We start from the raw sequence: 910628 nt of genomic DNA, 5'->3' as shown, positions 1-910628 counted from the left end.
CCTACGAACCGGTCTGGGCCATCGGCACCGGCCTGACCCCCACGGAGGGCGACATTCGCGCGATGCACGCCCGGCTGCGCGCCGAGGTGCTGGGCCTCTGCGGCCCGGCCGGCGGTGGGGTGCGGCTGCTGTATGGCGGCAGCGTCAAGCCGGGCAATGCCGCGGCCATCCTGGCGCTGCCGGAGGTGAACGGCGCCCTGGTCGGCGGCGCCGCCCTGGTCGCCGCCGACTTCCTGGCCATTGCCGCCGCCGCCTGAAGCGGGGTGGCGGGGCGACGCGTGCTGCGCTAGACGCTGGAAACCATGACAACTGTCCTCATCGTCCTGCATTTGTTCGTGACCCTCGCCCTGATCGGCGTCGTGCTGCTCCAGCGGAGCGAGGGCGGCGGCCTCGGGATCGGGTCCAGCCAAGGCATGGGCAGCTTCATGGGGGGGCGCGGCACCGCGAACCTCCTGACCCGCGCGACGGGTGTCCTGGCGACGGCCTTCATGGTCCTGGCGCTGGTGCTGGCATTGCTGGGGCGCGGCGCGTCGCAGCAGGGCTCCATCCTGGACGGCCCGGCCGTGGGCGCGCCCGGTGGGGCGGCCCCCGCCGCGCCGGCCTTGCCCGCACTGCCGGCCGTGCCGACGAACTGATCCCTCGCGGGTCACGGCCCGCGTAAAGGCTTCGTTCACATCGGTTGCCCAGGATGCGACCCGTCAAACCAGGCGGGACGCTTCTCATGGACACTTCCCTGATCGCCGGGCGCTATGCGCCGCGGGACGTCATCGGTCAGGGCGCCAGCGGAACCGTGCTGGAGGCGCTGGACGTGCGCCTGCGTCGCCTTGTCGCCCTGAAACTTGTGCATCGCGGGCCCGGTGGCCTGGAACCCGCCCGCGTGACCGCCGAGGCAATGGCGGCCGCACGCCTGTCGCACCCCCATGTCGTGACGGTGCACGACGCCGGCGATGGCCGGGATTTCGCCTGGATCGCGATGGACCTGGTGATTGGCGAACCCCTGTCGGCGTTGCTCGCGCGCGACAGCCGGCTGCCGCCGGCGGAGGCCGCGACCCTCGTCCTCGAACTGCTGGAAGCGCTCGGGCATGCCCATGCCCGCCGCGTCATCCATCGCGACGTGAAGCCGGCCAATATCCTGCTCGCGATGGATGATGCGCCTGGCCCCGGCCAGGTGCGGCTCGGCGATTTCGGCGTCGCGCGGCTTGGGGCCGGTGAGGCGACGGAGCCCGGCACCCTGCTCGGCACGCCGGCCTGGATGGCCCCCGAACAGGTGCGGGGTGAGGCCGCGGATCATCGCGCCGACCTCTGGGCGGCCGGGGTCGTGCTCTACGAATGCCTGACCGGGCGGCGGCCCTTTGCCGGCCAGATGCCGGGCCTGCTGAACACCATCCTGCACGATGTGCCGCGCGCGCCGTCGACGCTGCTGGCCGGGCTCGACCCCGCCTGGGACGGCGTGCTGGCGCGGGCGCTGGAAAAGGCGCCGGCCGCGCGGTTCCAGGGCGCGGCGGAGATGGCCGCGGCCGTGCTGGCCGCGGCGGGGACGGGGCTGGACGACGGGCCGGCGCCGCCGCGCGGCCTGGGCTTGCTCGGCGTGCGGGCCCGGATGCCGGCATCGAGCCGCGGCGCCGGGCTGGCCGCCCGAGTCGCCATCCTTGTCGGCCAGCGGCCATTGTTGTCCGGGCGGTCGCTGCCCAAGGCGTGACGGATGCCGCCGGGACCTTTCGCCCGGCTACAACCCACGGCCAGCACATGGTGCCCACGCGTCGGGGCGGGTGGACGGCCGCCCCATAGGGGGGTTACACCAATCGCCCATGACACGGTTCGTATTCATCACCGGTGGCGTGGTCTCCTCGCTCGGCAAAGGCATCGCGGCGGCATCACTTGCCGCCCTCCTCCAGGCGCGCGGGCATAAAGTCCGCCTGCGCAAACTGGACCCCTACCTCAATGTCGATCCGGGCACGATGAGCCCGTATCAGCATGGCGAGGTCTTCGTGACCGATGACGGCGCGGAAGCCGACCTCGACCTCGGGCACTACGAACGCTTCACCGGAGTCGCGGCGACGCGGGCCGACAATTGGACGTCCGGGCGCATCTACGCGGAGGTCATCGCCAAGGAGCGCCGCGGCGATTACCTGGGCGGCACCGTCCAGGTCATCCCGCACATCACCGACGCGATCAAAGCCGCCGTGGTGGCGGAGACGGATGGGCTGGACTTCGTGCTGGTCGAGATTGGCGGCACCGTCGGCGACATCGAAAGCCTGCCGTTCCTGGAAGCCATCCGGCAGTTGGGCAACGAGCTTGGGCCGCAGCGCAGCCTTTTCGTGCACCTGACCCTGGTGCCCTATATTCCTTCCGCCGGTGAGCTGAAGACCAAGCCGACGCAGCACAGCGTCAAGGAATTGCTCAGCCTGGGCATCCAGCCGCAGATCCTGCTGTGCCGCTGCGACCGTCCGATTCCGGAAAACGAACGCCGCAAGATCGCGCTGTTCTGCAATGTCCGCCCCGAAAGCGTGATCCCGGCACTCGATGCCTCCTCGATCTACGCCGTGCCGCTGGCCTATTCGCGTGAGGGGCTGGACCGGGAAGTCCTGCGCCACTTCGGCCTGTCCGTGTATGGCGAGCCGGACATGACCCGCTGGAACGGCATCGTCGACGCGATCGACCAGCCGGAAGGCGAAGTCACCATCGCCGTGGTCGGCAAGTACACGGGCCTGCTCGACGCCTATAAATCCCTGGCCGAGGCCCTGGCCCATGGCGGCATCTCCCACCGGGTCAAGGTCAAGCTGGACTGGGTGGACAGCGAGATCTTCGAGGGCGCGCCGGCCGAGGCACTGGCCCGGCTGGACGGGGTGCATGGCATCCTGGTGCCTGGCGGCTTCGGTGAACGCGGGACCAAGGGCAAGATCGCCGCGGTCCGTTTCGCGCGCGAACGAAAAATCCCCTTCTTCGGGATCTGCTTCGGCATGCAGATGGCCGTGATCGAGGCCGCCCGGAACCTGGTCGGGCTGCCGCTCGCCAACAGCACCGAATTCGGCCCCTGCGATGAACCGGTGGTCGGCCTGCTGACCGAATGGCGTCGCGGCAACCAGACCGAAAGCCGCGAAGCGGGTGGCGACCTGGGCGGCACGATGCGCCTCGGCGCCTATCCGGCGGCGCTGGCCGCCGATTCGCTGGTGCGCTCGGTCTATGGCGGCAAGGCGGATATCGAGGAACGCCACCGGCACCGCTTCGAGGTAAACATCGCCTACCGCGCCCAGTTGGAGGCCGCTGGCCTGCGCTTTTCGGGCATGTCCCCGGATGGCGTCCTGCCCGAGATCGTCGAGGTCCCGGAGCACCCCTGGTTCATCGGCGTGCAGTACCACCCGGAACTGAAATCCAAGCCCTTCGCCCCGCATCCCCTGTTCGCGGGCTTCGTGGGTGCCGCGGTGAAGCAGTCGCGCCTCGTCTGATCGAAGGTCATAAGCCCGAACCTCGACAGCCGGGGATCGGGCCGTGATATAGGCCGCGATCCGGCGAGGGCCGGATCGCGCTGACCTCGGATCGGATCCCCATGACGCCTGACGCCCCGGACTCGGACCGGGCAGTGCCCGCGCCGCTGCGCCCGCTGCCCTTTCTCATCTTCAGTTCCCGCTGGCTGCAATTGCCGCTCTACCTCGGGCTGATCGTCGCGCAATGCGTCTATGTGTTCCTCTTCCTCAAGGAACTCTGGCACCTCATCAGCCATGCGGCCGATTTCACCGAACAGCAGATCATGCTGGTCGTGCTCGGGCTGATCGATGTGGTGATGATCTCCAACCTGCTGGTGATGGTGATCGTCGGTGGTTACGAGACCTTCGTGTCACGCTTGCGGCTGGAGGGGCATCCGGATCAGCCGGAATGGCTCAGCCACGTCAACGCCGGGGTGCTGAAGGTGAAGCTGGCGATGGCGATCATCGGCATCTCCTCGATCCACCTGCTGCGCACTTTCATCGAGGCAAGCCGCATCGGCCTGCCCAATGCCACCGTGACGTCGGAAGCGGTGATGTGGCAGACGATCATCCATTCCATCTTCATTCTATCCGCGGTCGGCATCGCCTACGTCGATCGGATGAGCCAGACGCGGCACTGACCGGGGCGCGAGCGGTCCTTGCCGCTTGACGCGCCCGGCGCATCGGTGCGTTTGGCACCGATGCCCCTGCGTTGGTTCGAACATTTCATCGATCCCGTTGCCCGTCCCGGGGTGCGCGCGGCGCGCGCCTTCGGGACGCCGGTCCCGGACGGGCCGCCGCCGCATGGCCTGATCGGGTTCTACTGGCATTTTGCCCGGCAGGCGCGGGGGCTCTTCGCTGGCCTGTTCGTGGCGGGGCTGGCGGTAGCCGCGCTGGACGCGACCATCCCGATCTTTATCGGCCTGCTGATATCGCTGTTGGAAAGCCACGCGCCGGCAGCACTTTGGGCCGAGTCATGGCCGGTCCTGGTCGGCATGGCCGCGGTGCTGATGATCGGCCGGCCGATGGCCATCACGCTGCAAAACCTGATCACCCAGCAGGGCATCGTCCCGGGTGTCACCAGCCTGATCCGCTGGCAGTCGCACTGGCACGTGGTGCGGCAGGGCTGGGCCTTCTTCCAGGAGGATTTTGCCGGCCGCATCGCGACGCGGGTGATGCAGGCGGGGCCGGCGCTGCGTGAATCCGTGGTCCAGGCGGTCAATGCCGTCTGGTACATCCTGGTCTATGGTTCGGGCGCGATGATCTGGCTCGGCTCGTCCGACCTGCGGCTGGCGGCGCCCTTCCTCGTCTGGTTCCTGCTCTATGCGACCTTGCTGCGGTTCCTGGTGCCCCGGTTGCGCGACAGGTCGCGGGCGGCCTCCGAACAGCGCAGCCTGCTGACCGGGCGGGTGGTCGATTCCTACACCAACATCCTCACCGTCAAACTCTTCGCCAAGGCGGAGGATGAGGACGCCTTCGTGCGCGACGGGCTGCTGGGGCTGAATGCCGCCTTCGGCCGCCAGGTGCGGCTGGTCACGCTGAACGGCCTGCTGCTGTCGGCGCTGAATGCCACCCTGATGGTATCGGTCGCGGCCGTCGCCGTCTGGCTCTGGACGCGGGGCGAGATCGGCGTGGGCACGGTGGCCACGGCCCTGCCGATGGCCTGGCAGATCGCCAATATCTCCGGCTGGGTCGCCTTCAACGTCACCAGCATCTTCGAGAATATCGGGGTGGTGCAGGAAAGCATGCACTCCATCGCCGTGCCGCCGACCGCGGCCGACCCCCCGGGGGCGGCCGAGCTTGTGGTCGACGAGGGCGCGATCCGCTTCGAGCATGTGCAGTTCGCCTATGGGCGGGAGGTCGGCGTGCTGCGTGGCTTCGACCTCGCCATCCGGCCGGGCGAACGGGTCGGGCTGGTCGGACGCTCCGGCGCCGGCAAGACCACAGCGGTCAACCTGATGCTGCGCTTCTTCAACCCCGAGGCCGGGCGCATCCTGATCGACGGCCAGGATATCGCGGCGGTGACGCAGGAAAGCCTGCGCGGGGCGATCGGGATGGTCACCCAGGACACGGCGCTGCTGCACCGCTCCATCCGCGACAACATCCGCTATGGGCGGCCGGATGCGTCGGATGCCGAGATCGAGGCCGCGGCCCGCCAGGCCCATGCCCATGACTTCATCATGGGGCTGGCCGACTGGCGCGGTCGCACGGGCTATGACGCCCATGTCGGCGAACGCGGCGTGAAACTCTCTGGCGGCCAGCGCCAGCGCATCGCGATCGCGCGCGTGCTGCTGAAGGATGCGCCGATCCTGGTCCTCGACGAAGCGACCAGCGCGCTGGATTCAGAGGTCGAGGCCGCGATCCAGGAACAACTGGCCGGGCTGATGGCCGGCAAGACGGTGATCGCGATCGCCCACCGCCTGTCCACCATCGCGCGCATGGACCGGCTGATCGTGCTGGATCACGGGCATGTCGCGGAACAGGGCACGCATGCGGAACTGCTGGCCCGGGGCGGGGTCTATGCCGGGCTTTGGGCGCGCCAGTCGATCGCCCATGCCCCGGTCATGGGCGAGGTGGCCGGGATCTGACGGCAGCACCCCGACCGTTTCAGCGCTTCGGCGCCATCTTCGCCAATAGCCCGCGATAGGCCGTGATCGCGCTGGTCGGATCGCTGCCCGAATAGACGGTGCCGAGTGCGCCATCCTCGGTGCCCGTCTTGCGGGTCCCGGCTTCCCAGACGGCATCGATCCCATCGGTACGCCCAGCCGGCAGCATCAGCCGCAGCACCGCGACCTCCTGCCCGCGGCGGTAGGAGGTGTAGCGGTCGATCGAGGCCAGGCCGGCCTTCTCCGCGCCGCCGACCTTGGCCTTGCCGTCCTTGCCGAGGGCCGCATGCGGCTGCTTGGTATCGGCCTTGGCGGTGGCTTCCGTCAGGTCGAATTCCTTGGACAGCAGGGCCACGGCATCGGCGATGGTGGCGCAACCTTCCTTCGCCAGGTCGCGCACGACCGACGGCTTGGCGTTGGGCCGCACCGGCGGCTTCGGCGCCTTGGCCGCCAGTTGTTCGCGCGCGGCCGCGGCCAGGGCCTCGGCCATCGCATGCCGCGCGGCGGGCGCCCTGGCATCGGCCAGGACCCGCTCGGCATTGGCGATCAGGGTACGCAACTCGGCGGTGGTCTTTCCGCTCAGATCCAGGGAGGACGACATCAGGACATGTTCACCATGATTGTTTTCTTGTGGGTAAAGTGTTCGAGCATGGCCTCCAGCGAGGCTTCCTTGCCCAGGCCGGAGGACTTCACCCCGCCATAGGACAGGTTGGCCTGCACCACGAGGTTCTGGTTGATCTGCACCAGACCGGCTTCCAGGCGATGCGCCAGGTCCAGCCCGATTTTCAGGTTGTTGGTCCAGAGCGACGCGGCCAGGCCGTATTCGCTGTCATTGGCTTCCGCCAGCACGGACTCGGCATCATCGAAGGGCTGCACCACCGTCACCGGGCCAAAGATCTCCTCGCGCACCAGGCGGGAGGAGGCATCGAGGCCCGTGAAGATGACCGGGCGCAGGAACAGGCCCTTCTTCAGCGCGGGATCGGTCGGCATGGCGCTGCATTCCAGCGTGACGGCGCCCGGGGTGGAGCGGCCCTCGGCGATGAAGCCCTGGACCTTGTCGAACTGGCCCTGGCTGATGATCGTGCCGATGTCGGTCTTCTCGTCCAGCGGGTCGCCCATCACCATGGCATCCACCCGCGTCTTCATCTCCGCCACGAAGCGGTCGAAGATCGGGCGTTCGACATAGATGCGGCTGGCGGCGGTGCAGGACTGCCCCTGGCGGGTGAAGCGCATGGAGGTCAGCGCGCCCGCGACCGTCTTCTCAAAATCGCAATCGGCGAAAATGATCATCGGCGACTTGCCGCCGAGTTCCAAGGTCACCGGCACCAGCTTTTCAGCCGCGGCCCGGGCGACGATCTTCCCGGTCTCGACACTGCCGGTGAAGGTCACCTTCTTCACCAGCGGGTGCGCGACCAGCGGCGCGCCGCATTCCGGCCCCTGGCCCGACAACATGTTGAAGCAGCCAGGCGGCAGGATGCGGTTCAACAATTCGCAGATGCGCAGCACGGCGAGGGGGGCTTCCTCGGCCGACTTCACCACCACCGTATTGCCGGCAACCAGCGCGGGCGCGATCTTCAGCGCCATCAGCAGCATCGGCACGTTCCAGGGGATGATCGCGCCGACGACGCCCAGCGGCTCGCGGATCGTGACCGACAGAACGTCCGGGGCGAAGGGCACGCTTTCGCCCTTCAACTCACCGCCCAGCCCGCCGAAGAATTCGAAGATATCGGCGACCACGCCGGCTTCGACCCGGCTTTCGGTCCGCAGGGCCTTGCCGGTTTCCAGCGCGATCAGTCGGCCGAGTTCGTCCTGGTGGGTCCGCAGCAGGGCGGCGCATTGATAGACCAGCGCCCCACGCTTGCGGGCGGCGACCTTGGCCCAGGCTTTCTGGGCACGGGCGGCATCCTGCACCGCGGCATCCACATCCGCGGCATCGCCTTCGGCCGCCGTGCCGACCTGTTCGCCGGTGGCAGGGTTCACCACGGCAAAAACCTGGCCCGAACGCGCGGGGACGTAGCGCCCGCCGATGAAGTGCAATCCGCTGATCGCGCGCGCCAAGGCAAAGGGATCGGCGGTCGGCGCTTCGGGCGTGGGGTGGCGGGGCTGGTCGAGCATGGCTATTCCTCGGACGATGGGTGCGGCCCTTCCGCGTGGGGGCCTTGGGGGCTATCAGCCGCCCCGACACATGAACCGGGCGGCACCCCCCGGCAAGAGCATGAGGCTATAGCATGACCGAGACCGCCCCGGGACCACTGACTGGCATTCGCGTGTTGGACCTGACCCGTGTTCTCGCGGGGCCGACCTGCACCCAGATGCTGGGGGACCTCGGCGCCGAGGTCATCAAGATCGAGCGGCCGGACGCCGGCGACGACACCCGTGGCTTCGCGCCGCCCTATGTGCCGAATACCCGGGAAAGCGCCTATTTCGTCGGCGTGAACCGCAACAAGAAATCCCTGACGGTCGATATCGCGCAGAAAGCGGGTCAGCAGATCATCCACAGCCTGCTCGCGTCCTGCGACATGCTGGTGGAGAATTTCAAGGTCGGCGCTTTGGCGAAGTACGGCCTGTCCTGGGAAGACCTGAAGGAAACCTACCCCCGGCTGATCTATTGCTCGATCACCGGCTTTGGCCAGACGGGCCCCTACGCGCCGCGCCCTGGCTACGACAGCCTGATCCAGGCGATGGGCGGGGTGATGTCGCTGACCGGTGAACCCGATGGCCTGCCGCAAAAGGTCGGCATCCCCGTCGCCGACCTCTTCGCCGGCCTCTATGGCTGCATCGGCATCCTGGCCGCGCTGCAGCACCGCAACGTGAGCGGGGAGGGGCAGCGCATCGATATCGGGATGCTCGACACCCATGTGGCCTGGCTGGCGAACCAGGGGATGAACTACCTGGCGACCGGGGAGAACCCGCCCCGCCTGGGCAACCAGCACCCCAATATCGTGCCCTACCAGGTCTTCCCGACCGAGGATGGCTACATCGTGCTGTCGGTCGGTAATGACCCGACCTTCAAGCGCTTCTGCGATGTGACGGGCCAGCAGGCGCTGCTGGACGACCCGCGCTTCGCCACCAACGCCGCCCGCGTGGAAAACCGCGCCCTGGTGACCGCGACCCTGACGCCGGTGATGCAGTCCCGCACCACCACCGCCTGGGTGGACGCGCTGGAGGCCGCCAGCATCGGCTGCGGGCCGATCAACACCCTGGAACAGGTTTTTGCCGACCCGCATGTGAAGGCGCGCGGCGTGGTGGTGGACATGCCGCATGCGTCGGGTGAGACGGTGCAGGTCATCGCCAACCCGGTGCGCCTGTCGGCGACGCCGCCGACCTACCGCAGCGCCGCACCGCTTCTGGGCCAGCACACGGATGAGGTGCTGGCCGACCTGCTGGGCCTGACGCCCGACGAGATCGCGACCCTGCGCGCCGGCAAAATCGTCTGATGCCGCCCCGCACGGGCGCCATCCGCGTTCCTTTCCAGCCGGCCCCCGTCACCTTGCGCTGGTACGAATGGGGGCCGGCCGATGGGCGGCCGGTGGTGTGCGTGCATGGGCTGACACGCAGCGGGCGCGATTTCGATGCGCTGGCCCAGGCGCTGGCGGCCGATGGGCGCCGGGTCATCTGCCCGGACGTGCCGGGGCGCGGGATCAGCGACTGGTTCGCGGACGGCACGCAATATGGTGTGCCCTACTACGTCGCGGTGCTGGCGCCGATGCTGGCGGCACTTGGGGAGTACGACTGGGTCGGCACCTCGATGGGCGGGCTGATCGCGATGGGCGTCGCCGCCATGCCGGACAACCGGATGCGGCGCCTGGTGCTGAACGATGTGGGGCCCTTCATCCCGAAGGCATCGCTCGACCGCATCGGGGCCTATCTGGCGCTGGACCAGGTTTTTGCGAGTTTCGCGGCATTGGAGGCGCATCTGCGCTTCATCCACGCGCCCTTCGGGGCCCTGAGCGATGTCGAATGGCGGCACCTGGCCACGACATCGGCGCGCGTCACCGCGGATGGCCGGTGGCGCCTGCACTACGATCCCGCGATCGGCGACCCGCTGCGCGGCGGCGTTGAAGCGGACATGGACCTGTGGCCGATGTGGGAGGCCGTGGCGGCCCGCCCCGTCCTGCTGCTGCGCGGGGCATTGAGCGACCTGCTGCTGCCGGAGGTCGCCGCCCGGATGGCCGAGGCGCCGTCGGTGCGCCTCGAAACGATCCCCGGTTGCGGGCACGCGCCGGCGCTGATGAACGCCCACCAGACCGGGCTGATCGCGGATTTCCTGCGCGGCTAGTGTGCCGAAACTGAAATTCGCCGCACTGCGGCGAATTTCAGTTTCAGGACACTAGGCCTTCAGCAGCCGCGCGGCCTTCACGGCAAAATACGTCAGCACCCCATCCGCCCCGGCGCGCTTGAACGCCATCAGGCTTTCCATCATGCCGCGGTCATGGTCGATCCAGCCGCGTTCGACCGAGGCCATGATCATCGCGTACTCGCCGCTCACCTGATACACGAAGGTCGGTGCGGAAAACGCGTCCTTCACCCGCCGCACGATGTCCAGGTAGGGCATCCCCGGCTTGACCATGACCATGTCCGCGCCCTCGGCCAGGTCCATCGCGACCTCGCGCAGGGCCTCGTCCGAATTGGCCGGATCCATCTGGTAGGTCTTCTTGTCCCCGCGCAGCGCGCCGCCCGACCCCACCGCGTCACGAAACGGCCCGTAGAAGGCGGAGGCATATTTCGCCGCATAGGACATGATCCGCGTATGGATCAGCCCCGAGGCATCCAGCCCGGCGCGGATCGCCGCGACCCGCCCGTCCATCATGTCCGATGGCGCGATGATGCTGATCCCGGCCTCCGCCTGCACGACCGCCTGGCGCACCAGGATGGGCAAGGTCGCGTCATTGGCGACATAGGACCCCCCAGGCCCATCGCGCAGCACGCCATCATGGCCGTGGTCGGTATAGGGGTCGAGCGCCACGTCGCCGACCAGCACCAGGTCGGGGAATTCCCGCGCCAGCAGGCGGGCGGCGCGGCACATGAGGTTGTCGGGGTTGCCGCTTTCGGTGCCCTCGGCGTCCTTCACCTCGGGCGGGGTCATCGGGAACAGGGCGATCGCCGGGATGCCGAGTTTCACCGCCTCTTCCACATGCGCCGCCAGGCGATCGATCGTCACCCGGTCGATGCCGGGCATGGAGGCGACGGGGCTGGTCGTGCCGGTCCCCTCCATCACGAAGACCGGCCAGATCAGGTCATCCACCGACAGGCGGTTCTCGGCGACCATGCGGCGCGTCGCGGCGTCCACGCGGTTGCGGCGCGGCCGGCCGGCCGGGAAGGGGGCCTGCGGGATCATGCGGGCAAACGGTGGCAGGTGGTCGGGTGCGGCATCATGCGTGTCCAGCGTTTCCGGCGCAGTTAAGGCCGGATCGACCGGACCGCAAAGCCGCCCGGCCGGTCAGGGTGGGCTGCCGCGCGCCAGGTAGGCCACGATATCGGCGCGGTCCGTGGCATTCTCGACGCCCCCGAACGGCATGCGGTTGCCGCGCACGACGCCCTGCGGCTCGGCCAGGAACGCTTCCAGGGTGGCGGGACTCCAGACAACGGCCGACCGCCGCATGGCGGGCGAATAGCGGAAATCCTCAAGCGACCCCGCGCGGCGGCCAATCACGCCCCGCAGCCCTGGGCCAAGGCCGTGCTCGCCGGTCATCGTGTGGCAGGCGACGCAGTCCTGCGCGAACTTCTCCTCACCCCGCGCCGGGTCGGCGGCGCGGGCCGGGGGGGCCGTGGCGACCAGCGCCACGGCAAGAAGCAAGGCCGATCGCATCATCATGTCGGCACCATCGGGCCCGGGGCGCGCATGTATCGCGTCTTGATGGCCTCGGCCGTCCAATAGGCCATCGCGCCGACCGGGCCGGTCGGGTTGTAGGCGGAGTTGTGCGGGAAGGCGCTGGCACCCATGACGAACAGGTTATGCAGGTCCCACGACTGCAGATACTTGTTCACCACACTCTCCCGCGGGTTCGCGCCCATGATCGCGCCGCCCGTATTATGCGTGGATTGGTACGGCACGACCGACCAGCTCCGCCGCGGCCCCGCCGGGGTGACCTGCGCCGCGCCCATGGTGCCGGCGATCCTGTTGATGACGCCGGCGATGTGTTCCGTCAGGCGTATCTCGTTGGGCTTGTATTCGAAGGTCATTCGCATCAGCGGCTGGCCGAAGGCGTTGCGCCAGGTCGGGTCCAGGTCGAGGAAATTGGCCCGGTTCGGCATGACCGAGCCTGAAGCCCCGATGCCCATGGCGCCCTGGTAGCCCGCTTTCGCCGCGCGCTTCCAGGCCGTTCCCCAGCGTGGCGTTCCGGCCGGCAACGGGCGGTATTCGATGGGGCGGCCGTTCGTGCCGCCCGCGGCAATGGTCGTGCCGCCGATGTAGTTGTGCGGTCGGCGATCGAAGTCCCAATTCGTGTTGAAATCGTCGATGTTCTGGCCCCAGGAGCCGGTCGCGATGAAGGGGTTGAAGGCCTTGTCGGGGAAGAACAGGGTCGCGCCCGTGCCGGTCTGGTAGCAGTAGTTCTTGCCGACCAATCCCTGGCCTGTGGCCGGATTGTAGGGCGTGCCGATATCCGACCACAGCAGCAGCGCCACGTTGTTCAGCCCATAGGCGGAGAGCACGACGATGCCGGCCGGCTGCTCCAACTCCTCGCCATTCAGCAGGTTGGTGTAGTTGACGCCGGTCACCTTCTTGCCGTCGCTGTCCTTGTTGACCTTGGTCACCCAGGCATGGGTGCGCAGCGAGAAATTCGGGTTCCGCATCACCACCGGGATCACGGTGACATCCGGGGTGCCCTTGGCATTGGCCTCGCAGCCGAAGCGTTCGCAGAAGCCGCAGTATTGGCAGGCGCCAAGCCGCGCACCGTCCGGGTTGGTATAGGCCTGGCTGGCATTGGCCGCCGGGCGCGGATGCGGGTGATAGCCCATCTCCCCCGCGGCCTTGGCGAAGAGCATCCCCGACAACGGGTCCTCCAGCGGTGGCAGCGGGTATTCGTTGGCGCGCGGATCCTCGAAGATATTGCCGCCGGGGATGCGCTGGCCGCGCAGATTGCCCGCCTTGCCGGAGATCCCGGCGGTCTTCTCGAACTTCTCGTAGAAGGGTTCGAGTTCGGCGTAGGTGATGCCCCAGTCCTGCAGGTTCATGTCTTCGGGCACGTAGGCCGCGCCGTATTTCTCGATGTATTTGCTGCGGATCTGCAGCTCCATGTCGCCCCAGCGCCAGTTGATGCCATTCCAGTGCGACCCGGCACCACCCACCCCCTCGCCAGGCAGGAAGGAGCCGAGGCGGCGCATCGGCAGCGCTTCCTGGTCGGGCGTATTGCGAATGGTCAGCGTATCGACCGTGGTGTTCATCATCAGGTCGGTGCGCGTGCCGAAGCGCAATTCGTCGCGGATGCGCGGAACCTGGAAATCATCCTCCGGCCGGCGCATCGCACCGCGTTCCAGCGCCACGACCTTCATCCCCGCCTCGGTCAGTTCCTTGGCCAGGATCGCGCCGGTCCAGCCGAAGCCGACCAGCACCACATCAACCTCGGGAAGTTTGCGTGCCATGGTCGTCGTCCCCCCTCAGCTCATGTCCGCGATCGAGACGGGCTCGACCTCGTACTTGCGGTTGCGATAGGCGACGACGTGGTTGCGGTTGTTCTGGATGACGCCAGGGAAGCCCAGCATCTTCCAGCCGACCTTGTTCTGGTTCCCGCCGTAGATCGGGTCGGCGAACATCCCTTCCATCACGTTCTGGTAGACCATGCTCCAGAAGGTCCGGGCCGGCAGGCCGCTGTCGAAGGTGACGCGCCCCTGGTCGAGGTCGAGCAACACCTGGTTACGCTGCGCCTCGGTGACCTGGTCGAAGCTTTTGCCCAGCGCTTTCACGCAATGCGCATTGGTCGCCTCGATCCCCGCGCGCCAAAGCTGCGCCGGCGTAAGCGCCAGTTGGTAGCCCTGGTTCGGATGGCCGGTGCGCCAGGGCCCCTGCATATACAGCCGGTCGCCCTTGCCCCAGCCGCTGGCCAGCGCACGGTCGATGTAGGTCGCGATGCCGACCTCGGTGCCCTTGGGGGTCAAGTCGTCGGCGGGGATCATGGTGTCCACCAGCGCCTCGACGAAGGCGATCTCGTCCGGCGTCAGGAAGGTATAGCCCTCGCCGCTGGGCGCGGCTGGCGCCGCGGCCGGTGCGGCTTGGGCCGCGACCTGCGTGGCGCCGCCAAGCGTGGCCGCGGCCGCGCCGCCGACGGCGCTTCCCTGAAGGAAGGACCGCCGGTCCAGACTGGGATGATTCGACATCGATCGCCTTTCGCGCGGCACCTGGCCGTGCGTGCGGCCGGACCGTCTTGTTGCGAACGCCGGATTTTTCCGACGCACTCCCCGCGTTCCACCGTAACGGAACGGAGGGAGTGTGCAGCCTCGCCGAATCAGCGGCCCCGTGAAATACGCAGGGCTGCTATGCGCTCGCCTTGTCCAGCGCCTGGGCGAGGTCGGCGATGATGTCGTCGATGTGCTCGATTCCGATCGACAGCCGCACGTAGCCGGGGGAGACGCCGGAGGCCAATTGCTCCTGGGCGCTCAACTGGCTGTGCGTCGTCGTGGCCGGATGGATCGCCAGGCTGCGCGCATCGCCGATATTGGCGACATGGTAGAACAGCCGCAGCGCCTCGATGAAGCGGCGGCCGGCCTCGACCCCCGCCTTCAACTCGAAGCCCATCAGGCTGCCATAGCCGCCTGTCAGCGCAGCCTCTGCCCGGCGCTTGGCCTCGCCCTGGAACAGGCTGGGGTGGGTGACGCTGGCGATGGCCGGGTGGCTGGCGAGGTAAGCGGCGACCCGGATCGCGTTGGCGCAATGGCGTTCCATCCGCAGCGACACCGTCTCCAGCCCCTGCAGGGTCTGGAACGCGTTGAAGGGCGACATCGGCGCGCCGAGGTCCCGCAACAGGCAGGTCCGCATCCGCAGGATATAGGCGATGGGCCCAAGCGGGGCGGCCGCCACCGTCCAGACCGCGCCATGATACGACGGGTCCGGCGTGTTCAGCGTCGGGAAGCGGGCCGCATGGGCCGCCCAATCGAAATTCCCGCCATCGATCACCACGCCGCCGATCGAGGTGCCGTGCCCGCCGATCCACTTCGTCGTGGAATGCATCACGATGGCGGCGCCCAGCGCCAGCGGCTTGCACAGCACCACGGCCGCCGTGTTGTCCATGATCAGCGGCACGCCGATGGCGCGGCCAAGGGCGGCGACCTCGGCGATCGGGAAGACCTGCAGTTTTGGGTTCGGCAGCGTCTCGGCATACCAGCAGCGCGTACGGTCATCGGTCGCGCGGACAAAACCCTGCGGATCGGCGGGATCGACGAAGCGGACCTCGATGCCGAACTGCTTCATCGTATTGGCGAAAAGGTTCCAGGTGCCGCCGTAGAGGTCGGTCGAGGAGACAATATTGTCCCCCGCCGAGCACAGGTTCATCACGGAAAACGCCGTCGCCGCCTGGCCAGATCCCACGGCCAGCGCCGCCGCCCCACCCTCCAGCGCCGCGAGCCGTTGCTCCAGCACATCGACGGTCGGGTTCATGATCCGCGTGTAGATCATGCCGAGTTCCTGCAGCCCGAACAGCCGCTCGGCATGCCCGGTGTCCTGGAACTGGAAGGATGTCGTCTGGTGGATCGGCACCGCGACCGATCCCGTGGTCGGGTCCGCGCGCCAGCCGGCATGCAGCGCGATGGTTTCGGGATGGGTGGAGGCAGGCGCGGGCGGGAAGGGCATGGAACATTTCCTGGTTTGGGCGCGGGGCCGTCGGAGCGTGAGGGTGGAACGACCCGGGGTTTGCGCGCAACCAAGGCGACCAGGTCCGCGTGTGGCGCGGCGGAGACTTGCGCCCCGCCGTTTCGCAGCGGCTGCCCCGCGTGCTACGCACCCGGGCATGCAGCAGACACCCCAGATCGTCGCCATAGGCTCCGACCACGCCGGCCCGGCCCTGAAGGAGGTGCTGATCGCCGCCATGCAGGCCGCCGGCCATGATGTGATCGATTGCGGCACGGATGGACCGGCCAGCGTGGATTACCCGGATTTCGCCGCCGCCGTGGTCGACCAGGTGCTGACGGGCCGCGCCGCCTTTGGCGTCCTGGTCTGCGGCACGGGCATCGGCATGGCCATGGCCGCCAACCGCTGCCCCGGCATCCGCGCCGCCGTGCTGCACGACACGACCGAGGCCCGGCTGACCCGCGCCCACAACGACGCCAATGTCGCCTGCTTCGGCGCCCGCACGATCGGGCCGGAAACGGCGCTCGACAGCCTGACAAGCTTCCTCGCCACCCCCTATGAGGGGGGGCGGCACGAGCGGCGTGTCGCCAAGCTTTCCGCGGCCGATGCCGCCCTGCGTGCCTCCTGATCCGACGGACCCAGCCCGATGAACGAACAGACCCCCAGCCTCGCCCCTGACCGCTTCTTCGGCGCCACCCTGGCCGAGGCGGACCCGGCCATCGCCGCCTGCGTCGGGCAGGAACTGCACCGGCAGCAGGATGGGATCGAATTGATCGCATCGGAAAACATCGTCTCCCGCGCGGTGATGGAAGCCCAGGGGTCGGTGCTGACGAACAAGTATGCCGAGGGCTATTCGGGCCGGCGCTACTACGGCGGCTGCGAATACGTGGACATCGCCGAGACCCTGGCGATCGAGCGGGCCACCAAGCTGTTCGGCTGCGGCTTCGCCAATGTGCAGCCGCATTCGGGCGCCCAGGCGAATCAGGCGGTGTTCCTCGCGCTGCTGCAGCCGGGCGATACCTTCATGGGCCTGGACCTGGCGGCCGGTGGACACCTGACCCATGGCTCGCCCGCCAACCTGTCGGGCAAGTGGTTCAAGCCGGTGCCCTATACCGTGCGGCGCGAGGACCAGCGCATCGACATGGCGGAGGTGCGCCGCATCGCCCTGGAAGCCAAGCCGAAGCTGATCATCGCCGGCGGCTCGGCCTATGCCCGCGCCTGGGATTTTGCCGGGTTCCGGGCCATCGCGGATGAAGTCGGCGCGATCTTCATGGTCGACATGGCGCATTTCGCCGGCCTGGTGGCCGGTGGCGCCCATGACAGCCCGTTCCCGCATGCCCATGTCGCCACGACCACGACCCACAAGACCCTGCGCGGCCCGCGCGGCGGCATGATCCTGACCAATGACGAAGCGCTGGCCAAGAAATTCAACAGCGCCGTCTTCCCGGGGCTCCAGGGCGGCCCGTTGATGCATGTCATCGCCGCCAAGGCCGTCGCCTTCGGTGAGGCATTGCGCCCCGAATTCCGTGCCTATGCCCGCCAGATCGTCGCCAATGCCGCGGCCCTGTCCGATGCGCTGAAGGCCGAGGGCTTCGACCTCGTGACCGGCGGCACCGACAACCACCTGATCCTAGTCGACCTGCGGCCCAAGCGCGTGACCGGCAAGGCGGCCGAGGGCGCGCTGAACCGGGCGCATTTGACCTGCAACAAGAACGCGATCCCCTTCGATCCGGAAAAGCCGATGGTCACCTCCGGCGTGCGCCTCGGCAGCCCGGCCGCGACCACCCGCGGCTTCCGGGAGGAAGAGTTCCGCGAGGTCGGGCGCATGATCGGCCGCGTCGTCGACGGCCTGGCCGGCGGCGACAATGGCGCGATCGAAGCGGCGGTGGCGGCCGAGGTCCAGGCCCTCTGCGCCCGTTTCCCGATCTACCCGAACTAGAGCATGTTCCGTTCGCAAGGGCTCACTACACATGCTCCAGTTTGTTGTTTTTGCGAGCATCTTCATCCGTTCAAACGATTCCGTTTGAACGGATGATGCTCTAGGTCGCCCCGATGCGCTGTCCCTTTTGCGGCAGCGAGGACACGCAGGTGAAGGACAGCCGTCCGGCGGAGGATGGTGCCGCCATCCGCCGCCGTCGCTTCTGCCCCGCCTGCGGCAACCGCTTCACGACGTTCGAGCGTGTGGTGCTGCGCGAATTGGTCGTGGTGAAGAGCGACGGCCGCCGCGCCCCATTCGACCGCGACAAGCTGTCGCGCAGCGTGCGCGTGGCCCTACGCAAGCGCCCGGTGGATGAGGAACGGATCGAGCGCATCGTCTCCGGCATCCAGCGTCGCCTGGAAATGGAAAGCGACACCGAAACGACATCCCGTCGTATCGGTGAGATCGTCATGACGGCGCTGCGGGAGGTGGATGAAGTGGCTTATGTCCGCTTCGCCAGCGTCTATCGCAACTTTGGCGCGGCCTCGGATTTTCGCGACTTCCTGGGCGAGATCGAGGACGGGAGCGGCTGAGCTTGCCCGATTTGGTGCATATGCGTGCGGCCCTGTCCCTGGCCGCGCGGGGGCTTGGGAACGTCTGGCCAAACCCTTCGGTCGGTTGCGTCATCGTGCGCGATGGCCAGGTGGTCGGCCGCGGCTGGACCGCGCCGGGCGGCCGCCCGCATGCGGAGACGGAGGCGCTGAAGCGCGCCGGTTTTTTGGCCCGCGGCGCCACCGCCTATGTCACCTTGGAACCCTGCTGCCACTGGGGCCGCACGCCGCCCTGCACCGACGCCCTGATCGCCGCGGGCGTGTCCCGTGTCGTGGTCGCCCTGCGCGACCCCGACCCGCGGGTCGATGGCGAAGGCCTGTCCCGCCTGCGCAACGCGGGCGTGGTGGTCGAGGAAGGGCTGTTGGCGGATGAGGCCGCGTCGCTGAACGCCGGCTTCATCAAGCGCCAGGCGACCGGCTTGCCGCTGGTGACGCTGAAACTTGCCTCCACGATGGATGGCAAGATCGCGACCGCGAGCGGTGAAAGCCAATGGATCACCGGCCCCGCGGCCCGTCGCATGGCGCATGCATTGCGTGGGCGGCACGATGCCGTGCTGGTCGGCAGCGGCACGGTGATGGCGGATGATCCCGCGCTGGATTGCCGCCTGGCGGGCTTCGCCGGCGTGCCGACCGTGCGCGTGGTGGCCGATGCGCGTGCCCGCACCCCCGCGACGGCAAGGCTGTTCACCGCCGATGATCCGGTCTGGATCGCGACCGCGCCCGGGGCCGATACCGCCGCCCTGGCCGCGCGCGGCGCCGAGATCCTGACCGTGGAGACCGCCGAAGGGCCGGGGCTGGATGCCGCCGCGCTGTTGCGGGCCCTGGGCAAAAGGGGCATCACCCGCGTGCTGGCGGAGGGGGGCGGGATGCTCGCGGCCTCTCTGCTGCGGGCGGGGTTGGTGGACCGGATCGCCTGGTTCCATGCCCCACGCGTGATCGGCGCCGATGGCCTGCCTGCCATCGCGGCCCTGGGGCTTCCTGGGCTCGCGGCGGCGCCCATGTTCCATCGCGTCGCCAGGGTCCCGGTCGGGGATGACTGGCTGACCGAAGCGGTGCTGACGGAGGACTGACAGATTTTCACGGGGATCATCACCGGCCTGGGCCGCGTTGCCGCCATCACCCCGATCGGGGCCGGCCAGGACATGCGCCTGACGATCGCGACCCCGCCCGGCTGGCTCGACCAGGGCGGGCACCCGGATTTGGGCGCGTCGATCTGCTGTTCGGGCTGCTGCCTGACGGCCATCGCCTATGGCACCGACCGCTTCGATGTGGAGGCCTCGGCCGAGACCCTGTCGAAAACGACGCTCGGTGGCTGGGCGGTGGGCGATGCCCTGAACCTCGAACGGTCGCTGCGCCTGGGCGATGAAATGGGCGGCCACATCGTGTCGGGCCATGTCGATGGCGTCGGCCAGGTGGAATCGCTGACGCCGGAAAACGGCTCCGTCCGCTGGCGCTTCCGCTTGCCCGACGGACTCGCCCGTTTCGTCGCCATCAAGGGCAGCGTCGCGGTGAACGGCGTGTCGCTGACGGTGAACGAGGCCGACAGGACGGGCTTCGGCGTCAACATCATCCCCCATACCATCGGCGCCACCACCTTTGGCGGGCTGCGGGCCGGTGACCCGGTCAATATCGAAATCGACATGCTGGCCCGCTACGTCGCGCGCCTGGGAGAGTTCACGTCATGAGTCCGGTCCAGACCAAGACCTCCACCTTTGCCGACTTCCTGGCGCCGACCGAGGAACTGCTGGCCGAGGCGCGCAGCGGCAAGATGTTCATCCTGGTCGATGACGAGGACCGCGAGAACGAAGGCGACCTGGTGATTCCCGCCCAGTTCGCGACACCGGATGCGATCAACTTCATGGCGCGCCACGCCCGTGGCCTGATCTGCCTGGCCATGGCCGGCGCACGGGTCGAGGCACTGGGCCTGCCGCTGATGGCCCAGTCCAACGGCACCAGGCACCAGACCGCCTTCACCGTGTCGATCGAGGCGCGGGAAGGTGTCACCACCGGCATCAGCGCCGCCGACCGGGCCCGCACCGTGGCCGTCGCCATCAACACCGAACTCGGGCGCGACCATATCGTGACCCCGGGCCATGTCTTCCCGCTGATGGCGCGCGAAGGCGGCACGCTCGTCCGCGCCGGCCATACCGAGGCCGCGGTGGATTTCGCCCGCATGGCCGGGCTGAACCCGTCGGGCGTGATCTGCGAGATCATGAACGACGACGGCACCATGGCGCGGCTGCCCGACCTCGTTGCCTTCGCCCAGCGGCATGGGCTGAAGCTCGGCACGATCGCCGACCTGATCGCCTATCGCCGCCGCACCGAACGCCTGGTGACCCGCGTCGAGGAAAACCGCATGACCCTGCCGGTCGGCGGGGAATGGCGCGTCATCGTCTACGCCAACCGGCTGGACGGCACCGAGCACTTGGCCCTGGTCAAGGGCGAGCCCGGCCCCGGCCGGGCGGTGCAGGTGCGCATGCACGCCGTATCGCTGGTGCCGGACATGGTCTTCGGCCGGGGCTCCGCCGATCTGCAGGCGGCCATGGCCCGGATCGCGGAGGAGGGCGAGGGCGTGATGGTGCTGTTGCGCGACTGGCGCCCGACCGGGTTGTCGGAGGCCATTCGCCAGGGGCGCGACCGCGCCGCGGCGCCGGAACTGCGCGACTACGGCATCGGGGCGCAGATCCTGGCCGACCTGGGCCTGCAGGAACTGACCCTGCTGTCGAACCATCCCCGCCCGATCGTCGGGCTGGAGGGCTATGGGCTGCAGGTCGTCGAAACCCTCGGCTACGGCCCGGGGGCGGCATGAGCACCGCCGACGCCCCCGAACCCACCGCCACCATCCTGCCCGGCGCGCCGCTGCGCCTGCTGGCGATCATCGCGCCCTACTACAAGGACGTGGTGACCGGCATGCTGGATGGCGCGCGCGGCCTTCTGGCCGGCCAGCCAGGTGCTGCGATGGATGTCGTTGAGGTGGCGGGCGCCTTCGAACTGCCCGCTGCCTTTCGCATGGCACTGCGCGCCGGATCGGCCTACGACGGGGTCTTGATGCTGGGGTGTGTCGTGAAGGGTGAAACCGACCACTACGACTTCATCTGCCAGGCCGTCTGCGACGGGGCCATGTCGGTTGCCGCCGATACCGGGGCTGCGCTCGGCTTCGGCTTGCTGACCGTGGCGAGCATCGACCAGGCCGAGGCGCGTTCGGCGCCCGACCGCCACAACAAGGGTGCTGAAGCCATGGCGGCCCTGTTGGGGCAGGTCGGCTTGCGGCGCCGCTGGGATCTTTCATGACAACCGACACCCGACCGCCGCACCGGCCCTCCACCGCCCGTCCCCGCACGGGCGCGCGGGTGGCCGCGGTGCAGGCACTGTTCCAGTCCGAAGCCTCCGGCGATACGGCCGAAACCATCATCGACCAGTTCGTGAAGCACCGGCTGGGCGCCGACCCGGCCGCGCATCCGGATGATGGCGGGTTCGAGAATGGCCGGGTGCCGGAAGCCCATGTGCCGCTGTTCGCCGCGATCGTGCGGGGCGCGGCCCAGCGCGGCGATGCGGTGGACGCCGTGATCCTGGCGCATCTGGCGGCCGGCTGGCCGATGCACCGGCTGGACCCGGTGCTGCGGGCGATGTTCCGGGCCGCGACCGCCGAGCTGATGTCGGGCACCGAACCCCCGGCGCGGGTGATCATCAAGGAATACATGGACATCGCCCATGGGTTCTTCGGCGGCGAGGAACCGCGCTTCGCCAATGGCGTGCTCGACGCTCTGGCCCGCCATCTGCGCCCGGCCGAATTCGGATTGCCGGCCTCGGCCGGCTGAACGGCCGTGGCCGAACCGCCGGCTGAATTCGGCCTGATCGCCCGGCATTTCCGCCCGCTTGCCGGGCCGGGGGCGCTGGCGCTGCTGGATGACGCGGCGCTGCTGGACCCGCCGGCCGGCCAAACCCTGGTCCTGGCCGCGGATGCCATGGTCGCGGGGGTGCATTTCCTGCCCGATGATCCGGCCGATACCGTCGGGCGCAAATTGCTGCGGGTGAATCTGTCCGACCTGGCCGCCATGGGGGCGGTGCCGCTCGGCTACCTGATGACCACGGCCTTTCCACACGGCACCACCGACGCCTGGATCGCGGGGTTTGCGCGCGGGCTGTTGGAAGACCAGTCGCGTTTCGGCCTGGCGGTGTTGGGGGGCGACACCGTCGCGACGCCGGGGCCGATGTCGCTGTCGCTGACCATTCTTGGCACCGTGGCCCCGGGCGCGGCCCTGACGCGCCAGGGCGCGCGGGCGGGCGATGATATCTGGGTCTCGGGCAGCATCGGCGATGGGACGCTTGGGCTGGCGGTGTTGCAGGGGCGGCTGCCCGACTCGGCGGACGGAGCGCTGGCCGCGCGATACCGCTTGCCGGAGCCGCGCCTGGCGCTCGGGCAGCGGCTGCATGGCTTGGTCCATGCCGCGATGGATGTCTCCGATGGGCTGGTGCAGGACCTGGGGCATCTGTGCCGTGCCGGCGGCGTTGGCGCGGTGCTGGACGCGGCCCTGGTGCCGCTGTCGGCGGCCGCGGCCGGGCTGGTGGCGGAGGACCCCGGGTTGCTCGCACGCTGCCTGACCGGGGGCGATGACTACGAACTGCTCTTCGCGGCCCCTGCTTCGGCGGCGGCGGGCATCCAGGCCGCCGCCGCCGCGTCGGGCACCCCAGCCACGCGCGTCGGTCGCTTCATCGAAGGCCCCGCGCATGTGACGGTGCGTGATGCGAATGGGGGCGAGATGCCCCTGTCGCGGGGGGGATGGAGTCATTTCTGATACAAGTGTGACCGACAGCCGGCGCATGCTGCGCAATGTCCGCCTGCTGTTCCTGTGCCAGGCCTTGCAGAACGCCTCGGTCGTCGGGCAGGTGGCCATGGGCTCGCTGATCGGCTTCGCCCTGGCCGAGAACAAGGCTTTGGCGACCTTGCCGCTGGCCTTCCAGATGCTGGCGACCATGGCGGCCTCGATTCCCGCCGGGATCATCTTCGGCCGATTGGGGCGGCGGGCCGGCTTCGTGGTCGGTGCGCTCGGCGGCATGGCCGGGTCGCTGCTCTTCGCCCTTGGCATCTGGCATGGCGATTTCTGGCTCTATTGCCTGGGTGCCGTTCCGGCCGGGCTGGGGTTCGGCATCGGCCAGCACTATCGCTTCGCCGCGGCCGAGGTCGCGACCCCCGCCTATCGTCCCCGCGCGATCAGCCTGGTGATGGCCGGCGGCGTGCTGGCAGCGATCGCCGGGCCGGAACTGGTCAAGCACACGCGCGACCTGATCCCCGGCTTCCTGTTCATGGGCACCTATCTGATCCTGGCGACCCTGCCGGTCGTCTGCCTGGCGCTATTGAGTTTCGCCGAACTGCCGCCGCCGCCGGCGCGGCCAAAGATCGCCGTGCCGTTGACCGCCTTCCTGCGCCGCCCGGCCTTCCTGACGGCCGCGATCACGGGCGCCGTCGCCTATGGCACGATGAACCTGGCCATGACCTCCACGCCGCTGGAGATGCTGGCCTGTGGCTTCGGCATCGGGGCCAGTGCCACCGTCATCCAACTGCATGCGGTGGCGATGTTCGCGCCCGGTTTCTTCACCGGGCGGATCATTGCCCGCTATGGTGCGGTGCGGGTGATCATCGCCGGCGCCGCGCTGAACGCCGCCTGCGTCGCGGTCGCCGTGGCGGGGGAGAGTTTTGGCCATTTCAGCATCGCGCTGATCTTCCTGGGGCTCGGCTGGAATTTCATGTTCACCGGGGCGACCACCTTGCTCGGGACGAGCTATGCGCCCGAGGAGCGTATTCGCGCCCAGATGCTGAACGACCTGATCGTGTTCGGCACCGTCGCCTGCACCGCATTCGGCAGCGGCCTGGTGCATGCCCAGGCGGGCTGGATCGCGCTGAACCTGACCCTGCTGCCAGCGATGGCGGCGGTCGTGGCGATGCTGCTTTGGCGCCAGCGGGCCGTGGGCACCGCGGCGGCCTGAACCCGGCCGGGCGGCGATTACCGGCCGGCGCCCGTGCCGCTGCCGGGCCCGGGCGCGGCACCGCCGCCGGGACCCGCGCCAAGACGCCCGATATTGCCGAGCAGCGACTGCATGAAGGTCCGGTCGGTGCCCGGCACCGGGGTTTCCCGCGACACGAAGTCGATCTGGCGGCCGTCGCGGCGTTCCAACTCCCGCAGCCCCTGCACGACGCCGGCCCGGTCGAAGGTCACCACGACAACCCGCTGGTCCTCCAGCGCCGGCGTGCGCGCCGGCCGCAGGCGGGTCACCGCACTGATATAATACCAGGTGTCATCGTCGAAGGTCGCCGTGGTCGTCGGGCTGCCCAGCAGCGCCTGGACATCGGCGCGCGTATGGGTCCCGACCACCACCTCGGCCAATTGGTACGCCGCGACGAAGTGGCCGCGCGACTCCGGCGGTGCCGCGAACAGCGGCATCGAGTTGCATCCCGGCAGAACGGCGACGCCGAGCAGCAGGAGTGCGAGGGCAGGCATCCTGGCCGGGCGGCCGGATGCGTTGACGGGAGACCGGGGGCGGACCATTTGCGCTGCGTGCCACCACGCCGCCCCCCGGTCAACCACGGCGGGTCCGGCGGCCAACCTCGACCTCGCGTTTCGGAGACTGCCCCATTGTTCGGCCTGCTGCGCCGCCGCCCGCATGAACGGGTTGGCTTCGAACTCTACGGCGCCGCGGTCGCCGCCGCGCGGCGCCCCTGGGCCTTTGCCGTGCTCGGCGTGCCGGATACGCTTGCCGGGCGGTTCGACCTTATCTCCCTGCATGTCTCCCTGCTGATCCGCCGCCTGCGCAGCGATCCGGACCCGCGCGGGGCCGAACTCGGCCAGGCCGTGTTCGATGCCATGTTCGCCGACATGGACGTGAACCTGCGTGAGATGGGGGTGGGCGACATGTCGGTCGGCAAGCGCGTGAAGGGGCTGTGGGAGGCCTGGCACGGGCGCATGCGGGCCTATGAGACGGCCATCGACTCCAGCGACACCGCTGGGATCGCCGCCGCCGTGGCACGCAATATCTATGGTGGGCACACCGATGCCACGGATGCGGGACCGGTCGCCTTGGCTGATTTCGTGATCCGGGCGGCAGCCCTGCTCGCCACCCAGCCGCTGGCGGGCTTTCTGGCCGGCCAGGCGAGCTTTCCGGAGACCCCGGCATGAGCGCGCCCGAATTCAGCCGGCCGCTGCCCTTCTCTGCCGTGCGGACCCCTGGGCATGTGGTGGAGATCTCCGCCAGCCCCGCCGAGCGCGCGGCACTGGCGCTGCGCCTCGGCCTGATCGACCTGCCGTCGTTGACCGCCCGGTGGCGGCTGAGCCCGGAGGAAACCGGCTGCATCGTCGCCGAGGTCACGGTCCTGGCCGATGTCGTGCAGGAATGCGTCGTCACCCTCGACCCCGTGCCGCAGCGGGTGGAGGAGACGGTGCGCCTGCGCTTCCTGCCACCCGGGGTGGAACCGACGGACGACGACCCGGAGACCCCGGACGACATCCCCTGCGAACGGGAGGTGATGGACCTGGGCGAAGCCACCGCGGAGACCCTGGCGCTCCTGCTGGACCCCTATCCGCGGGCGGAGGGGGCGGTGCTGCCGGATGCCGCGACCGACGCCGACAGCGGACCCTTCGCGGGCCTTTCGCGGCTGCGCGGGACGCCGCAATAGCGGCCCGGCGGCCAGCCTTGTCACAAGAACGCAACCGCGGCGCGCGCTGCGCCTTGCGCCCGCGGGTGTCGGGTGCTACCTCGCGCCGCTTCCAGACCACATCGGTTTTACAGACGAAAGAAGAGGCCCGGCACCATGGCCGTTCCCAAGAAAAAGGTTTCGCCCTCCCGCCGCGGCATGCGCCGTAGCCATCAGGCGATCACGGTCGAGGCGCATACGGAATGCTCCAACTGCGGTGAGCTGAAGCGCCCCCATCATATCTGCTCGCATTGCGGGCATTATGACGGGCGTGAGGTCGTCGCGGCCGGCAAGGCTCTCAAGGCCTCGGTCCGCGCCTGAACGCCCGGTCAGGGTGACCTCCAAGGCAGCGGCGGTGCCCGACGGCGGCAGCCAACCCCCTGGGGTTGGCGTTGGGGTGGTGTTCGACCTCGCCGTGGATGCGATGGGTGGCGACAACGCCCCCGAAAGCATCCTCGACGGGCTTGAACTGGCGGCCGAACGGCATCCGCACGCGCGGTTCCTGCTGGTGGGTGACGCGGCACGGCTGACGCCGATGCTGGCGACTCGCAAGCGCGCCTTGCGTGCCTGCGAACTGCGCCACGCCGCCGAATCGATCCCTGGCGACATGAAGCCGACGCAGGCGCTGCGGGTGCGCGGATCCTCCTTGCGGCTCGCGATCGACGCGGTCGCGAGTGGTGAGGCGCAGGGCATCGTCTCGGCCGGAAATACCGGCGCCTTGATGGCGCTGGCCAAGATCGTGCTGAAAACCCTGCCCGAGATCGACCGGCCGGCGCTGGCCGCCATCGGGCCTTCGGCGCGCGGCGATGTCGTGATGCTCGACCTCGGCGCCAATGTGCAGTGCGACGCCCGCAACCTCGTGCAATTCGCCGTCATGGGCGATGCGTTTGCGCGCGCGGTGCTGGGGCTGACCAGCCCCTCGGTCGGGCTGCTGAACGTGGGGTCCGAGGAACTCAAGGGCGACGATCGCGTGCGCGAGGCTGCCGAGATCCTGCGCGAGAGCCATATCGGCCCCGGATTCCGCGGCTTTGTCGAAGGCCATGACATCGCCGCCGGCACCGTCGATGTGGTCGTGACCGACGGCTTTACGGGCAATGTGGCGCTGAAGACGGGTGAGGGCGCCCTTCGCCTAGTGCGCGAATTGCTGCGCCAGGTCTTCACCAGCAGCGTGCCGGCCCGCATGGGCTATCTACTGGCTCGGCCGGCGCTCGATCGCCTGCGCGAATGGCTGGACCCACGGCGCTACAATGGCGCGGTGCTGATCGGCCTGCGCGGGGTCGTGGTGAAAAGCCATGGCGGCGCCGATGCCCTGGGCTTCGCCCATGCCATGGATGTGGCGATGGACATGGTGACCCATCGGTTCAACGATCGCATTCGCGAAGGCCTGTCCCGCCTGGCCGCGCAGCGCGCCGCCGCGTCGGCCGCCTGACATTCCCTTTTTTTTGAGGCTCTGCCTGTGATCCGGCTTCCCTGATGCGCAACTCGTCCGTCCGCCGGTCGCAGATCATCGGCACCGGCGGCTATCTGCCGACGATGGTGCTGAGCAACGACGCACTGGCGGCGGCGTATGGACTCGACACCACCGACGCCTGGATCACGGAGCGCACCGGCATCCGGCAGCGCCATGTCGCGGCCCCCGATGAACTGGCCTCCGACCTCGGCGCCGCCGCGGCGCGGGAGGCCTTGGCCCAGGCGGGCGTTGATGCGTCGGAAGTCGATCTGATCATCGTCGCGACCGCGACGCCGGACAGCGGCTTTCCCGCGACGGCCGTGCGGATCCAGCAGAAGCTTGGCGTGCCGGGCGGATTCGCCTTCGATGTCGCGGCGGCCTGCACCGGCTTCGTCTATGCGCTGGGCGTCGCCGACAGCCTGATCCGCACCGGGGCCGCGCGCACCGCGCTGGTGATCGGGGCGGAGGTCTTCACCCGAATCCTGGACTGGACCGACCGCGGCACCTGCGTGCTGTTCGGCGACGGGGCCGGGGCGGTGGTGTTGCGGGCAGGGGACGGCGAAGGCAGCGCCGACGATCGCGGTGTGTTGGGCACCCATCTGCATTCGGACGGCCGCTTTGGCGACCTGCTGCATGTCGATATCGCCGGCGCGCCGGCCGGATCGCCGCAGGGCGTGGTCCGCATGGCGGGGCGCGAGGTGTTTCGCCACGCCGTCGGCAAGCTTGCCGCGGCGGTGGATGAGGCGCTGGTCGCCGCCGGGCTGACGCATGAGGATGTGAACTGGCTGGTGCCGCACCAGGCCAATCTGCGCATCATCGAGGCGATGGGCCGCAAGCTGCACCTGGCGCCGGAACGTGTCGTGGTGACGGTGGACCGGCACGCGAATACCTCGGCCGCATCCATCCCCCTGGCCCTGGCCGAGGCGACCCGCGACGGGCGGATCAAGACCGGCGACCTGGTGGTGATGGAGGCGATTGGCGGCGGGCTGACATGGGGCGCGGCACTCGCGCGCTTCTGATACCCACCGACGGGCCAGTGCTTTTCTTTTTAATCAATGATCTGCGGTGCTTTCCTTCATTTTGAAGGAAACCCGCCGCGACCCCCCACAACCCGCCGGTTGACGGCCGTCACCGATCCCGGTTTCCTAAGTGCTTGAATGGGTTGTCGGGAGATTTGGTGGGAATGGACGCGGAGCCGGAGACACTGACGCGGGCGCAGTTGGCCGAAGCCATCTATGCGGCGGTCGGGCTGTCCCGCAATGAAAGCGCCGCTTTGCTGGAAGCCGTGCTCGACGCCATGGCGTCGGCGCTGGAATCGGGCGAGCAGGTCAAGATCGCGGCCTTCGGCACCTTCCTCGTGCGGGAGAAGGGCACCCGCATCGGCCGCAACCCAAAGACCGGGGTCGAGGTGCCGATCTCCCCCCGCCGGGTCCTGTCCTTCCGGCCAAGCCAGGCGCTGAAGGCGCGGCTGAATGCGAAACTCGCCAAGCCGCCGGCGCGCAAGCCGCCGATCCTCAAGGCCGTGACATGAACGAGGTCCCGGACGAGGAGGACGGCGATGTCGGGGGTGAAGACGGGGGCGATGGTCTGCTGACCTTCGCCCAACCCGACCCGGCGTCCGATTCCGATGCCCGCCCGCGCGCGAAAAAGGCCGCCACGGCGTTTCGCACCATCAGCGAGGTCGCCGAGGATCTGCACATTCCGCAGCACGTCCTGCGCTTTTGGGAGACGAAGTTCCCGCAGTTGAAGCCGCTGAAGCGCGGCGGCGGGCGCCGCTACTACCGGCCGGAGGATATCGGCCTGCTCAAGCGGGTCGGTGACCTGCTCTACACGCAGGGCTACACGATCAAGGGCGTGCAGCGCCTGTTGCGCGACGGCGAGTTGCCGGAACCCGCCGCGCCGGCCGAAACGCTGGAATTGCCGCTGCCCGCGCCGGAAACACCCGCCGACCGGCGCGCCGCCGCCTTGCGGATGGCGATCGCCGAGATCGAGGACATCATCGCCGATCTGCGCGCCGCGGCGGTTTAGTCAAACCATCGGCCGTGACGCGATTGCCCCCGGAAGCCTGGGGTGGTATCGCGCAGCCATCGGAGTGTGGCGCAGCCTGGTAGCGCACTTGTCTGGGGGACAAGGGGTCGTGGGTTCGAATCCCGCCACTCCGACCATTTCCCAGGAATACCCCTCGACAACCCCCGGCTGTGGCCCACAACTTGCGTCTCCCCCGGCATCCGTCCGAGGAGGCAATCGTGTCCACCATCACCCGCCGCAGCATCGTCGCCGCCAGCCTGGCGATTCCCGCCGTGGTTCGCGCCCAGCCCGCGCTGACGGATATCAAGTTCTCGCTGGCCGCCCCGCTCGATGGTTCGAACGCGGCCTTCTTCCTGGCCGAGGAACGCGGCTGGTTTCGCGAGGCCGGGGTACGGGTGCAGTTCGACCCCTCCGGTGGGTCGGGTGAGGCTGTGACACGCGTGGGATCGGGCACCTACGACATGGGCATCGCCGATCTTGGCGTGCTGCTGGACTTCAACGGCAAGAACCCCGCCGCCGCCGCGCGCTGCGTCTACATGCTGTATTACCGGTCGCCGCTCTGCGCCGCGTCCTTCGCGCGCGCCAACATCAACAGTGCGGCCGACCTGGTCGGCAAGCGCATCGGCGCGGCGCTGACCGATGGGGCCTATCGCCTGTTCCCCGCCTACGCCGCGCGCACCGGGATCGATGCCAGCACGATCCGTTGGCAGTATGGCGATCTGCGACTGCGCGAGGCGATGCTGCTGCGTGGCGATGCGGAGGCGATTCTCGGCTTCGACAGCACCATGTTCTTCGGGCTGACCCGCAACGGCGCGCGGGCGGCGGATATCAAGTTCCTGTATTTCGCCGATGCGGGGATGCCGCTCTACGGCAATGGGCTGATCGCTTCGAAGCGGCTGCTCGAATCGAACCCCGACGCGGTGCGCCGCTTCACCGCCGCCGCCGCCCGCGGCTGGCAGGCCGCCATCGCCGACCCGGCCGCCGCCGCGGCGGCACTCGGCAAGCGGGAGGCGCTGATCGAGGTGCCGTTGGAAACCGAACGCCTGCGCTGGCTGATCAACAACCAGTTGGTCACCGACGAATCCCGCGCCGATGGCCTGGGCGGCGTGCGTCCGGACCGCATCGCCGAGATGTGCGCCACCGTCAGCGCCGCCTTCGGTCTGGCGCCGCCGGTCACGCCCGCGGGGCTGTTCGACGCCGCCTTCCTGCCCGACGCCGCGATTCGCCGCGTCCCCGTGTGATGTTCGACCTGGTGATCCGCGGCGGCACCATCGCCACCGCCGCGGAGGTTTTTTCCGCGGATATCGGGGTGACCGGGGGGCGCATCGTGGCGCTCTCCGAACGCCTGCCGCTCGGCAGCGGTGGGCGGGAGATCGATGCCGGCGGCAAGATCGTGCTGCCCGGCGGGATCGACGCACATGTCCATATCGACCAAGCGCAGGCACCGGGGCTGGCCTCGGCGGGGGCGATGATGGCCGATGGGTTTCGCAGCGGGACGATTTCGGCGGCCTTCGGCGGCACGACGACCACCATCTCCTTCGCCGTGCAGCATCGCGGCACGTCGTTGCGCGCCGCGGTCGCGGATTACCATGCGCGGGCGACCGGCCATGCCGTGGTGGATTACAGTTTCCACCTGGTCGTCAGCGACCCGACGCCGGCGGTGCTGGGCCAGGAACTGCCCGCGCTGATCGCGGCGGGCTGCCGCAGCCTAAAAGTCTACATGACCTATGACGCGATGCGGATCAGCGACCGCCAGATGCTGGATGTGATGCAGGTCGCGCGCGACCAGCGCGCCGTCGTGCTGGTGCATGCGGAGAATCACGAGGCGATCGCCTGGCTCGCCGAACGGCTCGAAGCGCGCGGCGACACCCGCCCGCAGCATCACGCGCAAAGCCGCCCCTTGCCGGTGGAGCGGGAGGCGACGCATCGCGCGCTGACCCTGGCGGAACTCGTGGGGGAGGTGCCCATCGTCATCGTGCATGTCTCCGGCGCCGAACCGCTGGACGAAATCATCCGCGCCCGCGCGCGGGGCCTGCGCGTCTGGGCCGAGACCTGCCCGCAATACCTCTTCCTGACGGCCGGCGACCTCGACGCGCCGGACATGGAGGGTGCCAAGGTCATGTGCAGCCCACCCCCGCGCGACACCGCCAGCCAGCGCGCGATCTGGCGCGGGATCGAGGATGGCGCCTTCGACCTGATCAATTCCGACCACGCGCCCTATCGCTTCGACGCGCAGGGCAAGCTCATCGCCGGACCCAATCCGCCTTTCCGGAAAGTCTCCAACGGCATCCCGGGGCTGGAGACTCGGCTGCCGCTGCTGTTCAGCGAGGGCGTCATGACCGGCCGCATTCCGCTGACCCGCTTCGTCGCGATGACCGCGACGAACAACGCCAGGCTCTATGGGCTGGCGGGGAAGGGGCGGGTCTCGGTGGGCGCCGATGCCGACCTGGTGCTGTGGAACCCCGACCGCACGACCACCGTCACCAACGCCCTGCTGCACCACAACGTCGATTACACACCCTATGAGGGCATGGTCCTGCGTGGCTGGCCGGAGACCGTGCTGTCGCGCGGCGAAGTGATCGTCGCCGATGGCGCGCTGCATGCGTCGCCGGGCCGCGGGCGTTTCCTGGAACAGGGGCTTTCGGCGGCCTGGGGCGCGGAGGCCGGCCAATGGACCTGAAGATCAAGGGCCGCCGCGCGCTGGTGCTGGGCGGCAATCGCGGCATGGGGCTGGCCATCGCCGAGGCGCTGGCGGCCGAAGGCGCCGTGCTCGCCATCGCCGCACGCGACCAGGCGGCCTCGGCCGAGGCGGTCGCGCGGTTGGGGCCTGGGGCGATGGCCTTCCCACTCGACCTCGACGACACCTCCGGGCTGGACGGCTTTGCCGCCGAGGTCGCGGAACAATTCGGGGCGCCGGAGATCCTGGTGAACAACACCGGCGGCCCGGCCTATGGCGGTGCCTTGGGGCGCGACCCTGCCGATTGGGACAGCGCGTTCCGCGGCATGGTGCTGTCCATCATCCGGCTGACCGACCTGTTCCTGCCGGCGATGCGGGCGGCGGGCTGGGGGCGGGTGCTGACGGTGGTCTCGACCGGGGCGGTGCAGCCGATCCCGGTGCTGGGGATCTCCAATACCCTGCGCGCCGGGGTGATCGCCTGGTCGAAAACCCTGGCCGGTGAGGTCGCGACACAAGGGATCACCGTCAACTGCCTGATGCCCGGCCGCGTCGGCACCGAGCGCGTGCACCTGACCGACGCGGCCGCCGCGGCGCGTGAGGGTGTGGACGTGGCCATCATCCGCGCCCGGTCCCACGCCAGCATCCCGATGGGCCGCTACGCCGAACCGGCGGAGATCGCGGCCGCCGCGGCCTTCGCCGTCAGCGGATGCGCCTCCTACATGACGGGTGCCGTGTTGCGGGTGGACGGGGGGATCGTGCGCCATGTGTGATGGCCCGGTGAATGACAGGCCCGGCGGCGAAACGGGCAGCATGCTGCGTGCCGCGGCCCGCGCCGGCTGGAATGGGCTGACCGTCGGCCGCGCCCGCGGCTTTGTGCAGGCCAACCTTTTCCTGGTGCCGGCGACCGTGGCCGATGAATTCGCAGCCTTCGTCCGCGCCAATAGCCAGGCCTGCCCCTTGCTCGCCATCGGGCGGGCGGGCGACCCGGCCCTGCCGAGCCTGGGTGCCGGCATCGATGTGCGAACCGACCTGCCGGCCTATCTGCTGCATACCCCCGGCGAGCCGCCGCAGCACGTCGCCCATCTGCGCCAGGACTGGCGGTCCGATTTCGTGCCTTTCGCCATCGGCTGCTGGTTTGGTGCGGAGGCCGCGATCGCCGCGGCCGGCATCCGCATGCGCCATGCCGAACTCGGCGTGCAGGGCGGGCTGTTCCGCACCACCCGCGACACCGTTCCGGCCGGCCGCTTCAAGGGACCGGTCGTCGTGTCGATGCGCCCCTTCGCCAAACCCGACGTGCCGCGCGTGATCGAGATCACCGCCGCCCTGCCGCGCAGCCACGGCGCGCCGCTGCATCGCGGCGACCCCGCCGTGCTGGGCATCACCGCCCCCGACCATCCGGATTGGGGCGAGCCCTTGCCATGCTGCGCGGGGGAGGAAGCCCTGTTCTGGGCCTGCGGCCTGACCGCCCTGATGGCGCTGGAGGGCGCGGGCGTGCCGTTTGCCAGCCACGCCCCCGGTGCCATGCTGGTCACAGACCTTCCGGAGAACGTGACGTGACCGCACTGACCCGCAGCAGCAGCAAACTGACCCATGCCGGCGCGATGCTGATCCTGGAGGCGGCGGTGAGGGCGGCCGATGCGATGGGCGTGCCGCAATGCATCGCCGTGGTGGATGAGGGCGCGAACCTGCTGGCCTTCTGCCGGATGGACGGCGCCAAGGTGCTGTCGATCCCAAGCTGCCAGGCCAAGGCTGCGACCGCCGCCGCATCGGGCAAGCCCACCGGCACGGCCCCCGCCGAATCGGAGATCAAGCTCGCCGTCGCCACCGATGGGCGCAACACGAACCTCAAGGGCGGGCTGCCGATCATCGTCGATGGCGTGCTGGTCGGCGGGATCGGGGTTGGCTCAGGGACCGGCGACCAGGACCGAGACGTCGCGGCGGCCGCCTTGGCGGCGGTGGGTTTGGCCGCGTAGCGGGCTGCGGAGTATTGGGGATGTTGCACTTTGAAAGGGGCTTTGCCCCTTTCAAGCTATCCCCACCAAGGGGCCGTGGCCCGTTGGAACCCACGGCGTTTGGCAAAAATAAAGGGAGGGGCATGGAGCGCGTTGCATCAATGGCGCGACCTTGATGCCCCTCCCTTTATTTAGCCAATACATCGCGCCGGTCCAGGGGCGGCGGCCCCTGGCGGGGGTGGTATGGAGGGGGCGGAGCCCCATCCACGGCGCAACACCCCAATACTCCGCAGCCTCTACCTGTCGCGTCGCGGCACGCCGTCCCGGCTGGCGCGGACTTCCTCGACCGTCTGGCGCCAGGTGGCGAGGCGTTCCGGCCCGGCCGGGTGGCTGTCCAGCAGGGACGTCGTGCCCCGGCCGGACAGATGGCTCAGCTTGGCCCAGATGGTGCCGGCCCGGGCCAGGTCGAAGCCGGCGCGCGCCATGATATAGGCGCCGAGGTAGTCGGCCTCCCGCTCATCCGCCTTGGAGAAGGACAGGCGGCCCGCTTGCGCCCCGGCCTGGGCGCCGATTCGTTCAAGGCCGATATCGATGCCCAGCGCCTCGGTCGCGATCGCGCCGGCGGCGGCACCTGCGAGTGCGCCGACCTGGGTGCGCCAGCTGCCCTCGGAAATGTGTTCGGCGATGTGGTGGGCGAATTCATGCGCGACGACGGCGGCCAACTCGTCCTCGTTTTCGAGCAGCCGCATCATGCCCGTGGTGACGACCACCTGGTTGCGGCCGGTGGCGAAGGCATTGGCCTGGGGCTGATCGGCCAGGTCCACGACGAAGGCGCAGCCGCGCCGCAGCTCGGCCTGGCAGAAGGGTTGCGCCGCCTGCGTCAGCCGCCCCGCCACGCGTTGCAGCATCGCGCGTTCGGCCGGCAGGCCACGCCCAATCGGGCGCGGCGCTTGGCTTTGCGCGATTTCGCGTCGTGCCGCGTCGATCGCGGCACGGTCGGGCACGGGCGGCGTCAGCGGGTCGTCGCAACCCGCCAGCAGCATCGCCGCCGCCGCGATGGCGGCCCTCGCCCATCCACTCCGCATGTTCAGCACCGATCCCGCCAAGGCGGTGCGGCGCATAGCACCTGGCTTGCGTGAATCGTAGGGGAGGATTCATCGCCGCGGCGGCGAATGGGCATCGCGGCGGCTTGCCGCTCACGAAAACGCATGCTCCGCTCACGAAGGCGTTCTTCACGCTTCGGCGCTCGTCGCGCTATGTTCCGGGAATGTGGCGGTATGAGCCAGGGGTTGGGGGACGTCTTTGCCGGAAGACCTGAGTCTGTCGGATACCAACCGGCTGTTGAGCATCACCTCTCCGCTTGGCGCCAACGCGCTGACGTTGCGGCGCTTGGTGGTCCGTGAGGCGATAGCGCGCCCCTTCACGATGGAAGCGGAGGTGATCTCCTCCGAACTCAACCTCTTGCCCTCGGCCCTGTTGGGCAAAACCATCACGTGCACGATCAAGGCCGCATCGACGACGGTCGCCGATGCCACCCGCAGCTTCAATGGTGTCGTGCGCGGGTTTTCGCGGATCGGTGCCTATGGCCGTGGCTTGGCGGCCTACCGGCTCGAAGCCGTGCCGCTGATGTGGCACATGTCGCGCACGGCCGATTGCCGGATCTTCCAGTCCAAATCGGTCAAGGACATCGTCACGCTGCTGCTGGGCGATGGCTCGGTCGCGCCGGTGAAATGGGGCTCCTCGGTGCCCACCGGCACGCGGGTCTATTGCGTGCAGTATAACGAAACCGACCTCGACTTTACCCAGCGGCTGCTGGAGGAAGTGGGCTGCGGCTACTACTTCGAACATTCGACCTCGGCGCATACCCTCGTCGTCTGCGGCGCCAATGCCGATTATCCGCTGGTGCCCGGCGACCCGCAGGTGGTGCGGTCCGACGCGGATGCCTTTGGCGCCCTGGCGAACTGGCGCCCGGTCTCGGCGCTGCAACCGGGCAAGGTCGTGTCGCTCGACTTCGACCAGGTGACGCCCTCTGCCCTGCTGACCAAGCAGACGGCGACGGTGCTGACCACGCCGGGCGTGTCTGCCTGGGAAGTGTTCCGCTGGCCGGGGGGACAGACGGTCCGCCCCGATGCCGATCCCTCCAAGCTCGGTATGGAAGGCTTCGAATCCAGCGCCGACATGATTTCCGCCTCGGGCAACGACCCGCGCGTCTTCGCCGGCGGGCGGCTGAAGGTGCTAGCCGGGCTGGATGCGACCAGTCCCGAGACCTGGCTGATCACCGAGACGGTGCACGAAGCCTTCGACGAGACGCATCTGTCGGGTGGCGGGACCTCCAACTACCGCAACGGGCTGACCCTGATGCCGGCCGATCGGCCCTGGCGGCCGGTCATGTCCCGGCCCCGGCCGGCGATCCCGGGCATCCACAGCGCCATCGTGACCGGCCCGTCGGGGGAGGAGATCCACACCGACCAGTACGGCCGCATCAAGGTGCATTTCCACTGGGACCGCAAAGGCATCCCCGAAAGCGGCACGCCGGACGACACCTGCTCCTGCTGGGTGCGGGTCGCGCAAAGCTTCGCCGGCAAGTGGGGCGGCACCTGGACCTTGCCGCGCGTGGGCGATGAGGTGCTGATCGGCTTCATGGACGGCGATCCCGACCGGCCCATCGCCATCGGCAGCGTCTATAACGCCGACAACATGCCGATCTATGCCTTGCCGGCCAACAAGACCCAGTCGGGCATCAAGACCAAGTCCAGCAAGCAGGGCGGCGCCGACAATTTCAACGAGGTCCGTTTCGAGGACAAAAAAGGCTCGGAACACATCAATATCCAGGCCGAAAAGGATATGATGATTCTTGTCAAGAACGACAAGACCGAACACGTCAAGCACGACCGCATCGAAACCATCGACCACGACCACACCGAGACGATCAAGAACAACAAGACCGAAACGGTGAAGGTGGACCGCACTGAGACGGTCGAGGGCAAGCATACCGAGACGGTGACCGGCGATTATACGGTGACGGTCAAGACCGGAAACCAGGCGAATACCGTCGAAACCGGCAATCAAACGAATACCATCAAAAAAGGGAACATGACCACCGAAGTCAGCATGGGCAACCAGACGACGACGGTGAAGATGGGCAATATCACGCACAAGGCCTCGCTCGGCGCGATCGAGGTCGAGGCGATGCAGTCCATCACCCTGAAATGCGGGCCCAGCAAGATCGTCATCGACCCAAGCGGGGTGACGATCGAAGGGCCGATGATCCAGGTGAAGGGCTCGGCCATGGTGAAGGTTGAGGGCGCCATCATCATGGAGGAATCGAAGGGCCCGATGATGCTCAAAGGGGCCATAGTGCTGATTAACTCCTCATGACGAAACCACCCGTGAAGCTGTCCGTGCCGCTCGAACCGCTCCTGCCTCGGCTGGAACTGGACGATGACGGCCTAGCCATCCTTGCCGGCGCGCAGGATGCCGTCACCGGGATCGACCGGCTGGTGGCGGCCGGCCGCCTGTCGGATGCGACACGCCTCGCCGCCCACGCGCTGCCGAAGCGCGAGGCGGTGTGGTGGGCCTGCATGTGCGCGCGCTCGGTGCCGGACCCGAAGCTGAAGCCGCGCGACCTGGAGGCGCTGACCGCCGCCGAACTCTGGGTGCGCAAGCCCGAGGAACCGACCCGGCGCGCCGCGATGGTCACGGCCGAAAAGACAGGCTTCGGTTCGCCCGAAGCCTGGGCGGCCGTCGGCGCCTTCTGGTCCGGCGGCAGCATGTCGCCGGAGGGCCAGCCCGTGGTGCCGCCGCCGGACCACCTGACCGGTGTCGCCATCAGCGGCGCCATCGTGCTGGCGGCGGTGCGGGTAAAACCGCAACTGGCGGATACGCGCTTCACCAAGTTCCTGATCGCCGCCAAGGACATCGCCGCGGGCGGCGCCGGGCGGCTGCAGGTCGAGGAGGCCTGATCCATGCCCCCAGCATCCCGCATCAGCGACATGCACGTCTGTCCGATGGTGACGCCGGGTGTGCCGCCGATCCCGCACATCGGCGGCCCCATCATCACGGGGGCGCCGACGGTGATCACCGGGTATCTGCCGCAGGCACGGGTCAGCGATCAATGCGTTTGCGTGGGCCCACCCGATGTCATCGTCAAAGGCAGCATGACCGTCCTGGTCACCTACCTGCCGGCCGCGCGGATCGGCGACATGACGGCGCATGGCGGCAACATCATCCTCGGTTTCCCGACGGTGATCATTGGCGGCTGATGCCGCGCGGTTGAGGTTGACGTCGCCGCGCCCCTGACGGCCCACTAGCGATGGTCGCGCAACATTGCTGCGCGCCCGGGCGGTCGTCCGGGCGGATGTGAGCGGATCGGATTTTTCGGGGAACCGTCCATGGTGCTGGTGCTGTCCGTCCTGCGCTGTCCAGACCAGGCGGTGCCTGAACAGCGACGCGTGCCGGGCGGCGAATACGTCATGGGCCGGGGCGCGGAATGCGACTGGCCGCTGATGGACCCCGACCGCGTGCTGTCCAAGCGCCATTGCGCCGTCGAGTATTTCTCCGGCGGGTGGCAGGTGCGCGACCTGTCCACCAACGGCACCTTCGTCAACAGCAGCGGCGATCCGGTCGGGCGCGACCAGACACGGGCGCTGCGCGACGGCGACCGGTTGCGGCTGGGATCGTATGAAATCGAGTGCCGGGTCGAGGAAGAGGCCGCCTGGGGCGCCGGCCAATGGCAATCCGCGTCCGCGACACCGGACCCGATGGGGGCGCATGCGGCGCCTTCGGACGACATCTTCTCGGCCCCGCTGCCGGGCCTGTCGCCGGCAGGCGGGCCGCAGGGCGGCGGGGCGCCCTTGCTGCCATCCGACTTCGATCCGCTGGGCGACGAGGATCTCGCCCCCAGCATGCCGGACCATCGCCCGAGCACCAACGACGTCTTCACCCCGCCGCGCGCCATGATGCCGGACCTGCTGCCGGATGACTGGAACGCCCCGACGCCGCAGGCGGCGCCCACCCGCCCGGTGGCCGATCCCTTTGCCGGTCTGCCCGATCCCTTCGCCGATCTGCCGCCCGCCGGGCGCGCGCCGCCGCCCGCCGCGCCCGATCCCTTCCTGGCCGATCCCTTCGCGGCGCCATCGCCGCCGCGTGGCGGCGGGCTGCCCGACCCCTTCGCCGACCTCCAGGCCCCGAAGGCGCCGGCGGCCCCGCCCTTACCGGATCCCTTCGCCGACATGGCCCCGCCCGCGGCACCCGTCGCGCGGCCGCCTGCGCCGGTCGCGCCGCCACCGGGCGATCCTTTCGCCGATCTGACGCCGCCACCGGCGCCGCGTGCCGATCCATTTGCCGAACCGGGCGACCCCTTCGGCGCCATGGCGGCACCGCGGGCGCCGGCACCGCCGGTCGCCGATCCCTTTGCCGAGGCAGGCGACCGACCGCCCGTCGCGCCGCCGCCTCCGCCGGTCATGGCGGCCGTGCCGGCGGCGGCCGGTTCGCTCGACCAGGCGCTGGCACTGCTGTTGAACGCCGCCGGCCTACCGCCGCCCCCGCCCGGCACCGATGCCGGCGCGGCGCTGACGGCGGCGGGCGTCGCGCTGCGGGCCTCGGTCGGCGGCCTGCGTGCGCTGCTGATCGCGCGGGCCGATGTGAAGCGCGAATTCCGCATCGAACAGACCATGCTGCGCGCCGCCGGGAACAATCCGGTGAAATTCGCCGCGACCGATGAGATGGCGGTGCAGGCGCTGCTCGGCCCACGCGGCAACGGGCCGGCGGCGGTTCAGGAAACTGTGGACGACCTGACCGCCCACCAGGTCGCGACCGTCGCCGCGACCCAGGCCGCCGCCCGCGCGCTGCTCGCGAAACTGGCACCCGCTGGGTTGGAGACGGATGTGCAAGGCGGCGGCATCATGCCCGGCGCGCGCGAAAAGCGCCTGTGGGAGGCCTATCGCAAGCTTCACCAACAGGTGACAGATCAATTCGAGGATGACTTCGACAGCGCCTTCGGCAAGGCTTTCGCACGCGCCTATGAAGACGCGTCGCGGGCGGGCAAGGGGTGATGACGGCCTGATGTGCTGCGGGGCATCGGCGACAACAACGGGGCATCGGCCATGGGCGCCGATGCAGGGGAACGGCACGCAGCATGGCTTGGCACGATAAGGTCGTCTGGCAGGAGGGCATGTTCCTCCGCGCACAGCACTTTCAGCAGCAGGACCGCTATCTTGAGCACCTGCTCCAGGCACGGGCCGCACCCTTGCGCGCGCATCCCTGGGGCATCACCGAATTCGCGCTGGATCGCGACCTGCTGGCCGCGGGGAAATTCGCGATCTCCAACGTCGCGGGCGTGCTGGAGGACGGCACCCCCTTCGCCATCCCCGGCACCGCCGACCAACCCGCGCCGCTCGACCTGGCCGAGGGCACGCGCAACCAGGTGGTCTACCTGGCCCTGCCGGTGCGCCAGCCCGGCAGCCCGGAAGTGACCGCGACCGATGGGGCGGAGGCGGCCGCCGCGCGCTACCACCTGCGCCCCTTCGAAGCCTACGACACCCATTCGGACGCGACCCTGCCGGCCGAACTCGGCGTCGGCCGCCCCCGCCTGCGCTTCATGCTGGAAAGCGAGGAGCGCGCCGGCTTCTCCTGCCTCGGCCTCGCCCGCATCGTGGAGGTGCAGGCCGATCGCCGCGTCATGATCGACGACCGCTTCATGCCGCCCTGCCTGCGGATTTCGGCGGTGCCGCCGCTGGCCAATATCGTGGCCGAACTCGTCGGCATGCTGGGCCAGCGGGCCGAGGCCCTGGGCGCGCGGCTGTCCCAGCCCGGCGCACGCGGCGTGGCGGAGGTCGCGGACTTCCTACTGCTGCAAACCGTCAACCGCTGCCTGCCGCTGCTGGCGCATTACGCCGATGCGGGGAATGTGCATCCCGAGACGCTGTTCGCGACCCTGGTGCAGATCGCCGGCGAACTCGCGACCTTTACGTCGCCCGACAAGAAGGCCTCGACCTATCCGGCCTATCGGCACGACGACCTGCAACGCTCCTTTGCCCCGGTGATCGCGGATCTGCGGCGCAGCCTGTCGGCGGTGCTGGAAACCAACGCGGTCGAAATCCCCTTGCAGGAACGCAGCCACGGCGTGCGCGTCGGCCCCATCCTGGACCGCAACCTGCTGCGTGCCGGCCAGTTCGTGATGACGGTGATGGCCGACATGCCGGGCGAACAGGTGCGGCGCCAGTTCCCCAACCAGGTCAAGATCGGCGCGGTCGAACACATCCGCGAACTGGTCAATGTGGCCTTGCCCGGCATCGTCGTCCGGCCGCTGCCGGTGGCACCACGACAGATTCCGTTCCACGCTGGGGCGGTGTATTTTGAGCTCGATCGCGGCAGCCCGCACTGGCAGCAGATGCAGACCAGCGGCGGCTTCGCGATCCATGTCTCGGGCGATTTCCCGAACCTCCGTCTCAGTCTCTGGGCGATACGCGCATGAGCGACAATCCGTTTGGCGAACCCGAAGATTCTGATCGCACGGTGGTGCGGGGGGCCGGCGGGGCAAAGCCTGCCCAGCCCGCCGGCCCGCCGCCCTTCGGCGGCGGTGCGCCACCCCGCGCGGCAGCGCCGGCCGCACCATCGGGCAGCAGCGCGCCGCGCCTGGCTGGCGAGGCGGAGGCGCTGCCAAAGATCGGCCCCGGGCCGCTCGCGGCTGCCGCGGCGCCCCTGCTCGACCTGCTCGCCCGCCTGGCGAATGCCGGCGTTGCCGCCGCACCCAACCCCGATGAATTGCGCGAACGCGCTCTGCGATCGCTGCGCCAGTTCGAGGCCGATGCCCGCGAGATCGGCGCCACCGCCGAGGAAATCCGCGCGACGCATTACGTCCTCTGCTCGGCGCTCGACGATGTCGTGCTCGCCTCGCCCTGGGGCTCGCAATCCGGCTGGGCGGCAAAATCGCTGGTCTCGACCTTCCACCAGGAAACCCGGTCGGGCGAACGCGTCTTCGACCTGCTGACCGGGATGATGAAGGACCCGGGCCGCTACAAGGGCGCGCTAGAGGTCTCCTACCTCGCGCTTTCCCTCGGCCTGCAGGGCAAGTACCGGCTGATGCCGCGCGGTTCGGCCGAACTCGATCGCACGCGGGAGGGGCTGTACCAACTGCTCGCCCAGTTGCGTGGGCCGTATGAGCGGGATTTGTCGCCGCATTGGAAAGGCGTCGCCGCGCCGCATCGTGGCCAGAGCCGGGCGATCCCCGCCTGGGTCGCCGCCGCCTTCGCCGTCGCGCTCTTGGGTGGCGGCTGGTACTGGCTGTCCGACGGCCTGTCGGCCAATGCCGGCAATCTGTACGAACGCATGTCCGCCCTGCCGCCGGGCGTGCTGCCCGTCATCGACCGCAGCGCGCCGCCGGTGCCGCCCGCACCCCCGCCACCGCCGCCGCCCGAACGCCGTCCGCCCGACGCCGCGCCGAAACTGCGGCAGTTCCTGGCGCCCGAGATCGCGCAGGGGCTGGTCTCCGTCGACGGCGATGCGCAGCGGTTGCTGGTCCGTATTCGCGGGCGGGGGATGTTCCCCTCCGGCTCGGCCACGGTCGATCCGCGCTTCATCGATATCCTTCGCCGCATCGGCGATGGGTTGAAGGACGAGCCTGGCCGCGTCGTCGTGCAGGGCCATTCGGACAACCAGCCGATCCGCACGGTGCGCTTCCCGTCGAACTTCGCGCTCTCCGCCGCCCGTGCGCAGGAAGCCATGGCCGCGATCGTCGCGGCCAATGGCGACCCGACGCGCTTCGCCGCCGAAGGCAAGGCCGACGCCGAACCTCTGGCGAGCAATGCCACCGCGGAGGGCCGGGAAGAAAACCGCCGCATCGAAGTCATTCTGCTGCGTGGGAACCGCTGAGATGCGCGCCTTCTTCTCCATCCCCGCGCTTGGCGCGCTGCTCGGCATCCTGTTGCTGGATGTCGTTGTCTGGCTCTTCGCGCCGCTGCTTGGGGAGGCTTTCGACGCGATCTGGCTGCGCGGCATCCTGGTCGGCATTCCGATCCTGCTCTGGGCCGTCATCGTCTTCCTGATGGGGCGCAAGCGGGAGGGCCGCGATTCCGCCCTGGTCGAAGCCGCCGCCGCACCCGACCCGAAGATCGCCAAGGACGAACACGCAGCGGCCGAGGAAGCCGAGTTGCGCGGCAAGCTGACCGAGGCGCTGGCCAAGTTGAAGGCCGCGACGGGCGGGAAGGGGACCTTCCTCTACGACCTGCCTTGGTATGCGATCATCGGCCCGCCGGGTTCGGGCAAGACCACCGCGCTGATGAACAGCGGGCTGGAATTCCCGCTGGCCGAGGGCCGCGTTGCCGGCGTCGGCGGCACGCGCTTCTGCGATTGGTGGCTGTCCGAACGGGCGGTGATGATCGACACCGCCGGGCGCTACACGACCCAGGACAGCGACGCCGATGCGGACAAGGCCGGCTGGGAACGCTTCCTGGACCTGGTCAAGAAGAACCGCCCGCGCCAGCCGCTGAACGGCGTGCTGGTCGCCTTTGGCGTGGACATGCTGTCGCGGCTGGATGCGACGCAGCGCGAATCGCACGCCCGCAGCGTGCGGCGGCGGATCAAGGAATTGGAAACCCGCCTGGGCCAGCGCCTGCCGGTGTATTTCCTGGTCAGCAAGACCGACCTTCTGCCTGGCTTCACGGAATTCTTCGACGATCTGGACAAGGCCGGCCGCGACCAGGTCTGGGGCTTCACCTTCCCTGTCGCCGCAACGCCCGAGGGCGCGGTGCAGAAATTCGGCGAAGAGTTCAAGGCGCTGGAGGAACGCCTGACCGCGCGCCTGCTGGAACGGCTGCAGGCCGAACGCGGCCCGTCGCAGCGCGCGCTGATCGCCGGCTTCCCGGCGCAGGTCGCCTCGCTGGAAGGGCCTTTGCAGGCCTTTGTGCAGGCGGCCTTTGGCGGGTCGAAACTCGATCCCGCGCCATTCCTGCGCGGGGTGTACTTCACCTCGGGCACGCAGGAAGGCACGCCGCTCGACCGCCTGTCGGGCGCGCTGTCGCGCGCCTTCGGCCTGGACCCCAAGCGCCCCGCGGCGGTGATGGGCCAGAAGGGGCGGGCCTATTTCCTTGGGCGCTTGCTCAAGGATGTCGTGTTCAACGAAGCCCGGCTGGCCGCGAACGACCGTGGCTTGGAATCCCGCCGCCGCATGGTGCAACTCGGCGCCTGGGCCGCCGCGATCCTGCTGCTGGTCGGCGGCGGCGCCTGGGGGTTCATGGCGCTCGAAACCGAGGCCACGCGCGAACGGCGCCTGACCGTCGCCGTCACCGCCGCCGAAGCGGCGGCGACCAATGCCGAACCGCTGGAACGGGTGCCTTCGCCCGACCTGACCCGCGTGCTCGGCTATCTGGAGGCCACCCGCGCCCTGCCGGAAGCGGCCAAGGGCGATGGCCCGGCTTTTGGCTTGAGCCAGGAGGAGATGCTCTCCGCCGGTGCCGATTCCGCCTATCGCCGTGCTCTGGACCGCGTGCTGCTGCCCCGCCTGCTGGCGCGGGTCGAGGCGCAGATCCGCCAGGGCATCCAGCGCCCCGACTTCCTGTATGAGGCGGTGCGCGTCTACCTGATGCTCGGCAAGCAGGGGCCGATGGACCGGACCCTGGTGAAGGAATGGTTCGGGCTCGACTGGCAGGCCGAATTCCCCGGCGCCGTGAACCAGCCTGGCCGCGATGCGCTGGGCCGGCATCTGGACGCGCTGCTGGCCGGGCAACTCGCCGCCTATCCGCTGGATGGCGCGCTGGTCGATCAGGCGCGGCGCGTCTTCTCCCGCCTGCCGATGGCGCAGCGCGTCTACACCCGCCTGCGTCCACTGGCGGAAAACATCCCGGCCTGGACGCCGGCACAGCCCCTGGGCGCCGCCGGCCAGCGCTATTTCACCCGCAGCAGCGGCCGCCCGCTGACCGAGGGCGTGCCGGGTCTGTTCACGGTGGAGGGCCTGTACCGCGCCGTGCTGCCGCGCCTGCCGCAGGCAGCGCTTGAGGCCGCCAGCGAATCCTGGGTCCTGGGGCCGGAGGCGGCGGTCGCCGGCGCCGGCAACCCGGGGCGGTTGGAGGCCGATGTACTGGCGCTCTACGCCGCCGACTACGTCCGCGCCTGGGAAGCCATGCTGGGCGACATCGTGCTGCCGCCCTTCGCCAGCCTGAACGCGGCGGCCGAGGGGCTGAACCTGCTGGGTGCGCCGAACAGCCCGATGAAGGATCTGTTGCGCTCCATCGCGCGCCAACTGGCGCCCGGCACGGCACCGGAACCCCCCGGTGGCGCGGCCGGCGCCGCCCTGGCGGGGGCCGCGGCGCAGGCGGCGCAGGCCGCGACGGCGGCGGCCAGCCGGGTCGCGGCGGCGGTGGGCGCCAACCTCGGCGGCAGCGGCGCCAAGCCGGTCGCCGATGTGGTGGAACCGCGTTTCCGCGAATTGCGCGAAGCGGCGGGCGCACCCCTCGACGGCGTGCTGGCCATCCTGAACGACCTCTATGTGCAGGTCGCGCGCCTGGCCAACTCGCCCCCCGGCACCGCCTTGCCGCCGACCCAGGGCCTGGACCCCGGCCAGCGGCTGTTGTCGGAGGCACAGCGCCAGCCGCAGCCGCTGCAAGGCTGGATGACGGCCCTGGCGCAATCGACGGGCCAGGCCCGCGCCGGCGGTGCGCAGGCCGCCATCGCCGCCGCCGGCGGGCAGCAACTGGCGCCGCTGTGCCGCGGCATGGAAACGCGCTTCCCCTTCCGCCGGGCCAATGCCGCGCCGGATATGCCGATGGATGACTTCATCCGGCTCTTCGCGCCGGGCGGGCTGTTCGACACTTTCTTCACGGCGAATATCCGCAACTATGCCGATACGACGCAGCGCCCCTGGCGCCCGGTCGCGGCCGATGGTCTGCCGCCGCCGATCAGCCCGGCCGACCTGGTGCAGTTCCAGCGCGCCGCGGCGATCCGCGATGCCTTCTTCCCGACCGGCGGCAACAGCGGCTTCCGCTTCCAACTGGTGCCGCAGGGGCTTTCGGCAGGCACCACGGCGGGGGTGCTGGAAGCCTCCGGCAATCGCGTGGCGCTGACGCCAGGCGGGGGCGGGCGGCCGGTGGATGTCAGCTTCCCGGCCCAAAACCCGGTGACCTTGACCTTCGACCCGGAATCCAGCGCCGGGCCGCTGGCCTATGACGGCGCCTGGGCGACGCTGCGCTTCGTGTTCCTCGGCCGGTTGAATGCGACGGCGCAGCCCGATCGGTTCCGCCTGTCGGTCACGCAGGGCGACAAATCCGCCGACTTCCTGGTGCAGGCATCGAGCAGCGTGAACCCCTTTGGCCTGCGTGAGTTGCTGGAGTTCCGCTGCCCCACCTTGCGGCCGAACTGACCCATGGAGGACGCATCAACAGGCTTGTTCGGCAAGCTGCCGGCCCATGGCGACTTCGTTCGCCGCGGCCTGCCGCGCGGCTTTGTCGCGGCCTGGGATGACTGGCTGTCGGCCGGCATCGCGGCGTCGCGCGGGGCGCTCGGGCAGGCCTGGGATGATGCGTGGGAATCGGCGCCGGCCTGGCGCTTCCGCCTGGCGCCCGGGGCCTGCGGTCCCGATGCGGCGGTGGGGGTGATGGTCACGTCGCAGGACACCGTCGGCCGGCGCTTTCCGCTGACCCTGGCGGCGGTGACGCAGGACGCCTGCGCCCCGCCGGACGACGCATGGTTCGCCGCCATGGAAGACGCCGCGCTGCGCGGCCGCGCGGGGGAGATGGATGCGGACGGGCTGCTGGCCCTGCTGCCCATGGCCCCGCCGCCAGACCCGGATGCGACGCTGGATGGGCGCAGCCTGTTCTGGACAGCGGGCGGCACGCCGATCCGCATGCCGCCGGCGGAGGCGTTCGCGTCGCTGCTCGGCGCGCCCCGGGTGGCGGATGACGAGGCGATCGCACCGGCCTCGGCGGCCGAGGTCGCGGTGCCGGCGGATGACGCCGAAGCATCCCCCTGCGCCACCCCGCCGCGTGAGGACATCGCGCCGGCGGCCGACAGCGAACCCTACCAATGGGCGGAAGCCGTGGACCTGCCTTGGGCCACGCCACCACAGCCCCGCAACCCTGAAGCCGGAGCGGATGCATGAGCGGCGTACTCGGATCCACCGCCTGCTCCCACCCCGGCGCTGTCCGCAAGCGGAACGAGGATAATCTGGTGGACCGGCCGGAGGTCGGCCTCTGGGCCGTCGCCGACGGCGCCGGCGGGCATGGCGCGGGCGATGTCGCCAGCACCGCCATCGCCGAGGCGCTGATCGGCATCCCCCCCGGCCTGTCGGCGGCCGAAATGCTGGCCCAGGTGCGGCTGCGTCTGGATGCGGTCCATGCCGATATGCAATCGCGTGCGGAGGAGCGCGGGACGGGCGGCGTCATCGCCTCCACCGTGGTCGTGCTGTTGGCGCGCGGGGGGCATTACGCCGCACTTTGGGCCGGGGACAGCCGCATCTACGTGCTGCGCGGCGGGGTGCTGCATCGCGTGACGCGCGACCACAGCCTGGTGCAGGAACTGGTCGATAGCGGCGCCTTGACCGAGGAAGAGGCCGAGCGCCACCCGCAGGCCAATATCATCACCCGCGCCATCGGCGCGCAGGGGGCCTTGGCGCTGGACAAGGTGTCGGACCGCATCCAGCCCGGCGACCGCTTCATGCTGTGCAGCGACGGCGTGTTCAAGGAATTGCCGGAAGCGCAACTGGCCGGGATGATGCTGGCCGGGGCCGGGGCGGATCAACTGGTCAGCGCCGCCGTCGCCGCCGGCGCGCGGGACAATGTGACGGTGGTGGTGGTGAACGCGTAGGGCGCGACGGAACCCGCCGCGCCCCGCCCGCCTCAATCCGCCGTGGCGCCGGAGGCCCGGACGATCGGCACCCACAGCGCGATCTCGTCCTTCACATACTGGGCAAAGCGCTCCGGCGTGTAGCCGCGCATGGTCGGCGTTCCCATGGCTTCCAGCCGCGCCGAGATGGCGGGATCGGCCAGGGCCTCGTCGATCGCGCTGGCCATGCGGGTGGTGATCGGCGCCGGCAGGTTGGCGGGACCAAAAACGCCATACCAGGAATAGGATTTGTAGCCCGGCAGCCCGACCTCGGCCGCGGTCGGCACATCGGGCATCAGGCTCGACCGCTCATCCGTCGCGACGAACAGCGTCCGCGCCTGGCCATCCGTGTGATAGGGCAGCATCAGGCTGGGGATGTCGCTGTTGAACTGGATCTCCCCGGCGATCAGGGCCGTATAGACCTGCCCCGGGGCGCGGTAGGGCACATGGACCGCCTCGGTGCCCGTCTGGGTCAGGAAGGCGGCCGACGCGATATGGCCCGATGTGCCGACCCCGGCGCTGCCGTAGGAATAGCGGCCGGGGTTGGCGCGGAGCGCGGCGATCCATTCCTCGGTCGTGCGGGCGGTCAGGCCGCGCGTCGTGATGCTGTGGCAGATCGGGATGAAGTTCGTCGGCGCGATGGCCGTCAGGTCGCGCACCGGATCATAGGGCAGGTTGCGATACAGCCCGACCGCGAGACCGGTCGAGGACAGCGTCGCAAACACGAAGGTCGCGCCATCGGGCGGCAGCTTGGCGACGTAATCCGTGCCCACCGTGCTGCCGCCGCCGGGGCGGTTTTCCACGACCACGCTGACACCCAGAATCTGCGCCAGCTTCGGCGCCAGCAGCCGCATGGTGATGTCGGTGCCGCCGCCGGTGCCGAAGGGCACGATCATGCGGATCGGCCGGTCGGGCCACCGGGTGCCCTGCGCCCGGACGATGGACGGCGCCATCAATGTCAGCGCGAGCGCCGCGCGGCGTGTGGTGGTGGTCATGGGCTGCTCCTGTTCATGATCAGAACGATCCCCCATTGACCGGCAGCATCTGGCCCGAGACGAAGCCGGCGAGGTCGGAGGCGAAAAACAACGTCGCATCGGCGATGTCCTGCGGGGCACCCAGGCGACCCAGCGCGATGCCCGACAGGGTGGCGGCACGGCGGTCGTCCGACTGCCCATCCCAGCCCTGCTGCTTCTCGGCATCGGTCAGCACCAGGCCCGGCGCCACGGAGTTCACCGTAATCCCGAAAGGGCCGAATTCCATCGCCAATTGCCGGGTCAGGCCCAGCACCGCGTGCTTGGCACTGCAATAGGCCTGGATGCGCGTGCGCGACGGGCGGAAGGCGGCGCCCGAGCTGATGTTGATGATCCGCCCGGTGCCCGCCCGCTTCATCGCCGGTGCCGCGGCACGCGTGACGGCGAAGGTCGCATCGACGTTCAGGGCAAAAATGCCGTCCCAATCCTCGTCCGATACATCCTCGATCGGCTGGCCGTGCTGCCCGCGCATCCCGCCGGCATTGTTCACCAGGATCCCGATCGGACCGCCGGCCTCCCGTTCGACCCCCACCACCCAGTCGCGCGCGGCGGCGCGGTCGGTCAGGTCGAAGGCCGCGGTCGCGATCGCGGTGCCCGCGGCGGTTTCGGCCAGCCCGCCCGCGTCGATGTCGCAGGCCCAGACGCGACCCCCGCGGCTAGCGAAGGCGCGCGCGATGGCGCGCCCAAAACCCATCGCGGCGCCGGTGACGGCGATGGTACGGCCAGTGAAGTCGAGGGGATCATGCATCGTGCCGTCATGATCCCATCCGCCCCCCACCCGTCAATGCGGTTGACCGCGCGCAAACGGCGGCGGAAGACGGAAACTGCAAGCAGAGGAACCAACATGGCGGAACCGGTGGTCGTGTGGGGTGCAGGCGCGATCGGCGGCATCATCGGTGCCTATCTGCGCCGTGCCGGCATGTCGGTGGTCTTCGTCGATGTCGTGCCCGAGCACGTGGCGGCCATCCGCGCCGGCCGGCTTGCGATCGAAGGCCCGGTCGATGCCTTCACCGTTGGCGGCGACGCCTTCCTGCCCGAGGAGATGACCGGCCGGCACCGCCTGATCATCCTGGCGGTCAAGGCGCACCATACCGAGGCCGCGACGCGCGCGCTGGCGCCCCACCTGGCCGAAGACGGCGCCGTCGTCTCCTGCCAGAACGGGCTGAACGAGCTGGTCATCGCCGATATCGTCGGGCGGCCGCGCACCATCGGCGCCTTCGTCAATTTCTACGCGGATTACCTCGCACCCGGGCGGCTGCACTACGCCAAGCGCGGCGCGGTGGTGGTGGGCGAATTGGACGGCGCCGTGACGCCGCGGATCGAAGCGTTGCATGCGACGATGCGCATCTTCGAACCCGATGCCGTGCTGTCCCAGAACATCTTTGGCTTCCTCTGGGGCAAGGCGGGCTATGGCGCGATCCTGAAGGCCTCCGCGCTGACCGACGACACCATCGCCGCATTCATCGGCAGCCCGGCGCGCCGCCGCATGATCGTGGCCCTGGTGCGCGAGATCCTGGAAGTCGCGCGGGCCGAGGGCGTGACGCCCCTGGGCTTCGACAATTTCGACCCCGGCGCCTTCCTGCGCGACGACTTCGTCGCGATGACGCATTGCCTGTCGGCGCTGGAGGCGATGAACCGCGCCGCCGCCAAGCCGCGCAGCGGCATCTGGCGCGACCTGTCCGTTCGCAAGCGCCCGACCGATGTCGCGGCGCAACTGGCGCCCGTCCGCGCCGCCGCTCGCCGGCATGGGCTGGCGACGCCGCTGGCCGACCGGCTGGTCGCGCTGATCACCGATATCGAAACCGGCCGCCGCGCGATCGGCCAGGACCTGGCCGACGAACTTTGCGGAGTCGCAGCATGACCGATGCCCCACATCCCGACGGCAACCCCTGGGAATGGCCCGAACCCGTCTGGCGCCGGATCACCGGCCGCGCCCGCGCCGGGCGCAGCCTGAAGCCGACGCATTGGCCGGATGGCGCGCGCTGCGCCGTGGCGCTGTCCTTCGACGCCGACCACGACACCATCCCGCTGCGCGATTCCGATGAAAGCCCGATGCGCATCAGCCAGGGCCAATACGGCAACCGCCAGGGCGTGCCGCGCATCCGCGCGCTGCTGGCGCGCGAAAGCGTCAAGGCGTCCTTCTTCTACCCGGCCGTATCGGCGCTGCTCTACCCGGATGAGGCGCGTGGCGTCGCCGATGACGGGCACGAGATCGGCATCCACTCCTGGATCCACGAACGCAACACCGCGCTGCCCTATGTCGTCGAGCGTGACCTGGCCTTCCGCGCCGCCGACACGCTGCTGCGCGTCACCGGCCAGCGGCCGGTCGGGATGCGGACGGCGAGCTGGGATTTCTCGCTGCGCACGCTCGACATCATCCGGGAGATGGGGCTGCTCTACGACAGCAGCCTGATGGCCGATGACGATCCCTATGAACTGATGGCCGATGGGCAGGCCACCGGCATCGTCGAACTGCCGCCCGAATGGATCCGCGACGATGCGGTGTATTTCAACATGGCCCGCTTTGGCGGGTTGCGGCCCTATACCCCGCCCTCCGCGGTCGCGGAGATCTTCATCGGCGAATTGGACGGTGCCTGGGCCGAACGCGGGTTGTTCCTGCTGACCATGCACCCGCACCACATCGGCCACCGCAGCCGCATGCCGGTGCTGGAACGGGTGATCGCCCATGCCAAGGCACTGGGCGGCTGCTGGTTCGCGACGCATGCCGAGGTCGCGGCCTGGTGCAAGGCCCACGCCGCGCCGTAGGAAACACCTCGTTCAGGCGTGAACGCCTTGCTCCAGCAGGGCGACCTGGCGGCGCATCGCGTCTAGGCGCCCCGGCGGTGGATCGACGGCGGGGCAGGGTGGCGGCGCCGCGCCCCGGCCCAGCGCCGCCAGCGCCGCCGGGATCCAGGCGCGCCACGCCGGATCATCGGCGGCCTCGCCGCTCCCCATCGCTAGCCCCGCCAGGCGGCGCAGCGCCGCATCGGCGACGATGGCGGCATCGGCACCTTCCGCCCGGTGCCAGGCGGGTTCCTGGAGCCGGCGGGCGATCGAGGCCTCCAGGTTGTTGCTGGCCAGGCCCGCCGCCCTGCGCGCCGCGCGCTGCGTGGCATCGGCGGCACCACCCAGTGCGGCGGCGAGGTAGTCGGCATGGGCGGCGATCGCCGCGCGCAGGGCGGCCCCCGTTCGCGCATTCTCCCAACTCGGCCACAGCAGCAGGCTGGCGGCCACGGCAAGACCGCCGCCGGCCAGGGTATAGGCCGCCCGCATCGCCGCGATGTCCCACATCGTCGCGTCATGCAGCCGCGCTTCGGTCAGGATCAGCAGGCAGGGGGTCAGGCAGGCGATGAACAGCCCGTAGCTGACCCCGCGCAAGGTGAAGGCGATGCCGCAGATCAGCAGGTAGGCGACCGCATGCGCCGGCGTCCCGACCACCAGCAGCGCCAGGCCGGCCGCGACGGCGGCCCCTGCCAAGGTGCCCAGGATACGCTCCAGCGCCCGCTGCCAGGTGACGGCGACAAAGGGCTGCATGGTCAGCACCAGCGCCAGGGTCAGCCATTGCTGGAAGGGATGCGGCCAGAGCAGCGACCACAGCAGCGCCCCCCCGGCCAGGACGGCGCAGCGCGCGGCGTGGCGCAGGATCACCGACTCCGTGGTCAGGTTGTCCCGCAGCGGGCCGAACACCGCCTCCGGCCAGGGCGGCGCCGGCGCATCGGCGGCCAGCGGCGCGATGTCCGTGGTGGCCAGTCCCGCCGCGATCCGCGCCAGCAGGGGATCGGCCAGATCCCCGGGCGGGGCGGTGCCCGCGGTGGCCGGATCGGGGTGGGCGGCGATCCAGCCGAGCAGGGGTGCGGCCTCCGCCCGCGGTGGATCGGGGGCCTCGAAGCGGGTGGCCAGCATGATCAGCGCGGCGAAGACATCCTCCGCCCGGTTGAGCGCCAGAAGCGCCGGTTGTGCCAGGCGCAGCGCCGGCGCGCGGGGGCGCAGCGCGTCCAGGATCAGCGCCCGGGCGGCCTCGATCGCGTCGCGCAGGCAGGAGCGGCTTTCGCGGGTCGCGGCCTCCCACGCCGTGCCGGGCGCGCCTTCGGCCAGCAGCGCCTGCTCCACGCGGGCAAGCTCGGCGACGCGCTGCCAGACCCGGGCCTGCGCCGCGCGGATGGGGCCGGCCGGGTCGATCCGCCAGAACAGCAGGGTCATCGCCGTCGCCCAAAGGCTGCCGGTGACAAAGGCCAGCGCCGCCGCGCCGTGCAGCCCGGGGGGCGTCACATGGCCGACCGCGAGCACGATCGCCAGGGTCAGCATATTGCCGACGCCGGTCGCGGCCGCCCCCCAGACGCGGGCCAAGCCGCCGCCAAAGATGCACAATACGGCAAGGCCCGTCGCCCACGAGGGATCGGTCTGGCTGAGCGCCCCGAAGCCGGCGAAAGCGACCGCGCCCAGGACCGCAAAAGCCAGCCCCGCCCAAAGTCGCGGCCGTATCGGCCCGGCGCTGTCGCCCAGGCAGGTCAGCAGCGCCGCCAGTGCCGCGACATGCAGCATGGGCACATCCACCCAGATGTCGGCCGCGACGACGACACCGACGGCGAGCGAGGCGCGGAGACCCTCCATCGCGCTGATCGCGTGGCGATCGGCGCGGGCTGGTAGCCAGGCGGCGCGACGCACGCCCGCGCCCGAAGGGGCGAGGCCCTCGGCCACGTCATTCGCCAGCACGGGAATCATGCCCTTCCGCGTATCGCCCATTTTGATCATGCACGGATTGGACATGATCGCGCCGGCGATGGCCAGTTGCCCTGCTGTTTTGCGCCCCGCGCCTAGACCACCGCGGTCATCCCGCCATCCACATAGACCATCGTCCCATTGACGAAATCCGATGCCGGCGCCGACAGGAACACCGCGGCCCCCACCAATTCCTCCACCCGCCCCCAGCGGCCGGCCGGGGTGCGCTGGCACAGCCAGGCGGTGAAGACCGGGTCATCCACCAGCGCCTTGGTCAGCTCGGTCGCGAAATACCCCGGCGCCAACCCGTTCACCTGCACGCCATGCCTGGCCCATTCGGCGCAGAGCGTGCGCGTCAGCATCCGCGCCGCACCCTTGCTGGCCGAATAGGCGGCGGTGCCCGGTCGGCCGAGATCGCTCTGCACCGAGCAGATGTTCACGATCTTCCCGCGCCCGCGCTGGACCATGCGCTTGCCGACCGCCTGGGCCATGAAGAACAACCCGTCGAGGTTCACCGCCATCACCTCCCGCCACGCGGATTCCGGCAATTCGGTCGCGGGGAAGCGGCGGGTGATCCCGGCATTGTTGATCAGGATGTCGATCGGCCCGAGGCGCGCCTCCAGGTCCGCGACGGCGGCCTCGGCCCCCGCCTGGTCGGTCACGTCGAAGGCGGCGGTCTGCACGGCGGTGTCGCCGAACGACGCCGCGGCCCCCGCCAGTTTGCCAGCATCCCGCCCGTTCAGCACGACGGAGGCACCAGCCTCCGCCAGCCCCCGCGCCAGGGCCAGCCCAATCCCCTGGCTGGAGCCGGTGACCAGGGCGCGACGGCCGGTCAGGTCAAAGAGGGCCTGTTTCATTTTTTTGCTTTCCCCTGTCATCCTTGGCCAAACTTACGCGCTTCGGGGGGAATGAACATGACGGACAAGCCAGCAGTCCTGGTGATCGGGCATCTGCCGCAACGCGACCTGGATGCGATGGCCCGGCGGTTCACCGTGCTGGAATATTTCTCCGCCGCCGACAAACCGGCGTTCCTGGCGAAACATGGCGCGTCGGTGCGGTTCGTCTCGACGCGGGGCGAGACCGGGATCAACGCCGAACAACTGGCCGCCCTGCCGAATCTCGAGATCGTCGCCTGCTATGCCGTCGGCACCGACATGGTGGATTTGGCCGCCTGCCGCGCCCGCAAGATCCCGGTGACCAATACCGCCGGCGTGCTGACCGATGAGGTCGCGGACATGGCCCTGGCACTGCTGCTGTCGGCCTTCCGGCAGATCCCGGCCGGCGATGCCTGGGTCCGCGGCGGCGACTGGGCGGCCAAGGGATCGATGGCCTTGCAGCGGCGCATGTATGGCAAGCGCCTGGGCATCGTTGGCCTCGGCGCCATCGGCCGGGCGGTGGCGAAGCGGGCGGAGGGATTTGCCATGCCCATCGCCTATTCCGGCCGCAGCAAGCAGGACATCCCCTACGCCTATTACCCGGACCCCTTGGCCATGGCGCCGCATGTGGATGCGCTGGTGGTCTGCGCGGCCGGTGGCCCGGCGACGCGCAACCTGGTCTCGGCGGCCGTCATCGCCGCCCTGCCGAAGGGCGCGATCCTGGTCAATGTCGCCCGTGGCACGGTGGTCGAGGAAGCGGCCGTGATCGCCGCCCTGCGCAGCGGCCAGTTGGGCGCGGCCGGGCTGGATGTGTTCCTGAACGAACCCGCCATCGACCCGGTGTTCGCCGGTTTCCCCAATGTGGTGCTGCAACCGCATGCGGCCTCGGCGACCTATGAGACACGCGGCGCCATGGGCGATTTGATGCTGGCGAATATGGAAGCCTGGCTGGACGGCCGCCCCTTGCTGACGCCCGTCGCATGACCCGCGCGCTGTTCATCCACGCAGCCCACGACCTGCGTGTCGAAGCCGACAACCCCGGCCCGCCCGGCCCCGGCCAGGTGCTGGTCCGCATCGGTGCGGCCGGCATCTGCGGATCGGACCTGCATTACTTCCACGCCGGCGGCTTTGGCGCGATGCGGCTGCGGCAACCGATGGTCCTGGGGCATGAGGTCGCGGGCACGGTCGCCGAGATCGGTGCGGGCGTCACGGGCGTCGCCATCGGCGACAAGGTCGCGGTGAACCCGTCGCTGCCCTGCGGCATGTGCAAATTCTGCCTCGGCGGGGCGCCGAACCATTGCCTGGACATGCGCTTCTTCGGCAGCGCGATGCGGATGCCGCATGTCCATGGCGCCTTCCGCGAGGCACTGGTCTGCGAGGCCGCGCGTTGCGTCGTGCTGCCGCCCGGCATGCACCTGACCCTGGCGGCCTTCGCCGAACCGCTCGCCGTCTGCCTGCATGCGGCCGCCCAGGCCGGGCCGTTGTTGGGCCGGCGCGTGCTGGTGACCGGGGCGGGGCCCATCGGCGTGCTGACGGCAGCCGTCGCGCGCCTGGGCGGGGCGGCGGAGGTGGTGGTGACCGACCTCATGGCCGCACCCCTCGTGTTCGCCACCCGCATGGGGGCGACCCGCACCATCGCGCTGCACGACGAACCCGATGCCCTGGCCGGCTACCATGCCGACAAGGGCCATTTCGACGTGGTCTTCGAAGCCAGTGGCAGCGGCAGCGCCCTCGCCGGCGCGATCGAGGCCGCGCGCCCCGGCGCCACCATCGTGCAGATGGGCCTCGGCGACGACATAACCCTGCCACTGTCGCGCCTGGTCGCCAAGGAGATCACCCTGCGCGGCACCTTCCGCTTCCACGCGGAATTCGCCGCCGCGGTCGATGTGCTGGCGCGCGGCGCGATCAATCCGATGCCGATGGTGACCGCGGTGTTCCGGCTGGACCAGGCGGAAGAAGCCTTTGCCCTGGCCTCGGACCGGGCGAAGGCGATGAAGGTGCAACTGGCGTTTTAGCCAGGCAGTTTCAGCAGCGCCCTGGCATTCCCGCTGGCGACCTTGGCGCGCACATCCTCCGGGATCGCCGCGTTTTCGATGAAGCGCGCGGCGATGCCGGACTCCTCATACGGGTAGTCGATCGAGAACATCACCCGCGTCTCGCCCAGCGCCGCCAGCGCCGCCTTCAACGGCACGTCGTCGCATTGCCCCGATGTGGTGACCGAGATGTTGGACCGGATATACTCCGACGGTTTTTTCCGCACCCGCCGGTTCGTCTCGGTGAACGTATAGCGGCTGTCCAGGCGCCACAGCATGAAGGGCAGCGCCTCACCCATATGCCCCAGGATGACCTGCGCGCGGGGGAAGCGGTCGAAGACGCCGGTCACGATCAGGCGCAACGCATGGGTCGAGGTTTCGGTCGTCCATTCCCAGGTCGGCTTGTGCAGTTCGGGCACGCCCTCCAGCACATGCGGCATGCGGAAACTGTCGTCGGGGTGCAGGTAGAGCGGCACGTCCAGCCCCTGCAAAGCCTCCCAGAACACGTCATTGCGCGGATCGTCGAGATACACGCCGAGCGTATGATGGTTGATCATCGCGCCCTGGAACTTGAGGTCGCGCACGCAGCGTTCCAATTCGCGCGCCGCCGTCGCCGGGTCCTGCATCGCCAGATGCGCGAAGCCGCCATAGCGGTCGGGGCGCTTCTGGATTTCGCGCGCCAGGGCGTCATTGGCCTCGGCCGCCAGGCGCGTCGCGGTCGCGGTATCGGGTTCGGCCTGCACCCCGGGGCCGGAGATCGACAACACCGCCCGTTCGACGCCCGCGCCATCCATCGCCGCCAGGCGTTCCTCACCAAAATCCGACATGCGGCGGATCAGCGTGGCGCGCGCCTCTGCCGGTACGGGCGGCATGGCCTTGTTGAGGTAGCCGAGGAAGGAGGGGATGATGATGTGTTCTTCCAGCGCGATCTTGCCGGGCAGCGGGGCGGCGATGGCGCCGGCAGCGGCCAGGGTGGGCAGGGCCAGAAGCGCGCGGCGGTCGATCGGCATTGTTGGGGACTCCTGGCCTGCGCCGGACCATGCCAGCATGGTGCTTTGAGGGGCAGGGGCCATGACCGATACGCGACCGCTCGCCATCGCCGCCGAGGACGCACCGCCGCGGCAAAAGCCGTCGAACTATCCCGAACCTTTTTTCAGCCGCATGGGCGGGCGCCAGAAGCGCGCACTGGGCGATATCTTCGGCTTGAAGAATTTTGGCGTGAACCTCACGCGGCTTTTGCCTGGCGGCGAGTCAGCCCTGCTGCACCGGCACAGCCGGCAGGATGAGTTCATCTACATCCTGGCAGGCACGCCGACCCTGGTGACCGATGCTGGCGAGCTCCTGCTCGGCCCCGGCCACTGCGCGGGGTTTCCGGCCCAGGGTGTCGCGCACCAGTTGGTGAACCGCAGCGACGCCGATGTGGTCTATCTCGAAATCGGCGACCGCACGCCCGGCGACGCCGGGAGTTATCCCGACGACGACCTGGTGGCGGTGATGGGTGCGGACGGCGCCTGGCACTTCACGCACAAGGACGGCACGCCCTATCAGTAGGTCGCGCGCCCGCCGGAGATGTCGAACACCGCCCCGGTCGAAAACCCGCATTCGCTGCCCGCAAGCCAGCGCACCATGGCCGCGATCTCGGTCACTTCGACAAACCGCCCCATCGGAATCTTGCCGAGCATGTAGGCGATGTGCTCCGGCGTCATCTGGTCGAAGATCGCGGTCTTCGCCGCGGCCGGCGTCACGCAATTCACCAGCACCCCCGTCTGCGCCAATTCCTTGCCCAGGGATTTCGTCAGCCCGATCACCCCCGCCTTGGCGGCGGAATAGGCGGCGGCATTGGGGTTGCCCTCCTTGCCGGCGACCGAGGCGATGTTGACGATCCGCCCCCAGCCACGCGCCGTCATGCCCGGCACCACGGCGCGGCAGCACAGGAAAACGCCGGTCAGGTCGACCTCCAGCACCCGGCGCCATTCGGCGACGGGATAGGTCGCGACCGGCACGTTCGGCCCGGTGATGCCGGCATTGGCGACCAGGATATCGACGGGACCAAGGGCGGTCTCGGTGGCGGCCAGGGCGGCGGCGACCGCGGTCTCATCGGTCACATCGCAGGCGACGGCGTGGCCGCCGAGACGATTGGCGACTTTTTGGGCCTCGGCAGGGTCGGCCTCCCACAACGACACCCGCGCGCCATCGGCGGTCAGCCGTTCCGCGACCGCGAGGCCGATGCCGCGCGCGCCGCCCGTGACCACCGCCACCTTGCCATTGAGGCTCATTGTTCCTGTTCTCCCTATCCGCGGTTGCGCCCGCCGCCATCCAGGTCGACCACCGTGCCGCTGATGTAGCCGGCGCGTTGGCTGGTCAGGAATACCGCGAGGTCACTGACCTCGGACGGGTCGATGGCGCGGCCGAGCGGCAGGTCGGCCAGCGTGTCCTCCCACCGGTTCTCGTCGCCGAATTTCGCCGCGGCCTTGGTGCGGGCCAGGCGCTGGATGCGGTCGGTCTTGGTCGCGGCCGGGTTCAGCCCCAGCACGCGCACGCCGGAATCCACGCTGCGGCCGCCCACGGCCTCGGTGAAGGCGATCAGCGACGCATTGCCGGTGGCGCCACAGATGTAGTCGGCGCGCGGCGAACGCCCGGCCATGCCGATGATGTTCAGGATCACCCCGGCGCGCCGCGCCTCCATCTTTGGCAGATACAGCATCGTCAGGTGGATGTAGCCCATCACCTTCAGCGCCCAGGCCTCGGACCAGCGCTCGAACGACAGGTCCTGCACGCGGCCGCCCGGGATGGCGCCGGCATTGTTCACCAGGATGTCGATGCCGGGATGCGCCGCGGCCAGTTTTTCGCGCGCGCCCGCATCGCCAAGATCGGCCGCATGCGTCGCGACGGCGACCTGCGCTGTTCCGCGCACGGCATCGGCGGCGGCGGCCAATGCCGTCGCATCACGCGACACCAGCACAAGGTTGCAGCCGGCGGCGGCGAAACCATGCGCACAGGCCAGGCCGATGCCCTTGCTGCCGCCGGTGATCAGCACGGTCTGGCCGGCAAGGCCCAGGTCAAAGCTCAAATCACCAACTCCACGACAAAGGGACCCGGCTGCGCGAAGGATTGCGACATCAGCGCGGCACATTCTTCCAGGCTATGCGCTTTCGCGGCCTCCACGCCCATGCCGCCGGCCAGCTTCACCCAATCCAGATCGGGGTTGCCGATGTCGAGCATATCCATCGCCGTGCGGCCCGGATTGGCGCCGACCGATTGGTATTCGCCCAGCAGGATCTGGTATTTGCGATTGGCCAGGATGACCGTGGTGACGGGCAGTTTCTCCCGCGCCTGGGTCCAGAGCGATTGCAGCGTGTACATCGCCGAACCATCCGCCTGCAGGTTCAGCACGCGCCGGCCGCCGCCGCCGATCGCCGCCCCGGTCGCCAACGGCATGCCGCAACCGATCGCCCCACCCGTGATCTGCAACCAGTCATGCGCGGGCGCGGTATGGGTTTCCTTGAAGAAGCCACGCCCGAAACTGACGGATTCATCGGCGATGATGCAGTCGTCGGGCATGGTCGCGGCGACGCAGCGGGCCAGGCCCTCGGGCGTCGGCAGGCCACGGGCGGCCTCCGGGCGCGGGCCGGGGTCGGGGATGGCCGCCTGGGGGGCGCCCAACTCGTCGGCCAGCGCGGTCAGCGCGGCGATCGGGTCGTGCTCATACCGTGTCAGCACATGCACCCCGGCACCCGGCGGGTAATGCAGGCTGGGCTTGCCGGGATAGGCGAAGAAGCCGACCGGCGCCTTGGCATTGACCAGAATGATCTGCTGCACATCGGCCAGGGCCGCGATGGCGAGGTCGGCCGGATAGGGCACCCGTTCCAACTGCGGCCGGCCGCGGCCGCGTTCGACGCGGGCGTTGCTCATCTCCCCCAGCATGCGCGCGCCGGTGGCGGCGGCGATGCGGTGGGCCAGCGCCTGGGCATCCGCCCGCAGCGCCCGGCCGCCGAGCAGGATCAGCACGTTGCTTTTCGTCCGCAGCACCTGCGCCGCGTTGCGGATCGCATGCGGGTCGGCCTGCGGCGCCACCGGGTCGGGCAGCCGTGCCGCCGGCACCCCGCCCTCGTTCCAGGCGGTGTCGGCCGGCAGGATCAGCGTCGCGATCTGGCCCGGATGGGTGCGGGCGGCCTGGGCGGCGATGGCGGCCTCGGCCCCCACCTGGGCCGCGTCGGTCGCGGTGCGGACCCAGCCGGACACGCCGCGGGCAAACCCTTCGGTATCGGCGGTCAATTGCGCATCCAGCGGCCGATGATAGGTCGCCATGTCGCCGACGATGTTCACGATGCCGCTGCGCGCGCGGCGGGCGTTGTGCAGGTTGGCCAGGCCATTCGCCAGACCGGGCCCGCAATGCAGCAGCGTGCAAGCCGGGTTGCCCGTCATGCGCCAGTAGCCATCGGCCATGCCGGTGACGACGTTTTCCTGCATCCCGAGCACGCAACGCATCCCGGGAATCCGGTCCAGGGCGGCGACGAAATGCATCTCGCTGGTGCCGGGGTTGCTGAAGCAGGTGGTGATCCCGCTGGCCAGCAAGGAATGCACCAGGCTCTCGGCACCGTTCACCGCGTCTCTCCCCTTTTCATTAGGGGCGCAGGGTGCGCGGGCGGTGGCGGGCCGGCAAGCCCCCGGGGCGGCATCTGACTGCTTCCCAAACGCATGAAAATATCGCAATGCGTTTGTCCATATTACAGGTCTGGCTGCTGGCAAGGACATGAGATGGGGCGTTTATCTCTCGCATTCTTCGCATCTGGCTTCGCGGCCCTGCTGTGCCAGATCGTGTGGCAACGCATGTTGGGCATCTTCGCCGGGTCCGACACCGTGTCGGCGGCGCTGGTGGTCGGGGCCTTCCTGGCGGGCTTGGGCATCGGCTCGCTGGTGGGCGCACGCTGGGCCGACCGGCTGGCGCCGCACCGGGCGCTGATCGGCTTCGCGATCGCCGAGGCCGGGGTCGCGGGCTTTGCCCTGGTCTCGAAAGTCTTCCTCTACGACACGCTGGCGATCGGCCTGGCCGGCACGGTGGATGCGCCGATGGCGATCTTTGCCCTCTGCTTCCTGGGGCTGCTGCTGCCGACCGTGCTGATGGGGGCGTCCCTGCCGCTGCTGTCGCGGGCGATCGCGGTGTCGCTCGATACGCTCGCGGCGCGCATCGGGGCGCTCTACGGCTGGAACACGCTTGGCGCCGGGGTGGGCGCCCTGGCGGGCGGCTGGCTGCTGGTCGGCAACCTGGGGTTCGAGGGCGCCTTGTGGCTGGCCGCCGCGCTGAACCTTTTTGCGGCTGCCCTGGCCTTGACCCTGCTGCCCGGCCTGCGCCGCGCGGTGCCGCCCGCCACGGTTTCGGCCGAGGCATCGGCGGGCTACGGCGGGCTGCCGATGTGGTGCCTGCTGGTCTTCCTGTCGGGCTATGTGATCGTGGCGCTGGAGATCGTCTGGGTCCGTATCCTGGGCCAGGTTGGCCAGTTCCACGCCTATCTGTTCCCGACCGTGCTGGGCATCTTCCTGCTGGCCGATGGCGCGGGCATGGCGGTCGCGGCGCGGATGGTGCGCCGCCTGTCCGACCCAAGGCCGGCCTTCTTCATCACGCAATCGGCGGGCTTCGTGCTGGCGACCGCGCTGCTGGCCCTGGTCTGGCTGGCGGCGCCGCATTGGCCGCTGTCGGAGTGGCTGACGGTGGACCAGAACCGCCTGCGCGGCGGCAACCTGGTCGCGACCGTGCTGTTGACCTTGCTGGTCGTCGGCCCGCCGTCCTTCCTGATCGGCATGACCTTTCCGCTGGTGCAGCGGGCCGTGCAGCGGGACCTGGCCTCGGTCGGGTCGCGGGTCGGCTGGGTGCAGTTGGCGAATATCGCCGGCAATGCCGCGGGGTCGATCGGCACCGGCCTGGTCTCGCTGCACGTCCTGGGCACGGCGGGCACGCTGGTGCTGCTGGCGGCACTGTCGTTTCTGCTGGTCCTGGGATGGCTCTGGACGTCGCGGCGCCATCTGCGGGCCCGCTGGCCAGAGATGGCTTTGGCCGCCGCCTGCGCCGTGGCGGTGATGGCCTGGCCGTCCAACGACGGATGGTGGCGGCGGATGCATCTGGAACGGCCGGGCCAGACGGTGGCCTGGGCCGAGGATCGCTCCGGCATCGCCTTTTTCCGCGACGATGCGCCGGGCGATGTCGCGCGGGGCGCCGCCGCCGCCGGCCTTCCGCATGGGCCCTTCTTCATCCAGGGCTTTGCCCAGGGGCGCACGCCCTTCCTGCCGCTGCACCAATTCCTGGGCGCGGTCGGGCCGCTGGTGCACCCCGACGCGCGGACCGCCTTGGCCATCGGCGTGGGATCGGGCGGCACGCCCTGGGCCGCCTCCATCCTGCCACGGACGCAGTTGCGGGCGATCGAATTGGTCGGCCCCGTGCTGGACACGCTGGAAGAAACCGCGCGAAAAAATCCGGGCGGCCCGCTGGCGCGGCTCTTCGCCGATCCGCGCATCTCGATCGAATACGGCGACGGCCGCCGTGCCCTGGCGCGCGCGACCGAAAAATTCGACCTGATCCAGGCCGATGCGGTGCTGCCGGAGGCGTCGCATTCGGGCCTGCTCTACAGCCAGGAATTCCTGGAACTCGTGCGTTCGCGCCTGGCGCCGGGCGGGCTGTATGTGCAGTGGGCGCCATCCGCGCGCGTGACGGAAACCTTCGCGGCAGTCTTCCCGCATGCGATTCTGTTGCTGCCGGCTTCGGTCTTGATCGGATCGGACTCGCCGATTCCCTTCGATGCCGCGCGCCTGGCCGACCGATTCCAGGAAGCGGCGGTGATGGCGCATCTGCGCGCGGGGAACCCGGATTTCGGCGATTACGCGGCGATGTTCGCCGACCCGCCGGTGGTCTGGGGGCCGGCGACGCCGCGCGCGGAAGCAAGCCTGACGGACATGTTCCCGCGCGACGAATTCTACCTCAACAACGGCGTTCGCGCGGCGATCGCGTTTACACGGCCGCCGCACTGAACAAGCGGTCAGCCGCCCGCGAGTGCGAGGTCGATCTGGCGCATCGCCTCGGCGCGGTCACGGCTCATCAGCGCCGCACGGGCCGCCGAGATCTGCCCCAGCCGCGCGTCGCGCATCGGCACCCCCGCTTCGGTCGCCAACGTGCTGCGGCTGAGCATCCGCGTCGCCGCGCGTTCCAGCAATTCATTCGCGACGCCCAGGTTGCCGCGGCGCAGGGCGTCCTGCGACTGCTTCAGGAATTCCATGGTGCCGGCGTTGACGTCGGCGACGGTATCGGCCGCGGCGCCTGCGCGGTTCTGCTGCGGCACAGCGGGGATGGCGGGATCCGGGCCGGCGCGCTGCATCTCGGTGATGGCGGCATCGCCGCCTGGGGGCGTGCGTGTCTGGGATTGGGACGGCGCGGCAAGGCTGATCGTGGCCAGCGCGGTGCAAAGCACGACTGCGATACGCATGGGGAACCTCCTACACGAAGTTTACGGGACGTTTAACGCCGGGGGCGCGCCTTGGGTTGCCGCGCGCACGGCGGCCGCCGCCGCGGCATTCGGCCACCTGACCGCGCCCGACATGACCCCGGCCGAATGCGAGCGTTGGCACACGCTGCGCGATGCGCCGCGCGCCGCGGCGGCCTGAACGAACTCCGCATCGCAGCACCCATCCGTGATGCCGGGGGGCATCACGTCGGAGTGATCGGCGAACACTTCGCGCGGCGCGGACGCCCCCCCGATCTTGCCGCGCGGCGCGCCGGACCGCATCTCTCACCGCATGACCGCGCCACTACTTGTCCAGCCCGATCCCTCCGACCCGCGGCTGACCCGAAGGGTCACCGGGCTCGACCACACCGGCCAGGCCGTCGAAACCTCGGTGACGGTCGAGGCGCCGCTCACGCTCTACCTGAACGGGCAGGAGATCGTGACGATGATGACGATCGGCGACCGCCCGGCGGATCTGGCGATCGGCTATTTGCTCAACCAGGGCATGCTCGCGCCAGGCGATACGGTCACCGCCGTGGACTATGACGAGGACCTTGCCGTCGTCGTCGTCCGCACCGCCCAGAAAACCGATTTCGAACAGAAGCTGCGCAAGCGCACCCAGACCAGCGGCTGCGCCCAGGGCACCGCGTTCGGCGACCTGATGGAAGGCTTCGCCGATGTGCGCCTCGCACCCGATGCGGTGCTGCGCACGTCCTGGCTCTATGGCATGCTGCGCGCGATCAACACGCTGCCCACGCTGTATCTGGAAGCGGGCGCGATCCACGGCTGCGCGCTGTGCCGGCAGGATGCCCCGCTCGTCTACATGGAGGACGTCGGCCGCCACAACGCCGTGGACAAGATCGCCGGCTGGATGTTCACGACGAAAACCTCGCCCGAGGACAAGATCTTCTACACCACCGGGCGCCTGACGTCGGAGATGGTGATCAAGGCGGTGCGCATGCGCATCCCCATCCTGATCAGCCGATCCGGCTTCACCGCCTGGGCGGTCGATCTGGCGCGGGAGGCGAACCTGACCCTGGTCGGGCGCTGCAAGGGCAAGCGCTTCGTCGCCCTGGCCGGGGAATCGCGCATCGTCTTCGACACCGATCCCGACGCGGTCCCGCCCGAGGATGCGCGCCACTGGCGCCGCAACAGCCGGGATGCGGAGGCCGCGTCCTGATGCCGCGCAACGTGCTTGGCGTGGTGCTCGCGGGCGGGCTCGCGCGGCGCATGGGGGGTGGGGACAAGCCGCTGCGCGACCTCGGCGGGCGGCCGTTGCTCGCGCATGTGCTGGACCGCCTGGCGCCGCAGGTCGCGCTGACCGTGCTGAACGCCAATGGCGACCCCGCGCGGTTTGCCGCCTTTGGCCTGCCGGTGGTGCCGGATGGCCTGCCGGATCATCCGGGACCGCTGGCCGGTATTCTCGCTGCACTGGACTGGGCGGCGACGGAGCGGCCCGACCTGCCGCTGGTACTGTCGGCGCCCGGCGACACGCCCTTCCTGCCGGCCGACCTGCTGTCGCGGCTGCTGGCGGCGCGCGCGGCCGCCCGCACGCCGCTGGCCTGCGCCGAATCGGGCGGCCATACCCACCCGCCGATCGGGGTGTGGGACGTGGCGCTGCGCCACGACCTGCGTGCCGCCATCCTGGCCGGGGAACGCAAGATCGACCGCTGGACCGCACGCCACGGTTGCGCCACAGCGATCTGGCCGACCGAGCCCTACGACCCCTTCTTCAATGCCAATACGCCAGAGGAACTGATCGAGGCCGAGCGGCTCTTGCATCGCGCGCCGCCTGCGCCCTAATGCTGGGCCATCGAGGACCAAAGCCATGAAGATGATCCTGGGCGGCATTGTCGCCGCCGCCCTTATCGCTTTCCTCGCCTCCCGCGTGCTGGACGACCGCTTCCAGGTCACGTCAGAGGCCGCCTTCACGACCTCCGGCGCCCGCATCTAGCAGGCCCAGGGCGCCGGCTTCCCATCCGGCGCCTATCTGGCCATACGTGACGTATGGCGATCGTCGAAACGCTCTTGGCGCTGCTGGCGGCCTGCGTCCTGATGGCGCTGGTGGCCCGGCGCCTTGGCCTGCCCTATGCGGTCGTGCTGGTGCTGGGCGGTTCGGCCCTGGCCTTCGTGCCGGGGCTGCCGCAGGTCGCGCTGGATCCGCAGATCGCCCTGGCGTTTTTCCTGCCGCCGCTGCTGATGGTTTCGGCCTATCGCACCGATTGGCGGGCGTTTCGCAAGGAACTGCGGCCGATCCTGTTCCTGGCCGTGGGGGCGGTCTTCTTCACCGCCGCCTGCATCGCCATCGTGGCGAAACTCCTGGTGCCGGACCTGCCCTGGGCGGCGGCCATCGCGCTCGGCGCCATCGTGGCGCCGCCCGATGCCGTGGCGGCGGCGGCGGTGCTGCAGCGGCTGCGCCTGCCGCGCCGCATGGTGATCATCCTGGAAGGCGAAAGCCTGGTGAACGACGCGGCGTCGCTGGTGCTGTACCGGCTGGCGGTCGCGGGGGTCGCGGCCGGTGGGTTCGAATGGCAGCAGGGGATCGGCCAGTTCAGCCTGTCGTCGGCGGGCGGTGTCGCGATCGGCTACGTGCTCGCGCGCGCCTGCATCTGGGCGACGATGCGGCTGAACGACACGCTGCTGGAAACGACACTGACATTCCTGGTCTGCTTCGCTTCCTTCCTGACCGCGGAATCGGTGCATGTGTCGGGCGTCATCGCCGTGGTCACGACCGGCATCATGCTTGGCCAGGCGCAGCATTCCACCCTGACCGCGCGCACCCGGATGGAAGCGCGGGCCGTCTGGGTCTTCGTCGATTTCGTGCTGACCAGCCTGGTCTTCATCCTGGTCGGGCTGCAACTGCAGGAAATCCTGGAGGCCTTGTCGGTCCACGATGCCGGGCGGATCGCGACCGTCGCCTTGGTGCTGTCGGTGGTGCTGATCGCATCGCGCTTCCTGTGGTTGTTTCCCGCGACCTGGGTGGCGCTGCTGATCCCCTACGTCCGCCGCCACCATGCGGCGCCGCCCTGGCAGAACACCGTCGTCATCGGCTGGGCCGGCATGCGCGGCGTGGTGTCGCTGGCCGCCGCCCTGGCCCTGCCGCTGGAATTTCCCCACCGGCCGCTGATCGTCTTCCTCGCCTTCTGCGCCATCTTCGCGACCCTGATCCTGCAGGGCACCACGCTGGAATGGCTGATCCGCAAGCTCGGCGTCGAACTGCCGCCACGCCGCGGGATGGAGCCGGAGGAGGCGGTCCTGCGCCGCCTGGTCAGCCAGGCGGCGGCGACCGAATTGCAGTCGCGCCTGGACAGCCCGCTCGACGGTGCCATCGCCGCCGACCTGCTGCCGGAGTTCCGCGAGAAGGCCCGGGTCTTCCATGACGCGGCAGAGGGGGCCAGCCGCGCCGAATTGACCGCGCGGCTGCAATTGCGCCTGTCCGCCTTGCGCGCTGGCCGCGAAGCCCTGCTGGTCTACCATCGCGAAACGGCCTTGTCGGATGAACACCTCATGGTGGTCAGCCAGGACCTGGATTTCGAGGAACTGCGCCTGAAGCAACTGCTGCACGGGAATGGCCATGGCTGACACCCAACTGACCGGCGCCTTGGCCGAGGCCCGGCGCGCGCTGCTGGACCTGTCCACGCGCAACCGCCTGCTGGCGATGCCCGCCGCATCGCCCGGTGTGCTGCATCTGGCGGCGGAGGATGCGGGCTTCGTGCTGGGCCGCCTGGCCGACGGCAAGCCCTTCGGCTTCGAGGCCGACATGCCCGCCGGCGAGGATTCCGACTGGAAGACCGACGCCAAGCTGCGCCTGGCGCTGACCGAGGCAATGGCCACCAAGCGGCTGCGCGCGCTGGCGCTGGACGCCAGGACCCTGCGCGAGGAGACGGGGGTCGCGGCCCTCTACCTGGCGGTCGGCGCGCTGTCCTGGCGCGACGCCACGACCCCGGAAAAGCCGCGCCGCGCGCCGCTGGCCCTGCTGCCGGTGCTGCTGGAACGGGAGGGCGCGCGCCAGTCCTTCCGCCTGCGCCTGGCGCCGGGGGCCGAGGCCGCCGACAATCCCTGCCTGCGGGAGATGCTGGTCACCCGCTTCGGCATCCAGGTGCCGGCTTTCCCCGACCCCTATGCGCATGATGCCTGGGCCGCGGCACTGGCGCCGCTGATCGCGGGCCGGAAGGACTGGTCGCTGGAACCCGGGGCGCTCAGCCTGGGCCTGTTCTCCTTCGCCCGCTTCCTGATGTGGCGCGACCTCGACCCGGCCGCCAATCCGGCGCTGGCGGCGCATCCCTTGATCGCATCGCTGGTCGGCGCGGCCCCCCTGGCCGCGGCACGGCCGCTGCCGGATGCGGCGGATGTGGATGCCGAAATCCCGGTGGAATGGCTGGACCAGGTGCTCGACCTGGATTCCAGCCAGGCGCTGGCGGCCGAAAGCGTGCGGCGCGGCGGCGCCGCCTATCGCGCCGCGCGCGGGCTGCCGGCCGAAGCGGCGCCGGGCCATCTGGTCATCCAGGGCCCGCCCGGCACGGGCAAGAGCCAGGTGATCGTGAACATCCTGGCCAATGCCATCCTGGACGGGCGTTCGGTGCTGTTCCTGGCGGAAAAGCGCGCGGCGCTGGAGGTCGTGCAGCGCCGCCTGTCGGCGATCGGCCTCGGCGCCGCCTGCCTGGACCTGCATGATGAGGCCGCGTCCCGGCGCGGGTTCCTGGATGGCTTGCGCGATGCCTTCGCCATGCCGGTGCCGCCCGCGCCCGACAAGGCGGGGTCGGTGCGGCGGCTCGGCGCGCTGCGCGGCCGGCTGAACCAGCATGCGGCCGCGATGCGGGCCGGGGCAGGGGCCTCGGGCATTCCGCTGCACGAGGTCGCGGGGCGCCTGGTCGCGCTGCGCGCCCGTGGCCTGACCGCGGCCCCCTTTGCGCTGGAGGGCGCCGAGGACTGGGACCCGGCGCGGATCGAGGCCGCCCAATCCGCCACCCGCACCCTGGCCGCGATGGCATCGGATGGCGCCGCCCACGGCCCCTGGCGCGGGGTCATGGCCAGCATCGGCCCCGGCCAGTCCGACCGGCTGCTGGCCGCCCTGCCGGGCTGGATCCGCGCGCTATCGGCCAAGGGGCTCGGCCGCCCGTCCGACATCGCCCCGCCCCCGCCGCCGCCCATGCCCGCCGTCCAGGCCCCACCCCGCCTGCGCTTCGACCCCGAGGCGATGACCTATCCCGCCTGGGACACCCCCGCCGATCTGCGCGCCCTGGCCGAAGCCGCCGCCGTGCTGGCGGAGGCCGAGGCCGACCCGCGCATCCGCCCCGGCGCGCTAATGGTGCCGGGCCTGGCGGAAGCGCGGCGCACCCTCTCCGAACCCGCCGGCATGCTGGATTTCCTGTCCAGCACCCGTCGCGCCGCGCAGGCGGTCGCGGACAAGGTCGCGACCGATCCCGCCAATCCGATCCCGGCGCTGGAAGTCGCCCTGGCCGGGCAATGGGCGCGGGACCGGTTGCGGGCTGGCGACCGGCTGGGGCGCAAAGCCTTTGGCAGCCTCTGGGGCGGCAACCACCGCGATTTGCTGGCGCTGGTCGAGGCGGTGGAGCGCAGCGGCGTCGCCGCCCTGCAACCCGCGCCGCCACCCCCGCCGCCGCCGCCCCCCGAACCGGCCAACCCGGCCGCCGCCGCCTGGGCCGGGCTGCTGGAGATGACCGGCCTCGACCCCCAGGCCGCCTTCGGCACCGCCGACCCGCCGCTGGCCGATGTCGCCAGCCGCCTGGCCGACTGGGCCGCGGCCCCCGAAGGCCTGGCCGCATGGCAGGCCTGGCGCGGCGCGTTGACCGAGGCCGGCCCGGCCCTGGCCCCGCTGGCCGCCGCCCTGGCCGATGGCAGCCTTGCCCCCGAAGCCGCTCCCGATGCCTTTGCCTTTGCCCTGCATGATGCGTTGCTGGCCGCGGCCTTGCGGGCCCGGCCCGCCCTTGCCGCCTTCGACGGCGCCGCGATGGATCGCCTGGTCGCCGAATTCGGCGAAGCCGCCGAGGAACGCCTGGCCATCGCCCGTGCCGATACCGCCCGCGCCCATGCGAAAGCCGTGGCGGCGGCACGCGATCGCCCGGGCTACGCCGTGCTGCGCGGCGAATGGGAGAAGAAGCGCGGCCACCTGCCGGTGCGCGAAATCCTGCGTCGCGCGGTCGATGCCATCGCGCTGGCCAAGCCGATCGTCATGGCCAGCCCCCTGTCGGTCGCGCAATACCTGCCCCAGGGTGCCGGCTTCGACCTGCTGGTGATGGACGAAGCCTCCCAGGTCGAACCCGTCGATGCCCTGGGCGCGATCAGCCGCGTGACCCAGATCGTCGTCGTCGGCGACGACAAGCAGATGCCGCCGACCCGCTTCTTCCAGCGCATGACCGACGATGCCGAGGATGTGGCACCGGAAGACGCACCCGATGCCCCGGCGGCGCGGGAGGTCGAGAGCATCCTCGGCCTATGCAACGCCCGTGGCGCGCCCTCGGCACTGCTGCGCTGGCATTACCGCAGCCGCCACGAAAGCCTGATCGCGGTCAGCAACGCGGAATTCTATGGCGGGCGGCTGAACGTCCTGCCATCGCCGCGCCCGCGCGACGCGGGGTTCGGCCTGTCGCTGGTGCGTGTCGATGGCGCCTTCGCCACGGGGCTGGGGACCAATGCGACCGAAGCCGCCGCCGTCGCCGATGCCGTGCTGGACCACGCGCGGCAAAAGCCGGGGGATACGCTGGGGGTCGCGGCCTTCTCGATCCGCCAGCGCGACGCGATCCTGGATGCGCTGGAGGAAAAGCGCCGCGCCGACCCCTCCACCGAGGCGTTTTTCGCGGCCCATCCGGCCGAGCCCTTCTTCGTCAAGAACCTGGAGAACGTACAGGGCGACGAGCGCGACACGATCCTGATCTCCGTCGGCTACGGGCGCGGCGCGGATGGCAAGCTCGCCATGCGCTTCGGCCCCGTGGGGCAGGAAGGCGGGCAGCGCCGGCTGAACGTGCTGATCACCCGCGCCAAGAAGCGCCTGACGGTGTTTTCCTCCATCACGGCCGAGGACATCGACCTGTCGCGCACCGATGGCGTGGGGGGGGAAGCCGCCTTGCGCGCCTTCCTGGCCTATGCGGCCGGTGGCCCGGCGCCGGGGCAGCATGCGACCACGACCGGCGACGCCGGCCCGCTGGCCGCGACCATCGCCGGCGCGCTGACGGCGGCGGGGCTGGATGCCGGGACGCGGATCGGCCTGGCCGGCTTGTTCCTGGACGCCGGCGCCCGGCGCGACGGCACCTGGGTCCTGGGTGTCGAGGCCGATGGCGCCGACCGCCTGGCGGTATTCTCCGCGCGGGACCGGGAACGCGGCCGTGCGCAGGCCCTGTCGATGATGGGCTGGACGATGCTGCGAAGCTGGCACCTGGCCTGGCTGCAACGGCCGGAGGCCGAGCGCACCCGCCTGCTGGCCGCGGCCGGCGCCGCCCCACCCGAGGCCGAGGCCGCCCCCGCCGCGACCACGGGCCTGGCCCCCGCCTATGCCGAGGCAAGCCTGGAATTCCCGGCCGATCCCCTGCCCAGCATCCCCTTCGCCACCCTGGCCGGGTTCTTGGTGCAGGTCGTGACCGCCGAGGCCCCCATCCACACCGATGCCATCGCCGAACGCGTCCGGCTGCTGCGCGGCGGCGCGGCCCTGTCGGTGGAAGACCGCGCCGCCCTGGCGCAGGCGCTGCGCCTGGGCAAATCCCTCCATGGCCTGACCGAGGCCGGCGGCTTCTGGACCGCCGAGGGCGGCACCGTCACCGCCCGCGACCGCGCCCAGGCATCCCCCCACCTGCGCCGCGCCGCCATGGTGGCCCCGGCCGAGATCGAAGCGGCCGCCGCCGTGGTGCTGCAAGCCGCGCCGGTCTTGACCGAGGCGGAACTCGCGGCCGGGATCCATCGCCTGCTGGGGCTGGAGGCGGCGGCCGGCCCGGCCATTGCCGCGCGCGTGGCGGGGCTGGTCGGTGCGGGCAAGGTCAGCGTCGCGGGCTGACCGCGGCCTGGTCCTTCGCAGGCCGATCCGTCTCAGTCGGCAGTGATATTGGCGGCGCGGATCAACTCGCGCCATCTCGGCAGGTTGTCGGCGATGGTGCGGGCCAGGACATCGGGCGGGCCGCCGACGATCTCGAAGCCCAGGTCCTCCAGCCGCGCCTTGATCGGCGGATCGACCAGCACCGCGTTCATCGCCTCGTTCAGCCGCTGGACGACGGCGGGCGGCGTGCCGGCGGGGGCCAGGATGCCCTGCCAGTTGATGACCTCGAAGCCCGGAAAACCCTGTTCGGCGACGGTCGGCACCTCGGGCAGGGCGGTCGCCCGCGTCAGCGAACTGACCGCCAGCGCCCGCAGCGCGCCGCTGCGCAGATGCGGCATGGCGGGGGCGGGGGTGACCCATAGCGCATCGACGGTGCCGGCCAGCGTATCGGTCACGGCGGGTCCGCCGCCGCGATAGGGCACATGCGTCCAACGGGTCTCGGCCCGCATCGACAGCATCACCCCGGTCAGGTGCCCCGCGCTGGCATTGCCGGGCGAGGCGATGTTCAACTGCCCGGGCCTGGCTTTCGCAAGCGCGATGAACTCCGCCAGGGTCGAAACCCCAAGCGCCGGCCGCACCACCAGCATCTGCGCCGCCCGCGCCATCTGGATCACCGGCGCGAACGACGTCTGCGCGTTGTAGCGCAGGTTCTGGAACAGCGCCGGGTTCACCGTCAGACTGTCCGGCGCCAGCAGCAGCGTATAGCCATCGGGCGGGGAGGTCGCGACCAGTTCGAACCCCAGGTTGCTGGCGGCCCCGGGGCGGTTCTCGACGAAGACCAACTGGCCCAGGCTGTCGCGCAACCGTTCGGCCATGATGCGGCCCAGCGTGTCGTTGCTGCCGCCGGGCGCGAGCGGGACGATGATGCGCAACTGGCGGTGCGGAAACGCCGTGTCCTGTGCGGCGGCAGGGGCCGCGATCAGGGCGGCGGCGGCCGCCAGGACATGGCGACGGGTTGGGCCGTTGATGGGCTTCATTGTTTTTTCCCCAGGCGCGCGCCGCCGCGAAGCGGGCGGGCACGCACCATGCGCGGAAGCGTAGTGGGGAAGATTGCCGCGAGAAAGCCGCGGATGCTGCCCGCGTCAGGCCAGGACGCGCGCCACGGCCTCGGCGGCGATGCGGCCCGATTCCGCGGCCCCGTCCATATAGCCCGAATGCGTTTCGCTGGTGTGCTCGCCCGCGAAAAACACCTGGCCGACCGGCGCGAAGGCACCACCAAAGCCGGTCCATTGCCCCGGCGCGAAGCAACTGTAGCTGCCGCCGACATAGTGGTTGCCGGGCCAGTTCATCCGGCCGGCACGGCCGCTGAAGGCGGCGGCCGCCCCCGGCAGCGCCGCGTCGATCGCAAGCGTCGCGGCGCGGGCGCGATCGGCGGCAGGCCCGCGGGCGAAGTCGACGCCGGTGCGCCCGCCGGCGAAGATCGTCATCCCGCCCGGACCCGTGCCGTCGCGGGCATGGTCCTCCCACACCGTCTGGATGCCCAGGTCGTTCAGGCATTCGCCGCTGCGCCCCGCCGCCCGCCAGGGCCGCGCGGTCAGCCCGGCAAAGATCTTGGCATTGGTGCCGTAGCCCAATTCGCGGATCGCGCGCTGCGTCAGCGGCGGGGCGCCGATGTCCAACTGCACCTGGCGCAGCATCGTCGCCGGCAGCGCCAGGATGACGATATCGGCCGGGATGACGATGGTGGCGCCGCCGCGGGCAAAACTCGCCTCATACCCCGCACCCCGCCGGCGCAATGCGACCAGGCGATGGTTGGGGCGGATGCGGTCGCCCAGGCGCGCGGCGATCGCCGTCGGCAGCCGGTCATTCCCCCCGGCGATCTGGTAGCGCTGGTCGGAGGAAAACAGCCCCCGCTTGGGCTGCGCGGGGTCCGGGGCAAAGGCCTCGACCAGATACAGCCCGGACAGCCGGTCCGGTTCCAGCCCCATCTCCTGCGTCAGCCCGACGTCGAGCAGCTTGCGCAGCCACCCCGTGGTGCCGAATTCATCCAGCCATTCGGCGGCGGAACGGCGGTCGATGGCAGGTTTTTGCTCTTCCGGCAGCGCACGCAGGGCTTGCAGGCGGGGCAGCATCGGTGCAGCGGCGGCGGCGATCTCGGCCAGGCCGCGGTGCTGGCCATCGATGAAGACGGTGCCTTGCAGATCCTCGGTCGCGCCATCTTCCAACGTCAGGCTGAATTCCCGCGCCAGCGCCAGCATGTCCGTGTGTTCGCTATTGATGAAGCTGCCGCCCAATTCCGCGACATGATCCGGTGCCAGCACCCCACGGGCCGAGAACATGCGCCCGCCGACGCGCGTATTCGCGTCCAGCACCGTCACCCGGGCGGCCCCCGCCTGGGTCAGCCGATAGGCCGCGACCAGCCCCGCGAGCCCGGCCCCGACCACCACGATCCGGGCATCGGTACGCCCGACCCGGGCCATTGCCAGCCCCGGCACCGAAGCCAGCAAGGCCCCCAGCACGACGCGGCGCGGCAAATGCAGGCCGGCGGCCACTTCATCCAGCGGCGGGCCGCCGGGGGGCGCCGCCGTGTCGGCCACAGCGAAGGCGCGTTGCAGCATGGCGAAGATCGGCGTGCGCGACATGACGTGTTCCTGCCCCGGGTAACACAGGCTAGCGCCGATGCCTGGCGAATGTGAATCGCGCATCACACCGGCTTTTCTGTCGGTTGCACCGGGCCACCCCCGCGCGTAGATGCGCGACGCTGCACTTCCCCGCTATTGCCGGACCCGCCCGCCCATGGACCTCCTGCCTATCCTGACCGTGCCCGACCCTCGGCTGCGCGCCCGCGCCAAGCCGGTCACGGCCGCCGACACCGACCGGGTGCGCGACCTCGCACCCCAGATGCTGGCGACCATGTACAAGGCGCCGGGCATCGGCCTGGCGGCGCCGCAGGTCGGCGTGCTGCTGCGGGTCGCGGTCATCGACCTGCACCCGGACGACAAGCCCGACCCCATCATCCTGGTGAACCCGGAGATCGTGGCCGAAAGCAGCGAACGCGCGGTGCGGGAGGAAGGCTGCCTGTCGCTGCCCGGCCATTATGCCGACGTGGAACGCCCGGCGCGGGTCAAGGTGCGCTTCCAGGACCTGACCGGCGCAAAGCGGGAGATCGAGGCCGATGCGCTGCTGGCGACCTGCCTGCAGCACGAAATCGACCACCTGGATGGGGTGCTGTTCATCGACTACCTGTCGGCGCTGAAGCGCAACATGATCCTGCGGAAGATGAACAAGGAGGCGCGGCTGCGGGGCAACCCGGCATGACGCCACTGCTGGTCGAAGCGCCATGACGCCGCTGCGCCTGGCCTTCATGGGCAGCCCGGATTTCGCCGTGCCGGCGCTGCGGGCGCTGGTCGATGTCGGGCACCAGGTCGTCATGGTCTATGCCCAGCCGCCGCGCCCTGCCGGACGCGGCCAGAAGGAAACGCCGTGCCCGGTGCATCGCGCGGCGCTCGACCTCGGGCTGCCGGTTCGCACCCCGGCGCGGGTACGGAAGGATGAAGCGGAGCACGCGGCGTTCGCGGCACTCGACCTCGATGCCGCGGTCGTCGCGGCCTATGGCTTGATCCTGCCGCAGGCGATGCTGGACGCACCCCGCCACGGCTGCCTGAACATCCATGCCAGCCTTTTGCCGCGCTGGCGTGGCGCCGCGCCGATCCATTCGGCGATCCTGGCGGGCGACACGGAATCGGGCGTCACCATCATGAAGATGGAGGCCGGGCTGGACACCGGCCCTATGTATCTGCGCGACACCGTGCCCATCGGCCCGCGCATGACCACCCCGGAATTGCACGATGCGCTGGCGCCGATGGGCGCCCGGCTGATGCTGCGTGTCCTGGCGGAATGGCCCCAGGCGATGCCGCAGCCCGAGGATGGCGTGACCTATGCCGCCAAGCTGACCAAGGCCGATGCGCGGCTGGACTGGTCCCAGCCGGCCGATGTGCTTGACCGCCGCATCCGCGCGCTGAACCCCTGGCCCGGCACGGTGGCGACCCTGGCTGGCGAACCCCTGCGCATCCTGGCGGCCGAACCGGCCGATGGGGCAGGGGCACCCGGCCTGGTCCTGGCCGATGGACCGATCGTCGCCTGCGGGCAGGGCGCCCTGCGGCTGACCCGGCTGCAACGCGCCGGCCGGGCGGCCATGCCGGCCGCTGATTTCCTGCGCGGATCGCCGATGCCCGTGGGCTCAATCCTGGGTTGATCGCTGTGTTGAAACGGCCTCGGGCGCGGCATTAGAATGGCGGCGTTCCACCGCCCAAAATAGGAAAATCGCCGCGAACCCGCCGAGGACCAGCCATGGAATCGATGTGGAGCGTGATCGGCGTCGTCAGTTCCGGCCTCACGCTCGCGGCCTTCATGGTGGCGGTCGCGGCCTGGGTCTACAAATCGCGCCTGGACCACCGCGAACGCATCCTGAAGACCACGCCCCCCGACAAGCGCGGCGCGGCGGCACTGGAAATCCTGGAAGCATCGCGCATCGATCCGGGCAACCTGTCCCAAAGCCAGCGCTTCGACATCGCGCGGCGCGAGTTGGAGATGAAGGCCGCCCGGTTCCGCACCACGGCCATCATCATCTCCTTTATCGGCGTTCTCGGCTTCGCGCTGGCCATCTATGCGATCGGCCGGACCTCGCCGGGGGCACCGACGGTCCCCGCCGCCAGCGCCGCCCCCCCGCGCCCGCCCAGCGCCGCGGATGCGCGCCTGGCCGCGGCCTTCCCGGGGACCTGGAAATCGCAGGGCAAGCTGCCCCGCGGCACTGGCTGGCATGTCGAGGACCTGCAATACACCGCCGCCCGGAACGGCATGATCGAATGGCGCGGCACCTTCAACTTCGGCGGCGCCCGCTACCCGATCCTGATGAGCGGCGATTGGCGGATCGAGGACAGCACCCTGCTCTACACCATCCAGCAATCCAACGTGTCGGCGATCCCGTCCGGCTATCGCGGGGCGACGCCGCTCGTCTCCATCAGCGACACGGAGGTGCGGTATCGCGACCCCGGCAACAATGGCGCGCTGAGCGCCGACCCGCGCCTGCCATGACCCGGTCCTCCGCCCGCCAGGCCCGCCTCGGCGCCGCGTCGCCTTGACCGATCCCCAGGGCGCAGATCCAGCCGGCGTGACCGCCTACGCGCTGCTGCTGGAATACGACGGCGGTCCCTTCGTCGGCTGGCAGCGGCAAGCAAGCGGGCTGTCGGTGCAACAGGTGCTGGAGGAAGCCGCCGCCCATCTGAACGGCGGCACCCCGCCGCTGGTCCTGGCCGCGGGGCGCACCGATGCCGGGGTGCATGCGACGGGCCAGGTGGCGATCCTCCACCTGCCCGGCGACCTGCCGCCGATGCGGGTGCGGGAGGCCCTGACCTTCCACACCAAGCCCCATCCGGTGGTGATGTTGCGCGCCGCCCTGGCCCCGTCCGGCTGGTCGCCGCGGTTTTCGGCCGTGTCCCGCGCCTATCGCTACCGCATCCTGAACCGCCGCGCCCGGCCGGCGCTGGAGGCCGGGCGGGTGTGGCATGTGCAAGGCGCGCTGGATGCCGACGCGATGCACGCCGCCGCGCAGGGGCTGCTCGGGCGGCATGATTTCTCGGCCTTTCGCGCCGCCGCCTGCCAGGCCAAGGACGCGATCCGCACGCTGGACAGCCTGGATGTGGCGCGCCATGGCGATGAGGTGGTGCTGACCGCCGCCGCCAGGTCCTTCCTGCACCACCAGATCCGCAACTTTGCCGGCACCCTGGTGCAGGTCGGGCTGGGGCGGCGGGATGTGGCCTGGCCGCGTGCGCTCCTGGATGGGATGGACCGCACCAAGGCCGGCCAGACGGCGCCGCCGGAGGGGCTGTGCTTCACCGGCGTGACCTATGCGCAGGCCCTGGACTGGGTCTGACTCAGCCGCCGACCAGCCGCCCGGCGACGCCGCCCACCACGATCCCGATCAGCACATCGGTGACAACGATCGCCGCGGCCACCAGCGGCCCGGCGCCCAGCGCCACCTTGGCGACCCACCATTCCAGCCACAGCGCCCAGCCGAAGGCCGACAGCGCCAGCCCATGCGACACCCAGTCCGGCAGGCCCAGCGCGGGCGGCACGATCATCGCGATCAGCAGAACCACATACTGCGGCACATTCGCCCAGTTCCAGGCCGCGACGAAATGCGGCCAGCGCGCCGCGGCCCCCGCCGCATTCACCAGCGGCAGGGTGCCCAGCAACAGCGCGGCCCAGGCGGTGACAAAGGCCAGGGTTTCGATCAGCAGCCCCGGCAGCAAGCCCACCGGCGGCGCCGCCCCGCCCCAGGCGATCAGCCGCAGCGCGAGGAAGGCAGGCAGGCAGATCAGGATGCTGCGCACCGTGGCGCGCCAGGCGCCCGCGCCATCGGTCGGCAGCAGCGCCAACCCCAGCGCATTGCCACGCGCGAGCCAGAAGCCGGCGACCAGCCCGGCGGCGACCTCGACACGTGGGTTCGGGGGCGGGGGGCTCAGCCGACCGCTGCCTGGCCAAGCGTTTCGGCAATCACCGCGGCATAGAGTCGGGTCAGGTCGCGCAACTCGGCCACCGGGGTCTGTTCGTCGGCCTTGTGCATCGTGGCTCCCACCGCGCCAAGCTCGGCCACGGGACAATAACGCGCGATGAAGCGCGCATCCGACGTGCCGCCGCCGGTGTCCAGCGCCGGTTCGGTGGCGCAGGTCGCCCGCACGGCGCGGCGCAGCGCCTCGACGAAGGGGCCGGGCTGCGTGAGGAAGGATTCGCCCGAGCAATTGAGCGACAGCTCGTGCCGAGGCGCGTGTTCCGCCAGCACCGCATGCAGCCGCGCACCGAGCGAGTCCGAGGAATGCAGGTCGTTGAAGCGGATGTTCAACCGCGCCGTCGCACTGCCCGGGATCACATTCGTCGCGGCATTGCCGACATCGACGCTGGTGACCTGCAGGCTCGATGCCTCGAAGAATTCACTGCCGGCATCCAGCGGTTCGGCGGTCAGCGCCGCCAGCACGCGGACCATCCGATGGATCGGATTATCGGCTTTCTGGGGATAGGCCGCATGGCCCTGGGTGCCGTGGATGGTGATGGCGGCGTTCAGGCTGCCGCGCCGCCCGACCTTGATCGTGTCGCCCAGCCGCACCTTGCTGGTGGGTTCGCCCACCAGGCACATGTCCGGGATGTGGCCGTGCTCGGCCATCCAGCCCAGCACTTTGACCGTGCCATCGGTGGCGGGGCCTTCCTCGTCGCCGGTGATCAGCAGCGACAGGCTGCCGGGGCAGGTTTCGGGGATCGCCGCGATAAAGGCCGCGACCCCGCCCTTCATGTCGGTGGCGCCACGACCGAACAGCACGCCGTCACGGACCTCCGCGCCGAAGGGGTCGGTGGTCCAGGGGCCGGCGCCGGGCGGCACCACATCGGTATGGCCGGCGAAGCACAGGTGCGGCCCGCTGTCGCCGCGCCGGGCGAACAGGTTGGGCGTAGTGCCGAAACCCAGCCGGTGCACCGAAAACCCCAAGGGGCGAAGCGCCGCCGCCACCACGTCCAGCGCGCCGGCATCCGCCGGGGTCACGCTGGGGCAGCGGATCAGGGCCTGAGCCAGCGGCAGCGGGTCGCGCCCCATGGTCAGTCGCGCAGCAGGTCGTTGATGCTGGTCTTGGCGCGGGTCTGCGCATCCACGCGCTTGACGATGACGGCGCAGTAGAGGCTCGGCCCCGGGCTGCCATCCGGCAAGGCCTTGCCGGGCAGCGAGCCAGGCACGACCACCGAATAGGCGGGAACCCGGCCGACGAAGATCTCGCCCGTCGCGCGATCGATGATCTTGGTGGTCGCCGAGAGGAACACGCCCATCGACAGCACGCTGCCGCGTTCGACGATCACGCCCTCCACCACTTCACTGCGGGCGCCGACGAAGCAATCGTCCTCGATGATGGTCGGGTTCGCCTGCAAGGGCTCCAGCACGCCGCCGATCCCGACGCCGCCCGACAGATGGCAGTTCTTGCCGATCTGGGCGCAGGATCCGACGGTGGCCCAGGTGTCCACCATCGTGTTCTCACCGACATAGGCGCCGACGTTCACGAAGGACGGCATCAGCACGACATTGGGGGCAATGAAGGCCGACCGGCGCGCGATCGCGCCCGGCACGGCGCGGAACCCGGCGGTGCGGAAGTGGCGGGCGTCCCAGCCATCCCACTTCATCGGCACCTTGTCCCAGGCGCCGGCGCCTTCGTGGGCGCGCAGCGTGTTGTCTTCCAGGCGGAACGACAGCAGCACCGCCTGCTTCAGCCACTGGTGCACGACCCAGCCGGTGGCCGTCGGCTCGGCGACCCGGGCATCGCCGCTGTCGAGCAGGGCCAGCGCGGCCTCGACCGCCACGCGGTCCTCGCCCGTGGTGGCCGGGGTCACCTCGGCGCGGCGTTCCCACAGGGCTGTGATGGTGGCGGCGAGAGAGGTCATGTCCATCGGGCGGCGGTCTCGGTCGGGGGGAGGGGAGCGAAGGATCGCAAGGCGCCTGCTATCCGGTCGGGGTGCCGGGCTGTCAACGCCTTTGCCCCCCGCGCCGGGGCCGGGCGCGCCATTCACCGTGCATTCATCCGGGGCTGGTGGAATGCGCGGATGGATTTGATGCCCCCCCCATCGCCGGACGACCACCGCGGTCACCACAGGCGCGGCGCGCATACGGCGGAAGGCCCAACCCCGGCCCCAACCCCGACCGAGGCCGCGCTGCGCCGCGCCCTGCTGGAATCGCGCAACCGCTGGCGCGATGCGGCCCTGCTCGCGGCCGATGTGGTGATCGAGGCCGATGCCGAGGGGGTCCTGACCTTCCTCGCCCCCGAATCGGTGCTGGGCCATGTCGCGGACCATTTGATCGGTGAGCCCTCGGTCAGCCTCTGCGACCTGCCGGACCCATGGCGCCTGCCGACGGGCCAGGCGGTGCGGGATCTGCGCGCCTGGGGGCGCCGGGCGGATGGCACGCCCGCCTGCCTGCTGCTGGCCGCCGCCGCCCTGCATGATGCCGCCGGCCAGGTGATCGGGCTGCGCGCGACCGCCCGCGACGTGACGGCGGAAGAAACCGTCGCCGCCGACGCCGCCCGCGCGCTGCGCCGGCTTGAGGCACGGGACCATGTCGCGGCCCGCGCCGGCGCCATCGTCGACCCCCGGGGCCGGGTCCAGGCCTGGCTGGAGGGGCTGCGCGACTGCCTGGGGCTGGCGGCGGCGGCCGTGGTCGACCTGGGTGAGGCGCGGGACGTGCCGGTGACGGCGCACCTGGCCGGCACCTTGCCCGATGAATTGCTGGCCCTGGCGGCGGCCATGCCGCCCGGGGCCAGCCGCTACCTGCAGCCAGTGGGCGCGGGGCCGCTGGCGCTGCTGGCCCTGAACGGGCGCGACGACCGGCGGCCCGTGCTGCTGGCGCTGCGCGCACCGGGCGCGCGCGACTGGGACGACGACGACCGCCACATGCTGGAAGGCATCGCCGACCGGATGCGCCCGACCCTGGCCGCCGAATGGCGCGCCCACGCGCTGGAGCGTGAGGCTGGGACCGATCCGCTGACCGGGCTCTTGAACCGCCGCGCCTTCATGGAGGGGCTGGAACGGCGGCTTGCCCGCGCCACGCGCGCGGATCGCCCGATCGGGGCGCTGATCTTCCTCGACCTCGACAATTTCAAGCCGGTGAACGACCAGCGCGGCCATGCCGCCGGCGATGCCGCCCTGCGCCTGGTCGCGGCCCTGGTGCGGGATGGGTTACGGCCATCGGACCATGTCGGGCGCCTGGGCGGCGACGAATTCGCCGCCTGGCTGGAGGGTGCGGACGACGACGTGGCGGCGATGCGCGCGCAGGTGCTGCTGGGCATCGCCGCGCGCGAATTGCGCGACATCGGCGTGCCCGGCAAGCCGCTGACCATGTCGATCGGGATCGCCATGGTCGCGACCCACGCGGCCGAGGATGCGGCCGCGATCCTGTCGCGCGCCGATGCCGCCATGTATGCCGCCAAGCGGCGCGGCCGCGCCTGCTGGGAAGTGGCCCTGGCCCCAGCGTTGGATCCGGCATCGGATTCGGCACCGGATCCAGCGGTGGATGGCCGCGACGCCGGCCATTGGGAAGCAGGACGCTTCGGACGAGGGAACCCGGAACGATGATCGCGACCCTGGACTACGAAACCGCCCGGCGTGTCGCCCGCGACGGTGCGGAGATGGCCCGTGCCGTGCTGGCGGCCGACCCCGATGCGCGGCCCGAAATGCTCTACTTCCTGGCCGCCGACCCGGTGCCGGCGGTCCGCGCCGCGGTCGCGGCCAACCCCGCCACGCCGGCCCAGGCCAACCGCCTGCTCGGCGCGGATGAGAATGAGGCCGTGCGGGTGGTCCTGGCACGCAGGCTCGGCTCCCTGGCACCCGGCCTGTCCCCGGCGCGGCACGACCGCCTGGCGCGGCTGGCCTGGGATACGCTCTGCCTGTTGGCCGAGGATGCCGCCGTCGGTGTCCGCGCGGTGATCGCCGATGCGGCCGCGGGGCTGGTCGATCAGGCGCAGCGCGGGCTGATCGTGACCCTGGCGCGGGACGCGGCGGTGACGGTCAGCGGGCCGGTGCTGCGGGCATCCCCCCTGCTGACGGACGGCGACCTGCTGGCCCTGGTCAGCGCCCCCCCGACGCCCGAGACCCTGACCGCCATCGCCCGCCGCCCATCCCTGGCCGAGGCCGTATGCGACGCCATCGCCGCGACCGCCGATACCCCGGCCGTGGCGGCGCTGCTGGCCAATCCATCGGCCGCGATCCGGGAAGCGACGCTGGACACGCTGGCCGCGCAGGCCGCCGCGGACCCAGCCGGGCGGGTCGCCTGGCACGCGCCGCTGGTCGCCCGCCCGCGACTACCGCCGGCCGCGATCCGCCTGCTGGCCGATTGCGTCGCGCGCGACCTGCTGGCGCAACTGGCCGACCGCATCGACCTGGACCCCGCGACGCGGGAGGAGTTGCACCGCCGGGTCGCCATCGGCCTGGTCGCCAAGCGCGCCGGCCTGCCCGACCCCGCGCATGGCCGGCACCTGGTGCATGGCATGGCCAACCCGCAGGACATCGCCGAATCCACTTTCTTGCGCGCGGCTGCCGCCGGGGATGCTGTCGCCTGCCGGGAGATGCTGATCCAGCACGCCGATGTCCCGCCCGAGATCGTCGATCGCGCCATGACGATGCGGAATGCCAAGGCGCTGATGTCGCTGTCCTGGCGCGCCGGGTTGTCGCCGCGCTGCGCCGCGGTGGTCCAGGCCATCCTGGCCCGCCTGCCGCCGGATGAGGTGATCCACGCCGCCCCGGATGGCGCCTGGCCCCTGGCCCTGGCCGAAATGCGCTGGCACGTCGACATGCTGGGCCAGCGCGCGGGGTAGCAGGTTGCAAAAACACGGGGAGCGCGGCGCGCAAGCCGTGCTAACCGCAACGCATGATCATGCGGCGAAGCGTCTTGCTGGGCGGCCTGGGGCTTTCGGGCGCCGCCTATGCCGGCTGGGCGGAACCCTCGATGCGGCTGACCGTGGCGGCGCATCGCCCGATCCTGCCGGAATGGCGCGGCCGCGCGCCGCTGCGCATCGTCATCCTGTCGGACATCCATGCCGGGGAGCCGGTGATGCCGGCCCTGCGCGTCGCCGAAATCGTCAGGCAGGCGAATGCACTCGACCCCGACCTGACGCTCGTGCTGGGCGATTTGGGGTCGCAGGCGCGCTTCGTGACGCGGGCGGTCCCTTTGGCGAGTTTTGCCGGCCTGCTCGGCCGGTTGCGGGCGCCGCTCGGCGTGCATGCCGTGCTCGGCAATCACGACTGGTGGGACGACCCCATGGCCAATCGGCTCCGTCCGCCGGCCACGGTCGCGGCCCTGGGTGCCGTCGGGATCGGGGTGCTGCGCAATGGGGCGGTGCGGCTGCGGGATGGCAGCGACGGGTTCTGGCTGGCGGGGCTGGACAGCCAACTCGCCTTCGGCCGCCGCGGGGCGGATGACGTGGGGCGCACCCTGGCCGCGATCACCGATGACGCGCCGGCGATCCTGATGGCGCATGAACCGGACGTCTTCGCCCGCGCCACCCCGCGTTTCGCCTTGCAGGTGTCAGGCCATACCCATGGCGGCCAATTGCGCCTGGCGGGCTGGTCGCCGCGCGTGCCCTCCGCCTTCGGCAATCGCTACGCCTATGGGCTGGTGCGGGAAGAAGGTCGCAGCCTGGTCGTCTCGGGCGGGCTGGGCTGTTCCGGACTGCCGGTGCGCTTCGGCGTGCCGCCGGAGATTACGCTGGTGGAGGTGGCGTGAAGCCGACGCCTTCCTCCGCCAACCGAGCCTTGACCAGCGCCTTGGGCACCTTGCCGTAGCCCGACATGGGCAGATCCGGCCAGGCGACCACCCGCAACGGCTGCTTGTAGCGCGCGACCAGGCCGTAGAGATGCGCCAGCAGATCCGCTTCGGTCGCGGCGCCGCGCAGCACGACGCAGGCGACCCCGGCCTCACCCCACTTCGGATGCGGCAGCCCGACGACGGCGCAGGCCGCGACGGCGGGATGCAGCAGCAGGGCTTCCTCGACCTCACGCGGATACACGTTGCTGCCGCCGGAGATATACATGTCCGACCCACGACCCGTGATGAACAGGAAGCCACGCGCATCGAGGTGCCCGAGGTCGCCAGTGTGGAACCAGCCACCGGCAAAAGCCTTCTGGTTCGCCGCCTCATTCTCGAAATACCCGGCGAAAACGGCCGGGCCGCGAACGCAGATTTCGCCGGTGCTGTCCGGCGGCAGGCGGGTGCCGTCGGCATCCAGGATCGCGACCTCCATGCCCGTGCGCGGCACGCCGCAACTGCCGGGTGCCACATCATGCTGGTCGGGGCGCAGCACGGTGATGTTGCCGGTGACCTCGCCGAGGCCGAAATACTGCGTCATCGCATGCCCCAGCACGCGACGGGCGCGATCCTGGTCGGCGCGATACATCGGCGCGCCGGCGTAGATGACGTGGCGCAGGCTGGAGGCCTCCGCATCCGGCGGCGCGCCATCGGTCAGGGCGGTCAGGATGGTCGGCACGGTGAACATGTTCGTCACGCGATGCGCGGCGACCAGGCGCCAGGCCTCGGCCACATCCAGTTTTTCGCCCGGCATCAGGATGCTTTTCGCGCCGCGCGCGACATTGGCCAGGGCGTGGATGCCGGCACCATGCGACAGGGGTGCGACCACCAGCGACGCGCCCGCTTCGGTCAGCCCCGGCATCAGGTCGGCCAGATGGTTGGTGACCACAAAGCCCATCTGGGCATGGGTCAGCACCGCGGCCTTGGGCCGCCCCGTGGTGCCGCTGGTGAAGAAGAACCAGCACGGATCATCCGGCGCCACGGCCTGCTCATGATCAGGCGGCGGTGGGGTCGCCGCGGCCAGTGCGGTTTCGTAGTCGGTTTCATGCGGGCGTGCATCGCCGACCGCCAGCACCAGCCGCGCTGTCGGCACGACATCGGCATGCGCGGAAAACCCCGTGTCGCGCAGCATGGCGACGGGGCGGCTGTCGGCGGCCAGGATCGCGACCTCGGCCGGCGTCAGGCGGTAGTTCGTCGGCACCCAGACCGCGCCGGTCTTGAAGCAGGCCCAGAGGCTTTCGAACATCGCATGGGTGTTGCGGCTATGCACCAGCACGCGATCGCCGGGCATCACCCCCGCCGCCCGCAGCACCGCTGCCAGGCGATCGACCCGCGCATCGATCTCCGACCAGGACCAGGTCTTGTCGCGCCAGACCAACCCGGGCGCGTCCGGCAGGCGGCGCGCCGTCTGCGTCAGCAACCGCCCGAGGTTGGCCGCCCGCATCAATCCACCAATTCGCGCCGCGGCGCGAAGGACTGCGCATCGGCCAATTCCCAGGCCCTGGCAAAGCGCGGATCCTCGGTGCCGCGCAGCAAGGCGCCCGTGGCCAGGCGCGGATAGAGGTCGGCGAAGCTGCGTGTCTGGTGCTGCGACACCCGGCGCTCGATATGATCGGCGCGCAGTTGCGACGGGTGTTCCAGCCCGGCCGCCGCGACGAGTTCGGCCAGGGCCTCCAGCGTCGCCTCGTGATATTGGAACACGCGCGTCGCCTTGTCGGGCACGACCAGCGCGCGGGCGCGGGTCGGGTCCTGCGTCGCGACGCCGGTCGGGCAGCGATCGGTATGGCAGGACAGCGACTGGATGCAGCCCAGCGAGAACATGAATCCGCGCGCCGAATTGCACCAGTCGGCACCCAGGGCAAAGGCCCGCGCGATGTCGAAGCCGGTCGCGATCTTGCCGCTGGCGCCGATCTTGACCTTGTCGCGCAGGCCGATGCCGATCAGCGCATTGTGGACGAAGGACAGGCCCTCCCGCAGCGGCATGCCCAGGTGGTCCATGAATTCCAGCGGCGCCGCCCCCGTGCCGCCTTCCTTGCCATCCACCACGATGAAGTCGGGGGTGATGCCGGTCGCCAGCATGGCCTTGCAGATCGCAAGGAATTCCCACGGATGCCCGACGCAGAGCTTGAACCCGGCCGGCTTGCCGCCCGACAGGCGGCGCATCTGCGCGATGAAATGCATCATTTCGACCGGCGTGGAGAAAGCCGTGTGCCAGGATGGCGAGATGCAATCCTGGCCCATCGGCACGCCGCGCGTCGCGGCGATTTCGGCGCTGACCTTGGCCCCCGGCAACACGCCGCCATGGCCAGGCTTGGCACCCTGGCTGAGCTTCAACTCGACCATCTTGATCTGCGACGCCGATGCCGTGGCGGCGAAGCGTTCGGCCGAAAAGCTGCCATCCGCGTTGCGGGCGCCAAAATAGCCCGATCCGATTTCCCAGATGATGTCGCCACCGGCGATGGCGTGATGCTGGCTATAGCCGCCTTCGCCTGTGTCATGCGCGAAGTTGCCGCGCTTGGCCCCCGTGTTCAGCGCCACGATGGCATTGGCCGACATCGACCCAAAGCTCATCGCCGAGATGTTGAACACCGAGGCATCATAGGGCTGCGTGCAATCCGCCCCGCCGATCGTCAGCCGGAACGGCGTGCGGTCCGGCGCCCGGGCGGCGATGGAATGATGCAGCCATTCGAAGCCATCGCCATAGACATCGTATTGCGTACCAAAAGGCCGCTTGTCCAACTGCATCTTGGACCGCTGGTAGATCAGCGCCCGCTTGTCGCGGCTGAAGGGCGCGCCGGTCTTCTCATCCTCGAAGAAATACTGCCGCATCTCGGGGCGGATGCTTTCCATCAGGAAGCGCAGATGCGCCGAGATGGGATAGCTGCGCAGGATCGCATGGCGCGTGTTGAACAGGTCGCGGAAGCCCAGGGCGCTCAACCCGCCGCCGACCACCAGGCCGACCCAGGCCACCCCATGCCCGCCCGCCAGCAGCACCGCCGCGCAGACGAGTGTCAGCAGCACGGCCAGGGTCAGGGTGATGTAGCGTGGCGTCAGGGCAAGCATGATGGGGTGCATGGCGCGGGCGGTCCTCCTGTCGGGTCAATCTGGTCCGGGCCAGCCAGCCCTGTGTAGAGGCGCCACGATGAATTCACACTGGGCGATCGCCCTTCTCGACCTTCAGCGTCCGGTTGTCGGCCGCCGGCAACATGCGGGCCGGGTCGCGCGTCACGATGATGTCGAGCACGGTCGGCGTCGCGGTATTGGCCAGGCCCGCACGCAGCGCATCGGCCAATTGCTCCGGATCCTCGACGCGAATGCCCTTGCAGCCCATGGCATTCGCGATCGCGGCATAATCCATCTCGACCAGGTCGGAGGACTGGTACGCCCCCGGCCCATAGACCGCATGCTGCAACGCCTTCACGTAGCCCGAGGCCGCGTTGTTGAACACACAGACGACAATCGGCGCCCCCACGCGGCGGGCGGTTTCCAGGTCGCCCAGGCTCATGTTGAAGCCGCCATCGCCAGTCATCGACACCACGCGACGCCCGGCCCCGACACCCAGTTGCGCGCCGATGCCACCCGGCACGCCATAGCCGATGCTGGCGAAACCCCGATCCGCGACAAAGCCTCGGCCTGCCTGCTTGGTGTCGAACAGCAACCCGCCCCAATGCCCGGCGAAGCCGCCATCGGCGACCAGCACGGCATCGGCCGGCAGAACGCGGTTCAACTCGCCCATCAACCGGCCGATGTTGATCGGGCGTTCGGTCGCTTCGAGCTTTTCACGCGCGCTTTCGCGCCACGCGTCCATGCGGCCGGGCACCGATCCGGCCCAGGTTTTCCGCCGCGCGGCACCGCCATCCAGGGCCGCGCGCAAATCCGCCAGGCCGCAGCGCGCGTCGCCGACCAGTGCCACATCCGCCCGGGTGGTGCGGCCGATCTCCTCCGCCGACACGTCCAGGTGGATGAGCGGTGTGCCGGCGTTGAACAGCGAAAACCGCTTGGTCGCGATCTCGCCCAGCTTGCAGCCGACAACCAGCAGGCAGTCGCTTTCGGCGATCATCGCATTGGCGATCCGGTCGTAGCGGCCGAACAACCCCGCGCTCAGCGGATGGGTGCAGGCGATGGCACCCTTGCCCGACATGGTATGGGCGACGGGAATGCCCTCAGCCTCGGCCAGATCCAGCAGCGCGCCATAGGCTTCCGAGATATGCACCCCACCGCCCGCCAGGATCAGCGGGCGTTCGGCGCGCGACAGCAGGGCCGCGGCGGCGGTGATGCCGTCGGCATCGGGGCGCGTCCGGCGCGCCTGGGCTTTTAGCGTGCCTGGATCGACCCAGAAATCCGTGACATCGAAATCGAAGCTGCCATGGGCGATGTCCTCCGGCACGTCGATCACCACGGGCCCAGGGCGGCCGGAATTGGCGACAGCAAAAGCACGCCGGAACGCCTCGGGGATGCGCTTCATCACCTCGATGCGGATGATTTCCTTGGCCAGGGGCTTCAACACCTCCAACTGCCGCGCTTCCTGCGTCATGTTCTTCCAGGAGAACTCCCGGTTGGTGTCGCCGGTGATGCAGATCATCGGCATGCCGGCGTTGAATGCCTCAGCCATGCCGGTCGCGAGGTTCGTGGCACCCGGCCCAAGCGTCCCGTCGGCCACACCCGGGCGGTTGGTCACCCGCGCATAGGCATCGGCCGCAAAGGCGCCGCAGCGTTCGTCGTTGATCAGGTAATGCTTCAGGCCAAGCCTGCGGCAGGCGTCATAGAAGGGCAGCAGTTGAAACCCGCCCATGCCGAACATGGGGCCGGTTTCGTGCAGGCGCAGCATCTCGGCCATCGCCTCGCCACCGGTCATGGTGCGGGTCGCATTCGCAGCAGGCATCAGGTCTTCCCATCCAAAAGCAGATCGACAATCTCGCGACAGGACTGGCCGACCAGCCCCCCCTTCGCCGCGGCGGTGCGGTTGACGGCGGAGACATAGCCATCGTTCCAGATCGACAGCGCATCGCCGATGCGCGCCGAGAAGCACGACACCACGGCGCCCGCGATCCCCCGGTCATCCAGCACCGGCAAGCGCGACGCATCCCCGCCGGCATCATTGTAGATCGCGGCCCGCACCGGATACTTCACCGCCGTCTCCGGCCGCCCGCCCAACAGCGCGCCATGGCTACCCGTGACGATGATGTGACCGATGTCCGACGGCACCACCAGCCCGTTGGAATCAAGCCCCCAGACCGTGACGCCACCGCGTTCCAGCAGCCGGTGTCGGGCCTCCTGCATCGGCGGCTGCGGCGGGGCAGGGGGCAGGTCGGCCGCCACCAATAGTGCCAGCGCATCCGCGCACCGCATCCCCGGATGCAGGCCAAGCCGCGCCGCGGCCGCATTCACCACCGACAGCGTCCCGCGCGCCATCATGGCCGCGCCATCGCCGATCGGCGCATCGCCGCAGGCCGCGGCGGGGATGGTCAGCGTGTCCAGCCCCGCGACTCCGGCGCGCTCGCGGCCGATGCCGGCATCGTGCAGCAGCACCGCCGCCACACCCCGCATCGCAGCATAGCCGGCGGCATAGATGCCGCCATGGCTCGCACACAGCGCCACGCATCCGCGCGCCTCGGCGCCCAGATGCGTCACACTGTCCAGAATGAGGGCCACGTTTCTCTCCACGGCTTGATTCCTGCGCCGGCAACGGCATGCTCGCAAGCGGGGGAGACAGCAAAATGACATCCAATGCCGGGCAATGGCTCGCGCTGCATCGCAGCATGTGCCGCATCCGCGCCTTTGAGGAAACCGCGTTGGCCGCCCACAAGGCCGGCGATATCCCGGGCCCCCTCCACGTCTCGATCGGGCAGGAAGGTGTTGCCGCCGGAATCTGCCTCAACCTGCGCCGCGACGACCGCATCACGTCGAACCACCGCGGCCACGGCCATGCCCTGGCCAAGGGCGCCGGTGTCGCCGGTATGATGGAGGAATTGTTCGGCCGCGCCGGCGGGCATTGCGGCGGCAAGGGCGGGTCCATGCATATCGCCGATTTTTCCGTCGGCATGCTCGGCGCCAATGGCGTCGTCGCGGGCGGCATCCCGATCGCCGTGGGCGCCGCCCAAGGCATCAAGTTGTTGGGCCAGGACAGCATTGCCGTCTGTTTCTTCGGCGACGGCGCCATCAATCGCGGCCCGTTCCTTGAGGGACTGAACTGGGCCGCGCTCTATCGCCTGCCCGTGCTCTTTGTCTGCGAGGACAATCAGGTCGCCGCATTCACCGCCGCCCGCGACGTCACGGCTGGCGCCGGCGTGGTGGCAAGGTCCGAGGCGCTCGGCGTGCCCGCCGCGACCGTCGATGGCAATGACGTCGCCGCCGTCGATGCCCTGGCCGCCCGGCTGGTGGCGGAGGTGCGCAGCGGCGCCGGACCCCGGCTGCTGCACGCCACCACCTACCGCCACACCGGCCACACCAGCACCGATGCCGCCGCCTGGCGCCCAGCCGACGAGGTCGCGGCAGGCAAACAGGGCGAACCCATCGCCCGGCTGGAAGCCCGCCTGCTCGCGGAAGGCATTGCCTCCGCCGCCGATCTTGCCGCCATTCGCGCCGCGGCGCTGGCGGAAATGCAATCGGCCCGCACCGCCGCCTTGGCCGCACCATGGCCCGACCCCGCCACCGCCTATTCGGATGTCCTCGGCGCATGACGACCCTGGTGGAAGCCCTGCGCCTGGCCGCGTGGCAGGAAATGGAACGCGATCCGCGCGTCTGGGTGCTGGGCGAGGATGTCGCGCGTGGCGGCCTCTTCGGCCAATATCGCGGCTTCGCGGAAAAATTCGGCACGGATCGCGTGGTGTCCACGCCAATCAGCGAATCCGTCATCATGGGCGCGGGTCTCGGCGCCGCGCTGGTCGGCACCCGGCCGATCATCGAGATGCGGATCTTCGACTTCGTCATGTGCGCGATGGACGAGCTGGTGAACCAGATCGCAAAGATCCGCTACATGTTCGGCGGCCAGGCACGGCCTTCGGTCGTGGTGCGTATGCCGCATGGGCTGTGGCGCAACAGCGCTGCCCAGCACAGCCAGGTGCTGGAAGCCTGGTTCGCGCATCTGCCTGGCGTGGTGGTGGTCGCACCCTCCACGCCCGCCGATGCCGCCGGGCTCCTGGTCGCGGCGATCCGCAGCGACGATCCGGTGCTGTTCTTCGACCCCAAAAACCTGTTCGGGCTGGAGGGCGAGGTCCCCGCCACCATCGACCCCATCCCGTTTGGCGCGGCGCGCCGCGTCCGGGGCGGCGATGACCTGACCATCGTCTCCTGGTCGGCCCTGATGCCGGCCGTCGTTCAGGCCGCCGAAACCCTGGCCACACGCGGCATCACCGCCGAAGTACTGGACCTGCGCAGCCTCTGGCCCTGGGACGAGGCCGCGGTGACCGCCAGCGCCCAACGCACCGGCCGCCTGCTGGTGGCGCATGAGGCGGTGGAGGCCGGCGGCTTCGGCGCCGAGATCATCGCCCGCATCGCCGAAACCACGCCCGGGGTGCGGCTCGGCCGCTGCGGCATGCCGCGCGTGCCGCTGCCGTTCTCCCCGCCGCTGGAGGATGCGATCAAGGTCACCCCCGCCAAGATCGTCGCCGCCGCCGATCGCCTGCTTGCCCGCTGAGCCCCGCCCCCGCATCCTAACCCCAATCGCCCGGAAAACGGGCAAACAAGAGGGAGTAACCCCATGAGTCTGTCCCGCCGGATCCTGCTCGCTTCCCCCGCCGCCCTGGCGATGCCCACGGTTGCTCGCGCCCAAACCCAGTACAAAGCCGAATACAAGGTCAGCGTCGTCGGCAACCGCCCGATCTCGCTGGCCGATGGCGCCTTCCGCTGGGCCGAGCTGGTGACCGAGCGCAGCCAGGGCCGCATCAACATGAAGGTCTATCCGGGCAGCCAGTTGGTCGGCGGCGACCAGACGCGGGAACTCGTCGCGATGCGCCAGGGCATCATCGACATGGCGACCTTCAGCACCATCAACATCAGCCCGCAGGTGCGGGAGATGAACATCTTCTCGCTTCCCTGGCTGCTGGGGGATTCGCGCGGCTTCGACGCGATCATCCGTGGCGAAGTGGGCCGCGACCTGGAACGCATCATCGCGACGCGTGACGTCGTGCCCTGTGCCTGGGGCGAGAACGGTTTCCGTGAAATCTCCAACAGCAAGCGCGACATCGCCGCGCCCGCCGACCTGCGGGGGCTGAAGATCCGCTTCGCCGCCGGCGCCATTTTTTCGGAGATCTTTACCGCGCTCGGCGCCAATCCCGTCCAGATGTCCTTTGCCGACCTGCAACCGGCGCTATCGACCGGTGCCGTCGATGGGCAGGAAAACCCGGTGAACCTGTTCCTGGCCTTGCGCATGGATGCGCTGGCCCAAAAACATCTGACGATCTGGAACTACGTCGCCGACGCCGGGCTTTTCGTCGTCGCCAAGCCGGTCATGGACAGTTTTTCGCCCGCCGACCGCGACCTGGTGCGCGCCTGCGCGGTGGAGGCCGCCAATGCCCAGATCGTCGCCTCCCGCGCCGGGCTCGGCCGTGATGGGGATCGCGCCAGCCTGGACGAGTTGGCGCGCCGCGGGGTCACGACCGTCACCCTGACCGACGCCCAGAAAGCGGCCTTCGCCACGATCACGCGCCCCGTCTTCGACAAATGGGCGCAGACGGTGGGCACCGATCTCGTGCGCAAGGCCGAGACGGCGATCCGCACGGTCCGGTCCTGACCCATGGCAGCGGAAGCGGATTTTTCCGGCGGGCGTGACAACCCAAAGACCCGCGTTCCGCTGAAGCTGGAGGAAATCCTCATGGCCGCCGCGATGGCGGCCATGGCGCTGATCACCGCGGCCAATGTGGTGACGCGCTACCTGACCAATGTCTCGCTGGCCTTCACCGAGGAATATTCGGTGGTGCTGATGGTGGTCGTCGCCCTGCTCGGCACCGCCGTCGCCACCGCGACGGGCCGGCACATCCGCATCGGCTATTTCATCGACCTGCTGCCCGCCCGTGGCCGGCGCAATGCCGAAGCCGTCGCCATGCTGCTGACCATCCTCTGCTTCGGATTGCTCGTGGTCTTCGGCGCCAAGCTGGCCTGGGACGAGTACCGGTATGAGGTTCTGTCCAACGGCCTCGGCAATCCGAACTGGTGGTACACGGGCTGGCTGCCTGTCTTGTCGGCCTTCGTCGTGGCCAGGGCCGCCGGGCGGCTGGTGCGTGTGCTGAAGGGCCAGCCCGGGTGATCGGCACCATCCTCTTCGCCGGCTTCGTCGCCATGCTGTTCGGCGGCGTGCCGATCGGCGTCGCCCTGGGGCTGGCGGGCGCTTTCTGCATCTGGCTGGCCGACCAGTCGATCATGGCGATGCCGACGAATGTCTACGCCGGGATCGCGAAATATCCGCTGATGGCCATCCCGATGTTCGTGCTGGTCGGCAGCGTGTTCGATCGCACGGGCGTGGCGCTGCGGCTGGTGCGTTTCGCGACGGCGCTGGTCGGGGCGGGCAGGGGGGCACTGGCCTCCGTCTCCGTGCTGGTGGCGATGGTGATCGGCGGGATCTCCGGCTCCGGCCCCGCGACCTCGGCGGCCGTCGGCCAGGTGGTGACGCGCGGCATGGTGCAGGATGGCTATCCGCGCCCCTTCATCGCCAGCACCGTCGCGGCAGCCGCCGCGACCGACATCCTGATCCCGCCCTCCATCGCCTTCATCGTCTATGCCGTGCTGGTGCCGGGGGTATCGGTGCCGGCGATCTTCATGGCGGGGATGTTCCCCGGCATCCTGGCGGGCTGCGCGATCATCGTCGCGGTTCTCATCATTTCCTGGATCAAGGATTTTGGCGGCAAGAATCCCGACCGCGAGGCCCTGTCGATCTGGCGCACCTTCAAGGAAGCGATCTGGGGCCTGATGGCGCCCGTGGTCATCCTGGGCGGCATGCGCGCGGGGTTGTTCACCCCGACCGAGGCCGCCGTCATGGCCGTCTTCTACGGGCTCTTCGTCGGCTTCGTCGTCTATCGCACCCTGACCCTGCGCGACGTCTATGAAATGCTGGTCGAGGCCGCCGAACTCTCCGGCATCATCCTGTCGGTGATCGCCCTGGCCTCGGTCTTCGCCTGGTCCACCAGCACGCTTGGCATCGTGCAGCCGGTCGCCGATTGGATCGTTGGCCTGCATCTCGGCGAATACGGCACCATCGCGCTGCTGATGGTGGTGCTGGTGCTGATCGGGATGTTCCTGGACGGTGTCTCCACCTTCCTGATCCTGCTGCCGGTGCTGCTGCCGATCGCGCAATTCTACCACTGGGACCTGACCTGGTTCGGCGTGGTCCTGACCATGAAGATCGCCATCGGGCAGTTCACCCCGCCGATGGCGGTCAACCTGATGGTGTCCTGCCGTATCGCCGGGGTGTCGATGGAATCGACGATCCCCTGGGTCATCTGGATGATCCTGGCCATGTTCATGTCCTTGGCCGCCGTCGTCGTTTTTCCAGGCATCGCTTTGTGGTTGCCGCGCGTTATGGGCGTACTCTGACCCTCCCTTGAGGGTCGAGGGGAGGATACGACCCCATGCGGACCATGATTCCGGCGGCGGCACTTGCCGCTTGCCTCGCCTTGCCGGCCTTTGGCCAGGGCGCGGCGCCCGCCACGCCACCCGGTTCCGATCGCGTGACCGATGTCACCACCGTCAGCGAACTCGCCGACATGTGCGCCCCGCGGACCACGGGCGTGCATCGGCTTGAGGCGATCGCCTATTGCCAGGGCTACCTGACCGCCTCCGGCCAGATCTACACCTCGCTCACGCCCACCACCGGCACGCGCCGGCCCTTGGTCTGCCTGACCTCGCCCGGCCCCACGGTGGCCGAGGCCGGTATCGCCTTCGCGAACTGGGCCGCCCAGAACCCGCAATTCGCATCGGAGCGCGCGGTCGATGGCCTGCTGCGCTTTGCCCAGGCGACCTACCCCTGTCCCGTCGCTGCCCGAGGAGTGCGCTGAGATGGTCCGGACAATCTCCCTGCGGGGCTTGCGCCTCGCCGTGCCCCTGATGGGGCTTCTGTCGCTCGGCGCCTGTGGCGGGATGAGCCAGCAGCAGCAGAGCGTCGGCACCGGCGCCCTGGGTGGCGCCGCCCTGGGCGGCCTGGCTGGGTCCTTGAGCGGCAATGCCGGCTGGGGCGCGCTGATCGGCGCCGGCGTCGGTGCGGGGGCCGGTTATCTCTACGACCAGTCGCAGCAGACGCAGCAGCGGCGCTACCAGCAGAACCAGTACCAGCGGAACTACCAGCAGAACCAGCCGTACTATCGCCAGAACTGAGGCCGCCTCCACCCCGGCGTGAAGCGGTGCGCGTGGAACAACCCGCGCGCACCGCTTGGCCTTCGCGCCCATCGCGGTATGCTGATCCCCAGACGCCGGCTGGCCCCAGGCCCGGCGAGTCTTGAGGGAGCCGTCCTGACCATGCGCCCATTCTTCGCCGCCGCCGTGGCGGTCTGCCTCGCTGGCCCCGCATTGGCCCAGGCGCCGACCACGGCCGTCCATACCGTCGCGGATCTCGCGGCAGTCTGCGGCCCGGCGGATGCGCTGCCCCCGGTCGCGCGCCTCGAAGCCATCGCCTATTGCCAGGGCTTCGTCACCGCCGCCGGGCAATACCACGCGGCCCTGCATCGCGCGGGCGGGCGCCATCGCCCGCTGTTCTGCCTGCCGACCCCCGCGCCCTCGGTGGCCCAGGCCGCCGTCGCCTTTGTCGCCTGGGCGGGTGAGAATCCGACCCGGGCGGGCGAACCCGCGCTCGATGGCCTGCTGCGATTCGCCCAGGCTGCCTATCCCTGCCCGACGCCTGCCCGCCGCGCCCCCGCGCCCCGTTAGAGAAGGCCATCCGTGATGCGTGCGTCCCGTCTCGCCCTGCCGCTTGTCGCGGCCCTTGCCCTTGGCGCCTGCGCCCAGATGTCGCCGAATGAACGCAGCACGCTGACGGGCGCCGGCATCGGCGCCGCGGTCGGCGGCATCGCGGGTTCCTTTGCCGGCCATGCCGGCTGGGGTGCCGCGATCGGCGGCGCGGTCGGGGCAGGTGCCGGCTACCTGTACCAGCAGACCGTGAATTCCGAACAACGCGCCCAGTCCCAGGCCTATCAACGCGGCTACGAGCAGGGCCTGCGGACGTACTGAACCGCGACCATCGAAACAGGAGATCTCAGGATGCGGACCCCATGGATGAAGGCCCGTGTCCCGGCGGCGCTGCTGGCCTTCGCGGCGCTGTCATCGGCGGCCCATGCCCAAACCGCGCCGGCGCCGCTGCCGATCCATGCGCGAACCGTCGCCGAACTGGCCGCGATCTGCGCGCCTGGCCCCACGATAGGCCCGGTCATGCGGCTTGAAGCCATCGCCTATTGCCAGGGCTTCCTGACCGCCGCCGGGCAATATCACGCGGCGGTGCATCGGCCCGGCGCCCGCCGCGGTGCCGCACAGCGCCCGCCGGTCTTCTGCCTGCCCACCCCGGCGCCATCGGTCGCGCAGGTGGGGATCGGCTTTGCCGAATGGGCCGCGACCCAGCCGCAACGGGCCGGCGAACCGGCGCTGGAGGGCGTGTTGCGCTTTGCCCGCGCGACCTACCCATGCCCCACGCCCGCGCGCCGCGCCGCCCGCTGACAAGGATATTCGAACCGATGTGCCGCTCCGTTACACCTCTCGCCCTGGCCTTGCCGCTGCTGATCGCGGTCGCGGCCTGTTCGCCGAACAGCGAATTCCAGTTCGACCCGATGGGCGCCGGCAACAGCGACCCCAGCGCGACCTTCGCCGGCAATGGCGCCTGGGATGGCGCGGGCTACGCGGCCGGGCCGGGCGGCGGCGGCTTCGTGTATGATTCGGCGCTCGGGCCGGGATCGGAGCAGTAAGCGCCTTTAAGGAGGACACGCCCATGCGCCGCCCCCGATGTGCCGCAGCCCTTTTCGCCCTTCTCACCCTCGGCGCCTGCACCGACATGAGCGACACCGGCCGGCGCACCGCCACGGGCGCGCTGGGTGGCGCGGCGCTTGGCGGAATCGCCGGATCCTTCAGCGGCAATGCCGGCTGGGGCGCGCTGATCGGCGCCGGGGTCGGTGCCGGGGCAGGGCTGCTCTACGACCGGTCGCAGCAGCCGCCCTCCTATGGTAGCGGCGGCACCTATCGCGGCAACGAACCGGCCTACTGACCAAACCGCGCCGGCAGGAACGCCGCCGGAGGCGTGTCGCGCCCAAGCGCCGCATCGGCCGCCATCCGCGCCACGACCGGACCCAGCGTATAGCCATTGCCGGTGACGGCATGGAACAGGCCCGGCGCCGCAGGGTGCTCACCCACCAGCGGCGCGCGGTCGATCGCGACGTTCATGCCGGTCCAGGCGCGCAGCACATGCAGCCCCGCCAACGCCGGCGCAACGCGCCCCGCCACCCATAGATTGCCCTCGATCCCGCGGCGCCGGTTCCGCGTCGCCCCGGTCGCCGCATCCTGGTCGCCCGGCCAGGCACCGCCGATCACCAGGTGCCCCGCATCGCCCTGCTTCAGCGACAAATGCCGCCCGGCATGGGCAACCAGATGCCGCAGCATCGGCGGCGCCGCTTCGGTCACCACCACCTGCTGGACGGCGCCTTTGACCGGTAGTGACAGCCCGGCCAGTGCCGCGACCCGCCCGCTCCAGGGGCCGGCGGCGTTGATGACGCGGCCGGCGCGGATGGTCCCGGCATCGGTGGCGACGGACCAGCCGGGGGCCAGCCCCTGCACCTCGACCCCCGACACGATCCGCACGCCGGCGGCCCGTGCCTGGGCGGCCAGTGCCATGGTGCCGCGCAGCGGGTCGATCTGCCCCTCGGTCGGGCAAAAGGCGGCACCCACAAACCCGGCGCCGAGGTAGGGCGCCAGGGCATACAATTCATTGGCGCCGACCACATGGGTGTCGATCCCAAGCGACCGTTCCATCGCGACCTTGCCGCGGATCCAGGCGAATTCCTGCTCCGTCTCCGCCAGCATCAGCCCGCCTTCCTGGCGGATGCCGAGGCTCTCGCCGGCCTGGCCCGCGATCTCGTGCCACAGCGCGATCGACGCCGGGCCCAGGCGCAGGGTGTCGCTCGCGGGGCCCGCCGTGCCGGCGGCATCGGCGACCTCGCCAAAATCATAGGACAGCAGTTGCACATGCAGGCTGCCCGCGTTCGCGGTGCTGGCCGCCAGCCCAGGCTCGTCGCGTTCCAGCAGCACGACCTCGCGCCCCTCCCGTGCCAGGTAGAGCGCCGTCGCCAGCCCCACCACACCGCCGCCGACCACGACGAATTCCGCCTGCGCCGGCAGCACGACCGGCGGCCTCGCCTGGCGCCAGGTGATCGGGACCGGGGAAGCGACGATGGGGGAGGCCGGCCATTCCGGCCATTCATGCCGCAGCGCGGCCGCTGGCACCGGCTTGATCGGCGCGCGCGGCGCGGCAAAACCCGCCTCGGCCTGGGTGCCTGTCAGCCGCGCCACGGTCGCCCCGCACATCCGCCCCTGGCACCTGCCCATCCCGGCGCGGGTCGCCTTCTTCAGCGCGGGCAGGGACGACAGGCGCTGCGCCCGCAGCATGCCCGCCGTGACCTCCTCACACCGGCAGATGATGGTGCTGTCGGCGATGGCCGCGATGTCGAAGGCCGGCGCCGCAAAGGCCGACCACAGCGCCACTTGGAATCGCTCCGCCCGCGCCAGCGCGCGGCGCGTCGCAGAATCCTCCGGCGCCGCGAGCCCCAGGTCGCGCGCGGCAGCCAGCCCCGCCAATCGCCCACGCGCGAGCGCCACCCGCGCCCCCCCCAACGCAGCGCCATCCCCAACCGCAAGCACGCCGGTCACATCCGTGCGCCCATCCGCATCCGTCACGGTTTCCAGCCGCCCCAACCCCTGGTCGACAAAGCGATGCGCGCAGCCAAGCGCCCGGGCGAGTCCCGTTTCCGGCTGGAACCCCAGGTTCAACGCACAGGCACCGGCCTCGATCCGCTGCTCACCCCGCGGCCCGCGCACCCGCAGGGCGGTGAAGCGGTCGGTGCCCTCGCAGGCCACGACCTGCGTGCCCCAAAGCACCGGCACGCCGGCGGCCCGCAGTTGCGCCAGATACCGCGCCCCATCCCAGGCCAGGTCCGGCGCATTCGCCGCCATCCGCAGCATGGGCGCCAGCCCGGGCGCAGCAGCCGCCTCCACCACCGCTGCGACCTGCACGCCACCCGACAGCAGTTCGCAGGCGAGTTGCAGGTTCAGCGGCCCATTGCCCGCGATCACCACGCGATCGGCCGGGCTGACCCTTTGCGCCCGCGCCAAGGTCTGCATCGCCCCCGTCGTCATCACCCCCGGCAGGGTCCAGCCCGGCACCGGCACCGGGCGTTCATGCGCCCCGGCGGCGATCACCAGCACGCGCGGCAGGAAGGTCTGGGCGGTGCCGCGCACCACGGCCGCGATCTCGGTGCCCGGCGCCGAGGCCGCGTCATTCTCCGCCCAATCGCTGGGCGCCCGGCCAAAGCCGCCCCAGACCGTCGCGCCATGCAGGATTTCGACCCCGGCCTTGGCCGCGCGGGCAAACAGTGCCGCACCACGGCGGAACTGCCGGTCGGGGGAGGCATGGGTGTGGCTGGGCGCCAGGGGCTTCATGTATTGCCCGCCCGGGGCATCGCGTTCGTCCAGCACCAGGACCCGTGCGCCCGCCTCGGCCGCCGCGACCGCCGCCGACAGCCCGGCGGGGCCGGCACCGATCACCAGCAGATCGACCGCGCGATCCGGAATGGCCTCGGGCGGCTCGGCCAAGGGGGCGGGCGTGGCCGGGATGGCGGATGCGACCTGCATGCCATCCGCGACCTTGACCAGGCAGGCACGCTGATTGGCGCGGCCATCCACCGTCACCAGGCAATCGAAGCAGGCGCCCATCCCGCACCACAGCCCACGCGGCGCCCCGGTCGCGGTCTCGCGGAAGCGCAGATGCCCGGCGGCGGACAGCGCCGCCGCGATGGTCTCACCCGGTATGGTGACGATCTGCTCGCCATCGAAGCGGATGCCCACCCGTTCAGCAATGGGGCTAATATTCTTGGTGGTCAGTCGCATGCGGCATCCCGGGCAGCCCTTGCCGCGACGGCGGCTTTGGGGTCCGTTGGCATCATCGTGACGGGGGGCGGTTGGGCAAGATGGCGAGTGAGCCCTTTTCGGGTTGCTACACGGTTCTGGTGACGCCGTTTACGGCGGACGGGACGGCTGTGGACCTGCCGGCGCTGCGCCGGCTTGTGGATTATCAGATCGACAATGGCGTGCGCGGCCTGATCCCGCTGGGCTCGACCGGCGAATTCCTGTCGGTATCCCGCGACGAACGCGCCGCCATCGTGGACACGGTGGTCAAGACCGCCGCCGGCCGCGTGCCCGTGCTGATCGGCACCGGTGAGGAAGACACCCGCCTGGTCGTCGCCCTGTCGCGCGAAGCCGAATCGATGGGCGCCGACGGGGTGATGATCATCCCGCCGTATTACTCGGTCCCGACCGAGGATGAGCTGTTCCACCACTACAGCACCGTGGCGGATGCGATCGGCATTCCGATCATGGTCTACAACAACCCCGCGACCTCCAACGTGGACATGGGGGCGGCGACGCTGGCCCGGCTGTCGCGCATTCCGAACTGCCGCTACGTCAAGGAAAGCACGCTGGAGGTGACGCGCGTGCGCGACATCCTGGCCGCCTGCGACGGGCGGATGACGGTGTTTGCCGGCGTGCTGGGCTACGAATCCGCTTGGCTCGGCGCCACCGGCTGGGTCGCCGTGTGCAGCAATGTCGCACCCAAACTCAGCGCCGACATGTTCCACACCGCAATGGCCGGCGACCGCGAGGCGGCGCTGCCGCTCTATCGCAAGCTCGCCCCCTTGCTGCCCTGGGTCGGCGGGCCACGCTACGTCAGCGGCACCAAGGCCGCCTTCCGCCTGATCGGCATGGACATGGGCCCGCCGCGCCCGCCGCGTTTGCCTCTGCCCGAAACCGACCATGCCGCGCTGGCCGCCGTGCTGCGCGGCATCGACCTGTTGTGAAGGAGATTTCGATGACCATTTCCCGCCGTGGCCTCCTGGCCGCCCCAGCCTTGCTTGTCGCCGTGCCCGCCCTGGCGCAGCAGCGCGTTCCGAACAGCGAATTGGTCAAGCCCGGCACGCTGGTCATGAGCACCAACCCGACCCTGCCGCCGGTGCAGTTCGTAGACAGCTCGGGCCAGCTGCGCGGGATGCGGATCGAAATGGGCACCGAACTCGCCCGCCGCCTGGGCCTGACGCCGGAATACGTCCGCGTCGAATTCAGCGCGATGATCACGGGCCTGAACGCCCGCCGCTGGGACCTGATCAACACCGGCATGTTCTACACCGAGGAACGCGCCCGCATCATGCAACTGGTGCGCTACGAACAGCAGACGATCGGCATCAGCGTGCCGCGCGGCAACCCGAAGAACATCACCAAGATCGAAGACCTGGCCGGCCTGTCCATCGGCGTCGAACAGGGCGGCTTCGAATTCCGCCGCAGCCAAGACCTGATCGAGGATATCCGCAAGCTGAACCTGCGCCCGCCCACCGTCCGCGCCTTCGACAATTTTGCCGTGTCCTTCCAGGCGCTGCGCGTCGGCCAATTGGATGCGGCCATTTCGATCGACAGCACCGCCAAGGAATACGAGGACCGCGGCGACTTCACCCATGCGCTGAAGGGGCTCTACGGCACGCCGGTCACGGTCGGCATGCGGTCGCGCGTGCTGGCGACGGCGGTGGCCGCGGCCTTTACCGAAATGCGCGCCGATGGCTGGCTGCCGACCCTGATGGGGCGCTACGGCATCGCCGGCTGGGACGAAGGCTACACGGTCGTCGGCCCGACCTGATCCCAGCCCGTGCAGATCTGGAACTGGCAGGGTTTCTTTGACTACCTGACCAACGCCTATCTGTTCGAGGGAGCACTCGTCTCCCTCGGGCTGACGGTGGCGTCCCTGACGATGGGGTTGATGGGCGGCATCGGCATCGCCTTGCTGCGCCTGTCCGGCGGGCGCGCGGGCTTCGGCTTTGCCGTGACCTATTGCTGGTTCTTCCGCGGCACACCGCTGCTGGTGCAGTTGCTGATGATCTACACGGCGCTGCCGCTGTTCGGCATCCGGCTGACGGTGATCGAGGCGACCTTGCTCGGCCTGTCGCTGAACGAGGCGGCCTACCTGTCGGAAACCGTGCGCGCCGGTATTTTGGCGGTGCCGCGCGGGCAGGGGGAAGCCGCGACGGCGCTCGGCCTGCGCCCCACCCAGCGCTTCCGCCTGGTGGTCTGGCCGCAGGCGCTGCGAGTCATCATCCCGCCGCTCGGCAACAGCGTGAACGGGTTGCTGAAGACCACCTCCATCGCCAGCGTCATCTCGATGGATGAGTTGCTGCGACGGACGCAGATCCTGGTGCAGGAACGCTTCCTGGTGCTGGAACTGTTTACCGTCGCGGCACTCTACTACCTGCTCATGACCTCGGTCTGGGACATGGTGCAACGCCGGTTGGAAGCCCGTTTCGGGCGCGGCTATGCCGGGGATGTGACGGAAAAGCGCTGAGCCCGATTGGGCTGGCGCACCGGCCACCGCGAATTCTCCTTGTCGGAAACCCCCGGTTCCGGCATCGGCACGTGTGCCTGATAAAAAGCGATTATAAAACGTGAAATAGGCTCTACCGATGTCGGGTGTCGTCGTGATCGAGAGCCGGTACGACGCAGACGTCCCCATTAATCGTCTTTTTTAATAGTGAAATAATTGACTCACAGAACATTGACGTGAAACATGGCCCCGTGACGTTCGGCCGGCATCCGCCGGCCCTGCGTCGATCGGAGTTCCTGCCATGCCCGCGAGCCGCTCTCCCCATCCGACCCGTCGCGATATCGCCATCCTTCTGCGCGGCCTCGGCGCGGGCGCCCTCGCCGTGGGCCTGTGCCCCGCCTCGGCCACGGCCGCCGACTGGCGTCCTGACCGGACTGTGCGACTGGTCGTGTCCTTTGCCCCCGGGGGCAGCGTCGATACTTTTGCTCGTACCCTGCAGCCGTATCTGTCCCAGGCGCTGGGCCAGTCCGTGCTGGTGGAAAACCAGGGCGGTGCGAACACGCTGCTGGCCACGCGCCAGGTCGCCGCCAGCCCGCCCGATGGCCTGACCCTTCTGGTCACTAGCGACAGCCTGTCGATCAACCAGGCCTTGCTGCCCGATGCCGGCTACGACGCGCGCACCAGTTTCGCGCCCGTGGCACTGGGCATCAGCGCGGCGCAGATCCTGGTGACGCATCCCAATAGCGGCATCCGCAGCATCGACGACTACGCCGCCCGCCTGCGCGCGCGGCCCGGGTCGGTGAATATCGGCGTGCCCGGTTGGGGCGCGATCGGCCATCTGGTGGGCGAGACCCTGAACCAACGCCTGGGCGGGCTGCGCGCGGAATTCGTCGCCTATCGCGGCGGTGCTCCGGCCACGATCGACCTGCTGGCCGGAACCATCGACGCGCTCTGGATCACGCTGCCTGCCGTCACGCCCTATGTCCGCGACGGGCGTCTGGTGGGGCTGGCCGTCAGCACGGCCGCGCGCGACGGGGCGCTGCCCCAGGTGCCGACCGTCGCCGAAACCGTGGTGCCGGGCTTCGACATCACCACCTGGCAGGGGATCCTGGCCCCGGCTGGCACGCCGCCCGACATCGTCGCTTCGCTCTACCGGACCATCGCGACGGTCCTGGGCCGGGACGATGTGCGCCGGTCGCTGAACGGGCTCGGCTTCACCGTCATCGCCGCATCGCCCCCGGTCTTCGCCGAACACATCGCCAAGGCGGTCGATGGCTACGCGCAGGTCATCGCCGCGGCGGGCATCAAGCCCGGCGGCGCCTGACCCAACCCAAACTTGCCGATCGCTCCAGGAGCCTGCCATGCCCGTCACCACACGCCGCCACCTCGCCTCGCTCGTCGCCGCCGTCTCGCTTGCGAGTCCCCGTCTGGCGCGGGCGCAGGATGCGTTTCCCGCCCGGCCCATCCGCCTGGTCGTGCCCTGGCCGCCCGGCGGCGGTGTGGATGTGCTCGCCCGCATTCTCCAGCAGCCGCTCGGGGCGCAACTCGGGCAGCCCGTGATCATCGACAACATCGGCGGCGGTTCCGGCCGGATCGGCAACCAGGCGGCGGCCCGTGCCGCGCCGGATGGCTATACGCTGCTGCTGGTCAACGACACGTTCGCGGCGACCGAGGCGCTGCCCGTCGCGGGCACCGCATCACAGCGTGATGCCTTCACCCCCGTCGCGCTTGCGATCACCGCTTCGCAAGGCATCTTCACGCATCCGCGCTCAGGCCTGCGAACCATCCAGGACCTCGCCGCCGCGGCCCGCGCGCGACCAGGTTCGTTGAATGTCGGCGTGCCCGGCATCGGAAGTTCGCAGCACCTGACCAGCGAATTGCTGCTCCGCGCGGCTGGCGATCTCAGGGTCGAGCATGTGCCGTATCGCGGCGGCGGTCCCCTGTTGCTGGATCTCATGGCGGGCAGCATCGACGCGGGTGTCGTCACCTTCGGCGCCGCAGCCGGCCAGGCGGCCTCGGGGCAACTTATCCCTCTCGTTGTGAGCGGCGGCGAACGCCCCGCGGCGTTCCCGAATGTCCCGACGGCCGCCGAGAGCATCGCGCCCGGCTTCGTGCAGACGACGTGGATGGGACTTCTCGCACCCGTGGGGACGCCGGATGCCCCCATCGCGCGGGTCCATGCGGCGCTGCGCGCGACGCTGGCCGATCCCGAGGTCGTGGTGCGGATGGGCCAGGTCGGCTACGACCCGTCCGGGCTGAATGGCCGTGGCTTCGGCCAGTTGTTCAACGACACGATCGCGCAGTTCGCGAGCATCGCGGCGGAACGCGGCATCACCTCGCAAAGCTGACCGTGGATGGATGCGGCGCTTCGGGCCAATCCCCGAAGCGCCGCGCGCATCACTACCGCCACAGCTCCTTCGCCGCGAGCCATTCCTGCACCACGCCAGCGACCACGTCGCTGTTGCGATCCATCATGACCATGTGGCTATTGCCGCGTATCCCGCGCTCCGGCAGGTCGATGACATCGACGCTGCCGCCCGCCGCGCGCACCGCCTCGGCGAAGCGCACGCCATTCGCGCGGATCGTCGGCCAGCGCGGATCTTGCGCGATGAAGTCGCCGTAGATCATCAGCACCGGCACATCCTTCAGCGCCGCGACCTTGGCCGGATCGCCGACCGCCGCCGGTTCCACCAGCACCAGCGCCCGCACCTTATCCGGCTTGTCCTGCGCCGCGCGCCAGCCGAACAACCCCGCCTGGCTATGCGCGACGACAACCGACGGCCCCACGCGGTCGAGCAGCGCCGCATAGGCGTCCTGCGTCAGCGCATCAGTGGTGGTGAAGCGCGGCACGATCTGCCGCACGAAGTTCATGTAGGACTCACGATCGGCCGGGAATTGCTGCCCCGGATAGGTCGTGCCGCGCTGGAACGACCCCACGCCATCGCCGATGCGAAACCGCTCGAACGGATTGTCCACCGTCAGCAGAATGGGCGATCCGCCGGTCTGCTCGGGGATCATCGACCACCCCGCGCGTCCGCGTTCGACGGCATCGGCGACATAGGTCGCCCAGCCACGGCGCAAAAAGAAGTTCTGCCACCCCTCGCGCCCATCGGGCGTCGATTCCCAGGTCACGCCGGTCAACCCGCCGCCGTGCCACAGCAGCATCGGCGCCTGGCCGCGCAACGGGGCGGGGATCATGTATTGCGCGTACATCGACCCCATCAGGTAGGTCCCGTTCGGATCGACCCGCGCCGGCACGCCGCCCGGGGTGAACAGCACTTCGCGAATCGGCTGCCCGCTGATCACGATTTCCTTGCCGCCGACGTGGAAGGACCCCCAGCGGTCGAGTGTCACCGGCCCGCCCGCGGCCGGCGCCGGCACTGTCTGGGCCACGGCGGCCTTCGCACCAGCCGCGCCGATGATGGCGGCGAATGCGGCCGCCCTGCGTGTCGTGTTCATCGCGTTCTCTCCCGTTTCGTTGCCGGCACCCTCGCGCGACATCGCCGGCGTTTCAACCCATGCGCAGCCCCTGGCGGCCCGGCCCCGCCGCGTGCGATGACGCTGGGGTCCAGGAACAAACAACGGGAGAAAACCCCAATGCTTCGCCGACACCTGCTTGCCGCGTCAGCGGCCGGCCTTGCCGCGCCCAGCCTGTCCTTCGCCCAGGGCGCCTGGCCGGACCGCACGATCCGCGTGATCGTCCCCTGGCCGCCCGGTGGTTCGACGGACGTGCTGGTGCGCTTCTATGCCGAACGCCTGCAGGCCCTGCTCGGCCAGACCTTCGTGGTGGAAAACCGCGCCGGCGCCGGCGGCAACATCGGCATCGACGCGACCGCCAAGGCGGCTCCCGACGGCTACACGCTCGGCATCGCCTCCATCGGGCACCTCGCGATCAACCAGTATCTCTACAGCCGGCTGCCCTATAATCCCGAGGCGGATCTGGTGCCCGCAGGCATCGCCTGGGACCTGCCGAACGTCGCGGTGGTCAGCACCGCGCACAACCGGTCGCAGACGCTCGCCGAATTCATCGCCTGGGCCAAGGCCAAGCCGGGCGGCATCACCTATGGCTCCCCTGGTGTCGGCACCACGCCGCATCTGTCGGGCGCCCTGTTCTGCGCCCGCGTCGGGATCGAGGGCACGCACGTCCCCTTCCGCGGCGCCGCGCAGACCATCCCCACCATGCTGTCGGGCGACCTGGACTTCGCGCTCGACAACCTCGCCTCCTACATGCCGGTGATCCAGGAGGGCCGGATGCGCGCCCTGGCCGTCACCTCCGGCGCGCGCTGGCCGACGCTCGACCAGGTGCCGACCATGGCGCAGGCGGGGGTGCCGAATTTCGTCGTCACCTCCTGGCAGGGCTTCATCTTCCCCGCGCGCACGCCACGCCCCGTGGTGGACCGCTTCAACGCCGCCCTGCGCCAGGTCGCCGAGGAACCCGCCATGAAGGATCGCTTTTTGCGCGCGGGCGCCGAGGCCGTCTGGTCCACACCGGAGGGCATGGCCGAACGCGCCGCCGCCGAACGCCCGATGTGGCAGGAAGCGGTTCGGGTCTCGGGCGCCAAGGTGGACTGACCCGCCGCCTGCGCTTGCGGCGCGCCACGCCCGGCCCGAAAGTGGCGCGTCCATCGCAGCGGAGCAGCCTTCCCCCATGTCCACCTACGACCTCGCGATCCGCGGCGGCACCGTCGCCACCGGCCATGGCGCGATCGCCTGCGACATCGGCATCCGTGACGGGCGCATCGCGGCCCTGGCCGACCGCATCACCGATGCAGGGCGGGTCATCGACGCCACGGGGCTGCTGGTCACCCCCGGTGGCGTCGACAGCCACTGCCACATCGCCCAGGCCGAAGCGAACGGCACCCGCCACGAGGAGACTTTTGCCACCGCAAGCCATTCGGCCTTCCTCGGCGGCACCACCTCGGTCGTCACCTTCATCCCGCATTTCAAGGGCGGTGCCCTGGCCCCGCAGGTCGCCGATGCGATGGACCAGGCGAAGTCCTCGATGCTGGACTACGCCTTCCACCAGATCATCGCCGACCCGACCGACGCGGTTCTGGCCGAAATCCCCACCCTGGTCGCCCAAGGCATCCGCAGCCTGAAGGTCTTCCTCACCTACGAACCGCTGCACCTGTCCGACGCGCAGTATCTGAAGGTGCTCCTGGCCGCGCGGAAAAACGGCTGCCTCGTCACCGTGCATTGCGAGAATTACGACGCCATCGGCTGGCGCACCCAGGCGCTGATCGACGCCGGGCTGACCGCGCCAAAATACCACGCCTGGTCGCGCCCGCCCGTGGTCGAACGCGAAGCCACGCATCGCGCCATCGCGCTCGCGGAACTGGTCGACCAGCCCATCCAGGTCTTCCACGTCTCCTGCGCCGAAGCCGCCGAGGAAATCGCCCGCGCCCAGGCGCGTGGGGTCAAGGTTTGGGGCGAAACCTGCCCGCAATACCTGACCCTCACCGCCGACCACATGGACCGCCCGGGGTTCGAGGGCGCCAAGTTCATGTGCAGCCCCGCCCCGCGCGACACCGCCGAACAGGGGCGTGTGTGGGAGATGATCCGGCGCGGCGTGCTGGATGTCGTCTCCTCCGACCATTGCGGCTTCTCCTTCGCCGGCGACCAGGGCAAGGCGATGAACGGGCGCGACGCGCCGTTCCGCGACATCCCCAATGGCATCCCCGGCATCGCCGCACGCCTGCCGATCCTGTTTTCCGAAGGCGTGTCGAAGGGCCGCATCGGGCTCGATGAATTCGTACGGCTGTCATCCTCGAATGCCGCGCGGCTCATGGGCCTCTACCCCCGCAAGGGCGCGATCCTGCCCGGCAGCGACGCCGATCTTGTGCTGTGGGACCCCGCGAAGAAGCAGACCCTGACCAATGCGATGATGGGCCACGCGATCGACTACACGCCCTATGAAGGGCTGGACGTCACCGGCTGGCCCGTCGCGACCCTGCGTCGCGGAGAGGTCGTGATGCAGGACGGCAAGGTGCAGGCCGAACCCGGATCGGGGCGCTTCCTGCCCCGCGCGCCCTACGACTACATCCGGCCGACCGGGCGCCTGGCGAACGGGTTCGACGCCGCGCCGTGGCCCGTCTGATGCGCATCCTCGTCGCCAACGCAAACACCACCCAGGGCATCACCGACCTCTGCGCCGCCGCCGCACGCGGCGCCGCGTCGCCGGGCACCGAGATCATCCCGGTCACGCCCCGCTTCGGCCCCGCGGTCATCAGCACCCGCGCGGAAAATATCATCGCCGGCCATGCGCTGCTGGAACGCTTGGCGGAACACGCGGGCGCGGTCGATGCCGTGGTGCTCGCCGTCAGCCATGACACCGCGCTGGAAGCCGCGCGCCAACTCATGCCTTGCCCCGTGGTCGGTATGACCGAGGCCGCCTGCTTCGCCGCCTGCCTGGTCGGCGCCCGCTTCGGCCTGGTCACCTATGGCGGGGTCGAGACCTACCGCGAACGCATCGGCCAGCACGGGCTGTCCGGCCGCCTGTCGGGGCTGGAGGGCCTGGACGCGACCCCACAGGAAACCCTGTCCGACCCCGCGGGGGTCGAGGCCAAGGTCTTGGGCGCCATCGACCGCCTGATCGCGGGCGGGGCCGATGCGGTGGTGCTGGGCGGCGCCGCCATGGCCGGCATGGCGCCGCGGTTGCAGGGCAGGGCGGCGGTGCCGTTGCTGGACGGGATCGTCTGCGCGATCAGGCTGGCGGAAATGCTGGTGGGATTGGGCCTGCCCAAACCCGGCGCAGGATCGCTGGCGCCACCGAAATCCCGCGCCAGCATCGGGTTGTCGGCCCCCTTGGCGGGGATGCTTTTGGGGGCAACGCCGACCCCCTGACTGCGTTAATCTGCCACAGGGCGGAGATGTGTCATGCGGCTGGATGGTCCGGAAAGTTCGAATGTCGAGGATCGGCGCGGCGGCGGTGGTGGCGGCGGTGGCCGCATCGCCATCGGCGGCATCGGCGGGGTGATCCTGGTGGTCGTGTCCCTTCTTCTCGGCATCGACCCGACCACCATCCTGCAAGGCGACGCCCAGGCGCCCGCCCAGCCGCAGCGCCAGCAAGCCCGCGTCGGCAAGGGCCAGCCCCAGGAACACGACCTCGGCCGGCAATTCGTGTCGCGGGTCCTGGCCGAGACGGAATCCGTCTGGACCGCCGAATTCGCCCGCGCGCGCCGCGTCTATGACCCGCCGACCCTGGTGCTGTTCAGCGGCGCCACGCAATCCGGCTGCGGCTATGCGCAGGCGCAGATGGGACCCTTCTACTGCCCCAATGACGCGCGGGTTTACATCGACCTGGACTTCATGGCCGACCTGCAACGCCGCCTCGGCGCCAATGGCGATTTCGCCGCCGCCTATATCGTCGCGCATGAGGTCGGGCATCACGTCCAGAATCTCCTGGGCACGCTGCGGCGGACCCAGTCCGCCCGCGACAATGCGACCCAGGTGCGGGTGGAATTGCAGGCCGATTGCTACGCCGGCGTCTGGGCCAACCGCGCCCAGGCGGCGCGACAAATCCTTGAGGAAGGCGATATCGAGGAAGGGCTGAACGCGGCGGCCGCTGTCGGCGACGACCGGATCCAACGGCGCAGCCAGGGCCGCGTCAGCCCCGAGACCTTTACCCATGGCAGCAGCGAGCAGCGCGTTGGGTGGTTCAGGCGGGGCCTGGCCGCAGGGCGGCCCGAGGCCTGCGATACGTTTGGCCGATAGCCGCCGGCGTCCTCCAGCCGTTCAACGCGTGACGATCTTCTCCGCCAAGTCCGCGAAGGCGGCCGCCACCGCCGTCGGGTTCTCGATCCAAGGAAAATGGCCCGCGCGCGGGATCGTGCGGAAAATGGCGTTGGTGGTGTGGAAGCGATCGTCATCCCAGCCGCCCTGCCAGACGATGCGATCCTCCGCCCCGGCAAGGATCAAAACCGGGACGGTGCGGGGCCACCAAGCCGCCCGATAGACGTGATCGAAATGCGCGTCCGACCAGTCCACGGCAGCACTGTTGTAGGGCATTCGGGCCAGAAGCGCGCGACCGGCCGCGACGGCCTCCGGCGTAAAATTCCATTCCGCGGAGGCCACCGCGATGGCCGCGATATTCGCATCGCACTTGTCGGCATTGTAGATCGTCGTGGCAGTATCGACGGCTGGCAGGGGGTTCCGCGACGTCATCTCGACGAAGCGCGGGTGCCAACTCGCGTCGGGCGCCGTGTCCAGAAGCGCGATCCCAAGGACGTGCTGCTCCAACTCAGGCGTCGAGAGCAGGTACATGCCGCCGGTGGAATGGCCGACATAGACCGCATTCGGCAGAGCCTGCGCCGCTTCCAGCAGGACATTCGGCCAGGATGAAAATGGGTCCGGCGATGCGCCGGGCGGCGTGCGATTGGACCCATCCCCCGGCAGGTCCACGAGCCAGACCGTGCCGGGCACGCCGAGCGTCGCAGCGAGGTCTTCCAGACTCTCGGACCCGATGCCTGGCCCGCCGGGCAGCAGCAGCCAGTTCAGGGTTCCGGCACGGGCCGAATGCTGTCGCAGCCGGACACCCGACCGCGTGTAGAACAGGTTTGTCATGGTCCTCCATCACCGATCCCAAGGCTGCGCACCATGGGGGTTTTCGCCCAGGCGCGTTTCGGGGGCGTCGGGATGTCCGCATGCTGGGGTCTGCAACCGCTGCTGAAGATCGACAGGGGTGTTCGGTCAGGGGAGGCGGCATGGCGCCAGAGTTCCTGGAATGTTCTTGACGCTGCGGCGACGCTGATGTAGGAACATATCCCTTGTAGGGCGCTGCCGTATCTGCCCTTAAACCCGTGGCGCTGGCGGTGCCCGTACGCGACCAGTCGGGGGCGCCGCGACCAGCGGCGACGTCCAAAGGGGATGTCGTGTGGGGTGCGGGGCCAAACGCTTCAAGGACGGCAAGGCCGAGCAGGTTGACGCCTACCAGCGGCTCAATCCTGGCGGCGGGGATGGTGAGGCGGTCCTCGTCATTTCCGTCATGGCTCGCCGGCCGGGGCCGCTCGACGACCCGAAGAGCGAAAAGACGATATTTGAAGGAGGACCAGGGTTCGGGAACCGCGGCAGCGACCGGCCATCGTCGCTGCGGCCGGCCCTACCGGCGGGCCCGATCAGCGTCCGGCCCATATCCTGGGCCGCATCGAACACGACTGGCGCGCGACCAATGACGAACCGATGCTTGGGATGAAGTACTGGTTCAACCTGCCGGAAGATCGTCGCTGACGGCTGGCCCGCTCGTGATCCATGCGGGGTCACGCGCGACAACCTCACGCTCGACCGGCCTGGGGTGGCTACGACCCGTCCACCGCGTCGCGCATCGGCGCGAGCGCCACGGCGACGCCGCCCGTTCCGGCGCCGGCGATGGTCGTTCCAGTGGCATTCGCGCCCCCACCACCTATTTGTCCGAAAGCGTGTTTCCTCAGCTCAAAGGCCGCTTTCATGGCAAGGCGACGCCCCGTTCGGCATAGACAAGCGCAGCCCCCGGGTGGAATGGCAGGATGCGGTTGTTCACCGCATTCTCCGCCCGCGTCGCCGCCGCCATCGCATGCATCTGCCCTGCGGGATCACTCGCCCCCAGCACGGCGCGCGTGATCGCGGCGGCTGTCGCATCGGGCAGGTCCCGGTTGGCGACGACAAAGTTCCAGGCGGCGAAGGTCGCGATGGGCGCGTCCTGGCCGCGATAGGTCCCAGCCGGCACGGTGCTGGGCGACAGGTACGGCAAGCGCCCGGTCACCGCCGCGACGGTCTCCGGCAACAGCCCAAAGACCACCGCATCCGCCCCGGTGGTCACCGCGACCAGCGATGGGATGGGCACGATCGCGCCCTGCCACAGCGCATCCAGCCGCCCCGCGATCACATCGGCCGCCAGCGCCGCCGGATCGCCGCCGACGATCTCGGCCGGCACCACGCCCGCGGCCTCGGCGGCCGCGCGGAAGAAAATCTCGGCGGGACCCCGCGCCGGGCCGACGCCCACCCGCTTGCCGGCCAGTTGCGCGAAACTGGTCAGCCCCGACGCCCGCAGCGCCGCGACCATGAAGGACGTCTCGTACATGGGAAACAGCGCCACCACCCGCACATGCCGCCGCCCACCCGCCGCCGGCGTCCCCGCCAGCGCATCGGCGACACTGCCCAGGAACGCGGTGCCCATGCTGTTCGGGTCATCCTCGACCCGGGACAAATTCTGCAGGCTGCCAGTGCTCTCCCGCACCTCCACCGGGATGCCGGCGGCGGTCAGGAACTCCGCGACGCCCGTGCCATAGGGCAGGAAGGCGCTGCCCGGCCCGGCCGTCTGCAACAGCAGCGGCGCCGCCTGCGCCTGCGCGCCCCCGGCCGCCGCCGCGACGGCCAGGCTCGATGCGATCACATGGCGTCGGTGCATGATGGACTCCTGGCAACTGGATACGCCCGAGGCTACGCGCCGCCACGGTGATCCGGTAGGGTCGCGCCATGCCTCATATCGCGATTGCCCGTCTCTGGTTCGAAGGGAATTCCTTCAGCCCAACGCCAACCCTGCGCGCCGCCTTCACCGGGCGCGAATGGGCAACGGGGCCGGGCGCGCTGGCCGCCCAGGCCGGGACCGCGACCGAATTGGGCGCGGCCCATGCCTGGCTCGGCGCCCACCCCGACTGGACCGCCACGGTCCTGCGCTGCGGCGCGGCCCAGCCGGGCGGGCCGATGGAAGCCGCCCTCTTCGACGAATGGCTGGCCGAGGTCACGGCCGGACTGCGCGCGGCAAGACCGGATGGGGTCTACCTGTCGCTGCACGGCGCCTGCGTCACCACCGACGACCCCGCCGCCGACCTGACCATCCTGCGGGCGGTGCGGGCGGCGGTCGGCCCGGCGGTGCCGGTCGTCGCTTCCTTCGACATGCACGCGAACATCGCGCCAGAGACGGCGACCCTGCTGGACGGTGCCTCGGCCTATCGCACCTATCCGCATGTGGACATGGCGGCGACCGCGACGCGGGCGCTGGCCTTGCTGGCGCGCGCGCTATCCGGCGCGCCCCGCCTGCATAGCGCCATCGCCAAGGTGCCGCGCGTGCTGCATTCCTTCCACATGCGCGACGCCGGCGGCCCCATGGCCGATACCTGGGCCGAGGCCGCTGCCTTGCAGACCGGCCCGGTGCTGGATGCCAGCCTGTTCGGTGGCTTCGCCTGGGGCGACAGCCCGCATGCCGGGCCGACCGCGATGGTCTGGGCGGAAGACGCCACGGCCGCCGAAGCCGCGGCATCCCGCCTGGCCACGGCCCTGACCGCGCGCATCCCGGATTTCGCCGTCACGCTGCCCGGCCCGACGGAAGGGCTGGCGATGGCACTCGCGGCCCCGGGCGGCCTGGTCGCGCTGCTCGACCCCGCCGACAACCCGCTGTCGGGCGGCATCGCCGACACGCCGGGGCTGCTGGCGTTGCTGATGGAGGCCGGCCCGCCGGTCGAGACGGTGTTCGCCTTCCTCCACGACCCCGATGCCGTGGCCGAAGCCGCGGCCGTGGGGCAGGGCGGGGTTTTCGATCGCGCCCTCGCCGGCCAGGTCACCGCGGCCTTCGGCCCCCCGGTCCCGTTCCGTGGCGTGGTGGAGCGGTTGACCGATGGGCGTTTCATCAACCAGGGACCGATGGAGCGCGGCACGCTGGTGAACGTCGGGGACACGGCGGTGCTGCGCGCGGGCAAACTGCGGGTGATCGTGACCAGCGCCAAGGAAGCCGCGGTCGATCCGGGCTTCTTCGCGCTGCACGGCATCGACCTGGCCGCGGTGCGGCTGTTGGCCGACAAGGGCAAGAACCACTTCCGCGCCGCCTTCGCGCCGCTGTGCTCGGCGATCGTGGAGGCGGATTTTCCCGGCCCGGCCTCGCTCGACCTCGCGGCACTGCCGTTCCGGCATGTGCCCGAGGCCTGGCGGGTTTAGAGCGTGATGGCCGTAGGCGCGAATGCGCCGCAGGGCTGAATCACGCGACACAACAACAAGCTAGAGCGGGATGCGTGAGCGAATGCGAACGCATCGCGCTCTAAGGTCTGTGGGGATTCATCTGGAGTTGATGACGGCTGCGGCGAGATAGATCATGGCTGAGAAGCTATGGTCTGTTTTGTCGGCGCGCATGGCGATGCGTTTGAACTCCTTGAGCTTGCAGAAGAAGTTCTCGATGAGGTGCCGCCATTTGTAGAGAGCGCGATCAAGCGGCAGCGGTTTGGTGCGTCGGGAATGCTGCGAGATGACGATGCTGGCGCCGCGGGCGTTGAGGTCGGCGATGATGGTGTTGCTGTCGAAGGCCTTGTCGGCGATGAGACCGCCGAAATCGACGCCATCGAGCAGCGGCTCAACGCCGGCAGTATCGAACCGATGCCCTGGCAGCAGTTCAAAGCGCACCAGATTGCCGAGCGCATCGGTCAGCGCGAGAATTTTGGTCGTCATACCGCCCTTGGAGCGGCCTATGGCCTGGCTTTGAGTCCCCCTTTTGCGCCCTGCCCGTGGCGGTGGACCTTGACGATCGTGGCATCGATCATCGCGTATTCCATATCCGGCTCATCCGAACAGGCTTCGAAAAGTCTCACGAACACGTCCGCCTTGCGCCAGTCGCTGTAGCGCCGGAACGCCGTGCTCCAATTGCCGAACATCGCCGGCAGATCACGCCACGGGCTGCCCGTCCGCGCGATCCACAGCACCGCCTCCACGAAAAGCCGATTGTCGCTCCCGCTCCGTCCCGGATCGGTCGGCTTCCCAAGACAATGCGGTTCCATCTTCGCCCATTGGGCGTCCGTCAGCACATAGCGGTCCATCCACAGCGTGAATCACATCCGACGCCGCAAGGGAATCCTAAATCCCCACAGACCTTAGCTGGCCGCGCGGCTCAGTCCAGCCGCGCGCCGGACACGCGCACGACCTCCTGCCACTTCGCATTCTCGGCGGCGATCCAGCGGGTGAAGGCATCGGGGCCAAGCGGCATGGGCTCGGCCCCCAATTCGCGGAACTTGGACGCGGTGGCGGGTTCGCGGCAGATCTCCTCGACCAGCGCGCCCAGGCGATCGACGATCGGGCGCGGGGTGCGGCCGGGGGCCTGGATGCCGAACCAGGCGACGGCGACGAAATCGGGCACGCCGGATTCGATGACGGTCGGCGTCTCCGGCACCGCGAACCAGCGGTCGCGGCTGGTGACGGCCAGGATGCGCAACCGGCCCTCGCGGATATGCGGCAGATAGGCGGGCAGGTTGTCGATCGCGAGTTCGACGCGCCCGGCCAGCAGGTCGGCCATGATGGCCCCGGTGCCGCGATAGGGCACGTGGCCGATATCGATGCCGGCGCGGACCTTGAGCAATTCGCCACACATGTGGCCGGAGGTGCCATTGCCCGGGGTGGCGTAGTTGAAGGCACCGGGCCGCGCCCGGGCCAGCGCCAGGAAGGCCCGCAGGTCCGTCGCCGGTATCGCCTGCGGGTTCACGACGATCGCGTTGGCGACCGCATTGGCATTGGCGACCGCGGTCAGGTCCTTATCCGGATCGAAGGGCATGCGCGCATAGAGGAAGCGGTTGATGCTGGCCGTGCCGATCGTGCACATCAGCAGCGTATGCCCATCCGGATCGGCCTTGGCGACGATATCGGCGCCGAGGTTGCCGCCCGCACCCGGCCGGTTGTCCACCACGACCGGCTGGCCGAGCAGCACGCCCATCCGTTCGGCCAGGATCCGCGCGGTCACATCCGTCGCGCCACCACCGACGAAGGGCACGATCAGCCGCACCGGGCGGGACGGCATCCAGGGGGTTTGCGCGACGGCGGGGCCGGCGAAGGATGCGGCGGCAGCGGCGATCAGGGCCTGACGGCGCGGCAGGGTCAGCATTGGCGATCTCCCTTGGAACGTTTCGTGCTGCCTAGCCGCTGCCCCCACGCGGGGCAACGGCCAGGGCCTGACCCTTAGTCCGCGGTCGCGCCAGACCGCCGCACGATGGCACCCCACTTGGCGATCTCGGCCCGCGTGAACGCCTCAAACGTCGCGGGGGAGGTCCCGCCATCCGGCGTCAGCGCCGGCGGCATGCCGCCGAGGTCGGCGATCCGGGCCGCCGCCTCGGGCTCCTTCACGATCAGGTCGATCGCCGTGCCCAGGCGTTCGATGACGGCGGGTGGCGTGCGCGCCGGCGCCTGCACGCCGAACCAGGCGGTGGCCTCCACGCCGGGGAAGCCGGCCTCGGCCGTCGTCGGCACATCGGGCAGGGCGGGCGAACGGGTGGCCGTGGTGACCGCCAGCGCCCGCAGGCGCCCATCGCGGATATGGCCGATGACCGAGGGCAGGTTGTCCACCCCCACCTCGACCCGCCCGGCGATGTTCTCCGCCAGCATCGGGCCGGCGCCGCGGAAGGGCACGTGGGTCATGTCGATCCCGGCCTCCAGCTTCAGCAATTCGCCGGTCATGTGCAGGCTGGTGCCGGCGCCGGAGGAGCCGATGTTCAGCTTGCCCGGGTTCGCCTTGGCATAGGCCACAAGCTCACCCAGCGTGCGGACGGGCAGGGCGTTGGTCACGAAGATCGCGTTCGGCACCCGCAGCATCAGGCCGACGGCGGCCAGTTCCTCGGGCCTGTAGGGCATGCGCGCGCCGTAGAGCCCGTAGTTGATGGCGCCGGAGGACACCGTCTGCATCAGCAGGGTGTAGCCATCCGGTTCGGCCTTGGCGACGACATCGCTGCCGATGTTGCCGCCGGCGCCGGGGCGGTTTTCCACCGTCACCGCCTGGCCAAGCCGCGCCTGCAACCGTTCGGCCAGGATACGGGCCGCGATGTCGGTGGTGCCGGCGGGCGGGAAGGGGACGATCAGGCGGATCGGCCGGGTCGGGAAACTGCCCTGGGCCAGGGCCGGCGTGGTCAGCGCCGGCGCGCAAAGCCCGGCGAGCGCAAGGCTGGCGCCCAAGGTGGAACGGCGTGTGATGCTCATGAATCGTTTCCCTCGATCGGTCCGGCCAAAAGGGTCTGTCGCCCGGCTCGTTCCGTTGCCCTGTTGTTGCCGCATACAGATGGCGTCTTGCAAGCGGCCTTCTGGTGGCGTTGAACCATCCGCGAGGCTGCGGGCGTCGGTAAGGCTGGGTTTTCTGGAGGCGACATGCGGTTCATCAGGGTCTATTCGCGCGTCTTGACCTTGCTCGCCCCGGACAGGCGGGTTGCGTGGTTCCTGGCCTTCGCCGCGGTCGCGCTCGCCGGCCTGTCGTTTCTGGAACCGGTGTTGTTCGGCCGGGTGGTGGACCTGCTGTCGCGCTCCGACACCATGCCGCGCGACGCGGTCTGGACGGAGGCGGTGTCGCTGCTCTCGCTCTGGGCGCTGGTCGGGGTGACGGGCATCCTGGCGAATGTGTCGGTGTCGCTGCTGGCCGACCGGATGGCGCATCGCAACCGGCTTGCGATCATGCACCGGTATTTCCAGCATGTGCTGTCGCTGCCGCTGTCGTTCCATGGCGATACGCAATCGGGCCGGCTGATGAAGATCATGCTGGTCGGCACCGATCATCTGTTCGGGCTGTGGCTGTCCTTCTTCCGCGAACACCTGACCACGGCGATCGCCGCCCTGGTGTTGCTGCCGCTGACGCTGTTCCTGAACTGGCGGCTTGGGCTGCTGCTGATCATGCTGGTGGTGCTGTTCTGCGTCATCGCCGCCGTCGTCGTCGCCCGCACCCACAAGGCCCAGGCGCGGGTGGAGGCGCTGCACACCCGCCTGGCCGGCAATGTCCAGGACGCGCTGGCCAATGTCATGGTCGTGCAGGCCTTCACCCGCCTGAAGGCGGAGGCCGGGCTGTTCGGCGACATCGCGCGCCAGGTGATCGACAACCAATTCCCGGTGCTGAACTGGTGGGCGCTGGTCGCGGTGCTGACACGGTCCGCCAGCACGCTCTGCGTCATCGCGATCTTCGTGCTCGGCACCGTGCTGCATCTGCGTGGCGAGGCGACGGTGGGTGAGATCGTGTCCTTCATGGGCATGGCCACCCTGCTGATCGGGCGGCTGGAAAGTGCCGTCGCCTTCCTGTCCAGCCTGGTCTTCCAATTGCCCAGCCTGGAGGAGATGTTCGGCATCCTGGATGCGAAATCCAGCGTGGCCGAAAGCCCCGATGCGATGGACCTGCCGACCGCCGTCGGCGCGGTGGCGTTCGAGGGCGTGGGCTTCGGCTACCCCGGCGGACCCTTGATCCTGCGCGACGTGTCCTTCGACGTTATCCCCGGCCAGACCATCGCGCTGGTCGGCCAGACCGGTGCGGGCAAGTCCACCTGCATGGCGCTGATGCAGCGGCTGTGGGATCCGGGCCATGGGCGCATCACGCTGGACGGGCATGATTTGCGGGACCTCAGCCTCGACAGCCTGCGTCGCCATATCGGCGTGGTGTTCCAGGACAGCATGCTGTTCAACCGTACCATCCGCGAGAACCTGTTGGTCGGACGGCCGGATGCGACGGCCGAACAGATCGAACGCGCCTGCCGCATGGCCGAGGCCTGGGACTTCATCCAGCGCCAGCCGCATGGGCTGGACACCATGGTCGGCGAACGCGGCACCAGCCTGTCCGGCGGCCAGAAGCAGCGGCTGTCCATCGCGCGGGCGCTGCTGAAGGATCCGCCGGTGCTGATCCTGGACGAAGCGACCAGCGCGCTCGACACCGCCACCGAGGCGCGGGTGCAGAAGGCGCTGACCGCGCTGATGGCCGGGCGGACCACCTTCATCATCGCCCACCGGCTTTCGACGGTGAAGGATGCGGATGTGATCCTGGTGTTCGAATCCGGCAGCATCGCCGAACGCGGCAGTTTTTCCGACCTGGTGCGGCTGGACGGGCGCTTCGCCGAATTGGTCAAGACGCAACTGGCCGTGCAGGCGCTGCCCAAGGCGACCGAACCCGCCTGATATGCTGCGCTGCACACCAAATGCATTGCATCGCCGCAACGCGCGGTTGCACCATGGCGCCCCGGTTCCGACGTCACGTGCTTCGGACCGGCGGGAAGGGAACATGCCATGACCATTGCCAATATCCTGCGCCAGAAGGGCAATACCGTCGTCGCGGTCGGCCCCGCGGACGACCTCGGCACGGTCGCGGCGACCTTGGCCGCCAATCGCATCGGCGCGGTTCTGGTGCTGGCGCCCGACGGCGGCGTCCTTGGGATTGTTTCGGAACGCGACATCGTAAGGCAACTGGCGCAGGCGGGGGCGGCGGCGCTGATCCGTCCCTCCTCCGAGGCCATGACCCGCGACCTGCACACGATCACCCCACACACCGAGGTGGCCGCGGCGATGGGCATGATGACCGACCGCCGCATCCGCCATCTGCCGGTGCTGGAGGACGGGCGCCTGGTCGGCATGGTCTCGATCGGCGACCTCGTGAAGGTGCGGATGGGGGAGATCGAGCAGGAGGCGGCAGCCCTGCGGGAGTTCGTCACCACCAGCTAGTCAGCCGTCCCGGGAACAGGACGTGTCATGAACCCGCGGTAACGCGCCCCGGCGGCGCGTGGCCTATCGCGCGGGCGGATCGCCCCGCCCGGTGGCAATCGGGGCGGCATCGCGGGGCCGGGTCGGGTCACGGCCCGGTCGTGCCCCCTTGCGGGCCGCTTCCGCCCGCGCCGATAGTGCACCCCATACGAACAACCGATGTCCCAGGGGATTGCATATGACCAAGGATTTCACCCGGCGCGAGACGCTGCTCGCCGGCGCCGGGCTTGCGGCCGCGGCGCTGTTGCCGCGCGGTGCCATGGCCCAGGCGGCCGCCCGCTGGCAGTTGGCGACACCCTATCCGGACGGCAATTTCCACACCCGCAACCTGAAGCAGTTCGTCGATGAGGTGACGGCCGCGACCGGCGGCCGGCTGACGGTGCAGATGCACACCAATGGATCGCTGCTGCCGATGCCGCAGATCAAGCGCGGCGTGCAGCAGGGCCAGGTGCAGATCGGCGAGATCCTGCTGTCGGCCTATGGCAACGAGGACCCGTTCTTCGAAGTCGACGGCCTGCCGCAGCTCGTCACCAGCTACGCCGAGGCCCGGCGCCTGTCGGAACTGGCCAAGCCCTATATCGAGACGCGGTTCCAGCGCCAGGGCGTGTCGCTGCTCTACATGGTGCCCTGGCCGCCGTCGGGCTTCTACACCAATACCCCCGTCGCCACGATCGACGCGCTGCGCGGCACGAAGATGCGCACCTTCAGCACCATGACCAACCGCTTCGCGACCCTGGTCGGCGCGGCCCCGACCCTGGTGCAGGCGGCTGAAATCCCGCAGGCCTTCGCGACCGGCGTGGTGAATTCGATGGTCACCTCGGCCGCGACCGGCGTGGACTCGCAGGCCTGGGACTACGCCCGCATCTTCACGCCGATCGGCTTCACCTTCACGCGCAACGCCGTGTTCGTGCAGCGCCGGGCGCTGGAAGCCCTGTCGCCGGCCGACCAGGCCGCCGTCCGCGCGGCCGCCGCGGCCGCCGAGACACGCGGCTTCGCGATGTCGGAGGAAGCCGCGAGTTCGGCACAGGCGACGCTCGCCACGCGCGGCATGACCGTGGCACCGCCGACCCCGGCGCTGCTGGACGGCATGCAGCGTGTCAGCAACACCATGGTCGATGAATGGATCGTGCGCGCCGGCGAGGATGGCCAGCGCCTGATCGCCGCCTATCGCGCGCGGAGCTGACGCGGCGTGCTGAGGCGCGGGCTCGACTTCCTTTATGCCGCGAGTGCGGGACTCGCGGCGCTCTCGCTCCTCGGCATCTTCCTGATGATGATGGCACAGGTGGCGCTGCGGGAGATGGGGCGCCAACTGCCGGGTGCCGATGACCTGACGGCCTATCTCTGCGTCGCCACGACCTTCTTCGCGCTGGCGCATACCTTCCGGCGCGGCGAATTGATCCGCGTCGGCATGGCGATCGAAAAGCTCAACCCGCGCATGCGCCTGTTCCAGGAAGGCGTGGCCCTGGCCCTGGCGGCGGTCGTGGTCGGAACCATCACCTGGTACACGCTGCAGGATGTGATCTTCAGCTACGAGATCGAGGACCTAGCCCAGGGCACGGTGCCCTTCCTGCTGTGGATCCCCAAGCTCGCCATGCCGATCGGCTCCGCCATCCTGCTGATCGCGATCATCGACGAGGCTTTCGCCGTCGCCCGCGGTGCCATGCCCAATTATGTCGTGGAGGCAGCGGATCGCGCGGCACGCGGCGACTTCTCGGCCGAGGTCTGATCCCCATGGGTTTGCTCGAACTCTCGATTTTTCTGCTTGTCCTGCTTTTCGTCCTGCTTGGCGCGGGCTTGTGGATTTCCATGTCCCTGGCGGCGATCGGCTGGGTCGCCATGGCCACGGTGCACCCGGCGCCGGGTCCGTTCCTGGCCAGCGCCCTGTGGGAATCCACCGGGTCCTGGACCCTGGCGGCGCTGCCGATGTTCGTCTGGATGGGCGAGATCCTGTTCCGCACGAAACTGTCGGAGGAGCTGTTCAACGGCCTGGCCCCCTGGGTGCGCCGCGTGCCCGGGCGGTTGCTGCATGTGAACATCCTGGCCTGCGGGTTGTTCGGCAGCGTGTCCGGATCATCGGCCGCGACCTGCGCCACCGTCTCGCGCATCGCGCTGCCGGAATTGAAGAAGCGTGGCTATGACGAGGATGTGGCGATCGGCAGCCTGGCGACCGCCGGCACCCTGGGCATCCTGATCCCGCCGTCGATCATCATGGTCGTCTATGCGGTGGCGGCCGAGGTTTCGATCGTGCGCGTCTTCATCGCCGGCTGCCTGCCGGGGCTGCTCGTGATGCTGCTGTTCTCGGGCTATATCGTGGTCTGGGCGCTGCTGAACCCCAGCAAGCAGCCGCCGGCCGAGCCGCGCATGAACTTGCGGGAGAAGCTGCGGGCCTCCTCCCAACTGATCCCCTGCGTCCTTCTGATCACGGGCACCATCGGGACCATGTTCGTGGGCTGGGCGACGGCGACAGAGGCCGCGGCCTTCGGTGTGCTCGGCAGCCTCATCCTGGCGGCCGTGACCCGGACCCTGACCTGGGAGAGTTTCGTGGACAGCGTGAAGGGCGCCACGCGCCTGTCGTGCATGATCCTGTTCATCCTGGCCGGGGCCGCCTTCCTGACCAAGGCGATGGCGCTGACCGGCATTCCGGGGGCGCTGGCGGCCGGTGTCGCGTCGCTGGACCTCGGACCCTATGGCATCATCGCGCTGCTGACCGTCGTCTATATCGTGCTGGGCACGGCCCTGGACGGCGTGTCGATGATCGTGCTGACCACCACCATCGTCGTGCCGATGGTCCAGGCGGCGGGTTTCGACCTCGTGTGGTTCGGTATCTTCATCGTGCTGCTGGTGGAGATCGCCGAGGTCACCCCGCCGGTCGGCTTCAACCTGTTCGTCATGCAGACCATGACGGGCAAGGAACAGACCGCGGTCGCCTGGGCCTCCATGCCGTTCTTCCTGATGCTGGTGCTGACCGTGGTGTTGATCACACTGTTTCCGGTAACATTGGTGACCGGCTTGCCAGAATGGCTGTTGGCGCGCTGATCAGGGCTGGTCGCGAAGGGAAAGGTTTGGTCTAGGCTCCGGGGAGAACCAAACCTTCGGAGTCCGGCCCCATGGAACTGCCCATCAACGTCAAGCGCCCGGCCTGGGTGGAGGAATTCCAGGCCTTCATCATGCGCGGCAATGTCATCGATCTGGCCGTCGGCATCGTCATCGGCGCGGCCTTCACCGCCATCGTCGGCAGCCTGGTCGAAGACCTGATCAACCCGATCATCGGCTTGCTGATCGGCGGCATCGACTTTTCCAACCTGTTCATCGTGCTGTCGGGCGAGCGTCTGCCGAGCCTGCAGGCGACGCGGGAAGCCGGTGGGGCGGTCCTGGCCATCGGCGTGTTCATCAATGCCATCATCAAGTTCCTGATCGTCGCGATGGCGGTCTTCTGGCTGCTGCGCGTGCTGACCAGGCTGAAGATGAACGCACCGGCGGCGCCGAAGGTCTCGGCTTCCGAAGTCCTGCTGGCCGAAATCCGAGACGAGTTGAAGGCGATGCGCCAGCCGGCCCCGCCGCCGGCGGCCTGACCGGGGGAGGGGGGGCCTTGCAACAGGCCCCCCGGGCGCCAAGATCAACGCCGTGGATGGTGCTTCGGGCCATCCCCAGACGCTTCGCTCCGCCCGTAAGGAGGCTGCCAGTCCATGTCGCGTACCTCGCTGTTCGGCTCACCGCTGTTTCTCGGCTTCGACCACCTCGAACAAATGCTAGACCGGGTGCAGAAAAGCGCCGACGGCTACCCCCCCTACAATATCGAGCAGACCGGCGATCAGCGGCTGCGCATCACCTTGGCCGTCGCCGGGTTCAGCATGGAGGACCTGCAGATCACGCAGGAAGACAACCAGCTGGTCATCCGCGGGCGGCAGAAGGACGACCCGAACGACAGCCGCGTGTTCCTGCATCGCGGCATCGCCGCCCGGCAGTTCCAGCGCGCCTTCGTGCTGGCGGAACATATCGAGGTCGAGGGCGCGCATCTCGACAACGGGTTGCTGCACATCGACCTGCGGCGCCCGATGCCGGAAACCAAGGTCCGCGCGATCCGCATCGAGCAGAAGGGCAATGGCCGCGTCGTTGTCCAGGACTGAACGGCTGGCACGCGGGCTGCATACTGGCACGCGGGCTGCATAAACGAATCCGCCGGCCTGATCCCGGGCGGCGGGAACCCCAAGGCGGGCCCCGATATGGGACGCGAAAGGTGGATACAATGTCTAATAAATCCGGCGTCACCCCCTTTGACACTGCGACCAGCCTGCTGCGCGGCATGACGCCGCGGGATTTCGCCGCCCTCGGCACGGCCGAAATCGCCTATATGCGGCCAACCTTGGTCAATGGTCAGGCGATGATCGCGATCCACGCCGCCGATGGCACGCCGATCGGCGCGGCCCCGGACGTGGCCTTGGCCGCCGCCGCGATCGTGCAGCACGAAATGGCGCCCGCCCGCCTGCATTGATCATCCGGCTGCGCTTTTGAGCGAATTTGGAACGTTTTTTACCATAAGTGATTTTCTCGCTTGTCACTCCGCATCGTCTTAATACATCGTTAATCGTATCGAAACGATGGCGAGCGGAGTTGGCGTATGTCGTTCCAAAATTGTTCCTTTCTTGCCAATTCCGATTTTGCGGGATTTGGCCGTGTCGGTTCTGGTGCGGTACGCTGGCGCGGTGGCAGGCTCATCCATGGCCTTCTCGCAGTCGGCGTGCTGCTGGGTGCCACAGACCATGCGGCACGGGCGGCTGACCTATTTTCCGGCACCTTCACGTCGGACGGATCTTCGACCTACGCCTCCGTCAGGACGGCACAGGATTTCACGGCACTGCTGACGACCTCGGGCATCGAGCGGCTGCTGCCGGCCTATACAGACGTGTCGGCGGCATCCATTTCCGCCAGTTTTCGCGGTGTTCCGGCCACCCTCAGTTTCCCGTCGAATTCCACGACCCTGCAATTCGTCGTCCCCGGCGCCGCCGTGAACGAGAGCTTCACGGGTGCGACACGGGACGATTCCCGGGATATGCTGATCGAATGGCTGAAGGGCCAGGGCGGGTCGCAACTGTCGCAGATTCTGCAGCTGGCGGTGGCGACGACCGGGGTCGATCCTGTGGCGGGAAACCCGACCAGCCTGATGTCGATGATGGGGGCGAGCGACTTCAACAGCGCCACGGGCATCGGCGGTCCGGTGGCGGCGACCGGGTCAGGGCGAGGCAGCATAGGCCTTGGCGCGCGTTTCGGTAGCTACACGATCGGCAGCAACGATACATCGGTCATCGTGGCGCCGATCTCCTATACGCACACCTTTGCCAATGGCAGCGCTTTGATCGTGGATGTCCCACTGACCCTCTTGGATACCAATGGGGCGCAGTCCTATTCAGGCTCCGTAGGCGTCGGCTATCGCTTTCCGGTGCCCGTGCCGCTTCCTGCGGATTGGCAGTGGGCCTTGACCCCCGCCTTGCGGTTCGGTGGTGTCGGCTCCATCGACATGGGGGCCGTGGGCGGGCTTTGGTCGGGCTCCGTGACCAGCGCCCTGACGGCCCCCTTGCGCGACGGCACCTATCTGACCCTGGGCAACATGATTTCGCTGCTGCGAACCATCCCGATCAGCTACGGCGGCTACAATGTCAGCTATGAGTTGCAGAACACCATGTACCGGAACGGGCTGATCCTGAACCAGCGCCTTGGCGAGTTTCGTGGCAGGGAAATCTCGGCATCCATCTTTGCCATCGACACGCGGTTCACCGGCGATGCGTTGTACGTCAACAACTACCAGGAATATGGCGTGTTCCTGAATGCCGGCGAGCCGATGCGCCTGGGCGGGCTGACCGTGCCGTTGCGGGCAGGGGTCACCTACCTGAACGGAGAGCGCGGCTACAGCGGCTTCACCGTCAACCTGGGCGTCACCTTCTGACCGGGCGGTGATCCGAACGCCATAACGACTGCCACGACGTCACGATATGTGGCACCATGATTATGGCCGTACCAGGGAGTTCATAAGGATGGCGTCCGCCACCACGGTGCACGCCGCAGCACCAATCATCGCCGCACCCGCCCGCCGCACCCGGAACCCGGACCAGACCCGCCGGGCCATCCTGGACGCCGCCACGGCGGAATTCAGCGAAAAGGGCTTTTCCGGCGGGCGCGTCGATGACATCGCGGCCCGCACCGCCACCACCAAGCGCATGATCTACTACTATTTTGGTGGCAAGGAGCAGCTCTACGCGGCCGTGCTCGACGAACTCTACGGCGGCATGCGCGATGCCGAACGGGCGCTGCACCTGGAACGGGACGCGCCCCGGATCGCGATGCGCCGCCTGGTCGAGGTCACGTTCGACCACCACGCCGCCCACCCCGAATTCGTCCGCCTGGTCTGCGTGGAAAACATCCATGAGGGGCGGCACGTCGCGACCTCCCCCAGCCTCGCCCAGCGCAACGACGCGGTGCTCGGCACCTTGCGCGCCTTGCTGGCGCGGGGGGAGGCGGCGGGGGTGTTCCGCGCCGGCGTCGATGCCTTCGACCTGCATATGCTGATCAGCGGCTTCTGCTTCTACCGCATCTCCAACCGCCACACGCTGCGGGCGATTTTCGGGGCCGAGGTGGGCGCGCGGGAGGCCGCTCATCGGGAGATGATCGTCGAGGCGGTGCTGCGCTACCTGGCGCCCTAGGGCCTGTGGACAATTGGCTTCGGGCGCGTTCGGCGGCGCTTTTCCGCACCTGCCGCGTTGGCTTTGCTCGCCGATGAATAACATCGGCAGCGCAAGCCCGCCTTGCAGGCACGAAAAATCGCTCGCCGACCGCATCCCGAACCAAATGTCCACAGGCCCTGGGCGCGCCCGCTACCCCGCCGCCAGCGCGGCGCGGAACCCCGCCAGCATCCGCTCCGCATCCGGGGTCAGCCCCGAGAACAGCGCAAAGGCGTGTGCCGCCTGGAACACCGCCATGCCGCCGCCGTCCAGCACGCGGGCGCCGCGGGCGCGGGCGGTGCGGACCAGTTCGGTGTCCAGCGGCACATAGACCACCTCCGCGACCCAGAGCGCCGGGCGCAGCAATTCGGCCGGCAGCGGCAGGCCCGGGTGCTTGGCCATGCCCATGGGCGTCGCGTTCACCAGCCCATCGGTCGCCGCCATGGATGCCGCCAGGTCGACGCCGGCCACGGCCCGTCCGGGGCCGAAGCGGGCGCAGAGGTCGGCGGCCAGATGCTCCGCCCGGGCCTGGTCCAGGTCGAACAGCGTCAGGCATCCGGCACCGGCCGCGACGATCGCGTGGGCGACCGCAGATCCGGCGCCACCTGTGCCGATCTGCACGACGCGATCCATCAGCACGCCCGCCAGGCCGCGCCGGAAGGATTCGCCAAAGCCGCTGCAATCTGTGTTGTGGCCGATCCGCCTTCCATCGCGCAGCACGACCGTATTGACCGCGCCCAGCGCCCGCGCCTCATCCGACAAGTCGTGCAGCAGCGGCAGGATCGTCTGCTTGCAGGGGTAGGTGATGTTCAGCCCGGCAAAACCCATCCGCTCGGCGGCCTGCAGCAGGGGTTCCAGCGCATCGGGGGCGACGCCCAGCCGGTCGATGTCGATCAGCCGGTAGACGCAGGGCACGCCCTGGGCCGCCGCCTCCGCCATATGGATCATGGGTGAGCGGGAGGCCTGGATGCCGGCGCCGATCAGGCCGAGAAGCAGGCCCTGCCGCCGCAGGGTCGCCAGGGGATCGCTGTCGGCCATTTTTTGGGTCTCCGGTTATTTCGGTATTGCCTTCCTTATGTACTAACCAGTACATACACGTCAACCGCGCGCCATGGCATCTTGCCGAACGAGGCGCAGGCGGAACGGAGAGATACGTCCATGCGCTTCACCCGACGCAGCCTCGGCACAGCCACGCTCGGCCTCCTGGCCGTCCCTTCGCTTGCCCGCGCGCAGGATGCCTGGCCCGGCACACGCCCCGTCACCATCGTCGTCGCCTGGGCGCCCGGTGGGTCGTCTGACTTCGTCGCCCGCGTGCTGGCGCAGTCGCTGTCCAAGGACCTGCCGGGCAATGTGGTGGTGGACAACCGTCCCGGCGCATCCGGCACCATCGGCCATGCCTCGGTCGCGCGGGCCCGGCCGGATGGCTACACGCTGCTGCTGGGGGTGAACTCCACCTATGCCATGGCGCGGCACCTGTTCCCGCAGCGTGGCTATGACGACGAACGCGCCTTCGCCGCCGTCGGTCGCGTCGCGGTGTCGCCGATCTTCCTGTGCGTGTCGAAGCAATTGGGCGTGGAGAACATCGCGGGGCTGGTCGCCCGCGCCAAGGCGCAGCCGGGGCGGTTGTCCTATGGCTCCTCGGGCGCCGGGTCCTCGGCGCACCTCGCGACCGAATTGTTCCTGCGCGAGGCGGGGATCGAGATCCAGAACGTCACCTACCGCGGCGGCGCACCCGCCGTGCAGGCGCTGCTGACCAACGAAGTCCAGGTGGCCATGGTCGATGCCGTCACCGCGCTGCCATTGTTCGCGGCCAATTCGGTGGTCCCGATCGGGGTCAGCAGCCTGGCCCGCAACCCGCTGGCGCCGAATGTGCCGACCATCGCCGAATCCGGCTTCCCGGGGTTCGAGGCGACGACCGACTGGGCGCTGCTGGCGCCGGCCGGCACGCCCGCGCCGATCCTGGCGCGGCTGAATGCCGCGACCGTCACGGGGTTTTCGGCCCCTGACGTGATCGAGCGCCTGCGCCAGGCGTCGATCATCCCGACGGTCGGCAGTGCGGCGGAATTCGGTCCCTACCTGACCGCGGAAACGGCCAAGTGGGGCGAGGTGATCCGCGCCCGCGGCATCACGCTCGAATAACCCCGGCGCCTAGCCCACCGGTTTGCCGGGGCCACCAGCCGGCGTAATCTGATGCGAATGAGGAGGGACCAGCCATGCCCGACACAAACCCCGCAGCCTATCGCCGTCCGGACCCTGCGACCCAGCCGGCCTATGACAGCCCGGGCTATGGCTCCACCAGGCTGCGGCATCCGACCCAGCCCCTGCTGCGGATGCCGCATACGCTGACCGAGACACGCGCGCCCATCATGTCGCCCTCGGCCTATCCGGCGACGGCCGACATGACGAAGCTCGCGCATGGCAAGGCGGCGATGGGCGAACGCATCGTCGTCGCCGGCCGCGTGCTGGACGAGGATGGGCGCCCGGTGCGGGGCGCCATGATCGAAATCTGGCAGGCCAATGCCGCCGGTCGCTACAACCACCCCGGCGACACGCATGACGCGCCGCTCGACCCGGACTTCATCGGCCGCGCGCGCGTTTTCGCCGATGACGAGGGGCGCTACCAGTTCACCTCGATCCGCCCCGGCGCCTATCCCTGGCACAACCACCACAATGCCTGGCGGCCGCTGCACATTCATTATTCGCTGTTCGGCCATGGCTTCGCCCAGCGCATGATCACGCAGATGTATTTCCCGGGCGATCCGCTGCTGGAATTCGACCCGATCTGGCATGCGACGCCCGACGCCGCCGCGCGGGACCGCCTGATCGCCAAGTTCGACCTGGATGTGACGCAGCCCGATATCGCCCTTGGCTACCGCTTCGACATGGTGCTGCGCGGCCCCGCCGCGACGCCGTTCGAGGATGCCGACCATCACGACGGGGATCACTGACATGACCGCCGCCACCGCGCACCAGACCGCCGGCCCCTACTGGCACCTGATCGACTTTCCCGAATGGGCCGACCTGCTGCGCGCCGATGGGCCGAATGCCGGCATCCCGGGGCCACGCATCACCCTGTCGGGCCGCATCACCGATTCGGCCGGCAACCCCGCCGGCGATGCGATGGTCGAGGTCTGGCAGGCCGATGCCGCCGGGTCCTACGACCCGCCGTTCCACGGCTTTGGCCGCTCCGCGACCGACAAGGATGGCGTCTTCCGTTTCACCACCCTGCGCCCCGGCCCGGTGCCGGGGCTCGGCAACGCGACCCAGGCGCCGCACATCACGCTGGCGATCTTCGCCCGTGGCCTGATGAAGCACCTGGTCACGCGGGTGTATTTCGCCGGTGAGGCGCTGAACGCGACCGACCCCGTGCTGAATGCCGCCGGGGCGCGCGCGGGCACCCTGATCGCGCGCGAAACCGCCGCCGGTGCCTGGCGGCTGGACATCGTGCTGCAAGGGGCGGGCGAAACCGTCTTCCTGGACGTCTGATGCCGCTGAACCCCGCCGATGGGCCGGTGCTTGGCGCGCTGTATGGAACCGACCAGATGCGCGCCGCCATGGGCGAACGCGCCTTCCTGGCACGGATGCTGGATGTGGAGGCCGCCCTGGCGCGGGCCCAGGCGGGCCTGGGGCTGATCCCGCCCGAGGCCGCCACCGCCATCACCGCGGCGGCGCGGGTGGAGGCGCTGGACCTGCCGGCCCTGGCGGCGGCCACGCGCAACACGGGCTACCCGGTGCTGGGGCTGGTGCGGCAACTCTCGGCCCTGGCGGGGCCGGAGGCGGGGCGTTGGACCCATTGGGGCGCCACCACGCAGGACATCATGGACAGTGCGCTGGTCCTGATGCTGCGCGATGCCTTTGCCTTGCTGGACAGCGATCTGGCCCGGATGGTCGCGGCCCTGGCGGCGCGCGCCGGGGAACACCGCCACACGGTGATGGCGGGGCGCACGCATTTGCAGCACGCGCTGCCCGTCACCTTCGGCTATAAATGCGCGGTCTGGCTGGCACCCTTGCTGGCGATGCGGGAACGCCTGGCGCAACTGCGCCCGCGCGTGCTGCGGGTGCAGTTCGGCGGCGCCGCCGGCACCCTGGCCAGCCTGGGCGGGCAGGGGCCCGCCGTGGCCGCGGCGCTGGCGCGGGAACTGGACCTGATCGACCCCGATATTCCCTGGCACGTGACGCGCGACGGATTCGCCGAAGCGGTCGCATGGTGCGGCTTGCTTTGCGGCGCGCTATCGAAAATGGCCTTCGACATCATGCTGCTGATGCAGACCGAGGTCGGGGAGGTCTTCGAACCCCATGCCCCCGGCCGCGGCGGCAGCAGCACGATGCCCCAGAAGCGCAACCCGATCGCCTGCGAATACGTGATGGCGCAGTCGCGCGGCGTCCATGCGCTGGTGCCGCAGATGATGGCCGCCATGGCCGATGATCACGAACGCGGCACCGGCCCCTGGCAAGCCGAGCTGCTGGCCCTGCCACAGGCCTTTGGCCTGACGCATGGTGCGCTGACACAGGCGCTGACCATCGCCGAAGGCATGACGGTGGATGCCGCGCGGATGCGAAAAAACCTCGACAGCACGGGCGGGCTGATCGTGGCGGAGGCGGTGATGATGGGCCTGGCCCCGAGTCTCGGCCGGGGTGCTGCGCATGACGTCGTGCATCACGCCTGCGATCTCGCGCTGGCGGAGGGCATTTCTCTGGCCGAGGCATTGGGCCGCGACCCGGCGGTGACGCTGCCAGCCGAAGATGTCGCGCGGTTGACCGAGCCGTCGAACTACCTCGGCGCCTGCGATGTTTTCATCGACCGCGTGCTGGCGCGGGTGCCGCGCTGAGCACAAAAAAAGGGGGCCGCGGCGATCGCCGCGGCCCCCTTGTCTGGGCGCGAAGGCTCAGGTCAGCTCGGACTTGCTGATGTCATAGACGATGTGGCCCGTGGTCTTGGCCGCGAACTTGTCGTCGATGTTCAGGTATTCGCTGTCGAACTTCGCGAAGTTCAGGCTGATGCTCTCCGACGGACGGTCGCCGCCCGAGGAGACGCTGTAGCCCGAGATCAGCGTGTCGCTGAGCACGTACTTCTGGAAGGAGACATGCTTGCCGCTGTTGTCGGTCTGCGTCAGCTCGATCTTCACGGTGACGGCCTTGCCGCCAATCGCTTCCTTCAGCATCAGCGGGGAGGCGATGTCGAAGGTCTTGGTGACCACGATCTCGCTCACCGACGGGGCCGAGGATTCACGCTTGGAACCGCCGCCGACGCCGCTGGAAATGCCGCGACCCACGCCCCACTGGAACGACGAGACTTCGATCCATTCCTTGTGCGTCGTCTGCGTCGTCTCACCCTTGACGTCGCCGTACTTCATGAAAATAGCCATGATCTCTCCACTCCCGAATGCCGCGCCGTATGCCGGTCCGGACAGCGCGGCGTGCTGACCGGTCGGTAACCCTGGCGCCGGGACCATCCCGACGCCGATCTTGTTGCCGTCAGTCGAGGGCGTAGCGGAAGCTGCCGTCGTCGTTGAGGCCCACCTGGACCTTCGCGATTTCGCGACCTTCCGCCAGGCGTTCGAGTATGCCGGCTGACAACTCTGGTAGCAGGGTTCTGTTCAGAATGTTCTCGATATTGCGTGCGCCGCTTTCAACTTCACGGCACCGCTCGATGATGGCATCCGACACCGCCGCATCGACCTCGAAGCCGACGTCATAGACCTCACGAACACGTTTACCGATGCTGCGCAGCTTCAGCCCGATGATCTGCTTCAGCACGTGGTCGGCGAGCGGGTAGTAGATCACCACGTTGCAGCGGCCGAGGAAGGCGGGCTTGAACACCTTCAGCAGATCCGGCCGCAGCGCCTCCAGCAACTGCTCCGGTTCCGGCGCGGTGTCCGGGTCGGCGCAGAGCTTGGCGATGGTGTCGGTGCCGGCGTTCGACGTCATGATGATGACGCTGTTCTTGAAGTCGATGTCGCGGCCTTCGCCGTCCTTCATGTTGCCCTTGTCGAAGACCTGGTAGAACACGTCCTGCACGCCCGGATGGGCCTTCTCCATCTCGTCCAGCAGGATGACGGAGTAGGGCCGGCGCCGCACCGCCTCGGTCAGTACGCCGCCTTCGCCGTAGCCGACGTAGCCGGGCGGCGAGCCCATGAGCGTCGCGACCTTATGCTCTTCCTTGAACTCGCTCATGTTGATGGTCGTGAGGTTCTGCTCGCCGCCATAGAGCAGGTCGGCGACAGCCAGCGCCGTCTCCGTCTTGCCGACGCCGGAGGTGCCGGCCATCAGGAAGACGCCGATCGGCTTGCGCGGATCGGCCAGGCCCGCACGGTTGGTGCGGATGGCCTGCGCGATGGCCGCCAGCGCGTGGTCCTGGCCGACGACGCGTTCCTGCAGGCGCTTGTTGAGCTCCAGCACGCCCTTCAACTCGTCGCCCGCCATGCGGCCCAGCGGAATGCCGGTCCAGGTCGCGACGACCTCGGCGACGGCCTGGCCATCGACGACGGGGTGTACCAAGGGCTCCTCGCCCTGCAGCGTATGAAGTTCCTGTGATACCGCGCCGAGGTCGGTCCGCGCCGCATCGCCGTCAAAGCCCTCGGCCGGGGTTTCCAGGGCTTCGCGCAATTCGCGGATTCGCCCGACCAGGGACTTCTCCTGCTCCCAGCGTGCCTTCAGCGCTTCCAGATGCGCCTCGACCTCGACCTGTTCGGCGTTCAGCGCATCGACGCGTTTTTGGTGGTCGCCACCGGTCGCTGACTCGCGCCCAAGGGCCAGAAGCTCGGTCGCGATCAGCGCCAGGCGACGGGTCTTGTCCTCGATGGGCGCGGGGATCGCCGCCTGCGACATGGACACGCGGGCGCAGGCGGTATCCAGCAGCGACACGCCCTTGTCCGGCAATTGCCGCGCGGGGATGTAGCGGGCGGACAGGCGCACCGTCTCGGTCACCGCTTCGTCCAGGATGCGAACGCCGTGGTGCTTTTCGAGCGTGGCAACCAGGCCGCGCAGCATGGCATTGGCCAGCGGCAGGGTCGGTTCCTCGACCTTCACCACCTGGAAGCGGCGGGTGAGGGCGGCGTCCTTCTCGAAGTACTTCTTGTATTCGGCCCAGGTCGTCGCCGCGACGCAGCGCAATTCGCCACGCGCCAGCGCCGGCTTCAGCAGGTTGGCCGCGTCGTTCTGGCCCGCGGCGCCGCCGGCGCCGATCAGGGTATGCGCCTCGTCGATGAACATGATGACCGGGGTCGGGCTGGCCTTGGCGCCGTCGATGACGCCCTTCAGCCGGTTCTCGAACTCGCCCTTCACGCCCGCGCCGGCCTGCAGCATGCCGAGGTCGAGCGACATCAGCCGGACCTTCTGCAGCGCCTCGGGCACGTCGCCGGAGGCGATGCGCAGCGCCAGCCCTTCGACGACCGCCGTCTTGCCGACACCGGCCTCACCCGTAAGGATCGGGTTGTTCTGGCGACGCCGCGTCAGGATGTCGATCATCTGCCGGATCTCGGAATCGCGCCCGAGGATCGGGTCGATCTTGCCGGCCCGCGCGCTCGCGGTCAGGTCCGTGCAGAACTGCTCCAGCGGCCCGCCGGCACGCGGCGCGCCCTCGGCCCCCGCGGCACCGGTCGCGGCCCCGCCGCCGGGCGGTGCGGCGATGGCGGCCTGGGCTTCCTCGTCGCTGCCCTTGGTCAGGGCTTCGAGGTTCTTGCGCAGGGCATCGACCGGGATGTTCAGCAGGGTCGGGGCGCTGTCCTTGACCGTGCGCGCCAGGGATTCATCGCCCAGCAGGGCGGCCAGCATGTGGCCGGTGCGGATCTTGCCCTGGTTGGCTTCCAGGCTGGCGATCATCCAGGCCTCGCGCAGCCAGGTCACGATGTCGGGAGACAGCGACGGCGCGCGCGCATTGCCGGTCTTCATCTTGTCGAGCGCGCGGGTCAGTTCGCCGATCACGCGGCCGGGATCGATGCCCGCCTGCTTGAGGATCGCCGAAACGTCGGACCCCGGGGTCTCGATCAGCTTGGTCAGGAGATGCTCGATCTCCACATTATAATGGCTGCGGGAGAGCGTGAGCCCTGCCGAGGCCTCCAACTGCCGCCGGCCGACATCCGTCAGCCTGCCGACAAGCGCCTTGAGATCGATTGCCACCATGAAGCCGAGGTCCCCCCATCGCCGCCGCACGCATGCGGGTCTTTGCGGGGGCGGAGGCTACGGGGGCCGATCCGCCCGTGTCCAGTGGTCGCCCCGCTTTGCGAATGATCTGATACCGCCTTAGTCTTCATGAAGTGTTATCGGCCACCCCGTATCCGCGGGCGGCGGTGATGAACGGTCCGCTGGCGGCGGCGATGAACAGCAGGGGCCAGGCATGAGCGACGACGTGGTTGATGTGGCCGGCATGCTGGCCGCGCTGGAGGCGAATGACGGCGCCGGTGAGGATCTGCGCACCGATTACTCGCCGAGTTCGCCCTACCAGAAGCTGCGGGACGCGCGGGCCGAGGCGCGCGCCGAGGAACGCGCCCGCGACAGCCAGGGTGAATCCGATGGCGCCCCGGTCGAGGGCTGGCGCGCAGTCCGCCGCATCGCGGTCGAGGTGTTGACGACCAAGTCCAAGGATTTCGAGATCGCGGCCTGGCTGACCGAGGCGCTGGTTCGCCAGGACGGCCTCGCCGGCCTCGCCTCCGGCGCTCGCCTGCTGACCGGCTTGCTGGAGAATTTCTGGGACCCGGGCTTCCCGCAGCCCGATGACGAGGGGATGGAGGGCCGCGCGTCGCCGATCGGCGGGCTGGCCGGTGGCGATGCCGACGGCACCGTGATGCAGGCATTGCGGCGCATGGCGCTGTTCCGCCGCCCGACGGGCGAACCGCTCGGGCTCTATCAGTATGAGGCGTCGCTGGAAACCTCCGGCCTCGCCGACGAGGAACGCAAGGAACTGCGCTACAGCCAGGGCGTCATCAAGCTCGACAGCATCGAGACGGAGGCGAAGTTCGATCGCGCGGGCTTGCGCGCGACCGCCATGGAGGCACGGGCGGCGCGCGAGGCCTGGCAGGCGTTCCAGGACCAGGTGGACGCCCGCTTCGGTTACGACAGCCCGCCCACGCGGCGGGTGGGCGAGGTGCTGGATCGGCTGCGTGAAGCCGCCGACGCGCTGGCGGGCGGGCCGGAAGTCGTGGCGGGGGCCGAGGCCGGTGAGGTCGCGGCGGGCGGCGTCGCTGCCGCGGCGGGGGGAGGCGGCGTGGCGATGGCCGCCGGCGGCTTCGGCATTCCGGTCGGCAGCCTGGCCGGGCGGGAACAGGCGCTGAAGGTGCTGGAGCAGGTCGCCGAATTCTTCCAGAAGACCGAGCCGCATTCCTTCCTCGCGTATACGTTATCTGACGCGGTACGCCGTGGCCGTATGACTCTGCCCGAGTTGCTGGCAGAGGTGCTGCAGGATGAAACGGCCCGCACAGGTATGCTGACCGCACTTGGCATTCGGCCGACGTCCCTCGACGAAGGTTACAGCTAAGACTAGCGTCCATTACGCGAAGGCGGCCGTGTGGCGACAACCGGTCGTTGACGCGGGGATTTATCAAGACCTAGGCTCCGGCCGGGTTAAAACGGGCATGGGCCAACCCTTGGTCGGGAAGGCCCGCCGGTGAAGGATCGGTCCGGGGCCATCCAGGCGGATGTTCCCGGGGCCGCCGTTGAAACAGCAGTTCGGCGCATCGGGCGCCGGTTGGGGAGAGCCGATGGCCAGCGTTCATGACAAGCTGAACCGCGTGCGGAAGCCGCGCGTTCACATCACCTACGACGTCGAGACCGAGGGTGCCGCGATCGTCCGCGAACTGCCCTTCATCGTCGGCGTCATGGGCGACTTCGCCGGTGACCCGAGCGAGCCGCTGAAGCCCCTGGCCGAGCGCAAGTTCGTCCAGATCGACCGTGACAACTTCAACGACGTGATGGCGCGGGTTGCCCCGGGCCTGAACATGAAGGTCGACAACACCCTGGCCGGTGACGGCAGCCAGATGGGCGTCAACCTGAAGTTCCGCAGCATGGACGACTTCGCCCCCGCCAAGGTCGCCGAACAGGTGCCGGCGCTGAAGGCGCTGCTCGACACCCGCGCCAAGCTGCGCGACCTGATGAGCAAGGCGGATAACTCCGACCAGCTCGAAGGCCTGCTGGACGAGGTCCTGCAGGATGCCGACAAGCTGAAGGCGCTGTCCGAACAGCTCGGCCTCGACAAGAAGGAGGGCTGATCGCATGAGCGGAACCGAAGCCCAACCCGGCGCTGCCGGCACGACGACGACCGAGGACGCGGGCGTCTCCTTTCTCGACCAGGTGCTGGGGGCGACCAAGCAGACCGAGCGCGACCGCGCCCAGGACCTGATCAAGGCCCTGACCGAGGAAGCGCTGAAGGGGACCATCACCTACAGCCGCAACCTGACGCAGACCTTCACCCGCGCCATCGCGGCGATCGACGCCAAGCTGTCGGAACAGCTCAACGCCATCGTCCACAACGAGAAGTTCCTGAAGCTCGAGGGCTCCTGGCGCGGTCTCAACCACCTCGTGATGAACAGCGAGACGGGGACCAGCCTCAAGATTCGGATGCTTCAGGCCTCCAAGCGCGACCTCAACCGCGACCTGACGCGCGCGGTCGAATTCGACCAGTCCGGCCTGTTCAAGAAAGTCTACGAGAACGAGTTCGGCACCCCGGGTGGCGAGCCCTATGGCGCGCTGATCGGTGACTACGAGTGGAACAACCACCCGGATGACATCGAGACCCTGCGCCTGATGTCGAATGTCGCGGCGGCGGGCTTCGCGCCCTTCGTCTCGGCCGCCGGCCCCGGCATGTTCGGCTTCTCGGACTACCGCGAGCTGTCCAAGCCGCGCGACCTGTCCAAGATCTTCGAGACGCAGGAATACGCCAAGTGGCGTTCGTTCCGCGACAGCGAGGACAGCCGCTTCGTCACCCTCGTCCTGCCGCGCGTGATCGCCCGCCTGCCTTATGGCGCCGCGACCTCGCCGATCGAGGAATTCGCCTATGAGGAAGCGCCGTTCAATGCGGACGGTTCGGCCAAGGCGATGGAGCACAACGACTATTGCTGGATGAACGCGGCCTATGTGCACGGCGTCCGGCTGACCGACGCCTTCGCGCAATACGGCTGGTGCACGGCCATCCGCGGTGCGGAGGGCGGCGGCAAGGTGACCAACCTGCCGAACCACGTCTTCACCTCCGACGATGGCGACATGGACGCCAAGTGCCCGACGGAAATCGGCATCACCGACCGGCGTGAAGCGGAACTGTCGAACAACGGCTTCCTGCCGCTCTGCCACTACAAGAACACCGACTACTCGGTGTTCTTCGGGGCCCAGACGACCCAGAAGCCGAAGAAGTACGACCGGCCGGAAGCCACGGCGAATGCCGCGATTTCCGCCCGCCTGCCGTACATCATGGCGACCAGCCGCTTCGCCCACTTCCTGAAGGTGATGGCGCGCGACAAGATCGGCTCCTTCATGGAGGCGACGGATTGCGAACTCTGGCTGAACCGCTGGATCCAGAACTACGTCAACCCGATGGAAGGTGCCGGCCAGGAAAGCCGCGCCAAGTATCCGCTGCGGGAAGCCAAGGTCGAGGTGAAGGAAATCCCGGGCAAGCCGGGTTCCTACAACGCGGTCGCCTACCTGCGCCCGTGGCTGCAGATGGAGGAACTGACCACCTCCATGCGCATGGTCGCGCGTATTCCGCAGAAGTCCTGACCTGATCGGAGGGGGCGGCGTGTCGCTTCGGGACGCCGTCCTCTCCGGCCAGTTTTTCGGTGGCGGCGCGGCCGCCGCCGCGGTGGCCGATTTCCTGGCCGACCCCGATGCGCGCACGGTGCTGCGCACCTGGATGGGCGAGCCCCTGCTGCGCGAGATCGCCAGCGGTCGCGACCGCCGCGAGGTGCTGGAAGAGGCGCTGGACCGCGACATCGCGGCCATCGACCTGGCGATTTCCCGACAACTCGACGCCGTGCTGCATCACCCGCGCGTGGTGCGGATGGAGGGCGCCTGGCGCGGCCTGTCCTGGCTGGTCGAAGGCTTCGTGCAGGACCGCCTGGTCAAGGTGCGGCTGCTGGCCGTGCGCTGGCAGGAACTGGCGCGCGACCTGGAACGCGCCGTCGAATTCGACCAGTCGGCCCTGTTCAAGAAGATCTACGAGGAAGAGTTCGGCTCGGCCGGCGGCGAGCCCTACGGCATGCTGATCGGCGATTACGAGATCCGGCCCGGCCCGGGTCCCGGCCATCCGGTCGACGATGTCTCGGCGCTGGACTATCTCGCCGCCGTCGCCGCGGCGGCGTTTTGCCCGATCGTGCTCGCGGCCTCCCCCGCGCTGGTGGGCCTGGACAGTTTCAACGAGGCGACGACCGCCTTCTCCCTGTCGGACGCCATTCGCGGCCCCGAACGGGCGCGCTGGCGCAGCCTGGCGGCGCGGGAGGATACGCGCTTCCTGGCCCTGGTCCTGCCGCGCACCCTGGGCCGGCCGCGCTGGGATGATGACGGCACGCGCACCGACCTGTTCCGCTACCGCGAATTCGCGCCGACCGCGCAGGACCGGGTCTGGACGACGCCGGTCTATGCCTTTGCTTCCGTCGCCGCGCGGGCCTTTGCCCGCTACCGCTGGCCCGCCGAAATCCGTGGCGCCGAACCGGGCTGGGACCCCGTCGGCGGCGTGGTGGACACGCTGGTGCATGAACACTTCCGCTCCGACCCGCCCGGGCCGCCGCCGCGCCCGCCGCTGGAACTCTCGCTGACCGACGAACAGGAACGCCAGGCGGCGGAGGCCGAGTTGATCGCCCTCTGCGGGCTGGACGGCCTGCCGGAGGGGTCCTTCGGCGCCGTCCCCAGCCTGCATCGCCCGCCGAAGATGACGACCCAGGTGGCGGATGCGAACCAGCGCATTTCCTCCCAGCTCAACAGCGTGCTCTGCGTCTCGCGCTTCGCCCATATCGTGAAGCTGATGGGGCGCGACATGGTCGGCAGTTTCATGGCGCCGGGCGATGTGGAATTGCGGCTGCAACAATGGCTGAACAAGCACGTCAGCGGCCTGGGCGGCGGTGGCGATGTCGCATCCCGCTATCCGCTGCGCGACGCGCGCGTGGAAGTGCGGGAAAAGCCCGGCAAGCCCGGATCCTACGGCTGCACTGTCTATCTGCAGCCGCATTACCAGTTGGATGAGGTCGGAGCCTCATTCCGACTCGTCACCGACCTCAGCGCCGCGCGGGCCGCGGCCTGACCAGCAGACAAAGGGAAAAGACCACGATGGCAACGGCGGGCGAGGCGTTCAAGGCAGGGGATCTGGCGGCTGCGGTGGCGGCGGCGCAAAGCGCGGTCAAGGCGGCGCCTCGGGATTCGGGGGCGCGCTGGCTGCTCGCCGAACTGATGCTGTTTGCCGGCGATGCGGAGCGTGCCGACCGCATGCTGGATGCCGCCGTGCTGGACGACCCGTCGCCGGCGGTGCTGGAATTCCGCAAGCTGCTGCGCGCCGAAGTCGTGCGCCAGCAGGTCTGGAACGAAGGCCGCGCGCCGAAGTTCTCGGGCGATGACGCGACCGATGCCCAGAAGGCGGCGATCCGCGCCTCCGTCCTCGCTCGCGCGGGCGCTGCCGAGGAAGCCGTGGCCGAGGCGCTGGTCGCCGAGGAAGCCCGCACCCAGGTCGCCGGCGAGGCCGAACTGGCCGATGGCACCATCATCGCCTTCGATGATTTCCGCGACGCCGACGACCTGATGGCGCCGATGGTCGAAGTGCTGACCACCGCCGGCGAGCATATCCTGGTGCCGACCGACCGCCTGGTGCTGCTGGAATTCGAGGCACCGCGCCGCCCGCGCGACCTCGCCTGGCGCCGCACGACGATCGAACTCAAGGATGGCACCGAGGGCGTGGTCTATATGCCGACCCTCTACGCCGGTCCGCCCGGGCAGCCCGACCCGATCCGCCTCGGCCGCGTCACCGAATGGACCGAAGGCCCGGGGCCCGTGCGCGGCCACGGCCAGCGGCTGTTCCTGATCGGCGAGGAAGCGATCGCCCTGGCCGACATCGCCGCGATCCGCTTCAAGACCGACTGATGAGCGAGCGGTACGGCGGGGAACGCGGCGGCGATCGGGCCTCCGGCGGCAGCACGGGCGGCGTGCGCGGTGGCGGCCTGCGGGTCCGCCTGCCGCTGCTCGACCGTCTGCTCGACGCCGACCCCGGCGCGCCGAACGACCCGCCGTTGACCCCGGCCTTCGCCCTGGAAACGCTGCGCACGGCGGTGCGGCGGGACCTTGAATCGCTACTGAACGCACGCCGGCGGCGGTGGCCCTTGCCGGTCACGACGCCGGAACTCCCGCATTCACCGCTCGGCTACGGCATCCCCGACGCAACCTCCGGCGCCTATGCGCTGGAGGAACGGCGGCATGCCCTGGCGCAGGAGGTCGAGCGCGTGATCCGCCGCTTCGAACCGCGGCTGCTATCGGTGCGCGTGACCCTGAAGGAAAGCGGCAGCGAGTTGGACCGCACCCTGCGGCTGAAGGTGGATGCCGTGCTGCGGACCGACCCGATCCCAGAACCCATCAGCTTCGAGACGGTGGTCGAGGCCGTGTCGCACGAGGTCCGCGTGGCGGAACGCACATGAGCGAAAGCCTGCTCGCCTTCTACAACCGCGAACTCGCCGCCCTTCGGCGCCTGGCGGGGGACTTTGCTGAAGCCTACCCCAAGGTCGCGGGGCGGCTGCGCATCACCACCGATGGCACGGTGGACGATCCGCATGTGGACCGGCTGCTGGAAGGTGTCGCCTTCCTGGGCGGGCGCGTGCAGCAGCGCCTGGAAGACGAACTGCCCGAGATCACCGACGCGCTGCTGGAACTGCTGTCGCCGCATCTGCTGGCGCCGGTGCCCAGCATGACCACGGTGAAGCTCGCGCCCAAAATCGAATCGCGCGGCCCCGCCGTGGCCCCGCGCGGCACGCCGCTCGAAACCGAACCGGTGCGGGGCGAGCCCTTGCGCTTCGTCACCTGCCACGACGTGACCCTGTGGCCCGTGACGATCGAGGCCGTGCGCCTGATGGGCCTGCCGCTTGCGGCCCCCGCCAATCCGCGTGCCCCGGGTGCGGGCGGCTGCCTGCGGCTGACCCTGCGCACGCTGACGCCGGACCTGACCTTTGCCGAGACCGGGCTGGACAAGATCCGCCTGCACCTGCGTGGCTCGCCGCAGGTCTCGGGGGGCTTGCATGAACTGCTCGCGACCGCCTGCGTCGGCATCGCGCTGGCCAATGGGCCGGGCGACCCGTCGCCCACGCTGATCGGCCCGGAGAATTTGCGCGCCGTCGGTTTCGAACGCGAGGAAGCGGCACTTCCCTGGCCACGCCGTGCCTTCGACGGGCATCGCCTGCTGACCGAGTATTTCGCCTTCCCCGAGAAATTCCTCTACCTCGACCTGGAGGGGCTGGAGGCGCGCAGCCTGATGCAGCGTTCCGACCGGATGGAGGTGTTCATCTACCTCTCCCGCACGGCGCCGGAACTGGAACGCACGGTCGCCGCCGACTCACTGGCGCTGCATTGCACGCCGGTGGTCAATATCTTCCCGCAGCGCTGCGAACCGATCGCCATGGATGGCACGCAGTCGGACTGGCTGGTCATCCCCGACGCGCGGCGCCCCGCGGCCCTGGAAGTCTATAGTATCGAGGGCGTGCGCGAGAGCCGGCCCGATGGCGCCCGCCGCGCCGTGCTGCCCTTTCATCGCCTCGCCCGCGACGGCGCGGCGGAGGAGGAGACGGCACCGTCGCAATGGATCGCCACCCGCCGCCATGCCCCGGCGCCGCTGACCGGCACCGAAACCCGCATCATGCTGCGCGACAACCACTTCGACCCGCAGGCCCCGGCCGATGGCGTGCTGACGATCGAGGCGATGTGCCTGAACCGGGACCTGCCGGAATTGCTGCCCTTCGGCGGCGGCCAGCCGCGCCTGCGCATCGCCGACCCGGCCAGCCCGGCGAGTGCGGCCGATTGCATCTCCGCTCCCACGCCCACCTTGCGGCCCAATCTGCGCGAACGCGGCGCCTGGCGGCTGGTGTCGCACCTGGCGCTGAACCACCTGGGCGTCATGGGCGGCGAACAGGCGGCCCTGGCGCTGAAGGAGATGATGCGCCTGCACGACCTGCGCGACGCGCCGGAAACGCGCAGCGCGATCGCGGGGCTGGTGTCCGTCACGGCCGGCCCCGGTGTCGCGCGCATTCCTGGCCAGCGGCCCGGGGTTTTCGTGCGCGGGCTGGAGGTCACGCTGACCTTCGAACCCCAGGCCTGGAACTCCGGCGGGCTGTACCTGATGGCGGCGGTGCTGGAACGGTTCCTGGCGCTGCAAGTCTCGGTGAACGGCTTTGTTCGCACCCGCGCGGTGCTGCGCGGCCGCGCGGCCCCGGCCGCGACCTGGGCGCCGCGCAGCGGCACCCGGGTGTTGCTGTGACGATGGCTTTGGCGCGCGGCTGATGATGGGGGACGATCCCGACGCCACGCTGCCGCCGACGCGGCGCCCGCCGCCGGATGCGGCGCCCGCGCCAACGGATGCGGAGACGCTGTCCGCGATGCTGGCGAGCCCGCCGCCATCCGACGCCGAGGCCCTGGCCGCCGTGCTGGCATCCCCACCGGCGCCCACCCCGCCGGCCCCCAGCCTTCCGGCCCCCCCCGCCACGCCCGCCTGGCGGCCCGCGCCGGCGATGAGCCCGCTCGCCCGCTTGGTCGCGGAACCCGGGCGCTTCGACCTGGACCAGGCGTCCTTCGTCATCGCGCCGGGGAAGGACCCGGTCACGCTGCCCTACCGCACCGTCGCACGGCTCGGCCTGCCGCTGTCGGAGGTCGCTGCGGCCGATCCCGCGACTGGCGAACTGACCGCGCCGACCTTTGGGCTGATCGGGCCGGGCGGCACCTTGCCGCGCCACTACACCGCCACGACCGGCGCCGAATTGCGCAAGCGCAGCCGCGCGCTGCAAGCCTTCTTCGACATGCTGGCGCGGCGCTTCACCGGCATGTGGGTCCGTGCCGGCAGCAAGTACCGCCCGGCGCGCGACCCGGTGCCGGCCGAACGCGCGCTGGATGCCGCGATCGGGCTGCATACCCCGGGGCTGGACGGGCGGCTGGCGGTGCCGGCCGCGGCGCTGCGCTACCACGCGGGGCATCTCGCGGCCCGCACGCGCAGCGTCGAACGCCTGCGCGCCATGCTGGCCGAGGAAGCCGGCAGCGAGGTGACGATCGAGGAATTCGCCGGCGGCTGGCTGCGCCTGCCGGCGACCGAACAATCCCGCATGGGCCGCGCCTTCGCAGCCCTCGGCGTCGATGCCGCCGCCGGGGCGCAGGTCTGGGACCCGCAGGCGCGCTTCATCATCCGGCTCGGGCCGATGGATGCGGCGGCCTTTGCCGGGCTGCTGCCGGGGCGGCCGCTCTTCGCACGTCTCTGCGACCTCACGCGGCTGTTCGTGGGACCGGAGCAGGAATTCGTGCTCAATCCCATCCTGTCGCCGTCCAGCGTGCCGGCGACGATCCTGGGCGGTGCCGGCGCGGGGCGGCTTGGGCTGACCTCGTGGATGGGCTGCTCAACACCACGCCGCAGCCCCGCCACCGACGCCTATCTTCGCCCACCCCCGATGTAGCGTGCCGCCTGACCGCTGCACGATGTTCCACCAACCGAGGATACGACCAGAACATGACCGAGTGGAGCCGCGGCTACGTTGCCGACAGCCTTTACACCGTCTCCTATCAGGCCGGTCAGGCGCCGGCGCATCTGGCGCTGGCCTGCGCCATGGTCGGCGTGGAATGGCAACCCCGCCCGGACATGACCGTGGTCGATATCGGCTGCGGCCGGGGCTTTTCGGTCAATACCCTGGCCGCGTCGAACCCTGGCTGGACGGTCGTGGGACTGGACTACAATCCGGCCCAAATTGCCGAGGCCGCCGGTGTCGCCGAACGCGCGGCCCTGGCCAATGCGATCTTCGTCGAGGCAGACCTTGCGTCGATGACCGAGGCCGAGATGGACCGCATCCCCTTGATCGATGTCGCCATGCTGCACGGCGTCTGGACCTGGGTCGGCGATGATGTGCGGGCCGGCATCGTGCGGCTGCTGGCGCGACGGCTGAAACCGGGGGGGATCGCCTATTTCGGCTACAACGCGCTGCCGGGCTTCGGCCGGGACATGGCGCTGCAACGGCTGTTCCGGCACGTCTCGGCGCTGCAGTCCACGGGCAATTCCAACCAGCGCGCCCATGCCGCGATGGACACGGTCAAGGCGCTGCACGCGACCAAGCCGCGCCAGCTTTATGAAACCCCGATGCTCAAGCGCATTGCCGAGGACGACACCCCCATCGATGGCGCCTATCTCGCGCATGAGTTCCTGACGGACCACTGGCGCCCCGTCTTCCACGAGGATCTTTGCGCGGCCCTGGCCCCCGCCAAGCTGGAATTCGCGACAAGCGCGACGCTGTCCGAGAATATCCCGGACCTGATCTTTGGCACCGAGCAGCGCGAGGTGTTCGAGCGCATGCCAAGCGGCCCGTCGCGCGAGTTCATGAAGGACCTGTGCATGGCGCGGCCGTTCCGCCGCGACATCTTCGTGCGCGGACTGCGCCGGACCGATCATGTCGCCGCACTGGACCGTATTCCGGTGGCACTCTGCCGTGGCGTGATTCCGCCGGAGTTGAAGATCGTCGTCCAGGTCGGAATCGCCGAACTGACCCCGCAAATGTGGGAGCCGATCTCCAAGGCCTTGCTGGAGGGGCCGCAGACCCTCGGCTACCTGCGCAGCCTGCCGGAGGGGCGGAAACCCAACCCGGCCGAACTGCTGGCCATGCTGGATGGCTGCGGCGTGGTGATGCCGGTGTTGCGCGACAGCGGCCCGACGCCCGAAACCCAGCGCTACAACCGCGTCGCCGCCGATACCTATGCCGAGGGCGGCGTCGGCCGTGGGCAATTCGCCCTGGCCTCACCGGTCGCGGCCGGTGGTGTGCCATGCACCTCGCTCGAACTCGCCGTCGCGGTGGACCCCGATGTCGCGGCCGGCACGCCGCCGCCGCCGGAAACCCTGGCGCTGCGCCTGCTGCCGAACCTGGATGAGGAGGGGTTGCGCCGCGGCGCCGCGGTGATCGCCGAAATCCTCGAGGAGCGGACACCGGTCTGGAAGCGCTTCGGCATCGTCTAAGCGCTTGCCGGTGACCGGCTGGAACGGCGGCTACCCGACCGACACGACCTATGGCATCGCCTGGCAGGCGGCGCAGACGCCGCTGCATGCGGGGCTTGTCTGCGCCCTGGCCGGCGTGGACTGGCAACCGCGTGCCGAGATGGTCGTGGCCGACATCGGTTGCGGCCGTGGGTTCGCCGCGGGCGTCCTGGCCGCGGCCAATCCTGGCTGGACGGTCATCGGCCTGGACCACAACCCGGGCCACATCGCCGAAGCACGCGACCTGGCGGCCCGCGCCGCCCTGCCCAACGCGCGCTTTGTCGAGGCCGATCTCGGCACCCTGTCCGATGCCGCGATCGACGCCTGGCCCCTGCTCGATGTCGTCATGGTGCATGGGGTCTGGACCTGGGTCTCCGATGCCGTGCGGGCGGGGATCGTCCGCCTGCTGGCGCGGCGGCTGAAGCCAGGGGGGATCGCCTACCTCGGCTACAACGCGCTGCCGGGGGCGGCGCCGGATTTCGCCCTGCAACGGCTGTTCCGGCATTTTGCCGGCGCGGCCCCGGGTGGTTCGGCCGAACGCGCGGCGGCGGCGGTCGAGGCCATCCGGCACCTGGCCGCGACCGCGCCGCACCACCTGCCGCGCACCGCCATGCTGCAACGCATCCTGGACCCGGCGAGCGGGTTGGAGCCGGCGTTCCTCGCCCACGAATTCCTGACCGACCATTGGCGCCCGGTGTTCCAAGCCGATCTCTGCGCGGCGCTGGCGCCGGCCCGGCTGTCCTTTGTCGGCAGCGCCAATTTGTTCGAACACCGGCCGGCGATGGTCTTCAGCCCCGGACAGGCCGCGGCCATGGCCGGTATCGCGGGGGATGAGGTCCTGAAGGACCTGTGTCTCGCACGCCCGTTCCGCGCCGATGTCTTTCAACGCGGTCCCCGGCCGATCGACCGGAGCGCGGCGCTGGACCGCCTCCTGCTCGTGGCCGCGTCAGTGGTGCGGGGGGAGGGACCACGCCTGACCACGCCCACCGGCATCGCGGGCCTGCCGGCCGAGGCCTGGGCGCCGATGGCCGCGGCCCTGGCGCAGGGGGTTTGCCGCCTGGGCGATCTGCGGCGCCTCGGCCCCGCGATCGATCCCGCCGATCTGCTGGTGCTGCTGGAGGGCAGCGGCGCGGTGCTGCCCGCCGCCGCCTGGGCGGGGCCGGTGGCGCCGGCCAGGCGCTTCAACCAGGCCGCCGCCGCCATGCTGGCCGCTGCCGGCGAGGCTGGCGGGCAATTCGCCCTGGCGGCCCCAGTGGCGGGCGGCGGGCTTGCCTGTTCGGCGTTGGACCTGGCCCTGGTGGGGGCGATCCTGGACGCCGGCCGGGCGGAGGCGCCCGATCTGGCGGTCCGGCTACGCCCGGGCCTGGATGCGGCGGGGCATGCCCGCGCCGCCGCGCGCATCGAAGGACTTCTGGCTGAACGATTCCCCGTGTGGAGGGGACTTGGCATCCTGTAGCGTAAGAAATTCCGTGATAGGCTGGGTCTAACCCAATCGGGAGATGTTCATGTTTCGCGCCCTGCTTCTCGCTTCCGCCGCCCTCTACGGCCTGGCGGCCCTTCCCGCGGCCGCTCCGGCCATGGCCCAGACCGACCCCGCGGCCCTCGACCTGATCAACCGCCTGCGGCCCTCCACCGGCGGCAGCACCACGCGCGGCATCCGCATGCCGGGCAGCGATGTCGGCACGGCGGCCCCCGCCGCTCCGGTGGTGCCGGCGCAGTCCACCACGCCCGAGTATATCCAGCAGTTGAACCCCGACGGCGGCACGCGCGGCATTCGGATGCCCGGCACCGATACGGGCACCTCGACCCCGCCGGCCGCCGTGGCGCCGCCGCCCCCGCGCGCGGCTGCCGCCAGCCCGCGCCCGGCGGCACCGCCGTCTGAAATTCGTGAGACGACGGCCCCGGCCGGCGTCGCCGCGGCCTCGCTGACGGTGAATTTCCCCAGTGGGTCGGCCACGCTGAGCCCGGCCGCGATCGCGGCGATCGCCCCGCTCGGCCGCGCGCTGAACGACCCGGCGCTGGCCCCCTTCCGCTTCCGGATCGAGGGTCATACCGACACCGTCGGCGATTCCGCGCTGAACGCCGCCTTGTCGAAGCGCCGGGCCGAAGCCGTGCGCGACTACCTGATCCGGCAGTACAACGTCGCCCCCGTGCGGCTTGAAGCCGTCGGCCTCGGCGAAAGCCAGTTGCTGATCGCGACGCCCGATCAGGTGCCGGAGCAGCGCAACCGCCGGGTCCAGGTGCTGAACCTCGGCAGCTGATGGCTTGGCGCGCGTTGCACCATGATCCGGTGGCTGGGTGACGGCATGCCATCGATGGGTGGGCCACGGCCCGCCCTGCGATGGGTTAGGCGGACGTGATGGCCCCCGATGACGATGCCACCGTTCGCCTGTCGCCCGCCGTCGCGGCGTCGCTGACGGCGCCAGAAGCGGCGCCGCCGCACCGGCACGGCCGGCGCGCCCTGATCTGCGGGCTTTGCCTTGGTGCCGCCGGTGCGGCCGGTGGTGCCTGGTGGTGGTCCCGCCGGGCGGCGGGCCCCATGATCGCCGATATCCCGGATGCGCCGCCGGCGGTCACCCCGCCCGCGGCGGTCCTGCCGCCCGAAGGCCCGCCGCTGTTGGACCGCGCGGCATTGCTGGCCCATCGCGCGAGGGTTCCGACAGCGATGCGCTGGTCCGCCAATCCGCTGGTCTGGGTGCTCGATTTCCCCAGCCTGGATGCCCAGGGCCAGGCGATGAACCGCGCCGCCGCCCTGCTGGAAAAAGCCCGCACGCCGCGTGACCGCGTGCTGGATGATCAGGACCTCGCGGCGGCGATCCGGGCCGATCGGCGCACGCCCGCCAATTGGTACTTTGGGCATAATTACCGTGGCAGCGACCTGGTGCGGCTGTTCACCCTGGCGGCGCAGGCCGAACTGCGCCTGAACCCGCAAGAAGCCTGGGTGGCCGAGCAATTGGCGCTGTCCCGCCAGATCGATGCATCCCGCGACACGGCCTTCCTGACGGTGGTGGCTGAAGGCGACCACGTCGATGCGGCGATCCGCGACAGCGTGCTGCTGCACGAACTCGGCCATGGCCAGTTCTTCACCATGCCCTTCTTCGCGGCGCATGTGGTGCGGGTCTGGGAACGTGGCTTCCAGGATGCGGAACGCGCCGCGATCCGGCGCTTCCTGGCCGAGGACGGCTACGACACGACGCAGGAGGAACTGATGGCCAACGAGGCCATGGCCTATCTGCTCTATACCCCCGATCGGCGCTTCTTCGATCCGGCCCGCGACCTGGGCTGGAGCGATGCACAGGCCGACACTCTGCGCGCCATGCTGCGCGCGGGCGCGCCCGCCGAACCCTGACCCGCCGCCGCGTCAGCGCGCGGCGGTTTCGATCACCAGCGGCCGGATGGCGACGCGGCTGCCGGCCTGGCGGGCCGCGTTCAACGCCGCCGACAGGGCGGCGATGTAGTCGGCTTGCGGCTCCACCAGCGGGCGGTTGGTGCCGAACAGCGGCCGCTCGCTCGCGACCGCGACCAGCAGGTCGGTGCCGAAGGGTTCGTCCACCTCCCAACCCGGGAAGCCGGCGCGCGGTTCGCCCAGGCGCACGGTGGCACCCGGCCCATGGGCGGCGGAGGGCACCAGATGCGCGACCTCCCCCGAGGCCATGAAATAGGCGACGTACAGATGCGCCGGCCAGGATGGCATGGTCACGTCGAAGCGCAGTAACTGGCCCTTGATCAGCGGCATCGATCCGATGACGCCGACCTGGGGCGCCGCATCGGGCGCGGCCAGGACCGGGCGCAGCGTGTCGAAGCTGGCGCAATAGGGGCCATCGAAGGACTGGACCCCCAGGCTGACCGCCGAAAGGGGGATGTCGCGCGCGTTCAGCGCGCGGCGGATGGCCGCGTCGTCGCCGCGCCGGGCGACGCCGCGCAAGGTGAGGCCATTGGCGGTCGAACCGGCGGCGATCAGCGCGCAGGACGGGGCGGCGGCGGCGGCCGCGGCCGCGGCCGCGAAATCCAGCCGCGGCGGTTGTACCAGCGCCAGTTGCTGCGGCGGCGCGCTGGGCGTCAACAATGGCGGCGGCGGGGCTGGCGAGACCTGGGGCGCGGGCGGGCGCTGCGGCATGGCGACGACGGGCGGGGGCGCTTGTTCCACCGGCGGCTTCTGGGCGGCTGGCGGTTCGACAGGGGCCTGCGCCAGCGGGGCTGGTTGGATCGGGGCCGGCTGCACCGGGGTCTGCTGCACCGGCGTCTGCTGAACTGGGGCCTGTTGCACCGGGGCCTGTTGCACCGGAACCGGCGGGGTCGCCACGGGGGCCTGCTGCACCGGGGTCGGCACCGGCTGCGTGGGCGTTGGCGGCACGACCGGTGCCAGGATGGGGGGCGCGGGCTGCTGCGGTACTGGTTGCAGCAGGGCCGGCGCCACGGGGGCCAGCACGGGGGCGGTGGGGGCCGGCGGCTGGATCGTGACGACCGGGGGCGCCGGCGGCGTCGGGGGCTGTTGCAGCGCGATCTGGCTGGGCGGCACCGGCGACGGGTCTGGCACCGGACGCAGCATCAGGAAGGCCGCGACAGCCGCCGCCCCGGCCACCGCGACGCCGCCACCGATCATCAGCACCGGCGATCCCTTCCTGGGTGCCTCGCCGGTCTTGGCTGGGGTCTTGGCCTGGGCCTGGGCCGGCGGTGCCGCGGCGGGCGGGCGGGTGCTGCCCGCCACGATCGTCGCATCCGAATCAGCCATCGGCAGGGGCGCCGGCTGGGACGGCGCGGTCATCGCGGTCCGGATCGCATCGGCGAAGGCGGCCGCACTCGCCCAGCGGTCTTCCGGCCGCTTGGCCAGCGCCTTGGAGATCACCGCATCGAAGGCGCGCGGCGCCGTCACCGCCAGCGACGAAGGCGGCGTCGGTTCGGTATGGATCGCCTTGTGCATGACGGAGGAGAACCCGCCCTCGAACGGCTTTTCCCCGGTCAGCAACTGATAGAGCATCACGCCCGACGCCCAGATGTCGGCGCGCGCATCCACCGTCTCGCCGCGCAACTGCTCCGGCGCCATGTAGGATGGCGTGCCCATGACCGTGCCGACCTGGGTCATCGACGAGTTTTCCAGCCGCGCGATGCCGAAGTCGGCGATCTTGATGGTGCGGTCGGCGGCCAGCATGATGTTGGCGGGCTTGATGTCGCGATGCACGACGCCGCGCTTGTGGCTGTAGTCCAGCCCGGCCAGGGTCTGGTCCATGATCCGCCCGACCTCGGGCAGCGGAAAGCGCTCGCCGCGGTCCAGGATGTCCTTCAGCGACCCGCCTTCGACGAGTTCCATGGCGATCCAGGCATTCTCGCCATCCTCGCCATAGTCATAGACGGCGACGATGTTCGGATGCGTCAGGCGCCCCGCGGCCTGGGCCTCGCGCTTGAAGCGGGCGAGGGATTCGGCGCCCTCGACATCGCCCGCCGGAGGCTTCTTGAGGATCTTCAGCGCCGCGCGGCGCTCGATCACCGGATCCCAGGCATCCAGCACGACGCCCATGGCGCCGGCGCCGAGGCGGCCGCGGATCTCGTATTTCCCGACAGTCTCGAAAGCCATCCGCGCGCGATCCTCGCCCAGAGCATTTTCAAGTCAGGTGGACTCACCTGACGACTCGGAAAATGCGATAAAACAAATAGCCAGAGTGGTTTCGCCGCCTCCGTCGGCGGTGAAACCGCTCTGGCGTCCATTACGCCGAATACATAACCATGCCCGTTCCCGGCGCCCGCCGCCAGAGAGGGGGCGTCCGGCCCTGGTCACCAGACCGTCAGTTGCCGAAGCGCGTCGTTCCTATAGCACCGGTTGTGCGGCGGCCCCGGCCGACCGCACCGGGGCCTCCGCCGCGCGCCGGCCATCGCCGATCAAGGCGAAGGGCGCCCAGTAGTAGGGATGCGCGAAATTGGCCGGCAGCCCGCGCCCGGCCTCGTCGATCAACAGGTTCTGCGCCCCGCGCAGCGACGCCGCCGACGACGCGCCGCCCGCCTGGCGTCGCAGCGTATCGGCGACGATCACGGTCGCCGCCGCGTCATCCACCGCCCAATGCGTGATCATCAGGCCGCGCGCCCCCGCATAGAAGAAGGCGCGCGCCAGCCCGGACAGTGCCTCGCCACCGCCGGCGCCACCCGGGCCGCCGGTGTTGCAGGCCGACAGGATGACGAGGTCGGCGTCGAGCTTCAGCCCCAAGACCTCCGACGCCGTCAGGAAGGCGGCATTGGCATTGGGCGCGTTGGCCGGGGTCGAGAGCATGATCGTCGGCTCCGGCAGGCAGGACAATTCACCCGGCAACAGCGCATGCGTCGCCAGGTGCAGGATGCGCACCTGGTCCAGCCGCGCCGTCTTCAGCGCGGCGGTCGTCGCCGCCGGACCCAGCCGCATGGCATCGCCCGTGCCGCCAAGGACCTGCGCGGCGAAGGTCACCTCGGTCCGCGTGCCGGGCAGGCGGCCGAGGCCCTGCGCCAGCCGCGCGTCCGCCGCGCAGCGTTCGGAGGGGAAGGACCGCGCGAGCTGGGCGGCACTCGGCGGCACGAAATCGCCGAAGCCGGCATAGGGCAGGGGGGCCGTGCTGCCCGGCCCCGCGGCACGCAGCGACACGAAGGTCTGCGGGCCCGGAACATGCACGACGGCAAAGCGCTTGATCAGCCAGGGGGCGCGGTTCAGCGCCGCGGCATCGGCCTCACCGGTCAGCAACAGGCCGAAGGGCAGCGACAGCAGCGGCCCGTCGGGGGCGACGACCAGCGTCTGCGCGCCGGTCAGCGCCGGTTCCAGCGGGCCGATCAGCCCGCGGTAGATCGCCTGCGCGGTCGCGATGTCGAAGCGCCCGGGGCCGCTGGCGCCCGAATTCGGCGCGGTGCTTTCACGCAACTGGGCGACCAGGCGGGTGGCATCGCCTTCGGTCATTGTGGTGCGCGCCGCCATCACCCGGTCGCGGCGCACGGCGAAGACATAGCCATGCGTCGGGCCGAGCAGCATGGTCACCATCGCCTCATCGGCGCCGAGCACCCGCTGCACCGCCGGCGCATCGACGCTGGCCAGCAACAACTGGCGGAAGCCCGGGGCGGCGGCGGCAACCTCCGCCTCGGCATCCGAGCGCGTGGTCTGGGCCGCCGAGATCCGCCGGTCCAACTCCGCCGCGGCGCTGCCCGTGACACCGCTGTCGCGTTCGTTGAACAGCGTGCGCAGGTCGCGGTCGGCGTCCTGCATGCGCCGCACAGCATCGGCCACGCGCGGATCGCCCGATGCGGCGCCCAGGCGCGCGGTCGCCTGCTGCACGAAGCGCACGGTGCCGCTGCGCTGAGCCAATTGCGCCGCGCCGAACATTTCCGCCTGCAGCGCCGCGGTGTCGACAGACGCGCCCCCCCGCACGGCCACGGCGGCCAGCGCATCGAGGTAGGTCATGATCATCGGCCCGGGCAGGCTGATCTGCCTGGCACGCAGGATGGCGGCACCCGCGCGGAAGGCATCCAGCGCCGCGGCACTCTGGCCCGCCGCGTTTTGCCGCGCGCCCATCAGGAACAGGGTCACGGCATGCGGCCGTTCGCCCGGGGCGCCGGCGGAAAACCGCCCCGCCGCCTGTTGCAGCAGTGCGGCGGAGGCATCGCTGCGGCCGGCGCGGGCCTCGGCCACGCCCTGGGTCCGCAAGGCGCGGCCGGAGAGCATGTTGGCCTCCAGCCCGGCGCGGCGCAGCAGGGTGCGGCCCTGGGCGACGGAAATCGCCGCATCCTGGTCGCGGCCGAGCCGCGCCAGCGTGATGCCCTTGGTCCGTTGCGTTTCGGCCAGCCCCAGGATCGCCGATTGCGACACCGGGTCCGTCACCGCGACCAGCGCGTCATCCGCCCGGCCGGCCGCCAGGTTGTCGGGCATCAGCGCGCCATACAGGGCCTCGGCCTGTTCCAGCAGCGGCAAGGCTGCCGTGGGACTGCCGCCGTTCAGTTCATGCAGTGCGCGGTAATGCTTCAGTCGCGCCGGGGCGACGGGGTCGGCGGCCCGCGGGGTCAGCGCGTCGGCGCGCACGAACAGCGCCTCGGCCTCGGCATGGCGGCGCTGGTTCGACAGGTTCAACGCCAGGTGCACCAGCGGCATCACCGTGTTGGGATTGCCCGCGCCGATCGTGCGTTCCTGGACCGAAAGCGCCTGGCGATAGGCTTCCTCCGCCGCGCCGAAGGTCTCGACCTGGTTCAGGTCGCGACCCAGGGTCATCAGCGCTTCATACCGGCCCACATCGGCGGTGCCGAAGCTGTCGGCCGACAGCCGCGCGACGGCCAGTTCCAGCGCCGCCGAGCGTGACCCGGTGGCGGCGGCGGCCGTCTGGCCCAGCGCCAGCCGTTCGATCACGGGCACGGCGGTGGAGACGCCATCGGCCAGCACCGGCCCGTTCGGACCGGCGATCACCATGGCGACCTGCGGCCAGCCGCCGGCGCGGCGGGTGCAGGCGAGCAGCCGCGCATCGGCGCCACCGGCGACCGAGGTGCGGGTCGGCGCGCCGCAGGCGTAGCGCTGGTCCACCCAGCCGCGCCAGGCGCCGCCGGCGGCCAGGGCGTCAAGCTCACCCGCGCCGCGCGGCAGGTCGACAATCCGCGCCGCCGGCTGGGTCCAGCCGCCGCAATAGACTTCGCGCACCCGCAGCGGGGTCACGTCGGTCGCGATCGACCGGCCTGGCTGCACGGTGCAGGGTTCGCCCCGCGCATCCGGCCCGGCGGGCTGGCCGGCCGAGGTTCCGGCCGCGGCGACATAGGCGGTCTCGGGCGGCTTCTGGCAGGCGGCCAGCCCCAGCAGACCAAGAAGCGCGAGAAGGGTGAGGGGCGCGCGCATGGCTCAGAAATCCTCCTCGGCGATATTCGGCAACAGCGCGTCGGGGTCGCGCGGCGTCGGTGCCGTGCGCAGTTCGGTGATTTCCCGCGTCGGCACGGGCACCGGCACCAGCACCGCCAGCACGGTGCAATTGACCGAGCCGAGGACGCAGTTGTTGAACCGGTAGTTCTGCTGGCCCGCCGGCGCATAGGCGCCATCGACGACGGTCGACAGCGTCGCGCGGGCCGCCGCGGCCGAACCGTCGAAGGGCCCCAGGCGCCCGGACACTTCCACCCGGCCGCCGGCGCCCTGCACCGACAGGCGGCCGGCGATGATGTCGCCGGATGCCGCGCCGCCGTTCAGCAGCAGGAAGACCGGCAGGTCGGTCGCCAGCAGGTTCAATTGCACCGCGCCACCAGGCTCGGTGCTCGCGATCGGGGTGAAGGTGGAGGTGGGGTTCAGCCTGGTGCCGACCTGGGATGGCTGGTCGGCCGGATCCAGCCCGGGCACGTCGGCGCGGACGGTGCCGGGCAGGCTGGTATAGGTGCCGGTTCCACGCCGCGTATCGATCACCAGCGGCGCCAGGCTGTTGGTGTTGCTGGGCCGGACCGTCAGCAGGCCGGGCATCAGCACCCCGCCGCCGGCGGCCAGGAAGGCGCCGGCGCCGATCGTCATGGTCACGCCATCCAGCGTGATGGTGGTGCCGCCCTGGCCCGGCTGGCCGCTCATCACCTCCATCACATCGGCGGTGAAGGCGCTGGCCGTCAGCAACACGCTGCCGCCCGCCTCGATGCGGAAAAGGCCCGAGGAAACCCCGGTCAGGCGCGTGCCGAAGAAGTCGCCGCCGGCCGAGAGCACAACGCGGCTCGGGTCGATCACCACATCGGTGAAGGCGAGGCTCGCGGCGGCCGAGACGGTGATGATGTCGCGCGCCGAGATGCGGCTGTTGACGAAATTGCCGGCGCCCCCGGCGCTGAGGGCCACATTGCCCGCATCGGCGTTGAGGGTCAGCGCCGTCGCGGTCATCCCGCCGCCCGCGCGCGCCGTCACATCGCCCGCGGTCGCCCGCAGCGTGGTGTCGACAAGCGAAATACCCTGGCCGGCATTGAGGCCGAAGGCGCCGCCCTGGCCGGTGCTGCGGTCGAAGGTGATGCCACCCGCGGCCCGCAAGGCCGCGGCCCCGCCGGTCTGGACGCTGGACTGCACGACGTTGATCGCCCCGCCCACGTCGACGCTGGCGGCCCCGGCGGCGCGCAGGCTGGCGGCGTTGGTCATGCTCAGGCCACCGCCCGCGACCAGCGTGGCATCGCCCGAGGTCGCGTTGATCGATGCGGCGTTGAGGCTGACGGTGCCGCCGCGGCCGCTGACCGCGGCACTGGCGCCGCTGACGCTGGACGACAGCAGCGAGACGCCGCCATTGGCGCCGATCGCGGCCCGCCCGCCGGCAACCAGGCTGCTGTTGTCGGACAGCGCCACGTTGCCGAAGCCGGACGCCAGGCTGGCATCACCCGCCGTCGCCTGAACACCGGACCGGACCAGGCCGATATCGGCGACGGAGGCGATATCCGCCGTCGCGCCCCGCAGGGTGGACTCGGTCAGCGTCACGCTGCCGCCGGCATTCGTGGCCTGCCCATCGCCTGCGCTGATGAGCGCCCGACCGCTGGCGAGCAGGCTGCTGCTGGTCAGGCTCGTCGCGCCGACGCCCGACCGCAGCACGGCATCGCCATTGGTCGCGGTCAGCGCGGCCCCCCGCAGGGTGAGCGAACGCGCCGCGTCCACCCGCAGGCTGGCGCCGCCGAGAAGGCTGCCGGTGTCCAGCAGGGCGTCGCCGCCGGCACTCAGGCTGGACGCCGCCGCCGCGTTGATCCGAGAGCCACCGTTCAACGTGATGGCGCCGGACGTCGCGGTCAGCGCGGCGTTGCCCGAGGTCGCCTGCACCGTGCTCGATGCCAGCGTCGCGGACCCGCCCGCCGTCATGGCGACGCTGCCGCCGCGGATGTCGGCGGTCGTGGCCGACAGGGCACCGCTGGCCTGGATCGTCGTGGCCCCGGTCGCGGACAGGCTGCTGCCGTTCAACAGAGTGACGTCACCGGCGGTGGCGCTGAGGGTCGCGGCACCGGGCCCGGCCACCAGGGCGCTGCCATCCAGGGCGATGCTGCCGGCCGCGACGATCGCAGCATCGGCGCCCTGGACCACGGACCTAGTCATCGCGACGCCGGCATTGCCCGTCAAGACCGCGGTGCCGGCTGCGGTGATAGTGCTGCCCGAAAGGGTGCTGGCGCCACCGATCCGTGCCTCGACATTGCCGGCGCGGCCCTGGATCTGCGCCGTACCGACGTCCCACGCGCCGTTGACGGCCATGCTGACGCTGCCGCCGCGCATGGCGGCGTTCTGCACCGTCATGGCCTGGTTGGCCGCGACGACGATCCGGTCGCTCGAATCCAGCCCGGCGCCGGACAGGATCGACAGGGCCCCCGAGGCATTCAGCGTCATGTCGCCGCCCTGCGTCACGATCTGCGCCGCCTGCACGGTCATGGCGCCGCCGGAGGTCAATGTCGCGCCGCCCGCGGCGGTGACGTTGCCCAGGACCTGCATCGCGGCGCCCGAGGTCAGTGTCGCATCGCCGCTGCCGGTCACCTGCACCGGCCCGGCGGCGGCGATCGTCAGGTTGCCATCGGCCCGCAGGATCAGCCCGCCCGCGACCGTCACGCCGGCCGTGGTCGCGAGGCTGCCGGTCGTCCGCAGGACGCTGGCCCCCCCCGCCGCCACGGTGCCCAGGCTGGCGAAGGCATTGTCGGTGCGGTCGAGCGTGATCGCCCCGCCGGCCGACATGGTCAGCAGCCCGCCGGTCGCGAGCCCCGCCGTCTGGCCGATCGCACCCGCGGTGCTGGCGGTCAGCGCGCCCGTCGTCGTGACCCCGGCCAGGGTCAGCGTCGGTGCGACGATGGTGACATTGCGCGCCCCGGCCGCGACGCCGCCGCCGAGCGCCAGCGTCCGCAGCGTCAGGGCACTCGCGCTGGTCAGCGCCACATCATCGACGGCGCCCGCCGTGCCGGCCGTGATGCTGGCATCGCCGATGCGATTGCCGGCCTCGGTCAGCGTGGTGGCGCCGGCGGAGACGGTGGACAGCGCCGTCGCGCTGCCGCCCGCCCCGGCCAGGATGGCCCCCGCGGCCTGGGTGATGCCACCCGCCGTCGCGCGGAGGGCGATGACAGGCGCGGTCTGGATCCCGGCGATCGCGATGGAGGGGCCGGTGAGGCCAATGCCCCCGGCCGTGATCGTGCCCGCGCTGAGGGCGGTGGTCGTCAGCACGCCCAATGTCCCGGTGGTCGTGCCGGCGATGCTGGAAATCCGGTTGCCGGGATGCAGCAACGTCACCGCGCCCGCCCCGCCATTCGCTGCCACGGCCAGCAACGCCGCGCCGAGGCCGGTGCCAATGATCGCCTGGTCCTGGCCGATCGCGCCGCTGCGCGCGGTCAGGTTGACCGTATCGGCGCTGATGCCCGCGGTGGTGCCGACGGTCGAGACGAACAGCGAATCCCCGAGCAGCGTGACTCCACCCGCACCGGTGCGCGCCGCGACGGTCGCGGCCGCCAGCGTGTTGATGGCGATGTCTCCGGTCGTGGCGGTCGCCTGGATGGCGGTCACGGCATTGTCGCCCAGCAGGGTGATCGCCTGCGGCCCCGCGACGTTCAGCGTGGCCGCTGTGATGATGCCACCGGACTGTCCGATGGTGCCCGTGGCGCCATCACCGATCAGGTTCACGACGGCCGCGTTGCCGCCAACTGCGCCGGACAGGTCGATCGCACCATCGGCGATGACCGAGACGGTTTGGCCGATCCCACTGGTCTCAGCGCGCGCGACGTTCAGCGCCGTGGCATCGTTGGTAAAGGCCAGGCCCGCCTTGGAGAAGGCGTCCAGGCTGCCGACCGCATTGGTCTGCGCCAGGGCGACACTGGCGGCCGCACCAGTCCCGGCGGCGTCGCGGATGGTCAAGCCGGCGGCGGTGATCGCGCCGCCGCTCTGGCTGATCGCGCCATCGACCTGCAGCGCGACACTGGCGCCAGCGCCACCGATGGCGCCCTTGCCGATCAGGTCGCCGGCGGCACGCAGGGTGACGCTGCCGCCGGTGGCGGCGACCACGTTCAGCGCCGTGGCATCGTTGGTAAAGGCCAGGCCCGCCTTGGAGAAGGCATCCAGGCTGCCGACCGCATTGGTCTGCGCCAGCGCGACACTGGCGGCAGCGCCAGTCCCGGCGGCGTCACGGATGGTCAAGCCGGCGGCGGTGATCGCGCCAGCCGTCTGGCTGATCGCGCCATCGACCTGCAGTGCCACGCTGGCACCGGCCCCACCAATGGCGCCCTTGCCGATCAGGTCGCCGGCGGCACGCAGGGTGACGCTGCCGCCGGTGGCGGCAACGACGTTCAGCGCCGTGGCATCATTGGTGAAGGCCAGCCCCGCCTTGGAGAAGGCGTCCAGGCTGCCGACCGCATTGGTCTGCGCCAGCGCGACACTGGCGGCAGCGCCAGTCCCGGCGGCGTCACGGATGGTCAAGCCGGCGGCGGTGATCGCACCAGCCGTCTGGCTGATCGCGCCATCGACCTGCAGTGCCACACTGGCACCGGCCCCACCGATGGCGCCCTTGCCGATCAGGTCGCCGGCGGCACGCAGGGTGACGCTGCTGCCGGTGGCGGCGACCACGTTCAGCGCCGTCGCATCATTGGTGAAGGCCAGGCCCGCCTTGGAGAAGGCATCCAGGCTGCCGACCGCGTTGGTCTGCGCCAGGGCGACACTGGCGGCCGCACCGGTCCCGGCGGCGTCACGGATGGTCAAGCCGGCGGCGGTGATCGCGCCAGCCGTCTGGCTGATCGCGCCATCGACCTGCAGTGCCACACTGGCACCGGCCCCACCGATGGCGCCCTTGCCGATCAGGTCGCCGGCGGCACGCAGGGTGACGCTGCCGCCGGTCGCGGCAACGACGTTCAGCGCCGTGGCATCATTGGTGAAGGCCAGCCCCGCCTTGGAGAAGGCGTCCAGGCTGCCGACCGCATTGGTCTGCGCCAGCGCGACACTGGCGGCAGCGCCAGTCCCGGCGGCGTCACGGATGGTCAAGCCGGCGGCGGTGATCGCACCAGCCGTCTGGCTGATCGCGCCATCGACCTGCAGTGCCACACTGGCACCGGCCCCACCGATGGCGCCCTTGCCGATCAGGTCGCCGGCGGCACGCAGGGTGACGCTGCTGCCGGTGGCGGCGACCACGTTCAGCGCCGTCGCATCATTGGTGAAGGCCAGGCCCGCCTTGGAGAAGGCATCCAGGCTGCCGACCGCGTTGGTCTGCGCCAGGGCGACACTGGCGGGCGCACCGGTCCCGGCGGCGTCACGGATGGTCAAGCCGGCGGCGGTGATCGCACCAGCCGTCTGGCTGATCGCGCCATCGACCTGCAGTGCCACACTGGCACCGGCGCCACCAATGGCGCCCTTGCCGATCAGGTCGCCGGCGGCACGCAGGGTGACGCTGCCGCCGGTGGCGGCAACGACGTTCAGCGCTGTCGCGTCGTTGGTAAAGGCCAGCCCCGCCTTGGAGAAGGCGTCCAGGCTGCCGACCGCATTGGTCTGCGCCAGCGCGACACTGGCGGCAGCGCCAGTCCCGGCGGCGTCACGGATGGTCAAGCCGGCGGCGGTGATCGCACCAGCCGTCTGGCTGATCGCGCCATCGACCTGCAGTGCCACACTGGCACCGGCCCCACCGATGGCGCCCTTGCCGATCAGGTCGCCGGCGGCACGCAGGGTGACGCTGCTGCCGGTGGCGGCAACGACGTTCAGCGCCGTGGCATCATTGGTAAAGGCCAGGCCCGCCTTGGAGAAGGCGTCCAGGCTGCCGACCGCATTGGTCTGCGCCAGGGCGACACTGGCGGCCGCACCAGTCCCGGCGGCGTCGCGGATGGTCAAGCCGGCGGCGGTGATCGCGCCGCCGCTCTGGCTGATCGCGCCATCGACCTGCAGCGCGACACTGGCGCCAGCGCCACCGATGGCGCCCTTGCCGATCAGGTCGCCGGCGGCACGCAGGGTGACGCTGCTGCCGGTGGCGGCGACCACGTTCAGCGCCGTGGCATCGTTGGTAAAGGCCAGGCCCGCCTTGGAGAAGGCATCCAGGCTGCCGACCGCATTGGTCTGCGCCAGCGCGACACTGGCGGCAGCGCCAGTCCCGGCGGCGTCACGGATGGTCAAGCCGGCGGCGGTGATCGCGCCAGCCGTCTGGCTGATCGCGCCATCGACCTGCAGTGCCACGCTGGCACCGGCCCCACCAATGGCGCCCTTGCCGATCAGGTCGCCGGCGGCACGCAGGGTGACGCTGCCGCCGGTGGCGGCAACGACGTTCAGCGCCGTGGCATCATTGGTGAAGGCCAGCCCCGCCTTGGAGAAGGCGTCCAGGCTGCCGACCGCATTGGTCTGCGCCAGCGCGACACTGGCGGCAGCGCCAGTCCCGGCGGCGTCACGGATGGTCAAGCCGGCGGCGGTGATCGCACCAGCCGTCTGGCTGATCGCGCCATCGACCTGCAGTGCCACACTGGCACCGGCCCCACCGATGGCGCCCTTGCCGATCAGGTCGCCGGCGGCACGCAGGGTGACGCTGCTGCCGGTGGCGGCGACCACGTTCAGCGCCGTCGCATCATTGGTGAAGGCCAGGCCCGCCTTGGAGAAGGCATCCAGGCTGCCGACCGCGTTGGTCTGCGCCAGGGCGACACTGGCGGCCGCACCGGTCCCGGCGGCGTCACGGATGGTCAAGCCGGCGGCGGTGATCGCGCCAGCCGTCTGGCTGATCGCGCCATCGACCTGCAGTGCCACACTGGCACCGGCCCCACCGATGGCGCCCTTGCCGATCAGGTCGCCGGCGGCACGCAGGGTGACGCTGCCGCCGGTCGCGGCAACGACGTTCAGCGCCGTGGCATCATTGGTGAAGGCCAGCCCCGCCTTGGAGAAGGCGTCCAGGCTGCCGACCGCATTGGTCTGCGCCAGCGCGACACTGGCGGCAGCGCCAGTCCCGGCGGCGTCACGGATGGTCAAGCCGGCGGCGGTGATCGCACCAGCCGTCTGGCTGATCGCGCCATCGACCTGCAGTGCCACACTGGCACCGGCCCCACCGATGGCGCCCTTGCCGATCAGGTCGCCGGCGGCACGCAGGGTGACGCTGCTGCCGGTGGCGGCGACCACGTTCAGCGCCGTCGCATCATTGGTGAAGGCCAGGCCCGCCTTGGAGAAGGCATCCAGGCTGCCGACCGCGTTGGTCTGCGCCAGGGCGACACTGGCGGGCGCACCGGTCCCGGCGGCGTCACGGATGGTCAAGCCGGCGGCGGTGATCGCACCAGCCGTCTGGCTGATCGCGCCATCGACCTGCAGTGCCACACTGGCACCGGCGCCACCAATGGCGCCCTTGCCGATCAGGTCGCCGGCGGCACGCAGGGTGACGCTGCCGCCGGTGGCGGCAACGACGTTCAGCGCTGTCGCGTCGTTGGTAAAGGCCAGCCCCGCCTTGGAGAAGGCATCCAGGCTGCCGACCGCATTGGTCTGCGCCAGCGCGACACTGGCGGCAGCGCCAGTCCCGGCGGCGTCACGGATGGTCAAGCCGGCGGCGGTGATCGCACCAGCCGTCTGGCTGATCGCGCCATCGACCTGCAGTGCCACACTGGCACCGGCCCCACCGATGGCGCCCTTGCCGATCAGGTCGCCGGCGGCACGCAGGGTGACGCTGCTGCCGGTGGCGGCAACGACGTTCAGCGCCGTGGCATCATTGGTGAAGGCCAGCCCCGCCTTGGAGAAGGCGTCCAGGCTGCCGACCGCATTGGTCTGCGCCAGCGCGACACTGGCGGCAGCGCCAGTCCCGGCGGCGTCACGGATGGTCAAGCCGGCGGCGGTGATCGCACCAGCCGTCTGGCTGATCGCGCCATCGACCTGCAGTGCCACACTGGCACCGGCCCCACCGATGGCGCCCTTGCCGATCAGGTCGCCGGCGGCACGCAGGGTGACGCTGCTGCCGGTGGCGGCGACCACGTTCAGCGCCGTCGCGTCGTTGGTGAAGGCGAGGCCCGCCTTGGAGAAGGCGTCCAGGCTGCCGACCGCATTGGTCTGCGCCAGCGCGACACTGGCGGCAGCGCCAGTCCCGGCGGCGTCGCGGATGGTCAAGCCGGCGGCGGTGATCGCACCAGCCGTCTGGCTGATCGCGCCATCGACCTGCAGTGCCACACTGGCACCGGCGCCACCAATGGCGCCCTTGCCGATCAGGTCGCCGGCGGCACGCAGGGTGACGCTGCCGCCGGTGGCGGCAACGACGTTCAGCGCTGTCGCGTCGTTGGTAAAGGCCAGCCCCGCCTTGGAGAAGGCGTCCAGGCTGCCGACCGCATTGGTCTGCGCCAGCGCGACACTGGCGGCAGCGCCAGTCCCGGCGGCGTCACGGATGGTCAAGCCGGCGGCGGTGATCGCACCAGCCGTCTGGCTGATCGCGCCATCGACCTGCAGTGCCACACTGGCACCGGCCCCACCGATGGCGCCCTTGCCGATCAGGTCGCCGGCGGCACGCAGGGTGACGCTGCTGCCGGTGGCGGCAACGACGTTCAGCGCCGTGGCATCATTGGTGAAGGCCAGCCCCGCCTTGGAGAAGGCGTCCAGGCTGCCGACCGCATTGGTCTGCGCCAGCGCGACACTGGCGGCAGCGCCAGTCCCGGCGGCGTCACGGATGGTCAAGCCGGCGGCGGTGATCGCACCAGCCGTCTGGCTGATCGCGCCATCGACCTGCAGTGCCACACTGGCACCGGCCCCACCGATGGCGCCCTTGCCGATCAGGTCGCCGGCGGCACGCAGGGTGACGCTGCTGCCGGTGGCGGCAACGACGTTCAGCGCCGTGGCATCATTGGTGAAGGCCAGCCCCGCCTTGGAGAAGGCGTCCAGGCTGCCGACCGCATTGGTCTGCGCCAGCGCGACACTGGCGGCAGCGCCAGTCCCGGCGGCGTCACGGATGGTCAAGCCGGCGGCGGTGATCGCACCAGCCGTCTGGCTGATCGCGCCATCGACCTGCAGTGCCACACTGGCACCGGCCCCACCGATGGCGCCCTTGCCGATCAGGTCGCCGGCGGCACGCAGGGTGACGCTGCTGCCGGTGGCGGCGACCACGTTCAGCGCCGTCGCATCATTGGTGAAGGCCAGGCCCGCCTTGGAGAAGGCATCCAGGCTGCCGACCGCATTGGTCTGCGCCAGCGCGACACTGGCCGCGCCCGCGCTGCCGCTCGCACTGTCGCGGATCGTCAGGGTCGCCGCGGTGATCGCGCCCCCCGTCTGGGTAATCTCGCCCGGGGTATTCAGCCGCACGGCGGCGCCGTTGCCGCCAACATTCGACCCGAGCGCCAGCTTGCCACCCGTGCTGATCGTCACGGCTTGCCCGACGCCGCTCGTGGTCGCCTGCGCCACGGTCAGGTCCGTCGCGTCGTTGACGAAGGAAAGCCCCTTCGTCGAAACCGCATTCAGGCTGGCAACCGAATTGGTGCGATCGAGCGCCACACCCGCCGGGCCCGACACGCCGCCCGCGGCGTTGCGGATGGTCAGGCTGCCGGCGGTGATCGCCCCACCCGTCTGGCTCAGGGCGCCGGAGGCATTCAGCGCCACGCTCGCGCCCACGCCGCCGACATTCCCCGCCAGGACAAGCTGGCCCGCGCTGGTCAGCGTGACCGTCTGCCCCGCCGCCGTGGTCGCGCCGGCCACCGAAAGGTCCGTCGCGCCATTGGCGAAGGAAATCCCCTGGCTGCCGACCACCCGCACCGAGCCCACCGCGTTGGCCTGGTCCAGGTCCACCGCGCCGACCGCCGTGATCCCCGCCGTGTCGCCGGCGATGAACAGCGTGCCGGCCGTGATCAGGCCGCTCGCCGTCTGGGTGACGGCGCCATCGGTCAGCAGTTCGATGGCCAGGCCGCTGCGGCCAATCGCCGCGTTCAGGTCGATGCTGCCGCCACCGCCTGCGACGAGCATGAGGCCGGTGGTGATGGCGCCGGCATCCGGCGTCAGCGCGCTCTGCACCGACACGCCGCTGCCCAGCACCGTGGAACCGCCGATGGTCGTCAGGCCGATCCGCAAGGTGCCGGTCTGCAGCCTGGCGCTGGTCAGCGCGCCGGGGTTGATCGTCATGGCCCCCGGCACCGCGGCCCCGGTGGTGATCACCACCGGCTTGGCGGACAGCGGCCCCAGGTTCACCGCCAGCGGCGCGCTGATCAGCCCGGTCCAGTTCAGCGCATCCGTGCGCAGGGTCACCGTGCCGCTGAGCGCATCGGTCGCCCGGATCGCCGCACCGCCGTTGCTGAAGGCCCCGACGCCAATGTTCAGCGCGGTGCCGGTCAATGCGACGTCGGTGGCACCCTGGACGCCGAGCCCGCCAAAGGCCGAATCCGTGACCGTCAGCGCACCGGCCGAGGCGATATTCACCGTCGAACCTTCGGCCCGCACAATCGCCAGATCGGTCGAGGAACCGACCGCCAGCGCACCGCTGGCCCTGGCCCGCAGCGTGCCGATCGCATTGCCGTTGGTCAGGTCGATGCTGGTCGCACCGCCAAGCCCCGTCGTATCGGTGATGGTCAGCGATCCGGCGGTGATGCCGGGCGCGCTCTGCGTGATCGCTCCGTCCACCCGCAGCACCACGCTGTTGGCGACATTGCCGCCGACCGCGCCGGCCATCTGCAGCCCGCCCTTGGTCGTCAAACTCGTCGTGAAGGCGCCGGCGCCGGTGGCGGCGCGGGTCACGATCAGATCGGTGATGCCGTTGTTGAAGCCGATGGCGCCGCTGGACCTGGCGTCCAGGCTTGCCACCGCATTCGCCTGGTTCAGCGCGATGCTGGCGGCACTGCCGGTGCCGTCGACATTCGCGATGGCCAGGGCATCCGCGGTGATCGCGCCACCCGACTGGCTCAGCGCACCCGCGACGAACAGGCTGACATCCGTGGTGGCGGTGCCGCCGACATTGCCCGCCAGGTCGACCGCGGCACCGCCGGTGATCGCCACGGCCTGGCCCGCGGCCGTGGTGGCGCGCAGGACGGACAGGCTCGCGGGGCCAGCGCCGTTGACGAAGGTCAAGGCGCCGGTCGAGATCACATCCAGCGACGACACGGCATTGCTCGACTGGCCAAGCACCACGCTGGTGGGGCCGGACTCCACGCCGCCGATGCCGCGGATCGTCAGGCTGCTGGCGCTGATGCCGCCGCTGCCCTGGCTGAGATCCCCAGCCACGTTCAAGGCGACCGCCGTGGTGCTGCCGCCGCCGATCGTGCCGAGCGCCAGATTGCCGCCGCTGGTCAGGCTGATCGCCTGCCCCGCCGCCGCCGTCGCGCGGGTCGCCACCAAATCGGTCGCGCCGTTGACGAAGGTCAGGCCCTTGGTCGAGATCGCATCCAGCTTGCCGACCGCATTGGCCTGGCCGAGCGCCACGCCCGCCGGACCGCTGGTTCCCGTCGCCGCGTCGCGGATGGTCAGGCCGGCGGCGGTGATCGCGCCACCTGATTGTGTGATTCCGCCATCCACGTTCAACGCGACCGTGGCGCCCAGGCTGCCAATCGCGCCCGCGCCGACCAGGTTGCCGCCGGTCGTCAAGCTCACGTCGGTCCCGACCGCGCCCAACACGGTCAGGCTGGTCGCACCGTTGCGGAAGGTCAGCCCGGCCGCCGAAAACGCATCCAGCGCCGCGACGGTGTTCGTCTTGGCCAGGTTGATGCTGGCGGCGGCGCTGGCGCCGCCGGTGGCGCCGCGGATGGTCAGCGTGCCCGCCGTGACGCTGCCGCCCGCCTGGTCGATCGCCCCGCCGCTGTTCAGCGCGACGATGCCCGTCGCATCGCCACCGATGGTGCCATTCAGCGTCAGGTCGCCGGTCGTGGTCAGGCTGGTCGTGACCGCACCCGCGCCCGTGGTGGCGCGGTTCGCCACCAGCGCCGTCGTGCCGTTGTTGAACGACAGACCGGCGCCGGCCGCGATGTCGATCGCGCCGACCGCATTGGCCTGATCCAGCGTCACCGCGCCGACCTGCGTCGTGCCGCCGGTGAAATCACGGATGGACAGCGACGCGCCGGTCACCGCACCGCCGGACTGATCGATTGCGCCCGAGAAGCGCAGCGCGACCAGCGCGTCGGTGCCGCCGACATCGCCGGTCAAACTCGCCCCGCCGGCGCCGGAGATCGCGATCGCCTGGCCGGTCCCGGTGCTGGTCGCGCGTGCGATGGTCAGGTCGGCCACGGCGGCGCTGCGCACGGCGATGCCGGCGGTCGACATCGCGTCCAGCGATCCGAGTGCATTGTCCGCCAGGTCCAGCGTGATGCCGCCCGCGCTGGTGCTGCCGCCCGCGACGCCGCGGATGGTCAGGGCATCGGCGGTGATGATGGCGCCGGCAGCCTGCGTGATCGCATTGGCGCCGCGCAGCGACAGGTTCAGGCCACTTCGCCCGATGGCATTGCCGATGGTCAGCGTACCGTCGGCGACGAGGTCGATCGCCGTCTTCACCTGCAGCGCGCTTGGCGCCACCGCATCCGTCACGGTCAGCGCGCCGCCTTGGCGGGTCGTGCCGATGGTCGTCTCGCCCAGGCGCAGCGTGCCAGTGACCATCTGCGTGGTCGCCTGCGCCGGCGTCAGCACCAGCGTGCCCGGGACGATGGCATTGGCCAGGGCGATGGGCCGCCCTGCCGTGTTCGGCCCGATCTCGACCGTGCCGGTCGTCGTCGCATTGACGACACCGTCGCCCGACAGCGTGTCGGTCCGCAGCGACACCGTGCCGGCGCCGCCGGTCGAACGGATCGCCGCATCGCCGTTGGTGCCGGTCACGGCGCCGATCGTCAGGCTTTCGGTCGTCAGCGCCACGTTGCCGCTGGCCTCGACGCCCAAGCCGCCGCTTGCCGAAGCCTGGAGCTTCATCGTTCCGGTCGTGGAGAGCGCGACGCTCGAACCCGCCGCCCGCACCACGGTCAGGTTGCTGGCCGAGGCGATGTCCACCGCATCGACGCCGGTCGCGGTCAGCGACCCGATCAGGTTGCCGGCATCGGTCAGTGTCACACCGCCGGCCGATGCCACCGTCAGCGCCGCCGCGCCGCCGCCGGCGGCGGCGATCGCCTGGTCCTGGGTGATGCCGCCGCCGAGCGATGTCAGCGACACATTGGCACCGATCACCCCGGCCAAGCCGTCCACCGTCGTGATCCGCAGCGTATCGCCGGTCAGCGCGACATCGCCGGCCCCGGACCGGGCCGAGGCATCCATCGCGACAATCGACCGTACCGTGATGCCGCCGGTGCCGTTCTGCGCACGCAGCGCCGCGATGCTGTTGTCGCGGTTCAGCGTGATCGCCCCATCGGCGAAGGCGCCCAGGCGCGTCGTCGCGCTGATCGTGCCGCCCGACTGGCTGATCGTGGAGCCGATGGCCGTCAGCGTGACGATGCTGCCGCTGACATCGCCGGTCAGGGCCAGCGGCCCTGTCCCGGTGGTGATCGCGACATTGTCGCTGGTCGCCCGCAGCACCGTCAGCGCGCCGTCCTGGCTGTAGTTGATCCCATTGGAGGTGATGGCATCAAGCGTGCCGACCGCATTGGCCTGGATGAGCTCGGCCCACGACCCGCCGCCCACACCGGTGCTGCCGCGGATGGTCAATGTGTCGGCAACGATGCCGCCGCTCGGCTGGGTGATTGCCCCATCGGCGTTCAAGGCCACGGTGCCGCCGGCAAGCCCGACCGTGCCGGTCAATACCATCGTGCTGGTCGTGCTCAGCGTCACCGCGCTGGAAAAGGCATTGCTCACCGTCAGCGCCGTGGTGCCGTTGGCCAGGGTCACGGCACCCGATGTCATGGCGTCCAGCGCCCCGACCGCATTGGTCTTGTCGAGAACGGCCGACAAGGCGGCGCTTGTGCCGTCAGCGGCGCGGATGTTCAGCGCGCCGGTGGTGATGCTCCCGGCGGTCTGGGTGATCGCCTTGTCGATTCGCAGATCGACGGTGCCACCCGCAAGCCCGACCGCGCCGTTCAGCACCAGCGCTTCGCTGCTCCTGAGTGTCACGGCGCTGCCCACGGCATTGGTGACCGTCAGCCCCGTCGCGCCATTGTTCAGCGTCAGCGTGCCGGTCGCCCGGGCATCGAGCGTGCCGACCGCGTTGGCCTTGTCCAGCACCGCCGCCACCGCATCGGCGACGCCGTCACCGCCGCGGATGGTCAGGGTGCCGGCGGTGATGGCACCGGCGGTCTGGGTGATCGCGCCGCCAGCGCTCAGCACGACGGCGCCACCGCCCAGCCCCACCGCGCCGTTCAGCGTCAGCGTGCTGGTGGTGGACAGCGACACGGTGCTGCCGAGCGCATGGGCGACCGTCAGCGCCGTCGCGCCGTTGTTCAGTTGCAGCAGGCCGGTGACCTGCGCATCCAGCGTGCCGATCGCATTGGCCAGCCCAAGCGTGGCGCTGCCGGCCGAGGAAGTTCCGTTCAAGGCGCGAATGATCAGCGAGCCGGCGGTGATCGTGCCGGTGCCCGACTGGTCGATCGCGCCATTGGCGAACAGGCGCAGCGTGTTGGCGCCAAGGTTCAGCGCGCCCTGCACGCTGATGTTGTCCTTGGCTTCCAGCAGCACGTTGGCGTTCAGCGCGTTCAACGTGCCGGCGGCGACGAAGGTGACGCCATTGCCGCTGATGGCGGTGACGGTGGTGCCGCCCGGGTCGTTGACGCTGCCGTTGCCGCCGGCCACCACCGGATCGGCCGGCAAGGCCTCGACCACACGGATGCTTTGCGGGTCGAGCAGGAAGGTCCCGACCCGTCCGGCGGGGGCCGCCAGGTCGACCCCGGCGTTCAACTGCATCATCCCCTGGCTGGACAGTTCGATGAAGCCGCCGTCGCCGCCCTGAGGCCCGCCGCGGGCCGACAGGCTGGCCTCGACCACCGTCGCCTCGGTCGCATTGACCGCGATGGTGCCGCCCTGGCCCGCCACGGTCGCATCGGCCCGCACCGTGGCGCCGCGCGCGATGGTCGTGCGGTTGCTCATGGTCTGGTTGCGGCCGACGCCGGTCGTGCCGACCACGACCGTGCCGCCGCCCGCGGCGCCCGAGGCGTCGATCCGCGCCGTGCCGGTCACCGTGGTCGCGGTATCGCCGCGCACGGCGATGCGGCCGCCGCGCTGGCCGGCCGCACCCGTGGCGCTGACGGCGCCATCCACCCGCACGCCGCCGCCGGTCGCGGTCAGCGCGACCTGGCCGGTGCGGTCGCCCACCGTTTCGGCCGAAATGCGCCCGGTGTGGCGCACCAGGTCCTCGACCAGGCCCGATGCCGCATGGGCCGAGATCAGCACCGATCCACCCGCCGCATCGATGGTGCCGGTATTCGTCACCAGCGCGGTGGCGCCCGAGGGGGCCGTCCGCACCGCCTGCGTCACGTCGATCGACAGCAGCCCATCGCCCGCGAGGTCGAGGGCGAAGGCCTCCGCCCCCTGCAGCGCCACGCGCCCCAGGCGGGCGCGGATCGTGCCGCTGTTGCTGACGCCGGGCGCCACCAGGGCGGCCATGCCGCGGTCGGCGACGGTGATGTTGCCGTGGTTCTCCACCCGCGCGCCGGGGCGGCCGGGTTCGTTGAACTGCATCCGCCCGGCCATGAAGTTTTCATTGGTGATATTGGCGGTGGAGGCGATCAGGTTCGCGACATTGACCTGCGCTGTGCCGGCGAAGACCACGCCCGACGGGTTGACGATGGCGATGCCGCCATTGGCGGTGACGCGGCCGGCGATGGTGGAAGGGTCGGCCCCGGTGATCCGGTTCAGCGTCCAGGACCCCGCGTTCGGCTGCTGGAACTGCACCGCCTGGTCGCGGCCGACGTTGAACTGCTGCCAGTTGATCGCGCCGCGGTTGGTCGACTGGGTGATGACGGTGGTATTGCCGGATTGGGCGATGCTGGCCTGGCCCGCGACCACCTGGCCCCCGGTCGGCGACTGCGCGATGGCGGGCCCGGCCGAAAACGCCACCGGCAGCAGCGCGGTCGACCCGAGAAGCCAGGCCCGCGGACCGGAAGCGATGGTTTGGGCCATGTCAGTCTCTCGAAAAGCGCGCTTCGCGCGTTGCATCGGCGTCCTGCCAGGGGGTCCATCGCATCGGTTTAGAACCGAACGAGCAGTCGCATATAATACGCCTGGGCCGCGAGGGGAGGAGTATTTGACCCCGGCGCCCCATAATTGCGCGTTATTCGCTCCACCGCCTCCAGGTCCAACTGCACCGTATCGTTCAGGATGGTGCGAACACCACCACCATAAGAGGACACGCGCTGGTCAGGGTCGGCATTGTTGTTGAACGCGCGGCCGTAGTCCCGAAACAGGTAGAACTGTGTTGCGAGTGCAACCAGGCCCCAGGGAGTCTCGGGCTGCTCGAACCGGCGATCCAATTGCAACTCAAGCGAGTAGCCGGCCGCACTGTCACCCGTGACTTCACCGGCGTAGAAGCCGCGCCCCAGGCGATTGCCGCCGAAATAGAATTTTTCCGACGGCGGCAGGACATCCGGCGTGTATTGCGCCGACACCAGCCCCTGGAACGACACCACCGCCTGTTCGCCGATGGTGAACAGCGGCTGGTTGCGCAGCACCTCGCCATTCACCTTGGTGAAGGTGAAATTCGCCCCGGCGCGCGACATGGTCAGGCTGTCGTTGTTCGTCGATCCCAGCCCCGGTAGCCCCTGGCTGAACCGCACCGAGGCGACATTGCTGGCCAGCGGCAGGTACGGGATCCAACTGTCCAACTGCGAGCCATCCAGCCCGATCCGCGCCGCCCGGACGCTGTCGTAGGACGCGCGGCCCTCGCTTTCGCCGAAGCCGGTCGTCACCTCGCTTTCGAAGGCGTCGATATAGCCCACGACATTCAGGTTGCGCGGGCGTGACCGGATGATCGGATAGGCGACCGAGCCACCAAAGATCCGGGTGTCGCCGGCATAGCCGATCGCCGCCAGCGAACTGCCCGGCGTCGCGACGCCGGTGCCTGCGTAAAGCCGGATGCGGGTGCCGGAGGCGCCGACGAAGAATTCTTCCGTCGCCTGGGCGAACCACTGGGTGCTGCCCTCCGACTGGTAGAAGGACAGCTCGGTGCGTTCGCCGAGCGAGGTGAAGGAATTGGCCGAGACCGCGGCCAGCCCCTGGACCGGCCCGGTCAGGTCATAGGCGCGGTTGTCGGCGGTGGCGTAGCCGGTGAAGGCGCGGCGTTCGACCTGCGCCACCAGGCGCAGCGCCCCGGCCTCGCCAGGCACAGGTTGCAGCACGCCGCGCACGCTGACGCCCGGGACGTCGGAGGCGAGCAGCAGCGCGCGTTCCATCGCCGCCCCGGTCAGCGGCCGGCGGTTCACCAGCGGTTCGAGGAAGCGCAGCACCTGCGTGCCGGCGGCACCGATATCGCCCTCCAGCTTCACTTCGGCGATGTAGCCTTCGGTCACCGAAAACCGCAGCTCGGCGCCATTCGGTCCCGGGGCGAGGCTGGCGGTGACCGAGGCGAAGGGCTGCCCCGCGTCCCGCCACAGCCGCAGCATCCCCAGGCGGGCTTCCTCGATGCGGGACAGCGGGACCGTCTGGCCCTCGATCCCCTCGATCGTCAGCCGCAAGGGGCCGCTCGGCATCGCCGTGCCCTGCGGCAGGATGACGCGGCTGACGGTGATCTGTTGTGCGGCGCCTGGCCCGGTCTGGCCGACGATCTGCGGACCCGCGATGGAGGGCGACAATTGCGGCAGCGCCTGCGGCGCCAGGCGATTGATCGATTCCGTGGGCAATGGCGGCGCCGGGGTGTTGAAGCCCTGGGCGAAAACCGGCACCGCGACGGCCACGGCCAGCAGAGGGACGGCCCCGGCGAGGATGCGGGCGACGCGGATGGAGGATGAAACGGGCGGGTCGATGTCGCGACCCGGCGCGGCTGGCTTGGAGTCGCACAGAACCTTGTTCGTCCGCGTGCGGACCGAATGCAAAACCAGCCCCATGGTCATCCCCCGCCCGGAGCATTGCAAATCGATTCGCAACGCAGAGCCGCGTCCTGCTAACACCTTGTCAACCAACGGCCAAGTCGTGAGCAGAACGGTCACGGCCAAGCGCCTCTTGCATAGCAGCCCCGACACAGGCATCTAACGATGCAAGAGCAAGACGACGCTGAAACGCGCGGCTTTGGGGGAGTCCTGGCGTTGCGCGCCACCATCGTCGCCGCGTTCATCGTCGCCTTGTGTGCAAGGCCTGCGGCGGGTTCGCGCCGCGTGACGACGTGCGAGGTGGCAGGGTGACGGCACCGCAGGACACGGGAACCCTTCTGGAAACGGACGGGCTGACCAAGGAATTCCGTGGCTTCGTCGCCGTGTCCGACGTGCGGATCGCGATCCGCGAGGGCACCATCCACGGGCTGATCGGCCCGAATGGCGCCGGCAAGACCACCTGCTTCAACCTGCTGACCAAGTTCCTGCAACCGACGCGGGGCACCATACGCTTCGCCGGCCAGGACATCACGCGCCTGAAGCCCGCCGATGTCGCACGGCTGGGGCTGATCCGGTCCTTCCAGATCTCCGCCGTCTTCCCGAACCTGACGGTGCTGGAAAACGTTCGCCTCGCCTTGCAGCGCGAACGTGGCGCGTCGTTCGATTTCTGGCGCGCCGAGGGCACCTTGCGACGGTATGACGACCGCGCGATGGCATTGCTGGAGGATGTCGGCTTGACCGAATACGCGACGGCCACCGCCGGCAGCCTGCCCTACGGCCGCAAGCGCGCGCTGGAGATCGCGACGACCCTGGCGATGAACCCGCGCATGATGCTGCTGGACGAACCCACGGCCGGCATGACGAACGAGGATGTGGACCGCATCGTCGCCCTGGTGAAGCGCGTCGCCCAGGGGCGGACGGTGCTGATGGTGGAACACAACCTGAAGGTCGTCGAAGGCCTGTGCGACACCATCACCGTGCTGACCCGTGGCCGGGTTTTGGCCGAGGGCTCCTACGCCGAAGTGTCACGCAACCCGGAGGTCATCGCGGCCTACCTTGGCACCGAAGTGTCGAGTGCGGCCCATGGCTGATCCCCTGCTGACCATCGCCGACCTGCAGGCCTGGTATGGCGAGAGCCATGTGCTGCACGGCGTCGGCATCGAGGTGCGGGCAGGGGAGGTCGTCACCCTCCTGGGCCGCAACGGCGCCGGCAAGACGACGACCCTGCGGTCCATCATGGGCCTGGTCGGGCGCCGCACCGGCTCGATCCGCTATGAGGGGCAGGAGATGATGGGCCGGCGCTCCGACCTCATCGCCCGCGCCGGCATCGGCTATTGCCCGGAGGAGCGCGGCATTTTCGCCAGCCTGGATGTCACCGAGAACTTGATGCTGCCGCCGGTGGTCAAGTCCGGCGGCCTGGACCTGCCCACGATCTACGCGCTCTTCCCCAACCTCAAGGAACGGGCGAAGAGCCCCGGCACCAAGCTGTCGGGCGGCGAGCAGCAGATGCTGGCGATCGCCCGCATCCTGCGCACCGGCGCGCGGTTGCTGTTGCTGGACGAACCGACCGAGGGCCTGGCACCGGTCATCGTGCAGCAGATCGGCGCGATGATCCGCGAGATCAAATCCCGCGGCTTCACCGTGCTGCTGGTCGAACAGAATTTTCGCTTCGCGCAGACCGTCGCGGACCGGCACTATGTGATGGAGCATGGGCGCGTCGTGGACATGGTCCACAATGCGGACATGGCCGCCAGCCTGGACCGGCTGCATCAGTATCTCGGCGTCTGAACCAGAAAAGCAGGAGGGTATTTCATGCAAAACTTCGACCGTCGCGCCGTTCTCGCGGCCCTTGCCGCAGCACCTTCGATCGGGGCCGTCGCGACCACGCGCAGCGCCCGCGCGCAGGCCGCGAACACGATCAAGATCGGCGTGCTGAACGACCAGTCCGGGCTGTATCGCGACCTGTCGGGCCCGGGTTCCACCCAGGCGGTGCGGCTGGCCGTTCAGGAAAGCGGCCTGGCCGCGCGCGGCATCAACATCGAAGTGGTCCAGGCCGACCACCAGAACCGGCCCGACGTGGGTTCGACCGTGGCGCGCCAGTGGATCGACCGCGAAGGTGTCGACGTGATCGTGGACGTGCCGACCTCCTCGGTGGCGCTGGCGGTGAACACGCTGGTCCGTGAACGCAACAAGGTCTTCCTGAACTCGGGCGCCGCCTCCTCCGACCTGACCGGTTCGGCCTGTTCGCCGAATACCGTGCACTTCACCTACGACACCTGGATGCTGGCGCAGTCCACCGGTGGGGCGATGGTGCGCGCCGGCGGCCGGTCCTGGTATTTCATCACCGCCGACTACGCCTTCGGCCATGCGCTGGAGCGTGACACGGCGGCCTTCGTCCGCGCGCAGGGCGGCAATATCCTGGGCCAGGTCCGCACGCCCTTCCCGGGCACGACCGACTTCTCCTCCTTCCTGCAGCAGGCGCAGCGTAGCCGGGCGCAGGTCATCGGCCTGGCAAATGCGGGCGGCGACACCATCAACGCCATCAAGCAGGCGGCCGAATTCCGCATCACCCGCGGCGGGACCAAGCTGGCCGGGTTGCTGGTCTTCATCACCGACGTGCATTCGCTCGGCCTGGAAGTCGCGCAGGGCCTGGTGCTCAGCGAGACGTTCTATTGGGACCTGAACGACCGCACCCGGGCCTTCACGCAGCGCCTTGGGCCGATGCCGGGCGGCATCCGGCCGTCGATGGTGCAGGCGGGCTGCTACGGCGCGGTGCTGCAATACCTCAAGGCCGTGTCGGACATGGGGGTTGCCGCGGCCAAGGCATCGGGGGCCGCCGCCGTCGCGCGGATGAAGGCGACGCCGACCAATGACGAGGCCTTCGGCGAGGGGCAGATCCGCCCCGATGGCCGCGCCATCCACCCCTGCTACCTGTTCGAGGTGAAGACCCCGGCCGAAAGCCGTGGCGCCTGGGACTACTACAAGCTGCTCGCCACCACCCCGGCCGAGCAGGCGTTCCGCCCGATCGCCGAGGGCGGTTGCGTGATGCCCCCCGCCTGACGCACGCCATCCCGGTGGGCGGCGCCGCGCCACCCACCGGATTTCCTCCTTCCGCATGAGGTCCGGCCACCGTGATCGAAGACATCCTGTCGCAAATGGTGTTGGGCCTGGTGAACGGCGCCTTCTACGCGCTGCTGTCGCTTGGGCTTGCCGTGATCTTCGGCATGCTGAACGTCATCAACTTCACCCATGGCGCGCAGTTCATGATGGGCGCCTTCGTCGCCTGGATGCTGCTGAACTGGCTGGGCATCGGCTATTGGTGGGCGCTGCTGCTGTCGCCGCTGATCGTCGGCGCCTTTGGTGTCGTGATCGAACGGCTGATGATCAGCCGCCTCTACAAGCTCGACCATTTGTATGGACTGCTTCTGACCTTCGGCCTCGGGCTGATCATCGAGGGGCTGTTCCGCAATGAATTCGGCTCCTCGGGCCTGCCCTACCAGCCGCCGCCGGCGTTCCGCGGCTTCAGCCTGGACTTGGGCTTCATGATCCTGCCGGGCTACCGCGCCTGGGTGGTCGTCGCGTCGCTGGTCGTCTGCATCAGCACCTGGCTGATCATCGAGAAGACGCGCCTCGGCTCCTACCTCCGCGCGGCGACGGAGCGTGCCGACCTGGTGCAGGCCTTCGGCATCAACGTGCCGCGCATGATCACGCTGACCTATGGTGCGGGTGTGGCGCTCGCGGCCTTCGCCGGGGTGCTGGCGGCGCCGATCTATTCGGTGAACCCGAATATGGGGGCGAATTTCATCATCACCGTCTTCGCCGTCGTGGTGATCGGTGGGATGGGGTCGATCCTTGGCTCGGTGATCACCGGCTTCGGGCTCGGTATGCTCGAAGGCCTTGCCCGGGTGGTCTATCCGGAAGCCTCGGCCACCGTGGTCTTCGTCGTCATGGCGATCGTGTTGCTGACCCGGCCCGCCGGCCTGTTCGGGAGGGCCTGATCCATGGCCGATGGTAGCGGTGTCCCGCCTGTCCCGCAGCCCGCCGCCGAAGCGGGGATCCTGGGCTTTTCCGGCGCTCAGGTCGCGGCCTTCGCGGCGCTGGTCGCCTTCGTCGCGATCAGCCCCTTCTTCCTTTATCCCGTGTTCCTGATGAAGGTGCTGTGCTTCGCCTTGTTCGCCTGCGCCTTCAACCTGCTGATCGGCTATGTCGGGCTGCTGAGTTTCGGCCATGCGGCCTTCTTCGGCATGGGCGGCTATATCGCGGGGCATCTGGCCAAGGTGGCGGGGCTGACGCCGGAACTGGCCATCCTGTGCGGCGGGCTGGTCGCCGCGACCCTGGGCGGCGGCATCGGCTGGCTGGCGATCCGGCGCACCGGCATCTACTTCGCCATGATCACCCTGGCGCTGGCGCAGATGGTGTATTTCTTCTGCCTGCAGGCGCCCTTCACCGGCGGCGAGGATGGCATCCAGTCCATCCCGCGCGGGCGCTTGTTCGGGGTGATTCCCCTGGGCAACGACATGACCTTGTACTGGCTGGTCGCTTCGATCTTCCTGATCGGCTTCCTGCTGATCCACCGCATCGTGCATTCGCCCTTCGGCCAGGTGATGAAGGCGATCCGCGAGAACGAGCCGCGCGCGATCTCGCTCGGCTATCGCGCCGATGACTACAAGCTGATCGCCTTCGTGCTCTCAGCCGGCCTCGCCGGGGTCGCGGGGGCGACAAAATCCATCGTCTTCGGCATCGCGACCCTGACCGATGTGCATTGGAGCATGAGCGGCGAGGTCGTGCTGATGACCCTGGTCGGCGGCCTCGGCACCATCTTCGGGCCGGTCATCGGGGCGGCGGTGATCATCACCATGCAGAACTACCTGGCCGAGTTCGGCGCCTGGGTGACGGTGATCCAGGGGGTCATCTTCGTCGCCTGCGTCCTGGCCTTCCGCCGCGGCATCGTGGGTGAGATCGCGCATCGCCTGGGGGTGCGGCTGTAACCCCCCTTGCACCGCGGCCCAGGGTTTGCATCCCTGTGGCCCATGACCTGGTCCATCCTGGCGCGTGACGCCCAGACCGGCGCACTCGGCGCCGCCGTTACCACCCGTTTTTTCGCCGTGGGCGCGATCTGCCCGATGCTTCGCAGCGGCGTGGGCGCCGTGTGCAGCCAGGCGCTGGTCAATCCGCTGTGGCGCGGGGCCGCGCTGGATCGGCTGGCGGCGGGGCAGGGGCCGGACGACGCCATCGCCGCCCTGGTCGCCGCCGACGCCGGGGCCGGGATGCGCCAATTGCACGTGATGGCGGCAGACGGCCGGTCGGCGCGCCATACCGGGGATCGCTGCACCAGCTATGCCGGGCATCTCGCGGGGGCGGATGTCTCGGTCGCCGGTAATATGTTGGTGGGCCCGGATGTGCTGGCCGCGACCCTGGCGGCGTTCCAGGCAGCGAGCGGCCTGCCGCTCGCCGCGCGGATGCTGGCGGCGCTGGAGGCTGGTGAGGCCGCCGGCGGCGACAAGCGCGGCCGGCAATCCGCCGCCCTGGTCGTGATGGGCGCCGCCGATGAGACCGCCGAGATCGACCTGCGCGTCGACGACCACCCTGACCCCTTGGCCGAGCTGCGCCGCCTCTACGCCGTGGCGCAGCGCCGCTTCGTCCCCTTCCGCCGCCACATGGCAACCGCGGACGGGCCGGGCACGCTGGAGCGTCGCATCATCGAAGCCGATATCGCCGCCACCGAGGCCGCCGCATGACGGCGGCACTGTCCGTCACCGGCCTGACCGTCACGTTTTCCACCGATCGCGGCCGGGTGCGCGCGGTGGACGGCTTGTCCTTTTCGGTGGAGCCGGGCCGGACCCTGGCGATCGTCGGCGAAAGCGGTTGCGGCAAGTCGGTGTCCTCGCTCGCCATCATGGGGCTGCTGGCGGACAACGCTGCTGTTGGTGGGAAGCTGCTGCTGGCGGGCCAGGACCTGCTGGCGATGCCGCCCGAGGCGCGGCGCCGGCTGCGTGGCGCCGACATGGCGATGATCTTCCAGGAACCGATGACCAGCCTGAACCCCGCCTTCACCGCGGGCGACCAGATCGCCGAGACCTTGGCGCTGCATCGCGGCTTGTCGCGCCAGGCGGCGATGGCCGAGGCGATCCGCGCGCTGGACCAGGTCCGCATCCCCGATGCCGCGCGCCGGGCAAAACAGTATCCGCATCAATTGTCCGGCGGGATGCGCCAGCGCGTGATGATCGCGATGGCGCTGGCCTGCAAACCCAAGTTGCTGATCGCCGATGAACCCACGACGGCGCTGGACGTGACCGTCCAGGCGCAGATTCTGGAACTGCTGGACGCGCTGAAACGCGAGACGGGCACAGCCATCGTGCTGATCACCCATGACCTCGGCGTGGTCGCCGACCATGCGGAGGATGTCGTGGTCATGTACGCCGGCCGCGCGGTCGAAGCCGCAGCGGCGGAGACGCTCTTCATCCACCCCGACCACCCCTACACCATCGGGTTGCTGGGCGCGGCCCCGCGCCTGGATGGGCCGCGTGGTCGATTGGCCAATATCGAGGGCACTGTGCCGGACCCCATGCATCTGCCGCCCGGTTGCCGCTTTTCGCCGCGCTGTCCTTTTGCCGAACCCGCCTGCGACAGCGCCGATCCCCCGCTGCGATCGGTCGGCCCCGATCACGCGGCCGCCTGCCGCCGCGCGCCGCTCGCCGCATGAGTGCGTTGCTGGATGCCAGGGACCTGGTGAAGCACTTCCCGATGCGGGACGCGCTCGGTCGCAAGCGGGGCGCCGTGCATGCCGTCGATGGCGTGTCGCTGACCGTGGCGCCGGGTGAGACCCTGGCCATCGTCGGCGAAAGCGGCTGCGGCAAATCCACCTTGGGGCGGCTGCTGCTGGGGCTGATCCCACCCGACGAAGGCCAGGTCTTGTTCGGGGGCGAGAACCTGACCGCCCTGTCGCCCGCCGCCCTCCGCGCCCGCCGGCGCGACATGCAACTCATCTTCCAGGACCCGTTTGCCAGCCTGGACCCACGGCAGACGGTGCAGGACGCCGTCGCCGAACCGCTGCGCCTGCATGGCATCGTGCCGCGAGGCCAGGAAGCCACGCGCGTCGCGGCGCTGCTGTCCCGCGTCGGGCTGCGCCCCGAACACGCGCGCCGCTGGCCGCATGAATTCAGCGGCGGCCAGCGCCAGCGCATCGCCATCGCACGCGCGCTCGCATCAGGCCCGCGGCTGGTCGTGGGGGATGAACCGGTATCGGCGCTGGATGTCTCGGTGCAGGCGCAGGTCATCGAATTGCTGCGCGGCTTGATCGCCGAGATGGATCTGGCCTTCGTCCTGATCAGCCACGACCTTGGCGTGGTGCGCCAGGTCGCCGACCGGATCGCGGTCATGTACCTCGGCCGCATTGTGGAGGAAGGGCCCGCCGAACAGGTGCTGCACGCGCCCCGCCACCCCTATACCCGCGCCTTGCGGGCGGCGGTGCCGGGCAGCGGCGTGAAGCAGGCCCCCGTCGCCGGTGATGTGCCAAGCCCGATCAACCCACCCGCCGGCTGCCGCTTCCATACCCGTTGCCCGCATGCCGAAGCCATCTGCCGCACCATCGTGCCGCCGCTGGAAGCCGGCGTCGCCTGCCATCTGAAGGACCGCCTGCCGCCCTTTATCGCGCTGGCGGAACGCGCCCCGGATGCGCGTCTCGCGCACCTGCAATCCTTTTTCCGTCCCGGGGGCGTCGCTGCATGATGCGTTGGTTGCTGGTCGCCGTCCTGCTGTTCGGCTCACTGCCGGCCAGCGCGCAGTCGCTGCGCATCGCCCTGCGTGAAGACCCCGATATCATGGACCCGACGCTGGCCCGCAGCTTCGTCGGGCGGATCGTCTTCGCGTCGCTCTGCGACAAGCTCTTCGACCTGAACGAGCGTCTGGAGATCGTGCCGCAACTGGCCACGGGCTTCACCTGGGACGATCCGAAAACCCTGACCATCACCCTGCGCCCCGGCGTCAAATTCCATGATGGCGACGCGATGGATGCGGCCTCCGTCGTCTATTCGCTGAACCGGCACCTGACCATGCAGGGCAGTTTCCGGCGCGGCGAAATCGGCACGATGGAGCGCATCGAGGCGACCGGCCCGCTGACCATTCGTATCCATTTGAAAGAACCCTCAGCCGCCTTCCTGTCGCAACTGACCGATCGCGCCGGCATGATCGTCAGCCCCCGTGCCGCCGAGGCCGCCGGGCGCGATTTTGGCCAGCGCCCGGTCTGCGCCGGTCCGTTCCGCTTCGTCGAACGCATCGCCCAATCGCGCATCGTGGTGGACCGCTTTGCCGATTACTGGGACGCGTCACGCATCCACCTGAACCGCATCACCTACCTGCCGATCCCGGACAACAATGCGCGTCTGGCGAATGTGCAGTCGGGCGCCGTCGAATTCGCCGAACGCATGGAGCCGGACGACATCGCCGCCGTGGCCCGCAACCCCCGCCTGCGCGTCATGCAGGTCGAGGAACTGGGCTACCAGAACATCACCATCAACCTGAACAACGGCCCGCGTTCGAACACGTCGCTCGGCCGCGATGCGCGGGTGCGGCAGGCGTTCGAACTGGCCTTGGATCGCGCCACCATCAACCAGGTGGTCTACCAGGGCGCCTACACGCCGACCGAACAGTCGGTGCCACCCGCCAACCCCTTCCACGTCGCCAGCCTCGCCCCCGGCGGGCGCGACATCCCGCGCGCCCAGGCGCTGCTGCGCGAAGCGGGTGTCACCCTGCCGCTGCGGGTCGACATGATCGTGCCCAACAACCCCGACCTGCGGCAGGTCGCGGAAGTCATCCAGGCCATGGTGCGTGACGCCGGCTTCGACCTGCGGATCACCGCGATGGAATACGCCTCCTCGCTCCAGGTCACGGTGCGCGGGGAGTTCGAGATGTATCTGGCCGGCTGGTCCGGGCGCAGCGATCCGGATGGGAACATCTGGTCCTTCCTGCACAGCCAGGGACCGCAGAACGATGGGCGCTACAACAACCCCGAAGCGGACCGCCTGGCCAATGCCGCGCGGGCCGAACTGGACCCGGCCAAGCGCCTCGCGCTCTATGAACAATTCTGGCAGGTCGCCATCGTGCAGGATCGCGCGCGTATTTACCTTTGGCACCGCAAGAACATCTTTATCCACGCCACACGCGTGACCGGCTACCGGCCCGTGCCCGACGGCATGATCCGGGTGCAGGATCTGCGGCTCAATTAAGGGAAGAAACCCATGCTTCGTCGTCTCGTTCTGGCAGCCGTCCTGGCTTTGCCGATTGTCCCTGCGCTGGCGCAACAGAACACGACCTTGCGGATCGGCCTGCGGGAGGATCCCGACATCCTCGACCCGACTCTCGCCCGCACCTTCGTCGGCCGCATCGTCTTCGCCAGCCTGTGCGACAAGCTGTTCGACATCAACGAACGCCTGGAGATCGTGCCGCAGCTCGCCACCGGCTTCCGTTGGGAATCCCCCACCAGCCTGCTGGTGACGATCCGTGAGGGCGTGCGCTTCCATGATGGCGAGCCGATGGACGCGGAATCCGTCCGTTATTCGCTGATGCGCCACCTGACCATGCAGGGCAGTTTCCGCCGCGGCGAGATCAACAGCATGGAACGCGCCGAGGTGGTCGATGCGACCACCGTGCGCATCGTGCTGAAGGAAGCCTTCGCCCCCTTCGTCTCCCAACTGACCGACCGTGCCGGGATGATCGTCAGCCCCAAGGCCGCTGAAGCCGCCGGGCGCAATTTCGGCAACCGGCCCATTTGTGCCGGCCCCTATCGCTTCGTCGAACGCGTGGCCCAGGACCGCATCGTGGTGGAACGCTTCCCCGAATACTGGAACGCCGCCGCCATCCACATCCCGCGCATCACCTACCAGCCGATCCCGGACAGCACGGTGCGCCTGGCGAACCTGCGTTCCGGCGTGCTGGAGATGGTGGAGGCAGCCCCCTCCGACGTCGCCGATATCCGCCGCAACCCGCGCCTGCGCGTGTCGATGTCCGATGAACTCGGCTACCAGGGCATCACCATCAACATCGGCAATGGCCCCCGCGCACAGACGCCGATGGGCCAGAACCCGCGCGTGCGCGAAGCCTTCGAACGCGCCATCGACCGCGTCGCCGTTAACCAGGTGGTCTATGAGGGCATGTTCAGCCCAACCGCCCAGGCGGTGCCGCCGGCCAGCCCCTTCTTCGTGCGGGATTTCCAGCCGGAGGGCAGGGACGTTGCCCGGTCCCGCGCGCTGCTCGCCGAAGCCGGCATCACCACGCCACTGGTGGTCGAGATGACCGTCCCAAACAACCCCGAACTCCGCCAGGTCGGCGAGGTCATCCAGGCCATGGTGCGTGAGGCCGGCTTCGACCTGCGGCTGAACGCGATGGAATTCGCATCCAGCCTGCAGGCCGGGGCGCGCGGTGAGTTCGAGACCTATCTGCTCGCCTGGTCCGGCCGCACCGACCCCGACGGCAATACCTGGACCTTCACCCATTCCCAGGGGCCGCAGAACGACGGCAAATACAGCAACCCCGAAGTGGACCGCCTGCTGAACGCGGCGCGTATCGAGACCGATCCGGTGAAGCGGCTCGACCTCTATCGCCAGATGAACCTGATCGCGCTGCGGCAGGACCGGAGCCGCATCTACCTGTGGAACCGTAAGAACATCTTCGCCCATACGGTGCGTCTGACCGGCTTCGTCAGCATCTCCGACGGGTTGATCCGGCCGCAGGGCATGCGCCTGCAATGATCGGCTGGCTGCTGCGGCGCCTGGGGCAGATCATCCCCACGCTTTTCCTGCTGTCGATCATGATTTTCGGGCTGCAGCAGCTTATGCCGGGCGACCCGGCGTTGATCCTGGCTGGTGAGGAACGGGGCGACCCGGTCGTGCTGGCGCAGATCCGCGCCGAACTGCTGTTGGACCAACCGATCTGGGCGCAATACCTCGCCTGGATCGGGCGGGTGTTGCAGGGCGATTTCGGCTTTTCCTGGCGCATCCGGCTGCCGGTCAGCCAGTTGATCCTGGAAAAGCTGCCGGTGACCCTGCAACTCGGCACCATGGCCTTCATCATCGCCGTGGTCATCGGCGTGCCGATGGGCATCCTGTCGGCGATCAAGCGCGATACCGCCGCCGATTGGGCGGCGAATGGCATCGCGCTGGCGGGCATCTCCACGCCAAATTTCTGGCTGGGGATCATGTTCATCCTGCTGTTCAGCGTCGAACTCGGCTGGCTGCCGCCTTCCGGCTACGTGCCCCTGACCGAGGATTTCTGGCTGTCCATCTCGACCACCATCATGCCCGCCTTCGTCTTGGGATCGGGCATCGCCGGCGTGCTGATGCGCCACACGCGGGCGGCGATGCTGACCGCGATGTCGCAGGATTACGTCCGCACCGCGCGGGCCAAGGGCCTGTCGGAGAAGGTCGTGGTGCTGAAACACGCCTTCCGCAACGCGCTGATCCCGGTCGTCACGCTCGGCGCCATCGAATTCGGCCGGCTGCTGTCCGGCGCCGTGCTGACCGAACAGATTTTTACGATCCCCGGCTTCGGCAAACTCGTTGTCGATGCCGTGTTCAACCGGGATTATCCCGTGGTGCAGGGCGTGGTGCTGGCGACAGCGCTGATCTTCGTCGGCCTTAGCCTCATCGCCGACCTGCTCTACATGGCGGTGAACCCCAGGCTGCGTCAGGCATGAGCGCCACGACCGCCATTGTCGCCATGGGCGACAGCCCGGCCCGGCGCGCGCTGCGGCGTTTCCTGCAGCACCGCCTGGCGGTCTTCGGGCTGGTCGTGGTGGTGCTGTTCGTCGCCGCCGCCATCGCCGCCCCCTGGATCGCGCCCTACGACCCCATCGCCACGTCATGGACGCGTATTCGCAAGCCGCCCTCGGCCGATTTCTGGTTCGGCACGGATGAAAACGGGCGCGACGTGCTGTCCCGCGTCATCTGGGGCGCGCGCGCCTCGCTGATGGCCGGCGTCGTGTCGGTGGCCGTCGCCATGCTGATCGGCGTGCCCATCGGGCTGCTGGCGGGGCTGGCCGGCAAGTTCACCGATGCGGTGATCTCGCGCTTCGCCGATGCGATGCTCTCGGTGCCCTTCCTGATCCTGGCGATCGCGCTGGCGGCCTTCCTGGGGCCGGCGCTGGAAAACGCGATGCTGGCCATCGCTATCTCAGCCGCCCCTGTCTTCGTGCGCCTGTCGCGCGGCATGGCGCTGGAGGCGAAATCCGCCGACTGGTTCGAAGCGGCCCGCAGCCTCGGCAACCCGCCCTGGCGGACCGCCTTCGTGCATGTGCTGCCCAACATCGTGCCGCCGCTGCTGGTGCAAGGCACGCTGGCGATCGCGGAGGCCATCATCGCCGAAGCCTCGCTGTCCTTCCTCGGCCTCGGCCAGCAACCGCCGTCGCCCTCCTGGGGGTCGATGCTGAACAGCGCACAGCGTTTTCTGACCCAGGCGCCCTGGATGGCGATCTATCCGGGGTTGGCGATCTTCGTCGTCGTGCTGGCCTTCAACCTGCTGGGCGACGGCTTGCGGGACGCGCTGGACCCGCGCAGCCAGAAGCGCTGACCAGGCCCCCGCGCGGGGGCCTGGCCGGGGCCGTCAGTTGACCAGCACGATCCGCCCGGTCACCTGGCCCGCCTTCAGCCGGTTCAGCGCGCTATTAGCCTGGTCCATCGGTTCCTCGGCGACGGGGATGGCGGGCAGGGTGCCCCCCTGTGCGAGCTTGACCAGCGCGCGCAGTTCCTTGGGGTTGCCGACGTAGGACCCCTGCAAGGTCAGCGCCCGGATCGGCATCAAGGGCAGCGGCACATCCAGCCCGCCGCCGAACAGCCCGACCATGACCAGCTTGCCGCCCTTCTTCAGCGCGTCGAAGGCCGCGCGCGCCGTCGCCGTGCCGTTCACCAGGTCGACGATCGCCATCACCGGCCCGCCGCAGGTGTCGATGATCTTCTGGGCCGTGTCGGGGCCGGCCAGGACGGTGTCGGTCGCACCTTCCTTCGTCGCCGCGTCCAGCTTGTCCTGCGCGACATCGACCGAACAGATCCGGCGATGGCCCAGCGCCTTCAGCACGGCGATGGCCTGCAACCCCAGCCCGCCGGCGCCGATCAGCACCACCGGTTCATCCGGCGACAGCGGCATCAGCTTGTTGATCGCCGAATACACCGTGACGCCGGAACAGGCGTAGGTGCAGGCAAGCCCCGGGTCCAGGCCCTCGATATCCACCAGGTGGCGCGGTTCCGGCACCAGCACATGCGATGCATAGCCACCGTGCTGGAACACCCCGATCGAGCGGCCCTTCAGGCAGAGGTTGTCATCCTCCGCCAGGCACCGGTCGCAGGTGCCGCAGCCGACCCAGGGGAAGACCAGCTTGCGCTGCCCCTTGACCAGGCCCGTCGCCTCCGGCCCCCAGGCCAGCACGCGGCCGACGATCTCGTGCCCCATCGCCAGCGGCAAGGTCATGCCGCGATCCACCAGGTTCATCGCCCCCCGGCTGCCGAGGTCATAGGCCCCCTCCCAGATATGCAGGTCGGAATGGCAGACGCCGGCATGCGTGACTTCCAGCAGGACCTGCTTGCCGGTCGGCTCGGGTGTCGGCAATTCGATGTGCTGGAGCGGTTTACCCGTCTCGACCACGGCCCAGGCGCGCATGTGTTCTCTCCCAATTGGATGGCCGGATGGGACGCGGTGCATCGGCCGCGGTCAAGATGCGGGCATGCGTTGCAGCACCGCCGCAACGTCACGCCGCTGCCCCGCGTGGTAGCGGCGGTGCCGGGCGGAGCCGGGCAGGGCGGCCCATTCCGCCGCCTCGGCGCGCAGCCAGAAGGGCAGGGTGGCGATCATCGCCCGGTGGTGCGGCGCATCGGCCGTGATCGCGGACATCGCCTGGGCGGTGATGTCGGTCAGCCGCAGCAGGCGCAGCCCCGCCGCCCCCGCCGCGCCGGTGATCTGGGCGCGGATATCATCCATGCAGCAGCCGGTGCCGGCCGACAGCGTCAGGATGCCGCCCGGGGCCAGGACGCGGGCGGCCTCGGCCATGAAGGGCCCGGCGCCGACGTTGGTCATGGTGCCGACGCTGACCACCAGGTCGAAGCCGCCGTCACGCAGCGGCAGCGCCTCGCCCCGCGCCTGGATCAGCCTGGCCGCGCGCAGCCGGCGGCGCGCCGCGGCGATGGCCGCGGCCGAGGCATCGACCCCGGTCAGCCCCGCGCGCGGAAAGGCGGCCCCGGCATATTCCAGCCCGCCCCCGGCGCCGCAGCCGATGTCCAGGATCGTCCGCGGATCCTGCACCCGCCGCCCCGGATGCGTGCGCAGCACGAATTCATACAGGTTGGCCTGCGATGGCGCCCCGGCCAACCCGGGCACGCCAAGCAGCCCGGGCAACAACGGCCGGTAGCCGCCATTGAAGAAGCCGCTGTCGGCGACGGCCGGCAGGCGATAGGCGGCCTCGTACACCGCGCGATTCAGGGTCGCGGCGCCGCCGGCGGGCAGCACCGCCCGCAACAGGTTCAGGGATTGGCCGAAGGCCGACAAGCGTCAGCCGCGGCCGGGATCGCGCCGGACCCGGGCGCGCGGGTCCGTGCTGTCCGGCTGGCGGCGCTGCAAGGCCATGGTATGGATTCTCCCCTTGTGTATTGCGTCGTGGCGCGACGTTTCGTTCTTTGCAAGCGGATTGCGCGGAACGTTTCCAAAGGGCAAGAGACGACATCCGCCATGGCCACCCCTCCCTTTCTCACGCCCTATCCGCCGCGGGCCAAGGCACGCCTGCCGGTCCGCACCCTGATCCGTGAGGGCCGGAAGTCCTTCCTGAACGTCTTCCCCGACGCCGCCTTCCGATCAAAATTCTTCCGCCAGCGCGTGCTGCTGCGCGATGTCTTCGTGGTGAACGCGCCCGAGCATGTGCAGGAAGCCTTCATCGCCAAGGCCAGTGTCATCGAGCGAAAAAGCCCGCAGCAGCGGCATGCGCTGATCCCGCTGCTGGGCGATGGGCTGTTCGTCTCCGACGGCACGACCTGGCGCGAACGCCGCCGCGCCGTGGCGCCGGTCACCCATGCCTCGCGCCTGTCCGAACTGACCCCGCCGATCACCGAAGCCGCCGCCGAATGCGCGGAATCCTGGGCGCGCCTGCCGGAGGGCGCCCCCCTCGACGCGCTGGAGGCGATGGCGGGCCTGACCGCCGAAATCATCTGCCGCACCATTTTTGGCCGCAGCCTGGGCACCGGGGCCGCGCATGTCGTGGTGGAGGCCTTCTCCACCTACCAGGCCGCGATCGGCCAGATGGACATCCTGTCGCTGCTGCGCCTGCCCGACTGGTTCCCCCGCCCCCAGGGTGCCCGCGTGCGCCAGGCCGCCGCCCGAATCCATGGCGTGGTGGACGGGCTGGTGGCGGCGGCGCGCGACAGCGGCGAGGCATCGCTGATCCGCGGCATGCACGACGCCGGCATGGACGCCCAGGCGCTGCGCAACGAAGCCGTGGTGCTGTTCATGGCGGGGCACGAGACGACGGCCAATACCCTCGCCTGGGCCTGGTTCCTGCTGTCCCAGGCGCCGGAGGAGGAAGCGGCGGTCCAGCGCGAGGCCGATGCCGTGCTCGGCGGCCGCGCCGCGACCTTCGCCGACCTGGCGAAGCTGCCCCATGCGCGGGCGGTGATCGAGGAGACCCTGCGCCTCTACCCCCCCGTGCCGGTGCTGGCGCGGGAAGCGACGCGGGACACCGAAATCGCCGGGCGCCAGGTCCGGCGCGGGTCGCTGGTGCTGGCGGTGCCCTGGCTGTTGCATCGCCACGCGCTGCTATGGGACCGGCCGGACCACTTCATCCCCGCCCGCTTCCTGCCCGGCGCGCCGCCGCCGCCCCGGCATGGCTATATCCCCTTCAGCGTCGGCCCGCGGGTCTGCACCGGCATGGCCTTCGGCCTGACCGAGGCGGTGCTGTGCCTGGCGACCCTGGCGGGACGGTTCTCGCTGTCGCTGGAACCCGGCGCGCATGTGATGCCGGTCTGCCGGCTGACCCTGCGGCCGGGCGATGGCCTGCCGATGCGGCTGCATCACCGCAAGGCGGGCTGATCAGGCTTTCGGCGCGGGGGGCGTGGCGCGCGCCGCCAGCAGCGCCCGCCTGATCTCCTCCTCGGCCTTGGCCAGTTCGGCCTGGGCCGCGATGCGCTGGCTGCGGCCCTGTTCGGCGATGCGGAGCGAATCCTCCAGCGTCCCGACAAGGGCCGCATTGGCCTGCTTGACCTTGTCCATATCAAAAACCCCGCGTTCCAACTCGGTGCGCGCCGCGACATTGCCCTGGCGCAGCGTCTCGGCATTCGCGACCAACAGCGCGTTGGTCAGGTCCGACGCCTGGCGCACCGCTTCCCCGGCCTGGCGCATCCGCTGGATCGCCAGCGCCTGGGCCAGTTGGGTGCGCCACAGCGGCACGGTATTGGCCAGCACCGACTGGATTCGGGCGGCCAGCGCCTTGTCGTTCTCCTGGATCAGCCGGATCGAGGGCAGCGCCTGCATCGCCACCTGCCGGGTCAGCCGCAAATCATGGATGCGACGGTCCAACTCATCCCGCGCCGCGCGCAGATCGCGCAGTTTTTGCGGCGCCACGCCGTCGGAGGTCAGGGCCGCGGCGGCCTCGGCGGCCGGGATCGCCTCGGCATCGGTGCGGGTCAACACCTGCTCGCCGGCAGCGATGTGGTCGGCCAGGCCGTGGAACCAGTCCAGGGTGGCGGCATAGAGCCGTTCCAGCCGCTCCACATCCTCCAGCAGTTTCGTGCGGTGCTGGTCCAGCCGGTCGCCGACCGCCTCGATCTGGCCTTTGACGCCCTCATACTTCTGCAGCGTCTGGACCGCTTCGGACCCCGACTTGGTGAAGACACGGGCGAAAAACCCCGGCTTCTCGCCGAGTTTCGTCACGTCGAAGCCGCGCAGCGCCGCCAGCATCTCCGACAAGGCCGCGCCGGCGGCGCCGGTGGATTCGTTGCGCGCCCCTTCCAGCATCGCATCGGCGGCGGCCTGGGCGCGGCCCTGCGCCTCCGCGCCAAAGCGCAGGATCGAACCGGGGTCGGCGATGTCCAACCGCGAGGCGAGCCGCGTCACCTCGGCAGCCCGATCGGGGTTGGGCGTCAGGTCGCTCATGCGTAGCCTTCCTCGCGAAGCCGTGTGGAGAGCACACGGACCTGGATATCGAGTTCCTCATCCGCGGCCCGGCGCAGGTCTTCCCGCAGCCGGTCGGCCGCGGCACGCATGTCGTCCAGCAACACCGGCAGCCCGGGCGGCGGGGTGGCACCGGCCGCCAGCCCCCCGACCACGCGCTCCAGCCCCTCCAGCTGCACGGCCAGGAAGCGCCGGGCGGCGGGCAGGCGGTCGGGGCGTTCCAGCAGGGCGCCGACGACCGCATGCATCGCCTCGCTGGCCAGCAGCAGGCGGCTGTCGCGCAAGGTGCGGGCGGCGGCGTCGATCCGGACGAGCCGGGCCTCGGCATCGCGCAGGGCCGTGGGGATCGCGTCCTCGGCGCGCTGTGCCGCGGCGGTGGCCCGGGCCGCGGCCGTGGCGGCGGCATCCGCCTGGGCCTGGATCTCGGCCTCGGCTTCCGATTCGGCGGCGTCCACGCCATTCAGCAGCAAGCGCGTGCCGCCCCAGGCGAGGAAGCCCATCACCACCGCGCCCGTGACGCCGAGTTTCGCTGCCAGCAATGCGGCCAGCCCCGCCGAAACCCCCATCAGCACGGCTGCGCGCATCGCCGAACGACGCCGGCCGCGCGCCAGCGCGCGCCCCGCGACCCAGGCGATGGCCGCGGCCGCGGCCAGCCCGCCCAGCGCGCGGCCCTGGCCCGACACAAGCGCGAACAGGGCGGCGGGCAGCAGCGGCAGGGTCAGCAGCGGCAGCAGCATCGCCCGCTTGCGCCCGGCCTGGCGCCCGGCGCGGGACAAGGCGGCACCGAAGCCGGCGGGAACCTGGATCGTCGGCCGGCGCATCAGCGGAACATGCCGATGATGACCTGCACGAAGGCGATGATGCCGGTGGTGCCGAAGGCGGCGATCAGCAGCAGCGCCCCGGCGCCGATCGCCACGGGGGAGGCCGGCGGGGGCAGGGGGGCCAGGGGGCTGTGGTCTGTGCTTCGGTCGGGGAAGGTCATGATCCCCAACACATCGTCCCGCGCCGCTTTGCGATCAAGCGGCGGGGCAACGAAGCGACGGCGTTTGCCGCCACCCCTTAGCGGCGTGAGGAGGGGGTCAGGCTTTCGATCGACGCCGCTTCATGCGCCACGGCATGCGGGCTGCGGCCGGCACCGGCGTCGGCCACTTCCTCGAACCGGCCGGCGGCCGAGGCATCGGCGCGCATCATGCGGCCATTGTCGGGGCGGTTGTGGATGAAGCCGTAGGTCGGATAGGTGCGGCCATAGTTCACCGCCTGGTGCCCGACCTGCACCCGCACCGCGGACCAGTCGTTGTTGTCGGAGGCATCGACCACGGACACGCCGCGCATCACGGTGCCGCGACGGATGCCGGGGCCGCCCCAGTTGCTGTGGTGGATCAGGATCTCACGGCTGCTGACCACGCGCTCGACGACCGACACATGGCCCAGGCGCATGCCGCCGGTGGCGCGGAAGACCAGGACCGCGCCGGGTTCGGGGCGCGCGCCGCGCAGATAGCTGCCGGCCGCATTGTGCCACCACATCGCGGCATTGCCGGACACATCCATGCCGGTGACCATGCGGGCATAGGGCACGCAGGACAGGCCACCGCCATAGCCGCCGCCGCGCTGCGCGGCCGAGGTGATCGCGACGCGGCGCAGGTTCGTCCCGCGGGCGCCGGTGGCCTTGGCCGCGGCCGTCGGGCGGGCGCTGGCGGTGTTGCGGGTCGCGGTGGCGCGCATCGGCGTCGCACGGGCCGGAAGGGCTGCATTGCCGCCGGTACGGGCGGCGGAGGGGCGGGCGGTGGTGGTCTGGGCGCGGTCTGCGAGGGCTTCGCCCGCCATGATCGGTAGGACCAGCGCCCCACATACCACGGCGACGAACATGCCGATCCGGTCAGCCATCATGCGCGAGAAATCCCCAACTGATCTGCCCCGATCCGACGCAGGACCGCGCCGAACCAACCCCCACGCACCGGGTTGCTCCCGATTGCGTGATCCTTGGCTACCAACCGGCACCGTCAGGCGGCAACCGCTTAGCCGGTAACCGTGCGAAATCTGGCGTGATTAGTCGGTATGGGGGGGCGATCACGGGATTGAGAGGGAAAATATCCCTTTGTCACGGAAGAAAGATGATTCGTGACACAGTGTTGCGGCAAATTTGCAACACGCATTGCGTGGACCGCAAAGCAGATATGAATCGGCCGGGGGAGCCCGGCCGATCCGTTACATTCAGCGGCAGGCGGTGACCATGATTTCGACCAGGTGGCGCGGGTCGGCCATGTTGGCCTCGACGCAGGCGCGGGTGGGCGCGCCGCCTTCCGGCAGCCAGGCGGTCCAGATCTTGTTCATCGCGTCGCGGTCGCGGATGTCCTTGAGCCAGATCTGGGCCTGCAGCAGGCGGGTCTTGTCGGTGCCATGGCCTTCCAGGGCGGCGTCGATCTTGGCGAGCACCTGGGCGGTCTGGCCCTGCACGTCCTGCGACAGGTCGTCGGCGGTCATGCCGGCCAGGTAGACAAAGCCATGGTATTCGACGGCGGACGAAAGGATCGCGCTGCTGCCGTGGCGGGTGATCTTGCTCATGCGGGGGGTGCTCCGTCGGGCTGACCCGGGCCGATGCGGCCCTGGCTCGGCGGCGCTTCTAGAGCATCATCGGCCCCAGCGGAATCGGTCCAGCCAAGAAAGCTTGCCGAAGATCAAACGGCGACCGCATGCGGGCCACCGGCCGCGGCGCTGTGGATCATCGCCTCGAACACCGCCACGCCATGGATCGCGTCCTCGACCGGCAGCGGATAGGCGGGGCCGCCGGCGATGGCGGCGGCGAAGGCGGCCAGTTCCGCCCGCTCCATGTCGATCGGCGGGAAATCCTTCTGCCAGCCCTGGCCGTCGCGCGGGGTGAAGGACAGGCGTTCATGCCCGTTCAGTTCCAGGATGCCGTCGGTGCCGAACAGCGTCACGCGCCAGTGGCGCGGTGCGGCCGCCAGGGTCGCGAAGCTGGCGGTGGCGCCGCTGGCGAAGGTGAACAGCGCCGCCGTGGTGTCATCCAGCCCGTTGGTCAGCGCCCGGGCATGGCTGCGGCAATCGGCCTCGGCGATCGGGCCCATCAGGTGGATCAGCATGTCCACCATATGGATGCCCATGCCGCCCATCCCGCCGAGCGGGCTTTCCGCCCGGTCCGCCCGCCACATGCCGCTGGCATAGGACAGCGCGCCGGGGCCGCTGAAATGACCCTCCGCATGCAGGATGGTGCCGAGGCCGCCTGCGGCCAGCATCGCCTTCATCTCGGCGACCGCCGGCAGGAAGCGGCGATTGTGGCCGAGCGCCATCACCACCCCCGCCTTGCGGCAGGCGGCGACCGCGGCGGCGGCATCGGCGCGGGTCAGGGCAAAGGGCTTTTCGACAAAGACATGCTTGCCGGCGGCGGCGGCGGCGATCACCTGTTCGGCATGCTGCGCATGCGGGGTGGCCAGCACCACGGCCTTGACGCGCGGATCGGCCAGCACGGCGCCCAGGCCGGGCAGCAGGTCGATGCCCTTGTCGGTGGCATAAGCCGCCGCGCGTTCCGGCCTCCCGGTGCAGCCGGCGACGAAGCGCAGCCCCACGTCGTCGCGGCCCTGCACGCTGTCCACCAGCACCTGGCCCCATTTGCCCAGGCCCGCGATCGCCACATCCAACATCACAGGTTCTCCGTTACCTTGTCCCGCGGCACCGGATGCTCCAGCGCCGCCGCGATCTGTCGCCGCCGTAGCAGCCCCCAAGCCAACACCACCAGCGACAGCCCGGCAAAAACCAGCGTCGGCAGCCGCAATCCGAAGGCCTGGCCCGCGGCCCCCAGCGCCAGCGCGCCGACGGCGGGCCCCGCCCGGGTGATCAGGCCCCACAGTGACAGGATCCGGCCGCGCATCGAGGCATCCGAGGCTGATTGCGCCAGCATCTGCACCGATATCCCGTGCACGCTGGCACTGCCCCCCATCACCGCGGCGCAGACCAGGCCCAACGGAAACCAGCCCGTCGCGCAGAAGGCGGCGGTCGCCAGCGCCTGCACCCCGATCGCGCCGATGGCCAGGGTCGTGGTCCCCTCCAACCGCCCCCGCGCCGCGACCAGCAGGCCCGTGACCAGCGCGCCGACACCAAAGGCCGCGGTCAGCATCGCCAGGCTTTCCGCACCGCGGCCAAAGACCTGTTCGACATAGGGCGGCAGGATCTCCTGCACGCCGCGCAACAGGGTCGCAGTCAGCGAGGCATAGAGCAGCAGAGGCCCAAGGCCCGGATGGCGCGCGGCATAGGTGATGCCCTCGGCGACCTCGCTGAACAGGCTGGCGGTCGCGGCATGGCCGCGCCGGGCGGTGGCCGCGATCCGCAGCAGCGGCATGGTCCCGGCCGCGACCGCGAAGGCCACCGCATTGCAGGCGATCGCCGGCACCACGCCATAGGCCGCGATCAGCGGCCCCGCACAGGCCGGCCCCAGGAACCGCGCCAGGTTGAAGCACAGCGAGTTCAGCGCGACCGCCGCCGGCAAATCCGCCGCCGGCGCCAGCCCCGGCATCAACGACTGCCGCGCCGGCTGGGTGAAGGAGGAGATGATCCCCGCCAGTAGTTCGAGCGCGATCAGCAATTCGATGCTCATGACCCCGGCCGCGGTCAGCCCCGCGACCACGCTCGCCTGGATCGCCGTCAGGATCTGGGTCAGGGTCGCCATCCGAACCCGGTCCACCCGGTCCGCCAGCGCCCCCGCGATCGGCGAGATGATGATGGCCGGCGCCAGGTCGGCAAAGGCCACGACCCCGACCCAGAAGGCCGATCCGGTCAGTTCCCAGGCGAGCCACGACACCGCGATGCGCTGCATCCACAGCCCGGTCCAGGCCAGCAGGCTGGCGCTGAAGAACAGCCGTATGTCGCGATGGGCCAGGGCGCGGCCGAGCGGCCCACGGCCGCCTGGCAGTCGCCAGGCAGGCCCGCGCCAGAGAGGCAGCTTACCCGCCCGGCCGCGCCGTGACACCCGGCGGCGGCAAGGCGCGCGTCGTGTTGGGGCGACCGGCGGGCGCGGCACCGGCCGGGGTGGCGGCGGCCGGCGTCGCGCCCACGGGCGCCGTGCCGGGGGAGACCTCGTTGGCCTCGTTGCGGCCGCGCACGCAGGCGGCGGCCATCTGGTCGCGCTGCCAGGTCACGGCCAGGCGGTCGATATCCGTCACCGGCCCGGCATAGGCGCCGGCGCCCAGGCGGGATTCCTGTTCCTCACGCCGGATGAACTCGCCCCGGTCGCGCCGGGCCAGGATGCGATCCGCGTCGGCGCGGCAATCGTCCTGCACCTGGCGGGCCTGCGACAGCGGCGGCGCGCCGGCGGAGCCTGGGGCCGGCAGCGGGGCGCAGGCCGCGCCCAACCCCAGCGCGGCCAGCACGGCGAGGGACCGCAGGCGGCGGGCCAGATCGGGGCCGGGAATGGGGTATGGCGTCATGGACGATAGGCTCCTGAAGAATCGGGCGGGGCCGGGCGGCGGGCCCGGGCCAAGGAAAGAGTGGGCGAAACGGCGGGCGCCGGATCGGCCGGGCGCAGGCCCAGCCGATCCTCGAACAGCATGCGCCAGGCGGCGGCATCGAAGCGCCCTTCCTGGTCCAACGGCTGCCGGGCCGCCGCATCCAGCAGCGACGGGTGGAACACCGTCCCCCCCAGGGACACGTCGAACAGCGGATCGAGGAATCGCACCCGCGCCAGCAGATCCACCAGCGCCAGCAGCCGCACCAGCAACGCCACGCCGGCGGTGGTGTCCAGCCCGGCCAGGCGTTCGACCGCCAGCGCCCAGCAGCGTGCATCCGCATCCGCCAGCAGCAGGTCGCGCCGGACGCCATCCGCGCCCATGAACAGCAGGGCACGGGCAGGCCCCGGGGCCTCGGCGGCGGCGGCCCGGCGCGCGGCGTCCCAGGCGGCGCGCAAGGCGGTGGCCGCGACCGGGGGCAGGGCCTCGGGCGCCAGCGGCAGCGCGTGCAGCAGCGTGCCATCCGCTGCCGCGGCGACGCCGACCGGGGTTTCGGGGCTGTTTTCCATTCTGCCCCAACATGCCAGCGCACGGCCGCCGGGGCGAGGGGGACACGCGCCCAGGCGACATGCAAAGCGTGTCGGGGGCTTGCCGTCCCCAACCGCTGCGGGAAACATCCCCGCATGACACAAACCCGTCTCACCGATCCCTCCGCCCTGACCATCGCCGCGGCCCAGGCCGCCATGGCCGCGGGGCGCCTGACCGCGCGCGGATTGCTGGAGGCGTGCCTGGAGCGCGTCGCCCAGGTTGAACCGGTGGTCCGCGCCCTGACGGCCTTCGACGCGGGCGCCGCCCGCGCCGCCGCCGATGCGGCCGATCGCGCCGGCCGGCCGGGGCTGTTCGGCGGCATCCCCTTCGGCGCCAAGGATGTGCTCGATTCGGCCGATCTGGTCAGTGGCTATGGGTCGCCCATCTGGGCCGGGCACCGGCCGCGCGGCGATGCGGCCGCGATCGCCATGACCCGCGCCGCGGGCGGAATCCTGCTGGGCAAAACGGTCACCACGGAATTCGCGACCCGCCGGCCGGGGCCGACCGCCAACCCCTGGCACAGGGGCCATACCCCGGGCGGGTCGTCATCCGGCAGCGCGGCCGGGGTCGCCGCGGGGTTTTTCCCGGCGGCGTTCGGCACCCAGACTGCCGGCAGCATCCTGCGCCCGGCCGCCTTCAACGGGGTGGCCGGCTACAAGCCCTCCTACGGCACCATCCATCGGGGTGGGATGAAGGTGATGAGCGAAAGCCTCGACACCATCGGCGCGCTGGGCCGCACCCTGGCCGATTGCGCGATGCTGGTGGCCGCCGCCGCCGGCCTGCCGGCACCGCCCGCCGCGCGCGCCAGCGCCCCGCGCATCCTGTTCTGCCCCGGCCCGGCCGAGGCGCTGCTGACCGACGCGACCCGCGCCCTGCTGGCCGCCACCGCATCCCGCCTGTCGGCGGCCGGCGCGCGGGTCGCCGATGCGACCCTGCCGCCCGCCGTGATGGCCGCCGTCACCGCCCATCCTGCGGTCATGAACGGCGAAAGCGCCCAGGCGCTGGCCTGGGAGCGGGCGACATCGCGGGCGCAGATTTCGGACGGGTTGCTGGCCGTGCTCGACCAGGGCGCGGCCCTGGCCCCCGGCGCGCTGGACGCGGCACGGGTGGTTTTTGCCGATGCGCGCGCGACCTACCTGGACTGGCTGGGCGATGCCGACCTGGTGCTGACCGCATCCGCCCCCGGCGAGGCCCCCGAAGGCCTGGGCTGGACCGGCGACCCGGCCTGCAACCTGTTGTGGACGGCGTTGCACGGACCCTGCGCCAGCCTGCCGGCGGGTGTTGGTCCGGCGGGGTTGCCGCTCGGCGTGCAACTCGTCGGGCGGTTCGGCGCGGATGATGCGTTCGTGGCGGCGGCGGGGTGGGTCGAGGCGGCGCTGGGCTAAAGCGTGATGGCCGTAGGCGCGCATGCGCCGCAGGGCTGAATCACGCGACAAAACAACAAGCTAGACCGCGATGCGTGAGCAAATGCGAACGCATCGTGGTCTAGCCACCTGTCAAAAAGCGGCGCAGCCCGGCCGCAACACCCGCAGCACCGATTGCTGCGCTTGGCGGTCGCGCCATGCGGCCTCGACCGGGGCCAGGCGCGCGGCGGCATCGGCCAGGCTGGCGCCCGGCAGGACCAGCACCAGCACGCGGCTGTCCTCCCGCCCGATCGCGCCGCCCTGGCGCCATTGCCCGCCGGCGGCCAGATGGGTCAGCCCGTCAGGAAAGGCGGGGGTGACGGTATCGGCCAGGAACGCCGTCCAGGCCGCCGGGTCGCGGACCCCGAAATAGGCTTCGGCAATCGTCGCGGGCGCGAAGCCCGCCGGGCACAGGGCATCGGTCTGCGCCGCGCAGCCCGCCAGCAACAGCGCCGCCGCCGCCAGCCTCACGCAGAGGCGAGCAGCAGCACGCCGACGCTGATCAAGCCGATCGCCGCCATGCGCTGCGTCCCCAGGATCTCGCCAAAGGCGAAATGCCCGATGATCGCGACCAGCACATAGGATGCGGCGGTGCAGGGCAGGGCCACGCTCATCGGGATCTTGCGCAGCGCGATGATGTAGAGGAAGGCCGAGGCGCCATAGCAGCCGAGCCCGACGATGGTCTGCCAGCGCAGCATCTGCGCGATCAGCCCAGGCTCGGCGGCAGCCCCCGTCGCGCCCGCCTTCAACAGCACCTGCCCGCCGAGCGAGATCGTGATCGCCCCCGCCAGCGCCAACCAGAAGGGCATCATCGGGGCGGCTCCACCATCGCCGCATCCGCGACGACCACATCCCGCACCACGCCCTGCGGCTTGCCATTCGCCGCGAGGTAGGCCCGGCCCACGTATTCGCCCAGCACCCCCAGGATCAGGAACTGCGCCCCCGCCACCAGCAAGGTCACGGTCATGGTCGATGCCCAGCCGGAGGGGGTTTCGCCCATGAAGGCCTCGATGATGACGAAACCCGCCGCGAGCAAGCCCAGGAACCCCATGCCGACGCCGGCAAAGGCGGCGAAGCGCAAGGGCACGACCGAGAAGGAGGTGGCGAGGTTCATCCACAGCCGGATCAGCCGGACCATGGTGTAGTTGCTCCGCCCCTCGAACCGCGCCAGGTGCTTCACCTCGATGCTGGCGATGCGCTGCGTCACCTGCATGATCAGCCCGTCGATATAGGGATAGGGGCCGGTGTAGCGGGCGACTTCCCGCACGACCAAGGCGCTCATGCAGCGGAAGGACGACAGGTAGAGCCCGCGCGGCTTGTCGATCAGCCGGTCGGCGACCGCATTGGCGAAGCGGGAGCCGAGGTTGCGCCAGCCGTCATGCATCTTTTCGGCATAGCGCGTGTAGACCACATCCCAATTGCCCAGGCGGGCGTGGTCGTAGAGGCGGATGACCTCCTCCGGCGGGTTCTGCAGGTCGTCGTCCATGGTGATGACATAGGCGCCGCGGGCATGGCGCAGGCCGGACATGACCGCGTTGTGTTCACCGAAATTGCGGGCGTGCTCGATGTAGGTCAGCGGCACGGTGGCCGATGCCGCCAGCGCGCGGCACACATCGCCCGAATTGTCCGGGCTGCCGTCGTTGACCAGCACGATCTCGATCCCGCCTTCGGGCTTCAGCGCCGACAGCGCCGCGACCAGCGTGCCGACGGTCGCGGCCCCGCGATAGACCGGCACCACGATCGACAGCCCGATGGAGGGCGGGGGCGACAGGGGGGGCGTGGGGCGGATGTGGCTCATGGCGCGCGTGTTCCGGGTGGGCGTGTGGCGATGGCCATGACCGAGCCACCGGCGGGGTAGCGCAGGCCCATGCGGGCCAGCGCGCGTTCGATACGGGTGACGCCATGCAGCGTGGCATCGAGCCAGGCCGGAAATTCCCCGACGTCGGAGGAATCGCCCGGCTTATGATGCAGCACCTTGCGTTGCAGGATCATCAACGGCAGCAGCAGGCTGTTCCAATACACGGCCCGGATATCGACGAAGCCGGCGGCCGCCAGCCGCGCCCGCGCATCGGTCACGGTGGTGCGGAAGCCGGTATGGACCTGGTGGTCATGCGCCGAACGCAACCATTCATAGGACGGCAGGTTCAGGATCAGCGTGCCACCCGGGGCCAGGACGCGGTGCAGCTCGGCCAGGGCGCGGACCGGGTCCACCGCGCGATGGCAGACCACATCGACCGCGACCGCGGCGCCGAAGGCGCCGTCGCCATAGGGCATGGCGTTGATATCGCCGGTGGCGACCTTGGCGCCGGATTTCTGGGCGGCGCGGGCGGCGGCGGCGGGGTTGAACTCGATCCCGGCCAGGCGGCGGCCGGGAAATCGCTCGCGGATGCGCGTCAGAAAGCCGCCAGTGCCGCAGCCGGCATCCAGCCATGGCAGCCCGTCGGGGCCGGGGCGATCGCCCAGGGCATCCAGCAGCCGGGCATGGACCGCCCGGTACCACCACATGCGGTCCTCGACCGCGTCCATCAGGGCGTATTCGGTGGTTTCCATCGTGGGGAGCGGTTTGGCAGGCAGGCATGGCGGCCGCAAGGCGCGACCAAGGCGGCGGCAAGGCGGCCCGGGCTTTGTTGTGTCCCCCGCGGCCCTGGCTTTGTTGTGTCTCCCGCGGAGCGGGCTTTGTTGACCCGGCCATGCAGGCGGCACGGTTGCGCCCGTCAACCGCCGGGGCCAAGACTGCGGCCACGCCAGCCCGGCCGGATGCCGCCCCCCACCCCATGCCCCCCACCCCTTGATAGTCCACCCAACCAGCGGCCCGCCCGCCCTTCGCGCCGCATGACGCCGCCGGATCATGCCGCGGATCGCATAACGCCGTCGCTGCGGCCCGCCCGGGCTGGTGTCGCGGCGCCGGCCGCCCGGCTGGCCGCCGTCCTGGCGCTCTTGCCGGCGCTGTTCTGGGGCCTGATCGTCCTGTTCCCGCCGCTGAACCACGATGTCGCGGCCATCCTGAATTTTTCCGAACGCTGGCTGGCCGGTGAGGCGCTGTATCGCGACCTGATCGACGTCAACCCGCCGTTGATCTTCGTGCTGACCCTGCTGCCCGCCGCGATGGGGCGCTGGCTACCGCTGGACGGGCCGCAATCGCTGCTGCTCTGCATGCTGGTGCTCTGCGGCGTGGTCTGGCGCATGACCGCGCTGCTGCGCCGGGGCCGCGCGGAAGGCCCGGTCGAGGCCGCGGTGCTCTCCGCCGCCATTCCCCTGGTGCTGTTCGTCGTCGGCTATGATTTCGCCCAGCGCGAGCACCTGATGGGCGTGGTCGCCATTCCCTATGCCATCCTGGCCGCCCGCCGGGCCGATGGGTTGCCGACCGGGACGGGCCTAGCCATCGGCACGGCCCTGCTGGCCGCGGTCGGCTTCGCGCTGAAGCCGCATTTCCTGGCGGTGCCCGGGCTGATCGAATTGCTGGTGCTGGGGCACCGCGCGGCGCGGATGGGCGCCTGGGCCGGGCTGCGCGCATCGCTGCGCGATGCGGTGCCATGGACCATGGCGTCCGTCTGGCTGGCCTACCTGGTGGCCATCCCGGTGCTGTTCCCCGACTACTTCGGCTACGTGCTGCCGCTGGTCTGGGTCTATTACCTGGACCTCGGCGTCTTCGGCGCCTTCGATGTGTTGCTGTCCAACCGCCTCGGCACCGCCTTCCTGGGCTTGGCGGTGCTGCTGCCCTTCGCGGCCCGCCGTCGGGCGGGGGCCTTGGCGCAGGTGCTGACCGCGGCCGCCGTGGGCGCCTTCATCTCGGCCTGGGTGCAGCACAAGGGCTGGAGCTACCACGCCGCCCCCATCCTGATGCTGGCACCGCTCGCCGCCATGCTGCTGGCCGCGCGCTGGGCCGACCGCAACCTGGCCCCCACCCGAAGCGCCGCCACCGCCTGGCCCTTCGCCGCCTCCCTGGCGGCCATGCTGGCGCTGACCGCCGCCTATGCCGGTGAGGCACCGTGGCGCGAAATCCTGTTCCGCAGCAGCAAGGCCGGCATCCTGACCGCGAAACTGCGCCAGGATGCGCTGCGCGAGCGGTTGCTGGTCCTCTCGCCCGACATTTACCCGGTCTATCCGGCGCTGAACTACGCCCGGGCGCAATCGACCCTGCGCACCATGAACCTGTGGCTGTTGCAGGGCGTCTATCGCGAATGCCAGCCCAATAGCACGCGTTACCGCGAGACCTGGGAAATGAGCCGCGCCGAATTCTTCGTCTACCGCACGGTCGCCGAGGATTTCGCCGCCGCCCCGCCATCGGTCGTGCTGGTGGCGATCAACCCCGGCATCCCCTGGTGCAACGGCGAGTTCGATTTCCTCGACTACTTCCGCCGCCATCCCTTGTTCGACGAAGCCTTCTCGCCCTACCGCCAGACCGGCGAGGTCGAGGGCTACCGCATCTATACCCGCGAGGACTGATCATGACCCACGCCGACTTCATCGGCCGGACCGAAACCCGGCAGGACGTGCTGGACGCGCGCCTGGTCGAGGGCCTGGCCGCCACCCTGGGCGTTGCCGCCCCAACCCTGGACGTGCCGCCGCTGTGGCACTGGATGCTGTTCCAGGACTGGAAGCGCCCCGATGGCCTCGGCCCCGATGGCCATCCCCGGCGCGGCGGCTTCCTGCCGCCGGTGCATGACCTGCCGCGCCGCATGTGGGCGGGGGGCGAGGTCACCTTCTTCGACGCCTTCCGCACCGGCGATGCGGTGGAGCGCGTGTCCACCATCGCCAATGTGGTGGAAAAATCCGGCGGCAGCGGCCGCCTGGTCTTCGTCACGGTGCAGCACGAGATCAGCGGCCCCCGTGGCAAGCTCGTCTCCGAACGCCAGGACATCGTCTATCGCGGTGCCGAGGGGGCCGCGATCAAGCCCGCCCCGGCCGCGCCCGCCTGGCCCGATGCCATCGCGGCCCCGGCCGCGACCGATCCGGTGACGCTGTTCCGCTACTCCGCGCTGACCGGCAACGGCCATCGCATCCACTACGACTTTCCCTATGTCACGCAGGTCGAGGGCTATCCCGGCCTGGTGGTCCATGGCCCGTTGCAGGCGACCTGGCTGGCCGCGCATGCGCTGCACATCGCCGGGGCCGGCGCGCGGCTGGCCCGCTTCGCCTATCGCGGCAAGCGCCCCTCGATCGGGGAGACGCCGCTGACGCTTCTGGGCGCCCGCGATGGCGACACCATCCGGCTGGAGACCCGCGACGCGGGCGGCTGCACCTGCCAGGCGGCCGAGGCCTACCTCGCGTGAGAGCCCGATCATGAGCGACGGCCTGCTTCCGCGCGCCAAAATTCCACGGCCGGCCTTCGTGCCGGTCGCCGATGACCGGATCCGCGGGATCGGGCTGATCGTCGCGGGGTTCGCCCTGGTCGCCTGCGCCGATGCCGCCGTGAAATGGTCCCTGCCGGAGGTCGGCGTCGCCGCCGCGATGATCTGGCGCGGCGCGATCGGGGCCATAGCCGTGGCCGTTGTCGCCGGCTTCCGCAACATCGTGCCGCGCAACGGGCGCCTGATCACCGCGCGCAGCCTGCTGCACACGGCGGTGACCTTGGCCTTCTACGGTGCCTGGGCCGCGGGCCTGCCGCTGGCCGATTCCTATGCCGTGGTCGCCGTCGCGCCGCTGCTGATGACCCTGATGGCCGTGCCCATGCTGGGCGAGACTTTTGGTTGGCGACGTACTCTCTCCACCCTCGTTGGTTTCTGCGGCGTGCTGGTGATGCTGCGCCCGGGCGGCGACCTGTGGCGGTGGGAGGCGGGGATGCTGGCCGCCGGCGTCGCGGCCCTGGCGCTGACCCGAATCTGGACCCGGCAACTGGCCCGCACCGATGCGCCCGAGACCATCGCCTTCTGGCTGATGGCCGCCCACGTCCCTGTCGGCTTCCTGCTGTTGCCGGTGTTTCCCGCGCCGTCGCTGCTGCCATCCTGGCCGGTGGTCGCGGCGCTGGTCTTCCTCGGTATCGGCAACGGGCTGGCGCATACCCTTTTTGCGCGCGCCTTCTCGCTAGCCCCTGTCGGCATCCTGGCCCCTTATGAATACACCACGCTGGTCTGGGGCGGGATTTTGGGGTTCCTGATCTGGCATGAGGTCCCGGCCTGGGCGACCCTGGCGGGGGCGGCGGTCGTCATCGCCGCGGGGCTGTACAATTTGCATCGCGAACAGGTGCGCGCGCGCCAAAAACGGGCCGCCTGATGCCGAACGGAACCCTGCGCCACGACCCCAAGCGTGGCGCCATCCTGATGGTCATCGCCTGCGTGATGTTCGTGATGATGAGCGCGATCGTGAAGGACCTGGCCGAACGCCTGCCCTTCATGGAGGTCATGTTCTTCCGCTGCGCCCTGGCCATCCCGCTGGTGCTCGTCTTCTCCGTCCGCACGGGTGTGGTGTCGCTGCGGACGCGGCGCCTGGGCGCGCATGTGGCGCGGGCCTGCACCGGCATGATCGCGATGAGCTGCGCCTTCTTCTCGCTGACCGTGCTGCCCTTGGCGGAACAATCGGCGCTGACCCAGACCACGCCGATCTTCGCGACCATCCTGGCCATTCCGCTGCTGGGCGAACGCCCGGGTGTGGCGCGCTGGACGGCGGTCGGGCTTGGCTTTGTGGGCATCATGGCGATCGCCATGGGGCAGGGGGCCTTCTGGGGTGGCGGCACGCGTGATCTCATCGTCACCCTGGGTTTTGCGGCCGCACTGGTGCACGGCATCTTCTCGGCCCTGACCACGCTGCTGGTGCGCAGCCTGTCCGGGACCGAGAGCAGTTCGACCATCGTGCTGTGGCAGAGCCTGTTGATGAGCAGCATGATCGGCCTGACCCTGCCCTTCATCTGGGTCACGCCATCCTGGCCCGATGTGCTGTTGCTGCTGGGCTGCGGCCTGTTCGGCGGCATCGCCCAGGTGATGCTGACCGAGGCCTGGGCCAGCAGCGAGGTCTCCGCCGTCGCCCCCTTCGCCTATTCCTCGCTGCTCTGGGCGGCGCTGTTCGGCTGGGTGTTCTGGGGCGAGTTGCCCGGGCTCTGGACCTGGGTCGGTTCGGGGCTGATCGTGGCCGCTGGCCTGGGCATGCTTCGTGCAGAACTGCGCCGCAAGAGGACGAAAGCCTGATGCAACCCCTTCATCATCTGCGCGACGACACCTGGCCGCATGGCCAGGCGCAGCCCATCGCCCCCGGCATCCAGCGGGTGATCTGCGCCAATGCCTCGCCCTTCACCCATCGCGGCACGAATTCCTGGATTTTGGGGCGCGGCCGGGTGGCCATCGTCGATCCAGGCCCGGCTGATCCCGATCACCTGGCAGCCCTGCTCAAGGCCGTCGCAGGGCAGACCGTGACCCACATCATCATCACCCACACCCACCGCGACCATTCGCCGGGCGCGGCGGCGCTGAAGGCCGCGACGGGCGCGATCACCGCCGGCTTCGGCCCGCACCTGACCCCCAAGACAGACGAGATGGGGGAGGGCGGCGATCATGCCTTCACCCCCGACATCACCCTGGCCGATGGCGCGACCCTGGCCGAGGGCGATTGGTCCGTCACCGCCGTGCATACCCCCGGCCATTGCGCCAACCACATCTGCCTGGCCCTGCCCGATGGCGTCCTGATCTCCGGCGACCACGTGATGGCTTGGAGCACCACTGTCGTCAGCCCGCCCGATGGCGACATGGCCGACTACATGACCAGCCTGGAAAAGCTGCTGGCCCGCGAGGACCGGCTGTACCTGCCGGGCCATGGCCCGGTGCTGCCCGACCCGATGCCCTATGTCACCGGGCTGCTGGGCCACCGGCGCGAACGCGAATCCCTGGTCCTGTCCGCCCTGGCCGCGGCGGGCGGCATCACGCCGATCGAGGCGCTGCTGCCCGCGGTCTATGGCGACATCGACCAGAAACTGGTGCGCGGCGCGTTGCGCAGCCTGCTGGCGCATCTGCAAAAACTGAAGGCCGAGAACATCGTGGGCGAGTTGGACCAGATCGGCTGGTTCGTGCGGTAGTGGATTGGGGCGGTTGCGCCAGTGGAAGGGGCTTCGCCCCCTCCACACCACCCCCACCAGGGGCCGCCGCCCCTGGACCGGCGGAGTATTGGTAAAATAAAGAGAGGGGCATCTCAGGGGTGCCTTTGATCAATGGCGCGCGATGCCCCTCTCTTTATTTTACCAACAGCGTGGGTTCCAAGGGGCCACGGCCCCTTGGTGGGGAGAGTTTGAGAGGGGCAAAGCCCCTCTCAAAGCGCAACTTCCCCGTATCTTCACCGCTCCGCCCTGCGGCTGTCCCGTCCTTGGAACCAGACCAGGATGCGCGTCTGGCGTTCGGCTTCGTCCATCGCCATCACCGCGGCGAATTCCTCCAGCACCTTGGCGGTGATCGGGGCGAGTTTCAGCCGGTGGGCGTCCTCGACATCGAAGAAGCCGAGGTTCTCCAACTCGCCCGAGCCTTGCAAGGTGCCGGTCGCAAGCTCGGCCGGCGCCATCAGGAAGCGCGCATTGAACCGCACCGGCGACATCGGCGGTGTGACGGCGCGGCACAGGTAGTCCAGCCCGGACAGATCGGGCAGCGCCGCGCCCTGGCCGATGCGCAGGGCGGTTTCCTCCTCCAACTCGCGCACCGCGGCGACGGCCAGTGCATGGGCCGCGCGTGGTGTCGCGCGACGCTCCAGGCAGGCGCGGGTGAAATCGGGCAAGGGAGCCTCGACCTTGGCGCTGCGGTCGGCGGGGTCGACACGACCGCCCGGGAACACCAGCCGCCCGGGCATGAAGCGCAGGGTCGCGGCGCGATGACCCATCAGGACCTCGAAGCCCTTCTGGGTCCGGCGCCACAGGATCAGCGTCGCGGCATCGACGGGCTTCACGGCCGCCTTCGGCTTGGCCTCGCCGGCGGCGGTGAAGTCGGTCGGGCGCATCGGTTCGTCAGCCAAGGTTGATCCCCCGGCTGGCCAGCCAGGCGCGCAGATTGGCCCGTTCGGGGACAGAGAGTTGCCGCGCGGCATTCTCGCTCCAGGTGCAGCCCTCGGGGGCCGGGCCGTGCACGTCCGGATAGCGCGGCTTGGCCCGCCCGCGCAGCGCGTCATACCCGGCCAAGGCCTCCGGCAGCCCTGAATCGTCATAGGTCTCGCGGTGCACGACAACGGACGGCGGCAGGCGTGGCGACACCTCGTTGCGCGCGGCCGGCCAGCCGAGCGTCAGCCCCGCGACGGGAAACACGCCCTCCGGCAACCCCGCCAGCCCGGCGACCAAATCCAGATGGTTCCGCACGTAGGAAATCGGGCACGTGCCCAGCCCCGCGGCATCCGCCGCCATCACGCAGAACCCCATGGCCAGGGCCGCATCGGCGCTGGCATTGAGGAAGGTGTCGATGCTGTCATTGGCATGCACCCGGCCATGCAGGTCGCAGGCCCGCCGCCCGCGCCGCATTTCGCCGCAGAACAGCAGCAGGATCGGTGCATCCTTGATCCAGGGCATCGTGCCGATCGCATCCGCGATGGCGGCGATTTTCCCGGGCTGTTGCAGCACGATGATCGCGTATTGCTGCAGGTCGGATTTGGCCGGCGCCGATTGCGCCCCCGCCAGGACCGTCGCCAGCAAAGGCTCCGGCACCGCGTCGGGGCGATAGCGCCGCGTCACCCGCCGGTCGAGCAAAGCCTCCAGCCCCGCCGGGATCGTCTCCGGCGGGGTGAAGGGGGCCGTGCCGTAGCGCGCCGCGACCAGTTCGGCGGCTGTCACACCGGATCCCAGGAAAACACGTCGCCCGAGCGGTCCAACGCCTGGAACCCCGACCGCATGGCGGGCAGGGCGATCTCGGCGACCGATTCCGGCGTCCAGCCGCCATCCTTGTGGACGGAGCGGATCGGGCGCGGCTGACTGAACAGGAACAGTTCATTGTGCCGCGCCGCAAAGATCTGGCCGGTCACGTCCTTGGCCGCGTCCGAGGCCAGGAACACCGCCAGCGGCGCGTTCTTGTCCGGCGTCATCTGCTGCAAGCGGGCCACGCGGGCTTTTTGCTCCGGCGTCTCGGCCGGGATCGAACTGGTCATCCGGCTCCAGGCGAAGGGCGCGATGCAGTTCGACCGCACGCCAAAGCGCTGCATGTCCAGCGCGATCGACTTGCTCAGCGCCGCGACGCCCAGCTTGGCCGCCGAATAATTCGCCTGCCCGAAATTGCCGATCAGGCCGGAGGTGCTGGTCATGTGGACGTAAGCGCCCGAGCCCTGCTTGCGATAATGCTCGGCAGCGGCCCGGCTGACGAAGAAGGCGCCGTTGAGGTGCACATTCACGACCGCCAGCCATTCATCCGGCGACATCTTGTGAAAAATCTGGTCGCGCAGGATGCCGGCGTTGTTCACCACCACATCGATCCGCCCGAAGGAGTCGATGGCGGTCTGCACGATCGCCTGGGCGGCCGGCCATTCCGCGACGCTATGCGTATCGGCGACAGCCTCTCCACCGCGCTGCTGGATCATCGCGACCGTCTGCTGGCCGGGGGTGGAGGATGTCGCACCCTCACCGGTCAGGGACGCGCCGATGTCATTGACCACGACCTTGGCCCCGGCCAGCGCCATGGCCAGCGCGATTTCGCGGCCAATGCCGCCCCCGGCCCCGGTGACGATGGCAACCTTGCCTGCGAGCATCATGGCGTTCCCCTTTTTCCCAATCCTGCCTGTTCTAACGGCATCCCGGGGCGCCCGTGAAGACGATGGCCGCCGTCCCCCCCGTTGCCGGGCCGGGGAGGGGCGGCCAAGGTGCGCGCCATGACGCTCGTGACCCTGGAACATGTTGGCAAGACCTATAGCGGCCGCGGCGGTGCCTGGCAGGCGGTGGCGGATTTCTCCCTGGCGCTGGAGGAGGGTGAGTTTTTCTGCCTCCTCGGCACCTCCGGCTGCGGCAAGACCACCGTCCTGAACATGCTGGCGGGGTTCGAACCGCCGACCGCCGGCCGCATCATGGTGGATGGCAAGCCCGTGACGAAGCCGGGCGCCGAGCGCGGCGTCGTCTTCCAGGGCCACGACAGCCTGTATGACTGGCTGACGGCGGAGGGAAACATCGGCTTCGGGCCGCGCCTGGCGGGCAAGCCACGCGCCGAACGCCGCGCGATAGTCCAAAAATACCTGACCATGGTCGGCCTGGGCGGGCAGGGGGGAAAGCATCCCTCCGAACTCTCCGGCGGCATGAAGCAGCGAATCCAGATCGCCCGCGCACTGGCCAACGATCCCCGCATGCTGCTGATGGACGAACCCTTCGGCGCCCTGGACGCGATGACCCGCGCGATCCTGCAAGGCGAATTGTCGCGCATCTGGTCGGAAACGAAGAAGACCGTGCTGTTCATCACCCATGACATCGAGGAAGCCTGTGCCCTGGCCACCCGCGTCGGCGTCATGACCCGCGGCCCCGGCGGCACGTTGAAGGCGGTGGTGCCGGTCGACCTGCCATTCCCGCGCGACCGCACATCGGACGGATTCATGAACGTGTTCCGCCAGGTGCATGCGCTGATCCATGCTGAAATCCACCCAGCATGAGCCGCTCCGCGACCCTCGCCGGCTACCTCGGCGGCTTCCTGCTGCTCTTCATCGTCTGGCACATCGCCGCGACGACGATCGTGCATTCCGCGCTATTCCCGCCCCCCTGGCCGGTGCTGGAACGTTTTGTCGTGCTGATCGAGGACAATATCCTCCAGGAACAGATCTGGGCCTCGCTGCGCCGCATCGGCCAGGGGTTTCTCATTGGGTCGGCGCTCGGCATCCCCATCGGGTTGGCGATCGGGTCTTTCCGCCCGGTGCGGGCGCTGCTGGAGCCCTGGACGGAATTCTTCCGCTTCATCCCCGCCGTCGCGATGATCACCGTCTCCGTCATCTGGTTCGGCATCGGTGAGGAATCCAAAATCTTCCTCATCGCCTACAGCACCATCTTCGTCGTGATCATCGCGACCGCGGCCGGCGTCGGTGCGGTCGCGAAGGACAAGACACGTGCCGCCCTCTGCCTCGGCGCCAATCGCTGGCAGGTGTTTGCGCTGGTCGCCTTGCCCGCGACCATTCCCTACATCCTGACCGGAATGCGGCTGGCGATGGCCAATGCCTTCGTCACCATCGTCGCGGCCGAACTCATCGCGTCCAACGATGGGCTCGGAAAAATGCTGTGGGATGCGCGGCTGTTCATGCAGGTCGAGGATATTTTCGTCACCCTCCTCTGCCTCGGCATGCTCGGCTTCTGCGCCGACCGTCTGTTCCGCCTGGCGATCCGGATGTTCGCCGGCCGCTTCAACCCAACGATCTGAAAAGAAGGACAAGACCCATGATCGACCGCCGCCATGCCTTGATGCTGCCCGCGCTCCTGGCCGCCCCCGCCGTGCTCGCCCAGGCGCCCACGAAGATGACCATCGCGACGGGCGTCGATCCGTCCTTCGCGCCCTATTACGTCGCCAAGGAGGGCGGCTTCTTCGAACGCAACGGGCTGGATGTCACGGTCAACACCGGCCCCTCCGGTTCGGCCATGGTGGCCTTCCTGGTCGGCAACCAGATCAACTCCGCCTATGGCGCCGAACAGGCCGGCGTCTCGGCCCATCTGGTCGATGCCAACGTCGTCGCGGTCGCCGAGGGCACCGCCCTGCTGCGCTGGATCAGCGTGCTGGCCCGCAATGTCCCCGACATGGACGGGCTGAAGGGCAAGCGCGTCGGCGTCGCCCGCGGCACGGGGTCCGAAACCTTCTGGCTGTCCGTCGTCGCCAAGCTGAACCTGAACCCGGCCGACTACACCATCGTGAATGTCGAGGCGCCGGAGATGGTCGCCGCCCTGGAACGCGGCAACATCGACGCCTTCGCGGTCTGGGAGCCCTGGCCGACCCGCGCCATGCGCGCCATCCCGAACACGCGGATCCTGGTCAGCAATGAGTCGATCCAGATCGTCCGCAACTTCATCTACATGAACAAGGGCTGGGCGCAGGGCAATGCGGAGACCACCGCCCGCTTCCTGCGCGCCTTGATCCAGGCGCAGGAATTCATCGCGTCGAACCCCGAACAGGCGGCCCAGCAGGTGTCGCGCTTCCTGCGGCTGGATCGCGCGCTGGTCGCCGAATTGATGACCAAGGTCGCCTACAAGATGGACCTGACGGCCGATAGCGTCGCCAATATCCAACTCGCGATCGACCAGCTGCGGGGCATGAACCGCCTAGCCCGCCCGGTCACGCCGGCCGAGGTGATCTGGGCCGATCCGCTGCGCGCCGTGGCACCGGGCCGCGTGACCATCTGAACGACGCGGAAGCCGCCGTTCAGGCGGCTTCCGGCTTGGCCGGCCGTTGCCGGGGCGCGGGCGGCTCCGGACGGTCGAGGCGAAACAGCGCATCGCCGATGCCGCGGGTCTGCGCGAGGTCATGCCCGGCCTCCTCCGTCGGCAGCAGCACCGCGACCTCGGTGATGCCGAGGTCACGCAACTGGTGCGGCGTGCCGTGGCCGTATTCCAGGTGGCCGCGGCCGGCGATGCCGATGACCAGCGGCGGCGCCTGGCCGGCCGCCTCCGCCGTGCGGATCGCGGTCGCGATGTGGCAGGCGAAGGCGCGGTCCCACACCTGCTGGGCGCGCAGGAAGCGATCCGGCACCTCCGCCTCGCTCCGCCCCGTCAGGCGGGCGACATAGGCGCGATGTCCCGGCGTGGGGGCGGCGGAGGGCGTCAGCCCCTCCCGCTCCGCTTCCGGCACCGCATCCCAGCCGTCGCGGCCGATGCGCGTGACCAGCGGGCGGTCGCAGTTCATGGCCAGCATCGGCACCGCCTGCTGCCGGCAGAAGTGAAACAACGGCAGGTAGATCTCGGGCGGGAAGCCCCAGGTTTTTTCCCATTCCACCGCCTCCACGAAGGCCTGCGTCCCCAGGTCGCCCGCGACCCAGGCGTCGAGCACGGGTTGCACGCGGCGCGGGAACATCTCGAAGCCCATCTGCATATCGGGCCGCAGCAGGTGCAGGCAGGTCGCGACATGCAATTGCCAGCGATGGATTTCGGCCACGTCATGGGTCTCGCCCAGCAGGACGGCGCTGCGGGTGGCCATCCGACGCATCAACGCGCCCTGGTCGATCAGCGTGCCATTGTCGGGATCGAACCAGCGGGCGCGTGGGTGCGGCGTGGACTGGGTCATGCGCTGGGTCCGATGCGATGGCGTTCGGTGGGTTTGGTATTGCTATTGAGACTGATTCGCAATACCTGGCGGTTGTTCACCGGCCCCGCGCCCGTTCCGCCGCGACGGGACGATCCCCTCTCGAAAGGATCCACCATGTTCGTCGCCGCCAACCGCTTTCGCGTGATCCCCGACCACGCGGCCGCCTTCGAACACACCTGGCTGACCCGGGAAAGCCGCCTGCATGAGGTGGAGGGCTTCGTGACCTTCCACCTGCTGAAAGGCCCGGCCACGGAGGAACATGTGCTCTATTCCTCCTTCACCCTCTGGGCCTCGCGCGCGGCGTTCGAGAACTGGACGCGCTCCGACCAGTTCCGTCGCGCCCATGCCGGCGCGGGCGGCACCAAGCCCGTCACCCTGGGCCCGCCGCAGTTCGAGGGGTTTGACGTGCTGCAGACCATCTCGGCGCCCAACAACCAGCCGTGACGGGCCGCGCGACGTCCGAGGTCGCGACACCGGCTATTCCGGCCGGATTTGCGCCGTGCGGATGACCCGGCCCCATTTTTCCGTCTCGGCCGCCAGCAGGCGCTGAAGCTCCGCGGCGCCGCCCGGCGTGACCTGCACGCCCTGCTCGCTGAGCCTGGCCGGCAGCTCGGCCCCGCGGGTCACCCGCAGCAATGCCGCCTCCAACCGCTCCAGCACCGCCGGCGGCGTGCCGGCGGGCGCGAAAAGCCCCTGCCAGAAGGTGACGTCGAAGCCGGGAAGGGTCTCGGCCAGCGGCGGCACATCGGGAAACAGCGGAAAAGTGGTCAGCGAGGTCACCGCGAGCGGGCGGATCACGCCTTCGCGCATCAGGGGCCCGACCTCGGTCCCGCCACTGAACAGGCCCTGCACCCGGCCGCTGCGCAGATCCAGCAGCGACGCCGCCGCACCACGATAGGGCACGTGCACCACATCGACCTGGCCCAGGCTGCGGAACAGTTCCAGCGCCAGGTGGTTCGTCGTGCCGATGCCGCTGCTGCCGAAGTTCAGCGCCCCGGGCCGCGCGCGCGCCAGGGCGATCAGCCCGGCGACGTCACGCACCGGAAGCTCCGTATGCACCACCAGCACATAGGCGCTTTTGTAGGTCGTCCCGATCGGCGCCAACTCGCGCTGCGGATCGCGCGGTGTGAGATTCGGCTGTAGGGCGGGGTTGATCGCCAGGCTCGGCGATCCGACCAGCAGCGTATAGCCATCGGGCCGCGCCTGCGCGACCGCGGTCGCGGCGATGCTGGTGCCGCCGCCCGTCCGGTTCTCGACGATGACGGTCTGGCCGAGTTCGCGCCCGAGAAGATCCGCCACGGCCCGCGCCGTCAGATCCGTGCTGCCGCCGGGCGGGAAGGGGTTGACCAGGCTGATCGCGCGGGTGGGCCAATTGGCCTGCGCCAGCGCGGGGCTGGCCAGGCTGGCCAGGACCCCCGATGCCAGCATGGCCCGGCGTGTCGCCGATGGCGCGTCGTTCATGGCGATCCCCCGTTTCGTGTCGCTGCTCAATAGCCCCGCGCCGGATCGACCCGGTTCGGCAGGGCGCGCCCATCCCGCAAGGCGCGCAGATTGGCGAAAAGGATGTCGAGCGTCAGGTCGTTATGCGTCGCGATGTCTTCCGCCGACATGTGCGGTGTCACGAACATGCCCGATGTGCGCCACAGCCGATGCTCCGGCGGCAACGGTTCCGGCAGCGGCACATCGGTGATGCAGCCATGCAGGTGCCCGGAGTCGAGCAGGTCGCAGGCGGCATCCTGGTCCCATACTGCGCCGCGGGCGATGTTCAGCACCTTGGCGCCGCGCGGCAGCAACGACAGCCGGCGCCGGTCCACCAGCCCCCGCGTCGCCGCGGTCAAGGGGCAGGCGATGACCAGGAATTCGCTCTGCGCCAGCGCCGTGTCGAGGTCGGCCGTGGCGAAGACCGCATCGCAATCCGCATGCGGCGCCGGCGTGGTGCGCACGCCCAGCACACGCATCCCACGCGCCTTGGCATGCCCCGCCGCGGCACCGCCGAGAGATCCCAGCCCGATGACGCAGACCGTGCGCCCGGCCAGCAGCGCACCAAAGCGCTTCACCCACCGCCCTTGTTGATGTGCATGGGCAAAAACCGGCACATGGTTCGCCAGCATCAACAGGCCCATCAACGCGAATTCGCCGGCCTTGGCCGCGTGCGTCCCGCTGTTGTTCAGCAGATCCACCCCCGCCGGCAGCCAGTCGTAGGGCGCCAGCCGATCGAGCCCGGCCGAGGCGCAGAAGATCGCCCTGAGCCGGGGCGCCGCCGCCGCCAGCGCGCCGGGGGCGAAGCGCTGGTGGATGACTTTTGGTCGCGTGACCAGGACCTCCGCCACACGCAGCGCCGGTGCGAGGTCGGCCGAATCCTCGGAGAAGGAGGCATCGAGGCCAACAAGATCGGGATGCCGCGCACAGGCGGCCGCCCATTGTCCCGGCGTGATGATGAAATCGTGGTCGCCCGGCGGGTTCTGCAGATGGATGCGCATGCGACAGACTTCATCGTCACCACCCATGTCGTCAACACGCAGGACGACAATCGATCTCGGTTGAGTTTCAGTCACGCGACACTGCACACAAGTCGTTTGATCTTACGGAAACCGCTCGTGACGCTGCCTCAACAAGCGGAGGAAACAACAATGCCAGCATCCATTGGGCGCCGCGTGGCGCTTTCGGCCGGGTTTGGCGCGTCGCTCGGCGCGGGGCGCGCTTTCGCGGCCGATGCCCAGCGTGTCGAGGCGGCGCGGCGCGAAGGCCAGGTGGTCTGGTACACCTCGCTGGTCGTCGCGCAGATCGTCCGCCCGGTCGCCCAGGCCTTCGAACGGCTCTACGGCATCCGCGTCACCTTCCTCGCCGCCCCATGGCAGGAAACGACGCTGCGGCTGTTGAACGAGGGCCGGTCCGCCACGCCCCGCGCCGATATCTGGGACGGCGCGCCGACCTTCTATCCGCTGCGGGAGGCTGGGCTGACCGGCAGCTACCAGCCCGAACCCATCGGCGCCTATCCGCGCGACATCACCGACCCGGCGGGACAGTGGTATCCGCAGATCCTGATGTTCACCTGCCCGGCCATCAACACCGACCTGGTGCGCGGCGATGCCGTGCCGCGCAGCTACGCCGACCTGCTGCATCCGCGCTGGCAGGGGCGCATGGCATGGAGCGATTCGCCCTCCGCCGGCGGTCCCCCCGGCATGATCGGCGCGATCCTGACGCGGATGGGGGAGGCGGAGGGGATGGCGTTCCTGCGCGGCCTCGCCCGGCAGCGCATCGCCAATGTGCCGGTCAACCAGCGCGTGGTGCTGAACCAGTGCATATCGGGCCAGTACCCGCTGGTGCTGTCGATCTACAATTACCACGCCTCGATCAGCATGGCGCAGGGCGCGCCGGTCGCCTGGCTGAAGCTTGATCCCACAGTCTTCACCTTCGGCACCATCGGCCTGATGAAGGCGGCGCCGAACCCGAACGCGGCGCGGCTGTTCCTGGATTTCGTGCTGTCGGAAGCCGGCCAGCGGCTGCATGCGGACGCCGGCTACATCCCCGCCCATCCGGCGGTCGCCGCCACGAACCCGGGTTTGAAGCCCGACGCGGGCCATTTCGACACCACCCTGGTCTCGCCCGATCAATTCGCGGCCAACGAAGGCAAATGGATCGGCATCTGGCGCGAGCTGTTCCATTAAATCGTGTTTTGAGTGAGTTTTCCTCACACGAAAAGCCAAAGATTTGCTTTGACCATGCCGCCGCATCGTCGCAAAAATCAAAGCAACAACGCCGCGATCCACCACACTGCAATCGTGGGTCGTCAATGAGAAAAAAACCGAGGAAACATGATGAATTCACATCTGACCCGCCGTGCCATCGGCGGGATCGCGCTGGGCGCGGCGCTCTCCGGCGGCCGGGCCATGGCCGCGGAGACCGAAGCCGAACTGGTGGAAGGCGCGCGTCGCGAAGGCCAACTGGTCTGGTACACAACCCTTGTCGTCGGCCAGATCGTGCGGCCCCTGGCCCAGCGGTTCGAACAGAAATATCCCGGCGTGAAGGTCAACTTCGTGCCGGCCCCATGGCAGGAAACCGCCCTGCGCATCACCAACGAAGGCCGCGCCGGTCAACCGCGCGGCGACATGTTCGATGGCGGCGCCACCTTCTACCCGCTGCACGCGGCCGGCCTGGTCGCGCCCTATGTCGTGCGCTCCGCGGCAAGCTATCCGGCCGCGTTCAAGGAACCGTCCGGCCTGTGGACGGCGAATATCATCCAGCCTTCGACCCCGGCGGTGAACACCGACATGGTGCGCCCCGCCGATATTCCGCGCAGCTACGAAGACCTGCTGCATCCGCGCTGGCGCGGCCGCATGGCCTGGCCGGATTCGCCCAGCGTCGGTGGTCCGCCGGGGCTGATCGGCGATGTGTTGATGACGATGGGCCCGGAACGCGGGATGCAATACTTGGAACGCCTGGCCCAGCAGCGAATCGCCAATGTGCCGAGCAACCAGCGCGTGGTGCTGGACCAGTGCATTTCCGGCCAATACCCGCTGGTGCTGTCGATCTACAATTACCACGCGGCGATCAGCGCCGCGCAGGGCGCGCCGGTGCAGTGGCTGAAGCTGGAATCCACCGTCGTCAGCTTCGGCGCGATGGCGCTGGTGAAGAACGCACCGCATCCGAATGCGACCAAGCTCTTCCTCGAATTCAACATGTCGCAGGAAGGCCAGGCGATCTACGCCAATGCCGGCTACGTGCCGGCCAATCCCGCGGTGCCGTCCAAGATCGCCGGACTTCGGCCGGAGGACGGCAATTTCCGTGGCAATGTGATTTCCGCGGGCGACTTCATCGGACATGAGGCGGAGTGGACCGGCATATACCGGCGGCTGTTCCAGTAGCGCCCGCGTGTCGACCTCCATCATCGACCTGCCCGTCCAGCCAGCCGTGGCGGGCCGCGGCATGGCATCGGCGCTGCGCTGGCTTCGGCGCGGCGCGCTCGGCCTGGTGATCGCCACGATCATCGGCATCCTGGTGCTGCCGCCGGTCTGGACGCTGGTGCATACCAGCCTTGCCGCGTCACAGGCCGACCTGTCGCGCGGCGGCTTCACGCTCGATCACTTCCGCGCATTGCTGGAGGGTCGGCGGCTGGGCACGGCCGCGTGGAATTCCGTCGTCTTCTCGCTCTGCGCGACCTTCGTCTCGCTGTTGTTCGGCGGTGTGCTGGCCTGGCTGGTAGAACGCACGGATGTGCCGTTCAAGGGCCTGGCCTATGTCACCACCATCATCTCGCTCGGCACGCCCTATATCCTCTACGTGACGGCCTGGTTGTTCCTGCTGGGTCGCGCGGGTCCGTTCAACGACCTCTACCGGCAATGGATCGACGCGGACGCGACGGCCTTCAACGTCAACAGCCTCGGCGGCATGGTGATGATCGAGGGCTTCCTGTGGTCGCCCCTCGTCTTCCTGCTGCTCTCCGCCACCTTCCGCGCGGCGAATGCGGAGATGGAGGAAGCCGCCCGCATGTCCGGCGCATCGATCTTCCAGACGGTGTGGCGCGTGTCCATCCGCCTCGCCTGGCCCGCGATCCTGGCGCTCGCGCTCTTCGTCTTCATCCGCAACCTCGAGGCCTTCGAAGTGCCCGCGCTCGTCGGCATGCCAGGCCACGTCGATGTGCTGACCACCGAGATCTATCGCAGCATCAAGGAAATGCCGCCGCGGCTTGGCTATGCCAGCGCCTTCTCGGTGGTGATGCTGGTGATCGTCGCCGTGCTGCTGTTCTTCTACGGCCGTATCTCGAAGCAGGCGGAACGCTACGCCAGCATCACCGGCAAGGGCTATCGCCCGCGCCCCTTCCGCCTCGGCCGGTTGCGCTGGGCTGCGAGCCTGGTGATCCTGTTCAACTTCCTGATCGTGCTGGTGCTGCCCTTGGCCGCGCTGCTGTGGGTCGCCTTGCAGCCCTTCATGCGGCCGATGCGCTGGGCTTCGGTCAAGTTCATGACGACGCGGCATTTCGACGCGGTGCTCTCCTCGCCGGAATATCTTCAGCTTGGGCTGAACACGGTGATCGTCGCGGTGGCGACGGCGACCTTGGCCATGCTGCTGACAATCTTCGCCGGATGGATCGCGGCACGTCGCCAGATCGGCGGTGGGATCATCGACCAATTGGTGACGGTGCCGCTGGTCTTTCCCGGGCTGGTGCTGGGCGTCGCGCTGCTGGAATTGTCGCTCAGCCTACCTTTCCCCCTCTATGGCACCTTGGGGCTGATCATCCTCGCCTTCCTGATCCGCTACATGCCCTATGGCATGCGCTACACCTATTCGGGCGTCTTGCAGATCCATCCCGAGTTGGAACAGGCGGCCGGTGTCGCCGGCGCCGGCACGGGGCGTGTGCTGCGCAGCGTCGTCGTGCCCCTGCTATGGCCCGCCGTTGCCTCCGGCTGGCTCTTCATCTTCCTGATCTGCGCGAAGGAAATGTCTTTGCCGCTGCTGCTCGCCGGGCCGGGATCGCAGACGATCTCGGTTGCGATGTTCGACCTGTGGTCGAACGGGCAGGGGGGTGAGGTCGCCGCCCTCGGCCTGCTCTGGGCCGGGTTGATGAGCCTTTTCGCAAGCGCCTTCTACCTGATCGCGCGCCGGCAATCCGCAAAGACCTTCGGACAATGACCATGCACGACACGACCGCCATGCTCGATGTCAGGGGCCTGACCAAGGTCTACGCCAATCGCGGCGACGGCCCGTCGGGCGGCGTGCGCGACGCCGCGTTCGCCTTGCAGCCCGCGACCTTCTTCACCCTGCTGGGTCCGAGCGGCTGCGGCAAGACGACGACCCTGCGCTGCATCGCCGGGCTGGAAACCCCCGATTCCGGCAGCATCCGCGTCGCCGACAAGACATTCTTCGACGCCGCCACCGGCACGATGGTGCCGATGAACCTGCGGCGCATCGGCATGGTGTTCCAATCCTACGCCATCTGGCCGCATATGACGGTGTTCGAGAATGTCGCCTTCCCCCTGCGCGTCGCCAAGGGCGAGAACCACAGCACCGCCGAGATCGCGCGCCTGGTGGATGAGGCACTGGACCGCGTCAGCCTGAACGGTTTCGGCAACCGCTCGGCCACGCGCCTGTCGGGCGGCCAGCAGCAGCGCGTCGCCCTGGCCCGCGCCATCGTCCACAAGCCGCGCCTGCTGCTGCTGGACGAGCCGCTGAGCAACCTCGACGCCGCCCTGCGCGATGAGATGCGAAACGAGTTGCGGCGCCTGCAACAGCAGCTCGGCATCACCACCGTCTATGTCACGCACGACCAGACCGAAGCCTTGGAAATGTCCGACCGCATCGCGGTGATGGAGGCCGGGCGCATCGTGCAGATGGACACGCCGCGCGAGATCTACTTCCGCCCCGCCAATGCCTTCGTCGCCAGTTTCGTCGGCACGACCAATTGGTTGAGCGGCGCGCTGGATGGCGACGCGCTGACCTTGCCCACCGGCACGGTCCTGCGTTGCATGCCACGCGGCAATGGCGCCGCCCAACGCCCGGCACGCGCCTCGATCCGGCCGGAGGGGCTGACCTTGCGCGCGCCGGGCTCCACGGCCCCGCCCGCGACCAACCGCCTGTCCGGGCGCATCGTCTTCGCCGGTTTTCTCGGTACGATGAACCGCTACCAGGTGGATGTCGGTGACGCCGTTCTGCAAGCCTATGGGAGCGCGGCCTCGACACATGCTCTCGGCGATCACGTCGCCGTCGATTTTCCGGTCGCCGATACCGTCGTCCTGCAGGATTGAAGGAAGCAGCGCGTGAAACTCTTCTGGTCGTCGCGATCGCCTTTTGCCCGCAAGGTCGTGGCCGTCGCGCATGAACTCGGCATCGCCGACCGCATCGCATTGGAACGCGTCATCGTCTCCGGCACCCAGCCGAATGAGAGCGTGATGGCATACAATCCCCTGAGCCAGATCCCGACCTTGGTCCTGGACGATGGATCGGCCTTGTTCGACTCCGCCGTGATCGTCGCCTTCCTGGACCTGCATCATGGTCCGAACGTGCTGCTACCGGGCGACCCCAGGCAGCATTTCGCGGTGCTGCGGCATCAGGCGCTGGGCGATGGCATCATGGAAAACTCCGTCCGCCGCCTGGCGGAACGGGCGCGTGGGCCACTCGGTTCGCCACAGCATGCGGCCGCCAATTGGTTCAAGATCAGCAGGACGCTGGACCGCCTGGAGACCGAGGCCGCCAGCCTGGAACCCGCCACCGCCGGCAGCATCGCCATCGCCTGCGGCATCGCGCATCTGGATTTCCGCCATGCCGCCGATGATTGGCGCGGCGGCAGGCCGGCCCTGGCCGCCTGGTTCGCGCGCTTTTCCACCCGACCCTCGATGCGTGCGACCGAATACCGGGACGAACACTGATGGCCTGGCAGCTGCCGCCCCTGAACGCGCTGCGCGCCTTCGAGGCCGCAGCGCGCCATTGCAGCTTTTCATTGGCGGCCGAGGAACTCTGCGTCACCCCCGGGGCGATCAGCCGGCAGATCAAGCTGCTGGAAGCCAGCCTCGGCATGCAACTCTTCATCCGCAACAACCGGGAGGTCCGGCTGACCGCGGAAAGCGCGCAATATGTCGCCATGGTGACGGACCTGTTCCGCCGCCTGGATGGTGCCACCGCGCGGCTGCGCGATGCGCGGCGGGAAAAGCCCGTGCGCGTCATGTGTTCCGCCAGCGTCGCGACGCGCTGGGTGTTTCCGCGGCTTCGGCTGTTCCATATGAAATACCCCAACCGGAACGTGCTGCTGACCACCTCGCTGACAACGGCCTCGGTCGCCTTCAGTTCCGACAGCGCCGATTTCGTCATCCGCCTGGGCACCGACGAATGGCCCGCCGATGTCGTCGCACACCGGCTTTTCGACAGCGAATTGACGCCGGTCTGCAGCCCGCGCCTGCTGCAAACGGGGCCGCGCCTGAAGGAGCCGGAAGATCTGCGCCAGCACACCCTGCTGTATTCGGAAATCCGGCCCGAAGGCTGGGGCCGTTGGCTCGCCATGGTCGGCCTGCCACCGCTGTCCACCTTCAACACCCAGAAATTCGAAAGCTCCGCCCTGGTGTATGAGGCCGCGGCCGAGGGGCTTGGCGTGGCCATGGGCGAGAAAAACCTGATCGGCGACGATATCCGCAAGGGCCGCCTGGTGATCCCCTGGCCCATCAGCCAGCGTCATCCGGAGGGCTTCTACCTCATCTACCAGCGGCAGGCGCATAGCACGCCGCAGTTGCGGGAGTTCCGTGACTGGATCCTGCAAAACGACCCCGTCGCCGACGATGTGCATCCGCCGGCGCGGCCCGTCCAGGCGCGCGCCTCCTGAAGGCGAAGCCCGGTTCATCAACCTGATCGAGGAGACCCGCCAAGGTGGCAAAACAGAAGAAAAACGTGATCATCACATGTGCCGTCACAGGATCGACACTGACGCCGTCCATGTCGCCCTACCTGCCCGTGACGGCGGAACAGATGATCACGCAATCCGTCGATGCGGCCAAGGCTGGCGCGTCGATCCTGCATTTCCATGCGCGCGACCCCAATGATGGCCGTCCGACCAATGACCCGGCGGTCTGGCAGACCTTCATCCCGCAGGTCCGCGCGCAATGCGATGCGGTGATCAACATGTCCTGCTCGATGGGCGCGACGGCGGAAGATCGTGCCTCGGCCGCCATGGTGATGCGGCCGGAGATCGCGACGGTGATCGTCGGTTCGATGAACTACGGCCGCTTCAAGAAGGCGCAGGACCAGGGCGTCACCGAATTCCAGCATCAGTGGGAACGCGATTTCTATGGCCCCGACTCGCACCACATCGTCACGCAAAACACCTTCTTCAAGATCGACCGGCTGATCGACATCTTCCTCGAACAGGGCTTCCTGATGGAGTTCGAGTGCTATGACGTCGGCCACCTCTACATCCTCGAACATCACCTGAAGAAGAAGAAGCTGCCGCGCCCGATCATCGTGCAATTCCTGACCGGCATCCTGGGCGGCATTCCGTCGGATATCGACCATCTGCTGCACATGAAGCGCACGACGGAACGGCTCTTTGGCGAGGATACGGAAATCTTCACCCATGGCACCGGCCCGGACAACATGCGCGCGGCCGCCTATGGCGCGCTAATGGGCACCAGCATCCGCATCGGCCAGGAGGACAATGTCACCGAGCGTCCGGGCCGGCTCTACAAGTCGAATGCCGAGCAGGTGCTGAAGATCCGCACCATCCTGGAATCCTTGGACATCGGCATCGCGACGCCGCAGGAAGCCCGCCAGAGGCTCGGCCTGCCGCAACCCTGATCTGTCGCGTTCAGGCTGGCGCAGCATGGCGGATTGCCGCCATGCTGCGCCGAAGGTTTTTGGGGGAATGCGTATGACGGAACGCCAGGTGGCCGGCGTGTATCATCGCCGTGTGGGCGAGATCACGGTGACGGCCCTGAACGATGGCCACCAGGACGTGGCGATGACCACGGTGCTCGGCATCCCGGCCGAGGACGCCGCCAGCATGCTGCACGCCGCCTTCCGCCCGGTTCCGCGCCGCACCACGGTGAATTGTTTTCTCATCCGCAGCGGCACGCGCGTCGCGCTGGTGGACACGGGCTGTGGCCCGGCCAAGCCGACGGTGGGTTTCCTCGCGGCCAATCTCGTCGCCGCGGGTGTCACGCCCGCGCAGGTCGATACCCTGCTGATGACGCATCTGCATCCCGACCATTTTGGCGGCCTGACCGATGCCGCGGGCGCCCGTCTCTTTCCCGAAGCGACCTTGCGCCTGCATGCGGATGAACACGCCTATTGGCACGATGATGTGCCGATGATGCGCGTCACCGATCCCGCGCGGCGAAAACTGTTCTTCGGCGATGCGCGCGCCAGCCTCGCACCCTATCGCGACCGCACCATCACCTTCACCGGCGGCGAGGTCTTTCCCGGCGTCACCGCCATCCCGCTGCCAGGACACACCCCGGGGCATAGCGGCTTCATGATCGCATCCGGCGGTGAATCCCTGCTGATCTGGGGCGACATCGTGCATGTCCAGGAATTGCAGGTGCCGCGACCGGAGGTGACGATGATGGTCGATGTGGACCCGCCGCAGGCCCAGGCCACTCGCCGCCGCCTCTTCGACCAGGTGGCCGCCGACCGCCAGGCGATCGCCGGCATGCATCTGCATTTCCCGGGCTTTGCGCATCTGGCACGCGATGGCAGCGGCCATCGGCTGGTGCCGGATGCCTGGTCGCTGGATCTGCACGGCGACGCACCGGTCTGAGGGAACGCAGCATGCCTTGGCTCACCACACCCGATGTCGCGCTGCGCTATGCGATCGATGGCGACGGCCCGGAAACCCTGCTGCTGCTGCATGAAATGGGCGGCTGCCTGGAAAGCTGGGACGGCATCCTGCCGCTGCTGCTGCCGCGTTTTCGCGTCCTGCGCTACGACCAGCGCTGCGCGGGGCTTTCCGAAAAGCCACGCAGGCCCATGACCATGGCCGATGCGGGGCGCGATGCGGTGGCGCTGCTCGATGCCCTTGGCGTCGATGGCCCGGTCGTGCCGATCGGGACCGCCGTGGGCGGTGCCGTGGCCCTGCATATCGCCGCGACCTATCCGGCACGGGTTCGGGCCGTCATCGCGACCTCGCCCGCCACGGGCGTGCCGGACCAGGCGCGCCAGCCGCTGCGCGACCGCGCCGATGCGCTGGAACGCGAGGGCACGCGCGCCACCGTCGATGCGGGGCTCGACCTGGGCTATCCGCCGGCGCTACGCGGCGATGCCGCGCGCTTCGCGGAAACCCGCGCGCAACGCCTGGCCGCCGATCCGGTGGGGCAGGCGGCGACTATGCGGATGCTGGCGGGGCTCGACATGGTGGCGGCGCTTGCAAGCATCGCCTGCCCAGCCCTGATCCTGGCCGGAATCCACGATCTTGGGCGCCCGCCCGAACGTGTCGCGGCGGTCGCGGCCGTGATCCCCGGCGCCGAGTTCCGCGTGCTGGAAAGCGGGCATTTCATGGCGATCCAGACGCCGGAACTGCTGGCGGCGGAAATTCATCGCTTTCTCGGCCCGCCACCAGGCTGACCGGCTTCTGACGACATCAGGGAGGAACAAGAAAAATGATCACCCGAAGGCACCTGGCGGCAAGCGCTGCCATCCTGCTCGCCACCCGCGCCGCGCGGGCGCAGGCACCCCGCTACCCTGACCAGCCCGTGCGCATCATCGTCCCGTTCCCGGCCGGGGGGCCCGCGGATATCGTCGGCCGGCTGCTGGCCCGCGCCTTGTCGGATCAACTCGGCCAGCCCTTCGTCGTGGACAATCGCGCCGGCGCCGGCGGGGTGATCGGTGTGGAGGTCGTCGCCCGTGCCCGGCCTGACGGGCTGACGCTGGGCATCGGCAGCAGCGGCGCGCTCTCCGTCCTGCCGTCGCTGATGCCGCGCATGCCCTATGATGTGGCGCGGGACATCCAGCCGGTGTCGCTCGCGATCATCGTGCCGCAGGTGCTGGCGGTGCATCCGTCGGTCCCCGCGCGCACCGTCGCGGAACTGGTCGCCTTGGCGAAGGCCCGCCCAGGCGGCCTGAACTTCGCCTCCTCCGGCAGCGGCAATTCGCTGCACCTGGCGGCAGAGCTTTTCCGCGCCCGCGCGGGAGGGATCGAGATCATCCACGTGCCCTATCGCGGCGCCGCGCCGGCCCTGACGGATCTGGTCGGCGGCCAGGTGCAGATGATGTTCGGCGACGTGCCGGTGATGCTGCCGCAAATCCGTGCGGGCACCATCCGCGCCCTGGCGGTGACCGCGCCCGTGCGCTCCGCCGTCCTGCCCGACGTGCCGACCATGGCCGAAGCGGGCGTGGCGGGCGTGGAATCCGAAAGCTACTACGGGCTGATCGCGCCCGCCGGCCTGCCGGCCGACCGCCTGGCCATTCTCAACAACGCGGTGAAGACGGCGCTCGAATCCCCCGCTACGCGGCAGCCCTTGCTGGACCAGGGCGGGCGGCTGATCGGCGGCACGCCGGAGGCCTTCGCGGCGCATATCCGCGCGGAATCCGAGAAATGGGCGGAGGTGATCCGCTTCTCCGGCGCGACGCTGGACTAGACCCAGGGCGGCCCGGTCGAGCACGGCGCAAAGCCGATCGACCTCCCCGCGCGGCAGGCTCGGCAGCACGGCAATACCGTCCCGCCGTAGCCTGCCGGTGCTGGCGTTCAGCCCAACAGCGCCAGGGCGTCCCGTGCCGTCGCATCCAGCGGGCGCAGCACCAGGCCGGTCGGCGCGCCGGCCTCGTCCAGCGCCGCCCAGCCTTCCGGCGTCTCGCGGAAGCCCGACACGCTGCCGTCGCGCAGGTGCAGGTGGAAATCGGGGCGGATGATGTTGGCAAAGCCCATCGCTGGCTTCACCTCCTCGATCCGGCCCTGCCAGGATTGGCGCGCCGGGCCGACGCCCAGGAAGATCTCGACCTCGCCACCGCTGTCGCGCAGCGCCTCAAGCGCGGCGCCACCCGCGCCGGCGGCAACAGGTTCGTCGGATGTCGTGGCGGGCGTCGGCTTTTCCGGCACCGCCAGCGTCTCGCCGACCCAGTCGCGCATCGCGGAGTCGAAGGCCTCCACGCCATCCATGCCGATGACCGACATCAACACGGTTCCGGCAGCGTCCTGGAACTCGATGCGCGGAAAGATCTTGCCGCGCATGCCGCCGCTGCGGTCCGCGACCAGGCGGGCGATGGGGGCCAGCGCCAGGCGCGACTCATGCGCCTCGCCGGAGATCACCAGCGCGCCCTCCGCCTCGGTCACCTGTTGCACCACGCCGATGCGTTCATGCGTGGCGCCACCATGGCTCAGCCCGACCATGGTGCGGCCCAGCGCGGGCAGCAGGGCGGCGGCCTGGATGGGCGAAGCGGTCAGCACGAAGCGTGTGGGCAGGTCGGTTTCAGTCACGATACGGTTTCCTCCAGGTTGGGTGATCGGCTTGTCTGCAACAGGCGGTGGCCGATCACGCGGCCCGCCTCCAGGTGCAGTTCCTCGTCGGCCAGCGCCGCGACCACGCGCGGGTCATGCGTGACCAGAAGGCAGGCGAAGCCGCGCTGGCCCTGCAACCGCGCCAGCAGCGCCAGCACCTCGGCCTCCACGCTGCGGTCGAGCGCCGAGGTCGGTTCGTCCAGCAGCAGGATGTCGGGGCCGGCGATCAGCGCGCGGGCGATCGCCACGCGCTGGCGCTGGCCGCCGGACAGCCCGGCGGGGCGGCGTTCCGCCAGCGCGGCATCCAGCCCGACCTCGGCCAGGGCCACCAGCACGCGCGCCTGGCGTTCGCCGGCGGTCAATTCCGGCATGTGCAGGCGCAGCGGTTCGGCCAGGATCCGGCGCACCGAAAGCCGCGGCGACAGGCTGGTCGCGGGGTTCTGGAACACCACCTGCATCCGCCGGCGCCAGGTGCTGCCCGGCGGCAGCGGCCGGCCATCCAGCAGCACCTCGCCTGTCGCCGGCAGCAACCGCAGCAGCGCCAGCGCGAGCGAGGTCTTGCCGCAGCCCGACGGTCCCGTCACGGCCAAGGTCCGCCCGCGATGCAGCATCAGGTCGATGCCACGCAACGCCGGTGCCCCCCGCCCGTAGGTCACCGCAATGCCGCGTGCCTCCAGCACCGGCACGCCCGGCGGCGGCGGGCAGCGCGCCAGCGCCACGGCGGGCGCGAGCAGGCGTTGCAGCGCCGGATCGGCCCCGCGCAGCGCGGCGCCGGCCGGCATCTGGGCCACGATCCGCCCGTCCCGCATCACCAGGATGCGGCCGCCGATGGCACGCGCGGCCTCGGCATCATGGGTGATCAGCAGCAGCGCCATGCCCAGGCGCTGCCGCAGGTCGTCCAGCAGCGCCAGCAGCGATGCGCGCAGCGCCGCATCCAGCGACGCCGTCGGTTCATCGGCGATCAGCAGGGCAGGGGCCCGCGCGATCGCCATGGCGATGACGGCGCGCTGCTGCTGCCCGCCGGAAAATTCATGCGGCAGCGCGCGCGGCCGTGCCACCGGATCGGGCAGCCCGACCATGCGCAGCAGCGCCGCCGCCCGCGCCTGCGCGGCGCGGCGGGACAGGCCGGCGGTCGCGGCGGCTTCCGCCACCTGGCGCAACACCGGGTGCAGCGGGTTCAGCGCCTCGGCCGGTTCCTGGAACACCAGGCCGATGCTGTCGCGCAACACGGCACGCCGGGTCTGCTCGGCGGCGCCCACCATCTGCCGGCCGGCGATGCGGATCGAACCGGCCAGGCGCGTCGCCTGCGGCGGGATCAACCCGCAGATGGCCAAGGCGGTCACCGACTTGCCGGATCCCGAATCGCCCAGCAGCGCCACGGCCTCGCCGGCGGCGATGGTCAGGTTGACGCCGCGCACCGCCTGGACCGCGCCGAAATCCAGTTCCAGCGCGCGGACCTCCAGCACCGCATCCGGCACGCCCGCCGGCAGCGCCAGCGGGGTGACGATCCGCTTCGCGGGCGCGAGGCGCGGGTCCAGCGCATCGCGCAATCGCTGGCCCAGCAAGGTCACCAGCAGCAACACGCCCCCCAGGGCCGCGACGGCCGCCGCCGCCAGCCAGGGCGCATGCAGGTTGTTGCGCGCCTGGGCCAGCAATTCGCCAAGCGTGGGCGTGCCGGGCGCCATCCCCAGCCCCAGCAGGTCCAGCCCCGCCAGGGTCGTGATCGCCCCTGCGGCCAGGAAGGGCGCGATGGACAGCGTGGGCGCCAGCGCGTTCGGCAGGATGTGCACCCAGGCGATCCGCCGCGCCGGCACGCCCATGGCCGTGGCGGCGCGAACGAAATCCTGGGCGCGCAGGCGGAAGAACTCCGCCCGCGTCACGCCGGCGATGCCCATCCAGAAGAACAGCCCCATGACGCCGGCCAGCACCCAAAGGTTGGGCGCGATCACGCTGGCCAGGATCAGCAGCAGGAAGGTCAGCGGGACGCCGGACCAGATCTCCGTCAGCCGTTGCAGCACAAGGTCGGTGACGCCGCCGCGCCAGCCCTGCCAGGCCCCCATCGCCAGGCCAAGCAGCACGGCCCCCGCCGTGACCAGCGCACCGAAGCCGAGCGACAGCCGCAGCCCCCAGATCAGCCGCGCCAGCACATCCCGCGCCTGGTCGTCGGTGCCGAGCGGGTGGCGCCAGCCGGGGGCGGCGGGGGCGGCCCGGGGCAGGCCCGGCGCCACCGTATCCGGCGCGAAGGGGACAGGCGGCCAAAGCTGCACGGCCCCCCGCCGCGCCAGCAGGGCCTGGACGGCGGGATCGTGGAAATCGGCGGGGATCGGCAGGGTGCCGCCAAGCTGGCGCTCGGTCGGCCGCGACCAGGCCGGCGACGAGACTTGCCCATCGAGCCAGAGCAGCACGGGCCGGTCATTGGCGACGAACTCGGCCGGCAGCACGACCAGTGCCAGCAGCCCGAGGCCGATCGCCGGCCCGCTGCGCCAAAGGGGCCGTCGTTCAGCCACGCCGGGCCCCGAAGTCGACCCGCGGATCGACCGCGACATAGAGCAGGTCCGACGCCAGGTGCAGGACCAGGCCGATCAGCGTGGCCAGCCAGAGCGTCCCGAAGATCACCGGGAAATCCCGCGACAGCGCCGCATCGATGCCAAGCAGCCCGACCCCCTGCAGGCCGAACAGCGCCTCGATCAACACCCCGCCGCCGAGCAGCATGCCCAGCAGCGCGCCCGGCAGCCCGGCGATGACGATCAGCATCGCGTTGCGGAACACATGCCCGAACAACACCCGCGTCGGCGCCAGCCCCTTGGCGCGGGCGAGCAGCACGTAGGTCTTGCCGATCTCCTCCAGGAACAGGTTGCGCGTCAGCAGCGCGAGGGAGGAGAAGCCGGCGATCACCATCGCCGTGACCGGCAGCACGAGATGCCAGAGCCAGTCGGCGACCAACGCCGGCCAGGACAGGTCCTGCCAATTGGCCGAAACCAGCCCGCCTGGCGGAAACACCTGCCAGAAGCGCCCGCCGGCAAACAGCACGAGCAAGGCGACCGCGATGACCATCGCCGGGATCGCATGCGCCGCGACCGTCATCGCCGTCGCCACCGTATCGAAACGCCCGCCCCGCCGCAGCGCCAGCGCGATGCCAAGCGGCACCGCGACAAGATAGGTCAGCAAGGTGGACCACAGGCCCAGCGACAGCGACACCGGCAGCCTTTCCCACAACAGCGCCGTCACCGGGCGATCGAGGAAGAAGGACGTGCCGAGGTCGAAGCTGACCAGCCGTCGCAGCATCAGCCAGAAGCGTTCATGCGCCGGGCGGTCGAAGCCGAATTGCCGTTCGATCTCGGCGATCAGCCGCGGGTCCAGCCCTTCGCTGCCGCGATAGCGCAGCGCGGCGTCCTGCGATCCGCCTTCGGTCGCCGTGCCGCCCAGGGAGCGTTCGGCCGCGTCCTGCACCTCGCCGGTCAGCGTGGCGATCAGGTGTTCGACCGGCCCGCCGGGCGCCATCTGGGCCACCGCGAAGTTCAGCGCGACGATGGCCAGCAGGGTCGGCGGCACCAGCAACAGGCGGTGCAGGACGTAGCGGCGCAGCGGCATCTGGACGGGGGGCTCCTTTCTCGCTGATATATGCGAATGACTCGCAGTTGCATATACCTGACCGTGCTCCTCCTGCCGCTGGCGGCACTCGCCCGCGACGACGCCGTGGCCGCCCACGGCACCCCGGCGCTGCCGCCGGGCTTCAGCCATTTCCCGCATGTGCGACCGGATGCGCCAAAGGGCTGCACCCTGCGCATGGCGCAGTCGGGCACCTTCGATACGCTGAACCCATTCACCCTGCGCGGCCGCATCGTGATGGGGGTGTGGAACTGGGTGTATGACCCGCTGCTGACGACGGCCCCCGATGAATCCCTCGTGGCCTACGGCCATCTGGCGGAGCGTTTCGAACTGGACGAAACGACGCGGCGCGTGCGTTTCACCCTGCGCGCCACCGCGCGTTTCCAGGATGGCCGCCCTGTCACCGCCGATGATGTCGCCTTCACCGTCACCACGCTCGCGCGCTACGGCAGGCCCTTCCATCGCACCCTGCTGGAACGCGCCGATCCGGTGGTGGAGGGACCCCTGACCATCAGCCTGGCGCTGCCTGACGGTGAGGCCCGGCGCGGCGTGCTGCGCCTGGGCGAGGTGCAGATCCTGCCGCGCCACGACTGGGAGGGACGCGATTTCGCGGCACTGACCATGCAGCTTCCGATCGGCAGCGGCCCCTATCGCGTGACCTCCGTCGATCCCGGCCGCCAGGTCATCTTCGATCGCAACCGCGACTGGTGGGCGCGCGACCTGCCGACCGGCCGCGGGCGCTTCAACCTGGATCGGATCGAGGTGACCTGGTACCGCGACCGCATCGCGGCCTTCGAGGCCCTGATGGCCGGCCGCGAGGATTGGATGCAGGAGGCCGATGCGCGCCGCTGGGCGGTCGGCTACGACCTGCCGCCGGTGCGCGACGGCCGCATCCGCCGCGTCGAGCAGCGGCATTGGTACACCACCGGGATGAACGGCTTCGCCTTCAACCTCCGCCGTCCGCGGTTCGAGGATGTTCGCGTGCGCGAAGCGCTGTCGCTGCTGCTGGATTTCGAATGGGCCAATGCCGCCCTGTTCCACGACAGTTTCCGCCGCACGACCAGCTTCTTCGAGAATTCCGACCTGTCCGCCAGCGACGCGCCGGATGCGGCGGAACGGGAGTTGATGGCGGATTTCGCATCGCTGTTCCCCAAGGAAGCCTATGAACGCCCCTGGATGCCGCCGCGCAGCGACGGCAGCGGCCGCGACCGCGCCATGCTGGAACGCGCGCTGGCCTTGCTTGGCGCCGCCGGCTGGGCACCGCGTGACAGCGACGGTCGCCTGGCGAACACGGCGACCGGCGAGGTCTTCATCCTGTCGGTCCTGGCGCAGAGCAATGCGCAGCAGGCCCTTGTCGGCGTCTGGTTCCGCGCGCTGCGCCGCATCGGCGTCGTGCCGCGGTTCGAGGTGGTCGATGCTTCGACCTTCACGGCCCGCACCCGCGCGCATGATTTCGACATCGTCTCCCGCTTCACCATCCCGCCGGATTGGCCGGGGGCGGAACAGCAGAACCTGTGGTCCTCCGCCGCCGCGGCGCGGCCGGGCAGCGGCAACCTCAACGGCATCGCCGATCCGGCCCTGGACGGCTTGCTGGAACGACTGGTCGCCGCACCGGACCGCGATACGCTGCGGACCACGGCGCGGGTGCTGGACCGCGCGCTGCAATGGCGGTCGCTGGTGATGCCCGGCTATTACGATCCGGTGCGGCGATTGGCCGTGGCCGACCGCTTCGCCTGGCCGGCGCAGCCGCCGCGCTTCAGTTATGGCGACGACGCCTGGTGGTGCCAGGCGGCGTCGCCGGAATAGCACGGCCGCCGCGCCTTAGAACGTCAGCCGCAGGCCGACGCGATAGGTCCGGCCCGGTGCCACCTGCAACTCGATCGGGTTGACCGACTTCACGTCGTTCGTCGCGAATTGCGAGCGGTTGTAGGTGGTGCCGCCCGGCGCGAGCGGCATGTAGCGCTGATCCAGAAGATTGAAGATCGCGCCGCTCAGCTCGACATTCTGGAACGGCCGCCAGTTGGCCAGCAGGTCGAAGGCCGTCCAGGACTTCGGCAGGTAGATCTGCGAACTGCTCGCCTGCGTCACCTCATCCGCATAGGTCGCGTTCAGCGTGACGCTGGTGCGCCAATCCGGATATTCATAGGTCACGCCCGTCGTCAGGTTGAGCGGCCGCGCACCGTCGAAGGCGGTGCGTAGCGCGGCCGGTGCCGCGACCTGCGTGCCTTCCTGGTAGGAGGCGCCGCCGTTCAGCGTCCAGTCGCGCGCGAAGCGCCAGGCGCCGGCGAACTCGACACCCTTGACCGTCACCTCGCTCAGGTTCTGGTAGGTGATGTTGAGCGTGCCGGGGATGCTGACGAAGCTTTGGATGAAGTCGGTGTAGTCGGCCCGGAACACACCCAGGCTGGCATAGGCATTGGGATATTGCAGGCGAATCCCGCCCTCGTAGCTGCGCACCTGTTCGGGCCGCAGATTCCCGTTCGGGATCAGGTTGAAGGTGGTGCCGGGCAGCGAGGTATAGAGCTGCTCGGCCGTCGGCATCTTGAAGCCTTCGCCGTAGTTGCCATACAGCGACCAGGTTTCATCGAGCCGCCAGATGGCGCCGAAGCCGGCGGAGACGTTGCTCTCCTCCTGCGTCCGTGCCTCCTGGCCCACCACCTGGCGATAATCGGCGTCTGGGCGCGGGGAGATCCGCGCATTGGTGAAGCGCACGCCGGGCACCAAGGTCAGCGCGCCATCGAACAGGGTGACTTCGTCCTGCAGGTAGATGCCGTAGTTGGTGGTATCGGCATTGGCGAAGTTGAAGCCGCCGGCGCGTGTCGTCGTCCGCACCCCGGTGGTGTTGTTCACCGTCACGTCTTCTCGCGCATAGTCGGTCGCGGTGTCGTAACCGGACAGGCCATAGGTGAGCACATGCCGCGTGCCGCCGAGCTGGAAGCTGGAACCGAGCTGCACCTCGCCCTGCAGCACGTTCTCGGAATAGGTCAGGCTGTCGGAAATGCTGACCTGCTGGCGATTGGCCAACTGGCGCAGGCGCGTGCCGCTGCGCACGATCTCCTGCGGCTGGTAGCCCGCCATGACGCGCACGCTGTCGAGCCAGCGCAGCCCCGCCCGCCACTCCACATCCGTGGCGAAGAGCTTGCGGTCGATGTCCTGGCGGCGCTGGTAGCCGAGGTTGATGATGCCGCCCGTCGCGGGGCCGAGGTCGTAGCGCTGATCGACATCGGTGATGCGCTGCAGGACATCGGCCGTGAAGCGGACGCGCAGGTCGGGGGTCGCATCCCAGACCAGCCGCGCGAAGTAGTTGTCGGCGGAGATATCCGCCGAGTCGAGGCGGTTGCACGGCGTCGCCTGCGGGTTGCGGGTGCAGTTCCAGATCCCGTTCGGCGACCGTGAATTCTCCCGCGACGCCTCGCTGGCGTCACGCCGCTGGTAGGAGAACATGATCCCGACATTCTTGGCCTGGGCGGCGATCGTCGCGCGGCTTTGCAGGCTGCTGTCCAAGGAGGAATAGCTGGTGGACACCTCGCCACCAAACGTATTGCCGGGGGTGATGTAGTCCGACGGGTTGCGGGTGATGTAGTTCACCACGCCGCCCAGCGCGTCGGCGCCATAGAGCACCGATCCCGGGCCACGCACCACTTCCACCCGACGCAGGTTCCAGGGGTCGATCACGTCGCGGGTATTGTCGGTGATGCGCTCGATCGTGCGGAAGCCATCCACCAGGGTCAGCACGCGATTGCCGCCGACGCCGCGAATGGTCACGCCGCCCAGGCTGGCGAAGGGATCGGTGCCGGTGGTCTGGCGGTTCACGGTCACGCCCGGCGTGTAGCGGAACACATCCTCCGCATTGCGCGCCAATTGCCGGTCGAGTTCGGCACCGGTGATGACATCGACAGTCTGCGGCGTGTCGAACAGCCGTCGCGGGTTGCGCAGCGCGGTGGTGTTCACCGGCGGCAGCAGGGTCAACGGCGGCAGCCGCACCTCGCCGTCCGGGGCCTCCGCCGTCACGGCGGTCGGTTCGGTCGTCTGTGACGCCGCGGGACCGGCGGCGAGCGCCGCACCGGCGACGGAGGCGGCGAATAGGCGTTGCAGGCGCAAGCGCCTTGTTCCGGCGGCGGGCCGCACGGCAGTCAAGCGAATCATCAAGAAACTCTCCCCGTCTTCGCTTCACATGCAAATGCGAATCATTCGCAATGTCAATTGCGAGAGAGGAGGAAGGCCCCGATCAACCTGGAGTCAGTGCAGTGAGAAGCCGATCGGCACCATCACGGTCGCCTGCGCGCCCGGCATGTCCGCCGGCAGGCGCGGCAGCGGGGAGACGCGGCGCAGCAACGCCATCGCCTCCTGGTCCAGCAGCGGCGATCCGGCACCACGCACGAGGTGCGGGGCCAGCACCGTGCCGTCGCGCGCGATCGAAAAGCGCACCATCGCGACGCCTTCCGTCCCCCGCTCATGCGCCGAGGGCGGGTAGCGCAGGTTGCGCTGCAGGATGCGTGCGATGGCGGCGGCATAGGCGGGGGGCAGTTGCGTCGCCTGGCTATCGCCGGCCGCACCCCCGCTGGGGGCCGCAGCGGCGGTCGCCGCCGCCGCGCCGGTTGCGGCGCCGCCGGCGGTTGCGGCACCTGGCGCCCCGGTCGATGCCCTTGCCTCGGCGCTGCCGGCGCCCCGCTGCGCCGGGGCCGTTGCCGGGCGCGGCCGCGGGGCGGCGGCGGCCGGGCGGGCGGGCTGGGGCGTTTCGGGCCGGCGTTCCTGCGGCGGTGCCGGGGCAGGGGGGGGTGGTTGCACGGGCAAGGCCTCGGTCACCGGCACCGCCTCGGTCACCGGCGGGGGTGGCGCCGCGGCGTGCAATTCGGCGGCGGGGGCTGCCTCGGGCGGGATGGCGGCCGGCGCCGCCACCGGCCGCAGGTCGGGTGGCACGACATCCGTGGGCGCGACGTCCGGCGGCGGTGGCGCGGCGGCGGGCAATGCCTCGGCCGGCACCGGCTCGGCCATGGCGACAGCCTGCGCCGGTGCCACGGGCTGCGCCGCGTCATCCGATGCCGCCTGCGTCAATGTCTCGGCGGGCCCCTGTGCCGCCAGGTCGCCCGATGCGCCATCGGCCGTGTCGCCCGCGGCGATTCCCCCCGCCGCACCGAAGCCGGACAGGCCCAGCGACATCGGCGCCCCGGCCGGTGCCGGCAAACTGCCCGGATTGAGCAGCACCGCGGCCAAGGCGACATGCAGGCCAATCGCCACCGCCCAGGCGGCGGGGCGAATGCGCCAGGGGCTGGCCTCCAGCCCCGGCTGAATCCCGGCGGCGCTCAGGGCGCGCCCTCGCCGATCAGCGACGCGCGGGCAAAGCCGGCGGCCGACAGCCCGGCCAGGACGCGCATCACCTCGCCATAGGGCTGGGCGCGATCGGCGCGCAGGAACACCGGGCGATCGGGGGCCGCCACCGCGACCGGCTGCAGCCGCGCCACCAACCCGGTCGCCGGCACCTCCTCGCGCTCGACGAAAATCCGGCCCTGGCCGTCGAGGGTGACGATCAGCGGCTCCTGCGCCTGCGTCGCCGCGGCCTGGGGCGCCTGCGGCAGGTCCACCGGCACGCCCACGGTCATCAGCGGCGCCGCCACCATGAACACGATCAGCAGCACCAGCATGACGTCGACAAAGGGGGTGACATTGATCTCGGACAGGATCCCGTCGTCCTCGCCCGCGTCGTCGCGCCCGCCGAAGGCCATGGCGCTATTCCCCCGCCAGGCGCGGGCGCTGCCCATCCGCCAGGCCCAGCCGGCGCGCCAGCCGTTCCGCGGCGCCATGCGCCGCCCCACGCGCGTCGGCCAGCATCGCCGACAGCCGGTTGTAGGCGAGGGCCGCGGGAATGGCCGCGACCAGGCCCAGGGCGGTTGCGAACAGCGCCTCCGCGATGCCCGGCGCCACGGCGGCCAGGCTGGTATTGCCGCTGGCGGCGATGGCGGTGAAGGCGTTCATGATGCCCCAGACCGTGCCGAACAATCCGATGAAGGGCGCCGTCGCGGCGACGCTGGCCAGCAGCGGCAGGCCGCGCCGGGCCTCGGCCGCGCATTCCGACACCGCCAGGCGCGCCGCCCCCGCGATATGCTCGCGCCGGTCCGCCGGCCGTTCCGCCGCCGCCTCCCGCGACGCCTGTTCCGCCGCGACCAGGACGGGCAGCCAGCGGTTGTCGGCGGCCGGCGGCCGACCGTCATCGGCAAAGCGACGCAGCGCCCGGGCGTCGCGGCCAAGCCGGCTGAAGCCCAGCGCCCGGTCGAGTGCCAGCGCCCAAACCCCCAGCGACGCCACAAGCAGCAGCAGCATCACGGCGCGCACCACCCAATCGGCCATGAGGAACAGGCCGAGCGGTGAAAGATCGTGCGGTGTCGGCAATGCGGTGCTCCTCACTAGATGTCGAAAATCATGAGGCCGGGCGTCAGAGGCCGAAGCGGACGCCAACGCGGCTGGTCGGCCGCAGCATGTCGGCGCAACCGGGCTGGTCCTGGCCCCCGATCCGGCAGGCCAGCACGTCGTTCACCAGCAGCCGCCCCAGCCGGTCGCAGGCCAGGCCCGCCAGGTCGAACAGCCGGACCGTGGTGCGACCCGCACCAACGGGCCCGAGTTCCACCGCCGCGCGCCGCGCGATCTGGCCATCGGCGCCGAAGATCACGAGGTCGAGCCGCAGCGTGGCGACCGGCTCCGCGCCGGTCGCGTCATTGGCCAGCACCATCCACAGGCGGCAGCCATCCGCGGCACCGGCCATCGGCTCCAGCCGGTTCAGTTCCACCTGCAACTGCGGCTGGGCCTGGGCTTGGGTGCCTACGGCCAGCACCGACGCCAGGGCCACGCTCAACCAAAGGCGCCGCCAAGCCGTGCGGCATCGCCCTTCGCGCCATGTCGTCGTCATCTCGGCCTCGCTTGGTGGAGCGGATGCTTGCCATGATTGCGAATGACTCGCAATCTCATAAATCATCCGGTGCCGCGAGGAAGGCCTGGCGGATGATCATCTCGAAAGGCGAGACACCGCGGCCGCGCCTACCCTATCCTGCCGTCCCGCAGGAGTGCCCGCCCATGGTCGACCTATCGTCCGGTTGCCGTCCTGGGGCGCGTCGCGCCTGGCCCGACCTGGGCTGAACGCGGTGGACCGTATCGCGGGGCTTGCCCGGCTCGCATCCCATCTGGCGCAGGTCGCGCCATTCGACGTCACGATCCGGCTCTGGGACGGCACGCTGCTGCCGCTGGCGCCGGGCGCGCGCGACGACCTGCTGATCCTGGTCAATACGCCCGCCGCCCTGACCCGGATGATGCGGCGCCCCCGCCTGGCCACCCTGGTCGATTTGATCGGTGAGGGGGCGATCGACCTGCAAGGCGGCACGCTGCTCGACCTCGCGGCACGGCAGGGCGCCACCTCCACCCGTGGCCTGTTCCGGCGCCTGGACAAGCGCCTGCTGACCACCGCGCTGCTGCCCTTCCTGTTCGGCTCGGGCGGCGCTGCCGCGACCCAGGCCTTCGCCGGCGCGCAAAAGGCGCGGCATGAGGAAGGCCGCGACGACAAGGCGCAGGTACAGTTCCACTACGACCTGTCCAACGCCTTCTACGCGCTCTTCCTCGACCCCCGCATGGTCTATTCCTGCGCCTATTTCCGCGATTGGGACGCCGACCTCGCGACCGCCCAGGCCGACAAGCTTGAGATGATCTGCCGCAAGCTCCGCCTCGCCCCCGGCGAGCGTTTCCTCGACATCGGCTGCGGCTGGGGCGGGCTGGTCTGCCACGCGGCGCAGCACCACGGCGTCACCGCCCATGGCGTCACGCTCAGCCAGGCGCAATTCGACCTCGCGACCCGGAAGATCGCCGACCTCGGGCTGCAGGACCGCGTGACCATCGAATTGAAGGATGTCCGCGCCCTGGCCGGACCCTTCGACAAGATCGCCAGCATCGGCATGTTCGAACACGTCGGCCTGGACAATCGCGACGGCTACTTCCGCCAGATCCGCGACCTGCTGCGCCCGCGTGGCCTCTACCTGCACCACGCCATCACGCGCCCGATGAAACGCAACGAACGCGCCTTCCGCCACAAGCGCCCGGAATTCGCCGCCATCGTGAACTACGTCTTCCCGGGCAGCGAATTGGACCACATCGGCGGCACCACCGACGCCATGGAACGCAATGGCTTCGAAGTGCACGACACCGAAGCCTGGCGCGAACACTACGCCCGCACCACCCGCCATTGGGCCGAGCGCCTGCACGCCAACCGCGCCGCCGCCGAGGCCGAGGTGGGCGCGGCCAAGACCCGCATCTGGCTGCTCTACCTGGCCGGCGTCTCACTCGCCTTCGAACGCGGCACCATCGGCATCTTCCAAACCCTGGCCACCCGCCGCACCCGCGGCGCCTCCGGCCTGCCGCCGACAAGGGCAGACCTGTATCGGTAACCGGGGCGGAAGAAGGGGGGAATTTGCGCCTTGAGAGGGCCAAGGCCCCTTGCGGTTTTCAAAGCGCAAATTCCCCCATCACACCCGCCGCTCCGCCATCGGCGGCAGGTAGCGCTGGGTGAACATGCTATCCGCGCTGGGCGGGTTGGCGATCCCGAAGGCCTCCGCACTGGCGCTGATCAGCAGTTCCGCCCGTGCCGGCTCCAGCGACCCAAGCCCATCCCGCCGGACATTCGGCGTCAGGATCGACCGGTCGCGGGTCATCTCCCACCGCCGCTTCTCCAGCGCCACGTCGAACAGGGGTTCGCGCTTCAGCAGGGACTGCATCCCGGCCTCGGGCTCCGCGATCAGCAGTTGCAGCCCAGCCATCGAGGCACGCACGAAAGCCGCCGCCTGCGGCCCGTTGCGTTCCAGCCAATCCGCCCTTGCCACGATGGCGCTGCCGCAGATGTCCAACCCATTCTCGGCATAGGGCCAGGCCAGGATGTCGGATTCCGGCACCCCCATCGCCACCAGGTTGAAGTAGGTGGTGAAGAGGAACCCCGTCACCGCATCCACCTGGCGCTGCGCCAGCATGGTGTCGCGCAGATTGGGCGCCATCCCCGACCAGCGCACCCGCGACGCATCGATGCCCGCCGCCCGCGCGAAGACGGGGAAGAGCACGCGCGACCCTTCACCCTCTGGCGCGCCGACAAGCCGGCCGACGACATCGCCGGGCTTGTCGATGCCACGCCCTTTGAGCGTCACCAGCGCCGCCGCCGTGCGGTCGAACACCTGGTAGATCGAAACCAGGCGCTGGCTCGGGTTCTCCGCATTGAACTTCACGGCCGTGCTGATGTCCGTGAAGCCCAGATCATAGGCCCCCGTCGCCACCTTCACGGCGGTGTCGCCCGAACCAAACCCCCGATCGATGCGGACGGACAGGCCGTTCTGGCGGAACAACCCCCGTTCATCCGCCAGGGTCCACATGCCGTGGTTGCCCTGCAACGCCCAATCCAGCGTGAAGCGCAGCGGCGTGAGGCTGCCCTGCGCCCGCAGGATCGCGGGGGCCGCCATGACGCCGGCCAGTGCCAAGAACGTACGACGCGCGGTCATCTCAGCGCACCGTCACGAAGCGGAGGTCGAGCCGGTTATCCGGCCGCAACACCACATCGACCCCCGCCCGCGTGCCCCATGCGAGGCTCAGTTGGTACAGCGGCAGGTAGACCATGTTCTCGCGCTCCATCGCATTCGCCTCGGCGATCAACCCGCGCCGCGCCGCGGGGTCCATCTCCACGCCCACACGACCGACCAGCGCATCGAAATCAGGATTGGACCAGCCCGTCGCATTCCAGGAGCCATTGCCGCCGCCCTTGGTATGCATCGTGTTCCAGAGGATGTGGTGCGCATCGAAGGTCGGTGCATACCAGGCCATCAGGTAGAAGCGCGTGTCGCCACCGGTGATGCGCGGGAAGAAGCGCGCCCGCGATTCCGGCTGCGACGCCATGCGGATGCCGATCCGTGCGAGCATCGGGCCTAGCGCCATGCACACGGCCTCGTCCTGCGGATACTGGTCGTTGGTGCAGTTCAAGGTGACGTCAAAACCTTGCGCCTGCCCAGCCTCCGCCATCAGGCGGCGGGCGGCGACAAGATCGGTCGCCGGATGCCGCGCCATGTCCGGCGCAAAACCCTCCACACCCTCGGGGATCATCGACCCCGCCGGCAACGCCGATCCGCGCATCACCACGCGGCGCAGCGCCACGTCGTCGATCGCCGCATACATCGCCTGACGCACGCGGACATCGCGGAACGGATGGTCGCCCGACTGGTTCAGCCCAAGATACATCACCGCCGGCCGCGCCCCGCGCACGACGCGAAAGGCCGGATTGGCGGTGACCTGCGCCGTCGCCTGTTCCGGGATCGGGTTGATCAGATCGGCACCGCCCGACAGCAGCGCGGCCAGCCGCGTCGCATCGGATCCGATCGGCGTGAACACCACCTCGGTCAGGTCATTCGTCGGCGTGTCCCACCAGCGCGTGTTGCGCGCCAGCTTCACCTGCTGCCCGGCCTCGTAGCTCACCAGCCCATAGGGACCGGTGCCATTGGCATGACGCGTGGCGAAATTCTCGGTGCCGGCGCCGCGCGTCGGCGTGAAGGGCAGGGTGGCCTGGTTCGCTTCCGACCAGGGCTTGCTCATGATGTAGAAATTGGCGATCTCAGCCAGCAGGATCGGGTTTGGCGCGCGCGTCACGATGTCGAAACTCGTGTCGTTCACGACATCGATGCGTTCGATGCTGCGCACCGCCGGCCGCGCGTCCGATGTATCGGCCTGGGCCCGGCCCAGCGAGAACACGACATCCGCGACCGTCAGCGGCGTGCCATCCTGGAACACCACGCCCTGGCGCAGGGTGAAGCGCCAGCGCGTCGGCTCGATCACCTGCCAGGCGGTCGCCAGCCCGGGTTCGATCTGCATGTCGCGATTTCGGCGGATCAGCGCCTCATAGACATTCATGATCACGCCGAGCGTATTCGTCTCGGTCGTGCCATGCGGGTCGAAGGTCTGCACCTCCACCGCCTGCGCCACGATGAAGTTTCGCGCGGAGGCAACCTGCGGCGCGAATGTGGTGGCGGCCAGACAGGCCATCATGGCAAGGCGGGACAGCATGGGTCGATCTTTCTGCGTCACAGAATGGTACCTCCGTCGATGGTGAAATCCTGGCCGGTGATGTTCGCCGCCGCATCGCTAAGCAGGAATCGCACCACCCCGGCGATTTCCTCCGGCGTGCTGATGCGGCGAAGCACGCCGCCCATGCGTTCGGTGTAGCCGGCGATGACAGCGGCCTCCGGCTGCCCCGTGGCCTCGGCCTCCGCGCGCCAAATCCCCTGCATGCGATCGACCCCGATCGGGCCTGGCATTACGAGGTTGACGGTCACGCCATGCGGCCCCGCCTCGATCGCCGCCGACCGATGCAACCCGCGCAGCGCCCATTTGGACGCGACATATCCCGCGCGTCCCGGCCGCCCGCGCTGCCCATGCGTGCCGCCAATCGACACCACGCGGCCCGATTTGCGCGCATACATCGCCGGCAGCGCGGCCGAGAGGGTGACGAAACACGCCCGCAGATTCACCGCGATGACCGCATCGAATTCGGCGATGCTGATCTCGCCCAGCGGCTTGCCCAGCGGCCCGGTGATGCCGGCGGCATTGACCAGCGCATCGACGCGCCCGTTGGACCAATCCAGGCCTTGCGTCATCGCGCCCTCGGTCGCTTCGGCATCGGCCAGGTCGGCCTCCGCCAGCATCCACGGCGTGGCGAGGGTCGCACCGAACGCCTCCAACGCCTCCCGGTTCCGACCGATCAGGACAAGGCTGTAGCCATCATCCGCCAGCATGCGCGCGATGCATTGCCCGGTGCCCGAACCGGCACCCGTGACGAAGGCGGTCCTCACGGCTCATTCGCCGCGACAAAATAGCGGGAACGCAACTGGCTCTGGCTCTCGAAGATCGAACCCGGCGCCCGCGTCGGAAACGGCTGCTTGATATAGACCGGCTCGTTCCGCACCAGGCTGGTGCCACGCCCCGCCACGATGCGATCCATGTATTCCGCCCAGTCCACGCCATAGAACAAGGGAAACGCATCCGCCGCCGCATACTCCAGAAACATCATCCGCCGCATCCGCCCGCTGCGATTGGGTGCGGAGCCATGGATGGTCATGGGATGATGAATGCTGACCGATCCGGCGCGCCCGATCAGCGGCACCGCCTTGCCCAGATCCACGCCATCGCGCGCGACGTCGATGGCGCCGACAAAAAATCCGTCGCTGTCGTGATGCTCCAACAGCGGCCCGCGATGACTGCCCGGCATCACCATCAACGGCCCATTGTCGGCCAGGCAATCATCCAGCATCACCGCGATGATGCACATGTCCATATTGCTATGCGGCGCAAAGGCCCAATCCTGGTGCCACTCGATCGGGCTGCCATTGTCGCCGGACTTGGTGTTGATCTTGCTGTGGCTCAAACGAATATCGGGGCCGACGATGGCGGAGGCGAACTGCATCAGCGTCGCACTGCGGGCAAACTCGAAGAACAGCGGGTCGGCGCTATGCGGCGTCTTGATGCGCCGAATGCGCGGCGCATCGCGCGTGTGCCCCGTATCGAGTTCAAGAACATCCGTATGGCTGTCCGTCTGCCGCGCGCCATCCATCAGGCGATCGGTGACGGCGACCAGTTCGCGCAGCATATCCGGCGGCACCAGATCGGGCACCAGGGTGAATCCATTCGCCTTGAAATCGGCGATATGTTCGGCACAGGTCATGGATTATTCTCCATCAGTCTATTTCGATTGGATGGTGATGTGATCGTCATCTTCGCCATTTCATCGGCACGGTAATTGCTTCGAAAACGGGAGCAAGGAGTCCATCACGATGACCACTACGACCACGACCCGCCGCGCCCTGATCGCCGCCGGCCTCATGACACCCGCCATCGCCCGCGCGCAGGCGGTGTGGAGCCCCGACCGCCCCGTGCGCATCATCATTCCCTTCGCCGCAGGCGGTGCGTCCGACGTGCTGGCGCGCAGCGCCGCCGAACGCTTGATGACGACCATGGGCCGCAGCGTCATCGTCGAACCGCGCCCCGGCGCCGGCGGCAACCTGGGTGCGGAGGCCGCCGCCCGCGCACCCGCCGATGGCCACACGATCTTCTTCGGCGGCATGTCCAGCAACGCGATCAACGAAGCGCTGTACAACCGCCTCAGCTTCGATCCCGGCCGCGACCTGGTGCCGCTCGGCATGTTCATTGGCATCGCAAATGTGTTGATGATCAACCCCGCCAAGCGCGACTTCGTTGATCTCAACGCGATGCTTTCCGAAGCGCGCGCCAAGCCGGGCACGCTCGCCTATGGATCGAACGGTGCGGGATCGGTCACGCATCTGACCATGGAATTGCTCAAGCGCGCCGCCGGCGGCATCGACCTGCTGCACGTGCCCTATCGCGGATCGGGTCCCGCCGCCGCCGGGCTGATGGCCGGTGACATCACCATGATGTTCGACGGCGCACCCAGCGCGATCCAGCAGATCCGTGGTGGCACGCTCAAGCCCCTCGGCGTCAGCACCGCCAAGCGCGTCGCTGCCTTGCCGGAAGTGCCGACCCTCGCCGAAGCCGGCGTGCCCGGTTTCGACGTGCCGTCCTGGTACGCCATGTTCGCGCCGGCCGGCATGCCCGAACCCGCGCAGCGCCGCTGGCGCATGGAACTCGCGGCCCTGTGCCGCGATCCCGCCTTCGTCAGCGTGCTGGACCGCAACGCCGCCGAATACATGGCGCTGGAAGGCGATGCCATGGAACCCTTCCTGGCCGGCGAACGCACCCGCTGGAAGCAGGCGGTGCAGGACAGCGGCGCCAAGGTGGACTGACGCATGGAGTCCAACGATCCCTTCGACCTCCGCGCGGCGTTCCGCGCGGGTTGGTCGCCACGCAGCACGGCGCGCCTCGCGCCGGGCCGCGTGCAGGCCAATTTCGTGGCACTTCCTGCCGCATCTGCCCTCGATTTCGCCGCCTTCTGTCAGCGCAATCCGCGCTCCTGTCCGGTCCTCGCCATGGGCGCGCCGGGTGAGAGACTGTTGCCCGGCATGGGCCGCGATTTCGACCTCGCCACCGACCTGCCGCGCTACCGCGTCTGGCGCGACGGCGCGCCCGCCGAGGAACCGACCGATATCGCCGACCTGTGGCGCGACGACATGGTGGGTTTCCTGCTCGGCTGTTCCTATTCTTTCGAATGGGCGCTCGGCCAGGCCGGCATGGTGCTGCGCCACTGGGCCAGCGGCAGCAACCCGCCGATCTACCGCACGAACATTCCCTGCGTGTCCGCAGGGAATTTCGCCGGCAACATCATCGTCTCCATGCGCCCGCTGCGCCCGGCCGATGCGATCCGCGCGGTGCAAATCACCAGCCGCTTTCCGCGCGTGCATGGTGCGCCGCTGCACATCGGATTGCCCGAATTGATCGGCGTCGATCTCGATCGACGCGACGGCGGCGACGACCTCTCGCCGCAGGCCGATGAATTGCCCGTCTTCTGGGCCTGCGGCGTGACGCCGGAAAGCGCGCTGCGTGCGGCAAAACTTCCTTTTGCCATCACGCATTATCCCGGCGCGATGGCGATCACCGATCTGTGGAACGCAGACCTGGCGGAGTAACGGGTCAGTCCAACCCATCATCCGCCTCCACCCGCGCGGCGGGGTCGCCCCAGCCGCCGCCGCCGGGCAGTTCCAACACAAGCCGCTGACCGGCGGGGACCACCTGCAAACCCTTGCCGGCCAGAGCCACGCCGGATGACAGTCGCACCGATCCGGCGGCACCCGGCTTGCCACCGGCCGCGCCCTCGGCCGGGTTGTCGCATCGTTCGAACATCGCCAGCACGGCCATCGGCTCGGCCGGGTTCAGCGACGCAACCTCGACAACCTGCCCGTGCCCGCCACGGAATTCTCCGACGCCGCCCGATCCCGGTCGCAGTTCCTTGCGCCAGACGACGACGGGGGCATTGGCCTCCACAACCTCAATCGGCACGGCTTTGACGCCAGCGGGGAAGGCGGTGCCGTCCAGCCCATCCATGCCCGGCCGTCCGCCGGTGCCGCCGCTGTTGAAGAACACAGTCTCGAACGGCGTCACGCCCTGGTGGCCGTCGGCATCGACAACCTCCGGCCCGCCGCGCAACTGCACCGTCCACAATACCGACGACCCCGCCGCCGGCACGCGCCGCGGCATCGCCTGCGCCAGGCAGGCAAACACCGCATCCGGCAGGAACTGCCCCACGACATGCCGCGCCGCGACGGGCGCCGGATCCTGCGCGTTCAACACGCTGCCGAGCGGTGCCTCCACCCGGATCGGCGCCAACGAACCCGCATTGTTCGGCACATCCGGCGCCACCACCGTTTTCACGCCAAACGCCGCATAGGCGCGCGTGTAGGGCAGCACGACATTCACCCCGCGCGGCACCGCGGGCGATGTGCCGGCGAAATCGACCAGAACCTCGCCGCCCAGAATGCTGACGCGGCAGGCCAGTTCGATGGGTCGCCCCGCGACACCGTCCAAGCGCAGCCGCGAGGTCCAACTTCCTTGTGGCAGGGCCGCAATCGCCGCCTCCGTCGCGCGGCGCGAGCGAAGCAGGATTTCATCGCCCAGCGCATCCAGGTCGGCCATGCCCTGCTGCGCCAGCATCGCCGCCAGCGCGCGCCCCGATGCCGCATTCGCGGCGCAGTAGGATCGGATATCGCCCTCAACCTCGAACGGCCTGCGCACATTCGCGCGCAGGATCGCCATCAAGGTCGCATCGAATACGCCATCCCGCGCCAGGCGCAGGATCGGCAGGCGGATGCCTTCCTCAAAGATGCTGCGCCCATCAGGACCCTGGCCCAGGCCGCCGATATCCACCTGGTGGCAGGCGCAGGCGAAGAGCGCCACGCATTGCCCCTGGTGAAACGCGGGCGTGACCACGGTGATGTCGTGCAGATGGCCCGACGTCAGCCAGGGGTCGTTGCTGACGTAGTGATCTCCCTCCCGCATCGACGCGATGGGATAGGCCGCGATGAAATGCCGGATGCTCTCGGCCATCGAATTCACATGACCCGGCGTGCCCGTCACCGCCTGCGCCAGCATGCGCCCTTGCGGATCGAAGACACCGGCGGACAAATCTCCCGCCTCCCGCACCGTCGTCGAGAACGCGGAACGCAGCAGCGCCTGCGCCTGTTCCTCAGCCAGCGCGATCAGCCGGTCCCAGGCGAGTTGCGTGGACAGATCAGCGATCATGCGGCCAGCGCCTCGCCCTGCGCGTCCGGCAGATCGATCACCAGATGCCCGCGCGCATCGACATGCAGCGTGCAGCCCGCGGGGATCACGGTGGTCGTCGCATCCTCGACCACCAGCAGCGGTCCCACGGCATGGGCGCCAGCAACCAGGGCATCCCGCGCCAGCACCGGGCATTGCATCGCCCCGCCATCGGGATCACGCATCCATCGCGTCGCGACCCCATGGACCGCCTGCGCCACCGGCTTGGACGGTGCCATGGCCGAGGCTTCCGGCGGCCCGGAAACAGTGACGGCGATCGCGACCAACTCCACCCCAACCCCGGGGATCGGCGCGCCATATTGCGCGGTATAGGCCGCCAGGAACGCGGCTTCGAGCATCGCCACGCTCGGCGCATCCGCCGGCAGCGGCACGCTCACCTCCTGCCCCTGGCCGCGATAGCGCAATTGCGCGCTGCGCCGCGTCTGCAATGCGGCACCGGCCGCCAGGGCAGGGGCCACCACCGCCTCGGCCTCGGCGGCAAGCGCCAGGAACGCAGCCTCCAGCGCCGGCATATCCAATGCCGCCACGGCGCCCGGATAGCCGCGCACGGCCTCATACGACGGGTTGGCCCACAAAAACCCGAAGGCCGAGCCCACACCCGCCCCGGCCGGCACGATCACCCGCGTCACCCCCAGCCGCCGCGCCAGGCGCAATGCATGCAACGGCGCGCCACCGCCGAAGGCAACCAGCACACGATCCTCCAACCCCGCACCCCGTTCCGCCGCATGCACCCGCGCGGCGGCGGCCATAGCCGATTCCACAACTTCGGTGACGGCCACAGCCAGATCGGCGGCCGCGCGGTCCGGCGCCAGGGTCAGCAGCGCAGCACCCGCCGCCGCCGCATCCAGGCGCATGCGCCCGCCGGCAAACCCCTCCGCGGCCAGCCGACCCAGAACCAGATTCGCATCGCTGACCGTCGGCGCCGTCCCGCCACGCGCGAAACACGCAGGCCCCGGCTCCGATCCCGCGCTTTCCGGCCCGACTGCCAGCCGCCCGGTCGCGTCCACGCGCGCGATGGAACCGCCCCCGGCGCCGATCTCCACCAACTCGACCACCGGCACCCGCACCGGCATGCCGCTGCCCTTGGCGAAGCGGTAGGTGCGGTCCACCTCGAACACCCGGTCCGTGCGCGGCACGCCATCTTCCAACAAGCAAAGTTTTGCGGTCGTGCCGCCCATGTCGAAGGCCAGCGCGCGCGGCAAACCCGCATCGCGCGCAATACGCGCCGCGAACACCGCACCACCCGCCGGCCCGCTTTCCAGCAGCCGCACGGGAAAGCGCATCGCCGTTTCCACCGTCGCCAACCCGCCCGAGGACAGCATCAGCAGCATCGCCACGCCAAACCCCTGGGCCCGCAACCCCGCCTCAAGCCGGCGCAGATAGGCCGCGACGATCGGCTGCACATAGGCATTCGCGACGGTCGTGCAGAACCGCTCGTATTCGCGGATTTCCGGGCTGACCTCACAGGAAAGGCTGACCGGCACGCCGGGCAGGACTGTGGCCAACAACTCGCGCGTGCGCCGTTCCTGCGCCGGCGCGGCATAGGCATGCAGGTAGCCGACCGCCACGCTCTCGATGCCACCAGCCGCCATATCGGCGGCGTGGCGGATGATCACGGCCTCGTCCAAGGGCGCCAACACCTGGCCCGCCGCACCGATCCGCCCACCGACGGGCAGCCGCCAGCGGCGCGGCACCAGCGGCGCCGGCTTGCGGTAGAACAATTCGTATTGCGCCGCGCGGCTTTCATTGCCGGTCGCCAGCACGTCGCGAAATCCCTCGGTGGTCAGGAACGCCGTGCGCGCGCCCCGCCGTTCGATCAGTGCATTCGTCGCCAAGGTCGTGCCATGCACCAAGCGCGTGACATCGCCCGGCGTCGCCCCGGCCATCGCCAGCAGTTGCGGCAGTCCCTCCAGCACCGCCTTTTCCGGCGCGCGCGTCGTGGTCGGCAACTTCAACGTATGGCGCAGCAGATTATCGTCGCGCCGCCATTCCAGCGCGAAATCCGTGAAGGTGCCGCCGATGTCGATGCCGATCCCCAGGCTCATGCATCCCATCCCGGCTGGGTGCGATCCAGCAGCCGCAGCAGCGCCGGCCATTCGCGATGCCCGACCGCCAAAAAGTCGCGCCGATGGTCCAGTGTGCCCTGGTTCTGTTCGAAGCCGGCGCGGCTGCGCACCTCGGCCGGCGGCATCACCAGGTCGCCCGCGCCGCGCGCGCCCAGCATCAGTTGCGACTTGCAGGCCTGCTCCAGGTAATACAGCCGGATAAACGCGCCCGCGGCATCATCGCCGACCGCCAAGGTCCCGTGGTTACGCAGCAACATCACCAGGTTGTTCGCACCCAGATCCTGCGCGATCGCCTCGCCCAGCCCACCCGCGCGGGCGGCGCCGTCGTAGTCGTGGTAGGCGGTGCGTTCGACGAACTTCATCGCCCATTGGCTGATCGGCAGCAGTCCCTCGGGCAGCGCACCCACGGCGATGCCCGCATGGGTATGCGCATGGATCGCGGCGCCCACTTCCGGCCGCGCGCGATGCACCGCGCCGTGGATGACGATGGCGGTCTTGTTCAGCGGCCAGCCATTGCCGGGATCGACGATCTTGCCATCGGCATCGACCTCGACCGCGTCGCCCGGCGTCACCTCGGCCAGCATCATGCCATAAGGGTTCAGCAAGTAGTTCCCCGGGCGCTCCGGCACCAGGACCGACAGATGGGTGGAGGTGATGTCGTCCAGCCCAAAATGCGCCATCAACCGGCACAGCGCCGCCATATCCCGTCGCGCCGACATCAACCGATCTCCGCCATCACCAAGCGACGTTCGCCGCAGAACACAGCCCGCACGCGCTGCAAGGCATCGGGCGCCTGCAAAGGATCGCCATCGACCAGCACGAGATCGGCGCGCAGCCCGGCGCGCAGCCAGCCGCGATCCGCCATGCCCAGGATCGCCGCGCCATTGCCCGTCGCGGCGGCGATCGCCACCGCCGTCGGTGCGCCCAGCGCGACCAACTGCCCGACATCATCGCCAAAGCGCCCATGCATATTGTCGGCGCCCAGCCCCAGCCGCACGCCCAGCCGCACCGCCAGCGGCACCGCCTCCGCCAGCGCGCCGCGCACCCGCGCCAGGCGCTGCGCAACTGCCGGATTGCGCGCGGCCGCCAAGGGAATCCCATCCGGCCGCAGGAAACGCCCCGGCGTCAGAACCCAGGCCATGCCATTCGCCGCCAGGGCCGCGACATCATCGGCGTCCAGCAGCGCGCCATGTTCCAGCGTATCCGCACCCGCCTCCGCGGCCGCGCGCACGGCAGGCCCGCCCTGCGCCGCCACCGCGACGCGCATCCCGAGCCCATGCGCGGCCTCGGTCGCGCGGCGCAGCAGGGCAGGGGCATAGGCACAGTCGGTCGGGCCGATGCCGCTGCCATTCACCCCGCCGGTCGCGACCAGCTTGATCCAGCCCTGGCCCGCCGCCGCGGCGGCCTCGATGGCACCCAGCAGGGCCTCCTCGGTATCCAGCCCGCCCGTGGGGCGCTGCTGGTGGCTGCCCGTTGGCGCGATGGGCGCGCCAGAGACAGCCAGTTCCGGCCCCACCAACGCACCCGCCCGCAACTCCGCGGCGATGACGCCATCCAGCCCGTCGCCCTCGCCCATGATCCGCTGGGTCGTCACGCCCGACAGCAGATCCCGGCGCAGATGCCGCAGCGCCACCCGCCGCCGCAGCGCCAGGTCGGGCGAGAACATCTGCCGCATCGGCTCCGGCTGGTCCGGGTCGACCGACAGATAGTCGTGCAGGTCGATCAACCCGGGCATCAAGGTGCAGCCCGGCGCCAGGACCATCTCGACCGCCGGCGGCACCGGATCACCCGCGCCCAGGACCGCGACAATCAGCCCGGCCTCGACCAGCAACGCGCTGCCCAGCGGCAACGCGCCGCCATCGCCATCCAGCATCCGCTCCGGGCGCAGCAGCCACATGGCTCAGGCCGCCGGCAAGCCGAGCAGCGCCGCCGGGTGGTGCCGCGCCAGATGGTCGATGTCGTTCTGCGCGAACCCATGCATCGCCAGGATGCGCAGCCACATCCGCATGCCCTCGATCGGATGCGCATTGTCGTGCTGGCCGAGGTCGGAGGCGATGAAGCACCGCTCCACCCCCAGCGCCTTGATCGTGTCGGTCAGCTTGCGCGGGCTCTGCTGCTGCCGGTTGGGCATGCAGGGGTTGATGCAGAATTCGAATTTTATGCCGAGGTCGGCCAGCGCCTTCAGGTCATCGAGCGGCCAGTCCGTGGCGTGCCAGCCGACATGCGTCTGCACCAGTTTCTCGTAGCCGATGCGCTTTGCCTCGCGCGCGACAGCGTAAACCTCGTCCAGCGCGATATGGCCGGTGCCGGTGACGATGTCGGCGGCCTTGGCCAGGGCCAGGATCTCGGCGACCTCGGGCTTCAGCGCGCCCTCGGCATCGACCAGCCTGATCCCCGGCACCGGCACCTGCGGCAAGGTGCCCTCGCGCTGGCCCAGCCACGGGTAGGTCGGCATGCCAAAATGATCATTGTGATGCTGGGCATGCACGGTCGGCAGCCACATCACCTTCATCCCGAAGCCGATGGCGGCACGCACCGCCTCCGGGTTCAGCCCGCCGACGCTGTGGTTCAGCACCAGGCTGCCGAACAACTCGATCCCCGGCACCACCCGGCGCACCAACTCCACCCGGTCGGCGTTGGGGACGTAGATGCTTTTCAGCACCAGCCCGCGATACCCGGCGGCGCGCGCCTGCTCGGCCGCCTCCAGATCGTCCAGCGGACGGTCGAACAGGCAGGGCATGGTGTGCAGGTGCATGTCGATGACGCCCTGCAGCAGGTTCGTATCGGCACGGGAAAAGGCGAAGGACATCGGTATTGCGGCTCCCTGGATGAGGAACCATGCGTCGCCGCCGTGATGCGAACACTGGTGTTGTGGGCATCGACCGATAACGCTTATGCATAATCCGGGGCCCGCCCCGCCCCATCTGCCCCGCGCCCGATCAGCCTGCCGCCAAAATGCTCCCAAAACGCCCTAGGTCCGCATGAACCTGCTCCGCCTACGCTCCTTCCTCGCCCTCAGCGAAGCCGGCGGGTTTCGGCGCGCCGCCGATCTACTCGGCCTCTCCCAGCCCGCCCTGACCCGCCAGATCCAGGTGCTGGAGGCCGAGTTCGGCGCCCAACTCATCCGCCGCGGCCGCCAGCCCGTGGCCCTGACCGAGGCCGGGCGCTTCCTCGTCCAGCACGCCGGACGCCTCCTCGCCGAAGCCGCCTTCCTGCGTCAGGAGGTCCAGCGCCTGGACGGCGGCCGCGACCCCACCCTCTGCGTCGGCGTGCTGCAATCCTTGCTGGAGGGCGTGTTTTCCACCGCCCTCGTCGGCTGGCGCCGCGACTGGCCCACCGTCCCCCTGCGCGTCATGGGTTTTCGGTCCGGCCCGATCATGGCCGAGATCATCGACGGCCGGCAGCACCTGGGCTTCATCGGCATCCCCCCGACCGACCCGCGCCTGGTCTGGAAGCCGATGGTCGAGGATGTCTTCGTCGCCGTCCTACCCCCCCGCCACCGCCTGGCGCAGGACGACACCCCCCTCGACCTGGCCGACCTCGCTGCCGAAGGCATGGTCCTGCCGCCCCCAGGGTTCGGCCTGCGCGACACGGCCGACGCCGCCTTCGCCACACTCGGCCTGACCCTGCGCCTGACCGCGGAACTGGAAGGGATCGGCGCCATCCTGGCCCTGGTCCGCGCCGGGCTGGGGCCGAGCCTGCTGCCCGCCTCCGCCGTCAGCGGCATCGCCGGCCTCGCGATCCGCCCGCTCGCCGGCCACGCACCCCGCCGCAGCCTCGGTGCCGTCTGGCACGCCGGGCGCCGTCAGGATGCGGTGGTGGAGGCCCTGGTCAGCGCCGTGGAACACTCCGCCGCCACGGCGCAAATCCGTCTGGGCTAGACCCTCACGACGTGCTCGCCGTCGCCTCCAGCAGCAACCCGATCGGGTCCCACAGGACCGCCCGCTGCTCCTTCGTCTCGCCCGCCACCGACACCTGGTCCGTCGCGACGATCCGTCCATGCAAATGCCCGTAGAAGAACCGCGTCGGATTCTCCGCCAACACCCACAGCATCGCACTGCGGCAGCCGATCGCCGCCAGGTGCGCCGCCATCGCCCGCAACAGCCGCCGCCCGATGCCGCGCTCCTGCCAGTCCTCCAGCAGGTACAGCGTCTCGATCTCGCCCTCCGCGACACCATGCCGTCGCGCCCGGCCGCCCGAACAGAAGCCGATGATCTGCGGCCCGACGTCAGCCTCGCCCACCGCCAGCCGATCCACACCCGCCACGGTCGCCACGAAAATCGCATGCCCGTCGCGCCGTGCCATCAAGTCGCGCATGTACCCCGCGGCAATCCGACGCGCGTCCAACCCCGCCAAATACTGATACGGCAAAATCCCCGCATAGGTCGCGCGCCAAGCCGCAACATGCACAGCCGCAATCCCCGCCGCATCCTCCGGCCGAGCCCGGCGGATCGCGATCATGACGAACGACCTCCGGTGGGGGGGGGAAGATTGGGGAGGGCGGCGCCGTGGAAGGGGCTTTGCCCCCTCCACACCTCCCCCACCAAGGGGCCGTGGCCCCTTGGAACCCACGCGATTTGGCGCATTGGAGAGAGGGGCATCACAGGCGCGCCCTGCATCGAGGGCACGACATGCCCCTCTCTCCAATGCGCCAAAAACTCCGCCGGTCCAGGGGCGGCGGCCCCTGGTGGGGAGAGTTTGAGAGGGGCAACGCCCCTCTCAAGGGGCCACTCCCCCAATCATCCCCCGCCGCGTCAGTCCGCGCGGCGTTCCAGGACGGCGCAGAAGAAGCCGTCGGTGCCGTGGGTATGGGGGGACAGGACCAGGAAATCGCCCGGGCAGGGGATGGGCGTGTCGGGCCGCAGCCCTGGCCAAAGGCTGGCCAGAGGCACGATGCTGAATTCGGCGCGGCGCGCCAGCAACCCATTGACCTGATCCTCATCCTCCTGCGGGAGCAGGGAGCAGGTAGCGTAGATCAATCTTCCGCCCGGGCGCACCAGTCCTGCGGCGGTTTCCAAAATCACGGACTGTTTCGCGACGAGTTCGGAAAGATCTGTCTCGCCCATCCGCAGCCGGGCGTCGGGGTTGCGGCGCCAGGTGCCGGTGCCGGTGCAGGGGGCATCGACCAGCACGCGGTCGAAGGTGCCGGCGCGGCGCTTGGCCCAGCGGTCGCCGGGCTCGATCAGGTGGGTTTCGGCATTGTCCACGCCGCCGCGGGCCAGGCGCTTGGTGGCCCCGACCAGCCGGACGGAGGAGACGTCGCAGGCGGCGATCCGGCCCTTGTTGCCCATGGTCGCGGCCATGGCGAGGGTCTTGCCCGCGGCCCCCGCGCACCAGTCGACGACGCGCATGCCGGGGCGCGCATCGGCCAGCAGGGCGACCATCTGGCTGCCTTCGTCCTGCACTTCGATCCGCCCGTCCAGGAAGGGCTTGGTCGCGGTCACGGCGCGTCGGCCGTCGACCCGGATGCCCCAAGGGGACAGGGACGTGGGGGCGGAGGCGATGCCTTCGGCGGCCAGTGCGGCGATGGCCTCGTCGCGCGTGGTCTTCAGGATATTGGCGCGCAGGTCGAGCGGCGCGGCCTCATCCAGCCCGGCGGCGGCGGCGGGCAGGTCGTCGCCGAAGCGCGCGCGCAGCCCGGGGATGGCCCATTCCGGCAGGTTGAGGCGGATTTCCTCCGGCATCCAGGGATCGGCCAGGGGCTTGCCGACCATCTGCCCGGCGATGCGGGTTTCCGCCGCGATCAGCGGGGTCGCGGCGTATTGCCCGCCGGGAAAGCCGGCGGCGATGGTGGCCATGTCGGCCCCTTCGCTCAACGCCATATGGGCGATCACCAGCGCGCGGGCGTTCGGCTTCATGTTGCAGCGGATCAGGTGCCAATCCAGCCGCCGCCTTTGGCGCATGATGCCAAAGGCGCGTTCGGCGATCGCCCGCCGGTCGCCCGCGCCAATGAAGCGCCGGGCGCGGAAGAAATCATTCACCGTGGCGTCGGCCGGGCGGCGCGGCCGGTCCTCGACCGCGACCAGCAGGTCGACGGTGGCGGCGATGCGGGCGGCCGGCGTCATGCCGACAGCGCCGCGGGCAGGGCGGCCAGGTCGGGCAGGGTGGTCGCCAGGCTGTCCAGCCAATACTCCACCGGCGCCCGCCCCCGGTTCACCCAGAACGCGTTGAAACCGAAGCGCGCGGCGCCATAGGCATCCCACGGGTTGGATGACACGAAGGCGACCTCATGCGGTTGGCAATCGAAACGCGCCGTCACCAGCGCATAGACGGTGGGATGCGGCTTGTAGCGCCGCAACGTATGGACCGAGAGCACATCATCCAGCAGCCCGCCGATCCCGGCCGAGGCCAGCCCCGCCGCCAGCATCGCCGGTTCGCCATTCGACAGGATGGCCGTCGCCATCCCCCGGTCGCGCAAGGTCGTCAGCACGGGGACCGAATCGGTAAAGGGGTCCAGGCTGCGATAGGCCTCCAGCAAGTCGCGCTGCACCGCCCGGTCGTGGATCCCATGCGTCAGCAGCGCGAAGGTCAGCGCCCGTTCGGTGACCACTGAAAAATCCTCATAGGCGCCGGTCGCCGACAGGACCCAGGACGCCTCCATCTGCTTCTGGCGCCACAGCTTGGACACGGCCTCCGCCGCCGGGCCGACCCGGGGGGCATTGCGGGCGATGGCGGAATGAACGTCGAGCAGCGTGCCGTAGGCGTCGAAGACCGCGACCCGTATCACCCATCGATCCTGTAGTTCGGCGCTTCGCGCGTGATCGCCACGTCATGCACGTGGCTTTCACGCAGGCCCGCACCGGTGATGCGGCGGAAGCGCGCGCTCTGCTGCATGCTCGGAACATCGGCGCTGCCGGTATAGCCCATGGCCGATTTCAGCCCGCCGACCAGTTGATGGATGACATTGCCGACCGGGCCCTTGTAGCCGACCCGGCCCTCGACGCCCTCGGGCACCAGTTTCAGGCTGTCGGTGACCTCGGCCTGGAAATACCGGTCGGCCGACCCCCGCGCCATGGCGCCGAGGCTGCCCATGCCGCGATAGGATTTGTAGGAACGGCCCTGATACAGGAACACCTCGCCCGGCGCTTCGTCGGTACCGGCGAACAGGCTGCCCATCATCACGCAATCGGCCCCGGCGGCGATCGCCTTGGCGATGTCGCCCGATGTCCGCACGCCGCCATCGGCGATGGCCGGCACGCCATGGGCGCGGCAGGCGGCGGCGCATTCCATGACCGCCGTCAATTGCGGCACGCCGACGCCGGCGACGATGCGCGTGGTGCAGATCGACCCCGGCCCGATGCCGATTTTTACCGCATCGGCCCCGGCCTGGATCAGCGCCTCGCAGGCTTCCGGCGTCGCGACATTGCCGGCGACCACCTGGACGGTGTTGGACAGGCGCTTGATCAGTTCGACCGCGCGCATCACCCCGGCGCTATGGCCATGGGCGGTATCGACCACGATGACGTCGATCTCGGCCGCCACCAGCAGGCGGGCGCGGATCATGCCGTCCTCGCCGGTCCCGGTCGCGGCGGCGGTCCGCAGGCGCCCCAGGGAGTCCTTCACGGCATTGGGGTTGGCCTGGGCCTTTTCCATGTCCTTGACGGTGATCAGGCCGATGCAGCGCCCGGCGTCATCGACGACCAGCAGCTTCTCGATGCGGTGCTTGTGCAGCAGTTCCCGCGCCGTCTCGCGCTCCACATCGCCGGTCACCGTCACCAGCTTGTCGCGGGTCATCAGCTCATAGACGCGGGTATTCGGGTCGGTCGCGAAACGCACGTCGCGGCTGGTGACGATGCCGACCAGGCGGCCGGTGCCGGGTTCGACCACGGGCAAGCCGCTGATGTTGTGCTGCTGCTGGATGGCGCGGACATCGGCCAGCGTCTGGTCGGGCGAGACGGTGATGGGGTTCACCACCATGCCGCTTTCGAACTTCTTCACCCGGCGCACCTGCGCCGCCTGGTCGTCCGGCGAGAAATTTTTGTGAATGACGCCGATGCCGCCGGCCTGGGCCATGGCGATCGCCATGTTCGATTCGGTCACCGTATCCATCGCGGCGGCGACCAGCGGGATATTCAGCGCGATCTCCCGCGTCAGGCGGGTGCGCACATCGGTCTGCGACGGCAGGACCTGGGAATAGGCCGGGACCAGCAACACGTCGTCGAAGGCATAGGCCTCCTCGATCGTGACGCGGCTGCGGGTATTCAGCGGCGTGCGGTCGGCACTGGTGGAGTGGGTGCTATCGGGGGCCATGGCGGGGCTTTCTGGCAACTGTGCCTTGGCGCGCCCTGTTACGCGCTGGCCATGCCTGCCGCAAGCACGGTTGCATGACCCCGGCGCGGGCATGGTGTGCGTTTTCGCTGGGCGGGCGCCGGACGGCCGCCGTCTTGACCTCGGTTGCCGTTTGCGTGGAGCCTGTTCAACCTTCGCGCAAAAAAAACTGCGCAAAGCACATAAACCCCCCCAGGAGACGCGAAATGCCGCCCAATAAGCTCGGCTTGTCCACCGCCATTGCCCTCGCGATGGGCGGCTGTTTCGCCACCAGCGCCCAGGCCCAGCAATTCCCGAATTGCCCGACCACGGTCGAGGTCGCACAGCAATTCACCGGCACCGCCCCGGCCGGCTGGCAATCCGTCCTGCGCCCGACCGATCGCCGCGTCGCCGATATCCGCTTCCAGAACGGCACCGCGCCCGACGCGCCCTTCATCCCCTTCGCATCCGGCAGCGGCCCCGGCCCGACCTGGAGCTTGCACTACGAATTCCCCGCGACCCAGGCCTCGGTCACGATGGTCTGCATCTATGCCAACACCGCCTTTACCTTCATCCGGGAAATCCAGGCCCCGCTGCCGCCCAAGGCCAGCGTGACCTACGACCACGTCAATCGCGCGGTGATCCTCTCCCACCCGTGACGCCGGGGCGGGCAGGGCGCGCGTTTGCCAGGCAGCGCCCTGCCGCAAGGATCGCTTTCCGGCTTCGGCCGGGGCTTGCCGGGGGCGCGGACGCGCGGCAGCGTCCTGGCTCCGCCGACCGGAGACCGCGCCCCGTGATCCACGCCCTCTTCCTGCTCGCCGCCCTCGTCTTGCCCGGTGTCGCGACAGCCCAGACCTGGACCCCGACCCGGCCGATCGAGGTCATCGTCCCCTTTACCGCCGGCTCCCTCGCCGACCGCAACATCCGCACCGCCGCCCCCCTGCTGACCCGGGAACTGGGCGTGCCCGTGGTGGTGCAGAACCTGCCGGGTGCCACCGGCTACAACCGCATCTACCGCGCCGCCCCCGATGGCGCGACGCTTGGCGTCGGCGACCCCGTCGCGCAGATGGGCCTGGCGCTGGTGCAGCCGCAGCCCTTCGACATCCTGCGCCTGACCTGGCTTGGCCATTGGTCGGCGGGCACGCAGACCATGGTGCTTTCGGCCCGGTCGCGCTTCCAGTCGCTGGATCAGATGCGCGGCGCTGCCCAGCCGGTGCGCTGCGGCACGTTTGGCGGGGTATCGACGGGGGCGATGCAATGCGCGCTGCTCGGCCGCGCGCTCGGCTTCCAGGTCGCCTTCGTGACCCTGGCGGGGCCGCCGGAACTGGTCCTGGCCAATGTGCGCGGCGATGTGGATGTCGCCTCCCTCGGCCCCTCGCTCTGGACCGATCATATCGCCCAGAACAGCGTCCGCCCGATCCTGTCCTGGGATGCGACCCGCGACGACCGCCTGCCGGACGTCCCCGCCCTCGGCGACCTCGGCCTGCAACGCTTCGCGCCGGTTACCGTGCTGCGCTCCGTCGCCGCCCCGCCGAACCTGCCGGCCGCCATCCGCGACCGCCTGATCGCGGCCCTGAACAAGGTCGTGGCCAGCCCGGAATGGGATGCCTTCGTCACCCAGTCCCGCCTGGAACGGAACTGGGTTTTTGCCGCCGACTACCCGGCCTCGCTCGAAGCGGCGAAGGTTCTGCTGGAGGAAAACGCCGCCGCGCTGCGGGCCGCCTTCTAGGGTGGACCTCGCACGCATCGGCATCATCAGCCCGACCGTCCTCGAAACCATCGCGCATGATGCCATCGATGCCTCGCCACCCTGGGTCAGGCTGGTGGGCATCACCCTCGGCATGGGGGGCTGGCGCGGATCGGAATATGCGAAGGCCCTGGCGCAACTGGATGATGCGGTGGCCTACCTCGCCGCGCGCCGCGTCGACGTCATCCTGCATGTCGCCAGCCCCATCGTCGTCGCCCAGGGGCCCGGCCACGATCGCGTGCTGACGGCGCGGATGGCGGCCTCCTCCGCCGGCATCCCCTGCCTGACCACCATTCGCTGCGCGCTGGATGCCTTCGCTGCCTTCAAAGCCAGGCGCATCCTGGTCGTCACCCCGTTCCACGACGTGCTGAACGGCCAGATCCGCACCTATCTGGAAGCCGAGGGCCTGCACATCGCCGCCCTCGAAACCGTCCCCGCCGATTTCGATTTCCTGCAGGACGTCCCACCGGCAGCCCTGGCCGATGCCGCCCGCCGCGGCGCCGCCGCCTGCGGCCAGGACTTCGACGCGATCTGGATGCCCTCCGGCCAACTCCCGGCCGTGCAATGCGTGTTGCCGTTGGAGGCCGAGTTCGGCCGCCCCGTCATCGCACAGAACCACGCCGACCTCTGGGCCAGCCTCGTCGCCATCGGCCGCACCGGGCTGCGACCGGGGCAGGGGATGCTGCTGGATCGGCTCTCCGCCTGATGGAGTTTTACGGCGACGCCCTCATGCAGGGCCTGTCCCAGGCCTTCACCTGGGACGCCCTGCTGTTCATGGCCTTCGGTTCCATCGTCGGCTACGTCTTTGGCGTCCTGCCGGGGCTGCAATCGGTCACGGCGCTTTCGGTCTTCCTGCCGCTGACCTATTTCTGGTCGCCGATGCAGGCGATGTATTTCTTCGCGGGCATCATCGGCGCCGGCGGCAATGGCGGCGCCGTCACCTCCATCATCGTCAACATCCCCGGCAACGCCCAGAACGCGGCGACGATGATCGAGGGCTACCCGATCACTCGCCAGGGCCGCGCCGTTTTTGCGCTGAACCTGTCCGCCAGCGCGTCGTGGTTCGGCGCGGCCTTCGGGGTGGTGGTTCTGGTCGCACTGATCCCCGTCTTCATGCCCTTCCTGCTGTCCTTCGGCCCGGCCGAGACCTTCTGGATCGCCGTCGCCGGCCTCGTGACCCTGGTCCTGGCCATGACCGGCAATGTCGCCAAGGGGCTGATCTCGGTCGGCGCCGGGGTGGTGCTGGCCGTCGTCGGCATGGGCGGCCCACGCCTGCCGGTGCCGCGCTTCACCTTCGGCTCCACCTACCTGCTGGATGGGCTGGAGATCGTGGTCATCGTCATGGGCCTGCTGGTCCTTGGCGAATGCATCGAACAACTCGCCCAGGAATGGCCGCAGCGCTTCGGCCGCCGCACCGGCCCGCCGCCCCCGCCCGTGCCCAAGGACTGGAAGCGCCAGGCCATCGACGGCTGGATCGCGCCCTTCCGCCATTGGAGCATCCTGCTCCGCTCCTCCGGTCTCGGCACCGTCATTGGCGCGATCCCCGGCGTCGGCGGCGTCGTCGCGCAATTCATGGCCTATAACCTCGCCGCCGCCACGACGAAGAACCCCGAAAAACTCGGCAAGGGCGCCGAGGATGTGATGGTCGCCACCGAAGCCGCGACGAATTCGAAGGAAGGCGGCAACCTCTTCCCGACGCTTCTGTTCGGCATCCCCGGCAATTCGGAAATGGCGCTGGTCCTGGCCGCCTGGCAGATCCATGGCATCGAGCCCGGGCCGATGTTCCTGCAGAACCACGCGCCCCTGGCCTGGGCGCTGGTCTTTGGGCTGGTGCTGTCCAACCTCGTGGCCTCGGTCGGGACCGCCGCGGCCTCGCCCTGGCTCGCCCGCCTGCCGTCTTTCGACATGACGATGCTGGCACCACCGGTCCTCGCGATGTCGCTGATGTCGACCTACACGGTGCGCTCCAGCCCGCTGGACCTCGGCACCCTGGTGCTGCTCGGCGCCTATGCCTACCTGCTGCGGCGTTTTGGCTTTTCCGTCATCGGCATGGTCGTCGGCTTCGTCCTCGGCGACGTGATCGAGCGGAACTACTTTACCGCCCTGCAATCGGCGCTGGGCGATCATTCCGTCCTGCTCGGTTCCAACGTCGCGCTGACCCTGGCCGGCGGCACGCTGGTCGCGCTGCTGTGGTCGCTGTTCAAGCTGTTCCGCGCCCCACGGCTCGCCCGGGCCGCCTCCGCGAGGACCTTCAACTTCGCCAATGGCAGCCTGTGGTTCAACCTGTTCAACCTGGCGCTCTTCGCTTGGCTGCTGTCCTACTGCCTCGCCCCCACCTGGCGCGGCGGGCCGGTCGTGACCGGGGCGCTGGCGCTGATGGTCGGGCTGCAAGCCCTCGCCCTCTGGGGCGACCTGCGCCGCCCGCCGGATGAGGACCGCCCCGGCGAAAGCCGCGCGGTGATGGCGGTGCTGGCGATGCTGGTCGGCGTGCTCGCCGTGTCCTTCTTCGCCGGGCTCTATGTCGGGACCACCCTCTACCTCGTCGGCTATTGGCTGCTGGTCTATCGCGCGCCCTGGCCGCGGACCCTGGTGCTGGCCGCCTGCTTCGGCCTGCTGATGCCGCTCGGCTTCGCCTGGCTGACCGACACACCGATGTGGCGCGGCGTGTTGCCGGAGATCATCCCCGGCATCCTCGGCGGCGAGGTGATGCCGGATTTGTAAGTCATGGCGATGTTGCACCTTGAAAGGGGCTTTGCCCCTCTCAAACTCTCCCCACCAGGGGCCGCCGCCCCTGGACCGACGCGATGTATTGGCAAGAGAAAGAGAGGGGCATGGGGCGCCCTTGATCAATCGCGGTTCCGCGACGCCCCTCTCTTTCTCTTGCCAAACGCCGTGGGTTCCAAGGGGCCACGGCCCCTTGGTGGGGGAGGTGTGGAGGGGGCAAAGCCCTCTCCAGCGCGCAACTTAACCATGTCTTAACACCCACCATTCCTGGCACCCCGCATCGCGCCGGACTATCCTGTTTCCGGACGCCGCCACGGAACCTTTCAATACGATGTCAGCAACACTCGCCCCGGCCGATGCCTTGCCCATGATCGGCGATGACATCCCGTCCGCGATCGCGGCTGTCGCCCGTATCGATGCCGTCCCCACCATCCTTGAACTCGTCTGCCGCGCCACCGGCATGGGCTTCGCCGCCATCGCCCGCGTCACCGAAGCGCGCTGGGTCGCTTGCGGCGTGCGGGACGGCATCAATTTCGGCCTGAAGCCCGGCAGCGAGCTCGAAATCCAGAAAACCTTCTGTGACACCGTCCGGCGCAGCGGGGTCGAGGTCGTCTTCGACGATGTGGCCGAGGACGTGGTCTATCGCGACCACCCCATCCCCGCGATGTATGGCATCCAGAGCTACATCTCCGTGCCGATCCTGCACCGCGACGGCCGCTTCTTCGGCACGCTCTGCGCCATCGACGTCCAGCCCGCGCGGGTCAATACGCCGGAGATCATCGACCTGTTCCGGTTGATGACCCAGTTGATCGCCTTCAACCTCGATTCCGAGGACCGGATGGCCACGGCCGAGGCAAGCCTGCGGGTGAAGCAGCGCGACGCCGAATTGCGCGAGGAGTTCATCGCCATCCTCGGCCACGACCTGCGCAATCCCCTGGCGGCCATCGTCTCCGCCATGCGCCTCATGGGCGAAAAGCCGCCGGGGCTGGATGAGGACATGCTGATCGGCGTTGTCGAACGCAGCGCGCAGCGGATGGCGGGTCTCATCACCCAGGTCATGGACTTTACCCGCGAACGCCTGGGCGATGGCCTGCCGGTGGACCGCACCCCCGCCGGCCCCCTGGCCCCGACCCTGGCGGCGCTGATCGAGGAAACCCGCTTCGCCTGGCCGGGCCGCGTGATCCAGGCCGATGTGAACATCGGCGCGCCGGTGGATTGCGACCATGTCCGCATCGGCCAGTTGCTGTCCAACCTGCTGGCCAATGCCCTGACCCATGGCGATGCCGACCAGCCGGTGCATGTGCGCGCCTGGGTGGAAAAGGGCGTCTTTGGGCTCCAGGTCACCAACGCGGGCACGCCCATCCCGCCGGAGGTATTGGGCCACCTGTTCCAGCCCTTCTTCCGGGCCGGCGCCCAGCGGAACCGGAGCGGCCTGGGCCTCGGGCTCTATATCGCCTCGGGCATCGCCCGCGCCCATGGCGGCACCCTGGGCGTAACGTCGACCCCCGCTGCGACCTGCTTCACCTTCCGGATGCCGGTGCAAGCAATAGGCTGATTTTCCTTGACTAAAAAAGGAAAACAAGCCTAGTCTGGCGCATGCAGCGCCATTACACGCCCATCCGTCCCTGGACCCCGATGACCGACCCGGAATGGGACGCGCTGCGCCCGCATGTCCTCTGGCTCGGCGCCGGCCGCCCGGTGAAGACCCTGCGCGCCCGGGTCGATGGCATGTTCTGGGCCGCCACCACCCGCAACCCCTGGAAAGACCTGCCCGAAGACTTCGGCAAACCCGGCACGGTCGCCCGCCATTTCCGCCGCCTGACCCTGCGGCACCTCTGGGCCAAGCTGCTGCACCTGCTGGCCGACCCGAAATGCCTGCCGGGCCTGGCGGCGCTGGAGCACTACATCTGCCGTGCCTGCCAGCGTGCTTGCCGCAGCAAGGGCCTGGCGCTGATCACCACCGCCCGCCGCCTGGGCTTCCTGTCGGCGCTGCGCGGCCCGTCCTGGCTGCTGCCCAATCCCGATTTGTCCGAAACCGTCCAACGCCTCATCAACGGCGTCCTCGAACGGGTCTTGAGCGACTGGCGGAAGGTCCCAAAGGGCCTGCTGACCCTCTACGGCCGCGCCCTCGTCATCGCCGGGGGGCGAAAACGCATCCCCCGCTGCCTGATGCCGGATTAGGGCTGTGGAGATTTGGCTCGGGATGCGGTCGGCGAGCGATTTTTCGTGGCTGCAAGGCGGGTTTGCGCGGCCGATGCGGTTCATCGGCAAGCGAACCCAACGCGGCAGGCGCGGAAAAGCGCCGCCGAACGCGCCCGAAGCCAATTCTCCACAGGCCCAAGTGTCAGGCCGGGCGACGAAACCCCTTGGCGACCACGAACATCTCGGCGCTGTCCTTGCGGCTGGCGGGGGGCTTGGCGTGTTTCACCTCGGCAAAACTGCGCTTCATCCGCGTCAGCAGGTCCTTCTCGGTCCCGCCGGCAAACACCTTGGCGACGAAGGCGCCACCCGGGGCCAGCACCTGTTCGGCAAAGCCCAACGCCAGTTCGACCAGCCCGATGATGCGCAAATGGTCCGTCGCCGTGTGCCCCGTGGTATTCGGCGCCATGTCGGACAGGACGAGGTCGGCCTGGCCATCCAGCGCCGCCAGCACGGCGGTCTCGGTCGCCTCCTCCTCGAAATCGCCCTGCAGCACGATTGCCCCCGGCACCGGGTCCATCGGCAGGATGTCCAGCGCCACGACCCGGCCACGGTCGCCGACGCGGGCCACCGCCACCTGCGTCCAGCCGCCCGGCGCGGCGCCGAGGTCGACGACCCGCAGCCCCGGCTTGAACAGATGGAAGCGTTCATCCAGCCCGGTGATCTTGAAGGCGGCGCGCGACCGCAGCCCGGCGGCCTTGGCTGCCACCACATACGGGTCGTTCAATTGCCGCGTCAGCCAGGACTGGCTCGCGGTGGTTCGGCCTTTGGCGGTCTTCAGCCGTGTGCCCAACATGCGGCCACTGCCTGCGGGCGGGCCCTGCTTGGCCATATCTCAGCGCTTTCGGGGTGGTGTGGCCCGCATCAACCGCAACAGCATGCCCTCACGCAACCCCCGATCGGCGACGGTCACCGTTGCGGTGGGCCAGACCCGGCGGATCGCGGCGAAGACCGCGCAGCCTGGCAGCACGAAATCCACCCGCTCCGGCCCGACGCAGGGATGCGCGGACAGGCCGGCGCGCCCCAGGCGGAACAGTTCCGCCAGCGCCTGGTCGGCCTCGACCATGCCGATCACCTGGCCATCGACGGCGCTGCGCGAATACCGGGGCAGGGACAGCGCGACCCCGGCCAGGGTGGTGACGGTGCCCGATGTGCCGATCATCCGCACGCCGCCGGCCGCGATCTCCCGCCCGATGGAATGCACGGCATCGAAGCGCACGAGTTCGGTGGCGACCTCGGCCGCCACGGCCTCGAACCCCTCCGGCGTGAAGCAGGATGCGCCGGCCCGTTCGGCCAGGGTCACCACGCCCAGCGGCATGGTGGTGTATCCGATCAATTCGGCCGGCTGCTCGCTGGTGCCGGCGCGGACCCAGGCGATCTCGGTGCTGCCGCCGCCGATGTCGAACAGCAGCGCGCGCCGGTCGGTCGGGTTCAGCAGGGGCGCGCAGGACGCCATGGCAAGGGCCGCTTCCTCCCGCGCGCCGATGATGCGGATCGGCAGCCCGGTCGCGGCGCGGGCGCGGGCCAGGAAGATGTGGCCGTTGCTGGCGCGGCGGCAGGCTTCCGTCGCGACGGCATCCAGCCCGCGAATCGGCCGGCGGCTCAGTTTCTGGGCGCAGGCTTCCAGCGCCGCCACGGCACGGTCCATCGCGGCATCGGACAGCAGGCCGGAACTTTCCAGCCCTTCGCCCAGCCGGACGGCGCGGCTGAAACTATCGACGACGCGGAATCCCCCCGGCCCCGCGGGGGCCGCCACCAGCAGCCGGCAGTTGTTGGTCCCGAGGTCGAGCGCCGCGAAGGCCGCCGGCGAAGCGGCTGCCCGTGTCGGCACGGAGGTTACGGACGGCGGGGGATACGACATCTTGTCCACAGAGTCGGGCCGCCCGCGCCCCGGGGCAAGGGGTTTGTTGCAATGCGGTTGAAACACCGCGCCGGCGATTGTTTCCCGGCGGGTCGGTTGCGGCCGCGGAAGTCACATGCTAATCGCCCGGCGTCCCTGGTGGGGGATAGTTTAACGGTAGAACTTCCGACTCTGACTCGGACAGTCTTGGTTCGAATCCAGGTCCCCCAGCCAGCGGCCCTTTTTCCCCGGTCCGCGTTCATTTTCAGCCCCCTGGGGGCGGGTGGCGCCATCGACGCGCCCGCCCATCCGCGCCACGATCCGCGGCGTGAGGAAACCACCATCTTGAACCCGGCCAGCGGGTCGCCGCTTGCCCGCGACCCAGACTTCCTACGCCTCTGGCTGGTCGGGCTGATGATCTCGCTGGTCCGCTGGCTTGAGATGCTGGCCGTCAGCCTTTTCGTCTACGACCGCACAGGATCGCCCCTGCTCGTCTCCATGATGGTGATGCTGCGGGTCCTGCCGATGGGGCTGTTCGGCGCCTTCCTCGGCGCCCTGGCCGAACGGCTGGAACTGTTCCGCGCGCTGATCGGCATCCTCTGCGTCAGCGTCGCGACCTCGGCCGTGCTGGCGGTGCTGACCAGCGCCGGGCTGCTGGAGGTCTGGCACCTGGCGCTGTCCAGCTTCGTCAGCGGCGTCGCCTGGGCGGCCGACAGCCCCGTGCGGCGCATGCTGATCGGCCAGGTCGCGGGGCCGTCGCGCATGGCCCGCGCCATGTCGGCCGATGTCGGCAGCAACAATGCCAGCCGCATGGTCGGGCCGGGCCTGTCCGGGGTGCTCTTCGCGCTCCTGGGGGTGCAGGGCGCTTTCCTGGCCGGGATCGGCTTCTACCTGGTGGCGCTGGTCGCGGCCGTGACGCTGCGCGCCCGCAGCGGAGTCGCCGCGGCACCCGAGACGGGGGTCGCGGCCCGGATCGCGGTCGGGCTGGCGGCGGTGCGGGCCGACCCGCGGCTGACCGGCACCATGGTCGTGACCATCATCTTCAACGTCTTCGGCTGGCCCTTCACCAGCCTGGTCCCGGTGATCGCCCAGGACCACCTGGGCCTGGGGCCGAGCGCCATCGGCCTGCTCTCCTCGATGGACGGGATCGGCGCCCTGGTCGGGGTCTTCGTCATCGCGGCCTGGGTCCGGCCGGCGGATTACCGGCGCTGCTTCATGTCCGGCGTCGTGGTGTATCTCGTCATGCTGACGGTCTTCGTGCTGGTGCCGCATCCGGCGCTGGCCGGGGCGGCGCTGGTGGTGACCGGGGCGGGGCAGGCGGGGTTTTCGATCATGCAGGCCACGCTGATCTACCTCTCCTCGCCGCCCGGCCTGCGCAGCCGGGTGCTGGGGCTGCAATCGGTCTGCATCGGCCTCGGCCCCATCGGCTTCGTCAATGTCGGGCTGATGGCCAATATGTTCGGTGCCCAGACCGCCGGGGTGGTCACGGGGATCGAGGGCTTGCTGGCACTTTTCCTCACCCGCAAACTATGGAGCCGCATCTGATGCCAACCGCGGCGCCTCCACGCCGTTGGAGCCTTGGCGGGGCCATGCCATGGCCCCATGTGCCGCAGCATCCGGCGGTGCGCCGCGAAGATGGACCGTTCATGCCGCCTTTCGATACGACCACGCCTGCCGAAGCCACCCCGCGCCCCCACCGCCTGCCCGACCAGGTGCGTGGCGCCCTGCGCATGCTTGAGGGTGCGCTGGCCCGCCGCGCCCTGAACGCGGCGCATCGCCCGGCCGCCCCGCGTGAGGGTCTGATCGCCGCCTCCTACAACATCCACAAATGCGTCGGCATGGATAAGCGCTTCGACCCGCGCCGGGTGGCCGATGTCATCGCCGAACTGGGCGCGGATGTGGTGGCGTTGCAGGAAGCCGACCGCCGCTTCGGCCACCGGGCCGGGTTGCTGGACCTCGCGCATCTGGAACGCCATGCCGGGCTGACCCTGATCCCGGCCTCGCCCGTCGATGGCGGGCATGGCTGGCACGGCAATGCGCTGCTGGTGCGCGGCGGGCGGGCGACGCGGGTGCGGCGCCTGGCCTTGCCCGGCGCCGAACCCCGCGGCGCGCTGATCGTGGACCTGGCGCTGGATGGCGGTCCCTTGCGGGTCGTGGCCGCCCACCTGGGGCTGCTGCGGCGCCACCGCCTGCGCCAGGCGGAGGCCATCCTGACCGCGGTGCGCGACGCCCCCGCGATGCCGACCCTTCTGCTGGGCGACATGAACGAATGGCGCCCGGGCATCGCCTCCTCCCTGGCGGTGCTGGAGCCGATGTTCGGCCCCTTCGGCCACCCGGTGCCGAGCTTCCCCTCGCGCCTGCCCTTCCTGGCGCTGGACCAGGTGCTCGGCCATCCGCGCGGGCTGGTCGCGGCGACGCATGTGCATGACAGCCCCCTGGCGCGGCTGGCATCGGACCATCTGCCGATCTGGGCGCGGATCGACGTCGCGGCCGCGGCGGAAACGGGCTCGGCGGCGGCATGACCGAAGCGGCCCTCCTGCCGCGGACGGAGGTGCCGCCGGGAGAGCCTGGGCGCATCGCGCTGCTGGCCGATGGGCTGGATGCCTTCGCCTCCCGGGTCGCGGCGGCGCGCGGGGCGCAGCACACGCTCGACCTGCAATATTACATCTGGCAGGGCGACCTGACCGGCCGGTTGCTGGCGCGGGAGGCCCTGAAGGCCGCCGACCGCGGCGTGCGCGTGCGGATCCTGATGGATGACATGTTCGCGCTGAACCGCACCTATGGGCTGACCGCGCTGAACGGCCACCCGATGGTGCAGATGCGGCGTTTCAACGCCACGCGCTGGCGCCGCTGGGGCCGCTGGGGCCTGTTGCTGGAAATCGCCTTCGGCAACTGGCACCTGAACCGGCGGATGCACAACAAGGCCTGGATCGCCGACGGACGGGTGGTGATCTGCGGCGGGCGGAACATCGGCAACCGCTACTTCGATGCCTCGGATGATTTCAACTTCCGCGACCTGGACGTGGTCGCCGAATCCCACGCGGCCGCCGACGCCGCGGCGGTGTTCGAGGCGTTCTGGGCCAGCCCCCTGTCCCAGCCGATCGAGGCGCTGCGCATCCGCTCCGGCCCCCGCCGGTTGCGCCGCCTGCGCCGCCGGCTGGAACGGTTGTCCGTCACGCGTGAGGCCAAGATCTTCCTCGACGCCCCCGACCGGGCCGGGCGGCGGATGCTGGACATCGACCCCGACGCCATCGAGATCCTGGCCGACCCGCCGGACAAGGCCGCGGGCCTGGCCGGCAGCGCCGTCGCCCCGGTGCTGGAGGAGTTGTTCGCCGCGGCACGGCGGGAGGTGCTGCTGATCTCCCCCTATTTCGTCCCCGGGCAGGCGGCGGCGACGCAGTTGATGGGGCTGGTCGGCGCCGGGGTGCGGGTCGCGGTCATCACCAATTCCCTGGCCGCGACCGATGTGATCGCGGTGCACGGCGGCTACGCCCGCTACCGCGCCCGGCTGATCGCGGCGGGGGTCGAGGTCTATGAACTGAAGCACAGCGCCGAGGGTTCGGCCGGCGTTTTTGGCTCGCGCGGGGCCAGCCTGCATACCAAGGCGGTGGTGGTGGATGGGCGGGCGGTGTTCGTGGGGTCGTTCAACCTGGACCCGCGTTCGGCCAACCTGAACACGGAAATGGGCGTGCTGACACGCCAGCCGGCACTGGCGCGGCTGGCGCGGCGGCACTTTGCCCGGCTGGCCACGGGGGCGCGCAGTTGGCGGGTGCGGCTGGCGGGCCGGCGCCTGGTCTGGGATGACGGGACCTCGGCGGCCGATGCGGGGAGCGAGCCCGGGGCCACGCGGTTCCGCCGGGCCGTCGCGCTGCTGGTGCGGGTGCTGCCCGTCGAATCGCAGTTGTGACGCTACGCCACCCGGAAGTTGTGGAAGCGCCAGGGATTGGCCGCATCCACATCCTCCGGGAACAACACGCCGCGCGCTTCCAGCGGCGTCCAGCCGGCATATTCGCCGACCACATCGCCAAGGTAGGGGCCCGCGACCTCCAGCACCCGCGCATGGTCCAGCGTATCGGCTTCGCGCAGCCCGGCCTTCGGGTTCTCGATCGCCCAGACCATGCCGCCCAGAACGGCGGCGGTGACCTGCAGGCTGGTCGCGTTATTGTGCGGGCACAGGGTGCGGGCCTGGTCGATGGTCAGGCGCGAGCCATACCAATAGGCGCCCTTGGCATGGCCCATCAGCAGCACGCCGAGTTCGTCCATGCCGGTGGTGATTTCTTCCATCATCAGCCGTTTTTGCGGCTGCATCTCCCAGTTCTTGCCGGCCAGCTCATGCACCGACAGCACCGCGTCGTCGCAAGGGTGGTAGGCGTAGTGGGTCGTGGGCCGGTAGCGCACCGAGCCATCGGCGTTTCGCGTGGTGTAGTAGTCGGAGATCGAGATCGCCTCGTTATGGGTGATGAGGAAGCCGTGGAACGGCCCCTCCAGCGGCGTCCAGCTTCGCACGCGGGTGGAGGCACCGGGGCGCATCAGGTAGATCGCCGCATCGCCGCCAAAGTCATGGCGATGGCCATCGGCCGGCAGCGCGCCCTCATGCGTGCCCCAGCCGAGTTCGGCGGGCTGGCAGCCTTCGCCGACAAAGCCGTCGATCGACCAGGTATTGACGAATTCGCCCGGCGCCTTGGCGAGATTGGCGGTTTGGGTATCGCGTTCGGCGATGTGGATGACCTTGATGCCGAGGGTTTCGGCAAGCTGCGCCCAGCCATCGCGGTCCACCGGCACAGTCGCGTCCACGCCGGTGTCGGCGGCGATGTTCAGCAGCGCCTGCTTGACGAAATGCGAGACGAGGCCCGGGTTGGCGCCATGCGTCAGCACCGCGGTGGTGCTGCCCGGGGCCAGGGCCAGCGCGCTTTCGCGCAGCGCGTAGTTGGACCGCAGCGAGGGGGTCAGCGACAGGTCGGTATAGCCGCCGAGCCAGGGCTCGATGCAGGTGTCGAGGTACAGGCAGCCGATCTCCTGGCACAGCGCGATCAGCGCGACCGAGGAGACATCCACCGACAGGTTCAGCAGGAAATCGCCGGGGGCGAGCAGCGGCAGCAGCACGTCGCGGATATTGTCGCGCGTGACCGGCATCACCTCGAACCGCACGCCGAATTCATCGGCGACCTCCTGGCCGCGCTCCTCGGCGGTGACGATGGTGATGGCATCCACCGGCATGTCGATGTGGCGCAGGATCAGCGGCAGCACGCCCTGGCCGATGCTGCCGAAGCCGAGCATGACGAGGCGGCCGGAAAAGGCGACGTGGTGCATTCGGGAAAACTCCAAACAGGCAGCATGCCGTGGCACGATCGGCCACGGCGGTCCATCACAGGACGAAGACGATGTGTGTCAGGCGTCCAGCATCGGCCGGTCGCGCACCTCGGCGATGCGGGCGCGATCGAAGCCGTTGAATGCGGTGCGCAGGCAGGCGCCATAGGCGCCCAACTGGCCGATTTCGATCCAGTCGCCCTCGGCCGCGTCTTCCGGCAGGAAGAACGGCCCCGCCATCGCATCCGCACTGTCGCAGGTCGGGCCGAAGAAGCGGAAGGGCGCCAGGTGCCACGATGGCGCCGGCGCATCCGGCCGGACCAGCCGCACCGGGAAGCGGAAGCGCGGCGCCCCGGCATCGGACAGGCTGCCGTAGACGCCATCGTTCAGGAACAGCGCATCGCCGCGCCGGGCCTGCACCTGGACGACCACCGACACCCCGCCCGCGACCAGCGCGCGGCCGGGTTCGGCCCAGAGGGCTGTGCCCTCCGGCAGGTCCAGCGCGTCGAAGCCGGCCTCGATCTCGGCGATGATGGCGCCGAGCGGGGGCGGTTCGACATCGGGGTAGGCGACGGGGAAGCCGCCGCCGACGTCGATCACCTCGATCGCGACACCGGCCGCGGCGATCACGCGCCCGGCCAGCGCCATGGCGTGGCGCCAGGCCAGCGGGTCGAGGCATTGCGAGCCGACGTGGAACGACACGCCGAGCCGCCGCGCCATGGGGCGCGCGGCGCGCAGCAGCGCTACCGCGTCATCCGGCAGCGCGCCGAACTTGCCGGACAGGTCGTAGACAGCCGGACCCTTGGGCAACGCGAGACGCACGACCAGGCCGAGGTCGTCGGCGTGCTGCGTCTCGGCCAGGATCTTCGCCAGTTCCTCGGCGCTATCCAGGACGAAGTCGCGCACGCCGTCGCGGAAGAAGGCCTGGGCGATGGCGGCGCGGGATTTCACCGGATGCATGAAATGGATGCCGGCATCGGGGAAGAGGGCGCGCACCAGCGACACCTCGCCCGCCGAGGCGCAGTCGAAATGCCGCACCCCGCCGGCCCAGAGCGCGCGCAGCACGCTGGGGTCGGGGTTGCACTTCACCGCATAGAGAACGTCGCCCGGAAAGGAAGCGACGAAGCCGCGGGCGGCATCGGCGATGCTGGCGGGGCGCAGGCAGTGCAGCGGCTCGGCCGGGCGTTCGACCGCGATCAGGTCATCGACCGATGGCAGGACACGGGGCGCCAGGATGGCGTCGCGGCGCATCGGGGCCAGGGCGGTGCGGGTGCGGAGCAGGCTCATGGGGGAAAACCTCGCGGACAGACGTGTATGCGCCCGGCGCGGCGCGCGGGCGGTGGGGCCGGCACAAACAGTGCGGCGATGTCAGGTGGCGCGAGGTCTTTGGGTCGCGCGGCGCGGTGCAGCGAACATCAAACGTATCCCTGTCGGACACCGGGCCTGCGCCCGGGCGTGAACGAAAGAGACGCGTCCCGTCGTTGCTGTGCCCCCAATGGGGCTCGCGGCACGTGCGATGGCGTCGGCGGCGGGTGTGTCCTGCCGTCACAGGCCAAATGGGGTTTCTGCTGCGAATCTTCAAGTGAATTTCCGGCGATGGCCCCGCGTGCCCGGCATGACGCCCGGCACTTTGCGCATGGCGCCGGAAATTCAGCCGGTGGCAGATGCCATTTGGGATCAAGCGGTCGGCTTGCCGCCCATCAGGGAAAAATACTCCCAGACCATCGTGGCGGCGGCCAGGGCGGTGATGTCGCCGTGGTCATAGGCGGGGGCGACCTCCACCACGTCCATGCCGCGGAAATCCAGGCCATTGAGTTGGCGCAGGATCGCCTGGGCCTGCCAGGTGGCCAGGCCCCCGACCTCCGGCGTGCCGGTGCCCGGGGCGAAGGCGGGGTCCAGCCCGTCGATATCCAGGGACAGGTAGCAAGGCAGGGTGCCGAGGCAGGCGCGGATGCGTTCGGCGACAGCGGCGGGGCCGGTCGCATGCACGGCCTGGGCATCGATGACCGTGACGCCCTGGGCCAGGGTCCAGTCCCAGGTCTCGCGCTGGATGGGGGCGCGGATGCCAATCTGGATCATCCGCCGCGGGTCCACCAGCCCCTCGGTGATCGCGTGGTAGAAGACCGTGCCATGGCCCAGGACCTGGCCGAAATTGTCGGGTGCGGTGTCCATATGCGCATCCACGTGCAGCAGGCCGAGCGGCGCGCCGATGCGGTGCTTCAGCGCCCGCAGCAAGGGCAGGGTGATGCCATGTTCGCCGCCCATCGCCACGAGATGCGGGATGGCGGCCGCCTGCTGTTCGATCAGCGCGAAGCTTTTGGGCAGGTCGCCGAGGGCGATGGCGAAGTCGCCGGCATCGGCGATGGGGATGTCGCGCGGTTCCAGCCAGGACACCGGATGCGCGCCATCGACCAGCATGCGGCTGGCGGCGCGGATCGCCCGCGGCCCATCGCGCGACCCGGCGCGATTGGTGGTGCCGATGTCGAGCGGCACGCCGGCGACGGTGAAGGCACCCTTTGGGTCACGGCGAGTGACGCCCATGAAGCTTGGGGCGATGGCAAACGTCGGGGCATCGGTCACGCGGGGGGCTCCTTGGCCTCGGCCAGGATGTTGTTGCGGTATCGCGGGTCCTCGGTGACCTCGCGCCCGGCCCAGGGCGGGATGGGCGGGGTCGCCGCGGGGTCGGGGAGTTCGATTTCGGCCAGGACCAGCCCGGCCAGGCGGCCGGCGAAGACATCGACCGTCCAGTCATGGCCCGCGTGGTGCAGCAGATGACGGGTCTTTTCCACCAGCGGGCCGCAGAGGCTGTCCAGCATCGCCTCGGCATCGGCGATGGGGATGGCGGTTTCGAATTCGGCGCGGGACAGGCCGCCGGGCCCCTTGACCGTCAAGGTGGCGGCGTCGCCTTCGCGCCGGACGCGGACGGAAACGCCGCGCGGATGGCCGGGTTCGGTCAGGTAGCCCTGGCGCAACGGCACGCCGGGCCCGGCCGCTGCCCGCCAGGCGTCGCTGGCGACCAGGAACTTGCGCTCGATCTCAACCGCCATCGGGAACCCTTCGGCACGATATTCGCAAAGCACGCGGCAACAGGGCCGATGAGCCCAACCACCCGGAGCGCCAGCATGCCTGTTTCCCGTCGATTTGTCCTTGGCAGCGCGATGACGCTTGCCGCCCCCGCCGTCTTCGCCCAGGCGCCCGACCGCCTGCGGCTTGTGCTGAACTTCCAGCCCGATGGTGGCACGGCGGCATTTTTCGTGGCGCAAAGCCGCGGCTGGTTCCGCGAGGCGGGGCTGGAGGTGACCATCGACGGCTCCGCCGGGTCGGGCGATGCGATCACGCGGGTGGCGTCGGGTGCCTATCAGGTGGGCGTTGGCGATATCGCGACGCTTGCGGAATTCCTGGTGCGAAACCCGGGCTCGGCGCCGCGGGTGGTGATGCCGCTGCATGACCGCTCGCCCCAGGCGGTGATCAGCCTGGCGGCGGCGGGGATCGCGCGGCCGGCGGACCTGGTCGGCAAGACGGTGGGCAATGGCCCGGCCGATGGCGCGTCGCGCATGTTCCCGGCCTTTGCCCGGATCAACAATTTGGACCTGGCCGGGGTCGGCCGCCGCCAGGTCACGCCGCAACTGCGCGACACCATGCTGCTGACGCGCCAGGTCGATGCGGTGACGGGCTTCGACTACACGGTGTTCTTCAACCTCAAGGCCAATGGCACGAAGCCGGAGGATATCCGGGTCATGCGCTATGGCGATTTCGGCATGGATTTCTACGGCAATGCGATCCTGGCCGGGCAGCCGCTGATCGCCGAGAAGCCGGATGTGCTGCGCCGCTTCCTGGCGGTCGCGGCGCGTGCCTGGCGCGACACGCTGGCGGACCCGGCGATGGGGGCGGCCGTCATCAAGCGCCAGGTGCCGCTGCTGGATGAGACGATCGAGGCCGAGCGCATCACCTTCCTGCGCGACAACCTGATGGTCACGGCGCGGACCCGCGCGCTGGGCATCGGCACGATGGACCTGGGCCGGCTGCGCGAGGGCCTGGCCTTCGTGCAGGAAGGCTTCGGCATGCCCCGCGCGCCGACGGTCGAGGAGATCTACGACGGCAATTTCCTGCCGCCGATCGAATTGCGCCGGGTGGGGTAGCCCGTCGGGTCAGGCGGCGACGCGCAGCCTGACCTCGTCAGGGACGGGCAGCGGCGCATTGGCGCCGTCGGTGAATTCCACCGTGGTGAAGAGCAGTTCGGTGGTGCCGATGTTCTCCACGCTATGCGCGAAGAATTCCCCGGCGCCGAAGGTGAAGTGCTTCGTCTCACCGGCGAAATGCGTGACGTCGAGGATGCGTCCGTCGTCATAGTAGCCGCGCGCCTGGCCCGCGTTATGCGCGGTCCAGAAGTAGTTGTTCACGTGGCGATGGAAGTTGCAGCGCTTGCCGGGCGGCAGGCGCAGGTGCCAGACGCGCAGCCCTTCGGTTTCGGAAACCAGCACGCTGCCGACCACGCCGCTGCATTGGTCGGCGAGGAAGTCCGCGCGCAGCGCCTCCGGCCAGGCGGCGGGGGCGGGCAGGCGGGTCGTGGCATCGGCTTGCATCGGGTCGGCTCCTATTCCGCGGCGGCGGCGAGGGTTTCGGTCAGGCGGGTCTTCACCACGACCTTGATCGCGTCATCGATACGGTCGCGCGCGTGGCGCAGGGCTTCGGGCAGATCGTCCAGGGCAAAGGTGTGGGTGTGGACGAGCCGGGCGTCGAAGCGCTTTTCGGCCATGAAGGCCATGGCACGGTGCGTGGCGCTGCGGCCTTCGCCGCGGATGCCGTAGAGATAGACGTTGTTGCGCACGATCTGCGGCAGGTCGACGGTCACGGGGTCATGCGGGAAGGCCGCGAGGCAGATCTTCCCGCCGCGATTGACCATGGAGGTCGCCATGTTGATGGCATCCTGCGTGCCGGCGCATTCGATGACGTAATCGGCGCCGAGGCCGCGGGTGAGGGACTTCACGACCTCGACCGCATCTTCGTTCTTCACGTTGACGACGCGATCGGCGCCGAGCTTGCGGCCGATTTCCAGCCGTCCGTCGCGGGTGCCGACCAGCACGGTGGGGGTGGCGCCGAGAGCCTTGGCGACCGCGACGGCCAGCAGCCCGATCGGGCCGGGGCCGATGACCACGACGCTTTCGCCGGCGACCAGCCCGCCCAATTCGGTCAGCCCATACATGCCGGTGCCGGCGGTCACGACCAGGGTCGCTTCCTCATCCGTCATGCTGTCGGGGACGCGGACCAGGGTGTTGATGTTGTTGACCGCGTATTCGCAGAAGCCGCCGTCGGTGGTGAAGCCATTGGCGCGGTGGCCCTTGTCCACGGCGCCGTAGTTCATGCCGTAGTTCAGGCAGGCGGTGTACATGCCCTGGCGGCAGCGCTTGCACTGGCCGCAGCCGGCGTGAATCTCGACGGTGACCCTTTCGCCGACACGATATTCATCGACACCCGGCCCGAGCGCCGCGACGGTGCCCATGTATTCATGGCCCGGCGTGAAATTCTTGTTGAAGGGCATGCCGCCCTGGATTTTGGCGGGCGAGCCGTAGTGGATGATCTCCAGGTCCGTCGCGCAGATGGCGACGGCGTCGATGCGGACCAGGACCTCCGCCCGGCCGGGGACGGGCACCGGCTTTTCGACGAGGGTGAGTTCGTCGGGGGCGCCGAGCACCCAGGCGCGCATCATTTTTGGAACGTCGAAGGTGTCGGGCATGGGCGTGTTCCGGCGCTGGATTGGTTCGCCATATTGCCAAATCGGGCGGCCAAGGCAACAGCCTTGACCAATCAGTGAATTGGTTGACCAATCTTGGCGCCCCGGATAGCGTGCCGCCATGAATATCTCATCGGACCACGCCGTGCTGTCCCAACTGCGCCAGGGCCTGGCCGAGGGCCTGGCCGCCGCCGATGGCCGGCTGCCCGCCGAACGCGACCTGGCCGAACGCCTGGGCGTCAACCGCGGCGAAATCCGCAAGGCGCTGGCCGTGCTGGAACTGGAAGGCAGCCTGCGCCGCCACGTCGGCCGCGGCACCTTCGTCACCCGCACGCCACCCCGCCGCGGCCTGCCGGATGTCGCGGAGGTCGCCAATACCACCAGCCCCCCCGAAGCCATGCAGGCCCGCGCGATCCTGGAACCGGAACTGGCCCGCCTTGCGGCATTGCAGGCCACGGCGGCGCAAATCGCCGAACTGCGCCGCCTGGCCGTCGCCATGCGCGGCGTCGCCGACTGGGCGTCCTACGAAGCCCTGGACTACCGGTTCCACGAACTCATCGCCGAAGCCGCCGGCAACCGCCTGCTGATGGAAGTCGAGCGCCTGGTGAACGGCGTCCGCCGCGCCGTGGTCTGGGGCCACCTGGCCCTGCGCCCGATCGGGCCGTCGCCGGACTACCACTCCTTCGACGAACACGACGCCATCGTGGCCGCCATCGCACGCCGCGACCGGCCGGGCGCGGCCGAGGCGATGCGCCGGCATCTGGACAGCACGGCACAGGCGCTGGCGGGGTGACGGATGGGGGAAGTAGCGCCTTGAAAGGGGCTTCGCCCCTCTCAAACTCTCCCCACCAAGGGGCCGTGGCCCCTTGGAACCCACGCTGTTGGTAAAATAAAGAGAGGGGCAGGTCGCGTCTTGGATCAAGGGTGCGTCAGCGACGCCCCTCTCTTTATTTTACCAATACTCCGCCGGTCCAGGGGCGGCGGCCCCTGGTGGGGGGAGGTATGGAGGGGGCGCATAGCCCCCTCCATGGCGCGACGTCCCAATACTTTCACCCACCCGCCAGCGTCCGCAGCAGTTCCGGGTCGATGCCCGCCGCCGCTGCCGCCGCGACGGGTGCGCAGGCGGCGCGGAAGGCGGTCATGTCGATGGCGTCCGGGGTCAGTACGTTGACGCCGTCGGTGTGCAGCAGGGCCAGGGCGCGGGCGTCTTCGGCGGCGGCCAGGCTGCGTTGCAGGGTGGTGGCGGTGGTGGCGGCCTGGGCCAGGCGGGTGCGGTCGGGGCTGGGCAGGGTGTCGTGCCAGGCGCGGTTGGCGACGAGCAGGGCGACGCCCTGGATGTGGCCGGTCAGGCTGACGAAGCGGTGGTGTGCCTGGAGGCCGAAGAGGATGAGGTTGGTCAGCGGGTTTTCCTGGGCATCGACCTCTCCGCTGGCGACGGCCTGCTTGAGGCGCAGCACGTCGGTCACGACGGGGGAAAAGCCCATGGCGGCGAGGGCGGACTGGTAGACGGCGTTGTCCAGGGTGCGGATGACGAGGCCAGCGCAGTCGGTGGGGGTGCGCAGCGGGCGGGCGCGGTTGGACAGGTGGCGCAAGCCATTGTCCCAGAAGCCGAGGACGACCAGGCCGGTGCGGGCGGCGACCTCGGCGGCGATCATCGCGCCGGCGGGGCCGTCGAGGGCGGCGAAGAGGCGGGCGCGGTCCGGGGCGGCGAAGGGCAGGTCGAGTGCGCCCAGGGACGGCACCCGGGCCGACAAATAGCCCGAGGCGACGTAGCAGATCCTGGGCGCATGGCCGGCTTCGGTCCCCGCGAAGAGGGAGGCCGCGGTGGCGCCGCTGGCCGTCACATCGGCCTGCATCTCGGCGCCGGGCAGCGCGGCGGCCAGGGCTGCGAGGGCCTGGGTATGGACCGATCCGGCCCCCTGGTAGCCCGCCATCATGACCTGCATCGGCACCTCCTGTTTGACCAATTTCAACCAATCACTGCCCATTGACAACCAAATCGCCGCCCGGGCAACCTCCCGCCACGGGAGAAAACATCATGACGACCAGCCGACGCGCCCTTCTTCAGGCCGCCGCCATCGCCGCCGCCGCGCCATCGCTCGCCCCAACCCCGGTTCAGGCCCAGGCCTGGCCGACGCGCCCGGTGTCGGTGATCATGCCGCTGCAGGCGGGCAGTGCATCGGATATCGCGGTGCGTATCCTGGCCGAGAAGATGGGTGAGACACTCGGCAACCGCATGGTGGTGGAAAACATCACCGGGGCCGCTGGGCTGGTCGGGGCCGAACGTGCGGCGCGGGCGGCGCCTGATGGCTATACGCTGGCCGCGCTGAACAATTCCATCCTGACCATTCTGCCCAATGTGCAGCGCCGGCGGCTGGGCTTCGATCCCTTCGCCGATTTCCTGCCGATCGGTGGCATCGCGACCATCCCGACCTTCCTCGGCGTCCATAAGGACGTGCCGGTGCAGAATGTGCAGGAACTGATCGCGCTGGCGAAGGCCCGCAATGGGGAGATGACCTATGCCTCCGGCGGGGCCGGCAGCCCGCAGCACCTGGCGACCGAGATGTTCATGTCGATGGCCGGGGTGAAGATGGTGGACGTGCCCTATCGCGGTGCCTCGGCCGCGGCGGCCGATCTCGCGGCGGGGCATGTCCAGGTGATGTTCATCGCGCATTCGCTGGCGATCCCGTTCCTCGATTCCGGGATGGTGCGGCTGATCGGCTTTGCCGGGCCGGAGCGGAACCCGCTGCTGCCGGCGATCCCGACGGTCGCCGAACAGGGGGTCGCGGGGTTCGACTATTCGTCCTGGATCGCGCTGTTCGCGCCGAAGGAGACGCCGGCGCCGATCTTGGCGCGGTTGCGCGCCGATTGCGCCGCGGCGACCGCCGACCCGGCCCTGCAGGAACGGCTGGCGCGTTCGGGCCTGGCGGCCTGGCCGCGCGATCCGGCCGCCGTGGTGGCGGTGATGCGCGAGGACGATACCCGTTGGAAGGCCGTGGTCCAGGCCGCCGATATCCGCATCTGAAGGAGGCAACGCCCATGACCGTCACATTGTCCCGCCGTGGCCTGGGGCCACTGGCTGCCGCGATCGCCGCCGCACCCGTGCTGGTGCAGGCCCAAACCGCCCCGGCCCCCGCCCCGGCGCTGCCGGGCGGGCGCACGATCACCTATCTGGAGATCGCGCCGGCTTCGGTCGATGACGTCATGCGCCTGTTGCGGGCCGAGGTCGCGGCGACCCGCGCCGACCTGGGCAATGAGGAAGCGGTGCTGCTGCGCCGCATCGACCGGCCGCATCATTTCGCGATCGTCGAACGCTGGCGCGATGAAGCCGCGGCCGAGGCGCATCGGGCCTCCGCCCGCGTCGCCGCCTTCCGCGCGGCCTTGGCCGGTGCGCTGATCGCGCCCTATGACGAACGCCCGCATTCGCCGCTGTCGGTGGGGGCGGCGAATACCGCGCCCAATGCGATCGTCGCCGTCACCCACGTCGATATCATCCCGCCGATGCGCGAGGTCGGCACCGCGCGCATCGAGAAACTCGCCAATGACAGCCGTGGCGCGCCGGGCAACCTGCGGTTCGACGCGCTGATCCAGAACAGCCGCCCCAACCATTTCACCCTGGTCGAGGTCTGGGCCGACGAGCCTTCCTTGCTGGCGCATGCGGGGGTCGCGCATCTGCGCGCCTTCCGCGGCGAATTGCTGCCGATGAGCGGCAGCCTGTTCGACGAAAGGCTCTACCGCGTCGTCAGTTGATCAGGCGGCGGTCTCCGTCCCGGTCGGGAAGGTCCGGCGCACTTCCTCCCGCTTCTCCAGCCACCAGGCGTAGGAGGGCGGGAGCAGTGTCATCGGATCGACGCCGAGGCTGGCCGCGGCATGCGCCGGCCAGCTCGGGTTCCACATCATCTCCCGCGCCAGGGCGACGAGGTCGCAGGACCCCTCGGCCAGGTAGGCATTGGCCTGGGCGGCTTCGGTGATCAGCCCGACGGCCATGCTGGGCAGCCCCGTCTCCGCCTTGATCCGCGCCGCATAGGGCACGTGGTAGCCGGGCACGCGGGGGACGACCGCCAGGGTCAGCGGTCCCTCGATCCCGCCCGAGGAACAATCCAGCAGGTCGATCCCGCGCGGCTTCAGCGCGGTGGCGAAGGCGATGGTGTCCTCCATCGTCCAGGCGCCGCCGCGGCCATCGGTGCAGGACACGCGCATCAGCAGCGGGCCGGTCCAGGCATCGCGCACGGCCTCGGTCAGTTCCAGGCCGAAGCGCATGCGCCCTTCCAGCGAACCGCCATAGGCGTCGGTGCGGTGGTTGGTGATGGGGCTGAGGAATTGCTGGATGATGTAGCCATGGGCGGCGTGAATCTCGAGCACGTCGAACCCCGCATCGGCGCTGCGCTTGGCGGCATCGGCGTGCAGGCGGATGACGTGGCGAATGTCGTCCTGGTCCATCTCCTTCGGGACCATGGCGGTCGGCTTGAACGCGATGGGTGAGGGGGCGAGGCCCGACCAGGGCGGACGGCCCTTCGCGGCGTCTTCGGCCGTCAGGGGCGAGAAGCCGTCCCATGGCGCGCGGGTCGCGACCTTGCGGCCGGCGTGGCCGATCTGCATCGCGGTGACGGCGCCCTGGGCCTTCATGAAGTCGGTGATGCGGCGCCAGGCCTTGGCCTGGGCGTCGGACCAGATGCCGGGGCAGTCGTAGGTCTTGCGGCTGCGTTCGCTGACCGAGGTTTCTTCGCAGAACACCATCCCGGCCCCGCCCATCGCGAATTTGCCGAGGTGCACGAGGTGCCAGTCGCCGGGGATGCCGCCGGGATCGGAACGATATTGCGACATGGGCGAGACCACGATGCGATTGCGCAGGGTGACGCCCCGAAGCGTGTAGGGCGAGAACAGCATGGGCGTGGCGGACAAACGACGATCTCCTGATAGGCGCGCTTTGGGGGAAGATGGCCCAGAAGGCTGGATCGGCGCCAGCCTGCCACGGTGCCTGGATATGTGGCATCCGACCGGCGATGGCGCCTTTGTCGGCGGTATGAGGTGCCGGCGGTCGCCTTTTTGCGCAGCCGGTGCGCCAGCGACCCAGCCGAGGCCGCACCGCTTTTATTCATTGTAAAGGCGCATCGCAGCACTCTCGCCACGACCATTCCGGGGCCCCATCGCCGCCCCGGCCATGCATCGCGCCGCGGGACCGAATGACGTCGAACAGCATCGCCCTGACCTGCGGATGTCCCTGTTGCGCCCCCGGGGGAGGCTCCCCCCAGCATTTTCTTGCGGAGACGCTGGCCACGACCGACGGATTTGTCGCCGATGCCGGGTCGCTCGGCACCAGCGACATCGCGGTGAAGCTGCGGACGCAGTGGAGTGGTTTCCTGGAGGGCAAGTTCGTCGTCTGGAACAAGGCCAGCGTCAGCTATTCCGTGAACGACAGCGCCCCAGGCTATTACGGCGAGCACACCGGCCTGGTCGGCATGACCGGGCTGATGCAGGCCCGCGCGCGGGACGCCTTCGCGCTATGGGACGACCTCATCCCGCTCAGCCTGGTCGAGAGCCAGTCGCCGACGGCCGACATTACGTTCAACATGTCGTCCAATACGCAGAACGCCACCTATTCCGCGTCGGGCAGTATCAGCGCGCTGAACGCCAATACCTTCGGCTTCATCCGTCCGCAGATCTGGCTGGCTTCCGGCTGGTCCAGCCACAACAGCGATGCCGCGATGGGGTACGGCGGCTACGGCTTCATGACCTATCTGCATGAAATCGGGCATGCGCTGGGGCTGTCGCATCCCGGCAGCTACAATGCGGCGCCTGGTGTCACGATCACCTACGGCGGCTTTGCCGAATACCGGGAAGACACGCGGCGCTTCACGGTCATGTCCTATTTCAACGCCGCGGCCGATGGCAGCGGCACGGACCATTATGGCAGCGACGGGCAGTTGAAATACGCCCAGACGCCGATGGTGCACGATATCCTGGCGATCCAGGCCGCCTATGGCGTCAGCACCACCACGCGCGCCGGCAACACGACCTATGGCTTCAATGCCAATGCCGATCACGGTGTCTATGATTTCGCGTCGAACCGCGATCCGATCCTGACCATCTTCGATTCCGGTGGAAACGACACGATCGACCTGTCGGGCTACAGCCTGCCGAACCGGCTGGACCTGAACGAAAGCGCCTATTCCGACGTCGGCGGCTGGATGACCAACAACCTGGCCATCGCGATCGGCACGATCATCGAGAATGGGATCGGCGGCAGCGGTGCCGACCGCATCTTCGGCAACCCCATGGCCAATGCGCTCTATGGCGGCGCGGGCAATGACAGGATCGACGCCGGCGGCGGGGATGACCACGTCGACGGCGGGGACGGGGATGACCATCTGTTCGGCGACGGCGGCAACGACATGCTGATCGGGGGGCGCGGGGATGATGTGCTCGACGGCGGGGCGGGCTTCGACACGGCGTATTACGACCTGGCGGCGGGGGAGATCACCGTGCGCGACATCGGTGGCGGCGTCCTGATCGTGCAGGCTGGGCGGTTCGGCACCGATCGCCTGATCAGCATCGAGAGCATCCGCACCCGGGAGATCGGCGTCTTTGATACGGCCTATTATATTTCGACCAATGCGGACGTCGCGACGGCGGGCGTCAATGCCTATGCCCATTATGATGCATTTGGTTGGCGTGAGGGGCGCGACCCAAGTGCATTGTTCAGCACATCTGGCTATATCGCAAGTAATCAGGACATAAAGGCGGCGAATATCAATCCGCTTTCGCATTATGTGCAATTCGGGTGGCGCGAGGGTCGCGACCCGAATGCCGGATTCGATGTGAAAAGTTATCTAAATTACAATGCGGATGTGCGTGCCGCACAGACAGATCCACTTGTTCATTATGAAACATATGGAAAATACGAAGGGCGGGCGAGTTACAAGGCGATCGGCGACGCGATCACGAGTTCCGGCTTTGACATAGAGTATTATCTCTTGGCCAATTCCGACATTGCCAAAGCGGGTGTCGATGCTTTTGAACATTATAAAAATTTTGGATGGCGCGAAGGGCGTAATCCCAATGCCTGGTTCGATACGAATGGTTATCTTGACGATAATATCGATGTCAAATTGGCAAACGTCGATCCTCTGCAGCATTACATGACGTCGGGATGGCGTGAAGGCCGTGATCCGCACGCGTTGTTCGATACATCCTCCTATCTTTCGTATTATCAGGACGTGGCCGCGTCCGGGGTGAATCCACTGCTGCACTATCTGCAATTCGGCTATCTTGAGGGGCGTTCAACGTTCGGGGATGGAACCTGGCATTGAACGATCGGGGTGCTGTCACTGAATGGCCGAATCCCCGGCGGCGGCTGATATCACTGCTGGAACGGCAAGGACGGTAGGCGGCACGCGCGAAGGCCGGTCCCCGGCTGTGCCGGCACATGACACGCGCCGCGGGGCGGGGCATGCTCCCGGCGATTCGTTCATTTCGTCTGCCGTCCCATTGCCGAACCACGCATCGCCGCAGCGCCATAGGGTGTTCCATGTCGAACCGACTGATTGACGGAGGCGCTGCCACGTCGCGCTTTCCAGCCCGGCCTTTCGCATCGCTCCTCGTGCTGGCCGCCATGGCCCTGGCGGGCTGCAAGGAACAGGCGCCGGCGCCGCAGCAATCCGCGGCGCCACCCGCCGTCTTCGTCACCCCGGTCGAACGCCGCGCCATCACCCAGGGCAGCGAATTCATCGGCAGGGTGGAGGCGATCGACCGCGTGGACGTGCGCGCCCGCGTCACGGGCTTCCTGGCCGAACGCCATTTCAACGAGGGCGACATGGTCAAGGCGGGCGACACGCTCTTCACCATCGAACAGGCGCCCTTCGCCGCCGAGGTGGCCCTGCGCCAGGCGCAGGTGGAACGCGCCGAGGCCGAGCTGCGCAACGCCAATATCCAGGTGCAGCGCGGCCAGGAACTGGTCCGCACCAACGCCATCGCCCGCGCCACCCTGGACGAGCGGATCGCCGCCGAAAGCCAGGCCAAGGCCGAGGTCGCCGCGGCCGAGGCCAATTTGCAGCAGGCCCGGATCCAGTATGGCTATACCGAGATCAAGGCGGTCTTCGACGGCCGCGCCGGGCGCTCCCCGCTCAGCCCCGGCAATGTCGTGGGGCCGGACAGCGGCGTGCTGGTGACCGTGGTGCGCGACGATCCGATCCGCGTCAGCTTCCCGGTCACCCAGCGCGACCTGTTGCAGGTGCGGCGGGCCGGCGGCACGGCGGGGGGCGAGGGGATCGACGTGCTGGTGCGGCTGCCCGATGGCACGATGCACGAGACGGCGGGCCGGTTGTCCTTCCTGGACGTCACGGCCAATCGTTCGACCGATTCGGTGCTGGTGCAGGCGGTGGTGCCGAACACGCAGCGCCTGCTGACCGATGGCCAGGCGGTGACGGTGGTGGTGCAATCGGCGCAGCCGACGCAGGCCCTGGTGGTGCCGCAATCGGCGTTGCAGATCGACCAGCAGGGCGCCTTCGTCCTGGTCGTCGGGGCGGATAACAAGGTGGAGGTCCGCCGCGTCCGCACCATCCCCGGCCCGGCCGGGCTGGTGCAGGTGACGGAGGGGCTGGAGCCTGGGCAATTGGTCATCACCGAAGGGGCGCAGCGCGCCAGGCCCGGGCAGCCGGTGATGCCGCGGCCGATGGATGCGCCGCCATCGGGCAACGTGCCGCCGCGCGCCGCCACGCCATGATCTCCAAGGTTTTCGTCGACCGGCCGCGGCTGGCGATCGTCATCGCCATCGTCATGGTCATCGCCGGCATCGTGTCGATGATGCAGATCCCGGTGGCGCAGTTCCCCGACATCGTGCCGCCGCAGGTGACGGTGACGGCGAATTTCCCCGGTGCCTCGGCGGAAGTCGTGGAGGCGACGATCGCCCAGCCGATCGAAAGCCAGGTCAATGGCGTGGACAACATGATCTACATGCGGTCCACCAGCGGCAATGACGGGTCCTATACGCTGACCGTGTCGTTCAGGACCGGGACCGATCCGGACCAGAACACCACCAATGTGAACAACCGCGTGCAACTCGCGGTCGCGCAATTGCCCGAGGAAGTGCAGCGCCAGGGCCTGACGGTGCGCAAGAAATCCTCGGCCCTGTTGCAGGTGATCGCGATCAATTCGGCGGGCGGTGCGCAGGACCCGCTGTTCATCAGCAACTACGCCACCATCAACATCATGGATGCGCTGAAGCGCGTGCCGGGTGTCGGTGACGCGATCATGTTCGGCGCGCGCGACTATGCCATGCGCATCTGGTTCGAGACGGACCGGCTGACCGCGCTGGACCTGACGCCGCAGGATATCGTCAACGCGATCCGGGCGCAGAACCAGGTGGCGCCGCTGGGTCGTATCGGCGCGCAGCCGGTCAGCGACGATGCCTCCTACCAGCTCAATATCCGCACCACGGGGCGGCTGGTGCAGCCGGAGGAATTCGGCGCCATCCTGGTGCGCGCCAATCCCGATGGCAGCGTGCTGCGCGTGCGGGACGTGGCGCGGATCGAACTCGGCGCCTGGAACCAGGATGTCGATACGCGGCTGAATGGGGCGCCGGCGATCCTGATCCAGATCTACCTTGCCCCGGGCGCCAATGCGGTCGGCACGGCCGATGCGGTGGCCGCAACCATGGGCGGGTTGGCGGCGCGCTTTCCCGAAGGGCTTGGCTACGCCGTCACCTACGACACCACGACCTTCGTCAAGCTGACCATCCATGAGGTGATCAAGACGCTGATCGAGGCCTTCATCCTCGTGGTGCTGGTGGTCTACCTGTTCCTCGGATCGATCCGGGCCACCATCATCCCGCTGATCGCCGTGCCAGTTAGCCTGATCGCGACTTTTGCTGTGCTGAACGCGATGGGATACTCGGCGAACACCGTCTCATTGCTGGCAATGGTCTTGGCGATCGGCATCGTGGTGGACGACGCCATCGTGGTGGTCGAGGCGGTCGAGGCGACCATGGAGGAGAACCACGACCTGTCGGTCGCGGATGCCACCAAGAAGGCGATGGAGACGATCACCGCCCCCATCATCGCCATCACCATGGTGCTGCTGTCGGTCTTCGTGCCGCTGGCCTTCATCCCCGGCATTTCCGGCGAATTGTTCCGCCAATTCGCGGTGACCGTGTCGGTCGGCATGCTGTTTTCGGCAATCAATGCGCTGACCTTGTCGCCAGCCCTCTGCGGCGTGCTGCTATCGGCGCATCACGGGCCGAAGAAGGGGATCATGGGCCGCGTGTCCCGCGGGATCGACTGGGTGCGCGATGGCTATGCCGCCATCGTGGCGCGGCTGGTGCGGGTGTCCGTCCTCTGCCTGATCCTGGTGGGCGTGTTCATGGCCGGGATCATCGGGGTCGCCGGCCGGACGCCGACGGGTTTCCTGCCGCAGGAAGACCAGGGCGCCTTCTTCGTCGAGGTGCGGCTGCCCGAAGGTGCCTCGCTGAACCGCACGCGCGCGGTGGCCTTGCAGGTGGAGCGGGTGCTGCGCGGGTTGGACGGCGCGCGGGATGTGCAGACGATCAGCGGCTATTCGATGCTGAACGGGTTGGCGCAGTCCAACACCGCCTTCTTCATCGTCTCGCTGAAGGACTTTTCCGAACGAACCACGCCGGAGACCGGCGTCAACGGGCTGATCGCCGCGGTGGTGCGCGGCACGGCGGAGGTGCCGGCGCAGGTCATCCCCTTCAACCTGCCGCCGATCATCGGCCTCGGCACCTCGGGCGGCTTCGAATTCCAGTTGCAGAACCTGGAAGGCCGGCCGATCCCGGAGATGGCGGCGGCGATGCGCGCGCTGGTGCTGGCGGCCAACCAGGACCCGGCGCTGACGCGGGTGTTTTCCACCTTTTCGGCCAATACGCCCTCGGTCTTCCTCGAGATCGACCGGGACCGCGCGCAGGTGCTGGGCGTGTCGATCAGCGATATTTTCTCGGCGTTGCAGGCGGCGATGGGCGGGGCCTATGTCAACGACTTCAACCTGTTCGGCCGCACCTGGAAGGTGAACCTCCAGGCCGAGCAGTCCGACCGCGACGCCGTGCCCGACATCTACCGCGTGCATGTCCGCAATCGCGATGGCGAGATGGTGCCGCTGCGGGCATTGGCCGATGTGCGGATCGAATTCGGGCCGGAAAGCATCATCCGCTACAACAACGTCCGCAGCCTGACGATCAACGGCGAACCGGCGCCGGGGCGCAGCAGCGGCGATGGGCTGGCGGCGATGGAGCGGGTGGCGCGGGACACCCTGCCGGCCGGCTATTCCTTCGAATGGACCGGCACGGCGTTCCAGGAAAAGGCGGCCTCCGGCCAGACCGGGATCATCCTGGCGCTGGCGGTGCTCTTCGCCTTCCTGTTCCTGGTCGGGCTGTATGAATCCTGGACCATCCCGGTGCCGGTGCTGCTGTCCGTCTCGGTCGGCGTGCTGGGGGCGATCGCCGCGATCGGGCCGGCGGGGCTGGCGCTGGATCTCTATGCCCAGGTCGGCATCGTCGTGCTGATCGCGCTGGCGGCGAAGAACGGCATCCTGATCATCGAATTCGCCAAGGACCAGCGGGAGAACCAGGGCAAGTCGGTGCAGGAGGCGGCGATCCTGGGCGCCAAGCTGCGGTTCCGCGCGGTGATGATGACCTCCTTCGCCTTCATCCTGGGGCTGTATCCGCTGATCACCGCGGTCGGCGCCTCGGAGATCAGCCGGCGCGCGGTGGGCACGCCGGTGTTCTGGGGCATGCTGGCCGCGTCCTCGATCGGCATCTTCATGATCCCGATGCTGTACGTGATCTTCCAGGCAACGCGTGAGGCGGTGAAGGCCCGGCTCGGGCTTGGCCCGAAGCCGCCGGTCGAGGCCGCGACGGGGCCAGGCTGACGGGGGTGGGGAAGAATTGGGGGAGTTGCGCCGTGGAGAGGGCTTCGCTCCCTCCACACCTCCCCCACCAAGGGGCCGTGGCCCCTTGGAACCCACGGGGTTTGGCAAAATAAAGGGAGGGGCATCGAAGTCGCGCCTCTGATCGAGGGTGTTCCATGCCCCTCCCTTTATTTTACCAATACATCGCGTCGGTCCAGGGGCGGCGGCCCCTGGTGGGGAGAGTTTGAGAGGGGCAAAGCCCCTTTCAAAGCGCAACCTCCCCAGTACTTACGCACCCCGTCAGAGCACGTTGACCGGCACCTTGAGGAAGACCTTGCCGCCAGCATCCGGTGGCGGCAGGGCGCCGGCGCGCATGTTCACCTGCAACGACGGGATGATCAGTCGCGGCATGCCGAGCGTCCTGTCGCGCGCCTCGCGCATTGCGACAAACGCGTCTTCGGTGGTGCCGTCGCGGGCGTGAATGTTGTGGGCGCGTTCCTCGGCGACGGTGGTTTCCCATTTGATGTCGCGCCCGTTCGGGCCGTAGTCGTGGCACATGAACAGGCGGGTGTCCGGCGGCAGCGCCAGCACGCGGCGGATCGAACGGAACAGGGTGCGCGTATCGCCGCCGGGGAAGTCGGCGCGGGCCGATCCGCCATCGGGCATGAACAGCGTGTCGCCGACGAAGGCGGCATCGCCGATCACATGCGTCATGCAGGCGGGCGTATGCCCCGGGGTATGCAGGGCCAGGGCGGTCAGGCCGCCGATGGCATAGGTATCGCCATCCTTGAACAGCCGGTCGAATTGGCTGCCGTCGCGGCGGAATTCGGTGCCTTCGTTGAACACCTTGCCGAAGACGTCCTGCACCTTGGTGATGTGTTCGCCGATGCCGATCTGGCCGCCGAGTTTTTGCTGGATATAGGGCGCGCCCGACAGATGGTCGGCGTGGACATGGGTTTCGATCAGCCATTCCAGGCGCAGGCCGTGGTCCCTGATATGGGCGATGATGGCATCGGCCGAAGCATGGGTGATGCGACCGGCGGCGTAGTCGATGTCCATCACCGAATCGATCACGGCGCAGGCGTCGGAGCCCGGGTCGCGCACGATGTAGCTGATGGTGTTGGTCTGGGCCTCGAAGAAACCCGTCACATCGGGCGTCGGCGATGGGGCGACGGGGTGGGGGATGTCGTTCATCTGGCGGTTCCTGTGTCGTCAGGCGCGGGGTGCTGCGGGCAGGGGGCTTGCCGGCCGGTTGGCCAGCCAGCGGGCGCTGCCCATGCCGAGCAGCATCGCCGCCACGAACAGGATGGCGGGGATGCCGCCGGTCAGCAGGGCGGTGAAGGCGGGGCCGGGGCAAAACCCGGCCAGGCCCCAGCCGATGCCGAAGATCGCGGGGCCGGCGATGATGCGTGCGTCGATCCGGGTCGAGGTCGGCAGGTTGAAGGTTTCGCCAAAGGCCGGCCGCTTGTGGCGCAGGACCAGGCGGTAGCCGACGAAGGTCACCGCGATGGCGCCCAGCATGACGAGGGCGAGGCTCGGGTCCCAGCCGCCGGTCGGGATCGCCGCCAGGTCCAGGAAGTTCAGCACCTTGGCCGGGTTCGACATGCCGGCGACGATCAGGCCGAGGCCGAAGACCAGGCCGATGGCGAATTGCGCCGCGACGGACCTCACAGCACGTGCCGGGTCAGGAAGACGGTGGCCATGGCCGTGCCCATGAAGACCAGGGTCGCGACGAGCGAACGCAGCGACAGGCGCGACAGGCCGCAGACCCCGTGGCCGGAGGTGCAGCCATTGCCCCAGACCGCGCCAAAGCCGACCAGCAGACCGGCGAGGATCAGCAGCCCCGGGCCGGCGGCGATCGTCGGCACGGGGGCCGCGCCGGTGGCGAGCAACATGATGAGCGGCGCCGCGACCAGCCCCGCGATAAAGGCTAGGCGCCCGGCGAAGCCGTCATCCTGGTAGGGCGGCAGCAGCCGCACCGCGATGCCGCTGATGCCGGCGATGCGGCCGACGGCGGCCAGCAGCATGACGGCGGCGGCACCGATCATGGCGCCGCCGAGCAGCGACGCCACGGGGGTGAAGGCGGTCGCGGTCATGTCAGGCGCGGCCGAGTTCGCAGGTGCGGATGCCGAAGAGCCAATAGGCCGGGCAGAAGCGGAAGACGGCGGTGCCAAGCAGCACGGCGCCGACAGCGGCCACGGCCAGGCGCCATGCGCCCATGGCCGCGAAGACGCCGGGGAAGACGAAGGGGGCGACAAGAAGCACCGCGCCCAAGACGAAGCGGATGGCGCGATCGAGCGAACCGACGTTGATCATGGTGGCCTCCCAGGGTAGATTGCTGGTTGGTTCATATATGCGAATATGCTAAGATGACAAGATGAAAATCGACCAAGGTGATGCATCCTATGCGGCGATGGAAGCCAAGGTGGAGGAAGCCGCCCGGATGTTGTCGGCCCTGGCGAATGCCAAGCGGCTGATGGCGCTGTGCCATCTGCTGGAAGGGGAGAAGTCGGTGGGCGCGCTGGCGGAGCTGGTGGGGCTGGCGCCCACCGCGTTGTCGCAGCACCTGGCACGGATGCGCGACCTGCGGCTGGTCGAAACGCGGCGCGATGGGCAAACGATCTACTACCGCCTGGCCAGCCCGGAGGTCAGCGCGATCCTTGCGACGCTGGACCGGCTGTATTGCGCGCCGGCGGCGGAACCACAGGGCTGAACGGAGGCAGCATATGACCGACACCATCCAGATCGTGTGCCCGCATTGCGACGCGATCAATCGTGTGCCGGCGGCACGCCTGGGCGATGGCCCACGCTGCGGCGGGTGTCGCGCGGCGCTGTTCGAAGGCATGCCGGTGGCGTTGAACGAGCAGCGTTTCGCCCATCATCTGCGTCACAGCGGCCTGCCGCTGCTGGTGGATTTCTGGGCGTCCTGGTGCGGCCCATGCCGGGCGATGGCGCCGGCGTTCGAGGCCGCGGCGCGCCGGTTGGAACCGCGGCTGCGGCTGGTCAAGGTATCGACCGAGGAAGCCCCGAACCTGGCAGCCCAATTGTCGATCAGCAGCATCCCGACATTGGCGCTGTTCGCCGGTGGGCGGGAGGTCGCGCGACAGGCCGGCGCCATGCCCGAGGGGCGGATCATCGCCTGGGCCGAAGCCATGGCCCCGGCCTGATCCGGGACTATGCCAGGACCACGCACGTCAGGATCTGTGCGTTTCGGAGGGGAATTGCAGGCCGCGCAGGTGATGCCGCTTCGCGAAGGATGCGCCATGGGCTGGCGCAACACCGCGCGGTCTGCCGGGTGACACTGTCGGCCCGTCCAGGTGAACAACAGGTAAGCGCGCGGGGGGGGCTGCCGAGTCGCCTATCGCGCAGATGGCAGGATCACACCGCCTGGCCCGCCGCCCAGCCGCTCGACCAGGCCCATTGGAAATTGTAGCCGCCGAGCCAGCCGGTCACGTCCACGGCCTCACCCACCACAAAAAGCCCTGGCACGGCGCGGGCTTCCAGGCTGCGTTGCGACAGCGCCCTGGTGTCCACGCCGCCGGCCATGACCTCGGCTTTGGCATAGCCTTCGGTGCCGGATGGCACCAGGCGCCAGGCGTTGATGGCGGCGCCGATGCGGGCCAGGTCCCGGTCCGGCATGTCGGCCAGGCGGGTGGCGGCGCCCAGCACCTCGGCCAGGCGTCCGGGCAGGACGCCGCCCAGGACCGTCGTGGCCTGTGCCTTGGGGCGGCTGTGCTTGGCGGCGAGAAGCCCCGCGGTGACGTCGATGCCGGGGGCGAGGTCGAGCGCGATCTCCTGGCCTGGCGTCCAGTAGGAGGAGACCTGCAGCACCGCGGGGCCGGACACGCCGCGGTGGGTGAAGACCATGCCCTCGCGGAAGGCGGCGCGGCCGGTGCTGGCGGATACCTCCAGCGACAGGCCGGAGAGGGGACGCATGATGTCGAGCGCCTCGCCCTGGAAGGTCAGCGGCACCAGGGCCGGGCGGGTCGGCACGATGGGCAGGCCGAAGCGGCGGGCGACGTCGATGGCAAAGCCCGTCGCGCCCATTTTTGGGATCGACAGCCCGCCGGTCGCCAGCACCAGCGATGGGGCGGTGAAGGTGCCGCGATCGGTGGTGACCGTAAAACCCGCCGCGACGTCGGTCACGCGGTGGCCCAGCAGAACCTCGACCCCGGCATCGCGGCATTCGGCCATCAGCATGGCGACGATCTGCCTGGCCGATCCGTCGCAGAAGAGTTGGCCCAGGGTCTTTTCATGCCAGGCGATGCCATGGGCATTCACCAGGTCGATGACATCCTGCGGCGTGAACTGCGACAGCGCCGACCGGCAGAAGGCGGCATTGGCCGACAGGAAGCGATCGGGCGGCGCTTCGCGGTTGGTGAAATTGCAGCGGCCGCCGCCGGAGATGAGGATCTTGGCGCCCGGATGATCCAGGTGCTCGATCACCGCGACACGGCGCCCGCGCCGGCCGGCGGAGATCGCGCACATCAGCCCGGCGGCGCCGGCGCCGATAACCAGGGCATCGAAGGTTTGCATGCCGCCGTGTCACGCATTCGCGCCACGGCGGCAAGCCCGTTCAGGTGCGGACCAGGGGACAGCCGCCGAGCGCCACGGGCCGGAAGGCTTCCTCGCCGGAGATGGTGCCCAGGTGCTTGTAGTAATCCCAGGGGCCGCGGCTTTCGCCGGGGGTCTTCACCTCGAACAGATGCGCGGGGTGGATTTTCCGGCCATCGGGGCGGATGAGGCCCGGGCCGAAAGCGTCGTCGTCGGTCGGCATCGCCTTCATCCGTTCAATGACGGCGCGGCCGCTCGCCTTGGCGGCCGGCACGCCCAGGTCGGCGACGGCCTTGAGGTAGTGCAGGGTGCCCGAATAGGTGCCGGCATGTTCCTGGTTCGGCCAGTTGTTCGGGGTCCTGGGCCGCACCCGGTCGGTGAAGGCGCGGGTGCGGGGGTTGAGATCCCAATAGAAGACCTCGCACAGCAGCAGCCCCTGGGCGGTCGCCAGCCCCATCGCATGGATGTCGGTGGTGAAGGCGATCATCGCCAGCAGTTTCTGGCCGCGCCGGACCAGGCCGAATTCCTGCGCCTGCTTGATGCAATTGACGGTATCGGCCCCGGCCGAGGCGAAGGCCACGACCTTGGCCCGCGAGGATTGCGCCTGGAGGATGAAGGAGGAGAAATCCGTGGTCCCCGGAAAGGGGAATTTCACGCCGCCCAGGATGCGCCCGCCCTCGGCCGTGACCGCCGCCGCGGTGTCGCGTTCCAACTGATGGCCGAAGCCGTAGTCGGCGGTGACGAAGAACCAGGTGTCGCTGCCGGCGCGCACCGCGGCACGGCCGAGCACATTGGCGAACATCCAGGTGTCGTAGGTCCAGTGGATGGTGTTGGTGCTGCAACGATCCCCGGTCAGTGCCGCGCCGGCGGCGCCGGTGGCGACCTGGACCTTGTCCTTTTCCCGCACCAGTTCGGCGACCGCCAGCGCGATGGCGCTGTTGTTCACCTCGGTGATCATGTCCACGCTGTCCTGGTCGATCCAGCGGCGAGCCAGGGCCAGGGCGACGTCGGGGCGGTTCTGGTGATCGCCCTGGACGAATTCCACCCGGATGCCGCGGGCGGCCAGGCCCAGGTCCTCGGCCGCCTGGCGCGCGCAGACGACCGATGTGGGGCCGGAGGTGTCGCGGTAGGGGCCGGAGAAATCGGCCAGCACGCCGATGCGGATGACATCGCGCGTCCCATCGCGCATCTGGGCGCGGGCGCCCCCGGCAAAGGGCAGTGCCGCAGCGACGCCGAGCGTCGCGCGGCGGGTCAGGTCGGTCATGTGGTGGCGTTCCCCAAACGTGCTGCCGGCCACTGACGGGCCGTTTCGCAAGCGATGCTGCCATCACAGCTGCGGGGTTGGGAAGCCGCCCGCACGGGAAGGTGACGCGACGCGTGGGGCGGGGCATGCTCTTATGATACTGTAACATTGGAGCCTGGCGTTTATGACCAACTACGGACCGACGCCGATCCTCGTCACCGTTCCGCAAGGCGCTGCCTACGAATGTGAGATGATGATCTGGCGCACCGGTGGTGGCACCGATGCCTTGAGCCATCCGGGCCATGCGGCCATCCTGATGCGGCGTGAAAACAATCCCGGGCCTTGGGTCTACAACAACAATATCGTGGTCCCGGACATGGACCCGACGCGCATGCGCTACATCAGTTTCTGGCCGACCGGCGATAGCGACAAATACACCAAGACCGGCAAGGCCGGCGGGGTATCCATCTACCTCAGCACGCGCGACGGAAATTTCCTGACGAACCATCTGATGGACTGGGCCATGGAACTTGGCGAGGCAGCCCGCAGGACGCTGGATCGCGGTGGTGCGCCACGGACCAACCAGATGGTGGTCGGCAGCTACGGCGGGCGTGACCTGTGGGGCACGCGGTTCGAGGTCGGGATCACCCTGCCGGCCCTGGCCGGCATGCGCGCGACCTCGCTCGGCATCAACATGAACAAGGTCGTCGACTGGGCGATCGCGTTCAAGGCAAGCCCCGAGTTCAACTACACCTACATCAGCAAAAGCAACAATTGCTCCGGCGTCGCGGTGCGGGCGATGTGCGCCGGTGGCGCGGACGCGTTTGGCGCGATCGGCGGGAACCCGTCGAAGGGCACGCTCTACATGACGCCGAACGACGCGCAGACCTGGGGCCGCGCGGTCGCCAGCGGCATCCAACTGGTGAACCAGATGCTGGCGACGATCAACGGCCGGGTGGCGGCGCTGCCGATGGTGGGCGTGGACCTGCCGACGGTCGAGTCCTGGAAGACGACCAGCGCCGTGTCATGGACCCGGCGCGGCACCGAGACGCGGGCGATCGACGCGGCGCTGGCCGTCTATCATGCGAATACCTGGGCCACCGACTATCCCAAGAAATTTGCCGCCTTGGTCACGATGATCAGCAACATCGAAAAGCACATGAAGACGCCAGGCGGGCGCGATGCCGCCTATCTGCAACTCGGCCGCGCGATCATCCATGTCGTGGGGCTGGTCGCGGCCCAGGGGACGGCGCCGTGGAATGTCGCCAGTTATTATGGCGAGGCGCATATGCGCCCGGCCTGAGCGGCGGCCCGGCATGGTCATTGGCCCGCATGGTCATTGGAACGTGAATTGACACTGCACCCGGCGCGGCCAGCAATGCTGACAAGCGCGGGGGATCAGGCAAATGTCAAAACGCGGCTACATCCGGGCCGAGATCGAACTCGCGCAGACGGCAGCCTTCGAATGCACGATGATGATCTGGCATACCGGCGCCTGGGCGGGCGCGCTGACGCATCCTGGGCATGCCTCCGTCCTGCTGCGGCGGGACCGCGACGAAGGTCCCTTCGTTGGCTACCAACCAGCCTACGACGATGATGATGAAATCCGCTACGTCAGCTTCTGGCCGGCCAGCGCGTCGGACAAGGGGACGAAGCGCGGGCAGGAAAGCAACAAGACGATCTACACCAGCCGGCGCGACGGCAATTTCCTCTCCCATCACAACAACGACTACGACAACGAACTTGGCGCGACCGGACGGGCGGCGCTGGAAAACGGCGGAGCGCCGCGTGCCGGCCAGGTGGTCTTCGCGGAATATGACAATGGCAACGACTATTGGGGCCAGCGCCCCCAGGCCCTGATCGCGCTGCCGGCGCTGACGGGGATGCGCGCGACGTCGCTCGGCCTCGACATGAACCGGATCGTGGCCTGGTGCGTGAACTTCCGTGTCAGCGAGGATTTCAACTACACCTACATCAGCACGTCGCAGAACTGCTCCGGCGTCGCGGTGCGGGCACTCTGCGCCGGCGGCGGGGACGCCTTCGCCGCCATGGGCGGCAGCACGTCGAAGGGCACCATCTACTTCACGCCGAATGACGCGGAGGTCTGGGGCAATTCGGTGGCGCTCGGGATCCAGCGCGTGAACAATCTGCTCGCCGACCTGCACAACCTCAGCCACACGACGCCGCTGCAGGGCACGGACCTGCTGGACGTCGATGCCTGGAAGACGCTGAGCACCGTCGCCCATTCGATGCGCGGCAGCCTGACCCGCGCGATCGACGACGGGCTTGCCACCTATCATGCGACCACCTGGGGCGCGAATTATCCGAAGCGCATGTCGGCGCTGGTGAAGATCATCAAGAACACCCACGCCCATCTGCAAAGGGACAGCCGGCGCAACCCGGCCTACCTGACCCTCGCCCGGCAAATCATGCATGTGGTGGGGGAACGCGCCGTGCTGGGCAACCGGGCCTGGGATGTCGCCGACTACTACGGATCGGACCATATCCGCCCAGCACCGAAGAAAACCGCGCCGCCGTAGGGGCGAGGAGAACGGGGGAGGTGGCGCTTTGAAAGGGGCTTTGCCCCTCTCAAACTCTCCCCACCAAGGGGCCGTGGCCCCTTGGAAACCCACGGGATTTGGCAAACGAAAGGGAGGGGCGTCACGGGGGCTCCCTTGATCGAGGGCGGGCCATGCCCCTCCCTTTCGTTTGCCAATACATCGCGCCGGTCCAGGGGCGGCGGCCCCTGGTTGGGGGAGGTGTGGAGGGGGCGAACAGCCCCTTCCACGGCGCAACTCTCCCGTTTTTCCGCCCCTAGACGAAGACCGGATCCTGCCAGCGTCGCAGCAGGCGCAGGATGCTGAAGGCCGCGAGGTCGGCGGGGTCGCCGCCGGGCGGAATCGGCGGTGCCTCGACCACCAGGCAGCCATCCGATCCGCCGGAGGAGAAGGTCAGGCGGTGTGTTGTGCGGATGGCGGCGGGGTCGGCGATCATCTCGACGCGCGTGGCGTCCAGCCCCATGCCGGCCAGGGCGATGCCGACGGTCAGGTTGCAGTTGTCGGGGAAGTCGCGGCCGGCGTCGCGCGCGGTGCCGGACCAGACCAGCGTCGCCTCGGTCAGCGCATCCAGGTCGAAGCGGTCCTTCAGCAGCGTGCGGGCCAGGCCGCGGGGTGGGCGGCTGGATGTGTAGCTGACGGCGGTCAGCCCCGATTCGCGGGCGGCGCCGAGCAGGTCGAGCGAGCCCATGGTGCCGGGCGGGATCACCAGGCGGCCGGGGCCTGCGGCGGCGCTGGCCTCGGCGAAGAAGGCGTCGTCGCAGAAGGCGCCGAGCGACAGCGGGACCAGGTCCAACCCCGCCCGCAGCACCGGCACCGCGGCGGCGCGCAGCAGGGCCTGGCCCGCGACCTCGACCACCATGCGTGGCTTGGTCGCGAGCACCGCGTCCAGCGTCGTCGCGATCAGCGCGCCGGGCAGCAGGGCGCGGGCCGCGTCCTCTTGTCCGGGGCGCACCAGCACCGCGGCGACATCGGGGCGCAGGCGGGCGATGCGGCGGCCGATGCGGCCGAAACCCAGGATGGCGAAGCGGGCAGGGGGTTGTGTCACGCCGCCAAGACTATGGGCATCGGCGGATTGGGCAAGGCGGTGGCCTTTCGCTTATCGGCCGGCGCGGCCAGGATGACGGCGAAGGAGTTCCCCCATGGCCCTGCGCTGCGACCTGATTCTGCGTGACGTCACCGTCTTCGATGGCACGGGGGCGTCGCGGTTCATTGCGGATGTCGGCGTGACCGGCGATCGCATCACCGCGGTCGGCGACCTGGGGGCCGCCACGGCCGATCGCGAGATCATCGGCACCGGGCGTGCGGTGGCACCCGGCTTCATCGATGCGCATACGCATGATGATCGCGCGGTGCTCTGCGGCCCGGCCTGCATGACCTGCAAGATCAGCCAGGGTGTCACCACCGTCGTCGTCGGCAATTGCGGTGTCAGCCTGTCGCCGGCGCGGTTCAAGGCGATGCCGCCGCCGCCGCTGGACCTGATCGGCGCCGAGGGCTGGTGGCGCTTTGGCGATTTTTCCGAGTATGCCGACGCGCTGAAGCGCCAGGGTTCCGAGGTGAACACCTATGCCCTGATCGGCCATCAGACGATGCGGGTGGAGGCGATGGATGGCGACGTCCTGCGACCGGCCAAGGATGGCGAGATCGAGCACATGCACCGCCGCCTGAAGCAGGCGCTGGCCGAGGGCGCGTCGGGCTTTTCCACCGGCCTCTACTACCCGCCCAACATGCATGCGACGACCGAGGAGGTGATGGCGGTCGCCCAGGCGCTGCGCCCGACGGGCGGTCTCTATTCGACCCATATGCGGGATGAGGGGGACCAGATCTGCGCCTCGATCGAGGAGACCGCCAAGATCGGCAAGCGCGTCGGCGTGCAGGTCCATATCAGCCACCACAAATGCTCGCTGCCGGAAAACTGGGGGCGCAGCACGCAGACCCTGCCGCTGATCGAGGCCATCGCGGCGTCCCAGCCCATGGCCTTCGACATGTATCCCTATCCGGCCGGATCGACCGTGCTGATGCCGGATCGTTTGCGCGACGACATGCGGGTGATCGTCACCTGGTCGGTGCCGCATCCGGAAATGGCGGGCAAGGACCTGAAGGAGATCGCGCGCGGTTGGAACACCGATATCAAATCGGCGGCCAAACAATTGCTGCCAGCCGGGCAGATCACCTTCCAGATGGATGAAGAGGATGTGCGCCGGATCATGGCGCATCCGCTGTCGATGATCGGATCGGACGGCATTCCGCATGATGCGTTTCCGCATCCGCGGCTGTGGGGGACGTTTCCGCGCGTGCTGGGGTATTACGCGCGCGGGCTTGGCTTGTTCAGCATGGAAACCGCCGTGCACAAGATGACCGGCCGGGTCGCGGAAACCTATGGCATGGTCGATCGCGGCACGATCCGCGTGGGCGGCTTCGCGGACCTGGTGCTGTTCGATCCCGCAACCGTGATCGATCGTGCCACTTTCGAAACGCCGACGGTGATGAGCGAGGGGATCGAGGAAGTCTGGGCCAATGGCGCGGTAACCTTCGCCAAGGGGGCGGCGACGGGTGCCAAGCCGGGACGTTTGGTGACACGCAACCGGGCGTGACCGCGCGGCGGGTTCGTGCGTAGGTTCGCGCCCCGGAGGATCCCGTCATGCGCCCAAGCCTCGCCGCCCTTTTGCTTGCCAGCGTGGCCCTGCCCGCCGCGGCCGCCGACCTGCCGGTGCGCAGCGTCACGCTGTCCTCGGCGGGCGTCGCGCAGGTGGAACGCGCGGGGCCGGTCGAGGCCGGGGCGGTCGCGACCTTCCGCCTGCCGTTGATCGATGTGGACGATCTGCTGCGCTCGCTGTCCGTCGCCGATCCGGCGGGGGCCGTGGTCGGCGTGCGGCTGCCGGCGCAGGATTTGTTGGCCGAGGCGTTTCGCGGGTTGCCGCTGCGCCCGGATGATTTTTCCAGCCGCGTCGCGCTGCTGGGCGCGCTGCGCGGGCAGCAGGTGCTGGCCGGTGGCGCGGAAGGGCGCATCGCCGATGTGGCGGAGGCCGAGGAGGGCGCGCTGCGCCTGACCCTGATCACGGCCGAGGGGCTGCGCAGTGTCACCCTCAGCGACGGCGATGCGGTGCGGTTTGCCGATACGGGCCTTGGCGCCCGCATCGCCCGCGCTGGCGAGGCGATGGCCGCCGCCCGCAGCGCCGATGAACGCCAGATCGAGATCGCGCTGACCGGGGACCGCAGGCGCGATGTCTCGGTCGGCTATGTCGCCGGGGCGCCGGTGTGGAAGCCATCCTACCGGCTGTTCGTCCCGGCCCTCGGGGCGCCAGGCGAGGCGCGAATCCAGGCCTGGGCCGTGGTCGAGAACGCGACCGGCAGTGATTGGGACGATGTGGCGCTGACGCTGGTGTCGGGTGAGGCGGCGGCGTTTCAACAGGCGCTCTACACCCCGATCCGGCCGGAACGCCCGCGCATGCCGGTGCGGGTGGCCGATGCGGTGCGGGTGCAGGCCGATACCGGCGCGCGGCCGCCGCCGCCGCCAGCCTCGGCGCCCATGGCGATGGCCGCGCCGATGATGCGCAGCGCGGCGGGTGCGCCAGCCACGGCGATGGCCGAGGCCAGCGCCATCGCGGCACCCGCCATCGCCGCGGCCTCGGCCGGGCGGGTCGCCTTCCGCCTGCCGCAGCCGATCGGGCTGCGGGCGGGGCAGACGGCGAACCTGCCCTTCCTGGATGCCCGCATCCCGGCCGAACGGGTGTGGTGGGTGCAGGATCTGTCGGCACGCAATCCGCTGGCGGCGGTGCGGGTGACCAATGGCAGCGGCAGCGCGCTGCCCGATGCGCTGGCTTCGGTCTTCGGCAATGCGGGCGCGGAGGCGGGGGGGTATCTGGGCGATGCCGAGGTGCGGGCATGGCCGGTCGGCGACCAGCGCCTGCTGGCCTTTGCCCGCGACCGCGACGTGCAGATCACCCCGGGCGGCGGCAGTACCGACCGGCCGATACGGGTGGAGCGCAGGCGCGGCGGCATCTGGGTGACGTCGATCCAGCGGCAGGAGGTGTCGCTGGCGGTGGACCCCAAGGGCACGGCCGGGCCGATGCTGATCGACCTGGCCCGCCGGCCGGGCATGAGCCCGCGCTTCACCGTCGCGGCGGAGGGCGATTTCGGCTTGCGGCACGAGGTGCGGCTGGACGGGCGGCCGGTGACCCTGACCCTGGCCTTCGAACGCGAGACCAGCACCGAGATCCGGCTGTGGGATGCGGGCCTGGGCGATCCGCCGCGCATCCCCTGGCGTGGCTTCGACCTGGAGCAGAATATCCGCCGCCTGCCGGGTGGTCCCGGCACGCTGGAATCGTTGCGCACGCTGCTGGAACGCCTGCCGGCCGATGCGCCGGGACGGCCGGTGCTGGCCGAAACCGTGACGCGACTGGCCGAGGCACGCGTCTTGCTGGACACCATGCGCGAAAAGCTGAAGGACCTTGCCGCGGCCGAGGCGGCCCTGGCGCGCGCGCGACAGGCGGCCGATGACCGCAGCGGTCCGGAACGCGAAACCGCGCGCCGCCGCCTGAACGAGGCGAGCCTGAACGTCGAGCGTGCCGGTGCCGCGGCGGATGCGGCCTGGGAAGCCTGGACGGGACGCGTGCAGGTGCTTACGGGGGGCTGACGGTTTTCTTTACGACCGACGGTTTTGTTTACTAGTTTTGCTATACGGGTTGCGTGGTCTGGCCGCTTGCCCGTTATGGTGGTGGTTCTATTCATTCCAAAAGGGGATGCGCTCGAGTGGAGCGGGAGATTGCGAATCTTGCCAAGGCCTGCGGGCTGAAGGACATCCGATACATCCCGTATCAGGCGGTGTTGTTCGACGATATTCCGCTTGTGCCGCCTGAACTGCCCGAGATCATCGTTACCGACTTGGTCGAAGTGACGGCCGATCCGCTGGTCGAGGATGCGGTGGTGGTCGAAGCGTCCGCGCCCGAGCCGATGCAAGCCGCGCCGCTGGTGGTGGCCGACGTGGCACCCGCCGCGCCGCCATTGCCGGTCGCGGCACCATCCGCGCCGCCGATGGCGCCCCCGGCGCCCGCGTATTGGGCACAGCCGGTTTTCGTGGCGCCCTATCCGGCGCCCCCGCCGCCGCCGCCGCAGTTCTATCCGGGCTATGCGCCCCAAGGGTATGCGCCGGCGCCCGGATACCCGCCACCCGGATACCCGCCACCCGGATACCCGCCACCCGGATACCCGCCGCCCGGATACCCACCACCGGGCTATCCGCCCGCCGGTTATCCGCCCCAGGGTTACCAACCGCCGGGATACCCCCCGCCGGGATACCCGCCCCAGGCCTATCCCCATCCGCCGCCGCCCGAGCCGCCGGCGCGCCCCGCCGCCGGCCGGCGGCCGACATCGGCCATGGCGCGTCTGCGCGCGGCGACCGAGGACGGCACCCCGATCGCCGCGCGTGACACGCGCCGGGCGTTTTCCCTGATCGACGAGACCGCGGCGGCGTTCCGCGACCCTGGTCCGCCCCCCGAGGTGCCGATGCCTGCCGCCCGGCAGGGCGCACCGCCGCCCGTCGTCGAGCAGGACATCCAGAATCGGCTCCGGCGCCGTTCCAACCGGCCGGATGGCGACGTCGCGGCCGCCATCCCGCCGTCGGGCCGCTGATGCACGCCGTCATGGTCGCACGCGCATGCCGTTGATCGCCGTCACCTCGCCCAAGGGCGGCGTGGGCAAGACCACGCTGGTCGCGCAGATCGCCGCCATCCTGGCGCGGCGGGGGCACGCCGTGCTGGCGATCGACCTCGATCCGCAGAACGCGTTGCGGCTGCACCTCGGCCGGCCGATGCGCGACGAACAGGGGTTTGTCGCCGATCTCGGCCGGCGGCAGGGTTGGCAGACCTCGGTGCGGGATACCGCCAGCGGCGTGCGTGTGTTGCCGCATGGCACGGTGGACCAGCGCCAGGCGCTGGAACTCGGGCTCGCGCTGATGAACCAGCCGGAGCTTCTGGCTGGCCCGGTGCGCGACATGCTGGCCGATCCGGCGCAGGTCGTGATCCTGGACACCCCGCCCGGCGCCAGCGCCGCCCTGTCGGCGGTCCTGCCGCTGGTCGACCTGCTGGTGGTGGTGCTGTTGTCGGATGCCGGCAGCGGTTCGCTGATGCCGGATGTCGCGGCCGGGCGGCATTTCGGCCCCGGCACCATGGCGGCGCGGGCCGCGGCGCGCACGGCGGTGGTGCTGAACCAGGTCGATCTGGACAGCCCCCTGAGCGCCACGGTGATGGACCTGGCGGTGCAGGCCCTCGGCGACCGCCTTCTGGGCGCGATCTGCCGCGATGACCGCGTGGCCGAGGCGCTGGCCGAGAAGCGCCTGGTCGCCGACCAGGCTGCCGGCACGGGCGGCGCTGTCGATGACATCAACCTGGTGACCGATGCGATCGTCCGGCGTGCGGGGCTTGTCCCGTCCGGCCGCCGGCGCGGTGTCTATCCTGCCTTGTTCGACTGGGGACTGCGCTGATGTCGATGGTTTTGCCGGAACGCGCCAGCCTGTCCGCGCGCTTCGTCCGCGGCGTCGCGATCCTGCTTGGGCTGGCGATGGCGCTGGCCGTGGTCACCATGCCGATGTCGGCCAGCGAACAATCGGTGCTGACCATCGCGGGCATCATCGCCTTCATGATCATCAACCGCAGCCCGTCCAAGGCCGCGAGCCTGACGCTGATCGCGCTGTCGCTGATCGTCACCAGCCGCTACCTGTTCTGGCGCGTGACCGAGACGCTGGAGTTCGAGACCGTCTGGCAGACGCTGATGGGCGTCGGGCTGGTGCTGGCGGAAATCTATTCGGGCATCCTGCTGCTGCTGTCCTACCTGCAATCGGCCTATCCGTTGAACCGCAAGCCGGTGCCGATGCCGCGCGACACGGCGATCTGGCCTGTCGTGGACGTGTTCATCCCATCCTACAACGAAAGCCTGGACCTGGTTCGCCCGACCGTGCTGGCCGCGATGAACATGGACTGGCCGCGCGACAAGATGAACGTCTGGATCCTGGACGACGGCCGCCGTCCCGAATTCCGCGCTTTTGCGGAGGAAGCGGGCTGCGGCTACATCATCCGGCCGGACAACAAGGGTGCGAAGGCCGGCAACATCAACCACGCGCTGAAGCATACGACCGGCGAGTTCGTGGCGATCTTCGACTGCGACCACGCGCCGACGCGGTCGTTCCTGCAGATGACGGTGGGCTGGTTGCTGCGCGATAAGCGCATCGCGCTGGTGCAGACCCCGCACCATTTCTACAGCCCCGACCCGTTCGAACGGAACCTGGCGCGCAAGCGGCCGGTGCCGAACGAGGGGCTGTTGTTCTACGGGCTGATCCAGCAGGGCAACGACCTGTGGAACGCAGCCTTCTTCTGCGGATCCTGCGCCATCCTGCGGCGCACGGCGCTGGAGGAAGTGGGCGGCGTGCCACACCAGACGGTGACCGAGGACTGCCACTGCTCCTTCCTGATGCAGCAGAAGGGCTGGCACACCGCCTATCTGCGCGTGCCGCTGGCGGCGGGCCTGGCGACCGAACGGCTGGCGCTGCACATCGGCCAGCGGATGCGCTGGGCGCGCGGCATGTTGCAGATCATGCGGCAGGAGAACACGCTGTTTGCCGCCGGGCTGAACTGGTTGCAGCGGCTGTGCTATTTCACCGCCGGGTTCTCGTTCCTGTTCTCGCTGCCGCGCATCGTCTTCCTGACGGCGCCACTGGTGTACCTGTTCCTGGGCGAAAGCGTCATCGCCGCCAGTCCCCTGGCGATCATCGCCTATGGTGGCTCGCACTTGTTCCACGCCATCGCCACGACGGCGCGGCAGAACGGGCGCTTCCGCCATTCCTTCTGGTCGGAAATCTATGAGGCGTCGCTGGCGGCGTCGTTGTTGCCGGTCACGCTGATGACCCTGTGGGATCCCCGCAAGGGCAAGTTCAACGTGACGGACAAGGGCGGCACCTTGCATGCCGACTACCTGGACCTGCGGGCGGTGTGGCCGGCGCTGATCGTGCTGGCGGCGCTGGTCGTCGGCTTCAGTATCGGGATTTGGGGCTGCTTCACCAGCGAACGGGGATCGCTGGAATTCCAGGCCTATCTGCTGAACACGATCTGGGCGGGCATGTGCCTGATCCCCGTCTCGGCGGCGGTCGCGGTCGGGCGGGAGCGGACCCAGGGGCGCAACCGCGCGCGGGCCCCGGCCGATGTGGCCTTCGACCTGCACATGGCGGACGGCACGCGCATCGCGGGGCGGACCGAGGATATTTCCCTGTCCGGCGCCAGGCTGCGCCTGGAACGGCCCATCGGCATCGCCGATGGCGCCATGGTACGGGTTGATTTCCAAACCTGCGGCGATGTGATCGAGCTGCGCGCCCGGGTCCTGCATTGGGAGGGCAACCAGGCCTTCCTGAATTTCGAGATCGAGACACTGGCCGAGGAAGGCGCTGTGACGCGCCTGTTCTTCGGCCGCCCGGATGCCTGGCTGCACTGGGACCATTGGCCAAAGGATCGCCCATTGCTTGCGTTGAAGGATGTGGTGGCGTCGACGGCCTCGGCGGTTTTCGTGAAGTACCGGTTCGGCATGCTGAAGGCGGCGCCGCGCAAGCCGCAGCCGGCGGTCGGGACAGGGCCGGCGCGCGTGTCGGATGTGGTGCAGCCCAAGCGGGCGGGGGCGAAGGCCGCTGCGCGTGTCGCGGCGGCGCTGGCGCTGGCCTGCTTCGTGGTGCCGGCGGTATCGGCCCAAACCGCGCCGCCGCCCGCCGTGCGCCCGGACCCCGGCCCGCTGCCCGAAGGGGCGCGCGATGTGCGCCTGCTGCTGCGCGACCTGGGGCTGCGCGCGCCGATGCAGTTGCGCGGCATTTCCGACCTGCAGGGCGTGCTGTTCGGGCTGCGCGCGGATGAGGTCGTCACGGGCGGTCGCCTGTCGCTGGCGGGTGGGGCATCGCCGTCGCTGATCCCGTCGCTCAGCCAGATCGCGATCACCCTGAACGAACAGGCGGTCGGCACGGTGATGCTGGACCCGACGCGCCAGACCTTCGGGCCGCTGGAGTTCGAACTGGACCCGCTGTTCTTCAGCGAGATCAACCGACTGAACTTCCGCTTCTCCGGCCGCTACGCGCAGGAATGCAACGATCCGCTGTCGGGGCTGCTCTGGGCGACGGTCTCCGACCTGTCCACCGTCAGCCTGCGGATCGAGCGGCTGCCGCCGGTCCGGGACCTGGCACGCCTGCCGGAACCGCTGTTCGACCGGCGCGTGCTGCAAGGCATGCTGACCTTGCCGGTGGTGATGCCGGAGGCGATGGGCGCCGCCGGCCTGCGGGCGGCGGCGATCGCGACGTCGTGGTTCTCGGTGCAGGCGGATTATCGCGGCGCGAATTTCCCCGTGGAACGCGCGGTGCCGGCGCAGGGCAATGCGCTGGTCATCGCCGTCGGCGCCGATGCCGTGCCGGGGCTGTTGCTGCCGCGGATGGAGGGGCCGACCCTGTCGCTCGTCCCCAGCCCGACCGACCCCTTCGGCACCCTGCTGGTGATCGGCGGGCGGACCGAGGCCGAGGCTGTGGCCGCGGCGACCGCGCTGGCCGTGGCGCGTGGCGCGCTGTCGGGCGAAACCGCGCGGGTGGTCCCGCCGGTGCTGCCGGCGGCGGTGCCCTATGCCGCGCCGCGCTGGCTGCCGCCGAATGCGCCGACCCCGATCGGGCGCCTGGTGGACCGGTCTGAATTGCAGGCGGCGGGCTATTCCTCCGGCACCATCCGGGTGCCGTTCCGCACCGCGCCCGACCTTTATACTTGGCGCAACCGTGGCCTGCCGGTCGACCTGCGCTGGCGGGCGCCGCCGGGGCCGATCCTGGATGTCGGGACGTCGCGGCTGGATGTGTCGGTGTCGGACACCTACCTGCGGTCCTTCCCGCTGGGCCAGATGCCGCTGTGGTGGCCGCTGCAATGGGCGGCGGACCGCACCATCGGCAATGGCGGCGTGGCTGCCGGGCGGGTGACCATGCCGACCTACCTCCTGCTCGGGCGGGAGGAGCTGCAGATGCGCTTCGACATGCGGCCGATGAACCGCGGCGATTGCACGGCGGTGCCGGGCGATGTGCGCGCGGCGATCGACCCGGAAAGCATCGTCGACATCAGCGGGGCGCATCGCTACGCGCGGCTGCCCAGCCTGGGCTTCTTCGCCAGCGGCGGGTTTCCCTTCACCCGCCTGGCCGACCTGTCGGGCACCGCCGCGGTGCTGCCGGAACGGCCGAATGCGGTCGAGACGGGGGCTTTCCTCGACCTCATCGGCCAGATCGCCGCGATGGTCGGCCATCCGGCGACGGGGTTGCAGGTCGTGACGCCGGCCGCCGCCAGCACCATGGCCGGGCGCGACCTGATCGTGATGGGCGCCTTCGGGCGGCTGGCGAGTTTCGGCAACCTGCTGCGCGAGGGCACGGTGCGGGTGGAGGCGGAGCGCCTGACCCTGGCGTTGCCCGATATGCTGCAGGATTTCCGCGCGCTGTTCCTGGATGTGCCGTCATCGGAGGAACGCACCCGCGCCAGCGTGGCGCTGAATGACGCCGGTGAGGGCATGGGCGTGCTGATCGGGGTGGAAAGCCCGCTGCAATCCGGCAAGTCGGTGGTCGTGGTCAGCGGCGCCACGCCGGTCGCCATGGCCGCGATGGTCGAGGCGCTGCGCGACCCGGCGCTGCAACCGCGCATCCAGGGCGACATCAGCATTTTGTCGGGCGGGCAGATGCATGCCTACCGCACCACCGCCTCCTACGGCGTCGGCGAATTGCCGTGGTGGCTGATGGCGCAGGTGTGGTTGGGCAACCAGCCGTATCGCACCTTGATCGTGATGTTGGCGGCGGCCTTTCTGATCGGCGTTCCGCTGTACTGGATCTTGCGCCGGCGTGTCGCCAATCGCCTGCGCGCGCGGACACCGCACTGATGGGCAGTTCAGGGGGACGTATGGTGCGACACGGTTTGCCTCTGGCGCTTCTGATTGGGCTGCCGCTGGCTGCCCAGCCGGCGACGGCGCAGGAACAGCCCCGCCCGGCGGCGGGGGCCGAACCGGCGGCGCCCTCGGCCGGGGCGGTCAACATCCTCGTCCGCCAGGCGGAGCGCTGGCTGGCGCAGGACCGCGCCGACCTTGCGGCGACATCGATCGAACGGGCCCTGGCGGCCGATCCGACCAATCCCGCCGCCCTGTCCGTCGCGGCGCGGATCGAGGCCGCACGCGGCAATCGCGACGCTGCCGCCGCCACCCTGAACCGCTTGCGCGCGGCGGGGGCTTCCGACGAACAGCGCGCCGTGGCCGAACAGGCGGTGCGCGGGGCGACGATCGACCGCACCCAGATCGAAGAAGCCCGGCGCCTGGCGCGCGAAGGCCGTTCGGCCGAGGCCGTGGCCCGCTATCGCGCGGCCTTTGGCGGCGGGGCGCCGCCCGATGCCTTCGCGCTGGAATACTACCAGACCCTGGCCGGCACCGACGCCGGGGTGGAGGAAGGTCGCGGCGGGCTGGCGCGGCTGGCGGCCCGTCCGGGTGCGACCGATCGCGCGCGGCTGGCCAATGCCCAGGCGCTGACCTTCGGCCCCACGACCCGGGCCGAGGGCATTCGCCAATTGGCGGAACTATCCGCCCGCCCGGATGTCGCGGCCGATGCGCGCCGCGCCTGGCGGCAGGCGCTGGCGTGGTATGGCAGCGACCCCGTGGCCCTGCCGCTGCTGGAAGCCTATATGCAGCGCTTCCCCGACGACCCCGAGATCCGCCGCCGGCTGGAGGTCGCCCGGGCCGCCCCGCCGCCGGCCCCACCCGACCCCGGCGCCGATCTGCGTCGGGAGGGTTTTGCCCGGCTGGACGCCGGCAACCTGCGCGAAGGCACCCAGCGGTTCGAGTCGGCCCTGGCAGCCAACGCAAATGACGCCGATGCGTTGGGCGGGCTTGGCATCATCCGCCTGCGCGAAGGCCGCAATGCCGAGGCGCGGCAGTTGCTGGAACGCGCCATCGCCGCCAACCCGGCCCAGGGCGCGCAATGGCAGCGCGCGCTGGATGGTGCCTCCTACGGGCAGGAACTGGTCGATGGGCGCGCGGCGCTGCGGCGCGGTGACCTTGATGCCGCCGACACGATCCTGCGCCGCGCGGCGCAGCGGCAGGTCGAGGACCGGACCGATGTCGAAACGCTTCTGGGCGAATTGGCGCTGCGCCGGGGCGATGCGCCGGGGGCCGAACAGCGTTTTCGTGCCGCCCTGGCCCGCCGCCCGGGGTTTTCGCCCGCCGCCACCGGGCTGAACCAGGCGCTGCGGCAGCAGGGGCGGTTGGCCGAGCTGGTGCCGGTGCCGCGCACTGCCAGCGACGAGTCGCCGGCCACCCGCCAGGTCAACCAATTGCGCGCCGAGGCCGCTCGCGCCGCCGATCCCGGCGTCGCCGCGGCCCTGCTGCGCAGCGCGATGGATCTTGCGCCCAGCAACCCCTGGGTCCGGCTGGACCTGGCCCGCGTGCTGCGGCGCGAAGGCCGCGGGGCGGAGGGCAGGGCACTGGTCGATGAACTCGCCACGCGCGACACGTCGGGCGGCGATGCGATCTATGCGGCGGCCCTGCTGGCCGATGAGGATGGTCGGCCGAATGAGGTCGATGCCTGGCTGTCGCGCGTGCCGCCGGCACGGCGCACGCCGGATATGGCGCGGCTGGCCGGGCGGGCGCGGATGCAGCGCGATGTCGCCAGCGCCGTCGCGCGGTTTCCCTCCTCGGCGGCCGAATCCCGGCGCGCGCTGCTGGGCATCGCGGCCCGGCCCGACCCGACCGGGGCGACCGCCGCGGCCGTGGTGCGGGCCTTTGGCGAGGTCGGCGACACCGTGGGCGCGACCGAGGCGGTGCGCGTGGCCCAGGCGGCCAATCGCGGTGCGGGCGCCGGTGCGCGCCTGGCCGTCGCGGGCGCCTTGCTCGGCACCGGGCAGGAAGCCGAGGCCATCGCGGTCATGGGCAGCATGGACGGGCTGGCGCTGACCGCCGAGCAGCGGCGCGACGTGGAGGCGCTGCGCAACGGCATCGCCATCCGCGCCGCCGATACGCTGAACGAGGAAGGCAACCAGGCCCAGGCCTTCGAACGCCTGCGGCCGGTGCTGGCCGCCGATCCGCAGAGTGTGGATGCGCAACTCGCGCTGGGGCGGCTGTACCAGGGCGCGCGGCAACCGACCGAGGCGCTGCGCGTCGCCGAAGGGCTGCTGGCCCGCGACCCCCGCAGCATCGAGGCCCGCCGCGCCGCCGTCGAAGCCCTGATCGCCATGGGCGACCGCCGCCGCGCCGAGGCGCAGGTCGCCGAGGCCATGAGCCTGACCCCGCGCGACAGCCGCGTGCTGCTGCTGGAGGCGCGCGTCGCGCGGGCCTTTGGCGACGACGCGCGGGCGCAGCGGGTGCTGCTGGCCGCGGCCAGCCAGCGCGATGCCGAACTGGGGCGCAGCGCCCTGGTCAACCCGGTTGGCGTGGCGCCCGGCGCGGGCACGATGCTGGCCGGTACCGGCGTGACCCTGGACAACCCGTTCGCCCGCAGCGCGGCGCGGCCCATGCTGCCCAGCGTCGGCTTGCCGCAGGACCGGGTGGCGCGCGAGATCGCCGAGCAATTGGCGCAGGTGCGCGATGAGACGGCGACCCGCGCATCGCTCGGCATCGCGGGGCGATCGCGGTCGGGCACGGCCGGGCTGGACCGCTTGCAGGAAGTGGCGGTGCCGCTGAGCGCCAGCATTTCCGCCGGCGCGATCGGCGGGCGGTTCACGGCGAATGTGCTGCCGGTGACGATCAATGCCGGCAGCCTGAACACATCCAGCCTGCAGACCGCGGCGGGCTTCGGGACCAATCCGCTCGGCTATACCCAGCCGGTGGCGCCGAAGGATACGACGGCCTCGGGGGCCGGGCTGGGCGTCGCCTATCGGCGGGGGGATGCCTTCAGTTTCGACCTGGGCGTGTCGCCGCTGGGGTATCAGACGACGAACTTCGTCGGCGGGATCGAACTGGCGCCCCGGATCACCGACAATCTGCGCCTGCGCCTGACCGCGGAGCGGCGGTCGGTGACGGATAGCCTGTTGTCCTGGTCCGGCATGACCGATCCGCGCAGCGGCACCGCCTGGGGCGGCGTGGCGCGAACGGGCGGGCGGGCGCAGGTCGAACTGCCGCTGGGGCCTGGCTATATCTACGCGGGCGGCGGCTATGCCACCTTCGACGGCCAGAACGTCGCGTCGAACAACCGGATCGAGGCGGGGGCGGGCTTCTCCTATCCCTTCTTCCGCAGCGGCAACAGCGAACTGAGTTCTGGCGTCGATTTGGTGTATTTCGCCTATGACCAGAACCTGCGGTTCTTCACGGTCGGGCAGGGCGGTTACTACAGCCCGCAATCCTATGCGGCGATCAATGTCCCGGTCGATTATCGTGGGCGGATCGGCGATGTCGGCTACCGGCTGGGCGCGACCGCGGGCTATGTGACCTGGCGCGAGGATGCGAGCCAGGTCTTCCCGAACAATCCGGTCTTGCAGCAGCAGTTGGTGCAGGCGGCGGCGACCAACAGCCAGCTTGTCACCTCCTACCCCGGGCAATCGGTGACGGGGTTCATCGGCGGTGTCCGGGCCGACCTGGACTACGCATTGACGGACAGCACCAGCCTGGCTGGGCAGTTCAGCTACAACAAGGCGGCGGACTGGGATGAGACGCGGGTGCTGTTCCGGTTGCAGAACCGGTTCTGACGCGTTTGAACACGAAGCCGAGGGGCTAGCCCCTCGGTCCTTCGTCCATCGCCTGTTGGGCCGCGTGGCGCGCCTGGCCGACGACCAGGGCGAACGAGCCGCTGCGGGCATAGCGCGGCTTTTCCTTGATCCGATTCAATAGGGCCTGGATCTGCGGCGCTGCCTTTGCCGCGAGCGATATTCACGCTTTCTGATCGTTAAAAATAGATCATTCAGTGCCGCGCACATTTCGCGACGCATGCAGATCACTGCCCTGCGAAATGCGCCATTGGCCCGGCTGCCGCCGCTTGCAGGCATGCCTGCACGACATGGCGATAACCTGGACATACTATTTAAAATCGGTCTTTATGAGAATCACTATGATTTATTACGCATGGGACCGCCCATGCCACGCCGGAGGACAAACATCATGATGCAAACCATTCGGGCCCGCCTGCACCGCCGTGGCTTTGCGCGCGGCTGCGCCGCCGCCGTGATCATGCTCGGGCTTGGTGGTGCCGCCCGCGCGCAGGACCAGGTCACCTTCGGCACCGCCGGCTCGCTGGGCGACGCCTCGGCCGCCGTGGCGCTCGGCATCGAGCGGGGTTGGTTCACCGAGGCGGGCATCAACGCCCGCATCGTGGATTTCCGGGGCGGGGCGCCCGCCGTGCAGGCGCTGGTCGGAAATGGCATCACCTACTGCATCTGCGCGCCGGAACACGCGGTCCGCCTGCGCAATCGCAACATCGATGGCGTCATCGCCTTCGCGTTGGATCGCCGTCACACCTATTCACTTCTGGTGCCGGTGAATTCGCCGGTGCGCAGCCTGGAGGATTTGCGTGGCAAGCGGGTCGGCATCACCTCGCCCGGCAGCCTGACGGAAAACCTCGTGCGGTTGCTGCTGTCGCGGGATGCCAACCTCCAGGTCGGGCGCGATGTCGAACTCGTTGGCGCCGGCGTGGGGGCGGCCCAGAAGGCGGCGCTCGATACCGGGCGCATCGCGGCCGGCACCTTCGGCAACCTGGATGCGCTGCGGCTGGAGGGGCAGGGCTACCGCACCCTCTACGACTGGCGCACCCAAAACGTGCCGTCGCTCGCGCTCATCGCCCGCCAGCGTTGGCTGGAGGAGAATGAGCCGGTCGCGCAGCGCGTGTTGCAGGTCGTGCTGCGGGCGCAGGCGGTGCTACTCGATGACCGCGACGCGGCGGCCGTCACCTTGCGCCGCCTCTATCCCGAATTGCCGGAGGCGGTGATCGCCCAGGTCGCGGAAAGCCTGCCCACGCGGCTGAGCCGCGACGGCATCTACACGCCGGCGGAGATCCAGCGCCTGCAGGACGACCTGATCGCGACCGATCCCGCCATTCGTCCTGTGCCCTACGAGACCATCGTGCCGCTGCGCCTGTTCCGCGCCGCCGCCGCGCACTGAGGAAGCCGTCATGCCCCGCAAGCACATCCGCCTTGGCTTTTCGATCTGGGCGACGGGCTTTCACCCGGCCGGCTGGCGCCTGCCCGATGCCCGGGCCGACAGCACCTTCGATCCCGTCTTTCTCAAGCGCACGGCCCAATTGTCGGAAGCAGCAAAACTCGATTTCTACTTCATCGGCGATCGCGTGGTCGGCCTGCCGGAGCAGCAGACCGAACACCCGAACCTGGTGCTGCGGCCTGAGGCTTTCACGCTCGCGGGTTACATCGCCGCGGTGACGGAGAAGATCGGGATCGTCGCCACGGTCAACACGACCTATGCGCATCCGTTCAACGTCGCCCGGGCGTCTGCGACGCTGGATCACCTCAGCGGCGGCCGCCTGGCACTCAATGTCGTCACGGGTCGCGACCCTGAAGCCGCGCAGAATTTCGGCCGCGACGAACACTGGCAGACTGACCGGCGCTTCGACACGGCGACCGAATTCACCGAGGTCGTCCATCAGCTCTGGGACAGTTGGGAAGATGGCGCCCTGGTGGCCGAGAAGGATGGCGGCCGCTTCCTCGACCCCGACCGGGTGCATCGCATCGACTATCGCGGCGAGGAATTCCAGGTACGCGGCCCGCTGAACATCGTACGACCGCCACAGGGTCAGGTGCCGATCCTGACCGCCGGGCAGAGCGAAAGGTCGCGCGAATACGGCGCAAAATACGCCGACATCCGCTTCGGCCACGCGCTGCAACTCAACAAGGCCCGCGCCTATTACGCCGAGGTGAAAGGACGCCTCACCAAGTATGGTCGCAGCGCGGATAGCCAGAGCCTCGTCTGCGGCATCGCCTATTATGTGGGGGAGACGAAGGCCGAGGGGCACGCGATCTATCGACGCGTGCAGGAACTGACCGTGGCCCCGCCCAACCTCGCGCCGCTGTCCACGGCCCTCGGCGCCGACCTGTCGGGTGAGCGCCCCGATGCCTGGATCGGCGAGGTTGCCGCGCTGGCCAAGCTCGACCCCGATGCCGCGCGTATCGTGGAACAGGCCAAGCTCAGCTACGGCGATGACCGTATCACCTTGCTCGACCTGTTCCGCACCTTCCGCCGCACCAATGGCGGGGCGGAGGTCGTGGGCGGGCCGAAGGAGGTCGCGGATTACTTCGAGACCTGGTTCGAGGAACGCGCCGCCGACGGCTTCATCCTGTTCCCGCCCTACCTGCCGGGGTCGTTGGAGAACTTCACGAGATTCGTGGTGCCGGAACTGCAACGGCGCGGCCTGTTCCGCACCGAATACGAGGGCAGCACCTTCCGATCCCACTTCAACCTGCCGTGGCCCACGAACCGCCACACCGTCGCGCGCGCGGCGGCAGCCGTGCTCGAGACGGCATAGGGACCGCACCATGCCGCACGACACCCGCACCCAGGTCTTCATCGAGGCCGCCGACCTCGCCGCCTTGCTTGCCAGCGACACGCCGCCCGTCCTGCTGGACGTGCGGGTGCCGGGTGAGGAAGGCGATGGCCGTGCCGATTACCGCGCGGGCCATATCGCCGGCGCCGTCTTCGTCGACCTGGCGACGGAACTGGCCGATGAGCCCGCCGGGCCGGTGGGGCGCCGCCCGCTGCCGGCGGCAAAGACCCTGCAACGCGATGCGCGGCGCTGGGGCATCAGCAAGAACCAGCCGGTCGTCGTCTATGACGACAGCCGCGGTCAACGTGCCGGGCGCGCCTGGTGGGTGCTGCGTTGGGGCGGGGTTGCCGATGTGCGCGTCCTGAGTGGCGGGCTGACGGCCTGGATCGCCGCCGGTGGCGCGACCACGACCGCGATCCCGCTGCCCGATCCCGGCGATGTCGTCATCACGCCGGGGCATCTGCCTGTCGTGACGGCGGAGGCCGCGCAGGCCCATGCCCGCGACGGCACGCTGCTGGATGCGCGCGGCGCCAAGCATTATGCGGCCGGACATATCCCCGGAGCGATCAGCGCGCCGACCAGCGCGAACCTCGGCGCGGATGGCCGCTTCGCGGACCCCGAAACCCTGCGCGCGCGGTTCGCCGAACTTGGCGTGGATGGCACGCGGTCGATTGCCGTGTCCTGCGGCGGTGGGGTTTCGGCGGCGCATCAGATCGCGGCGCTGGCGTCGATCGGTATCACGGCGGCGCTGTTCCCCGCGTCCTGGTCCGGTTGGAGCGCCGACCCGTCGCGACCCATCGCCACGGGGGCGCAACGGGGATGAGTGCAGCGAGTGAAACGGCGGCGCTGCCCCGTCGTGCCGTCGCGCGACCGGACCGCCGTTGGCGGCTGGTGCGCGACCGCGTGCTGCTCTTCGCCGTCATCCTCGCCGCCTGGGAATCCGCCGGGGTGTTTGGCGTCGATCCGATCTGGATCAGCCGGCCAAGCCTGATCGCCGAACGCCTGTGGTCCCTGGCACTAACCGGCGAATTGTTCCGCCACGCCGGTCGCACGGTAACCGAGGCAGGGTTGGGCCTGACGCTCGCCTTCGTCGTCGGCGTGCCGATTGGGGTCGCGATGGCGCGCTACAAATACGCCAACGCAGTCGCGGAACCGCTGGTGCTCGGGCTCTACAGCCTGCCGCGCGTGGCGCTGGCGCCGCTGTTCATCATCTGGTTCGGCATCGACCTGTTTTCCAAGGTGATGATGGCGTTCTCGACCGTGCTCTTCGTCTTCATGCTGAATGTGCATGAGGGGTTAAAGACGGTCGATCGCGACCTGGTGGACCTGTTCCGCACCATGCGCGCCTCGCCGGGCTTCATCACGCGGCGGGTGCTGCTGGCCTGGGTGGTGCCCTGGATGATCGCGGGGCTGCGCCTTGGCGTCGGGCTGTCGCTCATTGGCGCCGTCGTGGCGGAACTGATCGGATCGAGCGCCGGGCTCGGTTGGTACATCGAACGCGCCGGCGGCCATCTGGACACCACCGGCGTCTTCGCCGGTTTGGTCGCGCTGATGGTCATCGCGATGCTGGGCAATGCCGTCGTCGCCCTGCTGGAGCGGCGCTTTTCCGCCTGGAGGTCCGCATGAACGACGGGCTGCCCGCGGCCAGCGCCGCGCAGGAGCATCGCGTGACCACGCAGCCCGCGAAGATCGCGGTGGAGGGCCTGGATATCGCCTTTACCGGGCTGGACGGGTCGGAGATCCTCGTGCTCGACCGGCTGGACCTGCGGGTGGAGCCGGGTGAATTCGTCGCCATCGTCGGCCCCTCCGGTTGCGGCAAATCGACGCTGCTGCGCGTCATTTCCGGCCTGCTGCCGCCAAGCGGCGGCCGCGTGCTGGTGGATGGCGTGAAGGTGACCGCGCCACCGCCAGGCGTCGGCTTCATGTTCCAGCGCGACACGCTGATGCCCTGGGCCACGGTCTTCGACAACATCGCCGTGGGGGCCGAACTCGCAGGGCGTAGCAAGGCGGACATCGCGCGGCGCGTGCCGGACCTCATCGGCTTCCTGCGCCTGACAGGGTTCGAGAAGCACCGCCCGCACCAGCTTTCGGGCGGCATGCGCCAGCGCGTGGCGCTGGGCCGGCTGCTCGCCTACGAGCCCGACCTGTATCTGATGGACGAACCCTTCGGCGCGCTGGACAGCCAGACCAAGGCGGTGATGGGGCGCGAATTGCTGCGTGTCTGGTCCACGCACCGGCGTTCGGTGGTCTTCGTCACGCATGACATCGAGGAAGCGGTGACCCTGGCGGACAGGGTCATCGTGCTGTCCACCCGCCCGGGCCGCATCCGCCTGGACCTGCCCATCACCCTGCCGCGCCCGCGCGAAGGCCGGGCGCTACGCGGTGATCCCGTCTTCAGCCAATTGTGCGGCGCCGTCTGGGACGCGCTCGACCTTCCCCCCATCGCCTGAGGAGTCTGCCGTGAGCGACTACAGCCTCAACCTGCATCGCATCTCGCCGCATGTCGGCGCCGAGGTGCGCGACATCGACATCACTCGGCCTCTGTCCAACAGCCAGGTCAGCGAGTTGCATCGCGCGCTCGGCGAATTCGGCGTGCTGTTCTTTCGCGACCAGCGCTTCGACCACGACGCCCAGAAACGCTTCGGGCGCTATTTTGGCGAGTTGGACATCCATCCCAATACGCCGGGACCGGAAGGCCATCCGGAGATCCTGCCGATCCATGCCGATGCGCAGTCGAAGATCATCGCCGGCGAAAAATGGCACAGCGACGTGTCGTGCCATCAGGAACCGCCCCTGGGCTCGATCCTGCATTTGCATACGGTGCCGCCACTGGGTGGCGATACGCTGTTTGCCTCGCTGGCCGCTGCCTATGATGCGTTGTCGCCGCGGCTGAAGGCGTATCTGGAAGGGCTGACCGCCTTCCATTCCGGCGAACGCAATTATCGCAACCGCAACCGGCTGAACGGGGTGGATGATCGTGGCCGCGTCTTCCCCAGCGCCACGCATCCGGTGGTCGTCCGCCACCCGATCTCCGGCCGGCGTGGCCTCTATGTGAATCGCCTTTTCACCTACCGCATCAACGAGGTGTCGGAGGAAGAGAGCGAGGCGGTCCTGAACTTCCTGTTCCAGCACACGGAGAAGGCGGACTTCCAGATCCGCTTCCAATGGCGCAAGGACAGCGTCGCCTTCTGGGACAATCGCGCCGTGCAGCACCTGGCGATCTGGGATTACTTCCCCCACACCCGGACCGGATCGCGCGTCACCATCAAGGGCGAACGGCTCGCGGCATGAACACGACCCGGCGGGTGGGCGCCATCGTGGCGCCCACCCGCTGTGTCACGATGCCAACTGCCGGGCTGGCTGGCTGAACAGGCTCCCGGGCCGCGGCAGGCCGAAATGTTCCCGCAGCGTGCTGCCTGTGTATGCGTGGCGGAACAGGCCACGCTGGCGCAGGATCGGCACCACCTCATCGGCGAAAAGGTCGAAGCCACCGGGCAGCCAGGGCGGCATGACATTGAACCCGTCCGCGGCACCTTGCGTGAACCAGGTTTCGATGTGGTCGGCGACCTGATCGGGTGTGCCGGCCATCACGAAATGACCGCGTGCGCCGGCCAGGCGATGGATCAGCCCGCGCAGGGTCGGCTTTTCCCGATCGACGATATCCAGCACCACCTGGAACCGGCTGGCGACGGCGCGCGCGCTATCCGGCTGGATCAGGTGTCGTGGGAAGGGCGCGTCCAGGTCATGCCCGGAGAAATCCACCCCCAGCATCTGGCGCAGCTGCTGCAACGAATAGGCCGGCTGGGTCAGCGCGTTGAACTCATCCTGCAAGGCCCGCGCCTCGGCCTCGGTGCTGGCGATGAAGGGGCTGATGCCCGGCAGGATCTTGATATGCTCCGGCCGCCGCCCAAAGCCCTGGGCGCGGGACTTGATGTCGGCGTAGAAGGCCTGGGCCGCGGCGAGGGTCTGATGCGCGGTGAAGATCGCCTCGGCATGGCGCGCGGCGAAGCTCCGGCCATCTTCCGACGAGCCGGCCTGGATATAGACCGGCCGCCCCTGCGGCGAACGCGGGGCATTGAGCGGGCCACGCACGCGGAAATGCGCCCCGGCATGATCGATCCGATGGATTTTTGACGGATCGGCGTATTGCCCGCTGACGGGATCGGCGATGACCGCATCATCCTCCCAGGAATCCCACAGCTTGCTGACAACGTCGACAAACTCCTCGGCCCGAGCATAGCGCGCGGCATGGGCGGGGTGCTCATCCAGCCCAAAATTATGCGCCGCCGCGGCGGTGGAGGTCGTGACGATGTTCCACCCCACGCGGCCCCGGCTGAGATGATCCACCGAGGCGAAGAGCCGCGCGAGATTATAGGGCTCGTGATAGGTGGTGGAGGCGGTGGCGATCAGGCCGATGCGTGATGTCGCTGCCGCGATGCCGGCGAGCAAGGTGATCGGCTCCAGCCGGAATCGCGGTGCGAACTGGATGTTCTCCGGCAGCGCCGGCCCATCGGCGAAGAAGACGGCGTCGAAGGCCGCGGCCTCGGCGCGCTGTGCCAGGGCCTGGAACCATTCCAGGTCCAGCAGCCGGTCGGGTTGCGAGCCTGGGTAGCGCCAGGCCGCTTCGTGATGGCCGTCGGGGTAGATGAACAGGTTGAGGTTCAATTGGCGTGCGGTCATGCGACAAGTCCTTCTTCAACGCCGATGGCGGCGAGCATGTCTGTTTTCAGGCGCAGGATCTCCGCGGCCCGGGCGGCGGTTTCGACAGGCAGGTCGATGCGCCGGTCGGCGACCAGCCTGCCTTCGTCGAGCAGCAGGATTCGGCGGGCGAGCACCAGCGCCTCGTCCACATCATGGGTGATCAGCAGTACGGCCGGGCGGTGGGCCGCGTGCAGGCGGCGCAGCAGCGCATGCATGCGCAGGCGCGTCAGCGCATCGAGCGCGCCGAAGGGCTCGTCGGCCAGCAGCAGTTCGGGCGCCCGCACCAGCGACCGCGCCAGTGCGACGCGTTGCTGCTCACCGCCCGACAATTCGTGCGGCCAGGCGTGTTCGCGCCCCGCAAGACCGACCTCGGCCAGCGCGGCGGCCCCGCGCGCCGCCGCATCGGCGCCGTCCAGCCCGAGCACGACATTGTCGAGCACGCCCCGCCAGGGCAGCAGGCGTGCATCCTGGAACACGACGGACAGGCGATCAGGCACGGTGATGCTGCCATCACCGTCCACCTGCGTGTCCAGCCCGGCGAGTGCGCGCAGCAGCGTGCTCTTGCCCGAACCGCTGCGCCCGAGCAGGGCGACGAACTCACCAGGCGCGATGTCCAGGTCGATCGGGCCGAGCACCTGCCGCCCCGCGAAGCGCCGGACGAGTTGGCGAATGCGTATGGTCATTCCGCCAGACTCCGGCGCCAGCGCAAGACGCGCTTCTGCAGCAGCCGCACGCCGAGATCCGACACCAGGCCGAGAATCGCATAGACCGCGATGCCGACCAGGATGATGCGGGTTTGCCCATGGCTGCGCGCGAGATCGATCATGTAGCCGATGCCGCTGACCGCGTTGATCTGTTCGACCACCACCAGCGATAGCCAGGCGCTGGTCATCGCGAAGCGCAGCCCCAGCAGGAAGCCCGGCAGCGCGCCGGGCAACACGACATCGCGGATGAAGCGCCATTGCGAGAGATCGAGGCTCTGCGCCAGTTCGACATAGCGTTGGTCGATCGCGCGCAGCCCATTGTGGGTATGGACATAGATCGGCGCGACGACGGCGAGGGTGATGATCGTGATCTTCATCACCTCGTCAATGCCGAGCCAGAGCATCAGCAGCGGCACCAAGGCCAGGTTCGGAATCGCCCGCTTGATCTGCACGGGCCCGTCGATCACGGCATCGCCCAGCCGGTTGAGCCCGGCGATCAACGCCAGAACCGTGCCGATCACCACGCCGAGCGAAAGGCCGATGGCCGCGCGCAAGGCCGAGATCGCCAGGTTGTCCTGCAACCGGCCGCTTTCGATGAGCTGCACTGCGGTTTCGACGACGCGCCAGGGCGCGGGCAGCAGCCGCGGATCGGCCCAGCCGGCGACCGAGGAGAGCGACCATACCGCCAGGATCAGCAGGGGACCGATGGCGCCGGCGAAGGGAATGGCGGGGCCAGGCCCCAGCCGGCGTCGCACCGGCACGGGCCTGGCGGCCGGCGCGCGGAACAGCCGTGGTGCCGCGAGGGCGACGGCCTGGGCTTCGGGCGGGCTCATCCGCGCACCGCGACCGCGGCGGCGGCCAGGGGCTCGAAGCGCCGGTCGAAGATGGTCGCGGCATCGAAGCGTGGCTGGCCCATCTCCTCCGCCATCAGGTCGATCGTGTCCTGCTGGCGGGCGATGGCGTCCGTCCAGTCGGCGGGGATGTCGGCCACGCCTTCGCCCGCGTGGATCGCCTGCCCATCGGCGAGCGTCAGCCCCTGGTCGCGGACGTGATAGCGATCGATCCACTGCGCCGGATTGGCCTCGACCCAGCGTCGCGCCCGTGCCCAGGCCTGGACATAGGACGCGGCCGCTGCCGCGCGCGCGGGATCGTCCAACACGGCACGCGGTGCGTAGAGGAAGGCCGGATCGTCGCGCAGCCCGTGGTCGAGCGCACGCGCACCGTCGCGCGAAAAATTCTCGATGTAGCGGAACAGGTTGGTGCCGGAGACGGGCGCCGCATCGACCAGGTTGCTGGCGAGCGCATTGGGATAGACATCGCCGGTGCTCGGCAATTCGACCAGGCTCACGTCGCGCCGGCCCAGCCCCTGGTCGCGCAGCAGGCGCAGCACCAGGACACCCTGCGCCTGGCCCGGACTATAGGCGATGCGCTTGCCGCACAGGTCGGCAAGCGTCGCGATGCCGGACCGCGGCGCGGTGGCGATGCGATACACGGGATGGGCGCGCCAATCCTGCCTGAAGCGGACGGCGATGATGCGGATATCAAGCCCGGTCCAGGTTGCGTGGATCGGTGGGATATCGGCGACCGATCCGAGATCGAGCGCACGGGCCCGAAACGCCTCAAGCGTGCGCGGTCCACCGCTGATATTGGCGAAGCGTGGGGTGAAGGGCAGTTCGCGGACGGCACCGGAAAATTCGAGCGCTTTCTGGATGACAGGGTCGCCGATCGTCAGGCGCGTGCCGCGCGGAATCTCGGTTGGCAGGCTGGCTGCCTGGGCGCGTGGTGTGGCGAAGTGCAGTGCGGGAAGGGCTGCGAGCAGTGCGCGGCGTGTGGGGCGGATCATGGATTGGGTCCTGGTCTTCGTTGTGGTGCGAGGGGTGCTGCGAAGCGCGGTCGACATCGCATCATCAGAAAACACACCAAAAACATGTGGAATAATCCTGGCGCTAACTCGGCGTTGAATGACACGGGTGTGGCCGCATGCTTGCCGTGATGACGCAAGGCTACGCGGGTCGCCCGAACGAATCAACACGAATAAATCGTGTTTTATAATTGACTCCTATTTTACCGCGTGGAATTGATGTGCGTGTCGCGGCCGATGGTGGTCACGCGACACAGGAGGTCTGCACCCATGTCGATCTCCGTCTGGCAGGATGGCGCCTGCCTGGTGAGCTGTTGACGCTTCGGCCCTGATCCGTCCGGCGCGTGCGCCGTGCCGTCCGCCCCTTCATCACTGCATCGGACCTGACTCATGCCGAGACAATTTCTCCGTCCATGGCTGCGATGTCGGTGAGCCCGCACGCCCTGCGTCTGCCTCAGCCGACATCATCGACCCCTTCCAGGCGGGAGCCTTTCCATGACCCAACATCGCAGTCCTGATCTCGAACGACGTTCATTGCTGGTTGCCGGTGCGGCCGCTTTGGGCGCCGCGGCGCCGGCAACGGCGCAAAGCGTTCCACCAGCGCAAGCGGCAAGCGTGGCGCAAAGCTACGACGAGCAGTTCCGGGCACGTGCGCTTGTGCTGCGGCAGCGCCTGGCGCTGGACGCCGCCGCGGCCCCCATTCCGCCGCACCCGGTGAATGGCGACCAGGATCGGTACCCGAGCCGCATCGGCACCGACACCCGCGGCCTGCCGCATGACGCGCGCGGTGAAGTGCAGCCCGAGGCCTGGCGCCTGGCCAGTATCGCCTTCACCACGCGCGACCCGGCCGACTTCGAGAAGATTCCCCTTGGCGGCACGCGCAAGCTGGTCAATCCGGTCGGCACGCTGGCGATCAGCCTGAAGGGGTTGAACGCCGCGCAATTCGGCCTGCCGGCGGCGCCGGCGCTGGCCGGTGCCGCGCGCGCGGCGGATGCGGTCGAGATCTATTGGCAATCGCTGCTGCGCGACGTGCCCTTTTCCGATTATCGCGACGACACTGACAACGAACTTGTCCGCGCGGCGGTGGATGAGTTGAACCGGATCCCCGAATTTCGCGGCCCGAAGATCAATGGTCAGGTGACGCCGCAGAGCCTGTTCCGCGGCAGCGTCAGCTATGTCGATGCCTCGGACCCGACGGGTGCCACGCCGCGCTGGGTGACGCCGCCGGGTGTGGTGGATGGGCCGTTGGTCTCGCAATTCCTCTATCGCGACGTGCCGCTGGGCAATCAGAGCCTGTCGGCAAAGATCCGCGCCTATGCGCAGGCGCCGGATTTCCTCACGGGCTATGATGAATGGCTGCATGTGCAGAATGGCGGCGCGCCGCGTGCGCGCATCACCTATGAGGCCGCGCCGCGCTATATCGTCAATGGCCGCGACCTTGGCGCCTATGCGCATACGGCGCAGGCCTTCACCTTCGTCGCCAACCAGTTGCTGGGCGTGCCGGCCTTTGCGGCGGATCCGGCCTATGGCGGGTTGTATCCCGGGAACCAGTCGGCGGCCGCGCCCAGCGATCCCTATCTGCGATCGCGCAGCCAGGCGGGGGCCGCGGGCACGTTCGGCACTGCCTATTACCAGGCGCTGATCAACCTTGCGGCGTCGAGCGGCATCCGCATCAACTACTATCAGAAATGGTACGCGCAGCGGATTCTGCGCCCGGAGGCCTTTGCCGGCCTTGTGCATCACCGGCTGGCGAACAACGTCACGGATTACCCGATCCACCAGACCCTGCTTGGGTCGCAGGCGCTGGAACGCAGCCGGGCGAAGCATGGCACCTTCCTGCTGGGCCATATTTTCCCGGAAGGCGCACCGCTGCACTCGTCCTATCCGGGCGGTGCGGCCATCAATGCCGCGGTCACCGCCACCTTGCTCAAGGCCTTCTATGACGAGAGCCGCGAGTTCCCGAATCCCGTGCAGCCCGATCCGAATGATCCGACGCGGCTGATCCCCTATCGCGGGCCGCCGCTGACCATCGGCGGTGAGTTGAACAAGCTGGCGCTGAACTATTCGGGCGGGCGGACCTGGGGCGGCATCCATTGGCGTTCCGATGCCGCAGCCTCCTTCCCGCAGGGCGAGGATCTGGTGATCAGCCTGCTGCGCGAACAGCGTGCGACCTTCGCCGAACCCTTCGACGGCTTCACCTTCACGCGCTTCGACGGCACGCGGGTGACGGTGTGAGCGCTGTCCTGGAGCGGGCGCGGGACTCGGGGGCGGCGGCAGCGCCGCCCCGCATCGCCCTGTCGGCCCGCGGCGTCACCAAGCGGTTCCATATCGCGGGCGCCGAACTCGTGGCGCTCACCGGCATCGACCTTGATGTCGATGACGGGGAGTTTGTCACCATCCTCGGTGCCAGCGGCTGTGGGAAATCCACGCTGCTGCGGCTTTTCGCGGGGTTGGAGACGGCCGATGCCGGCACGCTTCTGCACGCCGGCCAGCCGATCACCGGGCCAAGCCTGCAACGCGGCCTGGTGTTCCAGGAACCGCGCCTGTTTCCCTGGCTGACCGTCGCCCAGAATGTCGCCACCGCGCTGCTGAATGCGCCGGTCGGTCCCGAGGTGAAGCGCCTGGCCGTCGCCGACCACATCGCGCTGGTCGGGCTGACGGGCTTCGAGGACGCCTGGCCGCATCAACTTTCCGGCGGCATGGCGCAGCGTGCGGCGATCGCGCGCGGCCTGGTCAATGGTCCCGATGTCCTGCTGATGGACGAACCCTTTGGCGCGCTCGACGCGCTGACCCGTGCGCGGCTGCAACGCGAATTGCGTCGCATCTGGGAGAGGGAGCGCACCACGACCTTGCTCGTCACCCATGATGTGGACGAGGCCCTGCTGCTGGGCACGCGGATCGTGGTGATGACGCCACGACCAGGGCGGATTGCCCGGATTTTCGATCTCACCAGCGGCCTGACCCGCGACCATGCCGATGCGGGTTTCGCTCGGCTGCGGGCGGAGGTGCTGGCCACCCTTGATGACGGCAACAACCAGGAAGGCGTTTCACGGTCATGACCACCATCTCCCGTCGGATTTCCATCGCCGCCGCCACGGCGGCGCTGTTCGCACCGCGCATCCTGCGCGCGCAGACCCGCGTGGTGCGCATCGGCTTCGCCTCCATCGGCGCGGGCAACCGGCAGTTCACCGGTGGTTCGCCGATCGCGGCGTCGCATGCCGAGGGCTGGCTGGAACGCGACCTCGCCGATGAACGCGGGTTGCAGATCCAATGGTCCTTCTTCGCTGGCGCCGGTCCCGCGGTGAATGAGGCCCTGGCCAACAACCAGTTGGATTTCGCGTTGCAGGGCGACCTGCCCGCCGTCATCGGGCGCGCCAATGGGCTGCGCACGAAGCTGATCCTGGCCAATGGCGTGAACAATCCGATCTACCTCGCCGTGCCGCCCGACAGCACGATCCGTGGCCCCGCCGATCTGCGCGGCAAGAGCGTGGCCTGGCACCGCGGCACCAACCTGCATCTGTCCATCGCCAAGGTGCTGGCGGCGAACAACCTGACCGAACGCGACCTGCGCGTGGTGAACCTGGATTTCGCGGCATCGGATGCGGCGCTGGCGACGCGCAGCATCGATGCGGCCTTCAGTTCGCCGGTGCTGTTCGGGCTGCAACGGCGCGGCTTGGCAAAGATCGTCTACAGCACCAAGGGCGACAATCCCGGCTTTGCCCGGCATTCGCACCTGCTGGTGCAGGAAGCCTTCGACAGCGCCAATAGCGAACTCACGGGCCGCATCGTGAACAGCTTCGTGCGCGCCTCCGACTGGGCGTCGAAGGAGGAAAACCGCGAGGAGTTGTTCCAGATCTGGGGCAAGTCCGGTCATTCCGTGGACAACTTCCGCGAGGATTTTGCAGGCCTGCCGCTGGCCTTCCGCAACAACCCGCTGCTCGACACCTTCCTGCAGGGCCAATACCGGATCCAGGCGGACCAGGCGCTGGAACACCGGCTGGTACGCCGCCAGGTCGATACCGCGAGTTGGTTCGACACGCGCCATTTGGACGCGGCGTTGCGCGACCTCGGCCTGCAACAGCGCTGGCAGCGCCGTGATGCCGAGGGCCGGGAGATCAGCGCCTGATGTCGGCCTCGGTCCTACCCCTGGGCCGGTCCCGCCAGCCCCTGGCCTGGCGGCTGCCGACCTGGCCTTCGGCGTTGGTGGTGCCGCTGGCGGGGCTGCTGCTTTGGGTCATCGCGGCGCGGGCGGGCTGGCTGACACCCGCCATCCTGCCCGCACCGGCCGAGGTCTGGGCCACGCTGGGCGAACTCTGGAAATCCGGCGACCTGCAAAGCCACGCGCTATGGAGCATGGGCCGCGTGGCCCAGGGTTTTGCCATTGGCGCGCTGGCGGGGCTGGCGCTGGGTGCGGCCATGGCGCTGTCGCCACGGGTCGATGACTACCTGCGGCCGAGTTTCCTGGCCATTGCGCAGGTGCCTGTGATCGGTTGGGTTCCCTTGCTGATGCTGCCGCTTGGCATCGGCGAGGCGCTGAAGATCGTCATCATCGCCAAGGCGGCGCTGGTGCCGATCGCCATCAACACCCATGCCGGAATCCGCGCCGTGCCGCGTGGCTTTGTCGAGGTCGGCACCGCCTTCCGCTACAGCCGCCTGCAATTGCTGCGGCATGTGGTGCTGCCGGCGGCGATCCCGCCGGTCTTCACCGGCGTTCGCTACGGGCTGACGAGTTGCTGGAAGGCGCTGGTGGCGGTGGAACTGCTGGCCTCGGCCGAGGGGCTGGGCTTCCTGCTGGTCTGGGGCCGGCAGATGTTCCAGATGGACCTCGTCGTCGCCGGCATCCTGGTGATCGCCACGATCGGGCTGCTCTTCGACGGCACGCTGGCGCTGCTGGAACGCCGTCTGCAACGCTGGCGGCCGGCATGAGCGCCCGGGCCTGGCGTGGCCTGACGCCGCCCCTGCTGCTGCTGGCGCTGTGGCAGGGCGCGAGCCTGGCGGGGCTGACCGACCCCCGGCTGCTGCCCCCGCCAGCGGAGGTCGCCACCACCGCCTGGCGGGTGCTGACCGATCCCATGATCTTCGTGGCGCTGGGCACCAGCCTGGGGCGCTGCGTCGCGGGCTTCGCGCTCGGCGCCGGCCTGGGGCTGGCTTTTGGTCTGCTCTGCGGTTTGTCGCGGCCGGCGGATCGGCTGCTGGGGCCGAGTTTCCATGCGCTGAAGAATGTCGCGGTCTTCGCCTGGATCCCGCTGATCGCGATGTGGTTCGGCTTTGGTGAACAGGCGCGCATCGCCTTCGTCGCCCTGGCTAGCTTCACCCCAGTGGTGCTGAACACCTGGGAAGGCGTGGCCAGCACGCCTCGCCCGCTGCTGGAAGTCGGCGCGGCCCTGCGCTTCGGCCCCTGGCAGCGACTGACCCGCATCCGGCTGCCGGCGGCGATCCCGTCGCTGATGACCGGCGTGCAGATCGGGCTGATGCACGCCTGGCTGGCGACCATCGGCGCCGAATACTTCCTCGCCAAGGGCACCGGCCTCGGCGGGGTGCTGATCGAGGGGCGCGACACCTTCGACATGGCGCTGGTGCTGTTGGGCGTCGTGGTGCTCGGCGGTGTCGGCCTGGTGCTAAGCCAGGTCGTGCGGTTCGGCTGCGCGCGCCTGTCGCCATCGCGGCTCGACCTGGCCTGACGATCCAACCCGAAACCATAGGAGACCCACAATGTCCTACGACGCCATCACCCTGAATCGGCTTTCTCCAAACATCGGCGCCGAGGTGCGCGACATCGACATCACTCGCCCCCTGTCCAACGCGCAGGTGGACCAGTTGCATCGCGCGCTGGGTGAATTCGGCGTGCTGTTCTTCCGCGACCAGGACTTCAACCACGACAGCCAGAAGCAGTTCGGCCGCTACTTCGGCCAGCTCGACATCCACCCGAATGCGCCGGGGCCGGAGGGGCATCCGGAGATCCTGCCGATCCATGCCGATGCCAATAGCAAGCGCATCAATGGCGAGCGTTGGCATTCCGATGTTTCCTGCTTCCAGGAACCGCCGCTCGGCTCGATCCTGCATCTGCACACCGTGCCGCCGATCGGGGGCGATACGCTGTTTTCCAGCCTCGCCGCGGCCTATGACGCGCTGTCGCCGAAGTTGAAGACCTATCTGGAGGGGCTGACCGCCACTCATTCTGGCGAACGGTCCTACCGCCGCACCAACCGGCTGCTGGGCATCGACGACAGCGGCCGGGTGCATCCCAGTGCGGTGCATCCCGTCGTGATCCGCCACCCGATCAGCGGCCGGCGCGGGCTGTATGTGAATCGTGGGTTTACCGTGCGCATCAACGAGGTCTCGGAGGAGGAGAGCGAGGCGATCCTCGGCTACCTCTACAGCCACGCGGAGAAGCCGGATTTCCAGGTTCGCTTCCAGTGGCAGCCGAATTCGGTGGCCTTCTGGGACAACCGCGCGGTGCAGCACCTGGCGGTCTGGGATTACTTCCCGAATACGCGCAGCGGGTCGCGCGTCACGGTCAAGGGTGAGGCGCTGCACGCATGGGTTCAAGGCCATGCCACCGATCCTGCCGGCGCTGTTTGACGTCTTTGTCGCGGAGGTGGTGCCGCTGCTGCAGCAGCGGGGCCTGTTCCGCATCGCTTATGACGGGGACACGTTGCGCGATCATGTCGGCCTTGCGCGACCCGCCAACCGCTACTTCGACGCCGGGGCCGATGCCTGGCCGCCTTCGCACTCCCGGCCTTGGCCCAGGCCTTGTCCCGATGGGCCGGGAGCGGCGCCGGGAGGCTACCCACGCAGGTGACGACATGGCCCGGGGGGCGCCGCGCGCGCCCCCCTCGGCCTGTTCTTCAGCCCTTCGTCCCGCACCAATCCGCGATGGTCGCCGCGGCGACCTCCACGTTCTTCAGCCAATCCTCCACATCCACCCATTCATCATGCCGCCCCGTCTGCGTCAGGTCGCCGCAGAGCGGACCCAGCCCGACGCAGGGGATGCCCTGTTGCACCATCGGGTTGCGGATATCGGACGAGGTATGCAGCGGGTTGATGTGCGGCGCGGCACCCGTGACGGCGGTGACCGCGGCGCTGACCACCTGGTACAGCGGGTGGTCCTCCGGCACCTCGCCGCCCGTCACGCCCGCGTGCCATTCCACGACCGGCGGGTTCGCCGCCAGGAAGGGATCGGCCGCGGCGGCTTCGGCGATGGTGGCCAGGACCTCGGCCTGCACATCGGCCAGCGCCTCGCCTGGTGGGAAGGACAGGGCGGCGCCCAGGGTTGCCGAGGCCGGCGTGCGGGCGAATTTATTGGGGTTGCCGCAGTTGATGTAGGTGATGAACAGGTTGGTGGAACGCCCGATCGCCGCCTCCAGCGACGGGTGCTTGATGCGGTCGCCACGGCGCGCGTCCAGCGCCTTCAGCGCCGCGATCACCACCAGCGCCTTGTCCAGCGGGTTGACCGCCAGGTGGGCGAAGGCGGTGTGGCCGGGTTCGGTGGTCGGCGGCGGGGCGCCGGCGACGGTCACGCGGAATTCCACCTGGCCACTGGCGAAGGTTTTCACTTCCCGCATGCCGACGCCGGATTCGGCCGGGTGGCAGTAGATCGCGGCATCGGCCAGGTGCCCCGCCTGCATCACCGCATGCACGCCGCGCGCGTGGCGCTTGCTGGGGGTGCTGGTCAGGATGACGTCGCCCTGGGTGGTCAGCCCGGCGCTGCGGATGGCGCGCACGGCCTCGGTCATCGTCGCGATGCCGGCCAGGTCGTCGGCGATGCCCCAGCCATATAGGCGGCCGTTTTCGATGGTCGCGGCGAAGGGGTCGTGGGTCCAGGTCTCGGTCCCGGCGATGGGTTCGCCATCGGGGTGGCCGAAGAAGATCAGGCTGCGCCCGCCGCCGCTGCCGCGCAGGGTGGCGGTGATCGCCTCGCGTTCCTCCGCAGCCTGGGCCGAGGCATTGGCGAATTCCAGCTTCATCGTGACATCGGCGGGCTGGTAGCGCAGGCGGGAGATCTCGCAGCCCAGGGCCTCGAACTCCGCGGCCATGCGGGCCTGGACGGCGTCCTCGCCCTTGGGTTGCAGGCGGATCAGCTCTTGCAGGAAGGCCACCGAGGCGTCGCGGTTCTGGCTGGCGGCCGCGCGGGCACGGGTTGAGGCTTCGGTCACGCGATGTTCCTGCTGTTGTGGACGGCCGCAACGTCCTGCCAGGCGCGCGTGGCGTCAACCGACGTGCCCAGGCTTGCCTGGACCCTGTGCGGGTCCATCTTGAGCGGTATGCAGGAACCTATGATCCGGCTTGGCGCCTTCGCCCTGGTGCTTTCCGCCATGGCGCTGGCGGAATTGTTCTGGCCATGGCGCCAGCCGGAGGCGAAGGCACGTCGCTGGGCCGCCAACCTGGGCGTGCTGGTGGTTGATTCGGTGCTGGTGCGGGTGCTGTTCCCCGTGGCGGCGGTGGGGGCTGCGATCTGGGCACAGGGGCAGGGGATCGGCCTGTTGCACGCCGTGCCGTCCTGGCTGGCGCTGCCGGTGGCGGTGCTGGCACTGGACCTGGCGATCTATTTTCAGCACCGGGTATTTCATGCGGTGCCGCTGCTCTGGCGGCTGCACCGGATGCATCATGCCGATACCGAGTTCGACACCACGACCGGGCTGCGCTTCCACCCGGTGGAAATCATCCTGTCGATGCTGATCAAGATGGCGGTGGTCGTCGCACTCGGCGCGCCGGCCCTGGCGGTCGTGGTGTTCGAGGTGCTGCTGAACGCCAGTTCCCTGTTCAACCATGGCAATTTGCGCCTGCCGGTGGCGGTGGATGCCGCGTTGCGGCGGGTGCTGGTGACGCCCGACATGCACCGCGTGCATCATTCGGTGCTGCGCGCCGAGACGGATAGCAATTTTGCTTCTTGCCTGGCCTGGTGGGACCGGATCTTTGGCACCTACCGGGCCGAGGCGGTGGCAGGGCGGGACGGGATCACCATCGGACTGCCGCAGTTCCGTAACCCGGCCGAACAAAGGCTGGACCGGCTGCTGACCCAGCCGTTCCGGGATTAGCCGATCGCCATCAGGCTGGCATTGCCGCCGACCGCCGCGGTGTTGGTGCTGATGCTGCGTTCGGCCAGGAGGAATTCCAGCGGATAGCCCTCCTGGTCGGCCTGTAGCCGGTCAGGTGCCGCGCCGAAGACGGGGCGGATCGGCCCCGCCAGGGCCGCGACCTCCTGGCAGACCTGGCGCAGGTCGTCCCCGGCGCCTTCGAACAGGACCAGGTCGCAATCGCTGGCGTCGCGGCTTTGCGCCCGCGTGACGCGCGCGGGCAGGGCGGCGGGAAGGCTGACGTTTGGCGCCCAGATTTTTGCGTCGTTACCGGTGGCGAGTGCCGCCGCCACCTGCACCGCCAGGCCAAAGCCGCTCGCGGCCACGCAGAGCACGCGGCCGCGGGGATGCAGGCTGTAGAGGTTGCTCTCCCCCACCGGTCCCGGCAGCGCCAATGCGACGCCAAGCCGCGACTGCGCGAGGATGCGCCCGCAGCGCGCCGCGGCTGGACCTTGCGCGGCCTGCCAGGCCATGGCGGCCGCGTCTGGCGCCGGGGCGCGGGGCAGGTCGGGTTCCACGGTGCAGGCCGCCAGCAGGCGGCGCAGATACAAGGGCCCGCCCGCCTTTGGCCCCGTGCCGGAGAGGCCATGCCCGCCAAAGGGCTGCACACCGACCACCGCGCCGATCATGTTGCGGTTGACGTAGATATTGCCGGCCGACGCCCCTTCGGTCACGCGCGCGATCGTTTCGTCGATGCGCGAATGCACGCCAAAGGTCAGGCCGAAGCCCAGGCCATTGATCTGGTCGATCAGGGCATCCAGCCCGTCGCGGCGGAAGCGCAGGACGTGCAGCACCGGGCCAAAAACTTCGTGGGTCAGTGCGGAGAGGCTGTCGATCTCGATGATCGTGGGGGCGACGAAGAACCCGTGCTGGCAGGTGTCGGGCAGGGGCTGGGCGTGCACCGCGTGGCCTTGGTCCCGCATCGTGGCGATGTGGGTCAGAATGCCATGCTGCGCCTCGGCGCTGATCAGCGGGCCGACATCGGTGGACAGGCGGTCCGGGTTGCCGACCGAGACCTCGGCCAGCGCGCCTTTCAGCATGGTCAGCACGCGATCGGCGACGTCTTCCTGCAGGCATAGCACCCGCAGCGCCGAACAGCGCTGCCCCGCGCTGTCGAAGGCGGAGGCCAGCACATCGCCGACCACCTGTTCGGCCAGGGCGGAACTGTCCACGACCAGGGCGTTCTGGCCGCCGGTTTCGGCGATCAGCGGGATCGGCTGGCCATCGGGGCTGAGCCGTTCGGCGAGTTGGCGCTGGATCAGCCGCGCGACCTCGTTCGATCCGGTAAACACCACGCTGCGGATGCGCGGATCGGCGACCAGCGCCGCGCCCACGGTGCCGTCGCCCGGCAGCAGTTGCAGGGCGCCTGGCGGCACCCCGCCCTCACGCAGCAGCCGCAATGCGATGGCGGCGATCAGCGGCACTTCCTCGGCGGGTTTCGCCAGCACGGTATTGCCGGCGGCCAGGGCTGCGGCGACCTGGCCGGTAAAAATGGCGAGCGGGAAATTCCAAGGGCTGATGCAGGCGACGGGGCCGAGGGGGCGGTGCGTGTCGTTGGCGAAATTTTCCCGCGCCTGGGTGGCGTAGTAGCGCAGGAAATCGACGGCTTCGCGCACCTCGCCAATGGCATTGGGCAGCGACTTGCCGGCCTCCCGCACGATGGGGCCGAGCAGCGCGGGCAGGCGGGCCTCCATCAGGTCGGCGGCGCGCTCCAGGCAGGCGGCGCGTGCGGCGGGCGGGGTGGATTGCCAGATGGGGGCGGCGGCGACGGCCTGGGCCAGGGCGGCATCGACGATGGCGGGCGTGGCCTCGACCACCCGCCCCACCAGGTCACGCTGGTCGGCGGGGTTGCGGATGTCGCGGGCCGCGCCGGCGATGTCGCCATCGCCCAGCATGGGCGCGGCGATCAGCGCCGCATCGCTGCCGGCCAGCAGGGCGGCGGAGAGCGAGGCCAGGCGCTGTTCGTTGGACAGGTCCAGCCCGGCGCTATTGGCCCGTGCATCGCCGAACAAGGCGCGCGGCAGGGCGATGCGCGGATGGGGGGACCCCGGCGGGTCGATGGCGCGCGCGGCCTCAACCGGGTCGGCGATCAATTCCTCCACCGATACGGCGCTGTCGCCGATGCGATGGACGAAGGAGGCGTTGGCGCCGTTTTCCAGCAGGCGCCGCACCAGATAGGCGAGCAGCGTCTCGTGCGTGCCCACGGGCGCGTAGATGCGGCAGGGCCGGTTCAGTTTGTCGCGCCCGACGACCTCTTCGTAGAGCGGTTCGCCCATGCCGTGCAGGCACTGGAATTCATACTGGCCGGTGTAGAAATTGCCGCCCGCCATGGCGTGGATCGTCGCCACCGTCTGGGCATTATGGGTGGCAAATTGCGGGAAGATCGCATCCGGCGCCCCCAAAAGTTTGCGCGCGCAGGCGAGGAAGGAGACGTCGGTGTGGATTTTCCGGGTGAAGACCGGAAACCCCTCCAGCCCATCGACCTGGGCGCGCTTGATCTCGCTGTCCCAATAGGCGCCTTTGACCAGCCGCAGCATCAACCGGTGGCCGCTGCGCCGTGCCAGGTCGATCAGATGGTCCAGCACGAAGGGCGCGCGTTTCTGGTAGGCCTGCACGACAAAGCCGATGCCATTCCAGCCGGCCAGTTCCGGCGCGAAGCACAGCGCCTCCAGCAGATCGAGTGAGATTTCCAGCCGGTCGGCTTCCTCGGCATCGATGTTCAGACCGATGTCGTAACGCCGCGCCAGCACCGCCAGCGCCAGAACGCGCGGCAGCAGTTCGGCCATCACCCGTCCATGCTGCGCGCGGCTGTAGCGCGGATGCAGGGCGGAGAGCTTGATCGAGATTCCGGGGCCTTCGTAGATGCCACGCCCGCCGCCGGCGCGGCCGATGGCATGGATCGCCTGTTCGTAGTCGCGGCAATAGCGGGCGGCGTCCTCGGCGGTCGTCGCGGCCTCACCCAGCATGTCGTAGGAAAAGCGGAAGCCGCGGGCTTCCATGCGGCGGCTATTGGCCAGGGCTTCGGCGATGGTCTGGCCGGTGACGAATTGCTCGCCCAGCATCCGCATGGCCAGGTCCACGCCCTTGCGGATCACAGGTTCGCCGCCGCGGCCGATCAGTTTCGCCAGGGCGGAACTCAGCCCGGCCTCGCTGCTGGTGGCGGTCAGGCGGCCAGTGACGACCAGGCCCCAGGTGGCGGCATTCACGAACAGGGACGGGCTGTGGCCGAGGTGGGCACGCCAGTCGCCTTGCCCGATCTTGTCGCGGATGAGCACGTCGCGGGTCGCGCGATCCGGGATGCGCAGCAGGGCCTCGGCCAGGCACATCAGCGCCACGCCCTCCTGCGTGGAGAGGGAGAATTCCTGGACCAGCCCCTCCATCCCGCCACGGGCGCCTTGTGCGCGCAGGGCTTCGACCAGGCGCCGTGCGGTGTCGCGCGCGGCATGGGTGACGGGTTCGGGCAGGGTGGCGCGGGAGATCAGGGCAGGGAGGCAGTCCTCCTCCGGCCGGCGATAGGCTTCGGTGATGCGGGCGCGCAGCACGCTTTGGGGCTGCACCGACTGGGCGAAGGCCAGGAAGGGCTGTGTGGTCGCGGGCAATTCGGCTTCCAGCAGGGACTGCACGCCGCGCCCATCCTCGAAGGCGGGTAGGGCATCGCCGCGCTCCAGCGCATCCAGCGCCGAGAGGATGGCCTGCTTGACCAGCCAGTGGGGCGTGCGGCCCTGGGCCTCGGCCGCCGATTTCAGGCGGGCGCGGAGCGAGTCATCGACTTTGACGCCGATCGTGGTGCTTGCCATGCACGGATTGGTAGCACCCGGAATTCGAAAGGTGCAACCCGATTTTCGCCGGGTTGCACCCGAGTGTCAGGCGGCGCTGACCAGATACGCCATGGCCGCATCCACGCCGCCCGGCGCATGCGGCACGCCGCAGAGCTTCAGCGACATCTCGACCGAGGCCAGCGTGCCCAGGATCATCGGCTCGTTCAGGTCGCCCAGATGGCCGATGCGGAACACCCGCCCGTTCAGCCGCCCCAGCCCCGCGCCGAGGGAGACGTTGAACTTGCCCAAGGCCGTGGTCCGCACGGCCTCCGCATCATGGCCCTCCGGCATCAGGATGGCGGTGACGCTGTCGGAAAACCGGTCCGGGCTTTCGCAGAAGAGTTGCGGGCCGTTGTTGCCCGACCAGTGGCGCACGGCGCGGCGGACGGCCTCGGCCAGGCGGGAATGGCGGGCAAAAACCTGGTCCAGGCCCTCTTCGTCAATCAGCCGCAACGATTCCTGCAAGCCATAGAACAGCGTGACCGGCACCGTACCGACGAAGGATTTGTGCTTGCGGCCCAGCATATTGGTCCAGGAAAAATAATGCTTGGGCAGGCGCGACCCCGCATGGGCGGCCATCGCCTTGGCCGAGACACCCGTGAAACTCATGCCGGTGGGCAGCATCAGCCCCTTCTGGCTGCCACCCACGGCGGCATCCACGCCCCATTCATCCATGCGGAAATCCAGGCTGCCGAGGGAGGAGATCGTATCGGCCAGCAGCAGGGCAGGGTGCCCGGACGCGTCCATCGCCGCCCTGACCTGGGGCAGGGGCAGCATCATGCCGGTCGCGGTTTCATTATGGACCGCGCAGACCGCCTTGATCGCATGGCCGGAATCGGCCGCCAGCGCCGCCTGCAAGCCCGCGAAATCCGCACCCCGGCGCCAGTCGGCCGCCAGGGTGTCGGCGACCAGGCCCAGGTCGGCGACCATTTTGGCCCAAGAGTCGGAAAAATGGCCGGTTTCGATGATCAGCACCCGGTCGCCGGGCGACAGCAGGTTGACCAGGCTCGCCTCCCAGGCGGCGTGGCCGGAGCCGGTGTAGAGGAAGATCTCGTCCTGGGTCTTCAGGATGCGCTTCAGCCCGGCGACGCAGTGTTCGTACAGGGCGAAGAAGGTGGGATCGTTGAAATCGACCGATGGATGCGCGACGGCATGCAGGATGCTGTCCGGAATATTGGTCGGCCCCGGGTTGGCGAAGAAATGCCTGCCCCTGGGGGTGCGCGCAGCCTGGCCCATGCGATGAACGCCTTTCCTCTGATTGTTGCTGTTATCGCCGCGCCGGGCCGGCCCGTCGAGGGTGCCCCGGCTTGCCTCGGGCGCGGCGCAGCCCCTATCACACGGGCTGCATGGGCCTGTAGCTCAATTGGTTAGAGCGGGCCGCTCATAACGGCTTGGTTGCGGGTTCAAGTCCTGCCGGGCCCATGCAGCACCCCAGCCACGACCGGGCCGCCCTTTCCCCCCATCGCCCGGGGCCTTAGAACCCGCAGCGAAATACACACACGCCCCCGCGCGACCGGAGCATCCCATGCCTGCCTGGCAATACATCTACGTCATGAAGGACCTGACCAAGAACTACCCGGGCGGGCGCGAGGTCTTCAAGGGCATCACCCTGTCCTTCCTGCCCGATGCCAAGATCGGCGTGCTCGGCCCCAACGGCGCCGGCAAGTCCACGCTGATGAAGATCATGGCCGGGCGCGACAAGGAATACGGCGGCGAGGCCTGGGTCGCCGAGGGCGCCCGCGTCGGTTACCTGGAGCAGGAGCCGCAACTCGACCCGACCAAGACGGTCGGCGAGAATGTCATGGACGCCTTTGTCGTGTTGAATGCGCAACTGAAGCGCTTCAACGAAATCTCCGAAGCTTTTGCCGAGGAGATGACCGAGGAGAAGATGAACGATCTGCTGGCCGAACAGGCCGAATTGCAGGACGCCATCGATTCCGCAGACGGATGGGAAATCGACCGCAAGGTGGAGGTGGCGCTGGACGCGCTGCGCTGCCCGCCGGCCGATAGTAAGATCGACACGCTGTCGGGCGGTGAAAAGCGCCGCGTCGCGCTGTGCAAGCTGCTGCTGGAAAAGCCCGACCTGCTGCTGCTGGACGAACCGACCAACCACCTGGACGCCGAAAGCGTGTCCTGGCTGGAAAAGACCCTGCGCGAATGGCAGGGCGCGGTGCTGGTCGTGACCCACGACCGTTACTTCCTGGACAACGTCACCAACTGGATCATGGAGGTCGATCGCGGCCGGGCCTTCCCGTACCAGGGCAATTACTCGAACTACCTCGACCAGAAGCGGAAGCGGTTGCAGCAGGAGGAGCGGGAAGAGAGCGCCCGCCAGCGCTCGCTGGCCGCCGAGCAGGAATGGATCGGGCGCACGCCCGCCGGCCGCATGGCCAAGAGCAAGGCGCGTATCTCCGCCTATGAAGACCTGCTGGCCAAGAGCCAGGAGAAGGGCACGGGCGAGGTGGATATCGTCATCCAGCCCGGCCCCCGCCTGGGCAATGTCGTCATCGTCGCCGAGGAGCTGCGCAAGGCCTATGGCAACCGGCTGCTGATCGACGATTTGTCGTTCAAGTTGCCGCCCGGTGGCATCGTCGGCGTGATCGGGCCGAACGGTGCGGGCAAGACCACCCTGTTCCGCATGATCACCGGCGGCGAAACCCCCGACGAGGGCAAGCTGATCGTCGGAGACAGCGTGAAGCTCGGCTATGTCGACCAGTCGCGCGACAGCCTGGACCCGGACAAATCCGTCTGGGCCGAGATCAGCGACAGCATGGACATGATCACGCTTGGCAAGCGGCAAGTCCCGTCGCGCGCCTATGTCGCCGCCTTCAACTTCAAGGGCACCGACCAGCAGAAGAAGGTCGGCGTGCTGTCGGGTGGTGAGCGCAACCGCGTGCACCTGGCCAAGATGCTGAAGCGGGAGAGCAATGTCCTGCTGCTGGACGAACCGACCAACGACCTGGACGTGGACACGCTGCGCGCGCTGGAAGAGGCGCTGATGGATTTCGCCGGCTGCGCCGTGATCATCAGCCACGATCGCTGGTTCCTCGACCGCTTGGCGACGCATATCCTGGCCTTCGAGGGCGACAGCCACGTCGAGTGGTTCGAGGGTAACTTCCAGGCCTACGAAGCGGATAAGCGACGTCGACTTGGCGTCGCCGCGGATCAGCCGCATCGGATCAAGTACCGGCCGCTCGCACGCTGAAAGAAAGCACGGGGACATGCAGATCCACACGGCGCGCGGCATCACCACCGCGCGCCTGTCGCTGCTGCCGCCCGGGCCGGAGCACCTGGACGATATTATCCGGCTGAAGGCCGACCCGCGCGTATTCGACGTGATGCTTCATGGCGTGCGCTCTCCTGAACGCGCGCGGGAAGAATTGCTGGACGACCAGGAATTCTGGACCGTCCGCGGCTACGGCATCTGGAGCGTGTTTTTGCGCGAGACCGGGGATTTTCTGGGGATCGCGGGGCTGATGGAACGCCCCGACGGGCGCGGCGTCGCGCTGCGCTTCGCGCTTTGGCCGGAATGCCGCGGCCGCGGCTATGCGCGGGAGGCGGCGGTGGCGGCGCTGGCCTTTGGCCATGCCGCTGGCCTGGCGCGCATCGTGGCGGTGGCGCGGGCGAGCAACCAGGCAAGCCGTGGCGTGCTGGAGGACATCGGCATGCGGTTGGCGGGTGAGCATGTGCACCAAGGGCATGCGATGCTGCTGTTTGAAAGCGTGGCGCCGTCAGGCAGGCCTGACCCGAGCCTCGATACCTAGTCCCGGCATTTTCTGGTGTGGATTTTTGCTGAAGCGCTCGGGCGCTTCAGCCCACGACGGCGGCTGCCGCCTGCCGGCGGCAGTCCTCGGCATCGGGGCGCGGCAGGCCCAGGTTCTCGCGCAGCGTGTTGCCGCGATACTCGGTCTGGAACAGGCCGCGACGCTGCAATTCGGGCACCACCAGGCGGGAGAAATCCTCGTAGGCGCCGGGCATATGCGTCGCTGCCAGCACGAAGCCGTCGCAGGCGCGGCCGACGAACCATTCCTCCATCTGGTCGGCGACCTGGCTTGGCGTGCCGATGAAGGCGTGGTGTTCCTTGATCGTGCCGCGCCCGGAGAAATGCACGAAATCCCCGACGCTGGGGTTGGTCTTGCCGCTGAGCTGGATCACGCGGTCGCGGAAGCCGTGCCATGACAGTGATGCCAATTCGTCATCCGTCATGGGTTCATCATAGGGTTTTTGGGCGAGGTCGTAGTTCAGCACTTCGGACAGCAGCGTGAGTCCGTCGATCGGCTTGGGCAGGCTGTCGAGCAGGCCCTTCTTGTCGGCCGCCATCTGCGCCGTTTCGCCGCAGACGACGTAGCAGGCGGGGGCGACCGTCACATGGTCGGGGTTGCGCCCGGCGGCGGCGACGGCGGCCTTCAGTTCGGCGTATTGCTTCTGGCCATTGGCCAGGGACGGGTAGACCACGAAGATCACCTCGCCCCAGCGGCCGGCGAAACTGCGGCCACGGCCGCTCTGCCCCGCCTGCAACAGGACCGGATGACCCTGCGGCGAACGCGGCACGGTGAAGGGGCCGCGCGATTTGAAGAACTCGCCCACGTGGTTCAGGCGGCGCACCTTGGCCGGATCGGCGAAGCGGCCGGAGATCTTGTCCACGCTCAGCGCGTCATCGTCCCAGGCGCCCCAATGGCCCATGACGACCTGCATGAATTCCTCGGCGCGATCGTAGCGCAGGTCATGTTCCAGGTGTTCGGTCTTGCCGAAGTTCAGCGCCTCCGAATTGTTCAGCGAGGTGACGATGTTCCAGGCCGAGCGGCCACGGGTCATCAGGTCGAGCGTCGCGAAGACGCGGGCGACGTGATAGGGTTCGTAATAGGTGGTGGAATAGGTCGCGCCGAGGCCGAGCTTCGTTGTCGCCAGCCCCATGGCGGTGACGATCGAGACCAGGTCGAGTTTTACCGCGCGGATGCCATGCGCGACCGTATTGGCGAAGTCGTCGGAATAGATGTCCGGCATCGCCAGCCGGTCGTCGAAGAAGGCCATGTGGAAGCGGCCTTCCTCCAGCACACGGCCGATGCGCTGGTAGTATTCCGGTGTCATGAAATCCGACGCCGAGGCGGGATGCCGCCAGGACGCCGGCAGGTTCGAACAGTTCTGCGCCTGGAGAAACGCGACCATCGCCATCTGGCGCGGGGCAGTGGACATGCAGGTCGGTCCTTTCAGAGTGGAATATCGACGTCCAGCAGCGGCGCATGCTGCTGGCAGCCGTAGACATCGCTGTCGCCGATCTCGCCCGATGGAAGCAGGCGCGGGAAGGTCGCCTTGAACGCCGAGGCGGCGTCATAGGGCGTGAAGATCACTGACTTAGCGCTGACATTGTAGAGCCGCGCGAAAAGATCGGCGCTCAGCACGCCGGTGTCCTTCACGCGGCGATAGAGCGCCGGATCGTCGAAGACGACATCGACCGTCAGTTCGAAGGGCCCGGCGTTCTTGCTTTTGCAGACGCGGGCGATGTCGCGGATCAGCGCCATCACAGCTCCTCATAGGTGATGGGGAAGAATTCGCGCGGATGATCGACCTCCGCGACGTGATACACGCTGAAGCGATAGACGGCACCGGCCTCGAGATCGGAGGGGGAGAAGGGGAAGGCCATATTGCCCTCACGGCAGAGCCGGCCGGGGAAGTCTGTGTGCAGCATGTTGGTGCGGGCGATGCCGAGCACGGCGGTCGCCACCTCCTGCGTACCCGCCACGACTTCGATGATGAAGCCGAGTTCGTGCGGCGTCGCATCGCGCTTCGGTTCGCGTTCGCCCATCACGCCATCCAGGCCGTATTTGCGGAAGGTGAGGATGTAGCGATCGGGCGTCGCCCCGAAGGCTTCGGCTTTTTCGCGCACGATGTCGCGCACCTCCGCGATGAAGGTGTCGATGCGGTCGATCAGCATCGGGTCGCGCGTGCCGCAGATGCAGAGCGCGCGGTGCCCGGCGAGTTCGACGCCTTCCAACTTCACCGTGTATTGCGATGCGGGGTTCCAGCGCATGCCGGAAATCCGCACCGACCTGTCGCTCAGCGCATCGAAGCGGCAGTCGGAGGTATCGAGCATCCCGCCAGGTTCGATGTGATGGATCGGGCTGCTGTTCTCATGCAGGCTGTGGTTGGCGATCGACAGCGGCGTGCAGCGGCGGATGGGGTTCATCGGCTCGCAATCCACATGATCCTCGCGCACCGTCACCATCAGGCAGTCGTGGCCCTTTGGGATTGATGGCGTTGCGCCGCATTCCAGCATTTTTCCCGCATACCAGGCGGGGGCGGGCGGCAGGCCGGCGCGGGTGCAGGCGGCGACCCAGGGTGCGGGGTCGCTGGCGCGGCCGGCCAGGACCACTTGGGCGCCATTGTCCAATGCCTCGATAAAGGGCTCTGGCCCCATCATGCCGACGATACGGGTCGCCTTGCGGATGGTTTCGGACGACAGCGGCGGCAGTCCGGCCAGCGGGTGGATGCGGCCGGCGGCGGCGCGGGCCAGAAGGTCGTCGCGCGCGGGTTCGGCTTCGATCAACGCCATGCGGAAATGCAGGCCTTCCTCGTGCGCGATCTCGCGCACGAGCTGGGCGGTCAGCGCCAGGTGCGGCGCGCCGCCGCTGCCGCCGCAGGTGCCGATGACCATGGGGATGCCCGCGCCGATCGCGGCGCGCAGCATCAGCCGCAGGTCGCGGCGGATCGCCATGACCGAGCAGAAGGGACGGCCGGCGCCGAGGTAGTAGGGTCCCGGATCAACACTGCCGCCATCGACGCCGATCATGTGCGGCGCACGCGCCATCCCCGCCGCCAGCGAGGCCTCGGGGAAGCCATAGCCCAGGATGGCGCTGGTCGAGAGCAGGCGGATTTCGGACTCTGACCTGGTCATGCGTGGGCTTCCGTGGCGGGTAGCAGGACCAGGTTGTCGGGATCGATGCCGAGCGTGACCTCGGCCCCGGGCGACAGATCCATCTGGGCGAAGGCGCGCAGCGAGGCGCCGGCGACATCGACGACATACTCGGTGAACGGGCCGAGATACTGCGCATCGGCGACCACGCCGGCGAGCATGTTTGCTTCCGGACCCGTTTCGCCACGGCGATAGAGGCGGATGTTTTCCGGCCGCACCGCGCCGATGGCGGTGGTGCCGGCTGCGACACCGTCACCGACCACCACGCGCGTGCCATCTTCGGACGACCAGCCACCGGCCTCACGACGCAGCGGGAAGAGGCCGACCTTGCCGACGAAATCAGCGACGAAGCGACTGTTGGGGCGGCGATACAGGTCGCGCGGCGTGCCCATCTGCACGATGCGCCCCTGTTCCATCACGATGACGCGGTCGGACATCGACAGCGCTTCCTCGCGGTCATGCGTGACATAGACGGCGGCGATGCCGAGGCGGCGTTGCAGGCGGTGGATTTCCCCGCGCATGCCCTCGCGCAACTTCGCGTCCAGGTTCGACAGCGGTTCGTCGAAGAGCAGCACGGAGGGCTTGCCGACGATGGCGCGCGCCAGTGCCACACGCTGCTGCTGCCCGCCCGAGAGTTGCGAGGGATGGCGCTCGGCCAGATGGCCGAGGCCCACGGTGGTCAAGGCCTCCATCACCTGCGCCGTGGCGGCGGCGGTGGGGACGCCGCGGACCGACAGGGGGAAGGCGACGTTCTGCTGCACGGTCATGTGCGGCCAGACGGCATAGGATTGGAATACCATGCCGATCTGGCGTTCATGCGCGGGGACGAGGAGGCCTTCCTCCGGCGCCGAGACCAGGCGCCCGCCGATGGAGATGCGGCCACCCGTCGCATCCTCCAGCCCCGCAATGCAGCGCAGGGTGGTCGTCTTGCCGCAGCCGGAGGGGCCGAGCAGCGAGACGAATTCGCCATCGGCGATGTCGAAGGAGACGCCGCCGATGGCGGTGACCGGGCCATAGCGCTTGTTGAGGCCGATGACGGAAATGCCCATGTGTGCCCCGGATCAGAAACGGCGACCGGCGGGCACGAGCCAGCCGATGATGAGGAGGATGGCGAAGATGATGAGCGTGGCTGCCACCGACAAAGCGCTGGCCTGGCCCCAGTTCGCCTGTTCGAAGAACGACCAGATCGAGATGGAGATGACCTTGGTATCCGCCGCGTAGAGCAGGATCGCCGCCGAGATTTCCCGGAAAAAGGCCATGAACAGCAGGAAGTAGGCGCCCTGCACCGATGGCGCGATCAGCGGCAGGATGATGCGGTGCGCGGCCTTCAGCCGGTTGGCGCCGCCGACCCAGGCGGCTTCCTCCAGGCTGCGATCGATCTGGACCATCTGCCCGCCGACGGTTTCGGTCGCATAGGGCAGGAAGCGGGTGACGAAGGCCACGATGATGACCGCGATGGTGCCGTAGAGCGGCAGTGGCAGGAAGGCATAGGCCCAGAGCAGGCCAAGCCCCAATACGATCCCTGGAACGCCAAAGGGCAGGACCACGGCAAAATCCAGCCAGGCATGGCCCTTCGGCCGCAAGCGCAACACGAAGTAGGAGCACAGCAACCCGAGCACGACGCCAATCGCGGCGCCGACCCCCGACACCAGGATGGTGTTCCACAGGCTGTCCCAGGTGGAAGTGCTTTCCCACATGAAGATGTAGTTGCGCCACGTGTACATGCCGGCCAGCGGATTGGCGGTGAACCAGCGCAGCAGCGAGGTATAGACGAGGATCACCATCGGCAGCAGCAGCGCCAGGGTGATGAAGCCGAAGCAGAACAGGTTCGCCGCCCAGCGCCAACGCCCGAGCGGGATCGGCGTGACCCGCCCTGCCTTGCCCGTCACGGTCGTCAGGCGCCCCGCGCGCGTGATGCGCCGCTGGGTCCAGATGGCGGCGCCGGTGATGGCGCTCAGCGTCAGCCCGATCGCTGCCGCCAGCCCGTAATCCACGGGGGAAAAGCGCACGAGCAGATAGAGCTGCGTCGCCAGCATCGTCACCTGGCCGGGAATGCCGATCAGCGCCGGTACCGCGAATTGCTCGATCGACAGCACGAAGACGAGGATGAAACTCGATGCGATGGAATAGCCGAGCAGCGGCAGCGTCACCTTGCGCATCACCGTCGCGGGGCGGGCGCCAGCGGCGCGGGCCGCTTCTTCATAGGTCGCATCCATGTGGATGATCGGCCCGCGCACCGTCAGGTAGACGAAGGGCACCTGGTGCAGCACGCTGACGAACACGATGCCGATGGCGGAATAGATATCGACGCGCAGCCAATCACCAAAGCCCAGCAGGTCGCCGAGGATCGCATTCACGATGCCGCCGGGCGATCCCATGATGATCCAGGCCATGGCGACGATGAAGGACGGGAAATAGAAGGCGAGGCCGATCAGCGTCGTCATCGTCTTCGGCCAGCGGAAGTCGGTCCGGTGCACCACAAGGGCCAGGGCGGTGCCGATGACGATGCACAGGGCGGCGGACAGGAAACCGATCCAGAGCGTCGTCCAGATCGAATTCAGCACCCCGTCGGACGCGAGGTTCACGTAGTTCCGAAGGGTCCATTCGCCGACAGCCTCACCCGGCGCACTGGTGCGGAAACTGCCGTAGAGCAGGGCAGAGATCGGCAGCAGCACCAGCGCCAACACGATAGCGAATGTCGCGAGGTAGAGACCCTGCAGGACGCGCTCGGACGCCGCGCGGCGGCGCGGCTTCGGCCGCGTCGCCGCCATCGTGGTGCCATCCATGATGATCAGCGGATCCCGAAGACGGTGCGCCAGTGGCTGATCATGCGGGACTGGCGTTCAGGAGTCAGGATGGACTCGCCATCCACCACCCTGGGCAGGGCCGAGGTCGCGGGGATCCTCGACAGCGGCGGCGCGCCGATCCGCGTCACCGGCAGGCCGCACAGGCGTTGCAGCGCAACCTGGCCGGGTGCCGTCATCAGCCAGTTGACCAGCACCTTCGCCGCGTTCGGGCTCGACGCCCTGGCGGCCGCGATGATGTAGCCGGAGGAGAGGGTGGTGCCGGAGGCCGGGTAGACATAGCCGATCGGTGCATCGTCATCGAGCATCGGGTTCAGCGGCAGGTCCGTCAGGTGCGCGACGCGCACATCGCCGCGGACCACGGCCTGGATGATGCCGCCCGAGCCTTCGAAGAAGCGGACCTGGTTGGCCTTCATCCGTTCCGCCGCATCGCGGATGCCGATGTCTTCCCAGTAGGCGACAATCTGCTGCACCGCGACAGATCGCCAGGGCGGGTTCATGCCGACGCGGCCCCGCCACTTGGGGTCCATCAGGTCTTCCCATTCCTTCGGCGCATCGGCGTCGCGGACGAGGCCCTTGTTCCAGATGATGCATTCGCGCGATTGCTGCAGCGCGAAGGCGGCGCCTGCCCGCACCACGGAAGGGTCGAAATGCGACAACTCCGGCGGCGTCCAGCGCTGCGCCCAGCCCTGGGCCAGGCCTTGGTCGAAGCGTTCGTCGGGAAATGTCAGCAGCACATCGGCGATGTTGCGGTTCGCGTTGAACTCGGTCTGGAAGCGTTCGATCAAGGGGCCGCTGCCCAGGCGGATGTATTCGGTGCGGATCCCGGGATTGGCCTCGCGGAACAACTGCAGCAACGGCTCGATGCCGTTCGGTTGCAGGTTGTTGTAGAAGATCAGCTTGCCTTCCCGCCGGGCCGCCGCGACGACGTCTGGCCAGTTGGCCGCCTGCTGGGCTTGGGCTGTGGCCGACAGGCTGAGCCCTGCGAGTCCCGCAGCCATGAGGCTGCGCCGTGTGTGGTGATCCATGGAACCTCCCTCCCATGATCGACGCGCCCCGTTCGGGTGTGCGCCGTCCGCTGGCCAGAAGACGACTGGTGCTGCGGACGAGTTCTGCATACAACGGTATCCATAAATGCGTCCAGTGGCTTGGACGGCGCGGGGGGAACAACATGCGGCAACGGCGCATTCCGGCTGTGTTCATGCGGGGCGGCACCTCCCGCGCGGTCATGTTCAAACGATCCGACCTGCCGGCCGACCGCGCGGAGTGGGATCCGATTTTCCTGGCCGCGCTGGGCTCACCCGACCCGAATGGCCGTCAGCTCGATGGCATGGGCGGTGGCGTGTCGTCACTGTCCAAGGTCTGCGTCATCGGCCCGCCTAGCCGGTCCGATGCTGATGTGGACTACACTTTTGCCCAGGTCTCGGTGCGGGAGGCTTTGGTCGACTACTCCGGCAGCTGCGGCAACATGTCCTCGGCGATCGGTCCCTTCGCGCTCGACGAGGGGATGGTGCCGGCCATCGATGGCGAGGTCGCGGTGCGCATCCACGACACCAATGCCGGCCGGATCATCGTCTCGCGCTTCGCCGCGGAGGGGGGGGAGGCGCTGGTCGATGGCAGCATGACACTGGATGGCGTCGGCGGCAGCGGCGCGCCGATCCGGCTGGAGTTCATGGACCCCGGCGGCGCCCGCACCGGCGCGCTGCTGCCCACCGGACGAGCGCGGGATTGGCTGGAAGGCGAGGCCTTTGGCCGCATCGAGGCGTCCATCGTCGATGCCGCCAGCCCCGGCGTCTTCATCCGCGCCGCCGATGTGGGGATGACAGGGGCGGAACTGCCGCAGGCGCTGGATGACGACATTGCTCTCCACGCACGGCTTGAAGCGATCCGCTGCGCCGCCGCCGTCGCCATGGGATTGGCGAAGGATCCCATCGCTGCCCGGCGCCGGCCCGCCATGCCGCGGATCGCGATGGTGGCGCCGCCCCGCGAGGCCACGCTGCTGTCCGGACGCATCCTCGGCACATCCGCGGTCGATCTGAACGTCCGCATGCTGTCGATGGGCCAGGCGCATCGCGCCGTGCCGGCGACGGGGGCGCTGTGCCTGGGCGTCGCCAGCCGGATCCCTGGCAGCCTTGTGGCCGAAGCGGCGGGGACTCCTGTGGGCAGCATCCGCATTGGCCATGCCTCCGGCGTCACCGTCGCCGATGCGGTCGTGGAGCCTGATGGCAACGGGTGGGTTTGCCGCCAGGCGGTGCTCTACCGCACGGCGCGACGGTTGTTCGAGGGCGCCGTTCTCGTGCGTGGCCGGTGAGCACGACCCAGGCCTTCGCCGAAACCTTGCTCGGCATGACCGCCGCCGGGCTGACCCCGGCGGCCGAGGCCGCTGCTGTCGATCTGCTGCGCGACGGTTTGGCGGTGGCCCACCTGGGCGCGCATGAACCGGCGCCGCGTCTGCTGACGGCGCTTGCCGCCGAGGCCGGCGGCGCCGCCGAGGCGACGGTGTTTGCCCAAGGCCGGCCGACCCGCCTGCCTGCCGCCGCCGCCGCCCGGGTGAATGGTGCGGCGATGCACGTGCTCGACTTCGAACCGATGTGGAACCCGGCGAACCACGCCCTGTCCACCAGCCTGCCGGCGTTGCTGGCGCTGTCGGAAAAACTGGCCCGCGCCGGCGGCCCCGCTCCCGATGGGGCCCGCATCCTGCTGGCCCTGGCGGTGGCGATCGAGGCGCAGGCGCGGCTCCGCCTGGCCTCGGGCCAGTTCGAGCCGGGGCTGCTGCTGTTCCACCCGCCGGGCATGGTCGGTGCCATCGGCAGTGCTGCGGGCTGCGGCATCCTGCTGCGGCTGGCGGCGCCCGCGCTGGCCCAGGCCATGGGCATCGCCGCGTCCCGCGCCGGCGGCCTGATCGGCAATGTCGGCAGCATGACCAAATGCCTGCACTGCGGCGATGCGGCGGCGGCGGGGCTGGAGGCGGCGCTGCTGGCGGGACGCGGATTCACCGCCGATGCCGATGCCATCGGCGGGCCGCGCGGCTGGGGCGCTGCGTTCAGCGGCGCGGGGTTTCGGCCCGAAGCGCTGACCGAACCGGCCGACTGGCACATCGCCCATCCTGGCCCGGCGTTCAAACTCTATCCCAGCCAATATGGCACGCATTTCGTGATCACGGCAGCGAAGTCGGCGCGTGAGGGGTGGGACGGCAGCACGCGGATCGTGGCCGTCGCCATTACCGCCCCGGCCATGGCCTATGTCGACCGGCCGCTGCCGGCGACTGGATTGGCTGGCAAGTTCAGCCTGCAATACACCGCCGCCGCGGCGCTGCTGGATGGGCATGTCGGCGTCGCTAGTTTTTCCGATGCGCGCCGCTTCGCGCCCGACATGGTGGCGCTGCTCGACAAGGTCACCGTCATCCCCGATCCGGGGCGGGAGGGACGGTTCGACCGCATGCGCGTCGATATCGCGGTGACATTGGCGGATGGGCGCGTGCTGCATGGGCTCTGCGATGGGCCGCCCGGCATCTGGGGGCGCCCGGTGGACCAGGCGGTGCTGCACGCCAAGTGGCGGGATTGCCTGGGTGAGGGGCTGGACGCGGCGGCGGCGGGGGTCGCCGGCTTCAGCGCCGCCCAGGTGCTGGCGTTGCTGGAGGCGATGGGGTGACCGCCGCCGCTTGCGTATTTGGGATACACATGTATACAAACTTTAGCATGATGTGGACTCCACCCCATTCCCGGGCCCGGCGATGAGCCACGACCGGGCCGCGACCGTGCAGCGGGGCAACTACGCCTCGGCCGGCGATTTCGCCTATGCCGCACTGCGCCGGGAGATCATGGAGGGACGGCTGACGCGCGGGCAGCGTCTGCGTGAGCAGGAATTGTCCTCCATGCTCCAGGTCAGCCGCACTCCGATCCGCGAGGCCCTGTCGCGGCTCCAGGCGGAGGGGCTGCTGGAGACACTGCCGCGCACCGGGCTGGCTGTCGCCGACCTCGATGATGCCGCCGTGGTTGAATTGTATGAAACGCGGGTGGCGCTGGAGGGCACAGCGGCGAACCTTGCGGCGCATTACGCCAATCCGCGCGATATCTCCCTTCTGCGCGCGCTTCTGGTCGATGAAGAAGCAGCACCCAATGATGCACCGACGCTGCAACTGCTGAACCGTGCCTTCCATGACGCCCTGTATGCCGCGGCGCATAACCGCTTCTTGCTGAAAAGCGTGGCGGCGCTGCACGACGCCGTGACCTTGCTGGGCCCGACCACGCTGGCCGACCCGGCACGGCGGGAACAGGCGCGGGCGGAGCATCGCCGGATCGTCGATGCGATTGAACGACGCGACCCTGTCGTGGCCGAGGCCGAAAGCCGCGCGCATGTGCGCAATGCCTTTCCATTACGCAAGGCCATGCGCGGACGCTGAACCGAACCAGAGTTTGGGGGGGAAAAACAAAAATGACCCATTACGATGTCATCGTCGTCGGTGCCGGCAATGCCGCCATGGCCGCCGCGGTCTCGGCCCGTGAAAACGGTGCCGAACGCGTGCTGGTGCTGGAAAAGGCACCCCGCAGCATGCGCGGCGGCAATACGCATTGGAGCGGCGGCGTGCTGCGCTTCGCTTTCGACGACCCGCGTGAGATCGAGCCCCTGGTCCCCAATGCCGAGACTGATTTCGAGGAATTCTACGCCGGCATCGAGCCCTACACGCGCAAGGATTTCCACGGCGACCTGATGCGCGTCACCAGTGGCCGCACCGACCCCGTGCTGTCGAACATGCTGGTCGACAATTCCAAGGAGACGGTCTTCTGGATGAACAAGGTCGGCCGCATCAAGATGGAGCCGGCGACCACACTTTCGGCCGTGCGCAAGGACAACAAGCTGGTCTGGGCCCGGGGCCTGGTGATCCGCGCCGAGCATGAGGGCGTCGGTCTTTCACGCAGTTGGTTCGCCACCGCCGAGGAGATGGGGATCGAAATCCGCTATGGCTCGGCGGTCACCTCATTGGTGCAGGACGAGCGTGGCCGCGTCTGCGGCGTGAAGGTCCGTGACGATGACGGTGTGACCGAGGTGTCCGGCGACGCGGTGGTGTTGGGCTGTGGCGGGTTCGAGGCGAATGTGCAGATGCGCACGCAGCACATCGGCCCGCTGGTGGGGGCCGCCAAGGTGCGCGGCACGCCGCACAACCAGGGCGACGGGTTGCGGATGGCGATGGCGATCCATGCGATGCCCTGGGGGCAGTGGAGCGGCTGCCATGCGACGCCGATCAGCGCCGACTGGGGCGATTTCGCCCCGCGTGAACTGACCGACCGCAGCAACCGGCTGAGCTATCCCTATTCGGTGATGCTCAACAAGGCCGGCAAGCGCTTCGTGGACGAGGGCGAGGATGGCGCGCTCTTCACCTATGCCAAGTTCGGCCGCGCGATCCTGGCGCAGCCTGGTGCCAAGGCCTGGCAGATCTTTGACAGTCGCTCGCTACATTTGCTGGAGCCACGCTATTCCACCAGCAAGCCGGTGGTGGCGGATACGATCGAGGAATTGATCGGCCAGCTCGACATCGACGACAAGAAGCAGGCCCTGGCGACGATCGCAGCCTTCAACGCCGCCGCGCGTGGCATGGATGAAGGCTACGACCCGTCGCGCAAGGACGGGCTTTCGACGCGCGGGTTGGAACTGGAGAAGACCAACTGGGCGCTGCGGCTGGAGGTCGGGCCCTTCTACGCCTACAGCGCGACGGGCGGCATCACCTTCACCTTCGGTGGGTTGCGCGTGAATGAGCGGGCCGAGGTGATCGGCACCGACTGGCGCCCCATCGCGGGGCTTTATGCCTGTGGCGAGATGATCGGCGGATTGTTCTACGACAACTATCCGGCGGGCACGGGGCTGGTGGCGGGTGCGACCTTTGGCCGCATCGCTGGCCGTTGCGCCGCCACGGCCACCGCCACCGCCGCGGCGTAGGGGAGGCGGCCATGAGCATCAACACGGAGCTGGCGGCGCGGATCTGCGCCTTCACCAGGCGCGACCTGACGCCGCGTTCACTGAAGCAGGCACGCACCTGCATCCTGGACACGATCGGCGTCACCCTGGCGGGCGTGCCGGAACCCTGCACGCAGATCCTGCTGCGCACGCCCGGGGTCGCGACGGCGCCGGGGGTTTCGCTGGTCTTCGGCACGGGGCGCCGGACCTCCGCGCTGGATGCGTCGCTGATCAACGGCACGGCGAGCCATGCGCTCGACTACGATGACTTCAGCGGGGATCTTGGTGGCCATCAGTCGGTGCCGCTGGTGGCGCCGCTGTTCGCGCTGGCGGAGGAACGCGGCCTGTCGGGCATGCGGCTGGTGCTGGGCTATGTCGTGGGCATGGAGGTCATGATCCGCCTGGCCCGTGCCGTGAACTTCGTCCACTACGACAAGGGCTGGCACCCGACATCGACCATGGGCGTCTTCGGCGCCGCGGCGGCCTGCGCGCATATGCTGGGCTTGGATGAACGCAAGACGGCGATCGCGCTGTCGCTCGCGGCCTCCATGGCGTCGGGGCTGAAGGCGAATTTCGGCACCATGACCAAGCCGTTCCATGTCGGGCATTGCGCCCGCGACGGCCTGTTGGCGGCGCTGATGGCCGAGCAGGGCTATGAAGCCAATACCGATGTGATGGAGCATCACCAAGGCTTCCTCGATGTCTACAACGGCGTTGGTCAGCATGATGCGGCAAAGATCTTCGCCGACTGGGGCAAGCCCTGGGAGGTCGAGGCGCCGGGCATCGCGTTGAAGCAATTCCCCTGTTGCGGGAGCACGCATCCCGCGATCGCCATGATGCTGCGGCTGGTGAAGGAGGAAGGCGTCACCGCTGAGAAGGTCGCGCGCATCGAGATTTTGCCGCATGCGCGCCGCCTGCCGCATACCGACAATCCGGCGCCGACCACGCCGCTCGGTGCGAAGTTCAGCGTGCAATACGCCGTTGTCCGCGCGCTGCTGACCGGCACGCCCCGACTGGCCGATTTCGAGGGCAGCGCCGCGCTGGACCCGGCGGCCCAGGCGCTGCTCGCGCTGACCAGTGCACGCGCGCACCCGGACATGCCGCGCGATGGCGCCGACCAATGGGGGGCCGAGGTCATCGTCACGCTCAAGGACGGCCGCGTCGTGTCCCGCCGGGTGAACCAGATGGTCGGTCGCGGGGGCGACAATCCCATGACCTCAAGCGAGTTGTGGCAAAAATTCAGCGATTGCGCCGGCCGCGGCATCGCGCATGACAAGGTGGCGCCGCTGTTCGACCGGCTGGAATCGCTGGAGGAGGTCGCCGACCTGCGTGGGGTGACGTCGCTGATGGAAAAGCAGGCACCGGCGGGGGAGGGTGCCAGTCCGCGTTTTTCCGAGGTCGAGCGCCAGGGCACGCCGCTGGAAACAAGCTGGGTGCCCTGATCGCAGGTCGTCGTCATCGGCCCTATCTCGCGGCGCGATGGGCCAGTGCCGTCTATCCAGGAAGGCCATGTCACGACGCATCACATGTGGATGCCGCGGCGGTTGGCGAAGGGTGGCGGGATGAACGCGGCGGGGTCGCGCCCACCCCGCCGCACCTCAGGACAAGGAAATTCCTGCCACGCGGATCAGCCCGCCAAGACGCGCGCTCTCCGCCTGCATGAAGGCCGCGAACGCGGCCGGGGTGCTGCCGACACCCTGCGCGGACAGGGCCTGGATCCGGGCCTGGACCTCATCCGTCCGCAGCGCGGCCAGGATTGCCTGGTGCAGCTTCTCCAGGCTGGCCGTCGGCGTGCCCGCCGGGGCGAAGACGCCGCAAATGTCGCTCAGGACGAAGTCGGAAATCCCGGCCTCGGCGCCGGTCGGAACATTCGGCAGGCTCGGGATTCGCTGCGCCGTCACCGCCACCAGCGGTCGCGCGCCCGTGGCAAAGGCCGGCGCCAGGCTGCCGACCGAGTTGAAGGAGGCCTCGATCACCCCCGCCGCCAGGTCGCGCGCCGCATCCGCGCCACCGCGATAGGGCACGTGTTCGAGCTTGATGCCCGTGCGCTGCTGCAGCAACTCGCCCGCCATGTGCTGCGCCGTGGCATTGCCGGGCGTGCCATAGGTGATGGGCTCGGGCCGGCTGCGTGCCAGCGCCAGGAAGGCCGCCATATCCGCCGTGGGGAAATCCTTCTTCACCGCGAGCACGGTGGGGAAGAGCACCACCAGGCTGACGGGCGCGAAGGCCGTTGCGTAGTCGAAGGGCAGGCCGGTGAAGAGATGCGGGTTGGAGGCATGCGTCAGCGTGGAGAGCAGGATGGTCTGCCCGTCCGGCGCCGCACTCGCCACCGCCGCCGCGGCCGTGGTGCCGCTGGCACCGCTGCGGTTCTCCACGATCACCGGCTGGCCGAGGGCGGCGCCCATGGCGGGGGCGATCAACCGCGCCACGGTATCGGCGGCGCCGCCTGGCGCGAAGCCGACGAGCATCCTGACGGGACGCGAGGGGAACCCCTGCGCCCGTACCAGCGAAGGTGCTGCCAGCAAGGGGGCACCCAGCAGAAGGGCCCGGCGGAAAAGACGCGGGGGCCGCATCATGCGGCGCGCCTGCGCCAGGAGGTCGCCGACCGCAGGTTGCGTCGATTCAAGCTCAACATCGAAAGATCACCCGTTCACGATTGGTCCAACCCGTGTGCCGCGCCCGCGCGGTCTTCGCCGTGCTTGCCCAACCAACGCCATGCCGCGTCGTCAGGGCACGCTCGGGGGGGTATGCTATAATGTCAAGACATTGCCGGGGCGGGTGAAGATGCCCGCTGAGGCAATGGCTTGGAGGAGCAGCGCCCTCCCATCTTTCAGCGCCGGCTGCCGGCCCAGAAACAGGGATTTTCCCGCGCGAAGGCCTGTAGAGAGGCTGGCAGCGGCGCCACGCGGTCCCCGGCCGCCAGTCGGGCGCGGCCCTCGCTCGACCAGCGCGCCGGTGCGATGTCGGGGTCGGCGAAGGACCCGCTGACCCGCACCGGAATGTCGAGTGCGAAGTCGGAGGTTGTCTCGCTCTGGCTGCCGATGACCAGGTCCATGCTGTGGCGGTTCAGGTCGAAGGTGGCGAGACCGCTGATCGTGCCGGTCGCCGCGCGGATTCGCAGCGGCGTGGCCTCGCCGGCCCCGGCGCGGACGGCGACGACGGCGAGCAGGCAGGTCATCGGCGTCTGGCCCTGTGCGGTGCGGAACAGGGCGCGGATGTCGGTCGAGGCCATCTCGATCACCTCCCGCGCGATGGACCCGCCGCGCATGGCGACGACGCCGCCGATCACGGCCTGGCGCGTCGCCTGGTTCAGCGTCGCGGCCTCGGCGGCCACGGTGGTGCGCGCCTGCACCGCGCCGAGCACCGGCAGGGTGCGGATGCCGAAGGCGCGGCGCAGCGTGTCGATGTTGGCATCGTTCAGCGAGGCTTCGGCGGTGATGCGGCCGCCGCGCGGCGCGGGGACCAACTCGCCCGAGGCCTCGATGCGGCCGCCATAGGCGGTGAGGGCCAGGGCTTCGACGGCGATGCGGCGCGGCTTCGCCTCGGCGACGAAGCGGAGATTGGTGGCGTCGAGTTGGGCATAGCGGAAGTGTTGCGCCGTGGCCTCGGCGCGCAGTTCCGGGTCGGGCGCTTCGGCGATGGTCAGCGGGATGTCGGCATCGCCGTGATCGCCGCCGGGCGTGGCGGAGGGCGCGCCGAGGATGCGGTTGAGGTTGAGCCGGGTGAAGTCGATGCGCGTCGCCACCCGGTCCGGCCGGCCATTGTCACCTTCGGTCAGTTCCAGCAGCGGTGCGGTCAGGGCTTCCCCGGCCAGCGCGCCGGTCGCCTCCGCCAGGCGCCACAGATCGCCCTGCCTGGTGAAGGGGCCGGCCAGGCTGACCGGTACGGCGGGGCCGGTGCCCGCCCCGGCCATGGTCAGGATGGCGCCGGGGGAGCGTGCCTCCAGCGCCAGGCGCCCTTCCAGCCGGTCGACGTTGAGCGGGTCGCGGGACGTGCCCTCGAAGGTCAGCACCGTCTCCGGCGCGGTGGCGCGCAGGGGATAGGGGAAGGCCGTGGTGCCGTCGCGCAGTTGATTGGGGGTGCCCAGCGTGCCGGACAGCGTGACGGGGACGGATTGGTAGGCGCCCTCGACGCGCAGGGTCAGGGGATGGTCGGCGGCGGGTGCGGCGAGGGTGACGGTGGCGAGTTCGGTGCGCAGCGGCGTGCCGCTGCTGGTGCGAAAGACGACCTGGCTGCGCGTCAGCCGCAGGTCGAGCAGAAGCGGGAGGGCGGAACGGTCGGGCGGTTCCGGTGCGAAGGGCGCGGAAGGGCCGGCCGGGTCGCCATGGAAGCGCCAGTTGCGGCGGCGATCGGCGGTGCGTTCGAGGAGGAGGTCGAAGCCCTCCGCCTCGACCTGGCGCAGCACGACCAGGCCGCGCAGCAGGGGCGTGACGTCGAGCACAGCGCGCATGGAGTGCAGCGTCGCCATGTGCGGCGCGCTGCCGCCCTCGATATTCGCCAGGCGCAGGCCGTGCAGGGTGACCGTGGTGGTCAGGCCCGGCGTGACCTGCACGCTTTCGATGGTCACGTCGCGGCCGAGGGAGGCCGTGAGCCATGTGGCGGCGCGGGAAGCGAGGTCCATGCGCGGCAGGACGGCGAAGACTGCCACGAGCGCGACGCCGATCGCGACAAGCGGCAGGGCGACAACGACGCCAAGGATCATCTTGCTGCGGCGGGTCATCGGCGTCGCCTCTTGGTTTCGTGTCACGTTACGCCGACGTTCCCCAGATGGCTGGGGGATCCGATCATTTGGCCAGGAACGTATGGTTGATCCGATGGTGATTGCAAAGGCGGCAGCGCCTGGACGGCGCGCACACCGGGTCCGACCGGTCGGTCATCGCCGTCGGAGCGAACATCTGGCGCTCCTAGGCAAGACCTGGACGTGGTTCACAGGCCGCTGCCTCATGCTGACGGGCCGGGTCGAGGCGAGCTTGGCCGATGAGGACACCATGCAACAGGGGTTCGGTGTCACCGCCCCGCAGTCCAGCCGGTCTCGCTTCGCCGCATACAGCGCCGACTGACAGGCATCTACAAGACCTCCGACAGGTGGTCGCCGCGTGCTTCCGTCGGCGTGTCGCGGCTGCTGGGCGATGCCGCTGACAGCCCGATCACCCAAAGCACACTGGGGGCTACATACCGGTTCTGAGAGTCCAGATGGGCGGTCCCGATTTGGACCTATCGCGCCGGCGAGGAATGGGCGAAGCGAAACGCATCCCGCGCGAACGCGGTCGCTTCGACCTCAAGCCCGAAGACGCATAGGGCGGACATAGCCTTTCGCCATGAAACGGCAAAGGTCAGGACGCGCGGCGGAGTTTTGCCGGATCGGCCTCGTCCCACACCCCCACCGGCATCGGCAGGCCGTCAAAAATCTCCCGCCCGAGCGGGCGATCCGGCGACATGCCAAGCCCTTCCAGCACCCACATGAGCTGCCGGACGTGCTGACCCGCGTGCCAGACGGTGCGTTCGAGGAATTCGTGCATCGTCTGTTCGCCGTAATACACATCCGCCGGCCGCGACCAGTCGAGCGTGGCGCCGGTCGCATCGAACCAGGCCGACATGCGGCGACGCATCTCCTCGCAATAGGCGATCAGCTTTTCGCGCGTCGCGTCCTTCTCCTCGGGCACGCGCATGTAGCTGTCGAAGGTGAGGGGGATGCCGTCCTCATGCTCAAGGAAGGCATCGGCGATATTGGCGATATGCCAACCGAGTTGGGCGAAGGAGCGCGGGCGGTTGGGCAGCATCCGCGCCAGCGCCTCGTCCGGCATCTGTGCCAGGTAGCGCGCAGCACCCGCCAGCACGGCGTCAAGCCGCCGGCGCATCTCCTCGACCGGCAGCATCTTCTGCACGCCGTAGTCAATGCCGCAGAGCCTCGCGACATCGCGCAGCACCTGGCCATTCGCCCAGGCCTCGCCCCGGGTCACGATCGGCACCTGCTTCAGGCCGAAGTGCGAAAGCTCCTCATAGGCGGCCTCATCCTCCAGCACATTGCGTGACAGGAAGGGCACGCCGTGGCGCGTCAGGAACTCCTTCGTGCGCAGGCAAGAGGAACAGCCTGTCATCCAATAGACGCGTATGGCGTCATCCGTCGCGGTGGTTGCTTCCATGGTTTTCCACTCCCTTACGCGGCTTTTGCGCGCAGGCCGGAGAGGTAGGCGATCACCTCCTCCCGCCCCACCACGTCGCCGTATTTTGCGTTGATGTCGAAAAGATTCGCGTCATGCGGGCCATCGTGGCGGTCGCCCACGCATTCGCGCGGCACCACGACGCGGTAGCCGTGCTGCACGCCATCCAGTGCGCCCGCGCGCACGCAGCCGCTGGTCGAGCAGCCGGCGAGGATCAGCGTGTCGATGCCAAGGGTCGCCAGCATCGGGGCGAGCGGCGTGCCGAAGAAAGGGCTGGGATATTGCTTCACGATCACCACCTCCTCCGGCAGCGGCGCCACGGCGGGGTCGATCTCGGCCAGGGGTTCGCCTGGCACCAACTTGCGCAGGGCAGGCACCTTGCGGATGAACCAACCGCCATCGGCGCCGGAGGGATGATACATCACCTTCGTGTGGATGACCGGAATGCCCGCGGCACGCGCCGCCGCCAGCAGCGGCACGGTGTCGCGCACCGCGCGGACAACGCCCTCGGCGTAAAAGGCCGAACCTGGAGTGGTGTAGGCAAGGGTGAAGTCGATCACCACCACCGCCGGGCTGACGCCGAAACCGACCTTGCCGTCGAAGACGCCGACGTAGTTCTGTTCACGCGTGATGCTCATGTGGGGTTCCTCAGCCTTCGTTGGGGAAGTGGCAGGCGGCCAGGTGGCCGTCGCCGCCTGTCATGGTCAGTGCGGGGTCGTCCTGCACGCAGGCGCGCGGCAGGTGTGTGCCGGCCGTGGCCACGGTCTCGGCACCGCGATCGGCGACGACACGCGCACGCGGGCAACGCGGATGAAAGCGGCAACCCGTGGGCAGGGACGCGGCGGAGCCGATCTCTCCGATCGGGCGGATGCGCGGGCGCATGCGCTCCCGCACCGGGTCGGCATGCGGCACGGCCGATAGCAGCGAGACCGTATACGGATGCCGCGGGGCGCCATAGAGCGCATCGCGCGGCGCGATCTCGACGATGCGTCCAAGGTACATCACCGCGACGCGGGCGCTGACGTGGCGCACCACCGCGAGGTCATGCGCGATGAACAGATAGGCGATGCCCGTGCGGGACTGGATCTCCGCCAGCAGGTTCAGGATCTGTGCCTGCACCGAAACGTCGAGTGCGGAGACCGGCTCATCCAGCACCACCAGCGCGGGATCGAGCGCGATCGCACGGGCGATCCCGATGCGCTGGCGCTGTCCGCCGGAGAATTCATGCGGATAACGCCCCGCCATCGCCGGGCGAAGCCCGACAAGGGATAGCAACTCCCGTGCGCGATCGGCCATGTCGCGGCGCGCGACGCCGTGCGTCGCCATCGGCTCGGCGATGATCTGCCCCGCCGTCATGCGCGGATCGAGCGAGCCGAAGGGATCCTGGAAGACCATCTGCATGCGCGGGCGCAGCGCCCGCAGCGCACTGGCCGAAGCGCCCGTCACGTCCTGTCCGTCGAAGCGCACGCTGCCGGCACTCGGTTCGATCAGGCGCAGCACCAGGCGGGCCAGCGTGCTCTTGCCGCTGCCGGTCTCGCCCACTAGCCCGAGCGTCTCTCCGCGCGCCAGGGAGAAGGAAACGCCATCCACCGCGCGCACCTGCTGGCGTCGCCCCGCAAAAATCCCGCGCCCGCCGCCAAAGGTCTTGCGCAGGTCCTGCACGTCCAGCAGCGCGCTCATGCGGTGGTCTCCAGTGCACCCTGGCGGTGGCAGGCGGCGGCATGGCCCTGTCCGCGCAGCACCGGCCGTTCCGTGCGGCATCCGGCCGCGTCGGCCACCGCGAAGCAGCGCGGCGCGAAGCCGCAGCCCTGCGGGCGGCGGCTGGGGTCGGGCGGACTACCGGCGATCGCCGCGAGCATCGTGCCAGCCGGCGCCTCGAGGTCCGGAATGCTGCGGAACAGCGAGATGGTGTAGGGGTGCCGAGGCGCACGAAACACCTCGTCCACCGTGCCGGTTTCCACCACGCGGCCGGCATACATCACCGCGACCCGATCCGCCTGGCGGGCCACCACGCCAAGATCGTGCGTGATCAGTACCATCGCCATGCGATCGGCTTCGCGCAGCTCACCCAACAGGTCCAGCACCTGCGCCTGCACCGTCACATCCAGCGCCGTGGTCGGTTCGTCCGCGATCAGGACGCGGGGGCCGAGCGCGATCGCCATGGCGATCAGCACGCGCTGGCGCATGCCGCCCGAGAACTGGTGCGGATAGTCGTCCACGCGGCGCCCAGGGTCGGGGATCTGTACCCGCGCGAGCAGCGCCACGGCACGTTCCCGCGCCTCCCGCCTGCCGATCGGGAGGTGCGCGCGCAGCACCTCCGCGATCTGGTCGCCGACGCGGAAGACGGGGTTCAGCCCGGTGAGCGGATCCTGGAACACCATGCCGATGCGCGCGCCGCGCATCCGCCGCAACTGTTCCGGCGCCAGGCTCAGCAGGTCGATGCCTTCCAGCATTGCCTGTCCGGCGATGACGCGACCGGGCCTGGGCAGCAGTCCAAGGGCAGAGGTGAAGGTGACGGTCTTGCCCGATCCGCTTTCGCCCACGACCGCCAATGTCTCACCGGCATCGACGAAGAGCGACACCTCCTCGACCAGCCGCACGGCCCCCTTTTCTCCAGGCACCGCGGCGGTCAGGCCGCGCAGTTCGAAGGCGGCGGTCACAGCAGTTTCCCCGTGTTGCGCCGCATCTGCGGGTCGAGATTGTCGCGCAACCCGTCGCCGAGCAGGTTCAGCGCGATGACGGTGAAGGCGATGCACAGCCCGGCCGAAAGCGAGATCAACGGGTTCATGGTGATGGAGGTCTGCCCCTCCGCGATCACATTGCCCCAGGTCGGCGTCGGTGGCTGAACGCCGAGGCCGAGGAAGGACAGCCCGGCTTCCGCCAGGATCGCGGTCGCCGCGCTGACCGTAGCGACCACGATGACCGGCGGCAGCGCATTCGGAATGATGTGACGAAGCACGATGCGCCAGGGGGACAGGCCGATGGCGCGGGATGCCTCGATGAAGGGCCGCGGGCGGATCGTCAGCACGACGGAACGCATCACCGCTGCGACGCGCGGCGTATAGGCGATGGCCACCGCCAGCACGATGGAATCAAGCGTATTGCCGCGTGCCGCGACCAGTGCGAGCGCCAGCAGAAAGGATGGAAAGGCCAGCAGGATATCGATCACCGCGACCAGGGCACGTTCCAGCCATCCGCCCGCATAACCCGCCACCGCACCCAGGATCGAACCCACGGAAAGCGAAATCAGCACCACGAAGAAGCCGACCTGCAGCGACACCCGGGCGCCGTAGATCAGGCGCGACAGGACGCATCGGCCGAACTGGTCCGTGCCGAGCCAATAGGTGGCGGAAGGCTGTGCCAGCGCATTCATCAGATCCATGTTGGTCGGCGAATGCGGGGCGATCCAGGGCGCGAACACGGCGACCAGCACAAGGGCCGTGATACCGATCGTGCCGATCACGAAACCCGGATGGCGCGCGTATCGGCGAATATTGGCACGCCGCCGGGCGGCGGCTTCCTCGATCGCGTCCAGGTCTTCGAATGTCGCGCTCATGATTGGCGAAGCCTCGGGTCGATGGCGCTGTAGACAAGATCGAGCACGGTGTTCAGCACCACCACCGCTGCCGCCAGGACCAGCACCCCCGCCTGCACCAACTGGTAGTCGCGCGCGAGAATCGCCTTCAGGATGGTGGATCCGAGGCCCGGCCGGCTGAACACGGCTTCCACCAGGATCGCGTTGCCGAGCGACCAGGCGAAGGTTACGCCAATCACGGCCAGCACCGGGATGAGCGCGTTGCGCAACGCCAGGCGCCACACGATGCGCCGCTCCGGCACGCCCATGGCGCGCGCGACGCGGATATGGTCCTGGCCCAGTACCTCCAGCATCGCCGATCGCGTCAGCCGCGCGATATAGGCGGCGACGGACAGCCCCAGCACGAGCGAGGGCAGCGCCAGATGGTGCGCGGCCTTCCAGAAACCCGGCTCGCTCGTCGCGCCCAGCGCGGGAAACAGGGCGATGGCATGCGAGAAGGTCAGGATCGCGACCAGCCCGACCCAGAACACAGGGAAGGAGATGCCGCCGAGTGCCACCAGCATCACCGCGACATCCACCGCCGTGCCCTGCCGCACTGCCGCCACGATGCCGAGCGGCACGCCGACCGCGATCGCGACGGTCATCCCCGCCACGGCCAAGGTCGCGGAGGGCGGCACCGCCGCCCAGATCTCCGCCAACGCCGGCTGTCCCGTGACGACGGAAACGCCCAGATCTCCCCGCACCGCGCGAAAAAGGAAGATCCCGTATTGCTGCCAAACGGGCAGGTCGAGGCCGAGGCGCCCACGCAATGTGGCAAGCGCCTCGGTCGTGGCGAAGTCGCCCAGCATGTACAGCGCCGGATCGCCCGGAATGGCCCGCATCAGGAAGAAGGCCACCGTGACGATACCGACAAGCGCGACGCCGAACTGCCCCGCGCAACGGGCGATATATAGAAGCATCAGACAGTCCGCAGCGAGACCGGCGAAACGTTCACCGTGAACAGGCTGTTCTGCACGAAGCCCTGCACCGTCGGCCCATGCGCGATGAAGAGCCGGTCGGCGTAGAGCGGGATAACAGGCAGGTCCGTCATCGTCTTTTGCAGGATGCGCGCATAGACCGCACGCCGTCCGGCGAGGTCGGGGGCGCGCGCTGCCTCAGCGAGCAGGTCGTCCACGCCGTCGTAGCGGGACGTGTTCAACCCCGGCGGATGGGACCGCGTGTGGTAGAGCGTGACCAGCGGGCTATCCGGGTCGGGCGGGCCGACGACCGCGGTGACGCAGGACTGCACATTGCCCGATGAGCGCGCCTGGAGGTAGGCGGCGCGTTCCAGCACCCGCACCGTCGCCTGGATGCCGACCTGCTGCAGATCATTGGCCAGCGCCACCGGGAAGCGGTCGAAGGGGTTCAGGCCGACCGTCGTGATCTCGAAACGGAAGTTCGAGACATTGGCCTCCCGCAACAGGGCGCGGGCGCGGTCGGGGTCGAAGGCATAGCGCGGCACGCCATCCTCGGTGAATTCCTGGAAGGTCGAGGTCAGGACGCTCGTCGCCTCGAACTTCGTGCCGCGGAAGAAGCCGTCGATCAGCGCCTTGCGGTTCATGGCATGCGCCATGGCGCGACGCACGCGCACGTCGCGCAGCGGGCCGGCGGTGGTGTTGAGCACCAGGTTGGCGGTGTTGTTGGCCGGCCGATCCAGGACGGTGACGGCGCTGACGCGACGCAGGCGGTCGATCACATCGGGCGATTGCAACGCGTAGAAAATGTCGATCTCGCGGTTCTCGAGCGCGATGGCCGCCGCGGTCTCATCGCGTACGATCCGGAAGATGACATCGGTCAAGGTCGATGGACCGCCAAAGTAATCGGGGTTGGCGACCAGCCGCACCTCGTTGCCCGTCGTCCAGCGGTCGAAGATGAAGGGCCCGGTGCCGATCGGGTTCATGCTGTAGCGCTCGCCGATCTCGGTCACCGCGCGGCGCGACACCAGCCAGCCCTGGTTGAAGGCGCAGAGCTTGTGCAGGAAACCGGAATTCGCCGCCTCCAGCACGAAGCGCACGGTCAGCGGATCGGGGGTTTCGATCTCCTTCAGCCCGGCAAGCTGGCCGCGATAGGGGCTGCCGGTCGCGGGGTTCAGGATGCGTTCGAAGGAGAACTTCACGTCATCCGAGGTGAAGGCGCCAAAGTTCTTGTGCCAGGTGACGTTGGGCCGAAGGCGGAACGTCCAGACCGTGCCGTCCGAGGAGACTTCGTAGCCGGTCGCGATATCCGGGACGATGGCGTTCGTCGCCTGATCATATTGCACGAGGCCGCTGTAGATATGGCTGGCGATGGACTGGTTCTCGTTCTGGAAGATCCGTGCCGGATCCAGTTGCGAGATGTCCGAACCGAAGCGCACGCGCAGCGTCCGCGCGCCCTGCGCCAGAACCGGCGTGCCGAAGGCGCCGCCGAGTGCGAGGCCGGTCGTGCCCGCCATCAACCCGCGTCGGCCGAGCGCCGGCGCCGTCCTGATATCAATCATTCTTCTGCTCTCCGGTGAATGTCGTATCGCCGCAGACGGGGTTCGCCGGCGGGTGTTCCTTGGGCCAATCCTGCGGCAAGCGCGCGGCCGTGGCGACCATCGCCTGTGCGAGTTCGGCCGCGCGCGCGGCCCAGGCATCGGGGATCATGCCGGCCGCCTCGCGCGCCACGGCGTCGCTGCCTCATAGGCCATGGCGAGGCGGAACATCGCCGCCTCACCGCCCTGACGCGTCATGACGTGCCAGTGCAGCGGCATTCCGCCACGCGAAAAACCCGTGCACTGCACCAGTGCGGGAAGTCCGGCGAGGCTCGCCGGCGTCATCATGGTCTCGCTGGTATAGGCGGTGGATTCGGGTTCGACGCCAAGACGCGGCGGTTGGTGCAATGCGCCGAAGGACAGCAGCACGTCATGTTCCGCCCAAAGCGCCCCGAGCGCATCGGTGAAGGCGCGGCGGAAGCGCTGCGCGTTAAGGTAATCCACGGCGGCGACGCCCATGCCCGCCAACAACTTGTCGCGCAGCGCGGCGCCCATGAGGTGCGGCGCCTCACGCAAGTCCCGCGCGTGGATCGAGGCGGATTCGGCCGCCCCGATCAGCCTGGCCGCGTCCAGGCAGGTCGACGCCGGCCAGGGCAGCGCCACATCGGCGACGCGCGCGCCGAGACGGGAGAGGACGCCAAGCCCTTCCTCCAGCGCCGCCGCCATCTCGGCATCCGGCACCGGGAAGCCTGGCCCTGGGTCGCGCAGCACGCCGACGCGCAGCCCAGCGACACCCGCCCCCGCCCGTTGCCGCAACGAGGAGCCGCTGACCGCATCCAGGATGATCGCCGCATCCTCCGCGGTCCAGGCGATGGGACCCGGTCGGTCCATGGAGTAGGTGTTCGGCAGCGCGCCATCGATCGGCAGCACGCCGGGGCTCATGATGACACCGCAGCATCCGGTCGCCGCAGCGGGCAGCCGCACCGACCCCGTCGTATCCGAGCCGATGGCGAAGAGCGCCATGCCGGTTGCAACCGCGACGCCGGGGCCGGTCGAGGAGCCGCCAGTGAAGCGCCCCGTGTCCCACGGATTGCGCGCCGGTTGTCTCGGCAGGTCGAAATGCTCGGCGCCCGTGCCCGTGCCATATTCCCAGGTCGCGAGTTTGCCGAGCAGCACTGCGCCCGTGCCACGCAACGCGGTGACGATCGCCGCGTCGCGCGGAGCGATGCGCCCAGCGCGCAGTCGCGAATTGGCGATGCAAGGCAGGCCAGCGACCTCGAAATTGTCCTTGATGGCCCAAGGGATGTCGCCAAGCGGACCTGGCGTGCCGCCCTGCCGCATACCCGCCTCATCCAAGTGATGTACGGCGTTCAGTGTGCCGTTCAGCGTCGCGATCCGCGCGATGCAAAGCTCCAGCAGCGCTTCTGCAGTGGTCGTGCCGCGGCTGAGGCCATCGAGCGCCCCGGCGATCGTTGGATAGTCGGATCGCAAGGAGCTGGTCGGCATCGTGTCGATCATGCCGCCTCTCTCGCGCAGAGGCCCGGGGTCGTGGTCGGAAAGAGCGCCTTGGTCGCCAGCACGTGGGCGCGCATCGCTGCGCTGGTCCGGGCGGAGTCGCGCGTGGCAATCGGCATGCGCCGCAAGAAGGGCGCGAACGCCGAAGATATCCTTGCTGTCCTGGCACGACCATTCGGCGGCGACGGCCCCCTTGTTCGGCACAGCACACGACCAGCCTTGGGTGTCGAGACGCCGCAGTATCTCGACGCCGGCGTCCGGCTGACACCGAGTGGGGTGGTTGGATCTTTCTGCCGCAGGTGCGACCCTGGCGTGTAGGCGCCGTTAGCGAACTGTCGCCGCAGCGTCAGATAGGCCTGCTCCCTGGTGGTCGCCATCGCCTTCTCCGTCGCGGGGCCGGGGGCATTGTCCCCTCGTGCACCTGACATCTAAACTGACGTGTATGCAATCTGGGCTGGGGGCGCAAGATACCGCTCGTCTCAGCGTGGCCTCAGCCTTGCGCGCATCGTGACGCTGGCGGCTGGCATTCAGTCGCGCGCTGGATCATCACATGGGGTTCGGTCGTGAACTCCGCCGGATACGCGATGCATGAGGCTGGGAGTTGACCGGATGCGTGATCCACGCGCTCCTGCGCTTCGTGCTGTGCGACAGTGTATCCGACGACCCGCGAGGAAAGGTGGGTGATGCGCGCCGGGCTGTTGATCAAAGGCTTGCTCATCCGGCATTCAAGCCAATGGGGAGACAGGGTGCCCCACTGTCAATGCGATCCGACCCATGTCGTGCTTGATCGCCAGCAATCGCGTGACCATCGCCTCGAGCCGTATTGCGCTGCGACTGTGTGAGGCAAGCGCGTCTTGGGCACCGGCACAGTCCGCGGTCACGAGTTGATGGGCTTCGTCGATGATCGGCAGCCACGGCCGCAGGACAAGCAGGTGGCCAACAAAACGCATCAGCGCCTCGGGCTTCTCGACTGTCGCGATCAACATGACGGAACGATCGGCGGTCAGCCAATAGTCGCTACCGAGGTGCGGGGAACAGAAGAACCGGCACCGCCCCATGGTTTGCCTCGCCAACAGCAATGACCTGCGGCCGGACTCCACGCGCGCCCGCGAAAGCGAATGCTGTCTACAATGAATGCCGCGCTCCGGCCGCATTCCCCTCCGTGAAACGCGCCAGGCGGAAGGCCGATAAGTCGAGCCCCGGGTGCCCATCGGCGATCCAGCCCGCGACCTGGCGCCCGATGGAGGGGGCCAGCGCGAAGCCATGGCCGGAGAAGCCGGCCGCGACATAGAGGTCGCGCCCCGCCCAGGGCCGGTCGATGATCGGGATGACATCCGGCGTCAGGTCGATGCGCCCGGCCCAGGAACGTTCCATCGGCAGCTCGCCCAGATGTGGGAACAGCGCGCGGAAAGCCGCCATGTTGCGCGCCAGTTTTGCACGGTTCACCGGCGGCTCGCCCGGGGCGGCGCTGCCGGTGGCGCGCATCTGGCCCAGGAATTCCCGCCCCATGGTCAGCCGTAGCTGGCGCCAGTTGCGCCGGTAGGCGGGCAGGAAGTGCCGCAGGTGGCGCCATGCATTCGGTGTGATGTCGTAATCCGCCCCGGCGCCGCGATAGCCATTGCCGATGACGAAGCTGCCATCCGGCCGCGGCCGGAAGGCGACGCGCGGCCCCCACATGGCCAGGCGGGTGAAGGGCGCGGCCTTGGCCGTGCCGGCGACGGTGGAGCGAACCACCTGCACCGGCATCGCCAGCCCGATCCGCCGGCCGAGCCCCGCCGCACCCACGCCATTCGCCAGCACCACCGCGCCGGCGCGGCAGAGGCCCTGCGCGGTCTCCACCCCCTCCACCACGCCACCGCGCAGCGCGACGCCGAGGACCGGATGGCCGGTGTGCAGGATCACGCCCGCCTCTGCCGCCAGCCGCGCGATGGTGGCGGTGGCTGCCGCGGGTTCGGCATAGCCGTCGCCATCGGTCAGCAGCGCGCCGCGCCAGGTGCCGGCCAGTTGCGGCAGCAGGCCCTTCAGTTCGGGCGGGGAGAGGATGCGGGTGCGCAGGCCGAAGCCGGCGGCATCGCGATGCGCGGCCTCGATCCGCGCCTCATCCTCCGCCGTTTCGGCGGGGGTCAGGATGCCGTTGGTCTCGAAGCCGGTCGCGGCCAGGCCCCGTTGCGCCGTCATCTCGCGCCACAGCGCATTGGCTTCGGCCGCCAGCGGGATTTCGGCCGGGTGGCGGCCCTGCTGGCGCACGAAGCCCCAGGCGCGGGAGGATTGTTCCTGCCCGGCCTCCGCGCCGCGTTCGAAGACCGACACGCGCAGGCCGCGGCGCGCGAGGTCCAGCGCGATGGAGCAGCCGATGATGCCCGCGCCGACGATGGCGACGTCCACGGGTTGCGGATGGGTCATGCGTCGGGGTTCCTGGCAGTCGGGAGTAGGGGCGGGCGCAGGGCGAGGACGCTGCGGATGTGGTAGCGCATTTCCGCCGCCGCGATCTCCGCATCGCCGCGGCGCATGGCGTCCACGATGCGGCGGTGTTCGGTGGGCACGCGTTCGCTCCAGTGCGGGCGCCGCTGCTCCATGCCGCGGACCAGGCAGACACGGTGGTGCAGGGTTTCAAGCTGGCGCAGCAGGGCGGTATTGCCCGCCGCTTCGGCGATGCGCAGGTGGAAAGCGCCGTCGAGCATGTTGAACGTGTCCCAATCGCCGCGGGCGACGGCGGCGACCTGTGCCTCGGTCAGCGCCTCCAGCGCCGCCGGGCAGGCGGGGTCGCGGGTGACGGCCAGGGTGACGGCCATGCATTCCAGCGCTTCGCGCAATTCGCATAATTCGCGGATCTCGGTCTCCGTCAGGAGGATCACGCGCCAGAAGCGGCCGAAGCGTTCGACCAGCCCATCGCCGAGCAGGCGCTGCAGGGCTTCGCGCACGGGCGTGCGGCTCATGCCCAGGCGCTGGCCGAGGGCGACCTCCTGCAACTGGGTGCCGGGGGAGAGGCGCAGCGAGGTGATCTCGGCCTTCAGGGTGCCGTAGGGGTCGGTGCCGCGGCTCGGCGCGGCATGGCCGTCAGCCATCGCACAGCAACCATTCAGTATGCCGAAAATCTCGGCAAGGATGTCTCAAGGATCCAGCCCTCAGGTTTTGCCTGCATATTCTGCGCCTCGTTCCACGCTTGCGCCAGATGCATGAGCGTGATGTATACTTGGCGCCGCGATGACATAGCGCCAAGGAGAGCATCCATGACCGGATTTTCTGGGAGCGCCGGACCGACACGGCGCCACGTGCTGGCGGGCGGCGGGGCCGCGGTGGCCGCCTTGGCGCAGCCCTGGACGATGGCACCCGCCCTTGCCCAAAGCACGACGCTGCGCGCCGGCATCACCGGCTACAACGTGGTCAATACGCTGGATCCGGCGCTCGCGGCGCTCATCCCGGAGTTCTACGTGCTCTGGGGTATCTACAACGGGCTGCTGAAGTTCGACGCCCAGATGCAACTGGTGCCGGACCTGGCGGAGAGCTATCGCGTGGCCGATGACGGCGCGCTGGAATTCAAGCTGCGCCAGGGCGTGAAGTTCCACGACGGCAGCACGCTGACCAGCGACGATGTGAAATTCACCCTGGAACGGCTGATGGACGAGGCGACGCGTTCGCCCAACCGCAGCAAGGTCATGGCCATCAGCAGCATCGAAGTGCCGGATGCGCTGACGGTGCGCCTGAAGACCGCGGAACCCTTCGCGCCGCTGCTCACCTTCCTTAGCAATGCGCGCACCGGCACGCAGATTGTGCCCCGCCGCGCGGTGACGGCCGATCCGCAGGGCTTTGGCCGCCGCCCGATCGGCACCGGGCCGTATTCGCTGCGCGCCTGGGACGCCAACCAGGGGCTGAAGCTTTCGGCCTTCCGCGAGTATTTCGGCGGCGCGCCCGCGATCGCCGAGGTCGATATCCCGCTGATCGCGGAAGAAAGCAGCGGCGTCACCGCGCTGCTCGGTCGCCAGGTGGATCTGACCAGCACCGCGCCCTTCGCCGACATCCCGCAGTTGGAACGGCGCACCGATATCCGCGTGCTGAAGCAGCCCGGGCTGAACACGCGCTTCCTGTCGCTGAACAACCTGAAGCCGCCCTTCGACGATGTGCATTTCCGCCGTGCCGTCTCGCTTGCGATCAACCGCGAGACGCTGGTGCGGATCGTGCTGTTCGGCGAAGGCGTCGCGACGCCGGGGCTGATCCCGCCCTCGCTCGGCGCCGCCTATGATCCGGCGCCCAAGCCGCTGTCCACCTTCAACGCCGCCCGCGCGCGGGAGGAACTGGCCAAGTCCCGCTACGGCGCCGGCACCCAGGCCACCATCCTCACCTGGGGCTCGGGCTGGTGGAAGCGCATGGGGGAGGTCGTGGCGGCCCAGGTGAACCAGGTGCTGGGCACGCGCCTGACCATCGAGGTGACGGAGGCCAATACCGTCTTCTCCCGCATTCGCGCGGGCGATTACCAGGCCGGCACCTGGGGCTGGCTCGGCATGATCGACCCGGACGAGTATTCCTACGACCTGCTGCACAGCGACGGCTGGCGCAATTTCGCGGGCTACAAGAACCCGCGGCTCGATACCCTGCTGGTGCAGGCGCGGCGGGAGCTTGATACCGCGAAGCGTGGCGCGCTGTACCGGCAGAGCGAGGCGATGTGGATCGAGGATATGCCGGTCATCCCGCTGTTCTGTTCCAATATCCACAACCTGATGGCGGCGAATGTCAGCGGCTTCACGCAGTTGCCCTATTCGAACTTCGCCGACCAGTTCGCCAATATGAGGATGGGCTGACCCTGCCTCTCCTCCCGCCAGCGTTGGGGCGGCTGCTGCGCCAGGCGGGGCTGACGGCGGCCACCCTGCTCGCCGGGGCGCTGCTGGTCTTCTTCGCCATGAAGGCGGCGCCGGGCGATCCGGCGCTGTCGGTGCTGGGTGAGAATGCGCGGCCGGAACTGGTCGCCGCGTTTCGCCAGTTGCATGGGCTGGACCTGCCGCTGTGGGAGCAGTTCCTGCGCTGGATCGGCGGCGCGGTGCAGGGCGACCTGGGTCGCACGCTGACCCTGGCGGGTGGTGTGCCGGTCAGCGGGTTGATCGCCAGCCGGCTGCCGGTGACGGCCTTCATCGGGCTGTATGCGCTGCTGCTGGCGGTGGCGATCAGCTTGGTCGTCGGCACCACGGCGGCCCTGCATCGCGGCCGGCCGCTGGATACGGTGCTGACGTCGGTCGCCGTGCTCGGTGTCTCCATGCCGGATTTCTGGCTGGGCTATGTGCTGGTGTTCTTCCTGGCGCTGAATTTTCCGATCTTCCCGTCGTATGGCTTCACCTCGCCCATGGTCTCGGTGCCGGGGGCGCTGCTGTCGGGCTTCCTGCCGGCGTTGGCGATCGCGGCGCCGATGGCGGCGGTGTTTTCCCGCGTGCTGCGCGCGGCCTTGCTGGAGGTGATGCACCGCCCGCATGTGCAGGTGGCGCGTTCGCTCGGGCATGGCGGTGCCTTCATCTTCGTGCATGCGATCCTGCGCAACGCGCTGATCCCCTATGTCACGGTGATCGGCTTGCAGGTGCGCTACCTGCTGGGCGGCGTGGTGGTGATCGAACGGGTCTTTGGCATTCCGGGCCTCGGCTCGCTGATGGTGGATGCCGCCTTCGGGCGGGACTATCCGCTGATCCAGGCCTGTGCGCTGACCTTCTTGGTCATCGTGCTGGCGACCAACCTGCTGGTGGACATGGTCTGCACGCGGCTCGACCCCAAGGCGCGCACATGATCGGCGGATTGCTGCGTGGGCGGCTGACCTTGGTCCTGGGCCTGGCGGTGACGGCGGTGGTGCTGTTCGGCATCATCTTCGGCCCCATGATTTCCCCCTTCGATCCGGAGGAGATGGACTTCATCAACGTGCTCTCGCCGCCGGATGCCACGCATTGGCTTGGCACGGATTCCTTCGGGCGCGACGTGCTGGCGCGGGCCATGGCGGGTGGGCGGATCAGTTTCTTCGTCAGCACCTGCGGCGTGCTGGCGGGCGCCATCCTGGGCACCGCCATCGGCATGGGTGGTGCCTGGCGCGGCGGGGCGGCGGAGGCCACGGTGATGGCCGGCTGCGATTTGCTCTTCGCCTTTCCCAGCTTCGTGCTGGCGCTGTTCCTGATGGTGGTGCTGGGTTTTGGTGTGCAGAACGTGATCGTGGCGATCGCGCTGACCTACCTGCCGATCTTCGCCCGCCTGTCGCGCAACCTGACGCGCACGCTGATGCATGAGCCCTTTGTCCAGGCGGCGCGGGTGATGGGCCAGCCGGCCAGGCGCATCCTGGCGCGGGAGATCCTGCCGAACATCCTCTCGCCGCTGATGGTGCAGGCGAGCATCGGCATTGCCTTTGGTATCGTGATGGAGGCGGGACTGTCCTTCCTGGGTCTGGGCGTGCAGCCGCCGACGCCCTCGCTCGGCGTCATCCTCGCGGATGGGCGGGAGTATTTCCAGCGCGCGCCCTGGGTGCTGACCTTGACCGGCCTTGTTGTCTCCGTCGCGCTGCTCGGGCTCAACCTGCTGGGCGATGGGCTGCGGGACCTGACGGACCCGCGGTTGCGCGGCGCGGCCGGGCCATGACGCGGCCGCTGCTGGAGGTCCGCAACCTTTCGGTGCATGCGGGTGCGGTGGCGCTGGTGCGGGGCGTGGATTTGGAGTTGCACGCCGGGGAGACGCTGGGCGTCATCGGCGAATCCGGCTCCGGCAAGACGGTCACCTGCCTGGCCCTGCTGCGGTTGTTGTCGCCGGGGCTGCGCGCATCGGCCGATACGCTGGCCTGGCACGGGGTCGCGCTGATGGACCTGGATGACCGCGACTTCCGTGCCTATCGCGGGCGGGAATTGGCGATGGTCTTCCAGGACCCGGTCGGGTCCTTCAACCCCGCCAAGACGATCGGCTGGCACCTGCGCACGGCGCTGGCCCGCCGCGGCGTCACGCGCGGCTGGCGGCAGGAAGCGGCGGCGCTGCTGTCGAGCGTCGGCATCCAGCATGCGGCGGCGGTGCTGGAACGCTATCCACATCAACTCTCGGGCGGGATGCTGCAACGCGCGCTGATCGCCATGGTGGTGGCGCTGGAGCCGGGCTTGATCGTCGCGGATGAGCCGACGACCAACCTCGACAACATCGTCGAGCAGCAGATCCTGGCGCTGTTCCGCGACCTGCGAAAGCGCCTGTCGGCCGCCTTCATCTTCATCACCCATGACATCGGCATCGCCGCCGAGGTCAGCGACCGCATCGCCGTGATGTATGCCGGGGAGATCGTGGAGAGCGGCCCCGCGGCGGCGCTGGTGGCGGCACCGCGCCATCCCTACACCCGCGGCCTGATCGCGACCGCCACTGCGCTGGCCGCGCGCGCCGAACATCTGGCGGAAATCCCGGGGCAATTGCCCACGCCGGATGCGCGCCCCGACGGCTGCGTCTTCCGTCCGCGCTGCGCCAGCGCCCGCCCGGGCTGCGAAGCGCCGCAGCCGCTGCGCGAGATCGCGCCGGGACGCGCGGTGAGGTGCCTGCTCGATGACTGAGGCGCTGCTGCGGCTGGAGGATCTGTCGGTCCACTTCCCCGATCCGCACCGGCCGGGCGGCGTGGTGAAGGCGGTGGATGGCGTGAGCCTGGAGATCGCGCCCGGCGAAATCCTGGGCCTGGTCGGTGAATCCGGCAGCGGCAAGACCACCCTTGGCAAGACCTTGCTGCGTCTGCATGCGTCGCAGGGCGGCCGCATCCTGTTGCAGGGTCGCGACATCACGCATTTGGGCGACGCGGCGCTGCGCCCGCACCGCCGCGCGATGCAGATGGTGTTCCAGGACCCGCTCTCCTCCTTCAACCCGCGCCATACCATCGGCCAGGCGATCGCGACGCCGCTGCTGTTGCACAGCCTTTGCCCGCGGCGGGAGGTGCCGGCGCGGGTCGCCGGGCTGATGGAGGATGTGGGCCTGCCCGCCAGCTTTGCCGCGCGCTACCCGCACCAACTGTCCGGTGGGCAGTTGCAGCGTGCGGCGATCGGCCGCGCGCTCGCGCTGTCGCCATCGCTGCTGGTGGCGGATGAGGCGGTGTCGAAGCTGGATGTTTCCGTGCGCGCGCAGATCCTGAACCTGCTGCGCGCGACGCAGCGGCGGGCGGGGCTGGCCATGCTGTTCATCACGCATGACTTGCATGTCGCGCGCTTCCTCTGCCATCGCGTCGGCGTCATGCATTTCGGGAAGCTGCTCGAAATCGGACCGACCGAGCAGATTTTTCGCGCGCCGGCGCATGACTATACGCGGGCGCTGATCGGCACCTTGCGCGACCTGCCCGTGCCGCACCACGACCGGAGCCTGCCATGACCAAGCGGCCGCAGATCAGCCTTGGGCTTTCGATGCGCTATGTCGGCTACCATGCCGCGGCCTGGCGGCATCCTTCGGCCGATCCGGGGGCCGCGTCCTCGTTCCAGCATTTCCTGCATGTGGCGCGCACGGCGGAAGCCGCGGCCTTCGACATGGTGTTCCTGGCCGATGGCATCGGCATCCGCGCGAAGGACGAGCCGCCGGGCTCGCTCTGCCGCTCCGCCCAGACGGCGGAGCTGGAGCCGCTGACGCTGCTTTCGGCCCTGGCGTCGACCACCAGCCGGATCGGCCTGGTGGCCACCGCGTCGACGACCTACAACGAGCCCTTCCATGTTGCGCGGAAATACGCCTCGCTCGACAAGATCAGCGGTGGGCGCGCCGGGTGGAACATCGTCACAAGCTGGTCGGATGCGGAGGCGCAGAACTTCAACCGCGACGCCCATCTGGACTATACCACGCGCTACGACCGCGCCGGCGAATTCGTCGAGGTGGTGACCGGGCTGTGGGATTCCTGGGACGCGGACGCCTTCGTGCACGACAAGCAGACCGGCGTCTTCTTCGATGCCGACAAGCTGCATGTGCTGAACCACCAGGGCAAGCACTTCAAGGTGAAGGGGCCGCTGAGCGTGGCGCGCAGCCCGCAGACGCGGCCCGTGCTGGTGCAGGCCGGGGCATCCGAAGCGGGAATGGAGATCGCGGCGCGGCATGCCGAGGTGGTCTATGCCGTGCCGCATGACATCGACACGGGCCGCGCCTACTACGCCGATGTGAAGAACCGCGTGGAACAGCAGGGCCGGTCGCGCGACGCGCTGAAGATCATGCCCGGCATCACCCCCTTCATCGGCCGCACGGAGGCCGAGGCGCGGGAGAAATACGATTTGCTGAACGCGCTGGTCGCGCCGGAACTGGGGCTGTCCTACCTCTACGGCCAGATGGGCGACCTGTCGGCCTATCCGCTGGATGGCCCGGTGCCGGAGCCGAACGACCCGAAGGTGCGCAGCATTGCAAAAAACCTGCTGGCGCTGGCGCGGCGCGACAACATGACGATCCGCCAGCTCTACACCCACATCGCCGCCGGCTTCGGCAGCCGCATCGTCATCGGCACGCCGTCGCAGATCGTCGATGAAATGGAAGCCTGGGTCGATGCCGGGGCGGCGGATGGGTTCAACATCTGCCCGGCGGTCCTGCCGCTCGGGCTGGAGGAGTTCGCGGAGATGGTGGTGCCGGAGTTGCGGCGCCGCGGGTTGTTCCGCACGGACTATGCGGGACAGACCCTGCGTGACCACCTCGGCATCCCGGTCCCGCCGAGCCGCTACGCGGGTTAAGCGGGGCGCCGGCCGGTGGGGAGCGCCATCGACACGATCGGGCCTTGCTGCGCTACGCCGCGCGCGCATTGCGGCGGATGACCTGCGGCGGCTGGCCGAAGGCGCGCAGGAAGGCGCGGCGCATACGTTCCCGATCCGCGAAGCCGGTCTGGCTGGCGACGTAATCGATGGGATGCCGCCCCCTCTCCATCATCAACCGTGCCGCCTCGACCCGCAGCGTTTCCACCGCCTTGGCCGGTGACTGTCCGGTCTCTGCCCTGAAGGCGCGGCTGAACTGGCGCGGGCTGAGGTGCGCCGCCTCGGCCAGTTGTTCGACCGACAGGGGCGCCGCCAGGTTGCGCCTGGCATAGTCCAGCGCGCTTTGGATGCGATCGGACTTGGCGTCGAGTTCGAGCAGCGCGGAGTGCTGCGACTGCCCGCCGGCGCGGCGGTGATGCACCACCAGCATCCCGGCCACGCGGCGCGCGACCTCCGCGCCCAGATCCTTCTCCACCATGCCCAGCGCCAGGTCGATGCCGGCGGTCATGCCGGCGGAGGTCCAAACGGGGCCGTCGATGATGAAGATCCGATCCTCCTCGACCCGGATTTTCGGGAAGCGCGCCTGCAATTCCCGCGCGTGGCCCCAATGGGTGGTGGCGCGGCGGCCGTCGAGCAGCCCAGCCTCGGCCAGCACATTCGCGCCGGTGCACAGGGCCGCGATGCGGCGTGCCGTCGTCATGGCCTGGCGGACAAAGGCGATCAGCCCCGGAGAGGCCGGGGCCAGGCCGATGCCCCCACCAACCAGGATGGTGTCATAGGGCGTGTCGTCGAAGCGCTTGGTGTCGATGGAGATGCCGAAGGACCCGCGCACGAGGCCGCCGGCCTCCGACAGCAGGTGGAGGTCGTAGAAGGCCTCCCCAAGCACCAGGTTGGCGAATTCGAAGGCCGATATCGGGGCGATGCCCATGGCCTGGAAGCCGGGCGCGAAGACGTAGCCAAGGCGTTGCATGGCGAAACCCCTCAATGTCCTAAAAGGTGGCATATACGACATTTGGGCCGCCGGCCAGCCGCCTTACATGGGCGGCAACGAACGGAGCCTCTTCCCATGTCCAACCTCGGCACTGCCCTCATCACCGGCGCTTCCACCGGCATCGGCGCCATCTACGCGGATCGCCTGGCCCGGCGGGGCCACGACCTTATCCTGGTGGCGCGCAATCGCGACCGCCTGCTGACCCTGGCCAAGCGGCTGACCGACGAGACGGGCCGGTCCGTCGAGGTCGTCGGCGCCGACCTGACGAACAAGGCCGATCTCGCCAGGGTCGAGGCGACGCTCGCCACCGATGCCAGCATCACCGTGCTGGTGAACAATGCCGGCGTCGCCGCGACGACGCCCCTGTTGGAGTCCGGCGTCGCGGATATGGAAGCGATGATCGGGCTGAACATCGGCGCGCTGACCCGGCTGACCTATGCCGCGGCACCGGGCTTCGTGGCGCGCGGCGCCGGCACCATCATCAACATCGCCTCCATCGTCGCCGTGGCGCCGGAGTTGCTCAACGGGGTCTACGGGGCGAGCAAGGCCTATGTGCTGGCGCTGTCGCAGTCGCTGCAGCATGAGCTTTCGGCCAAGGGCGTCCGCATCCAGGCCGTGCTGCCGGGCGCCACGGCGACCGAGTTGTGGCGCAACGCCGGGCGGCCGGTGGAACTGCTGCCGCCTGAGATTGTCATGACGGCGGAGGACATGGTGGATGCGGCGCTGGCCGGCCTCGACCTGGGCGAAGTGGTGACCATCCCCTCGCTGCCGGACGCCGCGGATTGGGCGGCGTATGAGGCGGCGCGCCAGGTGTTGATGCCACAACTATCCCGCCGCCAGCCGGCCGCGCGCTACGCGAAGGCGGCCTGAGCCATGCGTGAGATCATTTTGGGCCAGCCCGTCCGCACGGCGATCGGTGGCTATAGTGGCATGTTCAAATCCATCCCGGCGACCGAGCTTGGCGCCATCGCCATCCGCGCGGCCCTGGCGCGGTCCGGCGCCGATGCCGCGCGCATCGGTGCGGCGGTGATGGGCAATGTGATCCAGGCCGGCAACCGGATGAACCCGGCGCGGCAGGCCGCGATCGGTGGCGGGCTGCCGGTGGCGGTCCCGGCCATGACGGTGAACCGCGTCTGCGGTTCCGGCGCTCAGGCCATCGTCACCGCGGCGCAGGAGATCCAGCTCGGGCTGCACGACGCCGCGGTGGCCGGCGGGATGGAGAACATGGATCGCGCGCCCTACCTCGTCGAAGGCGGCCGCTGGGGCAACCGCATGGGCGATGCGATGATGCTCGACAGCATGCTGCGCGATGGGCTGAACGACGCCTTCTCCGGCGAGCATTCCGGCTGGCATACGGAGGATCTGGTGACCCGCTTCCAGATCGGCCGGGAGGCGCAGGACCGCTGGGCCGCCCGTTCGCAGCAGCGGTTTTCCGCCGCGCGCGACGCCGGCCGTTTCGTCGCGGAGATCGCCCCCGTCGCACTCCAGGGCCGCAAGGGCGTCGAGAACATCCTGGTCGACGAGGCCCCGCGCCCCGACACCACGGTCGAGACGCTGGCCAGGTTGAAGCCCGCCTTCCGCCCGGATGGCAGCATCACCGCCGGCAACGCGCCGGGCCTGAACAGCGCGGCCGCCGCCGTGGTCGTCGCCGACCGGGGCTTCGCGGAGGCACAGGGCATCGAACCCTGGGCGCGTCTGGTCGCCTATGGCATCGCCGCCGTTGAACCGGGGATGTTCGGCCTTGGCCCCGTGCCCGCCATCACCCAGGCCCTGGCCCGCGCCGGCTGGACGATGGGGGATGTCGAACGCTTCGAGATCAACGAGGCTTTCGCCGCGGTGCCGCTGGCCGTGATGAAGGAACTCGGCCTGCCCGAGGATGTCGTGAATGTGGAAGGCGGCGCCATCGCGCATGGCCATGCCATCGGCGCCACGGGCGCGGTCTTGACGACGCGGTTGCTGCATTCCATGCGCCGCGACGGACTTCGCCGCGGCGTGGTGGCACTGTGCATCGGTGGTGGCCAGGGCATCGCACTGGCATTGGAGGCAGTATGAGGATCGTCGTCACCGGGCTCGGCCTGGTCACGCCGCTCGGCAGCGGCACCGAACTGGTCTGGCGGCGGCTGCTGGCCGGCCGGTCGGGGATACGGCGGCTACCGGAGGAGATTGTCTCCGACGTGCCCTCCAAGATCGGCGGGCTGGTGCCCTCGATCGCGGAGGATGCGGAGGGCGGCTTCGACCTCGACGCCGTGGTGCCGCCGAAGGACCAGAAGAAGATGGGCAGCTTCATCCACTACGCGCTCGGCGCGGCGGATGAGGCTTTGCGCCAGGCGGGGTGGAGCCCGGAGACGCCGTGGGACGGGGACCGCACCGCGACCGTCGTGGGCTCCGGTATCGGCGGCTTTCCCGGGATGATGGAGGCCGGCCAGGTCGTCGCGGCGCGCGGCGTGCGGCGGTTGTCGCCCTTCACGGTGCCATCCTTCCTGATCAACCTCGCCGCGGGGCAGATCTCCATCCGGTATGGCTTTCGCGGCCCGATGGGCGCGCCGGTGACGGCCTGCGCCGCAGGGGTGCAGGCGATCGGCGACGCCGTCCGGATGATCCGCGCCGGTGAGGCCGACATCGCCCTGGCCGGGGGGGCGGAGGCCTGTATCGACCGCGTCAGCCTGGGCGCCTTCGCCGCGGCGCGTGCCTTGTCCACCGGGTTCAACGATCGGCCGGAGGAGGCGTCCCGCCCCTTCGACCGGGACCGCGACGGCTTCGTGATGGGCGAGGGCGCGGGCATGCTGGTGCTGGAATCGCTCGACCACGCGCTGGCCCGTGGGGCGCGGCCGATCGTCGAATTGCTGGGCTACGGCACCAGCGCGGATGCGTATCACATCACCTCCGGCCCGGCCGATGGCGCCGGGGCGCAACTCGCGATGCGCCGGGCGCTGGCGCAGGCGGGGCTCGAACCGGCCGACATCGGCTACCTCAACGCGCATTCCACCTCGACCCCGCTCGGCGATGCCGGGGAGCTGGCGGCGATCCGGGCGGTTTTCGGCGATGCCGGCCCGGCGATCTCCTCGACCAAGGCGGCGACGGGACATCTGCTGGGGGCCGCGGGCGGGATCGAGGCGGTGTTCACCGCATTGGCGCTGCGCGACGGGCTGCTGCCGCCGACGCTGAACCTGGTCCAGCCGGATGCTGCGGCGGAGGGGCTCGACCTGATCGGGCCCGAGCCGCGGCGCCGGTCGGTGGAGGTCGCGATGTCCAACGGCTTCGGCTTCGGCGGCGTCAACGCGACGGTCGTGCTGCGCCGCTACCAGCATCCTTGATCGATGTTTCGCCACTCTTTCCGGGCAGGACTATCCAGGGAAAGAGTAGAGCGCTCTCTTCGCGGGGCAACGCGGCAACGGGGAATCCGCTCGGGAGTTCCGCGATGCTTCGGTGCAATGATGGTCGTGGATGGCGGACGACTGAAGAACCTTGTCACGGACGAGGGCGGTGAGGACATTGGGTCCTCGCGGAACGCCTTGTGTTCGTGGCCGATGAGGGGGCTTGCCCGTCGGGTGGAGGGGAGCGGCCGCATCGGCAAGGGGAATTGGTGCCAGGATTGGTCGGGCCGCACGCCAGCGCGGCTGGCCACATCGCCCCATTTCGCCACCTCCGCCTGAATGAAGCCGCTGAATTCGGCGGGGGGCAGACCGCGCGGTTCGAAGCCCCGTTCGCGCAAGGTTGCTGAGATGCTGTCCTGCATCACCCTGGCGGTGTCGGCGTAGATCTTCTGCACGACCGGCTGTGGCGTGCCGGCTGGCGCCAGCAAGCCGGACCAGCTTCCGCCCAGCACCTTTGGCAAGCCGGCTTCGGCGAAGGTCGGCAATTCCGGCATCAGGGTGGAGCGCTGCGTCATCGCGGCGCCAAACGCGCGCAGCCGGCCATCGCGGATGTGGGGCAGGGTGGTCGGGATGGTGTCGAAGGTGAGCTGCACCTGCCCGCCGATGAGGTCCGACATCAGTGCGCCGCTGCCACGATACGGGACATGGGTGATGTCGATCCCTGCCTCCAGCGCGAAGAGCGCGCCGGTGAGGTGGCTGGAGGTGCCATTGCCGGAAGACGCATAGTTCATCGTGCCAGGCCGTGCCTTGGCCAGCGCCACCAGCGCCTGTGTCGTCGTCGCGGGCAGGCCGGGCAGGCCGACCAGGATGAAGGGCGCTTCGTTCACCAGGATGATGGGGGCGAAATCGCCCGTCACGTCGAATGGCATGTTGCGGATCGTGTTGCGCGCGATGGCGAGTTCGGGCGAGGCACCCGTCAGCAAGGTCGTGCCATCAGGCGCGCTTTTCGTGACATGCTCGGCGCCCACGGTGCCCGAGGCGCCGCCGCGGTTCTCCACGATCACCGGCTGGCCCCAGAGGGCGCCGAGTTTTTCCGCCAGCAACCGCGCCGCGATATCGACGCTGCCGCCTGCTGGATAGGCGACGACGATGCGCACGGTGCGGCTGGGCCAGGCGGGGGCCTGGGCCAGCGCGGGAGTGGCGAGGAGGGTGGCGATGCCGGCAAGCAGCGGGCGGCGTGTCACGGTCATGGGCGGTTTCTCGCGGACAAAAGGGGGAGAAAGGATTCAGATCGTGGGTGCGGGCTCGTGCCTTTGCGGCTTGCGATAATCCTCGAGATATTCGTCGAGCTGCACGCCAACCATGTTGTTGAACAGGTTGGTTGCCACCATCAGCCCCCCGAAGGCGACGAGGTCGACCAGCACAGCCGGCGGGTGCGCCGCGTTCAGCTTCGCCCAGAGCACTGGACCAGACTTGCCTTCCCCCTGCGCCGTCAGGAACTGGCGTCCGAAGGCGGAGAGCAACGCCTCCTTCTCGTTCGCCACGTATTCGCCCGGCTTGATGCCCGCATCGAGCAGCAGTCGGCGAAAGAATGTCGAGCAGATCAGGCAGTCGGTGCCGCTGGAAATCGCGTGGCAGAACAGCCACACGGCGCGCTCGCCAAAGAGCGGCAGCAACCGATCGTACTGCGTGTACCATTCCATGTAGGCGTGGAACGCCGGCACCGAATGCAGCAGCGTCTGCTTCATGTTGGTGATGCGGCCGTGCGTCGCATGGCCGGCCGCGGCGGCCCGTGCCTCCGCCGGCGCGGTGTCGAGGTCGAGCGGCTGGATATGCGTGATCATGCTGTGCCTTTCTCGGCGGGGGCCCGTCCTCGCCGCTCTCGCGACAGGAAGTGGCCAAGGCGTTCGCTGACGCGGTGGTAAAGCATGTTGCCATCCACCAGGATTTCTCGGAGCTGGTAGTAGGGGATGCCCTGCGGTCGCGAGACGGGGAGGGGAAGGGTCTCGATCGCCGTCTGGCCGCTGGCCCAGCGCGCCAGTTCGCGCCCCATCAGACTGGCCATGGCGATGCCGCGGCCGCTGTAGCCAAGCAGCGCGACGAGCCCCGGCGCCAGGTCGTGCAGATGCGGGTAGCGGTCGTTGGTCATCGCGACCCAGCCGGTCCAGGTGTACTCCCATTCCAGCGGCGGCAAATGCGGGAAGAGAAGTTTCACCTCGGCGGCGAGGACGTCATAATGCGACCGCCGCTCGGCGCCGGAATTGCCGATCTTGCCGCCCAGATGCAGCCTTCCATCCGGGTGCCGACGCACGCCGACCACCGGGTGGCGTGTGTCGGACATGATCTGCCCACCCGGCAGGATGCCGCCACCCAGATTGTCGCCGAGCGGCCGGCTGACGATCTGCGGCGTGCGGATCGGCAAAAAGGTCTTCTTCAGCCCCGGCACCAGATCGCCCGTATAGGCATTGGTCGCGAGCACCACGCGATCCGCGGCGATGCGTCCGCGCCCGGTTTCCACGACCAGCCATCGCCCTGCCGCGCGATGCGCGTGACGGGGCTGTCGCGATAGACCGTGGCGCCTTTCGCCACCGCCGCCGCGGCCAGGCCGCGTGCATAGCCCAGCGGATTGATCGACCCACCGCGCGGATCGATGCAGGCGCCGATGTAGTAGGAACTGCCCGTCGCCGCCTGCGTCGCCGCGCGGTCGAGCATCTGCAGCGGCGCGCCGCGACCCTGCCAGATCTCGGTCCGACGGCGCAGGCCGTCCAAGCCGGCATCGCTGTTCGCGACCGTGAGGATACCGGCGCGCTGGGCACGACAGTCGATGCCATGGCGTGCGATCAGGTCGAAGACGAGATCGGGTCCACTCCGCGATGCAGGAGTAGGTTTCGCCGTCAGGCGAGCGATAGGTTGTTTGCAACAGGCCCGGATGCCCGGCGCATTGCCAAGCGCCGCGACCTTAGCATTCCGGGCGAAAGAAGTGTCAGCGCGAGGACTGCAGCAGTTCCTCGATCATGCGCGTGCGCTGCGGCAGGGCAGAGCCGACGACCCACCAATCCGGGCTGTAGTTGCGCGCCATCATCTCCTGCGTGGTGCCGCCAAGCACGGCCTGGACGTCGGCTGGCAGATCTACCGTCGGGTTCATCGGGAAGCTCAATGCCTCCTGCGCGAAGGCGGTCTGGTAGGCCGGTTCGAGAATCGAATTCAGCAGACGCTTGGCGCTGGCCATGTTGCGCGCACCCTTGGGGATCACCAGCATGTAGGACAAGTTCATCGCCCCCTCGCGCGGAATGACGATGTCCACGTTGCGGACGCCGCTGCGCTTCATCATGCCGACCTGCGTGCTGTAGAATGGAGCGGCCACCACCTCGCCCCGGCTGAGCTGCGATTGTAGCGATGACATCGAGGTGTAGACGCTGAGCACGTTGCTCGCGAGGCGGCGGATCGAGGGGATGCCAGGGTCGATGTTGGCGTCGGTGCCGCCGGCGAGTTTGGAATACAGCGTCAGGTCATAGGCCGCGACGAAGCTCGCGCGCGACATCGACAGCTTGCCCTTCCACTTTGGGTCGAGCAGGTCGTTCCATGATGCGAAATCGGCGGCGCGCACCAGCTCCGAGTTGTAGGCGATGCCGTAGAAGCTGAAGTAGACGGGCATGCCGATGATCTTGCCGGCGGCATTGCGTGTCCAGTACTGCTCCGGCACCTGGCGGATCGCGGGGATGTCCTCGACCGTCAGCTCCTCCAGCAGGTTGCGCTCGGCGAGGCCCGGGGCGGAGTAGTTGGCGACCACCGCAGCATCGAATTGCGGGCGACCGCGCGACTGGGCGATGGATGAAGCGGGCAGCGCGGATTCAAAGATCTCGGTGCGGATGCCCGACTGCGCGCTGAATGGTGCGGCGACCTGGTCGCGCCACATGGCAGAGGACGACCCGGCATAGACGGCGATGGTCATGCCTGGGGCCTGGGCGCGGGCGCTGCCGGCGACCAGGGCCGCGGCGCCACCCAGCAGACCGCGGCGTGGCAGAGTGTCGATGCGGCTCATGTCTCGCTCCGTGGCTAGGCCCGAAAGTGAGCCGAGGATCGGAGTGGCTGTCAACAACTTCATGTGTGTGAAGGCAAAGATTGCTAGATTTCGCGTGGTGTTTGTCTGCCTTGACACCGCCGATGGGCGGGACATACGGTTTGGTCTTCAAATACGTGAAGGAGGCCGCGCCCTGCCTGAGCAGCTTGCGGGCGCGGTTCGGCGCTTCGACATCCACGAACGGATCAGCCCGGTCTTTGGTGGTCGCGAATTCGGCGACGCCGGCGCCTACGAACTGCTGCTGGGCATCGCGGAGATGGAGGCAGATCCGGCACATCCCCTGAATGCTCCGATTGAATTGCTCGACCAGGCGCCATGCAATGCGGCGGGCCGCGTGGTCTACGACGTCGATGTCTGCCTGCTGAAGCCAATCGACACCGCGCGCGGCAATGGCTGGCTGGTCGTGGAGGTGCCCAATCGTGGCGGCAAACGCTGCCTGGTTCGCATCAACGACGCGGCGCCGGAGAACCGGCCCCAGCACGCAGGTGACGAGGGCAACGGCTACTTGATGCGAGAGGGCTATACCGTCGCCTGGTGCGGTTGGCAGGGCGATGTGCCGACGACCAAAGGCCGCATGGCCGGGCGCTTTCCCACGGTACGAACGCGACGCAGGGTGCGGGAGGAGTTCATCGTCGACGCCCCCGGCAGCGTGCGTGGAGAGATGACGCGCGAGATCGACGCGCAGCGCTTCGTCGCGACGCTGACCTGGCCGGCGGCGAGCCTCGACCCCGCCGACGCGACGTTGACCGCGCGGCAACAGGAACGCGATGCACGCGGGACGCCGGCTGGACTTGCGTTCCGCTACCTCGATGACCGGCACATCGAGATTACGCGGCCGGACAGGCAGGAATTCGATCGCGGCACAATTTTTGAGTTCATCTACACCGCGGGTGAAAGCGCCGTGATGGGGCTGGGCCTTGCGGCGATCCGCGACGTCACCTCGTTCCTGCGGCATGATCGGACAGCGGCGAACCCGCTGGCCGGCGGGGGAATTCATCATGCGCTGTGCTTCGGCCTGTCGCAGAGCGGGCGGGTGATCCGCGATTTTCTGTATCATGGCTTCAATCGCGGCGACCGCGCGGTTTTCGACGCTGCCATGCCGGTCATCGCGGGATCGCGCCGGTCGGACGTGGTGCAGGGCTTCGCACAGCCCGGACGCTATTCGCGCCAGCATGAGGACCACGACTACGGCGACGACCAGTTTCCCTTCACCTATCCGACGCTGGCCGATCCCATCAGCGGTCGCACCGACGGTATCCTGGCGCAGGCCGGTCCGCCGGTGAAGGTGATGCATGTCGACACGGATTCAGAGGTGTGGTCCGCCCGCGCCTCCCTTGTCGCGACCGACACTGAGGGGCGCGACATCGCCATGCCGGAGAGCGTGCGCCTTTACCTCGCCAGCGGCCTGCCGCATGGCGCCTATGAGGCACCCGATCCGCGTGTCATTCGCTACCTCAGCAATCCACTGAATTATGGCCCGCTGGTGCGTGCGCTGTTGCCGGCGCTGCGGGACTGGGTGGAGCGTGGTGTGGCACCGCCCGACAGCCGTTTCCCAAGCCACGCGGCCGGCACTTGGCGCGGCATCGACGCAGCGCGCGACGCCTTTCCGCGCGGCCTGGATTTCCCGTCACGCCTCAACGAGTTGCGCCTGATGGACCATGCGACCCAGCCGCCGACGGCTGGCGCGTCCTATCCCGTCTTCGTCGCGGCGACGGATGCGGACGGCAATGGCATCGGGGGTTGGCGGCATCCGCTCATGCAGGCTGCGTTGGCGACTTATACCGGCTGGAACCTACGGCGACCCGGTTTCGCGGAAGGTGCGCTGTACAGCATCGCCGGGTCCTGCATCCCGTTGCCGCGGATCACCGCGCCAAACGATGGACGGGTATCAATCGCGGCACGCTACGCCTCGCGCCATGCCTGGAAGGACGCGCTGCGAACGGCCTGCACCGACCTTATCGCGGCACGGCTGCTGCTGCTGGAGGATATGGATCGCCTCATGGAAGACGCTGACGAGATCTGGGAGACCATGGGCGCATGACCAATACTGCTCTCACCGTCAGGGGGGCGCGCAAGAGCTTCGGCGCCGTGCACGCCCTGCGTGGCGTTTCGCTGGACGTGGGCCGTGGCGAATTCGTCAGCTTCCTCGGCCCGTCCGGCTGCGGCAAGACGACGCTCCTGCGCATCATCGCGGGCTTCGAGACCCCGACGGCCGGCGAGGTGCTGATCGACGGCAAGCCGATCACGCACCTGCCACCGTTCCGCCGTCCCGTCGGCATCGTCTTCCAAAACTTGGCGCTGTTCCCCCATCTGTCGGTCGCCAGCAATGTCGGCTTCGGCCTGGCGGTCCGGCGTGAAGATGGCGCCAGTGCGAAACGCAAGATCGACGACATCCTGGCGCTGGTGGAGTTGCAAGGCTTCGGCGACCGCCGCATGCACCAGCTTTCCGGTGGACAGCGGCAGCGCGTGGCCCTGGCACGCGCGCTGATCATGCAGCCTGACGTCCTGTTGCTGGACGAGCCGCTTTCCGCATTGGACCTGAAGCTGCGGCGCCAGTTGCAGGGTGAATTGAAGCGGTTGCAGCGCCGCACCGGCACCACCTTCGTCTTTGTTACCCATGACCAGGAAGAAGCGCTGGCCATGTCCGACCGCGTCGCGGTGTTCCGCGACGGGCAGATCGACCAGGTCGGCACGCCCGAGGAGGTCTATCGCCGCCCGGCCACGCGGTTTGTCGCGGAGTTCGTCGGAGAGACGAACATCCTGGAGGTCCGAACGCAGCACGGCCAGGCGTCGATCATGAACTTTGGCGGTGTCATGGTCCCGTCGCAGGTGGCCCTGCCGGACTCCGCCACGTTATCGCTGCGGCCGGAAAGCGTGGCGCTGCTGCGTGCCGACGACACCCAGGGTGTCGCCGCCACCGTGGCGGACCTGGAATTTGGCGGCATGACCTTGCGCATGGTCGCGCATATTCCAGGCATCGCGCAGCCCATCCGCGCGGCGCTGCCGGCGGACCGCGCGCCGTCGGGGCTGGCGGTCGGCGACACGGTCCGGCTCAGCTTCGACCTCGGTGCGGCGGCGCTGCTGCCGGGGGCTGGCTGATGTCCTCAACCGGCCTCGCGCTGTCACCTTTCGCCCGGGTCGTGCTCGGCCTGCCGAAGGCATTGGCGATTACGGCCTTCCTGGCCTCGCTCGTCGGTCTCGGCATCGCGTCGTTCAGCGGAGCGGACGGATCGCCGTCGCTGACGCTTTACAATGACCTGCTGAGTTCCAATTCCACACGGCTGGCGATCTACCGGACGCTGTGGGTGGCCAGTCTGGTGACGTTCTTCTCGCTGATCATCGCTTACCCGCTCGCGTTGTTCATCTCCCAGGCGCGCAATCGCGACCTGATGCTGATCCTGGTGATCTCGCCCTGGCTCACCAGTATCGTCATCCGCACCTTTGGCTGGGTGGTGCTGCTGGGAAATCGGGGCGTCATCAACCAGGCCATCATGGGGCTGGGCCTGTCGAGCGAGCCGATCCAACTGATTTTCACGCCCTTCGCGATGATCCTGGGCCTGGTGCATGTGCTGTTGCCCTTCATGGTGATTTCCATCCTGTCGGTGCTGATGCAGGTGGACCGCCGGCTGACTGAGGCGGGGATGAGCCTGGGCGCCGGGCCGATCGAAACCTTCTTCCGGGTGACCTTGCCGCTGTCGGCACCCGGGGCGCTGTCGGGCTGCGCTCTAGTCTATCTGATCTCGGCCGGGGCCATCGTGACGCCGTTGCTGCTGGGGGGGCTGCGCGACCGCACGATCGGGACGCAGATCTTCCAGGAGATCTTCGCGCTATATGACTTTCCCCGTGCCGCGGCCTTGGCGCTGATCCTCGTGGTCACCTCGCTGATCGCCATCGCGCCGATCCAAATGCTGGAAGCGTGGCTTCGGGGAAGGATCAGCCGGATATGACCCGCTTCCTCTGGCGTACGCTGAACATCGTGCTGCTGCTATTCCTGCCGCTGCCGCTGGTGATCGTGGCGGTGGTATCCTTCTCTCCCGACCGCTTCCTGAGCTTTCCGCCGCCGGGCTTTTCGCTCGTCTGGTACATAGAGTTCCTGTCGAGCGCGAAGTGGATGGCGGTGGTCGGCGTCAGCGCCGCCATCGCCGCCGTGGCGGCGCTCTTCGCCTGCACCCTCGCGGTACTGGCGGCGCTGGCGCTGGATGCCGCCCCAGCACGGCTGCGCGGGGTGTGCGAGACGTTGATCCTGGCACCGCTGATCTTCCCGCATGCCGCCGTCGGCATCGCCTTGTACGGCATGATGAACGGGCTGGAGGTGCTGGACGGTACGTTCATCGGCATCTGTGCCGCGCATATCATCCTGTGCGGTCCCTTCGCCTACCGCCCGATCTCGGTGGCGTTGGGGCGGTTGGAACCGGCGATGGCGGAAGCCGCGATGAACCTTGGTGCGACGCGGCGGGAGACGTTTTTTCGGGTGACGCTGCCGCTGCTGCGGCCCGGCATGGTCACGGCACTGCTCTTCACCTTCATCCTGTCGTTCGATGAGGTGACGGTGACCCTGTTCCTGGTCTCGCCGCAGATCACCACCCTGCCGATCGAGATCTTCCACCATGTGGAGCAGAGCGCCGACCCAGTGGTCGCCGCGATCGCCACCTTCCTGGTATTGGCGAGCGTGCTGCTTGTGGTCGTCCTGCAACGCACCGTCGGGTTGCAGCTGTTTCTTGGCACCGATAGCGATGACCGGCGCAGCGGCGGCGCATCTTGAACAAGGCCGCGGGGAGGAGTTCCGCTTGAAACAACAGACCAAGCGCCAGGCGCCGGTGCCGAAGCCGCCCGACCCGCTCGACCTGTCCATCGGCCTGCGCGTTCGGCAGCTTCGCCAGCAGCGTGCGGTGTCGATCCAGGCGGTGGCGCAACTCTCGGGCCTGTCCATCGGCTTCGTCAGCCAGGTGGAGCGGGGTCTGTCCTCGCCCTCGGTGCGCGACCTGATGCGCATTGCCGCGGCGCTGGGCACCGACTTCAACCTGCTGGTCGATGCCGGCGCGAGTGTGGCGCGTGCCGCGGCGGATGGCCCGATCGTGCGGCTGGAAGACCGCCGCGACATCGCCTTCTTCGACGGCATCCAGAAGCAGCTTCTATCGCCGCCGACGGAAAGCGCGCTGTTCCTCTACATGGTCACGATCGAACCGCATGGCCGCGCCGGAGAAACCCCCTATGCCCATAGCGGCGAAGAAGCGGGGCTGGTGCTGCAGGGACGGCTGCTGCTGACCATCGATGCCACTGACTACCTGCTGAACGAGGGTGACAGCTTCCGCTTCCGCAGTACCACGCCGCATCGCTTTTCCAACCCCACCGCCTCCGTCGCCCGCGTGCTGTGGGTCAACGTCAAGCCGTCCATCCCAGCCGAGGCCACGCCATGAAATCGATGCGCCCCACGCTCTACGGCAGCCGCCACGCGGTTTCCGCCGGGCACTACCTCGCGGCCAATGCGGGTTTCGCGATCCTGGAGGCCGGCGGCAATGCCATCGATGCGGGCTGCTGCGCCGGGATCGCGCTGGCGGTGCTGCATGCCGATGAGGTGAACGTGGCCGGCGTGGCGCCGATCATGATTCGCACCGGCCAGGGCAAGGTCGTCACCATCGCGGGGCTGGGCCACTGGCCCGCCAGCTTTCCGGCCGATCTGTTCATGCGTGAGCATGGCGGCAAGATGCCGGTCGGGCTGCTGCGCACCGTGGTGCCGGCGGCGCCCGATGCCTGGATCACCGCGCTCTGCGACTACGGCACAATGTCCTTCGGCGATGTCGCCGCCGCCGCCATCCGCTACGCGCGCGAAGGTTTTGCCGTGTTCGATTACATGGCCGGGCAGATCAAGTTGTATGAGGAGGGGTATCGCATGTGGCCCTCCAATGCCGCGATCTTCCTGCCGGGGGGCAAGGTGCCAAAGGTCGGCGACCGCTTCCTTCAGACCGACCTGGCCGGCACGCTGCAATATATGGTGGATGAGGAGCGCGCGGCCTCCAAGCGCGGTCGTGTGGCCGGGTTGCAGGCGGCACGCGCCGCCTTTTATTGCGGCGACATCGCAGCGAAGATCGCGGACTACCACGCCCAGGAAGGTGGCTACCTCACGCGCGCGGACCTTGCCGGCTTCCACAGCCGTTACGAGGAGCCCGTTAAGGTCCGCTGGCGCGACTTCGAGGTCTATACCTGCGGTCCCTGGTGTCAGGGCCCGATGCTTGCCCAGTCGCTGCTGATGGTCGAACGCGCGGGCCTCGATGGCCTGGCACACAACAGCGCCGACTATATCCATTTGCTGACCGAGATCATCAAGGCTGCCTGTTCCGACCGCGAATACCGCTACGGCGACCCGCGCTTCGTCGATGTCGGCCTGGACGAGTTGCTGTCCCCCGCGCATGTCGCGGCGCGTGTCGCTGCCATCGATATGGCGAATGCGATGCCGGACATGCCGCCGCCACTCGGCCGCTATCCCGGCAACATGCCGATGCCAGAAAAGGGCGGCAGCGAGGCCACGATCGAGCCCGATACCTCCTACTGCTGTGCCGTGGATCGCTGGGGCAATGCGTTCTCCGCGACGCCGTCGGACGGGTCCTGGCGGTCGCCGGTGATCCCGGGGCTGGGCATCGTCCCTTCGGCGCGCGGTACGCAGTCGCGGCCGGATCCGCGGCATCCGTCCGGCGTGGCGCCAGGCAAGCGGCCGCGGCTGACGCCGAACCCGGCCATGGCGGTACGCGACGATGGATCGGTGATGCCCTTCGGCGCGCCGGGCGGCGATGTCCAGGTGCAGGCGATGCTGCAAGTCTTCCTCAACACGCATCATTTCGGCATGGACATCCAGGAGGCGATCGAACAGCCGCGCTTCGCCAGCTTCAGCTTCCCCAACTCCTTCGCGCCCTTCACGCACCTGCCTGGCCGCCTCAACCTTGAGGATCGGTTTCCGAAGGCGGTGCTGGAGGACCTGTCCGGTCGCGGCCACGATGTCGAGTTGTGGCCAGCCTATTCGCGGCGCACCTGTTCGGTGGAGGCGATCCTGCTGGATAGTCGAACCGGCTTCCTGCGCGCGGGGGCCGATCTGCGACAGCCAGCCTATGCGGTGGCCGTCTGATGGCGGCACCCCTGCCGCCGAGCCTTTATGCCGACACCGCGCGTCCGGGCATTTCCGCGCCACCGCTGGCGGGCAACCGGCGCGCCTCGGTCGGCATAGTCGGTGGCGGCTTCACGGGACTGTCGGCGGCGCTTCACCTCGCGCAACGCGGTACGGATGTCGTGCTGCTGGAGGCAAATGAGGTGGGCTGGGGCGCCTCCGGTCGCAACGGCGGGCAGGTCAATCCGGGGCTGAAGTACGATCCCGATCAGGTCGAAGCGGATTTCGGGCCTGATCTCGGTCGACGCATGGTCGCTTTTTCAGGCAACGCGCCGAACGTCGTCTTCGATCTCGTGCGCCAGCATCAGATTCAGTGCGAGGCGCGGCAGGGCGGCACGTTGCGTGCCGCCTACGCGACCAAGACCGCGGCGGCTGTGCGCTCGACTGCAGAGCAATGCCTGCGCCGCGGCATGCCGGTGGAGGTGATGGAGCGTGAGGTTATTCGCGCCTTCACTGGCTCCGACCGCTACATTTGCGCCGTGCGCGATCGTCGCGGAGGCTCGCTGAACCCGCTTGGCTATGCGCGCGGCCTGGCTGAGGCGGCGCAGCGGGCCGGTGCCACCATCCATGGCGCTTCGCCGGCGTTGTCGATCGTCCGGCAGGGCAGTGATTGGATCATACGAACCCCCGGTGGCGAGCTGCGGGCGGAGCATCTGATTGTCGCCACCAACGCCTATTCCGACGACATCTGGCCCGGCCTGCGCCGTAGTATCGTGCCGGTGTTCAGCGGTATCGTCGCGTCGGAACCGCTTTCTCCCGAGCTCGCTTCGCGTATTCTGCCTGACGGTGCCTCGCTGTACGAGAACGGCCAGATCACGGTCTACTACCGCATCGACGTGAACGGACGCCTGCTCATGGGCGGTCGTAGCCCCATGCGCGATATCGCCGACATGAACCAACTGGGCTGGTTGATCCGCTACACTGAAAAGCTGTGGCCGGAACTCAAGGGCCAGCGTTGGAGCCACTGCTGGACTGGTCAGCTCGCCGTCACCACGGACCACTACCCGCATTTCCACGAACCCGCGGAGAATGCGCTGATCTGCCTCGGCTACAATGGACGCGGTGTCGCGATGGCAACGGCGATGGGCGGCGAGTTGGCGCGACGGACGCTCGGCACGCCGGTGGCGTCGCTGGACATGCCGGTGACGGCGCTGAAGACCATTCCGTTCCATGGGCTGTGGCGCACGGCCGCCGCGGCGCGCATCACCTACGGCCGGATCCGCGACGCGCTTGGGCTTTAGGGTGCTGGGAAGTTCGTCTTTCCAGATGGGGTCAGATGTCATTCGCTGATGCCGATGGAGGGGGCGGGTCGTCAGGCGACGGCGATGTTCCGTGATCTGAGTCAGGGGCCATCGGGTAAACGCGCGGTGCTGGAGAGCATCTTCCTCCAGGCGTTGCTTCGGCAGTACGGCGTGCAGGTCGTGCGTGCTGAGCAATCTTTGGCCGCCGGCTCGAGCGCCTTTTACCGACGCGACTGATATGAGTATCACATGACGCTTGTGGGGTCGGTCGAAACGCCAGGGGCAGTGGGCGAATAGCGAGCGTGCTCCGACCCCACGGCAAAAGGGTGAGAGCCGAGGTGCAGGACGAAGCAACCGCCGAATTTTTAAATAGCACTCGCCGCACGCGCCGCCTCAACGACGAGGGGGCCGAAGCGCCGCGCCATCTCCGCGGGCGTCTGGTTGGCGAGTGAGGCGGTGATCTGCACCGCGGCGGCCGGCAGCCCGTCTGACCCCAGGATCGGCGCCGCCAGGGCAACAATGCCAATCTGCACCTCCTCGGTCGCGAGCGCGTAGCCAAGCTCGCGCGCCTCCGCCAGTCGCGCGCGAATCCCGGTCAGGTCGGCCACGGTGTGGGGTGTGATCCGGCGCCGATCCGAACGCGCCAGCACATCGTCCACAGCGGCCTTGTCGAGCCGCGACAGCACCGCGCGACCGCCGGAGGAACAGTAGGTAGGGATCCGCGTCCCGGCCAGGCCCGCAAGAAAGGTCTCCCGCCGGCTTTGCAGGCGCAGCACATAGAGCATCGTCAGGTCGTCGAACACGGTCAGATCGACGCGTTCCTGCGTATCCTGCCGTAGATCAATCAAGATCGGCATGGCACGCTCAAATAGCGGGTCGCTGCGCAGGCAATCGAAACTGCGATCGAAGATCTTGAGCCCCAACACCAGCCCGCCACGCGTCCCGCGCTGCCGCAGATAGCCAAGACGCAGCAGCGTATGCGTGGATCGTTGAACCGCGCTGCGGTCGAGCCCGGTGGCCTTGGCGATGTCACCCAGCGACAGGGGCCCCGGCGCCCCGGAAAAAGCCTCGAGCACGTGGAACGCCCGCGCCGCGGCTTCGACGAACAGCTTGTCGTCGCCGGGCGCTGGAGCTTGTTGCACTGCGGAATTCCGTTGACGGGGCAATCCTGGCGCTCCTAAAGTATCGTTATTAGATGCAATTGTAGCGCTAGTCGATGCAATTGATCAAGCCCGTCGGACGAGGAACTTGACGATCAACATGCCACCACCCGGGGCAACGCGCTCGTCGACAGGCCCGCTGCGGATCAGTGGCGGGTTGGTCCTGCTGGCGGCCGATGATCCCACGCCGCGCAAGCGTGACCTGCTGGTCGAGGGCGGACGGGTCACGGCCGTGCTGGAGCCGGATCAGCCCTCGGCGCCCGCTGACCCATTCGACGCCAGCGGCCTCATCCTCATCCCCGGCCTGGTCAATAGTCATGTCCACAGCTCCGGCAATCTGATCCGCAGCCTGACGGACCGGTGGAACCTGGAACTGCAGTTGAACGCCGGGCCGGCCTTTCGCGGCGTGCTGAGCACCAGGGAGAAGTACCTGACGACACTGCTCGGCGCCGTGGAGATGGTCAGCCGCGGCTGTACGTCGTGCTACGACATCTTCTTCGAAGCGCCCTTGCCCAGCGCCGAAGGCTTCGGCGCCGTTGCCGCCGCATATCGCGACGTCGGCATTCGGGCTGTGGTGGCGCCGATGGTCTCCGACCGCAGTTTCTACGACGCCGTGCCGGGCCTGCTGGACGCGCTGCCGCAGCCAGCGGCGGCACGGCTTCGCGCTTCCCCCGCGCGGCCGTGGCAGCAGACCCTTGCCGCAGTCGAGGCCGCATTCGCCGCCTGGCCATCGTCGGACATCCTGGGCTTCGCGATCGCCCCCACCATACCCATGCACTGCACCGATGACTTCCTGCGCGGGGCCGCGGCATTCGCGCGCGGCAACGGCATCGGCCTGCACACGCATCTCGCGGAATCGCGCGTGCAGGCCGTCTATGGCGCACAGGTCTATGGCATGTCCATCACCCGCCACCTTGCACAACTGGGCTTGCTGTCAGGGAACTTCACCGGGGCGCATGCCGTGTGGATCGATGCGGAGGACGCACGCATCCTCGCCGCCCACGGGGCCAGCGTGGCGCATGCGCCGGGCGCCAACATGCGGCTGGGCGTTGGGCTCGCGGCGGTGCGGATGATGTTGGAGGCCGGGCTATCGGTCGGCCTCGCCACGGATTCACGCCTCTGCTCCGACAACCTCAATATGTTCGAGGCGATGCGCCTCGCCTCCTATGCATCGCGCGTGCGGGGCTACGACCGCGCGCCCTGGCTTTCCACGCGGGAGGCCTTCGCACTCGGCACCACCGGCGGCGCACGGGCGCTTGGCCTTGAGGGACGTATCGGCCGTCTGACGGCCGGGCATGCGGCGGACATCGTCTTCCTCGACCGTCACAACACCAATTATGTGCCGCTGATCGATCTGGTCCATCAACTCGTGCATGCCGAAGATGCCACGGCGGTCCGCCATGTTATGATCGCCGGCCGGATGGTTTATCGGGACCGCGGCTTCCCGCATCTCGACCTGCCTGCGCTCTTCGCCGAAGTCGAAAGCGCCGCATCCCGCATCCGCGACGAAAATGCGCCACGCCTGGCCGAGGTCGCGGCGCTCGAACCCGCGGTGCTGGACATCTGCGGCTGCTTCGCCAGGGCGCCCCTCGGTATCGAGCGCTTCGTCCGTGATGACCTGACCTGTGAAGGTGTGACGCCATGACCGATGCCGAGATCGCACAAGCGGCAGCGATTCTGGCCGCTGCACGCCAGGGCAACACGATTGCCGGCCTGCCGGACCATCTTCGTCCGCAGACCCTCCGGCAGGCCGAGGCAATCCAACTCGCAACCCTTGCCGCACTCGGTCTGACGCGTGGTGGCTGGAAGCTCGGCCGCCTCGGCACGCATCTGTTCAGTGCCCCGATGCCCGTCGGACCCCTGGGCGAGGCCGAGCCGGTGATCGTGCTGCCGCCCGGCAGCCGCATCGAACTGGAATTGGCGCTGCGCTTCCGTGCCGACCTGCAGCCGGGCAGGGCGCCCGAGCTTTCGGTCTTGCCGGCCTTCGCCGATCTGGTGGTGCTGATCGAGTTCGTCCGCACCCGCTTCACCGTCCCGGCCGCGACGACGGAGTTGGAACGGATCGCCGACTGCATCGCCAACGAACAGACCGTCGCGGTCGTCATGGAGCGTTCGTGGCAACCCGAGATCCTTGAGTCGCTGCCCGCCGTGCGGCTGCTTCAGGACGGGCAGGAGATTGCGCACCACAGCGGCCGGCACACCGCCGCGCCGCTCGCCCCACTGTTCGATGCTTGGCGCCAGCGCTGCATGGACGGATCGATCGTGGTCGGCGCCGGTGAGATCGTCACCCTCGGAAGCCTGACGGGCGTGCTGCCGATCCCCGCGGAGGGCGCGCGCTTCACCGGCGAGATTGTCGGCCTTCCAACCCTCCATTGCCTCGTCGCCCCCATTTCGGAGATCCGTGCATGATGCGCCTTGGCCTTCTTCTTCTCGTGGCCTTGCTGGCCAATGTCGGGGCCCATGCCCAGCCCGTCTGGCCGCAGCGCACCGTGCGCATGGTGGTGCCTTTCGCACCTGGTGGCGCCACCGACATCATCACCCGCCTGCTCGCGGAGGAGATGACCCGCAATATCGGCCAGAGCGTGGTGGTGGAAAACCGCGGCGGCGCCTCCGGCACCATCGCCGGCACCTACGTGGCCCGCGCTCCGGCGGATGGCTACACGCTGTTCATGGGCACCACGGGAACCAACATCCTGGCGCCCATCTTCATCCGTAACGTGCCGTATGAAACGCAGCGCGACTTCCGCGGCGTCGCCATGGTCGCCGGCATCGCCAACCTGCTCGCGGTCACCTCGGCGCTGCCGGTCGCGACGGTGCAGGAACTGGTCACCTACGCCCGGGCCAATCCCGGGGTGCTCAACTACGCCGCCACGGGCAGCGGGTCGCGCATGGCGATGGAACTCTTCCTGCAAGGCACCGGCATCGACATCGTGATGGTGCCGTTCAGCGGCGGAGGCCTCGCCCTGCAGGCGATGTTGCAGAACCAGGTGCACGTTTCGCTCGACCTGCTGCCGTCGTTGATGACCGCCGTGCAGGACGGCCAATTGCGGGCGCTGGCCGTCAGCACGCTGGGTCGGTCGGCGCGCGCGCCGGCCGTGCCAACACTCGCGGAATCCGGCCTGGCCAACTACGAGTTCATTTCCTGGCAGGGCATCTTCGCACCGCGCGCCACGCCGGACGCGGTGGTCGAGGCCGCGAACCGCGCCGTCCTTGCCGCCCTGGCAGCCCCCGAAACACGCAGGCGCATCAGCGAACTGGGCGCCGATGTGATGGGCGGCACGGCGGCCGAGATGGACGCCTACATCGCCGCCGAAATCCGCAAACTCACCGCCGTGGCCACCGCCGCCAAGATCGAGCCGCAATAGGCGACCTTCAGGAGCACGCCCGCATGCTGATGCCCACCCCGACCCGGTACGACTACTCCGCGATCGTCGAGCGTCCTGTCTACGACTGGCCCGGCGGCGCGCGCCTCGCGTTCTACCTGGCGCTGAATGTCGAACAATTCGCCTTTGGCCGTGGTGCCGGCCACACGCCGCACAATTGGAGCAACCCGCTCGACACCCGCATCTATGCCTGGCGGGATTACGGGACGCGCGTCGGCATCTGGAACATCCTCGAACTTTTGGAGGAACTGGGCCTCCCCTGCACGCATCTGATGAACTCAGCGGTCTGCGATCGGATCCCTTCCATCGTCAGCCGCATCAACGCCCGTGGTGAAGAAGTGGTCAGCCACGGCCGTACCAACGCCGAACGCCCCGGCGACCTGTTCGAAGAAGATGAGCGCCGCGTGATCCGCGAGGTCACCGACACCATCGGCGCGCATCACCCGTCCCGTCCCTATGGCTGGATGGCGCCCTGGATCAGCGAAAGCAACGTCACCGCCGATCTGCTGAAGGAGGAGGGCTATCGCTACATCATGCACTGGCCCTGCGACGACCAGCCGATCTACCTGCGCACGCGCAGCGGCCCGTTGCTCAACGTGCCCTATCCGATCGAGCTGAACGACGCGCCCTTCATCCTCAACCGCGGCCATTCCGCGGAGGAATTCGCCCAGGGCATGATCGACCAGTTCGACATGATGCTGAAGATCTCCGCCAGGCGACCGCTGGTCTGTCCGGTCTCGCTGCACACCTTTGTCTTCGGACCGCCGTTCCGCCTGGCGGCGCTGGAGCGCGCGCTGCGCCACATCGCCAACTACAAGAACGATGAGCGCGTGTGGTTCACCTCGCCCGGGCAGATCGCCGATCACGTCCTGTCGCTACCGCCAGGCACGGTGCCGGGTGACGGAGCACCATGACGAGCCTGTCGGAGATGCCGGCGCGCATCCCTTGCTGGTCGACCTGCAGGTCGCTGGTGCTGGGGCGCGCATGGTGGACGAGGCCATGGCCCGGTGCGGGCGCATCGACGTGCTGGTCAACAATGCCGGCATCCGGTGCCGCGCGGATTTCGGCACCTTTACCCAGGCGGAATTCGATCAGCTTATCGCCATCAACCTCGCCGCCCCCTTCTTCGCGAGCCAAGCGGTGATCCCCGCCATGACGGCGCAGGGTGGCGGGCGGATCATCCATGTGGCGAGCCAGATGGGCAGCGTCGCGGCGCAAGGGAATGCGCTCTACGGGCTCAGCAAGGCCGCGCTGATCCAGCTCACGCGCGCGATGGCGCTGGAACTGGCGCCGCGCGGCATCATGGTGAATGCGGTGAGCCCAGGCCCCATCGCCACCCGCTTCAACCTCGACCGCTTTGCCGACGAGCCGGGGCGGCAGCAGCGCATCGAGGCCAAGGTGCCCGCGGGGCGATTGGGCGAGCCGGAGGAGGTCGCCGAGGCGATCGTCTTCCTTGCCACCTGCCGAGGTGCCTTCATCCACGGCCACGACCTTGTCGTCGATGGCGGCTACGTCATTCAGTAAGGGGGCGATATGGGCCAGGCGATTGAAAGCCTCGCGCGGCTGGTGGCCGAAACGCGATGGGACGACGTGCCGGAAGCGGTGCGGCGGCATGCGAAGCTGGTGCTTCTCGACACGATGGGCGTCATCCTGGCCGGCAGCCAGCAACCGGAACTCCGCGCCTTGCGACAGCAACTCGCGATCGGCGCCGGTGCGGGCGCGACCATCCTTGCGCGGGGCTTCCCCACCACGGACCCGCGCGTGGCAGCTTTCGCGAACGGCACGGCGGGGCGATCGATCGAGCTTTGCGAGAGCCATCGCTTCGTGGCCTGCCAGGCGGCGGTGCAAGTCTTCCCGGGCGTCTTCGCCGCGGCGGAAAGCCGGGGCAGCAGCGGGCGCGACATGCTGCTGGCGCTGATCCTCGGCTATGACGTCGCCATTCGCCTGGGCGCGGGCACGACGCAAAGGCCGCTTGCGCATCAGAATGGACAAACCGCGCTGATCGGCGCCATCGCCGGCGCGTCGCGGCTGCGCGGCCTGGATGCCGAGCAGACCAGCGGCGCCATGCGTATCGGCGCGACCTTCGTCTTGGTGCCGAGCTACACCAACGCCGTCGACGGTGCGACCACGCTCAATGCCGCCGGCGGTATGAGCGGCCTGGCGGGCGGACTGGTGACCGACCTGGCCGAAGCCGGCTTCCTGGCACAGGCGGATGCGATCGAGGAGGCGCTGACGCACCTCGTCGCGGATCGCTTCGAGCCGGAGCGAGTCACGGAGGCGCTTGGCGAGCGGTGGGAGATCACGCGCAACGCCTTCCGCCTGCGCGCCTGCTGCATTCCCACTTACGCTTCGCTGGACGCGCTGGAGGCTGCGTTGGCCGAGCTTGGCGCGCCGCCCGAAGCCATCGCGCGGATCGATATCGCGACCTATCGCTTCGCCTCGGCGATGCGCAGCCAGCAACCGCGGAACGGTTTTGCCGCGCGCTATTCCTTGCCGCATGCCGCCGCCGCCATCGTGCTGCGCGGCAGTGCCGGGATCGATTCCTTCGCCGAGGAGACGGTGCGGGACCCGGCCTTTGTCGCGTTGCGCGCGCGCGTCCATGTCAGCGAGGATCCGGCACTGACCGCGATGTTCCCTGCCAGCAAACCCGGCCGCGTGACTGTGACCTTGCAGAATGAGCAGCAGGTGACGCGGCAGGTCGATAGCGCGCGGGGCGACTTCCAGCGACCCTATGCTGAATCCGAGATACGAGAGAAATTCCGCGCCCTGGCCGGACGATCGCTGACGGAAGCTGGGGTGGCGGCCCTCGAACACGCCATAGATGCCACCGATGAATGGTCCGATGTGAGGTGCCTCGCCGCCACGCTTCGTGCCCATAGCCGTGCTGAATGCGGGGACTAACCTCTCAAGCAGGTCAACAGGAGTAAGCGCCTCCACACGGCCGCAGCGGTCACTCAAGCACGGTTGCTTACCAGATCCCTCCTTGCCAAGGCGGCGGGCGGCGACATCAGGGACTATCACCCGTCGCTCAAGGCGCTGTGTTGAGGGGCAGGTCAGGGGAGGGGGCCATGACCGACAGTCGCCTCGTCCTGCAAGCCTTGCTCCGGCAGGATCTCCCTTCGTTTGCCGGCAAGTGCGGTGCCCCCCTGGAGGCGCGACGCGCTTTTCATGGCAACCGGCATATCCCGCCTGGTGACTGGCAGCACTGTCGGGTTGCGAGGAGGGGAGATCCGGCGGCTCGTGATCACCATCGACGTCTAGCGGCGGCATAGGCAGGCTTGCCAACCTTGGGTGCGGCCAATGGGACGGGGCCGGCGAAATCGCCGTGGTGGAGGACCTTCACCTGCGGCTCACTGTCGCGGCCGCCGCCATTCCGCCGCCATCGCACCTGCCGCACCGAGCAGCATGAGCAGCGCCATCGGCCGCGGCGTCCCGTCCGCCAGCACACCAACCAATGCGCTGCCGATGGCGGCACAACTGAATTGCAGCGTGCCCAGCAGCGCCGAAGCGCTGCCAGCGCGGCTGGCGTGGCGCGACAGCGCACCGACCGCGGCGTTCGGGAATACCAGGCCGGTGCAGGCCAGTGCGACGACCGCCGGCATGAACACGCCCATCAACCCGCCTCGGCCGGTCATCGCGAAGATCGCCAGAACCAGCACCGCGGCCCCGGATGCGCGCAGCGCATAGGCAGGTACACGGCGCGGCCCCAGCCTTTGGAGCAGCCAGGGGTTGACCTGCGACGCCACTATGAAGCCCGTCGCGCTGACGGCAAAAAGCAGACCGAACTCCGCCGGCGCCACGCCGAAATGGTCGATGTAGACACCTGGCGCCCCGCTGATGAAGACGAAGACCGAGAACATCGCCGCCGCGCCCATCAGCGCGTTCGTGATAAACCCACGCTCTCGCCCGATCTGCACGAAGTCGCGCAGCATGTTGACGGCCGAGCGCCGTACCCGCCGGGCCGGCGGCAGGGTCTCCGGCAACAGCGCCCAGGCGAGCACGCAGCTCAGCCCACCATAAATCGCAGCACCCCAGAAGATGGAGCGCCATCCGCCGGCGCCGAGCAGCAGCCCGCCGATTGTCGGCGCCAGGATCGGTGCGGCCCCCATGACGAGCATCAAGCGCGACATAAGCCGCGCGGCGGCGAGCCCTTCGGCCAGGTCCCGCACCATGGCGCGCGGAATGACGGCGCTTGCCGCGCCGCCGAAGGCTGCGACGCAACGCCAGGCGGCAAGCGACGTCATGTCCTGCGCGAGGGCACAGCCGATGGAGGCCGCGGTGTAGACCACTGTCCCCAAGATCAGCGGCAGTCGCCGCCCGAGGCGGTCAGCCAGTGTCCCCTGAACGAGCTGCCCGACGGCGAGCCCGACGAACCAGGAGGCCAGAGTGATTTCGACACTGCCGCGGCTTGTGCCGAGTTCCGCTTCGATGGCCGGAAAGGCCGGTAGATACATGTCGGTGGAAATTGGGCCGACCGCCGTCAGGAAGCCGAGGAGAAGGGGGAGCCACCTGGGCATGCGGAGTCCGATCGAGGCGGTGGGCCGGAAGCATGCCGCTGCCGGGTGGAAGCAGATGGGGGCGCGGCGGGAATAGCCTCACCCCAACGGTCCCGATGCAAAGCTCGGGCGCGCATGTGAGGACTTGTGTCGCCTACGCAGTTGGCGGGCAATGGCGCGGCAGGATTGCATTGGCTTGGGGGTTGTTCAAATCCAGCGATGCCAAGGGGTTATGTTTTCTGCGCGAAATCGCCCAACCAGGAAAGTCGGGTGCGCTCTTGCGGTCTGGAGTGCGAAGGGGGGCGTCGTTCGGTCTCCGGACCTTAGACGGCGTCCGGCCGACCCGCCGCGTTTTCCCGGCAGCTCCGTCGTGCTTTGGATCGAAGGCCCCCCCGACCTTGCGCGCGACCGAAGCGCCCCTGTTCCGTAAAGATCGTTCTTTGTTTGATGGGACCGGCCGCACACTACAAGGCTTCGATATTCTGAAGAAGCAGCTCAGATATGCCGTCGGCTCAGGACTCATCGTCCAATCAGGACGACAGCGCTGTCGGCTTCGTCGTCGCCAAGGTGGCGTTGAGACTGGCGGTGGTGTCCTTCCCGCTGCCCCCGGATCGGGATGTGGGGGTGCGCGTTGCACTCCGGAGGTCGATATGACGACACGTAGCCCGATCCCGTGCATGCCGTGTCAGTCAAAGGTTGAACCGAGGAATTCCTGTCGCGTGAACAGCGTGTATTCGGCTTCGAACATCATGATCGCCACGAAGATCAACACCAGCACCGGTGGCAACAGGATGGCATAGGCCAGGGTGAGCCGCTCCCACGCCATGTGCATGAAGAACGCGATGATCAGCCCCGCCTTCAGCGTCATGAACAGGAGGATCAGCGACCACCTGAGATATCCGTGCAGTTGGAAGTAATCCACGAGGTAGGAGAAGGTGCTGAGCACGAACAGCCATGCCCAGACCACCAGGTAAACCTTGATGGGGTGGTGCTGGTCATGCGTTCTTGTCGCCGTCGCTGTTTGGACCATGCCTGCCTCCTACCAGAGATAGAAGAACGCAAAGATGAAGACCCAGACGAGATCAACGAAGTGCCAATACAGGCCCATGATCTCGATGGACTCGTAGTGGCCCTTCCGGCTGGTGAAGAAACCCCGTCGCTCCTGGTCGTAATCCCCCCGCCATACCTTCCGCGCCACAATGAACAGGAAGATCACGCCGATGGTCACATGGGTGCCGTGGAAGCCCGTGATCATGAAGAAGCTTGAGCCGAATTGGGCGGCGCCCCAGGGGTTCTCCCAGGGGCGAACCCCTTCGTGGATCAGCTTGGTCCATTCGAAGGCCTGCATGCCGACGAAGGCAGCGCCGAGCAGCGCCGTCACGATCATCAGCACCGCGCTTTTCACGCGCTGCCGCCGGTAGCCGCAGTTGACCGCCATGGCCATCGTGCCGCTGCTGCTGATCAGCACGAAGGTCATGATGGCGATCAGGATGAGCGGCATATGCGTGCCGGCGATCTCCAGCGCGAAAACCTCGCTGGGGTTCGGCCAGGGCACCGTCGTGGACATGCGCACCGTCATATAGGACAGCAGGAAACAGCCGAAGATGAAGGTATCGCTGAGGAGGAATATCCACATCATGGCCTTCCCCCAGGACACGTTCTTGAAGGCCCGCTGGTCCGACGACCAATCGGCGACAATGACGCGCCAGCCAGCATTCTGTGCCGGGACGGTGTGCGTTTGCGAGGTATCGGGCATGGGACGACCCTATCTGAACGGGGCAGCGCAGATCGCGTAGAGCCAGGTGAATGAGGGCGAGAAGGCGAGCATGCTGAACAGCGCGATCCAGGCGATGAGCAGGAAGTGCCAATAGGTGGTGCAGAGTTCCACGCTCAGGCGAAGCCGCTCCATCTCATCACCGCGCCATAGCCTGGTACCGGTCCGGGCGAGGGCAACCAGGCCGCCGAGCACGTGCAGCCCATGGGCCGCGGTGATGAGGTAGAAGAATGCGTCGGCCGGGTTGCTCGTCGGCGTATAGCCAGCGGCGGCCAGCTCCCGCCACGCCAGGACCTGGCCGGCCAGGAAAATGACGGCAGCGGCACTGCCAACAACCAGCCCGTCCCTGACCCCGCCGATGTTCCCGCGACGCACGGCGCTTCGCGCGTAGTGTAGTGCTGCGCTGCTGAGGAGCAGGACGCCCGTATTCGCCCAAAGCAGCCTTGGCTGCGGCGGCGGCTGCCAGTCCGCCATCTCCATCCGCATGGCATAGGCGCTGACCAGAAGTACAAGCAGCGAAGCGGCGACGGCGATGAACACGCGCAGGCCCATCACCGCCGGGGCGACCGGGGTGTCGGGCACGCCGGCGGCCGGGACCGTTTCCAGCCATGGCTTGGCGGCGATCCCATGCCGCAGCAGCCACCAGCCGGCGACCGCCAGGATCGCCACCAGGAAGGCCAGGGTGAAGATCACGTCGCCTCCCCCGGCGCGGCCCGTGTCGGCGGCGGCGTGGGTTCGTCCTGGGGGATGAAATCCCGCGCGGCGCCGGGGACGCTGTAGTCATAGGCCCAGCGGTAGACCACCGGCAGATCCTTGCCCCAGTTGCCGTGCGGCGGCGGGGTTTCGGGCGTCTGCCACTCCAGCGACGTGGCGTTCCAGGGATTGCCGCCGGCCAGCTTGCCGCGCTTCAGGCTCCAGACCAGATTGAACAGGAAGATGAATTGCGTGAAGCCCACCACCAGGGCCATCACGCTGATGAAAGCGTTCAGCGTCGCGGCGGATGCGGGAAACACGGCCATCTCGCCGATGTCGTGATACCGCCGGGGCACGCCCAGCAGGCCAAGGTAGTGCATCGGGAAAAAGATCGCATAGGCGCCGAGAAAGGTGACCCAGAAGTGGATCTTTCCGAGCGTTTCATCCATCAGCCGTCCGGTGACCTTCGGATACCAGTGATAGATTCCCCCGAAGATCACCATGATCGGCGCCACGCCCATGACCATGTGGAAATGTGCCACGACGAACATCGTGTCTGACAGCGGCACATCGACGACGACATTGCCGAGGAACAGCCCGGTCAGCCCGCCATTCACGAAGGTCACGATGAAGCCGAGCGCGAAGAGCATCGGCACGTTCAGATGGATATCGCCGTGCCACAGCGTCAGCAGCCAGTTGTAGACCTTGATGGCGGTCGGGATGGCGATGATCAGCGTGGTCGTCGCGAAGAAGAACCCGAAATAAGGGTTCATGCCGCTGACATACATGTGATGCGCCCAGACGACGAAGCTGAGCGCGCCGATCCCCACGATGGCCCAGACCATCATGCGATAGCCGAAGATGTTCCGCCGCGCATGGGTGCTGATCAGGTCGGAGACGATGCCGAAAGCGGGCAGGGCGACGATATAGACCTCAGGGTGGCCGAAGAACCAGAACAGGTGCTGCCACAGGATGGGACTGCCGCCGCCCTGTTCGCGCATCTGCCCAAGCTCGACCAGGGCCGGCATGAAGAAGCTGGTGCCGAGCAGCCGGTCGAACAGCATCATCACCGCACCGACGAACAGCGCGGGGAAGGCCAGCAGCGCCATGACCGTGGCCGTGAAGATGCCCCAGATGGTCAACGGCATGCGCATCAGCGTCATGCCCCGCGTGCGCGCCTGCAGCACGGTCACGACGTAGTTCAGCCCCCCCATCGTAAAGCCGATGATGAAGAGCATCAGCGAGACGAGCATCAGGATGATGCCCGCGTCCTGGCCGGGCGTGCCGGAAAGGATCGCCTGCGGAGGGTAGAGCGTCCATCCGGCGCCCGTCGGCCCACCGGGTGCGAAGAAACTCGCTACCAGTACCAGCACCGCGAGGACGTAGATCCAGTAGCTGAGCATGTTGACATAGGGGAAGACCATGTCCCGCGCGCCGACCATCAGCGGGATCAGGAAATTGCCGAACCCCCCAAGCAGCAATGCCGTGAGCAGGTACACCACCATGATCATGCCGTGCATGCTGATGAACTGGTAGTAGGATGCCGGATCGATGAAGTCGAAGGTACCAGGAAAGCCGAGTTGCAGCCGCATCAGCCAGGACAGCACCAGCGCAACCATGCCGATCGCCAACGCGGTGATCGAGTACTGGACACCGATAACCTTCGCATCCTGGCTGAAGACATACTTCGTCCACCAGCTGTGCGGATGGTACAGCTCGACCTCGGCGACCTCGGCGGGCGGGATGGCTTCATGTGTAATGTCGCCCATCGCGTTCTTCTCCCTGGCTCCCTCGGGTGAGGGTCGATGAGGTTGACCTCATCGTGCAGATTCGTCGTCCGTTCAGCTCATCTTGGGCCGTTTTCCACCTGCGCGAAGGTTCGCTGGCCGCCCAGCCAGGCCTGGTATTCGGCTTCTGTCTGCACCACGACCCTGCCGCGCATGATCGCGTGTCCGACGCCGCAGAGCTCGGCGCAAAGCGCTTCGAAGGTTCCGGTCCGGGTGGGCGTGAACCAGAAAAAGGTGACGGAGCCCGGCACCATGTCCATCTTCGCGCGGAACTCGGGCACATAGAAATTGTGCAGGACATCGATGGAGCGCAGCAGAACTTTTACGGGCCGCCCGATCGGCAGGTGCAGATCATCGGTGTCGATCACGACATCATCCCGGCCGTTGGGATCGTTCGGGCTGATGCCGAGCGGATTGTCGGGACTGATGTGCCGGACTTCGGATGTCCCCAGGCGGCCGTCGGCCCCGGGCAGGCGATAGCTCCAACGCCACTGCTGGCCGACGATCTCGATCTCGGTCGCCCCGGCCGGCACGGTGATGAACTGGTGCCACACGTAAAGGCCAGGGGCCAGCATGGCCGCGACGCCAACCGCCGTCGCGATGGTGAGCCACCATTCCAGGCGCTTGTTTTCGGGTTCGTAGGCCGCCTTCCGCCCTGGCTGATGCCGGAATCGGAACACGCAGTAGGCCATGAACAGCACGACGGCGACGAACACTGCCCCGGTGATCCAGAAGGTGATGGTGATCGTGTCGTCGATGTAGTGCCAGTTGGAGGCGATGGGCGTCCACCACCACGGGCTCATCAGGTGGAATACCACCGAGCCTATGCCCACGAGCACCATGATCAGCGCTACCGCCATCCCTCGCTCGCCCTCTCTTCTGGAGGATGCAGACCCGATTTAGGACAGAGACGTGTCTATTGCCGACGAAACTCCCGACGTGCGCACGCTGTCTTGCCACTGACTAGCGGCCCGCGGGCAGGTCGGAAGTGTTATTCCACATCGATACCGAGCCGACGCCGCTTCGTCAAACAAATCTGCACTGCGATATCTTGACAATTGGCGTCTATCTGAATCCGCCATCAGGCTGGCTGGGCCGCGCTGCACCGGGACCCAGCCCCCAGCGTCGGTCTTTCTTGCTTCCCAACGGGTCGGAATCGCGCTTACCGTCGGGGGCTTCAGGCAAGGGGAGAGCAGTCAGATGCCGAAGATCCCGCCCGCAGTGATGGTGTTTTTCCTTCTGGCTGGGAGTGCCACGGCCCAGGAGTCTGGCGGTGATGCCGCGGCGGGCCAGCGGGTCTTCAATCAATGCAGGGCCTGCCATTCCGTGGATCGGAATCTGCTGGGCCCGAACCTCAGGGGCGTCGTCGGCCGCTCTGCCGCGTCTGTGGAAGGCTTCCGCTACTCCGCCCCCATGCGCCAGAGGGCCGAGGCCGGGCTGGTTTGGACCGAGGATACTTTGCGCGCCTACGTGCGCGATCCTAAGGCTGTGGTTCCAGGCGGGTCGATGGCGTTTGCTGGCTTGCGCAACGACCAGCAGGTGACTGATGTGATTGCCTATCTGCGCGAACAGAGGTGAGGCGGGCCAGCCGTCGTATTACGAGAGGCGATGCACGGCGACACCGGGATGTTCGGCCGCCAAGGCTGCAATATGCGCATGATGCGTGAACAGGATGGTCTGGGTGCTGCGTCCCAGTTGCGCCAGAAGTGAGATCGCGGCCGCGGCGCGGCGATCATCGAAATTCACCAACAGGTCGTCAGCGATGAAAGGCAGCGGTGTGCCTTGCGCCACATGCGCCTCGATTCCCGCGATGCGCAGTGCAAGATAAAACTGATCGCGGGTGCCCTCGCTCAGTGCCTCCATCGGGCATTCGGTCTGATCCTCGCGTACGGCGTGCAGTGTGACCTGCCCAGGGGCATCCTCATCCGCGCCGAGCCGGCGATAGCGCCCGCCTGTCAGCAGCGCGAAATGCGCTCCGGCGGCGCGTAGCAGCGGGCCTTGGCGGTCGCGCCGGAACCGCTCGATGCCGGCCCTGAGCAATTCCCGTGCGACGTGCAGCCTTGCGTAGTGTTCCGCGTGACCGCGTGCCGCCGCCAGGGCGTCGGCCGCTTCCTGCGCCTTGGAAGCCGCGTCGCGGCCGGCGAACATCGCGGCCAGTTGCTGCTCGGCCAAGGTGCGGGTGGCGCTCAGTGCCTCGCGCTTCTCGCCCAACCGGGTGATTTCGTCCCTGATATCGTCCAGCCTCGCCACCGCCGCATCCGTCTCGACGCCGGCATATTCGGCATCCAGTGCCGCCTCGTCACGCCCATCCGCTTGCCTCGCCAGGTCCACCGTCAGGCGGGCGATCCCGGCCAGCGCCGCCTCGCGCTGCTGGGCGCGGTCGATCGCCAGTGCAAGCCCCGCGTCATCCACCGCACCGGCAAGACCACATAGCTGCGCAAGCTCCTCGCCGGCCGTCGTGATGCGCCGCAACGCGTCCTCACCGGCGGCACGATGGGTGACGATCAGCTCGTCCAGTTCGGCGGTCGTCGCCGTGGCCTGGCGCGCGTCCGCCAGCCGGCGCGCCAGGCTGGCGGCGACGAGCGATGGCAAACCCCTTCCGTCTTCCTCCGTCAGGTTGACTTGCAGGCTTCGAACCTCAGCTTCGAAATCCGCGATGGCGCGCCTCATGTTGGTCACCCGCGCCTGATCGGACCGCCACGCCTCCGCCACCTCGGCGATCTGCCCCCAGGCGGCCAAAGCGAGATGGGCCTCCTCCACCATCAGTCGATCGGAAAGGTTCAGCGCGCGAAGCGCTTCCTCCCAGTCCGCCTGCCATGCTTCGAGCGCGGCAGCCGCTTGCCCTTCGGCGGCCGCCACCTCGGCCAGGGGGGCCAAGGCACGCATGACCGCCTTGTCCAGTTCGGCATAGGCGGCGGCCGCCGCCTCCTCGGCGGCGCAGGCAGTCTCGGCAAGGCGCAGTGCTGCGCCGACCGTCGACGCCTCCGCCACGGTGGGCACGAGGCTGGTCAGCGCCGCGATCGTACGGTGACGCCGGCCGAGCAGTTCGTCCTGGCCGCGCCGGATGTCGTCGGCGGCATCCGCGCGGGCCAGGACCCGCTCTCGTGCCCGGCACCATTCCTCCAGGACAGCGGCCGGATGCGCCGCGACGCCGCTTGGCGCCCATAGCGCGCGCCATGCTTCCTGTGCTGCAGCGTGGTTTCCTTCGGACTCGGCCTGGGCCTGGGTCAATAGCGGCTGACGAGCATGCAGGGAGGCCAGCCTGGCTTCGCAGGCGAGGTAGTCCGAAACCCTTTGCGCCTCCTCCGCCCGGCGATCCGCCAGGCGATCGGCTGCGTCGCGCAGGCCCTCGAAGGCCGCTGGCAGCGTCGCCGGCGACACGTCCACTTCGGCATCGGGCGGCGCGCCATCGAGAGTCTTGCGGATGTGTCGCCAAACCTCGTCGCGTCGCGAACGTGCCGCGGTGATGGCGGCCGGCGTCGGCATCGTCTCGCCAGCGGAGAGCCGGCTCAATTCAGCCTGCCGCTCCAGTGTCTCGGCCTCGTGTTGGCTCAACGCCTCGGCGGCCTTCGCGCGCAGATCGGCGGCCGCGTCGAGGCGGCTGGCCGCAAGCGTCGATTCCGCCGGCAATGGCAGCCGGCAGGCGCGCAGCGTCGCCAGATCGCCCTGCCAGAATGCCAGCGTGGCCAGGGCGGCGGCGGATGCAGCCTGGGCTTCGCGCAGTGCAATGGCTGCTTTTGCAATCTCGTCGTCCAGGCGGCCTTCGGCGCGCAACTCATTGACGGTCTGTCGTAGCAGACGCGGAGCGGGCGGCAGCGACGCCGCGGCAAGCGCAAGCTGGGCCTGGTCGTGCTTGCGCCTGGCGCCCGCCAAGGCATGGCGGGCGGCTTCGGCCCTTGTCGCCAACTCCGAATGCCTGGTGATCAAGCGCTGCACGCGCTGACGCTTGCCCGCCGCGGGCACAACCTCGACAGCCGCCTCCGGGCTCAGTCCGGGCGGCAGATCGGTCAGCGCCGCGACGACGCGGATCCGGTGACGGTCGGACTGCGCAAGAACCTCGGGCAGATCCTGAGCGGCCTGCTCCGCGATGGCGCGACGCCGATCGAGCGCATCGATGGCATCCTGCGCGGCGAGGATGGCCGCATCCGGCACAAGCGCATCCCGCTTCCCGGTCAGTTGCTCGACGGCATCGGCCTCACGTGCGTGATCAAGCCGGGATTGCCGCAGTTCGGCCAGGGCATGCGCCCTGCGCGCCGCCGCATCCGGTGGCAGCGCCGGTGCATCGGCCACCTTGGCCAGGTGATCCCGCTCAATCGCCAGCGCCGCACGGATCGGGGCGACCCGACGGTAGCGTTCCAGGCGATTGGCTTCGATGCCAAGCGTCCGAATGCGCGCCTGCACCTGCTCAAGCTCCGCGACGGCTTTGGTGCGCGCGTCCTCCTGCTCCTGCCAGGCGCGTGGCGGAACGGCCCGCTCTTCGGCGGCCTTGCGAGCCTCCTGGAACTGGTCGAGAGATTCTGAAAGGCGGCGCCGGCCACGGCCGTCACCGAACAGCGCCTTGGCCTGGTCATCGATGGTCTTCAGGACGCCATGCAGATTGAGCAGGCCACTGCCCGCCAGCAGGCTCCCGCCGGCATCACCGCCAATGGCCTGCAATTCCCGCGCGCCCTGGCGCAAGCGTGGCCCATCCAGGCCGAAGCCCCGCTCGAAAAAAATGCGATCGGCGCCACCGAGGAACGGACGCAATGCCTGTTCGGGCAGCGGCGCGCCATTGGCATCCAGCAAGGTGTCGCGATTGCCCTTGCGCCGGATGAAATCGGTTTCCTTCCCGTCCTCATCCGCCAGCGTGAAGCCGATCCGCAGTTGCGCAGCCGGGTGCAGGAAATCGAAGGGTGTGCGATGCGGAAAGCCGAAGAGCGCATCGCCGATCGCCGCCAGGGCCGTCGACTTGCCGGCCTCATTCGCGCCATGCACCACATGCAGCGCGGCGTCGGCCGGAAACGTAAGTTCTGCGTCGGTGAGGTGACCATAGCGCAGCAGGTTCAGCCGGCGAAGCCTCACGGCTTTTCGTCCGCCGCCAGGAGCTCCGCGACAACCTGCCAGGCATCTGTCGCAAGCTGGCGCAGCCCGTCCTCATCCCGGGGCAGGTCGAGGTCGGCCTGGGCGGCAACCGGCAGTTTGCGGCGCAGCGCCTCAAGCTCCGCCAGCAGCTTGGCGACCTGGCCCGGATCGTCGAGGCCGGAGGCGAAGGCAGCGTGCAGGGGCGCCAGCAGTTCCGGCTCCGGCTGCATGGCTGGCCGGGTCCTGACCTTCACGCTTTCGACCCAAAGTTCGCCGCCGGCATTCAGCGCCACGGCCCGGCATTCCGCCGCAAGCCGCTCCGTATCCTCGATCAGCGTGGCGTGCAGCGCGGTTGCGCCGGTGAAGGTCAGGCGCGCGAGCAACGGTCGGTCATCAGCCTCGATGAGCGCCTGGTGCACGGCTGCTTCGATACGCTCGGACAATTGCGGCAGGCCGGTTCCGGTCGCATCGACGCTCAACACGGCCCAGCGCAGGACGTCGACGCTGCGGTGCTCCACCGCAACCACCCTACGATCCTCGACGGTGACCAGCGTGCAGCCCTTGGGGCCGGTTTCCTTCGCATGGCGTCCTTGCAGATTGCCTGGAAAGACGATCCAGGGTTGTTCCGACAGGACCTGCCTGGCGTGGATATGGCCGAGCGCCCAGTAGTCGTAGTTCTTCAGCCGCAGCGCGCCGATCCGGCAAGGCGCATAGGTTTCGTGTTCGCCGGGGTCTTCGGCCGAGGTGTGGAGCAGGCCGATGTTGAGCAGACCAGGGCGCGGCGCAGGATAGGATTCCGACAGGTCTTCCGGCACGGCCCGGTTCGGGAAGGAGTGGCCGTGCAATGCCACCCCGATCCCCCGATCTTCGAAGGTTTGGCATGTGCGTGCTGAGAATTCGTGGACATTCGCGGGTTTGGGGAGGTTCCGCGTGATGATGGACTGCGCATCGTGGTTGCCGCGCAGCAGGAAGCAGGGCCGGCCCAGCCTGCGCATTTCGGCGGCGAAGAACAGCCCGGTGGAAAAATCCTTCCAGTCACCATCATAGAGATCGCCGGCAATCAGCAGGAAAGCGACGTCTTCGGCCAAGGCTAGATCGATCATGGCGCTGAAGGCGCGGCGGGTGCAGTGGCGCAGCACGGTCTCGGGCAAATCGGCTCGCGACTGAAGGCCCGTGAGCGGGCTATCGAGATGAATATCGGCAGCATGCAAAAACTTCATTGGAAGGAATATAGGACGGCAGGTGACAGGGTGTCACTTGCCGTTCCGGGTCCTCCACGTGTTCGCCATTCCGAATGTCGCGGACCGCCTCAGTTCCGCGTCGATGCCAGCCGTTTCGGCAGGCAGACGGCCGTGCCCATTCTTCGACGGCAAGCTGCGTAGCGCACTACACTCGTGGCCATGTCGAATCCCGTCCCCGCCATCGCTCGCCACACGCTACGCCGGGACGATGCCTTCCCGAGGCGCGCCGAGGCACTCGGCTTCGGCTTCCATTCCCCGGACGGTCGCGAATACTGGGCGCGCGACGCCTGCTATGCCCTGACGCCGGAGGTGATCGATGCCCTCGAAAGCGCCGCGAGCGAACTCAATGCCATGATCGCCGAAGCCGTGAGCCGCGTCGTGCGCCGTGGCGACTACACCGCCTTCGGTTTCACGGATCGCCTCGCCGCACTGGTGGAGGCCTCGTACCGTGCAGACGAGCCCTCCCTCTACGGCCGCTTCGATTTCCGCCTGGCACCCGACGGTGCGATCAAGCTGTTCGAATTCAATGCCGAGACGCCCGCGGCACTGTTCGAAGCCGCTGTGGTCCAGCTCGCCTGGTTCGAAGAAACGCCCCAGGGCCCTGCCACCCGGCCTGGCAGCGACCAGTGGAGCCGCATCGACGATGCGCTCGTCGCGCGCTGGCCGGCGCTCGGCTTGCCACGCCTCATCCACTTCGCCGCCGAGCATGAGCGGGAGGACGAGGTCGCGCAGGTCGCCTACCTCATGGCTACGGCCCGCGCGGCCGGGCACGAGGCCGCGTTTCTCCCCATCGAGGACATCTCCTGGCGGGAGTCGGCGGGCTTCGTAACGCCCGCAGGTGCACCACTGCGCGCCTGCTTCAAACTCTACCCCTGGGACTGGCTGGATGCCGAGGAGGGCGGGCGGTTGCTGCCGCTGGGCCGAACCCGCTGGGTCGAACCGGCGCGGCGGATGCTGCACGCCAACAAGGCGATCCTCGCGGAATTGTGGTCGATGTTCCCGAACCATCCGTTGCTGCTGCCCGCCTCGCTCGACCGCGCGGCAATCGCAGGTCCGGCGGTCGGCAAGCCGGCACTTGGCCTTGAAGGACACGGCATGCGCGTCGAGGGCGTGGCCGAGGATCCATCCACCGGGATCGCAGAAGGTTTGCCTTTGTCGCCCACGATCTGGCAACAATGGTCGCCACTTCCGGGGCACGCGACACCGCAAGGTGACGCCTTCCCGGTCATGGGCGTCTGGATCGTCGGCGATGAGCCTTGCGGGCTCGGCATTCGGGAGGGAGCGGAACTGGTGACGACGCTGGAAGACCGCTTTGTGCCGCATGTCGTGCTCTAGGCAGTAAGGCTGTTGCCCTATCCACCCTTCCAGCGCGTTCCGGTCAGCACGCCCGCCGCCGCCGAGGCGCGGCTGCGCGACCTCGGCATGCTGGCCCCCGGACCGGACGGCCGGCCCTGGTGGGTGACGGACGCGGCCTATGTGATCGACGCCGCGCTGGTCGAGCGCGTGTTCGAAGCCGCGACCGGCATTCAGAAACGCTGCTATGAGGCGGTGGAAGCCCTGGTTGCGAGCGGTGACTACACCTACTTCGGCATCCGCAATCCCGCCATGCAGACCGCCATCGCGCAGTCCTGGCGCGCCGCGGCGTCGCCCCTGCATGGTCGGATGGACTTTTCCTTCGCGCCCGACGGCACGCCCATGCTGCTCGACTACGAGGCGGATTCACCCTTCGGCCTGGCCGAGGCATCCTATGTGCAGTGGGAGTGGTTCGAGGCCTGGCAAGCCAAGTCGGGCGCTGACTCGGACAGCCAGGAAAACCTGATCTACGAAAAACTCTCGGCGCATCTTCCCCGCGCCGAACTACCGCCACGATTTGCCATCGCCTGTGGCGGCGAGACGCTGGCGAATGGCAACCCCGCCGATACCGGCGAACGTTTCGACGCCGAATATCTTGCCGAACTTGCCCGCGCCGCCGGCTTGCAACCCAGCATCTGCAGCATGGAGCAGGTCGGCTGGGACCTCGATGCACAGTGCTTCAGCGATGCGGCCGATGAGCCGCTTCAACTACTCGTGAAGATCTACCCCTGGGACTGGATGGAGGACGAGCCGAATGTCGATGTGCTGCCCCATTGCCGCACGCGCATCCTGCCCGGCGCCTGGACGCGGCTTGTGACCGACAAGACCATGATGGCGCTGCTCTGGCGCATGGACCCCGGCGCACCGAACCTGCTGCCGACCTTCCTCGAACCCCCCGTCGGGGGCACCGTCGTCGCCAAGCCGCGGCGGGGCTGGGATGGCGAGCATGTCTATCTCCCCGGCCAGACGCCCGGCGAGGTGCCGGAGGAAGAGATGGGGCCGCTGCTGTACCAGGCGCATTGCCCGCTGCCGGTGCTCCGCGCCGGCGGTGGGGAGGTGCATGCGAACCTCTCCGTCTGGATGGTCGGCGGGGAGCCCGCCGGCATTGCCTTCCGTGAATCGCTCGGCCCCGTCACGGGTCCCGCGGCACGCTTCGTTCCGCACATCCTGCGCGGCTGACTGGCGACAAGAAGGGACGCATCGTATGTCTGCTGCCGAGGTTCTGAGCGTTTTCCCCTCCACCTTCCTGAGCTTCATCGTCGCCTTCTCGCTCGGCGCGGTGTTCTGGGTGGCGGGCCTCGTCATCGTCTCGCTGATCACGCCGCATTCGGAACTGAAGCTGCTGCGCGCCGGCAACCTGCCCTGCGCGCTTGCCTTCGGCGGCAAGGCGCTTGGCATGGTGCTGCCGATCGCGGCGGTGGCGCGCACAGCGGCCGGGCCGCTCGACCAGATCATCTGGTGCGTCGTGGCGGTGGCGGTGCAGCTCGTGGTCCACCTGATCCTGACGACATTGCTGGAAGGTCGCCTGAAGGAGGAGATCGATACCGACAAGGTCGGCGGCGGCGCGGTATTCATCGCCTTCATGCAGGTCGGCGCCGGCATCCTCAACAATGCCGTCATGGCGGGCTGACCCCGGCCGATGACGTCGCCCAGCCGTCGCCGTTCACACACCGTCCGCGCAGCGGCGCTGGTGACCCTCGGCCTCGGCGTGGCGGCATGTGAGGAGACCCCGCCCAGCGACCTGCCAGGGGCCGCGGAAGCGCGGCTCGATGCCTGCCGTGCCGCGCATCGCCGGCTCGACGAGGATCCAGCCAACTGCGACCGCCTGGAGCAGGTCATCGCGCGCGAACAGGCCGAGACGCGCCCGCGCTTCGCCACCGTCGCCGCCTGCGAGACGTTGTTCGGCCGCAACGCCTGTGAGGGTGAGACGCTCGCCGCCACGGGGCCAAGCTGGCGCCCGGCCCTGGTCGGCTGGTCGCGTGTGCCGGGAGGGAGTGGCGTGGTGCAGCCGGTGGTGCGCGACCGCGACGGCCAGGCCTGGGCGCTGCCCGAACCCGCCGGCACGTCCGGCACCGGCGTCGCGATGCAGGCGCAACCTCGTACGGTCACGACGATCGACCACACGGCGACCGCGCAAGTACCGCTCAACCTCAGCCTCGCCTATTTCCGCCTCGCGCCCGTCTATCCGGATGCGGCGACCTGCGGCGCGGAATGGCAGTCCTGCGAACGTTCCGACCTGCCGCTGCCGACGCGCTTCACCACCGAGGCCTCCTGCCGCGCCACTTGGTCCCAGTGCATGGAGGTGGAGCTTCCCGCTGCCGCGCTGGCCGTGGTGGCGGCCAACCAGTCGACGAGCACAACCCCTCGCGGCTGGAGCAGCTACAATGCCTTCTGGTACCGCAGCTACGGCGGCGGCATCGGCCCGCGCTACCAGGGCTGGACCTGGACTGCGGACCGCCAGCCGACCGCCGCCTATCGTCCGGCCGTCGGCGCCGGTCCGCTGATCGCCTGGGACGGCGGCAGCCGTTCGCTCGGCCAGGCGAGCCGGATGGGTAGCTACAGCGGCAGCACCGCATCCGGGCCGGGTTCGGACATCTCACGCGCGGGGTTCGGCTCGACCGGCCGCGCCTATTCTTCGGGGGGCTGAGCGATGGCTGGCGCCAAGGCCGCCCGTCGCAAGGCAAGGGCGCAGGGGACGATGCGCAGCGGGGATCGGCCATCGGCGCAGCCGGAGACGCTGCTGACCAATACCCAGCGCCGCGTGGTCTTCGCGCTCGTCGGTGCCGGCTTCGCCTATCTGCTCCTGGGCCTGCTGTTGCCGCCCCATGGCGTCGTCTTCTGGCTGGCCTTCGTTTTCATTCCGCCGGCGCTGGGTGCAACCGCCGCGCTGTTCGGCGGCGACGGCGGTCGCCGTGTCGACACATGGCTGCTGGGCAGCGGTGCGCCGAAGCAGGCCTGGCAACCGCCCGCCGCCACGACGCTGCCCGAAGCGACGCGCCTCGCCCTGCAGGTCGCCGTGGTGCCGGTGCTGATTGGCGAACTGCTCCGCGCGACCGGGGCGACGCCGGCGCTGCTCGGCGAACACCTCCGCACGGCGTCGGCGATGCCGGCGCGCGAGAAAGCGGCCGCCGCCCGCCTGGCCCAGGCCGCGGTCGCGGCCTGGAATGGCGCAGCCGATGCCGCCGCGCGGGCTGCGCTCGCGCGGGATCTGCCGCAACTCGTCGCAGGGCTTGCCGCGGGTGGGCCGGCCGCCGTCCAGGCGGCGGAGGATGCGGCGAGGCGGTTCGCACGACCGGCGGGAGGCCTGCCATGAACCCCCTGATTGCCCGTGCCCGCCTGTACCTGCTTGCTGCGGCCGCGCTTGTCCTGATCGGCGGGATCATGTTCGCCGTCGCGCGCTGGGACAGCGCCGAAATCGACCGCGCCTTCGTCGAGGCTGCCGCACGCGCGGCGGCGATGCCCGAAACCCCGCCCTTGCCGCCACGCTATTGGGCGCCCACGGCCGGCGCGCGGCCCGGGACGGCCCTGACACTCCAGATCGAGGCAGCGGAGCGGCTGCGCACGGCGCCATCCGTGCCGGTGCAGCCCAAGGCGACGGGCGGCAAGCCGCCGTCGGCAGCACGATGATCCTGGCAACAGTTTTCCTGCTGGGCGCCGCGATCCTGCTTGTCCTGGCGCGACGCAATCTGCGCCGGGCGAGGGGGGGCGGGGATGAGGTGCGTGCGTCGGACACGCGGCTCGTGCTGAAGGCCGAGCCGGGCACGGAAACACCGAGCCTATGGCTCGAACGCGGTGGCGTCGTGATTTTTGGCCCCGTGGCCGCGGCCTGGGCGCCGCATCTGGATAACGCTCAGGCATTCGGCAATCCGGAAGCGCTGCCTGGGCGCGCGGGCGGGGCGGTCGTGGCGGGTCGCTATCACGTCGTCGCCATGGTCGACCTCTCCGCACATGACGCGATTGGTAGCGGGCAGACCGCGCTGGACGAGCGGCTGCGCAACACCCTCGGCAATTCGGCCATGGTGCTTGAGCCGGTGGATGGCGGCGCTCCGCCAATCCTGCTGCACGGGGTCTTCAGCCTGGGTGGCGGTAGCCCCGCCGGCATCGCGCTACAGGCGAGGCACTTCCTGGACATGACCGGGAGGCTTGGAAACCCCGAAGGGCTGACCGTGGAGGTGATACGCCGGCGGATCCAGCGCGCAGGGTGGGGCGGGGAGAGGGGCCGCCGGCGCTGAACCGGGGGGAGCCTCGCGCGCCGCCGCCCCCCGTGGCGGTGGAAACGTAGATCGGCAACCCCGGATCGTTGGGATCCGGTGGTGCTGGAACGCGGCGCGGCAGTGCAGGTCAGGTCAGGTCATGAGGGGCGGAATAAACGTCATGGCCAGGCGGTTGGTCCCGTCGTCAATGGCTGAAGGCCGCCGCGGCCAGGCGCGCAAGATTGTCGTGCCCCATGCGCGCGTAGGTCAGCGGATGCGCCAAGGCCGGGTCTTGCTCGGCCTCCACGACAAGCCAGCCGGCATAGCCCGCGGCGGCGATCGGCTTCAGCACAGCCGGGTAATCGACACAGCCGTCGCCCGGCACGGTGAAGGTGCCGGCAAGCACGCATGCAAGAAACGGTAGGTCGCGGCGCATGACATCACGCAGCACCGTATCGCGGATATCCTTGCAATGGACGTGCACGATACGGGCGGCATGGTCACCGGCCGCACGAACCGGATCTCCGCCGGCGAAGGTCAGGTGGCCGGTATCGAGCAACAGCCCGACCTCCGGCCCGGTTTCCGCCATCAGGCGGTCGATCTCGGCGCCGGATTGAATGACGGTTCCCATATGGTGGTGGTAGGCGAGCGTCAGGCCACGATCAGCGAGGCGCCGGCCCATTTCCGACAGGCGGGGCAGCAGGATGCGCCACGCATCCTCGGTCAGGATGGGACGGCGCGACAGCGGCATTGATCGGTCGCCGTGGATGCTGCCGGCAACGTCGCAATGCACCATGACCTTGCAGCCCAGCGCCGTCAGCAAGGCGATATGCGGCTCCGCCGCCGCCATCTCGGCATCGACATCGCGTTGCAGGAGGTTGGAGCCATACCAGCCGGAGGCCAGCGCAAGCCCATGCGCTTCCAGGATCGGCCGCAGCAACGCCGCGCTGCGGGGAAACTTGTTCCCCAGTTCGACGCCATCGAAACCCGCCAGCTTCGCCTCCGCCAGGCAGGTCTCCAGCGGCGTGTCCGCGCCGAGCTCGGGCATGTCGTCGTTGGTCCAGGTCAGTGGATTGATCGCAAGTCTCATGACGCTGCCTTGGGTACATCCCACCAGGCACCGCCCTCGGCGGTGGCAAAGGCAGGGTCGGTGTCGATGACGAGGACGCTGGTGCGGATGTCGGCGAGCGCCTGGGGCAGGGCAGCCTCCAGCCCGGCCAGGCTGTCCACCTTCGTCGCAATCGCGCCCAGCGATCGGGCATGGGCCGCGAAATCCACGCGTGGCGCGGTCTCCGGCAACAGGTTGTTGAACGGCGCGCCACCGATGCCGCTTTGCAGCCGCGCGATGCAGCCAAAACCGCGATTGTCCAGCACGATGATGGTGAGCTTGGCGTCGAGCGCAACCGAGGTGGCGATCTCGCTGTTCATCATCAGGTAGCTGCCGTCGCCCACCAGCACGACAACCTCCCGCCCCGGCATGGCGAGCTTGGCGCCGAGTCCACCGGCGATCTCATACCCCATGCAGGAGTAGCCGTATTCGACGTGGTAGGACGTGGCGTCGGTCGCCCGCCAAAGCTTGTGCAATTCCCCCGGCAGCCCGCCAGCGGCGCAGACGACGATCCCTCCCGGCGGCATGGCGCGATTGACCATGCCGAGCACCTCGGCATCCGAGGGGAGGGGGGCGTTGCGCGGCGTCGTCACGCGATCGACGGTGCGGTGCCAGCGCGCCGTCGCGTTGCCGGCCTTCGCCAGCCAGGCCTGCGGTGCGGCCCAGCCGGCAAGCGCCGCGGTCAGTGCCACGAGGCCGCGCTTCGCGTCGGCGACCAAGGACCGCGCGCCCAGTTTTTGGGCGTCGAAAGCGTTCACGTTCAATCCCAGCAGGCGCGCCTTCGGAAACAGCGTCTGGCTGGCGGTGGTGAAATCCTGCAGCCTGGTTCCGACGGCCAGGATGACATCGGCGGTGCGGGCAAGGGTATTGGCGGCCTCGCTGCCGGTGACGCCAATGGCGCCGGCATTGCGCGGGTGGTCCCAGGGCAGCGATCCCTTGCCGGCCTGGGTCTCCGCGACGGGGATGCCGTGGCGGCTGACGAAATCATTAAGTGTGGATTCCCCCAGCGCATATTTCACGCCGCCCCCGGCAATGATCAGCGGGCGTTTCGCTGCGGCCAGTATCGCTGCGGCCTCGCGCAATTCCTCTGCGTCGGGTTCAGGGGCGCGAATGCGATGGATGCGCCGATCGAAGAACTGGCTCGGCCAGTCGGCGCTCTCCGGCTGCACATCCTGCGGAAAGGCGATCACGGCAGGGCCGCAGTCCGCGGGATCGGTCAGGACACGCATCGCCGCCGGCAGCGCCGTCAGCAATTGTTCCGGACGCAGGATGCGGTCGAAATAGCGCGCCACCGGTCGGAAGCAGTCATTCGCCGTGATATTCGGATCGCCGAAGTGCTCAACCTGTTGCAGCACCGGGTCCGCCCGGCGTGAGGCGAAGACATCGCCGGGCACCAACAGCACCGGCAGGCGGTTGACATGCGCCAGGGCGGCCGCGGTGACCATGTTGGTGGCACCCGGCCCGATCGAGGTGGTGCAGGCCATCATGCGACGGCGCGCATGCGTCTTTGCAAACGCGATGGCGGCATGCGCCATCGCCTGTTCGTTATGCGCGCGAAAGGTCGGCAGGGCCGGTCCCATCGCCTGCAAGGCCGGGCCCAACCCGGCGACGTTGCCGTGGCCGAAGATCGCCCAGACACCGCCGAAGATCGGCACGGGCCGACCGTCGATCTCAATCCACTGCGCGGCAAGGAAACGCAGCATGGCCTCGGCGGCGGTGAGGCGTTGGATCCCCATTCTTTCGACGTCCGTGTTGCGCTGTGCCTTTGGCGCGATCAATGTTACGTCTTGATGACAGTTGTGACAAGGCGAGACCATGTTGCAGTTCGCACTCTTCGGCGCCGGCCGCATCGGCGCCATCCACGCAGCGAACCTGGCCGCCAGCGGTCGCGCAACGCTGCGGCACGTGGTGGATGTGCATGCCCCGTCGGCCGCGGCACTGGCGGTGCGCTTCAGTGCCTCGGTCAGCGATGTGTCCGTCGCGCTGGCCGATCCCGCGGTGCAGGCTGTGCTTATCGCGAGTTCGACCGACACGCATGCGGGGCTGGCGGTCGCGGCGGCGCGCGCCGGCAAGGCGATCTTCTGCGAAAAACCCATCGACCTGTCGCTGTCCCGCGTCAGCGAATGCCTGGCCGCGGTCGCCGAGGCGGGCGTGCCGATGATGGTGGGCTTCAACCGCCGCTTCGATCCGGATTTCGTCGTGCTGCATCGCCGCGTCGGCGAAGGTGCCATCGGCGCGGTGGAGCAGGTTGTGATCACCAGCCGCGACCCCGGGCCGCCGCCGGTGGACTACATCAAGGTCTCGGGCGGGCTGTTCCGTGACATGACGATCCATGATTTCGACATGGCACGCTGGATGCTTGGCGAGGAACCGGTCGAGGTCTTCGCCATGGGCGCGAACCTGGTCGATCCCGTCATTGGTGCCGCCGGCGACATCGACAGCGCCATGGTGCTTCTGAAGACCGCCTCCGGACGCATGGCGACGATCAACAACAGCCGGCGTGCGTCCTATGGCTACGACCAGCGCGTGGAAGTGCATGGCAGCGGCGGCAGGCTGATCGCCGGCAACCGCATCGCCAGCACGGTCGAGCAGGCCGATGCGACCGGCGTGGTGACGGAGAAGCCGCTGCACTTCTTCCTGGAACGCTACGCCGCTGCCTATCGCATCGAACTCGCGGCCTTCATCGATGCCGTCGAAGCGGGCGCACCGATGCCCGTGGGTGCCGAGGATGGGCAACGCGCGCTGATCCTGGCCGATGCCGCCGAGCGATCGATGCGCGAGGGCAGGGCGGTGCGCCTCCCATGACCCGGTCCCTGACAGGGCGCCGCATCCTGGTGACCGGCGGCACGCAGGGCATCGGTGAGGGCATCGCGCGCCATGCCGCCGCCTGCGGCGCATCCGTCTGCATCACCGGGCGCGATCCCGCCCGGGCCGCCGCCGTCGCCAGCGCGATCGGCGGACACTTCGTCATCGCCGACCTGACGGATGCGGAGGCGACCGCCGGCATCGTGGCGCAGGCGGAAGGCGCCATCGGCCTTATCGACGGGCTGGTGAACGCCGCCGGCCTGACCGATCGCGGCACGATCCTCGATACATCCTTGGCACTTTGGGACCGGTTGTTCGCGGTCAACGCGCGTGCACCCTTCCTGCTGATCCAGGCCGTGGCGCGTCGCCTGGTTGCGTCGCAGCGGCCGGGGTCCATCGTCAATATCATCACCATGTCGAGCCACGGCGGCCAGCCCTTCCTGACCGGCTATGCGGCGTCGAAGGGCGCCCTGGCGACGCTGACGAAGAATACCGCCTTCGGCCTGCGCGGGCACCGCATCCGGGTCAATGGGATCAATCTCGGCTGGGCGGATACGCCAGGCGAACACGCCATCCAGGCCCGCGACGGCAAACCGCCGGACTGGCTGCAGGCCGCGGAACCGGCACAACCCTTCGGGCGCCTGATCCGCCCCGCCGATGTCGCGGTGCTGGCCAACTACCTGCTATCCGACGCCGCGGAGATGATGACCGGCTCGCTCATCGACTTCGACCAGAACGTGATGGGGGCCTACGCATGATCTTTCGGCAGCGATGCGACATCGCCGCGGGCATCGCGCGGGACGCCGCGAGCCTGGCCCATGCCCTCCGCCAGGACGGCCGCGGCGTTGCCAGTTTCAAGGGCGCGCAGGACTTCCTCACCGATGCGGATGGGCTGACCGAGCACTTCATCCGCGACCAACTGGCCAAGCACTTCCCCGGAGAGGCGGTGATCGGGGAGGAGATGGGCGGCATCGCCATGGACGACGATCCGGTCTGGATCCTCGATCCCATCGACGGAACCTCGAACTTCTCCCGCGACGGGGATCGCTGGTGCGTCTCCATCGGCATGGCGCAGCACGGCCGCGCCGTGCTCGGCGCCATCGCCCGCCATTCGCCCGCCGAGGTTTTTGCCGGTGCAGAGGGCTGCGGGGCCACCATGAACGGGGCGCCGATCCGCGCCGCCCCGACGACCGAAGTGACCCGCGCCATCATCGAAATCGGCTGGTCGCTGCGCGTTCCGATCGCGGAGTTCCACCGGATGGCGGAACAATGCATGGCGTTGGGGGCGGGGTTGCGCGTTGGCGGGTCGGGTGCGCTGGGCCTTGTGGAATGCGCGATCGGCCGGCTCGACGGCTACCTGGAACGCCACATCAACGCCTGGGACGCCTGCGCCGCCATTGCCATCGCGCGCGAGGCGGGGTGCTGGACGAATGGCTTCGACAGCGGAAACTGGTTGGCGCGGGGCAATCCGGTCGGTGTCGGCGCCCCCGCCCTGGGCGGCATGCTGGCGGCGTTACTGAATGCTTGAGACGCACGCCGCATAGGCCTTAACTGATGTGGCACAACGCTGGACCGCGCCCCAAGACGCTGGCCAGAGGAGGATCACGCCATGACGATCACTCGCCATTTCGTCCTCGCCGGCGCGCTGGCGCTGGTGCTTCTGCCGGCGGCCGGGCGGGCCCAGGGCAGCCTGACGGTCTATTGCTCGGTGCAGGAGGAATGGTGCCGCCCGATGGCCCAAACCTTCGAACGCACCACCGGCATAAGGGTCGCCATGACCCGAAAAAGCAGTGGCGAGACCATGACGCAGATCCGCGCCGAGGCGACCAACCCGCGCGGGGATGTCTGGTGGGGCGGGACCGGCGATCCGCATATGCAGGCGGCGGAGGAGAACCTCACCCTGGAATACCGCTCCCCCCGCATGACGGAGCTGCACGACTGGGCGACGCGGCAGGCGGAACAGGCGCGGTTCCGGACCATCGGCATCTACGCCGGCGCGCTCGGCTATTCCTACAACGCCCCGGAACTGGCACGCCGCCGTATCGCCGCGCCGCGCTGTTGGGCGGACCTGGTGCGGCCGGACTTCCGCGGCGAGATCCAGGTCGCGGACCCGAATACCAGCGGCACCGCCTATACCTTGCTGGCGACCCTGCTGCAGGTGATGGGTGAGGAGCCGGCATTCACCTATCTCCGCGCGCTGCACCGCAATGTGAACCAATACACCCGCAGCGGCGCCGCCCCCGCGCGCGCGGCGGCGACCGGTGAGACGCTGGTCGGCATCACCTTCCTGCACGACGCGGTGACCCAGAAGGTCGCCGGCGCGCCGCTCGAGATCGTGGCACCCTGCGAGGGCACCGGCTACGAGATCGGCTCGATGTCGATCATCCGTGGCGCCCGCAACCTGGACAATGCACGGCGCTTCTACGACTGGGCCCTCTCGCCCGAAGCGCAGGCGCTGGGTGGCCAGGCGCAGTCCTTCCAACTGCCATCGAATCGCGCCGCGCCGATCCCACCGCAGGCACCGCGTTTCGAGGACATCCGCCTGATCGACTACGACTTCGCGCGCTGGGGTTCGGCCGAGGAGCGCACGCGAGTGCTCACCCGCTGGGAACGCGAGGTCCGCGCATCCGGCCGATGAGCATCCCCTCCCTGCACCGGCGGAGAGGGCAGCGTGACCGGGTTGGAGGGTGAGCGCCCTTCTGCTCGCGCGCGCGGCGCTGGTCCTTGCCGCGCTGGGTGTCCTCCTCGTCCCCTGGCACGGGCTTGAAGGCGGCTGGGCTGCCTGGCCTGGCGGCGAAGCGGCGCCCCTTGTCCGCCTGCTGCTAGATGGCACGCGCTGGTGGCTGGGGCCGGTGCCGATCCTGCTTGTCCTGGCCGGCGTTCCCGTCCTGCGTGGCCGGGCGCCCGGCGGATTGCTGGCCTGCTGTGGCGGCGCAATTGTCGTCTGGGTGTTCGTGATGGGCCAGGCAATCGGGCTGAACGGGCTGGAATGGCCCAGCCTCGGGCCATGGCTGGGTGTGCCGCCGCCGCAGCCGGCGCTCGGCTGGGGGGCGTTGCTGGTGTTGGCGGGTGGTGTGGCCCTGGTTTCGGCGGGCCTTGCGGCACGCGGCGGCTTCGGGGCGGATGCTTTCGTCGCCTTCCTGGTCTGCGGCAGCGCCTTCCTGCTGGCGTTGTTCGTCTTCGCCCCGCTCGCCACCATGCTCGCGGCCGCATTCTACCAGGATGGCCACTTTGCGCCGGCCGCCTTCGTCGCAAGGCTGGCAGCGCCCGAGGCCTGGTCGCTCACCTGCCTTGCCAGCGGCCAGGGTTGCGGCGTGGTCTGGAACACGTTGCTGCTGGCCTCGCTCACGGGGGTGATCTCGACCTTGCTGGGGCTTGGCTTCGCGCTGCTGGCGGTGCGTGGGGCGGTGCCTGCGTCGGGCCTGTTTCGTGCCATGACGATCTTGCCGCTGATCACGCCGCCCTTCGTCGTGTCGCTCGCGCTGATCGTATTGTTTGGCCGCACTGGCCTGGTGACCGGCTGGATGTGGGCTTGGTTTGAGATCCCACGCAGCCGATGGATCTACGGCCTGCCTGGCGTGCTACTGGCGCAGATCCTGGCCCAGGCGCCCATCGCCTTCATCCTGCTGGACGGCGCCCTGCGCGCCATCTCCCCGAGCCTGGAGGAAGCCGCGGCCACCATGGGCGCGCGCCGCATGCGGGTGTTCCGCAATGTCACCTGGCCCCTGCTGAAGCCCGCGCTGGCGGCGGCCTTCCTGCTCGGATTCGTCGAAAGCCTGGCCGATTTCGGCAATCCGCTGGTGCTCGGCGGCGATTTCGACGTGCTGTCCACGCGCATCTTCTTCGCGATTGCTGGTGCGAGGCATGACCCTGGCCGCGCGGCGGCCTTGGCGCTGCTGCTGCTCGGCCTCACCTTCGGCGCTTTCGCCCTGCAGGCGTTGTGGCTGGGCAAGCGGCGCTACACCACCGTCACCGGCAAGGGCGATGGGGGCGTGCCCTCCGCGCTGCCGCGCGGATTGAAACTCGCCTGCTCGGTTGTCGTATGGCCGTGGATGGCTTTCACCGCCGCGGTCTACGGCATCATTCTCGTCGGCGGCTTCGTGCGCGACATCGGCCGCGGCGACATGTCCTTCACCTGGCGGCACTTCGGCACGGCCTTCGAGGTTGAGTGGCTGCCGCTGCCCGCCTTCCGCGGCAGCGCCTGGGATAGCCTGTTTACCACGGTCGAGGTCGCGGCGCTGGCCGCACCGCTCACCGCCGGCCTCGGCGTGCTGCTCGCCTGGCTGATCGCGCGGCAACGGTTCCGCGGCCGCGGGGTGCTGGAGTTCATGACCATGCTGTCCTTCGCCATTCCCGGCACGGTGGTCGGCGTGTCCTACATCATGGCCTTCAACGTCCCCCCGGTGGAACTGACCGGCACCTTGCTGATCCTCATCATCTGTTTCGTCTTCCGTAACCTGCCGGTCGGCGTGCGCGGCGGGTTGGCGGCGCTGGCGCAGATCGACAAATCGCTCGACGAGGCCTCGGCCACCATGGGTGGCAGCGCGGTTTCCACCTTGCGGCGCGTGGTGCTGCCGCTGATGCGGCCGGCCATCGTCGCCTCGCTGGCGTTCTCCTTCGTGCATGCGATGACGGCCGTCTCCGCCGTGATCTTCCTGGTCTCGGCGCAGCACAACCTGGCTACGGTGTATATCGTTGGCCGGGTTGAGGCTGGCGAGATGGCGCTGGCCATCGCCTATTCCACGGTGCTGATCGTCATCATGCTGGCCGTGGTGCTGGGGATCGAGCGGTTGGTCGGCCGCGCGCAGATCGGCCGCCGCACGGTCGCACCCGTCATGCCGGCCGGAGCCTGACCCATATGACCGACGCATCCATCCTGTTTGAGGATGTAACAAAAACCTTTGGTCCTGTGCGGGCGGTGGACGCCGTGTCCTTCGCCCTGCCGCACGGTGCCCTCGTCACGCTGCTGGGTCCGTCCGGCTGCGGCAAGACCACGACCTTGCGGCTGATCGCCGGGCTTGAACTGCCAACCGGCGGGCGCATCGAGATCGAGGGGCGTGACGTCACCGCCTTGGCCGCCGCCGAACGCCGCATCGCGATGGTGTTCCAATCCTACGCGCTCTTCCCCCATATGAATGTGCTGGAGAACGTGTCCTACGGCCTACTCGTGAACGGCGCGCGCAAAGCCTCGGCCGAAGCGGAATCGAGTGCCATGCTGAAGACGCTGGGCCTGGATGGTCTTGGCGACAGGCTGCCCTCGGAACTGTCGGGCGGCCAGCAGCAGCGCGTCGCGGTGGCACGTGCGCTGGTGCTGCGCCCAAAAGTGCTGCTGTTCGACGAGCCGCTGTCCAACCTCGATGCCCGGTTGCGGCGCCGCGTGCGGGAAGACATTCGTGACCTGCAGCGTAAACTCGGCCTGTCCGTGATCTATGTGACGCATGATCAGCAGGAAGCGCTCGCGGTTTCCGATCTGGTCTGTGTCATGCGCGCGGGCAGGATCGCGCAGATGGGTACGCCGACCGAACTGTATGACGACCCGGCGGACGCCTTCATCGCCGACTTCATGGGGGAGGCGAATGTGCTGCAGGGGGAGGTCCTGGGCCCGGGTCGCATCGCGCTGGGTGGCGTTACGCTCACGACCTTGATGCGCGATCATCCGGCCGGACCCGCGCAACTGGCGGTGCGGCCGGAATCGATCCTGCCGCTGCCGCCGGGCAACGCCGGCCTGCCGGGCCGGATCCTGCGCGCGGCCTTCCTCGGCCACACCCGGGAATACGAAGTGGCCACGCCTGCCGGCGAGTTGTTCATGGTCACGCCAGCCGCGGCGCCGGCGTTCGCGGCGGGGGATACGGTGTCCTGCGTGCTGGAACGTGTCATCCCGCTGCGGGATTGAGCGGTCGCCGCGGCAAGTCGCGGCCTGCCGCCTGGACGGCACTTGGGGAACAGCGGGGCCGGAACCCCGTGGCTCACGCCAGATGGACCATTGGACCTGAACCTTGGCCAACAGAAAATGGCCTAGCGTTTTGGTACATGCCGGGTCAGGTAGTCGGTCAGTGCCATCGCCGGTCTCGATATCTCCCGCCCCGTACACCAGACAAGGTTAATCGGGACAAGCACCGGGGGCGCGTCGAGGTTCAGCGCCACCAGATGGCCGTCCCTCACATCCGGCCCGGCTGAACTCTGCGGGGTCCAGAGCAGGCCGACGCCGGCCTGCACCAGCGCGCGGCGCATGTTGTACTCCGTCGCGCGCGCCACGACCTTCATCCGCGCGATCCCGATTTCCGCAGCGCCCCGCGCCATCTCCCGCGTCAGCAGGGCGGTGCGCGGGCCGCAGACGAAGTCGTGGGCCTCCAGTTCGCTCGGCGGAATATGCTGCCGTCCCGCGAGGGGATGGCCCGGCGCGGCCACGAGGATATAGGGCTCCGTCCCAAGGCGACGGCAATGCAGGCGTTCCAGATCGGGCGTGCCCAGCATGCAGCCGATATCCGCCGTGCCGTTGCGAATGCGCTCCGGGACGGTCTCGGACGCGCCGCTGCGGATGACCAGTTCGATCCCGCCTGAGTCGCGCACGAAGCCGGCCAATACCCGGGGCAGGACGAAGTTCGTGATATGCGGCTGGCAGGCGAGGACGACCCGCCGCGCGGCGTCGTGGCGGTGCTGCCGGGCCCCAGCCGCGACGGCCTGGGCTTGATGCAGTAGGATCTTGGCCTGCTCGAGAAACATCGTTCCCGTCTCGGTCAACCGTGGTGGGCGACCGCTGTGCCGTTCCAGCAGCGGTTCGCCGCCCAACTCCCGCTCCAGCGCCTGCACATGCGCGCTGACGGAGGGCTGCGAAATGCCGAGGCGGTCAGCCGCGGCCGAAAAGCCACCGGCTTCCGCCACGGCCACGAAGACTTCGATCCGGCGCATGGAGGCATGCAGCATGAGGGCGAGGCTATAGCCCCTGGGCTATGGCCGCCAGAGGCACCTGTCCCGTTGCTGTCATGAATCCGCAAGCCCAGTGTCCTGCGAAGACAGACGCCCCAAGGAGACGGTTGCCACCATGAAAGTCGCGGTTATCGGTTGGTCGCCCTTCGATGTTGGCCCGGCGCTGGCGGCCGATCTTGCCCTGGCGGGACACGAGGTTCACTTCGCCCCCTGGCCGGACCAGGGCGCGATGCTGGAGACGATCCTGCGCAACGGCGGCCTGGATGTCGTCGGCGGAACGGGTGAGACGATCTCTGGCGGCTCCGGACGCGCCCCCGTCGCCTCTATCGGCATGGACATCGCGCAGGCCGTGGCGGGGGCCGAGGTGGTGCTGGTCGATTGCGCGCCGCCGGAACTTGAGGCGCGGATGCCATCCCTGATCCCGCATCTGGAACGCGGCCAGGTCGTGCACGTCAACAGCCATGGCTACTTCGTCGTGCTGCGGCTGCTGCCCTTGCTGGCGGCGGCGGGCAAGCAGGGCGTCCTGCTGACGGAAAGCACCAGCCCGATCCTGGCCGCCGGCGTGAAGGATGGCGTCGTCACCCCGCATGTCGTGCGGCGCCATGTCGACACCGCCACCTTCCCCGGCAACCGCATCGGCGAGGCGCTGCCCCGGCTCCAGGCGCTCTACAAGGGTTTTGGCCCGGCCGAGAGCATCCTGCAGACCAGCCTGGAAAGCATGAACCTGATGGGCCACGCCGGCCTGGCCCTGGCCAATGTCGGCGCCTTCGATCGGGCGGAGGCCGAGGGGCGCGGCTTTGCCTTCTACACGCGTGGCAACATCAAATCGGCCAGCATCCTGACCGAGGCTTTTGGTGCCGAGCGCAACGCCGTCTGCCGCGCCTATGGCGTGCGGGAGAATTCGGCGCGGGAGCGGCTGATCTACCTGTACGACTCTCATGGCAACACGCATCAGGAAGCGGTGGCGAATTGCGCCTTCCTGCAAAACCTGGGCGAGCTGCCGGCCGGGATCTGGCGCCGCTGGCTTTCGGTGGACGTGCCCTATGCGATCGTCCCCACCGTCCGCCTGGCGGAGGCCGCGGGCGTCGGCGCGCCGGTGCTGCGATCGATCGCGGAGATCTTTGGCGTGCTGCTCGGCTTCGATCCCTGGAAGACCGGGCTGACACTGGAGCAGCTGGGCCTTGCGGGGCTGACCCCGACCGAGGTCGCCCGCCTCGCCCGTGAGGGTGCCGTCTGACCAGGAGGTTCGCCATGCGTCGCCGCCAGTTCCTCGCCACCGCCGCGGCCACCTTGCCCGCGTTGTCCGCCCAGGCTCAGCCCGTGGCGTTTCCGGCACGCCCGGTTCGCCTTGTCATCCCCTATTCCGGCGGTGGCGTGGTGGACGTGCTGTCGCGCGGCCTGGCGCGATCGCTCGCCACGGCCCTCGGGCCCAATGCCGCGGTCTTCGTCGACAACAAGCCCGGCGGCGCGACGCGGATCGGCACCATGGAAGTGGCCAATGCCCGCCCCGATGGCCACAGCCTGCTGGTGATTCCGCCGGTGGCTTGGATCGGCTACTTCTACTCCAACGCCTATGACCGAAAGGTCTGGCGGGATCTGACGCCGGTCGCGGAATTCGCCAGCACGCCTTACAACGCGATCATCACCAAGGCGGGCGGCGGGCTCGACACCTGGGCGCGGGTTGCCGAGAAGGGGCGCCGGACGCCGGGTGGGATCACCGCCGGCAGCCCGGCCTTCGGCGGCTTCGTCGAATACGCCTTCAATGCGATGCTGCAAGGCGCAGGGATGGAGGGCACCATCGTGCCGTTTCGCGGCGGTGGTGAGATGATGACGGCGCTGCTCGGCGGGCAGGTCGATTTCAACATCATTCCTTTCGCCGATGCGGTGAGCAAACTGCGCTCCGGCGAATGCCACCTGCTCGCCATCTCCTCCGAGGGGCGCCATCCGCTGGTGCCGGAGGTGCCAAGCTTCGTCGAACTCGGCATTGGTGAGGTGCTGACCAACACCTATTCTGTCTGGGCGCCGCCCGGGCTGCCGGCGCCGATCACGGCGCAGATCGCGGCGGCGGTGCGCCAGGCGATGCAGGACCCGCCCTTCGTCGATCTCATGGTGAACCGTATGGCCTTCGATCTCGAATTCCGGTCGGGCGAGGTATTGCAGGCCGATCTGGACGCGCTCGACACGCTCTGGGGCCCGCGTTTGCAGGCGGCCTTCCGCCGATGATCCGGGCGCCGCAGCCAGCCTTCGCGGAATTGGCCACCGATCTGCGCTTTCCCGAGGGGCCGGTGGCGCTGTCCGACGGCAGCATCCTGGTTTGCGAGATCGCCGGCAGCGCCATCACCCGGGTGCATCCGGACGGGCGCAAAAGTGTTGTTGCCCGGACGACCGGCAATCCGAATGGGCTCGCCGTGGGGCCGGACGGCGCGCTCTACGCCTGCAACAATGGCGGTGCCGCGTTTCGCGAGCTGGACGGTATCCTTCAGCCCTGGGGCGCTTCCGACCGTTTTGACGGCGGCTGGATCGAACGCATCGACCCCGTGACGGGGGAGGTCCGCATCCTCTACCGCGCCTGCGACGGGCACCGCCTGTCCGCGCCCAACGACATCGTCTTCGATGCGCATGGCGGCTTCTGGTTCACCGATCTGGGCCAGGCACGCCCGCGTGTGCGGGAGCGCGGCGGCGTCTACTACGCCCGCGCCGATGGCAGCCACATCCAGGCTTCCATCTTCCCGGTGGAGACGCCGAATGGCATCGGCCTGTCGCCCGACGGGCGCTGGCTCTACGTCGCGGAGACGGTGACCGCGCGCCTCTGGGCCTATGAGGTGCTGGAGCCGGGCGTGGTGCGGTTGCGCGACAGCCGCTGGGCGCGGGGCGAGTTGCTCGCAGCACCTGGCGGGCTGATCGGCTTCGACAGCCTGGCGGTGCAGGCGGATGGGGCGATCTGCGTCGCCACGCTGGTCGACGGAGGCATCCTGCGGGTCTCCGCGGATGGCGGGCGGGTGGAGCACATTCCTCTGCCTGACATGTACGTCACCAATATCTGCTTTGGCGGACCGGATCTGCGCACGGCCTTCGTCACCCTGTCCTCGACCGGCCGGCTGGTCGCGGTGCCCTGGGACGCGGCCGGCCTGCCGCAGCATTTCGCGGATCTGGCGCAGTGACCATTCTGGCCTGCGACTTCTTGGTGATCGGCGCTGGATCGGCCGGCTGCGTCGTCGCCAACCGCCTGTCGGAAAACCCGGCGCATCGCGTCATCCTGCTGGAGGCCGGGGGCAAGGACAATGACCTGCTGCTGCGCGTGCCCGGCGCGATCAGCCGCAATTCCTATGCGCCGCAGTTCAACTGGAACTACTGGTGCGAACCGCAGCCCGCCCTGAACGGCCGCCGCATTTTCTGCGCCCGTGGCAAGGTGCTGGGCGGGTCGAGCACCATCAACGGCATGATCTACATTCGCGGCCATGCGCGCGATTACGACTACTGGCGGCAGGACGGCTGCGTCGGCTGGTCCTATGACGATGTGCTGCCCTTCTTCCGTAAGGCTGAGCGCAATGAGCGCGGCGCGGATGACTTCCATGGCGGCGACGGGCCGCTTGTCGTCAGCAAGGGGCGGCCGGTCCCTGCCATCTCGGAGGCCTTCCTGACCTCGGCCAAGGCGGCGGGCCATGCCACCCACGTCGACTTCAACGGCGCCGAGCAGGAAGGCTTTGGTCACTACGACACGACCACGAAGAATGGCGAGCGTTGGAGCACGGCTTCCGCCTATCTCAAGCCGATCCGCGACCGCGCCAACCTGACGGTGCTGACACGTGCCGAGGTAACGAGGCTGATCCTGAACGGCAGCCGCGTGCTTGGCGCGGAGGTCGTTCAGGATGGCCAGCGGCTGCGCATCGAAGCCAGCAAGGAAACCGTGCTGAGCGCGGGCGTGTTCAACTCGCCAAAGATCCTGTTGCTGTCCGGCATCGGCCCGGCGGCGGAGTTGCAGGCGCTCGGGATCGCGGTGCGGCTGGATCGCGCCGGGGTCGGTCGCAATTTGCAGGACCACATCTCCTATTGGATGAAATACGGCTGCTCGAAGCCGGTCACGGCCTTCGCCTATACGCGCCCTGTCCGCGGTGCGTTGGCGGTGCTGAACTACCTGTTCTTCCGGCGCGGCATCATCTCGAACGGTCCGTTCTGTTCGGGCGGCTTCTTCCGTTCGCATGACGGGCTGGACATTCCCGACATGCAGATCGGCCTGTCGATCGGCCTGGTACCCGCGCCAGGCAAGCTGCCCGATCGCGAGGGTTTCACAGTGACGGTGCGCCAGGGCCGGCCAGGCAGTCGTGGCACCGTGCGGTTGGCCTCGGCCGATCCAGCCGCCGCGCCGGTCATCGATCCCAACTATTTCAGCGATCCCGACGACATGGCGGTGCTGATGCGCGGCATCCGTCGCATCCGCGAGGTGATGCGCCACGAGCCCATCGCCGGGCTGATCACGTCAGAGATTCCGCCGGGCATCGACTACGACGATGACGCGTCGCTCGAAGCCAGTATCCGCGATGTTGCCAGCACGACGCATCATTTCATCGGCACCTGCCGCATGGGCGGCGACGAGGCCTCGGTCGTCGATCCGCAACTGCGCGTTCGCGGCCTGTCCGGTCTGCGCGTGATCGATGCCTCCATCATGCCGACGCACATCAACGGCAATACCAACGCCGCCGCGATCATGATCGGCGAGAAGGGGGCGGCCCTCATCACCGAGACTTGGTTGTGACGCGAATCAGGAAGGACCGGACATGATCCATCGCAAGACGTTGCTGGCGGCACTCGCCGCCGGGCTTATGGCGCCGCGCGCGGAAGCGCAGGCGCCCGCCAGGCTGGACGGCCCGCTGACCCTGCTGGTGCCTTTCGCGCCCGGCGGTCCGACCGACATCGCGGCGCGCTTCCTGGCGCCGGAACTGTCGTCGCGGCTGGGCGTGCCGGTGGTGGTGGAAAACCGCTCCGGTGCCGGTGGCGCGATCGGCATGCGCTATGTCCAGACCATCGCGCCGGGGCTCGCGAACCGCATGGTCATGGTCAGCTCCACCTCGACCCAGGTGATGGTGCCACTCACCGACATGGCCAATGTCGGCTTCGATCCGGTGGAGGACATGCAGCAGATCGCGCTGATCGGCACCTATTTCACCGTCATCGCCACCTCCGTCGGCTCCGGCATCACCTCGATGGCGGAACTGCGTGCGGCGGCGGCGCAGCGCCTGGAGTTTGGGTCGCCCGGCACGAATACCGAAGCGCACCTGTTCCTCGCGCTGTTGGCCCGGACCATGGGCGCCAGGGATTGGGAGCATGTTCCCTATCGTGGCACCGGTCCCGCGCTGACTGCGCTGATGGCCAATGAGATCAAGCTGGCGCTCGCATCCCCGCTGACTATCCTGCCGCTGATCCAGGACGGCCGTGCCCGTGCCCTGGCCGTGACCGCGGCGGAGCGGAGTCCGATGTTCCCGGATACCCCGACCTTGCGCGAAAGCGGTGTCGACCTGGTGCTGAACGGCTTCTTCGGCTTGACGGGACCGAAGGCGATGGACACCCGTATCGCCGACGCCATCGCATCCGCCACGGTGGATGCGCTGGCCTCGCCGGCGCTTCGTCAGCAGCTCGATCGTGTCGGGCTGCAGCCGCCCGCGAGCCAATCGCGTGAGTCCTTCCGCGCATTCCAGCGGGCGGAATATCAGCGATTCTCGCCGCTCGTCGCCTCGCCATAGGGCTGATCCTTGCCGATCAGGGACCGGAGCCATGTGCTGGTCTTCGAATCCTCTCGCGGCGGTTGGTTGCCGGCGGCGCGAGACCGGCTGACCGGACTTGGGCTCCCGCCCGGTCTATTGGGCTTGCAAGGCGCCGGGCAATGCCTTCAAGCCCGGCTGCGTCGTCAACGAGGCCCAAATCCGGTGGCCTGATGTGTCGTCTGGTTCCCTGGGCCGGCGACTGGACGGCTCTGCGATCAACCGCCGGTTCGTCGGGCCGAGTCGCGACGGATCAGATTGCCGCGCAGCAGCAGCACCTCGTCCGGGAGATCCGGCTGCGCCATTCGGGCAAGGAGTAGACCGAGGCCACGATCGACCATGGCCTTGATCGGCTGTGCCACCGTGGTGAGGCGATAGGGTGGTCGCGCCGCCGCCGCGACGTCGTCAAAGCCGACGACCGTCATCGCGCCAGGCACATCGACGCCAGCCAGCCGAAAGGCATCCATCGCGCCCATCGCCATCACGTCGTTGATCGCGAAAACCGCCGTCGGCCGGCTTGCCGAGGGTATCGCCGCCATGGCCGTCGCGGCGGCGAAACCGCCTTCATAAGTGGAGCCACCTTCGAAGACCGGGCCGACCATGGCGCCCTCTTCCGTCAGGGCTTCGAGGAAGCCGCGCTCCCGATCGCTGCTCGTGGAAGTTCCCTGCGCGCCGCGGATGACGGCGATGTGGCGATGGCCGGTACTGGCGAGAAAGGCAGCCACCTGGCGCCCCCCCTCGGCATTGTCGCAGGAGACTGCGCTTGCATGCAGACGCGGCACGCGATTGATCATCACGACGGGCACGCCGCGCGCGGTGCAGATCGCGGCGGCGTGGGAGGAGAGCACCGCGGAGGTGATCAGCGCGCCATCGACCCTGTATTCGACCAAGGCCTCGGCCGTGCTGTCCTCGATCGGGCCGTTGCCGACATGAAGCAGCAGAAGCCGCAGCCCGCGCCCCGCGGCCTGGCCCACGATCTCCTGCAGCAGTTCAGGATAGAACGGATTGGCGACGTCGCCGAGAACCAACCCGATCAGACCGCTGCGGCCGCCGGACAGGGTCCGGGCGACGGCATCGGGCATATAGCCGACCTTCCTTGCGAGATCCGCGATGCGGCGGCGCGTCTCCACGGAGATGCGCGGATCGCCCTTTAACGCGCGGGACACCGTTGACGGCGACACCCCGGCAGCGAGCGAAAGGGTGGTCAGCGTCGGGCGCGCGACGGCCGTGGCCCTGGCACGCGTTGGATCTTCCATGGCCGGAGGTTAGGCCGCGGGTGAGGCGTGTGCAAACGCCTGCGCAAAAAGCCACGGATCGATCCGATCGATGGCCATAAGACCGTTGAAAAATCTTGAGCCAACGTTTGCGCAAATCACCTCGACATCTCGCCGCTGTGCGCGCTAGCCTGTTGCCAGGGGGGCGGCCGCGAGGGCGGTGCAGACCGGCCCGGAACAGGAAGGAGACGCCCAATGACCGGATTGCGCCCGTCGCGCCGTGCCGTTCTCGCCACCGGAGCCGTCGCGCTCACCGGTGCCGGACTTACCGCCCCCGTCCTGGCCCAGGGCCGCCCCATCCGCCTCGGGGGCACCCCCAACTACGGCCCGGTCCTTCCGGTCCACGCGGCCCAGGCCCTGGGCCTGTTCCAGAAACTCGGCATCCGGGCGGAGTTCACCGGCTACTCGGGCGGCTCCGCCTCCATGGAGGCGATGGCCGCCGGCGAGGCCGATATCATCAATTTCTTCCCGCCCGGTGCCGCGCTCGCGCGTGCCCGCGGGGTGCGCAGCACGATCATCGCCGCCGGCACGCTCACCCCGCGCGGCTGGAAGGTGATGGTGGCGAAGAACAGCACGATCACGCAGGCCAGCCAGTTGGCCGGCAAGAAGATCGGCATCACCGCCAATGGCTCCACGACCGACTTCTTCGCCCTTTGGGTGGCGCAGCAGGCGGGCGGCACGGTCTCCCGCATTCCGCTCGGCGGCGGCGGCATGATCCCCGGGCTCATCTCCGGCAATGTCGATGCGGTGGTCGCCTATCCGCCCCTGTCCTACCAGCTTGAGGGCAGCGGCGATGGGCGCGTGTTGATCGACCTCGGCACCGCCATGCAGCCGAACCTGCCGGACGTCTGGATCGCGTCGGAGCGCGTGCTGAACGACCGCGCGGAGGATGTCCAGAAGACGCTTGTCGCGATCTATTCCGCGATCCGCCACATGAAGCAGAACCCCGACTGGTCCATCCGCTTCATCCAGGAACAGAACCGCTTCTCGCCCGAGATCGCGCGGCTGGAATTCGAGAATACCATCATGGGCCTGTCCGACGACGGTGCCATCCGCGAGGAATGGGTGGAAGCCTCGCTCAACCTCGGCCGTCTGGCCGGGTTGCGCGACCTGCCGCCGGCGCGGGACATGTTTACCACACGCTTCGTGCCGGTGACCTTGATCGCAGTGTGACCTGGCCATTCCGATGGGCCGCCGCATTGTCCTGATCCAGGTCGCGCTGATTGTCGGCATGGTGCTGGCCTGGGAATTCGCCAGCCGCACCGCGCTGCTCGATCCGCGCCTCTTGCCGCCGCCCTCGGTGGTGGTGCCGGTTGCCGTGTCGCTGCTTGGCGATGCGGGTTTCCAGCGCCACCTCGGCACCACGGTCTGGCAGGTGCTGGTGGCCATCGTGATCGCGGCGCCGCTCGGCACCGCGATCGGCATCGTCCTTGTTGAGAGCCCATATCTCGGCAAGGCCTTCATGCCGTTCTTCAACTTCATCGCGGCGGTGCCGAAGTCGGTCTTCCTGCCCGTGTTCATCCTGCTGTTCGGCATCGGCTTTGACCAGAAGGTCGCCTTCGGCGTGTTCCAGGCGCTTTTTGTCATCGTCATCACAACCGGCGCGGCCGTGGCGGGCGTGCCCGCCGACCTGCTCCGCATCGCCCGCGCCTATGGCGCGACACGCTGGCAGACGTGGTCCGAGGTGCATTGGAACGCGATGCTGCCGCTGCTTCTGGAAGGGTTGCGCCTGGGCATGATCTTCAACATCACAGGCGTCATCTTCGCCGAAATGTACGTGGCGCGCTTCGGCCTTGGCCAGCGGCTGGCGACCTGGGGCCAGTCCTTCCAGATGCCGGAACTTTACGCCGGCATCCTGATCGCCGCGGTGCTGAGCATCATGGTGAACGAAGCGCTGCGCTTGCTGGAGCGTCGCGTCGGCGCCTGGCGGCACGCATGAGCGACAACACCGAAATCAAGGTCGAAGGGCTGACGCATCGCTACGATGCGCGCGAAGGACCGTTGCTGGCGCTGAAGGATATTGCCTTCTCCGTGCCGCGCGGCCGCTTCGTCGGGCTGGTCGGGCCCTCCGGCTGCGGCAAGTCGTCGCTGCTGATGATGCTCGCCGGCCTCGTCGTGCCGAGCGAGGGGCGCATCACCGTCGCCGGCCAGCCGGTCACCGCCCCGGCGCCCGACCGCATCGGCGTGGTCTTCCAGGAATCCAGCCTGTTGCCCTGGCGGACCGCGCTGGAGAATGTCGTCTTCCCGCTGAAACTGCGCGGCCTGCCAAAAGCGGAACGCGAGGGGCGCGCCGCCGCCTTGCTCGACCTCGTCGGCCTGCGCGGCTTCGAGAGCCGTTATCCGCACGAACTCTCCGGCGGGATGAAGCAGCGTGTCGCGATCGCCCGTGGCTTCTGCCAGGACCCGCCGGTGCTGCTGATGGACGAACCCTTCGCCGCACTCGACGAACAGACGCGCATGACGCTGGGCGACGAATTGCTGCGCATCTGGGACGCGCATCGCAAGACCGTCGTCTTCGTGACGCATGGCCTGACCGAGGCGGTGTACCTGTGTGACGAGGTGATCGTGCTCAGCGGCCGCCCCGGCCAGATCCTGGAACGGATCGAGATCGACCTGCCACGCCCGCGGACCTGGGAAGTCATGGCGAGCGAGGCCTTCGGCCAGTTGCGCGAGCGCATCTGGAGCCTGATCCGGGTGCAGCAATGAAACCCCCGATCGGCCCCGTCACGCTGCGCTGGCTCGTCCTGGGCGTGATCGTGGTGTTGTGGGAAGCGGCGCCGAGGCTGGGATGGGTGCCGCCGGTCATCCTGGCGACGCCAAGCGCCACGCTGATCGCAGGTGTCGAGGAGGCGGATATCTTTGCCCGCGCCCTGATGTTCACCTTGACCGAGATCACCTTGGCGCTGGCGATTTCCTATGGGCTCGGCGGTCTCGCCGGCGTTGTCATCGGCGCGTCGCCCCTGCTGCGGCGCGCGCTGCTGCCGCTGCTGTCCTCCGTCTACGCGATCCCTTTTGTCGTGATCTATCCGGTGATGACGGCCTGGCTCGGCATCGGGCCCGCGAGCAAGGTCTGGTTCGCCGGTTTCTACGGGTTCTTCCCCGTCGTGCTGTCGGTGGCCGCCGGGGTGCAACTGGTGGACCGGAACCTGGTGCTGATGGCACGGGCCGCCGGCGCCAGCCGTTCGCAAATGGCGACCGAAGTCCTGCTGCCCGCCGCCCTGCCGGCGATCGTCTCCGGCCTGCGGATCGGCGGTGCGCTGACGACGATCGGCGTCGTGGTCGCGGAGATGCTGGCCGCGACCGACGGCATCGGATTCCTCATCACCCAGAACCGCACCATGTTCCGCACGCCCGAAGTCTATTTCGGCATCCTGCTGGTGCTCTGCCTTGCCGGTGCGCTCGATACCCTGATCGGACTGCTGGAACGCCGAGCCGCACGCTGGCGGCCACTACGCGAAGGAGAAATCAGACATGTCTGACCAGGCCCGTAAACTGCGTTCAATGATCGAGGCTGGTGGCACGCTGGTTGTGCCGGGTGGCGGTTCGCCGCTCGACATGCTGCTCGCCGAACAGGCGGGTTTCACCGCCGGCTATATCAGCGGCTATGCCACCTCCGCGCAGCGTTTCGGGCTGCCGGATATCGGCCAGATCGCCTTCGCCGAAATGACCGACATGGCGCGGGCCTGCTCGGCGGTGGTATCGATCCCGCTGATCGTCGATGCCGACACCGGCTACGGCGATGTGGCGAATGTGGCGCGCACCGTGCGGGGGCTGGAGGCCGCGGGGGCCGCGGCGATCCAGTTGGAAGACCAGACCTGGCCGAAGCGTTGCGGCCATATGGACGGCAGGGTTGTCGAATCGCGGGAAGTCGCGGTGCGCAAGATCGCCGCCGCCTTGGCCGCGCGCCGCGATCCGTCGACCGTGATCATCGCCCGCACCGATTCCGCCGGCCCGCATGGCCTGGACGAAGCGCTGGAGCGCTGCCGGCTGTTCAAGGCCGAAGGTGCCGACGTCATGTTCGTCGATGGGCCTGGCTCGACCGAGGAACTCCGCCTCATCGGTCGTGAATCGCCGGGTCCGCGGATGGCGAACATGTCCGAGACCGGCAAGACGCCGCTGCATACCGCGGATGAGTTGGGCGCGATGGGCTTCACCGTCGTGATTTTCCCGTCGTCGCTCGCACGCATCACCATCGCCTCGGCGCGCGGCTTCCTCGCCGATCTTCGCCGCACCGGCGACAGCCGCGGCTGGCTCGACCGCATGGCCTCGCTTGATGAGGCGAATGCCACCGTGGGCATCGATGCCGTTCGCGCCTTCGAAACCGCGATCCTGGAGCGTCCCCATCATGGCACATGATCAGCAACCGGCCGGACCCCAGGCCATCGATCGCATGCTGCATGGCGCGGTCGACCTGCATCACCACGGCTTCCCCGAATTCACCTTTGAACATCCGACGCGGCTCGACGATGCCGCCGAACTGACCCATGCGCGTGACGCCGGAATGGGTGGGATCGTGCTGAAGTCGCACTTCTTCCCCACCACCAGCGTCGCCTGGCGGCTCAATCGGGAGGTGGAGGGGATTTCGGCCTTCCCCTCGATCACACTGAACCCCTCGGCCGGCGGCCTGTCGCCGATGTGCCTGGAAGCCGCGGCGCGGCAGGGCGCGAAGGTGGTCTTCTTCCCGACCTGGGGGGCGGCGAACGACATTCGTCGCGGCGGCATCAGCCGATATATGGCGCGCTGGATCAAATCGGCGGCTTCCTTGACGCCGGAACAAGGGCTGACGGTCACCGATGCCAGCGGCAAGATCCGTGGCGAGGCTTCGGAATGCCTGGCCGTCGCGGCCGAATTCGGCATGCTGGTGGCAACCGGCCATGTCTCGCCGCGCGAAAGCCTGGCCCTGGTCGCGGAGGCCAAGCGCCTGGGCGTCCGGGATGTCATGTTCCAGCACCCCGACAGCCATTCGATCGGTGCCACGCGCGACGAAATCCGCGAACTCGCCGCGGCGGGCGCGATGGTGGAATTCTGCGCCCTCGGCTTCCTTCCGGCCTTCCAACGGCTTTCGATCCCCGACTGCATGGCGATCATCGACGAGGTCGGCGTGGACCAGGTCGTCCTGACCACCGACTGCTTCTTCGGCTGGATGCCGCCGGCGGCGGAATTGCTGCGCATCACCCTGGGCAGCTTCCTGTATCATGGCATGGCGGAAGCCGATGCGACCAAGCTTGTGCGCCACAACCCGCGGCGCATGCTGGGCCTGCCAGAATTGGAAAGCTGAACCATGGTTGCCCTGACGATCACGGAAAAAATCCTCGCCTCCCACGCGGTGGAGGGCGAGATCAGGCCCGGCGAGATCGCCACGATCCGCCCGGATGTGGTGCTGCTGAACGATGTCTCGGGTCCGCTTTCCTTCACCCAATTCGACCTGATCGGCACGGGACGCCCCTTCGACCCGGATCGCATCGTGCTGGTGGACGACCACTTCGCGCCGGCCAAGGATGTGGAAAGCGCCGAATCCCTGCGCAGCACCCGCCGCTTCGCCGAGGCGCATGGCATCCGCCACCACTACGGCCCGGGCCGCGGTGGGATCGAACACACGCTGCTGGCCGAAATCGGCATGGTGGGCCATGGGGACATCGTCTTCGGCGCCGATAGCCATACCTGCACGGCCGGTGCCTTCAACGCGCTCGGCATCGGCTTCGGTTCCACCGACCTGGCCGGGGCCCTGGCCGCGGGCAAGCTATGGATGCGCGTTCCCGAAAGCATCCGCGTGCAGCTCACCGGCGCACCGGGGCGACATGTGACGGGCAAGGACGTCATCCTGGAGGTGATCCGGCGCATCGGTTCGGATGGCGGCCTCGACGCATCATTGGAGTTCGGTGGGCCAGGCGTCGCCGCACTCGGCATGGATGAACGCATGGCGGTGGCGAACATGGCCGTCGAAGCCGGCGCCGATGCCTGTGTGTTCGAAGGCGACCAACTGTCCTTCGACGACATGGCCGCACGCGGCATGGTGCCACGCGCCGCGATCACCGCCGATGCCGGGGCGCAGTATCGGGAGACGATCACGATCGACCTCGGCGCGTTGTCGCCGCTGGTGGCGCGGCCGCCTTCTCCGGCGAATGGCACGCCAGTGGGCGAGCTGCGCGGCATACGCGTCGATCAAGTCTACATCGGCAATTGCTCCAACGGCACGCTGACCGACCTGCGCCAGGCGGCCGAGGTTCTGCGCGGACGCAAGGTCGCGCCGAATGTGCGTCTGGTCGTGGTGCCTGCCACGCAGCGGATCTGGCGCGCGGCGCTGGCGGAGGGTCTGCTGGACATCCTGGCCGAGGCTGGCGCCGCGGTCTCGACGCCGACCTGCGGCGCCTGCTTCGGCGGTCACATGGGGATCCTGGCCTCGGGCGAAGTGGCGGTCGCAACCACGAACCGGAACTTCCGTGGCCGCATGGGGCATCCGGAATCCAGCGTATTCCTTGCCAACGCCTGGGTTGCCGCTGCTGCCGCGGTGGCAGGCGAGATCGTGCCGCCCGGTGACATCCTGGGGAATGCCTGACATGCGTATCGAAGGACGCGTTCATCGCCTGGGCGACCACGTCGATACCGACGTGATCATTCCCGGCCGCTACCTGACCTTGCGCGACCAGGCGGTGCTCGGGACGCATTGCATGGAGGGGCTGGATCCCGGCTTCGCGGCACGGGTGCGGCCGGGTGACATCCTGGCCGTCGGCCGCAATTTCGGGTCGGGCTCATCGCGCGAACATGCGGTGCTGGCACTCAAGGGCGCAGGCATCGGCGCTGTGATAGCCGAGAGTGTCGCACGGATCTTCTTCCGTAACGCCATCAACCTGGCACTTCCGGTGATCGTGTGCCCGGAGGCGGCACGGGCGCTGATGGCCGGCGAACTCGCCGTGGTTGAGCCAGACAGTGGGCGTATATTGCAAGGCGGCCAGAACTGGACTGCGCCGCCCTTTAGGGGGGAGGTGGCCGCCATCCTCGCGGCGGGCGGTCTGGTCGCGCATCTGCGTCAGTCGCTGGGGGGAGGGCGATAGCGGGGCAGGGTACGTGGCATGAGCCAAAGATACCCATGTGTAACTGCCAGGGGATGACTTGGCCAAAAGCCGGGAATTGAAGCCGGAGACGGACTCGCAATCATCTGCGTCCACAATCAGGCAATCGGGATCTTTACGCGGTTGGGCCTCTCTGGAAGCCAGCTTGGGGCGCAGCCAGAATCGAATGCTCCCTCACCGGATGGAGCAGGCACCCGGCACCAGAAAGAAGATTCTATTCCGCGGCGTAGCGGTGGCGCAGATGCATCCGTCGCGCTTCCGGATCCGGTCGCGGCACGGCCGAAAGCAATGCCTTTGTATAGGCGTGCTGCGGATCGTCGCAGACTTGCAGCGTCTCACCAGTCTCCACCACGCGGCCGCGATGCATCACCGCGACCCGGTCGCACATGTAGCGGATGACCGAGATGTCGTGGCTAATCAGGATGAACGCCAAGTCCAACTCGTCCTGCAATTCCAGCAGCAGGTCGAGCATGCGGGCCCGGATCGAGACATCCAGCGCCGAGGTCGGCTCATCGGCCACGATCACGCGCGGCGACAGCGCGAGCGCGCGCGCGATGCCGATGCGCTGGCGCTGGCCGCCTGAAAACGCGTGCGGATAGCGTTCGGCCCAATCCGGCGCGACGCCGACACGCTCCAGCAGCGCCGAAACCCGGTCGCGCAGTTCCGCGCCCTTGGCGAGTCCATTGACCAGCAGTGGTTCGCCGACGATCTGCGCCACCGTCATGCGTGGGTTCAGGCTGGCGAAGGGATCCTGGAACACCATGCGAATTTCGCAGCGTGCTGTGCGCAGCGCCTCACCCTGCGCCGTGGCAAGATCGACCACCGACCCATCGCGACGGCGGTAGCGGATCGCCCCGCCGGTCGGGTCCACCACGCGCAGGATGCAACGTCCAAGCGTGGTCTTGCCCGATCCGCTTTCGCCGACCACGCCCAAGGTCTCGCCGGCGCGAACGTCGAGTGAGATGCCGTCCACCGCACGCACTTCGGTCGCGTTGCGCTTGAACAGGCCCTTGCCGCTGGAAAACCGCATCTCGACGTCCTGCAGGCTCAGCACCGGCGGTCGTTCAGGCGGCTTGGGTCGTGCCAGGCGAATGGCCGAGGGCCGTTCGAGCTTGGTGACATTGCCCAGCAGCATGCGGGTGTAGGGATCCTGCGGGGCGGCAAAAAGGTCGCGCACCTTGCCGCGTTCGCGGACCTGGCCGCGTTCCATCACCACCACGTCATGCGCGATCTCGGCGACCACGCCCATGTCATGGGTGATGAACATCACCGTCATGCCGCGCGCATCCTGCAACCGCCGCAGAAGGTCCAGGATTTCCGCCTGGGTGGTGACGTCCAGCGCCGTGGTCGGTTCGTCGGCGATCAGCACGGAAGGATCACAGGCCAAAGCCATGGCGATCATCACGCGCTGTCGCATGCCGCCCGAGAATTCGAAGGTGTAGCGATCGAGCGCACGTGTCGGGTCGGGGATCTCCACCTGCGCCAGAAGCTCCACGACGCGCGCCCTGGCCTGGCGGTTGGAAAGGCCGAGGTGCAGGCGCACCGCCTCGCCGATCTGGTCGCCCACGGTATGGATGGGCGAAAGGGAGGACATCGGCTCCTGGAAGATCATCGCCACGTCGTGGCCGCGCAATTCCCGGATCGCGCGGCTGCGCGGATGCAAGGTGGCCAAGTCCAGTTCCGGCTCACCCACCCGGCGCAACAGGATGCGCCCCCCCGTGATCCGCCCCGGCGGGTCCACGATCTGCAGAATGGCGCGCGCGGTGACGCTTTTACCCGAGCCGGATTCCCCGACGACGCACGTGGTCTTGCCGCGCGCCAGCGACAGTGACACGCCATCCACCGCGCGGATCAACCCTGCCCTCGTCGGGAAGGACACGTGCAAGTCCTGGATGTCGAGTGCGAGGTCGTCGGTCATTTCTGATAGGGGTCCGCCGCGTCACGTAGTCCGTCGCCCAGGAAGTTCAGTGCCAACACTGCCAGCACCACCGCCCCACCCGGCGCGAAAAGCCAGGGGGCCGTGGCGATGGAGCGGATGTTCTGCGCCTCCCGCAGCAACACGCCCCAGGAGATGACGGGCGGCTGCAGCCCGAGGCCGAGGAAGGACAGTGCTGTCTCCGCCAGGATCATCGCCGGGATGGCCAAGGTCACGGAGGCGATGATGTGCGAGGCGAAGGACGGCAGCATGTGCCGAAAAATGATCCGCTTCTCAGACACGCCGTCGAGCCTGGCCGCGGTCACGAAGTCCTCTGTCCGCAGCGACAGGAACCGCCCGCGCACCACGCGCGCCAATTGCGCCCAGCCGACCAGGCTGAGGATGATGGTGATGCAAAGATAAATACGCTCCGGCGGCCAGTTCTGCGGCAAGGCCGCGCCAAGCGCGAGCCAGATCGGGATCGTCGGCAACGACAAGACGAACTCGATCACGCGTTGCACCGCGAAATCGATCCGGCCGCCGTAGTAGCCGGAGATACCCCCCAACAGCAGCCCGATCACCAGCGACAGGAACACGCCGGCCAGGCCGATCATCAGCGACGTCTGCGCCGCCACCATGATGCGCGAATAAACGCAGCGACCCAGCCGGTCGGCGCCGAAGAGATAAACCTGCTCGCGCGGATTCTCCGGCGCCAGCAGATGGATCGTCGACGGGATCAGGCCGAAGAGGTGATGCTCGTAGCCCTGGGCGAAGAAGGCCAGGTAGATCTTTCGCGTGCCATCCTGCCGAAAACTCGGCGCCAGGGTGACGGGGTCTCGCGCCATGCGCGTGGCCATCACATGCGGACGAAAGTGCCACGACCCATCTTCGGCCGTGTCGATCCAGTGTAAGGTCTGCGGCGGGTGAAACACCGCGCGCGCGTTCTGTCGGCCCGGCTCGTTGATCGCGAAGAAGCCCGGGATCGCCGCGACCAGGTACAGGAACAGCACGATCACCCCGCCGAGCATGGCCAGGCGATGGCGCTTGAAGCTCCACCACATCAGCCGCCATTGGGAGGCAACGGCAAACCGCTGCTCCGCTGGCGGCGGGTCCGGGATGGCGGCGGTGGTGGTGATTGGCTGGTCCATCAGTCGAACCTGATCCGCGGGTCGATCATCGCCAGCAGGATGTCGGAGATCAGCATCCCGAACAGCGTCAGCGTACACATCAACAGCAGGAAGGCGCCGGCCAGGTACATGTCCTGCGCCAGCAGCGCCTGCAACAGCAGCGGCCCCGCGATCGGCAGGCTCATGACCACGGCGACGATGGTGGCGCCGGAAATCAACTGCGGCAGCATCCAACCGATCGTGGAAACCAGCGGATTGATGGCCAGTCGGAAGGGGTATTTGACCAGCAGGCGGAACTCCGACAGCCCTTTGGCACGGGCCGTCACGACATAGGGCCGGTGCAGTTCATCCAGCATATTGGCGCGCATAATGCGGATCAGCCCGGCCGTACCATTCACAGCCAGGATCGTGACCGGCACCCATAAATGCATCAGCAGATCCTGCACCTTGGCCAAGGACCAAGGTGCGGTCTGAAACGGCTCGCTGAACAGGCCGGACACATCCTGCCCCAGATGCACGACGGCCACATACATCAGCACGAGCGCCAGCAGGAACGACGGGATCGCAAGCCCCAGGAACGCGATGAAGGTGAAGAAGTAATCGGCGAAACTGTATTGCTTCACAGCCGACAGCACGCCGATCGGCAGCGCGATGGCCCAGGTCAGCAACAGGGTCGAGGTCGTAAGGAGCAGGGTCAGCCCCATGCGCTCCCAGATCAGCCCCGACACCGGCTGCTGCCATTCGAAGGAGATGCCGAAATCACCGCGCAGCAGGATTCCCGTGATCCACAGCCAATACTGCACGATGAAGGGCTGGTTCAGCCCAAAGCGATCGCGCAACTCCGCCGCCGTGCGCTGATCCACGATCTCATTCGATGCCGCCAGGGTCGCGACATAGGTCGTGACATAGTCGCCTGGCGGCAGTTGGATCAGGAAGAACGCAAGGAAGCTGACCGCCACCAGCGACGGGATCATCCACAGAACCCGTCGCAGGATAAAGCTGGTCATGTCAGGAGGTGAAGAAGAACTGCTGCGGCATCGATGGCCCCGGATGCGGCCAGGACCAGCTATTCGGCATGCTGGCCGGCACGCCCTTCAACCGGTTCGCCGCGACGCCAAAGGTGTTCGGCGCCATGACCACACCCAGGCATTCGAATTGCTCGGCCGCGATGTCAAAGACCTGCTTCATCAGCCGGCCCTGCTCGGTCGTATCCGCGGTGGAACGCGCCGCGTCATACAGCCGCATCCGCTCCTTCTGGTGATCCGGCGGCTCGGCCCCTTCCTTGCCACCGGACGCGTACCAGACCGCCCAGGGAATGGCGTAGCGCGTGCCCTGCGGGTGCTGGGCGAAATAGTCGCGCGGGTCGAGCATCGGCTCCAACCCACCCGGCCCGGGCCAGACCGCCATGTCGGGATCATTGTTGTCGCCGCGCGTGTAGTAGAGCGAGCGGTCGATGGCGTTGATCTTCAGATCGATCCCGATATCGGCCCAGTGCCGCTTGACCAGCTCCAGCGCGTCATTGTTGTCGGGGTAAAGGGCAGTGATCACGTCGATTGACAGGAACACCCGTTGCCCATCCGGCCGCAGCCGGAAACGCTGGCTGTCACGACGATTGTAGCCGAGACGGTCGAGGATCCGGTTCGCTTCGGCCGGGTCGTGATCGGTGAACTGACGCGCCAGCTTCTCGTGATACCAGGGGTGGGTTGGGCGAGGGCCGGTCTGCCAAGGCTCGCTCTGGCCCAGATAGACGATTTCCACGATCTCCGGCCGGTTGATGCCAAGCGACAGCGCGCGGCGGAAATCCTTGTTGCCCAGCATTTCCCGGATCTTCGGGTCCTTGTGGGTCAGGTTCGGATAGATGGTCATGGAGTTGGACAGCGACGCCACCGTCTCGAACATGCGATAATTGCCGCGCTGCTGGTTCTGCGACACGACCGGCTTGTTCGCCAAGGTGTCGATGTGGCGTTCCTGCAGGTCCAGCCGCCCGCCGATGACGTCCAGCATCAGGCTTTCGACATCCTGGTAGATCTGGAAGTTCAGCCGGTCGATGTAGGGCAGTTGGCGACCTTCCGTGTCTACCTGCCAGAAGAAGGGATTGCGCCGCATCGTCACGCGGGTGGCGCCGCCCTGGTAGGCTTCCTCGATCACCCAGGGTTCCAGCGTCGGCTTCTCCGGATTCGACCAGCGCGAGGGGATCTCGATGTCGCCGCAGCGCTGGCGGAAAAGCTGCGCCCAGTCGGACACATTTGCCGTGCGCAACATTGCCGCGAGTTCATTGTTGAAGCGCGGATGGAAGCGCGAGCAATAGTGCTTGGCGAACAGCGTCGGGTGCTGGCCAAGCGGTGTCGCCATCTGCTGCAGGAACAGCCCGTAGGGCCCCGCGAAGCTGAAGCGCACCGTCGTATCGTCGACCTTCTCGCAGCGCACCGGCTGGCCGTCGATCACCCAAAGGCTGGGCGGAGAACGGTAAAGTTCGGTGTTCAGGATGCAATCGTTGACCGAGAAGACGATGTCATCCGCGGTGAAGGGCGCGCCATCCGACCAGCGCATGCCCGGCCGCAGGCGGAAGGTGAAGACCTTGCTATCCGGGCTGACCTCCCACGACTGCGCGACGCCCGGAAGAACATCCGTGAACGCCATGTTCCAGCGCGTCAGCCCCTGGTTGCCCACCAGGCGCAGGATGCCATTGTGGTCGGACCCCCCGCGCAGCCCCCGGCGCAGGGTGCCACCGTAGCGTGGATTCGGGTCATTCGGCGTCACCACCAGCGGCGCGGTGCCGACCCGCTGCGCCAGCGGCGGCAGGCGGTTCTGCTGCACCAGCGTGGCAAGGTCGGGCGCCTCCCGGGCCGCGGATTGTGCGAAGGCGGGCAGGCTGCCGGCCAGCACCATGGCCGCCGCACCCTGCAACATTCCCCGGCGATTGAGGTCAGTCTCGTCCATGATCGGGTTCTCCCGTCTTTTTATTTTTCCGGCTTGGCCCGGATTTTCGATGATGCTTGCATGGCTGATGTGGCCGCCGCAAGCCGGCTGGCGCACGGGGGAACGCCAACAATGTTGCTGGGCACACAGCTGCGCGCGCGCGACGACGACGACTATCGGGTCTGGGCGCAGTTGGGCATCACCCACCTCTGCGCCGATCCGCCGGGCAATCCGCACGACTGGGTGCTCGATGACCTGCTGCGGTTACGTGACCATGTGGCGCGCTTCGGCCTGTCGCTCGACATGGTGCAACTACCGCTGTCCTCGCGACCGCTGGAACAGCAGCATTCGCCGAATATCCTGCTGGGGCGGGAGCCTGATCGGGCGCGGGAACTCGACAGCCTCTGCGCGTTGATCGGGCGGCTGGGCCAGGCGGGTATCCCGGCGGCGAAGTACAACCTCAACATCATCGGCATCCCACGCACGCCCGACGAGCCCGGCCGCGGCGGGTCGCGCAATGCCGCCTTTCGCTGGGCGGCGGCGGACCAGGCGGCACCACCCGGCATCGCCGGGGTGGTCAGCGAAGAGGAGAACTGGGCGCGGATCGAACACTTCCTCGATCACGTGGTCCCGGCGGCCGAGGCTGCCCGTGTGCGCCTGGCCTGCCACCCGCACGACCCCTGGACGCCGCCTGGCTATCGCGGCGTGACGCGCGTGCTGGGCACGGTGGAGGGGTTGCAGCGCTTCGTCACGATTCATGAAAGCCCCTATCACGGGCTGAACTTTTGCCAGGGCACCATCGGGGAGATGCTCGACGACCCGGCGACAGAAATCTTCGACGTGATCCGCTGGTTCGGCGAGCGGGATAAGATCTTCAACGTCCATTTCCGCAACATCCGCGGCGGAAAGCTGTCCTTCATGGAAACCTTCCCGGAGGAGGGCGACATGGACATGCTGCGTTCGGCGCGGCTGTACCGTTCGCTCGGGTATCGGCACATGCTGATGCCCGACCATGTGCCGCAGATTGACGGGCGCGACCCGCAAGGCGTCGCCTTCGCCTTCTGCCATGGCTACATCGCGGCGCTTATCCAGTTGTCGATGTGACGTGGTTTGGCGCGTAGCCAGGTTCATTCGCCCCTGACCAATGGCGCCCCCAAGGCGGTGTTCCGAAGCAAGCTCAAACACGGCCTGCTTGCCGAATGCACGGCGCCCGGGCGCCGGGACGACGACGGCGCCTGGATTGCATCACCGATGTGGGCATGCGCGTCGTCGAGGCGGACCCGGGGGAGGGCGCACGGCCTGCCACCATGGCCACACAGGACAAGGCGCGCAAAGGGGGCGTCATGTCTGGTGAATACCTAACAGTCCGCAAGATGCTGCGTCCTGGGCAGGCTCCTGGTCCACCCCATGTAGCCGGCCGATGGAAGAGGGTGCGCGAAGGCGACGGACCCGATGCGACCCGCCAGCCGATCAGACGTCCTCTCAGGCCGCCTTGGCCGCTGCCCGCGCGATGAGCTTCTCTTCCTCGGTCCAGACTTTGCGCTCGCGCTTTTCCTGCGGCTTGATTTCCTTGACCGGCGCACCGCCCAGCACGGGTGGGCGCATCGTCGAGTTCCGCGCCGCTTCCGAATGCCACTGGTGATCGGCTTGCACGGTCAGGGCACGACCGATTTCCCGCTCCACATCACGCAGCCAGGCACGCTGCTCGGCATCGCAGAGCGTGATGGCGAAGCCACTCCGTCCCGCGCGGCCCGTGCGGCCTATGCGGTGGACGTAGCTTTCCGGCAGGCTCGGCAGGTCGTGGTTGAAGACATGCGTCACGGTATCGACGTCGATGCCGCGCGCCGCGATATCCGTCGCCACCAGGACTTGCACGGCGGCGGTCCGGAAGGCGTCCAGCGCGCGCTCCCGCTGGCCCTGCGACTTGTTGCCGTGCAGGGCCTCGGCCGTGATGCCCGCCTCGGTGATGAAGGCGCAGACATCGTTGGCGATGTTCTTCTGCAGGGTGAAGACCACGGCCTGGCCCATCCCCGGCGTCCGCAGCAGAGCCAGCAGCGCATCCCTCTTGTCGGCCGCATCGACGAACATGACCGACTGCTCGATCCGGTCGACGGTGGTCGAGGGCGGGGCGATCTCGACCTTCTCCGGATCGCGCAGCAGGCTCTCGGCCAGCGAGGCGATGGATTTCGGCATCGTTGCCGAGAACAGCAGCGTGTGCCGATCCTCCGGCAGCGTCGCGACGATGCGCTCGATCGGCTTGGCGAAGCCCATGTCGAGCATCTGGTCAGCCTCATCCAGCACCAGCGCCTCAAGCTGCGACAGGTCGCAGAGGCCCTGGTTGATTAGGTCCAGCAACCGCCCTGGCGCGGCCACGATGATGTCCACGCCGGCCCTGAGCGCATTGACCTGGTGGAACTGACTGACGCCGCCGAAGATCGTCGTCACGCTGAGCTGCAGATGGCGCCCGAAGCTTTCGAAGCCGGTGGCGATCTGAGAGACCAGTTCGCGTGTGGGTGCCAGGACCAGGACGCGGGCGCCGCCCTTGGGCGCTGGGCGAGGAGCGGCTGCAAGGCGATGCAGCAGCGGCAGCGCGAAGGCGGCGGTCTTGCCTGTGCCGGTCTGGGCCATGCCCAGCAGGTCGCGGCCCTCCAGCAGCATCGGGATCGAGCGGGCCTGGATCGGGGTGGGCGTGGAGTAACCTTCCTCGGCCAGCGCGCGCAGCAGGGGCGGCGCAAGGGAGAGGGCGGCGAACGTCGTGGGCATGGTCAAGCGGCGCCTCCGGCGCTCAGTAAGGCTGCGCCGATTTGGGCTTCGCTGGTTGGGAAGGCGGGCCTTTACGGGTGATGCTGCACTGCGTCAACGTGGAGGGGAGGGGCAGTGGAGCTGGCTGGGCACGACCATCTTCGCCGGGAGGCCCGCCGTCATGTCGGGGCAGCATTCGTTCGCATCATAAGGGCCGGAGCCCAGCCGTTGCCGCCTTCCTGCATGAATTACAGGAGCGGGCGATCGCTCATCACAGCCTGCAGCGGTTCGGGCGCCGCAAGCATGACTCCCAACGAAACGCCGCACATGGAGTCCCCCATGAATAAGGAAAGATATCTGGGCCCCAGAAGACGTATGTTGGAGATGGTATAGCTGGCTGGCGCCTGCCGGAGCGAAAGCCCGCGCAGTGGCGCGAACCAGAGGGAACTGGCGGAGGAGATGCGACTCGGTACGGTCGGTCTCTCGCAGGTTGTCGCACCGCTTCGATGACGTCTGGACCAGGCCGCGAGCCCAGGCGAAAAGCAGCGTAACCCTGCGAAGCGGTAAAACCAGATACAAAGCATCTCTGGCCGCTGGATCAGCGCGGCAACGACAGCGCATCGGCCAGCAGGTCAAACACCACACGCACGCGTCGGCTGGTGTGCAGTTCCCGATGCGTAACAAGCCAGACGGGGAAGACGATCGGCGCCGCCTCGGGCAGCACGCGCCGCACCAACGGCTCGGCATCGCCCACCGACTCCATCATGAAGCCGATGCCCGCACCCTGCTTCACCAGCGCCCAATGCACCAGGTAGCTGTCCACCTGAACCGGTATTTGCCGTGCCGTCAGTCCCATGCCGAGGGCGCGCATGCCCTCGATGAACTCAGCGGTTTCGCCGAAGCCCACGAACTCCGCCTGCGCCAGATCATGCCAGCACCGAGGATGGCCCAGACGGCTGAGATAGTCCGGAGTCGCGTAGGGGCGGCCGCGGTCCTCCCCCACCTTGCGGGCGATGAGGTCCGGCTCGCGCGGGCCGAAGTTGCGGATCGCGATGTCGGCCTCGCGCCGCAACAGATCGGCCGTGCGGTCGATGGCGCGGATCTCGACCGTGATGCCCGAATGCGCCGCGCGCAACCTCGTGACGATGGGGGGCAAGACATGGGCGGCATAGGCTTCGGTCGCGGTGATCCGGATCGGGCCCTCGATCCGCTGCGACTGGCCGGTGGCGGCCAGTGCCAGCCGGCCGGCCGCCTCGCCCATCGCGCGCACGTGGTCCAGCAACGCCCCGGCTGTGGGGGTAAGGACCAGGCCGCGACCGGCCCGCTCGAACAGGGCCACACCAAGCTCACGCTCCAACGCGGCGATCTGGCGGCCGAGCGTAGGCTGGGTGAGGCCGAGTGCCCGCGCCGCCGCGGAGAGCGAACCCGCCTCGGCGGTGGCGAGGAAGGCGCGGATGCGGTTCCAATCGAGCGGCGTGGTGTTCCAATCCATACATCCTTGTATGGGTGATGACCGGATTTCGCCAGTTTCACGCGCAATGCCGCATGGGTAGCTGAGCAGCCGCGCATCGCCGGAGAGTCCGATGCGCCCCGTACCCGCATGCCACGGCCTTGCCCGGCAAGACCCATGAAACCCACGGAGCCAATCATGCCCATTCGACCCATCGCACCCCTCGCGGCCGCGCTTGTCTTCCTGGCCGGATGTGCGGCCACCATCAGCCAGGACGGGCTGGAGCAACGCACCGCTCAGGCCATCGGGCGAAGCGTCGGCCAGTTCGCCGTCACCGACCGCAGCGAAGAGACCGGAGGCCGTATCAATTACACCGTCAACACGCGGGACGGGGCGGCTTACCGCTGCTACCTGTATGGGGCCACCGGCCTCCAGAATGCCGTGACCTTCGGGCAGACACCGCATTCCGACGCCATCTGCACCGCCATGGCGGGTGGCCAGAGAGGGAGTGGCCCTGAGGCGCCCGCGGCCACAGGCCAACCCGGTCGAAGCACTGGCGGCGCCTGCAATGCGTTGTTGCGGGCAGCGGGACGGTGCTGATCCGTCATCCCTGAAGCGAAGTGGCCATGATCCGCGCTCTCGGCCGACCGATTCCGCTTGGTCTGGCTCTGGCCTTTTGCACCTTCATCCCGGTGCTGATGGCTGCTGTCCGCGTGGTCCAGATCCCGCTTGGCGCATTGCCGGAGGACAGCCTGCGGCTGGCCTCCTTTCCTGTCGCATTCTTCCTTCACTCGCTCGCGGGCGTGCTGTTCGGCATCCTCGGCCCGCTGCAGTTCGTCCGCGCCCTTCGCCGCCGATACGGAATTCTGCACCGCCTGGCCGGGCGAGTCTTTTTGCTTGCGGGAGTGGGGTTGGCGCTGTCGGGGCTGGCGCTGCTGCAGCAGGTCGAGAGCATCGCAACCGGGCTTCTGGATGCCGCACGGGGGGTCTTCGGCCTGGCGCTGATCGCAGTTCTGGTGCTGGGGGTGGCGGCGGCGCGGGCGCACAATATGCTTCGACACCGTGCCTGGATGATCCGCGCCTATGCCATCGGCATGGGATCGGGAAGCGCCGCGCTGGTCATGTTCCTCGTCTACCTGATCACTGGAGAACCGCCCTCGGGGCTGACCACTGACATCGTGGTTGTCAGCATGTGGCTGCTCACCATCGCCGTGGGTGAATGGGTCGGTCAGGCGGAGAGTACGGCTCGTATGGGAACTGGCGGAGGGAGCGCGACTCGGTACAAGCGGTCTCTAGGTTGAGGCTGTGCAGAACCGCGCGTTACGCCACGGCTGCGTGCCGACCAGAGATACTCTGGGCATCGTTGCTTCCCTCATACGAAATTTAGTGACAAGCCGCCTATCGCCATGCTTCGATCTAAACTGGGCTTGCAGCGCGGCACGAATGCCGGATCTTCGAAAGTTAAGGGAGATGAGGTGCTGTTATTTGGGCGATCTGTAGTCATGTAGTTTAGCACCGATTTTGCACCGTAAACGGGAGGCGCGAGGGATGGTGAAAATTATTCCGCGGCGCGGGATTCTGTTTGGCGCAAGCGCTTTAACCTTATGTCTGCGAACGAATTCCCTATCGGCGGAGTCGGGAAGCCCCATAGGCTCGCCGGTTGGAAGTGGGCTCTCGAACGCGCCGGCAAGCGCAGTGCGCCGCTGGTTCCTCGGTATTGGTAACGGTGTCTATGAGGATGGCCGGCTCGCGCCTTTGCCGAAGTCACCGGTGGATGCCGAAGATATGGGTGGGGCCTTCGCCCAGCTTGGCTTCCAAACTGAGGTATACTGCGACGTTCGGCGGTCTGACTTCCTCAATCACCTTATTGGCCTAGCGGAGCGCGTCGACCAGGACGACATCGTTGTACTGTATTTTTCAGGGCACGGCTTTCAGCACGAGAACGACAATTTTCTCGTGCCTGTCGACAGTCGATTTAATGCCGCAGCCCGCCTTGGTTTGGACAACATCTCGGTCCGCTGGATCATTGAAGAGTTCGGCAGGCGGCAGCTAGGCACAATGGTAGTGCTTCTCGATGCATGTCGTGCGACGCCGATCGTCTCCCGACACGGCGAAACGAAGGCCCTTGGACGCCAGTCCGGCTTGGCGCGTGTCACGGCACCGCCGCGGGCCGTCATCAGCTACGCGACTAAGCCTGGAGATGTTGCGTGGACCGGCCGCGAGGACCTGCGCAACAGCGTGTATACGAATCATCTGCTTCAACTCGTAACAACGGAGGACGACGAGATCGAGTCCGTCTTCAAGGAGGTGCGCCGACGCGTTCTGGAGGACTCCGGCCAGGAGCAGCAGCCCTGGGAAGATTCGTCCTTGCTCGGCGCCCTCTACCTGAAGCCTGGTCCGACCGCTCTCGCGCGAGAGGAGCAGACCTGGAGGCGTGCAGAGCGGCTTGCCGCACGCGACATGGTGCTGGCTTTCATCGACAAGTGGCCTGGCGGACGCTTCGTGTCCGAAGCGCGCCGCTGGCTCACTCAGGCACCAGTGAGCGTATCTTCGGCCGTCCCTGTCACCGACAGCATCGGCCTCGTTGATATTGAGGGGCCCCTGTCGCTAAGCCGCGTACAGATTCAGGGTCGGGTAGAATTACTCCCCCCATCTGACCGCCCCGGACCGGGCGCCCTACCCGGCACAGGGTCGGCCCTGACCGCGGCATTTCCGCGCGCGCTTCAGGTGCTCCCCAACCGCGACACCACGATCTTCGCTGCCGCGGACCGTCAGTCCGGCGTCGTGGCTACTGCACGTCCAGCCACGACGCTCGATGTCACGGGCCTGCCAGACGTAGGCACGTCTGGGTGGGCGCGGGTACGTCTACCGGATGGCAGGACTGGGTTCGTGGACAATGTCCGGGTGGTGCCGAATGTGCCGCGAGGTGTGGTTACGATGCTGCACGTCGCGTTTGCGGAGGATGCGCTCGAGCCATCCGCCGAGGAGGCCGCGCGGCTTCGCCTGGCACTGCGGCAAGCGCTGGGGAGCACGAACCGTTCAGTGCGCGTAGTGGCATCGCCCGCGCCGGGACCGTCGCTGCCCGTCGGTCGGCAAGCCGCCTTCGGACGCGCCCTTGCTGTGGTCGAGTTGGCGACCCAGGCAGGGTTCCCGCAAGCACGGATCCGAATTGACCTTCGTGACGGGCCCGAAGTCTCGTCAAACCTCGTTGTCCTAGTAGAGGTCGGCGATTGATGCACGCGAGAGTATCGGAACGGCTGGGAGATTTTCGATGATCGGACAATACATGACGCGCCGTTTTACGCAGGCCGCCGCGTTGGTCGCGGCGGCCTGCGCCATATCCGGCCCCTTGGTGGCGCAGCCCGCTCCGGAGCCGGCCCCGCTCGGGGTGGAGCAGATCGTGGCACTCGAAGCTCTGCGAAACATAACCGACGTGCCACTCATCCCCGGACGTGGCTCAGAGCCATTCTGGAACGCGCTCCGCGCAACTCGCAGCCTGCCATCGGTTCGGAACGGGCGCGAGACTTTTGGGGGGCTCGGCACCGGCAAGATCGTGGGCGGGATTCCGGCGCAAGCCGGTGCGGATCCATGGCAGGTGGCGCTGTTGGTCGCAAGCCAATCAACCAACGTACAGTTCTGTGGGGGCAGCCTGATTGCGCCCGAGTGGGTGGTCACCGCTGCCCATTGCGTCGACCGTGGTACGGCAGCGGTAGACGTGGACGTGCTCGCCGGGACACACGACCTGCGGTCCGGCGGCCAGCGACTGCGCGTGCAGCGTATCGTGCGGCACGAATCCTACGTGTCCCCGGAACTCGGCAATGACATTGCGCTCCTCAGGCTCGGAACGGCGGCGCCCGGCATGGCGATCCAGCGTCTGCGCCGGGAAGAGGAAGGGGCCGCATTGCGGGAGGCCGCCGACCCGAACAACTCGACACAGGTTCGAACCACTGGCTGGGGTGCCGTTGCCGAGGGCGGAGGCGGCGTATCGCTGCTCCGGACCGTTGAAATCCCGTTCGTCTCGCGCGAACCAACCTGCAACGACCCCCGCAGCTATCGAGGGCGGATCAGAGAAGACATGATATGCGCCGGTAGACAGGGGGGCGGGAGCGACTCATGCCAGGGCGACAGCGGGGGGCCGGCTACGGTTGCGGTCGGGAACGAGCGCCGTTTGGCAGGGATTGTCAGCTGGGGTGAGGGGTGCGCACGCGCGCTGAAGTATGGCGTCTACACGCGCGTGACGACTTTCGAGGATTGGATCGTGGCAAACACGCGATGAAAATCGGGCACTGCGGACGAGCCGCCACAACTCCTTCCTTAACGGACCTACTGTCGTTGGCCGGTCGGTCCCGGTGCTGCGCCGTAGGCAGCATGATCGTGGCGATCGCACTTGGCGGCTGCTCGACCACGCTCGAGGTGCACACGATTTCACCGGCTGCAGGCGGCAATGCGTCGCCTACACAAGGCTGGGACTACAGCCTACCCTTCGCTCAGTATGAGATCATCGTGACGCATCGGCTGCGCAGCTGCGTGGATGCTCCAGTCATAGCCACCATTGTTAGCGCGACGCCGCGATATCCGGCAGATCCCGCACACCGCTATGCCATAGACCACACCAGCCTATCCCACGCATTCAAGACCTCGGAACTCTCCATCGAGCGCCACCCTAATGGTATGCTCCAACGCGTCGGCGCCCAGGCGGATGACCGAACGGAAGCGGTGCTGGTCAACACAGCAACGGCCGCAATTCAGACCGCGATCACCGTCGCCCGCCTGGGCGCCGGCGTGCCCTCAATACCCGGGGCGCGCGCTGCCGACCGTCGCCAGCTGACGCCTGCATGCACACCGACTGCTACGGCGGCACTGCGCAATGCCGAAAGGACGCAGGCAACGCTCGAACGCGCCGCAGACCAACTCCACGCCGCCACAACGATGTGGAGCGCAATGCGCGACGCGGCGGCGCCACTTGGGGCGCGTGCGGATGCCCACACCCAGCGGGCCCTGATGATAGCGGCCAGTACTCTTGCGCAGGCAAAATTGGCCCAGGAGAGGGCGAGCGCTGCTCACCTGAACACGTTGGAGGCGTTGACGGAGACGCGGGCGATCTATTGGCCTCCGAACGGGAGCGTACTTTCCGGAAGATTGGAGGACGCCGGGCTCTCGAACGTCAGGCTCCAAGCCTGGACTACAGGCGGCTTCGTGCCTGTTAGCACCGACGTGATTGCCCAACTGGAGCGGGTGCCGCACGATCAGAGCAATCCTAGAGCTACGGCTGATGGCGCTGTGGTCGCTGCAAGCACGGCGGCGACTTCGCCCCGGCTTGGTATACGCTACCGCACGCCGATGGTCGGCACACTGGCCGTAACGGTCGGGAACGCCAGCGAACCAAGGCGCATTGCTCAGGGACCTATTCCGCAGCTTGGCCAGATGATGGTTTTGCCGTTCAGCAATGGCACATTCCAACAGAACAGCCTGTCTGCAACCTTTGCAGACGACGGAAGTCTCCTCACCGCCAGCTATGGTGAACTTGCGAGCCGTGCTGAGCGGGCAAGTTCTGCTGCCGCCCGACTGGCGGCGATGGGACCGCAGGCAGTGGCTGACATCACGGGCGCGCGCAACTTTGGGGCGCAGCAGGCCGCGCTGCGAATCCGCGCCGAGCGCGACGTGCTTCAGGCGGAGCAAGAGCGACGCACCGCACGAGCCGCCCTCGCCGTGTCGCCCGATGACGCGTCGGAGCGACGACGCAGGCTGCTCGAAGCCGACACTACGCTCAAGAATGCTGAGCGCCTTAATGTCGAGGCGGATATCGCATTGCAGGAAGCTCGGCGGCGCTTAGCGGCAGCGCCACAGGCCACATCATAACCGTCGGTCGCCGCGTGCTCAGCATTTGTCGACAATCACGATGCACGTACCAGACCGGTTCTGGATGCACAGCGCGCAATTGTCCGCAGCCACGCGTTCGACCTCAATCGTGTCGTGCATACCCTTGTGCAAAGCACCGTGGCTGCGACATAGGAGAGTTACCGAAGCTCGAGCGCGCGGACGTCGCTAACGGCCGAGGGCTGCGCGAAGGACGAAATGAGCTGCGAGCCCCGAGAGGCGGGCTGAGCAGCCGGAGCAGCAGGCTTCAAGATCCGCTTCACAGCCAACGGAGGGGCAAACGATGATCACGCGAAGGCGTGCGGTGCGCAGCGTGATCGGGTCAGCACTGCTCGGCAGCTGCGCGATGCCCTGTGACCCAACGAGTCACAGCCCGCAAAGCCAAACATCTATGCCGACCCGTATCATCGATTCTCATTGCCATATCTTCAACGTAGATGACCTGCCAGTCTACCGATTCCTGCGGCACGTCGCGTTGCCGGAGCGCTGCCTTGAGCATCTTGATGCGTTGGCGTGGCTCCTAGCCAAGTTCCTCAAGGCGCTTGCGCCTGGCGCTGAGGCGGAACGCCGTGTGTTGCTTGCATCCAGCGCTCGCGGCGCGATCCCGGCTGAGGCGCCTGTCGATGATCCTCAGCGCAGGGAGGATGCTCTGGCCAACGCACTTGGGATGCTCCGCAACCACGCTCGAGGCGACCTGCGCCCTAGATCGCGAGCAGCATCCCTCACCGAAGAGGACCCTCTACCGCCGCGCGACCAAGCTGCCGCACTACTCCAATTGCTTCGGCAGGACGCTGCACCAAGCGGGCTGCGGTCGAGGTCGGTGCCGCAGCGCGCCCGTACACTGCCCGCGGACCCGGAGCTTCGCGCGATCGCCCGCGACTTGGTTGGGTCCAACGCACAACAGCCGCGGATGCCTGGGCCGCGCGCATCCGTATCGCTCAGCAATCTCGCAATGCTGTTTCGTTGGGCTGGACAGCTTGCAGGCTACCGTCACCGGCTGGCGAGCACACTTGGCAATATTTCGGGCGCGCCGACGCGTCCTGTTCTTCTGACGCCCGCGCTGATCGATTTCGGCCGCTGGATCCATACCGACCGGGAATTCTCCACGGGGCCGGCCGCGGTTTTCGCCGTGCAGGTAGAAATGATGGCGCTGATCGCCGCCGGCCGGCCGGGCGGAGCGCTTGTGCATCCCTTCGTTCCATACGATCCATGGCATGCCGCGGTTGAGCTTGCAGCAGGCCGCGCAAATCCACCGCTTGCGCTGGTGCGAGACGCAATCGGCCATCGTGGCGCTGTCGGCGTCAAGCTGTACCCGCCAATGGGTTTCCGTGCGTGGCGGAATGCCGAGGTCGCGGCGGATGAATACCCAGTCGAACTCCGCGAGGAGACGGGGGGGCGCCCGGGCTATTGGCTCGACCGAGCGCTTGGTGAACTCTACGAGGAGTGTGCGCGCCTTGATGCGCCGATTATGGCACATTGCGCCGACAGCAACGAGGGGCGGCCCCGGGCAGGCCTTTTCGCCGATCCAACTTGGTGGGAGGCTGCGGTGCAGGAGTTCCGCGAACTGCGTGTAAACCTCGGTCATTTCGGAGGCGTCTGGTTGCTCGACGGCGACGACAAGCGGTGCGATGGCCGCGAGAAGGCTAACTGGACTTTGCTCGCCGCTGATATCGTGGCCCGGCATCCCCGACAGGTCTGGGCTGACATGAGCTACTTCGCCGAGGTGCTCTCGGACGGTAAGCCCCGTGAGGATGCAGTGAAGGCGCTCAGGCATCTTGCTGCCAATTCGGCTGCGCCAAACCTGCTCTACGGCTCCGATTGGATAATGATGGGGCAGGAGCAAGGCGCCAGCGACTACGCCTCACAGACCATGTCGGCCGCGGCGGAGGCAGGGCTCCCGCTTGAGAACTTCGCTTGGCGGTCGGCTGCGCGCTTCCTGGGGCTTGACCGTGAAGGTCAGTCGCGCGACCGATTGCTCGCCTTCCATGCGCGGGATCCGGCTGCGCTGACAGCCATACGAGGGTTTATGCCAGGCCTTTCGCCTGCGGCATGACATGCGTCGGCAGACTGATTGCGGGTCTTCGTCTGCCTCGTCCACCGCGCGCATCAAAAGGATCGGGGCAATTGTCGTTTCGGTGGAGGTGGCGATAAATGCGACAGGCGCCAAATTGGAAAAAGTGCAGCAATCTGGCTGGCGTCACGGCATCCGCCGCTTCGTCACCCCCACCGACAGCGTCGCCGCCGCCAAGTCGAACGTCACCGCGGAGATGTTCCGCGCCATCACAAGCACCGTGTTGTTCGACCACACGGCTGCGTCGAGCTCGATGAACCGCATCGACGAGACCAGTTACGCCTGCGACAGCTCCCGAACTCCTACGGCTTCTCCACTCTGACCCGCAGCGTCGCGCTGCCGAGGTCGACCGCCGCCGCCGTGCCGTTCTGGAATCTGCCTGAGACGGTGCCGGCTGCCGAGACCCAGGCGGTGAGGCTGAGCCCTTGCAGATCGAGGCCAAAGCTCACGCGGACAAAATCCCAGAGTGCGGCCCCCGTCACCGCCACGGTAGTGGTCACCCTCGCCCCGGCGGCGAGGCTCGGCGGATTGTAGCTCGCGCTGGCAGGCCGCCGGTCCCTCGCGATGCCGCTTTGCTCCACCAGCAACCCGCCCCGCTGACACAGCATCTCTGTACGCGGCTTGATGGAGCGATGTGGTGATCACCGGCCGCACCCCGGCGCCAGGAGATACGCATGACCAACCGCACGGCCCTTCACGCCGCCCAACAGCAGCAGGCCCGCGCTGCCTTCCTCGCCCGCAAGGCCGCCATCGACGGGCTGCTGGCAAGGCTGATGGCGGCCAGCGCCGACCACTTCGGTGCCGCACCGGACGCGGTGACCTGGGCCGACGAGGGCACGCTTGGCCACGTCGAGACGCGCCTGGCAGAGATTGCGGCCTTTCTGAACATCTGACTCCCGGCGTTCGCCCGCCGCCCTGACCGGGTTCTGTCCGGCGGGGCTTGGGCTGGTAGCACCCGGATCATCAGGTGCAGCATCCGGGGCCCTACGATGACACTGTCCGACACCCAAACCATGATCCTCAGCCACGCCGCGAACCGGGTGGATCGCTTGGCCGCACCGCCGCCAAAGCTGCCGGCCGTGGCGCGCGTCAACGTCGCCCGGGCGCTGCTCAAAGTTGGCTTGATGGTTCAGGTCGAGCAGCCGCAGGATCCGGACACCGAGCTGACTTGGACGCTCGACGGCAAGCAGATCGCCTTGCGTATCACCGGCGCCGGGATGCGGGCGATCGCCGTCGAGCTGGGCGGCGACCCGCCGGCTATGGGAGGCGACGGGTGAATCCCTGTGGCGACTCTGTGTGACTCACTGACGCCCCTTCAAGCGCTGTCGCAGTCTGGTGCCACCGAACCATGCGCGGCCGCCCTGGATGCGCCTAAGGCCCCGCAAATGGATGCTTCAGGTCGTGGCCTACGCCATGCGGCGCAGGTGGTGCTTGCCGCCTGGGATGTGGACCAGCGCCCAGGCCTGGAGGCGGCCGTCGCCCTCCTGCGAGAAGCCCTCACCGGACGCGGCGCTGCCCTCCCACGGGAATCACGGGGACCACGCCCTGGCACCAAGCAGGAGGCGGTGCTGGATCTGCTCCGCCAGCCCGATGGCGCCACGATTGCTCAGGTGATGGAGGCCACGTCATGGCAGTCCCACACGGTCCGCGGCTTCCTGGCCGGGCTCAAACGCCGCGGCATCGACGTGCAGGTGCTCGAACGGGTGCGGCAGGTCGGGACCAACCAGCAGGGCGCGAAGGGCTCCTATAGCGTCTACCGCCTGGCTGAGGCCGGCTGATGCCCGCGCCGGTGGGACGCCCTCGCCACGCCGTCGGGCTGTACCGGGTCTCCACCGCCGAGCAGGGGCAGAGCGGTCTCGGCCTGGAGGCGCAGCAGGCCAGCGTGCGCGCCTTCGTCGCCAGCCAGGGCTGGACGCTGGTCGCCGAGCACCAGGACATCGCCGGCGGCAAGGACGACCGCCGGCCGGGCTTCCAGGCGGCGCTGGCCAAATGCCGGCAGCTGGGCGCGGTGCTGGTCGCCGCCCGGCTCGATCGGATCACCCGGCGCGCCCACACCCTGTCGGGGCTGCTGGAGGAGGGGCTGTTGCTCCGGGCCGCCGACATGCCAACTGCGGACGAGCTGATGCTGCGCATTTATGCCGCCATGGCACAGAAGGAGCGGGAGCTGATCAGCGCCCGGACGCGGGCGGCGCTGGCGGCAGCCAAGGCAAGGGGCAGGGTGCTCGGCGGCGACCGCGGATACCGGCCTGCCACGGGCCCGGACGCGGCGGCAGCGGCTGTGGCGCGGCGCTTGGTGGCCCAGCAGGAAGCCCATCGCCTGTTGCTGGAGGTGGACGCCGCAAAGGCGGAGGGCATCACCTCGCATGCGGCGCTCGCGCGCGTGCTGACCGCGCGGGGCGTGGTGACCCCGCGGGGCGGCAGCGCTTGGACCCATACCACCGTGGCGCGGCTGCTGGCGCGGAGCGCTCATGCGCAAGATACTCCGGGGCATGTCATCCAGCCCGGCTAGTCGTCCCACCAAACAGCTCGAGACGGCGCTCTATGCCGCGGTCAAGCGCCATCTCGGGCTGCTTGGCTTCGATGCCAAAGGCGAAGTCTGCGGCTGCGATATTGTGGCGATTCGCGCGGTCGGTGAACCGTTCCTCGTCATCGTCGAGATGAAACTGAGCTTCACCTTGGAATTGCTGCTGCAGGCGGTGAACCGGCTGCCGACGGCCGACGAGATCTGGCTCGCGGTGCGGGCGAGCAGCCGCGGACGCGACCGCGACGGCCGGGTGCACAAGTTGTGCAGGCTCCTGGGCTTTGGCCTGCTGCGCGTCTCGCCGGCCAGCGGCCGGGTCGAGGTGGTCGCCGAACCCGCCCCCTACCGTCCCAGGCGCAATGAGAAGCGCCGCAGCCGTTTGCTCCAGGAACATCAGCGCCGCCTCGGCGACCCCGCCTGTGGCGGCTCGACGCGGCAGCCGATCATGACGGCGTATCGGCAGCGGGCCTTGGCTTGCGCCGCGGCACTCGGCAGCGGCCCGCAGCCGGTGAGGGCGTTGCGGGTCGCTGCCGACGATGCCTCTGCCATTCTGCTGCGTAACGTCTATGGCTGGTTCGAGCGTGAGCGGCGTGGGATCTACCGGCTGACGCTGACCGGTGAGGCTGCCCTGTTACGGTGGGCGCCGCCGAACTCCACAGCCGGCTCGGCCATTGGCCTAAGCTCGGCTTAGTTGCTGGGCCGCGGGGTGAAGGCGTTACGGTTCAACGCGTGATGGAAGGGAGAGTTCGTGCGCGTGGTTCCGGAGACTGGCCTGCTCCTGGTGACCTCGATAGCGTGGTTGATCGGATGCGCCGCCCCTCCACCACGTCCCGATGCACTGCGCCACCGCTGCGTTGAAATTCCGAATGGCCTGGTGGAATGCACCGTTCTCCCCGAGAGCGAGGGAAGCACCCCTCCCAGATGACGTCAGCGATGGCGAGCCTGACAGCACGACCTCGTCCCTGTTCACCACCGATCAACGGTCGTTGGTCGGTGTTGAACAGGCCGGGTGAACAGGCAGGGCTCAGTCTGCCTCGAGCGTGGCCTGGCCTATGTCGTCGGCCTCCCCCTCGATCGTCGGGCGCCTGCCACCATCTCGGGGATCGATGATGATCCGCTCAATCACCAGCGGCTGCAGCGGCGCGCCGTCGGCGCCTGTCACTTCCACCTGGTGCTTCTCGCGCCAACCCGCGCGCGCCTTCATCCAAAAAATCGCGGCCGCGACGTTCTTGCCCGCGGTCGCCATGTGAAACAGGGACTGCGCCACCTTGGCCGTGGCGTCGATCGAGCCCCGATCCAGCTCCTCCCGAAAATGCAGCCGCAGGGTTTTGGCATCCACCTTTAGATGCGTGGCGATATCCGCCTGCGGAATGCCGAACCCCGCCATGGCATGAACCAGCCGGCGCTGCTCATCGCTCGGCTCAAACCGCAGCCCCTGCATCGGTGACCTCCGCAGCGCGGATCGTGGCGGTGTCGGCAAAGCTGCGGCCATCGGCCTCCAGCACCGCCTGCTCGCCGACAAAGGCCTGCCAGCGCAGGATCGCCACATCGACATAGGCCGGGCTGAGCTCGATGGCGTGGCAGGACCGTCCGGTCATCTCTGCGGCGATCAGGGTGGTGCCCGAGCCGCTGAAGGGCTCGTAGACCGCCTGGCCGGGGGAAGAATTGTTCTCGATCGGCCGGCGCATGCATTCCACCGGCTTCTGGGTGCCGTGGCTCGTCGCGGCATCCTGGTCGCGCGAGGGGATGGACCACAGGCTCGTTTGCTTGCGATCGCCCGACCAATGGCCAGTGCCACCCGTGCGCACGGCATACCAGGCGGGTTCGTGCTGCCAGTGGTAGTGCCCCCGGCCGAGCACCAGCCGGTCCTTGGCCCAGATGATCTGGGCGCGGATGTCAAAGCCACAGGCAGTCAGGCTCTCGGCCACGGTGGTGGCGTGCAGGGCACCGTGCCAGACGTAGGCCACGTCGCCTGGGAACAACGCCCAGGCCTCCCGCCAATCGGCCCGGTGGTCGTTCAGCACCTTGCCGGTGCGCTGGGTCTGGCTGCCGGCCAGGGCGGCGTTGCGCCAGGCGGGGTCGTAGTTCACGCCATAGGGCGGGTCGGTGACCATCAGCTGGGGCCGGACACCGGCCAGGACGGCGGCGACCACCTCCGGGGCGGTGCTGTCGCCGCAGGCCAGGCGGTGGCGCCCGAGCCGCCAGACATCGCCCAGGCGGGCCACAGGCTGGGCCGGGACCTCGGGGATCTCGTCGGGGTCGGTCAGCCCGTCGCTGGGATCGGCCAGAAGCGTGCCGATCTCGTCGAGGTCAAACCCGGTCAGGCCGAGGTCAAAACCGTCCGCCTGCAGCTCGGCGAGCTCGATGCGCAGCAGATCGTCGTCCCAGCCGGCGTTCAGCGCCAGCTTGTTATCGGCCAGGACATAGGCCCGGCGCTGGGTGGGGCTGAGGTGAGACAGCTCGATGGTCGGCACCTGCGCCAGGCCGAGTTTCTGGGCCGCCAGCACCCGGCCGTGACCGGCGATGATGCCGCGGTCGCCGTCGACCAGGACCGGGTTGGTAAAGCCAAATTCGCGGATGGAGGCCGCGATCTGCGCCACCTGCGCTGGGGAATGCGTGCGCGCGTTGCGGGCATAGGGGATCAGCGCGGCCACCGACGTGACCTTGTAGGACGGAAACTGCGCGGCGGCGGGCCGGTCGGTCACGACGCATCGCCCTCGAGCAGCAGGGGCGGGGTGCCGGCAGCCACCGTCTCCGCCATCCAGCTGATCACCACGGGCGCGGCGTCCTTGCTGCCGGTGACCTCGACGACCTGCTTTTCGCGCCAGCCGGCCCGGGCCTTGAGCCAGAAGATGGTCGCGGCGATGTTGCCGGGGGTCGTGGCCTGCTGGAACAGCGTCTGCGCCACACGAGCATTGGCCTCGATGGTGGCGACGTCGAGATCCTGGCGGAACCACTTGCGCAAGGTCGGCGGGCTGCAGCGGACCACCAGGGCGATGTCGTCATGCGGCACGCCAAAGCCTGCCATGGCACGTACGGTGCGGCGCTGCTCATCGGTGGGGGTGAAGGGTTTGCGTCCCGGCATCGACGGTACTCCAGCGCGACGGCACAAGGCGTGCCGTGGTGGGGAGAATACCAGATCGGGATTCGTCGCCGCAATCGACCGGAACTGCGCGCGGCTACGAGGAACTACGACAGGGACAGGGAACTTGGCGATTGGCCTCGAGCGAGGATGGCGTCGCGTCGGTTGTAGCGCGGGAAGGGGCCTGCTCCGTCAAAAAACATGAGCGGTGGGTTTGGTGGGTTTCGTGGGTTTCATTCCACTACCCCGCGGGAAGTGTCACAAGAGACCTTCATCTTCATGTTGTGACGTGTGTGCGTATTGACAGATTTAGGAGTGTGACTGGCGCAAACCCACGAAACCCACCAAACCCACCGCGCACACATCGCCACGGCCGACAAAGATGACCATCAGGCCGCGTCCCTGTCGGCGACATCTTCAGCAAGCAGCGCCCAGGTCATGGTGCCCGTCAGCATTCCCTGGCGGCAGATACGCTGTCCCTGGACAACGCGTTCCTCATGCGCCGCGATCCAGCGCCCCAGGCGCCGGCTGTTTATCGAGCCGCCATCACCAGCGATGACCAGGAGGGCCTCACGAAAATCAGGCCGCACAAAGTCGGTTTTCATGTTTAGTGAGCCAAATCCCGTCCGGTGCTCGGTCGCGCAATCGATGATATTGCGGGCGGTGGCACGGCGATGACCCAGATGCAACGACCACTGGGACAAGACTGCGGTCAGCGCATCGAGACGCGGATCATTTGCGCGAATGGTCTCCTGGGTATGAACCGCGTCAGCCTGCCCTAACCACAGCAAAGCGCCCCGGACCCAGCCACTCCAATCTTCGAATGAACCGAGGGGATCCGCCTGCTGCGGACGTCCGGCGACGTGGTAGGCCCGCAGCACGATCAGGACGGCCACGAGATATCGCCCCCGATCTGCCTTCACTTCGGCGATCGGGCTGTTGGCAAACTGCCGCAGCTCCGGCCGCTCATGCTTGGGATCGAGGCGGCACATCACCGCGCGCCGCGTCATATCCCCGACCAGCACCAGATTGTTCCCCGTCGCTGTGACACAGGCGTTCGACGGCAACTCCGGGGCCTCCGAGCGTCCGAGGATGCGGGCGCGCACGATCCGCTGCGTCAGCATCGAGCAGAGGAATTCACCGCCGAGCGGAGATTCGCAGTTGTCGATCGCGATGACCTGGTCCCCGGCTAGCAGCAACGCGCCGAGGCGCTTCTCCAACTCCTCTTCGGTCTTGCCCTGGGCGATGACACCAGCTTCCCGGCCGGTGGCGATCAGGCTGGCCACGTCGACCAGCATCGACTTGCCCGAGCCCGCGGTCGGTGCCGTGAACGCATGCATCGGCGCGGTGGGGAGGGAGCGCCGAATGCAGGCGGTCAGGATGGCGGAGAGTGCGACCGACCGGCTCGGGGCATCTACAAAGGGGAAGGTCTCGATCAGCGCATTCAGATCGGCCAGTGCGTGCAGTGCATCGGCCCTGCTGGGTCGATCTGGGATCTGCGGAAAGCGGACACTGTCCGTTTGGAGCAGCAGGCCCGTGCTCGCATCGTAGCCGGAGGCGGACAGGATGCTGCCATCGGCGCGCAGGGTCGGCGCATTTATCAAACCTGCCAGCACCGGAAGGCGCCACCTGCCGGTTCGCTGCCGGTAGGTGTTGGCGACCTTCGTCGGGGCGTCGATGGTCACCCAATCCTCAGCCCTGGCATCATAGCGTAACCAGTCCGCCGCCGACGTCATGGCTTCCACCATGGCATGGTCCTGCACTTCCAGGATCCGAAGTCCTGATACCTCCTGCTGCTTGTCCAAGGTGACGCGAACCCGGCCAGGCCGGACGATGAAGGGACCTCGCTGATACAGGTTCAAGCCAGCCCCGAGTAGCGCCTCCTCGGCATGGTCGACAATATTCTCCAGGTCACCAGCAATCGAGCGGATCAGCGGCCGCGGGGGCCGGGTATTACCATGCAGGAACAGCGGCTCGGTGAGGTCTGCGATGGTCAGCCAGCCCTGCTCCAGCATCTGCTGCACGAACAGCAGGCGGTCGCGACCGTCGCAATGGGCGTGGCGGCAGTGATGAATGAAGGTCCCGGACTCCGCCTCCTCGGCATTCATCACGAAGGTCGCCGTGTCGTCCGCACCGGTGGTGTGCGCCGCGGCGTTGACACAGCGGAGGTGGTGTTTGCCGTCGACCACCTTCCCAATGAACACCTCGGGCTGGCGGGCCTGCAGCGCTGTGACCGGCTTGAACCGGCGCGCATAGGTGGCGGCCCAGCGCCGCAGTTCCAGCACTTCGCCGGTTTTCGAGTCCGAGAATTGCAGCGGCGCGTCGCCCAGGCCGAAGCCCAGCCCGGTGCGGGCAGTGCCCTTGGCCCGGCCCTGGGTAGCGGCAGCTCGGGCCTTGCGCAGCCGCTGGGGTTTGGGCGGCGGCGGCAGGGCGAAGATGTCGCAGGCGGTGCCGTTGAGCACCAGGGTCTCCGGCTCCGGGCCGTCGACCGGGCGGCGCGGCAGGTAAAACAGCCGCGACGTATCGGTGCAGGACTGGTCGTGGTTCAGGTGGAGCGCCGCCGCCAGCGCTTCAATGCATGCCTTCCACGCGGCGTTCGCCTCGGCCTGGCCGTTATAGTTCGCGGCAAACCAAGGCCGCAGCAGCGGCATCGCGATACGGAATTTGGGGCAGGGTTGGTGCGCGAAGGTCACCTCCTGATCCGTCTCCGCCACCACACTGGCGCCGGCCGCCACTGAGACCAGGTAGCCCTTGTCCTGCAGCAGATAGGTTTCGGGCGCCCCGTGCTGATCGGCGGCGGCCGCGCGGAACTTGTCCCAGTTGCCGCGCTTGATGCAGGTCGTCTGCGTCATGTGTGAATGCGTCGAGGCGATCACCGCAGCCCAGCCGCGGCGGCGGATGGCCTGCTCGATCTCCACCAGGGTGGCACCCGCGTCGCTGTCGAGGAACACGACGTCGATGCGGTCGGCGTCGGACTTCTTGCGCTGCCCGTTCCGGAAGACCGCCGGCACGATGCAGTCGCCCTGCTTGGGGCCTGGGCTGTGCGTCGTCAGTACGTCGGCGAGCTCGACCCAGGTCAGGTTGCGGACATCATTCCATGGGGTGTTCTGCGCATAGTAACCAAAGGTGGCCCGGTAGGTCGCCACCTCGGGCGGCCGGTTCGGAATCGCGTCGCTCACCGCGCGCCGCCCCGCAGCTGCGCCGCCTCGTATCGCTCGACCTCATCAGCGGGATAACGGACGCGGCCACCAATGCGGAGATGCCGGGGCCCGATTCTCTGCTGGCGCCATTTCTCCAACGTCCTTTCGCTGAGCCGCCAACGGTATGCCAGCTCGGCTTGCGTCAGGAAGGCGCGATCGCGCCGTCGTGCCTGGGGCGCGTGAACGGAGGAAATATCGTGCATGGAAGTACCCCGAAGCAGCCTGTCGGGGATCAGCAAGACGGCAGGTGGAGGGCGCGATCCAGCGCCGCGTTTCAATCTTTCAAATTTTGAATCGCGGCGTTGGATCGCGCTTTCAGCGCCTTGTACTCCGAGCCCAAGACCTTCGAAATCGTTCCTTGGCTGGGTGTCTGATGCAGCTGAATCTTCGACTCAATCCATGTAGTGAGCCAAAGCGACTCGGCTGCGAGCGTATCGAGCAGCGCGTTCGCCTCGGCCCGATGCCGCAGCTTCCCGGCGACAATCGGCATGAGGGAGATCTTGCCTGGCGGCATGAGTTTGGCATCGCCATGGATGACCCGCATCGCGTGGTTCTCCAACAGAACCAACACTTCGTCGTCCGAAAGCAAATCGACCGTCTCAGCCGTAATGGGCTGGCGGGAGGCCGGCGTGCTCACTTCCAGGCCTCCGGACGCTGCAGCCATGGGGGGGGGCAGGTTCCGCGCGCTGACCGCGAGAGCATCGGACGGCGACATAGCGTGCTTCGCCTACCTGAACGGCATTGCGGACAAAATTAAACTCCGCGTCCGACATCCATGCGCTGGGAAGCAGACGGCTTTCAGTTTCCAGGTTGGGCTTCGTCTGCACGCCTTCAATGTGGATCTCGCCGGTCAGGCGATTCCGAAAGTCCCGGATGACCGCATCCCAGGCGGCGATCAGGTCTCCGAAGTAAGGCGATCCGATCATCGAGCCGTCTGTGATTGCGACGGCGAGCTCACTGTCGAGACTGATCTGGAGCCGCCTCGGGGCGGAAATACTGTAGAAATGCCGGATGTCGAAGGCAATGTGGCGACGCTCTTTCTGCCGAAGAACATCCATGAGGTCCGGGTCGCTCCACCGGACCAGGGCATCGAAGAGAGACAGCGTTGGCAGCGGCGAATCGTTCATCGTAGCAGCAACGGTAGCGTCGGCATCGCTTCTGCCAAGACTGTATCGTTTAACAATCGGCCCAGGCGCAACGCGGCCTTCTACCTGAAGACGTACGACCATGTCTAAGCCCGCCGCCGCCGCCCTGCAGCACCTCCCGCCGCACCTGCGCGAGATCTGCAGCATCCTCGCCGCGGGCCTGCTGCGGCTTCGCAGCCGCACTGCCGAAGACTTCGACCAGGATACCAGCGACCAGGGAGAGAGTTCGCTACACTACCGGCGCGACCAGAGCGGTCATGCGAACCGGACCAACCGGAGACCCGCATGACACGCGCCACCAAATCCAAGCCCAGCCAGGCGCCAACCGTGCCCGCCATCCCGCCGGCCGACGTGCTGGGTCGGCTCGCCGCCCTGAAGACGGCGCGCATTCCCGACCTGAAGCAGCAGTGGCGAGACCTTTTTGCCGCCGAGCCGCCGCCCTACAACCGGCGCTTCCTGGAAAGCCGCCTTTCTTACCGCATCCAGGAACTCGCCTATGGCGGGCTGAAGCCCGAGACGGTGGCCCGCCTCGAAGCCCTGGGCGAACAGCTCGACGGCGGCAATCCCGTGCTCCGGCGCATCCGCGGCGACGACATGCCGATCGCCGGCACGCGGCTGGTCCGCGAGTACCAGGGCGTCGCACACAGCGTGACGGTGCTGCGGGAGGGGTTTGAGTTCGAGGGTCGCCCCTACCAGTCGCTGTCGGCGATCGCGCGCGCCATCACCGGCACCCGCTGGAATGGCTGGCTGTTCTTTGGCCTGAAGAACCGGAGGGCCGCAGCATGACGCGCAAGCCCGCGACCGCCGTCATCCTGCCGGCCACGGTCAAGAAGGTCAGGTCCGCCGTGTACACGCGCAAATCCAGCGAGGAAGGGCTCGACATGGCGTTCAACTCGCTCGACGCGCAGCGCGAGGCCTGCGAGGCCTACATCACCAGCCAGCGGTCGGAGGGCTGGGTGCTGGTGCCGGACCGCTACGATGATGGCGGCGTCTCTGGCGGCACGCTGGAGCGGCCAGCGCTGCGGCGCATGCTGGCGGACATCGAGCGCGGCCGCATCGACGTCATCGTCTGCTATAAAATTGATCGACTGTCGCGTGCGCTGATGGACTTCGCCAAGCTGGTAGAAGTGTTCGACGCCAACAACGTGACATTTGTCAGCGTGACTCAGTCGTTTTCCACAACGACGTCGATGGGGCGGCTGACCTTGAACGTCCTGCTCAGCTTTGCACAGTATGAGCGCGAATTGATCGGCGAGCGCATCCGCGACAAGGTGGCGGCGTCGCGGGCGCGCGGGATCTGGATGGGCGGCTTCGTGCCGCTCGGCTATGACGCCCGAGACCGCAAGCTGCTGGTGAACGACGCCGAGGCGGCGCTGGTGCGCCGGATCTTCGAGGGCTTCGTCGCGACGGAATCCGGCACCAATCTGGTGGCCAGCCTCCGCGCCGAAGGCCATCTCACCAAACGTGGCCGCGCCTTCACCAAGAGCGACGTCTACCGGGTGCTGAGCAACCGCACCTACCTCGGCGAGGCCATGCACAAGGGCAAGTCCCATCCTGGCGAGCATGCCGCCATCGTGCCGCAGGAAATGTGGGACGCGGTCCACTCCCTGCTGACGGTCAGCCCGCGGGTCCGCGGCAACCGCACGCGCTGCCAGACGCCGGCGCTGCTGCGCGGGCTGATCTTTGGCGAGGATGGGCGGGCCATGTCGCCCACCCATACGCGGGGGCGCCGTGGGCAGATCTACCGCTACTACGTCAGCCAGTCGGTTCTGAAGGGCGGTGCTGCCGATGGCCCGGCCATTGCGCGCATTGCCGCAGCAGAGATAGAGGCTGCCGTGATGGCGCAGGTGAGGGGGCTGTTGCGCCAGCCCGAGGTGGTGCTCGGCGCCTGGCGCGCGGCCAGGACCTCGGCACCGGATCTGACCGAGGCCGAAGCCCGGCTGGCGCTGGAGCGGCTGGACCCGCTGTGGGAGGAGCTGTTCCCGGCCGAGCAGGCGCGGATTATCCACCTCCTGGTCGATCGCGTGGACATCGGGCCCGGCGGGGCTGACGTGCGGCTGCGCCTGGAGGGGCTGGGCAGCCTGGTGCGGGACCTGGGCGTGCGGCAGGACCGCGAGGGCAGGGCGGCCGCGTGAGGGGCGCAGCGCAGATGCTCACGGTCCGGGTGCCGCTGGCGGTCCGAAAGCGGGGAGGGCGCAAGCTGGTGGTGACGCCGAGCGGTGGCGCTCACCTGGCACCGGCCCAGGCCGACAGCACGCTGGTCAAGGCACTGGCCCGGGCGTTCAGGTGGCGGCGGATGCTGGAGACGGGACATTACAGCACGATCCTGGACCTGGCCGTCGGGGAGAAGATCAACCCGTCGTATGTCTCGCGCGTGCTGCGGCTGACGCTGCTGGCGCCGGAAATCGTCGAGGCAATTCTGGACGGGCGACAGCCGGAGGCGATGACGCTGCCGGGGCTGATGGCGCCGTTTCCGGTGGAGTGGGAGGGGCAAATGCGCCGGCCCCAGAGCTCCGTCGGGCTGGTCATTCAAGATGACCGCCTTGGGCCACTGAATTTGCCAACCAATGAGAACGTTCAAAGAACATAAGTATATTGCCTTCGCGCCATAAAAAAACCGACGAAACAAAAAAATGAAGGATGGATTTTTTTCGCTAGGCTTCCTATGTTTGGAAGATCAGGACGGAGGGTGCCATGGCTAGGACACAACACATCGGTCGGCGAATGTCCCAACGCGGGATTAAGCAGGCACTCGTCGACCTTACCCTCCAATTCGGAGAGGATGCTCAGGACAAGCGTGTCCTCGGGCGGCAGGGACTCAAGCTCCTTATCGAGCAACTCCGCGATCTCCAGCGCACTGCAATGCAGGCGCTCGACAAAGGGGGCGTCGTCGTCGTGCTGGCGGACGGCGCCCTGATCACCGCGTACGACGTCAACTCTTATGACCGCGGACGCACACATGCACGCTGATCATTATCAGGCCCTGTCAGCCAATCAGAAGGAGCTAGTCCGTAAATTCCAAACAGAGCTCCAGGCCGCTGGGCCCGGAAGTGGCCTTGATGAAGCATCCGTCGCTTTGACTGTGGCACAGATGCAAGTCGCAGCCCGCCTACTCCCTCTGTCTGGTCCTGAGGGCATGGGCTTCCTCGATGTGGAGAGGGAGCTTACGGCCCCTGACTGGCAATCGATGCTCGACCGGCTGCCCGCTGTATGGCCCAAATCCTGGCGGGCGCCCGAGGCGACGTTCTCGCCGTTGTCCCAACCGTTCCCGCCAGGTCACCTCGAGCGGCTCAGGCGCTTAGCGCTCGCTACCCAGTCAAAGCAAAGCGGCACGGGAGGTGACGTATCTCCGATGCGTGGGTTGATTCGCCGCGCGCTTCTAGACGCCCCAAAACGCCCGCGCATGGCGGTACCCCTTGCCAGTATTCCGCTTTGCCAACTCATTGCAGACACCACCGGCCTCAGCGAAAAGCAGCGCGTCTATTGCGCCTATGGCATGACGGCTATTGTCGCAATGCACGTAGCCGAAATCCGCCGCGTTCAGGTCACGCTGGATGTTGAGGATACCTGGCTCGCGGCACTCTGCGCATGCATCGCTGTCGCCGACGATCTACCGCTGATTGTTCGGGAACGCGACCCACTATTCGAGCCGGCTGGTGCGGAAGAAGACTCATGGGCTGAGCACGAAACCTATGACGTGGCGATCGTCTTCCCGCCCTTTGGCTTGCGCGACCGCAGCGGAGATTACCGGAGCTTCGGTACCAACCTTCCGCAGCCGGGCGCGGCAGAGGGCCAGTACGTGGCGCTCGCCCTGGCGCGCGGGCGCCGCGCCGCTGTTTGCCTACTACCGACAGGGTTCCTCTTCCGCACGACCAAGGCGGACCAAGCGTTCAAGGAGCAGGCCGTCCGGATATTTGGCCTGGATGCGGTTATGAGTTTGCCTCGGGATGCAATCATCGGGTCATCACTGCTCCAGGCCGCACTGCTCATTTTCCGCCCGAAGGCTAAGGCCCATCCTTGGATGCGCCAGCAGCAGCGCGTCCTCATGATCGACGGCCGCCAGGAGCAGGAGGGGGGCAGGCGGCGGTTCACCGATCGCCCGCTTTATGAGTTGGCCGACATTCTGCAGCACCACACCGAGACCGATATCTCGGTCTTAGCTTCTGCTGACGAGATTTCGGGGCATGATTTTAACCTCTCGGTCGAGCGCTACGTGCTCGATTCCGAGGCTCGTCGGATGCGGGACCTTTTGGCAAATGCCGAAGCTGTACCGCTTGAAGACGTGGCGGATATCAGCCGCCCGCAGGCACTTCTCGTAGGCCGCGATCGCGCTGGCCGCGAAGGCCGTCAATTACCAGACATCACGGACCTTAGCGCCGGTGTGCTGCTCGAGGTGGGGGTCGGCGACATCGATGACGCGGGCGTGGTGCGCACGCCGGCGACATCGGTTCCTGCCAGTGACGAACTTCTCCAACGTACCAGGCGCGCGCGGCTGGAGCCGGGCGATGTGCTGATCGTCATCAAGGGCAGCGTAGGAAAGGTCGGCTTCGTGCGCGACATCCCCGATGGTCCCGCCTGGCTCGCCAGCCAAAGCTTCGCCATCCTACGACTTCGCCGGCGCGGTCCGATCACCGACCCGGCCATCCTGTTCCGCTTCCTCTCGTCCTCCATGGGCCAGGTCACGGTGCAGAGCCTCAAGGTCGGCTCGGTGATCTCCGGACTGCAGATGGCAGACCTTCGACGCCTTCCGGTCCTGGTGCCATCTGCCGAAGCGCAGGGCGCCATCGCCGCACAGATGAATGCGATCTTCGACATGCAGGAGAAAATCCAGCAGATGCGCCGCGACCTGGCTGAACGGCAGCAGGCGATATGGCCGGAGATGGACCGCGAACCCTCCGCCAAAGCCCACCCGTCGCGCTGAAGGAAGAAGAACCACAATGATTGCTGACCACTTCGACGGCATCGAGAAATTCGAATCCGGCCTCTGGAAGATCGCTGACAACCTGCGCGCGAACTCCAACCTCGCCTCGAACGAGTATTTCATGCCCATCATGGGCCTAATCTTCCTGCGCCACGCGACGAACCGCTTCTATGAAGCGAAGGCTGCGATCGAGGCCGACAAGGCTGCGGGCAAGATGCCCGATCGCCCACTGGTCGATGCCGACTTCACCCGCCGCCGCGCCTTGAACCTGCCAGAGGCCGCGTGCTTCGACGTGATCCTCAAGACGCCGAAGGACGGTAATCTCGGCGCGGCGCTGACGTCTGCCATGGAGGCGATCGAGGCCGCCTTCCTGCCGCTCACAGGTCAGCTGCCGAGGGACTACGGCCGATTCGAGGGCGGCGTCCTCGAAGAAATGATGCGCATGTTCGACGCCGAAGGCCTGCGCAAGGCGCCGGGCGACGTGTTCGGACGCATCTACGAGTACTTCCTGGCCGAGTTCTCGAAGCAGGGCGCTCACGACGGCGGCGAGTTCTTCACGCCGCCTTCGATTGTGCAAACCATCGTCAACGTCATCGAACCTGACCACGGCATCGTCTTCGATCCGGCCTGCGGATCGGGTGGCATGTTCGTGCAGTCCAGCCACTTCATCGAGGATGCTGGCCAGGACACGATGAAGAAGGTCACCTTCTTCGGACACGAGAAGAACGAGACCACCGCGAAGCTCGCGCAGATCAACCTGGCGGTGCACGGCCTGCAGGGCACGATCAGGGCCGGTAACGAAGCCATCACCTACTACAAGGATCCGCACGAGCTTGTGGGCAAGTGCGACTTCGTCATGGCCAATCCACCCTTCAACGTGGATGAGGTGGATGCGGAGAAGGTGAAGGGCGACAAGCGCCTGCCGTTCGGTCTGCCGGGCGTGAACAAGGGCAAGAAGGTGTCGAACGCCAACTACCTCTGGCTGTCCTACTTCTATAGTTACCTGAAAGAGACCGGCCGCGCCGGCGTCGTCATGTCGTCGCAAGCGTCGAGCGCCGGGCGCGACGAGGCAACCGTGCGGCAGAAACTGGTCGAGACCGGCGCCGTGGATGCGATGATCGATATCCGCAGCAACTTCTTCTACACGCGCACGGTACCTTGCCAGCTATGGTTCTTCGACCGCGCAAAGGAGAAGGACTCGGCGCGGCGAGACCATGTGCTGATGCTCGACGCGCGCAGCATCTTCCGCAAGGTCTCGCGCTCGGTCTGCGACTTTAGCCCTGAGCAGCAGAGGAACATCGCCGCCATCGTCTGGCTCTACCGCGGGCAGCAGGACCGCTTCTTGAAGCTGGTGGAGAGCTACCTCGCGCGGGCGGTGGAACTGGGCGAGATGGCGAGCAAGCCGCTCGACGCGTTCGAGGAGGCGTTCGGCAAGATCACGGACATGGTCGCACCCTTCGCCAAAGCGAAGCGCAAGGATGACCCGCTGGCCGCGCCGTGGGACGAACTCACCAGCGTCCAGGCCACGGTGGCTGCGGATGTCGAGGCCTTCGCGACCGAGGCGGCGGCGCAGGCAAAGGCCTGGTCGGGCTCTGGGCGCGACAATGCCGGGCTGACCACGGCGCGCACTGGGCTGCACGCCCAGGCCGATCGCTGCCGCGACCTCACCAAGGAGATCGACCTGGTGGCCAAGCTGGCGGGCCGGGTGATCGATATCGCGGTGAAGGAGCTCGCGGCCCGGGAGGATGACCTCTGGCCGAATGGCGACGTGAACCGGGCGCGGAAGGCGGTGGACGAGGCGCGGGCTGCGGCGGTCGAGGCGCTGCGGCAGGCGCGCTACTTCGTGAAGCAGGCCGACTGGTTGCAGGAGCGCTTCCCCGATGCGGTACTGCGCGATGTTGAAGGGCTGGTGAAGCGGGTCGATCGCGCCGCGATCCAGGCAAATGATTGGAGCCTGACGCCGGGCCGCTACGTTGGCGTCGCGCACGAGGAAGCGGACGAGGATTTCGATTTCGAGGACGTTCTGCGCGCCATACATATCGATCTCAAGGGTCTGAATGAGGAAGCAGCTGTTTTGGCGGCGCGCATCTCTAAAAACTTTGAGGAACTGGGAGCGTGACCCCCTACCTTGGCGCAAAGAGATGGAAGCCCGCCGTTCTTCAAGACCTCGTGTTTCTTCAGCGTGGCTTCGACATCACAAAGGCTGAGCAAAAAAATGGTGAGATCCCGGTAATTTCCTCCTCCGGCCAAAGCAGTTGGCACAGCGAAGCTATGGTAGAAGGACCGGGCGTTATCATTGGCCGAAAAGGTTCACTTGGGACCGTTCATTATGCGGAGGGGAGCTACTGGCCGCATGATACGACGCTTTGGAGTAAGTCTCTACAGGGGAACAATCCCAGGTTCGTATACTATGCGTTGAAGTGTCTTGGTCTCGAACGCTTTAACGTTGGCGGAGCAAATCCGACCCTAAATCGAAATCATATACACGGCCTTCCTATTCACCTCGCGGACAGGACAACTCAGGATAGTATTGTTACATTTCTATATGCCTACGACGACCTGATCGAGAACAACCGGCGGCGGATTGCGCTGTTGGAGGATGCGGCGCGGATGCTCTACCGCGAGTGGTTCATCCACTTCCGCTTTCCTGGGCACGAACACGTGAAGATGGCCAACGGCATCCCCGAGGGGTTTAAGCATCGCCCGCTGGGTCAGGTCGCCGTGACTAATGCTGACAGCTACGCGGCAAGAGCGCTTCCCGACGAAATCGCATATATCGACATCGCATCGGTTACTCTGGGCTGTATCGTCTCCAGGACTCGCATCACATCGGCAGAGGCGCCTGGTCGCGCAAGACGCAAGGCCGCGGATGGTGATGTGATCTGGTCGAATGTCCGGCCCAATCTTCGCGCCTATGCGCTTGTGCTCGACCCTCAGTATAATGACGTCTTCTCTACAGGATTCACTGTTTTAACACCGCAAGCTGTACCGTTTTCGTGGCTGTACCTGTTCGTGACAACCGACAATTTCGTCGCGCATTTGGTCAATCATGCCACAGGAGCTGGCTATCCGGCTGTCCGCCCGGATGACTTTGAGCGGGCGATCGCCGTGGTTCCACCGCCTCGGTTGCTGGACCTTTTTCATGAAGCGACTGAGGCAAACTTCCGGTTGATCTCGAAACTGAACGCGCAAAGCGAGAAGCTGGCTCAGGCGCGGGACCTGCTGCTCCCGCGCCTGATGAGTGGCGAGCTTGCAATATGACGTACAACGAAAGGGCTCGGTGAGATGGCGCTAACGCCCATCAACGGCGAGGACCGGCTGGTGCAGGCGACTTTCGCCAAGCATCTGGAGACGGTCCTGGGCTGGGACAGTGTGTATGCCTGGAACGAGGAAAGCTTCGGGCCCGGCAGCACGCTGGGCCGTGCCAGCACGCAAGACGCCGTTCTGACGCGCGACCTGCGAGCGGCGCTGGAGCGACTGAATCCCCATCTTCCGCCTGCCGCAATCGAGGACGCCATGCGGGCGCTGACCGTCCATGACTTCAGCCGCTCGATGGTACAGCACAACCAGGATTTCACGCGGCTGATCCGCAATGGCGTGCCTGTCCACTACCGCGACGCCGCAGGGCATGCGCGAGATGGGCGGGCACGCGTCATCGACTTCGACAACGCGCCCGGTAGCAACCGCTTCCTGGCCGTGCGGGAGTTGAAGCTGCAGGGCCTGCGTACCCCGAACTACAACACTCGCGCCGATCTCGTCTGCTTCGTGAACGGCCTGCCGTTCGTCTTCATCGAGCTGAAGGCGGTCTACAAGAACATCCGCGCCGGCTTCGACGGCAATCTGCGCTGGTACATGGACGAGCACGTCGTCTCACACGCCTTCCATCACAACGCCTTCCTGATTGTCAGCAATGGCCACCGCGCGCGCTATGGCTCGATCACCAGCGGCTGGGACCATTTCGCCGAATGGAAGCGCGGCGAAGAGGACGAGAAGGGCCGCGTCGAGGCCGAGGTACTGCTGAACGGCATGCTGGCGCATGACCAGCTGCTCGACCTGATCGAGAACTTCATCCTCTTCGACGAGAGCAAAGCCGGCGCGACACGCAAGGTGGTGGCGCGAAACCACCAGGTGCTCGGCGTTAACCTCGCCGTCGCCTCGGTCAGCTACCAGGAAGAGCTAAAGCGCGAGTTCCCCCCCGAGAAGCGCCTGCGGCATCGCGTCATCGAGCTGCCTCTGGAACGCCGCGCCATCGCCGATCGGCAGCGCCTGGCGGAGGCTGAGCAGGCCGGCACCCCCGCCTTGCCTTCGTTCATCCCCGAGGGCCCGGTGCAGATCATTGAGCGCGCGCACCCTGACCTCGGCCGGCTCGGTGTCTTCTGGCACACGCAGGGCAGCGGCAAATCCTATTCGATGGCCTTTTTCGCCGAGAAGGTGCGGCGGAAGGTGCCCGGCAACTTCACCTTCCTGCTCATGACCGACCGCAACGACCTCGACAGCCAGATCTACAAGACCTTCGTCGGCTGCGATGTGGCGAACAGCAAGACACCCCGCGCGGCATCGGGCACCGACCTGGAACGGCTGCTGAAGGAGAACCACCGCTACATCTTCAGCCTAATCCACAAGTTCAATCAGGATGTGAAGCCGGACGAGCCCTACAGCGAGCGCGACGATATCATCGTCATTTCCGACGAGGCACACCGGACGCAGGCCGGTCGGCTCGCCCGCAACATGCGCCTGGCCCTGCCCAATGCGGCCTTTATCGGCTTCACCGGCACGCCGCTATTCAAGCAGGACCAAATCACCCGCCGCATCTTCGGCGATTACGTCTCCCGCTATGACTTCAAGCGATCGCAAGAGGACGGTGCCACCGTTAAACTTGTCTATCAGAACCGTGGCAAGAAACTGGGCGTTGCTCATCTGGACCTGAACGAAACTATCGCGGCCAAAATTGAGGAGGCAGAGCTCGATCCGGATCAGACGGCCCTTTTGCGGAAGCTTCTAGGCAAGGACTACGAGGTCATCACGGCGGATGATCGGCTCGAAATGATCGCTGCGGATTTCGTCGAGCAATGCGCTGCGCGGTGGGAAGCGGGAAAGTCGCTGTTCGTCTGCATCGACAAGATCACCTGCGCTCGGATGCACGCGCGGATCATGCCACTGTGGAAAGCCAAGGCGGCTGCGGTTCGTGCCGCCAGTGACGCCAAGGCAACAGCGGCCGCCAAGGCGACAAATGAACAGATCCGAGCGACCCTCCACGCGCAGTCGGCGGCGCTAGGAAAGCAGGCCGACTGGCTCGACGGGACCATTGTCGAGATCATCATTAGTGAGGCACAGAACGAAGTCGCCGATTTCGCTGAGTGGGACTTCGACATCATCCCGCATCGTGCCCTGATGAAGAAGGGCTTCGAGGCGGCTGGTGGTGAGCGCGTCGATGTCGAGACCGCCTTCAAGACGCCCCAGCATCCTTTCCGCGTCGCTATCGTATGCGCCATGTGGCTGACCGGCTTCGACGTGGAATGCCTCTCGACGCTCTACATCGACAAGCCCATGAAGGCCCACACGCTGATGCAGGCGATCGCGCGCGCGAACCGCGTGTATCCCGGCAAGGATTGCGGGCTGATCGTGGACTACAACGGCATGCTGGCCAGCCTGCGTGCAGCTCTGGCGCAGTACGCTCTGGGCGATGACGGCACCGGTGGCGAGGAAATCATCGCCCCGATCGAGGAGCGGGTTCAGGCCTTGGTGGAAGCCATCGAGGCGACGGAGGGTCATCTGAGGGGGCTCGGCTTCGACTCAGGCACGCTGATTGGCGCGAAGGGATTTGCCCGGATCAAGGGGTTCGCCGATGCGGTGGATGCCGTCTATTCGAGCGATGAAGCCAAGCAGCGCTTCGAGATTCTCGCTCGGCAGGTTTTCATCCGGTTCAAATCGCTGGTGACTGAGCCGACGATTTACATGTTTGCCGAGCGCCACGACAACATCGAGGCGATTTACAAGAAACTGACCGAGCGGCGCGATACGGCAGACGTGACGGGATTGCTCAAGGAACTGCATCGTATCGTCAACGAGGCGATCCGCACGCAGGCCGTTGGCGGTGATCAGGCTGAGGGCCTCACCTTCGATCTGAGCCAGGTCGACCTGAAGCGGCTGCGGGACGAATTCGCCAAGAAGGTCACACGCAAGGCAACAGCAATCCAGGATATCCGGGACATCGTTGAACAGAAGCTGTCTGAGCTGCTCGCGCGCAACCCAACCCGCATGGACTATCAGCGCAAGTACGAGGAGATTGTCGCCGACTATAATCGCGAGAAGGATCGCACGACGATCGAGGATATCTTCAGCCGCCTCGTCGAGTTGGTGAATAGCCTGGACGAGGAGCAGATGCGGGCGACACGGGAGGGGCTACGCGAGGATGAACTCGCCCTTTTCGATCTTCTCCAGAAGGACGGCCTCGATAAGGCCGCGCGGGAGCGGGTGAAGCAAGCCAGTCGGGATCTGCTCGCTGTAATCAAGGCCCGCCTCGCCGAACTCGATCGGTTCTGGGAGAAGGAGCAGACAAAGGCTGAGGTTGAAGTGTTCATCCTCGATGAGGTTTTCGCGAACCTGCCGTCGCCTCCCTTCACAGCCGACGAAAAGGAAATGCTCGCAGCCAATGTCTATGCCCATGTTTGGCAGCAGGCCTTTAGGGGCGACTTCGGCACGACGGGGTTTCGGCCGTCGTGATGGATCGTTTGCCCGCCGTAGTCTCAGCTCAACCAGATCTTTTCGAGACTGACGCGGCGCGGTCGCTACTCGACCAGCTTATCAACGACTCCCGCCTTTACACGCAGAGCAAGGACTATAAAGCGCTCCTCGATTTTGTTGTCCGGCTGAGGAACTTCGCTCCTTTCAATGCCATGCTTCTGCAGATTCAGAAGCCCGGCCTCACCTACGCCGCATCGGCGCGAGATTGGCTGGAGCGTTTTGATCGCCAGCCAAAAGTCGGGGCACGGCCCCTTCTTATCCTCTGGCCGTTCGGCCCAGTCGCGCTTGTCTACGACGTGATGGACACGGAGGGTCAGCCTCTCCCCGAGGATGCTGCCTCGTTCGTCGCAATTGGGGGTATCGACGCCGCCCGGATGGATACCTTCATTGCCTGCGCGGGGAAGAAGAACATTGAATGCGTCTGGATCGACGCCGGCGACGGGAAAGCTGGCTCCATCACTGTCACGCATCGTGGGAAGGGAGAGAAGGACCCAAGCCGTTACCGCATATCGATCAACCGCAACCATCCGCCGCCGGTACAGTTCGCCACGCTCGCCCATGAGCTTGGGCACCTGTTCCTTGGCCATCTTGGCCGTGACGGGAATCTGAGCGTCCCTGCGCGCCGGGGAGGTGGCCATGCGCTGGTCGAATTGGAGGCCGAGTCGGTCGCCTATTTGGTCTGTGAACGAAACGGCGTTACATCCAAATCCGCCGTCTATCTGTCGAACTTCGTCGAAAAGAACACGTCGACCGGTGCGCTTGACCTCTACCAGGTGATGCGGGCGGCAGGGCATGTCGAGGCATTGCTCGAGCTCACGGCTCACACGCGATATGATCGCCCCCCAATTCGGCGCCGGCTTGGCGCTCGGAACCCCTGAAAGCCAATCTCTCGCCATGTCTGATCTGGAATCATCCGCTTGCGCCGTGGTTGGGATCTGACGGGGGCCACATCATGTCAATACGCGACTTCCGTACCAAAGTGTTCGCTGTCGAAGTACGGCTTTCGGTCAAGTGGTATGCGAATCGGAGCAAGTGCAGATCGCGCTGAAACCAGCCTATAACCTAGGTTTCTGAGTTCCGTACTAAATCGGCCAAGTCATCAGGTTCGGAGAGAATGGGCCTCCGAAGAGCGACTTTCGGGCGTCTCCGCGGCGACCCAGTCAACAGGTCTACGTCGAAAACCCCAGGAAACCTGCCACTCAGCGCGGCGGTCTGTCAGGCGGAGAGCACGGCTCGTATGTCAGTTGGCGGTGGACGCAGTCAGCTGCGAACGCGTCTCTGCAGCGCGACGCCTGCTTTTCCCTGTTCCGTGCCGGAAACAGGGATTCTGGAGGCGTTTCAGCCTTGGGCCGCTCATCGCGGACCTTTAAGCCACTGATAAGACCTGCCTTTACCTGAGAAAATGGGCAAAGCCCCGGCTGAATAACACGGAAGCTAAGACGCGATATCAGGCTGTTTTCAGCGGCTGATTTTCAGATCCGGTGGATCTTGGAGGGAAACTTGCGGGATTTCTCAGCCTAGCCGGGATAGAGACGCCGAATTCCGGGACGGCAAGGTTTCGTTCTGGGATGTGGTAGCCGCCGTGTGGGATGGTGAAGGCATCTCATGAGATGCGGATCGGCCAATCTGTCCTGACCTGCGGCCCCTTTTGGGAAATCGGATCGAGAATGGGGATGAATCTGCTTTGCCAGGGATGCGAGCCAGGCGACGGTCTTTGATCCGGGCGAGTTCGCGCTGCTTTCCTGCCGGTGGAGCATGCGCCGAAGGTGCTGATCGTGCTGCGCGCCGCCGAAGGTGGCGTGATGGATGCCCGCCGTGCTGGCGCACCGCTTAGGACGCTCACACAAGCCGGTGTCGCCTCTGCGGGGCATTCCGATCATCCGGCGCGTTTCACTGCGTCTTAGCTACTCTTATTTCGTCTTACGGGGCATCCTGGGCGGGCATCATCGACCTGAACGAGTCCCGGCGGGCACCTTCCGAGGAAGGCTTCTACCAAACGCGCCCGCAGGGTGACGGGCGTCAGGGGGCACCAGACATTGATGGTGACCATTCAGGCCCGTCGGGGCGCATGCCTGAGAGACGGGCGGAGCCACCGCGTCTTGCCATGGTGCATTCTAAAGCAGGCGTCCCACAGCCACCATGACCGCATCCAGTGTTACCTTAGTCGTTGGCACTCCCGATTTCCAGTGCTGAGTAAGGAAGCGCCGGCGTTCGGTTCACCCCCGCCCGACTCGATCCAACGTGTGTTCAGCCGACGCGAACTTACTCCGAACTTCGATGCCAGCGCGTTTGTGGGTGCGCCAGCGAAGGTCGCTCAGAGTCCCCTGATAGCCAGGTGACGCCTGAAAAGCGTCCCCGCGAACGTCTCCGCTTCAGCCGAGGCGGGGCGTACTCCCCCAATTTCACGAAGGGGGGCTGATGCGCCTTAGCCCTGTGGGCGCCGGTATCGGTAACGGTGGATGTCGCCAGCAGGGATAGCTATGCTGACGCTGTAGTCAGGTCCACGGTGTCGTTTCGTGGCTGAATATCCCGCCCTGGTAGCGGGACTTTGGTGAAGGTAGTTGCGCCCCCTTCCTGGCTACCTTGTTCCAGCCCCCCGAACGTAGATCGCATGCCTGACCGGAACCGCCCCGTTTCGGTCGCATCTGATGCGCCTGGATGTCCCGGCGGGGATAGCTATGCTGACACCGTAGCCAGGTCCACGGTGTCGTTTCGTGGCTGGGCAGCCCGCCCTGGTAGCGGGAACCTGGTGGAGGGACTGGCGCTCCCGTCCTGGCTACAGTCTCGCGCAGCCGGGAGTTTGGTTGTAATGCACCAACCATCTGCTGCATCATGCGCTCGGCGCGCCGCGACACGGTGTTATTCTCCCTGCCGTTGGACCGCTCTCGGGCGGGACCGCTATGTGGGGTTCGCGGGAGGCCCCACCGGCGCGCCACTTCCTCCTTCAAAAGCGGTTTCAGTGGCCATTTAGACCCGTTCAAGATGCCTCCGATCCTAGCCCGGGCATGCTGGCTAGCCCTCTTCTGAAGCGCTACGGTGTCCCTGACGGGTTGTGACGAGGCGATATTCTCCCGACCTCAGGACCGCCTTCGGGCGGGTTCATATTGTGGGGTTCGTTTGGGAGGCCCCACCATCCCGTCGCTTCCCCCGCGCAATCACGTCACTCACGGCGTCACGATCAATTCCGCCGTGCCCCGCCACACGTTCGAGGCGCCGGCCGCATCACGATCGCATTCACGACATGCAATCCCGCCGCCTCCAGCGAGGGGGGCACAACCAGCTGCGTCGGCGTCACATTCAGCGGTCCGCGGTTGTCCTGCGTGAAGCTCATCATGGCGGCGCACGCGGCAGCGTAGCTGGTCGTGTCCAGTACTCATTTGCTGCCGTATGTCGAAACCCACCGAGCGTGTTCAGATCTTCACCGGCATGCATCGCTACCGGCGCTACACTGCGGAGGAGAAGGTCCGGCGGATCGAGCAGACTAAGCAGTCCGGGATGACGGTCTCCGCCGTCGCCCGACTGCACGACGTCGCGCCCAGCCTGCTGTTCCAGTAGACGCGGCGCCTGGCCGAGGGCGGGCAGAAGGCGGTCGGGGCCGACGATGAGGTCGTCCCGATCAGCCCTGTCCGGGAACTCGAAAACCGGGTCCGCGACCTCGAGCGCCTGCTCGGTCGCAAGAGCATGGAGACCGAGAGCTTGCGTGAGGCCCTCGAGCAGGCCCGCCACAAAAACACGCGTGGCGCTTGCCGTCGCCGCCACCGGCAGCTTCTCCGTGAAGGCCGTGGCCGATACCATCGGCGTCGCCAGGTCCAACCTGGACCAGGTCCGCCGCCCAGAGTGGCCACGGCGTGGCCCCTATCGCCGCGCCGAGGACGAGGCCGTGTTGGCCGAGGTCCGCGCCGTCGCCGACGTCCGGCCGACCTACGATTTTCGCCGCGTCACGGCGCTGCTTCAACCGCGCCAGGCACGGCGCCGAGCAGCCGCCGCTCAATCACAAGCGCGTCTTCCGCCTACGGTTCCGTATCCCGAGCATCAGGCGTACGCCTGCGCTTCCGTCACCTTTGGAGTTGCCCCCTTCAAACCGGACAGGCGACAGGGTTGGCCGACTTCTGGGCAATGAACTCACGGGGTGATCGGAATCGCAATCCGCTATGAGGGTGGATGGTGTTGTAGTCCTCGAACCAATCGGCCAGGCGCTGCAGGATGGAAATGGCGTCCGGCCTTGGGTTCACGCGGACGTAGTCGCGTTTGAAGGTTTTGACGAAGGCCTCGCAGACGCCATTGCTCTCCGGGCTGCGAACGGGCGTGAAGCACGCGACGAGGTTGAGTGCCGCGGCGAAGTCGATGGTTGCGGTCGCGGTGTAGGCGGAGCCATTGTCAGCCAGCCACTGCACAGGCTGCGGGGCACGCGGGGCGTTGAACCGGCGCTCGACGCTGTCCAGCATCAGGTCACGGATCGTCTCGCCGCTGATGCCGCCGCCGCAGGTGCCGACCCAGGCCATGATTTCGCGGTCATGGGTGTCGATGGCGAAGGCGACACGGACGATCTCGCCGTTCCAACAGGCGATCTCGAAGCCATCGGAGGCCCAGCGCTGATTGGAGGCCTCGGCGATGACGGTGCCCTCGTGGGCGCGGATCGGCCGCCGGCCGGTATGGCGCTGCAGCAGGAGGCAGGCGTGGCGAATGAGGCGGAAGACGCGCTTGTGATTGACTGCGGGCTCCCCTGCCGCGCGTCTGGCGCGGTTCAGCAGGGCGGTCACGCGGCGGTAGCCGTAGGTGGGCCTGGCGTCGGTGATGGTGCGGATTTCAGCCGACAGGGCCTCGTCCTCGGCGCGGCAATAGGGGCCTCGGCGAGGCTGCGGCGGTCAGTGGAGTTGCTCGACCAGGTTGGATCGGGCGACGCCGATGGTGTCGGCCACGGCCTTCACCGGGAACCGGCCGGTGGCGGCGACGGCAAGTGCCAGGCGAGTTTTTTTGGGCGCGCGGCCTCCAGCGCCTCGCGCAGGATCTCGGCTTCCATGGTCTTGCGGCCGAGCAGGCGCTCGAGCTCACGGCAGCGGGCTTCGAGGTCCCGCAGACGGCTGACAGGGACGACTTGCTCATCCGCCCTGACCGCCTCGTGCCCGCCCTCGGACATGCGCCGCCTCCACTGGAACAACAGGCTGGGCGCCACGCCATGGAGCCTGGCGACGGCGGAGACCGTCATGCCGGGCTGCATGGTCTGCTCGACCAGCCGGACCTTTTCGTCGGCAGTGTAGCGCCGGCGGCGCTGGGTGCCGGTGATGATTTCAACACGCTCGACGGGCTTGGACATAGGCGTACGCCTAGGCTTCCACCTGGGCCCTCACGGTTACGCCGACTGTCCGGTCGAAATGGGGGCCGCTCCAACCTTGCAGCGCCAAGGCTGAAAAAAGCGAAGCCATCTCTTAAAGACTATGGACGGAAGGTTGACGCTCGGTTAACGTTTGATCGTTGTTTTTTCTATCAAGCCATACCAAATCATTCTTGCATTCATCTGTCGTACTGCTGCGGTATTTTTTATTTTATTTGAAAGTAATAATGGAACTTTCTAGCGTAATACATTAATATGATACGATAATAAAATAAAATTAACGCGGTCTTGCAGGGTTTGTTTCGGTGAATCGAAAATATATTTATTCGAAGCTCGTGCTGGTTAGCGTAGTGGCGATGCTGGCCTCAGCATGTGGGCCATCCAGGTCATCGGTGGAGGCACTGCGGTCCACACCAATCTCGTCAAATGATGACTTTGCCGAACGCATACGCCGCATAGCCGATCTGGGTAGCATATTGGAGCCACAGCAGGCACTCGACCTTCTTCGCCTACGAGTGAAGAACCGTGAGCAGACCGACGATTGGACAGCTATATTGGTCGGCCTGGATCCGGATTGGCCAAGCCGCAGTGCACGTTCGATCATCGATTTTCAGTCCGCACCCCAGATCAACCGAATCATGTCGGGCTACCCATCCATTGAGATTTCCATTTCTCTTTCGGAAACGACGATTTGTATTACACCGACGGAGATGGTGCGATTGTTTGGGCGCGCGTACGAGAACAGAGATCCACGTCATTTTCGACAGGTCCTGCCACCGGGCTGGCCAATGAATAATGTCGATTACAAATTTAACTGGACACTACCAGGAAAATTTACATTTGCGTTTCTCCCTGGGGCACCTTGCGCGGCTTCACTGAGAATATTTCAAAATCGCTGAAATCGATAACACTCCCAATCTCTCAAGAGACACTCACAATGACAACGGTACTCACGCCAGAACTGCGTATATTTCAAAGTATAAGACTAGAGCTTAGCCCAATACAATTTCAGACTTTCTTCGAGATCGCGAACTCGACGCCGGCGCTAAGAGATTCTTTGCTGGGCGCTCAGAATAACGGAGCACAAATTAGATTCAACGATACCCTAACTTTATACGATCCTACCACAGATGTTATTTCAATGAATAGATCGGATTTTTTGACTAATTTTCGACCTTACTATTTCGCCGCCGTATTGGCGCAGGAGGCAAATCACGCTTGGGCAAAGCCCTTGCTGATTGCGGCGGCAGAAATTTTGCCGCAACAGGGATACTCAGGATTTGCAGTTTCCATGGATCGTAAGTTTCTGGTTGAAGGAGCTGGCTCCTTTGCGGAGGGTGTCGCTGTACGTCAGTTGCTAATTTTGGCCCAATCTCGGGGTGCAGCAGAAGAATTAAATGCTTTGTATGAGTTGGGAAGTCTTTTGTTTAACGAAAGAATGGGACGGCGAGAGGCGCTTGCCATCTCAAATGCGGAAATTCTTGGCGTAAATGTTAATCCATCCAACGTTACTTCTAGCAATAGTCCGAATTTTGAGGCTGTCCAGTCACTAAGATTGCAAAATGGACTTGCGGTCATCGGTGGCGAACCGCCGCCGCCAGGGCTTACAAGCGCATACACGTATGGCTTGCAGTCAGCCCTCTATTATGCTCAAGGTTTAGCAGTACAATCTCCGGCCGGACCCCAATATAATGTTCCATATACGTTTCCACATCCTAATGGTATAGACAGTTATACAGTAACATACTTGCCTGGTGTTGGCCCACCACCGACTTGGCAGAATCTTCTTACTCTCGTTGTTGATCGATTTTTGGGGGTGACACCTTTCGTCGAAAACTCGGCTTCGGCCGCGGTGGAACGCGGCGCCACACTTGCGGTAGGCAACGGGCCCCGTGCGCCGTCACAAAGCGACGTCGTTGCAGCCGCGGGAGACGGACCCCTTCAAATTTCAACGGAAGGGGATGGTGCTCAAGTCGTTCGCTTCATGGGCAACGATCAGAAAGATCGGGCGGATGTTGGATTTCGTGTCAATGACGACGGCAGTTTCGACGATCGGGTATGGCTTGAGAAGGAGGGCATACACGTCGCGGTGCTAAAGTTCGAAGGTACCGGCGAGGGTCGCGAACTGAAAGGCGTTGTTCAACACAATGTCGAGATCTCGCTTGAAGACATAGGCGGCACCTTCGGAAGTGCACTTGGACGTGCGCTTGGCGGAAACGATCCCGTTAGACAGGTCGCATATGGGTCGATTGCCGAGCTGACGCTGCGGCATCTGGCGACGACGGCTGCCGGCCAACCTTTATCGCCATCTCTAATTCAAACGCTTGATTTTCAGAGCGGCGAGTCTGCTCTGACAAAAGCGGCAGGCCAGTCTTTCGAGGATCTACTTGGATCAGAGCTGTTCGGGACTGTGAGAGGGCAGATATTCGGCGTAATCAGCGCGGCCTTCATGGCTGAGCTTGCAGATTTTCTGGACCTGGGTGACTTTGAGCTGATCGTGCAATCGCTTGGAACATCAATAACGAATAAAGTACTTCAGAACGCGGCGACTATGGCTGGTATGAACGGGCCTGCCGTGAATGTCGGTCTCTTAAACGGCGTAAATAATGTTTTTATATTTGAGGCAGTTGCAAGTGCCGGTGGTTCGTTTCTGGGGGGTCTTTTGGCGTCTCAGGTTGTTTTGCCTGACACGACCGAGGCGGCGATCGTGTCTGCGGCGTTCTCGGCAGTTGGAGCCTATGTAGGTAGCATTCTCGGTTCTGCTGGAGGGCCTGTCGGTACATTTGCCGGTGCTTTTGCTGGCGCGTTTATCTTCCAAGTTCTTGGCTCGGTGCTCGGCAATCTTGGGTTCGGGGCCGATGATGATAGTGAAGCCTACTACAATATTATTGTTGACGAAACCGCAGGTATCGTACGAACAGAATTGTTCTACAACGTTGACGGCGGCGATTACGAACTTGCTCGGACGATGGCCGATCTGACGCGCGATGCCGTCAACAGCATTCTCAATTTTATGGACTCGAGAATAGATCCGGCGGGTATGTCGGGCGAAAAGATTGGAACCTCCATTGATTATCTTGGACAACCTTTAGACCCCGATGGGGGGTCGATTGGTAAAGTGAAAATAGGGTGGGGTGTCGAAAGTGACGACTCGGTCACCATGGGCATAGATACCTTCAATATTTCCTATACATATTCAGTTAATAAGGAGCAGGCAATCAAGGAGGTTGTCGCTCACGCGGCAGATCAAATACTTTCGCAGCTCGACGTCAGCGACGGAAATGTATTTTTAGAGCGAGCATTTTACGCATCGCGTGATGATGGGCTTCTGCAACTTTCTACCGACTTGGAGATTGCCAAAAACTATATTTCCTACACTGAGAATTCGGCACTGATAAATCATCTAATGCTGGCCGAAACAAGCTCGTCCTTTTCGCTTGGGTGGCTCTCTGTCCTCGCTCGCGCGCAGGAGCTCGATTTGAACAAAGCCGGGCGGGCTGATTTTCGCGATGGCCTGCCTGGTTTCCTCGCCGGCCTTGACCTTTCCTCGTTCGACGTGTCGTCCGAAGGAGATCCGACCTTAGGCGACGTATCGATTTCGCCTTCCGGCGATGGAATAATCGTGGATATCGCGCTCCGAGCTACGAACAGGGTGCCTGACCGAATTTACCATCTGTATGGCGGCCAGGCGATGGAAGTAACCTTGCCCGACGGCTCGCATGTCCTGCGGTTCATGCTGGACGCTGCGACGATGGCACGCGGCGGGTTCATGCGGAGTTTCGACGGCTACGCATCCAACGACGCCGGCGCCACCTCGGGCGGGTCCGAAGGGAACATCTGGCAGGTTCGCCCCCAGGAGGCTGGCGAGGCCAGTCAGAACCTTTGGATCGGCGACACGCTGAAGCCACAGAACGAATACAGGGACAACCATGAATTCTGGCTCGGTGTCACATCGAAGCCCGGCCAGAGCGATCTCCTGATCGGTGCGTCTAACAAGGATTCGATTTTCGGAGGCGCCGGTCGAGACTGGATCGAAGGCGGTGCTGGGGACGACGCGATCTATGGCCAAACCGGCGACGACATCATCGTGGGGGGCACCGGCAACGACTATATGTTCGGGGATGATTCCACCGGACAGACAGTGAATGGCTTGTGGGTGGAGGATCTCTACGTCGCACCCCGAGGCGCCGACCTTTTCATCTTTGGCGAGGGCTCTGGTCATGATCGAATTCGTGACTTCGACCAGGGCCTGGACAAGATTCTCTTCGGAATGGAAGGAATGCGTTCGTTCGTCGACATACAGGCGCATTTCCGCTGGATCGACCCGGCCAACCCCAACAACGAAAGTGTCAATCCCTACCTCGATGCCAACGGCGCTAACATCAGTCTGAACGCGACCAAGATCGTCATCGACCCCAACACCACAATCAGGATCGACGGCATACGACCCGATCAGTGGATTAGCACTGATTTCCAGACCCGCCCGGCGCCGACTGTGTCGGTGGGAAACATCACCGTGGCAGAAGGCACGGCGCCGCCTTTGGCCGATGGTTTTTTCCGCACGAGTGGCAACCAGATCGTCGATGTTGCGGGAAATCCCTTTCGCATCTCAGCCGTGAACTGGTTTGGCTTTGAGACACCGGACATGGTGCCTCACGGCCTGTATGAGCGGGATTGGCGCGGCATGATGGACCAAATGAAGGCCGTCGGCTTCAACACCATCAGGCTCCCATTCTCCTCGGCCATGCTTGATCCAGATGCCAGGCCGACAGGAGGCACCACCGGGGGCATCAACCTGCATCTAAACGACGACTTGCTCGTGAGCGGAAAATTCGACTGGCGCATCCCGATCGACCAGCAGCTGGCCATCACCTCGCTCGAGATTATGGATCGAATCATTGACTACGCGGGCAAGATTGGGCTCCGGATCATCCTGGATCACCACCGCAGCGACGCTGGCCACAGCGCCAACGAAAATGGCCTTTGGTACACGGCTACCCACACCGAGGCCGAGTGGGTCGCAGACTGGCAAATGCTGGCCAAGCGTTACGCCGGCAATCCTGCGGTCATCGGCGCGGACCTTCACAACGAGCCGCATGGAAAGCCAGATGTCCTGTACAACGCCTTGCATGCAGACGACGCGAATTTCGTGCCGAACCCCACACCCAACCCAGCCACATGGGGGAGCGGCGATGTTGCGACAGATTGGCGCCTTGCGGCCGAAAAAGCCGGAAACGCGATTGGCGTCGTCAATCCGGACTGGCTGATTTTTGTTGAGGGCGTTGAAATCTTCGGCAGTGTGGACCCCGCCCTACTGACCTCGAACCAAGCCATCATTCAGGCCTATAGCGACAAGGGCTATTGGTGGGGAGGCAATCTGGGCGGCGTGGCGGACCACCCCGTACGACTGAACGTGCCGAACAAGCTCGTCTATTCCGCCCATGATTATCCGAGCTCCGTCTATGCCCAAACCTGGTTTTCGAATCCGAGCTACCCTGACAACCTTCCTGCTAAGTTCCGTGAAAATTGGGGCTTCATCTTCGAGAACGGGTTGGCACCGATCTTCATCGGCGAAATAGGCACGCATCTCCAGGATCCGAAGGATATCGGATGGCTGGAAACGATGATGGCCTACCTTGAGGGCGACCTCGATTCCAATGGCACGCGCGATATCGCGCAGGGCAGTGTCGGCCCTGGCTTCGGCTGGTGGGCGTGGAACCCGTTCTCCGGCGACACGGGAGGCATCCTCAAGGATGATTGGCGCCAGGTCGAAACGGAGAAGCTCGAATATCTCAAAAACGTCCTTTCATTTAACCACGTGCCCGTCGGGGGCTCGACGGTAGCGACGTTCACCGTTCAGCTTTCCAGCCCGGCCACTGAAATTGTTACTATGCATTATCGTACTGCGCCCCGCGCCATCCGCGAGGTCGGCGCTGCCGTGTCGGGTGGCGATTTTACGAGCATTGCTGGAACGCTGACATTTCAGCCTGGAGAACAAAGCAAGCAACTCCACATCGCTATCTCGCGGGATTCTCTGTTGGAAGGCAATGAAGACTTCCTTCTGGTCCTCAGCGACGCGAAGAACGCGATCATCAATACGCCCACGCAGATGCTAACTGCGAGCGCTACGATCATCGATGATGATGCGGCCACGCAGCCCAATGCTCCGAACGTTGTACTTGGCGACAGTGCTGCCAACACTCTGCAGGGCATCGATCGCCACAACGCCATGTATGGCGGCGGGGGCAATGATCTGCTCGTCGGCCATCAGCAGGACGACATGCTGGCGGGCGATGCCGATAACGATGTGCTTCGTGGCGAAGCGGGCAACGACATGCTTTTCGGCGACACCGGCGATGACACGCTGATAGGTGGCCAGGGTGCGGATTTCTTATATGGCGGCCTGGGGGCCCATGACACAGCAAGTTACGTCGGATCGACGAATGGTGTTGTCGTAAATTTGGCCAATCGGGGGGCGCAGTCGAGTGGCGACGCTCAAGGCGACGTCCTAGTCGGAATCGAGGATCTGGTGGGTTCGGGGTTCGGCGACGTTCTCTCGGGCGATTCCTTGTCGAACCGACTGTCCGGTGAAGCTGGGAACGACACCCTCAATGGTGGGGATGGCGATGACATTCTCGTAGGCGGTGCCGGTGGTGATCAGCTTACGGGCGGGGCAGGTGTGGACACCGCGTCCTACGATACGGCCGCCGCGGGCGTCGTGGCATCTCTCGCGTCGAATGTCGCAAACACCGGCGAGGCGCTGGGCGACACCTATTCTCTCATCGAAAACCTTCGCGGTTCGGCTTTCGTCGATACGCTGACTGGTGACGGTCTCGCCAATCGCCTCGAAGGCCTAGCCGGCGACGATGTCCTGATCGGCGGCGCTGGTGCCGACACGCTCGATGGCGGCAGTGGTTCGTTTGACTTCGCCTCCTATGAGACAGCGACGAGCGGTGTGACGGCATCCCTGCTGTCACCGAGCGGCAATACCGGCGACGCTGCTGGCGACGTCTATATCGGCATCGAGAATCTGCGCGGCTCCGCCTACGGCGACTTCCTGTATGGCGGTGCCGGCTTCAATCGCCTTGAAGGCGGCAACGGCGACGACACGCTTGCTGGCGGGGCCGGCGGGGATCAAGCCAATGGCGGTGCTGGGATTGACACCCTGTCCTACGAGACAGCGGCTGCTGGCTTAGTGGCCTCCCTCGCCACCAATGCGAGCAACACTGGCGACGCTGCGGGCGATGTCTTTTCCTTCATGGAGAACCTGCGCGGCAGTGCTTTCGCCGATACGTTGAGCGGCGATGCAGCCAGCAACGTTTTGGAGGGCTTGGCTGGCGCTGACTCACTCGCTGGCGCCGATGGCAATGACACCCTGATCGGCGGCGCCGGCGCCGACACCCTCAACGGCGGCGCGGGGACAGACACCGCGTCCTACGATACGGCCGCCGCGGGCGTCGTGGCGTCTCTCGCGTCGAATGTCGCAAACACCGGCGAGGCGCTGGGCGACACCTATTCTCTCATCGAAAACCTTCGCGGTTCGGCTTTCGTCGATACGCTGACTGGTGACGGTCTCGCCAATCGCCTCGAAGGTCTAGCCGGCGACGATGTCCTGATCGGCGGGGTGGGCGCAGACACGCTCGATGGCGGCAGTGGTGGGTTTGACTTCGCCTCCTACGAGACGGCGACGAGCGGTGTGACGGCATCCCTGCTGTCACCGAGCGGCAATACCGGCGACGCTGCTGGCGACGTCTATATCGGCATCGAGAATCTGCGCGGCTCCGCCTACGGCGACTTCCTGTATGGCGGTGCCGGCTTCAATCGCCTTGAAGGCGGCAACGGCGACGACACGCTTGCTGGCGGGGCCGGCGGGGATCAAGCCAATGGCGGTGCTGGGATCGACACCCTGTCCTACGAGACAGCGGCTGCTGGCTTAGTGGCCTCCCTCGCCACCAATGTGAGCAACACTGGCGACGCTGCGGGCGATGTCTTTTCCTTCATGGAGAACCTGCGCGGCAGTGCTTTCGCCGATACATTGAGCGGCGATGCAGCCAGCAACGTTTTGGAGGGCTTGGCTGGCGCTGACTCACTCGCTGGCGCCGATGGCAATGACACCCTGATCGGCGGCGCCGGCGCCGACACCCTCAACGGCGGCGCGGGGACAGACACCGCGTCCTACGATACGGCCGCCGCGGGCGTCGTGGCATCTCTCGCGTCGAATGTCGCTAACACGGGCGAGGCGCTGGGTGATACCTACTCCCTCATAGAGAATCTGCGCGGCACTGCTTTTGCCGACACATTGAGCGGCGATGCAGCCAACAACGTCTTGGAGGGCTTGGCTGGCGCTGACTCACTCGCTGGCGCCGATGGCAACGACACCCTGATCGGCGGCGCCGGCGCCGACACCCTTAACGGTGGTGCAGGAATGGATGTCTTTCGATACGAAATCATGTCAGACAGTGGGGCAATCATCCGTGATACCATTCTGGATTTCAGCAAGGTGCAAACAGATCGCATTGATCTGACATCTATTGATGCAAACGAGACGGTTGCCGGTGATCAGGCCTTCAATTTTGTGGGAAGTGCTGCATTCGTGAATGATGGCGTGGCTCGCGTGAGATATTTTCAGAGTGGTGCAGACACGATCGTTGAGGCTGATTTGGGGGATGGCGTAACGGACTTCCAGCTGCAGGTGAATGGCGTTATCGCGTTCGTGGCGGGCGACTTTATTTTGTAGAAAATATCGTATTGCGGTTCAGAGCAATCACATTAGAGCCTATTCTTAACAATATCGGATTAGGTTTGATCATTTTAGGTTGATGCGTATCCGAAGTTGACGAGATAGTTTGCCCGTTACTTTGGTGGGAGCGTATCGAGCAGGGGGCCGATGCTTTTCTAGACCTGCTCGATCGATCTTGCATCCGATTTCCTGAGCAGCGCCTTGAGTTTTGCAATGGCCTGCTCGATGTGATGGGGTTCCGGGCTGAAGGGCGGCAGGAAGATCAACCGCGCGCCGACGGCTCGGATAATTGTATGAAGCCCGACTGAGTAACCGCCTCGGTATTCGCTTAAAAGGGCATTTCTTAGATTACGAGCCTCGGCGCTTAAGCATTGCGCGGAAGCGCCCTTGGAAAGATTATTTTGGCTGCACCCATGATGTAGGCGCACGATTACTAAGGTATATGTTGTGGAATCTGATAAATCGTTTCGGTAAAGTGATATACTATTATATATATGACCGTATATTCATAATAATAATGCCTAATATGGCCTTAATTGAGGTCTAAGAGAGAGTATAATTATAGTATTGATGTGTTTGCCACCTCCCACACGCCGCGCTAGCCAGTTTGCCGTTGGCAACACTGGACAGGCGGGAGCAGGCGATGAGCGGTCATGGCACGAGGACAATGAACTACAGGTCCGTGGACAGCCTGAAGCCCGCAAAGCGCAATCCACGCATCCATAGCCGCAAGCAAGTCCGCCAGATCGCGGACTCGATCAAGCGCTTCGGCTTCACCAATCCGGTGCTGATTGATGACGATGGCGGCATCGTCGCTGGTCACGGCCGGGTCGCCGCGGCGAAGCTGCTCGGGCTCGATGTCGTGCCGGTGGTGGCCCTGGGCGACCTGACCGCCAAGGAGCGGCAAGCCTACGCCCTGGCCGACAACAAACTGGCCCTCAATGCCGGCTGGGACCAGGAGCTGCTGGCCGTCGAGTTCCGAGAACTGATCGATGCGGGCTTCGAGTTGGAGTTGACCGGCTTCAGCCTGGCTGAGGTAGATTTCACACTTGATCTGGCCAGCCAGAATCGCCCTGGCAAAGACGATCCCGTGGCCGACCAGATTCCCACCACACCGGAGCATGCGGTCTCCCGGCCTGGCGACCTATGGCGCCTGGGTCGCCATCAGCTGCTCTGCGGCGATGCTCGGGATGCGTCGCACCTCGACCGCCTGATGCAGGGCAGGGAGGTCGGCCTCGTCTTCACCGACCCGCCCTACAACGTCCCCATCGACGGCCACGTCAGCGGCCTGGGACGTGTACGCCATCGAGAGTTCGCCATGGGGGTGGGCGAGATGGCGGAGGAGGAGTTCAGTCGGTTCCTGGCCTCCGCCCTGGCCAATATGGCCGGGCATTGCCGCGACGGCGCCATCCTCTACGTCTGCATGGACTGGCGGCACCTGCAGGAGCTATCGGTCGCGGGCCGACAAAGTGGTCTGGAGCTGAAGAACCTCCGCGTTTGGAACAAGACTAACGGCGGCATGGGCAGCTTCTATCGCTCGAAGCATGAGCTCATTTTTGTCTTTAAGCATGGCGCGGCACCGCATGTGAACAGCTTCGGTCTCGGCGACACGGGCCGCTACCGCACGAACGTCTGGGACTATCCCGGCATCAGCAGCATCGGGCCGGGTCGCGCGTCGGAGCAGGCCATGCATCCGACCGTCAAGCCCGTGGCTCTGGTGGCGGATGCGATCCGCGACTGTTCGCGTCGCGGCGACAGTGTGCTCGACCCCTTTGCGGGGTCTGGCACAACGCTGATCGCGGCACAGATGACGGGTCGTGTCGCGCATCTCATCGAGTATGATCCAGCCTACTGCGACACCATCATCCGGCGCTTCGAGGGCTATACGGGCAAGGAGGCGGTCCTCGCGGATGGATCTGAGACCTTCGAGGCTGTCTCCGCCAGCCGGTTGAGTGCCCCATTGTCGCGGAGTGAGCCATGAGCGCCGGCCAGGACGATCCTGAGGGGCAGGCCGTGGGCTACGGCCGGCCGCCGAAGGCAGGTCAGTTTCGTAAGGGCCAATCCGGAAATCCGCGTGGGCGTCCGCCAAAGGTCGCAGCACGCACGGAGCTTGTTCCCGCCCGCTACCCTACACGCGAAGCGCTGCGTGCTGAGGCGGCTCGACTCATCGCGGTGACCGATGCCTCCGGGCGCCAAACAATTTCAATCAGGGAGGCGGTCATCCGGTCCCTCTCCCTGGCCGCAATGCGCGGTGGGATATTGGCGCAACGGACCATGCTGCAGCTAGCCAGCGACGAGGATGCACGATTCCACGAGGAGCGGAGGGAGAGCTTCAAGTTTTGGGAGGACTATCAGACAAACGCCAGGGCAAAGATCGAGGCCGCGCGTAAGGCGGGTGAGGCCGAGGTGGAGTTCCTTCCGCATCCTGACGACATCGAGCTCGATGTTTGGAGTCTCGAAGTGCGGATCCTGGGCGCCCATAATGAGCAGGGACGTGCGACAGAGAAGACAGCTGAGGCACTTCAGGACCTCGGCTACGAAATGATGATATACACCGACGAGGACAACTGCCTGCCGGACAAGCAGGGCAGAGGGGGGCAGCTAGGACTTTACTTAGCGCTCCACCTTCTGGGGCACTTCAGTTTGCCGCCGCGTCTCCGTCGATCGGGAGCATCGTACGAGAAACACCTCCAAGCTATCTCGGCGCAGGGGACAAAGGCCTGGGGCGACGACCTCGAACGCCGCTGCAGCGGCGCACAAGTTCCCTTCATTCGCTGGCCAGAAAAACTGAAGCTACCGACTATCCCCTTATCGAAGCTCAGGATCAAATAGGTTGACGATACGGGTGTTCACAAGCGGCCGCCGCTGCGACCGCGTGCCTAGTGTCCTGAATCTGAAGTTCGCTATAGGCGCGATTCGCGCGGTTCTGCCACCGTTGCGGAGTTGGTCTGTGACGGATGGCGAGGATGGCGGTCAGTCGGCTCCCTGATCTTGGATTGAGCGAAGCTGAACGGGGTGAGTTGGCTTCGTTGTCCGGAAGGCGACGGACGGCGCAGGCCCTGGCGGTGCGGGCGCGGATTATTCTGGCCTGTGCCGATGGCCTGCAGAACAAGGACGTCGCGGCCCGGCTCGATCTCGACCCGATGACGGTGAGCAAATGGCGGCGACGCTTCCTGGAACATCGGCTGGATGGGTTGCTGGACGCGCCTCGGTCCGGTGCACCACGCTCGATCGACGACGCCCGCATCGAGGCAACCATCATTCGCACGCTGGAGAGCCTGCCCGCGGATGCCACGCACTGGAGTTCGCGCGGCATGGCGCGCGCGAGCGGACTGTCGGTCTCGAGCGTGCAACGCATCTGGCGGGCCTTTGGCCTGCAACCGCATCGGCTGGAGACCTTCAAGCTCTCAACCGATCCAGACTTTGTGGCCAAGGTCCGAGACGTGGTCGGCCTGTACATGGCCCCGCCTGAGCGGGCGGTGGTGCTGTGTGTCGACGAAAAATCCCAGATCCAGGCGCTGGACCGCAGCCAACCGATGCTGCCGCTGCGCCCCGGCCAACCGGCGCGGCGCAGCCACGACTACAAGCGCCACGGCACCACCAGCCTGTTCGCCGCATTGGATGTCGCAACCGGCCGGGTGATCGGCAAATGCTATCCGCGCCACCGTGCGGCCGAGTTCCGCAAGTTTCTCGACGAGATCGAGACAGCGGTGCCGCGCGACCTCGACGTCCATCTGGTGATGGACAACTACGCCACCCACAAGACCAAGCTGATCCGCGACTGGCTGGCGCAGCGGCCACGCTGGCATGTCCACCTGACCCCGACTTCGGCCAGTTGGATCAACCAGGTCGAGAGGTTTTTCGCCTTGCTGACCGACAAGCAGATCAGGCGTGGCGTCCATCGCTCGGTCGCTGCCTTGAAGGACGCCATCCACGCGTTCCTGGACCAGCACAATGCCAGCCCGAAGCCGTTCCGCTGGACCAAATCCGCCAACGACATCCTCGCCAGCATCGAGCGCTTTTGTCTGCGCAACAGACCGCTGCCGGCATGACAATCAATCAGGCGAACTTCTGGTTCGGGACACTAGAGCATTTTCCGATCATGCTGGGTCGTAGCCTGCGGCGGCGAAGTAGTTGGCGCATTCGGTTGGATTGAAGGTGTCGATGATCCTGCCGATGGTGGACCATAGTCCGTCGATGGTTCGCTCGGCGGCCTTGCGCAGCATGGCTTTCAGCTTGGCGAAGGCGTTCTCGATTGGGTTGAAGTCGGGGCTGTAGGGCGGCAGGTAGATCAGGCTCGCGCCGGCAGCCTCGATGGAGGCACGGATGCCTGGCCGCTTGTGGCTGCTAAGATTGTCCATGACGACGATGTCGCCAGGCAGCAGGTCTGGGACCAGCACCTGGTCGACATAGGCCTGGAAGGCGATGCCGTTGATCGGCCCGTCGAGCACCATCGGCGCCACCATCCCGGAGTTGCGCAGGCCGGCGACGAACGTCGTTGTCTTCCAGTGGCCGTGCGGGATGGCGGCACGCAGTCGCTCGCCGCGCGGTGCCCGGCCGCGGGTGCGAGCCATGTTCGTCGATGCCCAGGTCTCGTCGATGAACACCAGGCGGTCGGGGTCGAGATCCAACTGCCCCTCGAACCATTCCCAGCGCCGCGTCAGGATGTCGGGGCGCTGTTGCTCTGCCGCGTGCGCCGACTTTTTTTCAGCGTGATCCGCCGCCGCGCGAAGAACCGCCACAGCGTCGCGATGCCAACCGGCACGCCAGCCTCGGCCAGTTCCACGCGCAGCTCGCTCAGCGTGATGTCTGGCGTCCGCTCCAGCAGACCGAGGATCAGCGGCGCATGCGCCTCGACCCGCCCCGAGCGGCGATCCCCGCCAAGTGGCCCCGGCGCCACCGAGCCCACCGCGCGCTTCAAGGACGCCCAGCGGATCGCGCTCGAGATGCCGACGCCGAAGCGTGAAGCAGCTGCCCGGCACGAGGACCCTGCCTCGATCGCCGCGACTACACGCTCCCGAAGATCCACCGACAACGCTCTCGACATGCCTGTCGGGCCCCCTCTCCGACAGGAAGCTTGAATCAGATCAGATCCGCGTCGGGGAAGCACTTTCGCGATTCAATCAGGTCGGAGGCCGCTCTAGCAGGCCACAGACGAGCATCTGGGTTGCTGCTTTCCTGGACGGTTCTGGCGGGGCTTGCGGGATGGTGCTGGAACTGCGCTGCCGGAGGGCATATGTTCCGGGCCAAGGCTGTTGTGGATGAGCACGGCTGTGTTGTTGGCGGCCTGAAAGAGCTGGTAGCCCGGCGTCAGCACGACGATTGACAGCACATAGCCGACAACGCCGATCGTATTCGGCACGAGGGCCAAGAGGGCCAAAGGGAACGCTCCAACCGTCAGCAGGATGAGACCGATGGCAAGTACGCGACGGCTCCCCCAGAGATCGACGAGCCGACCGGACGGAACCCCGCAGAAGATTGAAATCGCCGGGCCGACCGCCACGATAAAGCCGACATGCCTCGCCTCCAGGCCAAGAGCGCGGCTGAGAGAAAAGGGGCCGACCACCAGCGTCGCCATCATGACGGCGGCAACCAGTATGTTGACGACAAGAGTCGGCGCGAGGTGCCTCCCCATCACCGACCACAGGCTTACCGACATGGACCTCTCCTTACCGGATCGCCTGACAGCATGGAGAGAGCGAGGACCAGCGCGAGCGCTGCCAGCGGCACCTGCACCCAGAAGATACCTCGCCAACCGGCCAACGGGATCAGGACCCCGCCGAGTGACGGGCCAAGTGCCGTTCCGAGCGCCGACATGGTGCTGAGCAGAACCATGGCTCGCCCGACACGCGCATCGTTAGTGTTCTGGCGCATAAGCGCCATGGCGAGCGTCATCAGGAACGCCGCGCCGATGCCACGAGCACCTACCAACTACCCACTGACGATCCTATTCCATGCTCTTGGGGGCGTCACAAATAATAGTCTTCCCTCCACGGATCGCTCCTCCATCAGTTACCGCCCTTGTCGCCGCCCCGGCTGTGATCCAAGATGACAAGATCGGGTAGCCGGTGCTCAAAGACATCGAACGGATGCATGCCGTCCGCAACAACCGCATCAATCATCGCCTCGCGCTCAGGGTCGCTGCGCCAGTGGCCCTGCGGAAATTCGAGCAGCGGGCTCACCGTGACGGCCTCATAGGCAACGCTCAGCGAACCGAGCTGAAACTCGATCATCTTGGTAACCAGCGCCTCATCGGCATGTTCGGGGTAGGTCCGCAGCACATGCTGGATCAGAGCTAGGTCGCCATCGGAACGCCGTAGAAGCCGCTCGAGCGTGCGAAAATTGATCACCTTAGTGCTCTCGGCACCAAAGAACATGCCGGCATTGTCGGAGGTGATGATCAGGTGCTCGATTCCGACGACAAAGCCCTTGAAGTGCGGATGGCCTTCCTTCGGCAGCATCCGCGAGAGAAAACGCATGCCGTCCTCGGTTTGGATGAAGCGCTTCAGCACCTCCACCTGCCGGAAGGCCTTGGACACGCTATCCTTGTTGAGCACCTTGAGCTGATCCTTCGCCCAGCGCGGCGGCACTGGGCATTTCAGTTCGCACACGAACATCATATAGCCGAGCGTCGGCTCGACCGAGATTACAAGCAGGTCGATATCCGGCAACGTCGCGTCGAATTCGCGCAGCGACACTTCGCTGTGGCAGATGAAGCCCTCCGCCTCCCACGCCGACTTGACGCGTCGCACGAACGCGCTGCCGATCTCGTTGCTGGCTTGCTCGAGGAAGGTGTTTGGACGCCGCTGGGCGATGACGCGCAGCACGTTCACCAGTCCCTCCGCGATCGCGAAATGATGCGGCCGCATGACAATCCTGCCATCCGGTTCCCCCTCCCGCATCAGCGAGAAATAGCTCGCATCGACCCGTCCTGCCGTTGCGTCGCGGTCGTACACCATGTCCTTCAGGATCTTGCGCGTGGTATCAGGGCTGATGCCCAGATCCTCCTCGATCCCGTGGAGCAGATCTGTTTCCGGCATGTAGACGGCGCCGACCGCGTCCTGCGCGCGCGCAAAATAGCGGTGGTAGAGCGCCTTCATCAGCAGCATTCGGTAGACGCTCAGGAACTGCTCGTAGGTGTATCCACCCAGATCGATCTGGCTGTCGGGCGATATCAGGGAAAAATAGGCAGCGAGCTTGAGATCAGCCTCTCCGCGCATCAGCGGCTCGGCCGTTTCCAGATTGGACGTGACTACGCCCTCCGGCTCATCCTTGAGCAGGCGCAGAATCTCTTCCGAGTGGTTGAAGTCGCGGAAGTGATGCTTCGACCCGAGCAACTGATCATTGTGGATCGTGAAAAACTGCCGCGGGATCGATTTGTCCGCGAACCGAATCTCGACCCGTCCGTTCTGAAACGACCAAATCATCGCGCCGGCAACATTGTACGAGTAATATAGGTACTCGCGAATCATGTAGAAATGCGACGCGAAGACGAGGTCCTCCATCATCTGTCTCTGGTCGGTCTCGCGTTCGATATCCGACGCGGCACCGTCCTCGCCCGAAACGAAGCGGTCCGCGAGTATCGAATAGCCGCGATCAATGTAGCCCACCTCATCGATACCCTTCTTGAAGGCGCCGATCTCGTGAAGCTCCGACGCGAGTCGGAGCGCGCTGGTGCCTGACCAGCCTCGCGTTGGAAGCGCGTCAAGCGCCGCATCCAGCTGGCGCTCGAAATCCTGCACCTGCTTTCTCAGTTCCCGGTCCATCATCGCCCAGCTTCGTGTTGGTCGCGCGCTAGGTTTACATGCACGCAGTCATGAAGGTCCCGCACTTCAGGTCCCGGGCGGTGACATGCCGAGCCCTTCGTAGATGCCCTTTAACTTGGCCCAAGCCGCATCGAGCATGGGCTTTGCGGCGTCACGGCTATAGCTGTAGTCATCGTTGGTCGCGTTTGTGCGAACAACGAGACACCACTCGCTCTTCGCAATGGCGTGTGAGCTATTCCTCCGGCATTTGCGCTGGCGCTGTGCCTGCTCAATCTTCACGTCGATCAGAATGTCCCTGACTTTAGCCATCCTTCTTCCCCTTCAGGGCGTCGCGCACACTGTCTCCCAGCATGTCAAGCGCAGCCAGTGCGTCCTCGTTGTCGCCTGCGTCAGGCGCCTTACGGCTCCCAGATTTGATCCCGAGATGTTCGTTGATCGCCTTGTTCAGCAGCGACGTGACGGCAGCCCGGTTATCACGCCCTGCGACGGTCTTATCGCGCTGGCCGACTTCTCGGCCGGCGGGCGAGAGTTTCAGATCCTTGAGAATGCGGGCGACGCCGGAACCCGTGCGTTCGGAGAGCCGCTTGCGCGCGCCAACCCGCCGCGCCTGCGGCTGCACCGGAAGGTCGCCCGCACTGCTGACTTGGGACAGCTCTTCCTGCTTTCGGCGCAGCGTCTCCCTGAGCTTGTCCTTCGCGATGACGTCGCGCAGGCGCAGGCCCGCGCCGATCTCATGGTCCAACATCTCTTCCAGAACGCGATCATCTTCTGGATCAAGGAACGACCGATTGATGAACGAGCCGACGATCTCGTTATCGACCAACATCCCGATGTCGAAGCGACGAGGCTCTCCCGATCCGTCGCCATCGCCATTCTCGTCACCGGCCTCCAGCCACTTCTTGACCATCGCCTGGTCATCGAAATCGAGTTCGCGGAAATCGTCCCAATGGGCGTCGGTGTTCAAGCCCACATGGGAGACCACGAAGGCGTGGTTGTCCGGGTGATCGGGCTTCGCCTCATGGACGACGCGCATCACGCGCCCGACGAACTGGATGTAAGGCGACAAGCTTGCGAACGGCCGGAAGATGGCCGCGACGCTCAGGGGCGGATGATCGAAGCCTTCGCCGAGCATCTGCACCTGCACGATGCAATCGAGCTTGCCGCTGCGCAGATCGGCAAGAACCGCGTCCTGCTTGTCTCGATCCATCTCACCGTAGATTTCGGCGGCCTTCAGGCCCCGCTCTTCATACAGCCCGCGCACCTGGCGGGCATGGTCGACTGAACAGGCGACGGCGATGATCTGGTGGCGGAAACCGCTGCGCTCACGCAGCTCCTGGAGGTATTTGATGCTGGCGTCGACGATGTGGCGATTGCACTCCGGCGCCAACGCGACACCACGTCGAAACCATGCATGTTCCCGCAAGGCCATCACCTCCTCCAAGGTGTGCCGTTTCGTATCGTCGCGGTAGGTGAAGGACAGCTCTGACGGCGCGACGTTCCGGGAGTGGATTTGCTTGATGTACCCCTTCACCATCGCCCGGGTGAAGGGGTAGCGATAGATCACTTTGCCGACTGGCCGCGTTCCGTCACCCCGGAACGGCGTCGCCGTCAAGCTGACGACCTTGGCGTTCGGAAAACGATCGAAGACCTTCGCCCAGCTCGGGGCCACGTTGTGGTGGCCCTCGTCGATCATGATCACGTCGAAATAGTTCGGTGGAAACTGCGGGAGCCAGCGATCGGCCGAGCTGGCCAATTGGTGGATGTTGGTCACGACGAACTGGCTCGCGTTGCAGTCGTGGAGATTGGCGTCGACGCCATCCAAGACAACCCGGAATGGCCCCGCCGAAAAATCGTGGAGCGCCCCCGTTCTCCGCCAGAAATTCTTCGGGTTGCTGATGTCGAGCGACTCCGCGACGCCCGACCGGATCGTCAAATTCGGTGTGATGACGAGCGCGCGGCCTTTGGCGACGCCGAAGGGCAATGTCGCAATGACGCCGGTCTTTCCGCACCCGACAGGAATCTGCAGGATCACCGGCTCGTTCGAGGCTTCGAAGTGGGTCCGTACTGCGCGGTGGGCGCCCTGCTGCGGCTCGCGGATCTTGGGGTTCGCCTCAATGTCCGCGGTAAGGGTCTGAAACATGTGGTCTGGCTCGTCGGCGGCCTGTTCAGCTCGCCGATACTCGAGCCGGAAGGGTTCAAGATCGGGTCGCCGATAGAAGCGATAGCCGCTTCCTGGACGACGCACCGGCTTGAGCTTGTTGGAGGCATCCCACCGTCGAAGCGTGTCCTTCGAGACACCGACATACTCGGCGGCCTCGGCAAGGGTTAGGAAATCAGGGGCATCATTCTTTGACATTCAGCAACCTTATGCAAAAGTATGCATTCAGTCAAGCCTCTAAGCAACCTTCTCGCGCACTTGGGAGCTTCGGATGCTATCAATGACGCTGCCATGAAGCTCTTGCGCCCATACAATATTTTGTATAACTCTATCGTGGCCCCGCAGGCGGCGTTCCGGAGGAGCCTGCAAGGAACACTTTTCGTCATGCAGGTTCAGGTTCGAAAGCTCGAAGGCAGTTGGGATCTCGGTCACGCGCTTCACAAGCATACGCTGTCGAGCGTCTACCTAGGCGACGACGAATACGGCCACCCTCGATTTGACACGACGCGCTCAGAGCCCGGCGAGGCGTTATACCAGCTTAAATATCGAGCCGATTGGAATCAGGTGCAGCCGCTCGCAGCGCAAGTGCAGCAATCCTTGCTGCCGTTGTTCGGCAAGATCGGCCTGATTATCCCGATGCCCGCCTCAACGGTGCGTGCGCGCCAGCCAGTCAATGAGATCGCCAACGAACTCGGCAAACTGACGAAAACGCCAGTGTTCGACGACATCATCGTCAAGGCGCCCACGCCCGAAGGCAGCTCGCAGCTCAAGAACCTGCACGGCCGCGAGGCGAAGGACGCCGCATTGGAGGGACGGTTCAGCATCAACCCGTCCATCACCAACGAAGGGTGCTGGAACGCGCTTGTCCTTGACGATCTCTTTGACACGGGCGCCACGATGGACGCCGTCTGCAAAACGCTGCGCACGTACAAGAAGATCAACCACGTCTACGCCGCTTCGATCACATGGAAGTAATGCCATGACCACTGTCTTCATCGCCGGATCAATCTCCATCAACCGCCTACATGAGAAGGTGGCGGATAGGATCAACAAGATCGTGTCTTCAGACTTCAACGTCGTGGTCGGAGACGCCGATGGCACCGATACCTCAATTCAGGAATGCCTCCAGCGGTACCAAGCCGGAAAGGTGACCGTGTATTGCACCGGGGACTCGCCCCGGAACAATGTCGCAGAATGGCCGGTCCACAGGGTCGTCTCGAACGCGAAGGCGGGCACACGCGCCTATTTTACCGCCAAAGACCTGGAGATGGCGCGCCACAGCGACTATGGCCTCATGGTCTGGGATTGCAAAAGCACCGGCACGCTCAGCAATGTCATCGAGCTTGTTCGAGAAAAGAAGAAGTCCGTGGTCTTCGTGAACAAGAACAAGGATTTTGTCACCATATCGGACAAGGACGGCTTGGAGCGCCTTGTCGCCTTCATGTCGGATCATGCTCGTGCAAAGGCAGAAGAGAAGATTGGCCTCACCGCGAAGATCGCCAACATCGCCCACGAACAATTCTCGCTGGACATCGGTGCGAACAGCGAATTGTCAACAAGCCCGGTGAAGGATCTGGAGCCGTCAGCACCAGCCGAGGCGAGCCCGGAGCAGACCGAGAGCGTAAAGTTACGCGCGGCGCTCATAACGGCGCTCAAAGAGCATATTTCCCGCGCGCATCTCAGCCAGTCTCAAGCGGCCAAAGTCTTTGGGGTGACCCAGCCGCGGATCTCAGACCTTACGCGTGGTAAGGTCGACCTGTTCGGCCTCGACGCCTTGGTTAACATGGCCGCTACGGCGGGCTTGCGCGTGGAGATGCACGTTCGCGAACCTCGCGTCACTGTCGGCTGACACTTTTCGAGTCGGTTAGTAAGCTAATCTGGGTGCCTCTGGGTGTACCCCTCCGGTGACGGCCGCCTTCCATCGCGTGCCTGGGCCTGTCTTCTGATCTTACGGGCGTTCTTTGGAGCGCCGTTAAGATCGGGGGCGGGTTGGAGCATGTGTTCAGACCGGAGAGATGCTTGACGGGTGTTCGGAGACATCCCTGACGGGTCCGATTATCGTTTCTGGCCCGGTGATGTCCACCTCACCCAGCCTGAAGCGCATGAAGTGCAGGCTCAGCACGCCATCCCGCCCCGTCGCACGCAGCGCGATGTCCAGCCCGGCGAAGGCCTGCGACAGCCCGACCATCCTGCCATGCAGCTTGAAGCAGCCATTCGGCCGCACCCGGCGCACCAGGTCGGTCTGGTAGTAGTCGGGCGTCGGCAGCACCTCGGGAAAGCCCTGGCTGCTGGGCCGGTAGCGGCTCGCCGGCACGTCCATGCCCAGCGCCTCATGCGGGCGCTGTTCGTTGTAGACTGGCCGCCAGGCGTTGAACGCCGCCTGGCAGTCGTCCAGGTGTACCCATCCGGCGAGGGCCGCCTACCGCGATTTGGCTGAGCCTGTCTTTTGCTCTTACGGGCGTTCTTTCGAGCGCCGTTAAGGGCGGAGGCTGGGTTTCGGGATGGAGATCATCACGGGCGTCGAGCGACGGCGCCGCTGGCGGGCTGAGGAGAAACTGCGGATCCTGGCCGAGTTGGACGAACCCGGTGCCATGTTCAACGAGGTGGCGCGTCGGAACGATGTCAGCCGTGGCTTGCTGTGGCAGTGGCGCGACGCGCGGCGGCGCGGCAGGCTTGCGGCAGATGTCGCGACCTTCGTCCCGCTGCGCGTGGTGCCGGAGTTGGCGGGACCGGCATCACCGACGACTTGCACCGATCCTGACAGAGAGCCGGACGAGCGCATCGAGATCATGCTTGCCGACGGCACCATGGTGCGCGTGACGGACCGGATCAGCACCATGGCCCTGCGTCGCATCCTGGCAGCACTGCGCGGATGATCCCGGTCCCTTCCGGCGTGCGGGTCTGGTTGGCGGTTGGCCACACCGACATGCGCCGCGGCATGAACGGCCTGGCGCTACAGGTGCAGCAGGCCCTTGGGCGCGATCCCCATGCCGGCGATCTCTACGTATTCCGGGGACGCCGCGGCGATCTGCTGAAAATCGTCTGGCATGACGGCCTCGGCATGTCGCTCTACGCCAAGAGGCTGGAACGCGGCCGGTTCATCTGGCCCTCGCCGGCGGACGGATCGGTCGCGATCTCGGGCGCGCAGCTGGCCTATATGCTCGACGGAATCGACTGGCGAAATCCGCAACGGACATGGCGGCCGGAAGTCGCAGGATAGATCAGCGCCGCGACGAATTCCGACTACCTGCCGCGGGCGGTCTGTGATTCCATCCTTGGCATGACGCCGACGCCGGACAGCCTGCCCGACGATCTCGAAGCCCTGCGCGCAGCGCTGGCGGCAGAGCAACTGGCCCGGCGCGAGGCCGAGGCACGTGCCTGCGGGGCCGAGACGATGGTGGCCCATCTCAAGCTGCTGATCGCCAGGCTCAGGCACGATAGGTTTGGCGCCTCCTCCGAGCGCGGCCGCAAGCTGCTCGACCAGTTGGAACTGGAACTCGACGAGGTGGTCACGGCCGCCAGCGAGCAGGCCACAAAGGCCGAGACCGCCCCCGGCCAGCGGTCCGGCCCACCCGGCCGCAAGCCCGTCCGTGCCCCGCTGCCGGCGCATCTGCCGCGCGAGCGGGTGGTGATCGCGGCCCCGTCGGCCTGTCCCTGCTGCGGCGGCAGGCTGGCCAAGCTCGGCGAGGATGTCACGGAGACGCTGGAGGTGGTGCCGCGCCAGTGGAAGGTGATCCAGACCGTGCGCGAGCGGTTCTCCTGCCGATCCTGCGAGAGCATCACCCAGCCGCCGGCGCCGTTCCACCCGATCGCTCGCGGTCGTGCCGGACCGAACCTGCTGGCGATGATCCTGGAGGCGAAATTCGGCCAGCACCTGCCGCTGAACCGCCAGAGCGAAAGCTATGGCCGCGAGGGGATCGAGCTCAGCGTATCGACGCTGGCCGACTGGGTCGGCACCTGCACCGCCATGCTGGCGCCCCTGGTGACGCTGATCGACGCCCACGTTCTGGCCGGGCCGCGATTGCATGGCGACGACACCACGGTGCCGCTGCTGGCCAAGGGCAGGACCGTCACGGCGCGGCTCTGGACTTATGTGCGTGACGACCGGCCCTTTGCCGGCCCGGCACCGCCGGCGGCGATGTTCCGCTATTCGTGCGACCGCACGGCCGAGCACCCGAACCGGCACCTGGCGGGCTACGCCGGGATCCTGCAGGCGGATGCCTATGCCGGGTTCAACGACCTCTACGTGCCGGGGCGCAGGCCGGGCCCGGTGACGGAGGCGGCCTGCTGGGCGCATGGCCGGCGCAAGCTGTTCAATCTGGCCGAGGTCGCCCGGGCGCCGCTGGCCGCCGAGGCGGTGCGACGGATCGACGCGATCTTTGACGCCGAGCGCGCCATCAATGGCCTGCCGGCCGACCAGCGCCTGGCCGAGCGCCAGAAGCATATCGCGCCGTTGGTCGCAGACCTCGAAGCCTGGATGCGTGAGACCCGCGCCAGGCTGTCGCGGCACAATGATCTGGCCAAGGCGATGGACTACATGCTGAAGCGCTGGGACGCGTTCACGCGCATCCTCGGCGATGGCCGGATTTGCCTGACCAACAACGCCGCCGAGCGCGCCCTGCGTGGCATCGCGCTCGGGCGGAAGTCGTGGCTGTTCGCCGGCTCCGATCGCGGCGGGGAGCGCGCCGCGGCGATGTACTCGCTCATCGTCACCGCCAAGCTCAACGATGTGGATCCGCGCGCCTGGCTGGCCGACGTGCTCGTCAGGATCGCCGACCACCCGGCCTCCCGGCTGGACGAATTGCTGCCCTGGAACTGGAAGGGCGACCAGGCCAAAGACGCCGCTGCCGCCTGACAGCCAGCCCGCCGTGGCCCTCGGCGGATGCTTACGTCCAGGTCGGCGAAGCGCCGGCCCTGCAGCACCTCCACATCCAGCGTGCGGTGGAACCGCTCGTCCTTGCCTTGGGTCTGCGGATGCCGCGGCCGCCCATGCAGGGTCGCCACGCCCAGCCGCATCAGCCAGACCTCGAAGGCGCTGCGCTGCACCGCCAGCCTGCCGGTATGGCCCGTGGCGCCCCAGGGTGAGCCATTGTCGCACAGGATGGCGCCGGGCAGGCCATAGCGGCGGAACAGCGCGGTCAGCCGACCCTGGACCTCGATCAGCGTCTCGCCAGCACAGGCGGCGATGCCCAGGGCGTAGCGCGAATGATCGTCCAGCACGGTCAGCGGGTGGCAGCGCCGGCTGCCGGCCGGGATGTGGCCCTTGAAGTCCATCTGCCACAGCTCGTTCGGGGCTGGGCGTTCAAAGCGGGTCAGGGCGCGATGCCGCTCGGCCTCGATCGGGTCGATCTGGCCGGCACGGCGCAGCACCTGCGTCACCGTCGATGGCGCCGGCACCCCCTCCACGCCCAGGTCGCGCAGCCGCCGCGCCAGCTTGCGCCCGCCCCAGCGCGGGTGCGCCGCGCGCAGGGCAAGCAGCTGCGCCTCGATCTCGGGCGCCACCCGCCTGGGGCTGTCGTGCGGCCGGCGCGAGCGCTCCACGAGGCCCGCATCGCCAACCTCGCGGTGACGCCGCAACAGGGTGAAACCGCTCTGCCGGCTGATGCCAAAGCGACGGCATAACGCCGCCACGCTGACATCGCCGACGCTGGCCAGACGGACGAACTCCCGACGGGTGTCGATCACAGATAACGCCTTCCAGGGCATCGTCCCTCTCCCGAGAAACCAAGCCCAAAAGCGTCAAGCATGTCTCCGAACAGGCGTCAGGGATGTCTCCGGTCTGAACAAGCATGGAGATCATCACCGGCGTCGATCGTCGGCGGCGCTGGCGTCTCGAGGATAAGCTGCGGATAGTTTCTGAGGTGGAGCGCTCTGGTGCGTGCTTTGCCGATGTTGCTCGGCGGCACGAGGTCAGCAGGGGCTTGCTGTGGTTGTGGCGGGACCGGGTACGCCGCGGCGTTATGGCGGCCGATGCATCGGCGATGTTCGTGCCTGTACAGGTCACGGCGAGCCTGCCCGCCACTGTCGCCGCCGCGCCGGCTGCAACGGAAGCGCCGCCCACGCCGGGCAGCTCGAATGGCAGCGCGGCAACCAGCCTTATCGAGATTGCGCTGCCGGAAGGCACGGTGATCCGTGTTGGTGAGGACATCGGCACGGTCGCGCTGCGTCGCATCCTGGCGGCGCTGCGCGGATGATCCCGGTCCCTTCCGGCGTGCGGGTCTGGCTGGCGGTCGGCCACACCGACATGCGTCGCGGCATCAACGGCCTGGCGTTGCAGGTGCAGCAGGCCCTTGGGCGCGATCCCCATGCCGGTGATCTCTACGTGTTCCGCGGACGCCGTGGCGACCTGGTGAAAATCGTCTGGCATGACGGGCTCGGCATGTCGCTCTATGCGAAACGCCTGGAACGCGGCCGGTTTATTTGGCCTTCGCCGGCGGATGGGTCAGTCGCGATCTCGGGCGCGCAGCTGGCCTATATGCTCGACGGAATCGACTGGCGAAACCCGCAGCGGAGCTGGCGGCCGGAGGTCGCGGGATAGATCAACGCCGCGGCACATTTCGACTATCTGCCGCAGGCGGCCTGTGATTCCATCATCGGCATGACGCCGCCGCCGGACAGCCTGCCCGATGATGTCGACACGCTGCGCGCAGCGCTGGCGGCAGAGCAACTGGCCCGGCGCGAGGCCGAGGCACGTGCCTCCGGTGCCGAGACGATGGTGACGCATCTGAAGCTGCTGATCGCAGGCTCAGGCACGACAGGTTTGGCGCCTCCTCCGAGCGCGGCCGCAAGCTGCTCGACCAGTTGGAACTGGAACTCGACGAGGTGGTCACGGCCGCCAGCGAAGAGACCGCCAAGGCCGAGGCCGTCCCCGGCCAGCGGTTTGGCGTATCCGGCCGCAAGCCCGTGCGGGGCCCGCTGCCGGCGCATCTGCCGCGCGAGCGGGTGGTGATCGCGGCCCCGTCGGCCTGTCCCTGCTGCGGCGGCAGGCTCGCCAAGCTGGGCGAGGACATCACCGAGACGCTGGAGGTGGTGCCGCGCCAGTGGAAGGTGATCCAGACCGTCCGCGAGCGGTTCTCCTGTCGATCCTGTGAGAGCATCACCCAGCCACCGGCACCGTTCCACCCGATCGCCCGCGGTCGTGCCGGGCCGAACCTGCTGGCGATGATCCTGGAGGCGAAATTCGGCCAGCACCTGCCGCTGAACCGCCAGAGCGAGAGCTATGGCCGCGAGGGCATCGAGCTCAGCGTCTCGACGCTGGCCGATTTGGTCGGCACCTGCACCGCCATGCTGGCGCCCCTGGTGACGCTGATCGACGCTCATGTCCTGGCGGGGTCGCGATTGCATGGCGATGACACCACGGTGCCGCTGCTGGCCAAGGGCAGGACCGTCACGGCGTGGCTATGGACCTATGTGCGCGACGACCGGCCCTTTGTCGGTCCGGCGCCGCCGGCGGCGAAGTTCCGCTATTCGTGCGACCGCACGGCCGAGCACCCGAACCGGCACCTGGCAGGCTACGCCAGGATCCTGAAGGCGGATGCCTATGGCGGGTTCAACGACCTCTATGTGGCGGGGCGGGTGCCTGGGCCGATCGCCGAGGCGGCGTGCTGGGCGCATGGCCGGTGCAAGCTGTTCAATCTGGCCGAGGTCGCCCGGGCGCCGCTGGCCGCCGAGGCGGTGCGACGGATCGACGCGATATTCGACGCCGAGCGCGCGATCAACGGTCTACCGGCCAAGGAGCGCGTGGCCGTCCGGCTGCAGCACGTGGCGCCACTGGTCGCAGACCTCGAAGCGTGGATGCGTGAGACCAGGGCCAGGCTGTCGCGGCACAATGATCTGGCCAAGGCGATGGACTACATGCTGAAGCGCTGGGACGCGTTCACACGCATCCTGGGCGAGGGCCGGATTTGCCTGACCAACAACGCGGCGGAACGCGCCCTGCGGGGCATCGCGCTCGGAAGAAAGTCGTGGTTGTTTGCCGGATCGGACCGTGGTGGCGAGCGGGCCGCGGCGATGTATTCGCTCATCGTCACTGCCAAGGTACCCATCCGGCGAGGGCCGCCTACCGCGATTTGGCTGAGCCTGTCTTTTGCTCTTACGGGCGTTCTTTCGAGCGCCGTTAAGGGCGGAGGCTGGGTTTCGGGATGGAGATCATCACGGGCGTCGAGCGACGGCGCCGCTGGCGGGCTGAGGAGAAACTGCGGATCCTGGCCGAGTTGGACGAACCCGGTGCCATGTTCAACGAGGTGGCGCGTCGGAACGATGTCAGCCGTGGCTTGCTGTGGCAGTGGCGCGACGCGCGGCGGCGCGGCAGGCTTGCGGGAAATGTCGCGGCGTTCGTCCCGCTGCGCGTTGTGCCCGAGTTGGCGGAACCGGCATCACCGACGGCTTGCCCGCATGCTGACGGCGAGACGGACGACCGCATCGAGATCGTGCTGTCCGACGGCACCGCGCTGCGCGTGACCGACCGGATCAGCACCACAGCGCTGCGTCGCATCCTGGCGGCGCTGCGCGGATGATCCCGGTTCCCTCCGGCGTGCGGGTCTGGCTGGCAGTTGGCCATACCGACATGCGCCGAGGCATGAACGGCCTGGCGCTACAGGTGCAGCAGGCCCTTGGGCGCGATCCCCATGCCGGTGATCTCTACGTGTTTCGCGGACGCCGCGGCGACCTGGTGAAAATCGTCTGGCATGACGGGCTCGGCATGTCGCTCTACGCGAAACGCCTGGAACGCGGCCGGTTCATCTGGCCTTCGCCGGCGGATGGGTCAGTCGCGATTTCTGGCGCGCAGCTGGCCTATATGCTGGACGGAATCGACTGGCGAAATCCGCAACGGACATGGCGGCCGGAGGCCGCAGGATAGATCAGCGCCGCGACGAATTTCGACTACCTGCCGCACGCGGTCTGTGATTCCATCATCGGCATGACGCCGCCGCCGGACAGACTGCCCGATGATGTCGACGCCCTGCGCGCAGCGCTGGCGGCAGAGCAACTGGCGCGGCGCGAGGCCGAGGCACGTGCCTGCGGGGCCGAGACGATGGTGGCCCACCTGAAGCTGCTGATCGCCAAGCTCAGGCATGACAGGTTCGGCGCCTCCTCCGAGCGCGGCCGCAAGCTGCTCGACCAGTTGGAACTGGAACTCGACGAGGTGGTCACGGCCGCCAGCGAGGAGGCTACAAAGGCCGAGACCGCCCCCGGCCAACGGTCCAGCCCATCCGGCCGCAAGCCCGTGCGGGGCCCGCTGCCGGCGCATCTGCCGCGCGAGCGGGTGGTGATCGCGGCCCCGTCGGTCTGTCCCTGCTGCGGCGGCCGGCTGGCCAGGCTGGGCGAGGACATCACCGAGACGCTGGAGGTGGTGCCGCGCCAGTGGAAGGTGATCCAGACGGTGCGGGAGAAGTTCTCCTGCCGATCCTGCGAGGCCATCACCCAGCCGCCGGCGCCGTTCCACCCGATCGCCCGCGGCCGTGCCGGGCCGAACCTGCTGGCCATGATTATGGAGGCGAAATTCGGCCAGCACCTGCCGCTGAACCGCCAGAGCGAGGTCTATGGCCGCGAGGGCATCGAGCTCAGCGTCTCGACCCTTGCCGACTGGGTTGGCACCTGCACCGCCATGCTGGCGCCCCTGGTGACGCTGATCGACGCCCACGTGCTGGCGGCCGGGCGATTGCATGGCGATGACACCACGGTGCCGCTGCTGGCCAAGGGCAGGACCGTCACGGCGCGGCTCTGGACCTATGTGCGCGACGACCGGCCTTTTGCCGGCCCGGCCCCGCCGGCGGCGATGTTTCGCTATTCGCGCGACCGCACGGCGGAGCACCCGAACCGACACCTGGCAGACTACGCCGGGATCCTGCAGGCGGATGCCTATGCCGGGTTCAACGCCCTCTATGTGGCGGGGCGAGCGCCTGGCCAGATCACCGAGGCCGCCTGCTGGGCGCATGGCCGGCGCAAGCTGTTCAATCTGGCCGAGGTCGCCCGGGCGCCGCTGGCCGCCGAGGCGGTGCGACGGATCGATCTGATCTTTGATTCCGAGCGCGCGATCAACGGTCTACCGGCCAAGGAGCGCCTGGCCGTCCGGCTGCAGCACGTGGCGCCACTGGTCGCGGACCTCGAAGGCTGGATGCGCCAGATCCGCGCCAGGCTGTCGCGGCACAATGATCTGGCCAAGGCGATGGACTACATGCTGAAGCGCTGGGACGCATTCACGCGGTTCCTCAGTGATGGCCAGATTTGCCTGACCAACAACGCCGCCGAGCGCGCCTTGCGTGGCATCGCCCTGGGCAGAAAATCATGGCTGTTCGCGGGCTCGGATCGCGGCGGGGAGCGCGCCGCGGCGATCTACTCGCTCATCGTCACCGCCAAGCTCAACGATGTGGATCCGCGGGCCTGGCTGGCCGACGTGCTCGCCCGGATCGCCGACCACCCGGCCTCCCGCCTGGACGAATTGCTGCCCTGGAACTGGAAGGGCGACCAAGCCAAAGACGCCGCTGCCGCCTGATCCTCACCGCGCCGCGGCCTTCGGCGGATGCTTACCTGCCAAGCTCAACGACGTGGATCCGCGCGCATGGCTCGCCGACGTGTTGGCCGGGATTGCAGACCATCCGGCCTCGCGGTTGGTCGAATTGCTGCCCTGGAGCTGGAAGGGCGATCAGGCCAAAGACGCCGCTGCCGCCTGACCCTTACCGGGCCGAGGCCCTCGGCGGATGCTTACGTTCCTGGGTGAACCGCGATCGCTTAATCGTCCGTCTCCTGTCGACGAACTCTACTTCAAAGCGGGGACATCCCAGGGGGCAGGGTCAAAGGCCAGCATTAAGGCCTTCCATTATCTCGATCTTGAAAGCTTCAGGATCTACGTCTTGGGGGTCGTGCCGGCCTACAACTTCGCCAAGCATTTCAAGGTCCTTAGAGGGAAAACGCCCTTCGAAGCCGTTTGCATGCCTGGACCAACACGCCTGACATCTTCAAACTCAACCCGCGTGACCTCATCCCGGGACCAAACACCTAGCTAAGGAACGGCGTCATAGGAGAAGCTGCAGCCGACCAGAACTTCGGTTGGAGCGTACACCTCTCCGCTGCCTCGCGGGCGTCCTTGCTCTGACAGGAGGTGGAGATTTTTGCGGGCGCGCGAGCAGATCACATAGAGCAGCTTGTTGGCGGTCGCGATTTGGTCGGGGTCGCTGAAATGGGGAACCATTCCCTCCAATAGGCCATAGGCGATCACGGCATCATACTCGGCCCCCTTCACGCCGTGGATCGTTGAGACTGTGGTGCCCGTCTTGCTGGCGAACACCTTCCGGAACATTGCGGTCTCGCCGATGGCAGCTGAGCCTTCCTTCTGAAGGCGTTCGATCCGACGCTGGGAGCTCTCGAAGAAGGCTTGATAGTGCTCAAAGAGAGGCTCGGACGCCCGAAAGTCGAGTTCGATCGCCTCGAACAGCGCATCGAAGAACGCCGCCAGGAATTTGAGCCCATCGGTCTCAGCGATGGAAATGCTGTTGCATTCCCTCAGTAGCCTCTTTCGGGAGAGCTGCGAGATATCGACGCCGGCGTCGGCGAGACCCGCCAGCACCTCGCCGGCCCAACGGATGCGACGGACGTAGAGTTGGGGCGAGGCTTCCGTGAGGATAATCCGTGAAAGCTTGTACCAGAAATTGTCGATGTCCCGGGCGAACGGGACCATGCCCGGCCCATCGAAACTGTACTCCGGCAGGGCCGCGACCAGTCGGCGGGTCATGCTCGCCAGATGGACCCACCAGGGGGCCACGATACAGATCTCGTTCGGCGCGATCCCGACGACCTCGATGTTGTAACGGATCAGGCGCACCAGCTCCGCCTCCAAACCTTCCCGGCTGGTCGCCTGGTCGAAGGAGATCAGGCTTGGAAAGTCCTTGTGCTTGCCTTCAGCCTGAATCTTCGAGGCGTAGAGACTGAAATTCCCGAAGTACTCTACGATCCGTTCGGACGACCGGTAGTTGAGCGAGAGTTCCATCTCCCTGAAGGTCAGGCCGGATTGTTGGCCGAAGTCCGCAGCGGTGATCGCATAGCCGCCCAGTGATCCATAAATCGCTTGATTGGGGTCACCGACGATGAAGGCCGTCGCCTTGCCGTCGCTGGCCTTCAGGATGGCGGCGAGGATCGCGTACTGGATTTCTTTGGTGTCTTGGAATTCGTCGACCAGGACGGAGGAGAACAGCGAGCCCAGCAGCACACTGATGGAGGGAACCTCGGCGATGAGCTTGTACGCGTAGGACAGAATGAGCTCGAAATCGACCTGGCGATCCCGGCGGAGATTGGCCCAGTATTTCTCAAGAAGTTCGCCGACTGCAGCTTTCTTGAAGCTGCTCGGGGTCGTCAGTACATATCCAGTAGGGGTGAAATAATGGCCGCAATCGAAGGCGTTGAGTCTCAAGGCCGCTTGTTTGCAAAGCTCATCGTGCATGCGCTCGGTGTCGTACGCGTTGATGACTCGGAAGCCGTGTTTGAGAGCGTCATGGTAGATGGCGTAAGGCCTCAGGATCCACTCCAAGCAAAACGCGTGGATGGTCCCGATCCAGAGTTGGCTCGTATCGACGCCCAGCTGCTCGATGCGTTCGTGAATCTCGTCGGCCGCCCGGTGGGTGTAGGTGATGGCCACTACCCGCTGTTTGTCGGACTGCAGCTCGGAAAGCTGCCGGGCGATCTTGTAGGTTAGGGTTCGTGTCTTACCGCTGCCTGGGCAGGCGACGAGAAATACGTTGCCCGGCTGCACCACAGCGGCGACCTGCTCGGGGTTTAGGTCGTCCTTGTCCCAGACGAACATCCTAGAGAGCCGCAAAAATGGCGTTGATCTCGTCTGCGGGAAACGCCGTCAACATCGCCGCTCGAACCCCATCGAAATCGAGCTCGCCACGCCGGTATCGCTCGATGTTCGCCCTCATGTCGGAGACGGCCTGGGCGCCGAACTGGCTGGAAGCTGCGATGTGGCTCAGGCGATAGGCCAAGATGCTGGTGCACACCTCGGGCGTCACCGGGAGGTAGGCGGCGAACACTGCGTCGAGGATGTAGTCTGGGATTATCGTATGTTGATCGATCATCTTTCCCAGCAGGATGGCGAACCACCCCTTGCCGACGTTGTCGGCCATCGTGAGTACCCGCTTGCCGAAGGCCGCGATGTCGGCGGACTCAAGCTCCGCCTTCGCGACAGCGATCGTAGCTGTATCCTTATAGACGTCGTTCAGGATGGCCACGACCTTGGTGCTGTTGCCGGCCGCGACGAAATCCACTTCGAACGTGTGGGGCGCGTAGTGCGCCGACAGCCATTTGTTGCCCTTGCACAGGGCGCCGAGCGTCGCTTCGCGGGACAGTCCGACAGACTGAGACTTGAGGGCCTTTTCCTTAGCCTTCCGGATCGCGTCAGTATCCAGCCGGTCGGGCGTGGTGTCGAAAAACGCCGAATCTCGGTCGGTGATGATCGCGCAGAGCTTACGGATGCGACGATCGTGGAACAGCACCGCAATATTCTGAAAGCCCGTGCTCCGGATATTGACCAGGCTGACGCCGAGTTCGTCTAGGCTGAGACCCAGCACCTTCTTGATGAGGATCGGGATCAGGATTTCTTCGGCGTCGCCTTCGACGAGGACGACGCTCTTGGCGAACAGCAGATTGCTACGCACCGCATCCAGATAGCGCTGGATGTTGCCGACCTCTCCGGGCGTCAGGCCGACCGAAGGCTGGAATACCTCGCAGCGGCCGTCCCGGCGTCCGAGGATGTTGATGTTCTCGACATTGCTGACCTCGGAGATGTGGGTAGAGTGGGTGGAATAGATCACTTGGGTGTCAGCGTAGTTGAGCCGGTCGAACAGCGTCTTTTGGATATGGGTGTGGATGTGGGCTTCAGGCTCTTCGATCAGCAGAAAGTTAGCGAACGATTGCTTGACCTTCTGATACTTGAACTCGAGCAGCTTGAGCGTCAGATAAATCAGGTTGGCCCCGCCCAGGCTGAGCTCGTGGATGGCGCCTTCGTAGGTTTCGTCTGACTCTCCGACGAACAGCTTTAAAGACTGAAAAAGTCGGTCGGCCTCGTCCGAGAGGTCGGATTTAATCGACAGGGACCGTGGCGAGTAGGTCTCCCCGGCGGCGTCGGTGATCGTCTCGCGAATGTCCGCGCGAATGGCGCCTACATCGGGCAGGCCCTCGATTGCCTCATTTAAATTCTTGACCAGCGTAGTGATGGGCTGGAACGCACCTGGGTCGATCTCTCCGCTCTTGCTCTTGAGCAGCGTCAGCAACGGGTTAGTGCGGTTGTTCTGGAAATCCGAGACCACGTCCCGCAGGGCCTGGACGAAGGTGAAGCAGACCTCTCGCGAGATCGAGAGCATACCGGGGATCGCCCCGCCGATATCGGGATTGGAGAGCTCGTCCGGGAAATGCACCGCGTCAAAGTCGCCGACCAGGGCCTTGTAGACGACCGGATCTGAGAAGTCGGCTGCGCTCTTGCCGGTGAAGATAGTCTCGTAGTCATCCAGGCTGATGGTCGCACGTAGGGTCGCCAAGCCCTCACTATCGCCGGCCTCGAGTTCGGACAGCTTGCGGCGGACCGCGGGCTTCGGGCGGAAGATGAGGTTGTAGGTCGCCTTGCCGACCACGCCGCCGGCGATATTCCCCGTTCCATGCAGAAATAGGGATTGAATCGCCTCGTCCTGGGAGACGTCGTCGAACTCCAGGCTGATGATGATCCAATGGCCGCGCCAGTCGCCTACGCCGCGGTGGAAATCCTTCTCGTCCAGGCGGTAGGACATTCGAAGGAGGGTGTCGTCCAGGAGGAGGCGCATCGCCCGGAAGAGGTTTGTTTTGCCTGACCCGTTCTCGCCTATGATCGTATTGACGCCCTTGTTGAAGCGGACGTTCGCGCGCTCGAAGTTCCTGTAGTTTACGAGCTGTAGCTTCGAGATATGCATGGTTCCCTCGGCCGATTGACGTCTTCGGCTTTTGTTGTTTGCTTCTCACAGCCGATCCGAGAACCGATTGTAGGCCATTATCTTGTGCTCAAGGAACTCGATCCCCCGCTTGTAAATTTCACCGCGCAGGTAGGCAAGCTCGGTCTCTCTAGCGTGATCCTCGACGTCGATCTACCGAGCTCGCGGACTGAAAATGCTATCTCCATTCCAGCGGTAGCCCCGCGCCTTCAATGTATCCTTGAGATCGAACGGCGAGTTTTCCGCTCAGATACGCCAACTCGGCCGGCGAGCCTGGTCCAGAAGCTGGACACCTCCAAAAACCCTGATTCGCGTCGCATTCTGAGGGCGGCGCAGATGCCTCACGGTGGCGATGCTGTGTGGGTGCGGCACGGCGGCAGATCGCCTGAGGAGGTGCTGGCCCTCGATACCGAGGTTGTAGCGATGCGCGGCGCGCATCCAGGCGGGCAGCTGCGCGGTGTCGAGCTGCCCGCCCACGCGCAGGCGGAGAGCACGCCTCGTATGAGAACTGGCGGATCGGGAGGGATTCGAACCGAAGCCACGTCGGCGAGAGCTCGCTGGATTGCGTTCTTGTTCGGGCGGCCAGTTCCCGCTCGACTTCCTCTTTGCCGCAAGCATTGCTGTCCGACGGCAGGATGGGGAAGGCCGCCCCACCAACACACCCGGGCGGACCCCGGGGTTGCGGTCGTGGGGGCGCCGCCATGGGGGCAGGGCACCCCGGAGAGCCATCCCGATGACCCGCACCACCTCCACCCTCACGGTTGCCCAGATGCTGGTGCTGACCAGCGCCCGGCAGCGCCCGGACCTTATGATTCTGCCGTTACCAGCCAGCCTGCGCGCGCGCGGCGCTAGCCAGCACCGCCTCCTCACATCCCTGCTGACACGCGGTCTCGTGGCCGAACAGCCGAACGACGATCCGGCGCGCAGCTGGCGCAACGGCGACCAGGGCCAGCACCATGCGCTGCGTCTGACCGAGGCTGGCATTCGCGCCGCCGGGAGCGTGATCGCGCCCGCGGTACCGATCCCCGAGGAGCCAATTAGGCAGATTAGCAGGCCGCCCGAACCGGGACAGGCTTCTACGCCGCCCACTTCGGCCCAAGGCGAGGCTCGTCCCGGTGGCAAGCTCGGCCAAATCCTGGACGCCGTTGCCGCGGGTCAGGGGGCCACTCTGGTCGATCTGATAGCCCTGACGGGCTGGCAGCCGCACACCACCCGCGCGGCGTTGACTCGGCTCCGCCAGCGTGGCTTCGCCCTGCGCCTGGTCGCGGAGGGCGGGCAGAAAGCCTATCGGCTCGCCTCGACCGAGGCGATCTGAGCCCGTGCACGACTCTCGCAAGGGCAAGGCCGGCGACCTCGACGTCCAGCTGGCTCACATGGATCGGCAGGATGTGGCGCAACTCCGCGCCGAATGGCAGCGGCTCTATCGCGCTATCCCAGCCGTCCGGATCAGTCGCGACCTGTTGATCCGCGGCATTGCACATCGGTTGCAGGAGGTTGCCTTGGGCGGCCTCTCACCCCGCCTGCAACGCCGGTTGGCTTCTGTTATAATGGCAAACGGCAAGGAGGGTGGCGGCGCCATCCCGCCAATCACGACCCGCCTCAAACCCGGCACCACCCTCGTCCGGGCCTGGCACGGGCAGACGCACACGATCCAGGTCCTGCCGGATGGCTTCGAGCACCACGGCCAGCGCTACGCTTCGCTGTCCCACATCGCCAAGGTCATCACCGGCGCCCATTGGTCCGGGCCGCGGTTCTTCGGTCTAGGGGCGCGACCCGCCCCACCGCGCGGTGGTCCTGGAGTGGCCAATGCGCAGCTCCGGTAAGCCCAGTGGCGCGCGTCCCAGCACGACCAAGCGTTGCGCCATCTACACCCGAAAGTCTTCTGAGGAAGGCTTGGAACAGGCCTTCAACTCCCTAGACGCCCAGCGCGAGGCCTGTGAGGCTTATATCCGCAGCCAACGTCACGAGGGCTGGGTGCTGGTGCCGGCCTTCTACGATGATGGAGGTATCTCTGGCGGCACCCTCGAACGTCCTGCGTTGCGGCAGCTGCTCGCCGACATCCGTACCCGACAGGTCGACCTCGTGGTGGTCTATAAGGTGGATCGGCTGACCCGGTCGCTGGCCGATTTTGCCAAGATCGTCGACGTCTTCGACGCCCACCAGGCGAGCTTCGTGTCGGTAACCCAGCAGTTCAACACCACCACCAGCATGGGCCGACTCACCCTGAACATGCTGCTCTCCTTTGCCCAGTTCGAGCGCGAGGTTACGGGTGAGCGGATTCGCGACAAGGTCGCCGCCTCCAAACGCAAGGGCATGTGGATGGGGGGCACCGTGCCGCTCGGATACGATGTCCAGGATCGCAAGCTGGTCGTGAATGAGGCCGAAGCCGCCACCGTCCAGCACATCTATCGCCGCTATCTCGAACTGAGGTCTGTGCGGGTGCTGCAGGAGCAGCTGGCCAGTGAGGGCATCCGCAGCAAGCTCCGCTCTGCCGCCATGGCCAAAATGCGTGGGGGACGGCGGCTGGAGCGAGGCGCGCTTTATCTGATCCTGCAGAACCGGCTGTATCGCGGAGAAGTCCATCATCAGGGCAAGAGCTATCCAGGCGAGCATCCCGCCATCATCGATGCGGCGCTGTGGGAGGAGGTGCAGCAGCACCTGGCGGCGAACCGCGCGGCGCAAAGCTCCGGCCGTCGGGCTCAGAACCCGAGCCTACTGGCCGGGCTGGTGCAGGATGAGGCAGGCTGCCGGCTGGTGCCGACGCATGCGGTGAAGGGCGATCGACGGTATCGCTACTACGTCTCGAAGCCCGCAGCGTCCGACGAGCAGGAGGTTGATCGCACAGCCATCCGTGTCCCGGCGGGTGATTTGGACCGGCTGGTGGCGGATCGGGTGCGGGAGCTCCTGGCCGATCGTGGTGATGTCTTTCAATTGATCAGTCGCGCCACGACAGACGGCCTGGAGCAGCGGCGGCTCCTCGATGCTGCGGCAAATCTGGCGAGGGCTTGGACAGAGCAGCCAGTCAGCGACCGGCGGGCAATCCTGCAACGGCTGCTGGGCAAGGTTGTGGTGCAGCCGGAGCAGGTCGAGCTCCATTTGCATCCTGGCCAGCTGATGCAGCTGCTTGCAGGCAAGCCAGACGGCTCACCCGTAGAGATCGACCCGCCCTCGATAATCATCGCCGTCCCGATCACGCTCAAGCGAGCCGGTCTGGAGATGCGGCTGGTGATCGATGGTGCGGGCTTTGGGCCGGAGCCCGATCGGACCTTGATCCGGCTGATTGCCCGCGCTCAGGCGATGCGGGACAGGATGCTGGCCGAGGCCATTGGCATCAATGAATTGGCTCAACGAGAGGGGGTGACCAGCTCCTATGCCTCGCGCATCGTTCGGCTTGGCTTTCTCGCCCCCGACCTCATCGCGGCTATTCTCGAGGGACGTCAGCCGCTTGGGCTGACTGCGAACAAGCTGATGCAGGACAGCCGTCTGCCGGTTACCTGGACTGAGCAGAGAATCGCCCTCGGATTTCACTGACGCCGCACAGGCCTACCGAACGCTGAGAACGGGCTTCGCTAGTCGGCGGGGCCCGTCTCGATTGTGGTCGGCTGCAATCCCGTACGCACCGGCGCAACTGCCGCACGAGAACGGGTACTACGGAAAAGGGGCCTGTGAGACGGTGGGCTAGTGTGGCGCCCGAATCTGGGAATAAGAGCGTCTCTCATGTCAGGTTCGGCGCAAGCCATTCGCGGAAGGCCGCAGGAAACCGCCAGTTTCCGAGGCCAGGGCGGAGAGACGATAAGATAGTAAAATCAATAAGAGATGTCTGGCGGATGAGGTGGGATTCGAACCCACGATACGCTTTCACGTATACACACTTTCCAGGCGTGCGCCTTCGACCGCTCGGCCACCCATCCCACGAAGTCGCCGCTATAGAGAACCATGCCCGCCGCGGCAACCGCCCCGCCGCAACAAAGCTGCAGGGCAGCACCGGGCCGTCAGCGCAGCCTACTTGCGATTGCCGCGGCCTTGGCCCGCACCATCATTCGGGTCGCTATCCGTCACGCCTGTACGGCGCCCCCGTCCATTGCCCGCACCATCATTGGGGTCGCTGTCGGTGATACCGGTGCTGCGGCGCCCTCGGCCATTGCCGGCGGCATCATTCGGGTCGCTGTCGGTGACGCCGGTGCTGCGGCGGCCGCGGCCATTGCCGGCCCCATCATTCGGATCGCTGTCGGTGATGCCGGTGCCACGACGGCCGCGGCCGTTGCCCACGCCATCATTCGGGTCGCTATCGGTGACGCCCGTGCCGCGTCGACCGCGGCCATTGCCCACGCCATCATTCGGGTCGCTGTCGGTGACACCCGTGCCGCGACCGCTCTTGCTCCCTTGCGCCAGGGCCGGCACGACCGGTGCCACCACAGCGCCAACGGTCGCGACCCGCAGCATCAAAAGGCGCCGTTTCAGGCGGGACGTCTCGGCGGGATCGGACATTGCGTTCCTCAAACTTTCGCTGGCGGTTGCTGGCGAAGCATGCTCCCGCCGCGGCGATGCTGCGCGCAAGAGGAACAGCGCTTGATATAGTAACTGTTCCTGATATGTTCTCATCACGACAACCGGCGGATGAAAAACATGTCACAATCCTGCGTCCACGACGCCACGCCTGGCTCCAAACGACCAGCATGGAGGACGACCGCCGGCAGCAGGCGGGCAGCCCAGCTTACGGCGGCGCTGCGTGAAGCCATGCTGGCAGGGACGCTCGGCCTGCTGTTCGCATGGTCGATCGCCGAGGCCGCCGTTCAGGCGCTGAACTGAACAACCCAGACGTGGCCCGCCCCGGCCTGGCTCACCAACCGCCATCGGGCACCTGCGCGGCATGTGGCGCGATCTGATTTCGGCCCAAGAAGGGACGCATACACAAAATCGACGGCATCGCTCGTCGTGGCCGCCTGACCGCCAGTTTTGCATGAGGCATTCAAAAGGCGCGTCGCGGCGGACGCGGCATCCCGCACCCTGCCAGGCTGCTGGCCGCAAGCGCCCTTTGCCGACCTTCCGCCTCCTCCCGGCGCTGGCCCAGGCGGTATTGGATAGAAGTGGGCCATGCCTGGTGCCGACCGGGCCCCAGCCTGACCGCATCAAGTGGATGACGCATGGATCCCCTGCGCCCGACGCCATTGGTCGCCACGCCCCGCAGCCAGGAGCCCTGTCCCGAGGCATTCCAGCCCGCGGCTCCTGTCGGTGCTGGCGCTGAACAACGCAGAATAGGGGGCCATCGCGCCTGTGTTCCGCACCGCTACGGCGCGGCTATACGCACCCCGCCGGGCTCCGGCCGCGCACACAGCCAGGCCGCGGCATCGGCCACGCTGTCCAGGATCAGCGTCCCCTGCGGTGCCGCTGCCCGCTCCGCGACCTGCGCCGGCACCAGCAAGCAGTGCCCGACGCCGGCGGCCAAGGCCGCCAGCATGTCGCTAGCCCGATCCCCCAGCATGACCGATTCGCCAAGGTCGAGGCCAAGGTCCCGTGCCGCCTCAAGCAGCATCCCCGGACCCGGCTTGCGGCGTGGCGTGGCCTGCGCCGGCGCCTCGGGGGCGTGGTAGACGGCGGCGATCGGCGCACCGGCCTCGGCGAAGCGCTTGCGCATCCAGGCGGTCAGCGTGGCAAAATCGGCCTCGGTGTACAGGCCGCGTCCGATGCCGGCCTGGTTGGTGACGATGGCGATGGGCATGCCGCGCCGTGCAGCTTCCCGCACCAGATCGAAGATACCCGGGATGAAGGTGACCTGGTCGATCCGGTGTACATAGCCATGATCGACGTTCACGATGCCGTCGCGGTCCAGCAGCAGCCCCGCCAACATCGTGCTCAGCCGCGCGGGAACATCGCCCGCTCGACCAGGGCGCAGATCGCATGCCCGGCCGCCTCATGTCCCTCCTGGATGCGCGCGGTCACGTCGGACGGCATCCGCAGGCACAGGTCGCACAAGCCGGGCATGTCGCCGCCCCCGGCGCCGGTGAAGCCAACCGTCGCGATGCCCAGCGCTTTCGCCGCACGCAACGCCGCCAAGATGTTCGGCGACCTGCCGGATGTGGAGATGGCGAAAAGCACATCTCCCGCCCTCCCCAACGCCTCGACCTGGCGGGAGAACAGGCGTTCATACCCGTAGTCATTGCCGATCGCGGTCAGGATCGAGGTATCGGTGGTCAGCGCGATCGCCGCCAGCCCCGGCCGGTCGTACTGGAAGCGCGACACCAGCTCCGCCGCCCAATGCTGCGCATCGGCCGCACTGCCGCCATTGCCGCAGATCATCAGCTTGCCGCCGGCACGCAGGCTGGTGACGACCATCCCGGCCGCCCGGTCCACCGCCGCGCACAGCGCCGGATCGGCGGCCAGGCGCGCGAGGGCTTCTGCGGAAGCGGCAAGTTCGGCGGCGGCATCGGTCATGGCAATCTCCTGGCGGCGCGTGGCTCTATGCCCAAGCGCCCATCGCCGGCAAGCGACAGCCGCCCTCAGTCGGCGGCGGCCCGGCTGCGCAGGATCGCCACCCCGCGGCGCAACAGCCCCGCCAACTCGGTCCCCGGCACCGCGCCGGACACCAGGACATGGCGGTCGAGCAGGAAGGTCGGCACGCCATTCACCCCACCCTGGCGGGCCGCCAGATCCTCGGCCTCGATGTCCGCCAGCGCCTCATCCCCGGCCAGGCGCGCCGCGACATCGGCCACGCCATGCGCCGCCCCGATCTCGTCCAGCAAGCCGCGGTCGGAAATGTCCTTCCCATCGTGGAAATACGCCTGGAACAGCGCCTCCTTGACCTCACTGGCCGTCCCGACCTGTTCCGCGAAACGCAGCAGCCGATGCGCCGGCAGGGTGTCGGGCGTGCGCGGCTGGCGGTCGAAGCGGAAATCCAGGCCGACCGTCGCCCCCACCTGCACGATCCGGGCATCCAATTCTGCGGCACGCTCGGCGCTGCCGAATTTCTGGGCGCGATAGGCGGCGCGGTCGCGGCCCTCGGGCGGCATGTCGGGGTTCAGGCGGAACGGGCGCCAGCGCACATTGAACGCCAGCCCATCCTCGGCGACCTCCTCCAGTGCCGTGGCCAGGTGGCGCTTGCCGATCCAGCACCAGGGGCAAATCACGTCCGACACGATGTCGATGGTATGGGTCGTCATCGCAGACCGTCCTTTCCGGTAATCTCTGAAATGGTGAGCCCCCCGACGCGCGGGAAGGGGCGCCCGCCGCCGGTCAGTGCGACGCAGACCAGGATCTCCGCGGCCCGGGGCGCGTCCGGCAGCCGCGCCTCGATGGCATCGTAGTGGCTGCGGACATAGGCCGCGTCCTTGTGGCCCAGCGGCACGTCGATGGCGGTTCCCGGCCCGCCGGATTTTTTCGCCGATGGGATCAACGCGGCCCCACCGCCCAGTAGCGCACGGATCGGCGCGCCCATCTTTGGGTGCAGCAGGGCGGCGGCGTGTTCCAACTCGCCCGCCTCGCCGACGATGGCGGCCTTGCCATAGGACTGGACCTCGGTGCCCGGTATGCCGAGCACGGCGATCGCCTCGGCCGCCAGCAACCCGCCGAGGGTCGCGCCCAAGTCGATCAACTCGGACAGATCCTCGACAAAGCGCCCCGCAAAAGGGTTCGCGATGACGACGCAGGCGACGGCGCGGCGCAGCGGCTGGGGCAGGGGGCGGCCCATCTCGCTGCGGGTTTCTTCCATCAGCACGGTCAGCTTGCGGATCATGCGGCGTGGCTCAAGCTAGGCACCCGTTCGGCGGGTGGGGTGTTGCGGCTGCGGCCGCAGCGGATGATGCCGTCGATCATCACCAGGCCGATGCCCGGGATGTCGCCGACGACGATGCTGTCCAGCATGTCGCGGCCGGCCGAATGTTGCGCGCGATCCATGAAGACCAGGTCGGCGGCGCGCCCCGGCGCGATCAGCCCGCCATCCAGCCCGCGCAGCCTGGCGGTATTGCCGGTGGCGCAGCAGATGGCGGCGGCGGGCGCGATCCCACCCAGCGAGGCCAGCAGCGAAATCACCCGCAAGATACCCAGCGGCTGCACGCCGGACCCGGCCGGGCTATCGGTCCCCAGGATGACGCGATGCATCGCGCCGATGTCGCGCGCGACCTGGGCAGCGGCGATGGCGACACGCTCATTGCCGTTGTGCACGATCTCGATCGCGCGCGGCGACTTTTCGCATAGTTCGCAGACATGGGCTTCCGGCAACGCAGTATGGCCGCCGTTGATGTGGCCGATGATGTCGGCATCGGCCTCCAGCACCGTGTCGCGATCGATCAGGCCGGAACCGGGGATCGAGGGGCCGCCCGTGTGGATGGTGCTCTGGATGCCGTGCTTGCGGGCCCAGGCGACCATCTCCCGCGCCTCGTAGCCGGATTTGACGCTACCCAGCCCGACCTCCCCCAACAGGGTCACGCCAGCGGCAGCCAGATCGGCAAAATCACTCTCCACCATGCCCTGTTCCAGTACCGGCGCCCCCGCCAGGACTTTGACGCCGAGCGGCCGAAAATTGTGGAAGGCGCGCTGGGCGGTGATCGCCAGCGCCTTCAGCCCGACGATGTCCTTCGGGCGGCCCGGCAGATGCACCTCGCCGGCCGAGATCATCGTCGTGACTCCGCCATGCAGAAAACTCTCGATCCAGCCGATCTGGTTTTGCCGCGGGGTCCAGTCGCCGAAAACCGGATGCACGTGGCTGTCGATCAACCCCGGCGTGACGGCGCAGAAATGCGCGTCGATCGTCTGGGTCACGCCCTCGGGGTCGATATCGCGCAGCCGCCCGACCGCGACGATCTTGCCGCCATCCAGCAACAGGGCATCGGCATCGAGGATGGGCAGCGCCAAATCGCCCGACAGCAGCAGCCCGATATTCTTGACCAGGGTGCGCTCCGCCACCCCGCCCGCTGCCGCTTCCGCCATCATGCCCGCCCTGTGCTGCCCGCCCCGCATGCTGCGCCGGGGGGGCAGGGGGCGGCAAGCCGGGGGGATCGGCTTTGCGCGCCGCATCGCCGGGCATAGTCTGGCGCCATGGACGATCGGACCCAACAATTCGGCGCGCGAGAGGCCGATGGCATCGTGCGCTGCGACGCCTGCCCCGTCCTGTGCCGCATCCGGCCGGGCAGGGCCGGGGCCTGCCATCGCTACGCCAACCGCGAGGGCGAACTCGTCCGCACCGATCCCCTGGTGTTGCTGGAACGCGGCGGCGCCGTGGTGCCCTTCCTGGACAATGACTGGGACGGCTCGGCCCTGCGCCCCGAAAACACCTTTGTGACCGCCATCGGCGCCGGCACGACCTATCCGGACTACAAGCCCGCTCCCTTCATCGTCGGCAGCCAGCACGCGGGCGTTGATACGGTCACCGTCGTGACCGAGGGGATTTTCTCGTATTGCGGGTTGAAGGTGAAGCTCGACACCGACCGCCACCTGGGGCCGGAAACGGCGGCGGTGCGGGTGGATGGCGAACAGATCGGCCATGTGACCACGGCGGAATACGGCAGCCAGATGCTGTCGCTCGGCGGCGTGCGGCATTTGACGGGCGGCTCCAAGCGCGAGGGCACGGTCACCTGCCGCGCCATGCTGACCCTGGCCAATCGCGGCGCGGTCGAGGTCACCATCGATGGCGGCTCGCGCGTCATGTTGCAGGCGGGCACGGCGCCCATCGTGAATGGCGCGCCCGAACACCGCATGCGCGTCGGCTGCGGCAGCGCCACCGTCGGCATCTTCGCCCAGCAATGGCTCGGCCATGCCGATGAGGTGATCGTGCTGGACGACCACATCACCGGCGTCCTGTCCGAACACCAGGCCGGCAAGTGCCTTGGCATGCCGCCCGCCGGCATCCGGGTGCGCGGCCGGCGCTCCACGCCGGGGCGGTATTTCCAGGTCGCGGAGCCGGGCACGGGCTGGGGCGGCACCGCCATCACCGACCCTCTCTCGGTCATCGAAAGCATCGACCCCGCCACCGCCTGGCCGGGCCTGCGCCTGCTGCTGACCAGCACGACCGGCGAGGACGCGCTCTGGGTCGAATTGGACGAGGCGCTGCGCCCGGTGCCCGCCAAAATGCCTTCGGCGGTGCAGGCGGTGGTGGACCGCATCGGCGAGAATTGCGAACCCGCCCTGACCTCCATCCTGTTCATGGCCGGCGCCGGCGGATCCCTTCGCGCCGGGGTGACGGGCAACCCCGTGCTGCTGACGCGCCAGGTGCAGGAGAATCTGGTGCGCGTGACCATGGGCGGCGCGCCCTGCATGCTGTGGCCGGGGGGCGGCATCACCATCATGGCCGATGTGCTGCGCCTGCCGGCGGATGCCTTTGGCTCGGTGCCCACCCCGGCGCTGGTGGCGCCGATCGAGTTCACCATGCGCGCCGATATTTTTGCTGCCCTGGGCGGTCATACCGACCAGGTGACACCGATGGAAAAGGTGATCGCCGATTACGGCGCCACGGCGCGGCGTGGCGACGCGAAAAGCAATCCCTGGCCGGATGCGCCTTGACCGCCTGCATCTGCGGGATGGCCCGATCGACCTCGTGATCGGCGCCGAGGCACGGGCGCATCCGGCCGCCATCGCCGCTTTCGACGGTTTGCTGGCGGGGCTGGCGGCAGAACTGCCCGCCCTGCGCGCGCCGGTCGGCACCGCGACGCTGACCCACCCCGTGGCCCGCGCCATGGCCGCCGCTTGCCTGCCGCACGGACAAAATTTCATCACGCCGATGGCGGCGGTGGCGGGGGCGGTGGCCGATCATGTGCTGGCGGCGATGGTCGCGGCGGTGCCGGACATGCGCCGCGCCTTCGTCAACAATGGCGGCGACATCGCGTTGCATCTGGCGCCGGGCGAAACGCTGCGCGTCGGGTTGGTTGCCGACCTGGCCCGCGGCACGCCGGAAGGTGCTGCGGTGATCGAAGCCGCCGACCCCGTGCGCGGCATCGCGACCAGCGGCTGGCCGGGGCGGTCGTTTTCACTCGGGATCGCCGATGCCGTGACGGTGCTGGCGGCGACCGCGGCCGAGGCCGATGCCGCCGCCAGCATGATCGCCAATGCGGTGAACGCCGATCACCCCGCGATCCACCGGGCACCGGCCCAAAGCCTCGATCCCGACAGCGACCTGGGTGCGCGGTTGGTCACGGTCGACGTGGGGCCGCTGCCGGCGGAGGTGTTGCGCGCGGCCCTGGCCGCGGGCGTGGCCGAGGCGCGGGGCCTGCGGGACCGGGGTCTGATCGTGGCCGCCCTGCTGCGATGCCAGGGCAGCGCTGCCGCGGTCGGTCAGATATCCAGATCGGCCCAGATCGCCGCATGGTCGGATGCCGCCTGGTAGGCGAATTTCATCTCCGGCAGGATCGGCCAGAGCGTGCCGTGCGTGCCGCCCCATACGCCCTGGCGCGACACGCCGCCGCGCGTGACCTTGGCGAACAACGCCGGCGACAGCAGCAGGAAGTCGATCTTGTTGCTCTTGGTGCCATTGGCATAGGTGCCGGGCCTGCCGTCGGATTCGAACAGGGGGTGTTCGCTGATATCCTTCAGATCCGATGAGTCCCGCAGCAGCGGCGACAGCGGGTCGCTGTCCGGCGTGTCGTTCAGGTCGCCCAGGATGGCGATATGGGCGATGCCCTGGGCGCGCAGACCGTCGTAGATCTCCCGCACCCGGCGGGCCTGCGCGCGGCGCTTGGCATTGGACTCGGCGGGCGTGCCGAAGCCCTTGCTCTTGAAATGATTGGCCAGGACGACGAGGCCTTCGCCGGAAGGCAGGCGCAGGTGAAATTCGGGGCAGTCGCGGCTGAAGATGCGGTTTTTCCCGCTGCGATCGTCGATATGGGTGCGCAGCATGTCCACCGCGAAAGGGGCGCGGCTGATCAGCCCGACATCGATGCCGCGATCGTCGTTGCCGTCCAGCAGCATGATGTGGTCATAGCGACGCCCGCCGACCACCTCCAGCACCTGTTCGTTGAAGCGGGTGAGGGAGATCCTGTCCTCCGCCTCCACCACCACCACGACATCCGCATCGACATCGCGCAGCACGCGGGCGGTGTTCTGGGTGGCGATCTCGTTGACCGCTTCCATTTTCAGCTCGAGCCAGCCGATCCATTCGTCGCGCCCATTGGCGACGATCTCGATCCCGGTCTTCGTTCGTTTCAGCAGGGTCCCGCGGTTCTTACGCAGGATGACCAGGCTGCTTTCGTCGGATTTTTGCAGCCCCAGTTCGACCAGATGCTTCACGATCACGGCCTTGTCCGCCTTGGTGTAAACCGTCTTCCGCAAAAGCGCGTTCAGCCGCGCATGGGCGTCCAAGGCTTTCCGCCCGGCCGACCAGCGGGACGGGTCGCGGCCGGGCTTGTCGAGCCAATCATCCTGATTGAGGGCGCGGGCGCGCTGGAACAGGTTTTCGACATTGAAGGCGGCGATGCGCACGGCACTCCCTCCTCTTTTGGAGCAGAGTGTAATGACATGACACCTGCCGGTGTTACCGGAATTTCGGGCCTATAGGCTCAGGTAGCGTTCCCGCACATCCTCGGCCGCATCCAGTGCTGCCATGGTCCCGGCCCAGCGCACGCGTCCGGTTTCGATCACCACCGCATGGTCGGCGACGACCCGGGCAAAATGCAAATTCTGTTCGGCCAGGAGGATCGACAGCCCACCTTCCTTGATCGTGCCGATGGCGGCGGCCATGCGCTCGACGATGACCGGGGCGAGGCCTTCGGAGGGTTCATCCAGCAGCAGCAGGCGCGGGTTGCCCATCAGGGTGCGGGCGATGGTCAGCATCTGCTGCTCACCACCACTCATCCGACCGCCCGGCCGCTTGCGCATGCTGGCGAGGTTGGGGAAGAGCGTGAACAGGCGCTCCGGCGTCCAGGGCTGCATGCCGGCGGGAGCGGGGCGCTGCCCGACCAGCAGGTTCTCATCCACCGTCAGTTCCGCAAATATGCGGCGCTCCTCCGGCACATAGCCGATGCCGGCGCGGGCGATGGCATGCGGCGGCTGGCCTGCGAGGTCTCGGCCCTCGAACACCACACGGCCGGCCGATGGCGGCACCAGCCCCATGATCGCCTTCATGGTCGTGCTCTTGCCCGCGCCATTGCGGCCGAGCAGCACCGCGACCTGTCCCGCGCCGACCGAGAAGCCGACGTCCTGCAGGATATGCGCACGGCCGTAATGGGCGCCGAGGTTCTGGACCTCCAGCATCAATGCCCCCCCGCCGTGGCGCCGGTGCCGAGGTAGACATCCCGCACCCGCGGATCGGCGCGGACGGCGGCGGGCGTTCCCTCGGCGATCAGGGCACCTCGGTCCAGCACGATGATCCGGTCGGCATGGGCAAAGACCACATCCATGTCGTGTTCGGTGAACAACACGCCGATCTCGCCTTCCTTCGCCAGCCGTGCGGTCAGCGCCATCAGCGCGATGCGCTCGGCGGGCGCCATCCCAGCCGTGGGTTCGTCCATCAGCAGCAGGCGCGGTGCATTGGCCAGCGCCACGGCCAGTTCGACGCGCTTGAGGTCGCCATAGGCGAGCACCCCGCAAGGCCGGTCCATCTGCGCCGCCATGCCGACGCGGTCCAGCAGCGCCTCAGCCTCCGCGCCAAACCGCGTGCCCATGGCGCGCCACAGCCCGCCCAGCGCGCGGGCGTGGCTGTGCAGCGCGACCTGTACATTCTCCCGCACCGTCATGGAGGCGAAGGTCGCGGTGATCTGGAAGGTGCGCCCGACCCCCATACGGAAGACGCGACGTGGCGCGAGGCCCGTGATGTCCTGCCCGGCCAGCGTGACGCGCCCGGCATCGGGGCGGACCTGGCCGTTCAGCATGTTGAAGCAGGTGGATTTGCCCGCGCCATTGGGACCGATCAGCGCCAGCACCTCACCGGCCGCCAGGGCGAAGGACACGCCGCGCACGGCGGCAACCCCGCCCCAGGATTTCGCCAGGTTCTGGACCGATAGGACGTTCACGCCCGGCGTTCCCACCAGCCACGGGCGGCGCCTGCCAGCCCCTGCGGGAAGAAGACGACCAACAGGATGATCGTGGCCCCCAGGATCATGCGCCAATGGTCGGTGAAGCGAACCAGTTGCTCCTGCAGCCCGGTCAGCGCGACGGCGCCCAGCAGCGGCCCGGACAGCGTCTGCACGCCGCCCAGCAGCACCATCAGCAGCGCGTCCACGCTGCGCGGGATGCCCAGGATGCTCGGGAAGACGCTGCCCTTGCCGTAAGCGAAAATCGCCCCCGCAACCCCGGCGAAGGCGGCGGCGATCGCAAAGGCCATCCATCGCGTGGCAAAGGTGTCGATGCCGATGGCTTCGGCCCGCAGCGGGCTGTCACGCCCCGCCCGCAGCGCCGCGCCAAAGGGCGACCAGATCATCCGCCGCAGCAGCAGCGCCCCGCCGACACACAAGACCAGCGCCAGCAAATAGAAGACCGGTTTCGGCCGGGCCCATGCATCGGGCCAGACCCCCAAAATGCCGTTGTCGCCGCCGGTGACCTCGACCCATTGGAAGGCGGTGCTCCAGGCGATCTGGGCGAAGGCCAGGGTCAGCATCGCGGCATAGACACCCGAAAGCCGTACGCAGAACCAGCCGAACAGCAGCCCCATCAACCCCGCGGCAAAGGGCGCCGCCAGCAGCCCGCCCCACATCGGCACGCCGGCATGCTTGACCAGCAGGGCGGCGGCATAGGCGCCCGCGCCGAAATAGGCGGCATGGCCGAAACTCGCGAGCCCGCCAGGTCCCATGATGAAATGCAGCGACGCGGCGAAGAGCACGGCGACCAGGACCTCGGTCAGCACCGTGAGTTCATAATCCGACAGCACGCCGGCGGCCGCGACCAGCAGCGCCAGCAGCACGCCCCCTGCGATACGCAAGGCCCGTGGCGCGGGGGCGAGCAGTGGTTCCGGCGGGCCGGATGTCGCGTGCAACCCCTGCGGCGGCTTGCCCAGCAGGCCATAAGGCCGCACCACCAGCACAGCGGCCATCACCAGGAACACCAGCACCAGCGTGATTTTTGGCAGCACCAGGATGCCAAAGGCGGAAAGCAGGCCGATCATCAGCGCGGCCAGGAAAGCCCCCGTCAGCGAACCGAGGCCACCGACGACGACGACGACGAACGCCTCGGTGATGATGGACAGGTCCATCTGCAGGTTGACGCTTTCGCGCGGCAATTGCAGCGCGCCGCCCAGGCCCGCCAAGGCCGCACCCAGGGCGAAAACCCCGGTGAACAGCAGCGCCTGGTTCACGCCAAGCGCCGAGACCATGTCTCGATCCGCCGTCGCCGCCCGCACCAGCACGCCGAAGCGCGTGCGATGGAACAGCAGCCAGAGCGCCCCCAGCACGACCGGTCCGACGCAGATCAGGAAGGCGTCGTACAGCGGGAAGCGCACACCGAAAATATCGACGGCGCCGCGCAGCAAAGGCGCGCGAGGCCCCAGCAAATCCTGCGGCCCCCACAGCCACAGCGCCGCATCCTGCACCACCAGCACGACACCAAAGGTCGCCAGCAGTTGGAACAGTTCCGGCGCGCGATAGATCCGGCGCAGCAAGGTGACCTCGATCACCGCGCCGATCGCGCCCGTCACCAGAGCCGCCGCGATCACCCCGCCCCAAAACCGCCAGAACGGTCCCGCAAACTCGAAGACGCCGCGCGTGACAAAGGTCCAGGCTAGGTAGGCGCCCAGCATGTAGAGGCTGCCATGGGCAAAATTCACGACCCGCGTGACGCCAAAGATCACGGTCAGCCCGGCGGCGACCAGGAAGAGCGAGGAGGCCGAGGCCAGCCCGCTCAACCCCTGGACAAGAAGATCCTCCATCAAGCCGTCAGACGGGGGCGGGGCGCATGCTCCGCACGACCTCATCCGACGGTAAGTACGATCCGCCCGGCGCGTAGCGCCAATCCGTCATCGTGCCCCGGCCGTTGCGCAGCACGGTCTTGCCGACGAAGGCACCGAGCGTCGATTGATGGTCGATCGCGCGATAGCTGATATCGCCGGTGCCGAAGGCGGAACCGAAAGTCAGCCCGCGCAGCGCCCCGATCATCGCCTCGGTGTCCGGCGAACCCGCCCGGCGCAGCCCGGCGATGATCGAGGTCACCGTGTCATAGGCCACGACCGAGCCGAGTTTCGGATCGGCATTCCAACGCGCGCGATAGGCGGTGCGGAAGGCGGCATGGGTGGGGTTGTCGATCTGCTCCCAGGGATAGCCGGTGACGATCCAACCCTCCGGCGCCTCATCGCCCAGGGGTTCGAGGTATTCCGGCTCACCGGTCAGCATCGACACCACGCTGCGCCGTTCGAACAGCCCGCGCGTATTGCCCTGGCGGACGAAATTGGTCAGGTCGGCGCCGAAGGTGACGTTGAAGATCGCATCCGGCCGCGTCCCGGCCAGCGCCTGCACCGTCGCACCGGCATCGATGCGGCCGAGGGCGGGGAACTGCTCGCCGACAAACTCCACATCCGGCTTCACGCGGGTCAGCAATTCCTTGAACCAACGCACGGCGGACTGGCCATATTCGTAGTTCGGCGCGACGGTGGCCCAGCGCTTGGCGGGCAGCTTCGCCGCTTCCTCGACCAGCATCGCCGCCTGCATGTAGGTGGACGGCCGCAGGCGGAAGGTGAAGCGATTGCCGCGCGACCAGACCAGCGCATCGGTCAGCGGTTCGGAGGCGACATAGAGCTTGCGGTTCTGGTTGGCGAAATCGGAGATCGCCAACCCGACGTTCGACAGAAAGCCGCCCGCCAGCAGATCGACCCTTTCGTTGTTCACCAACTCGCCGGCATGACGCACCGCATCCTCGGGCCGGCCGGCATCGTCGCGAAAAATCGTCTCGATCTGTCGACCGTTCACGCCGCCGGCGGCGTTGACGATCTCATTCGCCAGGATCCAGCCGTTGCGATAGGGCGCGAGGAAGGCCGGCTGCGCGGTGTAGGAGTTGATCTCGCCAATCTTGATCGGCGCGGCGGTCTGGGCGCGCGTGGGTCCGGATGCGAAAAATAGGGGCGCCGCGAGAACAGGGGTGGCGAGGACGCCGCGCCGCGAAAAACCCTGGGTCATCACACATCTCCATTGCACCGCTCTCATGTGAACAGAGGAACGCCCCGGGCGGAAGGGCGAAAACCCACTTAAAGCAGCAACCGGGGCAGATGCAGAACCGCCATGACGACAGCGCCTATCGCAAGCCAGCGCGGGCGCGAAAGGATATAGCCCAGCGCGAAGCCGACCAGCGTCAGCGTGGCGAAACCGACCATCGCCATCGCCAAGGGCACGAAGGCGTCCGACAACAGACTCTCCCCATTATGCTGGAGCCAGAGGAACTCACCGATCCGGCGCGTCGGGGTGGTGGCGGCGATGATCGCCAGAAGCGGCCCGGCCCAGCGACCGCGCAGGCCACGCCAAGCGATCGCGGCGACCACGACGAGCCAGGCCGCATCGGCGCCTGGCAGCAGGCCCCGCGCCTCGAAATAGGCGCCGACCGACCCACCCAAGGCCAGCCAGGCGAAGGGGGACAGGAAACGCCGCTGCCACAGCACCGGAACCGCGAAAATACAGGCGCTGAGGGCCATGACTTCCATCAGGGCCATGGCGGCGCCGTAGGTCGTGATCATCAGCCCGATCGCGATGTAGGGCGTCAGGAACACCAGGGCGACCAGGCCCAGGAGAAGTGCGGCGGCGCCCCAAAGCAGTTTACGGATCATGGTGCCTCCCCCGCGGCGCGCCCGGTGCGATGGCGCCACCAATGCCATAACAGGCGTGCCGCGACGCCGCGCCAGGGCGACCAGGCGCGCGCCATCGCCGCCAGCGCGCGGGCATCCGGGCGCGCGGCCAGGCCGAACAGGTCGGCGGCCCCGGCGGCGAGCGCGACATCGCCGGGCGGGAAGATGTCGGCCCGGTCCTCGGCGAAAAGCAGGTAGACGGCGGCGGTCCAGGGCCCGATCCCGGGCACGGCGACCAGCATGGCCAGCGCCTGGTCGTCCGGCAGCATCGGCAAAGCCACGAAATCGAGCCGCCCATCCAGGCAGGCCCCGGCCACGGCCCGGGCATGCGACACCTTGGGGCGGGACAGGCCGGCGCCGCGCAGCAGCGCCTCGTCCAGCGCCAGCAACCCGGCCGGGTCCAGCGCGCCCGGCAGGGTGGCGACGCGGGACCAGATGGCCCCGGCCGCGGCATTGCTGATCAATTGGCCGCAGATGGTGCGCAACAGGCCGGGAAAACCCGGCGGCCGGCTTCGCCAGGCCAGCGGGCCGGCAGCGGATTCGATCCCCGCAAAACCGGGATGGGCGCCGGTAAGGCCGGCAATGTCCCTCAGCCTGTCGGCGGGGGGTGGCGGCGGCGGCGGGGTGTGGAGGGGAGAAGACACCCCGCCGCCTCTACCGGACGCCGCCACTGGGGGGGAGAGGGCGACGTCACTGAACGCAAGATGCCCGAGCGATGTTGCAGGACTGCGACCACGCAGGACCGATTGTGCAACGTTACGTAACGCACACGCCGCTGGCAAAGTCGTGTAACAAGATGGGCGCGCATGGCGGCCGCGAGGTGATATGTAACACCCATGGAAAACGCCCCCCACATCCTCGTGGTCGATGACGACCGCGAGATCCGCGAACTCCTTTCCAAGTTCCTCGAAAGGCAGGGCTTTCGCGTATCCGCCGCGCGGGATGCGCGGGAGGCGCGCAGGCTTTGGCCACTCGGCCGCTACCACCTGGTGGTGCTGGACCTGATGCTGCCGGGCGAATCGGGCCTGGATTTCGGCCGCTGGCTGCGCAGCCAATCGGATGTGCCCATCGTGATGCTGACGGCGATGGGCGAGGAGACGGACCGCATCGTCGGGCTGGAACTGGGCGCCGACGACTATGTCTCCAAGCCGTTCAACCCGCGTGAATTGCTGGCGCGGATCCGCGCGGTCCTACGGCGTGCGACGGGTGAGGCCGCGGCCGCCAAGGAACCACCGGCCAAGGCCATTCGCTTCGCCGGCTGGACCCTGGAACCCGGCCGCCGCCGCCTGCTGAACCCGGACGGCGCGGAGGTGCCGTTGACAGGGGGCGAATACGAATTGCTGACCGTGCTGGTCGAACGGCCGAACCGGGTGCTGACGCGCGACATGCTGATGGACCTGTTGCGCGGGCGCCAGGCCGGGCCCTTCGACCGGGCGATCGACGTCGCGGTGTCGCGCTTGCGACGCAAGCTTGAGGATGACGGCCGCAACCCCAACCTGATCAAGACCGTTCGTGGCGGCGGCTACGTGCTGGCGGCGACGGTGGACCGCGCCGCCTGATGCGCCGCCTGTTGCGCCGCTTCATGCCGCGGACGCTGGCGGGCCGAACCGCCCTTTCACTGGTGATCGGCCTGATGGTGGTGCAGGCGGCGGGGCTGACGATCCATGCACTGGACCGCGTCGACCTGCAGCGCCTGGCCCAGGCGCGCGAAGTCTCCTCCCGCATCTTCGGCTTGTGGCGCGCGGTGCTGCTGGCGCCGCCCGACCGGCGCGACATGATGCTGGCGGAAATCGACCTGCCCCTGGGGTTGTCGGCCGAATTGAGTGCGCGACCGAACGTGCGGCCCGGCATGACGCCGCCGCCGCCCCCGGCCGTGCGGCTGTTCCGCTTGGAGGTGCTGCTGAATGCACCGCCACGCTTCCGCCCGCGCGATGTGCTGATGGCTGATGCCCCGATGGGTGGCGGCATGCTGATCGCCTTCCGCCTGCCGGAGGGCGATTGGCTGAACATGCGGGTGCACCTGCCGCCGCCCCGCCCGTGGCATTCGGAAACCTTCCTCGCCGCCTTCCTGGTGATGACCATCGCCGCGGTGCTGATGGCGCTTTGGGCCACCCGGCGGCTGACGCGCCCGGTGCGCGACCTGGCCCTGGCCGCCGAACGCCTGGGGCGCGACGTGAACGCCGTGCCGCTGCCCGAGGATGGCCCGCAGGAGGTCGCCCAGGCTGCCCGTGCCTTCAACACCATGGCGGCGCGGATCCGGCGTTTCGTCGGCGACCGCACCCAGATGCTGGCGGCGATCGGGCATGACCTGCGCACGCCGATCACCCGGCTGAAACTGCGCGCCGAATTCATGGATGACGACGAACAGCGCCGGAAGATGCTGTCGGACCTGGATGAGATGGAGGCGATGATCAACGCCACCCTCGCCTTCGCGCGCGACGATGCGGCGACCGAACCGACCACGGCGCTGGACCTCGCCGCCCTGGCACGGACCGTGTTGGACGAAGCCGCGGACGCCAGGCCCGAACTCGCCGACCGGCTGGGCTATGAGGGGCCGGATCGCCTGACCGTGCGGGTGCGGCCGGTGGCGATGAAGCGGGCGCTGGCCAATCTGGTCGGCAATGCGATGTCCTACGGCGCCTCGGCCCGCATCCTTCTGTCGCCACCCGACCGGGGCGCCGTGCGCCTGGCGGTCGAGGATGACGGCCCAGGCATCCCCGAGGACCAGATCGAGGCGGTGTTCCAGCCGTTCCGCCGGCTGGAGACCAGCCGTAACCGCGAAACCGGCGGCGTCGGCCTTGGCCTGCCGATCGCGCGCAACATTTTCCGCGCGCATGGCGGCGACGTGGTGCTGCTCAATCGGCCGGAGGGCGGGCTTCGGGCGCTGGGCACGCTGCCGGCCTGACCTTGAACGGGCGGGCCGCCGGCCTGGTCAAATGCCCCGCTGCCAGCGCCCCGGTCATCGGGCAGCGGCCGCGGTGGTAGTCGCGCTGCCAGCCGGCCTCGGCCTCTGGGCTGCCATGGGTTTTCAGCCCGGCGTTGAAGGTCGAGCGGCTTTCGCGCCAGGCATTGTGCGCGGCCTCCAACGCCGGGTCATCGGCCAGCGGCCGCACCTCCGGCAACGTGGCGCCTAGGCGATCGCGGTCGATCGGCATGAGCCAGCACACCGGCTCGCCGGGCTTGAAGGTGACCACCGCATGCGGGCGCGTAAAACGCCAGTTCATGGTGAAGGTCATCGGCGCCCAATCCGTCTCGACCAGGCCCGATAGCGGGGCGATCCCGTCGCGGATCGCGTTGGGGGGGCCCGACACCCAGAGCGCCACGCCCGGGTCGGTGCGGAACAATGTGTCGATGTGGAAGGTCAGCACCCCCGCGCCGAAATGCGCGACGGGCAGTGGGCTGCCGGCGGTGTCGGGGTCGTGGCGGCGAATCACCACGTCACCCGGCTGGTCGCCGCCGGTCCACCAGGCATCGAAGCCGACGCCTCCGGCGATCTCCCAGCCATGGGCATTGGCCATGGTCAGCGGCAGGCAGCGATTGGCGAAACGCTGGGGGCTGGCCTCCATCCAGTCACGGCGGGGGGAGGCGGGGCGGATCGCCGGCATGGGATGGCCGAGGTCATAGGCGACAAGCCGCGCGCTGGCGGCAGGTGTCGCGCGGTCGCGGGGCATAGGGTCGCATCCTGCGAGTGGCTGGGACAGCCATGCCAGCACGGCTGGCGTGAAGGCCCCGCTAACCGAGTCCCAGCCGCAGCCTCGCCTCGGCGATCACCCGCACCGCTTCGTGCCAAAGCGGCGGCAGCGCGTCGGGGGCGAAAAACGCGGCCTCGGTCACGTCATCGCCGGCGCGGGGCTCGCCCCCGGTCCAAAGCCCGCAGAAATCGATGATGGTGTAGTGGAAGCGGATGCGCCCTGTGTCGTCGTGGCTGACGGCATCGACCACGGCGGCGAGGGACAGGGGGCCGGCGGTGACCCCCGTCTCCTCGGCCAGTTCGCGGCGAGCGGCGGCTTCTGCGGTTTCGCCCAGATGCTGCGCGCCGCCGGGGATCGACCATTCGCCCTGGCGTGGCGGACGGCCACGCCGGACCAGAAGCAGGTCCTGGCCGCGGAACAGGATGCAGCCGATGCCGACCAGCGGCCGGGCGGGATATTCGCGCCCGTCCATCCCGTCAGTTGGCCGCTGGGGCCGGGACGGCGGTTTCCGGCGGGCGGACCAGGTCGCCGATGGTCGGCAGGAACGCCTTTTCCTTCCACGGGCCGAGTTGATAGGCCCAGCCACGCCAGCGGGCGTTCAGCCTTGCGGCCTCGTCATCGCCCGCCGCCGAAAGCGCCACCCAGAAGGCATCGCCATCGCGCCGGCCGCGCAGGGTGATGGCCAGCCCGTCGGTCAGGGTGAAGACCGACTCCCCGACCGCGGCGCCGGGCCAGTCGGCCTCCGGCTTCACATCGGTAAATGTCAGGAATTCGAAGGCGCGGCCGACCTCGTCGATGCTGACCTCATCGGTCGCGGGCGCATCGGCCGGCACCGCGACCCGCAGCGCCCCATCGGGATCGCCGCCGCGGACCAGTTCGAGCGGGGCATCGCCCGGCCGGCTGACCACCACGCGGCGCACCCGGTCGCGCGGCAGGTTGGCGATGTCGCGGTCGATCCACAGGTTGGGGTCGGAATCGACCGGCAGGCGGCCCTCGGCGAGCCAGGCCTGGGTCTCGTTCGGGCGGCGGACGTAGATGGTCTCGGGCACATTTGACCCGGCCAGCCCGCCCTGGGTCCGCATCCGGCGACGGCCCAGGATCAGCTCGGCGATCGGCGCGCCATTGGCATCCAGCAGCCGCAACAGCGAGGAGGTGGCGCCGGCGGCGCTGGGGTCCTCGACACCCAACCGGTCCAGCATCGCCGCATCTGCGGTGCGCGGTTCGATCAGGCGCAACTCGGTCAGCCCGACCAGGACCTCCCGCACCTTTTCGCCGCGCGCGGGGTAGTTGCCCTTCTCCGGCAGCACCCAGCGGTCGGGTCCCTCGCGCAGCAGCACCAGCGTGCCGTCATGGCGCCGGACCTCGATCCGGGACACGTTGGCCAGGCGCTGCGCGAGGCCCGGAAAGGCCAGCGCCGCGGGCGGCAGCGGCATCGGCGCGTCGGGGGTCAGGAAGACGGTGGCGACCGAGGTCGCGATGGCGGCCCCGCCCAGGATGACGATCGTGCGGCGTTGCATCGGCGTCAGCCCCGGGCCGCGGCGCGGCGGCGCCGACGCATCAGGCCCAGGCCGATCGCCAGCACCACCAGAAGCACCGGTACCACGGCGATGTTGGCGATGCGCAAACGACGTTCCAGCGTTTCGATGTCCCGCCGCAGTTCCAGTTGCACGCCGCGCAATTGCTGGCGCGTGCGCAGGATTTCCTCACGCGCGCGGTCAATTTCGGCACGCTGTTCCGGGGTGATGATGCTCTGCGCCTGACTGCGTTCCGCACCCGCTTGCGGCGTGCCGGCGCGCAATTCGCGCAACCGTCGTTCGGTCGCTTCCAGCCGCTGCTGCAATTCCCGTTCGGTCTGGCGGAACCGCGCCTCGGCATCGCGCCGCATGTCGTCCACCAGGCTGAAGGGGCGCAGCGATTCACCGCGCGACCGCAGCGAGATCATCGCATCCCCGCCGACCAGGGTATCGGTCAGGTTCACGATCATCGAGGCATTGTCGGAAAAAGGCTGCGGCACCTGCTGGCCGAAGAAATCCTGCACCCGCACCCAGAAGCGGTCTTCCAGCACATCGGCGTCGTTGATGACGACCATGTTGACGATGCCGTTGCTGCGGTCGCGGTGCCCGCCCTCCGGCGCCGTCGCACCCTCCGGCGGGCCGGCGGCATAGGCCGAGGCCAATTCGCCGCGCACCCTTGCGCCGACCACCCGACGCTGCCCATCGGGCCGGAAATCGGCCAGCAGCGCCGTCGGATTGGGTTCCTGGCGCAGCTTGGTGGCTTCCACGACCATGCTGCGGTCGGAGGTGGTGAGCAGGGGGGTGACCTCGACCGTCGCAGTCTCGCGCCGGATGATCTCACCGGCGCTGGCGACGGTGACCTGGTTCAATTCGGCCGTCGCGACATCGCCGCGCGCCAGGCTGTCACCCTGCATGTTGTACCAGGCGACGAAATCCACCGCCTGCACGCGATCGCCGGGATTGGCCCGCACCCGCCAGGCGCCGCGCAGGTCCAGCGCCACGCGGTCGGATGGAACCTCCAGCCCCCAGGCGGTCAGCAACGGTTCGAGGTTGGAGGAGGTATCGGTCGGCGGGCGGCCCCCGGGGCCGGGGCGGCCGGCCTGCCCTTCGGAATGCGGGTCCACCAGCAGCAGCAGCTTGCCGCCGCGCATCACATATTGGTCGATGGCGTAGAGCGTCGCGGGGGTCAGCCCCTGCGGATGCGCCACCATCAGCACCTGGATATCGGCGGGGATGGCATCGGCATCGGTCGGGATGTCGCGCAGGGTGAAGAACTGGCGCATCTGCGTCATGATGACGAAGGGCTGGCCGACGCCAGGCTGGCGCATCATCATCGCCCGCGGATCGCCCGACAGCGGCAGCGACGACAGGACGCCGACAACCGGCCGGCGCGGGTTCGACAGCTCGAAAATCAGCCGCGTCAGATCGTATTCCAGGAAGCGTTCGCGATCCGGCTGGAAGAAGGGGATCGTGCGTTCGTCATCCAGCAGATTGTTCGCGGCCAGGCCGAAATAGACCTGTTCGCCGGACTGATCGACCGGCACCCCTTGCAGACCCAGCGCCAGGGCGCGGTCCTCGGTTTCCGAAAACGGTTCAGGGTCCAGCACCTCCAGTCGAATTTTTCCGCCCGAGAGGGAGGCGTATTCCGCCAGCATCTCCCGCACGCGGTCGGCATAGGCGCCAAACACCGGCACCGTCGCGCCCAGGCGGCGCGAATAGAACAGCCGCAGGGTGATCGGATCCTGCAACCCGGCGACGATCTGCCGCGTGCCGTCGGAGAGGGTGAAGAGCCGCTGCTCGGTCAGGTCCAGCCGCGCGCGCGCAAAAAAGCGTTCGGTCAGCACGACCGCGCCGATGGCCAGCGCCAGGGCCGCGACCAGGCCAAAAGCGGAACCCCAGAGGCGCCGCGACGGCGGCTTCGGGGCGGGAAGGGATGCGGACATCAGTCGGCCTTCCTGTGATCGACGATGACGCCCGTGGCAAAAAGCCAGAAGCCGATGAAGGCGGCGAAGAAGACGATGTCGCGCAGCCCGATCACCCCGCGCGAAAATCCGCCAAGCCGGTCGGTGATGGACAGGCCCCGCGCGATCTCGGCCAGCAGCGGCACCCGCTGCGACAGGAACTCGGTCACGATCGGCGACCCCGCCGCCGCGAAGAGGAAACACACCGCCACCGCCAGCACGAAGGCGATCACCTGGTTGCGCGTCAGCGCCGACACAGCCGACCCGGCCGCCAGATAGGCGCCGGCCACCAGCAGGCAACCGACATACCCCGCCGCGATCACGCCATTGTCGGGGTTGCCCAGCAGGTTGACGGTGATGACCAGCGGAAAGGTCAGCGCCAGCGCGATGGCGCAGAACGCCCAGGCCGCCAGGAATTTCCCGACCACCGCCTGCCATTGCGCGACCGGCAGGGTCAGCAGCAATTCGATGGTGCCAAGCCGTCGTTCCTCGGCCCAGAGCCGCATCGTGATCGCCGGCACCAGGAACAGGAACAGCCAGGGCACGAAGGAGAAGAAGGGCTGCAGATCCGCCGTCCCGCGGGAGAAGAAACTCCCCAGGGTGAAGGTCAAGGTGCCCGACAGCACCAGGAAGATCACGATGAACACGACCGCCACCGGGGTCGCGAAATACGCCGCCAATTCGCGGCGGAAAATGGCCAGCATCGGCGTCATGCCGGTTGCTCCATCGTCAGTTCGCGGAACACCTGGTCCAGCGAGGTGCCACGCGCCGCGAGCATCGCGGCCGGTTCGTCCGCCACGATCCTGCCGCGCGCGATCACCACGGCGCGGGTGCAGATGGCGCCGACCTCTTCCAGGATATGCGTCGAGATCACGATGGCCTTCGTCGGCGCCAGGAGTTCGATCAGCCGGCGCACGTCATGCTTCTGGTTGGGGTCGAGCCCATCGGTCGGCTCGTCCAGCACCAACACCTCCGGGTCATGCAGCAGCGCCTGGGCCAGGCCGACGCGGCGCTTGAAGCCCTTGGACAAGGTTTCGACCGGTTGCAGGCGGACGCCCTCCAGCGCGGTCACGGTCATCGCATCCTCGACCACCTGGCGCCGGTCGCTGCCCTTGAACCCGCGGACAGAGGCGCAGAAGGCCAAGAACCCCTCGACGGTCATTTCCGGATAGGTCGGAGCACCTTCGGGCAGAAATCCCAGGGCGCGGCGGGCGGCAACGCTGTCATCCTGCACGTCATGGCCGCAGATGCGGGCGGTGCCGGCGGAGGGGGCCATGAAGCCGGCCAGCATCCGCATGGTGGTGGACTTGCCCGCACCATTGGGGCCGAGGAACCCCAGCACTTCACCGCGCGCGACGGTGAAGGACACATCGTCCACAGCCGTGAAGCTGCCGAAGCGCTTGGTCAGACGTTCGATCTCGATAAGCCGTTCCACGGCGGCGGTGCTCCCGGCGGGTTGGGTCCCGGCGGGTCGGTTTACCCGTGGGGGGCCGGATGGCAAGGGGGTCAGCCCGCCCGGAGGGTGCCGATCGCGGCATCCCGGTCGAACAGGGTCAGCAGGGCAGGGATCGCCTTGCCGCGCGGGGTGGCATCCAGCCCGGGGTCGCGGTTCAGCAACAGCGCCGCATCCTGGTGCGCCATATGGACGAGGCGTTCCTGCGTCGCGGGATCGGCCAGACGGAAGCCGGGCAGGCCGGACTGGCGGGTGCCGAGTGCATCGCCCGCCCCGCGCAGGCGGAAATCGGCGTCGGCGATGACAAAGCCATCCTCCGTGTCGCGCAGGATGCCCAGGCGTTCGCGGGCGGTTTCCGACAGGCCTTCCTCGAACAGCAGCATGCAGAAGGACCGGGCCGCCCCCCGCCCGACCCGGCCGCGCAACTGGTGCAGTTGCGCCAGCCCAAAACGGTCGGCGTGCTCGATCACCATCACGCTGGCTTCCGGCACATCGACGCCCACCTCGATTACCGTGGTCGCGACCAGCAACTGGGTTACCCCGGCGCGGAAATCGGACAGCGCCTGTTCGCGCTGGTCGGATGGCATCTGGCCATGGGCCAGGCCGACAGCATCGCCGAATCGCTCGCGCAGGGTCAGCGCCCGGGTTTCGGCGGCGGCCAGGTCCAGCACCTCGCTTTCGGCGACATGGGGGCAGACCCAATAGACGCGGGCGCCCTCGGCCAGTTTGCGGCCGACGGCCTCAACGACGCTGTCCAGGCGGGAGAGGCCATGCAGCGTGGTGGTGATGGGCTGGCGGCCCGCGGGTTTGCCGGCCAGGCGACTGACCGCCATCTCGCCCCATTGGGTCAGCAGCAGGGTGCGGGGGATGGGGGTCGCGGTCATCACCAGCAGGTCGGCCGCAGCCCCCTTTTCGGCCAGCATCAGGCGTTGGGCGACACCAAAGCGGTGTTGCTCGTCCACCACGGCCAGGGCCAGGTCGGAAAACTCCACGGCATCCTGGAACAGGGCATGGGTGCCGACGACCAGCGGCAGGCTGCCATCGGCCAGCCCAGCCAGAACGCGCTTGCGGGCCGACCCTTTGACGGTGCCGGCCAGCAGGGCGATCGGCACGCCGGCGGCGGCGCAAAGCGGTTCCAGGGTCCGCAGGTGCTGCCGGGCCAGCAATTCGGTCGGCGCCATCAGGGCCGCCTGCGCCCCGGCCTCGACCGCCCGCAGCATCGCCATCAGCGCCACCAGCGTCTTGCCCGATCCGACATCGCCTTGCAGCAGCCGCAGCATCCGGTGCGGCGTGGCCAGGTCGGCGTCGATCTCGGCCAGCGCATGGGTCTGTGCCGGGGTGGGCGTATGGCCAAAGGCGGTCAGGGCCAGGGCGCGCAATCGCCCATCGCCGGTCAGCGACCGCCCTGGTTTTTGCCGCGCGGCGCCCCGCACCAGGGCGATGGCGACCTGGCCAGCCAGCAGCTCGTCATAGGCCAGGCGATGGCGCGGCGCGTCGCCCGGGAGAGAGTCCGGCGCCTGGAGCGCCCGCAGCGCCTCGGCAAACCCCGGCCAGCCTTCCTGCCGCATCAGCGAGGCATCGTGCCATTCCGGCAGCGGCGGCAGCCGGGCCAGAGCGGCCTCCACGCTGCGCCGCATCCGCGTGTTCGACAGGGTGGCGGTCAGGGGCCAGACCGGCTCGATCGAGGGTGGCTCGGTGGCCGATACGAGGGGCGACAGCATCGACCAGCGCTCGCCCTCCGGCCGCACCGGCCCGGCGAACCAGCGCGTCGCGCCGGGCGGGGTGGCGCGCTGCACCCAGGCCAGTTTGGTGTTCATCAGCCGCGCGACCAGAGGCTCCCCACCGGCCTCGGCGCGGATTTCCACATAGGGGCGGCCGGCGCCCGACCGCGCATCCCGCAGGCTTTCGACGACAGCCGGCAGGATCACCTCGATGTCGCCGGGCGCCTCGGACGGGCGGGCCACCGGCACGCGCTGGATGTAGCGGTCGGGCAAATGCAGCAGCAGATCCACCACCCGGTCGCCGCCACAGGCCTTGCCCACCAGCTTGGCGAGCGCCGGCCCCAGCCCCGGCAAATCGGCCAAGGGGGCACGCAGGCGGATCGCGACGGTGATCGACGCCGACCCCTCGGCTGGTCCGTCCGACGCCCATCCGGCCTCGTCGATGTCGTCCTGGGCTTCCGCGTTTTGCATGGGGGCGTATATGCCATTCACAGATGCCCGACGAAATCGACCCGCCCGAAGACCTGACCCCGCGCCGCCGGCGCCTCCTGTTCCGCGCCTGGCACCGCGGCACCAAGGAGGCCGACCTGATCCTGGGCGGCTATGTCCGCGCCCGGATCGCCACCTTCACCGAGTCGGAGTTGGACGAGGTCGAAGCCATCTTGGAATGGAACGACGTGGACATGGCCGACTGGCTGTCCGGCCGGCAGCCCGTGCCGGCCCATCGCGCGACCCCGATGTTCGCCGCCATCCTGGCCAGCGCGATGAGCGGCGACCTGGCCGACCGGGGCCACCGCGAGGCATGAGCGGGCTGACGGTTTTTGGCGCCCCCGAAGGCTGGGACGCAGCCCTCCTGGCCCGCCGCCGGGCCGAGACGACCGGCCCCGTCATCCACGCCTGCCGCGACGACGCCCGCATGGCCCGCATGGCGGAGGGCCTCGCCTTCTTCGCGCCCGAGGCCGAGATCCTGCGCCTGCCGGCCTGGGATTGCCTGCCCTACGACCGCGTCTCGCCGAACCCGGAGATCGTCGCCGAACGGGTCGCGACCCTGGCCCGGCTGCTGGATCCTTCGCCCCGCCCGCGCATCGTGCTGACCACGATCAACGCCCTGGTGCAGCGCCTGCCGCCGCCGGCGACGTTTCGGGGCGCGGCGCTGACCTTGAAGAAGGGCGGGCGGATCGACCCTGCGGCGCTCACCGCCTTCCTTGAGGCCAATGGCTACGGCCGCGCCGGCACCGTCATGGAACATGGCGAATACGCGGTGCGCGGCGGCATCGTCGATCTCTACCCCTCGGGCGAGCCCGATCCCGTCCGCCTCGATCTGTTCGGCGACGAGATCGAGGACATGCGCCGCTTCGACCCCTCGACCCAGCGCAGCGGCAAGGTTTTGCCCGAACTGATCCTGCGGCCGGTGGGCGAGGTCACCCTGGATCCCGCCTCGATCAGCCGCTTCCGCACCGCCTGGCGGGAGATGTTCGGCCCGGCCGCGGCCGAGGACCCGATCTATGCCTCGGTCAGCGCCGGGCGGCGCCATCCGGGCATGGAGCATTGGGCGGCGCTGTTCCACGGCGAGATGGCGAGCCTGCTGGACTACCTGCCCGGCGCATCGGTCAGCCTGGACCACCAGGCGGATGACGTGCTGGCGGCGCGGCTTGAAATGATCGCCGACCACTACGCCGCCCGCCGCCTGCCGCCGCGCGATGGCGAGACGCCCTATCGCCCGGCGCCGCCGGGGGGCCTCTATCTCAGCCGGGCGGAATGGGATGCGATGCTGGCCGAAGGGCCGCTGCTGCGCTTCTCGCCCTTCTCGCCGAATGAAAGCGTGGAGGGCGTCGATGGCGGCGGCCGACCCGCGCCGCTCTACGCCGATATCCGCACCGCCGGCGGCAATGTCTTCGCCGCCTATGCCGAAAGTGCGAAGGCATCCGCGGCCAAGAAGACCCGCCCGGTGCTGGCCGCCTGGACCCGTGGATCACGCGAACGCATCGGCAAGCTGCTGGCCGACAATGGCGTGGTGGCGCAGGCGGTCGACGACGTCCGCGCCCTGGGCAAGCTGGCGCCGGGTGTCGTGGGTCTGGCGATCATCGGGCTGGACCGCGGTTTTTCGGGGCCGGGCCTGTCCATCACCGCCGAACAGGATCTGCTGGGCGAACGTATCGCCCGCCCGGTGCGCCGGAAGAAGCGCGCCGACCAGTTCATCGCCGATGCCACGCAGATCGAGGAAGGCGACCTTGTCGTCCATGTCGATCACGGCGTCGGGCGCTACGATGGGCTCGTCACCATCCAGGTGAATGATGCGCCGCATGACTGCCTGCGGCTGGTCTACGACGGCGGCGACAAGCTGTTCCTGCCGGTCGAGAACATCGAACTGCTGTCCCGCTTCGGCAGCGAGGGCCTGGGCGTCGCGCTCGACAAGCTGGGCGGCGCGACCTGGCAGGCGCGCAAGGCGCGGGCGAAATCGCGCATCCAGGACATGGCGGCGCAACTGATCCGCACCGCGGCCGAACGCGCGACACGCCAGGGCATGATGGCGGCCCCGCCCGAAGGTGCCTGGGATGAATTCTGCGCCCGCTTCCCCTTTGCCGAGACCGAGGACCAGTTGCGCGCGATTTCGGAAGTGCTGGAGGATCTTGCCTCCGGCCGTCCGATGGACCGGCTGATCTGTGGCGACGTCGGCTTCGGCAAGACCGAGGTCGCCTTGCGCGCCGCTTTCGCCGTTGCAATGACCGGCGCCCAGGTGGCCGTTGTCGTGCCCACAACCTTGCTCGCGCGCCAACACTTCCGTGTCTTCACCCGTCGCTTCGAGGGGCTGGCCCTGAAAATCGGCCAACTCTCCCGCATGGTGAACGCCAAGGATGCGGCGGCCGTCCGCGCGGGGCTGACCGATGGCTCGATCAACATCGTCATCGGCACCCATGCGCTGCTGGCCAAGTCGATCAAGTTCGCCTCGCTCGGCCTGGTGATCGTCGATGAGGAGCAACACTTTGGCGTCGCCCACAAGGAACGGCTGAAGTCGCTGCAGACCGATGTGCATGTGCTGACCCTGACCGCGACGCCCATCCCGCGCACCCTGCAACTGGCGCTGTCGGGCGTGCGGGAAATGAGCGTGATCGCGACGCCGCCGGTCGATCGCCTGGCGGTTCGTACCTTCATCATGCCCTGGGATTCGGTTGTGGTGCGGGAAGCGATCCAGCGCGAACGTTTCCGCGGCGGCCAGGTTTTTTGCGTTTGCCCCCGCCTGGAAGACCTGCCGCGCATGGCCGAACGCCTGCGGGAAATCGTGCCCGAGGCACGGTTGCTGGAGGCGCATGGCCAATTGACGCCGACCGCGCTGGAACAGGTGATGACCGATTTCGGCGATGGCCGCGCCGATATCCTGCTGGCCACCAACATCGTCGAATCCGGGCTGGACATGCCGGCGGTGAACACGCTGCTGATCCATCGCGCCGACATGTTCGGCCTGGGGCAACTCTACCAACTCCGCGGCCGCGTCGGGCGGGGCAAGCAGCGTGGCTATGCCTACCTGACCTGGCCGCAGTCGCACCGGCTGTCGCCGGCGGCGGAAAAGCGCCTGGCGGTGATGCAGACGCTCGATAATTTGGGGGCCGGCTTCACCCTTGCCTCGCACGACCTTGATATCCGTGGCGCCGGCAACCTGCTGGGCGACGAGCAGTCGGGCCATATCCGCGAGGTCGGCATCGAACTCTACCAGCAGATGCTGGAGGAGGCGGTGCAGGACCTCAAGCACGGCGACCGCGGGCAGGGGGCCGAAGCCCCCGATACCGGCTGGACGCCGCAGATCGGCCTCGGCCTGCCGGTGCTGATCCCGGAGGCCTATGTGCGCGACCTGCCGGTTCGGCTTGGCCTGTATCGTCGCATCGCGGGGCTGGCGACGGAGGGCGAGGTCGATGCCATGGCCGCCGAACTCGCCGACCGTTTCGGTCCGGTGCCGGAGGAGGTGGAGAACCTGCTCCAGGTCGTGAACCTGAAGCGCCTGTGCCGCGAGGCTGGGGTGGAGAAGTTGGATGCCGGGCCTAAGGGCATCGTCATCGGCTTCCGCAAGAACCGCTTCGACAACCCGGCTGGGCTGGTCGCCTGGGTCACCGCGCAAAAGGGCCAAGTGCGACTACGCCCCGACCACAAGCTGGCGGTGGTGCGGGAGATGGCCCTGCCGGCCCGGGTCAAGGCTGCCCACGACATGCTCCGCGCCCTGGTCAAGGTCGTGAACCAGGCGAAAGCGGCCTGAGGCTTGGCGCGGGCCGGGGCGGCAACTAGCCTTCGTGCCCGAACCTGGAGGATCCCCCATGCGCTGGCCCGCCCTTTTGCTGCCCATCCTCCTGGCCGGGGCCGGATCGGCCGGGGCGGTCGGCCTATCGGTCGGGCATGAGGTTCTGCCGGCCGGCACGGCGCAATCCGCCTGCCTGGACAGCGCGGCGGAGGCCTTTGCCTCACAAGGGCTGCGCCAATTGAACCGCGACGCCCGCGCCGTATTCGCCGAGAACCGGGAGTCCAACCAGGTGTTCTCGATCTATTGCGTGGCCGATCGCGGGGTGGTCACGGTGATCGGCGCCGCCGATCGCTTCGAACAGGTGGCATCGGTGGTCACCGCACTGCGCACGGCGCTGCGGACCGGCGGCAACGCGCCCATTCGGAAATAGGGTTAAGGCCCCGCCGCGATCGCGGCGTCCAGCAGCCGTTCCAGCACCTCCGGCTCCTGCGCGCCCGCGATGGCGTGGCGTTCGGCCACCACGAAGCAGGGCACGCCATTGATGCCCAGGCGATGGGCCCGCAAATTATCGGCATGCACCGCCTCGCCCTCCTGCCCCGAGGCGAGGAAGCGCAGCACTGCGGGTTCGGCGAAGCCAAGCCCCCCGGCGATGCTGGCCAGCGTGCCGGCATCGCCCAGATCGGCGCCCTGGCTGAAATAAGCGGTGAACAGCGCATCGACCATCGCATCCGCCAGCCCGTGCCGGGTGGCGTAACGCACGAGCCGATGGGCATCGAGCGATGGCGGGATCTGCCGCAGCCGGTCGAAACGGAAGGGAACGCCCTCCGCCCGGCCCATTTCGGCGATGGTCGCATGCATCCGGCGCGCGCGTTCCTCGCCGCCGAATTTGCGCGCCAGGTAGTCGGTGCGGCCGACTCCGCCGGGCCCGATGTCCGGGTTCAGCAGGAAGGGGCGCCAGACCAGTTCGGCCAGGACCTCCGGCCGTGCGCGCAAAGCCCGCCGCAAGCGCCGGGTGCCGAGGAAACACCAGGGGCAGACGAGGTCGTAGACGATCTCGATGCTGAGCCTGGCGCGGGGAGGGGAGAGGCTGTTCAAGGTTCAACAAGTATCGCGCCACCCGTGCCTGGGCGTCCAGACCAACAAGCATGGCCGCATCCCGCGTTCAGGTTGCATTCGGGCTTGCTGTTGCGCGGGAAAGGTCCATATAGGCGGGGTCAACCTCGTATGGTTCGGCGCCGCCCTCCGCCGCTCGATACCGAGCGCCAGGCCCGCTGCCCGTTTCACGCCGAAGCTTGATCCGCCACGCATATCGCGCGGCGGCCTTTGTGCTTACTGGAAAATTTTATGCCGATCGGTACCGTCAAGTGGTTCAACGCAACCAAGGGCTTTGGTTTCATCCAGCCCCAGGATGGCGCGCAGGACGTGTTCGTCCACATCTCCGAAGTTCAGCGCTCCGGCCTGGTGGAACTGCGTGAGGGCGACAAGGTCGAGTTCGAGATCCAGCCCGGCCAGCAGGGCAAGACCTCGGCTTGCAACCTGCGCCAGGCCTGATTCCGCCTGACGAGCTAACCCTATCTCGGGTGTCGGCAACGACACCCGGGTCAGACTCGGACGGGCAGCGCCCGTCCGTTTTTGTTTCTGGGCCATGATTTGCCCGGTTGATTGCATATTTCGCCAGCATTGCTGGTCCGGGCTGCGGAGTGTCCCGCCCGAAGTACGAATTTTGGCCGTTGGAGATTACGGTACGCCGCTAAGGCAAGCACGATGTGCCAACCATTTCCCAGCCGCTCATTGCGCATCCGGCGCGAAGACTGTCTTATCGCGCAGGAAGTGGAACAGCTTGCCACGGAAGCGGATCGGATAAATTCATGCAGCAAAGCGACGGGGAGACGGCCGATCTGTCGCGTTGGCCCGAAATCCTCGACGGGTTGGTGGCAGAAGCGCATGGGTTGGACGGAATTCTGGTTGCCTGGCGTAAGTTCCGTTACGCACTCCGGTCGCTGCACAGCAATGGTTCGACCGCTGATTGGCAGACCGCCTGTTCCATTCTGCGCGCGCACCCACTCCATGCCCTGGCCCTGGAAGACCCTTTCACGCGCCATGCTGTGGTCAAGCCGCGCGGCTACCCCGGCGACGCCGTCCTGCTCGACTACGTCTATCGCCTGGGTGCCGCCCCGCGACAGCTTCGGGAAGCGACGCCTGCCGGGCGGGACGTGAACGCCGTCACGACCGAACTGTCCCTGCCTGTCGCGGCGCGGGAACGCTGTCGTATCCTTGCCCGAACGGTGGACGCGACCGCCCACCGCTGCCGTGGCCGCGGGGCTGAGATCCTGGCCCTGGCCGGCGGGCATCTGCGTGAGGCGAGCATTGCCCACGCGCCGGCCGAAGGCGGGGTGCTACGCTGGATCTCGCTCGACCAGGACCCGTTGAGCGCGGACGAGGCGGCACGCAGCCACGCCCACCTGCCTTGCATCGTGCCGATCTGCGCGCCGGTGGGGCCACTGATGTCGCGCCCGCTGCTGCATGGCCGCTTCGACCTGATCTACTCCGCCAGCCTGTTCAACTACCTGGATCGGGAGACCGCGCTGGCCATGTTGGCGGCGATGCTGCTGGCGTTGAAGCCAGGTGGCCAGGCGCTGATCGCCTTCACCAGCTCCGGCTTGCTCGATGCGCCCTACTTCGACGCGGTGCAGGACTGGCAACTCGACACGCGCGACGATTCCAGCGTGCAGGATCTGCTCGACTCGCTGCCGCCCGACGAAATCGCGTCCAAACGTGTGATGCACGGCACCAATGGCGACCTGCTGTATGGGCTGCTGACGCGCCGCGGCTGAGGCTGCGTCGCGCCCTGTGGCTTGCGCCACGGGCAGGGCTGGGCTGATCTCGATCCCAAGCCGGCCCGTGTGGCCGGCAGGGAGAAAACGCCAATGCCACGCCGCCGCACCTTGCTGGCCGCCCCTTTGTTCCTCGCCGGCGCTACGGAGCGTCATGCCCTGGCCCAGCCTGTGTTTCCGGATCGTCCGGTTCGCATCGTGGTGGGCTTTACCCCAGGTGGGGCCACCGACATCGCTGTTCGGGCCTTCGCGCCGCGCATGGGCGAATTGCTGGGCCAACCGATCGTCGTGGAGAACCGCGCCGGCGCCGGCGGCAATATCGCGATGGAGGCGGTGGTCCGCGCCCCCGCCGATGGCCATACCTTGCTGCTCGGCACCATCGGCACCCTCGTGGTCAATCCGATCACGACCCGCATGGGCTTCGACCCCGTCGAGGAATTCCTGCCCGTCGGTATCGCGGTCGAGGCTTTCAACATCCTGGTGGTGCCGGCCGACCGGCCGTGGCGGGATCTCGCCGACCTGCTGGCCGCGGCGCGTGCGGCACCCGGGCGCCTGTCCTGGGGCTACAGCGGGATCGGCACGACCGGGCACCTGGCGGGGACCTTGCTGGACCGGATGGCGGCGATCGACACCATCGGCGTGTCCTATCGCGGCGGGGCGCCGCTCGCGACCGATCTTTTGGCCGGGCGGATCGACTATGCCTTTTCCACGGCCCCCCCGGCGCTGCCGCATGTGGCGGCGGGGCGGTTGCGGGCGATCGCGGTGCCGACCGCGGGGCGCGCCGCCCTTCTGCCTCAGGTGCCGACCGTGGCCGAAGGCGGCGTCACGGGGTTCGACGTCCAATCCTGGTATGCCCTGCTGGCCCCGCGCGGCACGCCGGCACCGGTCATCGCCCGGCTGAATGCCGCCCTGCAGGGCGCGCTGACCGACCCCGAAACGGTGGCGACCCTGTTGCGCAACGGGCTGGAACCCATGCCCGGCCCGGCCGAAGCCTTGGCCCGCGGCTGGGAGGCCGAACGCAGCAAATGGCAGCCGATGATCCGGGCGATGGGGATCCGCCCGGAATGACGGCTACCGCTCCGGGACAGGCGCATCGCCGGTGTGAAGCTGCATCCGGCTGAACTCCGGCGCATCCTGCCCGGCATCGACGAAGGCCTGCTTCATCGCGGCGATGCTGGGGGCAAAGATGGTCCCGCGATTCTCGCTCGCCCAATCGCGCGAAGCCTGGGGTGCGGTCAGCGATTTCTGGAATCGCGGCATCACCCAGCGGGCGAAGAGTTCGTAGCTGCGCCAGGTCTCCTCCCGGTCGGCCCATTCATGGGAGCGGAACAGCACGGCCCCGCAGCCGCCATCGGTGAAGGTCAGCAGCCGCTCTATCCCCTGGGCGACCGTTTCGGGCGATCCGACCAGGGTCGAGCCGGCGGCCAGGCCATCGGCCAGCGGGTTTTCCGCGCGCGACGGCGGGCGGCCAAGCGTCTCGGAGAAATAGGCGTTGGTTTCCAGCCTTTCGCCAAAACGCACCTGGCGCATCGCCGTCGCGTCATCCTCGGCGACATGCAGGTTCACCACCAGGCGCCAGTTGGTTCGGTCGATCGTCTTGCCATGTTTCGCCGCCTCGGCCTCCGCCATGCGCCATTGCTGGCCAAGCGCCTGCGGCCCGCCCGGCAGGCCGGCGCCCAGCGCGATCAGCCCGACCCCGTGCTTGCCCGCGGCCAGCGCGCCGGTCGGCGTGGTGGAACTCGCGACCGCGATCGGGAAATGCGGGTCGCTCCAGGGCGACAGGTGCAGCCGGGCCTGATTCAGCTCGAACCAATCGGTCTTCATCGTCACGGGTTCGTCGCCGCGCAGCAGCGCCATGATCGCGGTCAGGGATTCATCCATGCGCCGGCGCTGGTCGCCCGGCTTGATCCCCATCATGTAGGCATCCGACACCAGCGCCCCTGGCCCCGCGCCCAGCATCGCGCGCCCGCGTGTCATGTGGTCGAGCTGCACGAAGCGTTGTGCGACCAGGAAGGGGTGGTGGTAGGGCAGGGAGGTGACGCCGGAGCCGAGGCGGATGTGCTTCGTCCGCTCGGCGGCGGCACCGATCATGATCTCCGGGGCGGCGATGGTCTCCCAGCCGGCGGAATGATGTTCGCCGATCCAGGCCTCATCATATCCCAGGCTGTCCAGCCAGCCGATCAGGTCAAGGTCGCGCGCCAGCGCCAGGGTCGGGTTGTCGCCGACCCGGTGGAACGGCGCGAGGAACACGCCGAAGCGCAAACCGTGGTGCGGCATGGAACCCTCCGGTGGCTCTGCGTCAGGGACCCGTCGCGGCCATGACGGTGCTGGAGAAGGCCGCGAGCCGCGCCTGCTTCTCCGCCTCGCCGAGGCCCGTGAGCTGGTTCACCACGGGGCAATAGGCGGTGACGAGGTAGTTCACGATGTCGGCCGACCCCGCGGCCGGGTAGCGCTGGCGCAGATCCCGCACGATGTCCGGCACGCGGTTGGCGACATCGCCGGTGCCAAGCAACCCGGCCAGGCGGTCGATCTGCGCGGCCGGTTCACGGATCACGCCGGCCGTCGCATTGGGCTGCGGAATGGGGCAATCCAGCGCCGCCGCCGGCAGGGCCGCGCAGGCCAGCCCAAGCACGGCCATCGCCGGCCCGATCCGGCGCCACATCGCAAGCTTCGGCATCAACGCTTCTCCCAAAATTGTCGCGGCCGGATGGCGGCGGGCAGTCGTGACGAAAACCTAACGCGTGCGCGGTCCTGCCGCCAAGGGCAGGGGGCAAAGCGATTCCGGGCCAACGGCCAACCACGGCATGTCCTGTCGGCCACCCGTCCGGGTATCACGCGAACGTGTATCGACTTTAGGTAGCAAGCGGGCGTGGCATCATTCCGGTTCAGGGGGAAGACGGCATGTCGTCACCGCGCCCGTTCCTGATTGGCTTCCGCGCCACGCAGCCCGCGCATTTCGCGCCGGCCCTCGCGGCGCTCGGTGGGCGGGTCGTCCTGGCCCTGCCCAGAAGTGCCATCGTGCTCGCCCCCGACGATGCGCGCGATGCGCTCGCCCGCCTGCCCGGCGTGGTGCATGCGGGCGGGGTGAACCTGCCGCAGCGCACCGTGCCGCGCCTGCGATTTGACCCCGACGGACGGCCACTGCCCATGCCCCGTGACCGCCCGAAGGACGCAAGTTCGTAGAGGAAAAATCCCAACGAGAGGAGGCACTCCCCCATGGCAAATATTCCGCGCAGCGTTGGCCAGGAACTGCTGAACGTTCCCTTCCCCGAGATGGTCGAAAAGATGGGCATGGCCATCGCGACGGCGCAGATGGCGCTCGACCTCAATTCCATGAAAACCGCCCAGGCGCTGGCCAGCACCATGATCCCGGCCGGCACGGTGGTGACCGCGATCAAGGAGACGGTGAACGCCGAAGGGGCGGTGACCGCGACCGAGGTGCTGTTCAACGACCAGCCGATGCCGCTGCTGGCCTTTGGCATCAACCCGACCTTCTACGCCTTCAGCGAGACGATCATCGAGGTGAAGATGACCATCACGATGTCGGTCGAACGCAGCACCGCCGTGTCCTTCGGCACGACGACATCCTTTACCAGCACGACGAAGTTCGCGGCGGAATACAAGACCGGCGGGCTGCTGTCATTTCTCGCGGGTTCGGGCAAGGCGAGCCTGGACAACACCACCACCGTCGCCCGCACATCGACGATGAACGCCTCCTATACCGGCAAGTTCAACTTCAAGGAGGAAGGCTCCTCGCTGATCCGCACCACCTTGAAGCCGGTGCCGCCGCCGCAGCGCTCGATCCCGACCATCACGGTGCAGGAACCGGCCGGCCCGGGTCCGGGCCCGTAGCGGCCGATGCCGATCGAGATCCAGGAAGTCCTGATCCAGCCGCTGGCCGATGTGCTGGCCCGGCTGGGTGAAGGCGTGGCACAGGCACAGCGCGCGATGGACCTGAACGCCATCGCGACGCAGACGCTGATCGACAACGACCCCGTGCTGTCGGAAACCGGCCTGCAAGCCACCTGGTACCACATGCCGGAGGTGACGCTGGAACTGCGGATGTCGCTGTCCCTGCGGCGGGAGAACGACGTCAAGGCCGGCCGCGTCGTCGCCTCCCGCCTCAAGCTCCTGGCCGCGCCGTTCAATGCCTCGGTGCAGAACACCCAGGGCTTCGACATGGCCGGTACCAGCCTGCTGAAGGCGCGGATCGTCGCGATCCCACCGCCGCAGCGGATCGAGGGCGAACCCTGACGCGTGGGCACCGGGGCCGCTTCGCCGGAGAGGAGAGGGCGATGCCGAGTGACGAGATGAGCCGCCGCATCACGGCGCTGGAGGGCGCGTTGTCCGTCGCGCGCGCGGAAGCCGCCGATATCGCGGGCCTGCGCGAACGCCTGGCCAAGGTGGAAGCCGCGACCAAGCCTGGCATCGACGCCCCCGATGTTGTCGTGCTGAAGCGCGAGGTCGAAGTGTTGCGGGCGGAAAAGATCGAATTGGAGGAACGCCTGCGCGTGGTCTCGGCGCCGCGGCTGGAAACGACGCCGGTGCAACTCTCCGAAGGGTTCCGCGCCGCCGCCCTGACCTTGCGCGACGGGCTGGCGCCCCGGCCCGGCGATCGCGGCGCCTTTGCCCTCGCGGACCTCCAGGTGGGGGTCAAAACCATGCTGGCGGTGGCGCCCGACGGGACGCTGCGCTTCGTGCTGCCCGCGCCGGGCGAAAGGCCGGATGCGCTGGCCCTGTCGGAACTGCGTTTTACCTTGCGCGCCGCCGAGGTCGCGGGGCCAGACCTCACGCTGATCACCGTCCCGGTGCTGCTGGGCCTGCCGCAGGCCGCGGCCGAGACGGCGCTGACCCGCGCGGGGCTGAAGCCCGGCGCCATGACGACCCGCGAAAGCGACTACGCGACGGGCACGGTGATCGCGCAGGATCCAGAACCGGGCGTCGAAATCCCGGCCGACATCGGCGTCGCCCTGACCCTGGCCGCGCCGCCCACCGTCGCCGTGCCCGATTGCGCGGGCCTGACGCTGGAAGCCGCGACCGCGCTGATCGAAGCCGCGGCGCTGCGCCTGGGCGCGGTGACGGGGGAGGGCGTGGTCGTGGCCCAGCAACCCATCGCCGCGGCGCGCCTGGCCCGTGGGGCCGAGGTCGCGCTGACGCTGCGGCCGCCCGCGCGGCGCGTGCCGGACGTCGCCGGGCTGAACCGCGACGACGCAACCCGCATGCTGGCGGATGCCGGGCTGATGGTCGGCGGCATCACCGAAACACCAGGCGGCACCGTGGGGCGCGTCGGTGCGCAGGAGGTGGCGGCGGGAACCGAGGTGCCACCCGGAAGCCGCGTCGGCCTGACCATCGGCAGCGGGCCTGGCCTGGACGAATTGCTGGCCCGGACCGTGAAAGCGGCGGCGGAAAGCCGCAGTGGCATCTCGGGCGGATTGCTGCGGGACAGGTTGAAGGCGGCGGGCCTGAAAACCGTCGCCGATTTCGCGGCCCTGGCCGGTGCCTCCGACGAGGTCTTGCAGAAAGCCATCGGCGCGCCGACGCCGCGGGGCCTGGTCGATGCCCGGGCGGCGATGAAGCGCGCGCTGGAATGATCACTCCGGCTTGAGGTTGATCGCCGCCGCGACCCGCCGCCAGCGGGTGATGTCGGTCCGCAGGAAGGAGGCGAAGGCGTCGAGGTCGAGCGGCGCTGGCGCGGCGCCCTCGGCCCGCAGGTGACGGGCATAGGCGGGGGTGCTGACGATGGCGTTGATCTCGGTATTCAACCGCTGCCGGATCGCCCGTGGCACGCCGCGCGGGGCCAGGACGCCCCACCAGACATCGACGGCCCAATCAATGCCGGTCTGTTCGCGAATGGTCGGCAGGTCGGGCGCGAAGGGCGAACGTTCGAGGCCGGTATAGGCGATGACCGGCACCGTGCCGGCATCGACCAGCCCCTTCACCGAGGCCATGGTCGTGATCAGCACGTCGATCCGCCCCGCGATCAGGTCGGCGGTCGAGGGCGAGATCCCGGCATAGGGGATGACCTCCATCCGGATGCCGGCATCGAGGCAGAAGGATTCCATCGCGAAATGCCCGATGCCGCCGAGGCCGGCGGTGCCGTATTGCACCCGGCCCGGGTTCGCGCGGGCGAAATCCACCAAGGCCCGCATATTGGGAAAGCCGCCGCGCGGCTTGGTGACCACGATCATCGGCGCGGTGCAGACCCGCGCCACGCCCTCGAAACTCTCCATCGCATCATAGGTCGTGCGATGGATCGTCGAACTGGTGACGAAGGAGGAGGAGGCGATCAGCAGGGTATGCCCGTCCGGCGCCGCATTCGCGACGAAGGCGGCGCCGATCGTGCTGCCGGCACCGGGGCGGTTGTCCACCATCACCGGCCGCCCCAGCGTCTGCTGCAAGGCATCCGCGATCGGGCGTGCGACGGCATCATTGCTGCCGCCCGGCGTGAAGGGCACCACCAGGCGGACCTGTTGCGACGGCCAGGCCAATTGTGACGGTAAGGATTGGGCAATCGCGGCACGCGTGCCGATGAAGGGCAGTGCCAGGCCGGCGCCAATGGCCGCGCGGCGATGGAAGGCGTGTGGCATACGAATCCTCCGGCAGGTGACCATCCCGCCTGGGGGATTCTCCCTGCGTTGTTTTCTTGTACGGACAACGCTATCTGTCATGGGTCGTTCGAGTCAACCGCACATGTCCAAACCGCTTTCCGCCGGCCGAACCCCCGATCCCCAGCACGCCGCCGCGGCGGCGCTGATGGCCGGTGCGCAGCCGCGCTATGCCAGCGTGGCAACGGCGCTGGCCGCCGAAATCCTGGATGGGCGCCGGGCGGTGGGCACGATGATGCCAACCGAACAGGAGTTATGCGCGAGTTTCGCCGTCAGCCGGTCGACCGTGCGGGAGGCGCTGCGCCGCTTGCGCGAACTGGGGCTGGTGGCTGGCGCGCAGGGGGTGGGCACGCGGGTGATCGCCGACCGCCCGCGCGGGAACTACGTGCTGGCTGTGCGTTCGGTGGCCGAGGTCATGGGCTATGCGACGCGCACCAGGCTGGACATCCACAGCCGCGCGCGCATCGTCGCCGATGCCGCGCTGGCCGAACGGATCGGCGGCGAGGCCGGGCGCGCCTGGGTGCATGTCACCGGGCTGCGCCGGCCGGCCGACCCCGCCGCGCCGCCGATCTCCTGGGTGGAACTCTACATCGATGCGGATTTCGCCGCGATCGCGGAGGACCCGGCGCTGGTCACCACCCCCGCCTACCGCCTGATCAGCACCAGGCTTGGCATCCCGGTTGCCGAGGTGGTGCAGGAGATCACCGCCATCGCCCTGCCGCCGGCCCCCGCCGAAGTATTGGGCTTGGCGCCAGGCTCACCGGGGCTGCTGATCCGCCGGCGCTTTCATGCGGCGGATGGTCGATTGCTGGAATCGACCATCAACATCCATGCCTCGGAAGACCGTTTTGCCTATTCGCTGCGGCTGGGTGCGCCGGAGGGTTAAGGGCCCGCCAGCGCCTCGGCCAGCGGCGCGATATCGGGCAGGCTGTCCACCCGCCACAGCATCGCCAGCGCCGTCTTGGCACGCGCCTCGCCCAGTCGGGGCGCGGCGAGGTCGAGGAACTTCGTATCCAGCGCCGCATCGGACAGCGGCTTGGACGCCGCGCCATAGGGTTCGGGCACGTAGCGGTCGATGCGGCGGCCGTCGCGCAGGGTGACCGTCACCTTGGCGGCGCGGATGCGCGGGTAATCCGCATCGCATTCGGCATCGGTATGGGTATGCACCAGCGCCGCCAGCGCATGCACGGCGGGGTCGGCACGCTGCGCCGCACCGAAATCGGCCAGGCCGACGCGGCCGCGCAGCAGGGCCGTGGCGATCACGAAGGGCACGCTCATCTGCGCCGTGGTCATCTCGGTCCAGCCGACGCTGCCATGGGCGGTGGAGATGGCGTAGCTGCCGATGTCGATGCGGGCGATATCCTGCGGCGACACCGATTCCGTGGCTGCGATATCCAGCACGGCATCGATCGATGAATGGATGTGGCGGCAGCAGGCATGCGGCTTCATGTAGCAATTGCCGACCGCGAAGCGCGAGGACGGATGGTTGTCACCCGCCGCCATCAAATCCAGCGCCGCGTAGTCGACATCGCCACCCGCATAGGCATTGAAGAACCCCTCGCGGAATTCCAGCACGCCGCGCGGCGCCGGCAGCCCGGCCTCGGTCATCAGCGCGGCCCAGACGCCTTCGCGTGCCGCATGGCCCGGATGGGTGCGCTTCACATCGCCCCCCGCCAAAAAGCTGAACAACCCGGCCGAGGAGGAGGCCGCGACACCAAAGGCGTTCTCCGTCGCATCGGCATCGAAGTCCAGCAGCACGGCACCCACCGCGGCGCCGGCAAAGGTGCCGACCGTCCCGGTATTGTGGAAGCCGCGCCAGCGGGCGCGCGGATGGGCGGCGGCGGCGATGCGGCAGGCGGCCTCATACCCCGCGACGACGGCGGTCAGGAAGGCCGCGCCGCTGACATGGCGCTGCGCGCCCAGTGTCAGCGCCGCCGGCAGCACGACACCGCCCGGATGCACCGACCCCGCGCGATAGCCATCGTCCAGTTCCAGCCCATGCCCGCAGGTGCCGCCGATATAGGCCGCGGAGAGCACGTCATACCGGCGCGACACGCCGGGGGAGGGCGTGGCGCCCGGCCCCGTGCCGGCTGCGGCCAGGGCGCGTTCGACCGACAGGGTTGCGTCCTGGGTCGCGCCGGCGATCATGGCGGCGATGGTATCGATGCTGTGCCGTCGCGCGGCGTTGCGGGCAAAGTCATCGACCTTGGCCAGGGTCAGCCCGGCGGTGAATTCCGCCAGTTGCCTGGTCGGGCCGGGGCGTTGGCTCGCGGTGGCCCCCGCGGTATCGCGCATCGGCATATCCATTGGTCTTCTCCCGGCCAGTTGTCGTCTTGTACGGACAACACTATGAAGACCGGGCGGCGGGCGCAAGCGGCATGAAACGGGGAGAGGCGAGAAATTGGACGCGACATCATCGGGGCTTCATATCGATCGTGACGGCTTCGTCGCCACCCTGACCATCGACCGCCCGCCGAACAACCATATCGACCGCCCCCTGGTCGTCGCTTTGGCCGAGGCGCTTGAAGCCCTGGATACCGATCCCACCTGCCGCGCCGTCGTGCTGGCCGGCGCCGGCAAGCATTTTTGCGCCGGGGCGGATTTTTCGCGCGGCGATTCCGGCGGGCTGCTGTCGCCGGAAGGCCAGCCGGGCCGGACCCTGTATCGTGAAGCGGCGCGGCTGATGGCGACGAAAAAGCCCATCGTGGCGTCCATCCAGGGGGCCGCGATCGGCGCGGGGCTTGGCCTGGCCGTCGTCGCCGATTTCCGCATCGGCTGCGCCGAGGCGCGGTTTTCCGCGAACTTCACACGGCTTGGGTTCCACCCCGGATTCGGCCTGTCCTTCACCCTGCCGCGCCTGATCGGGCAGCAGCAGGCGGCGCTGCTGTTCTATACCGGGCGACGGATCGGCGGGGAGGAGGCGTTGCGGATCAGCCTTCTGGACCAGATGGTGGCGCAGGATGCGGTGCTGGCCACCGCCCAGGCCCTGGCTGCGGAAATCGCCCAATCATCCCCCGCCGCCGTGCAATCGGTGCGCGAAACCATGCGTCAGGGCATGGCCGAGGCCTTCCTCTTCGCGACATCGCGCGAGTTCGAACAGCAATCCTGGCAACGCGGCATGAGCGATTTCGAGGAAGGCCGCCGCGCCATGGCCGAACGGCGCCTGCCTGATTTCAAGGGGCGCTGAGCGATGGTCGATCTCAACCTGGGGCAGGCCCTGTTCCATCCGCGTGCGATCGCGCTGGTCGGCGCCTCCGCCGATCCGAAGAAGAACACGTCGCGCGCGCAGCGGGTGTTGCACAAGGCTGGGTATGCCGGGCGCATCCTGCCCATCAATCCCGGCCGCGCGGAGATTTTCGGCGATGCCGCCTATCCCGATATTCGCGACGCGCCGGGGCCGATCGACCACGCGCTGGTCATGGTGCCGGCACCGGCCGTGCTGCCGGCGATCGAGGGCTGCATCGAAAAGGGCGTGCGCGTCGCGACCATCTACAGCGCCGGCTTTGCCGAAATGGGTGACGCGGGGCGCGCCCTGCAGGACCGCGTCGTCGCGGTGGCGCGGGCCGGCGGGCTGAGGTTGATCGGGCCGAATTGCCTGGGGCTGGTGAACGTCACCGATGGCGTGCCGATCACCAACAATGCGGCGGTGGAGGCCGAGGTCCTGCGTCCCGGCCCGCTCGGGCTGGTGTCGCAGAGCGGCAGCATGATGGGCGCGCTTTTGTCGCGTGCCGGGGCGCGCGGCTTGTCCTTCGCGAAGATCGTGTCGGTCGGCAATGAGTGTGACCTGGGTGTCGGCGAACTGGCGGAACTGATCGTCGAGGATGAGGCGACCAAACTGCTGTTGCTGTTCATGGAGACCTTTCGCGATGCGCCGGCGCTGGCACGGGCGGCGCGGCGGGCGCATGTGCTGGGCAAGCCGGTCATCGCCTATAAACTGGGGCGGTCCGAACTCGGTCGGCAGATCGCGGTGTCGCATACCGGTGCCATGGTCGGTGGCGACGAACTGGCCGATGCGTTTTTTCGCGAACACGGCATCCTGCGCGTGGATACGCTGGATGGGCTGGTCGAATTGCCGCGCATGGTTTTGGGGCGCAGCCCACCAAAGGGCCGCCGCGTAGCGGTGCTGACCGGCACCGGCGGTGGGGCGGCGATGATCGTGGATCGGCTGGGCAGCCTTGGTATCGAGGTCGTGCCGCCGACGCCGGCCATCCAGGAGACCTATGGTGTTTCGGACTCGCCGCTGATCGACCTGCCGATGGGTGGGGCGCCTGGCGAATATGCGCGAGTGTTCCGGGACCTGGTGGCGTCGGATCACTGCGATGTGGTGGTGGGCGTGCTGGGTTCGACGTCGCGGCTGCGGCCGGGGCAGGTGAATGAGAACATCCTGTCGGTCTACGACGGCAGCAAGCCGATCGCGGTCTTCTGCGCGCCGCAGGCGGATGAGGCGCTGCGGATCAGCGATGAGGCCGGTGTCGCCGCCTTCCGCAGCCCGGAAACCTGCGCCGATGCGCTGCACGCCTACCTGACCTGGCAAGCGCCGCGCGAGGTGCCGCCCGCGGTCGATGTCACCGCTGCGGCAGCGCAGGTGGAGAGCGCCGAGGTGTTTGACGAGGTGCAGGCCTGCGCGCTGTTTTCGACGATGGGGATCGAAGTCGCGCAGACCCAGGTCGTCACCGCGCCCGACCAGGTGCGCGGCATCGCCGGGCGCTGCGCCGTGAAACTCCTGTCGCCCGACATCCTGCACAAGACCGATGCGGGCCTGGTGCGGCTGCATATCGAGGGCGATGCGCCCATCGCCGCGGTGGTCACGGAATTCCTGGCGACGGCCGCCCGGAAATTCCCGACAGCGCGCATCCGCGGCGTGTTGGTGGCGGCGATGCAGACGGGCCTGGCGGAGGTCATCCTGGGTTTCCGCCGCGATCCGGAGATCGGGCCGGTGGTGATGCTCGGCATGGGCGGCGTGCTGGCCGAATTGCGTGCCAGCCACGCCCTGCGCATCGCGCCGGTCGATCTGGATACCGCCTGGGAGATGATCGCCGCCGTGCCGGAACTGCGCATGCTGCAAGGCTTCCGCAACCTGCCGCGCGGCGATGTCGCGGCGCTGGCCCATGCCATCGTCGCCCTGTCCAACCTGGCGCTGCTGCCCAAGGTGCAGGAAGCCGAAATCAACCCGCTGATCATCCGCGCGGAGGGCCGCGGCGCGGTCGCCGTGGACGGCCTGGTCGCCTTTGGAGACGTGCACCCATGAACGACGAAGCCCGCATGTTGCAGGATATGGTGCGGAAATTCGTCGATCGCGAATTGATGCCGCTGGAAGCCGCCGTGCTGGCGCGCGAGTCCGCTGGCGGCAAATACGCGCTGACCGACGAGGAAGAAGCGCCGCTGCTGGAGAAATGCCGCGAACTCGGCCTCTGGGGCCTGGATGTGCCGGAGGAGATGGGCGGTGTGAACCTGCCCGCCGTGACGCGGCTGATGGTGGAGGAAGAGGTTTCCCGCACCATCGTGCCCTTCGAGTTCCCGCCGGATTCCCCCAACCTGCACATGCTGATGGCGGCGGCCACGCCGGAGCAGCGCGAGCGCTACCTGGTGCCCTATGCCGAAGGCCGCGCGAAATCGGCCATCGCCATTTCCGAACCCGGCGCCGGCGGCGACCCGGCCGGCATGATCACCCGCGCGGTGAAGGATGGTGACGACTGGGTGTTGAACGGGCGAAAGATCTGGGTCAGCCGCGTGCCCTATTGCGACTTCATCATCGTCATGGCGCGCACGGGCCAGGGCAAGCGCGAGGAGGGCATGACGGCTTTCCTCGTGGACAAGGGGACCCCCGGCTTCATCATCGAACGGGAAATCCCGATGATTGGTGGGCGGCGCACTTATGAACTGGTGCTCGAGGATTGCCGCCTACCGGAGAGCCAGGTCTTGGGCGAGCTCGGCAAGGGCTACGCGCCGATGCAGTTGCGGCTGAACATCCGGCGCTTGCAACTCGGCGCCCGCTGCGCCGGGATTATTCGCCGCGCGATGGAGATGATGGTCAGCCACGCCAATCAGCGCACGACATTTGGCGTGAAACTCGCGGATCGTCAGGCGATCCAGTGGTGGATCGCCGATGCGGCCATCCGGCTGCATGCGCTGCGCCTGATGACGCAATCGGCGGCGGAAAAGCTGGACGCCGGAGGCGATGTGCGGGCCGAGGCCTCGATGATCAAGGTCTTTGCCACGGAGACGGCGCAGGAGGTGCTGGACCAGGCGATGCAGACGCATGGCGCCATGGGCATGACCAGGGAATTGCCGCTGCACCTGTTCTACCAGCAGGTTCGGCTGATGCGGATCTACGAAGGCCCGACCGAGGTGCATCGCATGGCGATCGCGCGCCGGGAGTTGCGTCGCCAGCCCTGACATCGCCTTGCCGGCGCGGCGGCGCTCGGCTTCACTCGGCGGTCTGGGATGGAGACAAGCATGACCGAAGATGTGAAGGGCGCGTCCGTGTCGCAGCGGCTTGCCGCATGGATCAGCGGCGTCACCGTCGCCGACGTGCCGGGCAATGTGCGGGACCAGGTCGTGGCCACGGCGGTCGATACCGTCGGCCTTTCACTCTCGGCGCGGCACGAGGGCTATGCCGTGGCCTGTCGCGACAGTTGGGATGCCGATGGCCCCTGCACTGTGCTGGGGCACGAACGCCGGCTGGATGCGGGCGGGGCGGCCTTCGTCAACGGCGTTGCCGCGCATGGCGAGGATTTCGACAACACCTTTGAGGGTTGTCCGGTGCATTCCGGGGCGGTGATCGTGCCGGCGATCCTGGCGCTGGCCGAACGCGACGGCTTGTCGGGCGCGCAGGTGATGGCCTCGATGGCGGTCGGGATCGAGATCATCTGTCGCCTGGGCCTGGTGGCCCAGAAGGGTGTGCATGCGGGCGGGTTCCATCCGACGTCGGTGCTGGGGACCATGGCGGCGGCCGGCGCTTGCGGGCATGCGATGGGGCTGAACGTGGCGCAGTTGACGCATGCCTTCGGCATCGCCGGCAGCGCGTCGTCGGGCATCATCGAATATTTGGCCGATGGGTCTTCGACGAAGCGCTTCCACGCCGGATGGGCGGCGCAGGCGGGGTTGCGCGCGGCCATGCTGGCGCGGGCGGGTTTTGACGGCCCGCGCACGGTGTTCGAGGGCACGCACGGGCTGTACAAATCCTTCGCGCCGTCGCTGAAGGCCGATTTCGCGCCGATCGTGGATGCGCTGGGGTCGCGCTGGGTCGCGGCGGATCTGGCGTTTAAGCCCTATGCCTGCGGCACGATGACGCAGCCCTTCATCGACGCCGCGCTGGCCTTGCGCGCCCAAGGTGTGGCGCCGGAAGACATCGCCAGCATCACTTGCGAGGTGGGCGAGGGCACAGTGCATCGGCTCTGGGCGCCGCTTGCGCTGAAGCAGGCGCCGCCGACAGCCTATGGCGCCAAGTTCAGCACGCCCTATTGCATCGCCGTGGCCCTGGTCGACGGCGATGCCGGGCTGGCGCAGTTCACCGAGGATCGCATCGCCGATCCGCGCATTCTCGCGCTCGCCGCGAAGGTCACCTACGTGGTCGATCCGGCCAATGAATACCCAAGGAACTACACCGGCCACGTCCGCGCCACGCTGAACGACGGGCGCGTGGTCGAAACGCGCCAGCCCTGCCTGCGCGGCGGCGCGCAACAGCCGCTGTCGCAGTCGGAGATCCTGGCGAAATACCGCGCCAACACACGCTTCGCCGCGGTGCCGGATGCGGTGTCGGAAGCGCTGTTGCAGGCCTTGTTGGGCCTGGGCGGGCTTGCCGATTTCGCCGTGCTGCGCGGCGCGACTATGCGCTGAACATCATCCGCAGGCGGAAGCGGCCTGCCTGCTGGATATGCGCGCGGGCCGCGGCGGCGGCCTCGGCCGGTGCGCGGCGGGCGATGGCGTCCAGGATGGCATCGTGTTCGCCCAGCACCTCCGACATGCGGCCGGGCGTCTGGTAGGTCGTGCCCGGCAGAAGTGCCATGAACACCTCCATCGTCGCGATGGCATTGGCCAAAAAACTGTTGCGTGCGGCGTGGTAGATCGCCTGGTGGAAGCGCCGGTTCAGCCGCGCCGCGACGACGGGGTTATCGGCTGCCGCGCGCATATCCTCCAACGCCTCACGCAAGTTGGCCAGGTCGATCTCGGACACCTGGCCGGCGGTGATTTCCGCTGCGCTCGCCTCCAGCCCCGCGCGGAACTGATACAATTCGCGCACGCGCTGTTCGTCGAGCGCGACGATCGCCAATCCCCGGCCCTGCACATCCTCGATCAACCGATCGGCTTCCAGCCGCCGGATCGCCTCGCGCACGGGGGTGCGGCTGGTTTGCAGCGTTTCGGCCAGATGCACTTCCCGGATGCGTTGGCCGGGACGGTACAGCCCGCTCAAGATGCCGTTGCGCAGGTGGGTATAGACGAACGCCGCACGCGAAACGCCGGCATCGGACCCGGATGGTTCGCGGGGCATGACGTCAGTTCAGGAACAGCCCGCCGTTCACATGGATGGACTGGCCGGTGATGAAGGACGATGCCGGCCGGCACAGCAGGCGGATCACCTCGGCCACATCCTCCGGCACGCCTTCGCGGCCGACGATCGGCATGCCCGCGATCCCCTTGCCCGATCCGGCCGAACGCTTGCCGCCGATCTTTCCCGGCACCACGCAGTTCACCGTGACGCCATGCCCCGCGAATTCCACCGCCAAGGCGCGGGTCAGCCCGACGACGCCAGCCTTGGCCGCGACCACATGCGCCCGTTCCGCCGCGCCGACATGCGCGCTGAAACCGCCCATGTTGATGATCCGGCCGTAGTTCCGCGGCACCATCCGGCGCAGCGCCCCGCGGGCACAGAGGAAGGCGCCATCCAGGATGGTCCCGGTGATCTCGCGCCACCGGGCAAAACTCATGTCGAGGAAAGGATCCTCGCCACGCATCGCCGCGTTGTTCACCAGGATGTCGATCCGGCCGAATGCCGCGTCGATGCTGGCCATCATCGAGTCCACGCCATCCTCGTCGGTGACATCGCAGAGCACCACCATGCTGCGGCGCCCCAACGCCTCGACCTCACGCGCGACGGCATCCGCCTCGGCGCGCGAGGAGCGTGCGTGCAGGACGACGTCAGCACCCTCGGCGGCCAGGGCGAGTGCCGTGGCGCGCCCGATCCGGCGGACGCCGCCGGTCACCAGTGCGACCTGACCCTGCATCGGCTTATCGTCCATCGTCGATCTCCTTGAGCATGAGGAAGGGGCGCAGGTCGCGCACCCGTGTCGTGGCATCCAATCCGCGCAGGGCGGCGACCAGCCTGCCGGCGCGTTCGGCGCCCAGCAGCGGCGCCATCAGGTCGAAGGCCTTGGCCTCGACCTCGGCATCGGTCATGGGGTTTTCGGGCGTGCCGCGCACCGCGCGTGCGTGGTGCAAACGCGCCGTGCCGTCCGGGCCGGTGATCGCGACGATCGCCTGCCGCGCCGGCACGGCCGCGGTCAGCGCGGCACTGGGCACCAGCACCATCTTCGATCGCATCGCGAGCACAGCGGGATCGCGCATCCGCGCCACATCATGCCCGGCGGCAAAACTGACGGTGCCGTCCAGCAGCGCCACGGCCGCCAGGTGCTGCACGCAGACATCCGGCATGCTGCGGTCGTCGACGATATGGATGCGGTCGTCCGGCATGGTGATGGTGATGGCGCCGATGGCCTCCGGCGACTGCGGCGCGCCGCCGGTCAGTGCCACGATGGCATCCAGCACCGCCTGGATGGGCGATCCGACACACCATTGCTTGATCGCCGCGCGGTCGATTTCGAAATGCTCGCCCAGGCCGTCGATCAGCGCCGCGCGATCGGGGCGTTCCGCAAACGCCGCGAACAGATTGTGCTGGCCAGCCAGGGGATCCTCGACCCCCGTAAAACCGGACGCGACCATCAGCGCCGCCAGGGTGCCGTTGCGCGCGGGCATGGCGGCGAAATCGAAGGCTTTTTCGACGTGGTAGGGATCGCGGTTCCAGAAGGGGATGCCGGACGCCTGTTGCGCGCTGTAGGACAGCATGTGCCGCACCTGGCGCGCATCCAGGCGCAGCAGCGATGCCGCCGCCGCCGCCGCGCCAAAGGCCGGGCCGATGCTATGGGTGCTGTGCCGCGCCTTGGCGGGCGCGGAAAACCCCATCGCCAGGTTCACCCGCACCGCGATGTCGTAGCCGAGCGCCACGGCCCGCAGCAGCGCCGCGCCATCGGTATCCTGGCGTTCGGCCACGGCGAGCGCCGCGGGCAGGATGGCGCAGCCCGGATGGCAGCGGCCGGCCAGGTGCGAATCATCCGTCTCGTCGGCATGCCCAGCCATGGCATTGGCGAAGGCGGCCTGGGCCGCCGGCAGCAGCACCCCGGCCCCAACCGCCAGGGCCTCGCCAAGGCCCCCGGTCGCGGCGGTGAAGCGCGAGCCCTGGCGCCCGGCGGCCAATTGCGTGCCGGAGACGATGGCGCCCAGCGTGTCCAGCACATGGTGCCGGGTCTTGCGCATGACCGCATCGGGCAGCGGCCGGTCGGCCGCCTCGGCGATGTAGGTCGAAAGCCGGATGATCTCGGTGGAAAGGATCGGTTCGGCCATGCGCGATGCTCCTTCCGTCATGTCCAACCCAACCCACGCAACGCCAGGAAGGTGCCGCCCGTCAGGATGGCCGCGTCCAGCAGGGCGGTGTGCAGCCGCAGGCTCATCCGCGTGCTCAGCCAGCGTGCCGTCATCACGCCAGGGATGCTGATGCCCCCGACCACCAGGGCCAGCGCCCAGGCGCCCGGCGGCAGTTCGCCAAGGGCCTGGAAAGTCGCGACCTTGACCAGGCCGACGACCAGCGAGATCGCCGCATCCGTCGCGACCACGGCCGAGGCCGGCAGCCCGATCGCCAACAAGGCCGCGATCAGCACCACGCCGCCACCCGGCGTGCCGCCGGTGACCAGCCCATACAGGACGCCAAGCCCCATGATCCCGACCGGCCCGACGTTCAGCCGCCGCCCCGCCAGCCAGCGTCGCGCCGGGACCATGATGATCAAGGTCACGCCCAGCAGCAGCGCCACCTGCTGGCCGCTCAGCACGGTGAACAATGCGGCCCCGGCAAAACAGGCGGGGATCGCGGCCAGGGTCAGCGGCACCACCGGCCGCCAATCGACGCGGTCGCGAAACACCACGAGCCGCGTCGCGTTGTTGAACAGCCCCGACACCGCCAGGATCGGCACCGTCGCGGCGGCGCCGATGATCGGCACCAACGCGATCGGCATCAGCAAGCCGGTGCCATAGCCCGCCAGCCCGCCGATGATGGCGGTCAGATAGGCACAGGCGCCGACCAGCAGCGCGGGCAGGATGTCGATCGCCATGAGTTAGCGCACCACGCGAATGCCGCCCTCCGTCAGGATCGCGCGCAACTGCGTCTGGTAGTTGACGAAGAAGGCCCCGGTATCGGCGGCCGACAGCCAGGCGCCCTGGAACTGGTTGTCCGCCAGGTATTTTTGCCAGGAAGCGGAGTCGCTCATGCGTTGGAACAGCTCCTGGTAATAGGCGACGGCCTCGGCCGGGATGCCGGGCGGCGCCACCAACCCGCGCGCCTGCACGACATCGGTGATGGGAAAGCCCGCCTCGCGCAGGGTGGGCACGTCGGGGAAGCCGGGCAGGCGGGCTTCCCCTACCTGGGCCAGCACACGCAGCCGGCCGGCACGGACCTGTTCACCGGCTTCGCTGGGTTCGGCGATCATCAGGTCCACATGGCCGCCCAACAGTGCCGCCATGCGTTCGCCGCCGCTGGGGAAGGAGATGAAGGCCCAGCGTGTGCCGGTATTGGCCATCAGCAATTGCCGCACCAGGTTGTCGCGCGCCGTGACCGAACCGCCCGACTGGCGGATCTGGCCCGGGCGGGCGCGGGCAGCATCGATCAGGGCGGGCAGGGTGCGGTAGGGCGATTCCGCCCGCACCACCAGCAGTGCCGGTTCGATCGCGATGCGCGCGATGGCCGTCATGTCGGTGGCCAACGCCCTGGCATCAGCCTGCACCAGCGGCAGCGACAACCACAGGCTGGTATAGACGCCCAGCACATGCGGGTCGCCGCGCTTGTCGATGATGTAGTTCATGGCCGTGGCGCCACCGCCGCCGACACGGTTGGTGACCTGCATGCGGACAGGGTTCAGCCGTTCCTGCTCCAAGGTGGTAACCAGCGCCCGGGCAAAGACGTCCGGTCCGCTGCCGGGGCCGTTGTGGGCGACGATTTCTATCGGGCGGGTCGGCACCCAGGCGGCGCGGGCCAGGCGTGGTGCGGCGATGGTGCTCGCGGCGGTGGCGACAATCAGGTGGCGTCTTTTCATTGTTTTCTCCCTTGCCTGTCTTGCGATCCGCTAGGCGCGCCGCCGTCGCAACCCCGCGAGCAACGGCGCCAGCAGGATAACAGCGGCCAGGCCCAGCATCACCGCCGAGATCGGCCGCTCCACGAGGATGACGGGATCGCCCATCGACATGGTCAGCGACTGCCGCACCGCGCGTTCCATCGCATCGCCCAGGACAAAGCCCAGGATCAGCGGCGCCGTCGGGAAATCCAGCTTGGCCATGGCGTAGCCAAGCAGCCCAAACCCCGACAACAGCACCAGGTTCATGATGTTGTCCGACACGCTGTAGGCGCCGATCAACGCCAGCCCGAAGATGATCGGGAAGAGCACGAATAGCGGAATGCGCAGGATCTGCGCGAACAACGGCACCAGCGGCAGGTTCAGCACCAGCAGCATCAGGTTGCCGATGTAGAGGCTGGCGACCAGGCCCCAAAACACCTCGGGCGATTCCTGCATCATCAGCGGACCAGGCCGCACACCCCAGAGCACCAGCGCCGACAACAGGATCGCGGTGGTGCCGCCGCCCGGGATGCCCAGCGTCAGCAGCGGCACCAGCGCGCCGCCGGAATCGGCATTGTTCGCCCCCTCGGGCGCCGCGACACCCTCCGGCACGCCTGTGCCGAATTTCTCCGGGTGCCGGGAGACGGATTTCTCGATGCCATAGGCAATGAAGGACGCGATCGAGGACCCGGCTCCCGGCAGGACGCCGACCAGGAAGCCGACGATGGAACCATTGGCGAAGGCGAAGCGGCAGGCCTTCAACTCCGCGCGCGAGGGCAGCAATTCGCGCAAGGTGTTCGGCACCGGCAGCACCTCGTTTTCCTCCCGCGCCTGGATGCTTTCCAGCACCCCGGCGATGGCAAAGACGCCGATGGCGATGACCATGAAGTCGATGCCGCTGATCAGGAAGGAGGAGCCGAAAGTGAAGCGACTCTGCGATGTGAAGAGGTCGGTGCCGATGCTCGTCAGCCACAGCCCAAACAGCAGCGACAGCAGCGCCTTGATCAGCGAATTACCGCCGAGCACCACCACGAGCGACAGGCCAAGCACCATCAAGGCAAAATATTCGGGCGAACTGAACCGCAGGGCAAAGGCGGCGATCGGCGGCGCCATCATCGTCAGCGCGACGATCCCGAACGTGCCGGCGATGAAGGAGGAAATCGCCGCGATCCCCAGCGCCGCACCCGCCCGCCCATTGCGCGCCATCTGGTGCCCGTCCAGGCAGGTGACGACAGACGACGCCTCGCCCGGAATGTTCAGCAGGATCGATGTCGTCGAACCGCCATACTTCGCGCCAAAATAGATGCCCGACAGCATGATGATGCCGCCGGTCGGATCCATCCCATAGGTCAGCGGCAGCAGCAGCGCGATCGTCGCGGCCGGCCCCAGCCCCGGCAGGATTCCGACGATGGTGCCGAGGAAGCAGCCGACAAAGCACCAGCCCAGGTTGATCGGCTGCAAGGCGACGGCAAAGCCATGCCCCAGGCCGTTCAGGACGTCCACGGAAGCGCCTCCATCAGAAGCCCCATGGCCCGGCTGGCAGCGCCACGCCCAAGACTTGTGTGAACACCAGCCAAAATCCGCCGGCGCAGCCGATCGCGACCAGGGCCGCGCTGCGCCAGGGGCGTTCGAAGACATAGATCACGATGAACACCGTCAGCGCCGCGAAGCCGGCCACGAAGCCGATCCACTGCATCAGCACCGCGGTGCCGGCAAAGACCGCCCAGGTCAGCAGCGCGCGCAGGTGGCCCGCCACATCCGGCGCAGCATGTTTTGCGCGCGACGCACGAATACTGGCCTGGACCACCAGTGCCACCGACAGCCCCAGCATCAGCAGCCCGTAGCCGAAGGGGAAGAAGCCAGGCCCAGGCCCGTCCGGCCCCATCAGGTCCCAACTGCCGGCGCGCATGGCGATGAAGCCGCCAAGGCCCGCCAGCGCCAGGCCCGCCACCACATTCCCGTCAGGGCGGGTCAGGCGCACAGCACGACCAGGTCGCGCACATCATCCAGCGCATCCAGCGCCCAGACCCGGTCGGCGATCCGCCGCGCGCGATCGGGCCCCAGGATATCGGCGACATTCCCCAAAAACTTGCGTTCCAGCGCCGCGTCGGACATCGGGTTCTTCACGGTGCCGCTGGCATGCGCGACCGGGGCTTCGAACCGTCGCCCGTCGGTCGCGATCAAGGTCGCATGCGCCTGGTCCTTGCCGAAGGCATCGACCGTGGTGACCTGCACCTTCGGCCGGAACGCCAAGACATCGGCGGCGCCGGACCGCGCATCGGAGTATTGCGCGATACCAGCCGTCCCATCCAGATAGGCCACCGAGGCCGAGTGGTTGATGCTGAACTTCGACATCAGCCCCGACCGCGGATCGTCCACGCCGGTGATCTTCACGGCATGCGGGTGGACGGACAGCTCGATCCGCGCGACCGCCTCGGCGGGCAGGGCGGCGTTCTGCGACAGCGCGATCATGGCGTCGATCAGCGGGTGCAGCACGATGCCGCAGGCATAGGGCTTGTAGCCGTTGCGGGCGATTTCCCAGCGCTCGCCAAGCCCTTCGGTGATCCGCTCCGGCGTCGACTGGGTGCTGTAGATGCGGGTGAAGCCGCGCTTGCCCTCAAGGATCTCGACCGAAGAGTTGAAGCCGCGTGCGGCCAGCAGCGCCGCCAGCGCGCCGCTATTGGCAGCCTTCCCGGCATGCAGCGACTTGCACATCGTGCCGCGGTTCTGTTGCATTCCCGCGGCCTGGGTCGTGGCGATGCCGATCGCGTGGTTGGTCTGGGCGGCATCCAGCCCGAGCAACCGCGCCCCGGCCGCCCCGGCCGCGATGGCACCCAAGGTGCCGGTCAGGTGCCAGCCGCCGTCATGATGCGCGGGCGCGCCCAGACCCGCCCGCACCCCGGCCTCGAACCCGCCCACATAGGCCGCGATCAGGTCGCGGCCCGATACCGGCGCGCGTTCGGCCAGGCCCAGCAGCGCTGCCAGCACCGGCGAACTGGTGTGCAGCACCACCCCGCCCATGTGGGTGTCGTCGAAGTCGAGCAGATGGCCCATCTGGCCATTGACGATTGGCGCCTCCAGCAGCCCGATCTTCAGCCCGCCATGGCCAAGCACATGGGCGCGCGGGGCCGATCCGATGTCGGCGAAGGTGTCGAGCAGGATTCGGATCGTGTCGTGGCAGCTGGCGGCGAGGGCGCAGCCGATCCAGTCCAGCACGCCACGCCGGGCCTCATGCACCACGGCGGCGGGCAGGGCGTCGAAGCGGATGCCGGCGATGAAGGCTCCAAGGGCCTTGGTGACGCCCAGGTCGAGCGCGGCCACGCCATAGGCATTCTGCGACGAAACCATCGTGGTTCGCTCCTCCCCCTTGCGTGCCTTTGCTCGGCCGCTTGAGGTGGGAGGCTAATGTAGATGTATGCAGATGTATACGTCCCGCCGCGTGAAGCCGCCGGGCTCGCGGTAGGTCAGCCGGCACTGCGATGTTTATTTTTTTCTTCCTGGCACAGGCTTTTCAACACATTCCTGCCGCCGGGACTGCCCAGGAGGGGGCTGTCCGGCGTCCAATCGCCATCAACTTTCATCTGCCTCGTTCCGAGAACGATTCTCAGTGATTGGATTTTCCATTACGAAAGCTGCACGGGATTGGAGCGTTTTCGTTAAATGAAACGAGTTCTGGCCGGCTGGACACTGTGCTTCCGCGTGCACGGGCATGCCTGACCTGGACCGGATTCCGGGGCATGCGCCCCCGATGCCGTTCCGGCGCCCATTCCTGGCCGACCCGATAAAATTGCGGTTTGTCTGCGTTTCGTGGTCGACCTGCTGCGTTCTGCGAAGGAGCGGGTCCCGGCGGGTGCATGCGCCAGACGCCGGCCTGACCCCACACCACCTCCAAAGCGACCCGCCGCCAAAGGCCATCGCCGATGGAAAGCCACGCCTCCGCGTAAAAATCGCAAGACAGAAATAGGGGCGTCGCCGAACGCCGTAAATCGGTTAATTTCGTTTAGATCAAGCAATCTTCCTCTCGAAATACCAGACTGAGGTCAACCAAAAGGAACGCCTTCATGTTCATTCAGCACACGCAAACCGTTAGCGACCTGCACACCGCGGCCTTCACATCGCGCGAGATCGTATCGCCCCGCGATGCCATGGCCGCCCGCCTGCCAGGCTTCGTGCAGCCCTTCCTGACCTGGCTGACCGCCAGGCCGGCGATGGGCGAAGCCCCAAACCCGCGCAGCGCGATGAGTTTCGTCGTGGGTTCGCTGGCCTGGACGTTCGGTGGATGCCTGCTGGCGCTGGTGCCGTTCCTGCTGACCGGCGCGCCCGCCGCGGCCTGGCTGCTGGTGCCGGCGGGGCTGCTCGCCACCTGCTGCGGGCTGGGACTGTTTCAGGTGGTCATCTTCCACCATTGCTCCCACGGCACCGTCTTCGCGACGCGCGACGCGAATCGCAGGGCGGGCCGGCTCATCTCCGCGCTGTTGTTGTTCAAGCGCTTCGACGACTACCAGCACGAACACATGCTGCACCACAGCGCCAAGAAGCTGCTGACCGAGGAAGATGAATTCGCCGATTTCGTCATGGGCATGTGCGGCCTGGAACCAGGCCTGTCCAAGCAGGAATTGTGGCGCCGGGTGATCGTGAACCTGATCTCCCCCCGGTTTCACGCCCGCTTCCTGCTGCGCCGCGTGCGCGCCAGCCTGATCACCGGGGATGCCGCGCATGACTGGCCGGGCCGTGTTGCCTGGACCGCGGCAATCGCGCTGTCCCTGGCCACCGGGACCTTCTGGCTCTTTGCCCTGGTCTGGATCCTGCCGGTCACGGTCCTGCTGCAGATCGCGACGGTCTTTCGTATCCTGTGCGAACACAGCTTCCCCGAACCGGCCCTGATCGCGACGCGGGACAAGGATTTCGTCTGCCACGCGACGGCCGGCGTCTTCCCCGGCCGTGCCCCGCCGCTGGAACGGGCGACGACGGCGGCCGGCCTTCTGGCCTGGGGCCTGTGGTGGGCCGATATGCTGACGGTGCAGCTTTTCGTCCGGCTCTTCGTGCTGGTCGGCGATGCGCCATGCCATGACTTCCACCACCGCCGCCCGGCCACACGGCGCTGGACCACCTATATCCACGCGCGCCAGCAGGACCTGGACCAGGGCTCGCCCGGCTTCCCGGCCGGCTATTTCGAAAACTGGGGCCTGGTCCGTGCGGTGGACCGCAACCTCGCGACCTTGTCCGTCACAGCGCCGGAAACGATCGGGCGCTGAGCGGGGGAGGACGGGGGAGGCGGGCCCGGGCGACGACGCCCGGGCCCGATCGCCCCGCACGGCGATACAGCTCTATCCGGCGACGTCGGCGATCCGCACCGCCTTGGCGGGGAGCGTCAGGGTCACCGTCGTGCCCGCACCGGCCTCGCTGAAAATCTCCAGCGTGCCGCCATGGGCCTCGGTCAGCCCCTTGGCGATCGGCAGGCCCAGCCCGGTCCCGGCAAAGGCACGGTCATGGCCATTGTCGATCTGCTGGAAGGGTTCCAGGGCCCGCGGCAGATCCTCGGCCCGCATCCCGACGCCGGTGTCGGCGACAGTCACTTCGCAGCGACCATCCGCCAGGCGTTGGGCACCGATGCGCGCCCGCCCGCCGGGCTGGGTGAATTTCACGGCATTGCTCAGCAGGTTGATGATGACCTGGCGGAAGCGCATCGGATCCACCAGGATTTCGAGCCCGGGCTCCGTCGGCGCGACCTCGACCGCGATCCCGCGCGGGATGGCCAGCGCCGAAATCTCGCGCGCGGCGCCGGTGATCACGTATTCGGCCGAGACCCAGGCCGGCGCCAGCATCGGCGTGCTGCGCGACAGGCTGGAATAATCCAGGATGTCGTTGATCAGTTCCAGCAGGGAACGGCCCGATTGCAGGATCTGCTGCGCGTAGTCGCGGCGCTGCTTGGCCGTCAGGCGGTAGCGTGAGCCCGGGGCCATCATCTCGGAAAAGCCGATGATCGCGCTCAGCGGCGTGCGCAGCTCGTGGCTCCAGGTCGCGAGGAAGCGCGCCCGCAGCGCGCTTGCCTCCTCGGCGGAGGCCTTGGCGCTGCGCAGTTCCAGCTCGGCCTGCTTGCGCGCCAGCACGTCGATGTAGACCGACAGTGCTCCCTCGACGAGTTCCTGGTCCCCGACCTCGAAGGGGCGGCTCACATTCGCCTCGGACTGGTTGCCGATGATCAGCCCATGCCCGGAGGCCCGGTCGTGCGCCCAGAGCACATACGGCACCCGCAGGATGCCGGTCAGCTCATAGGCCGGCGGCTCAAGCACCGTGCGGGAGGTGGTCAGGAAGAAGGCCGGCGCGTTGGGCACGGTGACCCAGGGCGCCGGCACGTCGGCGCCGAAGCCGATGGCGTGGGTCACGCGGAATCGGTCGGGGGCCTCCGGGTTGCCGTCGCAGCGGACGAAGGCGGCGCGGTCGCACAGCGTGTTTTCCACGACGACCTGCAGCAGCGCGCTGCCGATTTCATCGGGCGACCCACTGACATCTGCGACGCGGTGGGCCTCGCGGATCAGCTTGGCGACGGTGCGGCTGCGGCGGGCCTCGCGGAAGGCCTGGCTCTGCTCCTCCTGCAACCGCAGCAGCCGCGTGCCCAGGTCGTTGCACTCCCGCCGGTAATAGGCGAGCTCGCGTTCCAGCTTGCCGATATCGAGGCGTACGAGATTGCTCACGATGCACGTCTCAATACGCTCAATACACCGGTCCAATCCAGCGGAAGGCTGCTTTCGCCGTCGAAGGGCGCGATCTCGACCCCCGAATAGAAGCCCATGAAGGGCAGGTGGGGGTCCAGCGTCTGCAGGACGACCTCGGCCTCCTCGACCGGCGCGCCGCTGCGGGCGCTGGCCCGGCCGGCGCAGTCGATATACAGCGCCAGCAGGTTCTCGGCGCCGGCGACCGCGGCGTTCAGCCCGGCCACGCCGCGGCGAACGGATTCCAGCATCAGCGCATTGTCGCGGCTCATGATCTGGACCTGGGTGCCGAGCGCGAAATCCGGCTCGAACAAGGTGATCGACCCGCTTTCCGGGTTGGCGCGCAGGATCAGCCGGTTGACGTAGGCGTTCTCGTCATAGGGCGCGAAGGGGTCGCCGCGCTTCTGGCCCAGGGTCGCGACCAGCGACAATTCATGCCCGCGCGACTTGCCGATCGGCAGGCCGAGCATCCGTTCGATCACATGCAGCGCCGGCTCGCCGTCCAATTCATAGACATGGGCGCCATCGATGCGGGTGATCTCCATGAAGGCGCTGACCGGGCGGCAGCCGTGCAGGATCACCGTCTCGGCCTGGATGCAGGATGGGAAGACGAGTGCCAGCGCGGCGTGCTTGCTGACGCCCTGGCCGTCGAACACCCATGCGCCCGACATGTTCATGTCGGTCAGCAGCCCGCCGCCCAGCAGGTAGACCGGCGCATTGCCGACGCCCTCGTTGAAGCCGGCGACGATCGAGCTTGCATGGTGCAGTCGCGGGGGCAGGGTGCTGGCGACGCTGTCGAACAGCAGCAGGGCGACGCAACGCTCCGAAACCCCCTCCCTGACCGCGACGCCGAGCGCCAGGCCCGCGGCCCGCTCATCCGTCTGGAGGTCGTGGTTCGTGATCAGCCGCGGGGTCGTCGCGGGATCGTCAAATGCCACCAGGCCGAGTTCGAAGCCGCTGATGCCGAAGCCCTGGCGTGAGATGGCGCCGGCGGCGGAACCGCCGACCACCGGCACCGGCCCGAAGGCGGCCAGTAGCGCCTCCAGCACCGCATGGGGGTCGTGCTTGCCGCCGACAAAGGCCATCAGCATCCGTGGCGCGTTCGGCCCCAGGCTTGCGGCGGCCTGACGCACCGCGGCCGCTGGGTCGGAGCTTTTGCCATAGGCGACACGCATCAATCCGTTCCCCGCCGCGGCTCGGTCGCCCACCTGATTGAACCTGAGGCTTTGTAAACCAAACAGTGGGGGCACACGCAATGACACTCGCCCCCCGGTAGCAGGTCTACATTACTTATCTATCAGAACCTGGGGTCGATCGGTACGGCTTGCAAGTGAATCGCCGAGGCCCGATGGAGGCTCGTCCGACCCTCTGGTCCGCGCCGATCAGGCCCATGTTCTTCTCGTATTCAAGATGAGTCCATCGCGTCATCATGCCGGCCGGGACGCTCGTGCCGTGCAAGCGATAACGACGGATACGAAAGTTGACTTCCGATGCATGACGCGGCGCCACCCGCCATCGAGCCCCGGCCGGGTCGCATCGCGCGGCCCCGCCGGGACGCGGACGGGCAGGGGTGGCTGCGCTGGGTCCCGGGGGTCGCGATGTTGCGCGGCTACCAGATCGGCTGGCTGCGCCACGACCTGGTGGCCGGGCTGGTGCTGACGACCATGCTCATCCCGGTCGGCGTCGCCTATGCGGTCGCATCGGGATTGCCCGGAATCTATGGGCTTTATGCGACCATCGTGCCCTTGCTGGCCTATGCGGTGTTCGGACCAAGCCGGATCCTGGTCATTGGGCCCGACTCCTCCCTGGCCGCGATCATCCTGGCCGTCGTGCTGCCGCTGTCCGGGGGCGACCCGATGCGGGCGGTGGCGCTGGGCGGTGCGCTGGCCATCGTGTCCGGCATCGTGTGCATCGCGGCCGGGCTGGTGCGCCTGGGCTTCCTGACCGAATTGCTCTCCAAGCCGATCCGCTATGGCTACATGAACGGGATCGCGGTGACGGTGCTGATCAGCCAGTTGCCGAAGCTCTTCGGCTTTTCCATCGATGCCGATTGGCCGATCGCGAGCCTGCGCGCGATCGGCCAGGGCATCTGGGACGGCCGGGTCAATGGGACGAGCTTGCTGGTCGGTGCCGCGACCCTGGCCACGATCCTGCTGCTGAAGGGCAGCAAGCGGCTGCCGGGGATCCTTATCGCCGTCGTCGGCGCGACAATCGCCGTGGGCATGCTCGGCCTGTCGGAGCATGCCGGCGTGGCGGTCCTGGGCTCGCTTCCGGCCGGACTCCCGGGTTTGAGCATTCCCTGGATCGGGCCCGACGACATCATGCCCGTGCTGGTCGGCGGTTGTGCGGTGGCGGTGGTCTCCTTTGCAGATACCAGCGTGCTGTCGCGCATCTACGCCACGCGGACCGGCACCTATGTCGATCCCAACCAGGAGATGCTCGGGCTCGGCGCCGCGAACCTGGCCGCCGGCTTCTTCCAGGGCTTCCCGATCAGCAGCAGTTCGTCCCGCACGCCGGTCGCCGAGGCGGCGGGGGCGAAGACGCAGGTCACCGGCGTCGTCGGCGCGCTGAGCGTGGCCCTGCTGCTCGTCGCGGCACCGGATCTCCTGGAATTCCTGCCGGCCCCGGCGCTGGCCGCCGTCGTGATCGCCTCGGCCATCGGCCTGATCGAGGTCGCTGACCTCCGCCGCATCTACAGCATCCAGCGCTGGGAGTTCTGGCTGTCGATCGTATGCTTCGTCGGCGTGGCGGTGCTGGGTGCGATCCCGGGGATTGGCCTGGCCATCGTCATCGCGGTCATCGAATTCCTCTGGGACGGCTGGCGGCCGCATTGGGCGGTGCTGGGCCGTGCCGAGGGGGTGAAAGGGTATCACGACATCAAGCGTTACCCAGGCGCCCGCCTGATACCGGGGCTGGTGCTGTTCCGCTGGGATGCCCCCTTGTTCTTCGCCAATGCGGAGGTGTTCCAGGAGACGGTCCTCGATGCCCTGGCGGCATCGCCGACACCGGTGCGATGGCTGGTCGTCGCGGCCGAGCCGGTGACCAGCATCGATGTCACCGCGGCGGACTCCCTGGCCGAGCTGGACGACAGGCTGCGTGCGGCCGGCATCACGCTGTGCTTCGCCGAGCTGAAGGACCCGGTGAAGGACAAGCTGAAGCGCTTCCGGCTGTTTGAGCGCTTCGGCGAGGCGCAGATGTTCCCGACGATCGGCGCGGCGGTCGACGCCTACCTGGCAGCGCATGATGTGGAGTGGGTCGACTGGGACGAACGGCCTGCGTAGGACCGATGCGCCGCGTCTCAGGAGGTGATGCTGCGCTTGTGTTCCGCCTTGATGCCTGTCTGCCGTTCAAGCTCGGCCAAGGCGGCGTTCACGCGCTGCATCATCGGCTGCTCGCCGCCGGCCATGCCCTCGCCCTCGGCGGTTTCCAGTTCCAAAGCATCATGGTGCCAGCGTTCGAGGACCTGCCGCTTGCGGGTGGCGTCGAGATCGGCGCATGCCAGCACATCGGCGGGCTCGTTGAACACGGCCCGCGGGTCAGCCAGGGCATGATCGAAGTCGATCGGACGGGCATTGGCCATGGCTCTCTCCCCAACTATGCGGTGGGGACAGGATATCATCCAATCCCTACGCGGCGTATCGAACCATGGCTGATGTGGTGTCGGAGGAGGCCGCGGGCAAGGCGGGTGGCCTGGCGGCGCGCTGCTGGCGGGTGGGTCCTGCTTTGGCAAGGCCGGCCTGTGCGGTGGCCGCTACGCCTGTTCAGCAGCCTGTTAAGTCGATGATGGCATGAGCGGCCCGGCCCGTTGAGCAAGGAACCCAGTATGGACACCACACCCATCCTCCGACGCGGACTGATCGCAGCCGGGCTTGCCGCGCCCCTTGCGGCGCGCGCGCAGGAAACCGCGCCGGTCCAGGTCGCTTCCGGGTTGCGGTATCAGTACCTGATGACCTGGGACGTCGATCGCCTCAACCGGATCCTCTCGGTCGACGCGCCCAGATTCTTCGGCGTCGGCGTGACCTATACGCCGGCCCGCAATGCGGTGCGCCTGTATCGCGTCACCTATGCCTCGGTCATTCCCGAACGCGGCAACAGGCCAACGGTGGCGACCGGGTTGCTGGCGATTCCCGTGACCGAGGGGAGCAGCCTTCCCATGGTCTCCTACCAGCACGGCACGGTCTATGGGAAAGAGCAGGTGCCCTCCTTCCCGGAGCAGTCGCCCGAAACGCAACTCATGATCGCCCAATTCGCCGGGCAGGGCAGCATCCTGATCGGCGCCGACTACTTCGGCCTCGGGCTCTCCACCGAACCGGAGGGCTATATGGTCAAGGGCAGCCATCAGCAGGCGACCTACGACATGCTGGTGGCAAGCCGCGCCGTGCTCGACCAGATGCGTCTTGCCGCGAACAGGCTGCATATCGCCGGCTGGTCGCAGGGCGGCTTCGTCACCATGGCCTTCCTCGAAAAGCTGGAGACTGCGGGCGTCACCGTGCAGGGGGCCGCGACCGCGAGCGCGCCGGTGGATATCTTCGTGCCCCTGAATGGCTTCCTCAACTTCCCGCGCCCGAACGACGCCGATTGGGTGAACTCGCTGTTCATCCTGTCGGCCTTCTCCTACGAGCATTATTACGGGGTCCCGGGACTCGCACGTTCCCTCATCAATGACGCATATTACGATGCGTCTCGCCGCCTCTATGAACGGCAGCCCGTGCAGGCCGCGGAGATTCCGACCGACCTGCGCCTGCTGATCCGGCCCGCGTATTTCGATCCCCAGTTCTTCGCCACCTCGGCCTATGGCCGCTTCGTCGCGATGACCGAGGCCTATCGCTGGATCATCAAGACGCCGGTGCGAAACTACTTTGGTGAGGCGGATGAGGCCATTACCGTCGGCTTGGGCCAATTGGCACAGACCTATCAGCGCGCGATCGGCACCGGGAATACCAAGGTCGAGGCCATCTCAACCGGCGCCACCAGCCATAGCGGCACCTTCGCCACAGCCGTGCAGCAGTGGAAGACCTGGTTCGATGCACCCTGAGACGCCGGGCGGCCCGACGGGGCAGGAATTGGGCGTGCACCGTTGAACGAAGCGCGGGAATTGCCGTAGCGTAAGTCATCGCTGCCGAACCGGTCCCGATCCCACGCCAGCGCAGCGGGCGATCCTGGCAGCAATCGCGGGAGATAGGGTGTTGTCGTTACGGATCGATGCTGCCGCACCGGATGTCGGTGCCCAGGGCAGGAGTTCCGTTCAACCGTTGGACTGACCCGTCCGGCGTCGCGCGGCATGGCGCCGCGCCGCGCCCGCGACGGGCAGGGAGAGGCAGATGATCTTCCGGCAATTGTTCGACAGCGTTTCGGGCACCTACACCTACCTCCTGGCCAGCCGGCGCGGTGGCGAGGCGCTGATCATCGATCCGGTGATCGAGAAGGTGGACCGTTACCTCAAGCTGATCGAGGAGCTTGACCTGCGCCTGGTCAAGGCCGTGGACACCCACTTGCACGCCGACCACATCACCGGCCTCGGCGCGCTGCGCGACCGCACGCAATGCATCACCGTGATGGGCGAACAGAGCAAGGTGGATGTCGTCTCGATGCGGATCGCCGAGGGCGACAGGCTGCGTGTGGAGGGGTTGAGCCTGGATGTGCTGTACACCCCCGGCCACACGGACGATTCCTACAGCTTCGTGCTCGACGACCGGGTTTTCACGGGCGACACGCTACTGATACGCGGCACCGGCCGAACCGATTTCCAGAACGGCGATTCGCGCCAGCAGTATGAGAGCCTGCAACGGCTGATGCGCCTGCCGGACGAAACGCTGGTCCTGCCCGCGCATGACTATAAAGGCGACACGGTCAGCACGATCGGTGAGGAAAAGCGCTTCAACCCGCGCCTGCAGGTCAAGGATGCGGAGGCCTATGCGGCGCTGATGGCGTCGCTGAACCTGTCGAACCCGAAGATGATGGACGTCGCCGTTCCGGCGAACATGCGCCAGGGGTTAATGCAGGCGGAGATCGCCCGGCGCGGTTGGGCCGTGAGCCCGACGCAGGCCGCGGACCTGCTCGGCGCGCGGGACGTCATGCTGGTGGATCTGCGGGAGCCTGGCGAACGCAAGAAGCATGGCGTGATCCCCGGATCGCTCCATGCGCCATACCCGGACCTGCGGGAAAACCTCGGGCCCGGCGGCATGCTGCATGAATTGGCGGCATCGACCGGCCGGCCGCTGCTGTTCTACTGCGCCTTCGGCGAGCGCAGCGCGATGGCCGTGCAGGCGGCGCAGGATAGCGGCCTCATCGGGGTGCGGCACATAGAGGGCGGGATCGGCGCCTGGGCGGGGGCTGGGCTGACGGTCGAACGCTCCGCCTGAGCGCCGGCGGCGTTCGACGGGTCTGGCGGCGAAGAGGCGGGAGGACAGGCGAGCAAGCTGCCGGATTGGACGGCCGCCAGGAACAGACGAAGGGTCAGCCAATCCGGCGCAATTCTTCGCGTCACTGTCGTTCGATGTTGGCCGTGGCCACGACATCGCGCCACTGCCGGACCTGCCCGGCCACGAAGTCACGCATCTCCATCGGCGTGCTGGCGCGGGCCTCGGAGCCCAGCCCGGCGAGGGTCCGCTGGATCTCCGGCATTTGCAGGATACGCGCGAGTTCGGCCTGCAACCGCTGCACGATCGGCGCCGGTGTCCCGGCCGGGGCCGCGAGGCCGACCCAGGACAGGACCTCGAACCCCGGCGTCGTGCCGGCGATCGGCGCGACCTCCAGCCCCGGCCAAGGTGCGGCGCTGGTGACGCCCAGTGCGCGGATGGTGCCGGCGCGGATCGCCCCGCCGGTGACGGTGATCGAATCGACCATCAGGTCGATGCGCCCGCTCATCAGATCCGTCAGCGGCTGGGTGCCGCCGCGATAGGGCACATGGGTCAGTTGGATCCCCGTCGCCTGGGCCAGCAATTCCCCGGTCAGATGCTGCGTGGAGCCGACGCCGACCGAACTGAAGGTGGTGCCGCCGGGATTGGCCCGGGCCCGCGCGATCAGGCTCGGCATGTCGGTGATCGGGCTGCCCAAGGATGTCGCGACCACGAAAGGGAAGACCGACACGGTGGAGATGAAGGCGAAATCCGCCACGGGGTCGAAGCGCAGGCTGCGGTAGACCGCCGCCGAAACCGCGTGCCCGCCGGTCAGCAGGACCAGCGTGTAGCCATCGGGCCTGGCGCGCGCGACATATTCGCTGGCGATATTGCCGCCCGCGCCGGTCCGGCCCTCGACCACCACCGGCTTGCCCAGTGCGACAGAAAGCGGTTGCGCGATCACCCGGGCGATGGTGTCGGCATTCCCGCCCGCGGCGAAACCCTGGACGATCTGGATCGGCCGGTCGGGCCATTCCTGCGCTCTTGCGGTGCCTGCCGTCAGCAAGACGCAACACAGGCCGGCGAGCACACGGGCGATCCGCATCGGGCGGTTTCCTTCTGGACGTTACCTTCCAGGATCAACGCCCTTCGCCCGCCAGCGCAAGTCACCATCGACGGTGACGCCTGGCCCGTCCCGCTTCCGTTGCTGGCGCCTTGGCGCCTCGCCACATCCGGCGACGGAGCCACGGAGATTGTCATGCCCGAACATACCCAATCAGCCCTGTCACGGCGCGGCCTGGGCGGCCTGGTCGCCGCCTTGCCTGTCCTGGCCCAGGCGATGCCCGCGGCGGCTCAGGTCAGCGGCCTGCCGGCCGCCAACATCCCGCCCCCCGAAACGCGTTCGCTGGAGGAGTTGCACCAAGCCGCCGTCGCCGAGGGCGGCGAATTGCTGGTCTATGCGGGCGGCGATCTGCGCAACGGATCGGCCGCTACCGAACAGGCCTTCAACCGCCGCTTTCCGGGCATGAAGATCCGCATCCTGGTCGATCGCAGCAAGTTCCACGGCGTGCGCATCAACAACCAGATCGCGCGCGGCCGTGTCGCCTGCGACGTCGCGCATGTGCTGACCATCAACCTGTTCGAACACTGGAAAGCCGAGGGTCGCCTGCTGCCCTACAAGCCGCTCGGCTGGGAGGAGGTCTTCGCCGATGTCCGCGACCCCGATGCGGCCTATGTGCCGATCGGCCTCTTCTCCTTCAGCACCGTCTACAACACGACGCTGCTGACCGAGGCGGAGGCGCCGCGCGATGCCATCGACTACCTGGACCCCAAGCTGAAGGGCAAGATCGTCCTGTGCTATCCACAGGATGACGACGCGATCCTGTATCAGTTTGATCGCATCGTCGCGGCCCACGGCTGGGGCTATATGGAACGGTTGATGACGCAGGATGTGACCTGGGTGCGCGGGTCGGCGCCGGCGCGGGTCATGGTTCAGCGGGGGGAGAAGGCCGCGACCTTCAGCGCCACGGGTCCGCTGGTAGCGCCGGCCGGCGCGAGTTTCCGCTTCATCATCCCACGCCGCGACAGCTTCCTGACCTGGGCGCAGCCCGCGGCGATCTTTGGCGAGGCACGGCATCCGGCCGCGGCGAAGCTCTACCTGAGCTGGCTGCTATCGGCCGAGGTCCAGGGGGCCGCGGGCCGGCAATGGCCGGTGCGCCGCGACGTCGCGCCCGCCACCGGCTTCGGCCCCATCACCACCTACAACACCCAGCCCGCACGCTTCGGCGCCTATGTGCAGGATCGCGCCCGGCTGGAGCGGATGCGCGACCAGTTGGAACAATACACCGGCCCGATGCAGGGGCCGAACCAGACCGGCGTCGAGGGCATCTACCCCGACCCGGGGTGAGGCACCTTGAACTTGCGTTCCAACGTGTCCCAGCAATCCGGATAGGCCCCGTCCATCAACTGCAACTGGGATGCGTAACCCGTGGGGCTCAGCGGGTAACGCGTCTCGAACATGAAGGCCATGGTGCCGGACAGGCGTTCGGGTTGCAGCGCCTTGCTGGAGGCCTTGTCGAAGGCCTCGGCATCCGGGCCATGCGCGACCAGCGCGTTGTGCAGGCTCATGCCGCCAGGCACGAAGCCGCCGGGCTTGGCGTCGTAGACTCCGTAGATCAGCCCCATGAACTCGCTCATCACGTTCATGTGGTACCAGGGCGGCCGAAAGGAGCCTTCCATGACGATCCAGCGCTCCGGGAAGATCACGAAATCGACGTTCGCCGTGCCGGCGGTTTCCGATGCGGCGGTCAGCACGGTGTAGATCGATGGGTCCGGGTGGTCGAACAGCACGGAACCGACCGGCGAGAAGCGGCGCAGATCGTATTTCACCGGTGCGTAATTGCCGTGCCAGGCGACGACATCCAGCGGCGATTGCGCAAGCTCGGTGACATACATCCGCCCCAGCGCCTTCACGAAAAGCTGGCAGGGCGTCTCCTTGTCCTCATAGGCCGCGACGGGGGTCAGGAAGTCGCGCGGATTGGCCAGGCAATTGGCGCCGATCGGGCCACGTTCCGGCAGGGTCAGGTAGTGTCCGTAGTTCTCGCAGACATAGCCGCGCACCGGGCCGTCCGGCAGGTCCACCTTGAACTTCATGCCCTTGGGCACGATCACCACATCGCCCGGCGCCGCATCCAGGCGGCCGCATTCGGTAAAAACCTCGATACGGCCCTGCTGCGGCACCAGCAGCATCTCGCCATCGGCGTTGTAGAAGTAGCGGTCGCCCATGGAGCGGTTGGCGACATAGACATGGCTCGCCATGCCGGCCTGCATGTGCACGTCGCCGCCGGTCGCGATGGTGCGCAGCCCATCCAGGAAGTCGCAGGGTTCGTCCGGGATGGCGATGGGGTGCCAGCGCATCTGCGCGATGGGCAGGCTGCTTTCGTCGCGGCAGGGCGCGGTGCGGATCAGGCCGCAATCCACCTCCCGAAAGCCGGTGCCATGCTTCACCGATGGGCGGATGCGGTAGAACCAGACGCGCTTGTTGTGCTGCCGAGGCGCGGTGAAGGCCGTGCCCGACAATTGTTCGGCGTAGAGGCCGAGTGGCGCCCGCTGCGGCGAATTCCGCGCGATGGGCAGCGCGCCCGGCACGGCCTCGGTTGCGAAGGAATTCTCGAAGCCGGTCATGTAGGCGAGCGACCCGTCGCGCGGTGCCAGCACCGCTTCGCTGAAGACGGGATGTTGGATGGTGTCCATGTCTGGCTCCCTTCGTCTCAAAGATGCCGGCCGCTGTCCACGACCAGCGTGGTGCCGGTGGACAGGCGCAGATGGGTGACGGCCGCGAGCACCGCCATCGCGACGTCATCAGCCTCGGCGACGATCTTCAGCGGAGTCGCGGCGGCCTGCTTTTCCACCCCGGCGCGGCCGCGGCCCGGCACGAAATCGGTCGCGACGGCGGCGGGGGACACGCTGATGACGCGAATCTCCGGCCCCAGCACGCGGGCCAGTGACATCCCCATGGTGTCCACCGCGGCCTTCGACGCGCAATAGGCGATGCTGCTGCCCAGCCCCGTGCTGGCCGACAGCGAGGAGATATTGATGACCACGGCATCCCCGCCGCGCCGCAGCAGCGGCGCGAAGGCGCGGATCGTGGCAAAGGGGCCGCGCACGTTGGTGATCAGGATGTTGTCGAACGTCGCATCGTCCAGCGCATCCAGATCGGCATGCGGCACGGCGCGGGTCACGCCGGCGGAATTCACCAGCACATCGGCGCGGCCAAAATTCGCCTCGACCAGTGCCGCTGCCGCGCGGATCGCGTCGCTGTCGCCCATCGGGATATGCACGGGCAGGTGGCCGGTGCCGGGCAGTTCGGCGGCGAGCGCCTCGGCACGGTCGCGGCCGGCGTTGTAGCCGATGGCGATGGTGGCACCGGCCTCGGCCAGGCGCCGGGCCGTGGCGGCGCCGATGCCGCTGCTGCCGCCGGTGATGACGGCGACGCGGCCCTGCAGGCTATAGGGGCCCTGGCCGCCCTGGCGGAACTCACTCATGGACATTCTTCCTTGTTGGGACGTGTGGGGCAGGCAGGATCTGGCCGGCGCAGGCCCCGAAGCCGATGCGCACGCGACCATCGCGCGCGCAATGGCCATGGAAGACGACCTCGTCCCCGTCGTCCAGGAAGCCACGCGTTTCGCCGCCTGGCAGGGTGATGGGGATGCTGCCGCGCTGGGTGATTTCCAGCAGGCTGCCAAGGCCTGCGCGATCGGGGCCCGAGATGGTGCCCGTGCCATAAAGATCACCCGGCTCCAGGTTGCAGCCATTGCTGGTCTGGTGCGCGATCATCTGCGCCGGCGTCCAATACAGCGCATCGGTGGCGGCACGGCTGAGGCGGTGCGGCGCGGTGCCCGCTTCCCGCATGGCCGCGGTCGTGAGGAAGGCTTCGACCGTCACCTCCAACCCGCCGAGGGCCTGGTCGCCGGCACCGTCCAGATGGGGCAGGGGCGCCGGGTCGCCCGCGGGGCGCGGCCAGGCCGGCACGCGGAAGGGCCGCAGGGCGTCGGCCGTGACGATCCAGGGCGACAGGGATGTCGCGAAGCTCTTGCCCAGGAAGGGGCCGAGCGGCTGGTATTCCCAGGCCTGGATATCGCGCGCCGACCAGTCGTTCAGCAGGCAGACGCCAAAGAGGTGCCGCGACGCCTCGGCCACCGGCACGGGCGTGCCGACCACCGAAGCCCCGCCCAGGAACAGGCCGAGTTCCAATTCATAGTCCAGGCTCTGGCAGGCGCCATAGACAGGCGCATCCTGCCCCGCCGGTTTGACCTGGCCATTCGGCCGATGCACCGGTGTGCCGCTGACCCGCAGTGTCGAGACACGGCCCTGATAGGCGATCGGCACGTACTTGTAGTTGGGCAGCAAGGGATTGTCCGGCCGGAACATGCGCCCCGCATTGGTCGCGTGGTTGATCGAGGCGAAGAAATCGGTGAAGGCGCCAGGCCGCGCCGGCAGGAGCATTTCGGCGTCGCCCACCGGCGTCAGCAGCGGTTCCACCGCCGCGCGCGACCCGCTGCCGGACAGCAGCAGCGCGAACAGCCCACGGCGCAGCGCGGTCCAGGCCGCGGGATCGCAGGCCATCAGGGGCACCAGCGTGGCCCCGCCCGCCGCCAGCGCCGCGTCCCGTGCCAGGCCCTGCAACAGCGGGGCACAGGCCGCCACGTCCAGCACCTGGTCGCCGATCGCGACCCCGCCACGCGGGGCGCCGGTGTGGCGGAACACACCAAATGGGAGGTTCTGGATGGGGAAATCGGCGCCCTCGACATTGGCGGCGGCGACCCAGCTTCGCGCCGCCGGGTCGTGGGTCTCATCCAGCAGCACTTCGGTCACGGCCATCCCCCAGAACGCTTCTTGCGCCGAACGATGCCTTGATCGCGGCCGGCGCGCCTGTCGCCATCGCTGGGGACAGGGCGGCCGGCGTCAGGTCAGCTTGCGCACCGAGATCGAAAGGTAGACCGCCGGCTCCGCACCGGTGTTCGCCAGGGAATGACGGACGCCATCGGTCATCTGCAATACGCTGCCGGCGGTATGTTCCACCACCGCGTCGCCACGCCCCTCGGTCAGCACGCCGCTCAGCATGTAGATGATCTCCGGCTTGCCTTCGTGCGAGTGCCAGTCGAAGCCGCCGCCTGGGCGGATCGCGGTGTGGCTCAGCCGCACGAAACGCCCGTCCAGCGCCGCGATCTCCTTCGCCAGGTCGATCGCGGCAAGCCGCGTGGTGGTGAAGCCGATCGGGGCGGGCTCGTTCTGCTGGCCGGACATGGCATTTTCTTCCTGGCTGAAAAGCTTGCTTGACGGGGGCGTTTTGCTCATGCCATCAAGGTATCCGCAATTGGATACCAAATTGGTATGGCAAACAACAACAGCGATGTCACCCAGACCGCCGCCACCTACGACCGGCTTCGCACCGCGATCCTGTCACTGGAACTGCTGCCGGGGGAGACGATCTCCGAACGTTACCTGGAGGAGGTGCTCAGCTCCTCCCGCACGCCGATCCGTGCGGCGCTGGCGCGCCTGGAATCGGAGGGCATGGTCCGGCGCAGCGGCCGTGGCTACATCGTCGCGCCGATCGACGTGGACGAGCTGATCCACGCCTACGCTTTCCGCGAGGTGCTCGAATGCGAGGCGATCCGCAAGGCCGCGCTGATCGCCACGGATGAGGACGTCGTCCGTCTTCGGTCGCTCGCCACCGCGGCGGCGGGCGCACCGCAGCGACCGGCCCCGGGCGCTGAACTGGCCGATGCTTTCCACATGGAGTTCGCCCGTATCTACGGTAATCCCTTCCTTATCCGCGCGCTTGAAAGCACGCAGCGTATCGTCTACCGCGCGCGCTGGCTGGAGATGTCTTCGGATATTCAGGACGCCGGTGCGCGTGAGCATGCCGTGCTGGTCGATCTGGTCGCGGAGCATCGCGCCGACGATGCGGCGGTCGCGATGGCACTGCACGTCTCGCGCTCGCGCGAGCGGATGATCGAAATGTTGAAGCAGCAGAGCCGCAGCCTGCGGGGCCGGGGCCTTCGCATCGTCGCCTGACGGCGACAAGAGTCTTACGTCCAGGAAAAACCAAAAAAGCATGGGGAGGATGAAGCCAATGCGCTTCTCGTTGGCGCGGCGCGCCGTGTTGCTCGGCATGCCCGGCCTTGTCCTGGCCAGCCACGCGCAAGCCGCCTGGCCGGAACGGCCAATCACCTTGGTGCATGGCTTCGGCCCCGGCGGCAATGCCGATGCGGTCGCCCGCGTGGTCGCCGATGCGCTGACGCACCGGCTCGGCAAGACCGTGATCGTCGATGCGCGCCCGGGTGCGGCGGGGGTGATCGCGACCGGCCAGATCGCGCGCGCCGCGCCGGATGGCTATACCCTCGGCTACCTCGTGGGCGCGCATGCGATCGCGCCCGCCATCAACAAGTCGCTGCCCTATGATCCGCTGACCGGATTCAGCTTCATTGGCATGGCGGCGGAATATCCCTTTGTGCTGCTGACCTATCCCGATCATGCGGTGCGCGATTTAGCGGATTTCGTGCGCCTGGCGCGGGAACGGCGGGAGCCCTTCACCTATGGCAGCGCCGGTGTCGGTTCGACGCAGCACCTGGCGATGGAACTCTTTTGCGCCCAGGCGCGCATCACCATGCAGCACGTGCCCTATCGCGTCTTCACCCAGGCCGCACTGGACCTGGCAGCCAAGCGCATCGACTTCACGGTAGAGGCCCCGTCCTCCAACCTCGCGGGCATGCAGCGCGGCAATCCGCGCCCGGTCGCAGTCACCAGCGCCACACGCTTCACGCAACTGCCGGACGTGCCTGCGATGGCGGAGGCCGTGCCCGGCTACGAAGTCACCACCTGGTCCGGCATCGCCGGCCCCGCGGGCCTGCCGACAGAGATCGTCACGCGCCTGAACACCGAACTGCGCGCGGCGCTGACCGATCCTGCGGTGATCCAGCGCATCATCGCGCTGGGAAACGACGTCGCCCCCAGCACGCCGGAATTCTTCCGCGACCGGGTCGCGCGCGACATCGAAAAATGGGCCCAGGTCGTGACCGCGGCCGATATCGAGCGAATGTAGGACAACCGATGACAGCGATAATGACCACGGCGGAGGCGATCGTCGGCAGCCTGCAACGGCACGGCGTCGATACCGTCTACGCGCTGCCCGGCCTGCAGAGCGACCCGTTGTTCGATGCGATGCACCAGGCGGGAGACGCGCTGCGCGTCATCCATCCGCGTCACGAACAGGCCGCTGCCTACATGGCGCTGGGCGCAGCCCTGGCGACGGGCAAGCCGCAGGCCTGCGCCGTCGTGCCAGGGCCGGGCTTGCTGAACGCCAGTGCGGCGTTGCTGACGGCCTATGGCATGAACGCGCCGGTGCTGGCCCTGGCGGGGCAGATCCCGCAGGTCGATATCGACCGCGCGCATGGCCATCTGCACGAGATCCCGGACCAGCTTGGCCTGTCGCGGCACTTCACCAAGTTCGCCGCACGCATCCGCGCGCCGCATGAAGCACCGGCGCTTGTCGACCAGGCGCTGCACAGCGCGACCAGCGGCCGCCAGCGCCCCGTGCTGCTGGAATGCGCCATGGACGTGCTGGCCAGGCGGGGCGCCGTAGCGGATGGCGCCGCGCTGCCCGTGCGGCATGCACCGATCGACGACGACGCCGTGCTGGCCGCAGCAATTATCCTGGGCGCGGCGAAGCGCCCGCTGATCGTGCTCGGCGGCGGCGCGCTCGATGCGGGGCCGGAGATCGTGGCCCTGGCGGAGATGCTGGAAGCGCCGACCGTCGCCTATCGCCGCGGCCAGGGCGCCATGCCCGGCACGCACCGCCTGTTCGTGCCGCTGCCGATCGCACACCGGCTCTGGGCCGAAGCCGACGTGGTGCTCGCCATCGGCACGCGGCTGCATATGCAGCAGAGCATGTGGGGCACCGATGCCGACCTCAAGGTCATCCGCATCGACATCGACCCGGAGGAGCCCGACCGGTTTCGCCGCGCCGATGCCACCTTGCTCGGCGATGCTGCCGAGCAATGCCGCGCGCTGCTGACGAGACTTCCGGCGCAGAATGCGGCGCGGCAGCCTTGTGACCTGTCCGGCCATCGCGGCTGGCTGGCGCAGCGGCTGCAAGGCTTCGAACCGCAGGTCGGATTTCTGAAGGCGATCCGCGCGGCTTTGCCGGAAGACGGCATCTTCGTCGATGAGGTCACGCAGATCGGCTTCGCCAGCCGCCTGGTCTTCCCTGTGCACAAGCCGCGCACCTACCTGTCGCCAGGCTACCAGGACAATCTCGGCTGGGGCCTTGGTGCCGCGCTCGGCGCGCAGGCGGCGATGCCCGGCACGCCGGTCCTGGCGATCGCCGGCGATGGCGGCTTCCTGTATCAGATCGGCGAACTCGCGACCGCTGTGCAGCACAAGCTGCGGGTGGTGGTGGTGCTCTTCGACAATGCGATGTTCGGCAACGTCAAGCGCATCCAGCAGGAACGCTACGGCAATCGCATCATCTCCGCCGACCTGGTGAACCCGGACTTCGGCAAGCTGGCCGATGCCTTCGGCATCGCCACATGGCGCGCGACGACGCCCGACGCCTTGCAGCGCGCCATCACCGAAGCCTTCACCCAGGGCGGTCCCGCCTTGATCCACGTGCCCTGCGGCGAAATGCCAAGTCCCTGGGACATGATCCTGATGCCAAAGGTGCGCGGATGATCCTCGATCTTCACGACGGCATTCGCGACTTCCTGCGCGCACCGCTGCGCGTCTTCATCGACGGTCGCTTCCGCGACACCGCGGTGGATGACGCGATCGAGGTCTTCGACCCCTCCACCGGCCGCCCGATCGCAGCGGTGCCGGCCGTCGGTGCCGAACAGATCGACGAGGCCGTCCAGGCCGCGCGCCGCGCGCTCGATGGCCCCTGGCGCGACATCCGCCCCGCCGACCGGGAACGGCTGATCCAGCGTCTCGCCGATGCGCTGGAGGCCGATGGCGAGGCTTTCGCGCAACTGGAATCGCTGAACAACGGCAAGTCGATCGGCATCGCGCGGGCGATCGAGGTCGGTGCCTCGGTCGACTACCTGCGCTACATGGCCGGCTGGGCCACGAAGATCGAGGGCCATACCTTCGACACCTCGGCCCAGGCGCCACCGGCGGGCAGCCGCACCATGACCTATACGCTGCGCCAGCCGGTCGGTGTGGTCGGCGCCATCATCCCGTGGAATTTCCCACTGTCCATGCTGGTGTGGAAGATCGCGCCGACCTTGGCGACCGGCTGCACCATCGTGGTGAAGCCATCGGAGGAAACGCCGCTGACGGCGCTGCGCTTCGCGCGGCTTTGCCAACAGGTCGGCATTCCCGATGGCGTGGTGAACATCGTCACCGGCTACGGCCACACGGCCGGCGACGCGCTGGCGCGGCACCCCGGCATCGACAAGATCGCCTTCACAGGTTCGACGGAGGTCGGCAAGCTCGTCGGGCACCACGCGGTGGAGGGCATGAAGCGCTTCACCCTGGAACTCGGCGGCAAGTCGCCGATGCTGCTCTTCGCCGACATGGGGGCGCAGCAGCAGCAGTTGTTGGCGCGGCTTGGCCTGTTCTTCAACCAGGGACAGGTCTGCACCGCCGCGACGCGCGTGCTGATCCAGCGCAAGATCCATGACGAGATGCTCGACGCGCTCGGCAAGGTTGCCGACAGCCTGGCCTTCGGCCCGGGCCTGGATCCGGCGTCGGAGGTCAATCCCGTGGTCTCCGCCCGCCAGCGCGACCGCGTGCAGGGTTTTTTGCAGCGCGCGGACGCGGCCGGCGCCACCTTCGCCAGCGGCCGGCGCGATCTGCCGGGCGATGGCTACTACGTCGCGCCGACCCTGCTGTCGGGCATTCGTCCCGACATGGAAGTGCTGCGCGAGGAAATCTTTGGCCCCGTCATCGTCACCATGCCCTTCGATGATGAGGAGGAGGCCCTGGCGCTGGCGAATGATACGCCCTACGGCCTCGCCGCCTCGATCTGGACCACCGACCTCGATCGCACCATGCGGCTGACGCGACAACTGCGCGCCGGCACGGTCTGGGTGAACACGCACAACGTACTCGACGCCGCCATGCCCTTCGGCGGCATGAAGCAGTCGGGCATTGGCCGCGAGCACGGCCGCGAGGGGATCGAGCATTACCTCGAAACCAAATCCGTCATGATCCGCTACGGCTGACAAGGAAGACACGAGATGCAGGCATTGCCGTTGTCCGGCCTCAAGGTCGTCGAATTCACCCAGATGGTCATGGGGCCATGCTGCGGGCTGATCCTCGCCGATCTTGGCGCGGAGGTCATCAAGATCGAGCCACTGCCGAAGGGCGATCGCACCCGCGGCCTGACTGGGCTGGCGGCGGGCTTTTTCTCCGCCTTCAACCGCAACAAGCGCAGCATCGCCGTGGATATGCGCAGCCCGGAGGGCCTGGCGACGGTGCATCGCCTGGTCGCCGGCGCCGACATCCTGGTTGAGAATTTCCGGCCCGGCCGGATGAAGAGCCTCGGCCTCGACCAGCTCAGGATGCAGGCGCTGAATCCGCGCCTGATCTACTGCTCGCTGAAGGGCTTTTTGCCCGGCCCCTATGACAACCGCAGCGCGTTGGACGAGGTCGTGCAGATGATGGGCGGCCTCGCCTACATGACTGGCCTGCCTGGCAAGCCGATGCGCGCTGGTGCCTCGGTGAACGACATCATGGGGGCGATGTTCGGCGTCATCGCCATCCAGGGCGCGGTGCGCGAACGCGAACGCACGGGTCGGGGCCAAGAAGTGCAGGCATCGCTGTTCGAGAACAACGTCTTCCTGATGGCCCAGGCCATGCTCGGAGAGGCCGTGAGCGGCGAGCCGTCGGAGCCCTGGTCCACCAAGGCGAAGCCCTGGCCCGTCTACGACCTGTTCAACATGGCCGATGGCACGCAGTTGTTCGTCGGCATCATCGGCGACGACCAGTGGAAGGATTTCTGCGCCGAGTTCGAGCATCCCGAATGGCTGGCCGATCCGCGCCTGTCCACCAACAACGATCGCGCGGCCGCACGGCCCTGGCTGCTGCCGATCATCACGGAGATGCTGACGACTCTGCCGACGGAAGCGCTGGTCGAGCGGCTGGACCGCATCGGCCTGCCATTCGCGCCCGTCGCCAAGCCGGGCGATCTGAACCACGATCCGCATCTGCTGGCCTCCGGCGGGCTGATCGACATCACCTTGCCGAATGGCGTGCCGGGCAAGGCGCCCGCGCTGCCGGTGATGATGGACGGCCGCCGCCTGCTGCCGACAGCGGGCCTGCCGGGGGTGGGCGAACACACGCGCGACATCCTCACGGGCTATGGCTTCTCCACCACGGAGGTCGAGGCGCTGTTCGCATCGGGCACTGTCGGCGACCGGCCCGTCCCACCACGCCGGCGAGAGGACGCCGCGTGATGCGCCAGCCGATCGAGGTCGTCGAGGTCGGCTTGCGCGACGGGCTGCAGATGCTGCCGCAGGTCGTGCCGACCGCCGACAAACTGACCTGGCTGCGCGCAGAGGCCAGCAGCGGCCTGCATCGGTTCGAGGTCGGCTCCTTCGTGCCGCCCAAGCTGATGCCGCAGATGGCCGATGCCGCGGAGGTCGTTGGCGCCGCACGCGCCATGCCGGGGCTGCATATCGCTGTGCTGGCGCCCAACCTCAAGGGCGCCACCGCCGCGATGGAGGCCGGCGCCCATGTCATCGTCATGCCGGTGTCAGCCAGCGAGGCGCATTGCCGCGCCAATGTCCGCAAGACACCGGATGAGATGGTCGCGGAACTCGCCCGCGTCTGCGCGTTGCGGCGCGAGACGGGCCATGGGGTCAAGATCGAGGCCGGGCTCGCCACCGCCTTCGGCTGCACCTTGCAAGGCGAGGTGCCCGAGAGCGAGGTCGTGCGCCTGGCCGTCGCCTGCGCCGAAGCCGGCGCCGATTGCATCGGCCTCGGCGACACGGTGGGCTATGCAACCCCAGCGCAGGTGCGCCATCTGTTCCGCGCAGTGCGCGATGCGGTCGGGGAAATCGCCGGCTCGGCGCATTTTCACGACACCCGCGGCACGGGCCTGGCGAATGTCGTGGCGGCGCTTGATGTCGGCATCCGCAACTTCGACGCGTCGCTCGGCGGCCTCGGCGGCTGTCCGCATGCGCCTGGCGCCAGCGGCAACATCGCCACCGAGGATCTGGTCTTCATGCTGGAATCGATGGGCTTCGATACCGGCGTCGATCTCGCCCGCCTGATCGAGGCACAGCGCGTCCTCGCCACCTTGCTGCCGAACGAGACCCTGCACGGCAAGATCGCCGGCGCCGGCATGCCAAGAACCTTCGCTGCCTGATGGCATCCGGGAGGCCACAGAACATGGCAAAGACCCTGCATCGCCGCAGCCTGCTCGCCGGGGTGGGCGTGTTCGCGCTGCCCGCCATCGCCCGTGCGCAGGCACGCCCCATCACCCTGGTGCATGGCTTCGGCCCGGGCGGCACGACGGATGCCGTGGCGCGGCTGGTGGCTGAACGCCTTGGCGCGCGGCTTGGCCGCAACATCGTCGTCGAACCGCGACCCGGGGCAGGGGGCACCATCGCCGCCGGCCAGGTCTCCCGCGCGCCCGCCGATGGCAATACGCTGATCTTCCTGGTCGGCGCGCATGCGATCTCACCCGCGATGTTCAGGTCGCTGAACTACGATTCCGTCGGCGGCTTCAGCTTCGTCGGCATGATCGCCGACTATCCCTTTGTGCTCGCCACCAGCGCCGACCATCCCGTGCGCAGCCTGGCCGGGTTGATCGAACGGGCGAAGGTGGTGCCGGAACCGATGACCTATTCGACCACCGGCATCGGCACCACGAACCACCTGGCGATGGAGATGCTGGCGGTGCGCGCCGGGATACGGCTGCAGCACGTGCCCTATCGCACCGCCTCGCAAGGTGCATTGGACGTGATGGCGAAGCGCATCGATTTCTCGATCGAAGGTCCGGCCTCCATCGCCGCGCGTTTGCAGGATGGCAGCATGCGCGGCCTTGGCGTCACCTCCGCCACCCGTTTCTTCCTCACGCCTGACGTGCCGACGTTTGCTGAGGGCGGGCTGCCTGGCTACGAGGTCACCACCTGGTCCGGCCTCGCCGGCCCGCCCGGCTTGCCGAATGCGATGGTGACGCAACTCAACGGGCTGCTGCGCGAGATCCTCGCCGAACCCGGTGTGGTGCAAAAGATCCGCGACCAGGGCAGCAATCCCGCACCCGGCACACCGACGGAATTCCGCGCCCGGGTCGAGAGCGACATCGCGAAATGGTCCGAGGTCGTGCGCCTCGCGGAGATCGAACGCACATGATGCAGTCCTGGGTCGTCAGCATCACGCCCTTCGACGCCGATGGCGGGCTGGACGAACACGCATTCCGCCTGCACCTGCGCCGTATCCGCGCCGCCGGTGCCGCCGCCTATGTCGGCAGCAGCAATGTCGGCGAGGGCTTCACCCTGTCGGCAGAAGAACGCGACCGCGTCTTCGCCATCGCGGTCGAGGAGCTGAAGGGCAGGGTGCCCGTCCGCGCCGCCGGCTGCGAACCGCGCGGCGTCGCCGATGCCCTGGACTACCTGCGCGCCGCTGCGCGTGCGGGGCTTGATGCGGCACATCTCTTCCAACTCGACAACGGCCACACCGGCAAGCCGAACGCCGCGGAGATGGAACGCTTCTACGACATCACCATCGGCGAGGCCACGCTGCCTGTCGTCATCTCCTCCTATCCCAGCATGGGCTATGCGCTGCCCATCGACCTGGTGGCCCGGTTGCTCGACCGTCATCCGCAGATCGTCGCGGTGCGTGCCGGCGGTGGCGACCCGCTCTGGTTCGCCGAGGCGATCCGCCGTTTCAAGGGCCGCGCGCTGGTCTATGCGGCGGGCGTTCCTTCGATCCTGCCGGCGCTGCACCTCGGCGCCGACGGATTTCTCAGCGGCGAGGGCAATCTGGTGCCGGGGCTGACCACCCGACTGATCACGGCCGCGCGTGCGAATGATTTCGCGACGATGCAGGCGGCCTACCAGGACTTCGTCGGGCTGCACGCGGTGCTCGGAAAATTCGGCGGTGGGCGCGGCGTGAAACCGCTGCTGAACGCGCTCGGATTGCCCGGCGGCAGCATCCGCCCGCCGCGCCTGCCGATCGACGACACGGCGGTGGCGGGGCTGGTCGAAGCGGTGCGGGCGCTCGACCTGCCCGAATTGCGGCCGCCAGGTTGATGCAGATCCAGCCGATGCCGCTGGGCGGCCTGGCCGCGGGCATGCTGCAAGGCGGCGTGCCCGCGCTGATCGACAGCGTTGGCCGCGCCGGCTTCCCCGCCTGCCTGTTCGGCCTGGCGCGCCAGGCCATCGGTGCGGACCACGTGACCGCCTTTGCCTTTGACCGCACGGGCCGGCCCTCCGTCATCCTCGCGGAGAATGCCGGGCCGACCGCCGTGGCCCACCAGGTCGCGCGCCGCTATGTGGACCGCTACTGGACCATGGATCCGCTGCATGAACGCCAGCCCGCCGGCCCCTGCCTGGTGGAGATCGACGCCGCCGACGTCACCCATGCCGACTATCGTACCGATTGCTATACGGCCGTGCATTTGGGCGCACGGCTATCGGTCTGCGATTCACGGCCGGGCGGCGCGCTGCGCCTGAATTTTTACCGCGCGCGTCGCTTCACGCCGGCTGAGATCGGGGCCGTGGTCGGAAGCATGGCGCTGCTGATGCCGCTGCTTTGGCGCCAGGCGGCGGAGGTGCGTTCGTTGCCCCGCGCCGAAAGCTTCGCCGCACGCGTCGCGGCAACATTCCCCACCATGCCGCGGCGGGAGCGCGACGTCTGCGCGCTGATCGCCGCCGGCGTGGGGTCCGAGGGCATCGCCCTGGAACTGGGTATCAGCCGCAACACCGTGCTGACCTATCGCAAGCGCGCCTATGCACGGCTCAGCATCAGCAGCCAGAACGAGTTGTTGCGCCTGCTGCTGGCGGCCGGCCGATAGGCGGCATGGACATCCAGGCCGATGTGGTGCTGGATTGCCGCAAGGCCGCCGATAGAGCAGCGGCCAACCGGCAACCAGGGAGATGCCGCATGACCCCGGGCGAGCGTGAGCGTGTGAAGACGTCGTTGCAGGCCTACCTCGCGGAGCAGCAGGTCTCCGAACACGAATTGGCCCGCCGGATCAGCGCCGTGGGGCCGAAGGTCGACCACAAGGTGCTGCACCGTTTCCTCGACCGGCGCCTGCAGGTCGATGATTCCATCCTGGAGATCTATCGCGGCTTCCTGGACCGCCCCGTCTAGCCGCGCCATTCGGCGCGCAGCAGCGCCGCGGCGCGTTCGCCGATCATGGTGACCGGCAGGAAGGTATTGGCGCGCGGAATGGTCGGCATGATGGCGGCGTCGGCCACGCGCAGCCCGGCCACGCCCATCACCCGGCATCGCGGGTCGACCACCGCGAGGCGATCCTCCGCCTTGCCCATCCGGCAGGTGCCGGCGGGGTGGAACATCGCGATGCTGCGGCGCCTGGCAAACTCCTCGATCGCGTCGCGGCCGCGCAACGCCCGCGGGTCCTCGCCCGCCAGATGCAGGATGCGCCGCTCCATCGGCGGGCAGAGGTCCATCGCCCGCGACAGCAGCGCCGCCGCCACGGCGCTGCCGAGGCCCGGCCGCGACAGCCGCCGCATGATGCGGGAGAAGGCGGGGACGAAGACGCCGGAGGTCAGCGCCACGATCGCGGGATCACGCAACAGGTCGATCATCGCCGCCAGCCCATCGGCCATCCGCGCCAGGTCGCGCGGGTCCGACAGCATGGCGAAATCGATCCGCGGCTGCTCGGCCGGGCTGGCGGAGCGCAACGACAGCCGGCCGCGCGAGTAGGATTTGTAGGCCGAGACACTTAGCGCGCCGATCCCGCGGCCGAGGCGATGCCACGCGGTCTTGTTCAGGATCGACATGTACATGTCGCCGGGCGGGCAGCCCGCCATGCCGGAACTGTAGCGCAGCATGTTGTGGATATGCGGCCGCAGCGCGTCGCCCTGCCGCGCCGCCGGCCGCAACCGCGCGCCGATGGCGAGCAGCGGGTGGTTGAGCAGGTTGCCGCCGATACCAGGCCGGTCCGCGACGACCGGGATTCCCAGCGACGCCAGATCTTCCCCAGGCCCGATACCGGATCGCAGCAGCAGCGCCGGTGACTGGATGCCACCCGCGGCCAGCACGACGTGCGCCGCGCGCAGCATCGCCGGCCCGCCCGGCGAACGCGCCACGACGCCGGTCACCGCACGATCCTCGATGACCAGGCGCTCCACCATCATCGCCGTCAGGATGGCAAGGTTGGGGCGCGCGCGGACCGCCGGGCCGAGATAGGCCGCCGCCGAGGTGACGCGGCGTTGCGGCAGGCCGCTCGTCGGCAGCGGATAAAGCCCATCCGCCTCCGCCCCATTCATGTCCACGCCCGCCGCGTGGCCGCGCGCCGCCAGCCCGTGGGCGACGGCGCGGGCAAAGGGCGGCCAGGCGTCCGGCGGACGGCGCCAGATGGGGATCGGCCCGTCCGACCCATGCACCGCGCCGGCATGGTCCAGGTCGCGTTCCAGCTTGATGAAATACGGCAGCACGCCGTCCCAGCCCCAGCCGGTCGCCCCTGCGCGTGCCCATTCATCATAATCCTCGGCCAGCCCACGCAGCGCCTGCATGCCCATGACGGCGCTGCCGCCGCCGAGCACACAGGCCTGGGTGAAGGCCGATTCCTCGGCGGAATCCTCGCGCAGCCGCGCCCGCAAGCCTGGCCAGAAGAACTCCGGGTGGGAGGAGGCGCGGGAGTAGCTGTCGCGCATCGGCGCCGGTTCCTCGGCGCCATAATCCCGGCCGGCCTCGACCAGCGCCACGCGGGTCCGGGCATCCTCGGACAGGCGGCTGGCCAGGACGCAGCCGGCGGCACCGCCGCCGACGACGATGACATCGAAGTCCAAGGCGCTAAATGCGCTCCACGCGGGCGAGGCGCACAACCTCGGTCCAGGACGCGACCTCGCTAGCGATGCGCGTGCTGAAGTCTTGCGGCGTGCTGGTCAGGGGATAGGTGAACAGGCTTCTCAGCCGCGCCACCGCCTGCGGATCGGCCATGATGCCGGCCACGGCGCGGTTGATATCGACGACGATGTCGTCGGGCAGGCCGCGCGGACCGGCGATGCCGTAGTAGGTTGTGACGTCGAAGCTGGCGACCCCATCCTCCGCAAAGGTATGCGCCTCCGGCAGGTCCACAAAGCGGTCCAGGCTGCTGACGCCGATGGGCCGGATGTCGCCGGCATCGACCAGCGCCTTCACCGATCCCAGGTTGGCGATCAGCAGGTCCAGCCGCTTCGTCGACAGGTCGATCGCCGGCTGCGCGCTGTCGCGATAGGGCACGTGCAGCACGTCCAGCCCGGTACGCGACACGAACAGCTCCATCGTCAGGTGGCCGGTCGTGCCGATGCCGGAGGAACCATAGGTCAGGGTGCCGGGGTTCGCGCGCGCATGGACGATGACATCGGCCGGCGTCTGGAAGGCGCTGTCGCGTGCCACGAACAGCACGAAGGGACCGCCGAAGCCGGACAGGCCGACATAGGTGAAATCCTCCAGCGTGTTGTAGGGCAGGGCCTTGTACATCGCGGCGACGACGGTGTGCCCGCCGGTCAGCAGGATCAGCGTATGGCCGTTCGGCGCGCTGGATTTCGCCACGCCGCGCGCGGCGATCGTGCCGCCGGCACCGGGCCGCGCCTCGACCACCACGGTCAGGCCAAGCCGGCTCGACAGCCCCTCGGCCAGGATGCGGGCCACGCCATCCGCCGTCCCGCCGCCGCCAAAACCGTGCACCAGCGTGATCGGCCGGGCCTGCCAGGCGGCCCGCGCCATCGTCGGCATGGCCAGCGCGGCACCACCGCCGAGGACCAGCCCCCGTCTTCCGATCGATACAGGCATGCTGCTTGTGTCCTTTGCCATCAGGTGATCACCACGGTCGCGGCATCGCGATTGATCCGTGCCTGGCGCCGGTCGGTCTCGGCCTTGAGGCTGCGCCAGTCGACGCCCAGCATCCGGCCGCCCTGCTTGCGGCGCTTGCCGCCGATCCAGACGCTGTCCACGTCCTGCTGGCCCGCGAAGTTCACGATGCGGTCGGCGAGGCCCCCCCAACTCGGGAAGCCATAGCGATCGGTGGACAGCAGCACGAGGTCGGCCCGCTTGCCGACCTTGATGGTGCCGGTCACATCGCCGAGGCCGATCGCCTTCGCCCCGTCCCGCGTCGCGAAGGCCAACACGTCGGCGGACTCATAGTTCAGTGCCAGCTTCCGGCTTTGGTCGGTGCGCCACAGCGACCAGAAGCCGATGCGCAGCATCTCGAAAAAGTCATTGCTGAAGGTATTGGGCTGGTCGAGACCCACGCCGACATCGACGCCGAGTTCCCGCGCCCGGCCATGCACGCAGGTCAGATGGCTCTCGTAGACCGTCTCGACCGAGGGGGCGGAGCAGATCTTGCCGCCGGCATCGGCCATCATCCGCAACTCCTCATCCGACCAGTCATTGGCGTGGGTGAGGTGATAGTCGGGACCCAGCACGCCGGCGTCGCGCAGATCGGCGATGGTGCGGAAATAGCCCTCCGGTGGCAGCGGATTGGCGCGGCGGCTGCGCACGTGATGGGTGATCAACTTCGGTTGCAACAGCCGCGCGCGGCGAAATTCCTCGACCACCTGCGGCATGGTGTGGCCGTAGCTGCTGTTGCTCAGCGCCATGCCGAATTGCATCGGGCCGTCGCTGGCGCCGAAATACGCGTCGCGCAGTTTTTCGGCCGTCGCGTAGTGCATTTCCGTCGACAAGGCGTTGCGGTCGTCCCAGCCCTGCGCGCGCGGCACGCTTTGGTTCAGCCCGTAGGTCAGGACATGGGCGATCTGCCAGCAGAAGATGCCGGCGATGCCGGAGGCGATGGCGCCCTTCGCCCCGGCAAAGGCCATCTCAGGCGTGTGCAGCCCATGCGCGAAATCGACCAGGGTGGTGACGCCCGAATCGATGGCCGACAGGCAGCCGACATACTCGGCGTGATGGCAATCCTCCGGCGTCATCGCCGGCATGATGCGCATCTTCCATTCGTGATAGCGGCCGTAGTCGCGGTGGTAGGTCGGCACCAGCGCGCCGACGTCGATCGCCTCCCAGACATGCCGGTGGCCGTCGACCATGCCGGGCATCAGGATCATGCCCCGCGCGTCGAGGTTCTCGGCATCGTCCACGACCAGGCTGCGGCCGATCGCGGCGATGCGGTCACCTTCGATCAGCACGTCGGTACCCGGCAGATCCGCCTCGCCCCGTTCCATCGTCAGGACATCGGCGTTGCGGATCACCAGGCGGGGCAGGGACCGGGCCTTCGTCTCGATCGTCGTGGGCAAGGCCATTCTCCGCAGCGACCGCGGGGAAACGCGCGGCACAAATGGTATACCGAAAAGGTATCCATGAAATGGATCGTTGGCCAGACGCTGTGCAGTGTCAACGCCGCCAGTGCCTGCGTCACAACGCCATGTGGCTTGATCGGCCTGCCGTCACCGCAATGATCGACGCGGCGAAAAGCCGGGAGGACAAGAAGAATGCGCGCGACCAGCCTGACCCGCCGCGGCCTCGTGGCGCTCATCCCGTCGCTGATCGCGGCGCCGGCCCTGGCACAGCCCGCCTGGGCACCGACGCGGCCGATCCGCGTCATCGTGCCATTTCCCCCGGGCCAGGCGAACGACATCTTCGCCCGCCTGGCGGCCGACAAGGCCAGCGAGCTGCGCTGGCCGCAGCATCGGATGGTCGTGGAAAACCGCGCCGGCGCCGGCGGCACCATCGGCATGCAGGCCGGGGCGCAGGCGGCGCCGGATGGTCACACGCTGGTCTTCGGCAGCCTCGCCACCTTGGCCATCAATCCGGCCATCATGCGCAACCTGCCCTATGATCCCGCGCGCGACTTCGCCCCGGTGATCCGCATCTTCGAGGGGCCGCTCGTCGTCGTGGTCCCGGCGCGCAGCCCCTACCGCGACCTCGCCGCGCTGGCCCAGCGCGCGCGGGAGGGCGGGCTGACCTATGCCTCCAGCGGCCCGGGATCGACGCAGCACATGGGCGCGGAGCTGTTCCTGCAGGGGATCGGCGCCACGGCGACCCACGTACCCTATCGCGGCAGTGGCCCAGCCCTGACGGACCTTGCCGCCGGGGCCGTGGATTTCGCCTTCGAGAGCACCGCCTCCGCCATGCCGCTGGTCCGTTCCGGCCTGCTGCGTGCCCTGGCGATCAGTTCCGCCGCACCCTGGCCGGGGATCGAGGCGCCGACGGTGGCCGATGCGGCGGCGCTGCCGGGCTACACGGTCTATGGCTCCGGCGGCTTCCTGGTGCCGGCCGGCACCCCGGCCCCGGTGGTGGAGGCGCTGTACCAGGGCCTTGCCGCCGCCATGGCCGACCCGACCCTGCGGGAGCGCGTGGCAGCGACCGGGACGACGGCGATCGCCGAAGGGCCCGACGCCTTCGCCGGCTTCATCCGCGACGAACTGACGAAATGGCGCCAGGTCGCGCAGCGCGGCGCGATCCGGCTGGAATAGGCGGGCAGGCTCGGCGGCGGCTCACGGCAGCCTGCACCGAAGGTGGAAAGCCGTGTGCAGCGTGCCGCAGTAGCGCCATAACTTTCTGATTATATGAATAAAATGGCGGACGGGGTGGGATTCGAACCCACGGTGGGCTTGCACCCACGGCGGTTTTCAAGACCGCTGCCATAGACCACTCGGCCACCCGTCCGTGCCGCCGCCATGCCTCGCCCGGCAGGCCGATCCACGCAAGGGGCAGACGGCCACCCCCCGCGCAAAAAACATGGCAGCCCTACCCAGCCCAAGGGCAGGTCGGGTTGAAAATGCTGCACTGCAACACGATATCGGATCCGGGATGGGGAGGAACAACAAAAGGACCTCACCAATGCTTACGCTGACCTTCGGCGCTTTCATCGCCGCCCTTGTCGCCATGCAGATCGTGGCGAACATCGCCGTGAACAACGCGGGCTTTCCGAACCTGCCGCGCGCGCCGCACGGCACCTGACACCTCCAGCCCCGTGGCGCCGCAATGGCGTCACGGGCCGGCGGCGGTCATCATTCCGCGGCGCGGGCCATCCCGGGGGCGGCCTGGCCAAGCGTCATCACCGGCGTCACCGTCTCCGCCCGATCCATCGTCAGGACCGCCCGTGCCAATGCCTGGGCCTGCTCCGCGCCCAGCACCGCATCGGCCAGGGCATGGAACTTGGCCAGCAATTCGGCCTCGGTCAGGAAATTGTCGGGCTCACCCTTCGGCACCTCGACCACCCGCACGAACACCTGCCCACGCGCGCGCAGCGTGACCTTGCCCGACATGTTGGTGGGGAAGAACGCCTCGACATCGGGGTCGTGCTCGCAGGCGATCAGCGGCAGCAGCCGGCGGATATCGGCGTCCTGCAGCCAGGAGTAGGAATCCCAGCCGAAGGCACCGCGCGCCAGGGCGCAGGCAATGACAAAGGGCCCGCTGAACTGCCCATCCACGATGTTCCGCGGGTTCTGCCGGCGCGGCAGATCATCGCCGATCAGGATCATGCCCGACCGTGGCAGGCCGAGCGTCACCGACTCAACCTCCTCCACCCGCAGCCCCAACTCGCTCCGCAACGCCAGCGCCGCATCCACCCCCGCATGGCCGTAGCGGCAGGACGGATAGGGTTTGACCGCCGTCCGCATCAACTCCCATTCCGACCCCAGCCCCTGCAACGCGCGGGCGGGCACCGGGTCCGGCGCATAGGCGCGCAAAAAGCCGGCGCGGCCTTCCAGCGCCTCGGCAGCCCCCCGAAAACCCTGGGCCGCCAGGGTTGCGGCACTCAGCCCGCCCATGCTGGCCCAGCCGACCTGGAACCGCTTGGTCCAGGCGCCATTGGACAGGAATTGCAGCGACCCGGCCGATTGCGACAGCGCGATGCCGAAGGCGGATGCGATGCCGGCCGCATCCAACCCCATGATCCGTCCTACCGCCGCCGCGGCACCAAAAACGCCGCAGGTCGCGGTCGGGTGGTAGCCGCGGGCGTAATGCGCCCCGGCCGGCAGCGCCACCGCCAGGCGGTTCGTCACCTCATAGCCCGCGACAATGGCCGCCAGCGTCGTTGCCCCATCGGCCCCGGTCATCTCCGCCGCGGCGAGTGCCGCCGGAATGACCGGCGCGCCCGGATGCAGGCTGCCGGCGGCATGGGTGTCGTCGAAATCAAGGCTATGGGCGGTCGTGCCATTCAGCAGCGCCGCCCCGGCGGGGGAATAGGTCGCCGTGTCGGCAAAGACTTTCGCCGTCCCATGACCCAGGCCCAACGCCTGGATCGCGGCCAGCAGCGGCGGCGTGCTTTCCGCCTCCACCCGGCCGCGCAGCATGTTGCCGGCCAGGTCCAGCACCAGCATGCGCGTGCGCGCCTGCACTTCGGGCGGCAGGCGATCCCAGCGGATGGCGGCGGAAAACGCGGCGAGGTCAGCGGTCACGGCGGCCATGGCGAAGCTCTTTTTCAACTGTTGTCCCAAGGCAGTCCGTAGCACGTCCGGTCCCGGCAGAAAGCAGGACGGAAAGCCTGTCGCGGCTCGCGCCGCCAGGGCGATGCCGCGAATGGAGGAGCCATGCACCAGTTGCGGTTGCAGTGGCGGCCCCGGCCGTGGCACGGATCAGCCCATGATAACGCGCCGTCCATTCCTGCGCCGAGTCGCGGCCGTTCCTGGGCTGCTTCTGACCTCCGTCATACCAGCCTCGGCACAACCCGTGCCGGGCCAGCCCTCGCCGGCCCAGCGCGGCGGGCAGAGCTTCGCCCAGTTCCTGGACGGTGTGCGGGCCGAGGCCCGGCGTGCCGGGGTATCCCAGGCGACGCTGAACCGGGCGCTGTCCAACATCCGGCCGCAGGATCGCGTGCTGGAACTGGACCGCCGCCAGCCGGAATTCACCCTGACCTGGGAACAGTACCGCGACCGCCAGATCAGCCAGACCCGCATCGACCGCGGCCGGCAGATCTATGCCGACAACCGCAGCCTGCTGGAGGCGATCGGCGCCCGCTACCGGGTCAATCCCCGTGTCGTCGTCGCGATCTGGGGGATGGAAACCAACTACGGTAGTTTCACCGGCAATTTCAACGTCGTGGAAGCCTTGGCTACCTTGGCGTGGGAAGGTCGTCGCGCGACATTCTTCCGCGCCGAACTGATGGCGGCCCTGCGCATCCTCGATGCCGGCAATGTCACGCCGGAACGCATGCGTGGCTCCTGGGCCGGCGCCATGGGCCAACCGCAATTCATGCCGACCTCCTACGAACGCCTGGCGGTGGATTTCGACGGCGATGGCCGGCGCGACATCTGGGACAGCCGGGGCGATGCGCTGGGCTCGATCGCCAATTACCTGGCCCGCAGCGGCTGGCAGGAAGACCAGCGCTGGGGCAGGGAGGCCGTCCTTCCGGCCAGCTTCGATCCCACCGACGCCCGCCTGGACAACAAGCGGCCCTTGCGCGACTGGGCCCGGGCGGGGGTGCGGACGTCTGACGGCGCGGCGCTGCCGGTGGCGGATTTCGATGCCAGCGTGCTGCTGCCCGGCGGGGCGAACGGCCAAGCCTTCATCGTCTATCCGAATTTTGGCGCGATCCGGCGCTACAACCCTTCCACCTTTTACGCGCTGGGCGTCGGGCTGCTGTCGGACCGCGTGGCGTGAGGTTTTGGGCCGTGCTGGCCTTGGCGGCGGCATCGCTGCTGGCCGCCTGCAACCGCGCGCCAACCGCGCCGGCCCGCTACGTTATCGGCCAGCCCTACGCCCTCGGGGGCCTGTGGTCCTATCCGCGTGAAGACTTCGCGCTGAACGACACGGGCTTGGCCGCGATCATCCCCGATACCCGCAGCGGCCGTGCCACCGCCAATGGCGAGGTCTATGACCCCTCGGCCCTGATGGCGGCGCACCGGACCTTACAGATGCCGGCGATCCTGCGGGTCACCAATCTTGAGGCCGGGCGCGAACTCCTGGTCCGGGTCAACGACCGCGGGCCGGCCGCCCCTGGCCGGGTGCTCGGCCTGTCGCGCCGCGCGGCGGAGCTTCTGGGCGCACGCGACGGCACCCAGTTGCGGATCGTGGTGGAGGCCGAGCCGTCCCGCGCGCTGGCCTCCGGCCTGCCGCAGACGGAAACCCCCCAGCTTGCGATCGCCGCGGCGCCGGCGGGCAGCGTGGCCCGCGAAACCCTGGCCCCGCCGCCCGGCGCGCGGGCCGCGACGCAGCTCCGCGAAGGCCGCGCCGCCCCGGTCCTGGCCGCGGCGGCCGCCACGACCGCGGCGCCCACCATCGCCCTGCCGATGCAGGCGACCGTCGTGGCCGCCCAGCCGGGCCGGCTTTGGGTCCAGGCGGGCAATTTCACCAACCGCGATGCCGCGCAGCGCCAGGCGGCGCGAATCGGCGGCGCCCGGGCCGAAGCCTTCGGGCCGGGGCGACGGCCGGAATTCCGGGTGCGGGTCGGCCCCATGCAAACGGCCGCGGAGGCCGATGCCGCCCTGGCGCGCGTCTTGCGCGCAGGAATTTCCGAAGCGCGAATCGTCGTTGACTGACGCGCCCGCGCGGCGTGGTGCTATACGCTTGCGATCGTGACCGACGCCCCGCCCCCCATGCCCGCCCGACGCCGCGCGCTGCTGCTCGCCAGCGTTGCCTTGCCCTTCTTGTCGCCGGTGGCCGCCCTGGCCCAGGGGCGCGCGCCAACGGCGGCGCCCCGCGGCGCGCGAACGCCGCCCGCGCCCACGGGCAGCCCGGCCAGCACGCCGCTGGGGCTGGTGGACACCTCCGCACGGCAGGCGCTGATCATGGATGCCGACACCGGCGCCATCCTGCTGGAGAAGAACGCCGACGAGCGGATGCCGCCGTCCTCGATGTCCAAGCTGATGACCATGTACGTGGTCTTCGACAAGCTGAAGCGGGGCCAGTTGCGCCTGGACCAGCAACTGCCGGTCAGCGAACGCGCCTGGCGGATGGGCGGTTCAAAGATGTTCGTCCAGCTCAACGGCCAGGTCAGCGTCGAGAACCTGGCACGCGGCGTCATCATCCAATCGGGCAACGACGCCTGCATCGTCCTGGCCGAAGGCATCGCCGGCAGCGAAACCCAGTTCGCCGAGGTGATGAACGAAACGGCGCGGCGCATCGGCTTGCGCAACAGCAATTTCCGCAATGCCAGCGGCTGGCCCGACCCCGAGCACCGCATGACGGCGCGGGACCTGGCCATCCTGGCGCGCCGGCTGATCAATGATTTCCCCGAATACTACAGCTTCTACTCCGAACGCTCGTTCCGCTGGAACGACATCACCCAGGAAAACCGCAACCCCTTGCTGGGCCGGGTCGCCGGCGCCGATGGGCTGAAGACCGGCCATACCGAGGAAGCCGGCTACGGCCTGACCGGCAGCGCCCGGCGCGGCGAACGGAGGCTGATCCTGGTGGTGAACGGCCTGCCGTCGATGCGTGCGCGCTCCGAGGAAAGCGAACGCCTGATGGAATGGGGCTTTCGCGAATTCGACAATGTCGTCCTGTTCCGCGCCGCCGACACGGTGGAGGAAGCGCCCGTCTACCTCGGCGAACGCGCGACCGTGCCCCTGGTCGGGGGCCAGGCGCTTGTCATCACCCTGCCGCGCGCCTGGCGCAACCGGCTGGAGGTCAAGGTCCGTTTCGACGCGCCCATCCCGGCCCCCGTGCTGCGCGGGCAGGAGGTCGGTCGGCTGGAAGTCCGCGGCCAGGGCGTCCCACCCATGAGCGTGCCGCTCTATGCCGGGGCGGATGTCGCGCGACTGGGGCTGCTGCCGCGGATCCCCGCGGTGATCGGGCGCTGGCTCGGCGCCTGATCGGGGGCCTGACCGCGCGTGTTCATCACCTTCGAGGGCGGCGAGGGCGCCGGCAAGACGACCCAGATCCGCAGGCTCGCCGCCACCCTGGCGGCGCGCGGCCATCCGGTGCTGCGCACCCGCGAACCCGGCGGCACGCCCCATGCGGAGGCGGTCCGTGGGCTCTTGCTCGGCCGTGGTGGCTGGGACCCGATGTCGGAAACCCTGCTGCTCTTCGCCGCCCGGCGCGAACATGTCACCCGGCTGATCGGCCCGGCGCTGGCGGCCGGCATCTGGGTCCTGTCCGACCGCTTCGCCGATTCCACCATGGTGTACCAGGGGCATGCCCAGGGCGATGACCGGGCGTTGATCGCGACACTGTCGCGCGCCACCCTGGGGCCGGTCTGGCCGTCCTTGACGCTGATCCTGGACATCGATCCCGCCATCGGCGTCGCGCGCGCGGTCGGCCGTGGCGACGCCAACCGCTTCGAGGCGGAGGGCCTAGCCTTCCATCGCCGCATCCGCGCGGCCTTCCTGGAGATCGCCGCCGCCGAACCCGCGCGCTGCGTGGTGATCGATGCCTCGGGCGACGATGAAGCCGTGGCGGCCGCCGTCCTGGCCGCGGTCGAATCCAGGGCCGCATGAGCCTGCCACCCGAACCGCGGGCCAACCCCGATCTTGCCGGCCATGATGCCGCGTGTGCCGTGCTCGCCGCCGCCGCGCGGTCGGGGCGGCTGCATCACGCCTGGCTGCTGGCGGGGCCGCCCGGGATCGGCAAGGCGACGCTGGCCTTCCGTTTCGCGCGCTGGCTGCTGGCCGGGATGCCGGCCGATGTGGCGGGGCATCCGCCGCTGCATGTGGCGGCGACCGACCCCGTGTTCCGCCGCATCGCCTCCTCCGCCCATGCCGACCTGATGACCCTGGCGCCCGACGTCGCGGCCGGGAAGGTCAAGCGGCAGATCCCGGTCGAACAGGCCCGCGACGTGCCCCGCTTCCTGTCGCTGACCCCGGCCGAGGGCGGCTTTCGCGTGGTCGTGCTGGATGAGGCCGAGGCGATGCACCCGAGTGCCGCCAATGCCCTGCTCAAGACGATCGAGGAACCGTCGCGCAATACGGTGCTGCTGATCGTCTCCGGTACCGCCTCCGCCCTGCTGCCGACGATCCGCAGCCGGGTGCGGCGGCTGGACCTGGCGCCGCTGGGGGAGGCACCCATGGCGGGCCTCCTCGGCCGCTGGCTGCCGGATATGCCAAGGGCCGACCGCGAACGCCTGGCCTTGGCCGCCGCCGGATCGCCCGGCCAGGCGCTGCTGCTGGCCGAAGGGGAGGGGCTGGCCCTGGCGCAGGAAGCGGACCGCGTGCTGGCCGCCCTGGCGAACCCCGATGAACGCGGCTGGTTTCTTTTGGCCGACCGCCTGGCGGCGGTCAGGGACGGCAGTGCCTTCGTGCTGTTCTGGTCGCTGCTGCGGGCGGCCGTGGCGTCCGGCCTGGCCCGTGCCGCTGCTGGCGAACGACCGGCCTGGGTCGGGCAGCGGTCGCTGGCGGAGGTGTCCGAGGCCTGGTCGCGGATCGGCGCGCAGGCGAAGCGGACGGAATTGCTGAACCTCGACCGCAAGCAATCCACGCTGACGATGCTGGGCTGGCTGGCCGGGCGGTAGGCTCCCGTTACCCCTGCACGCGCAGGCCCGGCGGCACCTGCCAGCCCCCGCCAAGCGCGCGATACAGGGCGACGGCCGCGCTGTATCGGGCGGCATCCGCCTGGGCGAGCAGATCGGCCGTCGAAAACAACGCCTGCTGGGATTGCAGCACGGACAGGAAGTCGGCGCCGCCGGCACGCCAGCGGACATCGCCGATCCGATAGGCACGGCTGGCGGAGTCGAAGGCCAGGCGACGCAGGGCATAGGCCTCGCGCGCCGCTTCCGTGGCGGCCAAGGCATCGGCGACGTCCCGGAAGGCTTCCAGGATCGTCGCGGCATAGCGCTGCGCCAGTTCGCGCATGCGCGACATCGCCTGGTCCTCGGCCGCACGCAATCGGCCGCCCTCGAACAAAGGTGCCCCCAGGGAGGCGATGATCCGCGTGGCCAGGCGCCCGGGCGAGAGCAGCAGGTCGGCCAGTTCCGTGGTGCTGCGCCCGGCCGAACCGGTCAGGGTCAGCGACGGCAGGCGCGCATCCCGGGCGATGCGCGCATCCAGCCCCGCGGCGACCAGGTCGGCCTCGGCCCGGGCGATGTCGGGGCGCCGGGCGAGCAGATCCGCCGGCAGCCCCGCGACGACGGGCGGCAGGCTCAGCCCCTCCAGCGAACGCGCGGTGGCGATGACCTCCTCCGGCCCGACCCCGGCTAGCAGCGCCAGGGCGTGCAACTGCTGGCGCTCTCGCCCCGTCAATTCGGCCAGCGAGGCCTCCTGCGCGGCCACCGCGCTGCGCTGCTGCTGGGTTTCAAGGTCCGAGGAGCCACCGGCCGAGACCTGCACCATGACCACGCCCAGGATGCGCCGCGCGACGGTCAGGGTTTCCGACGCCTGGGTGCGACGCGCGCGGAAGGCCAGGAGTTGGAAGTAGCCGGTCGCCGTCTCCGCCATCACGGACAGCGCCAGCGCGTCGCGATCGAAGCGGCTGGACAGGGTGCGCATGTCGCCGGCGCGGGCGGCACTGCGCAGGCGCCCCCAGAGGTCGACCTCCCAGGAGGCATCCACCCCGGCGGTCCAACTGCCGGGGCCGCTATTGGTCCCCGTGCTGGTGCTGGCGCCAAAGCCGAGGGAGGGAAACAGCGAGGCGCGGTCTGCCCGGGCCCCGGCTTCCGCCTGGATGATGCGTTCGGCCGCGGCCAGCAGGTCGCGGTTGCCGGTGGCGGCGGCATCCACCAGCGCGTTCAACTCGGCACTGCCGAAGGCCTGCCACCAACTGGGGTCAGGCCAGCCGGTTTCGGCCGGCGCATAGGGGAACCGGGCCGGGATCGGCGGGCGGGTCTGCGGCAAGGGCACGTCGCCACACGCCGTGGCGGCGATGACGGGCAGGCTGGCCAGCACCTGTCGACGGTGCATCATTCGGCCATCAGCGCCCGCACCGGATCCAGCCCCGCCGCCTTACGGGCGGGCCAATAGCCGAAGACCAAGCCGGCCAGGCAGGCCGAGCCGAGCGCCAGGACGACCGACCCCGGAACCACCAGGATCGGGCGGCCAAACATGCCGAGTATCCAGGCCACGCCGAAGCCGGTGGCGACGCCCACAAGCCCGCCGAACGCGGTGACGGCCAGGGCCTCGGCGGTGAATTGCAGCAGGATATCTTTGCGCCGCGCACCGGCGGCCATGCGGACCCCGATCTCCCGCGTGCGTTCGGTGACGCTGACCAGCATGATGTTCATCACGCCGATGCCGCCGACCAGCAGCGAGATCAGCGCGATCGCCCCCAGCATCATCGTCGCGCCATCGCGCGAGGCCGTTTGGACCGCGAGGAACTGGGCGGCGTTGCGGATCTGGAAATCCACCGTCGCATGGCGGCTTTCCAGCACGGCGGAGACCATCTGCTCGGCGGCGGCGATGCGATCGGTATCGGCGACCTGCACGACGATGTTCTGGACATGCCGCTGGCCGTGCAGTTTCAGCCGGCCGGTGGAAAGCGGCAGGTAGACCACATCATCCTGGTCCGGTCCGAAGCCGCTGGCGCCGCGCGCGGTGAGTTCGCCGATCACCTGGAAAGGCATGTTGTTCAATTGCAAATACTGGCCCACGGGATCGGCATCGCCAAAGAGGTTGCGCGTCACGGTCTGGCCCAGCACGACGACCGAGGCATAGGCATCCACATCGTCCTGCGTGAAGAAGGCACCGCGCGCGAGCGGCCAGCTGCGCAGGTCGGGCAATTCCGGCGTGGTGGAGCGGGCGGTCGAGCGCACATCGCCGCCGACCGCGCGGACCGTCACCGCCGTCGCATATTCGGCGGTCGCGCGACCCAGGCCGGGAAGTTCCATGATGGCCAGCCGGTCGCCATCGACGAGGGTCGCGATGGTGCCGTCGCTGCTGCGCAGGTTGCGCGCGCCGGGCGAGACGGTGATCAGATCGGGGCCGAGCGTGGCGAAGCGGGTCAGCAGCGCCTGCTTTTCGCCATTGCCGACCGCGAGCATGGCGATGACCGAGGCCACGCCGATGACAATGCCGATCAGCGTCAAGGCGGTCCGGAACATGTTCGCGTGCAGCGCATGCACGGACAGGCGAATCGTATCGATGAAGGACAGTCCACGACCGAGCGGGGCGGGCAGGGCGGGCAGGTCCGCGGCCCGGCTGACACGCCCGCTATCGGCCACGATGCGCCCGTCATGGATCTTGATCCGGCGATCGGCCTGGGCGGCCAGTGTCTCCGAATGGGTAACGAGGAGGATGGTATGGCCCGCGCGATGCAGGTCGCGCAGCAGTTCCATCACCTCGGCGCCCGATTGCGAGTCGAGCGCCCCTGTCGGTTCGTCAGCCAGCAGGATCGCGCCGCCATTCATCAGCGCCCGCGCGATGGCGACGCGCTGCTGTTGGCCGCCCGAGAGTTCCGCGGGGCGATGCCGCAGCCGCTGCCCAAGGCCCAGGCGGCCGAGCAGCCCCTGGGCGCGCGATCGCCGGGCCTCCGCCGGGGTGCCGGCGTAGAAGGCCGGCATCTCCACATTCTCCAATGCGGAGGAGGTGGCGACGAGATTGTAGTGCTGGAACACGAAGCCGAAGCGGTCGCGCCGCAGCAGCGCACGCTCATCCGGGTCGAGTTGGCTGACATCCTGCCCCGCCAGGACGTAGGTCCCGCGGGAGGCCCGGTCGAGCAGGCCGATGATGTTCATCAAGGTGGTCTTGCCCGAGCCTGATTGCCCCAGCAGGGCGACGAACTCGCCCGCGTGGATGTCGAGGTCGACGTCGCGCAACGCCACCGTCTCGGTCGCCCCTTGGGCGTAGGAGCGGCCGAGTCCGGTCAGCTTGATGAGCGGCGGTTCGGGCGGGGTCATCGCGGCGGGCGCATCGGCATCGCCTGCGCGGAGGTCGTCCGTTCCGGCAGCACGACCTTGTCGCCGAGCTGAAGACCGTCCTTCACCTCCACATTGATGCGGTCGGCGATGCCGAGGGAGATCTCGCGCGGGGAAATGCTGCCGTCCTCGGCAAGCACGCGGACCGTCCGGCGGGGAGGGATCGAATTGGGCGGCAACGGGCCGAGTGCGGCGCGCGGCAGGATCATGACGCCGGTCGCCTGCGACCGGATGAAGAAGACCTGGGCGCTCATCTGCGGCAGCAGCGCCCCATCGGGGTTCGGCACATCGAACAGCGCCTGGTAGAGCACGACGTTGTTGATGACATCCGGCGTCGGATAGACCTGCCGCAGCGTCGATTCATAACGGCGGTTGGGCGAGCCGATCGTGCTGAAGCGCACGGGCATGCCGCGCGCCAGGCGCGGCTGGTCGGCTTCGGAGACCTGGACCGTGACGGTCATGCTGGTGAGATCGGCGATGCGCATCAGCACCGGCACGTTCATCGATGCGTTGAGCATCTGCCCTTCGGTCGCCGCCAGGGTGACGATCGTGCCGGCGGCCGGGGCGATGATGCGGGTGAAGGACAGCGTCGTGCGATCGGCTGTCAGCTTGCTTTCCTGGCCGGCGATCTGCGCCCGCGTGGCCTCGATCTGGGCTTCCTGCACGCGCAACTGCGCAACGGCGGTCTCCATGGAATCGCGGCTTGTCGCGTTGGAGGCGAACATGACGCGCTGGCGGTTGGCCTGCAGGCGCAACAGTTCCTGGTTCGCTTCGTATTGCGCGACGACGGCGCGGAGGCGCTGGAGTTCCGCCTCGCCGGCGAGCACGGCGGCCTGGGTCGTGCGGGCGTCGATCTCGGCCAGCAGCCGGCCGGGCAGGACCTGGTCGCCAATCTTGACATGCAGGCGCTGTAGCTGGCCGGAGACCTGGGCGCCGACATCGACGTAGCGCAGGGGCTGGACCACGCCGGATGCGGCGATCTGGTCCGCGACATTGCCTCGGCGCACCTCGACCCAGGCTGGCATGGCCGCAGCACTGGCTTTCAGCGCGTAGACGCGCCAGGCGAAGACAGCGGCGGCAACAAGGGTTGCAACGACAACGATAGATATCAGCCATCGGATGATAAGTGTCTTGCGGCGGCTCGGCATCTATTGCGGGATCGACAGCATTGATGGGGTGGCAATTCCATTGGTTTGGCGAGACGGGCAAGCAATTCAAAAAGCGGGTGTTCGCAAACCACTCACGCAACATTTGTCATTGAATCGCACGCCATAGGCGGCGCGAAATTGATGCGAGTAATTCGCATTGTCAAATTGCTTGTCGGACATGCGGTGCCGCGGGCGGGGGGGGGCCTCGGTCGCCCCTATCGTTGGGACAAGCGCCGCGGGACTCGCGCGTCGCCCAGCCGCCCTGACGTGCGGGACGTCAGGAAACCCTATGGGGTTGTTCAATTTTTGGCCCAATCAGGCCTTGAAGGGAGAGTGGTGCCCCGTGCGGGATGGGATGAGACTGAGGGTTTACCTGGGGTTTCGGCGCCGTCTCGAGGCTGTTCTGTACCACCGCGCTGGACCACCGCATAGGCCCCAGACGACCCCCCCCAGCCGGCACCTCGGGGACCCAAAAAAGAACCCCCGGGGGTGGCGGGGGTCGCTCTAAAAGAGGGCCGGGGGGTCTTCAACAACGACGGCAACCTTTAGCCGAGTTTTGAAACGCATTCAGTTTTGCCGGTGGGGGGGGGGTCTGTTCGCCGGCATTGCGAGATCAACCGTCCCGATGCGGCGGCGGCACCCTGGCTGTACGGCGTTCTGTATGATGTCAGATAGTGCCAACGAGCGTAGAGTGAACTCGGTTGACACGCTGAGTCGGTCGTGAATCTATGAGGCCAGCACCGCAGCGAGCACGCCCACATGTCTGAACATCAATCCCGCACCTTTGTGGCTTACGCCCGGGTCAGCACCCAGCAGCAGGGACGGAGCGGTCTGGGCTTGGAGGGGCAAGAGGCTGCCATTCGGGGGTTCCTCAGGCCGGGCGATAGCCTCCTGGCGCCGATCTACGTCGAGGTTGAGAGCGGGAAGAACAACGCCCGACCGGAGCTAGCCAGGGCGCTGGCACGGTGCCGCACCACGGGGGCCACGCTGCTGGTCGCGAAGTTGGACCGGCTGGCGCGGAACGCCCGGTTCCTGCTGGATGTGGTCGAGGGGACCGGAGAGGCGGGTGTCGTCTTCCTCGATCTCCCCACGGTGCCAGCCGGACCCATGGGCAAGTTCTTCGTCACGCAGATGGCGGCCATCGCGGAGCTAGAGGCCGGTCTCATCGGCCAGCGCACGAAGGCCGCTCTCTCCGCTGCTAAGGCTCGTGGGAAGGTGCTGGGCGGCGTCCGTTCTGGCCAGCGCGCCCCGACCCAGGCAGAGCGCCAAGCGGGAGGCACCAAGGGCGCCGAGACGAAGCGCCGTGCAGCCACCCAGGCGGCGTACCGCGTGCTTCCCCGCGTGGCCGAACTGGCAGCAGCCGGGGAGGGGCTGGCAGGGATTGCCCGGGCCCTCCAGGCGGAAGGCGTCTCGACGCCACGGGGTGGCGCTTGGACGGCTACGGCCGTGCGGCGCGTCTTGGGGCGAACCGCCGGGGATTGACGGCGGGATTCGTCCGGGAGTCTGATTCTGCAAGGGCGGTGGACCTACCACTATGGAAGGATCTATTCGGTCCAACTATTTAGATTATGAGAGAAAACAGAGACTTTTTCCCACGGCGAGGAGCCGAGCCGGATGACCAGCAGCCAAGACCCCATGCGCCAAACCGGCGGCACCACCCCCAGCGACCTAGAGGCCGTCCGACGCATCCTTCGGGGCGGCGGCTGGCGCATCGAGTGGATACCGAACGAGCGGGGCGATGGACCGTGGATCGCCGTGACGGCACCGGGCGACGTCGCGTGGGCCATCGGTCGGCAGGCCGGCAGCTATTTCGCTGCGAGGGTCGGCGAGGAGGAAGGCGTCGGCCTGGGGGACTTGGCGACGGCCGAGGAGGCGGCTGAAGGATTGCGGCGCTTCGTGAGGGCTGAGGTGAGCCGCTTCCTGGCCTTGGCTGACTAGCGGCTGAAGCGAGTGGGAAGGCACCCCGAGGCTAACGCCTGGGTGCACGCATGCGGCCATAGAGAGAGTCGTGCGGGCCCCCATCTGGCTACGCGCTAGGGCGTCGGCGGTTCTCCGATCATCTGCGCGTGCGGGCTTCTGGCGGCTTCTGATGGGGTGCACAATAAGGCGACACCTATAGCCAGGGTGCCCATCGGGCGCGGGCCGGGGCGTGGCGCCCAGTATGAGCCTACCCATAGCCAGGGTGCCCAACGGCTAGCCAGGGTGCCCGCCGGCGCGCTTTCCGGCGCTTCCAGAGGGTGTGCCCAATCGACGACCACCCCTAGCCAGGGTGCCCGTTGAAGCGCGCCCCGCCGCACTTGAGGAGCCCCCGGCCGTTTGTGCCGGTCCCTGGCCAGTACGGCCGTCAGTAGTCGAACAGTTCGGCGCCTGGCGACCTTCCCACAACCCGCAACCAGTCGCACGCCCCGTCAAACGGGCGGCGATTCTGCATGTCAGGAAACCACCATGCCTAACACCACCGCTGACCCACGAACCGCGACTACCGCCAGCGTCCCGCCGTTGTCGGGCGGACTATCGACCGATCACCCCAAGCCAACCGTTCAGGTTCCGCTGCACGGGAAGCACGGCGAGGGGCGCTTCATGACGCTGGACGCCGAGGACTGGGCGCTCGCCGAGGCCGAATGGGGCGCCGTTTGGACGCTCGTGCCGAACGGCCATGGGCGAGACTACGTGTCCTCCGGCCGTCACAGCCTCGGGACGCTAGCTGATCAACCCGGCAGCGGCGACACGAGCCGGTTGTCCCGCCTGTTGATGGATGCCTCGCGGGGAGAAGTCGTCGTCTTCCACGATGGCAACCCGCTGAACCTCTGCCGCGGCAACCTGCGCGTGCTGGGCAAGTCGAGGGCCGCGAAGTGGCGACAAGAGCGCGCCGAGCACCAAGCAGAGGCCGACCGCACGCACTAACCGAACGGGACGGGGTCTATCGGCTCTATCCCCAGCACCATCACCACCCCGCATCACCCGCCAGAAGGCCCGCCGGTTCACTCCGCGCGGGCCTTCTGCGTTCAACAGGAAGATGACATGCCACTAGATGCCACCGCCAACTCCAGCACCACGCCGGCTCTCCGCACGCGCAGCTTGGCGGGTCTGCTCGCCCATCAGTTCCCGAAGCGTGACTTCCTGATTCATCCCGTGCTGCGGCAGGGAGAGAGCATGATGCTTTGGGCACCAACCGGGGTCGGGAAGACCATGCTCGCCCTGTCCATCGCTCTGGCCGTCGCAGGGGGCGGGGAGTTCATCGGCTGGCGGTCGGAGACGCCGCGCCGGGTACTGCTGGTAGACGGCGAGATGGCCGTTGAGGACTTGCAGGACCGCCTTCGGATGCTGCTCGCGGCGGTGCCGGGGATCGACGCGGAGGCGGCCGGCAGGAACCTTCGGGTGCTCGCCCGACAAGACCAGAGCGCGGCCTCCCGCTTCCCCAATCTCGCGGACGAAGGCGGCCAGGATGACGTTCTGCGGATCGCCCGAGAGCACGGCGCGGAACTGGTCATCGCAGACAACTTCTCGACGCTGGCTGAGGTGGCCGATGAGAACGAGGCCGGCGCGATGAACCCCGTGCTGACCTGGCTGCTCCGCATGAAGCAAGCGCGGACGGCGTGCATCCTTGTGCATCACAGCAGCAAAACCGGCGCGACCTACCGGGGTTCGTCCAAGCTCGCCACCACGTTCGAGGTCATCCTTGGGCTGGAACCGCCAGACAGCACGGGGAGCATCGGCGCGGCGAGCTTCACGACACGCTGGACGAAGTTCAGAGGCAAGGGCCACCCAGCCCTGACATCCAGAGACGTCCTGTTGAGCCAGACGGAGGACGGCGCGGTGGTCTGGACGGAGAGCGCGGCGGCAGGCGATGAGGTGCGGCAGTTCGTCGAGGCGGTCAGGACCGGGAAGCACGGCAGCCAGCGGGAACTGGCGGCGGCGCTGGGGTGGGACCCCTCGAAGGTCAGCCGGGTGAAGGCCCGCGCCGTGGGAGACCGCCGGATCAGTCGGGAGGAAGTCATCGAGGCACTTAAGGGGGCGCTGGGAGGCAGCACGGAAAGCCCCGACTACTGACCGATTGATGGGCTCGTGGCGTCCGGGGAGTTTATCTCCCGGACAGGACGTAGTCTGGCGTTGCAGATTGTGAAGACATACAGGGGCGCAATCTGCAACGCCGGCTCGCCGAGGGCGGAGTGATCACCGCGAGTTCCGCCCGAAGGCCGTCGGGCTGAAAGTCATGGCGCACTGCCCTGTCCTGGCGATGCCCGCGACGTTCATGCCGGCGGCGCTGGTGGGGGCGTTCGGCGACGCGGTGCGGCTGCTCGTCCTCCATCTGATGTGGCTGGAGGCGGAGGCAAGGACGGACGCCATGCGGGAGCTGCGCGAGGCGCACGGGGTGCTGGCGCTGCCGGTCCACGACAGCCTAATCGTTCCCCGCAGCGCGGAGGCCATCGCTCGATCCGTCATGGTGGACGCCTTCGAGCGGCTGGCGCGCTTCACGCCAGTTCTGGCGGTAAAGCGAGGGGCTGGCCCGGGTGGCGGGGGCTAGCTGGGGATCCGATTGTAGGGGCTTGGGGAGACCGCCTGAGTCAGTCAAGCGACCTCCTGGGGTTGGGGTAGCGCGATGCCTCAGGGGCCGTGTGCGGCTCCGCGGAGAGTCTCCTTGGCATGCCCGTCATGGCAATTGCGCGATCCGTGGTCGCACCGCGGCATCCAGGCGGATCATCGCGTCAATCAGTTGCGTGTGGATGGCCGGCCATTCATCTGGCGGCGAACGGTATCCGCCCTCCACCCCGAAGAAAATGCGGAAGTTGCTGGACCCCTCCTTCTCGTACCATTCGAGCGGGCCGCCGAAGGTCGCCTCGACCGACTCCCTGGCTTCGCGCAGGCGCCGCATCTGATCCTTCCCGTTGTCACCCTGCATCAGCAGTTCGACCCGCGTGCGCTGCTGCATGGTCACGTAGTTCAGGGAGATGCCGCTGCGGCCCGTCGCCCCCCCCAAAACACCGACCGATAGGTCCGGGGCCCTGCCGCGGTGGATGGGTGTCCGCTCCGCGGCTCGCTCACTCAAGGCGTTCAGGAAGCGTTCCATCAGAGTCGCGCGCTCGCTGCGCTCCTTCCGTTCGGCCGCCTTCTTCTCCTCAAGCCTGGTCTGAAAGTCTGCTGCCTCCGGCAAGGGGATGATCTGTTGGATGTCCAGGAGGAGGCGGCCATCCGACAGGCGGTAGGGCTTCAGGCGCACGCAGCGGATGTCGATGCCGCGTTCGCGTAGCCACAGGACCGAGGTGGTGAGTTCTTTGCCGAAATCAGCGGCGGCAAGGACGATGCGTGTCTCGGTCGCGAAGTTGTCCTCGTCCGGGGTGCGCCAGCCCAGGAAGTTGAGTATGTCGGCCCGGGCGGCGTCGGTGTCAGGGTTGGCGCGGTTGCGGCTACGGGTCAGCGTTTCCACCGCCTGATCGAAGGTCATCGCGGAGACCATGGCGGCGTAACGCAGTGCCTGCAGATCCATATGACCGCCATCATCGTTGCGCTTGAGCTCGACGACAACGAGGTTGGCCTTGTGATCGAGGCAGAGCAGGTCGATGCGCCGCGTACTGTCGGTCCAGGCGCTGAATTCCTCGGCCAGCACCATCAGCCCATCCTCCAGGCTGGCGATGCGGTCCTTCAGCAGTCGCTGGATGTCGCCGCGTTCCCGCCAACCTTCGGCTTCGAAGCTGGTGCCGGCAAGGGGCACGAGGCCGTCAGGGCGGGCTTCATAGATTGGCATGGCGGGGGCCTAGTGAGGTGCGCGGGATGGGCGTCATGCGGCGTGTCTTGTGACCATCTGGCTACGGGTTGGCACTTCTCTGGCAAGCGCCCCGTTGTGACCTCAGCACGAAGGAAAACCAGGGGCTTCGGCCGTTCGTGATGCGGGGACCATTGAAGTCAACTCGTACAGCGCCGGTCATCATGTTGAGTTCGATGTCCATCCTAGCGGCCCCGGTCGGCCAGTCAGGTTGTGATGTCGCCAGAAACGCCTTCACGACGCTGCTCTGGTGGCTTTCGATCTCAAGCGGAATCGCCACTGCGACGCCAACCAGGGAAAGGCGCGGTTCAGTGCTGAATAACGGAAAGCGGGGCTCCTCAACGCGAAAGTTGTAGGTCGCTGGCAGTCCGTCGCCGTTGGTCTGGCAGCGCAACACCAGCGGCTCTGCTGCTTTCCCTTCGCCTGGTGCGCCTACCGCCCCAAGGAGCCCGATTAAGACGCAAGCCGTCGGGGCGAGCCTGGCTGTTCTGCTCATCGGTCCGTTCGGCTCCTAAAGGCGGGTCGTACACACCCAGAAGGTACGCGCGAGGATCGGTAGTCAATCCGCTATCGTATTCAAAGATCGCCCCCAGCCCGACTGACGGCCACAGCGCGCGGAACTCGTCGATTGTCACCACGTTGAACTTGTCGGCCAGGGGCGGCCAACGATGCGAGATGACAACGGGTTGGAAGCCCGCCAAGGTCTGCCGCATGGCGTACCTTCCGACACCTTACCGTTTAACCGGTCGTCTGGCAGCCAGCGCGCTTGCCGTTCTCTCGCTGTGTCTTCAGCCGGTCCCAGCGCTCGGTCGTGGCGAGGGGATGGCCGACGATGCGGTGCGCCGCGCGATCATCTCCGACAGCATCGCGGCCTACCCGTCGGTCTGCGCGTGTCCCTACTCGACCATGCGGAACGGCGCGGCTTGCGGCGGACGTAGCGCCTACTCAAGGCCCGGCGGGCGCTCGCCGATCTGCTACCCGCAAGACATCACGCCCGACATGGTGAGGCAGTGGCGGTCCGGCCGGTGAAGGAAGCTCTCAACGGCTCGCCGGATCGACTCCGCGAAGATCTAGCCTGCATCAGCGGGGAACAGTACGAGTGCCCGTTTGGCCTGTGTACGGGTTGTAGTTGCCGCGTGTCTGGTAGTTGTCGCGCATGGTCGGGTTTGGGCTAGTCCGATTGTAAGGCGCCACGGTAGTGCCCTGCTGCGTTGTGTAGCCTCTTGAATGGGTCGAGCTTGGGTTTGATCCGGTGCCGCTGTAGCTGCCGTAGGAACGAGACCCGCCGCTCGAGCTGCCGCCTCTTGCGTCTGCATTCGTCGCAACGAAGAGCATGGCGCCGGCTGCTAAGGCGATGAAACCGATACGAAGCATGAGGGTCTCCCGGGCTTGGATTTGTGTTTGGCGCGTTCTCGCGCAGTGGACTTTCTGATAATCCGGCAGGCAGCTAAGCGCTTGGCACCTGACCGCACCCCTTGCGGATGGCCGCCCGGTGCATGGCTTCCTGTTGACCACGGTACTGCGCGATGAGTGGCGCCACGTTTCCGCCCGACATAGAGCCGAGGGGGAGGCCTAGCAGGATCACGCCGGCCGTGTCGTTGGACCGCGCCTGTTGCTGCTGTTGGGTCGAGACCAGCAGCTCGCCGTTGAGCCGCAACTGTTCGTCAGCCAGTTGCTCGCACGTGTAGGACAGGTAGGGGATCTCCGACACGAAGGCCGGGGCGATGGTCTCCGGCGCCTGAGCGCAACCGACGATGACCGCAGCGGCGAGGGCGGCAAAAGGACGGCGCAACTGCTGGTCTCCAGGGCGAGAGGCCCGGTAACCAACAGGACCTAGCGTGGCGCAGTAGTCAATCCGATTTCGCACCGATAATTTCGCGATCCGTGGCAACCAGTGGCGACGGCACCTTAGCCAGCTCCTCCAACAACCTATCCGGCCACGCCCGCCATCCATCCCCGTAGCCCGAGCCTGCGTTGCCGGCGGCCTTGTGACCGAGCAGAGCGTCGGCGGCGGCCTCAGGCACCCGGGCGGCACGAAGTTCATCGGCCATCCAGTGGCGCCACCCGTGGGCCGGGTCCTTACGCGTGTCAGTGACGCCGACAGTCTTGCGCACCCACCGACCGTATATCTTTGAGGCAGTCGCACCGCGCCGTCCGTAGGCCCCAGGCTTCACGTCCGGGAACAGCGGAGAATCGGCTGGCAGCGCCCTGAGGTACTCGACGAAGCCCTCTTCGATCAGGGCGGGGTGCAGCGGGATCTTGCGCGCCGACTGAGCGTTCTTGAGTTCGCGGCCCGGCCGGTCATCCGCGAGTACGAGGCACAAGACGCCGCTCTCCTCCCGTACGTCCGCACGGATTGAACCGCACGCCTCCTCAAGGCGGCATCCCGTCAGGGCCAGCACCCAGGGCAACCAGCGGAGAAAGCCCTTGGCGTCCCGCGCGGCCGTTAGTATCGCCACCGCCTCTGCGTGGGTGAAAGGCCCCCGTGGCGTCTGCCCGCGCTTCACCAAGCGGTTCGCCATGTTCGTGAACGGGTTCGGGGCGGGCGGCAGCTTCCCGTTGTTCAGCGCCCAGGCCCAGACCGGCCGAAGGGTCGCGATGTCATCGTTGACGGTCCGCAGCCCGACGGACTTGAGCCGTGCCTCCTTCATGGCGGAGATTGCCTCTTTGCCGATCCTCCGGGCGTCATCATGCCCGGCGGCTGTCTCGAGGTGTCGGAGCGCCGTCCGGCGCTTGTCCTGCGTCTTTGGGGGCTTAGGGTTCTCCCGGTCGTAGGCATCCAGCAGGGCCGTCAGGGTCAAGGCTGGCGGCGAGACAGCCGGAGCCGGCACCAGGATGGCGGGGGCGGGGGCTCGGGGCACCGGATAGAGCGAGACATTGGGATCGGGCGACCAGTCCCGGCTGGCGCGTGCCAGCCCGACACCCTCAAGCCGCCACCGGGCATCCAACAAGGCGGCGAATATGTCCTCGACCGCCGCGGGGTCCGTCGAGTAGCCCGCAGCTTGGAGCACCCCCTCGGCTTCCGCGTAGCGTCGGCCAGAGGGCTTCCGGCCGCTTTCCTCGCGCAGCAGATCTTGCCCGATCTCCCTCTCTTCGACCGTGCCCGGCGCGTCTTCGACCAGCGGGACCATCGAGCGGTAATACTCCCCAGCCAACTCGGCTATCTGGCGGGGGGACGGGCGCCGGGCCGTGCCGGCCAGTTGGGCGCGGGCACCAGCTAGTATCTCGTCGAACTCGGCGATGACTTCCGGGAACCGGCGCTTTGCCTCTGCGGGGTCCTTGGTGCCGAGAGTCTTGAGGAGTTCCGTCTTGCCGATGAACGGGCGGAGAGCAGCAGGCACCGCCTGGCGCGCCCGGTAGACGCCGCTCTTCGGGTGCTTGATCGGACAAGGCATCGGAAGGACCATCTGGATCACCCGTCTGTATCACCAGACGGCGCGTAACCCCTTGGGTACGCTCAGTTCTCTGCCAGATCAATCGCTTAGAGCGTGAGTGGTGCCCCGTGCGGGATTCGAACCCGCGTACCCAACGTGAAAGGCTGGTGTCCTAGGCCTCTAGACGAACGGGACGCACAGCGGCGGGGTAAAGCCCGGCATCGCTTCGGTCAAGCCATGCGCGACCGAAGAATGCGCCGAACGTGGTTTTCTCGCCCCAGGCACGGTTTCCTGTTACCAAAAATAACAATCCCACCGGCTGGCCTCGGCGCATCCGCCCTTGGCGCGTGGCACCACCCTCAGCCCCACCTCGGCTGCTCCCCCAGGTCGATGCCGAGCGTGGTCTTCGCCACGATCTCATGCGTCAGGAAGCTGTTCGCGGGATGGAAGCGGCCGCAGCGGGCATCGCGGAACAATTGCTCCAACTCGTTGCTGCGGAACATGCCGGCGCCGCCGGAGAGTTCCATCGCCATGTCCACGATCCGGAAACAGGCCTCGACCGCATGGTATTTCGCCGACACGATCCGCGCCGGCCAGGTCGCGCCGTGATCGACGCCATGGGACCAATCCTCGGCCACGCGATCCAGGTGCGGCCCGATCGGGTCGAGCAGCAGCGCCATCTCGGCGACCGCGTGCTGGATTTCGGGGTGGTAGGCCATCGAGCGCGACACCGCGATCGAGGTCCGCGCCTTCACCGACGGCACGATCAGGTCGAGCGCCCGCTGGGCCATCGCGTGGTAGATGCTGGCGAAGCCCATATCCGCCCAGGCGAAGATGCCGAGCACGAAGGCATCGGCCGTGCCGGCGGGCAGGATGCGCGCCACCCGGCTGTCGGGCACGAAGGCGCCTTCCAACTCGACTTCGTCGCTGCGCGTCGCGCGCATCCCCATCGTGTCCCAGGTGTCGAGGATACGGTAGCCCTTGGTGTCGCGTGGCATGAAGGCGTGCACGACCTTCGGGCCGCCCTCGGCATCGGCCCAGGTGGCGTGCAGGCCGTAGCGCGTGAAGACGGGTGACATGCTGGCGAACAACTTGTGCCCGGTGAAGCGGAAGCCGCCGTCCACGCGCTCGGCCCTGGTGGTCGACAGCAGGACCGGCAGGTCGTGGCCGCGCTCGGAATGGCCGGCGTTGAAGATCTCGCCCTCCATCGCCTCCTTCAGCACCCATTCGAGCGAACGATCCCCCTGCCGCCAGAGGTCGGCGACCAGCCCCACCCAGTAAAGGTGCATGTTGATGCCGAGTGCCGTGGCCGGCGCGTGGTAGGCCAGCCGGTATTGGGCGCGGCAGACCTCGGCCAGGGTCATGCCCGCGCCGCCAAGTTCGCGCGGCACCGGCATCTTCAGGTAGCCCGCGGCCTTCAATTCATCGAAATCCTGCTGGAAGAAGGAGTTCTCGCGGTCATACCGGGCGCGGCGCCCGGCAAAGCCACGCAGCATCTCATCCGAGACGATGGGAAGGTAGGCGTCCATGGGATCCTCCTCTGTGTGTCGTCCGGGCGGGTCAGACCGTCACGCGGCTCCCATCGAAGCGCGTGAGGCTGAAACCGTCGAAACTCTCCCGATAGGTGGTGCGTATCTCCCGCAGCATGCCGATCGCCACCGCCTCGCCGATCGGCATCGAGGCGGCGGCATCCGAGCGCCAGTGAATCCCGCCCCAATTCCGGGCATTGCCGAAATTGGTCGCGAGCTTGTTCAACTCCCCGCCGAGGGTCAGCGGCGGCCCGCGATAGGGGATCAGCTTCGTCGGGTCCCGCGGATCGGGCTCGACCGCGTTCTCGATCACGCGGGTCTCGTCGAAGAAGGCCTTGAGCACCGTCGCCACGGCCGAGGCGACCGAGGACGCCCCGCCCGGATAGGCCGAGAAATTCGGCGAGCCGTCGGGATAGATCTGCGACAGCAGATGCGTGCCCTGCTTGGCGCGGGTGCGCTCCAGCGCCTCCGCGCGCAGGAACGCGTCTGGCAGCGGGTAGTCGGCCACGCCATTGGCCAGGCGCTGATGCGCCAGCCCGCCATAGGCTTCCGGCCGCAAGGTGCGATGCACGAAGAACTTCTGCCAATAGGCGGCGCGGATCGTGTTGTTCGCGGCCTCGAACACCAACGCCGCGACCTGCGGCGGGCCGAAGGAGGAGGCGGGGTTCTGCTTGCGCAGGCTGACGTAGGGGTTGGTGGGTGCCATCGCCGGCTGCGCCGCGGGGAACATCCCACCATAGCGCGGATCGGGCCCGAAGGCCCCGGTGGTCAGCAGTTGGACCACAAAGGCCGGGAAGGGCGGGATGTGGCGCACCCATTCCCCCAGGTCGCGCCCCGTCGCGATGTAGCGCGGCGTGGATTCGTAGGTGACTCCGCGCCGCGGTGCCTCGCCATTCTGCGCGCGAAGCCAGTCCTCGTGGTTGGTCAGGAACTCGCTGGCCGGTGTCGCCGGGCGGATCTGCGCGCTCATCCACTGCGATCCGAAGGGCACGTCGCGCAGCAGGAATTGCGACACCACCGGCCCGTCCAGCACGCCCGGCGGCGTCACCGAGCGGCCCATGGGCGCCGCGGCATCGAAATACAGCGCGCTGCCGCGCAGCAGCGTCGCCGGCGTGACGCGCCCATCCGCCTTGGGGCCACGGAAATCACTCATGCCGCTGAGCTCGGCGCAGGCGGCGATCACATCGCGGTCCTCGGACCCGTCGCGGAAGGCGGCGAGCGGCACATCGCGCAGCAGGGCCTGCCAGTAGACCTCGACGGCCTCGGCGGCGCGTTCGGCGCTGGCCAGCGCCGGCGCCGGCGGGATCGCGATCTGCGTCGGGTCGGGACCGCAGAGGCTGACCTCCAGCGTGCCGGCCGGATTGCCAAGGCGACGCACGCCGCCAAGCGGAACCTTCTCGAAATCGGCGGGATCGCCCGTCTGGCAGGCCGCGAGGTAGAGCCGCCAGGCGGCCGGATCCACCTCACCCCGCGCGTCATGCGGCAGGCTGCGCGTGTCGGAACCGATCGCGTTCGGATAGCGCGCCTCGTCGCCATTGGCGGGATGGGGCGCGATGGGGATGGCGCCGGCAGCCTGCGCGCAGGCTGCGCGGACCTCCTGCGCGCGGCGATGGACCGCGGCGTCGATCGGCCGCGCGCCCGGGGCAGTGTTTGCTGGCCCGGTACTTGCAAGCTGGGCGTGGGCCGGCGGGATCGCGGCGGGGTTGGCCGCCAAAAGCGCCGCCCCCAGGCCGGCACCGCCAAGAAGGTGGCGGCGCCCCAGGCCGGGGTCCAGGCCGGGGTCCAGGTCTTCGCCGGGCTGCGGCGTTGGAATGCTGGTGCCGTTGTTCATGAAATGTCCCTCCGATGCACCGGTCTGGCATGGGTGGCGACCGCGAATTCTGCACGGGCGGGGGGCGGCGAAACATCGTCAAAGCGAATGATCCGCGACCCGCGGGCAGGTGGCCCGCGCCCTTCGGCCTCATCAGGATGAAGGAGGCGTCCCCTGCCGCAGCGCCAGGGCCGCCGCCTCGGTCCGGTTGGCGGTGCCGGTCTTGTTCAGGACGCTGCGGACATGCGTCGCGACGGTGGTCACCCCGATCGACAGCACCAGCGCGATATCCGCATTGGTGCGGCCCATGGCGATCAGCGACAGGACCTCGGCCTCGCGCGCGGTCAGTTCGCCGGGGCCGGGCATCTGCGCCACCAGGGCGGGGGGCGGGGCCTGCTGCTGCATCAGGTCGAGCGCCGCCTGGAAGAACGCCGCCGCATCCTCGACGGCGCGCATCGCGTCGGCGCGGATGCCGGCACGAACGGCGACAGGGGTGGTGCGGCTGGTTTGCCCGGTCGCCCGGTACATGTGCCGGGCCTGGTCCGACTCCCGCCTGGGCAGGGCTTCGATGGCCTCGACCACGGCGCGGTGGAGCAGGCGGCGCTGGCCGGCGCGCAGCTCGTCATACAGCGTCATGCGGATCAGCACGTGCGTGAACTGGTAGTTGTTTGCCCGCGGTTCCTCGATGATCCGCGCGTCCAGCGCCTCGTCGATCGCGGCCGGGACGGCGTCGCTATCCCCGCCGCAGGCCCGCCGCAGGAGATCGAGCGAGAAGTCCCGGCCGATCACCGCGGCGACCCGCAGGACGTCGTTGCAGCCGGGCGACAGTAGGTTGAGGCGCTGGCCGATGACCTCGCGCACGCCATCGGGGATGCGCAGCGATGCGGGACTCGTCATCCGCGACGCCGACCCCGCCAGCACGCATCTGTCCCGCAGGAAGCGGATGATCTCACGCAGGAAAAGCGGGTTGCCCTCGGTCAGCCTGTGCAACGAGCGCACGAGCGCGGGCGGCGGCGCGGCGCCGGCCGTGGCGGCCATCAGCGCCCCGACCTCCTCGGCGGCCAGGCCCGACAGCGGCAGGCGGGACGCGCTCGGCGATCGCGTCAGGTCGCCAAGCGCGTCGGAGAGCGGATGCTGGCGCGACAATTCGTCTTCTTGGCAGGTGACGACCAGCAGCAGGCGGCTGTCGGCCAGATCCGGCGCCAGGAACCGCAGGAACCGCAGGGAGGCCGCGTCGGCCCAGTGAACGTCGTCCAGCACGAGGACCATCGGCCGGCGCCGCGACGCGGCGAGAAGGAAGCGCGACAGTGCGGCGAAGAGCCGAAAACGCGCCTGGGCCGGGTCGTCGGGCGGCATGGGGGGTGCCAGCCCGGGCATCCGTTCCCCCAGCTCCGGCAGGATGCCGGCGATCTCCGGCGCCCCGTTCCCCAGATCCGCCTGCAGCGCCAGGTCGTCGAGCGCCTCGGCCAGGTCCCGCAGCACCTGCGTCCAGCACCAATAGGGCGGCGCCCCCGGCTCCTGGTGGCAGCGCCCCCACAGCACGCGCGCGCCCGCCGCCTCGGCACGCAGCGCCAGTTCCGCGGCGATCCTGGTCTTGCCGATGCCGGGTTCCCCGGACAGGAGGACAAGCTGGCCCTTGCCCGCACCCGACGCCTCCAGCGCCGCGGTGAGATGCGCGAGCTCCCCATGCCGGCCGACGAACGCGTCTCCCGATCCAGGCATCACGGCCCTCGGTGAGGTCATCCTGGCCGGGAGCCTGTCCGATACGGATGGGCGATGACAAGCGCCGATGCGTCCGGCGGGATGGAACCCCGGGCCAAGCGGCCGCGAAGGGGCCCGCAACTGTGGCTGCGCCCGATCAATGACCTGGGGCATCGCGCCGGCCTATAGGTGGGGCAATGCTTGCTTCCTGCCTCCATGCCCTGGACGCGCTCGGCGCCGATGGCCTGCCCGCGTTGATGGCGGCGCTGTTCCTGGCCGGGCTGGTCGGCGGGGCCAGCCATTGCGCCGCGATGTGCGGCCCCTTCGTCCTGGCCCAGGTCGCCCGTGGCGACAGCCTGGACGGCGGGCGGTTGCAGCGGCTCGGCGGGGCGATGTTGTTGCCCTACCATCTTGGGCGCGCGGCGGGCTACGCGACCCTGGGCGCCTTTGCCGGGGGATTTACCGCTGTGCTGGCGCTGCTGCCGGGCCTGGCCTGGGTGCCGCCCGTGCTGCTGTTGGTCGCGGCTATCGCGATGCTGGCCCAGGCGCTGCCGGCGCTTGCCGCGCTGCTGCCGCGGGCCGGGCTGGGCGCGCTGCCGGGGCGCCTGGCCGGGCTGGTCGCGCCGCTGCTGGACCGGCCGGGCGGGGGGCGGTCCTTCCTTCTGGGCGTCCTGCTGTCGGCCTTGCCCTGCGGCCTGCTCTACGGCGCCCTGGCGGGGGCGGCGGCCAGCGGCAGCGCGCTTGCGGGCGCGCTGGCGATGGCGGCCTTCGTCGCGGGCACCGCGCCGGCGCTGGTCGGCGTGGCCCTGCTGGGGCGTATCTTTCGCCGACGGGCGGAACCGGCGCTGCGGCGCGTCGCCCCTGCGCTCTATGGGCTGAACAGCCTCGTGCTGCTGGCGCTGGCGGTGCGGATGATCCCCTGATCCGTCAGCGCACCACCATGTCGCGATAGGCATGCCAGGTGGCATGCCCGACCAGCGGCATCACGATCACCAGGCCCAGGTAGAAGGGCACCAGCGCCAGCCCCGTCAACACGACGATCAGCCCGGCCCAAAGCACCATCGCCCGCCAGTTTTCCATCACGGCCTGGATGCTGACGCTCGCCGCCTCCAGGAAGGACACGTTGCGGTCCACCAGCATCGGCAGCGACACCGCCGACAGCGCGAAGGTCATCGCCGCCAGGAAGAAGCCGAAGCCGGTGCCGACGATCAGGAACGGCAGCAGCAGGTCCGATTGCAGCATCGCCATCGGCAGCCGCGCCAGCGACGGCGCGAAGTTGATCCCGAAGAACAGCGCGAAGAGCAGCCCCGCGACCCGCACCCAGAACAGGTGGATCAGCAGCAGCACCGCCCCCATCATCGCGATCTGGCTGCCTGGGCGGCGAAACCCCTGCATCGCGTCGGCCAGGGTGGTCGGCAGGCCCTCCTCCGCCCGGCGGGAGGTTTCATAAAGCGGCGCCGCCAGCAGTGGTGCGATGATGAAGAAGCCAGCGGTCGAGGGCAGCACGGCCCAGGCGATGCCCAGTTCGAACATCACCAGCGACAGCATCCAGCCGAACACCGCCAGCGCCGCGCCGATCGTCAGGCTGATCGCGCGATGGGCCATCATGTCGCGCCACCCGAGCGTGATCCACACCCAGGGGCGGTCGGTGGCGACCCGGCGGACGCGGCTGGTCAGCGGGGCCGGATCGGGTGCGGCCAGGGCATCGCTCGGCATGCTCGTCTTCCCCCGATATTTCTGCACGTCCGGCACAAATTAAACGTAACGTCGGATGCGCGCCTTGATCCGGATCAAGGACGCAAGAATGCCCACCCCGCATGCTGCAACGCAACGCCCGCCGGGGGATTCCCTGGCGGGTCCCGCCTCGGAGACCCAGACATCATGGCAGCAAGCACCGCGCTGACCGGACAGACCACCGCGCCCGCGCATGCCGTCGTGGAACTGGACGTCGAGGCGCCGATCCGTGCCTTCGCCATCGCCACGATGTTCTGGGGGATCGTCGGCTTCCTCGTCGGCGTGGTGATCGCGGCGCAACTGGCCTTTCCGCTGCTGAACCTGGACCTGGAATGGACCACCTTCGGCCGGCTGCGTCCGGTCCATACCAGCGCGGTCATCTTCGCCTTCGGCGGCAATGCGCTGATCGGCACCAGCCTGTACATCGTCCAGCGCACCTGCCGCGCCCGCCTGTTCGGTGGCGAGGAGATGGGATGGTTCCTCTTCTGGGGCTACAATTTCTTCATCGTCGCCGCCGCCCTCGGCTACGTCCTGGGCGTCACCCAAGGCAAGGAATATGCCGAGCCTGAGTGGTATGTGGATCTCTGGCTGACCGTCGTCTGGGTCACCTACCTGGTCGGCTACATCGGCACGATCATGAAGCGGCGTGAGCCGCATATCTATGTGGCGAACTGGTTCTTCCTCGCCTTCATCATCACCGTCGCCATGCTGCACATCGTCAACAACCTGGCCCTGCCGGTCGGCGATGGCATCGGCAAGTCCTATGGCGTCGCCTCCGGCGTGCGCGATGCGATGATCCAGTGGTGGTATGGGCACAATGCGGTCGGCTTCTTCCTGACCGCGGGCTTCCTGGGGATGATGTACTACTTCATCCCGAAGCAGGCGGAGCGCCCGGTCTATTCCTACCGGTTGTCGATCGTGCACTTCTGGTCGCTGATCTTCCTGTATATCTGGGCCGGGCCGCATCACCTGCACTACACGGCGCTGCCCGACTGGGCGCAGACGCTCGGCATGGCGTTTTCGATCATGCTGTGGATGCCGTCCTGGGGCGGCATGATCAACGGGCTGATGACGCTGTCGGGTGCCTGGGACAAGCTGCGGACCGATCCCGGCCTGCGCTTTTCGGTCACCGCCGTCGGCTTCTATGCGATGTCCACCTTCGAAGGCCCGGTGATGTCGATCCGGGCGGTGAACAGCCTGTCGCACTACACCGACTGGACCATCGGCCATGTGCACAGCGGCGCGCTGGGCTGGAACGGCTTCATCACCTTCGGCGCACTCTACTGGCTCTTCCCGGTGCTGTGGCGGAAGAAGGGGCTATATTCCGAGAAACTCGCCGCCTGGCACTTCTGGATCGCGACGCTCGGCATCGTCCTCTACATCACCGCCATGTGGGTCAGCGGCATCATGCAGGGGCTGATGTGGCGCGCCTATGACGAGCTCGGCTTCCTGCAATACTCCTTCGTCGAGACGGTGGCCGCGATGCACCCCTACTACGTCATCCGGATGCTGGGCGGGCTGATGTTCCTGACCGGTGCGATCATCATGGCCTACAATTTGTACATGACCGTGACCGCCGTGGAGGACGCGGTGGCCCCGGCCGCCGCCGCCCCCGCCGGCGCCATTCCCGTCGCGGCTGAGTGAGGAGACGGTCATGAAGCGCTTCAGCCATGCCCCCATCGAGAAGAACGTCATCCTTCTCGCCGTCCTCACCCTGCTCACCGTCTCGATCGGCGGTCTGGTGCAGATCGTGCCGCTGTTCCTGGTCGAGACGACGATCGAGCGTGTCGCCGGTGTCCGCCCCTACACCCCGCTCGAACTCATGGGCCGCGACATCTATGTGCGGGAGGGCTGCTACCTCTGCCACAGCCAGATGATCCGCCCCTTCCGTGATGAGGCCGAGCGCTACGGCCATTTCAGCCTGGCGGCCGAGAGCATGTACGACCGCCCCTTCCAATGGGGCAGCAAGCGGACCGGGCCGGACCTGGCGCGCGTCGGCGGCAAGTTCTCCGACGACTGGCATGCGGCGCATCTGCGCAGCCCGCGCGAACTGGTGCCGGAATCGATCATGCCGCCCTATGCCTTCCTCGACCGGCCGCTGGATGCGACCGGGATCGCGGCGCGGCTGCGGGCGCAGCAGACGCTCGGCGTGCCCTACAGCGACGAGATGATCGCCAATGCCATGGCCGACCTGCGCACCCAGGCCAATCCGGAGGCCGACGGCACCGCCTTCGCCGCCCGCTACCCGCGCGCCCGCCAGGGGGTGTTCGACGCGAACCCGCGTGAGGTGACGGAGATGGATGCGGTGGTCGCCTATTTGCAGATGCTCGGCACCCTGGTGCGCTTCTCCGACGTCACCCCCGAACAAATCCGGCAGCCGTAAGGAGTCCCCAGCGATGGATCTGGCCCGCCTGCACGAGATCCTTTCGGCCATCTGGGTCGTCTGGTTCGTCATCCTCTTCACCGGAATCCTGGTCTGGGTGATGCGCCCCGGATCGCGCGAAGCCGCGCGCGACCACGCCCAGATCCCCTTCCGCAACGACCCGAACTGAGAGCCCGCGCAGATGGCAACCACCCCCGAGAGGGACGCCCATAGCGGCACCGCGACCACGGGCCATGAATGGGACGGGATCAAGGAACTCGACACCCCGATGCCGTCGTGGTGGCTCTACACGCTCTACGCCAGCATCGCTTTTGCCGTGGTATGGATGATCCTGTACCCGTCGCTGCCCTATGTGCGTGGCGTGCTGGGCTATTCCACGCGCGCGGCTTTCTCCGAAGACATGGCGGCCCAGCAGGCGCGCGCGGCGCCCATGCTGGCGCGTATGCGGGCGGCGACACCGGCGGCCATCGCGGCCGATCCCGAATTGCGCGCCTATGCGCTGGCCGGCGGGCGCATCGCCTTCGCCACCAACTGCGCCGGCTGCCATGGCTCGGGCGGGCAGGGGGCGGTGGGCGGCTTCCCCAGCCTGGCGGATGACGACTGGCTCTTTGGTGGCAGCTTCGATGCCATCCACCAGACCATCAGCGTCGGGATCCGCAATGGCGAGGCCGATGCGCGCGGCGTGGCCATGCCCGCCTATGCGACCGCCGGGCTGACCTGGCCGCAGATCAACGATGTCGCAGAATACGTCCTGTCCCTGTCGGGGCCGGCCGGCGACACCGCTGCCGCCGCCCGCGGCGCCCCCATCTTCGCCGAGAATTGCGTCGCCTGCCACGGCGAAGCCGGCGAGGGGAACAAGGACATGGGCGCGCCGCGCCTGTCGGATCGCATCTGGCTCTATGGCGGCGACCGTGCCTCGATCGCCCGCAGCATCGCCTTTTCGCGCGGCGGGGTGATGCCCTCCTGGTCCGGGCGCCTTGATCCCGCGACGATCAACATGCTGACCGTCTATGTCCACGCGCTGGGTGGTGGGGAGCGCTAGGCAGCGGTCATGCCCGACACCGCAGCACTGACCCCGCCGCCGCTCTACGCCGCGCACAGGAAGATCTATCCGCGGGCGGTGAAGGGCCGGGTGCGGTCGATCAAGTGGGTGGTGCTGATCGTCCTGCTCGGCATCTACTACATCCTGCCCTGGATCCGCTGGGACCGCGGCCCCGGCGTGCCGGACCAGGCGGTGCTGGCCGATATCGCCAATGCCCGGCTGTTCTTCTTCTGGATCGAGTTGTGGCCGCAGGAGATCTACTTCCTCACCGGCTTCCTGATCCTGGGTGCGATCGGACTCTTCGCCGCGACATCGCTGTTCGGGCGCGTCTGGTGCGGCTTCACCTGCCCGCAGACGGTCTGGACCGACCTGTTCCTATGGATCGAGCGCCAGATCGAGGGCGACCGAAACGCCCGCATCAAGCGCGACGCGGGGCCACCATCACGCGACCGCACGCTGCGGCGCATCGCCAAGCACGCCGCCTGGATCGTCATCGCCGCCGCGACCGGCGGCGCCTGGATCATGTACTTCCAGGATGCGCCGACGGTCGTCGTGCAATTGCTGACCGGGGCTGCCTCGGCACAGACCTATTTCTGGTTCGGGCTGTTCACCGCCACGACCTATGTGCTGGCCGGCTTCGCGCGGGAACAGGTCTGCACCTACATGTGCCCCTGGCCGCGGTTCCAGGGGGCGATGCTCGACCAGGACAGCCTGGTCGTCACCTATCGCGAATGGCGCGGCGAACCGCGCGGCAAGCTGAAGGAAGCCGGCCACGGCGATTGCATCGATTGCGGCGCCTGCGTGCATGTCTGCCCGACCGGCATCGACATCCGCGAGGGCCAGCAATTGGAATGCATCGGTTGCGGCCTCTGCGTCGATGCCTGCGACGAGGTGATGGGCAAGGTGCAGCGCCCGCAGGGCCTGATCGCCTTCGAGACGCTGGCCAACCTCGCCGCCAGCACCGCCGCCACGGCGCGTTTCCAGCCGGGTCCGGCGCGGTTCGACGCTGGCATGGCGGCGCGGAAGCACCTGCATCTGCTGCGGCCGCGCACGTTGATGTATGCGGGCGTGCTGTCGTTCGTCGTGGTGATCATGCTCGGCGCCTTCCTGCTGCGGGAGACACTGACGCTGACGGTGCTGGCCGAACGTGCGCCGCCCTATGTGCTGCTGTCGGATGGCGGCGTGCGCAATGGCTACACGCTGAAGCTCGCCGACAAGACGCGGGATGCGGGGGTCTATGCGCTGGTGCTCGACGGCCCGGCCGGGCTGCGCCTGCTGGTGCAGGATGTCGAAACCGACGCCGCCGGCCGCCCGCTGCTGCCGGCCCGTCCCGATGCGGTGGCGACCTTCCGCGCCCTGGTCACCGCCCCGCCAGGCGTGGCCATCGCCGAAAGCCAAAGCCTGCGCTTCCGCCTAATGGATGCGCAAGGCAAGGTGGTTGCCTCCGGCGACAGCGTCTTCCTTGGCCCCCGGCCCATACAGGTGCGGCGATGAGCATGGTCAAACGCCCCTTCGACCCCGCGCGCGGCGGCTGGATCCCCTGGGTTTTCGTGGGGATGATGGCGATCGTCATCGGGGTGAACGGCATCCTGATCTATTCCGCCATCAGCACCTTCACCGGCGTCACCCGCCCGCGGACCTATGATCTCGGCCGGAGCTACAACGCCGTGATCGCGGAGGCCGACCGGCAGGCCGCCCTCGGCTGGTCGGGGCGCGTCGCCCTGGCCTCCGGCCGCCTGTCCGTCACCGTCATCGACCGCGAGGGCCTTCCCGTGCCCGGGCACCTCACCGGGCTGCTGCATCGCCCGCTGGATGGGCGGGAGGTGCCGCTCGCCTTCGGCGCCGCCGCCCCGGGCCGCTGGACCGCCGAGGCCACCCCGCCCGCCCCCGGCCAGTGGGAAGCCCGGCTGACATTGACCGATCCCACCGGCCAGCATTTCGACATCCGCCAGCGGGTCATCGCCCCGTGAGCATGATCGGCCGCGTCGCGCCTGGCCCGGTGCCCGCCAGCGCGCGCGGCTGCCTGCATTGCGGCCTGCCCGTCCTGCCGCCCGCTGCATTCTGCTGCGCCGGCTGCGAGGCGGCGCAGGGCTTGGTCGCGGGGCTCGGCCTCGACGCCTTCTACCGCCGCAATACCGTGCCGGATGGCGTGCTGCGCCCGGACACGGCGCCCCCCGTATCGCTGGCCGCCGCCGCCGAACCCGATGGCGCGGGCTGGCGCCTGGATCTGATGGTCTCCGGCCTGCATTGCGGCGCCTGTGTCTGGCTGGTCGAACAGGCCCTGGGCGCCGAGCCTGATGTCATCGGCGCCCGCGCCGCCCTGACCACCCGCCGCCTGGCTCTGCGCTGGCACGGCGACCGCGCGCGGGCCGAGGATTTCGCGGCCCTGCTCGGCCGCCTCGGCTTTCGCGCCGTGCCCTTCACCCCCGCCTGCCTGCGCGCCGCCGACGAAGCGGAGACCCGGTCGCTCGCACGGGCCCTCGGCATCGCCGCCTTCGGTGCGATGAATGTGATGCTGGTGTCCTCCGCCGTCTGGTTCGGCGTGGACATGGGGGAACAGACGCGCGGGCTGATGCATTGGCTGGCGGCGCTGATCGGCCTGCCGACCATCGCCTTCGCCGGGCTGCCCTTCTACCGCTCCGCCTGGGCGGCGCTTTGCGCACGGCGGGTCAACATGGATGTCGCCATTAGCCTGGCCGTGCTGGCGACGGCGGCGATGTCGCTGTCGGAGGCGATCCGGCTCGGCCCTTACACCTGGTTCGACGGGGCGACGACCTTGCTGGCGCTGCTGCTGGCCGGGCGCCTCCTGGATCGCACGGCACGCGGGCGGGCGGGCAGGGCGGTCGCGGAATTGCTGGCGCTGCAGGAGGGCACGGTCCGTCGCCTCGGCCCCGATGGCACGCTACGCGACATCCCGGTCGCCGAAATCCTTGCCGGCGACCGCATTTTGGTCGGCAGCGGCGAACGCCTGCGGCTGGACGCGATCATCGAGGAGGCGCCCGGCCTCTTCGACCTGTCGGCGACCACCGGCGAAAGCCTGCCGCGCGGGATCGCCATCGGCGGCGCCGTGGCCGCCGGCGCGGTGAACATGGGCGGGCCGGCCGTGCTGCGGGTGACGGCCGCGGCGGCCGATGGGTCGCTGGCCGCGATCGGGCGGTTGCTGGACCACGCGGCCCAGGCGCGCGGGCGCTTCGTCACCCTGGCCGATCGCGCGGTCGGCTTCTACGTGCCGGCGGTGATGGTGGTGGCGGTAGCGACCTTCCTCGGCTGGTGGCTCGGGATGGGGCTTGGCTGGCAGGCGGCGCTGGTGCCGGCCGTGGGCGCGCTGATCGTAACCTGCCCCTGTGGCCTGGCCATCGCCGTGCCGGCGGTACAGGTCGTGACCGTGGGTGCGCTGTTCCGCCGGGGCGTGCTGGTCGCCTCGCCGACCGCGCTGGAACGTCTGGCCGCGGTCGATCGCGTCGTGCTGGACAAGACCGGCACCTTGACCCTCGGCCGCCCGGTGCTGCGCCCCGGCGATTGGACGGCCGATGATCTGCGGGCTGCGGCGGCGCTGTCCCACGGCAGCCGGCACCCCTTGGCGCGCGCCCTGGCGCTGGCCTGCCCGGAGGCGCCGCTCCAAGCCGATACGGTGGAACATCCGGGGCAGGGGATGGCGGCCGGTGGCGATCGCCTGGGCAGCGCGGCCTTCTGCGGCGTCGTGGACGATACCGCCTGGCCGACGCTCTGGTTCGCGCGGGATGGCGGGGCGGCCGTCGCCTTCCGCTTCGCCGACGCGCTGCGCCCCGATGCCGTGGCGGCGGTCGCCGCATTGCGCGACCTGGGCCTGCGTGTCGAAATCCTGTCGGGCGATGGGCCGGGCGCCGTCGCCGCCATCGCCGCCGAGGCCGGGATCGCCGACTGGACCGCCGGCGCGCTACCCGCCGCCAAGATCGCCCGCATCGCGGCACTGCGCGACGCCGGCCATCGTGCGCTGATGGTCGGCGATGGCATCAACGACGCGGGAGCCCTCGCGCTGGCCCATGCCGCCGCCGCCGCCCCGGGCGCGCAGGATTTGGCGCAAGGTGCCGCCGATATCGTGTTGCGCGGCGACGCGCTGATGGCGCTGCCCGCCGCCATCCGCGCCGCCCGCCGGGCCCAGTCCCTGGCGCGGCAAAACATCGGCTTCAGTCTGGCCTACAACCTGGTCGCCGTGCCGACCGCCGTGCTCGGCCTGCTGACGCCGGTCGGGGCCGCGGCCGTCATGGCCAGTTCTTCGATCCTCGTGATCCTGAATGCCCTGCGCGCCGAAGGCGCGGGACACATGCAACGTGCCGAAGATGCGGGGGCGCCATGGACGCGCTGATCATCCTGGTGCCCGTGGCCCTGCTGCTTGGGCTGATCGGCCTTGGCGGCTTCCTGTGGGCGTTGCGCTCCGGCCAATACGACGACCTGGACGGCGCCGCGTCCCGCATCCTGTTCGACGACCCACCCAACAACACCCCACCAAGGCAGACCCCGCCATGACCTCCAGCCGCATCTTCTTCCTGATCCTGTCCGGGATCATCGCGCTGGTCGGGCTGGCGGCCGCCGCCATGGCGCACGACTACCTCCAGGTGTTTGGCCTGGGGTTGTTCGCCTTTGGCGTGCTTTTCGCCTTCGGCTGCGTGAAGCGGCATTTCGACGAACAGGACGCGGCGCATTGACGCGTCGGGGGTGTCAGGCCGCCGCGCCGTCCGCCTCGGCCAGGGCTTCCAGCGCCGGCAGGTTGGTCAGCACCAGGCTGCCGCGACTCGGTTCCTCCAGCAGCCCCGCCCGGCGCAGCGATGCGAAGACGCGGCTGACGCTTTCGATCGTCAGCCCCAGGTAATCGCCGATATCCGTCCGCGTCATCGGCAGCGACAGCGGCCGCCCGGTGGCGCCGTTGCGGCGTGCGGATGCGTAGAGCATCAACAGGAAGGTCGCGACCCGGCCCTCCGCGCTGCGATGCGCCATGGCCCCCAACTGGTCCTGCGCCGCCGCCAGATCCTCGGCGCACAATTCCAGCAGGCGATGCGACATCGACGAACAGCCGCGGCTCATCTCCTCCAGCTTGACCCGGTCCAGCCGGCAGACGGTGGCGTCCGCGACCAGTTCGGCATCAAAGGGATAGCGGTCGCGTGAGGTATAGCCGATCAGGTCGCCCGGAAAGCGGAAGCCGATGATCTGCTGCCGTCCATCGGGCATCGCCCGCAGCAGCTTGGCCGCGCCATCGACCAGGGTGAAGACCGCCCGCGCCTGGTCGCCTTCGCGGAAGACGGCACTGCGGGCGGGCAATCGGATCGAAGTCGCCGCGGCGGAGAGTTTCGCGTGGTCGGCATCGTTCAGGGCATGGCAAAGACCCTTGATGGCGCCGGCGCATTTGGCACAAAGGGCCTCCATCGCCCGGTCATGCCCTGATCGTGCAACAACATCCACGACCTGCCCTCCTTATCAGTAATACATTGGTGCAACGGTCGGCGCCGAACAAGCATCCCGACGTGTTAAAAGCACCGACAGGTCGCGGCATGGTTGCTTGCGCGGCGTCGACGGCGCAAATAAATCAATACCATAAGGATGGGGGCGGCGGGGATGTTCGATTTCAACCGTCTGGCCGAGGCGCTGATGGGCGGTGCCGCCCGCCCCCCCGGCAGGACTCGGCGCCGGCGGGCCGCATCGCCCTTCGGCTCCTCCCGATCGAATGAGGCGCGGGCCGTCCGCGTGCTGGCCTCGCTGGCCGGGCTGGCGGTGGAAGCCATGACTAAATCCGCCGAGCCGGCGCCGCCCCCGCGCAAGGCCGACGGCACCCCGCCCCCCGGCAAGCCGGCCGCTTCGCCCTGGGGCAACCCGCCCCCCGCGCCCCCCGCCCCCCGCGCCGAACAGGCGGAAGCGCTGCTGCTGATCCGCGCCATGGTCGCCACCGCCGCCGCCGATGGCGCGGTGGACCGCGCCGAACGCCAGGCCATCGCCGGGCAGTTGGATGCCGCCGGGCTGACCCCCTCCGAACGCGACCTGGTGCTGGCCGACCTCGAAGCCCCGGCGACGCCCGAGGCCCTGGCCGCCGAGGTCACCGACCCGATGCAGGCAGCCCAGCTCTACGCCGCCGCCGTCGCCATCGCGGCCGAGATGTCGGCCGCCGAACGCGGCTTCCTTGACCGCCTGCGCGCGGCGCTGATGCTGTCCCCCACGGCGGCCGCGGCCATCGAGGCCAGGCTGGCCTGAACATCCAAGATCCACGAACTGGACCCCAGCGCATGCACGACCAGGAGAATTCCGGCCTTTCCCCCAGCCAACTGGCCCTGCGCGACCGCGCCCGGGAATTGGCGCGGGAAGCCGCGGCGGGGGCTGCCGAGGCAGACCGGACCGAGGCCTATCCCTGGGCCATGGTCGCCCGCATGGCCGAAGCCGGCTTCACCGGCATGACGATCCCCCGCGCATACGGCGGGCAGGGGGCCAGTTACCTCGATGCGGTGATCGCCGTCGAAGCCTTCGCCGCCGCCTGCGCCGTCTGCGGCCGCATCGTGGTCGAGGCGAACATGGGCGCCGTCGGCGCGATCATGACCTATGGCACCGAGGCCCAGAAACGCCAGGCGGCCGCCGCGGTTCTCAGCGGCGACAAGCCCGCCATCCTGATCACGGAACCCGAGGCCGGGAGTGCCGCCACCTCCATGGCCACCCGCGCCGTGCGCCACGGCAATACCTGGGTGCTGGATGGCGCAAAAACCTGGATCACCGGCGGTGGCGTGTCCCGCCTGCATCTGATCTTTGCCCGTGTGATCGAGGATGGGCAGGACCAGGGCATCGGCGGCTTCATCGTGCTGCGCGACACGCCATCCGACGCACCGGGCCTGGTCATCCACCGCCGCATCCCCACCATGGGGCTGCGCGGCATGCCGGAGACGGAAATCCACCTGCGCGGCCTGGAAGTGCCCGACAGCCAGGTTTTGCGCGCGCCCGGCGGCTGGCGCGGCGGGTTCGGGCGGCTGATGGATGCCTATAACGGCCAGCGGGTGGGGGCGGCCGCGGCGGCCCTGGGGCTGGCGGCCGGGGCCTTCGGCCATGCCCGCGACTACGCGCTGGACCGCCGTCAGTTCGGCCGGCCGATCGCCGAATTCCAGGGCCTGGCCTGGATGCTGGCCGATATGAGCATCCGGGTCGAAGGCGCCCGCCAGATGGTCTTCCGCGCCGCGCGCAGCGCCGGGCCCAACGGCTTCCCCGACCGCCTGGCCGCCGCCCAGGCCAAGGTCATGGCCGCCGATGTCGCGATCGAGGTCACCAACAATGCGTTGCAGGTCTGGGGCGGCGCCGGCTATTCCCGCGACAACCCGATGGAACGCTACGTCCGCGACGCCCGCATGTTCGCCATCGCCGGCGGCACCGGCCAGGTGCTGCGGACCCAGGTGGCCGAGCAGATCCTGGGGATGCGCATGCCGCAGACCCGCGATGGCTGGATGGCGGTCGAGGCCGCCGAGCACAATCTGCGGACGGCGGCGGAATAGGCCGGATTTTGACCCGCGCGGGTTGACATCCGGGGCCGCTGCCGCCTAGACGCTGCCTCCCACCCGCGCACCGAAGGTCGTGCGGGACTCGTTAACGCGCTTCCGGACTGGTCCCATGAAGATCCGCAACAGCCTCAAGACCGCCAAGTTGCGGGACAAGAACTGCATCGTCGTGCGCCGTCGCGGCCGGACGTATGTGCTGAACAAGAAGAACCCCCGGATGAAGGCCCGCCAGGGCTGATCTTCGGCGGCTGAATTTCGGCATGAAAACGGCGGGCCTTGGCCCGCCGTTTTTGTTTCGGGTCTCGCTGTTGCAGCCCGGCCATGCCGGACGCATCTTCCTGTCACGCCCGGCACCGCGCGAAAAAGCAGGACCCGCCGCCATGATCGCCCAGCCCGCCCCCAAACCCGACATCCTGGCGCGGCGGGAGGAGATTGTCGCCGCCCTCCGCCTGCTGGTCCCGCCCAGCAGCCAGGGCCATGGCGTGATCAGCGACGCGACCCGCCTGCGGCCCTATGAGACCGATGGCCTGGCCGCCTATCGCCAAGTGCCGCTCGCGGTCGTGCTGCCGCATACGACCGAACAGGTCGCCGCCGTCCTCGCCTATTGCCACCGCACCGGCTTGCGCGTGGTGCCGCGCGGGGCAGGGACCTCGCTATCGGGCGGGGCGCTGCCGCTGGAGGATGCGGTCGTCGTCGGGCTGATGCGGATGAACCGCATCCTGGACATCGACTACGACAACCGCCTGGCCGTGGTCGAAGCCGGTGTCACCAACATCGGCATCACCAAGGCGGTCGAGGACGATGGTTTTTTCTACGCCCCCGACCCATCCAGCCAATTGGCCTGCATGATCGGCGGCAACGTCATGATGAACTCGGGCGGCGCGCATTGCCTGAAGTATGGCGTCACCGCCAACAACCTTTTGGGACTGAAGTTCGTCACCATCGAAGGCGAGATCATCGAGATCGGCGGCGATCACCCCGATGCCGCGGGGTTGGACTGGCTCGGCTTGATCACCGGCTCCGAGGGCCAGTTGGGCATGGTCACCGAAGTCACCGTCCGCATCCTGCGCGGGCCGGAGGGCGCCCGCGCCATGCTGGCCGCCTTCGATTCCAACGAAGTCGCCGGCGCCGCCGTCGATGCCATCATCGGCAGCGGCATCATCCCCGTCGCCCTGGAATTCATGGACCGCCCCGCCATCCACGCCTGCGAGGCCTTCGCCCATGCCGGCTACCCGCTGGATGCCGAGGCGATGCTGATCATCGAGGTCGAGGGCAGCATCGCCGAACAGGACGACATGCTCGCCCGCATCCGCGACATCTGCGCCCGCTTCAACCCGATCAGCATGAAGCTGGCCGAAAGCGCCGAGCAATCCATCGCCATCTGGAAAGGCCGCAAGGGCGCCTTTGGCGCGGTCGGGCGCATCAGCCCCGATTACCTCTGCATGGACGGCACCATCCCGACCAGCCAATTGCCCTTCACGCTCCGCCGCATCCAGGAGATGTCGGACCAATACGGCCTCAAGGTCGCCAATATCTTTCACGCGGGCGACGGCAACCTGCATCCGCTGATCATGTTCGACGCCAACGACCCCGATAGTTTTCTGCGCGCCGAACATTTTGGCGCCGATATCCTGAAGCTCTGTGTCGAGGTGGGCGGCTGCCTGACCGGCGAACACGGCGTGGGCGTGGAAAAGCGCGACCTGATGAATGTGCAGTTCACCGCGCGCGAACTGGACCAGCAGCGCGCGATCAAATCCGCCTTCGACCCGGCCTGGCTGCTGAACCCGTCAAAGGTGTTCCCGCTCGACGGCTTGCCGGCCGCGGCCGCCGCCATGCCCCTGCCCATCGCCGCCGAATGATCGCGCCCACTGACGAGGCCGGCGTCGCCGAGGCCGTCCGCGCCGCCCGCGAACCGCTGGCCATCGAGGGCAATGGCAGCAAGCGCGGGTTGCTGCGCCCGGTCCAGGCGGCGCAGGTCCTGTCCACCCGCAACCTGACCGGCATCACCCTCTACAAGCCGGCGGAACTCGTACTCTCCGCCCGCGCCGGCACGCCGATCCCCGAGATCGAGGCCGCGCTCGCGGAACACGGCCAGCACATCATCTCCGAACCGCCCGATACAAGCGCCCTGTTCGGCAGCGACCTGCCCGCGACCCTGGGCGGGATCGTCGCCACCAACCTCTCCGGTCCCCGCCGTATCTCCTGGGGCGCGATGCGCGACCATGTGCTTGGCGTGCGCTTCGTGAATGGGCAAGGGGAGGTGCTGCGCTCCGGCGGACGGGTGCTGAAGAATGTCACCGGCCTCGACCTCAGCAAGTTCTTGTCCGGCAGCCATGGCACCCTGGGCATCCTGACCGAGGTGACGATCAAGGTGCTGCCGGGGCCGGAAACCTCGGCCACCGTCGCGGTGCCGGTCGCCGATGTGGCAGCCGGCGTGCGGGTGCTGTCGGCGGGGTTGGGCAGCCCGTTTGGCGTCTCCGCCGCCGCGGTCCTGCCGCAGGGCTTTGGCGACCTCGCCAGTCCCGTGGCGCTGCTGCGGATCGAGGATTTCGCCCCCTCGGTCGCCTATCGCGCCACCAAGCTCGCCAGCGATTTCCCGGGGGCTTCCGTGATCGAGGCCGAAGCCTCCCGCCACCTCTGGCGCGCCATCCGCGATGCCGAACCGCTCGCGGCACAGCCGGGGCAGGCGATCTGGCGCGTCTCCGCCCGCCCCACCGAAGGCCCCAGGCTGGTCGCCGCCCTGCCAGGTTTTTCCGCCTTGCTCGACTGGGGCGGCGGGCTGGTCTGGCTGGCGGGTGAGGGGAGTGAGGCCAACCACCGCGCCGTGATGGCGGCGGCCGCGGCGTCCCGCGCCTCCTTCACCCTGTTCCGTGGCCCCGAGGCCTTGCGTGCGGCCTTGCCCGTGATCACCCCCGACCAACCCGCCCTGGCCGCCATCGGCGCCCGGGTGAAGGCGGTCCTCGACCCGGCCGGGCTGTTCAACCCGGGGCGGATGCGCGCGGGGGTCTGACCCTCAGGGCGCGCGCCCAAACCCCTGGATCGTCCAGACATAGGGCGCGTCATCCGGCCGGACCGAACCGATGCGCGCCGCGTTGACATCGGCGATCGACACCATGCAGGCCGCCCACATGGCCATCAGCAGCAGCGACAGCGGAAGATGGCGCTTGCCGCCCAGCCCCAGGTGGAAGCCGACCGCGCCATTCGCCGCGACCGACATGCCCAGCAGCATCCACAGGATCTCGGCCGGGATGCGGGCGTTGAAGGCGCGGCGCTGCGCCGTCGCCTGGTCGAACATGTCGTTCAGCGACGCCAGCATCAGCGATGACAGCGCATTCGGCTGGGGCCGCGCCAGCGCCACCGCCTGGTTCCAGATCTCGGTCTGCTGGCGGTTCGTCTCGGCGTTGATCCGGTCCAGCAGCGGAGGGTCCTGCGGTGCGCGCACGAAGGCCAGGCGCAGATCGGCCCAATCCTCCACGGCGCGGCGCAGCACCATCGCCTCCGGCGCTTCGGGCAGGCCGGCGCGCAGCCATGCGGTGCCGATGGCATTGGCTTCCTCCAGGCTCACGGCGCGCCGATCCTCGAAACGCTGCTGCGCCAGCGACAGGGTGAGGCCCAGCACGAAGGCGAGCAGCCCCAGCATGCCGGTCACGATGAAGCCGACGGAGGGGTCGCTCTCCCCCATGCGGGCGGCGCGACGGCGGCCGAGCCGGTAGCCGGTCTCGCTGGATACGATGAGCATGACGCAGAGCAGCGCGCCGAGGCCCAAGGTCCCGATCGCCGTCAGCACTTCACGAAAAATCATGCACCACGCCCCCAAGGCAGGCCGGGCGCCCGAGTCGTCTCGCACTACGGCATGATTTGGTCTAGAAGAGACGCAGCCCCATTCGCAAGAGACTGAAATGCGTCGCCTCGCCGCCCTGATGCTGCTTTTCCTGGGTCTGGCCACCCCCCCCGCGCGCGCCGATGTGCTCTACGTGCTGAATTCGGGCGATGCCGAAATCATGGTGCTGGACGCCACCACCCGGCAGGAAATCCGCCGCATCGGCGTGCTGCGTGAGGCGCATCACCTGGTCTGGGCGCCCGACCGCTCGGTGCTGCTGATCGGGGATTCCGGCGGCAATGAGATGCTCTTCGTCCAGCCCGCGACCGGTGAGGTCCTGCGGCGCGAACGCATCTCCAACCCCTACCACATGGAATTCAGCCCGGACGGCAAGCACCTGGTGGTCACCAGCCTGCGCCGGAACCAGGTGGACATCTACGCCTGGAACGGCACCGACCTCGCCCTGCGCGCCCGGCTGCGCATGCCGGACAAGCCGAGCCACCTGGCCTTCCGCCCGGATTCCAAGATCGTCTACGTGACCTTGCAAGGCTCCCGCGCCATGGCGGCGATCAGCCTGGAGACGCAACTGCCGCTTTGGCAGATGGAAGTCGGGCGCGAACCGGCCGGGGTGATCTGGCACAATGACCGCCTGCTGGTCGGCATCATGGGCAGCGACCATGTCGCGGTGGTGAACCCTGAAACCCGGGCGGTCGAACGCACCATCTTCACGGGCCGGGGCGCCCATGCCTTGTTCGTCGGGCCGAACCAGGGGCCGGTCTATGTCACCAGCCGGGTCGACAGCCGGATCACCGCGCTGGACCCCACCACCCTGCAGATGACCCAGTCCTGGGTGGTGCCCGGCGGGCCGGACTGCCTGACCTTCGACCCGGAGGGGCGCATCTGGGCGACCCTGCGCTGGTCCGGGCGGGTCGGGGTTCTGGACCCGGAAACCGGCGCCCAGGAAAGCTTCCGCATCGGGCGCAGCCCGCATGGCATCCTGTATGTGCCGGTCCGCCCCACGGCTGCCGCGCCCCGGACCGCTTCGGCGACACGTTGAGCATGCCGACACGGCGTGGGGTTTTGACCGCGGCAGCCGTGGCCTTCCCGCTCGGGGCCTTGCCGCTCGGGGCCTTGCCGGCCCAGGCCCAACCCCGCTCCGGCGGCACGCTCTACCTGACCATCGACACCGGCTGGTCGCGTGAGGCGGAGCGCATCGCCGCCATGCTCGCCGCCCGGCAGATCCGCGCCACGCTGTTCCTGGCCGATGAACCGAGTTTCCGCGGCGACCGCACGCTTGATGCCGCCTGGGCCCCCTTCTGGCGCGCCCGCGTCGCCGAGGGCCATGGCTTCGCCAGCCACACCTGGCGCCACTGGTATTTTGCCGCCGACCCGGGGCCGGGCCGGGTACGCTACGCCTCCCGCCGGAACGAGGGTGGTGAGACGCTGGACGCGGCGGCGCTCTGTGCCGAACTCATGCGCCCGATCCAGGCGCTGGCGGCGATGGCGCCGGGGGCCAATGTGCTGCCGCTATGGCGCGCACCGGGGGGGATCACGACGCCCAACGCGCTGCACCTGGCCGCTGGCTGCGGTTTGCGCCACCAGGGCTGGTCCCGCGCCGGCTTCCTGGGCGATGAGCTGGACGCGGCGGCGCACCCCAACGCAGCACTGCTGAACCGCGCCCTGGCCAATATCCGTGACCAGGATGTGCTGATGATGCATTGGGGCGTCCGCTCCCGCCGCGACCCCCTGGCCAATGTGCTGGAACCGATGCTGGACGGGCTTCTGGCCCGCGGCTTCCGCTTTTCCGTCCTGCCGCCGGGCGGTATAGGCTAGCCCCCATGTTCAGCTTCATCGACGACATCTGGACCACGCTGACCGGGTGGCTGTTCCTGCACGCGGTGCAACCGGTGCTCTATGCCGCGGGGCTGATGGACTGGGCCGACGACGCCTTCGAATGGATGGATTTCTTCCTCTTCGGGCTGTTCAGCGTCGCGGTGGTCTATGTGATATGCCGCCCGCTCGAAGCCTGGCGCCCGGTCGAACGCTGGGGCGACCGCCGCGCCGTCAACACCGATGTGATCTACACGCTGTTGGCCAGGCTGGGGCTGCTGCCACTGCTGGCCTTTGTCGTGCTGGCCTCGATCCAGGCGTGGTTCGAGGGCTTTGTCACCGAGACCGGCTGGATCGTGCCCTCGCTGGAGACCCTGCTGCCCTGGCTGCGCGACTATCCCTTCGTCGCCTTCGCCGTCTATGTCGTGGTGCTGGATTTCGGCGAATACTGGCGCCACCGCTTCCAGCATCAGATCGGCTGGTGGTGGGCGCTGCATTCCGTGCACCACGCCCAGACCCAGATGACCTTCTGGACCGACGACCGGAACCACATCCTGGACGACTGCATCGGCGCGGTTTGGTTCGGCACCCTGGCGCTGCTGATCGGCGTGCCGCCGGCGCAATTCCCGCTGGTCGTGCTGGTGCTGCGCTTGGCCGAGAGCATGAGCCACGCGAATGTCCGCCTGTCCTACGGCCGGATCGGTGAGCGCCTGGTGGTCTCGCCGCGGTTCCACCGGCTGCATCACGGCGTGCTGTCGGCCGGCGCGACGGGGAAGAACTACGCCGTCCTGCTGCCCGTCTGGGACTGGATCTTCGGCACGGCCGATTTCCGCCGCGACCAGTTCCCGCTGACAGGGGACCCGGACGCCAGCCCCGCCATGGTGCGTGGCGGCTGGCTGCGGCAGCAGGGCGAAGGCTTCCGGCGTTTGTGGCACGCGCTGTTCCGCCGCGCGGCCTAGGCAAGCGTCTGACGACCTCTGTATGAAAGAAGCATCGGTTACCGGGAGATTGGCCGATGCTGCCAACGTTGCTTCGCCTAGTTGCCCTCGTTTGCGTATTGGTTGTCACGATCGTGTCGGCACACGCCCAGACTGGTAGGCCCAACAGGCAGCCCGGATGGGAATACCGGCCTTCGCTTGACAACCAACGACCCGGCTTTGCCTTCGACCCCTGTCCCGGTTGCAACAGTCACGACAGCGCTTTCGTCGCTTTCATCTGTGAAGTCAGCCGCACTCCGACGATGACCCTGAATCCGCCTGACCAGAACGGCCACCTGTCGCGGCTTCGGAACCAGTCGGTCCTCATGGAACTTATCGTGGATGGAACGCGGCATCCCTTCCGGATGCAGGTGGATGTCGGTCCGGCCGGGCCGATCCTCGAGACATCGGTTCCCTCTGAGCATCCGATATTCCAGTCGCTCGCCGACGGCCGCAACGTGGTGCTCGCGGGACCTGGTGGCTCAGTGACGATGCCGCTGACGCGCTCCGGCTTGGTCATCCGCCAATGGGCGAATGCCTGCAACGCCCAGGTCGCCTCTCCACAACCGCGGGCCCCCAATGCGGTGGCCTCGGCGCCTCAGGCCGCGCCCGTCGCACCCACCCGGCCGGCGGTGCAGCCGCCTGGCAACGGAGACAGGAACGTGTTCGGTGGCGGCATGGACGGCAAGCAGCAGTCCGCGCCAGGCAAGCCGCCGTCCCCTGCTCCGGCCTCCGGCAACCTCCGTGGAGATCAACCACCGGCCGCTGCCGGACAACAATCTCCGCCTCCGGCACGACAGCAGGCCCCAGCGGCCACGGCGCAACCGTCCCAGCCCCCTGCGAGACCGTCGCCGGCGGCGCAGCGTGTCCAACCGACCCAGGATCCGAGCCGGCTTTGCCCCGATGACGTCGGTGATAGCCGCACGTCATTCATGTGCTCCTGCACCGCGGACATGACCGCCAGGGGCGTGGTCCACGGTTCCAATCCCTACGCTGGCGGGTATCCCACCACATCGATCTGCCGGGCGGCCGTTCATGCCGGTGCGATCGACATGTCCGGGGGCGTGATCGGGGTTCGCGGGGTGGATCCTTTCACGTCCTGGTTCGGTGCCAGCACGCGCAATGGCGTGCAATCGAGCCCTGATTCCAATGCTCGTGCGAGCAGGGCATTCCGTATCGACAGGGTGGACCAGCCTGCCGGCCCCTCGGTTCAAGAGCGTATCCGGCAGCATCCCCTTCGCCGACTCATGGACGAGCAATGCGCGCAAGGCGAGGGCGCCGAGCGGATCGCCACCTGTCTTATCGCAGCCTACCGCGCCCAGACATTCGGCGACGAATTCAGCCGTGGCCTGGACGTCGGCTTCGTCTCCCAGGTCATGGCCGACTACCGAAGCGGCGAGAAAACCTGCTTTGCCTATATGGACCTGCTCCGGCGGTCTTTGCATTCCGTGACCACCGCTGGATACCCGCTTCCTTCGGGCATGGTGGACTGCCGGACAATCGGAGAGATCATCACCTCGATGATCGGATTTCCGTCGGTGATCGGAAGCTGTGCCCGGCCGGAGCGGCATGGCTTCGAGCATATGGAGGCATGTTTCGCATCACTCGCGACCTACCGGCGCAATGCGATCGGTGCACCGCCGACCCACTTCATCCAGCGGATCACCGCAGGCCTTGACCAGGCCACCATCCGGCGCGCTCAGGGGGATTACGCCAGCTTCGTCAACCAAGCCCCCCAGCAGGCCTTTGACGAGGCGCTCTTCCTTTCGCTCCGCGCCGGATTTGAGTTCTGCACCTCATCCCGCCGCCTGGATCCGCGCGAGCCCCGTTTGGGGATGCTCAATCGGTATGGCTCCCTGGTGAACTCCGCCGTGGAGTTCCAGAACGAGGCGCAGTTCGACAACGCCGTCAGGCAATGGGCGGAGCAGGTGACCTGCGCGGATATCATGCGCCTGGCCGCGAAGCTGGGAGCCGTGAGCGAACAGGAAGCGAGACCCTATCTTGACCGCGCCATGGCCAATGATGCCGCGCGCTGTGCGCCAACGCGCCCGGGCGGCGCGCCGACGCCGGAGGAGGTCCGGGAAAGCGGTGACCGCCTTGCCGCGCGTGCGATGTGCCGGGCAGACACGCTCGAGGGCGCTCTGCGAGGACGGATGGCTGGCTTGAGCATGAGGGTCGCCCAAGACGTCTGCCAGATCAATGTCATGGGGAATTTCAACGCATTCTCCCTGGATTATCGGTTCGTCCCCCAGACCTGCCGGAATGCCGGTCCCGGCCTTTCGCAATGCGCTGGAACGGTCCAGTCGGCATGCTCCTCGAACCTGGATGGCATGGGCGACGCGGCGTGCGCGGCGGCAACCTGGCAGAGCCAAGGCGTCATGGAGTATCGTTATGACGCCCCGACATGCACTTGGGTTCCGACCAACCTTCAGGAGCAGCGCAGCACACGGGTGCCCTGGTCTGGACGACGGTGAAAGCGACCCCCCGGTAAAATGCTAGGTGGGCCTGGGACCTATTCTGCAACTGGAGAGAATGTTCATTCCCGCTTACCACCTCTGCACCAGTCGGATTTCCAGATACATTCCTCGCGTGAGCGACGGCGCCGCTACACGCAGCGTGCTATCGTGCTTTCCCGACCGGGCTTTGTATTTCAAAGTCAAAATGGCCGGCTTCGACGTCTCCCAGAGGGTCGTGTCGTATCGCGTGGTCTGAACGCTGATCCTTAGCGGGCTGGTCCGCAGCGTCAGGATGGCACTGCGGACAGGCAGACTGGAGTAAACGCCAAAAGGCCAAGGGGGGCGCTTCATCCAGACGAGCATCCGCGAATGGGGCTTTGCCTCGCCTTTCAATCCGCGATGGAGCGACCAGCGCCATGCATCCTTGGCTACATGCCTTTAGCATGCCAGGCCTCTTGCCGCTCTCAAGGGAAGTCGCCTACCAGCCGGATTAGCGGGGACAAAGTCCCTGGCAATGATCCCTCGCTTCCAGCACGCGAGCGGAAGCCAAGTCGCCTCGCACGCACCCCGCCACATCGAACGAACAGGACAACACCACATGGGCTTGCACGGAATCACCAGGCTGGCGGAGGAAGCGCGCCTGTCCGGCGCCACGGTGGGGGGCGGGCTGATCTGGCTCGCCGGCCAGGTCGCCGATGACCCGACCGCCGACGCCGAGGCCCAGACCGCCGATGTCCTGGCCCAGATCGACGCGCTGCTGGCCGAAGCCGGCACCGACAAGCGCGCGCTGCTGTCCATCACCATCGTCCTGCCCGACATCCGCGACGCGCCGGCGATGAACCGCGCCTGGGATGCCTGGCTGGACCCGGCCCACAAGCCCGCCCGCATGACGATCGAGGCACGGCTGGTCGATCCGCGCTGGCGGGTGGAAATCACCGGCGTCGCCCTGGCGCCAGGGGCGCCGTGACCGGCCGGACATGAACGCCGGCCCGCGCCGCACCCGCCTGCTGAACCGCGCCTGGCTGCGCTCCTCCTCCCTCAGTTTCAGCATGTCGCTGATCGTGGCGGCCGGGGTGGGCGATGGCGACTGGGGGCTGCCGGTCGCGGTACTGATGGTGGCGGCGATCGGGCTGGGGTTGCTGCACTACCTCTTTCCGCGCGGGGTGCATTTCGCCTTCGGCACCGCGACGGGGCTGGCGCTTTACGCCAGCCTTTTTGCCGTGCTCGGGCGCGCCGCCTTTCCGGACGTCTACCCGACGGTGCGGGTCTTTGCCTTTTGCCTGCCGGCGGCCTCCTTCCTCGGCTTCGTCTGGTTGCGCCGGGCGGCCCTGGTCCGGCTGGCCGAGAACCCGGGGCCACCCGATCCGAACCACATGCCGGGCATCCTGCGCTGGCTGGGTGGCCTGCTGGCGGTGGCGACGGTGTCCTTCGCCCTTCCCATCAACCGCTGGACCCCGGTCGAACAATCCCTGGCGCTGGTCTTCTCCATGGCCACGATCTCCCTGCTGGTCGCGCTGACCGCGCGGGATGTCGTGCGCCTGCTGACCGATGCCGCCCTGATCCTGGAGGAGATGGCCGGGCGCGCGGCCTATCTGCTGGTGCCGGTGGTGGCCTTCCTGATCCTCTATGCGCTGCTGGTGATCGGCTTCGCCTCGGTCTACCGCATCGCGGATTCCCTGTCGGTGTCACCGCTGTTCCATGGCGCGGTCGATGGCGCGCGGCTGACCTTCGCCGATGCGCTGCATTTTTCCGTCGTGACGCTCTCCACCGTCGGCTACGGCGATATCCGCCCATCGGATGACGGCATCCGGCTGCTCGCTGGGGTGCAGATGGTCGCGGGCCAGGTGCTGCTGCTCTTCGGCTTCTCCGAGGTGATGCGCAGCCGCCGCGCACAGGCGGTGAACGACGACCAACCCCATCGCCATGTGGTCGCGGCCGAGCCCGTCGCCCCACCGGCCGAGGCACCGCCCCGTTGATCCCGCCATCCGCCGGGCGCATAGCCGCATGCGCCGGCATATCCTTGCCGCGCCTCCGCCGTCCGGCCGCCGCAATCACTGGCCAATGTGCCGTTTCCCGATCCGGAACCTAGCATGCCGACCGACACCACCCAGGCCGCCGCCACCCCCGATCCCGCCTTCTGGGCCGGGCGCCGCGTGCTCGTCACCGGGGGGGCGGGATTCCTCGGCTCCGGCCTCTGCCATGCGCTGGCGGGCTATGGCGCGGAGGTCGTGGCGCTGGATGCCATGCTGACCGGATCGGCCGCACACCCGGCCAACCTGGCCGGGCTGCCGGTGCGCCTGCTGAAGCGCGACCTGCGCGACGCCGATCTGGAAGCAGCCTGCGGCGGCTTCTCCGTGCTGTTCAACCTGGCGGCCCAGACCAGCCACGCCGGCGGGCAGCGCGACCCCGCGACGGATGTGGACATCAACACCACGGCCCAGATCCGCCTGATCCTGGCGATGCGCGAGGCCGCGCCCAAGGCCATCGTCGTCCATGCCTCGACCCGGCAGTTCTACGGCAAGCCGCAATGGCTGCCGGTGACCGAGAACCACCCCATCGCGCCCCCCGACGCCAATGGCGTGTCGAAATTCGCCGGCGAGCAATACTGGATGCTGGAGAACCGCGTGCACGGCCGCCCCGTCGTGTCGCTGCGGCTGACCAATTGCTACGGCCCGCGCATGCGCATCTTTGACGCCCGGCAAACCTTTGTCGGGATATGGCTGCGCCGCTTGATCGAGAACGAACCTTTCGAGGTCTGGGGCGGCGAGCAGATGCGCGACCTGACCTATCTGGACGACGTGACCAATGCCTTCCTGCTTTCGGCCGAAAAAGCCGCCTGCCACGGCCAGGTCTTCAACCTGGGCGGCGGCCCGCCGGTGACCCTGCTGCAACTGGCCGATGCGGTGGTCGCGGCCAATGGCGGCGGGACCTATGCGGTAAAAACCTTCCCGCCGGAGGCGAAGGCGATCGACATCGGATCCTACCACGCCGACGACAGCGCCTTCCGCAAGGCCTCCGGCTGGGCGCCGCGGATCGGCCTGGCCGACGGGCTGACACGCAGCCTTGAATTCTTTCGTCCGCGACTCGCGGCCTACACGCTAGAGGTGCCGACATGAACGCAAGCATCCCGACCCTCGTCCCCCAGGCCGACCCTGGTGCGGCCTATCGCGCGCAGCAGCCGGCGATCGACGCCGCCGTGGCCCGGGCGATGGCCTCCGGCTGGTATATCCTGGGCAAGGAGGGTGCGGCGTTCGAGGCCGAATACGCCGCCTGGACCGGCCCCGGCCAGCATGCCGTCGGCTGCGCCAATGGCACCGACGCCATCGCGCTGATCCTGCGCGGCATGGGCATCGGGGCAGGGGCCACCGTCGCCACCGTCAGCCACACCGCCGTCGCGACCGTGGCCGCGATCGAGATGGCGGGGGCGACGCCCCTGTTGCTCGACATCGACCCCGACCATTTCACCATGGACCCGGATGAGTTGATCGCCGTGCTGGAAGACCCGCCGCCGGGCCTGCCGCCGATCCGCGCCGTGATCCCGGTGCATATCTACGGCCAGATGACCGAACTCGGCCCGATGCTGGAGGCCTGCCGCAAGGCGGGCGTGGCGCTGATCGAGGATGTGTCCCAGGCCCATGGCGCCAGCCTGGACGGCGCCCGAGCCGGCACGCTGGGCGATGCCGCGGCCTATTCGCTCTATCCGACGAAGAACCTGGGCGCGCTGGGCGATGCCGGGGTGCTGACCACGCCGGACGCGGACCTCGCCGCCCGCATCGCGGCGCTGCGGCAATATGGCTGGAAGGAACGCTACATCAGCGACCTGATCGGGGTGAATTCGCGCCTGGATGAGCTCCAGGCCGCCATCCTGCGCGTGCGCCTGCCGCTGCTGGACGCCGCCAATGCGCGCCGGCAGGAGATCGCGGCCGCCTATGATTCGGCGCTGGAGGGTGGCCCCTACCAGGCCCCGGCGCGACGGGACGGCTACGGCCATGTCTTCCACCAATACGTCCTGCGCGTGCCGGAACGCGCGGCGCTGATGGCGCGGCTGCGCGGCATCGGCGTCGCGACGGGCATCCACTACCCTGTCCCCGTCCACCTGCAGGGCGCCTATCGCGACCGCGTCGCCATGGGCCCGGCCGGCTGTGTCGAGACCGAGGCCGCGGCGCATGAGGTGATGAGCCTGCCGATGTTCCCCGAATTGACCGACAGCCAGGTCGAAACCGTCTGCGCCGCGCTGCGGTCCCTGGCGGAGTAGCCGACACAGCATTGGGCAGCCTGCCCGCGCGACGAACAACCGCCGCGCGGGGGGGCGATGATTTTCGGCGGCGCGGTCGTCTTCGCCCTATCCGCCGGCATCTTCGCTGGTGCAGCATTCAACAATGCCCGACGCGCTCTCCCAACCGCAAATCCAGCCCCTGGCGACGCAGGAACTCGAAGCCGAATTGCTGGCCGGGCTGCACGCCGCCCGTGCTGCCGCCGCCGCCGATCCCTTTGGCGACCCGGTGCTGGCGACCGCCCTGTCGATCAGCCGCCGCATGGACGATGGGCGGCTGGATGAGGCGCAATTGGCCGCGCTGATCCAGCGCATGGCCGATGCCGCCGCCACCGACCGTGCCGCGCGGGTCGATGCCTACCTCGGGCCGGTGGACCAGAAATCCGCGGCCGCCCTGGCATCGCGTCTGGTGCGCCCGGACCCGGATGACAGCCCGGTTCCCTTCGCCGCCTATCGCAGCCTGATCGAACGCGCGCGTTTCGCCGCGGTCTTCACGGCGCATCCGGTCTTCGCCCATCCGCCCGCGACCTATGCCGCCATCGCCGCCACGGCCGAGGGCGGCACGCCGCAGACCGGCCTGGTCCATCGCCCAAGGCCACCGACCCTGGCCGATGAATTCGACCGCGCCATGCTGGCCATCCAGAACGGCCGCGCGGCCCTGGATGAACTGTCGGGCGCGCTGCTGGATGCCGCCGCCGGCACCTGGCCCGATCGCTGGCAGACGCTGGCCCCGGCGCCGATCATCCTGACCACCTGGGTCGGCTACGACACCGATGGGCGCACCGACATCGGCTGGAACGACACGCTGCGTTTCCGCCTGCTGATGAAGCGCGCCCAGTTGCAACGCCTGCACGCCCAATGCGCCGCCATCGGCGAGGTCGCCGCGGCCCTGACCGCGCGCGTGGCCGATGCCGTCGCGGCGGTGGCAAGCCAACTCGACGCCTGCCCGCAAACCCCCGATGCCCACAACACCGCCGCCTTCGCCGGGGTGCTGATCGGGCAGCGCGACACGGCGCTGGTCACCCCAGCCCCCCTGCTGCCGCTGTTCGAAGCGGCCATCGCCGCCGCCCCCGACAACGCCACGCGCCGCGCCCTGGCCGTCGCACGCGCCGGGCTGCTCAGCCACGGGCTGGCGCTGGCGCATACCCACGTCCGGCTGAATGCGCAGCAGATCCACAACGCCATGCGCCAGCGCCTGGACCTGGCCGCGGCACCGGAGGACCCCTCCCAACGCCGCGGCTTGCTGGTCCGCATCAACGCCGCCCTGGCCGATTGCCCGGCCCAGCCGATCGATTTCGGCGCTTTGCTGGCCGAACAGGCCTCCGCCGCGCGGCTGATGATGACCGTCGCGCAGATCGCCAAGCATGTGGACGGCAGCAAGCCCGTGCGCTTCCTCGTGGCCGAGACCGAGACCGGCTACACCCTGCTCGCCGCCCTCTGGCTCGCCCGCCGCTGCGGGATCGAGCACCTGGTCGAAATCTCCCCCCTGTTCGAAACCGCCGAGGCGCTGGACCGTGGCGAGCGGGTGCTGGAGGAGGCGCTGCGTTCGCCCCATTGGCGCGCCTATATCCAGGCCCAGGGGCGGATGTGCCTGCAATTCGGCTATTCCGACAGCGGGCGCTACGTCGGCCAGATCCCGGCCTCCTACCTCGCCGAAAAGCTGAAACTGCGGCTGGTGGACCAATTGCGCCGGCATGGCCTGTCGGGCATCGAGGTCGTGCTCTTCGACACCCATGGCGAAAGCATCGGGCGCGGCGCGCATCCGGGGTCGCTGGCCGACCGGTTCAATTACCTCTCGCCGCCCACCATGACGCGGGCCTTGCTGGCCGCCGGGCTGTCGCTGCGGGAGGAAGCCGCCTTCCAGGGCGGCGACGGCTACATGCTCTTCGGCACGCCGGGCCTGGCGCGCCGCGTCGTCGCCCGCATCGCGGCGCATGCCTTCGCCAGCCACCTGGCGGGCAATCACCCCGAGGCCGATGACCCGATCTACGCCGTCAGCGACTGGGCCGCGGATTTCTTCGCGACCGCCCGGCGGGAGATGCAGGCGCTGGTCGAGGATCCCGGCTACGCGGCACTGCTCGGCGCCTTCGGGCCGGGGATGCTGGACAAGACAGGCTCCCGCCCGGCCGCACGCCAGGCCGATGGCATGGGCGGTGCCGCGCGCATCACCCATCCGTCGCAACTGCGCGCGATCCCGAACAACGCGATCCTGCAACAGCTCGGCTACCTGGCCAATTCGCTGCATGGGCTGGGCCATGCGGCCGAGGCCAATCCCGAACTCTTCGCCGACATGCTGGCGCGCTCGCCGCGCTTCACCCGCGCCATGGGCATCGCCGCGCGTGCGGCCGCTTGCAGCGACCTTGGCGTGCTGCGCGCCGCCGTCGGCAGCCTGGACCCCGGGCCATGGCTCGATCGCGCCGGTTTCACCCACCGGCCGGGGCGGCGAGAGGCGCTGATCATGCTGGCCGCCGCCGTCGAGCGGCTGGGCCTCTCCGCCCCGATCCGCCGCATGTTCCGCCGCTTGCAGGCCGACAACCTGGCCCTGCGCGCGTCCTGGCCCGGGGGGCTGCCGGCCATGCCGGACCGGCTGGTGCTGCTGCATGCGCTGCGCCTGGCGCTGATCCAGCGCATCTGGCTGCTGGCGGTGTCGGTGCCCGATTTCTCACCCCGCCATGGCGCGACCCGCGACACGGTGCTGAACGCGATGCTGCGGCTGGAGGTGGAGCCGGCGCTGGCGGTGCTGGAAGACATCTTCCCCGCCCGCACCGACCCCGCCGAGGGGCTGGATTTCTTCGAACCCGCGCCGCCGCGCGAGGGCACCGACTACGCGCGCGAACATGCCGCCATCTTCCAGCCGATCCGGCGCCTGTTCGGCCTGACGCGCGAGTGTTCGGCCGCCATCGCGCATGAGGTGGGGGCGTTCGGTTAAGCCGCCTCGACCCCAAAGGCCTGCCTGATCTCCAACACGCCCTTGGGCGTGACCGCGATTGCGCGCGACCCGTCGATCCGGCGCACCCAGCCGTGCCGGAAACAGGCCTCGCAGAGCGCCCGCCCCACCGCGCCCGCGACATGCGGGCGGCGTTCGCTCCAATCCAGGCAAGGCCGGCAGAAGACCCGGCCGCCGCCGCGCCGGGCGCCAAGGTCCACGCCCAATCCACCCAGGAACTGCAACCCGTCCGGCGTCACGGCGCCGCCATCGGCCAGGAATTCGATCTGCCCGCGCGTGACCATCGCATCGGCCATCGCCACCGCCAGCCTGCCGGCCAAATGGTCGTAGCAGGTCCTGGCCGCCCGCATCGCCCGGTCCCGCGGGCCGGTCACGACCGGGCGAACGGCGGCCACGGCCATGATGCCTTCCAGCATGCGCGCGACCTCCGGCGAGGCCAGGCGGTGGTAGCGATGCCGCCCCTGCTGCTCCACCGCCAGCAAGCCGGCGGCGCTCAGCCGCAACAGATGCCCGCTGGCGGTCTGCGGCGTGACCGATGCGGCGCGGGCCAATTCGCTGGCGGTCAGCGCGCGGCCATCCATCAGCGCCGTCAGCATGTTGGCCCGTGTCGGATCGCCCACCAGGGCCGCGATGGTGGCCAGGGCCGATGTGGTGACCATGTCGCTTCCTGTTCCTGGTCCCGGACCAGCAGTTGGTCAGGACGTCGCGATATCGAATTCCGATGGCAACGCCGAACGGTACTTCGTCCACTTGTCATTGAAGTGATCAGGGCTGCTCACATCATAATTCCCGTCGTTCTTTCGGTGCACGAAGGATACCGGCACCTGAAACAGGCGGAAGCCGCGCAGCCGGGCCGCGAGGCCATAATCCACTTCCATGGCGCGAGAGCCGTCGAACCCTCGATCCGGGCTTCCGCAGGCCTCGATCACTTCGCGCCGGATCAGCACCGCGCCGAACGCCACCCAATCGACGGGGCGGACGCTTTCCAGCAATGCCGCTGACATCGTCGCGGGCGCCTGGGCCACCGGGCCGTGCAGATGGCCGATGATGCCATTCTGGAATGTGCCTCCGGCGAATGCGACATGGCCAGGGTCATCCGCGGAGAAGAGGTTGCATCCGATCATCCCGGCGTTGGGCAAGGCATCCCGGTGGCCGCAGAGCGCGTCGAACCAGCTTCGCGGCGATGTCCCAGGCGGGGAAGCCAGATCCAGGGGAGCCAGACCGGCGTTGACGATGACGACGTCCCGGTCCGGGGCCAGGGTCCGGCACTGTTCAAGCACGGCCGCCGGACCGGCGCGCAACCGGTCCTGCCAGAGGTGAAGCGAATGCCCCAACCCACTGGCGCCGAAGGCGCGGCGTATGTCGTCGGCCTCATGATCATGCGTGTAGGGGCAGATTACAGCGGGCGGCCTGGCCCGGCGGCGGGCGATCGCGGGCGCGACCAGGCTTCGCATGCGATCCTTGATCCGGTCGCCAAGCCGGCTCGGGTAGAACATGCGATGAAATTGGCTCCGGTTTTCCTTCAGCCAGGCCGGTAGATCGGTGCCATCCAGAACCTTCCAGATAAATTCAGATCTGCCAAAGAGGTCACCCGCCTCCGCGACCGTCTTGTTGATGTTGATGCCGGATTTGAACGCATCATTGTTGAATTCCTGATGGGAGAAGGCCGCGATCTTCGCGCGAATGCCCGCTTCATCCATCAGGTAGGAAAAATGCCAGCCTGCATCATCAAAAATTCTTGCCGGCTCGCGCCCGTCCCGCACCTGATACCGCAGCGAGTCCGGAGATATGCCATCCAAACGCCGGCGGGTGGCGGCAACGGACCATGGTTGCTTATGCTGCGATCCGCCCACATTACAGTAATTTACATAGAAGTAGTAAACATACTGCTGAAAGCCGAAGCTTTCGTTTGTTGTATCGCGGATCATCTCGGCGACCGCAGTGGCGCGGGGGATTTCATCCGCATCCGACATGATGACAAGATCGGAGGGCGCGGCATCCGGCAAACCTCTGAGCACGGCATTGCGCTGCCAGGCCTCCCGCACCCAAGGATCGTTTGTCTCCGGCATATCCGCGACAATGACATGGCGAATTTTCGCGGCGAATGGTCTCAGCCCGGGATCAGCGGGATTGAACGCAATCCTGCGCGCGATGCCACTGAAGGTGATCGTACTCTCAACGACAATAAAATAGTCAACAAGATCATTCAATTCGTTAAATCGAATTTTCAGAACGTCGAGTTCGCCATTAAAAATGCAGCAATCAAAGATGCGGCGTGATATTTTATTGCCGTTGGTATTTTTGTTGATTTCGGCCTGTGCAGTCATGGGAACCTTCATAAATCGACCAGAAAACGAAATATAGAATATGAAAATAATCTACATCACATGAAAATGCAGTGCAATATAACGGACCGCAGCGACACTTTCCGTCCGACTCACAACAGGGCGGTGGCGGCAAAATATCGGCGCATCGATCACGGCGGGTGGATGCCCATCCTCCATACGCATGCGACCGCCACCGTGCTTCGGCCGCGACCGTAGCATCCACCGGGCGACAACCGGCAGCGTCGCCCCGACACGATCGCCGGAGCCAGCATGACGACCACCACCTTGTCCGCGACCTTCTTCGGCTGGCGGGTGGTCTGGGCGGCCTTCACCGTGGCCGCCTTCGGCTGGGGCATCGGCTTCTACGGCCCGCCCGTCTTCCTGCACGCGATCCATGCGGCGCGGGGCTGGCCCGTGGCGCTGATCTCGGCTGCGGTGACCTGCCACTTCCTGCTGGGCGCCGTGGTGGTCGCCAATCTCGCGGCGCTGCACCGGCGGTTCGGGTTGGTGGCGGTCACCAGGGCAGGGGCGATCTGCATGGCGCTCGGCATCCTCGGCTGGGCCCTGGCAATGGCACCGTGGCAGTTGTTCGCCGCGACCCTGCTCAGCGGCTTCGGCTGGGCCGCGACCAGTGCGGCGGCGATCAACGCGATGGTGGCGCCCTGGTTCGCGCGCCGAAGGCCGGCGGCACTCAGCACCGCCTACAACGGCGCCAGCGTGGGCGGCATCGTGCTGTCGCCGCTGTGGGTCGCGTTGATCGCCGCACTGGGCTTTGGCGGTGCGGCGGCCCTGCTCGGCGGCATCATGGTGCTGGCGATCTGGTGGCTATCGGGCCGCGTCCTGGGGCGCACCCCGGCCTCGATGGGGCTGTTTCCCGATGGCGATGCGCATGCGGTCCCGCCCCGGACCACATCGACCAGCCTGCCCGGATCAGCCCTCTGGCGCGACCGGCGCTTCGTCACCCTGGCGGCGGCGACGGGGCTGGGGCTCTTCGCGCAGATCGGGCTGATCGCGCATCTCTTCTCGCTGCTCGTGCCGGCGCTGGGCGCGCAACTGGCGGGGTTTGCCGCCGGGCTGGCGACGCTCTGCGCCATCGCGGGGCGCACGGGGTTGGGCTGGATGCTGCCGCAGGGCGCCGACCGACGCCGCGCGGCGGCGGCCAATTTTGGCGTGCAGATCTGCGGGTCGCTGGTGCTGCTGGCGGCGGGCGGGGACAGCGTGGGCTTGCTGCTGCTTGGCGTCGTGTTGTTCGGGCTGGGGCTGGGCAATGCGACGTCGCTGCCGCCGCTGATCGCGCAGGCCGATTTCGCGCCCGCCGACACCGCCCGCGCCGTGGCGCTGGTCACGGCCGTCAGCCAGGCCTGCTACGCCTTCGCCCCGGCGGTGTTCGGCGCGGTGCGGGATCTGGGCCAGGCGCATGGCGACGGGGCGCCATGGCTGTTCTTCGCGGCGGCGGCGATCCAACTGGCCGCCGCCGGCGTGGTATTGCTGGGCCGGCACCGTAGATGATGCCGCCCTCTACTGGAAATCGTACACGCCGCGAACGTTGTAGATCATCCCCGGCTTCCAGGCCGAGAGTTCCGCGGTCAGGTAGTCCTTGACGGGTTGCGGCGGCGCGCCGACCCATGTCCATGTCGCGTCCACGAGGCTGAAGGTCCAGCCCTGGCCATAGCCGTGCCGCTTCACGCGCGTATAGCCGATGATACGGTCGGCGGCGATCTTGAGGAACGCCTTCTCGCCAGGACGCCACGCGGCATCCTTTGCGATCTGCCATTCCTCGGTATCCAGGCCGAGCAACCCGGCGCAGCGGAACGCGAAAAGGTAGCGGTAGTCGAGCCCCTCCTCATCCGTATCCGTCCAGCGATACGGGAAGGCGGTGGCACCGATCATCGTGCGGGCGCAGCAGGTGGCGCTTTCGTTGTAGGCGTCGCGGTTCTGGTAACCGAGATGAATATGCGTGCCCTTGCCCACGTCCAGGCCGAAGAAGTTCTTGCCGGTCAACTGCAAGGCCAGGGCCGCATTGGTCGCCAGCGGAAACACGCCATCCTTCATGACGCGCGGCAGGTCGTCACGCGACCCGGCCTTCGCCTTGCCGCCATCGATGCGAAAACCGATCGTGTGCTTGGCCCAGGCCATATCGACCGGACCCTTCTTCAGCCCGACCAGCGCCACATCGGGGTTCACCGGCCGCAGCGAACTGGTCAATTGGCCGGAGCCATAGGCGAAGCCTTCATCCTGGTCCCACATCGTGGAGGCTTCCTGGTCCGGCACCACCGCCTCGTAGCACTTGGCCCACAAGGCGTTGAGCAAGCCGAGCTGGGCCGCCTTGGTCTTCCAGTTGAAGGTCGAGATCTTCATGCCCAGCATCTGCGCACGCGTCGGGGCGCCGGGGGGTTCCAATGCGCCGGGGTCGGAATTGGCCGTCTCCAGCAGGGCCGTGGCCAGGACCTGCTTGAACAGGTCATCCAGCGGTTCCTGGCCGCTGCCGACGACCTTGCCTCGGCGCAGCAGGGGAAAGAGCTTCGGATTCCGCGCCAGGTGGAATGCCGCCGCATTCATCTTGTTGTTGACCGTATCCTGGATCGGTCGATCGGCGTCGGCGCCGGTGAGGACCGGCGCCTCATTCGGTGACGACGGCTGAGAGCTGTAGCGGGTCATGGACATTCGGGTTCTTCCCCACATTTTGCGTGGGCGCGACGCTAGCCGCATCCCGCGTGGGAAGCCCATCACATTCCAGAGGGACCGTTCAGCCAGGCATCGCCTTCATCGCCTCGGTCGTGTCGAAATCCCGCAGCACGGCGTCATCGGCCATCTCCACCTCGGCCACCGCATCGCGATGCACCCCGGTCAGGTGGCGGGCGCCGACATCGCCGGTCACGGCCATCATTTCCGGGATCAGCGCACGGTCCCAGAGCATCGGATTGCCCTGCTTGCCGCGACAGGTCGGCATCACGATCCGCGCCCCTTCCTCCGGGTCGAAGGCGGCGATCAGCCGGTCCATCATGGCGCCGGTGACCAGCGGCATGTCGCCCAGGCAGACCATCACGCCCTCGGCCTCCGGCGGGACCGCCTGCAAGCCGGCGCGCAGGCTGGCCGACAGCCCGTCGGAAAAATCCTCGGCATGGGCGAAGACGACGGCGCGGCCGGCCAGGGCTTCCTCGATGCGTTCGCGTTCATGCCCGGTCACCACGATCACCGGGCGGGCGTGGCTGGCCAGCGCCTGGTCCACCACGCGGGCGATCATCGTCGCCCCCTTGGCATCGGCGACCAGCAGCTTGTTCAGCGGCGCCATGCGGCGCGACCGGCCGGCGGCCATGATCAGTGCGGCGACCTTGCGGCCCCGGCGCGGAACCAGACTGGGGGCAGGGGTCCGGGCTGCCTGTTCCCGCGGCAGCGGGCGCAGCTCGATCTCCTTCAGCAGCCCGCCCACGCCCATCGCCATCACATCCCGCGCCGTCACCGCCTGCCCGGCGAAGATCCGCTGCAACACCCAATCGAAGCCATTCAGCTTGGGCGAACGCGCGCAGCCCGGCAGCACCAGCGCCGGCGTGCCGCCGATGGAGCCCAGGCAGATCAGGTTCCCCGGATCGACCGGCATGCCAAAATGCTCGATCTTGCCGCCCGCCCGGATGATCGCCGCCGGGCCGACATCGCGCCGGTCCACGGTCGCCGAAGCCCCCGCGACCAGCAGCAAGTCCGCCCCGGCGCGGCGCAGCCGGGCCAGGCGCTCGGCAAGCGCGCCTTCGTCATGGGCGCAGACCTCCGGCGGCAGCAGGGTGCCGCACAAGCCGCGAACGCGTTCCTCCGTCGCCTCGACCGCGCCCTGCATCACGCTGTCCTTGATGCCCGGCAATTCGGTCAGCACCAGCCCCACCTTCAACGGGCGGAACGGCAACAGGGTCAGCGCGCGGCGCGGCTTCAGGATGGCCTCGGCCACCGCCAGCACGTGGCCCGGCACGGCGAAGGGGATGACCTTGATCGTCGCCAGCATGTCGCGCGCCTGGACCGGGCTGTAGTTCGGCAGGGTGGCGATGGTCAGGCTTTCGTCGATGCCGTTCAGCCGGTCGATCACGCCGGGGTCCAGCACCAGCAGCCCGGCGGTCTCGGCGACCAGGTTCACCCGGCCGGTCACGGCGCGGGTGCGGGCGACCAGGGGGGTGGCCATGGCCTCGGCAAAGCGATGGGCGGCCTCATCCTCCGGCACGTCGCCCGGTTCCATGCGGGCGGCGATCACCTCCGCACGGCCGGCGGCACGCAGCGCGTCGATGGCGGCGGCGTCGAGCACGGTGCCCTTCTTCAACACCTTGCCCGGCAGGCGCTGGGTATGGGCCAGGACGGCGCCGCGCGCCTCGGACAGGGGGGTCGGACCAAAAATCATGCGGCTTTGCCCCGGCGGACCGCGACGATCTGCGCGATGATGGAAAGAGCGATTTCGGGCGCGGTCACCGCACCAATGTCCAGCCCCACGGGGGCGTGGATGCGAGACACGGCATCCGGTCCATGGCCGAGCTCGGCCAGCCGGTCCAGCCGCTTGGCATGGGTGCGGCGGCTGCCGAGCGCACCGATGTAGAAGGCTTGGCTCGCCAGCGCCCGGTCCAGCGCCGGGTCGTCCAGCTTGGGGTCATGCGTCAGGGTGACGATCGCGGTGCGCGTGTCCGGCGCCAGGGCCTCCATCGCATCATCCGGCCAGTCATGCGTCATCGCGACATCGCCGGGAAAGCGGTCGGCGGTGGCAAAGGCCCGGCGCGGATCGACGATGGTCACGGCAAATCCCGCCGCGGCGGCGATCGGCGCCAGGCTCTGCGCGACATGCACCGCCCCCACCACGATCAGCCGCAGGGCGGGGTTCTGCGGCTGGATGAACCAGTCCGCACCCTCCAGCGAGAGATTCTGCGCCCGGTCGTCGCGCAACGCGCCGTCCGCCGCGACGGCGAGTTCCGGGGCCACCACGTCGTCCGGAAAAATCGACTGGGCGCCATCGGTCAGCCGGGTCAACAGCGCGACCGGCCGGCCGGCGGATTGCGCCATGCGCAGGCGGGTCAGGGTTTCCGGGGTCATGCCAAGGGCTCGACAAAAACCTTCAGCTTGCCGCCGCAGGCCAGCCCCACCTCCCAGGCGCGTTCGTCGGAGATGCCATAGTCCAGCAGGCGCGGCGTGCCGCTGGCCATCACCCCCTCGGCGACCTCGGCCACCGCCCCCTCGATGCAGCCGCCCGATACGCTGCCGGCCATGCGGCCCGATGCCGTGACCGCCAGCCGCGACCCGGCCGGGCGGGGCGACGAGCCCCAGGTTTCGACCACGGTCGCCAATGCCACGTGTTCGCCCAGCGCCCGCCAGGCTTCGGCGGTGGCCAGGATGTCGTCGGACTCGGCGCTCATGGCGATATCCTTGTGGGGTGGCGGTCGCTGAGTGTGGCGATGAGATCCCGCAACGCGTTCAAATTGTGCACCGGCCGGTGTTCGTGGACATGCGGCAACAACGCACGGGCGCCCTGCGATTTGGGTTGGAACCCATCCCATCGCAACAGCGGGTTCAGCCAGATCAAGCGCCGGCAGGACCGTTGCAGCCGGTCGGCGGCCTCGGCCAGGCCCAGGGCGCCCTGGCGGTCCAGCCCATCGGTGATCAGCAGCACGACGGCCCCCTGGCCCAATACGCGGCGGCTCCAGTCGCGATTGAAATTGGCCAGGGATTCGCCGATGCGCGTGCCGCCGGACCAATCGGGCACGGCGTGGCTGACCATTTCGAAGGCGACCTCGGGGTCGCGCGCCTTCAGCGCCCGGGTCACATTCGACAGGCGGGTGCCGAAGAGGAAGGTGTGGACGCGGTCCCGGTCATTCGCGACGGCATGCAGAAAATGCAGCAATATCTGCGCATAACGCGCCATGCTTCCACTGATATCGCAAAGCACCACCAGCGGCGGCGCCCGCACCACCCGGCGTTTCCGGGCGATGCCCAGGACTTCACCTCCGGTACGAAGACTGTCCCGTAACGTACTGCGTAGATCCAGTTTCGACCCCGAGGCATGCATCTGGAACCGCCGCGTCGGGCGTTCGTCCAGTGGCAAATGCAGCTTGTGGATCTCGCGCTTGGCCTCGGCGATCTCGGCGGCGCTCATCGCCTCGAAATCCATCTTCATCAGGCGTTCGTGGTCGGAGACCGTCATCGCCACCTGCAAGGGCGGCGGTTCGTCCTGCTTCGGTGGCGGGGGCGGCGGCGGGCGGTCGCCCTGCAGGGCCTCGGCGACGCGACGGGACGCCGGGGGCGGGCGCTGCTTGTCCTTCACCCCATCCAGCAGCGCCATGGCGGCGGCATGCTGGGCGGCTTCGGGGTCGCGCCAGAACAGAGAAAACGCCTGGTCGAAAATCTCCGACTGGTCGTGGCGGCGGATCATCGCCGCGCGCAGGGCGGCCTGCACCTGGTGGCGGTTGCCGATGTCGACCCGCGTCAGCGCCTCGGCCGCCAGCAGCGCATCGGCGGGGCCGAGCGGCAGCCCCGCGCGGCGCAGCAGGCGCACGAAGGCCAACAGGTTGGGGGCAAGCGCCGCCGGCATCACGCCGCCCGGCCGGCCTTTGCCTCGGACACCAACCGCGCCGCTTCGGCGCCGCGCAGCTTGGCGATGTCGTCCTGATACTTCAGCAGCGCGCCCAGGGTGTCATCCACCATGGACGGTTCCAATTCGGTGGCATTCAGCGCCGTCAGCGCCTGCGCCCAGTCGATGGTCTCCGCCACCCCCGGCAGCTTGAAGTAATCCCCGGCCCGCACCCGCTGGACGAAGGACACGACCTGGCCCGACAGCGCCTCGGCCACGCCCGGCGCCCGCAGCGCCAGGATCGCGCGTTCGCGGGCGGCATCGGGGTAGTCGACCCAGTGATACAGGCAGCGCCGGCGGATGGCGTCATGCACCTCCCGCGTGCGGTTGGAGGTGATGACGACGATCGGCGGGGTCGCCGCCCGGATGGTGCCCAGTTCGGGAATGCTGATCTGGAAATCGCCCAGGATTTCCAGAAGAAACGCCTCGAAAGGTTCGTCCGCGCGGTCCAACTCGTCGATCAGCAGCACCGCGGGCGTGCCGGTCAGCGCGGAAAGCAGCGGCCGTTCGGTCAGGAAGCGGCGGTCGTACAAATCGGTCGCCAGGCGGTCGCGATCGGTGATCCCGGCGGCCTCGGCCATCCGGATCTCCATCAACTGCCGCGCGTGATCCCATTCATAGGCCGCCGCCGCCAAATCCAACCCGTCGTAGCATTGCAGCCGCACCAGCCGCCGGCCGAGCCGTTCCGCCAGCACCTTGGCGATCTCGGTCTTGCCGGTGCCCGGTTCGCCTTCCAGGAACAGCGGCCGGCCCATGGTCAGCGCCAGGTGCACCGTGGTCGCCAGCGCGACATCGGCGACATAGCCGCCCTCCGCCAGCAACTGGCGGGTTGCGTCAACGCTCGCGGGCACGCTGGCGTTCAGGCTCATCGGTAGATGAACAGCAGGAACAGGATGATCGCCTGGAAGAAGGAGCCGATCCAGAACACCAGCGGCAGGCCAAAGATCTCCGATGGAATCAGGTCGAAGACCGAGATCGCGGCATTCGGCGGCGGCGGGGCGATGGCGGCGGCAGGGCTGCCTTCCGGCGCATTGGCCGCGGCGACCTGGGCCTGGAACCGGTCGAAGAACTGGTCGGCCATCTGCTTGGCGGTGCTGTCGATCAGCCGCGCGCCCAATTGCGCGATCTTGCCGCCGACCTGGACCTTCACATTGTAGGTCAGGTTGGTGCTGACCGGGCTGAGTTCGGCCAGCGCAACATCGGCACCGCCCTTGGCAAAGCCCATCGGGCCGCCATTGCCTTCGCCGCTGATGGTGTAGCTTTCCGGCGGCACGATATTGTCCAGCTTCACCTTGCCGGCGAACTTCGCCGCCATCGGGCCGATCTTGAGCGCCAGCTTCGCCTCAAACGCATCATCCGCCGTGCGGGTGACGCTTTCGCAGCCGGGGATCGAGGTTTGCAGCACGGCGGGATCGTTCAACGCTTCCCAAACCCGGGCGCGCGGGGCGGCGATCAGCCGCTCACCGGTCATTTCCATATCGACGGACTCCTGAGGCGAATTCGCCCGCAACCTAAGTCCAGGGCGGGGATTGGCAAAGGGGGGAGGCCGCGGGCGGGTCCGTTACGGCGTCGGATCGGGGTGCGGCAGGTGCATTTCCACCCGGGTTCCCTGCGGAATCGGCGGCATGGCGCAGGTCCCGCCGTGCTGCCCGGCCAGGCTCCGGATCAGCCCCAAGCCCTCGCCACGGCCGGACTTGCCGGCAAAACCCCAGCCGTCATCCTCGACGCAAAGCCTCGTCCGGGCGGCGTCGCTGTCCAGCCGGATGGTGATGCGGCCGACCAGCCGGGCGTGCAGCCCGTGCTTGACGGCATTGCCCACCATTTCATGCGCGGCACGCAGCACCGTTTCCGCCAGGGTGGCCGGGCAGGCGCCGGAGACCGCGCAGTCGATCGCCAGGATCTGGTCCGGATCGCCCATCAGGCCGACCGTCGCCTCGCAGAGCGACAACAGCCGCTCCGCCATCGGCGGCGGCGCCCGGGTGAAGCCGAAGAGCGCGTCGGACAGGCTGGCGCTCAGCCGGATGCGGCGTTCGATGTCGCGCAGGACGCGCCCCGCCTCCCGCGTCATCAGCCGCGTATCGGCCTGGCCGATCTCGGCCAGGATCCGCTGCAGGGCGTTCTTGGTGTGGTGGCGCAGCAACTGGAAGGGCAGGGGGCTCGGGGCCGGCATGGCATGGACGGGCACGAAGGCCGGGGCGGGCCGGGGCAGGACCCCGATCCTTGGGATGAACCGCTGGCTGTGCCTCTGGGCGGATTGGGTCATGGCGTCCCTTCAAGGGCCCTGGGGGGGCGGTGATGGGCTTGGGATAAGTGGGAAAAAATCCCACGTCAATCGGATTTCCCGGTTCATGGGTATTTTTCCCACGCACCGCCGGTGCTAGGGTCTTGCCGTGCCCGACCACCCCCCGCCACACCCCGACCCCCGGCCGCCGCCGCCCGAGGCGCTGCTGCGCCCGCTGCGCCGGCTGCTGCGCCCCCTGGTCCGGTTGCTGATCCGCGCGGGGGTCACCTTCCCGGTCCTGGCCGACCTGCTGCGCGGGCTTTACGTGGAGGTCGCGGCCCAGGACCTGCCGCCCGGCACGGCCGCCCGCAGCGACAGCCGGCTGACCCTGCTGACCGGGGTGCATCGCAAGGAACTCCGCCGCCTGCGCGAAAACCCTCCCCCGCCCGACGGCGTGCCGCCGGCGGTGGTCACGCTGACCAGCCAGGTCATGTCGCGCTGGCTCGGCCTGCCGGCCTATACCGATGCGGCCGGCGCGCCGCTGCCGCTGCCGCGCGCGGGCGGCGCGCCCTCCTTCGATGCGCTGGTCGCCTCGGTCACCACCGATCTGCGGCCGAGGACCGTGCTGGACAATTGGCTCGCCCAGGGGATCGTGACCCTGGACGCGATGGACCGGGTGCACCTGGATGTCTCGGCCTTCGTCCCGCGTGAGGGGCGGGAGGCCCAGCTGTTCTATTTCGCCCGCAACCTGCACGACCATATCGCGGCGGCCGCGGCCAATGTCTCGGCGCCCGACGCCGCCCCCTTCCTGGAACGCAGCCTGCACTACGACCGCCTGCCCCCCGCCGCCGCCGAACATCTGGAGGCCGAGGGCCGCGCGGCGGCCAAGCGGCTGCTGGTGGATCTGAACCGGCTGGCGCTGTCCCTGGTCGAGGAAACGACGGGCGAGGCCCCCCCCACGACGGTGACGCGGCGCCTCAACCTCGGCATCTACCTCTACACCGAGGACGAGCCGCCACCATGACCGCCCTGCGCGCCGCCCCGGCGCTGCTCCTGGCCGCCTGGCTGCCGGTCGGCTGCGCCCCGGCGGGGGCGCCGCCGCCCGTCGCCGCAGCCGCGACGAACCTGTGCCGGGTCGGCCCGGATGGCGGCCCGCCGCTGCTGGCCTCGGACGACCGCGGCATCGGCGGCACCGGCATGCTGGCCGATGGCGAGGACCGTGGCATCGGCGGCACCGGGATCGTCGGCGTCGTCACGGGCTTCGCCAGCATCTGCCTGGATGGGCTGCGCGTCGGCTACGCCCCCGGCCTGCCGGTGGCCACGCCGGATGGGATGGCGGGGCCGGAGGCGCTGCGCGTCGGCCAGGTCGTGGTGATCGCCGCGACCGAGCGCGATGGGCGCCTGCAGGCCCGCAGCCTGACCCTGCGGCATGAGGTCGCGGGGCCGGTCCAGGCCGTGGCGCCAGGCAGCCTGCGCGTCGCCGGGCAGCGCGTCCGCCTTGGCACGGGCCTGCCCGCCGGAAGTGCCGACTGGGGCCTGGGTGACGCTGTGGCCGTCAGCGGCTTGCGCGCGCCCGATGGCAGCATCACCGCGACCCGGATCGACCGCCTTCCGCCAGGGACCACCGCCATCGTGCATGGCACGCTGACCCGGCAGCCGGACGGCACCGCGCGGATCGACGGGCTGGCCCTGCGCCCGACCGCGGCCTTGGCCGGCGTTGCGGCCGGACCGGTGGTGGCCAGCGGGCAGCTCGTGGGCGGCGCGCTGGTCCCGGCCTCGATCCGGCCCGACCTGTTGGCGCGGGATCCGGCCGCCTGGTTCGGCCCTGGCGTCGATCGCTTCGTGATCGAGACCTATACCGGCGTCGGCGGCGGCCGCGTCAGCCTCGGCCACGGGATCAGCGCCCTGGCCCCGCCGGGCGCCGTGCCGTCGCCGATCCGTCGGGGCATCGTGGAATTGCGACAGGAATCTGGGCGCGGCCTGGTCGCGACGGGCTTGCGCGGGATGGGAGGCACCGATGCCCCTCGCGGCGCGCCCGCCTTCGGCCCCGGCGCGGGGCGTGGCGATCTGGCCCCGATGCCCGATCGCCGGTTCGAGGCACGGCAGGCGCGCGACCGCCCACCCCAGGGCGGCGCCCCCCCGGCGGGGGCAGGTGGGCCGCCGGGGCCGGATTCCCGCGCGCCACCAGCGGGACCGCCCGGCAGCCCGCCGCCTGGCGCGCCGATGCGCCCCAGGTAACGCCCCAGATAGGGCCGGGCCGCTATCGTGACGGGCTTGCGTAAGCCGTGTAGTCCCGCAGGTCAGAAAAACGAACGGGGTGATCATGCGCGGAGGAGCCTCTGTGGCCGCGGCGGCGGTCCTGCTGCTGCCAGGATCCGCGCTGGCCGCGGCGACCGATGGGCGGGACATGTCGCTGCTCTGGGCGCTGCCCTTCGTCGGGGTGCTGCTGTCGATCGCGCTGATGCCGCTCTTCGCGGGGCATCTCTGGCACCACCATTACGGCAAGATCGCCGCGGGCTGGTCGGCGCTGTTCGTCCTGCCCTTCGCCATCGTCTATGGCGCGGGCGCCGCCTGGAGCGAGGTCACCTATGTCCTCATCACCGAATACCTGCCCTTCATCACGCTGCTGCTGGCGCTCTACACCACCGGGGGCGGCGTGTTGCTCAAGGGCAGCCTGGTCGGCACGCCGGCGACCAATACCGCGCTGCTGCTGGTCGGGACGCTGATCGCCAGCGTCATGGGCACCACCGGCGCCTCCATGCTGCTGATCCGGCCGGTGCTGCGGGCCAATGCCTTCCGCCAGCGCAAGACGCATACCTTCGTCTTCTTCATCTTCCTCGTCAGCAATATCGGCGGCAGCCTGACGCCGCTCGGCGACCCGCCGCTCTACCTGGGTTTCTTGCAGGGAGTATCGTTCTTCTGGCCGACCACGCACCTGTTCGGGCCGTTCCTGGTCTGCGCGGTGATCCTGCTGGCGGTCTACTACGTGCTGGATTCCTGGGCCTGGGCCAAGGAAAAGCCCGAACCGCCCGCCGAGGCCAGGCCCGAACCGCTGCGGATCGAGGGCTGGCACAATATCGCGCTGCTCGGCGTGATCGTCGTCGGCGTGCTGATGCAGGGCGTCTGGCAAACCAGCGAAATCGTGCTGCTCGGCCAGGCGATCGGTGTCGAGCGCCTGGCGGCCATGGGCATCTTCCTGGTGGTGACCGTCGTGTCCTATCGCCTGACCACGGATGCGCTGCGCGAAGCCAATGGCTTCGCCTGGGGCGCGATCCTGGAGGTCGCCAAGCTCTTCGCCGCCATCTTCCTCTGCATGGCCCCGGTCCTGGCCATCCTGAAGGCGGGCATGGACGGCGCCGCCGCCCCCCTGGTCGCGCTGACCACCGATGCCGCCGGCCAGCCCATCCCATGGGTGTATTTCTGGCTGTCCGGCCTGCTGTCGTCCTTCCTCGACAATGCGCCGACCTACCTCGTCTTCTTCAACCTGGCCGGCGGCGACGCGGCGCATCTGATGGGGGAGGGCGCGTTGATCCTGGCCGCGATCAGTTGCGGCGCGGTGTTCATGGGGGCGAACTCCTACATCGGGAATGCGCCGAACTTCATGGTCAAGGCGATCGTGGAGGAGAATGACGTGCGGATGCCGTCCTTCTTCGGCTATTGCGGCTGGGCGCTGGTCTTCCTGGTGCCGTTGTTCGTGCTGATCACGTTGATTTTTTTCTGGTAGCCGGGCGTGATATGGCAAAAGCCACACGAAGGCCCTCCGGCATGCTTCTCCGGCACGCCCGTCCAGCAGCGAGGTGACACAGGCGAATGCCACGGCTTTGCGTGACGCTTCATCGTGATGCCGCGGCGTGAGCACAGTCGAGCCGATCCGCGCCCTGACCGGCCTGCGCGGCCTCGCCGCCTGGTGGGTCGTGCTCTACCACTTCCGCGAAGCATTCCCGGCCGGCACGCCGGCGGTGTTCCAGTTGCTTGCCGGGCAAGGCTATCTTGCGGTCGATCTGTTTTTCCAATTGAGCGGCTTTGTCATCGCACTGAACTACGCGCGCAGCTTCAAGGAATGGAACCTGCCGAACGCGCTGGCGTTCCTGCACCGGCGCCTCGCCCGTATCTATCCCCTGCATATCTTCATGCTGACGCTGTTCATCCTGAACCCCATCGCCCAAAGATACTTCTCCAGCGTGGGCCAGGTGGGCGATCGATATAGCCTAGACTACTTTATCCTCAGCCTGGGGCTGGTGCAGAACTGGGGCTTCACGGATCACCTGGGATGGAACATCCCAGCCTGGTCGATCAGCACCGAGTGGTTCGCCTACCTGGTCTTCCCGCCCCTGGTCCTGCTCAGCCTGCGGGCGCAGCGCAGCGCCGCGGCGATGGCCCTGCTCGCCGCCTCGTTGCTCGCCATCCTGGCGGGATTCGCCAGCTTCACCGGCGCAGGACTTGGCGAAGCCATCCCGCATTTCGGCCTGGTCCGCTGCCTGCTGCAATTCCAGATCGGTGTCTGCCTCTACCACCTGCGGGCCCAGGCCCCGGCGGACAGCCCGGTGAATGGCAACATCGCCGCGGGCGTCGCGGGGCTGTGTTTCCTGGCCTACGCGACCCTGCCGCTGCCGGACTACAGCGTCATGCCGCTCGGGTTCTTCTGCCTCATCTACGCGCTGGCCGACCCGCAGAACATCCTGGCGCGGGGTTTCCGGATGCCGGCACTGGAGTGGATCGGGGAGATCTCCTACTCGACCTACCTGGTCCATTACTTCGTGAAGGACTGGGTGAAGTTCCTGCTGGTTCGGCCGGGCATCCCGGAACTGCTGCCCCTGCCGACCTACCTGGCCATCACCGCCGTGCTGTCGGTCGTGCTGTACAAATGGATCGAAGTGCCCGGGCAAAGGGCCATGCGTGGGTGGTTGCTGCGCAAGCAGGCTGGGTAAAGCCGGGAAGGTCGCGCGCGACGACGCATCGCGACCGGGCGCGCAAAACAGCCATTCATGACCTTGAAGGCGGGATCGGCACGTCCGGCTGGCCTCACCCGCGCGCCTTCGATAGAGGTCGCTGATGGCGCGGGGGCGAATCCGGCATGTTGAAGGAGTTCCTGTTACCGCCCGGCAGCATCATCCTCGGCTTGCTGGCGCTGATGCTCGTATTTCGTCGTCGTCCCGCAGTCTGGCGTGCCGTGGTGCTGCTCGCCATGGGCTGCCTTTATCTGCTCAGCACGCCCTATGTGTCCCAGTCGCTGATCCGGTCCCTGCAATGGTACCCGCCGCTCGTGCCGGGGGCGGCGCCGGAGGCTGAGGCCATCGTCGTCCTGTCCGCGGGACGGGACCGGAATGTGCCGATGTACGGCGGCGATACGGTCGATGCGCTGAGCCTGGAGCGGCTGCGGTTCGCCGCGCGTTTGCAGCGGGCCTCTCGCCTGCCGCTATTGGTGAGCGGGGGCCCGCCGGTCGTTTCCGGGCAGAGGCCGTCGATGGCGACGCTGATGGCCGAAACCCTCGCGCGGGATTTCGGTGTCGAGGCGCATTGGCGGGAAGATGCGTCCACAAACACGGCGGAGAATGCGCTTTTCTCGGCGCGGCTGCTCCGCGATGCGTCCATCCACAAGGTCTATCTCGTCACCCATGCCTGGCATCTGCCCCGGGCCATGATGGCGTTCCGCGCCGCCGGGTTCGAGGCGATCCCCGCGCCCGCCAGCCACATTCCGCCCCCGGAGCTGATGGCATCGACGCTCGTTCCGAGTGCCCGTGCGCTGACGAAAAGCGCCTATGCCCTCCACGAATGGATCGGCATGGGCGAATATGCGCTGTTCGGACGGTGAGTCAGGGCGCCTTGCGCAACACGCAGAGAATCCACCCCTGCAGCCCATTGAGGGGCCGGACACGCTCCAGCATCTTGCCGTAGAGGCATCCCAGATGGAAAAGCGCCGGGCTGAACCGAAAATACGCCGGATATTGGTTGAGGTAGTCCAGCCTTTCCACGGATAGCCCGGCCGTGGACGCCAGGCGTCGAATGGCGCGCCCCGTATTGGACTTGTAGTGCGTCGGAAAGACATCGTCCTCGTCCCGCCCCTCCGTGGCGCGGACGATCCGGCCATGCAGGGCATTGGGCACGACCGCTGCAATCAGGCTGGCGTAATCCCAGAAATTCGGCGTGAGGAACGTATAGGTTCCGCCCGGCGCCAGCACGCGGCTGATTTCAGCATAGGCGCGGGTGACGTCGTCGATGTGTTCCATCACGCTGCGTGAAAAGGCGAGGTTGACGCTGCCATCGGCGATCTGCGTCATCGCGGTCACGTCGCTGCGCCAGAGTTCGAGGGCGGGGTCCGCGACGGTGAAGTCCACCACATCGATGCCAATCAGGCGCGCGGCTTGGCCCTTCATGGCGAAGAGGACCGGCGCGGTGCGCCCGCATCCGATTTCAAGCACCGTCGCTTCAGGATACAGGCGGCTTTGGATGTCATCCGTGAGGCGGTGGTACGGATGGGTGGCGGGTGGATAGTAACGCTCAATTAGGGATTGAATCCGCTGATCCGAGGCTGACGTCACCGCATTGCTCCTCCCATTGGCACCGCCGGTGTAACCTTCCACGGTCCCGCGTCCTATCGACTGAATACGCGACCTCTACGCAGCTTATGCGATAGGACTAAGTCCAGCAATCCTTCGCCGATTCAATGCTGCCAAGCAAATGATCCAGTGAATTCGGTAAGGTGCCCCCCAGCCGAAGGACAAATCGACGGCTTCGCCAAGTTCAGGCCTGGTTATCCTGGGGGCGGCGTGCACGTATCGGCCAAAATGCCATGTCCCAGCCCTGTCAGGCTTGCGGTTTCACCCCCGCCCGGCGTGCCAGGATGGGGACGGCGGTTGCGGCCCCCGCGCGGCCGGCCGGAACGGTCGCCGCGCCGGTCCGCAGGCGGTGCATCTGGTGACTGAGGCAGGTCGACAGCGCGAACAGGTAGTAGAGCATCGGTTGGAACGCCACGCCGATGAAGGCGCCGCAGGCCATCATCGTCAGAAGCGACACTTCCAGCGCATAGGCCAGGTCGCGCAGCCATTCCATCCCGGGGGTCACCCGCGCCCAGCGGGCGACGCGACGCAACGAGAGGAAGGTGCTGATCATCAGGCCCAGAAACAGTGCCAGCCCCGGAAAGCCCTGCTCGCCCAGCACTTCGAAGTAGATGCTGTGGAAGGCCTTGCTACGCATGACCACGGTTTCGAACGACCCATCCAAGGCTTGGAAGTGGATTTCGTTGACCTCATACGAATTGAAGCCGCCGCCCAAGGGGTGGTCGGCGGCGAAGCCCAGCGTCCAGCGCCAAACCAGGATGCGGCTCATCGCGGAATCCTCGGTCTGGTAGGTGGTGACCGTCGAAATCCGGTCGTTCCAGGCGTCCGAGGTGAGCAGCAGGAGACCCGCCAGCACGGCAACCCCGGCAAGGCCCACGATCACCTTGTGCCGGGTGCGCAGAAACAGGGCGATGCCGACGACCGCCATGCCGATCAGCCCGGTGCGCGCGAAGGTGCCGACGGCGCAGGTCAGCGTGGTCACCGCGACGCCGATATAGAGCACGTTGGTGACCGTATTCTTCGGCAGCAGCACCGTATGCTGGCGAAGGTAGAGGATGATGGGCAGCATCATGAGCGCCACGGCCGCCAGCGTGCTGCCTTCCGACAATCCGCTATTGCCGCCGACCACCCCCAGCGACATGCCATAGCCGCCGCCGGCGACCATGGTCTTCAGCCCGACCGGCATGAAGTGGACCGTCAGCGCGAAGAGGTAGACCTGGAGAAAAGCCTCGATCTGCACGCGTGAGCGGATGACGAAAGGAATGAACGCGGAAAACAACAGGGTTTTCAACGCCCAGTCCCATTTTACCAAGGCGGATTGCGGCGAGACGGCGAAAAAGAACGTCGTGATGGTGACCCAGACCGCGAAGAGCAGAACCAGGATGAGGTTCAATGAAATGGGCGGCGGTGAGCGTCGATCGAACACCAGGTAGCCGCCGATCGCCAGGCCGGCCATGACCATCGACACCGGGATCTGCGTGATGATGGAATAGGCGACGTTCTGCGGCGTGAAGGTATCCACCCAGACGTAGCCCAGGCTGAACGCAAACGGCGCCGCCACGCCAAGGATGACGAAGGCGAAGTAGATCAACGTCACATACAGGCTACGCAGCATGGGCGCGGTCCCTACCGGCCCGGCTTCTGTGCCGCGGCCGCGGCACGTTGACGCCAGCCTGTAGGGGCCTCCACCGGGTTCGACGCGTCCTCGGGCGCGGGGCCGGGCCGATCGAACCACGGCAAGCGCCCGTCCAGCTGAATTGCGCGGACAGTGACGAAAAGGCACATAATTGTACTGAACAGAATGCAAGCCAAATCAAACATGTTGTCCCCGATCCGCGCGGCGGGCCAATTCTTAATTGTCCAGACGCTACACGCGGCACAACACCCCCGGCAAGCAGAACAACCGCACGACTGCGTGCGAGGTCGCCGGCTGGCCCTTCTGGCGCGGCCGGTGCAAAACACCCGGCGAAAATCCCTTTGCTCGAAGGATCGCCCCATGCCGTACATCGTCGCCGCCGACCTGCCCGAAGCCCCGGCCGGGGACCGCTTCCGCGCCCTGCTCGCCCGCCCGGGCATCCTGCAGCTCCCCGGCGCGCATACCGGTATCGCCGCACTCCTGGCCAAGCAGGCGGGGTTCGACGGGCTCTACATGTCCGGGGCGGCGATGTCGGCCACCATGGGCCTGCCCGACCTCGGCATGATCACGGTCGACGAGGTCTGTTTCTACATCCGCCAGGTCGCCCGCGCCGCCGGCCTGCCCATGCTGGTCGATGGCGACACCGGCTATGGCGAGGCGCTGAACGTCATGCACATGGTCCGCGCCTTCGAGGAATCGGGGGCAGGGGCCGTCCACCTGGAAGACCAGTTGCTGCCGAAGAAATGCGGCCACCTGAACGACAAGAAGCTCGCCTCGGCCGATGACATGTCGGCCAAGGTCGCCGCCGCGCGCAAGGCGCGCCGCCACCTCTACATCATCGCCCGCACCGATGCCGTGGCGTCGGAGGGCATGGACGCGGCCGTTGATCGCGCCAAGCGCTACCTCGACGCCGGCGCCGATGCGATCTTCCCCGAAGCCCTTCATACCGCCGAGATGTTCCGCGAATTCGCCGCCCGGATGCCCGGCGTCACCCTGTTGGCCAACATGACCGAATTCGGCCGCACGCCCTTCTTCACCGCCGAGGAGTTCGAGGCGATGGGCTATGGCATCGTCATCTGGCCGGTCAGCCACATGCGCGTCGCCAACCAGGCGATGGCCAAGCTCTATGCGGCGATCAAGACCGATGGCGGCACGATGAAGCAGCTCGACCGCATGCAATCCCGCGCCCAGTTGTACGAGACGATCGGCTACCACACCTATGAGGCGCTGGACGCGTCGCTGGTGAAGACCGTCATTCCGGAAGGCATGCCGCAATGAACCAACCCTGCATCGTCGGATGGGCCCATTCGGCCTTCGGCAAGCGCGACGATCTGCCTGATATCGAGGCCTTGATCGCCGATGTCAGCCGCGCCGCCATCGATGATGCGGGGGTCGCGCCCACCGAGATCGGTGGCGTTTTCGTCGGCCTCTTCAACGGCGGCTTCCAGAAGCAGGATTTTCCGTCCTCCCTGCCGATGCAATCCGTGCCTGAACTCCGCTGGGCCCGGGCATCGCGCTATGAAAACGCCTGCGCCACCGGTTCGGCCGCCATCCATGGCGCGCTGGACTGGCTGGCGGCCGGGCGCGGGCGCCTGGCCCTGGTGGTGGGTGCCGAGAAAATGACCGCCGTGCCCGGTTCGGCGGTCGGCGACATCCTGCTCGGCTGCGCCTACCGGCGGGAGGAAGGCGAGATCCCCAACGGTTTCGCCGGCGTTTTTGGGCGCATCGCCGAAACCTATTTCCAGCACCACGGTGACCAGTCCGACGCGCTGGCGGCGATCGCGGCGAAAAACCACCGCAACGGCGTGGACAATCCCTTTGCCCAGATGCGCCGCGACCTGGGCTACGACTTCTGCCGCACCGAAAGCGCCAAGAACCCGTTCGTCGCCGGGCCGTTGAAGCGCACCGATTGCTCGCTGGTGTCCGATGGTGCCGCCGCCTTGGTGCTGGCCGATGCCGAGACCGCCGCCGCCCTGGCCAAGTCCGTGCGCGTGCGCGCCGCGGTGCAGGTCAATGATTTCCTGCCGATTTCCGCCCGCGACATCATCCGCTTCGAAGGCTGCGCCCGCGCCTGGGCCGCAGCCCATGCCGCGGCCGGCACGACCATCGCCGACCTGGACCTGGTCGAAACCCACGACTGCTTCACCATCGCCGAACTGATCGAATACGAAGCCATGGGCCTGGTGCCCGAGGGCCAGGGCGCCCGCGCGATCCTGGAGGGCTGGACCGCCGCCGATGGCCGGCTGCCGGTCAACCGCTCGGGCGGGCTGAAATCCAAGGGCCACCCGATCGGCGCCACCGGCGTGTCGATGCATGTGCTTGCGGCGATGCAACTGGCGGGGCAGGCGGGGGCGATGCAATTGCCCCGCGCCGACCTGGCCGGGGTCTTCAACATGGGCGGTGCCGCCGTCGCCAATTACGCGACCATCCTGGAACGGGTGCGCTAGCCGGACGGGCGCAACCTTTCGTTCATCCCATGCGGCGATGATGGCGCTTCGCCATGGATGGGTCGCATGCTCCTTTCCGATCACCCAGCAAACGGTCTCCCATTGGCCGGTGGTTTCCTTGGGCGTCGCCGCGGCCGGTTGGCGCCCCAGCCGCCGCATTTCGCACTTGGCACCAGCCTGGTCCGGCTCGGGCCGGATACGATGCCGGGGCCGATCCGCCTGGCGACCGCTGCCTTGCCCGCGGACCGCTTTTCCCAGGATCGCCCCCCGCTTGACCGGGTGACCGGCCTACCGGGCCGGGTCGCCTTCCTCAACCGCCTGCCGGCCGCCCTGGCGGCGGGGCCTTCCGCCCTCGTCGTGGTGAAGCTGGACCGCCTGGCTGCGATCAATGACACGCTGGGGCATGCGGTCGGCGATGCCATGCTGCGGGCGGCGGCGATTCGCCTGCGGGATGGCGTGCGCAAGCCTGACCTGGTCGGCACCCTGGGCGGTGCCGCCTTTGCCGTGCTGATCCCCGATGTCGCCACGGATGCGGTCGCGGCGACCCTGGCCGGGCGGCTGGTGGAGCAGCTTTGCCGCCCCTATCCGACCGACGGGGCCACGGCCGTGACCGGTGCCACGGCTGGCTTCGCCCTGGCCCCGCGCGACGGCACGCGGCCTGACGAATTGCTGCGCCGCGCCGGCCTCGCGCTCGAAAGCAGCGGCGCCGACCTGGGCTTCGCCCGCGCCGCCGGCTTCGCGCCGGGGCTGGAGGCCGATGCCCACGAACGCCTGTCGACCGAGGCCGCCTTGCGCCGCGCCCTGCCGCTCGGCGAACTGGACCTGCACTACCAACCCCAGGTCGCCACCGCGACCGGCGACATCATGGGGTTCGAGGCGCTGCTGCGCTGGCAGCGCGACGGCACCCTGGTGCCTCCCGCCGCCTTCCTTCCCGTGGCGGAGGCCAGCGGCCTGATCCTGCCGATCGGCGCCTGGGTGCTGCGCCAGGCCTGCCGCACGGCAATGGGCTGGCCGCCGCGCATGTCCATCGCGGTCAATGTCGCGGCCCAGCAATTCGCCGATGGCCGTCTGGTCGAATCGGTGCAATCGGCCCTGGCCAATAGCGGCCTGGCACCGTCACGACTGGAGTTGGAAATCACCGAAAGCGCTCTGCTGCGCCATTGCGCCGAAACCCTGGATCAGTTGCGGGCGCTGCGGGCGATGGGGGTGCGCATCGCGATGGATGATTTCGGCACCGGCTTCGCGTCGCTGTCGCAGTTGCACGCCTTCCCCTTCGACCGGCTGAAGATCGACCGCAGCTTCGTGGCCGAGATCGAGCGCGGCGGCAGCGCCGCAGCCATCGTCGCCACCATCGCCGAACTCGGCGCCCGGATGGGGCTGGAAACGGTGGGGGAGGGTGTGGAAACACCCGCGCAATGGCACTGGCTGCGCGACCATGGCTGCACCGCCGCGCAGGGCTACCTGTTCGGTCGCCCTGGCCCGGCCGATCAGATCCCGGCGCTGTTGCTGGCCGACCAGGCCGCCTGAATCGGCCCTTCAGCCCGGCAGCAGCAGCATCACCGCGGCCTGCGCCGCGATGCCCTCGCCGCGCCCGCAAAAACCCAGGCGCTCGGTGGTGGTCGCCTTGACCGACACCTGCGTCACCGCCACCCCCATCAGCCCGGCCAGCCGCGCCTGCATCGCCACCGCATGCGGTGCGATCTTCGGGCGTTCGCAGATCAGGGTCACATCCGCATTGGCCAGCACCCCGCCACGCTCTGCGATGCAGCCGGCCGCGTGGACCAGGAAGCGCGCGCTGTCGGCATCCTTCCATTCGGCCTCCGACGGCGGGAAGAAGCGCCCGATGTCGCCGATGCCCAACGCGCCATAGATCGCATCGCACAAGGCATGCAGCCCGACATCGGCATCCGAATGCCCGTCCAGCCCCAGGTCATGCGGAATGGTGACGCCGCAGAGCACCAGCGGCCGGCCGGCCACCAGGCGATGCACGTCGAACCCGGTCCCGACGCGGGGCAGCATCGGGGCGGGGCGCAGCAGCGTCTCCATGCGGGACAGATCCTCGGGCCAGGTCAGTTTCACATTGTCGGGGTGCCCGGGCAGCAGCGCCACCGGCATCCCGGCGGCCTCCAGCAGCGAGGCATCGTCGGTCGCCGCGACCGCGTCATCCTGCGCCGCGACCAGGGCCGGGAATCGAAAGGCCTGGGGTGTCTGGGCGCGATACAGGTCCTGGCGGTCCACCGTCGCGTCGATCAGCCCGCCAGCGCCGCGCTTCAGCGTCTCGGCCACCGCCAGGGCGGGAATCGCCCCCGGATGGGTCGCCAGCGCCGCCAGCAGGGCTGGGATGGTTCCCGGCGGGATGAAGGGCCGCGCGCCATCATGCACCAGCACCGCATCGGGCGGGTCGCCGGCCAGGGCGGCCAGCCCCGCGGCGACCGAGGCCTGGCGCGTCGCACCCCCGGCGACGGGCGGCAGGCACGGCAGCCCGGCCAGGATCCCCGCGACCATCGCCTCCGCCCCCGGCGCGCAGACCGGCAGGATCGCCGCCACCCCGCCGTCGCGCAGCAGGGCCTGTGCCGCGTGGCGCAGTACGGGCTGCCCGGCCAGGGGGGCGAATTGCTTGGGGATGGGGCCACCGAAGCGGCTGCCGCCGCCGGCGGCCATTAACAGGGCGATGGTGCGCATGGGCGCCGGTCTGCCGCGCCCAGCCGCGCCTGTCCATGTGGCACTTCACCCCGGCTGCCCGAAAACGGTGCATGGACGCCCCCCAACGGCCAGGGTAGATTGCACTTCAAATGAGCAATTCGAACAATTCCCCCGGATCCGTCGCACCCGGGACCGCCGCACCTGCGCTGGCGCCCATCCACCTGGGCGGGGGCGTCAGCATCCCCGTGCCGGTCATCGTCGCCCCCATGTCGGGCGTCACCGACCTGCCGTTCCGCCGGCTCGCCCGCAATCAGGGCGCACCGATGGTGGTCAGCGAGATGATCGCCTCCGAGGCCATGGTGCGGGAAAACCGCGTGACCCGCCGCATGGCGGAGGTCGATGGCCTGGGCGGGCCCGCCAGCCTGCAACTCGCCGGCTGCGACCCGGCGGTGATGGCGGAGGCTGCGCGCGTCGCGGTCGACCTTGGCGCCGCCATCGTCGACATCAACTTCGGCTGCCCGGTGAAAAAGGTCGCGGTTGGCCAGTCCGCGGGCTCCGCCCTGATGCGGGACGAGGGGGCGGCGGCGCGCCTGCTGGAAGCCACCGTCCGCGCGGTCAACGTGCCCGTGACGCTGAAGATGCGGATGGGCTGGGACCACAACACGCTGAACGCCCCGCGCCTGGCGCAGATCGCGGAGGGCCTCGGCATCCGCATGATCACCGTGCATGGCCGCACCCGGCAGCAATTCTACACCGGCACCGCCGACTGGGCCTTTGTCGCCCGCGTCAAGGAAGCCGTGTCGATCCCGGTCATCGTCAATGGCGATATCTTGACCGCCGATGATGCGCGTGAAGCCCTGGCCCAATCGGGCGCCGATGGCGTGATGATCGGCCGTGGCTGCTACGGCCGCCCCTGGTTGCCCCGCGTGGTCGCGGCGGCGCTGATGGGCGGGGACGCGAGCGAACCCGCGCTGGCCGAACAATACGCCATCCTGCTCGACCACCACGCGGCCCTGGTCGCGCATTTCGGCGACCCCGCAGGCATCCGCATCGCACGCAAGCACATGGCCTGGTATTCCAAGGGGCTGCATGGCTCCGCCGATTTCCGCGTCCGCATCAACCATGCCGAGACGGAAGCCCAGGCCCGCGAGGTCCTCGCCGCCTATTTCGAACCGCTGATCGCACGCGGCGCCGAACGCGTGGCCACCCGCCCTGAGCCGGAGGCCATCGCGGCATGAGCGGGCTCCGCATCAAGCCCGCGTCGCCCGCGCCGGAAAAGCGCGACCAGCCCAGCCTGTCCGATGGCATGGCGGTGCTGACCGCACTGCCGATGCCGGTCGTCGTGTTCGATAGCGAAGACCGTTTCCGCTTCGCCAATCCGGCGGCGGAACTCTTCTTCGACCATTCCCTCGTCAGCCTGCGCCACATGGCGCTGGCGGATCTGATCCCGCACGACAGCCGACTGTTCGGCGTCCTGGCGCAGGTCCGTGCGCTGGATGCGCCGGTGTCGGACCACGACCTGTCGCTGGATAGCCCGCGCTTGCATCGGCAGGATGTCGCGGCCCATGCCGCCCCGTATCCGGAACTGCCGGGCGGCGTGGTGCTGACGCTGCAGGATGGCAGCACCGCCCAGAAACTGGACCGGCAACTCAATTTCCGCGGTGCAGCGCGCGGTGCCTCCGCCATGGCCGCGATGCTCGCGCATGAGGTCAAGAACCCGCTGTCCGGCATACGCGGCGCCGCGCAATTGCTGGAAGCCGGCGTGGCCGACGAGGACCGCGAATTATGCACCCTGATCCAGGAGGAAGTGGACCGCATCCGCAACCTCGTGGAACGCATGGACATGTTCAGCGAACGCCCGATCGAGCGCGTGTCGGTGAACATCCATGAAGTCCTGGACCACGTCCGCCGCGTCGCCCAGCGCGGTTTTGCCTCCCACGTGAAGATCGTCGAGGATTATGACCCCTCGCTGCCGCCGGTCTGGGCCAATCGGGACCAGTTGGTGCAGATCCTGCTGAACCTGGTGAAGAACGCGGCCGAGGCGGCGCCGTCCCCGGGGGGCGAGATCGTGCTGACGACCTCCTACCGCCACGGGGTGCGCATCGCCGTGCCCGCGTCGCGCGAAAGGGTGCATCTGCCGCTGGAAATCGCCGTTACCGACAATGGCCCCGGCATCGCCGATGCGGTGAAGGCGACCCTGTTCGAACCCTTCGTGACCACCAAGCAGGGCGGGCAGGGGCTGGGCCTGGCCTTGGTCGCCAAGCTCGTGACCGACCAGGGCGGGTTGATCGAATGCGACAGCAGGCCCGGGCGGACCGTGTTCCGCCTGTCGCTCGCCAAGCCGCCCGCGCCCGAACGCCGGCCCCGGCTGCCCGCACTGACCTGATCGTCCGACGGACGACGTAAGCCGAAGAACAATGGAACCAACCATGAGCGAAGCTCGAACCATCCTGATCGCCGATGACGACCGGGCCATCCGGACCGTGCTGTCCCAGGCACTGGGCCGCGCGGGCTACAATGTGCGCGCGACCTCCTCCGCCGCCACCTTGTGGCGCTGGGTCGAGGAAGGCGTCGGCGACCTGGTCATCACCGATGTGGTGATGCCGGATGAAAACGGGCTGGACCTGCTGCCGCGCATCAAGCGCATCCGGCCGGAGATGCGGGTCGTCGTGATGTCAGCGCAATCGACCTTCACCACCGCGGTCAAGGCGGCCCAGCGCGGCGCCTTCGAATATCTGCCAAAGCCCTTCGACCTGAAGGAATTGCTGCAGGTCGTCGGCCGTGCGCTCGCGACCCCGCCCGCCGCGGTGCCGGCGAATGAGGATCACCCGCCGGAAGAAAAACTGCCGCTGGTCGGGCGCAGCCCCGCGATGCAGGAAATCTACCGCACCGTCGCGCGGCTCACGACCACCGACCTCACCGTGATGATCACCGGCGAGTCGGGCACGGGCAAGGAACTCGTCGCCCGCGCGCTGCATGACTACGGCCGCCGCCGCACCGGCCCCTTCGTCGCGATCAACATGGCGGCGATCCCGCGCGAACTGATCGAAAGCGAGCTTTTTGGGCATGAACGCGGCGCCTTCACGGGCGCCCTCGCGCGTGGCGTCGGGCGGTTCGAACAGGCTGCCGGCGGCACGCTGTTCCTCGACGAGATCGGCGATATGCCGCCTGAGGCGCAGACCCGCCTGCTGCGCGTGTTGCAGGAAGGCGAATTCACCACCGTCGGCGGTCGCGCACCCATCAAGGCCAATGTCCGCATCGTCGCCGCCACCCATCGCGACCTGCGCCAATCCATCCGCAACGGCCAGTTCCGCGAGGACCTCTTCTACCGCCTGAACGTCGTGCCCCTGCGCCTGCCGCCCCTGCGCGAACGCGCGGAGGACGTGGCGCTGCTCGCCCGCCATTTCCTCGACCGCGCCAAAGCCGCCGGCCTGCCGTTCAAGCAATTGGACCAGGGCGCCATCGACCGGCTGCGCGCCCATTCCTGGCCGGGCAATGCGCGCGAACTCGAAAACCTGATGCGGCGCCTCGCGGCCCTCTATGCGCAGGAGGTCATTGGCGCCGAAGCGGTCTCCGCCGAACTGGCCGATGCCGGCCCCGGCACCGCCGAGGAACCCGGCCGTGGCCCCGAGACCCTGGAACAGGCCGTCGAACGCCACATCGGCGGCTTCATGTCCGCCCAGAAGGACGGGCTGCCGGTGCGCGACCTGTATGAACGGGTCCTGGCCGAGGTCGAGCGTCCCTTGCTGCGCCTGGCGTTGTCCGCGACGCGTGGCAACCAGATCAAGGCGGCGGCGATGCTCGGGCTGAACCGCAACACGCTGCGCAAGAAGATCAAGGAACTCGATCTGCCCGTGGTCCGCGGTCTGACCTGACGCCCATGTCCGCCGACCCCCGCCCGGCGATCGGCCTGCTGCGCCGCGCGGCGGATGCGCTGCTCGGGCGCGGGGTAACGCTCGGGCTCGCGGTGCTGGCGCTCGCGGCGGGGCTGGTGACCTTCGTCGTGCTGTCCGGCGGCAGCCCGCTCGGCCCGACCTCGACCGGCCAGGTCGTGGCGATGGTCTTCGCCAATGTGGCGCTGCTGCTGATGCTGGCGGTGTCGCTTGCGGCGCGGCTGGTGCGGGTCTGGAGCGACCGGCGCCGTGGCGGCGCGGGGTCCCGCCTGCATGTGCGGCTGGTGCTGCTGTTCGGCGGCGTCGCGGTCTTCCCGGCGCTGCTGGTGGCGGGCTTCGCCGCGGTGTTCTTCAACCTCGGCATCCAGGCCTGGTTCAGCGACCGGGTGAGGGACACCCTGGAAGCGTCGCTCCTCGCCTCCCGCGCCTACCTGACGGAACACGTCAACACCGTGCGCGGCGATGCCCAGGGGATGGCGACCGACCTGAACCGTGCCGCGCTGATGTTCCTGCCGGACCAGGAATTCAACTACGCCCGCGTCGTCGCGACCCAGGCCGCCCTGCGCGGGCTGACCGAGGCGGTCGTCTTCGATCCCCTGCTCGGCCGCGTCATCGCCGCCGGTGGCCTCGGCGCCAACCTGATGCTGAACCCGCCGGACCAGGAGGCGCTGGACCTCGTGCGCGGTGGTGAGATCGCGGTGCTGCCCGACCAGGCCGCCGGGCTGGTGCGGGCGCTGACATCGCTGGAAACCCCCGGCGGCGCCATGCTGCTGATCGGCCGCCCGGTGGACCCGGAGGTGTTGCAGCACATGCGGCGCACCGAACTCGCCTTCAACCAATACGATCTGCTGGAACGCCGGCGCGGCCCCTTGCAGATCACCTTCGCCCTGATCTTCGCGGTCACCGCGCTGCTGGTGCTGTTCGGCGCCGTGCTGGTCGGGCTGGTCATCGCCAACCAGATCGCGGGCCCCATCGGGCGGTTGATCCAGGCCGCGGACCGGGTGCGTGGCGGCGACCTGTCGGTCAAGGTCGCCGAGGGACAGGCGGATGACGAGGTCGCCTCGCTCTCCCGCGCCTTCAACCGCATGACCGGGCAATTGTCGGCCCAGCGCGGCGAACTTATGGAAGCCTATCGCCAGTTGGACGACCGACGCCGCTTTACCGAGGGCGTGCTGGCCGGCGTCTCCGCCGGCGTCGTCGGCCTGGATTCGGCCGGGCGCATCAACCTGCCGAACCGCAGCGCCTCGGAACTCGTGGGCCAGGACCTGGATTCGGCGCTGGGCCTGCCGCTGGCGACCCTGGTGCCGGAATTCGCGCCCCTGCTGGCAGCGGCCGCGGCCGATCCGGCCCGCGCCCGCACAACTGAAATCCCCATCGGCCCGCCCAACCGCCGGCGCATCCTGCTGGCCCGTATCGGCGCCGAACTGCAACAGGGCCGGGTCGCGGGCTACGTGCTGACCTTCGACGACATCACCGCACTCCAGGCCGCGCAGCGCCAGGTCGCCTGGTCAGATGTGGCGCGCCGCATCGCGCATGAGATCAAGAACCCGCTGACGCCGATCTCGCTGTCGGCGGAACGCCTGCGCCGGCGCTACCTGAAGCAGATCACCGAGGACCCCGACACCTTCCGCCAACTGACCGACACCATCGTGCGCCAGGTCGGCGATATCGGGCGGATGGTGGATGAATTCTCGGCCTTCGCCCGCATGCCGCAACCGCAAATTGGCTGGGAGGATTTTGCCGCCCTGGCGCGCGAAAGCCTGGTCCTGCAGCGCGAAGCGCATCCGAACATCCACTACACGCTGACCGTGCCGGATGGCCCCGCCATGGCGCGCTGCGACCGGCGGTTGATCGGCCAGGCGCTGACCAACCTGCTGGTGAATGCCGCCGATGCCGTGACGATGCGTGAGGGGGCCGGTCACATAGAAGTGCGCCTGGAAACCGGGCCCGACCAATGGGCGTTCATCGTGGAGGACGACGGGATAGGCTTGCCGGCGGGCGAAGCGCGCGACAGGCTGACCGAACCTTATGTCACCCAGAAGGTCAAAGGGACCGGACTTGGCCTTGCCATCGTGAAGAAGATCATGGAGGACCACGGAGGCCGCCTGGTGCTGGAGGACCGTGCGCCGGACCCCGGCACCCGCGCGGCCCTGGTGCTGCCGCCACCCGCCGCCGTCGCTTCATCCGAACCACCACATCAGGAAGCCGCACGCCATGGCGCATGAAATCCTGATCGTCGACGACGAGCCGGATATCCGCGCGCTCATCGAGGGCATCCTGTCCGATGAGGGATACGAGGTCCGCACAGCGCATAATTCCGACAGCGCCATCGCCGCCTTCCGCGCGCGGCGTCCGTCGCTGGTGGTGCTCGACATCTGGTTGCAGGGGTCGCGGCTGGACGGACTCGGCATCCTCAAGGCGCTCTTGTCGGAGGAACCGCATGTCCCGGTGATCATGATCTCGGGTCATGGGACGATCGAGACAGCGGTCCAGGCGATCCAGGACGGCGCCTATGATTTCGTCGAAAAGCCGTTCAAGACCGACCGCTTGCTGCTGGTGGTCTCGCGCGCCCTGGAATCCGCGCGATTGCAGCGCGAAATCGGCGAATTGCGCCTGCGGGCCGGGCCGGAGACCGAATTGATCGGCGTCTCCGGCGCCGTCGCCGTGCTGCGCGGCGCGATCGAGAAAGTGGCGCCCACCGGCAGCCGCGTGCTGATCCAGGGCCCAGCCGGTTCGGGCAAGGAAGTCGCGGCGCGCATGCTGCACGCCCGGTCGCGCCGCGCCGATGCGGCCTTCGTCGCGCTGAACTGCGCGACCCTGGCCCCCGCGCGGTTCGAGGAAGAGCTTTTTGGCGTCGAGCCAGGCCCGGACCCCACATCCAGCCCCCGCCGCACCGGCGTGCTGGAACGCGCCCATGGCGGCACCCTGCTGCTGGACGAAGTCGCCGACATGCCGCTGGAAACCCAGGGCAAGATCGTGCGCGCGCTGCAGGAACAAGGGTTCGAACGCGTCGGCGGCGGCACGCGGGTCAAGGTCGATGTGCGCGTCATCGCGACCACCAGCCGCGACCTTGCCGCCGATATCGCCGCCGGGCGCTTCCGCGAGGACCTGTATTACCGCCTGGCCGTGGTGCCGTTGCGCATCTCCGCCCTGCGCGACCGCCGCGACGATATCCCCGCCCTGATCCGCCACTTCATGCACCGCAGCGCCGAGACGACGGGCATGCAGGCGCGTGAGGTCAGCGAGGATGCGCTGGCCGCCCTGCAGGCCTACGACTGGCCGGGCAATGTGCGGCAGTTGCGCAACCTGGTGGACTGGCTGCTGATCATGGCGCCCGGCGGCGTGTCCGAACCCATCCGGCCGGAGATGCTGCCGCCCGAAGTCGGCTCCTCCGCCCCCGCCGTGCTGAAACTGGAACGCGGCAGCGAGATCATGACCCTGCCGCTGCGTGAGGCGCGGGAGCTGTTTGAGCGCCAGTACCTGGAAGCCCAGTTGCTGCGTTTCGGTGGCAACATAAGCCGCACCGCCGGCTTCGTCGGCATGGAGCGCAGCGCCCTGCACCGCAAGCTGAAGTTTTTGGGCGTGCATGCCGAGGACAAGGTGCCCGGCGTGCCGTAGTTTGCGGCACCCGAACGGAGCCCAGCATGTCGCGCATCGCCTATGTCAACGGCCAGTATCTCCCCCAACGCCACGCCTCGGTGAACATCGAGGATCGCGGCTACCAGTTCGGCGATGGCATCTATGAGGTCGTGCACCTGCACGCCGGGCGCTTCATCGACGCCGACCTGCACATGGCCCGGCTGGAACGCTCGGTGCGCGAGATCCAACTGCCGATGCCGATGGCGCGCGCCGCCCTGGAACGCGTGCTGGCGGAGGTCGCGCGCCGCAACCGGGTGACCGAGGGGCTGCTGTATATGCAGGTCACCCGCGGCGTGTCCCGCCGCGACCATGCCTTCCCCAAGATCCCGGTGCCGCCGGCGCTGGTCATCACGGTGCGCCGCATCCCGCCCTATCCGCGCGACGTCACGGCCTGGACCGGGTCGGTCATCACCGCCCCCGACCTGCGCTGGGAACGGCGCGATATCAAGAGCATCAACCTGCTGCCCAACGTGCTGGCCCGCCAGGCCGCCCGCGAACAGGGCGCGATCGAGGCGGTGCTCTACGACGAAGCCAATATGGTGACCGAGGGGGCCGCGACCTCCTTCTGGATCGTCGATGAACACGGCACCATCCGGGTGCCGAAGCTGGACCACGTTATCCTGCCGGGCTGCACCCGGGCCGCGCTGGTCGCGGAACTGGCGGCCGAGGGCATCGCCTATGAACAGCGCGCCTTCTCGCTGGAGGAAATGCGCCGGGCGCGGGAGGCCTTCATCACCTCGGCGACCTCCTTCGTGAAGCCGATCACGAAGATCGACGGCAAGCCGGTCGGCGATGGGCAGGTGGGGCCGGTGGTGCGCCGGCTCTTCGCCATCTTCGCGCGCCATGTGCTGGGGAACGCGGCGTGACCCTGCCGACCGCCATCCTGTTCGACTGGGACAACACCTTGGTGGATGGCTGGGAAGCCATCATGCGCGGGCTGAACGCCACCTTCGCGGCGCATGACATGCCCGCCTGGACGCGGGACGACGTGCTGCGGAACGTGCGGCGGTCGCTGAAGGACAGCTTCCCCGATCTGTTCGGCAATCGCTGGGAAGCCGCGCGCGACATCTTCTACAAGGAGGTCCGCGCCTGCCATCTGGACGTGCTGGCCGCCCTGCCGGGCACCGCCGAGATGCTGGACGCGGCGGGGGCCGTGGCGCCACTGTCGGTCGTGTCCAACAAGCAGGGGCACCTGCTGCGGGCCGAGGCGACGCACCTTGTCTGGAACGGCTATTTCGAGACCCTGGTCGGGGCAGGGGATGCCCGCGCCGACAAGCCCGACGCGGCCCCGCTGCTCCTGGCGCTGGAACGGATGCGCCTGCCGCCCGGTCCGCAGGTCTGGTATGTCGGCGATACCGTGCTGGATATGCAGGCAGCCCGGGCCGCCGGCTGCAGCGCTGTGCTAATAGGTGAGGCAGAACATGATGGTGGAGTGGCTGCCGCGGCGCCAGATGCCGCTTTCATGAACGCATCTGCTTTACGGGCCCATCTGGTTTCACTGGACAGAAGACCCATTTCCGGGTGATGCTGCACTGCGGCATAGAAACCCCTGGGACGATGCCTCTTGAGGATCTCCCGCAACCACCACCCGACGGTCGGCGTTTTGCTGGCCGCAAACTGAACCCCGTCGGGGCGAACAAAAGAAGAAGGACCAGGCCATGGCCGCCGAAAAATCCCAGAACGTGCAGGACGTGTTCCTCAACCACGTCCGCAAGAGCAAGACCCCCGTCACCGTCTTCCTGGTGAATGGCGTGAAGCTCCAGGGCATCATCACCTGGTTCGACAATTTCTCCGTGCTGCTGCGCCGCGACGGGCACACGCAGCTTGTGTACAAGCATGCGATCAGCACGGTGATGCCGGGCGCGCCGATCATGCTGTTCGATGCGACGACGGCGGGTGTCGGCGCGGCACCAGCCGCCCCCTTGGCACCGGCGCGGGAAGGGGCCAGCCTGACCGGCACCATGACCCTGCGACGTGAGGTTGACCCTGTCGGTTCCGGCGAACTCTGATCACCTCCCTGGCGAGCCCGACGACGAGTCGGGCGACGCTGGGGACTTCACATCCGCGCGCCAGCGGGGACCGGTCAACACCGACGCCGGTCCGACCCGCGCCGCGGTCATCCTGCCCTATGAAAAGTATGAACGTGCGCCCGCGCACGACATCGGCACCGTGCGCCTGGCCGATGCCCGGCTGGCGGAAGCCGTCGGGCTGGCGGCCTCCATCGGCGTCGCGATCGTCCATACCGCCATCCACCCGCTGCGCCAGCGCCGCCCATCGACCCTGATGGGCGAGGGCCAGGTGGAGATGGTCCACAAGGCGATCGAGGCCCAGCACGTCACCGTCGCCATCGTCGATGCGGCGCTGACCCCGGTGCAGCAGCGCAACCTGGAAAAGGCCTGGGGCTGCAAGGTCATCGACCGCACCGGCCTGATCCTTGAGATTTTCGGCGAACGCGCCCGCACGCGTGAGGGCGCGTTGCAGGTCGAATTGGCCCACCTGGACTACCAGCGCACCCGGCTTGTGCGGTCCTGGACCCACCTGGAACGCCAGCGCGGCGGCTTCGGCTTTTTGGGCGGCCCCGGTGAATCGCAGATCGAAATCGACCGCCGGCTGATCGCCGACCGGATGATCCGCATCAAGAAGGAATTGGACCAGGTCCGCCGCACCCGCGGGCTGCACCGCCGCGCGCGCGAAAAGGTGCCGCATCCGGTGGTGGCGCTCGTCGGCTATACCAACGCCGGCAAATCGACCCTGTTCAACGCGATGACCGGCGCGGACGTCTATGCCCAGGACCAGCTCTTCGCGACGCTGGACCCGACCATGCGGGCGATCCGGCTGCCATCGGGCAAGACGGTGATCCTGTCCGACACGGTGGGCTTCATCTCCGAATTGCCGACCCAGTTGGTCGAGGCGTTTCGCGCCACCCTGGAAGAGGTCGCGGCGGCCGATGTCATCCTGCACGTCCGCGACATCGCCCATCCCGACAGCGCCGCCCAGCGCGCCGATGTGATCAAGGTGCTGACCGAGATGGCGGACGGCGCCGATGCCGCCCTGGACGCCGATTGGCAGTCCCGGGTGATCGAGGTGCTGAACAAGGCCGACCTGGTCGGCGGCATCCTGGAAGTCGTGCCGCGCGAAGCCGGCGCCGTCGCGGTCAGCGCATTGACCGGGGAGGGGTTGGACACGCTGCGCGCCGCCCTGGACGCCCGGCTATCCGCCGACCGCAAGCCGACCGACTACCGGCTGGCGCCAGCCGATGGCGCGTCCCTGGCCTGGCTTTACCAGCATGGCGAAGTGCTGGCGCGCCAGGATGCCGAGGAGGCGATCGTCCTGACCGTCCGCCTGGCCCCGGCCGACCGCCAGAAATTCGAACAACAGCACCCGGATGCCGTGACATCCGGATGACATCGCCACCCCCCGCTGCCCGCCGCAGGCGCGGTGTGGTAGCGGCCACCACATGACCCAGACAATCGACCACGCCGCCGCCCAGGACATCGACGCCATCCTGCGGGAAGCGACGCGCACCGAAATCCTGCCGCGTTTCCGCCGCCTGACGGAAGACGCCGTGCGGGCCAAGAACGGCCCGCAGGACATCGTGACCGATGCCGATGAAGCGGCCGAACGCCGCATCACCGCCGCCCTGCACGCCCGTTTCCCAGGCTGCCTGGTGGTGGGTGAGGAAGCCTGCGAATCCGACCCGTCGCTGCTGCAACAGATCGCCGATGCGCCGCTGTCCTTCATGGTCGATCCGGTGGACGGAACCTCCAACTTCGCCGCAGGCCTGCCGCTCTTCGGCGTGATGGCCGCCGCGGTCAGCCATGGCCGGGTCATCGGCGCCTGGATCCACGATCCGCTGGGCAATGACACCGCCATCGCGCTGGCCGGGCAGGGGGCGTGGATCGCCGATGCGGCCGGGCGGAAACTGTCCGACCTGCGTGCCTCCACGGCCAAGCCGGTCGGTGAGATGGTTGCCGCCATTTCCTGGCGCTACCTGCCGAAGCCGCAGCAGGCCGAGGTCGCGGGACGGCTGCCGGCCTTTGCCGCCGTGGTCGGGTTCCGCTGTTCGGCGCATGAATACCGGGCGCTGGCGGGCGGGCACCTGGATGTGCTGCTCTACAACCGGCTGAAGCCCTGGGACCATGCGCCGGGCTGGCTGCTGCACCAGGAAGCCGGTGGTTTTGCCGCACGCTTCGACCGCAGCGGCTATAACGCCACCACACACGACGGCGGGCTGATCCTGGCCCCCGACGAAGCAAGCTGGGAGGCAGCGCGCACAGCGCTGTTGGGGTAGAATGCCAGAGAATCCCTTGGAAATGGTCATCATCCCCCGCGCCCATGACCTGGGCGGGTTCGAGGTGCGGCGGGCGCTGCCCGCCAAGGAACGCCAGATGGTCGGCCCCTTCATCTTCTTCGACGAGATGGGACCCGGCGAATTTTTGGGTGGCCAGAAGGGCGTCGACGTCCGCCCGCATCCGCATATCGGCCTGTCCACCGTGACCTATCTGTTCGAGGGCACGATCCGCCACCGCGACAGCCTGGGCACCCTGGCCGATATCGTGCCGGGCGATGTGAACTGGATGACCGCCGGAAGCGGCATCGTGCACAGCGAACGCACGGCCCCGGAGGTCATGGCCGTGCCGCGCCGCCTGGCCGGCATCCAATCCTGGGTAGCCCTGCCGAAATCGGCCGAGGAAGCCGATCCCGCCTTCTTCCACCACCCCGCATCCGGCCAGCCCCTGGTCACCGATGGCGGCTTGGCGCTGCGCCTGGTGGCGGGTGAGGGATGGGGGATGAAGGCGCCGGTCGCGACATCCAGCCCGCTGTTCTACGCCGATGCGACCCTGGCCCCGGGCGCCGCGGTGCCCATGCCGGACCAGCAGGAAGAACGCGCCGCCTATGTCGTGCAGGGTGAGGTCAGCATCGCCGGCGACACGCATCCCGCCGGGCGCATGCTGATCTTCAAGCCCGGCGACAAGGTTGCGCTGACGGCGGGGCCGAAGGGGGCGCGGCTGCTGTTGCTCGGCGGTGCGCCCATGGACGGGCCGCGCTACGTCTTCTGGAATTTCGTCAGCAGCAGCCGCGACCGGATCGAACAGGCCAAGGCCGATTGGCAGGCGCAACGATTTGCCAAGGTGCCGGATGACAATCAGGAGTTCATCCCGCTGCCGGAGAAAGTGCAGGTGCGGGCGGGTTAGGCGCGCCGCCGCAGAGTTTCGGCCGGTTCCGCCCAGGCGGGGCTGGCGCCGCAATCGGTGATCTCCAGCACCCCACCGCGGGGCAGGGCCTCAGCGAGGGCGGCGGTCAGGTCGGCATCGCCGTCGGTCCAGCGAAAGGCGCCGGCCTCGGCACGTTCCAACCCGTGGAAGCCCCGGCCCAGGCGGGGATCATCGGCGGTGACGGCCACCTGGCCCAGCGTCAGCCGAACGAGGGCAAGGCCCAGGATGCGGCCATCCGTGCCCGACCCCATGGCGCCGAGCCGGGCGGCCGAGGATAGCAGGCGCAGCGATGTGCCACCGGGCGGCAGGCGGAAGCGGCCTGGCGATTCCGCCTGGATGACCTGGCCATCCAGCAGCAGCCAGGGTGCGGGTTGCGCCAGCCGCTGCCAGCCCAGGGCGACGGCGCGGGCCATCAGCGCGCGGGCCAAGGGCGCGGTATCCGCCAGGACCGGGGCGCAGACAGGCGGCGGCGTGGCCGGCGCCGACACCGGCGTCGGGCCGAAGATCGCGCGATTGCCATCGTCGCGATAGGTTTCGGCGGGGGCGCCCTCGGCCAGGATCACGTCGTGGGCAGCGAGTTCGACATGGAGGTATTCGACCTCGGGCCAGGATTCCTGGGTGATGGTGGCGCCGTTCACCAGGGATTCGGCGCGGACCAAATGCCCGTCGATGAACAACGCATGGCTGGGGCTGACCACCAAGTCGCGCCGCGGCACACCATCGGAGAGGGCGCCCTGGCGGATGCGGATCGGCCGGGCGCGGCGGGGTTCGGGATGCTGGGAAGGTGTGACGCGGCGGCGGCCGATCCAAAGAACCGGCTTGAGCATCGCACCCTGGCCGAGGCAGGTGACAATGAGGTCGCCGGGGCTGAGCGCCTCGATCGGGACTTCGCCAGATTGGGTCAGAATGTGGGTGCCGGCGGCGTAGCAAGGCAGACTGCCGCCCGTCAGTGTGATGCTGCCACCCGTCGGCCCGGTACTTCCAGCAGTCGTTAAGATAGTGCCGCCCGGCAACGAAATATTGCCACCCGTCAGCGTGATGGTTTCGTGCCTCGGTGGAAGGCTTTCAGTTACCAGTCGGATATCTCCAACGGCCAGCGGAGGCACCAGCGTAAAGATTGAGCCAGATATTAAAACATTGCCGTCTACCGATAAAATATTATTCGAAGACGACATCAGCATTTGTCCCTGTCATGGTTTCGTCACCCAATGCACCGGACAATGTTGTACAAGATCAGGGTACCCAAAACTATACAGGCATTATTTTACGGTGTCGGAACGAGGGGAGTCAATCGGTCGATCGGAGATTCAGCCTCTCTCGGCCCGCTTCACCGCCCGCCACCCATCCTCCATCTCAGCCAAGCTCACATCGCCCGGTGCTTTTCCATCTACCGCAAGGCCTTGTTCCATCGCGTTGAACCGCCGCGTGAACTTGTCATTCGCCCCGCGTAGCGCCGCCTCCGGGTCCAGCCCCAGCTTTCGCGCCAGGTTCGCCATCACGAAGAGCATGTCGCCCACCTCATCCGCCAGTCGCACCGGGTCCGCCTCGGGCAGTTCCGCCCGCAACTCGGCGGTTTCCTCGTCCAACTTGTCCAGGATGCCGGCAGCGTCCGGCCAGTCGAAGCCGACCCTGGCGGCACGCTTGGTCAGTTTTTCCGCCCGGGTCAGCGCGGGCAGGGCGAGGGGGATCCCCGCCAATGTCCCGGTCTCGGCCCGCGTGGCACGTTCCGCCGCCTTGATCGCATCCCAGCCAGGCCCGGCATCCTCACTGAACACATGAGGATGCCGCCGGATCATCTTCTCTGAAATGGTTTTTGCCACATCGGCGAAGCCGAACCAGTCAAGCTCCTCGGCCATGCGGGCGTGATAAACGACCTGCAGCAGCAGATCGCCCAATTCATCCAACAGCGCGGCCCGGTCGCCGCGGGCGATCGCATCCGCGACCTCATGAGCTTCCTCGATCGTATAGGGCGCGATCGATCCGAAATCCTGCACCCGGTCCCAGGGGCAGCCATCCTCCGCCCGCAGCCGCACCATGATGCCGAGGAGGGTGGTCAGGGCGCTGGGTTCATCGGGCATCGAAACACCGCATAATGTATATTATGGAACATTCAGATTGATGGTCATGCCATCCAACCCGGCCTCGATCCCCGGCGGCAGGTTTTGCGCCATCCAGGCCCAGTCCATGTCCGGGCCCATATGGGTCAGGATCGTGCGCTTCGGCCGCAACCGTTCGACCCATTCCACCACCTGCGCGACATGGGCATGCACGATGTGCGGCGCGCGTTGGAAACAGCCGACGATCCAGACGTCCAGCCCCTCCAACCGTGCCAGGCTGGTTTCCGGCAACCGCACCAGGTCGGTGCTATAGGCGAAGCGGCCGATGCGCAGGCCCAGGGTCTCCATCACGTGATGGTCCTGCGGAAAAAGGCTGACCGGCATGCCGGCCAGGGTCACCTCGCCGCTCGGCAACACCTCCCGCGACACCAGGCACGGGCGGAAGAAGCCATGCGCCGGGCGTGGCAGGAAGGCGTAGTCGAACCGCGCCCGAATATCCGCCAGGGTTTTGCTGGTGCCGAACACCGGCAGCGCGTCGTCCAGCACCCGGTTCACCGAACGCAGGTCGTCGATGCCCATGATGTGGTCGGCATGGCTATGGGTGAACAGGATCTCGTCGAAACGCCCCACGCCGGCAGCCAGCATCTGCGCCCGCAGATCGGGTCCTGCGTCCACCAACAAGCGCTTACCGCCCGTTGCTTCCACCAGGATGGAACTGCGCAGGCGGCGGTTGCGCGCCTCGGCCGGGTCGCAGGCGCCCCAGGCCCCGAACCCATCGGCACCACCGATCAGCGGCACGCCGCCGGAACCGCCGCAGCCAAGAATCGTGATCTTTAACAATCGTCTACACGGCTTTCTTGAAAAGTCGAAGGAAGTTTCCGGTTGTCAATGCCGACACCTCCGCCATGCCAATCCCCAGGACCCCACCCAGCACCGCCGCCGTCTTCGCCACATAGGCTGGTTCGCACCGCTTGCCCCGAAACGGCACGGGCGCGAGGTAGGGCGCATCCGTCTCCACCATCAGCCGATCCCGCGGCAGGCGCGCCGCCAGCGCCCGGAAATTCTCCGACTTCGGAAAGGTCAGGATGCCGGAAAAGGAGATATACCCCCCCATTTCCACCGCCTTTTCAGCCAGTTCGTAGCCGCTGCTGAAGCAATGCAGCAGGAAATCAAAATCGCCCCCCGCGGCGCGTTCCTCGGCCAAAATGCCGATCACATCCTCATCCGCCTGCCGCGCATGGATCGCCAGCGGCAGCCCCGCCGCACGGGCCGCGCGGATGTGGCGCCGGAATCCCTCCCGCTGCACATCGCGCGGCGCCTTGTCGTAGAAATAATCCAGGCCGCTTTCGCCGATCCCGATCACCTTGGGGTGGTCGGCCAGCGCCACGATCTCCTCGACCGATGGCATCTCGCCTTCGGCGGCATTGTGCGGGTGCACGCCGACCGTGGCCCAGACCTGGGGGAAGCGTTCGGCGAATTCCTTGACCTGGGGCCCCTGCCCCATCCGCGTGCTGATGGTCACAAGGCGCTCGACCCCAGCCTCGGCCGCGCGCGCCACCACGGCGTCCAACTCGTCGCCAAAGTAATCCAGGTGGCAGTGGCTGTCGGTGAGCCCGGTCATGCCGGCAGTTCCACTTTCTGGAACAGCGGCGACGGCGGCGGCAGCAAGGTGCCGGCCGGCAGAGGCGTCGCCAGCCCAGCCAGGTTCCGCGCTTCCTCCGGCACGCCCAACTGCGCCAGCAACTGGTCCATCGACGTCGGCATGAAGGGCATCAGCACGGTGGCATAGGTCCGCAGTGCCGTATGCAGGTGGCGCAGCACCGCCTCCATCCGGCCAAAATCCGTCTTCTTCAGCGACCAGGGCGCGGCCACGGTGATGTAGCCATTGGCGGCGCGGATGTGGCGGAACACATCCTCCAGCGCCAGGTGGAACTCCTGTCGGTCCAGAAAGCCGTCCATCGCCTCAGGCAGCCCCGGCAGTGCGTCCAGGATCGCCGCATCCTCGGCCGCGACCGGGCCATCCGGCAGCAATCCGCCGCAATTGCGCTGGATCAGCGACAGCGTCCGGTTGGCGAGATTGCCGAGTACATCGGCCAACTCGCCATTCAGCCGGTGCGTCAGCGACCGGCGCGAAAAATCGCCGTCCTGCCCAAAGGGCACTTCGCGCAGCAGGAAGTAGCGGACCGGGTCCAACCCGAAATCCGCGACCAGCGCCAAGGGGTCGATGACATTGCCCAGCGACTTGCTGATCTTCTGGCCTTCATTGGTCCACCAGCCATGGGCAAACACGCGCCGCGGCGGTGCCAGCCCGGCGGCCATCAGCATCGCCGGCCAGTAGATCGCGTGGAAGCGCAGGATATCCTTGCCGACCATGTGCACATCGGCCGGCCAGTAGCGCCAATCCGGGTTTTCGGTGTCCGGATAGCCCAGCGCGGTGATGTAGTTCGTCAGCGCGTCGATCCAGACATACATCACATGCTGGTCGTCATCCGGCACCGGCACGCCCCAGCGGAAGGACGCGCGGGAGATCGACAGGTCCTGCAGCCCGGCACGCACGAAGGCCATCACCTCGTTGCGGCGGCTCGGGGGCGCGATCATCTCCGGATTGGCGTCGAACAGCGCCAGCAGCCGGTCCTGCCAGGCCGACAGGCGGAAGAACCACGACGGCTCGCTGACCCATTCGACCGGCGCCCCGGACGGCGCGAACTTTTGGCCGTCGCGTTCGACCAGTTCGTCGGGGCCGTAGAAGGCCTCGTCGCGCACCGCATACCAGCCGGCGTATTCGCCCTTGTAGATCTCGCCGGCGTCGCGAAGCTTCAGCCACAGCGCCTGGCAGGCTGCGTAATGGCGCGGTTCGGTCGTGCGGATGAAGGTGTGCTCGGAGAACCCCATCGCGACCGCCAATTCGCGGAAGGATGTGCTGACGCGATCGACGAAGGCCTGCGGCTCCTCGCCGGCGTCCTGCGCCGCTTTCTCGACCTTCTGGCCGTGCTCGTCGGTGCCGGTCAGGAAGAAGACGTCCCGCCCCTGCATGCGCTTCCACCGCGCCAGCACATCGGCCGCGAGGCTGGTGTAGGCGTGGCCGATATGCGGCCGGTCGTTCACGTAATAGATCGGCGTCGTGATGTAATAGGGCGTCATGCGGCGCTTCTACAGGGCGGCGCGGCGGCGTGCACCCCTGGGATGAAAAATGGGGAGTGGGGCACGACCCGCCGCGCGACGAAGCGCGAATTGGTTGTCAGTATCAACCAATCGCCCTAGGCTGGCCTCCAGAACCGCGCGGCAAGCGCGGCGGCGGAGGAGACGCTTGGTGCAGACCTACGACTACATCGTCATTGGCGGCGGTTCCGCCGGCTGCGTCATCACCCAGCGGCTCGTCGCCGCCGGAAAAGGCGTCCTGTTGCTTGAGGCCGGGCCAGCGGACAACCATCCCTTCGTGCATATCCCCGGCACCTTCGTGCGCCTGTTCGGCTCCCGCCGCACCTTCATGTACAAGTCGGAAGCCGAACCCGGGCTAAAGGGCCGGCCGATGTATGTCCCGCAGGGACGCACCCTGGGTGGCGGGTCATCGGTCAATGCGATGATCTATATCCGCGGCCAGATGCAGGATTACGACGACTGGGCCGAACTCGGCGCGGATGGCTGGTCCTGGGACGATGTGCTGCCGGTCTTCCGCCGCTGCGAGGCAAACCAGCGGCTCGCCGGCCCCTATCACGGCACGGACGGCAAGCTTCACGTGTCCGACACGCGCTATCGGCATCCGTTGAGCTACGCCTTCCTACGCGCCGCGCAGGAAGCGGGGGTGCCCTATACCCACGACTTCAACGGCGCCAACCAGGCGGGCGCGGGTTTCTTCCAGACCACGACGCGCGAGGGCCGCCGGGGATCCACCGCCGCGACCTACCTGGCCACGGTGCGCGGCCGCGCGAACCTGACCATCCGCACCGAGGCCGCGATCGAGGCGATCCTGCTGGAGAACGGCGCTGCCTCCGGCGTGCGGTACCGCACGGCCGATGGCGCGATGCATGACGCGACGGTGCGGGAGGAGGTGATCCTTTGCGCCGGCGGCATAGGATCGCCGAAACTGCTGCAATTGTCGGGCCTGGGGCCGGCGGCGCATCTCGCCTCGGTCGGCATCGCGCTGCGCCACGACCTGGCGGGTGTCGGCGAGAACTACCAGGACCACATCTCCGCCCCGGTCTATGGGCAGATGAGCGAGGCGATCAGCCTGCTTGGCCAGGACAAGGGCGCGAAGGCGATCCGGAACGGCTTGGAATACCTGCTGACACGCGGCGGCCTGCTGTCGTCGAACATCATCGAATGCGGCGCCTTCGTGGATACCGGCGGTATCGGCCGGCCCGATATCCAGATCCACATGACGCCCACGCTGGTGGGCGATGTGGGGCGCGCGCCGCCGCCGGGCCATGGCATCACGATCAACCCCTGTATCCTGCGCCCGACCTCCCGCGGGACGGTGCGGCTGCGCAGCGCGCAGGCGCATGATCCGGTGGTCCTGAACACGAATGCGCTGGCGACGCGGGAGGATGTGGAGACGCTGATCCGTGGCGTCAAACTCTCCCGCCGCATCCTGCGCGCGCCGTCGCTCGCCAGGATCGTCCATCGGGAGATCCTTCCCTCGGCCGATGACGACGTGTCGGACGAGGTGCTGGAAACGCATGTGCGCGCCGTGGCCAAGACCGTCTTTCATCCCGTCGGGACCTGCCGGATGGGGCGGGATGCGATGGCGGTGACCGACCCGCAGCTTCGCGTGCGCGGCGTGCCGCGACTGCGCGTCGGCGACAATTCCGTCATGCCGCGGCTGGTCAGCGGCAATACCAACGCCACGGCGGTGATGATCGGCGAGCGCTGTGCCGATTTCATCCTGGGCACGACCGCCTGACGCCGGGAGGCGCCAGGCGAAGCACGAAACTACTCGACCACCAGGCCAAGGCGGGAGACGAGCTCGCGTTCCCTGACCGCCTCTTCCCGGATGAAGGTCGTGTAGTCGGCCGAATTCATGTAGGCGAGCGGCAGGTCGTAGCGCTGCATCACCTCGCGATGCGCGGGATCGAGCAGCGCTTTGTGGAAAGCGTCGTGCAGCACGCGAACCAGGCCGGGATCCATCGCCTTCGGCCCGGACACGCCAAAGGGCGCGGTGAAGGCCATGTTTATGCCGAGCTCGCGCAGCGTCGGCGCCTGGGGGAAGCGGGGCGAGCGTTCCTCGGTCCAGACGTTGAGCAGCCGGTAGCTGCCGCCCTCCACGCCCGGCGCCCAGCCGGAGCCGTCGCCGACACAATCGATCTGCCCCGAAAGCAGCGCGGTCAAGGCATCGGCGATGCCGCGGAAGGGCACGTGCTGCAGCTTTATGCCGGCCTGTTCGAACACGATGTGGGAGAAGACATGCCCGTCCGATCCGACGCCGGAGCTGCCATGGGTCAGTTTTTCCGGATTGGCGCGCGCATAGGCGACGAAGCTGTTCCAGTCGGTCAAGGGGCTGTCGGTCCGCACGACCATGCCGAACATATAGCCCGACAGGCGGATGATATAGGTGATGTCGTTCACCGGATCGTAGGACAGGCTGCGGCGCATGAAGGGCTGGCGCACCGTGCCCATATGCGACTGCGACAGCGTGTAGCCATCCGGCCGCGCCTGGCCGGAGGCGAGGTACTGGGCGCCCAGCACACCGCCGGCGCCGCCGCGATTTTCCACCACGACGGGTTGACCGAGTTCCTTCGATGCCGCGGTCGCCAGCACGCGAAACACGACATCGGTGGTGCCGCCCGGTGCCCAGGGCACGATCAGGCGAATATTGCGGTTGGGGAAACCCGATTGCGCCAGTGCGGGTGTGGCGAGCGATCCGGCAGCGCCCGCCAGCACAAGTCTGCGCGTGATCGCGCCGCGATGGTCAGCGGTCATGGACTGATCTCCTCCCCGGGTCTTGCGCCCTTGGGGTGAAATGCTCCGCCGAGATGGTTGATGCTGTCAACTGTCGAATGCGACCGACGCGGGGTTTCGCGGCGGCGATCTAGAAGCGCCAGTAGGCCCCTTTTTATCCTACCCGATCGGTGGCGCGCGCCAGCGCCGCGCGACCGGCCTCGGTCGCCGTCACCACCAGCCCGCCGGCGCCATTGGGCCGCAGCGCGACCAGCCCGGCGTCCAGCGCATCTTCCCACACCGTCAGGCGTGGGCAGTTGGTGCGCCAGGCGTCGATGACCTCGGCATAGGGTTTCGGCGCCGGGGCAACCCAGGCGACCAGGTCCAAGATCAGCGCATTGGGTGCCATCGCGTCCTCCTATCGGTTGATGATCAGCCATGCCCCGTGCAGCACGAAATACAGGCTGATGGTGGTGATGATCCAACCCGCCCAGCGGCGGTAATTCACATCGGTCATGGCTTCCAGCACCGGCCGCGCCGCCATCGTGCCGACCATCGAGGCGAGGATCGCCAGCCCCGCCATCAGCGGATCGACCGATCCGGTATCGGCCACCAGCCCGCCAAAATACAACCATTTGGCCGCATGTCCCATCGTTTGCGCGATGGCCTTGCTGGCGACGATCTGCCGACGTTCCAGTTTCCCGCCCAGGAAAAACCGATCCAGCAGCGGCCCCGACACGCCGGTCAGCAGCATCAGCGACATGCAGATGACCCCGAAGATCACCCCATGCGCGGGCTTTTCCGCATCCGGTGCGAAGCGCGCCGGCAGCAGCCGCACCAGCAGGGGGCTGAGCCCCAGCATCAGCATCGCCTCCCCCCGTTCGGGCACGAAGCGCACGATCGACCAGCCCACCATCGCCAGGGCGCAGCCGCCGGCATAGGACGCGACGGGCCCCCAGCGGACGTGGCGGATCCAGGACGCGGCCCGCCAGCCGTTCGACGCCAGTTGCGTCACGGCATGCAGCGCCATCGCATCGGCCACCGGCAGCAGGGCCAGCAGGATGCCGATCAGGATCAGCCCCCCCGCCATGCCAAAGATGCCGGAAAGGAAGGAGGTGCCGACGACGGTGATGGTCAGCAGGGCAATGATCATGATCGGCATCGCACCCGTCTGCGCGCCTTGCGGCCGAACCGCAAACGGCCTTATCTCCGGGTCAGCATGAGTTTTTGTGATGCTGACACCCCGCCGCCTGCCCTCCCTGAACGGCTTGCGTGCCTTTGAGGCCGCGGCCCGCCACGGCAGCCTCGCGGCTGCCGCCACGGAACTGCACGTCACCCCCGCCGCCATCAGCCGATTGGTGCGCGAATTGGAGCAACGCCTGTCCGTGGCGCTGTTCACCCGCCAGGCCAACCGGCTGCGGCTGACCGCCGCCGGCGCCAGTTTCGCCCCGGGCCTGACCGGGGTCTTCGATCGCCTGGCCGCGCTGACCGAGGAAGTGACCGGCGCCGCCAGCGACCGCGTGCTGACGGTCGGCGTCGGCCCCACCTTCGCGATTCGCTGGCTTATCCCACGCCTCGCCCGCTTCCAGGCGATCGCCCCGGATATCGAGGTGAGGATCACCACCGGCGGCCAGGCGGCGCCCTTCGCCGATGGCTGGACCTGCGGCATCCGCCTGGGCGACGGGCATTGGCCGGGGCTGGAGGCGGTGCCGCTGGTCGCCGCCGAACTGCTGCCGGTCTGCGCCCCGGCCATCGCCGCGCGCATCCACCAGCCGTCCGACCTGGCGCGCGAAACCCTGCTGCGCGTCGCCCATGGAAAGCAGGATTGGCCGCGTTGGGCCGAGGCAGCCGGTGTCGACGACCCCCATGCCCACGGCCCCGTCTTCGACCACAGCAACCAGGCGATGCAGGCAGCGGCCGATGGTCTGGGCGTCGCGATCGGCATGCGGCCCTATGTGGACGACGACCTCGCGGCTGGGCGGCTGGTCGCGCCGTTTCCGCATCCGGTGTCGCTCGGCGAAGGCTGGTATCTGGTGCACCGCCCCGCGCGTGGCCGGGAACCCGGGTTCATCGCCTTCCGCGACTGGCTGCTGGCGGAGGCCGCCGCCCCCCGTTGACCGACCGCGCCATGCACCGCACATTTCCGAGTAATGAAGAACAAGATAAACTTGTCCCGCCGCGGCCTCGCCGCCCTCGCAATCGCCCTTCCCGGGGCCTCGCTCGCACAATCCGCCCCCTTCCCCAGTCGCACCGTCACGCTGATCGTGCCCTTCCCGCCCGGCGGCGGCACGGACGTGCTCGGCCGCTTGTTCGCCCGGCATGCCGGTGAGCAATGGGGCGTGTCGGTGGTGGTGGAAAACCGTGCCGGCGCCTCGGGCCGGATCGGCACGGAGCTGGTGCGCCGCGCGGCACCGGATGGTCATACCATCGTGCTGGCCTCGACCGGGGCGCTGATGGCGGGGGCTTCGATCGACCATCCCTTCTCCGTCCGGGACAGCCTGGCGCCGATCACCCTGTCGGCGGCGCCGGCCTATCTGATGGTGGCGCATCCATCGGTCGGGGTGACCGATGTCGCCGGGCTGATCGCGGTCGGCAAGGCGCGGCCGGGGTCGCTGGCCTTCGGCTCCTCCGGCGTCGGATCGGCCAGCCATCTGTCGGGCGAATTGTTCGGCGCGATGACCGGGGTCGAATTGCTGCATGTGCCCTTCTCCGGCACCGGCGGCGCGCTGAACGAACTGCTGGCCGGGCGTATCCAACTCATGTTCGCACCGCCGCAGACGGTGATGGCAAATGTGGCATCGGGCGGGCTGCGCGTGCTCGGCATCACGTCAGAACAGCCATCGCCATTGTTTGCCGGCGTGCCGGCCGTGGCCGCCACGGTGCCGGGCTATGCCGCGGTCGGCTGGTTCGGGCTGCTGGCGCCGCGCGATACGCCACCGGCGGTCGTCAACGCCCTGCACGCCGCCGCCGCCCGCGCCTATACCCTGCCCGATGTGGTGGAACGCCTGGCCCAACTGGGTGCCACGCCCGACCCGATCAGCCCCGACGCCTTCGCCACCTATATCAACGCCGATATCGCCAAGTGGCAGCGGCTGGTGCGCGAACGCGGCATTCGCATGGAGTGACTGTTTTGATCCGACTGGTGACTTTTGCCGCCCCCGCCAACGGGGCGCCACGACTTGGCGCCTTCGAAGACGGGACGATCGTGCCGCTCGACCCCGGTTTCGACATGCGCGCCGCCCTGGCGCTGCCGGAAGCGGGGCTGCGCGCCCTGGTGGCGATGGCCCCGCGCCCGGGCCTGCCGGCCGGTGCCGTCCGCATCCTGCCGCCGATCCCCGACCCCGGCGTGATCTTCTGCGTCGGCAAGAATTCCCGCGTGCACCGCGCCGAACTCGTCGCGCAGGACATGCTGCGGGAGGATCCGCAGGAACCGACCGGCTTCGTGAAACTCGCCCGCACCATGTCGGCCGAGGGCATGGCCGTGGCGCGCCCGCCGGGTGTCACGACCTTCGACTACGAACCCGAACTCGCCTTCATCCTGGCGCGCCACGCGCATGGGCTGACCCGCGCCAATGCCCGCGACGTCGTCGGCGGCATCACCGTGCTGAATGACCTGACCGCGCGCGCCACCCAGAAACGCGAAGTCGCCAGCGGCAGCCGCTTCTGGACCGCCAAGAACATGCCGGGCTTCTGCCCCGTCGGCCCCTATGTCGTGCCGTTGTTCGAGGTCGCGGACCCCTACGATCTTTGGCTGACCTGCCGCGTGAATGGCGATCTGCGTCTGCGGGTTTCGACCAGTGAATACATCTACCGGATCGAGGACATCCTCGCGCATTTCACCACGCATATGGAATTCTTCCCCGGCGACGTGATCGCGACCGGCGCCCCGCGCGGCACGGCGATCAGCCAGCCCAATGCGGACGAGCTCTACCTGAAGCCGGGCGATGTCTGCGTGGCGGGGCTGGAAGGGCTGATGGAATTGACAACGCCGATCGTCTGACGTTACGCGTCGGGGCGCACGAAAGAGCGCGTTCCGACGCTGCGCATACCGGTCTCTCCATCCTGGGGGCGGCGATCCTCAACGACGGCGAACCGGCACGTGATTTTCAGCTCACCGCTTTTTCTCTTTATGTTCCTGCCGATCACGCTTGCGCTTTACGCCCTGCTGCCCTGGCGGAACCTGGTGCTGCTGGTGGTCAGCCTCATATTCTACACCTGGGGCGATCCGGCCGCCTTGCCGGTTCTGTTGGCTTATATCGTGCTGAACTACGGCGTCGGCTTGGCGCTGCCGATCGTACCTCGGCCGGGCTTGATGCTGGCCTTCGGGGTGGCGGCCAATCTCGCCATCCTGATGGTCTTCAAATACCTGGGATTTCTGGCCAGCCAGATCGATGCGGTATTCCCCGCACTGGCCGTGCCGGTGCCCTCCATCGCGCTCCCGCTCGGGATTTCCTTCATCGCCTTCCAGGGCATGTCCTACCTGATCGACATCCATCGCGGTGACGTCCGTCCGCAGCGGAGCCTGCTGACCTTCGCGATGTACAAATCCATGTTCCCGCAGCTCATCGCCGGACCGATTGTGCGCTACCGCAGTGTCGCGGCCCGCGTGGACCATCGCCACGCCAGCGCGCTGCGGCTGCGGTTCGGCATTCAGGTCTTCATCCTCGGCCTGGCGCAAAAGGTGCTGATCGCGAATGTCGTGGCCTTGCCGGCGGACCAGATTTACGGCCTGCCCCCGGGCGAGGTGACAATGGCCACCGCTTGGCTTGGGGCCATCTGCTATGCTCTGCAGATCTATTTCGATTTCGCTGGCTATTCCAATATGGCGATCGGCATGGCCCATCTGTTTGCCTTCAGCTTCCCTCCGAATTTCAACCGCCCCTATATCGCGCAGTCCATGACGGAGTTTTGGCGCCGCTGGCACATCAGCCTCTCGAGCTGGTTCCGAGACTACCTCTACATTCCGCTTGGTGGCAGCCGGGGCGGTGCCGTCGCGACCTACCGCAACCTGCTGATCGTCTTCGCGCTCTGCGGATTCTGGCATGGTGCCACGTGGAACTTCCTGATCTGGGGCCTCTACAATGGCGCGCTCCTGATGCTGGAACGCGCCTTCCTGGGCGCCTGGCTGGCCCGTTTGTGGCGGCCCCTGCGGCATCTGTATCTGGTACTGGCCATGGTCCTGGGCTGGGTGGTGTTCCGGGCCGATACCCTGCCCGCCGCGGGAGCCATCTATGCCGCCATGTTCGGCCTGGCGCCCGGCTCCGACCTCATCGCGCCGCCAGATCGCTTCCTGAACGGTCCCGTGATCGTGGCGCTGCTGGCCGGGATCGCGCTGTCAGCCACGACCTTGCCAAAGGGCCGGACCTGGGTGCCCCGCCCTGGTGCGCCCGCTTGGTTCGTTTTGCGGGATGCCGTTGTCCAGGTTGGTTTTCTGGCGCTTTTCGTCATATCGGCGCTCGCCGTCGCCAGCAGCGCCTATAACCCGTTCATCTACTACCGGTTCTGACGCGATGCATCGCAACACCTGGTCCATCGGCGGCCTGCAACAGCGGCTCTTCATCGTGCTCGCGGCCCTGCTGCTCTGCGCACCGCTCATCGCGCAGGTCGCTGGCCTGAGCCCGCCACGCCCCGATGAGAATCGCGCCCTGGCCCCCATCCCCGCGCTGCCGTCCGGGTTCTCCGCCCTGGCGGGCTGGACGCAGGCGATGGATGCCTATGTGAAAGACCATTTTGGCCTGCGCGGACTGCTGGTGAACCTGAACGATCGTCTGCTGTTCCGTGTCTTTGGCGCCTTCGCATCACCGCAGGTCATGCTCGGCCGTGACGGGCGGGTGTTCCTCACCTCCCACGGCGCTGGCGAGGCCACACGCAACAACCTGATCCAGCAGTCGTGCGGTTTCGCTATTTCTGAAGCCGTGTTGAGCGCCGCTTCCGCCTCCATGGAAGAGTTTCTGCTCCGCAGCGCCAACGCGTTACGGGGCGCCCACCCAGGGCTTCATCCCGATGTCCGTGTCGTGTCGGTGCCCACCTCCGCGTCGCTGTACACCGAAGTCCTGCCGCGTTGGCTCGCCCGGCAATGCGCGACCAGCACACCACCGGGAAGGGCCCTAATCGACCGGCTGAATCCGGCGCTGCGGTCACGGTTCATCGATACTACCGCGATCATGCGGGACGTTGAGCGCGAAGCGCCGGCCATACCGCGGCGCAATTTTCATTGGGATGGAATCGCACCAGTACGCGTCGCGGAGTTTTTGGCGGAAGAAGTGCTAAGGCGCCCCCGGGCGCTGACGCTATCTGGCCGCAACATAACGCGCCGCAGCGACATCAGCCAATTTTTCCCTGGTGTTTCGCTGACCGACACCGTCTTTTCCCCCGACTATGGCGCGGCTGGCGTCACACCTTGCCTGGGCGCCCCCTGCTTTCCCGCACTGGGCGATGTAGGCCCCATTCTGCAGGACATGCGGCGCTACACTGGCCCGGCGCCTGATGGTCGGCTGTTGCTGATTACCGACAGTTTCGGGGCCATCGTCGCCGGCGCCTTTTCCCAACAGTTTCAGGAGGTCTGGCAGATCTCGATTAACAACTTCACGCGGCTCGACCCTGAGCAACGCGCCAAGCTGCGTCAGGTTCTGCTGGAAGAGTATCGCCCGGACACCATGCTGATGCTTTTCCACGATGCCACGGCCTTCGGCGCCGGGGGGCTCCTGAAGGCCGTCTTTTATCCGGACTGAGGGCGATCAGCCGTCCGCGACCGGCGCGGCGTCGACGATCTGGAACCCCGGGCTCGACTCCCCGGCCCAACGTTCTGTCCGCAGATGCCCCGCCAGATGCAGCGGCACCCGCGCGCCATCCAGCAACGCGTTCGCCAGGGGGCCGTCCTTGGCGCGAAAACACACCGCCTTCAGCCGCCCGCCATCCTGCCCGGTCAGGAAGGCGCGGATCGTCGCACCCTCCTTCCCCACTCTGCCCGCCTTGGCGACGCGCACGCGCGGCAGGACGAAGACCGGCTCGTCATTGCCATTGCCAAAGGGCGCCAGCCGCCCGATCGCCGTGCCGAGGTCCGTCGTGCAACCCGGCACCGACAACACCCCCTCCAGCACCAGCCCCGCCGCCCCCGGCAGCAGCGCCGCGGCCACCAGCCGGTCGCTGAGGAAGGCATGCACCTCCTCCCGCCGCGCCGCGTCGAAGGAAAACCCGGCGGCCATGGCGTGCCCGCCACCCGTGATGAACAGCCCCGCCTGGCGCGCCGCGATAATCGCCGCGCCAAGATCGGCACCCGCGATCGACCGTCCCGACCCGCGCGCCAGCCCATCGGCGACGCCAGCCACCAGCGACGGCCGGTTGAAGCGTTCTTTGACCCGTCCCGCGACGATGCCGACCACTCCGGGGTGCCAGCCATCGCCCAGCACCAGCAGGACCGGCAGTCCGGCCATCGCCTGGGCCTCGGCCTGGCGCATGGCATCGGCCATGACCTCGGCCTCCACCTCCTGCCGGTGGCGGTTCACGCGGTCCAGTTCCTCGGCCATGGCGCGGGCGTCGATGGCGTCGTCGCAGGCCAGCAGCCGCAACCCCATGTCGGGCTTGCCGACGCGCCCGCCGGCATTGATCCGCGGCCCCAGCATGAAGCCGAGGGTATGCGCGGACGGCGCTTCCTTGGCCTGCGCCACCGCCAGCAAGGCCGCGATGCCGACACGGCTTCCGGCACCCATCACCCGCAGCCCCTGGGTGACGAAGGCCCGGTTCAACCCGACCAGCGGCATCACGTCGCAGACCGTCGCCAGCGCGACCAGGTCCAGCAACTGCTTCAGGTCCGGTTCCTGCCGCCCACCAAAATACCCGGCGCGCCGCAGCACCCGCAACGTCGCCACCGCCGCCATGAAGGCGACCGCCGTCGCGCAGAGATGCCCAAGCCCAGAGGAATCATCCAACCGGTTCGGGTTCACCACCGCCGCCAGCGACGGCGGCGGGCCCTCGGCCTTGTGGTGGTCCAGCACAACAACATCGGCGCGGCCATTGGCGGCTGCCAGCGCCTCACCGGCGGCGATGCCGCAGTCGACGCAGATGATCAGGCTGGCCCCCTCATCGCAGAGCAGCGCGATGGCGGCGGCATTGGGGCCGTAGCCCTCGGTGATGCGATCCGGAATATAGGGCCGCGCCGCGACGCCCAGGCTGCCCAGGAAACTCACCATCAGCGCGCCGGAACAAGCGCCGTCCACGTCGTAATCGCCAAACACCGCGACCTGTTCGCCGGCCCGCACAGCAGCGGCGATGCGGTCGGCGGCCAGATCCATGTCGATCAGCGAGGACGGATCGGGCATCAGCGCCCGCAACGTCGGCTCCAGGAAATCCGCCGCCTGGTCCACGCCGATGCCGCGCCCGGCCAGCAGCCGCGCCACCACATCCGGCAGCGCATGGCGTTCGGCCAGCGCCGCGCCGATCCGCTCCGGGCCGCGCCGCCAGGACCAGCGGCGCCCGGTCAGGCTGCTGACGACGCCGAACGGTGCGGCGTCCTCTGGCAGCGCGTCAGGCAATGAAGGCGCGCGGCTTGAGCGCGAAATTATGATGCGCCTCGACATAGCGAACCGTGCCGGTGCTGCTGCGCATCACGATGGAATGCGTTACCGCCGACTGCGGCCCGCGCCGCACGCCGCGCAGCATCGCGCCATTGGTGACACCGGTCGCCGAGAACATCACCTCGCCCCGCGCCATGTCCTCGACGCTGTAGATCAGGTTTGGGTCGGTGATCCCCATGCCCTTGGCGCGTTCAATCTGGCCGTCGTCCTCGAACAACAGGCGGCCCTGCATCTGGCCACCGATGCAGCGCAGCGCCGCAGCGGCCAGTACGCCCTCCGGCGCGCCACCGGACCCGAGGTAGAGATCCACGCCCGCTTCAGGCTGGCTGACCGCGACCACGCCCGCGACATCGCCATCGCCGATCAGCATGATGCGCGCGCCGGCATCGCGGCAGGCCTTGATGATCGCCTTGTGGCGGTCACGGTCCAGGATGCAGACCATCAAATCGGCGATGTCGCAGCCCTTGGCCTTGGCCAATTCGCGCAGGTTTTCGGCCGGGCTGGCGTCGATATGCACCACGCCTTCCGGCAGGCCCGGACCAACCGCGATCTTGTCCATGTAGATGTCGGGCGCATGCAGAAACCCGCCGGGCTGCGCGACCGCCAGGGTCGCGATCGCGTTCGGCGCACCCTTGGCGGTGATCGACGTGCCTTCCAGCGGATCGACGGCGATATCGACGGCGGGGCCACCGGCCTCGCTCGACCAGCCATGGCCGACCTCCTCACCGATGAACAGCATCGGCGCCTCGTCCATCTCGCCCTCGCCGATCACCACCGTGCCGCGGATGGCAACGGTATCGAAAGCCCGACGCATGGCATCGACTGCCGCACCATCGGCGGCATTCTTGTCACCCCGCCCAATCCAACGGCTGGCCGCCAGGGCAGCAGCCTCGGTCACGCGGACCAGTTCAAGCGCCAGGTTGCGATCGACCGGTGTGCTGTCGCGGATCATGCGGGCTTCCCTTTGAACAGGCTGATAAAATGATGCGGGGCGGTCCTTGAGAGGGGCTTCGCCCCCCTCAAACTCCCCCCACCAAGGGGCCGTGGCCCCTTGGAACCCACGGTGTTTGGTAAAAGAAAGGGAGGGGCGTCAAGGGCGCGCCATTGGTGCAGGACGCGCCATGCCCCTCCCATTCTTTTACCAATATTCAGCCGGTCCAGGGGCGGCCGCCCCTGGTGGGGGAGGTTTGGAGGGGGCGAAGCCCTCTCCAGATTCCGCCCGCCCCGGGTCAAGCCAGCGCTTCGATGCGGATCATGGCTGGGGTTTCCAGCACGGCGTCCAGGGCTTCGAGCCTGTGCAGGGCGGCGGTCATCGCGGCTTCGCCGCAGGTATGGGTGACCAGGACGACGGCCACCGCTTCGCCGGGGCTGCGGCCGCGCTGGATCATGGATTCCAGCGATATGCCGTGGTCGCGCAGCACGGCGGTCACGTCGGCGATGACGCCGGGGCGGTCCACCACCATCAGGCGCAGGTAATAGGCGCCTTCGTGATGCGACATCGGCACCGTCTCGGCGGGCTTCAGCGCGGCCTCGGCGGCGCCCCAGACGGGGGTGTGGCGGCCACGGGCGATGTCGATCAGGTCGGCGACGACGGCGCTTCCGGTCGGCCCGCCCCCTGCCCCGCGGCCTTCCAGCACGACGCGGCCGACGAAATCGCCCTCTGCCACCACGGCGTTGAAGACGCCATCGACGCGGGCCAGCGGGTGGGCGACGGGGACCATGCAGGGGTGCACGCGGGTGCTGATGCCCGCATCGGTGCGCCGCGCGATCCCCAAAAGCTTGATGCGGTAGCCGAGGTCGTCGGCCAGGCGGATATCGAGCGCGGAGACGCCGCGCACCCCCTCCACATGCACATCGTCGAAGGCGACGGGCCGGCCGAAGGCCAGCGCGGCCAGGATGGCCAATTTATGGGCGGCGTCGGTGCCATCCACATCCATCGCGGGATCGGTCTCGGCGTAGCCAAGGCGCTGCGCTTCGGCCAAGGCCTCGGCGAATTCGCGCCCCTTCTCCCGCATCGAGGTCAGGATGTAGTTGCAGGTGCCGTTCAGGATGCCGGCGACGCGGAACAGGCGGTTGGCGGCCAGGCCCTCGCGGATCGCCTTGATCGCGGGGATACCGCCGGCGACGGCGGCCTCGAAGGCCAAGGGCACGCCGCGCGCTTCGGCCAGGGCCGCGAGGGCGGCGCCATGGGTGGCGAGCAGCGCCTTATTGGCGGTGACGACGGGGCGCCCCGCGCGCAAGGCGGCTTCGACGAGCAAACGCGCCGGGCCTTCGCTGCCGCCGATGCATTCGACGATGACATCGACACCAGGATCCTGCGCCAGGGCCACCGGGTCATCATACCAGCGCAGCCCGGCGATCGAGACCGAACGCTCCCGCGCGCGGTCGCGGGCGGAAACGGCGGTGACGACGATGGGGCGCCCGGCACGGGCGGCGATCACCTCGGCATTGTCGCGCAGCACGGTCAGCACGCCGGTGCCGACCGTCCCGAGGCCGGCGACGCCGATCGAAAGGGGGTGTGTCATACGCCGGTCAGTTCTCGCGATGCAGCGTTCTCGGGGTCGGGCGGCCCGGCATTGTCGCCGGCGAGGAAGGTCTTGATGCCACGCAGCGCCTGACGGATGCGGTGGTTGTTCTCGACCATCGCGATGCGGACATGGCCATCGCCGTGCTCACCGAAGCCGATACCCGGCGCCACCGCGACCTTGGCTTTCTCCAGCAGCAGTTTGGAGAAACCGACTGAACCGAGGTGCCTGAATTTCTCCGGGATCGGCGCCCAGACGAACATCGATCCGTCGGGACTCGGCACGTCCCATCCCGCCGCATGCAGTCCCTTGATCAGCACGTCGCGCCGGTCCTTGTAGAGGACGCGCATATCCGCGACGCAATCCTGCGGCCCGTTCAACGCCGCCGCGGCGGCAATCTGGATCGGCGCGAAAGCCCCATAGTCCAGATAGGATTTGACCCGCGCGAGGGCCGAGATCAGCCGCTGGTTGCCGGCGGCAAACCCCATGCGCCAGCCCGGCATGTTGTAGGTCTTGGACAGCGAGGTGAATTCCACCGTGCAATCCATCGCCCCCGGAATTTCCAGCACGGACGGCGGCGGCGTCTCGCCAAAATACAACTCGGCATAGGCGAGGTCGGACAGGATGAAGAGCCCGTGCTTCAGCGCCAGCGCCACCAGGTCCTTGTAGAATTCGCGGCTGGCCAGCAGTGCCGTTGGGTTCGACGGGAAGTTCACGATCAGCGCCGTGGGCTTGGGCACCGAATGCCGCACCGCGCGGTCGATCGCCGCCAGCATCGCGTCATCCGGCGTATAGGGGATGAAGCGCGCTGAGGCGCCCGCGATGATGAAGCCGAACTGGTGGATCGGGTAGGACGGGTTCGGCACCAGGATGGTGTCGCCCGGGCTGCTGATCGCCTGGGCCAGGTTGGCCAGGCCCTCCTTGCTGCCCAGGGTCGCGACGACCTCCGTCTCCGGGTCCAGCTTCACGCCGAAACGGCGGTCGTAGTAGCCGGCCAGGGCCTTGCGCAGCCCGGGGATGCCCTTGGACATCGAATAGCGATGGGTGCGCGGGTCCTGCACCGCCTCGACCAGCTTGGCCACGATATGCGGCGGCGTCGGGCTGTCGGGGTTGCCCATGCCCAGGTCCACGATGTCCTCGGCTGCGGCACGCGCCTTGGCCTTGGCCGAGTTCACCTCGGCGAAGACATAGGGGGGCAGGCGGCGGATGCGGTGGAATTCTTCGGTCATGGTTCCGGTGTCTTCGTCAGGAGTCGTGAGGGCGGGATGATAGGGCCGCGGGGGGTGGGACGCGAGGGCGCCCCTCAGCGAATGCCCCCTTAGCGAATACTGGGCGGCGGCGGCGGGACGCTGCCGGGGTCGGCGGGCATCATCCGGGCCGGCGGCGCCGCGGGGGCCAGCAAGGCCGGCGGCGGCGGGGGCGGCGCCGTGCTGCCAGGATCGGCCGGCATGGTGCGGGCGGGTTCGGCCGGGGCCGGTACCGCCGGCGTGGGCACCTGCACCGCCGCCGGGATCTGGATGATCGGGGCTTCGTTGACCCGCGGCGCCGGGCGCAGGCTGGGCGGGCCCGGCGGCGTCAGCGGCACATTGGCGCTGAGACCGGCCGGCGGCGCCGGGATCGCCAGTCCCGCCACCAGCGGCGTCTCCATGCCGGCGCGCTCCGTCTCCAACTGCCGCGTCACGGCATTGAGCGAGGCGGGGTCCGGCCGCGCCGGGCGCGGCGGCACCTGGGCCAGGTTGGGCCAGGGCTGGTCCAGCCGCGGCGGCAGGCCGCGGCGTTCCATCGCCCGCCCCGTCGCATTGTCCCAGAACGTCCCCAAGCCCTCGTTCCCGCCGCCGCCGATGCAACCGCCGAGCGAAAACAGCCCGCCGGCCACCAGGGACAAGCGGCGCAAGGACCGGGCATGCGCTTGATAAGCCACGTTCAGGCTCCTACGGTCCAACGGGTCACCGGTCGCTGTTCGAAAGCCATTCCACGCCAGCCTCCGCCGGCGCCAGCATGTGCCCCAGATCGCGCGCCGGCGGAAGCGTCGGGGTTCGGCGCCAGCCCCCAGGGCCGGGGGTGGCGACGAATCCGGGCCAAGAACGTCAGGTCGAGGAATGCCGAATGCCGAAGGAAGATAACCCGAATGGCGGCAATTTCCGCCTGCCGGACCCGGCCCTTGTCTCCCGCACCATGGCCGATGTCGCCGAACGCGGGCAGCGCATCGTGCAGGATTTCCTCAAGCGCCAGGCCGACGGCGGGCCGAGCGATTCCCTGAACCTCGGCGCCGCCTTCTTCGAGATGACCAAGCGGCTGATGGCCAATCCCGCCGGGCTGATGCACGCCCAGATGGGGTTCTGGCAGGACTACATGACCCTGTGGCAGAACACCGCCCGGCGCATGATGGGCCAGCCGATCGAGGCTGTGATCGCCGAGGACCAGAAGGACAAGCGCTTCAAGGACGACGCCTGGCGCGAGAATGAGGTCTTCGACTTCATCAAGCAGTCCTACCTGCTCTCCGCCCGCTACATGCAGGGCATGGCCGCCTCGGCCCAGGGGCTGGACGAAAAGCAGGCCCAGAAGGTCGATTTCTACACGCGGCAATTCGTCGACGCCCTGTCGCCGACCAATTTCGTCATGACGAATCCGGAGGTCCTGCGCCGCACCGCCGAAACCGGTGGCGAGAACCTGCTGAAGGGCCTGTCGAACCTGCTGTCCGACCTGGAACGCGGCAAGGGCAATTTGCAGATCAGCATGGTCGACCGCAGCAAGTTCGCGGTCGGCGAGAACATCGCCGTCACCCCGGGCGCCGTCGTCTACCAGAATGAACTGATGCAGTTGATCCAGTATACGCCGACCACCGACAAGGTGCTGAAGCGGCCGCTGCTGATCCTGCCGCCCTGGATCAACAAGTATTACATCCTGGACCTGCGCCCGAAGAATTCCTTCATCCGCTGGGCGGTGGAACAGGGCCATACCGTGTTCATCTGTTCCTGGGTGAACCCGGACGAAGCCCTGGGCGACCGCGGCTTCGACGATTACATGCGGCTCGGTCCCTATGCGGCACTGGATGCGATCGAGGCCGCCACCGGCGAAAAAGCGGTCAATGCCATCGGCTATTGCCTGGGCGGCACCCTGCTGGCCGCGACCCTGTCCCACATGACCGCCAAGCGCGACACGCGGATCAAATCCGCCACCTTCTTCACCACCATGGTCGATTTCGAGGAAGCCGGCGAACTCAGCGTCTTCATCGACGAAGAACAGTTGAACGCGCTTGAGGAGAAGATGGCCAAGAAGGGCTTCCTCGAAGGTTCGGAAATGGCCGGCACCTTCAACATGCTGCGGGCGAACGACCTGATCTGGTCCTTTGTGGTCAACAACTACCTGCTGGGGCAGGAACCCTTCCCCTTCGACCTGCTGTACTGGAACAGCGACAGCACCCGCATGCCCGCCAAAATGCATTCATTCTACTTGCGGCGGATGTACCAGCAGAATGACCTGGTGAAGCCCGGTGTGATCGAATTGCTGGGCGAGAAGATCGAACTGCAAAAAATCAAGCTGCCGACCTACATGCTCTCTACCCGCGAAGATCATATCGCGCCCTGGAAGAGCACCTATCGCGCGACCCAGATCTACCAGGGGCCGATTCGCTTCGTCCTGGCGGCTTCGGGCCATATCGCCGGGGTGGTGAACCCGCCCGACGCGGGCAAATACAGCCATTGGGTGGGCGACACCCTTCCCGAGCAGCCCGACACCTGGCTTGAAGGCGCGACCGAACTGGCTGGCTCCTGGTGGCCGGATTGGCAGCGCTGGATCTCTGGTCAGGACAAGACCCAGGTCCCGGCGCGCACCCCGGGCGATGGCAAGCTCGCGGTGATCGAACCGGCCCCGGGCGCCTATGTGAAGGTGATGGCGCACGACTGATTTGGGGGCCAGGCCCCCCCGCCGCTTTGAATCTCGCGGCATTTGACCTATCTGACCGTGGTGACGGACCGGGGCTTCCCCCCGCAGCCCCCGCCCCGGACCCCGATGACCGATACTCCGCTCGACCGCATCCGCAACTTCGCCATCATCGCCCACATCGACCATGGGAAATCCACCCTGGCCGACCGGCTGATCCAGACTTGCGGCGGTCTCGCCGATCGCGAGATGAAGGAGCAGGTGCTCGACAACATGGATATCGAGCGTGAGCGCGGTATCACCATCAAGGCGCAGACCGTCCGCCTGGACTACAAGGCCCAGGACGGGCTGACCTATGTGCTGAACCTGATGGACACGCCGGGCCACGTCGACTTCGCCTACGAAGTCTCCCGCTCCCTGGCCGCCTGCGAAGGCTCCCTGCTGGTGGTCGATGCCTCCCAGGGGGTCGAGGCGCAGACGCTGGCCAATGTCTACCAGGCGCTCGACGCCGGGCACGAGATCGTGCCGATCCTGAACAAGGTCGACCTGCCCGCCGCCGAACCCGACCGCGTCAAGCAGCAGATCGAGGATGTGATCGGCCTGCCCGCCGATGACGCGGTCATGATCAGCGCCAAGACGGGGCTGAACATCGAAGGCGTGCTGGAAGCCATCGTCACCCGCCTGCCCGCGCCCAAGGGCGACGACAAGCTGCCGTTGCAGGCGCTGCTGGTCGATAGCTGGTACGACCCCTACCTCGGCGTCGTCATCCTGGTGCGGGTCAAGCAGGGCCGGTTGCGCCGCAACATGCGCATCCGCCTGATGGCCAAGGGCACCGACCATCCGGTGAACGACATCGGCGTATTCACGCCGAAGATGCATCCCGTCGACGACCTCGGGCCGGGCGAGATGGGCTACATCACCGCCGCGATGAAGACCGTCGCCGATTGCAACGTCGGTGACACCATCACCGACGACCGGGCACCGGCGACCGAGCAACTGCCGGGCTTCCGGCCCTCGATCCCCGTGGTCTGGTGCGGGTTGTTCCCGACCGATGCGGATGAGTTCGAAAAACTGCGCGAATCGCTCGGCAAGCTGCGGCTGAACGATGCCTCCTTCCACTTCGACCCGGAAAGCAGCGCCGCCCTCGGCTTCGGCTTCCGCTGCGGCTTTTTGGGTCTGCTGCACCTGGAGATCGTGCAGGAACGGCTGAGCCGCGAATTCGATCTCGATCTGATCGCGACCGCGCCCTCGGTCGTCTACAAGCTGACCAAGAACAACGGCGACCAGATCGAATTGCACAACCCGGCCGATATGCCGGACCCCAGCCTGATCAAGTCGATCCAGGAACCCTGGATCAAGGCGACGATCTTTGTCCCCGACGAATATTTGGGCTCCATCCTGGCGCTGTGCAGCGAGAGGCGCGGCGTACAGGTCGACCTCACCTATGTCGGCACCCGCGCGATGGCGGTGTATCGCCTGCCGTTGAACGAGGTGGTCTTCGATTTCTACGACCGCCTGAAATCGATCAGCCGCGGCTACGCCAGCTTCGACTACGCCATCGACGGGTATGAGGACGGCGATCTCGTGAAGATCAGCATCCTCGTGAACAACGAGCCGGTGGATGCGCTGTCCTTCATGGCGCATCGCTCGGCCGCCGATCGCCGGGCGCGGTCGATCTGCGAGAAGCTGAAGGACCTGATCCCCCGCCAGCTCTTCAAGATCCCCATCCAGGCCGCCATCGGCGGCAAGGTCATCGCGCGCGAAACCATCGGCGCGATGTCCAAGGACGTGACGGCCAAGTGCTACGGCGGCGACATCAGCCGCAAGCGCAAGCTTCTGGACAAGCAGAAGGAAGGCAAGAAGCGGATGCGGCAGTTCGGCAAGGTCGAAATTCCCCAGTCGGCCTTCATTGCTGCCTTGAAGATGGACGCCTGACGCGGCAAAAGCCGCGCAGATAACAATCGGGAGTGAATGAAATGTTCCGCCGCCCCCTGCTTGGCCTCCTCGCCGGCGCCGCCCTCGCCGCGCCCGCCATGGCCCAGGCCCCCGCTTTCCCGACGCGCCCCATCACCATCGTGGTTCCCTTCGCGGCCGGCGGCCCGACCGACACGGTCACCCGCCTGGTCGCCGAGGCGATGGGCCGTGACCTCGGCCAGCCCGTGGTCGTGGAAAATGTCGGCGGCGCCGGCGGCACCCTGGGCGCGGGCCGCGTCGCCGCCGCCCGCCCGGATGGCTATACCCTACTGTTGCACCACATCGGCATGGGCACCACGCCGGCGCTGTACCGCCGCCTGCCCTATGATCCGGTGGCGGGGTTCGAGCCGATCGGCATGGTGACCGAGGTTCCGATGACCATCGTCGCGACCAACCGCTTCCCGGCCACGACCCTGGCCGAAACCATCGCCGTGATCCGCCGCGATCGTGAAAAAATCAACCTGGCCAATGCCGGGATCGGGGCCGCGAGCCATCTTTGCGGATTGCTGTTCCAGTCCGCCATCGGCGCGCCGATGACGACCGTGCCCTATCGCGGCACGGGGCCGGCGATGACCGACCTGATCTCCGGCACGGTCGACCTGATGTGCGACCAGACGACCAACACGACCGAACAGATCCGCGGCAATACCATCAAAGCCCTGGCGGTCACGACCTCCGAACCGCTGGCCGCGCTGCCGAACGTGCCGACCGCGATCGCGAGCGGGTTGCCGGGGTTTGAGATCACCGTCTGGCACGGGCTCTACGCGCCGCGCGGCACGCCGCGCCCCATCATCGACCGGCTGAGCCTGTCGTTGCAGAAGGCACTGACCGAGGAACGCCTGATCGCCCGCTTCGCTGAACTCGGGACCTCGCCGGTCGCGCAGAACCGCGCGACGCCGGATTACCACCGGCAGTTCTGGATGGCCGATATCGCCAAGTGGCGGCCGATCATCGCTGCAGCGGGTGCCTACGCGGACTGACGCTTCAGCGCCGCCAGCACTTTTTCCGGCGACACCGGGGCGGATAGGCTGACCGCCCCGGTCGCATCAGCCAGCGCATTCCACACGGCGGTCGCCAGCATCAGCGGCGGCTCGCCCACCGCCTTGCTTCGAAAAATCGTCTCCGCCCGCGCCGGCGCGCCCTCAAGGATGCGCGTCTCGAACACCGGCGGCACGTCGCGGCTCCCCGGGATCTTGTAGGTGCTGGGCCCCAGGGTCCGCAGCCGCCCGGTCGCATCCCAGACCAGTTCCTCACTCGTCAGCCAGCCCATGCCCTGGACGAAGGCGCCCTCGATCTGCCCGCGATCCACCGCGGGGTTCAGGCTGCGCCCGCAATCCTGCACCAGCCAGGCGCCCAAGGTACGGTATTCGCCGGTCAGCCGGTCGACCACGACCTCGGCCACAGATGCGCCGTAGGAGAAGTAGAAGAACGGCTCCCCCCGCATCGCCACCGGATCCCAGTGGATATCGGGCGTCTTGTAGAACCCCGTCGCGGACAACTGCACGCGCCGCAGGATGCAGGCATGGGCCAGGTCGGAAAACGCCATCACCTGGTTGCCGCCGGCTCGCACCATGCCATCGGCGAATGCGACATCGCCGGCCGCCACGCCCCAGATCTCCGCCGCGACCCCGGCCATGCGTTCGCGGATCGCGCTGGCCGCCAGATGCGCCGCCCAGCCGTTCAGGTCGCTGCCAGTGCTCGCGGCGGTGGGCGCGGTATTCGGCACCTCGGCCGTGCTGGTCGCGGTGATGCGGATCTGTTCGACCGGCACGCCAAAGGCATCGGCCACCACCTGGGCGATCTTGATGAAGAGCCCCTGCCCCATCTCGGTGCCGCCATGGTTCAGCCGGATCGAGCCATCCTCATAGACATGTACCAGCGCGCCCGCCTGGTTCAGATGCATCAGCCCGAAGGAAATCCCGAAGGCCAGGGTGAAGCAGCCCAATCCCTTCCGCAGCGTCGGATGCGTCGCGTTGAAGGCATCGACCGCCGCGCGGCGCGCGTCCCAGCCCGCCAGGGCTTGCGCCTCGGCATGGACGCGGCGGATCAGGTCGCCCTCGATCGCCTGGCCATAGGGCGTGTGGCTGCCGTTCGCGCCACCGGCAAAGTTTTTCGCCCGCACAGCCTCGATGTCGAGGCCGGTGGTGCGCGCGACGGATCGCAAAACCTCCTCCATCAGCAGCACGCCCTGCGGCCCGCCGAAGCCGCGAAAGGCGGTGTTGCTGACGGTATTCGTCTTGCAGCCCAGACCCTCGATCCGCACGTCCGGCACGTCGTAGCAATTCAGCGCATGGGTCACGGCGCGGAACAGCACGCCCGGCGTCATGTCCAGCACATGCCCGCCGTCGGCGGCCAGCAGTGCGTCCAGCGCTGTGACCCGTCCATCCGGCGAAAACCCTGCCTGCCAGCGGAACAGGAAGGGATGGCGCTTGCCGGTCACGGCCATGTCGGCACGCCGCGACAGGCGCAGTTTTACCGGCCGCTCGGTGGCGCGCGCGGCCATGGCGGCGGCGGCGGCGATCCAACTCGCGTTGCTTTCCTTGCCGCCAAAGGCCCCGCCCATGCGGCGGCAATTCACGGTGATGCGGTTCTGCGGGCAGCCGAGCACGCGGGCGACGATGTGTTGCACCTCGGTCGGGTGCTGCGTGCTGGAATGCACCAGCAGGTCGCCATCCTCATTCGGGATCGCCAGGGCAACCTGGCCCTCCAGATAGAAATGTTCCTGCCCACCACAGCGAAATTCACCATTGGCACGCATCGGCGCGGCGGCCAGCGCCTCGGCAGCATTGCCGCGAGCGAGAATCTGCGCGGGCATCAACAGGCTGCGCGCGGCGGCCGCCTCGGCCACATCCAGCACCGCCGGCAGCGGCGCGATCACCGGGCGGATCGCGGCGGCAGCGGCCACGGCGGCATCGCGATCGGTCGCCACCACCAGTGCCAGCGCCTGGCCCCAATGTTCGGCAAGCCGTTCAGCGAACAGTGGTTCGATCGCGCGTCCGGATGGCGAAACATCATTCGCCCCCGGCACATCCCCCGGCCCAAACACCGCGACGACGCCGGGCCACGCCCGGGCGGCGGAAAAATCCAAACCCTCGATCGCGCCATGCGCGATGGGGCTCAGCACCAGCGCGCCATGCAGCAAGCCCGGCGGTTCGGGCAAGTCGTCGCAGAACCGCGCCTCGCCGGTCGCGTGGCGCAGCGCGCTGTCGTGGCGCAGGGACGCGCCCATGCCGGTATCGGGCATCAGATCGCCTCCACCGACATCGGTTCCACATCATCGCGCTGCCCGCGCCACCAGACCCGTTCCACCAAGCCCGTGGCGGCATCGCGGCGCCAGGCGGCACTGCCACGCAGATCGTCCAGCGGCGCGATATCCGCCTGCACGGCGCGCGCAGCCGCCTGAACGCTGGCCAGCGACCAGGGCGCGCCGACCAAGGCCGCCTCCGCCGCCCGCGCCCGCAGGATCGTCGGGCCGACACCGCCAAAGGCCAACCGCGCTGCCGCTACCCGCCCGTCAGCCACCAAGACCACGGCGCAAAACCCGACCGCCGTGATGTCCTGGTCATGTCGCCGCGACAGTTTTTCCATCGCGACAAGGGTGCCCGGCGTGGGGCGCGGAATGCGGATGCTCAACACCACGTCGTCCGGCGCCAGGGCGTTCTTGCGATAGCCGATCAGAAACTCTTCGACCGGCATCACCCGAGTCCCGCGCAAGGACGCCAAGGTCACGCTCGCCCCCAGCGCCACCAGCGGCGGCAGCGCATCGCCGATCGGGCTCGCGGTTCCCAAATTTCCGCCGATCGATCCCATGCCCCGGATCTGCGCGCTGCCCAGCCGCGCCAGCAGCCGAATGAACGGCACCGCCAGCGTATCATCGCCGGGCAAGTCGCGCAGCGCCGCCAGCAGGCGATGATACGGCACCGCGGCACCCAGGGTGATCGCATCGGCTTCCACCGCCAGCGCCTGCATCTCCGGCACCGCCAGCAAGCAGATCACGCGGGCCGGGCGTTCCCGATGATCGGAGACGCGCAAGCCGAGGTCGGTGCCACCGGCCAGCAGCCAGGCATCCGGATGCGCCGCCCGCAGCGCCAGCAGCGATCCCAGATCCGCCGGCAACCAGAAGTCCTGGCCGGGCGCGGCAAACATGCCGGACTGCACTGACGGCATCGCCGGCACCGCATCCGGCACCAACCCCTTCATCGCCCCCATCGCATCGATGATCGGCCGATACCCCGTGCAGCGGCACAGGTTGCCCGCCAGGGCTTCATGCGAATCCCCGCCGCCCGGCAGCGCGGCCCAGGCCGCCATCACGATGCCCGGTGTGCAGAAACCGCATTGGGTGCCGTCATGCTCAGCAAGAATGCGCGGCACAGGATGCGCCGCACCCAGGCCCTCGACCGTGCGGATCGCCCGGCCATGCACCTGGCCCAGCATCGTCAGGCAGGCATTGACCGGCACACGCCCGCCCGCAGCATCCTCCAAGGCCACGGTGCAGGCGCCGCAATCGCCCTCCGCGCAGCCTTCCTTGGTGCCGGGCAGCCCGGCGGGGCCGCGCAGCCAGTCCAGCAGGCTCATGCTGGGCGATGTTCCGGTCGGCAGCGCGCGGGGCTGGCCGTTCAGGGTGAAGGCGATGGCATCGGGCATGGCCGTCACCCTAGCCCGCTTCGTGCGACGGCATCAGCCATTCGGGGCGCGCCGGATCACCCCTGGGTCCAGCGCCGCGCCTGCCACAGAGCCCGCAGTTCCGCCTCGGTCTCCAGCGCGAGGTCGCGATAGGCAGCACCGAGAACAGGGCGCAGCGGCATCGACAACCGGGCTGCCTCGGCCTGGAAGGCGGGGTCGGCCAGGATGGTGCCGAAAGCTGCGATCAGGCGCTGCGTGACGTCGGGCGGCATCCCGCCGGGGCCGACGAAGCCGCGGCTCGCGCTGGCCACGATGTCAAAACCCTGCTCGCGATAGGTGGGAAGGTCGGCCATCTCCGGCCAGCGGGTCACGCCGGCCTGGGCGATGCCGCGCAACCGCCCGTCGCGGACGAAGGGCAGTGCCTCGCTGACATTCATCGCGGCGATGGCGACCTGGCCGGAAAAGACCTGCGGCAACATCTGGCCGATGCCGGGGAACGGCACGGGGGTCAGCCGCGCGCCGGTCGCGGCCTCCAGCCGGAACATCGCCAGGTGGTCGTCGCTGCCGATGCCAGTCAGCCCGTAGGTGAGGATGTCCGGCCGCGCCCGCCCATCCACGACCAGATCGCCGAGGCTGCGCAGCGGACTTTCGGGGCGGACGAACAAGGCACAGGGATCGTCCACCACATTCGCGAGGTAGGTGAGGTCGGCCACGCGATAGCGCACCGGCCGCTCGATCGGGTGGGACACGAGCCCCGGCATGGTGGTCGCCCCCAAGGCGTAGCCATCCGCCGCGGCGCTGGCGGCGGCTTCATGGCCAAGCTGGCCGCCGGCCCCCGGGCGATTGACGATGACGATGCGTGACCCCGGCAACTGGGCGGACAGGAAGGGCGCCACCGCCCGCGCCATGACGTCGACGCCGCCACCCGGCGAAAACCCGACGAAGACCTCGATCGGCCGCCCGGCTGGCCAAGCGGGTTGGGCAGCGGCGGGAAGTATGGGGGCAGCGGCCAGTGCCAGCGCCATGCGACGGGAGAGCATCAGACCGAATCCTTCCAAAGATGGTGATTCGGTCATCCAATTTTCATGCCGCCCGCGTTTCGTTAGCCCCGGCGCCCCGTGAACAGCACCGCCGCGAGCATTCCCGCGACCGCCAACCCACCCCCCGCCAGTTTCAAAGCGGTCAGCGGTTCGCCGAGCAGCCAGGCCGACAGCGCCAGTGCCGATACCGGTACCATCACCGACAAGCTCGCCGCCCGCGTTGCCCCCAGCAATTCGACCGAGCGGCCGAACATGAACATCGCGCCCACGCCGATTACGACGCCCTGCCCCACGATCTGCATCAGCATCGGCACGACGGGCAGGCTGGACGCCTCGCCGCCGCGCACGACCAGCCACAGCGGCACGATCACCACGGCCGACACCAGAGCGATGGTTGCCGTCGCCGGCACCGCCAGCACGCGCCAGCGCCGCAGCAGCAGCGTGTAGACGGCCCAGGTGACGCCGGCGCCCAGCAGCAGCAGGTCGCCTTTCCACACATCCGGCGACGGCCCCACCAGCCCGTCCCAGCCGATCAGCAGCACCCCCGCGGCCATGGCGCAGAGCGCGGCGGCACGCCCCCGGCTAGGCCATTCCCGCAGCATCGGGATCGCCATCAAGGCGCCCGCCACCGGCACGGTCATCGGCGCGATGGTGCCGCCGTGGCTCGCCGGCGCCCATTGCATGGCGACGACGAACAGCGCCAGGTTCGGCGCCCCCCCGGTCAAGGTCAGCAGCATCATTTTCCGCGCGCCCAGGGTCGCGAGTTCGGCGCGATGCCGCCAGGCCAAGGGTGCCAGAATCAGGGCCGCGGGGGCATATCGGCTGACCAGCAGATCCAGCGGCACCAGCCCATGGCCGCCGCCACCCAGGCCCACCGCCACCCGCGCCAACACCGCATGCCCGCCCCAAATGGCGGCCGCCACGAGGCCCAGCAGGAGTCCCACAAGGGTCGCGCGCGTCATCGCCGCGGTGATAGCGCAAAAGTAGCGCGGGCAGAACGCCGCGGCGCTATTCGGCGAAGACCGTGTTCACATCCGACCCAAAGCGGTCAAACGCCACGCCATAGCAATGGATCGACACCGCATCGCAAGTGCCGAGGTTGGCGATGCGATGGATCAGGTCCGGCCGCGCCGCGCCATGGCTGGTCTCGCCCGGCAGCCGCAGCACCGACCGGGACGGCAGCGGCAGCGGCTCGGCCGGGGTGTAGAAGGTCTCGGTCAGCGCCCCGCGATGCACGCCCAGCGCGCACCAGGTCTGGTGCGCATGCACCGGCGACATCTGCCCCGGGCGCCACACCAGCGCCACCACGGCAAACCCACCCGCCGGGTCCTCGGCCAACAAGTGCCGGACATAGCGATCGGGGCGACAGGGGCAGTCGATGCCACGCAGCAGCGCGGGGTCGGAGACGTGTTCCGCCAACGCCTCGGCCACCGCTTCGGCGCGGCGGTCCATGGGGGCCAGGGCGGCGCGGGTGACATCGGCCAGCATGGCCGCGACCCGGTCGATGCGGGCGATGTGGCTCATCTCAGGCGCTCCCAGGCGATTGTCGTTGGCGGAGGTCCTCATATCGCGATCGCCGCATCCGGCGCCGTCAGCGCCGCCAGCACCATCGCCCGGCTGGCGGACACCTGTTCGCGCATGATCTCGGCGGCCTGGTTGCCGCGGCCGAGCGCCAGGGCCTCCACCAACGCATGGTGCTCGTGCTGCATTTCGCCGGTGCGGTCGCGGCGGCGCAGGCCGAGCACCAGCATGCGGGTCGATTCATCCAGCAGCCGGTCGATCTGCCGCGCCAGCCGCCCATTGCCCGACAATTCGGCGACGGCGACATGGAAGGCCTTGTTGGCATCGAGGAAGGCCAGCGCGCTCTCCTCATCCTCCGGCCGGTAGCCGCAGGCACAGACGGCATCCAGGCGGCGCAGCGCGCCCATATCCACCCGGCCGGCGGCGCGGCGCGCGGCCTCGGATTCCAGCATGATCCGAAGGTCGAAGACTTCATGGATGTCGCGGATGGTCACCAGGCTGACGACCCAGCCACGGCGGGGCACGGCGGTGATCAGCCCTTCCTCGGCCAGGCGCGCCAGGGCGGCGCGGATCGGCGCCTTGCCCAGGCCCAGGCGCTGGCTCGCGGCGCCCTCGCTGATGGTTTCACCCGGCGGCAGCCGCGTGGTCAGGATTTCGCGGCGCAGCCCGGCGACGGCCTGGTCGGTCAGCGAGGGCGGGACCTCGATGGGGGTCAGCAGGGACATGTGGTTGACTCGATGCCTGACATGTCAGTGAAGGTAGACGTGTCTCCCCCGGCGTCGCAACAGCAAATCGATCACATCTGGCGTTGCCGCGCGAGAATTCCCAAGCCGTTCAACGCCACCTGCCCCGCCAGCATCGCCGACATGCCATTGACGTCATGCGCCGGGCTGATGGTGTTCACGTTCAGCCCCACGATGTTCAGCGCCTCGCAGGCCGCCAGGACCTCCAGCCCCTCACGCGCGCTGGCCCCGCCCCAGGTCGGGGTGCAGACGCCAGGGGCGACGGCCGGGTCGAAGAAATCCATGTCGTAGCAGAGGTATACCGGACGATCCCCAACCACTTTCGCAACCCGCGCGAAGACCGCGGCAATGCCCTCTGCCAGCAGTTCCCGCATCGGGATCACGCCGTAGCCCAGGTGCCGGGCATGGGCATAGACGCCCGGGATCATGGTCTGCCCACGCAGCCCGATGTGGAAGGACCGCCTGGCATCGACCACGCCTTCCTCCACCGCGCGGGCAAAGGGTGTGGCGGTGTTCAGCCCCTCCAGCGGATAGGCGTCGGTATGGGCGTCGATATGCACGGTCACCAGGTCCGGATGGGACCGATGCAGCGCCCGCATCTCCGGCAGCGCGATGGCGCCATCCCCACCCAGGCTGACCGGCACGATCCCGGCACCGGCCAGGGCATGGACCGCGGCCTCGATGGCGGCCAGGCTTTCCTCCGGCCGGCCGGGATGCACATCGGCATCGCCGACATCCACGACCGACAGCGCCGTCAACGGGTTCAACCCCGTCTCCGGGTCAAACGGCCGCAGCAGATGCGATTGGCGGCGAATCGCCTCCGGCCCCTGCCGTGCGCCGATGCGATGCGCATCGGTGCCGCAGTCGAAGGGTATGCCCAGGATGGCGGCCCTTGTGCTGGCCATGGGGGCGCCCTGCGGCACCCCCATGAACCCATGCCGCGTGACGAAGGGTGTTCCGCTCAATCCACCCGCGCCCCGCTGCGCTGGATCACCGTCGCCCAGGACGCGATGTCGCGCTCATGCACGGCGCGGAATTCTTCCCGCGTGCGGGTGGTCGGCGGGGCGATGCCCTGGCTGTCGACCAGCCAGCGCTGGAACTCCGGCGCATCGATGATCTTCAGGATCTCGGCGTTCAACCGGTCGGCGATCGGCGCCGGCATGCCAGGCGGGCCGACGATGCCGTACCAGGTCGTGCTCTGGAAGCCCGGCAACCCGCAGGCCTCGGCCACCGTCGGCACATCCGGCAGCGCCGCGACCCGCGACGGCGTGGTGACCGCCAGCCCCCGCACCTGGCCCTGCTGGATCGGCCCCATCGCCGGGCCGACCTGGTTGAAGAAGAAATCCACATCGCCCGACAGCAGCGCCGTCATCGCGAAGGGCTGCCCCCGGAAGGGCACATGCACCACGTCGATCCCGGCAGCCGCGGCGAATTGCGCGGCGGCCAGATGCGTCGAAGCGCCATTGCCCGTGCTCGCGTAATTCAACGCCCCCGGCCGCGCCCGCGCGGCGGTCAACACATCGGCGCAACTGCGCAAATTCGGCCGCTTGTCCGGCGCCACGATCAGGATATTCGGCACATCGCCCAGCAGCGCGATATGCGTCACGTCGCGGAACGGGTCGAAGGGCATGCTCCGATACAAGGTCGCGTTGATCGCATGCGTGCCGGCCGTCGCGAAGAGCAGCGTGTACCCATCCGGCCGCGCCTTGGCGACGAGGTCGGAGGCGATGTTGCCCCCTGCCCCGGTCCTATTGTCCACCACCACCGGCACGCCCAGCGCACGCCCGAGCGGCTCGGCCAGGCGCCGCTGATAGACATCCACCCCCGACCCGTTGGGAAAGCCCCCGAACATCACGATCGGGCGGGACGGCCAGGCATCCTGCGCGAAGGCGGGTGAGGTCAGCAGGCAAAGCACGGCAAGTGCGCGGCGCATCATGGCAAAGGCTCCAAACGGCGTTAGGCTCGCCCCCATGACAAACCAGATCGCCCGTGGCGGCAAATCCATCTACGGCGCCCCCTTGGGCATATTGATGCTGGAGGCGCGGTTTCCCCGCATCCCCGGCGACATGGGCAATGGCACGACCTGGCCGTTTCCGGTGCTGTTCCGCGTGGTGCGCGGCGCCTCACCCGAACGCGTGGTGCTGAACGGCGCGCGCGGGTTGCTGCCCGACTTCATCGCCGCGGCCAAGGATCTGGTCGACCTGGGCGCGGAAGGCATCACCACCAACTGCGGCTTCCTCTCGCTGTACCAGGCGGAACTGGCGGCGGCCGTGGGCGTGCCGGTCGCGACATCCTCGCTGATGCAGGTGCCCTGGGTGCAGGCGATGCTGCCGCCGGGCAAGCGGGTCGGCGTGGTCACGGTTTCGGCCGGCAGCCTGACGGACGCGCACCTCGATGCGGCGGGCGTGCCGCGCGATATTCCGGTCGCCGGCACCGAACACGGGCGCGAGTTCTTCCGCGTGCTGATCAAGGCCGAGAAGAACGACATGGATGTGGCGCTCGCCCGGCAGGACATCCTGGACGCCGGGGCCGACCTGATCCGGCGCCACCCGGAGGTCGGTGCGATCGTTCTGGAATGCACCAACATGCCGCCCTATGCCGCGGCGCTGGCCGAGGCGACGGGGCTGCCGGTCTACGACATCTATTCGATGGTGACCTGGATGTTCGCCGGGCTGCGACCCAAAAGCTGGTGACATGAAAAAGGCCCCGGCGCGAACGCCGGGGCCTGGTTCACGACGCCTGGAAAGATCAGGGCTTCAGCACGACAGCCTGGCGGCCGCGGTTGCCGTCACGAACTTCCAGATTGACCTTCTGGCCCTGCTGCACATCGGCGACACCGCCGCGCTGCAGGACGGAGGAGTGCAGGAACACGTCCTGCCCACCATCGGAGGGAGTCACGAAGCCGAAGCCGCGCACCTGGTCGAACCACTTCACCGTGCCTTCGACCGCATAGGTCGGGCCGCCGGCATCCGGGGCGCCACCGCCACCAAAGTCACGACGCGGCGGCGGACGATCGCCGAAATCGCGACGCGGGGCGCCGAAGCCACCCGGGCCGCCCGACGGCGCACCGAAGCCACCACCGCCACCGAAGGGGCGCGGGGGACGGTCGCCGAAGTCACGACGCGGCGGACGATCGCCGAAGCCACCACCGCCCCCCGGGGGGGCGCCGAAGCCGCCACCGCCACCGAAGGGACGCGGCGGACGGTCGCCGAAGTCACGACGCGGCGGGCGATCACCAAAGCCACCCGGCGCACCGCCGAAGGAACGACCGCCGCCAGCGGCGCCGCCCGGACCCTTCTTCAATTCCGTGATGCGGGTCACGAGACGGCGGCCCTGCCGGTCCGTCCCGATTTCGCAAACCAGCTTGTCCCCGGTATCGGGCGGCTCAATTCCCGCTTCGGTCAGGGCCGAAGCATGGAAGAACACGTCGGTCCCATCGGGCCCAAGGACAAAGCCGAAACCCTTCCGGCCATTGTACCACTTCACTTCGGCTTCGGTCAGACCGCCGCCACTCATATCGCTATCGGAAGGCACGTGCGTATAGTTCCAAAAAGAATGTTCAGGCGGCGGGGCACAATGCGAGGCCGCAGCAAGAACCATGGCACCCTTCGATGCGGATTGCGAGAACGAAATCAGTTCCGGCGTCAATATGGCGTCGCAACATGGCCATCACGCAAAACGACGTGGGTCGAAGGGTGCGATAGGGATTTCGGGCGTCTCCCCGGCCAGCAGGGCCCCCACGATCCGCCCGGTGCGCGGCCCCGCCACCAGCCCGACATGCCCATGCCCGAAGGCGTGGATGACATCCGGCGTGGCGCTGGCATAGCCCACGCATGGCAAGGCATCCGGCATCGACGGCCGGTGCCCCATCCAGACCTTCACCCGATCGGCCGGCAGGTCGCGCGGCAGCGCCGGAAAGGCGCTGATCACCCAGTCGCGCAGGATCTCGGCGCGCTTCCAATTGGGCTCGGCCTCCAGCCCCGCGATCTCCACCTGCCCCGCGACGCGCAATCCGCCTTCGGTGCGGGACACGCTCATCTTGCCATCCGATGGCATCACCGGGATGCGCGGGCCGACATCCGTGCCCTCGATCACCGCGTGGTAGCCGCGTTCGGTTTCCAGCGGCACATGGTCGCCGGCCAAAGCCGCCAAGGCGCGGGAATAGGCCCCGGCGCAGATCACCGCGCGATCGGCGGGAATCGCGCCGCTTTCGGTGTCGACCGCGACCAGGCGGCCGCCGCGGATCGTGAAGCCGGTGGCCGCGACCTGGATGCGCTTGGCCCCCTCCGCCTCGGCCAGCGCCACCAGGGCCGCGACCATGCCGCCCGGGTCGCGGCAATTGCCGCCTTCCTCGACCATGATGCCGAAGGTGTAGCGCGGGTCGATGTCGGGTTCCTGCTGGCGCATCTCCTCGGCCGGGATCTCGCGCCAGGTGACGCCGACGGCGCCGCGCACGCGCCAGGCCAGGGCCTCGGCCTCGAAGGCCGCGCGATCGGGGTAGATATACATCAGCCCCTGTTGGCGGATCAGATGCCCGACCCCCGCCTGCGCCGCCAACTCGGCATGAAGAATGGGGGCGTCGAGCAACAACGGCCGCAACGCCTGCGCGGTGCGCAGCACCTTTGCCTCCGTCCAGCCCGCCCAGAGGTAGCGCACCAGCCAGGGCACGACCTTCGGCAGGTACGACCAGCGGATCGACAGCGGCCCGAGCGGATCGGTCAGCCAGCCCGGCACCTTCTTCCACGCCCCCGGCGTCGCCGGCGGGATGACCGACATCGGCGACAACCAGGTGCCATTGCCATAGGACGCCGCCTGTTCGCCACCGGGCGGCCCGGGGTCCAGGATCGTCACCGCAAAACCGCGCCGCAGCGCCTCCAGGGCGGAACAGGCGCCGACGATGCCGGCGCCGATGATCACGACATGGGTCATCGCATCGCCCGCCCCGGATCCACCGGCGTCAGCAGCGACACATGCGCCGAGACCACGCGCCAGCCAAGGTCGGGAAACCGCACCATGATCTTCGTCTCGCGCCCGACCAGCCCGGTGCCGATGCGTTCGTATTCCAGATGCGTCGCCACCATGTCCTTGCCGAATGCGACCATATGGACCTTCTTCTGGATACGCTGGGCATAGGCTTTCACGCTCGCACGGAAGGCGCGGATCGCGTCGTGGCCGTAGAGGATTTCGGTGATGCCGAAGCGCACGGTGCGCGGATCGGCCCAGAAGATCGCGTCGAGTTCATCATTGCGATTGGCCATGAGCGCCGCTTCGTAGCGGTCGAAGACGGCGCGTGCCTCGGCAATCACCGCCGGGTCGTCGATCTGCACTGCAAAAACCCCTGCCATGTCGCTGGCCCACCATGACGGCGCCGCGCCGGATCGTGAAGGGGCGCCAGGTTGGCAAGGTGGCGATCCGTGTCAGGCGATATTACAGAACGCAAGGATGATCGCCATAACTATATGTTTTGACGTATTATTTTACGTGGTCCGGCATTTGCTCTCGGTTGAGATCGGCAATCCTGCCACCCCACCCTATTCCGAGATATCGCCATGAACGCCATAAGAACCATGCTGGCGGCCTTGCTCATTGTCGTCGCGGCGGCCGAAGCGAAGGCGGCCAACTTCTCCTTCACCGGCACCACCGCAACCCCGAACGAAGTGCTGCTGTTCGACTTCACCGTCGGCGTCGCTTCGGACGTCACCTTGCGCACCTACTCCTACGCAGGTGGGACCAATGCGGCCGGCACCGTCATCGTGCGCGGCGGCTTCGACCCGATCCTTGCCTTGTTCAATGCGTCGGGCACGCTGATCGGCCAGAATGACGACGGCGGCAGCGGCTTTGTTCCCGCCGATGCGGTGACGGGGGCGTATTACGACACCTACTTGGCAGCCAACTTGGCGCCGGGCGACTACACCGTGTCGGTCATGGCCTATTCCAATTTCGCGATTGGGCCGAACCTGTCGAACGGCTTCCAGAACAGCGGCAGCTTTACCGATGCGACGGGCAATCCGCGCACCCAGGCCTGGGCCTTCGACGTGCTGAACGTCGGTCAGGCCGTGCAGGTCGTGCCGGAGCCGGCATCCCTGGCGCTGTTCGGGATGGGACTTGCCGGCCTCGTCGGCGTCCGCCGGCGCCGCGCCAAGGCGGCCTGAACCAAAACGTAAAATGGGCCGACAACCCAGGTTGCCGGCCCATCCCACGCACTGTTTGTGAAGGCGAACTCAGCCCGCGTCGGCCACCGCGCGCTTGGCCATCACGGTCACCAGATGCGCGCGATATTCGGCGCTGCCATGGATGTCGCTGTTCAGCCCGTCCGGGTCCTGCTTGACGTTGGCGACGGCGGCCGGCGACCAGTTCGCCTTCAGCGCCGCCTCGGCCGCTTCCTGGCGGAACACGCCGGGGCCCGCACCATTCACCGCGACGCGAATGCCAGCCTGGCCATCGGCCACGAAGACGCCGGCCATGGAGTAACGGCTGGCCGGGTTCTTCAGCTTGGCGTAGCCGGCCTTCTTCGGCACCGGCCAATGCACGGCGATCAGCAGTTCGTCGGGCTCCAGCGCCGTCGCGAACATGCCCTGGAAATAATCGTCGGCCGCGATCACGCGGCGGTCGGTCTGGAACTTCGCCCCCAGTGCCAGCGCCGCCGCCGGGTAGTCGGCCGCGGGGTCGTTGTTGGCCAGCGACCCGCCCATGGTGCCGCGATTGCGGACCTGGTTGTCGCCGATCGTGCCGGCCATGCGGGCCAGGGCGGGGATGCCGGACTTGATGATGTCGCTATTGGCGACCTCAACATGCTTGGTCATCGCGCCGATGATGATGGTGTCCCCTTCCCGCTTGATGCCACGCAGTTCGGCGATGCCGGACAGGTCGACAAGGGCGGAGGGCTTGTTCAACCGGTGCTTCAGCGCCGGCAGCAGCGTGTGCCCGCCGCTGACCGGCTTGGCATCCGGGTCCGCCGCCAGGATCTTCACGGCATCCGCGACACTGGTCGGCTTGTGGTAGGTGAAGTCATACATCGTGTCGTCTCCTATTCGGCGGCGCGCGCGGGGCGCCCGGCATTGACGATGGCCCAGATCTTTTGCGGGCTGGCCGGCATGTTCATATGCGTCACCCCATAATCGCGCAGCGCATCCACCACCGCGTTGATCACCGCCGGCGGAGATCCGATCGCACCGACCTCGCCGCAGCCCTTCACACCCAGGGGATTATGCGTGCAAAGCGTGGTGTGCGTCGAGACGTCGCAGCCCGGCATGTCGGCGGCCCGCGGCATGGTATAGTCCATCAGCGACCCCGAGAGCAGTTGCCCCTCGGCATCATAGACCGCGTGTTCCAGCAGCGCCTGGCCGACGCCCTGGGCGACACCGCCCTGCACCTGGCCCTCCACGATCATCGGGTTGATGACCCGGCCCACGTCATCGACAGCGACGAAGTTGATCACCGTGACATGGCCGGTATCGGGGTCGATCTCGACCTCGCAGACATGCGCCCCGGCCGGGTAGGTGAAGTTCTTCGGGTCGTAGAAGGCGGTCTCCTCCAACCCAGGCTCCAACTCCTCGATCGGGTAGTTGTGCGGGACATAGGCCGCGAGGCTGATTTCGGTCAGAGTCTTTTCCCGGTCGGTGCCGGTGACGCGGAACTTGCCGCCCTCGAACTCGATGTCGTCCAGGCTGGCTTCCATCAGATGGGCGGCGATCTTGCGGCCCTTCAGAACGATCTTGTCCATCGCCTTGACCATGGCCGACCCGCCGACCGCCAACGAGCGGCTGCCATAGGTCCCCATGCCAAAGGGGATTTTCGACGTATCGCCATGCACCACGTCGATCTGGCTGACCGGCACGCCCATCCGGTCGGAGATCAACTGGGCAAACGTCGTCTCATGCCCCTGGCCGTGGCTATGGGTGCCGGTGAAGACGGTGATGCTGCCGGTCGGATGGACGCGGATATTCGCGACCTCATAGAGCCCCGCGCGGGCGCCCAATTGCCCGACGAGGTGCGATGGCGCGATGCCGCAAGCCTCGACATAGGTGCTGATGCCGATGCCGCGCAGTTTGCCACGGCTCGCAGCCTCGGCCCGGCGCGTCTCGAACCCGGCCCAGTCCGCCGCCTTCAGCCCCATGTCCAGGGTCGCCTGGTAATTGCCGCTGTCGTATTGCAGCGCCACCGGCGTCTGGTAGGGGAAGGCATCGGCGGGGACAAAATTCATCCGGCGCAGCGCGATCCGGTCGATCCCCGTGGCCTTGGCCGCGACATCCACCAGCCGTTCCAGCAGGAAGGTCGCCTCCGGCCGCCCCGCCCCGCGATAGGCATCCACCGCGACCGTATTGGTGAAGACGCCCTTCACCTCGGCGTAGATCGTCGGCGTCGCGTAGCAGCCGGCGAGCAAGGTCGCATACAGATACGTCGGCACGGCCGGCGCGAAGGTGGACAGGTAGGCCCCCAGATTCGCCAGGGTCTGCACCCGCAACCCCAAAAACTTGCCGGTCTTGTCCAACGCCAGTTCCGCGTGGCTCACATGGTCACGCCCATGCGCGTCGGAGATGAAGGCCTCTGTCCGATCCGACGTCCACTTCACCGGCCGCCTGACGCGGGCCGCGGCCCAGGTGACCGCGGCCTCCTCGGCATAATGAAAAATCTTCGACCCGAACCCGCCGCCGACATCGGGCGCCACGACCCGCAGTTTGCTCTCGGGGATGTTCAGCACGAACGCGCCCATCAGCAGCCGGATCACATGCGGATTCTGGCTGGTGGTATAGAGCGTGTGCTCGTCGCTGCTGGTGTCGTAGTCGCCGATGGCGCAACGCGGCTCCATCGCGTTCGGCACCAGGCGGCTGTTCTCCAGGTCGAATTTCACGACATGGTCGGCCTGGGCAAAGGCGGCATCGGTGATCGCCTTGTCGCCGATATGCCAGTCGAAGCAGATATTGCCCGGCACATCCGCATGCACCGGAGTCGCCCCAGCCGCCACGGCATCGGTCACGGTCGCGGTGGCCGGCAGGGTGGCATAGGTCACGCCGATCGCCTCGGCGGCGTCGCGCGCCTGTTCGTGGCTTTCGGCGATGACCATGGCGACGGGATCGCCGACATGGCGCACCCGTTCATGCGCCAGCACCGGATGCGGCGGTTCCGCCTGGGGCGAGCCGTCCTTGTTCTTCACCGCCCAGCCGCAGGGCAGCCCACCGATGCCCGATGCCTTGATATCCGCCCCCGTGAAGATCGCGACCACCCCCGGCATCGCCCGCGCGGCCGCCGTGTCGACCGACACGATACTCGCATGCGGGTGCGGGCTGCGCAGGAAATACGCGTGGGTCTGGCCCCGCACATTCATGTCGTCGGTATAGCGGCCCCGGCCGGACAGGAAGCGCAGATCCTCCTTGCGCTTGACGCTGGCCCCGATCCCCTCGAATCCCGCAATCGCGTTCATGGCGACGTCTCCCCCGATTTGTTATTTTTCTTGGGCAGGCGTGGTGCTGAGCGTCATCGCAGCACGATGACGCTCCAACTTGGCAACCCGACAGGGCCCTAGGCGGCGCGGGCAATCTCCGAACGCTTGCCGTGCATCACATCGGCCGCGGCCGCGATCGCCTTGACGATGTTGTGGTAGCCCGTGCAGCGGCAGAGGTTGCCTTCCAGCCCCTCGCGGATCTCGTGCTCGGTCAGCCCCTGGGGGTTCTTCTGCACCAGGTCGATGGCGCTCATGACCATGCCCGGCGTGCAGAAGCCGCATTGCAGCGCATGGTATTCGCGGAAGGCTTCCTGCATCGGGTGCAGCGTGCCATCGGCCGCGGCCAGGCCCTCGATCGTGGTGACCGATGCGCCATCGCATTGCACCGCCAGGGTGGTGCAGGACTTCACGCTATTTCCATCGATATGCACGACGCAGGCGCCGCACTGGCTGGTGTCGCAGCCGACATGGGTGCCGGTCAGGCGGAGTGATTCGCGCAGCAGCTCGACCAGCAGCGTGCGGTTCTCGACCTCGACGGTGTTCGTCGAGCCGTTAACGGTCAGCGTGACCTGCGGCATCGCGCATCTCCCCCAGAAATTTTGCAAGGGACAGCCGAATAGCCATCCGTAGGGGGCAGAGTCACCCCGCCCGGCGCGTCGCGTCAAGCGGGCACTGAATCAATCGGCGGCGGTCACCGCCCGCGCTTGCCGCGCCGGACGGCGGCAAGGCCCAGGAGCCCGACCGCGACCAGCCCGAGCGAGGCCGGCTCCGGCACCCGGAGCAGGAAGCCACGGATCTCGCCGGCAGGGAACAGGTTGGTGTGCACGTTCAGGTAGGCGCTGCCGCTGTTCAGCCCGGCAATCAGCGCCTGCTCCGCCCCCGCAAGCGTGCCGCCGCCAAAGGCGGTCACGAAGGCGGCGGTCCAGGTGGTGGGCGAGCCCGTGTCGAACATGCCGGCGTAGGATCCCGCATGCAGCCCCGCCGGGAAGCCGGGGAAGGTCGTGGGGGTCGCGGCCACGCCGATGGTCCCGCTGCCGGGAACAGCGGTGCAGCAATGGACATGCGCCACCGACGTCTCACCCGACAGGCCCGAGAAGGTGAAACTGACCGCCAGCGTTTGCGCGACCGGGTCGATGATGACCGAGGCGCTGCCCGTGCCGGTCGCACCCGCGACCTCCGGTGCGAGGGTGGCGGCATAGGCGATGGGCGCCGCCTGGGCGGCGCCGGAGCCGAGGGCGAGCAGCGTCGCCGCGGCGATGAACTTGGCCTTCATTTGTCTCTCCTGATCGCATTCGTTGAACGAAACGCGAGCGGGGCCGGCGGCGCCAGCCACGGACAGGGGAAAGGTTAGGCGCGCCGCCGGGACGACGACAACATATCTTTTTGGTATCGTATCGTACCCTGCCGACGCGGCCCTGCCCTATTCGATGCGGGCGCCCGAGGCGCGGATCACCGGCGCCAACTGCGCCTCATTGGCGCGGCGGAAGGCCACGAGGTCCTCCGGTGATTTCACCCAGGCGCTGGCGCCATTCTCGGCCAGGCGGGCGACGAAGTCGGGGCTTTCCAGCACGGCGCGGGTCAAGGCGGCCAGCCGCGCGACGACCGGCGCCGGCAACCCGGCCGGGCCGATCACACTGCCCCAGGAGGTGATGTCGAACCCCGGCAGGAACTCCGACATCGCCGGGATCTCCGGCGCATGGGGGCTGCGCGCCAGGCTGGTCACCGCCATCGCCCGCGCCTTGCCGTCGCGGGCGGTGGCCAGGCTCTGCGGGATATTGTCGAAGATCATATGGACGCGCCCGGCCATGACATCGATCTGCGCCGCGGCCCCGCCGCGATAGGGCACGTGCAGCATGTCCAGCCCGGCGCTTTGCTTGAACATCTCGCCCGACAGATGGACCGTCGTGCCGGAACCCGGGCTGGCAAAGGTATACTTGCCCGGATTGCCGCGGATCAGCGCGATCAGCTCCGGCATGGTGCGGGCCGGGATGTCATTGTTGATGATCAGCAGGTTCGGCAACTGCCAGAGCCCGGCGATATAGGTGAAGTCATTCTCGACATCGAAGGGGATATCGGCACGCAAGGTCGGTGAGATCGCCAGCGAGGAAACCGAGCCCAGGCCGATCACCGTGCCATCCGCCGGCGCGCGCGCGATCGCGAGCATGCCGATATTGCCGCCCGCACCGGGGCGGTTCTCCACGACGAAGGATTGCCCGGTCAGGGAAGCGAGCTTGGCGCAGTAAAGCCGGACCAGCGTATCGACGCCCCCGCCGGGGGCGAAGGGCGTGATGAAGCGGACGGGCTGCGCCGGCCAGACGGATTGCGCGAAGGAGACGGACGGCAGGGCCGTCGCGGCCACCAGGCTGCGTCGTGCGATGAACATGTTCCCCCCTTTACCGTCGGTCTGCAGCCGCGGCGCTTGGGAGAAATGCTAGCGGAGATCGGCGGCCGGGCGGAAGGCCCGACCGCCGACTGGTCAGGCCGCCTTCAACCGAAATTATAAGTTCAGAGTGTTGATATTTTCCTTCTCCTGCCTAGTATCGAATTCAATTTCGAATGGCTGATGAAGATGAACAACATAAATGCGCCAGCCTTCGTCGTACTGATCCTTGCCCCGTTGCTGCTGAACGGCTGCACAATGCTTGCCTCTTTGGACAAGGTGGAAGGGCCGGTGATTGTCTTGTCTCGCTACACCGACATATCTGACATTGAGACCGTACAACGCGTTCTTGGCGTCAACTTTCGGCTAGTCAGACGAGCCTATGCGCTGGGACCCCTAACGACGCGGAGACCCGGAACGCCCGACGAATGTAGGCCGGGGGCGGAGGTCACCTCTTTTCCATGGGCAAGGGAAATATACGAGGCGTCAGGCGCCGAAAGGGGAGTATGGAGCACGTTCACTCTGGAGTTTTCTTTCAGAGTAGATTGTAGGGCAGGTCTAACACGAGCAGTTTCTCTAACCGGAAGCGGACCGTTACAGATACCCTGCAGAATACTTGATGCATTGAGCGCTGAGTTCGATCGAGGGCAATACGGCCCTCCCCCAACAGGCGGAGGAGCGGGGACCTTCTATCGCCCGTTGCGAGGAGTAAGGCAGGGTGACAGCGCCCAACTCCGCTTATCGCCCGGTTGGTTCCGCCCCCCCGGATGCATCGACCGGATGTACGTCTCACAGGAGCGACCCGTTGCAAGTCTACCGGCCTTCGCCGCTGAGGGCCCGAACTCGTTGCCTTGACGCGGTACCCTGTCGCGCAACACGCCGCCCCGCGATCAGCCAAGCCTCATGTTCGTTGAAGCATGAATTTGTCACTGTGCTGTAGCGTGATGATCGCATCACGCTACAGCGCCTGGCCACCATGCCATCAGCGTGACTGAAAACTTGCCGACTTGGCCTCAGCCCGTGAAAGCCGCCCCGTCAGGCCGCCTTCAAAAGCGGATTCTCGGCCGCCGGCAAATCATGCAGATGGCAGGCCGCCACATGCCCCGCCGCGACACCATGCATCGCCGGCGCCCGCAACTCCGGCTCATCCACCCGGCAGCGGTCGAAGGCATAGGGGCAGCGCGTGTGGAAGCGGCAGCCCTTGGGCGGGTTGATCGGGCTGGGCACATCGCCGACCAGGATCTTCCGCGTCCGCGCCATGCCAGGGATCGGCACGGGCACGGCCGACAGCAGCGCCTCCGTATAGGGGTGCATGGGCTTGGAGAAGAGGCTGCGCTTGTCCGCGACCTCCACGATCTTGCCCAAATACATGACCGCGACACGGTGCGTCATGTGTTCCACGATCGCCAAATCATGGCTGATGAACAGCATCGCCAGGCCGAGTTCCTTCTGCAGATCCTGCAGCAGGTTCACGATCTGCGCCTTCACCGACACGTCCAGCGCCGACACCGCCTCGTCGCAGACGATCAAATCGGGTTCGGCTGCCAAGGCCCGGGCGATGCCGATGCGCTGGCGCTGCCCGCCGCTGAATTCATGCGGCCAGCGCCCGATCGCATCCCGCGGCAGGCGCACCGTGTCCATCAACCGCGCCAGGCGGTCATCCAGGTCGACCGCGTCCTTGGCCAGGCCGAAATTGCGGATCGGCTCGGCCAGGATGTCGCGCACCCGCATGCGGGGGTTCAGGCTGCTGAACGGGTCCTGGAACACCACCTGCATCCGCCGCCTGAGCGGACGGAACGTGCTGGGCGACATCGTGTCCACGCGCTGCCCATCCAGCACCACCTGCCCATCGGTGATCCCGAACAATTGCAGCACGGCACGGCCGACGGTGGATTTGCCGCAGCCGGATTCACCCACCAGCGACAGCGTCTCCCCCTTCTCGATCGAGAAGGACACGCCATCCACGGCATAGACATAGCCCGTGGTATTGCCCAGCAAGCCGCCCCGGATCGGGAAGTGCTTCTTGAGGTCATTGACCTCCAGCAGGGGCGTGCTCATGCCGCCACCGCTTCGACTTCGGCGTAATGGCAGGCCGCGACGTGGTTCGGCGCCTTCATTTCCAACGCGGGTGCCACGATCTCGCAAACCTCCGTCGCCTTGAAGCAGCGGCCGGCGAAGACGCAGCCCGGGATCTTTTTCTTCAGGCTCGGCACCAGCCCGGGGATTTCCGCCAGGCGCGTGGTCTCGCCCGACAGCGACGACCCCAGTTTCGGCATCGCCCCCAGCAACCCCTGCGTATAGGGGTGGCGCGGATTGGCGAAGAGGTCGGCGACACGCGCTTCCTCCACCTTGCGGCCGGCGTACATCACGACGACCCGCTCCGCGACCTCGGCCACCACGCCAAGGTCATGGGTGATCAGCACGATCGCCGCCCCCACCCGATGCTTCAGGTTGCGCATCAGGTCCAGGATCTGCGCCTGGATGGTGACATCCAGCGCCGTCGTGGGTTCGTCCGCGATCAACAGTTTTGGGTTGCAGGCCAGGGCGATGGCGATCATCACCCGCTGGCGCATGCCGCCCGACAATTGGTGTGGGTAGTCCTTCACGCGGGTTTCCGGGGACGGGATGCCGACCAGGGTCAGCATCTCGACCGCCTTCTTTTCCGCGGCATCCGACGACAGCCCCTGGTGCAGGCGCAGGGTCTCGCCGATCTGGCGCCCCACGGTCAGCACCGGGTTCAGGCTGGTCATCGGTTCCTGAAAGATCATGCTGATCTCATTGCCCCGGATCTTCCGCATCTCGCGGTCGCTCAAGGTCAACAGGTCACGCCCCAGGAACTTGATCTTGCCGGCGATCTTCCCCGGCGGTTCGGGGATCAGCCGCAGGATCGACATGGCGGTCACGGATTTCCCGCAGCCGCTTTCGCCGACGATGGCCAGGGTTTCCCCGGCATGGACGTGGAAGGACACCCCGTCGACGGCGCGGTTCACGCCATCGGGGGTACGGAAATGGGTCTGCAACTGCTCAACGCTGAGCAATGCGCCTTCAGAAGTGCTCACAGACGCTTCGCCATCCGCGGGTCAAGCGCATCGCGCAGCCCGTCGCCCAAGAGGTTCACGGCCAAAACGGTGACCGACAGGAAGATCGCCGGGAAGAAGACGATATAGGGTTTGACCTGCCACAGCGCCCGGCCCTCGGCCATGATGTTGCCCCAGGAGGGAATGGTCGGCGGCGTGCCGGCGCCGATGAAGGACAGGATCGCCTCTGTGATCATCGCCGCGGCACAGATGTAGGTCGCCTGCACCGTCAGCGGGGCCAGCGTATTCGGCAGGATGTGACGGATGATGATGCGCGGTGTGCGCGTGCCGGATGCGATGGCGGCCTCCACATAGGGTTGTTCGCGCAAGGAGAGCACCACGCCGCGCACCAGCCGCGACACGCGCGGGATCTCGGCGATGGTGATGGCGATGATGACGTTCTGGACGGACCCACGGGTCAGCGCCATCAGCGCGATGGCCAGCAGGATCGGCGGGATCGACATCATGCCGTCCATCACGCGCATCACCACGGCATCGATGCCGCGGATGAAGCCCGAGATCAGCCCGATGAACAACCCGGCGGCCGAGGCCAGCAAGGCCACCGAAAACCCCACCAGCAGCGACACGCGCGCGCCATAGAGCACACGCGAATACACGTCGCGCCCCAGCATGTCCGTGCCGAACCACCAGCGCGCCCCCGGTTCGCGGGTCCGCAGCGCCGGCGCCAGCGCCGTCGGATCGCGGGTCCACAACAACGGCGCGAAGACCGCGATGCAGAGCATGATGATCAGCAGCGCCCCACCGACCGCGATGGTCGGGTTGCGCCGGCAGAAACCGATCAGCCCCCTGCGTGGCGACACCGCCGGCAGGATATCCGGCATCGGTTCGGCGGCACGGACCGTCTGGGCGTTGATCGCGCCACGGTCGGCAATAAAGGCGCTCAATACCTGATCCTCGGGTCGAACAATGTGTAGGCGAGGTCGATCACCAGATTCACCAGCACGTAGATGAAGGAGAACAACAGCACGACGCCCTGAATCACAGGGTAGTCACGCCGCAGGATGGCATCCACCGTCAGCCGCCCCAGCCCCGGAATGGCGAAGACGCTTTCGGTCACGACGGCGCCGCCGATCAGCAGCGCGATGCCGATGCCGATGACGGTCACGATCGGCACAGCCGCGTTCTTCAGCGCATGCAGGAACAGGATATTCGCCTGCCCTGCCCCCTTGGCGCGCGCGGTGCGGATATAGTCCTGGCTCAAGACCTCCAGCATCGTCGCCCGGGTGATGCGCGCGATCAGCGCGATATAGACACCCCCCAGCGCGATCGCCGGCAGCACCAGGTTTTCCATCCAGGGCCCGATCCCCCGCGCGATCGGCGTATAGCCCTGCACCGGCAACCAATCGAGTTCCAGCGCGAAGACATAGGCCAGCAGGTAGCCGACGACGAAGACCGGCACCGAGAACCCCAGCACGGCAAACCCCATCACCAGCCGGTCGATGAAGGTGCCCTGCTTCCAGGCCGCCACCACCCCCATCGGCACCGCGATGGACACCGCCAGGATCAAGGTCACGACCATCAGCGACAAGGTCGGCTCGATCCGCTGCTTGATCATGTGGGCGACGGGCAGGTTGGTGAAGATCGACGTCCCGAGGTCACCCCGCAGGATGTCCCACAACCAGACGCCGAAGCGCACCAGGTAGGGCCGGTCGAGCCCCAGCGACGCCCGGATGCGTTCGACATCCTGCGGTGTCGCCTGGTCACCGGCGATGATGGCCGCGGGGTCCCCCGGCGCGATGTAGAGAAGTGAGAAGACGAACAACGCCACCACCGCCATGACGGGGATGGTGGCGAGCACGCGCCGGAGGACATAGGCCCACATGGATCTTATCTAGCCTATCAGGTCTTGCTGACGCCCCAGAAGAAAGGCAGCGGCCCCTTCTGGATGCCCGAGACATTGCGACGCCACGATGTGTACGACAGGAAGAAGCCGGTCGGCGCATAGACCACGTCGGTCATGGCGGCGGTGTTGATCTTCTCCATAGCGGCTTTTTCGGCAGCCGCATCCGGGGCGCCGTACCATTCGGTGATCGCCGCCTCGGTCGGGGCGGAGGTCGGCCAGCCGAACCAGGCATTGTCGCCGTTGCCGCGCAGCGCGTTGTACCCGGCCGGGTTCACGCAATCCGCACCGGCATGCCAGGTGTGGAACATGCTCCAGCCACCCTGCCCCGGCGGGTTCTTCAGCGCGCGGCGCTGACCCGTGGTGCCCCAGTCGGTCGCGACGAAATCGACGTTCATGCCCATCCGCTTCAGCAGGTCGGCCGTGACATCGCCCATCGACTTGGTGATGGACTGGTCCTGCGCGACGATGCAGGTCACCGGCTGGTTCGCGTAGCCGGCTTCGGCCAGCAGGCGCTTGGCCGCATCCATGTTGCGCGGCCCCTTCAGGATGTCGCCACCGACCTCCGTGTAGGACGACGTGCCGGGGGTGAAGTAGGACGGCAGCGCCTTCCACAGGTTGGTGTCGTCACCCACCAGGGCGCGCATGTAGTCTTCCTGGCTCAACGCCATCATCACCGCGCGACGGATGCGCACGTCGTTGAACGGCGCATGCAGGTGGTTCATGCGGAACGAACCGATGTTGCCCAGCGGATCGGCGATATCGACCAGCAGGTTGCGGTTGCGCCGCAGCACCGGCACCAGGTCGGGAATGGGGTTTTCCCACCAGTCGACCTCGCCATTCTGCAACGCGGCCGAAGCGGTCGCCGGATCGGGCATCACGATCCATTCGACGCGATCGACCAGGATGTTCTTGCCGCCGGCGAGCCAGGAACTTGGCTCCTGCCGAGGCACATAGCCATCGAATTTCTGGAACACCGCCTTGGCGCCCGGCACCCATTCGTCGCGCAGGAAGCGCATCGGGCCGGAACCCACGTATTCGGTGATCTGCGAAAACGCGTTGGTCGCCGCGATCCGCTCCGGCATGATGAAGGGCATCGGCGTGCTGTTCTTGCCGAGCGCGAAACGCATCTTCGGATACGGCGTCTTCAACGACCAGCGAATCGTGCGGTCATCCACCGCGACGAGCTCATTCTGGATCGCCGCGATCATCTGCCCCATCGGGTCGCGCGGCGCCCAGCGGGTCAGCGAGGCCACGACGTCCTTGGCCAGCACGGGCGTATTGTCGTGGAACTTCAGCCCCGGGCGCAGGCGGAATTCCCAGACGAGGCCATCGGCCGAAACCTGGTCGGCCTCGACCATCTGCATCTTCGGTTCAAGCTTGTCATCGACGCCATACAGCGTGTCCCAGACCGCCGCCGCCGCGTTGCGCACGACGTATTGCGTGCCCCAGATCGGATCGAAGTTCGCAAGGTTCGCCTGCGGCACGAAGCGCAGGGTGCGGGCCGCGTTCTGGCTGAAGGCCGGCGCGGACATCCCGCCCGACGCCGCCACGGCACCGGCGGCAACGCCCGTCTTCAGGAATGACCTGCGATCCATCGACTTCTTTCCTTCTTTAAGACGCCCCGTGTTTGGGCAGCCTGCCTGAACTTTATGCTACGCGCCAGACGCATGACAGCATCCCGGATGCCTGTCATGGCGCCACTTCAGCAACAATGCACGTTACGTGCCGCGTTCAGGCCTTGCCGATGTTCCAGAAGGCCGTGACCGGTGAGCGGAACACCCCCGTCACGTTCCGCCGCCAAGCCGATGGCTGCCAGTAGAAGCCCAAGGGCACATAGGCCATGACCTCCATCGCGCGCCGGTTCAGCGCCTCGGCGATGCGGCGGCTTTGGGCGGGGTCCGCGCTATCCACCCATTCCGCGCGCAGCCGCTCGATCTCCGCATCCTCCGGCCAGCCGAACCAGGCATTGGGGCCGTTGGTGCGCAGGAACAAATGGAACACCGGCATCGCCAGCGATTGGCCGGAGGAGGTGGTGTGGATCACGCTCCAGCCACCACGTTCCACCGGTTCCTTGCTGGCACGGCGCTGGATCAAGGTGCCCCAGTCGGCCGAGATCAGTTCGACATTCATCCCCATCCGCGTCAGCAGATCGGCGGTGACCAGCGACAGCGCGTTGATCTGCGGATAGTCGCCCGGCGCGATCAGCACGACCTTCTCGTTGTTGTAGCCGGCGGCCCGCAACGCCGCGCGCGCACGGTCGATGCTGCGGGTCTTCAGGATCTCGCTGCCGACCTCATTGGCCATCGGCGTGCCGCAGGTGAAGACGCCCTCGCATACACCCCAGCCGGCGGTATCGTCGCCGGCCACGGCCGTCAGGTAGTCGCGCTGGTCCACCGCCATCGCGACAGCGCGGCGGATCGCGGGGTTGTTGAACGGCGGATGCAGCGTGTTGAAGCGGCAGACGCCATAGGTGCCGTCCAGCAACCGCTGTTCCACCACCAGGTCGCGCGACCGGCGCATCATCGGCACCAGGTCGTGCAGCGGGTATTCCCAGTAATCCTGCTCGCCCTGCACCATCGCATTGCCCGCGGTGGCGCTGTCGGAGATCACCGTCCATTCGACCCGGTCGATCTTTGGCGCACGCCCGCCGGCCAGCCCATCCACCGCCCCGTTGCGGGGCACATAGCCATCATGCTTCGCCCAGACCGCCTTCTGGCCCGGGTTCCATTCCCCGGCGATGAAGCGGAACGGACCGGACCCCACGGTGTCGCGGATCTGCTGGAAGGCATCGGTCTGCGCGATGCGCTCCGGCATGATGAAGCAGGGAAACTGCGTCTGCCCCAGCGCCTGCACCAGCAAGGGCACCGGCTTGTGCAGCCGGAAGCGGAAACGCCGGTCGTCCAGCGCCTCGACCTCGGCGATATTCGGCGCCAGCACCTGCATGAACGGGTCGCGCCGCGCCCAACGCTTGATCGACGCAACCGCATCCTGCGCGCGCACGGGCACGTTGTCGTGGAACAACAGCCCCGGGCGCAGCGTAAAAGTCCAGGCCAGGCCATCGGGTTCGGTGACCCAGCCCTCCCCCATCTGCGGCTGGATATTGCCCGCGGCATCCTGCGCGCAAAGCTGGTCGTAGATCATGAAGGCGTGGTTGCGGGTGACCACCGCCGTCGTCCAGACCGGATCCAGGCTGGTCAAGTTCGCCTGCGGGATCACACGAAGCGTCCGCGCGACGCTGCCTTGCGACAGCGCCGGCGAAGCCATGGCAAGCCCCGCCAGCGCGGGGATTTGGCGACGACCGATCATGTGCGGCGAATCCCCCAAAAGAGCGCCATTCCGCTGACGCGGTCGACAAGGTTGCTGCGATGCGCGGTCAGCGAGGTATAGGCCCCGACCGGGATATACGGCAGTTCATCCATCGCGACCGTCTGGATTTCCCGCGCGATCGCCTTCTGCGCGTCAAGATCGGGCGCCACGAACCAGGCGTCGCGCAATTCCTCCAGCCGCGGCATCGTCGGCCAGCCCGGCCAGGACGCAAGCCCATTGCCACGCAGCGGGAAATGCGCCGACAGGTCGACGAAGTCGAAGGAGGAGAAGGAGGTGAACAACATGCTCCATCCCCCCGCCGACACCGGCTCACGCGACGTGCGCCGTTGCACGACCGTGCCCCAGTCGGAGAAGGACGCATCGACATTCATGCCGACGCGCTTCATCAGATCCGCACCGACCTGCGACATCGCCGATGGCGCCAGGATATCCGTCGGCCCGATCAGCCGCATCGGCGCGTCGGTGTAGCCCGCCTCACGCAAAAGCGCCTTGGCGCGATCCACGCTGCGCGGCCCCAACAGTGGTGCCAGCCCCGCATCATTGGCCAGCGGCGTGCCCGGCGTGAACATGCCGACGCCGGTCTTGTAGACGCTGGGATCGGGGCCGACGATCGCGCTCATGAAATCGGCCTGGTCGATCGCCGGCAGCAGCGCCTGTCGCACGCGCTTGTCGTTGAACGGCGCATGCAGATGGTTGAAGCGCATGATGCCAATCAGCGGCAGCGGGTCGATCGCATCGATGCGGACATTGCGGTTGCGCCGCAGCAGGGTTTGAATCTCCGGCGGCGGCTGCTCGTACCAATCCACCTCACCCGTCTGGAGGGCCGCCGATGCCGTCGCGGCATCGACGATGATGTGCCACTCGACCCGGTCGAAATGCGCGACCTTCGGCCCCGCCGTCAGGCTGGGCGTTCCGGTCGACACCGGCACATAGGCGTCATTGCGGGCATAGACGACCTTGCTGCCCGAATTGAACTCGCCGGGGACGAAGCGGAACGGGCCGCTGCCCACGACCTCGCGCACCTGCTGGAACGGATCGGTCCGCGCCAGCCGCTCGGGCATGATGAAGGCCGGGCTGTTCGACACCTGCGCCAGCGACGACAGCAGCAGCGGAAACGGCCGCTTCAGCGTGAAGCGCAGCCGCTTGTCGTCCAGCGCCTCCAGCGCATCGACGAAGGTTTCCAGTTTCTGGCCGGAGGGGCTGCGCTTCATCCAGCGTGCGAGGCTGGTGGTGCAGTCGATGGCGCGCACCGGTTCGCCATCGTGGAACCGCAACCCGTCGCGCAGGGTGATGGTGACCGACAGCCCGCCATTCTCGACCACCGCGCCCGCCGCCATCTGCGGCTGCGGCTGGAACTGGGAATCCATCCCATAGAGCGTGTCGAACACCATGTAGCCATGGTTTCGGGTGATGTTCGCCGTGGTCCAGATCGGGTCCAGGCTGGTCAGGTTCGCCTGCGGCACCATCTTCAGCACGCGGCTGCCGACCGGCTGGGCGATGGCAAAGCCCGGCGCGGCAGTCGCCGCAGCGGCCGCCTTGAAAACATCTCTGCGCTTCATGATCGCTCCCAGGAACACGTCCCGGGGAGCAGATCAGGTGCGGCCCGCCGCCGCAAGCCGCCTCATGCGCCCCGCTGCACGTTCCAGAACAGCGGCAGCCCCTTCAGCACGCCGGTGATGCCGCGCCGATAGGCGGTTGCCTGGAAATATTGCCCAAGCGGAAGGTAAGGCACGTCCGCAAAAGCCTGGGTCTGCACCTGGCGGGCGACGGCCTGCTGGGCCGCCAGATCCGGCGCCTCCAGCCACAGCCCGCGCAGCCGCTCCAATTCCGGCGCCGTCGGCCAGCCGAACCAGGCCTGGCGGCCGGTGCCGCGCAGCGACTGGTGGACCGCCGGGTTGAACATGTCGACGCCGGCGAAGAAGGTGAAGAACACGCTCCAGCCGCCGCGCGAGGCAGGTTCCTGGCTCGCCCGCCGCTGCACCACCGTGCCCCAGTCGGTCGAGACGAATTCCACATTCATCCCCGCCTTGGTGAACATGTCGTTGCCGACCTGCGCCAGCGCCGACAGCGACGGGAAATCCGATGCCGCGATCAGCGTGATCCGCTCACCATTGTACCCGGCGGCCGCCAGGTCCCGCTTCACCTTGTCCATGTCGCGCGGTGACGTCAGCGCCTCCATCCCCGCATCCGATGCCATCGGCGTCCCGGGCGGGAAATAGCCGACGCCGTCGCGGAACAGGCTGCGATCGGTGCCGATCACGGCGGTCATGAAATCGGACTGGTTCACCGCCCCCAGCAGCGCCCGGCGCACCTCCGGCTTGTCGAAGGGCGGATGCAACTGGTTGAAGCGGCACAGCGCCATCAGCCCGGTCGGGTCGGGGATCTCCATGACCACATTGCGGTTGCGCCGCAGCACGGGCTGCAGATCGGCGGTGGGCTGTTCCCACCAATCCATCTCGCCATTCTGCAACGCATTGGCCGCGGTCGCCGCATCCGGGATCACATGCCATTCGACGCGGTCGAAGAAGGTGCGCTTGGGGCCGGATGTCCAGGCCGCCGTGCCCTCGGGCCGCGGCACGTAGCGGGCGAAGCGTTCATAGACCACGCGGCTGCCCGGCACGCGTTCGCTGGCGACGAAGCGGAACGGGCCGCTGCCCATCACCTCGCGCAGCGGGGTCGCGGCATCGGTGCTGGCCAGGCGCTCGGGCATGATGAAGCAGACCGGCGTGGAGGGCTTGGCCAGCGCGTCGAACAACAGCGGGAAGGGCCGCTTCAGCCGGATCGTGATGGTGCGGTCATCTGTCGCCACCATCTCGTCCGTCAGGGTCAGCAGCACCTGCCCCAAGCCGTCGCGCGCGGCCCAGCGACGGATCGAGGCGACGCAGTCGCGCGCCCGCACGGGTTCGCCATCGTGGAACAGCAAGCCCTCGCGCAGCTTGATGGTGACGCGCTTGCCCTCATCCTCGACCGTATGGCCCTCGGCCATCTGCGGCTGCGGCATGTAGTCGGCGTCGATGCCGTAGAGCGTGTCATAGACCATGTAGGCGTGGTGCCGCGTGACATAGGCGGTGGTCACGATGGGGTCGAGCACGGCCAGGTCCGACTGGGGGATGAACTTCAGCACCCGTGCCGGTTGTGTCTGCGCGGCCGCCACGCGCGGCAGGCTGGCGGCTGCCGCCACCGCGGCGGTGCCGGTGACAAGGCTGCGACGGTGCATGACGTTTCTCCGGTGAATTACGGACGCATCCTGCCCATGGCCAGCCGGCTGGCAAGGCGTGAAACACGTTTCATTGGGTGACAGCGAAACGGGGTGTTGCCCCGCCCTGCCCCTTTCTCCTCAGCCGGTGAAGCGGAACGATCCTTCGCTGGCGGCCGGCGCCGGGGGCTGGGCTTCCTTGACCTTCGCCTCGATCTGCTTGAGCAGCGCGATCAGCCCATTCGCCAGCACCGGCAATTGCCCCAGCGGGACGATCAATTGCCCGACCGGCTGCGGTTTCCCATCCCCGCCCGCCTGGCCGAGCGTGATCCGCGCCACCCCATGCATCACCTGCGCGTCGATCACCCCGTCGGTAAACAGCATCGGCAGAACCGGATTCATCATACTGGGCGCCTTACTGTTCACGGAACGCGCGGTGGAAGCTGTCGAGCACCGGCTGGATCATGTAGCGCAGGAACGAACGCTCGCCCGTCTGGATCTGCGCCTCGACCGGCATGCCCGGCACCAGCGTGACACCGGGCAGGCCGGCCAACTGGCTCGGGTCGATGCTGACCAGCACCCGATAGTGGAAGGCCCTGCTGCGTTCGTCAAAGGTCGCGTCGGGCGCCACATGGGTCACGTGGCCATGCAGGAAGGGCACCAGCCGCTGCTTGAAGCCAGGCAGCCGCACCTCCGCCTGCAGCCCGGGATAGACCACGTCGATATCGGTCGGCTGCAACTGCACCTCCGCCACCAGGCGGTCGCGCGCCGGCACCAGCTCCATCAGCGGCTCACCGGCACGGACCACGGCGCCGATGTTGAACACCTTCAGCCCGATGATCGTGCCCGCCTCGGGCGCCAGGATGTCGCGCCGGGTCGAGACATCCTGCGCCATGCGCAGCCGTTCCTCGGCCTCGTTCAGCCGGGTGCGCACGTCGCGCAATTCGGTCGCAGTTTCCTGCAACCGCTGGTCCTCGATCTGGCGTGCCTGGTTGCGCGCCTCCTCGATGGCGCCGGCGGCGCGCTCGATATCGGCCTGGCCCGCGGAGATGCGCTGTTCCTGTTCGGTCGCGCTGCGCTGCAATTGCAGCAGGCGCGGCCGCTGGATCAGCCCCTGGCCCACCAGGGGCGCGATATCACGTTCCTCCTGGCGGAAGGACCGCAACTGGGTTTCCGCCGACAGCACCTGGCTGGCGGCGCCGGCGCGCACCGAATTCTGCTGCGCCGCGCGCGATTCCAGCACCTGCAACTGGCTGAGCAGAGACGCCCGCCGTGCCTCGAACAGCGCGCGCTGGCCGGCCACGGCCTCCATCGCGCGGACATCGGTGCTGGCGGACAACTCGTCCGGGAAGGCGATGGCGTTGACGCCGGCCAGTTCCGCCCGCGCCCGCGCATCCTGCGCCAGCAGCGACCAGCGGCTGGCGCGCATGGTTTCCAGGTTGGCGGCCGATTGCGCGTCATCCAGCCGGACCAGCACCTGGCCCTCCGTCACCCGGTCGCCGTCATGCACCAGTATCTCGCGCACGATGCCGCCTTCCAGGTGCTGGATGGTGCGGCGGCTGAATTCGCTGCGGATGGAGCCCGCGGCGATCGCGGCCTCGGCCAGCGGCGCCATCACCGACCAGGCGGCGAAGCCACCGAAGAACAGCACCACCACGGCCAGGCCGAACAGGCTGGCCCCGCGCGTGCGCGGCCCCGGCGTGTCGAGCACGATATCCGGCGGCAGCGGGCGGGACAGCGCGGGCAGCCGGGCGGCGCGCTGGGCGACGATCTCGGCGGTGCTCATGCCACGCCCTCCTGCTTGGGGGCGGGCGGCGGCAGGCGGCCCGTGGAGGGCACGGCGGCGATCGCCGCCGCCGCCGGGCGCGGCGCGCCCATCAACTGCTTCAACACATCGGCCCTTGGCCCAAACATCTCGACCGCGCCATCCTTCATCAGCAACACGCGGTCCACACCCTGCACCAGGGTCGGGCGGTGGCTGACCAGCACGACCGTGGTGCCCTGGTCCTTCAGCTTCTCCAACGCGCCCACCAGCCGCGCCTCGGCGTCACCGTCCAGGTTGCTGTTGGGCTCGTCCAGCACGACGAACTTGGGCGATCCGAACAAGGCGCGCGCCAGGCCGATCAACTGGCGCTGGCCGCCGGACAGATGCTGCCCGCCCTCCCCGATCTCGGTGTCGTAGCCATCGGGCAGGCGCAGGATCATCTCATGGCAGCCGGCCAGCATGGCGGCGGCGAAGACGGGCTCGGGCTCGGATTCCGCCATGCGGGCGATGTTGCGGAACACCGTGCCGTCGAACAATTCCACGTCCTGCGGCAGGTAGCCGATGTGGCGGCCGAAATCCTCACGCATCCAGGTATGCACATCGGCGCCATCCAGGCGCACGGCGCCGCTGGTCGGCGCGGTCACGCCGATCAGCAGCCGGATCAGCGTGGTCTTGCCCGCCGCCGACGGCCCGATGATGGCCAGCGACTGCCCAGGCTCCAACGCGAAGGCGACGCCCTTGACGATCGGCATGGCCATGCCCGGCAGCCCGAAGGTCACCCGTTCGACGCTCAGCGCGCCCTTCGGTTCCGGCAGCGGCATCCCCGGCGGGCGCAGCCGCGGCATCGCCATGAAGCCGGACAGCCGGCGATAGGATTGGCGGGCCGACACCAGCCCCTTCCAGCCGCCGATCAACTGCTCCACCGGGGCCAGCGCCCGGCCCATGATGATCGACCCCGCGATCGAGGCGCCGGAGGTCAATTCCTGCATCAGCACCAGATAGGCCCCGACCCCCAGGATGCCGATCTGCACCGCGAGCCGGATGAACTTCGTCGTCGCCGTCATCATCGCGCCGCGATCGGCCGCCAGGGTCTGCGGCGGCACCGCCTCGGCCACCGCCTCGCGCCAACGGCGCATCACGGCCGGGCCCATGCCCATGCTGTCGATGACCTCGGCATTGCGGCCGATCGCATCGGCGCGGCGCTGGCTGGCGATGCCGGCCGTATTCGCCTGCCGCAACAGGTGGGAGGTGACCATCTCGTTCACCATGGTCAGCGCGAACAACAGCGCCGCACCGGCCAGCGCGATCCAGCCCATCACCGGATGCAGCAGGAAGATCACCGCCAGGTAGACCGGCACCCAGGGCACGTCATACAGCGCCAGCGCCCCCGGCGACCCAAGCCAGCCGCGGCAGATCGCAAGGTCGCGCAGCGCCTCCATCCGGTAGGGCCGGCCGCGCAACTGCGCCTCGATCGCGCGGGAAAAGCTTTCGGGGGCCACGCGCTGTTCGATCCAGGCGGCGACCCGCTGCATGATCAGCGACCGCACGGCCTCCAGCAGCGCCAGCACCAGGATCGCCAGGATCGCGATCAGCGTCAGGAAGTACAGCGTATCCATGCTGCGGGTCGCCAGCACGCGGTCGAACACCTGCATCATGTAGAGGCTGACGGTTAGCTGCAGCAGGTTCACGATGCCGCTGAACAGCCCCACCGAGAACAATTGCCGGCGACAGGACGCCACGGCCCGCGACAGTGGCGTATCCGTGACCGGCGCGGATCCGCGCGGCGGCATCGCCATCAGTCGGCCCGAACCAGGCGGGTTGCGGTCGTGGCAGGCTTGCTCGGCGAGAAAATCATATGGGGCGTTTTGTCCATTTGCATGTCCGGCGGCGGGCCAGGACGACGGCCGCTCTATATCGCAGCGCAAATGTCGCTGAAAGCACAATGGCAGCTTTGCATGACAGTCGAGTCATCGACTGCATACAACGGTTGTTACCAAGGTTTTTGCCCTTTCCGGGCATCCTGACCGGTTGGGCGGGGGTTTTCACCTGGGCCGAGCCGGCCGCCACGCGCGGCATCTTGCCACATGGGGCACCGTCGCGGGCCAGGGTGGACATGCCCTCACCTGACCGCCGAATGCTGCGTCAAGGCGGCCGGCGCCGCCCCCCCTGCCCTGGACACGCGCCGCCAGACCAGCGGCATGGCCTCTCGATCAAGGGACCGGGTTCGGCCCGTCTTTCGGCGTGGCGGGGGGGCGGATTTTTCCATAACCACCAACAGGCATGGCCCGGCACGCCGCGACGCGCGGCGCCAAGGATGTCATATCGACCGATATGACGGAACCGTCATGCGACACGGACAGTCTCGCAGCCCTGATTTCTCGTGACTGGCCATGCAGCTTCTCGAATTAGGAAGGACGACCTTCGCCCCCCCGCGTCGGTACCGCCAGATACGCCAGGCGCTTCAATTCCCGCCGCCCGCGCGTGACCGTGCCCAGGATCAACCCGCAGACCATGAACAGGCTGGCCACGATCCACATCCCGATCACTGCGATCAAGGTCGGCACCCGCGGCACCAGGCCGGTGTTCAGGTAGGTCGCCAGGACCGGCAGGAACAGCGCCAGGCTGAGCACCGCCAATACCCCTGCCCCGGCGCCGAAAAACGCCATCGGCCGTTCCCGCTTCACCAGCCCCAGGATGGTCCGCAGGATCCGCCAGCCGTCGCGGAAGGTCGACAGCTTCGACACCGACCCCGGCGGACGCTCGCGATAGGCGCCGGGGACCTCGCCCACCGGCATGCGCAGTTCCAGCGCATGGACGGTGAATTCCGTCTCCGTCTCGAACCCCTCGGCCAGCGCCGGGAAGGATTTCACGAAGCGGCGCGAGAAGGCCCGATACCCCGACAGCATGTCGGAAATCCGGTCGCCGAACACCGCCCGCACCATCCCGGTCAGCACCAGGTTGCCCAGCACATGCCCGGGTCGATACGCCGCGCCCTGTTTCTCCACGGCGGTGATGCGCACGCCGGTCACCATGTCCAGCCGCTCCTCGACCATACGGCGCACCATCTCCGGCGCGCGCGTCGCGTCGTAGGTGTCGTCGCCATCCACCAGCACGTAGGCATCGGCCTCGATATCCGCGAACATGCGGCGGATGACATTGCCCTTGCCCTGCAAGGTCTCGCTGCGCACCACCGCGCCGGCGGCGCGGGCCGCGGCCATCGTGCCATCGGTGCTGTTGTTGTCGTAGACGTAGATCACCGCATCCGGCAGCGCGGCGCGAAAGGCCGCGACCACCAGCGGGATCGCCACTTCTTCGTTATAGCAAGGCACCAGCACGGCGACGCGGGGCGGGGATTGGGAATCCGACATGGCGGGGGTCATCGTCCTTTGGGATGGCGGCATCATGGCGGGCCGGATCTAGGCTTGAGGGGGGCGGAACACCACGGCGCGGGACAGCACGAAATTGCACCCCATGCCGGCGATCGCCCCCCCGGCCACGCCCAGCACCGGATGCAGCGCCGCCAGCGGCCACCAGGCGACCATCGCGGCATAGGTGCCGTAGTTCAAAACGAAACCGCCCAGGTTCACCAGCACGAACAGCGCCCATTGCCGCCCGGCCTTCGCCCCCGCGGCGCGCCCCGCAAAGGTCCAGGCCCGGTTCACCGCCCAGGTGAAGCTCGCGGCCGCCAGGTACGACAGCACCCGCCCGCCATACAGCCCCGCCCCCAGCGCCAGCGCCCCATAGAGCACCGCCGTATCGACCAGGAAGCCCAAGGCCCCCACGACGCCGAAGCGAAACGCCTCGATCAGCATGGGCGCATGGCGCGGCGACAGGCGGGTGATCAGGGTGGCAACGGGCATGGTGCGGGGGCCATCGCACGCTACGGCCGGCCAGGGAAGCCAGGGGGTGAAGCCAGGGGGTGAAGCCAGGAACCCACGGCCACCCGCCATCAAGCCGCTTTTCACCGCGCCGCGGCGCGCCCTAGTCTGCCGTTCCGCCTGAGGAGACCCCTATGACCATGCTGCGACGCGACCTGATGCTCGGGGCCGCCATGCTCGGCGCGCCGGCCATTCTTTCCGCCCCCGCCTTGGGGCAGGCCGCCAATGCGCGGGTGATCAAGTTCGTCCCCCAGGCCAATCTGTCGACGATCGATCCGTTCTGGACCACCGCCTACATCGCCCGCAACCACGCCTACATGGTCTACGAGCAACTCTACGGCGTGGACGACGACTACAACGTCCATCCGCAGGCGGTGGCCGGGCATGTGGTCGAGAATGACGGCCTGCGCTGGGTCTTCACCCTGCGCTCCGGCATGAAGTTCACCGATGGCGAACCCGTCCGCGCCGCCGATGCGGTCGCCAGCATCGCCCGCTGGGCCAAGCGCGACGCCTTTGGCCAGCGGCTGGAAAGCCAGACCGAATCCATGTCGGCGCTGGACGACCTGCGCTTCGAGATCCGGCTGAAAAAACCCTTCCCGATGATGCTGGACGCCTTCGCCAAGGTGACCACGCCCTGCCTGTTCATCATGCCCGAGCGTGTCGCCCGTACCGATCCCTTCACCCAGATCACCGACGCGACCGGCAGCGGCCCCTATCGCTTCGTGCGCGAGGAATGGGTGCCCGGGGTCAAGGCCATCTGGGTCCGCAACCCCAATTACACGCCCAACCCCAATGCCGGCCCCGCCCGCAACACCGCGGGCATAAAGGTCGCGCATTTCGAACGGGTCGAATGGCACATAATCCCCGATGCCGCGACCGCCGCCGCCGCCATCCAATCGGGCGAGATGGACTGGTGGGAACAGCCGACGGCCGACCTCTTCCCCGCGCTCGCCCGCAACCGCAACGTGATGGTGGAGGTCGCGGACCCCATGGGGCTGATCGGCACCTTCCGCCCCAACCATACCACCGCCCCCTTCAACAACCCGGCGGTGCGCCGCGCCGTGCTGACCGCGGTGAACCAGGCCGACATGATGACGGCCGTCATCGGCACCGACCCAGCGCTGATCCGTGAGGGCGTGGGATTCTTCGCACCCCGCAGCCCGCTTGCCTCCGACATCGGGCTGGACCGGTTGCAGAAGAACATCGCCGCCGCCCGCACCGAATTGCAGGCGGCCGGCGCCATGGGGTCGAAACTGACCCTGCTGGCGGCGACGGACCTGGCCTCGATCAACGCCTGTTCGCTGGTCGGCGGCGATCTGTTCCGCCGCATGGGTTTTGACGTCGAATACGTCGCGACCGACTGGGGCACCGTGGTGCAGCGCCGCGCGTCGCGGGAACCGATCGATCGAGGCGGCTGGTCGGGCTTCTTCACCTTCTGGTCCGGCATCGACCACTGGACCCCGGCCGGCCACAACGCCATCCGCGGCAATGGCAACCAGGCTTGGTTCGGCTGGCCTGACATCCCCGCCATCGAAACCGCCCGCGATGCCTGGTTCGACGCCCCCAACCTGGCGACCCAACAGGCCGCGACGCGGGAGATGCAGCGCGTCGCCTTCGACCAGGTGCCCTATGTGCCGACCGGGCAGTATTTCCAGCCGACGGCCTATCGCCGCAGCATGACGGGGGTGCTGAAAGGCCCGCCGGTGTTCTGGAACATCCGCCAGGTGTGAGGGGCGGCTCCCTGGGGAGGGCTTCGCCCTCCTCAGCCCCCACCCACCAGGAGCCCGGGGCCCCTGGACCCGCCGGGGTTTTTGGCAGGATGAAGCGAGGGGCTTCCTGCCGGGCAGGCCACGGCATTCTGGATCCCGCTCTCCCCGGGCGTGCGCATTTCGGTCTTCGGCCACCCGCAATTCCTGCACGGGCAGGCGTTGCCAGGTTGTAGACTCACAATCAGATAACGTGTGGCGGGGGAGTTCCAGACGGTTAAACTGGGTCATGACCATAACGCTCTATGACCTTAGTGTGCCCACGTTTCTGCAAACCATCCGAGCGGTATCAGGTTTCCTCAACCGCGCCGCGAAGCATTGCGCCGAGACCGGTGTCGATCCGGACGATTTCGTCCACGCCCGCCTCCATCCCGACATGGCGCCTTTCCATTTCCAGATCGAAACCCTGAGGAATCATGCCGTGTGGGGGCTGGAGGCGGTGAGGACGGGCGTATTCGCTCCACCGCCCCTGGCGGGAGCGATACCATTCACCGACCTACGGGCCATGGTCAGCCAGGCGGTAACGACGCTGGAGGCGTTAACCCCCGAAGAGGTCAATAGCTGGTCCGGCAAGGACCTGGATATTGATGTCTTCCGACCGGTTGACGAGGAAAACGCCTCCAGTTCGGCTTGGGGCCCTCGGACCCTGGCTTTCACGCCCGAGACCTTCCTCCTCTCGTACTCGCTGCCCAACTTCTATTTCCACGCCGTCACGGCCTACGACATCCTGCGCACACGGGGCGTGCCGATCGGAAAGGGTGACTACGAGGGCCGATTGCGCACGAGGACTGCCTAGCCCGTAGGTTCTGACGCCATCGGGTCGCAGCGCGCAACCTCAGTCGCAATGAGGCGAGTTTGACCGTGGCGGGTTGCGATGCGTCGGACCTGTTTGAGCTTGCTGAAGAAGCGTTCGACCTGATTGCGCTCGCGGTAGAGCGTCTTGCTGAAGCAGGGCTTCCATGAGACCCGGGACGGCGAGCGCGACGCCGTGGGGTTCACCATTCTTCGCGCGCAGGCGACGGTTGGGGCATCGCGCGGGGGAGAAATCCACGTCTCTCCCGAGGGGGCGGAAAACGTGTTTCACTGCGACCTCGACGGCAGCGTCCCGTACCGAACTGTACAGCGCGCCGCTGGATTGGGGGGCCACTTCGCATCGAGATGGACTTCGCCAAGCCGTTCATCGCCGACGACCCGGCGCTCGACGCGGCACTTGCCGGGATCATGCGCTGCGCGCTCGGCCCAGGCGGCGCGCCGGGGCAGGTCTGGCCGACGCCTGAACAACATCAAACACGATGACATACGATACAAAACAGACCAGCTCGCAGGGAGCGCCCGCCCATCCCGGCACCTGTCATCGGACCTATCGCACGGAAAATACTTGCATTTTAACAAGTGTTCCCGTTATGTTTCCATCATCCGCCGAGATATGAGGAGCCGCCCCATTTCGACCGTCTCTCCCCCTTCCGATCCGCCCCGGAATGCCAAGCGGAGAGGCGCGCGGGATTTGTCCGAAAGCGGCATCCGCGTGGTTTTTCGGGGGCTTGCGGATGGGGTGGCGGCTATTTGTCCGAAAGCCGCATTCTCCAGGTTTTTCCTCGCTTTTTTGCTGCTGCCCGGGCTCGCCTGGGCGCAGCCATCACGCGACTGGGCCGCCGCCCGCAGCCCCTCCGCCCCGCCGTCAAGAATCATCGGATCGCATACCAACGGCTGCATCGCGGGCGCGGTGGCGCTACCGCAGGAAGGCCCGGGCTTCCTCGTCGTCCGCCCTTCCCGCAACCGCTACTACGGCCACCCGACCCTGACCGCCTTCGTCACCGGCTTTGCCGGCCGCGCCCAGGCGGCGGGGTTTCAGCCGCTGTGGATCGGCGACCTCGGCCAACCCCGCGGCGGGCCCCTGCCCTTCGGCCATTCCAGCCACCAGATCGGGCTCGACGCCGATATCTGGCTCGACCTCGGCCCCAAATCCGCCGAGCGGGAACGGATCGACACCCCCTCCCTCGTCCTGCCGGGCGAGACCGCCGTCGATCCCGACCGCTTCACCCCGCGCCACGCCGCCCTGATCCGCCTGGCCGCCGAAAGCCCCGGCGTCGAGCGCATCTTCGTCAACTTCACCATCAAACGCGCCCTCTGCGGCCCCCACCGTGGCGAGGCCTGGATGCGCCGAGTCCGCCCCTGGTATGGCCACGACAGCCATATGCATGTGCGCCTCGGCTGCCCCGCCGGATCGCCCGACTGCATCGCGCAATCCCCCGTCCCCGCCGGCGACGGCTGCGATGCGGGGCTGGACTGGTGGTTCTCGGCCGAGGCGCGTCGTCCCGCGCCCCGCCCGCCCGGCCCGCCGCCACGACTGCCGGCGGCCTGTGCCTCCGTGCTTATTGGGCGGTGACGCCAGCCGCCCGCATGATCGGCTCCCACCGGGCCGTCTCCGTCGCGACATACACCCGCGCCTCGGCCGGCGTGCCACCGACGAGGCGTTCGGCACCAAGCCCCGCCAGCCGCGCCGCCAATTCGGTATCGGCCAGGGTCGTGGCGATGCTGGCGGCGATGCGGTCCTGGATCGGCGTGGGTGTCGCGGCGGGCGCCATCACCGCCTGCCAGACCACCATGGTCGCATCGGGGAATCCGGCCTCGGCCACGGTCGGCACATCGGGCGCCACGGCGCTACGCCGGGGGCTGCTGACTGCCAGCGCCCGCGCCTGCCCGCCCCGCGCCGTGGCGAAGGCGGTCAGGCCGGCGTCATACAGCATCGCGATCCGCCCGGCCGCGAGGTCCAAGGTCGCGGGCGAGCCACCACGATACGGCACCTCGATCATCTGCGTGTTCGACGCACGCAGGAACAGCAGCGCCGCCAGTTGCAGCGCGCCACCACCACCCGTGGTGCCGTATTCGAACTTGCCCGGCTCCGCCCGCAGCGCGGCCACGAAACCCTGGATGGTGTCGGGCATCCGGTTCGCGGCCAACAGCACCATCGGGCTTTCCGCGACGATGGAAATGGGAGCCAGGTCTTGCACTGGGTCATAGGTCAGCCGCGGGTAGATCGCCCGCAGCACGGCATGGCCGATGTTGGTGAAGAGCAAGGTCTGCCCATCGGGGGCGGCACGCGCCACGGCCTCGGCGCCGATATTGCCGCCGGCGCCGGTACGGTTCTCGACCAGGATGCGATGCGGCAGCCGGGCCGACATGCCCTCTGCCAGCACGCGGGCGATGACATCGGTCGCGCCCCCGGCGGCATAGGGCACCACCAGCCGGACCGGCTGGCTTGGCCAAGTCTGGGCCAGGGCCGGGCCGGCGAGCAGGCACAGGGCGACAAGGCTTCTCTTGAACATGGGCGGTTCCTCCAAGGAGGAACGCTACATCGCCTTGGCCGCCATACGCGATGCCGACAGCGCGATCCGTCGCATGGCGTTTTCCGAGGGCCGATCATCCACGGCGGCGGGTTGCGGCGGCAGGCTCTCGGCCAGATGGCAGGCGACCACATGCCCCGGCGCGATCGCCCGCAGCGGCGGCACGTCGGTGGCGCAGCGCGCCTCGGCAAAACCGCAGCGCGGGTGAAAGGGGCAGCCGGCGGGCGGGTTGATCGGGCTGGGCGGATCGCCCGGCGGCGGCGACAACCGACCGCGCCCTGCCGGGTCCGGCCGTGGGATCGCGGCCAGCAGGGCGCGCGTATAGGGATGGCTGGGTGCCGCGAAGAGCGAGCGCTTGTCGGCCTGCTCCACGATCCGGCCGAGGTACATCACCGCCACCCGGTCGGCCATGTGCCGCACCACGGCCAGGTCATGCGCGATGAACAGATAGGCCAGGCCAAACCGCGCCTGCAGGTCCTTCAGCAGGTTCACCACCTGCGCCTGGATCGAGACATCCAGCGCGCTCACCGGCTCGTCGCAGACCACCAGGTCGGGACCCGCCGCCAGCGCGCGGGCGATGCCGATGCGCTGGCGCTGGCCGCCGCTGAACTCGTGCGGGAAGCGTTCGGCGTGGAAGGGCGACAACCCCACCAGCGACAGCAGTTCCGCGACCCGGGCGCGCCGCGACGCGGCATCGCCGATGCCATGGACGAGCAACGGTTCTTCCAGCGTCTCGGCGATGCTGTGGCGCGGGTTCAGGCTGGCATAGGGGTCCTGGAACACGATCTGCGCCCGGCGCCGCATGGCCCGCAGCGTCTTGGCGGGGGCCTTGGTGATATCGGCGCCATCGAAATGCAGGGTGCCGGCACTGGGTTCGATCAGCCGCAAGGCCAGCCGCGCCGTAGTGGATTTGCCGCAGCCGCTTTCGCCGACCAGGGCCAGGGTCTCGCCACGTGCCAGCCGGAAGGAGACACCATCGACGGCGCGCACAACGCCGCCCCGCGTGGAAAAATGCTTGGCGATGCCGTTCAGTTCCAGGATCGTCATAGCGGCGCCAAGAGGCACGCAGCCTCATGCCCCGGCGCCAGCATCGCCAGCGGAGGTGGCGCGGTCTCGCAGGCGGCTTCGGCGAAGGCGCAGCGCGGCGCAAAGCGGCAGCCGCGCGGCCAGGCGAAGGCGGGCGGCACGCTGCCCTCGATGGTCGGCAGGCGGGCGACTTCCAGGTCCATGCGCGGGATGCTGCCGAGCAAGCCGATCGTATACGGGTGCTGCGGGTCAGCGAAAAGTTCGGTGGCGGTGGTCCGTTCCACCACGCGCCCGGCATACATCACCGCGACCTCATCGGCGGTTTCCGCGACCACGCCGAGGTCGTGGGTGATCAGGATCATGCCCATCCCCGTCTCGGCCTGGATGTCGCGCAGGAGGTCGAGGATCTGGGCCTGCACCGTCACGTCCAGCGCGGTGGTGGGTTCGTCGGCGATCAGCAGGCGCGGGCGGCAGGCCAGGGCCATGGCGATCATCACGCGCTGGCGCATGCCGCCGGACAGGCGGTGAGGATGATCCTCGAACCGCCGTTCCGGGCTGGGGATGCGCACGCGCGCCAGGGCCGCGATGGCGGCATCGCGCAGGTCGCGGGCCGACAGGCTGCGGTCATGGGCGCGCATCGCCTCCATGATCTGGTCGCCGATGGTGTGGACGGGGTTCAGGCTGGTCATGGGTTCCTGAAAAACCATCGCCAGTCGCGACCCACGCACCGCCCGCATCTTCGCGGGCGAGAGGGTGAGCAGGTCCTCGCCCTCCAGCAGCACGCGTCCCGCGGCGATGCGGCCCGGGCGCGGCAGCAGGCGCATCAGCGACAGGGCCAGCGCCGACTTGCCACAGCCGCTTTCGCCGACGACGGCGAGGGTCTTCCCCGCTTCGACCGACAGATCAACGCCATCCACAGCGGGCACGGCACCCTGGCGGGTGTCGAAGACGCTGCGCAGACCCTCGACGCGCAGCAGTGTCACAGGCTGCGGAAGGTCGGTGGGCTGACCTTGTCCACCGGGCGATGCGCCCAGTCCTGCTGCGGCGCCTTGCCCAGCACGCGCTTCTGGGCCTCGTGAAGGTGTTCGGCCGCCTGGCGGTAATCCATGGTGAGGACTTCGCCATTGCGGACGACTTCGCGGCCATCGACGTAGACGTTCGTCAGCGCCCTTTCGCCGGCGGCGTAGATCAGGCTGCGCATCGGGTCCCGCGCCGGGCGCATCTGCGGATGGGTGGTGTCGACCAGCACGAGGTCGGCGCGGCAACCCGGGGCCAGGCGGCCGATGTCGTCGCGGCCCAGGGCCTTGGCACCGCCGATGGTCGCGGCCTCGAACAAATCGGTCGCGGTCAGGGTGCGGGGATCGCTGGCCTGGGTGCGGGCGAGGTAGGCGACCAGGCGCATCTCATCCAGCATGTTGTGCGGATAGGTATCGGTGCCGATGCCCATGTTCACGCCAGCACGCTTGTAGCGGCCAAAATCCTTCAGCGTGATGCCGCGCCGGGCAAACACCGTCGGGCAATGCGCGACCGTCGTGCCGGTCGCAGCCAGGCGCGACAGGTCGGTCGTGGTGTGCCAGCGGGTCGAGGGATGGTCGTCGAGGAAGATGCCATGCCCGATGATGCTGCGGTCCGTCAGCAGGCCCATGCTGTCGAGCCAGCCGATCGGGGTCATCCCGTGGCGGCGGGTGATCTCGTGGAACTCGACCACCGACTGCGCGGCATGGATCTGCCAGGAGATATTGCGACGGGTCGCTTCCTGGTGGCTTTCCTTCAGCAGTTGCGGCGCGCAGGTGTCGATCTGCGCCGGCACGACCATGCCGAACAACCGGCCGCTTTCATGCTGCTGGGCGCGTTCGATCAGCGACAGGGCCTCGGCCATCGCCTTTTCGCCGGCGGCCTCATCCCATTCGTATTCGACGACATGGCCATTCTTGGTGAACCAGCGCGCCGACTTGAACATCGGCGCGATGCAGACGCGCATCCCGGATTCGCCCAGCAGGTCGAGCCAGCCGGGATGCGCCATCGACAGGTCGGCCAGGGTGGTCACGCCCGACAGCAGCAGTTCCGACAGCGCGACGCGGACGCAATGCGGCACAGCCTCCGCATCGGCGCGGAAGATCGGCATGTATTCGTAGAGCGAGGAATTATACAGGCCGGGACTGCCGATCTCATCGATCAGCCCCTTGTTCAGCGGTTCGCTGGACGGGTGGGAATGGATATTCACCAGCCCCGGCATGACCATCCGCCCCGCGCCGGGGATGATGGTGTCGGCCGTGCCTTCATAGCCACGGCCCACAAACGTCAGCGTGCCGTCGGTGAAGGCCACATCCGCGTCGCGCATGTAGGCGTGGGATCCCGTCGAGGAATCCCACGCGACGACCATCTCGGCATTCTTGATGAGGGTCGTCGCCATGGTCAGCGCACCACCCGCAGGTCGAGCAGCTTGTACATGCCGACGCCGTACAAGCCATGAGCACGCGCCCCGGTCACCCGGTTGCTGGCGCCGATATACAATTGCTCACGCGCCGTGGTGATCCAGACATTCGCCTCGGCCAGTTGGCGCTGCACATTGGCCAGGGCGGTCGCGCGCTGGGCGGGATCGGTGGCGCTGCGCGACGTCGCGAGCCAGGCATCGGTCTCGCGGCTGTTCCAGTTCATCCGGTTGGGCGAAGGCCGCTGCGTGGACTGGAAATACAGGTTCAGCGCATCGCCCGCCGAGAAATACGGATAGGACAGGAAGACCGCGCCGAATTCCTGCGTGGACATGCGGCCCCAGGCCACGGTCGCGTCGAACAACTGGATCTGCATCTCGACGCCGACGCGGCGCAGCGCCTGCTGCATGATCTCGGACTGGCGCTGGTTGTCGAGGTTGTTGATGCCATAGACGAGGAAGGACGCGCGCACGCCATCCTTCACCCGCACGCCATCGGGGCCCATGCGCCAGCCGGCTTCGTCGAGCAGGCGCATCGCGCCCGGCGGGTCGAAGCCCGGCACCAGCGCATCGGAGGCCGCGTCATAATCCAGCGCCACGGGGTTGATGATATTGACCGCCGCCGTCGCATGGCCCGACCAGATCGCGCGGACCATCGCCGGCTTGTTGATCGCCATGGCCATCGCGCGCCGCGCCTGCGGGTCGCTGACGAAGGGCTTGTCGACCTTGAAGGCCATGTAGAAATCCCAGAGGTAGTTCGGCTGGGTCGTGACCGACACGCTGGGCACCCGGCGCAATTGGTCGATCGCCACGGTCGGGATGTATTGCGTGGCGTCGCCGGCGCCCGTCTGCAGCGCGGCGAGGCGCGCCGTCGGCTCGGGGATCACGCGCCAGATGACGCGCTCGACCTGCGCGGGACCCCGGTTCTCGTAGATCGGCGGACCCCAGCGATAGGTCGGGTGGCGCTGCAGCACGACATCCTGGCGCGGCGTCCAGGAGACCCAGCAATACGGCCCGGTGCCGTTGAAGCCCTGCACACCAAAATTGTCGCCCAGGCGTTCCACCGTCGCGCGATCGACGATGGAGGCGAAGAACAAGGTCAATTGCGACAGGAGTTCGGAGAAGGGTTCGTTCAACTCGTATTCGACGGTATGCGGGCCGGTCGCACGGATTTCCTTCACCGGCCCGGCGCGCCAGGCGACGGGGCTGCGGGTTGCCGGCGCGATCCAGCGGTTGATGGTGTAGACCACGTCTTCCGCGGTCATCGCCCGGCCGTCGCAGAAGGTGACGTCGGTGCGCAGGTGGAAGGTGTAGGTCTTGCCGTCGGGCGAAACCTCCCACCGCTCCGCCAGGCCCGGGCGGATGGTGCGCATGTCGTAGTCCATCGACACCAGCGTGTCCGACAGCATGTAGATGACTTCGCCGGCGCTGCGGGCGGTGCTGCGCGCGGGGTCGTAGCGATCGGCATCATATTCGCGCATCAGCACGGCGGTGTTGCGCGGGGTTTGCGCGACCGCGGGCAAGGCGACGGCCGCAAGGCACAAGGCAGTGAGAAGGCGTCGCATCGAAGGCGTCTCCATGGTCAGGAACGAAGTTTCGGATCAAGCGCGTCGCGCAGCGCATCGCCCAGCAGATTGCAGGCAAGCACGATGGCGAAGATGGCGAAGGAGGGAATCACGCTGATATGCGGCGCGAAGAACAGGAAGGTGCGGCCCTGCGCCGCCATGGCACCGAGTTCCGCAGTCGGCGCCTGCGCCCCCAGGCCGAGGAAGGACAGTGCCGAGCCAAGCAGGATCACCTGCCCCAGCCGCAGGGTGGCGAAGACCATCAGGGGCGCGATGCAATTGGGCGCGAGATGCCGGCGGATCAGCCGCCAGTCGCCCATGCCGGTGGCGCGGGCGGCCTCGATATAATCCTGCGCCATCACGACCAGCGCGGTGCTGCGCGCGATGCGTGCCATCAGCGGCACAGTCGCGACCGACAGCGCGATGACGACCGCGACCAGCCCCGGCCCAAAGATCGCCGCCAGCGCCAGGCCGAACAGGATCGCCGGGAAGGACAGCATCACATCCATCAGCCGCATCAGCAGCCCGTCCACGCGCGGCCAATAGGCGGCGACGAAGCCCACCGCGACGCCGATCACGCCACCGAAGGTCAGGGCCGTCAGCCCCATCGCCAAGGTCACCCGCAAGCCGTAGAGCAGCCGCGAGAGCATGTCCCGCCCCTGCCCGTCCGTGCCCAGCAGGTAATCGTCTCCGCCGGGCGGCTGCATCACCGCCATCAGGTCGGTTTCATAAGGGTCGACCGGCGCGAGCCAGGGCGCGAAGAGCGCGGCCAGTACGACCAGCAGCAGGAAAGCCGCACTGACCGCCGCCGCGGCGTCACGCAGCACCAAGCGCAGCACGGTCGGCCGTGCGACAAGGGCGGCGCTCATGCGCCGCGCACCCGTGGGTCGAGGATACCGTACAGCAAATCCACCGTCAGGTTCACCAGGATGAACCCGGCGGACAGCACGATGATGGTGCCCTGCGCCATCGGGAAGTCAGACGACGTGATCGCCCCGACCGCCAGCCGCCCGACCCCGGGCCAGGAGAACACCGTCTCCGTCACCACCGCGCCGCCGAGCAGAAAGCCGATCTGCAAGCCGATAAGCGTGACCACGGGGATCAGCGCGTTGCGCAGCGCATGGTGCAGCACGACGGCGGTTTCGGTCAGCCCCTTGGCCCGCGCGGTGCGGACGTGGTCGGCCGACAGGGTTTCCAGCACCGCCGTGCGGGTCATGCGCGCGACGGGGCCGACGAAGACGCCGCCCAGGGTGATGGCGGGCAGTGCCACGCCGCGCAGACCCTCGATCGTCCACAACGGCCCCTGGCGGCCGGTGAAGGGCAGCAACTGCCACTGGAAGCCGACGTACCAGATCAGCACCAACCCCAGGAAGAAGACCGGCACCGACACGCCGGCCACCGACAGCGCCATGATCGCGCGGTCGGTCCAGGTGCCGCGCAGATAGGCCGCGACCGTGCCCATGCCGATGCCCAGCGGGATCGACCAGATCAACGAGGCCGCCATCAGTTCCAAGGTCGGCCCGATGGTATTGCCGAGTTCCTGTGCGACCGAGACATTGTTGATGATCGACACGCCCAGGTCGCCCTGGACCAGCCGCCACATGTAGAGCCCGAACTGCACATGCAGCGGTTGGTCGAGCCCGAGGTCGCGGCGGATGGCCTCCACCACCTCCATCGACGCCATCGGGCCGGCACGCACGATGGCCGGGTCGGTCGGCACCACCTGCATCAGCAGGAAGCCGACCAGCACGACACCCAGCAGCACCGGCAATGCGAGTGCGATACGCCCAGCCGCATGGCGCAGCATCAGACGAAGGCCCCGTGGCGGTCGTGCAGCACGATGCCGCCGCGCAGGGTCAGGTCGCAGCCGGCCGCCAGGATCGCGTCGGGCTCGGCGGTCAGGAGGTCGGTGTCGAAGACGGCGATGTCGGCATCCATGCCGGGGGCCAGGGTGCCGCGCCGGTGTTCGGCGAAGCGCGCATGGGCGCCGCACCAGGTGTAGCAATGCAGAGCTTCCTCGGCCGTCAGCGCCTCCTCGGCCCCGATGACCGTGCCGCGATTGGTCTGGCGGGTCAGCATGGTGAAGAGGTTGATGAAGGGATCGACGGTCGAGACCGGGCAGTCGGAGGAAGCCGCGGGGTGGTGGCCTTCATCCAGCCAGGTCTTCATCGGGTAGGAGGCGGCGCTGCGCTCCGACCCCACGGTCTTCAGGTAGAGGTCGCCGAACTCGTACAGGAACACCGGCTGCGGCAGCGGCAGGATCTTGGCCGCCAGCATTCGGGCGCGCTGGCCGGGGGTGACGAAGCCGCAGTGTTCGATGCGATGGCGCGGGCGGGGGGCGGTCAGCGCCTCCATCCCCACCAGGACCTGTTCGATCGCGGCATCGCCGATGGCGTGGATGTTCAAGGCAAAACCGCGATCGTGCCAGCGCGCCAGCAACCCGTGCATGGTGGCGTCGGGGAAACAGAAGACGCCATGGCCGCCGGGGAGATAGGGATCGAAGAAGGCCGCTGTCAGCCCGCCCGCGCTGCCGTCGGCAAAGATCTTGGCGCCGCCAAAGGCCAGCATCGGGTCGGCGACATCGGCGCGCAGCCCGGCATCCCAGGCGGCATCGCCGATGCCTTCGGGGTTCGCGGCCAGGACCATCCACATGCGCTGCACCAGCCGGTCCTCGGCCAGGGCGCGGCGATAGGCGGCGATCTCGGAGATGCCCGCGATCATCCCGACATTCATGTCGGAGGCCGAGGCGAAGCCGTAGCGCGCGAGGTTGCGGCCCGCGGCCTCGATCGCCGCGACCATCGTCGCCTCATCCGGCACCGGGGCGCTGTCCAGGATCAGGCGCATGGCGCGTTCCTGGAACAACCCGGTCAGGCGGCCGGGGGCGCGTTCGATGACACCGCCCTCGGGGTCCGGCGTGTTGTGGCCGACGCCGGCCGCGCGCATCGCGGCGGTATTGGCGACGCCCATGTGACCGCATGTGCGCTTGATGAAGACGGGGTTGTTGGGGGCGGCCTGGTCCAACTCCTCGGCAGTGGGGTGGCGGCCGATGTCGAGGGCGGCGTGGTCATAGCCGCGCCCCAAAACCCAGGCGCCGGGTGCCGCGGCTTTTGCGGCGGCGGCGATGCGGGCCAGGACTTCATCCAAGGTGCGCACCTGTTCGGCGCGCAGGTTTACTTGGCTCAGCGCCAGCCCATAGGGCAGCAGGTGCATATGCGCCTCATCCAGCGCGGGCGTCGCCAGACGCCCCGCCAGATCGACGCGCCGGTCATCCGCACCGGCGGCATCGCGCGCCGCATCGCCAAGGGCGGCGATGCGGCCGTCACGCACAAGGATCGCATCGGTCAGAGGCAAGCCGCGCCCGGCAAAGACCTTACCGCCGTGCAGCAGCAAACCTGTTGTCATGCGCGCCAGTCGGTCCCCTGGCCCTCGATCAGGCGCAACGCGCTTTCCCAGGCCCATTCGTAGTGGTCGAGCACCGTCTCGCGGTTGAACTGGCCCGCGGTGCGCACCCGGACCTCCTCAGGCGGCAGCACCAGCTCGGCGCCACCGGACTGGGCCGCGATCTGCGCCTGGCAGGCGCGTTCCAGGTAGTAGATGTTGTTGAATGCCTCGGGGATCGTGCGCCCGGCGCAAAGAAGCCCGTGGTTGACGAGGATCATCGCGCGGTGTTCGCCGAGGTCGTGCACCAACCGGTCGCGTTCGTCGAGGTCGAGCGCCACGCCCTCATACCCATGATACGCCAGGTGGCCGTAGAACTTCAGCGCGTGCTGGCTGATCGGCAGCAGCCCCTGCTTCTGCGCGCTGACGGCGATGCCGGCGGCGGTGTGGGTATGGACGACGCAGGACAGGTCCTCACGCGCCATGTGGATCGCGGAATGGATGGTGAAGCCCGCGGCGTTGACGCGCTTGGATTCCGGCCCATCCTCGATGACGTTGCCGTGCAGGTCGATCTTCACGAGGTCCGACGCGCGCATCTCGTGGAACAGCACGCCATACTTGTTGATCAGGAAGTGGTGCTCGGGCCCCGGCACGCGGGCGCTGATGTGGGTGTAGATGAAGTCGGTCATGCGGAAATGCGCGACCAGCCGGTAAAGGGCCGCGAGGTCGCATCGGATACGCCATTCCTCGGCGGAAACGCCGCGCAGGGAGGCTGGGGGGCTGGCGAAGGTCATGGCATGCTCCGGGGCAAGATTGCGGCAAAGTCACGCCGTGGGGCCCGCGCGTCAACCGCTTGACGAGGCGTTCCTTCGCCTGCCGGCACAGTTCCTGCCCGCGCCTTGTGCATCAACGGTTGCGCGGGGGCCGCAATCGGCGGTCATATCCAGGGGCCGACGGAGAAAGCCCATGATGCGCGCCCTCGCCCTCCTCCTGGCCTTGCTTCTGCCGCTTGCCGCCCAGGCGCAGCCCGCGCCATCGGGCACCTTGCGGATCGTGTTGATCAACGATCTGTCCAGCCTCGACCCCGTGCAGTCGACGGCGGCCTTCGTCCGCAACCATGGCTTCATGGTCTATGACCAGTTGTTCGCGCTCGACAGCCAGGGTGTCGCGCGACCGCAGATGGTCGATGTGCATGAGGCTTCGGCCGATGGGATGAGCCACCGGTTCACCCTGCGCGATGGCCTGGCCTTCCACGACGGCCAGCCGGTGCGGGCGGCCGATGCGGTGCAATCCATCCGCCGATGGGGCGAACGCGATGTGGTCGGGCGCGCACTCCTGGCCGCGACGGCGGCGCTGGAGGTCGTGGACGACAAGACTTTTGTCATCCGCCTGTCCCGCCCCTTTGCCCTGGTGACCGAGGCCCTGGCGCGGCCGACGGCGAGCGCCCTGTTCGTGATGCCCGAACGCATCGCGCGCACGCCCGCCAGCACCGCCATCACCGATGCGACCGGCAGCGGGCCGTTCGTCTTCCAGCCCAGCCAGTGGCGCGCGGGGGAACGCGCCGTCTATACGCGCAACGCCGCCTATCGCCCCCGCGCCGAGCCCGCCGATGGGCTGGCCGGCGGCAAGCGTGTGCTGCTGGAACGGGTGGAATGGCTCGCCCTGCCCGACCCCGCGACCGCGGCGGCGGCCCTGCAACGGGGTGAGATCGACCTGATCGAACAGCCCTCCCCCGACCTGATCCCGACGTTGGAACGCGCGCGCGATGTGCGGACCATGGCGATCAACCCGGTGGGCTTCATGGTCTGGCTGCGGATCAACCACACCCAGCCGCCCTTCGACCGACCGGAGGCGCGGCAGGCGCTGCTGCACCTGATCAACCAGCAGGACGTGCTGAACGCCATCGGCGTGCGGCCGAGCGAACAGGTGCCGTATTGCCCCGCCTATTTCTTCTGCGGCACGCCGCTGGAATCCTCGGCGGGCGCGGTTGGGCTGCGGGCGGCGAACGTCGAACGCGCCCGGGCGCTGCTGCGCGATGCCGGGTATGACGGCCGGCGCATCGTGTTCCTGAACGCCACCGACAACCCCATCAACAACGCCGCCACCTTGACCATGGCCGAAGCCTTCCGCGCCGGCGGCCTGAACATGGACGTGCCGGCGATGGATTGGGCCACCGTCACCCAGCGCCGCAACCGGCGTGAGGCGCAGGATGCCGGCGGCTGGAACATGTTCGTCACCGTCGCCAACGTGCTCGACGGCCAGAACCCGCTGACCAACCTGTATCTCGCCAGCCCTTGCGAGGGCGGGCTGACCGGCTGGCCCTGCGATACGGAGTTGGAAGCCCTGCGCCGGTCCTGGTGGGAAGAGAACGACGCCGCGAAACGCACCGAGATCCTGCAACGGGTGCATGCGCGTGCCTATGCGGTGCTGCCTTATGTCAACGCGGGGCAATTCCGCGCGCTGGCCGCCTATCGCGCCAACGTTGTCGGGCTGCGGCCGACCATCGTGCCGGTGTTCTGGGGCGTGGAGAAGCGCTGACAGAGTTGAGGATTCGGACGGCGGTGGCGAGTGAACGCAGGAGAGAGACGACAATGCTTGATCACAGCCTGGATACCGAGAGTTCCATTTTGTTCATCCGGCCCAAGTCCTCTCTATCCGAAGGCGATTTCATGCGGCTCACGCAGACAGTCGATCCGTATTTGGAAGCCGGCGGCACGCTTGCCGGGATCATCATCGAAGTGCCCAAGTTCCCAGGATGGGAGAGCCTGGGCGCCATGGCGGCCCATTTCCGTTTCGTCCGGGACCATCACAGGCATGTCAGGCGCGTCGCCATCGTCACTGATTCTGCACTTGGAACGGTGGCGGAATCCTTCGCGTCACATTTCGTCTCCGCGGAAATCAAGAAATTCGACTCGCGCGACGTTGAAGCAGCCGAGCAATGGGTGCTGAACCGCCATTAGATATTGGGCGTCCGGCTTCCAGCGCGGTGAGATACCGACGCTCTCACTCGGTATGGTCCTTGGGCTCCTGTTCCATCCCATCCGGCTCGTGGTCTGGGGGGCTGCATCGCTTGGTGATCGAACCAGCGCCACCCTTCCCACCCCGCTACCGCTGCCGCCGACGCAGCGCCATATCCAGCAGCAACAGCCCCAGGGTCATCACGATCAACAGCATCGCCACGGCGGCCATGGTGGGATCCAGGTTTTCGTTGATGCCGTTCCAGATCCGGCGCGGCAGCGTGATCACGCGGCGGGATGCGATGAACAGCACGATCACCAATTCATCCCATGAATGGATGAAGGCGAAGATGGCGCCGGAGATGATGCCCGGCGCGATGCGCGGCAGGATGACCCAGGCGACCGTCTGGCGCAGCGATGCGCCCATGCCGCGCGCCGCCTGCTCCAGCCGCGGGTCGAAGGCTGCAAGCGCGGTCGAAACGGTGACGACGACATAGGGAATGCCGGTGACCCCATGCGCCAGGATCACGCCCATAAAGCTATCCAGCAGGCCGAAGCGACCAAAATACCGATACAGTCCGATAGCATAGACGATCGACGGGATGATCAGCGGCAGCAGCATCAGCGCGCGCACCAGGTCGGTGGACCGCCGCGACAGCCGCCAGCACCCGATCGCGCAAAGCGTGCCGGCCACCACCGCCAGCGCCGTGGAACACACCGCGATCCACAGCGATTGCCCCATCGCATCCAGCCACAGTGGCGAGCTGAAGAAGGCGCGGTAGTGCTGCAACGACGCGCCGTGTTCCGGCAGCGACAGGAAGCGCCGGTCGGTCAGCGACACCGGCAACACAATGGTCAGCGGCAGCACCAAATAGATGACCGTGGTCCAGGCGAGGCCCCGGGCGAACCAGCCGGGTGGATGCGCGCCGTTCATGCCCCGCCCCCGAACAGGCGCCGCAGGTTCACGACGCGCGAGAAAATCGCGAGCGTCGCCAGGATCGCCACCACCAGCACCGTCGCCATCATGGCACCCAGGCCCCAGCGGATCAGGTCCAGGATCTGCAACTTGATCCACTCCGCGACCATCAAGGTGCGCCCGCCGCCCAGGATCGCCGGGGTGATGTAGAAGCCGAGCGAGAAGATGAAGACCAGCACGCCCCCGGCGATCACCCCGGGCATCGACAGCGGCAGGAAGACGCGCGCGAAGACGAGCCCGCGGGATGCGCCCATGCCGCGCGCGGCGGTCAGCAGGCGCGGGTCGACCTCTCGCATCGCGGCCAGCATCGGCAGCACGGCATAGGGCACCATGTAATGCACCATGCCGATGATGATGCCCGTCTCGTTCCAGACCAGGGCCAGGGGTTCATCGATGACCCCTGCCCCCATCAGCCCCTGGTTGATCACCCCCTGCCGCCGCAGCAGCGTGACCCAGGCAAAGGCCCGCACCAGCACCGAGATCCACAAGGGCACCAGCACCGCCAGCAGCCACCAGCGGCGCGCGCGGTCGGTCGCCATGGCGATGACGTAGGATAGCGCGTAGCCCAGCAGAAGCGCGATCACCGTGGTGATGGTGCAGATACGCAGGGTCGTGACGATGACCCGCTGCACGCTTTCGCTGGTCAACAGGCGTTCGTAGTTGGACAGGCCCGGCGAGGGTTCCAGGAAGCTGATCGCCAGGATCTGCACGATCGGGGCGATGTAGCAGATGGTCAGCAGCAGGAAGGCCGGCGCGATCAGCGCCCACCAGCCGGCGTCTCGCTTCATGCCGCGTCCTCGATCACCGCGACGGCGGCATCGGCGGGCCAGCCCAGGCGCACCTCCAACCCCTCGGCCGGCGCGATAGGCGCGCGCCAGGATGGCAGCGACGCACGCAGCGGGCCGAGCGGCGTATCCACCACCATGCCAAACCCGGCGCCGAGGTAGGACCAGGATCGGATTTTTCCCACCGCGACATTCGCCGCCGTTTCGCCGGCCATCAGCAGCGCGATCTTCTCCGGGCGCAGCGACAGCAGCACGGGGCCGGAAGCGGGGGCGCCATCCTGCACGAGGTCGATGCCGCCGACATGCAGCCGGCCACCTTCCGCGATCGCGGTGAAGAAGTTGGATTTCCCCAAGAAATCGGCGACGAAACGGGTCGCCGGGCGTTCGTAGAGTTCGGCCGGCGCACCCGTCTGGATCAGCCGGCCGTGGTTGAGGATCGCGACCTGGTCGGATAGCGACAGCGCCTCATCCTGGTCATGCGTCACGTTGACGAAGGTGCGGCCGACGCGGCGATGCAGGGCGCGCAATTCCTCCTGCAACTCAGCGCGCAGTTTCTTGTCCAGCGCGGACAGCGGTTCATCCAGCAGCAGCAGCGCCGGGTCGAAGACCAGCGCCCGCGCCAGGGCCACACGTTGCTGCTGGCCGCCCGACAATTGCGATGGGCGACGGTCGGCCAGCCCGGTCAGTTGCACCAGGTCCAGCGCGGCGCGGGTTTTCTCATCCCGCTCCGCCTTGCCCATCTTCCGCACGCGCAACGGGAAGGCGATGTTTTCCGCCACGGTCATGTGCGGGAACAGCGCATAGCCCTGGAACACCATCCCAAAATCGCGGCGTTCAGGAGGCAGCGGCGTGATGTCGCGCCCATCCAGCAGGATCGCCCCCGCATCCGGCGTGGAAAACCCCGCGATGGCCATCAGGATGGTTGTCTTGCCCGATCCGCTCGGCCCCAGCAGCGTCAGGAAGGCGCCGGCCGGAACGTCCAGCGACACCTCCCGCACCGCGAAGAAGCTGCCGTAGCGCTTGGTCAGTCCCTGGATGGCAAGCGCGTGGCTCAAGGGATCAGTAGCCTTTTTCGGGGTCGAACAGGTTTGGCAGCGGCAGCCCCGCGGCGTGGTCGCGGATCGCCTGGGCGACATAGCGTGCCCGTTCGCCGCGCGCGGCGAGCGAGGCGATATGTGGCGTCACGATCACCTTGGGATGCGCCCAGACCGGGGCTTCGGGCGGCAGGGGTTCGGTGTCGAACACATCCAGCACCGCGCCCGACAGATGCTCGCTATCCAGCGCCGCCAGCAGATCGGGCAGCACGACATGGCTGCCACGGCCCGCATTCACCAACGCGGCGCCGGGCGGCAGTTGCGCGAACAGCGATGCCGAGATCAGCCCCGCCGTCTCCGGCGTCGAAGGCAGCAGGCAGACCAGGATATCGGTGCGCGCCAGGAAGGCGGGCAATTCCTCGGCCCCGGCGTAGGATTCGATCTCCGCCTTGCGGCTGCGCGACCAGCCGGCCACGGGAAAGCCGATCGCCTCCAGCACGCGGGCTGCATGGGCGCCGAGGTTGCCCATGCCCATGATGCCGACCCGGCGCTGTGGTGCGCAGAAGGGGACGTCGAAATTGTTCCACTCGGCGCGCGCCTGGGCCAGCGCCATGCGCCGCCCGCTGCGCAGCAGCGACAGGCAGGCCCAGGCGATGAATTCGCCCATGCGCTGCGACGTCTCGGCGCCGCCCATGCGGACCAGCGGCAAATGGCGCGGCCAGATCGGGTCGCGGGTGATATTGTCCACCCCCGCGGCGCTGGAAAACACGATCCGCAGGTTCGGGAATTCCGCCAGGCGGCCCGGCTCCGGGTCCCAGACCATGACGTAATCGACCGCCTCGGGCGCGATCGGGTCGTCCCAGAAACGCAGTTCCAACTCGGGCATCGCTTCGGCAAAGGCCGAACGCCAGCCTTCGAAGCCCGCGGCCCCGCCCGACTTCACCAATAGAACAGACATGGTCAGCCCGTGATCACGTCGAGGTATTGCTGGTTCACCTCGGGGTAGTTCACGCCCCACCATTCGCCGCCCAGGGTCAGTTGCAGCGGCACGTTCGCCGGGTCCGTCGGGTTGAAGCGCTTGAACGCCTCCGGCACCTGCGCCGCGGCGGCCGGGTTGGTCGGCCCGTTGCCGAGCAGTTGCAGCAGCCCGACCTGCGGCGCCGGATTGGCCAGCATCGAGGCCAGCAGACGCTGCGCCATGGCCCCGCCCGGATTGCCGCGCGGGATCACGAAGATGCCGGCCTGCAACACGCCCTGGTTCCAGATGAACTTGATACGGCCACGGGTTTCCTCTTCCAGCACCTTGGCGCGGGTGTGCCAGATTTGGCCCATCACCGCCTCACCCGTGCGCAGGAATTGCTCGCTCTCGCTGCCATTGTTCCAGAATACGGCATTGCGGCGGATCTCGCGGATCTTGGCCAGGCACGCGGGGACATCCAGCGGATAAAGCGCCGCCTTGTCCTTCCCCAGCGCCATCTGCACCCCGTCCAGCACCGCCAGCGCATCGCGCCGCAGCAGCCGCATCCCGGGGAAGCGCCGCAGGTCGTAGAAATCCGCCCAGGATGTCGGGCCGCCATTGGGGAACTTGGCGCTGTCATAGGCCAGCACGCTGCTGAAGGAATACGGCGCCGCGCCATGTTCCATGGCGAAGGCCGGGTCGATCACGTTGGTGCGGTCGACGATCGAATAGTCGATGGCGGTCGCAAGATTGGCCCGCCCCAGCACGATCGAGGAGGAGGAGGAACTGTCGCACAGGTCCCAGGTGGTACGGCCGCTTTCGACCATGCTGCGGATGCGCCCGGCGGAAGGCCCGGTGCTGTCCTGCGCGACGGTCCAGCCCGGGTTCGCGGCGACAAAGGGCGCGCCATAGAAGCGGCCAAAACCCTCATTGGCGATGCCGCCCCAGTTCACCATCACCAGTTCGCGCACGGCCTGCGCGTGCGCTGTCACCGGTGCGGCGCCCAGGGCCGCCAGCGCGCCCAGGAAGGCGCGGCGGTCGATCCGGCCGTCCCGCAGCTTTTCCTCCGCCAGCGCCACGCAATCCTGCTGGAATGTCTGCAATGCCATCGCTCCGCTCTTGCCGCCCTGCCCGACTGGGGCGACCCTTCGCAGTCAAACGGAAGCAAGCCCGCGCTGCAATGACCACATTACACCCGATTTTCGCCGAAAACTTTCGCTCTGCCCCATATTGGTGGGATGTGGCCGAACCTGCCCAACGTGGCGCCACTCTGCCGGCCCGCACCGCGGTCGCCGTGGTGGGGGGTGGCTATGCCGGGCTGTCGGCGGCGCTGACCCTGCGGCGCCTGGGCCACGAGGTGCTGGTGCTGGATGCCGAACGGATCGGCTGGGGGGCCAGCAGCCGCAATGGCGGCATGGTCTCGGGCGGGCTGAAGGTCGCCGCCGGCGCGCTGGAATCGACCCATGGGCCCGTTGGCGCGCGGCGAATCGCGGCGGCGGCGGCGGCCTCCTTCCCCTTCATCGAGGACACCATCGCGCGGGAAAAAATCGACTGCGACTACGTCCGCTGCGGCCGCTTCGTGCCGGCCTGGACGCAAAAGCACTACGACGGCCTGGCCGCGCGCGCCGATTTCCTGGCCGAGGTCACCGGCATGCCGACCCGCATGCTGCCCCGGGCGCGGCAGCATGAGGCGCTGGGCAGCGACCACTACCACGGCGGCATGGTGGCCGAGGCCTCCGGCAGCCTGCACCCCGGCAAATATGCGCGCGGCCTGGCCCGTGCCGCCGAGGGTGCCGGGGCGGTGCTGATGGATGGGGTGCGCGTCGGCGGCATCACGCGTGAGGGGGACGGCTTCCGCCTGGCGACCAGCGCCGGCGAATTGCGCGCCGATGCCGTGCTGGTCGCGACCAACGGTTATTCGCGCCAGCCGGATGGCGGGTCCGCGATGCCCTGGCTGGCCAGGCGCATGATCCCGGTCGGATCCTACCTCATCGCGACCGAACCGGTCGGCACCGAAGTGATCGATCGGCTTTTCCCCGGGCGCCGCATGATCAGCGATACCAAGCGGGTGCTGAACTATTTCCGTCCCTCGCCGGATGGCACGCGCGTGCTCTGGGGTGGGCGGGCGAGTTTCGGCCCGACGTCGCCGGAGGCCGCGGCGCCGGTGCTGCATGGCTTCATGACCGATGTGTTCCCGGAACTGCGCGAGACGAAAATCACCCATTCCTGGACCGGCAATGTCGCCTTCACCTTCGACTTCCTGCCGCATATCGGCGTGCAGGATGGGCTGCATTATGCGGCCGGATGCCAGGGGTCGGGCGTCGCGATGGCGACCTGGCTCGGGCATCAGGCGGGGCTGAAGATCGCGGGCGCGGCGAATGAGCCTTTCGCGCTGGACGGGCTGACATTCCCGACCCTGCCTGGCTACAAGGGCGACCCGTGGTTCCTGCCGATGGTCGGTGGCTGGTACCGGCTGCGCGACCGTCTGGACCGGCTGGTGGCGTGACGCTGATCCGCTCCGGGAACAGGCGCGTCAACCGGTCCGCTTGAGCGCCAGGCGTTTCGGCTGTTCGTCCACCGTCGCCGCGCTGAACAGCGCCAGGCATTCGGGCGGCCAGCCGGACACCTTGCGCGCGACAAGGTCGACGCAGAGGAACAGCACCTCGTTCTCCGCCGCCAGCCAGCCTTCCTCGGCATGGCGCATGCGATGCCGCACCAACAACCGCTTGCCATCATGCGCCAATACCGCGCTGTCGCACGCGAGCGGCATGCCGAGCGTGACTTCCCGCGTGTAGCCGACCCAGGTTTCCGCGGCGAAGGTGCCAAGGTTACGCGCACGCAACCCGGCCCCGAGGCCAAGAACCGGCCACTGCACATCGGTCGCGATGTCGAAAACCACGAGATAATACGCCAGGTTCATGTGGCCGTAATGATCCACCCATTCGGGGCGAACCGTCGCAAGCAAGGGTGCGGTCATCGCGGCGCGGTCTCTCCCAAAAACGTCATTGGACACGCCTGCACGGCGCGCGCCCTTACGGCGCCCAGCGAAACGACCATCGGGGATCGGTTCGGGAGGACGTCCTCATGACGAATTATACCAAGGTGCCCAGCATTGGGCAGATCTACGACAATTCTTGCTGGGCCGCCTGCCTGGCCTGGTGGTTGAAGGCCGTCCAGGGCGGCCGCCCGTCATGGACCCAGTCCAGGGTGATGCAGGAATTCAAACGCTGCACCGACACCAATGGTGCGATGAGCGCGGATTCCATGATCAACGGGCTGACCGACGATACGCGGATGAAGATGTCCGCGGCCGAATTCGAAACGCCCGACGAGATCCTGACCGGCCTGCCGCTTGGCTCCAAGCCTGTCGTCATCGCCTTCAAGCACATCACCGGCTTCGCCCATATGAACGTCATCTGGGCGTGCCGTACCGGCACGGTGATGTGCATGGAACCATTCTGGCCGATGCCCGGCGTCGACAACAAGCGCACCGGGCGTTTCGTCGAACGTGGCTTCGATCACTTCAACTACGGCAACAGCGTCGTGATGGCCTGGGGCAATCTGTCCGATGGCTCGTCGACGTCGTCGCCGATGGAAGCGGGCTGACCACCTTCTAGTGGATGTCGTCCATCCGCGAAAAGGCGTCCCGCAGGCTCGCGATGGTCAGTTTGCCGTCGCGGCACAGGTCCAGGATCACGGCTTCCTTGCGCGTCAACAGGTCGATGACCGCGGGGATTTTTGTGACCGCTTCATCCGGGATCAACACGGCACCGTGTCGATCGGCATGCACCACCGCATCCGATGACACCGCCATGCCATGGATGGTCACCTCCAACCCGCGCGCGACGACATGCACATGCGCGTGGGATGGGTTGACCACCCCCAGGATCTGAAACTCCGGCGCCAGCATGTCGATGTCGCGGAACGACCCGTTGGTCACGCAGCCCTGCGAACCCAGCGACTTGTGCACATTGCTGTTCACCTCACCCCAGAAGGCGCCGGTGCCTGGGGTGTCGTCCAGGTCCTGCAGCACGATGATCGTCGGCAGGGTGGCGTCGGCCACGTATTCGTACCAGCCCAGGCGCGACGCGCGGTCGGCCGCCTTGTCGCGCGCGGCCGGGTGTGCGGCGCGGATCGTGCCGGTGCGGGCCAGGCCGCAGATCGGCTTCAGCGCGACATCCGCGACCTGGAACGGCCGCACCGTGAAGCCATGGCCGCGGCGGGCCGGCACGATGACCTCCAGCGCGTTGCAGATCGTCGGCGTGTCCCAGGCGCGCAGCGCTTCAAGGTCGGCGGCGGTGAAGGGTCGGGTTGTCATGGCGTCCTCCTTTGTTCGCCGAAGGATCGGACGTGGCGCCGACGCGGTCAAACCGCCCCGCCGTAACTGGCGCCTTAACCTGGTGGCGGGTAGCGTCCCGGCCGAGCCATGAACCAAACCCCCTCCCCCATCCCGCGCCGCGCAGGCGCCGCCCCGGCCGCGGGGCTGCGCGTCTGGTTTGGGCGGATCGGCACGCGGGCCGTACTGATCGCGGCGCTGATGCTGGCCACGATCGGGCTGCTGACCGGCACCGCCCTGGTGGTGGACCGCCAGCAGGCCGCGATCATCGAACGCCTGGGCACGGCCGACCGGCGGGCCGATACGGCGGCCGATGATTTCGCGACGCAGATCGCGGCCGTCTCCTCCGCCTTCGCCAGCGTGATCGCGGGGGTGTTGCAGCCCGCCCCCGCCGCCGGGCGCATGACGCGCAGCGCCGGGCTGTTGCAGGACGCCTTTGCGCAACTGGCGCAGCAGTTGGGGGCGGAGATGAACCCGCTGGTCATCGGCGGCGGCCGCGACATGATGGCCCGCCTGCCCGCCTTCATCGAAAACGTCGCCGCCGCCTTCACCGCCCGGCGTGTCGAGGATTTTCCCGCCCTGCACGAGGATTGGCTGGATTTCGCCACCGCCTTCAACCGGGTCGCGTCCGATGCGCGCGGCGTGGTCAAGGCCCGTACCGATGCGACACTCGCGCAGGCCCATGCCCTGTCGGACCGGGCGTTGCGCGTGGTGATCGGTGCCGGGCTGGTCGGCCTGGTCGGATCGGGGCTGATCTGGGTCGTGCTGGTCGGCCTGATCGCGCGCCCGGTCAGCCGTCTGGCGCGGAGCATGGACAATCTGTCCCAGGGCGATATCGCGGCCGACATCCCCGGCACCGATCGCGCCGACCAGGTCGGTGAGATGGCCCGCGCCGTATCGGTGTTCCGCGACACCGCGCGCGCGCAACGCCAATTGACCGGCAGCGCGATCGAAAACGCCCGCCGCACCGCCATCGCCACCAACCAGGCGTCGGAGGCGATTGGCCAGGTCAGCGATGGCGCCATGACGCAGCTCTCCGAACTGCGCCAGGTGGCCGAGGCCCTGTCGGAATCGGGCGATGCCATCCGCGACGTCGGCCGCAGCACCCAGGATGCCCGTGACCGCGCCGCCGAGGCCCGCAGCCTGCTGGGCGGCAGCGTGGAAAAAATCGGCCGCTTGATCGAACTGGTCGATGCCGTCGGCGACGACACCGAACGCGTCACGCGCATCGCCGGCAATATCGCGAAAATCGCGACCCAGACCAATATCCTGGCGATCAATGCCGCGATCGAGGCCGCGCGCGCCGGCGAACACGGCCGCGGCCTTGCCGTGGTGGCGGAGGAAGTCCGCGCCCTGGCCGCCTCCTCCGAACAACTCGCCCAGGAAATCGCCGATGTGGTCGAGGTCGCGGGCCGCCGCACCCGCCAGGGCAGCGGCACCGCCGCCGCGGTCGGCAATGCGATGGACGACCTGACCCATCTGGTATCGGAAAGCGCGCGCCTGGCCGCGCAGATCGCCGTCGCGATGGCACAGCAACAGGCGACCGTGGCGGGAATCGAGGAGAGGGTCACAACCCTGTCCCGCATCGGCCAGTCCAACGCCACAGCCGCCGAACAAATCACCGTGACGATGATCGACCTGTCGCGCCTTGCCACCGAAACGCGCGGCGCCGTCGAAAGCATGGCCGGACGCCCCCAGGCGTGAGCACCTTCGCGCTGCTGGTGGTGGATGACAGCGCCTTCAACCGGCTGATGCTGACGCGACGCCTGGCGGAACTTGGTTACACCGACGTCACCCTGGCCAACGACGGGATCGAGGGGCTGGCCGCGATCGCGGCGCGGCATTTCGATTGCGTGCTGCTCGACCTCGAAATGCCCCAGATGGACGGCATCGCCGTCCTGGAACGCCTGCGCGAACATCAGGGCACGGCGCCGCCGGTGATCGTCATCTCGGCGCTGACCGAGATGGATACCATCGTCCGCTGCATCGCATTGGGTGCCGAGGACTACCTGCCAAAGACCTTCGACCTGCCGCTGTTGCGTGCGCGGCTTGGCGCGGTGCTGGAAAAGAAGCACCTGCGGGACTTGGCCGACGGCAGGCGGCACGTCATCGAAGCGGAGTTGGAAAGCGCGCGCGCCGCGCAACTCGCCCTGATGCGGCGCGATTTCGCCGCCATCGCGCAGCCTGGACTCACCATCGCCGCCGCCATGATCCCGGCGCGGGAAGTGGGTGGCGACCTGTATGACGCGATGCGGTTGCCCTGCGGCGGGGTGCTGCTCTGCGTCGCGGATGTCTCGGGCAAGGGCGCGCCCGCGGGGCTGACCATGGCGCGGACCCTGGGGGCGATCCGGGCGGCCGCGCGCCTGGTGCCGGGGCCGCTGCCCGACCCCGCGACCATCCTGGCCTACGCCAACGCCGATCTTGCCGCCGAGAACGACAGCCAGACGTTTGTCACCGCCCTGCTGATCGTGCTGGATGCCGCGACCGGCGATGGCCGCATCTGCGTGGCGGGGCATGAGGCGCCGTACCTGCTGGATGAGCACGAAGCGCGGCCATTGACCGGCTTCGCCCGCCAGCCGCCGCTGGGCGCGTGGGAGGGATTTGCCTATGCCTCCACAGCCATCCATGTCGCCGCGGGCCAGGGGTTGTTCCTCTACAGCGATGGGGTGACGGAGGCGGAGAACGCCGCCCAGGATTTCTTCGGGCGCGACCGCCTGCGGGCGACCCTGGCGCCGCTGCGCGGGGCATCGCCGGATGCGGTGGTGGCCGCCGTCCTGGCCGCCATCGTGACATTCGCCGATGGGGCGCCGCAAAACGACGACATCACCGTGCTGGCCTTCAGGCGGGGGTAATCCCATCCGGGTCGATCACCAGAACCGGCTCGCCATTGCCCAGCAAACCCACCCCCGCGACGCCGGGCAGCGCCGCCAACATCGGATGCAGCGGCCGCAGCAGCAGGTCGGTGCGGCGCAGCACCCGATCGACACGCAGCCCGATCCGCCGCCCGCGCACCGTGGCCAGCACAATCCCGCCCGGCCCCTGCGGCGCCAGGCCCAGGGCGGCGGCCAGGTCGATGACCGGGACAGGGCAAGCCTCGGGCGTGGCCACGCCATCCACGCGCCCTTCCGGCAGCGCGCAGGGCTGGCCGCCGGCCATCACCAGCAGCACCGGTGCCAGCGCCGCGGTCAGCGGCAGCCGCAGGGTGAAGGCCGCCCCCTGCCCCGGCGTGCTCGACACCTCCAGGCTGCCGCCGGCACGGCGCACGGCGTCGCGCACCACATCCAGCCCAACCCCGCGGCCGGAGGTCTCGGTCACCACCCCCGCCGTGCTGAAGCCGGGGTTGAACAGCAGGGCATGGGCATCGTCATCCGACGCCACGGCGGCCTCGGCGGCGGTCATCAGCCCCTGTTCGACACCGCGCGCCAGCACCCGGCCGACGTCGATGCCGCGCCCGTCATCGGATACCCGCAGCCGGACCTGCCCGGCGTGGCGGGTGGCGGCGATGCGCAGAGTGGCCCGGGCTGGCTTGCCGGCGGCCAGGCGCGCGGCGGCCGGTTCCACCCCGTGATCGACCGCGTTGCGCGCCAGGTGCAGCAGCGGGTCGGCCAGCAATTCGACCAGGCTGCGGTCCAGTGCCACCTCCTCGCCCTCCATCGCCAGGTCGACCTGCTTGCCGCCGGCATCGGCCAGGGCACGGATCGCGCGTGGCAGCCGGGCATAGAGTGTCCCGATCGGCACCACCCGCAGGTCCAGCACCGCATCATCCAGCCGGCGCAGCGCCAGGCCCAGGCGCTGTTCGGCGCCTTCCAGCGCATCCAGGAAGCGCCGCAGCCGATCGGTCGCCGCCGCCGCCTCACGCGCCGGGCCGGCAGGCAGGCGCTGGCCCAGCACGCCCAGGCGCGCGAGGTCGCTGCGCGCGCCGGCATCGCCGATGGCCTCGGCGACGGCCAGGGCGCCGGCGCGGACCTCGGCCTCCAGCGCGATGATGCCGTCGATGGTGTCCTGGCGCACGCGCATGGTGGCGACGGGCGCGACCGGGCCTTGGGCGCCCAGTCGCGCGGCCAGGACAGCGCCCTCGGCCACCACATCGGCTTCGCCATTCCGGGCGAAAAGGTCCAGCAAACCCAGCAGCGTGGTTTCGGCCGGGTCATCGGCGCAGGCGGCGGCGCAGGCCGCGGCCTCGTGCAGCAGTGGCAGGATCGCGGCGGCCTGGGCCGGCGGATCGGCCAGGGCGGCGGGCAGCAGCGTCAAGACCGGCGCCAGGCGGGCCGGCAGCAGGCCAGGGTCGGCCGCGGTTTCGGCCAGCCCGGCGGGGGCGCCGCAGGTCTCCTCCAGCACCGACAGGGCCCGCCGCAGCAGGCCGAGCGCCGGCAGCGCCCCGGGCGTTCCGGCCGCCGCGGCAAAATCGGCCAGCCGGGTGGCGATGCCGCCCAGGCCGGCGGTCCGCGCCAGATCGGCCAGCGCGACAGCGGAATCGCCTGACAGGCCGGGTGCGGCCTCGGCCATGCGGCGGGCAAAGGCCAGGGCCGGCGGATCGGCGATGGCCGTCGGCGACGCGACCAGCCCTGCCAGCCGGTCGAGCACCGCCACGGGCGCGGGCGGGTCGCCTGCCCCCCCGACCAGGACCGCGCGCTGCCGCCGCAGCGCATCGACCGCCGCCCGCAGCGCATCCCCGGCGGCGGGGTCGAGCGCCAGGCGCCCGGCACGCACCAGCCCCAGCACATCCTCGGCGGCATGGGCCAGGCGCAGCATGCCACCGGCACGAAGGGCCGCCGACATGCCCTTCAGGCTGTGCATCGCGCGGAACAGCCGGTTCACGTCATCGGGCGCCCCCCCGGCCGACAACAGCCGGTCCAGCGTGTCCAGGTGCTCCTCGCTCTCGGCGGCGAATTCGGCCCAGAGCGGATCATCGGGCGGGATCATGCCACGGCGTCCCGCACGGCCTGGCGGATCGCGGCGCCGCTGCGCCGCGCCAGGTCGGGCGACACCGCGCCGGAGGGCTTGCCGACCACGGCGCGCGCGCCAAGCCGTCGCGCCAGGATCGCCGCGGGCGAACCGGGCGGCGCCGCGCTGCTGACCACGACGACAGCACCCCCACCCCCCGCCAGCGCCCGTTGGCGCAGCACGCCGAAACCGTCCAGCACCGGCATCTCGATGTCGAGCAGGGTCACGTCCGGCGTGTGTTCCGCCATCAGCGCCAGGGCGGCGGCGCCATCGGCGGCTTCGGCCACGACGTGCAGGCTAGGCTCCACGGCCAGGATCTCCCGCAGCAGCCGGCGCATCAGGGCGCTGTCGTCCACAATCAGGATTCGGATCGCCGCGACATCCCGCCCCGCCGCGACGATGGCCGCCGACCGTGCCCGCAGGGTGGCGGCATGCACCGCCGTGACCGTGGCATCGAACGGGTCCAGTGCCGTGGTCGCCGCTTTGATCAGCGCGACCAGCGAGGCGATGCCGAAGGCGCCGGCCATGCCGCGCAGTGCATCCAGCGCGCGCGCCGCCCCGGCGGCATCGGCGGCCGTGGCCAGGCGGTCGCAGCCGGTCGCGAATTCGGGTGCGAAGGCCGCCAGCAATGAAGGATCCAGGCGCGTCATACCAGCGCCGCCATGCGGCGGCCAAGGTCGTCCGGCGTGCCGGTCCCCGCCGCCAGCCCGGCCGCGATCAGCGCGCCGGGCATGCCCGCGACCACGCAGCTTTCGGGGGATTGCGCCAGCACGGACATGCCGCGACGGACCATGGCGGCCGCACCCTCGGTGCCATCGCGCCCCATGCCGGTCAGCACCACCCCCAACGCGCGATCGGCGGCCAGGGCGGCCGAGCGGAACAGCACATCCACCGAAGGATGCACCGCCCCCGCGCCCGGCGCCAAGCGCAGCAGGAACCCTCCATCCGGGGCGCGCAGCAGGCTGCCATCCATGCCCCCGGGCAGCAGCACCACCCGCCCGGGCGCCAATCGCGCGCCATCCACCGCCAGCATCGCGTCGAGGCCGGTCCGCTCCGCGACGGACTGCGCAAAATGCGGCCCCAGGTCGGCTGGCATGTGCTGCGCCACCACCACCGGCACCGCCAGGCGACCGGCGGCGGCCAGCAGCGCCACGACCGCATCGGGCCCGCCGGTGGACGCACCAACCAGGATGATCGCCACCCCGGCGGATGGACCCGGCACCGGCGGCGCGGCCGCCCCCCGCATCCGGCCCGCCGCGCGCGCCGCCGCCCAGTGCCGCAGCCGCCCGCGCAGACTCGCGTCCAGCGCGCCCAGATCGAAGGAACCGGCCCCGAGCCCCGCCAGGCCCGAGCCTTTCCACACGGTGTCCGACGCACCCGCCGCCAGCGCCGCCAGGGCCGCGGCACTGCCATCGCTCGTATGCTGGCTGACCATGACGACGGCCGGCGGGTCGGGCAGCCGCATCAGCCGGCGGGTCGCCTCGATCCCGTCCAGGCGCGGCATCTCCATGTCCATGGCGACCACGTCGGGGTGGTGCAGCATGGCCTGTTCGACGGCGGCCTCTCCGTCCGCGGCCTCGGCCACCACGGACAGGTCGCCATCGGCCTCGATGATCCGGCGCAGCGCCAGGCGCATGAAACCACTGTCGTCGGCGATCAGCACGCGGATCATCCGGCGAGGCGCCAGGCGCTGAGCAGCGGCACCGGCGCGGTGCCGCCGGGCAAGGTGACGATGGCGATGACCGGCCCCGCCGCATCGCCGTCCAGCGGCGCGATGGCGGTTTCGGGCAATTGGCGCAGCCCCTCGACGGCGGTGATGGCCAGGGCGATGGGCGCGGGCAGCCGCAGCCGCAGGAACGGCGCCGGCCAGCATGCGGCGCCGCCACCCAGCGCCGGCCCGGCGTCCAGCACCGGCAGCACCAGGCCGCGATGCACGATGGCGCGCCGTCCACCGGGAAAGGCGGTCGGGTGCAGCGGCGCGATGGCGGCCTCGACCTCGGCGGCGGCCAGGGCAAAGCGCTGCCCGGCGGCCTGGGCGATCAACAGGCCGCGCGTCGGCACGGGTGGAACTGGTGTCGCCACGCGATGCGGCGGGGCCCAGCCGAGCAGGCCCGCCAGGCCCCGCAGATCCGACCCCGGCGTGCCCGCGGCGACCGGTGCCAGCCGGGCGCAGGGCACGCCCAATAGCCGGCCGTCGATATCCAGCAGCACCAGATGCTGCGCGCCACCGGCCATGCCGCCCGGGTCGGCGATCAGCACTGGGGCGTCCTCGACCTGCGCCCAGCCCAGCACGGCGGGGGGGGCCGCGACAATGGCGCGGCAGCCGGGCAGCGGGACGACGCGCACCACGCCCGGCAGCGGGACCACGAAGCGCCCGCCGGGTGAGGAGAGTTCCAGCATGGCGGGGCCCGCGTCCGGTCGTGGCGCGGCGGGCTCGGGCGGCGGCACCACCGCTGGCGCCGCCGGCGGTGGCGCTGGCAGGGGGGCCAGAATCAGCGGCGACGCGCCCTCCGGCACCTCCTCCAGCACCGCATCCCCGGTGACCAGGAACGCGCCGCCGGGGCCGGGCATGCTGAGCCAGGCCGCGCCCAAAACCCCGCCGGGCGCGAGCACCGGCACCGCACGGCCGCCGAGCATGCCCAGCCAGCCGGCCCCGCCCGGAAGCGCGCGGGTCGCCACCGCCGACAGCGGCGCACAGCCGGATGGCAACAGCCAGGCGCGCCCCCCGGCCAGCAGCGCCTTCATGCCAGGCCCGGCTGCGTGGCCATGCGGGATGACCCGCCGCTAACTGGCCGCGACGGCTTCGGCCTGGGTCGGGAAGGCGTCGATGATGCGGTCGAAGCCGCTGATCTCGAACACCTCCAGCACCGCCGGCTGCAGGGCGCAGACGGCAAAGCGGGTGCCGGCGGCCTGGGCCTGCTTGGCGGTCTTCAACAACACGCGCAGCCCGGCCGAGGAGACGTAGCGCACCGCCGCCAGGTCCACGACCAACGGCCCTGCCGCGACCAGGGCCGCCAAGCGTTCCTCGGCCGCGGCCGCCGTGGCGGTGTCCAGCCGGCCCTCAATGGCGGCGATGGTGACGGCGCCGGAGGTGGATTCGGCGATCTGCATGGGCTGCTCCCTGGCCATGGCGGCGGCGCAGTATCAGCGCGCCGGCGCCACCCTACCAGTGCCGGCTTATCAGACCCTTTCGAGCACCATCGCGATGCCCTGCCCCACGCCGATGCACATCGTCGCCAGCGCATAGCGCCCCTGGCGGCGATGCAGTTCGGCGATCGCGGTCTGCACCAGGCGCGCACCGCTCATGCCCAAGGGATGGCCGAGCGCGATGGCACCGCCATTCGGGTTCACATGCGCCGCGTCATCCGGCAGGCCGAGGTCGCGCGTCACCGCCAGCGCCTGGGCGGCGAAGGCCTCGTTCAGCTCGATCACATCCATCTGCGCCAGGGTCAGCCCGGCCTTTTCCAGCACCCGGCGCGTCGCGGGCGCGGGGCCGAAGCCCATGATGCGCGGGGCGACGCCGGCGGTCGCCATCGCCACGACGCGGGCGCGCGGCGCCAGCCCGTGGCGCGCGGCGGCGGCGGCACTGGCGACCAGCATCGCGCAGGCGCCGTCGTTCACGCCGCTGGCATTGCCGGCGGTGACGCTGCCGCCCTCACGCCGGAAGGGCGTGCCGAGCTTGCCGAGGGCTTCCATGGTGGTGTCGGGGCGCGGGTGTTCGTCGCGGTCGACGATGATGGGGTCGCCCTTGCGGCGGGCGATGCTGACCGGGACGATTTCCTCGGCGAAAATCCCGGCGGCGATGGCGGCGCCGGCGCGCTGCTGCGAACGCCAGGCAAAGGCATCCTGGTCGGCGCGGTTGATGTTGAACTGCTGGGCGACGTTCTCCGCCGTCTCCGGCATCGAATCCACGCCATGGGCGGATTTCATCGCCGGGTTCACGAAGCGCCAGCCGATGGTGGTATCAAAAATCTCGGCCTGGCGGCTGAAGGCTTCCTGCGCCTTGCCCATCACGAACGGCGCGCGTGTCATGCTTTCGACGCCGCCGGCGATCATGAATTCGGTGTCCCCGGCCCTGATCGCGCGCGCGGCGATGCCGACCGCGTCCATGCCCGACCCGCACAGCCGGTTCACCGTGCTGCCGCCGATGCTGTCCGGCAGCCCGGCCAGCAGCAGCGACATGCGGGCGACGTTGCGATTGTCTTCACCCGCCTGGTTGGCGCAGCCGAAGATGACATCCTCGACCGCGGCCCAGTCCACGGCGGGATTGCGCGCCATCAGCGCACGCAGCGGGGTCGCACCCAGATCGTCCGGGCGGACCATGGCGAGGCTGCCGCCGAAGCGGCCGATGGGCGTGCGGACGGCGTCGCAGATGAAGGCGTCGGTCATGGCATTGGCGCTCCCTTATTCGCAGGCCGGGTTAAGCCCGATGCGGGGCGGCGCCAAGGGCCATGACGGTGAGGGCGGTGCCGTGAGAGGGACTTTGTCCCCCTCACACTCCCCCAACCAAGGGGCGGCGGCCCCTGGTTGGGGGAGGTGTGGAGGGGGCGAACAGCCCCCTCCACGGCGCATCCTCAACGCGCCAGGGCCAACCGCCCCGTCACCGCCCCGACGCAGCACACCAGCGCCACCGCCATGCCGTGCCAGACCAGGATCATCAGCGCCGCGTCCAGGTGGTGGAACAGCGACAGTCCGGCCGAGCACAGCGCCGCCGCGGCCAGCCCCGCCATCGCCGAGACCCGCCCCGGCCGCAGGCTGGCGCCATCCTTCAGCAGGTAGAGCAAGACCGCGAGCAGCGGCGTGCCGACGCCGAAGATGAAGCCAAGGCAGCTCCAGGACGTGCCGAGCACCAGGGCATCAGCCCCCATCCGCGCGAAATCGGCCAGGCACCCCCAGCCCATGCCCGCGACCCAGACCACCATCGCCGGCACCGGCAGCAGCGCCCAGGCCGTGGGGCGCCCCGGTTCGGCCAGCCTGGCCGCCGCGATGGCGGCCAGCACCCCGGTCGCGACCGAGGCCAGCCACTGGATCTGTTCGGCCGGCAGGTCCAGCCGCAGCGGCAGGTCGGGCCGCAAGCCGTGCCACAGCACAACCGCCGTCAGCAGCGCGATGGCAAAGGCCAGCCACAGCATCGCCCGCCTGCCCGCCACGACCGGCTTCACCGGCTTCGCATTGGCGGCAAGGCGGGCGATCAGGTCATCGGTGTTCATGGCTCGCCCCCCAAACGCTTGCGCAATGTCGCCATGGCGCGATGTGTCGCAACCTTCAGCGCGCCGATCGAAAGCCCGGACCGGGCCGCGGCCTCGGCCAGCGGCAGGTCCTCGATCTTGGCCAGGCGCAGCGCGGTGCGCTGGCTGGCCGGCAGGTCGGCGATGGCACGGCGCAGTTGCGTCGCGGCGGCGCGTTCCTCGGAATCGGTGGCCCGGCTGTCGGCCAGGTCGTCGGCGGCCTCGACCGCGACCTCGCGCCCGTTGCGGCGCAATTCGCGGCGGGCGACGTCGATCGCGCGCCGGTCGGCGATGGCCGCCAGCCAGGGGCGCAGCGGGCGCGCCGGATCCCAGGTGTGGCGCAGCGCGTGGATGGTCAGCAGCGCGTCCTGCACCGCATCCTCGATCGAGGCGGGTTCGCGCAGCCGCCGCCGGGCGACGCCGCGCAGATAGGGCGCGCAGGCCTTGAGCACGGCGTTGTAGGCCGTGCCGTCACCCGCCTGGGCCGCCACCATCCACACTTCCCAGGTGCCGACGTCATCCTGCATGGCGCGCACCCTAGCCCGCGCGGCGGGCCGGGACACCCCTGCCGTGCATGCGGCCGGGCCGTCGAATTGCAGGTCCCGCATCATCATCATGTTCGTGGCCACCGCGTTTGCCGGATAGCCATGTTTCGACCGGAAAAGGCGAAAGGTTACGGCGTAACCGCGACGGGGTTCCGGACGAAACACCTGCATCCGACCAGCCAGCCCAGATCGAGGAGCCCGCCATGACCGCCTCCCCCGCAGCACCGCGCGACTCCTGGCCGCCCTATCCCTGGCCGCGCCGCCTGTCCTGGTTCCCGGCGATCTGGATCGCCTGGGAATTGCTCTACTATGAACAGTTCAAGCTGACGGGGCATCCGGGCTCGGTGCACCTGTTCACCATCCTGGCCGATTGGCTCGGCACCCCCGGCGGCGAAAAGCCCTTCCGCCTCTTCGTCGCGATCATCGAGATCATCGCCTCGGTCCTGGTGCTGATCCCGCGGACCCGGTTGCCGGGGGCGCTCTTCTCGCTCGGCATCATGAGCGGGGCGATCTTCTTCCACGTGGTCAGCCCCCTGGGCATCGACCCGTATGAGGATGGCGGCGTGCTGTTCAAGGAAGCCTGCGTCACCTGGGCCGCGTCCCTGCTGATCATCTGGCTGCTGCGGGCCGAGATCCCGGTCTGGATCGACCGGGCCTGGTCGCTCGCGCCGATGCGCCGCCATGCGTGACGCGATCGGGGTCCCGCCGCCGCCGGGGCGTGATTCGCGGCTGGATGCGCTGCGCGGTGCCTTGCAGCTCATCATCTTCGCCTCGCACAGCCACGGCTCCTTCATCGGCGCCTGGCTGATCCCGGCGGCCTGGGGCCTGTCGGACAGCAGCCAGCAATTCGTCTTCCTGTCGGGCCTGGCCCTCGGCAGCGTCTTTGCCCGCAAGCGCTTGCGGACGGGTTTTTGGGCCGCGAGCCTGGATCTGCTGCGGCGCGCGGTGCGGCTGTGGCGGACGCATCTGGTGGTGTTTGGGCTCTTCGCGCTGATGGTGCTGGGCGTGGCGCTGGCGACCGGCGACCGGGGCGAGTTGATGCGCCAGGGCTTCGCCCATCTGATGGCATCGCCCTGGCGGGCCGCGGCCGGGGCGGCGGCGATGCTCTACCAGCCGGAATTCATGGGCATCCTGCCGGTCTTCGTCTGGTGCATGCTGCTGCTGCCCGGGTTCATGTGGCTGCTGGGGCGGGTCGGCGACGGGGCCTTGCTAGCGCCGGTCGGGCTTTGGGCGGGGGTGCAGGCCTGGGGCTGGGCGCCGCCGGCGCTGGGCGACAGCCACATCGCCTTCAACCCATTTGCCTGGCAGATCCTGTTCCTGGGCGGTGCCTGGCTCGGGCGGCGGATGTTGTTGGGCGGCGGGCCGCTCGCCAGCGGTGCCCCGCGCGTCGCGTCCTGGTTGACCTGGGGCAGCCTGGCGATGCTCGCGGCGGGCGTCGTGGTGATGCTACTGCACTATGGCGTCCTGGCCGGCGCGGCGCCCGACGACGGCATCTGGCGGGACAAGCGCAACCTGGGCCTGCCGACCCTGCTGCACAGCTTTGCCTGCGCCTGGCTGGCGGTGCGGCTGCTCCCGGCGGCCGGGGCCATGATCTGGAGCGCGGGCTGGAGCCGGCAGCTCGGCCGCATCGGGCGGCACAGCCTGACGGTGTTCTGCGTCGGGCTGTTCCTGGCCTATGGCGCCGCGACCGTGATCCGGCTGGCCGAGGGCGCCCGCGTGCCGACCGCGCCCTTCCTGCTCGACATCGGGCTGGTCGGGGGTGGTGTGGTGATGCTCTGGGCGCTGTCGCTGTGGCTGGACCGCCCCGCGCGCGTTGCGAAGCCGCCGGCCGCACGGCCGGCCGCCATCGGCGCCTGATGGCATGGGGATTGCTGCCTGCGGGGAGATCGACCGCGCATCAGGAAAGCAAGCCCCATGTCTGACCGCATTCCCGTCCTGTCCCGGCGCCTGGTCGCCCTTGGCGCGGCCTTGCTCGCGGGGCGCCGGGCGCTGGCGCAGCCGGCCCGCCCGGTCCGGCTGGTCGTGGGATTCGGCGCCGGCGGCATCAGCGACCTGGTGGCCCGCGTGGTGGCCGAGGCCGCCAGCGGCGCCCTGGGCCAACCCATCGTGATCGAGAACCGCACCGGCGCCGGGGGCAATATCGCGACGGAATTCGTTGCCCGCGCGGCGCCGGACGGCACCACTCTGCTGTTCGCCACGGTCGGCGCCCTGGTGGTGAACCCCATCCTGATCCCCACCACCAGTTTTGACGCGACCCGGGACTTCGTGACCATCGGGCCGTTGGCCAGCACGCCGCATGTGCTGGTGGTGCGGCCCAATACCCCGGCCACGGACCTGGCCGGTTTCCTGGCCCTGGCGCGGGCCGAACAGGGCAACATGACCTGGAGCACCGCGGGCGTCGGCACATCCCCCCACCAGACCATGCTGCTGACCCAGGCGATGACGGGTGCGCGCTTCACCCCGGTGCATTACCGGTCGGGTGCGGCCGGCGTGCAGGCGGTGCTGTCGGGTGAGGTCGCGGTGACCGCCGAGGCGACCGCCGTCGTCGCCGAACACGTCCGCGCCGGCACGCTGCGCGCACTGGCCGCCGCCAGCCCGGAGCGCCTGGCCCTGCTGCCGGATGTGCCGACCACGACGGAGCTGGGTTTTGCGGGGCTGACCAATGGCTCGGTCGCGGGGCTGATGGCGCCGCGCGGCACCCCGGCGCCGGTCCTGGCGCAGTTGGCGGCGGCCTTCAGCGCCGCCCTGGCCAGCCCCGCGTTGCAGGCCCGCCTGGCGCAGCAGGGCACGCTGCCGATGCCGGGCGATGCCGCCGCCTACGACGCCCTGCTGGCGTCGGAGCGCACGCGCTGGCGGCCGCTGCTGGAAAACCTGGGGTAGTCACCGCGCCCGCAGCACCAACAGCGCCGCACAGGACGCGAGCGACAGCCCGGCCGACAACCACAGCGCGCCGGTGCCGAAGCCGGCGATCAGCAGCCCGAACAGCAGCGGCGCCGTGGACTGCGCCAGCCGCGCCGGGATCGACAGCAGCCCCGTCCGCGCGCCGTAGCCGGCGGCGCCGAAGATCGCCAGCGGCAGCGTCCCCTTGGCGATGGTCAGCATGCCATTGCCCGCGCCATGCAACAGCGCGAACGCCGCCGCCCCCGGGGCGCCCAGCACGCCCAGGGCCAGCGCCCCGGCCGGATGGGTCAGGCAGGCGATGCGCGCCGCGACCAGCGGGTGGAAGCGCCGCATCAGCCCGAATTCGACCATGCGCGCGCCCACCTGCGCCGGGCCGATCAGGGCGGCAGCGGCGATGGCCGCGGTCGGCGTGGCACCGGCCGCCAGCAGCAGCCCGGGCAGATGCGCCCCGATCGCGCCGGCATTGAACGCGACCGCCGCGAAGACGAAGGCCAGCAGCGGCATCGCCCAGGCGGATGGCACGGCCGGTGCCGGCGCCGCCGCCGTGGCACCCGATCCGTCCTGGGCGGCCGGCGCGGGGGCAGGCTCGGCCGGCGCCTTTGGCAGCGACAGGTACAGCGGCAGGCAGATGACAATTTGCGCGACGGCCCAGCCGGCGCAGGCGCCGCGCCAGCCCCAGGCATCGGCCATCAGCGCGGTCGCGGGCCAGCCGATGGTACTGGCGAAGCCTGCGATCAGGGTGATGCCGGTGATCTTGCTGCGGGCGTCCTTGCCATACAGCCGCGCCAGCGTGGCGAAGGCGGGATCGTACAATCCCATCGCCATGCCCAGCCCCATCACCCCCCAGCCGAGCACCAGGCTGACCACCCCCTGCGCCATCGCCAGCAGCAGCAGCCCGGCCGCGAGCACCAGGCTCGACACCGCCAGCACGCCGCGCCCGCCGTGCCGGTCGATCGCGCGTCCGACCGGTGGCCCCGCCGCCGCCCCCAGCAGCAAGGCCCCGGAAAACGCCCCGAACACGACCGATGCCGATACCCCGAGGTCGCGCGCCATCGGCTCGGCCAGGATCGCCGGCAGGTAGTAGGAGGAGGCCCAGGCGAGAGTCTGCCCGGTGCCGAGCGCCAGGACGACGCGGGTCGCCGGAGACCCCCCCGTGGGCGGTGTCGTCATCGCCCTTGCCCCGCGCCCATCATCCGTGTGTCATCATCCCGTAAAGAGACTGCAACGAAGGCCGGGCATACGCACCCGTCCTCACGAACCGGGAGAATCCTAACCATGCTCCGTCGCATCCTTGCCGCCGGCGCGCTGGCAGCGGCAGCGCTCGTCGCGCCGCCCAGCCAGGCCCAAACGGCCGCCCCCACCGAAATCCAGTTCTGGCATGGCCTCACCCAACCGCTCGGCGGCATGCTTGAACAGATCGCCGCCGACTTCAACGCGAGCCAGCCGACCTATCGCGTCAACGCGACCTTCCGTGGGTCCTATCCGGAAACCATGGTCGCCGCGATCGCCGCCTTCCGCGCCGGCCAGGCGCCGCACATCGTGCAGATGTTCGAAGTCGGCACCGGCACCATGATGGCCGCCGGGCGCGCGGTGAAGCCGCTGCATGAACTGCTGGCCGAAACCGGCGTGCAGATCCCCTTCGATGACTTCCTGCCGGCGGTGCGTGGCTACTACAGCCTGCCCGATGGGCGGATGATGTCGATGCCGTTCAACAGCAGCACGGCCGTCGCCTTCTACAACAAGGACGCGTTTCGCCGCGCCGGGCTGAACCCCGACGTCTTCCCGCAGACCTGGGACGGCGTCGCCCAGGCCGCGACCGCGCTGAAGGCCGCCGGCGTCGCCTGCCCGATGACCACCGCCTGGCCGACCTGGCTGATGGTCGAACAGGTCAGCGCCATCGGCAACGTGCCGCTCGCGTCGCTGGCCAATGGGTTCGGCGGGCTGAATGCCACGCTTGAAATCAACAACCCGCTCATGCAGCGGCACTTGACCAACCTGATCAACTGGCAGCGTGACGGACTGTTCCGCTACGGCGGGCGCGATGCGGCGGCAGATGCGCTGTTCCCGTCGGGCGAATGCGCGATCATCTTCGCCTCCTCCGGCCTGCGGGCGCGCATCGTGCGCGAAGCGCAGTTCCAATGGGGCGTCGGCATGCTGCCCTTTTATGAAGGCACCGCGCCGATCAATTCGATCATCGGCGGTGCGTCCTTCTGGGCGCTGAACCGTGGCCCGAACGCGGTGCGCTCGGCGGCCGAAAACCGTGGCATCGCCGAATTCTACGCCTGGCTCGCGCGGCCGGAGGTGATCCGCAAGTGGCATGTCGAGACGGGCTTCCTGCCGGTGCGGCAGTCGGTGTTCCGCGCGCTGGAAGGCGAAGGCTACTACCGCCAGAACCCCGGCGCCGAAATCCCCATCGAGCAACTGCTGCGTGGCGGCGGCGTCACCACCGATGCCAGCCGCGGCATCCGCCTGGGCGGCTTCCCCGAGATCCGCAACATCATCCAGGAAGAGATGGAAAAGGCCTTCCAGGGCCAGCAGACCGCGGCGCAGGCGCTGGAAGCCGCGCAGACCCGTGGCAATGTGGTGCTGCGCAACTTCGAACGGCAGAACCGGCCTTCGTGATCCGACAACATGCGTAAGGTCGTCTTTTCCGGGACGGCCTTGCCGCTGGTCCTGCTCGCACCGCAACTGCTGATTACCGGCGTCTTCTTCTTCTGGCCGGCGGGCATGGCGGTGTGGCAGTCGCTGTTGCAGGAGGACGCCTTCGGGCTGTCCTCCGAATTCGTCGGGTTGCGCAATTTCTCCGAGGTCCTGGCCGATCCCTATTGGCGGGGCGCGGCCTGGAACACGGTGGTGTTTTCTTCCGCCGTCGCGGTGCTGTCGCTGTCCTCCGCGCTGTATCTCGCGGTCCAGGCGGACAAGCAGGTGCGTGGCGCGCAGGTGTTCCGCACCTTGCTGATCTGGCCCTACGCGGTGGCGCCGGCTGTTGCCGCGATCCTGTGGCTGTTCCTGTTCCATCCCAGCATCGGCTTGATCGGGCGCTGGCTGAACGGGATCGGCGTGCCCTGGGACTACAAGCTGAACGGCAACCAGGCGATGTTCCTGGTGATCATCGCCAGTGCGTGGAAACAGGTCGCCTACAACTTCATCTTCTTCCTGGCCGGGCTGCAATCCATCCCGAAATCGGTGCTGGAAGCCGCGGCCATCGACGGCGCCAAGCCGATGCGGCGCTTCTGGACCATCACCTTCCCGCTGCTGACGCCGACCGCGTTCTTCCTGCTGGTGGTGAACCTGACCTATGCCTTCTTCGACACCTTTGGCGTGATCCATGCGCTGACCCAGGGCGGGCCCGCGCGGGCGACGGAGACGCTGATCTACAAGGCCTATGCCGATGGGGTGCAGAATTTGAACCTGGGGTCGTCGGCGGCGCAGTCGGTGATCCTGATGGTCCTGGTGATCGCGCTGACCGCGTTCCAGTTCCGCTTCATCGAACGCCGCGTGCACTACTGATGCTGGATCGGTGGCGGCCCTATGCGATCCTGGCGCTCGGCGTGCTGGTCTTCGCGTTTCCGATCTGGATCACCGTCGTCGGCAGCACGCAGGATGCGGGCAGCCTGGGGCGGGGCGAGGTGCCGCTGTGGTTCGGCCCGCATGCCAGCGAAAACTTCGCGACCGCCTGGAACCAGGGCGGCGGGCGCATGCGCTCGGTTCCGGCATCGGTCATGCTGTGGAACAGCGCGGTGATGGCGATGCTGATCGCGGGCGGAAAGATCGCGGTGTCGCTGATCTCAGCCTATGCCGTGGTGTTCTTCCGCTTCCCGTTTCGCATGGCGGCGTTCTGGGCGATCTTCATCACGCTGATGCTGCCGGTGGAGGTGCGGATCATCCCGACCTTTCAGGTCATGGTTTCGCTCGACCTGACCAATTCCATGACGGGGCTGGTGCTGCCGTTGATCGCTTCCGCCACCGCGACCCTGCTGTTCCGCCAGTTCTTCCTGACCATCCCCGATGAGTTCGTCGAGGCAGCAAAGATCGACGGCGCCGGCCCGGTGCGGTTCTTCATCGATGTGGTTCTGCCGCTGTCACGCACCTCGATCGCTGCGCTCTTCGTGATCCTGTTCCTGTATGGCTGGAACCAGTATCTGTGGCCGTTGCTGATCATCAGCGACCGATCGCTGGAAACCATCGTCGTTGGCCTGTCGAAGATGATCGGCACCGGTGACAGCCAGAATGAATGGAACACCATCATGGCGACGGCGGTGCTGGCATTGGCGCCGCCGGTGATCGTGGTGGTGCTGATGCAGCGCTGGTTCGTGCGCGGCCTGACGGAAACCGAAAAATAGATGGCCACCCTCACCCTTACGGGCATCACCAAATCCTTCGCCGCCACGCAGGTGCTGCATGGCGTGGACCTGACCGTCGCCGAGGGCGAGATGGTCGTCATCGTCGGCGCCTCCGGCTGCGGCAAATCGACCCTTCTGCGCATCGTCGCGGGCCTGGAAACCGCGACCTCGGGGAAGGTGGAGATCGCCGGCCGCGATGTCTCCGCCCTGGAGCCCGCCGACCGCGATGTGGCCATGGTGTTCCAGACCTACGCGCTCTACCCGCATATGAGCGTGTTCCAGAACATGGCCTATGGACTGAAGATTCGCCGGATGCCCGCCGATGAGATCAAGCGCCGCGTCGGCGAGGCCGCGGAGATGCTGGGACTCTCCGCGCTGCTCGACCGCCGCCCCCGGCAACTCTCGGGCGGCCAGCGCCAGCGCGTCGCGATGGGCCGCGCCATCGTGCGCAAGCCGCTGCTGTTCCTCTTCGACGAACCGCTCTCCAACCTGGACGCCAAGCTACGCGTGCAGATGCGTGCGGAGATCCGGCGCCTGCAACAGCGCCTGGGCGTCACATCCCTGTTCGTGACGCATGACCAAGTGGAGGCGATGACCCTCGGCGACCGCCTCGTCGTCATGCACGAAGGCCGCGCCGCGCAGATCGCCCCGCCGATGGAGGTCTGGGGCCGTCCCGCCGATACCTATGTCGCGGGCTTCATCGGCAGCCCCGCGATGAATTTTCTACCCGCCGTGGTCGAAGGCGCTGGCGCACGGCTGGCGGCGGGGCCGCTGGTCGCCCTGCCCTTCCCCATTGCCCCCGGCCGTGCCCTGACCCTGGGCATCCGCCCCGAACATGTCCTGGTCGGCGCCGGCCCCGATGCCGTGGCCCTGGCGCCGGACCTCGTGGAACCCTTGGGGTCGGAAACCGTCATCCACGGCCGCCTGGTTGATGGCACGCCGCTGACCGTCAAAATCGCCGGTCCCGCGCCGCCGCCCGGGCCGCTCGCGGTCCGGGTGCCGACAGAATGGCTCCATGTCTTCGACGCGGGAACCGGGCTGCGGATCAGCCCGCCGTAATCCCCACCCGGCGCACCACGGCGCCCCAGCGGGCGGCGTCGTCGCGGATCACCTCGGCCAGTGCCTCGGGCGATTCGTCGGTGGCTTCGACACCCAGGGCGGCCAGGCGCTGGGCCAGTTCCGGGCGCTTCACCACCGCGCGGCTGGCGGCATTCACCCGCGCCAGGATTGCCGGATCGGTGCCGGGGGGCGCCACCAGCCCATGCCAGCCAACGGCGGTCAGCCCGGCAAAGCCCTGGCTCGCCAAAGTCGGGACTTGCGGCAGGGCGCCCGTCGGGGCCTGGGACGACACCGCCAGCCCGCGCAACCGGCCGTCGCGCACATGGTCGGTCACGGCGCCGATGTTGATCATCACGCCCTGCAGATGCCCGGCCAGCAGGTCGTTCACAGCCAGGGCGCCGCCGCGATAGGGCACATGGGTCCAGGTGGTTTCGCTGCTCTGCTGCGCCAGTTCGATCAGCAGATGCGCGAGGCTGCCGCTGCCCGGCGTGCCGACCGCGGGCGGTGCGCCACGCGCGGCGGCGATGAAGGACGCAAGATCGGCATGCGGGCTGTCGGCCTTCACCACCAGAATCTGCGGCACCAGCACCGTGCGGTGGATCGGCGCGAAGCCCAGCGGATCGAAGGGCAGGCGCGGCGTCAGCGCCCCCGTGATCGACAGCGTGTCGGACCCCGCCAGCCAAGTATAGCCATCCGGCCGCGCCCGCGCAGCGGCGTCATAGCCGATGTTGGACCCACCACCGGGCAGGTTTTCCACCTGCACCGGCTGGCCCAATGCCTCGGACAACGCACGGGCGGAATGGCGGGCGACGATGTCCTGGCTGCCGCCCGGTGCGACCGGGACGATCAGGCGGATGGGACGGTCGGGCCAGGCGGATTGCGCCAGGGCGGGGCGCGCGAGGGCTGCGGCACCCAGGCCAAGCAGGGCGCTACGACGGGAAAGAATCATCTCAGGCTTCCAATGCGAGAAGGGAGTGGCCGTCAGGCGGCCAGGGCGTCTTGGGTCAGGGCGCGGAGGGCCTCGGCGCCCTGGCGGGTACAGAAATCGCCAAACCCCTCACGCAGCACGCGATGCGCGGCGAAGGCGGCGAACAGCGGTTCCAGGGTCGTGGCGATCGCGGCCTCCGGCACCTTGTCGGCCAGTTGGAAGGACAGCCGCGTGCCGGCGAAATCGCCGCCGACGAAGAGCGTGTAGAGCCCCGGCGCGCGGCCGACGACGCCGATATCCCCCGCATAGGGCCGGGCGCAGCCGTTTGGGCAGCCGGTCAGGCGGAAGGAAATGCGTTCCTGCGCTAGGCCGTGGCGGCCCAGCGCCGCCTCGATCGAGGCCAGCATCGGCGCATGCACGCGCTCGCCCTCCGCCAGCGACTGGCCACAGGTCGGCAGGGCGACGCAGGCCAGCGACCAGCGCGCCATCGGAGTCATGGTTTCGGGCAGGCGTATGCCGTGCTCGGCCAGGATGGCCTCGATCGCGGGGCGATCCTCGGGCGCGATGTTCGACAGGATCAGATCCTGCTGCGGCGTCGCCACGGGATCGGCGCCGAAGCGCGACACGATCTCGCGCAGTCCCGCGCGCATCGGTCCTGCGATTCGCCCCGATGGAATGGACAGGCCCAGCCAGAGCCGCCCATCCCCCTGGATCTGCCACCCCAGCAATTCGGGCATGCGCAGCGTGGGCAGGGGTCCGGGTGGCAACAATTCGCGGCCCAGATCGGCCGAAAGCTGCGCCCGCGCCCAATCCGGGCCCTGTTCCTCCAACACGTACTTCAGCCGGGCATGCTTGCGGTCGGTGCGGTCGCCGTGGTCGCGGGACAGGCGGACGACGGCTTCAGCGACCTCCAGCACCTCGTCCGGGCCGATCAGCGCGACGGGATCGGCCAGGCGGGGAAAGGTGCTGGGCTTGTTGTGGGTCATCCCCAGGCCGCCACCGATGGTGACGATCCAGCCGACGATGCGCCCGCCCTGCACGCGGGCGATGAAGCCCAGGTCGTTGGTCAGCACATCGGGCGTGTTGTCCGACGGATCGACCAGGGCGATCTTGAATTTCCGGGGCAGATAGGTCGGGCCGTAGAGCGGTTCCTCCTCGGCCTTCGCCGGGGTATCGGCCCCTTCCGCCAGGAAGATATCGTGGTGCGCGCGGGTTTTTGGCAGCAGCGCTGTGGAAAGCCGCGCGGCCCAGCCCTGCAACGCCGCATGCACGGCGGTGCGCCGGGGGGCGGCCGTGGTGGTGACGTTGCGAACCACGTCGCCGCAGGCGGCAAAGCTGGTCAGCAGCGCCGCGTCGATGCCGGCGATCACCGGCTTCACATTCCCGCGCAACACCCCGTGGAATTGCACCCCCTGACGGGAGGTCAGCCGCAGGCTTCCATCGGCCAGGTTGCCGGCCAGGTCGTCCAGGTGCAGCCACTGTGCCGCCGTCATCCGCCCGCCGGGGCAGCGGACGCGGACCATGAAGGACCAGTCCTTGTCCAGCTTCGCCTGCTTGCGCTCGGTCGCGGTATCGCGGTCGAACTGCTCATAGGTGCCGTGGAATTTCAAAAGCGTATAGGTCGCCTCGGACACGCCGCCGACGGCGGCCTCGGCCGCCAGTTCGGCGCCGATGGTGCCGCGCAGGGCCAGGCTTTCCTGCTTCTGGCCTTCGACAGCGCTGGGTTTGGACGACATGGCAAAAGCCCCCGAAATCACTTGCAGGATGGGATACCACAGTTTAGCGTTCAGACAACGTTGAATACGGATGGTCGTCATGTATTTCACAGATGGTTCGCAGGCTTCGGATGGCGGCACCCGTCTGGCGATGTGCGACGCCCCCGCCCCCGGTGAGGTCTGGCTGGTCGGCGCCGGCCCGGGCGACCCGGGGCTGCTGACCCTGCGCGCCGCGACCGCCATCCGTGCGGCCGACCTGGTGCTGCACGACCACGTCCCCGCCCGCATCGCCCGTGCCCATGCGCGGCCGGGCGCCGTTCTGATCGACGTCGGCAAGCGCAAGGGCGCGGCCCCCGTGCCGCAGGCCAAGATCATCGCGCGCATGCTGGATGCGGCCCGCGCCGGTCAGCGCGTGGTGCGGCTGAAGGCGGGCGACCCGTTCCTCTTTGCCCGTGGCGCCGAGGAAGCCGCCGCCCTGGCCGCGGCCGGCATCCCCTGGCGCGTGGTGCCGGGCGTGTCGGCCGGGCTGGCGGCCCCCGCCGCCGCGGGCATCGCGCTGACCCGGCGCGGCGTCGCGGGCGCGGTGACCTTCCTGTCCGGCCATGACGAAACCGGCCAGATGCCGCCGCATGACTGGGACGCCCTGGCCCGCGCCGGCGGCACCTTGGTCGTGTTCATGGCCATGACCAGGCTGGATTCGCTGGTCCTGGCACTACTCGGCGCCGGCATGCCCGCCGGGACGCCCCTGGCCATCGTCGCCCAGGCCAGCCTGCCGGGTGAAGCGAGCCTGACCGCCACGCTCGGCACCGCGATGCTGGCGGTGCGCCGCAACGCCGCCCTGCCCAGCCCCGCGATGGTGCTGATCGGCGCCACCGTCGGCCAGGCGATCGGCCTGCCGGACACCATAGGCGCCGAACCGGCGCGGAGGGCCGCACGATGATCGCCACCTTCGCGACCCGGGTGCTGCCGCCGGCCCCGCCGCCGCCGGTCATCGAGGACGAGACCTGCCCATGGCGGGAGGATGCGCCACGGGATTCGGCGGCGCGGGTGGTGGTCGCAACCCTGGCGGCACTGGCCGCGCTGGTGCTGCTGGGGGTGTTTGGGGCGGCGTGACGAAAAAGGCCGAGGGGCTGGCCCCTCGGCGCTGACCTTGCGGCGTTACGCCCGCTCCCGATCCCGCTCCGCCTCGCGCAGCGCCACGACCTCGGCCCGCAGCGCACGGACCTCGGCCCGCAGGCTGGCCATATCCTCGCCGACCGGGTCCGCCCCGCCTTCCGGCATGCCATAGCCCGCCGTCGCGCAATCCGCCCCGCCCTTGCGCGGCGCGCGGCCCGGAATGCCGACGACCGTGGCCCCGGCCGGCACCGGACTAACCACCACCGCATTGGCGCCGATGCGGGCGCCATTGCCCAGGGTGATCGGGCCCAGCACCTGCGCCCCGGCGCCGATCACGACGCCATCGCCCACGGTCGGGTGCCGCTTGCCGGGGCTGCCGGACAACCCGCCCAGGGTCACGCCGTGGTAGATCAACACATCGTCGCCGATTTCCGCCGTCTCACCGATCACGACGCCCATGCCGTGGTCGATGAAGAAGCGCCGGCCGATGGTCGCACCCGGATGGATTTCGATGCCGGTCAGGAAACGGCCCAGATGGCTCAAGACCCGCGCCGTGCCGCGCAGGCCCCAGGTCCAGACGCGATGGGACAGCCGGTGCCACAGCACGGCGTGCAGCCCGGCATAGGCCAGGATCACCTCGGGCCAGGACGGCCGGGCGGGATCGCGGGCGCGGATGCTGCGGGCGAGTTCCAGGATTTCCAAAGGCTACTCCCGCCCGGTCAGAGTGTTGCCGCCAGAGTGTTGCCGCCCCTGCCCGCCCGCTGGCCGACCCTTCAGGCCAGCCAGGACGGCACGGGCAAACCGCGTTCCCGCAGGAAGATGGGGTTGAACAGCTTGGATTGGTAGCGCGCTGCACCATCGCAGAGAATCGTCACGATCACATGGCCGGGCCCCATCGCCTTTGCCAGGCGCATGGCCGCGGCGACGTTCAGCGCGGCACTGCCGCCGAGGCCGATGCCCTCGCGCAGCAGCAGGTCGAAGCAGATCTCCAGCGCCTCCGGATCCTCGATGCGCAGGGCATCGTCGATCGGGGCACCTTCCAGGTTGCCGGGCACCTTGCTGGCCTGGCCGATGCCCTCGGTGATGGAGGTGCCTTCGGCTTTCACCTCACCGGTCTTCACCCAGGAATACAGGCCCGATCCGGCGGGGTCGGCCAGCACGATGCGGACGTTCGGGTCGCGCGCCTTCAGCGCACGGCCGACCCCGGCCAGGGTGCCGCCGGTGCCGCAGGAACAGGTGAAGGCATCGATGCGACCGCCGGTCTGTTCCCAGATCTCGGGGCCGGTGGTGTCCTCATGCGCCTGGCGATTGGCCAGATTGCCGAATTGGTTGGCCCAGATGACCCGTTCGCCGGCGGCGGCCATTTCCTCGGCGATGCGGCGGCTGGTGTTCACGTAATGCCCGGGGTCGGCCAGTGGTTTTGGCGAGACCAGGCGCAGGTCCGCGCCGATCATGCGCAGGAAATCCAGTTTTTCCCGGCTTTGCGTTTCCGGCACCACGATCACGCTTTTCCAGCCGCGCGCATTGGCGGCCAGGGCCAGGCCGATGCCGGTATTGCCGGCCGTGCCCTCGACCACCGTGCCCGGCTCGCCCTCGACCAACTGGCCGCGGGCCATGGCGTCGCGCAAAATGCCCAAGGCGGCCCGGTCCTTGACCGAGCCGCCTGGGTTCATGAATTCGGCCTTGCCCAGGATGTCGCATCCCGTGGCGGCCGAAGGGCCGGCCAGGCGAATGAGCGGCGTGTTGCCCACTGCCCCCCAAAAACCATCAACCGGCCCGGTCCCCATCAGGCCACGTCCACCCAACGCAGGTAAGGCTTCTGGGCGTTCCAGCCCTGGGGGAAGCGTTCCTTGGCATCGGCATCCGACAGGCTCGGCACGATGATCGCCTTCTCGCCCGGCTGCCAGTTCACCGGGGTCGCGACCTTGGAACGGTCGGTTAGTTGCAGGCTGTCGATGACCCGCAGCACTTCCAGGAAGTTGCGGCCGGTGCTGGGCGGATAGGTCAGGGTCAGGCGCACCTTGTGCGCGGGGTCGATGACATAGACGGTCCGCACGGTCAGCGCCGCGTCGGCCGCCGGGTGGATCATGCCATAGAGCGTCGAGACAGCCTTGTCGGTATCGGCGATCATCGGGAAGTTCAGGGTCGATCCCGTGGTTTCGGCGATGTCGGCGGCCCAGCCCTCGTGCCGGTCCAGGGTATCGACCGAAAGCCCGATCACCTTGACGCCGCGCTTGTCGAATTCGGGCTTCAGGCGCGCGGCTTCACCCAGTTCCGTCGTGCAGACCGGGGTGAAATCCTTGGGGTGGCTGAACAACACGACCCACTGGCCCGCGGCCCAGTCGTGGAAGGCAATTTTGCCGGCGGTGGTCTCCGCCGTGAAATCCGGGGCGATGGTGCCAAGCTGGATGGTCATGCGCTGTGGTTCCTCAGGGTTTTCAGATTTCACGAAATCCAGGCGTTTTAGTCGGCCGAAATTCCCTAAAACCACAGTCGCGCCATGCGGTCCAGACGGCACCTCGTCAGATGGCGAAATTCAATGGCCCCGCCGCCGGGCGCTGCAAGCCAGCGGCGGCGGCACGCGACAAAAGATCGGCCAGGGTCTGCCGCGCCAGGCTGGCGCGGAGGCCCGCTTCCAACTCCTCCCAGAATGGCTCGGCGACCAGGCCGCGCAAGCCGCCACCCGTGACCTCCTCCGGTTCCTGCTCGCCGGCCTCCTCCGTGATGCAGGCGACGATCGTGTCCAGGGGGATATCCCGCGCTGGGCGTGCCAGGCGATAGCCGCCCTTCGGGCCGCGCGTGCTGGCCAGCAGGCCGGCGCGGGCCAGCGCCTGCAAGACGGGTTCGATGCCGCGTCGCGCCTCACCCAGGCGGTCGGCGATGTCCGCCCCCGGTACGGTGCGGCCGCGGCCGGCGAAGAAAGCCACGTCCAGCATGATGCAGATCGCCAGCCAGGCTCGTTCGCGCTTCAGCATATCTGGCCTTCCCATTGTTTTCACCGCTTCGATACGTGGTATCATGACGATCATGCCAGACGCCATCCCGCGACCGCCCCTCACCCCCCGTCTGCGCACGTCCGTGTTGGACACCATCGGGGCCACCCCTTTGGTGCTTTTACCCAGGCTCGCGGCCGAATGGGGCCTCGTCGCCCGGGTCGCGATGAAATGCGAATTCTTCAACCCTGGCGGCAGCGTGAAGGACCGAATCGGCCTGGCCATGGTCATGGCTGCGGAGGCCGAGGGCCTGATCGCGCCCGGCCGCACGACGCTTGTCGAACCGACCTCCGGCAATACCGGCATCGCGCTCGCGACGGTCGCGGCCGCCCGCGGCTATCGCCTGATCGTGATCATGCCCGAAGGGGCCAGCATCGAACGCCGCCGCATGCTGCGCCTGCTGGGCGCGGAGCTGGACCTGACGCCATCCGACCAGGGCATGGCCGGCGCCATCGCCCGGGCCGAGGCGATCCTGGCCGAAACCCCCGATGCCTGGATGCCGCGCCAGTTCGACAACCCGGCCAACCCCGCCGCCCATGCCGCCACCACCGCCGAGGAGATCTGGGCCGATACCGCCGGTGAGGTCGATGTCATCATCTGCGGCATCGGCACCGGCGGCACCGCGACCGGCATCGCCCGCGCGCTGAAACCGCGCCGCCCCGGCCTGCGGGTCGTGGGCGTCGAGCCGGCCGAATCCGCCGTGCTGTCGGGCGATGAGGCCGGGCCGCACGGCATCCAGGGCATCGGCGCCGGGTTCCGGCCCTCGATCCTGGAACTCGGCCTGCTGGACGGGGTGATGCGGGTGGCCGAAGCCGATGCGCTGGCCGCCGCGCGCCGCGTCGCCCGGTTGGATGGGCTGGCGGTCGGCATCTCCTCCGGCGCCGTGCTGCATGCGGCCGGGGTGATCGGGCGGGAACCGGGGCTGGCCGGTGGGCTGGTGGTCGGCATCGCGGCATCCGGCGCCGAACGGTATCTTTCGACGGCGCTGTTCGCCGGGCTGTAACGACCGGCTCCGGCCTGTTCAGCCGTGCGGGCTTCTGCGGTATCAGCACCCTCACGAACCCTGCCCGGCCGTTACCGAGAAAGAGCCCCATGTCCGGATCCACCGCCAGCACCCCGCCGATCGACCGTGCCAACCAGGCGCGTGACCGCGGCGAATGGGCGGCCGCGGCAAGGCTCTTTGCCGAACACCTGGCGACGGCCACCACCGACTGGCCGGCGATGGTGCAGCACGGCCATGCGCTGAAGGAAGCCGGTGAGGCGGAGGCGGCATTGGACGCCTACCTCGCGGCCGAGGCACTGGCGCCCGAGGATGCCGACCTGCAACTCCAGATCGGCCATCTGCTGAAGCAGCAGGGCCGTTGGGAAGCGGCCGCCATGCGCTATGCCCGCGCCGCGACCCTGGACCCCGCCAATCCGATAGCGGCGATCGAGGCCGCGGGCACCGAACGGATGCGCCCGCGCGGCGCCGAGGCCGCGCCCCCGCGCGCCCAGGGCGCCGACCCCCGGCTGGTCTTCGACGTGACCGACCTGCTCGACCATTTTTCCGTCCGGCGCACGCCGACGGGCATCCAGCGCGTGGCGATCGGCGTGCTGTCGCCGATCCTGGAGGGCGGCTTGCCCGCCGGCGCGCTGACCGGCCTCGGCACCGCCTTCGCGGTCTTCGATTCCGTGCCGGGGGTGTGGCGGCGGCTCGACCGCGCGCCCTTCGCCGCCATCGTGCGCCTGTCGCGCACGGGGACGTCGATCACCGACCCCGATTGGGTCGCGGCGGTCGATGCCATCAAGGAGGCGCGCAAACTGGCCCCGCCGGTGCGCTTCGCCCAAGGGGCTGTGCTGGTGAACCTGGGCAATGCCTTCGGCATCCCGGATTACTTCCGCGGGCTGCGCCGCGCCCAGGCGCAATCCGGCATCCGCTGGCTGCCCTTCGTGCATGATTGCGTGCCGCTGGAAGTGCCGGAGCATTGCCTGGAGACCATGCTCGGCGACTACGCCCAGTGGTTCGCCTGCTTCGCGACCCATGCCGCGGGCTTCCTGTGCAATTCGGAGAACACGCGGCGCGACGTGCTGCGGCACATGGCGGCCCTTCTGCCAGGGCGGCGCCCGCCCGCCAGCGTGGTGCGGCTCGACGGCGATCCGCGATCGGGCCTGGCCCCCTCACCCGGCGCGCTGGCGGAAATCCCGGCCCTGCGCCCGGGCGAACGCTTCGTGTTGTTCTGTTCCACCATCGAAAGCCGCAAGGACCACCATCTGGTCTTTTCCGCTTGGCTCGCGCTGCTGCGCCGCCATGGCGCGGCAAAAATCCCCCGGCTGGTCTGCGCCGGCCGCCAGGGCTGGCACGCGCAGGCGGCGCTCGACCTGCTGGCGCAATCGCCGCTGCTGCGGCGCCATGTGGTGCTGACCGGGGAGGTCTCGGACGAAGCGCTGGACCTGCTCTACGACGCCTGCGCCTTCACCGTGTACAACAGCCATTACGAAGGCTGGGGCCTGCCGATCACCGAGAGCCTGGCGCATGGCCGGGTGCCGGTGGTCCCGCGCCATTCGTCGCTGCCGGAGGCCGGCGGCTCGGCCGCCGTGTATTTCACCCCGCGCAGCGAGCCCGACCTGGTCGCCGCCCTGGAACCGCTGATGCTGGACCCCGAGGCCATGGCGATCGCCGAGGCGCGGCTGGCCGTCGCCCCGCTGCGGCCATGGTCTGCCTTGACGATGGACGTGCTGGCCGCCGTCCGCGCCCTGCCCGAGGCCGATGCCCTGCCCGTCGTGGCGATGCAGCCCGGCCGCCGCTACCCCACGGGCCGCAACCGCCTGACCCGTCCGGACGCGGCGATGGCCGTCACCGACCGGCTGCGCGACGGCAATGGCTGGCACCCCGCCGAGGCCTGGGGCGTCTGGTCGAAGCAGGGGCCGGTGGCGCTCGGGCTGCCGCTTGCGCCGGGCTTCGCGGGCCAGGCGCTGCGGCTCTACCTCGACCTGCGCGCGCCGCCGCGCCCGCTGGATTTGCGCATCATGGCCCGGGCTGGCGAGGAGGAGACCGTCGCCGTGCTGCCGATGAAGCCGGGCCCGGATTTCATCGCGGCCATCGATATTCCGCCGATGCCGGACTCCAGCGTGCTGGAGATCGACCTGGACACCGGCCCCGGCGTGCGCCTGGCCGATCTTGGCGTGGACGACCCGCGCACCATCGGCATCGGGATACGCGGGGTGATGCTGTGCCGGGCGGACGACCTGCTGTCCCGCCTGGGCTATGTCGAGGCGGCACGCTTCCCGCAAGCAGAGGCTGAGGTCCAGCCGGCATGACGACCGGGCGATCGCCGGGGGGCCGCGTCCTGGTGACAGGCGCTGCCGGCTTCATCGGCGCCGCCTTGTCGCAGGCTTTGCTGGCGGCCGGGCATCGCGTGCTCGGGATCGACAACCTGACCCCGTATTACAACCCCGCGCTGAAGCAGGCGCGCTTGGACCGGCTGCTCGCCAGCCCGGGCTTCACCTTTTGCGAAGTCGATATCGCCGCCCCCGGCGCGCTGATGGAGGCCTGGTCCGGGTTTCGGCCCGATGCCGCCGTGCACCTGGCGGCCCAGGCCGGGGTGCGCTGGAGCCTGTCGCACCCGCACGCCTATACGCACGCCAATGTCGAAGGCACGCTCTGCGTGCTGGAAGCCGCGCGCAAAAATCCCGTGGCGCATCTGCTCTATGCCTCCTCCTCCTCGGTCTATGGCGGCAATGACAAGGTGCCCTTCGCCGAGACGCACCCGGTGGAACGGCCGGTCTCGCTCTACGCCGCCACCAAGCGGTCCTGCGAATTGATGGCGCGGACCTATGCGCATCTCTACGGCGTCGCTTCCACCGGGCTGCGCTTCTTCACCGTCTATGGCCGCTGGGGCCGGCCCGACATGGCCTATTGGCTGTTCACCGACGCGATCCTGGCCGGGCGCCCGATCGAGGTGTTCAACCACGGCCGCATGGCGCGTGACATGACCCATGTGGATGACATCGTCGGCGGCATCGTGCGGCTGTTGCCGCTGGCGCCGGTCGCGGGGGCGCCGGGGCCGGGCCAGCCGGATGGCAGCGTGCCGCACCGGGTGCTGAACCTGGGCGGCGACCGGCCGGAAAGCCTGGGCGACCTGATCGCCGCGATCGAGACCGCCTGCGGCCGCCCGGCCGAGCGCGTGTTCAAGGGCATGCAGCCCGGCGACGTGGAGCGCACCTGGGCCGACATGTCGGCGCTGCGCGACCTGGTCGGCTGGTCGCCCGGGATCCGGATGGCCGATGGGGTGGCGGATTTCGTCGAGTGGTACCGCGGATGGAACAAGGGGTAGCGGGCGGCGGAAGAAATGGGTGTGGTTGCGCCAGTGGAAGGGGCTTCGCCCCCTCCACACCTCCCCCACCAGGGGCCGCCGCCCCTGGACCGGCGGAGTATTGGTAAAATAAAGAGAGGGGCATGCCGCGCCCTCGATCAAAGGCGCATCAGTGACGCCCCTCTCTTTATTTTACCAAATCGCGTGGGTTCCAAGGGGCCACGGCCCCTTGGTGGGGAGAGTTTGAGAGGGGCAACGCCCCTCTCAAGCGCAACAGCCCCATTTCTTCCGCCGCCCGCTAGGCCACGTTCTGTTCGTCCTGGCCCATCTCCAGCCCACCCAGCCGCAGCCCTTCGGCATAATGTGCCACATCGGCTGCGCGCAGCGGCGCCCGGCGCAGGGCCGCCGTGACCGTCAGCCCGGGTTCAAGCGCGAGCAACCGTGCCAGCACCGACCGGGCCTCAGCCTTGTCCCCCAGATGGCCCAGGCAGGCGAGCCAGGGGCGTAGCGGAAAGGAAAACGCGGGGTTCAACTCCGCCACGTCGCGTGCGGCGGCGGCCGCTTCGGCGTGGCGCCGCAGCAGCATCAGCGGCACCAGCAGCGCCCCGTCGAAGAAGAAGCCGAAGGGATGGAGCGGCGCCAGTTCCTTGTAGCGCGCCATGCGCCGCAGCGCTTCCTCGTGCCGCCCGGCGTAGCATTCGGCCAGGCCGGAAAACACCCAGGCCATGGCCAGGTTCGGGTTCATCGCCAGCGCCCGGTCGTGCAGCGCCGCCCCCTCCTCCGGCCGGTGGTGCAGATAGGCGCGGACATGGCCGCAGATGGTCAGCGCCTGCGCATCGGCGGGGTCGAGGGCGATGGCGCGGCGGGCCAGCGCCTCGGCCCGCAGCATCGCGCTGGCCTGGTCGGGCGCCCAGCCCTGGCCGACCTGGAACAGGAACCAGGCGGCATACCAGGCCTGGGCCGCGGCAAAGCCCGGGTCGGCGGCGCAGGCCTGTTCCAGCAATACGCCGGCGGCATCGAAACCGTCGCGGTCCAGCGCGGTCAGCCCCGGAATGGCCCGCAGCAGAAGTTCGTAGGCCGAGGGGTCGGTCGGCGGGGCGGCCTGCGCGCGCCGCGCCTCCAGCAGCAGCAGTTCAGGATCGACGCGGGCGACGACGGCGGCGGCGATCTCCTCCTCGAACCCCGCCAGCTTGTCGGAGGAGACCTGGAAGCGTTCGGCCCAGACCACGGTCTGCGGCGGCCGCAGATCGGTCAGCCGCAGCGCCACGCGCAGGATGCCGCCGCCCAGCTGGATCTGTCCCGACAGCGCCAGGTCCAGCCCCGCCGTGCGGGCGACCAGGCAGGGATCGGCCGGTTCCCGCCGCACCGCGACACCCAGCGACTGCGGGTCGGCGACGAAGAGCCAGCGAAAGCGCGACAGCGCCGCGGTCAGGCTCTCGGCCAGGGCATCGGCCATCCAGGCGGCATCCGGCAGGGCCGCGAGCGGCAGCACGCCGAGCCGGGCACCACGGCGCGGCGCGGCTTTTGGCGCGGGCGCGACGACTGCGCGTGCGGGCGCCACGACCTCTGGCATCGTGGCCGGGCCGGCGAGCAGCAATGCCTCGGTCGCCGCCGCCGGGGCGCGGCCCTGTGCGGCCATGGCCAGGCGCAGGCGGACCAGGGCGGCGCGTGCCGATGCGGGATCGCCGGCCCGGGCGCGGGCCAGGATCAGCGCCGCGGCCGCCGGCTCATCGGCCGCATCGAAGCCGAGCAGCCGAATCGCCGCCGCCTCGCTCGGCGCATGAGAGAACAGCAGCCGCGCCAGGTCGGTCGCGGCCTGGCTGAGTGCGGCACGCCGGGCCAGCAGCCATCGATCGAAGGCGGGGTCGATGCCCTCCATGCCCTCCAGCAAGGGCGCCCGCAGCAGGTCAAGGGCACTGGGGTTGGCGGCATCCGCCGCCTGCACCTGCTCCGCATCGACCCAGCGCACGGCGGAGGGCAAGGCGACATCTTCCCGCCCCGCCAGCAGCATGGGCGGCCCCGGGATCCGGCCCAGGGCGGATTGGATGTCGAGCAAGGCCTGGCGCAGGCTGCCACGGGCCTGTTCGTCGGCGGCGCGACTCCACAGTAGCCCCGCCAAGTCGCGCCGCGACGTCGGGCCATCGGCCAGGGCCAGGATCGCCAGCAGCGCCTGCGCCTTGCGCCCGCGTGGCAGGACGGTGGCCGCGCCGGGGCCCCACGCCTCCATGGGTCCAATCAGGACCAGACGCAGACGACAAGTTGTATTTGAATCGGGCAACGCAACCGCCATGGCGGCAAGTTACAGTTCGCCCTTCCGCTGTCCATGGCGGTTTGGAAAATTCAGTGTCGCTTTGGCCGCGAAGGCGGCCGCCGGGCGCTGCCCGGTTCGGAGTGGGATCAGCCGCGCGGCACCCCCAGCGCATCGGCGGCGGCGACGGCATCACGCAGGACCCCGAAGGCATCCTGAACGTCGAAGGCCAGGAAGTCCCGCTCGATGGCATCGGTCAGGCTGGGCGGCGAGGCCTGCGCCGCGCGGGACAAGGCGTTGCTGCGTTCCTGCAGCGCGAGCAGCGCCCGCGCCGCCCGCAGCACTTCCATCAGCACGAGTTCCGCGGCGACGGATTTCGGGACCATGGGCGCCTTGCGGTGACAAGGTTCGAACTGGTCCATCTTGCGCAACCCCATCTGCCCAACCCCTTGTCCACGTTCAGAGATTGGCAAGGATCGATGCGGGTTGCGCGTGAGAAGGGGTGGCGCCTGCGTGAATGCGTCGTGAAGGACTGAAAGCCGGTGAAACGGCTTTTTTCCCTCTAAGTGATTTTTTTCCTTGCCATGGTTTCCGGTTCTGCATATGTTCCCTTCACCGGCAGGCAGTCCTGCCCCGGTTCGACGGAGACACCCCCATGGCCATCATCACCAACCAGACCCCGAGCATCCTCCCCGCCCAGATCCAGGCCGTGTCCGATTCCAACACGGTGCGCGTCGGCGCCGGTCTTCGCCGCTTCACGGCGGTGCGCGACAATGGCCAGGTTCGCGTCGGTGCCGGCCTGCGCCGCATGACGGCCCCCGCCGCGGTGAAGGACAGCGGCCTCGTCCGCGTCGGCGCCGGCCTGCGCCACATCGCGGCCCCCGCCGCGGTGCGCGACAACGGCCAGGTCCGCGTCGGTGCCGGCCTGCGCCGCATGGCGGCCCCCGCCGCGGTGAAGGACAGCGGCCTCGTCCGCGTCGGCGCCGGCCTCCGCCACGTCGCGGCGGCCGTGCGCGACAACGGTCAGGTCCGCGTCGGCGCCGGCCTGCGCCGCATGAGCCCCGCCCCGCTGCCGGCGGCGATCCGTGACAGCGGTCGCGTCCGGGTCGGCGCCGGTCTCCGCCGCATCTGACGCAGGGGCGGCCGGCACCATTCCTCCCCGGTGGTGCCGGCCGTCGTGTCCGACCCAAGCCAGCCTTCCCAGGATACCGGAACAATGTCCCAATCTCCCCCTCCGATCCGCTTTCACGCCCTGATCCCCGGCCAGCGCCCCCCGGCCCGCGCCGATCGCAGTGGCCTCGGCACCCTGCCGATCCGGGCCTGGCGGTATTGCGAGGCGGTCACCACCGCGGCCGGCCTCGGCTGGCACATCTTCCCGCCGGCGGCCTTCCGGCTGCTGTTCGACGGGCAGCGCATCTGGTGGCAGTGCGACGATGTCGCGGAAGACTGGATGCCGCTGGACGATGCCGCCCAGTTCCCGGGCTTTGCCCAGACCTTCGACGCCGCGGCACCGGAAGAGATGCGCGGGTTCTCGCCCCCCTTCCTGACCGCCCTGCCGGAACCTGGCGTGGTGCAGATCTGGACCGGTCTTCTGGCCCGCAGCGCCCCGGGTTGGAGCCTGCTGCTGCGCCGCCCGCCGAACCTGCCGCCGGTGCCGGGGATCGAGATCTATGAGGGCCTGGTCGAAACCGACGCCTGGTTTGGCCCACTCTTCACCAATATCCGCATCACGCGGACGGATGAGCCGATCACCCTGCGTCCGGAATGGCCGCTGCTGCTGGCGCAGCCCGTCCCCCGCCCGGCCTATGCCGAAGCCTGGTTGAACGGCGCGGAAATGGTGGAAGGTCTTTCGGCCATGGGGGCCGATGAATGGTCAGGCTATGACGCCGCCGTGGTGGCTCCCGCCCGGGCGGTGCATCGCCCCGGCAATTACGCGGTCGCCGCCCGCAAGCGCCGCAAGGGGGAAGAGGCGACCGGTTGCCCCTTCCACCGTGCGCAAAGCCTTACTTCGGCGCCAGCACCATAATCATCTGGCGGTTTTCCAGGCGCGGCATCTGCTCGACCTTGACCAATTCGCCGAGTTCGACGCGGATCCGCTCCAGCACCTTCACACCCAGATCCTGGTGCGCCATTTCGCGACCACGGAACCGCAGCGTCACCTTGACCTTGTCGCCCTCGTCGATGAAGGACCGCGCCGAGCGCATCTTCACCTCGTAGTCGTGGTCGTCGATGTTCGGCCGGACCTTGATCTCCTTGATCTCGACGACCTTCTGCTTCTTGCGGGCCTCGTTGGCCTTCTTCTGCTGCTCGTACTTGAACTTGCCGTAGTCGGTGATCTTGCACACCGGCGGGACGGCGTTCGGCGAGATTTCCAGCAGGTCGAGGCCGACATCATAGGCGCGGCGGAGCGCATCATGCGCGCTCATGACGCCGAGCATTTCGCCGGCTTCGTCGATCAGACGCACTTGCGGAACACGGATATCCTCGTTGACGCGCGGTCCATCGCGGGTCGGCATTTGGGCGGGTGCGGGGCCTCGGGCCAGGGTGGTCTCCTATCGTGGTGAAATCTTGTCGCGCGATAGACCCAAAAGGCCTTGAAGCGCAACATATCTATGTGCTGCGGCGCAGCACACAAACAAGGTGTCGCGGTCTATTTGTCCGAAAGACGTAAATCGGGCGGTGTCGCCTCGGCGGCCAGCAGCGCCACGGCGTCGTCCAGGCTCAGCGTCTCCTGCTCCCGCCCGGGCAGGCGGCGCAGGACGAGCTTGCGCTCCTCCGCCTCTCGCCGGCCGATCACGCCCAGCACGGGAATGCGCTGTTCGATGTGGTCGACGACCTTGCGGTTGATCTTCTCGTTGCGGACATCGGCCTCGGCATGCACGCCGGCCGCGCGCAGGGCCGCCACGACCTCACGCGCGTAATCCGCCGCATCCTCTGTGATGGTCGCGACGACGACCGGCACCGGGGCGAGCCAGAGCGGGAAGCGTCCGGAATATTGCTCGATCAGGATGCCGAGGAAGCGTTCGAAGGACCCCAGGATCGCGCGGTGCAGCATGACCGGGCGGCGGCGGCTGCCATCCTCGGCGGTGTACATCGCGTCCAGCCGTTCCGGCAGGACGTAGTCCACCTGCAAGGTGCCGCATTGCCAGTCGCGGCCGATGGCGTCGCGCAGCACGAATTCCAGCTTGGGGCCGTAGAAAGCCCCCTCACCCGGGTTCCACTCGTATTCGACGCCGGCCAGGACGCAGGCGTCCTTCAGCCCTTGTTCCGCCTTGTCCCAGGATTCCTCGCTACCGGCGCGCTTCTCCGGCCGGTCGGAGAACTTCACCCGGAAGCTCTCGAACCCGAAGTCGCGGTAGATATCGGCCAGCAGGGACACGAAGCGCGCGGTTTCCGAGGCCACCTGGTCCTCGGTACAGAAGATGTGCGCGTCGTCCTGGGTGAACGCGCGCACCCGCATGATGCCATGCAGCGCGCCCGAAGGCTCGAAGCGGTGGCAGGCGCCGAACTCGGCCATGCGCATCGGCAAGTCGCGATAGGACCGGATGCCCTGGTTGAAGATCTGCACGTGGCACGGGCAGTTCATCGGCTTCAGCGCCAGCAGACGGTCCTTCTCGGACTCGTCGTCGACGCGCGCCAGGAACATGTGCTCGCGGTATTTTTCCCAGTGGCCGGATTCTTCCCACAGGCGGCGGTCGACCAGTTGGGGGGTCTTGACCTCGTCATAGCCGGTCGCGTCGAGGCGGCGGCGCATGTAGTCCTCGACCTTGCGGTACAGGCGCCAGCCCTTGGGGTGCCAGAAGACGCTGCCGACGGCCTCGTCCTGCAGATGGAACAGGCCGGTGTGCAGGCCGATCTTGCGGTGGTCGCGCTTCTCCGCCTCTTCCAACTGGAGCAGGTGGGCGTCGAGTTCCTTCTGGTCGCGCCAGGCGGTGCCGTAGATGCGCGACAGCATCGCGTTGCGATGATCGCCCCGCCAATAGGCACCCGCCACCTTCATCAACTTGAAGGCCGAGCCGATGTCGCCGGTGCCGCGCATATGCGGGCCGCGGCACAGGTCCAGCCATTCGCCCTGGCGATAGATGCTGATCGGCACGCCCGACGGCAGGTCTTGGATCAGCTCCGCCTTGTAGCGTTCGCCGCGTTCGCGGAAGTAGGCGATGGCATCGTGGCGCGGCCATTCCTCGCGCACAAAAGCGTCGTTGCGCGCGATGATCTCGCGCATCTTCGCCTCGATTGCCGGGAAGTCGGCCGGGGTGAAGGGCTCGTTCCGGGCAAAGTCGTAGTAGAAGCCGTTCTCGATCGACGGGCCGATGGTGACCTGCGTGCCGGGGTAGAGCGCCTGCACCGCCTCGGCCAGCACATGGGCCGTGTCGTGGCGGATCATCTCCAGCGCCTCGGGGTCGCGGCGGGTGATGAAGCGGACGGCGGCATCCTCGGCGATCGGATGGGACAGGTCGCGGATCGTGCCATCGACGGCCATGGCGAGCGCGGCCTTGGCCAGGCCCGGCCCGATCGAGGCGGCGATCGCCGTGCCCGTCACGGGCCCGTCGAACTGGCGGACAGCACCGTCGGGCAGAGTGATCGCGGGCATGGCGTGGCGGACCCTTGGGTTGGGTGAAACGTGGGGTGCCGTGTTTGAGCAGCGATGGCCCCGCGGTCAACCCGGCGTGACCGCGGCCCTGGCAGTATTGTAACAATGGCCCGCGACCGGCACATTGGGCCATGCCCGACCCAGACCTCGCCCGCGCGGCGCTGTATCTTGATTTCGACAATGTTTTTTCCATCCTGCACCATCAGGACGAGGCGCTGTCCCTGGCCTTCGCCACCACGCCGCTGCGTTGGCGCGACTGGCTCTGCGGCGGGCCGGGGCGACGGCGGATGCTGTCGCTGCGCTGCTACATGAACCCCGGCGGCTGGGTCGATACCCGCGCCGACGGCCCCTTTGCCGATATGGGCCAGCATCCGCGGGTCTATTTCAGCCGCTTCCGCAGCGCCTTCACCGATGCGGGGTTCGAGGTGGTGGACTGCCCCCGCATCGGCCGCGCCAAGAATGCCGCCGATGTGCGGATGGTGATCGACGTGCTGGACGCGGTCGGCGGCGCGGTGCCGCCGGATGAGGTGATCCTGGCGACATCCGACAGCGATTTCCTGCCTCTGTTGCACAGGCTGCGGACGCTGGACCGGCGGTCGGTGCTGCTGGCCCATCCGGACCTGGCCCCGGCGATGCGGGCCACGGCCGACCAGGTGATCGGGCTGGACGCCTTTGCCGCCGGCGCCTTTGGCAAGCCCCAGGTCACCGCGGCATCCTTCGACCCGATCCCTGAGGCGGATGGCATGCCGATCGCCGCCCTGCGCGACATCGTGGCGTCATCGGGCCGCATCCACCTGCCACTGCTGGGCAAGCTATCGGCCGAACGCCTGGGCGTGCCGCTGCGCGACAGCGACTACTACGGGACCGGCTCGCTGGAAGCCCTGCTGTCCGCCGCCGGCCTGCGCCGCATCCCCGGCGACGGCGGCGGTTGGGTCGAGGTGGCGGAGGACGCGTAGGCGGGCGAGTGAATAACGGGGGAGTTGCGCTTTGAAAGGGGCTTTGCCCCTCTCAAACTCTCCCCACCAAGGGGCCGTGGCCCCTTGGAACCCACGGCGTTTGGCAAAATAAAGGGAGGGGCATCAAGGTTGCGCCATTGGTACAACGCGCTCCATGCCCCTCCCTTTATTTTACCAATACATCGCGCCGGTCCAGGGGCGGCGGCCCCTGGTGGGGGAGGTGTGGAGGGGGCGAAGCCCTCTCCACGGCGCACCCTCCCCGTTATTCACACCCCGCCGCCGCGATCACTTCGGCAACCGTGGTCCCGCTGATCGGCACTCGCCGCAGCACGGCGACCGACCGGCCGCGCGGTGCGCAGAGTGCGGGGTCGCTGTCGGCGCCGAACAGCGCCACGGTCGGCGTGCCCATGGCCGCGGCCAGGTGCACCGGCCCGGTGTCGTTGCCGATGCACACCGTTGCCTGGCGGGCGATGGCGGCCAGTTCGCGCAGGGACGTGCGGCCGCAGAGGTCGATCCCGCCGATGGCGCGGGCCAGTGGCGCTTCGGCCTTGCTGCCGATGACCACGACCGGCAGCGGCAGGGCCCGGGCCAGGTCGGCGAAGTTCTGGACCGGCCAGCGCTTGCCCGGCCGCCCGGCCGAGGCGCCCGGCACAAGCAGAACGAAGCGGGGCGGCAGGTCCAGGTGGGTCAGGTCGGCGGTCAGCCAGGAGGTATCGGGTTCGGGGAAGACCTGGATGCCGGCCATCGACAATTGCTCGCGCTGGCGTTCGGCCGTGTGCATCAGGTCGCGGGCGGGGTTGGCGTGGCGGTGGCTGGCGCCGCGGGCGATGCCCGACCATTCGGCCCCGCCGGTCATCAACCGGTAGCGAGAGGACCGGCCGGAGGTTTGCAAATCATAGACCCGGTCGAAGCGCTGCCCGCGCAACCAGGCGGCCAGCCGCGCCACGGCGGGAAAATCGGTCCAGGCGGGGCGCCCATCGTCGCGGATCGCATCGAACCAGGGCGAGCCGGCCAGCAGCGCGGCATAGGGCGGCGTCGTCAGCAGGATGATATGGGCACCCGGGTGATGCGCCCGGATCGCGGCGAAGGGCCCGAAGGCCTGCACCACGTCGCCCAGGGCGGCGAGCTTGATGACCAGGATGCGCTGGGTCACGAAAGATCCCGATAGACCGCGAGCGTCGCCGCCTGCATCGCTTCCCGCGTGTAGTCGCGTAGCACCGCGGCGCGGGCGCGGGCGCCGATTTCGGCCCGGATTTCCGGCGTCATCGCCAGCACGCGGGCCATGGCGGCGGACAGCGCCGCAGGATCGCCGGGCGGGCTGCGGAAGCCGGTGATGCCCTCGGCCACGGTTTCGCGCGGGGCGCCGAGGTCGGAGGCGATGATGACGCGGGCCATCGCCTGGGCCTCGATCACAGTCCGACCAAAGGCTTCCGGGTCAGTGCTCGTATGCAGCACGAGGTCGGCGGTGGAGAGTGCGGCGGGCAAGTCGGTCACGTGGCCGGCGAAGCGCAGGCGATCCGCGATGCCAAAACTGCCCGCCAACGCACGCAATTCATTGGCAAAGGTGCCCGCAGCATCGCCGCCGGCCAGGACCAGCACGGCCGGCCCTGGCAGCGCAGCCAAGGCCCGTACCGCCACGACTTGGCCTTTCCACCGCGTCAGCCGCGCCGGCAGCAGGATCATGGGGGTCGCGGCATCCAGCCCGACCTTGGCGCGAAAGGCGGCGGCCCGCGCGGGGGTGACGGCGGCGGGGTCGAAGGCGATGGTGTCGACGCCGCGCGGGATCAGACAAATACGTTGTGGATCAATGTCATGTCTGGCGATGATCAGGTCACGAATGAAACCGCTGATCGCGATCACCCGCTCACCTCGTGCCATAACAGAATTGTATAAGCGCTTGCCCAAAAAGCCTTCGTTATAGGCGCCGTGGTAGGTCGTGACGAAATGCGCCCCCGTGCGGCGCGCGGCAAAAAAGCCCGCCCAGGCGGGGGCACGGGACCGGGCGTGGACGATGCCGACCCCCTTTTCGCGGATGATCCGCGCGAGGGCGGCGGCATTGCTGGCGATCGCCCAGGGCGCCTTGGCGCCCATAGGCAGGGTGGTGTGCTCGCCCCCCGCGGCGATGACCTCGGCGACAAGCGGCCCGCCGGCGGAGGCGACCAGCGCCCGCCCCCCGGCCGCGACGATGGCGGCGGCGATTTCGACGGTGCCACGTTCCACCCCGCCCGCGACCAGGGCGGGCAGGATTTGCAGCACGGTCAGGTTTTTGGGCATCGCGGTGGGATAAGCGGGCTTCGGGCCGGCGTCACCCCCGGCTGGCCGCGGGACAATGTTCCAGCACCGGGACCGCTTCGCTCACAGCGGGATCGGGGCTGCGATCTTGGCGGCGGCACAGCGCGCCGCCAGCATGGCCGGCAGCGAGGCATGCAAGGTCAGGCCGCCCGCCAGCGCCGCGGCCTTGCGGGCCAGGCCGCGTTCGCCCGGCAGGCGCGGCGGGGGCTGGCCCTCCGGGGCGGGGTTGGCGCGCACGGTATCGGCCAGCCAGCCGGCTTCACGGCTGAAGGCATCGACGCCACCAAACCGCGCCGGGTCCAGCACCAGGACAAACACCGCAGCCCCCCAGCCGGTCGGCGCATCCGCCCGCCCCTGCCCGCCCAGGGCGGAGGTCAGCATTTCCACCAACAGCCCGAGGGCAAAGCCCTTGTGCCCCGCCCCCGGCGCGCCAAGCGGCAGCAGCGTGCCGCCCGCGCCGAACACGGCGGCATCGTCGGTCGGATTGCCTTGGGCATCCTGCAGGAAGGCATGGGGAAAGCGGCTGCCGGCCGCCTTCAGCCGGTTGGTCATGCCGTTGGTGGTGTAGGACATCGACACGTCCATGATCACCGGCGGCCCGCCCGCCGTCGGCCACCCGGCCGCCAGCGGATTGGGTGTCATCACCGAGGTCAGCCCCCCGGTCGGCGCGACCGAGGCGGTGCCGGGGTCGGAGGACGCCAGCACCAGCACCTGCCCCGCACGCGCCACGGCTTCGGGATAGGCCGCGAGGCAGGCAATGTGGTGGCTGCGGCGGATCACCACCGCCGAAAGCCCAAAGATCGTCGCACGCGCCTGGGCCACCGCGATCGCCCGGCGCACCAGCCAAGGGCCGGGCAGTTTCTTGCCGTCCCAGGTTTCCGTGACCGGCGTGCTGGCGACCAGCCCCGGCAAGCCATCGGCCGCCATGTCGCCGGAGGCCAGCGCGTCCAGATACGGCCCCAGCAGCGCCAGCCCATGGGTGTCATGGCCCAGCAAATCGCCCTCGACCAGGACCTCGGCCATGGTGCGGGCGCGGTCCTCGACCAGGCCCGCTTGGCGGAACAGGGCGGTGACCGTGTCGGTCAGCGCCTTGGTATCATACCGCATCATCCACCCTTCACGCCCCCGGTCGTCAGGCCCTCGATGATCTGCTTTTGCGCGAGCAGGGTCAGCAACAGCACCGGTAGGGTAACGAGCAATGCGGCCGCGGCAAGCGGGCCCCAGGAAATCTGCTCGAAGGTCAGCATGTTGTTCACGGCGACCGGCAGCGTGCGCGAATTGCGCCCGGCCAGCACCATGGCGAAGATGAAGTTGTTCCAGGAGAAGATGAACGACAGGATCACCGCGACGGTCACCCCCGGACGGCATAGCGGCATCGCCACGTGGTAGAAGGCCTGCCAGATGGTCGCGCCATCGACCAGGGCCGCTTCCTCCAGTTCAGCCGGAAGCCCTTCGAAAAAACCCATCATCACCCAGACCACGATCGGCACGGTGATCACCAGGTGGATGATGATGATCGGCACGACGCTGCCGGTCAGCCCGATCCACTGGAACAGCAGGAAGAGCGGGATCAGGTAGGACAGACCGGGCGTGATTCGCGCGATCAGGATGACCACGGCCGCCCGCGTCGCCTGCATCCGCGCGATACCATAGCCGGCCGGCACGCCGAACAGCACCGCGAGCCCGGTGGCCGAGAAAGAGACCACGATGCTGTTCCACGCCTGCCCCAGGAAATCGTTGCGTTCGAAGACCGCGACGAAATTGGAGAGGACCGGCGGGCTGGGGATGAAGATCGGCGGATAGGCGGTGTTGTCGAGTTCGGTCTTCAACGACAGCGACAGCATCCAGAGAAAGACCATCGCCGCCGGCGCGATCAACACCAGGATGGAGAATCCGAAGGCGATACGCCCGAGGAGCCGGCGCATCAGATGGCATCCTTGAAGCGTTGCCTTGCCCACAACATCAACATCGCAAGGGCGACGATGATCAGGAAGAACACCACCACCACGGCGCTGGCATACCCCATGTTGTAATAGGCAAAAGCGTTGAGATACAGGAAGATGTTGATGGTTTCCGACGCCGTGCCCGGCCCGCCCTGGGTGATGACGTAGATCGTGTCGAAGGCCTTCAGCGCATCGATGGTACGGATGATCAGCGCCACGATCAGGAAGGGCGACAGCAGCGGCAGGGTGATGTGGCGGAACGCCTGCCAAGCGGTCGCACCATCGATCTTGGCGGCCTCATAGGGATCCTGCGGCAGGCTGGCGAGCCCGCCCAGCACGATCAGCATCACCAGCGGCGTCCAGTGCCAGACCTCGACCAGCACCAGGGTCGGGATGACCGTCGAGGCATCGTAGATCCACATCGACGGCGGCAGGCCGACGCTCGTTAGCAGCCAGTTCAGCACGCCAAGCTGCGGGTGGAACATCATCGTCCAGACCAGCGCCACCGCGACCGGCGTCGCCATCATCGGCAGGATGAAGATGGTCCGCGCCAGGCCCCGAAGCGGGAATTTCTGGTTGAAGGCGAGCGCCGCGAGCAAGCCCAGGATCATCGGGAAGATGACCGCCAGCGCGGTGTAGTAGAGCGTGCGCAGCACCGAGAGGTGGAAGCGGTCATCGGTGAACAGGCGCACGTAATTCGCCATGCCGACGAAGGTGCGCCCGCCGCCGAGCTTCCATTCGTGCATCGCCATGTAGAGCGTGAAGCTCCAGGGAAACAGGATCGTCGCCAGCACGACGACGCCACAGGGAGCGACGAACCACCAGTAGTGGCGGGCGTAGTTGCGGCGCTGCCCCTTGGGCAGCGCCGCGGCGACAGGGGCGGTGGTGGTGCTCACGAGGCCCGCTCGGAGGCCTCCAGCACGGGACGGAAGGCATCCGTCGCGCGCTTGAGCTCCGTCGCCACATCGGCGCCGCCGATCATGTTGGTCAGCGCCGTGCCGATGGTGTCGCGGAATTCCGTGACCGGCAGGATGATCGGCAGGCCCGGTCGGCTGATGCGCGCCGATTCGACCAGCGTGTCGAAGAAATCCTGCTTGAAGCGGCTGGTGCGGATCGCTTCCTCATTGCGGAAGGGGCTGGTGCGGGCCGGCGCGCCGGCGCCGCTGGTCAGGAAGCGTAGCTGGTTGGTCTTGCCCAGCGCCCATTGCAGGTAGAGCCAGGCCGCCCCCTTCTTGCGCGAGGCCTCGGCGATGCCGAGGCTGGTGCCGAACATGCAGCAGTGATGCCCGCCAGGCCCGGCGGGGGCGGTGGTATAGCCGACCTTGCCGGCGACGCGGGACCGCGTCGGGTCCTCCAGCGGGGCGGCGAAGCCGACGCCGTCGATCCACATGGCCGCGCGCCCCTGCATGAAGGTCGTCTGGCATTCGTTCCAGTTGAAGCCGACCGTGCCCGGGGGCGAGAAATCCTTCATCAGCGTCTGGTAGGCGCGCCCGGCCCAGATCGCGTCCGGCGTATCGGTGATCAACTGGCGCTGCGCGTTCAGCGTATCCTTCTGCGCGGTGCCGAGCAGGAACTGGGTCCAGAGCACCACATTCGCATTGCGCAGCCCGCGGCCGACATGGCCGTAGATTTGCCGCGAGGGATCGTTCAGCCGGCGCGCGGCCTCAATCATCTCATCGAAGGTGCGCGGCACAGCGACGTTCTTCGCCGCCAGCAACTCCTTGTTGTAGTAGAGGATGAAGTAGTCGGAGAACTCCGGCAGCGTATCCAGACGTCCGTCCGACTGGGTCGCATATTCGACGATTCCGCTGCCGAAATCGGCGAAATCGAAATCCGGCGCGGTCATGCTGGCGTCGGCGATCATCGGCCGCAGGTCGGCGCACCACTTGGCCCGGCCGATCTGCAATTTGGACACATGCAGCGACACGCCGATGATGTCGAAGGACGGGCGGCCGGAGGTGAATTCGATGGCGAAGCGCTGGCGGCTCTGCTGTTCGGGAATCGCTTCGGCGCCGACGGTGATGCCGGTCAGGTCCTGGAACTCGCGCTGGTTCTGGATCAGGATCTGGCTGCGCGGATTGGCGGTCAGGCTGACCTCGATGCGTTCGCCACGATAGCGGCGCCAGTCGAAGGCGGATTGGGCATTGGCCTTTTCGACGAGGGGGGGCGCGGCCAGGACGGCGGCGCTGCCGGCCAGGATGTGGCGGCGGCTGAACTCGGTCATCGGCGGGGTTTCCTCTCCCAGGCGCCCGGTTCCGGGCATTGGAGTGATGCTGCGGCCCCCGAGGTCGGCTTGTCCAGGGCGGGCTTGTCCAGCGTCCGCAGGTCGATCAGGCTCCGCCACGTTTGGGGAGACGCCACCATGGACCTGACCGCACTGCCGGCCGATTGGACGGCCGGGCATTTCGCGCTGCGGACCGATACGCCGGATGGGCCGCTGGCCATCGCGCTTTGGCACGGGGCCGCCTTCGACATGACGCCGGCCTTCGGCACCGTCTCGGCCTGGTTGAACGAGCCGGATCCGGTCGCGGCGATCGGGGCCGGGGTGCCGATCGCGCTGCCGGCCTTGGGGCCGCTGCTGGCGCCCTGCGACCTGCAGGCGGTGAAGGCCTGTGGCGTGACCTATGTGCGGTCCATGCTGGAACGGGTGATCGAGGAGCGCTGCCGTGGCGATGCGGCGCGGGCGGAGGCGGTGCGCGCCGAATTGCGCGGCGTCATCGGCGACAACCTGGCCGCCCTGGTGCCCGGCAGCCCGGAGGCCATGGCGGTCAAGGCCCGGCTGATCGCGATGGGCTGGTGGAGCCAGTACCTGGAGGTCGGGATCGGCCCGGATGTGGAGATTTTCTCCAAGGCCCAGCCCATGGCCTCGGTCGGGCATGGCGCGGCCATCGGCATCCACCCGATGTCCGGGTGGAACAATCCGGAGCCGGAGGCGGTGCTGGCCATCTCGGCGGCGGGTCGCGTTGTGGGGGCCACGCTCGGCAATGACGTGAACCTGCGCGATGTGGAGGGGCGCAGCGCGCTGCTGCTCGGCCGCGCCAAGGACAACAACGCGGCCAGCGCCATCGGTCCCGCGATCCGGCTGTTCGACGATGGATTCGGCCTGGCCGATGTGGTCGGCGGCACCACCCATTTGACCATCACCGGCGAGGACGGGTTTGTGCTGGACGAAACCGGCGCGGTCGCCGCCATCGCGCGCGATCCGGCCGATATCGTGCGGCAGTTGATCGGCCCGCATCACCAATACCCGGATGGCGCGATGCTGTTCCTCGGCACACCCTTCAGCCCGTCAAAAGATCGCGGCGCGCCGGGTGAGGGTTTTACCCACAAGACCGGGGATGTGGTGACGATCAGCAGCGAAAGGCTGGGCACCCTGCGCAATACAGTGCAGCCGACCGATGCCTGCCCGCCCTGGGTGTTTGGCACCGGGGCCTTGATGGCGTCGCTGATGCGTCGCGGGTATCCGCGCAGGTGATGGAAACCACAGGGCGCATCGCCGCGCCGGACGGCACGTCCATCGCCTATGGGTTGACCCCCGGCACGCAGCCGGGGGTGGTCTTCCTGGGCGGCTTCCGCAGCGACATGCAGGGCACCAAGGCGATTTTTTTGCGCGACCTCTGTGCGGCGCAAGGCCGCGCCTTCCTGCGGCTGGACTACAGCGGCCACGGCCAAAGCGGCGGAGCTTTCGAGGACGGGTCCATCGGCCGCTGGACCGGCGATGCCGAAGCGGCCGTCCTGGCGCTGACGGAGGGGCCGCAGGTGGTGGTCGGCTCGTCCATGGGTGGCTGGATCGCACTGCTTCTGGCGCGCCGGCACCCGGATCGAGTCGTGCGCATCATCGGCCTGGCGGCGGCGGCGGATTTCACCACCGCCCTGATGGAACCCACCCTGCCGCCGGCGGTGATGGCGGCCATCGCGCGGGACGGCGTGGCGCATATCCCTTCGGACTACGGCGCCCCCTACCCCATCACCCGGCTGCTGCTGGAGGAGTCGCGGAAAAACCTGTTGCTCGAAGATGGCTTCGACCTGCCCTGCCCGCTCCATCTGGTCCAGGGCATGGCCGACCCGGACGTGCCCTGGCGCCATGCCCTGCGCACGCTGGATGCCTGCCGCCGCGATGACACCCGGCTGACCCTGGTGCGCGACGGCGACCATCGTCTGTCGCGGCCGCAGGACCTGGCGCTGATCGGTCAGATCGTCTCGGACTGAAGGATGGCGGCCAGGCCCTCGCGATAGGTCGGGTAGCGCCAGGCAATCCCCAGCGCCGCCTTGGTGATGTCGTTGCGCAGGCGGCGGTTTTCCGACCAGAAGGATCGCGCCATCGGGCTCATGCGCGGCCAGGCATCGGCCAGGGATTCCTCCGGCGGCGGTGGCACGCCGAGCAGCCGCGCCGCCTCGGTCACCACATCGGCCGAGGCCGCGGGCAGGTCGTCGGTCAAATGCAGCACCCGCACGCCCGGCGGCGGCATTTGCGCGGCGGCGGCGATGATGGCGCGGCCGATATCCTCCACATGGATGCGGCCGAAGGCATGGCCGGGGGCGAGCCTGCGCTGCGCGGTGCCGGCGCGCAGGTCGTCGAAGACGCTGCGGCCGGCGCCATAGATGCCGGCGGTGCGGAACAGGTCCAGCGCCCGCCCCCGCGCGACCGCGGCCCAGGCCTGTTCGGCCGCAAGGCGGCGCTGGCTGCGGGGCTGGCCGGGGGCGGGCGGCGTTGTTTCATCGACCCAGGCCCCGCCACGATCGCCGTAGACGCCCGTGGTGCTGATATAGCCGATCCAGCGTAGGCGCGGCGCCGCCGCGATGGCCGCGGCATGGCGTGCCAGCGCCGGGTCGCCCAAGGCTTCATCCGGCGGCGCGGTCATCAGCAGGTGCGTCGCGGCGGCGATGGCCGGGGCGGCATCGTCGAAGGGCACGATCGTGACACCGGGCATCGCTGCCCGCGACGGGTCGCGTGCCGTGGCACTGACGGTGAACCCCGCGCCCAATGCCGCCTGCGCGGCGGCGCTGCCGGAGGCGCCGAGACCGATGATGAGCAGCGTGTGTGTCATCGCCTTAACATGCCGCAGCCCACCCGCCCCCGCGAGGGGGGTGCGGCGCGGGGGCGATTCCGCTATGAAACCGCAAGATGCGCAGCCCCACCCGCCCTTTCCTGTTCGGAGCCTGTGCCGCGGCGTTGCTGCTGGCGGTCGGCGGCGGCGTCTGGCTCGGCTGGGGCACCGCCGACGGCTCCCCCGCGGCGCCCCCGCCCGAGCCGATGCCGGTCTCGGCACCGGCGCCCATCCAAGCCCCTGCCTCCACCGCGCAATTCGCCTCCAACGACGCGCTGCCGCTGCCGCCGCCGCCGGTCCGCTTGTCGGACGATCCCGAATACGACCGCTGCCTGGCGATGCTGGCCAACGACCCGCAAGGCGCCTTCGCGATGTCCGAAGCCTGGGCCGGTGGTGGCGAACCCGCGCGGCATTGCGGCGCACTGGCCCTGCTGGCGCTGGGTGAGGCCGAGCGCGCGGCACCCCGGCTGGAGGAGGTCGGCCGCCGCAGCCAGGCCGGCGCCTTTGCCCGCGCCGCGGTCTTCGGCCAGGCGGCGCAGGCCTGGATGATCGCGGGCGCGCCGCAGCGGGCCTATGGCGCCGTCACCATCGCGCTCAGCCTGTCGCCCGACGACGCCGACCTGCTGCTGGACCGGGCGGTGGCCTCGGGCGTGCTGGGCCGTCACATGGAGGCGATCGCCGACCTGAACCAGGCGCTGTCCATGGATGCCGACCGGGTCGACGCGCTGGTCCTGCGCGCCGCCGAGTGGCGCCAGATGGACCGGATCGACAATGCCCAGGCCGATATCGCGCGTGCGCTGTCGCTGGATGCGGACAATGCCGAGGCGCTGCTGGAACGCGGCATCCTGCGCCAGGTGCGGGGCGACCTCGGCGGCGCGCAGGCGGATTGGGAGCGGGTGATCGAACTCGGGCCGGATACGCCCACGGCCGATCTGGCGGCGCAGAACCTGCTGCTGATCCAGGCGGGGCCGCGGCGGAACTGAACCCGTCATCGGCGGATGCCTTGATTTTCAGGACGATAGGGGGTTGGTTGCCAACGCGGTTGCGAAACGGACCCCTGTCGCGCCACGATCGGCGAAAATGATCCGCACGGGTCGCATGCGAACCAACCATTTTTGGGGAAACACGTCCGATGACCACACCCGCCACCACGACGTCGGCCATCACCACGCCGGTTGGGCAGCCGATGCGCTACCTCGACAAGGCCATGGGTGCGCTGCGCGATATGGGATTGCCGATCCCGGTGGGCGAGGCCGCGGAGAGTCCGATCACCGGGCTGCTGCACAAGATCGGCGACCTGGACCCCGACCGGGTGACGCTGATCGCGCGGGTGCTGAACCAGGCATCGACCTTCAACGAGGTGGTGCGCGAGCAGATCAAGGCGATGGAGATCGGCCAGCGCTACGAAATCATCACCAACTCGTTCAACAGCATTCGCGACGACGCCAAGTCGATGGTCGAGCAACTGGCCGATGGCAAGATCAGCACGATGGAGAAGCTGTCGAACATGTGGCAAAGCGCCACGCGCGGCGACATCGCCAGCCGCTTCGCCAAGATCAAGGTGACCTACGTCGATGTGTCGAAGGACACGCGCGAACAGATCGACCGCGAACACGCGATCCTGGAAGCCTATCGCGACTTCCGCGGCGCGATGAAGGAAGCCGAGGTGATGGCGCTGGAACTGCTAAAGCTGGCCGAGGGACGGCTGGCCGATGCCAAGGCCGCGACCGACGAAGCATCGAAGGCCGTGGAAGCCGCCGCCAGCCTGGAACCCGCCGCCCGCGCCCGCCTGGAACTGGCGCGCGACGAGGCGGTGCGCGTGTTGCAGAACGAGGATGCGCGCTACCAGATCTGCAAGGATCTGTCGGACAACATGACCGTGTCCTACAACACATCCGAAGTGGTGATGGCGCGTCTGGTGCAGACCACGACCGCCAAGGAGCGCGTCTACCAGCAGTCGGTCAGCTTCTTCTCGACCAATGAATCCGTGCTGACCGCGCTGACCGCGAGCTTCACCGGCCTCGCCGGCCTGCATGAAAGCACCAAGACGCTGGAGAGCATGAAGCAGGGCGTGAACCAGTCGCTGGAAGTCCTGGCCGAGATCGGCGGCAAGGTGCAGGAAGCCGCCCTGCGCGCCGGCTACGGCCCGACCATCGCCGCCGACAGCGTGAAGAAGCTGGTCGACAGCGTCGTGAACTACCAGGAAAAATCGACCCAGATCATCGCCGAGATGCGCCAGCAGGCGACCGAGAATTCCGAGGAAATCCGCCGCGCGGTCGAGGATAGCAAGCGCCGCCTCGCCGACCTCGCGCGTGCCGGCAATGCGATCGGTGCCCCGCTTGGCTGAGGTCGCGACAGCGCCAGCGCCGGCGGCGCTGGACGAGACCATGATGGCGATGGATGTGGTGGACATGCTCCGCCACTCCGACCGCCTGGTAGCGCGCGAGCTGGACGGACCGGCCAAGGCCGAGGCGCTGAAGAAGCGGCTGCGCGAGATCTACGCGACCCAGGGCATCGAGGTCGCGGACCATATCCTGGACGAAGGCGTGGCGGCGCTGGAACAGCAGCGCTTCCGCTACACGCCGACGCCGCCGGGCTGGCAGCGCAGCCTGGCCACGCTCTGGACCACGCGGGCGCGTTGGGGGCTGGCCGTCGGCATCGGGTTTGGCGCGCTGGTGCTGGGGCTTGGCGTGTTCCATGTCGCCGTCACCGTCCCACGCCAGAATGCGGCGGCGGCCGTCGCCAGCGAGCTTGGCGAGGGGCTGCCGAGGGCCTTGGCGGCCGAACGCGACCGGGTGCTGGCCGCGACCCAACTGGCCGAACCGCGGGCGACCGCCGAACGGCTGCTGGCCGAAGGCCTGGCCGCGGCGCGTGCCGGCAATGTCGCCGATGGCCGCGCGCGGCTTGCATCGCTGCGCGACCTGCAGGCGGCGCTGTCCACATCCTACAGCATCCGCATCGTCAATCGCCCGAACGAGCAATCCGGCGTCTGGCGCGTGCCCGCCGCGAACCCGCGCGCCCGCAACTTCTACCTGATCGTGGAGGCCGTGGATTCCGCCGGCCGCCCAGTCGAGGTGCCGATCACCAGCGAGGAGGACGGCCGCACCGTCCGTACATCGAAATGGGGCATGCGCGTGTCATCCGACGTGTTCGAACAGGTCCGCAAGGACAAGCTGGCGGATGGCGTGATCGACCAGCCCGTGATCGGCGAAAAGCGCGCCGGCGAACTGACCCCGCGCTTCATCATCCCGACCCAGGGCGGGAATATCCTGTCATGGTGACCCGCCCATGTTGAACGGATCCCAGGTGCTGGCCAGCGTCGATGAACGCCTGGCCGCCGCCGAACGCGAAGCCCGCGGCCAGCAGGCCGAGGCCGATGCGCTGACCACCCGGCTCGACACCCTGCGGATCGAGGAGGCCGACGCACTGCGGGCGCTCGCGGGCCTGCGCGTCGCCCAGTTGCAGGACAGCGGCGGCGCGATCCAGCGGTTGGACGCGGCTGAGGCCCAGGCGGCGAAGATCCTGGCGGCCAGAAAATCCCGCCTGGCCGAGTCCGAGGCCGCCCTGTCTGGCGTGCGCGCCGATCGCGACGCCGCCATCGCCGCGCGCGACGAAGCGGAGGATCGCGGGCAAAAAGCCGCGGCGCGCGACCAGGCCGCGCGTGCTGCCGCCCGCGCCGCCCTGGCGAGCGACCCCGAATGGGTGCGCTTGCGCGATGCCGCCAAGGCCGCCGACGCCGTCGCCGAACGCGCCCGCCAAAAGGCCGGTTTCGCCAAGCAGGACCTGGCGACGAAGGGCGAGCCCTACCTGGCCGATCCGCTGTTCGCCTATCTGTGGAACCGCGGCTACGGCACCACGCGCTACAGCGCCTTTCCGCTGGTGCGCATGATCGATGGCTGGGTGGCGAAGATCGCGAAGTTCGAACCCGCGCGCCGCGACTACGCCATGCTGACCGACCTGCCGGTGCAGTTGGAGGCCCATGCCGAGCGCATGGAGGCCGCCGCCGATGTGGCCGATACCAGCCTGGACGCCTATGAACGCCGCGTCGCCGGACTGCCGGACGCAGCACCAGCCCCCACCACGGACAGCGCCCTGCAGGCCGAGGTGGAGCGGGCGCAAACTGCCTTTGACCTGGCGGAAGCCGCCCACCGCGCCCTGGCCGGGGGCGATGACGACGCGACCCGCAACGCCACCGCCGCCCTGACCTCCGCCCTGGCGCAGGAACCGCTGCGCGCGCTGCGCGAGGCCGCGTTGCGCACCCCGACGCGGGATGACGACGCGATCATCGAACGGCTGGACCGTGTCCATGCCGAACGCCGGGAGGTGGAGCACCGCCTGCCGCAGGAACGCGCCGAGGCCGACGAGGCCTGGCGGCGGCTGGAGGATTTGCGTGCGCTGCGCCAGGAAGCCCGGCAGCGCGGGGTGCAGGGCGGCGGCTTCGACATGGCGACCGGTGCCGTGATCGGCGGGCTGTTGACCCAGGTGCTGACCGGCGCGCTGAGCCGGGGCGGGTTTTTCGACCGGCTGGGGGAAAGGCAACTCCCGCCCGGGCCATGGGGCCAGCCCAGCCAAGACGGCCCCTGGAGCCAAAGTCGCGGCAAGCGCCGCAAGCCCAGCGGCGACAGCCCCTGGGGCGGGGGCGGCTTCGGCGGGGGCGGCAAGGGCAGCGGCGGCTTTGGCGGTGGCGGATTTTCCACCGGCGGCGGGATGGGTGGCGGCGGCTTCCAGAAGGGCGGCGGGTTTTAACCGCCAGGCGCTACCGCGCCCCCCGCCTGCGGTTCAGCGCCAGTTCCGCCTCGGTCAGTTGCAGCCCGATCAGCACCTGGCGCGCCGCCGAGGCCGAGGTATTGCCCGGCATCCGGATCGTCAGTTTCTCGCCATCATCCCGCACCCGCGTGACGTTGGACGGGAAGGTGACGCGCACCGGAAAGGCCTGGCGCTGCAGGATGGTCTCGCCATTCGTATCGACCACCGCGACGAGGTAGGTCACCTCCGCATTGCGGCTTTGCGCCGCGGGGCCGCGTTCGATGTCGAGCGTCACGGTCAGTTCCACGTTCAGCCCGCCGCCGCGCGAGGCATAGTCGCAGCGCGCCGAAAACCCCGCGATCCGCGCATCGAGCACCAGCGCCGACAGGTCCTGCGACCCGCCGGCATAGCGCGACAGGTCGGCCGCATCGGCGATGATGCCGACGCGCGGGCATGGCGCGGTCATCCCGAAGGGATTGCCCGAGGCATCGCCGCCGCCGCAGCCGGCCAGGGCCAGGGCCGCGGCCGCCAAGGTGGCCATGGTCGCGCGCCGGGCGCGCGGCTGCCGAACGATCTGGCCAGACGATTCCCGCATGCTGCTTCCCTTCGATACCCCCGGGTGGAACCGCGCCGTAAGGTGCCCGGTGCCGGGCGGTCGTCATCGCAGCCAAGCCCCGCCTCGGCAAGGCCCCGGCCCGGCACCAGCCACGGGGTGCATGGCTAAGCCCCACCGCCTCGGGGTAAGGTGGTGCCGCTTTGGGGAACCGCTGCCTTGGACCTGCCGCCTCTGACCGTCCTGCTCGCCGGCCCGCGCGGCTTCTGCGCCGGGGTCGATCGCGCCATCAAGATCGTGGAGGAGGCCCTGGCCCAGCACGGCCGCCCGGTCTACGTGCGCCACGAAATCGTCCACAACCGCTTCGTCGTCGAACGGCTGGAGAGCCTGGGGGCCGTGTTTGTCGAGGAGTTGGACGAGATCCCGGATGACGGCCAGCCGGTCATCTTCTCGGCCCATGGCGTGCCCAAGAGCGTGCCGGCCGCGGCGCGGGCGCGGGCGCTCACCTTCCTCGACGCCACCTGCCCGCTGGTCAGCAAGGTCCATCGCGAAACCGAACGCCACTATGCCCGTGGGTTGCACATCCTGATGATCGGGCACGCCGGCCACCCGGAGGTTGTCGGCACCATGGGGCAACTGCCCCCAGGCTCGGTCACCCTGATCGAGGATGCCGCCGCCGCCCGGGCCGTGGAACCGGTGTCGCAGAAACTCGCCTATACCACCCAGACCACCCTTTCGGTCGATGACACGGCCGAAATCGTGGCGATCCTGCGCGAACGCTTCCCCGACATCGAGGTGCCGCAGAAGGAGGACATCTGCTACGCGACCACCAACCGCCAGGCGGCGGTCAAGGCGGTCGCCGAGCGCGCGGAATTCGTCGTCGTGGTCGGCGCGCCCAATTCGTCGAACAGCCTGCGCCTGCGGGAGGTCGCCGAACGTGGCGGCGCCGCCCGCGCCGTGCTGGTCCAGCGCGGCCGGGACCTGGACCCGTCGCTGGCCGATGGCTGCCACACCATCGGCATCACCGCCGGCGCCAGCGCCCCGGAAGTGCTGGTCGAGGAAGTGATCGCCCGCCTGCGCGAACGGTTTTCCGTCACGATCGAGGAAGTGACCGTCGCGACCGAGGATGTCGTCTTCCACCTGCCCGCTGCCCTGCGCCGCCGCGCCGCGGTCGGCTGACCTTCCCCTTTTTCCCCAACAGGATTCTGCCCCGCGCATGGCCGTCTATACCGATGTGCAGGATGAAGCCCTGCGCGCCTTCCTTGCCGACTACGACCTTGGCGAACTCATGGCATTCCGCGGCATCGCCGAGGGCGTGGAGAACAGCAACTACGCGCTGAAGACCACGCGCGGCGACTGGATCCTGACGCTGTATGAAAAGCGCGTGGACCCGGCCGAGCTGCCCTGGTTCCTGGGGCTGATGCGGCACCTGGCGGGGAGCGGGCTCGACTGCCCGGAACCCGTTGCTGGGCGCGATGGCGAGGCCTTGCGCGAATTGGCCGGACGGCCCGCGGCGATTTGCACGTTCTTGCCCGGTGTCTGGCCACGCCGGGTGCGGCCCGCGCATTGCGCGCCGCTGGGGTCGGCACTGGCGGCCCTGCATGTGGCCGGTGAGGGCTTTTTCGCCGAACGGCCGAACGCGCTCGGCCCCGCCGGCTGGGCGCCGCTGCTGGATGGCTGCCGTGCGAGCGGCGACAGCGTGCGGCCGGGGTTGATCGCGGAGTTGGACACCCATCTGTCGGGCATCCTGGCCGGATGGCCCGCGCCTGGCACGCTGCCGCGCGGCCATATCCATGCCGATCTGTTCCCCGACAACGTGTTCTTCCTGGACGGTCCGGACGGACAGCCGCGCGTGTCGGGGGTGATCGATTTCTATTTCGCCTGCACGGACCTTTTGGCCTACGACATCGCGGTCTGCCTGAACGCCTGGTGTTTCGAGGCGGATTTTTCGTTCAATGCCACCAAGGCGCGGGCGATCCTGGGGGCCTATGCGGCGGTGCGGCCGCTGACGGCGGCGGAACGCGCGGCCCTGCCTGTCCTGTGCCGGGGGGCCGCGATCCGCTTCCTGCTGACCCGCTTGTTCGACTGGACACATACGCCCCCAGGCGCCCTGGTCACGCGCAAGGATCCGTTGGATTACCTGCGCCGGCTGCGCTTCTTTGCCGCGGCGGATGGGGAGCAGGCGCTTGGACTCTGATACCGATGGGGCCGTGGAAATCTGGACCGATGGCGGCTGCAAGCCGAACCCGGGACCGGGCGGCTGGGCGGCGATTTTGCGCTATGGCGACAAGGTCAAGGAACTATCCGGCTACGACGCCGCCACCACCAACAACCGCATGGAACTGACCGCGGCGGCCGAGGCGCTGGAGGCGTTGAAGCGCCCGTCCAAGGTCATCCTGCACACCGACAGCGAATACGTGCGCAACGGCATCACCAAATGGGTGCATGGCTGGGTGCGGAACAACTGGCGGAACGCGGCCAAGGACCCGGTGGCGAATTACCTGCTGTGGCAGCGGCTGCTGGCCGCGGCCAAGCCGCATGCGATCGAATGGCGCTGGGTGAAGGGCCATTCGGGCGATGTGATGAACGAGCGGGCGGATGTGCTGGCGACGCAGGCGCGCGAGGGGAAAGGCGGGTAGCCACCCTATAGGCGCAGGCGCCCCTCCATCACCGGCACGCTGCCCCCGGCAACCCCGGCGGCGACGCCGCCCGCTTCCCGCCAGGCCGTCGCGTGCAGCAGGCTCGGCCGCCCCATCTCGACGCCCTGGCGCACCGTCAGCGCCAGCGCCTCCCGCCCCGACAGGTCCAGCAACAGGGCCGCCACCGCCGCCGTGGCGCTGCCCGTCGCGGGGTCCTCGTAAAGGCTGCGCGTGAACATCCGCGACCGCAGCGCATCCCCCGGCAGGCGCACATAGGCGTAGATCGATGTCGCGCCATCGCGCGGCAGCGTCGCGTCCCAGGCCAGGGGATTGGGCTTGATGCGCCCGAGCGCATCGAGCCCCGCCAGTTCCACGACCAGGAAGGCCGCCCCCACCGAGACAACCTGCGGCGCATGCGCCGCGGTCACGACATCCCCCGCATGCAGCGACAGGCAGGCCGCGACGCCCGCCGCGTCCAGAACGGCGTGGCGCGACAGGGGCAGCGGCGCCCGCAGTCTGGCCTCCACCGCCGCACCTTGCTCCAGCCGCACGGTCACCGGCACCAGGCCGGCCACTTCCTCGAACAGGAAAGGGTCCGGCACCGCCTCGCCGCGGGCCAACCGCTCCCAGGCCAGCACCATGGCGGTGCCGATATTCGGGTGCCCGGCGAAGGGCATTTCCCGCTGCGGGGTGAAGATGCGGACGTGGGCGCTATGCGCGGGGTCGCGAGGCGGCAGCACAAAACTGGTCTCGGAGAAGTTGAACTCCCGGGCGATGGCCTGCATCTGCGCACCGTCCAGCCCCTCCGCCTCCGGCAAGACCGCCAGCGGATTGCCCCCGAAGCGTTCCGCGGTGAACACGTCCACGGTGACGTAGCGGTAGTGTCGACCAGTCATGGTCACCCCTTCCAGAACGGGCGCGCGGCCTCGATGGCCGCGTTCATCGGGGTCATGCCGATGTCGCGCAGGCGGTCCGGCGGCAGCTCGCGCAGCATGGCACGGCTGGTGGCACGCCGATGCCACAGGGCCAGAAGGTCCAGCAAGCCAGGACCGCGCGGTGCCGCGACGCTGGCGAAAGGCCTTGGCGACGAAATTGCTCCGACACGCATTATATTGCTCCGAATTGCTCCGCATCATTGTTTGCCACATTGCGGAATTGCACTTCAACTCCGCGATTGATCCGAGTACAATATTTCCATGACCGACTTCCGCATCCTGGCCGACACCCTGGCCGGCAGCCTCGCCAACGACCTCGCCGCCGGGCGTCGCAAACCGGGCGACCGGCTCGTCCCGAGCCGCGAATACGCGCATCGCCAGGGCATCGCGCCCTCGACCGCCAGCCGGGTCTATGCCGAGCTTGTGCGGCGGGGCGTGGCCCTGGGGGAGGTCGGGCGCGGCACCTTCCTGCGCGCCGCCGAGGCAGCGCCGCCTACCCCGGCGCGGGAGTCGGAGCGCGGCAATATCGTGGACCTGGAGCTGAACTTCAGTGTCCTGCCGGATCAGGGTGCGCTGCTGGCCCCTGCCCTGGCCCGGCTCGCGTCACCCGGCGCGCTGCAACCGCTGCTGTCGCGCGCCGGGGTGATCGGGGATGCCGCCGCCCGCGAGGCGATCGCGCGGCTCATGGCCCGGGGCGGCTGGGCGCCGGAACCGGGCAGCCTACTCTTCGCCGGGCGCGGGCAACAAGCGCTCTCGGCCTGCTTCACGGCGTTGATCGCCCCCGGCGAACGGCTGGGGCTGGAGGCGATGACCTATTCGCTCGGCAAGGGAATCGCGCTGCGCCTCGGCCTACAGGCCGCGCCCCTGGCGATGGACGAACACGGCGTTCGCCCCGATGCCATCGCGGCCGCCCATGCCGCGCATTCGCTGAAGCTGCTCTACCTGCAGCCGGACCTGCACAACCCCCTCGGCACCACCATGCCGACGGCGCGACGGCAGGAGGTCGCGGAGCTCTGCCGGGCGTTGGACATCACCATCGTGGAAGACTCGGTCTATGCCTTCCTGGTCGAAGACCCGCTGCCGCCCCTGGCCGCGCATGCGCCGGAGCGGGTGGTGGTCGTGGACAGCCTGTCCAAGCGCGTGGCGCCGGGCCTGACGCTAGGCTTCCTCTCCGCCCCACCGGCGCTGCGGCAACGGCTGGCGTCGGCTCTCCGCCTTGGTGGATGGACGGCCCAGGGCTTTGGCCTCGCGGCAGCGACGGCCTGGATCGAGGACGGCAGCATCGATGCCCTGATGCTGCGCAAGCGGCAGGATGCGCGGCACCGCAACGCCCTGGCGCGGCAGGTGCTGGGCGATGGCGGCCTGACGGTGCGCGGCGACCCGCGCGCCTATCATCTCTGGCTGGAACTGCCCGACCCCTGGCGGGCCGATACCTTCGTGGCCGCCGCGGCCCGGCGCGGCATCGCGGTCTCGCCCGCCGCGGAATTCGCGGCGGGGCCGGGACATGCGCCGGATGCCGTGCGGCTGGCCCTGGCGGCGCCGCCGGCGGCTGATCTGCGCCTTGCGCTGGAAACGCTGCTCGAACTGGCCCTGGGCGGGCCCGACGCCGCGTTGGTCGGGTAGGGGATACCCGACATCACCCCGGCAACACCGCCCTCAACGACGTCCTGACCACCGCCACCAACGGCCCCGGCGCCTTCAGGCCCGCCGCCAAGGCGGGGAAATCCGCCCGCGTCTCCACCCGCAACACCGGCACCCCGAACGCCGACGCCCAGACCCCGAAATCCGGGTTCCCAAGGTCGGTCCCACTCACCCGCCCCGGGTACTCGTTCTCCTGGTGAATCCGGATCGACCCGTAGCTGCCGTTGTCCGACAGCAAGACCTTGACCGGCGCCTTCCGCGCCATCGCCACCGCCAATTCCCCGCCCGTCATCAGCGCCCCGCCATCGCCCAGCGCGCAGATCACCTGCCGCCCCGGGTAGCGAAAAGCTGCCGCGACAGCAGCCGGCATGCCAAACCCCATGGCCCCCGAAATCGGCGCGAGCAACCGCTGCCCCGGCTGCCACATCACCTTGCGGTAGAAGGGCGCACCAAAGGTCCCGGCATCCAGAGTCACGATTGCATCGGGGTCGGCGACCTCCCCCACCAGCGCCGCGACCTCGGCAAAGCCCACGCCATCCGGCCAGTCGCGCGCGACCACCTGGGTCTGCGCCACCTGCAAGGCGCGCAGTCGCGCGATCCAGGCCTCCCGCGCCGGCGGCGCGGCGGGGTCGGCCAGGGCAGCGACGACCGCCCGCGCATCGGCGGCAAACGCCATCTCGGCCGGAAACTGCCACCCCAAAAATCGCGGATCGGCGCAGACATGCACCAGCCGCTGCCCCGGCGCCGGCCAGATCCAGTTCTGGGTCGTGATGTCGGTCAGCCGCGTGCCCAGCGCCAAGACCAGGTCAGCATCGGCGAAGGCCGCACGCTGCGCATCCGGGTTCCGCAACCCCATGTCGCCCGCGTAGAGCGCGTGATCATTCGGAAACAGGCTTTGCCGCCGAAAACTGACGGCGACCGGCAGCCGCCAGGCCTCGGCAAAGGCCAAAAGCTCCTCGCGCCCGCCCTCGCCCTCAAACCCATGGCCTGCCAGCAGGATCGGCCGCTCCGCCCCCCGGATCATCGCTGCCAACGCCGACACATCGCCCGGCGCGACCGCCCGCAAGACCGTCGCAGGCACAGGCGGCGCCGCGCATTGCGCGGTCAGCACATCCTCCGGCAGGCTCAGCACCACCGGCCCCGGCACGCCGCCCATGGCCATCGCATAGGCCCGGGCGATGAGTTCCGGCACCTGGTCGGCCTCGGTCGCCTCGCCGATCCATTTGGCGACGCCGCGGAACATCGATGTGTAGTCGATCTCCTGGAACGCGTTCCGCCGCAGCGACGCGCGGTCCACCTGCCCCACCAGCAGGATCAGCGGCACCGCATCCTGTTCCGCCGTATGCACCGCGATCGCCGCGTTGCAGGCGCCAGGCCCGCGCGACACCAGCACGATCCCAGGCCGCCCCGTCAGCCGCGCATCCGCGACCGCCATGAAGCCCGCGCCACCTTCCTGGCGCGCGACCACCAGATCGACCGCCGGATGCGCATGCAGCGCATCCAGCAGCCCAAGATAACTCTCCCCCGGCACGCAAAAGGCGCGGTCGACGCCCTGTGCGGCCAGGAAGTCGACGATCCGTTCGGCGGCGGTCGGCATGGCGCTCAGCCGCGCCGCACGCGTTCCGCGATCGCGGCCCCCGCGGCCTGGGTGCCCAGGCTGCCACCGAGGTCCTTGGTGCTGGCGCCGGCGGCGATGCTCTCGGCCACCGCTGCCTCGATCGCCGCCCCGGCCGCGACGAATTCCGCCCCGCCACCACGCCGCCCATGCCAGGACAGCAGCAGCGCCGCCGACAAGATCAGCGAAATCGGATTGGCGATGTCGCGCCCCGCGATATCGGGCGCCGATCCATGCGCCGCCTGCGCCATCGCGCAATCCGTGCCGGCGTTCAACGACCCGCCGAGACCCAGGCTGCCCGACATCTCCGCCGTCAGGTCCGACAGGATATCGCCGAACATGTTGGTGGTGACGATGACGTCGAAGCGCTGCGGCGCACGCACGACATGCGCCATCATCGCATCCACGATCACCTCATCCAGCACGACATCGGGGAAGTCTTGCGCGACCAGGCGGCAGCATTCCAGGAACATGCCATCGCCGACGCGCAGCACATTCGCCTTGTGCACCGCCGTCACGCGCTTCTGGCGACGCTGCGCCAGCTCGAAGGCCGCCTGCGCGATCCGCATGCAGCAGGACCGCGTGATCCTGCGCAGCGACACCACCACATCCGGCGTCACCAGGATTTCGGCGTTGCCGGCCTCCATGTTCCGGTCGGCGTAGAAGCCCTCGGTGTTCTCGCGCACCACCACCAGGTCGAAGGCGCCAAGCCGTGCCGGCATGCCCGGAAACGTCCGCGCCGGACGGATATTGGCGAAGAGGTCGAGCCCCCTGCGGAAGAACCTGGACGGGTTATACTGGCCGCTCGTGCCCTCGGCGTAGTCGAAGGTCGAGGTCGGCCCCAGGATCATGCCATCCGCCGCCCGGACCTGGTCCAGCAGATGCGGCCGCACGGTGGTGCCATGCAGGCGGTGGCTTTCAAGGCCGATCACCTCCTCCACCAGGTCCAGCTTCAGCCCAAAGGCCTTTTCCGTGGCGCGCAGCACGGCCAGCGTGGCCGTGGTGATTTCCGGGCCGATTCCATCGCCCGGAAGCACGATGATCTGCATGTCTTATCCTTGTCTTGGTCGTGCCTCCGCAGTCGCACGAAATGCGACGCCCGACCAGACAGGGGGGAGTGTCCGCGTCAGCGCCCGCGGCGGAACAGCAGCGCGTCCAACGACATCGGGCCGCTGCCGCGCAGGGTCACGAAGAACAGCGCCACCGCCCACATCGCGGGATATTCCCAACGGGCATATCCCATCGACCCGAGGATCCAATAGGCGATGAAGGCCAGGTGGAACGTCGCCACCGCCGCCACCGGGCGGGTGAACAGCCCGAGGACGATCAGCGCCCCGCCGATCACCTCCAGCGCGACCACGAGGTAGGCGAAGGGCATCGACGGTTCGATGCCGCGTTGGGCCAGGCCGGTGGCGAAGCGCGCCACCCCCGCTTCCCACTTCGGCCAGCCATGGGCGACCAGATTGGCGCCCACGACGATCCGCAGCAGCAGGTAGCCCACCGGTTCAAGCGTCGCGCAGAGGCGGTCGATCATCCCGCTCATGGGGCGGGCCGATGGGCTGGGCTGGTCATGCTGGGCTCCTTCAGCGGATGTCTTGGGGCAACCCGGACCAGGATTCCTCGGCCACCATCGCCCGCGGCAGCATTTGTTGCGCGGCCATGTAGCGCAGCGCAAGCGCGATCGCCTGGCTCAGCGCCTCGCGTCCCGCCGGCAGCAACGCAGCGCCCCGCGCGGCCCCGAACATGCGGACCAGCTCGGCGACCAGCGCCGGGGATGTCGCGGCCAAGGGCGCCCGCACCACCACCAGGTGGTTCACCGGCACGAATCCGTGCCGCGCGAAAAAGCTGCCCCCGGCCGCCACAGGATCGGGAAACACCGTCCGCAGCCCCGGGTCATCGGGCATGTCATTGCCCAGGATGGCCGCATCGATCTCCCCCGACCGCAGCATCCCCAGCAGGTCCTTGCCGGCCGGCGCCCGCTGCACGAAAGCCGGATCGGCGTATTCCGGGACATGCGCGCCCTCGAAGGTGGTCCAGCCCATCTCCTCGGCGGCGATCCCGAAATCATCGGCCAGGATGCCGCGCAGCCACATGCCGGTGGTCTGGCTATAGGCGCGCACCCCGATCCGCCGGCCGCGCAGGTCGGCCGGGCCGCGGATGTCGCTATCGACGCGGCACAGCAGCGCACCCTCCTGGAACCGCGCCGCGACGGCGACCGGCAACAACACCACCGGCTTGTTCCAGGCGCGCGCTTGCAAAAAAGTCGCGATCGCCATCTCGCTGACGTCATAGGCGCCATCGCGCACCATCGGCGCGAAGGCGCGGCTGATGGGCGCGACCGGGACAAAATCCAGCGCCAGCAGAGGCGATGTCACCGTCCCGTCCAACAACGCGGCGGTATGCGGATAGCGGCCAAGGGCAGCGGTCCAAATCGTGGTCATGCACTCTCCCCCGGCAGCGGCGGCGTGCCGTGCGTATGAAAACTCTCGATGGTCTTCAGCCCCCAGGCCTGGCCCTTGCGGCGTTCCGCCTCGGTCCAGGTGATCGGCTTCCAATCCGGCGCCAGCACCAGCCGCGCCCCGGCATTGGCGACCTCCACCCGGTTGCCGCCAGGCTCCCAGACATAGAGGAAGAAGGTCTGCTGCACCGCATGCTTGTGCGGCCCCGTCTCGATGAAGACGCCGTTTTCAAGGAAGACATCCGCCGCTTGCAGGATCGCCTCGCGGCTATCGAGCGCGAAGGTCACATGGTGGAAACGGCCACCGACGCCATGGGCCTCCTTGGTGAAAGCGAAGTCATAGGATTTGTTGGTGGCGGTCAGCCACATCCCGACTTCCTCGCCGGTGTCCAGCACGATGCGCTCGGTCAGGCGCAGGCCAAGCGTGGCTTCGAAAAACGCACGACAGGCGCCGACATCCACCGCCAGGCAATTGAAGTGGTCCAGCCGCCGCACGCTCACGCCCCGCGCGGGAAACCGCTGCGCCTGGTTCTTCAGCGCCGGGCGCAGTTCCTGCGGCGCATCGTACCATTCCGTCTCCCAGTAGATCTCGAACACATGCCCGTCCGGATCGCGGAACCGCCATCCCGTGCCATGGCCGAAATTCTTCTCATGCGGGACCACCTCCGTCCCCGCCGCGCGAAGCGCCGCGATCCGTCGCTCCAGCGCCTGGGCGCTGCGGGTGCGGAACGCGGCATGGCCCATGCCCGAGGTATGGGACGCCGTGAGTTGCAGGCTGTAGCGCTCGTAATCATCCCATCCGCGCAGGAACACACTGTCACCCTGCCGCCCGGCCTCGGTCATGCCCATCACATCGACGAAGAAACGCAGCGATTCCTCGAGCTTGGGCGTCAAAAGTTCGACATGGCCCAGGTGGGCAATGTCCATATTTGGTTCGGGGACCGGTTCGGGCGCGTGCATCGTCTCTTCCCCCAATGGGCGAGACGCTAGCCGTGACCGGGCGCCCTTGTCCTATCGCTTCTTACGCGGCGGCCATGGGCGTTCGGCATACTACTCCGCCGCCGCCGGCCCCTGGTGCGACTTGGCCGCCAGCTTGGCCGCCTCATCCATCACCTCCGGCGCGCTGGCCTCCATATCCGCCAACTGGCGTTCGATCGCCCCGGCCGGACGGGTATAGGGCGCCAGCAGCAGATACAGCGCGGGGATCGCGAACAAGGTCACGATGGTCGAAACGGTGATCCCGCCGACGATCACCACCCCCAGCGCCGTGCGGCTTTCCGCCCCCGCCCCGGTCGCGATGGCCAGCGGCACCGCGCCCAGCACCGTCGCGATCGAGGTCATCAGGATCGGCCGCAACCGCACCACCGATGCCTCCAGCGCCGCCTCCATCACCGTCAGCCCGCGGTCGCGCAACTGGTTGGCGAATTCAACGACCAGGATGCCGTTCTTCGCCATCAGCCCGATCAGCAGGATCATGCCGATCTGGCTGAAGATGTTCAGCGTCTGCCCGGTCACATGCAGCGCCAGCAACCCGCCGGTCAGCGCCAGTGGCGTGGACAGCAGGATGATCAGCGGGTGGATGAAGCTTTCGAACTGCGCTGCCAGCACGAGATAGACGACCAGCAGCGCCATCAGGAAGGTGACGTAGAGCGCCGAGGAACTCTCGCGGAATTCCAGCGACTGACCGCGATAGGAAATCCGCGCGTCCGGCGGCAGCACCTCGCGCGCGACGCCATCCATGAAGTCCAGCGCCTCACCCAGCGAATAGCCGGGCGCCAGCGATGCGGTGATGGTGATCGCCCGCACCCGGTCGGCGCGCGCCAATGTCTGCGCCCGTGCCCGTTCGGTCAGGGTGACCAGGTTGGACAGCGGGATCAGGCCGCCGTTGGAGCGGACAAAGATGTTCTGGAGATCATAGGGCGTCACCCGGTCGCGATCATGCGCCTGGATCAGCACGCGGTATTCCTGCCCGCCATCGACGTAGGTGCCGACTTCGCGCGAACCCAGCATCGTCTCGATCGTGCGGCCGATCGACTGGATCGACACGCCCAGGTCGGCAGCCTTGCGGCGATCGATGTCCACGCGCAGTTCCGGCTTGGTCTCGCGGTAGTTGTTGTCCAGGTTCAGCAGCCGGTTGTTGCCCCGCGCGCGGTCCATGAAGATGTCGCGCCACTGCACCAGCGTGTCGTAGTCGGGGCCGCCGATGATGAACTGCACCGGCGGCTGGAAGCCGGACTGGCCCAGGCTTGGCGGGATCAGGGTGAAGCCGCGCACCCCTGTCATCGCCGCGACCGGCGGGAACAATTCGGCGGCGATGGTCTGCGCGTTGCGCGCCCGGTCCTTCCAAGGCGCGAGCCGGATGAAGACATTGGCGATATTGCCGACCGACGGCCGCTGCTGCCCGCCCATGACGGCGAAGACGCTGGCCGCCTCGCCATTCTCCATATAGCGCGCGGACAGGCGTTCCAGCCGTTCCACGTGTTCGCGCATGTAGTTGAAACTGGCGCCCTCCGGCCCGGTCATCGGCATGATCACCACGCCGCGGTCCTCGATCGGGGTGAATTCCTTGGGGATGATGGTGAAGAGGATCAGTGCCAGCCCCGACAGCGCGGCCGAAATCCCCAAGGTCAGGATGGGAGCCGCCAGCGCACCGCGCAGCATCCAGCGGAAGCCGCTGTTCATGTAGTGGAACACCGGCTCGGTCATCCGCACGAAGCGGCCTTCGCTGCCATGCGGCTTCAGCAATTTGCTGCACATCATCGGCGTCAGGGTCAGCGCGACCAGCCCCGAGAACATCACCGACGCCGCCAGCGCCATGCCGAATTCGGTGAACAGCCGGCCGACGTTGCCCTGCATGAAGGACAGCGGCAGGAAGACCGCGATCAGCACCAGGGTCGTCGCGATCACGGCGAAGGCGATTTCCCGCGATCCGCGCAGCGACGCGAGCAAGGGGTCCTCGCCCTCCTCGATCCGCCGGTGCACGTTTTCCAGCACCACGATGGCGTCGTCGACGACAAGACCGATGGCCAGCACCAGCCCCAGCAGGGTCAGGATGTTGATGGAAAACCCCAGCGCCGCCATGGCGACGAAACTCGCGACCAGCGACACCGGGATGGCGACGGCGGGGATGATGGTCGCGCGGAAACTGCGCAGGAAGAAGAAGATGACGCCGACCACCAGCACCAGGGCCGTGATCAGCGCGTGTTCGACCTCATAGATCGATTGGCTGATGAACAGGCTTTCGTCATAGCCGATGTCCACGATCAGCCCAGGCGGCAGGCTGACGCGGATGCGCTCCACCTCCTCCTTCACGCCCTGCGCGACGGAGAGCGTATTGGCCGTGCCCTGGCGCAGGATGCCGATGCCGATGCCTGGCCGTCCGTTGATGCGGTATTCGCCGCGCGCGTCGTCGGGGGCGACCTCCACCGTCGCGACATCGCCCAGCAGCACCTGGGCGCCCCCGGCCACGGCGCCGGGACGGGAGACGACGACGGCGCGGAACTGGTCGGGCCGGCTGAGCCGGCTGTCGGTGCGCACGGTCAATTCGCGCTGCGTGCTGTCCAGGCGGCCGCCGGGCAGTTCGATGTTCTCCCGCCGGATCGCGTCCTCGACGTCCTGTACCGTCAGCCCGCGCGCCGCCAGGGACTGCCGGTCCAGCCAGACCCGCATGGAGAAGCGCCGTTCCCCCTGCAGCAGCACCTGCGCCACGCCCTCGACGATCGCCAGGCGGTCGACGAAGCGCCGGCGGGCGATATCGGTGACCTCCATGCCGGAATAGACCTCCGACGACAGCGCGATCCACAGGATCGGGCGGGTGTCGCCATCGACCTTGGCGACGATGGGCTGGTCCGCGGCCTCCGGCAGGCGCGCCAGGATGCGCGCCACGCGGTCGCGCACGTCATTGGCCGCGGAATCCACGTCGCGGTTCAGCTTGAATTCCAGCACCACCTGGCTGCGCTCGTCGCGCGACTGGCTGGAAATGATCTTGATCCCCTCGATCCCCGCGACGGCCCCTTCGACCAGTTCGGTGATCTGGGTATCGACGATGGCCGCCGAAGCGCCGCGATAGGTCGTGGTGATCTGCACGATCGGCGGGTCGATCTGCGGCAATTCGCGGATCGGCAGGCTCATCAGCGAGGCGATGCCCAGCACGATCATCATCAGGCTGACGACGGTGGCGAAGACAGGCCGCTTGATCGAGATATCGGTCAGGGACATCGCTTTGGCCTCAGCTCGTCGGGCGGGTCATGGTGTCGGTCACGCGCACCGGGGCATCGGGACGCAGCCGTTGCAGCCCGCGCACCACCACCACGTCCTGCGGCAACAGGCCCTCGCGGATCTCGACTTCGCCCGGCAGGCGCAGGCCGAGCTTCACCTCCAGCCGCCGCGCGCGGCCGTCGCGCACGGCATAGACGAAGGCGCGCTCGCCCACCTGGTCCAGCGCTTCCTCCGGCACGATCATCGCCTCGTCACGGGTTTGCAGGGTCAGTTCGACGGTCAGGAACAGCCCGGGGCGCAGCGCCTCATCCGTGTTGTCGAATTCGCTGATCAGGCGGATCGTGCGGGTGCCGGGGTCGATGCGGGTGTCGATGATGGCGACGCGGCCATCGAAGCGCCGGTGGCCATAGGCGGCACTGCGGGCATAGACCGAGGCGCCGACCCGCATGCTGGCCAGGTTGACCTCCGGCACCGCGAATTCCACCCGCACGCGGCTGATGTCGTCCAGGGTCGTGACGGGGGTGCCCGGCTGGATCAGCGCGCCAGGGCTGACCTGGCGCAGGCCGACGCGGCCGCTGAAGGGGGCGGTCAGGCGCAATTCCTCGATGCGCGCCTGGGTCTGGCGCAGCCGGCCCTCGGCGCCGCGCGACAGGGTTTCCAACTCATCCACCCGCGCCTGGGAGACCGCCTGGCCGGCCGGCAGGGCGCGGGCGCGGGACAGCATGCTGCGGGCGTTGTCGAGCAGCGCGCGCGCCTGGTCGGCCTCTGCCCGCAGGGCGGCGGCGTCCAACTCCATCAGCACATCGCCCTCGCGCACGCGCTGGCCCTCGGTGAAGCCGATCGAGGTGACCATGCCGGCGATCTTGGTGGTGATCGTCACCGCCTCCCGCGCACGCACCGTGCCGACGCTTTCCACCTTCTCGACGATCTGGCCGGTCCGCACCGGGGCGACCACCACCGGGACCTGGCCACCCGCCGGGGTGGCGCGCGCCGCCGCGGGTGCCGCCTTCTCAAGCCCCATCAGTGCCAGGGGGCGTGGCACCCCCCAGGCATCGGCCTGGTCGTGCCAAGCATAGGCGGCGCCCCCGAGCAGGGCGAGGATGCCGAGTTGTATCCAAGCGCGCATGATAAGCCTGACATAAGATGACCTGCGCTCATGCCCAGGAAAAAATCGGCTGACAAGGGAAACCCCTGGCCTGGAGGCGTGGTCTTGCTACGGGTGACCGCCGGACCGCCCAATCGGGCGGCAGACCGGCGGGTAAACAACAGGCATCAGCCGATCACGATGTCACGCACCGCCAGCAGCGCCCCGGGCTCGATTCCATCGGCCGGTTCCAGCCGCAGCAGCAGGGCGGCGCGCTGGGCCGGATCGCGCAAGCCCCTGAACAGACCGTCGCGTTCATTGCCGGGGTCGCCCTCCACATAGAACTGGGTGATCAGCGCGGGGGGCGCGCCGGGCCGCGCCACCGCGACATGGATATGCGGCGTGCGCCCCGGGTAGGGTACCGGGCGGATGGTGCGGAAGGCGAAGCTGCCATCGGCGGCCGTCACCACACGCCCCCGCCCCTGGAAACCCGCATCGCGCCCGTCCTGGCGGTCGCGCGGATGCAGGTAGCGGCCAAAGGCGTCGCATTGCCAGATTTCGACCATCGCCCCGCGCAGCGGAGCGCCCGCCGTATCCCGCAACTGGCCGCGCAAATGGGTCACGATGCCCTGCGCCTGCGCCGCGGCACCGGTCACGCGCACCAGGTCGCCATCGATGTCGCCCGACCAGTCCACCGGATAGAAGGGGCCGGTGGTCTGGCGCGGGGTCGGTGCGGTGACGCCAGGCTGCGCCTGGGCGGCGGTTGCGATGAAGGGCGCCGCCAGCAGCGCGCGCCGAAAGACGATCATGATCCCGTGCCTCCCATCAGTTTGCCTCCGCCGCCCGACGATCCGACCCATGGCCGCGCTGGCGCACCACGGTGACCGAACAGGGCGCGTCCCGCGCGACCTCGGCCGCCACGCTGCCCAGCAGGCGCCGCCCGATGCCATCGGCGCGGGCACCCAGGATGATATGGTCCACCCGGTTGTGCGACGCGTAGTCCAGCAGCGCCTCGGCCGGGTTCAGCGCCTCCAGCACATGGTGCGTCAGCCGTTGCTCCGGAAGGTTCAGCGACGCCGACCAGTGCCGCAGCGCGATGAGCAACTGGACGTGCTTGTTGCGCCCGGCGTCGTCCAGCCCCGCATCCGGCAGCACCCGCCGCGTGCGCAGCACGTTCACGCAGGCGACGCGCGCGCCCGGGATGGTCGCCAGCACATTGCGCACCACGCGGCGCAGGCTGGTGGTCAGCCCCTCCGACATGGTGTCGAGGTCGAGCGCCACGACCACGATCGGCGCGTTCTCATGCGGCGCCGCGACCGCGCGCACCAGGCTTTGCTGGTGGTCGGGGTGGAAGCGCCGACGGATCCGCGCGGTCCAGGGATCGCGCCGCGTCCTGCCCGCCCGCGCCGTCAGCGCGACATGATCCGCGTGGCGCAGGTCGAAGGCGAGGTGCGCGGCGCTGCCGTAGCGGCGCTGGGGCGCCACCTCCATGCAGCGCAGGATCACCTCCTGCAGCCAGGGCGGGCAGTCGGGCTGGCGCGCACGCGGCGGCGGCGGGTCCCACCACAGCCGCCGCTTCATCGCCCGCAGATGCTGCGGATCGCCGAAGGGCGTCCGGCCGGTGGCAAGGTGATACATGATCGCGCCAAGCGCGAAGACATCCGACGCCGGGTCGCCGCGCACGCCGATCACCTGCTCCGGCGCCATGTAGGGCGCGCTGCCGTAGGGCAGGTGGAATTCCTCGGCCAGCAGGTCGGGCAATTGGGCGTGGTGCGACACGCCGAAATCGACCAGCACGACCGCGCCATCCGGCCGGCGCACGATGTTCGCCGGCTTGATGTCCAGATGCACCACCCCCTGGCGATGCAGGCTGTCCAGCGCATCGGCGATGGCCGCGCCGATCTCCGCCACCTCCCCCGCCGGGCGCGGCAGGGTGTCGAGCAGCGGCAGCAGCGACGCGCCCTCGATGCGCTCCATCGCGATCCAGGGCAGCGGTTCGTAGCCGACGCCGAAGCAATGCGGCACATGCGGGCCGGATAGCCGGGGCATGATCATCTGCTCCATCTCGAAGCCGACGATGGCGGCGGGGTCGTCGCCCTCGGCCACCAGGGGAAGCTTCAGCAGCAGCGGGCCGGGATGATCGGGGTGGGTCGCTTCCCGCAGCACGGCCATGCCGCCGCGATGCAGGACGTCGCCGGGGGTGAAGCCGCCGATCGTGTCGGGGACCATCACAGCCCCTCGAACAGCCGGGCGGCCAGGCGTGGCGGCAGGCCGGCCGCCTTGATCTTGGCGGCCGCGGTGCCGATGTCATAGGGCACGCGCACCCAGGCGCAGCTTGACCGCACCGTGTCCAGCAGCCCGTAGCAGGCGGCGGGATTGCCATCGCGCGGCTGGCCGACCGACCCGATCACGCCAAGCCAGCGGCGCGAGGCCAGCAACGGCATCGGCACATCGGCCGGCGGCTTGTGGCACGCCTGCAGCCCATTGGCATGCAGCCCGAACAGCATGGGGCTGTGCGTATGGCCGCAGAACACCAGCCGCGCGTCGCAGGCCTCCAGGCTGCGCCGCGCCGCGCGCGCGTCGAGCACATAGCGCCAAGCGGCGGGGGCCGAGGCATCGGCGTGGGTATAGAGCCGGTCCTCCTCCGCCAGGGTCAGCGGCAGGGCCTCGAGCAGCGCGCGGTCCAGCGTCTTCAGGCGGGCGGCGGTCCAGCGGATGGCATCGGCGGCATCGGCCGAAAAGCCCTCCGGCCCGCGGAGTGCGCCTTCGTCATGATTGCCGCGCAGGGCCAGCGCGCCTTGCTCCATCAGCCCGCGCACGCGCTCCAGCACCGCCAGCGGATCGGCGCCATAGCCGACCAGGTCGCCCAGGAAGACCAGCCGCGTCACGCCACGCGCGGCGGCATCGGCGAGGCATGCCTCCAGCGCCTCCAGGTTGGCATGGACATCGGCGAGCAAGGCGATCCGCATGGTCGGCGCTGATTCCCTTTCCGGCGTGCGTCCTGCCCGGACGTGGGGTGCGAGACGACGTCACGCCGTGTCGCATCATAACCATGCGCGGGATCAAGCGGTGGTGCTGGAATGCTACGATTTGTTGCTTTGCCTCCATGGAGGGGAGGCCTACCTTGGGTTGGGGGTATCCCCCTGGCAGCAACCACCATCACAGGGCGCCGATTTGACCAATACGCCGACCGCCTTCCTCGCCGCCCACCGCTTCGGCTTCGGGCTGGCCGGCACCAAGGCGCCCGGCAGCACCGGGCGGGATGCGCTGGAACACCAGTTGGCACACCCCGAGGCCGCGTTGATCGACACGCCACTGCCGACGATCGAGGCCAATATCCGCACCCTGGTCCAGATCAACGCCGCGACCGCCGCGGCGCAGCGCCAAGCCGCCATGGAACAGCCCGCGGAGATGGCCGCGCCGCGCCCGGCCGGCGAAGCGCCCCAGCCGCGCGCCCCGGTCGTCAACGTCAATACCGCGATCATCCTGCCCGAATTCACCGCCCGCCTCGGCCGCGCCCTGTCCGGCGAGGCCGATTTCCTGGAACGGCTGGTGGTCTTCTGGTCGAATCACTTTGCCGTCTCGATCAGCAAGGGCGGCCCTGTGGCCGCCGCCTTCGGCCCCTACGAACGCAGCGTCATCCGCCCCGGCATCACCGGGCGCTTCGCCGATTTGCTGCTGGCCGTGACCCGGCATCCGGCGATGCTCTTCTACCTCGACAACCAGGGCTCGATCGGGCCGAACTCGGCGCGCGGGCGGCGGCAGAACCGCGGCATCAACGAAAACCTGGCGCGCGAGATTCTGGAACTGCACACGCTCGGCGTCGATGGCGGCTATACCCAGGCGGATGTGACGAGCTTCGCCATGGCCCTGTCGGGCTGGAGCTTCACGCCCCAGAACGCCGCCGAACCGGGCCGCTTCCTCTTCATCCCCGGCGCCCATGAACCGGGGCCGCAGACCGTGCTTGGAAAGGTCTACCCGCAGGAGGGCGAGGCGCAGGCCGAGGCCATCCTGGCGGATCTCGCCCGCCACCCGTCCACCGCCCGCTTCATCGCGAAGAAGCTCGCGGCCCATTTCGTCGCCGATGAGCCGCCGCCCGCCCTGGTCGCGCGTCTGGCCACGACCTACACGCGCACCGATGGCGACCTTGGCGCCGTCTGCCGCGCGCTGGTCGCCTCGGACGAGGCCTGGGCGCCGGCGCTTACGAAACTGCGCAGCCCGTATGAGTTCGTCGTCGCCCTGCATCGCACGGTGGGCGTGCAGGTGGTGCGCAACCGGATGTTCGGCATGCTGGACAACCTGGGGCAGCCGGTGCTGCGACCACCCTCCCCGGCCGGGTATTCCGATGCCAGCGCCGATTGGCTGGCGCCGGATGCGATCAAGACGCGGGCCGATTTCGCGATGGAACTGGCCGCCCGCTACAATGGCGATGCGGCGGCCCTGGCGCGCGACACGCTGGGCCCCGCCTTGACCGATGAAACGCTGACCGCCATCCGGCGCGCGGAGTCCAGCCCCCAGGGCCTGGCGCTGCTGCTGATGTCGCCCGAATTCCAGAGAAGGTGATCCCGATGACGCTTCATCGGCGTGCCCTGTTCGGTGGCGCCGCCGCATTGTTCGGCGGCGCCTTCCTGCCCCGCGTCGGCCATGCCGCGGGCGGGGCCGATCCGCGTTTCCTGACCGTCCTCCTGCGCGGCGCGCTGGACGGGCTTTCGGCCGTGCCGCCGATCGGCGACCCCGATTACCTCGCCATGCGCGGCGGGTTGGCGATGGCGACCGACGGCCCGCAGGCGGTGCTGCCCGCCGGCGGCTTCTTCGGCATCAACCCCCGGATGCCGCGGCTGCACGCCATGCTGGGCACGGGCGATGCACTGGTGGTCCAGGCCGTCGCCACCCCCTATCGCGAGCGCTCGCACTTCGATGGCCAGAACGTCCTGGAATCGGGGATGGAGCGGGCCGGCGGCCAGGATGGCTGGCTGAACCGCGCCCTGGTCGCCATGCCGGGGCGGGAGGGCGTTCGCCCGGACAGGGCGCAGGGTCTCGCCCTCACCCCGTCCGTGCCGTTGATCATCCGCGGCCGGGCGCCGGTCCTGTCCTGGGCGCCGCAGTTTTCGGTCAGCGCGGATGCCGACACCATCGACCGGGTGCTGTCGATCTATGACGCACGCGACCCGGTCCTGGCCGCCGCCCTGCGCGCCGGGGCGCGGATGGATATGGAGGCCGATGCCCGCCCGGTCCGCAACGCCGGCGGGGCCGGTGCCGCCGGCCGCTTTCCGGAACTGGCGCGGTTCGCCGCGGAACGCGTCGCCCGTCCGGACGGGCCGCGCGTCGCGGTGCTGAACGTCGACGGCTGGGACACCCATGCCGCCCAGGGCCCGACCACGGGGCGGCTGGGCAATCTGCTGGGCTTCCTCGACGACGGCATCGGCGCGTTGCAGGCGGGGCTGGGCCCGGTCTGGGACCAGACCTGCGTGTTGCTGATCACCGAATTCGGCCGCACCGTGAGGATCAACGGCACGGCCGGCACCGACCACGGCACCGGCACCATCGCCATCCTGGTGGGGGGCGCCGTGAAGGGCGGCCGGGTCGTCGCCGATTGGCCGGGGCTGGCGGAGGCCTCGCTCTACCTCGGGCGCGACCTGCGCCCGACCACCGACCTGCGCGCCGTCATCAAGGGTATTTTGGCCGGGCAGTTCGGCGTCAGCGAAGGGGTGCTGGCCGATGCGGTGTTTCCGGGCTCTGCCGCCGTCCGCCCGATGCAGGGGTTGATCAAGGGGGCCTGACTCACGCCCCCCAAGTTCAGCCCCCAAAGGTCAGGCCCCCCAGGCGACGAAGGCGCGGTTGCGGTAGCCGGCATCGCGTTTGCCGCAGCGGAACGGCGCGCCGTCCGGGTCGGTGACCCGCCCGCCGGCCGCCTCCAGCACCGCCTGGCCGGCTGCGGTGTCCCATTCCATGGTGGGGCCGAAGCGCGGATAGACATCCGCCTCCCCCTGCGCGACCAGGCAGAATTTCAACGACGATCCGATCGCGCGGCGTGCGATCACCGGCAGCCTGGCCAGGAAGGCCTCGGTCTGCGCGTCGTGGTGAGACCGGCTGACCACGGCGACCAGGCCGCCCGTGGGCCTTGGCCGCGCGGCAATGGGCCTGGGCGCCTGCCCATCCGCCCGCAAGGTCGCGCCATGGCCCAGGGCGCCGCTCCACAGCAGCCCCAGGGCCGGGGCGAATACGACCCCCGCGACCGGGCGCCCGGCGGCGATCAGGGCGATGTTCACGGTGAATTCGTCGGTGCGGCCCAGAAACTCACGCGTGCCGTCCAGCGGGTCCACCATGAAGAAGGTGGCCTCCGGCGCCGGCCGCGGCGCGGTGCCGCCGCCATCTTCCTCCGACACCACCGGGATGCCGGGGGCGGCCTCGGCCAGCCCGGCCAGGATGATCGCCTCGGCGGCCAGGTCGGCTTCGGTCACCGGGCTGCCATCGGCTTTTCGGTCCTGCGCCGCTGCCCCCTGGGCATAGACCTGCATGATCCGCCGCCCGGCCGCGACAGCGATGCGTTCCAGCGCGGGCAATAGCCGGGCGGCGAGGGTCTGGTCCGAATCCGGCTTGGCGTTCATCCGCCCATCGTGCCGCAAACCCGCCGCTTCGGGCGGCGCCCCCCGCGCCTTTTTTTCGCCCCCCATCTGCGGCATCCTGCGCCCTCACTGACAGAGTATGGGCATGGCGCGTTTTCTGGTGACCGGCGGGGCCGGCTATGTCGGCAGCCATTGCGTGCTCGCCCTGGTCGAACGCGGCGATGATGTCGTGGTGATCGACAACCTCCGCCAGGGCCACCGCGCCGCCGTTCCCGCCGGGGTGCCGCTGATAGAGGCCGACCTGGCCGACCGCGCCGCCGTCGCCTCGGTCTTCGCCGGCCCGCGCTTCGACGGCGTGCTGCATTTCGCAGCTCTCTCGCTGGTCGGCGAAAGCATGCGCGAACCGCTGCGCTACATGGCCGAGAACGTGGGCAACACCCTCTGGCTGGCTGATGCGGCCGTGCGGGCGGGCTGCCGCAGCTTCGTCATGTCCTCCACCGCCGCGCTCTTCGGCACGCCGGATACCATCCCGATCGATGAGGGCCAGCCCCTCCGCCCCGCCTCGGCCTATGGCGAAAGCAAGCTGATGGCCGAACGCGGGCTGGACTGGGCCGAGCGCGTCCACGGCCTGAATTCCGCGGCGCTGCGCTATTTCAACGCCGCCGGCGCCGATCCCGCCGGGCGGTTGGGCGAGGACCACGACCCCGAGACCCACCTGATCCCGCTGGCGATCAATGCCGCACTGGGCCTTGGGCCGGAACTGACCGTGTTTGGCACCGACTACCCGACGCCGGATGGCACCTGCCTGCGCGACTATGTGCATGTGACGGACCTGGCCGACGCGCATCTGCGGGTGCTGGATGTGCTCGCCAGCGGCCGTTCGGGGCGTTGGAATATCGGCAATGGGCGGGGCTATTCGGTCAAGGAGGTGATCGCCGCGGTCGAGCGTATCGGCGGCCGCCCGGTGCCGCATCGTATCGGGCCGCGGCGGGATGGTGATCCCGCGGCGCTGGTCGCTTCCTCGGCCAAACTTGCCGCCGATACCGGCTGGACGCCGCGTTTCGCCGCGCTGGACGACATCGTCGCGACCGCCTGGGCCTGGCGTGTCGCGCATCCGCGCGGCTATGGCGACCGCCGGCCGGTCGAGGCCGCCGCCTGACCTGAGACTGTTACGCAGCCCCCGATTGCGCCGCGCCGCGCGGACCGCGAAAAAGGCGCGTGCGCATCCTCTTCCGCTTTCTCGGCGCGATCCTTCGCGGCGGGTTCGTCCTCCTGCTCCTGCTGGCCGCCCTGGTGGGCGGTCTGTTGTGGCTGACCCTTCCGGGCACGCCCGACAGGCTGGCCCTGCCCGGCCTGTCCGCGCCCGTGGCCCTGGCCTTCGACGATCGTGGCATCCCGACCATCACGGCGGCGGGCGAACGCGATGCGGCAATGGCGCTGGGCTGGCTGCATGCCCGCGACCGCATGTTCCAGATGGAGATGATGCGCCGCGGCGCCTCCGGCCGGCTGGCCGAACTGGTCGGCCCGCCCGCCCTGCGGCTGGACCGGCTGTCGCGCACCCTCGGCCTGCGGCTGCGGGCGGAGGCGGACCTGGCCGTGCTGCCCGCCGAAACCCGCGACCTGCTCGATGCCTATGCCGCCGGGGTGAATGCCTGGATCGGTGCGCGGGGCCGGTTTTCGGCGCCGGAATTCATCCTGCTGGGCAGCCCCGAGCCCTGGGTGCCGAGCGACAGCCTGTTGTGGGGCAAGGTGATGGGGCTGTGGCTGTCCGGATCCTGGCGCGGCGACCTGGCGCGGGCGCGGGCCGCGACGGTGCTGCGGGCGCCGCTGCTGGCCGATCTTTGGCCCGATGATGATGGCGCCGGGCGGGCCGACCTGGCCGGCCTGCCGGCGCTGGGCGCCGCCCGCCTGGCCAGGCTGCATGCCACCCTGCCGGAGCAGCGCCTGCCGGAAGCCCCCCTGCCCGCCACCGCTTCCAACGCCTGGGCCGTTGTGCCCGGGCGCAGCACGACCGGCGGCGCGTTGCTGGCATCGGACCCGCATCTGGGCTTCCAGGCGCCGATCCTGTGGTATTTGGCCAAGATCGCGCTGCCGGGCGACCTGCCGGGCGGGCGGGTGCTGACCGGGGCGACCGCGCCCGGCGTGCCCTTCATGGTGATCGGCCGCAATGACCGGCTGGCCTGGGGTTTCACGACCACACATGGCGATGTGCAGGACGTCTTTGTCGAAACCCTGGTCGGCACCGACGCCTACATGACGCCCGATGGCCCCATGCCGTTCGAGGTGCGGGAGGAAACCATCCGCACCCGGGGCCGCGCGCCCGAAGTCCTGCGCGTGCGCGAAACCCGCCACGGTCCCGTCGTCAGCGACCTGGACCAGGTGCCCGCCGAAACCACCGTCATCGCCGTGGCGATGGCCAATCTGGCGCCGGCCGATACCTCGGCCGCGGGGCTGCATGCGCTGAACCGCGCGCGGGACCTGCCATCGGCGCGGGCTGCGGCGGCGCTGATCAGCAGCCCGCCGCAGAATTTGATGGTCGCCGATGCGACCGGTGAGATCGCGCTGTACCTGACCGGGCGCTATCCGGTGCGGCGGTCGGGCGATGGGCGGGTGCCGGCGGATGGCGCCGACGGCGCGCGGGACTGGATCGGCTGGATCGATTTCGACGACCTGCCGCATGTCGAACGCCCGGCCTCCGGCCAGTTGGTCAATGCCAATGACCGGGTGTCGCCGCCGGGCGATGCGGCCTTCCTCGGCGCCGATTGGCCGGGCGACTGGCGGGCGCGGCGCATCCGCGAATTGCTGGCAGAACGCCAGCGCCACGCGCCGGGCGATTTCGCGGCCATGCAGGTCGATGCCGTCAGCCTGATGGGGCGCGAGTCGGCGGCCCTGCTGCTGTCCCTGCCCCGCCCCGATGGCCTGGCCGGCGCCGCGCGCGACCTGTTGACCGGTTGGGACGGCACCGCGGCCGTGGACCGGCCACAGCCGCTGATCGCCAATGCCTTCTGGCGCCGCTTCGCCGCCGCCGCCCTGGCCGCCCAGGGGGCGCCCGAGGGCAGCATCGACCCGACGCCCGAATTCGCCCGTGTGCTGCTGCGCGCCGATACCCGCGCCGCGGCCTGGTGTGGCGCGGACGGCTGCGCCGCCATGGCCGGCCTTGTCTTCCAACAGACCATCGCCGCCCTGGCCGAACGCCATGGCCCAGACCCCGCCACCTGGCGCTGGGGCGCCGTGCATGTCGCGCGCTTTGACCACCCGCTGCTGCGCTTCGTGCCCGTGATCGGCCCGCTGGTGCGGATCGAGGCGACGACGCCCGGCGATGGCGAAACCGTCAACCGTGGCGGCGTGGGGGCGGGCTTCGCCCATGTGCAGGGCGCCGGGCTGCGCTTTGTCGCGGATTTGTCCACGCCGGACGGCGCCTGGGCCGCCATCGCGACCGGACAGTCGGGGCACCCGCTGTCGCGGCACTGGTCGGACCGGACGGCGGGATGGGCGGCGGGGCGGATGGAGCGGATCGGGCGGTAACGGGCAGAACAATGCCGCGCCCGGCCCAGACTGTAACGGCGTCTCGATTGCTAAGCGCCGGGTTCGGTGGCATCGAATTCGAATGATCGCGCATCAATTCCCCGCCCCCAAAAGCCCTTTCCAAACCGGCCTTGCCGGCAAGCGCGCCCTGGTCACGGGCCATCTCGGCGGCATCGGCCGGGCGATCGTCGCGGTGCTGGAAGCCTCCGGCGCGACCGTCCATGGCCTCGACCGGCCCGAGCACGACCTGCACGACATCAGCGCCATCGCCGCAGCGGTGGAGGCCGCCGCCGCGCGCATGGGGGGCCTGGACCTGGTGGTCAACAATGCGGGCGACACGATGATCGGCACCCTGCTCGACACGCCGCTGGCCGAGGCCGAGAGGATCATGCGGATCAACTGGCTCGCCCCCTTCGCCGTCCTGCAGGCCGCCTTGCCGCATCTGCTGCGCCAGGGCGGGGCGGTGGTGAACGTCGCGTCGGACCAGGCGCTGGTCGGCAAGCCCGCCAGCGCCGCCTATGGCGCCTCCAAGGCGGCACTCGCGCAGATGACACGCTCGGCGGCACTGGACTTCGCAGCCCGGGGCGTGCGCTTCAACGCCATCGCACCCGGCAGCACCGACACGCCCATGCTGCGCGCCGTCCTGGCCGACCTCGCCGCCCGCGATCCCTCCCGCCCCTCCAGCGATGCCGCCTATACCGCCGCCGTGCCGCAGGGCCGCTTCGCCGACCCCGCCGAGATCGCCGCCGTGGTCGCCTTCCTCCTCTCCGACCATGCGAGCTTCGTCACCGGCATCGTCATGCCCGTCGACGGCGGGACGACCGCCGCATGAGTGCCGTCGTCGTCACCGGCGGCACCCGCGGGATCGGCCTCGCCTGCGCCCGGCTCCTGGCGCAGCAGGGCCATCGGGTGATCGCCGCCGCCCGCCGTGCCCCCGATGGCCCCCTGCCGGACGGTATCCGGCACCTGCCCTGCGACGTGGCCGACCCCGCCTCCGTCCGCGCCCTGTTCGACGCCGTTGGCCCGCTGCGGGCCGTGGTGTTGGCCGCCGGCAGCGCGGGCGGCGATCCGGCCATCCCGGACGAGGCCTTCTGGCGCGGCATCATGGCCACCAACCTGGACGGTGCCTGGCGCTGCGCCGAGGCCGCCGCACCGCGCCTGCCGGACCACGAGGGGCGCATCATCTTCCTCGCCTCCGTCCTCGGGCTACGCGCCGTGCCGGACCAGGTGGCCTATTCGGCCGCCAAGCATGGCGTGATCGGCCTGATGAAGGCGCTGGCCCTGCGCCTGGCCCCGCGCGGCATCACCGTGAACGCGCTTTGCCCGGGCTGGGTGGACACGGAGATGGCGCGCGCGCGCTGGGCGGAACTGCGCATGACGGCGGAAGAAGCCGCCGCCGGCACGCCCACCCGCCGCATCACCACCGCCGAGGAGGTGGCGGAGATGGCGGCGTTCCTCCTCTCCCCGGCGGGTCGGAACATCACCGGGCAGGCCATCGCGCTGGATGGCGGCGCGGGGGTCTGATCCCGCGCGGGTCGCGCCGTCAGTCGTTCGCGACGAGCAGAGGCGGCCGCACCTCAAACCAGTGCCACAGGCTTTCGTAGGGCTCTGCCTTGCCGAAGAAGTAGCCCTGCGCCTCGGTGCAGCCGGCGTCACGGACCTGGTTGAGCTGCGCACTCGTCTCAACGCCCTCGGCCGTCGTCGTCATGCCGAGTTGCGTCGCCAGGCGCGCGACGGAGCGCACGATCTCCAGGCAATCCTCCCGCGTCGCCATGTCGCGCACGAAGGACTGGTCGATCTTGATCTTGTCGAAGGGGAATTTGCGCAGGTAGGTGAGCGACGAATACTTGGTGCCGAAATCATCGAGGGCGATGCGCAGCCCCAGCGCACGCAGGCGGCCAAGCGTTGCCGCGACCCCATCGCTGTCCTGCAGAAGCGCTGACTCGGTGATCTCCAGTTCAAGGCAACTGGCGGCAAAGCCCGACTGGTGCAATGCGTCGCGGACCAGTTCCACAAGATCGCAGCCGGCGAACTGAACCGGCGAAATATTCACCGCGACCTTGGTGCCTTGCGGAAAGGTTGCCGCGTCGGCGCAGACCTTGCGCAACACCCATTCGCCGATCGGCACGATCAGGCCGGTTTCCTCGGCAATGGGGATGAAGTCACCGGGCGAGACCATGCCCCGTTTCGGATGCCACCAGCGCAGCAGCGCCTCGAAGCCGCTCAACTGCCCGCGGCGCAGGTCGAACAGGGGCTGGTACTGCACCTCCAGCTCGCCAAGCTCCAGGGCGGCGCGCAGGTCGGCTTCCAGGTCCATCCGCGCCTGCAACTCGGCCGCCATCGATGCCTCGAAGACCCGATAGGTTCCGCGGCCCGCCGCCTTGGCCTTGTACAGCGCCATGTCGGCGTATTTGAGAATGGCGTCCGCCGTGATGATCGGCGTGCTGGCGCTCGCGATGCCGACACTCACCCCGACCGAAGCCTGGTACTGCCCGAGGTCGAAGGGCGCTGCGAGGGCCTGGATGATGCGGGCCGCCAGGGGCTCGACATCCTCGCGCAGCGAGCCGTTGCCCTGCACCAGGACGGCGAATTCGTCCCCGCCCTGCCGGGCCACGAGGTCGCCTTCGCGCACGCAGGCACGGATGCGGCTGGCCGCCGATCGCAGCAGTTCGTCGCCGGCCTGGTGCCCAAGTGTGTCGTTCACATTCTTGAACTGGTCCAGGTCGAGGAACAGGACCGCGACCTCGTGCGTCCCGGCGATGAGCGCATCGCCCAGCCGTTCGTTGAACTGGCGCCGATTGGGCAGGCCTGTGAGTGCGTCGTGGTTCGCGATGTGGCGAATGCGCGCTTCGGCCTGGCGGCTTTCGGTCACATCCTCGTAGGTCGCCACCCAACCGCCGTCCGCCAGTGGCTGGTGCGAGATCGACAGCGACCGCCGCTCCTCATCCTCTTTCACAAAGGTGGACGCGCGCGAGCGCGACGCCAGTTCCTGATGCTCGACCCACACCGCATGGGCCGCGTCGCGGCCGAAGCCGCCGGATGCCCCAGCCAGCTTCAGCAGGTCGCGGGCATGGGCGCCCGCCTCCGCCACCCCGGCGGGAAGTCGGAAGATCTCGCTGAAGCGCCGATTGCTCACGATCAGCCGGTGCTCGGTGTCGAACATGCCCAGCCCCTGCGACATGTTGTTCAACGCCGCATCGAAAAGCTGGTTCTGCCGGAAAAGCTCGGCGTCCCGCACCTGCAGCCGTTCATTCTGCAAGGTCAGGGCCGCCATCGCTTCCTGCACGCGCACATTGGCGGCGGTCAGTCTCTCTCCGGTGCTGGTCAGGTCCTTGACCAGCGACTGCACGTCGGCATTCGACCTGACGAGCAGGCGGTTGTGCCAGGAGGCGATGACGGCAAGGACCGCACAGCAGGCGATGAGACCAACGAGCAGGCCCGAGAACAACCACTGGAGGCGATCCAGTTCCTGGGCGTTTCGCGCCGCCAGCTCCGCGGCATAGGCATGCGCGATCGACGCCATCCGCGCCATCGCCCCGTTCAGGCGCTGAAAGCCCTCCAGAAATTGTAGCAGCTGGGCGCGATCGTCCAAGCCAGCCAGCAGGGGGCGGGACGATTCGATCGTCCTGCCCATCAGCTCGGTTATGCTCGTGAGTTCGGTGTGCGAGCGGATGAAGACGCCGGATTCGCCGCTGCGCAGGACCACCTGGCGGGCCGCGACGATGTCGAGCCACATCTCCACCCCTTCGCGGGTGGTATCATCCGGTTTGAGGACGAAGGCCCCGATGGCGGCCTGGAGCCTTGAGACCTCTTGCGCCGCCTGGCCGACCGTGAAGGCGATATTGTAGCCGGAGATGCGTCCGACCGCGCTCTGGCGCTCGAAGATGAGCGCCGACGCATAGACTGCCCCTGCCGTGAGCAGGACGGCCAGCGCCACGAAGAACATGCGAACGCGCGCGCCCGAAACGGCCTGCGGCCGCCACCAGGCCTTAGACATTCTGGGGCCGGCAGCAGCCTTCGCCCGGGCATCCTCTCGCCCGGGCACCCCGGTACCGGTCACCGCACAATGAGCTGTGCGACCGACCAGGCCGATCGGCTGTAATAGAGCCGATTGCGGAGTTCGGCGTCGGAATCATAGGGATAGACAATGAAGAGGGGGCCACGGTCGCTCACCGGCATTTCGGCGCCATTGCGGTGCGTTGCCAGGATCACGCCAAAGCGGCTGAAGTCGGCAATCGGAATGTCGGTCGAATAGTCGTTGAGCGCGATCGCCGTCAGGGTCTGACCCCTGGCGCCAACGGCCTCCATCAGCTTCGCCATGGGGACGCCGTCGAACCTGACCGGGGTGTCGTACCAGGGCGTGCTGGTGGTGATGGTGGCCGAGCCGATCGCCGCGAGCATGGCGCGGTCAAAGACGGCGACATCACCATCGTTGGTGTTGGCGATATCGCCCCTGACCCGCAGGATCGCGCGCCCCGTCGGACGTTGGAGCGTGCCCTGCGCCACGGCGCCGCCGCTCGTCGCCGCGGCCGTCGCAAGGCCGAGCGTTGCCGCGCCGAAGGTGGTCATGAGCGTGCGCCGGGGGATGATCCGCATATCCGATCCATTCCTTGTCAGAGGGTCTGGGCGCGTGGTCAACGCGACACCTCAAGCGAGGCGCATTCGCGCAGGAACTCGTTTTTAAGGGAGGCGTCCTCCAGGAAGGCCCCGAAGTAGGCGCTCGTCACCATGCGGCCATTGGCGGCACGGACACCGCGGTGGGTCCGGCACATGTGGACGGCACTGATGCGGACCGCCAGGCCGGTCGGGGCGGTGTTCTCCCACAGGTGGTTACCGATCTGCTGGACGAGTTCTTCCTGGGTCTGGAGACGCGCGGCGAAGTGATCGACCACGCGGTCATACTTCGAGAGGCCGAGGACCTTGCCGTTGGGCGAGGGCAAAACGGCGACGTAGGCCTCACCCCGGATAGGCATCAGGTGATGTGCACAGGTGGAGCGGACGTCGATCGGCCCCGTGATGATCATGCCTTCATAGGCATGCCGGTTCTCGAAATCCGTCAGCGACGGGGGGGCCACGGTCCGGCCGCGAACCAGTTCATCGACGAACATCCGCGCGACCCGCCCGGGCGTGCCGCGGGTGTTGGGGTCGTTCTGGTGGTCGATCCGCAGGATTTCGAGAAACTCCTCCAGCTTCTCGCTGGCGGCACTGATCATCGCCTCCCGCTCGATCGGCGAGAGGACCGCGTCGAGGGACTCATTCGACAGGGCAGCACGGGACTGTAGACGCCGAACCGTGATGCTCACGTCAGGTCTCCTGAAGAACTGGTCGGCTGATGACGGGGGCGGTGGGTGCTCTTCCGCTCATTGGCAAGAGAGCGTCATGCGTGAACGCGGCTCGCCTCGCGGTACACGACACCGTCGCAGGCGCCTTCCAGGCCGCGACGCACCTCGACCCGATCGACCCCCGGAATTTCCTTGTCCAGGCGCCGGAAGATCCACTGGGCGACGTTTTCGAGGCTGGGGGTCTCCAGGCCTTCGATGTCGTTCAGGTAGCGGTGGTCGAGTTGCTTGCGGAGCGCCGAGATGATGGGTTCCACCACCAGCAGGTCGTGGGACCAGCCGAAGACGGGAACCGGCTCTCCGGTCAGCACCACCTTGACCTTGAAGGTATGGCCATGCAGCGGGGTGTCGGGCGTGGTCTTGTGCGCAGCCTCGAAAGCGAATTCCTGGAACATTTCGATCACGCCAAACGCACTCCGTCCTCACTCGTCGTGACAATTCGCCACCGCCACTCGGAAAACGGGCGGCCTTACACCATTACAACTTCCACGGGAAGAAATGTCAATCGGCTTCGCTTTCAGCGCTGGCATGGCTTGGTTGATCACACTCAGAGTCGAAAACGAAATGACCGACTTCCCGAATCCTTGGTCCCGCAGGTCTGGAGACGCCAAGGTTACGATGATTTGCTGACCGAAGGAACACGTCCAGGCCGTGGCCCCATCGCGGAGAATCACGGCAAACGTTGAAATAATGAGACACCCAAGGCGCCGCCACCAGGAAAAGCGCCTGCCCCGGAAACAACTGAAACACCTCCGAAGCGCGGCGGGCTGGATGGCGTTTTTTTGTTTTCGTGGCGCCTCAGGCCCGGCGCTGGCGCCTGGCTTCGATCTCGGGCGCCAGCAGGGCCACCACATCCGCCGCCGGCACCAGGGCATCGCCGCCACCATGGCGGATCCAGCCCAGGCTCGACGGGTCCGGCGCGGCCTCTCCGGGGGCCAGCACCACAAGGCCGGTCAGGCCGAGTCGGCCAGCCAGCGCCATGGCCAGCCCCAAAGGCCCCACCACGATATCGACAGCCCCCAACAGCGCCGCCAGGTCGGCTGCCGGCAGGCCCGGCTTCGGCCGCAGCAGATGGACACCCTTCCGCGCCGCCAGCGCCGTCGCCACCCGGCCCCAGCCGCCATTCCCGACCGCGCCGCGATCTTCCCCCGCCAGCACCGCGACCACGACCCCCCCGGCATCCCGGGCGGCCACAAGCCCGGCACGCAGGGCCTGGCCCGCCGGGCTCTGGCGCGGCGCCAGGCCACGCAGCCCGGCCGGTACCGCCGGCGACCGCCGCCCCAGCAACGCCACGCAACGCTGCGCAAGCCCGGCCCAGGCCGCCGCCCGCGCCGGATCGCCCCGGGCCGCCGTCGCCGCGGGCAGCCCCAGCCAGGCCCGTTCCAGCCGCACCGGTCGCACCGGCGCCGCCTCCAGCCCGACATCCACCACCAGCGCCGACACCGCCAGCATCGCCAGCGACGCATCCAGCGGCAGGTCGAGCGCCACACTCCGCCGCCCGGCGATGACGCCGGACCAGCGTGCCTCACCCAGGATCGCGCGGCCCTCGGCCACCCGCAGCCGCACATGCAGCCCGACCGGCGCGTCCTCCGTGCCATCCAGGACCAGGGTCAAGCGCGCCAGCGGCCCGGACAGTCCCGCGGTCGCCGGCACCGCGACCTCGGCCGAGGCCTCCAGCACCGGCGTCGTCGCGGGGATGTCCAGCGTCGCCCAGACCTCCGGTGCGGGGTCGGCCGACAGCAGCAACGCGGGTCGCGCACCATCCGCCCGCAGGATGCCAACCGCCTCGGGGGCCGCTGCATGGATATGGCCGCGCAGCCGCAGCATCACGCGGAACGGGCCGATCGCGGCATCGTCCAGTGGCACGGACAGGCCGGCCAGTTCCCCGGCACTCCAGGCGCCGGTCGATTCCACCGGGTGCCAGCCCCGGGCCAGCATCGGCGCGATCGCATCGCCTTGCCAGCCGCGCGGCTGGGGCGGGGCGGCCCCCAGATCCTCCAGCGTGACCGCAAGCAGGGCGAAACCGAGCAGCCGTTGATCCGTGCCGAGCCCGGCCGAGGCCGGGCTATGCGCGCCCTCCGCCTCCAGCGTGATCGCCAGGGCCTGGCGTCGCGCGGTGGCGCCAAGCCATTGCCCGCGCAGCCCGGCAACATCCACCGGCGCCAAGGTGCCGGGCGGTGCGGGGACGGCGATCGCCAGGTGCGGCGCCGCCCCCAGCCCCGCGATCAGCGGCGCATCCGGCAGCGGCTCGGCCCCCGCCCCCAGGTCGAGCAGCAGGTCGAAGGGCGCGGGCGGCAGCCCGTCGGGCGGCAAGGCGTCATCGGCGATACCGAGTGCCACCGCGAGGGCGCCCATCGCCGGGTCGCCCAGAACCACGATCCGCGCCTCCGGAAAACCCGCGCGCAGGATGGCCATGGCGGGTTCGACGGCCAGGGCGGCGGCGGCTGGTCCGGGCAGGACGACGCCGATCCGTGTGACCGGCGGCGCGACCCGGGGCCGCCCATCGGCACCGGCCCATTCCCCCGCGAGGCCGAAGACGAGCGCCGAGCTGGGCGCCGGCCAGGGTTCGAAGACCGGCGTTTCCGGCGGCGTGTCCGCGGCAGGCGGCGGGCTATCCGATTCCGGAACCTCCTGGCCCGCGCCGGCCTGCTCCTCCTCCGGCGGCGTCACGCCGGTTCCAGGGCCCAGCCCGCCAACGCCAGGCCAAGCCGCCGCTTGTCTTCCAGCCCCACATCGGTCCCGATCGTCGCCGTCGCGCAATGCAGCGCGATACGGCAGTCGCGGCCACGGAATGCCTCGACCGGCACCGGCAAGGTGACGGCGCCCGCGTGCGGCACCTCGGCGAAGCCGATCCGCAGCCCATTCACGAAGACCTCAAGCGTCTGCACCAACCCGCCGTGGCGGAACGGCACCAGGTCCAGCACCAGGCGCAGCGGGCGGTCCGGCAGGCGCATCAGGAAGACCAGTTCGGCCTCCCGCCCGTCCATCCAGACGAAGTCCTGCTCGATCGCATGCCAACCAGCACCGAGGTATGGCACCGGCGCCTGGTCGGCACGGCAGGCGATGCGCAGCCCCGGCACGTAAACGGATTGCGGGGTGTTCCCTGTTGGTGCGCTGTCGGTCATGGCTTTGGCGCTACCAGCGGTTGCCGTGGCCGGTCAACGGCCTGGGCGTGCGGTAGCAGCCGGTGCGGCGGAATTCTTCCCCCGGTCACCGGCCTTGCACAAATCCCGCCACGGCATGGCTTGATCGCAAGCCCGGCGCACCCGACACTCACGGCCCATGCTGCCTCGCCCCCCTCGCCGCCCGCAGTTCTTCTACACGACGGCACCGCTGCCCTGCCCCTACCTGCCGGGCCGGACGGAGCGCAAGATCGTGACCGAACTGGCCGGGCCGGATGGCGAGGCGCTGCACGACCGCCTGTCGCGCGCCGGTTTCCGGCGCAGCCACAACATCGCCTATGCCCCCGTCTGCCCCGGCTGCCAGGCCTGCGTGCCGATTCGCATTGTGGTCGACCGCTTCGGCCCCAGCCGCACCCAGCGCCGCATCCAGGCCGCCAATGCCGACCTGACGGTGGAAGAACGCCCCGCCCGCGCCACCGCCGAACAATTCGCCCTGTTCCAGCGCTACCAACTGGCGCGGCACGAAGAAGGCGACATGGCCTCGATGGGTTTCTACGACTACCGCGCGATGGTCGAGGATACGCCGATCACCACCGGCATGGTGGAATGGCGCGACCCCCAGGGCCGGCTGGTCTGCGCTTGCCTGACCGATTGGCTGTCGGATGGGCTGTCGGCGGTCTATTCCTTCTTCGATCCGGATCTGGCGCGACGGTCCCTCGGCACCCGCGCGGTGCTGTGGCTGGTGGACCGCGCCCGTGTCGCGCGCCTGCCCTACGTCTACCTGGGCTACTGGGTCCCGCAGAGCCAGAAGATGGCCTACAAGGCCGGTTTTGCACCATCGGAGGTGCTGGTCGCCGGCGAATGGCGGCCGCGGGCGACGTTGAACGCCGGCGCCGATGTGGGCGCCCTGGCCAGCCTGGCGACCGTCCCGGGGGATTGAATTTTCGCAACGCGATCGTGATGACGCAAATATTGCGGGCACGGTAACCTGCCGCGGTCGCGGAGTTCCCCATCATGTTGCCCGAGGATTACCTCCGCCAATTCCACCCGCTGAAGGTGGTGGACCCCGCGCTCGGGATCAGTGCCTCGATCGATGTGCGGAACTACGTCAGCGGCATGACTGCGGCGGGCCGGACCGAATACAACAAGATCAGCGGCATCATCGCCGGGCGTTACCTGGGCGGGAAGAACTGGTCGGTGTCCGACCTGAACGGGATGCCGCAGCCCTTCTCGATCAAGGGGGCGTCGGGCATCGACCCCAAGGAACAATGGACCATCGGCTCCATCCGTCGCGCCTTCGGCGGTCGCGCCTCGCCGGAGGAGATGGTGGACGGGCTGCGCCTCGCGGTGCTGACCGGGCGGTGCAAACCCGCCGAGGTCGGGGCCTATGGTGCGATGCACCTTGGGTTGGACTGCAACGCCTTCGTCGGCAATTGGCTGGGCGTTTCGCCATCAACCTCGATCGAGGGGTATGCGCGTGGCTATGGCAACACGGTACCGCCCGGTTCCACACCCGACGTGCTGGTCACCAAGGGCATCGTCAAACTGCCGCCTATCACCGATCCGGCGAAGATCACCCCAGGCAATGTGCTTGCGACGTTCAGCAAACTGGGCGGCTCGGCCAAGACCAACTGGCGCCACATCGCCCTGGTGCAGAACTGGGAACCGCTGGCGGGCGGCAAATACCGCCTGGACCTGTGCGAATGGGGCGAGGCCGGTGGGTTCCAGCAGCACCGGGCCAGCATGACGGTCACCCTGACGGGCAACAAAAGCCTGAGCGGCATTCCGGAAGCCATGCTGCCCGGAACCCCGACCCTGGCCTTCGAGACAACGCGCGGTGGCAGCCCGGCGTTTCGCGTGTTCCTGGATGACACCAAGCTTGCGTATCTTCAGTCACGCGGCTGGGACGTCGGCGGTCACTACGGCACCTGACAGGCGGTGAACCGGCGTCCTGGCACGCAACCGTGATCGCCGGACGCCTGGCGATTTGTTAATCTCGCCTGGGCCAAAGCGACACCCGCGGAGACCCCCGCCATGAGCCCCGAAGACTACCTGCGCCAGTTCCACCCGCTGAAAGTCTTCGACGCCAAACTCGGCATCAGCGCGTCGATCGACGTGAAGAACTACATCAGCGGCATGCCCGACAGCGGGCAGACCGAATACAACAAGATCAGCGGCCTCATCGCCGGGCGCTACTTCGGCAGCAAACACTGGTCGGTCTCCGACCTGATCAAGCAGACCCAGCCCTTCTGCATCAAGGGCGCCGAGGGGATAGACCCGACCGAGCAATGGACCATCGGTTCCATCCGCCGCGCCTTTGGCGGCCGCGCCTCGCCGGAGGAGATGATGGACGGGCTGCGCCTGGCCGTGCTGACCGGGCGGTGCAAGGCGTCGGAGGTCGCAACCTATGGCGCCAAGCACATGGGCCTGGATTGCAACGCCTTCGTCGGCAACTGGCTGGGCGTGTCGCCGTCGACCTCGATCGCGGCCTATGCCCATGGCTACGGCAAGAAAACGCCGAAGGGTGCGACGGCCGATGTGCTCGTCACCAAGGACATCATCCACCTGCCCCCGGTCACCGATCCGGCAAAAATCCAGCAGGGCACGGTGCTCGCGACCTTCAGCAAACTGGGCGGCACCGGCAGCAGCAACTACCGCCACATCGCCCTGGTGCAATCCTGCGTGCCGGTCGCCGGCGGCAAGTACAAGGCCGAACTCTGCGAATGGGGTGGCGCCGGCGGGTTCGAGGCACATAAGGCCACCGCCACCTTCGCCCTGACCACGGCGAAGAAACTCGACGGCATCCCGGAGACCATGATCCCCGGCAAGGATACCCTCGCCTACCAAACCAAATGGGGCGGCCACAACGCCTTCCGGGTGTTCCTGGACAGCACCAGCCTGGACTACCTGGCCTCCCGCGGCTGGGAAGTCGGCGGGCTGTATGGGACGTAGACCAGGGGCCGTAGCGCTCCAGGGCAGGTTGCAGTCAGAATGCCGGGTCGGGGAAAAACCGGCTCGGGCCGGGGGCCTGCGCGATCCGCGCAGGCCCCAACCCGCCTAGGCTGCCAGACGCTCGATATCGGCCTGCGCCCCCAGCACGGCCTTGCCGCGCTGCGCCTCGCCCATCGCAACACCCTCCGCGCGGATGAAGCGGATGTCGGTGATGCCGAAGAAGCCGAAGACGCCCCTCAGATAGGTCTCCTGGTGGTCCAGGGCGGCGATCGGCGTGCCTTCGCCATAGAAGCCACCGCGCGACGACGCGATGATCACCGTCTTGCCACCGGCCAGCCCTTCGACGCCCGACGCCGAGTAGCGGAACGTGCGCCCAGCCACGGCCAGACGATCGACCCAGGCCTTCAACTGCGTCGGGATCGAGAAATTATACATCGGCGCACCGACCACAACGATATCGGCGGCCAGGAAGGCATCAAGGACGGCCGCGCCGTCGGCGATATCGGTGGACAGCGCGACGTTATCCGGCGCGACCCCCTGGCCGGCGGCCAGATGCGCACCCGACAAGTGCCCGACCGGCTGCGCGGCCAGGTCGCGGTAGCTGACTTCCAGCCCCGGGTGCTGCGCCTGCTGGGCGGCAACGATGGATGCGGTCAGGCCGCGGCTGACCGAACCGGCGCCCAAGATGCTGGAATCAATGTGAAGAAGCTTCATGACTGTCGAACTCCATAGCGCGAACTCTGCGTGGCCGGAGATCTAGGACTGGCCCATCCAACGCGACAGCCTATATGATTGGATGAGATCCATCGTCAGGAGCGATAGATGCTGGACAACGTCACCCTCGACCAGATGCGCACCTTCCTCGCCGCCGTCGACGAGGGCAGCTTTTCCGCGGCCGGGCGCAAGCTTGGGCGGGCGCAATCGGTGGTGAGCCAGACCCTGGCCAATCTGGAGGGGCAGATCGGCGTGCGCCTGTTCGACCGCGCCGCGCGTCGGCCCGTGCTGACCGACGAAGGTCGCGCCCTGGTCGTGGAGGCACGCGCGGTGACGGGCCGCATGGACGCCTTCAAGGCCCGCGCCGCCAGCCTGGCCGGGGGGCTGGAGGCCGAGGTCTCCATCGTCGTCGACGTGATGTTCCCGATGTTCGTCCTGACGCACGCCATCGGCGACTTCCAGGCGCATTTCCCCGACACCGCGCTGCGCGTCTATGTCGAGTCCCTGGGCGCGGTGACCCAGCCGGTGGTGGACGGTCGCTGCGCCTTCGCGGTGATGAGCGCGCTTCCGGACATGCCCGTCTCCCTGGTGCGGGAGCAGCTACAGATGTTTCGCCTGATCCATGTGGCCGCGGCCCATCACCCGCTCGCGGCAATCAGCGGGCCGGTGCCGACCGAGGAACTGGCCCGGCATGTCCAACTGGTGCTGACCGACCGCTCCAGCCTGACGGCGGGCCGCGAGTTCGGGGTGTTTTCGCCCCGCACCTGGCGGCTGGCCGATCTCGGCGCCAAGCATGCCTTCCTGCTGGCGGGGCTGGGTTGGGGCGGCATGCCCGCCGATCGCGTCGAAGCGGACCTGGCGGCGGGAACCCTGGTCGAACTTCGCTTGATCGACGCGCCTGTCGGCGGCTTCGTCATGCCCTGGTACGCCGCGCATCGCGCCGATGTCCCTCCGGGGCCGGCGGGGCGCTGGCTGATCGAGCGGCTGAAAAGCACCGCCAGCCAGTGCCCTTCGCCGGAGTAGCCCGCCTACCCGCCGAAGACCCCGCTCTTCGGGAAGCCATTCGGTGGCATGCGTCCCGCACCGCCGCGTGCGCCCTGCCATTCCTTCAGGTTCGTCTCCACGCGCACCCGTTCGCCCAGGCGCCACGACAGGCCATCGGCGATGCGGAACGCCTTCACATCGGCCATGCCGCCATCCTTGTAGGCCTGCAGCCGCACGCCGGCGCCGCGCTGCATCTTTGGCACCTGGTCCAACGGGAAGACCAGCAGCTTGCGGTTCTCGCCGATGACGGCCAGGTGGTCGGCATCGCCTAGCGGCAGGCAGGACATCGCTTCCACACCAGGGTCCAGGTTCAGCAACGTGCGACCCGTGCGCTTTTCGGCCAGCAGATCGTCGGCGCCGACGACAAATCCCTTCCCGTCGCGCCGCGCCAGCAGGAAGGATTCCCCCGCCTTCCAGACGAAGAGCGTGACGACCGCATCCTCCTGCCCCATGTCGAGCAACAGCCGCACCGGCTGCCCATCGCCGCGCCCACGCGGGATGGTATCGGCCTTGATCGTATAGGCACGACCATTCGTGGCGAAGAGCGTGAGGCGGTCGGTCGTCTCGCAAGGGATCAGCGCCTGGACGCGATCGCCTTCCTTGACCTTCACCTCGGCATCCGGCGCCAGCGTGCCTTTCTGTGCGCGGATCCAACCCATTTCCGTCAGGATGACGGTGATGGATTCGCGTTCGACGAAGGCGTTTTCGTCCAGCACCACGGGTTCCGGCACCACGCCGGTCGCGGTGCGGCGGCGGCCGATCTCGCTCTCCTCGCCGAATTTTTTGCGCGTGGCTTCGATGTCCTGGCCGATGCGCTTCCACTGCTTCTTCGGGTCGGCCAGCAGGCCGCGCAGGCTTTCGCCTTCCTTGGAAAGCTTGTCGTGCTCGCGCCGGATCTCGATTTCTTCCAGCTTGCGCAGCGACCGCAGCCGCATGTTCAGCACGGCTTCCGCCTGCGTATCCGTCAGCCCGAAGCGCTTGATCAGCGCGGGCTTGGGCTCATCCTCCTCGCGGATGATGCGGATGACTTCATCGATGTTGAGATAGACGATCAGATAGCCGGCCAGGATTTCCAGCCGCCGCTCGATCGCCGACAGCCGATGCTGGCTGCGCCGCACCAGCACGACCTGCCGGTGATCCAGCCAGGACCGCAGGACTTCCTTCAACCCCATGACGCGCGGCGTGCGGTTCGCATCCAGCACGTTCATGTTCAGCGACAGCCGCTGTTCCAACGCCGTCGCGCGGAACAGGCTTTCCATGAGATGCGCGGGTTCGACGGTACGCGCCCGCGGCTCGAACACCAGCCGCACCTTGTCCGTGCTCTCGTCCCGCAAATCGGCCAGCAGCGGGAGTTTCTTCTCCTCCAGCAATTGCGCGATCTGTTCGACCAGCCGCGATTTCTGCACCTGATAAGGGATCTCGGTGACGACGATGGACCAGAGCCCGTTCTTGCCCTTCTCCACATCCCAGCGCGCCCGCAGCCGGAATCCGCCACGACCTGTCGCATAGGCCTCGCGCATCGACTCGCGGCTCTCGACCAGGATGCCACCGGTCGGAAAATCGGGGCCCTGGATATGCGTCAGCAAGGTATCCAGCGACGCGTTCGGGTCGCGCACCATCTCCAGCGCGGCGGCGCACAACTCGCCCGCGTTATGCGGCGGGATCGATGTCGCCATGCCCACCGCGATGCCATTCGCGCCATTGGCCAGCAGGTTCGGAAACCCTGCCGGCAGCACCAGCGGTTCCTGTTCCTCGCCATCATAGGTCGCGCGGAAATCGACCGCGTCTTCCTCGATGCCTTCCAGCATCGCCTGGGCGATGGCGGTAAGCTTCGCCTCCGTGTAGCGCATCGCCGCCGGGTTATCGCCGTCGATATTGCCGAAGTTCCCCTGACCCTCGACCAACATGAAGCGCGAGGCGAAATCCTGCGCCAGCCGCACCATCGCGTCGTAGATCGAGGAATCGCCGTGCGGATGATACTTGCCCATCACGTCGCCGACGATGCGGGCGCATTTCTTGAAGCCCGACGCCGGGTCCAGTTTCAACTGGTGCATCGCCCAGAGCAGCCGCCGGTGCACCGGCTTCAGCCCATCGCGCACATCCGGCAGCGACCGCGCGGTGATGGTGGACAGCGCATAGGCCAGGTAGCGCTCGCTCAGCGCCTCGGCGAGCGGCGTCTCGCGCACGGCATCGGCGCGGGGGATCAAATCATCGGGCATGATGGAATCGCGTTTTGTTCACGGGACCCTGCTACACCACCACGGGCGACATGGCGACCGGGGGAAGTGCCTCGGTCATCGCCGCGGCCGTCAGCCCGGTCTGGGGATGCACCCAATCGGGCGCGACCTCGGCCAGCGGCACCAGGACGAAGCGGCGCAGATGGGCGCGCGGATGCGGGATGACCGGGTCGGGCAGGTCCCGGACCAACCCGCCCATGCCGATGATATCCAGGTCCAGCGTGCGCGGGGCGTTGATGTGGTGGCGCACCCTGCCGGCGGCGGCCTCGATCGCTTGCAACGCCGCCAACAGTGCCTCGGGCACGGCATCCCCCGCCAGGCGCGCCACGGCATTCACGTAGTCCGGGCTGCCCGGCGGCTCGGACGGCGTGCGCCAGAACTGTGATACGCCCACCAGCCGCAGCCCCGGCAACCGCCCCAGCGCGCCGACGGCGGCGGCCAGGGTCGCCTCGGGCGTCGCCCCATCCGGGCCCGGCAGGTTGGCGCCCAGCGCCACCAGGATCATGTCGGTCTGCATGCCGGTGCCCTGCCCCGCCCCGCGCCCCACCGCAAGTCTTGACGCGCGGCCCCGCCTGCCCCACCCGCACCGCCATGTTGCCCCCCGCTCCCGACCGCGATTGCCCGCTCTGTCCGCGCCTGGCGTCGTTTCGACAACGCAACCGCGAGGCTTTTCCGGGCTGGCACAACGCCCCCGTGCCCTCCTGGGGACCTGTCGACGCGCCGTTGCTGATCCTGGGCCTGGCGCCCGGGCTGCGCGGCGCCAACCGCACCGGCCGCCCGTTCACGGGCGATTTCGCCGGCAAGCTGCTCTACGCGACGCTGCTGAAATTCGGCCTGGCCCGCGGCGCCTATGCCGAGGACCCGATGGACGGCATGGAACTCATCGGCGTCCGCATCACCAACGCCGTCCGCTGCCTGCCCCCGCTGAACAAGCCGGAGGGGTTGGAAGTGCCGACCTGCAATCGCTACCTGGCCGGCGAGGTCACCGCCATGCCCCGGCTGCGCGCGGTCCTGGCCCTGGGCGGCATCGCGCATACCGCCGTGCTGCGCGCCCAGAACCTGGTCGCCGCGCGCTATCGTTTCGCCCATGGCGCCCAGCACACGCTGCCCAGCGGCCTGATCCTGGCCGATTCCTACCATGTGAGCCGCTACAACACGCAGACCGGCCGCCTGACCGAGGCGATGTTCGAAAGCGCCGTCACCGCGCTGCAGGCGCGCCTCGCCCAATGACCGTCCGCGACAGCAACGGCACCGCCCTCGCCGAGGGCGACAACGTCACCCTCATCAAGGATCTGAAGGTCAAGGGCACCACGGTCACGCTCAAGCGCGGCACGCTGATCCGTGGCATCCACCTGACCGACAACGAGGCCGAGGTCGAATGCCGCGCCGAGAAGATCAAGGACCTGGTGCTGCGCACGGAGTTCCTGAAGAAGGCCTGAACCCTCCAAGTTCAGCGACCTGCGCCTCCAGCCTCCCGTCCCGCATCGTCAGCACCTGGTCGGCATGGGCCCGCGCACAGGCCTCATGCGTCGCCGCCAGGATGCTGGGCCCGCCGCGCGCGCGACGCAGGCTGTCCAGCAGGCGGCAGGTCTCCAGCGCCGTCGCGGGGTCCAGCGCCGCCGTCGGTTCGTCCAGCAACAACACGCGCGGCCGCAGGCACAGCAGCCGCGCCAGCGCCGCCCGCTGGCGTTGCCCGCCGGACAGGCCATCGGCATGGCGGTGCAGAACCCCCGGCGGCACGCCGCAGGCCACAAGGCATTCCGCCGCGATGGCATCGCGCGCCGCCGCATCCGCGCCGATCCCGTGCAGCCCCATCGCGGCGCGGAACTGGCGGCCCAGGGTCAACGCGGGGTTGAAGGCGCGGGAGGTATCCTGCGGCAGCAGCAGTACCTGGCGATGCCAGGCCCGGCGCGGCGCGCCCCCACGCGGCATCGGCGCGCCATCCAGGGCGATGCTGCCGGAATCCGGCTCACGCAAGCCCGCCAGCAGCCGCAACAGGCTGGACTTGCCGCAGCCGGACGGACCGGACACCGCCAGCCAGGCCTGCGGGCCGAGTACCAGACTCGCGTCCCGCACAGCCGGCGCGGCCGCACCGCGGTAACGCAGCGTCAGGCCGCGGCCGCGCAGCATCCAGCCATCCCCCCAAAGGCCTGCTGGGCCGCGAGCAGGTCGCGCGCCGCTGCCGAACGGGGGGCGTCGGAAACGCTCCGGGCCGGCCCCTCCTCCACCACGCGCCCCGCATCCAGCACCACGATCCGCTCGCAGCGCGCGGCGGCGGCCAGGTCATGCGTCACCAGCACCAGCGCCATGCCCCGCGCCTGGCTGCGCGCGGCCAGCAGCCGCAGCACCAGCGCGCCGGACTCCGGGTCGAGCGAACTGGTCGGTTCATCCGCCACCAGCACGGCCGGCGCCTGCGCCAGGGCACAGGCCAGGGTGGCGCGCTGCGCCTGGCCGCCCGACAATTGGTGCGGATAGCGCCGGGCCAGGCCGGCATCCAGGCCAACATCGGCCAGGCAGGCGGCGACCGCGACGGCATCGCCGACGGCACCGGCGGCGCGTAGCGTTTCCGCCACCTGCGCCCCGATGCTGATCTGCGGATGCAGCGCGGCCCCGGCCTCCTGCGGCAGCCAGGCGACATGCCGGCCGAGCCCCGCACGGCGGGCGCGGGCGACGGGCGCCTCGCCGCCGGGCCAGCGCAAGGTGCCGGAGACGGTGGCCCCGGGCGGGACCAGCCCGGCCAGCAGCCGCGCCAGGGTTGTCTTGCCGCAGCCCGACCGCCCGACCACCGCGACGCTTTCGCCGCGCCCGATCGTCAGGCCGACACCGCGCAAGGCGACGACCGTGGCGTAACGCGCCGGGTGGCTGGCATGCAGGCCGACCGCCTGCAGGATCATGCGGCGTCCCGCCCGGCCAGGATCAGGTAACGCTCGTGCCGCGGCGCTTCGACCCAATAGGCGGCGTCGTTCAGCGGCACGACCTCGGGTTCGGCGAAGCCGGCCGCGCGCAGGGGTGTGGCCAGGTCGGCGGCGGGGCGGCCACCGAAGAGAGGCAGCCGGGCCGCGATATCCTCGTATTCTTCCTTTGCCGTCATGTCCCACCAGGCGCCCTCGACCAGCGCCAGGCGCCCGCCCGGGGCCAGCAGCCGATGCCAGGCGGCCAGCGCCCGCGCCGGATCGGGCAAGGTCCAGAGCACGTGGCGCCCGACAATGAGATCGAAGGACCCGGCGGGGAACGGCGGCGCTTCCGCATCCGCCGCCAGGAAGCGCACCGGCAGGCGCTGCGTGGCCGATTTTTCGCGCGCGATCGCCAGCATGTCCTCCGCCAGGTCGATGCCGCTGGCCCGGTGCCCGGAACTGGCCAGCATCAGCGCCAGGAAGCCCGTGCCGCAGCCGACATCCAGCACATCCAGGGCCGGCACCGGCGGTGCCAGCCGCGCCATCAGCCCGCGCCAGGCCAATTCCTGCGCCGGGTTCAGCAACCCATGCGTATGCCCCGCGTCGAACGCCGGGGCGCGGCGGTTCCAATGGGCGGTGACAGCCGCCTTCACATCGTCGGTCGAGAGGGCCATCGGGGGTTCCAGTCCTGTCACGCTGTGGAAACGAGTGTCTGTATGCGCAGCCGCCCCGCCAGGATGGCGGCGACCAGCAGGCTCAGCGCGATGGCCCCGGCGGGGGCGGCCAGCAGCCAGGGCGCATCCAGGAACCAGTCGCGCGATTCGGCGACCATCGCGCCCCAGGACGGCGCCGGCGGCGGCGTGCCGAGCCCCAGGAAGGCCAAGGTCGCCAGCAGCACCACCGCGGCGCGCAGCTTGACCAGCCCGAGCCAGACGCAGGCGCCGGCCAGGTTCGGCACGACATCGCGCAGCAGGATCGTCGCGGGGGCGAAGCCGATCGCGCGGGCGCCCTCGACAAAGGGTTCCGCCAGGATGCGCCGGGCCTCGCCGCGCAGCACCCAATGCAGGTCGGCCCAAAGCACCAGTGCCACGCACAGCATCTGCGCCCCCGCCCCGCGACCGGCCAGGGCCAGCACGACCAGCGGCAGCCAGAGCGGCGGGAAGGACAGCAGCGCCTGCGCAGCGCCATCGATCGCCGCCCCGACCGGGCGGCGTTCCAGCCACGCGGCCGGCAGGGCGGTCGCCAGGGCGGCGGCCAGCCCCAGGCCAAGCCCCGCGACCGCGAGCCCGAGGCTGCCCGGAAGTGCCGCCACCACGCGCGCGGCGACATCGCGCCCCAGGGGATCGGTGCCGAAGGGATGCTGGGCCGACGGCGGCGCCAGCCGCGCGCCCGACAGCGCCAGCGGATCCGGCAGCAGCGCCGCCACCCCCACGATGGCGCCCGCGGCCAGCAGGGAGATCCCGAGCGCCCGCTTCACGCCAGCACCGCCGCCGAGGGGCGGGGATCGAGTGCGGCCTGCGCGAGCTCGGCGGCAAAGCGCGCCAGCAGGAAGCCGATCCCCGCCGCCAGCATCGCCGCCCGCAGCAGCGGCAAATCGGCGTGCTGCAACGCCAGCACCGCCAGCCGCCCCAGCCCCGGCAGGGCAAAGACCGTCTCCACCACCAAGGCCCCACCGAGCAGATAGCCCGCCTGCAAGGCGCCGTAGCGGGCGAGCAGGGTCGAGGCCGGCAGCAGGCGATAGACCAGCAGCAACCGCATGACGGGCAGGCCACGCGCCTCGGCGAAGGCGATGAAGGGCTCCCGCCGCATGCCACGCAGCCGGTCCTGCAACAGCAGCCCGAGTTTCACCGCCAGTGCCGCGGCCAGAAGCAGGGCCGGCAGCAGCAGCGACACCAACCCGCTGTAACCGGCCGCCGGCACCCAGCCGAGTTGCACGGCGAAGACCTCCACCGCCAGCACGGCGACGACGAAGCCGGGCACCGACAGCAGCAACAACGGCACCCGCGCCAACCCCGGCGGCAGCGCCGCCAGCACCAGCCCCAGCAAGGCCCCCCCGGCCAGCCCAAGCGGCCAGGCCAGGGCCGCGAGGCGCAGGGTGATGCCCAGCGCCTGGCCCACCGCCTCCCCCGCCGGGCGCCGCAGCCAGGTCGAGGTGCCCAGGTCGCCGCGCGCCAGGTCCAGCAGCGGCGCGAACAGCCGCGTCAGCGCCGGCGCGTCCAGCCCGAATGCCCCGCGCGCCGCCGCCAGCCCGGCCGCGTCCATGCCCTCCGGACCCAGTTGGCGGCTGACCGGATCGCCCAGCAGATCCGCCGCCAGGCCGAGCAGCAGCAAGGCCACCAGCAGGGCGAGCACGCCCATGCCGAAACGCCAGGCCGCGGTGGCCATGCTCACGCCGCGCGGCCTTGCCGCACCCTCACGCGGCGCGCGGGCGAAGGGTCGGGAAGTCCAGCCGGCCATGGGTGTTCGGCGGCATCTCGACCGCGTTGGCGACGCCGTAGACCGCCTTGGGATAGGCCAGGTAGATCGCGGCGGCATCCTCGCGCGCGACCGCCATGAGCGCGGCGGAGGCGACATCGCGCGCCGCCTCGTTCTCCTCGGCCATATACGCCGCGAGCAGCCCCGCGAGCCGCGCGTCCGGGCTGTAGCCCAGCGCGGCCTTCAAGAACCCGGCCTGGGCATAGAAGGCGGTATAGGGGCGCACGGCGTCGTGCACGTGATTGTCCAGCGCGGTCGCGATGAAGATGCGCCCCGCCGCCTGCCCGGCCAGGCGGCGCGTGTCGAAGACGGCGCCGATGCTGTCCAGCGGATTGATCCGCACGGTGAAACCGGCCCGCGCCATCTGCGATTGCAGCACCTGGGCCGCCTGCATCTCGGCCGGCGGGGTATCGAGGTCCACGGCCAGGGGTGCTGCGATGCCAGCTTCGCGCAGCAGCGCACGGGCGCGGTCGGGGTCGTGGTCGGCGAAAGGATAGGCCGCGACATAGCCCCCCGCGCCGCGCGCCACGGCGCCGGTCGCGACCTCGGCCAGGTCGCCCCAGACGGCGTCGGCCAGCGCCTGGCGGTCGATGGCGTGGTACACCGCGCGGCGGACCCGGGCATCGTCGAAGGGCGGGCGGAACCAGAAGGACAGGTACTGCGTGCGCGCCCCGGGCTGCGCCACGACCCGCGCGCCGCCGCGGGCGATGCGGCCGGCGAGACCCGGCGGGATGTCGGCGGCGATCTGCGCGCCCCCCGAAAGCAGGTCCGCGACCCGTGTCGATGCTTCCGGCACGGCGCGCACGGTGATGCGGGCAAAGGCCGGCTGCGGCTGGCGCCAATGCGTGCCGGTCGCCTCCATCTCCACCCTCTCGCCCGGCTGCCAGCCGGCGAGCCGCCAGGGGCCGCTGCCGACCGGGCGGTTACGGAACGGGGCATCGGCGGCGGCCAGTTGCGCCGCCTGCATCACGGGCAGCGCGCCGACGATCTGCGGCAGCAGGCCGGTCGGCAGCGAGGTATGCAGCAACAAGGTCGTCGCATCCGGCGCCTCGGCCCGGGCCACGGGCTGGATCTGCAGCCGCAGGCCCGATCGGTTGGCGGGTTCCATCGCGAAGTTCACGGTCGCGGCGGCATCGGCCGCGGTCAGCGGGCTGCCGTCGTGGAAGCGCGCATCCCCGCGCAGGGTGAAGCGCCAAACGGTCGGTGCGATGCGCGCCCAGGCGGTGGCGAGGCTCGGCACCAGATGCCCCGCGGCATCGCGTTCCAGCAGTGTGTCGAAGATCAGGCTGGTCGGGATGGTGAAATCCAGGCTGCGCATCGGGTCGATCGAGGCCAGGTCGCGGGTTTCCGAGAACTGGCTGACGGTCAGGGCGCGCGCGCCTTGCGCCAGGGCGAAGCCCGGGGCCGACAGGCCGGCGGCGCCGGCGGTCAGGAACAGGGCGCGGCGGCTTAGGTGCATCAGGGCAGTCTCCAGGGCTGGCCTGGAAATACCTGCAACTGCGACTACGTCGCAAGTTACCCCATGGTTAGCCGCCGCCGGATGCGCCTACCCGGTCGCGCCCGACTTGCGCACCACCGGCGCCCAGCGCGCCGCCTCGGTCGCAACGAAACCCGCGATCTCGGCCGGCGCCGGGTCGCCCAGCGAGACCAGGCCGATGCCCACGAAACGCTCCTTCACCAGCGCCTCGGCCATCGCCGCGGCCAGCATGGTCCGCAGGCGCGTGACGATCTCCGGCGACATGTTCGCCGGCCCGGCCAGCAGGAACCAGTTGGACGCGACCGAGCCGGGGAACCCCGCCTCGATCACCGTCGGCACGTCCGGCGTGGCGCCGACGCGCTCGGCGCTGGTCACCGCCAGGCCGCGGATGCTGTTGCCGCGGATGCCGCCGACATGGGCGCCCACGGTGTTCCACAGGGATGTCGTGCTGCCGCTCAGGATCGCCTGTTCGGCATCGGCCGCCCCACGGAACGGCGCATGCAGCAATTCCACCCCGGCTTCCTGCGCCCAGAGCATCCCCGCCAGGTGCCCGACCGAGCCGACGCCGGATGAGCCAAAGCTCACCGCTTCCGGCCGCACCGCCGCCGCGGCCTTGTAGTCGGCCATGTTGCGCAGCGGCCCATTGCCGCTGACCGCGCAAAGGATCGGTGCGCCGCCGAACATGGTGATGTAGCTGAAACTGCGCTGCGCATCGTAGTTCGGCGCCGGCGACAGAAATGGCGACACCGCCAGCGGCCCCGTATTCGTCACCAGCAAGGTATAGCCATCGGCCGGCGCCGCCGCGACCAGCGCGGTGCCCACCGCACCACCGGCGCCCGGCCGGTTGTCGATGATGAAAGGCTGGCCAAAGGCGCGTTCCATCATCGGCGCCAGCAGCCGCACCACCAGATCCGACGTGCCGCCGGGCGCATAGGGGTTGACGATCCGCACCGGCCGCTGCGGCCAGGCGCCCTGCGCCGACAACAGGCGGGGCGCGGCCAGGGGCGCGAGCAGGCTGGCGGCGAGCAGTGGGCGACGACGCATGGGGGTCTCCGGGGCAAATATGGCCCCGAAGGTTACGCAAACCTCATGCCAGCAAGGATCAGCCCTTGCGGAAGGTGATCGGCTTGGCGCCTTCCCACAGCACCGCACGGCCCAACTCGGCCAGGCGGTCCAGCTTGTTGGTGATGGTCAGGAAATGATTGCCTGCCAATTGCCCGGCCTTGCTGGAAAAACAGCAGGGGCCGTAGGCGACCAGGATCTCCGTTTCCGATACGCCGCCCGGATAGACGATGACATGGCCGGGGGCCGGGTGGCTGGTCGCATTCTCGAACCCGATGCCCAGGTCGCGTTCGCCCATCGGGATCCAGCAGGCCTCGCCCGACCAGCGGACATGGATGATGCGGTCGCTGAACGGCAGCAATTCGCGGAAGCGCGCCACGGTCTTGGGCGCGTCGGCGGTCTCGAAGCGGGCTTCGAAGGCCTCGCCGGCAATCTCGATGATGATGTCGGCCACGCGGCGTTCCTTGTGCTGGAGCAGGGTTGAGACATGGGGAGGACAGCGCCGTGGAAGGGGCTTCGCCCCCTCCACACCTCCCCCACCAGGGGCCGCCGCCCCTGGACCGGCGGAGTATTGGTAAAATAAAGAGAGGGGCGTCACGGGTTCGCCATTGACCAATGGGCGGACCATGCCCCTCTCTTTATTTTACCAACAGCGTGGGTTCCAAGGGGCCACGGCCCCTTGGTGGGGAGAGTTTGAGAGGGGCAAAGCCCCTCTCAAAGCGCCGCCCCCCCGCGTCTCACCAGCCTGCTAACCGAGGCAGCCTTCGCTGCCAAGCCTCAGCCGCCGGCGCGGGCGCGCCGCTGTGCCGCCATCCGCGCGCCGGCGTTCGCCGCGCCGTAGCCGGCGTAGCCTTCGCCGCGCTCGGCGACTTCCAGGAAGAAGCGGTCGTGGAAGGGCTGCGTATAGGCGTGGCGGAAGCGATGCCCCGCCGTATCCTCGTCATACAACAGGTGGGATGCCTGCAAGGCCGCCAGGGCCTCGTCATCCAGCCCGAAGCGCGCGGCCAGGTCTTCGTAGTAGGTCGCCGGGATCTCCAGCATCCCCTGCCCCACTGCCGCCGCCGCATCGGCGACCGCGAAGGCGATGTGATGCACCCCCGCCCCCGCCAGCGCCGAGACGAAGCGCCCCGTCCCGGTCCGCCCGGACTCCGAGACATTCAGCGGCAGCCGCACGCCCCCCGCCGAAAACGCCCGGCTGCGGACCAGCCCATAGGGATCGGGCAATTCCCACAGCAGCTCGGGCGCCAGCCCCAGCACCGATCGGTAGAACAGCGCGAAACTGTCCAGCATCCCCGGTGTCAGCGCCTCCGCGACGTGGTCGATGCCGAGGCAGGTGCCCGGGGGCACCGGCTCCATGACAAAATCATCCTCCCACAGCGGATGGGCGCCAGGCTCGGGCGCTTCGACGAAGTAGACCAGCGCGCCGTCGGGGGCGCGGATGGCGGGGATACGCGCCTCGCCCTCACCGATGCGTTCGCCGAAGACGGGGACCAGCAGCGCCTCGGCGCGGGCTGCTGCGCGATCGGGGTCATCGACGCGCAGCGCCATCGCGCAGACGCCGATGCCCGACATCTGGAAACGCTCGGCCGCGGCACTGTCGGGCTCGGCGTTCAGGATCAGGTTGGCCGCGCCATTGCGCCACAGGCTGACGTGCTTGGAGCGATGCTGCCCGGCGCGATGGAAACCGAGCGGGCTGAGGAACTCGCCCAATTCCTCGGCGGCCGTGGCGTCGACGCAGAATTCCAGGAATTCGATGCAGTCCAGGCGCGGGACGGCCGGCAGGGTGATGCCGCCGGCCTGTTCCTCGGCCCAGATCAGGCTGCGCAACCCGTCGCGCGCGATGCGGCGCGACGGGGCCGCGCGAAATTCATCGTTGAAGATTTCCAGCGACAGCGGCCCGGCGTAGCCGGCGGCCAACACGTCGCGCAGGAAGGCCGCGACCGGCAATTCGCCCTGGCCCGGGAAGTTGCGGTGATGGCGGCTCCAGGACAGCGGGTCCATCGACAGCACCGGCGCGTCGGCCAGTTGCAGGAAGAACAGCTTGTGCGCCGGCACGGTGTCCTTCAGGCCGGCCAGATCGTCGCCCAGGCAGAGCGTGTGGAAACTGTCCAGGATCAGCCCCAGCGCCGGGTGGTCCGCCGCCTTCACGATATCCCAGGCCTGGCGCCAACGGTTGGTGTGGCGGCCCCAGGCCAGGGCTTCATAGCCGACGGTCAGCCCGCGCTTATGCGCGCGCTCCGCCATGTCGCGCAGGTCCGCCGCCGCCCGTTCGGGTTCGGGCAGGCACGCCGCCTGGGTGTTGCTGCAGACCAGCACCTGCGGCGCGCCCAGCGCCTGCATCGTGTCGAATTTCTTCTCGGCACGATCCAGGTTGCGGGCGCGCTGCGGACCGGGCATCGCCTCGAAATCCCGGAACGGCTGGAACAGCGCGACCTTCAGCCCAAGGTCGGTGGCCATGCGCCCGGCATCGCGCGCCGTGCCGTCGAAACCCAGCAGGTCGTTCTCGAAGATCTCCACCGAATCGAAGCCGGCGGCGGCGATGGATTCCAGCTTGTCCGGCAGCGTGCCCGACAGGCAGACCGTGGCGATGCAGCGCTGCCGGGGCATGCGAGTTCCTTCTCTATTGCAGGCGGATGTTGCGGCTGCGGATGACTTCGCGCCACTTGGCGTTCTCGGCGGTGAAATAGGGACCCCAGTCTTCCACGCTGCCGACCGTGGGCACCACGGCCAGGGCCGCCAGGCGCTGCACCGTGTCGGGGTTTTCCATCGCCGCCTTGGTCAGGGCGTTCATGCGCCGCACGATGGCCTCCGGCGTGCCGGCCGGCGCCTGCACGGCGATGTGCTCGTAGACCTCATACTCCGGGAAACCCTGTTCGCGGAAGGTCGGCACCTCCGGCGCGACGGGGCTGCGGTCGCGGCTGGAGATGGCGAGTGCCCGCAGGTCGCCCGACTGGATCAGCGGGATCACGCCGGACGCCGCCTGCATGATCATCTGCGCCTCATTCGCCAGCACGCCCTGCACGGCGGGGGCGCCGCCGCGATAGCCGACGTCGGGCATCTCGATCCCCGCCGATTGCAGGAACAATTCGGTCGCGAGGTGTGTGCTGCTGCCGGTGCCGGAATTGGCATAGACCATGCGCGAGCCCGAGGATTTCGCCGCCGCGATGAACTGGGCGAGGGTCTGGTAGGGCGAGGCCTTGGGCACCACCAAAATCATCGGCATCGCCGCGATCAGCCCGATGCCGACAAAGGCGCGTTCATTGTCGTAGGGCACCTGCATCAGGTGCGGCGCCATGGCATAGGTGCTGACCGTGCTAACCAGCATGGTGTAGCCATCCGGCCGGGCGCGGGCGACGGTGCCGAAGCCGATGGTGCCATTCGCCCCGGTGCGGTTGTCCACGACGAAGCCGCGGCCGGTGTCCTGCGTCAGCCGGTTGGCCAGGATGCGGGCGACCGCATCGGTCGACCCGCCAGCCGCCCATGGCACCACCAGGGTCACGGCACGCGACGGCCAGTCGCTGTTGGCCTGTGCGAGGGCCAGGCTGGGTGCGGCGGCAAGCGTCGCGAAGGCCGCGAAGCCGCGGCGGGTGATGGTGACGGTCATAGACGAAAAACCCTCCCTTTCTGGCGCGGATTTTTTAGTCCCGCTTGCCTTCGTTGCGGGAGCTTAGCGTCGCCTGGGCGTCAGACCAACGCCTCTCCGCGCAAGACCTCGATGCAGCCGCCGCCCACGGTCGCGCGGATGCCATCGGGCGCACGTTGTGCGGCAATGCGCAGCAGGCTGGGCCGGCCCATCTCGACCCCCTGGATCACGTCGATGCGCAGGGTGGGCGCGTCGGACAGCGACAGCAGCAGCGCGCCCAGCGCCACATTGGCGCTGCCGGTCGCCGGGTCCTCCGGCGTGCCGGACAGGGGGGCGAACATGCGTGCCCGCAGGTCGTCGCCGTCGCGGGCATAGAGCAGCAGGGCCATGCGGCCGCCATGGCCGGTGGCGTCGCGCGCCTGGCGGAAGGCCGCGATATCGGGTGCCGCGCGGGTCAGGGCGCTGGGCGTCACCTCGGCGATGATGAAGTCATTGCCCATCCCGGCCAGGATGGGCGGGTGGGCGCCAAGCAGCACCTCGACGGCGGCGATGCTGGCGCAGGCGGCGATCGGGGCTGCCGGGAACGTCGCGCCCAGGGTCAGGGGTTGCGGGGCGGCGATGGTGGCGCCGTCCTGGTCGAGCACGACCTCGACCAGCCCGGCCAATTCCTCGAACCGCAGCACGCCGTCGCGGGCGCGGCCCTGCTGGCCCAGGACGAAGCCGGTGCCGACATTGGGATGGCCGGCAAAGGGCATTTCGGCGGTGCGGTTGAAGATGCGGACGCGGGCGGTATTGGCCGGGTCCCCGGGCGGCAGGACGAAGGTCGTCTCGCTCAGGTTGAATTCGGCGGCGAGCGACTGCATCTCGGCATCCGACAGCCCACGTGCGTCGGGGAAGACCGCCAGCGGATTGCCGCCAAAACGGCGGTCGGTGAAGACATCGACGGTGACGAAGGGAATTTTGCGCATGGGCGCAGGCTAGCCCAAGGCCGCGTCCACGGCACGCAGCATCCCGGGCGACCCGGGTTCGACGTTGGTGACAAACCCCCGCACCGCCAGCCCATCCCGCGCCACCAGGAATTTGTGGAAATTCCACCGCGGCGCACCACCGCCACGTTCGGCCAGCCAGCGGAACAGCGGCATCGCCCGTGGCCCGCGCACATGCCCGATCGCCGCCATCGGGAAGGTGATGCCGAAATGCGTGTCGCAGATCGCCCGCACCCGGCTGGCATCACCCGCTTCCTGGTTGAAGTCGTTGGACGGCACGCCCAGCACCACCAGCCCCCGCGCCGCGAAGCGGTCCGCCAGCACCTGCAACCCGGCGAATTGCGGCGTGTAGCCGCAGAAGGAGGCGGTGTTCACCACCAGCACGGGCCGCCCGCGCCAGGCGGCGAGCGGCAGCGCCTCGCCCTCCAGCGAGGTCAGCGTGAATTCGTAGAAGGACCCGGGTTGCGCCTGGGCCGCCCTGGCCATCGCCGCCCCCAGCCCGCCCAGCACGGCGCGGCGACGGAGGTCAGCCATAGCGTTCCTCCGCCCAGGGATCGCCGCGATGATGATAGCCGCGGACTTCCCAGAACCCCGGCCGATCCTCGGCTGTCAGGGTCAGGCGCTTGATCCACTTGGGGGATTTCCACAGGTAGAGGTGCGGCACCACCAGGCGCATCGGGCCGCCATGCTGGCGCTCCAGCGGCTTGCCGTCCCAGGAGAACGCCAGGAAGGCGTCGTCGCGGTCCAGATCGGCCAGCGGCAGGTTGGTGGTGTAGCCGTCGTGCGATTCCATGGCGACGAAACGCGCCTCGGGACCGGGCTGGGCCAGGGCCAGCAGCGCCGGCAGGGGCACGCCCTCCCAGGTGTTGTCGTAGCGCGACCATTGGGTGACGCAGTGGATGTCGTTGACCCAGGCTTGGCGCGGCATCGCCTGCAACGTCGCCCAGTCGAGCGTCCGGGGCATTCCGACCAATCCGTCGATCGCCAGCGTGGCCGCCGCGACCGGCACCGTCGGCTGCACCCCAAGGTCCAGCACCGGCCAGTCCTGCACCAGCGTCTGGCCAGGCGGCAGGCGATTGTGGCCGGAGGTATCGCCGGTCAACAGCCGTCCATCGCGCGCCCAGGCCTGCTTGGCCGCGACCAGCTTGGGCTTCACGGCGCCGGTCAGGGTGACGTCATCTTCGGCCATGGGGTTCCCCTTTCTGCGCCTATACGTGCGACGCCGCCCGCCGGATGCAAGCGATTACAGCAGCCGCACCACCAGAAGTCCCGCGACGACCGCGACCACGGCCACCGTCGTGACCGCGGTCAGCCGCGTCTCGATAAACTCGCGGATCGGGGGGCCATACGCCCGCAGCAGCCCGGCCAGCAGGAAGAACCGCGCCCCCCGCGTCGCCACGCTGGCCATGATGAACACGACGAAGCTGAAATGCGCCGCCCCCGAGGCGATCGTCACCAGCTTGTAGGGGATGGGCGTGAAGCCCTTGATCAGGATGACCCAGAGCCCCCAGGCATCGAACCAGCCCTGGAACTTCACCATCGCGTCCGGGTGCCCATAGGCCGCCAGGACCGGCATCGCGACCGCGTCGAACAGCCAATAGCCGATGGCATAGCCCAGGATCCCGCCCAGCACCGAGGCGATGGTGCAGAGCGCGGCATAGCGCCAGGCCCGCTCCGGCCGCGCCAGGCACATCGGGATCAGCATCGCATCGGGCGGGATGGGGAAGAAGCTGCTCTCCGCGAAGGAAACACCGAACAGCCACCACCCGGCCCGCTCGTGGGCGGCCAGGGCGATGATGCGGTCATAGAGTTTTCTGATCATGACCGCCCTTCCCATACCGCGCCGCTTCCGTCCAACCCCCGCAGCAATGCTTGGCGCGCATGGGCCCCCGTCAGGTCCCCCCGCGCCCGCCGGTATCGCCCGGGAAGCCGATGGGGGACAGTGACGGCATGAATCTGCCATCCTCCCGGAACTGGACCCTGATCATCGCCTGCGCCGTGATGGCGGCGGCACTGGCCATGGGGCTGCGACAATCCTTTGGGCTTTTCCTTGCCCCCATGACGGCCGAACGCGGCTGGCCCGCGGCGGGGTTTGCCCTGGCCATCGCGCTGCAGGTGCTGCTGAACGGGGTCGCCCAGCCGTTCTGCGGGCAATTGGCCGATCGCTACGGCGGCCGGGTCGTGCTGATCGGGGGGGCGGTGCTCTATGCCCTGGGCATCCTGGGCATGGCGCTGTCGGATGGGCTCGGCGCCTTCACCGCCTTTGCCGGCTTCGTGATGGGGGTGGCCGTGTCGGCCGCCGGCATGCCGGTGATCGTGGCGACCCTGACGCGGATGCTGCCGGGCGAATTGCGCGGCCGCGCCGTGGGGCTCGGCACCGCCGGGTCGTCCTTCGGCCAGTTCCTGGTGGTGCCCTTGTCCGGGGTCGGCCTGGCGACCTTTGGCTGGCAGGGCGCGCTGTTTGCCATGGCCGCCGCGGCGCTGCTGATGATCCCGCTGGCGCTGGCGCTGAAGGAGGCGCCTCGGCCGCCGCCGAACCTGGCCGTGCCGGAACAGACCGCGCGGCAGGCGTTGGACCTGGCTTTCCGCACGCCGACCTTCTGGTACCTGTTCTTCGGGTTTTTCGTCTGCGGGGTGCATGTGTCCTTCCTGTCGGTGCACCTGCCGGGGTTCGTGGCGACCTGCCACCTGCCGCTCTGGGTCGGGGCCGGGGCGATTTCGCTGATCGGGCTGTTCAATGTCTTCGGCAGCCTGGCGGCCGGCGAATTGGCGCAGCGCTGGAAGCGGCGGGAATTGCTGGTCTGCATCTACGCCGCGCGCGGCGTGGTGATGACCGTCTTCCTGCTGGCGCCAAAGACCACCGAGACGGTCCTGGCCTTTTCCGCCGTGATGGGCGTGCTGTGGCTGTCGACCGTGCCGCCGACGGTGGCGCTGGTCGCGCGCAACTTTGGCACGCGCTGGCTGGCGACCCTGTTCGGGATCGTCTTCCTGGGCCACCAGATCGGGGGTTTCACGGGGGCCTTCCTGGGCGGCTTGGTGTTCGACCGCACCGGATCCTACGATTTGATGTGGATCTTTGGGATCCTGATGGCGGCTTTCGCGGCGGTGGTGCACCTGCCGGTGCGCGACGGGCCGGCGGCGGGGTTGGCGGCGCGGGCGTAGCCCGCCGGCGTCAATGTGGCGGCCTGGGCCAGCAGGCTCTCCACCTCCTCCCCCTGCCACATACTCGGCGCCGCCGATCGAGACGGTCGCGCGCCCCAGCACCTGGAAATTTTGTCGTGCCACCGCCCCAGCACCCGTTCCGCCAGCGCCACGGCGTCGCCCGGCGAGGGATTGGGCATGCAGGGGCGCTCCCGATGGTGCCGAGGCGTGGGCCGCGCCGCGAAAAGACCGACAGCCAAGTATGACCGGCCCGACTGGAAGCGGACCGAAACTTGGCCGCACCGACGCCAGGGGGGTTTGGCCCCGCCCGCGGACCGGGCTACACCGCTAGGCATGACATCCGACAAGACCTCTCCGCGTCGCCCGTGGCTCCTGGCCTCGCTGGTCCTGCTGCCGATGCTGGGCGCGCCGCTGGCCGGCGATGCGCAGACCCGGCCCCCGGCCGCCACGGCCCCCGCAGCCCGGACTCCGGCGCCCGCCGCGACCCCTGCCCCGGCGACACCCGCCGCGACGCCCGACCCGGCCCCGGCCGGCCCGCCGCATGGCTGGCTCTTCGGCATGTGGACCGGCGGCATTTTTCCGCCGGGCGATGTGGACAGCCCGTCCTGCGCCGGATCGGCCACCGTCATCTTCACCCGCGACGTGGTCATGCGCTCCTCGCCGCTCGACGTCGCCTATCGCCAGCGGTTGATCGAAACCGTGTCGCAGCAACAGAACGGGCTGGAGTTCCGGTTTGCGCCGGCCGCGCCGACGATCAGCGCCTTCGGTGCCCAGCCGCCGGGGCGCGACTCCGCCTTCGGCTGCGCCAATCCCAATGCGCTGCGCGTCGAACGGCGTGGCGAGGATGAGATCGTCTTTCCGAACTGCTCGGAATTTCCCTCGCCGCTGAAGCGCTGCAACTAGGCTGTTCGCTGTGCGTATCGCGCTGATCCACGCCCTGCGGCATTCGCCCCCCTCGATCGAAGCGGCAATGGCCAGGCTCTGGCCCGAGGCGCGGGTGATGAGCCTGCTCGACACCTCGCTGTCCGAGGATCTGGCCGCGGTCGGCCACCTGACCCCGCGCATGACCGAACGGTTCCTGGCGCTGACCCGCTACGCCATCGGCACCGGGGCGGATGGGGTGCTGTTCACCTGCTCCGCCTTCGGCCCTTGCATCGAGGCCTGCGCCGAGGCTTTCGCCCCGATCCCCGTGCTGAAGCCGAATGAGGCGATGATCGAGGACGCGGCGAAGTACCGCCGCATCGGCCTGCTGGCCAGTTTTCAGCCGACCTTGGACAGCATGCCGGCCGAGTTCCCAACGGGGGTCGAGGTCGTGCCCTGCCTGATCCCTGGCGCCATGGCGGCACTGGACGCGGGCGATGGCGCCCTGCACGACCGCCTGGCGGCCGAGGCGGCGCGCGGGTTGGCCGGCTGCGACGTGATCGCGCTGGCGCAGTTCAGCCTGGCGCGGGCCGCCGATGGGGTGGCGGCGGCGACAGGGTTGCCGGTGCTGACGACGCCGGATAGTGCGGTCAGGAAGATACGGCGGTTGCTTGGGCGGTAGGTGCGCGTCCGCACCGGGTTGGCCGTCCCTCGCCAAAGGCCCGCGCACGGCTGAGGCGCCTGTACGGATGGGGTGACGGTTCGGATGTCCGCGGATCTTGGCGTGTCACCCCCCCTGCCGTTCCGCATCGGCGCCCAGCCGATGGCACCGATCGTCTGCGGCAGCGGGTCCTCATCGTATGCGTCGATGCGAGCACGCGGGGTCGCCTGGATCGCAGGTGAAACCCCACGGCCCTTCCTGGGATCCGGACCCCCTCGGCGGCAGAGCGCTGGTGGGTCGCCTGGGCGATGACGGTGCCCTGATCGGCACGGATCGATCGCCTGCCGTCAGCCGCCCCAGATGTCATCGCCGCCGCCGGCGACGGGGCTCGTGCTCAGGAACGCCATATTCAACCCGACGTCCCCGCTCATCGCAGCGATGGAATTGCTGCTGATCTGGTTCGCATTATCCGCCGTCAGGGTGTCCACCCAGATGCCCAGCACGTCGGCATCCCGCGGCGTAATGATGTTGCCCATGATCAGGTTGCTGGCGGTCAGATCCGGCGCGGCACGATCGTCGCTGGCCAAAATGAGTTCGGCTTGCCAGTGACGGCTGTCGGTTCGGTCCAGCGCGTTGCCCGTCAGCGTATTCTCGATGACGATGTTCATCGCAGAGTCGAACAGGATGATGCCGGCGCCGTCATTGCCCGACGCCGTGTTGCTGACGACGATGTTCCGCGCCGTGAACTGGTCAAGCTGGATGCCATTGCCGTCATAGCCCTGGCCGGCCTCGTGCGTGTCCGTGATCGTGTTGCTCACGATGATGTTGTCATTGCCGAACCCATCGGCCTGCCCGACCCCACCGTAGACGTGGATCCCGGAGCTGCCCGAAATCGAATGCCCATTGCCGCTGAAGGCATTGCCCAGAACGACGATGCCGTTGGCATTGATCTCGATACCGTGGCTGCCGTTGTCCGTGACGACATTGTCGGCGACCAGCGTCGGATTGGCGCGATGATCGGTCTTGTTGAAGGCGATGCCATGGATGGCATTGCCGCTGATCGTATTGTTGATCAGCAGGTTGCCGCCGCCGGAATCAGAACTGAACCAGACCCCGACACTGTTGTCGTGGATGTTGTTGCCCACGATTATGATGTTGTGCGAACCGTGTTGCACGGCAATGCCGGCAAGCTGGCTGCCCTGCACGTCGAAGCCCGAAAGCGTCAGGTGGGCCGAATTCTCGATCATGATGGATCCGCGCACGACCGGCGCCGCGCCTGTCCCGTAGGCGCCGATGAGGATGGGCGCCGCTTCGGTGCCCTCGCCATGCAGGACGAGCGGACCGTCCAGCACCGTGCCCGCCTTCTGCAGGTAGATGTTGCCCGCGACGAGCGATACGAAAATCCAGGAGGAGAATGGGTGCGCCGCGCTGCCATCGCCTGGTTCGGCCGCCGACGGATCAATGAAGACGACCTGTTGGGTGGCTGGCGCATCCGAGGTGATGCTGGGTGCGGCATCCGCGGCGATCGTCGCCGGGGCTAGGGACACGGCGCTATCCTGCGCCGGGCTATCGCTGCCAATGGATGACCCGTCGCCGGCGGCCGAAGCGGGTGCGAGCGACATTGTCATTGCGATGTCGGCTGTTGTTGTCGACGTCGCCGGGGCGGCGAGCATGACGGCCTCCGCCGACGCCGAATCCGCGGCGTCAGGCATGGCCGACGCCGCTGCCCTGCTCTCGGCCGGCGTGGAATCGCCCAGCATGAGCGTTTCCGGAACGTCCTGGACGAAACCCACCGTCGGGTCGACGTCCATTCCCCATAGCATTGGGTTGATATTGAGATTGGGATTGTTCGCCGTGCTGGCCAAACTATCGGTGGATGGCGAACTACTGATACCGGTACCGAATGTTAAGTTAACTGTCTCATACAACGAAGAATCGGGCGAAAATTCGAACCTATCGTACACATGACCCGCAGGCGTGAAAAGGCGGCGGTCTTTGAACATGCGCTGAAAACCTCGAGAATCGTGTTCAGCATCTCAACCACAAGTTAACGCGATGACAATGTGTGGTTGTGTATTTCCATCTTCTACGACCACTCAGATGTATCGTTGCGCCGTGGCACATACTATTTGACCGGATATGCGACGCCACCATGCGGCCTGGCATTGCCGTGATCCGTCTTGCTTGGGGTGGCAGGTTCGCGCTGCGATTTGATGCGCCCGTCGCCACAGGACCGCGGGTGCCCCTGCGGCGGAATCATAGGCCTTCGACCCGGGATATGAGGGCGCCACGCCCCTCGGCCTTGCGCCCACCCCAGCGCGCCGGGCAGCCTGCCCATCATGCAAACACACCATTCGACGCCCCAGGGACAGATCGCCATCCGCGAACACTGGCTCGCCCAGGTGCAGGAGGCGGCGATCGACCCCGCGCTGCCGATCATCGACCCGCACCACCACCTGTGGGACCGGAACGCTGAGCGCTACCTCCTCGACGACCTGCTGCGCGACACAGGCAGCGGGCACGACATCCGCGCGACGGTCTTCGTGCAATGCGCCGCGATGTACCGCGCCGACGGGCCGGAAGCGGAGCGTTCGCTCGGCGAGACGGAGTTCGTCAACGGCATCGCCGCGGTCAGCGCCAGCGGCGCCCATGGCCCGATGCGGGCCTGCGCGGGCATCATCGGCTTCGTCGACCTCACGCTCGGCGACCAGGTGGCGCCGCTGTTGGAGGCGCACCAGGCCACAGCCGGTCGCCGCTTCCGCGGCATACGCAACCGCACCGCCTGGCATCCATCCGCCGAAATCCGGTCGAACCTGATCGGCCCGCCGCCGGGCCCGCTGGAAGATCCCCGCTTTGTGCAGGGCGCCCGGCATTTGGCGGGACACGGCCTGGTCCTCGATATCTGGGCCTACCAGACGCAGTTGCGGCATGTGGCCGCGCTGGCGCGGGCCTTGCCTGAGCTGACCGTCGTGGTGAACCACTGCGGCGGGCCGCTCGGGGCGGGTCCCTACGCCGGGCGCCGGATGGAGGGCTTTGTCGAATGGCGACAGGAGGTGCTTGCCCTGGCAGCCCTGCCGAACACGGTCATGAAACTCGGCGGCCTGGCCATGGGGGTCGGCGGATACGACTTCCATCTTCGCGAACGGCCGCCCACGTCGATGGACCTCGCCGATGCCTGGCGGCCGGTGATCGAACCCTTGATCGAGGCCTTCGGCGCCGAGCGCTGCATGTTCGAAAGCAATTTTCCGGTGGACAAGGGCATGTGCGGCTATGCCGTGCTTTGGAACGCCTTCAAGCGCCTGGCCCATGGCGCGGGTGCGGCCGAAACGCGCGCGCTGTTTTCCGGCACGGCCCTGCGCGTGTACCGGCTTGCGGATGCGCCGGGCTGCGCAGGGCTTTTGTCGATCTGAAACTCAGTTCGCCGGGGTCACGCTCATCGCCAGGGTCCATTCATCGGCCCTCGCCGCATGGGTCACGCCACGGCGCACCGCCCAGAGATTCACCTGGTGGTGCAGCGGCACCAGCCCGACGTCATTCATCGCCAACTCCGTCGCGCGGATAAAAACCTGCTGGCGCGCGGCGTCATCCATCGTGGCCAATCCTTCAGCCACCATGCGGTCGAGGGCCGGGTTGCTGTAGCGCGACCGGTTCGACGCGCCCTGCCCCGTCGCACGGTCATAGGTCGCCAACAGCGATCCCAGGGGTGAGGAGGGTTCCGCGGTGTCGATCCCCCAGCCACCAAAAATCATGCTGTAGTCCTGCCGGCTCGCCCCGGTGATCCAGACGGCAAAAGGTAGCGCCTGCACCTGGGTCTGGATGCCGGCACGGGTCAGCATCTGGCCGAGTGCCTGGCAGATGCGCTCATCATTCACGTAGCGATTGTTGCTGCAATGGATGGTCAGGTTGAAACCGTCGGGGTAGCCGGCCTCGGCCAGCAACCGCTTGGCGCCATCCACGTCGAAGGTCGGCGGCGGCAAGGTCGGCGTCCAGCCGAACCAGTTGCGCGGCATCACCTGGCCGGTGGCCTCGGCCGCGCCATCCATGACGCGTGACACCATGGCGTCGCGGTTGATCGCCATGCTGACGGCGCGACGCACGCGCAGGTCGCGGAACGGGTTCACCGGCAGCGGCCGGCCCTGCCGGTCGGCGACAAAGGGCGACTGGCGCTCAAGATGGTCGACGAAGACATACATGTTGCGGTTGGAGATCGCGCGGCTGACCTGAAACCGCGTGTTGCGTTCGATCCGTTGGATATCGGCCGTCGGCAGGGCGTCGATTACATCCACGTCGCCCGCCAGCAGCGCCGCGACGCGGGAGGCCGGGCTGCGGACGAAGCGCATCGTCACCGTGCCCCAGGGCTGCACGCCGCCCCAATAGGTCGGGTTGCGCGTCATCACGATGTTGTCGCCCCGGGTCCAGGAGACGAAGCGATACGGCCCGGTGCCGATCATCGCACGGCCTTCGTTGTAGTCGGCCGTTGTCGCACTCGCGCCATGCTTGCGCGACACGATGCCAAAGGTGCTGAGGTAGACCGGCATCAAGGGAAACGCGCTGGCCGAGCGGAAGCGGATGGTATGCGCATCGACCACCGTGGTTTCGGCGATCTGGCGGATATACAGGCCGAAGGACGATGGGCTGTTCGGCACGCTGGGCGCGCGGCCGATGGTGAAGGCCACGTCATCGGCCGTGAACGGCGACCCGTCGTGCCAGGTGACGCCTTCGCGCAGCTTGAATTCCCAGGTCGTGTCGTCGATCGCGCGCCAGGACACCGCCAGTCCCGGCAGCAGGCGCTGTTCGGGGTCCTGCAGGATCAGCGCGTCGAAGAAATGCGCCGAGACCGCCTTGTTGGGCGCCAGGTTGTGGAAGTGGGGATCGACCGAGGTGATCTCGGCCTCCACGGCGATGCGCAGGTTCGGTTGCGCCGCGGCGTCCTGGAGGCCGATCCCGGACAGGAGCGCGCAGGCAAGGAGGAGTCGTCGCATCAGGGTCATCGCGATGGTGTCCTGGTTCGTGGCGGGCAGGCTTCGCGCCGCGGCATGTCGCGCCAGGATAGTCGCCCCTCCCCGGGGCCACAGGCCCTCGTGAGCCATCGCAGGGCCTGCCGAACGCCGTATGCAGACGCGCTTTGTGCAGACTGCCCATCGGCTGCGCCGATCTGCCGGAACAGCGGGCAGAAATGCGCCGCACCCTCGCCGCTGCTGGCCACGACGCCGCGCCGAATTGTCGACGATATCCCACACGGGCGACGAGAGGTGCTTAGCGGCGGGTCAGGCTGGTGATGTTTTAGGCTGGCTTCACCCGCGATCCCGCCCATCAGCCCGATAAAGCGACACGGCGTGGCGATCAGATTGTGGACAACGCCCCGTGCCGACGGTGCCATGCGGCCTGCCGCCACCGGAGATTCGCGTGACCCCCCATCCCGTCCAGCCACTATCGCCAGACGCGCCCCAGTTCAGCCGCGTCCATGACCCGCGGCATCCGCTCACACGCCCCTATGTGCCGCAGGCCGCGGCCTTCGCCAGCGGGGCGCTGACACCACGCGCATTCCTCGAAGCGCGCATCGCGACCTTGGAAGCCGATGAACCGGCCATCGCGGCCTTCGTCACCCTCGGGCTCGATGCCGCGCGCAGCGCCGCCGATGCGGCCAGTGCGCGGTGGAAGGCGGGACAGCCGCTGTCGCCGATCGATGGCATGCCGATCGTGGTCAAGGACATGATCGAGACAGCCGACCTGCCGACCCAGATGAACAGCCCCATCTTCCAGGGTTTTGACGCGCGACGGGATGCGGCGTGCGTATTGGCGCTGCGACAGGCCGGCGCGGTGGTCGTCGGCAAGACCGTCACCACCGAATTCGCCTGCGGCAATTCCGGGCCGACGCGGAACCCCTATGACACCAGCCGCACGCCTGGTGGATCATCGTCAGGGTCCGCCGCCGCTGTCGGGGCCGGCATGGCGAGCCTTGGCCTCGGGACGCAGACCCATGGCTCCACCATCCGCCCCGCGGGCTATTGCGGTGCCTATGCGCTGAAGGCGACGCATGGCGCGCTGCACGTCGGCGGTCTCGCCCCCCTGGCGCCGACGCTGGACCATCTGGGCTTGATCGGCGCGAGCCTGGAGGACGTCTGGGCCGCCGCCATGGCGATCTCCGTCCGGATCGGCGGCATGCCGCCGCATCCTGGGCTGGTGGGGCCGCTGGAGGCACCGCCCGCGCATCGACCCACCACTCTGGTGCGGCTGGACACGCTGGGCTGGGCGGAAACCCCGGCCAGTTCGCAGGCGGCGTTCGAAGATGCCGTGGCGCGCCTGGCACGCGGCGGCGTGCGGATCCTGGATGCCGGCAACGACCCCGCCACGGCGGCGCTGGAAGCCACGTTGCGCGGCATCAACGACTACGCCAACGACCTGCTGGCCTGGGAAGCACGCTGGCCCCTCTCCTCCTACCGCGCGCACGGCGCAGACCAGGTCGGTGGTCGCATCCATGACCTGCTGGCGCGCGCCGGGCGCCTCGATGCCGCGGGGTATGCCAGCGCGCTGAAAGAACGCGCGCGGCTGCGCGCCATGGTCGCGGATTTCGTGGGCCGGACCGATGGCTTCGTCATGCTGGCCTCCAGCGGACCCGCCATTCGCGACCATGCCTTCACCGGGTCACGCAATTTCGCCCTGCCCTGGACCCTGGTGGGCGCGCCCGCCTTTGCCCTGCCGCTGCTGGTGGACGAGGGCATGCCGCTTGGCGTGCAGGTCGCGGGTTTCGCCGACCAGGATGCCGCGGCCTGCGGCATCGCCGCCTGGGTCCGCGACACCTTGCTTTCCACCGATGCCTAGACGTCCGACACCTTTCCAGGAGCCCTGCCGATGATGCGTCGTCGTACCCTGCTGGCCACAGCGCCCGCCCTGCTTGCCGCCCCCGCCGTCTATGCGCAGGGCAGTTTCCCCAGCCGGCCCGTGCGCATGATCGTCGGCTTTCCGCCCGGCGGAACGACCGACATCGCGGCGCGGCTGATGGCGCAGAAGATGCAGCCGATCCTGGGCCAGCCGGTCATTGTCGAAAATCGCACCGGCGCCGGCGGTAATATCGGATCGGAATATGTCGTGCGAGCCGCACCGGACGGCTACACCGTGCTGCTGGGCACGATCGCCGGGCTGTCGATCAATCCCTCGCTCTACAGCAACATGAGTTTCGACCCGCAGGCCGACCTCGCGCCGATCTCGCGCGTCGCGATGATTCTCAATGTCCTGGCGATCCAGGCGCAAAAGCCCTGGCGCGATGCCGCGCAACTGATCGCGGCGTCCAAGGCCGCACCACTGACCTTCGCCTCCTCCGGCGCCGGCGGGGCGGGGCACCTGGCGGGCGAGCAGCTGAACGTGATGGCCGGGGTGCAGAATATCCACGTGCCGTATCGCGGTGGCGCGCCGTTGATCACCGACCTGATGACCGGCCAGGTGGATTTCGCCTTCACCCCAGCCTCCGGCGCGCAGCCCCAGGCGGAGACCGGGCGGCTGCGGCTGATCGCGGTCCCGACCGCGACGCGCAGCCGCTTGATGCCCGAGCTGCCCACCGTCGCCGAGGCCGGGCTGCCAGGCTTCGACATGACGGATTGGAGCGCGCTGATGGCGCCCCGCGGCGTGCCGGCGCCGATCATGGAAACGCTCATCCGCGCCACACGCGCGGCGCTGACCGATCCGGACCTGGTCGGCCAGCTCGCCCAGCGCAAGATCGACACGGTGCCCACGTCGCCGGAGGAACTCGCCGCCTTCATCAAGGCGGAGACGGACAAGTGGACGCCGATCATCCGCGCCTCCGGCGCCACGGCGAGCTGATCGTCGCAGGGCGTGTCCGACATCGCCGACCCGCCCCCGCGCACGGCGACGCCGCAGACCCACGCCGATCGCGTGTTCGAGGCGATCGAACGCGACATCGTCACAGGCCGGTTCCCCGGCGGCGGCCGCCTGGGCGAGGAGGCCCTGGCGGACCGCTTCGGCGTCAGCCGTGGCCCCTTGCGGGAGGCGCTACGACGGCTTGAAGGACGCGGCCTGGTCGTGCGCCTGCCGCATAGCGGCGTGCGCGTGGTCTCGCTCACCTCGGTCGACCTGGGGGAGTTGTATGAGATCCGGGCCAACCTTGAGGGCCTTGCCTGCCGCCTGGCCGCGCAGCGCATGACCGATGCCGAGATGGATAGGCTGGAGGCGCTGCTGCACCAGCACATCGAGGACGAGAAACTGCGTTCCGGTGAATCCTATTTCCAGGACCACGGCGCCTTCGATTTCCACTTCGCCATCGCGGCGCTGTCGAAATCCAGGCGGCTGGAACAGTTGCTCTGCCACGACCACTATTCACTGACGCGGCTGTTTCGCTTCCATACCGGGAACAAGCGCGGCCGGCCGCTACGTGCCTACAAGGATCATCTGCAGATCTGCGACGCGCTGCGGAACCGCGATGGCGAACTGGCCGAACTGCTTATGCGGCGCCATGTCGAGGCCGCGCGGCGGGAGCTGGAGGCGATGGACCTGACCCGTCAGCCCTGATGCGCGCATCCCAGGCGGCCTTGTCCAATGGCCGCAACGGCAGGATGTCGCGCATGCGCCCCACGAACGGAAACCGCGTCAGATCCGAGGACGAGCAACCGCCACCGTCGCACAGCAGGATGCCCCCCGCCGCCAAACCCGTGTAGGAGGCGCGGAAATGCGCCGATGACTTCACCAGCACCACCTGCCGCGCCGCCAGGTCGATGCCGAGGCCAAGGAAGGCCTGGATGTCATAGGCCTGGATGCGTTCGGTCGTGACGATGATGCGGCCGTTCCCTATGCGCAGCACGGCGCCCGGCCCGCCCTCCAGCAACTCCCCGGTCATCATCGGGCCGATGTTGCGATAGGTGATGTCGCCCAGCCATTCCACGGTGGCGGGCGCGGTGAAACTGCCGCCGACCGTCGCGTCGAACTGCCCGCCGAGGCCGGCACGCGCTGCTTCGCGCGCCAAGGCGCCGTCCACGAAGAAGCCGGCGGCATAGTCCAGCCCCTGCCCGACCAGCCAGGGCAGCAGGCTGGCAGTTTCGCCGGTGCCGCCACCGCCCGGATTGTCGCCGGTATCGACCACCAGCAGCATGCCGCGCCCCATGCCGGAGAGGATCGGCCCCGTTACCGCCGCAAGGTCCGGCACCGGCTCCAGCAGAGCCGCGCGCCGGTCCCAGACCGCATCGGCCAGCGCCAGGATCGCGGCATCCTGCGCGGCGGGCGCGCCGCCGGTGGCCAGGATGCTCATGCCCGTCCAGTCATTGTCGGCGAAGTGGAAGCCGCCCATCAGGGTCAGGTCATCCAGCCCGTATTGGGCAGCAAGCGCATTGCCCAACACCACCAGGTCGCCGACGGCGCTGCCGGGCGTATTGGTTTCCTGCCGCGGCAGGCCGCTCGCGATCGGCAGCAGCACGCGCCGGGTCTTGCGGCGCGCCACACGGCTGGCGATGGCCAGTTCGGCCAGGCGGCGGCCGCGGTCGAAGGTATCGGTGTGCGGATACAGTTGCCCGCCGATCAGCAGGTCCACGCTGTCGACCAGCAGCGGGTCGATATTGGCGTGGAAGTCCAGCGTGCTGCCGATGATGCAGTCGGGGCCGACAATGGCCCGGACATCCGCGGCGACATCGCCCTCTGGCATCGCGCAGCCCTCGACCACCAGCGCGCCGTGCAGCAGCAGCAGCACGACATCCGGCTGCCCCTCTGCGCAGATGGCGCGTAGCGAGGCGAGCAGCGCCGCGCGCATCTCAGCAAACGCATCGGCCAGCACCGCCCCGCCAGGGTGGCTGGACATGCACAGGCCGATGGCGAGATCGGCCCCCGCCGCGTCGCAGCCCGCGATGGCGCCACCCAGCCAGTTGCGGGTGGCGCCGAAGCGGCGGCGCACCTCCTCGCCCTCGCACCAATGCCGCGCCTTGAAATCCCGCACCGCGATGGGCAGCGGCGAAAAACCATTCGCCTCGTGGTTGAGTTGCAGCAGCGCGACGCGCATCGACATCAGCCTTTCAGGGCGCGGCGCAACCCAACCACACGCTCCACCAGCACCATCAGCAACATCGACACCATTATCAGGATCACGGACAGCGCCGCGATCTGCGGATCGGTGCGGAATTCGATGTAGTGGTAGATCGCGAGCGGCAGCGTGCTGACCCGGTTGGTGGCGATGAACAGGGCGATCACCGCCTCATCGAAGGACACCAGGAAGGCGATGACCCCACCCGCCAGCAGGCCGGGTGCCGCTAGCGGAAGCGTGACACGGCGGAACACGGTGATGGCGGAGGCCCCATGCACCCGCGCCGATTCCTCGCTGGCCGGGTCGATCGAGGCCAGGCTCAGCGACACGGTGCGGATGACATAGGGGATGGTGATGCCGACATGCGCCATGATCAGGCCGGTATAGCTGTCCAGCAAATCGACCGGCGCCAGCACCAGCAAGATGCCGACGGCCAACACGATATGCGGCACCAGCAGCGGCGACAGGAACAGCGCCGACAAGGCGCCGCGCCCCGCGAATTTCTGGCGCGTCAGCAGCAGCGCCGCCGGAACCCCCGCCGCCAGCGCCAGCAGCGCGGACACCACCCCGACCAGAAGGCTGACGCCGAAGGCGCGCACAAAACCCTCGTTCTTCGCCACCGCAATGTAGGAGCCGAAGGAGAAACCAGCCGGCGGAAACGACAGGTAGGGCCGCGTGTCGAAGGAAATCACGAAGACCACCAGCAGCGGCGCCAGCAGGAAGATATAGATCGCCGTGATCAGCGCGCCCCAGGATACGCGCGTGAGGAGGGAGGCTTTCATGCCACCTCCTCCATCCGGCGCATCAACCGGCTGTAGACGAACATGATCAGCCCAAAGATCACCAGCAGCAGCATCGACAGCACCGCCGCCACCGGCCAGTTCAGCGTGACCGTTGATTCGTTGAAGATCTCGGTGCCGAACACGAGCACCCGGCCGCCACCCATCAAGCGGGGCGTCACGAAGGAACTGATCGCCAGCACGAAGACCAGCAGCATCGCCGTCATGATACCCGGCAGCGACAGCGGCAGGATCACGCGCAGGAACACCCGCAACCGGCTGGCACCGTGCAGGGCCGCCGCTTCCTCATGCTCCGGCTTCAACCGGCCTAGCCCGGACAGGATCGACAAGACCGCATAGGGCATCAGGATTTCGACCAATGCGATCACCGCACCCGTCGTGTTGTTCGCCAACGCCAACGGGCGCCAAATCAGCCCCGCCGCCCGCAGCGTGCCGTTCACCAACCCTTGGTCGGACAGGATGATCATCCAGCCATAGGTGCGCACGACCGTCGATGTCAGCAGCGGCGCGATGGCGAGCGTCACCAGCACGCCGCGCCAACGGCTTTGCGTGCGCGCCAGGAACAGGCCGAGCGGATAGGACAGCAAGGTCGCGAGCACCGCGACCATCGCCGCCAGCATCAGCGTATTGCCAGCCAGCTTCCAATAGAACGGGTCGGTCAGCACCAACGCGTAGGTTTCGGTGGTGAAGCCAGGCTCTTCCTGCGTCGAGAAGGAAATCCCCACCAGCCAGGCCAGCGGCAGCAGGAAACTCACCCCGATGAAGGCCAGCCCCGGCACCAGCAACCCAAAGCGCAGCGCCAGCGCACTCACGCCGCGGGTTCCGGGATCAGCACCGCATCCTCCGGCTGCCAGCCCAGGGTCACCGTGTCGCCCGGCGCGATCGAGGCACCACGGGCGAAGCGATTGAGCGCGATCAGATGCGGCCCGACGCGCACGGTCGAGCTGACGAGTTCGCCGGTATAGACGGCGCTCTCGACAACGCCGGTCACCTGGTTGGTCATCCTGTCGTCAGGGCCGACCAGGGACACACGATGCGGCCGCAGCATCAGCGTGGCGGGACCGCGGGCGGAGCCTTCGATGCGCAGGGGGCCGATGCCCTCCACCATCATGGCGCCGTCCTGCGTCTCACCCGTCAAGAATGTGCCATCGCCGATGAAGCCCGCAACGAAGCGGGTCGCCGGGCGGTCGAAGATGTCGGCGGGTGCGCCGATCTGCTCGATATGCCCGGCCGACATCACCGCGATGCGGTCGGCGGCGGCCAGCGCCTCGGTCTGGTCGTGGGTGACGAAGATCGCGGTGGTGCCGGTGCGGCGCTGCAGGTCGCGGATTTCCCCGCGTAGTTCGTCACGCAACTTGGCGTCGAGGTTGGACAGCGGTTCGTCCAGCAGCAGCAGGCTCGGCTCGATCACCAGCGATCGCGCGATGGCGGCACGTTGCTGCTGGCCGCCCGACAATTGGTTGATGCGCCGCGCGCCCTTGTCGCTCAGCTTCACCAGATCCAGCGCCGCCTGCACGCGGGCCGCGCGCGCAGCCTTCGGCACGCCGCGCATTTCCAGCCCGAAGCCGACATTCTCGGCCACGGTCAGATGCGGCAGCAGCGCATAGGATTGGAATACCATGCCCATGTTGCGCTTGTGCACCGGCAGGGCGGCGATCTCCCGCCCGCCGACGCGGATGGAACCGGCGGTCGGTTCGATCAACCCGGCGATCATGCGCAGGATCGTGGTCTTGCCGCAGCCGGATGGGCCGAGCAGCGCCAGCATCTCGCCCTTTTCCAGCGTGAAGCCGACCCGGTCCACCGCCGGCGGGTGGTCGCCATAGGCCTTGGTCAGGCCACTGGCGACGACGTAGGACTCACCCATCAGCCCGCGATGACCTCACGCCGGATGCGCTGGATCAGCGCGTTGTTGTTGCGGGTGAACCAGGGCCAGTCCAGGTCCATCTGCTTGGCGCGCACCTCGGGCGATCCGAAGATGCGGGCCGCCAGGGGCGGCGCCAGTTCCGCCTTGCTGTTGGTCGGGCCGTAGAACAGCGATGCGGCAAAGGCTTTCTGGGCCTCCGCGCTCAGCGCATGGTTGATGAAGGCCTGTGCAGCGTCGGGGTTCGGCGCCCGGTTGACCAGGTTGATCGTGTTGACCTGCGGCGCCGTCCCCTCGATCGGGACGATGCAGGCGAATTCGCCGTTGCTGTCGTCCTGATTGGCCTGGCCGCGCGCGTTCCAGCCGATGCCGATATCGATCAGGCCGGAACGGATGGCCGTGTAGATGTCGGGCTGCGGCTCATAGGTCTGCACATTGGCGGCAATGCGCTTCAGCATCGCCAGCCCCGGATCGACCGAGGTGCGGTAGTCGGTGTTCGCCATGCGGTTCAGCAGCGCCAGCAACACCGTGCCACGCACATCGCCGATCGGCATGCCAGCGCGGCCGCGATAGGCCGGATCGGCCAGATCCGCCCAGCTTGCCGGCACCTTGGTCACCCGCTTCGGCGCGTAGAGCATGACCAGCACGTCCTGCGTCAGCGCCGCGCCCAGGTTGCCCTCGGGCCGGCCCCAGTCCGGCAGATCGGCCAGGTTGGTCACCACGGCGGGATCCAGCGCCGCGAAAAGCCCGTCGCGGTTATTGGCCGCGGCGATGGCCAGATCCATGATGGCGATGTCGAAGGTCGGCCGGTTGCGGCCGGTCCGCAGCAGCGCCGTGACATCGGCCGAACCGCGGACGGGACGGAACGTCACCTTGATGCCGGGGTTCCGCTGCATGAACGGGTTGATGACCGTCCGGGTGTAGTGATCCTCGAAAATGCCGAAATAGCCGACGACGGTGATGTCACCGGTCGGGTCGGCGGCGCGGCCGAGGCGGGGTGCCGCCAGGATGGCGGCGCCGGCCAGCAAGGCGCGGCGCGGAATGGCGAGATCGGTCATCTTCAATGTCCCCAGACTTGATGCAGCAGGCGTAGCCAGTTCTGGCCAAGGATCTTTGTCACAAGCGCCGGGCTCCAGCCACGGGCCAGCATGGCGGCGGTCAGGTTTGGCAGCTTGTACACCTTGTCGACACCGGCCGGCTTGTTGATCTTCACCGAACCGAATTCCGTCAGGGTGCGTGCCGTGCCCTTATCCTTGTTCGCCCAAAGCAGCCAGGGGCCGGGCCGGGCGTGGCCCTGGCTATAGTCCGTTCCGACTGCGACATGATCTTCGCCAACCAGCGTGATCACATGCTCCATCGCGTCCAGCACGTCATGCACCGTGGACTCATTGCCCGCCTTCAACCCGGGCGAGAAGAAGCTGGTGCCGATGATGCCGCCACGACGGGCGCATTCGACGAAGAGCTCATCCGGCTTGTTGCGCTTCACATCGCGCAGCGACCGCGGCAGGACATGGGTCATGCAGACCGGATTCTTCGAGTAAGCGATGGTATCGGCGCTGGTCTTGTCGCCGACATGGCTCAGGTCGCAGAGCACGCCCACCCGCGTCATCTCGTCCACGACCTCCCGCCCGAAGCCGGTCAGGCCGCTGTCATGCTCCTCCAGGTAGCCGGCGCCCGACAGGTTCTGGGTATTGTAGGTCAGTTGCATGATGCCGACCCCCAGGTCCTTGAAGATCTCAAGGTAGTCGAGCCGGTCCTCGATGCAGGACGTGTTCTGCCAGCCCATGATGATGCCCGTGCGGCCTTCGGTCTTGGCGGCATGGATGTCGGCGACGGTCTTGACCGGCCGGATCAGGTCGGCGTTTTCGGCGAAGCGCCGCTTCCAGTTGGTGACTTCGTCGATGCCGTCGCGAAAATTCTCCCACAGCACGTTGCTGGCATTGACGGCCGTATAGCCGCCGGTGCGGAGTTCCTCGAAGATCGAACGGTCCCAGTTGCAGGTATGCAGCGCATCGACGACGACCGACTGGGCATGCAGCGCGCGGGCCTCGGGGGTCATGATAATGTCCATGGCTCAGGCCGCCGCCAAGGCGCGGTCGACGAAATCGAGCCTGTCCTGCCCCCAGAAAATCTCGCCATTCACCACGTAGTTCGGGGTGCCGAAAATGCCGATGCGCTCGGCCTCGGCCAGGTTGCCGCGCCACTCGGCGGTGATCTCCGGCGGATGCTCCTCGACGATCAGCGGCACGCCAGCCTCGCCGACCGTGGCGCGGGCGATCGCGTGCAGGGTCGGCACATCGGCGATATCGCGATCCTCGGCCCAGAGCGCCCGCTGCACGGCGAAGGAAAACGCCGGTGCATCCAGCCCGGCGCGCTGCACGGCGATCACGCTCTTCGCCGCGATCTCGATGGTGCGGCAGGGATAGAAGCGCGGCACCAGTTGCAGCGGCATGTTGAGGAACTTGCGCCAGCGATCCAGTTCCAGTGCGTGGTAATCCTGTCGCGGCTGTTCGCGGGTGCGCAGCGGGATCCCGCCATTGGCCTCGATCACGCGGATCGGCCGCAGTTCCAGCCGCGCGCCATGCTTCTTCGCCAAGCCATAGGCCCGCTCCGCACCGAAATAGGCCCAGGGGCTGGAGATGCCGTAGAAGATCTGGAGAAGTTTGCCGTCAGGCATGTGCGGGCTCGCTGTCGCTGGGGTTGGGGGCGGGCATCCATTCGTCGCCGTTCAACTCGGCTTTGTCATAGGCCGCGAAGCGCGCCTGCAGATCGTCGACGTCCTCGACATACAGGCTGCGGGCCAGGCCTTCGGCCAGGCGTTGCGCGCCAATGGCGACGGAAGGGATGCCGCTGGTCAGCTTCCCGTGGGTCAGCACCGCGGGGTAGTTGAAGGCGCTGATGTGCTGCAGCGCCGGGCATGCCCCGGGCACGCGTTCCTGCAATTCAAAGCCGGGGCCGAGGTCGGGGTGGGCCGCCAGGCCCGCATCCTCCCGCCCCGCTTCCGGCCTGTGGGTATCCGCCCAGCGACGGATGTGCGGCCCGATCACCGCCAGTTCCGGCCGGGCGTCGATGTCGATCGCGAAGCCGGTGGCGAAGATCAGGAAATCCAGCGCGACATCGCCCTTCGGCGTTCGCGCCAGCAACGCACCGGCCCGCACCGACAGGGCCTCGATCGGGCTGCCGACGTGGAAGCGGGCATTGGCGTGGCTGGAGACACGCAGCACGCTATGCCGTGGCGGTGGCAGTTGGGCCTGCTGCGCCTGGCGGAACAGCGACCACTTCACCTCCGCCGGCAGGTCCTGGAAGCCATAGGCCGTGCCGCGCCCGGCGATGGCGCCCAGCCTGTCCATGCGCGGGATCGCATCGCGCCGGATCAGCAGGTCGACCGAGGCGGCCCCGGCCTCCAGTGCCGCCGCCGCATTGTCCATCGCCGAGGCCCCTGCCCCGACCACGCCGACGCGCTTGCCGACCAGCGCCGTCATGTCGATGTCATCGGCCGAATGCGCCCAGAACCGCCGGTCGATCCCCTTCACCACCGGCGGCACATAGGGCGCGCCCAACCCGTCCAGCCCGGTCGCCAGCACCACCCGGCGCGCCAGCACCGGCGCCGCCTGGCCGGCGATGCCCAAGGCCAATAACCCGTCCGGTTGG

General features: G+C 68.6%; 805 protein-coding genes, 6 tRNA genes and 8 pseudogenes (2 of these 819 cut by a window edge). 441 read left to right on the top strand and 378 right to left on the bottom strand.

Annotated features, from left to right (window positions below; genetic code table 11):
* From tpiA to ACQW02_RS14685, 6 genes are all read left to right on the top strand, one after another.
* Positions 1–257: the 3' portion of a triose-phosphate isomerase gene (gene tpiA / locus ACQW02_RS14710; RefSeq protein ID WP_431280662.1), read on the top strand. The gene continues 490 nt to the left of window position 1, outside the view; only the last 257 of its 747 coding nucleotides appear in the window; the start codon falls outside the window, past its left edge; the stop codon is at positions 255–257.
* Between the two features lie 45 nt (positions 258–302).
* The gene (secG, locus tag ACQW02_RS14705; protein WP_431280661.1) at positions 303–635 is read left to right on the top strand and encodes a preprotein translocase subunit SecG; all 333 of its coding nucleotides are present in this window, start codon (positions 303–305) and stop codon (positions 633–635) included.
* Between the two features lie 86 nt (positions 636–721).
* Positions 722–1699 carry a serine/threonine-protein kinase gene (locus tag ACQW02_RS14700; protein ID WP_431280660.1) on the top strand — a complete coding sequence of 326 codons (978 nt, stop codon included), beginning with the start codon at positions 722–724 and terminating at the stop codon, positions 1697–1699.
* Positions 1700–1808: 109 nt separating this feature from the next.
* Entirely contained in the window at positions 1809–3446 is a 1638-nt protein-coding gene (locus ACQW02_RS14695) for a CTP synthase (RefSeq protein WP_431280659.1), read from the top strand.
* A 101-nt stretch (positions 3447–3547) separates the two neighbouring features.
* A complete protein-coding gene (locus ACQW02_RS14690) occupies positions 3548–4105 on the top strand; it encodes a TIGR00645 family protein (protein ID WP_431280658.1) in 558 nt (185 codons plus the stop codon).
* 60 nt (positions 4106–4165) lie between these two features.
* On the top strand, positions 4166–6052 hold the full coding sequence (locus tag ACQW02_RS14685; RefSeq protein WP_431280657.1) for an ABC transporter ATP-binding protein: 1887 nt from the start codon (positions 4166–4168) through the stop codon (positions 6050–6052).
* Between the two features lie 19 nt (positions 6053–6071).
* Here the strand turns inward: ACQW02_RS14685 and ACQW02_RS14680 are convergent, their stop codons facing one another.
* Entirely contained in the window at positions 6072–6671 is a 600-nt protein-coding gene (locus ACQW02_RS14680; protein WP_431280656.1) for a hypothetical protein, read from the bottom strand.
* Positions 6671–8185: an aldehyde dehydrogenase family protein gene (locus ACQW02_RS14675; protein WP_431280655.1), complete on the bottom strand. Its 1515-nt coding sequence runs from the start codon at positions 8183–8185 to the stop codon at positions 6671–6673. The genes ACQW02_RS14680 and ACQW02_RS14675 overlap by 1 nt, the downstream gene beginning before the upstream one ends.
* Positions 8186–8298: 113 nt before the next feature.
* On the opposite strand from ACQW02_RS14675, the gene ACQW02_RS14670 reads away from it, so the two are divergent.
* Both ACQW02_RS14670 and ACQW02_RS14665 read left to right on the top strand, forming a co-directional pair.
* Entirely contained in the window at positions 8299–9507 is a 1209-nt protein-coding gene (locus tag ACQW02_RS14670) for a CaiB/BaiF CoA transferase family protein (protein WP_431280654.1), read from the top strand.
* Positions 9507–10349, top strand: coding sequence for an alpha/beta fold hydrolase (locus ACQW02_RS14665; RefSeq protein ID WP_431280653.1), 843 nt, complete (start codon positions 9507–9509; stop codon positions 10347–10349). Before ACQW02_RS14670 ends, ACQW02_RS14665 begins: the two co-directional genes overlap by 1 nt.
* A gap of 51 nt (positions 10350–10400) precedes the next feature.
* Here ACQW02_RS14665 and hemB read toward each other — a convergent pair whose 3' ends face one another.
* The 5 genes from hemB to ACQW02_RS14640 form a co-directional block, all read right to left on the bottom strand.
* A complete protein-coding gene (gene hemB / locus ACQW02_RS14660) occupies positions 10401–11408 on the bottom strand; it encodes a porphobilinogen synthase (RefSeq protein ID WP_431280652.1) in 1008 nt (335 codons plus the stop codon).
* A gap of 102 nt (positions 11409–11510) precedes the next feature.
* Entirely contained in the window at positions 11511–11885 is a 375-nt protein-coding gene (locus tag ACQW02_RS14655; protein WP_431280651.1) for a c-type cytochrome, read from the bottom strand.
* Positions 11882–13654: a GMC family oxidoreductase gene (locus tag ACQW02_RS14650; RefSeq protein ID WP_431280650.1), complete on the bottom strand. Its 1773-nt coding sequence runs from the start codon at positions 13652–13654 to the stop codon at positions 11882–11884. Before ACQW02_RS14650 ends, ACQW02_RS14655 begins: the two co-directional genes overlap by 4 nt.
* 15 nt (positions 13655–13669) lie before the next feature.
* Entirely contained in the window at positions 13670–14386 is a 717-nt protein-coding gene (locus ACQW02_RS14645; RefSeq protein ID WP_431280649.1) for a gluconate 2-dehydrogenase subunit 3 family protein, read from the bottom strand.
* Between the two features lie 157 nt (positions 14387–14543).
* Positions 14544–15854: an O-acetylhomoserine aminocarboxypropyltransferase/cysteine synthase family protein gene (locus ACQW02_RS14640; protein WP_431280648.1), complete on the bottom strand. Its 1311-nt coding sequence runs from the start codon at positions 15852–15854 to the stop codon at positions 14544–14546.
* A 157-nt stretch (positions 15855–16011) separates the two neighbouring features.
* On the opposite strand from ACQW02_RS14640, the gene rpiB reads away from it, so the two are divergent.
* From rpiB to ACQW02_RS14590, 10 genes are all read left to right on the top strand, one after another.
* On the top strand, positions 16012–16479 hold the full coding sequence (gene rpiB / locus ACQW02_RS14635; RefSeq protein WP_431280647.1) for a ribose 5-phosphate isomerase B: 468 nt from the start codon (positions 16012–16014) through the stop codon (positions 16477–16479).
* A gap of 18 nt (positions 16480–16497) precedes the next feature.
* Positions 16498–17790 carry a serine hydroxymethyltransferase gene (gene glyA / locus ACQW02_RS14630; protein ID WP_431280646.1) on the top strand — a complete coding sequence of 431 codons (1293 nt, stop codon included), beginning with the start codon at positions 16498–16500 and terminating at the stop codon, positions 17788–17790.
* 113 nt (positions 17791–17903) lie between these two features.
* Positions 17904–18362 carry a transcriptional regulator NrdR gene (gene nrdR / locus ACQW02_RS14625; protein ID WP_431280645.1) on the top strand — a complete coding sequence of 153 codons (459 nt, stop codon included), beginning with the start codon at positions 17904–17906 and terminating at the stop codon, positions 18360–18362.
* A gap of 2 nt (positions 18363–18364) precedes the next feature.
* Entirely contained in the window at positions 18365–19450 is a 1086-nt protein-coding gene (ribD, locus tag ACQW02_RS14620) for a bifunctional diaminohydroxyphosphoribosylaminopyrimidine deaminase/5-amino-6-(5-phosphoribosylamino)uracil reductase RibD (RefSeq protein ID WP_431280644.1), read from the top strand.
* 3 nt (positions 19451–19453) lie between these two features.
* Entirely contained in the window at positions 19454–20065 is a 612-nt protein-coding gene (locus ACQW02_RS14615; protein WP_431285906.1) for a riboflavin synthase, read from the top strand.
* Positions 20062–21189 carry a 3,4-dihydroxy-2-butanone-4-phosphate synthase gene (gene ribB / locus ACQW02_RS14610; protein ID WP_431280643.1) on the top strand — a complete coding sequence of 376 codons (1128 nt, stop codon included), beginning with the start codon at positions 20062–20064 and terminating at the stop codon, positions 21187–21189. Before ACQW02_RS14615 ends, ribB begins: the two co-directional genes overlap by 4 nt.
* Positions 21186–21671 (top strand): 6,7-dimethyl-8-ribityllumazine synthase, encoded by a 486-nt coding sequence (gene ribH, locus ACQW02_RS14605; protein ID WP_431280642.1) that lies wholly within the window; start codon positions 21186–21188, stop codon positions 21669–21671. The genes ribB and ribH overlap by 4 nt, the downstream gene beginning before the upstream one ends.
* Positions 21668–22198, top strand: coding sequence for a transcription antitermination factor NusB (gene nusB / locus ACQW02_RS14600; protein WP_431280641.1), 531 nt, complete (start codon positions 21668–21670; stop codon positions 22196–22198). Before ribH ends, nusB begins: the two co-directional genes overlap by 4 nt.
* 6 nt (positions 22199–22204) lie before the next feature.
* Entirely contained in the window at positions 22205–23176 is a 972-nt protein-coding gene (gene thiL, locus ACQW02_RS14595) for a thiamine-phosphate kinase (RefSeq protein WP_431280640.1), read from the top strand.
* Between the two features lie 7 nt (positions 23177–23183).
* Complete coding sequence (locus tag ACQW02_RS14590; RefSeq protein WP_431280639.1) at positions 23184–24365, top strand: MFS transporter; 1182 nt, start codon at positions 23184–23186, stop codon at positions 24363–24365.
* Between the two features lie 17 nt (positions 24366–24382).
* On the opposite strand, the gene bamE is transcribed toward ACQW02_RS14590, so the two are convergent.
* Positions 24383–24820: an outer membrane protein assembly factor BamE domain-containing protein gene (gene bamE, locus ACQW02_RS14585; protein WP_431280638.1), complete on the bottom strand. Its 438-nt coding sequence runs from the start codon at positions 24818–24820 to the stop codon at positions 24383–24385.
* A 192-nt stretch (positions 24821–25012) separates the two neighbouring features.
* On the opposite strand from bamE, the gene ACQW02_RS14580 reads away from it, so the two are divergent.
* The 13 genes from ACQW02_RS14580 to ACQW02_RS14520 all read left to right on the top strand — a co-directional run bounded on the left by ACQW02_RS14580 (position 25013) and on the right by ACQW02_RS14520 (position 34195).
* The gene (locus ACQW02_RS14580; RefSeq protein ID WP_431280637.1) at positions 25013–25552 is read left to right on the top strand and encodes a ubiquinol-cytochrome C chaperone family protein; all 540 of its coding nucleotides are present in this window, start codon (positions 25013–25015) and stop codon (positions 25550–25552) included.
* Complete coding sequence (locus tag ACQW02_RS14575) at positions 25549–26049, top strand: YceD family protein (RefSeq protein ID WP_431280636.1); 501 nt, start codon at positions 25549–25551, stop codon at positions 26047–26049. Before ACQW02_RS14580 ends, ACQW02_RS14575 begins: the two co-directional genes overlap by 4 nt.
* Positions 26050–26184: 135 nt before the next feature.
* On the top strand, positions 26185–26388 hold the full coding sequence (gene rpmF / locus ACQW02_RS14570) for a 50S ribosomal protein L32 (protein WP_431280635.1): 204 nt from the start codon (positions 26185–26187) through the stop codon (positions 26386–26388).
* 103 nt (positions 26389–26491) lie between these two features.
* Positions 26492–27496, top strand: a complete 1005-nt coding sequence (gene plsX / locus ACQW02_RS14565; protein ID WP_431285905.1) for a phosphate acyltransferase PlsX — start codon at positions 26492–26494, stop codon at positions 27494–27496.
* Between the two features lie 44 nt (positions 27497–27540).
* Positions 27541–28536 (top strand): beta-ketoacyl-ACP synthase III, encoded by a 996-nt coding sequence (locus tag ACQW02_RS14560; RefSeq protein WP_431280634.1) that lies wholly within the window; start codon positions 27541–27543, stop codon positions 28534–28536.
* 164 nt (positions 28537–28700) lie between these two features.
* Entirely contained in the window at positions 28701–29048 is a 348-nt protein-coding gene (locus tag ACQW02_RS14555; protein ID WP_431280633.1) for an integration host factor subunit alpha, read from the top strand.
* Positions 29045–29545 (top strand): MerR family transcriptional regulator, encoded by a 501-nt coding sequence (locus tag ACQW02_RS14550; RefSeq protein ID WP_431280632.1) that lies wholly within the window; start codon positions 29045–29047, stop codon positions 29543–29545. The genes ACQW02_RS14555 and ACQW02_RS14550 overlap by 4 nt, the downstream gene beginning before the upstream one ends.
* A 60-nt stretch (positions 29546–29605) precedes the next feature.
* Positions 29606–29682: transfer RNA gene (locus ACQW02_RS14545), tRNA-Pro, on the top strand.
* A gap of 81 nt (positions 29683–29763) precedes the next feature.
* Positions 29764–30786: an ABC transporter substrate-binding protein gene (locus ACQW02_RS14540; protein WP_431280631.1), complete on the top strand. Its 1023-nt coding sequence runs from the start codon at positions 29764–29766 to the stop codon at positions 30784–30786.
* On the top strand, positions 30786–32225 hold the full coding sequence (gene hydA, locus ACQW02_RS14535; RefSeq protein WP_431280630.1) for a dihydropyrimidinase: 1440 nt from the start codon (positions 30786–30788) through the stop codon (positions 32223–32225). Before ACQW02_RS14540 ends, hydA (ACQW02_RS14535) begins: the two co-directional genes overlap by 1 nt.
* Positions 32216–32992, top strand: coding sequence for an SDR family oxidoreductase (locus ACQW02_RS14530; RefSeq protein ID WP_431280629.1), 777 nt, complete (start codon positions 32216–32218; stop codon positions 32990–32992). Before hydA (ACQW02_RS14535) ends, ACQW02_RS14530 begins: the two co-directional genes overlap by 10 nt.
* The gene (locus ACQW02_RS14525) at positions 32985–33779 is read left to right on the top strand and encodes a D-glutamate cyclase family protein (RefSeq protein WP_431280628.1); all 795 of its coding nucleotides are present in this window, start codon (positions 32985–32987) and stop codon (positions 33777–33779) included. The genes ACQW02_RS14530 and ACQW02_RS14525 overlap by 8 nt, the downstream gene beginning before the upstream one ends.
* A complete protein-coding gene (locus tag ACQW02_RS14520; RefSeq protein WP_431280627.1) occupies positions 33776–34195 on the top strand; it encodes a GlcG/HbpS family heme-binding protein in 420 nt (139 codons plus the stop codon). Before ACQW02_RS14525 ends, ACQW02_RS14520 begins: the two co-directional genes overlap by 4 nt.
* Before the next feature lie 275 nt (positions 34196–34470).
* Here ACQW02_RS14520 and ACQW02_RS14515 read toward each other — a convergent pair whose 3' ends face one another.
* Positions 34471–35295, bottom strand: coding sequence for a M48 family metalloprotease (locus ACQW02_RS14515; RefSeq protein ID WP_431280626.1), 825 nt, complete (start codon positions 35293–35295; stop codon positions 34471–34473).
* 181 nt (positions 35296–35476) lie between these two features.
* Here ACQW02_RS14515 and ACQW02_RS14510 point away from each other — a divergent pair, with 181 nt between their 5' ends.
* The 9 genes from ACQW02_RS14510 to ACQW02_RS14470 all read left to right on the top strand — a co-directional run bounded on the left by ACQW02_RS14510 (position 35477) and on the right by ACQW02_RS14470 (position 47968).
* Positions 35477–37552, top strand: coding sequence for a type VI secretion system Vgr family protein (locus tag ACQW02_RS14510; RefSeq protein ID WP_431280625.1), 2076 nt, complete (start codon positions 35477–35479; stop codon positions 37550–37552).
* Positions 37549–38136 (top strand): DUF6931 family protein, encoded by a 588-nt coding sequence (locus tag ACQW02_RS14505; RefSeq protein ID WP_431280624.1) that lies wholly within the window; start codon positions 37549–37551, stop codon positions 38134–38136. The genes ACQW02_RS14510 and ACQW02_RS14505 overlap by 4 nt, the downstream gene beginning before the upstream one ends.
* Before the next feature lie 3 nt (positions 38137–38139).
* Complete coding sequence (locus ACQW02_RS14500) at positions 38140–38436, top strand: PAAR domain-containing protein (RefSeq protein ID WP_431280623.1); 297 nt, start codon at positions 38140–38142, stop codon at positions 38434–38436.
* 129 nt (positions 38437–38565) lie between these two features.
* Positions 38566–40227 carry a type VI secretion system-associated FHA domain protein TagH gene (gene tagH, locus ACQW02_RS14495; protein ID WP_431280622.1) on the top strand — a complete coding sequence of 554 codons (1662 nt, stop codon included), beginning with the start codon at positions 38566–38568 and terminating at the stop codon, positions 40225–40227.
* An 83-nt stretch (positions 40228–40310) separates the two neighbouring features.
* Positions 40311–41648 carry a type VI secretion system baseplate subunit TssK gene (tssK, locus tag ACQW02_RS14490; RefSeq protein WP_431280621.1) on the top strand — a complete coding sequence of 446 codons (1338 nt, stop codon included), beginning with the start codon at positions 40311–40313 and terminating at the stop codon, positions 41646–41648.
* The gene (gene tssL / locus ACQW02_RS14485) at positions 41645–43045 is read left to right on the top strand and encodes a type VI secretion system protein TssL, long form (protein WP_431280620.1); all 1401 of its coding nucleotides are present in this window, start codon (positions 41645–41647) and stop codon (positions 43043–43045) included. Before tssK ends, tssL begins: the two co-directional genes overlap by 4 nt.
* Before the next feature lies 1 nt (position 43046).
* Positions 43047–46526: a type VI secretion system membrane subunit TssM gene (gene tssM, locus ACQW02_RS14480; protein WP_431280619.1), complete on the top strand. Its 3480-nt coding sequence runs from the start codon at positions 43047–43049 to the stop codon at positions 46524–46526.
* Between the two features lie 3 nt (positions 46527–46529).
* Positions 46530–47264 carry a type VI secretion system-associated protein TagF gene (gene tagF, locus ACQW02_RS14475; RefSeq protein ID WP_431280618.1) on the top strand — a complete coding sequence of 245 codons (735 nt, stop codon included), beginning with the start codon at positions 46530–46532 and terminating at the stop codon, positions 47262–47264.
* Positions 47261–47968 carry a PP2C family protein-serine/threonine phosphatase gene (locus ACQW02_RS14470; RefSeq protein ID WP_431280617.1) on the top strand — a complete coding sequence of 236 codons (708 nt, stop codon included), beginning with the start codon at positions 47261–47263 and terminating at the stop codon, positions 47966–47968. The genes tagF and ACQW02_RS14470 overlap by 4 nt, the downstream gene beginning before the upstream one ends.
* Before the next feature lie 32 nt (positions 47969–48000).
* Here the strand turns inward: ACQW02_RS14470 and ACQW02_RS14465 are convergent, their stop codons facing one another.
* Both ACQW02_RS14465 and ACQW02_RS14460 read right to left on the bottom strand, forming a co-directional pair.
* Positions 48001–48981 carry a Bug family tripartite tricarboxylate transporter substrate binding protein gene (locus tag ACQW02_RS14465; RefSeq protein WP_431280616.1) on the bottom strand — a complete coding sequence of 327 codons (981 nt, stop codon included), beginning with the start codon at positions 48979–48981 and terminating at the stop codon, positions 48001–48003.
* A gap of 19 nt (positions 48982–49000) precedes the next feature.
* On the bottom strand, positions 49001–49765 hold the full coding sequence (locus ACQW02_RS14460) for an SDR family NAD(P)-dependent oxidoreductase (protein WP_431280615.1): 765 nt from the start codon (positions 49763–49765) through the stop codon (positions 49001–49003).
* Between the two features lie 96 nt (positions 49766–49861).
* Between ACQW02_RS14460 and ACQW02_RS14455 the strand changes: the two genes are divergently transcribed.
* Both ACQW02_RS14455 and ACQW02_RS14450 read left to right on the top strand, forming a co-directional pair.
* The gene (locus ACQW02_RS14455) at positions 49862–50878 is read left to right on the top strand and encodes a ketopantoate reductase family protein (RefSeq protein ID WP_431280614.1); all 1017 of its coding nucleotides are present in this window, start codon (positions 49862–49864) and stop codon (positions 50876–50878) included.
* Positions 50875–51783 (top strand): polysaccharide deacetylase family protein, encoded by a 909-nt coding sequence (locus tag ACQW02_RS14450; RefSeq protein WP_431280613.1) that lies wholly within the window; start codon positions 50875–50877, stop codon positions 51781–51783. Before ACQW02_RS14455 ends, ACQW02_RS14450 begins: the two co-directional genes overlap by 4 nt.
* Before the next feature lie 12 nt (positions 51784–51795).
* On the opposite strand, the gene ACQW02_RS14445 is transcribed toward ACQW02_RS14450, so the two are convergent.
* Together ACQW02_RS14445 and ACQW02_RS14440 are read right to left on the bottom strand one after the other, a co-directional pair.
* Positions 51796–53760, bottom strand: a complete 1965-nt coding sequence (locus ACQW02_RS14445; RefSeq protein WP_431280612.1) for an FUSC family protein — start codon at positions 53758–53760, stop codon at positions 51796–51798.
* A 71-nt stretch (positions 53761–53831) separates the two neighbouring features.
* Positions 53832–54593, bottom strand: a complete 762-nt coding sequence (locus ACQW02_RS14440; RefSeq protein WP_431280611.1) for an SDR family NAD(P)-dependent oxidoreductase — start codon at positions 54591–54593, stop codon at positions 53832–53834.
* Between the two features lie 57 nt (positions 54594–54650).
* Here ACQW02_RS14440 and ACQW02_RS14435 point away from each other — a divergent pair, with 57 nt between their 5' ends.
* Entirely contained in the window at positions 54651–55595 is a 945-nt protein-coding gene (locus tag ACQW02_RS14435) for a 2-hydroxyacid dehydrogenase (protein ID WP_431280610.1), read from the top strand.
* On the top strand, positions 55592–56626 hold the full coding sequence (locus ACQW02_RS14430) for an L-idonate 5-dehydrogenase (RefSeq protein WP_431280609.1): 1035 nt from the start codon (positions 55592–55594) through the stop codon (positions 56624–56626). Before ACQW02_RS14435 ends, ACQW02_RS14430 begins: the two co-directional genes overlap by 4 nt.
* Here the strand turns inward: ACQW02_RS14430 and ACQW02_RS14425 are convergent.
* Complete coding sequence (locus ACQW02_RS14425; RefSeq protein WP_431280608.1) at positions 56623–57654, bottom strand: amidohydrolase family protein; 1032 nt, start codon at positions 57652–57654, stop codon at positions 56623–56625. The genes ACQW02_RS14430 and ACQW02_RS14425 overlap by 4 nt on opposite strands.
* A 61-nt stretch (positions 57655–57715) precedes the next feature.
* Here ACQW02_RS14425 and ACQW02_RS14420 point away from each other — a divergent pair, with 61 nt between their 5' ends.
* Entirely contained in the window at positions 57716–58195 is a 480-nt protein-coding gene (locus tag ACQW02_RS14420) for a cupin domain-containing protein (RefSeq protein ID WP_431280607.1), read from the top strand.
* Here ACQW02_RS14420 and ACQW02_RS14415 read toward each other — a convergent pair.
* Genes ACQW02_RS14415 through ACQW02_RS14405 form a run of 3 tightly spaced genes read right to left on the bottom strand, consistent with a single transcriptional unit; the run spans position 58189 to position 61249 of the window.
* Positions 58189–58920: an SDR family oxidoreductase gene (locus ACQW02_RS14415; protein ID WP_431280606.1), complete on the bottom strand. Its 732-nt coding sequence runs from the start codon at positions 58918–58920 to the stop codon at positions 58189–58191. The two genes, ACQW02_RS14420 and ACQW02_RS14415, sit on opposite strands and share 7 nt — an antisense overlap.
* 14 nt (positions 58921–58934) lie before the next feature.
* Entirely contained in the window at positions 58935–59714 is a 780-nt protein-coding gene (locus tag ACQW02_RS14410) for a short-chain dehydrogenase/reductase (RefSeq protein ID WP_431280605.1), read from the bottom strand.
* Positions 59711–61249, bottom strand: a complete 1539-nt coding sequence (locus tag ACQW02_RS14405; RefSeq protein ID WP_431280604.1) for an acetolactate synthase large subunit — start codon at positions 61247–61249, stop codon at positions 59711–59713. Before ACQW02_RS14405 ends, ACQW02_RS14410 begins: the two co-directional genes overlap by 4 nt.
* A 153-nt stretch (positions 61250–61402) precedes the next feature.
* On the opposite strand from ACQW02_RS14405, the gene ACQW02_RS14400 reads away from it, so the two are divergent.
* Positions 61403–63664 carry a fused MFS/spermidine synthase gene (locus ACQW02_RS14400; RefSeq protein ID WP_431280603.1) on the top strand — a complete coding sequence of 754 codons (2262 nt, stop codon included), beginning with the start codon at positions 61403–61405 and terminating at the stop codon, positions 63662–63664.
* An 8-nt stretch (positions 63665–63672) separates the two neighbouring features.
* Here ACQW02_RS14400 and ACQW02_RS14395 read toward each other — a convergent pair whose 3' ends face one another.
* The gene (locus ACQW02_RS14395) at positions 63673–64116 is read right to left on the bottom strand and encodes a hypothetical protein (RefSeq protein WP_431280602.1); all 444 of its coding nucleotides are present in this window, start codon (positions 64114–64116) and stop codon (positions 63673–63675) included.
* A 310-nt stretch (positions 64117–64426) separates the two neighbouring features.
* Here ACQW02_RS14395 and fdhD point away from each other — a divergent pair, with 310 nt between their 5' ends.
* Genes fdhD through ACQW02_RS14370 form a run of 5 tightly spaced genes read left to right on the top strand, consistent with a single transcriptional unit; the run spans position 64427 to position 72139 of the window.
* The gene (gene fdhD, locus ACQW02_RS14390; protein ID WP_431280601.1) at positions 64427–65314 is read left to right on the top strand and encodes a formate dehydrogenase accessory sulfurtransferase FdhD; all 888 of its coding nucleotides are present in this window, start codon (positions 64427–64429) and stop codon (positions 65312–65314) included.
* Positions 65314–65937 (top strand): molybdenum cofactor guanylyltransferase MobA, encoded by a 624-nt coding sequence (gene mobA, locus ACQW02_RS14385; protein ID WP_431280600.1) that lies wholly within the window; start codon positions 65314–65316, stop codon positions 65935–65937. Before fdhD ends, mobA begins: the two co-directional genes overlap by 1 nt.
* A 25-nt stretch (positions 65938–65962) precedes the next feature.
* Entirely contained in the window at positions 65963–66088 is a 126-nt protein-coding gene (locus ACQW02_RS14380) for a hypothetical protein (protein ID WP_431280599.1), read from the top strand.
* 53 nt (positions 66089–66141) lie between these two features.
* Positions 66142–67716 carry a Na+/H+ antiporter gene (locus ACQW02_RS14375; RefSeq protein ID WP_431280598.1) on the top strand — a complete coding sequence of 525 codons (1575 nt, stop codon included), beginning with the start codon at positions 66142–66144 and terminating at the stop codon, positions 67714–67716.
* Positions 67709–72139: a DUF4011 domain-containing protein gene (locus tag ACQW02_RS14370; protein WP_431280597.1), complete on the top strand. Its 4431-nt coding sequence runs from the start codon at positions 67709–67711 to the stop codon at positions 72137–72139. The genes ACQW02_RS14375 and ACQW02_RS14370 overlap by 8 nt, the downstream gene beginning before the upstream one ends.
* A gap of 32 nt (positions 72140–72171) precedes the next feature.
* On the opposite strand, the gene ACQW02_RS14365 is transcribed toward ACQW02_RS14370, so the two are convergent.
* Complete coding sequence (locus tag ACQW02_RS14365) at positions 72172–73155, bottom strand: tripartite tricarboxylate transporter substrate binding protein (protein ID WP_431280596.1); 984 nt, start codon at positions 73153–73155, stop codon at positions 72172–72174.
* Positions 73156–73260: 105 nt separating this feature from the next.
* Positions 73261–74760, bottom strand: a complete 1500-nt coding sequence (locus ACQW02_RS14360) for a flavin monoamine oxidase family protein (protein ID WP_431280595.1) — start codon at positions 74758–74760, stop codon at positions 73261–73263.
* Positions 74761–74914: 154 nt separating this feature from the next.
* Here ACQW02_RS14360 and def point away from each other — a divergent pair, with 154 nt between their 5' ends.
* The 4 genes from def (at position 74915) to truA (ending at position 78050) form a co-directional block, all read left to right on the top strand.
* On the top strand, positions 74915–75436 hold the full coding sequence (gene def / locus ACQW02_RS14355; RefSeq protein ID WP_431280594.1) for a peptide deformylase: 522 nt from the start codon (positions 74915–74917) through the stop codon (positions 75434–75436).
* 31 nt (positions 75437–75467) lie between these two features.
* Positions 75468–76373 carry a methionyl-tRNA formyltransferase gene (gene fmt, locus ACQW02_RS14350; RefSeq protein ID WP_431285904.1) on the top strand — a complete coding sequence of 302 codons (906 nt, stop codon included), beginning with the start codon at positions 75468–75470 and terminating at the stop codon, positions 76371–76373.
* A 95-nt stretch (positions 76374–76468) separates the two neighbouring features.
* On the top strand, positions 76469–77212 hold the full coding sequence (locus ACQW02_RS14345; RefSeq protein ID WP_431280593.1) for a hypothetical protein: 744 nt from the start codon (positions 76469–76471) through the stop codon (positions 77210–77212).
* Positions 77213–77288: 76 nt separating this feature from the next.
* A complete protein-coding gene (truA, locus tag ACQW02_RS14340) occupies positions 77289–78050 on the top strand; it encodes a tRNA pseudouridine(38-40) synthase TruA (protein ID WP_431280592.1) in 762 nt (253 codons plus the stop codon).
* A gap of 1 nt (position 78051) precedes the next feature.
* Here the strand turns inward: truA and ACQW02_RS14335 are convergent, their stop codons facing one another.
* From ACQW02_RS14335 to dapD, 3 genes are all read right to left on the bottom strand, one after another.
* On the bottom strand, positions 78052–78555 hold the full coding sequence (locus ACQW02_RS14335) for a hypothetical protein (RefSeq protein ID WP_431280591.1): 504 nt from the start codon (positions 78553–78555) through the stop codon (positions 78052–78054).
* 83 nt (positions 78556–78638) lie between these two features.
* Positions 78639–79760 carry a succinyl-diaminopimelate desuccinylase gene (dapE, locus tag ACQW02_RS14330; protein ID WP_431280590.1) on the bottom strand — a complete coding sequence of 374 codons (1122 nt, stop codon included), beginning with the start codon at positions 79758–79760 and terminating at the stop codon, positions 78639–78641.
* A gap of 2 nt (positions 79761–79762) precedes the next feature.
* A complete protein-coding gene (gene dapD / locus ACQW02_RS14325; RefSeq protein WP_431280589.1) occupies positions 79763–80599 on the bottom strand; it encodes a 2,3,4,5-tetrahydropyridine-2,6-dicarboxylate N-succinyltransferase in 837 nt (278 codons plus the stop codon).
* Between the two features lie 162 nt (positions 80600–80761).
* Between dapD and ACQW02_RS14320 the strand changes: the two genes are divergently transcribed.
* From ACQW02_RS14320 to ACQW02_RS14310, 3 genes are read left to right on the top strand one after another with little or no spacing between them, the layout of a single operon-like run.
* Positions 80762–82276 (top strand): diguanylate cyclase domain-containing protein, encoded by a 1515-nt coding sequence (locus ACQW02_RS14320; RefSeq protein ID WP_431280588.1) that lies wholly within the window; start codon positions 80762–80764, stop codon positions 82274–82276.
* The gene (locus ACQW02_RS14315; protein ID WP_431280587.1) at positions 82273–83514 is read left to right on the top strand and encodes a DUF2336 domain-containing protein; all 1242 of its coding nucleotides are present in this window, start codon (positions 82273–82275) and stop codon (positions 83512–83514) included. Before ACQW02_RS14320 ends, ACQW02_RS14315 begins: the two co-directional genes overlap by 4 nt.
* Before the next feature lie 59 nt (positions 83515–83573).
* The gene (locus ACQW02_RS14310) at positions 83574–84422 is read left to right on the top strand and encodes a metallophosphoesterase (protein WP_431280586.1); all 849 of its coding nucleotides are present in this window, start codon (positions 83574–83576) and stop codon (positions 84420–84422) included.
* Here the strand turns inward: ACQW02_RS14310 and ACQW02_RS14305 are convergent.
* The 4 genes from ACQW02_RS14305 to ACQW02_RS14290 all read right to left on the bottom strand — a co-directional run bounded on the left by ACQW02_RS14305 (position 84400) and on the right by ACQW02_RS14290 (position 90155).
* Positions 84400–85947, bottom strand: coding sequence for an AMP-binding protein (locus ACQW02_RS14305; protein ID WP_431280585.1), 1548 nt, complete (start codon positions 85945–85947; stop codon positions 84400–84402). The two genes, ACQW02_RS14310 and ACQW02_RS14305, sit on opposite strands and share 23 nt — an antisense overlap.
* Entirely contained in the window at positions 85947–87578 is a 1632-nt protein-coding gene (locus ACQW02_RS14300) for an FMN-binding glutamate synthase family protein (protein ID WP_431280584.1), read from the bottom strand. Before ACQW02_RS14300 ends, ACQW02_RS14305 begins: the two co-directional genes overlap by 1 nt.
* A gap of 73 nt (positions 87579–87651) precedes the next feature.
* On the bottom strand, positions 87652–89385 hold the full coding sequence (locus ACQW02_RS14295) for a thiamine pyrophosphate-binding protein (protein ID WP_431280583.1): 1734 nt from the start codon (positions 89383–89385) through the stop codon (positions 87652–87654).
* Positions 89385–90155, bottom strand: a complete 771-nt coding sequence (locus ACQW02_RS14290) for a hypothetical protein (protein WP_431280582.1) — start codon at positions 90153–90155, stop codon at positions 89385–89387. The genes ACQW02_RS14295 and ACQW02_RS14290 overlap by 1 nt, the downstream gene beginning before the upstream one ends.
* Before the next feature lie 65 nt (positions 90156–90220).
* Here ACQW02_RS14290 and ACQW02_RS14285 point away from each other — a divergent pair, with 65 nt between their 5' ends.
* From ACQW02_RS14285 to ACQW02_RS14230, 12 genes are all read left to right on the top strand, one after another.
* Positions 90221–91183: a thiamine pyrophosphate-dependent dehydrogenase E1 component subunit alpha gene (locus tag ACQW02_RS14285; RefSeq protein ID WP_431280581.1), complete on the top strand. Its 963-nt coding sequence runs from the start codon at positions 90221–90223 to the stop codon at positions 91181–91183.
* Positions 91180–92139 (top strand): alpha-ketoacid dehydrogenase subunit beta, encoded by a 960-nt coding sequence (locus ACQW02_RS14280; RefSeq protein ID WP_431280580.1) that lies wholly within the window; start codon positions 91180–91182, stop codon positions 92137–92139. The genes ACQW02_RS14285 and ACQW02_RS14280 overlap by 4 nt, the downstream gene beginning before the upstream one ends.
* A gap of 63 nt (positions 92140–92202) precedes the next feature.
* Positions 92203–93234, top strand: a complete 1032-nt coding sequence (gene dctP / locus ACQW02_RS14275; RefSeq protein WP_431280579.1) for a TRAP transporter substrate-binding protein DctP — start codon at positions 92203–92205, stop codon at positions 93232–93234.
* A gap of 3 nt (positions 93235–93237) precedes the next feature.
* Positions 93238–93747: a TRAP transporter small permease gene (locus ACQW02_RS14270; RefSeq protein ID WP_431280578.1), complete on the top strand. Its 510-nt coding sequence runs from the start codon at positions 93238–93240 to the stop codon at positions 93745–93747.
* The gene (locus ACQW02_RS14265; RefSeq protein WP_431280577.1) at positions 93744–95030 is read left to right on the top strand and encodes a TRAP transporter large permease; all 1287 of its coding nucleotides are present in this window, start codon (positions 93744–93746) and stop codon (positions 95028–95030) included. Before ACQW02_RS14270 ends, ACQW02_RS14265 begins: the two co-directional genes overlap by 4 nt.
* A gap of 35 nt (positions 95031–95065) precedes the next feature.
* Positions 95066–95491 carry a Rap1a/Tai family immunity protein gene (locus ACQW02_RS14260; protein WP_431280576.1) on the top strand — a complete coding sequence of 142 codons (426 nt, stop codon included), beginning with the start codon at positions 95066–95068 and terminating at the stop codon, positions 95489–95491.
* Between the two features lies 1 nt (position 95492).
* Entirely contained in the window at positions 95493–95807 is a 315-nt protein-coding gene (locus tag ACQW02_RS14255) for a glycine zipper domain-containing protein (protein WP_431280575.1), read from the top strand.
* A 141-nt stretch (positions 95808–95948) separates the two neighbouring features.
* Positions 95949–96356, top strand: a complete 408-nt coding sequence (locus ACQW02_RS14250; RefSeq protein ID WP_431280574.1) for a Rap1a/Tai family immunity protein — start codon at positions 95949–95951, stop codon at positions 96354–96356.
* Between the two features lie 15 nt (positions 96357–96371).
* Positions 96372–96656, top strand: a complete 285-nt coding sequence (locus ACQW02_RS14245; RefSeq protein WP_431280573.1) for a YMGG-like glycine zipper-containing protein — start codon at positions 96372–96374, stop codon at positions 96654–96656.
* 45 nt (positions 96657–96701) lie between these two features.
* Complete coding sequence (locus ACQW02_RS14240) at positions 96702–97136, top strand: Rap1a/Tai family immunity protein (protein WP_431280572.1); 435 nt, start codon at positions 96702–96704, stop codon at positions 97134–97136.
* 17 nt (positions 97137–97153) lie between these two features.
* Entirely contained in the window at positions 97154–97381 is a 228-nt protein-coding gene (locus ACQW02_RS14235; protein ID WP_431280571.1) for a hypothetical protein, read from the top strand.
* Between the two features lie 23 nt (positions 97382–97404).
* Positions 97405–97677 carry a YMGG-like glycine zipper-containing protein gene (locus ACQW02_RS14230; RefSeq protein ID WP_431280570.1) on the top strand — a complete coding sequence of 91 codons (273 nt, stop codon included), beginning with the start codon at positions 97405–97407 and terminating at the stop codon, positions 97675–97677.
* On the opposite strand, the gene ACQW02_RS14225 is transcribed toward ACQW02_RS14230, so the two are convergent.
* Positions 97671–100568: an FAD-dependent oxidoreductase gene (locus tag ACQW02_RS14225; RefSeq protein WP_431280569.1), complete on the bottom strand. Its 2898-nt coding sequence runs from the start codon at positions 100566–100568 to the stop codon at positions 97671–97673. The genes ACQW02_RS14230 and ACQW02_RS14225 overlap by 7 nt on opposite strands.
* 80 nt (positions 100569–100648) lie before the next feature.
* On the opposite strand from ACQW02_RS14225, the gene ACQW02_RS14220 reads away from it, so the two are divergent.
* The 5 genes from ACQW02_RS14220 (at position 100649) to ACQW02_RS14200 (ending at position 105386) form a co-directional block, all read left to right on the top strand.
* Complete coding sequence (locus ACQW02_RS14220; RefSeq protein WP_431280568.1) at positions 100649–101533, top strand: dihydrodipicolinate synthase family protein; 885 nt, start codon at positions 100649–100651, stop codon at positions 101531–101533.
* An 11-nt stretch (positions 101534–101544) separates the two neighbouring features.
* Positions 101545–102360, top strand: a complete 816-nt coding sequence (locus tag ACQW02_RS14215) for an ABC transporter substrate-binding protein (RefSeq protein ID WP_431280567.1) — start codon at positions 101545–101547, stop codon at positions 102358–102360.
* A 9-nt stretch (positions 102361–102369) separates the two neighbouring features.
* On the top strand, positions 102370–103059 hold the full coding sequence (locus tag ACQW02_RS14210) for an amino acid ABC transporter permease (RefSeq protein ID WP_431280566.1): 690 nt from the start codon (positions 102370–102372) through the stop codon (positions 103057–103059).
* 280 nt (positions 103060–103339) lie between these two features.
* Positions 103340–104362, top strand: a complete 1023-nt coding sequence (locus tag ACQW02_RS14205; RefSeq protein ID WP_431280565.1) for a Bug family tripartite tricarboxylate transporter substrate binding protein — start codon at positions 103340–103342, stop codon at positions 104360–104362.
* A 37-nt stretch (positions 104363–104399) separates the two neighbouring features.
* On the top strand, positions 104400–105386 hold the full coding sequence (locus ACQW02_RS14200) for a Bug family tripartite tricarboxylate transporter substrate binding protein (protein ID WP_431280564.1): 987 nt from the start codon (positions 104400–104402) through the stop codon (positions 105384–105386).
* A gap of 52 nt (positions 105387–105438) precedes the next feature.
* On the opposite strand, the gene ACQW02_RS14195 is transcribed toward ACQW02_RS14200, so the two are convergent.
* On the bottom strand, positions 105439–106497 hold the full coding sequence (locus ACQW02_RS14195; RefSeq protein ID WP_431280563.1) for an alpha/beta fold hydrolase: 1059 nt from the start codon (positions 106495–106497) through the stop codon (positions 105439–105441).
* A 138-nt stretch (positions 106498–106635) separates the two neighbouring features.
* Between ACQW02_RS14195 and ACQW02_RS14190 the strand changes: the two genes are divergently transcribed.
* From ACQW02_RS14190 to ypfJ, 4 genes are all read left to right on the top strand, one after another.
* Positions 106636–107610, top strand: a complete 975-nt coding sequence (locus tag ACQW02_RS14190) for a Bug family tripartite tricarboxylate transporter substrate binding protein (protein ID WP_431280562.1) — start codon at positions 106636–106638, stop codon at positions 107608–107610.
* Positions 107611–107686: 76 nt separating this feature from the next.
* Positions 107687–109135 carry a dihydropyrimidinase gene (gene hydA / locus ACQW02_RS14185; RefSeq protein WP_431280561.1) on the top strand — a complete coding sequence of 483 codons (1449 nt, stop codon included), beginning with the start codon at positions 107687–107689 and terminating at the stop codon, positions 109133–109135.
* Positions 109135–109881 carry an aspartate/glutamate racemase family protein gene (locus ACQW02_RS14180; protein ID WP_431280560.1) on the top strand — a complete coding sequence of 249 codons (747 nt, stop codon included), beginning with the start codon at positions 109135–109137 and terminating at the stop codon, positions 109879–109881. The genes hydA (ACQW02_RS14185) and ACQW02_RS14180 overlap by 1 nt, the downstream gene beginning before the upstream one ends.
* 33 nt (positions 109882–109914) lie before the next feature.
* Entirely contained in the window at positions 109915–110751 is an 837-nt protein-coding gene (gene ypfJ, locus ACQW02_RS14175) for a KPN_02809 family neutral zinc metallopeptidase (protein WP_431280559.1), read from the top strand.
* Between the two features lie 21 nt (positions 110752–110772).
* On the opposite strand, the gene ACQW02_RS14170 is transcribed toward ypfJ, so the two are convergent.
* A complete protein-coding gene (locus tag ACQW02_RS14170; protein WP_431280558.1) occupies positions 110773–111600 on the bottom strand; it encodes an alpha/beta fold hydrolase in 828 nt (275 codons plus the stop codon).
* An 877-nt stretch (positions 111601–112477) separates the two neighbouring features.
* Positions 112478–113419, bottom strand: coding sequence for a TAXI family TRAP transporter solute-binding subunit (locus ACQW02_RS14165; RefSeq protein ID WP_431280557.1), 942 nt, complete (start codon positions 113417–113419; stop codon positions 112478–112480).
* Positions 113420–113487: 68 nt separating this feature from the next.
* Between ACQW02_RS14165 and ACQW02_RS14160 the strand changes: the two genes are divergently transcribed.
* Entirely contained in the window at positions 113488–114942 is a 1455-nt protein-coding gene (locus ACQW02_RS14160; protein WP_431280556.1) for a M81 family metallopeptidase, read from the top strand.
* Between the two features lie 117 nt (positions 114943–115059).
* Here ACQW02_RS14160 and ACQW02_RS14155 read toward each other — a convergent pair.
* The 3 genes and pseudogenes from ACQW02_RS14155 to ACQW02_RS14145 all read right to left on the bottom strand — a co-directional run bounded on the left by ACQW02_RS14155 (position 115060) and on the right by ACQW02_RS14145 (position 117951).
* Positions 115060–115772 (bottom strand): annotated as a pseudogene (locus tag ACQW02_RS14155) (IS5 family transposase).
* A 110-nt stretch (positions 115773–115882) separates the two neighbouring features.
* On the bottom strand, positions 115883–116866 hold the full coding sequence (locus ACQW02_RS14150) for a Bug family tripartite tricarboxylate transporter substrate binding protein (RefSeq protein WP_431280555.1): 984 nt from the start codon (positions 116864–116866) through the stop codon (positions 115883–115885).
* A 74-nt stretch (positions 116867–116940) separates the two neighbouring features.
* Positions 116941–117951 (bottom strand): Bug family tripartite tricarboxylate transporter substrate binding protein, encoded by a 1011-nt coding sequence (locus ACQW02_RS14145; protein WP_431280554.1) that lies wholly within the window; start codon positions 117949–117951, stop codon positions 116941–116943.
* 165 nt (positions 117952–118116) lie between these two features.
* Between ACQW02_RS14145 and ACQW02_RS14140 the strand changes: the two genes are divergently transcribed.
* The 10 genes from ACQW02_RS14140 to ACQW02_RS14095 all read left to right on the top strand — a co-directional run bounded on the left by ACQW02_RS14140 (position 118117) and on the right by ACQW02_RS14095 (position 127169).
* Positions 118117–119895 (top strand): glucan ABC transporter ATP-binding protein/ permease, encoded by a 1779-nt coding sequence (locus ACQW02_RS14140; RefSeq protein ID WP_431280553.1) that lies wholly within the window; start codon positions 118117–118119, stop codon positions 119893–119895.
* A 108-nt stretch (positions 119896–120003) separates the two neighbouring features.
* Entirely contained in the window at positions 120004–120435 is a 432-nt protein-coding gene (locus ACQW02_RS14135; RefSeq protein WP_431280552.1) for a CBS domain-containing protein, read from the top strand.
* A 217-nt stretch (positions 120436–120652) separates the two neighbouring features.
* Complete coding sequence (locus tag ACQW02_RS14130; protein ID WP_431280551.1) at positions 120653–121657, top strand: TRAP transporter substrate-binding protein; 1005 nt, start codon at positions 120653–120655, stop codon at positions 121655–121657.
* 6 nt (positions 121658–121663) lie between these two features.
* Positions 121664–122200, top strand: a complete 537-nt coding sequence (locus ACQW02_RS14125) for a TRAP transporter small permease (protein ID WP_431280550.1) — start codon at positions 121664–121666, stop codon at positions 122198–122200.
* A 5-nt stretch (positions 122201–122205) separates the two neighbouring features.
* Positions 122206–123510, top strand: a complete 1305-nt coding sequence (locus ACQW02_RS14120) for a TRAP transporter large permease (protein ID WP_431280549.1) — start codon at positions 122206–122208, stop codon at positions 123508–123510.
* 71 nt (positions 123511–123581) lie between these two features.
* Positions 123582–124046, top strand: a complete 465-nt coding sequence (mscL, locus tag ACQW02_RS14115) for a large conductance mechanosensitive channel protein MscL (protein WP_431280548.1) — start codon at positions 123582–123584, stop codon at positions 124044–124046.
* Positions 124047–124160: 114 nt separating this feature from the next.
* On the top strand, positions 124161–124601 hold the full coding sequence (locus tag ACQW02_RS14110; protein ID WP_431280547.1) for an Hsp20 family protein: 441 nt from the start codon (positions 124161–124163) through the stop codon (positions 124599–124601).
* Between the two features lie 119 nt (positions 124602–124720).
* Positions 124721–124966, top strand: coding sequence for a DUF1150 family protein (locus ACQW02_RS14105; RefSeq protein ID WP_431280546.1), 246 nt, complete (start codon positions 124721–124723; stop codon positions 124964–124966).
* Positions 124967–125212: 246 nt separating this feature from the next.
* The gene (locus ACQW02_RS14100) at positions 125213–126415 is read left to right on the top strand and encodes a hypothetical protein (protein ID WP_431280545.1); all 1203 of its coding nucleotides are present in this window, start codon (positions 125213–125215) and stop codon (positions 126413–126415) included.
* An 88-nt stretch (positions 126416–126503) separates the two neighbouring features.
* Positions 126504–127169: a TetR/AcrR family transcriptional regulator gene (locus ACQW02_RS14095; RefSeq protein WP_431280544.1), complete on the top strand. Its 666-nt coding sequence runs from the start codon at positions 126504–126506 to the stop codon at positions 127167–127169.
* 171 nt (positions 127170–127340) lie between these two features.
* Here the strand turns inward: ACQW02_RS14095 and ACQW02_RS14090 are convergent, their stop codons facing one another.
* Positions 127341–128225 (bottom strand): shikimate dehydrogenase, encoded by an 885-nt coding sequence (locus ACQW02_RS14090; protein WP_431280543.1) that lies wholly within the window; start codon positions 128223–128225, stop codon positions 127341–127343.
* Positions 128226–128345: 120 nt separating this feature from the next.
* On the opposite strand from ACQW02_RS14090, the gene ACQW02_RS14085 reads away from it, so the two are divergent.
* From ACQW02_RS14085 to pcaB, 4 genes are all read left to right on the top strand, one after another.
* A complete protein-coding gene (locus tag ACQW02_RS14085; protein WP_431280542.1) occupies positions 128346–129326 on the top strand; it encodes a Bug family tripartite tricarboxylate transporter substrate binding protein in 981 nt (326 codons plus the stop codon).
* A gap of 74 nt (positions 129327–129400) precedes the next feature.
* Positions 129401–130135: a protocatechuate 3,4-dioxygenase subunit beta gene (pcaH, locus tag ACQW02_RS14080; RefSeq protein ID WP_431280541.1), complete on the top strand. Its 735-nt coding sequence runs from the start codon at positions 129401–129403 to the stop codon at positions 130133–130135.
* A 1-nt stretch (position 130136) separates the two neighbouring features.
* Positions 130137–130673, top strand: coding sequence for a protocatechuate 3,4-dioxygenase subunit alpha (pcaG, locus tag ACQW02_RS14075; RefSeq protein WP_431280540.1), 537 nt, complete (start codon positions 130137–130139; stop codon positions 130671–130673).
* Complete coding sequence (gene pcaB / locus ACQW02_RS14070) at positions 130673–132016, top strand: 3-carboxy-cis,cis-muconate cycloisomerase (RefSeq protein ID WP_431280539.1); 1344 nt, start codon at positions 130673–130675, stop codon at positions 132014–132016. Before pcaG ends, pcaB begins: the two co-directional genes overlap by 1 nt.
* Positions 132017–132073: 57 nt before the next feature.
* Here pcaB and ACQW02_RS14065 read toward each other — a convergent pair whose 3' ends face one another.
* Together ACQW02_RS14065 and tssH are read right to left on the bottom strand one after the other, a co-directional pair.
* Positions 132074–132553, bottom strand: a complete 480-nt coding sequence (locus ACQW02_RS14065; RefSeq protein WP_431280538.1) for an Hcp family type VI secretion system effector — start codon at positions 132551–132553, stop codon at positions 132074–132076.
* Between the two features lie 109 nt (positions 132554–132662).
* Positions 132663–135308 carry a type VI secretion system ATPase TssH gene (tssH, locus tag ACQW02_RS14060; RefSeq protein WP_431280537.1) on the bottom strand — a complete coding sequence of 882 codons (2646 nt, stop codon included), beginning with the start codon at positions 135306–135308 and terminating at the stop codon, positions 132663–132665.
* A gap of 214 nt (positions 135309–135522) precedes the next feature.
* Between tssH and tssA the strand changes: the two genes are divergently transcribed.
* The 12 genes from tssA to ACQW02_RS14000 all read left to right on the top strand — a co-directional run bounded on the left by tssA (position 135523) and on the right by ACQW02_RS14000 (position 149698).
* Entirely contained in the window at positions 135523–136659 is a 1137-nt protein-coding gene (gene tssA, locus ACQW02_RS14055; protein ID WP_431280536.1) for a type VI secretion system protein TssA, read from the top strand.
* A 160-nt stretch (positions 136660–136819) separates the two neighbouring features.
* Positions 136820–137389 (top strand): type VI secretion system contractile sheath small subunit, encoded by a 570-nt coding sequence (gene tssB / locus ACQW02_RS14050; RefSeq protein ID WP_431280535.1) that lies wholly within the window; start codon positions 136820–136822, stop codon positions 137387–137389.
* Positions 137390–137393: 4 nt separating this feature from the next.
* Positions 137394–138890: a type VI secretion system contractile sheath large subunit gene (tssC, locus tag ACQW02_RS14045; protein ID WP_431280534.1), complete on the top strand. Its 1497-nt coding sequence runs from the start codon at positions 137394–137396 to the stop codon at positions 138888–138890.
* Positions 138891–138909: 19 nt separating this feature from the next.
* The gene (gene tssC / locus ACQW02_RS14040) at positions 138910–140406 is read left to right on the top strand and encodes a type VI secretion system contractile sheath large subunit (RefSeq protein WP_431280533.1); all 1497 of its coding nucleotides are present in this window, start codon (positions 138910–138912) and stop codon (positions 140404–140406) included.
* 26 nt (positions 140407–140432) lie between these two features.
* On the top strand, positions 140433–141236 hold the full coding sequence (locus ACQW02_RS14035) for a type VI secretion system accessory protein TagJ (protein WP_431280532.1): 804 nt from the start codon (positions 140433–140435) through the stop codon (positions 141234–141236).
* Positions 141236–141784, top strand: a complete 549-nt coding sequence (gene tssE, locus ACQW02_RS14030; protein WP_431280531.1) for a type VI secretion system baseplate subunit TssE — start codon at positions 141236–141238, stop codon at positions 141782–141784. Before ACQW02_RS14035 ends, tssE begins: the two co-directional genes overlap by 1 nt.
* On the top strand, positions 141781–143610 hold the full coding sequence (tssF, locus tag ACQW02_RS14025) for a type VI secretion system baseplate subunit TssF (protein ID WP_431280530.1): 1830 nt from the start codon (positions 141781–141783) through the stop codon (positions 143608–143610). Before tssE ends, tssF begins: the two co-directional genes overlap by 4 nt.
* Positions 143611–143632: 22 nt before the next feature.
* On the top strand, positions 143633–144790 hold the full coding sequence (gene tssG, locus ACQW02_RS14020; RefSeq protein ID WP_431280529.1) for a type VI secretion system baseplate subunit TssG: 1158 nt from the start codon (positions 143633–143635) through the stop codon (positions 144788–144790).
* Between the two features lie 53 nt (positions 144791–144843).
* Positions 144844–146331, top strand: coding sequence for a class I SAM-dependent methyltransferase (locus ACQW02_RS14015; protein WP_431280528.1), 1488 nt, complete (start codon positions 144844–144846; stop codon positions 146329–146331).
* A 10-nt stretch (positions 146332–146341) separates the two neighbouring features.
* Entirely contained in the window at positions 146342–147805 is a 1464-nt protein-coding gene (locus ACQW02_RS14010; protein ID WP_431280527.1) for a class I SAM-dependent methyltransferase, read from the top strand.
* 49 nt (positions 147806–147854) lie between these two features.
* Entirely contained in the window at positions 147855–148610 is a 756-nt protein-coding gene (locus ACQW02_RS14005) for an OmpA family protein (RefSeq protein ID WP_431280526.1), read from the top strand.
* Positions 148611–148708: 98 nt separating this feature from the next.
* Positions 148709–149698, top strand: a complete 990-nt coding sequence (locus ACQW02_RS14000; protein ID WP_431280525.1) for a hypothetical protein — start codon at positions 148709–148711, stop codon at positions 149696–149698.
* 12 nt (positions 149699–149710) lie between these two features.
* On the opposite strand, the gene ACQW02_RS13995 is transcribed toward ACQW02_RS14000, so the two are convergent.
* From ACQW02_RS13995 to ACQW02_RS13980, 4 genes are all read right to left on the bottom strand, one after another.
* The gene (locus tag ACQW02_RS13995; protein WP_431280524.1) at positions 149711–151921 is read right to left on the bottom strand and encodes a protein kinase domain-containing protein; all 2211 of its coding nucleotides are present in this window, start codon (positions 151919–151921) and stop codon (positions 149711–149713) included.
* A gap of 231 nt (positions 151922–152152) precedes the next feature.
* Positions 152153–155170 carry a CHAT domain-containing protein gene (locus ACQW02_RS13990; RefSeq protein ID WP_431280523.1) on the bottom strand — a complete coding sequence of 1006 codons (3018 nt, stop codon included), beginning with the start codon at positions 155168–155170 and terminating at the stop codon, positions 152153–152155.
* A 3-nt stretch (positions 155171–155173) separates the two neighbouring features.
* Complete coding sequence (locus ACQW02_RS13985) at positions 155174–171208, bottom strand: filamentous hemagglutinin N-terminal domain-containing protein (RefSeq protein WP_431285855.1); 16035 nt, start codon at positions 171206–171208, stop codon at positions 155174–155176.
* Positions 171209–171276: 68 nt separating this feature from the next.
* Entirely contained in the window at positions 171277–173127 is a 1851-nt protein-coding gene (locus ACQW02_RS13980) for a ShlB/FhaC/HecB family hemolysin secretion/activation protein (protein ID WP_431285854.1), read from the bottom strand.
* Between the two features lie 290 nt (positions 173128–173417).
* Between ACQW02_RS13980 and ACQW02_RS13975 the strand changes: the two genes are divergently transcribed.
* The 12 genes from ACQW02_RS13975 to ACQW02_RS13920 all read left to right on the top strand — a co-directional run bounded on the left by ACQW02_RS13975 (position 173418) and on the right by ACQW02_RS13920 (position 185670).
* On the top strand, positions 173418–174200 hold the full coding sequence (locus tag ACQW02_RS13975; protein WP_431285853.1) for an ABC transporter ATP-binding protein: 783 nt from the start codon (positions 173418–173420) through the stop codon (positions 174198–174200).
* Complete coding sequence (locus ACQW02_RS13970) at positions 174193–174897, top strand: ABC transporter ATP-binding protein (RefSeq protein ID WP_431285852.1); 705 nt, start codon at positions 174193–174195, stop codon at positions 174895–174897. The genes ACQW02_RS13975 and ACQW02_RS13970 overlap by 8 nt, the downstream gene beginning before the upstream one ends.
* 24 nt (positions 174898–174921) lie before the next feature.
* Positions 174922–176169, top strand: coding sequence for an ABC transporter substrate-binding protein (locus tag ACQW02_RS13965; protein ID WP_431285851.1), 1248 nt, complete (start codon positions 174922–174924; stop codon positions 176167–176169).
* Positions 176170–176240: 71 nt separating this feature from the next.
* Positions 176241–177107 carry a branched-chain amino acid ABC transporter permease gene (locus tag ACQW02_RS13960; RefSeq protein WP_431285850.1) on the top strand — a complete coding sequence of 289 codons (867 nt, stop codon included), beginning with the start codon at positions 176241–176243 and terminating at the stop codon, positions 177105–177107.
* Between the two features lie 3 nt (positions 177108–177110).
* Positions 177111–178097, top strand: a complete 987-nt coding sequence (locus ACQW02_RS13955; RefSeq protein ID WP_431285849.1) for a branched-chain amino acid ABC transporter permease — start codon at positions 177111–177113, stop codon at positions 178095–178097.
* 42 nt (positions 178098–178139) lie between these two features.
* Complete coding sequence (locus ACQW02_RS13950) at positions 178140–178847, top strand: DUF1028 domain-containing protein (protein ID WP_431285848.1); 708 nt, start codon at positions 178140–178142, stop codon at positions 178845–178847.
* Positions 178844–179812, top strand: a complete 969-nt coding sequence (locus tag ACQW02_RS13945; protein ID WP_431285847.1) for an ABC transporter ATP-binding protein — start codon at positions 178844–178846, stop codon at positions 179810–179812. Before ACQW02_RS13950 ends, ACQW02_RS13945 begins: the two co-directional genes overlap by 4 nt.
* Positions 179809–180837, top strand: coding sequence for an ABC transporter ATP-binding protein (locus ACQW02_RS13940; RefSeq protein WP_431285846.1), 1029 nt, complete (start codon positions 179809–179811; stop codon positions 180835–180837). Before ACQW02_RS13945 ends, ACQW02_RS13940 begins: the two co-directional genes overlap by 4 nt.
* A complete protein-coding gene (locus tag ACQW02_RS13935) occupies positions 180834–182333 on the top strand; it encodes an ABC transporter substrate-binding protein (protein WP_431285845.1) in 1500 nt (499 codons plus the stop codon). The genes ACQW02_RS13940 and ACQW02_RS13935 overlap by 4 nt, the downstream gene beginning before the upstream one ends.
* Before the next feature lie 12 nt (positions 182334–182345).
* Complete coding sequence (locus ACQW02_RS13930) at positions 182346–183854, top strand: ABC transporter substrate-binding protein (RefSeq protein ID WP_431285844.1); 1509 nt, start codon at positions 182346–182348, stop codon at positions 183852–183854.
* Positions 183851–184798 carry an ABC transporter permease gene (locus ACQW02_RS13925; protein ID WP_431285843.1) on the top strand — a complete coding sequence of 316 codons (948 nt, stop codon included), beginning with the start codon at positions 183851–183853 and terminating at the stop codon, positions 184796–184798. The genes ACQW02_RS13930 and ACQW02_RS13925 overlap by 4 nt, the downstream gene beginning before the upstream one ends.
* The gene (locus ACQW02_RS13920) at positions 184795–185670 is read left to right on the top strand and encodes an ABC transporter permease (RefSeq protein WP_431285842.1); all 876 of its coding nucleotides are present in this window, start codon (positions 184795–184797) and stop codon (positions 185668–185670) included. The genes ACQW02_RS13925 and ACQW02_RS13920 overlap by 4 nt, the downstream gene beginning before the upstream one ends.
* Before the next feature lie 33 nt (positions 185671–185703).
* Here the strand turns inward: ACQW02_RS13920 and ACQW02_RS13915 are convergent, their stop codons facing one another.
* Positions 185704–186753: an alcohol dehydrogenase gene (locus ACQW02_RS13915; protein ID WP_431285841.1), complete on the bottom strand. Its 1050-nt coding sequence runs from the start codon at positions 186751–186753 to the stop codon at positions 185704–185706.
* A 51-nt stretch (positions 186754–186804) separates the two neighbouring features.
* Positions 186805–187635, bottom strand: a complete 831-nt coding sequence (locus ACQW02_RS13910; protein WP_431285840.1) for a class I SAM-dependent methyltransferase — start codon at positions 187633–187635, stop codon at positions 186805–186807.
* 180 nt (positions 187636–187815) lie between these two features.
* Between ACQW02_RS13910 and ACQW02_RS13905 the strand changes: the two genes are divergently transcribed.
* Positions 187816–189165: a cytochrome P450 gene (locus ACQW02_RS13905; protein ID WP_431285839.1), complete on the top strand. Its 1350-nt coding sequence runs from the start codon at positions 187816–187818 to the stop codon at positions 189163–189165.
* On the opposite strand, the gene ACQW02_RS13900 is transcribed toward ACQW02_RS13905, so the two are convergent.
* The 9 genes from ACQW02_RS13900 to ACQW02_RS13860 form a co-directional block, all read right to left on the bottom strand.
* Positions 189166–190227, bottom strand: coding sequence for a toxic anion resistance protein (locus ACQW02_RS13900; RefSeq protein ID WP_431285838.1), 1062 nt, complete (start codon positions 190225–190227; stop codon positions 189166–189168).
* Positions 190224–191066, bottom strand: a complete 843-nt coding sequence (locus ACQW02_RS13895; protein WP_431285837.1) for a hypothetical protein — start codon at positions 191064–191066, stop codon at positions 190224–190226. The genes ACQW02_RS13900 and ACQW02_RS13895 overlap by 4 nt, the downstream gene beginning before the upstream one ends.
* Positions 191066–191227, bottom strand: a complete 162-nt coding sequence (locus ACQW02_RS13890; protein ID WP_431285836.1) for a hypothetical protein — start codon at positions 191225–191227, stop codon at positions 191066–191068. Before ACQW02_RS13890 ends, ACQW02_RS13895 begins: the two co-directional genes overlap by 1 nt.
* Before the next feature lie 77 nt (positions 191228–191304).
* Positions 191305–192132, bottom strand: coding sequence for a CHAP domain-containing protein (locus ACQW02_RS13885; protein ID WP_431285835.1), 828 nt, complete (start codon positions 192130–192132; stop codon positions 191305–191307).
* Positions 192133–192456: 324 nt separating this feature from the next.
* Complete coding sequence (locus ACQW02_RS13880) at positions 192457–192807, bottom strand: RidA family protein (RefSeq protein ID WP_431285834.1); 351 nt, start codon at positions 192805–192807, stop codon at positions 192457–192459.
* Positions 192808–192920: 113 nt separating this feature from the next.
* The gene (locus tag ACQW02_RS13875; protein WP_431285833.1) at positions 192921–193901 is read right to left on the bottom strand and encodes a Gfo/Idh/MocA family protein; all 981 of its coding nucleotides are present in this window, start codon (positions 193899–193901) and stop codon (positions 192921–192923) included.
* The gene (locus ACQW02_RS13870) at positions 193901–195223 is read right to left on the bottom strand and encodes an MFS transporter (protein ID WP_431285832.1); all 1323 of its coding nucleotides are present in this window, start codon (positions 195221–195223) and stop codon (positions 193901–193903) included. The genes ACQW02_RS13875 and ACQW02_RS13870 overlap by 1 nt, the downstream gene beginning before the upstream one ends.
* Positions 195198–195680 carry a hypothetical protein gene (locus ACQW02_RS13865; RefSeq protein WP_431285831.1) on the bottom strand — a complete coding sequence of 161 codons (483 nt, stop codon included), beginning with the start codon at positions 195678–195680 and terminating at the stop codon, positions 195198–195200. The genes ACQW02_RS13870 and ACQW02_RS13865 overlap by 26 nt, the downstream gene beginning before the upstream one ends.
* Positions 195677–196267 (bottom strand): hypothetical protein, encoded by a 591-nt coding sequence (locus ACQW02_RS13860; RefSeq protein ID WP_431285830.1) that lies wholly within the window; start codon positions 196265–196267, stop codon positions 195677–195679. The genes ACQW02_RS13865 and ACQW02_RS13860 overlap by 4 nt, the downstream gene beginning before the upstream one ends.
* Positions 196268–196381: 114 nt before the next feature.
* On the opposite strand from ACQW02_RS13860, the gene ACQW02_RS13855 reads away from it, so the two are divergent.
* Positions 196382–197671 carry an amidase family protein gene (locus tag ACQW02_RS13855; protein ID WP_431285829.1) on the top strand — a complete coding sequence of 430 codons (1290 nt, stop codon included), beginning with the start codon at positions 196382–196384 and terminating at the stop codon, positions 197669–197671.
* A 111-nt stretch (positions 197672–197782) separates the two neighbouring features.
* On the opposite strand, the gene ACQW02_RS13850 is transcribed toward ACQW02_RS13855, so the two are convergent.
* The 4 genes from ACQW02_RS13850 to ACQW02_RS13835 are packed head-to-tail and all read right to left on the bottom strand — an operon-like array spanning position 197783 to position 200239.
* Complete coding sequence (locus ACQW02_RS13850; RefSeq protein WP_431285828.1) at positions 197783–198160, bottom strand: DUF3574 domain-containing protein; 378 nt, start codon at positions 198158–198160, stop codon at positions 197783–197785.
* The gene (locus tag ACQW02_RS13845; protein ID WP_431285827.1) at positions 198157–198501 is read right to left on the bottom strand and encodes a DMT family transporter; all 345 of its coding nucleotides are present in this window, start codon (positions 198499–198501) and stop codon (positions 198157–198159) included. Before ACQW02_RS13845 ends, ACQW02_RS13850 begins: the two co-directional genes overlap by 4 nt.
* Complete coding sequence (locus ACQW02_RS13840; protein WP_431285826.1) at positions 198498–199487, bottom strand: glycosyltransferase family 2 protein; 990 nt, start codon at positions 199485–199487, stop codon at positions 198498–198500. The genes ACQW02_RS13845 and ACQW02_RS13840 overlap by 4 nt, the downstream gene beginning before the upstream one ends.
* Entirely contained in the window at positions 199484–200239 is a 756-nt protein-coding gene (locus ACQW02_RS13835; protein ID WP_431285825.1) for a class I SAM-dependent methyltransferase, read from the bottom strand. The genes ACQW02_RS13840 and ACQW02_RS13835 overlap by 4 nt, the downstream gene beginning before the upstream one ends.
* Positions 200240–200521: 282 nt before the next feature.
* Here ACQW02_RS13835 and ACQW02_RS13830 point away from each other — a divergent pair, with 282 nt between their 5' ends.
* The 5 genes from ACQW02_RS13830 to ACQW02_RS13810 are packed head-to-tail and all read left to right on the top strand — an operon-like array spanning position 200522 to position 205691.
* The gene (locus ACQW02_RS13830; protein WP_431285824.1) at positions 200522–202135 is read left to right on the top strand and encodes a DUF3488 domain-containing protein; all 1614 of its coding nucleotides are present in this window, start codon (positions 200522–200524) and stop codon (positions 202133–202135) included.
* 2 nt (positions 202136–202137) lie between these two features.
* Positions 202138–202962 (top strand): FAS1-like dehydratase domain-containing protein, encoded by an 825-nt coding sequence (locus ACQW02_RS13825; RefSeq protein WP_431285823.1) that lies wholly within the window; start codon positions 202138–202140, stop codon positions 202960–202962.
* A 10-nt stretch (positions 202963–202972) separates the two neighbouring features.
* Complete coding sequence (locus ACQW02_RS13820; protein ID WP_431285822.1) at positions 202973–203902, top strand: DMT family transporter; 930 nt, start codon at positions 202973–202975, stop codon at positions 203900–203902.
* Positions 203902–204810 carry a DMT family transporter gene (locus tag ACQW02_RS13815; protein WP_431285821.1) on the top strand — a complete coding sequence of 303 codons (909 nt, stop codon included), beginning with the start codon at positions 203902–203904 and terminating at the stop codon, positions 204808–204810. Before ACQW02_RS13820 ends, ACQW02_RS13815 begins: the two co-directional genes overlap by 1 nt.
* The gene (locus tag ACQW02_RS13810; RefSeq protein ID WP_431285820.1) at positions 204810–205691 is read left to right on the top strand and encodes an MBL fold metallo-hydrolase; all 882 of its coding nucleotides are present in this window, start codon (positions 204810–204812) and stop codon (positions 205689–205691) included. Before ACQW02_RS13815 ends, ACQW02_RS13810 begins: the two co-directional genes overlap by 1 nt.
* A 254-nt stretch (positions 205692–205945) precedes the next feature.
* On the opposite strand, the gene ACQW02_RS13805 is transcribed toward ACQW02_RS13810, so the two are convergent.
* Genes ACQW02_RS13805 through ACQW02_RS13795 form a run of 3 tightly spaced genes read right to left on the bottom strand, consistent with a single transcriptional unit; the run spans position 205946 to position 208324 of the window.
* Positions 205946–206611: an NUDIX hydrolase gene (locus ACQW02_RS13805; RefSeq protein ID WP_431285819.1), complete on the bottom strand. Its 666-nt coding sequence runs from the start codon at positions 206609–206611 to the stop codon at positions 205946–205948.
* The gene (locus ACQW02_RS13800; RefSeq protein WP_431285818.1) at positions 206604–207416 is read right to left on the bottom strand and encodes a nitroreductase family protein; all 813 of its coding nucleotides are present in this window, start codon (positions 207414–207416) and stop codon (positions 206604–206606) included. The genes ACQW02_RS13805 and ACQW02_RS13800 overlap by 8 nt, the downstream gene beginning before the upstream one ends.
* Positions 207413–208324 (bottom strand): SDR family NAD(P)-dependent oxidoreductase, encoded by a 912-nt coding sequence (locus ACQW02_RS13795; protein WP_431285817.1) that lies wholly within the window; start codon positions 208322–208324, stop codon positions 207413–207415. Before ACQW02_RS13795 ends, ACQW02_RS13800 begins: the two co-directional genes overlap by 4 nt.
* A gap of 117 nt (positions 208325–208441) precedes the next feature.
* Here ACQW02_RS13795 and ACQW02_RS13790 point away from each other — a divergent pair, with 117 nt between their 5' ends.
* From ACQW02_RS13790 to ACQW02_RS13780, 3 genes are read left to right on the top strand one after another with little or no spacing between them, the layout of a single operon-like run.
* Positions 208442–209206, top strand: coding sequence for an ABC transporter ATP-binding protein (locus ACQW02_RS13790; protein WP_431285816.1), 765 nt, complete (start codon positions 208442–208444; stop codon positions 209204–209206).
* Positions 209203–209961 (top strand): ABC transporter permease, encoded by a 759-nt coding sequence (locus tag ACQW02_RS13785; RefSeq protein WP_431285815.1) that lies wholly within the window; start codon positions 209203–209205, stop codon positions 209959–209961. The genes ACQW02_RS13790 and ACQW02_RS13785 overlap by 4 nt, the downstream gene beginning before the upstream one ends.
* A 17-nt stretch (positions 209962–209978) precedes the next feature.
* Positions 209979–210932 (top strand): ABC transporter substrate-binding protein, encoded by a 954-nt coding sequence (locus tag ACQW02_RS13780; protein WP_431285814.1) that lies wholly within the window; start codon positions 209979–209981, stop codon positions 210930–210932.
* A 19-nt stretch (positions 210933–210951) separates the two neighbouring features.
* On the opposite strand, the gene ACQW02_RS13775 is transcribed toward ACQW02_RS13780, so the two are convergent.
* Positions 210952–211809 carry a ChaN family lipoprotein gene (locus ACQW02_RS13775; protein ID WP_431285813.1) on the bottom strand — a complete coding sequence of 286 codons (858 nt, stop codon included), beginning with the start codon at positions 211807–211809 and terminating at the stop codon, positions 210952–210954.
* 135 nt (positions 211810–211944) lie between these two features.
* On the opposite strand from ACQW02_RS13775, the gene ACQW02_RS13770 reads away from it, so the two are divergent.
* Positions 211945–212274, top strand: coding sequence for an antibiotic biosynthesis monooxygenase family protein (locus ACQW02_RS13770; protein WP_431285812.1), 330 nt, complete (start codon positions 211945–211947; stop codon positions 212272–212274).
* Between the two features lie 33 nt (positions 212275–212307).
* On the opposite strand, the gene ACQW02_RS13765 is transcribed toward ACQW02_RS13770, so the two are convergent.
* Positions 212308–213291, bottom strand: coding sequence for a Bug family tripartite tricarboxylate transporter substrate binding protein (locus ACQW02_RS13765; RefSeq protein ID WP_431285811.1), 984 nt, complete (start codon positions 213289–213291; stop codon positions 212308–212310).
* Positions 213292–213317: 26 nt separating this feature from the next.
* Positions 213318–214310 carry an NAD(P)-dependent oxidoreductase gene (locus ACQW02_RS13760; RefSeq protein ID WP_431285810.1) on the bottom strand — a complete coding sequence of 331 codons (993 nt, stop codon included), beginning with the start codon at positions 214308–214310 and terminating at the stop codon, positions 213318–213320.
* 150 nt (positions 214311–214460) lie between these two features.
* On the opposite strand from ACQW02_RS13760, the gene ACQW02_RS13755 reads away from it, so the two are divergent.
* The 10 genes from ACQW02_RS13755 to ACQW02_RS13710 all read left to right on the top strand — a co-directional run bounded on the left by ACQW02_RS13755 (position 214461) and on the right by ACQW02_RS13710 (position 224882).
* A complete protein-coding gene (locus ACQW02_RS13755; protein ID WP_431285809.1) occupies positions 214461–215498 on the top strand; it encodes an ABC transporter substrate-binding protein in 1038 nt (345 codons plus the stop codon).
* A gap of 147 nt (positions 215499–215645) precedes the next feature.
* Positions 215646–216695: an ABC transporter substrate-binding protein gene (locus tag ACQW02_RS13750; RefSeq protein ID WP_431285808.1), complete on the top strand. Its 1050-nt coding sequence runs from the start codon at positions 215646–215648 to the stop codon at positions 216693–216695.
* Between the two features lie 7 nt (positions 216696–216702).
* Positions 216703–218460, top strand: a complete 1758-nt coding sequence (locus tag ACQW02_RS13745) for an ABC transporter permease (RefSeq protein ID WP_431285807.1) — start codon at positions 216703–216705, stop codon at positions 218458–218460.
* A 2-nt stretch (positions 218461–218462) separates the two neighbouring features.
* Positions 218463–219572 carry an ABC transporter ATP-binding protein gene (locus tag ACQW02_RS13740; RefSeq protein WP_431285806.1) on the top strand — a complete coding sequence of 370 codons (1110 nt, stop codon included), beginning with the start codon at positions 218463–218465 and terminating at the stop codon, positions 219570–219572.
* A 12-nt stretch (positions 219573–219584) separates the two neighbouring features.
* Positions 219585–220193, top strand: coding sequence for a glutathione S-transferase N-terminal domain-containing protein (locus tag ACQW02_RS13735; RefSeq protein WP_431285805.1), 609 nt, complete (start codon positions 219585–219587; stop codon positions 220191–220193).
* The gene (gcvA, locus tag ACQW02_RS13730; RefSeq protein WP_431285804.1) at positions 220193–221137 is read left to right on the top strand and encodes a transcriptional regulator GcvA; all 945 of its coding nucleotides are present in this window, start codon (positions 220193–220195) and stop codon (positions 221135–221137) included. Before ACQW02_RS13735 ends, gcvA (ACQW02_RS13730) begins: the two co-directional genes overlap by 1 nt.
* A gap of 65 nt (positions 221138–221202) precedes the next feature.
* Complete coding sequence (locus tag ACQW02_RS13725) at positions 221203–222105, top strand: 3-keto-5-aminohexanoate cleavage protein (protein ID WP_431285803.1); 903 nt, start codon at positions 221203–221205, stop codon at positions 222103–222105.
* Positions 222106–222178: 73 nt separating this feature from the next.
* Positions 222179–223066: an MBL fold metallo-hydrolase gene (locus ACQW02_RS13720; RefSeq protein WP_431285802.1), complete on the top strand. Its 888-nt coding sequence runs from the start codon at positions 222179–222181 to the stop codon at positions 223064–223066.
* A gap of 11 nt (positions 223067–223077) precedes the next feature.
* Positions 223078–223869: an alpha/beta fold hydrolase gene (locus tag ACQW02_RS13715; protein ID WP_431285801.1), complete on the top strand. Its 792-nt coding sequence runs from the start codon at positions 223078–223080 to the stop codon at positions 223867–223869.
* A 35-nt stretch (positions 223870–223904) separates the two neighbouring features.
* A complete protein-coding gene (locus tag ACQW02_RS13710) occupies positions 223905–224882 on the top strand; it encodes a Bug family tripartite tricarboxylate transporter substrate binding protein (protein ID WP_431285800.1) in 978 nt (325 codons plus the stop codon).
* A 107-nt stretch (positions 224883–224989) separates the two neighbouring features.
* Here the strand turns inward: ACQW02_RS13710 and ACQW02_RS13705 are convergent, their stop codons facing one another.
* From ACQW02_RS13705 to ACQW02_RS13695, 3 genes are read right to left on the bottom strand one after another with little or no spacing between them, the layout of a single operon-like run.
* Positions 224990–225718 carry a hypothetical protein gene (locus ACQW02_RS13705; RefSeq protein ID WP_431285799.1) on the bottom strand — a complete coding sequence of 243 codons (729 nt, stop codon included), beginning with the start codon at positions 225716–225718 and terminating at the stop codon, positions 224990–224992.
* A complete protein-coding gene (locus tag ACQW02_RS13700) occupies positions 225715–228246 on the bottom strand; it encodes an ATP-binding cassette domain-containing protein (RefSeq protein WP_431285798.1) in 2532 nt (843 codons plus the stop codon). Before ACQW02_RS13700 ends, ACQW02_RS13705 begins: the two co-directional genes overlap by 4 nt.
* Positions 228239–229330, bottom strand: a complete 1092-nt coding sequence (locus ACQW02_RS13695) for an ABC transporter permease subunit (protein ID WP_431285797.1) — start codon at positions 229328–229330, stop codon at positions 228239–228241. Before ACQW02_RS13695 ends, ACQW02_RS13700 begins: the two co-directional genes overlap by 8 nt.
* Before the next feature lie 63 nt (positions 229331–229393).
* On the opposite strand from ACQW02_RS13695, the gene ACQW02_RS13690 reads away from it, so the two are divergent.
* Entirely contained in the window at positions 229394–231154 is a 1761-nt protein-coding gene (locus ACQW02_RS13690; RefSeq protein WP_431285796.1) for an extracellular solute-binding protein, read from the top strand.
* Between the two features lie 15 nt (positions 231155–231169).
* Here the strand turns inward: ACQW02_RS13690 and ACQW02_RS13685 are convergent, their stop codons facing one another.
* From ACQW02_RS13685 to ACQW02_RS13665, 5 genes are all read right to left on the bottom strand, one after another.
* Entirely contained in the window at positions 231170–233494 is a 2325-nt protein-coding gene (locus ACQW02_RS13685) for a TonB-dependent hemoglobin/transferrin/lactoferrin family receptor (protein ID WP_431285795.1), read from the bottom strand.
* A gap of 93 nt (positions 233495–233587) precedes the next feature.
* Positions 233588–234586: an energy transducer TonB gene (locus ACQW02_RS13680; RefSeq protein ID WP_431285794.1), complete on the bottom strand. Its 999-nt coding sequence runs from the start codon at positions 234584–234586 to the stop codon at positions 233588–233590.
* A 65-nt stretch (positions 234587–234651) separates the two neighbouring features.
* Positions 234652–235071: an ExbD/TolR family protein gene (locus ACQW02_RS13675; protein WP_431285793.1), complete on the bottom strand. Its 420-nt coding sequence runs from the start codon at positions 235069–235071 to the stop codon at positions 234652–234654.
* Positions 235072–235075: 4 nt separating this feature from the next.
* On the bottom strand, positions 235076–235735 hold the full coding sequence (locus ACQW02_RS13670; RefSeq protein ID WP_431285792.1) for a MotA/TolQ/ExbB proton channel family protein: 660 nt from the start codon (positions 235733–235735) through the stop codon (positions 235076–235078).
* A 43-nt stretch (positions 235736–235778) separates the two neighbouring features.
* Positions 235779–236195, bottom strand: coding sequence for a Tat pathway signal protein (locus ACQW02_RS13665; RefSeq protein WP_431285791.1), 417 nt, complete (start codon positions 236193–236195; stop codon positions 235779–235781).
* A gap of 286 nt (positions 236196–236481) precedes the next feature.
* On the opposite strand from ACQW02_RS13665, the gene ACQW02_RS13660 reads away from it, so the two are divergent.
* On the top strand, positions 236482–237771 hold the full coding sequence (locus ACQW02_RS13660) for a class I SAM-dependent methyltransferase (protein ID WP_431285790.1): 1290 nt from the start codon (positions 236482–236484) through the stop codon (positions 237769–237771).
* A gap of 78 nt (positions 237772–237849) precedes the next feature.
* Here ACQW02_RS13660 and ACQW02_RS13655 read toward each other — a convergent pair whose 3' ends face one another.
* From ACQW02_RS13655 to ACQW02_RS13640, 4 genes are read right to left on the bottom strand one after another with little or no spacing between them, the layout of a single operon-like run.
* Positions 237850–238866 carry an ABC transporter substrate-binding protein gene (locus ACQW02_RS13655; RefSeq protein ID WP_431285789.1) on the bottom strand — a complete coding sequence of 339 codons (1017 nt, stop codon included), beginning with the start codon at positions 238864–238866 and terminating at the stop codon, positions 237850–237852.
* Between the two features lies 1 nt (position 238867).
* Positions 238868–240415 carry an ABC transporter substrate-binding protein gene (locus ACQW02_RS13650; protein ID WP_431285788.1) on the bottom strand — a complete coding sequence of 516 codons (1548 nt, stop codon included), beginning with the start codon at positions 240413–240415 and terminating at the stop codon, positions 238868–238870.
* A gap of 17 nt (positions 240416–240432) precedes the next feature.
* Entirely contained in the window at positions 240433–241200 is a 768-nt protein-coding gene (locus ACQW02_RS13645) for an SDR family NAD(P)-dependent oxidoreductase (protein WP_431285787.1), read from the bottom strand.
* Positions 241197–242069, bottom strand: a complete 873-nt coding sequence (locus ACQW02_RS13640) for a phytanoyl-CoA dioxygenase family protein (RefSeq protein WP_431285786.1) — start codon at positions 242067–242069, stop codon at positions 241197–241199. Before ACQW02_RS13640 ends, ACQW02_RS13645 begins: the two co-directional genes overlap by 4 nt.
* Positions 242070–242178: 109 nt before the next feature.
* Between ACQW02_RS13640 and ACQW02_RS13635 the strand changes: the two genes are divergently transcribed.
* Complete coding sequence (locus ACQW02_RS13635) at positions 242179–243165, top strand: Bug family tripartite tricarboxylate transporter substrate binding protein (protein WP_431285785.1); 987 nt, start codon at positions 242179–242181, stop codon at positions 243163–243165.
* A 3-nt stretch (positions 243166–243168) separates the two neighbouring features.
* Positions 243169–243945 (top strand): putative hydro-lyase, encoded by a 777-nt coding sequence (locus tag ACQW02_RS13630; protein WP_431285784.1) that lies wholly within the window; start codon positions 243169–243171, stop codon positions 243943–243945.
* Positions 243946–243949: 4 nt separating this feature from the next.
* On the opposite strand, the gene ACQW02_RS13625 is transcribed toward ACQW02_RS13630, so the two are convergent.
* From ACQW02_RS13625 to ACQW02_RS13605, 5 genes are read right to left on the bottom strand one after another with little or no spacing between them, the layout of a single operon-like run.
* On the bottom strand, positions 243950–245554 hold the full coding sequence (locus ACQW02_RS13625) for a hydantoinase B/oxoprolinase family protein (protein WP_431285783.1): 1605 nt from the start codon (positions 245552–245554) through the stop codon (positions 243950–243952).
* On the bottom strand, positions 245551–247638 hold the full coding sequence (locus tag ACQW02_RS13620; RefSeq protein WP_431285782.1) for a hydantoinase/oxoprolinase family protein: 2088 nt from the start codon (positions 247636–247638) through the stop codon (positions 245551–245553). Before ACQW02_RS13620 ends, ACQW02_RS13625 begins: the two co-directional genes overlap by 4 nt.
* Entirely contained in the window at positions 247635–248378 is a 744-nt protein-coding gene (locus tag ACQW02_RS13615) for a class II aldolase/adducin family protein (RefSeq protein WP_431285781.1), read from the bottom strand. Before ACQW02_RS13615 ends, ACQW02_RS13620 begins: the two co-directional genes overlap by 4 nt.
* Positions 248378–249556 carry an amidohydrolase family protein gene (locus ACQW02_RS13610; protein ID WP_431285780.1) on the bottom strand — a complete coding sequence of 393 codons (1179 nt, stop codon included), beginning with the start codon at positions 249554–249556 and terminating at the stop codon, positions 248378–248380. The genes ACQW02_RS13615 and ACQW02_RS13610 overlap by 1 nt, the downstream gene beginning before the upstream one ends.
* Before the next feature lie 3 nt (positions 249557–249559).
* Positions 249560–250468: a DUF6282 family protein gene (locus ACQW02_RS13605; protein WP_431285779.1), complete on the bottom strand. Its 909-nt coding sequence runs from the start codon at positions 250466–250468 to the stop codon at positions 249560–249562.
* A gap of 172 nt (positions 250469–250640) precedes the next feature.
* Here ACQW02_RS13605 and ACQW02_RS13600 point away from each other — a divergent pair, with 172 nt between their 5' ends.
* Positions 250641–251540, top strand: coding sequence for a LysR family transcriptional regulator (locus tag ACQW02_RS13600; RefSeq protein WP_431285778.1), 900 nt, complete (start codon positions 250641–250643; stop codon positions 251538–251540).
* A 4-nt stretch (positions 251541–251544) separates the two neighbouring features.
* Here ACQW02_RS13600 and ACQW02_RS13595 read toward each other — a convergent pair whose 3' ends face one another.
* The 4 genes from ACQW02_RS13595 to guaB all read right to left on the bottom strand — a co-directional run bounded on the left by ACQW02_RS13595 (position 251545) and on the right by guaB (position 255909).
* A complete protein-coding gene (locus ACQW02_RS13595) occupies positions 251545–252120 on the bottom strand; it encodes a GNAT family N-acetyltransferase (protein WP_431285777.1) in 576 nt (191 codons plus the stop codon).
* 293 nt (positions 252121–252413) lie between these two features.
* Positions 252414–253724: an RsmB/NOP family class I SAM-dependent RNA methyltransferase gene (locus ACQW02_RS13590; RefSeq protein WP_431285776.1), complete on the bottom strand. Its 1311-nt coding sequence runs from the start codon at positions 253722–253724 to the stop codon at positions 252414–252416.
* Entirely contained in the window at positions 253721–254386 is a 666-nt protein-coding gene (locus ACQW02_RS13585; protein WP_431285775.1) for a haloacid dehalogenase type II, read from the bottom strand. The genes ACQW02_RS13590 and ACQW02_RS13585 overlap by 4 nt, the downstream gene beginning before the upstream one ends.
* Positions 254383–255909: an IMP dehydrogenase gene (guaB, locus tag ACQW02_RS13580; protein ID WP_431285774.1), complete on the bottom strand. Its 1527-nt coding sequence runs from the start codon at positions 255907–255909 to the stop codon at positions 254383–254385. Before guaB ends, ACQW02_RS13585 begins: the two co-directional genes overlap by 4 nt.
* A 224-nt stretch (positions 255910–256133) precedes the next feature.
* Here guaB and ACQW02_RS13575 point away from each other — a divergent pair, with 224 nt between their 5' ends.
* The 6 genes from ACQW02_RS13575 (at position 256134) to ACQW02_RS13550 (ending at position 262558) form a co-directional block, all read left to right on the top strand.
* Positions 256134–256565: an STY0301 family protein gene (locus ACQW02_RS13575; protein ID WP_431285773.1), complete on the top strand. Its 432-nt coding sequence runs from the start codon at positions 256134–256136 to the stop codon at positions 256563–256565.
* 134 nt (positions 256566–256699) lie between these two features.
* Complete coding sequence (locus ACQW02_RS13570; RefSeq protein WP_431285772.1) at positions 256700–257635, top strand: tripartite tricarboxylate transporter substrate binding protein; 936 nt, start codon at positions 256700–256702, stop codon at positions 257633–257635.
* A 1-nt stretch (position 257636) separates the two neighbouring features.
* On the top strand, positions 257637–258359 hold the full coding sequence (locus ACQW02_RS13565; RefSeq protein ID WP_431285771.1) for a hypothetical protein: 723 nt from the start codon (positions 257637–257639) through the stop codon (positions 258357–258359).
* Entirely contained in the window at positions 258359–260374 is a 2016-nt protein-coding gene (locus tag ACQW02_RS13560; RefSeq protein ID WP_431285770.1) for a tripartite tricarboxylate transporter permease, read from the top strand. Before ACQW02_RS13565 ends, ACQW02_RS13560 begins: the two co-directional genes overlap by 1 nt.
* A gap of 334 nt (positions 260375–260708) precedes the next feature.
* On the top strand, positions 260709–261932 hold the full coding sequence (locus ACQW02_RS13555; protein ID WP_431285769.1) for a GAF domain-containing sensor histidine kinase: 1224 nt from the start codon (positions 260709–260711) through the stop codon (positions 261930–261932).
* 41 nt (positions 261933–261973) lie between these two features.
* Positions 261974–262558, top strand: coding sequence for a transposase (locus ACQW02_RS13550; protein ID WP_431285768.1), 585 nt, complete (start codon positions 261974–261976; stop codon positions 262556–262558).
* 163 nt (positions 262559–262721) lie between these two features.
* Here ACQW02_RS13550 and ACQW02_RS13545 read toward each other — a convergent pair whose 3' ends face one another.
* Positions 262722–263408: an RlmE family RNA methyltransferase gene (locus ACQW02_RS13545; RefSeq protein WP_431285767.1), complete on the bottom strand. Its 687-nt coding sequence runs from the start codon at positions 263406–263408 to the stop codon at positions 262722–262724.
* A gap of 3 nt (positions 263409–263411) precedes the next feature.
* Positions 263412–264407, bottom strand: coding sequence for a Ppx/GppA phosphatase family protein (locus ACQW02_RS13540; RefSeq protein WP_431285766.1), 996 nt, complete (start codon positions 264405–264407; stop codon positions 263412–263414).
* A gap of 169 nt (positions 264408–264576) precedes the next feature.
* Between ACQW02_RS13540 and ACQW02_RS13535 the strand changes: the two genes are divergently transcribed.
* The 4 genes from ACQW02_RS13535 (at position 264577) to ACQW02_RS13520 (ending at position 268323) form a co-directional block, all read left to right on the top strand.
* Positions 264577–264650 (top strand) — tRNA-Gln (locus ACQW02_RS13535).
* Positions 264651–264761: 111 nt separating this feature from the next.
* Entirely contained in the window at positions 264762–265961 is a 1200-nt protein-coding gene (locus ACQW02_RS13530; protein WP_431285765.1) for an MFS transporter, read from the top strand.
* A 101-nt stretch (positions 265962–266062) separates the two neighbouring features.
* The gene (locus tag ACQW02_RS13525) at positions 266063–266938 is read left to right on the top strand and encodes an endonuclease/exonuclease/phosphatase family protein (protein WP_431285764.1); all 876 of its coding nucleotides are present in this window, start codon (positions 266063–266065) and stop codon (positions 266936–266938) included.
* Complete coding sequence (locus tag ACQW02_RS13520; protein ID WP_431285763.1) at positions 266935–268323, top strand: phospholipase D family protein; 1389 nt, start codon at positions 266935–266937, stop codon at positions 268321–268323. Before ACQW02_RS13525 ends, ACQW02_RS13520 begins: the two co-directional genes overlap by 4 nt.
* A gap of 2 nt (positions 268324–268325) precedes the next feature.
* On the opposite strand, the gene ACQW02_RS13515 is transcribed toward ACQW02_RS13520, so the two are convergent.
* The 4 genes from ACQW02_RS13515 to ACQW02_RS13500 form a co-directional block, all read right to left on the bottom strand.
* Positions 268326–269726 carry a homospermidine synthase gene (locus ACQW02_RS13515; RefSeq protein WP_431285762.1) on the bottom strand — a complete coding sequence of 467 codons (1401 nt, stop codon included), beginning with the start codon at positions 269724–269726 and terminating at the stop codon, positions 268326–268328.
* A gap of 78 nt (positions 269727–269804) precedes the next feature.
* The gene (locus ACQW02_RS13510; RefSeq protein WP_431285761.1) at positions 269805–271010 is read right to left on the bottom strand and encodes a type III PLP-dependent enzyme; all 1206 of its coding nucleotides are present in this window, start codon (positions 271008–271010) and stop codon (positions 269805–269807) included.
* A gap of 390 nt (positions 271011–271400) precedes the next feature.
* Positions 271401–272303 (bottom strand): agmatinase, encoded by a 903-nt coding sequence (gene speB / locus ACQW02_RS13505; protein WP_431285760.1) that lies wholly within the window; start codon positions 272301–272303, stop codon positions 271401–271403.
* Complete coding sequence (locus ACQW02_RS13500; protein ID WP_431285759.1) at positions 272300–272770, bottom strand: CYTH domain-containing protein; 471 nt, start codon at positions 272768–272770, stop codon at positions 272300–272302. Before ACQW02_RS13500 ends, speB begins: the two co-directional genes overlap by 4 nt.
* A 75-nt stretch (positions 272771–272845) precedes the next feature.
* Here ACQW02_RS13500 and ACQW02_RS13495 point away from each other — a divergent pair, with 75 nt between their 5' ends.
* Positions 272846–273862: an ABC transporter substrate-binding protein gene (locus ACQW02_RS13495; protein WP_431285758.1), complete on the top strand. Its 1017-nt coding sequence runs from the start codon at positions 272846–272848 to the stop codon at positions 273860–273862.
* 9 nt (positions 273863–273871) lie between these two features.
* Here ACQW02_RS13495 and ACQW02_RS13490 read toward each other — a convergent pair whose 3' ends face one another.
* Together ACQW02_RS13490 and ACQW02_RS13485 are read right to left on the bottom strand one after the other, a co-directional pair.
* On the bottom strand, positions 273872–274306 hold the full coding sequence (locus ACQW02_RS13490; RefSeq protein ID WP_431285757.1) for a cupin domain-containing protein: 435 nt from the start codon (positions 274304–274306) through the stop codon (positions 273872–273874).
* Positions 274307–274317: 11 nt separating this feature from the next.
* Positions 274318–275457 (bottom strand): zinc-dependent alcohol dehydrogenase, encoded by a 1140-nt coding sequence (locus ACQW02_RS13485; RefSeq protein WP_431285756.1) that lies wholly within the window; start codon positions 275455–275457, stop codon positions 274318–274320.
* 118 nt (positions 275458–275575) lie between these two features.
* Here ACQW02_RS13485 and ACQW02_RS13480 point away from each other — a divergent pair, with 118 nt between their 5' ends.
* Entirely contained in the window at positions 275576–276247 is a 672-nt protein-coding gene (locus tag ACQW02_RS13480; RefSeq protein ID WP_431285755.1) for a FadR/GntR family transcriptional regulator, read from the top strand.
* 256 nt (positions 276248–276503) lie between these two features.
* Here the strand turns inward: ACQW02_RS13480 and dctP (ACQW02_RS13475) are convergent, their stop codons facing one another.
* Positions 276504–277400 (bottom strand): TRAP transporter substrate-binding protein DctP, encoded by an 897-nt coding sequence (dctP, locus tag ACQW02_RS13475; RefSeq protein ID WP_431285754.1) that lies wholly within the window; start codon positions 277398–277400, stop codon positions 276504–276506.
* A gap of 92 nt (positions 277401–277492) precedes the next feature.
* Between dctP (ACQW02_RS13475) and ACQW02_RS13470 the strand changes: the two genes are divergently transcribed.
* Positions 277493–278479, top strand: a complete 987-nt coding sequence (locus ACQW02_RS13470) for a Bug family tripartite tricarboxylate transporter substrate binding protein (protein ID WP_431285753.1) — start codon at positions 277493–277495, stop codon at positions 278477–278479.
* Between the two features lie 14 nt (positions 278480–278493).
* Complete coding sequence (locus ACQW02_RS13465; RefSeq protein WP_431285752.1) at positions 278494–279204, top strand: putative quinol monooxygenase; 711 nt, start codon at positions 278494–278496, stop codon at positions 279202–279204.
* On the opposite strand, the gene ACQW02_RS13460 is transcribed toward ACQW02_RS13465, so the two are convergent.
* Positions 279205–280356, bottom strand: coding sequence for an NADH:flavin oxidoreductase/NADH oxidase (locus tag ACQW02_RS13460; protein ID WP_431285751.1), 1152 nt, complete (start codon positions 280354–280356; stop codon positions 279205–279207).
* 281 nt (positions 280357–280637) lie between these two features.
* Between ACQW02_RS13460 and ACQW02_RS13455 the strand changes: the two genes are divergently transcribed.
* The 3 genes from ACQW02_RS13455 (at position 280638) to ACQW02_RS13445 (ending at position 287331) form a co-directional block, all read left to right on the top strand.
* Positions 280638–282764 (top strand): M10 family metallopeptidase C-terminal domain-containing protein, encoded by a 2127-nt coding sequence (locus ACQW02_RS13455; protein ID WP_431285750.1) that lies wholly within the window; start codon positions 280638–280640, stop codon positions 282762–282764.
* Positions 282765–282982: 218 nt separating this feature from the next.
* Positions 282983–284176, top strand: coding sequence for an efflux RND transporter periplasmic adaptor subunit (locus ACQW02_RS13450; RefSeq protein WP_431285749.1), 1194 nt, complete (start codon positions 282983–282985; stop codon positions 284174–284176).
* Positions 284173–287331 carry an efflux RND transporter permease subunit gene (locus tag ACQW02_RS13445; RefSeq protein WP_431285748.1) on the top strand — a complete coding sequence of 1053 codons (3159 nt, stop codon included), beginning with the start codon at positions 284173–284175 and terminating at the stop codon, positions 287329–287331. Before ACQW02_RS13450 ends, ACQW02_RS13445 begins: the two co-directional genes overlap by 4 nt.
* A 279-nt stretch (positions 287332–287610) precedes the next feature.
* On the opposite strand, the gene ACQW02_RS13440 is transcribed toward ACQW02_RS13445, so the two are convergent.
* From ACQW02_RS13440 to ACQW02_RS13425, 4 genes are read right to left on the bottom strand one after another with little or no spacing between them, the layout of a single operon-like run.
* Positions 287611–288504 (bottom strand): MBL fold metallo-hydrolase, encoded by an 894-nt coding sequence (locus tag ACQW02_RS13440; RefSeq protein WP_431285747.1) that lies wholly within the window; start codon positions 288502–288504, stop codon positions 287611–287613.
* Positions 288505–288522: 18 nt separating this feature from the next.
* On the bottom strand, positions 288523–288981 hold the full coding sequence (locus ACQW02_RS13435; RefSeq protein WP_431285746.1) for a DUF6691 family protein: 459 nt from the start codon (positions 288979–288981) through the stop codon (positions 288523–288525).
* Complete coding sequence (locus ACQW02_RS13430) at positions 288978–289484, bottom strand: YeeE/YedE family protein (protein WP_431285745.1); 507 nt, start codon at positions 289482–289484, stop codon at positions 288978–288980. Before ACQW02_RS13430 ends, ACQW02_RS13435 begins: the two co-directional genes overlap by 4 nt.
* Positions 289408–289626: a YgaP family membrane protein gene (locus ACQW02_RS13425; protein WP_431285744.1), complete on the bottom strand. Its 219-nt coding sequence runs from the start codon at positions 289624–289626 to the stop codon at positions 289408–289410. Before ACQW02_RS13425 ends, ACQW02_RS13430 begins: the two co-directional genes overlap by 77 nt.
* A gap of 61 nt (positions 289627–289687) precedes the next feature.
* Here ACQW02_RS13425 and ACQW02_RS13420 point away from each other — a divergent pair, with 61 nt between their 5' ends.
* Positions 289688–290023: an ArsR/SmtB family transcription factor gene (locus ACQW02_RS13420; protein WP_431285743.1), complete on the top strand. Its 336-nt coding sequence runs from the start codon at positions 289688–289690 to the stop codon at positions 290021–290023.
* A gap of 13 nt (positions 290024–290036) precedes the next feature.
* Positions 290037–290477: a thioredoxin TrxC gene (trxC, locus tag ACQW02_RS13415; RefSeq protein WP_431285742.1), complete on the top strand. Its 441-nt coding sequence runs from the start codon at positions 290037–290039 to the stop codon at positions 290475–290477.
* Positions 290478–290688: 211 nt separating this feature from the next.
* Here trxC and ACQW02_RS13410 read toward each other — a convergent pair whose 3' ends face one another.
* Both ACQW02_RS13410 and ACQW02_RS13405 read right to left on the bottom strand, forming a co-directional pair.
* On the bottom strand, positions 290689–291846 hold the full coding sequence (locus ACQW02_RS13410; RefSeq protein WP_431285741.1) for an NAD(P)/FAD-dependent oxidoreductase: 1158 nt from the start codon (positions 291844–291846) through the stop codon (positions 290689–290691).
* A 40-nt stretch (positions 291847–291886) separates the two neighbouring features.
* Positions 291887–293128: an ABC transporter substrate-binding protein gene (locus tag ACQW02_RS13405; protein WP_431285740.1), complete on the bottom strand. Its 1242-nt coding sequence runs from the start codon at positions 293126–293128 to the stop codon at positions 291887–291889.
* 163 nt (positions 293129–293291) lie between these two features.
* Here ACQW02_RS13405 and ACQW02_RS13400 point away from each other — a divergent pair, with 163 nt between their 5' ends.
* Positions 293292–294410 carry a hypothetical protein gene (locus ACQW02_RS13400; protein WP_431285739.1) on the top strand — a complete coding sequence of 373 codons (1119 nt, stop codon included), beginning with the start codon at positions 293292–293294 and terminating at the stop codon, positions 294408–294410.
* 103 nt (positions 294411–294513) lie between these two features.
* Entirely contained in the window at positions 294514–295647 is a 1134-nt protein-coding gene (locus ACQW02_RS13395) for a hypothetical protein (RefSeq protein WP_431285738.1), read from the top strand.
* A 274-nt stretch (positions 295648–295921) separates the two neighbouring features.
* Here ACQW02_RS13395 and ACQW02_RS13390 read toward each other — a convergent pair whose 3' ends face one another.
* Positions 295922–296710 carry an aspartate dehydrogenase domain-containing protein gene (locus ACQW02_RS13390; protein ID WP_431285737.1) on the bottom strand — a complete coding sequence of 263 codons (789 nt, stop codon included), beginning with the start codon at positions 296708–296710 and terminating at the stop codon, positions 295922–295924.
* 94 nt (positions 296711–296804) lie between these two features.
* Here ACQW02_RS13390 and ACQW02_RS13385 point away from each other — a divergent pair, with 94 nt between their 5' ends.
* The 12 genes from ACQW02_RS13385 (at position 296805) to ACQW02_RS13330 (ending at position 316450) form a co-directional block, all read left to right on the top strand.
* Entirely contained in the window at positions 296805–298256 is a 1452-nt protein-coding gene (locus ACQW02_RS13385) for an N-acyl-D-amino-acid deacylase family protein (protein ID WP_431285736.1), read from the top strand.
* A gap of 47 nt (positions 298257–298303) precedes the next feature.
* Positions 298304–300298 carry a DUF4139 domain-containing protein gene (locus ACQW02_RS13380; protein WP_431285735.1) on the top strand — a complete coding sequence of 665 codons (1995 nt, stop codon included), beginning with the start codon at positions 298304–298306 and terminating at the stop codon, positions 300296–300298.
* Positions 300299–300414: 116 nt separating this feature from the next.
* Positions 300415–301293: a hypothetical protein gene (locus tag ACQW02_RS13375; protein ID WP_431285734.1), complete on the top strand. Its 879-nt coding sequence runs from the start codon at positions 300415–300417 to the stop codon at positions 301291–301293.
* Between the two features lie 25 nt (positions 301294–301318).
* Positions 301319–302143, top strand: a complete 825-nt coding sequence (locus ACQW02_RS13370; protein WP_431285733.1) for a cellulose synthase operon protein YhjQ/BcsQ — start codon at positions 301319–301321, stop codon at positions 302141–302143.
* A complete protein-coding gene (bcsA, locus tag ACQW02_RS13365; protein WP_431285732.1) occupies positions 302143–306579 on the top strand; it encodes a UDP-forming cellulose synthase catalytic subunit in 4437 nt (1478 codons plus the stop codon). The genes ACQW02_RS13370 and bcsA overlap by 1 nt, the downstream gene beginning before the upstream one ends.
* 35 nt (positions 306580–306614) lie before the next feature.
* Positions 306615–310361 carry a cellulose synthase subunit BcsC-related outer membrane protein gene (locus tag ACQW02_RS13360; protein WP_431285731.1) on the top strand — a complete coding sequence of 1249 codons (3747 nt, stop codon included), beginning with the start codon at positions 306615–306617 and terminating at the stop codon, positions 310359–310361.
* A gap of 409 nt (positions 310362–310770) precedes the next feature.
* Positions 310771–311766, top strand: coding sequence for an ABC transporter substrate-binding protein (locus ACQW02_RS13355; RefSeq protein WP_431285730.1), 996 nt, complete (start codon positions 310771–310773; stop codon positions 311764–311766).
* Positions 311767–311776: 10 nt separating this feature from the next.
* Positions 311777–313141, top strand: a complete 1365-nt coding sequence (locus ACQW02_RS13350; protein WP_431285729.1) for an NtaA/DmoA family FMN-dependent monooxygenase — start codon at positions 311777–311779, stop codon at positions 313139–313141.
* A gap of 10 nt (positions 313142–313151) precedes the next feature.
* Positions 313152–313982, top strand: coding sequence for a sulfurtransferase (locus tag ACQW02_RS13345; protein WP_431285728.1), 831 nt, complete (start codon positions 313152–313154; stop codon positions 313980–313982).
* On the top strand, positions 313979–314785 hold the full coding sequence (locus ACQW02_RS13340; protein WP_431285727.1) for an ABC transporter permease: 807 nt from the start codon (positions 313979–313981) through the stop codon (positions 314783–314785). Before ACQW02_RS13345 ends, ACQW02_RS13340 begins: the two co-directional genes overlap by 4 nt.
* The gene (locus tag ACQW02_RS13335; RefSeq protein WP_431285726.1) at positions 314782–315609 is read left to right on the top strand and encodes an ABC transporter ATP-binding protein; all 828 of its coding nucleotides are present in this window, start codon (positions 314782–314784) and stop codon (positions 315607–315609) included. Before ACQW02_RS13340 ends, ACQW02_RS13335 begins: the two co-directional genes overlap by 4 nt.
* Positions 315610–315619: 10 nt before the next feature.
* Positions 315620–316450: a TauD/TfdA dioxygenase family protein gene (locus ACQW02_RS13330; protein WP_431285725.1), complete on the top strand. Its 831-nt coding sequence runs from the start codon at positions 315620–315622 to the stop codon at positions 316448–316450.
* A 45-nt stretch (positions 316451–316495) separates the two neighbouring features.
* On the opposite strand, the gene ACQW02_RS13325 is transcribed toward ACQW02_RS13330, so the two are convergent.
* From ACQW02_RS13325 to ACQW02_RS13310, 4 genes are read right to left on the bottom strand one after another with little or no spacing between them, the layout of a single operon-like run.
* On the bottom strand, positions 316496–317839 hold the full coding sequence (locus ACQW02_RS13325) for an LLM class flavin-dependent oxidoreductase (protein WP_431285724.1): 1344 nt from the start codon (positions 317837–317839) through the stop codon (positions 316496–316498).
* Positions 317836–318543, bottom strand: a complete 708-nt coding sequence (locus ACQW02_RS13320) for an ABC transporter ATP-binding protein (RefSeq protein ID WP_431285723.1) — start codon at positions 318541–318543, stop codon at positions 317836–317838. Before ACQW02_RS13320 ends, ACQW02_RS13325 begins: the two co-directional genes overlap by 4 nt.
* Positions 318540–319397, bottom strand: a complete 858-nt coding sequence (locus tag ACQW02_RS13315) for an ABC transporter permease (RefSeq protein WP_431285722.1) — start codon at positions 319395–319397, stop codon at positions 318540–318542. The genes ACQW02_RS13320 and ACQW02_RS13315 overlap by 4 nt, the downstream gene beginning before the upstream one ends.
* Positions 319394–320407, bottom strand: coding sequence for an ABC transporter substrate-binding protein (locus ACQW02_RS13310; RefSeq protein ID WP_431285721.1), 1014 nt, complete (start codon positions 320405–320407; stop codon positions 319394–319396). Before ACQW02_RS13310 ends, ACQW02_RS13315 begins: the two co-directional genes overlap by 4 nt.
* 633 nt (positions 320408–321040) lie before the next feature.
* Here ACQW02_RS13310 and ACQW02_RS13305 point away from each other — a divergent pair.
* The 6 genes from ACQW02_RS13305 to ACQW02_RS13280 are packed head-to-tail and all read left to right on the top strand — an operon-like array spanning position 321041 to position 327007.
* The gene (locus ACQW02_RS13305) at positions 321041–322660 is read left to right on the top strand and encodes a hypothetical protein (RefSeq protein ID WP_431285720.1); all 1620 of its coding nucleotides are present in this window, start codon (positions 321041–321043) and stop codon (positions 322658–322660) included.
* Positions 322657–323484: an ABC transporter ATP-binding protein gene (locus ACQW02_RS13300; RefSeq protein WP_431285719.1), complete on the top strand. Its 828-nt coding sequence runs from the start codon at positions 322657–322659 to the stop codon at positions 323482–323484. The genes ACQW02_RS13305 and ACQW02_RS13300 overlap by 4 nt, the downstream gene beginning before the upstream one ends.
* Positions 323481–324551 (top strand): ABC transporter substrate-binding protein, encoded by a 1071-nt coding sequence (locus ACQW02_RS13295; RefSeq protein WP_431285718.1) that lies wholly within the window; start codon positions 323481–323483, stop codon positions 324549–324551. Before ACQW02_RS13300 ends, ACQW02_RS13295 begins: the two co-directional genes overlap by 4 nt.
* Positions 324551–325351, top strand: a complete 801-nt coding sequence (locus ACQW02_RS13290; RefSeq protein WP_431285717.1) for an ABC transporter permease — start codon at positions 324551–324553, stop codon at positions 325349–325351. Before ACQW02_RS13295 ends, ACQW02_RS13290 begins: the two co-directional genes overlap by 1 nt.
* Positions 325348–326106, top strand: coding sequence for an ABC transporter permease (locus tag ACQW02_RS13285; protein WP_431285716.1), 759 nt, complete (start codon positions 325348–325350; stop codon positions 326104–326106). Before ACQW02_RS13290 ends, ACQW02_RS13285 begins: the two co-directional genes overlap by 4 nt.
* Positions 326107–326137: 31 nt before the next feature.
* A complete protein-coding gene (locus ACQW02_RS13280) occupies positions 326138–327007 on the top strand; it encodes a TauD/TfdA dioxygenase family protein (RefSeq protein WP_431285715.1) in 870 nt (289 codons plus the stop codon).
* 266 nt (positions 327008–327273) lie between these two features.
* Here the strand turns inward: ACQW02_RS13280 and ACQW02_RS13275 are convergent, their stop codons facing one another.
* On the bottom strand, positions 327274–328581 hold the full coding sequence (locus ACQW02_RS13275) for a M20 family metallopeptidase (protein ID WP_431285714.1): 1308 nt from the start codon (positions 328579–328581) through the stop codon (positions 327274–327276).
* Between the two features lie 120 nt (positions 328582–328701).
* Between ACQW02_RS13275 and ACQW02_RS13270 the strand changes: the two genes are divergently transcribed.
* The gene (locus ACQW02_RS13270; protein ID WP_431285713.1) at positions 328702–329463 is read left to right on the top strand and encodes a sterol desaturase family protein; all 762 of its coding nucleotides are present in this window, start codon (positions 328702–328704) and stop codon (positions 329461–329463) included.
* Here the strand turns inward: ACQW02_RS13270 and putA are convergent.
* Both putA and ACQW02_RS13260 read right to left on the bottom strand, forming a co-directional pair.
* The gene (gene putA, locus ACQW02_RS13265) at positions 329460–333299 is read right to left on the bottom strand and encodes a trifunctional transcriptional regulator/proline dehydrogenase/L-glutamate gamma-semialdehyde dehydrogenase (RefSeq protein WP_431285712.1); all 3840 of its coding nucleotides are present in this window, start codon (positions 333297–333299) and stop codon (positions 329460–329462) included. The two genes, ACQW02_RS13270 and putA, sit on opposite strands and share 4 nt — an antisense overlap.
* Before the next feature lie 66 nt (positions 333300–333365).
* A complete protein-coding gene (locus ACQW02_RS13260; protein ID WP_431285711.1) occupies positions 333366–334556 on the bottom strand; it encodes a pyridoxal-phosphate-dependent aminotransferase family protein in 1191 nt (396 codons plus the stop codon).
* A gap of 112 nt (positions 334557–334668) precedes the next feature.
* Here ACQW02_RS13260 and ACQW02_RS13255 point away from each other — a divergent pair.
* From ACQW02_RS13255 to ACQW02_RS13245, 3 genes are all read left to right on the top strand, one after another.
* A tRNA-Ile gene (locus ACQW02_RS13255) sits at positions 334669–334742 on the top strand.
* Between the two features lie 103 nt (positions 334743–334845).
* A complete protein-coding gene (gene ettA, locus ACQW02_RS13250; RefSeq protein WP_431285710.1) occupies positions 334846–336525 on the top strand; it encodes an energy-dependent translational throttle protein EttA in 1680 nt (559 codons plus the stop codon).
* A gap of 16 nt (positions 336526–336541) precedes the next feature.
* Positions 336542–337084, top strand: coding sequence for a GNAT family N-acetyltransferase (locus ACQW02_RS13245; protein WP_431285709.1), 543 nt, complete (start codon positions 336542–336544; stop codon positions 337082–337084).
* A 46-nt stretch (positions 337085–337130) separates the two neighbouring features.
* Here the strand turns inward: ACQW02_RS13245 and ACQW02_RS13240 are convergent, their stop codons facing one another.
* From ACQW02_RS13240 to ACQW02_RS13215, 6 genes are read right to left on the bottom strand one after another with little or no spacing between them, the layout of a single operon-like run.
* Positions 337131–338513, bottom strand: coding sequence for an LLM class flavin-dependent oxidoreductase (locus ACQW02_RS13240; protein ID WP_431285708.1), 1383 nt, complete (start codon positions 338511–338513; stop codon positions 337131–337133).
* Between the two features lie 14 nt (positions 338514–338527).
* On the bottom strand, positions 338528–338839 hold the full coding sequence (locus ACQW02_RS13235) for a DUF4387 domain-containing protein (protein ID WP_431285707.1): 312 nt from the start codon (positions 338837–338839) through the stop codon (positions 338528–338530).
* Entirely contained in the window at positions 338839–340212 is a 1374-nt protein-coding gene (locus ACQW02_RS13230) for an acyclic terpene utilization AtuA family protein (protein ID WP_431285706.1), read from the bottom strand. Before ACQW02_RS13230 ends, ACQW02_RS13235 begins: the two co-directional genes overlap by 1 nt.
* On the bottom strand, positions 340209–341279 hold the full coding sequence (locus ACQW02_RS13225; RefSeq protein WP_431285705.1) for an ABC transporter ATP-binding protein: 1071 nt from the start codon (positions 341277–341279) through the stop codon (positions 340209–340211). The genes ACQW02_RS13230 and ACQW02_RS13225 overlap by 4 nt, the downstream gene beginning before the upstream one ends.
* A gap of 12 nt (positions 341280–341291) precedes the next feature.
* A complete protein-coding gene (locus ACQW02_RS13220) occupies positions 341292–343016 on the bottom strand; it encodes an ABC transporter permease (protein WP_431285704.1) in 1725 nt (574 codons plus the stop codon).
* A 5-nt stretch (positions 343017–343021) separates the two neighbouring features.
* Complete coding sequence (locus ACQW02_RS13215; RefSeq protein WP_431285703.1) at positions 343022–344062, bottom strand: ABC transporter substrate-binding protein; 1041 nt, start codon at positions 344060–344062, stop codon at positions 343022–343024.
* Between the two features lie 143 nt (positions 344063–344205).
* On the opposite strand from ACQW02_RS13215, the gene ACQW02_RS13210 reads away from it, so the two are divergent.
* The 5 genes from ACQW02_RS13210 (at position 344206) to ACQW02_RS13190 (ending at position 350428) form a co-directional block, all read left to right on the top strand.
* The gene (locus tag ACQW02_RS13210) at positions 344206–345345 is read left to right on the top strand and encodes a 2-methylaconitate cis-trans isomerase PrpF family protein (protein WP_431285702.1); all 1140 of its coding nucleotides are present in this window, start codon (positions 344206–344208) and stop codon (positions 345343–345345) included.
* Complete coding sequence (locus tag ACQW02_RS13205) at positions 345342–346685, top strand: MmgE/PrpD family protein (RefSeq protein WP_431285701.1); 1344 nt, start codon at positions 345342–345344, stop codon at positions 346683–346685. Before ACQW02_RS13210 ends, ACQW02_RS13205 begins: the two co-directional genes overlap by 4 nt.
* Positions 346686–346767: 82 nt before the next feature.
* On the top strand, positions 346768–347436 hold the full coding sequence (locus ACQW02_RS13200; RefSeq protein WP_431285700.1) for a GntR family transcriptional regulator: 669 nt from the start codon (positions 346768–346770) through the stop codon (positions 347434–347436).
* A gap of 32 nt (positions 347437–347468) precedes the next feature.
* Positions 347469–348968: an FAD-dependent tricarballylate dehydrogenase TcuA gene (tcuA, locus tag ACQW02_RS13195; RefSeq protein WP_431285699.1), complete on the top strand. Its 1500-nt coding sequence runs from the start codon at positions 347469–347471 to the stop codon at positions 348966–348968.
* A gap of 11 nt (positions 348969–348979) precedes the next feature.
* The gene (locus ACQW02_RS13190) at positions 348980–350428 is read left to right on the top strand and encodes an MmgE/PrpD family protein (protein WP_431285698.1); all 1449 of its coding nucleotides are present in this window, start codon (positions 348980–348982) and stop codon (positions 350426–350428) included.
* A 156-nt stretch (positions 350429–350584) separates the two neighbouring features.
* On the opposite strand, the gene ACQW02_RS13185 is transcribed toward ACQW02_RS13190, so the two are convergent.
* Positions 350585–351562, bottom strand: coding sequence for a Bug family tripartite tricarboxylate transporter substrate binding protein (locus ACQW02_RS13185; RefSeq protein WP_431285697.1), 978 nt, complete (start codon positions 351560–351562; stop codon positions 350585–350587).
* Positions 351563–351816: 254 nt separating this feature from the next.
* Positions 351817–353706 (bottom strand): AsmA family protein, encoded by a 1890-nt coding sequence (locus ACQW02_RS13180; RefSeq protein ID WP_431285696.1) that lies wholly within the window; start codon positions 353704–353706, stop codon positions 351817–351819.
* Positions 353707–354030: 324 nt separating this feature from the next.
* Between ACQW02_RS13180 and ACQW02_RS13175 the strand changes: the two genes are divergently transcribed.
* The gene (locus ACQW02_RS13175) at positions 354031–354171 is read left to right on the top strand and encodes a MipA/OmpV family protein (protein ID WP_431285903.1); all 141 of its coding nucleotides are present in this window, start codon (positions 354031–354033) and stop codon (positions 354169–354171) included.
* Between the two features lie 148 nt (positions 354172–354319).
* Here ACQW02_RS13175 and ACQW02_RS13170 read toward each other — a convergent pair whose 3' ends face one another.
* The 12 genes from ACQW02_RS13170 to ACQW02_RS13115 all read right to left on the bottom strand — a co-directional run bounded on the left by ACQW02_RS13170 (position 354320) and on the right by ACQW02_RS13115 (position 365753).
* The gene (locus tag ACQW02_RS13170; protein ID WP_431285695.1) at positions 354320–355129 is read right to left on the bottom strand and encodes a DinB family protein; all 810 of its coding nucleotides are present in this window, start codon (positions 355127–355129) and stop codon (positions 354320–354322) included.
* Positions 355130–355143: 14 nt separating this feature from the next.
* Entirely contained in the window at positions 355144–355785 is a 642-nt protein-coding gene (locus ACQW02_RS13165) for an N-carbamoylsarcosine amidohydrolase (RefSeq protein ID WP_431285694.1), read from the bottom strand.
* A gap of 10 nt (positions 355786–355795) precedes the next feature.
* Positions 355796–356827, bottom strand: a complete 1032-nt coding sequence (locus ACQW02_RS13160; protein ID WP_431285693.1) for an ABC transporter ATP-binding protein — start codon at positions 356825–356827, stop codon at positions 355796–355798.
* A complete protein-coding gene (locus ACQW02_RS13155; protein ID WP_431285692.1) occupies positions 356824–357807 on the bottom strand; it encodes an ABC transporter ATP-binding protein in 984 nt (327 codons plus the stop codon). Before ACQW02_RS13155 ends, ACQW02_RS13160 begins: the two co-directional genes overlap by 4 nt.
* Positions 357804–358703: an ABC transporter permease gene (locus tag ACQW02_RS13150; protein ID WP_431285691.1), complete on the bottom strand. Its 900-nt coding sequence runs from the start codon at positions 358701–358703 to the stop codon at positions 357804–357806. The genes ACQW02_RS13155 and ACQW02_RS13150 overlap by 4 nt, the downstream gene beginning before the upstream one ends.
* Complete coding sequence (locus ACQW02_RS13145) at positions 358700–359641, bottom strand: ABC transporter permease (RefSeq protein ID WP_431285690.1); 942 nt, start codon at positions 359639–359641, stop codon at positions 358700–358702. The genes ACQW02_RS13150 and ACQW02_RS13145 overlap by 4 nt, the downstream gene beginning before the upstream one ends.
* Positions 359641–361197 (bottom strand): ABC transporter substrate-binding protein, encoded by a 1557-nt coding sequence (locus ACQW02_RS13140; RefSeq protein WP_431285689.1) that lies wholly within the window; start codon positions 361195–361197, stop codon positions 359641–359643. Before ACQW02_RS13140 ends, ACQW02_RS13145 begins: the two co-directional genes overlap by 1 nt.
* Positions 361190–361345, bottom strand: coding sequence for a hypothetical protein (locus ACQW02_RS13135; protein ID WP_431285688.1), 156 nt, complete (start codon positions 361343–361345; stop codon positions 361190–361192). The genes ACQW02_RS13140 and ACQW02_RS13135 overlap by 8 nt, the downstream gene beginning before the upstream one ends.
* Complete coding sequence (locus tag ACQW02_RS13130; RefSeq protein ID WP_431285687.1) at positions 361342–362691, bottom strand: amidase; 1350 nt, start codon at positions 362689–362691, stop codon at positions 361342–361344. Before ACQW02_RS13130 ends, ACQW02_RS13135 begins: the two co-directional genes overlap by 4 nt.
* A 722-nt stretch (positions 362692–363413) precedes the next feature.
* Complete coding sequence (locus ACQW02_RS13125) at positions 363414–363674, bottom strand: hypothetical protein (RefSeq protein WP_431285686.1); 261 nt, start codon at positions 363672–363674, stop codon at positions 363414–363416.
* 139 nt (positions 363675–363813) lie between these two features.
* A complete protein-coding gene (locus tag ACQW02_RS13120; protein ID WP_431285685.1) occupies positions 363814–365091 on the bottom strand; it encodes an NAD(P)/FAD-dependent oxidoreductase in 1278 nt (425 codons plus the stop codon).
* The gene (locus ACQW02_RS13115) at positions 365088–365753 is read right to left on the bottom strand and encodes a GntR family transcriptional regulator (protein ID WP_431285684.1); all 666 of its coding nucleotides are present in this window, start codon (positions 365751–365753) and stop codon (positions 365088–365090) included. The genes ACQW02_RS13120 and ACQW02_RS13115 overlap by 4 nt, the downstream gene beginning before the upstream one ends.
* A 165-nt stretch (positions 365754–365918) precedes the next feature.
* Here ACQW02_RS13115 and ACQW02_RS13110 point away from each other — a divergent pair, with 165 nt between their 5' ends.
* Genes ACQW02_RS13110 through ACQW02_RS13085 form a run of 6 tightly spaced genes read left to right on the top strand, consistent with a single transcriptional unit; the run spans position 365919 to position 372350 of the window.
* Positions 365919–367484: an ABC transporter substrate-binding protein gene (locus tag ACQW02_RS13110; RefSeq protein ID WP_431285683.1), complete on the top strand. Its 1566-nt coding sequence runs from the start codon at positions 365919–365921 to the stop codon at positions 367482–367484.
* Positions 367485–367507: 23 nt separating this feature from the next.
* Entirely contained in the window at positions 367508–368452 is a 945-nt protein-coding gene (locus tag ACQW02_RS13105; protein ID WP_431285682.1) for an ABC transporter permease, read from the top strand.
* Positions 368449–369285 carry an ABC transporter permease gene (locus ACQW02_RS13100; RefSeq protein ID WP_431285681.1) on the top strand — a complete coding sequence of 279 codons (837 nt, stop codon included), beginning with the start codon at positions 368449–368451 and terminating at the stop codon, positions 369283–369285. The genes ACQW02_RS13105 and ACQW02_RS13100 overlap by 4 nt, the downstream gene beginning before the upstream one ends.
* Complete coding sequence (locus ACQW02_RS13095) at positions 369282–370226, top strand: ABC transporter ATP-binding protein (protein ID WP_431285680.1); 945 nt, start codon at positions 369282–369284, stop codon at positions 370224–370226. The genes ACQW02_RS13100 and ACQW02_RS13095 overlap by 4 nt, the downstream gene beginning before the upstream one ends.
* Positions 370219–371025, top strand: coding sequence for an ATP-binding cassette domain-containing protein (locus ACQW02_RS13090; RefSeq protein ID WP_431285679.1), 807 nt, complete (start codon positions 370219–370221; stop codon positions 371023–371025). The genes ACQW02_RS13095 and ACQW02_RS13090 overlap by 8 nt, the downstream gene beginning before the upstream one ends.
* Positions 371022–372350, top strand: a complete 1329-nt coding sequence (locus ACQW02_RS13085) for an LLM class flavin-dependent oxidoreductase (protein WP_431285678.1) — start codon at positions 371022–371024, stop codon at positions 372348–372350. Before ACQW02_RS13090 ends, ACQW02_RS13085 begins: the two co-directional genes overlap by 4 nt.
* 52 nt (positions 372351–372402) lie before the next feature.
* On the opposite strand, the gene ACQW02_RS13080 is transcribed toward ACQW02_RS13085, so the two are convergent.
* Positions 372403–373338 carry a GlxA family transcriptional regulator gene (locus ACQW02_RS13080; RefSeq protein WP_431285677.1) on the bottom strand — a complete coding sequence of 312 codons (936 nt, stop codon included), beginning with the start codon at positions 373336–373338 and terminating at the stop codon, positions 372403–372405.
* Positions 373339–373434: 96 nt separating this feature from the next.
* Between ACQW02_RS13080 and ACQW02_RS13075 the strand changes: the two genes are divergently transcribed.
* The 3 genes from ACQW02_RS13075 to fabF are packed head-to-tail and all read left to right on the top strand — an operon-like array spanning position 373435 to position 376673.
* Positions 373435–374229 (top strand): SDR family NAD(P)-dependent oxidoreductase, encoded by a 795-nt coding sequence (locus ACQW02_RS13075; RefSeq protein WP_431285676.1) that lies wholly within the window; start codon positions 373435–373437, stop codon positions 374227–374229.
* A gap of 3 nt (positions 374230–374232) precedes the next feature.
* Entirely contained in the window at positions 374233–375411 is a 1179-nt protein-coding gene (locus tag ACQW02_RS13070) for a thiolase family protein (protein ID WP_431285675.1), read from the top strand.
* Positions 375408–376673, top strand: a complete 1266-nt coding sequence (gene fabF, locus ACQW02_RS13065; protein ID WP_431285674.1) for a beta-ketoacyl-ACP synthase II — start codon at positions 375408–375410, stop codon at positions 376671–376673. The genes ACQW02_RS13070 and fabF overlap by 4 nt, the downstream gene beginning before the upstream one ends.
* On the opposite strand, the gene ACQW02_RS13060 is transcribed toward fabF, so the two are convergent.
* The 4 genes and pseudogenes from ACQW02_RS13060 to ACQW02_RS13045 all read right to left on the bottom strand — a co-directional run bounded on the left by ACQW02_RS13060 (position 376658) and on the right by ACQW02_RS13045 (position 380715).
* Positions 376658–377923, bottom strand: a complete 1266-nt coding sequence (locus ACQW02_RS13060) for a Bug family tripartite tricarboxylate transporter substrate binding protein (RefSeq protein ID WP_431285673.1) — start codon at positions 377921–377923, stop codon at positions 376658–376660. The two genes, fabF and ACQW02_RS13060, sit on opposite strands and share 16 nt — an antisense overlap.
* A 36-nt stretch (positions 377924–377959) precedes the next feature.
* Entirely contained in the window at positions 377960–378517 is a 558-nt protein-coding gene (locus ACQW02_RS13055) for a hypothetical protein (RefSeq protein ID WP_431285672.1), read from the bottom strand.
* Positions 378514–379499, bottom strand: a pseudogene (locus tag ACQW02_RS13050) (NAD(P)/FAD-dependent oxidoreductase). The gene ACQW02_RS13055 and the pseudogene ACQW02_RS13050 overlap by 4 nt, the downstream one beginning before the upstream one ends.
* A gap of 157 nt (positions 379500–379656) precedes the next feature.
* On the bottom strand, positions 379657–380715 hold the full coding sequence (locus ACQW02_RS13045; RefSeq protein ID WP_431285671.1) for an ABC transporter substrate-binding protein: 1059 nt from the start codon (positions 380713–380715) through the stop codon (positions 379657–379659).
* 43 nt (positions 380716–380758) lie between these two features.
* Between ACQW02_RS13045 and ACQW02_RS13040 the strand changes: the two genes are divergently transcribed.
* From ACQW02_RS13040 to ACQW02_RS13005, 8 genes are all read left to right on the top strand, one after another.
* Entirely contained in the window at positions 380759–382795 is a 2037-nt protein-coding gene (locus ACQW02_RS13040; protein ID WP_431285670.1) for an alpha/beta hydrolase domain-containing protein, read from the top strand.
* Positions 382792–383853: an ABC transporter ATP-binding protein gene (locus tag ACQW02_RS13035; RefSeq protein ID WP_431285669.1), complete on the top strand. Its 1062-nt coding sequence runs from the start codon at positions 382792–382794 to the stop codon at positions 383851–383853. Before ACQW02_RS13040 ends, ACQW02_RS13035 begins: the two co-directional genes overlap by 4 nt.
* The gene (locus ACQW02_RS13030; protein ID WP_431285668.1) at positions 383853–384701 is read left to right on the top strand and encodes an ABC transporter permease; all 849 of its coding nucleotides are present in this window, start codon (positions 383853–383855) and stop codon (positions 384699–384701) included. The genes ACQW02_RS13035 and ACQW02_RS13030 overlap by 1 nt, the downstream gene beginning before the upstream one ends.
* The gene (locus tag ACQW02_RS13025; RefSeq protein WP_431285667.1) at positions 384698–385516 is read left to right on the top strand and encodes an ABC transporter permease; all 819 of its coding nucleotides are present in this window, start codon (positions 384698–384700) and stop codon (positions 385514–385516) included. The genes ACQW02_RS13030 and ACQW02_RS13025 overlap by 4 nt, the downstream gene beginning before the upstream one ends.
* 25 nt (positions 385517–385541) lie before the next feature.
* A complete protein-coding gene (locus tag ACQW02_RS13020; RefSeq protein WP_431285666.1) occupies positions 385542–386171 on the top strand; it encodes a cupin domain-containing protein in 630 nt (209 codons plus the stop codon).
* A complete protein-coding gene (locus tag ACQW02_RS13015) occupies positions 386168–387871 on the top strand; it encodes a gamma-glutamyltransferase family protein (protein ID WP_431285665.1) in 1704 nt (567 codons plus the stop codon). The genes ACQW02_RS13020 and ACQW02_RS13015 overlap by 4 nt, the downstream gene beginning before the upstream one ends.
* Positions 387871–389151, top strand: coding sequence for an NAD(P)/FAD-dependent oxidoreductase (locus tag ACQW02_RS13010; RefSeq protein WP_431285664.1), 1281 nt, complete (start codon positions 387871–387873; stop codon positions 389149–389151). The genes ACQW02_RS13015 and ACQW02_RS13010 overlap by 1 nt, the downstream gene beginning before the upstream one ends.
* An 84-nt stretch (positions 389152–389235) precedes the next feature.
* Positions 389236–389388: a hypothetical protein gene (locus ACQW02_RS13005; RefSeq protein WP_431285663.1), complete on the top strand. Its 153-nt coding sequence runs from the start codon at positions 389236–389238 to the stop codon at positions 389386–389388.
* 128 nt (positions 389389–389516) lie between these two features.
* Here the strand turns inward: ACQW02_RS13005 and ACQW02_RS13000 are convergent, their stop codons facing one another.
* The gene (locus tag ACQW02_RS13000) at positions 389517–390317 is read right to left on the bottom strand and encodes an IclR family transcriptional regulator (RefSeq protein ID WP_431285662.1); all 801 of its coding nucleotides are present in this window, start codon (positions 390315–390317) and stop codon (positions 389517–389519) included.
* Positions 390318–390399: 82 nt separating this feature from the next.
* On the opposite strand from ACQW02_RS13000, the gene ACQW02_RS12995 reads away from it, so the two are divergent.
* Genes ACQW02_RS12995 through ACQW02_RS12970 form a run of 6 tightly spaced genes read left to right on the top strand, consistent with a single transcriptional unit; the run spans position 390400 to position 396595 of the window.
* Complete coding sequence (locus ACQW02_RS12995; RefSeq protein WP_431285661.1) at positions 390400–391956, top strand: amidohydrolase family protein; 1557 nt, start codon at positions 390400–390402, stop codon at positions 391954–391956.
* On the top strand, positions 391953–392720 hold the full coding sequence (locus ACQW02_RS12990) for a hypothetical protein (protein ID WP_431285660.1): 768 nt from the start codon (positions 391953–391955) through the stop codon (positions 392718–392720). The genes ACQW02_RS12995 and ACQW02_RS12990 overlap by 4 nt, the downstream gene beginning before the upstream one ends.
* Positions 392717–393676 carry a Bug family tripartite tricarboxylate transporter substrate binding protein gene (locus tag ACQW02_RS12985; RefSeq protein ID WP_431285659.1) on the top strand — a complete coding sequence of 320 codons (960 nt, stop codon included), beginning with the start codon at positions 392717–392719 and terminating at the stop codon, positions 393674–393676. Before ACQW02_RS12990 ends, ACQW02_RS12985 begins: the two co-directional genes overlap by 4 nt.
* A gap of 23 nt (positions 393677–393699) precedes the next feature.
* Positions 393700–394608 carry a polysaccharide deacetylase family protein gene (locus ACQW02_RS12980; protein ID WP_431285658.1) on the top strand — a complete coding sequence of 303 codons (909 nt, stop codon included), beginning with the start codon at positions 393700–393702 and terminating at the stop codon, positions 394606–394608.
* Positions 394592–395218, top strand: a complete 627-nt coding sequence (locus tag ACQW02_RS12975; RefSeq protein ID WP_431285657.1) for an SDR family NAD(P)-dependent oxidoreductase — start codon at positions 394592–394594, stop codon at positions 395216–395218. Before ACQW02_RS12980 ends, ACQW02_RS12975 begins: the two co-directional genes overlap by 17 nt.
* Before the next feature lie 9 nt (positions 395219–395227).
* Entirely contained in the window at positions 395228–396595 is a 1368-nt protein-coding gene (locus ACQW02_RS12970) for an MmgE/PrpD family protein (RefSeq protein ID WP_431285656.1), read from the top strand.
* 449 nt (positions 396596–397044) lie between these two features.
* Here ACQW02_RS12970 and ACQW02_RS12965 read toward each other — a convergent pair whose 3' ends face one another.
* The 6 genes from ACQW02_RS12965 to ACQW02_RS12940 form a co-directional block, all read right to left on the bottom strand.
* A complete protein-coding gene (locus ACQW02_RS12965; RefSeq protein ID WP_431285655.1) occupies positions 397045–398211 on the bottom strand; it encodes a multidrug effflux MFS transporter in 1167 nt (388 codons plus the stop codon).
* 664 nt (positions 398212–398875) lie between these two features.
* Positions 398876–399220 carry a cytochrome C oxidase subunit IV family protein gene (locus ACQW02_RS12960; RefSeq protein ID WP_431285654.1) on the bottom strand — a complete coding sequence of 115 codons (345 nt, stop codon included), beginning with the start codon at positions 399218–399220 and terminating at the stop codon, positions 398876–398878.
* A 9-nt stretch (positions 399221–399229) separates the two neighbouring features.
* Positions 399230–399946: a heme-copper oxidase subunit III family protein gene (locus tag ACQW02_RS12955; protein ID WP_431285653.1), complete on the bottom strand. Its 717-nt coding sequence runs from the start codon at positions 399944–399946 to the stop codon at positions 399230–399232.
* A 9-nt stretch (positions 399947–399955) separates the two neighbouring features.
* On the bottom strand, positions 399956–400657 hold the full coding sequence (locus ACQW02_RS12950; protein ID WP_431285652.1) for a cytochrome c oxidase subunit 3: 702 nt from the start codon (positions 400655–400657) through the stop codon (positions 399956–399958).
* A complete protein-coding gene (ctaD, locus tag ACQW02_RS12945) occupies positions 400654–402426 on the bottom strand; it encodes a cytochrome c oxidase subunit I (protein ID WP_431285651.1) in 1773 nt (590 codons plus the stop codon). Before ctaD ends, ACQW02_RS12950 begins: the two co-directional genes overlap by 4 nt.
* Before the next feature lie 77 nt (positions 402427–402503).
* The gene (locus ACQW02_RS12940; protein ID WP_431285650.1) at positions 402504–403304 is read right to left on the bottom strand and encodes a cytochrome c oxidase subunit II; all 801 of its coding nucleotides are present in this window, start codon (positions 403302–403304) and stop codon (positions 402504–402506) included.
* A gap of 340 nt (positions 403305–403644) precedes the next feature.
* Here ACQW02_RS12940 and ACQW02_RS12935 point away from each other — a divergent pair, with 340 nt between their 5' ends.
* The gene (locus ACQW02_RS12935) at positions 403645–404022 is read left to right on the top strand and encodes a c-type cytochrome (RefSeq protein WP_431285649.1); all 378 of its coding nucleotides are present in this window, start codon (positions 403645–403647) and stop codon (positions 404020–404022) included.
* 18 nt (positions 404023–404040) lie between these two features.
* On the opposite strand, the gene ACQW02_RS12930 is transcribed toward ACQW02_RS12935, so the two are convergent.
* The gene (locus ACQW02_RS12930) at positions 404041–407505 is read right to left on the bottom strand and encodes an AAA family ATPase (RefSeq protein WP_431285648.1); all 3465 of its coding nucleotides are present in this window, start codon (positions 407503–407505) and stop codon (positions 404041–404043) included.
* On the bottom strand, positions 407502–408725 hold the full coding sequence (locus ACQW02_RS12925; RefSeq protein WP_431285647.1) for a metallophosphoesterase family protein: 1224 nt from the start codon (positions 408723–408725) through the stop codon (positions 407502–407504). Before ACQW02_RS12925 ends, ACQW02_RS12930 begins: the two co-directional genes overlap by 4 nt.
* A 180-nt stretch (positions 408726–408905) precedes the next feature.
* On the opposite strand from ACQW02_RS12925, the gene ACQW02_RS12920 reads away from it, so the two are divergent.
* Genes ACQW02_RS12920 through ACQW02_RS12890 form a run of 7 tightly spaced genes read left to right on the top strand, consistent with a single transcriptional unit; the run spans position 408906 to position 414331 of the window.
* Positions 408906–410081: a glutathionylspermidine synthase family protein gene (locus ACQW02_RS12920; RefSeq protein WP_431285646.1), complete on the top strand. Its 1176-nt coding sequence runs from the start codon at positions 408906–408908 to the stop codon at positions 410079–410081.
* Between the two features lie 12 nt (positions 410082–410093).
* Entirely contained in the window at positions 410094–411278 is a 1185-nt protein-coding gene (locus tag ACQW02_RS12915; RefSeq protein WP_431285645.1) for a glutathionylspermidine synthase family protein, read from the top strand.
* Positions 411279–411303: 25 nt separating this feature from the next.
* Complete coding sequence (locus ACQW02_RS12910; RefSeq protein ID WP_431285644.1) at positions 411304–411729, top strand: DUF350 domain-containing protein; 426 nt, start codon at positions 411304–411306, stop codon at positions 411727–411729.
* A 9-nt stretch (positions 411730–411738) separates the two neighbouring features.
* Positions 411739–412746 (top strand): DUF1190 domain-containing protein, encoded by a 1008-nt coding sequence (locus ACQW02_RS12905; protein ID WP_431285643.1) that lies wholly within the window; start codon positions 411739–411741, stop codon positions 412744–412746.
* Positions 412747–412797: 51 nt separating this feature from the next.
* Positions 412798–413412, top strand: a complete 615-nt coding sequence (locus tag ACQW02_RS12900) for a hypothetical protein (RefSeq protein ID WP_431285642.1) — start codon at positions 412798–412800, stop codon at positions 413410–413412.
* Positions 413409–413726 carry a hypothetical protein gene (locus ACQW02_RS12895; protein ID WP_431285641.1) on the top strand — a complete coding sequence of 106 codons (318 nt, stop codon included), beginning with the start codon at positions 413409–413411 and terminating at the stop codon, positions 413724–413726. Before ACQW02_RS12900 ends, ACQW02_RS12895 begins: the two co-directional genes overlap by 4 nt.
* Entirely contained in the window at positions 413723–414331 is a 609-nt protein-coding gene (locus ACQW02_RS12890; protein WP_431285640.1) for a hypothetical protein, read from the top strand. Before ACQW02_RS12895 ends, ACQW02_RS12890 begins: the two co-directional genes overlap by 4 nt.
* Before the next feature lie 166 nt (positions 414332–414497).
* Here ACQW02_RS12890 and iolE read toward each other — a convergent pair whose 3' ends face one another.
* Both iolE and iolD read right to left on the bottom strand, forming a co-directional pair.
* Entirely contained in the window at positions 414498–415382 is an 885-nt protein-coding gene (gene iolE / locus ACQW02_RS12885; protein ID WP_431285639.1) for a myo-inosose-2 dehydratase, read from the bottom strand.
* Complete coding sequence (gene iolD, locus ACQW02_RS12880; protein WP_431285638.1) at positions 415379–417136, bottom strand: 3D-(3,5/4)-trihydroxycyclohexane-1,2-dione acylhydrolase (decyclizing); 1758 nt, start codon at positions 417134–417136, stop codon at positions 415379–415381. Before iolD ends, iolE begins: the two co-directional genes overlap by 4 nt.
* 79 nt (positions 417137–417215) lie before the next feature.
* Between iolD and iolG the strand changes: the two genes are divergently transcribed.
* The 6 genes from iolG (at position 417216) to ACQW02_RS12850 (ending at position 424098) form a co-directional block, all read left to right on the top strand.
* Complete coding sequence (iolG, locus tag ACQW02_RS12875; RefSeq protein WP_431285637.1) at positions 417216–418205, top strand: inositol 2-dehydrogenase; 990 nt, start codon at positions 417216–417218, stop codon at positions 418203–418205.
* A complete protein-coding gene (locus ACQW02_RS12870) occupies positions 418202–418963 on the top strand; it encodes an SDR family oxidoreductase (RefSeq protein WP_431285636.1) in 762 nt (253 codons plus the stop codon). The genes iolG and ACQW02_RS12870 overlap by 4 nt, the downstream gene beginning before the upstream one ends.
* Positions 418960–419733 carry an inositol monophosphatase family protein gene (locus ACQW02_RS12865; RefSeq protein WP_431285635.1) on the top strand — a complete coding sequence of 258 codons (774 nt, stop codon included), beginning with the start codon at positions 418960–418962 and terminating at the stop codon, positions 419731–419733. The genes ACQW02_RS12870 and ACQW02_RS12865 overlap by 4 nt, the downstream gene beginning before the upstream one ends.
* An 81-nt stretch (positions 419734–419814) precedes the next feature.
* Entirely contained in the window at positions 419815–420843 is a 1029-nt protein-coding gene (locus ACQW02_RS12860) for an ABC transporter substrate-binding protein (protein ID WP_431285634.1), read from the top strand.
* 49 nt (positions 420844–420892) lie between these two features.
* Positions 420893–423058, top strand: a complete 2166-nt coding sequence (locus ACQW02_RS12855; RefSeq protein ID WP_431285633.1) for an ABC transporter permease — start codon at positions 420893–420895, stop codon at positions 423056–423058.
* A gap of 5 nt (positions 423059–423063) precedes the next feature.
* Positions 423064–424098: an ABC transporter ATP-binding protein gene (locus tag ACQW02_RS12850; RefSeq protein WP_431285632.1), complete on the top strand. Its 1035-nt coding sequence runs from the start codon at positions 423064–423066 to the stop codon at positions 424096–424098.
* A 122-nt stretch (positions 424099–424220) separates the two neighbouring features.
* Here the strand turns inward: ACQW02_RS12850 and ACQW02_RS12845 are convergent, their stop codons facing one another.
* Entirely contained in the window at positions 424221–425114 is an 894-nt protein-coding gene (locus tag ACQW02_RS12845; RefSeq protein WP_431285631.1) for a LysR family transcriptional regulator, read from the bottom strand.
* 133 nt (positions 425115–425247) lie between these two features.
* Between ACQW02_RS12845 and ACQW02_RS12840 the strand changes: the two genes are divergently transcribed.
* Genes ACQW02_RS12840 through ACQW02_RS12820 form a run of 5 tightly spaced genes read left to right on the top strand, consistent with a single transcriptional unit; the run spans position 425248 to position 430870 of the window.
* A complete protein-coding gene (locus tag ACQW02_RS12840; protein ID WP_431285630.1) occupies positions 425248–426369 on the top strand; it encodes an NAD/NADP octopine/nopaline dehydrogenase family protein in 1122 nt (373 codons plus the stop codon).
* Between the two features lie 14 nt (positions 426370–426383).
* Positions 426384–427355, top strand: coding sequence for a tripartite tricarboxylate transporter substrate binding protein (locus ACQW02_RS12835; protein ID WP_431285629.1), 972 nt, complete (start codon positions 426384–426386; stop codon positions 427353–427355).
* On the top strand, positions 427352–428293 hold the full coding sequence (locus ACQW02_RS12830; RefSeq protein WP_431285628.1) for an SMP-30/gluconolactonase/LRE family protein: 942 nt from the start codon (positions 427352–427354) through the stop codon (positions 428291–428293). Before ACQW02_RS12835 ends, ACQW02_RS12830 begins: the two co-directional genes overlap by 4 nt.
* Positions 428290–429885 (top strand): GMC family oxidoreductase, encoded by a 1596-nt coding sequence (locus tag ACQW02_RS12825; RefSeq protein ID WP_431285627.1) that lies wholly within the window; start codon positions 428290–428292, stop codon positions 429883–429885. The genes ACQW02_RS12830 and ACQW02_RS12825 overlap by 4 nt, the downstream gene beginning before the upstream one ends.
* Positions 429886–429907: 22 nt before the next feature.
* Complete coding sequence (locus tag ACQW02_RS12820) at positions 429908–430870, top strand: tripartite tricarboxylate transporter substrate binding protein (RefSeq protein ID WP_431285626.1); 963 nt, start codon at positions 429908–429910, stop codon at positions 430868–430870.
* A 236-nt stretch (positions 430871–431106) separates the two neighbouring features.
* On the opposite strand, the gene ACQW02_RS12815 is transcribed toward ACQW02_RS12820, so the two are convergent.
* Positions 431107–432144 (bottom strand): LacI family DNA-binding transcriptional regulator, encoded by a 1038-nt coding sequence (locus tag ACQW02_RS12815; protein ID WP_431285625.1) that lies wholly within the window; start codon positions 432142–432144, stop codon positions 431107–431109.
* Between the two features lie 213 nt (positions 432145–432357).
* On the opposite strand from ACQW02_RS12815, the gene ACQW02_RS12810 reads away from it, so the two are divergent.
* From ACQW02_RS12810 to ACQW02_RS12775, 8 genes are read left to right on the top strand one after another with little or no spacing between them, the layout of a single operon-like run.
* On the top strand, positions 432358–433335 hold the full coding sequence (locus tag ACQW02_RS12810) for an ABC transporter substrate-binding protein (RefSeq protein WP_431285624.1): 978 nt from the start codon (positions 432358–432360) through the stop codon (positions 433333–433335).
* A gap of 13 nt (positions 433336–433348) precedes the next feature.
* On the top strand, positions 433349–434101 hold the full coding sequence (locus ACQW02_RS12805) for an ABC transporter permease (protein WP_431285623.1): 753 nt from the start codon (positions 433349–433351) through the stop codon (positions 434099–434101).
* Complete coding sequence (locus tag ACQW02_RS12800; protein ID WP_431285622.1) at positions 434098–434868, top strand: ABC transporter ATP-binding protein; 771 nt, start codon at positions 434098–434100, stop codon at positions 434866–434868. The genes ACQW02_RS12805 and ACQW02_RS12800 overlap by 4 nt, the downstream gene beginning before the upstream one ends.
* A complete protein-coding gene (locus ACQW02_RS12795) occupies positions 434865–435641 on the top strand; it encodes an ABC transporter permease (RefSeq protein WP_431285621.1) in 777 nt (258 codons plus the stop codon). The genes ACQW02_RS12800 and ACQW02_RS12795 overlap by 4 nt, the downstream gene beginning before the upstream one ends.
* The gene (locus ACQW02_RS12790; RefSeq protein ID WP_431285620.1) at positions 435634–436518 is read left to right on the top strand and encodes an isocitrate lyase/PEP mutase family protein; all 885 of its coding nucleotides are present in this window, start codon (positions 435634–435636) and stop codon (positions 436516–436518) included. Before ACQW02_RS12795 ends, ACQW02_RS12790 begins: the two co-directional genes overlap by 8 nt.
* A complete protein-coding gene (locus tag ACQW02_RS12785) occupies positions 436508–437440 on the top strand; it encodes a DUF6282 family protein (RefSeq protein ID WP_431285619.1) in 933 nt (310 codons plus the stop codon). Before ACQW02_RS12790 ends, ACQW02_RS12785 begins: the two co-directional genes overlap by 11 nt.
* A gap of 3 nt (positions 437441–437443) precedes the next feature.
* On the top strand, positions 437444–438718 hold the full coding sequence (locus tag ACQW02_RS12780; RefSeq protein WP_431285618.1) for a 3-isopropylmalate dehydratase large subunit: 1275 nt from the start codon (positions 437444–437446) through the stop codon (positions 438716–438718).
* Position 438719: 1 nt separating this feature from the next.
* Complete coding sequence (locus ACQW02_RS12775) at positions 438720–439214, top strand: 3-isopropylmalate dehydratase small subunit (protein WP_431285617.1); 495 nt, start codon at positions 438720–438722, stop codon at positions 439212–439214.
* A gap of 232 nt (positions 439215–439446) precedes the next feature.
* On the opposite strand, the gene ACQW02_RS12770 is transcribed toward ACQW02_RS12775, so the two are convergent.
* The 4 genes from ACQW02_RS12770 to ACQW02_RS12755 are packed head-to-tail and all read right to left on the bottom strand — an operon-like array spanning position 439447 to position 445214.
* Positions 439447–441150, bottom strand: coding sequence for an ABC transporter ATP-binding protein (locus ACQW02_RS12770; RefSeq protein ID WP_431285616.1), 1704 nt, complete (start codon positions 441148–441150; stop codon positions 439447–439449).
* Positions 441147–442295, bottom strand: coding sequence for an ABC transporter permease (locus ACQW02_RS12765; RefSeq protein ID WP_431285615.1), 1149 nt, complete (start codon positions 442293–442295; stop codon positions 441147–441149). The genes ACQW02_RS12770 and ACQW02_RS12765 overlap by 4 nt, the downstream gene beginning before the upstream one ends.
* Positions 442295–443281 (bottom strand): ABC transporter permease, encoded by a 987-nt coding sequence (locus ACQW02_RS12760; RefSeq protein ID WP_431285614.1) that lies wholly within the window; start codon positions 443279–443281, stop codon positions 442295–442297. Before ACQW02_RS12760 ends, ACQW02_RS12765 begins: the two co-directional genes overlap by 1 nt.
* A gap of 1 nt (position 443282) precedes the next feature.
* A complete protein-coding gene (locus tag ACQW02_RS12755; RefSeq protein ID WP_431285613.1) occupies positions 443283–445214 on the bottom strand; it encodes an ABC transporter substrate-binding protein in 1932 nt (643 codons plus the stop codon).
* A 111-nt stretch (positions 445215–445325) separates the two neighbouring features.
* Here ACQW02_RS12755 and ACQW02_RS12750 point away from each other — a divergent pair, with 111 nt between their 5' ends.
* Entirely contained in the window at positions 445326–446297 is a 972-nt protein-coding gene (locus tag ACQW02_RS12750; RefSeq protein ID WP_431285612.1) for a mannonate dehydratase, read from the top strand.
* 378 nt (positions 446298–446675) lie between these two features.
* Here ACQW02_RS12750 and ACQW02_RS12745 read toward each other — a convergent pair whose 3' ends face one another.
* Positions 446676–447956, bottom strand: a complete 1281-nt coding sequence (locus ACQW02_RS12745; protein ID WP_431285611.1) for a DEAD/DEAH box helicase — start codon at positions 447954–447956, stop codon at positions 446676–446678.
* Between the two features lie 577 nt (positions 447957–448533).
* Positions 448534–449427 carry a LysR family transcriptional regulator gene (locus ACQW02_RS12740; protein ID WP_431285610.1) on the bottom strand — a complete coding sequence of 298 codons (894 nt, stop codon included), beginning with the start codon at positions 449425–449427 and terminating at the stop codon, positions 448534–448536.
* A gap of 156 nt (positions 449428–449583) precedes the next feature.
* Between ACQW02_RS12740 and ACQW02_RS12735 the strand changes: the two genes are divergently transcribed.
* The 7 genes from ACQW02_RS12735 (at position 449584) to ACQW02_RS12705 (ending at position 457655) form a co-directional block, all read left to right on the top strand.
* Positions 449584–449985: a hypothetical protein gene (locus ACQW02_RS12735; protein ID WP_431285609.1), complete on the top strand. Its 402-nt coding sequence runs from the start codon at positions 449584–449586 to the stop codon at positions 449983–449985.
* A gap of 26 nt (positions 449986–450011) precedes the next feature.
* Entirely contained in the window at positions 450012–450686 is a 675-nt protein-coding gene (locus tag ACQW02_RS12730; RefSeq protein ID WP_431285608.1) for a DUF2306 domain-containing protein, read from the top strand.
* Between the two features lie 394 nt (positions 450687–451080).
* A complete protein-coding gene (locus tag ACQW02_RS12725; protein WP_431285607.1) occupies positions 451081–452619 on the top strand; it encodes a caspase family protein in 1539 nt (512 codons plus the stop codon).
* Between the two features lie 37 nt (positions 452620–452656).
* Positions 452657–453661 carry a serine protease gene (locus ACQW02_RS12720; RefSeq protein WP_431285606.1) on the top strand — a complete coding sequence of 335 codons (1005 nt, stop codon included), beginning with the start codon at positions 452657–452659 and terminating at the stop codon, positions 453659–453661.
* A gap of 92 nt (positions 453662–453753) precedes the next feature.
* Positions 453754–455244, top strand: a complete 1491-nt coding sequence (locus ACQW02_RS12715; protein WP_431285605.1) for a hypothetical protein — start codon at positions 453754–453756, stop codon at positions 455242–455244.
* A 409-nt stretch (positions 455245–455653) separates the two neighbouring features.
* Positions 455654–457315: an amidohydrolase family protein gene (locus ACQW02_RS12710; RefSeq protein ID WP_431285604.1), complete on the top strand. Its 1662-nt coding sequence runs from the start codon at positions 455654–455656 to the stop codon at positions 457313–457315.
* A gap of 1 nt (position 457316) precedes the next feature.
* On the top strand, positions 457317–457655 hold the full coding sequence (locus tag ACQW02_RS12705) for a hypothetical protein (protein WP_431285603.1): 339 nt from the start codon (positions 457317–457319) through the stop codon (positions 457653–457655).
* Here the strand turns inward: ACQW02_RS12705 and ACQW02_RS12700 are convergent.
* Positions 457636–457914: a hypothetical protein gene (locus tag ACQW02_RS12700; RefSeq protein ID WP_431285602.1), complete on the bottom strand. Its 279-nt coding sequence runs from the start codon at positions 457912–457914 to the stop codon at positions 457636–457638. The two genes, ACQW02_RS12705 and ACQW02_RS12700, sit on opposite strands and share 20 nt — an antisense overlap.
* A 93-nt stretch (positions 457915–458007) precedes the next feature.
* Between ACQW02_RS12700 and ACQW02_RS12695 the strand changes: the two genes are divergently transcribed.
* The 5 genes from ACQW02_RS12695 to ACQW02_RS12675 all read left to right on the top strand — a co-directional run bounded on the left by ACQW02_RS12695 (position 458008) and on the right by ACQW02_RS12675 (position 460545).
* Positions 458008–458226, top strand: coding sequence for a hypothetical protein (locus ACQW02_RS12695; protein ID WP_431285601.1), 219 nt, complete (start codon positions 458008–458010; stop codon positions 458224–458226).
* Between the two features lie 96 nt (positions 458227–458322).
* A complete protein-coding gene (locus tag ACQW02_RS12690; RefSeq protein WP_431285600.1) occupies positions 458323–458610 on the top strand; it encodes a hypothetical protein in 288 nt (95 codons plus the stop codon).
* Positions 458611–458898: 288 nt separating this feature from the next.
* Positions 458899–459111 (top strand): DUF3489 domain-containing protein, encoded by a 213-nt coding sequence (locus tag ACQW02_RS12685; protein WP_431285599.1) that lies wholly within the window; start codon positions 458899–458901, stop codon positions 459109–459111.
* On the top strand, positions 459111–459842 hold the full coding sequence (locus ACQW02_RS12680; protein WP_431285598.1) for a recombinase family protein: 732 nt from the start codon (positions 459111–459113) through the stop codon (positions 459840–459842). Before ACQW02_RS12685 ends, ACQW02_RS12680 begins: the two co-directional genes overlap by 1 nt.
* Positions 459802–460545: a DUF2161 domain-containing phosphodiesterase gene (locus ACQW02_RS12675; protein WP_431285597.1), complete on the top strand. Its 744-nt coding sequence runs from the start codon at positions 459802–459804 to the stop codon at positions 460543–460545. The genes ACQW02_RS12680 and ACQW02_RS12675 overlap by 41 nt, the downstream gene beginning before the upstream one ends.
* A 333-nt stretch (positions 460546–460878) precedes the next feature.
* Here the strand turns inward: ACQW02_RS12675 and ACQW02_RS12670 are convergent, their stop codons facing one another.
* The 7 genes from ACQW02_RS12670 to ACQW02_RS12640 all read right to left on the bottom strand — a co-directional run bounded on the left by ACQW02_RS12670 (position 460879) and on the right by ACQW02_RS12640 (position 467263).
* Positions 460879–461295 carry a hypothetical protein gene (locus ACQW02_RS12670; RefSeq protein WP_431285596.1) on the bottom strand — a complete coding sequence of 139 codons (417 nt, stop codon included), beginning with the start codon at positions 461293–461295 and terminating at the stop codon, positions 460879–460881.
* Positions 461276–462559, bottom strand: a complete 1284-nt coding sequence (locus tag ACQW02_RS12665) for a site-specific DNA-methyltransferase (protein WP_431285595.1) — start codon at positions 462557–462559, stop codon at positions 461276–461278. Before ACQW02_RS12665 ends, ACQW02_RS12670 begins: the two co-directional genes overlap by 20 nt.
* Positions 462556–462939, bottom strand: coding sequence for a hypothetical protein (locus ACQW02_RS12660; protein WP_431285594.1), 384 nt, complete (start codon positions 462937–462939; stop codon positions 462556–462558). The genes ACQW02_RS12665 and ACQW02_RS12660 overlap by 4 nt, the downstream gene beginning before the upstream one ends.
* A 386-nt stretch (positions 462940–463325) precedes the next feature.
* Positions 463326–466115: a hypothetical protein gene (locus tag ACQW02_RS12655; RefSeq protein WP_431285593.1), complete on the bottom strand. Its 2790-nt coding sequence runs from the start codon at positions 466113–466115 to the stop codon at positions 463326–463328.
* The gene (locus ACQW02_RS12650) at positions 466112–466339 is read right to left on the bottom strand and encodes a helix-turn-helix transcriptional regulator (protein ID WP_431285592.1); all 228 of its coding nucleotides are present in this window, start codon (positions 466337–466339) and stop codon (positions 466112–466114) included. The genes ACQW02_RS12655 and ACQW02_RS12650 overlap by 4 nt, the downstream gene beginning before the upstream one ends.
* A 71-nt stretch (positions 466340–466410) precedes the next feature.
* Positions 466411–466773, bottom strand: a complete 363-nt coding sequence (locus tag ACQW02_RS12645; RefSeq protein WP_431285591.1) for a hypothetical protein — start codon at positions 466771–466773, stop codon at positions 466411–466413.
* A complete protein-coding gene (locus ACQW02_RS12640) occupies positions 466736–467263 on the bottom strand; it encodes a hypothetical protein (RefSeq protein WP_431285590.1) in 528 nt (175 codons plus the stop codon). The genes ACQW02_RS12645 and ACQW02_RS12640 overlap by 38 nt, the downstream gene beginning before the upstream one ends.
* A gap of 100 nt (positions 467264–467363) precedes the next feature.
* On the opposite strand from ACQW02_RS12640, the gene ACQW02_RS12635 reads away from it, so the two are divergent.
* The 10 genes from ACQW02_RS12635 to ACQW02_RS12590 all read left to right on the top strand — a co-directional run bounded on the left by ACQW02_RS12635 (position 467364) and on the right by ACQW02_RS12590 (position 479824).
* Entirely contained in the window at positions 467364–467570 is a 207-nt protein-coding gene (locus ACQW02_RS12635) for a hypothetical protein (protein WP_431285589.1), read from the top strand.
* Positions 467567–468067, top strand: coding sequence for a DUF2924 domain-containing protein (locus tag ACQW02_RS12630; RefSeq protein WP_431285588.1), 501 nt, complete (start codon positions 467567–467569; stop codon positions 468065–468067). The genes ACQW02_RS12635 and ACQW02_RS12630 overlap by 4 nt, the downstream gene beginning before the upstream one ends.
* Positions 468064–469416, top strand: a complete 1353-nt coding sequence (locus ACQW02_RS12625; protein WP_431285587.1) for a recombinase family protein — start codon at positions 468064–468066, stop codon at positions 469414–469416. Before ACQW02_RS12630 ends, ACQW02_RS12625 begins: the two co-directional genes overlap by 4 nt.
* Positions 469417–469430: 14 nt before the next feature.
* Positions 469431–469871, top strand: a complete 441-nt coding sequence (locus ACQW02_RS12620; protein ID WP_431285586.1) for a hypothetical protein — start codon at positions 469431–469433, stop codon at positions 469869–469871.
* A 104-nt stretch (positions 469872–469975) separates the two neighbouring features.
* Positions 469976–470251, top strand: coding sequence for a hypothetical protein (locus ACQW02_RS12615; protein ID WP_431285585.1), 276 nt, complete (start codon positions 469976–469978; stop codon positions 470249–470251).
* Positions 470252–470633: 382 nt separating this feature from the next.
* Entirely contained in the window at positions 470634–472202 is a 1569-nt protein-coding gene (locus tag ACQW02_RS12610; RefSeq protein ID WP_431285584.1) for an N-6 DNA methylase, read from the top strand.
* Between the two features lie 16 nt (positions 472203–472218).
* Positions 472219–474321 (top strand): N-6 DNA methylase, encoded by a 2103-nt coding sequence (locus ACQW02_RS12605; protein WP_431285583.1) that lies wholly within the window; start codon positions 472219–472221, stop codon positions 474319–474321.
* The gene (locus tag ACQW02_RS12600) at positions 474318–475463 is read left to right on the top strand and encodes a restriction endonuclease subunit S (protein WP_431285582.1); all 1146 of its coding nucleotides are present in this window, start codon (positions 474318–474320) and stop codon (positions 475461–475463) included. Before ACQW02_RS12605 ends, ACQW02_RS12600 begins: the two co-directional genes overlap by 4 nt.
* A 24-nt stretch (positions 475464–475487) precedes the next feature.
* Complete coding sequence (locus ACQW02_RS12595; protein WP_431285581.1) at positions 475488–478925, top strand: type I restriction endonuclease subunit R; 3438 nt, start codon at positions 475488–475490, stop codon at positions 478923–478925.
* Entirely contained in the window at positions 478925–479824 is a 900-nt protein-coding gene (locus ACQW02_RS12590) for an ImmA/IrrE family metallo-endopeptidase (RefSeq protein WP_431285580.1), read from the top strand. Before ACQW02_RS12595 ends, ACQW02_RS12590 begins: the two co-directional genes overlap by 1 nt.
* A gap of 2300 nt (positions 479825–482124) precedes the next feature.
* Here the strand turns inward: ACQW02_RS12590 and ACQW02_RS12585 are convergent.
* Complete coding sequence (locus ACQW02_RS12585; RefSeq protein WP_431285902.1) at positions 482125–482277, bottom strand: Mu-like prophage major head subunit gpT family protein; 153 nt, start codon at positions 482275–482277, stop codon at positions 482125–482127.
* A gap of 56 nt (positions 482278–482333) precedes the next feature.
* Here ACQW02_RS12585 and ACQW02_RS12580 point away from each other — a divergent pair, with 56 nt between their 5' ends.
* Positions 482334–482501, top strand: coding sequence for a transposase (locus ACQW02_RS12580; protein WP_431285579.1), 168 nt, complete (start codon positions 482334–482336; stop codon positions 482499–482501).
* Between the two features lie 521 nt (positions 482502–483022).
* On the opposite strand, the pseudogene ACQW02_RS12575 reads toward ACQW02_RS12580, so the two are convergent.
* A pseudogene (locus tag ACQW02_RS12575) lies at positions 483023–484260 on the bottom strand (IS3 family transposase).
* A 955-nt stretch (positions 484261–485215) separates the two neighbouring features.
* Between ACQW02_RS12575 and ACQW02_RS12570 the strand changes: the two are divergent.
* Complete coding sequence (locus tag ACQW02_RS12570; RefSeq protein WP_431285578.1) at positions 485216–493015, top strand: cellulase family glycosylhydrolase; 7800 nt, start codon at positions 485216–485218, stop codon at positions 493013–493015.
* Positions 493016–493188: 173 nt separating this feature from the next.
* Here ACQW02_RS12570 and ACQW02_RS12565 read toward each other — a convergent pair.
* Positions 493189–493299 (bottom strand): annotated as a pseudogene (locus ACQW02_RS12565) (IS630 family transposase); the annotation flags it as partial.
* Between the two features lie 401 nt (positions 493300–493700).
* On the opposite strand from ACQW02_RS12565, the gene ACQW02_RS12560 reads away from it, so the two are divergent.
* The 3 genes from ACQW02_RS12560 to ACQW02_RS12550 all read left to right on the top strand — a co-directional run bounded on the left by ACQW02_RS12560 (position 493701) and on the right by ACQW02_RS12550 (position 497070).
* Positions 493701–494999: a site-specific DNA-methyltransferase gene (locus ACQW02_RS12560; protein WP_431285577.1), complete on the top strand. Its 1299-nt coding sequence runs from the start codon at positions 493701–493703 to the stop codon at positions 494997–494999.
* The gene (locus tag ACQW02_RS12555) at positions 494996–495850 is read left to right on the top strand and encodes a DUF5681 domain-containing protein (protein WP_431285576.1); all 855 of its coding nucleotides are present in this window, start codon (positions 494996–494998) and stop codon (positions 495848–495850) included. Before ACQW02_RS12560 ends, ACQW02_RS12555 begins: the two co-directional genes overlap by 4 nt.
* Before the next feature lie 125 nt (positions 495851–495975).
* A complete protein-coding gene (locus ACQW02_RS12550; RefSeq protein ID WP_431285575.1) occupies positions 495976–497070 on the top strand; it encodes an IS630 family transposase in 1095 nt (364 codons plus the stop codon).
* A gap of 48 nt (positions 497071–497118) precedes the next feature.
* Here the strand turns inward: ACQW02_RS12550 and ACQW02_RS12545 are convergent, their stop codons facing one another.
* The 5 genes from ACQW02_RS12545 to ACQW02_RS12525 form a co-directional block, all read right to left on the bottom strand.
* Positions 497119–498000 (bottom strand): IS630 family transposase, encoded by an 882-nt coding sequence (locus ACQW02_RS12545; RefSeq protein WP_431285574.1) that lies wholly within the window; start codon positions 497998–498000, stop codon positions 497119–497121.
* A 158-nt stretch (positions 498001–498158) separates the two neighbouring features.
* The gene (locus ACQW02_RS12540; protein ID WP_431285573.1) at positions 498159–498677 is read right to left on the bottom strand and encodes a hypothetical protein; all 519 of its coding nucleotides are present in this window, start codon (positions 498675–498677) and stop codon (positions 498159–498161) included.
* Positions 498668–498949 carry an MFS transporter gene (locus ACQW02_RS12535; RefSeq protein WP_431285572.1) on the bottom strand — a complete coding sequence of 94 codons (282 nt, stop codon included), beginning with the start codon at positions 498947–498949 and terminating at the stop codon, positions 498668–498670. The genes ACQW02_RS12540 and ACQW02_RS12535 overlap by 10 nt, the downstream gene beginning before the upstream one ends.
* Before the next feature lie 77 nt (positions 498950–499026).
* A complete protein-coding gene (locus ACQW02_RS12530; RefSeq protein WP_431285571.1) occupies positions 499027–500787 on the bottom strand; it encodes a hypothetical protein in 1761 nt (586 codons plus the stop codon).
* Positions 500788–501085: 298 nt separating this feature from the next.
* The gene (locus ACQW02_RS12525) at positions 501086–503140 is read right to left on the bottom strand and encodes a DEAD/DEAH box helicase (protein WP_431285570.1); all 2055 of its coding nucleotides are present in this window, start codon (positions 503138–503140) and stop codon (positions 501086–501088) included.
* A gap of 93 nt (positions 503141–503233) precedes the next feature.
* Between ACQW02_RS12525 and ACQW02_RS12520 the strand changes: the two genes are divergently transcribed.
* Positions 503234–503917: a ComF family protein gene (locus ACQW02_RS12520; RefSeq protein WP_431285569.1), complete on the top strand. Its 684-nt coding sequence runs from the start codon at positions 503234–503236 to the stop codon at positions 503915–503917.
* A gap of 4 nt (positions 503918–503921) precedes the next feature.
* Positions 503922–504791, top strand: a complete 870-nt coding sequence (locus ACQW02_RS12515) for a helix-turn-helix domain-containing protein (protein ID WP_431285568.1) — start codon at positions 503922–503924, stop codon at positions 504789–504791.
* A 153-nt stretch (positions 504792–504944) separates the two neighbouring features.
* On the opposite strand, the gene ACQW02_RS12510 is transcribed toward ACQW02_RS12515, so the two are convergent.
* Together ACQW02_RS12510 and ACQW02_RS12505 are read right to left on the bottom strand one after the other, a co-directional pair.
* Positions 504945–505262: a hypothetical protein gene (locus tag ACQW02_RS12510; RefSeq protein ID WP_431285567.1), complete on the bottom strand. Its 318-nt coding sequence runs from the start codon at positions 505260–505262 to the stop codon at positions 504945–504947.
* A 30-nt stretch (positions 505263–505292) separates the two neighbouring features.
* Positions 505293–505337 (bottom strand): annotated as a pseudogene (locus ACQW02_RS12505) (hypothetical protein); the annotation flags it as partial.
* A gap of 106 nt (positions 505338–505443) precedes the next feature.
* On the opposite strand from ACQW02_RS12505, the gene tnpA (ACQW02_RS12500) reads away from it, so the two are divergent.
* The 3 genes from tnpA (ACQW02_RS12500) to tnpC (ACQW02_RS12490) are packed head-to-tail and all read left to right on the top strand — an operon-like array spanning position 505444 to position 507797.
* Entirely contained in the window at positions 505444–505818 is a 375-nt protein-coding gene (gene tnpA, locus ACQW02_RS12500) for an IS66-like element accessory protein TnpA (RefSeq protein ID WP_431282953.1), read from the top strand.
* A complete protein-coding gene (gene tnpB / locus ACQW02_RS12495) occupies positions 505815–506162 on the top strand; it encodes an IS66 family insertion sequence element accessory protein TnpB (RefSeq protein ID WP_431282954.1) in 348 nt (115 codons plus the stop codon). The genes tnpA (ACQW02_RS12500) and tnpB (ACQW02_RS12495) overlap by 4 nt, the downstream gene beginning before the upstream one ends.
* 60 nt (positions 506163–506222) lie before the next feature.
* Positions 506223–507797 (top strand): IS66 family transposase, encoded by a 1575-nt coding sequence (gene tnpC / locus ACQW02_RS12490; RefSeq protein WP_431282955.1) that lies wholly within the window; start codon positions 506223–506225, stop codon positions 507795–507797.
* Between the two features lie 128 nt (positions 507798–507925).
* Here tnpC (ACQW02_RS12490) and ACQW02_RS12485 read toward each other — a convergent pair.
* Positions 507926–508648 (bottom strand): annotated as a pseudogene (locus ACQW02_RS12485) (helix-turn-helix domain-containing protein); the annotation flags it as partial.
* Between the two features lie 83 nt (positions 508649–508731).
* Between ACQW02_RS12485 and tnpA (ACQW02_RS12480) the strand changes: the two are divergent.
* The 7 genes and pseudogenes from tnpA (ACQW02_RS12480) to ACQW02_RS12450 all read left to right on the top strand — a co-directional run bounded on the left by tnpA (ACQW02_RS12480) (position 508732) and on the right by ACQW02_RS12450 (position 513615).
* A complete protein-coding gene (gene tnpA, locus ACQW02_RS12480; RefSeq protein WP_431285566.1) occupies positions 508732–509136 on the top strand; it encodes an IS66-like element accessory protein TnpA in 405 nt (134 codons plus the stop codon).
* On the top strand, positions 509133–509480 hold the full coding sequence (gene tnpB, locus ACQW02_RS12475) for an IS66 family insertion sequence element accessory protein TnpB (RefSeq protein ID WP_431285565.1): 348 nt from the start codon (positions 509133–509135) through the stop codon (positions 509478–509480). The genes tnpA (ACQW02_RS12480) and tnpB (ACQW02_RS12475) overlap by 4 nt, the downstream gene beginning before the upstream one ends.
* A 60-nt stretch (positions 509481–509540) precedes the next feature.
* Positions 509541–510982 (top strand): annotated as a pseudogene (tnpC, locus tag ACQW02_RS12470) (IS66 family transposase); the annotation flags it as partial.
* A gap of 101 nt (positions 510983–511083) precedes the next feature.
* On the top strand, positions 511084–511458 hold the full coding sequence (gene tnpA, locus ACQW02_RS12465) for an IS66-like element accessory protein TnpA (RefSeq protein ID WP_431281664.1): 375 nt from the start codon (positions 511084–511086) through the stop codon (positions 511456–511458).
* Positions 511455–511802, top strand: coding sequence for an IS66 family insertion sequence element accessory protein TnpB (gene tnpB, locus ACQW02_RS12460; RefSeq protein WP_431285015.1), 348 nt, complete (start codon positions 511455–511457; stop codon positions 511800–511802). Before tnpA (ACQW02_RS12465) ends, tnpB (ACQW02_RS12460) begins: the two co-directional genes overlap by 4 nt.
* A 60-nt stretch (positions 511803–511862) precedes the next feature.
* On the top strand, positions 511863–513437 hold the full coding sequence (tnpC, locus tag ACQW02_RS12455) for an IS66 family transposase (protein WP_431285014.1): 1575 nt from the start codon (positions 511863–511865) through the stop codon (positions 513435–513437).
* A gap of 52 nt (positions 513438–513489) precedes the next feature.
* Positions 513490–513615: a transposase domain-containing protein gene (locus tag ACQW02_RS12450; RefSeq protein WP_431285564.1), complete on the top strand. Its 126-nt coding sequence runs from the start codon at positions 513490–513492 to the stop codon at positions 513613–513615.
* 329 nt (positions 513616–513944) lie between these two features.
* On the opposite strand, the gene ACQW02_RS12445 is transcribed toward ACQW02_RS12450, so the two are convergent.
* Together ACQW02_RS12445 and ACQW02_RS12440 are read right to left on the bottom strand one after the other, a co-directional pair.
* The gene (locus tag ACQW02_RS12445) at positions 513945–515738 is read right to left on the bottom strand and encodes a UvrD-helicase domain-containing protein (protein ID WP_431285563.1); all 1794 of its coding nucleotides are present in this window, start codon (positions 515736–515738) and stop codon (positions 513945–513947) included.
* A gap of 1 nt (position 515739) precedes the next feature.
* Positions 515740–517875: an AAA family ATPase gene (locus ACQW02_RS12440; RefSeq protein ID WP_431285562.1), complete on the bottom strand. Its 2136-nt coding sequence runs from the start codon at positions 517873–517875 to the stop codon at positions 515740–515742.
* A 751-nt stretch (positions 517876–518626) separates the two neighbouring features.
* Between ACQW02_RS12440 and ACQW02_RS12435 the strand changes: the two genes are divergently transcribed.
* Genes ACQW02_RS12435 through ACQW02_RS12425 form a run of 3 tightly spaced genes read left to right on the top strand, consistent with a single transcriptional unit; the run spans position 518627 to position 521424 of the window.
* A complete protein-coding gene (locus ACQW02_RS12435) occupies positions 518627–519208 on the top strand; it encodes a DUF3489 domain-containing protein (RefSeq protein WP_431285561.1) in 582 nt (193 codons plus the stop codon).
* Positions 519209–519212: 4 nt separating this feature from the next.
* A complete protein-coding gene (locus ACQW02_RS12430; RefSeq protein WP_431285560.1) occupies positions 519213–519716 on the top strand; it encodes a DUF2924 domain-containing protein in 504 nt (167 codons plus the stop codon).
* Entirely contained in the window at positions 519700–521424 is a 1725-nt protein-coding gene (locus ACQW02_RS12425; RefSeq protein ID WP_431285559.1) for a recombinase family protein, read from the top strand. Before ACQW02_RS12430 ends, ACQW02_RS12425 begins: the two co-directional genes overlap by 17 nt.
* A 290-nt stretch (positions 521425–521714) precedes the next feature.
* Here ACQW02_RS12425 and ACQW02_RS12420 read toward each other — a convergent pair.
* Both ACQW02_RS12420 and ACQW02_RS12415 read right to left on the bottom strand, forming a co-directional pair.
* Positions 521715–521804, bottom strand: a tRNA-Ser gene (locus tag ACQW02_RS12420).
* A 91-nt stretch (positions 521805–521895) separates the two neighbouring features.
* A complete protein-coding gene (locus ACQW02_RS12415; RefSeq protein WP_431285558.1) occupies positions 521896–522381 on the bottom strand; it encodes a hypothetical protein in 486 nt (161 codons plus the stop codon).
* Between the two features lie 138 nt (positions 522382–522519).
* Here ACQW02_RS12415 and ACQW02_RS12410 point away from each other — a divergent pair, with 138 nt between their 5' ends.
* Positions 522520–522702, top strand: a complete 183-nt coding sequence (locus ACQW02_RS12410) for a hypothetical protein (RefSeq protein ID WP_431285557.1) — start codon at positions 522520–522522, stop codon at positions 522700–522702.
* 478 nt (positions 522703–523180) lie between these two features.
* Here ACQW02_RS12410 and ACQW02_RS12405 read toward each other — a convergent pair whose 3' ends face one another.
* The 5 genes from ACQW02_RS12405 to ACQW02_RS12385 form a co-directional block, all read right to left on the bottom strand.
* A complete protein-coding gene (locus ACQW02_RS12405) occupies positions 523181–523741 on the bottom strand; it encodes a D-glycero-alpha-D-manno-heptose-1,7-bisphosphate 7-phosphatase (RefSeq protein ID WP_431285556.1) in 561 nt (186 codons plus the stop codon).
* A gap of 5 nt (positions 523742–523746) precedes the next feature.
* Positions 523747–524325, bottom strand: coding sequence for a D-sedoheptulose 7-phosphate isomerase (locus ACQW02_RS12400; protein WP_431285555.1), 579 nt, complete (start codon positions 524323–524325; stop codon positions 523747–523749).
* Positions 524326–524390: 65 nt separating this feature from the next.
* Positions 524391–525050 (bottom strand): DsbA family oxidoreductase, encoded by a 660-nt coding sequence (locus ACQW02_RS12395; protein WP_431285554.1) that lies wholly within the window; start codon positions 525048–525050, stop codon positions 524391–524393.
* Entirely contained in the window at positions 525047–525622 is a 576-nt protein-coding gene (locus ACQW02_RS12390; protein WP_431285553.1) for an amino acid synthesis family protein, read from the bottom strand. Before ACQW02_RS12390 ends, ACQW02_RS12395 begins: the two co-directional genes overlap by 4 nt.
* Positions 525619–526818, bottom strand: coding sequence for an amidohydrolase family protein (locus tag ACQW02_RS12385; protein WP_431285552.1), 1200 nt, complete (start codon positions 526816–526818; stop codon positions 525619–525621). The genes ACQW02_RS12390 and ACQW02_RS12385 overlap by 4 nt, the downstream gene beginning before the upstream one ends.
* A 105-nt stretch (positions 526819–526923) precedes the next feature.
* Between ACQW02_RS12385 and ACQW02_RS12380 the strand changes: the two genes are divergently transcribed.
* Positions 526924–528384 carry a 6-hydroxynicotinate reductase gene (locus ACQW02_RS12380; RefSeq protein WP_431285551.1) on the top strand — a complete coding sequence of 487 codons (1461 nt, stop codon included), beginning with the start codon at positions 526924–526926 and terminating at the stop codon, positions 528382–528384.
* Positions 528374–529204 (top strand): UPF0280 family protein, encoded by an 831-nt coding sequence (locus ACQW02_RS12375; protein ID WP_431285550.1) that lies wholly within the window; start codon positions 528374–528376, stop codon positions 529202–529204. Before ACQW02_RS12380 ends, ACQW02_RS12375 begins: the two co-directional genes overlap by 11 nt.
* On the opposite strand, the gene ACQW02_RS12370 is transcribed toward ACQW02_RS12375, so the two are convergent.
* The 7 genes from ACQW02_RS12370 to ACQW02_RS12340 form a co-directional block, all read right to left on the bottom strand.
* Positions 529153–530295 carry an endonuclease/exonuclease/phosphatase family protein gene (locus tag ACQW02_RS12370; protein ID WP_431285549.1) on the bottom strand — a complete coding sequence of 381 codons (1143 nt, stop codon included), beginning with the start codon at positions 530293–530295 and terminating at the stop codon, positions 529153–529155. The genes ACQW02_RS12375 and ACQW02_RS12370 overlap by 52 nt on opposite strands.
* A 69-nt stretch (positions 530296–530364) precedes the next feature.
* Positions 530365–531066: an ABC transporter ATP-binding protein gene (locus ACQW02_RS12365; RefSeq protein ID WP_431285548.1), complete on the bottom strand. Its 702-nt coding sequence runs from the start codon at positions 531064–531066 to the stop codon at positions 530365–530367.
* On the bottom strand, positions 531066–531824 hold the full coding sequence (locus tag ACQW02_RS12360; protein WP_431285547.1) for an ABC transporter ATP-binding protein: 759 nt from the start codon (positions 531822–531824) through the stop codon (positions 531066–531068). The genes ACQW02_RS12365 and ACQW02_RS12360 overlap by 1 nt, the downstream gene beginning before the upstream one ends.
* Positions 531821–533671: an ABC transporter permease gene (locus tag ACQW02_RS12355; RefSeq protein ID WP_431285546.1), complete on the bottom strand. Its 1851-nt coding sequence runs from the start codon at positions 533669–533671 to the stop codon at positions 531821–531823. Before ACQW02_RS12355 ends, ACQW02_RS12360 begins: the two co-directional genes overlap by 4 nt.
* Positions 533672–533678: 7 nt before the next feature.
* Positions 533679–534911 carry an ABC transporter substrate-binding protein gene (locus ACQW02_RS12350; RefSeq protein WP_431285545.1) on the bottom strand — a complete coding sequence of 411 codons (1233 nt, stop codon included), beginning with the start codon at positions 534909–534911 and terminating at the stop codon, positions 533679–533681.
* 68 nt (positions 534912–534979) lie between these two features.
* Complete coding sequence (locus ACQW02_RS12345) at positions 534980–535552, bottom strand: hypothetical protein (protein ID WP_431285544.1); 573 nt, start codon at positions 535550–535552, stop codon at positions 534980–534982.
* Positions 535549–536214 (bottom strand): DNA-3-methyladenine glycosylase family protein, encoded by a 666-nt coding sequence (locus ACQW02_RS12340; RefSeq protein ID WP_431285543.1) that lies wholly within the window; start codon positions 536212–536214, stop codon positions 535549–535551. Before ACQW02_RS12340 ends, ACQW02_RS12345 begins: the two co-directional genes overlap by 4 nt.
* 192 nt (positions 536215–536406) lie before the next feature.
* On the opposite strand from ACQW02_RS12340, the gene ACQW02_RS12335 reads away from it, so the two are divergent.
* Both ACQW02_RS12335 and ACQW02_RS12330 read left to right on the top strand, forming a co-directional pair.
* On the top strand, positions 536407–537129 hold the full coding sequence (locus ACQW02_RS12335; protein ID WP_431285542.1) for a response regulator: 723 nt from the start codon (positions 536407–536409) through the stop codon (positions 537127–537129).
* Entirely contained in the window at positions 537129–538475 is a 1347-nt protein-coding gene (locus ACQW02_RS12330) for an ATP-binding protein (RefSeq protein ID WP_431285541.1), read from the top strand. Before ACQW02_RS12335 ends, ACQW02_RS12330 begins: the two co-directional genes overlap by 1 nt.
* Here ACQW02_RS12330 and ACQW02_RS12325 read toward each other — a convergent pair.
* From ACQW02_RS12325 to recG, 7 genes are all read right to left on the bottom strand, one after another.
* Positions 538426–539241 (bottom strand): DUF6065 family protein, encoded by an 816-nt coding sequence (locus ACQW02_RS12325; protein WP_431285540.1) that lies wholly within the window; start codon positions 539239–539241, stop codon positions 538426–538428. The two genes, ACQW02_RS12330 and ACQW02_RS12325, sit on opposite strands and share 50 nt — an antisense overlap.
* Positions 539242–539302: 61 nt before the next feature.
* Positions 539303–539734, bottom strand: a complete 432-nt coding sequence (locus tag ACQW02_RS12320) for an NUDIX hydrolase (RefSeq protein ID WP_431285539.1) — start codon at positions 539732–539734, stop codon at positions 539303–539305.
* A 4-nt stretch (positions 539735–539738) separates the two neighbouring features.
* Complete coding sequence (locus tag ACQW02_RS12315) at positions 539739–540779, bottom strand: DUF4340 domain-containing protein (protein WP_431285538.1); 1041 nt, start codon at positions 540777–540779, stop codon at positions 539739–539741.
* Between the two features lie 5 nt (positions 540780–540784).
* On the bottom strand, positions 540785–542719 hold the full coding sequence (locus tag ACQW02_RS12310) for a Gldg family protein (protein ID WP_431285537.1): 1935 nt from the start codon (positions 542717–542719) through the stop codon (positions 540785–540787).
* Positions 542719–543450 (bottom strand): ABC transporter permease subunit, encoded by a 732-nt coding sequence (locus ACQW02_RS12305; protein WP_431285536.1) that lies wholly within the window; start codon positions 543448–543450, stop codon positions 542719–542721. The genes ACQW02_RS12310 and ACQW02_RS12305 overlap by 1 nt, the downstream gene beginning before the upstream one ends.
* A complete protein-coding gene (locus ACQW02_RS12300; RefSeq protein ID WP_431285535.1) occupies positions 543447–544172 on the bottom strand; it encodes an ABC transporter ATP-binding protein in 726 nt (241 codons plus the stop codon). Before ACQW02_RS12300 ends, ACQW02_RS12305 begins: the two co-directional genes overlap by 4 nt.
* A 71-nt stretch (positions 544173–544243) precedes the next feature.
* Positions 544244–546382 carry an ATP-dependent DNA helicase RecG gene (gene recG / locus ACQW02_RS12295; protein WP_431285534.1) on the bottom strand — a complete coding sequence of 713 codons (2139 nt, stop codon included), beginning with the start codon at positions 546380–546382 and terminating at the stop codon, positions 544244–544246.
* 23 nt (positions 546383–546405) lie between these two features.
* On the opposite strand from recG, the gene ACQW02_RS12290 reads away from it, so the two are divergent.
* Genes ACQW02_RS12290 through ACQW02_RS12280 form a run of 3 tightly spaced genes read left to right on the top strand, consistent with a single transcriptional unit; the run spans position 546406 to position 550569 of the window.
* A complete protein-coding gene (locus ACQW02_RS12290; RefSeq protein ID WP_431285533.1) occupies positions 546406–546717 on the top strand; it encodes a succinate dehydrogenase assembly factor 2 in 312 nt (103 codons plus the stop codon).
* Complete coding sequence (gene mfd, locus ACQW02_RS12285) at positions 546714–550157, top strand: transcription-repair coupling factor (RefSeq protein ID WP_431285532.1); 3444 nt, start codon at positions 546714–546716, stop codon at positions 550155–550157. The genes ACQW02_RS12290 and mfd overlap by 4 nt, the downstream gene beginning before the upstream one ends.
* A gap of 58 nt (positions 550158–550215) precedes the next feature.
* Entirely contained in the window at positions 550216–550569 is a 354-nt protein-coding gene (locus ACQW02_RS12280; RefSeq protein WP_431285531.1) for a hypothetical protein, read from the top strand.
* Positions 550570–550571: 2 nt separating this feature from the next.
* On the opposite strand, the gene ACQW02_RS12275 is transcribed toward ACQW02_RS12280, so the two are convergent.
* Positions 550572–551234 carry a DsbA family oxidoreductase gene (locus ACQW02_RS12275; protein ID WP_431285530.1) on the bottom strand — a complete coding sequence of 221 codons (663 nt, stop codon included), beginning with the start codon at positions 551232–551234 and terminating at the stop codon, positions 550572–550574.
* Between the two features lie 249 nt (positions 551235–551483).
* Between ACQW02_RS12275 and ACQW02_RS12270 the strand changes: the two genes are divergently transcribed.
* The 3 genes from ACQW02_RS12270 to ACQW02_RS12260 all read left to right on the top strand — a co-directional run bounded on the left by ACQW02_RS12270 (position 551484) and on the right by ACQW02_RS12260 (position 554041).
* Positions 551484–551690, top strand: a complete 207-nt coding sequence (locus ACQW02_RS12270; RefSeq protein WP_431285529.1) for a cold-shock protein — start codon at positions 551484–551486, stop codon at positions 551688–551690.
* A 317-nt stretch (positions 551691–552007) separates the two neighbouring features.
* On the top strand, positions 552008–552973 hold the full coding sequence (locus tag ACQW02_RS12265; protein WP_431285528.1) for a hypothetical protein: 966 nt from the start codon (positions 552008–552010) through the stop codon (positions 552971–552973).
* Between the two features lie 93 nt (positions 552974–553066).
* Positions 553067–554041, top strand: coding sequence for a Bug family tripartite tricarboxylate transporter substrate binding protein (locus tag ACQW02_RS12260; protein ID WP_431285527.1), 975 nt, complete (start codon positions 553067–553069; stop codon positions 554039–554041).
* 3 nt (positions 554042–554044) lie between these two features.
* Here ACQW02_RS12260 and ACQW02_RS12255 read toward each other — a convergent pair whose 3' ends face one another.
* Both ACQW02_RS12255 and ACQW02_RS12250 read right to left on the bottom strand, forming a co-directional pair.
* A complete protein-coding gene (locus tag ACQW02_RS12255; protein ID WP_431285526.1) occupies positions 554045–555250 on the bottom strand; it encodes an LLM class flavin-dependent oxidoreductase in 1206 nt (401 codons plus the stop codon).
* A gap of 22 nt (positions 555251–555272) precedes the next feature.
* Positions 555273–555650, bottom strand: coding sequence for a hypothetical protein (locus ACQW02_RS12250; protein WP_431285525.1), 378 nt, complete (start codon positions 555648–555650; stop codon positions 555273–555275).
* 224 nt (positions 555651–555874) lie between these two features.
* On the opposite strand from ACQW02_RS12250, the gene ACQW02_RS12245 reads away from it, so the two are divergent.
* From ACQW02_RS12245 to ACQW02_RS12230, 4 genes are read left to right on the top strand one after another with little or no spacing between them, the layout of a single operon-like run.
* Entirely contained in the window at positions 555875–556156 is a 282-nt protein-coding gene (locus ACQW02_RS12245) for a hypothetical protein (protein ID WP_431285524.1), read from the top strand.
* Between the two features lie 33 nt (positions 556157–556189).
* Positions 556190–556825: a hypothetical protein gene (locus ACQW02_RS12240; RefSeq protein ID WP_431285523.1), complete on the top strand. Its 636-nt coding sequence runs from the start codon at positions 556190–556192 to the stop codon at positions 556823–556825.
* Between the two features lie 6 nt (positions 556826–556831).
* A complete protein-coding gene (locus tag ACQW02_RS12235) occupies positions 556832–557227 on the top strand; it encodes a hypothetical protein (RefSeq protein WP_431285522.1) in 396 nt (131 codons plus the stop codon).
* Positions 557228–557268: 41 nt separating this feature from the next.
* Positions 557269–558564: a PASTA domain-containing protein gene (locus tag ACQW02_RS12230; protein WP_431285521.1), complete on the top strand. Its 1296-nt coding sequence runs from the start codon at positions 557269–557271 to the stop codon at positions 558562–558564.
* Here ACQW02_RS12230 and ACQW02_RS12225 read toward each other — a convergent pair whose 3' ends face one another.
* Positions 558565–559560: a Bug family tripartite tricarboxylate transporter substrate binding protein gene (locus ACQW02_RS12225; RefSeq protein WP_431285520.1), complete on the bottom strand. Its 996-nt coding sequence runs from the start codon at positions 559558–559560 to the stop codon at positions 558565–558567.
* 103 nt (positions 559561–559663) lie between these two features.
* Here ACQW02_RS12225 and ACQW02_RS12220 point away from each other — a divergent pair, with 103 nt between their 5' ends.
* Complete coding sequence (locus ACQW02_RS12220; protein WP_431285519.1) at positions 559664–560464, top strand: GntR family transcriptional regulator; 801 nt, start codon at positions 559664–559666, stop codon at positions 560462–560464.
* Here the strand turns inward: ACQW02_RS12220 and ACQW02_RS12215 are convergent.
* Entirely contained in the window at positions 560461–561873 is a 1413-nt protein-coding gene (locus ACQW02_RS12215) for an MmgE/PrpD family protein (RefSeq protein ID WP_431285518.1), read from the bottom strand. The genes ACQW02_RS12220 and ACQW02_RS12215 overlap by 4 nt on opposite strands.
* Before the next feature lie 106 nt (positions 561874–561979).
* Here ACQW02_RS12215 and ACQW02_RS12210 point away from each other — a divergent pair, with 106 nt between their 5' ends.
* From ACQW02_RS12210 to ACQW02_RS12195, 4 genes are read left to right on the top strand one after another with little or no spacing between them, the layout of a single operon-like run.
* Positions 561980–562765, top strand: a complete 786-nt coding sequence (locus ACQW02_RS12210; RefSeq protein ID WP_431285517.1) for an enoyl-CoA hydratase/isomerase family protein — start codon at positions 561980–561982, stop codon at positions 562763–562765.
* A 3-nt stretch (positions 562766–562768) separates the two neighbouring features.
* On the top strand, positions 562769–564826 hold the full coding sequence (locus ACQW02_RS12205) for an acetate--CoA ligase family protein (protein ID WP_431285516.1): 2058 nt from the start codon (positions 562769–562771) through the stop codon (positions 564824–564826).
* Positions 564823–565974 carry an acyl-CoA dehydrogenase family protein gene (locus ACQW02_RS12200; protein ID WP_431285515.1) on the top strand — a complete coding sequence of 384 codons (1152 nt, stop codon included), beginning with the start codon at positions 564823–564825 and terminating at the stop codon, positions 565972–565974. The genes ACQW02_RS12205 and ACQW02_RS12200 overlap by 4 nt, the downstream gene beginning before the upstream one ends.
* A gap of 60 nt (positions 565975–566034) precedes the next feature.
* On the top strand, positions 566035–567417 hold the full coding sequence (locus ACQW02_RS12195; protein WP_431285514.1) for an MmgE/PrpD family protein: 1383 nt from the start codon (positions 566035–566037) through the stop codon (positions 567415–567417).
* Here the strand turns inward: ACQW02_RS12195 and ACQW02_RS12190 are convergent.
* From ACQW02_RS12190 to ACQW02_RS12155, 8 genes are read right to left on the bottom strand one after another with little or no spacing between them, the layout of a single operon-like run.
* Positions 567407–568069 carry a GntR family transcriptional regulator gene (locus tag ACQW02_RS12190; protein WP_431285513.1) on the bottom strand — a complete coding sequence of 221 codons (663 nt, stop codon included), beginning with the start codon at positions 568067–568069 and terminating at the stop codon, positions 567407–567409. The two genes, ACQW02_RS12195 and ACQW02_RS12190, sit on opposite strands and share 11 nt — an antisense overlap.
* Positions 568070–568073: 4 nt before the next feature.
* A complete protein-coding gene (locus ACQW02_RS12185; protein WP_431285512.1) occupies positions 568074–568817 on the bottom strand; it encodes an SDR family NAD(P)-dependent oxidoreductase in 744 nt (247 codons plus the stop codon).
* Positions 568807–570195, bottom strand: coding sequence for an MmgE/PrpD family protein (locus tag ACQW02_RS12180; protein ID WP_431285511.1), 1389 nt, complete (start codon positions 570193–570195; stop codon positions 568807–568809). Before ACQW02_RS12180 ends, ACQW02_RS12185 begins: the two co-directional genes overlap by 11 nt.
* A 17-nt stretch (positions 570196–570212) precedes the next feature.
* Positions 570213–570956 carry a sulfite exporter TauE/SafE family protein gene (locus ACQW02_RS12175; RefSeq protein ID WP_431285510.1) on the bottom strand — a complete coding sequence of 248 codons (744 nt, stop codon included), beginning with the start codon at positions 570954–570956 and terminating at the stop codon, positions 570213–570215.
* A 3-nt stretch (positions 570957–570959) separates the two neighbouring features.
* A complete protein-coding gene (locus ACQW02_RS12170) occupies positions 570960–571934 on the bottom strand; it encodes a Bug family tripartite tricarboxylate transporter substrate binding protein (protein WP_431285509.1) in 975 nt (324 codons plus the stop codon).
* 30 nt (positions 571935–571964) lie between these two features.
* Positions 571965–573455 carry a tripartite tricarboxylate transporter permease gene (locus ACQW02_RS12165; RefSeq protein WP_431285508.1) on the bottom strand — a complete coding sequence of 497 codons (1491 nt, stop codon included), beginning with the start codon at positions 573453–573455 and terminating at the stop codon, positions 571965–571967.
* Between the two features lie 13 nt (positions 573456–573468).
* Positions 573469–573933 carry a tripartite tricarboxylate transporter TctB family protein gene (locus ACQW02_RS12160; RefSeq protein ID WP_431285507.1) on the bottom strand — a complete coding sequence of 155 codons (465 nt, stop codon included), beginning with the start codon at positions 573931–573933 and terminating at the stop codon, positions 573469–573471.
* Positions 573924–575300, bottom strand: a complete 1377-nt coding sequence (locus tag ACQW02_RS12155) for an MmgE/PrpD family protein (RefSeq protein ID WP_431285506.1) — start codon at positions 575298–575300, stop codon at positions 573924–573926. The genes ACQW02_RS12160 and ACQW02_RS12155 overlap by 10 nt, the downstream gene beginning before the upstream one ends.
* A gap of 713 nt (positions 575301–576013) precedes the next feature.
* Here ACQW02_RS12155 and ACQW02_RS12150 point away from each other — a divergent pair.
* Positions 576014–577207, top strand: coding sequence for a fatty acid desaturase (locus tag ACQW02_RS12150; protein ID WP_431285505.1), 1194 nt, complete (start codon positions 576014–576016; stop codon positions 577205–577207).
* A gap of 72 nt (positions 577208–577279) precedes the next feature.
* On the opposite strand, the gene ACQW02_RS12145 is transcribed toward ACQW02_RS12150, so the two are convergent.
* Both ACQW02_RS12145 and ACQW02_RS12140 read right to left on the bottom strand, forming a co-directional pair.
* Positions 577280–578647 (bottom strand): sensor histidine kinase, encoded by a 1368-nt coding sequence (locus ACQW02_RS12145; protein ID WP_431285504.1) that lies wholly within the window; start codon positions 578645–578647, stop codon positions 577280–577282.
* The gene (locus tag ACQW02_RS12140; protein WP_431285503.1) at positions 578644–579840 is read right to left on the bottom strand and encodes an FIST signal transduction protein; all 1197 of its coding nucleotides are present in this window, start codon (positions 579838–579840) and stop codon (positions 578644–578646) included. Before ACQW02_RS12140 ends, ACQW02_RS12145 begins: the two co-directional genes overlap by 4 nt.
* A gap of 315 nt (positions 579841–580155) precedes the next feature.
* Here ACQW02_RS12140 and ACQW02_RS12135 point away from each other — a divergent pair, with 315 nt between their 5' ends.
* Positions 580156–581946, top strand: a complete 1791-nt coding sequence (locus ACQW02_RS12135; RefSeq protein ID WP_431285502.1) for a SulP family inorganic anion transporter — start codon at positions 580156–580158, stop codon at positions 581944–581946.
* Between the two features lie 17 nt (positions 581947–581963).
* Here ACQW02_RS12135 and ACQW02_RS12130 read toward each other — a convergent pair whose 3' ends face one another.
* Positions 581964–582245 carry a hypothetical protein gene (locus tag ACQW02_RS12130; protein ID WP_431285501.1) on the bottom strand — a complete coding sequence of 94 codons (282 nt, stop codon included), beginning with the start codon at positions 582243–582245 and terminating at the stop codon, positions 581964–581966.
* A gap of 243 nt (positions 582246–582488) precedes the next feature.
* Between ACQW02_RS12130 and ACQW02_RS12125 the strand changes: the two genes are divergently transcribed.
* Both ACQW02_RS12125 and ACQW02_RS12120 read left to right on the top strand, forming a co-directional pair.
* Positions 582489–583700, top strand: a complete 1212-nt coding sequence (locus ACQW02_RS12125) for an alpha/beta hydrolase family protein (RefSeq protein ID WP_431285500.1) — start codon at positions 582489–582491, stop codon at positions 583698–583700.
* A 286-nt stretch (positions 583701–583986) separates the two neighbouring features.
* Positions 583987–585027 (top strand): MBL fold metallo-hydrolase, encoded by a 1041-nt coding sequence (locus ACQW02_RS12120; RefSeq protein ID WP_431285499.1) that lies wholly within the window; start codon positions 583987–583989, stop codon positions 585025–585027.
* A gap of 121 nt (positions 585028–585148) precedes the next feature.
* Here the strand turns inward: ACQW02_RS12120 and ACQW02_RS12115 are convergent, their stop codons facing one another.
* Positions 585149–586108, bottom strand: a complete 960-nt coding sequence (locus ACQW02_RS12115; RefSeq protein ID WP_431285498.1) for a tripartite tricarboxylate transporter substrate binding protein — start codon at positions 586106–586108, stop codon at positions 585149–585151.
* A gap of 153 nt (positions 586109–586261) precedes the next feature.
* On the opposite strand from ACQW02_RS12115, the gene ACQW02_RS12110 reads away from it, so the two are divergent.
* Entirely contained in the window at positions 586262–587410 is a 1149-nt protein-coding gene (locus ACQW02_RS12110) for an ABC transporter substrate-binding protein (protein ID WP_431285497.1), read from the top strand.
* Here the strand turns inward: ACQW02_RS12110 and hmgA are convergent.
* The 4 genes from hmgA to ACQW02_RS12090 all read right to left on the bottom strand — a co-directional run bounded on the left by hmgA (position 587392) and on the right by ACQW02_RS12090 (position 591309).
* Positions 587392–588756, bottom strand: a complete 1365-nt coding sequence (gene hmgA / locus ACQW02_RS12105) for a homogentisate 1,2-dioxygenase (protein ID WP_431285496.1) — start codon at positions 588754–588756, stop codon at positions 587392–587394. The genes ACQW02_RS12110 and hmgA overlap by 19 nt on opposite strands.
* A 17-nt stretch (positions 588757–588773) precedes the next feature.
* Positions 588774–589547 (bottom strand): SDR family NAD(P)-dependent oxidoreductase, encoded by a 774-nt coding sequence (locus ACQW02_RS12100; RefSeq protein WP_431285495.1) that lies wholly within the window; start codon positions 589545–589547, stop codon positions 588774–588776.
* Positions 589540–590883, bottom strand: coding sequence for a fumarylacetoacetase (fahA, locus tag ACQW02_RS12095; protein WP_431285494.1), 1344 nt, complete (start codon positions 590881–590883; stop codon positions 589540–589542). Before fahA ends, ACQW02_RS12100 begins: the two co-directional genes overlap by 8 nt.
* 84 nt (positions 590884–590967) lie before the next feature.
* Complete coding sequence (locus ACQW02_RS12090) at positions 590968–591309, bottom strand: cupin domain-containing protein (protein ID WP_431285493.1); 342 nt, start codon at positions 591307–591309, stop codon at positions 590968–590970.
* 87 nt (positions 591310–591396) lie between these two features.
* On the opposite strand from ACQW02_RS12090, the gene ACQW02_RS12085 reads away from it, so the two are divergent.
* The 10 genes from ACQW02_RS12085 to ACQW02_RS12040 all read left to right on the top strand — a co-directional run bounded on the left by ACQW02_RS12085 (position 591397) and on the right by ACQW02_RS12040 (position 601323).
* On the top strand, positions 591397–592080 hold the full coding sequence (locus tag ACQW02_RS12085; protein WP_431285492.1) for a GntR family transcriptional regulator: 684 nt from the start codon (positions 591397–591399) through the stop codon (positions 592078–592080).
* Between the two features lie 58 nt (positions 592081–592138).
* Complete coding sequence (locus ACQW02_RS12080; RefSeq protein ID WP_431285491.1) at positions 592139–593107, top strand: Bug family tripartite tricarboxylate transporter substrate binding protein; 969 nt, start codon at positions 592139–592141, stop codon at positions 593105–593107.
* Between the two features lie 8 nt (positions 593108–593115).
* Positions 593116–594735, top strand: coding sequence for a thiamine pyrophosphate-dependent enzyme (locus tag ACQW02_RS12075; protein ID WP_431285490.1), 1620 nt, complete (start codon positions 593116–593118; stop codon positions 594733–594735).
* Positions 594732–596225, top strand: coding sequence for an aldehyde dehydrogenase family protein (locus tag ACQW02_RS12070; RefSeq protein ID WP_431285489.1), 1494 nt, complete (start codon positions 594732–594734; stop codon positions 596223–596225). The genes ACQW02_RS12075 and ACQW02_RS12070 overlap by 4 nt, the downstream gene beginning before the upstream one ends.
* A 15-nt stretch (positions 596226–596240) precedes the next feature.
* Complete coding sequence (locus ACQW02_RS12065) at positions 596241–597458, top strand: CaiB/BaiF CoA transferase family protein (protein WP_431285488.1); 1218 nt, start codon at positions 596241–596243, stop codon at positions 597456–597458.
* Positions 597458–598372, top strand: coding sequence for a hydroxymethylglutaryl-CoA lyase (locus tag ACQW02_RS12060; RefSeq protein WP_431285487.1), 915 nt, complete (start codon positions 597458–597460; stop codon positions 598370–598372). The genes ACQW02_RS12065 and ACQW02_RS12060 overlap by 1 nt, the downstream gene beginning before the upstream one ends.
* A 23-nt stretch (positions 598373–598395) precedes the next feature.
* Positions 598396–599361 carry a Bug family tripartite tricarboxylate transporter substrate binding protein gene (locus ACQW02_RS12055; protein WP_431285486.1) on the top strand — a complete coding sequence of 322 codons (966 nt, stop codon included), beginning with the start codon at positions 598396–598398 and terminating at the stop codon, positions 599359–599361.
* Entirely contained in the window at positions 599358–600260 is a 903-nt protein-coding gene (locus ACQW02_RS12050; protein WP_431285485.1) for a dihydrodipicolinate synthase family protein, read from the top strand. Before ACQW02_RS12055 ends, ACQW02_RS12050 begins: the two co-directional genes overlap by 4 nt.
* A complete protein-coding gene (locus tag ACQW02_RS12045; RefSeq protein ID WP_431285484.1) occupies positions 600260–601024 on the top strand; it encodes a helix-turn-helix transcriptional regulator in 765 nt (254 codons plus the stop codon). Before ACQW02_RS12050 ends, ACQW02_RS12045 begins: the two co-directional genes overlap by 1 nt.
* An 89-nt stretch (positions 601025–601113) precedes the next feature.
* A complete protein-coding gene (locus tag ACQW02_RS12040; RefSeq protein WP_431285483.1) occupies positions 601114–601323 on the top strand; it encodes a hypothetical protein in 210 nt (69 codons plus the stop codon).
* On the opposite strand, the gene ACQW02_RS12035 is transcribed toward ACQW02_RS12040, so the two are convergent.
* The 3 genes from ACQW02_RS12035 to ACQW02_RS12025 are packed head-to-tail and all read right to left on the bottom strand — an operon-like array spanning position 601320 to position 605426.
* Positions 601320–602987, bottom strand: coding sequence for a GMC family oxidoreductase (locus tag ACQW02_RS12035; RefSeq protein WP_431285482.1), 1668 nt, complete (start codon positions 602985–602987; stop codon positions 601320–601322). The genes ACQW02_RS12040 and ACQW02_RS12035 overlap by 4 nt on opposite strands.
* 4 nt (positions 602988–602991) lie before the next feature.
* Positions 602992–603972: a tripartite tricarboxylate transporter substrate-binding protein gene (locus tag ACQW02_RS12030; protein WP_431285481.1), complete on the bottom strand. Its 981-nt coding sequence runs from the start codon at positions 603970–603972 to the stop codon at positions 602992–602994.
* Positions 603973–603992: 20 nt separating this feature from the next.
* Positions 603993–605426, bottom strand: coding sequence for an amidohydrolase family protein (locus ACQW02_RS12025; RefSeq protein ID WP_431285480.1), 1434 nt, complete (start codon positions 605424–605426; stop codon positions 603993–603995).
* Positions 605427–605621: 195 nt separating this feature from the next.
* Between ACQW02_RS12025 and ACQW02_RS12020 the strand changes: the two genes are divergently transcribed.
* A complete protein-coding gene (locus tag ACQW02_RS12020) occupies positions 605622–606605 on the top strand; it encodes a Bug family tripartite tricarboxylate transporter substrate binding protein (RefSeq protein WP_431285479.1) in 984 nt (327 codons plus the stop codon).
* Positions 606606–606708: 103 nt separating this feature from the next.
* On the opposite strand, the gene ACQW02_RS12015 is transcribed toward ACQW02_RS12020, so the two are convergent.
* Together ACQW02_RS12015 and ACQW02_RS12010 are read right to left on the bottom strand one after the other, a co-directional pair.
* Positions 606709–606798: transfer RNA gene (locus ACQW02_RS12015), tRNA-Ser, on the bottom strand.
* Between the two features lie 344 nt (positions 606799–607142).
* Positions 607143–608543, bottom strand: coding sequence for an MmgE/PrpD family protein (locus tag ACQW02_RS12010; RefSeq protein ID WP_431285478.1), 1401 nt, complete (start codon positions 608541–608543; stop codon positions 607143–607145).
* 175 nt (positions 608544–608718) lie between these two features.
* Here ACQW02_RS12010 and ACQW02_RS12005 point away from each other — a divergent pair, with 175 nt between their 5' ends.
* Genes ACQW02_RS12005 through ACQW02_RS11985 form a run of 5 tightly spaced genes read left to right on the top strand, consistent with a single transcriptional unit; the run spans position 608719 to position 613522 of the window.
* Positions 608719–609735 carry a lytic murein transglycosylase gene (locus ACQW02_RS12005; protein ID WP_431285477.1) on the top strand — a complete coding sequence of 339 codons (1017 nt, stop codon included), beginning with the start codon at positions 608719–608721 and terminating at the stop codon, positions 609733–609735.
* Positions 609732–610613, top strand: a complete 882-nt coding sequence (locus ACQW02_RS12000) for a septal ring lytic transglycosylase RlpA family protein (RefSeq protein WP_431285476.1) — start codon at positions 609732–609734, stop codon at positions 610611–610613. The genes ACQW02_RS12005 and ACQW02_RS12000 overlap by 4 nt, the downstream gene beginning before the upstream one ends.
* 36 nt (positions 610614–610649) lie before the next feature.
* The gene (locus tag ACQW02_RS11995) at positions 610650–611888 is read left to right on the top strand and encodes a serine hydrolase (protein WP_431285475.1); all 1239 of its coding nucleotides are present in this window, start codon (positions 610650–610652) and stop codon (positions 611886–611888) included.
* Between the two features lie 18 nt (positions 611889–611906).
* A complete protein-coding gene (gene tmk, locus ACQW02_RS11990) occupies positions 611907–612512 on the top strand; it encodes a dTMP kinase (protein ID WP_431285474.1) in 606 nt (201 codons plus the stop codon).
* Positions 612509–613522: a DNA polymerase III subunit delta' gene (locus ACQW02_RS11985; protein WP_431285473.1), complete on the top strand. Its 1014-nt coding sequence runs from the start codon at positions 612509–612511 to the stop codon at positions 613520–613522. The genes tmk and ACQW02_RS11985 overlap by 4 nt, the downstream gene beginning before the upstream one ends.
* 7 nt (positions 613523–613529) lie before the next feature.
* Here ACQW02_RS11985 and ACQW02_RS11980 read toward each other — a convergent pair whose 3' ends face one another.
* The 3 genes from ACQW02_RS11980 to ACQW02_RS11970 are packed head-to-tail and all read right to left on the bottom strand — an operon-like array spanning position 613530 to position 618003.
* Entirely contained in the window at positions 613530–614909 is a 1380-nt protein-coding gene (locus tag ACQW02_RS11980; protein WP_431285472.1) for an efflux transporter outer membrane subunit, read from the bottom strand.
* A complete protein-coding gene (locus tag ACQW02_RS11975) occupies positions 614906–616837 on the bottom strand; it encodes a MacB family efflux pump subunit (RefSeq protein WP_431285471.1) in 1932 nt (643 codons plus the stop codon). The genes ACQW02_RS11980 and ACQW02_RS11975 overlap by 4 nt, the downstream gene beginning before the upstream one ends.
* Positions 616834–618003 (bottom strand): efflux RND transporter periplasmic adaptor subunit, encoded by a 1170-nt coding sequence (locus ACQW02_RS11970; RefSeq protein ID WP_431285470.1) that lies wholly within the window; start codon positions 618001–618003, stop codon positions 616834–616836. Before ACQW02_RS11970 ends, ACQW02_RS11975 begins: the two co-directional genes overlap by 4 nt.
* Positions 618004–618762: 759 nt before the next feature.
* Here ACQW02_RS11970 and ACQW02_RS11965 point away from each other — a divergent pair.
* The 5 genes from ACQW02_RS11965 to ACQW02_RS11945 all read left to right on the top strand — a co-directional run bounded on the left by ACQW02_RS11965 (position 618763) and on the right by ACQW02_RS11945 (position 622528).
* A complete protein-coding gene (locus ACQW02_RS11965) occupies positions 618763–619485 on the top strand; it encodes a recombinase family protein (RefSeq protein WP_431285469.1) in 723 nt (240 codons plus the stop codon).
* A 132-nt stretch (positions 619486–619617) separates the two neighbouring features.
* Positions 619618–619941: a hypothetical protein gene (locus tag ACQW02_RS11960; RefSeq protein ID WP_431285468.1), complete on the top strand. Its 324-nt coding sequence runs from the start codon at positions 619618–619620 to the stop codon at positions 619939–619941.
* A 507-nt stretch (positions 619942–620448) separates the two neighbouring features.
* Entirely contained in the window at positions 620449–620907 is a 459-nt protein-coding gene (locus ACQW02_RS11955; RefSeq protein ID WP_431285467.1) for a hypothetical protein, read from the top strand.
* A gap of 117 nt (positions 620908–621024) precedes the next feature.
* Positions 621025–622053: an AAA family ATPase gene (locus ACQW02_RS11950; protein ID WP_431285466.1), complete on the top strand. Its 1029-nt coding sequence runs from the start codon at positions 621025–621027 to the stop codon at positions 622051–622053.
* Positions 622054–622216: 163 nt separating this feature from the next.
* Positions 622217–622528 (top strand): hypothetical protein, encoded by a 312-nt coding sequence (locus ACQW02_RS11945; protein ID WP_431285465.1) that lies wholly within the window; start codon positions 622217–622219, stop codon positions 622526–622528.
* Positions 622529–622654: 126 nt separating this feature from the next.
* Here ACQW02_RS11945 and ACQW02_RS11940 read toward each other — a convergent pair whose 3' ends face one another.
* From ACQW02_RS11940 to ACQW02_RS11905, 8 genes are all read right to left on the bottom strand, one after another.
* On the bottom strand, positions 622655–623746 hold the full coding sequence (locus ACQW02_RS11940) for a DUF4268 domain-containing protein (RefSeq protein WP_431285464.1): 1092 nt from the start codon (positions 623744–623746) through the stop codon (positions 622655–622657).
* 61 nt (positions 623747–623807) lie between these two features.
* The gene (locus tag ACQW02_RS11935; RefSeq protein WP_431285463.1) at positions 623808–624260 is read right to left on the bottom strand and encodes a hypothetical protein; all 453 of its coding nucleotides are present in this window, start codon (positions 624258–624260) and stop codon (positions 623808–623810) included.
* A 951-nt stretch (positions 624261–625211) separates the two neighbouring features.
* Positions 625212–625556: a hypothetical protein gene (locus ACQW02_RS11930; protein ID WP_431285462.1), complete on the bottom strand. Its 345-nt coding sequence runs from the start codon at positions 625554–625556 to the stop codon at positions 625212–625214.
* 58 nt (positions 625557–625614) lie between these two features.
* Complete coding sequence (locus ACQW02_RS11925) at positions 625615–627171, bottom strand: DUF6538 domain-containing protein (protein WP_431285901.1); 1557 nt, start codon at positions 627169–627171, stop codon at positions 625615–625617.
* A gap of 86 nt (positions 627172–627257) precedes the next feature.
* Positions 627258–627333 (bottom strand) — tRNA-Glu (locus ACQW02_RS11920).
* A gap of 164 nt (positions 627334–627497) precedes the next feature.
* Positions 627498–628667, bottom strand: coding sequence for an acyl-CoA dehydrogenase family protein (locus ACQW02_RS11915; protein ID WP_431285461.1), 1170 nt, complete (start codon positions 628665–628667; stop codon positions 627498–627500).
* Positions 628668–628698: 31 nt separating this feature from the next.
* Positions 628699–630498 carry a vanadium-dependent haloperoxidase gene (locus ACQW02_RS11910; protein WP_431285460.1) on the bottom strand — a complete coding sequence of 600 codons (1800 nt, stop codon included), beginning with the start codon at positions 630496–630498 and terminating at the stop codon, positions 628699–628701.
* A 132-nt stretch (positions 630499–630630) separates the two neighbouring features.
* The gene (locus ACQW02_RS11905) at positions 630631–632199 is read right to left on the bottom strand and encodes a helix-turn-helix transcriptional regulator (protein WP_431285459.1); all 1569 of its coding nucleotides are present in this window, start codon (positions 632197–632199) and stop codon (positions 630631–630633) included.
* Positions 632200–632375: 176 nt separating this feature from the next.
* Here ACQW02_RS11905 and ACQW02_RS11900 point away from each other — a divergent pair, with 176 nt between their 5' ends.
* Complete coding sequence (locus ACQW02_RS11900) at positions 632376–633101, top strand: sulfite exporter TauE/SafE family protein (protein ID WP_431285458.1); 726 nt, start codon at positions 632376–632378, stop codon at positions 633099–633101.
* A 4-nt stretch (positions 633102–633105) separates the two neighbouring features.
* Here ACQW02_RS11900 and ACQW02_RS11895 read toward each other — a convergent pair whose 3' ends face one another.
* A complete protein-coding gene (locus tag ACQW02_RS11895) occupies positions 633106–633894 on the bottom strand; it encodes a DUF2189 domain-containing protein (RefSeq protein ID WP_431285457.1) in 789 nt (262 codons plus the stop codon).
* Positions 633895–634059: 165 nt separating this feature from the next.
* Between ACQW02_RS11895 and ccoN the strand changes: the two genes are divergently transcribed.
* The 9 genes from ccoN to ACQW02_RS11850 are packed head-to-tail and all read left to right on the top strand — an operon-like array spanning position 634060 to position 642022.
* Positions 634060–635556 (top strand): cytochrome-c oxidase, cbb3-type subunit I, encoded by a 1497-nt coding sequence (ccoN, locus tag ACQW02_RS11890; protein ID WP_431285456.1) that lies wholly within the window; start codon positions 634060–634062, stop codon positions 635554–635556.
* A gap of 10 nt (positions 635557–635566) precedes the next feature.
* Entirely contained in the window at positions 635567–636295 is a 729-nt protein-coding gene (gene ccoO / locus ACQW02_RS11885; protein ID WP_431285455.1) for a cytochrome-c oxidase, cbb3-type subunit II, read from the top strand.
* Positions 636296–636308: 13 nt separating this feature from the next.
* Positions 636309–636464: a cbb3-type cytochrome oxidase subunit 3 gene (locus tag ACQW02_RS11880; RefSeq protein ID WP_431285454.1), complete on the top strand. Its 156-nt coding sequence runs from the start codon at positions 636309–636311 to the stop codon at positions 636462–636464.
* 12 nt (positions 636465–636476) lie between these two features.
* Positions 636477–637337 carry a cytochrome-c oxidase, cbb3-type subunit III gene (ccoP, locus tag ACQW02_RS11875; RefSeq protein ID WP_431285453.1) on the top strand — a complete coding sequence of 287 codons (861 nt, stop codon included), beginning with the start codon at positions 636477–636479 and terminating at the stop codon, positions 637335–637337.
* Positions 637338–637346: 9 nt separating this feature from the next.
* Positions 637347–638831, top strand: a complete 1485-nt coding sequence (gene ccoG, locus ACQW02_RS11870; protein WP_431285452.1) for a cytochrome c oxidase accessory protein CcoG — start codon at positions 637347–637349, stop codon at positions 638829–638831.
* A complete protein-coding gene (locus tag ACQW02_RS11865) occupies positions 638828–639307 on the top strand; it encodes a FixH family protein (protein ID WP_431285451.1) in 480 nt (159 codons plus the stop codon). Before ccoG ends, ACQW02_RS11865 begins: the two co-directional genes overlap by 4 nt.
* Positions 639308–639309: 2 nt before the next feature.
* Positions 639310–641682, top strand: coding sequence for a heavy metal translocating P-type ATPase (locus tag ACQW02_RS11860; RefSeq protein ID WP_431285900.1), 2373 nt, complete (start codon positions 639310–639312; stop codon positions 641680–641682).
* On the top strand, positions 641670–641843 hold the full coding sequence (gene ccoS / locus ACQW02_RS11855; protein WP_431285450.1) for a cbb3-type cytochrome oxidase assembly protein CcoS: 174 nt from the start codon (positions 641670–641672) through the stop codon (positions 641841–641843). The genes ACQW02_RS11860 and ccoS overlap by 13 nt, the downstream gene beginning before the upstream one ends.
* Positions 641840–642022 (top strand): hypothetical protein, encoded by a 183-nt coding sequence (locus tag ACQW02_RS11850; RefSeq protein WP_431285449.1) that lies wholly within the window; start codon positions 641840–641842, stop codon positions 642020–642022. The genes ccoS and ACQW02_RS11850 overlap by 4 nt, the downstream gene beginning before the upstream one ends.
* Positions 642023–642035: 13 nt before the next feature.
* Here ACQW02_RS11850 and ACQW02_RS11845 read toward each other — a convergent pair whose 3' ends face one another.
* The gene (locus ACQW02_RS11845; protein ID WP_431285448.1) at positions 642036–642737 is read right to left on the bottom strand and encodes a Crp/Fnr family transcriptional regulator; all 702 of its coding nucleotides are present in this window, start codon (positions 642735–642737) and stop codon (positions 642036–642038) included.
* 189 nt (positions 642738–642926) lie between these two features.
* Between ACQW02_RS11845 and ACQW02_RS11840 the strand changes: the two genes are divergently transcribed.
* From ACQW02_RS11840 to ACQW02_RS11820, 5 genes are all read left to right on the top strand, one after another.
* Positions 642927–643556, top strand: coding sequence for a DUF533 domain-containing protein (locus ACQW02_RS11840; RefSeq protein WP_431285447.1), 630 nt, complete (start codon positions 642927–642929; stop codon positions 643554–643556).
* Positions 643557–643588: 32 nt separating this feature from the next.
* Positions 643589–644833 (top strand): 3-sulfinopropanoyl-CoA desulfinase, encoded by a 1245-nt coding sequence (acdA, locus tag ACQW02_RS11835; protein ID WP_431285446.1) that lies wholly within the window; start codon positions 643589–643591, stop codon positions 644831–644833.
* A 115-nt stretch (positions 644834–644948) separates the two neighbouring features.
* On the top strand, positions 644949–645074 hold the full coding sequence (ykgO, locus tag ACQW02_RS11830; protein WP_431285445.1) for a type B 50S ribosomal protein L36: 126 nt from the start codon (positions 644949–644951) through the stop codon (positions 645072–645074).
* A gap of 142 nt (positions 645075–645216) precedes the next feature.
* Positions 645217–646695 carry an FAD-linked oxidase C-terminal domain-containing protein gene (locus tag ACQW02_RS11825; RefSeq protein ID WP_431285899.1) on the top strand — a complete coding sequence of 493 codons (1479 nt, stop codon included), beginning with the start codon at positions 645217–645219 and terminating at the stop codon, positions 646693–646695.
* Positions 646692–647846, top strand: coding sequence for an FAD-binding protein (locus ACQW02_RS11820; protein WP_431285444.1), 1155 nt, complete (start codon positions 646692–646694; stop codon positions 647844–647846). Before ACQW02_RS11825 ends, ACQW02_RS11820 begins: the two co-directional genes overlap by 4 nt.
* A gap of 3 nt (positions 647847–647849) precedes the next feature.
* Here ACQW02_RS11820 and ACQW02_RS11815 read toward each other — a convergent pair whose 3' ends face one another.
* Positions 647850–648638: a hypothetical protein gene (locus ACQW02_RS11815; protein ID WP_431285443.1), complete on the bottom strand. Its 789-nt coding sequence runs from the start codon at positions 648636–648638 to the stop codon at positions 647850–647852.
* A 97-nt stretch (positions 648639–648735) separates the two neighbouring features.
* On the opposite strand from ACQW02_RS11815, the gene ACQW02_RS11810 reads away from it, so the two are divergent.
* The 9 genes from ACQW02_RS11810 to ACQW02_RS11770 all read left to right on the top strand — a co-directional run bounded on the left by ACQW02_RS11810 (position 648736) and on the right by ACQW02_RS11770 (position 661121).
* Positions 648736–649713, top strand: coding sequence for a YncE family protein (locus ACQW02_RS11810; protein WP_431285442.1), 978 nt, complete (start codon positions 648736–648738; stop codon positions 649711–649713).
* Between the two features lie 2 nt (positions 649714–649715).
* Positions 649716–650489 (top strand): polysaccharide deacetylase family protein, encoded by a 774-nt coding sequence (locus tag ACQW02_RS11805; protein WP_431285441.1) that lies wholly within the window; start codon positions 649716–649718, stop codon positions 650487–650489.
* A 5-nt stretch (positions 650490–650494) separates the two neighbouring features.
* Positions 650495–651445: a sterol desaturase family protein gene (locus ACQW02_RS11800; RefSeq protein ID WP_431285440.1), complete on the top strand. Its 951-nt coding sequence runs from the start codon at positions 650495–650497 to the stop codon at positions 651443–651445.
* Positions 651446–651726: 281 nt separating this feature from the next.
* Positions 651727–653937 (top strand): LCCL domain-containing protein, encoded by a 2211-nt coding sequence (locus tag ACQW02_RS11795; protein ID WP_431285439.1) that lies wholly within the window; start codon positions 651727–651729, stop codon positions 653935–653937.
* 580 nt (positions 653938–654517) lie between these two features.
* Entirely contained in the window at positions 654518–654886 is a 369-nt protein-coding gene (locus ACQW02_RS11790; RefSeq protein WP_431285438.1) for a RidA family protein, read from the top strand.
* Between the two features lie 10 nt (positions 654887–654896).
* The gene (locus ACQW02_RS11785) at positions 654897–655895 is read left to right on the top strand and encodes a potassium channel family protein (protein ID WP_431285437.1); all 999 of its coding nucleotides are present in this window, start codon (positions 654897–654899) and stop codon (positions 655893–655895) included.
* Positions 655896–656009: 114 nt separating this feature from the next.
* Entirely contained in the window at positions 656010–657035 is a 1026-nt protein-coding gene (locus ACQW02_RS11780) for an NAD-dependent epimerase/dehydratase family protein (RefSeq protein ID WP_431285436.1), read from the top strand.
* Entirely contained in the window at positions 657032–658174 is a 1143-nt protein-coding gene (locus ACQW02_RS11775) for a DegT/DnrJ/EryC1/StrS family aminotransferase (protein WP_431285435.1), read from the top strand. The genes ACQW02_RS11780 and ACQW02_RS11775 overlap by 4 nt, the downstream gene beginning before the upstream one ends.
* 124 nt (positions 658175–658298) lie before the next feature.
* A complete protein-coding gene (locus ACQW02_RS11770) occupies positions 658299–661121 on the top strand; it encodes a phosphoenolpyruvate carboxylase (protein WP_431285434.1) in 2823 nt (940 codons plus the stop codon).
* On the opposite strand, the gene ACQW02_RS11765 is transcribed toward ACQW02_RS11770, so the two are convergent.
* The gene (locus ACQW02_RS11765) at positions 661118–661798 is read right to left on the bottom strand and encodes an ArsR/SmtB family transcription factor (RefSeq protein WP_431285433.1); all 681 of its coding nucleotides are present in this window, start codon (positions 661796–661798) and stop codon (positions 661118–661120) included. The genes ACQW02_RS11770 and ACQW02_RS11765 overlap by 4 nt on opposite strands.
* A gap of 36 nt (positions 661799–661834) precedes the next feature.
* Positions 661835–663466, bottom strand: a complete 1632-nt coding sequence (locus ACQW02_RS11760; protein WP_431285432.1) for a hypothetical protein — start codon at positions 663464–663466, stop codon at positions 661835–661837.
* 270 nt (positions 663467–663736) lie between these two features.
* Between ACQW02_RS11760 and ACQW02_RS11755 the strand changes: the two genes are divergently transcribed.
* Positions 663737–664975, top strand: a complete 1239-nt coding sequence (locus ACQW02_RS11755; RefSeq protein WP_431285431.1) for an MFS transporter — start codon at positions 663737–663739, stop codon at positions 664973–664975.
* A gap of 9 nt (positions 664976–664984) precedes the next feature.
* Here ACQW02_RS11755 and ACQW02_RS11750 read toward each other — a convergent pair whose 3' ends face one another.
* From ACQW02_RS11750 to ACQW02_RS11715, 8 genes are all read right to left on the bottom strand, one after another.
* Entirely contained in the window at positions 664985–666130 is a 1146-nt protein-coding gene (locus ACQW02_RS11750) for a hypothetical protein (RefSeq protein ID WP_431285430.1), read from the bottom strand.
* An 82-nt stretch (positions 666131–666212) separates the two neighbouring features.
* On the bottom strand, positions 666213–667844 hold the full coding sequence (locus tag ACQW02_RS11745) for an NTP transferase domain-containing protein (RefSeq protein WP_431285429.1): 1632 nt from the start codon (positions 667842–667844) through the stop codon (positions 666213–666215).
* Complete coding sequence (locus tag ACQW02_RS11740) at positions 667841–668524, bottom strand: XdhC family protein (RefSeq protein WP_431285428.1); 684 nt, start codon at positions 668522–668524, stop codon at positions 667841–667843. The genes ACQW02_RS11745 and ACQW02_RS11740 overlap by 4 nt, the downstream gene beginning before the upstream one ends.
* Positions 668521–668844 carry an XdhC family protein gene (locus tag ACQW02_RS11735; protein ID WP_431285427.1) on the bottom strand — a complete coding sequence of 108 codons (324 nt, stop codon included), beginning with the start codon at positions 668842–668844 and terminating at the stop codon, positions 668521–668523. Before ACQW02_RS11735 ends, ACQW02_RS11740 begins: the two co-directional genes overlap by 4 nt.
* Positions 668841–670016 (bottom strand): vWA domain-containing protein, encoded by a 1176-nt coding sequence (locus ACQW02_RS11730; protein ID WP_431285426.1) that lies wholly within the window; start codon positions 670014–670016, stop codon positions 668841–668843. Before ACQW02_RS11730 ends, ACQW02_RS11735 begins: the two co-directional genes overlap by 4 nt.
* Complete coding sequence (locus tag ACQW02_RS11725) at positions 670016–670924, bottom strand: AAA family ATPase (RefSeq protein ID WP_431285425.1); 909 nt, start codon at positions 670922–670924, stop codon at positions 670016–670018. The genes ACQW02_RS11730 and ACQW02_RS11725 overlap by 1 nt, the downstream gene beginning before the upstream one ends.
* Positions 670921–671532 (bottom strand): SRPBCC family protein, encoded by a 612-nt coding sequence (locus tag ACQW02_RS11720; RefSeq protein ID WP_431285424.1) that lies wholly within the window; start codon positions 671530–671532, stop codon positions 670921–670923. The genes ACQW02_RS11725 and ACQW02_RS11720 overlap by 4 nt, the downstream gene beginning before the upstream one ends.
* An 84-nt stretch (positions 671533–671616) precedes the next feature.
* Complete coding sequence (locus ACQW02_RS11715) at positions 671617–672318, bottom strand: ATP-binding protein (protein WP_431285423.1); 702 nt, start codon at positions 672316–672318, stop codon at positions 671617–671619.
* Positions 672319–672445: 127 nt separating this feature from the next.
* Here ACQW02_RS11715 and ACQW02_RS11710 point away from each other — a divergent pair, with 127 nt between their 5' ends.
* The 5 genes from ACQW02_RS11710 (at position 672446) to ACQW02_RS11690 (ending at position 678088) form a co-directional block, all read left to right on the top strand.
* On the top strand, positions 672446–673300 hold the full coding sequence (locus ACQW02_RS11710) for a DUF6502 family protein (RefSeq protein ID WP_431285422.1): 855 nt from the start codon (positions 672446–672448) through the stop codon (positions 673298–673300).
* On the top strand, positions 673297–674514 hold the full coding sequence (locus ACQW02_RS11705) for a DUF5666 domain-containing protein (protein WP_431285421.1): 1218 nt from the start codon (positions 673297–673299) through the stop codon (positions 674512–674514). Before ACQW02_RS11710 ends, ACQW02_RS11705 begins: the two co-directional genes overlap by 4 nt.
* Before the next feature lie 103 nt (positions 674515–674617).
* On the top strand, positions 674618–676000 hold the full coding sequence (locus ACQW02_RS11700; RefSeq protein WP_431285420.1) for a sodium:proton antiporter: 1383 nt from the start codon (positions 674618–674620) through the stop codon (positions 675998–676000).
* Between the two features lie 127 nt (positions 676001–676127).
* Positions 676128–677204, top strand: a complete 1077-nt coding sequence (locus ACQW02_RS11695) for an acyltransferase family protein (RefSeq protein WP_431285419.1) — start codon at positions 676128–676130, stop codon at positions 677202–677204.
* Positions 677205–677350: 146 nt separating this feature from the next.
* Complete coding sequence (locus tag ACQW02_RS11690; protein WP_431285418.1) at positions 677351–678088, top strand: YdcF family protein; 738 nt, start codon at positions 677351–677353, stop codon at positions 678086–678088.
* A 1-nt stretch (position 678089) separates the two neighbouring features.
* Here the strand turns inward: ACQW02_RS11690 and ACQW02_RS11685 are convergent, their stop codons facing one another.
* The gene (locus tag ACQW02_RS11685) at positions 678090–678857 is read right to left on the bottom strand and encodes a class I SAM-dependent methyltransferase (RefSeq protein WP_431285417.1); all 768 of its coding nucleotides are present in this window, start codon (positions 678855–678857) and stop codon (positions 678090–678092) included.
* 223 nt (positions 678858–679080) lie between these two features.
* Positions 679081–680448, bottom strand: a complete 1368-nt coding sequence (locus tag ACQW02_RS11680; RefSeq protein WP_431285416.1) for a putative O-glycosylation ligase, exosortase A system-associated — start codon at positions 680446–680448, stop codon at positions 679081–679083.
* 381 nt (positions 680449–680829) lie between these two features.
* Here ACQW02_RS11680 and prpB point away from each other — a divergent pair, with 381 nt between their 5' ends.
* From prpB to ACQW02_RS11665, 3 genes are all read left to right on the top strand, one after another.
* The gene (gene prpB / locus ACQW02_RS11675; RefSeq protein ID WP_431285415.1) at positions 680830–681747 is read left to right on the top strand and encodes a methylisocitrate lyase; all 918 of its coding nucleotides are present in this window, start codon (positions 680830–680832) and stop codon (positions 681745–681747) included.
* Positions 681744–682916, top strand: coding sequence for an acetyl-CoA acetyltransferase (locus ACQW02_RS11670; RefSeq protein WP_431285414.1), 1173 nt, complete (start codon positions 681744–681746; stop codon positions 682914–682916). The genes prpB and ACQW02_RS11670 overlap by 4 nt, the downstream gene beginning before the upstream one ends.
* A gap of 138 nt (positions 682917–683054) precedes the next feature.
* Positions 683055–684443 carry a putative bifunctional diguanylate cyclase/phosphodiesterase gene (locus ACQW02_RS11665; protein ID WP_431285413.1) on the top strand — a complete coding sequence of 463 codons (1389 nt, stop codon included), beginning with the start codon at positions 683055–683057 and terminating at the stop codon, positions 684441–684443.
* A gap of 9 nt (positions 684444–684452) precedes the next feature.
* On the opposite strand, the gene ispF is transcribed toward ACQW02_RS11665, so the two are convergent.
* Entirely contained in the window at positions 684453–685598 is a 1146-nt protein-coding gene (ispF, locus tag ACQW02_RS11660) for a 2-C-methyl-D-erythritol 2,4-cyclodiphosphate synthase (protein ID WP_431285412.1), read from the bottom strand.
* Between the two features lie 110 nt (positions 685599–685708).
* Here ispF and dusB point away from each other — a divergent pair, with 110 nt between their 5' ends.
* The 11 genes from dusB to ACQW02_RS11605 all read left to right on the top strand — a co-directional run bounded on the left by dusB (position 685709) and on the right by ACQW02_RS11605 (position 698286).
* Positions 685709–686797 carry a tRNA dihydrouridine synthase DusB gene (gene dusB / locus ACQW02_RS11655; RefSeq protein WP_431285411.1) on the top strand — a complete coding sequence of 363 codons (1089 nt, stop codon included), beginning with the start codon at positions 685709–685711 and terminating at the stop codon, positions 686795–686797.
* Positions 686794–687945 (top strand): two-component system sensor histidine kinase NtrB, encoded by a 1152-nt coding sequence (locus tag ACQW02_RS11650; protein ID WP_431285410.1) that lies wholly within the window; start codon positions 686794–686796, stop codon positions 687943–687945. The genes dusB and ACQW02_RS11650 overlap by 4 nt, the downstream gene beginning before the upstream one ends.
* Before the next feature lie 43 nt (positions 687946–687988).
* Positions 687989–689434 (top strand): nitrogen regulation protein NR(I), encoded by a 1446-nt coding sequence (ntrC, locus tag ACQW02_RS11645; RefSeq protein WP_431285409.1) that lies wholly within the window; start codon positions 687989–687991, stop codon positions 689432–689434.
* 5 nt (positions 689435–689439) lie between these two features.
* Positions 689440–691677: an ATP-binding protein gene (locus ACQW02_RS11640; RefSeq protein ID WP_431285408.1), complete on the top strand. Its 2238-nt coding sequence runs from the start codon at positions 689440–689442 to the stop codon at positions 691675–691677.
* Complete coding sequence (locus ACQW02_RS11635) at positions 691667–693070, top strand: sigma-54-dependent transcriptional regulator (RefSeq protein ID WP_431285407.1); 1404 nt, start codon at positions 691667–691669, stop codon at positions 693068–693070. The genes ACQW02_RS11640 and ACQW02_RS11635 overlap by 11 nt, the downstream gene beginning before the upstream one ends.
* A gap of 26 nt (positions 693071–693096) precedes the next feature.
* A complete protein-coding gene (locus tag ACQW02_RS11630) occupies positions 693097–693957 on the top strand; it encodes a D-amino-acid transaminase (protein WP_431285406.1) in 861 nt (286 codons plus the stop codon).
* Complete coding sequence (locus tag ACQW02_RS11625; protein WP_431285405.1) at positions 693954–694616, top strand: HAD family hydrolase; 663 nt, start codon at positions 693954–693956, stop codon at positions 694614–694616. Before ACQW02_RS11630 ends, ACQW02_RS11625 begins: the two co-directional genes overlap by 4 nt.
* A gap of 133 nt (positions 694617–694749) precedes the next feature.
* Complete coding sequence (hfq, locus tag ACQW02_RS11620; protein ID WP_431285404.1) at positions 694750–695100, top strand: RNA chaperone Hfq; 351 nt, start codon at positions 694750–694752, stop codon at positions 695098–695100.
* Positions 695101–695209: 109 nt separating this feature from the next.
* Positions 695210–696496, top strand: coding sequence for a GTPase HflX (hflX, locus tag ACQW02_RS11615; protein ID WP_431285898.1), 1287 nt, complete (start codon positions 695210–695212; stop codon positions 696494–696496).
* 52 nt (positions 696497–696548) lie between these two features.
* Positions 696549–697382 carry an inositol monophosphatase family protein gene (locus tag ACQW02_RS11610; protein WP_431285403.1) on the top strand — a complete coding sequence of 278 codons (834 nt, stop codon included), beginning with the start codon at positions 696549–696551 and terminating at the stop codon, positions 697380–697382.
* 22 nt (positions 697383–697404) lie between these two features.
* Complete coding sequence (locus ACQW02_RS11605) at positions 697405–698286, top strand: pirin family protein (RefSeq protein WP_431285402.1); 882 nt, start codon at positions 697405–697407, stop codon at positions 698284–698286.
* Here ACQW02_RS11605 and ACQW02_RS11600 read toward each other — a convergent pair.
* The 5 genes from ACQW02_RS11600 to metG all read right to left on the bottom strand — a co-directional run bounded on the left by ACQW02_RS11600 (position 698283) and on the right by metG (position 703505).
* Complete coding sequence (locus tag ACQW02_RS11600) at positions 698283–699482, bottom strand: Hint domain-containing protein (RefSeq protein WP_431285897.1); 1200 nt, start codon at positions 699480–699482, stop codon at positions 698283–698285. The genes ACQW02_RS11605 and ACQW02_RS11600 overlap by 4 nt on opposite strands.
* A gap of 132 nt (positions 699483–699614) precedes the next feature.
* Positions 699615–700385 (bottom strand): nucleoside triphosphate pyrophosphohydrolase, encoded by a 771-nt coding sequence (mazG, locus tag ACQW02_RS11595; protein ID WP_431285401.1) that lies wholly within the window; start codon positions 700383–700385, stop codon positions 699615–699617.
* Positions 700386–700406: 21 nt separating this feature from the next.
* Complete coding sequence (locus ACQW02_RS11590) at positions 700407–701204, bottom strand: MBL fold metallo-hydrolase (RefSeq protein WP_431285400.1); 798 nt, start codon at positions 701202–701204, stop codon at positions 700407–700409.
* A gap of 4 nt (positions 701205–701208) precedes the next feature.
* Entirely contained in the window at positions 701209–701985 is a 777-nt protein-coding gene (locus ACQW02_RS11585) for a TatD family hydrolase (RefSeq protein WP_431285399.1), read from the bottom strand.
* Positions 701982–703505: a methionine--tRNA ligase gene (metG, locus tag ACQW02_RS11580; RefSeq protein ID WP_431285398.1), complete on the bottom strand. Its 1524-nt coding sequence runs from the start codon at positions 703503–703505 to the stop codon at positions 701982–701984. The genes ACQW02_RS11585 and metG overlap by 4 nt, the downstream gene beginning before the upstream one ends.
* Positions 703506–703674: 169 nt before the next feature.
* Between metG and ACQW02_RS11575 the strand changes: the two genes are divergently transcribed.
* Complete coding sequence (locus ACQW02_RS11575; RefSeq protein ID WP_431285397.1) at positions 703675–705264, top strand: GMC family oxidoreductase; 1590 nt, start codon at positions 703675–703677, stop codon at positions 705262–705264.
* A 29-nt stretch (positions 705265–705293) separates the two neighbouring features.
* On the opposite strand, the gene ACQW02_RS11570 is transcribed toward ACQW02_RS11575, so the two are convergent.
* The 3 genes from ACQW02_RS11570 to ACQW02_RS11560 form a co-directional block, all read right to left on the bottom strand.
* The gene (locus tag ACQW02_RS11570; protein ID WP_431285396.1) at positions 705294–706280 is read right to left on the bottom strand and encodes a Bug family tripartite tricarboxylate transporter substrate binding protein; all 987 of its coding nucleotides are present in this window, start codon (positions 706278–706280) and stop codon (positions 705294–705296) included.
* 133 nt (positions 706281–706413) lie between these two features.
* Complete coding sequence (locus ACQW02_RS11565) at positions 706414–706647, bottom strand: hypothetical protein (RefSeq protein ID WP_431285395.1); 234 nt, start codon at positions 706645–706647, stop codon at positions 706414–706416.
* Positions 706648–706656: 9 nt separating this feature from the next.
* Positions 706657–707400 carry a TSUP family transporter gene (locus tag ACQW02_RS11560; protein ID WP_431285394.1) on the bottom strand — a complete coding sequence of 248 codons (744 nt, stop codon included), beginning with the start codon at positions 707398–707400 and terminating at the stop codon, positions 706657–706659.
* A 70-nt stretch (positions 707401–707470) separates the two neighbouring features.
* Here ACQW02_RS11560 and gcvA (ACQW02_RS11555) point away from each other — a divergent pair, with 70 nt between their 5' ends.
* From gcvA (ACQW02_RS11555) to ACQW02_RS11535, 5 genes are all read left to right on the top strand, one after another.
* Positions 707471–708355: a transcriptional regulator GcvA gene (gene gcvA, locus ACQW02_RS11555; protein ID WP_431285393.1), complete on the top strand. Its 885-nt coding sequence runs from the start codon at positions 707471–707473 to the stop codon at positions 708353–708355.
* A gap of 51 nt (positions 708356–708406) precedes the next feature.
* Positions 708407–709363: a Bug family tripartite tricarboxylate transporter substrate binding protein gene (locus tag ACQW02_RS11550; protein WP_431285392.1), complete on the top strand. Its 957-nt coding sequence runs from the start codon at positions 708407–708409 to the stop codon at positions 709361–709363.
* A 5-nt stretch (positions 709364–709368) separates the two neighbouring features.
* A complete protein-coding gene (locus ACQW02_RS11545) occupies positions 709369–710238 on the top strand; it encodes a fumarylacetoacetate hydrolase family protein (RefSeq protein ID WP_431285391.1) in 870 nt (289 codons plus the stop codon).
* 129 nt (positions 710239–710367) lie between these two features.
* Positions 710368–711744, top strand: coding sequence for an MBOAT family O-acyltransferase (locus tag ACQW02_RS11540; RefSeq protein ID WP_431285390.1), 1377 nt, complete (start codon positions 710368–710370; stop codon positions 711742–711744).
* A 4-nt stretch (positions 711745–711748) separates the two neighbouring features.
* On the top strand, positions 711749–712969 hold the full coding sequence (locus ACQW02_RS11535) for a hypothetical protein (RefSeq protein ID WP_431285389.1): 1221 nt from the start codon (positions 711749–711751) through the stop codon (positions 712967–712969).
* Between the two features lie 6 nt (positions 712970–712975).
* Here the strand turns inward: ACQW02_RS11535 and recJ are convergent, their stop codons facing one another.
* The 5 genes from recJ to ACQW02_RS11510 all read right to left on the bottom strand — a co-directional run bounded on the left by recJ (position 712976) and on the right by ACQW02_RS11510 (position 719257).
* Positions 712976–714814: a single-stranded-DNA-specific exonuclease RecJ gene (gene recJ / locus ACQW02_RS11530; RefSeq protein ID WP_431285388.1), complete on the bottom strand. Its 1839-nt coding sequence runs from the start codon at positions 714812–714814 to the stop codon at positions 712976–712978.
* Positions 714762–715763, bottom strand: a complete 1002-nt coding sequence (gene glpX, locus ACQW02_RS11525; RefSeq protein ID WP_431285387.1) for a class II fructose-bisphosphatase — start codon at positions 715761–715763, stop codon at positions 714762–714764. Before glpX ends, recJ begins: the two co-directional genes overlap by 53 nt.
* A 277-nt stretch (positions 715764–716040) precedes the next feature.
* The gene (locus ACQW02_RS11520) at positions 716041–717336 is read right to left on the bottom strand and encodes a homoserine dehydrogenase (protein ID WP_431285386.1); all 1296 of its coding nucleotides are present in this window, start codon (positions 717334–717336) and stop codon (positions 716041–716043) included.
* The gene (locus tag ACQW02_RS11515; RefSeq protein ID WP_431285385.1) at positions 717333–718565 is read right to left on the bottom strand and encodes an LL-diaminopimelate aminotransferase; all 1233 of its coding nucleotides are present in this window, start codon (positions 718563–718565) and stop codon (positions 717333–717335) included. Before ACQW02_RS11515 ends, ACQW02_RS11520 begins: the two co-directional genes overlap by 4 nt.
* 89 nt (positions 718566–718654) lie before the next feature.
* A complete protein-coding gene (locus tag ACQW02_RS11510) occupies positions 718655–719257 on the bottom strand; it encodes a hypothetical protein (RefSeq protein ID WP_431285384.1) in 603 nt (200 codons plus the stop codon).
* A gap of 185 nt (positions 719258–719442) precedes the next feature.
* Here ACQW02_RS11510 and ACQW02_RS11505 point away from each other — a divergent pair, with 185 nt between their 5' ends.
* The 3 genes from ACQW02_RS11505 (at position 719443) to ACQW02_RS11495 (ending at position 724172) form a co-directional block, all read left to right on the top strand.
* Positions 719443–721242 (top strand): PHA/PHB synthase family protein, encoded by a 1800-nt coding sequence (locus ACQW02_RS11505; RefSeq protein WP_431285383.1) that lies wholly within the window; start codon positions 719443–719445, stop codon positions 721240–721242.
* Positions 721243–721347: 105 nt separating this feature from the next.
* Entirely contained in the window at positions 721348–723153 is a 1806-nt protein-coding gene (lepA, locus tag ACQW02_RS11500) for a translation elongation factor 4 (RefSeq protein WP_431285382.1), read from the top strand.
* A gap of 41 nt (positions 723154–723194) precedes the next feature.
* Complete coding sequence (locus tag ACQW02_RS11495) at positions 723195–724172, top strand: tripartite tricarboxylate transporter substrate-binding protein (protein ID WP_431285381.1); 978 nt, start codon at positions 723195–723197, stop codon at positions 724170–724172.
* Here ACQW02_RS11495 and xdhB read toward each other — a convergent pair.
* The 8 genes from xdhB to ACQW02_RS11455 form a co-directional block, all read right to left on the bottom strand.
* A complete protein-coding gene (gene xdhB, locus ACQW02_RS11490; RefSeq protein WP_431285380.1) occupies positions 724160–726436 on the bottom strand; it encodes a xanthine dehydrogenase molybdopterin binding subunit in 2277 nt (758 codons plus the stop codon). The genes ACQW02_RS11495 and xdhB overlap by 13 nt on opposite strands.
* Positions 726436–727836, bottom strand: a complete 1401-nt coding sequence (locus ACQW02_RS11485; RefSeq protein WP_431285379.1) for a xanthine dehydrogenase small subunit — start codon at positions 727834–727836, stop codon at positions 726436–726438. Before ACQW02_RS11485 ends, xdhB begins: the two co-directional genes overlap by 1 nt.
* A gap of 56 nt (positions 727837–727892) precedes the next feature.
* The gene (locus tag ACQW02_RS11480; RefSeq protein WP_431285378.1) at positions 727893–728855 is read right to left on the bottom strand and encodes a tripartite tricarboxylate transporter substrate binding protein; all 963 of its coding nucleotides are present in this window, start codon (positions 728853–728855) and stop codon (positions 727893–727895) included.
* Between the two features lie 62 nt (positions 728856–728917).
* Positions 728918–729817 carry a DMT family transporter gene (locus ACQW02_RS11475; protein WP_431285377.1) on the bottom strand — a complete coding sequence of 300 codons (900 nt, stop codon included), beginning with the start codon at positions 729815–729817 and terminating at the stop codon, positions 728918–728920.
* A 46-nt stretch (positions 729818–729863) separates the two neighbouring features.
* A complete protein-coding gene (locus tag ACQW02_RS11470) occupies positions 729864–730379 on the bottom strand; it encodes a cysteine dioxygenase (protein WP_431285376.1) in 516 nt (171 codons plus the stop codon).
* 38 nt (positions 730380–730417) lie between these two features.
* Positions 730418–731101, bottom strand: coding sequence for a GntR family transcriptional regulator (locus ACQW02_RS11465; RefSeq protein ID WP_431285375.1), 684 nt, complete (start codon positions 731099–731101; stop codon positions 730418–730420).
* 71 nt (positions 731102–731172) lie between these two features.
* A complete protein-coding gene (locus ACQW02_RS11460) occupies positions 731173–732084 on the bottom strand; it encodes an arginase family protein (protein WP_431285374.1) in 912 nt (303 codons plus the stop codon).
* A complete protein-coding gene (locus ACQW02_RS11455) occupies positions 732081–733055 on the bottom strand; it encodes a Bug family tripartite tricarboxylate transporter substrate binding protein (RefSeq protein ID WP_431285373.1) in 975 nt (324 codons plus the stop codon). Before ACQW02_RS11455 ends, ACQW02_RS11460 begins: the two co-directional genes overlap by 4 nt.
* Positions 733056–733089: 34 nt before the next feature.
* Here ACQW02_RS11455 and ACQW02_RS11450 point away from each other — a divergent pair, with 34 nt between their 5' ends.
* Positions 733090–733812 (top strand): aspartate/glutamate racemase family protein, encoded by a 723-nt coding sequence (locus tag ACQW02_RS11450; RefSeq protein WP_431285372.1) that lies wholly within the window; start codon positions 733090–733092, stop codon positions 733810–733812.
* A 55-nt stretch (positions 733813–733867) separates the two neighbouring features.
* Here ACQW02_RS11450 and ACQW02_RS11445 read toward each other — a convergent pair whose 3' ends face one another.
* The 3 genes from ACQW02_RS11445 to ACQW02_RS11435 all read right to left on the bottom strand — a co-directional run bounded on the left by ACQW02_RS11445 (position 733868) and on the right by ACQW02_RS11435 (position 736446).
* Positions 733868–734635, bottom strand: coding sequence for a cold-shock protein (locus ACQW02_RS11445; RefSeq protein ID WP_431285371.1), 768 nt, complete (start codon positions 734633–734635; stop codon positions 733868–733870).
* Positions 734636–734788: 153 nt separating this feature from the next.
* Positions 734789–736048 (bottom strand): NAD(P)/FAD-dependent oxidoreductase, encoded by a 1260-nt coding sequence (locus ACQW02_RS11440; RefSeq protein WP_431285370.1) that lies wholly within the window; start codon positions 736046–736048, stop codon positions 734789–734791.
* On the bottom strand, positions 736045–736446 hold the full coding sequence (locus ACQW02_RS11435) for an AtzH-like domain-containing protein (RefSeq protein WP_431285369.1): 402 nt from the start codon (positions 736444–736446) through the stop codon (positions 736045–736047). Before ACQW02_RS11435 ends, ACQW02_RS11440 begins: the two co-directional genes overlap by 4 nt.
* A 222-nt stretch (positions 736447–736668) precedes the next feature.
* Here ACQW02_RS11435 and ACQW02_RS11430 point away from each other — a divergent pair, with 222 nt between their 5' ends.
* A complete protein-coding gene (locus ACQW02_RS11430; protein WP_431285368.1) occupies positions 736669–737271 on the top strand; it encodes a DVUA0089 family protein in 603 nt (200 codons plus the stop codon).
* A 69-nt stretch (positions 737272–737340) separates the two neighbouring features.
* Here ACQW02_RS11430 and ACQW02_RS11425 read toward each other — a convergent pair whose 3' ends face one another.
* The 18 genes from ACQW02_RS11425 to ACQW02_RS11340 form a co-directional block, all read right to left on the bottom strand.
* On the bottom strand, positions 737341–738135 hold the full coding sequence (locus ACQW02_RS11425) for an FAD binding domain-containing protein (protein ID WP_431285367.1): 795 nt from the start codon (positions 738133–738135) through the stop codon (positions 737341–737343).
* Positions 738136–738146: 11 nt separating this feature from the next.
* The gene (locus tag ACQW02_RS11420) at positions 738147–740540 is read right to left on the bottom strand and encodes a xanthine dehydrogenase family protein molybdopterin-binding subunit (RefSeq protein ID WP_431285366.1); all 2394 of its coding nucleotides are present in this window, start codon (positions 740538–740540) and stop codon (positions 738147–738149) included.
* A gap of 98 nt (positions 740541–740638) precedes the next feature.
* Positions 740639–741139: a (2Fe-2S)-binding protein gene (locus tag ACQW02_RS11415; RefSeq protein ID WP_431285365.1), complete on the bottom strand. Its 501-nt coding sequence runs from the start codon at positions 741137–741139 to the stop codon at positions 740639–740641.
* Between the two features lie 113 nt (positions 741140–741252).
* Positions 741253–741834: a CHRD domain-containing protein gene (locus ACQW02_RS11410; RefSeq protein WP_431285364.1), complete on the bottom strand. Its 582-nt coding sequence runs from the start codon at positions 741832–741834 to the stop codon at positions 741253–741255.
* Between the two features lie 147 nt (positions 741835–741981).
* Positions 741982–742944, bottom strand: a complete 963-nt coding sequence (locus tag ACQW02_RS11405) for a Bug family tripartite tricarboxylate transporter substrate binding protein (protein WP_431285363.1) — start codon at positions 742942–742944, stop codon at positions 741982–741984.
* 1032 nt (positions 742945–743976) lie between these two features.
* The gene (locus ACQW02_RS11400) at positions 743977–744999 is read right to left on the bottom strand and encodes an ABC transporter ATP-binding protein (protein ID WP_431285362.1); all 1023 of its coding nucleotides are present in this window, start codon (positions 744997–744999) and stop codon (positions 743977–743979) included.
* On the bottom strand, positions 744996–746000 hold the full coding sequence (locus ACQW02_RS11395) for an ABC transporter ATP-binding protein (protein WP_431285361.1): 1005 nt from the start codon (positions 745998–746000) through the stop codon (positions 744996–744998). The genes ACQW02_RS11400 and ACQW02_RS11395 overlap by 4 nt, the downstream gene beginning before the upstream one ends.
* Complete coding sequence (locus tag ACQW02_RS11390; RefSeq protein ID WP_431285360.1) at positions 745997–746923, bottom strand: ABC transporter permease; 927 nt, start codon at positions 746921–746923, stop codon at positions 745997–745999. Before ACQW02_RS11390 ends, ACQW02_RS11395 begins: the two co-directional genes overlap by 4 nt.
* Positions 746920–747861 (bottom strand): ABC transporter permease, encoded by a 942-nt coding sequence (locus ACQW02_RS11385; protein ID WP_431285359.1) that lies wholly within the window; start codon positions 747859–747861, stop codon positions 746920–746922. Before ACQW02_RS11385 ends, ACQW02_RS11390 begins: the two co-directional genes overlap by 4 nt.
* 17 nt (positions 747862–747878) lie before the next feature.
* Positions 747879–749477: an ABC transporter substrate-binding protein gene (locus ACQW02_RS11380; protein ID WP_431285358.1), complete on the bottom strand. Its 1599-nt coding sequence runs from the start codon at positions 749475–749477 to the stop codon at positions 747879–747881.
* A 136-nt stretch (positions 749478–749613) separates the two neighbouring features.
* Positions 749614–751188 (bottom strand): ABC transporter substrate-binding protein, encoded by a 1575-nt coding sequence (locus tag ACQW02_RS11375; RefSeq protein WP_431285357.1) that lies wholly within the window; start codon positions 751186–751188, stop codon positions 749614–749616.
* Positions 751185–752768, bottom strand: a complete 1584-nt coding sequence (locus ACQW02_RS11370) for an ABC transporter substrate-binding protein (protein ID WP_431285356.1) — start codon at positions 752766–752768, stop codon at positions 751185–751187. The genes ACQW02_RS11375 and ACQW02_RS11370 overlap by 4 nt, the downstream gene beginning before the upstream one ends.
* 62 nt (positions 752769–752830) lie before the next feature.
* Positions 752831–754426: an ABC transporter substrate-binding protein gene (locus ACQW02_RS11365; RefSeq protein ID WP_431285355.1), complete on the bottom strand. Its 1596-nt coding sequence runs from the start codon at positions 754424–754426 to the stop codon at positions 752831–752833.
* Positions 754427–754546: 120 nt separating this feature from the next.
* Positions 754547–754810, bottom strand: coding sequence for a hypothetical protein (locus ACQW02_RS11360; protein ID WP_431285354.1), 264 nt, complete (start codon positions 754808–754810; stop codon positions 754547–754549).
* Between the two features lie 10 nt (positions 754811–754820).
* A complete protein-coding gene (locus ACQW02_RS11355) occupies positions 754821–756191 on the bottom strand; it encodes an HlyD family type I secretion periplasmic adaptor subunit (protein WP_431285038.1) in 1371 nt (456 codons plus the stop codon).
* Positions 756188–757966 carry a type I secretion system permease/ATPase gene (locus tag ACQW02_RS11350; protein WP_431285353.1) on the bottom strand — a complete coding sequence of 593 codons (1779 nt, stop codon included), beginning with the start codon at positions 757964–757966 and terminating at the stop codon, positions 756188–756190. Before ACQW02_RS11350 ends, ACQW02_RS11355 begins: the two co-directional genes overlap by 4 nt.
* Before the next feature lie 609 nt (positions 757967–758575).
* Entirely contained in the window at positions 758576–759538 is a 963-nt protein-coding gene (locus ACQW02_RS11345) for a glycosyltransferase (RefSeq protein ID WP_431285352.1), read from the bottom strand.
* A gap of 48 nt (positions 759539–759586) precedes the next feature.
* Positions 759587–760030, bottom strand: a complete 444-nt coding sequence (locus ACQW02_RS11340) for a GtrA family protein (RefSeq protein ID WP_431285351.1) — start codon at positions 760028–760030, stop codon at positions 759587–759589.
* Positions 760031–760188: 158 nt separating this feature from the next.
* Here ACQW02_RS11340 and ACQW02_RS11335 point away from each other — a divergent pair, with 158 nt between their 5' ends.
* The 4 genes from ACQW02_RS11335 (at position 760189) to mepA (ending at position 764200) form a co-directional block, all read left to right on the top strand.
* Entirely contained in the window at positions 760189–761778 is a 1590-nt protein-coding gene (locus tag ACQW02_RS11335; protein WP_431285896.1) for an ABC transporter substrate-binding protein, read from the top strand.
* Positions 761779–762043: 265 nt separating this feature from the next.
* Positions 762044–762610 carry a DUF1993 domain-containing protein gene (locus ACQW02_RS11330; RefSeq protein ID WP_431285350.1) on the top strand — a complete coding sequence of 189 codons (567 nt, stop codon included), beginning with the start codon at positions 762044–762046 and terminating at the stop codon, positions 762608–762610.
* 362 nt (positions 762611–762972) lie between these two features.
* Positions 762973–763110, top strand: a complete 138-nt coding sequence (locus ACQW02_RS11325; RefSeq protein WP_431285349.1) for a hypothetical protein — start codon at positions 762973–762975, stop codon at positions 763108–763110.
* A gap of 307 nt (positions 763111–763417) precedes the next feature.
* Positions 763418–764200: a penicillin-insensitive murein endopeptidase gene (gene mepA / locus ACQW02_RS11320; RefSeq protein ID WP_431285348.1), complete on the top strand. Its 783-nt coding sequence runs from the start codon at positions 763418–763420 to the stop codon at positions 764198–764200.
* On the opposite strand, the gene ACQW02_RS11315 is transcribed toward mepA, so the two are convergent.
* From ACQW02_RS11315 to ACQW02_RS11275, 9 genes are read right to left on the bottom strand one after another with little or no spacing between them, the layout of a single operon-like run.
* A complete protein-coding gene (locus tag ACQW02_RS11315) occupies positions 764187–765140 on the bottom strand; it encodes a Bug family tripartite tricarboxylate transporter substrate binding protein (RefSeq protein ID WP_431285347.1) in 954 nt (317 codons plus the stop codon). The two genes, mepA and ACQW02_RS11315, sit on opposite strands and share 14 nt — an antisense overlap.
* Before the next feature lie 24 nt (positions 765141–765164).
* On the bottom strand, positions 765165–766205 hold the full coding sequence (locus ACQW02_RS11310; RefSeq protein WP_431285346.1) for an ABC transporter ATP-binding protein: 1041 nt from the start codon (positions 766203–766205) through the stop codon (positions 765165–765167).
* Entirely contained in the window at positions 766202–767167 is a 966-nt protein-coding gene (locus ACQW02_RS11305) for an ABC transporter ATP-binding protein (protein WP_431285345.1), read from the bottom strand. Before ACQW02_RS11305 ends, ACQW02_RS11310 begins: the two co-directional genes overlap by 4 nt.
* Positions 767164–768597 (bottom strand): amidohydrolase family protein, encoded by a 1434-nt coding sequence (locus tag ACQW02_RS11300; protein WP_431285344.1) that lies wholly within the window; start codon positions 768595–768597, stop codon positions 767164–767166. The genes ACQW02_RS11305 and ACQW02_RS11300 overlap by 4 nt, the downstream gene beginning before the upstream one ends.
* Positions 768598–768599: 2 nt before the next feature.
* Positions 768600–770180, bottom strand: coding sequence for an ABC transporter substrate-binding protein (locus ACQW02_RS11295; RefSeq protein ID WP_431285343.1), 1581 nt, complete (start codon positions 770178–770180; stop codon positions 768600–768602).
* A 17-nt stretch (positions 770181–770197) separates the two neighbouring features.
* On the bottom strand, positions 770198–771049 hold the full coding sequence (locus tag ACQW02_RS11290; protein WP_431285342.1) for an ABC transporter permease: 852 nt from the start codon (positions 771047–771049) through the stop codon (positions 770198–770200).
* Positions 771046–771987 (bottom strand): ABC transporter permease, encoded by a 942-nt coding sequence (locus tag ACQW02_RS11285; protein WP_431285341.1) that lies wholly within the window; start codon positions 771985–771987, stop codon positions 771046–771048. Before ACQW02_RS11285 ends, ACQW02_RS11290 begins: the two co-directional genes overlap by 4 nt.
* Positions 771987–773582 (bottom strand): amidohydrolase, encoded by a 1596-nt coding sequence (locus ACQW02_RS11280; RefSeq protein WP_431285340.1) that lies wholly within the window; start codon positions 773580–773582, stop codon positions 771987–771989. The genes ACQW02_RS11285 and ACQW02_RS11280 overlap by 1 nt, the downstream gene beginning before the upstream one ends.
* The gene (locus ACQW02_RS11275; protein WP_431285339.1) at positions 773579–774352 is read right to left on the bottom strand and encodes a class II aldolase/adducin family protein; all 774 of its coding nucleotides are present in this window, start codon (positions 774350–774352) and stop codon (positions 773579–773581) included. Before ACQW02_RS11275 ends, ACQW02_RS11280 begins: the two co-directional genes overlap by 4 nt.
* Before the next feature lie 172 nt (positions 774353–774524).
* Between ACQW02_RS11275 and ACQW02_RS11270 the strand changes: the two genes are divergently transcribed.
* Both ACQW02_RS11270 and ACQW02_RS11265 read left to right on the top strand, forming a co-directional pair.
* The gene (locus tag ACQW02_RS11270; RefSeq protein ID WP_431285338.1) at positions 774525–776096 is read left to right on the top strand and encodes an ABC transporter substrate-binding protein; all 1572 of its coding nucleotides are present in this window, start codon (positions 774525–774527) and stop codon (positions 776094–776096) included.
* Positions 776097–776149: 53 nt separating this feature from the next.
* Positions 776150–776518, top strand: coding sequence for an STAS/SEC14 domain-containing protein (locus tag ACQW02_RS11265; protein WP_431285337.1), 369 nt, complete (start codon positions 776150–776152; stop codon positions 776516–776518).
* A 145-nt stretch (positions 776519–776663) separates the two neighbouring features.
* Here the strand turns inward: ACQW02_RS11265 and ACQW02_RS11260 are convergent, their stop codons facing one another.
* The 5 genes from ACQW02_RS11260 to ACQW02_RS11240 are packed head-to-tail and all read right to left on the bottom strand — an operon-like array spanning position 776664 to position 781377.
* The gene (locus ACQW02_RS11260) at positions 776664–777449 is read right to left on the bottom strand and encodes an ABC transporter permease (protein ID WP_431285336.1); all 786 of its coding nucleotides are present in this window, start codon (positions 777447–777449) and stop codon (positions 776664–776666) included.
* Positions 777446–778279, bottom strand: a complete 834-nt coding sequence (locus ACQW02_RS11255; protein ID WP_431285335.1) for an ABC transporter permease — start codon at positions 778277–778279, stop codon at positions 777446–777448. The genes ACQW02_RS11260 and ACQW02_RS11255 overlap by 4 nt, the downstream gene beginning before the upstream one ends.
* On the bottom strand, positions 778276–779331 hold the full coding sequence (locus ACQW02_RS11250; RefSeq protein WP_431285334.1) for an ABC transporter ATP-binding protein: 1056 nt from the start codon (positions 779329–779331) through the stop codon (positions 778276–778278). The genes ACQW02_RS11255 and ACQW02_RS11250 overlap by 4 nt, the downstream gene beginning before the upstream one ends.
* Before the next feature lie 4 nt (positions 779332–779335).
* Positions 779336–780268, bottom strand: coding sequence for a 2-hydroxyacid dehydrogenase (locus ACQW02_RS11245; RefSeq protein WP_431285333.1), 933 nt, complete (start codon positions 780266–780268; stop codon positions 779336–779338).
* Between the two features lie 2 nt (positions 780269–780270).
* Positions 780271–781377 carry an extracellular solute-binding protein gene (locus ACQW02_RS11240; protein ID WP_431285332.1) on the bottom strand — a complete coding sequence of 369 codons (1107 nt, stop codon included), beginning with the start codon at positions 781375–781377 and terminating at the stop codon, positions 780271–780273.
* A gap of 131 nt (positions 781378–781508) precedes the next feature.
* Here ACQW02_RS11240 and ACQW02_RS11235 point away from each other — a divergent pair, with 131 nt between their 5' ends.
* Positions 781509–782774 (top strand): NAD(P)/FAD-dependent oxidoreductase, encoded by a 1266-nt coding sequence (locus ACQW02_RS11235; RefSeq protein WP_431285331.1) that lies wholly within the window; start codon positions 781509–781511, stop codon positions 782772–782774.
* A gap of 27 nt (positions 782775–782801) precedes the next feature.
* On the opposite strand, the gene ACQW02_RS11230 is transcribed toward ACQW02_RS11235, so the two are convergent.
* Positions 782802–783245 (bottom strand): acyl-CoA thioesterase, encoded by a 444-nt coding sequence (locus ACQW02_RS11230; RefSeq protein ID WP_431285330.1) that lies wholly within the window; start codon positions 783243–783245, stop codon positions 782802–782804.
* A gap of 107 nt (positions 783246–783352) precedes the next feature.
* Here ACQW02_RS11230 and ACQW02_RS11225 point away from each other — a divergent pair, with 107 nt between their 5' ends.
* Positions 783353–783874, top strand: a complete 522-nt coding sequence (locus ACQW02_RS11225; protein ID WP_431285329.1) for a hypothetical protein — start codon at positions 783353–783355, stop codon at positions 783872–783874.
* Positions 783875–783881: 7 nt separating this feature from the next.
* Here the strand turns inward: ACQW02_RS11225 and ACQW02_RS11220 are convergent, their stop codons facing one another.
* Positions 783882–784586, bottom strand: a complete 705-nt coding sequence (locus ACQW02_RS11220; protein WP_431285328.1) for an RraA family protein — start codon at positions 784584–784586, stop codon at positions 783882–783884.
* Positions 784587–784694: 108 nt separating this feature from the next.
* Here ACQW02_RS11220 and ACQW02_RS11215 point away from each other — a divergent pair, with 108 nt between their 5' ends.
* Together ACQW02_RS11215 and ACQW02_RS11210 are read left to right on the top strand one after the other, a co-directional pair.
* Complete coding sequence (locus ACQW02_RS11215) at positions 784695–786308, top strand: methyl-accepting chemotaxis protein (protein ID WP_431285327.1); 1614 nt, start codon at positions 784695–784697, stop codon at positions 786306–786308.
* A complete protein-coding gene (locus tag ACQW02_RS11210) occupies positions 786305–787456 on the top strand; it encodes a PP2C family protein-serine/threonine phosphatase (RefSeq protein ID WP_431285326.1) in 1152 nt (383 codons plus the stop codon). The genes ACQW02_RS11215 and ACQW02_RS11210 overlap by 4 nt, the downstream gene beginning before the upstream one ends.
* Here ACQW02_RS11210 and ACQW02_RS11205 read toward each other — a convergent pair.
* The 8 genes from ACQW02_RS11205 to ACQW02_RS11170 form a co-directional block, all read right to left on the bottom strand.
* Positions 787443–789527: a chemotaxis protein CheA gene (locus ACQW02_RS11205; RefSeq protein ID WP_431285325.1), complete on the bottom strand. Its 2085-nt coding sequence runs from the start codon at positions 789525–789527 to the stop codon at positions 787443–787445. The genes ACQW02_RS11210 and ACQW02_RS11205 overlap by 14 nt on opposite strands.
* Positions 789524–790198 carry a response regulator gene (locus ACQW02_RS11200; RefSeq protein WP_431285324.1) on the bottom strand — a complete coding sequence of 225 codons (675 nt, stop codon included), beginning with the start codon at positions 790196–790198 and terminating at the stop codon, positions 789524–789526. Before ACQW02_RS11200 ends, ACQW02_RS11205 begins: the two co-directional genes overlap by 4 nt.
* On the bottom strand, positions 790195–791211 hold the full coding sequence (locus ACQW02_RS11195) for a chemotaxis protein CheB (RefSeq protein WP_431285323.1): 1017 nt from the start codon (positions 791209–791211) through the stop codon (positions 790195–790197). The genes ACQW02_RS11200 and ACQW02_RS11195 overlap by 4 nt, the downstream gene beginning before the upstream one ends.
* Positions 791212–791216: 5 nt before the next feature.
* Positions 791217–792293: a chemotaxis protein CheW gene (locus ACQW02_RS11190; RefSeq protein WP_431285322.1), complete on the bottom strand. Its 1077-nt coding sequence runs from the start codon at positions 792291–792293 to the stop codon at positions 791217–791219.
* A gap of 39 nt (positions 792294–792332) precedes the next feature.
* Positions 792333–792659, bottom strand: coding sequence for an STAS domain-containing protein (locus ACQW02_RS11185; protein ID WP_431285321.1), 327 nt, complete (start codon positions 792657–792659; stop codon positions 792333–792335).
* 69 nt (positions 792660–792728) lie between these two features.
* Positions 792729–793937, bottom strand: a complete 1209-nt coding sequence (pcaF, locus tag ACQW02_RS11180; RefSeq protein ID WP_431285320.1) for a 3-oxoadipyl-CoA thiolase — start codon at positions 793935–793937, stop codon at positions 792729–792731.
* Between the two features lie 185 nt (positions 793938–794122).
* Positions 794123–794758 (bottom strand): NrsF family protein, encoded by a 636-nt coding sequence (locus tag ACQW02_RS11175; RefSeq protein WP_431285319.1) that lies wholly within the window; start codon positions 794756–794758, stop codon positions 794123–794125.
* A complete protein-coding gene (locus ACQW02_RS11170; protein WP_431285318.1) occupies positions 794755–795303 on the bottom strand; it encodes a sigma-70 family RNA polymerase sigma factor in 549 nt (182 codons plus the stop codon). The genes ACQW02_RS11175 and ACQW02_RS11170 overlap by 4 nt, the downstream gene beginning before the upstream one ends.
* Before the next feature lie 221 nt (positions 795304–795524).
* On the opposite strand from ACQW02_RS11170, the gene ACQW02_RS11165 reads away from it, so the two are divergent.
* From ACQW02_RS11165 to ACQW02_RS11155, 3 genes are read left to right on the top strand one after another with little or no spacing between them, the layout of a single operon-like run.
* The gene (locus ACQW02_RS11165; protein ID WP_431285317.1) at positions 795525–796010 is read left to right on the top strand and encodes a hypothetical protein; all 486 of its coding nucleotides are present in this window, start codon (positions 795525–795527) and stop codon (positions 796008–796010) included.
* Positions 796003–797178, top strand: a complete 1176-nt coding sequence (locus ACQW02_RS11160) for an OpgC family protein (RefSeq protein ID WP_431285316.1) — start codon at positions 796003–796005, stop codon at positions 797176–797178. Before ACQW02_RS11165 ends, ACQW02_RS11160 begins: the two co-directional genes overlap by 8 nt.
* A gap of 57 nt (positions 797179–797235) precedes the next feature.
* Positions 797236–798201 carry a Bug family tripartite tricarboxylate transporter substrate binding protein gene (locus tag ACQW02_RS11155; protein WP_431285315.1) on the top strand — a complete coding sequence of 322 codons (966 nt, stop codon included), beginning with the start codon at positions 797236–797238 and terminating at the stop codon, positions 798199–798201.
* On the opposite strand, the gene ACQW02_RS11150 is transcribed toward ACQW02_RS11155, so the two are convergent.
* Positions 798202–799392, bottom strand: coding sequence for an MFS transporter (locus ACQW02_RS11150; RefSeq protein WP_431285314.1), 1191 nt, complete (start codon positions 799390–799392; stop codon positions 798202–798204).
* Positions 799393–799497: 105 nt separating this feature from the next.
* Here ACQW02_RS11150 and ugpB point away from each other — a divergent pair, with 105 nt between their 5' ends.
* From ugpB to ACQW02_RS11130, 4 genes are read left to right on the top strand one after another with little or no spacing between them, the layout of a single operon-like run.
* Positions 799498–800844 (top strand): sn-glycerol-3-phosphate ABC transporter substrate-binding protein UgpB, encoded by a 1347-nt coding sequence (gene ugpB, locus ACQW02_RS11145; protein ID WP_431285313.1) that lies wholly within the window; start codon positions 799498–799500, stop codon positions 800842–800844.
* A gap of 9 nt (positions 800845–800853) precedes the next feature.
* A complete protein-coding gene (ugpA, locus tag ACQW02_RS11140; protein ID WP_431285312.1) occupies positions 800854–801732 on the top strand; it encodes a sn-glycerol-3-phosphate ABC transporter permease UgpA in 879 nt (292 codons plus the stop codon).
* Positions 801732–802565 carry a sn-glycerol-3-phosphate ABC transporter permease UgpE gene (ugpE, locus tag ACQW02_RS11135; protein WP_431285311.1) on the top strand — a complete coding sequence of 278 codons (834 nt, stop codon included), beginning with the start codon at positions 801732–801734 and terminating at the stop codon, positions 802563–802565. Before ugpA ends, ugpE begins: the two co-directional genes overlap by 1 nt.
* Positions 802566–803624 (top strand): ABC transporter ATP-binding protein, encoded by a 1059-nt coding sequence (locus tag ACQW02_RS11130; protein WP_431285310.1) that lies wholly within the window; start codon positions 802566–802568, stop codon positions 803622–803624.
* Here ACQW02_RS11130 and ACQW02_RS11125 read toward each other — a convergent pair.
* Together ACQW02_RS11125 and ACQW02_RS11120 are read right to left on the bottom strand one after the other, a co-directional pair.
* Positions 803611–804573, bottom strand: a complete 963-nt coding sequence (locus ACQW02_RS11125) for a Bug family tripartite tricarboxylate transporter substrate binding protein (RefSeq protein ID WP_431285309.1) — start codon at positions 804571–804573, stop codon at positions 803611–803613. The two genes, ACQW02_RS11130 and ACQW02_RS11125, sit on opposite strands and share 14 nt — an antisense overlap.
* A 32-nt stretch (positions 804574–804605) precedes the next feature.
* Entirely contained in the window at positions 804606–806288 is a 1683-nt protein-coding gene (locus ACQW02_RS11120) for an NADPH-dependent assimilatory sulfite reductase hemoprotein subunit (RefSeq protein WP_431285308.1), read from the bottom strand.
* A 79-nt stretch (positions 806289–806367) separates the two neighbouring features.
* Here ACQW02_RS11120 and cobA point away from each other — a divergent pair, with 79 nt between their 5' ends.
* Positions 806368–807207 carry a uroporphyrinogen-III C-methyltransferase gene (cobA, locus tag ACQW02_RS11115; RefSeq protein WP_431285307.1) on the top strand — a complete coding sequence of 280 codons (840 nt, stop codon included), beginning with the start codon at positions 806368–806370 and terminating at the stop codon, positions 807205–807207.
* Positions 807204–807380, top strand: coding sequence for a hypothetical protein (locus ACQW02_RS11110; RefSeq protein WP_431285306.1), 177 nt, complete (start codon positions 807204–807206; stop codon positions 807378–807380). Before cobA ends, ACQW02_RS11110 begins: the two co-directional genes overlap by 4 nt.
* Before the next feature lie 45 nt (positions 807381–807425).
* Here the strand turns inward: ACQW02_RS11110 and cysE are convergent, their stop codons facing one another.
* From cysE to ACQW02_RS11090, 4 genes are all read right to left on the bottom strand, one after another.
* Complete coding sequence (cysE, locus tag ACQW02_RS11105) at positions 807426–808085, bottom strand: serine O-acetyltransferase (protein WP_431285305.1); 660 nt, start codon at positions 808083–808085, stop codon at positions 807426–807428.
* Positions 808086–808156: 71 nt separating this feature from the next.
* Positions 808157–809170, bottom strand: a complete 1014-nt coding sequence (locus ACQW02_RS11100; RefSeq protein ID WP_431285304.1) for a cysteine synthase A — start codon at positions 809168–809170, stop codon at positions 808157–808159.
* Positions 809170–809799, bottom strand: coding sequence for a peroxiredoxin (locus ACQW02_RS11095; protein WP_431285303.1), 630 nt, complete (start codon positions 809797–809799; stop codon positions 809170–809172). Before ACQW02_RS11095 ends, ACQW02_RS11100 begins: the two co-directional genes overlap by 1 nt.
* A 106-nt stretch (positions 809800–809905) precedes the next feature.
* Positions 809906–810358, bottom strand: a complete 453-nt coding sequence (locus ACQW02_RS11090; protein WP_431285302.1) for an RrF2 family transcriptional regulator — start codon at positions 810356–810358, stop codon at positions 809906–809908.
* Between the two features lie 52 nt (positions 810359–810410).
* On the opposite strand from ACQW02_RS11090, the gene cysK reads away from it, so the two are divergent.
* The 3 genes from cysK to ACQW02_RS11075 all read left to right on the top strand — a co-directional run bounded on the left by cysK (position 810411) and on the right by ACQW02_RS11075 (position 814689).
* On the top strand, positions 810411–811379 hold the full coding sequence (gene cysK, locus ACQW02_RS11085) for a cysteine synthase A (protein ID WP_431285895.1): 969 nt from the start codon (positions 810411–810413) through the stop codon (positions 811377–811379).
* 89 nt (positions 811380–811468) lie between these two features.
* On the top strand, positions 811469–813673 hold the full coding sequence (locus tag ACQW02_RS11080) for a glycosyltransferase (RefSeq protein WP_431285301.1): 2205 nt from the start codon (positions 811469–811471) through the stop codon (positions 813671–813673).
* Positions 813670–814689, top strand: coding sequence for an NAD-dependent epimerase/dehydratase family protein (locus ACQW02_RS11075; protein ID WP_431285300.1), 1020 nt, complete (start codon positions 813670–813672; stop codon positions 814687–814689). Before ACQW02_RS11080 ends, ACQW02_RS11075 begins: the two co-directional genes overlap by 4 nt.
* Before the next feature lie 277 nt (positions 814690–814966).
* Here ACQW02_RS11075 and ACQW02_RS11070 read toward each other — a convergent pair whose 3' ends face one another.
* Together ACQW02_RS11070 and ACQW02_RS11065 are read right to left on the bottom strand one after the other, a co-directional pair.
* Entirely contained in the window at positions 814967–816895 is a 1929-nt protein-coding gene (locus ACQW02_RS11070; protein WP_431285299.1) for a hypothetical protein, read from the bottom strand.
* 170 nt (positions 816896–817065) lie between these two features.
* Positions 817066–817302: a hypothetical protein gene (locus ACQW02_RS11065; RefSeq protein ID WP_431285298.1), complete on the bottom strand. Its 237-nt coding sequence runs from the start codon at positions 817300–817302 to the stop codon at positions 817066–817068.
* Positions 817303–817571: 269 nt separating this feature from the next.
* Between ACQW02_RS11065 and ACQW02_RS11060 the strand changes: the two genes are divergently transcribed.
* Both ACQW02_RS11060 and ACQW02_RS11055 read left to right on the top strand, forming a co-directional pair.
* Positions 817572–818048 (top strand): hypothetical protein, encoded by a 477-nt coding sequence (locus tag ACQW02_RS11060; RefSeq protein ID WP_431285297.1) that lies wholly within the window; start codon positions 817572–817574, stop codon positions 818046–818048.
* An 84-nt stretch (positions 818049–818132) separates the two neighbouring features.
* Positions 818133–818942: a DUF6065 family protein gene (locus tag ACQW02_RS11055; RefSeq protein ID WP_431285296.1), complete on the top strand. Its 810-nt coding sequence runs from the start codon at positions 818133–818135 to the stop codon at positions 818940–818942.
* Here ACQW02_RS11055 and infC read toward each other — a convergent pair.
* Positions 818920–819432 (bottom strand): translation initiation factor IF-3, encoded by a 513-nt coding sequence (infC, locus tag ACQW02_RS11050; RefSeq protein ID WP_431285295.1) that lies wholly within the window; start codon positions 819430–819432, stop codon positions 818920–818922. The genes ACQW02_RS11055 and infC overlap by 23 nt on opposite strands.
* 134 nt (positions 819433–819566) lie before the next feature.
* A complete protein-coding gene (thrS, locus tag ACQW02_RS11045) occupies positions 819567–821510 on the bottom strand; it encodes a threonine--tRNA ligase (RefSeq protein WP_431285294.1) in 1944 nt (647 codons plus the stop codon).
* Between the two features lie 131 nt (positions 821511–821641).
* On the opposite strand from thrS, the gene ACQW02_RS11040 reads away from it, so the two are divergent.
* Entirely contained in the window at positions 821642–822466 is an 825-nt protein-coding gene (locus ACQW02_RS11040) for an NYN domain-containing protein (RefSeq protein ID WP_431285293.1), read from the top strand.
* A gap of 262 nt (positions 822467–822728) precedes the next feature.
* On the opposite strand, the gene ACQW02_RS11035 is transcribed toward ACQW02_RS11040, so the two are convergent.
* From ACQW02_RS11035 to ACQW02_RS11010, 6 genes are all read right to left on the bottom strand, one after another.
* Positions 822729–823619, bottom strand: a complete 891-nt coding sequence (locus ACQW02_RS11035) for a glycosyltransferase family 9 protein (protein ID WP_431285292.1) — start codon at positions 823617–823619, stop codon at positions 822729–822731.
* Entirely contained in the window at positions 823616–824740 is a 1125-nt protein-coding gene (locus tag ACQW02_RS11030) for a glycosyltransferase family 4 protein (protein ID WP_431285291.1), read from the bottom strand. The genes ACQW02_RS11035 and ACQW02_RS11030 overlap by 4 nt, the downstream gene beginning before the upstream one ends.
* A gap of 81 nt (positions 824741–824821) precedes the next feature.
* Positions 824822–825868 carry an Ldh family oxidoreductase gene (locus ACQW02_RS11025; protein WP_431285290.1) on the bottom strand — a complete coding sequence of 349 codons (1047 nt, stop codon included), beginning with the start codon at positions 825866–825868 and terminating at the stop codon, positions 824822–824824.
* A complete protein-coding gene (locus tag ACQW02_RS11020) occupies positions 825865–826683 on the bottom strand; it encodes a carbohydrate ABC transporter permease (RefSeq protein WP_431285289.1) in 819 nt (272 codons plus the stop codon). The genes ACQW02_RS11025 and ACQW02_RS11020 overlap by 4 nt, the downstream gene beginning before the upstream one ends.
* Positions 826683–827597 (bottom strand): carbohydrate ABC transporter permease, encoded by a 915-nt coding sequence (locus tag ACQW02_RS11015; RefSeq protein ID WP_431285288.1) that lies wholly within the window; start codon positions 827595–827597, stop codon positions 826683–826685. The genes ACQW02_RS11020 and ACQW02_RS11015 overlap by 1 nt, the downstream gene beginning before the upstream one ends.
* On the bottom strand, positions 827594–828925 hold the full coding sequence (locus ACQW02_RS11010) for an extracellular solute-binding protein (protein WP_431285287.1): 1332 nt from the start codon (positions 828923–828925) through the stop codon (positions 827594–827596). The genes ACQW02_RS11015 and ACQW02_RS11010 overlap by 4 nt, the downstream gene beginning before the upstream one ends.
* A gap of 138 nt (positions 828926–829063) precedes the next feature.
* Between ACQW02_RS11010 and ACQW02_RS11005 the strand changes: the two genes are divergently transcribed.
* A complete protein-coding gene (locus tag ACQW02_RS11005; protein WP_431285286.1) occupies positions 829064–830176 on the top strand; it encodes a fumarylacetoacetate hydrolase family protein in 1113 nt (370 codons plus the stop codon).
* On the top strand, positions 830176–830910 hold the full coding sequence (locus tag ACQW02_RS11000; RefSeq protein WP_431285894.1) for an alpha/beta hydrolase: 735 nt from the start codon (positions 830176–830178) through the stop codon (positions 830908–830910). The genes ACQW02_RS11005 and ACQW02_RS11000 overlap by 1 nt, the downstream gene beginning before the upstream one ends.
* Here the strand turns inward: ACQW02_RS11000 and ACQW02_RS10995 are convergent.
* Positions 830892–831749, bottom strand: a complete 858-nt coding sequence (locus ACQW02_RS10995; protein ID WP_431285285.1) for an SDR family NAD(P)-dependent oxidoreductase — start codon at positions 831747–831749, stop codon at positions 830892–830894. The genes ACQW02_RS11000 and ACQW02_RS10995 overlap by 19 nt on opposite strands.
* A gap of 77 nt (positions 831750–831826) precedes the next feature.
* On the opposite strand from ACQW02_RS10995, the gene ACQW02_RS10990 reads away from it, so the two are divergent.
* From ACQW02_RS10990 to ACQW02_RS10975, 4 genes are all read left to right on the top strand, one after another.
* Positions 831827–832732, top strand: a complete 906-nt coding sequence (locus tag ACQW02_RS10990) for a tetratricopeptide repeat protein (RefSeq protein WP_431285284.1) — start codon at positions 831827–831829, stop codon at positions 832730–832732.
* A gap of 149 nt (positions 832733–832881) precedes the next feature.
* Positions 832882–834096 carry a hypothetical protein gene (locus tag ACQW02_RS10985; protein WP_431285283.1) on the top strand — a complete coding sequence of 405 codons (1215 nt, stop codon included), beginning with the start codon at positions 832882–832884 and terminating at the stop codon, positions 834094–834096.
* Positions 834080–835030, top strand: coding sequence for a DUF6384 family protein (locus tag ACQW02_RS10980; protein ID WP_431285282.1), 951 nt, complete (start codon positions 834080–834082; stop codon positions 835028–835030). Before ACQW02_RS10985 ends, ACQW02_RS10980 begins: the two co-directional genes overlap by 17 nt.
* Before the next feature lie 7 nt (positions 835031–835037).
* Entirely contained in the window at positions 835038–836495 is a 1458-nt protein-coding gene (locus ACQW02_RS10975) for a hypothetical protein (protein WP_431285281.1), read from the top strand.
* 10 nt (positions 836496–836505) lie between these two features.
* Here the strand turns inward: ACQW02_RS10975 and ACQW02_RS10970 are convergent, their stop codons facing one another.
* A complete protein-coding gene (locus ACQW02_RS10970; protein WP_431285280.1) occupies positions 836506–837090 on the bottom strand; it encodes a hypothetical protein in 585 nt (194 codons plus the stop codon).
* Between the two features lie 177 nt (positions 837091–837267).
* Here ACQW02_RS10970 and ispH point away from each other — a divergent pair, with 177 nt between their 5' ends.
* From ispH to rnhA, 3 genes are read left to right on the top strand one after another with little or no spacing between them, the layout of a single operon-like run.
* Positions 837268–838227 carry a 4-hydroxy-3-methylbut-2-enyl diphosphate reductase gene (ispH, locus tag ACQW02_RS10965; protein WP_431285279.1) on the top strand — a complete coding sequence of 320 codons (960 nt, stop codon included), beginning with the start codon at positions 837268–837270 and terminating at the stop codon, positions 838225–838227.
* A 37-nt stretch (positions 838228–838264) separates the two neighbouring features.
* A complete protein-coding gene (locus tag ACQW02_RS10960) occupies positions 838265–839245 on the top strand; it encodes a homoserine kinase (RefSeq protein WP_431285278.1) in 981 nt (326 codons plus the stop codon).
* Positions 839220–839687 (top strand): ribonuclease HI, encoded by a 468-nt coding sequence (gene rnhA / locus ACQW02_RS10955; RefSeq protein WP_431285277.1) that lies wholly within the window; start codon positions 839220–839222, stop codon positions 839685–839687. Before ACQW02_RS10960 ends, rnhA begins: the two co-directional genes overlap by 26 nt.
* Before the next feature lie 5 nt (positions 839688–839692).
* Here rnhA and ACQW02_RS10950 read toward each other — a convergent pair whose 3' ends face one another.
* Together ACQW02_RS10950 and ACQW02_RS10945 are read right to left on the bottom strand one after the other, a co-directional pair.
* Entirely contained in the window at positions 839693–840583 is an 891-nt protein-coding gene (locus ACQW02_RS10950) for a PhzF family phenazine biosynthesis protein (protein ID WP_431285276.1), read from the bottom strand.
* Positions 840584–840585: 2 nt separating this feature from the next.
* Positions 840586–840795 (bottom strand): DUF1127 domain-containing protein, encoded by a 210-nt coding sequence (locus tag ACQW02_RS10945; protein WP_431285275.1) that lies wholly within the window; start codon positions 840793–840795, stop codon positions 840586–840588.
* 88 nt (positions 840796–840883) lie between these two features.
* On the opposite strand from ACQW02_RS10945, the gene ACQW02_RS10940 reads away from it, so the two are divergent.
* Positions 840884–842245: a PLP-dependent aminotransferase family protein gene (locus ACQW02_RS10940; protein WP_431285274.1), complete on the top strand. Its 1362-nt coding sequence runs from the start codon at positions 840884–840886 to the stop codon at positions 842243–842245.
* Positions 842246–842258: 13 nt separating this feature from the next.
* On the opposite strand, the gene ACQW02_RS10935 is transcribed toward ACQW02_RS10940, so the two are convergent.
* From ACQW02_RS10935 to ACQW02_RS10890, 10 genes are all read right to left on the bottom strand, one after another.
* Positions 842259–843860: a thiamine pyrophosphate-binding protein gene (locus tag ACQW02_RS10935; RefSeq protein ID WP_431285273.1), complete on the bottom strand. Its 1602-nt coding sequence runs from the start codon at positions 843858–843860 to the stop codon at positions 842259–842261.
* 5 nt (positions 843861–843865) lie between these two features.
* Positions 843866–844927, bottom strand: a complete 1062-nt coding sequence (locus ACQW02_RS10930) for an isocitrate/isopropylmalate dehydrogenase family protein (RefSeq protein WP_431285272.1) — start codon at positions 844925–844927, stop codon at positions 843866–843868.
* Between the two features lie 77 nt (positions 844928–845004).
* A complete protein-coding gene (locus ACQW02_RS10925; protein WP_431285271.1) occupies positions 845005–845421 on the bottom strand; it encodes a DoxX family protein in 417 nt (138 codons plus the stop codon).
* 40 nt (positions 845422–845461) lie between these two features.
* On the bottom strand, positions 845462–846319 hold the full coding sequence (locus ACQW02_RS10920) for an ABC transporter substrate-binding protein (protein ID WP_431285270.1): 858 nt from the start codon (positions 846317–846319) through the stop codon (positions 845462–845464).
* Positions 846316–847263, bottom strand: a complete 948-nt coding sequence (locus ACQW02_RS10915) for a catechol 2,3-dioxygenase (RefSeq protein ID WP_431285269.1) — start codon at positions 847261–847263, stop codon at positions 846316–846318. Before ACQW02_RS10915 ends, ACQW02_RS10920 begins: the two co-directional genes overlap by 4 nt.
* Before the next feature lie 123 nt (positions 847264–847386).
* Positions 847387–850554 carry an efflux RND transporter permease subunit gene (locus ACQW02_RS10910; RefSeq protein ID WP_431285268.1) on the bottom strand — a complete coding sequence of 1056 codons (3168 nt, stop codon included), beginning with the start codon at positions 850552–850554 and terminating at the stop codon, positions 847387–847389.
* 10 nt (positions 850555–850564) lie between these two features.
* Positions 850565–851680: an efflux RND transporter periplasmic adaptor subunit gene (locus ACQW02_RS10905; protein ID WP_431285267.1), complete on the bottom strand. Its 1116-nt coding sequence runs from the start codon at positions 851678–851680 to the stop codon at positions 850565–850567.
* A gap of 146 nt (positions 851681–851826) precedes the next feature.
* The gene (locus ACQW02_RS10900; protein WP_431285266.1) at positions 851827–852447 is read right to left on the bottom strand and encodes a hypothetical protein; all 621 of its coding nucleotides are present in this window, start codon (positions 852445–852447) and stop codon (positions 851827–851829) included.
* A 16-nt stretch (positions 852448–852463) separates the two neighbouring features.
* Entirely contained in the window at positions 852464–853867 is a 1404-nt protein-coding gene (locus ACQW02_RS10895) for a serine/threonine protein kinase (RefSeq protein ID WP_431285265.1), read from the bottom strand.
* On the bottom strand, positions 853867–854607 hold the full coding sequence (locus tag ACQW02_RS10890; RefSeq protein WP_431285264.1) for a metallophosphoesterase family protein: 741 nt from the start codon (positions 854605–854607) through the stop codon (positions 853867–853869). Before ACQW02_RS10890 ends, ACQW02_RS10895 begins: the two co-directional genes overlap by 1 nt.
* Positions 854608–854812: 205 nt before the next feature.
* Between ACQW02_RS10890 and ACQW02_RS10885 the strand changes: the two genes are divergently transcribed.
* Positions 854813–856201, top strand: a complete 1389-nt coding sequence (locus tag ACQW02_RS10885) for a DUF1800 domain-containing protein (RefSeq protein ID WP_431285263.1) — start codon at positions 854813–854815, stop codon at positions 856199–856201.
* A gap of 5 nt (positions 856202–856206) precedes the next feature.
* Positions 856207–857418, top strand: coding sequence for a DUF1501 domain-containing protein (locus ACQW02_RS10880; protein WP_431285262.1), 1212 nt, complete (start codon positions 856207–856209; stop codon positions 857416–857418).
* A 30-nt stretch (positions 857419–857448) separates the two neighbouring features.
* Here ACQW02_RS10880 and cysQ read toward each other — a convergent pair whose 3' ends face one another.
* Positions 857449–858312: a 3'(2'),5'-bisphosphate nucleotidase CysQ gene (gene cysQ / locus ACQW02_RS10875; RefSeq protein ID WP_431285261.1), complete on the bottom strand. Its 864-nt coding sequence runs from the start codon at positions 858310–858312 to the stop codon at positions 857449–857451.
* Between the two features lie 37 nt (positions 858313–858349).
* On the opposite strand from cysQ, the gene galE reads away from it, so the two are divergent.
* From galE to ACQW02_RS10855, 4 genes are all read left to right on the top strand, one after another.
* On the top strand, positions 858350–859363 hold the full coding sequence (gene galE / locus ACQW02_RS10870; RefSeq protein WP_431285260.1) for a UDP-glucose 4-epimerase GalE: 1014 nt from the start codon (positions 858350–858352) through the stop codon (positions 859361–859363).
* Positions 859364–859422: 59 nt separating this feature from the next.
* On the top strand, positions 859423–861729 hold the full coding sequence (locus ACQW02_RS10865) for a penicillin acylase family protein (protein WP_431285259.1): 2307 nt from the start codon (positions 859423–859425) through the stop codon (positions 861727–861729).
* Positions 861730–861811: 82 nt separating this feature from the next.
* Complete coding sequence (locus ACQW02_RS10860; protein WP_431285258.1) at positions 861812–862561, top strand: SDR family NAD(P)-dependent oxidoreductase; 750 nt, start codon at positions 861812–861814, stop codon at positions 862559–862561.
* The gene (locus ACQW02_RS10855) at positions 862558–863253 is read left to right on the top strand and encodes an SDR family NAD(P)-dependent oxidoreductase (RefSeq protein ID WP_431285257.1); all 696 of its coding nucleotides are present in this window, start codon (positions 862558–862560) and stop codon (positions 863251–863253) included. The genes ACQW02_RS10860 and ACQW02_RS10855 overlap by 4 nt, the downstream gene beginning before the upstream one ends.
* Before the next feature lie 19 nt (positions 863254–863272).
* Here ACQW02_RS10855 and ACQW02_RS10850 read toward each other — a convergent pair whose 3' ends face one another.
* The 6 genes from ACQW02_RS10850 to ACQW02_RS10825 form a co-directional block, all read right to left on the bottom strand.
* Positions 863273–865675, bottom strand: coding sequence for a putative bifunctional diguanylate cyclase/phosphodiesterase (locus tag ACQW02_RS10850; RefSeq protein ID WP_431285256.1), 2403 nt, complete (start codon positions 865673–865675; stop codon positions 863273–863275).
* Between the two features lie 110 nt (positions 865676–865785).
* Positions 865786–866325: a molybdopterin-dependent oxidoreductase gene (locus ACQW02_RS10845; protein ID WP_431285255.1), complete on the bottom strand. Its 540-nt coding sequence runs from the start codon at positions 866323–866325 to the stop codon at positions 865786–865788.
* 38 nt (positions 866326–866363) lie between these two features.
* Positions 866364–867032, bottom strand: coding sequence for a GTP cyclohydrolase I (gene folE, locus ACQW02_RS10840; RefSeq protein ID WP_431285254.1), 669 nt, complete (start codon positions 867030–867032; stop codon positions 866364–866366).
* Between the two features lie 74 nt (positions 867033–867106).
* Positions 867107–867463: a 6-pyruvoyl trahydropterin synthase family protein gene (locus tag ACQW02_RS10835; RefSeq protein WP_431285893.1), complete on the bottom strand. Its 357-nt coding sequence runs from the start codon at positions 867461–867463 to the stop codon at positions 867107–867109.
* A 403-nt stretch (positions 867464–867866) separates the two neighbouring features.
* Positions 867867–869738, bottom strand: coding sequence for a hypothetical protein (locus ACQW02_RS10830; protein WP_431285253.1), 1872 nt, complete (start codon positions 869736–869738; stop codon positions 867867–867869).
* Positions 869735–870193 (bottom strand): hypothetical protein, encoded by a 459-nt coding sequence (locus tag ACQW02_RS10825; RefSeq protein WP_431285252.1) that lies wholly within the window; start codon positions 870191–870193, stop codon positions 869735–869737. The genes ACQW02_RS10830 and ACQW02_RS10825 overlap by 4 nt, the downstream gene beginning before the upstream one ends.
* A 157-nt stretch (positions 870194–870350) precedes the next feature.
* On the opposite strand from ACQW02_RS10825, the gene ACQW02_RS10820 reads away from it, so the two are divergent.
* The 3 genes from ACQW02_RS10820 to ACQW02_RS10810 all read left to right on the top strand — a co-directional run bounded on the left by ACQW02_RS10820 (position 870351) and on the right by ACQW02_RS10810 (position 873142).
* Positions 870351–871130 carry an arginyltransferase gene (locus ACQW02_RS10820; protein ID WP_431285251.1) on the top strand — a complete coding sequence of 260 codons (780 nt, stop codon included), beginning with the start codon at positions 870351–870353 and terminating at the stop codon, positions 871128–871130.
* Positions 871131–871204: 74 nt separating this feature from the next.
* Positions 871205–872122 carry a hypothetical protein gene (locus ACQW02_RS10815; RefSeq protein WP_431285250.1) on the top strand — a complete coding sequence of 306 codons (918 nt, stop codon included), beginning with the start codon at positions 871205–871207 and terminating at the stop codon, positions 872120–872122.
* Between the two features lie 102 nt (positions 872123–872224).
* On the top strand, positions 872225–873142 hold the full coding sequence (locus tag ACQW02_RS10810; RefSeq protein ID WP_431285249.1) for a hypothetical protein: 918 nt from the start codon (positions 872225–872227) through the stop codon (positions 873140–873142).
* Between the two features lie 105 nt (positions 873143–873247).
* Here the strand turns inward: ACQW02_RS10810 and ACQW02_RS10805 are convergent, their stop codons facing one another.
* Positions 873248–873856 (bottom strand): FMN-dependent NADH-azoreductase, encoded by a 609-nt coding sequence (locus ACQW02_RS10805; RefSeq protein ID WP_431285248.1) that lies wholly within the window; start codon positions 873854–873856, stop codon positions 873248–873250.
* A 108-nt stretch (positions 873857–873964) separates the two neighbouring features.
* On the opposite strand from ACQW02_RS10805, the gene ACQW02_RS10800 reads away from it, so the two are divergent.
* Positions 873965–874879: a LysR family transcriptional regulator gene (locus ACQW02_RS10800; RefSeq protein ID WP_431285247.1), complete on the top strand. Its 915-nt coding sequence runs from the start codon at positions 873965–873967 to the stop codon at positions 874877–874879.
* Positions 874880–874884: 5 nt separating this feature from the next.
* On the opposite strand, the gene parC is transcribed toward ACQW02_RS10800, so the two are convergent.
* Positions 874885–877119, bottom strand: a complete 2235-nt coding sequence (parC, locus tag ACQW02_RS10795; RefSeq protein WP_431285246.1) for a DNA topoisomerase IV subunit A — start codon at positions 877117–877119, stop codon at positions 874885–874887.
* A gap of 31 nt (positions 877120–877150) precedes the next feature.
* A complete protein-coding gene (gene folK / locus ACQW02_RS10790) occupies positions 877151–877654 on the bottom strand; it encodes a 2-amino-4-hydroxy-6-hydroxymethyldihydropteridine diphosphokinase (protein ID WP_431285245.1) in 504 nt (167 codons plus the stop codon).
* Positions 877655–877728: 74 nt separating this feature from the next.
* Here folK and ACQW02_RS10785 point away from each other — a divergent pair, with 74 nt between their 5' ends.
* Both ACQW02_RS10785 and ACQW02_RS10780 read left to right on the top strand, forming a co-directional pair.
* Positions 877729–878367, top strand: coding sequence for a uracil-DNA glycosylase (locus ACQW02_RS10785; protein WP_431285244.1), 639 nt, complete (start codon positions 877729–877731; stop codon positions 878365–878367).
* Positions 878364–878576, top strand: a complete 213-nt coding sequence (locus ACQW02_RS10780; RefSeq protein WP_431285243.1) for an alkylphosphonate utilization protein — start codon at positions 878364–878366, stop codon at positions 878574–878576. The genes ACQW02_RS10785 and ACQW02_RS10780 overlap by 4 nt, the downstream gene beginning before the upstream one ends.
* Here ACQW02_RS10780 and ACQW02_RS10775 read toward each other — a convergent pair.
* The 14 genes from ACQW02_RS10775 to ACQW02_RS10710 form a co-directional block, all read right to left on the bottom strand.
* Positions 878533–879267 (bottom strand): ABC transporter ATP-binding protein, encoded by a 735-nt coding sequence (locus ACQW02_RS10775; protein ID WP_431285242.1) that lies wholly within the window; start codon positions 879265–879267, stop codon positions 878533–878535. The genes ACQW02_RS10780 and ACQW02_RS10775 overlap by 44 nt on opposite strands.
* A complete protein-coding gene (locus ACQW02_RS10770; RefSeq protein ID WP_431285241.1) occupies positions 879246–880031 on the bottom strand; it encodes an ABC transporter ATP-binding protein in 786 nt (261 codons plus the stop codon). Before ACQW02_RS10770 ends, ACQW02_RS10775 begins: the two co-directional genes overlap by 22 nt.
* The gene (locus tag ACQW02_RS10765) at positions 880028–880705 is read right to left on the bottom strand and encodes a class I SAM-dependent methyltransferase (RefSeq protein ID WP_431285240.1); all 678 of its coding nucleotides are present in this window, start codon (positions 880703–880705) and stop codon (positions 880028–880030) included. Before ACQW02_RS10765 ends, ACQW02_RS10770 begins: the two co-directional genes overlap by 4 nt.
* A gap of 17 nt (positions 880706–880722) precedes the next feature.
* Positions 880723–881508: an ABC transporter permease gene (locus ACQW02_RS10760; RefSeq protein ID WP_431285239.1), complete on the bottom strand. Its 786-nt coding sequence runs from the start codon at positions 881506–881508 to the stop codon at positions 880723–880725.
* Positions 881505–882416, bottom strand: coding sequence for an ABC transporter permease subunit (locus ACQW02_RS10755; RefSeq protein WP_431285892.1), 912 nt, complete (start codon positions 882414–882416; stop codon positions 881505–881507). The genes ACQW02_RS10760 and ACQW02_RS10755 overlap by 4 nt, the downstream gene beginning before the upstream one ends.
* 28 nt (positions 882417–882444) lie before the next feature.
* Positions 882445–883965, bottom strand: a complete 1521-nt coding sequence (locus tag ACQW02_RS10750; RefSeq protein WP_431285238.1) for an ABC transporter substrate-binding protein — start codon at positions 883963–883965, stop codon at positions 882445–882447.
* 87 nt (positions 883966–884052) lie between these two features.
* Entirely contained in the window at positions 884053–885027 is a 975-nt protein-coding gene (locus ACQW02_RS10745; protein WP_431285237.1) for a Bug family tripartite tricarboxylate transporter substrate binding protein, read from the bottom strand.
* 58 nt (positions 885028–885085) lie between these two features.
* Positions 885086–885499: a DUF3830 family protein gene (locus tag ACQW02_RS10740; RefSeq protein ID WP_431285236.1), complete on the bottom strand. Its 414-nt coding sequence runs from the start codon at positions 885497–885499 to the stop codon at positions 885086–885088.
* 323 nt (positions 885500–885822) lie between these two features.
* Entirely contained in the window at positions 885823–887652 is a 1830-nt protein-coding gene (locus tag ACQW02_RS10735) for a bifunctional sugar phosphate isomerase/epimerase/4-hydroxyphenylpyruvate dioxygenase family protein (protein WP_431285235.1), read from the bottom strand.
* A gap of 13 nt (positions 887653–887665) precedes the next feature.
* Positions 887666–888649, bottom strand: a complete 984-nt coding sequence (locus tag ACQW02_RS10730) for a Bug family tripartite tricarboxylate transporter substrate binding protein (RefSeq protein WP_431285234.1) — start codon at positions 888647–888649, stop codon at positions 887666–887668.
* 80 nt (positions 888650–888729) lie between these two features.
* Entirely contained in the window at positions 888730–889596 is an 867-nt protein-coding gene (locus ACQW02_RS10725; protein WP_431285233.1) for a PhzF family phenazine biosynthesis protein, read from the bottom strand.
* 9 nt (positions 889597–889605) lie between these two features.
* A complete protein-coding gene (locus tag ACQW02_RS10720; RefSeq protein WP_431285891.1) occupies positions 889606–890100 on the bottom strand; it encodes a glutathione peroxidase in 495 nt (164 codons plus the stop codon).
* A gap of 40 nt (positions 890101–890140) precedes the next feature.
* Positions 890141–890803: a sulfite oxidase-like oxidoreductase gene (locus tag ACQW02_RS10715; protein ID WP_431285232.1), complete on the bottom strand. Its 663-nt coding sequence runs from the start codon at positions 890801–890803 to the stop codon at positions 890141–890143.
* Positions 890804–890857: 54 nt separating this feature from the next.
* Positions 890858–891436, bottom strand: a complete 579-nt coding sequence (locus ACQW02_RS10710; RefSeq protein WP_431285231.1) for a YqaA family protein — start codon at positions 891434–891436, stop codon at positions 890858–890860.
* Positions 891437–891564: 128 nt separating this feature from the next.
* Here ACQW02_RS10710 and ACQW02_RS10705 point away from each other — a divergent pair, with 128 nt between their 5' ends.
* The 3 genes from ACQW02_RS10705 to ACQW02_RS10695 all read left to right on the top strand — a co-directional run bounded on the left by ACQW02_RS10705 (position 891565) and on the right by ACQW02_RS10695 (position 894319).
* The gene (locus ACQW02_RS10705) at positions 891565–892776 is read left to right on the top strand and encodes an MFS transporter (RefSeq protein ID WP_431285230.1); all 1212 of its coding nucleotides are present in this window, start codon (positions 891565–891567) and stop codon (positions 892774–892776) included.
* A 333-nt stretch (positions 892777–893109) separates the two neighbouring features.
* The gene (locus ACQW02_RS10700; RefSeq protein WP_431285229.1) at positions 893110–893679 is read left to right on the top strand and encodes a hypothetical protein; all 570 of its coding nucleotides are present in this window, start codon (positions 893110–893112) and stop codon (positions 893677–893679) included.
* A 10-nt stretch (positions 893680–893689) separates the two neighbouring features.
* Positions 893690–894319: an arylsulfatase gene (locus tag ACQW02_RS10695; protein WP_431285228.1), complete on the top strand. Its 630-nt coding sequence runs from the start codon at positions 893690–893692 to the stop codon at positions 894317–894319.
* Positions 894320–894645: 326 nt separating this feature from the next.
* Here ACQW02_RS10695 and ACQW02_RS10690 read toward each other — a convergent pair whose 3' ends face one another.
* The gene (locus ACQW02_RS10690; RefSeq protein ID WP_431285227.1) at positions 894646–896109 is read right to left on the bottom strand and encodes a right-handed parallel beta-helix repeat-containing protein; all 1464 of its coding nucleotides are present in this window, start codon (positions 896107–896109) and stop codon (positions 894646–894648) included.
* Positions 896110–896637: 528 nt separating this feature from the next.
* Here ACQW02_RS10690 and ACQW02_RS10685 point away from each other — a divergent pair.
* On the top strand, positions 896638–897708 hold the full coding sequence (locus tag ACQW02_RS10685; RefSeq protein WP_431285226.1) for an amidohydrolase family protein: 1071 nt from the start codon (positions 896638–896640) through the stop codon (positions 897706–897708).
* Positions 897709–897711: 3 nt separating this feature from the next.
* Here the strand turns inward: ACQW02_RS10685 and ACQW02_RS10680 are convergent, their stop codons facing one another.
* Positions 897712–899280, bottom strand: a complete 1569-nt coding sequence (locus ACQW02_RS10680; RefSeq protein WP_431285225.1) for an ABC transporter substrate-binding protein — start codon at positions 899278–899280, stop codon at positions 897712–897714.
* A gap of 424 nt (positions 899281–899704) precedes the next feature.
* On the opposite strand from ACQW02_RS10680, the gene ACQW02_RS10675 reads away from it, so the two are divergent.
* Genes ACQW02_RS10675 through ACQW02_RS10665 form a run of 3 tightly spaced genes read left to right on the top strand, consistent with a single transcriptional unit; the run spans position 899705 to position 902821 of the window.
* Positions 899705–901120, top strand: coding sequence for an amidase (locus ACQW02_RS10675; protein WP_431285224.1), 1416 nt, complete (start codon positions 899705–899707; stop codon positions 901118–901120).
* 30 nt (positions 901121–901150) lie between these two features.
* Positions 901151–902116: a Bug family tripartite tricarboxylate transporter substrate binding protein gene (locus tag ACQW02_RS10670; RefSeq protein ID WP_431285223.1), complete on the top strand. Its 966-nt coding sequence runs from the start codon at positions 901151–901153 to the stop codon at positions 902114–902116.
* A 12-nt stretch (positions 902117–902128) separates the two neighbouring features.
* Entirely contained in the window at positions 902129–902821 is a 693-nt protein-coding gene (locus ACQW02_RS10665; protein WP_431285222.1) for a GntR family transcriptional regulator, read from the top strand.
* Here the strand turns inward: ACQW02_RS10665 and ACQW02_RS10660 are convergent.
* From ACQW02_RS10660 to ACQW02_RS10620, 9 genes and pseudogenes are all read right to left on the bottom strand, one after another.
* Entirely contained in the window at positions 902754–904301 is a 1548-nt protein-coding gene (locus ACQW02_RS10660) for a M81 family metallopeptidase (RefSeq protein WP_431285221.1), read from the bottom strand. The two genes, ACQW02_RS10665 and ACQW02_RS10660, sit on opposite strands and share 68 nt — an antisense overlap.
* Positions 904301–905098, bottom strand: a complete 798-nt coding sequence (locus ACQW02_RS10655) for an ABC transporter permease (protein WP_431285220.1) — start codon at positions 905096–905098, stop codon at positions 904301–904303. Before ACQW02_RS10655 ends, ACQW02_RS10660 begins: the two co-directional genes overlap by 1 nt.
* On the bottom strand, positions 905095–905928 hold the full coding sequence (locus tag ACQW02_RS10650) for an ABC transporter permease (protein ID WP_431285219.1): 834 nt from the start codon (positions 905926–905928) through the stop codon (positions 905095–905097). Before ACQW02_RS10650 ends, ACQW02_RS10655 begins: the two co-directional genes overlap by 4 nt.
* Positions 905925–906119 carry a TOBE domain-containing protein gene (locus ACQW02_RS10645; RefSeq protein ID WP_431285890.1) on the bottom strand — a complete coding sequence of 65 codons (195 nt, stop codon included), beginning with the start codon at positions 906117–906119 and terminating at the stop codon, positions 905925–905927. The genes ACQW02_RS10650 and ACQW02_RS10645 overlap by 4 nt, the downstream gene beginning before the upstream one ends.
* Before the next feature lie 330 nt (positions 906120–906449).
* Positions 906450–906887 (bottom strand): annotated as a pseudogene (locus ACQW02_RS10640) (ABC transporter ATP-binding protein); the annotation flags it as partial.
* A 92-nt stretch (positions 906888–906979) separates the two neighbouring features.
* Positions 906980–908035, bottom strand: coding sequence for an extracellular solute-binding protein (locus ACQW02_RS10635; protein WP_431285218.1), 1056 nt, complete (start codon positions 908033–908035; stop codon positions 906980–906982).
* Positions 908036–908037: 2 nt separating this feature from the next.
* The gene (locus ACQW02_RS10630; protein WP_431285217.1) at positions 908038–909036 is read right to left on the bottom strand and encodes a membrane dipeptidase; all 999 of its coding nucleotides are present in this window, start codon (positions 909034–909036) and stop codon (positions 908038–908040) included.
* Positions 909037–909051: 15 nt separating this feature from the next.
* Positions 909052–909654, bottom strand: a complete 603-nt coding sequence (locus ACQW02_RS10625) for a 2-hydroxychromene-2-carboxylate isomerase (protein ID WP_431285216.1) — start codon at positions 909652–909654, stop codon at positions 909052–909054.
* On the bottom strand, positions 909647–910628 hold the 3' portion of the coding sequence (locus tag ACQW02_RS10620) for an NAD(P)-binding domain-containing protein (RefSeq protein WP_431285215.1). It continues 449 nt past the right edge of the window; only the last 982 of its 1431 coding nucleotides appear in the window; its start codon lies off the right edge, out of view; it ends in the stop codon at positions 909647–909649. Before ACQW02_RS10620 ends, ACQW02_RS10625 begins: the two co-directional genes overlap by 8 nt.

The sequence above is a fragment of the Humitalea sp. 24SJ18S-53 genome (assembly GCF_050632385.1).
Classification (GTDB): Bacteria; Pseudomonadota; Alphaproteobacteria; order Acetobacterales; family Acetobacteraceae; genus Humitalea.
Note: the sequence above shows the minus strand (reverse complement) of the source record. Positions and strands in the feature narration are given on the sequence as shown.

Excerpts from the sequence above, each read along its gene's own strand:
- secG (WP_431280661.1), top strand. The coding sequence starts at position 303 with ATGACAACTGTCCTCATCGTCCTGCATTTGTTCGTGACCCTCGCCCTG.
- ACQW02_RS14700 (WP_431280660.1), top strand. The coding sequence starts at position 722 with ATGGACACTTCCCTGATCGCCGGGCGCTATGCGCCGCGGGACGTCATC.
- ACQW02_RS14695 (WP_431280659.1), top strand. The coding sequence starts at position 1,809 with ATGACACGGTTCGTATTCATCACCGGTGGCGTGGTCTCCTCGCTCGGC.
- ACQW02_RS14690 (WP_431280658.1), top strand. The coding sequence starts at position 3,548 with ATGACGCCTGACGCCCCGGACTCGGACCGGGCAGTGCCCGCGCCGCTG.
- ACQW02_RS14685 (WP_431280657.1), top strand. The coding sequence starts at position 4,166 with ATGCCCCTGCGTTGGTTCGAACATTTCATCGATCCCGTTGCCCGTCCC.
- ACQW02_RS14680 (WP_431280656.1), bottom strand. The coding sequence starts at position 6,671 with ATGTCGTCCTCCCTGGATCTGAGCGGAAAGACCACCGCCGAGTTGCGT.
- ACQW02_RS14675 (WP_431280655.1), bottom strand. The coding sequence starts at position 8,185 with ATGCTCGACCAGCCCCGCCACCCCACGCCCGAAGCGCCGACCGCCGAT.
- ACQW02_RS14670 (WP_431280654.1), top strand. The coding sequence starts at position 8,299 with ATGACCGAGACCGCCCCGGGACCACTGACTGGCATTCGCGTGTTGGAC.
- ACQW02_RS14665 (WP_431280653.1), top strand. The coding sequence starts at position 9,507 with ATGCCGCCCCGCACGGGCGCCATCCGCGTTCCTTTCCAGCCGGCCCCC.
- hemB (WP_431280652.1), bottom strand. The coding sequence starts at position 11,408 with ATGATCCCGCAGGCCCCCTTCCCGGCCGGCCGGCCGCGCCGCAACCGC.
- ACQW02_RS14655 (WP_431280651.1), bottom strand. The coding sequence starts at position 11,885 with ATGATGATGCGATCGGCCTTGCTTCTTGCCGTGGCGCTGGTCGCCACG.
- ACQW02_RS14650 (WP_431280650.1), bottom strand. The coding sequence starts at position 13,654 with ATGGCACGCAAACTTCCCGAGGTTGATGTGGTGCTGGTCGGCTTCGGC.
- ACQW02_RS14645 (WP_431280649.1), bottom strand. The coding sequence starts at position 14,386 with ATGTCGAATCATCCCAGTCTGGACCGGCGGTCCTTCCTTCAGGGAAGC.
- ACQW02_RS14640 (WP_431280648.1), bottom strand. The coding sequence starts at position 15,854 with ATGCCCTTCCCGCCCGCGCCTGCCTCCACCCATCCCGAAACCATCGCG.
- rpiB (WP_431280647.1), top strand. The coding sequence starts at position 16,012 with ATGCAGCAGACACCCCAGATCGTCGCCATAGGCTCCGACCACGCCGGC.
- glyA (WP_431280646.1), top strand. The coding sequence starts at position 16,498 with ATGAACGAACAGACCCCCAGCCTCGCCCCTGACCGCTTCTTCGGCGCC.
- nrdR (WP_431280645.1), top strand. The coding sequence starts at position 17,904 with ATGCGCTGTCCCTTTTGCGGCAGCGAGGACACGCAGGTGAAGGACAGC.
- ribB (WP_431280643.1), top strand. The coding sequence starts at position 20,062 with ATGAGTCCGGTCCAGACCAAGACCTCCACCTTTGCCGACTTCCTGGCG.
- ribH (WP_431280642.1), top strand. The coding sequence starts at position 21,186 with ATGAGCACCGCCGACGCCCCCGAACCCACCGCCACCATCCTGCCCGGC.
- nusB (WP_431280641.1), top strand. The coding sequence starts at position 21,668 with ATGACAACCGACACCCGACCGCCGCACCGGCCCTCCACCGCCCGTCCC.
- bamE (WP_431280638.1), bottom strand. The coding sequence starts at position 24,820 with ATGCCGCTGTTCGCGGCACCGCCGGAGTCGCGCGGCCACTTCGTCGCG.
- ACQW02_RS14575 (WP_431280636.1), top strand. The coding sequence starts at position 25,549 with ATGAGCGCGCCCGAATTCAGCCGGCCGCTGCCCTTCTCTGCCGTGCGG.
- rpmF (WP_431280635.1), top strand. The coding sequence starts at position 26,185 with ATGGCCGTTCCCAAGAAAAAGGTTTCGCCCTCCCGCCGCGGCATGCGC.
- plsX (WP_431285905.1), top strand. The coding sequence starts at position 26,492 with ATGGGTGGCGACAACGCCCCCGAAAGCATCCTCGACGGGCTTGAACTG.
- ACQW02_RS14560 (WP_431280634.1), top strand. The coding sequence starts at position 27,541 with ATGCGCAACTCGTCCGTCCGCCGGTCGCAGATCATCGGCACCGGCGGC.
- ACQW02_RS14555 (WP_431280633.1), top strand. The coding sequence starts at position 28,701 with ATGGACGCGGAGCCGGAGACACTGACGCGGGCGCAGTTGGCCGAAGCC.
- ACQW02_RS14550 (WP_431280632.1), top strand. The coding sequence starts at position 29,045 with ATGAACGAGGTCCCGGACGAGGAGGACGGCGATGTCGGGGGTGAAGAC.
- hydA (WP_431280630.1), top strand. The coding sequence starts at position 30,786 with ATGTTCGACCTGGTGATCCGCGGCGGCACCATCGCCACCGCCGCGGAG.
- ACQW02_RS14530 (WP_431280629.1), top strand. The coding sequence starts at position 32,216 with ATGGACCTGAAGATCAAGGGCCGCCGCGCGCTGGTGCTGGGCGGCAAT.
- ACQW02_RS14525 (WP_431280628.1), top strand. The coding sequence starts at position 32,985 with ATGTGTGATGGCCCGGTGAATGACAGGCCCGGCGGCGAAACGGGCAGC.
- ACQW02_RS14515 (WP_431280626.1), bottom strand. The coding sequence starts at position 35,295 with ATGCGCCGCACCGCCTTGGCGGGATCGGTGCTGAACATGCGGAGTGGA.
- ACQW02_RS14505 (WP_431280624.1), top strand. The coding sequence starts at position 37,549 with ATGACGAAACCACCCGTGAAGCTGTCCGTGCCGCTCGAACCGCTCCTG.
- ACQW02_RS14500 (WP_431280623.1), top strand. The coding sequence starts at position 38,140 with ATGCCCCCAGCATCCCGCATCAGCGACATGCACGTCTGTCCGATGGTG.
- tagH (WP_431280622.1), top strand. The coding sequence starts at position 38,566 with ATGGTGCTGGTGCTGTCCGTCCTGCGCTGTCCAGACCAGGCGGTGCCT.
- tssK (WP_431280621.1), top strand. The coding sequence starts at position 40,311 with ATGGCTTGGCACGATAAGGTCGTCTGGCAGGAGGGCATGTTCCTCCGC.
- tssL (WP_431280620.1), top strand. The coding sequence starts at position 41,645 with ATGAGCGACAATCCGTTTGGCGAACCCGAAGATTCTGATCGCACGGTG.
- tssM (WP_431280619.1), top strand. The coding sequence starts at position 43,047 with ATGCGCGCCTTCTTCTCCATCCCCGCGCTTGGCGCGCTGCTCGGCATC.
- tagF (WP_431280618.1), top strand. The coding sequence starts at position 46,530 with ATGGAGGACGCATCAACAGGCTTGTTCGGCAAGCTGCCGGCCCATGGC.
- ACQW02_RS14470 (WP_431280617.1), top strand. The coding sequence starts at position 47,261 with ATGAGCGGCGTACTCGGATCCACCGCCTGCTCCCACCCCGGCGCTGTC.
- ACQW02_RS14465 (WP_431280616.1), bottom strand. The coding sequence starts at position 48,981 with ATGACCACCACCACACGCCGCGCGGCGCTCGCGCTGACATTGATGGCG.
- ACQW02_RS14460 (WP_431280615.1), bottom strand. The coding sequence starts at position 49,765 with ATGCATGATCCCCTCGACTTCACTGGCCGTACCATCGCCGTCACCGGC.
- ACQW02_RS14455 (WP_431280614.1), top strand. The coding sequence starts at position 49,862 with ATGGCGGAACCGGTGGTCGTGTGGGGTGCAGGCGCGATCGGCGGCATC.
- ACQW02_RS14450 (WP_431280613.1), top strand. The coding sequence starts at position 50,875 with ATGACCGATGCCCCACATCCCGACGGCAACCCCTGGGAATGGCCCGAA.
- ACQW02_RS14445 (WP_431280612.1), bottom strand. The coding sequence starts at position 53,760 with ATGGGCGATACGCGGAAGGGCATGATTCCCGTGCTGGCGAATGACGTG.
- ACQW02_RS14440 (WP_431280611.1), bottom strand. The coding sequence starts at position 54,593 with ATGAAACAGGCCCTCTTTGACCTGACCGGCCGTCGCGCCCTGGTCACC.
- ACQW02_RS14435 (WP_431280610.1), top strand. The coding sequence starts at position 54,651 with ATGACGGACAAGCCAGCAGTCCTGGTGATCGGGCATCTGCCGCAACGC.
- ACQW02_RS14430 (WP_431280609.1), top strand. The coding sequence starts at position 55,592 with ATGACCCGCGCGCTGTTCATCCACGCAGCCCACGACCTGCGTGTCGAA.
- ACQW02_RS14425 (WP_431280608.1), bottom strand. The coding sequence starts at position 57,654 with ATGCCGATCGACCGCCGCGCGCTTCTGGCCCTGCCCACCCTGGCCGCT.
- ACQW02_RS14420 (WP_431280607.1), top strand. The coding sequence starts at position 57,716 with ATGACCGATACGCGACCGCTCGCCATCGCCGCCGAGGACGCACCGCCG.
- ACQW02_RS14415 (WP_431280606.1), bottom strand. The coding sequence starts at position 58,920 with ATGAGCCTCAATGGCAAGGTGGCGGTGGTCACGGGCGGCGCGCGCGGC.
- ACQW02_RS14400 (WP_431280603.1), top strand. The coding sequence starts at position 61,403 with ATGGGGCGTTTATCTCTCGCATTCTTCGCATCTGGCTTCGCGGCCCTG.
- ACQW02_RS14395 (WP_431280602.1), bottom strand. The coding sequence starts at position 64,116 with ATGCGTATCGCAGTCGTGCTTTGCACCGCGCTGGCCACGATCAGCCTT.
- fdhD (WP_431280601.1), top strand. The coding sequence starts at position 64,427 with ATGACCGCGCCACTACTTGTCCAGCCCGATCCCTCCGACCCGCGGCTG.
- mobA (WP_431280600.1), top strand. The coding sequence starts at position 65,314 with ATGCCGCGCAACGTGCTTGGCGTGGTGCTCGCGGGCGGGCTCGCGCGG.
- ACQW02_RS14380 (WP_431280599.1), top strand. The coding sequence starts at position 65,963 with ATGAAGATGATCCTGGGCGGCATTGTCGCCGCCGCCCTTATCGCTTTC.
- ACQW02_RS14375 (WP_431280598.1), top strand. The coding sequence starts at position 66,142 with ATGGCGATCGTCGAAACGCTCTTGGCGCTGCTGGCGGCCTGCGTCCTG.
- ACQW02_RS14370 (WP_431280597.1), top strand. The coding sequence starts at position 67,709 with ATGGCTGACACCCAACTGACCGGCGCCTTGGCCGAGGCCCGGCGCGCG.
- ACQW02_RS14365 (WP_431280596.1), bottom strand. The coding sequence starts at position 73,155 with ATGAAGCCCATCAACGGCCCAACCCGTCGCCATGTCCTGGCGGCCGCC.
- ACQW02_RS14360 (WP_431280595.1), bottom strand. The coding sequence starts at position 74,760 with ATGTCGCGCACGCCGATCTTCGCCATGCTGCAACGCGCCTTCGCTGTG.
- def (WP_431280594.1), top strand. The coding sequence starts at position 74,915 with ATGGACCTCCTGCCTATCCTGACCGTGCCCGACCCTCGGCTGCGCGCC.
- ACQW02_RS14345 (WP_431280593.1), top strand. The coding sequence starts at position 76,469 with ATGGAATCGATGTGGAGCGTGATCGGCGTCGTCAGTTCCGGCCTCACG.
- dapE (WP_431280590.1), bottom strand. The coding sequence starts at position 79,760 with ATGGGGCGCGACCCGCTGCCGCTGGCTCAGGCCCTGATCCGCTGCCCC.
- dapD (WP_431280589.1), bottom strand. The coding sequence starts at position 80,599 with ATGGACATGACCTCTCTCGCCGCCACCATCACAGCCCTGTGGGAACGC.
- ACQW02_RS14320 (WP_431280588.1), top strand. The coding sequence starts at position 80,762 with ATGCCCCCCCCATCGCCGGACGACCACCGCGGTCACCACAGGCGCGGC.
- ACQW02_RS14315 (WP_431280587.1), top strand. The coding sequence starts at position 82,273 with ATGATCGCGACCCTGGACTACGAAACCGCCCGGCGTGTCGCCCGCGAC.
- ACQW02_RS14310 (WP_431280586.1), top strand. The coding sequence starts at position 83,574 with ATGCGGCGAAGCGTCTTGCTGGGCGGCCTGGGGCTTTCGGGCGCCGCC.
- ACQW02_RS14305 (WP_431280585.1), bottom strand. The coding sequence starts at position 85,947 with ATGCGGGCGGCCAACCTCGGGCGGTTGCTGACGCAGACGGCGCGCCGC.
- ACQW02_RS14300 (WP_431280584.1), bottom strand. The coding sequence starts at position 87,578 with ATGCACCCCATCATGCTTGCCCTGACGCCACGCTACATCACCCTGACC.
- ACQW02_RS14295 (WP_431280583.1), bottom strand. The coding sequence starts at position 89,385 with ATGCCTGCTGCGAATGCGACCCGCACCATGACCGGTGGCGAGGCGATG.
- ACQW02_RS14285 (WP_431280581.1), top strand. The coding sequence starts at position 90,221 with ATGACATCCAATGCCGGGCAATGGCTCGCGCTGCATCGCAGCATGTGC.
- ACQW02_RS14280 (WP_431280580.1), top strand. The coding sequence starts at position 91,180 with ATGACGACCCTGGTGGAAGCCCTGCGCCTGGCCGCGTGGCAGGAAATG.
- dctP (WP_431280579.1), top strand. The coding sequence starts at position 92,203 with ATGAGTCTGTCCCGCCGGATCCTGCTCGCTTCCCCCGCCGCCCTGGCG.
- ACQW02_RS14270 (WP_431280578.1), top strand. The coding sequence starts at position 93,238 with ATGGCAGCGGAAGCGGATTTTTCCGGCGGGCGTGACAACCCAAAGACC.
- ACQW02_RS14260 (WP_431280576.1), top strand. The coding sequence starts at position 95,066 with ATGCGGACCATGATTCCGGCGGCGGCACTTGCCGCTTGCCTCGCCTTG.
- ACQW02_RS14255 (WP_431280575.1), top strand. The coding sequence starts at position 95,493 with ATGGTCCGGACAATCTCCCTGCGGGGCTTGCGCCTCGCCGTGCCCCTG.
- ACQW02_RS14250 (WP_431280574.1), top strand. The coding sequence starts at position 95,949 with ATGCGCCCATTCTTCGCCGCCGCCGTGGCGGTCTGCCTCGCTGGCCCC.
- ACQW02_RS14245 (WP_431280573.1), top strand. The coding sequence starts at position 96,372 with ATGCGTGCGTCCCGTCTCGCCCTGCCGCTTGTCGCGGCCCTTGCCCTT.
- ACQW02_RS14240 (WP_431280572.1), top strand. The coding sequence starts at position 96,702 with ATGAAGGCCCGTGTCCCGGCGGCGCTGCTGGCCTTCGCGGCGCTGTCA.
- ACQW02_RS14235 (WP_431280571.1), top strand. The coding sequence starts at position 97,154 with ATGTGCCGCTCCGTTACACCTCTCGCCCTGGCCTTGCCGCTGCTGATC.
- ACQW02_RS14230 (WP_431280570.1), top strand. The coding sequence starts at position 97,405 with ATGCGCCGCCCCCGATGTGCCGCAGCCCTTTTCGCCCTTCTCACCCTC.
- ACQW02_RS14225 (WP_431280569.1), bottom strand. The coding sequence starts at position 100,568 with ATGCGACTGACCACCAAGAATATTAGCCCCATTGCTGAACGGGTGGGC.
- ACQW02_RS14220 (WP_431280568.1), top strand. The coding sequence starts at position 100,649 with ATGGCGAGTGAGCCCTTTTCGGGTTGCTACACGGTTCTGGTGACGCCG.
- ACQW02_RS14215 (WP_431280567.1), top strand. The coding sequence starts at position 101,545 with ATGACCATTTCCCGCCGTGGCCTCCTGGCCGCCCCAGCCTTGCTTGTC.
- ACQW02_RS14205 (WP_431280565.1), top strand. The coding sequence starts at position 103,340 with ATGCCCGCGAGCCGCTCTCCCCATCCGACCCGTCGCGATATCGCCATC.
- ACQW02_RS14200 (WP_431280564.1), top strand. The coding sequence starts at position 104,400 with ATGCCCGTCACCACACGCCGCCACCTCGCCTCGCTCGTCGCCGCCGTC.
- ACQW02_RS14195 (WP_431280563.1), bottom strand. The coding sequence starts at position 106,497 with ATGAACACGACACGCAGGGCGGCCGCATTCGCCGCCATCATCGGCGCG.
- ACQW02_RS14190 (WP_431280562.1), top strand. The coding sequence starts at position 106,636 with ATGCTTCGCCGACACCTGCTTGCCGCGTCAGCGGCCGGCCTTGCCGCG.
- hydA (WP_431280561.1), top strand. The coding sequence starts at position 107,687 with ATGTCCACCTACGACCTCGCGATCCGCGGCGGCACCGTCGCCACCGGC.
- ACQW02_RS14180 (WP_431280560.1), top strand. The coding sequence starts at position 109,135 with ATGCGCATCCTCGTCGCCAACGCAAACACCACCCAGGGCATCACCGAC.
- ypfJ (WP_431280559.1), top strand. The coding sequence starts at position 109,915 with ATGCGGCTGGATGGTCCGGAAAGTTCGAATGTCGAGGATCGGCGCGGC.
- ACQW02_RS14170 (WP_431280558.1), bottom strand. The coding sequence starts at position 111,600 with ATGACAAACCTGTTCTACACGCGGTCGGGTGTCCGGCTGCGACAGCAT.
- ACQW02_RS14165 (WP_431280557.1), bottom strand. The coding sequence starts at position 113,419 with ATGCACCGACGCCATGTGATCGCATCGAGCCTGGCCGTCGCGGCGGCG.
- ACQW02_RS14160 (WP_431280556.1), top strand. The coding sequence starts at position 113,488 with ATGCCTCATATCGCGATTGCCCGTCTCTGGTTCGAAGGGAATTCCTTC.
- ACQW02_RS14150 (WP_431280555.1), bottom strand. The coding sequence starts at position 116,866 with ATGCTGACCCTGCCGCGCCGTCAGGCCCTGATCGCCGCTGCCGCCGCA.
- ACQW02_RS14145 (WP_431280554.1), bottom strand. The coding sequence starts at position 117,951 with ATGAGCATCACACGCCGTTCCACCTTGGGCGCCAGCCTTGCGCTCGCC.
- ACQW02_RS14140 (WP_431280553.1), top strand. The coding sequence starts at position 118,117 with ATGCGGTTCATCAGGGTCTATTCGCGCGTCTTGACCTTGCTCGCCCCG.
- ACQW02_RS14135 (WP_431280552.1), top strand. The coding sequence starts at position 120,004 with ATGACCATTGCCAATATCCTGCGCCAGAAGGGCAATACCGTCGTCGCG.
- ACQW02_RS14130 (WP_431280551.1), top strand. The coding sequence starts at position 120,653 with ATGACCAAGGATTTCACCCGGCGCGAGACGCTGCTCGCCGGCGCCGGG.
- ACQW02_RS14120 (WP_431280549.1), top strand. The coding sequence starts at position 122,206 with ATGGGTTTGCTCGAACTCTCGATTTTTCTGCTTGTCCTGCTTTTCGTC.
- mscL (WP_431280548.1), top strand. The coding sequence starts at position 123,582 with ATGGAACTGCCCATCAACGTCAAGCGCCCGGCCTGGGTGGAGGAATTC.
- ACQW02_RS14110 (WP_431280547.1), top strand. The coding sequence starts at position 124,161 with ATGTCGCGTACCTCGCTGTTCGGCTCACCGCTGTTTCTCGGCTTCGAC.
- ACQW02_RS14105 (WP_431280546.1), top strand. The coding sequence starts at position 124,721 with ATGTCTAATAAATCCGGCGTCACCCCCTTTGACACTGCGACCAGCCTG.
- ACQW02_RS14095 (WP_431280544.1), top strand. The coding sequence starts at position 126,504 with ATGGCGTCCGCCACCACGGTGCACGCCGCAGCACCAATCATCGCCGCA.
- ACQW02_RS14090 (WP_431280543.1), bottom strand. The coding sequence starts at position 128,225 with ATGGCCGACAGCGATCCCCTGGCGACCCTGCGGCGGCAGGGCCTGCTT.
- ACQW02_RS14085 (WP_431280542.1), top strand. The coding sequence starts at position 128,346 with ATGCGCTTCACCCGACGCAGCCTCGGCACAGCCACGCTCGGCCTCCTG.
- pcaH (WP_431280541.1), top strand. The coding sequence starts at position 129,401 with ATGCCCGACACAAACCCCGCAGCCTATCGCCGTCCGGACCCTGCGACC.
- pcaG (WP_431280540.1), top strand. The coding sequence starts at position 130,137 with ATGACCGCCGCCACCGCGCACCAGACCGCCGGCCCCTACTGGCACCTG.
- pcaB (WP_431280539.1), top strand. The coding sequence starts at position 130,673 with ATGCCGCTGAACCCCGCCGATGGGCCGGTGCTTGGCGCGCTGTATGGA.
- ACQW02_RS14065 (WP_431280538.1), bottom strand. The coding sequence starts at position 132,553 with ATGGCTATTTTCATGAAGTACGGCGACGTCAAGGGTGAGACGACGCAG.
- tssH (WP_431280537.1), bottom strand. The coding sequence starts at position 135,308 with ATGGTGGCAATCGATCTCAAGGCGCTTGTCGGCAGGCTGACGGATGTC.
- tssA (WP_431280536.1), top strand. The coding sequence starts at position 135,523 with ATGAGCGACGACGTGGTTGATGTGGCCGGCATGCTGGCCGCGCTGGAG.
- tssB (WP_431280535.1), top strand. The coding sequence starts at position 136,820 with ATGTTCCCGGGGCCGCCGTTGAAACAGCAGTTCGGCGCATCGGGCGCC.
- tssC (WP_431280534.1), top strand. The coding sequence starts at position 137,394 with ATGAGCGGAACCGAAGCCCAACCCGGCGCTGCCGGCACGACGACGACC.
- ACQW02_RS14035 (WP_431280532.1), top strand. The coding sequence starts at position 140,433 with ATGGCAACGGCGGGCGAGGCGTTCAAGGCAGGGGATCTGGCGGCTGCG.
- tssE (WP_431280531.1), top strand. The coding sequence starts at position 141,236 with ATGAGCGAGCGGTACGGCGGGGAACGCGGCGGCGATCGGGCCTCCGGC.
- tssF (WP_431280530.1), top strand. The coding sequence starts at position 141,781 with ATGAGCGAAAGCCTGCTCGCCTTCTACAACCGCGAACTCGCCGCCCTT.
- tssG (WP_431280529.1), top strand. The coding sequence starts at position 143,633 with ATGATGGGGGACGATCCCGACGCCACGCTGCCGCCGACGCGGCGCCCG.
- ACQW02_RS14015 (WP_431280528.1), top strand. The coding sequence starts at position 144,844 with ATGACCGAGTGGAGCCGCGGCTACGTTGCCGACAGCCTTTACACCGTC.
- ACQW02_RS14005 (WP_431280526.1), top strand. The coding sequence starts at position 147,855 with ATGTTTCGCGCCCTGCTTCTCGCTTCCGCCGCCCTCTACGGCCTGGCG.
- ACQW02_RS14000 (WP_431280525.1), top strand. The coding sequence starts at position 148,709 with ATGGCCCCCGATGACGATGCCACCGTTCGCCTGTCGCCCGCCGTCGCG.
- ACQW02_RS13995 (WP_431280524.1), bottom strand. The coding sequence starts at position 151,921 with ATGGCTTTCGAGACTGTCGGGAAATACGAGATCCGCGGCCGCCTCGGC.
- ACQW02_RS13990 (WP_431280523.1), bottom strand. The coding sequence starts at position 155,170 with ATGCGCGCGCCCCTCACCCTTCTCGCGCTTCTTGGTCTGCTGGGGCTG.
- ACQW02_RS13985 (WP_431285855.1), bottom strand. The coding sequence starts at position 171,208 with ATGGCCCAAACCATCGCTTCCGGTCCGCGGGCCTGGCTTCTCGGGTCG.
- ACQW02_RS13980 (WP_431285854.1), bottom strand. The coding sequence starts at position 173,127 with ATGGGGCTGGTTTTGCATTCGGTCCGCACGCGGACGAACAAGGTTCTG.
- ACQW02_RS13970 (WP_431285852.1), top strand. The coding sequence starts at position 174,193 with ATGGCTGATCCCCTGCTGACCATCGCCGACCTGCAGGCCTGGTATGGC.
- ACQW02_RS13965 (WP_431285851.1), top strand. The coding sequence starts at position 174,922 with ATGCAAAACTTCGACCGTCGCGCCGTTCTCGCGGCCCTTGCCGCAGCA.
- ACQW02_RS13955 (WP_431285849.1), top strand. The coding sequence starts at position 177,111 with ATGGCCGATGGTAGCGGTGTCCCGCCTGTCCCGCAGCCCGCCGCCGAA.
- ACQW02_RS13950 (WP_431285848.1), top strand. The coding sequence starts at position 178,140 with ATGACCTGGTCCATCCTGGCGCGTGACGCCCAGACCGGCGCACTCGGC.
- ACQW02_RS13945 (WP_431285847.1), top strand. The coding sequence starts at position 178,844 with ATGACGGCGGCACTGTCCGTCACCGGCCTGACCGTCACGTTTTCCACC.
- ACQW02_RS13940 (WP_431285846.1), top strand. The coding sequence starts at position 179,809 with ATGAGTGCGTTGCTGGATGCCAGGGACCTGGTGAAGCACTTCCCGATG.
- ACQW02_RS13935 (WP_431285845.1), top strand. The coding sequence starts at position 180,834 with ATGATGCGTTGGTTGCTGGTCGCCGTCCTGCTGTTCGGCTCACTGCCG.
- ACQW02_RS13930 (WP_431285844.1), top strand. The coding sequence starts at position 182,346 with ATGCTTCGTCGTCTCGTTCTGGCAGCCGTCCTGGCTTTGCCGATTGTC.
- ACQW02_RS13925 (WP_431285843.1), top strand. The coding sequence starts at position 183,851 with ATGATCGGCTGGCTGCTGCGGCGCCTGGGGCAGATCATCCCCACGCTT.
- ACQW02_RS13920 (WP_431285842.1), top strand. The coding sequence starts at position 184,795 with ATGAGCGCCACGACCGCCATTGTCGCCATGGGCGACAGCCCGGCCCGG.
- ACQW02_RS13915 (WP_431285841.1), bottom strand. The coding sequence starts at position 186,753 with ATGCGCGCCTGGGCCGTGGTCGAGACGGGTAAACCGCTCCAGCACATC.
- ACQW02_RS13905 (WP_431285839.1), top strand. The coding sequence starts at position 187,816 with ATGGCCACCCCTCCCTTTCTCACGCCCTATCCGCCGCGGGCCAAGGCA.
- ACQW02_RS13900 (WP_431285838.1), bottom strand. The coding sequence starts at position 190,227 with ATGAGCGACCTGACGCCCAACCCCGATCGGGCTGCCGAGGTGACGCGG.
- ACQW02_RS13895 (WP_431285837.1), bottom strand. The coding sequence starts at position 191,066 with ATGCGCCGGCCGACGATCCAGGTTCCCGCCGGCTTCGGTGCCGCCTTG.
- ACQW02_RS13890 (WP_431285836.1), bottom strand. The coding sequence starts at position 191,227 with ATGACCTTCCCCGACCGAAGCACAGACCACAGCCCCCTGGCCCCCCTG.
- ACQW02_RS13885 (WP_431285835.1), bottom strand. The coding sequence starts at position 192,132 with ATGATGGCTGACCGGATCGGCATGTTCGTCGCCGTGGTATGTGGGGCG.
- ACQW02_RS13880 (WP_431285834.1), bottom strand. The coding sequence starts at position 192,807 with ATGAGCAAGATCACCCGCCACGGCAGCAGCGCGATCCTTTCGTCCGCC.
- ACQW02_RS13875 (WP_431285833.1), bottom strand. The coding sequence starts at position 193,901 with ATGTTGGATGTGGCGATCGCGGGCCTGGGCAAATGGGGCCAGGTGCTG.
- ACQW02_RS13865 (WP_431285831.1), bottom strand. The coding sequence starts at position 195,680 with ATGACGCCATACCCCATTCCCGGCCCCGATCTGGCCCGCCGCCTGCGG.
- ACQW02_RS13860 (WP_431285830.1), bottom strand. The coding sequence starts at position 196,267 with ATGGAAAACAGCCCCGAAACCCCGGTCGGCGTCGCCGCGGCAGCGGAT.
- ACQW02_RS13855 (WP_431285829.1), top strand. The coding sequence starts at position 196,382 with ATGACACAAACCCGTCTCACCGATCCCTCCGCCCTGACCATCGCCGCG.
- ACQW02_RS13845 (WP_431285827.1), bottom strand. The coding sequence starts at position 198,501 with ATGATGCCCTTCTGGTTGGCGCTGGCGGGGGCGATCACGATCTCGCTC.
- ACQW02_RS13840 (WP_431285826.1), bottom strand. The coding sequence starts at position 199,487 with ATGAGCCACATCCGCCCCACGCCCCCCCTGTCGCCCCCGCCCTCCATC.
- ACQW02_RS13835 (WP_431285825.1), bottom strand. The coding sequence starts at position 200,239 with ATGGAAACCACCGAATACGCCCTGATGGACGCGGTCGAGGACCGCATG.
- ACQW02_RS13830 (WP_431285824.1), top strand. The coding sequence starts at position 200,522 with ATGACGCCGCCGGATCATGCCGCGGATCGCATAACGCCGTCGCTGCGG.
- ACQW02_RS13825 (WP_431285823.1), top strand. The coding sequence starts at position 202,138 with ATGACCCACGCCGACTTCATCGGCCGGACCGAAACCCGGCAGGACGTG.
- ACQW02_RS13820 (WP_431285822.1), top strand. The coding sequence starts at position 202,973 with ATGAGCGACGGCCTGCTTCCGCGCGCCAAAATTCCACGGCCGGCCTTC.
- ACQW02_RS13815 (WP_431285821.1), top strand. The coding sequence starts at position 203,902 with ATGCCGAACGGAACCCTGCGCCACGACCCCAAGCGTGGCGCCATCCTG.
- ACQW02_RS13810 (WP_431285820.1), top strand. The coding sequence starts at position 204,810 with ATGCAACCCCTTCATCATCTGCGCGACGACACCTGGCCGCATGGCCAG.
- ACQW02_RS13795 (WP_431285817.1), bottom strand. The coding sequence starts at position 208,324 with ATGATGCTCGCAGGCAAGGTTGCCATCGTCACCGGGGCCGGGGGCGGC.
- ACQW02_RS13790 (WP_431285816.1), top strand. The coding sequence starts at position 208,442 with ATGACGCTCGTGACCCTGGAACATGTTGGCAAGACCTATAGCGGCCGC.
- ACQW02_RS13785 (WP_431285815.1), top strand. The coding sequence starts at position 209,203 with ATGAGCCGCTCCGCGACCCTCGCCGGCTACCTCGGCGGCTTCCTGCTG.
- ACQW02_RS13780 (WP_431285814.1), top strand. The coding sequence starts at position 209,979 with ATGATCGACCGCCGCCATGCCTTGATGCTGCCCGCGCTCCTGGCCGCC.
- ACQW02_RS13775 (WP_431285813.1), bottom strand. The coding sequence starts at position 211,809 with ATGACCCAGTCCACGCCGCACCCACGCGCCCGCTGGTTCGATCCCGAC.
- ACQW02_RS13770 (WP_431285812.1), top strand. The coding sequence starts at position 211,945 with ATGTTCGTCGCCGCCAACCGCTTTCGCGTGATCCCCGACCACGCGGCC.
- ACQW02_RS13765 (WP_431285811.1), bottom strand. The coding sequence starts at position 213,291 with ATGAACGACGCGCCATCGGCGACACGCCGGGCCATGCTGGCATCGGGG.
- ACQW02_RS13760 (WP_431285810.1), bottom strand. The coding sequence starts at position 214,310 with ATGCGCATCCATCTGCAGAACCCGCCGGGCGACCACGATTTCATCATC.
- ACQW02_RS13755 (WP_431285809.1), top strand. The coding sequence starts at position 214,461 with ATGCCAGCATCCATTGGGCGCCGCGTGGCGCTTTCGGCCGGGTTTGGC.
- ACQW02_RS13750 (WP_431285808.1), top strand. The coding sequence starts at position 215,646 with ATGATGAATTCACATCTGACCCGCCGTGCCATCGGCGGGATCGCGCTG.
- ACQW02_RS13740 (WP_431285806.1), top strand. The coding sequence starts at position 218,463 with ATGCACGACACGACCGCCATGCTCGATGTCAGGGGCCTGACCAAGGTC.
- gcvA (WP_431285804.1), top strand. The coding sequence starts at position 220,193 with ATGGCCTGGCAGCTGCCGCCCCTGAACGCGCTGCGCGCCTTCGAGGCC.
- ACQW02_RS13720 (WP_431285802.1), top strand. The coding sequence starts at position 222,179 with ATGACGGAACGCCAGGTGGCCGGCGTGTATCATCGCCGTGTGGGCGAG.
- ACQW02_RS13715 (WP_431285801.1), top strand. The coding sequence starts at position 223,078 with ATGCCTTGGCTCACCACACCCGATGTCGCGCTGCGCTATGCGATCGAT.
- ACQW02_RS13710 (WP_431285800.1), top strand. The coding sequence starts at position 223,905 with ATGATCACCCGAAGGCACCTGGCGGCAAGCGCTGCCATCCTGCTCGCC.
- ACQW02_RS13695 (WP_431285797.1), bottom strand. The coding sequence starts at position 229,330 with ATGCCGCTGCGCCGCTACGTCCTGCACCGCCTGTTGCTGGTGCCGCCG.
- ACQW02_RS13685 (WP_431285795.1), bottom strand. The coding sequence starts at position 233,494 with ATGATTCGCTTGACTGCCGTGCGGCCCGCCGCCGGAACAAGGCGCTTG.
- ACQW02_RS13675 (WP_431285793.1), bottom strand. The coding sequence starts at position 235,071 with ATGGCCTTCGGCGGGCGCGACGACGCGGGCGAGGACGACGGGATCCTG.
- ACQW02_RS13655 (WP_431285789.1), bottom strand. The coding sequence starts at position 238,866 with ATGACCGCGCGTCGTACGTTCTTGGCACTGGCCGGCGTCATGGCGGCC.
- ACQW02_RS13650 (WP_431285788.1), bottom strand. The coding sequence starts at position 240,415 with ATGCTGTCCCGCCTTGCCATGATGGCCTGTCTGGCCGCCACCACATTC.
- ACQW02_RS13640 (WP_431285786.1), bottom strand. The coding sequence starts at position 242,069 with ATGACCTGTGCCGAACATATCGCCGATTTCAAGGCGAATGGATTCACC.
- ACQW02_RS13635 (WP_431285785.1), top strand. The coding sequence starts at position 242,179 with ATGACCACTACGACCACGACCCGCCGCGCCCTGATCGCCGCCGGCCTC.
- ACQW02_RS13630 (WP_431285784.1), top strand. The coding sequence starts at position 243,169 with ATGGAGTCCAACGATCCCTTCGACCTCCGCGCGGCGTTCCGCGCGGGT.
- ACQW02_RS13625 (WP_431285783.1), bottom strand. The coding sequence starts at position 245,554 with ATGATCGCTGATCTGTCCACGCAACTCGCCTGGGACCGGCTGATCGCG.
- ACQW02_RS13620 (WP_431285782.1), bottom strand. The coding sequence starts at position 247,638 with ATGAGCCTGGGGATCGGCATCGACATCGGCGGCACCTTCACGGATTTC.
- ACQW02_RS13615 (WP_431285781.1), bottom strand. The coding sequence starts at position 248,378 with ATGTCGGCGCGACGGGATATGGCGGCGCTGTGCCGGTTGATGGCGCAT.
- ACQW02_RS13610 (WP_431285780.1), bottom strand. The coding sequence starts at position 249,556 with ATGTGGCTGCTGCGCCCGGAGCGGATGCTGGATGGCGATGGCGGCGCG.
- ACQW02_RS13605 (WP_431285779.1), bottom strand. The coding sequence starts at position 250,468 with ATGTCCTTCGCCTTTTCCCGTGCCGATACGAACCTGCTGCAGGGCGTC.
- ACQW02_RS13600 (WP_431285778.1), top strand. The coding sequence starts at position 250,641 with ATGAACCTGCTCCGCCTACGCTCCTTCCTCGCCCTCAGCGAAGCCGGC.
- ACQW02_RS13595 (WP_431285777.1), bottom strand. The coding sequence starts at position 252,120 with ATGATCGCGATCCGCCGGGCTCGGCCGGAGGATGCGGCGGGGATTGCG.
- ACQW02_RS13590 (WP_431285776.1), bottom strand. The coding sequence starts at position 253,724 with ATGACGCCGGCCGCCCGCATCGCCGCCACCGTCGACCTGCTGGTCGCG.
- guaB (WP_431285774.1), bottom strand. The coding sequence starts at position 255,909 with ATGGCCCCCGATAGCACCCACTCCACCAGTGCCGACCGCACGCCGCTG.
- ACQW02_RS13575 (WP_431285773.1), top strand. The coding sequence starts at position 256,134 with ATGCCGCCCAATAAGCTCGGCTTGTCCACCGCCATTGCCCTCGCGATG.
- ACQW02_RS13560 (WP_431285770.1), top strand. The coding sequence starts at position 258,359 with ATGGAGTTTTACGGCGACGCCCTCATGCAGGGCCTGTCCCAGGCCTTC.
- ACQW02_RS13555 (WP_431285769.1), top strand. The coding sequence starts at position 260,709 with ATGTCAGCAACACTCGCCCCGGCCGATGCCTTGCCCATGATCGGCGAT.
- ACQW02_RS13550 (WP_431285768.1), top strand. The coding sequence starts at position 261,974 with ATGCAGCGCCATTACACGCCCATCCGTCCCTGGACCCCGATGACCGAC.
- ACQW02_RS13545 (WP_431285767.1), bottom strand. The coding sequence starts at position 263,408 with ATGGCCAAGCAGGGCCCGCCCGCAGGCAGTGGCCGCATGTTGGGCACA.
- ACQW02_RS13525 (WP_431285764.1), top strand. The coding sequence starts at position 266,063 with ATGCCGCCTTTCGATACGACCACGCCTGCCGAAGCCACCCCGCGCCCC.
- ACQW02_RS13520 (WP_431285763.1), top strand. The coding sequence starts at position 266,935 with ATGACCGAAGCGGCCCTCCTGCCGCGGACGGAGGTGCCGCCGGGAGAG.
- ACQW02_RS13515 (WP_431285762.1), bottom strand. The coding sequence starts at position 269,726 with ATGCACCACGTCGCCTTTTCCGGCCGCCTCGTCATGCTCGGCTTCGGC.
- ACQW02_RS13510 (WP_431285761.1), bottom strand. The coding sequence starts at position 271,010 with ATGAGCCTGCTCCGCACCCGCACCGCCCTGGCCCCGATGCGCCGCGAC.
- ACQW02_RS13500 (WP_431285759.1), bottom strand. The coding sequence starts at position 272,770 with ATGGCGGTTGAGATCGAGCGCAAGTTCCTGGTCGCCAGCGACGCCTGG.
- ACQW02_RS13495 (WP_431285758.1), top strand. The coding sequence starts at position 272,846 with ATGCCTGTTTCCCGTCGATTTGTCCTTGGCAGCGCGATGACGCTTGCC.
- ACQW02_RS13490 (WP_431285757.1), bottom strand. The coding sequence starts at position 274,306 with ATGCAAGCCGATGCCACGACCCGCCTGCCCGCCCCCGCCGCCTGGCCG.
- ACQW02_RS13485 (WP_431285756.1), bottom strand. The coding sequence starts at position 275,457 with ATGCCCGACACCTTCGACGTTCCAAAAATGATGCGCGCCTGGGTGCTC.
- ACQW02_RS13480 (WP_431285755.1), top strand. The coding sequence starts at position 275,576 with ATGAATATCTCATCGGACCACGCCGTGCTGTCCCAACTGCGCCAGGGC.
- dctP (WP_431285754.1), bottom strand. The coding sequence starts at position 277,400 with ATGCAGGTCATGATGGCGGGCTACCAGGGGGCCGGATCGGTCCATACC.
- ACQW02_RS13470 (WP_431285753.1), top strand. The coding sequence starts at position 277,493 with ATGACGACCAGCCGACGCGCCCTTCTTCAGGCCGCCGCCATCGCCGCC.
- ACQW02_RS13465 (WP_431285752.1), top strand. The coding sequence starts at position 278,494 with ATGACCGTCACATTGTCCCGCCGTGGCCTGGGGCCACTGGCTGCCGCG.
- ACQW02_RS13455 (WP_431285750.1), top strand. The coding sequence starts at position 280,638 with ATGACGTCGAACAGCATCGCCCTGACCTGCGGATGTCCCTGTTGCGCC.
- ACQW02_RS13450 (WP_431285749.1), top strand. The coding sequence starts at position 282,983 with ATGTCGAACCGACTGATTGACGGAGGCGCTGCCACGTCGCGCTTTCCA.
- ACQW02_RS13445 (WP_431285748.1), top strand. The coding sequence starts at position 284,173 with ATGATCTCCAAGGTTTTCGTCGACCGGCCGCGGCTGGCGATCGTCATC.
- ACQW02_RS13440 (WP_431285747.1), bottom strand. The coding sequence starts at position 288,504 with ATGAACGACATCCCCCACCCCGTCGCCCCATCGCCGACGCCCGATGTG.
- ACQW02_RS13425 (WP_431285744.1), bottom strand. The coding sequence starts at position 289,626 with ATGATCAACGTCGGTTCGCTCGATCGCGCCATCCGCTTCGTCTTGGGC.
- ACQW02_RS13420 (WP_431285743.1), top strand. The coding sequence starts at position 289,688 with ATGAAAATCGACCAAGGTGATGCATCCTATGCGGCGATGGAAGCCAAG.
- trxC (WP_431285742.1), top strand. The coding sequence starts at position 290,037 with ATGACCGACACCATCCAGATCGTGTGCCCGCATTGCGACGCGATCAAT.
- ACQW02_RS13410 (WP_431285741.1), bottom strand. The coding sequence starts at position 291,846 with ATGCAAACCTTCGATGCCCTGGTTATCGGCGCCGGCGCCGCCGGGCTG.
- ACQW02_RS13405 (WP_431285740.1), bottom strand. The coding sequence starts at position 293,128 with ATGACCGACCTGACCCGCCGCGCGACGCTCGGCGTCGCTGCGGCACTG.
- ACQW02_RS13400 (WP_431285739.1), top strand. The coding sequence starts at position 293,292 with ATGACCAACTACGGACCGACGCCGATCCTCGTCACCGTTCCGCAAGGC.
- ACQW02_RS13395 (WP_431285738.1), top strand. The coding sequence starts at position 294,514 with ATGTCAAAACGCGGCTACATCCGGGCCGAGATCGAACTCGCGCAGACG.
- ACQW02_RS13385 (WP_431285736.1), top strand. The coding sequence starts at position 296,805 with ATGGCCCTGCGCTGCGACCTGATTCTGCGTGACGTCACCGTCTTCGAT.
- ACQW02_RS13380 (WP_431285735.1), top strand. The coding sequence starts at position 298,304 with ATGCGCCCAAGCCTCGCCGCCCTTTTGCTTGCCAGCGTGGCCCTGCCC.
- ACQW02_RS13370 (WP_431285733.1), top strand. The coding sequence starts at position 301,319 with ATGCCGTTGATCGCCGTCACCTCGCCCAAGGGCGGCGTGGGCAAGACC.
- bcsA (WP_431285732.1), top strand. The coding sequence starts at position 302,143 with ATGTCGATGGTTTTGCCGGAACGCGCCAGCCTGTCCGCGCGCTTCGTC.
- ACQW02_RS13355 (WP_431285730.1), top strand. The coding sequence starts at position 310,771 with ATGATGCAAACCATTCGGGCCCGCCTGCACCGCCGTGGCTTTGCGCGC.
- ACQW02_RS13350 (WP_431285729.1), top strand. The coding sequence starts at position 311,777 with ATGCCCCGCAAGCACATCCGCCTTGGCTTTTCGATCTGGGCGACGGGC.
- ACQW02_RS13345 (WP_431285728.1), top strand. The coding sequence starts at position 313,152 with ATGCCGCACGACACCCGCACCCAGGTCTTCATCGAGGCCGCCGACCTC.
- ACQW02_RS13340 (WP_431285727.1), top strand. The coding sequence starts at position 313,979 with ATGAGTGCAGCGAGTGAAACGGCGGCGCTGCCCCGTCGTGCCGTCGCG.
- ACQW02_RS13335 (WP_431285726.1), top strand. The coding sequence starts at position 314,782 with ATGAACGACGGGCTGCCCGCGGCCAGCGCCGCGCAGGAGCATCGCGTG.
- ACQW02_RS13325 (WP_431285724.1), bottom strand. The coding sequence starts at position 317,839 with ATGACCGCACGCCAATTGAACCTCAACCTGTTCATCTACCCCGACGGC.
- ACQW02_RS13320 (WP_431285723.1), bottom strand. The coding sequence starts at position 318,543 with ATGACCATACGCATTCGCCAACTCGTCCGGCGCTTCGCGGGGCGGCAG.
- ACQW02_RS13315 (WP_431285722.1), bottom strand. The coding sequence starts at position 319,397 with ATGAGCCCGCCCGAAGCCCAGGCCGTCGCCCTCGCGGCACCACGGCTG.
- ACQW02_RS13310 (WP_431285721.1), bottom strand. The coding sequence starts at position 320,407 with ATGATCCGCCCCACACGCCGCGCACTGCTCGCAGCCCTTCCCGCACTG.
- ACQW02_RS13295 (WP_431285718.1), top strand. The coding sequence starts at position 323,481 with ATGACCACCATCTCCCGTCGGATTTCCATCGCCGCCGCCACGGCGGCG.
- ACQW02_RS13290 (WP_431285717.1), top strand. The coding sequence starts at position 324,551 with ATGTCGGCCTCGGTCCTACCCCTGGGCCGGTCCCGCCAGCCCCTGGCC.
- ACQW02_RS13285 (WP_431285716.1), top strand. The coding sequence starts at position 325,348 with ATGAGCGCCCGGGCCTGGCGTGGCCTGACGCCGCCCCTGCTGCTGCTG.
- ACQW02_RS13280 (WP_431285715.1), top strand. The coding sequence starts at position 326,138 with ATGTCCTACGACGCCATCACCCTGAATCGGCTTTCTCCAAACATCGGC.
- ACQW02_RS13270 (WP_431285713.1), top strand. The coding sequence starts at position 328,702 with ATGATCCGGCTTGGCGCCTTCGCCCTGGTGCTTTCCGCCATGGCGCTG.
- putA (WP_431285712.1), bottom strand. The coding sequence starts at position 333,299 with ATGGCAAGCACCACGATCGGCGTCAAAGTCGATGACTCGCTCCGCGCC.
- ACQW02_RS13260 (WP_431285711.1), bottom strand. The coding sequence starts at position 334,556 with ATGGGCCAGGCTGCGCGCACCCCCAGGGGCAGGCATTTCTTCGCCAAC.
- ettA (WP_431285710.1), top strand. The coding sequence starts at position 334,846 with ATGCCTGCCTGGCAATACATCTACGTCATGAAGGACCTGACCAAGAAC.
- ACQW02_RS13245 (WP_431285709.1), top strand. The coding sequence starts at position 336,542 with ATGCAGATCCACACGGCGCGCGGCATCACCACCGCGCGCCTGTCGCTG.
- ACQW02_RS13240 (WP_431285708.1), bottom strand. The coding sequence starts at position 338,513 with ATGTCCACTGCCCCGCGCCAGATGGCGATGGTCGCGTTTCTCCAGGCG.
- ACQW02_RS13235 (WP_431285707.1), bottom strand. The coding sequence starts at position 338,839 with ATGGCGCTGATCCGCGACATCGCCCGCGTCTGCAAAAGCAAGAACGCC.
- ACQW02_RS13230 (WP_431285706.1), bottom strand. The coding sequence starts at position 340,212 with ATGACCAGGTCAGAGTCCGAAATCCGCCTGCTCTCGACCAGCGCCATC.
- ACQW02_RS13225 (WP_431285705.1), bottom strand. The coding sequence starts at position 341,279 with ATGGGCATTTCCGTCATCGGCCTCAACAAGCGCTATGGCCCGGTCACC.
- ACQW02_RS13220 (WP_431285704.1), bottom strand. The coding sequence starts at position 343,016 with ATGGATGGCACCACGATGGCGGCGACGCGGCCGAAGCCGCGCCGCCGC.
- ACQW02_RS13215 (WP_431285703.1), bottom strand. The coding sequence starts at position 344,062 with ATGGATCACCACACACGGCGCAGCCTCATGGCTGCGGGACTCGCAGGG.
- ACQW02_RS13210 (WP_431285702.1), top strand. The coding sequence starts at position 344,206 with ATGCGGCAACGGCGCATTCCGGCTGTGTTCATGCGGGGCGGCACCTCC.
- ACQW02_RS13200 (WP_431285700.1), top strand. The coding sequence starts at position 346,768 with ATGAGCCACGACCGGGCCGCGACCGTGCAGCGGGGCAACTACGCCTCG.
- tcuA (WP_431285699.1), top strand. The coding sequence starts at position 347,469 with ATGACCCATTACGATGTCATCGTCGTCGGTGCCGGCAATGCCGCCATG.
- ACQW02_RS13190 (WP_431285698.1), top strand. The coding sequence starts at position 348,980 with ATGAGCATCAACACGGAGCTGGCGGCGCGGATCTGCGCCTTCACCAGG.
- ACQW02_RS13185 (WP_431285697.1), bottom strand. The coding sequence starts at position 351,562 with ATGATGCGGCCCCCGCGTCTTTTCCGCCGGGCCCTTCTGCTGGGTGCC.
- ACQW02_RS13180 (WP_431285696.1), bottom strand. The coding sequence starts at position 353,706 with ATGACCCGCCGCAGCAAGATGATCCTTGGCGTCGTTGTCGCCCTGCCG.
- ACQW02_RS13170 (WP_431285695.1), bottom strand. The coding sequence starts at position 355,129 with ATGGAAGCAACCACCGCGACGGATGACGCCATACGCGTCTATTGGATG.
- ACQW02_RS13165 (WP_431285694.1), bottom strand. The coding sequence starts at position 355,785 with ATGAGCATCACGCGTGAACAGAACTACGTCGGCGTCTTCGACGGCAAG.
- ACQW02_RS13160 (WP_431285693.1), bottom strand. The coding sequence starts at position 356,827 with ATGAGCGCGCTGCTGGACGTGCAGGACCTGCGCAAGACCTTTGGCGGC.
- ACQW02_RS13150 (WP_431285691.1), bottom strand. The coding sequence starts at position 358,703 with ATGAGCGCGACATTCGAAGACCTGGACGCGATCGAGGAAGCCGCCGCC.
- ACQW02_RS13145 (WP_431285690.1), bottom strand. The coding sequence starts at position 359,641 with ATGCTTCTATATATCGCCCGTTGCGCGGGGCAGTTCGGCGTCGCGCTT.
- ACQW02_RS13140 (WP_431285689.1), bottom strand. The coding sequence starts at position 361,197 with ATGATTGATATCAGGACGGCGCCGGCGCTCGGCCGACGCGGGTTGATG.
- ACQW02_RS13135 (WP_431285688.1), bottom strand. The coding sequence starts at position 361,345 with ATGATCCCCGATGCCTGGGCCGCGCGCGCGGCCGAACTCGCACAGGCG.
- ACQW02_RS13130 (WP_431285687.1), bottom strand. The coding sequence starts at position 362,691 with ATGATCGACACGATGCCGACCAGCTCCTTGCGATCCGACTATCCAACG.
- ACQW02_RS13125 (WP_431285686.1), bottom strand. The coding sequence starts at position 363,674 with ATGTTGATCGCGACAGTCGAGAAGCCCGAGGCGCTGATGCGTTTTGTT.
- ACQW02_RS13120 (WP_431285685.1), bottom strand. The coding sequence starts at position 365,091 with ATGACCCATCCGCAACCCGTGGACGTCGCCATCGTCGGCGCGGGCATC.
- ACQW02_RS13115 (WP_431285684.1), bottom strand. The coding sequence starts at position 365,753 with ATGGCTGACGGCCATGCCGCGCCGAGCCGCGGCACCGACCCCTACGGC.
- ACQW02_RS13110 (WP_431285683.1), top strand. The coding sequence starts at position 365,919 with ATGACCGGATTTTCTGGGAGCGCCGGACCGACACGGCGCCACGTGCTG.
- ACQW02_RS13100 (WP_431285681.1), top strand. The coding sequence starts at position 368,449 with ATGATCGGCGGATTGCTGCGTGGGCGGCTGACCTTGGTCCTGGGCCTG.
- ACQW02_RS13095 (WP_431285680.1), top strand. The coding sequence starts at position 369,282 with ATGACGCGGCCGCTGCTGGAGGTCCGCAACCTTTCGGTGCATGCGGGT.
- ACQW02_RS13090 (WP_431285679.1), top strand. The coding sequence starts at position 370,219 with ATGACTGAGGCGCTGCTGCGGCTGGAGGATCTGTCGGTCCACTTCCCC.
- ACQW02_RS13085 (WP_431285678.1), top strand. The coding sequence starts at position 371,022 with ATGACCAAGCGGCCGCAGATCAGCCTTGGGCTTTCGATGCGCTATGTC.
- ACQW02_RS13080 (WP_431285677.1), bottom strand. The coding sequence starts at position 373,338 with ATGCAACGCCTTGGCTACGTCTTCGCGCCCGGCTTCCAGGCCATGGGC.
- ACQW02_RS13075 (WP_431285676.1), top strand. The coding sequence starts at position 373,435 with ATGTCCAACCTCGGCACTGCCCTCATCACCGGCGCTTCCACCGGCATC.
- ACQW02_RS13070 (WP_431285675.1), top strand. The coding sequence starts at position 374,233 with ATGCGTGAGATCATTTTGGGCCAGCCCGTCCGCACGGCGATCGGTGGC.
- fabF (WP_431285674.1), top strand. The coding sequence starts at position 375,408 with ATGAGGATCGTCGTCACCGGGCTCGGCCTGGTCACGCCGCTCGGCAGC.
- ACQW02_RS13060 (WP_431285673.1), bottom strand. The coding sequence starts at position 377,923 with ATGACCGTGACACGCCGCCCGCTGCTTGCCGGCATCGCCACCCTCCTC.
- ACQW02_RS13055 (WP_431285672.1), bottom strand. The coding sequence starts at position 378,517 with ATGATCACGCATATCCAGCCGCTCGACCTCGACACCGCGCCGGCGGAG.
- ACQW02_RS13045 (WP_431285671.1), bottom strand. The coding sequence starts at position 380,715 with ATGAGCCGCATCGACACTCTGCCACGCCGCGGTCTGCTGGGTGGCGCC.
- ACQW02_RS13035 (WP_431285669.1), top strand. The coding sequence starts at position 382,792 with ATGACCAATACTGCTCTCACCGTCAGGGGGGCGCGCAAGAGCTTCGGC.
- ACQW02_RS13030 (WP_431285668.1), top strand. The coding sequence starts at position 383,853 with ATGTCCTCAACCGGCCTCGCGCTGTCACCTTTCGCCCGGGTCGTGCTC.
- ACQW02_RS13025 (WP_431285667.1), top strand. The coding sequence starts at position 384,698 with ATGACCCGCTTCCTCTGGCGTACGCTGAACATCGTGCTGCTGCTATTC.
- ACQW02_RS13015 (WP_431285665.1), top strand. The coding sequence starts at position 386,168 with ATGAAATCGATGCGCCCCACGCTCTACGGCAGCCGCCACGCGGTTTCC.
- ACQW02_RS13010 (WP_431285664.1), top strand. The coding sequence starts at position 387,871 with ATGGCGGCACCCCTGCCGCCGAGCCTTTATGCCGACACCGCGCGTCCG.
- ACQW02_RS13005 (WP_431285663.1), top strand. The coding sequence starts at position 389,236 with ATGTTCCGTGATCTGAGTCAGGGGCCATCGGGTAAACGCGCGGTGCTG.
- ACQW02_RS12990 (WP_431285660.1), top strand. The coding sequence starts at position 391,953 with ATGACCGATGCCGAGATCGCACAAGCGGCAGCGATTCTGGCCGCTGCA.
- ACQW02_RS12985 (WP_431285659.1), top strand. The coding sequence starts at position 392,717 with ATGATGCGCCTTGGCCTTCTTCTTCTCGTGGCCTTGCTGGCCAATGTC.
- ACQW02_RS12980 (WP_431285658.1), top strand. The coding sequence starts at position 393,700 with ATGCTGATGCCCACCCCGACCCGGTACGACTACTCCGCGATCGTCGAG.
- ACQW02_RS12970 (WP_431285656.1), top strand. The coding sequence starts at position 395,228 with ATGGGCCAGGCGATTGAAAGCCTCGCGCGGCTGGTGGCCGAAACGCGA.
- ACQW02_RS12965 (WP_431285655.1), bottom strand. The coding sequence starts at position 398,211 with ATGCCCAGGTGGCTCCCCCTTCTCCTCGGCTTCCTGACGGCGGTCGGC.
- ACQW02_RS12960 (WP_431285654.1), bottom strand. The coding sequence starts at position 399,220 with ATGGTCCAAACAGCGACGGCGACAAGAACGCATGACCAGCACCACCCC.
- ACQW02_RS12955 (WP_431285653.1), bottom strand. The coding sequence starts at position 399,946 with ATGCCCGATACCTCGCAAACGCACACCGTCCCGGCACAGAATGCTGGC.
- ctaD (WP_431285651.1), bottom strand. The coding sequence starts at position 402,426 with ATGGGCGACATTACACATGAAGCCATCCCGCCCGCCGAGGTCGCCGAG.
- ACQW02_RS12940 (WP_431285650.1), bottom strand. The coding sequence starts at position 403,304 with ATGGCGGTAGCGCTGATCATGGTGCTCGTGGGCATAGGCTCGGTGGTA.
- ACQW02_RS12935 (WP_431285649.1), top strand. The coding sequence starts at position 403,645 with ATGCCGAAGATCCCGCCCGCAGTGATGGTGTTTTTCCTTCTGGCTGGG.
- ACQW02_RS12925 (WP_431285647.1), bottom strand. The coding sequence starts at position 408,725 with ATGAAGTTTTTGCATGCTGCCGATATTCATCTCGATAGCCCGCTCACG.
- ACQW02_RS12920 (WP_431285646.1), top strand. The coding sequence starts at position 408,906 with ATGTCGAATCCCGTCCCCGCCATCGCTCGCCACACGCTACGCCGGGAC.
- ACQW02_RS12910 (WP_431285644.1), top strand. The coding sequence starts at position 411,304 with ATGTCTGCTGCCGAGGTTCTGAGCGTTTTCCCCTCCACCTTCCTGAGC.
- ACQW02_RS12905 (WP_431285643.1), top strand. The coding sequence starts at position 411,739 with ATGACGTCGCCCAGCCGTCGCCGTTCACACACCGTCCGCGCAGCGGCG.
- ACQW02_RS12900 (WP_431285642.1), top strand. The coding sequence starts at position 412,798 with ATGCGCAGCGGGGATCGGCCATCGGCGCAGCCGGAGACGCTGCTGACC.
- ACQW02_RS12895 (WP_431285641.1), top strand. The coding sequence starts at position 413,409 with ATGAACCCCCTGATTGCCCGTGCCCGCCTGTACCTGCTTGCTGCGGCC.
- ACQW02_RS12890 (WP_431285640.1), top strand. The coding sequence starts at position 413,723 with ATGATCCTGGCAACAGTTTTCCTGCTGGGCGCCGCGATCCTGCTTGTC.
- iolE (WP_431285639.1), bottom strand. The coding sequence starts at position 415,382 with ATGAGACTTGCGATCAATCCACTGACCTGGACCAACGACGACATGCCC.
- iolD (WP_431285638.1), bottom strand. The coding sequence starts at position 417,136 with ATGGGGATCCAACGCCTCACCGCCGCCGAGGCCATGCTGCGTTTCCTT.
- iolG (WP_431285637.1), top strand. The coding sequence starts at position 417,216 with ATGTTGCAGTTCGCACTCTTCGGCGCCGGCCGCATCGGCGCCATCCAC.
- ACQW02_RS12870 (WP_431285636.1), top strand. The coding sequence starts at position 418,202 with ATGACCCGGTCCCTGACAGGGCGCCGCATCCTGGTGACCGGCGGCACG.
- ACQW02_RS12865 (WP_431285635.1), top strand. The coding sequence starts at position 418,960 with ATGATCTTTCGGCAGCGATGCGACATCGCCGCGGGCATCGCGCGGGAC.
- ACQW02_RS12860 (WP_431285634.1), top strand. The coding sequence starts at position 419,815 with ATGACGATCACTCGCCATTTCGTCCTCGCCGGCGCGCTGGCGCTGGTG.
- ACQW02_RS12850 (WP_431285632.1), top strand. The coding sequence starts at position 423,064 with ATGACCGACGCATCCATCCTGTTTGAGGATGTAACAAAAACCTTTGGT.
- ACQW02_RS12845 (WP_431285631.1), bottom strand. The coding sequence starts at position 425,114 with ATGCGCCGGATCGAAGTCTTCGTGGCCGTGGCGGAAGCCGGTGGCTTT.
- ACQW02_RS12840 (WP_431285630.1), top strand. The coding sequence starts at position 425,248 with ATGAAAGTCGCGGTTATCGGTTGGTCGCCCTTCGATGTTGGCCCGGCG.
- ACQW02_RS12835 (WP_431285629.1), top strand. The coding sequence starts at position 426,384 with ATGCGTCGCCGCCAGTTCCTCGCCACCGCCGCGGCCACCTTGCCCGCG.
- ACQW02_RS12830 (WP_431285628.1), top strand. The coding sequence starts at position 427,352 with ATGATCCGGGCGCCGCAGCCAGCCTTCGCGGAATTGGCCACCGATCTG.
- ACQW02_RS12820 (WP_431285626.1), top strand. The coding sequence starts at position 429,908 with ATGATCCATCGCAAGACGTTGCTGGCGGCACTCGCCGCCGGGCTTATG.
- ACQW02_RS12815 (WP_431285625.1), bottom strand. The coding sequence starts at position 432,144 with ATGGAAGATCCAACGCGTGCCAGGGCCACGGCCGTCGCGCGCCCGACG.
- ACQW02_RS12810 (WP_431285624.1), top strand. The coding sequence starts at position 432,358 with ATGACCGGATTGCGCCCGTCGCGCCGTGCCGTTCTCGCCACCGGAGCC.
- ACQW02_RS12805 (WP_431285623.1), top strand. The coding sequence starts at position 433,349 with ATGGGCCGCCGCATTGTCCTGATCCAGGTCGCGCTGATTGTCGGCATG.
- ACQW02_RS12800 (WP_431285622.1), top strand. The coding sequence starts at position 434,098 with ATGAGCGACAACACCGAAATCAAGGTCGAAGGGCTGACGCATCGCTAC.
- ACQW02_RS12795 (WP_431285621.1), top strand. The coding sequence starts at position 434,865 with ATGAAACCCCCGATCGGCCCCGTCACGCTGCGCTGGCTCGTCCTGGGC.
- ACQW02_RS12790 (WP_431285620.1), top strand. The coding sequence starts at position 435,634 with ATGTCTGACCAGGCCCGTAAACTGCGTTCAATGATCGAGGCTGGTGGC.
- ACQW02_RS12785 (WP_431285619.1), top strand. The coding sequence starts at position 436,508 with ATGGCACATGATCAGCAACCGGCCGGACCCCAGGCCATCGATCGCATG.
- ACQW02_RS12780 (WP_431285618.1), top strand. The coding sequence starts at position 437,444 with ATGGTTGCCCTGACGATCACGGAAAAAATCCTCGCCTCCCACGCGGTG.
- ACQW02_RS12775 (WP_431285617.1), top strand. The coding sequence starts at position 438,720 with ATGCGTATCGAAGGACGCGTTCATCGCCTGGGCGACCACGTCGATACC.
- ACQW02_RS12770 (WP_431285616.1), bottom strand. The coding sequence starts at position 441,150 with ATGACCGACGACCTCGCACTCGACATCCAGGACTTGCACGTGTCCTTC.
- ACQW02_RS12765 (WP_431285615.1), bottom strand. The coding sequence starts at position 442,295 with ATGGACCAGCCAATCACCACCACCGCCGCCATCCCGGACCCGCCGCCA.
- ACQW02_RS12760 (WP_431285614.1), bottom strand. The coding sequence starts at position 443,281 with ATGACCAGCTTTATCCTGCGACGGGTTCTGTGGATGATCCCGTCGCTG.
- ACQW02_RS12755 (WP_431285613.1), bottom strand. The coding sequence starts at position 445,214 with ATGGACGAGACTGACCTCAATCGCCGGGGAATGTTGCAGGGTGCGGCG.
- ACQW02_RS12750 (WP_431285612.1), top strand. The coding sequence starts at position 445,326 with ATGTTGCTGGGCACACAGCTGCGCGCGCGCGACGACGACGACTATCGG.
- ACQW02_RS12745 (WP_431285611.1), bottom strand. The coding sequence starts at position 447,956 with ATGCCCACGACGTTCGCCGCCCTCTCCCTTGCGCCGCCCCTGCTGCGC.
- ACQW02_RS12740 (WP_431285610.1), bottom strand. The coding sequence starts at position 449,427 with ATGGATTGGAACACCACGCCGCTCGATTGGAACCGCATCCGCGCCTTC.
- ACQW02_RS12735 (WP_431285609.1), top strand. The coding sequence starts at position 449,584 with ATGCCCATTCGACCCATCGCACCCCTCGCGGCCGCGCTTGTCTTCCTG.
- ACQW02_RS12730 (WP_431285608.1), top strand. The coding sequence starts at position 450,012 with ATGATCCGCGCTCTCGGCCGACCGATTCCGCTTGGTCTGGCTCTGGCC.
- ACQW02_RS12720 (WP_431285606.1), top strand. The coding sequence starts at position 452,657 with ATGATCGGACAATACATGACGCGCCGTTTTACGCAGGCCGCCGCGTTG.
- ACQW02_RS12715 (WP_431285605.1), top strand. The coding sequence starts at position 453,754 with ATGATCGTGGCGATCGCACTTGGCGGCTGCTCGACCACGCTCGAGGTG.
- ACQW02_RS12710 (WP_431285604.1), top strand. The coding sequence starts at position 455,654 with ATGCCGACCCGTATCATCGATTCTCATTGCCATATCTTCAACGTAGAT.
- ACQW02_RS12705 (WP_431285603.1), top strand. The coding sequence starts at position 457,317 with ATGCGTCGGCAGACTGATTGCGGGTCTTCGTCTGCCTCGTCCACCGCG.
- ACQW02_RS12695 (WP_431285601.1), top strand. The coding sequence starts at position 458,008 with ATGACCAACCGCACGGCCCTTCACGCCGCCCAACAGCAGCAGGCCCGC.
- ACQW02_RS12690 (WP_431285600.1), top strand. The coding sequence starts at position 458,323 with ATGACACTGTCCGACACCCAAACCATGATCCTCAGCCACGCCGCGAAC.
- ACQW02_RS12680 (WP_431285598.1), top strand. The coding sequence starts at position 459,111 with ATGCCCGCGCCGGTGGGACGCCCTCGCCACGCCGTCGGGCTGTACCGG.
- ACQW02_RS12675 (WP_431285597.1), top strand. The coding sequence starts at position 459,802 with ATGCGCAAGATACTCCGGGGCATGTCATCCAGCCCGGCTAGTCGTCCC.
- ACQW02_RS12670 (WP_431285596.1), bottom strand. The coding sequence starts at position 461,295 with ATGCAGGGGCTGCGGTTTGAGCCGAGCGATGAGCAGCGCCGGCTGGTT.
- ACQW02_RS12660 (WP_431285594.1), bottom strand. The coding sequence starts at position 462,939 with ATGCCGGGACGCAAACCCTTCACCCCCACCGATGAGCAGCGCCGCACC.
- ACQW02_RS12650 (WP_431285592.1), bottom strand. The coding sequence starts at position 466,339 with ATGCACGATATTTCCTCCGTTCACGCGCCCCAGGCACGACGGCGCGAT.
- ACQW02_RS12640 (WP_431285590.1), bottom strand. The coding sequence starts at position 467,263 with ATGAACGATTCGCCGCTGCCAACGCTGTCTCTCTTCGATGCCCTGGTC.
- ACQW02_RS12635 (WP_431285589.1), top strand. The coding sequence starts at position 467,364 with ATGTCTAAGCCCGCCGCCGCCGCCCTGCAGCACCTCCCGCCGCACCTG.
- ACQW02_RS12630 (WP_431285588.1), top strand. The coding sequence starts at position 467,567 with ATGACACGCGCCACCAAATCCAAGCCCAGCCAGGCGCCAACCGTGCCC.
- ACQW02_RS12625 (WP_431285587.1), top strand. The coding sequence starts at position 468,064 with ATGACGCGCAAGCCCGCGACCGCCGTCATCCTGCCGGCCACGGTCAAG.
- ACQW02_RS12620 (WP_431285586.1), top strand. The coding sequence starts at position 469,431 with ATGCTCACGGTCCGGGTGCCGCTGGCGGTCCGAAAGCGGGGAGGGCGC.
- ACQW02_RS12615 (WP_431285585.1), top strand. The coding sequence starts at position 469,976 with ATGGCTAGGACACAACACATCGGTCGGCGAATGTCCCAACGCGGGATT.
- ACQW02_RS12610 (WP_431285584.1), top strand. The coding sequence starts at position 470,634 with ATGCGTGGGTTGATTCGCCGCGCGCTTCTAGACGCCCCAAAACGCCCG.
- ACQW02_RS12605 (WP_431285583.1), top strand. The coding sequence starts at position 472,219 with ATGATTGCTGACCACTTCGACGGCATCGAGAAATTCGAATCCGGCCTC.
- ACQW02_RS12595 (WP_431285581.1), top strand. The coding sequence starts at position 475,488 with ATGGCGCTAACGCCCATCAACGGCGAGGACCGGCTGGTGCAGGCGACT.
- ACQW02_RS12590 (WP_431285580.1), top strand. The coding sequence starts at position 478,925 with ATGGATCGTTTGCCCGCCGTAGTCTCAGCTCAACCAGATCTTTTCGAG.
- ACQW02_RS12585 (WP_431285902.1), bottom strand. The coding sequence starts at position 482,277 with ATGAGCTTCACGCAGGACAACCGCGGACCGCTGAATGTGACGCCGACG.
- ACQW02_RS12580 (WP_431285579.1), top strand. The coding sequence starts at position 482,334 with ATGTCGAAACCCACCGAGCGTGTTCAGATCTTCACCGGCATGCATCGC.
- ACQW02_RS12570 (WP_431285578.1), top strand. The coding sequence starts at position 485,216 with ATGACAACGGTACTCACGCCAGAACTGCGTATATTTCAAAGTATAAGA.
- ACQW02_RS12555 (WP_431285576.1), top strand. The coding sequence starts at position 494,996 with ATGAGCGCCGGCCAGGACGATCCTGAGGGGCAGGCCGTGGGCTACGGC.
- ACQW02_RS12550 (WP_431285575.1), top strand. The coding sequence starts at position 495,976 with ATGGCGAGGATGGCGGTCAGTCGGCTCCCTGATCTTGGATTGAGCGAA.
- ACQW02_RS12540 (WP_431285573.1), bottom strand. The coding sequence starts at position 498,677 with ATGTCGGTAAGCCTGTGGTCGGTGATGGGGAGGCACCTCGCGCCGACT.
- ACQW02_RS12530 (WP_431285571.1), bottom strand. The coding sequence starts at position 500,787 with ATGATGGACCGGGAACTGAGAAAGCAGGTGCAGGATTTCGAGCGCCAG.
- ACQW02_RS12525 (WP_431285570.1), bottom strand. The coding sequence starts at position 503,140 with ATGTCAAAGAATGATGCCCCTGATTTCCTAACCCTTGCCGAGGCCGCC.
- ACQW02_RS12520 (WP_431285569.1), top strand. The coding sequence starts at position 503,234 with ATGAAGCTCTTGCGCCCATACAATATTTTGTATAACTCTATCGTGGCC.
- ACQW02_RS12515 (WP_431285568.1), top strand. The coding sequence starts at position 503,922 with ATGACCACTGTCTTCATCGCCGGATCAATCTCCATCAACCGCCTACAT.
- ACQW02_RS12510 (WP_431285567.1), bottom strand. The coding sequence starts at position 505,262 with ATGGACGTGCCGGCGAGCCGCTACCGGCCCAGCAGCCAGGGCTTTCCC.
- tnpA (WP_431282953.1), top strand. The coding sequence starts at position 505,444 with ATGGAGATCATCACGGGCGTCGAGCGACGGCGCCGCTGGCGGGCTGAG.
- tnpB (WP_431282954.1), top strand. The coding sequence starts at position 505,815 with ATGATCCCGGTCCCTTCCGGCGTGCGGGTCTGGTTGGCGGTTGGCCAC.
- tnpC (WP_431282955.1), top strand. The coding sequence starts at position 506,223 with ATGACGCCGACGCCGGACAGCCTGCCCGACGATCTCGAAGCCCTGCGC.
- tnpA (WP_431285566.1), top strand. The coding sequence starts at position 508,732 with ATGGAGATCATCACCGGCGTCGATCGTCGGCGGCGCTGGCGTCTCGAG.
- tnpB (WP_431285565.1), top strand. The coding sequence starts at position 509,133 with ATGATCCCGGTCCCTTCCGGCGTGCGGGTCTGGCTGGCGGTCGGCCAC.
- tnpA (WP_431281664.1), top strand. The coding sequence starts at position 511,084 with ATGGAGATCATCACGGGCGTCGAGCGACGGCGCCGCTGGCGGGCTGAG.
- tnpB (WP_431285015.1), top strand. The coding sequence starts at position 511,455 with ATGATCCCGGTTCCCTCCGGCGTGCGGGTCTGGCTGGCAGTTGGCCAT.
- tnpC (WP_431285014.1), top strand. The coding sequence starts at position 511,863 with ATGACGCCGCCGCCGGACAGACTGCCCGATGATGTCGACGCCCTGCGC.
- ACQW02_RS12445 (WP_431285563.1), bottom strand. The coding sequence starts at position 515,738 with ATGTTCGTCTGGGACAAGGACGACCTAAACCCCGAGCAGGTCGCCGCT.
- ACQW02_RS12440 (WP_431285562.1), bottom strand. The coding sequence starts at position 517,875 with ATGCATATCTCGAAGCTACAGCTCGTAAACTACAGGAACTTCGAGCGC.
- ACQW02_RS12435 (WP_431285561.1), top strand. The coding sequence starts at position 518,627 with ATGACCCGCACCACCTCCACCCTCACGGTTGCCCAGATGCTGGTGCTG.
- ACQW02_RS12425 (WP_431285559.1), top strand. The coding sequence starts at position 519,700 with ATGCGCAGCTCCGGTAAGCCCAGTGGCGCGCGTCCCAGCACGACCAAG.
- ACQW02_RS12415 (WP_431285558.1), bottom strand. The coding sequence starts at position 522,381 with ATGTCCGATCCCGCCGAGACGTCCCGCCTGAAACGGCGCCTTTTGATG.
- ACQW02_RS12410 (WP_431285557.1), top strand. The coding sequence starts at position 522,520 with ATGTCACAATCCTGCGTCCACGACGCCACGCCTGGCTCCAAACGACCA.
- ACQW02_RS12405 (WP_431285556.1), bottom strand. The coding sequence starts at position 523,741 with ATGTTGGCGGGGCTGCTGCTGGACCGCGACGGCATCGTGAACGTCGAT.
- ACQW02_RS12400 (WP_431285555.1), bottom strand. The coding sequence starts at position 524,325 with ATGACCGATGCCGCCGCCGAACTTGCCGCTTCCGCAGAAGCCCTCGCG.
- ACQW02_RS12395 (WP_431285554.1), bottom strand. The coding sequence starts at position 525,050 with ATGACGACCCATACCATCGACATCGTGTCGGACGTGATTTGCCCCTGG.
- ACQW02_RS12390 (WP_431285553.1), bottom strand. The coding sequence starts at position 525,622 with ATGATCCGCAAGCTGACCGTGCTGATGGAAGAAACCCGCAGCGAGATG.
- ACQW02_RS12385 (WP_431285552.1), bottom strand. The coding sequence starts at position 526,818 with ATGATGGCGGAAGCGGCAGCGGGCGGGGTGGCGGAGCGCACCCTGGTC.
- ACQW02_RS12380 (WP_431285551.1), top strand. The coding sequence starts at position 526,924 with ATGGACGATCGGACCCAACAATTCGGCGCGCGAGAGGCCGATGGCATC.
- ACQW02_RS12375 (WP_431285550.1), top strand. The coding sequence starts at position 528,374 with ATGCGCCTTGACCGCCTGCATCTGCGGGATGGCCCGATCGACCTCGTG.
- ACQW02_RS12365 (WP_431285548.1), bottom strand. The coding sequence starts at position 531,066 with ATGCTGGAGGTCCAGAACCTCGGCGCCCATTACGGCCGTGCGCATATC.
- ACQW02_RS12355 (WP_431285546.1), bottom strand. The coding sequence starts at position 533,671 with ATGGAGGATCTTCTTGTCCAGGGGTTGAGCGGGCTGGCCTCGGCCTCC.
- ACQW02_RS12350 (WP_431285545.1), bottom strand. The coding sequence starts at position 534,911 with ATGACCCAGGGTTTTTCGCGGCGCGGCGTCCTCGCCACCCCTGTTCTC.
- ACQW02_RS12345 (WP_431285544.1), bottom strand. The coding sequence starts at position 535,552 with ATGATCCGTAAACTGCTTTGGGGCGCCGCCGCACTTCTCCTGGGCCTG.
- ACQW02_RS12335 (WP_431285542.1), top strand. The coding sequence starts at position 536,407 with ATGGAAAACGCCCCCCACATCCTCGTGGTCGATGACGACCGCGAGATC.
- ACQW02_RS12330 (WP_431285541.1), top strand. The coding sequence starts at position 537,129 with ATGCGCCGCCTGTTGCGCCGCTTCATGCCGCGGACGCTGGCGGGCCGA.
- ACQW02_RS12325 (WP_431285540.1), bottom strand. The coding sequence starts at position 539,241 with ATGCCCCGCGACCGCGCGACACCTGCCGCCAGCGCGCGGCTTGTCGCC.
- ACQW02_RS12320 (WP_431285539.1), bottom strand. The coding sequence starts at position 539,734 with ATGGACGGGCGCGAATATCCCGCCCGGCCGCTGGTCGGCATCGGCTGC.
- ACQW02_RS12315 (WP_431285538.1), bottom strand. The coding sequence starts at position 540,779 with ATGCAACGCCGCACGATCGTCATCCTGGGCGGGGCCGCCATCGCGACC.
- ACQW02_RS12310 (WP_431285537.1), bottom strand. The coding sequence starts at position 542,719 with ATGTCCGCATCCCTTCCCGCCCCGAAGCCGCCGTCGCGGCGCCTCTGG.
- ACQW02_RS12305 (WP_431285536.1), bottom strand. The coding sequence starts at position 543,450 with ATGACGCCGATGCTGGCCATTTTCCGCCGCGAATTGGCGGCGTATTTC.
- recG (WP_431285534.1), bottom strand. The coding sequence starts at position 546,382 with ATGCAAAACGCGGAAGCCCAGGACGACATCGACGAGGCCGGATGGGCG.
- ACQW02_RS12290 (WP_431285533.1), top strand. The coding sequence starts at position 546,406 with ATGCCCGACGAAATCGACCCGCCCGAAGACCTGACCCCGCGCCGCCGG.
- mfd (WP_431285532.1), top strand. The coding sequence starts at position 546,714 with ATGAGCGGGCTGACGGTTTTTGGCGCCCCCGAAGGCTGGGACGCAGCC.
- ACQW02_RS12280 (WP_431285531.1), top strand. The coding sequence starts at position 550,216 with ATGCGCTGGCCCGCCCTTTTGCTGCCCATCCTCCTGGCCGGGGCCGGA.
- ACQW02_RS12270 (WP_431285529.1), top strand. The coding sequence starts at position 551,484 with ATGCCGATCGGTACCGTCAAGTGGTTCAACGCAACCAAGGGCTTTGGT.
- ACQW02_RS12265 (WP_431285528.1), top strand. The coding sequence starts at position 552,008 with ATGCAGCAAAGCGACGGGGAGACGGCCGATCTGTCGCGTTGGCCCGAA.
- ACQW02_RS12260 (WP_431285527.1), top strand. The coding sequence starts at position 553,067 with ATGCCACGCCGCCGCACCTTGCTGGCCGCCCCTTTGTTCCTCGCCGGC.
- ACQW02_RS12255 (WP_431285526.1), bottom strand. The coding sequence starts at position 555,250 with ATGCCGCACCACGGTTTGCGCTTCGGCGTGTTCCTCGCGCCGTTCCAC.
- ACQW02_RS12250 (WP_431285525.1), bottom strand. The coding sequence starts at position 555,650 with ATGCCGAAGCTTGCGATGTGGCGCCGGATCGGGCCGGCGATGGCCGTG.
- ACQW02_RS12245 (WP_431285524.1), top strand. The coding sequence starts at position 555,875 with ATGTCGTCACCGCGCCCGTTCCTGATTGGCTTCCGCGCCACGCAGCCC.
- ACQW02_RS12240 (WP_431285523.1), top strand. The coding sequence starts at position 556,190 with ATGGCAAATATTCCGCGCAGCGTTGGCCAGGAACTGCTGAACGTTCCC.
- ACQW02_RS12235 (WP_431285522.1), top strand. The coding sequence starts at position 556,832 with ATGCCGATCGAGATCCAGGAAGTCCTGATCCAGCCGCTGGCCGATGTG.
- ACQW02_RS12230 (WP_431285521.1), top strand. The coding sequence starts at position 557,269 with ATGCCGAGTGACGAGATGAGCCGCCGCATCACGGCGCTGGAGGGCGCG.
- ACQW02_RS12225 (WP_431285520.1), bottom strand. The coding sequence starts at position 559,560 with ATGCCACACGCCTTCCATCGCCGCGCGGCCATTGGCGCCGGCCTGGCA.
- ACQW02_RS12220 (WP_431285519.1), top strand. The coding sequence starts at position 559,664 with ATGTCCAAACCGCTTTCCGCCGGCCGAACCCCCGATCCCCAGCACGCC.
- ACQW02_RS12215 (WP_431285518.1), bottom strand. The coding sequence starts at position 561,873 with ATGCGCGATACCGCGGGGGCCACCGCGAGCCAACGCCCCGGCCCGACC.
- ACQW02_RS12205 (WP_431285516.1), top strand. The coding sequence starts at position 562,769 with ATGGTCGATCTCAACCTGGGGCAGGCCCTGTTCCATCCGCGTGCGATC.
- ACQW02_RS12200 (WP_431285515.1), top strand. The coding sequence starts at position 564,823 with ATGAACGACGAAGCCCGCATGTTGCAGGATATGGTGCGGAAATTCGTC.
- ACQW02_RS12195 (WP_431285514.1), top strand. The coding sequence starts at position 566,035 with ATGACCGAAGATGTGAAGGGCGCGTCCGTGTCGCAGCGGCTTGCCGCA.
- ACQW02_RS12190 (WP_431285513.1), bottom strand. The coding sequence starts at position 568,069 with ATGCCCCGCGAACCATCCGGGTCCGATGCCGGCGTTTCGCGTGCGGCG.
- ACQW02_RS12185 (WP_431285512.1), bottom strand. The coding sequence starts at position 568,817 with ATGGACGATAAGCCGATGCAGGGTCAGGTCGCACTGGTGACCGGCGGC.
- ACQW02_RS12180 (WP_431285511.1), bottom strand. The coding sequence starts at position 570,195 with ATGGCCGAACCGATCCTTTCCACCGAGATCATCCGGCTTTCGACCTAC.
- ACQW02_RS12175 (WP_431285510.1), bottom strand. The coding sequence starts at position 570,956 with ATGGCGATCGACATCCTGCCCGCGCTGCTGGTCGGCGCCTGTGCCTAT.
- ACQW02_RS12170 (WP_431285509.1), bottom strand. The coding sequence starts at position 571,934 with ATGAAAAGACGCCACCTGATTGTCGCCACCGCCGCGAGCACCATCGCC.
- ACQW02_RS12155 (WP_431285506.1), bottom strand. The coding sequence starts at position 575,300 with ATGGTTTCGTCGCAGAATGCCTATGGCGTGGCCGCGCTCGACCTGGGC.
- ACQW02_RS12150 (WP_431285505.1), top strand. The coding sequence starts at position 576,014 with ATGTTCATTCAGCACACGCAAACCGTTAGCGACCTGCACACCGCGGCC.
- ACQW02_RS12140 (WP_431285503.1), bottom strand. The coding sequence starts at position 579,840 with ATGCGTGTCGCCTATGGCAAAAGCTCCGACCCAGCGGCCGCGGTGCGT.
- ACQW02_RS12135 (WP_431285502.1), top strand. The coding sequence starts at position 580,156 with ATGCATGACGCGGCGCCACCCGCCATCGAGCCCCGGCCGGGTCGCATC.
- ACQW02_RS12130 (WP_431285501.1), bottom strand. The coding sequence starts at position 582,245 with ATGGCCAATGCCCGTCCGATCGACTTCGATCATGCCCTGGCTGACCCG.
- ACQW02_RS12125 (WP_431285500.1), top strand. The coding sequence starts at position 582,489 with ATGGACACCACACCCATCCTCCGACGCGGACTGATCGCAGCCGGGCTT.
- ACQW02_RS12120 (WP_431285499.1), top strand. The coding sequence starts at position 583,987 with ATGATCTTCCGGCAATTGTTCGACAGCGTTTCGGGCACCTACACCTAC.
- ACQW02_RS12115 (WP_431285498.1), bottom strand. The coding sequence starts at position 586,108 with ATGCGGATCGCCCGTGTGCTCGCCGGCCTGTGTTGCGTCTTGCTGACG.
- ACQW02_RS12110 (WP_431285497.1), top strand. The coding sequence starts at position 586,262 with ATGCCCGAACATACCCAATCAGCCCTGTCACGGCGCGGCCTGGGCGGC.
- hmgA (WP_431285496.1), bottom strand. The coding sequence starts at position 588,756 with ATGGACACCATCCAACATCCCGTCTTCAGCGAAGCGGTGCTGGCACCG.
- ACQW02_RS12100 (WP_431285495.1), bottom strand. The coding sequence starts at position 589,547 with ATGAGTGAGTTCCGCCAGGGCGGCCAGGGCCCCTATAGCCTGCAGGGC.
- fahA (WP_431285494.1), bottom strand. The coding sequence starts at position 590,883 with ATGGCCGTGACCGAAGTGCTGCTGGATGAGACCCACGACCCGGCGGCG.
- ACQW02_RS12090 (WP_431285493.1), bottom strand. The coding sequence starts at position 591,309 with ATGTCCGGCCAGCAGAACGAGCCCGCCCCGATCGGCTTCACCACCACG.
- ACQW02_RS12085 (WP_431285492.1), top strand. The coding sequence starts at position 591,397 with ATGGCAAACAACAACAGCGATGTCACCCAGACCGCCGCCACCTACGAC.
- ACQW02_RS12080 (WP_431285491.1), top strand. The coding sequence starts at position 592,139 with ATGCGCTTCTCGTTGGCGCGGCGCGCCGTGTTGCTCGGCATGCCCGGC.
- ACQW02_RS12075 (WP_431285490.1), top strand. The coding sequence starts at position 593,116 with ATGACAGCGATAATGACCACGGCGGAGGCGATCGTCGGCAGCCTGCAA.
- ACQW02_RS12070 (WP_431285489.1), top strand. The coding sequence starts at position 594,732 with ATGATCCTCGATCTTCACGACGGCATTCGCGACTTCCTGCGCGCACCG.
- ACQW02_RS12065 (WP_431285488.1), top strand. The coding sequence starts at position 596,241 with ATGCAGGCATTGCCGTTGTCCGGCCTCAAGGTCGTCGAATTCACCCAG.
- ACQW02_RS12060 (WP_431285487.1), top strand. The coding sequence starts at position 597,458 with ATGCGCCAGCCGATCGAGGTCGTCGAGGTCGGCTTGCGCGACGGGCTG.
- ACQW02_RS12055 (WP_431285486.1), top strand. The coding sequence starts at position 598,396 with ATGGCAAAGACCCTGCATCGCCGCAGCCTGCTCGCCGGGGTGGGCGTG.
- ACQW02_RS12050 (WP_431285485.1), top strand. The coding sequence starts at position 599,358 with ATGATGCAGTCCTGGGTCGTCAGCATCACGCCCTTCGACGCCGATGGC.
- ACQW02_RS12045 (WP_431285484.1), top strand. The coding sequence starts at position 600,260 with ATGCAGATCCAGCCGATGCCGCTGGGCGGCCTGGCCGCGGGCATGCTG.
- ACQW02_RS12040 (WP_431285483.1), top strand. The coding sequence starts at position 601,114 with ATGACCCCGGGCGAGCGTGAGCGTGTGAAGACGTCGTTGCAGGCCTAC.
- ACQW02_RS12030 (WP_431285481.1), bottom strand. The coding sequence starts at position 603,972 with ATGCCTGTATCGATCGGAAGACGGGGGCTGGTCCTCGGCGGTGGTGCC.
- ACQW02_RS12020 (WP_431285479.1), top strand. The coding sequence starts at position 605,622 with ATGCGCGCGACCAGCCTGACCCGCCGCGGCCTCGTGGCGCTCATCCCG.
- ACQW02_RS12010 (WP_431285478.1), bottom strand. The coding sequence starts at position 608,543 with ATGGCCGCCGTGACCGCTGACCTCGCCGCGTTTTCCGCCGCCATCCGC.
- ACQW02_RS12005 (WP_431285477.1), top strand. The coding sequence starts at position 608,719 with ATGATAACGCGCCGTCCATTCCTGCGCCGAGTCGCGGCCGTTCCTGGG.
- ACQW02_RS11985 (WP_431285473.1), top strand. The coding sequence starts at position 612,509 with ATGAGCCTGCCACCCGAACCGCGGGCCAACCCCGATCTTGCCGGCCAT.
- ACQW02_RS11980 (WP_431285472.1), bottom strand. The coding sequence starts at position 614,909 with ATGATGCACCGTCGACAGGTGCTGGCCAGCCTGCCCGTCATCGCCGCC.
- ACQW02_RS11975 (WP_431285471.1), bottom strand. The coding sequence starts at position 616,837 with ATGACCCCGCCCGAACCGCCGCTCATCAAGCTGACCGGACTCGGCCGC.
- ACQW02_RS11970 (WP_431285470.1), bottom strand. The coding sequence starts at position 618,003 with ATGCCGAGCCGCCGCAAGACACTTATCATCCGATGGCTGATATCTATC.
- ACQW02_RS11965 (WP_431285469.1), top strand. The coding sequence starts at position 618,763 with ATGTCTGAACATCAATCCCGCACCTTTGTGGCTTACGCCCGGGTCAGC.
- ACQW02_RS11960 (WP_431285468.1), top strand. The coding sequence starts at position 619,618 with ATGACCAGCAGCCAAGACCCCATGCGCCAAACCGGCGGCACCACCCCC.
- ACQW02_RS11955 (WP_431285467.1), top strand. The coding sequence starts at position 620,449 with ATGCCTAACACCACCGCTGACCCACGAACCGCGACTACCGCCAGCGTC.
- ACQW02_RS11950 (WP_431285466.1), top strand. The coding sequence starts at position 621,025 with ATGCCACTAGATGCCACCGCCAACTCCAGCACCACGCCGGCTCTCCGC.
- ACQW02_RS11945 (WP_431285465.1), top strand. The coding sequence starts at position 622,217 with ATGGCGCACTGCCCTGTCCTGGCGATGCCCGCGACGTTCATGCCGGCG.
- ACQW02_RS11940 (WP_431285464.1), bottom strand. The coding sequence starts at position 623,746 with ATGCCAATCTATGAAGCCCGCCCTGACGGCCTCGTGCCCCTTGCCGGC.
- ACQW02_RS11935 (WP_431285463.1), bottom strand. The coding sequence starts at position 624,260 with ATGAGCAGAACAGCCAGGCTCGCCCCGACGGCTTGCGTCTTAATCGGG.
- ACQW02_RS11925 (WP_431285901.1), bottom strand. The coding sequence starts at position 627,171 with ATGGTCCTTCCGATGCCTTGTCCGATCAAGCACCCGAAGAGCGGCGTC.
- ACQW02_RS11915 (WP_431285461.1), bottom strand. The coding sequence starts at position 628,667 with ATGGACGCCTACCTTCCCATCGTCTCGGATGAGATGCTGCGTGGCTTT.
- ACQW02_RS11910 (WP_431285460.1), bottom strand. The coding sequence starts at position 630,498 with ATGAACAACGGCACCAGCATTCCAACGCCGCAGCCCGGCGAAGACCTG.
- ACQW02_RS11905 (WP_431285459.1), bottom strand. The coding sequence starts at position 632,199 with ATGCCTGGATCGGGAGACGCGTTCGTCGGCCGGCATGGGGAGCTCGCG.
- ACQW02_RS11900 (WP_431285458.1), top strand. The coding sequence starts at position 632,376 with ATGCTTGCTTCCTGCCTCCATGCCCTGGACGCGCTCGGCGCCGATGGC.
- ACQW02_RS11895 (WP_431285457.1), bottom strand. The coding sequence starts at position 633,894 with ATGCCGAGCGATGCCCTGGCCGCACCCGATCCGGCCCCGCTGACCAGC.
- ccoN (WP_431285456.1), top strand. The coding sequence starts at position 634,060 with ATGGCAGCAAGCACCGCGCTGACCGGACAGACCACCGCGCCCGCGCAT.
- ccoO (WP_431285455.1), top strand. The coding sequence starts at position 635,567 with ATGAAGCGCTTCAGCCATGCCCCCATCGAGAAGAACGTCATCCTTCTC.
- ACQW02_RS11880 (WP_431285454.1), top strand. The coding sequence starts at position 636,309 with ATGGATCTGGCCCGCCTGCACGAGATCCTTTCGGCCATCTGGGTCGTC.
- ccoP (WP_431285453.1), top strand. The coding sequence starts at position 636,477 with ATGGCAACCACCCCCGAGAGGGACGCCCATAGCGGCACCGCGACCACG.
- ccoG (WP_431285452.1), top strand. The coding sequence starts at position 637,347 with ATGCCCGACACCGCAGCACTGACCCCGCCGCCGCTCTACGCCGCGCAC.
- ACQW02_RS11865 (WP_431285451.1), top strand. The coding sequence starts at position 638,828 with ATGAGCATGGTCAAACGCCCCTTCGACCCCGCGCGCGGCGGCTGGATC.
- ACQW02_RS11860 (WP_431285900.1), top strand. The coding sequence starts at position 639,310 with ATGATCGGCCGCGTCGCGCCTGGCCCGGTGCCCGCCAGCGCGCGCGGC.
- ccoS (WP_431285450.1), top strand. The coding sequence starts at position 641,670 with ATGGACGCGCTGATCATCCTGGTGCCCGTGGCCCTGCTGCTTGGGCTG.
- ACQW02_RS11850 (WP_431285449.1), top strand. The coding sequence starts at position 641,840 with ATGACCTCCAGCCGCATCTTCTTCCTGATCCTGTCCGGGATCATCGCG.
- ACQW02_RS11845 (WP_431285448.1), bottom strand. The coding sequence starts at position 642,737 with ATGGAGGCCCTTTGTGCCAAATGCGCCGGCGCCATCAAGGGTCTTTGC.
- ACQW02_RS11840 (WP_431285447.1), top strand. The coding sequence starts at position 642,927 with ATGTTCGATTTCAACCGTCTGGCCGAGGCGCTGATGGGCGGTGCCGCC.
- acdA (WP_431285446.1), top strand. The coding sequence starts at position 643,589 with ATGCACGACCAGGAGAATTCCGGCCTTTCCCCCAGCCAACTGGCCCTG.
- ykgO (WP_431285445.1), top strand. The coding sequence starts at position 644,949 with ATGAAGATCCGCAACAGCCTCAAGACCGCCAAGTTGCGGGACAAGAAC.
- ACQW02_RS11825 (WP_431285899.1), top strand. The coding sequence starts at position 645,217 with ATGATCGCCCAGCCCGCCCCCAAACCCGACATCCTGGCGCGGCGGGAG.
- ACQW02_RS11820 (WP_431285444.1), top strand. The coding sequence starts at position 646,692 with ATGATCGCGCCCACTGACGAGGCCGGCGTCGCCGAGGCCGTCCGCGCC.
- ACQW02_RS11815 (WP_431285443.1), bottom strand. The coding sequence starts at position 648,638 with ATGATTTTTCGTGAAGTGCTGACGGCGATCGGGACCTTGGGCCTCGGC.
- ACQW02_RS11810 (WP_431285442.1), top strand. The coding sequence starts at position 648,736 with ATGCGTCGCCTCGCCGCCCTGATGCTGCTTTTCCTGGGTCTGGCCACC.
- ACQW02_RS11805 (WP_431285441.1), top strand. The coding sequence starts at position 649,716 with ATGCCGACACGGCGTGGGGTTTTGACCGCGGCAGCCGTGGCCTTCCCG.
- ACQW02_RS11800 (WP_431285440.1), top strand. The coding sequence starts at position 650,495 with ATGTTCAGCTTCATCGACGACATCTGGACCACGCTGACCGGGTGGCTG.
- ACQW02_RS11795 (WP_431285439.1), top strand. The coding sequence starts at position 651,727 with ATGACCCTGAATCCGCCTGACCAGAACGGCCACCTGTCGCGGCTTCGG.
- ACQW02_RS11790 (WP_431285438.1), top strand. The coding sequence starts at position 654,518 with ATGGGCTTGCACGGAATCACCAGGCTGGCGGAGGAAGCGCGCCTGTCC.
- ACQW02_RS11785 (WP_431285437.1), top strand. The coding sequence starts at position 654,897 with ATGAACGCCGGCCCGCGCCGCACCCGCCTGCTGAACCGCGCCTGGCTG.
- ACQW02_RS11780 (WP_431285436.1), top strand. The coding sequence starts at position 656,010 with ATGCCGACCGACACCACCCAGGCCGCCGCCACCCCCGATCCCGCCTTC.
- ACQW02_RS11775 (WP_431285435.1), top strand. The coding sequence starts at position 657,032 with ATGAACGCAAGCATCCCGACCCTCGTCCCCCAGGCCGACCCTGGTGCG.
- ACQW02_RS11770 (WP_431285434.1), top strand. The coding sequence starts at position 658,299 with ATGCCCGACGCGCTCTCCCAACCGCAAATCCAGCCCCTGGCGACGCAG.
- ACQW02_RS11765 (WP_431285433.1), bottom strand. The coding sequence starts at position 661,798 with ATGGTCACCACATCGGCCCTGGCCACCATCGCGGCCCTGGTGGGCGAT.
- ACQW02_RS11760 (WP_431285432.1), bottom strand. The coding sequence starts at position 663,466 with ATGACTGCACAGGCCGAAATCAACAAAAATACCAACGGCAATAAAATA.
- ACQW02_RS11755 (WP_431285431.1), top strand. The coding sequence starts at position 663,737 with ATGACGACCACCACCTTGTCCGCGACCTTCTTCGGCTGGCGGGTGGTC.
- ACQW02_RS11750 (WP_431285430.1), bottom strand. The coding sequence starts at position 666,130 with ATGTCCATGACCCGCTACAGCTCTCAGCCGTCGTCACCGAATGAGGCG.
- ACQW02_RS11745 (WP_431285429.1), bottom strand. The coding sequence starts at position 667,844 with ATGATTTTTGGTCCGACCCCCCTGTCCGAGGCGCGCGGCGCCGTCCTG.
- ACQW02_RS11740 (WP_431285428.1), bottom strand. The coding sequence starts at position 668,524 with ATGACCCCGGAAACCCTGACCCGCCTGCGCATGGCGCAATCCGCCGGC.
- ACQW02_RS11735 (WP_431285427.1), bottom strand. The coding sequence starts at position 668,844 with ATGAGCGCCGAGTCCGACGACATCCTGGCCACCGCCGAAGCCTGGCGG.
- ACQW02_RS11730 (WP_431285426.1), bottom strand. The coding sequence starts at position 670,016 with ATGCCGGCGGCGCTTGCCCCCAACCTGTTGGCCTTCGTGCGCCTGCTG.
- ACQW02_RS11725 (WP_431285425.1), bottom strand. The coding sequence starts at position 670,924 with ATGAGCCTGAACGCCAGCGTGCCCGCGAGCGTTGACGCAACCCGCCAG.
- ACQW02_RS11720 (WP_431285424.1), bottom strand. The coding sequence starts at position 671,532 with ATGGAAATGACCGGTGAGCGGCTGATCGCCGCCCCGCGCGCCCGGGTT.
- ACQW02_RS11715 (WP_431285423.1), bottom strand. The coding sequence starts at position 672,318 with ATGACCCAATCCGCCCAGAGGCACAGCCAGCGGTTCATCCCAAGGATC.
- ACQW02_RS11705 (WP_431285421.1), top strand. The coding sequence starts at position 673,297 with ATGACCGCCCTGCGCGCCGCCCCGGCGCTGCTCCTGGCCGCCTGGCTG.
- ACQW02_RS11690 (WP_431285418.1), top strand. The coding sequence starts at position 677,351 with ATGTTGAAGGAGTTCCTGTTACCGCCCGGCAGCATCATCCTCGGCTTG.
- ACQW02_RS11680 (WP_431285416.1), bottom strand. The coding sequence starts at position 680,448 with ATGCTGCGTAGCCTGTATGTGACGTTGATCTACTTCGCCTTCGTCATC.
- prpB (WP_431285415.1), top strand. The coding sequence starts at position 680,830 with ATGCCGTACATCGTCGCCGCCGACCTGCCCGAAGCCCCGGCCGGGGAC.
- ACQW02_RS11670 (WP_431285414.1), top strand. The coding sequence starts at position 681,744 with ATGAACCAACCCTGCATCGTCGGATGGGCCCATTCGGCCTTCGGCAAG.
- ispF (WP_431285412.1), bottom strand. The coding sequence starts at position 685,598 with ATGCGCACCATCGCCCTGTTAATGGCCGCCGGCGGCGGCAGCCGCTTC.
- dusB (WP_431285411.1), top strand. The coding sequence starts at position 685,709 with ATGAGCAATTCGAACAATTCCCCCGGATCCGTCGCACCCGGGACCGCC.
- ACQW02_RS11650 (WP_431285410.1), top strand. The coding sequence starts at position 686,794 with ATGAGCGGGCTCCGCATCAAGCCCGCGTCGCCCGCGCCGGAAAAGCGC.
- ntrC (WP_431285409.1), top strand. The coding sequence starts at position 687,989 with ATGAGCGAAGCTCGAACCATCCTGATCGCCGATGACGACCGGGCCATC.
- ACQW02_RS11640 (WP_431285408.1), top strand. The coding sequence starts at position 689,440 with ATGTCCGCCGACCCCCGCCCGGCGATCGGCCTGCTGCGCCGCGCGGCG.
- ACQW02_RS11635 (WP_431285407.1), top strand. The coding sequence starts at position 691,667 with ATGGCGCATGAAATCCTGATCGTCGACGACGAGCCGGATATCCGCGCG.
- ACQW02_RS11630 (WP_431285406.1), top strand. The coding sequence starts at position 693,097 with ATGTCGCGCATCGCCTATGTCAACGGCCAGTATCTCCCCCAACGCCAC.
- hfq (WP_431285404.1), top strand. The coding sequence starts at position 694,750 with ATGGCCGCCGAAAAATCCCAGAACGTGCAGGACGTGTTCCTCAACCAC.
- ACQW02_RS11610 (WP_431285403.1), top strand. The coding sequence starts at position 696,549 with ATGACCCAGACAATCGACCACGCCGCCGCCCAGGACATCGACGCCATC.
- ACQW02_RS11605 (WP_431285402.1), top strand. The coding sequence starts at position 697,405 with ATGGTCATCATCCCCCGCGCCCATGACCTGGGCGGGTTCGAGGTGCGG.
- ACQW02_RS11600 (WP_431285897.1), bottom strand. The coding sequence starts at position 699,482 with ATGTCGTCTTCGAATAATATTTTATCGGTAGACGGCAATGTTTTAATA.
- mazG (WP_431285401.1), bottom strand. The coding sequence starts at position 700,385 with ATGCCCGATGAACCCAGCGCCCTGACCACCCTCCTCGGCATCATGGTG.
- ACQW02_RS11585 (WP_431285399.1), bottom strand. The coding sequence starts at position 701,985 with ATGACCGGGCTCACCGACAGCCACTGCCACCTGGATTACTTTGGCGAC.
- metG (WP_431285398.1), bottom strand. The coding sequence starts at position 703,505 with ATGACGCCCTATTACATCACGACGCCGATCTATTACGTGAACGACCGG.
- ACQW02_RS11570 (WP_431285396.1), bottom strand. The coding sequence starts at position 706,280 with ATGACCGCTGACCATCGCGGCGCGATCACGCGCAGACTTGTGCTGGCG.
- ACQW02_RS11565 (WP_431285395.1), bottom strand. The coding sequence starts at position 706,647 with ATGGCACCCAATGCGCTGATCTTGGACCTGGTCGCCTGGGTTGCCCCG.
- ACQW02_RS11560 (WP_431285394.1), bottom strand. The coding sequence starts at position 707,400 with ATGCCGATCATGATCATTGCCCTGCTGACCATCACCGTCGTCGGCACC.
- gcvA (WP_431285393.1), top strand. The coding sequence starts at position 707,471 with ATGCTGACACCCCGCCGCCTGCCCTCCCTGAACGGCTTGCGTGCCTTT.
- ACQW02_RS11540 (WP_431285390.1), top strand. The coding sequence starts at position 710,368 with ATGTTCCTGCCGATCACGCTTGCGCTTTACGCCCTGCTGCCCTGGCGG.
- ACQW02_RS11535 (WP_431285389.1), top strand. The coding sequence starts at position 711,749 with ATGCATCGCAACACCTGGTCCATCGGCGGCCTGCAACAGCGGCTCTTC.
- recJ (WP_431285388.1), bottom strand. The coding sequence starts at position 714,814 with ATGTCGAGGCGCATCATAATTTCGCGCTCAAGCCGCGCGCCTTCATTG.
- glpX (WP_431285387.1), bottom strand. The coding sequence starts at position 715,763 with ATGATCCGCGACAGCACACCGGTCGATCGCAACCTGGCGCTTGAACTG.
- ACQW02_RS11520 (WP_431285386.1), bottom strand. The coding sequence starts at position 717,336 with ATGACACACCCCCTTTCGATCGGCGTCGCCGGCCTCGGGACGGTCGGC.
- ACQW02_RS11515 (WP_431285385.1), bottom strand. The coding sequence starts at position 718,565 with ATGACCGAAGAATTCCACCGCATCCGCCGCCTGCCCCCCTATGTCTTC.
- ACQW02_RS11505 (WP_431285383.1), top strand. The coding sequence starts at position 719,443 with ATGCCGAAGGAAGATAACCCGAATGGCGGCAATTTCCGCCTGCCGGAC.
- lepA (WP_431285382.1), top strand. The coding sequence starts at position 721,348 with ATGACCGATACTCCGCTCGACCGCATCCGCAACTTCGCCATCATCGCC.
- ACQW02_RS11495 (WP_431285381.1), top strand. The coding sequence starts at position 723,195 with ATGTTCCGCCGCCCCCTGCTTGGCCTCCTCGCCGGCGCCGCCCTCGCC.
- xdhB (WP_431285380.1), bottom strand. The coding sequence starts at position 726,436 with ATGCCCGATACCGGCATGGGCGCGTCCCTGCGCCACGACAGCGCGCTG.
- ACQW02_RS11485 (WP_431285379.1), bottom strand. The coding sequence starts at position 727,836 with ATGCCCGATGCCATCGCCTTCACCCTGAACGGCCAGCCCCGCGCGCTG.
- ACQW02_RS11480 (WP_431285378.1), bottom strand. The coding sequence starts at position 728,855 with ATGCTCTCCCGTCGCATGGCGCTGGCACTGGCCGCTGCCCCCATACTT.
- ACQW02_RS11475 (WP_431285377.1), bottom strand. The coding sequence starts at position 729,817 with ATGACGCGCGCGACCCTTGTGGGACTCCTGCTGGGCCTCGTGGCGGCC.
- ACQW02_RS11470 (WP_431285376.1), bottom strand. The coding sequence starts at position 730,379 with ATGAGCCACATCGCCCGCATCGACCGGGTCGCGGCCATGCTGGCCGAT.
- ACQW02_RS11465 (WP_431285375.1), bottom strand. The coding sequence starts at position 731,101 with ATGTCCCTGCTGACCCCCATCGAGGTCCCGCCCTCGCTGACCGACCAG.
- ACQW02_RS11455 (WP_431285373.1), bottom strand. The coding sequence starts at position 733,055 with ATGATGCGCCGCGCACTTGCCGTGCTTTGCCTGCTGACCTCACCCGCC.
- ACQW02_RS11450 (WP_431285372.1), top strand. The coding sequence starts at position 733,090 with ATGACAAACCAGATCGCCCGTGGCGGCAAATCCATCTACGGCGCCCCC.
- ACQW02_RS11445 (WP_431285371.1), bottom strand. The coding sequence starts at position 734,635 with ATGAGTGGCGGCGGTCTGACCGAAGCCGAAGTGAAGTGGTACAATGGC.
- ACQW02_RS11440 (WP_431285370.1), bottom strand. The coding sequence starts at position 736,048 with ATGACCCATGTCGTGATCATCGGCGCCGGCATCGTCGGCGCCTGTTCC.
- ACQW02_RS11430 (WP_431285368.1), top strand. The coding sequence starts at position 736,669 with ATGAACGCCATAAGAACCATGCTGGCGGCCTTGCTCATTGTCGTCGCG.
- ACQW02_RS11425 (WP_431285367.1), bottom strand. The coding sequence starts at position 738,135 with ATGTATGACTTCACCTACCACAAGCCGACCAGTGTCGCGGATGCCGTG.
- ACQW02_RS11420 (WP_431285366.1), bottom strand. The coding sequence starts at position 740,540 with ATGAACGCGATTGCGGGATTCGAGGGGATCGGGGCCAGCGTCAAGCGC.
- ACQW02_RS11415 (WP_431285365.1), bottom strand. The coding sequence starts at position 741,139 with ATGCCGCAGGTCACGCTGACCGTTAACGGCTCGACGAACACCGTCGAG.
- ACQW02_RS11410 (WP_431285364.1), bottom strand. The coding sequence starts at position 741,834 with ATGAAGGCCAAGTTCATCGCCGCGGCGACGCTGCTCGCCCTCGGCTCC.
- ACQW02_RS11405 (WP_431285363.1), bottom strand. The coding sequence starts at position 742,944 with ATGTTCATCGCACGACGCAGCCTGGTGGCCGCGACGGCCCTGCCGTCC.
- ACQW02_RS11400 (WP_431285362.1), bottom strand. The coding sequence starts at position 744,999 with ATGAGCACGCCCCTGCTGGAGGTCAATGACCTCAAGAAGCACTTCCCG.
- ACQW02_RS11385 (WP_431285359.1), bottom strand. The coding sequence starts at position 747,861 with ATGTGGGCCTATGTCCTCCGGCGCGTGCTCGCCACCATCCCCGTCATG.
- ACQW02_RS11380 (WP_431285358.1), bottom strand. The coding sequence starts at position 749,477 with ATGGATCGCAGGTCATTCCTGAAGACGGGCGTTGCCGCCGGTGCCGTG.
- ACQW02_RS11375 (WP_431285357.1), bottom strand. The coding sequence starts at position 751,188 with ATGATCGGTCGTCGCCAAATCCCCGCGCTGGCGGGGCTTGCCATGGCT.
- ACQW02_RS11370 (WP_431285356.1), bottom strand. The coding sequence starts at position 752,768 with ATGAAGCGCAGAGATGTTTTCAAGGCGGCCGCTGCGGCGACTGCCGCG.
- ACQW02_RS11365 (WP_431285355.1), bottom strand. The coding sequence starts at position 754,426 with ATGCACCGTCGCAGCCTTGTCACCGGCACCGCCGCGGTGGCGGCAGCC.
- ACQW02_RS11360 (WP_431285354.1), bottom strand. The coding sequence starts at position 754,810 with ATGATGAATCCGGTTCTGCCGATGCTGTTTACCGACGGGGTGATCGAC.
- ACQW02_RS11355 (WP_431285038.1), bottom strand. The coding sequence starts at position 756,191 with ATGAGCACCGCCGAGATCGTCGCCCAGCGCGCCGCCCGGCTGCCCGCG.
- ACQW02_RS11350 (WP_431285353.1), bottom strand. The coding sequence starts at position 757,966 with ATGGCGATGCCGCCGCGCGGATCCGCGCCGGTCACGGATACGCCACTG.
- ACQW02_RS11345 (WP_431285352.1), bottom strand. The coding sequence starts at position 759,538 with ATGTCGGATTCCCAATCCCCGCCCCGCGTCGCCGTGCTGGTGCCTTGC.
- ACQW02_RS11340 (WP_431285351.1), bottom strand. The coding sequence starts at position 760,030 with ATGCCCGTTGCCACCCTGATCACCCGCCTGTCGCCGCGCCATGCGCCC.
- ACQW02_RS11335 (WP_431285896.1), top strand. The coding sequence starts at position 760,189 with ATGCTGCGACGCGACCTGATGCTCGGGGCCGCCATGCTCGGCGCGCCG.
- ACQW02_RS11330 (WP_431285350.1), top strand. The coding sequence starts at position 762,044 with ATGACCATAACGCTCTATGACCTTAGTGTGCCCACGTTTCTGCAAACC.
- ACQW02_RS11325 (WP_431285349.1), top strand. The coding sequence starts at position 762,973 with ATGGACTTCGCCAAGCCGTTCATCGCCGACGACCCGGCGCTCGACGCG.
- ACQW02_RS11315 (WP_431285347.1), bottom strand. The coding sequence starts at position 765,140 with ATGTTCAAGAGAAGCCTTGTCGCCCTGTGCCTGCTCGCCGGCCCGGCC.
- ACQW02_RS11310 (WP_431285346.1), bottom strand. The coding sequence starts at position 766,205 with ATGACGATCCTGGAACTGAACGGCATCGCCAAGCATTTTTCCACGCGG.
- ACQW02_RS11300 (WP_431285344.1), bottom strand. The coding sequence starts at position 768,597 with ATGGCGACGACCCTCATCAAGAATGCCGAGATGGTCGTCGCGTGGGAT.
- ACQW02_RS11295 (WP_431285343.1), bottom strand. The coding sequence starts at position 770,180 with ATGCGACGCCTTCTCACTGCCTTGTGCCTTGCGGCCGTCGCCTTGCCC.
- ACQW02_RS11290 (WP_431285342.1), bottom strand. The coding sequence starts at position 771,049 with ATGAGCGCCGCCCTTGTCGCACGGCCGACCGTGCTGCGCTTGGTGCTG.
- ACQW02_RS11285 (WP_431285341.1), bottom strand. The coding sequence starts at position 771,987 with ATGCTGCGCCATGCGGCTGGGCGTATCGCACTCGCATTGCCGGTGCTG.
- ACQW02_RS11280 (WP_431285340.1), bottom strand. The coding sequence starts at position 773,582 with ATGACAACAGGTTTGCTGCTGCACGGCGGTAAGGTCTTTGCCGGGCGC.
- ACQW02_RS11275 (WP_431285339.1), bottom strand. The coding sequence starts at position 774,352 with ATGACCTTCGCCAGCCCCCCAGCCTCCCTGCGCGGCGTTTCCGCCGAG.
- ACQW02_RS11270 (WP_431285338.1), top strand. The coding sequence starts at position 774,525 with ATGATGCGCGCCCTCGCCCTCCTCCTGGCCTTGCTTCTGCCGCTTGCC.
- ACQW02_RS11265 (WP_431285337.1), top strand. The coding sequence starts at position 776,150 with ATGCTTGATCACAGCCTGGATACCGAGAGTTCCATTTTGTTCATCCGG.
- ACQW02_RS11260 (WP_431285336.1), bottom strand. The coding sequence starts at position 777,449 with ATGAACGGCGCGCATCCACCCGGCTGGTTCGCCCGGGGCCTCGCCTGG.
- ACQW02_RS11255 (WP_431285335.1), bottom strand. The coding sequence starts at position 778,279 with ATGAAGCGAGACGCCGGCTGGTGGGCGCTGATCGCGCCGGCCTTCCTG.
- ACQW02_RS11245 (WP_431285333.1), bottom strand. The coding sequence starts at position 780,268 with ATGTCTGTTCTATTGGTGAAGTCGGGCGGGGCCGCGGGCTTCGAAGGC.
- ACQW02_RS11240 (WP_431285332.1), bottom strand. The coding sequence starts at position 781,377 with ATGGCATTGCAGACATTCCAGCAGGATTGCGTGGCGCTGGCGGAGGAA.
- ACQW02_RS11230 (WP_431285330.1), bottom strand. The coding sequence starts at position 783,245 with ATGACCGCACCCTTGCTTGCGACGGTTCGCCCCGAATGGGTGGATCAT.
- ACQW02_RS11225 (WP_431285329.1), top strand. The coding sequence starts at position 783,353 with ATGACGAATTATACCAAGGTGCCCAGCATTGGGCAGATCTACGACAAT.
- ACQW02_RS11220 (WP_431285328.1), bottom strand. The coding sequence starts at position 784,586 with ATGACAACCCGACCCTTCACCGCCGCCGACCTTGAAGCGCTGCGCGCC.
- ACQW02_RS11215 (WP_431285327.1), top strand. The coding sequence starts at position 784,695 with ATGAACCAAACCCCCTCCCCCATCCCGCGCCGCGCAGGCGCCGCCCCG.
- ACQW02_RS11205 (WP_431285325.1), bottom strand. The coding sequence starts at position 789,527 with ATGATCCCGCCCGATGATCCGCTCTGGGCCGAATTCGCCGCCGAGAGC.
- ACQW02_RS11200 (WP_431285324.1), bottom strand. The coding sequence starts at position 790,198 with ATGACGCGCCTGGATCCTTCATTGCTGGCGGCCTTCGCACCCGAATTC.
- ACQW02_RS11190 (WP_431285322.1), bottom strand. The coding sequence starts at position 792,293 with ATGAAGGCGCTGCTGGCCGGGGGGCGCGCCTGGCTGTTGCCATCCGGC.
- ACQW02_RS11185 (WP_431285321.1), bottom strand. The coding sequence starts at position 792,659 with ATGCAGATCGCCGAATCCACCTCCGGCGCCGTCACCATCGCCGCCATT.
- pcaF (WP_431285320.1), bottom strand. The coding sequence starts at position 793,937 with ATGACCGACGCCTTCATCTGCGACGCCGTCCGCACGCCCATCGGCCGC.
- ACQW02_RS11175 (WP_431285319.1), bottom strand. The coding sequence starts at position 794,758 with ATGAACACCGATGACCTGATCGCCCGCCTTGCCGCCAATGCGAAGCCG.
- ACQW02_RS11170 (WP_431285318.1), bottom strand. The coding sequence starts at position 795,303 with ATGCAGGATGACGTCGGCACCTGGGAAGTGTGGATGGTGGCGGCCCAG.
- ACQW02_RS11165 (WP_431285317.1), top strand. The coding sequence starts at position 795,525 with ATGACCGCCTCCCCCGCAGCACCGCGCGACTCCTGGCCGCCCTATCCC.
- ACQW02_RS11160 (WP_431285316.1), top strand. The coding sequence starts at position 796,003 with ATGCGTGACGCGATCGGGGTCCCGCCGCCGCCGGGGCGTGATTCGCGG.
- ACQW02_RS11155 (WP_431285315.1), top strand. The coding sequence starts at position 797,236 with ATGTCTGACCGCATTCCCGTCCTGTCCCGGCGCCTGGTCGCCCTTGGC.
- ACQW02_RS11150 (WP_431285314.1), bottom strand. The coding sequence starts at position 799,392 with ATGACGACACCGCCCACGGGGGGGTCTCCGGCGACCCGCGTCGTCCTG.
- ugpB (WP_431285313.1), top strand. The coding sequence starts at position 799,498 with ATGCTCCGTCGCATCCTTGCCGCCGGCGCGCTGGCAGCGGCAGCGCTC.
- ugpA (WP_431285312.1), top strand. The coding sequence starts at position 800,854 with ATGCGTAAGGTCGTCTTTTCCGGGACGGCCTTGCCGCTGGTCCTGCTC.
- ugpE (WP_431285311.1), top strand. The coding sequence starts at position 801,732 with ATGCTGGATCGGTGGCGGCCCTATGCGATCCTGGCGCTCGGCGTGCTG.
- ACQW02_RS11130 (WP_431285310.1), top strand. The coding sequence starts at position 802,566 with ATGGCCACCCTCACCCTTACGGGCATCACCAAATCCTTCGCCGCCACG.
- ACQW02_RS11125 (WP_431285309.1), bottom strand. The coding sequence starts at position 804,573 with ATGATTCTTTCCCGTCGTAGCGCCCTGCTTGGCCTGGGTGCCGCAGCC.
- ACQW02_RS11120 (WP_431285308.1), bottom strand. The coding sequence starts at position 806,288 with ATGTCGTCCAAACCCAGCGCTGTCGAAGGCCAGAAGCAGGAAAGCCTG.
- cobA (WP_431285307.1), top strand. The coding sequence starts at position 806,368 with ATGTATTTCACAGATGGTTCGCAGGCTTCGGATGGCGGCACCCGTCTG.
- ACQW02_RS11110 (WP_431285306.1), top strand. The coding sequence starts at position 807,204 with ATGATCGCCACCTTCGCGACCCGGGTGCTGCCGCCGGCCCCGCCGCCG.
- ACQW02_RS11100 (WP_431285304.1), bottom strand. The coding sequence starts at position 809,170 with ATGGGGACCGGGCCGGTTGATGGTTTTTGGGGGGCAGTGGGCAACACG.
- ACQW02_RS11095 (WP_431285303.1), bottom strand. The coding sequence starts at position 809,799 with ATGACCATCCAGCTTGGCACCATCGCCCCGGATTTCACGGCGGAGACC.
- ACQW02_RS11090 (WP_431285302.1), bottom strand. The coding sequence starts at position 810,358 with ATGCTGAAGCGCGAACGAGCCTGGCTGGCGATCTGCATCATGCTGGAC.
- cysK (WP_431285895.1), top strand. The coding sequence starts at position 810,411 with ATGCCAGACGCCATCCCGCGACCGCCCCTCACCCCCCGTCTGCGCACG.
- ACQW02_RS11080 (WP_431285301.1), top strand. The coding sequence starts at position 811,469 with ATGTCCGGATCCACCGCCAGCACCCCGCCGATCGACCGTGCCAACCAG.
- ACQW02_RS11075 (WP_431285300.1), top strand. The coding sequence starts at position 813,670 with ATGACGACCGGGCGATCGCCGGGGGGCCGCGTCCTGGTGACAGGCGCT.
- ACQW02_RS11070 (WP_431285299.1), bottom strand. The coding sequence starts at position 816,895 with ATGGAGGCGTGGGGCCCCGGCGCGGCCACCGTCCTGCCACGCGGGCGC.
- ACQW02_RS11065 (WP_431285298.1), bottom strand. The coding sequence starts at position 817,302 with ATGGTCCCGAAATCCGTCGCCGCGGAACTCGTGCTGATGGAAGTGCTG.
- ACQW02_RS11060 (WP_431285297.1), top strand. The coding sequence starts at position 817,572 with ATGGCCATCATCACCAACCAGACCCCGAGCATCCTCCCCGCCCAGATC.
- ACQW02_RS11055 (WP_431285296.1), top strand. The coding sequence starts at position 818,133 with ATGTCCCAATCTCCCCCTCCGATCCGCTTTCACGCCCTGATCCCCGGC.
- infC (WP_431285295.1), bottom strand. The coding sequence starts at position 819,432 with ATGCCGACCCGCGATGGACCGCGCGTCAACGAGGATATCCGTGTTCCG.
- thrS (WP_431285294.1), bottom strand. The coding sequence starts at position 821,510 with ATGCCCGCGATCACTCTGCCCGACGGTGCTGTCCGCCAGTTCGACGGG.
- ACQW02_RS11040 (WP_431285293.1), top strand. The coding sequence starts at position 821,642 with ATGCCCGACCCAGACCTCGCCCGCGCGGCGCTGTATCTTGATTTCGAC.
- ACQW02_RS11030 (WP_431285291.1), bottom strand. The coding sequence starts at position 824,740 with ATGCCCAAAAACCTGACCGTGCTGCAAATCCTGCCCGCCCTGGTCGCG.
- ACQW02_RS11025 (WP_431285290.1), bottom strand. The coding sequence starts at position 825,868 with ATGATGCGGTATGATACCAAGGCGCTGACCGACACGGTCACCGCCCTG.
- ACQW02_RS11020 (WP_431285289.1), bottom strand. The coding sequence starts at position 826,683 with ATGCGCCGGCTCCTCGGGCGTATCGCCTTCGGATTCTCCATCCTGGTG.
- ACQW02_RS11010 (WP_431285287.1), bottom strand. The coding sequence starts at position 828,925 with ATGACCGAGTTCAGCCGCCGCCACATCCTGGCCGGCAGCGCCGCCGTC.
- ACQW02_RS11005 (WP_431285286.1), top strand. The coding sequence starts at position 829,064 with ATGGACCTGACCGCACTGCCGGCCGATTGGACGGCCGGGCATTTCGCG.
- ACQW02_RS11000 (WP_431285894.1), top strand. The coding sequence starts at position 830,176 with ATGGAAACCACAGGGCGCATCGCCGCGCCGGACGGCACGTCCATCGCC.
- ACQW02_RS10995 (WP_431285285.1), bottom strand. The coding sequence starts at position 831,749 with ATGACACACACGCTGCTCATCATCGGTCTCGGCGCCTCCGGCAGCGCC.
- ACQW02_RS10990 (WP_431285284.1), top strand. The coding sequence starts at position 831,827 with ATGCGCAGCCCCACCCGCCCTTTCCTGTTCGGAGCCTGTGCCGCGGCG.
- ACQW02_RS10985 (WP_431285283.1), top strand. The coding sequence starts at position 832,882 with ATGACCACACCCGCCACCACGACGTCGGCCATCACCACGCCGGTTGGG.
- ACQW02_RS10975 (WP_431285281.1), top strand. The coding sequence starts at position 835,038 with ATGTTGAACGGATCCCAGGTGCTGGCCAGCGTCGATGAACGCCTGGCC.
- ACQW02_RS10970 (WP_431285280.1), bottom strand. The coding sequence starts at position 837,090 with ATGCGGGAATCGTCTGGCCAGATCGTTCGGCAGCCGCGCGCCCGGCGC.
- ACQW02_RS10960 (WP_431285278.1), top strand. The coding sequence starts at position 838,265 with ATGGCCGTCTATACCGATGTGCAGGATGAAGCCCTGCGCGCCTTCCTT.
- rnhA (WP_431285277.1), top strand. The coding sequence starts at position 839,220 with ATGGGGAGCAGGCGCTTGGACTCTGATACCGATGGGGCCGTGGAAATC.
- ACQW02_RS10950 (WP_431285276.1), bottom strand. The coding sequence starts at position 840,583 with ATGACTGGTCGACACTACCGCTACGTCACCGTGGACGTGTTCACCGCG.
- ACQW02_RS10945 (WP_431285275.1), bottom strand. The coding sequence starts at position 840,795 with ATGCGTGTCGGAGCAATTTCGTCGCCAAGGCCTTTCGCCAGCGTCGCG.
- ACQW02_RS10940 (WP_431285274.1), top strand. The coding sequence starts at position 840,884 with ATGACCGACTTCCGCATCCTGGCCGACACCCTGGCCGGCAGCCTCGCC.
- ACQW02_RS10935 (WP_431285273.1), bottom strand. The coding sequence starts at position 843,860 with ATGCCGACCGCCGCCGAACGGATCGTCGACTTCCTGGCCGCACAGGGC.
- ACQW02_RS10930 (WP_431285272.1), bottom strand. The coding sequence starts at position 844,927 with ATGCAGATCATCGTGCTTCCGGGCGATGGAATCGGCCCGGAAATCACC.
- ACQW02_RS10925 (WP_431285271.1), bottom strand. The coding sequence starts at position 845,421 with ATGAGCGGGATGATCGACCGCCTCTGCGCGACGCTTGAACCGGTGGGC.
- ACQW02_RS10920 (WP_431285270.1), bottom strand. The coding sequence starts at position 846,319 with ATGACCACGATTTGGACCGCTGCCCTTGGCCGCTATCCGCATACCGCC.
- ACQW02_RS10915 (WP_431285269.1), bottom strand. The coding sequence starts at position 847,263 with ATGGACATTGCCCACCTGGGCCATGTCGAACTTTTGACGCCCAAGCTC.
- ACQW02_RS10910 (WP_431285268.1), bottom strand. The coding sequence starts at position 850,554 with ATGTCCCTGACCGATATCTCGATCAAGCGGCCTGTCTTCGCCACCGTC.
- ACQW02_RS10905 (WP_431285267.1), bottom strand. The coding sequence starts at position 851,680 with ATGCGCGCTTGGATACAACTCGGCATCCTCGCCCTGCTCGGGGGCGCC.
- ACQW02_RS10900 (WP_431285266.1), bottom strand. The coding sequence starts at position 852,447 with ATGATCGTCTTTCGGCGCGCGCTGCTGGCGGCGCCCTTCATCGCAACC.
- ACQW02_RS10895 (WP_431285265.1), bottom strand. The coding sequence starts at position 853,867 with ATGGTCCCCGACACGATCGGCGGCTTCACCCCCGGCGACGTCCTGCAT.
- ACQW02_RS10890 (WP_431285264.1), bottom strand. The coding sequence starts at position 854,607 with ATGCGGATCGCCTTGCTCGCCGATGTCCATGCCAACCTGGAGGCGCTG.
- ACQW02_RS10880 (WP_431285262.1), top strand. The coding sequence starts at position 856,207 with ATGACGCTTCATCGGCGTGCCCTGTTCGGTGGCGCCGCCGCATTGTTC.
- cysQ (WP_431285261.1), bottom strand. The coding sequence starts at position 858,312 with ATGGGGGGCGAAAAAAAGGCGCGGGGGGCGCCGCCCGAAGCGGCGGGT.
- galE (WP_431285260.1), top strand. The coding sequence starts at position 858,350 with ATGGCGCGTTTTCTGGTGACCGGCGGGGCCGGCTATGTCGGCAGCCAT.
- ACQW02_RS10860 (WP_431285258.1), top strand. The coding sequence starts at position 861,812 with ATGATCGCGCATCAATTCCCCGCCCCCAAAAGCCCTTTCCAAACCGGC.
- ACQW02_RS10855 (WP_431285257.1), top strand. The coding sequence starts at position 862,558 with ATGAGTGCCGTCGTCGTCACCGGCGGCACCCGCGGGATCGGCCTCGCC.
- ACQW02_RS10850 (WP_431285256.1), bottom strand. The coding sequence starts at position 865,675 with ATGTTCTTCGTGGCGCTGGCCGTCCTGCTCACGGCAGGGGCAGTCTAT.
- ACQW02_RS10845 (WP_431285255.1), bottom strand. The coding sequence starts at position 866,325 with ATGCGGATCATCCCCCGGCGCACGCTCATGACCACCTTCGGCGCGGCA.
- ACQW02_RS10835 (WP_431285893.1), bottom strand. The coding sequence starts at position 867,463 with ATGTTCCAGGAATTCGCTTTCGAGGCTGCGCACAAGACCACGCCCGAC.
- ACQW02_RS10825 (WP_431285252.1), bottom strand. The coding sequence starts at position 870,193 with ATGACCGACAGCGCACCAACAGGGAACACCCCGCAATCCGTTTACGTG.
- ACQW02_RS10820 (WP_431285251.1), top strand. The coding sequence starts at position 870,351 with ATGCTGCCTCGCCCCCCTCGCCGCCCGCAGTTCTTCTACACGACGGCA.
- ACQW02_RS10815 (WP_431285250.1), top strand. The coding sequence starts at position 871,205 with ATGTTGCCCGAGGATTACCTCCGCCAATTCCACCCGCTGAAGGTGGTG.
- ACQW02_RS10810 (WP_431285249.1), top strand. The coding sequence starts at position 872,225 with ATGAGCCCCGAAGACTACCTGCGCCAGTTCCACCCGCTGAAAGTCTTC.
- ACQW02_RS10805 (WP_431285248.1), bottom strand. The coding sequence starts at position 873,856 with ATGAAGCTTCTTCACATTGATTCCAGCATCTTGGGCGCCGGTTCGGTC.
- ACQW02_RS10800 (WP_431285247.1), top strand. The coding sequence starts at position 873,965 with ATGCTGGACAACGTCACCCTCGACCAGATGCGCACCTTCCTCGCCGCC.
- parC (WP_431285246.1), bottom strand. The coding sequence starts at position 877,119 with ATGCCCGATGATTTGATCCCCCGCGCCGATGCCGTGCGCGAGACGCCG.
- folK (WP_431285245.1), bottom strand. The coding sequence starts at position 877,654 with ATGCAGACCGACATGATCCTGGTGGCGCTGGGCGCCAACCTGCCGGGC.
- ACQW02_RS10785 (WP_431285244.1), top strand. The coding sequence starts at position 877,729 with ATGTTGCCCCCCGCTCCCGACCGCGATTGCCCGCTCTGTCCGCGCCTG.
- ACQW02_RS10780 (WP_431285243.1), top strand. The coding sequence starts at position 878,364 with ATGACCGTCCGCGACAGCAACGGCACCGCCCTCGCCGAGGGCGACAAC.
- ACQW02_RS10775 (WP_431285242.1), bottom strand. The coding sequence starts at position 879,267 with ATGCTGCGCGGCCGCGGCCTGACGCTGCGTTACCGCGGTGCGGCCGCG.
- ACQW02_RS10770 (WP_431285241.1), bottom strand. The coding sequence starts at position 880,031 with ATGATCCTGCAGGCGGTCGGCCTGCATGCCAGCCACCCGGCGCGTTAC.
- ACQW02_RS10765 (WP_431285240.1), bottom strand. The coding sequence starts at position 880,705 with ATGGCCCTCTCGACCGACGATGTGAAGGCGGCTGTCACCGCCCATTGG.
- ACQW02_RS10755 (WP_431285892.1), bottom strand. The coding sequence starts at position 882,416 with ATGGCCACCGCGGCCTGGCGTTTCGGCATGGGCGTGCTCGCCCTGCTG.
- ACQW02_RS10750 (WP_431285238.1), bottom strand. The coding sequence starts at position 883,965 with ATGCACCTAAGCCGCCGCGCCCTGTTCCTGACCGCCGGCGCCGCCGGC.
- ACQW02_RS10745 (WP_431285237.1), bottom strand. The coding sequence starts at position 885,027 with ATGCGTCGTCGCCCACTGCTCGCCGCCAGCCTGCTCGCGCCCCTGGCC.
- ACQW02_RS10735 (WP_431285235.1), bottom strand. The coding sequence starts at position 887,652 with ATGCCCCGGCAGCGCTGCATCGCCACGGTCTGCCTGTCGGGCACGCTG.
- ACQW02_RS10730 (WP_431285234.1), bottom strand. The coding sequence starts at position 888,649 with ATGACCGTCACCATCACCCGCCGCGGCTTCGCGGCCTTCGCGACGCTT.
- ACQW02_RS10725 (WP_431285233.1), bottom strand. The coding sequence starts at position 889,596 with ATGCGCAAAATTCCCTTCGTCACCGTCGATGTCTTCACCGACCGCCGT.
- ACQW02_RS10720 (WP_431285891.1), bottom strand. The coding sequence starts at position 890,100 with ATGGCCAGGGCGGCCCAGGCGCAACCCGGGTCCTTCTACGAATTCACG.
- ACQW02_RS10715 (WP_431285232.1), bottom strand. The coding sequence starts at position 890,803 with ATGGCCGAAGATGACGTCACCCTGACCGGCGCCGTGAAGCCCAAGCTG.
- ACQW02_RS10710 (WP_431285231.1), bottom strand. The coding sequence starts at position 891,436 with ATGATCAGAAAACTCTATGACCGCATCATCGCCCTGGCCGCCCACGAG.
- ACQW02_RS10705 (WP_431285230.1), top strand. The coding sequence starts at position 891,565 with ATGAATCTGCCATCCTCCCGGAACTGGACCCTGATCATCGCCTGCGCC.
- ACQW02_RS10700 (WP_431285229.1), top strand. The coding sequence starts at position 893,110 with ATGACATCCGACAAGACCTCTCCGCGTCGCCCGTGGCTCCTGGCCTCG.
- ACQW02_RS10690 (WP_431285227.1), bottom strand. The coding sequence starts at position 896,109 with ATGGACGTCGACCCGACGGTGGGTTTCGTCCAGGACGTTCCGGAAACG.
- ACQW02_RS10685 (WP_431285226.1), top strand. The coding sequence starts at position 896,638 with ATGCAAACACACCATTCGACGCCCCAGGGACAGATCGCCATCCGCGAA.
- ACQW02_RS10680 (WP_431285225.1), bottom strand. The coding sequence starts at position 899,280 with ATGCGACGACTCCTCCTTGCCTGCGCGCTCCTGTCCGGGATCGGCCTC.
- ACQW02_RS10670 (WP_431285223.1), top strand. The coding sequence starts at position 901,151 with ATGATGCGTCGTCGTACCCTGCTGGCCACAGCGCCCGCCCTGCTTGCC.
- ACQW02_RS10660 (WP_431285221.1), bottom strand. The coding sequence starts at position 904,301 with ATGTCGATGCGCGTCGCGCTGCTGCAACTCAACCACGAGGCGAATGGT.
- ACQW02_RS10655 (WP_431285220.1), bottom strand. The coding sequence starts at position 905,098 with ATGAAAGCCTCCCTCCTCACGCGCGTATCCTGGGGCGCGCTGATCACG.
- ACQW02_RS10645 (WP_431285890.1), bottom strand. The coding sequence starts at position 906,119 with ATGACCAACCAGGTGACCGGCGTTGTCGAGAGCGCCGTCTATACCGGC.
- ACQW02_RS10635 (WP_431285218.1), bottom strand. The coding sequence starts at position 908,035 with ATGACCGATCTCGCCATTCCGCGCCGCGCCTTGCTGGCCGGCGCCGCC.
- ACQW02_RS10630 (WP_431285217.1), bottom strand. The coding sequence starts at position 909,036 with ATGACCCCCGAGGCCCGCGCGCTGCATGCCCAGTCGGTCGTCGTCGAT.
- ACQW02_RS10625 (WP_431285216.1), bottom strand. The coding sequence starts at position 909,654 with ATGCCTGACGGCAAACTTCTCCAGATCTTCTACGGCATCTCCAGCCCC.